The sequence below is a fragment of the Pedobacter sp. KBS0701 genome (assembly GCF_005938645.2).
Lineage (GTDB): Bacteria > Bacteroidota > Bacteroidia > Sphingobacteriales > Sphingobacteriaceae > Pedobacter.
The window spans coordinates 2768226-3690971 of sequence record NZ_CP042171.1 but is presented as its reverse complement, the minus strand read 5'-3'; the positions used below and the strand labels follow the sequence as shown (position 1 = coordinate 3690971).

Below are 922746 nucleotides of genomic sequence, written 5' to 3'. Positions count from 1 at the left end.
GATGATTTCTTTATCGAGGTTATCCAAAATCTGTTTGTTTAAGCCGTACATCATGGCATATTCCCTTAACGATGGGAAATATTTAATGTCTTGACGCTCCAGTTGTATACGCAGCATATTTGCTACATCACACCAGTTTAAAGCTTTAATTAAATTATGCTCAACCTTTACACCCAATTGATGGATGTGTTTGGGAATTAAGGTTGTAGGACCGCAAACCATTACTTCAGCACCTAAACGCTGCAGGCAAAGAATGTTTGAGATAGCTACACGAGAATGCAGGATGTCACCCACAATTACTACTTTTTTACCAGCTACATCGCCCAGTTTCTGGCGGATGGAAAAAGCATCAAGTAAGGCTTGTGTTGGGTGTTCATGTGCACCGTCGCCCGCATTTACAATCTGTGCTTTTACATGTTTACTTAAAAACTGACCTGCGCCGGCATAAGGATGACGCATTACCACCATATCAACTTTCATTGATAAGATGTTATTTACCGTATCGATGAGGGTTTCGCCTTTGCTCACCGACGATGACGAAGCGGCAAAATTAACCACATCAGCCGAAAGTCTCTTTTCTGCAAGTTCGAATGAAAGTTTGGTGCGGGTAGAGTTTTCGAAAAAGATATTGGCAATCGTAATGTCACGAAGTGAAGGAACCCTTTTTATCGGTCTGTTAATCACTTCCTTGAAATTATCTGCAGTTTCGAAAATCAATTCGATATCATTCCGGTTAATATCTTTAATGCCTAAAAGATGTCGGGTTGATAGTTTTTCTGCTGCCATTTTTATTTATTATTTTCGGATATTAAAATCACTTTATCTTCACTACCTTCGCTCGCCCAGGTTACTTTTACCTGTTGTGAGTTTAAGCTATCTACCTGATGTCCAATATAATCAGGTTCTATAGGTAAATGCCTGCTAAACCTGCGGTCTATTAAAACCAAAAGCTCCACTTTCTCTGGTCGGCCATAAGCGAGCAAGGCATCAAGCGCTGCCCTGATGGTTCTGCCGGTCCAAAGTACATCATCAATTAAGATTACTTTTTTGCCTTCGATAATAAAATCGATTGAGTTGCTACTCGCGGTAACCAATCCGTCTTTACGGCGGAAATCATCTCTAAAAAAAGTAATATCCAGGTTTCCTTTTAGAATTTTCTTGTTTTTAAGGATAAGCTGAAGATCCTGATGAATGCGATCTGCTAAAAAAATACCCCTCGGCTGGATGCCAATTAAAACAGTATTTGCGAAATCGTCGTGGTTTTCAATTAATTGATGGCAGAGCCTCTTAATTGTAATCTGAATTTTTTGTCCGTCAAGAAGTGTTTTCTTTTGCATTGAAGAAGGATTGGGCAAATATATAAAAATGTTTTAAGGTAAGAAAGTTGAAGATCGATTGTTTTAGCTTTTCATGGCTAAATTGTTCTCTATCAAAATATAAAAACGTAAAATTATTTTTTTATAGGGTTTGAAGACTAAAGTACAAATACAGAAGTAGAAGATTTCTATTAGGGATTATGTTTTTTAAGATAGGTATTTTTGCTCTGGATTAATATTTTGAGAAAGCAATGGCTGTTTTTGCTTTAAAAAGTTTATTTTTATATTCTATGATCCAGCAACCAATAATCTTCTTTGATGGCGTTTGTAACCTCTGTAATTCATCTGTGCAGTTTGTTATTGAACATGATAAAAAGGATCAATTCAAATTTACTGCTCTACAAGGTGATTACGCCAAAGAAATGCTGCCAAAATTTAATGCGGATCCAGAAAAATTAAATACCATCTTATTGCTGGAGGATGGAAAACTCTATACCAAATCTTCAGCGGCACTAAGGGTGGCCCGAAAACTCAATGGATCAATTCCGCTTCTTTATACATTTCTCATTATTCCCAAGTTTATACGTGACTGGGTTTACGATATAATTGCTAAAAACCGTTACAAATGGTGGGGAAAGCAGGAGAGTTGTTGGTTGCCGACACCCGAATTGAAAAGTAAGTTTATTGCTTAGTTTTGTTCACCATTTTTCTTTCTACCCGGCGACCAAAGCCAAAGAGTTAAAATAATTAAAGGTATTGTAATGCTTAAAGCAATTACAATCATGATGGCTTTTTGCTTAACCATGTCTGCTTCATTAGAAGTAAATACGTAGACCGTTTCTTTAATGGCAAATAAGGTGATGATGGTAGAAAGAACGGCAAATAGTTTACGCATGGTTTAATTTTTAATGCAAAGATTGCATAAATTTTTAAAATTACACATGCTTTTTATTAGCGTAGTCTCAAAGCCTTTTAAATAAAAAATATTAGAAATAAGGTGAAATGTAGATGATATATCACAGAGGTCGTCATTTATAGAATATATAAACAAAAAAAGCCAGCTGAATTTCTCCGAACTGGCTTCTGTTTAAACCAAATAAACAACAGTTACTCCGCCGTTTTAATTGGAGTTAAATCTTTTAATTCTTCTTCAGAGAATAGGCGGTAATGGATCTTAAAGGTTTTTTGAAGTGGGGTTTCTAACGAAAAACCACCTACACCAAATCCATCCAGCACATCCAAAGTAAAGTGTGAGAATTTCCAATACTCGAACAGGTCTCTGTCTACCCAAAACTCGCAAGCTTCTATTTCACCTAAACAAACATCGCGCATCCGCAGGTAGTAGCCTCCTTTTTCGAAGCATTGTGGCTGTGTACCTTCACAACATCCACCAGCCTGGTAAAACATCAGTTCTCCATGCTTTTCTTTGAGTATCGCAATCAGCTCTTTTGCTTTTTCTGTACTGTCTATTCGCTTGATCATGATCTTGTTTTTTAGGTTTGAATTAATCATTAGAAGGAAGCTATATTGTAGTATTAATTAGATTCGAATTGTCGCGTTAAGCTTGTCGAAACGCTTTGCCAATACTGATTTAACTCATTCCTTCGACAGGGCTCAGGATGACAATTCTATTTATGATTCAACCTTTTTTCAAGCTAACTAAAAGAAACCTAATTTATTTTTATCGTAAGAAATCAGCATATTTTTGGTCTGGCGATAATGGCCTAACATCATTTTGTGGTTTTCTCTGCCCACTCCCGATTGCTTGTAGCCACCAAAAGGAGCACCTGCAGGATAAGCGTGATATTGATTTACCCAAACACGACCTGCCTGAATGGCTCTCGGTACCTGATAAAGTTCATGCGCATCGCGCGTCCAAACACCGGCACCTAAACCATACAAAGTGTCGTTTGCAATTTCAATGGCTTCTTCTACTGTTTTAAAGGTAGTAACGGCCAATACCGGACCGAAAATTTCCTCCTGGAAAATCCTCATTTTGTTATGGCCCTTAAAGATGGTCGGTTTGATGTAATAACCGCCACCCAATTCGCCAGGGAGCTCGTTTACCTCTCCACCAGTTAATACTTCTGCACCTTCTTCTTTACCTAATTTAATGTATTGCGCAATTTTTTCGTATTGGATTTTCGAAGCTTGCGCACCCATCATTACCGTTTTATCCAAAGGACTACCGATTTTTATCGCTTCTGTTCTCTCGATTACTTTGGCAATAAATTTTTCGTAAATATCTTCCTGTATCAATAAACGCGATGGGCAGGTACAAATTTCGCCCTGGTTTAAAGCAAACATTACCGCACCTTCTACCGCTTTATCTAAAAAGGCATCATCTTCTGCCATTACCGAACTGAAGAAAATGTTAGGCGATTTTCCGCCTAGTTCCAGTGTAACCGGGATGATATTTTCAGTTGCATATTGCATGACCAATCTGCCCGTTGGGGTAGAGCCTGTAAATGCTGCTTTCGAAATTTTAGGATTAGTCACTAAGGCACGTCCAAGTTCAGCGCCAAAACCATTTACCACATTTATTACTCCCGGAGGCAATAAATCGCCGATTAATTCCATTAAAACCATAATGGAAACTGGTGTACTCTCTGCCGGTTTTAACACCACACAGTTTCCCGCTGCAAGGGCAGGGGCAAGTTTCCAGATGCCCATTAACAGTGGAAAATTCCAAGGAATAATTTGCGCCACCACACCAATCGGCTCATGTACGATTAATGAAACAGTATGTTGATCAAGTTCTGAAAGTGAACCTTCTTCGGCACGGATTACTCCTGCGAAATACCTGAAATGGTCTACGCCTAAGGGTAAATCGGCAGCTAAGGTTTCCCTAATTGCTTTTCCGTTATCTACAGTTTCAACAGTTGCCAGGTATTCGAGGTTATCTTCCATCCGCTGTGCAATCTTGTTCAAAATGATGCTTCTTTCGGTTGAAGAGGTTTTGCTCCAGGTTTTAAATGCCTCATGTGCGGCATCAACCGCTAATTCTAAATCTTCCTTTGTGGATTGTGCTGCTTTAGTAAAAACTTTACCATCTATCGGCGATATGTTATCGAAGTAAGCACCTTTTACAGGGGCTACAAATTTCCCCCCAATGTAATTATCGTAATGGCTTTTGAATGAGGGTTTTTCAATTAAATTTTCCATAATTATTATTGATTATTAAATTTTAAAAATCATTTTGAGCGGAGTTTTTTAAGATTTTTAATGGGATGGCTCATCATGATTTTTACGATTTTAAGATTTGGTTAATACAAACCTAATGGCAAAGCCTATGGAACAGATAGTACAATCGAATCAATTGATAGCATTATTATTTCAGGCTATGTAACCAAATTGAAACCATAATGATCTTTAGTAGTCAGCAAATGGAGATTAGGTCATGTCATACAAGTAACAGGCATTTATCCATTCGATATAACTAGCTGAAATCATTATATTTGAGTTTATTAAATAGGTCTGACCAAATCTTTTCGGTTTATGCAACATACATTAAATCAGGTAAATCTCAGTGCATCGGAAACCTTGCAAACTTTGGTAGAGAACAGAACCTCTTATACCTTAGAGCGTTGCGAATTGAATGTTTTCGAAACCTATACCGAATCGTATAAAGTTCCGCTTACTTTTAATGATTTTGTGATTACGAGCATGCTGAGGGGCAAAAAGGTAATGCATTTGTTTGATAAGAAAGGTTTTGATTATTTTCCTGGCCAAACCGTTATTGTTCCGCCCGCCGTTACCATGGAAATTGATTTTCCGGAAGCTTCGAATCTTAATCCCACCCAGTGTATCGCTCTGGCTATAGATCAGGAGCAGATCCAAAAAACAATTTCTTATTTGAACGAGTTTTTCCCGAAAGAAGGCAGCAATGAGAAATGGCTGCTAAACTACGATGAGTATCATTTTTATAACAATGAGGAGATTGCCTATCTTATCAATAAGGTAATCAGGATCTGCTCTGAACGGACAAAAGAAAAAGATGTATTGGCCGATTTGACTTTAAAAGAACTGCTGGTGCGCATTATGCAGACCCAAAATCTTAAAACGATTAGCGATGAAGGTTATAACCTCAATCAAAACCCATTGGCTTTTGTACTGAATTACATTAAATCTAACCTTAACGAGAAGATCAGTATTAACAGTTTGAGCGATAAGGCCTGTATGAGCAAGGCAACCTTTTATAGGTTGTTTAAGCGCGAACTGGGTATTAGTCCTAACGATTTTATCCTGGCAGAAAAAATTAACAAAGCCAAGACCTTACTTACCCAGCCTGGGGCAAAAGTGGCTTCGATAAGTTATGAACTTGGTTTTAACGATGCCAATTATTTTATCAGGGCATTTAAAAAGATTGTAGGCATTACACCGGGTACTTATCAGATGCAGGTGGCAAAACAGATTATCCACTAATTTTCTAAATATCTTTTCGAATAGGTAATTCCCATTAAATCATAACGTTTGAACTGTGTCTTCAAGCGCTTTTGAAAATCAGGGTAATTGCGTTTTTCTTTCGGACTCCATAAAATTTCGCTTAAGGCATCTAATCTTGGGAAAAGCTGATATTGTACTTTTGCCGGATTGGTAATGTATTCACTCCACAAACAAGCTTGTCCGCCCCAAATGTACTTTGCCTGTTCGGCAGAGAGTTCGGCTGGTATGGGTTCATAATTGTAAACATCAATCAGTGGCGAAAACTTATTCGCAGTTAAGCTGTCTTCTTTTACAAATTGGGCGTGGTTAAAATACATTTTAATTTCAGGCGTCATAATTACTTTATGGCGCTGTTTGGCGGCTTCAATACCACCTTTTTCGCCCTGCCAGCTCATTACCACCGCATTTGGTGCCAGACCTCCCTGTAAAATCTCGTTCCAGCCAATAATGGTTTTGCCTTTACTGTTTACAAATTTCTCCATCCTGCGGATAAAATAACTTTGTAGTTCACTTTCGTTCTTCAATCCATTGGCTTTCATAATCTGTTGTGAAACTGCGGATTGTTTCCACCATATTTTCGAAGCTTCATCACCACCAATATGGATGTATGGCGATGGAAATAGGTCCATTACTTCTGTTAAAACATTTTCTAAAAACTTAAATGTGGTATCAGAAGCCTGTAATACATTATTGTATTTGTTCATCATGCCCCAAGTCTGGGCAACTTCATATTTTTTATTGGGCTCGGTGCCTAATTCAGGGTAAGCAGCTAATAAGGCCATGCTGTGCGCAGGCATTTCAATTTCTGGAATAATGGTAATGTAACGTTTGGCGGCATAATCAACTACCTCTTTAATCTGTTCTTGTGTGTAAAAGCCGCCATGTTTAATGCCATCTGTTTGGAGTACAGCATCTTTTGGCGTAATCTTTACTTCTGTTGGCAATACCTGATATTTAATGTTTTCATTGCCTTTTCCCGGCCATAAACCAATAATACTTCCATTTCTCCAGGCACCGATTTCAGTCAGTTTTGGATATTTTTTAATCTCGATTCTCCAGCCATGATCATCGGTTAAATGCCAATGAAAATAATTCATTTTATGCAGCACTAAGTAGTCGATGTACTGTTTTACAAAGGCTACATCAAAAAAATGGCGGCTTACATCGAGGTGCATGCCTCGGTAATCGAAACGGGGATGATCTATAATTGAAACCGATTTTATACTTAACTTTTCTGCCTTTGAGGTAGGTAAAAGTTGTATTAATGATTGTATACCATAAAATACCCCGGGTTTTGAGGTGCCGATAATAGAAACTCCATCATCTAAAGTATTTAGAAAATAAGCATCATCAAATTCACTGACACGTGTATTTAAAATTAAGCTAATGAAATTTTTGGTGGGGGTAACGCTTGTTATGTTTAGCTTCAGATTATAATACTGTTGAACATAATTAATTAGAAAATTAGCTGAACTCAATAATGACGAATCAACTACAACAATTTGCGTTTTTGTATCTATTGTAAATGATTTTTTATTTTCTTCTATTTTAATATAAGCTGGCTGCGGAATAATATTAATTTCTTGTGCCGAAAGTTTAACGCAAAAACAAACCATTGCTATTAAAAAAATACTTCTCATTAGTTCTTATTTGCTGGTATTTAAAACTTCAATTGCTTTACTCATGTATAACTGATTTGTTTCTGCTTGTTTACCAGATGTTTCTATTTTAAAATCAGGACTAAGCCCTTCCCCAATTTTAGTATATTCTTTTTGGTTTCTATCTACTGTATTTCCGATGGTAAGTACTAAAAATGCACCATCGCTTAATTTATACTCCTGATTCCCTGAAGTTAATCCTTGAGTGTTTTCTCCAATGAATTTCACGTTTTTTTGTCCGGCAAATGAGATGGCCGCAAACTCGCCTGAACTTCCTGTTTTCTTGTTGATGAGGATCACCAGGGGTTTAGTTACTGTATTAACGCCTTTGTTTTTAAGGTTAAATTGATGAGCAAGGTTTTTCCCTTCGTAAAATTTGCCGTTTTTGTAAGAGAAATATGTAATTTCTCCTTTAGCATCTTTAGTTGCAATTACCTTTTGATCATTTAAAAGCGGGGAAATAGCGGCATACATGGGGTAAAACATTCCGCCAATATTATCCCTCAAATCTAGTATCCAGCCTTTAGGATTGTGTTTTTGAAGTTCGGTTAATCGCCTATAGAAGGTATCTACATATTCATTCCAGTCATCAAAATTATAACTTCCAATTTCTGGTAAAGTAACGTAAGCATATTTGTTTTCTAAAAAGTCACCCTTAATAACAGGAAATTCCTGTCCAGTTGCTCTGTAACCGAGCAAATATTCTTTTACAATTTCCGGAGCATAAAACCTTGAGTGCGCATCTTCTAGCCCTTTAAGGGCATCGGTAATAATAGGATACGTATCTCTTATGGTTTTGCAGGTAGCAGCCGATTTTATAGAGGAATTATATAGTGAATCCCAGTTGACTTTGCCCTTATTAACCGATTTTGCTTTCATCATATCCAGTGCAGATATTAAGTATTTTTTAACGCTATCCGCTTGACTATATGCCGTATTGGCAATGGAGACGAAACAAAAAATGATTATAATACTTATTTTATACATATTAAGAGGGATTTAATCAAAAGTAAGAAAAAAACGCACCCGATGAAAGTTGGTAATTTTACCAATGAGTACTTATATCTTCCGGAAATATTGCAAGTAGTTTTGTTTAAAAAGATGGAAGAAGTTATCAGCCAAGGTTTATTTGCTCGTTAAATAAACTCCAGCCTGCAGGCGATAGGATGAATACCGTTTTTCACGGCAGAAAGTATAGCGGGGCTACAGTTACGCGACGAACATTTGCTTTAGTTTCTTATTGTGATGGACCATATAAGACATTTAAGAAAAGATAAGCTCAGGTCTTGTTTTAACTGCATGAATGAGATTGCTTCATCGGCTGAAAAAAGCCTTCTCGCAATGCCGATTTGTGGTGGGATCCGTGCATTCCGTGTTTCCGTGGCAAAAAATGGCGCAAAAAAAATCCCGATAACTTTCGCTATCGGGATTAATATATTCAGTTAAAAAGAACTAGCCTTTTTTAGCTTTGCTTTCTTCGCCTTCTAATTGCGATTTCAATTGAGCCAATACGTCTAAGTCTCCTAAAGTAGATTTCTCTACAGAATCTTTAACTTTTTTAACCGCAGTTACAGCAGCTTTAGCTTCTTTTTTCTTAGCATTTCTTTCTTCTGCTACAGCTTCAGCTTTAACCTCTTCCCAGATACGGGCGTGAGATACTACGATACGTTTTGCTTCTTTGTTGAATTCAATGATTTTGAAGTCATTGGTTTCTTCAGCTTTAACTGAAGTACCATCTTCTTTAACCATGTGTTTAGTTGGTACGAAACCTTCTACACCATAAGGTAAAGCAATAACAGCACCTTTATCAGTTACTTTAACAACAGTACCCTGGTGAACCGAATCTAAAGTAAAGATCGTTTCGAAAGTATCCCAAGGGTTTTCTTCTAATTGTTTGTGACCTAAGCTTAATTTGCGGTTATCAACATCTAATTCTAAAACAACTACGTCTAATACGTCACCAACTTTAGTGAATTCGTTAGGGTGGTTTACTTTTTTAGACCAAGATAAGTCAGAGATGTGGATTAATCCATCAATACCTTCTTCGATTTCAACAAATACACCGAAGTTAGTCATGTTTTTAACTGTTGCCTGGTGCTTGCTTCCAACTGGGAATTTAGCAGCAACTTCTTGCCATGGATCGTTAGATAATTGTTTAATACCTAAGCTCATTTTGCGCTCGTCTCTGTCTAAAGTTAAAACTTCAGCTTCGATCTCATCACCAACTTTTAAGAACTCTTGTGGATTTCTTAAGTTTTGTGACCAGCTCATTTCAGAAACGTGGATTAAACCTTCAACACCTGGGATGATTTCTAAGAAAGCACCGTAATCTGCAACAGTTACGATTTTTCCTTTTACTTTAGAACCAACCTGGATGTCAGTACTTAAGTTTTCCCAAGGGTGTGGAGTTAATTGTTTTAAGCCTAAAGCGATACGTTTTTTCTCATCATCGAAATCTAAAACAACCACGTTGATTTTTTCATCTAATGACAATACTTCTTTTGGATGCTCTATGCGGCCCCAAGAAATATCAGTAATGTGAAGTAAACCATCAACACCACCTAAATCGATGAATACACCGAAATCAGTAATGTTTTTAACAGTACCTTCCAATACCTGACCTTTTTCTAATTTAGAAACGATCTCTACTTTTTGGCTTTCTAAATCGTCTTCAATTAACACTTTATGAGAAACTACTACGTTTTTAAACTCATGGTTAATTTTAACAACTTTGAATTCCATTGTTTTACCCACGTATACATCGTAATCGCGGATAGGTTTAATATCAATTTGAGATCCTGGTAAGAAAGCTTCAACGCCCATGATGTCAACAATTAAACCACCTTTAGTACGGCTCTTAACGAAACCGTTGATGATTCTATCATTTTCAAGAGCCTCGTTAATCGCTTCCCATGATCTTTGGGTTTTTGCTCTTTTGCGGGAAAGGATCAATTGACCGTTAGCATCTTCTGGTGCTTCAACGAAAACGTCAACTGAATCGCCGATTTTAAGATCCGGTGTATCACGGAATTCAGAAGTAGAAACTAAACCGTCTGATTTGAAACCTACGTTTAATACTACATCTTTGTTGTTGATTGAAACAACGATACCGCTGATGATTTCACCTTTAGTGATCTGATTGAATGTTCCGGCATACATATCTTCAAACTTTTTACGGTCTGCATCATTGTAATTACCGAAAACTTTTTCATCTGCATCCCAATCGAAATCCTCGGTTGGTGTAGCTAATGATGATTTGATCGATTCGATCGAAACTGAATCAGCTTCTGATTCAATAGTTTCTTTTTCAGTCAGGCGTCCGCCTTCTCCCTGAAGTTCAGCTGTTTTAGCTGCTAATTCTTTTTCTGCTACTTGTTTTTTAGCCATTAATTAATTATCTCCTTTTTTCCCTATTTAGGGACTGCAAAGGTAAAAATTTTTTAATTAATAGAAAAGATTTTTTTAATAAATGTTGCTGATTTTTAGTGTATTAAGAATTAGCTTGTGCGTCATGCTGAATTTATTTCAGCATCTATCAAGCTAAATTTAGGAATAGCGTAGGTTTTATTTGTTAATATTTGAAAATGAGCGTTCAGTAATGCTTCTGAAACAGCAGTCCTGCTATCGCTTATAGTCCTCGCTACGCTCCGGGCTAGTCCGCTCTATCAGGTTTAAAAATAAGGGGCTGTGCATAACTTCCCACCAAACACCAAACGTTCCTACAGAACGTTACGCAAATAACATTTTGTTATTTACTACCCATAAATCGTCCCCGATGGGACGAACCGTATTTAAAATTTGCCGCCTTGGTTTATGACTCGTCCCAGCAGGACGAATCATCGGTAGAAAAAAATGTGCATTTTTTTCGTTCCGTAGGAACGTTTGATGATCCCGGATTTATTTCTTTGTAAACGTCCCTCTTGTAAAACCCTCGCCAATTAACGTTTTATCATCTCTGATTAGTAGCATAATTGTATTTTGCTGATCGTAAAGTTTGATCATGTCACCTTCAATAACGTATTTCGAGGTAAAAATAGAATCAGTATAGGCATCGGCAACGGTTACGGAATCTTTCGATTTGAAATTGAAAGATTTGTACTGAATGTCTTCATTGCTTGCAAAGGTACCTGTTACTACTTTTGGCTGAATGAAAGTAATATAACAGAAATACCCGATTACCAGAATCACAATTGCCGAAAAACCGATCAAAAATTTGTTGCCACTGGCGTATTTAATAGAAAAGTATAGTATAGTGATGAGTATTAAGGCCACAACTACAAAAAAGATAATGTTGGTGTAATCTTTTTTTATTTGAGGTACTGATGCGGCTATGCTGGTTTTTTCTACTGTAGCTTTTACAGGAGAAACCCTGACCAAAAATTCTTTACTCACCCATCCTTCACCATTGGTAACTTTAATTTTATAGAAACTTGTATTAGATGAATCAATTACGGCCACATTTTCATTTTTAGGCAGATATCCTACAATTTTGCTTTTCGGATCAGCTTGTTGCCTAACCCTTAAGTCGTCGGCAGTTACGCGATACATGTCGGCGCTTGCTGACTTTTGAGGGGTGGCATCGGTTTGTGCAGTAGTTGCTTGAGGAGTAGTTGGTTTTGCCGCGGGTGCAATTTTTTCGACGAAATCCTTGCTTACCCAGCCCTCGCGGTTTTTAAACTTTACTTTGTAAAACTTCGCATTGTTGGCATCCAAAACCGTAATGCTTTCGTTTTGACCAATATTTCCAATCACCTTACTTTTCGGATCGCTGCTTTCCCTTACACGCAATTTGTCGGCCTTAACACGATACAATTCTTGTGCATTTAAACGGTTAGCAAAAATAGAAAGAGCGATGAGGAGGAAGAAAATTCTAGTCATAAGTATAAGATTCTGCGAACAGTTTTAATAGGTAATCGCAAACACGCTATAAGCAAACACCGTGCTAAGTGTTTCAAAATTAGAAAATACTTTTAATAGGAGGGGATAAGATTGAAAAAAGGAGCTTGTTCTTAAAAAAAAATGGTCTTTATGGAGGTTAATGTACTACCAGCTGCCTCCCGTACCGCCACCACTGCTGCTGCCACCACCCCAGCTGCTGCTGCTCGATGAAGAGGAAGAACTACTGCTTCCCGAAGACGAACCGGAAGAGGAGCTCGATTCAACCAACATGGCTAATGTAATCCATTTAATAAATTCTGTTTTTTTACAAAAACTACATTCGTTTATCAATTTTGCCTGGCCTTCATGGCTGTAGGTTGCCGCTCTTGTGGTTATGCGTTTATTTAGTTTATAAGTTCTAAAAGTACATTCAGGGCATTCGGTATAGCGATTGTATTTTTCTGCAGGCCATGCCTTAATGATATGTTCTTTATGGTCGGCACTTTCCCAAATATCGTAATCATAAGCTTTTACTATCTCTTCTTTGCGTTGGCCCCTTGTTAAAAAAGGTTCGCCTTCAATATTGATATCCCTATCCAAACGTACCATTTCCTGGCCCTTACTATCAAGTACTGCTTTAAAGCGGTTAATGTTTTTAACCCTTTTAAATAAATAGATGATCATGTTGATTAAAATAAGGGGAGAAAAAATGATCAGCCAAAAATTCTTTTTATGAAAACTACTTACCGAATTAAAAAAGTTTTTATCGTCATTGTGTATTTTCCGCAATGCTGAAATGTGGAAAAGGTACCTGCCGAAAAGTACAAGAGCCAAAATAGCATACAGAATAAACGGAACATCTTTTGATCTTATTTTTTCAACCAGATCCATTCCACCAAAAAAGAAGAATATAAAGCCGGTTACAAAAGTGATCATCATCGCCACCGCACAGCCTTTCCCAATCTTTTCATATTGGTCTCCACCTGACCTGGATTTATCTTTTGTAGCATTTTTAGCCTGCCGGTTCACAATTTTGAATGCACCCCAAAAAAGCAGGATGATTATCCCGGTAGGTAGTAAGAAATTTTCTAAATCATTATTGCTATCCTGCTGAGTGAACAATTGGTTGAGCTCCGATTTATGCTCAGGTTTTAAGATAATCTCGCCAATGGCATTAATGGTATTGGTAATTCCGGTGGCAAAATCATTTTCTCTAAAAGCCGGTATAAGCTGCTGTTCAGCAATATGTTTAAGCTTTACATCAGGTAAAACACCTTCGGCACCTGTACCTGTAATAAACCTGTATTTACGGCGCTCCTTCGAAATAAATAACAACAAACCATTGTTGCTGGTTTTTGAGCCTATTCCCCAGGTATTGAAGAGCTCATAAGCAAAGTCGAAATCCTCTTTATCATGATCGAAATCGTTAACCACCACCACTGCCACTTGCACATTGGTTTTACTCTCGAAATCGGCAATGGTACTATTGAGTTGCGAAACCGCATTGATACCCAAAATTTTATCAGGGTCACTTACATAACCACCGCCATTATTTTTAGGATCGGGGATGTCTTTTATCTGATAAGCTTTCTGCGCAATTGCAACATGGGTAACAAATAAAAAGAAAAGAAGGGTAAAGCGTTTAAACAGGCAGACGTGGAGCATCGTATAAATTTAGCTTTAAAGTTTACATCACTATTTAACAAATGATTTGGATTATGGTTTACTCTTTTAATATTTTAGCCAATACTTTATCCAGTTTTGCCTTATTTTTCATGTAGGCTTCTAAATCATAAAGTTTTACTGTTTTAAATTCTATTGGATGGCTTTCGCTTTGTAAGGATATATAACCTGATGTTAATGCTTTACCATCTGTTTTAACCTTTGGGTCGAAGTTAGAGACGTTGCCGCCACCAATTTGAGGTTTGGTGTATTCTAAAACCACTTCGCCTGCTATAATGTGTTTGATAACAGAATCACCTAAGACTAAAAATTCTGCGGTTACCCATTGGTCGCCTGCATAGGTTTTCGATTTAGAATCTAAACAGTGTGGTGTAAACAATTTACCGTTATAATTTATCAATGTTCCAGGTGTACACACATTGCTGGTATGGCGTTCGTGTTCTCCATCTCCACCTAAAATCTGTCCTTCGATAGAAATCGGAAAATCCTGGTTTTTTAACATCGTTGCCGGATCCTGGCAATGTAACATGGCACCACTGTTTCGGGTTGCCCAGCCTTCGCCACCTTTAGCCTGTTCGCCTATAAAACGATAGGTTACTTTTAAAAGATAGGCAGAAAAAGGTTTTTTATAGAAGATATGGCCATATTGCTGGTCAAATTCATTATATTCATCATAACTTACTTTCATTACACCATTTTCTACCCGAAATGTATTGGCATAATTTTCTTTATAGTCGTGTTTTGCAATTTTAATGTTCCAGTCTTTTAAATCTTTCCCATTAAAGAGGTTGATCCAGCCTTTTTGGGCATTTACATTTAAAATAAAGATGGATAGAAATAATACAGTAAGGTAAATTGATTTTAATTTCATAGCAACATTTGGGTTATGTGCTAAAAATATGAATTTTTTTCTGAAGTCAAAGGTCAATAGTCTGATGGTTGATAGTTTGATAGCCGATCAGTTTGGAGTTGAGCGTTTGGGGTTTGGAGTGAATAGAATATAGGGTCGATGATTAGATGGTTCATAGTCTGGTAGCTAATGGACTCAACTAGATTGAAAAAATCTATTCTCCCCTCGGAGTGTCACCCTGAGCGGAGTCGAAGGGCCAGTAGTTAGATATTTCACAGTTAATAGCTTGGTGACTCATAATTTGGGTGTCAGTTAACCGATTTAAATAATTAACCTTAGCGACACGTCCTTTCGACTGGTGGAGCACCGCGGAATGGAGAAATCTATTAGTCTAAAATCCCTTGGTCTTAAGAAGATTAACTAAACTATGCATTTGGGATGCAGCGATAGATATCAGTTAACCGATTTAAACAATTAACCAAACTTTTGTAATATTTTTCGTCGCTTCGTAGTAATCAATATGGCCATCAACTACTAAAAAATGGACTAATGAACTAATGACCAGTGAACAAATGAACTACTGACTAGTGAACCAAAAACGGATTAACTTTCTCCATCGCAAAATCCAATTGTTCTTCCTGTGTAAGATCGGTATTATCTAAAATAATGGCATCATCAGCCCTCACCAACGGACTTTCCTTACGGGTGGTATCCGCATAATCACGGTGGGCAAGATTTTCAAAAACTTCTTCTAACGTAGTTTTGTTATTGCCTTTGCTTTCCAGTTCTTTAAATCTGCGTTCAGCTCTGATTTTCGGATCGGCTGTCATAAAGAATTTTATAGGCGCATCAGGAAAAACGGTGGTACCGATATCACGGCCGTCCATTACAATATTTTTCGATTTGCCCATACGCTGCTGTTGTTTTACCATTTCATGGCGTACAATTTTATGTGCCGAAACCTCGCTTACATTTTCTGAAACGGGCATTAAACGGATCTCGTCAGAAACTTCTTCACCATTAAGGGTAATGTGCGATTCGTAATCGCGGGAGTGGAAATTCAGTTCAATGTGCTGTAAAGCATCAATAACTTTAGCATCATCAGCAATATCAACATTATTTCTTAAAAAATATAGGGTTACGGCACGATACATCGCCCCGCTATCTACATAAATGAAACCTAATTTTTTTGCCAGTGCTTTCGCTAATGTACTTTTTCCGCAAGATGAATAGCCATCTATTGCTATTACCAGGTTTTTCTTCATCGTAGCAAAGGTAAAAAATAGAAACAGAATGCTGAATTTTTTTAAGATAGATTATAAACAAGGTACAACTAAAACATTGATTCGCCGGATGTGTTTAATTTGAAAAATAAATAGAAAATTTATGTTACTATCAGAAAGAATGTTGGAGGCGCTGAATAACCAGGTTAAACTGGAAGCCGAATCATCACAAGTTTATCTGGGCATTGCCTCGTGGCTGGAAACACAGCCAGGTTTAGAAGGATATACCGAGTTTTTCTATCGCCAAAGTGATGAAGAGCGTCATCACATGCTTAAGTTAATCCATTATATTAATGATCGGGACGGGCATGCATTGATTACTGCCCTTGAAATGCCAAAAAATTCTTTCGGACAGGTTATAGAGGTATTTCAGGATTTCCTGGATAATGAGCTGTTGGTATCAAAAAGCATTAACGATCTGGTAGAACTTTCGTTGAACGAAAAAGATTACCTGACTTTTAAATTTTTGCAATGGTATTTAGATGAACAACTGGAAGAAGAAAAAATGGCAAAAACCATGTTAGAAAAACTTCAGTTAGTTGGAAGTGATAGAGGAGGAATTTACCAGCTGGATAAGGATATTGTAGGTTTACGTAGCAAGGTAAGCGAGACCAAAGAAGGCGAATAAGCTTTTATTATTTCTAAATTCTTACTTTTGCAGCATGTTGCCTACAAGAGAAGAAATTTTACGGTCTGTTACTTTCAAAACTTCCAGAAGTGGGGGTAAAGGAGGACAAAATGTAAATAAAGTTTCGAGTAAGGTAGAAATCATTTTTAATATCGATGCCTTTGAGCATTTCAACGACGAGGAAAAAATACTGTTAAAGGAAAAACTTCAAAACCGTTTAGATTCTGAAGGACTCTTGCATATTGTTTCGCAGGAAGATAGAAGCCAGCTTTTAAACAAAGAGAAAACCATTGCAAAACTGATCGATTTATTAAAGCGGTCACTAACCGTTCAGAAAAAAAGAAAGCCAACCAAAATTCCCAAAGGCGTTATCGAAAAGCGGCTAAAAAATAAAGCCTCAACAGCTGAAAAGAAGAAAAACAGAAAAGTGATTGATCTATAATGACTTATGGTTATACTGCTGCTGTCTTTTTAGTTGTTTTGATTTGCCTTTTGATAAACCACATTCAAATACCAGGATTTGTTGTGTAAGTGGCACCAAAATTGACATTGGTGAGCACACACAAATAATAACCAAATGAAAAGAACTATTTTAGCGCTGGCCTTTATGGCTACACTTGCTGCCTGCAAGAAAAATCCAGAAGAAATTCCAAATCCTGTTCCTGAAGAAAAATTATCCCCTGATATTGCCTATTCAGTTAAGGGAGCAACCCAGGATACTCAACCTTTATATCCACCATCTGCAACCTTCAATTTTTTAGGGTTCGGATACGATGTTACAGATAAGTTTAATGATCTGGCTTCTGTAAGAGGCAATGTAGTCGATATTTCTGCTTATGATGCCGACAGAACATATAACGTTGTTTTTATAAGAGGTACACAATCTTCGTGGAGGACTACTCAGGCTGAAAGTGCCGTTGATTTATCAACAAAATTCTCTAATTCATATAACGCAACTAAAGGCTTAAAACTCTTTGGAAATACCATTAATCAGGTATTTCCAGGAACGGATGTTACTAATAAAAAATATGTTTACGGGCACTATTCGTATTACATGATCTGGAAGGTATATAAGTTTTATTACGACCAGTCGGTAAATAAATTTTTAACAGCAGATTTTAAGAGAGATATTACTTTATTATCTGCTCAGGAACTTGTTAGTAAATATGGAACACATGTTTTAACAAACATAAAAATAGGTTCTAAATTTGACGTTGTTTACCAGGCAGAAGCACCTCAGAACGAGAGACGGGGCGCGATTATTATGGAAGGATTACGTTATACTTTAAAAAGGACATTTGGCTTGCCTACCGGCTACCTGGATGAGCCTATCCTACGCAATTTAAATGATAATACTTCTGCCCAGATCTATTATAGTTCAACAGGAGGTGATATTAGCAAATTAAAACCCGAAACCATAAATAACAGGGTTATTGTGAACCTTAACAATTGGGTTGCTTCTACTACAGAGGATAAAGCAACTTTTATAGGCGCTTCGGATGATGGTTTGGCCCCACTATATAACTTTATTGATGATGCAGCTAAAAAAGCTGAAGTAAAAGATTACCTCGATCAGTACTATGCCGCAAAGGTGGTTAAACTGACAAATTAAATAGATACAATAAAGGGCAATTTAATTGCCCTTTATTGTATAACCTATTCTCTCAAATCCAAAATAAATTTAAGGCCTGATTTCTATTTTAGTTCCAATATTTACAGCATAAAACAATTCGTCTACTTCGTTATCGGTTAGTGCCATACAGCCATCTGTCCAATCGCAAAATCGTTGAAACTTGCCAATAAAGCCTAATTTATTTCGAATTCCATGTATTTTAATATCGCCACCAGGTAATTTATTCAAGGCTTTAGCTCTGGCAATATCTTCTTTATTTGGATAAGATACTCCAAGGTTTTTATGGTAGCCGCTATTTGGGTTTTTCGCGTTGATGATATAAAACCCTTCTGGTGTTTTTTCGTCACCTTCAAATTCCTTATGGCCCACGGGATTATCACCTAAAGAAATTTTGTATGTTTTAATCAGCTTGTGCTTCGCGTAAGCCAATAGCTGCCGATCAGATTTTTTTACAATAATGTAATCAATTTCAGTATTTAGCGGGAGTTTTTGTTCGGGATATAAATTGTAAATAGCCGCACCGATTATGAAAAACGAAATGATAAAAAGGATTATTTTTTTCATATTCTTTTGTTATGTACAATAGAAATACAGATGCCTTATTTTAAGATTAATAGTGTCAGATAGAAATATCTGACACCACTTAAAATGAATATATAACAATAAAACAATATTAACAGTTACCTAACTTTTTCCAAATCTGTAGTATAAACTCAAACCACCATAATTCTGCGCCTTTGCCACACTTTTAACCTCTTTCGTTTTAAAAATCACATTAAAATCAGCTGTAAATCGCTTCGAACTATAATTCACACCAAACTGTTGTTCAAAAACGATTGGCTTTACACCAAATGTTACCGGACTATTGTTATTGAAAAGGCTTCCCTGTATGGTGGCATCATAGGCAACAAAGTTTAACTGCGGTTTAACGTAAAAGAAAAACTCTGAATTGTTCAGGCTTTTTGTTTTCGAATTTCCAATTACCGCATTATGGTAAGCACTATTGAACAATTGATTGATTTTACCTGCCCTAAATAAAACAGATGCGCCTAGTCCTGAAAAAGTGGTGCCCAAATTGGCATAACCCTGTGTACTGATATCCACAATTGGATCTTCAGGTCTAAAAAGTAGTTTACTATAGTTGGTGGCAAGGTTTACAGAAAGTTCATTCTTGATTTGGTAATCCCAGCCTGTAGGAGTATAAAAACCTACTGTTTTATGTAGAAAACCCTGTGCAGTTTGAGCGAGTGAGTTAGGGCCAACCGTTCCCAATTCTACGCTTGTTTTTAAAACACTTTCATTTTTGTAGAAAACCGAATAAGCGCCACCGGCATAAAGATAACCTGCAAAAGGCCTGTCCTGATCTTCTTTATCAGGTACCTGACCCCAATAGGGCGTATACATTTTTTGTCCGGCAGAAATTTCGTAGATTTTTTTCTCTATTTTATCTGACAGCTTTTCAGTATTAATGGCATGGCGGAAGTAGATAAATAACCCGTTGGTATAGTATCGGTCATTTAACGTAGCCAGATAAGCATCGTTTTCAGTTTTAAAACCGAATTCGTTTTTAAAGGATTGGGCGAAACTGGTTGAAACAACCGAACAAAAAACTATGGTGAATAAAAATGATCTCATAAAAAAGCCCAGGCAATTTACCTGGGCTATAAAAGTATTTATTGTAATTGGATTTTTGATCGTTAATCCAAAAGAATTAGCAATTAGTTTACAATCGGAGCAATTTTAACGCTCAGATCTATTGGTTTTTTTACCTTATTTTTAGTTAATGCCAGTTCAATTACTTCGCTCATTTCTGTTACATAGTGAAACGTTAAATCTTTAATGTAACTATCTTTAATCTCTAAAATATCTTTACGGTTGCTTTTGCAAAGGATAATTTCTTTAATGTTCGCCCTTTTTGCTGCAAGAATTTTTTCCTTAATTCCACCAACAGGAAGTACCTTTCCACGTAAAGTAATCTCACCAGTCATAGCTAAGTGTTGTTTTACCTTACGTTGTGTAAATGCCGAAGTTAAGGCAGTAAGCATGGTTACCCCAGCCGATGGTCCGTCTTTTGGTGTAGCACCTGCAGGCACGTGAACATGAACATCCCAATTGTCAAATAAAGTGTAGTCTATACCAAATTCAGCTGCATGGGCGCGTAGGTAAGCCAAAGCAATTACGGCAGATTCTTTCATTACATCGCCCAAGTTACCGGTTAAGGTCAATTTTCCTTTCCCAGGACTTAAGCTCGATTCGATAAATAGAATATCGCCTCCAACACTTGTCCAGGCTAAGCCAGTTACCACGCCTGCAACTTCATTGCCTTCATACAAATCTTTGTCATAAATCGGGGCACCTAAAATGCGCTCGACATCATCATTAGTTAAATTTGCCTCATAAGTTTCTTCCATGGCGATTTTTGTAGCTACACCACGTACTAACGAACCTATTTTTTTCTCTAAACCACGCACACCCGATTCTCTTGTATAGTCTTCGATTACTTTTTCAATCAGGGTAGGTTTAAGGGCAATATCTTTGGTCTGCAAACCATGATTTTCTTTCTGTTTTGGTAACAGGTATTTTTTTGCAATCTCTATTTTTTCTTCAATCGTATACCCGTTCACCTCAATAATCTCCATACGGTCTAACAAAGCAGGCTGTATCGTACTTAAAGAGTTTGCTGTGGCAATGAATAAGATGTTTGACAAATCGTAATCCACCTCTACATAATGGTCGTAAAATGCATTGTTTTGTTCAGGGTCTAAAACTTCAAGCAAAGCTGATGATGGATCACCACGGTGATCAGTACCTACTTTATCAATCTCATCCAAAACAAAAACAGGGTTATCTGCTCCGGCTTTTTTAATGGATGAAATAATACGGCCCGGCATGGCACCTATATAAGTTTTACGGTGCCCACGGATCTCTGCTTCATCGCGGATACCGCCTAAAGCCATACGTACATATTTACGGCCTAATGCTTTTGCAATCGATTTTCCTAACGATGTTTTACCAACTCCCGGAGGGCCAACCAAACATAAGATAGGTGCTTTCATATTGCGTTTTAGTTTTAGCACAGCAAGGTATTCGATAATACGCTGCTTTACTTTTTCTAAACCGAAGTGATCTTTATCTAAGATGCGCTGTGCTCTTTTTAGGTCGAAATTATCTTTTGTAAATTCGCTCCAGGGTAAATCCAATAGTAGTTCTAAGTAGTTTAACTGAACCGAATAATCAGGCGCAGCAGGATTCATTCTACCTAACTTATCTATTTCTTTATCAAAATGATCAGCAACAGCCTGCGTCCATTTTTTCTTTTTAGCCCTTTCCTGCAAAGCATCAAATTCTAAATCGGCAGAATTTCCGCCCAGTTCTTCCTGGATGGTTTTTAGCTGTTGATTTAAGAAATAATCGCGTTGCTGTTTATCTAAATCGGTACGCACTTTTGATTGGATCTGATTTCTCAGCTCCAGCATCTGCAATTCGACCATTAATAGTTCCATTACCTTTTGCGCCCTTTCCTGCAATTTATCCATTTCTAGGATTTTTTGCTTATCGGCCATTTCGGCATTCATATTTGATGAAATGAAATTGATCAAAAATGAATTGCTCTCAATGTTTTTTAGTGCAATACTGGCTTCGCTTGGAATATTTGGTGAAAGCTGGATAATCTGTGCAGACATCTCGCGTATAGAAGCGATTAATGTTTTAAACTCCTTATCCCCCTTATGCTTTTGTTCTTCGAATTTTTTAACAACGGCTTTAATATAAGGTTCATTCTGCACCTCTTCAATTAAACTGAAACGTTGTTTACCCTGAATAATTACAGTGGTATTCCCATCAGGCATCTGCAACAACTTAATAATATTGGCAACAGTACCAACCGTGTTAAGTTGCTCAAAAGTAGGATCTTCAATAGAAACGTCTTTTTGAGAAACAACACCAATAATCTTATTCCCTTTATAAGCTTCCTTAATTAGCTTAATCGATTTATCTCTTCCAACTGTAATAGGAATAACTACTCCTGGAAATAAAACTGTGTTTCGCAAAGGCAATATGGCCAACGTTTCGGGCGTTTCCTCATTGTTCATTTCCTCCTCGTCTTGTTGAGACATTAAAGGAAAAAACTCGGTATCTTCATTTATGATTGGCATTGCTGTATGGAAATCAAATATATCTTGTTTACTCATTATCACATTTTCTGCTAACGACAAACTGGCAGTTTAATCGTATTCACTTTGTTTAATTTTGGTATTGGCTTAATAAATTCAACTCTTGTGCCAAAGTGAAAATAATATTAATCTTATGTTAAAAAGGCAGAGAAATATAAATATTTTCGCCAATATCATATAAAGCATTTTTTAGCGTTTAAGCTAATGTTTAGGGCACCTGGTTTGAATGAAAGAAAATTAAAAACTTTTAAATTATCAGAATAGGATTATATTGCAAAAAATTTCTCCTATAAATTCGGTTAGGCGTTAGATTTGTTAACTTATTACTCATACATGAACTATTTTAAAAAGGCGATTTTAGGTTTAATTATTTTTACATCAACGAGTAGTTTCGCGCAGAGCAATTACGAAAGAAGCATGCAGGCTATGATGAAAGGTGATTATAAAACTGCAGCAATGCAATTGGAAAAAGCTGATACTAAAACTCCTGATAATGCAAACGTGCTCCAGATGCTCGGATATTCTTACTTCCAAAATCGCGAATACGAGAAGTGTATTGCCACTTACAGCCGGTTATTAACCATCAAACCTACAGAGGTTTCTGCTTATTATTATCGCGGTATCGCAAGGTTGAAAATAGCTAACGATCCTAAAGAATCGTTAAATACCATGCGCGAAAACTTTTATCTGGCATCTCTCAAAGATTTTACAAAAGCCATTGAAATTAATGGTGATGAAGACGCACAGATGTTTCAGAACCGGGGCCTGGCTTACAAAGATTATGCAATTTTCAGATCTTTTAAAGCAAAGAAAAAAGAAGAAAAAGCAGCTTGTGTAGCTTTATTCAATAACTCTATTGCTGATTTTCAGAAGGTATTAACCTTGCAGCCATTAAGAAAAGATATTATTGATTGGGTAACCTACGATAAAGCGCAGATTGCCAGCCTGAAATAAAATACATCCTTTTAAAAAAAATGGGACCTGAATATATTCGGGTCCCATTTTTTATTCAAGCTTTCCGATAACCGAATATCTTTTTTCATTAAGCAATCTTATTTTTTGATGCTTTTTAATAGCATATAAACTATCGGGATAATAAGTTAAAGTATCCTGAGATTGATATAAGATATTTTTATTATCGATAATGATCTCTATCTTAACTGCTTTCATACCTTTCCAGGTAATAGAAACCTTTTTAACAGGGATTTTTTTATTATCGGAAGTATAAATATCAACTCCATCTTGTTCTTTAGTTTTAAAACTACCTTTCCAGGAGGTTTTATTAATATCGGCATTAACAAAAATGGCAAGTTCTTTTGTCCAATCGGTAATTTTGGCTTTTTTATGTTCCGCTATAGCGTTTATACTTACCGTTTTATCTACATCGGGATTTAAACGCTGCAAGCGTGAAATTTCTTTTCCGAAATAACCCTTAACATCGAAATAACTTAAACTGGTATTTGCTTCGGCTTCTTTTCGCTGGTTGCATGAAAATAAAGCTAAAGCAAATACCGGGATAAAAAGTTTTTTAACCATTATACTAAAACATTTCCTGTCATTTCTGCCGGAATAGCTACGCCTAATATTTTTAAAATAGTAGGGGCAATGTCGCCTAATTTACCATCTGCAATAGTTTTATAGTCTTTATCAATTAGAATGCAAGGGACCAGGTTGGTTGTATGTGCAGTATTGGCAGATCCATCGCCATTTACCATAAATTCTGAGTTTCCATGATCGGCTAAAAGGATAAACGAATAACCATGCTCCAAACCTTTGTTTACCACGATTTCTGCACATTTATCTGCAGTTTCAACTGCTTTTATTACGGCCTCAAAAACACCTGTATGTCCAACCATGTCTGGATTGGCAAAGTTTAAACAAATAAAATCAGCCCATCCTGTTTCCATTTCTTTGGTAATGGCATCGGTAATTCCTGCGGCACTCATTTCAGGTTGAAGATCGTAAGTTGCTACTTTCGGTGAAGGAATTAAAATACGTTTCTCATTGGCAAATTCAGCCTCTCTTCCGCCAGAGAAGAAGAAGGTTACATGAGGATATTTTTCAGTTTCTGCAATACGGATCTGGTTTTTATTATTATTGGCCAATACTTCACCGATGGTCTGGGTTAAATCATCTTTCGTGAAAATTACATTTACCTTTTCAAAACTCTCATCGTAGGTAGTCATGGTCACATAATACAATGGTAGTTTATGCATTTGCTGCTCGGGGAAATCTTTCTGTGTTAATGCTGTTGTAATCTCACGCCCTCTGTCTGTACGGAAATTGAAACAGATGACCACATCATCGTTTTGAATCGTAGCAACTGGAGCACCATTATCCTGCGTTAATACGATTGGTTTTAAAAACTCATCAGTTACGCCATCGGCATACGATTTTTTAATTGCAGCCAAAGCATCCTGGGTTTTTTCGCCAATGCCATTTACCATTACATCATAAGCTTGTTTAACGCGCTCCCAACGGTTATCGCGGTCCATTGCATAATAACGGCCAACCATGGTTGCCAATTTAGCATTGGTGTTTTGGATGTGGTTTTCCAGGTCAGTAATAAAGCCCAGGCCAGAGTTTGGATCCGTATCACGGCCATCTAAAAAAGCATGAACAAAGGTGTTTGGTACATTTGCTTCATTTGCGGCATCGCACAAAGCTTTTAAATGTTCAATATGCGCATGTACACCACCGTTTGAAACCAGGCCGATGAAGTGAACTGCTTTATTATGCTGCTTTGCATAATCAAATGCACTTACCAAAACCGGGTTGTGGTGCAATTCTCTGTCGGTAATCGATTTATTGATTCTTCCAAGCTCCTGGTAAACTACTCTACCTGCGCCTAAGTTCATGTGTCCAACTTCTGAGTTTCCCATCTGTCCGGCTGGTAAGCCTACTGCTTCACCAGATGCTTCGAGCCTGGAATTTGGGTACTTCTGTAATAACGAATCGAAAAAAGGAGTGTTGGCAGCATAAGCAGCATCAGAATTATCTTGTTTTCCGTAGCCCCAACCATCTAGAATTATAAGCGCGAGTTTTTTATCGTTTACCATTTTTATTGTAAAATTTATTGATTAAAATCAAAACATTTTCATGTATAACATGTTTAGTGTTTTGTTTATATGGCAAATATAACTTTATTGGTGCTTATATAAATGAAGAAATCCTTTTTTTGATATGCTAATGGCATAATTTTAGCTATAGGGTTCTGTATAAAATACAGAAATGATCCGGAGCTTATTTTTACTCGTTATTAGTTTGTCATCATTATATTACCCTACAGCCATCCAGGCAGATATAATTGATGATTTATCCTCGTATTTTAAAGCTGGTAACTCAAAAGAAATTGCTAAAAATTTCGCCTCAACTATCGAACTTATCATTGTTGATGAGGAAGATGTATACTCAAAAGCACAGGGTGAACAGATTTTGAGAGATTTTTTTATTAAACACCCTCCGGTAAAAACAAGTATTTTTCATAAAATTAATACAAATCCAAATTATCGTTTTGGCGTAATTATTTTAAGCACTGCTAAAGAAACCTTCAGGATTTCTATTACCATGAAAAAATTCAATACCAACTTTTCGATTACTGAATTAAGGATAGAACCTGCCAAGGATTAATTGGCCAGTCAGTACTTACGAAGTTCTGACTCTGTTATGTCTCGCCAACTTTGTAAGTCGTGGAGGTTAGTGCCTCTGAAGTTAGCAAATCACTTTAACCTTTCAGGAAATTGCCTGCTAATAAATAATTCTTATTTTTGCGGCATAAAACCTATATTTTGGATACTCAACTTATACATCAATTCATAAAAAATGCCCTTACCGAAGATGTTGGTGATGGAGATCATACTTCACTTTCAACAATTCCGCCAGGAACACAGGGAAAAGCAAAACTGATTATCAAAGAAGATGGTATTTTAGCGGGAATTGAATTGGCAATCGAGATTTTTAAGGAAGTTGATGCTGGCTTGAAAGTTGAAGTATTATTGCAGGATGGTACAGCTGTAAAAGTAGGCGATATTGCTTTAACCGTTGCCGGAAGTACGCATTCTATTTTAATTGCAGAACGATTGGTTTTAAACTGCATGCAGCGTATGAGTGGCATTGCTACTAAAACCCATCGTATTGTTTCACTGTTAAAAACGACTAAAACCAGGATTTTAGATACCCGTAAAACTACTCCTGGCTTGCGTTATTTAGAAAAATGGGCAGTTAGGATTGGTGGAGGTGTAAATCACCGCATTGGTTTATATGATATGATCTTAATCAAGGATAATCATGTAGATTATGCCGGGGGGATTTCAAATGCCATTACTGCTGCGCAAAAATATCTTATCAGTCAGGATAAACCACTTCAGATCGAAATTGAGGTTAGGAACCTGGAGGAGTTATCGCAGGTTTTAGCTATTGGTGGTGTAGACCGTATTATGCTTGATAATTTTACTTTTGAAAACTTAAGGACTGCCGTTGCATTAATTAACGGGAAATTTATTACAGAGGCTTCCGGAGGAATTACCGAAGAGAACGTTACTGAATATGCAGCTTGTGGAGTAGATTTTATTTCGATGGGCGCGCTTACACATTCTGTGAGAAGCCTGGATATGAGTTTAAAAGCATACTAAAGTGATTTGCTATAAAATTAAAAGCTTATTTTTTGTATCATTGTAGGCTATGGTTACGGTTTATTCTCTCAGCGCTTTATTAATTGCTTACCTTTTCGGATCTATACCAACAGCTGTATGGCTTGGTCAGGCCTTTTATGGGGTTGATGTAAGAGAATACGGAAGTGGCAATGCTGGCGCAACCAATACCTTTAGGGTACTGGGCAAAAAAGCCGGAATTGCAGTAATGATCATCGATATTGCAAAAGGCTATACTGCAACCAATCTGGCCTATCTGATCGGCATGTCGGTAACCGGACCACAAAATTCAGTTGTTTTTGTTAATTACCAGCTCGCCTTGGGAGTAACCGCGGTAATGGGACATTTATTCCCTGTTTTTGCCGGTTTTAGAGGGGGTAAAGGTGTTGCTACACTTTTTGGAATGATTTTGGCAGTTAACTTCGAAGCATCTATGCTTTGCGTTCTGGTTTTTGTGGTGGTATTACTGTTAACTAAATATGTTTCATTAAGCTCCATTTGCGCGGGATTTACTTTTCCCCTAAGTGTGGTTTTCTTGTTTCAGGTATCTATCAAATCTGAAGTGCTTTATGGTATGGTCGTTTGTATTTTAATCTTAGTTACTCACCAAAAAAATCTCGAAAGATTGCTGAAGGGCAAGGAATCTAAGGTGTATTTGTTTAGGAAGAAAACTAATTAATTAACAAAACACATTTCTTTAAAACTTATTTATAGGCTTACTGTTTAATCATCGGCTTTGCCTATAACCTATAAGTATTACTAATCATTTAAAATCGCGTTTATGAAAAAGTTATTTTTAACAGCAAGTGTTGCTGGAATATTATTATTTAACTCATGTTCTACCGTCCCTTTAACAGGCCGTAGTCGATTTGATTTAGTTAGTAACGATCAGGTTTTGCCAATGGCATTCCAGGCCTATAGTACCTTTTTAACAGAAAATAAATCTACTGTTTTACCCGCTTCGAATGCCCAGGCCTTAAAAGTGAAAACGGTTGGAAGCAGGTTAATTACCGCTGTAAAATCGTATATGAACAGCAATAACTACGGTAATCTGATTGCTGATTATCAATGGGAAGTTAATGTGGTACAGAACAATGAAAAAAATGCCTGGTGTATGCCAGGAGGCAAGATTGTAGTTTATACGGGTATTTTGCCTGTTACTCAGGATGACGCTGGTTTAGCAACAGTAATGGGGCACGAGATTGCGCATGCCATTGCGGGTCACTCAGCTGAGCGTATGTCGCAGGAAATGGTTGCACAGGGTGTTGGCGCAGCAGCGGGAGTTGCTTTATCTAAAAACCCTAAAACGCAGTCTATTTTTAATACATTATATGGAGTTGGTACACCAGTTGCAATGTTAAAATTCAGCCGCAACCAGGAGTTGGAAGCCGATCGTCTGGGCCTGATTTTTATGGCCATGGCCGGATATAATCCACAAAATGCGACCAGTTTCTGGAACAGAATGTCAGCTGCATCTGCTGGCGCACAAAAACCAGCCGAATTTTTGAGTACTCACCCAAGTGATGCAACCCGTATTGCGCAGATCCAAAAATATTTACCTGAAGCGCAACAGTACTATAAGAAATAAGGTAGAAGGCTGAAGGTAATGAGGTGGAAGGTTTTGCATGATGCAGAATTTTCCACCTTTTTTGTTTAGTCCCACTTTAAAGTACCGTCCTTTAGATTTGTTTTGATATTTTATTTAAAGATACCAAGTACTTACTTTGCTTAAATTATAAATCAGATTACCTAAAACGGTAGCGGCACATTAAAATTCGTCAAGGTTTTTATGCCTATGAAATGATTCAATCCGTTACCGTTTTTTCCCTTAGTGACCAGATAACAATTAGGGTAATACCCATTATTAAGGACTAGGATCGATGGGGTAAAACTTAGGTAACCATTACAAACATAAAAAATAGCAGGATGATTGCCACTACAAAATTTTTTATCGGTATTGATATTTCCAAACCGCACTTCGATGTTGCATTAATGGCCGTTGTGAACCATGTAAAACAGGAAATAGCCACCGCACGGTTTGATAACACCGCTCCAGGTATAAAGCTATTTGAGAAGTGGTTGAAATCTCAGAAAACCACATTCAATGGGGACTCCCTGGTTGTCATGGAAAATACGGGGATCTATCATCGTTTAATATGGACTTTCTGCAGCAACAGAAATCTGCCCATCCATATTGGCAATGCCGCCCATATCAAATGGAGTTTTGGGATAGCAAGGGGCAAAAATGATAAAATAGACAGTATCCGTTTATGCAACTATGCCTTTAAGGAAGCGGATGACCTAAAGGCTACAGCTGCCCTGGATCCCGAACTGATGCTCCTGAAAGATCTGATATCAGCGAGGACAAAGCTGCTCAAACAAAGGTCCGGCATTAGCGTTTCGGTAAAAGAACTTGGCAATGTCAATGGTAAAGAACATCAGAAACTGATTGAAAAAGCACTTAAAAATGCAATTGAGGGTATCGCAAAGTCAATCAGGAACCTCGAAGATCAGATCAAAAAAATTATCACAGGAAACCAGGGTTTCAAGCAGAACTACAAACTATTGCTCAGTATCCCTGGGATAGGACATGTTACCGCAGTATACCTGATTGGCTGCACTGGAAATTTTGCAGGGCGCCCCAGCGGAAAAGAACTGGCCTGTTATGCAGGGGTTGTACCATTTGAACACAGCAGTGGTATAAGTATCAAAGGTAAAACAAGAGTACACCGGATGGCCAATAAAGAGCTTAAAAGATTGCTGCATATGTGTGCATTATCTTTGATTCAACATAATCAGGAATTCAAAACATATTACAATAGAAAAAAGGATGAAGGGAAGCACAGCATGAGCATAATTAATGCCGTTAGAAACAAGATAGCATTAAGAGTTGCTGCTGTTATAAAAAATCAAGCCAGCTATAAAAATAACTATAAAATAGCTGCTTAAAATTTGTTTTTATCATAACAATCATTTCGAGCGGGGTGCAATGCAGTCTAGAACCCGAAGGCTCAGCGAAGCTAAATCTGGATAGATAGATCTCTCCATTTCACTGCGTTTCAGTTTGAGATGATGGATTGCTGAGGACAAATGAACTAATGACCACTGAACCAATTAACTCCCCAATACCTTCAAAATCGCACTGGCTTTCAACAAACACTCCTCATATTCTGAAGCGGCATTACTTTGGTAGGTAATCGCTCCTCCAACCTGAAAAGACAAATATTTTGATTCCGCATTATACAGAATGCTGCGGATAACGACATTGAAATCGAAATCTCCATCAGGACTGATGCAGCCAAAAGAACCTGAATAAATACCCCTTTTGGTCACTTCGTATTCTTCAATCAACTTCATGGCTTTAACTTTTGGTGCACCTGTCATGGAGCCCATTGGAAACGCATTTTTAATGGCATCGATAAAATGAATCTCTGGATTGAATTCACAGCTAATGGTAGAAATCATCTGATGGACCTGTGGGAAGCTGTAGATACCGAATAATTCATCAACGGTAACAGAACCCTTAATGGCTGATTTAGTAAGGTCGTGGCGTACCAAATCAACTATCATTACATTTTCAGCCTGTTCTTTGATGTCGCTTCTAAGCTGCAGTTTTATGGCTTCATCTTCTTCCTGAACTGTACTTCTTTTAGCCGTGCCTTTAATGGGCTGTGAGGTAAGTTTTGAGCCACGTTTGCATAGGAATCTTTCTGGTGTGGCGGATAAAATATATTTACCGTGAACTTTAACATAACCTGCAAATGGGGTAGGAGAGATTTTATTTAGCAACTCGAAAGTTTGTACAGGTTCTATTTCTGCATTTTCTGAAAAAAACTCCTGGCAGAAATTGACTTCATAAATGTCTCCCCTCAGAATGTGACTTCTTAAAGCTTCAACTTTATGGATATATTGATCTTTCGATAATCTTTGTGAAATCTGTATAGTTCCCGATTCTTCTTTTTTTTGCAGTTGAAACAATTCAATTTCTTCTAAAACTGATTCCTTACCAAGCAGCACTTCAGCTTGTCCATCCTTAAAAGCAACCAGGTATTTTGGAACAAAAAAGTATAAATCCGGGAAGTTTAAACCGTCGGGATTATTAGATTGAAGATCTTCTATTTCGTTTTTTAAATCGTAGCTAAAATAGCCGAAAATCCATTGTTTGTGAAAAGCATAAAAGTTTTTTAGCTGATCGAAGGCATTACCTGCAGAACATATTAATTCTGCATGAATATCAGCAGCGATAATGAAATCGTAAGCAGAATAAGCATCTTTGTATTCATTTGAATCAAAGAAACAACATACCTCGAACTGATTGGCCCAGTGTAATACTTTTTGTTTAAATTCGGATATGTTTTGCGGGGTTTTCAAGCTGCCGCAAAGGTAAAAATAGAGATGGTAATTGTAAGAAATTAATTTTTATCTTTTAGAATTATGGTTAGTATCGTAAAATTAATGTTTTTTAGGATTCATTTTGGTATGCCTAACCCTTAATATTCTTATTATCTGATTTTCGTTTCGATAAGATATCCTAAAATGATGTTTTTCAAAAGCACGATATGTTCCGTCGTTATCTTTTTTATATTGATCAATTTTATGTTTTTCAGGATACTGAACTATATTTTCTACTGCTTGAATTAAATCATTTATAACCTTTATTGCATTTTGGACAGATTCTTGGCTAATGTAATTATAGATTTCTCTTAATTGGCTTTTGGCTTGCTTAGTCCAGACAATTTCAAGATGTTTGGTTACCAACTTTTAATCTCATTTAATAATTCATCATGAGAAATATAATTGCCGTTTTTAAACTCATGCTCTGCGGCTAAAAGCTCATTATTATAGGCTTCAATGGTAACGTTTGAATTTTCTTTTTTCCCTTTTATAAATGCTTTAAGCATTTTTACTACAGAAGTTTTTTCGGCATCGTCTAGCTGGGTAAAATAATTTAGCATTTCGCTTTCTAAGATAGTTGCCATTATAAGATATTTATACTCAAAAATAACTAAATTGATGAAGGAAAACAAACTGTCGAAATCAATTTACTATGTCAATTGGCAAAGAGTTGTCAATTTTCTTCTAGCTATTGCTATTAAAAGTTGACAACTCTTGAACGAAAAAAGCAATCCGCTATGGATTGCTTTCTTATATCGGCTGATCCGATAGCTATCGGATTTATTTTACAAGTTGAAATACTATTTTCAATTACCTTGTAGCTACTTCGTGGTCAGCATCTATATTGTGTTTGTGAAATTAACAGACCCTGAAATAAATGCAGGGTGACGACGCTGATTCTAACGTAAAGCTAAAGTTTGTGCTCTATCTGGTCCTACAGAAAGGAACTTAATTGGCACTTCCAGTTCTTTTTCCAAGAACGCAATGTAGTCAGTCAATTTAGCCGGGATTTCATCTACAGAAGTAATTTTAGTTACATCAGTAGCCCAACCATCAATTGCTTTCAATACTGGTTTAGGTTCAATAGAAATGATATCGTAAGGCATGTAATCGATCGTTTCTCCATTGTATTCGTAATGTGTACAGGCATAAATGGTATCGAAAGTATCTAAAACATCAGCTTTCATCATAATTAATTCGGTTACACCGTTTAACATGATCGCATATTTTAATGCAGGAAGATCGATCCAGCCACAACGACGGGCACGGCCTGTAGTTGCACCAAATTCGTGACCTAAAGCGCGTAAATTTTCGCCAACTTCATTATCTAATTCAGTAGGGAAAGGACCTCCACCAACACGTGTACAATAAGCTTTAAAAATACCATAAACAGCTCCAACTTTGTTTGGAGCAATACCTAAACCGGTACAGGCACCTGCTGTTGTGGTGTTACTAGAAGTTACAAAAGGGTATGAACCAAAATCTACATCCAATAAAGTTCCTTGCGCACCTTCAGCTAGAACCGCTTTTCCTTCTTTTAGGAAACCGTTAACATAATGTTCGCTATCTACATGAGGAATGGTTTTTAAGAATTCTATTGCCTCAAAGAATGATGCTTCTTTTTCAGCAAGTTCGTATTCAAAACCTTCGTAGTGAGAAAGGATCTCCGTATGTTTTTCTACCAGTTTTGCATAACGCTCTTTGAAATCGGGTAGGGTCGTGTCACCAACGCGTAAACCGTTACGGCCAGTTTTATCCATATAAGTTGGACCAATACCTTTTAAAGTTGATCCAATTTTGTTTTTACCCATGCGTGCTTCGTTAGCAGCATCCAATAATTGGTGGGTTGGTAAAATTAAATGTGCTTTACGGGCAATCACCAATTTGCCATCGGCAACAGGATCATGACCAGCTTTTTTTAAATTATCTAACTCTCTTTTTAGGATAATTGGATCGATTACTACGCCATTACCGATCAGGTTCATGGTTTTTTCGTTAAAAATTCCTGAAGGAATAGTATTTAAAACGAATTTTTTGCCATCGAACTCTAAAGTATGTCCGGCATTTGGGCCACCCTGGAAACGGGCAATAAGATCATATTTTGGACTTAGTACATCAACGATTTTTCCCTTTCCTTCATCGCCCCATTGCAGGCCGAGAAGTACATCTACTTGCGTCATTATTAATAAATTAAGCTGGTTTTATTTGAATTTTGATTTAATTTTGTTCATTTTTTGCAGCTGTAGCCGCATTTTCATTTACTTTTCTGGCCATACTGCAGTCAGAGCAGAAACCATAAAGATTCAACGAATGGTGTTTAACATCAAATTTTAATAGATCGCCAACCATGGTTTGGATCTGGTGGATACGTGGATCGCAGAACTCTACTACTTTACCGCATTCAATACAGATCACGTGATCATGCTGGCGGTAACCATAAGATTTTTCGAATTGTGCCATGTTTTTACCAAACTGGTGCTTGGTAACTAAATCGCATGAAACCAATAACTCCAACGTATTATAAACCGTAGCACGACTTACGCGGTACTTTTGGTTTTTCATGTGGATATAAAGGGTTTCTACATCAAAGTGGTCGTTTCTTGAATATATTTCTTCCAATATAGCGAAACGCTCTGGTGTTTTACGTAGATTTTTGTTTTCTAAATAAGCCTCAAAAATCTTGCGAACGAGCTCATTTGTTTTTTGTTCAGACATAGTTTTTAAACTCCACTCAAAGGTAGGTAAATAGTTTGATTGTTATAGTGTTTGATTGTTGAAATGTTGTCAAAGTCGGGAAGGCAGAGGTCCGAGGTCGGAAGTTTAAATCACAAATAGCTTGCGACTTAGATTTCGAAATTTTGACCTCGGACCTCTGACTTTCCAGCTTTCTGACTAACTAAGCATCAAATCTGGTTACTCCGGTAACTCCCCTAACTTTTAGTAAGTTTTTAATCAGGTTTTCGAGGTGTTCAGTATCATTTACAAAAATCATAATAGAACCATCAAAAATCCCCTCATTAGTATCAACAGTAATCGAACGCATATTTACTTTAAAGTCGGTAGAAATAACCCTGGTAATATTGTTAATCAAACCGACATCATCAATACCTACAATGCGTAAGCCGGTTAAGAAAGTTAATTCCTGCTGTTTGTTCCATTTAGCCTTTACCACACGATAACCATAATTGGCCATTAGCTGTGCTGCATTTGGGCAATTGGTGCGGTGAATCTTTATACCTTCACTCACGGTGATGAAACCAAAAACATCATCGCCAGGAATTGGGTTACAACAGGCTGCCAAGGTATAGTCAATGCGCTGCATATCTTCGCCAATCAGCAAAATATCAGATTCGCCACCTTTGATTTTACTTTTAATCCCATCAACCGAAAGATTTTCAGGGCGTTCCGGTCCACGGTTTTCGACTTCCTTTTCGCTTGACAGATATTCTTTAATATCTTTCAGCTCTATTTTCCCGAGGGCTACATTTACAAAAAGCTCTTGTGTAGAAGGCAGCTTAAAGAAATAACTTAGCTTTTGAATGTTATCGGTATTGTAAGTAATTTTTAATGACTTTAGCTTTCTTTCCAGGATTTCCTTGCCATTTTCGGCAATTTTTCGCTTTTCTTCTTTTAGCGATGACTTAATTTTAGATTTGGCTTTAGCAGTAACCACCACGTTTAACCAATCTTCTTTTGGGGTTTGCTTGCTTGAGGTAATAATCTCTACCTGATCGCCATTTTGCAGTTTATATGAAATCGGAACCAGCTTATGGTTAACTTTAGCACCGATACAGGTAGCGCCCACATCGGTATGGATTTCGAAAGCAAAATCCAATGCGGTAGCGCCCAAAGGCAATTGTATTAAAGCGCCTTTTGGCGTGAAAATAAAAATCTCATCCGAGAAAAGGTTCATTTTGAAATCGTCAAGGAAATCTAAAGCATTGGCTTCAGGATTGCTTAACATTTCGCGTACTTTCTGAATCCATTGATCCAGACCGTTATCGTTACTTGATTCTTTATATTTCCAGTGTGCAGCAAAACCTTTTTCTGCAATTTCATTCATGCGTTGTGTACGGATCTGTACTTCAACCCATTGTCCGCGTGGACCCATTACCGTTGTGTGTAAACTTTCGTAACCATTTCCTTTTGGTGAGGAAACCCAATCGCGTAACCGATCTGGATTTGGGCGGTATAAATCCGTTACAATAGAGTACGCTTTCCAGCAATCGGCCTTTTCATTTTCGGGTGCCGAATCCAAAATAATCCGGATGGCAAAAAGATCATACACTTCTTCAAAAGGGATATTTTTCTTTTTCATCTTGTTCCAGATGGAGTGGATTGATTTGGGCCTGCCGTAAACATCGGCTACTAAACCTTGCTCATGAACAATCTCATCAATCGGTTCAACGAATTTTTTGATGAAAAGTGCACGCTCTGCTTTTTTCTCGTTTAATTTTTTAGCGATGAATTTATAAGTATCAGGATCAAGATATTTCATTGAAAGATCTTCCAATTCTGATTTTATGGCATATAAACCTAATCTATGGGCTAGAGGAGCGTATAAATAAATGGTTTCTGAAGCGATTTTAAGCTGCTTGTGGCGGGGCATAAAATCCATTGTACGCATGTTGTGCAAACGATCGGCAAGTTTGATCAGGATTACCCGAACATCATCAGCCAAAGTGAGTAGCATTTTGCGGAAATTCTCAGCCTGTAAAGAGCTATTGGTATCGAAAACGCCAGATATTTTGGTCAAACCATCGATAATTTTAGCAGTTTTTTTACCAAACTCACGTTCAATGTCTTCTAAAGTGATGTCGGTATCTTCTACCACATCGTGTAGCAAGGCACATACTATAGAGGTTGTTCCTAATCCAATTTCTTCGGCAGCGATCTGAGCGACAGCGATAGGATGGTAGATGTAAGGTTCGCCAGATTTACGGCGCATATCTTTATGGCTTTCCAGTGCCATATCAAAAGCTTTTCTGATTTCTTTTTTATCGCCCTTTTGTAAAGTAGATTTGCTTGCCCGTAGTAATGCCCTATATCTTTTTAGAATCTCTTGCTTTTCCGCCTCTAAATCAATCACTAACTCTGTTTTCATTTGTATTTTTTGCGTAAAAATTTGCGTCTTATTTATGAATAAAACTTATATTAGTTTTGTGAAACAACTAATATATGAAATAACACCTAACTTTGTAAAAGTATAAATTTATGAAATTTAAAGGGCTCTTTTTTCTTTCTATTGTAATGATTTGCAGCATTTCGCTACGGGCCCAGGATCCTTCTGCACCTATATTTCCAAAAAAGGGTAAAAGTGATACGATTAGAGTAGCCTCAACAAATGATAATGGTGTCATGATTCCCTGGATGCAACTTAATGAGGTTAACATTTACGCAGCAAGAATCTGGAAATCGCCGGCAGAACAGGCTGCCTACAACCGTTTAAGGTATAACGTATTAAAAGTAATGCCTTATGCACTTTTTGCAAAACGGCGTTATGAGCAATTGGAGCAAGATTTGGCCAGAAGTCCTGAGAAAAAAGAACAAAAACAACTGGTTAAACAATGTGATAAAGAAATTAAAGACATGTTTAACCGCGAAATAAAGGAACTAACGATCACTCAGGGTCAGATTTTAACGAAACTGATCGACCGTGAAGTGGGCAGAACAACATACGATATTGTAAAGCAAACCAAAGGCGGTTTCGCTGCATTTTCTTATCAGATTGTTGCCCGAGTGGTAGGACATAATTTAAAAAGCACTTACGATCCGAATGAGGATAGGGATATAGAATCTATTATCCGTACCTCAGGATTTTATCAATAACATATAATGCAGGAACGCATTCCGAATATTTATTCATTTAAGGTTAAAAAAATTAATGGCGAAGAACAACCATTATCAGCCTACCGCAACAAAGTTGTTTTAATTGTAAATACTGCATCAGAATGTGGTTTTACGCCACAGTTGAAAGAATTACAGCAACTTAAAGACGAGATTAATAGCCCTGATTTTGAAATTCTGGGCTTTCCCACAAATGATTTTGGGAAGCAGGAACCTTTAAATGGATCCGATATCGCATCTTTTTGCGAGATCAACCATGGCGTAAAATTCCCTGTTTTTGAAAAAATTATGGTTCGTGGCGAACATGCTCATCCACTTTATCAGTTCCTGAGCGATAAAAAGCAAAACACCAAATTAAGTTCGAAACCCCGTTGGAACTTTCATAAATACCTCCTGAACAAAAATGGCGAACTGGAAGATTATTTCTTGCCCTTCACCAAGCCGTTGAGTTCGAAAATTAAAAAGAAAATTCAGCAACTGCTGAGCCAAAATACCCAATAATTTAAATCATGAAGTTAGATATTTTAGTTATAGCCGTGCATCCTGATGATGCTGAGCTTTGCTGTTCCGGTACTATTTTAAAACACATTGCCCTTGGTAAAAAAGTTGGAATTGTAGATTTAACCAGAGGCGAACTGGGTACACGCGGTACGGCAGAAACAAGAGATGAAGAGGCTGCAGACTCTGCTAAAATTTTAGGCTTACATGTCCGTGAAAATTTAAGATTGAGAGACGGATTTTTTCAGAACGATGAATTTCACCGTTTAGAAGTAATTAAAGTCATCAGAAAATATCAACCCGAAATTATTTTAAGCAATGCTTTGGAAGACCGGCACCCTGATCACGGAAGGGCAGGCGACCTGGTTTACGATTCGGTTTTTTTATCAGGTTTACCAAAAATCGAAACGTTGATAGATGGTGTTAAGCAAGAGGCCCACCGTCCGAGGTTGTTGTTGCAATATATCCAGGACAGATACTTGAAGCCTGATATTATTGTAGATATTTCTGATCAGATGGATAAGAAAATTGACTCGATTAAAGCTTTTAAAACACAGTTTTATAATCCTGATGTAGATGGATTGCAAACTTATATTTCATCACCTGAATTTTTCGAAAGTGTGATTGGCCGTTCAAGAGAATTTGGTAAAAGCATTGGCGCCACTTTTGGTGAAGGCTTTACTTCGCGGAAATTGTTGGGTGTTGATAATTTATTTGATTTAAGGTAGTTTTTTTACCGCAAAGAAAAGAAGTTTTACGCAAAGTGCGCAAAGCTGTGGAGATTTGTCTTACTAAGATTTCTCTTCCTTTTCCTTAGCGAAAAACTTAGCGGCCTTTGCGGTTACTTTGAATGTGCAACAAAACCGTCCTTCATTTGTTATTCTGAAAACGAATAATAATGGCGAATATATTCTCATCTCTCAAAAACGCTTACCATCTTTTTAAACATGTAGATTTCGATAAGTTAGAGGCTTTATCGAAAAAAGTCGATTTACCTAAAATGGTCGAAACCATATCAAGCCTGGATGATAAACAAATCCAGGGGATGATGAAAATGATGGGTGGATCGGGTAAAAAGAAAGAATTACCCCCCATTGAAGGTGATTTTTACCATTTGGGCGACGAAGCGCTCAAAGATGAGGATCGCGAACTCCAGTTAAAAGTACGTGCTTTTTTAGAAAAAGAAGTGAAACCCATTGTTAACCATTACTGGAACAAAGCTGAATTCCCATTCGAAATTATCCCAAAACTTGCCGAACTCAATATTTGTGGTTTAACCTATAAAGGTTATGGCTGTCCGGGGAAATCGAATTTAATGGAAGGTATTTTAGCAATGGAAATGGCTAGGATTGATACCTCAATTTCTACTTTTTTTGGTGTACAAAGCGGCCTGGCCATGGGATCGATCTATTTATGTGGATCGGAGGAACAGAAACAACAGTGGCTACCACTGATGCAGCAATTTAAAATTATCGGTGCATTTGGTTTAACGGAACCTGAAGTGGGGTCGGCTGCAGCCGGGGGACTAACCACAACCTGCAAAAAAATAAATGGCAAATGGGTATTAAATGGCCAGAAAAAATGGATAGGTAATGCCACCTTTGCCGATATCTTAATTATTTGGGCACGTGATGAGGAAAGTGGAGACGTAAAAGGCTTTATCGTGAAAAAAGATAATCCAGGTTTTGCTGTAGAGAAAATGCAGGATAAAATGGCTTTACGGATTGTGCAGAATGGCATTATTACTTTAACCAATTGCGAAGTTGAAGAAGCTGATCGCCTGCAAAATGCAAACTCTTTTAAAGATACAGCTAAGGTACTGCAAATGACAAGAGCGGGTGTGGCCTGGCAGGCGGTAGGCTGTGCTCGCGGAGCCTATGAAAATGCCTTGGAATATACCCAAACCAGAAAACAGTTTGGTAAACCTATAGCTTCTTTTCAATTGATTCAAAATCACCTGGTGGAGATGTTGTCGAATTTAACGGCCATGCAAACGCTGTGTTTTCGCTTGTCGCAATTACAGGATCAGGGTTTGTTGAAAGATGAGCATGCTTCTTTAGCCAAGGTATTCTGTTCATTAAGAACGCGTGATGTAGTAAGCAAAGCAAGGGAAGTGATGGGCGGAAACGGTATTTTACTCGAATATAATGTAGCGCGTTTCGTAGCAGATGCTGAGGCGATTTATTCGTATGAGGGTACAAAAGAAATTAATACACTAATTGTAGGTAGGGCCATTACTGGTTTTTCTGCTTTTGTTTAGGGGGCAGGAACTCACGAGGTTTGAAAGGGTAAGAGCAGGTTGGAAACTTCGTTAGTTTTGAGCTGAGACAATTAGTTGCTTATCAGCCTTAGTCGAAGACTGATTTAGTATAGTAAATGCCAGGATTTTAGGGTTTGAAAACGAAAGTCAATGTTTCATAGGTGCTGTAGCCCTGCCATTCGCTGCAATCTTTTTGCGGGTTTTGAAGTGATGAGGTGAGGAACCTCTGTGTTATAGCTTGCAGATGCTTCGTGCCTCAGCATGACAGTATATTAAGGTTTCTGCTGGCAAAAAGGATTTTCGCTGCTGTCAGGTTTATTGAACATCGGTTTTTTCAAAGCACAAAACATTGTTCATAAACCCGATTGGAACGGATGCCTCCCGATTTTACATCGGGATCAAATTGGCAGGAGGGAAAGCGGGACTGAAAATGCCAAATGCACAAAACCCTTCATTTCCAAATCATAAGGATTAACGCAGTTGGCAAACTACTCCTGGAATTTTACATATTAGAATGCTGAGTATTTCATTCTGTTTAATTAAATCGCTTTTAATACCCAGGTTTCCCGGATTCTCCCAACTCTATTCGCCTGCTCTTTCATTTTTTTTAATAACTCCATATCAATATATTTTAGTGAGGAAAGTTGATGCCAAACTGAAGTTGCTTTAGTTATCAATTTGAACCCTTGTTCGAGAAAAAAGTGTTCAGCCTGTTCAAAGCTGTCAAACTTATTATCTTCTACATGATGTGCTTCCAGAAACTGAGAAAAATGATCATTGGTTTCATTTTTAAGCGCTGGTCGTTTAACATATATGTCAGCAGTGATCCAATAACCACCTCTTTGTTTTAATGATTTATGGATGGTTTTACATAATGATACCTTTTCTTCAGTATTTAAATACATCAATAAACCTTCATTTATAATACTAATCGGGCCGAGAGGCATTTGATTTATAACATTTGAAAAAGCATCCCCATCCAAAACATTTAAAGCTTCGGTTTTGAGTTTGCCCTTTAGTTGTAATTTCTCATCAACAATCAGCCGGTCAACCAAATCTTTTTTGATATCGATTACCCCTTGTAAATCGGTATCCAAATAATAAATAGTTGGATGCCTTAAAACCAGATCCAAGCCCCTGAAAGAGTAACCAGAAGAAATTTCCAGAATATTTAAAGAACCTGATGCAAAAAGTAAGCTATCCAGAGATAAATATCTACTCTCAAAATGCACCAACCGTTTTAAAAATACCTCATCAAAATCTTTATGATTTAATTTTTCATGAGCTTCATTACCGTAAATTAACTTAACAGCATCAGCTACAAAGGGAATGTCCGTTAAGCTTTTGGCCAGCAATAACGATTTTGCTGATGAACTTATAGAACTGTAATCACGATTCATGTGTAATTATACCAAAATAAATTGCGTTTAAAACGGATACCTATTAAATGCGACCTGACTCATTGCGCTTTTTTCGAATAGCGCAATACAGGATTTATTAAATTGAGGATCGAAGTTTACTTCTCCTGGTTCTAATGTTTTCGGGATATTAGCGTTTTCCATAAAGAAGTAAACTTTTGTATTTCCATATTTGGTATGGGGCATTAAATTACCATAATCTTCCATTTCTTTCCATACTGAATCTTTAACCGTTACCACATAAATCCTTTGTACAGGACCAGTATTGTTGGCATTTCTATATTTTAGGATTTCCTTGAAGCCAGCTTTCATATCTTCAATTCCCGGTTGGTCAAAAACATCCCTGACCATGAAGAATATCAATATTAAAACGCCTATCGGGATGATATAAACCAATGATTTTCTGTTCATGCCTACAATAAAGGCAATATTTTTTCCATAACCGTCAATCCTTCGTCAATATGCTTTTGCTCAATACAAAGTGCCGGACGAAAACGTATGGTTTTCTCGCCACAACCCAGAAACATTACGTTATTTTCTAATCCTTTGCCAATAAACTTATTGCGCATTTCTTTTGTTGGGAAATCAAAAGAACATAACAAACCTCTTCCGCGCACATTGGTCATTTGATCAAACCTGTGAGACAGATTTTCGAGTTGATCTTTTAAATACAAACCTACTTTTGTAGCATTCTCACAAAGCTGATCTTCTTCTACAATTTGTAAAATCTGTGTAGCGCGCACCATGTCCACCAGATTACCTCCCCATGTTGAGTTAATACGGCTTGGTACTTTAAATACATTGGTTTCGATTTCGTCTACCTTGTTACCCACAAGAATACCGCAAACCTGCATTTTTTTACCAAAAGCAATAATATCTGGTCGGGCCTTTTCACTAAAGTGCTGGTGACACCAGAATTTACCGGTTAAACCTACGCCAGTTTGTACTTCATCATAAATTAAAAAAGCTTCATTTTCATCTGCCAGTGTTTTAAGTTGGATTAAAAACTCTTCCCGCAGGTGATTATCTCCACCTTCAGATTGGATTGGTTCTACAATTATCGCACAGATATCATCTTTATTATCTGTAAAGGCTTTTTTGATCTGTGCAAGCGAAGCTTCTTCAGTTTCAATGGCATGACTTAAATTATTTCCTGAAAGTGGAAATTTAACTTCCGGAACAGCTACCCTTGGCCAGTCGAATTTGGCAAACCATTTTGTTTTATCTGGCAGGGTATTGGTTAAGCTTAAAGTATAACCCGTTCTGCCATGAAAAGCCCTTTCGAAGTGTAAAACATTAAAGCCTTTTTCTTCAGCGTATCCTTTTGCAAAATTTTTCTGAACTTTCCAGTCCATCGCTACCTTAATTGCATTTTCTACTGCTAGGCCACCACCAGCAATAAAAAAAACATGTGGCAGGTAATCTGGAATACCAACTTTAGAAAATGTTTCAACAAACTGTGCATACTGCTGGGTGTAAACATCTGAGTTAGATGGATTGGCTAATGCAGCGAGGAGAAGATTCTTTTTAAACGCTTCATCATTAATCATTTTAGGGTGGTTATAACCTAAAGGAACAGAGGCAAAACAAGTGAAAAAATCGAGTAAAGTTCTATTGTATTTCGAATCGTAAATGTATGCGCCACGACTTTTTTCCATATCGTAGGTGAGGTCGAAACCATCGGCCAAAATGTGCTTACTTAACGATTCGTTAACGCGATCTGCAGGTACTGTTAATTGATACATAAACTTGGTTTTGGTATAATCCAAATTTAGTTAAATGTGCCTAAAATCAAAATTTAAGCACTTTTTGTGCCCGTAGGATAAAAAATAGGTTTAAACTGTTTAAAGTATGATTATAGACGAAATTGGGTTTTGGACTTCACAGGTGTGGAAAACTTTTTTGCTAAAAATGCTAATCTAAAGCTTTTAGCCCGCTCATTTTTATTGGTCTGTGCAGGCTCTGTGCCTTGTATGAAATCATAATGTGGGATTTAGACCGATGTTGTAAGATATTTCATCGGATGGTGACATCTCATTTATTTGAGTATCTTGATTTTTTAGTGCATTGGAGTTGCATTAAGATTCCGGTCTGGTGAAAATAACGCCTGTTTTTTAATGATTTGTCATCCTGAGGGATAATTTATTTATAAAAATCAATATAAATGACAGTAATTAATCTACATGTAAAAATTCTCTCGCTTTACCGTCATTTCGAGCGGAGTGCAGTCGAGAACCTGAAGGCTCTGCGAAGCAAAATCTGTTTTGATAGATCTCCTCCACTTCGCATTGCTTCGGTCGAGATGATGACCTTTTTTTGGTGTCTGTCATTGATAGCCTGTCGAAAGACCTATTTAAATACAATTGCAGGCATTTCGACAAGCTCAATTTGACAGAAGAATTAAAATACTTAACCTTTAATAAATGCCAAAATATCCTTATTAATCGTTTCTGCCTCTGTAGTTGGCATACCGTGAGGGAAACCCGGATAAGAAATTAATTTTCCGTTTTGCAAAAGTTTAGCTGCTCTTGGTGCCTGGTTAAAAGGAACAATCTGGTCATCTTCGCCATGTAATACCAATACGGGAATTTCTACGCTTTTTAAATCTTCAGTAAAGTCTGATTCCGAAAATGCTTTAATTCCATCATGATGCGCCAATACAGAACCCATCATACCCTGGCGCCACCAGTTATGTTTTATGCCTTCCTGAACGGTTTTCCCCTCGCGGTTCCAGCCATAAAATGCTACCGGAAAATCGTAAAAATATTGGGCTCTGTTAAAACCAGTACCCTGGCGTATTTCGTCAAAAACAGACAATGGCACACCTTCCGGATTGCTTTCGTTTTGGATCATGATTGGCGTAACTGCACTGATTAATACCGCTTTGGCAACCCTTTCTTTGCCATATTTAGCAACATAACGGATCGCTTCGCCACCACCTGTTGAATGGCCAATATGAATGGCATCTTTTAGATCAAGTGCTGCGGTTAGTTCCGCAATATCAGCTACGTACGTGTCCATATTATTACCGTTTGCGCTTTGGCCGGAGCGACCATGCCCGCGGCGGTCGTGTGCAATTACACGATATCCCTGTTTTAAAAAAAACATCATTTGGATATCCCAATCATCGCCAGATAATGGCCATCCATGATGAAAAACGATTGGCTGTCCTGTTCCCCAATCTTTGTAATAAATTTCAGTTCCGTCTTTTACTTTAATTGTACTCATAGCTTTTTTATTAGATTAATTTTAATTGTTTGCTGCAGTTTCCAGGAATCAGCCAAAACCAAAAAAGATGTTGATTGATCACTAAACCTGAATGTTATATCTCGTGCTTTCTGTATTACAATTTGTGATCCATTTCGTTAAGTTGTTGTTTTTTAGTTGTTTAGTGTTTGTGTTTTGATAATTTATTTGCGCTATTTCGTTAATTTACGTCGATGGTATGGTAGCGTCTGTTTTGGATTAACTATTTTAATTGAGGTTACATCATTAAGATAATGGTATTAAATTAAACACCAACTTCAGGTAGCGGTTTCAATAGCATTGAAATTTTATCAGCTTAATGATTAATTAGCCAATTGTGATGGTTTTTTAACGTAAAATCACGATATATCGTCAGTTTAATTCTTTGTTTTGTGGTTTTTTATTTGCAACAAGCTGGTTATTTGTTTATTATATTTATGGTTTGTTCTTTGTTTAGAAAAGCTATGCATTATACCCTTCTCCAGTTCCTGATTTTGCTTTTTGTTGCTTTCATGCTTATTATGCTGGCTCAAAAAGTTAAAATTTCATATCCTATATTTTTGGTTATTGCCGGTTTGGGCATTAGTTATATTCCTGGAATTCCTGCAATGTCTATCGATCCTGAGGTGATATTCCTTATTTTTCTTCCTCCTTTACTTTATGAGGCTGCCTGGTATACTTCCTGGAACGATTTCTGGCGTTGGCGCAGGCCCATCAGTTTACTGGCTTTTGGTCTGGTTATCATCACTTCTTTAGCCGTGGCTTTTTTAACTTCATCAATCATTCCGGGTTTTACGCTTGCTATGGGATTTTTATTAGGCGGAATCGTTTCACCACCAGATGCCATTGCGGCGACATCGGTACTCAAAAACATAAAAATTCCTAAACGGATAACCACTATTCTCGAGGGCGAAAGTTTGGTTAACGATGCTTCCAGTTTAATTGTACTTCGTTTTGCCCTGGCTGCGGTAATTACAGGACATTTTTCACTTTCAGAAGCCACCGGCGATTTCTTTCTAAGTACAGCAATGGGAATTGTAATTGGCCTGGCGGTGGCCCATTTACTTTATCTTATCCACCGTTTTTTGCCTACCACACCAAGTATAGATGCTGCATTAACGTTAATTTCACCGTATTTTATGTATCTGGCAGCAGAACAATTTCATTATTCGGGAGTAATGGCAGTAGTTAGCGGTGGTCTGTTTTTGTCGTACCGATCGCATGAAATTTTTGTTGATGGACAAAGTCGTTTACAGGCTGTAAATGTTTGGGCAACACTGGCTATTATACTAAATGCCTTTGTTTTTATTTTAATTGGCTTAGAACTGCCTGTAATTATAGCGGGTTTAGAAGGTTATTCGCTATGGGAGGCCATCAGTTACGGCTTAATAATTAGTGCCTTAATAATTGTGCTGCGCATTGCCTGGATTTATCCAGTTGCTTTTATTCCCCGCTGGTTATCTAAAAAAGTGAGAAATAGCGAGGCGCATCCGGGTTGGAAGGGGCCTTTAATTATAGGATGGGCAGGCATGAGGGGGGTAGTTTCGTTGGCAGCAGCACTTTCATTGCCTATTACTACGGCGGCACATGTAAATTTTCCACACAGAAACTTAATCATTTTTATCACCTTTGTGGTGATTTTGGTAACACTTGTATTTCAGGGGCTTACCCTGCCGTTTATGATCAAAATGGTTCATATTGAGGAGATTGATCCATCGGTTTCTGATGAACAACAGGAAGCTACCATTAAGCGCAGGCTTTTAAGGGTTGCACTCAACCGGTTGTCGGAAATATATCCTCAGGAGGTGGAGGGCATAGTTTTAGTGCGCGGATTAAAGGAAGAACTGGAAAATCGCTTAAACCATGCATCCAAAAGATTAGAATCGCTGGAATGCGAAGAAATTGAAAACGCCGAAATGGATATTTACAACCATATTTTAAAAGACATTTATCGCGTACAAAGGAAAGAGCTACACAAAATAAGAAGGGAAAAAGAGTTTAGCGATGAAGTGATCAGACAAGAGGAAATGCAGATTGATTTATCGGATACCAAAATTCCACATACCAAAAAGGCAATGAAAAGTACCGGTTAATTAGGTTGTGTATATGTAGAGTTAGACAGATTAGGCTTAAGTTGAGAGAGGTCTTCAGGATAGTTCAAAGATCTCTCCACTACGGTCGAGATGACGATACTTCATAGCTATTATTGCCACGCCAATGTTTTTCTGAAAAACTGATCGCTCAGGATGTTAATCAGGGAACTCAATCGACTATGGATTCGAGACTACCGACTTTGGACTAAAACCTCAACTAACTGCTTATTTAACAAATTCGAACTTTATCCCCAGTTTTTTAATTTTTGAATTTAAGGTTGTTGATGGAATATTCAGGATTTCAGCCGCCCCACCTGGTCCATATATCTTGCCTTTGCACATTTTCAAAATGCTCAGGATATGCTCCCTTTCCATTTCTTCCATGGTTTTAATCTTGAAATGGTCGCTTCCAGTATAATCTTTTGCAGTTAACGAGCCTGGAAGATCTACCTGTGTGATTGTTTCTCCCTCTGTTAATAACATCGTTCTTTCAATCAGGTGTTCCAATTCCCTGATATTTCCGGGCCAATCGTATTCCTGTAATTGATGAAGTGCTTCAGCTGAAATTCCGGTTGCACCAGAAGAATTTTTTTTGCCGAACTTATAAATGAAATAGTTTACCAAAGCAGGGATATCTTCCTTACGTTGCCTTAATGCAGGCAGTTCAATAGGGAAAACATTTAACCGATAATATAAATCCAGTCGGAACCGGCCCTCAGATACTTCTTTTTCCAGGTTTCGGTTGGTGGCCGTAATAATCCTGACATTTATCTTTTTGGTATAATTGCCACCCAAACGTTCAATTTCTTTTTCCTGCAGTACCCTTAATAGTTTAACTTGTGCCTCTAAAGTAAGTTCACTAATCTCATCTAAAAAGATCGAACCGCCATCCGCCTGTTCAAACTTGCCTATCCGTTTTTCATTTGCACCTGTGAACGAACCTTTTTCATGGCCAAAAAGCTCTGACTCGATTAAGGTTAAAGGTAAAGCAGCACAGTTTACCGTAACCAATGGTTTGTTTTTTCGCGGAGACAATTTATGGACGGTCTGAGCGATTTTTTCTTTACCGGTACCACTTTCGCCCAAAATAAGTACCGAAGTATCATCTGGTGCAACCAGTTCTAATTTTTTGAAAGCAGCATGCAGCAAGATACTATTGCCAATAATACCATTAAAATCTTTCGGAATTTCGGCATTTTCCCTTTTAACGATTGGCTTTTCAATGACAGATAAATTTTGGGGAGAAATTTCCATGGCAATGTCTTTCCCATATATCACCTGATCTAAAATCATTTCCAGGCTTTTCTTAAACTGATTAATAATTCCTGTATGAACTTTTGTGTATAAATCTGAAAGGTGGTTAAAGAAAACAAACTGGAATTGTTCGCCTGCTCTTTCAATTTCGGTAACCAAAACGGATTCTAATTGATAATGATCTGAAAGTGTTTGTACCCACGGATTTTCCATCCTCAGCTTCCTAAAATCATAGCCGTTAAATATCGATTTCCCGTTATGAATAAGCGCTGTGTTGTTCCATGCTTTAAAATCACGAATGGAAACATTTACTTCCTTCAGTAAAATTTCGTTATTGAGTGTGTTAAATTTTCCGTCAGAAGAACGGACAATATTAATGTCTTTGGTAGTTGTTCGTGGATTCGATTTGGTAATCCAAACGAAATCGAATGGGACAACAGGGTATAATATTGCACTTATTTGTTTCAGCCGTTCCGAAATGGAGGCTTGCTTTTCTACAATATGTTCAATCTGTTTGTGTAATGATGGCTCTGCATGCTGGTTGTACTTTAAATCCTGCTCATGTCTGTACCGGGCAATATCCAGCATCACCATGAGGTCTTTTTCACGAAAAGGCTTTACCAAAAAACCGTAGGGAAGGGTAGCTTTGGCAGCCTCCAAAATTCCCTGATTGGTATTTGCAGAAATGTAAATAAACGGAATCCCCATTTCGGTAAGTTGACCAGCCAAATCAATACCTGTTTTATCGCCCTGTAAAAAAATATCCAGCAGTATCCAATCGGGTTCTTTAGTCGCGATTAATTCAAGCGCTTTTACCACAGATGGCGCTATCCCACACACTTTGTAGCCAGCTTTTTCGAGCATGATTCTCAAATCGTTGGCTACAATAAATTCATCTTCTACAATTAAGATTTTCTGTTTCATTTTCTATTTCAGGCGAGCATAATGTAAAAACCAACATCAACAAAATATTTTGAACAGATTAATACAGTTACTTTAAGTCAAGAAAAATACCAATCCTTAAGCTTTTGTTTATCAGTGTTTTATTTTATTTATTGTTTTTTAAATTGATGATATATCGTTGATTTACTAAATATCACTACCGTCTGATATCCAGTTTTTTAATTTTAGAATTTAATGTTGTCGCCGGGATGCCCAAGAGTTCGGCTGCACCGCCAATGCCCGCGACCTTGCCTTTGCATAGCTCCAGAACCCTGATGATATGATCTCTTTCGTTGTCATTAATCGTTTTGATTCCATTTTGAGAAAGGGGTTCCTCGTTTTTGGCTCCAAGTTCGAGATGATCTGCATTAAGTTTCCCATTTGAAGACAGCAGTATACTTCTTAAAATTATATGCTCCAATTCCCTGATATTGCCCGGCCAGTCATACTGCATCAGCCGGTCCATAAAATCAGTGGGAATTTCCGGAATGTTTTTACCTACGGCCATTGCATGTTTCTGAACAAAATGTTTCGTTAATAATGGGATGTCCGTTTTTCGTCGGCAAAGCGGAGGGATGTGTATCGGAAAAACGTTAAGGCGGTAAAAGAGGTCGAGCCTGAATCTGCCCTTGGCGATCTCTTTTTCTAAATTGAGGTTAGTAGCGGCAATTATTCTCAAGTCAACAGAAATAGGTGCTTTGCCGCCGATCCGTTCAATTTCCTTTTCCTGTAATACCCTGAGGAGCTTTGCCTGAAGATCGAAAGGCATTTCGCCGATCTCGTCAAGAAAGATGGTACCGCCATTGGCCTCTTCAAATTTACCAATTCTGGTATTGATAGCGCCTGTAAATGAGCCTTTTTCGTGACCAAATAAAATGGATTCGATTAAATCTGCAGGTAATGCAGCACAGTTTACGGCTACAAGGGGTTTTGTATTTCGATGTGATAAGCGGTGCAGGCTTTTAGCAATTTCTTCTTTTCCTGTTCCGCTTTCTCCGGTAATTAAAACTGATGTATCCGTAGGCGCCACAATTTTGATCTTATCTAAAACAGATAATAGGGCGCTACTTTTGCCGATAACATTTTCAAAATCTTTTTTAGTTAAAAGATAGTGGTTGCTTTCTTTGTGTAAAATTGATTGTGTTTCCACTTTTTCAAGTTCTACAATATGGACCAGTTTTTTCTCCAGGGTGCCCGATAAAAAATTGAGCAGCTCTATATGGGCAGGTTGGTAAATATTTTCAGTTCTGCTGTAAAATGAAAAGCTAATTTGATCGCCATTTTCGAGGTAGAATGTTTTGACCAGATTGGAAGATAAATGATAGGTATTGGCCATTAAGTTTTTCATTGGCGCAGCCTTTTTAACCCCTTCAAAATCATCACCAATGTAAATGGCATCCGCAGTGGTTTCTGGTACCAATTGATTGATGGCATCGTATTCTGCCCTGCTTAAACCAGTATATTTCAAAAACTCATTGGCTGTAAATAAGTCGTACTGATCAAAGTTTTTTCTGGTAATCCCGATTTCACTGTATCGTTTTCCATCTTTTGCGATGCCCGAAAGTGCAATAAAATCAAAAGGGACATAAGGTTGAAAAGCACTAGCAATAGATAGAATTTTCTTTTGCCAGGTTAACGATTTCATGGAGATATCTACAATAAAATCCTGCATAAAGCGCTCGCTGCTCATTTTCATGTTATTGCTGTTTTCCTTGCGGTACCTGGCAATATCGATGCTCATCAAAACATCACGGTCGCGGTAAGGCTTAACAATAAACCCGTAAGGACAGGTAGACTTTGCAGCCTCCAAAACCTTTTCATTAGAATTTGCAGAGATATAAATAAAAGGAATTTCGCTTTTCATCAAATCATGCGCCAGATCAATTCCGGTTAGCCTGCCTTTAAGGTAAATATCCAGGAGAACCAGATCAACCTGGTGTTTTTCTAATAGGGCCTGCGCATTTTTTACCGAGTCGGCAATGCCAATAACCTGATAGCCGGCACGCTGCAAAATCATCTGCAGATCGTGGGCAACAATAAACTCATCTTCAACGATTAGGATTTTTTCAGTCATCACGCTCGTTTAATCATTTGGTAAAAATAAATCTTCATTAGAATTGGTAAAGATCAGGCTCACCGAAACACCGTTGTAACTTTCCATAATAAAAGTCCCGTCGATTTGTGCACTCAGCCCCTTCATCAAAATGATGCCCAATGTATTGCTTTGTTCGTAATCAAAATCAGGTGCTAACCCAATGCCGTTGTCTTTAATAAACAATTCGTAACGGTCCTCCTGCTGTTCTTTTAGCTTGATTACAATTTTTCCTCCAGGCATACCCTGGAAAGCATACTTGAAAATATTGGTAATTGCTTCGTTAATAATTAGACCGAGTGGAACAGCTTTCGAAATGTCCAGTTCGAGATTTAAAATATCCAGTTCAAAACTGATCTTTTTATCGTCGTTTATACTTTCCTTTAAATATTCAACCAACTCTACAATGTAAGGCTGAATATTTATGGTGGTAACATTTTCTGTTTGATAGAGCTTTTGATGGATCAATGCAATACTTTTTAGGCGGTGCTGACTTTCTTTTATGGCCTCAATTGCCGATAAATCTTCGAGGTAATAGCTTTGACTATTTAACAGGCTCATGGTAAGCTGCAGGTTATTCTTAACCCGATGGTGTACTTCCTTAATTAAGCTTTCTTTTTCTTCGATCAGTTTGTTTTTTTGCTGAACATTAACTTCCAGCTTAGCATAAGCGAGATCTATATCGGCCTTTTTCTTTACCAGTGTGTCATGAAGTTTCTTTTTCAACCGAAACCTGCCATAAATTAAAATGAGTACAATGGTTAAAAAGGCCAGACCAGTGAAGGTGGCATTTTTGATCCATTGGATGCGGTTGAGCTCCTGACTTTGCAATTGCGATTTCTTTCTGAGGATTTCATTATCATTTTCCTTTTGCGCAGCCTGGAATTCAATTTTCAATCGTTCAATAGTATTTAAATTCTCCTGGCTAAGCATAGAATCTCTAAGCTTATGAAAGGCTTGCAGGTGAATAATTGCCTCAGCCGGACGATCGGTAGATAAATCTATTTTGTAAAGGATCTCATTTAACCGGATCTGTCTTGGCAAGGTCATGCTGATCTGATTTTCTCTTGCCTTTTCTGCAAATTCTAATGCAAGCTGATATTTGTTCTGGGCAAAATAAAATTCGCTGGCTGAGAAGAAAACTGAAGTTTGGAAAGGGTTAGAATATGTTTTTAAGGTAGCATCTTCCAGCAGTTTATCAAAATACACTTTAGCCAGATCGTATTTTTTTAGCGCGGCGTAACACTCGCCAAATGCCAGAAATATAAAATATTGATGCCCACTTGATGGATTGCCAACTTCGCTCCATGTTTTTTGCAATATAGACAGTGCTTTTTTAGCTTCACCTAATTTGATCATTTGGCTGGTGATGGCATACGCTGTAATAAAGCGGAAAGGGTCTTTTTTATCGGGGCCGTTAAGCGTTTTGCTATACCATGAAATGCTTTCTTTAGCTTTACCCATAGCCTCGTAAGCAGAACCCACTCTGTTTAAATAAGTACCGAGCACTTCCTCGTGGCTGCTTTGAGCTGTTTTTACACTGAGCAATGCATAGTTCAGCGCTTTACTGAGTTCTCCTTTTCTTTCGTAGACTGCCGAAAGTAAATCGTAAGCCATTGGCAGATCGGGAAGTTTGAATTTCTTATCTAAAGCAATCACCTCAAAAAGCTCTTTTATCGATAAATCAAATTTTTCTTCCTCCAAATGGAAGTCGGCCATTGTTTTTAGGAGCGTTGCCTCTTTGTATTTTTCATCGAAAGATGTGCCTATTTCTTTATATAAGGCATGTGCATTGGCTGCCCGATTGTAAAATGTTTTGTTTTTATAATCAGAAACCGTATCAGGAACGTTGATATAATAAAAATACCAGGCGCTCGCTTCAAAATGCTTGTTACCAATTTTTTTTGCAATAGCAATTGCCTTTTCATAGGTGAGTGCCTGCTGCTCTCTTAAGCGCTGCTTATTCAAGAACAGGGCGTAAACCATCAGCGTATGGAATTCCCAGTTTGAAGATTTGAGTTGATTACTTAAAAAGTGCGCTTTTTGCAGATAAGGTAGTGCCTTTGCTAAATTTTCTCGTTTGTTTTCTTGTTGATTGATGAAATGATTTGCAATCTTAATCAGGTATTTTACCCGGTTTGTATCGGGGACGGATCCGGCAAGCAGTTTGTTCAGTTTTTGAAGTGAGTCTTTTTGATTTAAGTTGTTTTCCTGGATAATAGTTGAACTACTATGGCCTTTGAATATCACTAAACTGAAAATTCCGATCATAACCATGCAAATCACTAATTTATTGGTGTATTTGTGAAGTACAATGTTTCGAATCATTCTGTTTAATCTCATCCGTAATTATTTGTTAAGGATATGTTCCCGTTTAATTTTGAATTTTTTGATTTTAGAATTGAGGGTTGTGGCCGGAATGCTTAAGATTTCTGCAGCCCCGCCAATGCCGGATATTTTGCCATTGCAACGTTTTAGTATTGATAGAATGTGGTCGCGCTCGTTTTCGTGGATGCTTTTTATTTTTTCCTCATCTATATTGTTAATGGCCTCATTTCTATCTATTTTAGGTAGGTGGATCTCTTTTAGGATGTTGCCTGATGTTAACAGTAAGCTCCGCTCAATAAGGTGTTCCAGCTCCCTTACATTTCCTGGCCAGGGGTAAAGCATCAATTTATTCAATGCGCTTTTGGATATGGTGTTTACCTGCCGCCCGGTTTTCTTCGAAATGCGTTCTATGAAAAATGCTGCCAGGTGTGGGATGTCATCTAATCTATCCCTTAATGGTGGAATAGAGATTGGAAATACGTTCAACCTGTAATACAAGTCGCTTCTAAAATTCCCTTTTTCTACCTCTTTTAACAGATTCCTGTTGGTTGCGGCTATAATTCTGACATTTGTTTTAATTACACCTTTACCGCCAATGCGCTCAATTTCTTTTTCCTGTAGCGCTCTTAGTAATTTTACCTGAAGGTCGAGCGGGAGCTCGCCAATTTCATCCAAAAACAGCGTGCCATTATGGGCCAGTTCGAATTTTCCGATCCTTCGTTCTGTTGCGCCCGTAAAACTGCCTTTTTCATGGCCGAAAAGTTCACTTTCAGCCAAATTAGGAGGTATTGCTGCACAATTGATTTTAACCATCAATTCATTGTATCGAAGTGAAGAATTGTGTATCGCCCTTGCAATGAGTTCTTTTCCGGTTCCTGTTTCCCCAATAATCAGCACAGTACTGTCGGTGGCTGCCACAGCATCAATCAGTTGGAAAACACTTTTCAACGACTCGCTCTGTCCGATGATTTCTGTATGATTGTATTTATGCTGGATCTCTTCCTGCAGGTAACTTTTTTCTTCTTCTAATTTTTGTTTGTATTCATTAATTTCTATAAGCTGCTGTTCAATTTTTTCGTTTGCCAGGATGTTTGATATGGCTATCGAAATTTGCAGCGAAATGCCATGAAGCAGATCAAAATAAATATTCGATAACGAGTTTGCGTTTTTAGTGTAGAGGTAAAAGAAACCTATACAGCCTGATCGATCTACCATTTTGAGACCGATCATTTCTTTGATGCCTTTGTTATGCCAAAATCCCAGCCATGCCGGCGCATCAGCCCATGCTAAAACCTCTTCAACATTGAAAACGATTGGTTTTTCAGATGAAATCATCGCCCTGCACATGCCATCATCCAGCGTGTATTTTTCTGAAGCTTTAGGCGCTATGCCAGCTGTTTTAAGAAAATCTTCTTTCTGGTTGTAGATAAAAGCACTGTGCGTTTCCTCATCATCGTTGATCAAACAGATAACAAAATCATCAAAATCAAACAGTTTTTTTAGTTTTTGATCGATGACATCGAACAAATCAAGTTTGTTGCGTATAGAAGCGATTGAATTACTTAAAGATAACAGTGCCGCGGATTCTATTTCCTTTTGTTTAAGCTTTTTAAGCAGTAAAGTGTTCTCTTTTTCGAGAGCGGAGGCCTCGTTTGGGTCGAGGTGAGTATGCTTAATGTTGCGAAGTTCAGATAGATTACTCTTGCTTTCCATGAAGCTAAGGTAGGATTTATAAATTAAAAAATGATTTCAGATAGATTAAACGTGTAACGATATTTCGTTAGTATGCATTTTAATTGTTTGATTATTAAAATTTTATAATGTTTTGTTGTGTATACTTTTTTTATAATATTTCGTTATTGTATTCTAAATCATTTATCCCGCAGATTTAGGAGATTTCCGCAGAAGTTTCGTCATTGCTAGGAGGAACGACGAAGCAATCTTACTACTATAGAGGGGGCTACTAAATAGCGAAAGCATTAATTGCTTCCTGCCTCAGCAATGACGATTCGCCGATAGCAGTCATCTCCATTACAATGTTTAAGGGAATTAGGTAAACACTTAACTCTGTGTGCTTTGTGCCTTCCTTTGTGCCCTTTGTGGTTAAAAGATGGAAGGTGTAACATGGATAATGGAATAGTACACCCAACTCTGTGCACTTTGTGCCTTCCTTTGTGTTCTTTGTGGTTAAAAGAACATGCCTTTTTCTCAGCGTCCTTTGCGGTAAAAGAAATAATCTACAACTCTGTTTTTCTCCTTTTCTCTGTGGTTAAAAAACGCATAAACTAAATTGCGTGCTCTGCGCCTTCCCCTTATCGTTCTTTGCGGTAAAAGCAAAAGTAAAATTCGTAAATCAACGATATATGGTTAATCCTAAATAATGTATTTTTATGTAAGTTGTTGATATGTAGTGCTTTATTTGGTGGTATATTTCTTGGAACAATGAGGGAAACATAAAATATTTAATTATGAAACCATCACCAGACTTATTATCTCCTGAAAACCATGCATTAGTATTAATCGATTATGAAGGGCAAATGGCTTTTGCTACAAAAAGCATCTCCATTACCGAACTTCGTACCAATGTGGCTATTATTTGCGGCGCATCTAAAATCTTTAACGTTCCGACCATTGTAACCACAGTTGCTGAAGAATCGTTTTCTGGTCCTGTTTTTCCTGAAGTTGAAGAATTTTATCCTCAGGCTACTTCAAATTATATCGACAGAACTTCAATGAATACCTGGGAAGATGAACCCGCTTACAAAGCTATTACTGGAACAGGGAAAAAGAAAATTGTATTGGCTGGCCTTTGGACAGGCGTATGCATTGTTGGCCCGGCTTTATCAGCCTTATCAGAAGGTTTTGACGTTTTTGTGATCACCGATGCCTGTGGCGATGTAAGCAATGAAGCGCATGAGCGTGCCATTCAAAGAATGGTGCATGCAGGTGTAAAACCGGTAACTGCTGTACAATACATCCTTGAGCTACAAAGAGACTGGGCCAGAACCGAAACTTATGAGCCTGTAACCACCTTGATGAAAAAATATGGTGCAGGTTATGGTATTGGTATCCAGTACGCACACAAAATGATAAAACACTAATTGTCATTTAAGATAAAATGAACATTAATTATCCCCGTTGGGCGATTATAGCGGTAGTTTGTACTTGCTTTTCGATAGCAGGTGCATCCGGTCAAAGCATCAGGCTTATGCGCTACGATGAGGATTATAGCAATCTGAAAGATTCGGACAGGAATTTATACAATACCTTAAAATTCCTGCCGCTTTCAAAAAATAAAAAAGTATACCTCAGTTTTGGCGGCGAGATCAGGGAGGAATATGGAGGTAAAATTAATGAAGATTGGATCAAAGATCAAGGTTTCAATTATTCTTTTTTACAACGTTATTCGCTATATGCCGATTTAAATATTGGAGAAAGATTGCGGTTTTTTGCTCAGGTGAACAGTGCGCTCGAAAATGGGAGTAAGTACGGACCATCTCCGGTTGATGAAGATCAGCTTGCAGTGCAAAATCTTTTCGCAGAATACAGGATACTTAAAGACTCATCGAATAAATTGGCCATACGGGTGGGCAGACAGGAAATTAATTATGGTTCGGGCAGGTTGATTTCTGTGCGGGAGGGTACAACCGTTAGGCAGTATTTTACAGGCGCCAAACTGATGTATGCAACACCCCGGTTTTCGCTCGATGCATTTGTTTTAGAAGCCGATGAAGTTAATTTTGGGGTATTTGACAATCGTCCAAGCCATCAGGCTAATCTTTGGGGCGCTTATTCCAACCTCAATATCCAGAAAGGTGGAAACTTCGATTTCTACTATTTAGGCATTAGGCGTGACAATGCAGAATTTGAAGAAGGTATAGCGCAGGAAGTGCGGCATACTTTAGCTACCCGATATTGGAAAAGTGGCGGTGGTTTTATTTACAATATAGAAGCCGCCTATCAGTTCGGGAAATTTGGAAACGGCCATATCAATGCCTGGACAATGGCCTTTGAATTTGGTTATACTTTCGAAAAAACCAAATTTAAACCTTCTTTTAACTTGCGAAACGACTACATCTCAGGTGATCAAAAAGCAGGGGATGGGAAACTGCAAACCTTTAATCCTTTATATCCGAAAGGGGGCTATTTTGGTTTTAATCCACTCATTGGGCCATCAAATTTAATTGATTTACATCCCTATTTAACACTAAGCTTAACCGATAAATTAAGTGTCCAGGCTGATGTGGTTTTCAACTGGAGATATTCATTAAACGATGGGATTTATCGTCCGGGTGGAAATTTTAACACTGCAGGTTCCCTGTCCGGTCACCGGTTTATCGGTACAACCTATCTGCTCAGCGCGGATTATAAAATTAATAATAACCTTTCATTGAGTTGTGGGGGACAATATTTCAGGGTTGGTGATTTCATCAAAGATATCGTACCGCTCTGGGACAATTCAAAGTTTTTTAATGCTCAGGTATCATACAAATTTTAAACATAAGAAAATGAACTTCACTAAACAATCAAAATCTGCGCTACAAAACATCAGGGTAGCGGTAATTATATTTTCAGTATTTATTACAGGAACAGCATTTGCACAAACTACTACCGCACTGGGAACAGCCAAAGTTTGGGGTACGGTAGATGGAATCGCCATCGAAGGCGTAGTTCAGGGGCCATCGGCACAGGTTAGCGATTTGCAGATTGCCTGTGTTTTCGAACACACTGAAGGCGATATTTTTAATTCTCCACCAGCACTTCCGCCAGCTCTAAATGGTTTGGTACACCTGGATCAGGATCTGAAAGGTTTGATCACTGAAATCCGCAAAAGCGGCAAGTTTCTGGGGCATGCCAACGAAACCATTTTAATTTCTCCGCCAAAGGGAACCATAGGGGGTAAACGCCTGCTTTTAATCGGTCTTGGCGATCGGAATAAATTTACACCGGAACTGATGATCGGAGTTGGCAGTATCGCCATGCGGGAAGCACTTAAACTGGGTGTAAACAACTTTTCTTTTGCAAGCGATTTAAAAGATGCGGGGATCGACTCACCAACTGCATTGGTTGCCGGCAACGTGGTGAAAGGTATTTTCGAAGCCTACAGAACCCAAACCTGGTTAAAAGAAAAGAATATGGCAACCTTTAAACCGGTTGTTAAAGTGATTCTTTTAGCGGGACCGGCTTTTTTTACAACCGCTGGAGAAGGCATTCAGGAAGCAATTGCTGCCATTAAAAATTAAGATCTCAAACAGTTAATTCCTAAAAAGAAAATACCATGGATGCAGATATAATCTTATTCAATGGCAAGGTACATACCATTGCCAAACAAAAGGAAGAAATAACAGCGGTTGCCATTAAGGACGGGAAGTTTATCGCCATTGGTAATGATAGCGATATTATGAATTTTTCGGGTTCTGCAACAAGGCTGATCGACCTTAGCAAAAAACGGGTAGTTCCTGGCATTAACGATTCGCACATTCACTTAATCCGGGGTGGATTAAATTTCAATCTGGAACTGCGCTGGGATGGCGTTCCATCATTGGCCGATGCCTTGCGGATGCTCAAAGAACAAGTAGATATTACCCCGTCGCCACAATGGGTACGTGTAGTTGGAGGCTGGTCTGAATTTCAGTTTGCCGAGAGAAGAATGCCAACACTCGAAGAAATAAATGCCATTGCGCCCGAAACGCCAGTTTTTATTCTGCATTTATATGACCGTGCATTTATGAACCGTGCTGCGCTTAAAGCAGTTGGATATACAAAAGATACGCTATCTCCGCCGGGCGGAGAAATCCAGAGAGATGCAAAGGGAGAACCTACCGGATTGATCATCGCAAGCCCGAATGCCATGATTTTATATTCCACTTTAGCCAAAGGGCCAAAACTGTCTTACGAACATCAGGTAAATTCTACCCGTCATTTTATGACAGAATTAAACCGTTTTGGTATTACCAGTGTAATTGATGCAGGTGGAGGTTTTCAGAATTTTCCTGATGATTATAAAGTGGTAAACGAACTGAACGAGCAAAAGCAACTTACAGTTCGCATCGCCTACAATTTGTTCACACAGCGTCCAAAGCAGGAATTTGAAGATTTTGACAACTGGACCAACACTGTAAAACTTTATCAGGGCGATGATATGTACCGCCACAATGGCGCAGGTGAGATGCTGGTTTTCTCGGCAGCCGATTTCGAAGATTTTCTTCAGCCAAGGCCAGACCTGTCGGATAATATGGAACCCGAATTGGAGCGCGTCGTGCGTTTGCTGGTCGAAAAAAGATGGCCTTTCAGGCTTCATGCCACATACAATGAAAGCATTGGCCGCTTTTTAAATGTTTTTGAAAAGGTAAATAAAGACATTCCTTTTGCAGGTTTACCATGGATTTTTGATCATGCCGAAACCATCGACGAGCGAAATATCGAACGTGTAAAAGCATTGGGTGGTGGTATTGCCATTCAGAGCAGGATGGCTTATCAGGGCGAATATTTTACAGAACGTTATGGTGCAAAAGCTGCGCTACAAACACCACCGATAAAAAAGATGCTCGAAATGGAAGTTCCTGTGGGGGGCGGTTCTGATGCCACACGTGTAAGCAGTTACAATCCATGGGTTTCGATGTTTTGGTTAACGGCAGGTAAAACAGTTGGCGGTTTAAAGATTTATAATGAAGACACCGTATTAACCAGGGAAACCGCCTTAGAACTGTACACCAGGGGTAGCGCCTGGTTTTCGAACGAACAGCAAAAGAAAGGCGATATCGAAGTGGGTATGCTGGCCGATTTGGCCGTATTGAATCACGATTACTTCCAGGTGGCCGATGAGCAGATCAAAAGTATCGAATCTGATTTAACCATTGTTGATGGTAAGATTGTTTATGCCAAAGGCGATTTCTCTTCCTTTTCACCACCAAAAATCCCGATTCTACCAGACTGGTCGCCGACGAAAAGTTATAACGGATATTATTCTCCGGCCACTCATCAAAAAAATCAACAGGGAAAAACAAAAGGCGCTAGTGGTGCCGATTCTGTTTTAGCGATGGTGCATTCCTGCGTGGGCAGTTGTAATGTGCACAACCACAATCACGATGCGGCTAGAACCAGTAACCTGCCTGTAAACAATTACACTGCATTTTGGGGCGCATTGGGTTGTTCATGTTTTGCTTTTTAAAATATGGAAAATATCATTAAATACCTTTTATATTCTGATTTGGGATCAGACCTTAATAACTGGGCGGTACTTATTTTCAGGGTACTGCTCATGCTCGAGCTCTTCAGGGTTCATGGAATGAAAAAGTTCAGGGTTCAAAATGGAGAAAAGGAGCATGTACCCAATCCCCTGGGATTGCCCGATAAACTGAATGGTTTAGTAGCTACCTTTTCTGATACGCTTGTACCATTTCTCGTGGCCATAGGTTTAGGAACAAGGCTTTTCCTACTCCCGTCTATAGGCGTAACGGCAATTGGTTACTTTGTAGTGCATAGAAAAGATTCAATAGAAGTGCGCGATGTACCCTACATGTATACGCTGGCGATGCTTTTTTTATGGGTAATCGGACCTGGTACTATTTCAATAGATCATTATTTATTCAATACACTTTTTAATTAATATAAACATCAAAATCACAAAATCATGGAAGCTAAAATTGGAATCAGCGCAGAGAATCTTGCAGAGGTTGCACATTCATTAAGCAAAATTCTTGCGGATGAATACGTTTTATACACTAAAACACGCAAAGCACACTGGAACGTAGAAGGACCAGACTTTTACAACAAACACAAATTTTTCGAAGAACAATACACACAATTGGAAGATATTGTTGATGAAGTTGCAGAACGCATCCGCAAACTGGGTCACTATGCCCCCGCGTCACTTAAACAGTTTCTGGAATTAACACATTTGACTGAAGACGACCGTGGCAAAAACGATGCGCCAACTTTTATCAAAATGTTGCTTGCCGATCACGAAAGTATTTTAATTCATTTAAGAGAAAACATCAACAATTATGCGGGTGCATTGAAAGATGCCGGAACAAGTGATTACATCACAGGCTTGATGGAAACACATGAAACCATGGCCTGGATGTTAAGGGCTCATTTATCATAAATAAAAGACAGAATGGAAGAAAAACAGAATAATATCTGGTTTGTAACCCTCATCTTAACCATTATAGCTGGTTATTGTGATACAATTACCTTTGTAGCCGCCGACAAAATTTTCTCTGCACATGTTACCGGTAACTTTATTGTATTCGCTTATCAAATGATCAAAGGCTCTGATGGCGATGCATGGATCAAGCTGCTAACTTTCCCAATATTTATGCTCTCGGTTATGGCTGGTGGCTGGATATCGGCGAGATTTTCGAACAGGCATTTTCTGCTTTTATGCGAAGGGATTATTCTTTTGCTGGGGGGGACAATCGCCTATTCGCTCGGCTATATCGATAATGGAGAAATTACCTGGCCGATGTACCTGGTTACCATGATTGTTGTTTTTGCCATGGGTTTACAAAACGCCTTCGGGAAACTTTTTGCAAAAGAAACCTATGGGCCAACAACTATGATGACGGGGAATGTAACCCAGTTCGCACTTGATATCAGGTCTTTTTGCAATTCTGGTTTTAAAAATGCCGATTTCCTTTCGGGCGTAAAAAAAGGACTGATCACGCTCGGCGGTTTTTTAACCGGATGTCTGCTAGGGGCGTGGATCGGGCAGCTCTTTGGTCTGGTTGGTATTGTGTTACCCGGCGTTGCCATGGTTATTTGCTATTACAGTACAAAACCAGGTATAAACGATGTTAAACTTTAAAAAATGTGGACCAGAAATAGCGCAATCATTTTATTAAGCAAGAACATCAAATTTTTGTTGATCGCTTTTGTTCTGATAAACCCTGTCTTTGTAAAAGGGCAGGGCATCAGGACAAAAGCAGAGGTAGAAGTTGCTGAAATAAAACTGCGCAGGCTTGGACAAACTGAAAATAAGGTCGATTTGTTAGTGGATGCAGGGACATATTACCTCAATTTACCTGGCGAAGTAAAAGCAGATTTAGCTACTGCGATGAATCTCCAGGGGCAAGCTTTTGGCCTGGCTCAAAAAATCGAATATCCTAGAGGGATAGCAAGAAGTATAGTGCTCAAAGGCAATATTCTCCGCGAATCAGGAGATAAGGCTGGAAGTACTAAAACCTATAATCAGGCAATCGCTTATACGAGCAAATTCGACCTGAAAGATCAGTTGGCAGAAGCTTATGCGGCAATAGGGGCACTTTTTAGCAATGAAGGAACGGATCTTGAAAAAAAGATTGGCTACAATGAAAAATCGCTGGCTTTATACCGTCAGACTGGCAATAAGTTAGAAGAGGGTAACTCGCTTAAAAACCTGGGCGATTATTACAATATAAAAGGCCAACCGGCTTATGCCATTAAACTGATGGATTCATCACTCGCGGTTTACAGAGCCATTGGATTTAAGGAATTACAGGGTGTTTATAACAATATGTGTATCACCAATATTAGCCTTGGTAATTTTTCAAATGCACTCAAATACGGTTTGCTGGCTGAGAAAACGGCAGACCAACTGGCGGATACAAGTTTACAGCGAAGTTCGATAAACAACCATTTGGGGTTAACGTATTATTACCTGAGGAATGATCAGAAAGCCTTGGCTTACTGGTTGGAGGCCAAAAGAATTGCAGAACGGTATAAAGATGCCGGTTACATGCAAACCATTATGGCCAATGTGGCCACCATTTATGTTAGGATGAAAAAGTTTGAAGAGGGGATAGCGGCGCTGAAGGAACTGATTAAAAAATATCCGCCTACTGATACCCAAATGAAGCTGCGGATCCCATACATTTTGTTTAACACCTATTACGATATTGAGCAGTATGGCAAGGCCGAGCCCTATTTTAAGGAATTGCAAAAGTTTCACCACGATCTGCCTAAGGATGATCCGAATCAGATCTATTTATACCGCAGTATCATCCGGAAACTGATCCATGATAAACAGTTTGTAGCTGCAGATGGTTATTTAAAAGAACATGAAAAGCAAAGTTTACAGCAGAAAAACTTACTGGCGCTTTCGCAGTTGCACAGGCTTTGGTTTGATGTAGATTCGGCACTAAATAGGCCTTGGTCGGCAGTAGCACATTATAAAACCTATAAAAGATTAAACGATTCTATCTGGAATAACGATAAGAACAAGCAAATTTCGGGTTTAGAAATTGAATACCAAACCGAGAAAAAGGATAAAGACATCGCGTTGCTTAGCCAGAAAAACCAATTGCAGAAAGCTGCGATCGAAAATGAAGGCAGGCTGAGGTATATATTTATCGCCGGTCTTTTGATTGCCGCCATGTTTGTGGGATTGATTTATAACCGTTATCGGCTAAAAAGGCGCAGCAACCTCGTTTTAGAACAAAAGCAGGGCGAAATCAACGCGCAGAACGAACTGCTCAGGAAAATACTCAACGAGAAAGAATGGTTGCTGCGTGAAATCCATCACCGGGTTAAAAATAACCTGCAGATTGTCATTAGCCTACTCAATACCCAGTCGGCTTACCTGGATAATGAAGATGCCTTGGTGGCCATCAGAAATAGCCAGAACCGCATGCATGCCATGTCGCTCATCCACCAGAAGCTTTATCAATCTGATAACCTGGCTGAAATTGATATGAAGTGGTACATCAAAGAACTGGTCGATTATATGATCGAGTGTTTTGGTACTGATAATAAAATCCAGTTCACATTAGAAACAGAGGCCATTAAATTAGATGTTGCACAGGCCGTTCCGCTTGGCTTAATCCTGAATGAGGCCATTAGCAATGTGATTAAATATGCGTTCCCGGCTGATAAAAAAGGTAAAGTGCATATTTCTTTCCTGTTTATAGGCGAGGAGATCTGCGAACTGAAAATCGCGGATACCGGGATCGGTTTACCAGAAGGTTTCGATCCTGAAAATACCGAATCACTAGGGATGAGTTTAATGACCGGCCTTACCGAACAGCTTAACGGTGAGATTAAAATGTGGAATGATGATGGCCTCGTGCTTGATGTCATCTTTAAACGTCACAACGAATTAATTACAGAGACCTCAGCATTATTAATCAATAAAAATTAAACGATATGAATAACAATATTTTAGGCTTGCACCACATCACGGCGATTGCAGGCAATGCACAGCAAAACTTCGATTTTTACACCAAAATATTGGGTTTAAGATTGGTGAAAAAGACGGTAAACTTTGATGATCCGGGTACCTATCATCTTTATTATGGCGATGAAACCGGATCAGCAGGAACGATTCTTACTTTTTTTCCCTGGGATGGTATTGGCCAGGGGATCGAAGGAGTAGGTATGGCAACAGAAATTGGCTACTCGGTACCTGCAGATAGTCATGCATTCTGGTTAGAGCGATTTGGCACAGCTAACATTAAAACAAAAGAAATTACCGAACGTTTTGGAGAGCAGGTATTGGCTTTTAAAGATCCGGACGGCCTGTCGCTGAGTTTAATTGTGCCTAATATAGCAGATACAAGAACGCCATGGGAAACCGCTGATGTTAAAAAAGATGCAGCAACCAAAGGTTTTCATAGCACCACTTTAACCTTGCAAAGTATAGATGAAACAGCAAAAGTACTTACCGATCTGTTTGGTTACCGTTTATTGGCGCAGGAAGGAAACCGTTACCGTTTCATTACCGATACCGTAGAAAATGCAGCCATTGTCGATCTGCTGGAAGTTCCGGTTGGTCACAGGGGAAGAAATGCTGCAGGTACAAACCATCATGTTGCATTCCGTGTTAAAAATGAAGAGATTCAAATGGAATTAAGGGAACAGATTTTGAGTAAAAATTTACAGATCACCCCAAAAATTGACCGAGACTATTTTTATTCCTTATATTTCCGTGAACCAGGGGGCGTACTTTTCGAGATAGCAACCGAAAACCCGGGCTTTACCGTTGATGAGCCTTTAAATGAATTGGGTACTCATTTAATGTTGCCACACCAACACGAGCATTTACGTGGCGATTTAGAAAAATTACTACCAAAACTAACTTAGAAAATATGGCACAAGTAAAATTAAACATTCAGGAAGGCGAACCAAGTTCGTTCGATATTTATGATGAAGACGGAAAAGTCGGCGAAATGATTTTCGACATCAAGGATAAGGATTTAACCGTTTACCATACCGAAGTAGATCCTTCAAAAGAAGGAAAAGGTTATGCCAAAATGCTGCTTGATGCGATGGTGGCCTATGTCCGTGAAAACAAATTGATGGTCATCCCGATGTGTCCTTATGTGCACATCCAGTTCAGACGGCACGAAGATTTATACCAGGATATCTGGAACAAAGTAAAAGAAGAAGAATAGCGATGATAGAACTTATAAAAGCAGGAAAAAGCTTTGATCAGGCTGAAAAAGTGCTGATCATGATCCATGGTCGTGGCGGAACGGCACAGGATATTTTATCAATGGCAAGATATCTAAATGTTTCTGAGTTTGCATTGGTAGCGCCGCAAGTTGCAGGTAACACCTGGTATCCGCAATCATTTTTAGCGCCGCGGGAATATAACGAACCTTCCTTATCTAATGCTTTAAACACCATAAAAGAAACTGTGCTAGATCTGGAAAAAGAAGGTTTTTCAAAAGAACAGATCTACTTTCTGGGTTTTTCGCAGGGTGCCTGCTTAACGCTCGATTTCGTGGCCGCAAATGCGGCACGTTATGGTGGAGTGGTGGCTTTTACAGGTGGTCTTATCGGCGAAGAGCTAGATCACCGCAATTATCACGGCGATTTTGATGGAACACCAATCTTTATTGGAAGTAGCGATCCCGATATGCATGTACCTGTATCGAGAGTAAAAGAATCAACAGTTTTACTCGAAGAAATGGGGGCGCAGGTTACCGAAATTATTTACGAAAACATGGGACATACCATCAGTCAGGCAGAAATTGCACAGGTGAATAAGTTAATCTTTAAGGATTAATGCCGAAATGGAAAAAGAAACGGGTAGAATAGAGGCTTTTAGCGATGGCGTTTTTGCTATCGCTGTTACACTTCTCGTGCTCGAGCTCCATGTTCCTGAACTGAAGGATGGTGATACCCCGGTACATTTATTGGAAGCACTTAAAATACAATGGCCGGGTTATATTGCCTTTATCATTTCATTTTTCAGCATATTCATCATCTGGGTAAATCACCACAAAGTTTTTAAACAGATATACAGACGAAACACAGGACTGATGTTTGCCAACGGACTCATCCTCTTCCTGGTTTCGCTTGTTTCTTTTCCTAGTGCCTTATTGGCCAGGTTTTTTCTTTCGGATTCGAAACAGCTTTCCGTTACCATTTATACCGGATTGTTTGTTTTGATTAACCTGGCCTTTAACCTGTTGTGGCAACAAGCTACTTCGGATAAAAAATTATTGCGCCCCGGAATCAGTGATGCCGCCATCAGGCAACTCCGGAACAACTATCTGTATGGCTTTCCAACCTATTTAGCCGCTTTTGTTGTTTCATTTTTCTATCCGGATTTAGCCCTGAGCATTTGTGTTTTACTCTGGGTTTTCTGGGCAGCATCATCAAAGAAAATCAACTTTACCGAAACACCTACTTTGTAATTAAAAGGATTTGATTGATGAAAGATGTCAAAATTATAGCATTTGATCATGACTAATCTCTTCTACTATATTTCGTATCCGAAATCGCCTTTTAGCGAAATATCGTGAGCTATTTATTGGCTTGGTATTCGTCGTAGTACATTAACGCCATATTCCTGCATTTGGCATGTTCTTTGAATTCGCGGGTTTGAACAATAAGCAAAGACCAATCCCTTTCGAATCAACCCTCAATCGTTCAGTGATGATGAATAATCATCCGGATGTTGTTCGTTTTGGTAATTGCATTACAATTTATTCATTCACTTCCCGGATAAATATTCCGGGGAAGATCAATTATAAAAAATGAGAACGCAGGAATCAGATTTTAGCGCCCATACGAATGTTGATGGCAATGATGTTAAACCCAATTCTTATTTCGAAACACGGGCCAGAACAGTAGCGGAACAAGAAAAGAATTTTACGCTAAGAGAACTGTTTCGAGGTGTGTTTTCTAAATTACATCCTCTATTCTCGATTGATTGTGGTGCATTAATTCTTTATAACGATGAAACAGACCATATTACAAGAGCGTATCTCACAGAGGCCATTTCAGGAGAAATCTCCTGCACCGAAATCATTTCCGATCCGGTTAGCCTTTCGCTGATTACAAAAGAAATTTCAGGTTTTGATTTTCCTGTGCTCAAATCGCGGCAAGACTGGATAGCTGAATTTGGTGAGAACCATTGCTTAAACAATCATCCCAGCGAATATTATTTTCATTGTTATATACCTTTAGCGCATAACGGTCGCATATTGGGTACTTTTGAGCTTCACAATCATAACCGGGAATTAAGTGCAGAAGGATTGACTTTTTGCTGTAACATTGCTGATTTTATTGCCGGACTGCTAGCTGCAATCGGGGCAGGACCTGTAGCTGAGTCCAATATTAAATCGACGGTTAAGTCTGAATTGATAAACGAGCCCAAAATATTGACGTTTGCTGATGAGAGAATTAAGCAGCTAGAAAAAGAAATTGAAAAACTGCGTACGCAGCTTGCTGAATACCTCACTTTTAAGCCAGAAGAATCATTCGGAATTTTTACACACCCCAAAATTATTGGCAGTAGTCCGGAAATGCAGGAAGTTTACAGACTGCTCAACCGGATTTCCTCCACAGAAACTACGGTATTAATTTTAGGAGAAACAGGAACGGGGAAAGAATTAATTGCCAAAGCCATTCATGATGAATCTGTAAGAAGTCAGAAAACTATGATTAAGGTGAATTGTGCCGCCATTCCACCCAATTTAATCGAATCAGAACTTTTTGGCCACGAGAAGGGGAGCTTTACAGGTGCCACCGAAAGACGGATAGGCAAATTCGAACAGGCCCATAAAGGTACCATCTTCCTGGATGAAATAGGCGAGTTACCGCTCAATCTGCAAGTCAAATTACTGCGTGTTTTACAGGAAAAAGAAATAGAACGTGTGGGCGGCAAAACAACCATCGCAACTGATGTCCGCATTATCTCGGCCACAAACAGAAATCTTTTGACCGAAGTGGAGGCAGGACGGTTCAGAAGAGATTTATATTACAGGTTAAATGTTTTTCCGGTTTTATTACCACCGCTTCGAAACCGTAAATCAGATATTGCCAGCCTTGCCAATTTTTTCCTAGCGAAATTTGCCAAAAAGTCGAATAGAAATCTCGATGGATTTTCAAAAAAAGCAATTTCTACCATGATGGCTTACAGCTGGCCCGGGAATGTAAGAGAATTGGAGCACCTCATAGAAAGGCAGGTGGTGATGGCAGAGGGAAATGTAATTAAGGATATTGAAATTCCGGGCAATAATAAACAATCCTTATCTTCAGTCGCGCCCGTTAAAACCATATTTGAAAACGAACGTGATCATATTTTTGCTGTTTTAGAATTATGTAACGGGCGGATTTCCGGTCAGTATGGCGCGGCCAAGTTATTGGGTGTTCCCGCAACCACATTAAATTCGAAAATTAAAAAACTAGGCCTGGCCAAGAAGCACAGTTATTAATGCGCTTAAGGCCATACTTATGCTTAACCTTTTGAAGAGCTTATTGAAATGGCGATATCTTCTGAAATTTCAAAAAAAATATCGCCATTTTCATGGGGATAATGATTGGCCTAAATATCCAATTCGTAAGAAGACCGGGAGGCTTTATCTGCCTGGTCTAACAAATCGGCGTCGTGTTCTGCAGCGCTTTCATCACTGATGATTGTGCTTTGATTAAGTGCATCTTCTTCGCTGGTTAACGCATCTTCCTTATCATCAGAAAGTTCTTCTTTATCTGGGTCTGTAATCATGGCTTTTTTATTTAAAGATAACCATTTAAATGAATTTTAACCGCTCTTTTTTGCTTTTTAAATGCATTGAAAAATTCATTTCCTGCTCAGCTATTTTTACCAATAATTCTACTTGAATTTTGTCATAAATTCACTTTATATCGTCAGTTTTTTATTGTTTATTTCTTTTTAAGGTTTTGTTTTACAATGTTTTGCGAGTTGGTTTGTTTTTTGTTAAATTAACACATCTTCTTAAAAGATTAAAAGATTATGGATCACGAGAACTTAAAACACATTGGAGAAATGACTTCTCTTTCTGAAGTGATTAATGCGCTTACTCAGCAGGGTTATACTGTCGATTTTAATCTTAAAAGTAATCAGATTGATGGTGGAAAAAATCCGTTACAAGAATTTCCCGATCAGTTTTTAATTGATAAATATTATCGTTTTGAAGGCGAATCCGACCCTGATGATGAAGCCATCGTTTATGCCATATCATCTGTTGATGGCGAGATTAAAGGCTTACTGGTAAATGGTTACGGAACTTCTTCTGAAAATTGTGGGGATGAAATCATTAAAAAATTAAAAACCAGAGCCTACTAAGGAACTAACGATGAATAAGCTGAAACTATACGGTAAACCAGATTCGCCCGAGATTTACCCGATAAGGGATTTTTTGAAAAGAAGTGTTGTCGATTTTGATTGGTTTGATATTACGCATGATGATTTAGGCTGGGGCCAGGGCATTACCTCGTTCAATAATCCTGATAAACATCCGGTGATCGAGTTTCCCGATGGCAAAATAATTGTTAACCCCAGTTTAGAACAGATTGCCTGTAACCTGGGATGGATTACGCAGCCAAAATATAAAGAATACGATCTTTCTATTTATGGTGCTGGCCCTGCAGGTTTAAGTGCTGCCGTTTATGCCGCATCAGAGGGTTTAAAAACTATTTTAATTGAGCGTGAGGCAATAGGTGGTCAGGCAGGTACGAGTTCGCTGATTGAAAATTATCTTGGTTTTCCCGAGGGGATTTCGGGGGCAAGCCTTGCTGAAAGAGCAAGGCAACAGGCTTTAAAATTTGGTGTCGAAATCTTGCTTTTGAAAGAGGGAATTAAAGGCACATTTTATGACAATAAAATCCACGTTGACTTTGCCACTGGCGAAAAGTTAGTCGCTAAAACAAATATATGTGCAACCGGAGTGGAGTACGCAAGATTGGATCTTCCAGACGAAAGCCGGTTTTTTCATAAGGGTGTTTATTATGGGGCCGGCGCAAGCGAGGCATTTTTCTGTCAGGATAAAGACCTTTATATTGTTGGCGGAGGAAACTCAGCCGGCCAGGCCGCTACCTATTTTTCTGGCTTTGCCAAACGCGTTTTCATGGTGATCAGGAAGGGCAATCTTGCCGAAACCCTATCCGAATATTTGATTCAGAGAATAGCCAACATCAAGAATATTTTTGTGTTGTATCATTCGCAGGTAACAGCCCTTGAAGGTGATGATTACTTACAGCGGATCAAGATTGTAAATAGCGAGGAGGGAACAGCGCAATGGCACGATACTTCAAAATTATTTATCTGTATCGGCGGAAAGCCAAATACGGAATGGGCTGCCGAAACCGCCATCTGCAGAGACTCGAACGGCTACCTTTATACGGGCAATGATTTGCTTAGTCTTGATCAATATAAAATGTGCTGGACAGCAGACAGACCACCTTATCATTTAGAAACCAGTGTTCCAGGCTCATTTGCCGCCGGCGACGTGCGGTTCAATTCAGTAAAGAGAGTAGCCTCGGCTGTGGGCGAAGGAGCCATGGCCGTTACTCAGGTTCATCAATACTTATCAAAACTATAATTATGGACAGTAATCAAATTTGTAGTCATATCGGAGCCATAAAAGAACTAAAACTGGCAAAAGAAAGGGTATGCGAACTATGCATAAAACAAGGTACAGATTGGGTACATCTCCGTACCTGCCAAACCTGTGGAGTTACTTTGTGCTGTGATTCGTCGCCAATGCAACACATGTCGCACCACTGCCGGACAGAAAAACATCCGGTTGTCATTTCATCCGAACCAGGTGAGAGATGGATGTATTGTTTTGTTGATGATGAAATAGCGGAATATTAACGCATTTTGGTGGAGAGGCTTAAATCAGCTTGGGTTAAAGAAGTTTGGCCTTTGTATGCCCATAATTTATTATTATTGTACTCTTAATCTTTGGCAATAAGTATTTTATGAATGATTATGGCAGCAGTAGCGATGTTGATTTAGTAGAACTATTAAGATCAGGAGATAGGAATGCATTTGCCGAAATTTACAACCGCTACAAATTTATTCTCCATAACCATGCCTGGAACAAACTTCGAAGTAAAGAGGAGGCCCAGGATCTTATCCATGAGGTATTTTCGATGCTTTGGGATAAAAGAGAGCAACTGCCGGTAAATAGAAATCTTTCAGGTTATCTCTATAGCTGCGTGCACAATCAGTTCCTCAATATGGTTGTTCATAAAAAAGTAAAAGACAGGTATATATCCTCCATTGCTGAGTTTGCCACGAGTGGAACAGTACAAACGGATCATTTAGTCCGCGAACGGATGCTTAAAGACATCATCGACCGGGAGATTGATGAACTGCCTCCGAGGATGAAGGAGGTATTCTTGCTCAGTAGAAAACAGCACCTTAGCCATAAAGAAATAGCACAGCTAATGGGTACCAGCGAGCAGACGGTGAAAAAGCAAATGGTTTATGCCCTGAAAATCCTTAGAAAGAAATTGGGCCTGGTATTATATCTGGTGATGTATCTTTTTTATCCCAATCTATAAAAATATTTTTTTTATACCTCCTGCGTCAGGGTTTCTTGTCTTACTTACATCTCCGTACCCGGGGATATTTAAAAGACGAAAATCCCTTTCAATTGAAAAAAAGTATAGTTAGTATAGAAAATCTTTCTCATCGTTACAGTAAGGACTGGGCGATCAAAGACATCTGTTTTGAGATTCAGGAAGTTGGTGTTCTGGGGCTTTTAGGTTCCAACGGTGCAGGTAAATCAACCACTATGAATATTCTCTGTGGCGTGTTGAGTCAAACTGCCGGCAGCGTAATTATTGATGGCGCAGACTTACGCCTCGAACCGGAAAAGGCGAAAGCGAAATTAGGTTTTTTGCCACAAAATGCGCCTTTACATTTGGACCTTACCGTGGATGAATACTTGATTTATTGTGCTTATCTCAGGGATATTCCTAAAAAAAGTATAAAATATGCAGTAGATCAGGCAAAGGATAAATGTGGTATCAGCCATTTTGGAAAAAGACTGATCAACAATCTCTCCGGAGGCTATCGCCAGCGCGTAGGTATTGCCCAGGCCATTATCCACAACCCAAAACTTGTTGTTCTCGATGAGCCTACCAATGGGCTCGATCCCAATCAGATACTGGAGGTAAGGAAACTGATCAAAGAAATTGCGGTTGAAAGATCTGTTATCTTTTCTACGCACATGCTCTCCGAGGTTCAGGCAACCTGTAAGGATATAAAAATGATTGAAAACGGACGATTGGTCTTTGCCGATACCATGGATGCCTTCAACAATTATATTCTTCCCGATTCTGTGATATTAACAGTAAACAATCCCCCTGAACTGTTTTCATTTCTGGAGATTGAAGGTATTACCGATGCTCAGGAAATTAATGAAAACACTTTTAGGCTGCGCTTCAGTGCTTCCGGAACAATTTCGCAAAGGATCATTGAAATTAGTGTAGCCAAAGGCTGGCAGCTTCAGGAAATCATGCTCGAAAGAAGTTCTCTGGATGAAATCTTTGCTCAGCTTTCCAATAAATCAAAACCCCGATCTTAACATGACCAAAATATTTAAAATCTCAAAGCTCGAACTGAGCATACTTTTCTACTCGCCCGTGGCCTGGATAGCCATTGTTATATTCATGATCCAGAACGGAATCGGATTTTTTGGGCTATTGGGCAGCTACCAGGAAGCGATATCTATGGGTATAAATGTCGACAATCTCACCTTCTCATTATTTATAGATTTAAACGGTCTTTTTGATACGGTTCTACAAAACCTTTATTTATATATTCCCCTGATCACAATGGGGCTGATGAGCAGGGAGCTGCAGAGTGGATCGATTAAGCTCCTGTTGAGCGCTCCGGTAAAGATCCGTGAAATTATTCTCGGAAAATATCTCTCTATGGTTGGCTATGCTGTTATACTGGTACTGATATTGGTTATTTATGCTTCTGCAGGGGCGCTAATCATCAAAAATCCTGACATAAAATTAATTTTGTCCGGCCTTGTAGGGATATTTCTTTTAACCTGCACCTATTCTGCTATCGGATTATTTATGTCCAGCTTAACTGCTTATCAAGTAGTGGCAGCGATAAGTACATTGGCAGTTTTCGCTGCATTGAAGTTTATCGGCTCTGTTGGACAGGGAATTGACTTTGTTAGGGACCTGACCTATTTTTTATCTATTTCAGGCAGGGCTGATGATATGCTAAAGGGACTTATTACCACTAAAGATGTTTTATACTTCCTGATTATCATTGCCCTTTTTTTATCGCTGAGCATCATCAGGCTCAAAAACCAGCGCGAATCTTTATCCCCATTGATCAGCTATTCCAGATATGCAGGTATTTTTGCGCTGGCCCTTGTCCTTGGCTTCTTTAGCTCCAGGCCAGGACTGATCGGTTACCTGGATATGACCAGGGCGAAGAGCCGTACGCTTACCAAAAATAGTCAGGATATAGTAAAGCAAATTAAGGGGCCGCTGGAAATCACTACTTACGTAAACCTTTTAGATCAGAATGTCTATTTTGGTCTTCCCCAATCACGTAACACAGATCTGGCCCAATTCGAAAAATTTCAGCGCTTCCTGCCCGATCTGCAGATGAAATACGTTTACTATTACGATGCTGCGGATTTAAAGAACAATAACAATATGTCCTATCAGGGAGACATTACAGGATTATCGACCAGGCAACTTGCTGAAAAGGTTGCAGATAATATGGGACTTGATCTGGATATGTTTATGCCACCCGCAGAAATCAGAAAAATCATAAATCTAAAGCCGGAAAATAACAGTGTTGTGCGTGTGCTCAGGTATAAAGGACGTATGAGCTACCTCAGGTTCTATGATGGCGTAGACCAGTTTCCTTCCGAGGCTGAAATTTCAGCTGCAATTAAAAGGCTGATTGTGAGGGTGCCCAAAGTAGCATTCATCACCGGACATCATGAAAGAAGCATAGACCGGACCGGAGAGCGGAACTATCAGATGATGAGTACAATGAGGAGAAACCGAAAATCGCTGATCAATCAAGGATTTGATGTCATCCAGCTCGACCTCAAAAAGCAAAATATCCCTTCTGATCTATCCGTTTTGGTAATCGGCGATCCCTCCGTACCAATAGGAAGCGATGAAAAGGTGAAGATAGACCGTTATTTGGCCAGGGGTGGAAATATGCTGGTGAGTACAGAACCCGGGCGTCAGAATATAGTCAATCCCATACTCAAACCAATAGGTCTGTCGGTAATGGATGGGATGCTGGTCCATTCCAGCAAAAATGATTCGCCTGATCTGATCCTCTCCCAGATATGGAATGGAAAAGGCCGCCTTCCACTCTCAGGAGCATCGGCACTGCAGTACACGCCAACCTTGCCATTCCAGGCTGAAGCGCTGGCCATCAGTACAAAAAATGGATGGAACAGAACTTTTCCGGTTGACCTCAATGTGGGTGAAATTACCTTGGATCCATTGAAAAATGATGTAAGCGGGCCATTCCCTGTAATTATTTCGCTCAATAGACAAATAGGCAAAAGACAGCAGCATATTATCGTTTCCGGTGATGCCGACTTTTTGAGCAATGCTGAACTTTCACATCCTAAAGGAGATAATGAGCGTTTTATCAAGAATCTTTTTAACTATTTTTCTGATGGAAGTTTTCCTGTCGATATTTCAAGACCAAGGGCAATCGATGACAGTATTCTTCTGGGAAAGAAAGATATATCTGTGCTGAGGACAATCCTTCTGGGGGTAGTGCCAGCCCTGATCCTCATCGCCGGTTCCATAGTCCTGCTCAGAAGAAAAAGAAATTAAAATTTCATATACCTCCTATATAGCCCTTATCTTGTCTTACTAAAACAAGAACAGCAATGAACGAGAAAGAAATAGCAGAAATGCTTGAACGATATAAAAATGGCTTAGCAACAGCTCAGGAAGAAGCGCTGTTGCTAAGCTGGTCGTTATCCTATCGCGAAGGGGATAAAGAGGTTCTTACTATGCAGGAAAGATCAGATGCGGTAGATGATATCTGGGATAGTCTGGAAGAGAAAGTCTTGAAAACAAAAAAGATTAATATCTGGCCTAGAATCGCAGCTGCTGCGGTAATATTGATTACTTTATCCATCGGTTTTTATCTGTATAAGATGAACAGCGGTACCGATCTTCACCTTGCCGCTGCGGCTATAAAACCAGGGAAAAATTCGGCTACATTAACCTTATCCAATGGAAAAAAAATAATGCTGAGCGATGCCGTAAATGGCCAGCTGGTGAATGAGCCAGGCGTTTCGGTTAGCAAGACAGCAGATGGACAATTGATTTATAGCCTTAGCCAATCCGATGATGGAAATGCAACGAACCGGCAGAACAAGTTGGAAACTTTTAATGGGGAACAGTACCAGGTAATTCTGCCAGACGGGACCCATGTATGGCTGAATGCGGCATCCAGCCTGAAGTATCCTTTAAAGTTTTCAGCCAAGGACAGGCTTGTAGAGCTTTCGGGCGAAGCTTATTTTGAAGTTGCCCACAATGCGGTAAAGCCTTTTAGGGTATTAACCGCCAACCAGCAGGTAGAGGTTTTGGGCACACATTTCAATATTAATGCCTACCGTGACGAGCCAACAGCCAAAACCACGCTCCTGAGTGGCAAAGTTCGTGTGAGCACCCCTGCTTTAAGCAGGATAGATAAAGGGAATATTATACTCAGACCGGGAGAACAGACGGTTTTATTGGGCAATCAGATTTCTGTTGTCCAGGCCGATCTGGAAGCGACGGTGGCATGGAAAAACGGCTATTTTATGTTTAAGAGTGAAAATATTCAATCGGTTATGAAAAAGGTTTCCAGATGGTACAATGTAGAAATTGTATATGAAGGCGATCTGCCAGAGGATAAATTTGGCGGAGTAGTGAGCCGGTTTTCTAACGTAAGCCAGGTATTAAAGAAACTTGAGCTGACCGATAAGGTTCATTTTAAAATTGAGGGAAGGAGGATTATCGTAACACAATAACTACCTGAAAAAAAAATAGGCCAAAAAAGCCAGAAGTGCTTGCAACACAACTGGCCAATAACTGGTTCAAGAGACAAAACTTACGATTCTATCAACACCTAAACCAACCAAACAAATGTATAAAATTTATACTAAGGAAAATGCTATGCCCGGTGGGTATATCAGTAAACTTCTGCTCATTATGCGATTCACCACCGTTATCCTAATAGCAACCATCATGCAGGTAAGCGCTGCCAGCTATGCTCAGAGCGTAACTATCTCTGAAAGCAATGCAAGCCTGGTCAATGTACTTCAGCAATTGCGCAAGCAGGCAGGGTACAATTTTGTATATACCGATGGCCTTTTAAACTCAGCTAAACCCGTAAATATTAGGGTCAAGGGTGCTGAAATCAGAGAGGTGCTTGATCTGATTTTTAAAAACCAGCCTTTAAGCTACACGATCGATGAAAAAACGATAATCATAAAAAAACAGGAAAAGTCTTTGCTCAATAAGCTGGTCGATTATTTTAATCTGATTGATGTCAGGGGACAGGTACTTAACGAAAAGGGGCTGCCACTTTTGGGCGCCTATGTAAGGCTGGAAGGCACCGCAAAAAAGACACTTTCTGATATTGATGGGATGTTCATTTTTAAAGATGTGGGCGAAAAGGGCCGCCTGATCGTATCTTATGTAGGATATAAAACAGATACGGTAACCCTAAATGGTCAATCCAGCTATCTGATTAAGCTTGACCCACAGGCGCTTGCAATGGACGATGTTCAGATTGTTTCTACAGGTTATCAGCAGCTTCCCAGAGAACGTGCAACCGGGTCTTTCGAGGTGATCACGAAGGAACAGCTTCAGCACAGTACCGATCCTAACCTGATCAGAAGACTCGAAGGAATAACCACTTCGATAGATTTCCGAAATGACCTCAGACCAACGATATCCAGTAACATCAACGCACAACGGTCTCCTTTGGCCAACTTAACCATCAGGGGAAAAAATACGTTAAATGAATCCACCAATGCAGATGCCAATGGGAATTTCAGCGGACAGGTACTGGTGGTTATTGATGGGATTGCCAGCCCCTATTCTATCGATAAGGTCAATCCGAACGACGTAGAAAGCATTACTGTTTTAAAGGATGCTGCTTCAGCCTCTATCTGGGGTTCAAGGGCTGCCAATGGGGTTATTGTAGTTACTACAAAAAAAGGAGCATACAACAGACCTGCCAGGATTTCTTTCAACAGCAACCTGAATATCTCGGAAAAGGTGGATCTTTTCTATAATAAAACCATGAGTGTATCTGATCTGATCGATGCACAAAAACTACAGTTCATCACCAATAACCGCCCGTTGCCACCAGTTAGCATTACCAGCCTTTACGGTCAGGAACCCGTATCTCCGGTAGCTGAGATTATGGATGCCTACCTTAATCAGGGTACATTGACCAAGGCCGAGGCAGATGCCCAGATTGATGCACTGCGCGGAAACGATATCCGAAGGGATTACACCAAATACTTTTTAAGGAACAGCGTTACCCAGAGTTATTCACTTGCTGTGGATGGCGGCAGCGAAAAATTTAATTATAGATTATCCGGGGGCTACGATCGTTCCATCAACAATACCAAAAATTCTGGTCTGAACAGGATGGTGATTGGTTACAATGGATCATTCAGACCGATAAAAAACCTGGAGATACAGGGTAACATCAGTTATAATGTTCAACAAAATAATGAACAGGCACAGGAAAACAGGATAAGCGGTGTAACAGATGCAAGTTTTCAGCCTTATACCCGATTGGCTGATGATAACGGAACACCACTACAGGTCACAAAAACTTACCGCCCAGGTTTCGTGGACCTGTTCGAAAGCACCTATCCAACCCAGTTTTTATCTTACAGGTATTTTCCTTTGAATGACATTTCTGAAGGCTATAATGATACAAAATCGCAGAATCTTAATCTGAACTTTAACATTCGTTACACCATTTTTAAAGGATTATCTGCGCAATTAATATATAACTACAATTCTGGAAGAAACGAAGAAAATAGCCTCTACCGTGAAAATTCATTTTACATGCGGAATCTGCTGAATTACTTTACAACCTCTAATTCTTCAGTAAATCCGATGACAGGTGATCCGGTAACTCCCTTTGTAAATCAGCTGCCCCCTGGCGGACAATATACTACCGCACTGACCAAATCAAGCAATCAGACCATGCGCGGCCAGTTGAATTACGACAAAACCTTTGGTAGCAAGCACCAGATTGCAGCCATTGCAGGCATTGATGTTGCTCAGGTGTACAGCATTGTAAAAAATGATGGTTATTATGGCTACAATGAAAATACCCTTAGATCGGTAAACCAGCTGGATTATAAAACAATGATCCCGATTGCTTTTTCGGAAGATTTTAGTGGTTATAATGGAAATTATATCCGTAATCTTTCCACCGGATTTGTAGATAACAGAGTAAGGACTTTTAGCTATTATAGCAATGCAGCCTATACCTACAATGGTAGATATACGCTTTCAGGTAGTTTTAGGAAAGATATTTCCAGCGAATTTGGGCAGGGAACCAATCAGTCCGGTGCTCCATATTATTCTGTAGGGGGAGCCTGGAATATAAACAAGGAAGCTTTTTACCATTCCTCACTGTTTCCAACCCTTACGCTCAGGGCAACATTTGGATATAACGGAAACGTAAACCCATCGGTTCTGGCCAGGCCATTGATCACCTATTCTGATTTTAATGGGGATAATAATCTTCCCTACGCTTACACTGGCCTTTCTACCGGCATATCCAATAATCAGCTCAGACCAGAAAAAACCGGGATTTTTAATATCGGACTGGACTTCGTGCTAAGGGGAAACCGCCTGTCTGGAAGCATTCAGTATTACAACAAGAAAACAACCGATCTGCTTACCGATGGTCCGCTAGACCCGAGCACGGGATATACCCATATCATTTACAATACCGGAAATCTTCGCGGCCAGGGTTGGGACCTTACGCTAAATTCGATCAATGTTAGCTCGGATAAATTCAGATGGAACACCAATTTTCTTTTTAGCTACAATAAAGTAAAAGTAACTAAACTCTATGCCGGAGAGGCTGGCACGGCTGGTCAGGTGGTTTCCAATAGTTCGGGAACTTTTAATGAGGGGTACGATCTGTCACGTGTTTTTGGCTATGAATGGGCAGGGCTTGATCCAGCTACCGGAGATCCCAGAGGTTTTGTAAACGGACAGCCTGTCGCTATTTCCAACGCTACAGATGGTACTTTAAATTATAACGCGATCCAAAACCAGCCTATCGGGTCCCTTAAATATTTTGGTTCCGGCGTTCCGGTCTTTTTTGGCTCATTAAGAAATACATTCAGTTATGGAAGTTTTTCGCTTTCAGCAAATATTCTCTACAAACTTGGCTATTACTTTCGCAGGCCCAAAAACAATGTGGTTAATTATTCGGATCTTTTCAGTAGTACCTCAGTTATACAGGGTGTAGAATATGAAAACAGATGGCAAAAACCGGGTGATGAGCTCATCACCAATGTGCCTTCGGCTGTGATCAGCTCCACGAATCTGAACCGCGACAATTTTTACTATTACTCGAGCATCAACGTACTTAAGGGAGACCATATCCGCCTGCAGGAGATTAATTTATCTTATTCCTTCAAAGTAAAACCTAAAATGTTTATTAAAAATCCGAGGATTTATGCCAACGTCAGCAACCTTGGGGTAATCTGGCGCGCAAACGACCTGGGAATTGATCCCGATGTATTCGATTATCCAATCCCCAGGACTTACAGCCTTGGTTTCTCAGCTAACTTTTAATTTGGACGACCATGAAATTTATCAGGAATATACTACCTATACTTTTATTGAGCATGTTGAGCTTGTCATGTAAAAAGTTTATAGATATCAAAAAAAACAGCGATCAATCATTTTTAGAAACCGCAAAAGACTGCCAGCTACTGCTTGATAACTATGAGCTTTTCAATACCGGATATCCCATTGATGGAGAGATTTCGGCAGATGATTATTACCTCAAAGATTCCCGGTACAATTCAGACCCGGTTACCCTTGAGGACCGCGCTATTTACGCCTGGCAGCCTCAGGCCATCAGAAATTCGGCCGATCTTTGGAAAGGGCCATACAATAAGATCTACCATGCCAATCTGATTATGGAAACCCTCGACAAACTTGCTGGTCAGGAATCTGCTGCTGTGTTGTCAAATTTGCGAGGAAGCGCGCTTTTTTTCAGAGCCTACTCGTTATGGAACCTTGCACAGCTTTATGCTTCGCCATTTGGATCCCAAACAGGGCAGGACCAGGGACTGCCCATCAGGCTCATGTCAGATATCAATGATGTCCAGGCGAGGGCAACTGTAGGGGATACCTATGCCCGGATTGTTCAGGACCTCAAAGAGGCTGCAGCATTGCTGAACGTGACCTCAACTATTTCCTCCAGACCTAACAAGGCCGCCGCTTATGCTATGCTATCCCGTGTTTACCTCTCAATGGGCGATTACCCAAATGCATTGGCAAGCTCATCCTCTGCTCTGGCGCTAAAAAGCAATCTGATCGATTTTAATACGCTAAACCCGGCAAGCTTTGCCCCGTTTGTCCGGTTCAATACAGAGGTCATTTTTCACAGCACCATATTTAACCAGAATGCTGTGCTGGAGCCTGGTTATGGGGATGAAGACCTGGCGATAATAGACCCATCGGTAATAGCCTCCTTCGACAGCGATGATTTGAGAAAAACCATTCTTTTTAAGGAAAATACCGATGTGCCAGTGCCAAGCGGGACCTTTCGCTTTACCGGTAACCATGAGTCAGCGGTTGGGTCTTCAAAGCTCTTCAATGGTCTGGCTGTAGATGAACTTTATCTGATCAGGGCAGAATGTTATGCCAGGGCAGGGAATGCAACCAGTGCCATGGCCGATCTGAATGCTCTTTTGGTTTCCCGCTGGAGAACCGGAACCTATGTTAACAAAACTGCGGCAACCGCAACAGATGCACTGGCGATTGTCCTTACCGAAAGGCGCAAGGGAATGGTGATGAGGGGAACCAGATGGTCGGATCTGCGCAGGCTTAACCTGGATATCAGGTTTGCTAAAAACCTTTCCAGAACCATTAACGGTACGGTGTATACACTTCCTCCCAATGATCCGCGGTATACCATTCTCATTCCGCAAGAAGCAATCACCAATTCGAGCCTGCCACAGAACAGGCGATAAACATTTTTTTCCTAAACCCACAACAGCATTGCCAGATGGATAATCTGGCAATGCTTAAGCTATTGTTATGTCCAGAATTTCAGTAATCAACATCCCCAGACTGCTCTTGTTAATCCTCATATCTATCTTTTTGGGGCAATCGTTAAACGCCCGGCAAAAGGAAGAAGGCACGGAAAAGCCTTTACCGTTAGATCCAAATGTGCGTACAGGTAAACTGTCAAACGGGTTTACCTACTTCATCAGGCATAATGAAACGCCTAAAAACCGCGCGGTATTAAATCTGGTGGTGAAAGCTGGTTCTATACTTGAGGATGATGATCAAAGGGGACTTGCACACTTTATGGAGCACATGAGTTTTAACGGTACCAAAAACTTTCCTAAAAATCAGTTGGTAGATTATCTACAGAAAAATGGAGTACGGTTTGGTGCAGACATAAATGCATATACGGGGTTTGATGAGACAGTTTATCAACTGCCGATCCCTGCGGATAAGGAAATACTGAACAATGGAATAAGGATTCTGCGGGACTGGGCAAACGCTGCTACGCTGGACCCTGGTGCGATAGATAAAGAACGTGGTGTTATTCTAGAAGAAAAACGCCTCCAGGCTGGCGTAGAAAACAGAATGCAGGCCCATTATTCCCCGGTACTTTTTAACCATTCCCGATATGCAATACGTGAACCTATCGGAACGGATGAGATGCTAAAGTCATTCCCGAAGAGCGCCTTAGAGCGTTTTTATAAAGATTGGTATAGACCAAATTTACAGGCAGTTGTTATTGTTGGCGATATTGATGTGAACGAAGTGGAAAAACAGGTCCGAAAAAGCTTTTCTAAACTTAAAAACCCTTTAAATGAGAAAAAGCGGCCTGTTTATACGATCGATCTCACTGGCAAGAACCAGTTTTTGACTTTGAGCGATCCTGAAATGTCTTCTACTGTGGCGCAGATTATCATCAAACATAAGGCTGCGGCGCTGAGTACGGCCGCTGAGTTTAGAAAGGCAATTGTAACCAGACTTTTTAACGGGATATTGGCTAAACGCTTCCGCGCACTTTCCAGAAATGATAACCAGGATTTTCTCCAGGCAGATGCACGTATCGGAAAGCTACTGGCCAATGTGGATAATTTTAGTTTCCGTGTTGTGGTAAAACCCGGTCAACTTAAGCAGGGGGTGTCTGCCGCCTGGAGAGAAATTGCTTCATTAAAACAATCTGGCTTTATGCAAAGTGAGCTAGATATTGAGAAAAATAGCTATGCAAGCACTATGGAGAATGCCATAACAGAAAAAAACAACATCAGCTCAGATAGCTATGCTAAAGAATATATTGCCTATTTCTTAAGCCATGACCTGGCTCCGGGCATCGATATGGAATATGCGCTTGTAAAAAAGTTTTTATCGGAGATCAATCTTGAAGACCTGAACAGGCTAACTGCCGAATATATCAGGAAAGATAATACCGATATCATTATCCTTGCTCCCGATAATACGATAATTCCCAATGAAGTAACATTCAGGTCATGGATGGATCCAGGTACTCAAAAATCCTTTACATCCACCACTTCTGCTCTGTTAGCACCGAAAAGCCTCTTGCGCAAAGAGCCTGTTGCTGGTAGATCTGTTGCTACAACATTAGATCAGGCTAACGGAATAACAACAATGGTATTGAACAACGGAATCAAGGTTATTCTCAAGCCGACCGGCTTTAAAAAGGATGAGATTCTTTTTTCGGGTTTTGCACCGGGAGGAACATCCGTTTATGGACAAAAAGACTACCAGTCTGCAAAAAATGCTGCGGCCATTGTATCTTCATCAGGCGCTGGCAATTTTGGCCCGCGAGATATGGATGATTTTCTGGCCAATAAGCAGATGGGGATGCAACCCTTTATCAGCGAGCTGAGCCAGGGTATTTCCGGGGGTAGTACAAATAGTAATATCGGTGGGGCACTACAGCTGGCTTATGCCTATCTGATGGAACCGAGGATTGATAGCGCTGTATTCAAAAACCTGATTGATAAAAGTAGGTTAGCCCTATTGGGAAGGGATAAAAACCCTCAGGCAATTCTTCAGGATTCAATAAACGCAATATTTGGTGGATATAATTTTAGAAGGACTGCACCAAGTCTGGCCAAGCTTGATCAGATCAATATGGCACGTTGCCTTGAAATCTTCAGCGAAAGATTTTCTAACAATACAGATATGGTATTCACTTTCGTTGGAAGCTTTGAAATAGACAGTCTTAAACCTTTAATAGAAAAATACATTGGCTCATTACCTACAACTGGCAATAAAAATTACTTCATCGATAATGGGATTAAGTTGCCGGAAAAAGCAGTGCAGCTTTTAATTAAAAAAGGAATTGCGCAACGGGCCAGAGTTGAACTGGTATTTTCGGGGGATTTCCAATACAGTCCTGAGAACAGGATCAGAATGGATGCAATCAGGGAAATACTTCAGATCAGGATGATCGAAAGGCTTAGGGAAGAAGAGAGTGGGGTATATAGCCCTTCGGTATATTTGGGGCTTGATAAAAATCCCAGGTCTACCTTTAAACTATCCATTGTTTTTGATTGCGATCCAAAACAGTATGCAAAATTGATCACCTCAGCACTTGATGAGGTTAGAAAACTTAAAGATCTGGGGCCAGAGGAGGTAAATGTCCAAAAATATATTGCTGAAAGCATCCGGTCGCGTGAAACTTCTGTAAGCTCAAATCAGTGGTGGCTTGGTTACATTGCAGGGCAGCTGGAAGACGCTGAGTCTTTAAATCAGTACGCATCATATATGAATGATCTCAAAAAGCTGACGTTGAAGTCGATCCGGGAAACAGCAACGAAATATCTTGATGAAAAAAGGCTGATTGAGGCGGTTTTATTACCTGAAGAAAGAAATTAGCATACTTTTCGGCAGTGCTATTTTCGCATTAATTTGATCGTCTTTATTGCCGGTAAACTTTGGGTTGCCGGTGATAAATTACAGTTGCATATTATAGATATTGTAGAGTCTCCCAATCAAATTTGAAAAGAATTTTTTAAAACCAGATTAATTTACAAATACGAATAATTCTGGTCTCGCATTTGTGCAGGAATTACAATGTGGAATTAGATAACAGCACTTGTTTAAAAGATATTGCTGGTTACTTTACCTTTAAAATATAGCCTAAGCCATAAACATTTTCTATGCTTACCTGCTCAGAGAGTTTAAAAAGCCTGCGAAGCCTTGAAATAAAAACTTCAAGGCTTTTTCCGTTAAAATAATCGTCATTTCCCCATAAGGCTAAAAGAATATCTTTCTTTTTAACCACCCGATTAATATTGCCGGCCAAACGATCCAATACTTCCGATTCCCGTACGGTGAGGGAAATTTCTCTGCTATCAGGCATCCTCACAAATAATTGGTCTTTATGGTATCTGACATCGCCTATGGTAATAAATCCGGGATTTGGTACTGATTGTGCTTTAGCACTATTGGAAAACCTGTTAATGACATTTCCTATTCTCAGTACAAGTTCTTCAATTTCGAATGGCTTTGAGATATAATCTATCGCACCGATTTTGAGGCCGCGAAGCCGGTCTTGTTTTTCGTTATGTGCCGTAAGAAAGAAAAAAGGCTGATCGGGATTGATCTTTATCATTTCTGAAGCCAAATCAAAACCATTCATGTCAGGCAGCTGTACATCTACAATCACGAGTTTATTGTCAAGCTGGTTTTTACCATAATAATCCAATGCTTCGATAGCGGTTTTAAACCATAATACACTAAATCCCCTTAATTTCAGGTATTCTGAAATCACATTGCCCAGGTCTGTTTCATCTTCAATTATTACGATATCATAAAGCATAATTCTTTGGGATTAATGATTTACACTATTTGCTGTTTGCCCGGCAGGGATATGCACCAGAAATTCTGTTCCTTTATCCAACGCTGTTTTTACGCTGATTTGCCAGCCATGAATATCCAGACATTGTTTAACGTAATATAGTCCGAGGCCCAGACCCGAAACGGTATTCTCTTTGCCTGCACGGAAAAACTTATCGAATATTTTTTCCTTCATGGCATCTTCAATTCCCTTTCCGTTATCTTTAATATGGAGAATATAACCATCATTTTGAAAAGTGATAAAGATTACGGTCATTTTTACGTCGCTGTTGTTGTATTTAAAGGCATTATCCAGAATATTCTGAAGCATCGTGGTAAACACAAAAGGATCGATCATGATTAATATTTCCGAACCATGAGGATCGAAGGTAAGGCTATCGGGTGCCTGAAGTTTTATTTTATAATCGTTAACCAGGGTAAGCACTTCATAATTAAGATCCGTTTCCTCTAAATTGATGTTATTATTGATTTCGGAGATCTCCAGCATCTGGTTAATGTGGGAGTGAAGTCTTCTGGCCTGCCTTTCTACAATCTGCACCAGTGTTTTTACGCGCGTCCTGTCATTAAGTACTTCATCTTCATGGAGGCTTTTACTGGCCACCAATATGGTGGTAATCGGTGTGTTAAATTCGTGCTTTATGCTGTTCAGGAAATCGGATTTAACATCGGTTTCTTTTTTCTGCCGCATCCAGCTGATATAAGTATAATAATTAATGCCAACAATGATGACGATACACAAGGCTACCAGTGAAAACGTAGGTAACATCTGATACGCTACTTTTAAAATACGACCCGGAGGATCGACAAAAAGGTTAAAGGTAACCCTATAATCGTAAACCAGTTTACCACTAACAGAGAGGTTGGTTACCCTGTTCTGGGTGTTTGGATCAGTTAATGTACCATCAATGATAATGCCGAACCGTGTTTTTTGGTCAGCTTTAAAATCGGTATTGGTTTGGTTGTCGAATATGGTGATATTCCCGATTTTGTTATCGAAGTTAATCTCTATCGACTGGAATGTAAGCAGGTATTGCAAGTTGCTGTCTAAACCGTTCCTTTTTACAATCGACCGGAAAACACTGTCCATGGTGCTTTGCTTTTGCAGGTCTTTTAACAGGGTATTGCTAACGCTTTGCGACAATTTAACAAATTCTTTCCTGTTGTTTAAATAAGCTTGTTTGAGCTTAGGCATATTCCTGGAGAGAATCGAATCGATGATCTTTCCACCGCCTTTGTAAACTTTATCTTCAGCTATACTGCGTCCATATTCATCGTTAATCAGCGTTTTTTCCTTTAAACTGTAATCCCTGTCTCTCAGTACATAAGAATTATAGGTTAACCTGAGCTGTACCAGAAGCAAAATCAGAAAACTGGCCAGCACTACTGATTTATATATACGATCTTTCATTTTATCCCTTAAAAATAGGCGTATTATTTCATAAATGCCATAACGTTAAGCTTTTGTTAGGCTTCTGTTACGTTTTCGTTCGACAAATTCTTTCGATATCGGGTGTAGCTTTGGATAATAATTTAGATGCTGCCTGTAAATCAGATTTCTATTGACCGATTGAAATTGATACATAAAACAAGCCGGTCCCATCTTTCAATTAACTAACACAAATACGTAAACCAAAAAAAACAGAAATGACCTTTAAAAGGATTTTATCATTACTACTTATCGTTTCGGGAACGACATCTGTTTACCCGGCAATGGCCCAGCAAAAATCAACCAATAAACCCTTACCAGAGCTTCAGCAGGATTTTGTTGATCTGGGTCTGGGTATGTTTATCCATTACGGTATGCCTACTTTTATGGATCAGGACTGGTCTGATCCAGACGCCGATCTTTCTTTGTTTCAATCGCCAAAACTCGACGCTGATCAATGGGCAAAAGCCGCTAAATCTGCTAACATGACCTATGGCTGTCTGACCACCAAACACCATAGTGGGTTCCCGATCTGGGATACTAAAACGACAACATATAATGTAATGAATACGCCGCTAAAACGCGATGTGGTAAAAGAATATGCTGATGCTTTCCGTAAAAACGGATTAAAGGTAATGCTATATTATTCTATATTAGATACCCATCACGGCATCCGCCCGAACCAGATTACACCAGTGAATGTTAAAATGATCAAAGATCAGATTACCGAACTGCTTACGAATTATGGTGAGATTACCGCCCTTATTATTGATGGATGGGATGCGCCATGGTCGAGGATTTCTTATGACCAGGTACCTTTTGAGGATATTTATTACCTGATTAAATCATTACAGCCAAACTGCCTGGTAATGGATTTAAATGCCGCGAAATATCCTACTCAGGCATTATTTTATACCGATATCAAATCTTACGAACAAGGTGCCGGTCAGTTTATTTCTAAAGAAAATAACAAACTTCCGGCGCTTGCCTGTCTTCCGCTTCAGGCCAACTGGTTCTGGAAAACATCATTCCCTACTACTCCTGTAAAAAATGTACCAGAGCTTGTGAATAAATTTATTATTCCATACAACGCTGCATATTGCAATTTTATTCTCAATGTAGCGCCAGGTAAAAACGGTTTAATAGATGATAACGCCCTCGCTGCACTTAAAGAAATGGGCCAGATTTATAAAAAACCTGCAGATCTTCCACGTATTCCGCCCTACGCTGCACCGATCATTTCGAGTAACATTGCCAAGCATGTAAAAAGTAACAGCAGCTGGAGTGATGATATGAATATCATGGATTTTGCCAATGATGATGATTTTGGTTCAAGCTGGTCATCCAATCACACCGTAAAATCGCCATGGTATGAACTGAATTTCGAAAAGGCTGTTCCCTGTAATATGGTGGTGCTTACAGCGGGCAATAACAGAAAAGCGACCTACAGTCTACAGTATTATGCAAATGGTAAATGGAATGCTTTAGCTGCAAAAAATGAGGGAGAGAAAAAGGTAAATATTTTTAGGTTCGGGCGTATCTGGTGCGAAAAAATAAAGGTAACCATTACCGACTTCGAAAGCTCACCTGCTATTGCTGAACTGGGGGTGTTTAACGAAAGAAAATAAAATGTGTTAGCCGGATCATTTTTGGCTTGGCTAATTTATTAACTGCCCTTGTTTGACAGATACAGATGGAAATTGACTACTCCAGGTGATACCTGCAAACATTTTTTGAAATAATCTAAACATAAAAACCAACCAAACTTTATGAACCAAAATTTTACTGCTAAGGTAAGGCATCTGCCTTATTTGGGAAACCTCTGGGTACTGTTCGCAGTATTCGGTGCCTGTTTGTTGCTCCTGGGCTGCCCCACTTTTGCACAACAGGGTGCAACAATTAAAATTACCGGAACTGTTAAAGATTCGCTCGGACTGGGAATTCCGGGGGTAAGTCTTCAGGTTAAAGGCCAGAGTGTTATGGGAACCATTACCGATGGCGATGGTAAGTTTTCGCTGAATGTAACAGCTAAATCTATAGTGGTGGTATCATCTGTGGGATTTAAACAGGTTACGTTTATTGCCGATCCATTAAGGCTAAAGGTAGATCTGGTACTGCATTCGGATGACAACAATCTCACGGACGTAGTGGTTACTGCCTTTGGAAAAAAGGAACGGAGAGAAGCCATGGTGGGATCTGTTACCAGTATTACACCTTCCAGGCTAAAAATTCCATCCAGTAACCTGACCAATGCCATGGCAGGGCAGATTGCCGGCGTGGTGGCCTACCAGCGGAGCGGACAGCCAGGACTTGATAATTCTACATTTTTTATTCGTGGAGTAACCACATTCGGGTACAAACAAGACCCATTAATCCTGGTAGATAACGTAGAGCTCACGCCAACTGATCTGGCCAGGCTGCAGGTAGATGATATCGCCAGCTTCTCCATCTTAAAGGATGCCAGTGCAACGGCTTTGTACGGGGCCAGGGGAGCTAACGGGGTAATTTTAGTAACCACCAAAGAAGGTGTGGAAGGTAATGCGAAGGTAAACGTTCGTTTTGAAAATTCCATTTCTCAGGCCACGCAAAACCTTAAAATTGCCGATCCCATTACCTTTATGAAGATGTACAATGAGGCCCTGACCACAAGGAATCCTTTAGCAGTGCCCAGGTTTAGCCAGAACGATATTTATAACCGCGAGCAAACACTAAGCGGTGCTCCGGGAAGCAACAAATATGTGTATCCGGCGGTAAACTGGATTGATGAACTATTTAAAACCAGCACCAACAACCAACGCCTCAACGGAAGCGTGAGCGGAGGCGGGAAGATTGCACGGTACTACATCGGTACCTCTTATAACCGCGACAATGGGATACTGAAAGTAAGTCCGGTAAACAACTTTAACAATAACGTTAAACTCGAAAACTACCAGCTCCGTTCCAATGTCAACATTAATGTTACGCCTACCACAGAAGTGGTGCTTAGACTGTCGGGAACTTTTGATGAATACAACGGGCCGATTACCGATGACGGCTCTTTCTCTGCCGATTTGTATAAAAAGGCACTTCATACCAGCCCTGTACTATTTCCTGCATTTTACCCGTCCGATCCTTCACTAGGGATCGATACCCACATTCTATTTGGCAACAGTTCAACTGAAGGAACAGGAAATACAATTGGTTTTTCCAATCCTTATGCAGATATGATGAAGGGATATAAATCTTTCTCGAGATCAAGAATGTCGGCACAACTTGAGCTAAACCAGGACCTTAATTTCCTGACTAAGGGGCTGACTTTTAAAGGCATGTTTAATACCAACAGGTATTCCTATTTCGACCTCACCAGGCAATATTCTCCATTTTTTTACAATGTAGCGTCCTATGATAGGATCAGCAATCAATATACCCTCAACTGGATCAATAACCAGCCCGGACAGGCTTCAGAGTATCTGAGCTTCGAACCAGGGTTTAAAGACATTAATACATTCGTGTACATGCAGGCCGTTGTAGATTATTCTAGGCAGTTTGGCAGTAAACACAACATCAGCAGTACATTGATCGCCACAAGGCAACAGCGTTTATATGCCAATGCAATCGATCCAGCTACCGGACAGTCGAGTCTTCAGTATTCGCTTCCCTACCGGAATGTTGGCTTGTCGGGAAGGTTGGGTTATGGTTATGATAACCGTTATTTTGCTGAGTTTAACTTTGGTTATAACGGATCGGAGCGTTTTGCTGAAAAGAACAGGTTTGGTTTCTTTCCAACCATAGGTGGATCTTGGGTAATTTCCAATGAATCATTTTGGAACGGCAGCTTAAAAGGCGCTGTTAATAAGCTTAAACTGCGCGCAAGCTACGGCCTTGTTGGTAACGATGCCATTGGTGCGCAGCGTTTCTTCTATCTGTCGAACGTAAACCTGAATGGCGGTAACCCGGCCTATTTTGGGCAGGCCAACGGTGTTTCCAGGCCGGGGGTAAGCATTACCAATTATGCCAATGATGCCGTTACCTGGGAAACTTCCAGGCAAACCAATATTGGGCTCGAGATCAGTCTTTTTAAAAGCCTGAATATTATTGCCGAAGTATACAAACAGCACCGTTACAATATTTTGATGGAGCGTGCCTCTATCCCTTCCAGTATGGGGTTAGAATCGGGTGTGAGCGCAAACCTTGGAACTGCTGATTCGAGAGGGATAGATTTTTCTGCCGATTATAGTAAAACCTTCAGGGGCGGATTTTGGATGTCGGGAAGGATGAACTTTACCTTTTCGCAAAATAAATACGGACAATACGAACAGCCCGCCTATAAAGAACCATGGCGGATACTATCCGGACAGAAAATTGGTGTAAGATGGGGCTACATTGCCGAGCGTCTTTTTGTTGATGACCAGGAAGCAGCAGCTTCGCCAACACAACTTTTTGGCGCCGGAGCTTCTGCGCCTAAAGGCGGAGATATTAAATATGCCGATGTAAACAATGATGGAAAAATTACCGAAGCCGATCAGGTTTTTATCGGCTTGCCTTCCACGCCTGAAATTGTTTATGGTGCAGGTTTGTCAATGGGATTCAAAAAAATCGATCTTTCTCTTTTCTTTCAGGGGGTAGGCCGCACGAGTTTCTTTATCGATCCGTCGCAGGTTAGTCCGTTCCTATCCAACAGGCAAGTGCTTCAGCCTTTCGCCGATAGCCATTGGACAGAAGAAAATCAGGATTTATATGCCAAATATCCACGTTTGGGAACCACTTCTTCTGAGATCAGCAACAATCTCCAAACCAGTTCCTGGTGGATGCGGGATGGTGCTTTCATCAGGTTGAAGTCGATAGAAATCGGTTATACTTTTCCTGATAAGTTATCGAAAAAGGCATTTCTGTCTAACTGCAGGATCTATTTCAATGCTTTAAATCCGCTTACCTGGAGCAGGTTCAAGGACTGGGATCCGGAGTTGGCCTCAAATGGCTTCAGCTACCCGATCCAGAAAGTGTATAACATCGGAATAAACGTAAATCTATAAAGCAGCTAATAATGAAACCCAACTTTAAACTCCTCATACTTCTTGCGGTGATTTCGGGGATGACCCTTTCCTGCAAGAAATACCTGGATGTAACGCCAGACAATGTGGCCACAATCGATTATGCTTTCAGAAACAGAAACGAGGCCGAAAACTATCTTTTTACCTGTTATTCTACAATACAGAATATGGGGCCATCCAATAAAGATGGTGCTTTTACCACTTCAGGGGAAATTTATTTTCCCAATACTTTAACAGAAGCAACGCTTGGCAGCAGGGACGCTGAGCAGGGCTTCCATCTCATCAGGGGGGTACAGAGCACTGATAATCCCTCACTAAATTATTGGGATGGCGAACAGCTTGGTCAGCCTATTTTTAAGGCCATCAGAAGGTGTAATATTTTTCTCGAAAATATCGATCGGCCAAAAGATCTGGCTCAATTCGAACGCAACCGCTGGATTGCAGAGGTAAAGTTCCTTAAGGCTTATTACCATTTTTACCTGTTAAGAATGTACGGCCCAATTCCCCTGATTAAACAGAATCTGCCAATCGATGCCGGCACAGATGAGGTAAGGACAAAACGCGAACCTGTAGATGTTGCATTTGCCTATATTGTATCCTTATTGGATGAGGCTACCCCTGATCTTCCACTTACCATCCAGGATCCTGCACGTAGCCTGGGCCGAATTACGCAGAATATTGCCTTATCGGTTAAGGCAGAAGTGCTGACCACGCAGGCTAGTCCGTTTTTTAACGGAAATCCTGATTATACTGGTTTTAAGGATAAAGACGGTGTTAATCTGTTCCCCACCGCTTTTAGTGCAGAAAAATGGAACAAAGCAATGCTGGCTTGCCAGGCAGCTGTAAAATCTTGTGAAGAAAGCAACCTTTCGCTTTATCATTTTACTTCTCCTGGCAATCTTCCAACCATATCTGCGACTTTAAAAACCGTGATGGACATCAGACAGAGCATTACCGAGAACTGGGAAAAAAATCCTGAAGTGATCTGGGCACTCAACACCCAATTTGATTTCCAATCAATGGCTATGCCGAGGCTTACCAATGCCATGGTGCAGAATATGGATGGTGCAAGGGGCAACTTTGCCGTACCCATCGGAATGGCCGAGCTGTTTTATTCTAAAAATGGCGTTCCCATGGCTGAAGATGCAGGATACGATTATAGAGGACGTTATGCCGTTGCTGCGGCAGGAACCGACAGTAAATACTATTTAAAAAGTGGTTACCAGACCATAAAAATGCACATGGACCGGGAACCCCGCTTTTATGCTGATTTATCATTTGATGGAAGCTGCTTTTTTGGCAACGGCCAAACCGATCCTGAAAATATGTTATATGTGCAGGCCCGTGGCGCAAATTCAATTGCCGGTCCGAAAGATAATATCAGGGTTAACGTATCAGGCTATTGGCCAAGCAAACTGGTAAACTATCAATCGGTTTTTGGTACAGAGGTTGCCCAGGCAGGTTTCAGAATACCGCTGATCAGGCTGGCAGGACTTTATTTGCTTTATGCCGAAACACTTAATGAGGTAAACGGTCCTACGGCAGATGTTTATACTTATATCGATAAAGTACGCGCACGCGCCGGATTAAAAGGTGTTAAAGAATCCTGGGCGTCATATTCAACCAATCCTGGTAAAGCCACCAGTAAAGATGGCTTAAGAGCAATCATCCAGCAGGAACGCCGCATTGAACTTTGTTTCGAAGGAAGGATAGGATGGGATTTAAGGCGCTGGAAAGTAATGCAGGATGTGCTGAGCAAACCAATCCAGGGATGGAACATTCAGGATACTACACCCGAAGGTTATTACCGCCAGCGCAACCTGGTGATTCCGGTATTTGGTCTGAAAGATTATTTATGGCCGCTTAAATACAACGACCTGATCGTGAATCCAAACCTGGTTCAAAATCCTTATTGGTAAAATTAAATAGATGATGATGAAAATTAGATCAAAAATATATAACAGGTTCTGCAGTTTGCAGTTTCTTGCGCTGTTACTCCTGGCCTGCTCGTTTTATTCCTGTAAAGAAAGTGAAGGATTTAATGAGGTGGTATCTAAAGATATGACAAAACCCGGTGCACTTACCGGGGTAAAGGTAGAAAATACGGCCGGTGCCGCGGTAATTTCTTATGTGTTGCCCAATTCCGAAAACCTGCTCTATGTTCAGGCAGAATACCGGATCAATTCGCGCACAGTAAGGCAGAGTAAATCTTCTTATTATAGCGATACGATCAGGGTAGATGGCTTTGAAAAAAGTATGGATTACGATGTTACCCTGTATGCTGTTTCGCGTGCAAACGTCAAAAGTGATCCTGTACAGGTGCGTGTACACCCGGAAACGCCTTCTTACCTGGCCGTAAATACTACGGTTCAGATGCAGGCCGATTTTGGTGGAGTGAATGTAACAGCCAGCAATCCTTCTAAAAAACCGATCGGAGTAATTGTGATTTCGAATGATAAAACCACAGGGAAAATGCTGCCGGTTGAACAGTTTTATACCGAAGCCGAAAACATTAATTTCAGTGTACGGGGATTCGATACCTTAAAAAGAGATTTCGGGGTATATGTTACCGATAGGTGGGGGAATATATCCGACACCTTATATAAATCAATCAGTCCCATTTTTGAGATTATGGTGCCCAAAGCGCAGTTTAGTGAGTATAGGTTAGCTTCCGATTCTCCGCTCGGCGCAGTTTCGCTGGGATGGAACACCACAAGGCTTTGGGACAATAATACCTCAGATCCGGGATGGCATACGGAACCCGGTTATGGTAAGCCACTGCAGATCTGCACCTTCGATATGGGTGTGCTCACCAAGCTCAGCCGTTATAAGATCTGGGAAAGGGGAGAAGCCTATGGAAACGATTATTCTTATAACCACGGTAATCCTAAAGCCTGGACACTCTGGGGATCAGCCAAAACTGCACCGGCAGATGTCGAATTGCCTGTAACATCGGCAAAAGGTACCGTGGTTGGCGACTGGATTAACCTGGGCAATTTCATCTGTCCGCCACCGCCATCGGGCAATGCTCCGGGGCAGACTACTCCATTGGATCTCGCCGCGGTTAAAGCCGGATTTGAATTTAACATTGGCCTTGATATTCCGAAGGTGAGGTTTATCAGGCTGGCCGTAAGCGCTACCTGGGGAAATGGAGATTTTGCCCACGTGACGGAATTATCATTTTGGGGTAACACCAATTAAAATTTATACAGATGACAACTAAACATATCAATAGCATTTTAATGGTTTTTATGATCATTGCAGTGTTTTGTGGCTGTAGTAAGGATGCCCTTGATTACAGAAAATATCTCGATGGAAAAGAACGGATATATCCCGGCTTCCCGGGTAAGGTTGCGGCAGCACCAGGCAACTATAGGGTAAAACTGAACTGGAAGGCCAGTCCCGATCCGAGTGTAACCCGTTACAAGATATTCTGGAATAATTCAGCAGATTCACTGGAAATGGTGGCGCCCGACCGGGCCATTACTGATGTATCGGTAATCATTTCTAAACTTGTAGAGTATAATTATTCCTTTACTATTTATTCTTACGATAAGGCTGGAAATAAATCCGTCCCGGTTCAGATCAGCAACGTAAAGGTTTATGGTGATAGCTACAAATCGAGTCTCACCAACAGATTTCTGGTTTCTGCTGATCCTTATCAGCTGGACGACAGCGGCATCACGCTCAACTTTGAAAAACCTGATACCATTAACATTGCGACCGAAATACGCTATACTTATAAAGATGGTACCATTCATAAAAGCTCGCTAAGTCCTGATCAAAATTCGATCAGGCTTGCCGACTATAAAACCGGAACGAAGATTTATTTCAGGTCGGCATACGTGCCGGTAAAATCGGCGATTGATACCTTTTATACGGCAGATTACGACTCTTTGAGCAATATTATGGTGCCCGTTGATAAATCGTTATTCCGCCCACTTAAACTGGCCAATGATGTAGGTACTTATTCGGGTGAAACTTCTTTGTCTAAACTCTGGAATGGCAACAAGGCCCCAACCGGATATCCTGACATTTTCCATAGTGATGATAAGTCACCGCTTCCACATCACTTCACTTTTGATATGGGGAAAGCGATCGCAAACCTTGCTCAATTCGAAATCATCGGGCGCGACTGTTGTAATAACCCTACCAAATTTGAAATCTGGGGAATAGCCGACCTTACCGGTGCAGAAACACAGTCGCCAGGCAATTCGGCGGGGTGGACAGCAGAATCGAAAGGAAGAGGATGGACGCTGATTAAAACGGTGGAGCGTTCGGATGATGGATCGGCACCATTTAAAGTTACCCTACCCGATGGACTGCCAGCAATGCGGTATATCCGGATTCGGGTAATTGAAGTGGCCAGTGGCGATGCCTATTACAGCAATATTAGTGAAATATCCTTCTGGAATAAATAGGGATCTCTTCTGTATAACGGAGGATTAATACAATTATGAATAATACTAAAGCAATCATTTATTTACTAGTCCCAATTTTTTTATTGGGACTGGTTTTAAAATCCAAAGCCCAGGCTAAGGGTCAGTCTGATAAAACGATAATCACCCCTGATTCTATATGGAAAGAGCACTGGTTTGAACATCAGGAAGAACTGAAACTGATAGAAAGCAATTCAAACGTGGCTGTTTTTTATGATAAAAATATGTCGTCCAATATTAAATGGCCTATCGCCGTAATGGCAGATTGCTGGGCCTATGTTAAACGTAACTATGGCGATTTCGGACCGGATCCAAAACTGTATATCATCCTGCACCGCGCGATGGGTAAGGATTATGGAGGCGGGCATCCGTCACCTTTTTTTGATGCAAGCCATGATTACCGGAACGTTATCGATTGTGGTTTAGCGCAATGGGACAATCCTGTTGGAGAACAGATTGGCATGCCTGTACATGAGATGGGACATATCGTAACCAGTGCCAGTCATGGTACAAAAGGCTCGCCCTCTGATGTGCTTTGGGGCGACAGTAAGTTTATGGAGATTTTCAATTATGATGTACTCAAAAACATCGGAATGGCCGACGAAGCCCATAAGGTATTTACACAAATGCAGACCCAGTACGATGACTTTCCGAGACCGGGAACGCAGTGGTTCAAAAACTGGTTTTTCCCTATTTATAGTAAATATGGTGAAGGAAAGGTACTCAACAGATATTTTGAACTTCTCGCATTAAACTTTCCAAAAGACAAAAACGGACGCTTCAAAAGAGATCTGAATTTTGGAGAGTTTATTCATTTCTGGAGCGGCGCAACAGGGATAAATCTGGAAGATGTTGCACAAAAGGCTTTCGGCTGGCCAATTGAGTACGATCTTCAGTTTAAAAAAGCACAGAAAGATTTTCCAAAGCTGAACTATAAAACTGAAAGTAGCAGTAGATAATTGCGCGCTACCATTTAAAATATTCCATCAGATGGCTTTGTGAAGTCAGGGCTTTAAACAAGTGCGGGAAGGATAAAATATCCGGTGAGGACCGGTCATAATTCAGCCATAACAAGATTTGATTCTTTTTACACGCTGATTTTAGTTTGGTGAAACATAGGTTGTGGTGGATTCCCAACCTATGTTTATTTCTATATCTAATAGCCTTATTGACTGATATATCCGGATAGCTGTATGGGTAAAAGAGCTATACTTTACAACTAACACTAAATCAACGGAAAATTTAGAGATCTTATAAGAGGCTGTCTCATAATTGTAATTCAATCGAATTTGTCACGTTGAGCTCAGCCTGTACTGAGCTTGACGAAGTATCGAAACGCCTTGTAAGTCATTTAAAGCAGGTCCTTCGACAAGCTTCCGTTGACAGGATTTATTAGCACGGCGTCATTCCCGCGCAGGCGGGAATCTTAAAGCTCTTGCGTTACGATTCCCAATCGAGTTGGGAATGACGATCTCGCGCAGCCTACCATTTGCCAAAAAGATCTGTCATTCATATTGATTTTTATACAATAAATTATCCCTCAGGATGACAATTCTACATTTATGAGACAACCTCTTTATGTTTACAGATTAACATTTACTTGTTTAAAACTTATCCTTCATGCCAAAAAGGCCCATCAATCCCCCGGTATGGATGGCAAGGATTTTTTCATCCTTACCGATAATTCCTCGTTTCTGTAAATCGACGATGGCATAAAACATCTTTGCCGTGTAAACAGGATCTAAGAGTAGGCCGGTTTGGGCAGTAAAAGTTTTAATAAAATTGATCAATTCGGGGTTAGTTTTAGCATAGCCGCCAAAGTGATAATCCAGGTGGAGATTTAAATGATCAGAAAGAGGCGTATGTTGCACAATTTCATCCTCAATAAAACCGCCTTTTAGCACGGGGATAACGTGGAGTTTCATGTTTAATTGATGTTGCTGAATTCCTTTCAATAAACCTGCAGCTGTGGTTCCCGTTCCGGCAGCACAGAAAATATGATCGTAAGTTTCGGTTAACTCACCGATAATTTCTGCACAGCCTATGGTAGCTTCAGGCGAAGCACCACCTTCATCAATAAAATAGCTTTGTTCATCGTCAGCAAAATGCTGTTTAAACAATTTTTGTTTGTCGCGATAACTTTCGCGATCAACAAAAATGAGTTCCATGCCAAATAAACCGCACAATAATAACATCTCGTTTTTTACTTTTTCTCCACGTACAAAAGCGGTTGATTTAAGTGCCGAACGCGATGCAGCAGCGGCTGTAGCTACCAGGTGATTGGAATAAGCCCCTCCAAAGGTAACCAGATGTGTTTTTTTTTCCTCCTCAGCCTTCGCTAAAATGTATTTAAGTTTGCGCCATTTATTACCCGAAATATAGGGGTCAATCAGGTCATCACGCTTTACAAAAAGATGGTTAAAAGGCGCAAATGTTATTTTTTGTACCGGGCTATATATTTCTTCGAACACGCGTAAAAATAAAAAACACCTGAATATTTCAGGTGTTTTTAAACAAAATTATAGCTGATCGTTCATTATTTACCAATACCGAAACCAAAACCTGCATTAACCATGCTGTATTTCGCCTGTGTATACGAACCATAAAACTTAAAGAAACCAAATTTCAGCTGAAAGCCTAAACTTGCCCTCACACTATCAATATCGGTCTGTTTAACCGAAATTGGGTCAACATAAGTTGCTGAAGTAGTTGCACTGGTAGCAAAACGATAAGTGCCCAATGCTTTCAAATTAGTATTAGAAGTTTGGTAGCCTACACTGGCAAATGGAGTAAAAAACAATATTTTTTTAGAAACAATAGCATCAAAATTTACACCGTTAAATTTGGCGTCGATACGTTGATCTGAATTTCCAGTATTATCGATATCCAGATCTAGATTATATTTATATTGGGTAAAACCACCTGCTATCGCAATATCTACCGGAACCAGTTTCTCCGTTGTTGATCCCATAAACAAAGGTAAAAGTTCAACTTTTGCACCAAAACCGATCATTGATAAACTTCCTAAGTCGCTACCTAATTTTATTTTAGGCATGGCCCTTAAAGTAACATCGATATTTTTTGGCAAACCCAGCGTAGCCTGTATCTGTGCCGAAGGTACTATATGGAAACCCACGCCCTGTGGTAGGTTGAAAAATTTGCCTGTAGGGATACCGTTGCTGGTGTACACTTCCATTTTACCCCCTTCGCGATCATCTCCAAAAGCAGTAGGGCCTGTTGAGGAAGCACCAGGAGCAGGTTTAATATTGCTTAAACCCAATGTATTTACATCGTAACTTCTGGCCGATTGAGGAACAAAAGCCCCGGAGGCCGAAAGCCTCACATCGAATTTTAAAAAACCTTTTGATTGGGCAGTGTTCGACCATCCATCCGTTAAGCCCAGGCCTAAACCTTTGTATAAAGGATCGAAATAGGCATTAACCAATTTGGTTGCATCGGCCGGTCCGCCTACAAACAAGCCTCCAACATCTTGTTGAGCACTTGCTTTTTGAGCCATTCCCAATAAAAATATGGCACATAACATCTTTAAAGCGCAACATTTTTTCATATAAATGATTTAGGATGATTTAATTATATTAAAGATAAGATTGTTTTTCCTAAAACTACAATCATTAAAAAATTCTTGAAGTTAAAAGTTTATTTTTGCCCCATGGAAAATGTGGTCGAATTGCAGGAGTCAGAAGAGCAGGAATTATATGAACATTTAAAAATTATTGTCGATAAGGGGCAGTCTTTGCTACGTATCGATAAATTTTTGATGGTGCGCGTAGAAAATGCTTCCCGAAACCGTATTCAGAATGCAATTGATGCAGGCAACGTACTGGTTAACCAGAAACAGATAAAAGCGAGTTATAAGGTTAAACCTTATGATGAAATATCTATCGTTTTACCACACCCACCGCGCGATACCGAAGTTTATCCCGAAGATTTACCATTGGATATCATTTACGAGGATAGCGATCTTTTGGTTGTAAATAAAGCTGCCGGTATGGTTGTACACCCGGGTTTTAATAACTATACCGGAACTTTGGTTAATGCTTTGGCATTCCATTTTGAGCAACTGCCTCAACTGCCAGGCAATGATGGCCGTCCGGGCCTGGTACACCGGATTGATAAGGATACCTCGGGTTTATTGCTGATCAGTAAAAATGAAAAGTCGATTACACACCTTGCGCGTCAGTTTTTTGATCACAGTATTACCCGTAAATATATTGCATTGGTTTGGGGCGATATCGAAAACGATGGAACGGTAACCGGTTACATTGGCAGAAGTGTGAAAGATCGTCGGGTGATGGATATTTACGATGATGAAGAAAAAGGAAAATGGTCTGTAACGCATTATAAAGTGCTAAAGCGTTTAGGGTATGTTACTTTAATCAGTTGTGAGCTCGAAACCGGCCGCACACACCAGATCAGGGCACACATGCAGCACATTGGTCATCCGCTTTTTAACGATGCAATGTATGGTGGCGATAAGATTTTAAAAGGCACAACGTTTAATAAGTACAAACAGTTTGTGGATAACTGTTTCGAATTGTTGCCACGTCAGGCTTTACATGCGCAGAGTTTAGGTTTCATTCATCCCACCACAAAAGAATATATGTACTTCGAATCGCCATTGCCACCCGATTTTAAAGCTGGCTTAAACAAATGGGAAAATTATATTGCTACATCATAAAATATGCTTCAGGAGTACCTCTTATTTAATGATGAATTTCAGGCGGTAGATGACCCGATTTTAACAGCTTCGAACAGAAGTTTCAAATTTGGCGATGGACTGTTCGAAAGCATGCGAATGATTAATAATAAGCTGCAATTTGCCGATTTACATGCCGATAGATTAACAGCTGGCATGAAAGCGCTTAAAATTGATGGTCATGCTTTAATGGATGATTATTTTCTGCGTCAAAAAACCGCCGATCTGGCAAAACGCAACAAATGGAACGGTAACGTCCGTTTCCGCCTTTCTGTTTACAGAGGAGGAGCAGGAGTTTATACGCCCGAAATAAATAAAGCCGGTTATATTTTGGAGGGTATTCCTTTAAAAACATCTGCATATGAGTTAAACAGTAAAGGTTTGATCATAGATGTTTTTGATGAAATGACTAAACCAGTTAATAAACTCTCGAATTTTAAAACTGCCAATGCCCTGCTTTATGTTATGGCCGGACTTTTTAAAAGTCAAAACCGCCTGGATGAGGCCATGATCCTGAACCAATATGGCTTTCTTTGCGAAAGCATCAGTGCCAATGTTTTTGTCGTATACCGCAAACAGATTTATACGCCCTCACTTGCTGAAGGTTGCATAAGTGGTGTAATGCGTACAGCTATCATGCAGTTGTGCAAAATGAACGATATGCCTTTAATTGAGGCACAAATCAACCCCGAAATATTAAAAGAAGCCGAAGAAGTTTTTATCACTAATGCTACACAAGGCATACAATGGGTAATGGGCTATGGCAGGAAACGTTATTTTAATGAGGTATCGAAGTTTTTGATTGAGAAATTAAACGCTTTGTAATCACTATCCTCAATTTACTCAGGAGGCAAATTTCTTTTGCTTCGGCGATGTTACATTTTATTTCTATCGGTTTGTGTTCACCTGAACTGTATTTTTAGTATTATTGGTCACACACACAAATTTAACCGAAATGAAAAAATTACTCATTCTCGTAATGGCTTGCTATGGCCTGAACGCCCGTTCACAGCAGTTGAACGAATCCAGAAACTTTCTGTACTTCTATTCAGATTCTACAGTTTATGCACAAAAGATCAGGTTGCGACCCGATTTAACCGGCGGGTGGTCGCTTCGGGCCGATTCAAGGCGGATACCGGTGTCACAGATCAAATTTTTTAACAATCAGGATGGCTTCTTTGCCAACACCCGAAAACTCAGTCTTTTGGGAGAGGCCTCTTTTGCTGAACGGATTATTGAGGGTAAGCTCAATCTTTATCAGGAAGTGATTTACGATGACGTTCTTATGGAAGGTGATTACTATGGATTTAGAGATTACAGGCGGCAGGCAGTAAACAACCGGATGTTTATTAACAAGGGTTATTCCGATTTAAAAAGGGTAAATTATCGTAATTTAAACGAGGCCATGGCTGATAATCCGAAAAGTTTAGCGCTGCTAAGGCGATATAAGAATACTAAAATTACAGGCATTGCCATGTATGTGGCAGCAGGAGCTGCAATTATTGCCAGTGGGGTTACACTGATGTCAGAAGGTAAACAAGTAGGTACCACATTCGGTGGTATGCCAAAATACGCAGACCGTAGTTATACGGGCAGTTTTGTTTTGTTAGGTTTGGGTGCCGGCTTAAGTCTGGGAGGATTTCTGGTAGGCGAATCTGGTAAAAAGAATATAGAAAGGGCTATCGATAATTATAACCGGTAGTAAAAAATCGTCATCTCGACCGGAGCAGCGCGAAGTGGAGAAATCTATCAAAACAGATTTTGCTTCGCAGAGCCTTCGGGTTCCCGACTTCGTCGTACTCCGCTCGAAATGATGGCAAATCGAGGTGTTTTTAAGCAGATTAATTCATATTGTTTACGAAAAAATTATCCCTCAGGATGACTTCTATATTAATGATACAGCCTTGTTCAGTGATACTAATTTTCAATTAATCGAATTGTTATAGTTTTTTGCCTTGCAACTGATAGCTTGAACGATTATATCTGACCATTTATCATGGCGTATCCGTTATTGCTTTCTATTCAGTAACGCGTCATGCTGATCCGGTAGCTATCGGATTTAGTTCAGCATCCATGATGGTTTAAAAGCAGCCCAATTTTTTGGAAAGCAAAGCTTGTAGTGCTTCGGCTCCGCTAGTCCCGCCCTTTGCTTAATCCCGATAAAATTTACTTCACAAGAGAAACAATTCCTAATCGGGATAACGCTTTCGGTCGGGTTTATTTAACAAGGGATAGTTTTACTGTGCAATTTAAACCCAAATAATTGCACTTTTTGGCCACTTAAACCCGATCAAAGCGGGATGCCAATTTCCTTCAAATTGGCAGAAGCGGGAGCGGGGCTGTATTAACCTAAAAGCTTCTGTTACTGTTTTCCAAAAAAGAATAACTGTATTTCGGATCTATTGGCAATTCCAGTCGGTCTTCATCCCAATTTTAAGATCCGCCCATAATGATTTCATGCAATCGACCAGAAGAGTTGTCAACTTTCTTGCATAATGGCTATTAAAGTTGACAACTCAAATTTCAATTACAACCGCATTCCTCCTATTCCATGGTCTGTGGCGCACAGACCACCAAGAGCAATTACTATCAGAGTTGTCAACTCGGGAGTTTCGAGATCAAGCGTGATGAATTTATTTCAGCATCTACCAATATCCTTAATGAACTTTATAACCCTAAACAGGAGCAATTTTTGGCCACTTAAACCCGATCAAAGCGGGATGCCAATTTCCTTCAAATTGGCAGAAGCGGGAGCGGGACTGCATTAGCCTAAAAGCTTCTGCTACTGCTTTCCAAAAAAAGAATAACTGTATTTCGGATCTATTGGCAATTCCAGTCGGTCTTCATCCCAATTTTAAGATCTGCACGTAATGATTTCATGCAATCGACCAGAAGAGTTGTCAACTTTCTTGCATAATGGCTATTAAAGTTGACAACTCAAATTTCAATTACAACCGCATTCCCCTTAAGAAATCTTCGATCAGCATTCGTTTTTTGCCTTCGTACTGAATATCTAAAAGTTTGATAAAACCATCTTTAGCGGCAAATTTTAAATAGCTTTTGCCGTCCGTTAAAAAACCACCGGCAACTATACCCGGTTCTTTATCTTCTATTTCGGCCTTAAATACCTTCAGGGTTTTATCATTTAAAAAAGTAAAAGCAGTAGGATAAGGGCTCAGGCCGCGAATTAAATTATAAATCGTCTGTACTTGGTTATTCCAGTCGATTTTGCAATCGTCTTTGAAAATTTTAGGTGCATGCTTTAATTCACCGCTTTGTGGCTGCGGTTGTTCATTAACCTCGCCAGCCTCAATTGCTTTAAGCGTTTTTACCAGCAGGTTGGCACCAATGTACATCAGTTTATCGTGCAAATCGCCTGCGGTTTCATCATCTGCAATCGCTACACTATCGCTCATAATAATATCCCCGGTATCAATTTCCTCCTTCAGGAAAAAAGTTGTTACACCACTTTCTTTTTCTCCGTTGATGATGGCATGGTTGATGGGAGCTGCACCACGGTATTGTGGTAATAACGAGCCATGCAGGTTGATGGTTCCTTTGGCTGGCATGTTCCAAACTACCACCGGTAACATCCTGAATGCCACCACAACCTGCAGATCGGCCTGATATGATTTTAATTCCTCAATAAATTCGGGGTTTTTTAATTTTTCGGGCTGCAAAACAGGAATTCCTTTTTCTATAGCATATTTTTTTACCGCACTTTCGTTCAGCTTCTGGCCACGACCTGCCGGTTTATCAGGCGCAGTAACCACCGCAACCACATCGAAATTGGCTTGTACCAAGGCATCTAAAGAGGCTACGGCAAAATCAGGCGTACCCATAAAAACTATTTTCATAAAGAAAGTGTTGTGTTTCTAAAAAATAACGTGGATACCCACGCTAAAGTTTTGCAAAATAACTAAAAATAAACCCATACTTACAGGCAAAAATGGTACAAGGCAAAGATGTTGTTAAAGCAAGTGGATTGGTGTACGTAACCGACGGTATGCCTGGGATTTACCGAAAAGGCAAACCGGGTAAATTCCACTATGAAGATAAAGATGGACATAAAATAACCGAAGAAAAACACCTTGATAGGATAAAAGCGCTGGTGATTCCACCTGCATGGCAAAACGTATGGATTGCCAACAAACCCAACGCGTACCTGCAGGTAACCGGAATTGATGCTGCCGGCAGAAAACAATATAAATATCACAACAAATGGACCAGCCGCCGATCGGAAGATAAATATTTTCGTTTACTGGAATTTGGAAAAGCATTGCCAAATGCCAGGAAAAATCTCGAAAAAGACCTCCGGAGGAAAGAATTAGATGAACGGAAGGTATTAGCCATTTCCGTTGATGTGCTTCAAAAAACATTGATCCGTGTGGGTAACGAAAGTTATAAACAGCTCTATGGTTCTTTCGGCCTTACTACCCTGCGCGATAAACACGTTAAAATCAACGGTAGCAAAATTACGATGGATTTTATAGGTAAAAAGGGTGTTCAGCAGAAAGTGGAACTGAACGACAGATCCTTAGCCAGACTGGTCAAAAAATGCAGGGACATTCCCGGGCAGGAATTATTTCAGTTTTACACTAATGGCAAAGAACACAAAAGTATCGATTCGGGTAAAATAAATTCATATATTAGAGAAATTACAGGTGATGACTTTACTGCCAAAGATTTTAGAACCTGGGGCGGAACGTTAGAAGCATTGCGCCAGTTTTCGAAGTGCAGTGCCGACGAAAACTTTAACCTCAACTCTAAAAAGGCTATTGTTAGTGTGTTAGATTGCGTAGCGAAAAAGTTAGGCAATACGAGAGCCGTATGTAAAAGTTCTTATGTGTATCCGCTGTTGCTTACCGCTTATGAGAACGATGAACTGGGCAAATACATGAAAAAAATGAATAACAATAAAATAACCGGAAAACTGGGCCTGGCGCATGATGAGAAAGTATTATTATCATTTCTAAAAGCCAATAGTAAATAGAAAACCTATTATATTTGTCCTTTCATCCCAATATGCATATTAATCTTGACGATAACGCTGCCATTTTTTATACATTGATTGAAGAATCTCCAATGCCTATTGCATTGTACGTTGGAGAAAAAATGGTGATCAAAGTAGCCAATAAGGCAATACTTAAAGCTTGGGGTAGGGATAATCGTGTTATCGGGCAGGAACTTGCCATTGCACTGCCAGAATTAAAAGACCAACCTTTTTTAGGAATTCTGGAAGAGGTTCGCCAAACAGGTATTGCCTATGAAACCAAAGAAGACCGCGTATTGCTGATCAATAATGGTGTACTGCAGACCTTTTATTTTGATTTTATCTATAAACCTTTAAAAGATGATAACGGGCAGGTTTGGGGCATCGTTAATAATGCCACTAATGTTACCGAACTGGTAATTGCGCGATTAAAAATTAAAGCCAGTGAAGAACTTTTTCGGAAGATGATTCAGGATGCACCTGTGGCCATAGGTATTTTGAGGGGCGAGAATTTTATAATTGAACAGGCAAATGCAGATCTTTTAAAATTATGGGGTAAAACAGAAGAGGTAATTGGTCTTCGTTTAATTGATGGTTTGCCCGAACTAAAGGGACAGCCCTTTCCCGATTTGTTAACTCAGGTTTACCAGACAGGGGTGCCACATTATGGCTATGAAACCATGGCGAGGATAGAAAGAGATGGTATACTTCAGGATTATTATTTCAATTTTGTATATGACCCAATCCGCGATCAGCACAATGTGGTGACCGGGATCATGGTTGTGGCTAACGAAATCACCTCGTTGGTACATTCGCGGATGGAAATGGCTAAAAGCGAAGAACGTTTCAGAAATTTGTTATTGGATACTCCAATGGCCACGGGCTATTACGAAACGGAAGATATTATAATCTCTCTGGCTAACGATGAAATGCTGCGGTTCTGGGGTAAAGATAAAAGTGTAATCGGAAAGCCGATGGAAGAGGCTATACCTGAGCTTAAAGGACAACCTTTTATCAATATTTTAAAAGAGGTTTATCGTACAGGTATTCCTTACCACGCCGATCAACAAGAAGCCTTATTGCCTGTTAACGGTAAGTTGGAGAAAGTATGGTTTAATTTTACCTACAAACCTTTAAGAAATGCAGAGGGCGAGGTTTATGCTATTTTACATGCTGCAATGGATGTAACCAAGCAAGTACAGCTTCAGCAACAAAAAGACGAATTTTTGGGCATTGCGAGCCACGAACTTAAAACGCCGGTAACGAGTATAAAAGCTTATGCACAGGTATTGGAAAGGATGATCAGAAATGAGGGGGATGAGAAAAAGGCTGATATGGTACGCAAAATGGATTTACAATTGAACCGTTTAACCGGTTTAATTGGCGATTTGCTTGATGTAACCAAAATACAGTCAGGAAAAATGACTTTTAATCCGACAAAATTTGATTTTGATGAGGTCGTAAGAGAAATCGTAGACGAAATGCAGCATATAACCTCTAAACATTACATCAAAACCGATTTAAACAGCAATGCCATGGTTTATGTGGATCGGGAACGTATTGGCCAGGTGATCACTAATTTTTTATCAAACGCGATTAAATATTCTACTGATGCCAATCAGATTGATGTAAGTACTTATGTGTTAAATGCAGAAGTAATTTTGTGTGTACGGGATTATGGAATCGGGATCTCGAAAGAACTGCAACATCTGGTTTTCGATCAGTTTTATCGGGTGAGTGGAAGTTTGCAACATACCTATCCAGGTTTAGGTCTTGGGCTTTATATTTCAGCAGAAATTATAAAAAACGAAAGGGGCAGAATTTGGGTGGAAAGTGAAGAGGGACAGGGTGCCTCATTTTGCTTTGCCTTAAAAATTTAATTACACCAATTCATAATTAACTGGTGTAATTCTTTATCCTGCATTATTCTTTTGGTGCCTTTTTTATCGGATGAACAGGTTGTTCTTCGTTTTCTCGCTGTTTCGCCGGATTATTGGTTTTAGGCGCTTTATTCGGCGTACTGTCGTTTTCTTTTCTTACGGTTTTGTGGTCAACAGGCTCCCTGCCTTTTGGTACCTCTTCCTGGTAATTACTTCCTGGTTTATCACTTTTCACTTTTGGACCGCTCATAGCTATAATGATTGAATTTTGAATGATTGAATAGCACAACGCTTATCAATTACAAATAATAACAAACCTCTATCTGTTAAGTTTGAAAATAATTGCAAGAGTAATTCAATCATTCTCTCATTCAATAATTAATTATATAACAAATATTTCTTGCGCATGGTTTTATATGCACTTAGGCCGGGTTCCCAGCTTGCCCTGATTTCTGCTTCACTTTTTCCATCAATTACCTGTTGCCTGAAATCTGCCACACCAACTAATCTTTCGATAATCCCCATTTCTTTACTTAACCTGGTATTAAAAAAATCTTCTTTTCTTGGCGATGCCTGATATAGTTCGATTAACCAACTGATATTTACCTGTTTCGATTTTACCAGTTTTGAGGTATCGTAAGTTCTTAAATCTAAGCCATAACAAACCTGATCTTGAAACAATGGTGTTTCAGACATTCCTTTTATGCTTTTTGGGGTAAAACTGAAATCGAATTTACCTTTAAGGTATGGTGCTCCAACAACGGTAAAAGGAAACATTGTTCCGCGGCCATGATTTAAATAAGTGCCTTCAAATAAACAGGTAGACGGATAAAGTAAAATAGCTTGCTGCGTATTCAGGTTAGGAGAAGGTTTAACCGGTAAAGTATACTCCATATCATGATTATAATTGGCGTTTTTGATAATGCTTATTTTGCATTTCACCTTATTTTTCAGCCAGCCTTCGCCATTTAACATCTGTGCATATTCGCCAACTGTTAAGCCGTGCGCAATAGGAATAGGTTGCACGCCAATACCTGATTTAAATTTTGGATCTAAAATCGGCCCATCGATTAAATAGCCATTTGGATTTGGACGGTCTAAAATCAATAATGTTTTATTGTTTGTGGCACAGGCTTCCATAACATGCTGTAAGGTATTGATATAGGTGTAAAAACGAACCCCAACATCCTGGATATCGAATACCATAATGTCAATATCTGCTAAATCTTCAGCTGTAGGGGTGCTGTGTTTGCCATAAAGTGAGATGGCTTTTATGCCTGTTTTGGAATCAACATCATCGTTAACGGTAACGCCGGCACTTGCATTGCCCCTAAAACCATGTTCAGGCCCAAATATCTTCTGGATTTTAACACCTCTTTTCAGCAGGCTATCAACCGAAGTCTGCGTACCAATAATTGATGTAGGATTAACTACCATGCCAACACGCTTACCTTTTAACAGCGGGAGATATTTTTCGGTTTGCTCTGCACCCGTTTTAATTTCAGAAGGGAGCTTTACAGCCTTAATCATCAGTTTTCTGTTTTCAGGGCTCTTCTTCCCCAAAGCTTCCTGCTCAAGTGATTTGGGTTGCCCGCAGGCCGATAATGCAATTAAACTGGTTAAAGCAAAGCTGATGTAATTTTTCATTTTTTAATTATTCTAATCTTCCGGTATTATCACAAAACAATTTATAACATATTTTATTTATGCTATTGGTGTTTTATTCTTATAAGTTAATGACTGATGGTTAAAGTTGGTTATTTATTTCCAAAAATGCCATTTTTAAAAAGGAATTGAGCATTTTTGTTAACACAAATTGATTAAATTGAATTTCGAATATTTCATAGCAGGGCGGATAGCCGTTAAATCTGAGCGCACTTTTTCAAAGCTTATTGTTCGCATTGCCATAGCAGGCGTGATGTTGAGTTTAGCTGTTATGATTCTTTCTATAGCGATTATTAAAGGCTTTAAAACTGAAATCCAGGATAAAGTGAGGGGCTATTTAGGCGATGTACAAATTACCCGTTACGATCTGAACAATTCATTTGAGCATTCACCCTTCACACTTGATGGAGAAACGAAAAAGATGCTCAAAAATAATCCAGATGTTGAATATTATTATCCTTTTGCTACAAAACCGGGCATCCTTTCTGCCAATAATGAAATTGAAGGCATTAATTTTAAAGGGATAGACAAAAGCTATAATTGGGATTACATTAAACAGCATATTATCAGCGGAACCATCATCGATTTTTCTGACAGTACGGCTGCCATGCAAGAACTGCTTATTTCGAATTATACTGCCAATCGCTTAAAACTCAAAACAGGCGATGATTTTATCATGTACTTTGTTCAAAACCAGTTGCGGCCGCGTAAATTTAAAATTGTAGGCATTTATGATATCGGTGTAGAAGATATTGATAAGGGATTTGTACTGGGCAATCTGAATATTATTAAACGGCTGAATAACTGGAAAGCCAACGAAATTGGTGGCATAGAAATCAGGATTAAGGATTTTAACAGGCTTAAGCCCATTGCCAATAATATTTACGAGGGGCTTCCCCGCCATTTGCGCTCTTACTCTATTGAAGAAAATTTCCCTAATATTTTTACCTGGTTAGGCCTTCTTGATGTAAACACCAGAGTACTTTTAATCCTGATGCTCATCGTAGGCGTAATTAACATGGTTACTGCACTGTTGATTATGATTTTAGAGAAAACCAATATGATTGGGATGCTAAAATCTTTTGGAGCAAGCAACTGGAGCATTATGAAAATTTTCCTTTACAATGCGGCTTATTTAATTGGGATTGGCTTGTTACTTGGTAATATTCTGGGCTTAGGACTTGGTTTCTTACAGCAGTCCACTCACATTTTTAAACTGAATCAAGCGTCTTACTTTTTAGCTTATGCACCCATAGAATTCCATTTTATAGATGTGCTGCTGCTTAATGTTGTCACTGTAGCGGTGTGCTTAACAGTTTTGATTATTCCTTCACTATTGATTAGCAAGGTTTCTCCGCTTAAAGCAATCAGGTTTAAATAAGGAAAAAACTTGGGTCACCGGACAGATCATTTACCGATGCCCAAGCAAACCTAAACTTAAGCTCTTGTTAACTCAACTTTTACAGTTTTTGTAATATTTGTTTTCTGGAACTCAGGATAGGGTGTGATGTCGATTAATTTGAGTGAATAATTTATGCCGTTTATTTTGATGTTTGTTACACTTTCTAGGGGGCCACATTCTCCTCCTTTGCATAAAATAATTTCCTGATCAACATTATTTCCTGTTAATTTGAAATGTACTGTTGCACTTCCAGCACTAATACAATCAACATTTATTGGGCAGCGGCTATCGCTAATCGATTTTAATACTAATGTAGATGCACCAATTGATTTTGACGTATTGATTTCAAAATTGTAATTCGTTATTTTTGTTTCAGATTTCTTCTTACATCCAAAAACAAAAATAGACAGGGCGATAAATAAGAACATTAAATTTTTCATTTGTACGAGGATTAATTGCTTCTTTTTAAAATATATTCATAATCTATAGTAGCATAAGAGGTAGCCGGAGAAAGATCTGTTTTTGCATTGAATCTTTTTCGAAGGGTTAAATCCACACCACTGCTTCTAATATTGTATTCGCCGGTTAAAATCATATTCCAATCAAAATCTGCTGTCCAAACGCCCTCATCGGTAAAATATCCGATCCCATTTTTAAAAGTATAGGTTCCCTTGCCACCTGATGGTTTTAGGTTAGCATCAGCACCAGGTGTAATGTTGAATTTCCCATCCTTTAACGAGATTGAAATTGGGCGGGTTACCGGCACAGACTTAATACTATTCGTAATTACCAATACACCTGTATAGTTTCCATCCAGTAAAACATTTACGTTTGTAGATTTTTTACAGCCCAGAGATAAGATCAGGGCAAAAAGGAAAATGCAGATTTGGACTTTCATACCCCTTAAACGGAGTTTAAAATCAAAACGCTACACTTAAATTGAAATCCAGTCTATACCTTGTGTACTATGGATAAATTCAGTCCGTGGTTCGAGGTTTAAATAGGGGTAAGTGACTTTTGAAAGGTATAAGCCAGTAGGATGTGCAGGCAATGATAGTTTTGAGGCTTGAAGGGTAATCAGTTCGCTTTCAAATTCATCAAAGCTAAGTTCTCCTTTTCCAACCATTAATATTTTACCCATAATAATGCGGATCATTTTGCCTAAAAAACGGTTACTGGCAATGTGGAACCTCAACCTGTCGCCCTTTGGGTTTACAAATAAATCGGCTTCCATTACATTGCATAAGGTATGTTCGTATTTATCCGGATGCGTACAGAAAGCCCTGTAATTTTTGTATAGCGGTAGTAATTTTACCACAGCTTTCATTTTATCAAAATCTAGATTGTTTAATTGATAAAAGGAACTTTGGGTGCTTAAAAAAGGATCTTTATAAGTATGGATAAAATAATCATATTTCCGTTGTACAGCATCAAACCGGGCGTGGGGTTTACCTTCCATTTTAATAATGTCGAATACGGCGATATTATAGGGTAAAGCTTTATTCAAAATGTAAAGCAGATCGAAATCAATCTCTTTTTCAATATCGGCATGAAAAAAAAACTGACTCGCATGTACATGCGCATCGGTCCGCCCACAACCATTAATAGCAGTCGGTGATTTTAAAATCTTCGATAAGGTTTGTTCAATAACCTCCTGAACACTTTTAACCCCAGGTTGCTTTTGCCACCCACTAAAATACTGGCCTTGATATGCAATGTGAAAGAAATACCTCATTATTCTGCTGCAATTTTACGGAAATTTTAGCAGCAGGAATATTAAATCATACTTTTGCACTGAAAATTTTAATCATGGATATTATAAACTGTCCTTGCGGAAGTGGAACTGCCTTTAGCCATTGTTGCCAGCCTTATCATTTAAAAATGAAAACAGCGCCAACTGCAGGGGCCTTAATGCGTTCCAGATATTCTGCTTTTGTAGTAGCTGATGCGGATTATCTTTATGAAACTACGCATAGTAGTAAAAGAAATAACCATTCCAAAAGCGGTTATTTAAGCAGTGCGAAAAATACCAAATGGCTAAAGCTTGAGATTGTTTTTTCAGGTTTTGACGTTGTCGAGTTCAAGGCCTATTATCTGAATAAGAAATTTCAAACTGAAGTATTGCATGAAAAATCTAATTTCAGGTTAGAAGATGGGCAATGGTACTATGTGGACGGGGAATTTTATTTATAATAAAAATTCACTTACGTTTTCTGGTGTAATTACTTTGGTTTCTACATTTTCGTAAGCACCTAAAAATGATTTTGGGAATTTCACTTTGGATTTTGAATTCCATTTAAATTCGTAAGCATTCATTAATCCGTTTCTTTCTTCAATATAATCTATTTCCTGTTGTGCGTGGGTGCGCCAAAAGTATTGGTTGCAGTTGATCTGTTTGTAGGCAAGAAGTTTAACCCGCTCACTAATAACGAAATTTTCCCAAAGGGCACCAATATCCTGCCTTAATACTGCCGGACTAAATTGGTTAATTACAGCATTTCTGATCCCATTGTCGTAAAAGTAAATCTTCCTGCTTTTCTTTAGTTCATTTCTTAAGTTTCTGCTTAAAGAGCCTAATCTGAATACAATGAATGCCTTTTCAAGCAAATCGATGTATTTCTCTGTAGTTTGATTATCTAAACCCGATAATTGCCCCAGTTCGTTGTATGATACCTCATTGCCAACCTGAAAAGCCAAAGCCTGGATTAATTTCTCCATCTTATCTGGCTTTTGTATTTTTTCCCAGGTTAAGACATCTTTGTAAAGATAACTATCTGATAACTGCTTTAAGCGTATTTCTTCTCCGCCTGGATTGTTCACGATTTCTGGATAGTAGCCATAAACCAAGCGATGGTTCAATAATCTTTTCTCTGCAAGCAGACCGTTTTCCTCTACCATTTCTCCGAATGAAAAAGGAAACAGGTTATATTCCCATTTTCTACCGGTAAGTGGTTCATTAATATGATTGGCCAACTCAAAGGCTGAAGAACCAGTGGCAATTACTTTTACATCTTTAAGTTGATCAATGATTAATTTAATAGATAAACCAATATTATCAACTCTTTGTGCTTCATCAATTACCAACGTTTTGGCTTTTCCCAGAAGGGCACGTAAGGAGGTTGAAGTGGTATTGGAAAGTATTGTCCTAATGTCTGCGTCATCACCATTCCACCACATAACAGGTTTAGCAAATTTAGAAGAAAGCTGTTGCAAGAGCGTACTTTTTCCAACCTGCCGTGGACCTAAAAGAATAATTGCCTTTTCATCTTTCAGATGTTTTTCAATAGAATCTGATATTGCTCTTGAAATCATAATCGCAAAATTAATATAAATTTTGCGATTATAATCGCAAAATTTATATTAATTTTGCGATTTAACTCCTTTTAGCTATAATTTCTTTGCTTCATTCCAATATACATCCATTTCGGTAAGCGTCATATCGGCCAGGGCTTTTCCGTTTTCTTTTGCTTTGGTTTCGAGGTATTGAAAACGTTTGATAAATTTTTTATTGGTTTTTTCTAAGGCATTTTCTGGATTAATATTGATGAAACGGGCATAATTGATCAAAGAGAAAAGTACATCGCCAAATTCGGATTCAGCTTTTTCGATATCAATAGCCGTATTATCAGCAACATTAAATTCAGTTTTAAACTCCTGCATTTCTTCCTCTACTTTTTCCCAAACCTGGTTTTTATCTTCCCAATCAAAGCCTACGCCACGTGCTTTTTCCTGAATACGGGCAGCCTTAACCAACGCGGGTAGTGAAGATGGGACACCAGCCAACACCGATTTATTGCCTTCTTTCAGTTTAATCTGCTCCCAATTTCGTTTTACATCTTCTTCGTTCTGTACTTCAACATCGCCATAAATATGTGGGTGCCGGTTTATCAGTTTATCGCAAACTCCGTTTAAAACATCTGTAATGTTAAAATCATTGGTTTCGGAAGCGATTCTAGAATAGAAAACCAGGTGCATCATCACATCACCAAGTTCCTTTTTAATTTCGTCTAAATCGCCTTCTAAAATGGCGTCGCTCAATTCATAGGTTTCCTCTATAGTTAAATGGCGCAGTGTTTCCATGGTCTGTTTTTTATCCCAGGGGCATTGTGTACGCAATGTATCTAAAACGGTGAGTAAACGTGTAAAGGCATCAGCTGGATTATTGGCGCTTGCAGGAATTGGATTGTTAGGCATGTTTTATGGTTAAACTATATTTATCGAACGCTAAAGTACCAAACCCAGGCGATTAAGAAAAGCTGAAAAGGTATTCTGAACCATAAATATTTTGGCCCCGGACCTGGTTTATGCAGATCTTCGTAATTAATGCGGTGTTTGGCCGCGTAAATATTGGCTGGTAAAATGGCAATGTAAAAAATAATCAGGGCTATTCCGGTAAAATATCTGGTGCTTTCAATCGCCAGGCCAGTGGCAAATAAGATTTCCAGCACACCTGTTAAAATTACAATTTCTACTTTTTTAGGGATAAACAGGGGGACCATGGCAGCCATGCTCGTTTTAAATTTAAAATGCCCGATAGCGGTAAAAAGTAACATCACGCCCATGGCGATGTTGCCTGCAAAAATATTTCCTTTATCAAACGTGGTATGACCGCCAAAGGCTAATAAGCAAACATAAACAATGATCAGTACAAATAGGGGTTTCATTTAAAGGTATTAATCTATTTTATTAAATTAAAGGCAATTAAAATTGTAGCAACAAACAATACCAATAAACCAGATAAGAAGATGAGATCAGCAGCTTTTTCCAGTCGCTGACTTGCCGTTTGTTGTCTCCTCATCGAGATGAAAGATAAGATGCAGCTCGTCATAAAAAACATTACAGCAGCTACAGCAAATTCGTCAATTAAAGAGCCATCGGTAAGTGCGAGTTTTTTTAAAGAAGTAAGTACAATAAAGCAAATACCCAAAAGATTGGCAGAGGTGCTTAAAATATGAGGCGATCTGTTTTCGGCCATTTTAATCTTTTTCTTCTAATTTAATTTTTTTTGTGATCCGGTAAACACGCTTCTTTTTATCAGGCTTATGTTCTTCGCCCATTAAAATACCCCAGGGTTTTAAGTTATCTACTCTATCGAAGATTATTTTTAACATGGCCAGATAAGGAATACATAAAAACATGCCCGAGATGCCCCAAATCATCTCACCCACAACAATCCCAATAAAGGCAAATAACGCATTTATTTTTACTTTCGAGCCCACCACTAACGGCATCAGTATATTTCCATCTATAGCATGTACACCAACATAGGCTATTAAAACCAGAAGCACTTTACCTGCACCTGCAGTTGCAAAAGTAATCAGGCAGCTTATTAACAGGGCAAAGAATATTCCCAAATAAGGAACTACATTAAAAATACCTGCAACAAGACCCAAAAGAACGGCATATTTAACACCTAGTAAACTCAGAACGGTAATCATTAATACCGTAACAATAAGCATCTGCAAGAATAAACCTATGATATATTTTTTAATGATGTACTGAATCTGACTTACAATTTCTGAAACTTTTTCTTTGTGTTCTTCACTAAAAACCGAAGTTAAAAAAGTAAATAAAACCCTACGGTAGTTTAAAATAAAGAAAGTGAATAGTAATGTGAAACCTAAAAATAATAGGGTAGAAGATAGTGTAGATAAGGTAGTAGCTACAATTGCGGCACTAGTAGCCAAAGCTTTTTCTGTGCTGTCATTTAAATAATCCAGTTGTTTCTGAGAATTTATGCCGAAAGTGTGTGAAATCCATTTTTGAAGTTCGTGATAAGAAGCATTCGCTTTCTCCTTAAGTAAAGGCCAATCTGCCCATAAATCGCTTAATTGATTGCCGAAGAAATAAATAATGCCACCAATTACAGCAATCATCAGGATCACCGACACAAGGGTTGATAAACTTCTTTTAAATTTTAGCTTGTGTTCTAGAAAATTGCCAACAGGTAATAATAAGATCGCCATTAAAAAAGAGAAAAGCAGGGGAGCCAGCAAAGATTGACCTAAAATGGCGATGTATGTTAAACTGATTAAACAGAAAAGGACCAATGCCAGTTTGGGTAGAAAAGATAGTTTGTCTTTCATATATTTTAAAATCCTGTTTAATACAAAATGCCCGATTAATTGTTTTATTAATCGGGCATTTAAATATAAGAGATTATTTTTAATAGATACTCGCTTTATCTAAAAGAGAAATATCTTCTGGCAATAATTTTAAATTTGCGGCTTCAGTAAAAGATTTTAGTTGGCTTAAATCGGTAACACTGGCAATTGGCGCCGTAATTGATGGGCGATAAATTAACCAGGCCAGGGCTACCGAAGCTGGCTCAACATGGTGTTTTTTAGCAACCTCATCCAATGCCGCTAAAATTTTAAAGCCCCGTTCGTTAAGGAATTTTTTAATGCCTCCACCACGCTGGCTTTTATTCAGATCGTCTTCACTACGGTATTTCCCGGTTAAGAAACCACTGGCCAGCGAATAATAAGACACAACGCCCAAACCATAATCCAGACAGATTTTTTCGTGTTCCTGCTCAAAGTTTTCTCTATCATACAGGTTGTATCCTGGTTGGTAAACTTCGTAACGGGGTAAACTGTGTTCGGTTGAATAAAGTAATGACTCTTTTAAGCGATCGGCAGAAAAATTTGATGCCCCGATCCAGCGGACTTTGCCAGCTTTAATTAAAGTTTCGTAGGCACTTAATGTTTCTTCAACAGGCGTGCTTTCGTCATCAAAATGAGAGAAATAAAGATCGATATAATCGGTTTGCAGGCGCGATAAAGAATGTTCAACTTCATTGATGATGTAATCTTTTTTTAGCGATTTACCCTGCCCCATATCTGAGCCAACTTTTGTCGCAATAATTATATCGTGGCGTTTGTTTTGTTTTTTAAGCCAGTTACCAATAATCGTTTCCGATTCGCCACCATTATTTCCAGGTACCCAACGCGAGTACACATCGGCCGTATCTATAAAATTGAAACCACTTTCTATAAATTGGTCTAATATTTCAAACGACTTTTTTTCATCGATCGTCCAGCCAAAAACATTTCCTCCAAATACTATGGGCGAAATATTTAAATCGGTTTTTCCTAAGGTTCTTTTTTCCATGATACGAATGTTAATGTTATTTTAACAATTTTAGATTATACTGGTTTTAACAGGCGGTCTAAATTATGTCAAAATGATATCGTTGGTTAACCGCAAAGAGGAGGGGGCAGAGGGCATAAAGTTGGGGAACTATTCTTATGCAATGCAATCTTCGGACTTTCTGGCGTCAGACTTTCTCCATCATCCATCTTCCATCATCCATTTTCCATCCCTTTAATCGCCCTAAGCATTTCTCTTTTTCCGGGGGCGCCGGGTAATTTTTCGATGGTAAATCCGCAGGCTTTAATGGCCCTTTTTAGTTTCCCGGTAATGGCGTAGGTAACAAAAGTTCCGCCAGGTTTTAAGAAACTGCAGGCATGTGCAATAATTTCATCGCTCCACATTTCGGGCTGGTGCTGTACAGAAAATGCATCATAATAAATCAGGTCAAATTTTTGGTCACCGCTGTATTCGGCCAATGTAGTATGTGGAATTTCTAACGAGCAAAGCGAAGTTAATTTCTTGGGTGCTTTTAATGCTTCCGGGTAATTTAAAATAAAATCAGCCCATATTTTTTCAGGAACATACGCTGCATAACCAGTCTGCTCAATTATAGCTGTAGTAAGCGGAAAGGCTTCAATGCTGGTATAGTTAAGGTTAATGTTATTTTCCGCACAATATTCGAAACTTAAAATAAAGTTCAATCCGGTGCCGAAACCAACTTCCAAAATGGAAATTTCAGCTTGGTTAGTGGAAGCGAATTTCAAACCTGCATCAATAAACACGTGTTTGCTTTCTTGCAGAGCACCATGTTTACTATGGTAATGTTCGCCTATGGTTTCATTATAAAGTGTATTAGATCCATCGGCAGTAGGCATTATAATATTCATGAGCTAGGATTTTAAGGATTCTTGGATTTCAGGATTATGACGCAAATATAGAAGATATAGTACTAATATGATTTTTGGATTTGGGGATAAATTAGCGACAGATAGGGTAGGTAAGTTAATCAGCTTTAATCTTCGGACTTCGGACTCCCGACCTCTGAATTTTTCTCTTCCGGCTTTAATCTTTTGTTATTAGCTTTGGTCTTACCCTAAACCCTAAACCCTAAACCCTAAACCCTAAATATGGATATCGAATCGTTCAGAGAATATTGTTTGAGTTTACCCGGCACTACAGAAGGTATGAAATGGGAACATCTGTGTTTTATGATAGAAGAGAAAATCTATGTGATTATTGCTATTGATGAGGGTAATCGTTTTTCTATCAAATGCAATCCGGATGAATTTGAAGAACTCGCTGCCCGAGATGGTATTGCCCAGGCTTACCACATGGCCAAAAGACAATGGATCCAGATCGAAAACTTAGAGGTTTTAAATGATAAAGAGTTGAAAAGCAGGGTGGCCGATTCGAGGGCAATGGTTTTAGCTAAATTACCGAAGAAAACGCAGGCAAAGTATGCTTAAATTTTTCCAATTGAGAGGTGGATTATCTTCAATGCAACTTTCTATACCAATTTCTTCAAGGCCATAATATAGCCGATGTGCATCCCCTCATGGAAAGGGATAAAATTTATCGCATCTTCTATGGAGTTTAATTTCATTCCATAACGTTTGTTCCAGGGATCGAACTTTAGAAAAATCCCACTACTATAATCTGTCGCCAAACGGTCCATACTATTTAAAAGTACGTCGAAAATGGAGGCGATTTCTCCCTTTTCTATAAATTTAACTGGTTTTGTTCCACTTAAAAATGGAGTGAAATATTTTTCTTCAACGGTTACCGTTAATCCCGATCTAACATAACACAGGTTTTGCTGTGCAGCGGTTAAATGGGCAATATTCCAGATGATGTTATTGTTAAAACCTGCGGGGATTTTGTTTAACTGCTCTGTGGTTAAGTCTTTTACCAATTCCAGAATAAAAGCCCTGGTATTTTTGATCTGGATAATGGTTGCAGGTGTGTTAGTCATGTAATTATTTTATAGACAGCAACTTACTGCTCGTTTTTAGTTTCTTCCTTTTTGGTTTCGTCTTTTTTTATGCCTTTGTCTGCATTCAGTTCTTTCGACTTCATAATATTAAAACGGTACATTTCTTCAATCCCAACAAGTTTTCGTGTACATTTTTCAATATCAGTACCTTCCTCCCATAAATAAGGACGGAAACTATAGGTTTTGGTACCATCCAAATTGGCAATAAATTGATTCCAGCTGCTCCAGCGTAATCCTTTATAAAATTTAGAAAGATCACTGTCGAAACAAAAAACAAGGAATTCGCCATAACCAGCTCCAAGCGGTTGCCAGGTTAGACTGTTTGGTTCAAGGTAATATACATTTTTGATGTCTTTGCCCAGACCGCCGTAATTAATAGCAAAGAAACCACCTACCGCATCATCGGCAATTAAAAGGTAGGGAATGTTATCGCCATATTCTTTTAAGGTTTTTCCTTTGTTCCAATCAGCAACATTTCTGCTCAATCTTTCGCTGCCCGAACCTAAAATTCTAATCCAGCCGTTATCAACTATAATGCCGCCGGTATTGTAGATTACCGAACCAAGTGTGGCATAGGTCGTCATTTGCGAGTGATATAAAACCTCTTTTGCCTTAGCCGAATCTACAGGCAATACTTCGACCTTATTTTTAGCAGAATCGATCCATTTCTTTACCAATGGCCAGGCAGGATCTGTTTTATTGATTAATTTATCAATGCTGATCAATTTATTTTCCTGAGCAAAACCTGCTAAAGAAAATAAAGTTAAACCAAGGATTAAAAGGAAGTTAATTGGGCTTTTCATGGAAAGGATACTTATGTTTTTTCAAAGATAGAATGATAATTAGGAATTGCCGAAAGGAGTTACATTAATTTTGATTTGGAAGAAAATTGAGCTTAATTGTTGATTCGTGAAGATACGAACCAAGGCGGTGGGTAATCGTGCAGTCAGATGTTACCATTCCCTAGATTCGTTTAATAACTTAAAACTGATTAATGGTAGAATTGAATTGATAATTCTACAAGTGCCGGATGGTAACATCCAACACCACAGTTAATAAAAATTGATTAATAGTGGAGTTGAATTGATAATTTTGGCAGACGTCAAATGGTAACACCTTACACCACCCCCGAGACCCTACTTATAAAACAAAACGTCCCGAAAATGATCGGGACGTTCGTAATATAGGGATGATATAAATAATTAAATTTTAAAGTTGAGGGCAGAAAAACCTAAAGCCTTAAGCCTTCCATCTCAATTAAAACTATCGGGGTGGAAAAGCCTTACACCCTCAACCTTCCAGCCTTCAATCTCAAATCTACCACATTCTAATCCTGTCTTCTGGTTTTTTATATAGTTTATCGCCAGGTTTAACATCAAAAGCATTGTACCATGCATCCATATTTACAGGTGCACCAATGGTACGGTATGGGCCTGGAGAATGTGGATCTGTTTTAATGAGCTGAGCAGCACTTTCGGGTAAAATATTACCCCTCCATACTTGTGCCCAGGCCAGGAAGAAACGCTGATCTGGTGTAAAACCATCAATTTTCTCATTGCTTTGACCTTGTTTGGTCATTTTGAAAGCAGTATAAGCGGCGTTTAAACCTCCTAAATCGCCAATGTTTTCACCCATGGTTAATTTACCAATTACATGGACCGTATCTAATACGGTATAAGCATCAAATTGCTCGCCTAAAGCTTTTGTTTTAGCGTCAAATTTAGCTTTGTCTTCAGCTGTCCACCAGTTTTTTAAGTTGCCGGCCGCATCATATTGGCTTCCGCTGTCATCAAAACCATGGCTCATTTCGTGACCAATTACAGCGCCTATACCACCATAGTTAACAGCATCATCAGCATTAGGGTCGAAGAAAGGAAACTGTAAAATACCAGCAGGGAAAACAATTTCGTTTAGTGTAGGGCTATAGTAAGCATTAACCGTTGGAGGTGTCATACCAAAACGTTTGCGGTCAACAGGCTTACCTAACTGATCAATCATTTCATTATAGCCCCAAACACTTGCATTGCGTAAGTTTTGGAAATAAGTATCCTTATTAATCACTAAACCATCGTAGTTTTTCCATTTTTCCGGATAACCCACTTTTGGTGTAAATGCATGTAATTTAGCTAGTGCCTTTTGTTTGGTCTCAGGGCTCATCCATTCTAAACCATTAATTCTGATTTCGAATGCTTTACGCAAGTTCACAATCATCTGGTTCATACGTTCTTTAGCTTCAGGCTTAAAATATTTGGCCACGTAGAGCTGACCTAATAATTCGCCAATAGTACCATCTGTTAAAGATGACATGCGTTGCCAGCGTGGTGTTTGTACTTTCTGACCTGTTTGAGCCTGTGTAAAAGCGAAACTCGCCTTAACAAACGGAGAACTTAAACTAGAAGCCGAACCTTTTAAAATATTCCACTCCAGATAAGTTTGCCAATCGCTAACCGGAACTGATTTCAACATGCCATTCAGGCTTGCCATAAATTTAGGCGAAGAAACCAGAACAGTATCTTGATTTTTGATTTTGAACTTAGGCAAATAGGTTGTCCAGTTAATATCTGGTGTTTTCTGGTTCAGCTCGGCAACGGTAAGCTTGTTATAGGTTGCGTAAGGATCGCGCATTTCTAAACGGCTCATCTGCGCTTCAGCGAATTGCTTTTCAATTTTATAAACGGTTGCTGCTTTTTGTTTTGCTTCTTCCGGTGTACTTCCCGTTAAGGTAAATAAAGTAACCATATAGGTATTGTAAGCCTCGCGGATCTTAACACTGCGTGTATCATCTTTCAGGTAATAATCGCGATCGGGAAGTGTTGTGCCTCCCTGACTAATATTCACCATATATTTGTTTACATTCTTGCGGTCCTGGCCAACGCCCAGGCCAAACATTCCGCCACCCAAGCCATTGGTTCGCATGTAAGCCACCTGATCCAGCACACCTTGAATGTTTTTAATTTGCTTAATTTTTGTTAAATCGGCTTTTATTGGCGTATAACCAAATTTTTCAATGGTCGCACTATCCATAGCGGCCGTGTAAAAATCGCCAACCCTACGCTTAACCGAACCTGCAGGTGCAGATTTGTCAGCTGCTGCATCTTCTACTAAAGATTTAACAGCATTGATATTGAAATCGCGAAGTTCGTTAAATGAACCCCAGCGAGTTTCTTTAGCAGGAACAGGATTGTTTTTTATCCACGTGCCGCTTGCATAGGTGTAGAAATCGTCGCCTGGCTTAACGGAAAGATCCATGTTGGCAGGGTCGATAAATTTTTTAGTTTGTGCACTTGCAGAAAAGCCGGCAGCGACTATACCCAGCGCTGCAAAACATCTTTTCAAATTTTGGTATTTCATTCGCTTAATAAGTTAATAATGATGCGAAATTTATGAAATACTACTTAATACTGGTGTTATATATTAAGAATATTACTTGTTAAACCAGTAGTATATTTTTGCTAAACCAAGCCGCCTGATAAGTTCAGATGCTGAAAAAGAAATTTTAATAGATTTCATGATTTTAAATCTTTTATACCACTATTAACATTTTTTAACAAAATTTATTGTGCGCTTGTAAAAATTATTGCTATTAAGAATGATTCGGGATAAAACATTTTATTTTCCATAAATTTGAAAACGGTTATCTAACCTGCGAGGTTTTATCGTTAATAATAAAAATGATTTTTAGCATACTATAAATATAATGAGCCACTCACACGATAAAGAAGATAGCTGTTGCAGCAGTAAAGTACATTCCGAACCAAAACATAACCATGATCACGAACATGAAGAAGGTGACGAACATGACCACGACCATGGTGGAGATCCATCAGCTTTTAAAACGTATTTGCCAGCTATCGTAACATTGGTTATGTTGCTGATTGGAATTGCGTTTGATAACCTGTTTACGGTTCCTGTATTTCAGATCATTCGCCCTTATTGGTATATCGTGGCTTATTTACCTGTGGGCATCCCGGTTTTACGCGAAGTTTGGGAAACTTTTAAAGCCAAAGATTTCTTTACCGAGTTTTCTTTAATGTCTATTGCTACCATTGGTGCTTTTGCTATTGGTGAATATCCTGAAGGCGTAACGGTGATGCTTTTCTACACTATTGGCGAGTTGTTTCAAATGGCTGCGGTAAACCGTGCCAAAAGGAATATTAAAGCATTACTTGATGTTCGTGCAGATGTAGCGCATGTATTCCGTAATGGAAAATACGAAGATATTAATCCCGAAAAGGTAGAAATTGGCGAAACAATACAGGTAAAGGCTGGTGAGAAAATCCCCTTAGATGGAGAACTGATCAGCGATAAAAGCAGTTTTAACACTGCTGCTTTAACGGGCGAGAGCAAACCGCGTACAATTAATAAGGGCGAATCGATTTTGGCAGGAATGCTTAATCTGGATAAAGTAGTCGAAGTCAAAGTGACCAAAGCTTTTGCCGACAGTGCATTATCCCGCATTTTGGAAATGGTTCAAAATGCCACTACGCGCAAAGCCAAAACCGAACTTTTTATTCGCAAGTTTGCGAAAATATATACCCCAATTGTTTTCTTTTTAGCCCTCGCGCTGGTTACTATCCCAATTTTAGTTTTAGGAAACGAATATCATTTCCAAACCTGGTTGTATCGTTCGCTGGTTTTTCTGGTTATATCTTGTCCATGTGCACTGGTCATTTCTATTCCATTGGGTTATTTTGGCGGAATCGGTGCGGCATCGGCAAATGGCATTCTTTTTAAAGGCTCTAATTTCCTTGATTTAATTACCAAACTGAATGTTGTTGTAATGGACAAAACTGGAACCTTAACAAAAGGTGTTTTCAATGTTCAGAAAGTAGAAAGCAATATTGATGAAACAGATTTTTTAAACTTCTTAACGGCTGTAGAAGCCAAATCTACCCACCCAATTGCGAAGGCTATCGTAAAATATGGAGGTCAGAAAGAAATTCATCCTGCAGAAAACATCGAGGAAATTGCTGGAATGGGTTTAAAGGGCCAGGTTAATGGTAAAGAGGTTTTAGCAGGTAATGTTAAACTTTTGGAGAAATTTAATATTGATTTTGAGCCTGAGATTGCGACGATAGAAGAAAGTATCGTGGTTGTTGCTGTCGACCAGAAATATGTTGGTTATGTTCTGATTGCAGATGAAATAAAAGAAGATGCTGCCGAAGCTATCAAACAGCTTCACGAAAACGGAATAAAACAGGTTGTGATGTTAAGTGGTGATAAAATCTCAATTGTTAAAAATGTAGCCTCGGGTTTAGGAATTGATACTTATTTTGGGGATTTATTGCCTGAAGATAAAGTTGCCAGACTGGAAGCCATTAAAAGCGACAAAAGTAAGGTGGTGGCCTTTGTGGGAGATGGAATTAACGATACACCGGTATTAGCAATCAGCGATATTGGTATTGCCATGGGCGCAATGGGTAGCGATGCTGCGATCGAAACAGCAGACGTAGTGATTCAAACCGATCAACCTTCTAAAATTGCAACCGCGGTTAAAATAGGTAAGGCAACCAAAAATGTTGTGATCCAGAATATTGTATTGGCATTTGCTGTAAAAGCAATTGTCTTAATTTTAGGGGCAGGAGGTATAGCAACCATGTGGGAGGCGGTTTTTGCCGACGTTGGTGTGGCACTTCTGGCTATTTTAAATGCGGTGAGAATTCAGAAGATGAAGTTTTAGTACATTTATACTTTTACCATTAAAAAATTGAGATACTTGGGAAATGGCCTAAAACTTAATGTCCTTAATTTCTTGATGGTAAGTATGATATGTTGAAAAATTGAAAGGCGGATTACTATAAAAATTAGTATATTTGATTATGTCTGAACCTGTTCCATATCCTGTTTTAAGCGATGATGAGCCTGTCATGCAGTTCAATGAGCTTGATGCGTCTTTAACTTATAGTTATTCTAACTATTTAAACTGGCTTTTTCCTGAAAGAGTAGAACTGATTAAAGGTAAAATCTTTAAGATGATTCCTGCACCTTCAAGCGTTCATCAGGAAGTTATTGGAAACATATTTCTTAAGCTAGGAAATTTTCTAAAAAAGCAACCTTGTAAAGTTTACATATCTCCATTTGATGTTCGTTTTACAAAGGAAAGTCGCCATGATAAAGCTATTTTTACGGTTTTACAACCAGATATCTGTGTGATTTGCGATAGAAGCAAAATTGATGCCCGTGGTTGTATCGGTGCGCCCGATTTGGTTGTCGAGGTTTTGTCTCCGGGAAATACCCGAATGGAACTGCTTAATAAGTACCGTGTTTATGAAGAATTCGGCGTTAAAGAATATTGGGTGGTGAGCCAAAGTGATCAAAGCATTTTGATCTACACCTTAAATGAGATGGGTAAATTCCAACCCTCTAAAATATTTACCCTAAGCGAAAAAATTACGTCAACTGTATTACCGGGTTTTGAATTGGCCTTGGATGATGTTTTTGAGGATTTATAAATCCATAAATATGTTTTGATTACTAATTTTTAGAATATTCGTTTATGTCTGAACCTGTTCCATATCCTGTTTTAAACGATGATGAACCTGTAAGGCAGTTCAATGAACTTGATGCATCGTTAACTTATAGCTATTCTAACTATTTAAACTGGCTTTTCCCTGAAAGGGTAGAGCTGATTGAGGGTGAAATATTTAAAATGAGTCCTGCGCCATCAAGGGTGCACCAAGGTGTTTCTATTAACTTGTTAAATCCAATAATTAATTTTTTAAAAGGTAAACCCTGTAAGGTTTATGCAGCACCCTTTGATGTCCGTTTTCCAGAAGAAAGTAAAGCTGATAAAGATGTATTTACTGTTCTCCAACCAGATATCTGTGTGATTTGTGATAGAAGCAAACTCGATGCCCGTGGCTGTATCGGTGCGCCTGATCTGGTAGTTGAAATTTTATCGCCGGGCAATACCAAAATGGAATTGCTTCATAAATACCGTGTTTATGAAGAATTCGGCGTTAAAGAATATTGGGTGGTGAGCCAAAGTGATCAAAGCATTTTGATATATACCCTAAATGAGATGGGTAAATTCCAACCCTCTAAAATATTCACCTTAAGCGAAAAAATTACGTCAACCGTACTGCCAGGTTTTGAATTGGCATTAGATGATGTTTTTGATGACGTAGAGTAAGCGTTTTATGAAAATGCATTATTATTCTTGTTTTTGCACGAACCAATTTTTCTAAATCTGATTGACGTAGTAGCTCCCGACTCCACATCGGGACTACAAACAAAAAGCAGGGCCAAATCAAAATACGCACCTGCTTTCCAAAAACTAACACGCATATCTTTTACATACACTCATCTGAAGTTCACCTGCATTAGTCTTTCAGTTTTCCATTTGCCTGGGCTTTGGGCTTTCAGCTTAATTAGCTATTTTTGGGCTTTTATAACAATTTTTCATGAGCATTTCCACCAAGTACAATCCTGCAGAAACAGAAGATAAATGGTATAGCTATTGGCTATCTAAAAAGTTTTTCCACTCAGAACCTGATGAGCGCGAACCTTACACTATCGTCATTCCGCCTCCAAACGTCACAGGCGTACTGCACATGGGGCACATGCTCAACAATACCATTCAGGATGTATTGATCCGTAAAGCCCGTATGCAGGGTAAAAATGCTTGCTGGGTACCCGGAACTGATCATGCCTCTATTGCAACCGAAGCAAAGGTTGTGGCGATGTTAAAAGAACAGGGAATTGATAAAAAAGACCTTTCGCGTGAAGAGTTTCTGAAATATGCCTGGGAGTGGAAAGAAAAATACGGTGGTATTATTTTAGAACAGTTAAAGAAATTGGGCGCTAGCTGCGATTGGGACCGTACCCGCTTTACCATGGAAGAAGATCTTTCTGCAGCGGTGATCGATTCGTTTATCCACCTGTACAAAAAAGGATGGATTTACCGTGGTATCCGCATGGTTAACTGGGACCCGGCTGGTAAAACAGCTGTTTCTGATGAAGAAGTGATCCGTAAGGAAGTAAACCAGAAATTATATTACATTAAATACCTGATTTCGGGAACGGAAGACCAGTTTTTAACGATAGCTACAACGCGTCCGGAGACGATTATGGCCGATGCTGCCATCTGTATCAACCCGAACGACGAGCGTTTTGTACACTTAAAAGGCAAAAAAGTTTTTGTGCCTCTGGTTAATCACGAAATTCCGGTTATTGAAGATGAATATGTAGATATTGAATTTGGAACAGGCTGTTTAAAAGTTACACCAGCACACGATTTAAACGATTATGAACTGGGTGTTAAGCATAATTTACCGGTTACCGATATCTTAAACGACGATGGAACTTTAAACGAACTGGCCGTTATTTTGGTGGGTGAAGACAGATTTGTTGCCCGTAAGAAAATTGCCAAAATGCTGGAAGAAGCTGGCCATTTAGAGAAAGTTGAGGATTATAAATCGCAGGTTGGTTTCTCTGAACGTACCGATGCCGCTATCGAACCAAAACTTTCGATGCAATGGTTTGTAAAGATGAAAGAAATGGCGCAACCTGCTTTGGATGATGTTTTGAAAGGCGAAGTAAACCTGATCCCGAATAAATTTGAAAATACATACCGTCATTGGATGGAAAATGTGCGCGACTGGAACATTAGTCGCCAGTTATGGTGGGGACAAAGAATCCCGGCCTGGTACGACGATAAAGGAAACTGGGTAGTAGCCAAAACTAAAGATGAGGCCTTAGAAGAATTCTGGAAGAAAAAACATTTGGACGAAAGTTGTTCGGATGCTGAAAAAGCAGGGTTCAAACATCAGTTAGAGCCGTTTTTAAGACAGGATGATGATGTAATGGATACCTGGTTTTCATCATGGTTATGGCCAATTTCGGTTTTCGATGGCTTTAAAAACCCTGAAAATAAAGATATCAATTATTATTACCCAACCAATGATCTGGTTACCGCGCCGGAAATTTTATTCTTTTGGGTGGCACGTATGATTATGGCCGGACATGAGTTTATGGGCAAAAAACCATTTACCAATGTGTATTTAACGGGTATTGTGCGTGATAAATTAGGCCGTAAAATGTCTAAATCGCTGGGTAACTCGCCAGACCCGATTGGATTGATTGAAAAATACGGTGCAGATGCGGTACGTGTGGGAATGTTAATGTCGTCACCTGCTGGAAACGATTTAATGTTCGATGAAAGCTACTGCGAACAGGGACGTAATTTCGCCAGCAAAATCTGGAATGCTTTCCGTTTGGTAAAAGGATGGGAAGTTGATGAAAATCTAATTAACCCCAATACTCAGGCCATTTCCTGGTTCGAAAACCGCTTTAACGAAGCTTTGGTAGAAATTGAAGCTAACTTCAAACAATACCGCTTATCAGAAGCATTAATGATCACTTACAAACTGGTTTGGGATGATTTCTGTGCCTGGTATTTAGAAATGGTTAAACCTGCTTACCAACAGCCGATTGATGCCGAAAGTTATAAAGCTACAATTGCCTTTTTTGAAAATATCATCAAATTATTGCATCCTAATATGCCTTTTATCACTGAAGAGTTATGGCATGATGATTTGTTTGCCGAACGCGGAGAAATGGATTGCTGCATTGTGGCCGAATTTCCGAAAGGCGGAACTTTTGATGAGCAATTATTGAAAGATGCCGAGGTAATTAAGACTGTGGTAGCCGAAATTAGAAATGTAAGGAACCAGAAGCAGATTTCGCCTAAAGAAGCGTTGCCGTTAAGCATTAAGGTAAATTCTGATCTTGATTATGAAAAATGGTTAAACATGGTGTTCAAATTGGCCAATGTATCAGAAGCGGAGATTGTAAACGATAAAATTGTTGGTGCAACAGCTTTTATGGCAGGTAAAGATGAATTCTTTATTCCATTAATCGAAAACGTTGATGTAGAGGCTGAACGTGAGCGTTTAAATGCCGATTTAGTATATTTACAGGGCTTTTTAAAGTCGGTTGATGCTAAATTGGGTAACGAACGGTTTGTCCAGAATGCAAAACCCGAAATTATTGCCAATGAACGCAATAAAAAAGCCGACGCTGAAGCAAAAATCAAAATTATTGAAGAAAGTTTAGCGGTTTTAGGCTAATAATAATCTCACAGACCTATAAGGTTTTTAAAACCTTATAGGTCTTAAATAAGAGACTGTCTCATAAATTGTAATTCAATCGAATTTGTCACGTTGAGCCTGTCGAAACGCCTTTTAAGATACTTAAAAACCGACAAGTTATCATTGACATTATTTCACAATCTTCGAATCAGCATTTTAACCGATTTCGCATTTCCATCCAGCTAGGCCATAGCACAGTATCCCCGTTCTACTTAAATCCGGCCTAACAAATTTTTCGGGCTGCACTGTTCTGTCTGAACAACTGGCTTCAAAAGAAAACGGCGAAGCCCTCATGAATGCAGCTAAAAGTTATAAACAACAAATGAATAAATTTTCAGCCGGCATTTTATTAATGGTTGTCTATTGTTTTTATCTGTATTAATGAGCTCGGCAATGCCTCGGTTTTGTTTCTTTTTAATGCCAAAAAGAAAGAGCCCCTCGGCGGCGGCGAGCCGAGGCAAGACCGTGGTGTATGGCAAAAGAAATCAATTATACGTCTCTAATATTGATTTTTATTAAATAAATTATCCCTCAGGAGGACAATTCCATATTTATGATACAGATTCTTTTTCATCCATTCCCCTCTTAATTCTCACATTTTCCATCTTCATTCCATATCTTCTGTTTCCTTTCTAAATTGTTACCAAAGCTCACTTTTTTATTAAACTAAAAATCCTAATTTGGGTGCTGTTAAACGCCTTATAAATCGTTTAATTCATAAGCTTCTAACCTTATTTAAACCGTGTTATTCTATGGAAAATTCCAGAAGAAAATTTATTAAACAATCAGCAGTATTTGCTGCAGCAACCTATGTGGGTACCATGGGCATGAGCGCTAAAAGTTATGGCCGTATTATCGGCGCTAACGATAGGGTACGCGTGGGGGTTGTTGGATTTTCTGATCGCTTTAAAGACACCCTTTTGCCTTGCTTCCTGAATCACAACAAGGAGCTGAACTTCGATATTGTAGGCCTTTCTGATTTGTGGAACTACCGTAGAGATTTAGGAATTGCCCATTTAAAAGAAAAATTTGGTCATGATATTAAAGCCTGCCGTAACAACGATGAGCTTTATGCTACAAAAGATCTTGATGCCGTAATTATCAGTACCGCCGATTTTCAGCATGCACTTCATACCATCGAGGCTGTAAAGGCCAATTGCGATGCGTATGTAGAAAAGCCTTTTGCCGAAACCATGGACGATGCCAAAGCTGCATTTAAAGCCGTTAAGGCCAGCAAGCAGATTGTGCAAATTGGCTCGCAAAGAAGAAGTGGCGAAAATTATATCAATGCAGCAAAATTTATACAGGATGGAAAATTCGGGCCGATAACTGCTGTAGATTTAGTGTGGAATGTAAACCAGCCAGGCAGATGGCGCAGGCCAGATTTGGTGGCTAAATTGAAAGAAGAAGATATTGATTGGAAAAGGTTTTTGTTAAACCGTCCAAATGAAGCGTTTGATCCGAGAAAATATTTAGAATATAGATTATTCTGGCCCTATTCGTCAGGGATGCCCGGGCAATGGATGAGTCATCAGATTGATACCGTGCATTGGTTTACCAATTTAAAACATCCGCGAAGTGTAGTGGCAAATGGTGGTATTTACACCTGGAAAGATGGCCGTAGAAACTGGGATTCGATGGTTGCTGTATTCGATTATGGCCAGCCAGATACTACCGATGGTTTCCAGGTTACTTTTACTTCGAGGATGCAGAACAGTGTGGGCGATGTAGGCGAGGTTTATTACTCGAATGGTGGCGAGCTCAACCTGATTACCAATAAAGTTTCGCCAAAAGGAGGTTTAAGGGAAAAAGAAGCCGCAGCCATGGGATTGAAGGCTAATCTTTTGCCTGAATTTGATTTAAGTAAAACCGAAATTAAAGCCGCAACAGGTGCCAATATGGGCGGTGATGGATTAACCTCTGGCCACATGCGTAACTGGATGGAATGTGTGCGTAGCCGTAAAACACCAAACGCACCTGTGGAAGCGGGTTATTCGCATTCTATTGCCAATATCATGACCAATGCTGCGGTACGCACGGGTGCAAAAGCAGTTTTCGATGAAAGCAGACAAGAAGTAATCGCAAACGGAAAAGTATTTAAATATTAACCTATTCAAATTGTACAATACGCTTTATGCCCAGTAGAACACTTGCTTAAGATGTTCTCAAGTGGCTTAGGTGGTTAAAATAATAGAAAACCTATCATGTTAAATATCAAAAAATATAGTATTCTAGCCCTTTCCCTGATCAGCCTATCGGCCGCTGCCCAAAAAGCAAGACCATTGTTTGACGGTAAAACACTAACGGGTTGGAAAGCCGTTGCAGGTGCAGCACCTTATAAAGTTGAAGATGGGATGATTGTGGGGACCATGACCAAAGGCACACCAAATTCGTTCTTAATCACCGAAAAAGAATATGGCGATTTCATTTTAGAACTGGATGTGAAACTGGAAGGCGAAACCACCAATTCTGGCATCCAGACCCGTAGTCATATTAAACCAGAAGGAAATAATGGTAAAGGATTGGTTTTTGGCAGGCAGGTAGAACTAGACCCTACACCAAGAGCATGGACAGGTGGAATTTACGACGAAGCCAGAAGATTGTGGCTATATCCTCTGGAACTTAATCCAGCGGCAAAACCTTTGTACAAAAGGAATGCGTTTAACCATTACAAAATCGAATGTATTGGTAACGAAACCAAAACCTGGGTAAATGGAACGCCTGTGGCCTACGTGATCGATACCTTGGATAAATCTGGATTTATCGGTTTGCAGGTTCATGGCATTGGCAATAACCTCGATAATGATGGCAAGAAAGTGTATTTTAAAAACATTAACATTCAAACCGAAGGTTTAAAGGCTAAAGCTTTTCCTAAAGGAATTTATACGGTTAATTTAACCCCAAATACTTTATCTGCTTACGAAAAATCGGAAGGTTATAAACTATTATTCGATGGTAAAAGCAGTGCAGGTTGGGTTGGTGCTCATAAAACTGTTTTTCCTGCCAAAGGATGGAAAATTGCCGATGGCGTAATCAGTGTGGAACCTTCGGGTGGTGCAGAATCGACCAATGGCGGCGATATTGTGACCAGGGATGAATATGCTGCTTTTGACTTGTCGTTCGAGTTTAAATTGACACCGGGAGCAAATAGCGGGTTGAAATATTTTGTTACACTGAGCGAAAATAACAAAGGTTCGGCCATTGGCCTGGAATACCAGGTTTTAGATGATGAATTGCACCCTGACGCAAAATTGGGCAGAGATGGAAACCGCACTTTGGCATCTTTATACGATTTAATGACTGCTAAAAAAGAAGCCCGTTACCTGCGCCCAATCGGTAGCTGGAACAATGGACGTTTGGTGGTTTATCCAGATAACAAAGTAGAACATTATTTAAACGGGGTTAAAGTGTTAGAATATACGCGTGGATCAGAAGAGTTTAAAAAATTGGTTGCCATTAGTAAATATAAAGATTGGAAAAACTTTGGCGAAGCACCAAAAGGACATATCCTGCTGCAGGATCATGGCAATAAAGTAGATTTCAGGACCATTAAAATCAAGAATTTATAAGTTTTTGATTTGAAAATAAGTGTAAAATAGCCTTGACAGTTTAACCACTGATGTACACGGATTTTATCTGTGTGCATCCTTTTTATCTGTGGTTAATGTTTTACCTGTAAAGAATAAAATATTATAATACCATTATATCATGCATCGTCGATCTTTTGTTAAAACATCAGCCTTAATAGGTTCCGGTTTATTTTTGGGCAATCAGGGGTTTGCAAATTTAGTAGCTGACGAAATCATTAATGTGGCCATGATCGGTTGTGGTGACCGTGGCAAAGGCGTTTTGTCGGTAATTAAATCTATGCCTGCAAAATATAATATCAAAGCTTATTGCGACCTGCTCGGTTTTAGGCTTAAAGAGGCCGAAAAGTATGTTCCAGCCGATGCAAAGGCCATTAAAGATTACCACAAAGTTTTAGACGATAAAACAATCGACGCGGTTTTTATTGCTACACCTTTAAGCGAGCATTTCAAAATTGCCAAAGACGCGGTGCTGGCTGGCAAACATGTGTATGTAGAAAAAACCATGACATATAATATTGCCCAGGCGCTCGAACTTAAAAAACTGGTAAAACAATATCCCAATCATGTTTTTCAGGTGGGGTATCAATACCGTTATTCGCCCCTATATTTTAAGGTGAAAGACATGATCCAAAGTGGTTATTTAGGTAAGGTTAGCCAAATCGATTGTCGTTGGGACCGTAATGGAAATTGGCGCAGGGCTGTTCCTGATCCTGCTTTAGAGCGCAAAATTAACTGGCGGATGTACAAGGAATATTCTGGCGGATTAGCGGCCGAACTCCTGTCGCACCAGATTGATTTTATCAACTGGGCTTTCGAAACCCAACCTGATGAAATTATGGGCTCGGGAGGCATAGATGTTTTTAAAGATGGCCGCGAAACTTATGATAACATACAAGCCATTCTGCGGTATAATGAAAAAGGCATGATTGGCAACTTCGGGGCCACTTGTGGCAATGCGCACGATGGTTACCTGTTTAAAATAAAGGGTACCAAAGGTTCGGTTTCTTTGCTTACCAATACCGGTTTATTTTATCCTGAAGAAAGTACAAAAAAAGAGCTGGGTATCGTTGATGGGGTAACCGGGGCGACAAAAATCGTGGTGAATAAAGATGGCGGAATCCCGATTTTAGATAAAGCCACCATTGATGGTACAAATTATGCGCTCGATGAATTTTATAAATCGATAATCACCAGGAAAGAACCCGCATCAAATATCAATACTGGAACCCAGGCGGCTATATGCGTGGCCATGTGTAACGAGGCGATTTATAGTGGTAATAAACAGGTTTGGAAGTCGGAGTATAGTGTTTAGATCATATTCTCTTTTGTCATTCTGAACGAAGTGAAGAATCTTTTTCTATTGGTTGGTGCTCCAGTGAGAGAATTTTAATGCTCTTATTTTTTGGAAAGCAATTATTGTGGCTTGTTTTAAAGTAAGTCCTGCTTTTCATTACAAGTCTTCGCTACGCTGTGGGCTTTACATTTCAATCAGGTTTAAAATTGAAAGGCTTTTGCTGCTATTGAAGGTTGGATAGCATGATTCAGAAAGACACTATTCCTGCGTATTGCAACCCCTAATCGCCTTGCTGGCTGTGCCACCTAAACCCGATCAAAGCGGGATGCCAATTTTTTCAATTGGCAGAAGCGGGAGCGGGACTGAATAAACCTAAGTGTGGTGTTCCTGCTTTCCAAAAAAGAGCATTACAATACATTGATACTTTTTCATTCTATTGGTTGGTGTCCCACCGACCAAGACGGACTATTATTTTACTGTAACTAGGTGGGGGTGCCCAACAAGATTTACATCATATTACCTCGCGCTTTGGAGTAAGGGGTCAAGAAAGATCCTTCATCGCATTCAGGATGACAGAATAGAGTAAGTTCTTGTTGTTTCGCATCTCTTCGGCTATTCAATGCTAAAGCCCCCAATATTCTGGCATTTCTTCTACGAAATTAAAGCTGCCCTTTTCCGTATCCATCCTGGCATAAACGTGCTGCAAACCATTCGTTAGCACAATCCACCTGGCCTGATGTATCGAATTATACCGCGAGGCCTGATCAAAAACCGATTGTGTAATTTTTACCTTTGGTGCCTTACATTCAATCAACATCAGTTTTTCACCAGCGGTATTATAAACCAAAATATCGCTTCGTTTTTGTAATTGGTTTAACACCAAACCACCTTCAATCTGGATTAACGTACGTGGAAATTTCTTATCTAAAATCAGGTTTTGTATAAAATGCTGACGCACCCATTCTTCGGGGGTAAGCACCAGGTGTTTCTTCCTCAGTTCATCAAAAATAAATACCACGTCATCCTTTTGGGTAATTTTAAATGGGTATGGCGGAAGGTTAAGCGGGGTAGGAGTGAACATTTCAGTTGGCAGTTTTCAGTTAACAGTTATATGTCTTTTAACAATGCAACAATAAAACAATTTATCAATTATTGCAGCTTCAAAGTTAGTTAATTTTAGGCTATGCGATGAATTCTCCAGTCTAATGTCTCATATCTCACTTCTCAAATCTCACATCTATAAATTATAAACATTTACCCAAATCCTTAAACCTAAATTGTAATTTTACAGGCAATGACTGCTGCCGAAATTATTAAAGATATCAAAGCCCGAAAGTTCAAACCTGTGTATTTATTACATGGTGAAGAATCTTATTACATTGATCAGGTGACTGATTATATTGAAGATAAGCTGTTGAACGATGCCGAAAAAGGTTTCAATCAAACGGTTTTATACGGAAAAGATACCGATATGGCTACGGTTTTGGGTGCTGCAAAGCGTTACCCCATGATGTCTGATTATCAGGTAGTAATTGTTAAAGAAGCGCAGGATTTAAAGTGGGGCAAGGAAGACAGTTCAAAAGAAGGCGAATTCGTACTCAATTATTTCGAAAAACCGCTGCCAAGTACCATTTTGGTGCTGGCTTATAAATATGCCAATTTCGATAAACGAAAAAAAATCTATAAAGCCATCAATAAAAGCGGATTGATTTTTCAGTCAGATCCTGTACGCGATTATAAACTGGTGCCCTGGATCGAAGAATTTATCAAAGAAAAAGGTTACAAGATCGATCAGCAGGCATCGGCGCTAATGGCTGAGTATTTGGGGACCGATCTTTCTAAAATTGCCAATGAGATCGAAAAATTAATGCTGAATGTTTCGAAGGAAGTAACCATTAATACCGACCTGGTTCAGAGAAACATAGGCATTAGTAAAGAATATAACGTTTTCGAATTGCAGAAAGCAATGGCCATCCGCGATGTACTAAAATGTAATAAAATTATCAATTACTTTGCCAGCAACCCTAAGGCCAATCCAACCGTAATGGTTTTGGCCAATCTAGGTGGTTATTTTACCAAACTTCTTAAATACCATTATATCCCTAATAAGGCCGATGCCGCATCAGCTTTGGGGGTGCCTCCATTCTTTATTAAAGATTATGAGGTAGCGGCAAGAAATTACAACACGGGGAAAGTTTTCCAGGTGATCGGTTTACTCCGTGAATATGATTTGAAAAGCAAAGGATTAGATAGTACCGGCAATGTTGATGATGGCGAACTCTTAAAAGAACTGGTATTTAAGATTGTTCATTAAGCATCACGAACCAATTCTTTAATCATTATACAAGCATAGTGGAGAATCTATCTGCTAGATCTTGGTAATTGAACTTGCCTTTTCTGCTCACTGCGAAATGATGAGTTTGGCCTTAAAAGTAAAAACTAATGGATCATCAAGCTAGATTTATACGTTTTTAGTAAAAGGTTTTACTAGTTTACGGCCTGATTGTGCTATCGTTTGTCTTACTTAAAATTTAACTTTAATTAGTTGTAAATTAACTTGTTGTGTGGTTTTTGGGTGATTGTTTTTGTAAACTGATATGCTAATGATATATTTGTTATGCAACCGATTGTTTAGTTGCTTCTTAACCAGATGAAAATTATGATCTATAAACGAATGATGTGCTGCCTCGCACTTCTCACCTGCTGTGCAGCCTATTCTATGGCCCAAAATGTTAACCCCTATGTCATCAACGCAGCGAACAAACCCTATTTATTGCGAAGCTTCCTGATGTTCGAAGGAAAAAAACGTACCCATGTGATTTCTGTAGGTACACCCGAAAAGGTAAACTATGCTTATGATTTAAAACAGGGTGCCTTGCTGGAGGTATGGCGCGGAGATTTTATGGATGTGACCGAAATGTGGAAAGACAGGGGGGAACCTCAGCTCGCCAAACCTTTAGGTACGGTTTTACCACTTTCTGCAGCACCTGCCCTTGCAGCACTGGCTGATAAGGATGCTGTGTGGCCAGATTCTATCGCTTTTGACGACCTGCAAAATAAAGGTTATGTTTTAGACAAAAGCAAAATGCCTGCATTTTTATATACTGCTAACGGTAGCGATGTAAGCGATAAAATAGTCGTTTTAGATGGCGGTGCAGGACTCAGCCGTACCATTAGTATTAGCAACAGCAAGCAGCCACTTTATTGTCGTATTGCAGTAGGGACAAGCATTGAAGCACATAAAAATAATACCTACACTGTTGGCGATAAAGCATATACCCTAAAATTGGCTGATGGCACAAAAGCTTTTATCAGGAAAACCCAAAATGGCAAAGAGCTACTGGTATTGCTGGCCAATGCTACCGATTCGTTAACCTATTCACTAACCTGGTAATCAAGACATGAAAAAATCAACATACTTATTGTCTCTTTTGTTACTGGGCACTGGTCTGGTAACGGTAAAAGCACAAACACAAACAGAGAAGCAGATTTATCCCATCGTAACTGTTCCCATCCCAAAAGAAATAGCACTTGAAGTTGGTGGAATGACCTTTTTACCTAATGATGAGCTGGCTGTAGCTACCCGCAAAGGTGAAGTCTGGATTATTACCAACCCATACATGAAAAACGGGCAGCAACCCAAATACCGCTTGTTTGCACACGGCATGCACGAAGTATTAGGTTTAAATTATATCAAGGGAGATATTTACCTCACTCAGCGCGCTGAGATTACGCGCCTGCGCGATCTGGATGGCGATGGAGAAGCCGATGAATATAGCACCATGTATTCGTGGCCATTATCGGGCAATTACCATGAATATGCGTATGGCCCTATGCTGGATAAAGATGGCAACATGGTGGTTACACTTAACCTGGGCTGGATTGGTTATGGTGCCAGTTTATCTAAATGGCATGGCTGGATGCTCAAATTCACTCCTGATTTTAAGTTAAAGCCTTTTGCAACCGGTTTCCGCTCGCCTGCAGCAATGGCGCTAAATAGCGACGGTGAAATATTTTATGCCGAGAACCAGGGCGACTGGGTAGGTTCGGGCAGCATTATGCATGTAGAGGAAGGCGATTTTGTAGGCAATCCTGCTGGCCTGGCATGGGCAGGTGAACCTGGTTCACCAGTTAAGCTGCGCAAAAAAGATATTCCTGATACCGGCGAACCTGAATTCGAAGTTGCCAAAAGGGTGCGGGGACTAAAAACCCCTTCGGTATGGATTCCGCATTCGATTATGGGCAACTCCACATCCGGCATTCTGAATTATTCAGATAATGGTAATATGGGACCTTTTAAAGGACAACTTTTTGTAGGCGACCAATCGCAGAGTAATATCAATAGGGTATTTTTAGAAAAAGTTAAAGGTGTATACCAGGGTGTGGTATTTCCATTCCGCAGGGGATTTTCATCGGGAATACTCAGGATGAACTGGGGCTCGGATGGCAGTATGCTGGTGGGGATGACTTCAAGAGGATGGTCATCGACGGGTAAGGCCGAATACGGGCTGCAGCGTTTAACCTGGTCGGGTATTATGCCATTTGAGGTACAAACGGTAAAAGCGCAGCCCGATGGTTTCGAACTCGAGTTTACTATGCCGGTTGATGAAAAAACAGCCCGCGATGCCGGCGCCTATAAACTCTCCACTTTTACCTATAAATACCACCACATTTATGGTAGTCCGGTAATCAATCAATCGCCACGTAGCATTAAAGCCATTGTCGTTTCTCCTGATCATAAACGGGTGCGATTGGTGTTGGATAGCTTAAAAGAAGGCTACATTCACGAAATCAAAATGGAAGGATTACGCGCCGAAAATGGCAATATCCCATTGTTGCATGATTATGGATATTATACCATGAACAAGATTCCCGATGGAGAAAAAATAGCGCTAACTGCCGAAAATAAACCCACAGGCAACGCGCCGGTGGCACACCACATGGAGGGAATGGATCATCACCAAATGGGCAATATGCCAGCAGGTGGTGGCGTAGTTAAAGGTAATACTGATGTTGGGAAACATGTTACTGAACAACCAGAAACCTGGACTAAAGGACCTGATAAAACTATCGTATTGGGCACCAAGCCAGGTTTGAAATTCGACATCACCAATATTACCCTAAAAGCAGGTACCAAAGTAAAACTAACCTTTAAGAATGTGGATGATATGTTGCATAATTTTGTGCTTACCACACCTGGATCGGGCAATGCGGTAGGTGAAATGGCCTTGAAAATGGGCCTTGATGGCGAAAAGTACTATTTCGTTCCGGCAACACCTAAGGTGCTGGCTTATACGGTATTGCTACAGCCTGGAAAATCGGATACGATTTATTTTACAGTACCTAAAACACCTGGTACCTATCCTTTTATTTGTACCTATCCGGGTCATTATATGGTGATGAAAGGGCAGATGAAGGTGGTTAAATAACTAAGACTTATATGTTTATTTTTAGTTGTTTAGGCTTCCCTTTTTGTCATCCTGAACGCAGTGAAGGATCTTTTCTCGAGCAGATATATAAACGACTATTATAGCGCTATTTAACAGCATGACATAATGTTCAGATAGGTTGGTGAGCCACCAACCTTGAATTTGTAGAAACGGCTTACTCATTTCTTAGGTAAGCCGTTTTTCTTTTATTGTGAATTATTGTGACGAATGTTGTTCTAAATTTATCACAATAAGATCCTGAAACAAGTTCAGGAAGACGATTCTTCAAGTGAAATTGTCTTTTCGTATTCTAGCGCAAGTCTTAGCGAACATTGTCTTGAGCATTGGCCTGCGGTTCTGTCCGTAGTTTAAGCATAGCGTCTCTATGAATACAAGAATAAAATTAAGTTTATAAACTCAATAGAAACGAGTCACAGACTCTTTTCTATTATTAATCCGTAGAACCCTTCGGAACGCTACAGACAGAAACTAACAAATTGCATTTCTGCTGCCCATGCCAAAAATTACGAAGCTTTTTTTGCCCGCTTTCACCATAATTTTTTATATTAGGTTAATCAAAAGCGATGATAACCCAAATCAATCCGTCTGATTAAAGATCCCCCAAAAAAATATTCCAAGTCCACCTTTACGCCACATTTACCCCACGTTTTAGCCACCTTCCGGCCAGGCTTGCTTTACACCTGCTTGCACACTGCTTAACCCTTGCTTTGGTGGAGTGATGCCCCTGGTTGAGATCAGGTAGATTAAAGATTTGACTCGCTTTAGATTGGCAGGCTAACAATAGCTAAATAAAAGGTAAAGGGAAAGTTACCTTAAGGTATTGTTGGTGTATAACTGTGTCGGAGCAGCCTGGTTAAAGAAACCCGCTCTGTCCGTAGCGTTAAGCATAGCATCTCTATGGACAGACACGGGGGCGTCATTTCGACCGTAGTGGAGAAATCTTTTAACATAGTACAAAGATCTCTCCACTTCGCGTTGCTCCGGTCGAGATGACGACCATTGTATTGGAGCCTGTCAATGATAGCGTATTCCAAGACCTCTTGCAATGATAAATCACAAAAAGATGTCAGCCTGAGGGTTAATTAATTGTTTAAAATCAATATGAGTGACAGAATGGATAAAGAAGGGAATGGTCTCGAATATCTTCATTTCGACCGCAGTGGAGAAATCTTTTAACATAGCTCAAAGATTTCTCCATTTCGCTGCGCTTCAGTCGAAATGACGGCGAATTTTTCCTCAACTTAATGACATTGGATTCCACTAGTATGTGAATTTAACCAGATCAACTATTTTTTCTGACCTGATACCATAATAAACGGTTTGGTGACTTCCTTTCCGTTTTGATCGGTTACCGTCTCCGTTAACTTATTTACTTCAATATTTGCAAATCCCGATTGTTTGAAAAACGATTTTACTTCATCAATCTCATAAAATGTAAAATCCAATTGTGTCCAGGGCAGGTCGCCGCCAAAGTTTTTTTCAACAAAGGCAAGGTTCATTTTTCCCTCCGGTTTTAATACGCGGTAGCTCTCCGTTAAGTATTTTAGGGGATCAGGCCAGAAATAAATGGTATTCGCCGTAAAACAAAAATCGAAGGAATTATCCTCGAAATCGAGTTGATGATCCGTTTTTTTAATCAATTCTATGGCATTGCCATCAGCTTCATCAGTAGAAAAGGCCTCCTTTATAGCAGCTTCGTTAATGTAGGTGCCGGAGTAACTGATATTTTCTGCTTTTTGAAGCAGATAAGAAAGGTGTTCGGTACTAGAAAGTCCAATTTCCAATACTTTTGCCTCCTTTTTTAAGGGTAAATGTTGCAAAAGTTTAAAAATTAGACTGTTTTTAGGTGGGAGAGTGTTAATTTTTTTATCTAGCGTTAATGTATTTTGGTCTTCTTGCTCTTCCATGATAAAGTGATTAACATCTTGCGGTACATTTCGCAATTGGGGCAAAATTGAAAAATAGCTGCTGTACGCTTTTACATCAAAAGGATTTTCTTTTACATAAAATCGAATTGTGGATAACCCAATAGCGTTATTCCGGCTTTTTTTGTGATCATTGCCATTATGGGGATCAATGTTGGTAAGAATTACGGTGCCTGGAAAAAGGTAGGGGGCAGCTTTGATGATCTTCCCGTACGTGGGGGATTGGTTACAAAAAGAAAGGAGAAACACAGTTTTTCTTTTAGCGATGCGGAATTGGTACAGATCAATATTCCTGGTATTTATATCGTGTACGGCGACATCCTGTTTAAACAACACCAGATGTATTTCAGGCCTACTTATGATGTGCCGGATATGATTAAACTGCGTTTTACACTCTCTGGCAATGGGACCATCTTTAACAACGTAAATAAGCAACAGTACACCTTTAATGCTAACCAGCAAAATATTATTTACATGCCTGACCTTGATGGTACAGGCCAATATGATACCGGCCAGAGCTACCGCTTTTTTGAGGTACATTTTGCTAAAGAAAAGTTTTTGCAATTGGCAGAGCACTCCACCAAAGCATTACAGGTTTTGGCAGATGATGCTGATACCGGGCGTTATACACAACTTTCGGAGCACAACCTCCCTATTTCATGGGCCATGCAGCACTGCATCAGGGATATTCTCGATTGTGATTATCCGGAAGGCTTGAAGCGTATGTTTATCGAATCGAAATGTATTGAGCTGCTTGTGCTTCAAGCCGAAGCTTTTGAACGGGCCATTAGCCAAAAAGAACCTGCGGCTTTACATTCTGCTTACGATAGGGAATGCATTTATCATGCGAGGGATTACCTCATTGCCAATATCCACCAGCCACCATCGGTTGCTGAACTGGCTAAATTATGTGGCATTAACGAATTTAAGCTTAAACAGGGTTTTAAAGGACTATTTGATAACAGTATATTCGGTTACCTGAGCGATTACAGGCTGAACCATGCAAAAGAGCTACTGCTGGAAGGGATTTCCATAAAATCGGTGGCCTTTATGCTTGGTTATTCTTCTGTACAGCACTTTAGCAATGCCTTTAGAAAGAAATTTGCGGTGACGCCGGGTAAGTTGAACGGTTAAGACGGGAATTGGTTAATACGCTACAGTATGAATTCTTCTTCCGCTCTATGCCGCGGTGGCATGGTACTTTGGAGCGCCAAAGTACCCAAAGCGCTTCGTCAATCCAGCAATGAGCCTTTTGCACAATCCCATGCGCATCAAAAAAACAGCGGCACTTCGTTTAATCAGGTGTTGTATGTGTTTTCTTTTGGTCTGATTGAGCCCTGCGGGGTTTGTGTTCAATATTTTTTTAAAAATTTAAATCATCGTTATGAACACAAAACCACTGCGTTTCAGGTTTGTTAGTGCCAATTTACCTGAACTGCACCTGTTTTTTTGATTTCCCCGGCTCTTGGGATTGACGGGCGTGCTTCGGTAAGGGCTGTGTTATTTCAAAGCAAGCTAGCGTAATGCCTAAACTTTCCTTAAAAGAGGATTGTCCACAAGGTAGTATTAATATTGTTTCGGTAAGGGCTATGTTGTTTCAAAGCAAGCTGGCATAACGCCTAAATTTTTCTTAAAAGAGAATTGTCCATAAGCTAGGATTTAATATAAGGATTGGGATTGACGGGCGTGCTTCGGTAATGGCTGTGTTATTTCAAAGCAAGCTGGCATAACGTTCCAAACAATTTTTACGATATGTTTCCGAACAATAGATTAACTAACGCCCCAAAAAAATAATTATTAATTTTAGGTGATATCTGATCAAAAATCCCCACATACTATATAAAACATAGTAATCATGACAGCAACATCCATCAAAGAGAAGCCCAGCCAACGCGAAGCCCTTTTTATGAAACTCTACAAAGAAGCTTTTCCTTTGGTAGCAAGACATGTAAGCAAGATGGGCGGATCATTTGAGGAAGCGAAAGATATTTTTCAGGATGCGCTGGTGGTGTATTATGAGAAAGTGCAGGTTTCGGAACTGAAGCTGAAGTACCAGGAAAAAGCTTATTTATTTGGAATCGCGAAATATTTATGGATTAAACGTTATCAGGAAAACGACAAACATGTTACCCTTGATTCCCCTGGTTTTGTTTTTAATGAAGAGATGGATTTGGCAGATACCGGATATGAGGAAGTTTCTTCAGGGAAACTGATGCATTTACTGGAGCAGGCCGGGCAGAAATGTATGCAGTTGCTTAGTGCTTTTTATTATGAAAAACTCGATATGGATACACTGGCCGGGCGTTTTGGCTTTTCGGGTGCACGCTCTGCAACCGCCCAGAAATTTAAATGCCTCGAAAAAGTGAAAGAAACCGTTAAAGCAAAATCCTTAAAATATGAAGACATCGTTGAATGAGCTCCGTTTAATAGAGCATTATCTGCTGTCGGACGGTAAGGATGGAGAAAGTTTCCTGTTCGAAGCTAAAATGATCCTGCAGCCTGAACTAAAACAACAAGTTTACTGGCAGAACAAAACCTACCAGATGGTGCATGATTATGGCCGGAAGCAGCTGAAAAATGAAATCAATAACATACACGAAACGCTGTTTAATACCGCCGAGCATCAAACTTTCAGGCAAAAGGTAATGCGTTTGTTCCGCAAATAAACAATCAATTTAATTTATACATCATGCGCCATTATGGGGCAGGGCATCGCTATGCCTAAAATTTAAAATCAGTACGATGGATATTAACAAAGAATTCCGCCTTTATGCGGTAAAACACCAGGGCTTAAACAGCCTTTATGTAGATCAGTATATGGGCAGAACCGCTGCTTATACCCTGCCTGTTGCTATGACGCCCTACATTACGGAAGAACGCCAGCTGAATGTGGCACAAATGGATGTTTTCTCGCGGCTGATGATGGACAGGATTATTTTTTTAGGGGAAGCCGTTGATGAGCGGAATGCAAATGTAATACAGGCCCAATTGCTTTTTTTGCAATCAGTTGATACCAAAAGCGATATTCAATTGTATATCAACTCACCTGGTGGATCGGTTTATGCAGGTTTTGGCATTTATGATACCATGCAGTTTATCGCGCCTGATGTAGCCACTATATGTACGGGCATTGCACTTTCTATGGGTTCGGTATTGTTGTGTGCCGGTGCTGCCGGTAAACGCTCGGCTTTGCAGCACTCGAGGGTCATGATCCATCAAACCTCGGGCGGGGCAGAGGGAACCGCTATTGATATGGATATCAGGATCAGAGAAGTGTTAAAAGTACAATCAGATCTGTACCATATTTTGGCGAAACATAGTGGACAAAGGTATGAGCGGATCAATGAAATTGCCAGCCGCGATTATTGGATGAGCGCCATCGAAGCAAAGGAATTCGGAATGATAGATGAGGTATTGATGCGTGAGGGGTAAGGTTTGTTTAATTTAAATATTTCTGGCGCAAGTCCGGCTCAGCTAAAAGCAAGGGGCGGACTTGTGTTTTAAAATAAATGCGCTAAAGTACTAGTCATCCAGCCCAATGTTCTAAATACTAAAACTTGCGCAAGTATTGGGATTTGTATCATTCTAAATCCTCCAGTTTATAATCCATATCTAGCGCAAGTCTTAGCGCTTGGGCCAAAAGCGAAGGCCTGACTTGTGCTTAATAAAGATTTTTAGAACTAAAGTTTAATAGAGTTCCCAATATCGAACTTGCGTAAATATTTCATAGAAGCACTTCAAACGTCGTATTGCCAAACCGATGTTAGCGGCCCTTTATCTTAGAAATCCCATGTGGCGAAATAAATCATTCTGGTATGAGGTTGAAGTATCAAAAGTCTTCCATCATGAAATCTCAATCCTTTTTCGTCGGAACAACAATCTTCTACATAACTATAGTAGTTTGTAGTGTCATTAAGCAGTTTTATTAAATTCTCATCACCAAAATAGGTGGTTTTGCCATCATCATTAGTCGCTAAACCAACTCTTTCTGGAAAATTAAATTGAGTAGCAATTCCTATTCCAGGAGGAATTTGCCCTTTGTGCCATTTCAGGTTATTCCAAGGTGGACTACTATTCAGCCAGGAGTTAATTTGAGATTCAGTTGTTTTAAAGACAATGCTAAACTCTCCTTCCTGTAGTTCGTAATTGTCAGTAACCTTGATATTGCTAATAGAATCACTAATTGATAAACCAGTTCTTTCTTCAAAAACCGTTTTTGGCTCGCTTGATGAGCAGCTTGAAAGAAAAAAAAATAGGATATAGAGGTATTGTCGCATTATAATGGTTACTAATCGACTAGCGTAGAACTAAAACTTGTGCTGGTATTGGGATTTGTATCATTCTAAATCCTCCAGTTTATAATCGCATTCTGCTTGCATACCTAAATCATAAAGCCGCTTAAGTATTGCTTTGTCTTTACCGCCATATCTAATGCCTGAAATACACGAGACTTCCATTGCATTAATTGCGCGGTCTAATTCGTCAGCAGTAGTAGGTTGTTTCTTAAAATAGCAGTGTCCATATTCAATTTTAGAATGTTCCATTAAGTCGGGTGCTTCTGCCTCAGGTGCACCACAGGCAATACAAACCTGGTTCTCTACATAAAAATCTCCCATCGAATTTTCAGGATACCTTTCTGGTAGGGGTATATCATTATCTTTTGTCTTTATTGAAAAGATCTTTTTCAGGAATTCCATTTAATATTATGATTTTGTCACTTGATGTCTTGGTAAAATTACGGCCAATTCACAAATATGCGAAACTACGAATTGACAGCATCTTTAATTATCCTTACTGGCGTGTGCAATATATTGTTCCTTGCGTCTTTTTGTACAAGTATAAGCCTTATTATTTAAAATTCCAGTACCTATATTTAAGCATTTTAGCTTTTCATGAGGTCGGTGTTAACGAGGCTTCTTATCGTAAATCTTCAGGAAACAGGTGTAATAAGAACAAACCTTCCGCTGTGGAAAGGTAAGTGGTGGTGTAGCCTTGAATGATGTAAAATCGCTTTTAAGGGCAGTATAGGAATAATCAGTTAGAATGATCAAACACCGTTGAAAAACGATCAAATTGCTGGTTTAATTAAGAAAGGAGGTATCTTTATTTTAATTTAAGCTCAGAGGCGTTGGAAAATAGTTATGGCGAGTTTATAAGTATCAGAGTTCAGCTAATATTCGAATAAATAATTTCGACAGCACAGCGATATTGTTGTTACAAATGAAGGATATACAGCTTCAACAACTTCAGAAAACAAGAATATTGAAGAAGGTAAAAAAGAATTAAGAAACGTTATTCACAACTGATATGCCGATAAAGAAAGCACTAACCCTATTCCTTCTACTATCTCCAGTCTTGGTGCTAGGACAGTTGAGTAACCGCCAAATCAGGAATCTAACAGCATTTTCGAAAATCTATGGCTACGTCCAATATTTTCATCCTTCAGACGAAAACAAACTGGAAATATGGGAAGGGGTGGCGATAAACGGAAGTAAAGCTATGTTAAAGGTGAGTAATGATGATGAACTTATTGGTGAACTGAGAAAAATATTTCTTCCAATTGCTCCCACTATCAAAATTACCTTAACTGGTCAAAAAGAAAGTTTTGATATAGATAAACTGAAGCCGAATATCCCTGGTGGTTATAAAGAGATATCATGGCAGCACCTCGGATTTAATCTTTATAGCGGTATCTTAGAAAGGCCTTATAAGAGTATCAGATTAAATCGTACTCCGCTTGTAGGAAATGATCGCAATATACAATTGCCATTGACCGGCGCGTATGATGTATCAGGTTACCGGGGATTAAAGTATGATTTTAGCCTCACCACGCGTGTAAACAAAAAAGATGGTGAACCTGCTGAATTAAAAATAGTGAATGGAAAGGATTCAATAGAACTTAAAACCAACTTGCCTGAGATCCATCACTTCACGGGCACTATAAACAGTTCAGCTGAACTGATCGCATTTGAACTTGCAACAGACCCAAACATCCCAGTTTCGATTGATAAACCTGTTTTTAAGATTATTGATGGCGACAGATCATTTAGCCCTCATGAAATTTTAAATACAACCCAAAAAACAACTGCCAAACTAACAAAGATTACTTTCGAAATAATAGATCCAAACTATGCGCTTTATAGTCAAAAGCTTAAATTTGGCGAGTACCTCGATAAAGAAATTGTTAAGGGAATCAGTTTTGTAATGCCGCTTGTTTTATTAGGCAACAAATCTTCCACTTTCCCTATTGCAACAAATAAAGTAAACGATCATACCGACCTAAACTATAACAAGATTTCGGCATTTGAACATGAGGAATTAAGGATTGCAGATGTAATTATGCTCTGGAATATACTTAGACATTCCTTTCCATATATGGACGATGTAAAAATTGATCAGGAACGTCTTTTAGCTGAAATACTTCAGGAAGCCAGTTTAGCCAAAACCCACACCACCTACATCAAGGTGATTGAACGAATGTGTTCATTTTATAATGATGCACACATGTTTATTTCGATTATGGGAATGGAGCCTTACTACACGCTCCCAATTTCTCTTATTCGGGCAGATCATAAAATTGTAGTTAAGGAAGTTTCCGATAAACGACTCATGGATAGTATTTTTCCAGGTGACATTATTGTCAAGGTTAATGGAATTCCTGTTGGTAAGCGGGTTGATACATTAATTCAATATGCGTCGGGATCAAAGCAAAAAAAAGATCTGCTTGTACTTAACCGGCTGTTCAATGGGAAAAAAAATGAAAAAATAGAAGTTACCGTACTTCGACACGGAGATACCCGTAAGGTTGCAATTGAGCGAACAAAAGTATCAGAAGATTACACGCCGGGAAATGCAGGTTATTTACAAAAGGGAAATGGCTGGGTTGCACCGGATATCTATTATTTTGATCTCACGCGAAATTCTTTGACAGATCAGAATTTTAAACTTTTAAAGACTGCCAGGTCGATAGTGTTTGATCTTCGGGGATATGTTTTCGATCAGACAATCAGTACAGATCTGATTCCTGCTTTAACAAGGGACACCATCAGGACTGTACGCTTCTTTAACCCAAAAATTCTTTACCCTGATCTTGAGCATTTGAGTTTTCATCCGGGTCCCGAGATATATTTTCCTGATATTAAAAATAGATTAACACAGCAGGTAATATTTTTGACCAACGCATCTGCCATGAGTGCTTCAGAATCTTTATTGGGACTGATAAAAGACTTTAAACTGGGAATAATTGTAGGAGACGCGACTGCAGGTACCAATGGAGATGTAGATATAGCTTATCTCCCGGGTAATTTAATTGTGTACTTCTCCGGGATGTTGGTTAAAAATTCTGATGGGAGCAAGCATCACTTGAAAGGGGTTCTGCCGGATATTTATATTAGCCAATCCAGAAATTCAGTTGAAAAGCGAGAAGATTTAGTGTTGAAAAAGGCTCTTCAGGTGATTCGAAAAAGATGGAGTAGTCTGAAATGATCTTCTATAACAGGTGTCTTTTGATAGAATCACTCATCTTTTGATTAACCTACGGGGTAAATTGTCTTCTCAACTGGAGCACGTGCCTTTTTCAGGCAGCAGCGAAATGGAGAGATCTTTTAAATCAGGTTTTATTGATCAATCTAATTTAGAAGGTTAAAGATTCCTTTATTTTATCTATCGGTTGGTGTCTCACCTACCGAAATTAAGTGATATAACTGCGCTGTCCGTAGCGTTAAGCATAATATCTCTACGGATACAATAATAAAATTGAGTTTATAAACTCATCTAAAACGAGTCACAGACTCTTTTCGATTATTAATCCTTAGAACTCTACGGGCAGAAACGTAATGTTCTAGATGTAAGATTTATAAAATGCTCCTTAATTGATTTTAGTAATTTCACTTTTTAGTATCAGAGGGCTAAAATTTGATGTCGCTTTTATCTTATAAGTATTTCCACTGTAACTAATTATATTAACCGTGATTAGGGCGTTTTGAGGCGTATTAGGAAATTTTTTAAAGTTATTAGTTTCAGGCTTTAAGGTGTATGAGCAATTGCTAATCCATTTAATATCGTAGGAAGTCGGAACGGTTGCATTATCGTAATATTCATATTGATGGTTTGCGTCGCGTTTTATTATTAACAACTTCCCATTATATATCATTTTAAACTTTCCGTGTTTGAATTTTAGACAGTCAGAGGTTTGTCCTTTAACACTATTGAAAAAGAACAATACAGCTATTGTGATAATAAGGTATTTCAGCTTCAACATACTGATGATTTAGATGTAAGGCAAATATATAATATTATTAAATGTATACAATTTTCCCGCAGTATCCGTAGCGTTAAGCATAGCGTATCTATAGAATCCAACAATAAAATTGAGTTTATAACTCAATTAAAACGAGTAACAGACTCTTTTCTATTATTAATCCGTAGAGTTCAGGAAGGGCTCTACAGACAGATACGGCGTCATTTCGACCGTAGGGGAGAATCTTAGCATGGTTCAAAGATTTCTCCATTTCGCTGCGCTTCAGTCGAAAGGACGACTGCATTGATGGATTCTGTCAATGATAGCATAGTCGAATGGTATTTATTTCGATTTGTTTAGCTTAAGGGGCTTCTACTACGCTCAGACTGACAAACATCTTCGTTCTGGTGCGGGTCTTAGCGCCTATTGGCTTGAGGAGCTAGTAATGAAAATAATTTAGCCACAGATAAAAAGGATGCACACAGATATAAAAATCCGTGTTTATCTGTGCGCATCTGTGGTTAAAAATCTTAACCACCCCGCCCGTTGGGCACCCCTCCTAAATTAGGAGGGGAGTTTTCCCTCATAGCTGTACAAGGTAAATGGCCAATTAAAATTTGAACGGTTATGGTGTAGCTGCTAAGCTGATAGTTTCATTATATACATCACACTCAACAGCATTACACCAGGCATCGCAGTCTGACAGCCAATCATAAATCATTTTATAGGCAGCAGTAATTTCGACAGAAAATTTTAAGGTTGCGCCTTCAAAATCATCCTCCTGAAAGATGTAGGCATTTAATCCAACATATAATAGTTCAGAAAGATGCTCCACATCAAATTGGCCAACAGCTTGTAGGTTATCACCCAGGTTTATGGCATAACGCTGAAAGGTTTCTTCATTGGCCAAAGGTTTTGTTTTGGTAAGCAGGTTGATGATATTGTTTACATCATAAAGGGCGTTGGCAATAGTAATGGGTTTGTGTTTGCCAGAGCGCGGATCAGGCCCGATAGCTGCGCTAAGCATTTCAGTAAGGAATTGATTCACATCCGATAAACCAATCATATCGAAATAGGCTTCCATCAGTTTCCGGAACTCGGTTACAGCTGCTACCTCATTTGGGAGCTGTGTGTCTGGGTTTTTACAATTGTTGTTCTGCATAACATTTGATAAAAAAGTTCCTGAGTGCTGCAGAACAACAATTAACTCTTTTCAGAGATATTGAAAGATGCGGGTCTAAGCCGCTCACTCAGGAATATTGTGAAATTTTTAATTTATTTTATGTCTCTCCGATTAAGTTAAAAGATATTGTTAATTACTGTTCTGCACTACTAAGATAAGCACAATTAAATAATTCACGAAATCTTTTTGCTCAAATAAGGCATAAATAGGGGGGGGATACTTGCAGTCGTTAGTTCAGACGTTGCGGTCGACAGTTCAGACGTTGCGGTCGACAGTTCAGGCGTTGCGGTCGGTAGTTCAGACATTGCGGTCGACAGTTCAGAGGTTGCAGTCGATAGTTCAGACGTTGCGGTCGGTAGTTCAGGCGTTGCGGTCGATAGTTCAGACGTTGCAGTCGATAGTTCAGCCATTGCGGTCGATAGTTCAGACGTTGCGGTCGGTAGTTCAGACGCTGCGGTCGGTAGTTCAAACGTTGCGGTCGGTAGTTCATGCGTTGCGGTCGGTAGTTCAGACGTTGCAGTCGATAGTTCAGACTTTGCAGTTGATAGTTCAGAACTTGCAGTTCATAGTTCTGTACTTGCAGTCAACAGTTCAGACGTTGCAGTCGATAGTTCAGGCGTTGCGGTCGATAAGACGTTGCAGTAGGTTATTCAAACTTTTTATTAAGTAACCCCACTAAACTGATATTTGTTATTTCCGAACTTTGTAATTGTAGCTTAGCAAGCTCTACAAAGGCTTTAGAAGAAGGAATGCCTTTGAAATGCTTCTCAAAATACAATGAGTTTGTATTGGCCTACCCTACTTCGAGTATGAGACTGTCAAGATGAGTCTTCATTGATTGATCAATTTCAACTTTTTGAAACTCTCTTAACAAGAGTAGAGGTTGCAGACATTAAGCACCTATACCATAGTAGTTGTGGGAGTAATCTATATACTTGTGAACTGATTCCACAATAACATTCGAGACACACTGTTATTTTGTTGTAAAAGTTCATCGATTGGCTATTGATTGATTATTTCGTCTATTACTGAAGCTTTCCAAACAATGCCGAGCTGTGCTTGTAATTCATCGCTAGCCCCAATTCTACCTGAATATATGCCGACTAGTTTGGTGTAATTGTTGCTAACCTTGCCATCTTTATGGATGGAGACAGTTCTTCTTTCCTTTAAGATGACGGGAGAGCCGGACATCCCACTGCGAGAAGCAGTATCAACGAACATTTTTGGAACTCCACCGATATCAATGGCTGGTTCAGACGCTATAGAAGCCCTCTTCCAAATTGGGAAAAAACCTCCTCCAGTATTGTTAAATGGAAAACCTAAGACGTATATGTCTTGCCCAATATGAATTTCTGTATCTTCATTATGCGGTTCAATAAATTGGTCAATTGAAAATGCAACGAGATTATCAGGTACTATAATAGGTATAGCCACAACATCAATACCTTGTTTATAAAGCGGATGTTCAATCCATAATTTACTATCTTCATCATCCAATAATTTAATATTTAAAGTTGACCAGCTAATGGTTGTTTGCTCACCAACACTATACCTATTTTTATCAACTAAATAGACGTTAAGATTATTTGGAAAGCAAATAGTACCAGTTAAGAACTCCATTGTTTCTGGATTTTGTCCTGTCACATTATGCCAATTAGTAATTAGATAAGAATTTGCATCTCTAGTTATCATAAAGCTAGTTCCAAAAGCAAGGTGAGTATCATCAAACCTAAGATCAATTAGATACGATGTCCAAGAGAAATTGTCTGATTTTGCTTCTTTCATCGTTTTACTTTAGATTCTAAATATTCAACAGTTAGTTGGGTTTCTTCAAGAATTCTAGGGAATTGGTTTGGTACTTGTTTCCATTTCTCTAAAAGTCCTTTTAAAGTCCTAAGACTGTAAGGATAATATCTTTTGAAATGTCTAAGTTCAAATATTATGGCAGTTTGTCTATCTACGTACATTGTACCATTTTCATCTTCCGGCTGAACTAGTTCTTTTAACAGCTTATGAAATTGGTCAAATTCCTTTAGGTTTTGTTCTCTCCTTCTCGAATCAAGATATTGTATTACTGTCCAGCTAAATGAAGCAAAGCCTGCGATCACACTGAATAACACTGTAAAATTGATTTCTTTCATAGGTATTTATTTTTAGCTAATTAATTGTATTGTTTAACGTAAACTAAATTCAAATAAGTCCAAAGAAATTTATTCACTGCCTTACCAATTCTAGCGCGTTTCTTAGGGCTCATAGTCTTAAGCCTTGGTCGGACTGTGTTTAAAAATATTATTGATTAATTACTTCATCAAGCACAATTCATCCAGCCCGCTAGCCTAGAAACTAAGATTTGCGCTAGTAGGAGGTAATTGAATGACTCAAAGCTTGCTCAACTACTTGAGTTTTAATTAAAGCTTCTCCTAAAGAAGTATATAAGTAAATTTCCTGGTCGTTTGCCGGTATTTTTATGATATTTTCTTGCATACCATTTATGAGCTAGTGATGACTTCTAACTTTTAGAGTTATATTTTCCTAATTTCATGCATGATTTCAGGGATTTGACTGTACGTATCGACCCAAATTGTTTTAATTCCGAAAGATTTTAAATCATTCTCTTCAAAGGACTCAATAGTCTCAACAAGAGTGGTTGCAGTTTCTTCCAATTGAAGTGATGCATTGGACTTCTCGTTTAATAAGTCAACTTCATTATTTAAAAGTAGACTTAAGGCCTTTTTTACATCCTCTACTTTGTATTTAATTTTAAAAATAAAGTGTGAACCTTTTTTGGTTGTTCTTTGCTGATTTGCAATGTCAAGCAACCTCCTTGTGTTAGGGTCAGTAAGAGACGTTCCGATAAACAAACAATTGTTCTCTCGAAATTTGTTAATCTGCACTATATTATTCCAACTATATGTATCCGTATATTGCTTATGATAAACACTTTCACCAAATGTTATTTGGTTAGCATCTGACAATTTTCCTTTCTCGGGCAAATAGCCATGAACATGGTATATTGGGAGTTCTCCAGTATCAACATCCATACCATTACCATAAATTGATTTGTATGGTAAGTCTAAACTGCTTTTTTGTATGTTGTATTCTAAAATGTCATCAAAATTATAAGTAATGATACTATTTAAATTTGGACTTTTACCAGGAGCGATGCAGTACCTAATAATTTCATCCATCAACTTGGATTTTGTTCCTCTTTCAATTTCTTGATATAAAATATTTCGAACCTCTTCTTCAAATGAAGTTTTGTTACTCTCAAAATATTTTTGCAGATATCTTCCTGCTATGAGTGGACTAGGGTTGAATATTTTGGCAAACAATTTAGACAAAATGCTAGAGGCGTTTTTCTCCTTTTCTAGAGTTGTCATCATTAGTTTTTGTAATAAGATATCCCAAGAAGGTAATCCAAAAGACATTGAAACTCCTGCACCAAGAACCAAAACTAATTTCTCTTTCTTGTAATTCTGTTTTAATTCACGGATAATTTCTGTTCTATCAGTTTTACTGAAACTATGTACTAAATTATTTCTTAGTGTTTGAAGTATTTCAGAATAGTTCCCTTCCATTTTCTCACTAAAATATTTTTTAAAATATTCATTAGCTTTGGATGTAGTTTCATCAGAATAAACTGGAACTGATATTCTAGAATAAGATTCAATAAAGTCTTCTGCTGATTTCAAGTTTTCAGATACTTTGTTATCTGTAATTGTCTTTTTTGCCATTTAAAGGGAGTTATATTATTGCACAGAACTCTTAAACTACGTAATTAGTTCCCGCGAAATGTTCGATTACAATTTGTTTTAGAGTTTCTATCATAATTTGTAGCTGTATATTTAGAATAGTTATATCGGTTTTCAAATATCTATTAGCATTTAAACTAGAAAGATTTCAAAAGATTTTTGTGATCATTAATTTAGTTTTGGCAAGATATTGATTTTACTCGAAAATAGAATATCCAAAAAATCCCATTCTAGCGCAAGTCTTAGCGCACATTGCCTCAAGCCTTGGCTTGACTTATGTTCGGTTATTACTTCCAAAATTAATAATGAAATTACAAGTCATCCACGCCGCTGTCCAAAGCACTGAGACTTGCGCTAATAGTAATTATTAAGGTAAGCCACCGTGAGGGTATAGGATGGATTTAGGATGGGGTTAGTAAAATAAACTGTGTCAATTTCGGAACTAGGATAAGCGCGTGGAGTTGGAATACCTACCCCAAAGCCTCACTCATATTTAAACTCAAAAGGCTGGTGTAGCCGAAACCTTGCCGCTTCCCCATCTCTAGTGCCGAGCGTATTTTTTGGCAGGAGTTTAAGGATCCTGACGATTTCATTTTTCATGGCCTCGGTGCCTGTTCCTTTTACAGTGTATTTAGAAACACTGCCGTCTTTTTCCACTATTGTGGTTACCTCTAGTTTGGTGTAAAGTTTGTTTTTTTTAATCACATCCGAGGTTGCATACTGATTGTTCATGAACTGTGTATATTCCACCTGACTAAGGGGTGATAACGGGAACTTGTATAAGTGTCCTTCAGAAGACAATTTATCATCGTAGATGATGGTATCGACCGGGGCATTTACCTTCAGGCTATCCTGGGCTTTGGCTTTTTGGCTGATAATAATCAGGATTAAGAGTGAGAAGCTGAGTAAGATTTGTCTTTTCATATAGATCGCGTTTTGATCAAATATAAACATTCCGGTGGTAATTTAAAATGGCGATAAACTGCTTTTGAGGAAAAGCTTGGTTTAGGATGATATTATTCTTTATCTTAGATAAAAACTAATTAACACTCGTTATGAATTATATGTCGATCGCTGTTTTAACCATTCAAATTCTGGTAGTTGTAACGATCATTTATTTTATATTAAGCAGATTGGATAATATTGGTAAATCTAATTACCAACGAAATGAGATTTTGAAAGGCATTTATGATGAACTCAAGCGTCAGAATGAGAATAAACACTAAACTCATTCCTTTCTTTGCATAAGCCACTATTTGGAGAGCGGAATGGATTTAGAATTCTGTATATACTTCTTAATCCAAATGTTTAACTTTAAATATGAATGGATTAAAGATTAAACCGCAACAGCTCTGGGATTTATATAATCTTCCAGCGAATAAGGCACATGAACTTCTCATTGCGCTCGGGTTTAGTTTCAATCAAAGAGTGGAAAACTTAATTCTTTATCAGGCTCATGGAAAAGGTTTTATTTTAACTGAGGAAGGTGGTATCGTAACGAAAGTTCAATACAAAATGACAGATAGAACAATTTATTATGACTGTATTGAATATGCAAAGGAGACTTTAGCATTTGAAACCATCTTTGAAGAATTTGAGCCTTCAGCAGATGTTTTACGTCTTGATGATGCAAAATGTACGCTGATAGCAATGGCCATTCATACTAACGGTAATCATCCATCGTTTGGAATAAATCTGCTCGGTAAACTTCCACTTCCCACACCTGAAAATAGAGTTGAGGTAATTTTGATGCCACCACCATTATCTTAATAAAGCAGAAAAATTTAAAGCCTTTTCCATATTTATTGAGGTATTTCTTTTTGTTACCACCAAATTTTGGAATATACCTGCGAATTCTTTCAGATTTATTAGTTTTGATGATTAGATAAATAGAAATAAACTAAAAACAGAATGAATCATTGGTTAGTCAAGTCAGAGCCTTTTAAATACAGTTGGGAAAAATTTAATGAAGATGGTCGCACCTTTTGGGATGGTGTGCGTAATTATCAGGCGAGGAATAACCTGAAAGCCATGAAAGAAGGAGACTTGGTGCTTTTTTACCACAGTAATGAAGGTAAAAACGTGGTTGGTATTGCCAAAGTGGTGAAAGAGTTTTACCAGGACCCAACTACTGATGATGCCAACTGGGTAGTGGTTGATTTATCGCCTGTAGAAAGCCTGAAAAACCCGGTTTCGCTGGAGCAGATCAAAGCAGAACCAAGTTTGGTTGATATTTCTTTGGTTAGACAAGGACGTTTATCGGTAATGCCGCTTAAGGCTACTGAATTTGATAAGATTCTGGAAATGGGAAGTTGATTAGTTTGGAGTTGGGAGTTTTCCCGCTAAGCGCCTAATGCTACGCACTAAAGTTTGGAGTTGGGCGTTTGGAGTTGAGAGTGGATTGATCGATTTTAGTCCGAAGACTTGAGTCGGCAGTCTTTAGTCGATTTGAACAATTAACCGTTTAACGAATTATTACAGTTAACCAATTAACCAATTTATACAATTCACCAACTAAACCGCTCTCCAATGAAAATTTTCTTTGTATCGCTCTGTTTCTTTATAGGTAATCTGTTTTTTAGCGAAGCCAAAGCGCAGGAATTTATCAATTACCAGGTAAAAGTGGTTTCAGACTCTTTACCTGTTGTAAAAGGTACTTTAGAGAAAATTTCTCCTGAAGGTGTCGCTGTGAATGATGGTTATGGGAATTACATCATGCTTCGTGCAAAAAATATCATCAGCATCCGCTTAAAGAAAAAAGGCATCAATACAGGTAAAGGATTTCTGATCGGGACACTTGCTGGCGCGGCAATTGGTTCTTTGGCATTTACAGATAACAACAATGGATCTGGCAACGAACAACTTGCAGCCTTTTTAGCCGCTACAACTTTAGGGGCAGCAGTAGGCACAACTTATGGCCTTATAGCCGAACTTAAGGCTAAAAGAATGTTTTTGAAGATCAATAAAGATGAAAAATTGTTTGCCACTGAGTATAAAAAATTGGAAATTTACTCAAAAGCTTACTATATTGATAGACCTTAGGCGCTAAGCGTTTGGAGCAATGTCATTCAGCTAAGGTTTTTAACCACAGATGGACACAGATAAACACGGATTTTTATATCTGTGTCCATCCTTTTTATCTGTGGTTAAATTATTTTCACCTGTGCCAATGGCTTAACTCACAAGGCTATGAACCATAAAACAATGAACCAATAACATGATAAAGTCTATCTATTTCACCCTCATCTTTTTCTTTTGTCTAAGCTTCGCAATGGCTCAAAACGTAAAACCTTACATGGCCATTCTGAAAACCCAGAATGAAAAATACAAAGGGATTTTATATAAAGTTGATTCGGTAAATGTGATTCTGAATCATGATGGCGAATTTATTACCGTTCCTATCAATGAAATTGAAACCGCACAGATCCGTACGATTAAAAAAGGTTATAAAGGGATGAGTTTTATTAAAATCGGTGAAGATAGGGCAGAAGAGTATAAAATGAATGCAGCTGGTAAAATGGTTGATAAATGGGGCAAGGAAGAGCCGGGTTTGAGGGAAGACGCGGCAGCCACGGCATTTTCTGTTGTTTTTACTGCAATGGCAAATGCTGTTGCATTGCCCATCCATGCCATTAATCCGAATCTTGCACGCTTTAATTTTAATAAGCTAGATAAAAATAAGTTTAACGAAGTCAGTTATTATTCTATTTATTACCAGGCCAATCCAAATGTTTTGGCAGAATTGAAGCAGCTGAAAAGCATTTCAGTCTCATTTAAACCTTAGGTGTTTAGAGTAGGCTTGGGAGTAGATTAACCGATTTATAAAATCGTGCTGATTTTAAAGATTGCTTTTTCATAAAGTTCTATCATGTGGCTACAAATATTTTTTTCGCTCTCTGCCGCGGGGCATGGTAGTTTTTCGCTGGTAATGTTGTTTTTAGCTGTGCTCAAGAATGCTGCGCATTTTGGAGCGCCAAAGTACCCAAAGCGCTCTGTCAATCCAACAAGGTGGCTTCTCACTGGCCCACGCACATCAAAAAAACAGCGGCACTTTGTTTTGTGTTCAATTCATTTATAGCTTTGAATTATCTTCTATGAACACAAAACCACTGCGTTTCAGGTTTGGTGGTGCTATTTGTTCTGTATTGCACCTGTTTTTTTGATCCTTCTGCCACTTGGGATTGACGGCGTCCTTCGCGGAAGACCGTGTTTTATTAAAGTCAGTTAGCAAAATGCCTAAACTATTCTTAAAAAAGATTTGTCCACACAATAGATTCTAATCGGGTTGATGTACAAAGTTTTGTGCCTTGAAAACAAACCATTGTTCAATAAACCTGACAGTAGCGGGCATTCCGATTCTTCATCGGAATAAAGCGAATGGCAGGGCTACAGTACCTATGAAATACTGACATTCATTTCCAAAAAAAACCTTCTCAATTAACCGGTTAACCAGTTTATACAATTAACCAAATAAACTACTCAATCACACTATTTCTCTTGCTCAAGGTTATCCCCAGCGTCATTACAATACTCGAGCCCAATACTACCAGGAACAGGAACGGCGTACCCACTTCCTGTATTTTTAGTGAGGCGGGCAGGTTGAAATAAAGTAAAATACTGATCAGGCCGCGGGGGGCGATGTATAAAATCGGACCTAAAGTGTCCTTTTTAAATATTTTAAGGAAGAGCATCCTGATGAGGTATATCGTGATCAGAATGAAAAAGCCATTGGCGAGTACAACCTTATTGTTCAGTTCGCCGATGTTCATCGTAAAACCGAAAATAACGAAGAAAAAAGTCCGCAAAATAAAGGCACTTTCTGCCGATAACTGGTAAAGCTGCGATAAATCGGCCGTTAAATTCTTGTATAAAAAAATACTCCTGAACCAAACGTTCTGGATGGTATCGGCATTGTTCAGGAATAAACCTGTACTCAGGATCAGCACCAGCGAAGAGAGGTGGTGAGATTGACCAATGGCATAAACCAGGATAAGGATGGCGATAATCAGGAAAAATTTGATGTGGTGTACCAACCGGCCCATAATGTACAACAATACCACACAGGCAATGGCCGATAGCAAAAGGATGAGAAAGGTACTTAAGCCCAGGCCGATAAATGCGGAGGTAGTGACCGAATGGTTGGTAATGGTGAAATTAAAAATGATGATCCCCAGGATATCAGAGAAAGACGATTCGTAGATCACAAACTCTTTATCTTTATTGTTTAAAGCTGCGGCCGATGGAATGGCAATGGCCGAACTGATGACACTAAAAGGGATGGCATTGGCAATGCAGGTATATAAATCGTGGTGCGAAATCTGGTAAATGATGGTGGTAATTACGCTGGTGGTACCGAGTAAAATACTTAAGGCCGAAAAAAAAGCGCTTTTAATGATCTTGTTTTTATGCTGATCATATTTGAGTTCGAGTGAGCCCTCAAAAACAATCAAAATTAAACCCACCGTACCCAATGTGGGTAGGATAGAGAGGAAATTGAAGGTTTGTATCTTCAGGTTGTCGACCAGTAAACGTAAACCGATACCTAAAAGCAGGAGCAATAAAACCGATGGCACCTTGGTTTTACTCGCCACTAAATCAAACAGATAAGAGAATATTACTAATCCGCTTAAAATAATAAGAATGGTATAAGTTGTCATATTTTTCAGCGTAGGGTGAACCGCTAAAATAAAACAATCATGCTAAGCAGAAAGAAATTTAGTGTAAAAATTATGCTTTAAAGAAAAGTGCCTTCAGTTCGCTGGCGTCATCAGGATGCATTTTGCCACCCAAAACCAAACGTAACTGCCTGCGGCGCAGGGCGCCGTCAAACAAATCAATTTCTTCCTGCGTTTCCGGAATAAGTTCTGGTACAGGTATGGTGCGTGCACTCTGATCAAGCGCTACAAAGGTATAGTAAGCTTCGTTGCTTTTCTGCCTTGCACCACTTGGAATATTTTCTGCCCATACGTCTAAACGAACTTCTACCGAGGTATTAAAAGCACGGGTTACTTTGGCTTCGATGGTAATTACATCACCTAATTTAATGGGCTGTTTAAAAGAAACATTATCAACTGAAGCGGTCACCACGATACGATTACAGTGTTTTTGAGCCGAAATTGCCGCTGCAATATCCATCCAGTGAAGCAAACGCCCACCCATCAGGTTATTTAAGGTATTGGTATCGTTTGGTAATACCAATTCGTTCATAATGGTAAAACTTTCTCTGGCAAATTTCTTTTTTAAACTCATTTGAGGGCAAAAGTAAGTAAAATGTGGTTAAGATTGTATTGCAAATAGATTCTGGTGGATTTAGCAGATGTTTTTCGGAGGTGATCTGCGAAATCAGGGGGAAAAGCATGAGTGATATTGTTCCCGCAGATTTAGAGCCTGTTTAAATTTTTATAACAAATATAAATAGCCTTTTGCTGTCACCGTTAGGGATAATTTATTGTATAAAAATCAATATGAGTGACAGTAGAATTTAATGGAAATAAATCTCTCCGAGGGATCATCATTGCGAGAAGGCTTTTTCAGCCGACGAAGCAATCTTTATAGCAAGGATCATTAGCATGATAGATTGCTTCGTCGTTCCTCCTCGCAATGACGACCTTTTTTGGGAGTCTGTCAATGGTAGCGTAGTCGATTGCTTAATTAATGCTTTCAAATGGTCTTCGACTACGCTCAGACTGACATACGAAATAAATTTTATTTAATTTTAAACAGGCTCTTATTATTTTTTTTTCTGCGGGCATGAGCGAGATCAGCGGGAAAGAACTTGTGAAGATCTTCAATCCAAAAACAAATTCATCAGCTATCATGTTATCCCTTAAAAAAAATCGAATTAATGCAAAACCAGACCCTGATCCAATTTTTCCATTGGTATTATAACGAAGAACAAAATTTATGGACTAAAGTAGCTGCCGAAGCAAGTCATTTAAAAGAAATTGGGATAACCGCTTTATGGTTGCCACCAGCCTATAAATCAAACAATGCGACCTATGATGTTGGTTATGCAGTTTACGACCTTTTCGATTTGGGTGAGTTCGATCAGAAAGGGAGTGTGCACACCAAATACGGCTCTAAAGATGAGTATATCAAAGCTATTGAAGCATTGCACGAAAATGGAATTAGCGCCTTGGCCGATGCGGTTTTTAACCATAAAGCAGGTGGCGATGAACTTGAGAAAATAGCCGTTAGAACTGTAAATCCAGAAGATAGAAATGAATTTACCAGCGATGTTTTCGAAATCGAAGCCTGGACAAAGTTTACTTTCCCCGGACGAAAGGGTAAATATTCTGAATTTATATGGAATCATGAGTGTTTTAGTGGGGTAGACTGGGCAGAGGATATCAAAGAGACTGCTATTTATTCGATCCAAAACCATTTAGGTGAAGGTTTTGAAGAGGTTCCATCTACTGAATTTGGCAATTACGACTACCTGATGTACAATGATATCGATTACCGCAACAGGGCTGTAGTTGAAGAGTTAAAATACTGGGGCGAATGGGTAGTGGAAACCACTAAGGTAGACGGTTTCAGGTTAGATGCGGTTAAACACATTAATCCGGATTTTATTGTAGAGTGGATCGACCACCTCAACCAAAAATTTAACAGGGAGTTTTTTATTGTTGCCGAAGATTGGAACGTCGTGGATATAGCGGGGCAATTGAATTATATTGAAATTACCGGTGGCAGGACGCAAATATTCGATTCGCTCCTGCACCATAACTTTTTCCTGGCCAGTAAAGATGAAGCCTTTGATATGCGGACGATTTTTGATGGAACGCTGGTACAGGTAAAGCCTGATCTGGCGGTAACCTTTGTGGATAATCATGATTCGCAACCTTTACAGGCACTAGAATCTTATGTCGATTTTTGGTTCAGGCCTTTAGCGTATGCCATGATCCTTTTGCGCATGCAAGGCATTCCGTGTTTATTCTTTCCTGATTTGTATGGAGGAATTTATGATGATAAAGATAAAGAAGGTGATGAGGTACATGTTGAGTTAGTGGCTATCCCTGCGGTTGAAACGATGAGTAAAATCCGTACAGCATTAGCCTACGGTGAGCAACGTGATTATTTTGACCATGGTATTTGTGTAGGATGGACCCGTGCTGGTGATGAAGAACATGAAAACAGTGGTTTAGCCGTATTGTTGAGTACAGGAGAGGAAGGATTCAAAGAAATGGAAATAGGTAAACACTTTGCCGGAAAAACCTTTGTTGATGCCTTAGGCTATCGCCAGCAGGAAGTAGTTATTGATGAAAATGGCTGGGCAGAGTTTCATTGCAATGCCGGCAGTGTTTCGGTGTGGGTGTTGAAAGTGGGTTAGTCCTCAATAAATCGTCATTGCGAGGCACGAAGATAACCGAACGTAATGAGCTCATGAATGCCTTTAAAAACAACTGTACAAATGAATAATCTTAATGCACACGCTAGTAGCGATCGTTTTAAGATTGCTACGTCGGCTGAAAAAGCCTTCTCGCAATGACGAATTTTATTCCTTAACTATCTATAAAAAGTTATCCTCAGCCCTATAAGCCGAAATAACAGCCAGCTCACCCTCTTTTCCGCCTTTAGAATTGCCATGCTCCATACCCATAACGCCTTTGTAGCCTTTGGCATGCAGGTGTTTGAACAGGTTTTTATAATTAATTTCTCCGGTTGTCGGTTCTTTGCGGCCAGGATTATCGCCGATCTGGATGTAGGCAATTTCGTCCCAGCAACGATCGATGGTTTTAATTAAGTCGCCTTCTGTACGTTGCATGTGGTAAATGTCATAAAGAATTTTACATGAAGGACTTTTAACCGCTTTACAAACGGCGTAGGTTTCATTTGTTTTTTGCAGGAAAAGTTCCGGGGTATCGCTCAGGGTTTCCAAGACCATAATCAAACCGTGGGGTTCAAAGATTTCGGCCCCGGCACGCATGGCATCGATTACATTGGCAAACTGATTTCCATAAGGCAGGGTACGTTCGTAAAAACCTGGTACTACGGTAAGCCATTTGGCATTACAGCGTTTTGCAGCTTCTACCGATTTTTTGCAGGTTTCGACAAATTTATCCTTAAACTCCTTTCTACCGGTGGTTAAAGAGGTTTTCCAGTTATCGCCACCATCTACCACAAAAACGCCCATCCTCATGCCCAGTTTCGCCAGTAAATTGCCGATTTTCTCCTGTTCTTCAACAGAACGACCGAGATAACCGTTATCTTCGATGGAACGGAAACCTTTATCATACATAAACTGGATCTGATCTAAAAAACTCTTACCTGCATGGTTTTGGAACATGCCCTGGTGTGGTGCATAATCAAGGTTAAAAGTTTTATCGCTTAACATAGTATTTGTCTTTTCAGCAGCAAAAGTATTGGTCAATCCTGCTCCCGTTGTTATTGCACCAGCTGTAAGCAGGCTATTTCTTATAAACTCACTTCTTTTCATCGGTTTGGTTTTAACAGATATTAGTGTGTAATTAATTTTTTGAATCCTGTAGTTAACGTATCAGCGACTGTGCCATCTTTTTGATGGTACACAAAATAAGCCTCAAGGTTTTTTCTGCTTTCTACGAAAGCCATGGCATCTTTGAGATGCATGGCCATTAAGGCATTATCATATCCATCGGCTGTAATGGCATCTTTGGCGTATACCGTTACACTAATCATTTCATTATTTAAAGGATAGCCGGTTTTAGGATCGATCAGGTGAGAAATTTTTTTCTTGCCGCTCTGGTGGAATTTGCGGTAGTTGCCTGAAGTGGTAATTGCACCAGAATTTATCGCAGCGATATGCCTGATTACCGGCGTTCCATCCTTATCCGGGCCTTCAATGCCAATTTTCATGGTTTCGCCATTGGGTTTAGGTCCTGAAATCCGGATTTCGCCTCCTAATTCAGCTACATATTGTTTAATTCCTTTTTGTTCAAGATAAGCGGCAATTAAATCGACACTGTAACCTTGGGCAATTCCATTTAAATCGATTTGTATACAGGGCTTTAGTTTGCTTAATAAACCATTCTTTAACTTCAGGTTTCTCATGCCTACACAGGCCAATATCGATTTAATTACAGCAGGATCGGGTTCTTTTTTAGCCTCTTTTGGCCCAAAACCCCAGGCTTGTACCAATGGGGCAACCGTAATGTCAAAAATGCCCTTTGTATCCTGGTTGATCTCGAAACTCCTTTTCAGCACGTCGTTTATAAAACGATCGGTTTTAATTTCTTTTTGGGCAGCATTAAATTGATTTATCAATGATCCCTTTTTGTAAAGCGACATCGATAAATCAATTTCGTTCAATAAGCTATCTATGCCAGCTTTAGTGGCTAAACTATCAGTAGCATAGTACATTATTGCGTAATCGGTTCCTTGTGCATAACCATCAATTTTATACTGCTTCACTTCTTTTTTAAATGAAAAGGCAAAAATCAGTGGCAAAATGAAAAGCAAAAACCTGTAACGCATCAATTTAATTTTAGATCACCTTGGTTTGTCCGGGCATGGCAATAGGGTATAGTCCTTTTTCATCAGGCATTAACCTTGGGTTAGCATCCCATGCAAAACGCTCAGGCATTAAACTGATGTTCGAAGCTAAAGCCTCATCCCATTTAATGGTTTGACCAGAATAAGTTGCATAACGACCGATAATTGACGAGAATGTGCTTGTTGCAGCATAGTCTACATTACTGAATTTATATTCTCCCTTAGAAACTGCATCGAACAGTTCGTCGTGCTCGGTTTGGTACGGATTGGCGTTACCTTTGGTATTGTGATTATAGAGTTCTTTACCACTGTAATCTTTCATAATGGCCTGGTTGCTGCCTGAAAGGTAAATTTTGCCTTTGGTACCCTGAAAAGTTTCATCCACACGGTTGCTGATGCCTTCAAAATGCCTGCACTGGCTATGGATTACGGCACCATCGGCATAAGTTAATTCGATAGAGTGGTTATCATAAATTTCTCCATAGTCTTTCCCTGTTCTCCAGGCACGGCTACCTGTTCCCTGTACCGAAACCGGATGTCCGTTTTTTATCCAGTTGGCAATATCGATATTGTGTACATGTTGCTCCACAATATGATCGCCGCACAACCAGTTGAAATAATACCAGTTTCTCATTTGGTATTCCATTTCGGTTTGGTTTGCTGTGCGCGGACGTACCCAAACGCCACCGCTGTTCCAGTATACCTGGCCCGACATGATATCGCCAATGGCACCATCGTTAATACGTTTCATCGATTCGCGATAGTTGGTCTGGTAACGGCGCTGTAAACCTACTACAACGTTTAATTTTTTCTTTTTCGCTTCTTCGGCTGCGGCCAATACTTTTCTGATACCCGGCGCATCTACAGCAACAGGTTTTTCCATGAAAATTTGTTTATTCTGTTTAACTGCTTCTTCAAAATGGATCGGACGGAAGCCCGGAGGCGTGGTTAGCAACACTACGTCAGCTAATGGAATGGCTTTTAAATACGCATCAAAACCTACAAACTGGCGTTCTTTTGGAACATCCATTTTTGCTGCAAATTTAGAACTTAAAGATTGGTAACTGCTGTCTAACCGATCTTGAAAAGCATCGGCCATGGCAACCAGTTTTAGGTTAAATTTAGTGCTTAATGCCTGGAAAGCTGCTCCGGTACCACGATCGCCACAGCCTATTAAGGCAATTTTAATGGTATCGGATCCTGATGCATACGCGCCGGCCAGTGGAATGCTGCTTAACATGGCCCCGCCGGCCAGCATGGCTGTTGCTTTTAGAAAATCGCGACGATCTTGTTGGTTAACTGGTTTTTTCATGTGTTTAATTTTTATTTTGGTTAGGGATGTGTTTTTAAAAGTCTTTTATCGGTTGCTTATTGTAATACGCATCTATATCTGCTTTTGAAGGCGTTTTTACAGGGCGTACCAGGCGCATGCCTACAAAAGGAGCTTCAGGGAACCACCAATTACTTTTAGGAATCTGCGGATCTAATTGTTTCCATGATGGATCAGAAGCCAATCTGGTTGTTGAGGTTAAATTATCTGGTGTTTCATCATAAGAGCCGCCGCGAACTACATTTGGGTAGAGTTTTTCGGGTACTGCCACCGGGTTCTCTGCAGTTTTATCTTTGCTTTGACTATAAAAATCGGCAAGATATTGATCGTATGTCCATTCGCTAACGTTTCCATACATATCAAATAATCCCCATGGATTTGGTTTTTTTTGCCCTACCTGGTGTGTTTTGTTGTCGCTGTTATCTTTATACCAGGCATAATCGCCTAGTTTGGTAGCATCTTCACCAAAAGAATAATTGCTTTCGGTTCCGGCTTTACAGGCGTATTCCCATTCTGCCTCTGTTGGTAAACGATAAAAAATACCTGTACGCATATAAAGCCATTTACAAAACTGGATGGCATTATATTGGGTCATGGCTACCGCCGGCTGGTTCGCTTTACCCATACCAAAAGTCATATCAAGGTAGGGTTTTGTGGGCCTGGTAACGGCGTCTACTTCAGCCGGAATAGCGCTTGTACTGGCTTGTTTTTCGTAATCACGGTAAAGAAAAGGCTCAAAAATATCCCAGGTTACTTCATGTTTTCCAATCCAGAAAGCATCAAGTTTAACCTCATGAACAGGTTGCTCATCTGGTTTTCCTGTTTTGCTTCCCATTTTAAATTTGCCTGCCGGTATAGCCTGCATATCGAATTTTAATTTGGTTCCATTGATGGATTGCGTGTACGAATCACCCGGCGTTTGTGCCGAAATTTTTGCGCAGGGATAGAATATTAATGCTGCGGCAATTAACTTTTTAAACATAATTTTTGGTTAGATACACTTAATTCTCTAGGTGTTTATCTGGTTGCTTTCTGAAACACTAAAGTAAAAAACCACATTTAAAACAAAGAAAATTTATGTAACAATAAAGGTAAGTATTGGAATATTAAAAGTCAAGTTGACAATTAAAGCGATCGTCATCCTGAAGGGTATTTTATTGGATAAAAATCAATATAAATGACGTTTAAATTTCAGGAGGCATATAACTCCCCTATTTTAGAGGGGTGTCCGCAGGATGGGGTGTTTTATTAGTCCTAGCCGGACAGGCTTCTTTCTTTTTGATGTCAAAAAGAAACAAAAAACACCGGCTGAAAATTTTTCTTTCAAAGCTAGTGGGTTGGCTTGGGGAGTGCGACCCGAAAAATTTGTTAGGTCGGATTTATTAGAACGGGGGATACGGTGCTAAGGCCAAGTTGGGCGGAAATACAAATCGGCTAAACTTCTCAATATTACAAAATAACATCAATGGTAACTTGTTTCAGGATCTAATTGGCGAAAATTTTTTAAGTAGATCTTACTTATAATTATTTAACTAATAACCTGAGTTTGATTAATGTTTAAAAATTAATGTATTTTATTAAGACGAATTGGCTAGCCGTTTCGTCATGCTGAATTCATTTCAGCATCTTTCCTGTTAAACCGCCTTGCTATAAAGACCCTGAAACAAGTTCAGGGTGACGACCGTTCATGTAAGGCGCCAAATAACCTAAATTAAAGCACATTATCAATCGAAATCGGGTTTGATTGTATTATAGGTGAGAGGTCTTTTGCCGCCTAAGAAATATAAGGTCATTTAAACTTATGATGTCTATTTATGCAATTTGGCGCATCATTATTGTAAATCTGATTTGCAATGGTGCTGCTTACCTTCCGTCTGAAACTTTATTGCTTAAATTGGTAAAACCAACGAGCGTGTCCCAACGTGCGCCCGGCCGGCGGTAATAAACAAAAATCTGGTAACTGTTTTCGGTCTGGAAGAATGCACCCTCGAAAGGTTTGGTTTCCATTACTTTGGTCTCTTTATTATACCAGGCATACTCATAATCATAGAGACCTTGTTTAAGGATCACGTTACCGTAAAACTGTTTCCTGTTGGCATCGTAGAGTAGTTTATTTTCATTGCTCATGGTGTAATTGTTAAACCGGCCAACCACATAGGCGTCGCCATTCTGGCTGGGTGCAGGCGCATTTAACGTAAACAAAACACTCATGTACTCTGCTTCGGTTTTATCATCTCTTCCGTCGGTATTGCGGATAAAAAAGTTTCCGTTTTCATCGTACTGGTTGGCAAACGCACCGATCGTTCTGGCTGCATCCTGAAAAAGCATGACGTTTACGGATTGATTATCGCGATAAATATCCTTCACATTATCTGCCTTATAACGCAAACTTCTCGTATCAAATTTTCTAAATTCGTTGTCTCCCCAAAAATCATTCGTATTGAGGTCGTTATAAACCAATTGGTTTGGCCGTACAAAGGCTGGCTTGGTATTAACCTGAATGGTATTCGCATTAAAATTCTGCATCACCACAGCTTTTATATCCTGATAGGGGTTAGGGATAGGGAAAGTATGATTAATAGTAAAGTTGATTTTTTGTTTATAATTCCTGTCTTCTACCTGCATGGAATTGCTTACTTCTGCCGCTACAGCAACCTGATTATCGAGCATATAGAAGCGCTGCGAAATAACCGGCTTGTTTTTGTCGCCATCTAAATAGACTTTTAATACATAATTGCCGCCAATTTTAGGTTGGATTTGATTATTAGGTAAGCTGATCTCGTAGTGCGTATATTTTCTTGCCGTGTTGGATGAATAGCGGTAATTGATGATGCGGTCGTCGTTAAAACTGCCTAAGTAATCGATGCTCGAAATTTTTGAAGTCTCCCATTCTGCGGTGCAATGTTCAATGGTATACCAGTAATTTTGGGTGCCTGCAAGTAGATCATCGAAAGAAAAAGTGATCGTTTCTGATGAATTGAGCATAATAACAGGTAAACTTTGCTCTTTATTAGTGTTATAGCAAAGCACAGTTTTAATATTTGGAAGATAAATTTTATTCTCGTTGGTAAACTTTGTATCGTTTTGTGCAAAAGCAAAAGCAAAAGTAGAGATGAAAAATAAAACCGGGATTAATATTTTCTGCATGGTTAAAAGTAAAGTTTTATTGGGAAGGGACAAAATGGAGCTGCGGATGGTTGTCAGGGAAATAAGGATTAATACGGAAGTTTTTCGATATGCTATCATTTAATGAATAATTGATTTTTTAAAAAAAATCAATATGAGTAACTTAAATGATTCTTGTGCCATACGGCGCAGTCTTGCCTCGGCTCGCCGCCGCCGATTGGCTCCTTCTTTTTGGCGTCAAAAAGAACCAAAAAACGCCGGCTGAAAATTTTTCTTTCAAAGCCATTGGTAGGGCTGGGTTAGTGGATGCCGAAAAATTTGTTAGGCCGGATTTAAGTTGAACGGTGATGCTGTGCTAAGGCTTAGCTGGATGGAAATGCCATAGTTTCATAAGTCAGTCAATAAATAATTATAAAATAAAGTAATTGTAGGCACGAAGCATGTTTTTTATAGGCTGCAGATGCTTCGTGCCTCAGCATGACAGAAAAAACTCCCTCTGTGTTTCTGAGTTTCCGTAGCAAAAAAAGCCGTTTCAATTTTACATCGAAACGGCTATGTATTTGTTGTTTAAAACTAACCTTCCAGCTCCATAATTTCAGCAGCCAGTGTTTCCCATTTACTTTGGCTGTTGTCTAAATCTTGTTTGGCAGATAAATAACGTTTGTTGGCTTCTGCTAATTTATCGGCTTTAGCGTAAACATTCTCGTCTGCCAGTTCTGCTTCAATGTTTTTCACATTTTGTTCCAGCTCTGCGATCAGTTTTTCTGTTTTTTGCAGCTCGTCATTCAGTTTTTTCAACTGGTTGGTAGTATTGGCGGTAACCGGTTTTGGTTCTGCTTTTGGCTTCTCCGGCATCTTAACCGGAATAGGTTTAGCTGCAGGTATTACCCTTTTGCTATTCCATTCTTCATATTCGGCATAAGTACCAGGGTATTGTTTAATTTTTCCTCCTTCTATAAACCAGATTTTGTTGGCCACATTATCTAAGAAATACCTATCGTGAGATACGGCAATAAAAGTACCTTCAAATTGGTCCAGTGCCTGGATCAAAATGTTTACCGATTGGATATCCAGGTGGTTGGTAGGCTCATCCAGAATCAGGAAGTTAGAATCTGTTGTTAAAGATTTAGCAAGGGCCACACGCGATTTTTCTCCTCCGGAAAGCACTTTGATCTTTTTGAAAACATCATCACCGGTAAAAAGGAAACAACCTAAAATACTCCGTAATTCAGTATCGCTATGTTTTGGGGCAAATGCCTGTAATTCTTCTAAAATTGAATTTTCTAAATGCAGCGACTCTAACTGGTGCTGCGCAAAGAAAGTGGTGGTAACATTATGACCCGTTTCGCAGAAACCTTCAAATTTTTCAGTTCCGGCAATCATTCTCAATAAAGTAGATTTACCCTTACCGTTGGCACCGATCAAGGCAATTTTATCGCCTTTTTCGATCACACCCTCAGCATCATCTAAAATATGCACATTTGGATAACTCTTATTGGCATGTTCTATCCGTACCACGTGCCTGCCTGATGGTTTAGAAAATTTGAAAGCAAAATTTACGGTTGGGTTATCATCATCAACATCGTCAATACGCTCCATCTTGTCTAAAGCTTTCATCCGCGATTGGGCCATTTTAGCCTTGCTCGCCTTCGCTTTAAAACGCTCAATTAAGCGTTCTTCCTGTTTAATTTTGGCCTGTTGATTTTTAAATTCACCCTTTTGGATTTCTCCACGTAAGGCTTTTTCTTCCACATAGAAGCTATAGTTACCTGCATATACGGTTAACTTGCCCTTACGAGATTCGACCGTACGGTTTACAATTTTATCTAAGAAATACCTATCGTGAGATACAATTACAATGGCGCCTTCAAAACTCATTAAATAATTTTCTAACCACTTAATAGAAGGTAAATCCATGTGGTTGGTAGGCTCATCCAGTAATAAGATATCAGGAGTTTGTAATAATATTTTGGCCAGCATTACCCGCATTCGCCACCCTCCCGAGAAGGTATTTAACGGACGTAACTGATCTGCCGTGCTAAAACCCAGACCGGCCAGAATTTCGTTAGCTCTATATTCGATGTTATAGCCATCTAAAGCTTCAAACTCTTGCTGTTTATCGCTTAATTTAAATAAAACCTCTTCGCTATAATCCGTTTCGATTTTTTTAAGTAGCTCTTCAATTTCATCATGCAACTGATTTTGGCGCTCAAAAGCTTCCATGGCCACGTGCAAAATGCTATGGTGCGAATCATAAGAAAGTAGATCCTGGTTTAAGTAGCCAATTTTCAGGTCTTTCGACATGGAAACAGTACCCGAACTCGGAGCATATTCGCCTACAATTATTTTTAAAAGTGTTGATTTTCCTGTTCCATTGGCGCCAATTAAACCAGCTCTGTCGCCAGGTTTTATGTGCCAGTTCGCGTCATCGTACAAGGCTCTTGAGCCAATCAGGAAAGTTAAATTATTTATTGAAATCATTTCGGCTGCAAAAGTACGAAATTTAAAGGCTTTTTTCAGGTGGAAAGTCAAATAGGAAAAACTGCCTTCTTAACGCGGTGATGAATCGTTTATTAGAAATTGTAAAATAAATTTTGATTTTGATAAAACCTTCTTACTTTTGTACTGTAATAAAAATAATTACAGAATGAGCAATAGCCGGTTTCCAATCTCCCTTCACATCTTAACCTTATTAAATGAGGCGAAAGGTGCTGTTGTGAGTTCAGAGTACCTGGCCGGAAGTATCAATATCAATCCCGTTTTGGTACGCAAGGAAATTATGAATTTACGGAAACATGGTTTTGTTGAAAGTAAAGAAGGTAAAGGGGGAGGTTCGTTTCTGGCTAAAAGTGCCAAAGATATTAATCTGGGCGAAGTGTACCAATCGGTTAGAAGCAGCAATGTGTTGGGGCAACATAAAAATGAACCGAATCCTAAATGTCCGGTCGGTAGGCAGATCAACCAACATTTAGATTCCCTGTACAGCAATGCAGAGCATGCGCTGATCGCCAATTTATCAAAACAGACATTGGCAGATTTTGCCTCGGCGTTTGAATAATTTTTTTTGGATATAACTGTAATAAAAAACATTACAATTTTATAATAATAAGTTAATTAAAATTAAATAATATGAAAGTAGCATTAATTGGGGCCTCCGGATTTGTAGGCAAAGCCATCTTGAACGAATTAGTAAGTCGTGGAAATGAAGTGATTGCCATTGCACGCGATACCGACAAAATTGAAAGTACCGATGATCTTGTGACTAAAATCGCTGTAGATGTTTTAGAAACGGAAAAATTAGCAGCAGCTTTAAAAGGTGCTGATGCCGTAGTAAGTGCTTTTAATGCGGGGTGGACCAACCCAAATTTATATAACGATACAGTAGAGGGCGCGAATGCCATTGAGACTGCTGTAAAAGCATCGGGCGTTAAACGTTACATTTTTATCGGTGGAGCAGGTACCCTGCAGATTGATGGTCACCAAATTGTAGATGGGCCGAACTTCCCTGCCGAATACAAGCCAGGTGCAACAGCAGTAAGAGATTATTTTAATACGCTAAAACAAGAAAAGGAATTAGATTGGTTGTTTTTTAGTCCTGCAATTGAGATGCATCAAGGGATCACCACCGGCCGTACCGGAAAATACCGCTTGGGTAAAACTAGCCCGGTTTTTAATGAGGAAGGGCGTTCTATTTTATCGGTAGAAGATTTGGCGATTGTTATTGCTGATGAGCTGGAAAATAAAGCACATCACCAGGAGCAGTTTACTGCAGGATATTAGCATGATGGAAAGGAAAATGGATGAGGAGTTTAATTGTTCATTGGTTCATTAGTTCACTGGTAACTGAGAATTGATAACTGAAAATTGTCCCATTTTCCTTTTTCCCATTAAGTTCTTATCTTCGTGCCATGTATCGCCTTATTAAACCAATATTCTTCAAGTTTGACCCTGAAAATGTACATTATTTTGTAGTTAAGCGGTTAAAATGGTTTAATGATAAATTTCCATTGGGTAAAACCATTATCCGCAGCAGCTTTGATGTGCACATTAAAGGCTTAGAACGCGAGGTTTTTGGGATAAAATTCAGAAATCCTGTTGGCCTGGCTGCCGGATTTGATAAAAACGGTGAATATGTGGAGCCACTTAGTAATTTAGGATTCGGATTTATTGAAGTGGGTACGGTAACACCAATGCCTCAGCCTGGAAATGATAAACCCCGAATGTTCCGTTTACCTAATGATGAAGCTTTAATTAACCGGATGGGCTTTAACAATAAAGGAGTAGATGTAATGGCGGAACGTTTGCGTTTATTAAAAGATAAACATCCTGACATTGTGGTAGGTGGGAATATCGGTAAAAACAAGGCTACGCCAAATGAAGATGCAGTAAGCGACTATATTAAATGTTTCGACCGTCTTTTTGATGTAGTAGATTATTTTGTAGTGAATGTAAGTTCGCCAAATACACCAGGTTTACGCGAACTGCAGGAAAAAGAGCCGTTAAAAAAAATCCTCAATACCTTACAGCAGCGCAACCGTAAAAACGATATTTCTCGTCCGATTCTGTTAAAAATTGCGCCAGACTTAACTGATGCACAATTAGACGATATTATAGAGATTGTAGCAGAAACGAAGATTGCAGGCATTATTGCCACCAATACCACCATTAGCAGAGAAAATCTGGCTACGGAGAAAGATTTAACTGGCGAAACCGGCGGTTTGAGTGGTAAACCTGTTAAAGAACGTTCTACTGAGGTCATTCGTTATCTCTCAGAAAAATCAAACAAAGCTTTTCCGATTATTGGGGTAGGTGGAATACATTCAGCAAAGGATGCAAAAGAGAAACTGCATGCTGGTGCATCTTTAGTTCAATTGTATACTGGTTTTATATATGAGGGGCCAGGATTGATTAAAAGCATCTGTAAAGCGTTGGTTTAAGCGCGCCTTACAGTTTAATCTGGAGGTATATTTAATGTCTGAATGCTTCTTTTTTATTTTCGGGTAAAAAACCAATCTTACTATTCGTTTTCTTGACGTGACGATTTAGTTTATTTCATAAAACCATCTGCTTTCAGGTTTTGGAAATGAATGTCGGTATTCCATTGGGTTAGACAGTCCCGCTATTCGTTCCAGCCGATGAAGAATCGGCCTCCACTACTATCGGGTTTATCATGAAAGGCTTGTGCCGGTTATATTTCTCCTTAACTTAACAAATTACCTTGCGCTGCAAAACAACTACTTTTGGCGGCTTACCATTTCATTAATCCAGATTGGTGCAAAGGGAGAAGTACAGCCCTTAGAAACAGGGTAATTGCGGTAAATGCCATGTTTTTCGCCAATGGCTAAGGCTTTTTCTCTATAAATTGGGTGGTTAATGCCAATCTGGGCCAATGCAGTATTCATGGTCCATTGGATTTCGGGTGCTACTTTTGGCATTTCTTTTTCAATCCGATCAAGAATTGCTGGGATATCTATTCCTTCAGGTGCCCTGGTTATACGTCCGCTGGTTAAGCTCCAGCCTGCGCGGGCCAGCATAATATTTTCCGAATTCATCCACTTTTCCCTGAATTGTTCCTTATCGGGGTATTCTTTAACAATGTAATTGTAAAACCAATCAGCTGCCCAGGTAAAGTTTTCTGAAGAGACCATTTGCTCAATTTGTGCTGCCGATAGTGCTTTTGGTTTCAGGATTAAAATGGCCAGCAGCCGGGCATCGATATTTTCAGTTTCCCAGAGTTGAAGTGCAAGCTCGTGGTCTGTTTTGATCTTTTTGGCGATGGCTCTAATATCGCCCATTTTAACGCCGAAAATGTTTTCTCTGGCACCGTTTTTAATGTGCATGGCGCGGACTTTTTCTTCGCCGAGCGATTCTAGTTTTGAAAGAGTTTCTGTAAGATTCATGGTTTTACCTTTCGCTGTTTTCAAATTTAGGTATTTCCTCGATATTGAAGTAAAGAGCTTGGCTTTAATAACTTTTTTAAAGCACTGCTCGAGTCAATTTAGGCATTTCTGTTATTTGAGTATTACGAATTCATAAGGATGTTTTCTAGCATATTTCTCTAAAAACTTCATCGTGTTGTCGTGTATTTTATAATAAGCTTCGTCGTACTCATTAAATTTTTCAAGTTTAGAAAATATTAACTCTTGCTTGTTGTTTTTCTTTAACTCATTAAACGAGTCTTTGTTATTTAAATAATACTCATCTGCTTTTGAAATTAAATCAATCATTTCTTGGTCGCCAATTAATATTAGGCCTTTTTTAATTGCGGGAAGATATTCTCGATATTCATTTACGTAAAACTGAATGAAGCCTCCATTCGTTACTTCTTCATCGAGATACCAAAAAAAATAAAGGGCTTTTTGTCCTGAAGAGAATCTTTTAGAAAGTTCTTTATCATCTGCTCTACTCTTCGCAATATTTATAGGTTCTAATATTGCCCAGCCAAAATCCCAATTATGTAGTATGTCGAACTTTAATTTGCTAAATTCTGGCCTAAGTTGTTGTCCTTTATCAGAAGCTGTATACGGATCTTCTGATAAAGTGTAGCTTTTGTTTTTAATCTCTTTTGATTGATGACAGCATAGAAGTGTGATTGCAAAAAAGAACAGGAGCGCTGGTTTCATTTTAATTTTTATTTCTGATGCCAATGTAAAAATAATTGCATAAAAAAAGCATCCTTTGATCAGAAGGATGCTTTAAATCTTTAAGAAGAAATTTCTAAAAACTATTTAGCCAAAGTAGCTAAAACAGCATTGTTTTTAGCTAATTGATCGTTTTTAGGTTGTACAGAGCGGCTTCCTAACTCGATGTTAGTTGCTCTCTTTAAAAATGCTACCTCTTGGTGAGCTGTATTTTTATTTCTTCTGTCTTTTCTTTTTAATCTGGTAACTGCCATGGTAATAACCTTTTAATTATTTTATTTGTACAAATGGAGGTCGAGAGCGGATTCGAACCGCTGTAGAAGGTTTTGCAGACCTCTGCCTAGCCACTCGGCCACTCGACCCTTAAATTCAAGGCTGCAAAAATAGCAATTATTAGTTAGCCTGCAAATAATATCTCAATTTAATTTCGAACTCGCACTAACTCAGCGCAAAAGATTGCGGCACTTACGGCTACGTTTAGCGATTCTGCTTCCCCGATTTTCGGAATGGTGACCGGTGTATTTATTTTTTTGATCACTTCTGCCGATATTCCTTTTCCTTCATTACCTAAAATTACCAATCCTTCAGTTCCCCATTGCGTTTTGTAAATCGATTCACCATCTAACAATGCACCAAATACGGGGATGGTATTCCTCCCTAATAATGCTGGTAAGTCTGCTTCATAAATATTTACCCTTGCCAAAGAGCCCATGGTGGCCTGCACTGTTTTTGGATTAAATACTTCTACGCAATCTACAGAGCAGATCATGTTTTTAAAACCAAACCAATCTGCCGTACGGATAATGGTACCCATATTGCCCGGATCCTGAACACCATCTAAAATCAAAGTGAACTGATTTTTTAGCGCTTTTAAATTTAATTCTTTGTTTTTAGGGATGTAGACGAGTGCTAAAAAGCCTTGTGGTGTTTGCAGCGTACTAATCTTGTCTAATTCAGCGTTCTTTACTTCAAATAAGTTTATATTTGCGGGTAATTTGGGTAACAAATTGTATTGTTCGCTGTTGTAAAATATAGTGTGGATCTGGTAGCTTGATTGGAAAAATTCTTGTATGGATTTTATACCTTCAACAATAAATAAACCATGTTCTTTACGATATTTTTTTTGATGTAACGATTTTATAAAACTAATCTGTGATTTTGAAAGCATACCAAAACTCAATAAATATTAAACTGAAAAGCACTGCAATATTACTATTTATTATTGTTTTAATTCAGGCCTGCTCGTCAACTAAGTATATTGCCGACTATCAATCGATAGTGAAAAAGGTAACTATTGATAGCGTTGATGCTAAGTTTGAAGAACAGGCTTATAATTATGTTCAGAAAGATATCAGGCCAGCTTCTAAGCTGAGTATTCAGGTGCCGTTATATAACCTTTTTAATACAAAAGATGGTCGGTATAAAACCAGTGATATTAAGCCTTTTGGTACACCTCCAGCCATTTTAGATAGCACATTGGTCGAAATTTCGAGAACCCAGATACAGAAATTTTTAAAAAGTAAGGGTTACCGCCAGGCGGAAGTAACTTCTGCCATAAAGATTGCGGATAAAAAGGCCGAAATTGTATTCAGTGCAAAACCGGGACCTGCTTATTTTATCGAGAAACTTTCTGATTCGATACCAAATCGAAATATTAAAAACCTTTATGAATCAAATAAGGCTAAAATAACCCATTTACATAAGGGAATGCAGTACGATGAAGACTCTTTAACGTATGAAAGGGAACAGATTTACCGCATTATGAAAGAAAACGGATATTTTTATTTCTTAAGGCCTTATGTTAATTTCGACGTTTATGGTGCAGAGCCTACTTCTAAAACCAATAAAATTGATCTGAACCTGAATGTAGCCAACCCTAATGATGGCGAACATAAGCAGTTCAATATTGGATATACCCACATGATTATTGCACCTAACCCTGATGGTTTTCCTGATTCGGTGCGTTATAAGCTGAGTAAAGACACGGTTAACGGCATTATATTTACGGATTTTTCCAAACGTTACCGCAGAAACCCGATTGTGAGGTATGATTTTCTGAAGCAGGGAGAACTTTACGATATCCGGAATGAAAACCTCACTTACGATCGGTTATATGAGCTCAATATCTTCAAAAATGTAAAGATCGATTATTTCAGAAGAGACAGTACCTCAAATAAAGTAAATGCCGTAATCCAGCTTATTCCGCAAAAGGTGATGACTAACCGTGTGGAAGGTGAGGTGCCGTTTAATGGAGGTACAGTAGGGTTTACGATCGGAAATACCTATACCAATAACAATATCTTCAGAGGAGCAGAACGATTTGAACTTCAGGTAAAAGGTGGTTTACAATCAAGAATTGGCAACGGCGCTAAACCCTTTAGTGATATTTATCAGCGCGATTTTTCAATCAGTTCGAGTATTACGGTGCCCAGATTAATGATTCCTTTCTACAACCCGGTTTTGGGTGGTAATGGAATGCCACACACCACTTTTTCAAGCAGTTATATTTATGCTTTGCAGAAAGATGTATCAGTAAGAAGAATCTTTATCAATTCGATTACTTACGATTGGTTTGAAACCAAATCTAAGTTACACTCATTTACCCCATTGAATTTCGAATACCGTTTTGGCTATTTAGACCCTAACGTTGATGCCCAAACCGTATTGAACAACCTTTATTACTCCACCTTATTAGGTCGTAAGGATTTAACACTGGGGATGAAGTATACCTATACCTTGAATGCAAATAAGTTAAATGAATACCGGTCTTTTGTTTATTTAAGGGCTGGAATGGATATTGCGGGTAATATGTTGCAGGGCATATCTAGCTTAATCGGCAAAAAAGGTGATCCGGCAAACAATGATCCTGCAAGAATATTGGGCTTGCCATTTAACCAGTATATGCGCCCGGAGGTTGACCTGAGGTGGTACAAACACTTGGGTGGGGAGCGGCAGTTTGTTGCCCGTTTAAACGCAGGGGTAGCTTATGCCTACGGAAATTCGGTGTTAACAGGTATTCCGTTTGAAAAGCAGTTTTTTGCCGGTGGATCGAGCGGAATAAGGGCCTGGCAGGCGAGAACCATCGGGCCTGGCAACTACGATAGAGGCATTTTAAGGAGTGATACACTGAGAAAGGCATTTTTTGGGCTTGATCAGCTTGGAACCATGCGGATCGAGACCAATTTTGAATACCGTTTTACTGTGGCCAAAAAGTTTTTTGGTGCCACATTAAAAGGCGCAGCCTTTGTTGATATTGGTAACGTATGGAATCTACGTAAAGGAGAATCAATTCTCGTTGCAACTCCGGCACTTGATGAACAAACCGTATTTAAATTAAGTAAATTTGCGCAACAGCTGGCTGTTGGAACGGGTTTAGGACTTAGATACGATGTGCAATATTTTGTATTTAGGTTTGATGTGGGTTTAAAGCTTAAAGATCCCCAGTTCACAGGGTCGGATCAATGGGTTATTAGTAAGTTTTTATCCGGAGCGAGAGATTTTAAAGATAGTTATAATGCTACACATGGGCCTGATACCTATCGTTTTATACAATACAATTTTGGTATTGGCATGCCGTTTTAATTAACCAAAAAGGCTTAAAACTTTGGGTTTTGAATCGGGGTTTTTAAAAGAGAATTCTTTGAAGGGTTGCCATCTTTTATCCGTGTGTTTGTAAACAGAAAAGGATGAAACCTGAAACGCTCGCTTAAATTTTCGGTCTTTAAAATCAGCTATAATTTGTTTGAAAACGGGTTTTATATCCCTAAAAGCTAAAGTTAAATGTGGATTGAATTTTTCTTTTTTCCCGATCAATTTCAAAGGTTGCAGGGCTTTGGTTATCTGTTTTTCCAGCAGCATTAATCCTTCATTTTGTTCAACATCGAGATAAAAGGTATGTTCTGGAAATGAATTGAAATTTTGGAGCACCTGTGTAAAGGGTTGATTAAAGGAGGCATCTGTTAAAGCTTTGAAAAAACGCTCTTCTGCATCATATCCCGAAAGTTTTACCGGAGGGTATAAGGTGATGTGTGCCGGACGTTTTAATGATTCGTGCACGTTAAATTTATCTGAAATGTAGGTTCTGATCTCGTTGATGTCTTCCACAATAGCAATGGGAGGGACGATACATACTAAATAAAGATTTTCCATAAAACAAATTTACTAAGAATTTTAGTATAACTGAAAATGATTATACTGATTATTGCTGTCTGCCGAGCGCATGTTTTTTTGTAAAGCAATTTCAGAAGCTTTTAGCTTACAGCAGTCCGCTCCCGCTTCTGCCGATGAAAAATCGGCATCCCGCTTCGATCGGGTTTGGGGGTAAAATGTGCTACTATTGGGGTAAAATAAACCCGACCGACAGCGTTACCCCGATTTTAGTGCCATTTAAATTTTGCGAAAGTTTATCGGGGTTAAGCAAAGGGCGGGATTGGCGGAACCGAAAAACCATAGGCCTTGCTTTTCTAAAAAATAGAAATTGCATTACATCTTCTTTGATAAACAATGAAGTTAATCGTTAAAAACGATTTGTTATTTTCACACTCGTTAGAAACGAGCGTGAGCATGAATTCCAATCGAACCAGAAAGATCCTGAAATAAATTCAGGATGACGATCGTTTATGCAATTGTTCTCTCTTACTGCCGTGGTCTGTGTCCTCACAGATCACTTTAGCGGTCAGACGAGGTTCTTCAACCCATCAAAAATACTTTCGAAAAAGGTAGATAGGTTTAGTCCGTTACTGTGGTTAAAATATACAAATACCAGAAACACAATCACCACAAATATGATGAGTTTGCGGAAGGCGAAGGCAATGATAATGAGTACTATGGGAATGATAAACAGCCACAAACTATTGATGGCGTAAGGACTTAAATCGGTATCTTTTTTATACACATACACGAGTTTGCTGTGCGTACCGGTATCGTTCTGGTGTTTGATGTAAACGAATGTAGATTTATCGATTGGCAGTGGCAGCACGGCAATGCCATCATTAAATTTTAAAATCTGGGTGAAACCGCTTACGCTGAAGGTGTAAGTTCCGTTTATATTCTCGTTGGGGTTATTTAACGAATCGGCTGCAATAATGGCTAGTTTATTGTTTTTAAGCAGGTTTTCTTTTACCAGAAAATTGTTGATTGCTGCATTTTGTGCAAAGCCGCAAAAGCCGATTAAACACAGTGATAACAAGAATAAGATTCGTTTCATTCGATAGAACGTTTATTGTAAATTAAATAACCGATATGCAATAATACACCATTTCTTTTAATAGCATCATTATATAAATTATAACTTAGACTAACCGGACCTAAAGGCGAGTGATAAACTAAACCTGCAGTAGCCGCATAGCGTATTTTTGTAATCGCCTTTGCGTAATCTACATCCTGGAAACTGTTCAGCTCAAACTCTTTGTGAGGCAAAAATAAATAACCTTCCAATCTAAAGTCTAGATTTTTTTTAACATTATAAATATTTTTTATTCCGCCGGCTGCGTAGGTGGTTGCCCTAAACTTATCCAGAAATAGCGAGCGGCTATCTTGCAGGGGGTAGAAGGCCGGAGCGGTTAAAAGTGTTGCGTAGTAGTTGCTAAATAAGGGCTGGTTCGAAATAACGCCTTCAATAATATAACCCAAAGTATATTTTTTAAGGTGTAAAAAATAGTTTTCCTGGGTGAGTTTAATGCTGCCCCAATGGTGCAAACGGCTAAGCTCCGGGGTTTTGATAAAACCCGGGGTATTGCGGAAAATATTACCGGGATCATAATTTTCGCGACCAGTGGTATAATTAAAACTTAAAGAAAAACTCTGTCCGTTTGTGGCATATTGTTTTCTGTTAAGCGAATTTTTTTCGAGGTTTAACGAACCTCTAAATCCATTAAAAACGGTTTCATCCAACACATCTCCAACACCAAAGGTATTGTTGGGGCTGTAATGATCACTATTATTGATAAAGGTAGAGTGAAGGACAATTTTCGTATTGTAATTTAAAGGCATGCCCATCATCAGATCAATTTTCCGGTCGGATTGCTCGATGTAGATAGGGCGTGGATTTTCGATAAAAATCTGGCTGGTATTATAATAATTCCAGTGGTTATAGGTTAGTTCGGCAGCGAGAAATAAGGGCAGCTTAGTTGGATAATCTACACGTCCGTTTACCTGAACTGATTCGTAAAAACGGCCTGAATAAAAGCTGGTTCCAAAGGTGTACGATTTCCTGTTGAGGTAATTGTATTGTGCCCCGAGGAAAACATTGCTGATTGGCCTGGTGGAGATATTCCCGCCCAAATCGAGTTTAAAGCTTTTTTTGGGTTGTGCAACCACCTCAAAAGTATAACTGTCTGTAGCAGCCTGATAAGAAATTTTAGGATACACCGTTTCAAAAGTCTGGTCGGCAACCAGCTTATAGTACCCACGTTTAATATCTTGCAGGTTAAAAGTTACCTTATCACTCTTAAAAAGCCTTTCTACATATTTTTTCTGCTGGCTGTTTACACCTGTTACGATGATATTGCTGAACTTAAGATCTGGTTTTTTTGCATTAAATTTTTTCCTTCTTTGTGCCAGTTCTTCATCGCTTACTCTTTTGCTGATTAACGCTTTAATTCTTGGCATATCGGCCATGGTTGCATCATATCCTTTTTTAATCAGCTCTTCTACAGGGGCAAAATTGGTAACGCTATAAGTAGCTAAATCGGGTTGAATGTATACACCATTTTTACCGATCATGGTAGAGTCTGATTTGGATAGAAACATGTATACCAGAAAGCGGTTCATTAAACGATCGTCGATGTTTTTAGGGTATTCATTATAAGTTTTAGAAGAAACATTGGCACCAATTACATAATCGGGCTTAAAATCTCTTTCCATTACATCGGCAGGGAAATTATTATAGAGTCCACCGTCAAAAACATATTTTCCATCCAGTTTAATAGGCCGGTAGATAATAGGCACGGTCATGGTTGCCCTTACCGCTTCTGCTAAACTTCCTTTGCTTACTGTTATGCTTTTTTGCGAAAGCACATCGGCCACCATACAGCGATAGGGAACAAAAAGATTGTCGAAATTGTCTTTAGAAACGGCAGAAGCCTGCGAAAAAAGCTCAAGAAAAGCAAAATTTAATGGAATATCATTAATCAGGTTAGAGCGGAAACTAAAATGAAAACCGGTATCAATAGCCACTTTTGCAGTAAGCATGGAGGCGTTTGGCGCATTTTTTTGGAAATAATAGGTGTAATCGCTGGTGTATCGTCCATTTACCCAATTCTGGAAGTCGTTGCTTAATGCAATTTTTTCTATCTGTGCGGGGCTATAACCTGCGGCATACATGGCGCCGACAATACCGCCCATTGATGTGCCTGTAATGTAATCAATAGGGATGTGGTTTTCTTCTAAAGCTTTTAACGTGCCAATGTGCGACAATCCTTTTGCACCACCTCCGCTAAATACAAGACCTACCTTTTGCGCCTGCAATTGGTTACAGCACAGAACGAAGAGGATCAGCAAAAATCTTTTAAAAGTTACCACTTTCTAAAAATAGGGTTTTCTTTTAAAATTAGTTCAACATGAAAATATTGTACGTTAAAAATGATGCAAAAGTTACCCAAAAAATGTAGGGGACGAATATTACACCCGCCCATTTGTTTATTTCATAGAACATAGCTGCATTGATGATAATGATAATTAACAGTAAAATAATTTCAGCCAGGGCAAAACCGATCTCGTGCAGATAAAAGAAAATAAATGACCAGCCTAAATTTAAAATTAACTGGATAAGGTAAATGGCAACTGTTCTGGGGAAATGGACGATTTTATCACGCTTTATCCATACCAGGTAGGCTGCAATACCAATAAGTATATAAAGTGTTGTCCAAACAGGTGCAAAAAGCCAGTTTGGTGGATTAAAGGATGGTTTATTTAATGTCGGATACCAGGTTTTAACTGATTGAGCGGTAGCCCATCCTCCTAAAGCACCAACACCCAGTGTAATGGCTATATTAATAATAAAAGCTAGTGGTTTAAATTTCATTGCGCCAAATTTGAGGTTAAACAATGGTAAATCCCAAATGTTTTATTACCTGCCAATGCCCGGTACTACCGGCAGGCTTTCAGTGTCGTCATTTCCGATACTTTGAACTGCAAATAAGTAATTGTCTTTACTGTAAGGCAATCTTAATCCAGTAGCTGAAGTGAAAAATTTCTTTTCCCAAAGGGCACTACTGGTTTCGCGCATTAAAACATAATAACCCTTTACTGTGCCATTAAGGGGTGCTTTCCAGTATAAAAAAGTAGAGTTGCTCAGATTTTTAACATCAACCTTTACTTCAGTTGGGCTGGAAGGTGCTTTAGCCAGATTGGCCAAAACTGCAATATTTACGCCTGTATTTTTACGTAAATATTCGAAATCCATAAATTCCTGAAGGTCGCCATACCTAATGCCTTTCTCTGTTCTAAGGTCCTGGTGCTGATGATCGAAATTTTCGTTCATTTCGGTGATGCGTACCGCTGTAAATCCATTTTCTACAAACGGAGTATGATCTCCGCCGCGCAGAAACCTGTCATTTCTGTAAATTAATTTAACTTCCAACTGATCTACATAACGCTCGCCTGTTTCTTTAACATATCGTGCTAACTGACGGCTTTTACCATCGTTCTCTAAACCAAACTGGCGGATAGATTTTGCATTTTTATCCAGCTCGAAACCTGGTAAACCCTCGCTAAATACACGGAGCCTGGTATTGTCTATGATTTGTGTTTCGCTACTGTTGTTGCTGCCAATCATATCATTGTTTAACATGGCATCTACATTCCAGTTTTCTTTTTTTGCTTTTGCGGCCATAAACCCAGAACCCAGTAAAGATTGTTCTTCACCACTTACGGCTACAAAAATGATGGTTGCAGGAAATTTATATTGACTCATAATCCTTGCAGCCTCAATTACGCCTGCAATACCACTACCATCATCGTTGGCGCCAGGTGCATCACTGTTTCTGTTCATGACATCGGTAACACGGCTATCGAGGTGCCCGCTCACCACATACACACGTTTGTCGTTTGCATCAGTGCCTTTTAGTATGGCTACGGCATTGCCTAAAAGTGTAGGCTGGTCTACTCTTTTGCCGTCAGGTTTAAATGTAATGGTATCCAGATATGCGGTAAGCCTGCCATCACTTTGCTTTGCAAATTGATTAAACTTATTTACCACCCAATTTCTGGCGGCGGCAATTCCTTTTGTTTTGCTTTTAATATCGCTAAGCGTATTTCTGGTTCCGAAAGAGACCATTTTACTGATATATGATTTTAGCGAATCCTGGTTTACATTCCTAACCATTTTATCAATATCCTGATTTCGGTTAACTACAATCTGAGCCTGAATAGATAAACTTATGGTAAAAAAAAGTAGGAGTGGGTAGATTTTTTTCATCTGTCGGTTTTGCGAAAATGATGATTTTATTTAAACGAATATATTAATGATTATTGGAATACGCATAGACAAAACCCAATTGCATGTAACATTTTGGGCATAAAAAAGCCCTCTGAACAGATCAAAGGGCTTAGATTTAATTTTAATATTACCTTGCCACAGTTGGTGCATGTTCTTGTGTTCGGTTCCAGTTGCCAAAAGCTTTTTTTGCTGAAGCTTTGGCTGTATTTAATTCAACATCACCTGCAATGGTTAAAAACGTTTTTTCCGGAGAAATCTGGCTGTAAAAGTTTTTAACATCATCCAGGCTTAATGCATTAATCGAATTTTCATTCACCGTTTGGTCATAATCGTAATCCTGTAGTCTTATGCTGGCGATTAATTTAGCTTTTGCGGTATCAAAAATTTTTTGATCGATTGTGGCGTTCCGGATCAAAGAAGCCATTTCAGTTAAATCTTTTTCGAGATTGGTGCTGGCTGTAGCTAATTTACCACTGTTATCTTTAAAGCTGATGTTCGCGTTTTTGCTCACATTTTCATTTAATACAGCATTTAAAAGCTCAACTACACCATCTTTTTTAGTATTAAATGATTTAGCATCCAAGGTAAAGCTGGAATAAGCCTTCGGTGACCTGTCGTTTTCAGAAATGATAATGTTCATACCATTTTTAAGTTTGTAGCCAACCGGCTCCTTCAAGGTTTGTGCTTTAGCGGTGTAAACCAATAGGATGGCAATGGCTGATAATGCAATTGTTTTAAATTTGTTCATTTTATTTTTTATGGATAATAAGGATTAAATTCTATTGAATAATGTTGAATAAATATAAGTCTGAATTGTTTTTTGGCCTGATGCATAGGTGCTAAAGAACAGAAGATCAGATATGAACGGGCTTATATACGTGACGAAAACGGGATCGGATTTCGGCAAATATATATTTTATTCATTTTGTTCATTATTTGTCCAGCTTGGATATTCCTGATGGCTATGCAAAATTTTATTTGTGACGTTAATCTGATAATAAGAATGATTTAATCTTTGAAAAAGATATTGTCCGGCACATTTTTGTAGATTGATCCAGATTTAATGTTGATATTGGATTCCAGCGAAGGTTTAGGTGAAAAATGCCGCTACCATTTAATGATTGAATGACCAAATGTACGTCTGCAATCGATTGAGGATGATTGGCTGACCCCAGATCAATACCAGGTATCTGATAGAATTGATTGCGATGATCCTGCGAAAAGTTAGAAAAGAAGCACAGGCGTTTTTGATCAATAACCTGTATTTTTCTTTGTTACCATGTTTTAACTAATGATGGGTGAAATTTTCTGGCGCATACAGATGATCTGATGCTGATTTTGAACTCACGTCTTCTATAAAGTTTTTTATTTCCCTTATTGTTTCTTCTGGTTCGCTAATGTGCGGAAAGTGACCGGTGGCTTTCATCACAACCAGAAAATTGTCTGGCGTATTATCATGAATAAATTCTCCAACCGATAATGGAACCATGGCATCGTTAGTACATTGCAAGGTAAGACTTGGTACTTCGAGGTTTTTTAATTTGTCTCTGTAATCGGCTTTAAAGGTGGCCATTGCAAAGGCAAGGGCCACACTTGGCTCTGTCGCCTCAAAACATTCCTGTAAAAAATCAGACAGTTCGGGTTTAGAAGGGCTGTCCATTACCACTGGTGCCAATTGTTTGCTCCAGGCTACATAATCACTGGCGATATGTTCAAAAATGGTTTCAATATCTCCTGTATTAAATCCTCCGATATAGTGATGATCGTTTAAATACCTTGGCGAAGGACCAATAAAAACAAGTTTTTTAAATACTTCCGGCATCTGTAATGCGGCAATCATGCCAATCATACTGCTAACCGAGTGTCCAACAAATATAATGTTCTTCAGATCAAGTGCTTCTATAATTTCAATTACATCGCAGGCATATCCTTCAAGAGTGGCATATTTCCGTTGCTCGTATTGGCTTAGGTCTGAATCGCCCGATCCTACATAATCAAATAAGATTACTTTATAGTCTTTCAGAAAAGCATCTGTAATAAATTTCCAGGAACTTTGCGCACAGCCAAAGCCATGTGCAAATACAATAACCTGGCTACCTTCGCCAAGGATATTTACATTATTTCTGAGCAGTATAGGATGCAAAATGTTTGGTTTTAAAATTTATAATTAAGTTAAACAATGTAACGGTTTTTTTATAAAAAAATAAAAAATGAACAAAACGCACCACTGTAACCCGTGAACAGACATTCGACTTCCATTTTAATGTTCTTAATTTCTTAATGGTCAAATGTTTGTTGGATTTTTATTATTACGAAGTTTAGGGGGCTAAGGTTTTGGAAATGGAAAATTAAAATGTTTATGATAATGAAACTTCATTGTAAAATTATATACTTTACTCATAATCATTATCTTGCATGTTATCTGCTAACCGAAAAAGCCAATATCCCCGATGAAAAAGTCAGTTCCAGTTTTTTTTATTATCTGTGTGTTCTTTCTGAATGCATCTGCTCAGGTTAATTTAAAGGGTGTTAAACCTAATGGAGCAACTGTTTCCGCCAGGCAAAAGGAACTGGTTGTTAGCTGGCCTGTTGGCAATAGCGCCATTGGTAAAATGGTTCTTGATCTGGAAAATGGGAGACCACTGTTCAGCAGTTTGCAGATGGGTAAACCAGGCGACTTAAAAGAAGTAGCTGCTCATCTCGATCCTGCGTTTGTGTTGAGAATAGGTAAACGTACCTTAAGTCCAAACAGTGGAGGCTGGGATGTTTTTTTCGATCGTGTTCCAACCAGGCCATATACCACAAATGTAGTAAAGTTTGCTAAGGGAGCTACGAGTGTTTTTACAAAGGGTGCACAAACTGTAGTGCGAATAAATGGAGTGCAATGCGAAACATTTAGCGGCGCTTTGGAAATAACGTGCTATAATGGAAGCCCTTTGTTTAATGTAGCAGCTGTAGTATCTACTCCAAAAGATTCAACAGCTATTTTGTACGATGCTGGATTGATAAGCAAAAAAGAGACCTGGTCTAGTGTAGCCTGGTCTGATGTAAAGGGAAATCTTCAGCGGGAAAAGGCAGCTAAAGCAGATCCAGGTAAAAATTTGGAAGTAAAATACCGTACCGTTATCGGCGAAAGTAAAAGTGGAAGTTTGGCTGTTTTTCCTGCCCCACATCAATATTTTTATCCCCTGGATGAAGCTTTTAACCTTAAATTTACCTGGAAAGGGAGCAACTACCTAAATCTGATTCCCGATTTTGGTATTGGCATCCGTCAGGATCCTTTAGGAGATAAACGTTATGTACCATGGTTTAATGCACCTCCCAATACCCGGCAGCGCCTTAATTTTTTCTGTTTGTTAAGCACAGGGAAAGCACACGCAGCTTTGGCAGAAGTTAAAAAGTTTACGCATAATGATACTTATGTGCCCTTGGCGGGTTATAAAACAATGGCCAGCCATTTCCACAATGAGTTTATTTCTGATGTGGTGCTGAGCGGAAAAGCCATTCCTGAAAAACCGGAATTTGTTGACGTATTAAAAAAAGCAGGTTTAAATATTGTTAAGCTTGCTGAATTTCATGGGCTAGGACATCCAAAAGGACCAGATTCTGTTCGTTTAAAAGAATTAGATGCCTTGTTTAAACAAACCAAAAGGTTATCTGATCCTAATTTTTTACTGTTACCGGGAGAAGAAGCCAATAATTTTTATGGCGGGCATTGGCTGGCATTTTTTCCTAAACCAGTTTATTGGATGATGTCGAGAAAAAGCGATCTGCCTTTCGAAACCGACGATCCAAAATACGGGAAGGTTTATCGCGTTAACGACAAGGCTGAAATGTTAAAATTATTGGAAAAGGAGCAAGGCCTGGCGTGGACAGCCCATGCCCGAACAAAGGCCTCAACCGGTTATCCTGATAAATATAAAGAAGAAGACTTTTTTAAATCAGAGACTTTTATGGGGGCCGCCTGGAAAGCGATTCCCGGCGATCTTTCTTTGCCAACTTTAAGTAAAAGAGTATTGAACTTAATGGACGATATAGCCAATTGGGGGCTGAAAAAACATATCATTTCTGAGGCAGACATCTTTACCATAACTAGGCAAAATGAAATGTATGCACATTTAAACGTGAATTATTTACAGATGGATAAGTTACCAAACTATGCAGATGGCTGGAAGCCTGTTTTAGATGTAATCCGCGAAGGCAAATTTTTTGTTTCTACGGGAGAGGTATTGATTCCGAAATTTAACATTAATGGAAAAGGTGCAGGGGAAACACTAAAAATTGATAATAATGGTAAAGCAAAGATAAATATGCAACTCAACTGGACATTCCCCTTAAGTTTTGTTGAAATTGTATCGGGTGACGGGTCAAAGGTCTATCGTAACCGTATTAATTTAAACACTACCCAGGCTTTTGGGAAAAAAGATTACAGTTGGGCAACCAATTTAAAAGGCCGTAAGTGGGTAAGGGTAGAAGCCTGGGACATAGCAACAAATGGTGCTTTTACACAAATGGTTTGGTTGGAATAAAGTTTTTTAATGACCATAAATGGCATCCTTTACACGGAAAACTAATTGATCAAGCTTTTATAGTTAGCCACCAGATCAACCGATAGACTTGTTTTTTGACCTTAGCGAGAAGATATTTTTTAAATAAAGAGTACCCGGATTCTAAAATCATCTGTTCATTATCGTTTGAAATGGAAATTGTTTTTATATCTTCGTAAGATAATCGTCTTTACGACGTTTAATTAGCCAGATTTCAATTTTATGAGAAAACGGTGTGAATGTATAAAACCATTTTGCCAGATCTTGCAGCAAAACCAAACGATATGAGCATTCAAAAGTTTATTAAACCATTTATTTTCCTTGGTTTAATGGTCAATCTATCACAGGCGCAGGAAAAAAACAGTTACCAATTAGATTTCGGACCTGGAAAGGTTGTTAAAGGTTATACACAAGTTTTACCTAATGATGCTTACAGTAAAGAAAAAGGCTTTGGTTTTGATTTTGATTCGAAAGTTGAAGGTATAAATTATGACGGGAAGAATCTTTTAACTTCAGATTTGGTTAAGAGCAGTAAACCATTTTATTTTTCGGTTTCGGTGCCTGAAGGGAATTACAAAATCAAGGTGACACTTGGCGATCCGAAGGCGGAAATGTTAACTACGGTAAAAGCAGAATCGAGAAGGTTGATGCTCGAAAATGTAAAAACCACGGCAGGACAATCGCTAACCAAAACATTTATTGTAAATGTTAAAGATAGACATATTGCTGGAGAGCAAGCGGTTTCACTAAAACCACGCGAACTTACCAAGCTTGATTGGGATGATAAACTGACTTTAGAATTTGACCATCAAACCGCCTTACAGGCACTCGAAATTACGAGAGTTGAGGATCAGATTACGGTTTTCCTGGCAGGGAATTCAACAGTTGTGGACCAGGATGATGAACCTTGGGCATCGTGGGGGCAAATGATCCCGCGGTTTTTTAAACCAGGGGTTGCCATTGCCAATCATGCTGAATCGGGCTTAACATTAGGTTCGTTTTTGGGGAGCAAGCGTTTAGCGAAGATTTTAAGTATAATGAAACCTGGCGATTACCTTTTTATTGAATTTGGACATAATGATCAAAAAGATAAAGGACCAGGCGATGGTGCGTATCAATCGTATACTGAAAGATCAAAAACATTTATTTCGGAAGTAAAGAAAAAAGGTGGAATTCCGGTTGTGGTTACCTCAACGAGCAGAAGATCTTTTGGGGCAGCCGGAAAAATTGTAAATTCTCTTGGCGATTTTCCTGACGCAGCACGGAAGGTCGCTGGCGAAGAGAAAGTGGCTTTAATTGACCTGAATGCTATGACATCAACTTTGTTTAATGCATTAGGGGAAGGGCCCTCAAAAAAGGCGTTTGTCCATTATCCGGCCAACAGTTATCCTGACCAGGATAAAGCATTGGCTGATAACACGCATTTTAACCCTTATGGTGCTTATGAAATTGCACAGTGTATAATCTTGGGCATTAAAGAACAGCAATTGGGTATTGCTAAATATCTGGTAGATGATTTACCAAAATTCGATCCCACAAAACCAGACGATCCTGCAAACTGGCACTGGCCAGAGAGCCCTAAAAGTAGTGTAGTTAAGCCAGATGGAAATTAGAATAACATATTACCTATTACCTAAAAAGATGAAAAAAATAATAACTGCCGTTTTGATTACCGCCCTGTGCGGAACTGTTTTCGGGCAAACTGCATTACAGCCATTTAGTTTAGCAGAAGTCCGTTTGCTTGGGGGACCTTTTAAACAGGCCCAGGAAACCGATAAAAAATACATGCTATCGCTGGATCCAGACAGGCTTCTGGCGCCATATTTAAGGGAGGCAGGACTAAAACCCAAAGCAGCATCTTATGGTAACTGGGAAAACACCGGTTTAGACGGGCATATCGGCGGACATTATTTGTCGGCCCTGGCTTTAATGTATGCTTCCACCGGCGATGCCAAGGTGAAGGAGCGGATGGAATATATGATCGCCGAATTGGATAAATGTCAGCGCCAAAATGGAGATGGATACCTGGCAGGAATCCCAGGTGGCAAGGAAATCTGGAAAGAGATTAAAGCCGGAAACATTAAATCATCCAGTTTTTCGTTAAATGGAAAATGGGTACCGCTGTATAATATCCATAAAATTTATGCCGGGCTATACGATGCTTATGCAGTTGCGGGTAATGCGAAAGCAAAGCAGATGCTGATCAAACTGACTGATTGGTGTGTAGACATGGTCTCCAATTTATCCGATCAGCAAATACAGGAATTATTAAAAAGTGAACATGGCGGATTAAATGAAACTTTCGCTCATGTTTACGCGATAACTGGCAACCAGAAGTATCTTCAATTGGCCAAACGGTTTTCAGATCAATCCATCCTAAATCCACTATTAAAAAATACCGATGCCCTGAACGGTTTACATGCCAATACGCAGATTCCGAAAGTGATTGGTTTTGAGCAGATTGCTTTACTGGATAAAGATGCTGCCTGGGCAAATGCAGCTGCTTTTTTTTGGAAAACGGTAGTAGAACACAGAACCGTAGCCATCGGTGGAAATAGCGTAAGAGAACATTTTCATCCCGCCAATGACTTTTCTTCAATGACAGAATCGCGTGAAGGACCCGAAACCTGCAATTCTTACAACATGCTGAAGCTTACTAAACAGTTGTTTTTAGCCGCTCCTTCAAACACTTATCTTGATTACTACGAACGTACACTTTACAATCATATCCTTTCTTCGCAAAGGCCGGAAGGTGGTTTTGTATATTTTACTCCAATGCGGCCGGGGCATTACCGTACCTACTCTAATCCGCAGGAAAGTTTCTGGTGCTGTGTAGGTTCAGGATTGGAGAACCATGGCAAATATGGAGAACTGATTTATGCACACCATGCGAATGATATATATGTGAATCTTTTTATCCCTTCAACCTTAAATTGGAAAGAAAAAGGTATTCAACTTGTACAGCAAACACTTTTTCCAGATGCTGAGAACACGACAATTAAACTTCAGTTAAAAAACAAACAACGTTTTGCCTTACATTTCCGTCAGCCTGCCTGGGTAGAACATGAGAAAATGGCTGTGCTGGTAAACGGAAAAAAAGTAACTGTTAAAAGCGAAGCAAATGGTTATGCAAGTATCGATCGTATCTGGAGTACAGGCGACGTTGTTCGTATTGCTCTGCCAATGCATACCACTACGGAGTTTATGCCCGATGGTTCTGATTGGGTAGCCTTTCTCCGCGGACCGATTGTACTTGCTGCGGCAATGGATACTTTAAAACAGCCGAATTTAACCGCTGATGGCAGCAGGATGGGACACATTGCTTCTGGTGCCTTATTCCCGATCAGCGATGCACCATTGGTTACCGGACCTAAAAATACACTTGCCAATGAAATTACGTTGACCGATAAAAAGAGTTTAACTTTTAGTGCCAGAAATGCGATCTATCAACCCAGATATCAATCTTTAAAACTGGTTCCTTTTTACACCCTGGCCGAAAAACGGTATGTGGTTTATTTTCCTTACAGTAGCGCTGCGACATTGCCAGAACGTGCAAATGCGATTAAGTTGGCTGAAGAAGAAAAGATGAAGATTGAACATAAAACGGTTGATTTGATTAATACCGGAGAGCAGCAGCCAGAATCTGATCACAATTTTAAAGGTGAACAAACCGATAACGGAACCTACCAGGAAAGGCATTTTAGAAATGGGAAAGCATGGTTTAGTTATGTGCTTAAAAATAAAGACCTGTCCGCAAATAAGCTCAGTTTAACATATTTTGGGAAAGAAAAGAACAAAAGTTTTTCTATTCTGGTCAATGGTGTTACCATTGAAAATGTAAAGCTAGATGGTAGCAAGGGTGATGTTTTTTATACTCAGGAATATCAGATTCCAAAAGCGCTGTTAAAAGCAGATGTAGAAGTAAAATTTGTTGCCGATCAGGGATCAGCTATTGCCAATATATATGAGGTGAGGCTGGTTAGATAGAGGACTGATTTTCGTGATCTTATTCCTTGGTCTGTGTTCTCACAGACCACTAGCTTTACAAATCGATCGTCATCCTGAACTTGTTTCAGGATCCATGAGGAAAGTTTTGAAGTGGATATGTACAGACTATAAAGATGCTGACCTGCAGCGAAGCGGAAAGTTACGCAGTAAAATAAGGTCAGTATGACCTGTGATGGAGATTTATCTTAGTGGTCTGTGGGACACAGACCACGGGGATTTGGGGGATTAGAAAGTTTTATTCTTCTTTAGCATGTTTTATTGCTTTAATAGGATTTCCAATTCTTTTTTCTTAATTGTTAGTATGGTACCGTGTCTTAAGCCTTTTGGCAGGGAAATTTTATCGGAAACATCAGTCCAGTTTTTTAAATCTTCAGATTGAATTGCCCCATACTTATGATCACGGTACTTATCGAAATACACCATCCAGTTATTTCCAGTTTTTAAGGTTGTTGGTCCTTCAGCCCAATAGTTGCCGGTAATCGGGTTTCCAGCTTTGCTGTAAGGACCAATTAACTGATCGGCATAAGCCATTTTGATGTTCTTTTGAGCTGGCTGACGGGTCTCATCTTTTAAAAACATAATAAACTGTTTACCTTCTTTTACAATTGTGGCATCGATTACGTTAAACCCCGGATCGTAAAGCAATTTGGTTTCCGAATAAGTTTTAAAATCTTTTGTCGTAACGTAATAAATCCTGTGGTTGTAGCCACTTTCTTCAGTTGATGCCGTTTCATTAAACTTATCTTTAATGGTTGTGGCCCAATAAATCATATAGGTTTTGGTATGGCTATCGTAAGTGATTTCGGGAGCCCAGGTATTCCTGGCACCATCTTCTTTACTCATAACAGGTAAAAACTGTTGTTCGCTCCAGTTAATCAGATCTTTCGAGCTGGCATAACCAATGCCTTTATCTTTCCAGCTTACTGTCCAAACTATATGAAATATGCCATCCGCCCCGCGTATAATACAAGGATCTCTCATCAGTTTATCTTTGCTTACAGTAGGCGTAAGAAATGATTGATCATTCTTAAGTGCTGTCCATTTGTAAGCATCGTTACTATAAGCAAGATGCAAACCATCTTCGCCATTATCTTTAAAATAGGCAAAGAGATAAGGCCCTTTTGTAGATTGTGCTTCAGCATTAAGAAATACTGATAACAGCCATACAAAAAGGCATATTAATTTTTTCATGATTTTTAATATAAAGCTACATTGATTACAAATCTGCCAAAACCTTCCATATTAAAAACGGAAACATTCAGTTCTTATCAGGATTAGTAATTTGAAACTTTTTTGTCCTGATTAAATTATTTTAATTCCAGTACAACAACAGATTGAGCCGGTAATTCTACTTTTAATGAACTGCCTGATTTTTTTGCACCCGTAAATTTTGCATTGTGCACTTTGTTCAAATCGTTAAATGTATTTACATCAGTTAGTTTAGCTGAAGTTAAAATCTGTCCTGTAACTGTACTCCATTTCAAGCCATCTAAAACCGTACTCAGGGCAATTTTTTTGTTAGGATCTAAATTAACCAATGAAATATGGATGGCACCACTGGCATCCTGCGAAGCAGAAACGTTTAAGGCAGGGATTTTTTGATCACCTACAACATAATCAGGGCTGGTAAAGGCAATTGGTAAATACTTTGCATCCTGGTGCACTTTGTACAGATCAAAAACATGATAAGTAGGGGTAAGGATCATCTTGTCTTTTTCAGTCAGGATTAAAGCCTGCAGCACATTTACAGTTTGTGCCAGGTTGGCCATTTTAACCCGATCGGAGTGGTTATTGAAGATGTTTAAGGTCGTTCCTGCAATTAAAGCATCTCTTAAACTGTTCTGCTGATACAGGAAACCAGGGTTAGTTCCAGGCTCAACATCTGTCCAGATTCCCCATTCATCAACCACTAAAGCAACTTTCTTTTCAGGATCATATTTATCCATTATTGCGGAGTGTTTGCTTACCAGTTCTTCCATGTGTAAGCAGTTTTTCATGGTCGAAAAGTATTGTGCCTCATCAAATTTGGTGGCTGATCCTTTTTTCCCCCAGTTTCCTGTTGGGAGGGTGTAATAGTGTAAAGTTAATCCCCACATTTGGTCGCCAATATTTTTCATACAGGTTTCAGTCCAGTTGTAATCACCTGAATTAGCTCCACTGGCAATTCTTTTTAGCGGAGCACCAGGATAGTTGCGTGCATAAGTGGCATATCTGCGGTATAAATCAGAATAATAAGCTGGTGTCATGTTGCCACCACAACCCCAGCTTTCGTTACCTACACCCCAGAAAGAAACTTTCCATGGTTTTTCTCTTCCATTTTGGCTGCGGATGGCCGTCATCGGGCTTACGCCATCAAAATTCAGGTATTCTACCCATTTGGCCATTTCTTCAACAGTTCCGCTGCCTACATTTCCTGCAATGTAAGGTTCGCAATCGAGCATCTGGCAAAGATCCAGAAATTCGTGTGTACCAAAACTATTGTCTTCTGTTACGCCGCCCCAGTTGGTGTTAACCATTTTCGGACGTTGGTTTCTCGGTCCAATGCCATCTCTCCAATGGTATTCATCAGCAAAACAACCTCCCGGCCAACGCAGGTTCGGAACTTTTATCTTTTTTAATGCCTCAACAATATCTAATCTTATTCTACCTTTATTAGGGATAGTAGAATGTTCATCTACCCAAAAGCCATCATAAATACAGCGGCCCAAATGTTCCGAAAAATGACCGTAAATGTGCTTACTCACCACTTGATCGCCCGCAGGTTTGATGGTTAATTGGGTTTCATTTTGTGCATGCACTAAAATCGAACTGCAGAATAAAGCTGCAGATAAGAGAAGTTTTTTCATCATGATTTCGTTAAATCTATTGGTTAAATGGGATTTTGATCACGTTAAAAGAATAAGGTTTTAACGCGATGTTTAATTTTTTGCCTTTTAGGTTAATCGTGCTTTTTTTCGGGCTTACTGCTTCAGGATTTTCGAAAGAATTAACCTGAGTCAGGTTGCTGTTCGCTATCTCCTCATTAGTGGCCTTATTTTTTAATTTTATTTTTCCTTCAAGGTCAAAATCAATGTTCTGCGATTGACCGGAGTTGTTGGCGATTTTAATGATCAGTTCTTTTTTTGCCTGATCGGTTACCGCAGACGCGTAAAGTCCATCCTGACCGATAATGTTCTTCTCATCAAGTGTAATCGAAACTACATCCGTTCCCTTATTGGTAGAAAACTGTTTCTGTACATAATAATCAGGTGTTCCGTACGATTTCAGATTATCTACCCAGATCATATCGGGTGCCCATTGCCAGGCATCAATATTAGCGAAAAGCGGGGCATAAGAGGCCATTTGTACCACATCGGCATTACGCTCCAAACCTGTCATTAACGAAGCTGAAGCCAATGCACTTTGCCAGTTGTTGCGGTTACTTCCAACTATACTATTGTCTGCATGCACTGCATATTCGCCAACAAAAACCTTCGATCCGTTTCTTGGATAGTTATCGTAACGACCGGCATTTTTTAAAAACCAATCGGCAGAGCGGTAATAATGCTCATCAATAAAGTCAGCATTATTGCTTCTTAAAGCACTATTCAATAAGTTAAAGCGATCGCCTTCAGGATCGGTTCCTGAGCTATTAATGAGTTTAAAGTCAGGATATTTTGCCTTGATGGCTTTGGTGAAAATGGCTAACCTCTCCAGGTATTGTGGTCCCCAGTTTTCGTTGCCAACGCCCATCATTTTTAAATTGAAAGGTTTTGGATGACCAAGATCTGCCCTCATTTTTCCCCATTTGGTGGTTACATCACCATTGGCAAATTCAATCAGGTCTAGTGCATCCTGTACATAAGGATCAAGTTCGTCAAGTGAAGCTACTTCAGCAGAGTTGAACTGGCAGGCCATACCACAATTTAATATTGGCAAGGCATCTGAGCCTATATCTTCTGCCAGTTGGAAATATTCGAAGAAGCCTAAACCAAAACTCTGGTAATAGTCTGGTGCAGATCGGTTTGCAAATTCGGTGTTCCAACGGTTGATAATCAGTTGTCTGTTTTCAATCGGACCAATGGTTTTTTTCCATTGGTAACGGTTGGCCAGATCTGTGCCTTCTACAATACAGCCACCAGGGAAACGGATAAAGCCGGGCTTCATATCGGCCAATAACTGCACCATATCTGCCCTTAACCCTTGTGGACGGTTTTTCCAGGTATCGCCAGGAAAAAGGCTGATCATGTCCAGGTCGATGTTTCCATTTCCCTGAAACAGAATGGAGAATTTAGCTTTTGGATCGGTTTCAGTAGCGGTAAAACTTGCTGATTGTTTTTTCCAGTCGCTACCTGTTTGATCAGGTGTTAAACTTCCTTGTCCAATAATTTTATTGTTCGCATCTTTTAACAACAGCACGAGTTTAACTCCCGGAGTTGATTGACGGTACATCAATGAAAAATCGTATCGCAATCCTTTTTTTACACCAATACCTTTAAATCCCTCGTTTACGAGCTCAAAATCGTCGGTTTGTTTTTTCAGCTGTAAATATCTGGGATTTGCAGTGTTTACCTCTTTGCGGTTTACTACCAATATTTCGCCTTCTTGCTGTTTTTTCCGTTGGATCGTCCAGCCCATTAGCGGTTTTGCAAATTCGAAAGAGCGGTTTTTGATGAGTTCGGCATAAATACCGCCGTCGGCGCCAAAGTTAATATCCTCAAAAAAAACACCCCACATATTCGGTTGCACTTTGGCAATAGAACGGTCTGTTTTAACTTTGATCACTTTTGCAGTTTGTGCCTGCACTTCTGTAGTATAGCCAATTCCAATTGCATACGCTATGCATGCCGAAAACACACTTTTTACAGGGTAATTTAATTTCATACGGTTTAATATTTGGAAGATCCTAAAGGTAAAAGTAAAATATTTAAAATAATAAACGTTAACTAAACATTTATTTTTTTCTTTTTCAGCTATTTTGTTTTTAAATTCTACAATCTTTGCATTAGCGAAAATGAGATAAGCAAAGAAATATAAACGGAAAGTGTAAAAGGCTTCAGTAAAGTGAATTTTGCTTAATGTTTAAATTTTTTTTAGCAGAAATCTTTAAAATCTTTCTTATAGCTTATTATCATTTTCGAAAAGCAGGATACTACAGGATGCGTCTTAAAAATATACTTTTTACATTGGACATGAATCTTTAATAGCGGTTACCCGGCAGTTGTTAAATTTACTAGCCAAATCATGCATTGATGAGCCTTCGTTTCCTCGATATTCTGGTTTTGATTAAAGCCGATGGAATTACCGGTAAAGGAATGGCTGTATCGGCCAAAACAGCTTAAGTTCAATAAACCATGAATCGATTCCATTTTTTAATTAAGCTTCTACCCAAGCCATAATGATCAAAACCATTACAATTTCCTGCTTCATAATCAGCTTATGCTGCGCTACAGCACTTTTCGGCCAGCGCCAAATGGAAAAACTGGGCCGTGGTGTAATTGCAGTGCGGCAAAATAACGATTCTGTTTATATAAGTTGGCGGATGCTGGGTACTGATACCGGTGAAATTGCTTTTAATTTATACCGCAAATCCGGAAATAATGAAGCCATAAAACTCAATCACGATCCCATTACCAATAGCACTAATTTTGTTGATGCAGGAGTTAAATTCGATCTTCCGAACAGCTATTTTGTAAAACCGATTTTAAAAGGCACTGAATTAGAAGCCAGTAAACCTTTCAGGTTGCCAGCCAAACCACCTGTTCAGCAATATTTAACTATTCCTTTAAAAACACCGGCAGGTTACACGCCTAACGATGCTTCAGTAGGCGATTTAGATGGAGATGGTGAATATGAAATTGTATTGCATCAAACTGGCCGGAGCAGGGATAACGCATCAAACGGTATTACCGATCCGCCGATTTTTCAGGCTTATAAATTAGAAGGAACTTTTTTGTGGGAAATTAATTTAGGGAAAAACATCCGTGAAGGCGCCCATTATACTCAATTTATGGTCTACGATCTGGATGGCGATGGCATTGCCGAAATGGTATGTAAAACTGCTGACGGAACAATAGATGGCAAAGGAAAAGTAATTGGAGATGCGACTAAAGACTGGCGCAACGCGAACGGTAAAATATTGGATGGTCCTGAATTTTTAACTGTATTTAGCGGTAGAACAGGTGAGGCTTTGACTACTACCGATTATATTCCGGCCCGTGGCAGTATCGGTGCCTGGGGTGGCAGAGGTGGGAATGGAAAAAACGATAATACGGGTAATCGGGTAGATCGGTTTAATGCCTGCGTGGCCTATTTAGATGGCATGCATCCAAGTGTAGTGATGTGCAGAGGTTATTACGGCAGAACGGTTTTGGCAGCCTGGGACTGGCGCAATGGTAAACTAACTTCAAGATGGATATTTGATACTAAAGATACTAAAAATCCATTTTCAGGTCAAGGGAACCACAATCTTACGGTTGCAGATGTAGATGGCGATGGAAAGGATGAGATCATTTACGGTTCGATGTGTGTGGATGATAATGGAAAAGGATTATATACCACAGGATTGAGGCACGGTGACACCATTCATGTTTCAGATCTTGATCCGGAACACCCTGGTTTAGAAGTTTTTGGTGTCCATGAAATAGAAGAAGGTACAAAAGGGCCTGGTGTGGCCGTTTACGATGCGAAAACTGGCGAAATATTGTGGAAAGGATCACCCGATGAGGATGTAGGCCGGGGAGTGGCTGATAATATTGACAATAGCCGTTTCGGTGCACAGATGTGGTGGTCGGGATCGAATGGATTATATGATATAAAAGGCAATAGAATTGAGGATCAGCCAAGGTCAACTAATTTTCTGATTTATTGGGACGATGATTTATCGAGAGAACTTTTAGATGCAAACCACATTGATAAATACAATGGTGGCAGGCTTTTTACGGCTGATGGAGCTGTTGCTAACAACGGAACCAAATCTACACCAGCATTAAGCGCCGATATTTTTGGCGATTGGCGTGAAGAGTTGATCTTAAGATCTTATGACAACCAAAGTTTACGCATTTATACCACCACGATACCGACAGCACACCGCAATTATACTTTAATGCACGATCCGCAGTACCGTTTAAGTATAGCCTGGCAAAACGATGGCTACAACCAACCGCCACATACGGGTTTCTATTTCGGCTTCGGAATGAAGAAAGCACCAAAACCCAATATCACACTTGTAGAACCCCAAAAAATATTAATTATGTACCACAATAATCATAAATAAAAATGAAAAAATACAGCTTTATCCTGGCAGGAATGATCATCATTATTTGTTCTGCTGCCTTTATCGCTCAACATAAACCCGCCCTGCATACCATTGGTGATTCTACTGTTCGCAATTTGAACAAAGAAACCTGGGGCTGGGGAACGCCCATTGCTTCACTATTTGATACCACAAAAATTCATGTAGAAAATAACGCCATGGCCGGAAGGAGTACGCGAACTTTTTTATCGGAAGGCAGGTGGGATAAGGTTTTGGAAACATTAAAGCCAGGCGATTTTGTTACGATGCAGTTTGGACATAACGACGGAAGCGTACCTGATACTACAAAAGCCGGAAGAAGAGGTGTGCTAAGAGGAACCGGTGAAGAAACCAAAGTATTAACCTGGCCAGATGGAAAAGTAGAAACCGTGCATACCTATGGCTGGTATATCCGCAAATTTGTACGCGAAACCAAAGCAAAGGGTGCTACGCCTATTGTACTTTCCATGATCCCCAGAAATATTTTTAAAGATGGTAAAGTGGTTCGGGCCAATAACGATTTCGGAAAATGGACCGCTGATGTAGCCAAAGAAGAAAATGCCTGTTTTGTTGACCTGAATAAAATAACGGCCGATAAATATGATGCGCTCGGTCCTGATAAAGTAAAACTCTATTTCCCGGGCGATCATACCCACACCAATTTAGAAGGCGCAAAAATTAACGCGGCTTCTGTTGTAGAAGGAATCAGGGAATTAAAAGACTGTAATTTGAAAAACTATCTGCTTTAATAAGGGAGAAAGGCTAAAGCTGAAAGGCCAAAGGCAATGACCGAAAGATGCGTCATCTCGATCCGATAGCTATCGGATTTAGCATAGCGGAATGGAGAGATCTATCTAGATAGATTTAGCTTCGCTGAGCCTTCGGGTTCTCGACTTCGTTGCACTCCGCTCGAAATGACGATTCCAAAATAATCTGTTTAATCAAACCGCTAACGGTAAATTTAATAAACTAAGCATGAAACCAATAACAACATATTTAAGCATTGTTCTCATAGTAGCATTCATTATTTTTTCTTCCTGCATTATCTTAAAACAGCAGGCAAAGCCCACTTTATTCCTCATTGGCGATTCGACTGTTAAAAACGGGAAAGGAAAAGGCGACGGCACTTTATGGGGCTGGGGAAGTTTTATCGGAGATTTATTCAACAGTGAAAAAATCAATGTTGAAAACGATGCACTTGGCGGCACCAGCAGTCGTACTTTCCAAACCAATGGTTTGTGGGATGCTGTTTTGGCAAAAGTAAAAAAAGGCGATTTCGTGATGATGCAGTTCGGCCATAACGATAGCAGCCCATTAGATGATACTGCCCGCGCCCGTGGTACCATAAAAGGCATTGGAACGGAAAGTGAAGAAATTTATAACCCGATTAAGAAAAAGCAGGAAGTGGTTTATACTTATGGCTGGTACCTGCGCAAATTCATCGGCGATATTAAAGCTAAAGGCGCAACAGCGGTTGTATGTTCACCGATTCCACGCAATCCGGTTAAAGATGATGCCGTTGTTTTAGTCAACGATAGTTATGCCAGCTGGGCCGAAGAAGTGGCAAAAGCCGAAAAAGTCGATTTCATTCCATTGAACCAGATCATTAAAGATAAATATGCTGCTTTAAGCGCGACTGAAGTAAAGACATTTTTTACCGAGAAAGATCATACACACACCAACGAGGCAGGAGCGAAGTTAAATGCAGCTGCTGTTGTAAAAGGCCTAAAGAAATTAAAAAATAATAAACTGAACAGCTACCTGAAATAAGTCATAGGGCAGGATACTACAGGATGCTTTCCTGACAATATTGTCTTATTTTAACCGCCTAACCAAATACGAGCGGTGATAAACCGTCCAATTTTATGCAGAAACAGGTTAACCGAGTTTTCAAAGTGCTGATAGGCATTGCTTTTATATTTTTAAGCATCACGCAAACACATGCCCAAAGCATTTCACTTGCCGGCAAATGGCGTTTCAGAATTGATCCTAAAGATGAAGGCATAAAAGGAAAATGGTATTCAACCGTTCTTCCGGAATCCGTTAATTTGCCAGGCTCAATGGCCGAAAACTTAAAGGGCGATGATATTACCCTTAAAACAAAATGGACAGGAAGTATTTACGATAGCTCGTACTTTTTTCATCCCCGATTAGAAAAATATCGTCAACCCGGTAACCTGAAAATCCCTTTTTGGCTAACCCCTGCCAAACATTATACAGGTGCAGCATGGTACCAGAAAGATATCGAAATTCCTGCCAATTGGAAGAATAAAAGGCTGGTACTATCTTTAGAATATCCCCATTCAGAAACGAGGGTTTGGATAGATGATATCGAAACCGGAACACAGTATACCTTTGTGGTTGCGCAAAATTTCGAACTCCCCGCAAATTTAAAAGCGGGAAAACATACCATCACTTTATTAATCGATAACCGCATCAAAGCGATAAATGTGGGGCAGGATTCACATAGTTTAACCGACCATACCCAAGGAAACTGGAATGGCGTGGTAGGTAAAATGGAGCTGGTGGCCAGTTCGCCCGTGTATTTTGAAGATATCCAGGTTTACCCTGATTTGAAAAATAAGTCAGCCAGGGTTAAAATTCAGTTGAAAGCCAATACCAATCAATCTTCTGCAGGAAAAATTATACTTTCTGCAGGCAGTTTCAATACCAAAAATATCCTGCAGGTAAAACCTGTAACAGCCGCTTATCAGATCACAAATGGCGAAGGCAGCTTAGAAATCAATTTGCCAATGGGCGATAAAATCGCCACCTGGGATGAGTTCGATCCGGCATTGTACCGTTTAACAGCTACTTTACTATCGAAGGATGGCAAAAGAGACGAAAAAAAAGCGCAATTCGGCATGCGCGAGTTTAAAGCTGTAGGCAGAACTTTTGAAATTAACGGCCGTCCGGTTTTTTTACGTGGTACGGTCAACAATTGCGAATTTCCGTTAACAGGTTATCCATCAATGGATGTTGCGGCATGGGTACGCATTTTTAAAATTTCGAAGGCTCATGGGTTAAATCACATGCGTTTCCATTCGTTTTGTCCGCCTGAAGCTGCTTTTATCGCTGCAGATCAGGTCGGCTTTTACCTTCAACCTGAAGGACCAAGCTGGGCGAATCACGGCACTTCTATCGGAGATGGAAAACCAATTGACCAGTTTATTTATGATGAAACCAACCGCATGACTAAAAACTATGGCAATTATGCATCCTTTTGTATGATGGCCTATGGTAACGAACCGCGCGGCAGACAGGTTGAATACCTGACCAAGTTTAATAATTATTGGAAGGCAAAAGATTCGAGAAGATTATACACAGGCGCGTCAGTTGGTGGTAGCTGGCCGGTTATTCCAAACAACGAATATATGGTTCGGGCTGGTGCAAGAGGTTTAGACTGGGGCAGAAAGCCAGAAAGTATTTCAACCTATGCCAAACAGATCGAGCAGTTTACAGTGCCTTTTGTAGCACATGAAATGGGGCAATATTGTGCATTCCCTAATTTCGATGAAGTAAAAAAATACACAGGTGTTTATCGTGCAAAAAACTTCGAGATGTTTCAGGAAGATCTTAAAGACCATGATATGGCCGATCAGGGGCATGATTTTTTAATGGCTTCGGGTAAATTACAAGCACTTTGTTATAAAAACGAAATCGAAAAAGCATTACGCACACCAAATTACAATGGCTACCAGCTATTATCGCTAAATGATTATCCGGGACAGGGAACAGCACTTGTTGGTGTTCTGGATGCCTTCTGGGATGAGAAAGGTTATATTACCGCTAAAGAATTTAAGCGCTTTTCTAATAGCACGGTGCCTTTGTTAAAAGTTTCAAAGTTTGTATTTACCAATAACGAAACCTTAGAAGCTGCGGTAGAAGTGGCACATTTTGGAAAAGCACCAATTGAAAATGCAAAACTCTTGTGGACACTCAAGGATGAAAGTGGCACGAATGTAGCCAAAGGCAATTTCAGCCCTAAAACTCTCAATATTACCAATTGTATTGCGATCGGAGAAATTAAATTTCCATTAAGTGGTATTACAAAAGCAACAAAACTAAAACTGGAAGTTACCATCGATGGAACTGAATTCGCCAACGATTGGGATTTCTGGGTTTATCCTGCGAAGTTGCCACAAGTTAAAAGTAATGTGTATTACTGTACCAGTTTAGATGACAAAGCGAAGGCTGTTTTGACCGGGGGAGGCAATGTTTTCCTTAATGAAGCTGGCAAAGTGGTGAAAGGGAAAGAAGTGGTGCAAACTTTTTTACCTGTTTTTTGGAATACCTCGTGGTTTAAAATGCGTCCGCCACATACTTTGGGCATTTTATGCGATCCAAAACATGGAGCCTTTAACAACTTTCCTACCGATTATCACAGCGATATGCAGTGGTGGGAAATTGTAAACAAATCGCAGGTAATGAACCTCGAAGATTTTCCCTCTGGATTTAAGCCAATTATTCAACCGATAGATACCTGGTTTTTGAACCGCCGTTTGGCATTGATTTTCGAAGCAAAAGTAGGTAAGGGGAAATTAGTGGTTTCAAGTGCCAATCTATCACCTGATGTAAAAGATGCACCTGCTGCGCAACAACTTTATTTCAGCTTACAACAATATATGATGTCTGATCAGTTTAACCCAAAATATGAAGTGGCTTTTAATACCGTGAAAGATATCTTCGAAAGTCCGTCGAAAATTCAGTTCGATACCTTTACGAAAGATAGCCCTGACGAGTTAAAACCAAAACCTAAATCCAATTAATCAAGATAAGCGAAATACTACCATGAAGAAATTTATATTCAGCTCCGCTCTAATTCTCATCATATTTACACAGTTGCTTTTTGCACAAAAAATCCCCAATAAAAAGGAGGTTTTAAAAGTGTTAAAATTAACAAATGCTTATTTCATGAATAAGTGGCCAGATGCAGGGAAGTCGATCATGACCAACAGGGAGCGGCCAAGCAATATCTGGACGAGGGCTTTGTATTACGAAGGATTGATGAATCTTTATAAAATTAACCCTGAAAAAGCATATTACGATTATGCCGTTCAATGGGGCGAAAAACACAACTGGGGTTTAAGAAATGGTATTACTACAAAAAATGCTGATGACCAGGCCTGTGGACAAACTTATATCGATCTTTATCTGATTGATAAACGGCCCGAACGCATTAAAGATATTAAAGCTTCTATCGATCTGGTAATTAAATCGGGCAAGGTAAACGATTGGACCTGGATTGATGCGATCCAAATGGGGATGCCGGTTTTTGCTAAACTTGGTAAATTATACAACGATACCACCTACTACAATTACATGTACAAAATGTATGTGCATTCCAAAAATACTGGGGGTGGTGGTTTGTACAATGCTAAAGATGGTCTTTGGTGGCGCGATAAAGATTTTGTGCCTCCTTATAAAGAACCAAATGGCGAAGACTGTTACTGGGCCAGGGGAAATGGATGGGTTGTGGCTGCATTAGTGCGTGTTTTAGAAATTATCCCTGAAAATGAAACTCATCGCAACGAATATTTAAAAACCTATCACGAAATGATCAAAGCATTGGTTCCCATTCAGCGTGCCGATGGCTTCTGGAATGTAAGTTTACACGATGCGACGCATTTTGGTGGTAAGGAAACTTCAGGTACGGCATTGTTTGTATATGGTATGGCCTGGGGCGTAAATCAGGGTGTTTTAGATAAGGCTACATATCTGCCCATCATTACCAAAGCCTGGAACGCCATGACGAAAGATGCTGTTCAAAAAAATGGATTTATAGGCTATATGCAAGGAACTGGGAAAGAACCAAAAGACGGACAGCCTGTAAGTTATACCAGTGTACCTGATTTTGAAGATTATGGCCTGGGTTGTTTCTTATTGGCAGGAACCGAGGTTTACAAGGTTAAAAAGTAATTAAAATGAATTTCAGAAATTTATGGAAAACACCGGACAAGAATATAGGTGAAGGACTTAATTTAAATACTTATATATTCGGGATTCTTCACTGCGTTCAGAATGACAGGACTGGTTACTAAAACTCATTAAAAATAAAATTAAAAACATGAAAATTGCATTCAAAATGAAGCTTAAGCCCGGTTTTAAAGCAGAATATAAAAAGCGCCATGATGAGATCTGGCCAGAGTTATCTGCTTTATTAAAGGAAAATGGGATCAGCGATTATTCTATTTTTTTAGATGAAGAAACCAATATACTTTTTGCCGTGCAACAACAAAATGGCAGTTCCTCGCAGGATTTAGGCAGTACCCAGATTGTGCAGAAATGGTGGGCCTACATGGCGGATATTATGGAAACCAATGCTGATAATTCTCCAAAAACATTTCCTTTAGAAATGGTTTTCCATTTAGATTAAAAATATGCAATTATATAGATTCTTTTCTGTTCTGCTGCTCTTCACATTAACTTTTAGTTTGGCTAAATCACAAAAGCCTGTTAAAAACAAAAGCAGTTGGCCTGTTATCGAAAAGCAGATGAAGCCCTGGACCCGCTGGTGGTGGATGGGAAATGCTGTAGACGAAAAGAATTTAAACCTGGTTTTAAAGAAATACGCAGATGCTGGTCTCGGTGGAGTAGAAATTACACCAATTTATGGTGCTAAAGGTTTTGAAAAACAATACCTCCAGTTTTTATCGCCAAAGTGGATAGATATATTGCACTATACGGTAAATAAAGCCAATACTTTGGGTTTAGGAGTAGATATGAATACAGGTACAGGCTGGCCATTTGGCGGTCCGCAGATTAAGCCTGAAAATGCCGCCACCAAACTGATTACCCAGCAATATACACTCAAAGCGGGAGAGAAGTTAACTGAAACCATTAAGATTAAAGAAGCCAAACAGGATTTCGCACAGTTGCAGGCTTTAACCGCTTATGGGCCAAATGATGAGGTGCTCAATCTGCTTGCTAAAGTTCAGGCCGATGGATCTTTAAATTGGTCGCCAGTTAATGGAAGCTGGGATATTTATGCTGCATTTGCAGGTAAAACCAGGCAGATGGTTAAACGTGCTGCACCTGGAGGGGAAGGTTTTACTTTAGATCACCTTGATAAAAATGCAGTTGATGTTTACCTGAAAAGATTTTCGGATGCTTTTGGAGGCAAACCACAAGGTGTCCGGTCGTTTTTTAACGATAGCTATGAAGTTTATGGTGCAACATGGACGCCAACTTTCTTTCAGGAATTTAAGAAAAACAGGGGTTACGACCTTGCAGCTCATATTAAAGAACTAACTGGTAAAGATTCTACAAACGCAGATATTGCGCGTTTAAAATCTGATTACCGCGAAACCATGGATGAACTTTTACTCCATAATTTTACACAAAACTGGACCAATTGGGCTCATCAGCTTAAATCGGTTACGAAAAACCAGTCGCATGGTTCGCCAGGCAATCTGCTAGATCTTTATGGAGCGGTTGATATTCCAGAAACGGAAACCTTTGGTTCTAGTTACTTCCCGATCCCGGGGCTTAGGCGCGATGCCGGAGATATCCGCAATGTAGATCCTGATCCAATGATGTGTAAGTTCGCCTCTTCTGCGGCCCATACAGGCGGTAAAAAACTGGCCTCTTCTGAAACGTTTACCTGGTTGACAGAGCATTTTAAAACATCATTTTCGCAATGTAAACCAGAAGCTGAGCAATTGTTTTTGGCGGGTATAAACCATATCTTTTATCACGGAACCACCAATTCACCTACAAATGTATCGTGGCCGGGATGGCTGTTTTACGCTTCTGTAGAAATGAACCCGAACAACAGTTTATGGCCACATGTACAAGGATTGAATAATTATATAACCCGTTGTCAATCTATTCTTCAATCAGGAAAGCCAGATAACGAACTATTAATTTATTGGCCAATTTATGATGTTTGGAACAAGGCTAAAGGTTTGGATATGGCTTTAAAAGTACATGATGTTGACGAGTGGTTACATCCAACGGCATTTTATAAATTATCAAAAGATCTTTATAAATCGGGTTATTCTTTTGATTTTGCATCCGATCGGTTATTAAAGCAATCAACGGTTAACAAAGCATTGATCAGTACTAACGCTGCCACTGCGCCATACCAGGTGTTAATTGTTCCGCAATGCGAAATGATGAGCCCGGAAACGCTGGATCAGATGATAAAACTGGCCAGTAATGGTGCGAAAGTCATTTTTCAGGCATTACCTAAAGATATTCCGGGTTTAAATAATCTGGAAGCAAAACGCACACAGCTGAAGACCAGCCTGGCTAAATTGATTTTTACGGATGTCGCAGATGGTATTAAACAGGTTAAGGTTGGCGCTGGAATAATTTTATTGGCTAACGATGTGCAAAAAGCATTAAGTGCAATCGGGATTAACAGAGAAACTTTAACCGATTCAGGCCTTAAGTTTATCAGGAGAAAGACAACAAGTGGCAAATATTATTATCTGGTTAACCACACCGCTAAAGATATCGATACCGAACTTTCCTTAAATGAAGAAGGACAGGTTTTAATCATGGATCCGCAAAGCTCGAATGTGGGTTTGGCGGCAGTAAGAGATAAAAAGGTTCGTGTACAGCTTAAATCGGGAGAGAGTCTGTTTTTAAAGGTCGGTCAGAATGGAACAACCAAAATCCCCTGGGTTTATTTAAGCAAAGCTGCGTATTCGATCAATCTTAACCAACCATGGAATTTACATTTTACTGAAGGCGGACCTGAGCTTCCTGCAGATCAGCAGTTAGCCAAACTGGTAAGCTGGACTACTTTAAAAGATCCTAAATTACAGGCCTTTTCTGGTACGGGTGTTTATACCTCGAGTTTTAATTTGAGTTCGAAAACGGCTAAAGCGTATGTTTTAAACCTGAACCAGGTAGATGAGAGTGCGCGTGTATGGATCAATGGACAAGAAGTAGGCATTTTATGGAGCATTCCTTTTCAGGCACGTGTGGGTAAATATTTAAAAGCAGGACATAATACCATAAAAATTGAAGTGGTTAATTTGATGGCGAACCGGATCCATGATATGGATATTAAAAAAATCCAGTGGCGGAATTACCACGAAATCAATTTCGTAAATATTAACTATAAGGATTTTGATGCTTCGGGCTGGAATGTAATGCCCTCAGGATTAATAGGTCCGGTAAGCATTACAGCTTTTAATTAATCATATATCGTCATTCCGCGCAGGCGGGAATCTTAAAGCTTTGTACAAATCAATATTGTATCATGAAAAAACTCCTAATAATCGTTTTGTTTACAGCCATTGGTTTAAATGCCATGGCTCAAGATTATGTCATCACCAAGTTCGGCGTGGGTACCGATAGCACCGAACTGAATACCAAAGCCATTCAAAGTGTAATCGATAAGGCTTATCAAAAAGGAGGAGGAACGATTGTAATTCCTAAAGGTGTTTATCTTAGCGGAGCACTTTTTTTTAAGCCTAAAACGAAACTGTTGTTGCAAGAAGGTGCGGTACTAAAAGGATCTGATCAAATAAAAGATTACCCTTTTATCCCATCCCGTATGGAAGGGAGGAGCCTTAAATACTTTGCAGCATTAATTAATGCAACAAAAGTAGATGGTTTTAGTATTTCGGGTCCAGGTACGATTGATGGAAACGGACTCAAATTCTGGAAGACATTTTGGGCACATCGAGATTCGCTTAAGAAATTAGGAAGAGAATCTACAAACCTGGAGGTGAGCCGTCCGCGGTTACTTTTTATCTGGGGATGCAATAACGTGAATATTAAAGGGGTGAAATTGCGCAATGCTGGATTCTGGACCACTCATTTGTATCAATCCAATCATGTATTAATTGAGAATTGCGATATCCGCTCGCCGTTTCGGCCGATAAAAGCACCAAGCACTGATGGTATAGACATTGATTTTTGTAAAAAAGTAACCATCAGGAATTGTTATATCTCTGTTAATGATGATGCCATTTGCATTAAAGGTGGTAAAGGACCCGAGGCACAAAAACTGTCACAAAATGGTATTGTTGAAGATATTTTAATTGAAAACTGTACCATTGGCGAAGCGCATGCTACTTTAACCATGGGAAGCGAGTGTATTCATGCGCGTAATATTACCATGCGAAACTGTAAGGTAGAGAATAACTGCCCGATTTTAAAAATGAAAATGCGTGGAGATACATTTCAGCTCTATGAAAATATTACGGTAGAGAACATTACAGGAAAATGCGGCGCAATTATCGATCTAAATCCCTGGAAACAGTTTTTCGATTTGGCAGGCAGCACCGCAAAGCCATTTGGTACGATCAGGAACATTAAGATAGCCAACATTAAAGTTGAGGCAACAAAATTTGGCGAAATGGATGGGAATCCTGAAGATAAGGTATCTGGTTTTCTTTTTAAAGATCTGGAAGTAACAACAAAAACACCTTTTTTGAAAAACAGGTATCAGGATGTTAAAATGGAGAACGTAATGGTAAACGGAGCGCCATTGGTGGTTAAGCCTTAATCAAATAATTAATTGCATCATACTGAACTTTGTTTTACTCGCATAGCTCTCCGTTTCGCTATAGGTCAGTATCTATCATGATGTTAAGATCCTGAAATGAATTCAGGGTGACGACCGGAGAAGGAAATTTCACATTTATTGCGCGTACTCTTTTCAAAATGAGTGCGTAAAGAACATTATGATTAATCGTCATAAACGATTATTTATTTCCGTGCTTTCCGTGGCAAAAAAGCAAAAAGCTACCAATCCAACCTTAACAAAGCTACCCCTTGTCTGGCTAATTCCATTTCAAAAGCACCGGTTGTGGTATCAAATTTCCTGGGTTTGCCAATCATTTTAAGTTGCCCTGCTTTTTCTAATGTTGCAATCTGTTTTGTATCTGGATTTTGTGGCGAGCCCATTTTTTTCCATACAGTATAAGAATTGCTGTTTTCAGTATCAATACGATATGCTGTGATGGTTATCGTTTTTGCAGGCAGTTTATTTAACAAGATGGAAACAAGATCTTTCGAATCCGTTTTATCCTCATCGTGATAGTTCCACAGCATGACAGCAGCCGTTCTCTCTGCTTTAGTGGCCAAAACACCTAGATCAGTTTGCGGTTTTCTGATGCTCGAATCCAAAATAGCATTTAAATTGTACATGCGGTTGCTTGTGGCTTCAACACGGTTCCCTTTCATCTTGCCAAACATCCTGAATACATTTAAAACAGGTTTATCAACACCATTGGTTGCTAAATCGCGAAAACCTGCAAACCAAGGTTGGTTTTCAAATTCGAAGGACCAGGTAACAGCGCCTAACAGGTTGATTTTATATTGATCTGTAAGTTCGTAAAGCCGGGCAAAAGATGCTGCAGTATAACTCGAATACATGGTGCCGTTGCGATAAGCATTCTCGGGATTAGTACTCATACCGCAAGCAGCACAACCTTCGGGATCAGATTCGCCGATAATTACAGGGATATTTTTAAGTTGAGGGTATTTACTGATGATCTTATAATTGCCATCAATATTGCGGAGCTGAGTCCTTACATTCATTACTACAGTTCCGTTTGATACTTTTGGTGAGCCTTTAGCATGAAAAAGAACAGCATCTAAAGGTGAACCGATTTTGCCTGTTACATAATTGGTATCTGTTAAACAATGTTTAATAAAGGCATCTAAATACTTGGTCCCACCACCGGTTACATTCGCACCACCAATTTTAGCAGTTGGTAAGGCTCTTTTAAGTCCATCGGCAGCGTAATCGTAAAGTTTAAAGAATTCGGCCTGTGTACCTTTCCAATAAGCGCCATCCGGCTCATTCCATACTTCCCAGTACCAGCTTTCTACCTCAGCCTTGCCATACCGTGTTACACAATGTTTTACCCATTCGTAAACCAAATTCCCCCACTTTTTGTAATCTTTTGGCGGATAGGCCCAGCCGGTTAAAATTTCATCATATCGGGCGCCAGGTTTCCATTTGTGTTGATAGGGTTGAGGTTTGGTTGAAAGTGCCTCAGGCATAAAGCCTATTTGAGCCAGAGGTTTCATACCTCTTTTTACATAAGTATCAAAAATCTGATCAACAATTTTCCAGTTGTAAACCGGATTACCTTTGGCGTCTTCCGTGTAGGCATTCGTCGATCCCCATTTTAAAGCAGGCGTGCCATCTCCGGAGGTTAGCAAGTTATGCGCACGTACATATACGGGAACCGGACTCAATTTTGAAATTTCAGTCAGCAGTTTCTGGCCATCTTTCATATAGGTATAATTCGGTTCATCATAACCAAACCAAGCCCATATTGGTTTCATCGGTGCTATATTCTTATCGAAATTAACCTCAATGTTAGCTTTTGATTGAGCGTTTGATGTAAAGATGATAGTGGTTAAGCTAAATAACAGGAGGTAAGCTTTTTTTAGTGTTTTCATATAGTGTTTTTTATTTTGATCAAGACTTCGGAAGTCTGCTATAAGGCTGCTCATAAATTTCTGCTTCAATAATGCTTAAATTACCTTCTGATGTGGTTTAAGCCCGGTTAACACCATCGTCAGGTTTTTTACCATTTACCTCTAGGCCAATATATGAGTTTTATTTTCTTTTCCTGAGCGTACCAATGGGGTGGTAACTGGTTTTCCTTTTGGTACTTTGTAATTCGCTGTAAAATAACCTAAACCTGGTTAGAATTGCCTTCGAAAAAGAGTTGGTAACAAATGCAATAAAATTAATATTTATATGATGAAAATAAAGAACAGGGATTACATATTTGCTTTTATGTACATTATGATGTACATTTGATTGTACAAAATAAATAAAGTATGAAAGCAGTAACCATTTCTTCTCTCAGAACAAATATGAAAAACTATTTTGATGAGGTAAGTGCTACGGAGGATGTTTTGATTGTTCCAAGAAATAATAATGAAGATGATGCTATTGTGGTTATTTCTATTAAAGAATATAATGCGCTTACCGAAACTGCACATTTAATGTCGACAGAAGCAAATCGTAAAAGATTAGAGAAATCTATAGAAAGTTTAAAAAACGGCAGAATAAGGCAATTTTCTTTAGAAAATGAAAAGTCTGTTGAGCTTTAAGCAATGAATATATTATTTACTGAAGAAGCCTGGGAGGATTTTGAATATTGGATGGATAATGATGATGAGGTGGAAAGAAAAATAAGGGCACTCCTTAAAGATATAACAGGAACACCATTTCATGGTTTAGGAAAACCTGAAGCTTTAAAGCATAATTTAAAGGGCTTTTGGTCACGGCGGATTACTGGTGAGCATCGTCTGGTTTATCAGATATCAGGTATAAAAGGTAAAGATCAACAATGCGCCATTATTCAATGCCGGTTCCACTACAATAAATAGTAGATGTCCAAACAAAAAGAGCAATTAACCAATGGTAAATTGCTCTTTTTTTAAGGATCAATCTGATTACCAGCCTGGATTTTGCATGGCTTGTTTTTGCTCAGCAGTTAATGGTTCGCCACCAATTTTAAGTACATCCAGGAAACTTTGAGGAATAGGACGCAGATAATGTTTACTTGCAATCGGTTTAGCTTCGAGGTTAAATGCAGCGGTACGTGCTACTAATGTTTTGGTGCGGGCCAGGTCTTCCCATCTCATTAGTTCGCCCATTAATTCCCTGGAGCGTTCATCCAAAATAAAGGCAGTGAATTTATCTGCATTGGAACTTGCGCCAACTTTATCGTAAAAATCTTTGCCTGAGTTAAAAATATCGGCTTCACTATTTAAATGCATCGAAGATAATGTATTGGTTGTAGTTACCGGGATATTGTTCGATTCGAAATACGTGTTTTTGTCTGAATAGGAAACAATTGCTGAAGTTACTGCAGGATTGGTTTTATAAGAAATTCCGCCATCAACATAAGAAGAACGGTCTTCTCCATCTTTATAGGCTGCGCGATCGCGAACACTATTTAAATACGGGATAGCTTGTGCATATTGTCCCAATCGTCCGTAAGCTTCAGCGGCAATTAAATAGGTTTCGGCAAGGCGGGCCAGAATTCCATCACGCTGTCCGAACTGTGAGGCTACGAGATTTCTGGAACCATCCATAAATTTAGATAAAGCCACATATTGGTTTACACTGTAATTGCCGTGGGCATTTAAGTAGCTTTGGGGCTGACCAGCAAAGTACCTTACAAACATAGTTGGTTTGCGGCGGGCAAGATCTGTTGGTAAAGCCGGATCGGCATTGGGAACTATTGGGGTATATCGGGTATCGCCGGCATCGTTTACGATGTACAAAACAGCCTCTTCCCCAACGGTAAATTTTGGTTGTCCTTCTTGTGCTGGAGTAGGGGCGCTGCCTTTAACCCATTTAGGGATACTGGTTGCATTATTGGCTATATAACGCGTTTTGAAACTTTTCCAGAATCTTGAATCATTTACCCGGTCAAAAACATCTAAAGCATAATCTGTCGACCTCATCCGCTGAAATTCGCGTCCGCCTGCTATATCGCGTATCATTCCAGGAAGGGTTTGATAAACAGATGGATAATAAAGGTGTACCTGGTTACCATACCTTCCCTGGGTTGCAGTATTGTTCGAAAATTGGGCAGCCAGGATAATTTCCCGGTTGGTTTCGTTGGCGCCATCTACAGCTGTAAAGTTCCAAAGATCGCTGTAGTTGGTTGCTAAGCTATGCTGGCCGCTGCCAATTACTAAATCTGCATATTTAATAGCATTTTGCAGATCGGCTGTTTTGGTATCGCCATTCCATTCATTATTCATTTCGCTCGCACGGAACAGATAGGCTTTGGCCAGAAAGTGAGCTGCTGCCCATTTGGTAATTCTTCCTCTTTCTGCTGCTGCTGTTGGAAGCAGGTTATAGGCTTGCGTAAAATCCTGAATTACCTGTTCGTATACTTCTTTGGCTGAATTCCTTGTAAACTCATCTTTAATCGTTTCTAACGATTCAAGCTGCAAAGGTACTCCTCCATATTGTTTAACCAGTTTAAAATAATCAAAGGCACGCATAAAATAACCTTCTCCCAGGCGGGTATTTTTGTTGGCACCAGTATAATAAATCGGTACATTTTTAATCACAATATTGGCCGAATTAATATTGGTGTACATGTTATCAAAAACAGCTTGCACATCCGCATTTAACGAATTTAAGGTTCCATCATAGGAGTTCCACATTTGCTCGGTTCTATCACCACCTACAGTAAACTCATCTACCCCATAATTGGTGCTGGTGTAAGCCCAGGTGTAATTAAAATGGAATTTTAAACTTTGGTACATACCAATAACCAGGCCATCTAATCCTTCTGTTTTTTGAAAATCGGATGTATTGCGTGAGTTGATCACTTCCTCATCCAGGAAACTTTTTTTACAGGAAGTGGGAAGCACCATTAAGCTTCCTAACAAAGCCACTCCTGATATAATATTTACAATCTTTTTCATAATCAATATTTTTTCACTCTGTTAGAAACTTGCATTAATGCCAAATACAACACCTCTGTTAAAGGTGGATCCACCTAAATCCGGATCTATCCATTTTATCTTCGAATAGATTAAACCGGGATTGATTATCTGGGCATAAACCCTTAATCTGGATAGTGTTAGTTTTTTAGTCATGTTGTCAGCAAAATTGTAACCCAACGATATGTTTCTAACCTTAATAAAAGAACCATCCTGGTAGTTCATAGCACTTTTAAACTGATCGCCTGCTGCACTACCATAATTAGGTGCAGGATAATCGTTGGTAGGGTTAGTTGGCGTCCAGTAATCTAATACCCGTTGGGCAAAACGGCCTTGCAATGATTCGGCACCCGTTGCGATAAGGAAATTATACCTTGCAATAATAAAAACAGATAAATCGAAACCTTTGTAGTTAAAAGTATTTGTGATACCACCGCTCCAGCTTGGTGTATAGCGGCCCAGTATCTGACGGTCGCTATTGGCATCAATTTTATGGTCGCCATTTAAATCCCTGATCCTAATGCTTCCAGGTAAAAATGTTTGTCCGTTTGCCTTGAACTTATCCATTTCGATCTTATCTTCCGGTGTATCTTGCCAAATGCCATCTTTAACATAATCATAAGCTACACTGATCCCGTTTCCGATAAAGAAAAGATCAGCAACCATGTCGCCACCGTTCAGTTTCACAATCTCGTCTCTGCTGGTCGAAAAATTCAGGGTAGATTCCCAGCTAAAATCTTTTGTTCTTACATTAACCGTATTTAAAGTTAAATCGAGTCCTTTGTTTTTGGTCGAACCAATGTTATCATAAGAGGTGGGATAACCGTTGATGATATTGATTTTTTTAAGTAAGATCAGATCTGTTGTTTTAGACTTATAGAGATCTAGTGAACCGTTTATTCTTCCTTTTAGCAGGTCGAAATCGAGGCCTAAATTATACTGTTGGGTTTTTTCCCAGCTTAACAATTTGTTGGGAAATGAAATTGGGTTGGCCAGAGAAGCATCTGATGCTACATAACCTATCTGGGCAGCACTGCCAAAGGTATAGGTAAGTGGTTGCAAAAGGCCCAGTGTACTACCAATATCTACTGATGAATTACCGGTACTACCCACACCAAGCCTCAACTTCAATTGACTTACCCATTTGATGTTTTTCATGAAATTTTCCTGATCCATACGCCATGCCAGGGCTGCGGATGGGAAAAAATCCCACTTGTTGCCTTCGGCCAGCTGCGATGCTCCATCCGAACGTAACGATGCGGTTAACAGGTACTTACTGTCAAAACTGTAGTTTACCCTTGCCATGTACGATTCGAGTGTAGATTTTCTGAAATCGGTGTCAAATCCATCCAGAGCGGTAATGCTTCCTGCCCTTAATCCATACCAAAGCGGAGCAATTAAATTGATTTTACTACCCGTTAATGATGAAGACTCATCCTGAAACAGCGAAGAACTCTGCAATAAGGTTACGCCAAAACTGTGCTTGTTATTGGTTTTGTCGTAATACAACAAATGATCAAGGGTATAGGCAAACTTATTGCTTTGGTTTAACTGCGCATAATTGTTAACCGAACCCGGAATACCGGCATCGCGGTTTACCGATTTTGCATCCTGGTACTTTCCATTATAGAAATTAGAGAAATCAGGGCCGAAATTAATGCGGTATTTTAATCCTTTTAAAATATTAACTTCAGCAAAAGCCGAACCTAAGGCTCTTAGGGTTTTACGAAGATTGATGTTGTAATCGGCCTCGAGAATTGGATTCTGAATATTGATATCCCCACCAGGCAGGTTAATTCTATTGCCACTCGGATCATAAGGAATAGCCATAGGAAGCATGCCTCGCGCAGCAGCATAAATATTACCAGCGCCTGAAGCACTGGCCGCAACGAAACCATAGTTTTGCAGGCTATAGGTTGTTGTGATGTTAAGTCCCATTTTAAACCATTTAACGGGATTAATCTCTACACTTAATTTACCGCTGTATCTTTCAAAATCCTGCCCCAGCTGTGTACCGGTTTGATTCAGGTAGCCGAATGATCCATACGCCTTCATCTTTTCAGTACCACCACTCACACTTAACACATGATCCTGGGTAATTCCGGTTCTGGTAACTAAATCGCCCCAATCGGTAGTAGGAACCAGGCTGCCATCGTAAACACCATTTGCCCAGCCCTTTTCTATGTTTTCTAGCACATAAGGGTCTCCCGCAAAAATTTCTCTGTCCTTAGCCAGCGTAGCTACGGTTGGATATTTCCGGGTATCGGTTGCTGGCAATGCCCTAAACGCATCGCGGCGAAACTCGATATATTGTGCTGAATTCATCATTTCCATCCTGTCGTTTAGGGTTTCGATGGTTGCCGTACCTACATAATCCATGGTTAATCTTCCGGTTTTACCTTTTTTGGTCGTTACGAGTACCACTCCATTGGCACCTCTGGAGCCATAAATGGCTGTTGCAGAGGCATCCTTTAAAACATCGATATTTTCGATGTCGTTGGGATTAATGGCATCGATCCCGCCAGCTTGCAGTGGAATACCATCTACCACGAATAAGGGCGAGTTACTGGCTTTTAAAGATCTAAGACCACGGATTTTAATATCTCCAACCTGACCAGGACGCTCATTTGAGGTGATATCTACACCTGCCGCTTTGCCTTGCATGGCCTGTAAGGCATTGGTTACCGGTCTTGATCTGATTTCTTTAGCGCCAACACTTACAACTGCTCCTGTTAAATCACTCTTTTTAACAGTATTGTATCCCACTACTACAACTTCTTCCAGATCATTGGTCGAACTTTTTAATTGAATGCTGATTGTAGTTTTTCCATCAACAGGTACTTCCTGTGTGGTATAGCCAATGTACGAAACCACCAAAACCGGATTGCTCACCGTTGATGGAATAGTAATGGAAAAAGCACCTTTGGCATCGGTAGAGGCTATAACGGTACTACCCTTCAGTCTGATGCTCACACCAACCAAGGTTTCACCTTTTTCATCAACAATCTTGCCTTTCAAGGTAACGTCCCGTTTGCTCATCGGGGCGTTTTTCACTATAGTTGAAAGTGCTGTTTTTCGATAGCCGGTATCAGCATTTGCCTTGACTGCAGCACCTAAAAGGCATAGCACAGATATGCCTGTTACCAGGATTTTCTTGTGCGAAGAGCCTTTTCGTCGATTTAGGTTTTCTGGATAAAAATTAAGATCCATAGTTTTATTGGTTTTGTAAATATTTGGTTATTTGGCCAAATAGCATATTAGATGGAGTGTGCTATTTGTTTTAGGTGCATATAATTAAGCAATCAATCCATACTCATGGAAGAATTACCTATTGCATGATAAAAAATAAGTTAGTTTTAGTGTTTTGGCTACACCCGGCTGTTTCTTCTTATTTGCTTCAGGGTTTTAAAATGGTAATAATGGTATAACTAATTGCAAACGATTGCATGATGTTGGTGTAGTTTTTCTTGCTCATATAGGTATTGATTATACTTGGTTACACGAGATTAGAACTTTAATTCGGGTAATCCGTCCTGTTCCATCCTGTAAGCTATATGTATTTGCAAGAGATTAAAGCTGAGGGGTGTAAATGAGTCGATTTACCTTTTAAAAAAAAGGCAAAAAAAAGGACAGACCATCCGGTACTGTCCTTACATCATTAACTAAAATTAAAATCAACGCTTTTGAATCCTATCTCTTAGTGGAAAGCGTTTAAACCACTTGTTAAGAATTTTTTATAATTGGCTATTTCGTAATCGGCACCTTGTGGTGGTGCCAATAGTGCTTCTGTTTTTGGATCGAGCAGTACATAAAAAGGCTGCGAATTGGACTGGAATTTCCTTGCTTGCAGGTCGCTCCATTTTTTACCAATGGTGCTGAGTTTTTTTCCTTCAGGTGTAACCGTTACATCAGCCGGAGCAAGTGTTGTTTTATCATCCACATATAACTGGATCAATACATAATCATTACTGATCATTTTATATACGTCTTTATCCGGCCAAACATTGGCTTCCATTTTTCTGCAGTTTACGCAGGCATGGCCGGTAAAATCAATTAGTACTGGTTTATTCAGTTTCTTAGCTGCAGCTAAACCTTCATCATAATCGAAATAGGCATTGAGCTTTAACGGTGCATGAAATTTATCTGCGTATTTATGCGGACCATCATTTGTTGCGGTCTGTTTTCCTGCTAATAAATTGGCTGTATACAGATCGAAATCCTGTGTTTCCTGTGGTGGAAGAAACGCTGAAATGCTTCTTAATGGTGCTCCCCACATACCCGGGATCAGGTAAATAGTAAAGGCCAGTACAACAGTAGCTAAAAAAAGCCTGGGTACTGAGATAAATGCCAAAGGACTATCATGTGAAAACTTTAGTTTACCCAGAAGATAAATACCCATCATCCCGAAAATAACAATCCAAAGGCTTAAGAATATTTCGCGGTCAAACCATTCCCAATGGTAGGCCAGGTCTACATTACTTAGGAATTTTAGGGCAAAGGCAAGTTCAAGAAAACCAAGTACAACCTTAACACTGTTTAGCCAGCCACCAGATTTTGGTAGTTTGTTCATTGCAGACGGAAATAGCGCAAATAAGGCAAAAGGAATGGCCAGTGCCAAAGAAAAGCCAAACATGCCAATTGCAGGCCCTAACAAAGCGCCGGTTGTAGCTGCCTGTACCAATAAAGTACCTATAATGGGCCCGGTGCAGGAGAAGGATACTAAAGCCAGTGTTCCTGCCATGAAAAATAATCCTGCAATGCCGCCTTTGTCTGAATTGGCATCCATTTTATTTACCCATGAAGAGGGTAGGGTAATTTCAAAAGCGCCCAAAAACGATGCTGCAAAAACAACAAGTAATAAGAAGAAAAAGAAATTGAATATCCCGTTGGTTGATAGACTGTTTAAGGCATCGGCACCAAAAATTACGGTAACCAAAAGCCCAAGCACCACATAAATGAGGATAATGAAAAAACCATACAATGCTGCCCGCCGAAAGGCTTTCCCTTTTTCTGATCCTTTAGTGAAAAAACTTACTGTAAGGGGCAACATGGGAAAGATGCAGGGCATCAACAGGGCTGCTAAACCGCCAACAAAGCCAGCAATAAAAATCCCCCACAAAGTTTTGTGTTCTTCTTTTGATGGTGCAACAGTTTGCTTAACAGTGGCGGGTACTGCAGCTGCTATTTTGGCAACAGTATCAGTTGCTTTGATTGTACTATCAGGCGCTTCTGGCTTTATCTCTGTAAAAGTGAGGTCGTCGGTTCTGGAGCTATCCTGTGCATATCCATTTAAGGATATGGCACAAACGAACAGCAAACCGAGACATATTTTTTTTAAGGATATCATATTCTTGGTAACGCTATTATTTTACAGGAATACTAAATTCGACCTGCTCTGGCGGTAAACATTGTTTATCGTCGCATACCATAAACTCTACATTGCCTTTAACGGTTGCGGTTTTGCCTTTTAGCTTCACTTTTTGTTGAAAAACTACCGACTTTTCGAAGTAGCTTACATCCATTTTAAAAGTAGATTCGAATTTGGTTATCGCTTTTGGTTCTGTAGTTTTTCCAACCAGGGTGTAAGCGCCAGATGCAGGAAAAGTAAAGGTTGTTCTAACAGGACCTCCATCTTTAACAAATTGCGAATAGAGGTGCCAGCCCTGATCTACAGAAGCTTTGATGAAAACAGTAGCTGTATTTGGGCCGGTTTTTTTTGCGGCGTAACTCCAGGTTACGGGTTTTAAAATTTGGCTATATGCACTAAGGCTAATCAGGCATACAGTACAGAACAAAAAGGTGATTTTTTTCATGTTGTGGTTTATTGGTTATGTTGATTAATGTAATCTGCTAAAGGCCTGGTAGTCCAGAAAATCTACTTCAGGGGTAATGTATCCTGTTTTAACTGGTTCCAATTTCATGAGATCGGTACTTAAATATTTCTTGTTGCTATCAGAAAAGATGGTCACTACACAGCTGTCAATTCCCATTTTTTGCTGTTGTTTTATGGCACCTATCACATTGGCTCCTGATGATATGCCTACCGCTAAACCAAGTTTCTCAGCTAGTTTTTGTGCCATTAGTATGGCATCGCCATCATTTACCTGTATCACCTCATCCAGTTCGCTCAGTTTAACAATTTCTGGAATGAACTCATCAGAAATGCCCTGGATTCTGTGGCTGCCTACTTTATAACCCGTAGTTAAAGTAGGTGATTCTGCAGGTTCAAGTGGGTGTATTTTAATCTCAGCGTTTTGCTTTCTTAAAAAATTACCTACGCCCATGATGGTTCCTCCAGTGCCTACTCCGGCAACAAAAGCATCGGGCGATAGATTTTTCAATTGCAATTGCCCCCAGATTTCCTTACCTGTGGTATGTTCGTGTGCTTCTGGATTGGCAATATTTTCGAACTGTTTTGGTAAAAAGATATCCGGATTGTTTGCAGCCATCTCTTCTGCAAGTTTAATGCTACCGATAAATCCACCTTCTTCTTTGCTCACCAGAATAATTTCAGCACCTAAACTTTTAATAATATCCATGCGCTCTTTGCTCAACCAGTTGGGCATAATGATGGTTACCGGATGACCTAAGGCTTTGCCTATTGCTGCAAATGCAATGCCGGTGTTACCGCTGGTAGCCTCAACAATACGATCTCCGGCTTTGATTTTGCCTTCAGCATAAGCTTTTTTCAAGGTGTAAAGCGCCATCCTGTCCTTAATACTGCCTGTTAGGTTATAATGCTCACATTTAACATAAATTTTACCTGTACTTCCCTGGTAAGTATAAGTAAGCTCCAACATTGGTGTATTACCAACCAGAAGCGATAAATGTTCGAATTTCCCTTGTTTTGTAGAAATCATTTCATTTGCTGTTAAGGTATTCATGGCTATTTTTTAAATCAATCAGATAAAGCAACTTTGATTATTAAAATTTCGGTAAAACTCCGTATTATTCTTATTTGTGTCAATACAAGTTGTTTTTTACATAAATTTTCTGTTTTTTTGGTCTATTATTAGTTTTTATTTCAGTTTAAGCTGAATTTTTTAATGTCCATTATATTTTTTTTCATTCATCAGCGAACATGATACACGGAGATTTAGATCAGGTTGACATCGAAATATTAAAATTGCTGCAGCATGATGCCGCATTGACCCATAAAGAGATATCTTTAAAGCTGCACAAGTCTATAGCAACCATACACGAACGCATCAGGAGATTAAAAGAACAAGGTTATATCAAAAGAATTGTGGCGATTCTTGATCGGAAAAAAATAAATAGAAACCTGATTGCTTTTTCACATGTATTACTGAAAGAGCATACTGCTAAAACCCTGATCGAATTCGAAACCGAAGTTTCTAAATTCGGGGAAGTAATGGAATGCCTTCAAATGACCGGGGCTCATGATTTTATTCTCCGTATTGCAACTAAAGATATGGATGCCTATCATGAATTTTTACGGAATAAACTGGCTACACTCCCCAATATTACAACCGTTCAGAGCTACTTTGTACTTTCAGAGCCAAAAAGTGAAACCGCTTATCCGCTGTAGTGTTGGTTCATTAGTCATTAGTCATTAGTTCATTTGTTAGGGGTTAACAGGTTAATTGTTTAACTGGTTATTGGCAAGTGAAGTTGTTTGCTGCATAACTGATTAATGAGCTTTGCAGTGAGATAAGGCAGAATTAAATGAATCGGAGATGTTTTTAAAAAGAGGCCGTATCATCCATACGATGGTTACCTGTGGTTTCTGATGTTCCCATCTGACACGAAAACAGTTAATGGAGGGTAAAACTCTATAAAAAGGGATTTTCATGAATATAATTTCAATAATTCTATCTTTTAGAAAAGCAGTACCTGTAGTGCTTCGGTTACATCAGCCCCGCCCTTTGCTTAATCCCGATAAAAATACGCTCAAAATACAAATCATCCTAAAATCGGAATAACGCTGTCGGTCGGGTTTATTGAACACCGGTACTTTATTTCGCCGAATCCCTCCATGTTTTATTCTTATCCCTTAAGCGGATGAAGCTTTCTCAAAAATATAGAATTGTCATCCTGAGCTTGTCGAAGGACCTGTTTTAAATGTCTTACAAGGCATTTCTACAGGCTCAACGTGACAAATTGGATTGAATTACATTTATGATACAGCTTCTTGAGGAGATTCATTAACATTGATTTTTATTCTGAATTACAAAAATATCGCTTAAAATCCGATTTGAAATTGGATTTAACATTCATCACTTAATTCTTCAACTTAACCTTAAGTTAACATGGGTGCTCTTTCTTTGTCCGGAATTGTCTGATATAATTGATTTTAACATGACCAAACCCATTTGTGTTCTTATATTTTTTCTATTCTTCATTACGAATACTTACGCCCGGGGCGACAGATTCGAATCGATTATTACGCTAAATCAAAAAGATCCGACTGCAGCCCTGGCTCAATTAAAAAAAATATATGCTAAAGCCATCGACGATAACGATGAACTTTTAGAGGGCAAATGTTTGCAGCAGATGGGCAAGATTTGTTATACACAAGGCCATTTTAGTCAATCTTTAGAATTCTTCTTAAAAGCAGATAAAATATTCGGTAATGCCAGTCAATCGCTTTTATTGGCCGCTAATCTTAACGATGCCGGGGTGCTCTACTATTATATGAAGCAGAAAGACAAGGCCATGCATAGCTATAGTAATGCTCTTGGCATTTATAAAAAATCGAATAACTTAACCGGACAGGTAACCGTTCTGGGTAACATCGGGCAGTTGTACGAGAAAAGACAACTTTACGACAGTGCATTTTACTATCAAAAACTGGCCTTAAAAATTAGTGAAAAAGTTAACGATAAAAGTGAAGCTGCAAAAATACACGAAAACCTGGGCAGCATATATGAAGACCTGGAACATTACGATTCTGCTTATGTGCATTTTAAACAGTCGTTAAATCTCTATCAGGAAGATCATAATAATTTGGGAAGTATTGAGGTAATTAATAATCTAGGTGATATCCTGCGTAAAACCGGCCGGTATAAAGAAAGTATTGAGCAAACTGAAACTGCCTTGAAACTGGCCCAAAAGATGGGTAATATTTATCAGTTGAGTTCCTGCTGCAGAGATTTGGGCAAAGCTTATGAACTGTTAAACAATATGGACAGCGCCTACCACTATGTAAAACTTGGGTATAAGTACACTATTGATCTGTATTCGGAAGATGGGGCCCGGCAGGTGGCCTTTTTACAGGTGCTTTACGATATTAATAAAAAATCTGAGGAGATTAATAAACTGAAAAACGACCGGAAGATGAACAGGATTATTGCTTTTTCTGCCACCATTGTGGTGATATTATTGGTTGTTTTGGGTTTTGTTATTTTCAGCAGGCAACGTTTAAAATTAAGAGATCAACAGATGCTGGCGAGGCAGAAGGCCATAGAGCACGGCATGACCAGTCTCGAGCTCAAAAATCTTCAACTTGAAGAACAAAATCTGAAACAATTGCTGGAGGTTAAAAGCAGGGAGCTATCTACCCATACTTTAAATCTGATTAAGCATAACCAATTTTTAGAAAATCTAAGAAGTACCTTACAAGCGATGGTGAAAGAGGATAAACGGGATCAGAAAAAGCAGATGAACCAGATTCTGGCCGAGATTAATCAGAGTTTTAACCATGAACGCAACTGGAAGGAATTTACGCTGGCTTTCGAACAAGTTCACCATCAATTTCTCGAAAGCCTAAAAAAATATAGCCATGAGCTTACCTCGGCCGATATGCGCCTGATTGCATTATTGAAAATGAATCTCGATTCAGCTGATATTGCAACTTTACTCGGTATATCTACCGATAGCTTAAGGGTATCGAGATATAGGCTAAGGAAAAAGCTGAATCTGGCACAAGGCGATAACTTATCAGCATTTATCCAGGCATTATAACCGTTACATCTGCTGTAATCTACGGCCTGTTCTTAGCGATTTTTGCAGCTTAACAATTTGTTAATGTAACGGTAATACAAACATAACGGCGTATTGAGATGTGTTTAATTTGTTTATAATCAATATTTTGTGTTTTTATGTTGCCTTTTGATCTATGCATATTGTAACGCTGTTGCCTTTATGTAACCTCGATAATTTCTTTGTGTAATCCGGTGTATACACCTTTGTTTCGTCGATTATAAAAAAGACATGACCAAACACAATGAATAAATTATTACAAATTCTGTTTTTACTTCTTTTTTGTGCAGGCACTGCTCATGCCACAAAACTGAAAGGCCACGTTTACGATAAGCAAACTGGAGAAGCCATTGTAGGTGCAACAGTGGTTTTAGAAAACCCAAGGCGTGTAACGAATACCGGATTGGACGGTACCTTCGAATTTAAGGATGTAAAAGTGGGTGCTGCCAAAATTAGTGTAAGCTACATTACCTACAGAACCATCGAAAAAACTTTAGTGATATTGAAAGAAGATAACGATCACTTAAAGTTCTACATGGAGAGCGATTCGAAAAGCCTTGACGATATCACCATTAAGTCAAATGCCGTGAGTTCTACCGATCAGGGGGCCAGACGTTTAGAAAAAAATGCCCCGCAGTTAATGAATATCGTATCAGGGAAGGCCATTGAAATTTCACCAGATTTAACGGTGGCAAATGTGATGCAACGCATTTCGGGGGTATCTATAGAGCGCAATAGTAATGGGGATGGACAGTACGCCATATTAAGGGGAATGGATAAACGCTATAATTATACTTTGGTAAATGGCGTTAAAATCCCGAGTCCGGATAATAAATACCGTTATGTTCCGCTGGATCTTTTCCCTGCTGATTTACTCGATCGTTTAGAGGTGTACAAAACCCTTACGCCAAATTTAGAGGGTGATGCGATTGGCGGCGCGATTAATATGGTGATGAAAAATGCACCTGGTCAGTTACAGGTGAATGCCAACATTTCTACTGGTTACAGTCAGTTGTTTTTCGATCGTAAGTTTACCAGTTACAACGCTTCAGATATTAATTATAAATCACCGTATGAAGTAAACGGAAAAAATTACAATGCTACACAAAACGATTTTAGCAAGGGAACACTCGATTATAAATATAAAAATCCTGCACCTAATTTAATCGGAAGTTTATCTTTAAGTAAACGCTTTTTGGATAATAAACTCGGTGTAGTACTGGCAGGTAGTTATCAGAATACCTACCGCGGAAGCAATAGTACTTTCTACAATAATTCGGTTGTTGGTACAGATGCTTATGCTACAATTACCAGTAAAAGTTACCGTGAGTTTTCTGAACAACAGCAGCGTACCGGTTTGCACGGGAAAATTGATTATGTTTTTAACAAAGACCATCAGATCAGTTTTTATAATGTATACGTTAATTTGAAAAATCAACAGGTTAGAGATGCCGTAACCACAACTTATAACAAGGATTATGATCCTGTAGTAGGAAATGCACAGTTGGTTTTTGATACCCGTAGCCGTTTAACGAAGCAGCAGATTTACAATTCTACGCTGCATGGCGACCATAAATTTTTTGATGATAAATTTAAGGTGCAATGGTCGGCTGTTTATTCTTCGGCGAAAAACGATGTACCCGAAAATACCAGTATCAGTTTGAATGGGTTGGAGCAGAATTTTCAACGCAAACGTACCAATTTGGTCAATACCAATCCGGTTACGCGCAGATGGGAACGCAATACCGACGAAGACTTAGCTGGTTATCTTGATCTGACTTACCATGTTTTATTAGGAGACCATAAGCTGGATATTATGGCAGGAGGTTTATACCGCGATAAACAAAGAAGCAGCTTCTTTAATAATTACAATATGGCTCAGGGAGCAGATCATGCAAATGATATTTATGGTGTAAATTTCCAAAATTATACCGACCTGAATCTGGTAGTAAGCAATCCAACAGGTGCAGTAGCCAATTCCCTTACCTACGATGCAACTGAGCAAACCACTTCTGGTTATGGCATGTTTAAATATACTTCAGCTAAGTTAGAAGTCATTGGTGGTGCAAGAGTAGAACATACCAACCAGGGTTATAATCTTCTTTTTCCGGCAGGAGAATCTTTTCCAAAAGGAAACCAGATTTATACCGATGTATTACCGAGTTTAACTGCAAAATACTTTTTAACAGAAAAAGCGCAGTTACATGCTTCTTATTACAAAGCACTTAACCGTCCGGGTTTTTACGAAATTGTTCCCGGAAAAGTTGTAAATGAAGAATTCCAGGAACGTGGTAATCCTAATCTTCAACGTGCACTGGCTGATAATTTCGATTTAAGGTACGAGCTTTTTCCTGGCGCTTCCGAGCAACTATTGGTTGGTGCGTTCTACAAAAGGATAAAAAATCCAATTGAATATACCTTTCAGGCCGATGCCGTTCGCGGTCAGGATATTTATTATAGTCCGGGAAACTTTGGTACGGCCAATAACTATGGAGCAGAGGTAGATTACATCAAATATTTCAGTAAAATAGGTGTAAAGGCCAATTATACCTATACCCATTCTCGCATCAACACCACCAAAACCACCAGGGTTATTAATAGCGCTACCGGAGATACCGAGCCTGCCAATGTAAACCAGGAACGTCCGCTTTATGGTCAGTCTGCGCATATTGCTAACCTTTCCATATTGTTTAAAGACACCAAAAAAGGCTGGGATGCTCAGGTTGCCGGTGCCTATACGGGACCGCGCATCAATACCGTTTCACAATTCTTAAATAACGATTTGTGGCAGGAAGGATTTGTACAGGTGGATGCATCTGCAGAGAAGCGTTTTAAAGGTGGGATTAGTGTTTTTGTAAAAGCCAACAACATTTTAAATACACCAACAAAACTATTTATAAAAGGTACAAACCCGGCAAATAACGATATCAAAGAAGATTTGGTTAAAAATGGAAACACCTTGATCAGAAGCGATTATTATGGCCAGAATTATCTTATTGGCTTTAGGTATAAATTTAATTAATAGCATTTAAAGAAACAAAGACATGAAATCAAAACAGATTTTTAAATTATTAATCCTTGTTGTGCTGGCCTTGGCAGGATGTGAAAAAGCCAATATAGATGTTGATACCACTGCCGTTGATGGCTCGGCAATTGGTGAGGTTTTCGGGGTTTGGGCAAAAGGCAGTACGCAGGTAATCAAAGGCGATATTATAATCCCCGAAGGTAAAACGCTAACAATTGAAGAGGGGGTGACGGTGCTGATGGATACGGTTGCGAAACCAGAAATTGTTATAAAAGGCAATCTGTATGCACTTGGAACTGCAGAAAATCCGATTAAGTTTACGGTAAATGAATTTTATAAAACCTCATCAAAAAAATTCGGAAAGCTTTGGGGCGGTATTTTGGCTGGCCCAACATGCGAGGAACTGGTGCTTGATCATGTAATTCTTGAATATGCCGGATCAACTACTTCAGATGCTTCAACATCGGTTAAAATGGGACTTTATAAAGCAAAAGCCGGAGAAAACTTACCTGCACTCTGGTTTGCCAATGCTAATGGCAAATTAGTGGTTCAAAATAGTATATTCAGAAACCTCCAGGAAGATTGTACTTACATTGAAGGTGGAAAGATTATTTTTGCCAATAATGTGTTTTATACTACAGGCGTAACAGGAGGAGAAGCTATGAACTTTAAATCGGGCTGTTTGGCGGATATAGCCTATAATTTGGTTTATAGCACCAATACCAATGCCTTAAAATTATCTAACACCGGTGATAAAACACCACAAGCTTATATTATTGCCTATAACAATACCATGGTGAATACGGGCTGGAGAAGACCAACTGCAAAAGGCGGATCGATCTGGCTGGAGAGCACAGTGCGTGCCGATCTGTATAATAATCTTTTCGCCAATACCCGTTTTGGTGTGAAAAGAGATCCAAAAAAGCCTGAAGATAGCCGTTCTGCTTATAGCAATAACTGGTATTATGGCTTCGATCAGGCGACTGTAAATCAGTTTCAGCCAACCGGCGATATTGTGGGTGGTAAAAACGATCTGATCAGCAATGTTGCAGGGGCTAATGATCCTAAATTTGTGAACTATCCTCTAAACACAGCAGTTACCAATGCGGATTTCAATACGGCATGGGATTTTCACCTGCAAGGCAACTCACCGGCTTTGGGTAAAGGCATCACTAATTTTATCCGCCATCACCAGGCCGGAATTACAATGAAAAATGGTATCACCTATAGCTCACCTTCACCATCAACATTTGTTGGTGCATACGGAACTAAAATATAAAATGAAACATAATAGTATATTAAAATTTGCCGCTTTTGCGGTTTTAAGCCTGACCATTTCTTGTAATGGAGGCATACAAAACGGAAGTAGTGCAGTAATAAAACCCTTATACGTATCCGATCCTGTTGATTTTGATACCGACGATCCTGCGATCTGGGTAAACCAGAAAGATCCGGCACAGTCATTGGTAATCGGTACCGATAAAGATAGTAGTGGTGGCTTGTATGTTTTCGATCTGAAAGGTAAAATCATCAAATCAAAAACCATAAAAGGCTTAAAGCGACCAAATAACGTTGATATCGCCTATGGTTTACAGTTGGCTGGGAAAAAGACAGATATTGCGGTTACAACAGAACGTTACACGCATAAACTGCGGATATTTTCTCTTCCCGATATGAAAGCAATCGACAATGGCGGAATTCCGGTTTTTGTAGGTGAAACAGCGGCAGAGTACCGCGATTTGATGGGGATTTCGATGTATACCGACCCTGCTGGAAAAATTTATGCAATCGTTGGTCGTAAAACAGGGCCTAAAAACGGAGGTTATCTTTGGCAATATTTATTGGCTGATGATGGAAAAGGCAATATTAAAGCAGATTTAGTGCGGAAATTCGGCCTGTATAGTGGCAAAAAAGAAATCGAGGCCATTGCCGTTGATAACGAACTGGGTTTTGTTTATTATTGTGATGAGCAGGTAGGTGTGCGCAAGTATTATGCAGACCCCGCCAAAGGAAATAAAGAATTGGCACTATTCGGACAGGGTGATTTTGCTGTTGACAATGAAGGCATCGCTATTTATAAAACTTCAGGAAATAGAGGGTATATTCTGGTATCTGATCAGGGTGCCAGGCAGTTAAAAGTGTACGATAGGGTGGCTAAAGCCAATACTGCTCAGCCACACCCGCTGTTAACCACCATAAAGTATTCAGCTAATCAAACAGATGGCATCGATGTGGTTTCCGTCCCATTAAATAAAGATTTTAAACACGGTTTGCTCGTAGCGATGAGTGATGATAAAACCTTTCACTTTTATAGATGGGAGGATATAGCAGGTAAAAAAATGACTAGTATAAATCCTTAAGATTAAGAGACTATTTAAAAATTAAATAAAATTATTTCCTATGTCAGTCTGAGCGTAGTCGAAGACCATTTCAACGCATTAGTAAAAGCGATCCATTAAACTCAACTTGGCAGCAAAAGACTATGTAATATTTGTTGTAAAATTTAACAGGAGCTAACATTTATTTTCTGAAAAGCAATTGCAGGAGCATTTGGATGGGGTCAGTCCCGCTTCCGCTTCTGCCAATTTGAAGGAATTCGGCATCCCGCTTTGATCGGGTTTAAGGGGCATAAATAGTACTGCTATTATGGGTGAAATAAACCCGACCGGCAGCGTTATCCCCGATTCCTTCTATCGGGATAAAGCAAAGGGCGGGACCAGGGCAGCCGAAGCACCACTATCCCTGCTTTCCAAAAAAAGGAATAGATTAAGACTTCCGTCTTCCTGTCCAATTTCATTTAAGTCATCATCTCGACCGTAGTGGAGAATTCTTTTAATATAGCCAAAGATCTCTCCACTACGCGTTGCTCCGGTCGAGATGACGCCGATTTTTTAGAATAATGTCATTGATATTGGCGCCGAGGAGTATAGAAAGCTATATCGAAAGATTTCTCCATTTCGCTACCGATGAAACCTGTGAAACAAGCGGCAAACCATAAAGTAAATAAAAACAAATCCTTAAATAGGTTTGCTTCAATCGAAATGACGGTTCAACTAATCTATACCGCAATATTATTCGACATTTTATACTCAGAAGGGGTAACCCCTGTCTGTTTTTTAAAATATTTGCCGAAAAATGAAGAATTGCTAAAACACAATTCTATCGCAACTTCCGAGATATTCATTACGTGGCTGGTTAATAGTAATTTGGCTTCCCTGATTACCATTTCATCAATAATTTCTCCGGCCGTCCTGTCTGTAACTTGTTTCACCACCTGCGATAAATGCCTCGGCGTAATCCGCAGGCAGTTGGCATAATATATCACCCTTTTTTCCTTTTTAAAATTCTCTGACACCAATGCTAAAAACCGGTTGGTTAATTCCGTGCGGCTGTTATGTACAAAAGGTTTAGGATCTTTCTGTTTGTTTTTAAGGAGGAAAATATCGTAAAGAAGTTCCAAAAAGCTGTTGTGCACAATGTTTTTAATCTGTGGCGTATCTTTTGAAACATTAAGCTTCTTGTGGAGTGCCAGCATATCGTAATAGATAAACGTGTATTCCTCTTTTGATAATGAAAATTTATGTGATTGAACATCTTTCGACATCCGGTATGTTTCGCCGCTGTTAAAAAATATCCCCTTATTTTTAAGGTAGCTCTTATTAAAATGGATACTGATAAACGAAACGCTGCTGTTATCTGTAATTTCATAAACAGAATGTGGCAAAACCAGTAAAATATCCCTTTGGTTAAGTACGTAATCTTCAAAATTGATCTTGATATTGAGCTTGCCTTTAGTAATGAGTATGAGGGCATAACTCGAAACGCGGAAAGGTTCCGAACTGCAATAGTGAGGATCATTGCTATTGTGGATTTTCGCCATCAGGCCATCATTTAATGAAAGCGCTTCCTCGTGGTTTTTTTCTGAAAAAGTTTTATTGAGTAACGGTTGCTGCATAAAATCGTTCAGTATTTTTTAATAATTTCTTAACAGATACGATCATCTTTTACACACCAATTTCAGCCATCTTTTTTCGGATGGATTTCGCCCTTTATCTGCCGGATTTTGTACCCGCAAATGTAATGTTCAAGATCGTTTTTGCAAGTATAATTTTTTAAAATGACTAATTTCTGATTGATTTTTATGTTTTTGATTAATAAATTTTTTGTTTGTATTTTCCTAAAAAACAGCTATTTATGTGATTTATAGGGTGTTTTAGATGGTTTTTAACTTTTTTACTATTTTATAATAAAAGTCAGAATGTCAATTGGTCAATTCATCTGAATGTCACAATTTGCCGATCCAACTTTTTGACCAATATATCCCACATTTGAACCTTTTTTTGGCTTCATTTCCGCGTTAAAATTGTGTTATCAAATCGTTTGGTTAATGCGGCTTTAATCTATGGAGTCGATTCTGATTTCAATAGCAATATCGAAGCGCAGGCCAGACTTTCAGAACAGGGTTTTAAAAACTGAAGAACAATAGCGTTCAGTATGCGTAAAAAATTACAAGATAGAATTGCCTCTTTTAAGGATGCAGCTATGATAAAGGAAAAAGGATTGTATCCTTATTTCAGGTCGATAGAATCTGCCCAGGATACCGAGGTGGTGATCAATGGAAAAAAGGTATTGATGTTTGGTTCAAATTCCTATTTAGGCCTCACCAATCATCCCAAAATAAAAGAAGCCGCCAAAGCTGCCATCGAAAAATATGGTACAGGTTGTGCTGGTTCGCGGTTTTTAAATGGTTCGCTCGATATTCACCTGGAACTGGAAAACCGTTTAGCCGACTATGTTGGCAAGGAGGCTGCGGTGCTTTTTAGTACTGGTTTTCAGGTCAACTTAGGGGTAATATCTTGTTTACTAGATCGTAACGACTACCTTTTGCTTGATGAGTACGATCATGCTTCGATCATTGATGGTAGCCGTTTGGCTTTTGCCCGTACCATTAAATATGCGCATAATGATATGCAGGATCTTCGCCGCAAATTAAGCCGATTACCTGAAGATGCCGCTAAACTGATTGTTTCAGATGGTATTTTCAGCATGGAGGGCGATTTAGTTAATCTTCCTGAAATGGTAGAAATTGCCAATGAATTTGGTGCCAACATCATGATGGATGATGCACATAGCCTCGGGGTAATTGGCTTTAATGGCTCGGGCACGGCATCACATTTCAATCTTACGGAAGATGTAGACCTGATTATGGGCACTTTTAGCAAATCGCTTGCCTCTCTTGGTGGTTTTATTGCGGGCAGTACCGAGACTATCGAATATATCAAACACCGTGCACGCTCGTTGATGTTTAGTGCCAGTATGCCGCCATCAGCCGTGGCAAGTGTGATTTCTGCATTGGATATCATCGAATCGGAACCTGAACGGATTGATAAACTTTGGGCCAATACAGAATATGCGAAGAAACTTTTGCTCAATGCAGGTTTCGATATCGGGCACAGCAACAGTCCGATTATACCCATCTACATCCGCGATAATACCAAAACCTTTATGATCACTAATATCCTTCAGCAGAACGGGGTTTTCGTTAATCCGGTGGTTTCGCCAGCTGTGCCTTCCGATTCGTCTTTGATCAGGTTTTCTTTGATGGCCACACATAGTTTCGAACAGATTGAGTCGGCAATTGAGCAATTAAGTGCCGCTTTTAAGGCCGTTAACGTAGAACTAGTAGGAAGCCAATCATGAGAGAACTGGTAAAGGTTTCTGGTAAAAAAGCATTGGCGGCATTTGTAGATTTTCCGCACGAACTTTATGCAGGTGATGTAAACTACGTTCCTGAACTTTTTATTGCGCAGCGCGATCTGCTAACTCCAGGTAAACATCCTTTTTACGAACATTCTGAAATTCAGCTTTTTTTGCTATATGATGGAGCCAAGGTAATTGGACGGATTGCAGCAATCAACAATACCAACCACAATAAAGTCTACGAATCGAAAGACGGATTTTTTGGCTTTTTCGATTGTATCAATGATGTTTCGGCAGCTAAACAGCTTTTTGAAGCAGCGCAGGAATGGTTAAAAGAAAAGGGATTGACCAAAGTTTTAGGACCGGTTAATTTTTCTACTAACGAAGTATGTGGCTTGCTGATTGAGGGTTTTGACGGTCCGCCTGTAGCCATGATGCCATATAACGCCCAATATTACCTCCCGCTTTTGGAGCAAATGGGTTTTCAGAAAAATGTGGATTTAAGGGCTTACCGGTATATCGCTGGTACTTACAGCGACCGATCGGTAAAGCTGATGGATAGGATAGAGGACCGTTTGAAACGGAACGATATCATTCTTCGTAAAATTAACATGAAGAAATTCAAGGAAGAATGTAATGCGATAAGAGAGGTATACAACAAAGCATGGGACAAAAACCTGGGCTTTGTACCGATGACGGACAAAGAATTCGATTATACGGCAAAAGACCTAAAAATGATCCTCGATCCTGAATTTTGTATCCTGGCCGAACAACATGGTAAAATTGTGGGTTTTGCACTGGCCATTCCCGATATCAACCAGATTTTGATCAAAATTAAACGTGGTAGGTTATTTCCTACAGGTTTGATCAAGCTTTTAGCTAATAAAAAGAAGATTGATGGCATCCGTATTTTATTGCTTGGTGTGGTTGATGGTTACCGTAAAATGGGGATCGAAGCCTGTTTATATGGCCGGATCATCAAACATTTCGAAGCTAAAAAAATGAAATATGCGGAGGCGAGCTGGACTTTGGATCATAACGACCTGATCAATAAACCGATTGAAGACATTGGCGGAAAACTATACCGCAAATACAGGATTTTAGAGAAAGCGATATGAAAAAGCGGGTGTTGATTACCGGGGCGACAGGATTTGTAGGGTACCACCTGATTAAATCTGCTTTAGCCAATGGGCTGGAAGTATATGCCAATGTACGTCAAGCAACGAATGCAGATCACCTTAAAGATTTTGAGCTCAATTATGTGGATCTCGATTTCGAATCGATCTACTTACTAAAAGAAAATATCGAAGAGAAAAAATACGATTATATCGTGCATGCCGCTGCAGTAACCAAGGCTAAGAATTTAGGCGATTACAATAGGATCAACGCAACATATACCAGAAATTTAGCTGTAGCTGCTTCGAAATCAACACATGCGATAGAGAAATTTATATTTATCAGTAGTCTGGCGGCTTTGGGTCCTTTAAAGCAAAAAAACGATAAACTGACGGAAAAAAGTGCATCCAATCCGGTGACCCAGTATGGCATCAGCAAAGCATTAGCAGAAACTTATCTGGCGCAGGTTTCCAATCTGCCCCTGATCATATTCAGGCCCACTGCGGTTTATGGCCCACGGGAGAAAGACATTTTCATACTGATCAAAATCATTAAAGCCGGGCTGGAGCTTTACATCGGCAAGCAGGAACAGGAACTCAGTTTTGTATATGCTACCGATCTGGCCGATATCATTATTAAAGCGCTTGCTTCTGCTGTGGCGGGTAAAAGTTATAACATTTCTGATGGGGCAGTTTACAAGCGCTCATCACTTGCTCATTATGTAAGTAAGGCCTTAGGCAAAAAAACAATAAAGGTAAATGTACCTGTACCGTTGATTAAAGGTTTGGCCTGGTCGATGGAATATCTGTATGGCGTATTTAATAAAATACCCGCCTTAAATGTAGATAAGATAAAAGAGCTCACGGCCCTTAACTGGAACTGCGATATTAATAATATTCAGAAAGATTTTGGTTTTGTTCCCAGATTCGGACTGGAGCAGGGACTAAACGAAACCATCAACTGGTACCGTAAAAACAATTGGTTATAAGATTTTAAATAAAAAACAGAATGAAACAACAAGTAAAAGCAGCTGAAGGTAAGCTGGGAATATTAATGCCAGGACTTGGCGCTGTAGCTACAACCATGATCGCCGGAGTTGCTGCAATTAAAAAAGGCATCTCAAAACCGATCGGTTCGTTGACGCAGATGGGGACGATCCGTTTGGGTAAAAGAACAGAAAAAAAAGAGCCAAAAATTAAAGATTTTGTGCCTTTAGCCAATCTGGAAGATTTAGTTTTCGGTGGTTGGGATGTGTACGAAGATAATGTTTACGAAGCTGCGTTAAACGCCCGTGTACTGGATGCCAACCTTTTGCGCGATGTGCGTGAAGAGTTGCAGGCCATTAAACCAATGCGTGCTGCTTTCGACAGAAACTACGTAAAAAACCTGGATGGTAAATATGTAAAAGACATCGATAACCGTTACGAACTGGCTTTAGCCGTAATGGAAGATATTAAAAACTTCAAGGCCGCAAACAACTGCGACCGTATTGTATTGGTTTGGTGTGGTTCTACCGAAATTTATTTCGAACCATCAGAAGTGCACGAATCGCTTGCTGCATTTGAGCAAGGTTTAAGAGATAACGATTTGCGTATTGCGCCAAGTATGATTTACGCCTATGCTGCATTAAAATTGGGCATTCCATTCGCTAATGGTGCACCAAACTTAACGGTTGATATTCCTGCATTGATCGAACTGGCTAAAGAAACCGATACCCCAATTGCAGGTAAAGATTTCAAAACCGGTCAAACCTTAATGAAAACCATTTTGGCACCAGGTTTAGCTGCACGTTCATTAGGTGTAAATGGTTGGTTCTCAGATAATATTTTAGGCAACCGGGATGGTTTGGTGTTAGACGATCCGGATAACTTTAAAACCAAAGAAGTATCTAAACTGGGTGTACTGGAAGATATTTTCAAACCAGAAGTTAACCCGGATTTGTATGGCGATATGTACCACAAAATCAGGATCAACTATTATCCGCCTCACGGTGATAACAAAGAAAGCTGGGATAACATCGATATTTTCGGTTGGTTGGGTTACAAAATGCAGATCAAAATCAATTTCCTTTGCCGCGACTCAATTTTAGCTGCACCGATTGTATTGGATCTTGCTTTGTTTATCGATCTGGCTAAACGCTCAAATCTATCGGGTATCCAGGAGTGGTTATCATTCTACTTAAAATCGCCACAAACGATCCCAGGTGTACCTGCAGAAAACGACATTTTCAAACAGTTAATGAAACTTCAGAATACCTTACGTTACATCATGGGCGAAGAGTTGATTACCCATTTAGGTCAGGATTACGAAGAAGAACTGATAGAAACCGTATAGTGTTTATCCACAAATTTCTTTCAACGGCCCTGGGCATTGGCTTCATTGGCAAGGGTGCCGGTACTTATGCTGCTATAGCAACCTGTATCTGCTGGCACCTTTTCCAGAGCCCTTATACTAACCCATATTTATGGCCAATACTGTCTACCATGTTCATTGTGATGATCGGGATCATGAGTGCCGACCGGGTAGAAGAAATTTGGGGTAAAGACCATAACAGGGTAGTGATTGATGAAGTGGCGGGCATGTGCATTACCCTGTTATTTGTGCCTTTACAATGGCAGTATACCCTTATTGGGCTTGTTCTTTTTAGGTTCTTTGATATTCTGAAACCCTTTTATATCCGCAAACTGGAAGAACTGCCAGGCGGTTGGGGCGTAATGGCCGACGATATACTGGCAGGCATTTACGCAAATATGCTCCTCCAACTGGTAGTGGTTTTCGATTTTTTTTAAGACATGCTTACCTACCTAAAAGCACAGGCATCATCCTTAATGGCTTCTGCAACCGATTTTGGTATCACTATCGTTGCGGTAAATCTTTTTGGACTGTGGTACCTGGCAGCAAGCATCATCGGCACCATTTCGGGCGGTGTGGTTAATTTTTACGTTAACCGCAAATGGGTTTTTCAAAGCCGGTCCAAGGAGGTGAAGTGGCAGGCGTTCAGGTATATTTTGGTGTGGGCCGGCAATCTGGCCATCGTTACTGCCGGGGTATTTATTTTTACCCATTTTTTTAATCTCAATTACGTACTCGCTAAAGTGCTAAGCTCGGTTTTAACCGGCATCAGCTACAATTATATCATGCAAAGGCAGTTTATTTTTACAAGTTAAATGAAAGCGATTTATTCATTTTTTTTATTCCTGATCCCAGGTTTTATTTTGCAGGTAAATGTTTTTGCTCAAAGAACCGTGGTGTCTGGAACCGTGCGCGATGCCGTAACCAAAGAAACGCTGCCCAATGTTTCCGTTTTCTTTAAAGATACCCAAATTGGTACACAGACCGATGTAAATGGAAAATATACACTCTTTTCGCCTAACCCACAAGGTGAAATCAGTTTCAACTACGTAGGTTACCGAACCGTTTTCAAAAATATTGTGCCCTCTGCTACGCAGGAATTTGACGTAGCCTTAGTACCCGATGCAAGGGCTTTGGACGAAGTGGTTATTGTGGGCGGGAAAAAGGTGAGGTACCGCAACAAAGATAATCCGGCTGTAGAATTGATCCGCCAGGTAATTGCCCATAAAGAAGAAAACCGCATTAAGAGTTATAATACTGCTTCTTTCAGGGAGTATGAGAAGATGCTGTTTTCCTTAAGCAATGTTTCGGATAAGTTTAAGAGCAAAAGAATGTTCAGGAATTATCAGTTTCTGTTTCAGGAACAGGATTCTACCTTAATTGGCGGAAAAAACCTGTTACCGGTATATATTCAGGAAAAACTGGCCGATCATTACCTCAGTAAAGATCCTGAAAAGAATAAAACTATTGTTATTGCCGAAAAGCAGGTAAACTTCGATAGCAGGTACATCGATAATAAAGGAATGAAAACTTATTTCGACAGGATGTATCAGGATATCGATATCTATAAAAACAATATTTCGGTGATCAGTAACGAGTTTTTAAGCCCGATTGCAGATGGTGCACCTGCTTTTTATAAGTTTTTTATCACCGATACGTTAAAAAATCAAAAACCACAGGTTATTGAGCTGTCTTTTACCCCCCGCAATACAAATGATATGTTATTCCAGGGGAAAATTTATGTCACCAATGATAGTCATTATGCTGTTACCGGCGCTTCATTTGGCGTCAACAAAAACATTAACCTCAACTTTGTACGTGCACTCAAAGTCGATCTTGATTTTGAAGCCAACAATAAAGGCAAATACAGCTTAAGCAAAAGCAATCTATTGGCCGATTTCGGTATCGGCAAAACCAAAGGAATAGGCTTTACCGGCGAACGTACGGTTACTTTCAAAAATTACCAGTTCGATACCGTATTGCCTGATTCCGTTTTTCAAGGAAAAAGTACGGTTGTGCTGGCAGATGCAGGGAAAAAAGATGATAAGTTTTGGGAGAAAAACAGACTGGATACCATTTCAAAAAATCAGTTGAAGATTTATGGCAATATTGATACCCTGCAGAATCTGCCATCTTTTAAACGCACGATGAAAATCGTAACCCTTTTATTTGCAGGTTATCAGAATCTAGGTCCTTACGAAATTGGTCCGGTAAATACTTTTTACAGTTTTAACAATGTAGAGGGTTTAAGACTGCGGTTTGGAGGCCGAACAACACCTGAACTAAGTAAACGTTATTATTTCGAAAATTACTTAGCCTACGGCATTAAAGATGAGAAATGGAAGTTTTTTCTTTCCGGAACTTATTCACTGAATAATAAATCGATCTACGAGTTTCCTCAAAACTACATCAGGGCCAGTTTTCAGCGCGATACTAAAATCCCCGGACAAGAGCTTCAGTTTGTGCAGGAAGATAATTTTTTACTTTCCTTTAAAAGGGGGGTAAATGATATGTTGCTGTATAACGATTTTTACCGCCTGGATTATGTAAAAGAGTTCGAAAATCACTTTTCTTATAACCTGGGTTTTAAAAAATGGAGCCAGACACCAGCCGGCGGATTGAATTATTTAAATTCAAATAATCAGTTGATAAACAGGTTAACCACAAGCGAAGTCTCGCTACAGTTAAGATACGCCCCGAACGAGAAGTTTTACCAGGGAAAAATATACCGTGTACCCATTGCCGACCGCTACCCGGTATTTAATTTACGTTATACTGCTGGTTTAAAGGGTGTTTTGGGTGGCGAATACAATTATCATAACCTGTTGGGAAGCATTGATAAACGTTTTTATTTATCACAGCTGGGTTATAGTGATGTAACGGTAGAGGGCAGTTACATTGCCGGAAAAGTGCCTTTCCCTTTATTGGATATACATCGTGCCAACCAAACTTATGCCTATCAGCTCAACTCATACAACCTGATGAACTTTCTTGAGTTTGTGAGCGATCATTACGTAAGTATCAATATCGATCATAATTTTAACGGTTTCTTTTTTAATAAAGTGCCTTTGCTTAAACGCTTGAAATTAAGGGAGGTGGTATCGTTTAAGGCTTTATATGGCGGATTGAGGGACGAGAACAATCCAAATTTTCAATCTGGTTTATATCAACTTCCTGTTTACGAAAATGGTGCACAGCGGACTTATGCATTGGGTAATGATCCTTATATGGAAGGTAGTGTTGGGGTGGGCAATATCTTCAAGCTGTTAAGGGTCGATCTGGTAAAACGCTTCAATTACCTCAACCATCCGGAAGTTTCGGAATGGGGAATAAGGGCAAGGGTAAAATTTGATTTTTAATAAAAATGCAATGGAAAAGAAATTAAGGGACAGCCTTCAACAGGGCATTTATAAAGTGATCAATCCTTTTGTTAAAGGCTTGATTAAAATTGGCTTAACACCTAATGCCGTCACCACAATTGGTTTGATCCTGAATATCGGTGTGGCCGTCATTTTTGTACTTGGTGCCGAAAAATCAAACCGTGGCGAGATGTCGTACATTGGTTGGGGAGGTGCATTGGTACTTTTTGCAGGTTTATTCGATATGCTTGATGGGCAGGTGGCCCGTTTAGGGAACATGAGTTCCAAATTTGGCGCCTTGTACGATTCGGTACTCGACCGCTACAGTGAAATGATCATGTTTTTGGGTATCTGTTATTACCTGGTGGCGCATCATTATTTTTTAAGTTCGCTATTTGCTTTTATTGCGCTCATCGGTTCAATGATGGTGAGTTATACCCGTGCAAGGGCCGAGGGGTTAGGTGTGGAATGTAAAGGTGGTTTAATGCAGCGGCCAGAACGCGTGGTCACCATCGGTGTTTTTGCCATTGCCTGTGGTATTGCTGGTCACTTTATCGGTGGCGATTATAAAATTTATGTGCCGGGCATATCCTTCCATGTTTTTGAAACGATGTCGATTTTTACCATGCCAATTACCATAATGGCTTTATTGACCAATATCACCGCTGTTAAACGGTTGCAGGAAGCCAAAAAAGGCCTTGAGGCACAAGAATTTAATGAAAGAAAAGGAAATAAAAAGGCGGCATTAATTGCGGGACTGGTTTTGATGACGAGTTTAGGTGGTATGCTTTCTTTTAATGCAAATGCACAGGGAAGCGACCCTTCGCCGATTACTTTTCCAACGCCTAAAGACATCAGTAACCAACTTTTTTATCTACAGCGCGACCCGAATACCAATACCATTATTTGCCAGTTAAATGTAGACAAACATGGAGTAGTGAATAAAGATCAACCTGTAAACGTGTTTTGGATGCGTTACGGAGACAAAGGAGAGAAGAAGGAACTGAGTTATATCCAGCGGAAATTTGCCTATGGCATTATCAGCAAAAATCTGGGTAACGGACAGTTCGAACTGCGTTTTACCTCGCACAAAAAATTACCAATGTATCTGAATAAATCGGGTGCAGACAAAAAATACCATGTTTTTGCAACGATTAACAATAAAAAAATGCAGTTGGAGCGAATATTCCTTCGAATTGAGGGTGGTACATTTTGGTTTCCGAATGTAAAATATGTAGAGATAAAAGGTTTTGATGCTTCAGAGCCTTCAAAAGTATTAGTTGAAAGGATTAAGGTGTAGCGTTGGGCGTTTTTCTGGTAGCGTTGATTGTCATTCTGAGTGAAACGAAGAATCTTTAAGGATAAAGCATTGGATATAAAAGATTCTTCACTACGTTCAGAATGACAAGTGGTTTGACGAAAAGATCCTGAAACAAGTTCAGGATGACGATTACACATAAACTGAGTTGAAGACCAGTTTTAAAAAAAAATTACCAAATGAAAAAGAATTTTGTTTCAAATTCGAAATCATCCATCAGGATGTTTAAAAACGACTTTTTAGAAAGCCTCTCAAAAGTACAATTTTATGTGCCTTTGGTGGTATATGTACCCGTTATCGGTTTTCTTTTTTGGAAAGCATTGGCAGAAATACAGATGCCTGTTTTAAATTTTGCAGGCTGGTTTTTGTTGGGCTTAGCCATCTGGACCATCACTGAATACATTCTGCACCGCTATGTTTTTCATTTCGAACCAGATGTAGAATGGGGCAAGAAAATCCATTTTATTTTTCATGGAGTACACCACGATTACCCCAATGATGCCAAAAGATTGGTGATGCCACCTTCAGCCAGTATCCCGATGGCCTTAGGTTTTTACTTTCTCTTCGATTGGATATTACCCGCAACCACCGTTTATCCGTTTTTCTCAGGGTTTATGATCGGTTATCTCTTTTACGATATGGTGCATTACGCACTTCACCATGCCAATTTTAAAAGCGGCTTCTGGAAACAGCTAAAGCAACACCACATGCTTCACCATTATTCCGATTCGACAAAAGGTTATGGGGTAAGCTGGACTTTTTGGGACCATATTTTTAGGTCTAATTTTGATAAAAAATAATATGCAGCAAGAAATTTTGCTTAAAAACAGTTTTTATAATCTTCGGAATATTTATCTGACAGTTGCTGTATCTGTTGGATATCTATTGTTATCAGTATTACTGGTCGGCTTTAAAACCGATCAGCTGGTGCTGATTTTTATTTTTAACAGCCTGTTTTATATTTCTGCAGGGACAAGGCGTTTCATTCTCGGTTTTTCGATCTTCATTGTTTATTGGATCCTTTTTGATTACATGAAGGCCTTTCCGAATTACCTGTTCAATACCGTCCATATTAAAGATTTATACGATCTGGAGAAAAGTATTTTTGGTATTAACCATAGCGGTTTAAAACTTACACCAAACGAATATTGGAAACTGAACAGCACCTCGTTTTTAGATGTACTTACCGGGCTATTCTACCTCATGTGGGTACCGGTTCCACTGGCTTTTGCTACTTACCTGTTCTTTAAAAACAAAGAACAATTTGTTCGGTTCTCGCTCACCTTTGTTTGGGTAAACCTGTTGGGTTTTGTAGTTTATTACGCTTTTCCGGCTGCACCACCCTGGTATGTGCAGGAACATGGTTTTGACTTTATCGCCAAAACAGCTGGGAATACTGCGGGTTTAGCCCGGTTCGATCACTATTTTAATATTACACTCTTTAAGGGAATATACAGTAAAGGTTCTAACGTGTTTGCGGCCATGCCATCGTTGCACTCATCATATCCCGTTATTGTTGTTTATTATGGTTTAAAAAACCGTTTGGGGAAAATTAATATTTTCTTTTTTACAGTAATGCTTGGCATCTGGTTTTCGGCCGTTTATACCAGTCATCATTATACGCTTGATGTATTAGCAGGATTAAGCTGCGCATTTTTGGGTATTATTTCTTTCAATTATTTAATGCGTAAGACAGCTTTGAAGCGCTTTGAGAAAAACCTAACCAAGGCTATTAGTGATTAGACAAGCAGCATTGATCGGTTAAATAATACTTCAACGTATGATGTTATGCTGAAAGGTTAAATGTTGTTTGTCTGTTGCTCATTGTTAAAGCTAAGTAATTGCTTTTTGCTTTCGTAAGCAGGTAAAATTCCACAGTAGCGATAAGAATAAGTGTATAACCAAAAAGTTCAAGCGATTCTTCTGACACATTCTTCACATCACGGGTATATTGATTTTCCATAACGGCCATCCAAAACACTTTTCTACCATACAAACGCGCGAAAATATAAGTAGTTAAAATTCCTGATAGAAGTATCCCAAAGGAAAATTTATTTACGAAATCGTTTAGGTTAGCAAAAAAGAGTCTTTTATTTCTGTATACAATAATAGTTGCAAGAAGAAGCAGACCAAAAGCTCCGGTTTGCCACGCTCCATCATAAACATGCTCATCAAGAAAAGCGTCTTGCTCTCTGATAAGAGAAGCCATAGTGAAGCTAAATAACGCAAAAGCAAGTGGGAATGATGATTTATGTTTGAATGAAATATAAAGGTAAGTAAGGGCACTTAGCAGTAGTAGCAAGCTCTGCACATATTCTACGACTGATTCTTCATTGAATTTATTACTTCCTGCTTCGTGTTGCACATTCCACTTTAAAAATTCAGACAATAAAGCCATTATTGAACCATAAATAAGGAATCGGATAATAGCAGTTTTTAAACCGCTGGGGCTTGATGAGTTTGTGGGACTGACCATTTTTTATTGAATTTGGATTTGTCATCAGCTAGAAAAATCAATAAACGTGATTCTGCCGATAATTAGACTACAAATTTCGCTCAAGAACCATTATTAAAAAAGGTCTATAAGTCCTAAAAATTGGTTAAAACGTATGAATATTTCAAAATTTAAAAATATAGTTTTTTGCTTATGTTATTCAATTAAGATAAGTGCCATCAGTAATTAAAAAAGCCCAATATCCAATCCTAAATGATCAGCTATTGGGCTTAGACGTAAAAATTATAAGAATAAAGCTAATTATTTAACGCTTATCCATTTGTTGAGCATGTTATCTGGTGCTTCAATTAAGAGTTTATAGAAAGAGGATGGGTAGTTTTTAAGGTCTGCCAAATAATGTTGCTGATTAACATCAACCTCGCCCAATAAATGATAGTCATCTTTTCCTCCTGTTTTAAACGCGTTGGTGGTTGCCAGCCAAATTTTTACTTTCCCTTTCTTTTCCACTGCTTTCCAGCTAATGTCGAGGTGATTTTGTACATAATTTGCTTTTAATGCGGATATGGATATCGGGCCAATAAATGATGTGCCGTCAATTTCCTGTTCGACACTTTTTGGCAGTTTCACATTAAGGTAACGGGCAATGGAAGGCATAATATCTACTATACCAAGATCGAAATATTGCGCATAAGTATTCAGGTTTTTATAACTACTCACCATCCAGGTAGAACGTTGACGCTCAGATTGTCCGCCATGTCCACGGCCGGTTTTTTCATCACGTCCATGATCGGTTGTAATAACAATCAGCCAATCTTCTTTAAATTGCTGTTGACGATACGTAATGGCATCCCAGATCTGGCCCATTTGTTTATCCAGCATCTCAACAGCTTTGTAAAACTCCGGACTATCACCATAACGGTGGCTCATATCATCCGTATATTCCAGGTATACCCACGAAAGATCAGGCGCTTTGTCATGAATAGTGTTTGCAGCCTGTTTAACTACTTCCTCATCAATAAGATGCATATAGTCAGCCTTTTTATCATGTTTAAAGCGAACAGTATCTAACTCAAAACCATCTGCAACAAAATCGGGTTTAAAGTTTCCGGTTTCGGGAAGGCCATCGCCAAGTAGTTTGGTTCGGTTGTCGGTCCAGCTGGAGAAAATAGCTGTTTTTTTATCAGGATATTGGCTTTTAAAAAGCCTGAAAATGTGCTGGTAGTTATAATTCGGTGCCTTGATATCATTATCGGGTACGTTATGCTTGTTTACCCAGGTGCCGGTAAGCAGGCTATTGTAACCAACAGCAGATATAGTTGGTGTTTCATTGTAACTTGCTTTATCGCCACCTACATGCATCCGCGAATAGGATCCTGCTGAGATGATCTTTTTGAAATTAGGTAACGCCAAACGTTCTATTACATCGGCAGGAATGCCGTCGGCGATAACATAAACCACTTTTTTAGTTTTTATTTTCTGCGCCCAGCCATTTACTGAAACCAAAATCAGGAAGAGGAAAAGAATTTTTTTAATCATTTTATGTTTTGTAGAAATTAGGGATTGTGGTTAAATAAACAGCACCGACAAAATCGGCGGTGCTGTTATGGTCTGTTTTATGGTTTCAACAACCACATTACCCCATCAATGTTGTCGCCTTCAGGATACTGTCTTGCTATTGCCCCGGTAACATTCTGCTGATTTAATCGTAATTCAGATTCCGGATACATCCAACGTTTTGGAATGCGTTTGTTGTTTAACACCCCGGCCCCTGTAGTATCAAAAACCGGAAAACCAGTTCTTCTCTGCTCAAAAAATGGCTGCCAGCCGCTGTTCATGAAAGATGCGATGTATTTTTGGGTAATGATGTTCGCCAGAGGATTTGCATTAGCATTTAATTGGACAGTTGTCTGCGCCAGATAAGCATTGATAGTGGCCTCGTCGATAGTATAAAACTGCATAGATGCCCTGATGCCTTTTTGATAATACTCATTTGCGCTTCCGGAAATCCATCCTTTTACAACGCCTTCGGCAAGAATAAACTGTTGCTCAGCATAACCCAATGCTATACTTGCTTCATTTGCCGGGCTATTATAATAACGAGGATTAATTTTAGAAACTTCTCCCGCAAGCGTACGGGCCGTATTCTCATCTTTTGGTGCGCTACCATTTCCTCCGCCGTAAGCCTTAAAATCTGTTGCGGCAAGCGATGCGAATTTTGGTGCTTTATCGGCAAAGCGGAATAAACGGGAATCCTGAAGCGATTTTAGCAAATTGATAAAAGTTTCATCCATATAATATGCTGTCTGCATACTGTTACTATTGAAATATGGATAGCGGTTTCCCTGGAGATCATAAAATTTAAGCTGGGCATTGTCCGAGTTTCCAGTAAACAGTGGATAATCCGTTGGATTGTTTACAATTTCGGCAAAACGTTTCTTGATTTCAAATTTGGAGTCATTTTCCTTAACCGATAAACTGATTAATACCCTTAAGGAAAGTGAGTTGATTGCGCGTTTCCACTGTTGTATGTTTCCGCCGAAAACAATGTCACCCTGTAAACTTGCTGTATTTACGTCAATCATTCCGTTGGCAGATTTCAGCTCATTTAAAATGCTCAGGTAAATATCTTCCTGCTTGTCATATTTTGGTGCAACAATATCTCCCTCTGCTTTTAAAGCCTCACTGTAAGCAATATCGCCGAAGGTCTGGGTTAATTGTAAAAATTCCCAGACCTTAAAAAACTTCACAAGAGGCAAATACTGAGGTTTGTTCAGATTTATGGCAGCTTGTTCCATCTTAACTACCTGGCGCAGATTATTATAATTAGCATAGCTGCCCCGGCTCCAGCCATAGTACTGGTTTAAGGTAATTTCATCTGTATTTATCATTTGACGGGAAGCAAGTGCTACATCAAGATTGGTTGACTGGAAGGCACTTTGCTCAATGGCATTTAATAATAGATCGGGTGTTGCAGCAGTGGTTTTGTTTGGGTCTACCTGGAACTCGCTAAATTTTTTGCAGCCCATTTGTGCGATTGCGGCAAATAATACAATATATAATGTCTTTTTCATATAACTCAAGTTAAAATTTTAGGTTTACGTTAAAACCAAATGAACGGGCCGAAGGCGTTTGGAGATTATCCTTTGCGGGATCAGGATCTATATTTGGCATTTTTGAGAACAATAAAAGATTACGGCCAACTACTGAAACATCTAAACCTTTAACAAATGATTTGCCTAGCAGCTTGGCCGGCACCTGCCATCCTAATGTTACCTCTCTTAATTTCAGGAAGGTTTGCGAAAAATAGTTGTAGTTATTGTAGGCACCATTACTGGTCTCGATCATATAATCGATATAGTTTACCGCTTTGGCATTTGGGGCGAAAACACGGGTATCGCTTGTAATATTACCTTTGGCATCATAGGTAGCTGCTCCGCTGGTAACCACGACACCATCACCAACAAAAGTTGCTTTCCCTGCATTAGCATCAATGCGGTATTGGTTAACTGTACCCGGATGTGTACCACCCCACCACATTTTCTGGTTGGTTGTCGAGTACATCAATCCGCCAAGTCGCCCATCAACCAGAAACTTCAGTGTGAAGCTCTTATAATTAAAAGTATTTTCGATACCGTAAGTCCAGTCTGGAGCTTCATTTCCAATAAATCTTGAAAAATTATCATTTAATGGAAAACCATTGCTTCCGTAAATAATCTGCCCCTGGCTGTTGGTCTGATAAACCGAACCATAGATCCTGTCTGTCCTATCACCCACACGCAGATTGCCCAGGGTTTCAGCACCCCCATAAATTTCTTTTAAATACCTGCGGTACTTGCTCAGATTTACGGCCATATCCCATTGAAAATCGTTGCTTTTTAATAAGGTTCCATTAACCACAAACTCCATTCCCTTACGTTGATAAACGTTTCCGTTAACCAACTGGCTACCATAACCGCTTGTTATAGAAATATCCGGAGAAGCGATATTGTTAAAGTCGCTTGTCTGGTAATAAGTGGCTTCAACACTTAACCTGTTCTTAAAAAACTTAGTATCCAAACCTACCTCCCAACTGTCTGACGTTTGTGGGGTAAGGTTAGCCTGTTTAAGCAAGCTGCCAAAAGTAAGCGCGGGAGTACTGTTCCAGCTCGTTCCTTTATCAAATGCCGGAAGATAACCATACGTATAAGTATCATCACCAAGTGTACCGCTTGAAACTCTTGACCAGGAACCACGTGCTTTTAAATAGCTAAACCAGTCTGGCAATTTAGTTAACTGGGAAACAACGACAGATGAGCCTATTGAAGGGTAGAAAAAGCTGTTATTATTCGTTGGAAGTGTAGAAATGACATCGTTTCTGCCAGTAGCAGTTAAATAAATTGCATTTAAAAATTCCAGATCTAAAATCGCATAAACGCTGCTTGTTCTTCTTTCTTCAACAGCGTTACTGCCCTGAAGAGGATTTGCAGAATTACTAAGGTTATAAAAACCAGGAATGCTTAATCCATCAGTATTTGTAGAACCGTATTTGTTATTTCTATAATAATTAGAACCACCAACCTGCGCGTGTAACTTAAACTTATTGCTGAAAGTATGGTTGTAGTCTCCAATTAAATCAGTAACCAGGTCAATGTAGTTTTGGGTAGCAACGGTAAATTGCCCTCTGGATTTATTACCATAACCGATGTAACTCATTGGTTCTTTATAAGTCCGGTTTAGGCCATAAGCGTTTATTCCATTTCTAAACTGAACACTAAAAGCCGGACTGATTTTATAATTCAGGTTTAATGAACCATAGGTGTTGTCTTTATCATAACCGCGCAAATATTCATAAGCCTGGAAATATGGGTTATTATAGTAAGAAACATTATAATTGCGTTGTTGAATACCCTCTTTGCCCGGCACCCAATAGTCTTTTAAATCCTGCACACTTACATCGGCCCCTGTCCATAAAACTAAATTGTAAAGGTAGTTGGTTGGCCCGTATCCGGTTTCAGGAAAGTTTTTGGTAAACTGGCGGTTGTAGTTCAATCTTGCATCAATTGTAAATGCATCTGAAAGTTTATAATTGCCGGAAACGTTAAAGGAACTATTGTTTAAGTCGGTATTCGGCACAATTCCTTTTTGATAAATATGCGAAGCTGAAGCCCGGAAGGAACCTTTCTCCGAACTTTGGGTAATGCTAATGTTATTACTTGAAATTAGTCCGGTTTGAAAAAAGTCTTCTACATTGTTTTTTCCCCTCGAAAGGAATGGAAGCGGAACTAATTTTCCGGTAACCGGGTCTCTTGGGCTGTTAAACTGAGGCGTTTCAAAAAAACCACTGGGCGTAGTGGGATCGGGTTGATCGAGTTTTGGACCCCAAATCCATCCAGAACCTTCTTGTCCTCCTCCTGAACCATCAACATAAGTATATTTTCCCTTGTAACCTGCACCATACTCTGTTTGTACCTTCGGAATCCTGATAAAACTTGGCTGTATTTGCGTAGAACTATTTACATCAATACTAAGATCATTCCCTTTGCCACGTTTTGTGGTAATCATAATTGCACCATTTTGCCCGATAGAACCATATAATGCAGATGCATTGGCACCTTTTAATATGGTTACCGATTCGACATCATCTGCATTTACACGAAAAAGATCTGCAGATTGGTCTGGTATGCCATCGATAACAATAAGTGGCTTTCTGCCTCTTAATGAAATACCTGGTTCCTGGAACAAATCAGTAGAATTGGTGATATTAAGGCCGGCAACCCTTCCGGTAAGCGAACTGATAATGTTCGGCTCTCTTGCCTTCACTAAATTTTCGCCTTGCACCGTTTGCGCCACATAACCTAATTTTGACCGTTCTTTTTTAACACCTAAAGCGGTAACTACCACCTCAGATAATGCTTTTGCATCCTCAGTCATTACGATCTGGTAGGTATCGGAATGATCAACTTTGATTTCTTTGTTCACATATCCAATACTACTTAAAACAAGTACATCGCCATCGTCAGCCTTGATTGAAAAATCACCTTCCTGGTTAGTAACCGTACCAGTATTGGTTCCTTTTATTAATACTGATATTCCAGGGATACCAAGTTTCTTCTCATCAGTAACATGGCCTTTGATAACCCTGACGTTTTCTGCTGTTTTTTTCTGCGGGGAAGGCTTTAAAACAATCTTATCATTCGTTTTTGGAATGGAAAAGGCAGAATTGAAAATAACGATAAGTAAACAGGTTACCCATAAACTCTTCTTCAGGCAACACAAAGATGGGTAAGTAAATCTTTTTTTCATAAAAGCTAATTCGTTTGTTAAAATTTTAAATGTTTTTTTGGTGTTATTATCGGGAACTTTGTTCAGTTTGGTTTCCATTTGGCCTGTTCCTAACATAGCCCTTTGTTTACCGCTGGGAGTGTTTCTCCCGTCTTTGCATCAGAGACCCATTCCTTTAATGGCAATCCCTTGAGCAAATGTGCTAGCGGATAGAATCAGCAGGTTGAACATCCATAGAAGCTTTTTTTTTCATTTTACTTAATATTTAGTTGTTTGTTTTGGAATGACAGGTGCTTTTCAACGGTGCTAAATTGAACATATCATATTAAGGTTAAGTTAAGATTCAATTAATATATTAATTGAACGTTCATTCAATCTATTAAATGAAATAGATTTGCAGAATACAGCTACTTTTGAGTAGTTTGCTCAATTAAATTAACTGCATAATGGGACGCAAAAGCCTAAAAGAGACCAGACGACTGGAGATTATTAAAGTATTTTATCAGGTAGCCAAAAAAGAAGGTTATGAAAATACATCTATTGCCAAGATTGCCAAGGTGATGGATATTAACCCAAGCCTTATTATTCATTATTTTGAAACCAAGGAAGGACTCACTTACGAATTGATCGACCATATACTAGACCGGTATTTATTGATTTATACCATCAAACATAAAGGACAAGCAAGCCTGGATGACTTACAGAAAACTATAGAAATGTTGTTTTCTAAAAAATGGAACCTGCTTTTTGATGACGGTTTATTTTATACTTTTTATGCTTTGGCATTCAGGGAAAAAAAAATCAAGCTTAAATATAAGATGATTCTGGATTCGTTGCGCAATAGACTTGCCCTGTTGATCGAACAGTGCAATGCACAGTGCATTACAAATGTAGATAACCCACAGGTTGCTGCAGATTTTATTTTTGTAATGGTTGATGGGGCTTATTTTTATCTTTCGATGGAAAGTGATAAAAAAGCTTATTCGGAACGTTTAGCCTATTATAAGCAAAAAGCCTACGATACACTATGCATATCTCCAATTAAGGTTGTTTCTGCTCCCGTTTGCTAAACTGACGGCTTAAAGCGAATAAACCGATAGACATCCAGAGTACATTTGCTGCTGCATTGGGAATGTCCTGGGTATCAACGGCAGTAACTGCCAGGCATAATCCACCCATAATATTAAGTGCCTGGAAGGAGATGGAATCTGCGCGGATTAATTTCATACTTAATAAAAGGTATCCGAGGGTACAAAATACTACTCCTGACCACCCAATAATAGACATTGCTAATTTCATATTATTAACTCCAATTACCTTATAAAAATGCTGTTACTTCTTGTATTCTGAACACAAAATCCTATATTTAACTGAAACAAATGTACAATATGGATCCGAACATTGTTACCCTAAATCTTATCAATTATATCGGCGATTACGACTATTATGATTCACTTACAGACATCAACAGCGACAAACATCCAAAATCCTTTACTAAACTGAGCGAGATCAGGGAAAGGAATAAGCGCCACATCACCGAACTTTTTCCTAATGTGAAATTTCGGGATAATGAAAACCAGTTGCTTGCGGTTGGCCGATTTAAGGATGATGTTAAAGCCAAGGTAGAAACCTTATCTAAAAAGGAAATAGAAGATTATATTGAAACCTTTAAAAAGGATGCTAAAAAAATCGAGAGGCTTTATAAGAAGGTGAGGAAGTAGTTGGTTCATTTGCCATTGGTTTATTAGTACTGGCAATTGCCTATTTATTTCATTGTTAAATTATTTGATATGTTAAAGCGGCAGTTACCGTTCAGTCATTGTAATTTGATTATTGGTTCTTACTCGTTTTGACCATTAAGAAATTAAGGACATTAAGATTTTGCCGTTTATATTAATTAGAAAAATCGTCATTTCGACTGTAGCGCAGCGGAATGGAGAAATCTATTTAATCATTTTCATTATAAAGATCCTTCATTGCATTCAGGATGACAAATTGATCGATAGGGATACGCCGAGGAAAGGATAGTAATATTTTATCGGCGCTCGCTAACTGATCATTGAAAATTGATTTTTGGTCATTTACCCCTATTATTCGTGCAATACCAAAATAGCTTTCACCGTTTTGTTCATTACCTGATTAACCGTGCTGCTGGTAAATAAGCGGTAAATAATATTGTGATGGTGTTTAACCAGGCAAAGGATATCGGTATGGTTACTTTTGATGAAATCCATAATACCATTTGGGGCACTGCTGTCCATAATGTAGTTAAATTCGATCTCCGTATCTGGTAAAAGATCCCTGATCCGTTTTTCACCCGTCTGGATGTGTACTTCATCCGATTTTTCAGCCACATAAAGCACCTGCATTTTCCTCGTTCCGGAGGATTTTAACAGTTCGCTAAGGGCAGTAATGTCTTTTGGCGATAATACTGTTTCGTAATCAGTGGCCAGCGTAATAATGGGGAAGTTGGTAAAACTGCTCTCTAAAGGAACAATTAATGTTGGAATCCGCATTTTGGTAACGGCCATGCTGGCGTTGCTGCCTACAATTCCGCTTATTCCTGTGGCACCTGTTATGCCCATTACTAATAGCTCTACCGGATTGTTTTCGGTATGTTTGGTAATTACTGTTTTTAAAAAACCAACATCACATATTGTTCCGAGCTTTACATCTTTAAGGTTTTCCCTTTCGCGGATGTTTTCGGCCCATTCCTTTAAAGCAGCTCTTTTATTTCCGTAATAAGATTCGATAAAAATGGCATTGTAGGTACTGTTATTTATACCTTCGGTAGGATGGATGGCATGAATAGCCACAACTTCCATTTTCAGCGTTTTTGCCATGGCCAGTGCGTAGGAGAGGGCATTTCCGGCACTTCTTGAAAAATCCGTTGCTACAAGTATCTGTTTCATTTTTTGGAGAATAATATTTTAAAACTGTTAAATAAACAGGTGAAAAAGCATGAATAACAAAATAGCCAATACAATCGATACCGGCAAGGTAAGCACCCAGGCCAATCCAATGTTTTTAAGCGTATTACTGTTCAGGTTTTTTCGTCCGCCAGAAGCCACCATTGCACCGGCTATCCCACTCGATAACACGTGTGTAGTACTTACCGGCAAGCCAAAAGCGGTACTCAGGCCAATGGTAGAAGCCGCTACAATTTCTGAAGTAGCGCCCTGCGCATAATTTAAATGCTCGTTGCCGATTTTTTCGCCAATGGTAACCGCTATGCGTTTCCAACCGATCATGGTACCCAGTCCGAGTGAAATCGAAATTAAAAGAATTACCCAAAGTGGTGCAAATTCTACCAGTTTCGATAACTCAGAAGCATTATCATGAAGCAACTGATCGTCGGTTGCATTAATTACCAATGTTTTATCTTCCCTGACTGTTTTTACCGAAGCAATAACGTCTTCAATCTGCTTACGGAAAAGATAAGTGTTTTTCTTGTCGGTTTCATTTTTGAGAGAAAGGTGGAATTTTGCTTGATCTATTTTATTTACAAGAGCGGCAATATCGAGTATTTTACCCTGATTAAGTTTTGCTGTTTTTTGCAGCAGTTGTTCAGTTTGGTTAAGCTGGAATAATACTTTATCATTGGGGATATGGTGGTTGACGGCAAATTTTGCAGGGAGAAAAGCAATGAGGATCAGCATTAATAAGCCCACACCTTTCTGTCCATCGTTACTGCCGTGGAAAAAGCTCACCAAAGTACAGGTGGTAATCAGTAATCCCCTGATTAATAACGGGGGCCTGTCATTTTCGCCATGCGGGATATGGAAAAGGGCATGGTATTTAACTACATGTTTTAAAAAATACATCAGCAACATGGCCAAACCAAAGCCGATAATGGGTGATAAAATGAGCGATAAACCAATTTCTTCGGCCTTGCCCCAGTTTACGCCTGTGCCGCCATAGTACCAGGTAAAAGCTAAACCGGCACCGATCATGGCGCCAATCATAGTATGCGAACTTGAGCAGGGGATGCCCAGGTACCAGGTGCCGAGGTTCCAGGCGATAGAGGCCAGTAAAACTGCTAAAACCATTGCGGCGCCAACACCAATTGGGAGGTTCATCAAAGCATCTAATGGTACGAGTTTTAAAATACCCATCGCTACGGCTATCCCTCCGGTAAACACGCCCATGAAATTCCAAAATCCCGACCAGGGGATGGCGATAACAGGTTTTAATGCTTTGGTATAAATTACAGTCGCTACAGCATTGGCCGTATCATGGAAACCGTTTACAAACTCAAATCCGACTACGGCAAGCAGGCAAACGATAAATACGATGGCAAGAGGGATACTTAAATCGGTGTTTCCGATAAAGGGTAAGATGGTGCAGAACGACGGCATAAAATCAGTTTGGATATTCAAGGTGCAGATTAATATCTGCGATGTAAATAAATGAATAAGTAACTGATTTAAATCGTTTTGAATGTTAAATGATTGTTATCAATAAGTTAAAGTGGGTGGTTGTTTTTTTAACACAGTACTAGTAAAATAAAATAGGAGGCTGTGTAAAAAAAGATTTACGCTGGCTCACTAAGCAAATTATATTTTGATACGTCGTCATTCCCAATTTAATTGGTAATCCTAATACTGTTGCAGAGTGCTTTAAGATTAGCTTCGCTGAGCGCTTCCGTCGTTCCCGCCTGCGCGAGAATGACGCAGAACGAAATAAAATTCAGGCCTTTAACTGCTAGATTTTACTTTTGATGCAGCCTCATCTTTAAGCAAGAGAGAAAGTTAGTGAATAGTTTAGTCCAGCCTGTTGATCAGCCAGGGAAAGTAACTGTAGATAAGTGAAAATAACCCGGGTTATCAGTTTTTTGATAGCAGAAAGGCAGGAAATTCCTGCCTTTAGTTTTAGTTTGATATGATAAATGGTTTTAACACTTTTGATTTCTCTATTGAAAATATTGTGAAAGGTCTGTTAATCTGCCACCTGACACATAAATAGTTTTCGTAGCAGCTACCGATGTTCTGGCATCTGTAATTACAAACAATTTAGATTTTCCTGCCTGAAAATTGAACCCATCTGTGGCAAAAGCTGAGGTAACTCTACCTTCGTTAGGTTTAAGTGTATAACCATTAATAACCAAAGGGGTACCAGAGTTATAAGGATAGCTATTGGTACCTTTTTCAACAATATCGAAACTGTAAATATAATTCGCCCCAGGCAGTGCTGGTAGCTCAATTGAATTTAGAGAGCCATCTTTTGGTAAGGTAAACCTAATTTCGGGTATAACTTTTGTGCCAACTACTGTGTTTGCAGCAGATGAAGGTCTGGTATAAAATACGAGATCTACATCAACACCTTTAAATTGAATCGGAAATGTGGTTTCAAATTTGGCACTGATCATCATATTGGCCGGATTAGCAGGAGGATCGAGTTTTACATTATCAACTATCTTGTTTCCATCAAAAAAGAAACCGATGTTCTGCTGTGCATTTGTTGATTCGATTATTTTTTTAAGTAGAATGGCTGTTTCCCCCTTTTTGCGGATGGTAATTTCTCTTGTTGTGCCCTTATCAATCAGTATTGAGGATACTTTATTGATAGCGCCGGTTCCTGAAGTGAACAGATTTCCATCCAATAAAAATTCGAGCTCTCCGGATAGCGCATAACTTTTAATTGCCAATGAAATGGAATTGTTGTATACTTTAGTGCCATCGTAAAAAATACTGATACTTTGATCGAATGGTGTTGCAGTAATGTTTTTGGTCAGTAATATTTCTGCTGTACCTTTCTTTCTTACCTTTAGAGTAGCGTTCTGGTCTTTTACCGTAAGCAGGGTTTTAATATTGATACTATTTGTAGTACCAGTTTTGGTATCAGCTATTACACTATCTTTATACAGGTATTCTAGATCTACCTCTGTATTTCCGCTAATACTTAACTGGATAACTTTTGGTGGTTCTGGTTGGAGAAGTTCTGCTTTGCGACAGGATAAACCTAAGGCTATAATGGCCGAAAAAAGGAAAAGGGTAAAGATTTTTAGTTTCATAAAAAGGGTAATTATCATTTAAAACAGAACAATCCTGTTTTTATAATCAAGAGACCATACCCAAAGGGTACGGTCTCTTTTGATAAGAGAGAAAAAATTAAAATACAAGTTTTGACCATGTAGCTGCCCAGCTTGGTAAAGTAACTGTAGATGGAGAACCTGGAGTATTGTACCAAGGTTGGCTTACACCAAATGCACTTGCATTGCTACCGTTAACTACTAAAGTGTTACCACCACCGTCAACATAAGTACCAACTGCTGCTGTAACAGCGCTTGTAAAACCGTGAACAGATGTAGAATTAAGATCTGAAAGACTTGCATTGGCGTCAGCATCAAAAACGATACCTCTTGGATAACCAGAAACAATTACGTCGATCAAAGTAACTTCCGAACCTCTACGCTCGCGGATACCATTACGGTAACCTAAACCAGCAATACCAGCAGTATTTTCAGTTCCGAAAACACTTACGTTAGTTAAAGTTGGGTGAGTTTTAGGTAATAAGCTAAAAGTAGCATCTTCTCCAGGTGCATTGTTATCAGATTCGATACCGTTTGAATCGCTGGCGCCGCTGCTTGTACTGTGTGTAGAATTTTTATCGGCAATAGCGATACAATCGGTTAGGGCACCAGTGAAACCATTGTCGAAATCAAACTGATCATCATCAGAAGCTAATGCAATTAAATTGCTCGGACTAACTGTACCACCGAAGAACTCAAATCCATCATCAAGACCGTAAGAAACCTGTACGTGATCGATAGTAGTACCGCTACCTACACCACCTAAAGTTAAACCGTTAACCTCAACATTTGGAGCCAATTGGAAACCAGCGTACTCAATGCGTACGTATTGGAAAGTACCACGGTTATCCGCGTCGTTAGAACCTCCGTAGTGGAATTTACCTTCATCTGCTAAACCTTCAATTAATTTATCCGTAACGTTGATTTTTGCATTACCTAAAATAATTACACCACCAAAATCACCAGGTTTACCTGTTGTGCTGGCATTACCATCTAAAAGGTAACGGCTGGTAAATACTATTGGAGCATTAGCTGTACCAACAGCGTTGATGGTACCGTCTTTTGCGATAACCAATACACCGTTTTGTACACCGGTAGTATTAACTGATGCTTTGATGTAAGTACCTGGCTGGATGGTTAATGTAGCGCCACTTCTTACGGTTACTACGCCACTTAATTCGTAAACGTTTCCTGCTGTCCAGGTAACAGAGCTGGTAATGTCTCCGCTAACTGCCACAACTGGCAATGATGATTGTGAATAATCTGCTGCTGAAGTGCTGCGGTTGCCAAATGCAGATGAAGCACCTTCATTTTTCTTACAAGCTGTAAAAGACACAGCAACAATTGATAAAAGACCGATTAAGTTTTTGAAATTTTTCATTTTCGTTTTTTTGTTTTCATAGGATCTGATAGGTACGATCCATGTTTTTTAGGTTGATTTTTTTTGTTATTTAGAGGTAGGGACAGATAATTCCTTGTTTTTTATGGAAATAAAAGCCTGCATATCACTAAATAGGATGTTTTTTATATCTTAGTATTTCTTATCGATAACTAAGCAGATCTGTTGGCTGCCCTTGGCTTTTAACAGCAGGTTTTTATAAATATTTCAGGTTTATCCTGGATTGGCCGTTCCACTAGAAATGATCGGTTTAAAACGGAGGGTTCTGATACAACCTTTCGTTTTTTTTATGGCTATGCAGGAAACACTGTTCCTCCTTTCTGATTAAATGTTGTAAGCTTATTTAAATTGTTTTTCATGGTAGCTTTTAAAAATTATAGGTAATGGAAGTGCTGTAAGTGCGGCCAAATTTTTGCGAAAACATAATCTGGTCTCCATCATCTAAATTGTTTGTAAAACCGGGCTTCAGGCGGAATCTGGTACTGTAATCGGAAGTGCCGGCGATATGATCAGGGTTAGCTTCGTAGCTGGCTGTGTTTTTGAAAATAACAGATGCTTTATTGAGCAGGTTGCCTGCATTTACTTTAACTTCGAATTTGTTTTTGTAAAATTTATAACTCACCTGTGCATCAATCTGTGCACGTGGGTTTTCGTACTCGATATTGTTAAGCTCCGGACTAACAAGTGTTGTTTTACGCCCTGATTCATTGTAGGCAATGTTAAATCCAAAATGTTCGTCCAAATATTGCAAACCGGCATTAAGAAGATAGGGTGCTTGTCCGTACATGTTCCTTTTTGCTTTAGAGCTTACCATTATATCATTTCCATCTGGTCCTTTGGTTTTGTAGGTGCCCACAACATCTGCTGTTTGCAGGGTAAGGTTTCCGTAAAGGGTAAGGCGCGATAACAGGGCATAGCTGGAAATAAAGCCGAGATTTTTCCTCAGTTCGAATTCTAAGCCATAGACTTTGGCTTCATCAGAATTTTTGATATAATAAAAACCAATGCCGTTTGATAGGCTGTAAGTAATTTCAACGGGCTTATCGAATTTTTTATAGAATGCGCTTGCCGAAATAATTTCGCCAAGGCCCGGAAACCACTCTGCTTTAAAATCATAATTTTTAATTTGGGTACTGGCTAAACCTTCATTGCCAAACAATCCATCAAACATTGGGTCGTATCTAAAAAACTTACTGTTATCCATTAACTCTGGTCTGATTACTGCATTTGAAAATGCTGCCCTCAGGTTAATCTGTTTGGTAGGACTGTAGGTAAGATTGGCCGATGGCAACCATCGCCATTTATTTTCTGGAGGAAGCGAAAATAGGCTTGTTCCCTTAATATTAAGATCATTGCGTTGCTCGGTATATTTATAATATTCGGCCCTAACACCCCAAACTAACCGTAACTTTTCAGCAAGGCGGTTATCGAGCATCACATAAGCTGCATTGGTAATACTTTTTCCTTTATAGCCATTTAGATAATATGGGCTTATAAAGTAATTGTAGCCATTGTTGCCAATTTTTGCCGGATCAATCATCTGTCCAATTGGGATATGTCTTAAACTATCAGGAATTGTAGCGTTTTGAACCAGCGAAACGATTTCCCAGTTTAACGATCCTTGCTTCTGTATGCCAAAATAGCCGGTTTTTAAGGTGTTATTTAAAGGCCCTGTTTTAAAAGGCATGCTTGCATCTCCCCCCCATGAAAAATGGTGCTCATTGTTGCTGTAGTTATGGCGCGATGTGGGTTTGATATTTCCCTCCCTTTGCCCACTTGCCTGGTAAAAATACTCGTAATCGTTACCTACGTTTTGTAAGTTCTGTGTAGTAATACCCATATCCTTCTCTTTACGGTCTATTGATGTTCTGGATAGGTTCCATTCTAATTTAACCTTGCCAACCTGATGCTGCCCGTTGAGTTTATTTTGTAAAAGATCTGTATAGGTAGGGTCGTCGGTTTCGATGATGGCATTCGGTTTTAGTCCATTGGTATAAAAAGTAAAACCATCGTTTGCATCGTAGCCAACCGTTCTTAGCAGGTCGTTATTGTAAATATGTGTGTAGGTGTTGCGGAAACTAAACCTATTTTTGTCCAGTTGTAAGCCTACATTTAACATGGCTGCTAAAGTGGTGTTAAACATGTATTTGGCACCCGTATTTGGAGTGTTAGCATTCCATTCGCTTCTGGTTTGTTGTTCAACAATATTAATGTTCTGGTTGTTGCGGTAGTTTAAAGATGCTGTATAACCAAGTTTTTTGTTATTTGTGGTATCAATACCGATTAACCTGCCCATGGTAAACTGATAGTTTTGCGATGGTGCGGTTTTATATTTGTACATCGTAAAATTATCATTCGTAAACTTCTGGCTCTGGGCCATTAATTTTTGTGCATACTGTTCAGGTGTAAGGTTATTATTTGGCATCACAGTAGGTTCGGTATGCTGTAAATCGGTTGGAAATTTTCTTCTTCCATCATCAAAACCGAAATAATCATATTTGCCACGTTTGTGGCTTAAAAAATCCTTACCTGTACTTTGGTCGTTGTAAGCAGTACCTGCAGTAAAGCTCATAAAATTTTCATTGGGTATATCTTTAGTGTTAATCTGGATCAAACCACCTCCAAAACTGCTGATCATATCGGGGGTAACGGTTTTGCTTACCACTACATTATCAACAAGGCTCGAAGGAATCAGATCAAAAGAAAAATTGCGGGTTTGGGCTTCGGTGCTTGGCAAAGTAATACCATCTAACTGTGCGGTATTATAACGTTCGCCGATGCCACGTACCAATACCAGTTTATTGTCTATCGAGCTTACACCGCTTATACGTTTTAAACTTCGCCGATGTTTTTATCCGGTGTTCTCGAAATCTGTTCGGCACTAATCCCGTTACTGATTTCAGAGGCGTTTTTCTGACGGGACAACAAGCCATCAACTGATGCTTTTTTGTATGTCGCGGTCACTACAACATCCTTAAGCCCCTTTGCATCGGGTTTTAAAGAAATATCTAGTGGTGTGGCTTTGTCGGCCTTTACCATTACATCACTGATGCGTTGTGTTGCATAAGAAATATAACTGATTTCTACTGTGTAGTTGCCGGGTTCTACGTTGATGCTATAACTTCCGTCGCTGGCGGTTTGGGTGGCTTTGCCCGTTTCTATAATTTTGATGGATGCACCAGGTAGTGTTTCACCTTTTTCGTCGAATATTTTTCCCGATATCCGGCCCGGTTTCACCGGATCGGGTAATTTATAAAGCAATATCGTATTGGCGTCGGCAAACCTATACGTTACCCTGGTACCAGACAATATTTTTTTGAGGATAAGCTCAAGGGCCGTGTTTTTTACTTCAAGGCTTACTTTTCCATTTTGACTAAAAATCGATTTATTGTAATTAATTGAAAATCCTGCTTTTTCTTCAAGTAACGAAAGTGCATCTGGAATGCTCATTTCTGCTATTTTAATGCTCAAACTGCTTTCTTTTGGTGTTTGCGCAAAACTGCTTGCCATGCCCTGGTTAAATAAGAAGGTACACAGTACCATTAAAGCTACCATAGGGCGGTAATCCAAATTGATAAAATATTCTTTTATATAGTCGTAAAACCCTATTTTCATAGGTTCAAGATGTTTTTTAATTCTCACGGGTTAAAAACTTTTGTTTTAGGAGCTGGATTGTTCGAGCAATCCGGCTCCTTGTTCATGTTAAGAGGTTTAATTGTTTTTCGTAGGTATAAATCCGGTTTATTGCGCCTTTTGCAGCGCCATAGCATATCGCTAACTCATCATTGACAGCCCTCCCCCCATACGGTAATTGTTTTGTTCGCAGTATCTATTTTATATTTCATCTTTTTACCGCTCATCACGCGGATTTCTTCCATTATATTACCAATGCTTTTGTTTGTAAAAGTTGCATTAAACCTGCACTGGCTGAGTTTATTGGTCTTCAATTCAAAATGCACATTGTAATACCTTTCTAATGACTTAAACATACTGGGAAGGGCTACATCTTTAAAAGCAAAGCTGTTTTTAATCCATGCATTAACTTCGGTAATGCGCTCGTTACGGACAATGTAATCGTGTGCTTTTAAATGGTATAATAATTTCATTCCTGGGGTAAGCAGCGAAAGTTGTTTTAATTTTCCCTCACTGTTTTCCGAAACTTTTACTTTACCTGTACGCACTGCCACGCTGAAGGTTCCGTCTTTCGGATAAGCATATATGTTAAAGGAAGTACCCAAAACCCGGGTCTGCATTTGTCCGCTATGTACTATAAAAGGACTGCTGGTATCATGTTTTACTTCAAAAAAGGCTTCACCTTCCAGTTGGATATTTCTCAGTTTGCCTTTAGCAAAATGTGATGGCCAGGTAAGTTTACTGCCGGCGCCAAGATATACAACCGAACTATCAGGCAGTATTAACTTCACTTTTTCGCCTTTTTGAGTCGTTTTACTTAAAAAAGCAATAGGTACTTGTGTTTTTTTGTAGGCGTACCAACCAAATGCTGCAGAAATAACCACTAAAACTGCGGCAGCATATTTTAATAATGGATATAGCAGTTTGCTTTTTGGTTTCCGCTCTTCAATTTTGTTCCAGATCTGGTTAAGGCCTTGTCTGGCTTCAAAAGAGTAGTCGGCTTTACTGTTTTGCTTTTTCCATGCTTTTTCCATCACTGTATGAAATTCGCTGTCGCCATTCGCCGGATCGGCGAGGTAATCCAACAGAATTTTTTCCTCATCCTGATTGGTTTTGCCCTCCAGGTATTGTTCAAATAATATTTTAATGTAATCTTTTTTCACTTTTTATGCTTATTCTTTACGCTTTTATGCTGCGCGCTACTGTATATATGCACGAGAGTTGGCATACAGCTATAAGGGGAGAAGATTTTTTTAAAAAAAGATTTAATGGATAATTAATCACCAATAATCAATTTGTATTGACGAATTAGCGAGCGTGGCGCATCCCTATTAATCAACTTTTCCTCCTATTAATCTCTGCGTGGAAATTCCCTTCTAGTTTCCGTCATTTCGAGCGGAGTGTAACGAAGCCGAGAAATCTATTGAGATAGATCTCTCCATTTCGCTGCGCTACAGTCGAGATGACGACCATTCTATTGAATCCTTTAATTGAAAAAGAGTCGAAGGATCTTTTATAATAATGAAAATAATTAAATAGATCTCTCCATTTCGCTGCGCTACAGTCGAGATGACGACCATTCTATTGAATCCTTTAATTGAAAAAGAGTCGAAGGATCTTTTATAATAATGAAAATAATTAAATAGATCTCTCCATTTCGCTGCGCTACAGTCGAGATGACGACCATTCTATTGAATCCTTTAATTGAAAAAGAGTCGAAGGATCTTTTATAATAATGAAAATAATTAAATAGATCTCTCCATTTCGCTGCGGCTTCACTCGAGATGACGATTGCGGTAGCAAACGCCTTACGCTCAGCAGAACATCACTAATACCAATGATATTATCGTTTCCGGCGAATAAGTCTTAAAGTATTTACGCATAATGTTCAGCGATTTTTTCAGGTGGTTGTTCACCGTGTTTTTAGAAATCCCCATTAGCTGCGATATTTCTTCATGTGTGTGGTGGTCGTTACGGCTCATAAGGTATATCCGTTTTACCTGAGGAGAAAGGCTTTCGATCGCTTCCTGTGCCAATTGTTTCGATTCTTTCGCATCGAGTTCATCTTCAATGGTATTAAAAGCTTGTTCCCGTGCTAAACTTTCGCTGCTATAGGCTTTTTCCCTCGCTTTTTTACGGAGTGTACCTAAAAAATTATTGCGGATCAGGGTATAAAGAAAAGCATCGAAATTTTTTTCAGGGTCTACTTTTGCCCTGTTTTCCCAAAGTCTGACAAAGCTATCTTGTGTAAGTTCTTCGGCTTCTTCGCGGCAGCGGGTAAAATGGTAGGCATAACCAAATATCTTTTGGCAGTACTTGTGGTAAATTTCATTAAAAGCAGCAGAATCGCCAGCTTTCAATGCATTCAGGAGTTTTATATTTTTAAAATCTTCCAACTTTTCCATGAGTAGCGGTTAACGGATGCAAGTTAGGGCTTGTGTTTAAAGTTAATGTTAAGCTAATGAGAACCTTTTCTATCTCTGCTACCGGTGGGTGATAACCATGCCCTGTTGCGCAGATTGTGCCCTTGAATCCATTAAAATATTTCCGGGTTGGAAAGCCCCTGAAAGCATGGTGTTAAGACCAATACCTGTTTTGGCTACTTTACCACTTATCCTGCCCATTGCTGCTTTTACCAGCGGATCGGCCTGATCGCCAAATGGGAGCAGGGGTAAGGTATTGATTTCATTTACATTTACATCAGGCTGGATACCTGCACTGTAATTACCGGTTCCTTGTGCGTTAAATAGTTTGTACACAATCGGGTGCATTTCCCAGTTGATCTGTTTTGGACTCCGTGCATCAAATATCCTGAACGATGCTTCATCTTTCCCCCTGGTTTTTTCACCGATCTGTATGACCTGGATAAAGGGTTTTAAATTGTTGATCATCACTTCCGAAGCCGATGCCGTGGCGGCAGATGATAAAATATAAACCCTGCTTAAGCCCAGGTTTTGCTGAAGAAGAATATTGAAATTTACAGTTTTATCGAAAGTTGCTGCGGTACCGATGGATTCTGTTCTGGTTCCACCATTTTTATTGCCCTTGTACGTAATAAATGCTTTATCGAAAGTTACATTCTGTGCAATCATGGTACATATTGCTGCCGCTTCTGCTACCTGACCACCAGCGTTATAACGTAGATCAAGGATAAGGTCGGTAATGCCTTCCGCTTTGAAATTATTGAAAACCGGAAGTAATGAACTGGCCAACCCGCCATTAAAATCAAGAAAATTGAGGTAGCCGATTTTTTTTCCATCACTTTCTATCACTTTACTGATTTCTTTTTGATCGAGGATTACCCTTTTAGTCAGTTCTACGGTACGTGTCTCCGTCCATATACTGTTATTCTGTTCTGCCAGCGTTAACGAAAAGTGATTGCCGCTTAAAATTTCGTCCTGCAGGGCATGTGCATTGGCAGTTGTTAGTGCTTTTCCGTTTATCTGGCTGATATAATCTCCACGTTTTAAACCTGCCCGTGATGCAGGAGAATCTTTTAGAACCAGTTTAATAATTCCAATTACTTTTGTACTGTTCTGGTCGCTAACGGTTACATAATCAAAACCAAAGTTCCGGTTGTTCGGTGTAAAGGTTGTGGCATCGTTGGGGATATTGATATAGGAAAAGCGGTCAGAAGCATTGCGGACGGTATTAAAAAAATCTTTGGGTGATAAACCGATATTTGGATCGGAAGGTAATTGCTCATTCCAATAATAATAGCGTTTCAGGCTGTCGAGTATCCAGGTATTGATGTTTTCATTACTTCCGGCGGGATAATCGGGTCGTTTTTTGTCTTTTTTGCAGGAATGAAGGGAAATGATCAGAATAATAAGGTAAGGGCAGTAATAAACAATTCTTTTTAACTGAGTTGAGCGTTTTTTCATAACCTTTCTGGATTTTAAGAGCAAACTTAAAACTACTATTGTTAAGCGGGGATTAAGTTTTAAGCCAGGCTAATGAGCTTAAATGAAAAAATGTTTACTGTTAATTTGTGGTTAGCAGATGAATTAACGTTAACGTAACAATAATTAAAGGATCGCTTTTTATTGTGTTAACTTTGTGTGTGAATATCCCGCTCTACATCTATTACGAATTGCTGATCCGTTTATCTGAAATTGAATCCGAAATCGGTTATTATGTATCTTCAACCGCCAATGAAGAAGTTTGCATATTGCGTACTACAAATGGTACTTTAAAAGTTCCGGTTAACTTTTTAAAGCGACAGTTCGAAGATCCTAATCTGATCAATCAAGATGAATTAACTGTATTAAGTAAAGGTTTTAATCCTGGCTACCCATAATGTGGTAGGTGGGTCAATTAAATCATTTTTAAAAATAAACCCTGGATTCTTTTTTTGCTAAAATAGAATTATTCTTGCTATTCATTAATCTTAGTGGAGATTTTGCCTGGTAGTAGTTGCCATACCACCAGGCAAAATTTTTTATTTTATCGCTCCAAATGCTGCAAAATAAGAGTTTTTATGTAGTATCTCAGTAACGTTAAACCCAACTTTTTGCAGTAATGCCAGCTGATAGTTTAAAGAACGGGGGGTATCTTCATATTCAATATAGTCAAATACCTTCTGTTTATATGCTTCATCACCAAGTGTTTCAAGATAGGCTCCATATTGATCCTGAAAAAGATTATCGATCAATACAGAATCGTGGGCAATGAGGTCTGAAATCCAGATACTGCCGCCGGGTTTTAAGGCCTGGTAAACTTTAGTAAAAACAAGTTCCCAATCGGCATCAGTACGCAAATGATGAAATGTTGCTGCGGCCAGTACAATATCAAAATGGTTATCTGGTAAATTAAGGTTGCGCATATCGTCCTGTATAACGGTTACTACTCCGGTAGTTTGTGCCGATACCCTACCACTTGCGCGTTCCAGCATCGGTAAACTCAAGTCGTTAAGGGTACAGTTAAGGTTTGGGATTTTGCTGAGCATTTTTAATGTATAATTACCCGCACCACATCCAATATCCAACAGTTCTTTCGCGTTTGGATTAATATATTTGGCCGCTCCGGTGCAAAGCTCCATGGTAAGTGGCGCATCGATGGTGGTTTGCTGACCGCTTTCTAAGTTCGAGAAACGTTCTACATCATTGTCAAACCTTGTTTTGATTTCTTCATTTGTTGCTTTATGCGAATAATCTTTATTCATTGCTTTAATTTTTTTGTAAAGTTAGTGTTGTTAATCATATTTGTAAAATATCAATTTTAGCATATATCAATACCTTTTAAGTATTATAAATATGGAACTCAGACACCTGTTGTATTTTAAAACTGTTGCAGAAGAACTTCATTTTACCAAAGCAGCAACCAAACTTTTTATCTCGCAACCGCCTTTAAGCAGGCAGATTAAACAACTGGAAGAAGAGCTTGGTGTACAGCTGTTTGTTCGGAATAATAAGCGTGTTGCATTAACAAATGCCGGAAAGTATTTTAAGAGTGAGGTTGATGCCATGTTTGATAAGCTGGAAGAAAGTAAGGAAGTAGTTCGTAAAATTAATGGAGGGGTTAGCGGCGAATTAAAGATTGGTTATATCAGTTCGGTTTACCAATCACACCTTGCAGAAATTTTAAAATTAATGCATCAGGAATTTCCTTATCTGAAAACGAGTTTGTTCGAAGTACCTACACTCACCCAAATTAAAGCGCTGGAGCAGGGCAGCCTGGATGTGGGGATTTTAAGAGCCCCGGTTTTATCCGAAAAATTGAAAGTAGAATCTTTGTTTTTTGATCCCTTTGTGGTGGTTATTCCTTTAACAGACCAAAAAAATGATCGCCAGCAAAAACTTGCAGATTTTTTGAAAAAAAGTCCGTTTATATTCTTTAATAAAGATTTTGCACCCCAGTATAATCAGAAACTCATTGAGATTTGCCAACGAATGGGTTTTAGTCCAGACATTACCCACGAGGCTAACAATGTACACTCCATATTACAATTGGTAGAAGCGGGCCTGGGAGTATCTATTTTGCCATTATCGTTAAAAAAGCAATATGTACATTTGAAAGTATCCTTTGTAGAGTTTGATGCCATTCCTGTTCATACAGAGGTGGTATTGGCTTATAAAGAATCTAATAAAAGCCCTGCGTTAACCTGGTTTATTAAACACTATACCTAGTTAAAAATGAATTGACAAATTCACTCAAAAGGATATGCTATTGTAAAGCTTTTTTTCCTGATATCCCTGAGGCCGAAGTAACGCTATGCAGCCCGTTCATAAAAACTGTTCAGCATATTGCTAGATGTGGACCAGATGGAGTAAACTTTCCCAGATGAAATTATAAGCGCTACAAAAATAGTTTTGGTATGTGATAAATCGATTTATTAGGTTAAAAATGATATATTAGTGTTCCAGAACCATAGAACCTTAATCTTCCGGATAATATGAAAAAAACAGTTTTATCTATCCTATTCCTTTCAGTAATATTGCAGGCATATTGTGGAAATGTTTGCGCCCAGACTGCAAAGCTACCCACCAAATGGACTAAAGAGGCGATGGCGGCCCAAAATCCTTTTCCTGATTATCCGCGCCCCCAGATGGTACGTGGAGAATGGAAGTCATTAAACGGTAAATGGGATTATATCGGCGGAAAAGATAAGCTAAATGCATTCAACCCAAAAATGCCGATTACATTTGCCGGAAAATCTGAACAAATACTTGTTCCATATTGTCCCGAATCAGTGATCTCGGGCATTGAGCGCAAGCAGGAGGTTAACATGTGGTACCGCAGGCGTTTCGAAATACCCCAAAACTGGAAGGGAAAAAATATTTTAGTCAATTTTGAAGCCGTTGATCATGATGCGACCATTTTCGTTAACGGAAAAAAGGCCGGATTTCACTCGGGTGGCTATGATGCCTTTTCGCTGGATATTACCCCATTGCTAAAATCAGGAAGTAATGAATTGATTGTTGCCGCTTATGATTCCAATGACGGTAGAATGCCTTCGGGCAAGAACGGACCACGGGGAGATTATACCTTCAGCTCTGGCATCTGGCAGGGGGTATGGCTTGAACCGGTGAGCGCAGTTCATATTAGAAATATCAAGCTATTGCCCGATCTGGAAAACAGCAGACTAAAGGTAACGGTTGATGCAAGTTCCTCTGTCATATCTGCAGTGGTACTTGATGGCAATAAGATCGTCTCCGAGGCGCAGGGGACTAACGAAAAGGCTTTTTATCTGCCAATCGAAAATCCAAAGTTATGGTCGCCTGATGAGCCTTTTCTTTATGATCTCAAAATTACGGTTAAAGATCACAAGGGTGAAACAGTTGATGAAGTGAAGAGCTATTTCGGTATGCGGGATATTAGGCTGGGAAAGGTGTCAGGTGTTATGCGTCCTTTGCTGAACGGAAAGTTTATCATGCAGGTTGGTCTACTTGATCAGGGCTATTGGCCGGATGGAATTCTGACTGCTCCTACTGAACAGGCGCTGAAATCTGATATAGAATTTACAAAAAAGGCGGGCTTTAACCTCATCCGCAAACATATGAAAACCGAACCAAAGCGTTTTTACTATTGGGCAGATAAACTGGGCATTCTGCTTTGGCAGGACATGCCGGCAATCTGGTACCAGAATGAGGACACGGCAAAAGTACGCTCCGCTTTTCGCAAAGAACTTAAGGCGGTAATGGACGAACATTACAACTCGCCCTCGATTATTGCCTGGGTTCCCTTCAATGAGAATTGGGGTGCTTTCGATGTACCGGCAATAACCGATTGGGTAAAAAAATACGATTCCTCAAGGCTGGTAAATGGCAATTCGGGGTTTAACAACAATCCCAGCTACCAGAAGGCGGCTGGTGATCCGGGTAATGGAGACTTTGTAGATACGCACATCTATATTGGCCCCTATGATGCGTCTGTACCTGACGATAAAAGAGCCGCATCTTTGGGGGAGTTCGGTGGTGTGGGACTATTTGTAAGGGACCACATGTGGCCTGTAGAAAACAATGCTTATGCCTATGAACCTACAAGTGCTGCGTTGACGGATAGGTATGTACTGCTGATGAGCCAGGTTGAACAGCTGATGAAATACAAAGGTCTTAGTGTGGCAGTTTATACCCAGACAACCGATGTGGAGCATGAGGTTAACGGCTTGCTGACCTATGACCGTGCGGTTGAAAAAATGGATACAAAGAGGATAAATGAAATAAACAGGGCAGTGATCGCTGAGGGAAAAAAGTTAAATGAAAAGAGTGTAAAATAAACTGTATCTAAGGTTAGTAATGTTAACTTTTGACGGAGTTTATTTACACTCTTCTAAGAGAAAAGGTTGTTAAGTTATCAAAATACGCTTAATCTTTTTTGGCTGGCTGACCAATCATTTCTGTAAGTTTCTCTTCAAAATCTTTTATAATCAATGTTTTACTAATAATTTTGCCAACGTCAAGTGGCATTTAATGATCCTGTAAGTTGCATTGACGCGACAGAGTAGGAATCTACAACGCCAGGATGGCAAATAATTCTCAGACTTCCAAAGACCGCGCTTCAGGCCTATCCATGTGTTTTATGTTTTCGTCCCTAATACCTGGGACATTGGATCGGATCTATAAAAACTACAGTTAAATAAACGCACTGTTACGTTTCCAAAATTATAACTACCTTGTCTTTTTAAGTTAATGTATATTTGCCAGACGAATGATCAACGTTAATTACACCGATGAAAAGTCTTTACTACTTCAATTAAAAGATGGTGACGAGCGGGCATTTGAAATACTATACAATAACTATAAATTTCGGATCGCCGGAAATTTATTCAAGCTTCTCAAATCTGACGACCTGGTAAAAGAGGTGCTGCAAGAGCTTTTCTTTAAAATATGGGAGGTGCGTGCGCAGATTGATCCCGAAAAATCTTTTAAATCTTATCTCTTTCGTATAGCAGAGAACCTGGTGCACGATTATTTTCGGAAAGTAGCCAAAGACAAACGTTTATTGACTAAAATGGTTGCTTCAAGTTCAGAGCTGTATCTTCACGTTGAAGAAGATTTGCTGAGTAAAGAAGATGCTCAAAAATTACAACATGCCATAAACCTGATGCCTCCTCAACGTAAAATGGTATTTATACTTTGCAAATTAGAGGGTAAATCTTATAAAGAAGTAGAGCAGATTATGGGTATTAATGCCAAAACCATCAGTAGCCACATGCTGCAGGCAAATAGATTTCTTAAAACTTATTTTAGGGATTCTCCGGCACTTGCCATTTCGATAGTTTTGAGTGTTTTATTCAAAGGCTTTTGATCCTGATCGTTGTTTTTGGAAATTAATTGTTAATTTCTTGTTAACAGACTAAGGATATTTTTGAACAGCTCCGTATTAGCTGTAAAAATTAAACCTTGAAAACATCTGAACAACTCCGTATACTCTTCAAAAAACACCTGGATAATACCTGTAGTCCCGAAGAAACCCAGCGTCTGATGAATTATTTTCAACTTGATGAAGACCGGGAAATATTGAAAGAGCTCATCATCGGCGCATTAGAAACCCAGGATGAGTACTATGAAAATGATTTTGCCATTGCAAAGGTACTGGGAAAGGTTGACCAGGATTTGTTTGTTCAGATTAAGGAATCAGCACATGCCATACCTGAAGATAAAAATAAAGTACTTAAACTTTGGTTAAAAATCGCTGCCGTTGCTGCCGTTTTGGCCGTAGTATACATAGGTGTTTATTTCTTCAATAACCAACCAGAAAAGGTTGTCACTGTTCCCACAATTACTGTACATGATATAAAACCAGGGGGATATGGTGCGACACTTACCATGGCAAATGGCAGGAAAGTCAGTTTAGCAAATGTGGTTAGTGGTGAAATAGGAAGAGAATCCGGAATAGTCATTACTAAATCAGGCGACGGCAAACTGGTATACGAAGTTGATGAAAAAACTTCTGATCCAAATGCTTCCAATACCCTGTCTACCGCCCGTGGGGAAACCTATCAGGTACGGTTGCCTGACGGATCGCTTGTCTATTTAAATGCTGCATCTAGTCTCACATACGCCACCTCCCTCATTGAAAACGGAAAGCGCGTAGTTACGCTTAGTGGTGAAGGATATTTTGAAGTAGCCAAGGATAAGCAACATCCATTTGTTGTAAAGACAGATCGGCAGGAAGTAGAAGTATTAGGAACTCATTTTAACATCAGCAGCTATGCCGATGACGCAGTAGAAAAAACAACCTTGTTAGAGGGAAGCGTGAAGTTATCTGCATCGGGTAATTCTAAAGTACTAAAGCCTGGGCAACAAGCGAAGCTGATCGCTGGTAAAATACAGATTGGTGAAACGGATACCGATCTGGCTGTTGCCTGGAAAAATAACGAATTTGTGGTGGAAAGTGAGCACATTGAAAACATCATGAAGATGATTGAGCGCTGGTATAACGTTGAAGTGGTTTACATGGGTGAAAAAACCAATCAGCGCTTCAGTGGTAAAGTATCGAGGTTTGATAAATTGTCTAAAGTTCTCGAAATCGTCGAGTCTACCGGAGAAGCACATTTTAAAGTTAAGGGCAGAACCGTATATGTATCCAGATAATAAATAACGAATAATCAACTGAATTTTAACCTTTAAACAAACCACATGACAAAAAAAATACGATAAAGAAGATATCCAAAAAAACAGGCCCCGTTTAACTGCCGGGACCTGATCATAGTCTGGAATATTCGATTGAAAATCAATTTACAACCACAGTCTTGCTACGGACCAACGCATCAGAGACTGTTTAACCAAACCAACTACTAATGTATCAAAAATCAAGGAAATTTGGTATGCCTAATCGGCTGTACCTCAAATTATTGTTAACTATGCGCTTAACCATCGTGATCATAATAGCGTGCCTTATGCAGGTAAGTGCATCTAGCCTCGCTCAAAAAGTGACTTTAACCAAGTCAAATGCTTCACTTCGATCCGTTTTTAAGGAACTTAACCAACAGACAGGTTATAATTTTTTTTACGCGGACGACTTATTGGAAAATTCAATACCTGTAACCATCAATGTTAAAAATGCTGAATTGCCCGCTGTGCTTAAACAAATTTTTGCAGCGCAAAATCTGGATTTTACCATACGCAACCAGACGGTGGTGATTAAAGCAGGTGCAAAAGCTAGCCTGGAAGTCATTTCCGGTTTTGTTGGCGATGCCAAAGAACATAAGCCAATCCCAGGGGTTACGGTATCTATCAAGGGAACAAAATCTGCCGTCCAGACGGATAAAAATGGAAAATTTACCATCAGCATCCCGGCAGGTGCAGAATCTTTGGAGTTCAGGTTTGTAGGTTATAAGACCGTGGATGTACCTATCTCGCCCAATTCGAATTATACCATTTATATGGAGGAGGAGCAGTTGACACTAAATGAAACGGTAATCACTGGGATGGTCGACCGGAAGGTTAACACCTACACCGGAGCAGCCAAAACCATCACTGCAGCCGAGCTTAAGGCCGTGAGTCCCGTAAATGTATTTGCTGGCATTGCGGCCCTCGATCCTTCCTTCAGAATTATTCCCAATAATAAGATTGGGGGTAATATCAATGCGCTACCTGAAATTACCATGCGTGGGCAAACTTCTTACCCAACCCTGGGTTCAGAACTTGTTGGAAACCCCAATACACCATTATTTATTCTCGATGGATTCCAGGTTTCATTACAAGCAATCGTAGACCTCGACATGAATCAAATTGCATCAGTAACCTTGTTAAAAGATGCCTCTGCTACCGCAATGTATGGTTCTCGTGGGGGTAATGGTGTAATGGTTGTTACCACAATCTTGCCGCCGAGAGGAAAAGTGGAAGTTTCCATAACCAATAACTTAACATTAGCATCCCCTGATCTTTCTGTATACCACATGCTGAATTCAGAAGAAAAATTGGATTTTGAGCGTAGAGTAGGTTTTCTAAACAGTTATAGAGGACAAGCCATAAATGCAGAACGATATAAAGCAATGGTGAGCGGTGTGAATACGGATTGGAAATCTATTCCCGTTCAAACAGGGATAAACAACAGAACCAACCTTTCATTACGTGGGGGCGACCAGTCTTTGACTTTCAACCTTACTTTCAGCGGAAATCTGTTACAAGGCGTAATGAAAGGACAGGATAGAAAAAATTATTCGGGAAGTTTTACGCTAAGTTATAAAACCCATCAATTAACGTTCCAGAACAACACGATTGCAACACAGGTTATTTCTAATGACTCGCCCTATGGTGAATTTAGTCAGTACCTGAATTTGAATCCGTACTGGAAACCTTATGATGAAAATGGTAATGTAAACCAGTACCTGGAGAACATCAATTTGGGCTTCGGTGTAGCAGGTTCAGTTGTCTTAAACCCATTAATGGATATAAAGTACAATACTATCAACAACAGAAATAAAAACTTTAATTTAAGAAATAACACTACTGTACGTTACGACTTTAGTAAATCATTATGGTTCAATGGTGCATTGGGTATCACAAAATTGAACGGAACAATAGATAATTTCTATTCCGCTTTAGATAGCCGTTTCAATGGTATAGCAGATTTAAGTGCAAGAGGTTCCTATTCGAAAGACAACAGCGATGCCTTTACCATGGATGGAACCGGTTCTGTGAACTACAATAAGAATTTTGGAAAGCATGGCGTTACGGTATATGCAGGATTCAGGCTTGCCAGTACAAGCTTAAATTCATATAACGTATCAACACAGGGTTTCCCTTTTGATCGTCTGGACAATATCTTATTTGCAGCGCAATATTTAAACAGCAGGCCTACCGGGACGGAAAGCACAATTAACAATCTTTCCTATACCGGAAGTGCGAACTACTCTTATGATAACCGGTATTTTACCGATTTTACCTATACCAGAGACGGCTCTTCTGCTTATGGAGAGAATAATAAGTTTGGTAATTTCTGGTCTGCAGGTTTAGGATGGAACATCAATAATGAACAATTCCTTAAAGATAGCAAAACTATTAACCTGTTGAGGATTCGCGGTAGTTACGGTTCTACCGGTACATCTGTACAAGATCCTTACGCCGCACAATTCAGGTACAACCTGGGTACGTCTACTGGCTATTTTGGTGAAGTAGGTGCTTTTCCCGGTGCACTTGGAAACCCGAATTTAAGCTGGCAACAGGTATTGAAGTCTAACATTGGTATTGCTTCAGCATTTCTGGACAACCGTTTAACTTTTAATGCAGAATTTTATAACGAAGTAACGCAGAATGCGCTGACTACAGTTTCGCTGGCATCTAGTACAGGTTTCCCTTCGTACACTGAAAATTTAGGTAAAATTCAGAACAGGGGATTACAACTCGACATCGGTTATACCATCCTATCTGACCCTCGTAAAGGCTTAAAATGGAATGTTTCTGTCAATGCAGCCACTAATAAATCGGTGTTAAAAGAAGTTTCTGATAAACTCAAAGCCTTCAACGCTGCATTGAATGCGAATAATCCTAATCAAACAGCTGAAAATGCGCAGTTTATTGAAGGTCAATCGACAACGGCAATTTATGCGGTGAGGTCACTCGGCATTGATCCGGTTACCGGCCAGGAAGTTTACCTGAAAGCAGATGGTACGCCAACCTTTGTGTGGGATGTTAATGATAAAACCTATGTTGGCGATACACGCCCTAAATGGACAGGTGCCATTAATTCAAACTTCCTGTACGCAGGTTTTGCCTTAAATTTCAGTTTCAATTATAATTATGGTGCTGATCTGTATAACAGTACGTTATTAAACCGTGTGGAGGCCGTTGATGCGCGTAACAATGTAGACCGAAGAGCGTACGACCTGGGGTGGACTGGACCTGGAAGTTTGAGCCCATACCGTAGAATTACAACCTCTCCGACACCCACAAAGCTTACTTCACGTTTTGTTCAGCGCGATAATAACATTCAGCTCAGCTCAATTAATTTGAGTTATCAGTTCAAAACCGCATTTGTAAAAAAGTTAGGCTTGCAGAACCTAAGTGTTAGTGCCACAACGAACAACCTGGCTACCTTTAGCTCTATTGAAATAGAACGTGGTACAGATAATCCTTTTGCCAGAGAGTATACATTTGGTTTAAGTGCAAGATTTTAAATTCAAAAAACATATTCATATCCCAATGAAAAGAACAACATTAATTATAGGAATCCTGGCAATAGTTGCGATGTTTTCCGGTTGTAAGAAATTTTTGGATGTAACGCCCAAAACGAGTCTATCTGAAGAACAGCTGTTTACTTCAGAAGTTGGTTTTCAACAGGCTTTATCAGGCGTATATGGCCAGCTTGCCAGTAGCAAACTCTATGGGGATAACCTTTCCATGGGCTTCGCTTCCGCGCTTGCTCAAAATTATGCGACAATTGACCCTGCATCGTCAGTTCAGTTGCAACAGACACAACTCCTGAACTACGCTTCAACAGAAGTCTTAAGCTATACTGATTCCATCTGGTCTGCCAGTTATAGTGCAATTGCCGCAGCTAATAAAATAATTGCAAATACAGAAACAAACCGATCTGTGCTATCTAATAATTCGTACGCACTATTACGTGGTGAAGCTTTAGCCTTAAGGGCATTTTTGCATTTTGATTTATTACGGATGTTTGGGCCTGAATATACTGCGGGTGCCAATCTAAAAGCCATCCCATATAAAAAAGATGTCAACCAAAATGCAAATCCCCCAGCAACAACTGCAGAGGTGGTTAAATTTGCCCTGGCCGACCTGAAAGAAGCGGAAAGTCTACTGTTACCTGTTGATCCGATTGTGACCAGCGATTTACGGACCAGGCGGAATAAGCTTAATTATTATGGTGTAAAAGCGCTGGAAGCGAGAATTATGTTATATAGCGGCGATAATATCGGGGCGGCGGCGGCTGCAAATGTGGTAGTTAACTCTGCAAAATATACTTTTGTAACCCAGGCACAAGCTGGCGTTGTTTCACAGGGATTGACAGTACGTGACCGCTTGTATTTTAACGAGCAGGTATTTATGATCAGGGTTAGGGATATACTGCCCACTGTACAAAAATATTTTAGGTTTAGGGGGGCTGCAAGCCAAACGCTTACACGTAGCGCCGCTAATTTTAATACACTTTACGAAACCAGCAATGGCGGCGGTTCAGATTTCAGATTTGCGTTTCGCCTTGAGCAGGAGGGAGGAGTTCCGTTCCCATCTAAATTCTGGCAGGCATCCAGTTCTACCACCCCAATTACCGATAATTTACTTGACCAGTATGTACCAGGTATACGCCTTTCTGAAATGTATTATATCCTGGCTGAGACGGCATCAACGCCTGAGATTGGCGTTGGATATTTAAATATGGTGCGTCTGAACAGGGGAATTAAAGTTTTGCCGAATACGCTCACCGCAGTGACGCTTAAAGCGGAGATTACGAAAGAATATCAGAAGGAATTTTATGCAGAAGGACAATTGTTCTTTTACTATAAGCGCATTAAAACTTCTAGAATGCAATTTGGTCCTGCTATGGCACCTGCGCAGTACGTACTCCCAATTCCGCCTTCTGAACTTCAATTTAATCCGAATTATGCAAACTAATCAAACTCGTATTATGAAATACTTATCATATATCATGGTGGCGGCCTGTCTTTTTTCATGTAAGAAAGAAGCAGTCGAAACCTACCAGGGAAAGGATGGCGTTAGTTTCTTTGCCTATACCTACGAACAATTAAATACCACAGCCGTAAGAAGCTACTCTTTTGCCTTTCAAGCTACTCAAAAGCAAAGGGACACCCTGTTTATACCCATGCGCATCACCGGGAAGTTATCCGATAAACCGCGCACGGTGCTGCTGAAAACAGCCCAGGGAACTACCGCAACTGCAGGAGTAGATTTTGAGTTGAAAGAATTCACCGTTCCGGCAGGCGCATCGAAATTTAATTATCCCTTAATATTGCTCAATTCTGCCGGAATGGCCAAAAATGTGTATAGAATTGTGCTGGAACCTGCAGAAACCAAAGACTTTACTCTGGGTACTCTTGGCCAGACACCTGGTATTAACGAAGTTACGGAAGAAAACTTCAGATACCTGAAGGTTGATGTAACCGGCCAATACATTGAGCCTGGTTATTGGATCTACCTCCAGGGCGATTTCGGGGATTTCAGTGCCGTAAAATATAAGTTCATGGTGAAAACATTGGGGATAACCGATTTTGATTACAATAAGATTGGTTCTGATGGCTTACTGAACTTTCCGGTTACCCTAAGGAATGCGCTGGCCGCTTACGAGGCTGCAAATGGTCCATTGTTAGATGAGAACGGTCAAAGAATATCGTTCCCTTAATTTAAAATATTATGCATTTAAAATACTTTTTAAAGCTCAGCCCGATTTTTATTTTCATCATGCTGGCATTTTCTGCCTGTAAAAAAGACAATCAATCTTTTAAATATGATCAAATCAACGACATTAAGATTACAGATGCTATAACTACTTTTACAGTTCCACAACTGGATTCGTTGATTATCACACCAACATTGGCGCAAACAATGCCAGAAGGTGATTCATTTACTTATAGCTGGAAACTTAATACAGCAACAGATACAACAACAATTGCTAAAACAAAAAATCTACGCATCAAAGTAACACTAAGTCCAGGTACTTATCCGGTAATATACAAAGTAACGAGCAAGAGAAATGGCATTTATACAGTAAAGCAATATACCATCACAGTGAATGGTGTTTATCCTGATGGTTGGTATATAGTCAATAACAAAGATGGAAAAGGCAAAGTTTCTTTGATTCGGACAGACGATGTCATTTTTGACAATCCTATGGAAGTGGCAAACAATAAAACCTATCCAGGTAAAGCACTGGCCTTATATAATTTTGGGAAGGGTGGTTTCTTCTATTACTTCAGTGATCAAAATGTTTATCGTTTTAACATGAACGACTGGCTGGATCTTGGTGACAAAAGTTCGATTCTCCCGGGTTTGGCTACACCACTTCCGTTCAAAACTGCCCCAGTATTTATGATAAATAATTTGCAATTTGAACAGTATATAGTGGCAGACGGCAATTTATATGTTGGGCTTTCCGGTGCAAACTCAGACAATGTCAAACCCTTTACTCAGCGCATTCCTGGTAACTATAATTTATTCCCCGGCATATTCCCCGCCGATTATAGTATGACTTATTTCTATGATAACAACACAATGAGTTTTATGCAGATGCCCTATCTGTCGAGAATTCTGGATCGTGCACCTGCAACACCTTTAACAACAAACTCGTTTGATATGGCGAACGTAGGCAAAAAAATGATCGCTTATGATCGGGGCGTAACAACCTTATCACAAGAGGGAATTGAATGGTATTATATTATGGAAGGTAACGATGGACGCTACTTACTATCTTTAACAGGGGATGGAAATAGTACTCACCCTGGGGTTAATCAAAAAATGGATAGTAGTCCGGAAATTGGTAGCGCCACTAACTTTGCAACCTCTTCCATCTTAAAACAACTTTATTATACCGCCGGAAATAACGTGTATTTATACGACATGCTTGCTAAATCGGCAAGGCTCATCTACACTTTCCCGACTGGGTATGTAATTAAAGATATCGAAATGAAACGAAGTACCAGCAAACAACTGGTGATCGGTGTGAATAATGGTTCAGCGGGCGAAGTTTATTATTTCGACATCAATGCCCAGGGAGAATTTAACAACGGTACGTACACTAAGAAATTTACCGGCTTTGGGGAAATTATGCAAATTGCCGCTGCCAGACAAAATCTGTCGATGTAACTTATAAAAAGATTTATAATATCTAATCAAAATGAGAAAAATAATAGTATTTATTGCGCTTCTGTTTATAAGTTTATCGGGATATAGTCAGCAGGCAGAACCCGCTTATAAGGCTAGTCTTGATTCTTTGAAGCTCTTTATTGATCTCTCAGAAAAAGAAGCCATTCTTAACCGCCTGGTCAAAGCCCATCCGAATGAGAGTTTTGATCAATACAGAGCTATATTGGTAGATAATTTTGTAATAGCAAAAAACTCTGCGAAGGCTTTATATTATTTTAACCAGATTCAGGAAACCGCAAGAATCATGTACGTTGAAAACTTTGCGACGGGCTTAATAGGGTATGATTTGAAAGCTGCTGAAACATTGGTTGGGCAAGAATTGAATAACCCAAAAAATGCAAATGAAGAGCGGTTGTATTTGTTACAACTATATAGTCAGGTGGAGGATAAACTGGGGAACCATGAAAAAGCTTTCGCTGCTATTAAGGAAAGCTATGAGCAGGCTAACAAAAAAAGTGCAGGATTGACTGCACAGTATTATTATTTGATGAGCAAAACCGGCAGGTACCAGGAAGCGCTTCCTGAACTGGAGAAAGCAGTTTTATCAGGCCTGGCCAATGATGATTTGAAGAATGAACTGAAAAAGGCCTACATAAGTGTGCACCCTGGCAAAGATGCAAATGCTTACCTGGCTACGCTTACCAATCAGTTTGACAACAAATACAAAGCAGAAATAGCAGCCAAAATGATAGCGGAGCAGGCGCCTGAATTTAAAGTGAAAGATATAAACGGCAAGGAAGTCTCCTTGTCAGACTTTAAAGGAAAGACGATTGTTCTTGATTTTTGGGCAACCTGGTGCGGACCCTGTAAAAAGTCGCTTCCGGCGATGCAAATGATGGTTAACAAATATAAAAATGACCCGACGGTAAAGTTTTTGTTTATACATACCTGGGAAACGGTTCCAAACCCAAAACCTGATGCTGTAAACTATTTGTTAACCCATAACCTGGATTTGCCCTTGTATATGGATACTAAAGATCCCGTTACAAAAAAGAATCCTGCAGTAACCTCATTTGGTGTTTCCGGAATTCCTGCAAAGTTTATTATTGATGGCAATGGTAAAATACGCTTTAAAGAATTGGGATTGCTTTGGCCAAATGAGGTTGCCGTGAGGCAACTTTCAACCATGATAGAGATGTCCCGATAAAATGTAATTATCCAAAGATGGATGAACCAGTATGCAAGCAAACCCTTATATGCCGAATGTATGTGAGGGTTTGCTTTGAAAAGACACCAGCACGCCCATAGCATATTATATTAGCGACATAGAAATTCTGTGAATTGAAAGAATGGCAATTAATGGATTTTCGTCTGCTCGTGCTCAAACGCGGATACTTAAATTGCTTTTTAAACTCAAAAAGGGGATGCAGCACCATAAGCTACATCCCCTTTTTCTTAATCTTAAGGATTATTTACCTTTTTTCATTTTCTCAAGCGTAACCTGGTACTGTGTTTTATTTTCAGCTGTAACCAGGTCTACTGCTTTCTGCTGCATAGCGATCGCCTGGTCCTTCTTACCCAGCTTATACAGCAGATTGGCATAAGTGTCAAGGTAAGCTGGCTCTTTGCTTTGGGTCTCATCCACGCTGCGTTTACTCCAGCTCAATGCCTCAGTGATGCAGTTAGCATCTTTACAGTTTTCAAAAACAGTCCAGGCAAATGAATTCAGCATATCAGCACGTACTTCTGTACCGTATTTTTTCATATAGCTTAATACTGCGGGCTGAAATTTGTCCCATTTTTTTTCGCTCTGAAAAATCTGGATCTTGATCAGGTCTACAGGTTTGCTAATGTCTACCGTCGGGTATTTCGATTTTGCGGCTGCAACCAGTGAATCTATATTTGCGTTGGGTTTTCTAAGCCCGGGATAGATGCTTTCCTCCAGAACAACAGCGCTTAAAATTTCATTTGATTTTCCCTTTCCCAGAACGGCATCTATTTTTTCAGGATGATTTAGCATGAGCTCAAATCCCTTGCTTTTGCTGCTTTTAGTATATCTGCTGAGAAACTCCAGGTTCTCTTTCGTATAGAGGTCTTTTTGCGTAGCAATATAAGCGTTGGCAAACTTTGCGGAGTTTTCCTCATCATAGGCAGCCTCGGCACTAATGGCTAATTGTTTCAAGGTCTCAGGAGCCACATTTCCAGATTCGCTTTTTTTCATCAGCGTATAATATTGGGTTTCCGGGTTCAGCGCCATCTGCGCTCTGGCTATAAATTCATCTGCTTCACCGCCCCCCACAATACGGTGTACAAGCTTGCCCTGCGGAGAGAAGATCAGAAAGGTAGGATAGGCATTTATCCTGAACTCTTTGCTCATAGACTGGGCATCGGCATACCAGCTTTTCACTTCTTCGCTATCATTTTTGGTCTGGTCGAACTGTACCTTAACATTTACAAAGTTTTTGTTAAAGAATTCACCAACTTTCTCCTGCGGGAAAATGGTACTGGCCATATATTTGCAAGGACCACACCAGGTAGTAAAGCAGTCGACCAAAAGGTATTTGTTCTCTTTTTTGGCTTTCTCCTTCACCTGCTGCCAGGAAAGTCCGTGTTCAAAATGAGTGCCTTTAACCTGTGCGGTGCCAATAAAAGGCAGCAGCAGGAATATTAAAAATAATTTTTTCATATCTGTTTGTTTTATTTGAGTTAATAAAGATCGTGATTTTAACTAAAAATGATGTATCATCGCTTTAATTAATGCAATTCTGCTTCAATCCTTGATGTGTAATGCAATTTCACAGTTATTTATTATTTTCGTTATTTAAAGTTGCGCTTATAGTATAAAAGCGACGCCTCAGCTTATGATTAAGTATTTTACATTTAGTTTTTCGATTGCTTTTATTTCCTGGATAGTTGGCATGATCATAACTGCTATACTTTCAGGAACAAGTTTTTACAAGAATAGGTTGCCTTACCTAAATTTCATAAAAAATGAAAAGGTTAACGGATTAATTGGACTAACACCGTTCAAGTGGATTATCATGCATAGCTTCTTTAAATATTTCAATCCCAGGTTATCAGTCACTAAAAAAATCCTGGCAAATGAGCTGGGAGAATATAGATTAGAAATGACAAAGGCTGAACTAAACCATCTTTTTGCTTTTCTATTTATGATGATTTTCATCCTAATTAAATTATCCCAGGGCCTGTACTTATTTGCCACAGTGATGTTATTGGTTAATATTTTAATGAATCTATATCCAAGTTTGTTGCAGCAACAGAATAAGAGGCGAATTGACCGGTATCTCCATATACGAAACCAGCGATCACTTCAGAACCTTGTTGGTCAGGCCGGTTGAAAAAACAAATACCTTATTAAGCATAAGGAATTCTTCCTTTTTTGAGACCTTTATTTTTATTTGTCATAAGTGCTGCAGATATGCATGCTTAATTCTTTTTAGCATGATATAGAATTTCTATTTTTAAGTTTGCCTAAACTCACCCAGGTTATTTTAAAGATACCTGAGTAAGTTTTAAGTGGCAAAGAATTATTTTCTTCTAAATAGCCCAAAATTATACTTAAAGCCAATCAGGTAACCAGTATTATTATTTGCATTGGTTCCTTTTGCAAAAAACTCGATGTTATCACCTTTTGTAAGTGGCATTTGATAACCAATACCATAAGCTTGATAAAATCCGTTTGTCGCTGTGGTGCCATAATTGTAACTGGATCCTGTACCGATATACTGATGGTTTACTGTTGAGTAAGCGTCCTGGTAGCCAAAATCAGCCGACAAGTAAAACTTACCCATATAATATTTAGCACCAGCATAGAATGCATTTTGGAGGAGTTTAGAATTTTTCGCTTGTTTGCCACCATTATTACCATCATAAATAGCAGGATTGTTCTTTTGCGTGTAAGCAATATTTACACCGGCAGTAAATCCCCAATGTTTATTTAGCCGATATTCATATCCAACCTCTGCTCCATATACGGGGGCTTTAATTGTTGAGTTTAGACCGACAAATGGAGCGACGTAAACAGAATGTTTAAGTAATGAGTCTTGAGCCATTATTTTGCCCACACCTAGTGTGCCAAATAACATAAGTAAAAGAGTAATTTTAGTTTTCATACGCCGAAATTATTGACTTCTTTTTTGTCTGCGGAATCATTAACCCTTTTTAACTTCTTTGACAATATTTAACAATTTCGGATATCTGTGGTTGCAACTGTTTCAGGCTTTTACATTAATCATCCTTTAAAGAAAATATAGACTTGTAGGGGGCAGTCAACAGATTGGCTTTTGAATTGGTTTATTTTTCAGGAGATAATGTTATAACCGGATAACAACCATCCAATTTATATACATGGTATTTGTTTAAACGCACAGTGAGAGTATTAAGTCCTGATATATACTGGTTAAATAAATCCAGCATTCCCCACTTACCATTGTGATAGTGTTCATTATCAAGCAGGCCTGACCACCCGCTAATTTGTTCCCAGAAACATCTAAAGATATATTTTCGGCTGATTTTTTATACAAAAAACCTTGCCAGCCTGACTGGCAAGGTTTGAACGGTGCTCCCGACGAGATTCGAACTCATATCGATGGTACCGGAAACCATAATTCTATCCATTGAACTACGGGAGCAAGGCTGCAAATATAGAAAAATCAAATACATTTCACCGAAATATAAAAGCAAATTTTAACCAGTAATCCGATCTTAAATCTGCTTCCGCTTAACCTGATGTTTTTTATGTTAAAAAATGATTAAATCATTACCCAAACATTCCTTCATGTTGGCTTTATGCATCCATATTTTTAAATTCGGTTGTTTGGTTCACGGTTTTTAAATGCTTAGGTTGGCTTTTTAGGAAATAAAAATGCACCTTTGCGAACCGTTAATTGAGGTTTAAGGATGTAACAAATTAAATAGCTGTGTATGGAAGAAATGGTTGTGGAAGAAATTCAGGAACTACTTGAAAAAGAGAATGATAAAGCGTTAAAGCAATATCTGGATCAGCTGAATATTTCGGATGTTGAAGAACTGATAGATGAACTCCCACAATATGCAGCTAAATTTATTGAAACCATATCCCTTAACAGGGCAGTAAACGTATTCAGGATCCTGGATTTTCCTACGCAGGAACGTATCATAAAAAAACTTTCCGGCAATAAACTCAATCAGATCATCAAAGATCTGCCTCCTGATGATCGTACCGCACTATTTAGCGAATTAAAAGGTGATGTGGTTAAAAAAATGATCACCCTTTTACCGCCCGAAGAACGTAAAGAATCGCTCGCACTTTTAGGCTACAAAGAAGATAGTATCGGCCGTTTAATGACACCTGATTACATCGCTGTAAAACCCGAATGGTCTATTACCCATGTTTTAGCGCACATCAGGCGTTATGGTAAAAACTCCGAAACCATCGATGTAGTTTACGTCATTAATAAAGATGGGGTATTGCTGGATGATATCAGGATTCGTGAGGTTTTACTGGCCGATCCTGAAGCTATTATTGGTGAATTAACGGATAAACGCTTCATTGCCTTAAAGGCAAACGATCCGCAGGAAGATGCAATCAATATCTTCAGGATGAATAACCGTGTGGCTTTACCTGTAGTAGATGAGAATAACATTCTTTTAGGTATAGTTACGGTAGATGATATTTTGTGGATTGCGAATGAAGAATATACCGAAGATATGCACAAAATTGGGGGTACCGAAGCTTTGGATGAACCTTATCTCGATATCCCGATCCTAAAACTGGTTAAAAAACGTGCTGGTTGGTTAATTGTGCTATTTTTAGGCGAAATGTTAACCGCAACTGCCATGCAGCACTTCGAAATCGAACTCGAAAAGGCAGTGGTGTTATCCCTTTTTATTCCACTGATAATGAGCAGCGGTGGAAACAGTGGTTCTCAGGCTTCAACATTAATTATCCAGGCCATGGCTTTAGGCGAGGTAACCATTGCCGAGTGGTGGCGTGTAATGCGCCGCGAGCTCATTTCAGGATCTTTGCTGGGCATCATTTTAGGTAGCATTGGTTTTGTCCGAATTGTAACCTGGCAACAGTTACATCTCTATAATTATGGTCCACATTGGTTTTTAATAGCAGCTACCATCTTTTTTACCCTGGTTGGCATTGTGTTGTGGGGCAGTTTAATTGGTTCGATGATGCCAATTATTTTGAAAAAACTGAAACTCGATCCTGCAACTTCATCAGCACCATTTGTAGCTACAATGGTTGATGTGACCGGAATTGTAATCTATTTCAGTGTTGCCGTATTAATTTTAAAAGGCGTTTTACTTTAAACTTAAATCATGCAAAAGAAAATTACCACACTTTTTACCGATATCGGGGGCGTTTTATTAACCAATGGCTGGGATAGGCATGCAAGAGGAGAGGCTTCGGTACTTTTCAACCTCGACTCTGTTGATCTCGAAGAACGCCATCACCTTACTTTCGATACCTATGAAGTGGGTAAATTAACGCTTGATGAATATTTAGAACGTATTGTTTTCTTCGAAGAACGGAATTTTACCTACGACGATTTTAAGGAATTCATGTTCAAAAAATCGCTTCCTTATCCCGAAATGATTCAGTTGATTTGCGATTTAAAAAAGAAATATAACCTGAAGGTAGCTGTAATCAGCAACGAAGGAAGAGAGCTAAACCAATACCGCATTAATACCTTTAAACTGAATGAATTTGTAGATTTTTTTGTGTCTTCAAGTTTTGTGCATTTCCGTAAACCCGATGCCGATATTTTTAAAGTAGCCATTGATATTTCGCAAAGCGATGTAGAAACGAGTTTGTATATCGATGACCGTATGTTATTTGTACAGGTTGCTGAAGGTTTGGGTTTAAAAGGTATTCATCATACCGGTTACGAAGATACCAGGGCACAGTTAGCTGCTTACGGATTAGTGGTTTAGAAGAAAAATCGCCATCTCGACTGAAGAGCAGCGAAATGGAGAAATCTATCTTTTAGATTTTCCGACTACGTTGCACTCCGCTCGGAATGACGAGTTTGCGGCTTATCATCGTTGCAACAAAAATTCTTCTGTGTTTTCTGTATCAAAATATTTCCTTGTATTTGAAAAGCAAAGGCAGAAGCTCTTTTTAAAGTTTGTTCCCGCTTTCTGTTCAAGGCCTGATGAAGGATCAGGCGCTTTCACTGTCAATCGGGTTTAGATTGCAAAATGACTGCTACAAAGAAGAAAAAACAGCACTTCATTATCTGTGTTTATCCGTGCGCATCTGTAGTTAATTCCTGTAACGCAGCCAATCGCGACTAAAGCGTAATATCTTCCGCGTTTTCCGAGCTTCCGTGACAAAAATCACTTATAATATTGGAGGAGTTGACAACTTTCTGTGCAACTGTATTATTAAAGTTGTCAACTCTGGCTAAATAGATTTCGTGTCTCCGTGGCAAAAATTCTGCAATAAAAAAAACCACTCTTTCGAATGGCTCTACACTATCTATGCTTTAAAAAGTCCCCTTAGGGGATTTAGGGGCTTAAACATTAAACCTGAAGTGCATAATGTCGCCATCTTCCACTACATAGGTTTTTCCTTCAACACCCAATTTACCAGCATCTTTACACGCGTTTTCAGAACCTAGGGTTACGAAATCATTGTATTTGATCACCTCCGCACGGATAAATCCTTTTTCGAAATCAGTGTGGATTACACCTGCAGCTTGTGGAGCTGTAAAACCTTTCGTAATCGTCCAGGCTCTAACTTCTTGTACACCAGCGGTGAAATAGGTGTAAAGATTTAATAATTTATAAGCTGCGCGAATCAATTTATTTACACCCGATTCAGTTAAGCCTAAATCAGCTAAAAACTCCTGACGCTCTTCGTAGCTATCCAGTTCAGCAATTTCTGATTCAATTTTGGCAGAGATCACTAAAACTTCAGCATTTTCATCAGCAACGTTTGCTCTAACCAAATCAACATATTTATTGCCGTTAATTACCGATGCTTCATCAACATTACAAACATACATTACAGGTTTTTGCGTAAGTAGACCTAAATCTTCAATAAAATCGAAATCATCCTGAGCCAATGGTGCTGTACGGATTGATTTACCACTTTCTAAATGAGATTTAACTACCGTTAAAATTTCATAGGTACGTTTTGCATCCTTATCGCCACCTGTTTTAGCCATCTTTTCAACTTTTTGAATCCGTTTATCAACGGTATCCAGGTCTTTAAGCTGCAGTTCAGTATCAATAATTTCACGATCGCGGATCGGATCAACAGAACCATCCACATGAATCACATTTCCGTCATCAAAACAACGTAAAACATGGATAATAGCATTGGTAGCACGGATGTTTCCTAAAAACTGGTTTCCAAGACCTTCACCTTTCGATGCACCTTTTACCAATCCGGCAATATCAACAATCTCGATTGTGTTTGGTTGCACTTTGTTTGGTTTAACCAACTCGGCTAGTTTGGTTAATCTGTCATCAGGTACTGTAATTACGCCAACATTGGGCTCAATAGTACAAAAGGGAAAGTTTGCAGCCTGCGCTTTCGCATTTGATAAACAATTAAAAAGAGTCGATTTTCCCACATTTGGTAAACCAACTATACCACATTGTAATGCCATTATTTTTTAGTCTTTATATCTTTAGTTTTTGGCCATTGGTTCATAGTTTATGGTCAATAGCCTTGAGTTTCATTTTTAACGCTTAGTTATGCATTTTGGCATGATCTATCATACCATCAACCATTTTACCTTTTCCGCCTTCCGCCTTCCGCCTTCCGCCTTCCGCCTTCCGCCTTAAATTCCGCGCAAAGATAAGCTTTTAAAACCTTTATTTAAACCCTTACTATTGTATCAAATCTATATTTTATCTAAGTTTAGCCCAAAATAGATAGAGATAAATGGAAGATTTTGAAAATGAAGTACCTCAGGAAGTAAAATTGGTTGTTACCGAAGAAATGCGGAGCTATTTTTACGATATGAGTAAATGGGCAAGGTTTTTATCAGTTGTAGGTTTTGTTATCTCTGCATTTTTAACCTTAAGTTCATTTGGCATAGGAGCAGCAATAACGGCAAATCCAGCAATGCTAAATCAACTAGGACCATTGGCGGGTATCGGGGCCACGGGGATTACCATATTTTACCTGTTGCTAGCCTTACTCTTTTTTTACCCAAGTTTATTATTGTTACGTTTTTCAGCTAAGGGCAAACAAGGCGTGCTGTTTGGCGATCAGGAAAGTTTAAACGATGCCATTTCGAATGTAAAATCACTTTTTAAATTTTGGGGGATACTTACCATTGTATTACTAGTGAGTTATTTCCTGCTAATTCTTGCTGTAGCCGTAAGTAGTGTAGGTATAAAATAAACAATAAATTATACACAAAAAAAAGCCTCCTGATTTTAAAACCGGAGGCTTCCTATTGAAATTATAATTACTTAAAAAGTAAAATCGTCGCTTGCTTTAGTGCTATGTTCTCCATTTTCAGAGTATTCATAACGTTTTTCAACCACATCCTGGTGAGTTTTGATATAATCAACCGTTTCATTTAGTCCTTCTGCAAATTTTTCGAAATCTTCTTTGTATAAAAAGATTTTATGTTTTACAAACACACCGTCTTCTAATCTTTTCTTGCTCTCGGTAACTGTTAAATAATAATCACCCGATCTAGTAGCCTTCACGTCGAAGAAATAAGTTCTCTTACCTGCTCTTACTTTCTTTGAAAAAACTTCTTCTCTTTCCTTGTTGTCGAATTCTCCCATGGTTGGTATTGATGTTGGTTTTTGGTTTCGGTAAATATAAAGTAAATATTTAAAGTTCAAAATACAATTTTAATACAATTTAAATCGTACGCGTTTCCTCCTCCAAAAGTTGGTTATTATAAAGTTCCTTATAACTCCCATTTAGCTTAAGTAATTCATTGTGTGTGCCTTGTTCGATGATTTTTCCATCATCAAGTACTAAAATCTTATCTGCGTTTTTTATGGTTGAAATCCTGTGAGCAATTAAAATACTGGTTTTTCCGGCCATAATTTTACCAAGGTTTTGCAGTATTTCCTCCTCTGTTTTAGTATCAACTGCCGAAAGGCAATCGTCGAAGACTAAAATTTTAGGCGATTTAATCAATGCTCTTGCAATTGAAACACGTTGTTTTTGTCCTCCGGACAGGGTTATTCCCCGTTCACCAAGCATCGTTTCGAATTTTTCTTCGAAGTCGATAATATTGGTATAAACCGAGGCATTTTTTGCTGCTGTATGCACTTCTTCATCAGTAACAGTATCCAAACCAAAGGCTATATTGTTTTTTATGGTATCCGAAAAGAGGAAAACTTCTTGTGGTACAAAGCCAATCTGGTTACGGTAATCTTTAAGATTTAGTGCTTTAATATTCTTTCCATCGATGTCTATTATGCCATTTTCTACGTCATACATCCTCATAATCAGATTTGCCAATGTCGATTTTCCTGAACCTGTTTTGCCGATGATGGCTACAAATTCTCCGCTATTGATCTCAAAACTCACATCTTTCAAGGCCTCAATGCCCGTATCCGGATAAATAAAACTCACGTTATCGAATTTGATATTACCTTTTAGCTCAATTTCTGCAGTTTCTTTCGATTGAATGTCGGATGGAATATCTAAAAACTCATTTATCCTTTTTTGTGATGCAGCAGCCCGCTGGATTAAAGAAGTGACCCAGCCCAGCATAGTTACCGGAAAAGTTAACTGGTTAATATAAATGATAAATTCTGCAATATTCCCTGCAGTAATGCTGCCATTCATTACCTGGATACCACCTATATATATGGTTAAAATCGTACTCAGTCCAATTAATAAAAGCATGGTTGGATAAAACAAAGCCGATACTTTAACCAAACTCATTGAGTCTTTTTTATAATCATTGCTCTGTATTTCGAACATGTTTCGTGTATAATCTTCGCGAACATAAGATTTAATGATTCTGATCCCTGAAAAACGTTCCTGTACAAAGCTGGAAAGATCTGATAAACGCTCCTGTATTTTGCCGCTTTTTTTAAAAATTAGCGTATTCACATAATAGATAATCACCACCAGGAAAGGAAGGGGTAACAGGCAATAAATGGCCAGTTTCGAATTTACATCAAACATCGACCAGATAATGAGCACCGATAAAACGAAGGTATTAATGGTGTACATAATCGCCGGACCAACATACATTCTTACCCGATTAACATCTTCGGTAGCCCGGTTCATTAAATCGCCAGTATTATTTCTGCGGTAAAAACCCAGGCTCAACTTCTGATAATGTTGGTAGATATCGTTTTTCATATCAAACTCTATGTGCCGCGACATTAAAATAATGGTTTGGCGCATAAAAAACAGAAACAGCCCGCGTAATAAATAAAGTGCAATAACCAGCAACCCAAAAAATAAAAGGTTACTGCTAAATATGTCGTAAATTATGGCCTGCCTATCGAAACTATAAAATAGATTAAATATCTGAATGTTTTCATTAATCAAATCAACTGCATAGCCAATTACCTGTGCAGGCACTACACCAAAAATATTAGAAATCACCACGAAAATACTTCCGGGTATAATCCACCATTTATACTTAAGAAAGTATTTGTTTAATCGGCTTAAATGTTTCATTCCATACAAACTTAGCTAATTTTGTTATTTCATAACACATATTTATCTATTCGGGCCTAAGCTTTAAAAATTAATGACACTTTCAAATGTAAAAGGGAAGATGTAGGATGGAAGATGTAAGGTAATTAAGCTGTTCTCAGGTGGTCAATGATTATTTTGAAAAGCAAGGTTCGGTGCTTTTTGGCCATACCGGCCCTGCTATCGCTTCAAGTCCTCGCTACGCTGTGGGCTTTCCGCTATATCAGGTTTATTTAACATAAGCCTGTGATTCTTAAGATCAGATAGAGTATATTTTCTACAAAGAAGATTATATCAATTAATAAGGGCCCAAGACCTTGGTTATATCCAAAATAATAATTTTATCAAACTAATAACTTTGTTTATTTAATCCCGTCCGAATTAATTTTGTTATAGTTTCGTTAAATAGATGTAATAATGGTTTTTTATTTTAATTTTGCAGCAGGTTAGCCGAACGTTCAATATGCCAGCAAATTCTCCGTCAGATTCATCAATTTTAGATCAGTTAAGTGTCTATGGACACAAGAAATTGGTTTTTTGTAATGATCCAGATACAGGTTTAAAAGCAATTATTGCTATACACGATACCACATTGGGTCCTGCTTTAGGCGGGACGCGCATGTGGAGTTATAGCACCGAAGGCGAAGCATTAGAAGATGCGCTGCGATTATCGCGCGGAATGACTTACAAAGCAGCGATAACAGGATTAAATCTGGGCGGTGGAAAAGGCGTAATTATAGGCGATTCCAGAAAAGACAAAACAGAAACTTTAATGCGTAGCTATGGCAGGTTTATTAAAAATCTAAATGGCGAATTTATTACCGCAGAAGAAATGGGTACCAATACACGCGATATGGAATATATCCGTATGGAAACCAATTATGTTACCGGTGTTCCTGAATCAATAGGCGGTGCGGGTAATCCGGCTCCTTTTACTGCTCAAGGTGTTTATTTAGGCATTAAAGCCAGTGTTAAAGAGGTATTCGGTACAGATATGCTTGCAGGGAGAACCATTGTAGTACAAGGTATCGGAAATGTTGGTGAGCACCTGGTTGCCCTGTTAAGAAAAGAAAACGCCGAAGTTTTGATCAGCGATATTAATCAGGAACAATTAACTTATGTTGCCCGTAAATATAAAGCGAAACCGATCGAAGCCGATAAGATTTTTACAACTGATGCCGATGTTTATGCCCCGTGTGCAATGGGTGCTACAGTTAACAACAAAACCATCGAAAAAATGAAATTTGCAATTATTGCAGGGTCAGCAAACAACCAGTTAAAAGATGAGGTTTTAGATAGCGAATTGCTTTTGAAGAAAGGGATTTTATTCGCACCTGATTACCTGATTAATGCAGGCGGATTAATTTCCTGCTATTCGGAGTTAACTGGTTTTGGTAAAAAACGTACTGTACAGCTTACAGATAATATTTACGATGCTACACGCAGTGTAATTAAATTAAGTAAAACCGAAAATATATCAACAAATATTGCTGCCAATCGCATTGCCGAGAAACGTATTGCAGATATTAAAAAAATTAAATCGTCATATTAAATCATAATTATTAAAACAGGTTTTAAAAAACCACACTCGTTCTTACATTCATGTTAAACAGAAGGCACTTAAGAATCAAAGCTTTGCAAAATATTTTTGCATGGCACATGGCAGACAAAAAAGACATTAAAGGTGATTTAAAAACTTTAATGCAGAGCATCGATAGCGTGTACGAAATGTACATCTGGATGTTATCTTTAATGGTAGAAGTTACCGAATTTACTGCTAACGACGCCGCGGAGCGCGCAAATAAGTTTATTAAAACAGCAGAGGATATTAATCCTAACATGAAATTGCTAAACAATAAGTTTAGCGTTTTAATGCAGCAAAATCCAGAGTATGTTTCTGCAATTAAAAAATACAAGGTTGATTGGGGTTTCGACCCGGAAATCCGTAAAACCGTTTACAATTCTTTAAAAGCATCAAAAGAATATGCCGATTATCTTGCCGATCCGAACGAAAGTTTAGAGTCATCAAAAGATATCATAAAATACATTTTCCGTAAAATCATCTTAAAAAATCAGGCCATTATTCAGGTTTTCGAAGAGAAATTTATCAACTGGCAGGTAGATCACGAAGTGATGAAAGGTATGGTTGCCAAAACCTTGAAAAACTTTACATCCGAAGATCCTTTCAAAAATAAGTTGACCGAAATTAGTGCCGATTGGGTTGAAGACAGCAAATTTGTTCAGGATCTCTTTGTACATACTTTGCAGAACGATGCAAAATATCAGGAAATGATTGCCGATAGAACTAAAAACTGGGAATCAGAACGTATTGCATTAATGGATACAATTTTGATGAAAATGGCCATTTGCGAGCTCCTAAATTTCCCATCTATTCCGGTTAAAGTAACCATTAACGAATATTTAGAGTTATCAAAAGATTACAGTACACCGAAGAGTAATTCGTTTATTAACGGTATTTTAGACAAAATTTTAGGTGATCTTAAGAAAAATAATACCATTAAAAAGATTGGCCGCGGATTAATCGAAGATTAAAATGAAAAGAACATTTATTCTGGCTATTGCTGCACTTTCATTTGTAGCATGTCGTAATGCAAATAATCAAACAAGCGAAGCTTCTTCAGCTGTTTCAGTTGGCAACGATACGTCAAAAACGGCTAAAGTTGCTCCGGCAGATGCACCTGTTATCGTTTTCGAACGCGATATTTTCGATTTTGGTAAAATAACACAAGGTGAAAAAGTTAAGCACGATTTCAAATTTAAAAATACAGGTAAAAGTCCACTCATCGTTTCAAATGCAACGGCAACTTGTGGCTGTACTATTCCGCAGGTACCAGGCGAGCCTATTTTGCCAGGTAAAGAAGGTATAATTAGTGTAGTTTTCAATAGCGAAGGCAAAATGGGTATGCAAGATAAGGTAGTAACCGTAACATCAAATGCAAACCCAACGGTAATCACTGTTCATTTGATAGGAGAGGTACTTGCTAAAAAATAAATTGGTTCAATTGTTTATGGCATCATCCATAAGGATCAAAATTCATAAAAAACAAAAAAAATAAAAATGACATCAACAGTAATTTTACAGGCAGCAGGAGGATTTGATCCAAGACAATTAATCATGTTTGGAGCGATTGCACTGGTATTCTACTTTTTTATGATCCGTCCTCAGCTTAAAAAAGCTAAAGACCATAAAAAGTTAATCAGTGAACTAAAAAAAGGTGATAAAATTGTAACTACAGCAGGTATTCACGGCCGTATTGCCGACATGAATGAGACAACTTTTTTGATCGAGGTAGAAGGTGGTGTAAAAATCCGTTTCGATAAATCGGCAGTTTCTTTAGATGCAACAAAAGCAACAGTAACTCCTGCTGCATCTAAAGCTTAATTAAAAATAATTAAAATTTGAGCAGTCCCGAAAACTTTCGGGACTGTTTTTGTTTTACTACATTTGATTTAAATGCATTTTGAATAGTGTTTTTCCAGCTTACAGCTAATATGTAATTTATTATGCCCTTCATCAGGTTAACGAAGATTGAAAAAAGACGTGTATTTAGCTTATTGGCCTGCTTGTTGCTGGCCATAGCTGCATGGCTTTTTATGGCATTAAATAACAAGTATGTTTATGTAGCCAAAACCGTTTTGGTTTTTAAAAATGCACCTACTAAAAGGGCATTTTATCCCTTGCAATCAGATACGATAGATTTACAGGTAGAAGGAACAGGATGGCAGCTACTGTTCGCCCGTTTAAGGATCAGTCCGCCTTCAGTTTCTGTTAGTCTGAGTCAGCTGAATACCAAAGATTTTATCATTTTCTCCGATCAGCTTTTTAATATCAACAGGCAGTTAGAAAGTACACAAAAAGTAATTTCAGTTAAGCCTGATACCCTTTATTTCGATTTTACTAAACGTGTAGTGAAAAAAGTTCCGGTAAAACTGATTGATAAACTAAGTTTCGAAAAACAATATGGCATTTCTAGCGAAATTATTCTTAACCCAAAATATGTTAAGGTGGCTGGCCCGCTGGAAGAACTTTCAAAAATAAAATTTTGGCCAACCGATACGCTAAAGCAAGATAAAATACAGAGCAGCAGCACAACAAGGGTAGCTTTACAGCACAGTATTCACAAAAATGTTAGCATCTATCCATCCTCTGTAGAGGTAAAAGTTCCTGTAGACGAATTTACTGAAAAAACCATTGAGGTACCTTTAAAAATTATCAATAATCGAAGCTATAACAGCATTAAACTTTATCCTAAAAAAGTTAAAGTTACCTTTTTAGTAGCTTTGAGCAATTATGATCAGGTTGATGAAAGTTTTATAACCGCAACTATTGATGTTGATGAATGGCAAAATTTAGGACATCGCCGCTTTACGGTCAAGATAACCGAATTTCCGGATTATTGCAAACTGGTGAGCGTAAGCCCTTCCAAAATAGATTTTATTGTAGAAAAATAATGTATAAAGTAGGTATAACAGGTGGTATAGGCAGTGGTAAAACAACGGCTTGCAAGGTGTTTGAAGTATTGGGAATCCCTGTTTTTTATGCCGATACCGTGGCTAAAGAAATCATGACTCAGGATACTTTATTAATAGAAGGTGTTAAAGCTGCTTTTGGTAATGAAAGCTATTTTGAAGATGGAAAACTAAACAATAAACACATTGCAGGCATTGTATTTAATAATGAGCAGGCACTCGCACAATTGAATGCTTTGGTACATCCGGCCGTTTTCAGGGCTTTTGATGCCTGGGAATCAACAATTCCTTCAACAGTACCTTATACCCTAAAAGAAGCAGCAATACTGTTCGAAAGCGGTTCTTATAAACTTTGCAATACCACAATTTTGGTTACCGCCCCTTACGAAGTTAAATTAAAACGTTTAATACAGCGTGATGGGGTTAATGAAGAGCAAGTGAAGGCCCGCATGGATAAACAGCTTAGCGATGAAGAAAAGGCAAAAATGGCCGGTCATTTTATTGTTAACGATGAGCAACAGTCTATCATTGAGCAGGTTTTAGCTTTACACCAGGAATTTCTGAAGTCAGCCAAAGAATTTAAGAATACCAGGGCTTAATTAACTTAAATCATTCATCCTTAAATTCTATTCACCTTTATAAATGATTTTAGAAGACTTCATTGCCATTACGCCAACGGGTTTATACTGTGCTTACGGCGATTTTTACCTAGATCCACAACAACCGGTAAATGAAGCGGTGATTTCACATGCACATGGTGATCATGCCATTGGTGGAAGCCAGCATGTTTACTGTACGGCTGCTACTGCAACTTTTATGAAACACCGTTACCGCAAATTTGCCGCGGTTGATTTTTTTACCAAAAGTTATCATGAATCCTTCAAAATAAAAGAAGTTACCGTTACTTTTTATTCTGCCGGACATATTTTGGGTTCTGCACAGGTTTTAATGGAATATAAGGGGGTAAAGTATCTTTATACAGGTGATTATAAGATTGAACCGGACAATACCTGCGAGCCTTTTGAATTTGTAGAAGCAGACGTTTTAATTACAGAGAGTACATTTGCTAATCCGGAAACCAAACATCCTTCACCAGTAGATGAAATTAAAAAGCTAAATGAAACCAGTGCGAATATTATGCTTGGTTCTTATGCATTGGGCAAAAGCCAGCGGATAATACAATTGCTCAACGAGCATTGCCCCACGAAAAATGTTATGGTTCATCACAGTATTATGCCATTTGTTAAAATCTATGAAGACTATGGCATAAAAGTAGGGAATTACAAAATGTACGATAGAAAGGTGATGAAAAATAATCAGGAACATCAGGTTTATATTGTGCCGCCGATGGTTTTTCACAGTTACCATAAGGCAATTAATGTAGTACGTGCCTTTGCCTCCGGATGGAAAAACCTGCAGCAACAAAACGGGATTTCACTTTATATTTCTGATCATGCCGATTGGGATGCAATTTTAGAAACCATAGAAAAAGTTAAGCCCAAACAGGTATGGACGCTGCACGGAGATGGTAAACAGCTTAAAGATTATTTTAAAAATAAACTGGAAGTCAAAATACTCAATGGTTAAAAAATGATTGAATGATAGAGTTAGAGACTGATTGAATGAGGCAATAAAGAAAACTGTTAAAAACATTGCCTCATTTGATATTCAATCATTATAATACACTCATTCAAGATGCTGTCATTCAATAATTATGCTAAAAGAAGGCGAAGATTTTTACTTTAACGAAGATGGACTGATGGTCTTTACCGAAACCTACCATTTAAAACGTGGTAATTGCTGTAAAAATAAGTGTAAACACTGTCCTTGGGGTTATGGAAAGAAGAAAGCAAAGAAGTGATCCAGTAGCAATTAACAGTTCTCAATTTAGTGTTTGTAATCGCAATAGTGTTTAGCTTTGAACCAAAAGTCAGATTTGGATATTACTTTTTATTAAAGCGAACGTGATCATAAATATCGCTTAAAGCCACTTCAAAACCCATCGAAATTAAGGTTAGGGTATCAGAAATCTCCTTGTGCTCGTTAAGTTTCCAGTTATTTTCATCATCAATATAATAAGCCTCTACCCAAACCGATTCTGAATCGATCATGATGTATTCTTTTAACGAAGGAATATCTTTATAAAGTGTAAATTTTTTGCCCCTATCATAGTTTTTTGTCGAAGGCGAAAGGATCTCAATGATTACTGTTGGTAAAATTGAGGTGTCTTCATCAATATCAATATGTTTTATATCGTTACAGTAAATAGAGATATCCGGATAGGTGAATAAGCTATTCTCCGGAATGTTCATCCGCTTATCACTTCCAAAAATGTGACATGACTTTCCTTTTAACTGACCTCCAATTGCTAAAAAAACATTAGAAAAAAGCCAGTTATGATTATCTCCAGCCCCCGACATCGTAAAAATCTCACCTTGGTAATATTCATGTTTAACTGTCGCTTCTTTTTCCATCTCCAGGTATTCTTCAATGGTATAATGCCTTTTTTGATAGGCTACAACAGGTTCATTTACAATCTCATCCATATACGAATTTACAGATGTTTTTTTGAAAAGGTCAAATGTATAAACGATTAAACGTTTAAAACGGCTATCGGGTTAATTGCTTGAAAATGAAATGGTTAATCGGCAAGTTGCTTAGTTGGGAACTGTCAACTGAAAACTGGCAATTACCAACTGCCAAATGCCAACTGAACTAGTGTCCGGCAAAGAAACCAATCAATGCTACACTAATGCCCAATAAAACGGCAATCATTTTGCGGGTATTGATTTTATGATCGGCACTCGATTCGAATAAGATGGTGGTAGAAATGTGTAAGAAAATACCAATTACAATGCCCATAATTTTATTGAAATAGGCATCAAGGCCGCCAATGGTGCCGTTACTTAAACCAACGCTTACATAAAAACCAAGGGGTGCCATAATCGCAAAAACAATCAGGTAAAATACAATGCTACCTTTCTTATAATGGTTTTGCATTAATATACTCGCTAATGCAAACGCTGCAGGGATGTGGTGTAGCGAAATACCAAAAATCAATTCATTATGTTGCTCTTTGGCCAGGGGCATCCCTTCTAAAAAAGCATGCAAACACAAACTGATCATAATACCAAATGGGAAAACATGCCCATCATGATGTTTGTGGATATGCCCATGTTCTACACCTTCTGAAAACTGCTCTAAGAAAATCTGTAATAAGAAACCGATCAGGATAAAAATGCCTATCTGCAATTTGTCGGGCCCGCTATAGGCATCTGGAATTAAATGTAAAACCGTAATAGCAAATAAATAGGCTCCACTGAAAGATAAAATCAGTTTAAGTAATTTAGATTTATCACTTTTAACCAAAAAGATAGCCGTTCCGCCTAAAAAGGCACAGAAAAAGAGTACGCAGAGTTTCCAGATTTCCATAGGTTAAAAATCAGGTTGTAATTTTTTAAATATTCTCGAACAGATAATGCCTATTGTCATCCCTAACAAGGCGCCGGTTGTTACATCTACAGGGTAATGAACGCCAACATATACCTGTGCAAAACTGATAATAAACGCCCAAAAGAGGCCGATGGGTAAAATAGGTTTCCATCTGCTGTAAAAAATGCAGATTAAAAAAACAGCTATAGCAAAATGATTGGTAGCGTGCGCCGATGGAAAACTTAAACCACTTCCACAGGGTACACGATGGATAATATCGTTCGCCAAACTTAAATCATTGCAAGGCCTCACACGCGATACCCAGGGTTTTACAACCCTTGAGGCAATTAAATCGCCCATAGCAAAGGTGAACACTATCATACCAATGATATAATAACCTTGCTTTTTATATTGCCTGATGCAAAAAACAACAATAAAAAGGTAAAGTGGCGACCAAAAGAAGCGGTTTCGTATTAGCGGCATCAGCCAATCAAAAAAGCCGTTTGAAAGTCCGCGGTGGATTTTCAAAAACAATTCTATGTCAAATTGCTGAATGCTTTCTATCATGCTTTTTTACAGATTAAAATTAAGCGGTCAGAAGTAGATTGGTCAAAGCCATCTAAACTATAGTTTCCAAAGGTTTTTTCGATACGCATTCCTGCTTTGGTAAGCATACGTTCGAAATCTCCGAAACTAAACGCCTGCACCCGTTCTTCGAAATTATATACCTTATGTTGGTCTTCAAAATTTATCTTTTTGATAATTTTTCCATCAACAACATTTTTGGTGATGTTAAAGGTGATGCCATCGAGCGATTTTACTTCACACGAATTTAAGTTGCGTATAATTTTTTCGGTGTTAAAATAATCCAGCACCAAAATCCCATCGGCGGTTAAACACTTGCGAAAAGTTTTAAGCGCATTTACGTGGTCTTTTTCTGTATCAAAATAACCAAAACTGGTAAAAAGGTTTAAAGCCACATCAAAATAATTGATGTAAAAAAGCCTTCGCATATCGTGAACAAGGAAGTGTAATTTACCGTTTTCGAATTGTTTTGCGTACTTTATGCTTTGTTCTGATAAATCTATTCCAGTAACATCAAAACCTTTTTTGTTCAGGTAAATGGAGTGACGGCCTTTTCCGCAGGCAATATCAAGCATTTTCGCTTCGGCTTTTGGATGAAGGTAATCCGTGAGTTTATCAATGAAGAATTCGGCTTCAGCATCATTTCGTTGTTGGTAAAGAATATGATAATATGGCGAATTGAACCAATATTGAAACCACTTGCGCTGCATATAAAAGCCGTTTGTATCTTAAAAAGTTGCAAATATAAGGTTTTACAATCGCTAGTAAAGTTAGAATATACTTTTATGCAATAAAGTTGCATAAATATGAGGTGCTGATTATTTATTGAATGTAATCAACTTGTAATTCATGGCTATGGATTTGTCTGTAAACCTTATTTAAGACCCTGAGAATATTCGCCATAAAAATTCAATTGAACATTTAAATCAAACACACGTTTGTTTTCTTCGCCTGGCCCAGTTCTATAATATTGATCGTACATGTAGATATAAAAACAATGTAAATTAACTTTCACAGGTAGGTTTAAATAACGGCTGTCTTGTTTTTTTTGTTATTTTTGACCTCAAATAAATTATAAAAAGTGACTTTAATAAAATCAATTTCAGGAATACGCGGAACCATAGGCGGAAGGGCTGGCGACGGCTTAACCCCATTTGATATTGTGAAATTTACAGCTGCCTTTGGTAGCTGGGTGGTGCAAAAAACAGGCAGTAAAAGGATAGTTTTAGGTCGTGATGCGCGTATTTCGGGGGAGATGGTGAATAACCTGGTTATCGGAACGTTACAAGGCCTGGGTATTGAGGTAATCGATTTAGGCTTATCTACTACGCCAACGGTAGAAGTTGCGGTGCCTGATGAAAAAGCAGGAGGTGGAATTATTTTAACCGCAAGTCATAACCCAAAGCAGTGGAATGCCTTAAAATTATTAAACGCCAGTGGAGAATTTATTAGCGATGCAGATGGCAAGGAAGTTTTAGATTTAGCCGAAAGTGCTGATTTTGACTTCGCAGAGGTAGATAAACTAGGTAAAGTAATAAAAAACGATACTTATCTTCAAAAACACATCGATAAAGTTTTAGCCTTACCATTGGTTGATGTTGAGGCAATTAAAAAAGCTGATTTTAAAATAGTAATCGATTGTGTAAATTCAACCGGCGGTATTTTTATTCCTGCTTTATTAAAAGCTTTGGGAGTGAATAAGGTAGTAGAATTATATTGTACACCAGACGGATATTTTCCACACAATCCTGAACCACTTCCTGAAAACTTAACTGAAATATCGAAAGAAGTTCAGAAACAGAACGCAAATTTAGGTATTGTAGTAGACCCTGATGTTGACCGTTTATGTTTTGTAAACGAAGATGGCAGCATGTTTGGCGAAGAATATACCTTAGTTGCTGTTGCCGATTATGTATTGAAAAATACGCCTGGAAACACGGTTTCTAATCTGTCATCAACCCGTGCTTTACGCGATGTAACCGAAAAAGCAGGTGCTGAATACAATGCATCGGCAGTAGGTGAGGTAAACGTAGTTAACAAAATGAAAGAAACGAATGCCATAATCGGTGGTGAAGGTAATGGTGGAATCATTTATCCTGAATCGCATTATGGTAGAGATGCTTTGGTGGGTATTGCCTTATTTTTAACACATTTGGCTAAGTTTGGTAAATCTATTTCTCTACTTCGGGCCAGTTATCCTCAATACCACATCTCTAAAAATAAGATTACCCTTACGCCAGAAATGGATATCGATAATTTATTGAAACAGGTAGAAGAGAAATATAAAAATCAGCCCTACAGCACAATTGATGGTTTGAAGATAGAATTTGATAAAACCTGGGTACATTTGCGCCGCTCTAATACAGAACCGATCATCAGGATTTATAGTGAGGCAGAAAATGAAACCATTGCCGAGAATTTGGCTAACAAAATTATTTCTGACATTAAAGAAATATTACACCTTTAAGCTTTAAAGCATTTTAGGATTAAGCATACCTGTTCAGGGGTTTAATAAAACGATTAAACCTTGGGCATTTAAATCAGAGTTTGCCATTAACAAGGCATCTTTGCAACACATAACTTTTAAATATTCATAGAAATGAAAAGGGTCTATTTAGATAATGCGGCAACAACGCCTTTAGATGCAGCAGTAATCGCAGAAATGACAAACGTGATGGAAAATTACTTTGGTAACCCATCTGCCATTCATGCACTTGGCCGTGAGGTGAGAACACTCGTGGAGAAAGCCCGTAAAACCGTTTCAGGTCTGTTAAATGCATCTCCATCTGAGATATTTTTTACTTCCGGAGGTACAGAGGCCGATAATACAGCTATCCGTTGCGGAATTTCAGCTTTTGGCATTAAACATGCCATCACTTCAAAAATAGAGCACCATGCGGTTGAGCATACCTTAAATACGATGCTTAAAAATGGCGAGATCGATAAATTAAGTTTCGTTAATATTGATGAAAAAGGGAATATCGATTATAACCATTTAGAAGAACTGCTCCAGAATAACGAGCGTACTTTTGTTTCATTGATGCATGCCAATAATGAATTGGGTACACTAACCGATATGGTTAAAGTGGGCGATATCTGCGAGAAATACAATGCTATTTACCATGCCGATACCGTTCAGACTATGGGCCATTATCCACACAATGTACGCGAGCTTAAAGCACATTTTATTGTGTGTGCTGCACATAAACTTCACGGACCTAAAGGCGTTGGTTTTTTATACGTAAACAGCAATATTAAAATCCCACCAATGATTTACGGTGGTTCACAGGAACGCAACATGCGTGGCGGTACCGAAAATGTATATGGTATTGTAGGTTTAGCTAAAGCCTTAGAAATTGCTTATTCAGAAATGGATCAGCATCAATCATACATTCAGGGCTTAAAAGATTATTTGAAAGCACAGTTAATTGCCGAAATCCCAGGTATTGGCTTTAATGGCGAAACCGATGCCGATAAAAGTTTATATACGGTATTAAATGTTTCTTTCCCTGAAATGGACATGGCCGATATGTTATTGTTCAATTTGGATATCAATGGTATCTGCGCTTCAGGCGGTAGTGCCTGTTCTTCAGGTTCAAACATTGGCTCGCATGTGCTAAATGGTATCAATGCCGATCCAAACCGTCCTTCAGTGCGTTTTTCTTTTAGTAAATACACCACTAAAGAGGATTTGGATTACGTAATCGAAAAAGTTAAAATGGTAGTGAAGCAGAATGCTTTAGCTTAAAATATCATTAACCAAATAGGAGCGTCCCGGTGAAAATCGGGACTTTTTTTGTGGGCAAAAAAACAGCTGATTTTTTTGGAAAGCAAACGTGGCATTTCATTTTAATGTTCGTCCTGCTTTTCGCTCATACGCCTGCAGGCCTTAAGCACTTGGCCGGTATCCGCTTCAATCAGGTTTAGCTCCATTAAGCTGGTGCTGCTATTTAAGGCTGGATGATGCAAAGACGAATTCATTTTAAAAACAAATTCTCTACGCTCTGTAACCCCAGATAGTATTGCTGGCTGTGCCAATAAACCTGATCGGAACGAACATGGAGCGTAGCGGAGTAAAGTAAAGAGCAGGACCGTATCTTCCCAGGTACTACTGCAACTGATTTCCAAAAAATGCCCTTTAGATTTTAGCGCAATAACATTTAACTCCCAAAAAAATAATTTGCAAAAATCAAAAATTAAGCTTAAATTTAATTAAACATAAGGCAATCCACGCCATTTTAATGTAGTTCCAGAACGAAACCTTATCAAACACCCATGGTATAAGGTTAAGCAAATTTAAAAAAGCTTTTATTAAGTATTAAAATTGTTAACCCTGAAAGCCCCGATAGGTTTTCAATAATCTATATCTTCATGGAAACTAACCGCAACACTCAAAATCTGGAAAACGCAAAACAGGAAGAAAAATTAAACGAAGAAAGGAAACACATTTACAAATTTATTTTCAATCCGTTTTCTTTCGAATCTTCAAACCATTTTAATAAAATTCATAAAAGGAGGTTTCATTCTTTCGGATCTATCCATGAGTTGGGGAAATTGCCTGGGGCAATGTTGTAAAATCTTAACAGGAGACGTCGTAATTGGTAGCGAAGTTCCATCCGCATCGTCATTTTCGAGCGGACCCGATAGCTAGCTATCGGGTGCAACGTAGCCGAGAACCCGAAGGCTCTGCGAAGCAAAATCTGCTTGACAGATCTCTCAATTTCACAGTTTCAGTTGAGATGGCCATCGTTATTATTAGAATCTATGAAACTCAACTGTTTAATTGGTGGCTCACTAACCATAAGATTTTTCTTTTACTAAAACCCATTCCAAAAACAACTATTAAAAACAATCTTATTTTTAGGTTGTTCCTATAGTATATCAATTTACAATTACTATGGAAACGAATAAAGAAAAAGGTAAAGTTGTTGAGAACGATTTACTGGATAAAACCGCAGAAGATATTAAAGAAGATAGAACTTTAGATGAAAATAAATCATCGAAAGTAACAACCAATCTGTTTAACAAAGATAAAGACCGTAAGAATAATTCCTTTGGTCCTGGGCATGAGCCAGGTACTACACCGGGTTCGGGTATATAATTTGTTATTTCAGCATCTAAATTATTAAATTTAAGCCACAGCATTTGCTGTGGTTTTTTAGCTTAATCTCAAAATGGAAAGAAGAAATTTTATCAAAAATTCGGCATTGGCCATGGCCCTGCTTTCAATTTATAAAACGGATGTTTTTGCGCAGCAAGAGTTGTTGCGTGCTTATGATTTTAAACCGCTTCGTAATGATGTGGGTATATTTACCGAGCAGGGCGGAACCATTGGCTGGTTAAATTCGGGCAATGGTTTTGTGGTGGTAGATGCACAGTTCCCAACTACGGCACCACATGTAATCGATGAGTTGAGAAAACTGGGTGAAAAGCCTTTCAAATATTTGATCAACACGCATCACCATGGCGATCATACGGCCGGAAATGTTTCTTTTAAAGGATTGGCCGAAAAAGTGGTTGCACACCAAAATTCGCTGGTAAACCAGAAAAGAGGTGCTGAGAAAGCAAATAATTTAGATAAACAGCTTTTGCCTGATACCACTTTCGGTACAAAATGGAGTGCGAAAGTGGGCAATGAAAATATTAAAGCTTATTATTACGGTTCAGGGCATACCAATGGCGATGCCGTTTATCATTTCGAAAATGCCAATATTGTACATGTAGGCGATCTGGTTTTCAATCGAAAATTTCCATATATTGATAGAGAAAATGGTGCACATATTGGCAACTGGATTACTGCTTTAGATAAGATCCAGAACCAGTTTGATAACGATACCTTATTTATCTGGGGACATAGCCTTGATCCGGAAAAAGTAACCGGAAATAAAACCGACGTTAAAGCTTATCAAAATTACCTCCAAAGCCTCTTGACTTTTGTGGGCGGCGAAATTAAAGCAGGTAAAAGCAAAGAAGATATTTTAAAAACGACTACAATCCCAAATGCACCTGAATGGAAGGGAGAAGGTATTGAAAGAAGTCTAACCGCTGCTTATGATGAATTGAAGGGAGTTTAATCTCATATTCCATAAGAAAAGTCGTCATCTTGACTGAAGCGCAGCGGAATGGAGAGATCTGTCTTGACAGATTTTGCTTCGCAGAGCCTTCGGGTTCTCGACTGCGTTGCACTTCGCTTGAAACGACGATATCCTTCTGTGCTCATCTGTGGCTAAAAATTTATCGTTTTTTTAATACAGCCCTCCAAATCTATTTTCAATTTATAAACGTTCTATATTTAAAATAATCCTTTCAACGTCATTGAATTACCATAGGCTTTAATCATTAACAACTATATTTGTTACCATTCAAAATCTACAGCCCATGGATGATTTTATAGCAGCCCGTTCCCAAATGGCCTTATCATTAGGCTTTCACATTATTTTTTCCTGTATCGGCATGGTGATGCCTTTCTTTATGGCCGTTTCGCACTACAAATGGCTTAAAACAAACGACGAGGTATATAAAAACCTCACCAAAGCCTGGAGTAAAGGGGTAGCTATCTTTTTTGCCACAGGAGCCGTATCGGGTACTATGTTATCGTTCGAATTGGGTTTACTTTGGCCAAAATTTATGGATCATGCCGGACCCATCTTCGGAATGCCTTTTTCATTGGAAGGAACAGCTTTTTTTATTGAAGCTATTGCCCTTGGTTTTTTTCTTTACGGTTGGAATAAATTGAATAAGTGGTTCCACTGGTTTACAGGAATGGTAGTAGGGGTGAGCGGACTGGCCTCAGGGATATTGGTGGTTGCTGCCAATGCCTGGATGAACAGTCCGGCGGGTTTTGATTTTGTAAACGGAAAATACCTCAACATCGATCCTATACAGGCCATGTTTAATAAAGCTTGGTTTAGTCAGGCTTTACACATGTGTTTGGCTGCATTTACCGCTACAGGTTTTGCTGTGGCTGGTGTACATGCTTTAATGATCCTACGAAACAGAAATGCATATTTTCATTTAAAAGCCTTTAAAATAGCGGCTGTATTTGCCTGCATTGCTGCTTTGTTACAGCCATTAAGTGGCGATATCTCTGCAAAAGACGTAGCCAAACGTCAACCTGCAAAGCTAGCTGCTATGGAAGCATTGTATAAAACCGAGAAACCTGCTCCGCTTTTGATCGGTGGTATCGTAAACGAGAAAGATAAAACGGTAAAAGGTGCGATCAAAATTCCAGGCGCTTTAAGTTTTTTAGCACATGGCGATTTTAAAGCCGAAGTTAAGGGCCTGGATCAGATCCCGGAAAATGAACATCCACCAGTCGCTATAACCCATTACGCTTTCCAGATTATGGTAGGCATCGGTACCTTACTGCTTTTGGTAGCCTTAACCTATTTCGTTATCCTTTTTAAAAAGAAACCTTTAACCGAAAATCGTTGGCTACTAAAGCTGTTCGTCTTCGCCATTCCGCTTGGTTATCTCGCTTTAGAGGCGGGGTGGGTCGTTACAGAGGTTGGCAGGCAGCCATGGATTATTTATGGCCTTATGCGTACTAAGGATGCGGTTACGCCCATGCCAGGTATTGCTTACTCATTTTACATCTTTTCGGCAATCTATGTGTCGCTAAGCATTATCGTAACGTTTTTACTTTACCGACAGATTAAAATGGTACCTGTGCTCTATAATAAATCTGAAACGAATTAATTAACCACAGATAAAAAGGATGAACACGGATAAAAATTTTGATGTATGTTGCTTAACTTCTTTGAAATCTGTATTCATCTGTATAAATCTGTGGCAAAAAAATAAATTATGAAAGATGTGGTAATTACATTTTTATGCATGGCCATTCTGCTCTACTTTTTATTGGGTGGGGCCGATTTTGGGGCTGGGATTATCGAGTTGTTTACTTCAACAAAAAACAGAAGTAAAACCCGTAAGACCATGTACCAGGCCATTGGTCCGGTTTGGGAAGCCAACCACATGTGGCTGATTATTGCTATTGTGATCCTCTTTGTGGGTTTCCCACATATTTATACCACCATGTCGGTTTACCTGCATATCCCTTTGGCCATTATGCTCATCGGGATTATTGCCCGTGGTACTGCCTTTGTATTCCGCCATTATGATGCTGTAAAAGATGATATGCAGTGGCTGTACAACCGCATTTTCAGGTATTCGAGCTTTGTTACCGCTTTATTCTTAGGCATCATTGCCGGAAGCTTAATTTCTGGCCATATCGATACACAGGCGACTGATTTTTATACGGCCTATATATCGGGCTGGTTAAATTGGTTTTCAATCGCTGTAGGTTTCTTTACAGTGGCGCTTTGTGGTTTTCTGGCAGCGATCTATCTTATTGGTGAAACGGATGAATATCATGATAAACGCCGCTTTATTAAAAAAGCCGAATTTATGAATATCGCTGCGGTAGTTTTTGGTGCCATGGTATTTATTGCCGCACAACGCGATAAAATTCCATTGATCGATTGGGTTTTCAAGAGTAATGTGGGCTTATCGGCCATTGTTCTGGCGAGTTTATCGCTTATTTTATTATGGTACTTGTTGATTAAAGGCAAAACCAAGATTTTACGCGTTTTAGCAGGCTTCCAGGTAACGATGATCCTTCTGGCGATTAGTTATGCCCATTTCCCTAATTTTATCCGTTTAAAAAGCGGAGACGCAATCTCGCTATTGGAAACCGCTGGACCAGAAAAAACCATTTACAGTTTGGGTTTAGCCCTTTTACTAGGAAGTGTTCTGATATTACCTTTTCTAGGGTATTTGTTTTATAAGTTTCAGAAGAAAGAGGAGTAGGCATTGATGTCAATCAAAAACGTCGTCATTTCGACTGGAACGCAGTGGAATGGAGAAATCTATCTCGATAGATTTAGCTTCGCTGAGCACTCAGTGGTTCTAGACTGCGTTGTACTCCGCTTGAAATGACGATCCGAGGTGACAAAAAGAGGCTGTCTCAAAAATAAAAACAAGACAGCCTTCTCGGAATTTAATTTGGCAGAATACCAAAAATGGTCAGACTCGAATGTAAAAAGGGCAATTTTCAATTTAGAAAATTGCCCTTTTTCGTCTTATTAAAGATTTGAGACAAATTTTATTTTGCACAACTTTTGAAAAAGAGACTTTTGAGACAGCCTCTTTACAAATCAATTCAAAATTCTTACCTACAACCCACCTTTTCTGTTCGATTTAGTTTGTACTGGCCAGATTGCTGGTTTGCCGGTACGCTCGTTTACAGGTAGATCGGTTGCTTTTTCATTTGAAGTTTTTTCTGGATCTTCACAAGCCATATAAACCATGATGGCGGCCAGAAGCACATTGCTTCTGATCTCATCGAAAACCAATTTGTCGTAACTATCACGGTTGGTGTGCCATGTATATGTTCCATAATCCCAACTCGTAGAACTTAACGAATAACCCAATGCTCCGGCAGCTACAAATGACGCGAAATCTGACCCACCTGCACCCGGTGTTCCCGGGAAACTGGTTTTGATCTGGTTTTTAATCGTATCCGGTACTGCTGCCAGCCAACGGGTAATGTAATCCTTTGATTTAGCAAATCCTTGTCCGCCAATGTTAACCACACGACCTGTTCCGTTATCCTGGTTAAACAAAGCCTGAAGGTTATTCACAATCTCCGGATGATCTTCTACAAAAGCCCTTGAACCATTTAAACCCTGTTCTTCACTCCCCCAATGGCCAACCAAAATAGTGCGTTTTGGATTAGGATAAATTTTCTTTAGAATGCGCATGGCTTCCATCATCAAAATTGTTCCTGAGCCATTATCCGTAGCGCCGCTTGCGCCATCCCACGAATCGAAGTGTGCCGAAAGCATCACATATTCATTTGGCTTTTGTGTGCCTTTAATTTCAGCGATGGTATTAAAAGTAGGTACAGCGCCTAATTTCTTCGAATTTGCCTCGATTTTAAGCTTAGGCTTGTTGCCATTTAAGGCCAAACGGTAAACTAAACCGTAATCTTCAACTGATAAATCCAAAGTTGGTACTTTTGTGGTATTTGCACCAAAAATTTTATCTACACCAAAACCCTGCGACCAGTTATTGATTACCACAGCTACTGCACCTGCATTTTCTAAAGCTACGGGAAGTGTTTTAGTAGTTAGGCCTGTTTTAGTTAGACTTGCTGCCCATGCTTTGGTAGCATCAGCTTTTTCTTTTTTAAACTTTTCAAAAAGGTCTTTTGTGGCAAATTCTTCCCAGTTTTTTTCTGGTCGGCCAGAAAGTTGGTTCATGGAAATTAAAACAATTTTACCTTTTACATTGGGTAACCATTTCTGAAAAGATACCGAATCAGTAATTTCTGGAAGGATAATCGCTTCTGCATTAATGGCTTTACCATTGGTCGATGGGCTCCAGGCCAATTGTGTACCTTCTAAAGTGCGTACCCGTGGACTTACCAGATCGATATGGGTAATGCCTCTTTCCCAGCCTGCCCATTCGCCCCATTTTTCATTTTTGGCAGAGATGCCCCAATCACTGTATTTTTTAACTGCCCAATCATTGGCCTGTTTCATTTGTGGCGAACCAACCAAACGCGGACCAACAACATCAAGCAATTCGTGCGCGAGTTTCTCTAATTGAGAGTTTTCATTTACTTCTTTAACAATATTTTCGATTATTTTTTTGTCTTGTGCAAAAACACTCGCCGAAGCGCAAAGGAATAGTGCAGAAAATAGTAGTTTTTTATTCATAATTAGTTAGGGTTGATTATTTGATGCACTAATTTATGAAATGAGGAGTAGGATTGTGGTATGTTAATGGAAATGTTGCAGGAGTTGGTATCAGCAGCCCACTGTGGAGTCAGTTATTACCAACTGACAATAGCTGATCTTAATGGTTAACAAAGCCAAAAGGTCAGGTGGTAACATTTGACCTCACTATGTTAACTTCTCCGTGCCTTCAGTGATTCCGTGGCAAACAAACCTTAAAAAATACTCTTCTGGATCTTATCATGAAAAGGCAAATACTCAGCTAGTGCTGCAGAGCCATACCATTTGTATAATCTGATTCTAATAATTTGCTGATTTTTTAGTTTGGTTAAACGAAAACTAAGAAAAATTTGTGGCGTTTTTTATTCCCATCTATTGGAGGGGTGCCCGCAGGGCAGGGTGGTTTAACGCTTTGGGTGGGAGTACTCCTCAAAAGAACCACTGGCCCATGTAAACTAAACCTGATTGCCGCGGAAAAACCGGAGTGTAACGAGGACTTGAAGCAAAAAGCAGGACTGAATTAACCGAAGTTCTTCAAGCCCTGATTTTCTTATTATAGTTTATTTGTTTACTAGGCAACTTGTACTAATGAACAAATGACCAATGAACTATTGAACCAGACTAGTTATTCATCATTTTGATAAAAGCGCCCAATTTAGCTTTCATGGCTCTTCTATCTACAATAAAATCAAGGAAACCATGTTCCAGAACGAATTCTGAAGTTTGGAAACCTTTTGGTAAATCTTTTTTAATGGTTTCTTTAATTACCCTCGGACCGGCAAAACCGATCAAAGCGCCTGGTTCGGCAATGTTGATATCGCCGAGCATGGCATAAGAGGCCGTTACGCCGCCTGTAGTTGGATCGGTTAATAGAGAGATGTATGGAACTTTAGCCTGACCTAATAAAGCCAGTTTAGCTGAAGTTTTAGCCATTTGCATTAATGAGAATGCAGCTTCCATCATCCGTGCACCACCTGATTTAGAAATCATCAAAAATGGAACTTTATGTTTGATGCTATAATCGATTGAACGTGCAATTTTCTCACCCACAACCGAACCCATTGAGCCGCCGATGAAAGCGAAATCCATACAGGCAATAACAAGATCCTGACCTTCAATTTTACCAACACCTGCCCGGATAGCATCTTTTAAGCCGGTTTTAGCCTGACTTTCTTTAATTCTATCGGTATAAGGTTTGTTGTCGTTGAAGTTTAAAGGGTCGCCTGATGTTAAGTTAGGGAACAGCTCTTTAAATTCGTTATTATCAAATAAGACCTCAAAATATTCTTTTGAGCCTACTCTCAGGTGGTAATTACAGTAATGACAAACGTATTTGTTTTCCTGAAGTTCTGCCTGATGTAGCGGTTTCTTACAATTTGGACATTTATTCCACAAACCATCTGGTGCTTCTTTTTTCTCTTCTGTTGTGGTAATGATACCTTTATTCTCTCTTTTAAACCAAGCCATATAATTTTTTGAAGAATTGGATTGCAAAGAAACGAAAAATAAAATTAAGATAAAGAATTACCAATGATCAAATCACAATTATCAAACCTACTTGGCGTTTAGTAAGGTTTGATAATTGATCATTGTGATTTGATTATTTCTAGAAGTGTGTCTTTTTTACACTAAGGATAATGTGTTTTTTACACTAAATAGGCTTTATTTTGCTATTAGGCAAATAATTCTGTTGTTACAAAAGCTTGGAATGTTATTTTTTTTTATAACTTCGGACTTAATAAAATTAACAAGAAATGAGTTTAAAAGGCTACAAAGGCGTAATTTACGGAGATGCCGTTCAAGAATTGTTTGAGCAGGCTAAAAAACATCAGTTTGCTTTACCAGCAGTAAACGTAACCGGTACCAATACGGTTAATGCGGTATTGGAAACTGCTAAGGCAGTAAATTCGCCTGTTATGATTCAATTGTCTAACGGAGGTGCGCAGTTTTATGCTGGTAAATCATTAGATAATGAGAAATTGCAAGCATGTATTTTAGGCGCTGTATCGGCTGCTAAACATGTACATTTATTGGCAGAGCATTATGGTGTTGCCGTGGTTTTACATACCGACCACGCCGCTAAAAAATTATTGCCTTGGATTGATGGACTTTTAGACCACGGTGAAAAATTCTTTGCTGAGACCGGAAAACCTTTGTTTTCATCACACATGTTGGATTTATCGGAAGAATCGATCGAAGAAAACATGGAAATTTCTGCTAAATACTTAGCGCGCATGGCGAAAATGAACATGACCATCGAAATTGAGCTTGGTGTTACCGGCGGTGAAGAAGATGGTGTTGACAATAGTGATGTTGACAGTTCTAAATTATATACCCAGCCTAGCGAAGTGGCTTATGCTTATGAAGAATTGAGCAAAGTTTCTCCTCGTTTTACTGTTGCTGCTGCTTTTGGTAACGTACACGGTGTTTATAAACCAGGTAACGTAAAATTGCAACCGGTAATTTTGAAGAACTCTCAGGATTTCATCAAAGAAAAATTCAGTTTAACTGCAGAGAAACCGATCAATTTCGTATTTCACGGTGGTTCTGGTTCTACTCAGGAAGAAATCAGAGAGGCAATTTCTTATGGTGCAATTAAAATGAATATCGATACTGACATGCAATGGGCATTTTGGGAAGGTATTTTAGAATATTACAAAAAGAATGAAGCTTATCTTCAAGGCCAGATTGGTAACCCTGATGGCGATGATAAACCAAATAAAAAATATTACGACCCACGCGTTTGGTTACGTAAAGGTGAAGAAACTTTCGTAAAGCGTTTAACTGCCGCTTTCGAAGATCTGAACTGTATCAACGTTAACGATAAGTTGTAAGTTCGGTTGGTTTAGAAGATTGGATTTTCATTCAATCATTCAAAAATCAATCATTCAATAATTAAGCAAAAGCGCCATGGGTTTAAAAACTTATGGCGCTTTTGTTTGTTTTATGGTATATTTAATCAAACAAATTGTAATGGCAAAATCTAAAAACGATACCAAAAGAAATAATTTTTTCGAGAAATTTGCCAATGCGGCAACCAAGTTTACCGGTAGTTCTGTTGCATTTATTGCGGCAACCGCTATTGTAATTATTTGGGCAGTAACCGGCCCTCTGTTTAATTATTCTGAAACCTGGCAGTTGGTGATTAATACAGGCACAACAATTATTACGTTTTTAATGGTTTTCCTGATTCAGAAAGCGCAGAATAAAGATGGTAAGGCCATTCAGTTAAAACTGAATGAACTGATTGCAGCACAACAGGGGGCAAGTAACCGGATGGTAGATATTGAAGACCTGAGTGAAAAGGAACTGGATCAGTTACATAAATTTTACGTTACGATTGCTACACTTGCCAAAAAAGAGGCCGATATTCATTGCTCACATTCGATAGATGTAGCGAAAGAGCTAAATGAATTGAAATTAAAATCGAATAAACACTTTAAACACCACGATAATGAGTCTGCACGTTCAAAAAGTTAATCATCCAGAAGATTTAGATAAAGTATTTGCTATCCGTAAAATTGTATTTGTAGACGAACAGAATTGTCCGCCAGAGCTGGAGTGGGAGCATGAAGATGAATCAACACATTTTCTGGCTACCAGCAACGGACAACCTTGCGGTGCCTGCAGATGGCGTAAAACAGATGCTGGTTATAAGCTGGAACGTTTTGCGGTTTTAAAGGATTTTAGAGGACAAGGAGTTGGCCGGGCACTAATTGCTGAAGCTTTATCTGACCTGCCTGAAGATGCACACTATATATACTTAAACTCACAATTAGATGCCATGAGCTTGTATGCTAAATTTGGTTTTGTAGCTGAAGGTGAGCAATTTGAGGAAGCTGGCATACAGCATTTTAAAATGGTGAAGAAGGTCTGATCCAATTAGCACTGAGGCACGGCATAGAAATATCGTCATTTCGACTGAAGCGCAGCGAAATGGAGAAATCTTTTGATATAGATTTCTCGACTGCGTTTCACTCCGCTCGAAATGACGACCCCGGGAGTTAAAAGGAACCTACCCAAATATCTTCCCCGATAACATTATTGCCTTATTCCATTTATCCATATCCAGATTTAATTTTTCTCCTTTATTATGAAGAAAACTGATCACATCTTCCGTGGCAATGTTGCCTGTGAGATCATCAGCAGCCATTGGACAGCCTCCAAAACCTTTTAGTGCCGAATCTATACGTTTAACACCGGAACGATATGCAGCTTCTATCTTTTCAAACCGTTCAGCAGGAGTGGAGTGCAAATGAATCCCAATTTCTGTATGGTTAAACCTCGTGATCAGTTTAGGCAATATGCTTTCAATTTTTTCAGGTGTAGAAACACCAACGGTATCTGCTAAAGATAAAATTTGGACACCTTTGCTCACCAAAACATCTGCCCACTTTTCTACAATTTCATAATCCCATACATCGCCATAAGGGTTTCCAAAGCCCATAGACAAATAAACAACCGCTTTTTTGTTGTTTTTAGCACAAAGTGAAAGCATTTCTTCGACCGTATTTAGTGATTGTGAGATACTCGAATTGGTATTACGCTGCTGGAAGGTCTCAGAGATCGAAAAAGGAAAACCAAGGTAATTAACCGTTTTGTGTTTAACAGCGTCTTCTACACCCCTTAAATTGGCTACAATGGCCAAGAGTTGGGTTGCGGTGTTACTTAGATCAAGCTGTGCTAAAACTTCGGCGGTATCGGCCATTTGTGGAATGGCTTTAGGTGAAACAAAACTGCCAAAATCAAGGGTATCAAAACCCACCTGAAGCAAAAGATTTAAATATTCGGCTTTAAGCGCAGTAGGAACAAAATCGTGTAATCCCTGCATGGCATCGCGCGGGCATTCTACTAATTTGAATTTATTTTGGCTCATGGTTTTGGTTTAACCGCAAAATGCGCAAAGTTTTTCGCAAAGAAAAGAAGAAAAAGGAAACAATTTTTTATCGTCAAAGTTACCTTAAAGACTAAAGACTAAAGACTAAAGACTAAAGACTAAAGACTAAAGACTAAAGACTAAAGACTAAGACACCTTAACTTCTTCTTTTACGGCTGGTACCTCGTTTCTATAATCCACACTTCGATCTTTAGCAAAAGTTCTGATAATTAAGCGGGTTCCCCGATCGTAGCTGAAGTAACTCCAAACCCAGTTTACGAAAACAATTATTTTATTTCTGAAACCTACTAAGGTCATTAAGTGCACAAACATCCAGGTAAACCATGCAAAAACTCCCTGGAAACGGATTTTGCCAATATCTACAACGGCTTTGTTTCTACCTACTGTAGCCATTGAGCCCTTATCGAAATATTTAAATTTCTCTACAGGTTTATTTTCCTTGATATTGATCAGGTTTTTGGCCAGATGATGCCCCTGTTGGATGGCTGCTGGTGCTACTCCCGGGTGACCATTAGGTGTTTCTTCGTCAATAATAGCAGCTACATCGCCAATGGCATAAATATTCTGATAGCCTACTATTAAATTTTGGGTATCTGTTTTTAATCTGCCGCCTCTCACCACTTCAGCTTTATCTAAACCACTTAAAACCTCACCCTTAACACCAGCACTCCAGATTACGGTTGAACTTAAAATTGGTGCTTTGTCCTGCAATGTGAGGGTATGTCCGTCGTAACCTAGTACCCTGGTTTCATTCATAATCTGAACGCCCATATCGGTAAGGAAATCTTTAGCTTTTTTCTGTGCCTGTGGCGACATTACGCCCAATAATTCTGGTGAATTTTCGATTAGGTAGATGTTCACCCTACTCAAATCCATTTCCGGATAATCGTTAGGAATTACATGCCTTTTAAGCTCTGCAATGGCACCTGAGGTTTCAACGCCTGTCGGACCACCGCCAACTACAACAAAGTTTAATAAAGCACTTTTTTTATCTGCATCTTTTTCGATCAGCGATTTTTCGAAATTCTGTAAGATCAGACTTCTCAAATCCAGCGCCTCTGGGATGGATTTCATCGGCATCGAATTGGCTTCAATTTCTTTATTGCCAAAAAAATTACTGGTAGAACCTGTGGCGATAACCAGATAATCGTAATTGATTCTACCTATGTCAGTTTGTAAACAGTTTTCGGCAGCATTTACTTCCGTAACTTTGGTCACCCGGAAAATGAGGTTCTTTTGTCCTTTAAAAATCTTGCGTAGAGGAAAAGCGATAGAGTCTGCTTCAAGACCTCCTGTAGCTACCTGATAAAGTAAAGGTTGAAAAGTATGGTAGTTATGCTTATCGAGCATCACTACCTGAAAAGGCTTATTTTTTAAACGTTTAGCTAACTCTATCCCACCAAATCCGCCGCCAACAATCACTACCCTGGGGTATTCGCTTTTAGGAAGTTGTAAATCCATTCTGTATCGGTTTATCTATTGCTAATTTAACAAAAAGATAGCCAAAAGGTTTAAAAGATGAGGTTTTGACAGTTATTCTAGCTTAAAAAAGCAGATATAACGCTGGTATGACGAAGCGGGATTTTAATGGTTTCTTAGCACTGTTTTAAGTTAACTAAACCTGATGGTAGTGAACATCCCGATCCTTCATCGGGATAAAACGCACAGCAGGACTGTCGAAACCGAAGAACCACAGGATTTGCTTTTCAAAATAAATGAAAAACTTTATGTTTTTTGTCTTTTAAACCTCGCAGGTTTTTAAAACCTGCGAGGTTTGGCATAAAAAAAGCGCCCCGATAAAATCGAAGCGCTTATATATTTTAAGGTTTTTGGATCTTATTTTTTCTCGGCTGAACTACCCAAATCAATTACGATAGGAGTAGAAATACATAATGATGAGTATGTACCAATGATACGGCCAATCAGCAATGCGAAGATAAACCCGCGGATGCTATCGCCTCCGAAAATAAAGATTACCAATAACACGAAGAATACGGTTAATGAGGTTAAAATGGTACGACTTAATGTGCTGTTCAATGCGAAGTTAATTAAGTTGTTACGCGCTTCACCATGTAAATCTTCTTTACCTGATTCTTTTAATTTCTCACGGATACGGTCAAATACAACAACTGTCTCTGTCATGGTGTAACCCATTACCGTTAAAATTGCTGCGATAAAATCCTGACCAATTTCTAATGAGAATGGCATAATACCATCTAAAATAGTATAGAAAGATAATACCATTAAAACGTCGTGGAATAAGGCGATTACCGCACCTAAACCATACTGCCATTTTTTGAATCGTACAACGATGTAGATAAACATGAATAAACACGAGATCAATACTGCATAGAAAGCACCGTTTACGATATCGCTTGCAATAATCGGCGTTACCTTTTGTGAGCTTACGATTTCATATTTGGATCCAGCTAAACCTTTATTTAACGCATCTTCTACAACTTTATCGGTTTTAATGTCCTGATCTTCGATGTGGAAAGTAGTGGTAATTTTTACCTGACTATCTTCACCTGCAGTTTTAACCTCTGGCGTTTCGTTACCGAAAACCGGGTTTAACTTAGCTTTTAAATCTTCAGTGTTAACTGCTTTATCGAAGTGAACCAAATAAGTTCTACCCCCTTTAAAATCTACACCTAAGTTTAAACCGCCATTTTTGAAGTACATACCAATACCGGCAACAATAATGATGGTAGAGATAATGTAATAGATTTTACGACGGCCAACAAAGTTGAAGGCTAAGTTTTTAAATGCATTACGGGTTAAGCTATTATCGAAACTTACCTCGATTTTGCGGTTTAACAACGATTCGAAAACTACTCTCGAAATGGCTACAGCAGCAAATAATGATGAAAGGATACCGATACACAAGGTAGTGGCAAAACCTTGAACCGGTCCGCTACCGAAAACGTAAAGGATAGCTCCTAAAATGAATAAGGTTACGTTTGAGTCAATAATCGACGGCATTGCATGTTTAAAACCTTCTTTAATTGCAGTAGCCGTGTTTTTGCCATGCGCAAGCTCCTCACGTACACGCTCAAAGATAAGGATGTTTGCATCTACCGATAAACCAATGGTTAATACGATACCAGCAATACCAGGTAAGGTTAACACTGCGCCAAGTGATACCAGGATACCAATGATGAAGAATAAGTTGATTAACAATGCAAAGTTTGCAACCCAACCTGCACGGTGATAATACAGCGCCATGAAGATTAAGATTACGATAAAGGCAATTACGAATGAGATTAAACCATCGTGAATAGCTTGTGCACCTAAAGTTGGACCAACTACGTAGCTACCTGCTATACGCGCAGGAGCAGGCAATTTACCAGCTTTTAAGATGTTTGATAAATCTTTAGTATCTGCCTGGGTAAAGTTACCCGTGATTGAAGAAACACCACCAGCAATTTCATTCTGAACAGTAGGAGCAGAATAAACCTGGTTATCTAATACAATGGCAATAGATTTTTTGTTGTTTGGATCAGCAGCAGCTTCAGCAGTAATTTTTTTCCATTTCGCAGAACCTTCACTGGTCATGTACATGGTTACCTCTGGTTTACCTTTTTGGTCAAAATCTGCACGCGAATCGCTGATTGCCTCACCACCTAAATCTGGTTTACCATCGGCACTAACAACTTTGATTGCATATAATTCGAAAATTTTCGAACCTTCTCTAGGTTTAACACTCCACATAAATTTCATCGTAGATGGAATAGATGCAGCAACTTCAGGAAGTTTTAAATAAGCATTAACTTTTGCAGTATCTTTTTGTAACGACATACCAACAACTGCACCAGGCATTAATTGTTGTTGTCCGTTTTCGCCTTGATAAATCGGTAGGTTAAGAACAGCATACAATGGATTAGATTTAATCAGTTCGGCTTTAACTGCACTCGAATCTTTTTTACCTAAGCCAGCAAGTTTGCCACCTTTAGCTGTAGTGTCTTTAGCTGCAGCTTTTTCCAAACCAGCTAATTTACCACCAGCAGCCGGAGCAGCCGTTGTATCTTTAGCAGCTGGAGCATCAGCTTTTAATGTTGCCGCTAAAATTTTATTAATGTTTTCGAGTAGGGGTGCAACTTCTTGTACCTGGTATACCTGCCAGAACTGTAATTCGGCAGAACCCTGTAAAAGTTTAGCAATACGCTCTTTATCTTGTACGCCTGGCATTTCGATTAAGATACGGTTACTGCCTTCTTGTTTTTGCATGTTCGGACTAACTACTCCAAAACCATCAATACGAGAACGTAAAACTGTAAATGAACGATCGATAGCACTGGTTGCTTCTTTTTCTAAGAAAGATTCAACATCGCTATTACTTGCGCTAGGTTTTAACTGAGATGCATTATCCTGGTTAGAAAAATAATCTGCTAGTTTTACTCCAGGGCTTAATTTTTCGAATTCATCAACAAAAATTTTGATGTAATCTTTACCACCGGCATTTAATTGGATTTGTGCGTTTTGGATTGCTTTATTGAAGTTCGCATCAGTAGGGTTACCCGCTAATGATTTTACCAACTCCGCCAACGATATCTCCATCGTTACGTTCATTCCGCCTTTTAAGTCCAGACCCAAATTAATCTCTTTCGCTTTTACCTCTTGGTAAGTAAATCCAACTACTGGATAAACTTTTACGGTACTCATCGAATCTAAGTAAGCCTTTTCTTTGGCTAAATCACCCTTCGCAGCGTTTTTTGCGTCTTTTTCCACCTTGGATGCTACCAACGTAAAAGAAAGTGCATACGCACAAACGATAGCCAATACTATCGCTATAAACTTAATAAAACCTTTTCCTTGCATTGTTTGTTTAAAATAATTTGTCTTTCGCTGTTTTTTAACAAGTCGGCAAATCTAATTAAATTTTTAAATTATAGAACCCCTTAATTGATAATTTATTAACATTAATTTTTATGGGGCAATAATCATAGAAGAATCAATCCATTGATTCATTTCATACTCCTGAATTTAGGTTGACATTGATTGGAAAGCAATTATAGCAGCTTCTGGGCTTTGTCCATCCCACTAATGTTTTACTCTTTTTCTTCTATCATGCTAAGATACGAAGCATCTTTTCATACGTGGGTTCTTAGCGTAAAGATAAATGATAGATCTTTTATTGAAAAGCAATACCTGTGTTTCTTTGGTTCTGATAGTCCCGCTGTCCGTTTTATTTCGCTGCGCTCCATGTTCACTGCCATCGGGTTTAGCTGGCAGGGGTAGAGGTATCTATTCGCGTAGGATAACTTGTAAATAAGATGCTTTGCGTTCTTTGCGAAGTTCTCAGTGTTCTTTGCGGTTAAATTGAGTTAAATCCTTTCTAAAACCTCAAAAGTATAATCGTACTTGTTTTTTTCGTCTGCCCTGTGGGGTTCACTGCTAATCACTTTCCATTCTTTCCGGTCTATTTCCGGGAAAAAAGTATCTGCGTCAAAGTTATGATGAATGGTAGTTAAATAAAGCTTCTGTGTTTTAGGCAATGCCTGTCTGTAGATCTCCGCTCCGCCAACAACAAATACTGGTTTTTCTTCTGTTTTGGTGATTGCTAAAGCTTCATCTAAGCTATTTACCACTTCAACGCCTTCAATTTTTAGCGTGGTGTCTCTGGTAATTACAATGTTCCTGCGGTTCGGAAGTGGCCTGCCTACAGAATCGAACGTTTTGCGGCCCATTACAACTGTATGCCCCGAAGTAGTTTGTTTAAAAAACTTTAAATCGGCTGGCATGTGCCATAAAAGCTGGTTGTTTTTGCCTATTGCGAAGTTCTCGCCTACAGCTACAGCTATTGAAAGCGAAGGGCTTTCTGGTTCATTAGTCATTAGTTCATTTGTTTATTAGTGTCTGCAAAGTGCATTAGGCATAATTTCTAAGTATTATCCCAGCATGCGCTGACAAGTTAAGACTTGTTTAAATTTTCCCAATATATTTTATGTAAGCATTCAGCTTTAAATGGATGGTTTGCAATTCGGTATAAAGTTCTGAATAGGAATCTTCGGATATTAAATTTCTATTTTTTGATTTCCTAAGAAATGATTTTACTTCTGAAATTGAGCCTCGGCTATAATAGCAAAAAATTTTGTTTTCTTTGAAATGATACCTCCCATATCCTTCAGCAATATTTGCACTAATGGAATCTGCTGCTCTGCATAATTGCTTCCCAATAGTATCTTTAGCGAAATATTCCCATCCCATGACAATATTCCAGATTTTATCTGAAATTATCTCTGACAAATTATAGACTTCTAAATCCTCTAATTTATAATTCATTCTTTTTTAATTTAAGTGAATTTATATTTCGGGATGATTTAAAACCGGCCATTCAATTCTGCGTCCAAACAAATGAACTAATGGCTAATGACCAGTGAACAAATGTTACACCGCAACAATACCTTTAATATGCGGATGCGCTTCGTAGTTCTCCAATGTAAAATCCTCAAATTTAAAATCAAAAATGCTTTTTACCTCTGGATTGATTTTCATGGTTGGCAGCGGTTTTGGTTCACGACTTAATTGCAGGTTAGCCTGCTCGATATGGTTGTTGTATAAATGGGCATCGCCAAGGGTGTGGATGAAATCTCCGGCTTCAAGACCGCAAACCTGTGCCACCATTATAGTGAGTAATGCATAAGATGCAATATTAAAAGGTACTCCAAGGAAAATGTCGGCGCTTCGCTGATATAATTGGCAACTTAACTTCCCATCTGCCACGTAGAACTGAAAAAAAGCATGACAAGGAGGCAAGGCCATATTTTCTATTTCGGCAACATTCCATGCTGAAACAATGATTCTGCGCGAATCGGGATTATTTTTGATCGTGTTGATGATATTGGTGATTTGGTCAATGTGCTGCCCATCTGGTGTTGGCCAGCTTCTCCATTGCGAGCCATAAACCGGTCCGAGGTTACCGTTTTCATCAGCCCATTCGTCCCAGATGCGTACACCGTTATCTTTTAGGTATTTAATGTTGGTATCACCCGTTAAAAACCATATCAGTTCGTGAATAATAGATTTTAAATGCAGTTTCTTTGTGGTTACCATTGGAAAACCCTCTTGCAGGTTAAAACGCATCTGATAGCCAAAAACACTTATTGTTCCGGTGCCGGTACGGTCGTGCTTTTGAGCGCCATGATCAAGCACATGCTGCATTAAATCTAAATATTGTTTCATACACCCCAAACCCCTTAAGGGGCTTTTAAATTGTAAATAATTAATTAACTACAAATATCTAAAATTTATCAGGTGTTGTAAATCATTTTTATACACACTGGGTAATTGTTAACATTGGTTGCATTAATCCTTGTATGTAGTCCGGGCGTGAAGGCGGAACCTACGGGTATTCAAAATTCATGACTTGTTTGTATGTTTGCACCATGAATGTATTTGGCTTTGAGGGGAATCTCAAATCTCAAATCTCAAATCTCAAATCTGTATGCTATCTTTTCCCAACGCAAAAATAAACTTAGGCTTAAATATCACCGAAAAACGTGCTGATGGTTACCACAACCTTGAAACCGTTTTTTATCCGATCAATATTAAGGATGCGGTCGAAATTACTGACGCAGAGGCAACCTCTTGCAAAATTCACGGCATCGATATTCCCGGCGATGCAAACGATAACCTTTGTTTTAAAGCATATCAGTTAGTGAAAAAGGATTATGATATTCCCCCACAGCAGATCAATTTGCTGAAAAACATTCCGGTTGGTGCAGGCTTGGGTGGAGGATCAGCAGATTGTGCTTTTCTGATCAGACTGCTGAATGATAAATTCAGTTTGGAAATGTCTGTTGATAAAATGGAAGGTTATGCTCGTCAGTTAGGTGCCGACTGTGCTTTCTTTATCGAAAACAAACCTGTTTATGCATTTAATAAAGGTGATGAATTTGAAAAGTGCGAAGTAGATTTGTCAGCCTGGTTTAAAGTTTTGGTAAAACCGCCTGTACATGTAAGTACGGCCGATGCTTATGCACATGTAAAACCGCAAAAACCTTTGCAATCGTTAAAAGAAATTATACATTTGTGTCCAACAACATGGGAAAATAAGGTTATCAACGATTTCGAACTATCGGTCTTCGCAAAGTATCCCCAAATTCGTCAAATAAAAACCAGTTTATACGGTGCAGGCGCAACATTCGCTTTAATGAGTGGTAGCGGTTCGTCGGTTTTTGCAATTTTTACCCATCCGGTTAAATTGCCCGAACTGGAAGAAAACAACTTAGTATTTTATAACATTTAAATTAAGGTAGAGGGTTGGAAGGTAGAAGGCTTAAAGTCTTGATACCTGATACTCAATACTCGAACTATTAATATGAACATAAATCTAGTCCGCAAGAGCGGTAAATTTAATTTTGAAGCAGAAAATGAGAGCGGTTTTACTGTAGAGTTGGATGCAAAAGCTGCCATTGGTGGCGAGGGAAAAGGTTTCAGGCCGATGGAAATGCTTTTAATTGGTTTGGGAGGTTGCAGTGGTATAGATATGGTAAACGTACTTACTAAGCAAAAAGAACCATTAAACGACATTAAAATTGCCATCAACGCTACACGTAAGGAAGAAGAAATGCCGCCGATTTTTGATGTCATCGATATACATTTCGATTTATTCGGCGATTTAAGCATTCAAAAAGTTGAGCGTGCATTAGCCATGACTTTCGATAAATATTGCTCGGTATCTAATATTTTAGGCCGATCAGCAACGATTAATTTTACTTACAAAATAAACAATTAACAAGGTAGGGGGGATAAAGTAGAGAAGTATAAAGTAACAAGTAGCAAGTATCGAGAAGCAAATCTTAAAATTTATGATGACGACTTTATTCTCACACCACATCTTGATACTTGATACTCAATACTCCAATCTCAATCCCCCTGTCTTGATACTAAAATCTTGATACTAATAAAAAATGAAATCCGAAAATTTTGAAACTATAGCTATACGCACTCAAACCGAACGCAGTTTACACAAAGAGCATTCATCACCAATTTACCTTACTTCCAGTTATAAGTTTGAAGATGCGGAAGAAATGCGTGCTTTGTTTGCTAATGAAAAAGAGGGGAATGTATATAGTCGTTATTCAAATCCAAATACTTCAGAGTTCATCGAGAAAATGTGCCTCTTAGAAGGTGCTGAAGATGGTTTTGCCACTGCAACAGGAATGGCTGCGATTTTCACCACATTTGGTGCATTTTTGAAAAATGGCGATCACCTGGTTTCCAGTAGATCAGTTTTTGGTTCAACGCACCAATTGCTAACCAATGTTTTTTCTAACTGGGGTGTAACTTTCGATTATGCCGATTTAGATAAACCGCAGGATTGGGAGGCTTTGATTAAGCCAAACACCAAAATGATTTTTATTGAAACGCCATCAAATCCTGGTATTGATATTATCGATCTTGAATTTTTGGGCAATTTGGCTAAAAAACATAATATGTTGCTTGTTGTAGATAATTGCTTTGCTACGCCTTATCTGCAACAGCCGATTAAATACGGTGCGCACATTTCAATCCACTCAGCTACTAAGTACATTGATGGACAAGGGCGTGTTTTGGGCGGTGTAATTTTAGGGGCCAAAGATTTAATTGCAGATGTAATTGGTTTTGCCCGTCATAGTGGCCCGGCATTATCGCCTTTTAACGCATGGATTTTATCTAAGAGTTTGGAAACTTTAGCTATCCGTATGGACCGTCATTGCGAAAATGCTTTAAAAGTTGCTGAATACTTAGAAAAACACCCGAAAATTAAGCTGGTTAAATATCCGTTTTTGCCATCTCATCCTCAGTACGATATTGCCAAAAAGCAAATGAAACAGGGTGGTGGCATTGTAACCATCGTTGTTGAAGGTGGTATAGATGCTGCACGTAAATTTATGGACGGTTTGCAAATGTTTTCGATCTCGGCAAATCTGGCCGATACCCGTTCTATCGCTACACACCCGGCTACAAGTACACATAGCAAACTTACTGAAGAGCAACGTAACGAAGTAGGGATTGAACAAGGTTCCATTCGTTTATCAATCGGTTTAGAACATATCAACGATATTTTAGCTGATATTGAGCAGGCACTGGCTTAAAGTTTTTATAGCGGAGAAATTAGATAACATATAAAAATATTTGTTTATTGGATATTTTAATTTGAAATAACTTTATGAAAAGCTTTTTTTTAATACTATTAAGTGCGGTTTTGTTTTCTTGCAATCAAAATGATAAAAATACTTTAACTATTAATAAAAAAGCAGGGCTGGATTTGGAAAAAATTGATTTCAAAGAGAAACCACTTGAATTTTTAAAATCTAAAATAGACTCGAATGTAAATAATGATCCGGATTTCATGAAAAAAGGCTATTCAATGCCTTTTGACTATCCGGTTGGCTATAAGCTTGATGCCTGGAATGGCAAAGATTCCTTTTACGGTAAAGCGTATTACAGTAAGATAATTGATAGTATTGCATATTATCAGAACATATACTTCAATAGGATCGCTTTTTTAACTCACAATAATAAAACTGTAGCGATTTTAGCCGATGCAGAAATTAAATCTAATACTGTTTACAACGAGTTTGTTAAACAGTTAGAGAAGCAATTTGGCACGCCAACTTTCAGGCCACAAACTACTGAAGACGTTTTTTACGAGTGGTCTGCCAAAGATAGGCGTATACAAATTGATTATTCTAAAGGATTCTCAATGGAGGCAATGTCTGGCAAGAAAACGGATGTTAAGCAAACATTTAACATGCAAATGCTTATTTTTAATAGGGCCGAGGCGGCTAAAATTGATAGCATACAGCAGAAAAATTATGCTAAAACAAAGGAATATAAAGTGATGCAAGGCGATTTTACCTTGTACAAAAATAATCCTCAAAAGAATATCGTTTTAATGGATAGCATCCTTAATGAAAAATTTAAGTGAAAATTTTTTCCAACTTCATTGGTGCGCTACCGATGATCAGGGTTGGTGAATTGAAGATCAGGCATGAATGACATTTCTTTTATTCTTTCTGAATTAGAATCAACTAGTGAGCCTGAATATTTAAAAAAGATGGCTCATTTTGGAATCAATATTTCTAAGGCCTTTGGTATTCGAGTGCCCAATATCCGTAAGCTGGGCAAGCCAATCGGTAAAAATCAGGAGCTGTCTTTACACCTTTGGAAAACCGGATTTCACGAAGCCCGTCTTTTAGCCACATTCATCGGCGATTATAAACAAGTAACAGAATTGCAAATAAACGCCTGGGTGAAAGATTTCAGTTCATGGGATATCTGTGATCAGGCTTGTGGAAATCTTTTTGTTAAAACGCCTTATTTTAAGTCGAAGGTTTTTGAGTTTACACAGGCCGAAGCGGAATTTATGAAACGTGTCGGTTTTGTGTTGATGGCCGAGGCTGCCATTCATCTTAAAAAAGAACCGAATGAAACTTTTCTTGCTTTTCTTCCGGTTATAGAAAGAGAAGCTTATGATAACCGCAATTTTGTTAAAAAGGCAATCAACTGGGCGTTGAGGCAAATCGGCAAGCGTAATGCTTTCCTGCATGGGCATGCCATTCAAACTGCAAACAATATCCTGGCACAGAACAATAAAAAATCAAATTGGGTAGCTTTAGATGCACTGAGGGAATTAAACAGCGATGCAGTACTTACTAAAGTTAATCTCTGGTGATATCAAACGCTTGGCACTCTTCGCTCAACGCCCCTCACTTCTTACCCTACATCAATGCACAGCAAGCAGTACTGTATTAACTTTGTATCATAAATAAGAAAGGAAATTTATGTCACAGTTCATTTTGCACAAAGAAAACACCCGCGGTCATGCTAATCATGGCTGGTTAAATGCACACCACTCATTCAGTTTTGCAAACTACTACAATCCTGAAAGGATGCATTTCGGAGTTTTGAGGGTTTTAAATGATGACTTGATTGATGGTGGAATGGGCTTCGGCGCTCACCCGCACGATAATATGGAAATTATTACCATTCCATTGGCTGGTGCAATTGCACACAAAGATAGTATGGGTAATTCAGCCGTGATTAAAAATGGAGAAATCCAGGTGATGAGTGCCGGAACTGGTGTGAGCCATAGCGAGTTTAATGCTAATGCAAACGAGCAATTAAATTTATTGCAGATCTGGTTGTTCCCTAACAAGAAAAACGTTACACCACGTTACGATCAACAGACTTTGGATGTTGCTGCCCGTCACAACAACTTTCAGCAGATTTTATCGCCAAATTCGGATGATGCCGGTGTGTGGATCCACCAGGATGCCTGGTTTTCGTTAGGTAGTTTTGATGAAGGATTTGAAACTGAATACCAAATCAAAAAAGCTGGCAATGGTGTGTATATATTCGTAATCAATGGAGAAGTAACCATAGACGGACAGGTATTAAGCAAAAGAGATGGATTAGGAGTATGGGATACAGATAGTCTCAGTTTTAAAGCCAATACTGCAGATGCAAAGGTTTTATTGATGGATGTTCCGATGGAATTGAACTAAAATAATTTAACCAAACCTCGCAGGTTTTAAAAACCTGCGAGGTTTATTTATGTAAAGAACTATGCAAACTAACATACTTTATATCGGAAGGGATACTGAAATTACGACGGTAATGAACCGCCTGTTGAATGCCAGACCAGAGTGGAAAGGTATCTGTGTATGTACGGATGAGGAAGCTATCAAGATTTGCCAAACAAATAAAATAGATTTGGTACTCTTGGGAAACGGCATTGATGCAACATGCGAAAAAGCGTTGAGAGCAAAACTAACCGGACTTAAACCAGCATTAAAAATTATCCAGCACTATGGCGGGGGAAGTGGACTCCTTTATGGCGAAATAATGTCGGCACTAAATTAAGTAAAGAAATATTTTTTGCACTTTGCTATTACTCCCTCAAATAGCAGCAGTTGCCAATCCACCTAAACGGGATTGCAGCGATATCCTTTTAAAATTAGCACCTGCTTCCGTTTCACTGTGATGCTGAGGTACGAAGCATCTGCAAGCGATGAAACAGATGCTTCGTACCTCAGCATGACAATTGCATTTTAAAGATTTAGCGAAAAGCCCGACTGTCAATCAATAGCGCTACAGGACTTGCTTTTCAAAACACTTTAAGCTAATCTCATTAAAGCTAGTTGTACGCAGGGAAAATAAATCTTGATGGTCTGTGAGACACAGACCATGGAATTTTTGGGCTTTAGCTAATGTAATCTCTATCCTCGTCGCTTAAGGTATTTTTCTTTTCTATCGAAGGTTGATTTCTTTCAATCTCATCATCGTAACTGCTTACTGTTTTTCGTGGACGACCCACTACAAAGCCGATAATAAAACCAATGATAATGCAAACACCGATAACCAAAAGTTTAGATACCGGAACTGTGGTAACCAAAAAATTGAAATCTACAGGTTCGGTATTTACCATCAAAAATATGGTCAGCAATGCGGTTAAAATAATAATGGAGATTGTTTTTGCGCTCATGGTTTTAGAAGCTATAATTAAATGAAAACTCTAATATCGGATTTTGATTGTAAATCTGGTTAACAAAAACCAATCTCGCTCCTAAATCTACAACAGGTTGATAGCGTAAAATGTTTACGCTCGTGTTCAATTCTACCCCATAAGTTTTCGGATCATTAAAGGTTGTGCCCTGGCCAATGTTCTCATAGTGGCAAAATAAACCCGCCCTAAAATTTCTTACATAAGCCAGCGGACCCAACTCCCAATCAGGAAAGGCAAATGGAAAACGGTAGTTGAAAAGTAAGCTGTTCTGCAGTTTGCTTTTTGCTAAGATGTTGTTGTATCCATACACCGTTGCAATCTCTGTTGCATACTGATTTACACCACTCGCTTTTTGATAATTGAAGCTAGCCAGGAAGGAATGATTTTTTGCAAAACCTGGAAAGTAAAGGAAGCTTTCAAGCGCTAAAATTTCTCCCCCTAAATTTTTGTCGAAGGGTTGGTGATCATAAGTTAACCTGAACACCTGTGCCCATTTGGGTGCAATGTCTCTTTCGGTTGTACGCACACTATGGTTGAAAGTAAAATTATATTCCATCGGGAATTTAAGCTCACGGTTAAAATTGCTAGGCATGTTTTCGGACATATACCTTTGCGTAAAACTCGTTGCCGCATTTAGCGTAAAAGCATAGTTCTCATTGCGGGCATTGAACGATAAAGGAAGCGATGCATTAAGCTTAATATAGTTCTCCCGCCAGTCGCCTTGCTGTACCACATTTTTAGCCCTGTAGAAGGTTCTTTTCGGACGGTTGCGGTACAACACACTAAATACCGGATATAGCGCCTTATAGCTAATGTCTGCTGTGTATTCGAAACGTTTTAAATCGCGATGGTATTTTGCACCCGAATAAAAGTCCATAGTGTTAAGCAAGTTGTTCGATTGCAGTTCTAAACCAAAAACGTATTCGTTATCAATTACCGGAATAATGCTGTGGATGCTGAAAAGATTTAAAGCCTGATGGTAGCGTTTAGATTGGTAAGTGCTATCCGGTATGTTGTCGAAAACATTCCCAACATTTTCCTGCTTTTCTGCTGCGGCAGAAAAATCAACAAAGTTATTTTCGGCTACAGGCTTTTCTGTAATGTTGGTTTCGGCAATTTCATAACCGTTGATTTTGTAATCGTTAAAAATGATTTTTCCATCACTGCTTTCGGTAGGATTAAAGGCACCGTATTTAGATGCGCTGATCGCCGTAATTTTCTTTGAAGTAGGATCAATCGCGTAAATATTATCGATGCCATTGAAGTGCGCATTGAAAACAATTTTATCGTTAATAAAAACCGGGCGACTGAGCTGTTGTCTGCTGTTTAAAATCAATGCAGATTTTTTTTCTCCGTCAATCAACCATAAACTTTTTCCTTTTTCCGTTACGCCGATATAAGCAATCTTATTTCCGGTTTTATCGAAGGCTGGTGTTTGCAGGATTTCATTTTCCGGATTTAGATAGGTCTTTAAAATCTTCCCTGAAGCAGCATCGATCTCTATCAGGTTGAACTGGTTGTTGAGTTCAACTTTGGCTGCAATAATTTTTTTTCCATCCTCAGAAAGGCTAGGAGAAAAGAGCCTGCTTTTGATGCTCAGCTTATTGAATTTTTTTGTCTTTAAATTGTAAGAACAGATTACGCTGTAACTTCTTTGTTTGTACCTCGGATCGTAACGGATTTCATCCCAAACCAAGAGATCGTTTTTCAAACTGAACCAGGGCTGTTCCTGATAACCGATTCCGAATAATTTTTGCTCCGTTTTATCTTTGTTGATCAGGACAAAATAACGGGCATCCGTCTTACTTTCTTTGAGTGCTAAAATCTGGTCTTTATTGATCCTAACCGGTAAGAAATAATTCGTGGACAGCGATGTTTTTTTATTTAAACTTTCATAGTTTTCTGAAGCTGATTTTTCTTCCTGTATTTTCCATTTTTCGGCAAGCTTATTTTGGGTAGCCAGAAAATATTCTCGTGTATTTTTCCTGGTATATTTTTTTAGACTTTTTGAAAAGGGGTAAGGTCTCACTGGTCTTTTTCTAATATCGCCAAGTAAACTGTCGGAAATAAACTGACCGTATTTTTCCTTCATATTTGCGACCATCAGATATCCGGTTTGGTAGTAGCCTGGTGTTACGTCTTTGTTCGAACCAAAATAGGCTTTGCTGTAGCTGAATTTTTTGCCTTCCAAAATTGAAGCCCGGTAAGGCATGATCCAGTTTGGCTGTCGGCCCCTGCCCGAATAGGTCAGTGCAGTTTCGTTAACCACCGCATCACCTTCGAAAAACCAGGTAGGTATACCTGCACCAAAGTAGGCAAAGTAAACAAGCTCCGGAAAAGGATGAATCTGTGTTCCTGTCAATTTGTCAAACTGTGCGATGTGCCTGAGCTCATGTACGGCAAGGTTATTTAACCAATCCTGACTGTCGAAAAATTGAGGCGGTGTGGCATAAAATTCAGACTTCCGCGGGCCTAGCTGAACAAAGCCGTTTGCAACCGTTCCGCGGTTCTGTAATAGGAGTGGAATAGTAGTTTTTTGTTGCCTTAAACCCAAGCCAATCCTGGTGTAGATATAGGGTAGGGTATTGGCCATTCTTTGGGCTTCTTTCTCCAACTCTTCAGGATAGATGATTTTGAAGCCTCCTGAAGAAATGTAGTTCCATTTTACACTAAGTGGGTTTTGTGCAGTGCTGAAAATTTGCCCAAAAACCGATGGTGAAATAAAACTTAAAGTAATAACACTTAAATACTTGATAATTAGTTTTTTGTTTGATTTTTTTAAGTTCATCTAAAATCTTTGCTAAAATATTTAGTTTTTTGAATTTTAAAGGGATTCTATAAAGTGAATTTTTAATTTATATTTAATATGATAAAGTGCTGATTAATAAAATTTAATGTGATTTATGTGAATTCATTAAAAATTGATTTTATCGTGATTTTTAACCTGATTTTATTTCTGATTTAACCGCTTCATCACATTTTTTATCAATAGTAATTTATTGATTTAATTTACACTTATTAATCGATTTTCCTCAAAAATTTTTATGGCTTTTTAAATTTTAGTATGAATTTTAGAATGAGGTTTCTGTTCCGAAAATTGAGCCTAAGTCTTGTGAATTTTAGCATCCTTCATTGATGATTTATAAGAGTTAAGAATTGCCCGGTTTATTTGCTTAGGTGAAGAATAAGTCCCACAGTAAAATTGAATTCTTCTTAGTCTGAAATTAGATTTTCAGGGCCGTAGACTTTAAGAATTTATACTGTCTAATGTATGAATTGATGCCGACTTAAAATTCGGCTTTATGGGTATAATGATCTTTTTATGACAAAATGTCTTTAGTTTTTATCGCCGGATTCAGACTGATTTTTTCGTTATCAGGTCTGAATTTAACTCTCATAACTTGCGATTTCCAAATACAGGTGGCTCCGGATGTTGTAGTTTAGCATTTAAAAACTCAGTTTATCATGGCTTAAACCAGGGTTTTAATACTGAAATTCTTGTCTAAATTTTACTTTAGATATCCCGATTTGTATATTTTTTTAGTGTTTTTAGGCTTCAAATCTTCAATTTTTTACCTCGATAATGCGATTTCCTTGCGATATTCTCGGGTAAAGGGCTCTAAAATATCTTTTTTAGAAAAATTTATTTATAAGTCAAAAATAGCTTAAATCGTTGTTTGAAGGCACTTTTTAGTTGCCGTTGCTTGTTATTTTTTCAATTGGCAATTGGTCAAATTTTAACGCTTTTCTAAGGTATTTAGGCTAAATCTGAGTAAATAATCAGGTCTTTTTTACAAGATATTTTTTAATTATGATGTCTTTATAACCTAAATTTTTCAGCCGGAAACGGGCAGTTTTGTATGATGCAGATAAGCTGATTGAAGGTAATACATTCGCATATTTCAATTAATTGTTATGTATTTAGTTTGCAGGATTCTATGATGTTACTCCTTTTTTAAGAAATGTAACTGGATTTTAAACTTGTTTTTAGTCCGATTTTGTATGGGTGTATCTTAACGGTTTTTGAAGCTATTTTGTGAATCTTAAATCTTAATTAATCAGACTTTTTAATACTTTTTGTTTTATGTTTTTATCTATTTTTAGAAGGTATTTCTATGCTATTTTTTAGCTTTTTTTTGTGCGCTATTTTTAATCTTAAATTGGTGTTTTATTGATGTACTTTTTGTTAGAATTATTTGTTGTTTTTGCTAGTTTATTCTTGGATGGTATTGTTGAGATTTTACTCTGTTTATCTATTGATTTTGATATTGTTTTTTGCTTTTAAATTCTGCTGTATTTGAGGTGTTGTCAAGTAGTTTTATTTTGTATAAGTAAGATGTTATTCTATGGTTTAGATGTGGCTGCTTATTTAGCTTTACAAGCTGCTTTTTTTTTCTTAGCGGCCTCATTTTATTGACAGTAAATTTCGACCTGCATTGGTAAATTAGTGAAAAGATATTCAATTTATTTTGGCTTGTATTTCATGTTTTTGACTTCGCTCATGTGGTTGTGATGTGGATACTTGAATATATAGGAAATAGAGTAAAGTGGTATTAGGTACGACGTGGTATCGTCGTTTCGATCGAGGTATAATGAAGTTTGAAAAGCTATTAAAATGGATCTTTCTCCTGAAAATTTTGGACTGCAATTTGTCGCGATAACGGCTCGTTTTGATGGGAGCTGTAAGTGTTATTGGAGTACAGATTAGTTGTGTTTACGAATGCTTAATAAATCGAAATATGTCTAAATATAGATCTCTCCGTTTCGCTGCGCTACAGTCGATATGACGACGATTCTATTGGATTCTGTTAATAATAGTGGAGCACAGATTAGTTAAGCTTCCGAATGCTTAACGAAGCGAATTTTGGTCTAGATAGATCTCTCCACTTCGCGTTGCTTCAGTCGAGATGACGACGATTCTATTAATGGTAGTGGAGTACAGATTAGTTAAGCTTCCGAATGCTTAATGAAGTAAAATAGGCTGGATAGATCTCTCCACTTCGCGTTGCTTCGGTCGAGATGACGACCATTCTAGTCGGAGGATTTCTATTTCGCTACGTTTGATGCTATAGCGATTTGATCGATAAGACAGCTATTTCATAATGCGAAAATATTGCGGTGTATGGACTTGCTTTCTACAGCTTGTTCTTTCTCTTTTTGTAGATCGGATAGAGGAAAATGGAGGCCAGGATAATCGTTGCACCAATATAAAATCCACCTGTCATTTGCTCTTTGCTTTGAAAGAAAATGAAGGCTAATACTATGCCGTATACAGGCTCCAGATTAGTGATTAACGCTACTCTAAAAGCAGATAAAGTTCTCATTACTGCAACACCCGCTACGTACGCAACTGATGTACAAAGTGTACCCAGAAGTGCTAAATAGAACCAGTTTTTTGCACTTAGATTAAAGTGTGTGTGCAGCAAAGTTCCGTCATATAAGCGGTATATCGTGATCCAGAAAAGCGCACCAACCAGCTCATAAAAACCGATAATAGAAGGTTCACTTTTTTGTACCAATGTAGAATTTATGGTTGAAAAAAGACTCGATGCCACTGCTGCCAGCAATCCAAAAATGATCCCTAAAGTATATTGACCTTCAAATTTAAAGATCATGTATATGCCTAAAATTATTAATAAACCGATCAGGATATCGCCCATTTGTATAGGCTGTTTTTTAATCAACGGCTCTAGAATCGCGGTGAACAGAGTGAAAGAAGAAAGGCATACCAGCGTGACCGAAACGGTAGAAACTTTGATGGCATGAAAGAAAAAAATCCAGTGAATGGCAACGATCCCGCCGGTTAAAAAGAATTGCAAAAACTGTTTTTTCGTAATCCTGATATTCTTTTTTGTGATGAGGAACCAGGCGAAAAGAGTTGTTGATGCAATCAATACCCGGTACCAGACCATGGGTACGGCATCGATTGAAATTAATTTTCCAAGCACGCCTGTAAAGCCCCAGACAAATACAGTAAGATGAAGAATGAGCAGGTTTTTTTTGGTAGCTTCCATTGCTATTTTGGTGCTTTCCTTAATAGGTAAAAGCCTAGCAGCCCAAAGAAAAGCGTAGGCATAATAACTGCTGCAAAAGGAGGTAATCCACCTTTGGTAGAGAACATCTGTGTAAACTGATTAAATACAATATAAGCGAAGCTGATAAAGATTCCGATACCTAATGATACACCGACCCCTCCTCTCACTTTGCGCGATGATAGTGCCACACCAATGAGCGTTAATACGAAAGCGGAAAGCGGGTGTAAGTAACGTTTGTATTTTTCAAACTGAAGGTCGTTCATTACGCCTGTTCCGCGGATCTTTTCTTTCCTGATCTTATCTGAAAGTTCCTTTGTGGTTAAATTTTGCACCACATTATCATAAGCAGAAAAATCATCCGGACGCATATCCAGAATGGTATCTTTTAGTTTTCCATTGCCGTAAATCATGGTTTCTTTTAAGCCATCAATTTTACGGATGGAGTAATTAGTTAATTGCCATTTACGTTTAAGTGAATCCCATTTAATATTTTCAGCAACGATTTTTTTGGTTAAAATATCACCATTAAAATTGTCAAGAGAAAAGCGGTATCCTGAATTCGTTTTATTGTCGAAATTATCAATGTAGATATAAGTTTTGTCATCCAGTTTCATGTGGATGTTAGATTTCGTTGAAGGATCGTTACGCTTTACGTAGGTGTTTTCAAAACTATTTTTCAGGGTATTTGTATAGGGGAGGATGTATAGATTTGAAAGTAAGTTGGCGGAAAAAATAATCGTAGCTGATACCAGGTATGGAAATAAAAAGCGGTTAAAACTCACACCACCACTTAAAATTGGTACAATTTCTGTTTGATCGGCCATTTTAGCCGTAAAGAAAATTACCGCAATAAAATTGATCAGTGGTGAAAGCATATTCACATAAAAAGGAATGGAACCCGCGTAATATTTGGAGAGGATTCCCCAAAAACTCAAGCCACTTTTCATAAAATCATCCATCTTTTCAGACAGGTCGAACACCACAATAATGATCACAAAAATGGCCAGGGTATAAATAAATGTACCCAGGTATTTTCCGATAATGTATTGATCGATGATTTTTATTCTTCCTTTTAACAGACTCATTTTATAGCTTGTTGCCTAATACTTTAACCATTTTGTTTTTCCACTCGTAAAATTCACCAGCAATGATCTTTTCCCTGGCTTGTTTTACCAGCCAAAGATAGAAATGTAAGTTATGTAAAGTAGCAATTTGAGCGCCAAGCATCTCCTTGCTATGTACTAAATGTCTTAAATATGCTTTACTGGTTACTAAATCAGCATGCAGATCACTCTCTGCATCTAATGGAGAAAAATCATTCTCCCATTTCTTGTTCCTGATGTTGATGATTCCGTTTCTGGTAAAAAGCATGCCGTTTCTGGCATTTCTTGTAGGCATCACACAATCAAACATATCCACACCTAAGGCAATATTCTCTAAGATATTGATCGGTGTACCTACACCCATTAAATAACGCGGTTTTTCTACCGGTAATATATCGCATACCACTTCTGTCATCGCATACATCTCTTCTGCAGGCTCACCAACTGATAAACCACCAATGGCATTGCCCTCACGGTTCATGCTGGCAATAAATTCTGCAGATTTAATACGTAAATCTTTATACACCGAACCCTGTACAATAGGGAATAAAGTTTGGTCGAAACCATATTTAGGTTCTGTGGTATCAAAACGTTCGCAGCAGCGTTTTAACCAACGGTGTGTCATTTTTATTGATTGAGCAGCATAAGTATAGTCGCATGGGTAAGGCGTGCACTCATCAAAGGCCATAATGATATCTGCACCAATAGTGCGTTGAATATCCATTGCGTATTCGGGTGTAAAAAGATGTTTTGATCCATCAATATGAGAGTGGAAAGTAACACCTTCTTCTTTAATTTTACGAACTTTACTTAAAGAATATACCTGGTAGCCGCCACTATCGGTTAAAATTGGCCGGTCCCAACCAATAAATTTATGTAATCCACCAGCTTGTTCCAGGGTTTCTAAACCTGGTCTTAAATAAAGGTGGTAAGTATTACCCAGAATGATTTTTGCGTCGATATCATCTTTAAGTTCGCGCTGATGTACAGCTTTTACCGTCCCGGCAGTGCCCACAGGCATAAAAATAGGGGTTTGTATTTCGCCATGGGCTGTTGTTACCGTCCCGGCCCTGGCTTTTGATAGTGGATCGTTAGCCTGTAAACTAAATTTCATAATGTGTTTTTTCTCGTCAAAAATCTGCCAAAAATAGCAAAAATTGAGGGCATTATTTTGTTTAATTTTTTATCCACATAAAAGTGTTTTACAGATTAAAAATGAGAAATTTGCGCCTATTTATTTTACCATCGTGATATTAACCCCGCTTGAAATTATCCTGCTCTCGATATTGGCTTTTGGCCTTTTGGTTCAGCTCTATTATGTCCTTTTTGTTCATTTAAAACTGGCCAGGGTTGGGATTGAAGAGGTGCCGTTATCGGCGCGGAAACCGATAAGTGTTATTGTTTGTGCCCGTAATGAAATTGTAAATTTAGAGCAGTACCTTCCTTCTTTATTTGGTCAAAATTACCCTGAGTTTGAGGTAGTGGTGGTTAATGATCGCTCATGGGATGGTACAGAAGAGTTTTTAGAGCAACTGGAGAAGAAGTATTCCAACCTCAAAGTTGTGAAGATTTTAGATAACGATAAATTTATAGCAGGTAAGAAATTCGCAGTAACCATGGGTATAAAGGCCGCTAAATATGATTGGCTGGTCTTTACCGACGCCGATTGTACGCCTGCTTCTGAGCATTGGCTGATGGATATGCAGCAGCCAGCCGATGAAAATACCGAGATTGTATTGGGCTATTCTCCTTACATGAAAAAAAGAAGTCTTTTAAATGCACTAATCAGGTTTGAAACCTTTTTTACTGCAGTAAATTACCTGTCTTTCGCATTAAAAGGAATGCCATACATGGGTGTTGGACGTAATATGGCTTACAAAAAATCGCTTTTTTTTAAAAATAAAGGCTTTGCAGCGCACATGCATATCCCATCTGGTGACGACGATTTATTTGTAAATGCACACGCAACCAAATACAATACCGAAATCCGTTTACATCCTGACAGTCATGTTTGGAGTGAACCCAATAAAACCTGGAGGGGTTATCTGAGACAGAAAAAGCGCCATTTTGGGGCTGGTAAACTCTATAAATCGAAACATAAATTTATTTTGAGCCTCCAGATCGTGTTTCAGTTTTTGTTTTATGGTTTTTTTGCTGCGTGTATGTTTTTCAGTCGCGAGGCACAATATGTAGCCTTAGGGATCCTGGCACTAAGCATCATCATCAGGTGTTTTATCTATCCAAAATTGCTGAAACGATTAAACTATGGCGATTTGCGTTGGTGGTTCCCGATTTTAGATATACTTTTGTTTGTATTTTTAACGCTGAACGGATTTTTAGCCTTATTTGGTAAGAAAAAAGTAAACTGGAAATAAACAATAATCCTTTAGAAATTACAATATGCTTGATGTAAAGCCCGATATTATTTTAAAATATTTTCCTGATCTAAGCGAAAAACAGATTGCCCAGTTTTCGCAACTGTTCGAATTATATAGCTTTTGGAATGCACAGATCAATGTAATTTCGAGAAAGGATATTGAAGAACTATATGAACGCCATGTATTACACTCGTTAGGGATAGCTAAGGTTTGTACTTTTAAAGCTGGTGAATCAGTTCTAGATGTAGGTACAGGTGGTGGTTTTCCAGGTATTCCGTTGGCTATTTTATTTCCTGAAACACAATTCTATCTGGTAGATTCTATCGGAAAAAAAATCAAAGTGGTAAAAGAAGTGGCTTCGGCACTTGGACTGGATAATTTAAAAGCCGATCATTTAAGGGCAGAGCAGGTTAAAGAGAAATTTAACTTTGTAGTATCGAGAGCGGTTACGCGTTTGGGCGAATTTTATCCATGGATACAGGGTAAATTTAAAAAAGACTCCTTAAATGCCATTCCAAATGGGATTTTGTATCTAAAAGGTGGCGATTTAGCTGATGAGATTAAGGAATCAAAACTGAAAGCAGAATTATATCCGCTTTCAGCTTATTTTGAGGAAGATTTCTTTGAAACGAAATTCGTGGTTTACGTGCCGCAGTAGTTAATCGATATTTACGTAAAACCGATTTATTAAAGTGTTGATTTATAGTTATTTATTGTTTTATTTTGTCCTAATACGGAATTAAATTCCGGATTTGTCTATTTTATTTTTATATTTATCTATGATTCATAGAGTTGGTAAAAATAAATTAAAACAATTGGCCTCTAAGTTTAGAGTTGTTGCAGTTGTTGGTCCACGACAGAGTGGTAAAACAACGATCTGCAAGACAACTTTCCCCCGTAAGCCTTATGTATCACTTGAAAATCCCGATATAGCTGAATTTGCCACAGCTGATCCAAAGGGGTTTTTAAAGCAATTTAAAAATGGGGCCATTTTAGATGAAGTGCAAAAATTACCTCATTTGTTTTCTTATATCCAACAAATTGTAGATGAAAATAATAAAGCCGGTTTTTTTATCTTGAGTGGAAGCAATAACTTTTTAATGCAGGAAAGTATATCCCAGACTTTGGCTGGTAGAGTAGCTTATTTACATTTATTGCCATGCAGTTTAAAAGAATTAAAGACGGCGAAATTATTATCGGATTATCAAAGCCATATATTTTCTGGGGCATATCCAGAGCCTTTATATAAAAATATCGATACTGTAGATTGGTATCCCAACTATATCAATACTTATGTAGAAAGAGATGTTCGACAATTGAAAAATATCACAAATTTGGCATTGTTCATGAAATTTTTACGCTTATGTGCAGGTAGAACGGGACAAATTTTGAATATGCAGTCGCTTAGCAACGATTGTGGTATTGATGCCAAAACGGTGCAGGCATGGTTATATATTTTGCAATCAAGTTATATCATTTATTTGCTAAGACCATTTTATAATAACTACAATAAACGGATAATAAAAGCCCCAAAACTTTATTTTTACGATACAGGCGTTGCTTGTAGTTTGTTGGGACTTCAAAATGTAGAGCAACTTGCATTTCATCCCAGTACTGGTGCATTGTTCGAAAATATGATGATTATAGACCTGCTTAAACAACGTTTAAACAATGGTTTGCAGGATAATCTATATTACTGGCGTGATAAAACAGGAAATGAATTGGATGTACTACTTGACACCGCCACGACAGTTACGGCAATAGAAATTAAAGCTGGGGCAACAATGACTTCCGATTATCAAAAAGGCTTGTTATATTTTAAAAATCTGGCAGATGATAAGAAGAAATTAAAAACCATTATTTGTTATACAGGATCGATTATCCAAAACCGTAGTAATGGTATTGAAGTAAGGCCTTGGGAAAAAATGATGTAACATGAAAAAACTGAAAGCAGAATGATACCCGCTTTCAGCTTATTTTGAGGAAGATTTCTTTGAAACGAAATTCGTGGTTTACGTGCCGCAGTAGTTATCCTGTACTTAAAATATTACCTTTTACTATTTACCACCACTTTTTTTAGTTTTTGGTTCAACTAGCGGTGGCGGCGGTGGTACTGGCAAGTTCTTTTTATCTTTTTTTACAATAGGTGGAGCGAAACGAATCTGATCAACTTTTGGAGGGCTAGATTTTTTTGATTTTAAAGAGCCTGGTTCAACCGGCGGTGGCGGTGGTAATCTTCGTGCTTCTTTTTTATGATCTACAGTAATAGGAGCTTCATTAATCGTTATTTCTTTAACTTTTTTGGATTTTGATTGATTTGGTTCTTTAGGAGGCGGCGGTGGTAACCTCTTCTTGTCAGCTTTTTTCTTGGTCGTATCCTGAAAAACGATGGTTAAGCTTTCCTTTTTTTGTCCAAATTGAATGGTAGCATAATCTTTTGTAAATGCCATTGTAGATAGGCATAGCATAAATCCGGTTAACGGAAGGATAAATAACAATTTGAGCCTGGCCCATTTTGCAGATTTTTTTTGGTTTAACATACTTATTCTATTTTTTAGTAGTGAGGAGTTGAAAAATTGACTACTAAGCGTAACTTCCTGGTTTCCATACGAATTTTGGATCAGAAATAATGCGTATTCGTATTTCGCAATGTCTTTGCAGGTAGTTGCTTCGTCGGCTAAATATTCGTGGACGAGTTTGATGTCGTTTTTGATGAAATAAGTAACTGGATTAAACCAGCTTGAAATCTGTATCAGTTCAAAAAACAGGATATCAATGCTATGTTTTTGTTTAATGTGAACCATTTCATGCTTTAACACCGTATCTTTTTGGTTCATTTCAGGATCGATAAACAATAAATTAAAGAATGAAAATGCCATCTTCGAGTGGTTTATCTCAATTAGGGTAATACCGTTTTCCTTACGTCTTTTAGCATTACGCATTAATCTTTTGATATGCCGTAATCCCCAGAAAATCTTTAAACTTAAAACAAGACAGATGATGATGTAGACCGATAAACATACATTGGCTGCACTAAATAATGGCGGTGCATCTTGAATATGGGTAAGTCCGTTATAATTAGCGATTATATCTTTTTTTAAGAACCCCAGCTGAAAAAACGGGAGTGTAAAAGCAAGTATCGAACTGAAAATCAGGTAATACCTGTTTAATCCATAAAAGGTTTCCCTGTGGAGAAATAATCTATAAAATCCATAAAATAGGATAAGATATAGATTTGCTTCGAGTAAATAATATAACCAGCCCATCACTTGTCTTTTTTAAGTTTCTCTGCCAATTGAATAATTTCGTTGAGTTCTTCGGTACTCATACTTTTTTCTTTTACCAGAAAGGAAACCAGGCTTTCATAAGAGTTTTCGAAGTAATTGTTCATCACTTTATCTATTGCAAAACGTTTATAATCAGTTTCTTTAATAATAGGGAAGTAGATGTGTGTATTCCCGATGGCCTTATGATTAACAAAACCTTTTCCTTCCAAGACCCTGATTACTGTAGAGACCGTGTTATAAGCGGGCTTTGGTTCGTTCATTTTTTCAATAACATCTTTAACCAGGGCTTCGCCCATTTCCCAAAGAATAAGCATTACCTGTTCTTCTGCTTTTGTAAGTTCTTTTATCATAGCAACTATTTTTGTAGTTTGGTTGATTGAAATTACTACTATAAAAATAGTTTGCAAACTATTTTTATAGTTTTTTATTTAATTTGCTGATATTCAGGTTAATAATTTTATTTATAAAATGTAAAGGCATAAAAAAGCCTGCCGGATTGGGCAGGTTTAGATTGATATGATTTTTTTGTTAAAATCTTTTCGATTTTCCTGGATTGTCCATCATGATCATTTTATCCTTTAACAACTGTTGTAAGCCAGTTTGTGTGTCTATACTTTTTACCACATCCAGTACAGCGCTTGCAGCATTACTGAAAAATGGTTTGGTGATGGTAGAATATTCATCTGTAGCTTTATGGTAATCTTTGTGATCTTCCACACCGAAATATAAGAATGGAATATTTTTAGCATTAAATGCGCCCTGGTCGCTCTGGTTGGTCCAGTCATCGTGACCTTGTTTTGGATCGTCGTGGCCGAAAAGTAATTTGATATTGGTTTTAGTCGTATCTACATATTTCTTTAAATCAGGATATTTGAAAGTCCCACATACGTAGAGTTCACCTTTATCACTATGGCTGATCATATCCATGTTTAAATCAATAGCGATAGTATTAACAGGCACTGGTGGATTACCTACAAATGCCTTTGCACCTTGTAAACCCATTTCTTCCGCATCGAAAGAAGCGAAAATGATCGTGTTGTTCGGCTTGTTCTTAGCGAAATAGGCTGCAATTTTTAATAAGCCTGCAGTTCCTGATGCATTATCGTCGGCGCCATTAAAAACCTCATCCTTGATCACGCCTAAATGGTCGTAATGAGCTGATACCACGACGACATTGCTACTTTTACCTGGAATGTACCCAATAATGTTGGTTCCATTTACTTTTGCACCATTTCTACCATTGAAAGTGAATTCCTGTGCGTAGTTTACATGTTGTGGGTAGGATTTTAAACCCAGTTTCTGAAACCTTTCTATAATATATGCCCTGGCCATTTCGGCCCCTTTTGTTCCGGTTTTTCTACCTTGGTAAGCATCGGAAGATAATACTTCAACGTCTTTTAACAATTGAGTATCTAACTTACCTGAAGCAGTATTGTTTTGATTTTTTACTGATGAACAGCAACTTAGCATCATCGCTAAAGGAATGATATATAGGATTTTCATGATTATAATGAATTACTGCCAAAGCAATTTTAAAATATTTGGATAAAGCTTCAATTTTTCATCGGCGGATAATGAAGTAGCATCTTGTTGTATCGCTGAAGAAATTATTAACCGATCGAATGGATCTCTGTGCCCATTCAACAATGGGACTTTATTATAATTGAAAATTGAGGGATTTTCAATTGATAAAAAAGTAAAGCCATCTAAAAGTGCTTGATTATAAATGCCCTCAACAGTTACACTGAAATGGGGAAGTTTACCAAGAGATTGTTTTATTGAGATTTGGAATAAACTAATTTGACTAAAGTAAATGACATTTTCTATATTTTGAATAATATCCAATACTTTTTTGGGGATTTTTGGACTGTTTTCCTGAAACCAAAGTAAGCAATGTGTATCTAAAAGATAGTAATTAGATGCCATTACATGTACTCTTTTAAATCATCTAGAGGATCGTTAAAATTATCTGGGATTGATATTTTACCTTTTAGCGCACCCGGAATTCTTTTTAAGATAGCTGGTTGTTCATCTGTAAGAAAAGTAACAATAACCTCTGTTTTTGTTTGTACAGGTGCTTTTTCTTTCAACGTTATCTTTCCTTTTTCGTAATATCCTTTAACAGTAGCTAACATATCCTTAAGTTGTTATAACAAATATACATTTTTTCATTATGCTATTCAAACGCTGTTTGCTTTACTGTATTGCGTTTCTAAACCTGATGGGAACGGCAGCTCCCGACGTAAAGTCGGGACTATATAGTACAGCAGGACTGATGACTTCCAAAGGCTGTTGCTTTCATTTTCGAATTAGGAAAAATGTAAATAAAAGATTGCTTCTGCAAAATAAAAACAGGGCGGCTGTCGGCTGAAAAAGTCTTCTCGCGATGGCGGAAGCGGTAGGTTTTGCTTTGGTCTATCTAGCTTTTACCTTTAAGCTTTTACGCTGCTACTTCCCTCAAATCTACTGCTACTACTCTCGAAACACCCTGCTCTACCATGGTTACCCCATAAATGATATCGGTGCTGGCAATGGTGCGTTTGTTATGCGATACAATGATAAACTGCGATTGATCGGAGAATTTGCGGATAATATTGTTGAATTTATCGATGTTGGTATCATCCAATGGGGCATCAACCTCATCGAAAATACAGAAAGGCGCAGGTTTTAACAGATATAGTGAAAACAATAGGGCAGTAGCTGTTAACGTTTTTTCTCCACCAGATAGTTGGTTAATAGATAATGGTCTTTTCCCTTTCGGGCGGGCAATAATATCGATATCAGCTTCTAAAGGATTATTGATGTCTGATAAAATCAGGTCGCAGCTATCTTCTTCGTTAAATAAAGAGCGGAAAACCACAATAAAATGTTCACGGGCCTGAGTAAAAGCCTGCATAAATTTATCTTTAGCCGTATCATCAATTTCTTTTATGGTTTGTAAAAGATCGGCTTTGGCGGCGTTGAGGTCCTTTTTCTGGTTCTGGATAAAGGTATAACGTTCTTCCATTTCTTTAAAAGCCTCCATAGCCATGGAGTTGATGGCGCCAAATTCATCCAGCTGGCGTTTCATTTTTTCTACTTTCTGGCGCAGTTCGAACTCGCTTTCCAGTGCTTCAATTTCAGTCTCGGTTTCTAAAAGATCATTGATATCGATATTGAATTCGACAGCTAAACGTTCTTTTAGGGCATTTAAGTCGATTTTTAAAGCATTCTTTTTATCCTTAATCTCCGTTAACAGAAAATCGGTTTCTTCGCGGTTTTTGCGGATGTTCGTCAGGTCGTTTTCTACCTCGTTAATGCTCCCTTTACTTGAAAAATATGCCTGCTCGGCTTCCGCAAGCCCTTTTTCCATTTCTTCACGTTGCTGATACATTTCTAAAAGTGTATCATCATTCAGATCGGTATGTTGTAATGTTGCCGTAATTTGTATTAGTGTTTCCTGTAATTCTTTGTCATTTTGGGCAATGCGCTTATTTAAAGCTTCTTCCTGTACAAAACGGTAATCCAAATCTTTTTCTAAACCCGATAACTTATTTTGTTGTTGGTGGAAACGGATGTTATCCTGGTTGTATTTTCCCGCACTTTCATTTACCTGATCGGCAATTTCCTGATAATTAAGCTGTTGTTCTTGTAGATTGATATGTGCTTCTTGCTGATTTTTTTGCAGTTGAACCAGTGCAGGCAATTTCTCCGACAAGGCTTTTTCTATCGATACGATCTTTTGAGCGATATCCGTTTTGCGGTTTTCGCTGGTGGTGATAAACTCCTGATATTGATCTCGGCGGGTCTGCACAGAAATGTGTTCGTTGTTTAAACGGTTCATTTCCTGTTGTAAAGCGTTGATCTGATTAATTTTTGAAGCCTCTTTCAGGTTAAATATGTTGTCTGTTTCGGCTTTTATAGCTGCATTATGCTGATTGATCAGTGATTCTGAAGCTTTAATTTCTTTTGCCAGATTTTCCAAATTCTTAGCACGACCAATCCTTTTACCTTCAAATAGTCCCACAGAACCACCTGCCAAGGTAAATCTGGTTTGGGCATATTTCCCATTTTTGGCCAAAATAGTTAAACTATCTGTTGGTGTGGCTTTAAACAAATTTTCCTGCTCGGCTATTGCGATATATACATTTTGTAAAAGCAGGTTGCAGAGGTGCTGGTATTTTTTGTCGACTTCAATAACGGATAGAGCGGAAATGAGACCATCATGATCGCTAATGGCCGGGTTTTTATCGGGAACATTTTCTAAAATAAAGAAATTTGCCCTTCCGCGACTGGCATCAGTTAAGAGGTTGATGGCCTGAACGGCATCTGTATACTGATCAACAACATAATGATTCATTACCGGTTCAAGATAATTTTCTATTGCTATGCGGTAATCTTCATTACAGAATAAGACATCGGAAAGGAGCAGGGCACTTTTAGCAAAAGTATTGTTTTTCTTTAAAAAACGGATCGACTCAGGAAAACCTTCTAAACTGTCAACCAGCGATTTGGTCAGGTTATATTCATTCTGTTTGGCATCTTTTTTACGATTTTCGACCGTAAGTTTTTCCTTGTTCGAACTCAGGTTGATTTCGGAACTAGCCAGTTTTTCTTTTAAAAGTTCTTCGGCTTCCGTGAGGTTTTTTATATTGGCCTGCTTTTCCCTTACCTGGATATCAAGTTCGGCTAAAGCATGATCGAAAGCCTTTAACTCTAAGGTTTTGGTTTCGGTATCATCTACATTCCGGTTGGTTTCCTGTACCAGGGCATCTTTCTGGATGTTCAGGATATCAATTTCTTTTTGCGACTGGTATACTTGGTTTTGTAGGTCGTTAACAGATTTGATCAGGTTGTCAATCCTGTTTTTCTCGGTCTGTTGTTGCTCCCGTAAAGTATCAAGCGTAGATTTCAGTAGCTTTAAATCAGATTCCAGGCGGTTAAAAACCTCTGTTTCTGTTAAAACTTCTTCATTTAAACGTTTGATGTTGTATTTAATGTGGTTAACCTGGTTTTTATCTTTTTCGAGTTCGCCAGATAAGCGTGTTTCTTTTTCCTGTAAAAAACGCATCTGCTCATTCTTTACTTTTTTCTCACTTTCGTAAGCGCGGATTTTAGAAACAAACTCGTTTGTAGCCTTTTGTTGTACGGAAAGGTTCTTTTCCTGACTAATACTGCCTAGTTTAAGTTTTTGCAGTTCGGCTTCACCGGTGTCTATTTTGGTGCTAAGTTCTGCACGGTTCACCTGTTGACTTTGCTCCTGTGTTTCTAAAGCTTTTAAGTCGGTACGGAAGAAGGCTATGCGATGTGTAGCCAACTGAATGCTCAGTTCGCGGTATTGTTCTTTTAACTTATAATAACGTTCAGCTTTGCGTGCCTGGTTTTCTAAGGTTTTAAGGTTTTTTTCGATTTCGAAAAGTAAATCTTCAACCCGCTCTAAATCGGCTTCTGTGTCTTTTAATTTGTTGAAAGTCTGCTTTTTACGTAATTTGTACTTCGAGATCCCTGATGCTTCTTCAAATAGAGAACGACGGCTGTGTTCTTTATTGGTGATAATTTCATCCACCATTTTCAGCTCAATAATAGAATAACTATCAGAGCCGATTCCGGTGTCTAGAAAAAGGTCGGTAATGTCTTTTAACCTGCATTGAACATCGTTTAGGCGATATTCGCTGTCTCCATTTCTGTAGAGTTTACGGGTTACGGTAACCTGTGAATAAGCGGTAGGAAGGATATTTTTTGTATTATCAAAGCTTAATGAAACCTCTGCAAGCTGTGCCTGTTTACGGTTTTTTGTTCCGTTGAAAATGATGTTCTCCATCTTTTCTGATCGCAGGGCTTTAGTGCTTTGTTCGCCTAAAACCCAGCGCATAGCATCAATTACATTAGATTTTCCGCAACCATTCGGGCCAACGATAGCGGTAACACCCTCATTAAAGTTGATGGTCACTTTATCGCCAAAGCTCTTAAAACCTTTAATTTCTAACCTGGTAAGTTGCATGGTTTGTAGTCGGGAGAACCGACTTCAATAATAAGGATAATTTCGTGGTTTTTCAACTTTTTAACCATGGTGTTTTTAACCGCAAAGAGCGCAGAGAGAAAAGCGCAGAGAGCCCTGAGTTGGACATAATTTTCATTAGTACTCGTCATGCTGAACTTGATTCAGCATCTGTTATGTTAATCTATTAAAGATCCTGATCCCGATGTAAAATCGGGACAGGATGACGAATCCCCGTTAATTTACGTGGTTAAACGGAAATATGCGTTTACTTCACAATCATCAGTTTTGCAAATTTAAGCAGTAACTGTTTATTGCCTAAGCCCTGGAAAAAAACTGTTGCCTTAACATCAGGTAATGTACCCTCCAGGCTGATAATTTTTCCAAAACCAAATTTTTCGTGCTCCACTTCCATACCGCCCTGAAATTCATGTGGTTGTGATGGGGTAAAACCTGGTGTTGGTATGTGTGCCTTTGCGAGTAATGATGTTGTTTTCGGACGTACTGGTGGGGCAGAAGTAGTTGCGCCGGCCGCTGGTTTGGGTTTGCTGAAGAAATCACGTGGCTGCGAAGTCCATGTTTTCCGCTCATCGTCAAAACTACCTTCAAAACTGTTTGATTTGGCCGGTTTAACATCCAACTCTAAAAATTTCGGACTAATTTCATTAATAAAACGGCTAGGTTCGCAGTTGGTTAAAGTTCCCCAACGGTAACGCGAAGTGGCATAAGTAAGTGTCAGTTTTACTTCGGCACGGGTAATGGCCACGTAGAATAAACGGCGCTCCTCCTCTAAATCAGTACGGTTGGTTAACGACATTTGCGATGGAAACAGATTTTCTTCCAATCCAACAATAAATACGTTTTTAAACTCCAGACCCTTAGCCGAGTGGATCGTCATTAAAGAAACCGTATCCTTATTTTTATCACCATCTTTATCATCATTGGTTAAGAGGGCAACATCCTGCATAAAAATATCAAGGCCTTTTTCTTCAATATCTTCGCGCTCTGCAAACTCCTTAATACCATTTAATAATTCCTGAATATTTTCGTATCTCGCACGCCCTTCCACACTATCATCAGTATATAGCTCTTTTAAAATACCTGCATGCTGAGCAATAAACAAAGCTGTATCATAGGCATCCAGTTTTTTCGCCTCTGCCTGGAAGCTTTGCACCATCATGGAAAAATCGTTCAATTGATTGGCTAAACGTCCATCTACATATTCGTGTGCATTAGAAATTACATCCCACATGGTTTTTCCATGCTGATCTGCCGCAACAATAATTTTATCGATAGAAGTGTCGCCAATACCACGTTTAGGGTAATTGATTACGCGTTTTATCGCCTCTTCATCCTTCGGATTAAAAGTTAAACGGAAATAGGCAATTAAATCTTTAATCTCTTTGCGTTGGTAAAAAGATTGACCGCCGTAGATCCGGTAAGGAATATTCAGTTTACGTAAACCTTCCTCCATCGCCCTGCTTTGCGCATTGGTACGATACAAAATGGCAAAATCGTTGTGTTGATAACCTTTTGTACTGCGCTCCTGAATAATGGCTTCGGCAACTAATTTACCCTCTTCATTATCCGTAAAAGCCCGCGAAACTTTAATTCTTTCTCCCTCTGCATTTTCTGAGAAAACATTCTTTTCAAGCTGGTTTTTGTTGTTGGCAATAATACTGCTTGCAGCATCAACAATATTTTGGGTAGAACGGTAATTCTGTTCTAATTTATAAACCTTTAAATCAGGATAATCCCGTTCGAAATTTAAAATATTCTGGATGTTAGCGCCACGGAACGCATAAATACTCTGTGCGTCGTCACCCACTACACAAATGTTTTGATAGGCAGCAGCCAGTTTTTTCACAATGGTGTACTGCGAAAAGTTGGTATCCTGGTACTCATCCACCATCAAATACCTGAATTTTTGCTGGTACTTATTTAAAACATCGGGGTGTTCTTTCAATAAAATATTGGTTTTGAATAATAAATCGTCAAAATCCATTGCACCGGCCCTGAAACAGCGTTTAGCATAAGTCTCGTAAATCTGGCCAATTAATGGGCGCTTATTCTGGATATCTTCAGCCTGTATCTGGTCGTTAGCCTGATATTCGCCCCAGGAAATTAAATTATTTTTAGCTGATGAAATTCTATTGAAAACAAAGTTTGCTGCATATAATTTATCATCCAGCTGCATTTCTTTCAAAATTGCACGGATTACACTTTTACTGTCGTCGGTATCGTAAATGGTAAAGTTGCTCGGGTAACCGATTTTTTCAGCCTCCACACGTAAAATTTTCGCAAAAACAGAGTGAAATGTCCCCATCCAAATGTTTTTGGCTTCTGCACCAACAACTTTACTAATACGCTCGCGCATATCTTTACTCGCTTTGTTGGTAAAGGTTAAAACCAGAATATTAAACGGATCGGTACCGGTTTGAATAAGGTGGGCTACGCGAAAGGTAATTACCCTGGTTTTGCCCGAACCTGCACCTGCAACAATCATTACTGGTCCTTTTGTGTTCTCTACTGCTGCTCTTTGTTGTGGGTTTAATCCTGCTAAATAATCCAAATCGGCTCCTGTTTTTTTGAGGTTCAAAAATAACAATTCCTGTCGCTTTTTGCCAAAGTTGTTAGTAATTAGTTAAAAACCTAACCGGTTGCCCTAACCGTTCGTCATTCTGAACTTGTTTCAGAATCCCTCACGCCATTAAAATTGTTGAAAATCATGGCATAACATGGCAAAAGAACTTATTTTGATTGATTTTGAGGAAAGCTACATCAGTATTTCATGGCATTCTGCAGTCCTTTGCTTTGCTCATACGCCTGCAGGCCTTACGCACCAGGCCGATATCCGCTTCGCCAAGGTTTAGGTAAATTGAGTTTGTGCTGCTATTGAGGGTTTAAAACCAACACCTTTATTTTATCGCCCGTCATTCTGAACTTGTTTCAGAATCTATCCGGTATTGGCTTATATGGCCCTTATCTATCTTATAGGGTAAAATGCCCCTTATTTTTATTTGGGGCTAATATAGCTATGGTAAATCTGCACTTTTGGTTTTGAGAAAAGCAACAGCTGTATTTCATCGGCGTCGGTAGCCCTTTGCTTTGCTCATACGCCTGCAGGCCTTATGCACCAGGCCGGTATCCGCTTCGCCAAGGTTTATTTAAATTGAGTTTGTGCTGCTATTGAGGGTTTAAACCCCAAAGTCATATTTATTTCGATTAATAAAATGTATTATGCTGTCAGAATTGCACCCTGTTGATTTGGGTATAGAATTTGATATGCCTTCGTTATGGAAGAGAAAAAAATAAATAAGGATATTGAGTTTTCTGATATCCCAGATGGAACAAATACAGATATTTATGCCAACTTAAAAGAAAAACTGGAAACCGTTGAAAAGTTTCCGGGTGTTTACAATTTTAAATTTATTATCACTGGCGGACTAGATAAAATAGAAGACTTACGTGCCATTTTACCCAAGGATGAGTTTATTGAACAGGCATCAAAAACAGGTAAATATGTTTCGATTACGGTAAAAAAGACCATGCAGAATGCTGATGAGGTGATTGCTGTTTATAAGCAAGCCGCAAACATCAAGGGGATTATGATACTGTAGGCTATCCCGCACATTTAAAATGATTTTCTTTTGGTTTTTAGAAAAGCTAGATTCGTATTTCATTTTTGAGGTTGCATTGTGCACTTACGCTATTCGTAAACCTGATGGTAGCGGCAGCCCCGAAGCATGAGGGCTACAGCGAACAGCAGGACTGTAATATCCGATGAAAAACCATCCTTTCATTTCCAATCAATAAAAGATATTATCGCCTAATGACCAACTACGCATAAAGCCATAATGTTAAACTTGTTTCATGATCTACCCTGTATTGGCTTATATGTACCTGATGTGTCTTAAATGGTAAAATAGGCCAAAGTTTTACTCAAACCCTTATTTTGTCTATAATGAGGTTAAACAGAGCCATTTTTAACGGCCCAGTCTACCATCGAATCTAATACCTGAAACAGTTCCTGTCCCGATTTGGTGAGGCTATACGTAACTATGGGCGGAATAACGGCTTGCGCATCCCGATGAACAAGGTCATCATTTTGCAACTGCTTTAAGTGTTGTATCAGCATTTTCTCCGTTATCTGTGGTATAGCACGTTTTAACTCGCTGTAACGTTTTGGCCCACTCATTAAATGAAAAATAATGATAGGTTTCCAATAACCACCAATTTTTTCCATTACAAAAGTAACAGGGCAGCTGGTTAGCGCTACACCTTTATTAAAATTACGGGTCGAACTTTCTTTAATGGCTGTCATAGTTACATACTTTGGGGTAAGTACTTGTATAAAAGTAAGCACAAATATAGCTTTGTATTCAACATTTAAAAACAAAAAATCATGAAAATAACATTAACAGGATCAACAGGTAATATTACCAAGCCCCTAGCCGAAATATTGGTGGCTAAAGGCCATGAGGTGAAAGTGATTAGCAGTAATGCTGATAGAGCAGAGGAAATTAAATCGCTGGGCGCTATACCCTTAATTGGTAATGTAAGCGATACCGGATTTTTAACAGATGCATTCACCGGGGCTGACGCCATTTACACCATGGTTCCATCAGATTTTGCAGCACCAAAATTCAGGGAATATATAAAGGGTATAGGCGAAAATTATGCTGCTGCCATAAAAGAGTCGGGGGTTAAAAAAGTAGTGAATTTAAGTAGTGTAGGTGCAGATCTGCCGGATGGAACCGGCCCGATTGCCGGATTGCATGATGTAGAAAATATTTTTGAAACATTAGATGGGGTAGATGTAAAACATTTACGTGCCGGTTATTTCTATATCAACTTTTTAGCCAACATCGATATGGTTAAACATGCAAATATATTAGGATCTAATTTTGGTGCTGATGCCAAACTTGTTTTGGTGCATCCCCGTAACATTGCAGCGGTAGCTGCCGAAGTATTGGAAAGCAATTTTACAGGAAAAACCATACAATATGTTGCCAGTGATGATGAAAGTACTCCTGCTGATGTTGCAAAAGCACTGGGCACTGCCGTGGGTAAGCCAGAATTACCATGGATTGAATTTAGTAATGAAGATGCATTTAATGGAATGGTAGGCGCAGGTTTGCCTGAAGAAATTGCCAAAAACTATGTAGAAATGGGCGATGCGATTAGAAGCAAGAAACTTTTTGTAGATTACTATAAAAACAGACCTGTTTTAGGTAGCATTAAGCTTGAAGATTTTGCCAAAGATTTTGCTGCGGCATATCATAGCTAATTAAAGGATAACAGTTATTCGGTTTAGCGACCGGATAACTGTTTGGTTACATCCAATTTTCATTTTTATGCTCTACCTGATATAACCAATAATTTACGAGCTGCTTAATTTCGGTATAATTACCATATTTGAAGTGAATCTGACCTGCAGCGGTATGTAAAGTGAGGTGGCCAACATCCACTCCTTTGTGCCAGGGGTATTGAAAAGCAGTAATTGCCTGAATCTTATTTGGCACTACAATTTCATTCGAAATATCCCAAATTCCGCTGGTTTTGATGATGAAATCCTGACTTACAGAAATCCGGTGCCGGCGGTAGCTGATATAGATCATTAACATACCTACAACAAGGTATGCAATTGCGATACCAATAAAAGGTTTCACCTCGGGGATATTAAAAGCCAGGATCAAAAAGATTGAAACGGGTAAAATCAGTTTGAAGAAAATTGGCAGGTTTAAAAAACGCCAGTCTGGAACAAAGGTTTTTCTCTTGAATGGTGCCTTGCCCAATATCATTTTTAACAGTTCATCACGCTCAATAGGATTACAGCCTGGGATTTTCAAGGTGTTTCCCTGCATTTCATGGCCTTTTTTACTTTGACCAAAATGAGCCTGTCTTAAATTCATATTCAGCATATTCATCTTTTTCTGAAAGTAATTCTGACTGTATTTGGTAATTTGTACTTTATTTGGACTGATCAGCGTATTTTTTTTAGCAATTAATCCCGAAGATAGGAGTAAGACATCTTTATGCTGACTGATCTGGAGTTCGAAATATTTATAGAAGGTTCTAACCAGATTGATAATCAGCAATACAATTAAAAGGCATGCAATTAAAATGAAAACTGTAACAATGGTCAACATTCCTGTTACTGTGCTTTGAATTTCATCTTTGTTGATCTTAAAGGCATCTAGCAGTTGTCTGCCTTCATAAATAACCGTATAAAAAAAAGCGGCAAGCAAAGCTAAACTTTGTCCGTAATTAGAAGTTAAACCGACCTTAAATAAGGTAAAGCCACTGATTCTTAAAAATGGTGTTTCTTCAATCAAATCATTTCCATGTGCCGCTTCCGGTTGCACTCCATTCACAGCCTTTCTGTTCAGTAGATGTGCCTGAAGGTTGTAAGCAGCAGTTTCATCAATGGCTTTTATGCTTACTTCTTCTCCATGCGCACCCGCAGTATCGATTTTTAAACCATAAACTCCAATAATTTTCTGTAAAATATTCTGGTTAATGTTAACCTGCTGTATTTTATCGAGTTGAATAATAACCTGATCGCGATTGAAAATCCCCTTATTCACTACAAACTCCTGCTTTTCTTTGTCTAAAAAGAAGGTGAATTTTAAATACCATAAATAAGCGAATATAACGCTGAATACGATTATTGCAGAAATGCCTAATATCAGGTAGGTGAAAGAATTGCCCGACATCTTTACAAAAGCAATAATGAATAAGAAAAAACTCGCTTTGCCAATTTTTAGCATGGTATGAGCACCCATTATAATGATGCCAAAGGCCGATTCGCGTTGTGGTTTGCTAAAATCGTTGTCCATTATGCTTCTGTTTCATTTGTAGGGTTTTCGAGCAGGTCTATTTTTTTTAAAAGTAAGTCCCTGATGCTTTTTGCCTCTTCAATTGCAATACCCGAAATGTGGATATGTCCGCTTTGGCCTCCGGCTGTAAATAACTGCAGTGATCCTAATTTAAATATCCTCGAAAAAATACCTTCGTTTAATTCAATATGCTGAATCCTGTTTAAAGGAACAATTGTGGTAGACTCGGCAATAATTCCACTCTTATAAATTACATCATGCGTACGTATTGCGTAACCACGTTTTTTAAAACTTAAACGGAAAAGCAGAAAAAAAATAACGGCCAGCATGAAGTAAAGAGGGATAATCCAAACTGCATTTGGTCTTATTTCATTAACAAACAATAAAAGCGAGCCAGCACCAATTCCCAGTAGCACAAAAAAAATTACCAGGTTGATACAGATAATTTTCCAATAACTGGAATGAGGTTGTTTTAGTGAAATTTCTTCATACTTCGGAAGATAATCAAGATCAACTGTTTCGTTTGTGAAAGATGTATCAGAAGACATAATTAAAATGATAACACGTATTAATCAAATATCTGACTAATATTTAATGCTTTTGTTACCGCGCTACAATAAACTTTTTTGCAGCATTGTATTGACCGGAATCGGAAGAAATTTTGAAAAAATAAATGCCAGGAACGAAACCGGAGGTGTTTATTTCTAAAGTGTGTTTTCCTACGTTAAGGTATTCGTTTACTACTGTTTTAACCAACCGGCCCATTAAATCGTAAATCTGAACGTTAATCTTATCCGTTTCCGGCAAAACGATATCAATAAATGTTTGCATGGCGGCAGGGTTCGGATAATTCTGAGTAACAGTAAACTTCAGGAATTTATCAAAAATTGCTTTATTAATAGTGTCAAAAATAACATAGCTCACCAATCTGTAACCGCGTGCATTTGGATGAAATGGATCCTGATAGAGTGAAAAATCACGTCTCATTGCCGCATTTACATCAGCCAGGTATATCTTATATTCTGTTGCTAATTTTCGGTATGCTGCATTCAGGTTTCTGATGTTCGTATTTACAGCAACATAACTTTTAATGGTTCTATCATCAACAAACTGAAGCGTACACAAAATCGGGATTAATTTCTGTTTAAGACCCGCCGTAATTAAAACCCGCATATTGGCAACAGTTTCGGCTATACTTCCTTTGCCTGAAGCAATTGCAAGAGCATCATTAATCCCCATATCAATCACGATAAAACCTGTTCTATTGGCTATTGCGTTATCAATCCGGAGTAATCCCTGAAAAGTAGTCTGCCCCCCAATACCATGATTGGTAATATCTACCGTCTTATTCGTATAACAATTTGTAAAATTGTTTTGGAGAATGGTTTGAAAACCAAGGCCTTTTACCCCCTCTACTGTGCTCGCTCCAAAGGTTACAATATTTATGCTGTCTTTTGAATAATATTGGGCTGCTTCCGGGCAACTTACACGATTTGGGGGAGGTGTTCCTTGAGCGAAAGAAGAAATGCGGACAACGAAAAGCAGCAGCAGAGATAGAAATACTTTTGCGCTAAACTTCATTGTTAAAATTCTTTCGTACAGGATTTAAGGACATCTTTTAATGGCGCAATTTACAAAAAAGTAAACATAAAAAATACCACACTATTCTTTTTTACAAACATTAAACTATTTTTTGTAGCTGTTAAAAGACGGTTTTTATGTTTTAAGATAACACAAAGATTTTGAGCTTAAAATAATTAAACGCAGTAATCATCTGTAAGCAAAGTTTTATGCCTGGCATGGTGATAATTTAATCCTTTACTGTGCCTTTTATCTGGTAAAGCCTATATTTGTCCAAATTCATTTTGTTATGCAAGAGATTAAAAATTATGTAGAAACGCACAAACAACGTTTTTTAGATGAGTTGTTTGAGTTATTGCGTTTTCCATCGGTTAGTGCTGATCCGAAATACAAAGGCGATGTGTTAAAAACTGCCGATTATGTTGCGCAGAAATTAAAGGATGCAGGCGCAGATCAGGTTGAGATCTGTCCAACAGCTGGTTATCCGATTGTGTACGGCGAAAAAATTATAGATGCTTCTTTACCAACTGTTTTAATATATGGCCACTATGATGTTCAGCCTGCTGATCCCTTAGAACTTTGGCATACCCCACCTTTCGAGCCAACGGTGCGCGATGGCAAAATTTATGCCCGTGGCGCCTGCGATGATAAAGGCCAGTTTTACATGCATGTAAAAGCTTTCGAACTGATGATGCAAACCAATACTTTGGCTTGTAACGTTAAATTCATGATTGAAGGTGAAGAGGAAGTAGGGTCTGCTAATCTGGGTATTTTTGTAAATGAAAACAAAGATCGATTAAAAGCCGATGTAGTTTTAATTTCTGATACCTCGATGATCAGTATGGAACATCCATCAATCGAAACCGGCTTACGTGGTTTAGCTTATATGGAAGTTGAAGTAGTTGGTCCGAACCGCGATTTACACTCAGGTGTTTATGGTGGTGCAGTGGCCAATCCGGCAACTATTCTTTGTAAAATGATTGCTTCATTACACGATGAAAATAACCACATTACTATCCCTGCTTTTTATGATAAAGTACTAGAATTAACAGACGAGGAGAAAAAAGCCTTAAATTCTGCACCTTACGATGAAGCTGAATACAAAAAGGATTTAGATATCGAAGAAGTTTGGGGTGAGAAAGGTTATTCGACCCTGGAGCGTACAGGTACACGCCCAACTTTAGAAGTAAACGGAATTTGGAGCGGTTATATTGGCGAGGGTGCAAAAACCGTTTTACCTAGTAAAGCCAATGCAAAAATTTCTATGCGTTTGGTTCCGCATCAAAACTCGGAAGAAATTGCTGAGATTTTTACCAAACATTTTGAAAGCATTGCACCTAAAAATGTAAAGGTAAAAGTTACGCCTCACCATGGTGGCGAACCAGTGGTTACCCCAACTGATAGTATTGCATATCAGGCAGCCGAAAAAGCGATTGAAGATAGTTTTGGTAAAAAAGCTATTCCAACACGCGGTGGTGGCAGTATTCCTATTGTGGCCTTGTTTGAAGATGTACTGGGAATTAAATCGGTGCTTTTTGGCTTCGGTTTAGATAGCGATGCGCTGCACTCTCCAAATGAGAAATATGATATTTACAATTATTATAAAGGAATAGAAACTTTGCCACTGTTCCACAAATATTTTGCAGAGCTAAGCAAATAAAAAAATCCGTCATTTCGAGCAAAGCGCAGCGTAGTCGAGAAATCTATCTTTAGTAGAACACTCAACTTCGTTGCGTTTTTATTTGATCATGATCAGTTGGATATGAAGGTTTTTTATTGAAAACGAACGTTCCGTATTTCATAGCTGCTGTAGTTCCGCCATTCGCTCATAGTCCTCATTTAGTTGCACTTCATTCCGAGCTATTTAGCGCTGTCGGGTTTATTTAACTGCGGTTCGTTCTTCGAAGCAAAGCCTGTTCCTGCATCCGCTATAAACTTTAAATAGTATTACCAGCCCTGCCACCTAAACCTGACCGTAGTGAAAAACCCGCAGGCCGAAGCATGAGGCCGAGGATTTGGAACGAAGGGCAGGGCTGCTTTATCCTAAATATCACATGTTTTGCTTTCCAAAACAACTCAATAAATTTAATTTTTATGGTCAGTCTGAGCGGAGTCGAAGATCTGCCTAATTTATTAAGCAGTTTTTTTTGAAAACAAGCGTTCTGTTTTCATAGCTCCTGTAGTCCCGCCATTCGCTTATAGTCCTCATTTCGTTTCTCTCCATTCCGGGCTATTTAGCTTTGTCGGGTTTATTTAACATCGGTCTGTTCTTCTAACTAGAGCCTGTTCCTGCATCCGCTATAAACTTTAAATAGTATTACCAGCCCTGCCACCTAAACCTGACCGTAGTGAAAAACCCGCAGGCCGAAGCATGAGGCCGAGGATTTGGAACGAAGGGCAGGGCTGCTTTATCCTAAATACCACATGTTTTGCTTTCCAAAACAACTCAATAAATTTAATTTTTATGGTCAGTCTGAGCGGAGTCGGAGACCTACCTATTTTATAAGCAGGGATTTTTTTTGCCATTTTGAAAATGAACGGTCTGTTTTTCATAGGCGCTGTAGTCCCGCCATTCGCTTATAGTCCTCATTTCGCTGCGCTCCATTCCGGGCTATTTAGCTTTGTCAGGTTTATTTAACAGTGGCCTGTTTTACAGAGCAAAGCCTGTTCCTTGCATTCGCCATAAAACTTTAAATGGTACTACCAGTTTTGCCACTTAAACCCGATCTGAGTGAATGCTCCCGATTCTTCATCGGAGCAGAAACGGGAGCGGGGTTATCGGAACCGACAGGCACTGCCATTGCTTTCCGAAAATCAATCTGAAATTTGAAACTTAGTATTCTTTGCGCCTTTTTTCTTCAAATACTTTACGGTTAAAAAGAACCTCAAATTTTTAAACCACAGATTTTTTTCTAAATTGTACCCATGAAATATTTATTCTCATCTGTTTTACTTTTATCCGCGCTCACTTCTTTTGCGCAGGATACTAAAACGATTAAGCAATCTGGAAATCCAATATTTCCTGGATGGTATGCAGACCCTGAAGCTGCTGTTTTTAACAACAAATATTGGGTTTATCCAACCTACTCGGCCAAATATAAAGAACAGGTTTTTTTGGATGCTTTTTCTTCTGACGATTTGGTGAAATGGAAAAAACATCCTCATGTTTTAGATACCGCTGCGGTTAAGTGGGCCAACAAAGCCATCTGGGCACCGGCAATCGTGCAAAAAGACAAAAAATATTATCTGTTTTTCGGCGCTAACGATATCCAGAGCGATAATGAAGTCGGCGGAATTGGGGTAGCCGTTGCTGATAAACCAGAAGGCCCTTATAAAGACCATCTGGGCAAACCTTTAGTATATAAATTTCATAACGGCGCACAGCCTATTGATCAGTTTGTGTTTAAAGATAAAGACGGACAGTATTATTTAATTTATGGGGGATGGAAACACTGCAATATTGCAAAGCTGAATAAAGATTTTACCGGCTTTTTACCTTTTGAAGATGGAACTATCTTTAAAGAAATCACTCCCGATAATTATGTGGAAGGTCCTTATATGTTCATTAGAAATGGTAAATACTATTTCATGTGGAGCGAAGGTGGCTGGACCGGACCAGATTACTCTGTCGCTTACGCGGTAAGCGATTCGCCATTTGGTCCGTTTAAAAGAGTCGGTAAAATTTTACAGCAGGATGCGACCATTGCAAGAGGGGCAGGGCACCATTCTTTAATCATCAACGAGAAAAAAAATAAATATTATATTGTTTATCACCGCAGGCCATTAACCGAAACTGATGGAAACCATCGCGAAACCTGCATCGATGAAATGAAGTTTGATGCAAACGGTATGATTTTACCAGTAAAAATTACTAAAGAAGGCGTTAAGGCACAGAAATTTAAATAGTCTTAATTCTGTGGGCAGGTTTTAGTTTACAGTTAGCAGATCGTTAACTGCAAACTAACCTGTTTTTAATACCGCTTGTTGCTGGCGTTTATCCATTACGCTAAAACCGTAGGCACAAAGCAATAAAATGCAGGCCAATCCAAACCAGAGCCAGTTATAACCCAGGTGTTTGGCTATATAAAAACCCGCAAGCGGGCCTACCACCTGTGCACAAGACCAGCTTAACGTATAACCTGCTGCATATAAACCACGGTTGTGTTCGTTGCTTCTGCTAATCACAACGGTATTGATAAACGGGAGTACAAACATTTCGCCAACCGTGAAGGTTACAATGGTGAACACGGCCGATACCAGATGAAAAATAATCGGTGCGCTTAACAACAGGTAAGACACCGCAAAGAAAATGGAGCCAATAACAATGAAAAACATAGGCGATCTTTTCTTTTCAATCTTATTGATCATAATCATTTCGAACAGCGCGATGATGGCACCGTTTAAGCCAATAATAATCCCAATGGCAAACTCGTTAATATGCCATTCCTCTTTAAAAAATACCGGTACTACCCTGAACATTAAAAAGGCACAGGTAATAAAAAGGGTAGTTAAGAGAATAAATTTTACGTAAAAGACATCTTCCCAAGGTTTTAGAATCACCATGGTGCTGCGGGTTTCCTTCGCTTTTTTAATAAAATCCTTCACTTTAGGTAGTAAAAACAAAATCGAAAGTCCAACCAGTATACTTACCGATCCCTCCACAATAAACAAAAGTTTGTAATTAATGGAGGCTATGATCCCCGCCATACTAATCCCGGCCGACCAGCCAATATTAACCGCCAGCCGGTTTAATGAATAGGAGCGGGTAATCGTATTTTCTTTTGCATAGTGGGCCACAGCGGTGAAATTGGCCGGTCTGAAAGCTTCAGAAAAGAAACTGATGACTACTGCCAGCACACACAGGGTAGAAAAATGGCTGATGGTTGAGAATAAGATAAACAACAAGCCGCCAATAATGGAGGAGAGAATTTGTACCGGTCTGAAACCGATCATATCGGTTAGTTTCCCTCCGGTTGCAGAACCTAAAATAGAGCCTATGCCAAATAAGGTTATGATTAGGCCCGCATCCATTTCAGACCGGTGCAGGCTTTGGGTAACGTACAAACCCATAAACGGAACGGCCATGCTTCCACACCTGTTAAACATCATTACAATACTTAAAAGCCAGGTTTCTCTGCTTAATCCGCTGAATGATGTTTTATAAGTGTTGAAAATAAGTTTGAACATGGTGTATTTAGATGCCGTAAAAATACCAAAAGCCAGGTATTATTTAATCATCTTAATTTAATTCTTTCCCTTTAGACTTTTCATTATTTTCTGTCTTCCTGATCGTAGTCGAAGGATCTCCTTCCATCATATCCTAGGCCGGGTAGCGTGGTGCAGATCGCATGGAGTAGAATAGCGTGGAGCATATTGCAGGCTAAGGCGATCGCTATAATACGGTCGTCATTCCCGCGCAGGCGGGAATCTTAATGCGGTTGCTATTTTCTTGCCCTTTGCTCAGCCTTGCCTCGGTTAGCCACCGAAGGGCTTTTACCTTTTTCTTGATAAAAAGGTAACCAAAAATCAAGGCTTGCATCGTTTTTTATCTGATAATGTTGTTTTTATCGGTATAAAAGATTGCTACGCAATTCCTTGTAAAAAACTACGTAAATCTCATTTGCGGCAGCATCGAGGCTCTTACCCTTACTTATCCCACCGCTCCCGCTTTGATCCTGCCTTGGGTTGTGGCGTTATGAGGGAGACTGCAAAGATTTCCGTGCTTTTTCCGGCGGAAATCTGCCATGCCGGATAGCGAGGTGCAGATAGCATGGAGCATAGAAAGGCATCCGTAAATTTATTTCTCCGAAACTATGAGGGACACGCCGGGTCGTCATCTCGACCGTAGTGGAGAGATCTTTGTACTTTCTAATCCGATCGTCATTCTCGCGCAGGCGGGAATCTTAAAGCGGTCGCTATTTTTTGCAGCCTAATCTATCTTGTATTTTCCTTCGGTTTTTGTCATCCTGAGCGGAGTCGAAGGATTTTTCCATTATCTCGCAGGGCCAGATAGCAGGGTGTAGATAGCATATTGCATCGGAATTATCGCGTTATTTCAATCGCGATCAATTCATCCTCCTTGCATTTTCCTCTGGTTTTTTGTCATCCTGAGCGGAGTCGAAGGATCTTTCCATTATCTCCCAGGCCGCATAGCATGGAGCATATAGCAAGGTGCGTATTGCAGGATGCGATAATTTGTTTTTTAGTTCTTTCCCTTTCAGGGGAAAGGTGCCGATAGGCGGATAGGGGTTTAAGGCGCTCGCTATAATACGGTCGTCATTCTCGCGCATGCGGGAATCTTAATGCACTCACTATTCTTTGCCTCTCGCTCTGGCTTGTCTTATTGTTTTCTGTCATCCTGAGGTACGAAGGATCTTTGGATCTAAAGATTTGCTTCGCAGAGCCTACGGGCTCTTTACTGCGTTCAGAATGACAGTTAAAAAGATTTTTTCTCCTCAGCACAGTCTTGCTTCGGTTCTCCGTCACCTAAGGTCCCTTTCTTTTTGTAGAAATTCAGTCTAAACGTTTCATCAACATCATTAAGAATAAAAGCTAAAAACATTCAAGGCGGGGCAACTCGCCTTTTTTATTTCCATACATTTTCCTCAACTTAGCGGCATTAATAACCCATGCCTCCAGATAAAAGAACCCCAATAAATAAAAGTCCGGTTGCCAGGAAACCTGCCGCCATGAAGCCTGTAACCAGAAAATCCACAACAGGCAGAAAAAAGAAAGCTGGTATTTCGATTCAGCTTAAGTTGGTTATTGCTGGTTTACTATTGATTTTACTCTCTCCATTTTATTACGGCTATGTATTAAGAAGTTTTGTGGCTACCTGGCGTTGGGTTAAAGACTGGGGGCAAGACCCTAATTACAGAACCTACGAAAGTTTTAACATCAAAATCCCTAAAAAATATACGGTTCACGGAATTGATGTTTCCTACTATCAGGGTAAAATAAACTGGCAAAAAGTAAAGGAAATGAAGGAAGATGAGGTGAGTATCCGTTTTGCCTTTATCAAAGCCACAGAGGGATTAATGCTGGTTGATCCCTATTTTCAACGCAATTGGCGCGAAGCCCCAAAAGCAGGGATTATTTGCGGGGCCTATCACTTTTTCAGACCAAAAAAGGATGGTAAAACGCAGGCTAAATTTTTCTTACAAGTGGTAAATATTGAGAAAGGGGATTTACCACCAGTTGTGGATATTGAATCTTTAGATGGCGTTTCACCGTTAAAAATGAGGGCAGAACTTTCTGATTTTCTCAATTATGTAGAAATAAAAACCAAGGTAAGGCCGATTGTTTATACCGGGCTTAAATTTTACGAAGATTATTTAGCCGATCATTTTGATGATTATCCTTTGTGGATTGCCCATTATTATCAACCAAAGTTAAGGATGGACAAAAGCCGCTGGAAATTTTGGCAGCATTCTGATAAAGCTAAAATTAATGGTATTGGCCATGTGGTTGATTTTAATGCCTTTAATGGTGATAGTTTGGCGCTGGATCGAATGTTGGTTCATTAGTCATTGGTCATTAGTTCAATGGTCATTGGGCCATTATTTATTAATAACAAGCTTCTTGCCGCTCTATGCCGCGGGGGGCATACTACTTTGGAGCGCCAAAGTAGTCAAAGCGCTTCGTCATCCGATGGCTATCGGATCCAGCAATGAGCCTTTTGCGCGTAGCCTTAGCACATCGAAAAAACAGTGGCACTTTGTTTTCTGTCGGGTTGTGGTTGATGAACGGTTGTGGGGTCCTTCTGACAGAAAACTCACTCCGCTTCAGGTTTGTCAGTGCCAATTTACCTGAGCTGCAACTGTTTTTTCGATTTTCCTGGCTCTTGGTCCCGATTGCTATCGGGAGACAGGCGTACTTCGGTAAAACCTGCGTATTTTTAGAGCAAGCTAGCATAATGCCTAAAAACAAATGCCGGAGATAGGTACATACGCTGGGAGCTTTAGGATAAGCGATCTGTTTAAGAGGTTCAGTACGTCTTTAATAAATAATGAATAGATATTGATTTGGAGTTTAATTTTTTTAATCGGTTAATCGACTCCAAACGCCAAACGCCCAACTCCAAACTATTATGCTAAACCGTCCAGCTTTCACATTCCGCTAAGAAAAACTCATCTGCTTCAGCGCCGATTCCGATTTCTTCCGGAACATCAAGGAAATAACCGTTATAAGTTAAGCCACCAACAACCGGGTCAACCAGATGGCCCAATAGTGCTGTATCTAAATCAAAAAACTCCACATTAGGGCTGGCCAAGGCGAAATGTAAGTTGGCACTTAAAGCAATCCGGGTTTCGAGCATGCTGCCAATCATACATTTTACGCCATGTTTTAAGGCTTCTTCATGGATTTTTTGCGCTTCTAAAATTCCCCCGGATTTCGAAAATTTAATGTTTAAATAGGTTGTCGACTGGCTGTTGATCAGTTTTCGGGCATCGTGGTGGTTATAGCAGCTTTCATCGGCCATTAATTTAATTGGCGAATTTACATTTAGCTCGGGGAGTTGATCATCATACCAGGTGCGCATGGGTTGTTCGCAAAACTCAATATTGTATTTTTCCAGTTCGCCCAGTGCAAATAAGGCATCATCAAAACTCCAGCCCTGATTGGCATCCAGGCGTAAAGTTAAATCTTCACCTACGGCATCGCGGATGTGTTTTACCCTTTCGATATCATCATGCACTTTTTTACCCAGCTTAATTTTTAAGATCCGGCAACCCTGGCTTTTATATTTCAAAGCTGTAGTGGCCATTCCCTCGGGTGTATCAATGCCAATGGTCATATCGGTTTCAATGGTGCGTTTGGTTCCACCAAGAAATTTATAGAGGGGTAATTTGGCATTTTTGGCCGCAATATCAAATAATGCCATGTCAAAAGCACTTTTAATGGTATTGTTATGATCTGCATATCCCAATAAATCTTTCATGCGCTCCGGAATGTCTAAGGGATCTTTACCTTTTAAAATCGCAGCGAAGTCTTTAGCCATGGCAATACAGGTTTCCTGTGTTTCACCAACAATCATCGGGAAAGCAGAACATTCTCCAATGCCGTGGATACCTGTATCAGTATAAATCCTGATTAACACATTCTGTGCAAAATGCATGGTTCCTGTGGCAATCACAAAAGGTTCCATCGGGATGCTAAAGCGGTATATTTCGGTGTGGGTGATTTTCATTGTTTTAAGGTTGAAGGCTGAAGGTGTAAGGTTGAGGGTGAAAGGTTTAGGGTTGAGGGTGTAAGGTTGAAGGTATAGGGTATAAGGTTAGGGTTTACAAAACGGGATAAAAGCCGGTAACGAGTCCAACTTAATTCGGTACGCAATGCGTACCAAATTGGAAAGGCAAGGTAAAATTTCCTAATATTTGTAAGATTAGTATAATCAAGACCTTTCCCAAACGCTAATGTTAATTGGTTTGAAAGATTTTTTAATGTTGCCTTCCCATAATCTGCATGTAATTTTCCCTGCTGCTCATCCTCTACAATAAGTTTTCCAATTTGCCAATAAGATTCAAGTAATGCAGAATTTGCAGCACGAAATACTTTCAAACGGGATTGGCTAATAATCTCTTTTATGGTATTAAATAACTCATTTTTGCTCAATTCCATTCATCAGATAGATTTCCAACTAAAGTATAAAAACAAAAACTAAATCGAAACAGGTTTGTAGAATATTAATAGATTTACGCCTCGAAATTAAAATTCTATTTTCCTTTTTATATAACCCATCATGTCTGAAACCAATAACTTAATCCACGCTTCATCACCATATTTGCTACAGCATGCCCACAATCCTGTTAATTGGTATGAATGGGGGGCAGAAGCATTAGAAAAGGCCAAAGCAGAAAATAAGCTCATATTGGTGAGCATTGGTTATTCGGCCTGCCATTGGTGCCATGTAATGGAGCGCGAAAGTTTCGAAAACCATGAAGTAGCCGAAGTGATGAACCGGCATTTTGTATGCATTAAAGTGGATAGGGAAGAGCGTCCGGATATTGATCAGATTTACATGTATGCCATTCAACTCATGACAGGTAGTGGCGGCTGGCCTTTAAACTGTATCTGTTTGCCCGATCAGCGTCCGATTTATGGTGGCACTTATTTCCGTAAAAACGATTGGATCAATATTCTCGAAAATGTGGCTGCACTTTGGGCAAATGAACCCGATAAAGCTATTCAATATGCGGAGCGCCTAACTTCAGGCATTAAAGACAGTGAAAAAATAATCCCAGCGCTTGAAACAGAAGAATACACTAATGATCACCTGACCGAAATTATCGAACCTTGGAAACGCCATTTCGATATTGGTTACGGAGGTTATAACCGTGCACCGAAATTCCCTTTACCCAATAATTGGGTCTTTTTATTGCGTTATGGCTTTTTAAAAGATGATGAATCTGTTTTTACAGCTGTTTGCCATACGCTGGAAGAAATGAGCAGGGGAGGCATTTACGATCAGATTGGAGGTGGCTTTGCCCGTTATTCGGTTGATGATAAATGGCATGTACCGCATTTTGAGAAGATGCTTTACGATAATGCACAATTGATTAGTTTGTATGCAGAAGCTTACCAGTGTACCAGGTTCGATTCTTTTAAACAGACTGTGGTAGAAACGGTAAATTGGGTTTCTGATGAGATGACCTCAGCTGATGGATTGTTTTACTCAGCATTAGATGCGGATAGCGAAGGGGTAGAGGGCAAGTTTTATGTGTGGGATAAAGCAGAATTCGACCAGGTTTTGGGAGAAGATGCCCAATTGATCGGCGCTTATTATAACATTACCGAAGAAGGTAACTGGGAGGAAGAACAAACCAATATACTACGCAAAACCATCAGCGATGACGATCTACTTTTAAAATTTGATATTACGGCGGAGGAGCTTTACGATAAGGTAAACTCAGCTAAAGAAAAATTATTAGCAGTCCGTAGTAAAAGGATCAGGCCAGGTTTGGATGATAAATGTTTAACGGCCTGGAATGGAATGATGATTAAAGCGCTGGCTGATGCGGCTCAGGTTTTAAGTCACAATCAATATTATGAAAAGGCCTCTGCTGCGGCTAATTTCATCTTAACTCACCTTAAATCGGAAAATGGCGGCTTATACCGCAATTATAAAAACGGAAAGGCTTCTATTACTGGCTTTTTAGATGATTATGCCTTTTTTATTGAAGCACTGATTGCCCTTTATGAAGCGGATTTTGATGAGAAATGGCTGGAAGAGGCAAAGTCATTGACCGATTATGTGATTGCTAATTTTACGGATGCAGATTCGCCAATGTTTTTTTATACTTCTGCTGAAAGTGAAGATTTAATCGCCCGTAAACATGAGGTGATGGATAATGTAATTCCTGCTTCGAACTCTGCCATGGCGCAAAATTTAACGAAACTGGGGCTGCTTTTTGATGTAGCACAATATACTGAAAAAGCCTCAGAAATGCTTGCTGCGGTTCATCCGAAGATTAAAAGTTATGGCTCTGCCTACTCAAACTGGGCTATTCAATTGTTAAACGAAATTTATGGCATAAACGAAATTGCCATTACCGGTTTAGAAAGCGATGTGATAAAATTGGAATTAAGCGGGCATTATATTCCTAACAAAATTACATTGGGCGGAACAAAAAGTAACTTGCCGCTGTTAAAAGGTAAGCAAAGCAATGAAACAAAAGTTTATATTTGCCGAAATAAAGTATGCCAGTTGCCGGTTAACACTGTTGAGGACGCATTAGAGTATTTACAATAAATAAATTTAAATGAATATTTCACCAAACTCTGTAGTAGCGTTAACTTACGAATTGCATACTACTAACGAAGAAGGACAACAAGTTTTTGTAGAAAAAGCTGACGAACAAAATCCTTTAGTATTTTTATATGGCGTTGGCATGATGTTGCCTAAATTTGAAGAGCATTTAACTGGTTTAAAAACTGGTGATGAATATGGCTTCGAGCTATCTGCTGCAGATGGTTATGGTGATATTGATCCGGGAGCTTTTGCTGATCTGCCAAAAACGATGTTTACTGAAGCTGGCGGCGAACTGCCAAATGTTGGTGATGTGATTCCATTGCAAGATAACAATGGTAACCAGTTTAGAGCAGGTGTTACCGCTGTTCACGACGAAACCATTTCAGTAGATTTAAACCACCCAATGGCTGGTAAAAATTTAGTGTTTAGCGGTGTGATTTTAAATGTACGTGAAGCTACTCAGGATGAATTGGCGCATGGTCATGCTCACGGAGCTGATGGTCATTCAGGTCACTAATTAAAAAATATAAACGATTTTAAAGAAGTCAAGTTTTATATAGCCACTTTGCTATGTAAACTTGACTTCTTTCGTTGATATGTGGTACCTTAATCTTGAAAAACCTCTTCTAAAACAAGCTTAAAGCCTGGTATAACCGTTGTGGTTACCTCTTCGCCTTCGGTGAGCAGTTTGGTAGGCTGAAATTTTCCTTTATCATCAAGGATATACCTGAAAAACGTTTTGTGCGTAGGACTTACAATCCAATATTCTTTAACACCTGCTTCTTCGTAAACTTCATATTTATGGATCAGTTCTTTTTTATTGTTGCCCGGGGATAAAATTTCGACAACGATATCTGGTGCGCCAATGCAGCCACGCTGATCCAGTTTAGCCGGATCGCAAATTACTACAATATCGGGTTGTACTACGGTGAAAACTTCTCTGTCATCTACACTTTTCTTGGCTAAACGTACATCAAAAGGAGCAGAATAGACACGACATGGTTTTCCTTTAAGTATATTGTATATAAGAACAAAAATGTTGGCTGAAATTCCCTGGTGAATTCGAGAAGGAGCAGGACTCATTTTGAATAAGTGTCCTTTAATAATTTCTAAGCGTTCCTCAAATTCAAAGCGCATATAATCTGCATAACTGTATTCAGCAGAAAAATCGACCTCGTTAAGGGTTTTAACAGGGGGTAGTTTATCTTCTGCAGGATATGGCTTGATATTTTTCATACAAGGTATTTAACCAAATATACTAAATATCTTAGTTTTTTAAAAATCAATTTTTAACCGCAGTCCGCCATTAGTGAGGTTAAGGTTCTCTTTAGAGAAAGTTTTCATGGGTAACCTTAAAAAAGGCTCGATAGCAATGTTATTCTTTTTGGATATTTTTTGCTTGTAACCCAGAGAGAAATTGTAGAATCCGATATATTTATCAGGATCTATGCTCGCTTCGGGTTGCGGCTCTACCTTCTTTTCTTGTACAATCAAGGTCTTAGAATCTGCATAACCATTTACTGCCGGAGCAGAGAAACTTTGAACCTGATTAACGATATAGCTGTTCTGCTGCGAATTATTTAGAACAGCAAGTGCAGAAACCCCAATATTGGTATAAAGTTTATCACTGATATTGTATTTTAATTCTAAAGGAACATTAATTCCACGCACTTTAGCATCAACTGAAGCCAGATTTTTGCCTGATAAGGTTTGTGGTGCAGAAGCATTTAACGATTCTGTTGTGCTAATAGAGGCATACGAAACACCAGAACTTATTGATAATTTATTGGCGATGGCATACGACAAAGAAAATCCATAATTCATGGTTACCTTACTATCATTACCCATAGCAGGGGCAACATATACATCAGGTTGCCATTTAGAGTTCCCACTCGGTTTATCGGCAGGTTTCTGTTGGTTTGCATAGCTATCCTGAGCAAGCAACTTTTCGAAATTTGTTTGTGTACGGGGTTGAGGTTTTTTATTTTCTGTTAAAATTTCAAATTCTTTTGATTTTATATTTGAAAGATTTATCCCGGAAAGTTTATTATCCAATAAATTGTGGTTAACTGGATTTAATTCTGCTGATGTATTGAAAACTGCATCACCATGTTGTTGTTCCAATATAGGTTTTAAATTTTCTGTAGCTATAATTGATTGATTATCAGCTAAATTTTTTACTGTGGTGCTATGGTTGTTAATCTCATTATTTAAGGATGGCTTAATGTTTTTCGGCGAAATCAGGAGATCTGTATTTCCATGAGCAGGATTTTGGTGTGCCTTAGGTTTAGCGATGGCAAACTCGTTTTTCTGATCTGTATTGTTTTGCGCCAAAAATATACCTCCGAAGATAAAAATTAAGGCAGCAGCAACCCACAAAGGCCAGAAAGCGATGCCTCTTCTCTTATTTTTTTTCTCCGAAAAGCGCTCCCAGGCACCATTAGAATAAACTTCCTCATGGTTTTGGAGTTGCGCCGTAATATGCTCAATTAATTCCTTATCCATTTTTTTCGTATGAATTAACCATGGTATTTAGGTAAAGGGTACGTAACTTATTTTTAGATCGTGTGAGGTAAACACGACTGGAACTTTCGGGAATGTTTAACATCTTCGAAATTTCATCGTGGGCAAAGCCCTCAATTTCATATAAGTTAAATACCAGTCTCTGCGTATCTGGTAAGTGATTTAGTAAACTCAAAATATCATTAACGTGTAGTTCCGAAGCAACCGAAACCTGGGTAGCCGGATGTTCGCTTTCTGCTAAATCATCAACATAAAACTGAACCTTCGAACTCCTGATCTTGTCTATCGCTGTCCGCGAAGCAATCTGGGCAATCCAACCTTTAAACGATCTTTGTAATTCTTCCGGATTCTTTGGTGCTTTGAAGCCACCAACATGTTTGAAAATCTTGATAAAACTATCATTTACAAGCTCTTCACTATCCGAAGTATTCTTGGTATACCTTAAAATTATGCCCATTAAATAGCCGTAAAATGATTTATACATCATTTCTTTACAGCTATTGTCGTTTTTTACACAGCCTTTTAAAATTTCCTCAAAACTGAGTATTTTTTTTATCACCCTTGTAAAGGACTATTTATTAGCGGTTTATCATGATTAATTATTGCAAATTTAAGAAAAATAACACCACCCAATTTTTGGGCGGTGTCAATTTTCGTTTTCACAGGTAGAGTGAATATTTTATTTGTTTGTCATCACAGATAAGCCAAGGCCTGTACTATCGGTTTTGCTTGATAAGCCTTTAGCCCAGATGGTATAAATTTTGCCTTTTTCGATTTTAACGGCTGGCAAGCTAACTTTAACTGTTCCGCCTTGTTTTAATTCAAAAGTGTAGCTGTCATTTGGCGCAATATTGCTAAAAGTAGTGAACTCTTTAAATGCTTTTGCGGTAAATAGTGGTGCATCTGTACCTGCAATTCCCAAATCAAATGGCGAAGAACCCGGACTTAAGTTTACAAAACGAACTTTAGCCTTATCGGTTTCAGGTGCTTTTAAATCATCTTCTAGGATCAAAAGTTTTGTAGATTTTAAGGTATCTACTACGAAAACCGAATAAAATGATCCTGATTTTAAAGTCGCATTAGTGTAGGTTAAGTACTTTAAAGTATCTTTTTTTGCAACACCTACCACTCTGATACCCGGATAAGCTGCATAATAGCCAAGATCTTTAGTATAAGTAAAGCTGTTTATTTTTTGGTTATCCAATATAAAATCAAGCGCAGCCGTTCCTGGTGATGCATGAATAAAGCCAATGCCGGCAGCTTCTATCGGATCATTGTTAAAATCTTTTTTGCAGGCAGTTATGGTTAAAGTTATCGCAAGGAGAGAGAGTATAATTTTTGTCGTAGTGCTAAAATTTTTCAAATCCGTTTTCATTTTAATGTTTTAAATCAATCTTTAAACAAAATTGGTTAATGGCCATTAACGCTTTTTTCTTATAAAACGATTAACGGAATGAAAACGCTACACCTGTGCTGATTTTTTTTATAAAAGAAAAGCCGCATGGTGTTCATGCGGCTTTAAACAATGTTTTAAACGGTAAAATTAAGCGTACATTTCTTCTCTTAATTTGGCAACATCGCTGCTGTTGATGTATTCATCATAAGTCATCAATTTATCGATAGTACCTTTTGGTGTAATTTCGATAATGCGGTTGGCAACGGTTTCTGTTAACTGGTGATCTCGCGAGGTAAATAATATGGCACCCTTAAAATCTTTCATGCCGTTATTCAGTGCCTCGATAGATTCAAGGTCAAGGTGATTGGTTGGCTCATCAAACATTAACAAGTTAGCCTGTTGTAACATCATTCTGGAGAACATACAACGCATTTTCTCACCTCCTGAAAGCACTTTTACGTTTTTAAGTACTTCTTCGCCTGAGAATAACATCCGGCCTAAAAAGCTGCGTACAAATTGTTCATCAGCATCAGTACCAGAGTACTCACGCAACCAATCTACCAGGTTTTCATCTTTACCTGCAAAATACTCAGAATTATCATTCGGAATATCTGCAGTACTAATGGTAACTCCCCATTTAAATTCACCTCTATGGTCGGTATCTCTGCCCGTTAAAACATCATAAAATGCTGCGGTAGCTAAACTGTTCTGAGATAATACGGCAATTTTATCGCCCTTGTTAACCATAAAGGTAACTTTGTCGAACAACACACCATCATTTCCATTTTTACCCAGATTTTCGACCTGTAAAATCTGGTCGCCAGCCTCGCGACCGGTATTATTGAATATAATGGCTGGATATTTTCTGCTCGATGCTTTAATTTCGGTAATATCAATCTTATCTAAAGCTTTTTTACGGGAAGTGGCCTGCTTTGATTTAGATGCATTTGCACTAAACCTGCGGATAAACTCCTGTAACTCCTTCACCTTATCTTCCATTTTTTTGTTCTGGTCGCTACGTTGTTTTAAGGCCAGCTGACTGGATTCGTACCAAAAAGTATAGTTACCGGTGTAGATGCTCATTTTGGCAAAATCGATATCTACGATATGCGTACAAACGGCATCTAAAAAGTGCCTGTCGTGCGATACCACCAAAACAATGTTCTGATAATCGGCCAGGAAGTTTTCTAACCAGGCAATGGTTTCGATATCCAAATCGTTGGTAGGCTCATCCAGTAACAAAATATCCGGATTGCCAAACAGGGCCTGTGCCAGTAACACACGTACTTTTTGTGTGTTATCCAGTTCCTTTAACAATTTATAGTGATTATCTTCAGTTATGCCCAAATTGCTCAACATCGTTGCAGCGTTGCTCTCCATGTTCCAACCATCCATTTCTGCAAAAAGATTTTCAAGCTCTCCGGCACGTTCGCCATCCTTTTCAGAGAAATCTTCTTTCATATAAATGGCATCTTTCTCTTTCATGATGGCATAAAGTTCTTTATGGCCAATCATTACGGTTTCTAATACCGAAAACTCATCAAATTCGTAATGGTTTTGTTTTAAAACGGCCATTCTTTCACCTGGCGTAAAAGCCACACTGCCAGAGGTTTGATTCACTTCTCCTGATAAAATTTTAAGAAAAGTAGATTTACCTGCGCCATTAGCCCCAATTACACCATAGCAGTTGCCCTGGGTAAATTTTAGGTTAACATCTTCAAATAATGTGCGCTTGCCGTACCGTAAAGATAAATTAGAAACTGAAATCATGCTATAATTGAAATAAGCCGCAAAGATAGGGAAAAAGGTTGAGGGTAGGAAGGTGTTTAATTGTTTGATTGTTTTATTGTTGAAAGGTTTGGAGGTTGGAATGTTTAAAGTTGAAATGTGTTTGAATGTGAAAAGTTATAAAGTTTGAAGGATTGGGAAATGAAGGGCTAGGTACTTTGTGGCTCAGGTAGTCCCGTTATCCGCTTTACTGCGTTATACTCCGTGTTCGCTACTACCGGGTTTATTTTACAAAGGGGAGAAGCTTTTGGCTAATGGAAATAAATCTTTTATTACGGAACATTAGTATATTGATTTTAGTAAACTGTTTCAAAGTGGGGGTACGTCATTCTCGCGCATGCGGGAATCTTAATGCAAGCTTTAGATTATTCATAAGTATTCCCTTGTTTCAAAGGCATTCATGAGCACTCCGTGGTTCCCAATCAACCCGATAGCTATCGGGTTGGGAATGACGACCTATCTTAAGGTAATTTGCAGCAAAAAATAGAATTTCTGATAGGGATTTAATCTGTTTCTCTCAAGCAAAAAGCTTATTTTAGCCCTATGCAAAACGATCTCTTGCTCGAAACCATAAAAACCACACTTCAAAAAAGCAAAATAGAAAAATTAGCGGCCATCGCTTCAGAAGATACCTTTTCGGTAAAAGACCTGATCGATTCAAGTTTTTATCATGATGAGCAGATTGGGTTTCGGGCCGCATGGATTTTAGAAAATGTATTTGCTAACCATCAGCAAAGGTTTTTACCCTATGTAATTTATTTTTTGGAGAAATTTCCACAACAAAACAATTTATCGGCATTGAGGCATTATGTTAAAATCCTCGCCCTTATGACCAGGAAAAACGCTTCTATGGAAATCAGGAAAATCCTTGCTGATTATGAAACTGATTGTCTGGTAGAAGTTGTTTTTGCCTGGTTGATTGATGAGAAGATCCCTGTTGCTGTTAAATCACATTGTTTAAACATTTTGGCTAATCTAAATATCAAGCATAATTGGATTAAGGAAGAGTTGTTGCAAACCATGGATTTTTTGGCAGATAAAGAAAGTATTGGATTTTTTGCAAAGGTTAAACAGATCAGGAAACAATTATCAGTTCGCAGTTGACAGTTTTAAGTTGGCAGTTAACAGTTTTCAGTTAGCAATTTTCAGTTGATAGTTTCTTAGTACTCCATCTTTTCTTCAGTTAACGAAAAGTCAAATCTTCGGGTTTTAACCTTAAGCCCTCTACCTTCTGCCTTATACCTTACGTAATCTTTCAGCTTTTAACTATTTTTACAGCATGAGTACAACATACGATATCATCTCAAAAGTTATAAAAGAACGTCGCAGTATTTTCCCTGCAAGCTATATCAAAAAAGAAATTCCGGTTGAGGTAATCAACCAGATTTTAGAAACGGCCAATTATGCACCAACACATAAGTTAACCCAGCCCTGGCGTTTTGTAGTCATCAGAAAAGCTGGACTGGCTAAACTAGGTGAAGAACTTGGTAAACTATATAAAGAGTTGGTTTCCCCTCAACAATTTCTTCAGAAAAAGTACGATAGCTTTGCCGAAAAAACGAGTCAGGCTGATTGTATTATAGCTATCAATATGCAGGTGAGCGGTAAAATACCCGAGTGGGAAGAGTTGGCGGCGGTTTCCTGCGCGGTTCAAAATATGGCTTTAACTGCAAAAAGTTTGCAGGTTGGCGCATACTGGAGCTCTCCACCATTGATTGACAATTTAGGCCATTTCTTAAGTTTGGGTGAAAATGAAAAATGCATCGGCTTATTTTACATGGGCTATCATAATGAAAAACCCTGGACGCCAAACCGCACATCGATGGAAGAGAAGGTGAGGTGGATAGAGGGGTAGTTTTGAGTTGAGAGATAGGAGTTTAGAATCTTAAATCCATAGTCTAAAGTAAAGAGCCTTCATCATCTCCAGTTCGGTAGAAACGATCCATCTAAATTCTCATTATTTAATGTTATGCTAAATCCTCTTGATCATTATTTCGAACAAAAAGATGAACCTGTAAAAAGCTGCCTGCAATATTTAAGGTCACTTTTAATGGGGTATGACGATATTACTGAGCATTGGAAATACGGAATGCCTTTTTATTACCACAAACGAAAAATGTTCTGTTATCTTTGGATCCATAAAAAACTCCATCACCCTTACATTGGTTTGGTTGACGGACATAAAATTGAACACGAAGATCTGTTGCAGGAGAAAAGAGCCCGGATGAAAATTTTTTTGATCAATCATCTCGAAGATATTCCCAAAAAGAAAATCGAATGCATTTTAAACCTGGCTTTTGACCTTCGCAAATAGCTACATTATCCATCAACCACCTTCCATTATCATATATGTCTGCATTAAAATCTAAACTTTATCAGCTTTGCTTAACTTTTATTCAAAACAGGATCGAAAACATTGAATATTCGTTACAACAGGCCCGACAAGCTTCAAACGATGATACAAAAAGCAGCGCAGGTGATAAATATGAAACCACACGCGAAATGATGCAGCAGGAAATGGATCGCAATGGTAAATTGTTATACGAAGCTGGTCAGCAGAAAATTGCTTTACAGCAGATTGAAAATGTAGAATCAGATCGATTGGTTAAAAATGGGAGTTTGGTACTCACTACCGAAGGTAATTTTTACATCAGCATTAGTGCAGGCGAATTAAACACCGATGGACTAAAATTCTTTGCAGTATCGCAGGCTTCGCCAATCGGCAGGTTTTTGATCGGAAAAGTTATCAATGAAAGTTTTAAGTTTAATGGCAAAGATTATATTGTAAAAGAAATACTGTAAAGTTTTTAGTTAGCAATTTGTAGTAAACAGTTCAATACTGAAGTGACAGGCGATTCTATATTTATCGCTGGGGCTGAAAATCTGCGTTTAAATTTGTGTCATCTGCGGGAAACCTTTTTTCATATTTATTTCTGCTGATTTAAGGTGATTATCGCAGAAGCAGTTTTCGGGTTGTAGTTTACAGTTAACTGATCAACCATTATCTATATATCAACTGTAAACTGATCACGGCCAATTGGTAACTATTTAATTCCCATCCGTTGCGCAAAAGCCGGCACCAAATAAGTCTTTAAATCCGAATAAGGAATAAACACTACAATTTGCCCTTGAGCGTAACTTGCTACTTCGTATGGGTTATACATAAAAGCGATGCCGTTCGTATTGAAATAAAAGTTATTATTCGGCTTTATAAAATCATCAAAAAGTACGGTGCTTAAAGCATCATTAGCCTTAATGTTGTATTCTTTACGAAGATTACGTTCTAAAATGCCCTGTAAAGTATTCGAATCGATTTTAACAATGTCGCTCAACACCATTTGTGTTTTGTTTTTTACATCTAAACAAAACATCGTGCTGCTGTAATTGCCATGTGCGCCACCAGTATAAGCGTCAGCCAGGAAATCGATAACTACATAACCATTATCATTATAACTAACCGATTGCTGGCTATTGTTAGTGTAATTCATCCAGGCCTCAAAATCGTCGCCACGGCCATTTTTTGATTGTTCGGCAACCTGCAATTTATAATCTTTAAAATAGTCAGCAGCAATATTTTTAAAACCAGTTGAGCGTTCAACCTGCGATTTTATTCCTAATATCTTTTTAAGTTCGGTATTTAACCAATTGCCATATTCATCTGTATTTTTACTTTCGAGATATTCAAAGCTGATCTGTGCCGCGGGTGATTTGGCGCGATTGGCAAAAGCTTTAACTGAATCTTCGTAAATGCCTGCATTGAAGTGATAACTTCCATCTGCATATTTTTCTGTCAGGGCAATTGGGTATTTTTTGGTTTTATCACCACTTTCCCAAATGCCGTCAAAACCATTTCCATTCCATTTTAATTTTAAATGTGGCGATTTTGAATCCTGTGTAAAATATGATTCATAAAAACTATACTCAGCAAGTACAATGCTGTCTTTCCCGATTAACGTGTCGGTTGAGAGGTTAAGCCATGATCCATCGTAATAATAAGAACCGCTCACATCATCATCCACTCTTTGCAAATGCATGACAACCTTTTTGCCTGCTATGCTACCTTCTAAGCGTTTATAGAAATTTTCGGCCAGCCCGGCTTTTACATTAGCTGTACTATCTGTAGTATCAGCGTTGTTGGTTCCGTTTTTTGGACTGTTACAGGCTGATATTATGGCTAATCCAAAAAGGCAAATAAGAAAAGAATACTTCATAGGGCAGTAGATACAGGGGGTTATTGTTGAAAAGTTGTAATGTTGGAGTTAACTTTCTACCTGCATACATTTCAACTTTCAATTTTAAATAATTAACCCCTCTGCTAAGATTTTGTTTTATTAAAACTCTTATTGATGCTGTAATATAAGTTTTTTGCCGTATATCTTCCCGGATCAATTATTCTTCTGATGGTATAAAGCGGGTAGTTTTCATCTCTAGAAGTAGACAGGATAAATGCAGCCTTAAAGCCATGTTCTTTTAATTTATGTAATGTAGATGCCTTTGAAACGCCGTAAGGGAATGCGAAATATTCTACTTTCTTACCTGTTATTTCTTCCAGTTTTTTTGTCGGCTCGTCAATTTGAGTGGTCCAGTCGGCATCGGTAAACTGTGCAAAGTTTTTATGATCATAGGTATGGCTGGCGATGGTATTTCCTTCATCAGCTAATTGTTTAATCTGCGCTTTAGTCATGTAACCAATGCGCCCTTTTTTACCGATTGATACCGTCATGATAAAATAAACCCCTTTAAAACCGTACTTTTTCAATGTGGTGTTCCCAATGGTGAATTGGTCTTCATCCGTATCATCAAAAGTGATCATAATTGGTTTTTCGGGTAATTTAGCACCATAAACCAGGTAATTGTACAACTGATCGGGCAAAATAGAGTGGTAACCACTATCGGCCAGCATTTTTATATGCTGCTTAAATTTATCAGGAGCAATAATGTCATCATGTGCTCTTTTACTATCACCGGCAATATTGTTTCTAATTTGGTGGTAACACAGAACGGGTACTTCTCTGCGAGCCAGGATGGTTTTGTTATCGGCAGGTTTGGTATTTATAGAATCTGTTTTAACCGTTTCGGTAGTACTTGTAACCGGAGTTTTCTCTTTTTGTTTGTTGCCTGAGCAGGCCAACGAAAATAACCCCAAAAATAGAATTGATAAAAGGGGACAGGCAGCTGTTTTTAGATGTTTACTCAACGTTTTTTTAATTATTTGATCAAAGATACAGCGTTTTCAGAAAGGATAAAAAAAGAAAATCCCGACGCTTGCCGGGATTATTTTATTTAAAAGCTATTTTTTATGCTGTTGCTTAAAGTTTTAGGTGACCAGTACCCGCTGGCAATAATCCTACGGATGGTAAATAACGGATCTTTTTCATCACGCTTGGTCGAGAGTTGGTAAGCCATTCTAAAACCACGTTTTTTAAGCTCAGGGATGCCTTCTGCATTCCATAAACCGAATGGATAAGCAAATTCGGTCATTTTTTTGCCGGTAATTTCTTCCAGTTTTTTGGTTGGTTTGTCTAGTTGTTCTTCCCAATCCTTACCGGCATATTTTTTAAAGTTTTTATGGTCGTAAGTGTGGCTGCCGATCACATTTCCTTCGTCTGAAAGTTGTTTAATCTGTTCTTTTGTCATGTAATCCACAAACTTGCCTTTTCTACCTATCGAAACGGTCATGATAAAATAAACGGCTTTATAGCCCAGTTTTTCTAAAGTTGGGCGTACAATGGTAAACTGATCCATGTCAGTATCATCAAAAGTTAACATAATTGGTTTACTCGGTAGGGCAGCACCAGTATTTAAGTAAGCATAAAGCTGATCTGGTAAAATAGTATGATAACCGCTATCGGCCAGCATCTTCATCTGGTCTTTAAAGTTCTGGATTTCTACAATATAGTCTTTACCGACCTTACCGTCAGTTGGTTTCCAGTTTCTTACCTGGTGGTAACACAAAATTGGCACTTGTTTTCTGGCTAAAATGGTTTTAGCATCAGCAACTTTAATTTTCGAAACGTCAACCGGTGTTCCGGTACCTGCTGCAGTTTTGGTGCTTTGTGCAGCAGAATCTTTATTGGCAGAGTTTTCTGTCTGAGATTTAGATTGGCAGCTGGCAAATAAGATTACTCCGGCTGTTATTAAGGTTAAAAAGCTGTATTTCATTGTTAGTATATATAGCTACAAAACTATAAAATCCCTTAATTATTTATCCATCAAAATAAATTGTGTTAATAATTAATTTTAGTTGTGCGAAATTATACTAGCTATCGCATTTATTACATATCAAGCCTGCTTAATATCCTTTAATTAAATAATTTAGCAGCTCAAACAAATTTTGATGAATAAACTTTATAAACTCCTGCTGGGCGCGCAGTTTTTATCCTTAACTGTTGCTGCACAAAATAAAACATTTACCATCACCGAAAATATTCAGCCACGGCCTAAAGCAAACTATCAACTTGCATCGCGTTTTTCGCCAAATAAGTTGAAAAAAATGGTTTATTCTACTGCAGTAGACCCACACTGGCTAAAATTGAGCAACCGCTTCTGGTACACTTTCGAAAGTCCAAAAGGAAAATTTTGGTACCTTGTAGATCCTGCATCAAAAAGCAAAAAACTGATGTTTGATAATGCTAAACTGGCAGCAGATATCACCCTTATTGTTCGGGATCCATTTGATGCGGAACATTTACCTCTCGAAAACTTAAAATTTGCAGCCGACGAAAAAAGTATTTCTTTCGAAATCAAAAGCACTGTTGATGAGCTAAAAAAAGATAGGAAAGATAAAAAAGCAGCAGATTCTATGCAGAAGAAAATATTTTCTTTCAAATACGAACTGGCAAATGCAAAATTAACTGAAGTGCCTAATTTCAGTAAGCCAAAGCCTAAACCATCATGGGGATCTGTAGCACCAGATTCTTCAGCCATCATCTTCTCCCGTAATTACAATCTGTATTGGATGGATAAAGACAACTACAAAAAAGCAGTTAAGAATGAAGATGATAGTACTATTGTAGAGCATCAGCTCACTAAAGATGGGGTTAAATTCTATTCATACGGAAGTGATGGCGATGGAGAGAACAATGTGGAGAACGAAAAAAACAATAAAAAACGCCGGGGTGCTTATGTGCTCTGGTCGCCGAATTCGAAATATTTTGTGTTAGACAGAACCGATTCGCGCAAGGTTAAAGATCTTTGGGTAATTAATAGTGTTACACCGGGTCGTCCAACCTTAGAAACCTATAAATACCAAATGCCGGGAGAGGCCGAAGCCCCTCAGGATGAAATTTTGTTGTTCGATTTTCCTGCAAAATCTTCTAAAAAATTAAATGTTGCTGCATTTAAAGATCAAAGCGTTTCAGTATGGGGCAAACCCTCATTAAATAAAGACCGTGATAACGAATTCCGTCCATCTATTTGGTTGGGTAACGATAGCAGGTTCTATTTTTCGCGTACCAGTCGCGATTTAAAACGTATCGACATTGGTACTGTTGATATTGCTACAGGTAAGGTTACGCCTTTAATAGACGAACGCTTTAATACTTATGTTGAAGTTAACCGCCCGGGTTTGGTTAACGATGGTAAAGAGTTAATTCATTGGAGTGAGCGCGATGGCTGGGCACATTTTTATCTTTTTGACGAAAACGGGAAGCTGAAGAACCAGATTACCAAAGGCGCTTTCCACTGTGAGAGTATTGTAAATATTGATGAGAAAAAACGTATCCTTTATTTTACGGCAAATGGTAGGGAGGGCAAAGAAGATCCTTATTATTTACATCTGTACAGTATTAATTTCGATGGTTCGAACATGAAACTGTTAAATGCCGGCGATTTTGATCATCTGGCGAATATGAATGATAACAATACTTTTTTTGTTGATAATTATTCGAGAGTAAATACCGCACCAAAAGCTACACTTTATGATGGAACAGGCAAAAAAGTAATGGATCTGGAAACAACAGATCTTTCATTACTGATGGCAGCAGGTTACAAATTCCCGGAGCCTTTCAAAGTAAAAGCAGATGATGGAATAACTGATTTGTATGGCGTAATGTATAAACCTTTTGATTTCGATCCCAATAAAAAGTATCCGATTATTGAGTATGTTTACCCAGGGCCACAAACCGAGGCTGTAAACAAAGCTTTCAGCAAAAGCATGGATCGTACCGAACGTTTAGCCCAATTTGGTTACATCGTTATCACGGTAGGTAACAGAGGAGGAAATCCTTCACGTTCTAAATGGTACCATACTTATGGTTACGGCAATCTGCGCGACTATGGTTTAGCTGACAAAAAAACTGCTATTGAACAACTGGCCGCCAAATATTCGTACATAGACGAGTCTAAGGTGGGCATTACCGGTCACTCTGGTGGTGGTTTTATGTCTACAGCGGCCATGTTGGTTTACCCTGATTTCTTTAAAGCTGCAGTTTCAAATGCCGGAAACCATGATAATAGTATTTACAACCGCTGGTGGAGCGAAAAACATCATGGGGTAAAAGAAACAATCTCTTTAAAAGGCGATACTTCATTTAAATACAGTATCGATAAAAATCCTGATTTAGCAAAAAATCTGAAAGGCCATTTATTACTGATGCACGGTGATGTAGATAACAATGTGCATCCGGCAAATTCTATCCGTGTAGCCAATGCACTAATGAAAGCGGGTAAACGTTTCGATTTTTTGATTATTCCAGGTCAGCGCCATGGTTTTGGTGATATGACAGAGTATGCTTTCTGGAAACTGGCTGATCATTTTAACAAATATTTAATCGGCGATTTTTCTGAACCGGGCGATGTTGACCTGGTAGAAATGGACAGAGATATTGAGCAGAACGGAAAATAGTTTTTAATACAAGAGTTATTGCTATGGCCTGTGGAAACGCAGGCCATTTTTTATAACGATAAGTCGTCATTGCGAAGCTAATTTTTCACTAGCTGTGGCAATCTACGTAGTAAGTATTTGTTTTACTGTTAGATAGTTTTTTGGAAAGCAGGACCAGGTAGTTCTTCGGTTATTTCAGTCCTGCTATTGCCTATAGTCCCGATTTGAATTTTCTTAAATACAATATTGGTTTAAATCGGGAGCTATCTGGTGCTATCAGGTTTAGGCACGAAGTAGGTGCTCATGCAACCTCAAAAATGGAATGCTGCATTGGTCACCTAGCCCCGGTAGAAGTGTTAGCCTGCAGCAACGAGGCACGAGGCAGCGAAGCGTATAAGCGAAAAACGGGGTGAGGCCGGATGTTATGCACAGGTATTGCGCTCCGAAAAACTCGCTACTGCTGCATAAGCCTTCATCAGGTGTGGCAATCTATCTAATTAGTGTTACTGTTAGATGGCTTTTTGAGAAAGCAAGCTCCGGTAGTTCTTCGGTTATTTCAGTCCTGCTATTGCCTATAGTCCCGATTTGAATTTTCTTAAATACAATATTGGTTTAAATCGGGAGCTATTTGGCGCTAATCAGGTTTAGAAACAAAGTAGGTGCTCATGCAACCTCAAAAATGGAATGCTGCATTGGCCACCTAGCCCCGGTTGAAGTGTTACCCTGCAGCAACGAGGCACGAGGCAGCGAAGCGTATAAACGTAAAACGGGACAAGCGAAATGTTTTGCATAGGTATTGCGCTCCAAAAAAACACGGCACTGCTGAGACTAATACTAATAGCCATGGTAATCTCATGGTTGGTGCTGTTGTCGGTATAGATAGCTCTTGGAAGTATGCTTTACGCACTTCATACGAGCGAAACAATTAAAGGACATGACTGTTGTTTTATTATGAATTATAAAAGCACAATTTTGGCAGCATTTCTCTTAGTTGGAGGGATTGCCAGTAGCAGCGCTCAAGATATAGATCAAAAAGATGTTCCATCTGTTATTAAAGCGGCATTTAATAAAGCTTATCCGAAAGCAACGGATGTAGACTGGGAAAAGAAAGGCGAAAATTATGAGGTCGATTTTAATATAGGAAAAGTTGATCATAAAGCTACTTATGCGGCTTCGGGTAAAACACTTTCTTTCGAAAAAGATATTCCAAATGCCCAATTGCCAGCAGTAATTGCTAAAAATATTAAAGCAAAATACCCAAAGGGTAGGATCGATGATGTAGATTGGATTAATACTGCCGGAAAAATAACCTATAAAATCGATATCGAAGGTATACCGGATGTAAATGTTTGGTACGACGCAGTTGGAAAGTTTATCAAAGAGGTAGCAGATTAAATTTTTAAAAACATGATTGTTTATGATTTTTCTCCTCATAAACCATTTTGTTTTATTTAACCACAGATAAAAAGGATGAACACAGATTCAATCCGCGTTTATCTGTGTCCATCTGTGGACAATAAACAAAAAAGCCCCGAATTTTCGGGGCTTCTGATCTGTTAAGGTAATCCGTTAAGGGTTTTTATTTGTAAAGGTAATTTACAGCAATTACATCATTTGCATTGAAAGTGCGGTTGCCGCCGTTAGAACAGGCTAACATGAATGAAGCTGCATCAGGATTAGAAGGTGTTCCTAGTATTCTTACAGCGCCAACATTTGATGCGCCTTCATTGCCTGCACCACTTGCACCACAGCTAAAAGCGCGGTTCATATAATCTGTATGACGGAAACCAATGCAATGGCCAACTTCATGCTGAATTACTGAAGCCAGGTAGAGTAGATTAGGATTGGAACCATAGGCAGCTGAATTGGTGTTCATTCTGATCTGATTAAAAGGCTGACCTGACGAAGTAGGGAAACCAGCAGAGCCTAAAGTTATAAAACCGCCGCTCGGACCTTCGTTAAAACCTACCACATTAATGTTTCCGGTTGTTCCGGCACTAGCCCTTTGGAAAGTAATACGTAAGCCCAGGGAGTTGTATCTCGAAATCATGGTGTTTACCGCATCGCTATATACCTGAGGCAAATTGGTTACCGATACTGTAATTACCCGTGGTAACGATTTAACAATATTTGTGGTTCGGTATTGTTCAGTTTCGGCTATGTTTAAATTTGCACCAGTAGAAGGTTCAGCTAAATTGTCGTCAGTTAAAAGAATATCGCCTTCTACCAGATAACCTTCATCTGTCTTGCGGATATTATCGGTACTGAAGCCTAAGGATTTGATCTGTGATAACTTGTCTGCTGAGATTTCAGTCTTACTTTCTACTGCATTTTCTGTATTATTACTTTTACAAGAGTATAGGTTAGTGAGTAAAAGGCATGCTGCTGCAATCGATAAAAAATTAGTTGTTTTCATCTTAGTTAGAATTAAATTAGTTTAGGTTGAATAAGTTAGTTAATAATGTTTGTGGATTACCTTATAAATCCTAATTTAGGGAAGATAAACCATGTAAACAAAATTTTATAATAAAATAATTATTGAAAGTCACTACTGTATTTTTAGTTTTATATTTTTGTCTGTCTGTACTTAGTTTAAACGCACAGATACAACCTGGTGGAATAGATAAAAAAAATGAAAAATATATTTCAAGAACAGGTAACGCTTTAAAGTTAGGGAGCGATCAGTCTGTTTTGGTCAGGTTCAACCGTACCTTAACAGCGGCCGAAATTCAATTGTTGAAACCTCAAAAAAGTCTTTCAGGTGATTATTTTATTGTCGAAAAATCGAATATTGCTAACTTTTCAAACAATATAATTTACCAGGAACAAGCCAACAGACTTTGGAAGGTTAGTGATAGATTGATGAAAGTGCTGAGTAAAAGCAATAAAAGGAACGATTCTATCCTGGTCCGGCTAGCCGTCAAAAATATAAATGCGTTACCCAGGGTTATTGCAAGTTTAAAGATAAAATCAACTGATAATGTAAATCAAATTTGTACTGTTTACCTATCATCAAGCGATTTAATGCTGTTGTTGGAGCTTAATGATATCTTATACGCCGATATTTTGCCTGTCGCTAAAGAGGAGGTGGTTATAAATGGGCTCGACCTGGCTTTAAACCAAATTTCTAACGCCCGAAATCTTTTTCCCGGCATTGATGGTTCGGGTATAAATGTTTCTTTTAAAGAAGGAATGTATGATGCTGCCGATCTTGATTTATTAGGCAAAACGGTTACCGGAGCCACTATTGGCAAAATGCCAACCACTCATGCTACCGATATGGCAACTTTAGCTTTAGGAAATGGTAATTCCTTTATCCGCGGTTTAGGCGCGGCACCAAAGGCCAAACTTGCCTATTCTGATTTCACTAACCTGATGCCCGATCTGATTACTGATTTAAATAAACTTCAGGTTAGCGTTCAAAATCATTCTTATGGTACCGATATCGATAATGATTACGGAATAGAGGCTGCGGCATACGATAAACAGATCTTCGAAACCGATACTTTGATCCATATTTTTTCTGCTGGAAATAAAGGAACAACCACACCTTCAGTAGGATTTTATCAAGGTATTACTGCCCGTGCCAATTTAACAGGTAATTTTAAGCAGGCGAAAAATCTATTGGTGATAGGAGGGATCAACAGAGAAAATATTTCTGAAAATTTGAGCAGTAAAGGTCCTGCGTACGATGGGCGTGTAAAGCCAGAACTTGTTGCATTGGGCGAAGACGGAACATCAGGCGCTGCAGCGATTACTAGTGGATCGATTGCTTTGTTGGAACAATTTTATCGGCAGAAATATAAAAAAGGAGCATCCGCATCACTGGTCAGGGCAACAGTGATTAATTCTGCCGATGATTTAGGCACACCGCAGGTTGACTTTGTGTACGGTTATGGAAAACTGAATGTAGCCCAATCGTTAAAAACTTTAGATGAAAATAGGGTGTCATTATATGAAGTGGCCAAAAATCAGGACTTGCCTGTTTCTTTGGCTATTCCGGCTAATGTAGCTGAATTGAAACTGACTATTGCATGGAATGATCCTCCTGCTGTTGTAAATGCAGCACAAAGTTTAGTTAATGGATTAGATTTAAGTCTCGAAACTCCCACAGGGAGCCAAATCCTGCCTTGGGTATTAAGCAGTTTTCCTCATTTAGATTCCCTTTCAAAACCAGCAGTGCGTAAGGCAGACCTTATCAATAATGTTCAGCAGATTACCCTTGATAATCCACCTACAGGTGCTTATACTATTCATGTCAAAGGTAATAGGATTAAACAAGGTAATAACCAGCCTTTCGCACTGGCTTATCGTTACATATTCAAAAACACTTTTTCCTTTATCTGTCCCGGAAAAAACGAATACTTTTTTGCCAATGAAGATAACTATATCCGTTGGGAGAATACCTATACAAGCAAAACGGGAAACTTGCTGGTGAGTTATGATGGAGGTACTACATGGAAATCAATTGCTTCTGGCGTCGATTTAAGTAAAGGTTTTTACCATTGGAATCCACCAGATCTGTTTGTTAAAGCAATGGTAAAAATGGAAGTGGAAGGAAATGTGATATTGAGCCAGCCGTTTGTTATTTCCAGTCCCAGGATATTAAGCGTTGGCTATTTTTGTAAAGATGGAGTGGCGCTTAACTGGAACCCGCAACCGGGTGCAAAAGACTATACTTTGTACAATATTGTAGATAATATTCTTTCTCCCGTGTTAACCCTTGCTGATACCATAGTTAAGCTTGATACAAACAAGATTAATAGCAAATATTTTGCTGTGGCTGCAAACGGCATAGATTTTACGGGTTTAAAAAGTTATACGATCGATTATACACAGCAGGGAATTGCCTGTTATGTGAGAAATTTATTTGCATCAGTGACCGATGATCAGCGGATAAGAATTGACCTGAGTATAGGCAGTACTTTGGATTTAAAGAACATCATTTGGGAAAAACTGACAGGTCCAAATACTTTTAGTGTTTTACAGCAAACCAAACCCATTTCAAATCAGCTAAATTATACCAGTTTTGATGATAAGCCTAAAGCTGGAATCCAGTTTTATCGTGTTACTTTCGAAACGGCCAACGGTCAGATACAGAGCGATATGGTATCGGTGGTTTTCCTGAAGGAGAATGAATTTTCTTTTTTTCCTAACCCTGTAGCTGATTATTTAACCATTATTAGCGGATCATTTGAAGATTATAGCCTGTCTATTTTTAATATATTAGGACAGAAAGTTTTTGAAGAAAAAGCCACAAGTTCAAATAAATTTGCACTTAATGCTTTATCTACAGGGGTGTATGTAGGAGTAATTAATAAAAATGGGCAGCAGTTAAAGAAATTTAAGTTGATTAAGAAATAACGCTAACTATACATGTTTTGTGTAAATCTTTGTGGTTAGCGGGAGGCGTATGTTTGTTCCCGCAGATTTAAGATGATAAACGCTGAAATTTAGAATTAAGGATGCTTAAAGTTTAGTCTGCGTAAATCTGCTACATCAGCGGGAGATCCTCAAATTTTGGATTATAAGTACAGAAACTCCTAATTTCTTCGTATTTTTCAGCAAATGTGATTAATCATTTCAGAAAAAAATCCTTTAAAATGAGAAAATTCCTAATATTTTCTAGCTGTGCACTTCTCTTCCTTGGTTCCTGCAAACAAGGCGCAAAAAGCACTGATGTTAATGCTGATTCTTTAGCTATAAAAGCTATTAATGACTCGAGTTTAACCCGATATTTATCTGTTATTGCTGCTGATAGTTTGGAGGGAAGAAAACCCTTTACCAATGGTGAAACCAAAACCATTAGTTATCTAAAAGCTCAGTTCGAAAAACTAGGCCTGCAGCCAGGCAATGGAGATAGTTTCTTTCAGGAGGTACCGATGGTAGAAATTAAATCTGTGCCTGAAGATAAAATGTTATTGAAAGGAAAAACTGCTTCGCTAACATTAAGTTATTTAACCGATTTTGTAGCCGGTACCCGCCGTGTGCAAGATGAAGTGAGCATGAGTAACTCGCAACTTGTTTTTGCAGGCTATGGTATCGTAGCTCCGGAATTTGGCTGGAACGATTATGCGAACCTTGATGTAAAGGGAAAAACGGTAGTGGTGTTGATTAATGATCCTGGTTTTGCAGATTCTACTTTGTTTAAAGGTAAAAATATGACTTACTACGGCAGATGGACTTATAAATTTGAAGAGGCTGCCCGTCAGGGAGCCACAGGGATTATTATAGTTCATGATACCGAACCGGCAGCTTATCCGTGGACAGTAGTCCGAAGTGGTTGGTCGAAATCCAAACTTACCCTGCAAAGTGAAGATAATGGAATGAGCAGGGCTGTGGTAGAAGGCTGGATTACTTTAGATAAGGCAAAACAGCTATTTGCATTGGATGGTAAATCATTCGATCAATTGGCATTAAGTGCCAGGAAAAAAGGTTTTAAGGCTGTTGATTTAAATATTAGTACTTCACTAAAAGTTAAAAATACCATTAAGAAATCGGTTACTTATAATGTTCTGGCTAAAATACCAGGCGATAAACGTAAAGATGAAGCTATTATTTATTCTGCACACTGGGATCATCTTGGGGTAGGAGAGAAAGTACAAGGCGATTCTATTTATAACGGAGCGGTTGATAATGCAACAGGTGTAGCCGCTTTATTTGAAATTGCTTCGGCATTTAAAAAGTTACCTAAAGTACCTGGGCGTACCATTCTGTTTATTTCTTATACAGCTGAAGAGCAAGGTCTTTTAGGGTCTGAGTATTATGCCAAACATCCTGTTTTTCCATTGGATAAAACTGTTGCCAACATCAATATGGATATGATGGGAATAGCGGGTAAAACGAAAGATATTGTCGTGTACGGCTTTGGTCAGTCAGAACTGGAAGATTACGCTGCGGAAGCAGCTAAGAAGCAGGGGCGGGTAATTGTGCCAGATCCTGTTCCATCATCCGGATTGTACTACCGGTCCGATCATTTTAATCTGGCAAAGGTAGGTGTACCTTCATTATTTACCGGTTCGGGTGTAAATAACATCAAAAACGGCAGAACATGGGGATTAAAGCAGGTGGCCGATTTTACCAAATTCCGCTACCATTCGCCACAGGATAATTTCGATGCCAAAGCCTGGGATTTGTCAGGTATTATAGAAGATGTCCGGATGCTTTTTGATATGGGCTACTGCATCAGTAATGAAACTTCTTATCCGGAATGGAAGGACGGATCGGAATTTAAAATCATCAGAGAAAAGAAATAAACAAAGAGCGTCCCGGTGGTAAACCGGGACGCTCTTCGAAAAAAAGTCATTTTATTAAGTTTCCCCTAAGGGATAATTAATTAAAAGTAGAACTGTACACCTAATCTTGGTGAGAAAGTATCAGCGTTTAAGCCGAAAGTATTGGTTTTAACTTTAGCGCCAGTTCCTTCAGCTTTAACAGTATAATTGTCGTAGCTTAAACCTTTAACTGAAAGTTCGATACCGATTTTCTTAGTTGGGAAGAAAGCAAAACCTGGAGCAAGTTCTACGCCGATTTTAGTAGTAGTACCTAATTTAACTGCGTTGTCGCCATTAGCATCAGTTGCTTTTAATTCACCAAATGCCAATGGTACTGATAATTGTCCGAAGAATTTAAATTGATCAGATAAACCAACATAGTAACGGCCAAATGGAGCAACTTTAAAAGTCCCTTCTTGAGTTTTGTTGCTTACTTTTTTATCGTATTCATAACCAACACCCGTACCGATTGCAAAATTATTGCTGATAAAATAACCAACACTTGGTAATACACTAAAGTTAAAATCTGCTTTTGGAGCACCATCAACTTTCGTAGAATTAACACCTACATTACCACCCAACATAAAATTTCCTTTTTCAGTTTGTGCTTGTGCACCATAAACTAAACCTGCTACTGCTACTAAAGATAATAATAGTTTTTTCATCTTTTTTATTATTTATTTGTGATTAAAATATAGCCAATTTTACTTTTTTAATTTCTGACTATATTTGAATAAAAGTCAACACTTGTGCCAGAAAACTTCTTCAGCGTCATCAAAAAATCAGTTTTTGCTCAACTGCTTAATGCACAAACAGATGTAAATTTAATGTTAATTCAATATTATTTTCGTGTGACGAAAAATCAATCGATTGATTAATTTTTGAGGTATGACAAATTGACAATCTGACTTTTTTTGTAAAAATGTCAGATTTTAGGGTATTCAGAATGGCAGAATTTTAGAAGTGTGATCGTGGTTAGGGATTAAACCTTGCTTGCCGAAATGAGATTTTCTATTTTCTTTTGGATAATAGAGATTGTTTTTTCGTCATTTAAATTTCCATCCGCATCAAACTTATTTTGTGCTTGTGCAATCAGTACTTCCGGCTGTAAAACAGGATTCATATTTAAAAAGGTAAAAACAGGCGAAAATGCCATTTGCATTCTAACAGTTCCCCATAAGCCTTGAGTAGCACCCATCACGGCAACTGGTTTATGCATCAAAGGCGAATCTTTGCCGCGGCTTGCCCAGTCAATGGCATTTTTTAATCCACCAGGAATAGAATAGTTATATTCGGGCGAAGCGATAATAAAAGCATCTGCAGCAGCCAGAGACTCCCTGAATTTCGTTACGCTTGCAGGTCGTTCTTCGGTTTCTGGCAAATCATGGTCGGCATTATAAACGGGGATGTCATCATAGGCTACAATTTCAAATTCGAAACCTTCTGGGATCAATCCGCCTGCCACTTTAAGTAACATCGCATTATAAGATCCTTTTCTCAAACTTCCGCATAAACCAACAATTTTTCTGTTCTTTTCCATTGCTATTAAACCAGAACATTATCAAAATGTTTGGTTTTTGCAAGGACAATATGTGTAGTTTAAAAATTTATAATCACTATTTTTGGCCTGTAAGCTATTCGTTATGACTGAAAATACACCTACTACCTCCATTATTGAAAAAACTGTTTTTCCGATCCTTTTTGCTTTAAGTTTTTCGCATTTATTAAATGATACGATACAATCTTTAATTCCAGCTATTTACCCTGTCATCAAAACCAGTTATCATTTAAGTTTTTCGCAGATTGGTTTAATTACTTTAACTTTTCAATTGGCTGCATCGCTTTTACAACCATTTGTAGGTTTATATACGGATAAAAAGCCTCAACCTTATTCGCTTGCAACAGGGATGGGATTTACCCTCGTCGGTTTAGTTTCGCTTTCCCAATCAACTCATTTTTATACCATATTAATTTCAGTTTGTTTTATTGGGATAGGTTCTTCTATATTTCATCCGGAAGCCTCAAGGATGGCGCATGCCGCATCTGGAGGAAAGAGGGGATTAGCACAATCTGTTTTTCAGTTGGGAGGTAATGCAGGTAGTTCTTTAGGTCCACTATTGGCGGCCTGGATTATTGTACCATACGGGCAATTCAGCTTGATCTGGTTTTCGGTAATTGCACTTTTGGCTATTATTATTTTAACCTATGTTGGTAATTGGTACAAAGGATTTATGCTTTCGAGAAGTAAAAAGGTCAATATTCAAACTGTTGTTAATCAATTTTCGAGAGGAAAGGTGATCTTTTCGGTTTGCATTTTACTCTTGTTAATTTTCTCGAAATATTTCTATATGGCGAGTTTAACCAATTATTTTACCTTTTACCTCATCGATAAATTTCATGTCTCAGTACAAACTTCACAGATTTATTTATTTGTATTCTTATTCTCGGTAGCTGCCGGAACGTTGCTTGGCGGACCCATAGGCGATAAAATTGGGCGAAAATATGTGATATGGGCGTCGATATTGGGTACGGCACCTTTTGCATTGTTGCTGCCGCACGCCAGTCTGTTCTGGGTTGGTGTGCTCATTGTTCCCATCGGGATGATTTTAGCATCGGCATTTTCGGCCATTTTGGTTTATGCGCAAGAGCTCATCCCGGGCAAGGTAGGTTTAGTTGCCGGACTGTTTTTTGGCTTCGCCTTTGGTATGGGCGGCATCGGATCGGCCTTGTTGGGTAAATTAGCAGATTCTACCAGTATTGAATATGTATTTAATGTTTGTGCATTTCTGCCTTTGATTGGGTTGTTGACAGGGTTTTTGCCAAATATTGAGACGAAGAAGAAATAAAAAACCCATCCATTTTTAAGGGGATGGGCCAAAGCTTTACTAGTTGAAGAGGTTAAAATAGGATATAAATTTTAAATCCGAGGTTGTTGATAAATCCCTGACTACTTAAATTGAATGAAGTATATTCGCTTTTGGTAAAAGAGTTATTGGCGTTAACCTCATTTTGTTCTGTTTTGCTGTAGGCAATATCTGCCGATAACAAACTTGTTTCTAATGCAAATCTTTTAGAAACAAACCAGGTGATACCTCCATAAGCGCCTACAGCGTATTGGTTGGAAGTATAACTGGTTAATTGTGGGTAAGTGTTAGTAAATTCGCTGTTATTTTTACTGTGTGTATAGGAGGCTTTTCCACCTGCATACGCAAATAAGGTTTTTACAAGAGGGAAATAGTGCTGATAACTTAGGTTACCACCATAGCTTTTTTGCTCTTGGTTATTCATATTGTCGTTCCCATAAGTATTTTTATTTAGTCCATAAGTCAAATCCAACCCAATTTTATTGTTGTCTTTAAAAAAATAGCCATACCCTAATGTAAAAGAGTTATTTTTTGCTTTGTTTTCGTAGTTGTTTCCCGTGAGTTTGTTGGTAGTTGAATTAACACCAAAGCTTAAAGCGTTTGTTCCTTTTGTTTGCGCGAAACCGCATAGGGAGATACCCACGGCCATAGCCGTAACTAATAATTGTTTTTTCATTTTCATTTGTGTTTTTGTGTATCCAATGATAAAATAAAAAAATGAAATAAAACTATATGTTTAGTTGTTTTTGTTTTAATTGCTTGATTATCAGGATTAAAAAAATCAGGGCTAAATATTAACCTTGATTAAAACAATTAATGATATATAAATTATTGACAATTGAGTCTTTCAATAAAGTAATAGGTATCCAGTGCATCTTCCGATTCGCGGTCATCATTTTCATTAGTGATTGATTTTACTTTCCCATCACTTTTTTGAGAACCACTGTTATTGTACTCAAATCTGATATTGCCAACCGATTTAATTTTTCCATCTTCTGATTTAAAAACCGAATTGTAATATTCAATTCTAATATCACCAATGGCTTTGATTTTTCCATTCTCAGAAGGGAATACACTATTGTAATATTCTATTCTTGTATCGCCAATTAATTTTACTTTTCCGTCTTCAGATTTAAAAACCGAATTATAATATTCAATTTTGGTACCATCAATAGATTTGATTTTTCCATCCTCCGAAGGGAATACACTGCTGTAATATTCTATTTTACCACGAAAGCGTTGAGCATTTGCATGATTGGAAAAACTGAAAAGCAATAACAAGCTTATGCTTATCAGGCCTAAAATTTTGGTGAATATATTTTTCATTTAATTGATGTTAAAAGTGATAATTGATGGTAAGTGTTGGTGTGAAATTTTGCAGGGCGAGTTTCAGGTTATTGGTTTTGTTGTAATTGTAGAGCGATTCTTCCGCATAGTAATTTTGATGAAAGAAAGATACAACCGGTAATGAAAACTCCAATGCAGCATGTTTTGATATGAAATAACTAAAGCCAGGACTTATGCTTGCACCCCATCCCTTTATTTTAGCATCTGTTCGGATCAGGTAACCTTCATCATCAATGCGGTTAAAAGTATTTACCTGTAGGAGCAGATTGGCTTGCATGAAAAACTTAAAACGATCTTTAACGTCGATGTATTTGCGTACGAAAGGAGAAAAACCAAGGCTAAATTCCTTTACTCCACGCTGTTCTTCGTAATATCCGTATTCTTCATTCCATGCGATATAATTTTCACCCCTGAGTTTTGAAAGATTTAAAGGGATTTCCAAGCCTATGGCAAAATTATTGGATAAAAAATAGCCTCCCCTTGGCGTTAAGGTAAAAGTGTTTAAACTGGGCGATGAGCTGTTTTGTTTGGAAGTTCCAAAACTCAGGCTTCCTCCAACAAAGCCTCTTCCTTTTTCAGTTTGGGCATAGCTGCGCCAACTAACGGCGCATAGGAGTGCCATAATGATTAATTTAGGTTTCATTTTATTTGTGTTTTTGTGTGTAATCAATAATAATCATTATTGAAACAAAAAGCAAAAAAAGCAACTATCATGTTAGTTACTTTTTAAATGAAAAATCCCGCAGATTTAGCTACGGGATAATATGCGTTAATGTGGAAGGTAAGCAACAAGCTCGGTTGGGAGCCAGGTTTTATAGTTGCGTGTATTGCTTTTTGCTTTTTCACTCACCGGTATTTTCCAGACTTCGAAAAAGGAAGATAAATTGGCATTAGTCGTTTTACAGATCGTTGTATACCAGAGATCGATCCGTTGTTGGTTACTCAGCGGATGGTCGTAGTATTTGCTAGGATCCATTTCGCGGTATATTTTGTTGGCTTTGATGATAGAGTCCCAGCCAAAATTTTCAATGATCTGGATGTACATACTTAATGCTAGAAACGGATCTTTTCCCCATTTTTCAAAAGTAGGCTGATTTTGAAGGTAACTTTGAATTTTTTTCTCCACTTCCTCTTTATTTCGGATCGCATCATGGTTATAAAGTCCTTTTTTCAGCACTTTATCATACACGTAAATCGAGTAAAGATTGGTGGTTACTTCACTAACTTCGTCCATATCAAGGCCCCAAAATTGATGGCGATGCCCCAACTCATGAAAGTGCCCCCAGCTTCCTTTTGTGCCTACAATTTTTTCATCAAGCATCCAGGCGCAACTTTGATCATCGGGTGCCACAATTTTATCCCAGACGGTATACATATAACCGTAGGCAACCTGGTTATCAATAATGATCCTTTCTGGATGTGTTCTGTTCCTGTTAATGTTGGCCAGATCGGCATCAGCATCCATAACCTGATCCCAGAATTTCATTAACGATTCCGGATTTTTCAAGTTTTTGATCCGATAAGAGGGAACGGTAAGAATAATGTTATTGGTGGCAAGTTCAGCCCATGGTGCAGGGTTATTTTTAATCGTTTCCCATTCGGCAAGGGTATTCTTTTCTAACTTGTAATAAGGCGCCTTAACCACAGCACTTGCTGTAATAGTGATTGATTTTAGCGTACAACTATCCGAAATCTTGATGTATAACAGTCCGCCATAAGGTGAAAAAACGGTTGTCGTATCTTTATCCAGTTCGAATGATCTGGTTAAATCAAAACCGGCCCTTACCAGATTATCCATGTGTTTTAAATCATCGTTGTGGATACCGATCTGAGCTTTTAAATGTTGATTTTTGTATTTAGGATCGACCACAATGCTGACTTTCTCACCTGCTGGTACGTAAACACCGGTACTGTGCAGCCTATAATAATCCGGATAGGGGTCTGCTAATCCCTGCGATCCTACTTTTACATCTATATTGATCTGCTCAACAGTCCTTTTTGCGTTTTTAGGCACTTCGCCTGGAAATGATTTACTTTCCGGGTAAACAAAATCTGTCGCTTTATCTATATTATGGCTTTTGTCAAAAAGATATTTTGAAAATTGATAACCTGCTTTTTTCGCCGGCGTAGAAATATCAATTGGATTTTTGAGCGTTGGAACAGCTAATGTATCACTAATCGCTAAAATGGATTTTAACTTTTTGATGATTTGACTGGTATCAGCATTGTTTGAAAAGGTAAGTTCAAGATTTGGCTCCATTCCATAAGCATACTCAGTTGGATCAATGGCTTTAAAAGCAGGGTTTGCCAACTGTTTAAAGATAGCTTTCACACTAAGATAAAAAGGAACATCTTTTAAATTTAAGGTATCGTTAATGTGATTTGCCTGAATTAAACTATAGGCATTAAATATCCCTGCCTTGGCGAGCAAACTGTTTATTTTAACCAGGTCGTTGAGGTAGGACTTAGTTTGGTCGCGATGTTTAAAAATACCCGGATAGGGGGAACCGTATACCAAACTTCCACCATCAGATATGTATTTTTCAATGGCTTTAAGTTCCGTTGTATCTTTTACATCATTTGTTAAAAAGTAAATGTCGGTACCGGACTGTAATTTACTTCCATCTGCTATGTAAACTTTAACCTTGTTGGCTTTTAATGCATTGAGCAACGCCGCATCAGCTGTTTTGGTTACAGCTACTTTAAGTTTTTTAGGGGGAGTGCTTACATTTTCGAGTATGTTTTTTAATAGTTTTTGGACATTATGATCGCTCAATAATTTGCTTTCAAAATACTCGGATGAGCCTATAGCAAAAATCTGTCCTTTACCTAAGGCACTGCTCATGATCACTGTAGTTGAAACTTCTACCTGTGGGGCGAGCCTGTGTGTTGCTACGATATTAGGTGCTTCGTTAGTGGTATAAAACGCCGAAACAAATTTGCCTGTATCGGGCATAGGTAAGGACTTGACGTCTTTTAAAAGTGCTGATTTTTGAAATTTTTGCGAAAAAATTTGAGTCGAAAAGCACATCAAAATAAAGAGCAGATAGGTTTTTAGATTCATCTTTAAGAGGTTGTGGTTACAATTTTAAGCATCTAAAACTGCTGTCACAACAGGCTATTTGTTAAAAAAAGCTAAAATATGCCTGGTCTTTTCCCTAAGCTTTTAAAATTTATAACAAAAAAAATCCCGCCTCAATTTAATTGAGACGGGATTTGATTGGTATGTATTAATCAATGTTTTGGTTCAGGAACACAAACTTATGATCGAACATATCTAACTTAATTTTGCTGTCTTTATCTATCTTACCCGCCAATATCTCTTTAGAAAGCTCATTTAAGATTCTTTTTTGGATTACCCTTTTTAACGGTCTTGCACCAAACTGAGGATCGTAACCCAATTGTGCCAGCCAGTCTAAAGCTTCATCACTGGCATCCATCTCTATACCCATTTCTGCCAATGTTTGCTGTACTTGTTTAAACTGTAGGCTTACAATATTCCTGATTTCGCTACGGTTTAACGGGGTAAACATAATCAGCTCATCAATCCTGTTCAAAAACTCCGGACGAATGGTCTGTTTCAATACCTCAAACAATTCGTTTTTGGTTTTGGCAATTACCTCATCGCGGTTTTCGTCGCTTAAATCTTTAAAATTATCCTGAATTAAATGTGCGCCGATATTCGAGGTCATGATAATGATGGTATTTTTAAAATTAACCGTTCTACCTTTATTATCAGTTAAACGTCCGTCATCCAATACCTGTAACAGAATATTAAATACATCCGGATGTGCTTTTTCGATCTCATCAAGCAATACCACTGAGTAAGGTTTACGTCTAACGGCCTCGGTTAACTGCCCACCTTCATCATAACCAACATATCCCGGAGGCGCTCCAATTAACCGTGACACGGCATGGCGCTCCTGGTATTCACTCATATCAATACGGGTGAGTGCATTTTCATCGTTGAATAAAAATTCGGCAAGGGCTTTTGCAAGCTCCGTTTTACCCACACCGGTAGTACCTAAAAAGATGAAAGAGCCAATTGGTTTACGTTTATCCTGTAAGCCTGCACGCGAGCGGCGGATGGCATCAGAAATGGCTTCAATTGCTTCGTCCTGACCAGCCACGCGCTGATGTAACTCTTCTTCTAAGTGAAGCAATTTTTCGCGCTCACTGGCAATCAGTTTCGTAACCGGAATACCTGTCCAACGACCAACCACACCTGCAATATCATCAGCCGTAACTTCTTCTTTCAGCATTCGGCTATCAGTTTGCTGGCTTTCTAAATCGGCTTTAAGCTTTTCAACTTTATCCTGAGCCTCTTTAATTTTTCCATAACGGATTTCAGCCACTTTGCCATAATCTCCGGCACGTTCAGCTTGTTCGGCCTCTAATTTATAATGCTCAATCTGCTCTAATTCATTATTTACCGCGTCTACAAGGTCTTTTTCTCCTTGCCATTTCGCTTTAAATTCATCACGTTCTGCTGATAAATTGGCAATTTCTTCTGAAAGTTCCTGAACTTTTCTATCATCTTTTTCGCGTTTAATGGCTTCGCGTTCAATTTCTAAACGCATAATCTCACGGTCTAAAGCATCAACATGTTCTGGCACACTGTCCATTTCCATGCGCAGTTTAGATGCCGCCTCGTCCATTAAATCGATGGCCTTATCTGGTAAGAAACGGTCTGAAATATAGCGCTGACTCATTTCTACAGCCGCAATAATGGCCTCATCTTTAATCCTTACTTTATGGTGGGTTTCGTAACGTTCTTTTAAGCCACGAAGGATAGAAATGGCATCCTGGGTATCAGGTTCTTCAACCATTACTTTCTGGAAACGACGCTCCAATGCTTTATCTTTTTCTAAATATTTCTGGTACTCGTCCAAAGTAGTTGCACCAATGGCACGTAACTCTCCTCTGGCAAGGGCAGGTTTTAAAATATTCGCTGCATCCATCGCGCCTTCGCCACCGCCAGCACCTACCAAAGTGTGGATCTCGTCAATAAACAGAATAATATCACCATCGCTCTGTGTAACTTCTTTAACTACAGCTTTTAAGCGTTCTTCGAACTCGCCTTTGTATTTTGCACCGGCAATAAGCGAACCCATATCAAGAGAATAAACCACTTTGCTTTTCAGGTTTTCAGGCACATCACCTTTAATAATCCTGAAGGCAATTCCCTCTGCAATGGCTGTTTTACCCACACCAGGCTCACCAATTAAAATCGGGTTGTTTTTGGTTCTTCGTGATAAAATCTGGATCACGCGACGGATTTCTTCATCACGGCCAATTACCGGATCCAGTTTTCCGCTCTCGGCATATTCGTTTAAATTCCTGGCGTATTTACTTAAGGCCTGATAAGTAGCTTCAGCATTTTGATCGGTTACCCGGTTATCACCACGTAGTTCTGTAATGGCTTTTTTAAGGTCTTTCTCGTTAACGCCTTGTTCTTTTAATAATTTCGAGGTGCTATCATTAACGGCTAAGATGCCTAATAATAAATGCTCTACAGAGACAAATTCATCCTTAAACTCTTTTAAAAATGTTTGTGCTTTCTGTAAAACGCTATTGGCATTTGATGACAGATAGACATTACTTCCACTCACTTTCGGGAATTTGGCAATCTCTGCATCTAAGTTTTGATTTAGTGAATTAAGGTTAACGTTCAGTTTCTTTAAAACATAAGAAACCACGTTTTCATCAACAGTAAGCAGACCTTTAAGCAGGTGTGCCGTTTCAATAGCCTGTTGCTGATTGCCTTGGGCTATTTCAGAAGCCTGTTGAACTGCTTCCTGGGCTTTTATGGTAAAATTGTTGAAGTTCATAGCTCTTTTAAGTCAAAACAAATGCCATAACAATTTTGATTTTACAATCGGAAATTTTGTCGGTAAGTTTTTATATTACGTGACTAAATTACTGATTTTTAGTGCTTTATGCTGAAAATTTGTCGGCTTTTAGCTTGCTGTCATGTTGAGCGCAGTGAATAATCTTTAACAGATTGGTTTGTATTGATAATTGGTAACTGTTAACTGATTTGGGCGTTACCCAAGCTGCGCAAGGGGCGGGCTGCGCTTCGCTCCGGTACCGATGAAGGATCGGCACTGAACCCTTACAATCCCTAACGCGGTACCTATGGCGTTAGGCTACTTCATAAAAAAGTGTCGTCATCTCGACCGAAACGTAGTGGAGCGGAGAGATCTATCTCGATAGATTTCTTAAAGGCTGAAGTGGGATTTTAGCTAACGCTCGTTTCTAAAGAGCGTTGAATAATTTATCATGTCAAACGATAGAATCGTTTCCCTATTTATGCACTCGTTTGGAAACGAGCGCAAGCATTTTTCTATTTCAGACCTCGCAGGTTTCAAAAACCTGCGAGGTCTGAACATTAGCATCTTAATTATTTCCCTACTTTTTGCTCAATAACGTACTTACCAGCCGCTAAATCTATTTTGTTACTACCCGTAGTTTTACCATTAACAGAAATAGTTGCTCCGGAATTTATCGGTAAGTTTATGGTTGCTGTAGAGTTAGCCGGAATGATGATATCATATCTAATTCCATCATTTATTCTTTTCCATACACTGATAATCTTCCCATAAGGACCAATGTGGCTGGCTTCGAAAGAATTCAGGCCTTCCACCACATGAGGATTTAGTATTACATGTTTAAAGCCGGGCTGTTTTTCATCTGGTTTAATGCCTCCCGGTGATTTGTATAACCAGGCACCAATTTCTCCAAACATAATATGGTTCATTGAAATATCCGATTTGGCATCTATTGGCCAATTCTCGTATAAAGTGGTGGCTCCGTTTTCCATCCACCAGCCCCAGCTTGGGTAGGTTTTTTGAGCCGCAACTTTATAGGCAATATCGCTGTAACCATTTTCGCTTAGCGCATTTAAAATGGCTTTTGTGCCTAATAATCCAACATCCAAATGGAACCCATCAGCTTCCACACGTTTGGCCAAATTTTCAGCAACCAAAGCAACATATTCTTCGGGTACAATTTTCCAGTATAACGGAACACTCATTTCGGTTTGGATACCCGTATTATAAACGCCTTTTTGTTTATTCAGGTATTTGGCGTTAAAAGCATCTTTTATTTTTTTAGCTAGGGTCGTATATTTAAGGTAATCATCATTTTTACCTAAAATTTTAGCTGCTTTGGCTAAAATTACCACATCTGCATAATAATAACAGGTTGAAGTAAGTTCTACAGGAGATTTAGATTTTACCGGTATCCAATCGCCCAAACCCCAGGTGGTTAAACCCGTTGGGTAGGTTTCATCAATGTGGTTCACGTATTTTCTGATATTTTCGTAACAATCGGCAAGTAGTTTTTTGTCTCCATAAAACAGGTAAACATTCCATGGAATGATGGCGATAGTACTTGTCCAGTCTGGTCCGTTGCCCCATTCGTAGCCCCAGCCGTCAGTAGGAATAATGGAAGGTAACACGCCGTTTGGCTGTTGTTCATCACGGTGATCGGCCAGCCACTTTTCGTAAATGGTAATGCCATCAAACCCGTAAAGCCCTGTTTCTATCGCAATTTGCGCATCACCTGTCCAGCCGTTTTTCTCCCTTTGCGGACAATCGGTCGGGTAACCAAAAAGATTAGATAAGTAAGAATTATTGGTGGCATAGTAGATTTTATTAATGATCGGTTCTGAAGATTTAACATCACCAACCACTGGCACATCGCTATGCATAAAATAGCCTACCAGATCTTCTTTTTTCAACTGCACAGGAGCAGAGCTGGTTACCTCTATATATTGAAAACCTTTATAGTTAAAATGCGGCATAAAACTTTGTACACCTTTTCCATTTAGGATTAAAATATCGGTCTGAAATGGATCAGTATTATCTGTTGGACGGTAATGGGCATCGATGTTTGAAATATCTACATGGCCGTTAGGATATAAACGCTCGCCATGTTTTAGTTTAATAACAGTTCCCGCCGGACCGCTTAGCGTGATTTTACTTACACCAGAAATATTCCTGCCCAGATCGAACAGGTAGGTGGTATCATTAAATTTTCTTAAACTTTTGCTGGCTATTTCTTCAACATTGCGGATGGGGTGCATGGCCTGTGCAACAACGTTTTTAGATGGTGCTGAACGGTAAATCACATTTTTCCAATCTGTATCGTCGAAATTTGGCATGTTCCAGCCTGCTTTTTCCAGACGGGCATCGTAATGTTCGGCGGTATAAATACTATTAAAAATAATTGGACTTAAAGTTGTTTTCCATTCTTTACCCGATTTAATGGTTTCGGTTGTACCATCCTCGTAAGTGATGCGAACATCAAGACAAAAGGTAGGCCTGTTGCGCCAGGGGGCACGGTCGAAATCCCAGACTGCAGTTGATTGGTGATTGTACCATCCATTGCCTAACAATACACCAATAGCATTTTTGCCTTTTGTAATGGCATTAGTTACATCGTAAGTAACATATAAAGTACGCCTGTCAAAACGCGTATACATCGGGTCCATACGGTGGTTGCCAATTTTCTTCCCATTGATTGATAGTTCGTACAATCCGGCTGTAGCGATATAGGCTCTGGCTGACTTGATTTTTTTAATTGTGATAAAGGTATTCCGGAAATAGGGTGCAGGCTTAAGTTTTGTATTTTCGTTATCCGAAATCCATGCGCCACGCCAGTTTTCCATTTTCATCATGCCCGTTTCAAAGCTGGCAATGTAGGTTTTATCTGATTTGTTATTTTTCCTATCTGCAATATCAACCCGCCAGAAATATTTGGTAAAAGGTTTTAGTTGTTGCCCGGAATAAATAACCAGGTTATCATCTGATTTTACCCAGCCTGTGTTCCAAAGTTTTCCGCTAGCTTTAACAAGCATTGCTGAATCGGTATCAACCAGAATGCGGTAGGCTGTTTGTTTGGCTCCCTGGCTGGCATCGTTCATTTGCCAGGTAAAACGCGGATTTAGATTGTCTAAGCCAATCGGATTAACCAGGTATTCGGTTTTTAAAGCAGTTAGCGATTGAGCAAATATTTTGGAAATAGTGGCAAGGGGAAAAACTAAAGCAGTTACCAGGAGAAATCTGAGGTTCATAGTTTAAAGGTTATTCAGAATAACTAAGGTATTAAAATAATGCACTGATAAATGAACGCAATAGAATTTTTACGCATAAAAAAAGACGAAGGTTAATTCGTCTTATATATCTGTGTAATGGCTTACTATCCCAAGATTTCTTTCAGTTTTTCAGTCTGATGATCAGCAAGTTTTTGCAAAGGACCAGATGCTAACATCTTCATCATCATGTTTAAATCAGCTGAAATGATGTGTTTAGCAGTAGTTGTTCCATTTCCATTATCTGCAACTGTCCATTTTAATTCAACATCAAAAGGTGCTTTCTCACTCGGAATTGCAGTTATTTCTTCGTTTTCAACGCGGTTAGAAATCTTAATGGCCAATTTCGCCATATTCTGAATGGTAAATCGTGCATCATCTTCAGTAGATTCCCAGTTGTAAATGTTCTCTGGCATCAATTGCTGATGATTGTTCATATTGGATAGAAAAGTATAAACCTCAGCAACCGGTTTATTAACTTCTACTGTGCTTTCTATAACAGTCATTATATATTTGTCTAGATTTTGTTTTTTACTCCAAACTTAGGACTCTGAACTCAAAACTTGACCTTGTCCCCATTCTGAAGGATTTAAGCGCCATTTGCCTAATAATTCCATATCGCTTTTGGCAATAATACTGTGCTCGGCAGCATAATCGATTAAAGCAGCATAATTAGATAAAGTGAGGTAACGGCATTTTGCAGCGGCAAAGTTTTCGTCTGCTTTTTCGAAACCATAGGTAAAAATTGCAGCTAAACCTGCTACTGATAAACCTGCAGCCCTTAAAGCTTCAACAGCCTGTAAGCTGCTTTTTCCGGTCGAAATTAAATCTTCTATCACCACTACACGCTGGCCTTCTACTACTTCGCCTTCTATTAAACTTCCGGTACCGTGTTCTTTAGCTTTTGCCCTTACATAGATAAATGGTAAACCTAATTCCTGCGCTACTAAAACGCCCTGTGGGATACCAGCGGTTGCAACACCTGCAATAACATCTACAGAACCAAATTCTTCCTGTATGGCCTGTGCCAGTTTCTGACGGATGTAAGTTCTAACCTGAGGGTGGGAAAGGGTAATTCTATTGTCGCAATAAATTGGCGATTTCCAGCCCGATGCCCAAGTGAAGGGATTGTTTGGCTGTAATTTAATTGCTTTTATCTGTAATAAAAATTCCGCTACCTTTAATTCAATATCACTTTTATTATACATGGCTCAAAATTACAGATTTATTTGTGTTTGTCATAACGTTTATTAAGTCCCTTTGTTTTGCATCGGGCAAATAAAAATGTGGGAATCTGGATTTGATTTCGACATTTCAATACTTCAAATATCTGAAATTTTGATGGATGCTAAAAGCGATTTCTTGCCACTTCCTGTAAATCAGGGTGATAAAGAATAGTTGGGTTTACAATGGGCTTATAATTAACTTGGGGTTAGCTTTGTGTAACAATCATTAACCATCACCGTCTTAATCAAAACCTTAAAATTATGATCGTTTTAAAATCAGACTACTTCAGTTCGCATGAGCGCCTTACCCTTTTTATCAACTAAAACCACATTAAACGAGAAGATATTTTAGCAATTACGCAGGCTCCAGGTTTCTTTACCATCTTTTTTTATGCTGATGATGCTGTTGAAGAAATTACGCACGGAATGTTTTCCTGATAAAAATCCTAAACGGTTACCGAAAACACGGATATCCCTTTTGATCCAAATTTGGTTACCTCAGCCCCACTGTAGTTGGTAATTAAAATATTCACGAGCGATAAATCATTAAATTTTAAATAGGATGTTTTCCCTATTTTGCTGGCATCACAGAGCATATAAACGCAATCGCTTTGGGATGCCATAGCTAAAGTATTCGAAGCCTCATGCTCACTACCTGCATACAATCCTTCAGCAGTAATCCCATCTAAACCTAAAAATGCCTTCGAGGCATGGTATCTGGCAATATGTTCGTATGCCATAGTTCCATGAACGGCTTGTCTGGTTGCATCAACCTCTCCTCCAATAAGGTTAATGGTAATCGAGCTGCCCTGCAACTCATTTACTACAGGTAGTGAATTGGTAATTACTTTTATTTTTTTGTTTTTGATAAACTGGCATAACCTAAAGGCCGTGCTTCCGCAGTCTATAAATATAACATCACCATCAATAATATCTGCTGCAGCCCTTTTGCAGATCGCATCTTTCGCCTTTATATTAACTGCCGCTTTGTGGGCAAATGAAACGGGCCTGATCAGTTCACTTAGTTTCATTGCCCCGCCATGGGTTCGGTAGAGCAGCCCGTTAGCAGCCATAGTAGTCAGATCTCTTCTTACGGTAACTTCAGATACATCAATTTCAGCTGCTAATCGTCTGATGTCAACTTCGCCAAACGCTTCTAAAAGTTCGAGGATTTTATGTGCTCTGTTTTGAAATGTCATTTATAATGATTTAATTCGATCAAAAATAATCATAATCAATCAAAAATAATCATATATATGAAAAATATTAATATTCTGAGCACACAAATTCTATCCGATAATTGGTACACCCTCAAAAAACTAAGTTTTGAGATGACAGGGATTGATGGTGCCATATCAATTTTAGAGCGAGAAGCTTACGATAGGGGGAACGGAGCTACTATTTTATTGTATAACAGAGAACATAAAACAGTTGTACTTACCCGTCAGTTCAGGATGCCAACATTTATTAACGGAAATGGGACTGGTTACCTTATTGAGTGCTGCGCGGGATTGTTGGACCAGGATAATGCGGAAGATTGCATCAGAAGAGAAACTGAAGAAGAAACCGGATTTAGAATTAGTCAGGTAGAAAAAGTTTTCGAGGCTTATATGTCGCCAGGTTCGGTTACCGAACTATTATACTTTTTTGTTGCAGCATATTCAGATGATATGAAAATGCATGATGGAGGAGGACTGCAGGAAGAAAATGAAGATATAGAAGTTTTAGAATTACCCTTCGAAAAGGCATTGGAAATGATCATGTCGGGTGAGATAAAGGATGGAAAAACAATTATGCTGCTGCAGTATGCCCAGTTAAGAGGACTATTGTTATAGTTCATTGTTTGAATTTTGCAATGAATTATTTGAATTGCGTAATTGTTCGTAACAAAGCACCCTTTACCTTTGTTATGGTACTAATTAATTTTAAATTTTTATGATAGCAACAAAAGGATATGCGGCACAAAATGCCGAAACGGATCTTGCACCCTGGAATTTTGAGCGCCGGGAAGTAGGGCCTCACGATGTTCAGTTCGAAATACTTTTCTGCGGGGTTTGCCACTCAGATCTGCACCAGATTAAAAATGATTGGTTCCCGGGAATATTCCCAATGGTTCCTGGGCACGAAATTGTAGGCAGGGTGGTGAAGGTTGGAGATCACGTGAAGAAATTTAAGGTGGGCGACCTTGCCGGTACAGGTTGTATGGTAGATTCTTGCCAGGTTTGCGAAAACTGTAAGCAAGATTTAGAACAATATTGTTTAGAAGGAAATACCCAAACATACAATGGTTTAGAAAGAGATGGTAAAACACCAACTTATGGCGGGTATTCTGATACGATTGTAGTAAGAGAAGAATTTGTACTTCATGTATCAGACAAATTAAATCTTGCTGCTGTAGCACCACTTTTATGCGCAGGTATTACTACTTATTCGCCTTTAAGACACTGGAAAGTAGGGAAAGGTCATAAATTGGCCGTATTAGGTTTAGGTGGTTTGGGCCACATGGCGGTGAAATTTGGTGTAGCTTTTGGTGCTGAAGTAACAGTATTAAGTACTTCGCCTAAAAAAGAAGAAGATGCTAAAAAATTAGGTGCACATCATTTTGTGGTAACTACCGATCCTGAGCAGGTTAAAGCAGCTAAAGGTACCTTCGATTTTATTTTGGATACGGTATCTGCTGAACATGATTTTAACATGTATCTTTCTTTATTAAGGACAAATGGTACACATATCTGTGTGGGAGTTCCACCAAAACCGGCAGAAATTGCAGCTTTCAGTTTATTGGGCGGCCGAAAAAGTTTAGCGGGATCGGGTATTGGCGGTATTGCCGAAACTCAGGAAATGCTGGATTTCTGTGCAGAAAACAATATCGTTTCAGATATCGAAATGATTGATATGAAAGATATTCACACTGCTTACGATAGGATGCAAAAGGGCGATGTACGTTACAGGTTTGTGATTGATATGGCTACATTGTAGTTCATGCATAACCAATAAAATGATAGGGATTTGGAACAGAAGGTTTCTAAATCCCTTTTTTTTAGACGCTTTAATAACGACAAATTTGACCAGTCTTTGTTTGTATTGATAACTGATGATTAATATTCATTTTTTAGCGTGTAAGGTATTTTAGGACTTATAAACCAACTTATTTCTCATATCTCTTATATCGCTAAATACGATGTTAATAACTTAGATGTTCTCAGGTGCCTCAGGTGGTAGATTAAATTCGAGCATTTTTTATGACCATCTTAGGTCACCTTAGTTTTACTCAAAGCACTTCACTTCTTTTAATAAATTCGGCCAGTGGAATACGATGTTCTGCTTCAACTCTGGCAATCTGTTTTTCATTTTCGCTAAAAAGGTGATCCAGTGTACTCAACGAATCTTTAAGGTAAGATATGGATAACATCAGTGAAATTCTGTTCCTGATCTTATCGGCAAAGAATATTTCCATCAATATTAAACTGATCAGAAAAAGGTAATGGTTGAATATAATATTATTGGTACTCTTTGAGAAAGTAGGGAGACCTATCATACCAAAAAATAAATCTATAATTAAAGGAATACCGATAATCGCAAGAAGCGAAAATCCGCTAACTTTTAAAGTAATTCCTTTTTCAGCATGCTTGATCTGTTCGTTAAAGGCCGAAAACTTGCTTTTAAAAGGAGTTTCCCTATTGTTCTGTTGCTGTTCTAATTTTTGAAGCTCTTTACCATGCTCGATATCAATTTTCCGTACCTGTTCTACAATATGGGCTTCGGCATTGTTCAGCTTTTCCTGATCTTCTACTATAGATTCCTGTTCGGCAATAATTTTGTCCATTACCAGCAGGTCTTCCGGAATACCATGGCGAAGTTTTTGTTCTGCAGCTACAATGCGGTTATCCAATTGTTTAAACTGCCTTTTAAGCTCAATAATTTCTTTGTTAAAATACTCTTTTTTTGAGGCGTAGCTACTTTCGAGGCTGTTGAGTGCCGAAACGTATTCGAAATCAGCCAAAAGCTGTTCATTAATGGCAAAACGCTGATACAGCCCATTTAATTTGATGAATAGTTCGCCTGTTGATTTTTCCGGATTAGAAAGATCATTTCGATATGCTTCCAGATCTTTTTCTGATAATGAAGGTATGGGCATGGCAGATTAAAAGGTTAAAAATATGAAAAATATTTATCGTTACAGGAATTATAAGTGCTGTTTTCCCTTCAAATATTCCATTATGACTATTAAACCATTTTTTTTACAATCTAGTATATCAAGTTTTTGATGAAGGAAGATTTTTTGTGTGAATACAATCTTTTAGTATTCAGTTATTTAGAGTCAGTATTTTAATTTGGGTGAAATATTTTTTGATTTTTTTTATCAGTTTAATAAATTATTCTATATTTGTAGCAAGCAAGGGGTGAGAGCCTTGCATCAATCTTTGATTGAGAGCGTTAATTTAGATAAGGTTACAACATTAATTGTTGTAACCTTTTTTTATATCCTATAAATAACCCAACAATTTTTCTAAATTTAGAGCATTGCAAAATATATAGGTTTCACAGAAAGAAATCTTTAAATGTAAGTGGGAAAGAGCGGGTTGCTATAGAAAAGCAACATTCGCTATTTAAAGCGTGTTAAAAATATATGCCAAGAAATTATAGAATTTATATCAACGATAACACTTTGTTTATCTCAGACTTTTTGCCTGAGCAAAAAGAAAAAATTCAACAGTTAGAATTTCAGGATTTTAATCTGGAAACATTCTATAAAAAATTAAAAAATGGTTCCAGAAAGAGCTATATTTTCTTGACAAAAAATCCTCAGGAAACCTTTAAAAAGTTAAAGAAAGATTGTACCATTATAAAGGCCGCAGGTGGTTTGGTAGAGAGTGCAAACGGTAATTTTCTGTTTATTTTTAGAAATAAAAAATGGGATTTGCCTAAAGGAAAGCTTGAAGAAGGTGAAAAAATGAAGGAAGCAGCTGTTCGTGAGGTAGAAGAAGAGTGTGGAATCAGGGTTTTTAAACGTGAAGAAAAGCTTTGTAAAACCTATCATGTATATCCGATAGGAGCCAAAATGGTGATCAAGAAAACCAATTGGTACAAAATGAAGGTTAAAGGCGAACCTAAATTGGTCCCTCAAAAAGAAGAAGGCATTGATGAAGCGGTTTGGCTGGATAAAAACCACATTTCTCCAGTGGTTAAAAATACATTTCCATCAATTATGGATGTGTTAAAGGCCGGTGGGATTTTGTAGTGCGGATCAGAAATCTAATCGTGGTGTCAGATATTTCTATCTGACACGGTCGGAACAGGCTTTCCATAGTTGCAGTACAATTTCCTGAAACAGATCACGTTGTTCTTCGGCATCTTTCATATACATTTTGGAAATCCTATGTATAATGCCTTTATGCTGATTGATCAAGTTGAGAAATATGTTTTCTGCTTCTTTCATTGTATACCAATAGGTAACTGATTTTTAAAAACGTTACAGATTTATTGAAATAAATTGTGGTGTCAGATATTTCTATCTGACACAAATTAAAGCAAATTAGAAATCTGTAAGTAAATGTATCTATGAGTTAGGTGGTAACACCTGACTTTACATCTCTTACTGGTCTGAGCGAGATGCTAAGACTGTTCAAAAACGTTACTACAGGGTTACACAAATAAAACACGCTGTCCTAAAGACACGCTCTGAAAGAAGGGAATAATGTATCTAAGATAAACCTGGATTTAAATCTGGGTTTATCTGTGCGCATCTGTGATTAACAAAAACTATAAAAAACCAAGTGCCTCTTTGGGTACAAATGGGCTCACATCGCCGTGGTTTCTCAAAATATCGCGAACAATGGTTGAACTGATGGCTGAGTATTCTGGTTTGCTTAAAAGCAGGATGGTTTCTACTTCAGGCATCATGGTCTGATTGATCTGTGCAATGGCTCGTTCATATTCAAAATCAGCAGCTGAACGGATACCACGTACCATATAGGTGGCGTCAATTTTTCGGCAAAAATCGACTGTTAAACCTTCATAAGTTTGGATTTCGATGTTCTGATAGCCCTTAAAAACAGTCTGTAAAATCTGAAGACGCTGCTCTGCACTTAAGAAATTCTGTTTAGAACTGTTTAGTCCGATACCCACTACAATTTTATCGAAAAGTGGGGTAGCACGTTGTAGAATATTGACATGGGCGATGGTGATCGGATCAAATGAGCCTGGAAATAGTGCTATCTTCATGATTCAAATATAGATTTTTATAGCGAAAGGACGAAGTTGGATTCATCTCAAATTCAGTCGGTCGTCACCCTGAATTTAATTCAGGGTCTTTATACTAAAAGATGCTGAAATAAATTCAGCATGACAATTCAGGGGCTTCGGTATTTTTTGCCACGGAAACACAGATTGCACGGAATAGTCTTTGGTTAGGATTTGCCACCATTAAGAAATTTAGAACATTAAGGTGATCTATGGCACTATACTGGAACAGACCGTTCATTTTAAGCCTGATTGCAATGGAAAGCCCGGAACCCGATTCTTCATCGGGTGAGGACTTGCAATGAAAAGCAGGACTAAAGGCTGCCACAACGCGCTAAATGCTCACTTTTTAAAAATAAATTAACTATGCGCCATTAACTAATGGACTAATGACCAATGAACAATTGAACTACTATAACTCAAAAAAGCTGAACGATGAATTGCCGTATTTTCTAGTTTCGGTGTAGCCGGGCTGGCTGTTCAGTTTCATGTTACTTTGGTGTTCTACAATCAACAAGCCATCGGGTTTAAGCAATTGTTGCTCTTTTACCATCACCGGAATCTGTGGAATGTTAGGCATATTGTAGGGCGGATCGGCAAAGATCAGATCGTAAGCACCAGTCATTTGTTTTAATAACTTGAACACATCGCCTTTACGCACATCAACTTGATCAAACTGGTGTTGTTTTGCTGTGTTTTTAACCCAGTTTACGCAACCATAATCCATATCAACGGCTAAAATACTTTCTGCTCCACGTGAGGCAAATTCGAAGGTCAGGTTTCCGGTACCACAGAATAAATCGAGTACGGAACAGGCTTCGAAATCGTATTTATTGTTTAGGATGTTAAACAGCGCTTCTTTGGCCATATCCGTAGTAGGACGTACCGGTAAATTTGCAGGGGGCTGCAAACGGATACCCTTTAATTTGCCACCGATTATTCGCATAAATCTAAAGCAAGCAGGCCGCTGAAATAATGTTTAGGCATATCGGCCAATAACTCACTATTTTTTTGTTTTCCGGCCGGAAAGAAGAAATAAAGTTGATTGAAATATTTTAACAAACAATTGTAATGTTCGTCGTCTTCATTAATAATGCCCTGAATGTAAACAGGAATGGCATCATTTAAGCTTAATTGTTCAATCATTAACAACAGGAAATAATTAAACTCTTCGGCAGTTTCTGATTCGTAATGGTTCTGAAAAACAACCTTTTTGTCTTTGGTATACAGTACGTTGAATGATACTGCAGTAAAATCGATCAGTAAAGATTCATCGGCTAAATGGCTAAATAAAGCTACCAGCGGTTCTGATTGTGGAAATAAATCGGCTTCCTGTGGTAAATTTGCTTTTACTTCATCATTTAAACAAAAAACGGTGTTAAAACCAAGTTCTTTGTTGTGTTTGGAATAAACTTTTGCATCCGAACCGAGATATTGGGCATAAACAGCTAGATTCTCATCATCAAACCACTCATCAGGAATAAAAATGAAATTGGAAGTATGTATTGCTGCTTTAACCGCTCCATAATTTAAAGAAAGATAGGAATCTGTTTCAAAAGCCAATTTGAGGTCTTTCTCAACATTTTCACAGCCCTGTTTATCAAAAATGAGGTTAATCTCTTCTTTATCCTTATTAACCACCGCATAAGAAAAGCTGTCATTCGTTATTTTTAACAATAAATGGCAGTTTGCAGACGCAGCTGTGTTAAAGTTTGGGTCGACCAATAAGAGACTATTGTTACTCATTGAAACAAAAATAGAGTTTTTTAAGGATTAACGGTAAGATGAGGTTAAATTTTTGATTTTCCCCCTTATGTTTTAGTTTTTTGCCACGGAGTTCACGGAAACAATTCCCAGCCATTTTACTTTCTAATTGCCCAATGCACCTTTTTACCACCTGAGACACCTTAGTTCACTTAGTGAATTTATATTCGCCCAAAAATATACGATTAACTTTGTGTTCTTTGTGCCTTTGTGGTTCATCCCTTTCTCTGCGTGATTTGCAATTAAAAGTGTATTGAATTTTTACCACAGATAAAAATGATAAACACAGATCTCTTGTGTAAATTTTTAACTTAATAAGTGAACTGATATACATAGGCCACGGAAACACAGAAGACACGGAAACAATTCCTAGCCATTTTGCTTTCTAATTGCCCAATGAACCTTTTTACCACCTGAGACACCTTAGTTCAATTAGTAAACTTATGTTCGCCCAAAAATATATGATTAACTTTGTGCTCTTTGTGCCTTTGTAGTTCATCCCTTTCTCTGCGTGATTTGCAATTAAACGTGTATGGAATTTTTTTACTACATATAAAAAGAATAAACACAGATCTCTTGTGTAAATTTTTAACTTAAGTAAGTGAACTGATATACATTGGCCACGGAAACACAGAAGACACGGAAATAATTCCTAGCCATTTCGCTTTCTAATTGCCAAATGAACCTTTTTACCACCTGAGACACCTTAGTTCAATTAGTGAATTTATATTCGCCCAAAAATATACGATTAACTTTGTGTTCTTTGTGCCTTTGTGGTTCATCCCTTTCTCTGCGTGATTTGCAATTAAAAGTGTTTCTAAAATATCTGTGTCTGTGAAGATCTGTGGTAAAAATGTCTTTGTTTTTTTACCAAAATCAAACCTTTCGGCTATTCAAAAATCAAAATATTCGGCTTAAATTCGGAACATGAGTTATAAGCCTACCTATAAAGCGGCAAACACGATTGCAGCAACGATAGAACAACATTTTGTTAAACTGCATAAAAATGCAATTGAACAGGGTGAGATAGATTTGGCTACTCAACCTGATCAAAAAATAATTGAAGCGATAATTGATGTTGCTTTTTGGAGCAGCCTGCGAAAGGAGGAGGGGCATTCGCCGCGGATTTCTATTGCTTTTTTACCTCCGGAACAAACCTCAAAACCATTGCTTTTTGCCAAAAAGTTAGCGTTAAATGCGAATACCTTAACCAAAATAGCACCTGGGATTGAACGTTCTGGAATCCACCTGGGCGTTTGGGAAGAAGATGGAGAACTTTACATCTGGGGTACAACCCTTAATATTCCGAACTTTTGTTTTGTAGTGGATGTTTCTGAACCGGGATTAATCGTAATTAAACACCGGAGGATTTATGGCATTGGCAAGTTTACCAACGTTGCTGTGCTAAAAGGCGAGCAGATCCGCATTGTTGATGATAGGAGCTGTACCAATAAAGACTGTCCACCGATTTTGCAGGCGCTGTTGGATTTAACCGTTTTAGCGAGCTGGAACGATCCGATTAATATCCTGATCCAGTTTTCGGTTTCGATGCGTGCGCATGGCCGGGGTGGGGCATTGTTGATTGTACCTAAAGGAGATACGAAATGGGAGGAATCCATTATCCACCCGATACAATATTTGGTAGAACCTCCATTTTGTGGATTGTCAAACCTGGCGAAACAGAACGGAAATCAGAGTGAAATTTTCTCGCAGGGCGCTGTTCGCCGTGAGGTAGAGCATTTGGCTGGTTTAACTGCTGTTGATGGTGCAACAATCATCAACGAAGAATTTGATCTGATTGCATTTGGCGCGAAAATAGGCCGTGCTAAAGGTAAACCAACAGTAGAGCAGATTGCTTTTTCGGAGCCGATTGTTGGCGGAGAAGATAAAATCCTTTATCCCGGACAGCTTGGAGGGACGAGGCACTTTTCTGTGGCCCAGTTTGTTAACGATCAGCCCCAATCTATTGGTTTGGTAGCCTCTCAGGATGGCCATTTTACCATTTTCAGTTATAGCAAAAAACAAAATATGGTCATGGCACACCGCATAGAAACACTACTTCTGTAGTTTAAATTGCTTAATTTTTACATTGTTTTATTGTTGAGATAAGGAGCACTTAGAAAAGAGCATTACCTTTGCCACCTAAACCGTATTGCAGCGGCATCCCCCGATTTTTTCATCGGGGATATAGCGGAAAGACGGACTATCGTAACCGATTAGCATTGCAATTGCTTTTCAAAACAAAAAAAGATTGTTTTTTAGAACGGTAGCGGTAAACAGTTAACCCATTTTTCAGTTGAAAGTTTTCAGTTACCAAATAAACCAGTAATAGTTCAAAGTCAGTTAACCAATTAACCATTCAGAAATTAGCCTTAAATGATCCAGGATAAAAGCCAGCTTATTGCCTCAGCATACGAGCATACACCAACCAAAGAGCAGTTGCTTTTTTGCGAGCGGATGTCGGTGTTTTTGCAACAGGAGGATGAATACCGCTGTTTTGTATTAAAAGGTTATGCAGGTACGGGTAAAACTACTTCTGTAGCGGCCCTGGTTAAGGTGCTGGCTAAATTTAACCTGCGTAGCGAATTGCTTGCACAAACCGGAAGGGCGGCAAAGGTTATGAGCCAGTATTCGTACAGAAAAGCGTTAACCATACATAAACGGATTTACCGGAAACGTTCAGCAGCATCGCCCGAAATGCAGTTCCAGCTGGCCCCAAATCTCTCCGAGAATACGCTTTTTATCATTGATGAGGCTTCGATGATTGCTGATGAATTTAATGAAACAGGCTCTTCGATCTTAAGGGATCTGCTCGAATTTGTATACAATACTAAAAACTGTTTCCTGCTTTTTGTGGGCGATACCGCACAATTGCCTCCTGTGGGGAGTTTAGATAGTCCGGCATTGAACGAACAATATCTTAAAGATAAATTTGCCTTAACCGTTTCGTCGGTTGAACTCAAAGAAGTGGTTAGGCAGGGAAAAAAATCTGGAATTTTGGCTAATGCCACGATGCTGCGAAACCAGATTGCCAAAAATCCTGAAAATCCATTACCTAAATTCCTGACTAAAAACTACACTGATATTTATAACATGGCCGGTGCACGCCTGGTAGAAGGCCTGGAGTATGCTTACCGCAAATTCGGCATGGAAAATACCCTGGTGGTTTGCCGTTCCAATAAATCGGCCAATGTGTATAACCAGCAAATCAGGGCGAGATTGTTATACCGTGAAGAGGAGTTAACAGGGGGCGATCAGATTATGGTGGTGCGTAATAATTATTTCTGGCTGCCTGAGAACGAGGATACTGCTTTTATTGCCAATGGCGATATGGCGAAAGTGATCCGCGTAAGGGGAGAGGAAGAACGTTATGGCTTCCGCTTTGCCGATGCAACTTTAGAGTTTATGGATTTTCCGGCGGCAGGACAGATTAGCTGTAAAGTCATGCTGGATACGCTCAATTTAGAAAGTGCAAATCTGCCTTACGAACAAAATAAGAAGCTTTTTGACGGGCTTAATGAAGATTATGAGCATATTGCCAATAAACGGCAACGGATGTTGGCCATAAAAGCCGATCCTTTTTATAACGCCCTGCAAATTAAGTTTGCTTATGCGGTAACCTGTCATAAAGCACAGGGTGGACAGTGGGATGCTGTTTTTGCTGACCAGGGTTATCTTACAGAAGAAATGATTGATCTTGATTTTCTACGCTGGTTATATACTGCAGTAACCCGTGCGAAAAAAGAGTTATATTTAGTCAATTTTGCGCCACAGCTTTTTGCGAAGACGGCGCAGGAGGATTACTTTTAGATGAAAATAACCACGAAGACACTAAGGCACAATTTTTTGTTCTCGTGCTGTACAAGTTAAATAAGTTAGCCATAAAGTTATTTCTTTGTTTTTTCGTGCCTTTGTGGTGCATAATCAAAATGAGATAATCACTATGATCGAACATACTAACCGAATTATATGATGAAATTTGCCTTTAGTCTTAAAAATAAGTTAAAAATCGCTTTCCTGCTTTTCTGTATCATGTGCTGCACCTTATTAATTCGTTTTTTGGAAGATAAAAGTGTAGAAAAGATTAATGAATCTTTTATTTCAATGTACAATGACAGGCTTGTACCGGCAACAGACTTATATTTTATTGCCGAAAATCTGCATTATAAAAATGAGATCCTTCAAGAGATATTGTTGGGCAATGGTGCTGTTCATCCCTCAACTGGTATGATTAAAATGAATAAGCATAACCGTAAAATAGATTCGGTAATTAACAAATACGAACTTACTTTATTGGTAAAGCAGGAGAAAAGCTTTCTAAACGACCTTAAAAAGGCAATAACTGTTCAGCAAGGATTGGAGGCTAAAATTTTGAACATGGCTGGCACAGAGGGTAAGATAATTTATGAGTCAATGGGTAGGAATGCAGCAAAACAGACTTTAGCTAAACTTTCTGCGCTCATTAAAATACAATCTAAAGTTGGGAACGAGTTGATTAAAGGATCGGAAATTTTTGTTTCAGGAACCAAGGTTTACTCCACTTTACAGGTGATTTTGGCCATTGTGATCGGAATTATGATTGTGGCCATTGTTTCGGCTTCTAATGCAGTGAAAATTCAGAGTGAGAAGTTTAATTTGAATTAGATTTTACCAAAAAGGCATGAAGGCACAAAGCAACTCTTTTTATCTCAACTGTAGCGCGTAGGTCCTTCGACTCCGCTCAGGATGACAAAGCGAGTAAAGTAACTGATCAGAGATCTATCCAGTGTTAATCTGTGTTTTCCTGGCTAGTAACAAGTTTCGTCATCTCGACCGTAGAGGAGAGATCTATGAGCAGATTTCTTCATTCCGTTTCACTCCATCCTATGGCTATCGGATCGAAATGACGATTTTTATGTTATTTTATTACTATTCAGCGTCTTCATCTGTCAGCAATCTGATCGAATCATCAGAAAGTACGATTAAACGTTCTTTATACAATGATCCGATTGTTTTCTTAAAAGCACTTTTACTAATCTGGAAACGGTGATAAATATCTTCAGGAGAACTTTTATCGCCCAGTTTGATCACACCATCACTCTTTTTTAGCTCCCTTAAGACCATTTCTTTCGAATCGAGGATATGGCCGTAACCGCTTGGTTGTAAGGTTAAATCGATCTTGCCTTCCACGCGGATTTTCTTGATCCAGCCCTTGCGCATTTCGCCAGGTTGAACATTATCGAAAACCTCGTTATTGTAAAGCAAACCGATATAAGTATTGTTGATAATGGCATTATAACCAAGGTCTGTTTCTTCTGTGATTAGCAAGCTTACTTCATCACCTTCTTCAAAATCAAAGCCATCTTCTTCAACAAAATCATATAGTTTAGAAGAAGCCAACAGGCGATCATTACTTTCGTCTAAATACAGGTAAACCACATATTTATAGCCTTTTTGCATTGGCCTTTTTTGCTCACGATCTGGCACATATACATCTTTATCAATACCGAGGTCCATAAAAACGCCATCATCACCATCAGAAACCACTTTCAAAAAAGCAAAATCGCCCACTTCAGCATAAGCTTTCTGGGTGGTTCCGGTTAAGCGGCCATCTTTCTGTACAAACACAAATACATTAATGTTATCGCCAATTTCTACACCATTCGGAACGTATTGGTAAGGCAGAATGACCAGTTTATCGCCGTCAGTTAAGTTTAATCCAGCTTCTGTTTTGCTTAAAATTCTTAACTCGTTGTATTTTCCTATTTCAATCATTTTATTGGGGTTTAACCATTTTCTTCAATGGCTTTTATTGCAAAGGTAGCAATGTTTATTGGTTCATTGATCATTTGTTCATTGGTTTGGCATATTGCACAAATGCCTCCGTGTTAATCTGTGCATCCGTGGCCCGTTAAATAGGCTATCAATGACAGATTTAAAAAATCGCCGTCATTTCGATCCGATAGTTATCGGATGAAGCGCAGCGAAATGGAGAGATCTATCGAAACAGATTTAGCTTCACTGGGCACTACATGGTTCTTGACTGCGTTACCGATGTAAAATCGATACAGGTAGCACTCCGCTCGAAATGACAGCAACTAGAGAGGGATTTTTATGAATAGATTAATTTCTGTTAATCATATTGATTTTTATATAATAAATTATTCCTCAGGATGGCAACAAGCTGCAGAATGCAGCTACTTCAAATGGGAATGAAAAAAAATATATATTTTAGCCACTTATCTAACATTAAATCTACAATATGAACAAGCAGATTCCTCCATTTTTTTTAAGCGACGAATATTTTATTGATGAGAAAGTAAACTTTTTAAAGTTTGCGAACGAATACAAAGTTTACAACGATCAGGGCGTACAGATCGGGATTATTAAACAACGCATTTCTGGCTGGCACAAGGTTTTAACCTTATTAGTTGATAAGCGCATGATGCCTTTTAAATTAGAAATTACCGACACCAACGATCAGTTGCAGGCGACCATTACAAGAGGCTGGACATTTTGGATGTCGAAAATTATTGTTACCGATCCCCTTGGTGTTGAGGTGGGTATTATTAAACAAAAATTTAAACTCTTTAAACCAACTTTTACTATTTCCAGTCCAACTTCAGGAGAGGAGATTGCAAAAATATCAGGCGATTGGAAGGCCTGGAATTTTACTATCACCAATAATGCAGGTGCCGAAATGGGCAAAATAAGTAAAAAATGGGCTGGCGCTTTGAAAGAGGTTTTTACCACTGCAGATAAATACAATGTTTCTATTGATCCCAGTTATGCAGAAAGCAGTCAAAAAGTGGCAATTGTGGCGACTGCCATTACTATTGATATGGTTTTGAAGGAGAGCAAGTAGGATAATTATTGAATTAGAGAATGATTGAATTATCGACTGAGAATATCCCTCGAATAAATTACATTCTCTAATTCAATAATTTCAGTCATTTAATCATTTCTTTCGGCTAAATTTGGAACCTACAATTTAAGGTATCTTCTCATTGATATGGAAAAAACCAAAGAAGCCAAAAAGCCGAGTATTTTCAATTTACTTGGAAACTACAGGGGCTTAATTTTTATGCTGATTCTGTTTGCGTTGCTCAGTAACGGTATCAATTTACTCTTACCGAAGATTATTGCCAGTGGTATCGATTCTTACACCAACAAAACTTTTAATCTTCAATCCATACTGCTTCAGTTTTCGCTGGCCATTGTTCTGGTATTTATTTTTACTTATTTGCAGAGCATTGTGCAAACCTATGCTTCTGAACGTGTGGCAAGAGATTTAAGAACAAGGTTATCTGATCAGATTTCGAGACAAAACCATGCCTATGTTATTCAGGCTAACCCTTCAAAACTGCTAACTAACCTTACTGCAGATGCCGATTCGATTAAAATGTTTGTTTCGCAGGCTATTGTTTCTATCTGCTCGTCTATATTTTTAATTGTTGGGGCAAGCATCCTGCTACTAATGATTAACTGGAAACTGGCACTTTGTGTAATTGCGATTGTGCCCATTATTGGCGGCGCGTTCTTTTATGTGTTAAGTAAGGTAAAAGTGCTTTTCAAAAAAAGCAGGGAAGTGATCGATTGGTTAAACAAGGTAATCAGCGAAAGCATTTTAGGCTCGGCATTAATCCGGGTAATTCATTCGCAAGCTTTAGAATACCATAAATTTATAGATGCGAATGCCAAAGCGAGAGATTTAGGAATATCCATTCTGCGCATGTTTGCAGCCTTGATCCCGGTTATAGTTTTTACAGCCAATTTATCTGGTTTGTGCATTTTAGTGCTTGGTGGTCATTTTGTAATTACCAATTCGATGAGCCTGGGAGAGTTTACCGCTTTTAGCAGTTACCTTACACTCATTATATTTCCCATTTTGGTAATCGGTTTTATGAGCAATGTTATTGCACAGGCTACAGCTTCTTACCAAAGGATTGAAAGTGTGCTCAATGCGGCAGAGATCAATCATCCTGGTACATTAACTTCACAGTTAAAGGGCGATGTGGAAGTGAAAGATATAAATTTAAACTTTGGGCAAAAACCAGTTTTAAAATCCATTTCATTTTCTGCCAGGGCAGGTTCGAAAACAGCAATTATCGGTCCTACGGCTGCCGGTAAAACACAGTTGCTTTATATTTTAACAGGTTTGATCGAAGCCGATTCGGGAGCGGTATTGTTTGATGGTCAGGATATTAAGCAATATGACCAGGAGGATTTTCATAAACAGGTTGGTTTTGTGTTTCAGGATAGCATCATGTTTAACATGAGCATCAGGGAAAATATTGCCTTTAGCGATACCGTTACAGATGAATCTCTAGTGAAAGCCATTGCTACTGCCGAACTTAAGGATTTTGTAGATGCTTTGCCCGATCAATTAAATACGATTGTTTCGGAACGGGGGAATAGCCTTTCGGGAGGACAAAAACAGCGGATTATGTTAGCAAGAGCCCTAGCTGTAAATCCGAAGATTTTATTACTGGATGATTTTACCGCACGTGTGGACACCGATACGGAGAAGAGAATTTTGGAGAACATCCAGCAGAATTATCCGGGCTTAACTTTACTTTCTATTACCCAAAAAATAGCTTCTGTTGAACATTACGACAAAGTGATCTTGCTGATGCAGGGCGAAATCATTGCAGAAGGAACCCATCAGGAATTGCTGAAAAGCAGTCCTGAATATGTTCAGATTTACAATTCACAACAGAGCACCAGTAATTATGAACTACAATCTTAACCAGCTTAGTGGCAAGCAGGAAAAGCAATCGACTTATAAAGCGCTGAAAAGCCTGCTTAAACTCATTTCAGCTGAACGTAAAAACCTGTGGCTGGCGCTGATTGCCATTTTAGTAAATTCAGGTTTATTGCTTTTGGGACCATTATTGGTCGGCCATACGGTTGATACCTATATACGCACCAAACAATTTCATGGTGTGCTTATTTTTGGTGGCATCTTATTGGTGATGTACATGATGGCCATGGTTACCGGTTACATCCAAACCAGGTTAATGGGCGGAATAGGCCAGCGGATGTTATACACTTTACGCAATTCCATTTTTAATAAATTACAGGAATTACCCGTTTCGTTTTTTAACCAGAACAAAGCGGGTGATCTGATTTCGAGGGTAAACAACGATACAGATAAGCTGAACCAGTTTTTCTCGCAATCCCTAATGCAGTTTATCGGTAGTATTGTAACCATGATTGGTGCCGGTATTTTCCTGCTATCGATAAACCCAGAGCTTGGCGCGGCAACACTTTCGCCAGCCGTGTTGATCGTTCTTTTTACAGTGGCTTTATCACCCTGGGTAAAAGGAAAAAATGCTAAAAATTTAAAAAGTGTTGGCGGAATGAGCGCCGAAATACAGGAAAGCCTGAACAACTTTAAAGTAATTATCGCCTTTAACCGCAGGGATTATTTTAGGAAACGTTTTAATGAAGCCAATACCGAAAACTATAAAACAGCGATTGGTGCGGGTTTAGCCAACAATATTTTTGTCCCTGTTTACGGGCTATTATCGAGTATTGCGCAATTAATTACCTTACTATTTGGTATTTATTTAATTTCCACGGGCAATTTTACCCTGGGTTTATTGGTGAGTTATATTTCTTACACCACTAATTTTTATAATCCGCTGAGGCAGCTGGCGGCTCTTTGGACCAGTTTCCAGGTCGCTATGGCTGGTTGGGACAGGATATCGCAAATCCTGTCGTTAGAGAGCGACCTACAACAGGTTAAAGCCGACGAAAATGTTACTTCGGATGCTTTGCTTGAGTTTAAAAATGTTCATTTTTCTTATGACGATAGTAAAGAAATCCTGCATAACATCAATTTAAGGTTCGAAAAGGGTAAAACTTATGCTTTGATTGGACCAACCGGAGGTGGAAAAACCACAACGGCTTCATTAATTTCACGTTTATATGATGCTACAAAAGGCACAGTTTTGTTAAATGGAAAAGACATCCGTTCATTTTCCGCTGAAGAAAGGACACAAAAAATCGGTTTTATACTGCAAGAGCCATTTTTATTTACCGGAACCGTAAAAGAGAATATTTTATACGGCAATAGTCAATATAAAGACGTGAGTGATGAAAAGCTGGAAAAAATAATCGAAGAAGCCAACTTGAACGCCCTTTTGGCCATTTTTGATGAAGGGCTAAATACGCAGATTACTTCAGAATCAGACAGCATCAGTTTAGGCCAGAAACAGCTGATTGCTTTTATGCGTGCAGTGCTTAGAAATCCTGAATTATTGATTCTTGATGAAGCTACAGCAAATATCGATACCATAACCGAACAACTTTTGGGTAGTATTTTAAATAAACTGTCGAAAGAAACAACATTGGTAATTATAGCCCACCGTTTAAATACCATCGAAAACGCGGATGAAATTTATTTTGTAAATGAAGGCGAAGTGCAAAAAGCCGGAACGCTGAACGATGCGTTGAATATGTTACTTAAAGGGAAAAGGGTAAGTTAATATCTTTACCGGCATAGACCTCGCAGGTTTTTAAAACCTGCGAGGTCTGATCAAATAATTAATACAAATGAAAAAATACTTCTTCTCTCTGGCATTTTCGGCCTTAAGCTTAGCTTCTTTTGCGCAAAGTGCAGAACAAAACCTTTTTGTTCAGGATAGTTTAAAATTGATTTCTGCACAGTTTAAGTTTACCGAGGGTGCTTCGGTTGATAAACAAGGAAACGTTTTTTTTACTGATCAGCCCAATGATAAAATCTGGAAATACGGTGTTGATGGTAAATTGAGCTTGTATATGGATAAATCGGGAAGGGCAAATGGTACTTATTTTGATAAAAAAGGTAACCTGATTGTTTGTGCCGACGAAAATAACCAGATCTGGTCTATTGATAAAAACAAAAAGATAAAAGTGCTCTTCAGTGATTATGATGGAAAAAAGGTGAACGGACCAAACGACATCTGGATAGATAATAAAGGTGGTATCTACTTTACCGATCCATATTATCAACGCGATTACTGGTCCAGGAAATCGCCTGAAATTCAGGGACAAAAGGTATATTATCTTCCAAAAGGTAAAAAGGAAGCTGTTATAGTTGCTGATGACGTGGTTAAACCAAATGGTATTGTAGGTACGCCAGATGGGAAATTCCTGTATATTGCTGATATGGACGCCAACAAAACCTACCGTTATGCCATTGGCGCAGATGCTAAATTATTGGATAAACAGTTGATTCTTAACCAGCATTCTGATGGAATGACTTTAGATAGTAATGGAAATATTTATGTAACCGGAAAAGGGGTGAATATCTATAAACCGAACGGAGAAAAAATAGGCCATATAGATGTACCTGAAGAATGGTGTGGTAATATATGTTTCGGAGGAAAAGATAAAAATCTGCTTTTTATTACTGCCTCAAAATCATTGTATGTTATTCCAACTAATGCAAGGGGAGTGGAGTAGTATTTTGTTAAAGTCATTAATTCTATAAACCCAAATAAATTAAAGATGAATTAAGCTGAAAAAAAATCTGTTCAGTTTATTCAACCCCTAAAAATATAAATCGCATTAATTAGTTTTGAATTTCCTACTTATAGGGATAGACGACTATGAAAAAGCCCTCTCAGGATTGAGGGGCTTTTTTACTTTTTTCACAATCCATACAATTGTCATTCTGAACGTAGTGAAGAATCTTTATTACGCTTTACATATCCCTTATTAATTTAATTAACCCTTATGATAGAACCTTCAATTTTGTTACCATTGACAGGTTCCAATAGAGTGGTCGTCATCTCGACTGTAGCGCAGCTAAATGGAGAGATCTATCTAGACAGATTTCTTCGGTTTCCCGACTGCGTTACCGATGTAAAATCGGTACAGGTAGTACTCCGCTTATAGTGACGGTAACCCGGGGGACTTAATTGTAGGTTAATTGCTCATATATTGACTTTTATATAATAAATTAATTCTCAGGGCTACAAATGTATAATAACCTTTTTCAAGATTTTAAATTCTGCATGTAACCAGTTGGCGTTACCCCGAATTCTTTCTTAAAAGCTTTTGTAAAATAAGATTGTGTTTGAATACCAATGCGGTACATCACCTCTGTCATCAGCACATCTTCGGTTTTCATGATCTCGATTGCCTTTCTAAGCCTCGCAGAGCGCACAAATTCGCCAATAGATTGTCCTGTGATCGATTTTATTTTCTGGTAAAGCTTGGTTCTGCTCATGCCGATTTCTTTACATAAATAATCAATATCCATTTCAGGATTGATCATTTCGGCATCAATGATCAATAGCAATTTGGTTAAAAAGGCCTTGTCCCTTTCCGAGTGGGCGAGTGCTTTGGGTTCGGTATCTTTATTTTTTAGATAATGATCTTTCAATTTCTGCCTTTGCTCAAAAATATTTTTAATGGTGAGCTGCAGCAGATTAATGTTAATGGGTTTTGTAAAGTAAAGATCGGCGCCCGATTCAGCTCCTTCAATTTCTGCCTCAATACTATTTCTGGCTGTGAGCATTAAAAATGGAATATGGCTGGTTTCTATATTTTCTTTTATATGCTTACAGAATTCGGTTCCGTTCATGCCGGGCATCATCACATCACTAATGATGAGATCAGGTTGATCTTTTTGCGCCTGTTCAAGTCCTGAATCACCGTCCGAAGCTTCCGAAATGGTATAAAACGGACTTAAAGTATCCTTTAAAAATGCCCTCAGCTCATCATTATCATCTACAATAAGAATGCTGTTGGTGGCATTTGCTGGTATTTGTTCAGTAGCTGGTTGTGTTACTTCAGTTTCTGAGCGATAGCTGATGCTTTCTAAACGGGTGCCACCAGGCTCGCTGTTTTGACTTAACTGTTCATTTAAGGTATAATCTGTTTTGCTGCGTGGGATACCGATAATAATCTCCGTTCCTTCGTTTCGTTCGCTCGATACCTGGATTAAACCTTTATGCAGCAACGTTAAACTTTTTACAAAAGCCAAACCTACGCCAGATCCCAAATGCGTTTCGGTAATCCGGTAATAACGCTCAAATAAATGCTGGATAGAATCTTTCGAAATCCCTATACCACTATCAATTACGCGGAAATAGATATAGGAATTGGCTTCATAATCACTTTTAATCAGTAATTGATTTTCGAAAGCCGGTTTGCGATTGCGAAGATCAGTAAACACCTGCAGTTTAAGTGTTCCACCAGTTTTGGTATATTTGATGGAGTTGTTGATCAGGTTGAGGATGATTTTTTCAATCACCTGCCTGTCGAACCAGATATCGGCTGGAAGATTTTCTTTTTCTACCGTAAAAATGATCGACTTTTCGGCCGCCATTTCCGAAAACTCTTCGGCCACTTCATCAATAAAAAGGTTCAGGTTTCCGTTTACTACATTAAGTTTTAAAGCCCCTGATGCTGTTTTTCTAAAATCCATCAGTTCGTTAATGAGTCTTAGTAAGCGGTTGGCATTGCGGTGGATAGTATTGTAATAACTCTGGAAACTTTCCTGTGTATCTTCTTTCAGCAGGCGCTCAATCGGCCCTAAAATTAATGAAAGCGGTGTACGGAACTCATGCGAAATATTGGTAAAAAACTGAAGCTGTGTCTGGTGCATTTCTTCCCTTTTTTCTTCTTCAATTTTTCTGATCTCTAATCTGCGTTTAAAACTCAGCACTAAATAGGTTAAATACAGGGCTGTGGCCATAACCATTAACCTAAACCACCAGGTTGCCCAGAAAGGAGGAGAAATGATAATTTTTAGCGTTGTTCCGGTGGTATTCCAAACATTATCGTTGTTTGAGGCCCTAACCTTAAAAGTATAGGTTCCCGGATCTAAATTGGTGTAAGATGCCTGCTTCACGTGGCCTGCAAAAATCCAGTCTTTATCCTCACCCTCCAGTTTATAAGCATAATTGTTGTTTTCATTCGCAACATAGTTTAAACTGGCAAAGCGGAACGATATCGAAGCCTGATCGTAATCCAGCTTGATTTCTTTTGTAAAGCTGATATCTTTTTCTAAAACAGATCCTTCGGTGTTGGGAAGGATTTTCTGATTAAAAATCTGAAACTCCGTCAGGTAAACCGGGGGGATAAATTTGTTGGTCTGGATATCATCAGGAAAGAATGAATTGAAACCATTTACTCCACCAAAAAACATTTCACCATTGCGTGTTTTTAAATAAGCATTTGTTTCAAATTCAAGTCCCTGCAAACCATCTCCTGTATTGTATTTTTTAAAGTTTTGGTGCTGCGGATTAAATCTGGTCAGGCCATGGGCAGTAGAGATCCAAAAATTGCCTTTGTCATCCTCCGCAATTCCTTTTATAAACTCGGTTGATAAGCCTGCTTTGGTGGTGTAAAGCTCAAATGTGTTTTTCGCACGGTTAAAACGGTAAAGTCCGGCCTGTCCGACCCATAAATTGCCTTTGCTATCGATAAAAATTACCCTCAAATCGGGCCTTTTTCCATCGCCCATAAAATAATGGGTAAATACCTGCGTATTGAGATTATAACAGTTTAAACCACCATCATCTGTACCAATCCATAGGTTTTTGTATTGATCTTCATTAATGGCAACAATGTTGTTTCCACTTAATTTACTACTGTTTTTCCCTTCAGTAATGCGTTTAAACTGTTTAGTTTGCGCGTCAAAAAGATTTAATCCGCCGTAATAAGTGCCTATCCAGATGTTTCCGTTACTGTCTTCGAACGATTTTTGTACATAATCCGAAGATATGGAATTAGGGTTGGCGCTATGGTTGTAACGGGTAAAAGAACCATCATTGTTCATCTGGTTTAAGCCACCTGCCCAGGTACCAACTAATAAGAGGCCATTTTTGGTTTCGGTGATATCGAGAATGGCATCTGCACCAACGCTATTGGCGTTGAATGGATTATAACGGTGGTGGATAAAGGTTTTATTCGTTTTATTGTAAATATCGAGTCCGCCGCCATCGGTTCCGATATAGATATTGCCAGCTTTATCCTCATGAAAAGCCCTTACATCATTATAACTTAAACTGTTTTTGTTGGGCTCCTGGCGCACCAGTTTAAATTTTTCTGCCTGCGGACTATACAGATTTACCCCTCCACGGTGTGTCCCGATCCATAAATTTCCTTGCTGATCGACATAAAGTGCCGAAACGGTACGTTGCGATAAACTAAGGGTATTGCCTGGTTCGTTCTGGTAATGTGTAAATGTTTCGGTTTTGGAGTTGAAAAGGTTTAAACCTCCGTTAATGCCACCAGTCCATAGGTTTTTTTGTTTATCAAAAACAATAGCCCTCACCAGATTACTGCCGATACTATTATTATTTTTTTCCTGGTGCTGATAGGTTTTAATGGCGTTTTTGACAAGATCGTAATGGATTAAGCCGTTTTCTTCCGTTCCGAACCAAAAGGAGCCATCCGGATCTTTTTTAATGACCCTGAAAGATTCATTTTCCAATGTTTTAATGGTTCTCGCACTACCTGATTTAAGGTTTAAAACATGGATGCCCGCATCGGTTGCCATCCAGATGTTTCCATCAGCATCGCAATACAGATCATTGATGTAATTCTTACGATCGGTTTTTTTCTGATCCGAATGGTATTGAAACCGGCCGAAGGTATTCGATTTTTGATCCAGTAAGTTTAGTCCGCCACCATAAGTGCCAATCCAAATTCCCTTTGCGGTTTCTTTAACCGAGGTAATGATGTTATTGGTCTGGCTTTTTTTGTCTTTAGACCGATAAGTGGAAAAATTGTTTTTCCCGGCATTAAACCTGTTCAGCCCATCTGATGTACCGATCCAAAGGGTATGGTTTTTATCCTCAAAGATGCACCTGACGAAATTATCGCTGATACTGTTCGGGTTTTTGCTGTGTTTGAAAACGGTAATCTGATTGCCATCGTATTTGTTCAAACCATCGCGTGTGCCAAACCAGATAAAACCCCGGTGATCTTGAAAAATACATTCGATGGTACTGTTCGATAGTCCATCTTCTACACTGACGTGCTTAAACTTTAAATTTTGTGCGCTAACGTTTCCTATCGAAAAAATAAAGAGGAGCAGGAAAAAAGTTCTCGTTAACGTGTTCATTTGACGGTTTATGCAGACAATTCTGAGCCGATAAAGATAATTGATTTTTGCGAAGGATTAGTATGAGAAGTTAGAGGAGGAGCAAGAGATTTACCTGCGTATCGTCATTCCCAACTTGATTGGGAATCGTAATGCCTTGGCTAGGTTTGTCTAATTGCAGGTCGCATTAGGGTTCCCGCCTGCGTGGGAATGACGCAAGACGTTTAGAACAATCGCATTAAAAAAAATGCTTAATACGCCATCTAAACCAATAATATGTCGGTTAGCACAAAAGAAATGAACAATAGCACAAAGCGGATAATGCTATAAAGCCTTCATTTGTATCGTTAATTCTAACCATAATATTCTATGCACATTTTTACATTTTTCATCAGGAGTAACAAGCGGATGTTAATGCTTTTACTATTGATATTTACCCATGGATATCTTTTTGCACAGCAGACAACCATTACCGGAGTTGTTAAAACAGCGCCTGATAATTTAGGTATGCCAGGTGTAAGCGTTCGCTTAAAGGGAACCGCGATTGCCACCTCTACCGACGCTAATGGAAACTTTAGTATCAAAATACCTGCAAAGGCTGGTATCCTCGAATTCTCCTCGGTAGGTTATAAAGTAAAGGAAGTTCCGGTTACTCAAAGCACCACTCTAAACATCACTTTAATAGAAGATGCTTCTACCTTAAATGATGTAGTGGTGGTAGGTTATGGAACTACGCGAAAACAAGACCTTACCGGTTCGGTAGCGGTTGTAGGTGTTAAAGATTTCCAAAAGGGCAGTATCAGCACGCCGGAACAAATGTTATCGGGTAAGGTGTCGGGTGTTTCGATTACCTCAAACAGCGGTCAGCCGGGAAGCGGCAGCACCATCCGTATTCGTGGTGGTTCCTCATTAAATGCCAGTAACGATCCATTATTTGTGATCGACGGTGTACCCTTGGAAAGCGGGGGCGTTTCGGGTGCATCTAATCCATTGAGTTTTATTAACCCAAATGATATTGAAACTTTCACGGTGTTAAAAGATGCCTCGGCCGCGGCCATTTATGGTGCAAGGGCATCCAACGGGGTAATCATCATCACTACAAAGAAAGGTTTGGGCGATGCCTTAAAAGTAACTTTCAATTCAGTAAACTCGGTTTCTAAACTGACCAGACAACTTGATGTGTTAAGCGCTGATGAGATCCGCTCGATTGTAAATGCAAAAGGTACTTCGGCGCAAAAAGCACAATTGGGAACGTTTAATACCAATTGGCAGGATCTGATTTATCAGGATGGTTTTTCTACCGATAACAACATCAGCATTAGCGGAGGAGTAAAAAAACTGCCTTACCGTTTGTCCATCGGTTATCAAAACCAAACAGGTGTGTTAAGAACCGACCAATTGCAGAAAACTTCAGCTGCTCTCGTTTTCAATCCGAGGTTTTTTGATAATCATCTCAAACTGGATATCAACCTGAAAGGTAGCATGCAGAAAACGCGTTTCGCCAATACGGCTGCCATTGGTGGTGCGGTAAGTTTCGACCCAACTCAAGCTACTTATACCAATAGGTCAGACTATAATGGCTATTGGGAATGGTTAGATTCTACTACTCCAACAGGATTGGTGAATCTGGTTGGCCGTAATCCGGTGGGTTTACTGGAGCAAAGAGAAGACCGTGCTAAGCCTATGCGTAGTATCGGTAATGTTCAACTGGATTATAGTTTTCATTTTTTGCCAGAACTGCATGCTAATTTAAACGCGGCTTATGATGTAGCATCGGGTAAAGGTACTGTTTTCGTTGATCCAAATGCAGCAGAGGCATTTGTTGGTAACCTGAATGGTGTTGGTAATGGCGTAAATAACCAATACAAACAGAACAGGAGAAATACCGTGCTGGATTTTTACCTGAACTACATTAAAGAATTTAAATCGATTAAAAGTAGGGTAGATGCAACTGCAGGTTATTCTTATAATGATTATTTAACTACACAATATTATTATCCAAGTTTTGATGCCAATGGTAATAAGGTGGCTAATTCTGATCCGGCTTTTGCTTTTAACAAACCACAATACCGTTTGATCTCTTATTTCGGAAGATTGAATTATAATTACGACGAACGTTTTCTTCTAACGGCAACGGTACGCCGCGATGGTTCGTCACGTTTTGGGCCTGCCTATAAATATGGTGTATTCCCATCTTTGGCATTGGCCTGGACCGTTAAAAACGAAGCATTTTTGAAAGATAACAAAACCATATCTGCCTTAAAAGTAAGAGCAAGTTATGGTATTACAGGACAACAGGATGGGATTGGCAATTATGGATACATGTCTACCTATGGTTTAAGTGCTTTAAATGCATCTTACCAGTTCGGAAATACCTTTTACCAAATGTACCGTCCAAGCGCTTACATTGCCAACATTAAGTGGGAAGAAACAGCAACAACCAATATTGGTTTAGATTTTGGCTTATTTGATAACCGCGTTACAGGTAGCCTGGATTTTTACCAAAAGAAAACGAGCGATTTGTTAAACCTGATTCCACAACCTGCCGGAACAAACTTCGCGGCTACGGCCATTGTGAACGTAGGCGATATGGAAAACAAAGGTGTTGAGCTTACCCTGGGTTTTAATCCGGTAAAAGAAAAGGATTTCAACTGGGATTTCAGTTTCAACGCTACTTATAACAAAAATACCATTACCAATTTAACGGTGGTACCTAACGATCCGAATTATGCAGGTTTCCCAAGTGGAACCATTGCAGGTGGTGTTGGCGGACAAAATGCCTTTATCAACGCAGTTGGCGGGCCAAAAAATACTTTCAACCTGTTCGAGCAGACTTATGATCAGAACGGAAACCCGATTGAAGGCGTTTATGTAGATCAGAATGGCGATGGGGTAATTAACCAGAACGATTTCAAAAAAGGGAAACAGGCCGATCCTAAAGTATTTTTAGGTTTTAGCAATAACTTAAGCTACAAAAAATGGAACCTATCTTTCACTTTGAGGGCGAATTTAGGAAACTATGTTTACAACAATAACTATAGCCAGAGCGGTAATTTAAACCAGATTTTAGGCACGGCCATTATTTTAAATGCTTCACCAAATTACCTTACTACTAATTTTAAAACACAGCAGTTATTGAGCGATTATTACGTTCAAAATGCATCATTCCTGAGAATGGATAATGTTAATCTAGGCTATGCTTTTGGGCAGATTTTAAAAACCAAAGCAAACTTAGCTTTGACGGCCAGCGTGCAAAATGTGTTTGTAATTACTAAATATAAAGGTTTAGATCCAGAGGTAGCCTCTGGAGTAGATAACAACATCTATCCCCGTCCGCGCATTTTCTCTTTGGGCCTAAATGTTAATTTTTAAGATTATGAATTTTATTAACAAAAAATATATGAAACCACGTGTTTTACAACTATTTATGCTGGCTTGCACTGCGGTAATTTTCACCACATCATGCAACAAACTGGATTTGGTACCAACCAATGATCTTACTGCTGATAAAGTATATACTTCGGCCGCGGGTTACAAACAATCGTTGGCCAAGGTTTATGGCGCTTTTGCCCTTACCGGGAATGCTTCTGTTGGTCAGCCAGATATTCCGGTAGAGATTATTAAGGATGAAGGAAACTCTGATTTTCTTCGCTTATACTGGAATTTGCAGGAATTAACTACAGATGAAGCCGTTTGGTCGTGGCAAAACGATGCCGGAATCCAGGGGTTGCATGAAATGACATGGTCATCCATCAATTCCATTATCAATGGTTTATATTACCGTTCATTTTTTCAGATTACGCTTTGTAACGATTTCATCAATCAATCTTCGGATGATAATTTAAGCAAAAGAGGAATTGTTGGCGCTGACGCCGATCAGGTGCGCAGGTTCAGGGCAGAGGCCCGTTTTATCAGGGCTTATCAGTATGCCGTATTGATGGATATTTATGGAAATCCGCCATTGGTTACCGAAACTACCGAAATAGGCGGTAAGGATTTACCCAAACAGATTAGCCGTAAAGATTTATTCGCTTATGTAGAATCAGAACTTAAGGCCATCGAAAATGATTTAGCAGCACCTAAAGGAAATGAATATGGTCGTGCTGATAGGGCGGCATCCTGGGCGTTATTATCGAGGATATATTTAAATGCAGAAGTATATACCGGTACAGCCAGATATACTGAGGCCATCACCTATTGCAACAAAATTACCGCTGCGGGTTACACGCTTCATGGCAATTACCGCGAGTTAACCATTGCCGATAATCACTTAAATACGGATGAGAATATTTTTACCATTAATTATGATGGTACAAGCACCCAGAATTTTGGGGGTACTACTTACCTGATGCACGGACCTGCAGGCGTTCCTGCAGAGGTATCAGGATCAAATGGTAACTGGGGCGGATTAAGGATTACCCAACAATTTGTAAATCTTTTTGCTGATAAAACAGGTGCAACAGATACAAGGGCACAGTTTTATATGTCTGGGCAAAATATGGAGGTAAATGACCTGTACACTTCTACTGATGGCTACTCGAGCACCAAATACCGCAACAAAACCCGTTCTGGCGCCCCGGCTCCTCATCAGGATGTTGCCAAAGATTTTTCGGATATCGATTTCCCTCTTTTTCGTTTGGGCGAAATCTATTTAACCTATGCCGAAGCTGTTTTACGTGGCGGATCAGGTGGCAGTTTAACGCAGGCCTTAACTTACATTAACCAGTTACGTACCCGTGCCTATAATGGCAGTATAGCCGGAAATATCACATCGAGTGCTTTAACTACCGATTTTATTTTGGATGAACGTGGTCGTGAGCTTTGGTACGAGGCTACCCGCAGAACAGATTTGATTCGTTTTGGAAAGTTTACTACTGCAACCTATTTATGGGCATGGAAAGGCGGTGTTAAAGGTGGTACAGCTGTAAATAGCAAATACAATCTTTATCCATTACCACCAACAGATCTTTCGGCCAATCCAAATCTTCGTCAGAATACAGGTTATTAATCTAAATTATCATGAAAAAATCTATTTATATCCTATACACTTTGCTTTTAATCAGCCTGTTCTTCGGCTGCAAAAAAGAGGAAAGTACAAATGTAGTTACCCCACCCAGTGCAGGTAGTCTTGCTTTTAAAAGCTCTGCAGCTGCTGTGGTGTTAACTTCCGCAACTGACGCCACCAATGTGGTGACCTTCAGTTTTAAGGCGGCAAACTTTGGGGTGAGCGTTATCCCAACTTACTCTTTAGAGTTTGATGTGCCTGCAGATACCCTTGGAGCAAATGCATGGGCAAATGCAATAAGCGTTAAACTTGTAACAGGTACTTTAGAAAAAGCTTATCTGGGTGCCGATTTTAATTCGCTTTTGGCTAATCAATTGTTATTGCCAACAGGTGCGGTAAGTACCTTAGTTGTAAGGTTAAAAGCAGAAGTAACCCAAAATACAGGAACGGCTTCTACCATCAAACCAATTTACTCCAGCCTGACCATGACGGTTAACCCGTACAAAGCCACCATTGAATATCCGGCGTTGATGGTAAAAGGGGGCAATTCATGGAAAACACCAACCGCAAGGACGAATGGTTTAGTGTTAACCTCGGCTAAATTCAATTCGAAATATGAGGGATATTTAAATTTACCAAATGCCGATGGCTATGGTGGCGATGCTTTCCAACTGGTATCAACAAAAGATGCGAAAGTTTACGGTTGGGGAGGTACCTCAACAACCATGAGTTTAACCGGCGGTAATTTATACCTTACGCCAGCACCGGCTTATATGAAAGTAAATGCCGATGTAGATGCATTAACTATTACCTATACACCCGTAAAATTCTTTATCTCCGGTGATGACAATGCCTGGAGCACTTCATCAACGCCATTGATATATAATGAAACAACCGGTAAATGGGTGGCGGCAAATGTTGCCTTAACCGCAGGAAAAACTTTCGTATTTACCTGTAACGGCGGTTACGATATCAGTTATAAAGTAGATGCCAATGGAGCTTTGGTTTATGCAGGTGCGCCAACCTGGGGCGGAATTAATATTCCGGTGACCAAAACAGGTGTTTTCACGGTTACTTTAGATTTAAGTGCCGGTGACGGAAATTATACTTATTCGATTAAATAAAATTTCTCGTTTCGTCATTCCCAACTCGATTGGGAACCTTAAAGCGCTGGCAGGTATATGGAGTATTAGGATTCCCGCCTGCGCGGGAATGACGGACGATTTAGAATAAACTATAATACAAAGATTAAGTTCAAACTTGCTTAAGAATATAGAAATGTTTAAAAAAATAAAAACCATCAACTGGCTGGGCCTTATAATAATGCTCAGTTTGATTAATACAGGTTGTAAAAAAACAATAAAAGGAGAAACACAGATTTACCCTGCTCCCGATCCGGTAGGCACTTATGCCTTAGGAGCTGATGTAAGCTGGCTGACCGAAATGGAAGCTGCGGGCAAAAAGTTTTACAATGCTGCCGGTGAACAACAGGATTTGTTAAAGATTTTAAAAGATAAAGGCATCAATACCATTAGATTGAGGGTTTGGGTAAATCCGGCTGCTGGTTATTGCAATACGGCCGATGTTTTGGCAAAGGCAAAAAGGGCAAAAGCGATGAACATGCGTTTGCTGATCGATTTTCATTACAGCGATTCGTGGGCAGATCCAGCACAGCAAAACAAACCTGCCGCATGGGCTTCGCAAGATTTTGCTACTCTTAAAACGTCAGTTTATAATCATACTGTTGAGGTTTTAACGGTTTTAAAAAACAATAAAATTGTACCTGAATGGGTACAGGTAGGCAACGAAACCAATAACGGCATGTTATGGAACGATGGAAAAGCATCTGCAAGTATGAAAAACTTTGCAGATTTGATACTTTCGGGATATAATGGGGTAAAAGCGGTAAATCCGACCTCTAAAGTGGTAGTGCATATTTCCAATGGCTATGATAATAGCTTATTTAGGTGGATATTTGATGGCTTAAAGAACAATGGTGCCAAATGGGATATAATCGGCATGTCGATGTACCCTACTGCGGCAGATTGGTCGACAAAAAATACCCAGTGTCTGGCCAATATGACGGATATGGTTTCGCGCTACGGATCGGAAGTGATGATCTGTGAATTGGGAATGCCAGTTTCGGAAGCGGTAGCCTGCAAAGCGTTTATTAAAGCTTTAATTGGGAAGAATAAATCGTTGCCAAATAGCAAGGGGCTGGGGGTTTTCTATTGGGAACCGCAATCTTACAATAGCTGGAGCGGTTATAAATTGGGCGCTTTTGATGATTCGGGCAAACCAACGGTTGCAATGGATGCGTTTCTGCCTTAAAGCCCCGGCCGCTAAAGGGGAGTAAATTTGAAATAAATTAAAGCTTAAATCAATACACATTACCAACTTGTAATATGAAATTATACAAAAACGATAGAAAGTCAAAGCCCCCTCTAGGGGGTTGGGGGTTTATTGTTTTTATGCTATTTGCAACACTTACCCATGCACAAAATAAACAGGGTGTTTATGTAGATGCTTCGGGTGTAATTCGTTGGGAAAAAGATCATAAAGAAGCTGCTTTTTTTGGCACAAACTATACTGCGCCCTTTGCGTATGGCAATCGGGCCATTGTAAGGATGGGTGTAACCGCCGAACAAGCAATCAAAGACGATGTATATCATTTCTCGCGTTTGGGTTTGGATGCCTTCCGTGTACATGTTTGGGACCAGGAAATCTCAGATGCAGAAGGAAACCTGATTGATAATGAACATCTGCGCCTTTTCGATTTCCTGCTGGCAGAACTTAAGAAACGTAAAATCAAAACTTTGGTTACACCAATTGCTTTCTGGGGAAATGGGTACCCGGAAAAGGATGAAAAAACAGGAAGTTTTGCCAATAAATACGGTAAAGATAAATCGGTAGTAAGCGAAGAAGCTTTTAAAGCACAGGAAAATTACCTGAAACAGTTTTTTAAACACAAAAATCCTTACACGGGCTTAACCTATCAGCAGGATGCCGATATTTTGGCTGCAGAAATCAATAATGAACCCCATCATAGCGGGCCAAAAGAAAGAGCTACGGAATATGTAAACCGCATGACCGCCGCCATAAAAAATGCCGGCTGGACGAAACCTATTTTCTATAACATCAGCGAATCGCCATGGTATGCCGATGCCATTGTAAAGGCAAATGTTCAGGGGCATACCTTCCAGTGGTACCCAACAGGTTTGGTTGCCGGCCATACACTGCAAGGCAATTACCTGCCTAATGTAGCAAAGTACAAAATTTCTTTCGATACCATTCCGGCGTTTAAAAACCGCGCTAAAGCGGTGTACGAATTTGATGCGGGCGATGTAATGGCGCCGATCATGTATCCGGCAATGGCAAGAAGTTTCAGGGCGGCTGGTTTTCAATGGGCTACACAATTTGCCTACGATCCCATGGCAACCGCTTATGCCAATACCGAATATCAAACCCATTATTTAAGCCTTGCCTATACACCTTCAAAAGCAATCAGTATGTTAATTGCTTCAAAGGTTTTTCATCAAACAGCCCGTTTAGATACGTTGAACAATGGCAATACTTTTGGACCGTTCAAAATCGATTATAAAAGCTCACTGAGCGAAATGAACACTGCCGAAGAATTTTATTATACCAATTCTACCACATCGAAAATTGTGAATGCAAAAAGACTAAAACATATTGCAGGGGTAGGAAGCTCAAAAATTGTTCAGTATAATGGTAGGGGAGCTTACTTTATCGATCAGGTTGCTGCCGGAGTATGGCGTTTGGAAGTGATGCCTGACGCAGTTCAGATCAGGGATCCTTTTGAAAAAGCTTCGCCTGAAAAAGAAGTTACACGGATCATCTGGTCTACCTTGCCAATGGATATCGATTTGCCCGATTTAGGCTCTAATTTTACAGTTAAAGGTTTAAATCAAGATAATACTGTTAATTCGGTAGCTGTTAAAAATGGGTTTAATGTTTCTCCCGGCACTTATCTATTGGTTAAGAAAAACCTGAAAACCAAGCTAAATGGACAAAGCAGTTATCAGAATATTGCCTTAGGCGAATTTGTTGCCCCAAAAACTTCAAAAGTAGATGTATTTGTTAAACATGAGCCTTTAAGAACAATTTCAGAAGGTGTAGCCATTCAGCTCCATGCAGAAGTTACAGGCTTAACTGTAAAAGATTCTGCTTTTATTCAGTTGAATGGTGCAAACCGCAGGGAAAATATTCCCTTACAAAAAAAACGGGAATACGAATATGTCGCTATAATTCCTGCTGAACAGGTGAGAAATGGCTTATTGAGCTATCAGATCATAATCCATAAGGCTAATGGCGATTACGTTACTTTTCCAGCCAACACAAAGGGAAACCTAAATGGGTGGGATAATCTCGAAACTGAAAGCTACCAGACTTATGTTGCAGCTGAAAATGCAATCGCAGAGATCTTCAATGCCGCTTTAGATGGGAAAAATAGTAACATTTATAATCCCGATTGGACAAATGGTAAAGTAGAATATGTTTCAGATGAAAATCCATCTGTTTTAAGTATGAAGCTATCTATCAATATGCCTAAAAGTATCCAACTAATGGGTTTTCAAAGTTTTTTCGCTGATAAAATGACTGGAAGAGCTTCAGATCTGAATAATTTTAAAAAAATGGTCATCAAAATAAAGGCAAATACCGAAAATACTAAAGTTAAAGTGGGCTTAATTGATACCGATGCCCATTTCTTCTCCACTGAAATCCTTACGGGAAAAGATTTTCAACTGATCGAAATTCCATTAAATCAGCTTAAAAATGATGCACAGTTATTGTTGCCACGTCCTTATCCGGGCTTTTTGCCACTTTATTATCAATCAGCAAACAAAGCTGCATTCGACTTGAAAAATGCCGAAAAGCTCGAAGTTACTTTTGGTTATGGGGCCGGTACCAAACCGGTCAATATTACTATCGAATCTATTTATTTAAAATAACCGTCAATTACATGTTCCGATTGAAGAAAATACTTTTTACCATTTTTATGGTTAGCCTTGCTTATTTAAATGCCGATGCCCAAAGAACTGAGATCCTGTTAGATGAAGGCTGGAAATTCTCAAAGGGAAATTTCCCAAATGCTGCCGAGACTACTTTTAACGACACTCGCTGGGAAAGCGTAACTGTTCCGCATGATTGGGCCATTAGCGGGCCTTTTGATAAAGAAATAGATAAACAGGTAACCGCAATTACCCAAAATGGGGAAACCAAAGCCAGTGAAAAAACAGGTAGAACCGGAGCTTTACCTTATATTGGTGAGGGTTGGTACAGGAAAAAGCTCAGTCTTCCAGCGCTAAAACCAAACCAAAAAGTATTGTTACAAATTGATGGTGCCATGAGCGAGCCTCAAGTTTACCTTAATGGAAAGCTGGTTGGCGAGTGGAACTATGGTTACAATTATTTTTATATCGATATTACCAAGAACCTAAAAGCGAATGATAATTTATTGGCCGTTCACCTGAAGAATATGGCAAAATCGTCGCGCTGGTACCCGGGAGCGGGCTTGTACCGTAACGTACATTTAATCATTAAAGAAGAAAAAAGCATAGATCAATGGGGAATCACCATTACTACGCCAATTGTTAAAAAAGAATTTGCCAAAGTAAACATCAAAACCAAATTAACCGGTAAAGGTATTCGTTTGGTTACGCAGATTTTAGATAGTTTGGGTAAGCAGGTGGCTATTGATACTGCAAAGGGTATTTTTGGGAATGAGGCTGATCAGAATTTAGAAATCAATAAACCTGTTCTTTGGAGTCCGGAGCACCCGTATTTGTATACCGCAGTATCGAGTGTTTATGAAGGAAATATTTTGAAAGATGTCGTAAAAACAAGGTTAGGGATCAGAACAATCAATTTCAGCCCGGGCATCGGCTTTAGTTTGAACGGTAAAGTAAGAAAGTTTAAAGGCGTTTGCTTACACCACGATCTGGGGCCGCTTGGAACGGCCATCAATACAGCTGCTTTAAGAAGGCAACTCACCATTTTAAAAGAAATGGGATGCGATGCCATCCGGAGTTCGCACAATATGCCTTCGCCAGAGCAATTGGAATTATGTGATGAAATGGGTTTTATGTTTCTCGCCGAAAGTTTTGACGAATGGGCAAAAGCCAAAGTAGAAAATGGTTATCACCTATATTTTAATACCGATGCTGAAAAAGATATTGTAAACCTGGTACAGGCGAATAAAAACCACCCTTGTATCGTAATGTGGAGTTCGGGGAACGAAGTGCCGGATCAATTTGGTGCCGAAGGTGTAAAAAGGGCTAAATGGCTGCAGGAAATTTTCCACCGCGAAGATCCAACACGCCCGGTTACAGTAGGGATGGATCAGGTGAAAGCGACGATGCAATCAGGTTTTGGTGCTTTAATGGATATTCCAGGATTAAATTATAGGGTACACCTTTACGAAGAAGCCAATAAGGTTTTTCCACAAGGGTTTATTTTGGGATCAGAAACAGCATCAACGGTAAGTTCGAGAGGGATTTATAAATTTCCGGTTGTAAAAGGCTTTGATAAGCAATATCCCGATTTTCAGTCTTCTTCTTACGATTTGGAGTATTGTAGCTGGTCTAACGTACCTGACGATGATTTTGTAATGCAGGATGATAAACCATGGGTAATCGGGGAGTTTGTTTGGACAGGTTTTGATTACCTTGGCGAGCCTACACCTTATGATAACAGCTGGCCATCAAGAAGTTCTTATTTCGGGATTTCTGATCTTGCAGGTCTACCTAAAGACCGTTATTATTTGTATAGAAGCCGTTGGAATAAAACAGCACCAACGCTACATTTGCTTCCACATTGGAACTGGGAGGGAAGAGAAGGCCAAACCACGCCTGTTTTTGTATATACCAGTTACGATAGTGCCGAACTTTTCTTAAACGGTAAAAGTTTGGGCGTACGGAAAAAAGATAAATCAAGCCCGCAGAACCGCTACCGGTTGATGTGGATGGATGTTAAATACGAGCCAGGGACTTTAAAAGTAGTAGCCCTTGATGGAAACGGAAAACCTGTAGCAGAAGAAAAGATCACTACGGCGGGTAAACCTTATAAAATTGTGTTAACGCCAGATAAGAAACAAATTAGCGCTGATGGCAAAGATTTATCTTTCGTAACGGTATCAGTTGCTGATAAAAATGGAACACCTTGCCCAACGGCGACAAATGCCTTAAATTTTGAAGTTAAAGGTGCGGGTACATTCAAAGCGGTTTGTAATGGCGATGCCACTTCATTGGAATCTTTTGTAAAGCCAACCATGAAATTATTCAGCGGAAAGCTGGTTGTGGTGATACAATCTGGCAAAAAAGATGGTCCAATTCAACTTAGTGTCAAAGGAAAAGGCCTGGAAAACGGAAATGTAGAAATTGTTTCTGTGAAGTAATAGATTCGTCAAGTTTTGGTCTTAGCGTCTCGCTAAAGACCAGATAAAATTTCAAGATATGTTAGCCTCGCGCATGCGGGGATCTTAAAGCGTATTGCATTTAGAAATAGTGAAACATAAGGATCAATTCCATCATCCATCTTACATTTTCCATTAAACAATGTATAGGTCCTGTTACAATTAATCTATTTCGGAATAATTTTTTAAATTAGCATATATCAAAAAACCTGATAAGCTTATGGAAAATCTAAAAGAAGAAACCAAAATCAAAGCTTTCCTCACCAGGATAAAAACAGAGTGGCCAGGAGTGGTAGAACGCTTTGAGTTTAAAACAGGCAGCGTAATTTATGTTCATTTAAAGGAAGGTATATCCAGTATGGATTTTCTCGGTAAACTTTCCAGGCAGGTGGAACGTTTTGTAGATTTCAGCATGCCTATTATCTTGTATCACATTGAGAGCGATGGGATGAATTTAAGGTCGCACCCGATAAATTGGTACTCTTCCATTACGCAGGGAAAATCTTTTTAATGCACCCAACCATGTTTGGTTAATAGCTTAAAAGGTAAAATGGTAGCCATCATCTTTACCATTGTAAATCTTTTTGTACATAATTAGCAATTTTGTTTGCCAGTAATTTTGGTTTTTGGGTTTTAATCCTATTTTTGGTTTTTAATTTAAAAACATCCAGTATAATGAAAAACGGAACAGTAAAATTTTTTAACTCGGAAAAAGGCTTTGGCTTTATCAAAGAAGAAAGCGGATCTGAGATTTTTGTGCATGCATCAGGCCTGATTGATGAAATCAGAGAGAATGATACAGTTGAATACGAAGTTCAAGAAGGCAAAAAAGGCCTTAATGCAGTGAAAGTAAGAGTTGTTTAATTCTTCCCCAAAAGATTTTGAGCAGGATTTATTCCTGCTTTTTTTTTGCCCAAAATTTATTATTCTGTTATTAAACCAAATGATTTATGTATTGAACAAAATGGCTGAAAAAATTTCTTTCTCATTTATAGCCAATTATCTTTTTAAAGTATTTTAACCACATTTTACATACTTGTTTTGTGGATTGGATTTTTATTTTTGCTATTGTCGATCTACCCGACCCGAACCAAACAAATTATTTTTTTTTGCAACTCTCTATTTTTTCAATTCACGAACCTGTTACCAACAACAAGCCTCTTGACCGTGGTACTTTTATGGCTGCGGCACAGTTTGTAACGGCACTTAATTTTGCTGGCGAATTTGAACTTTTAAGTCTATCGGCCATGAATACACAAGCTGGTGCAGCTAGAAAAGGCGGACTGGTATTTGTGCGTAATGGGAAATTGAAAATGCATCCCGAAATCTACGATCATTTATCCCTGATATCGATATCTTCCATCTGTGCAGGAAGTGTTTACTTTCATGGCCGTGATAAAATTGCTGCAGAAATTGTAAATCTTCCTTATAGCGATGGTCTTTTAAACTTAGAAGGAGCTGAAGAGGATTATATGGCTTTTAAACGTCTGTGTAGTCCTGTTTCACGGTTCTTTTTACTACAAGCCAAAAAAGTACAATGGTCTGCAATCTTATGTACCTTTAGGTTTTTTATGATAGAAGGCATCTGGGATGTGATTAATTTTGTTGCCCTTGCACTGCATCAGGCTGATGCAGATGTGATTGCCTGTGCACAACTTTTAGAAAGTATGCAAACACAAGAATGGTATCCTGGTTTTTGTCAGTCGCTTCAGGATTTCCATGCCTCCCGTTATCCTTTAAGTAAAGTTGGTTTAGAATCAGAACTGCCAGAGATGGCCTAAATTATTTCAGGTAATTTTCTAATAAAACACTTATCTCCTCTCCAATAGCTCTATTCCCCATGTTATTGAGTTTTTGTTGCGACGAATTGTGCTTTTCGATATAGGTAGCCTCTGTTTTATTAAATTTAAGATAACCCTGTTCAAAATAACGTTCTTCAATTTCGGTAGAAGAATCCATCGATCTGAACCACAGTTTAATTAACGAACCTGTAATTTTATCAAAGTAAAGCCAGTGGTAAGTCGCCTCTGCATCTGCATTATCGGGCAGGCCAAGACGCTGAATTTCCAGGATAGTAGTATCAGAATTTTGGAAAAAGTATAAAATCTTGTATTTAGACGACATGCGGCAAAAATAGAACTTAATTTTTTATCACAAAAAAGATTTTGCTGTTTATATTTAATATTTGTTAGTTTAAACGAATTCGTCTTTCCCGAGCAGGCGTGAATCTTAATGCAAAATAAAGCTATTGCTGAGGCATTACGATTTCAAACAAGTTACTACTAATAGATTCTAAAAATCAGTCGTCATTTCGACCACAGTGGAGAAATCTTTAAAAATGTTTATGGAATAGGTAATTGATTTCTCTCCCGAAGGTTCGGGACTGCGCTTCAGTCGAAATGACGATTTATTCAATCTAATGTTTCTCCCCTTTAACCACCTTAAATAAATGTAAAACCTGTGGGAATAGGGCATCCATGCTTTCTTCTGCGCCACCCCTCGAGCCTGGGAAAGTAAGTACCAATGTATCGCCAATAAACCCTGCTACACCGCGCGAAAGCATGGCGTAAGGCATGCGCTCCTGGCCATAACGACGAGCTGTTTCCATGATCCCTTCGATATTCCTGTCGATTAAAGGCGCAATAGCCTCTGGAGTTACATCGCGTGGAGAAAGTCCGGTACCGCCGGTAAAAATGATCAGATGATAGCCATTTTTACTTAATTCACTGGCTTTATCGCGGATGATGTTGATTTCGTCGGGTACGATTTCATATTTCTCTGCATTGATTTCCAATTGTTCCAAACGTGAAATAATGGCTTTACCAGAGCTATCCTGAGCTTTATTTTCAAAAACAGAGTCTGAACAAACTACAACAGCAGCTTTAAGTTCAGGGAATCTGGCATTTTTAAGGTCAGATTTTCCTCCCGATTTTTTTAATAACCTGATGTTTTCTATTTCAACCCCTTTATCAATTGGTTTTAGCATATCGTACATGGTCAAAGCCGTAACAGAGGCACCATGCATGGCTTCAACCTCAACACCAGTTTTGTAAATGGTATGTACTTCAACCGTAATAATGATGGTTAAACCCACAATTTCGTAAGTAATCGCGGTATATTCAATAGGAAGGGGATGGCAATCGGGAATTACATCACTCGTTTTTTTTACACCGAATAAGCCGGCTGCACGGGCAAATTCAAATACATCTCCTTTGGGTATTTTGCGCTGTTCAACCGCATCAATGGTTTCTTGCTTCGATACCTTTACAGTCGCGGTTGCAATGGCAATCCTTAAGGTATTGGATTTTCTTGTGATGTTTACCATGTTAAATATTTTCTTTCCACTGATGGGTTTCGTCTTCGAATATTTCTTTTCCCCAGATCGGTAATTCTGCTTTTAACCGGTCTACAACCTCACTACAAGCTGCCATTGCCGGTTTACGGTGTGTCGACGAGGTAAAAACAAAAAGGCAGATTTCGCCTGTTTTAACTGTACCCAAACTGTGGTAAATGTGCATGCAGTTAAGCGGATATTTTTCGAAAATGGCTTCCCTGATCTGGTGCATTTTTTCGAGCGCAAGCTCTTCATAAGTGGTGTATTCGATCGCAGCAACAAATTTACCTTCAATTTCATCTTTGCGCACTTGCCCCATAAAAATGCTATGCCCGCCGATGGCCGTTTTGCTGTTATGCTTCGCAATGCTGTCTGCTATAAAAGAAGGTGCAATTGCTCCGGTTACGAATATATTTTTAATCTCCTTTCCGCTCATGTTACGATCTTAAAAAATGATCTCTCCATTTTACAATACCACCCTTTAAGCTATAAATCTTTTTTGCTGCGCCATATTTTTCCTGCAAGGCCTCAGCAGCAGCAACACTTCTAATCCCATGCTGGCAAATTAAAACCACATGTTTTTGGTAAAATTCCTTGCTTAAAAATGCACTAAATTCCGACATTGGTACCTGTGTGTAAATCTGCTTGTCTAACACAGGCACCTCGTGCCTTTCACGCACATCTATTAAAATGGTCGATTCAACCTGTTGCATCTTAGCCAGTTCGCTGGCATCAATTTCTATATATCCCTGTGGTCCTTCGCTGGTATCCTGATAATCCATATTTAAAAATTCATCAACCGTTTTGGGCAATGTATAACCGCTTCCATTACTGATGTTAATGGTATATTGTTCTTGTGTAAGTAAGTTGTAATTTAATATTTTATTGGAGAGCGATTGTCCGATTTTGGCAACCAGTTTAATAATTTCTGCCGCTGCCATGCTTCCTATTATCCCTGGTAATACGCCGATAACACCATTCTCGGCACAGTTAGGTACTTCTCCTTTATCGGGTGGAACCGGAAAAAGATCTCGGTAGTTGGTGCCAGGTGTGAGGTGATCGGGCACATTAAATATGGCCAACTGACCTTCAAAACCAGCAACCGCAGCAAAAATAAGCGGTTTATTGAGCAAGGCACTGGCATCGTTGATCAAATATCTGGATTCGAAATTATCGGTACCATCCAATATGTAATCGTATCTGGAAATGATATCGAGGATGTTGCTCTGCTGCAAACGGATAGGGTGACGGATAATCCCGATCTGAGTATTCATTTCCTGCAGGCGTTTTGCAGCAACCTCTACTTTCAGCTTTCCAATATCAGCAGTAGTAAAAAGAACCTGTCTATGTAAATTAGATAATGAAATGGTATCATCATCAACAATACCAATATGGCCAATGCCGGCAGCAGCCAGGTATTGCAGGGCAGGGCAGCCCAAGCCACCAGCGCCGATTACCAATACTTTTGCCCTTAAAAGCTGTTGTTGTGCTTCCTCCCCAAATCCTTTCAGGATGATCTGTCTGTTATATCGCTCTGCACTCATATTACTTAACCGCCAGAAAAAGGGGGCATAACGGCTATGGTAGCCGGGTTTTTAATCTCCGTATTCTCCTGGACAATATTTTTGTTCAGGGCAAGTTTGTATTTTATGCCTTTCAGGGCAGGAAACCGATCTTCGAGGTGTTGCTTAAAGGCATCGGTATCAGCAATACCATCAATTTCAATTTTTTGATGATTGATGAATTCGCTAATTTGTCCAAAACTGATGATTTCAATTTCCATGCTGCTAATTTACCTGTAAGATGCTGATTTTATTTAATCCTTTTACAAATCTTCTTCCCGTAGCAAAATCGCTGGGCGTAATAATGGCGATATTTCCCTTTTCAGCCTTTGTGGGATTGGTATCATAACCTGTTAAAACCAGCACTTGATTTCCCGTAGGCGAATTAAAAATTTCATTCCAAGAGTACACCACCTTATAATTATCGGTTGCGGTAAAAACCAGGTAATATTCACTTAATGTTTTTGGTGAGGCAGCATCTATTTCTACGTTGGCCAAAATATCTTTTAAAAGTACACCTTTAATATTTTTGATACTGCCTTTACGTTGCATCAAGTGGTTAAAAATTGTCATACTATCCAAATTAACGGATTTATAAGCACTTAAATTGTTTAAAGTGATTGTTAATGGCTTTTTAACCTTTCCTTCGATTGTAAATTGCCTGCTCTCTTGTGCACTTGCCGTAACACTTAAAAATAATAGGGCAATGATCAGGTATTTTATATTATGCATGCGTAAATAGTAATTTGTAAGCAGCTAGTGCCAGTACACAGGCCAGCACGTTTTTTAAAACAGTTTGCGGAAATTTTAAGGCGCCAAAGTAAGCACCGCAAATGCCACCAACAAAGGCTACCCCAACATAAGCGAGCATGTGGCTGTTAAATTCGAAACCTTTAATGAGTTGACCACCTAAGCCAGCAACCGAATTAACAAAGATGAATGCTGCACTGATTGCTGCAGTCTGTTTTTGATCCGTCCACTTTAATAGCAATAGGATAGGAGAAAGGATAATCCCACCCCCTATACCGATCATGCCTGAAAGTAAGCCAATAATACCGCCAATGGCGAGAGATAAGGGAATATTTGACGATTTGAAATCTTTTGGATCGGTATTTTTAAAGAAGAAAAAACGGATGACCGGAATGAGTAAAAGCAGACCCAGAATCTTTTTATAAATGGAACTTTCGATTACCATCATACCACCCACAAATGAGAGCGGAATAGAGGCAAGCGCAAAAGGCCAAAAGGTTTTCCATTTAAAATGGCCGCCACGGTAAAACTGAATAAAGGAAGTGGAAGAAACAAACAGATTTAATAATAATGCTGTTGGCTTCATAATGGCTGGCGAAATGGCAAAAATAGCCATGAGGGCAAGATAGCCGCTTGCTCCGCCATGGCCAACCGAAGCATATAAAAAAGCAACAATAAAAAGTAAGCAGTAAAATAGGATGAAGCTTTCTTGCATGGTTTAGCCAGGTAAAATTAATACGTTTAGGATGTCGCTTTTATTGAAGTATTCTTTTGTTTCATCGAGGCAGATCAGGCAATTAGCCTGTGCAAAAGAGCTTAACCGGTATGATTCTTGTGCGTGGAGTGGAGTAACCAGTCCATTTTCATATTTGCCTTTAAGGAAATGTGTTAACCCCGCAGGTTTTGAATAAGGATGTGTAAGCTCGGCCTGAACCTCAATTACACTATTACCTTTATGAGATAATGTTTTAACAGCTGGTAACACATAATTATAATAGCAACTGAGCACAGATGAAGGATTACCAGGAAGTCCGAATATTAGTTTTTGATCTTTTGTTCCAAAAAACAATGGTTTACCCGGTTTCTGTTTCACCTTATGAAAAATTTGTCTGATGCCACAATGTGAGGCCGCTTCAATTACGAAATCATAGTCGCCCACACTTACTCCTCCTGTCAGCAGGACAACATCGCTGCTTGCTATTGCAGTTCGTAGTACTTTTTTAAGGACCTCAAGATCATCATCGGCTTCGTAAACAACAATCTGTTCAATCCCTTCATGTTTTAAAGCCGCAGAAAGCGAATAGGAATTCGATTCGTAAACCTGTCCAAATCCGAGTGTTTTCCCCGGTTGTTGTAATTCTTTTCCCGTTACAATAACCGAAATCTTTGGAATGGGATAAACACTAACTTCGTTAACACCAATCCCTGCGAGAAAACCAATGGCAGCAGGACTAAGAAAATCTCCTTTTTCCATGGCCAATGCTCCGGCTTTAATCTCCGAACCTTTATCCCGTACATTTAAGCCAGGTTTTAAATTGGAGTCCTCTAAGGTGATTTTTCCATCTATCCTCGTAATTTTTTCCTGCATGACTACTGTATCGGCACCATTAGGTAGTGGAGCTCCTGTAAATATTCTACTGGTTTCTCCGTTTTGAATGCTGATTTTGGCTGCCGTTCCGGCAGCCATTTCGCCGACTATGCTGAGTATTTTTTCATGATCTACAAATTTTAACGCATATCCATCCATAGATGACTGACTAAAGGCAGGAATATCGTATTTCGCATAAACATCGGCTGCAAGAATGTGCCCTGATGCCTTTGCCAAATCAATTGAAATGGGATTGAGTGCTATGATGTGTTGAGAAATGAGGTGTTTTGCTTCTTTAACGCTAATCATGAAAATTTTATCCTCCAATGGTAATCATACTTCTGTTTTGAATGGTAGTCGCATCAATTTTTTCGAAATCGCTAACTAACTGTCCACCTAATGCTTTCTTTTTGCTCCAAATATTTGATTGAATTAGTGGAAGCACATCTTCATTGTTCCGCAATGCGCTAAGCAGATCGGTCTCGCTATCCGAAAACAGGCAGTTTTTGAGTTTTCCGTCCGCAGTCAGGCGCATGCGGTTACAAGTATCGCAAAAAGGATTGGTCATGGTGCTGATAATGGCAAACGAGCCTTCGTGACCAGGGATCATGAAACTTTTAGCAGTATCGTGTGGTTCTCCCTTAACAGGTAGTACTTTGAAATCTTTTTTGACCACTGATAGGATTTCATCTAAAGAAAACATCTTATTACTCGTCCATTTGTTACCACTAAAAGGCATGAATTCAATAAACCTGATCTGAATGGGATTGTGTTTGGTCCAGCTGATGAAATCGGCGATCTCATTGTCATTAAGGCCTTTCATCATTACCATATTTATTTTTACCTTGATTTTATGCTGCAAAAGCAGTTCAATATTGCTGCGTACCTGGTGAAAAACATCCCTTCGGGTAATCATGAAGAACTTCTCAGGTTGTAATGTATCCAGACTAATATTAATGGTTTTAATACTTGCTTCCTTTAATACTGGGAGCATTTCAGCAATGCGCGTTCCGTTTGTCGTAATAACGAGCTCGACCGGAAGTTTGCCCAGTGCCGCAATAATTAGGGCTGCATCTTTCCTCACCAATGGTTCACCGCCGGTAAGCCTGATTTTTTTTACGCCATTGGCCACAAAAACTTCTGCCAGCTTAATAATTTCGTCGGTTTGCATGAGCCGGGAGGCAGGAGTGAAGTCGTATTCTTCCTCTGGCATGCAATAAAAGCAGCGAAAATTGCAGTTATCGGTAAGCGATATCCGCAGGTAATCGTGTATTCTTCCAAAAGAATCTGCTATCATTGCTGGCTAATTAAATTGTTATAATCTGTTTCTGTATCAATATCAATTTCTCCATGTTCAAAAACAACTGTTTCTACATCCTGAGAATATTGTTTGAGTATCTTTTTTGCTCCTTCTTCTCCTGTGAGCGATAAAAGCGCTTCAAAGTAATCTTTTTTGAAGAGGACAGGGGTTCCTATCGTTTCAGCGTATGTACTGGCAATGATATTTTTACCTGTTTCTTTCTGCTTTTCGATTAAGTTATTAAAGTTATTCATTTTTATAAAAACCTGGTCGGCCACAGCAATAATGATACTTTCAATTTCACTATTATTTTTGACCATAGTTAAAAGTCCGGCTACAATACTTGATGCGATTCCATTTTCCCAACTTTCATTAATCACTAAATTAACCTGATCATTCTGATGCTTGCTGGCTATTTCTTCAGCGTTTGCACCTAAAACAACAATAACAGACTGGCAATTTTTTTCTAAAGCTTCATTTATTACATTTTGCAAGAGTGTTTTTCCTTTATAATCCAAAAGCTGTTTTGATCTTCCCAAACGTGAAGAACTACCTGCTGCCAATATGATGATGCCCGTTTTCAACGCTTAATTGTTTTTTAATTCGTAAACATGGATCGGCCTTTTTTTCTCTTTTAAAAACATGGCTGAAGCACCTGTAAAAACAGATTTAATCTCTGCAAGGATAGAAATCGCGATTTCTTCTGCAGTTTCTGCACCAATATCTAAACCGATAGGGCCATGCACTCGTGTTTCATTTGCCGGCGTTGCCAAATTCAGTTCATCTAACATCCTGAGCAGTTTTTTCTTTGGTCCTAGTGTACCGATATATGGAGCGTTTGTGTCCAATAGATATTTAAGTAGTTCGAGGTCGTAATTGTAATTATGGGTCATCAGAACAAAAGCCGTTTGCTCATCTATTTGAATTTGAGCTAATACATTTTCGGGTTTGCTCACCAAAACCTTGGTTGCGTTTGCAAAACGTTGAGGTGTAGCGTGCGTAGTTCTTCCATCTATCACCGTTACTTCCCAGCCCAAAAGGTAAGCCATTTCGGCCAGGGGTTGGGCATCATTTCCGGCGCCGGCAACGATTAACGAAATAGGAGGGTGGATAAGTTCCAGAAAAACACCTACCTCCTGATCGCCGCAAGGATAAACTTTAAATGTTGTTGTTTTATTGGTGAAAACTTCTCTGGCGTCATTTATGATGTCATCTTCAATTTCTTTTAATATTTTGGATAGAATCGCATCTTTTTTAAACAACATGCTGGTGCCTAATTGTTGCTTTCCGTCCAAGTTAAAAAGTGTTGCCAGCACGGCATCTTCCCTTTTAGCTTGTAATGTTGTTAAAATGGCAATGGGGTTTAATGGATCTTCTTCTATAATGGGTTCGAAAAGGATATGTATAACGCCGTTGCAGCCTAACTGAACACCAAATTTAGCATCATCTTCGTCGGTGGTATCGTAAGTAATCAGTTTGTTTTCTTGCTGTACAATGGCCGAAAGTGCTTTGCGCAATGCATCCCCCTCTAAACAACCACCACTGATTGCACCTGTTAACTGGCCATCTTCAGTTATCAGCATCCTGGCACCAGGCCTGCGGTAGGAAGAACCCTCTACCTTAACTACCGTTGCAAGGGCTGTTTTTTTCTTTTCCTTCGTTGCCTTTTGATATGCCTTTACGATATCGGTAATTTCTTTCATTAGGATTCATGCAATAGATCATGCAATTTAAGGATAATCTATTATAAAAAGGAAAGCAATGGCAGAAGGTAACTATAATCGATCGATGTAATTTTTAATCCGATCTAATAGTTCTTCGAAATCGGGTTGGCGATTGTAATATAATGACGCAGTGTTTTTGTAACGTTGGATAAAGCTTTTCCGGATTTTATCATTTTTAAGCAAAAATGCCTCATTTTCATAGATAGGAATGTCAAAATCTACGGATGGGAAACGGTTCTTTTTATGAGTATAATATTCATCTGTACCAATAAATTCCTGTACGCTATTATTATCCAAAAGTGAATATAAATCGTAATATTGTCGCATAAAGTTTACTCCTGTATCTCCAGTCTCCTTTTCTTTGCGGAATTTGGTAGCAATAGTTTGTAATTTCTCCACAAAAGTATAACCGGGATTGTAGCACGAAATATCCTTCGCACGGTTGTCTATAATCTCAATTTTATTTTCTATTGCTTTATCGTAGGCCCAAGAAGAAATGGTGATATTGGTATTGGGAGTAACGGTATCGAAGCCTGTTTCGAGTAGTATACCTTCCTTTATACCGGAAATTAATGGATTAAAACTTTTGTAATTTAATCTTATGCCCGCACTGTTATAAGTTGTCGCATTGTCGAATGCAGAGTCGCGTTCAACAGAAATAACGCCATTTATAGCTATTTCCTTTGCTAACCAATCATAAAAATTCTTTTTTGCCTCTGTGTTTTTCGGTTTGTTATTTTTCGGGTTTTCATTGATGTTAAATTTTGCAGGAGGTTTTATGTGGATATCGATATCTTCTGAAAAACGTTCGATGATTTTAAAACCTTTTGAAAGAGACGTGCCACCTTTAAGTTCAAATTGAAAATCTTGATTTTTCAAGCCGTAAAGTACATGCATAATCCAATAATCCTTCTCAATCAACCCCGCCTGAATACCCATTTCATCTTCAAGGATCCGCAATAAATCAGGGAAGTTTTTATGATTGTGCAGGAAGTTGGCCGCCATATCAGTTATCTGAATGTTGCAGTACAGGTTTGAAAAACTTCTTCGCCTTAATATTTCCGTATGAATTTACAGACCGCTTTAGTTTTACCTGATCCATATGTTGTACTTTGTTCAGTACATTATTTAAAATAGCTTGTTTATCTTCAGCTAATTTATCCAAATTGTTTACCAAATCGACCAATAAAAATTCCTGTGTAGCTTTAGCCGGAAAATGCGGTTTCATTTGAAAATCGAATTTTCGGTTACCCAACATAAATTCACCATGGCGTTTATGGTTGTAAACAGTGCGTTTATTATATAGTTGTGTTGTACCCACTCCTAAACTATTATACAAATTTGGTGAGGTTAATAAAAAACGATCGTCTTTTAAAAACTTGCGAACTAGCGTATCGTCTTCGGGCGGAGTTTTGCCAAATACAGTTTCTTTAGGGTAGTAATATACCCCTTGTGAAAGCTTTTGAAGTGTGCCATCATTAACAAGGATACTTAAATGGCGGTCGATAGCGCTAGACCATTGCGTAAGTTCATCCCTGCGGTAAACATGTCCACGTTTCAGGTTTTTCTTAAGTTCATCTAACTTTGCCATCGCTATATTATACAAGATTATAATAAAAGTTATTATAAATGTAGTAATTTTTATTTAAAATTCATGCAATATAATTTTTTTTAATTGTGTTATAATTTGATATACAGTTAGATATCATCATTTTTTTGTGATATTAAAAAGGATCCGAATGAAAAATCTCTAAATTAACACAGCGTAAACCAATGCTGTTAAAAAGCTCTGTAATTTCTTTGGTCCAATCTCTTGGCGAATCTACGCGGAGGATTTTATCGCTGTCCCACAGATCGATGTTCCATTTGATTTCTTTGAAGCGGCTGTTCAGCAAAGGGCTGATTTCATTTAACTCGCTATCTGAGGATACATTTGTTTTGAAAACGGCTATCATAAAGAAGATTTTTAGGTTTGTTATAGCTGTAGACGTATCACTTTCGATTTTACTTTAAATAAATCATGTTTTTTAAAATATTTTAAATCGGTTACGGAGAACCGAAGCGATGTTTTAAACGTAAGTGTAAAAGAATCACTTAAATTGAAAGCAAAATGTTAAATACAACCATCGCCGCTCTATTGGGAGGCCCCGAACTGATTATTCTTGGAGTTGCTGTTTTATTATTATTCGGCGGCAAAAAAATCCCCGAATTAATGAAAGGCCTTGGTAAAGGAATAAAAGAATTTAAAGCCGGGCAGGAAGAAGATAAACCCGAAGTTCCGAAACAGGCTTAATAATTCAGTTGCCCGATGGTTTGATCTGGAGGTTATTTATCTCCAGATCAGCTATAATCCCGAATAATAATCGTAACCCTGCTCGGCCCAGTAATCTTTTGGCCTGCTATCACTAAAAGACATCATTCCGATCCGTTTTAAGTTTTTGATGCCATATTTAACAGGTATAATTAACCTTAAAGGCGCGCCATGTTCGGTACTGATGGCTTTACCATTCATTTCATAAGCCAAAAGCGTTTGGGGATGGAGGATGCTTTCTCTTTCTAAACCCACATAATAGGCGCCATTTGGGGTTTCTAAGCCCATATATTGTTTTTCTGCTTCGTTTTCGAGTTGAAAGTGCGTTAAAAAATCGCTCAATTTTACGCCAGCCCAATGTTGGATCTCGTCCCAACCTTCCACACACTTAAAATCGTACACAATTTCTGTTTTGGGTAAGGCTTTTATCTCTTCTATGGTAATATATCTGTTTTTCTGATTGTTAAGTTTAACCTGAAGTTTCCATGCGGCAATATCGAAGTCTTCATCATCTTCGATACCGATCAAACTGTTTATTCTTGGGCTTTTAGCCGCCCGCTCTACCGGATAAGTTTTAACCAGGTGTTTGTTGCTGAAAAAATTGCGGAAAAAGAGTTCTGTTTTGTTTAAAGCCCTGCGTAAAGGGGCTCTTGCGACTGCTGTAATACCAGCTGTTTCTTCAGGAGCATTTAAAAGCCATTTCCAGCCTACAAACGCACCACTTCCGAGCGCTAAAAAAGTACCGAATGAAATAAAAGTACGCCTCTTGATTTTTTGATCAACGGTTAAAGGAATTTTAGCCGTTTTTTTATGATTTGTTTTCATCTTTATCTTCAGTTTCAATCGTTAATTCCTGAACTTTTGGCCGAGCTTGATCTTCCACCACTTCAAATCCGGCAATTACAGCCCTAAAATTATTCCAGCCGGCCAGCGCCACCTGAACAATGTGGATCAGAAAGAAAAATACATAGCCTATCGTTAATGCGAAATGAAGGATACGGGCAAAATGATACCCACCACATAACCAGCAGATCCAGTAAAATTGTACGGGTTTGTAAATGGCTAATCCTGTAATCACTGAGCCTAAGCCCATAAAAATAATGGCAGTATAGGCTATCCGCTGCGCGGCATTGTATTTCTTTTGCGGGGGAACCGTTTTACGGATATGAAGATCGTGTAGCAACACCAGCCAGGCTTCTTTAAACGAGTTTTTATTAAGCAAAAGTTCACGCCATGCGCCAGAGAAAACGGTATAAATTATATAGAGCAGTCCGTTGATGAAAAAGAACCACATGAACAGAAAATGAAAGGCCATTCCTTCGGCCAAACGCTGTGGAATATGGAAATAATCATAAAACCATTCGGGGAAAAATTTAATAAGCGTAAACCCGAAAATGGAAATGCCATAAGCATCGTTGGCCCAATAAATGAACAATCCGCTCCAGATCATAATGGCCAGTACAGGGAAATTTACCCAATGTGTCCACCGCATTAAAAACGAATGTTTTTCTTTGATTACTTTCATGATGGGGGCGGTTTACAACTGATAAACGCAAAAGCTTATCATTTGGATTTATTGCTTAATTGGCTATCTAACAATGTATTTAGTTTTGATGCTGCGGTAATTTTACCCGTTTTGGTGTTTTGTAAAAAAGCGATCAGTTCTGAGGAAATTTCTCCGTTTGATTGATCTACCTGCACATTTACCGATCCGTTGGTTTTTCCCTGCAGCTGAAAAGTGTCGAACTGCCGTACAATCTGAACATGGCTAAATGTTCTGCCTTTGTTTTCACCTTTTAAAACTTTATTGCTTGCTTTTTGCGTTACCAAAGCAACTGCAAGCACATAACCATTGGTTTGCTGATTGGTATTATAATTTAAAATAAGGTTGTGCTTGTCGGTTTTCCCTAATGAGATTTGTAAATGATCTGTTGATGGTTTTGCAAGCATTGTATTGATACTGTTCAGCAAAATTTTTTCATCCGAACCGATAAATTCCATACTTCCGTTTACCACTGCCTGAGGAGTATATACCGTTTTAAGGTTGAGCCAATTAGCGTATTGATTCTGTCGGGCAGAAAATTTTGCGCTGCTAAAGCTGTCTTTCCAACCCAGCCTGTCCCAATAATCAACATGGAAAGCAAGCAGATAAATAGGTTTTTTGGAGTTTTCCTTTTCAATCTCAGCCAGTAATGCATCGGCCGGTGGACAGCTTGAGCAGCCTTCAGAAGTAAAAAGCTCCACAACTGCAAAACCGGTATCAGTCGATTTTGGTGTAGTGCTAAGGTCTGCGGTAAAAGCAATGCTAATAACGCTTATTAACAACAGTGGCAACGCTATTTTTCTGATCATGGTCATCAATTTTAAGTTTAGTCGTTTCTGATTTACAATCCTTACAAAAAAATGAAATAATTGTAAGGATACAGTACCACATGCGACTAAACGATTAAGCATTATATTATATTTATACAAGATAATCCAAAAAGATGCAAAACGATACTGGCCAGGATATAAAGGCCGAAAAACTTCATTTAGATCCACTGAGCTGGGTTGAAAAATATGCTGATTACCTGTATGGGTTTGCCATGTCGAGGCTGCGGGATGAAGAAGTGGCTAAAGATCTGGTGCAAGATACTTTTTTGGCCGGTTTGAAACAAGCGGAGCGTTTTAAGGGAAATAGTAACGAGAAAACCTGGCTCACTGCCATTTTAAAAAATAAGATTGCTGATTTTTATCGAAAACGTTCTTCAGGTGGCCTGAAAGAGATAAAAGAAAAGGATGCTGTGCAGGAACAGCAGGATTTTTTTGATGCAGACACTGGCCATTGGAATGAAAAATACCGTCCGCAGGCATTTGGATTAGAGGTAGATAATCCCTTGCTGATGAAAGAACTGGGGGCAATACTGAATGAATGCTTAAGCAAGCTTCCTGGATTGTGGTTTTCGGTGTTTTCGATGAAACATCTGGACGATCTTGCCTCAGAACTGATCTGTGCCGAACTTAAACTTACGTCGGCTAATTTTTGGGTAATTATGCACCGTACGAAACTTAACCTGAGGGCCTGCCTTCAAAAAAACTGGAACTGATATGAAAAGCGCACTGAAAAACATCATTTATAATTGCAAGCAGGCTACTTTTCTGATCGAAAAAAAGCTTGCAGGAAAAATTACCGCTGCCGAAACCCTGCAATTGCATATCCATTTGGCCGGTTGCTCCGTTTGTAAAATCTATCAGCAACAAAGTATATTGATTAACCAGGTGTTTGTGGGGCTTAATAAGGAGGATTTTAAACTCGACGAAGCCTTTAAAAAAACACTGAAAGAAAATATTGAAAAAGAAATAAATAAAAATTGATTTTAATTGTAAGGTTTTCATTTTTGCTTCGACTAAAGGCTAAATAAAACACAAAACAGCATGAAAAATCAAATCTTAAAATCAGCAGGAAAATTGTTTATGGCTACTTTAGTTGTGGCTGGTCTTTCATTACCAACTTTTGCTTCAGTAAACAGTCCGCTTCAGGAAAAAATGTCTAAAATGAAACAAGAAAAAATGGAGAAAAAGAAGATGGATAAAATGGAAAAAAGTAAAATGGACAAAATGAAAACCGATTCGATGAAAAAAACCAAAATGGAGAAATCTAAGATGGCTAAAGATAAAATGTCGAAAAGTAAAATGTAAAAACAGCTTTAGGGAGGTTAAGGCCTCCCTAAATTTAATCACTTAACATGAAAAAAATTATACTATTTCTAAGCTTAATTGTTGCTTTTTCGTTACAGGTAAAAGCTCAAAAAGGATTAAAAGAAGGAGATAAGGCCCCAATATTTACCGCGATCGATCAAAATGGTAAAAGCGTAAGTTTGAAGGATGCACTTAAAAAGCACCGTTCTGTTGTACTGTTTTTTTACCGCGGGCAGTGGTGCCCGTATTGCAATAAACACATCAAAGAACTTCAGGATTCTTTAAACCTGCTGAGTGCCAAAGATGCTTATGTAATTGGTGTTACACCTGAAACCAAAGAAAACATTGATAAAACCATTAAAAAGACCAAAGCAGGCTTTTCGATTGTGCAGGATAAAGATGATGAGATTATGAAAGCTTACGGGGTAAATTTTATGATGGATGAAGCAACTTTTACCAAATACATGGGCTATGGGATAAATTTAGAGGATAATAACGGTAATACACGTCATACTTTACCCGTTCCTGCAACCTATATTATTGATCGTTCTGGTAAAATTAAATATGTTCATTTCGATCCCAATTACCAAAAAAGAGCCTCGGTAAAACTTTTACTTTCGAAACTTTAGGTAGCTGATAGTAATTTTATATAGCTATGAGGAAGCATTTTAAACAAAATTTAAATGATTAATGGGCTACATCCATTTTAGTCCGGAAATGAAAGGGTCGTAATTCGTGGTGGGCTGCAGCCCCAAAAATGAAATGCTGGTTTAGCCATTTAGCCCCGGGTGAAGTGTTACCCTGCAGGCTGAGGTACGAGGCCGAAGCGTAAAAGCGTAACGCGGGACACAAGTTGGTTTGATGCAGAGACCCTGCGCTCCAAAAAGAAAAGCTGTTTTATAAAGAAAATTAGCCGGATGAATAATAGGAATAATTTTTTTATTTATTTGGAAATGGAAGGGTAGTTATTCTTGGCGGACAGCAGCCCTGCTTTTGGTACAAGGCCCGATGAAGAATCGGGCGCTTTCCCCGTCAATCAGGTTTATGGTGAACGTTTGTACCTCGCAATCTCAAAACTTAAATGTTGTTTAGCCATTTTGACCCGGGTGAAGTGTTACCCCAATGTCATTAAGTTAAGTCCATACAGCACAAGCGAAAATAATTTAACCACAGATAGAAAGGATACACACAAATATGAAAATCCGTGTTTATCTGTGTGCATCTGTGGTTAAAAGCTCTTAACTTAATGACATTGAACGTTATCCTGCAGGCTGGAGCGTAAAAGGATAAAAGGGTAACATGGTAACCAATCTGCATAACTGTACAGATATTGTGCTCCAAAAAATGGCTATTGGTTTGTTTAATTAGTTGAATGACATTGTTTTAGCAAATGTATAATAATCTCATCAAGTTACCTCCGTTCGCCAATCTGCTGCCGCCACATAGAATAATAAAGTCCCTTCTTTTCGAGCAACTCGTTATGGCTGCCCGTTTCAGATACCTTTCCTTTTTCCAGCACATAGATTTTATCGGCATGCATAATGGTTGATAAACGGTGGGCAATCAGAATGGTCATCTGTTCCCTTCTGTCTGAAATCTCTCTTATCGTTGCAGAAATTTCTTCTTCAGTAAGCGAATCGAGCGCGGAAGTTGCTTCGTCAAAGATCAACAACCTTGGTTTTCTCAATAAGGCCCTGGCGATCGAAATCCGTTGTTTTTCGCCACCTGATAGTTTCATGCCATTTTCACCCAATACGGTGTCGATTCCCTGAGCTGCTTTGGCAACAAGTGCTGTAGCTGAGGCCTTTTGTAATGCTTCCACAATCTCTTCTTCACTGGCTGTAGGATTAACAAAACGCATGTTTTCCCTGATTGAACCTGCATAAAGCTGGGTATCCTGTGTAACGAAACCGATCTGTCTCCTTAATGGGTTGTAACGTATGCGTTTGGAACTGGTTTTGTTGAAGAGGATTTCACCATCAACTGGAAGATAAAGTCCCACTAACAATTTAACAAGGGTCGATTTGCCAGAACCCGAAGGACCTACAAATGCCACCGTCTCACCATTTTGGATTTCGAAGGAAATATCATCAATAGCATTGTAACCAGCAGTTTTATGTCTGAAAACTACATTTTTGAATTCGAGCCTGTTAAGTGCATTAAGCTCTACGGCATCCTCCGGACGGGTTTCTATCGGTTTTTGCATCAGGTTGTCGAATGTTTTAAGCGAGGCATCTGCTTCCCGGTACAGAATGATCATGTTGCCCAGGTCCTGAAGCGGCGTAAAGATCGCCGTGGAGATAAACTGCATTGCAATCAGTTCTCCTGTACTTAATATTTTTCTGAAAATCAGCCATAGCAGGATAAAAAGCACCGATTGCTTTAGCAAGTTGAGCAGATTGCCCTGTAAAAAAGAGAGTGTGCTCACTTTTCGGGCTTTTAGCATTTCGAGATCAAAAATTTTCAGGGTCTGTACATTCAATCTTCTGATCTCGGCAAAGGTTAAACCTAAACTTTTTACCAATTCGATGTTGCGCAGGCTCTCGGTAATTACGCCGGCCTGCCTATCAGCCTGTCGGTTAATAGACCGTTGGATAGCTTTTATTTTTTTAGATAGCAGGCCGGTTAGAGAGCCTAGTACCAATACTCCAATAAAAAATACAGGTACCAAAAGCCAGTTCTTGTTCAGGCTGTACCACAATAAAAATCCAATTCCCACAAGCGATGAAAAAAGGATATTGATAAACGCATTGATAAAACGTTCTGCATCCGTTTTTACTTTTTGAAGCACCGATAAGGTTGTTCCGCTGCGGCTTTCTTCAAATTCCTGAAACGAGAGGCGGAGCGTTTGTTTGAGGCCATCATTAAAAATATTCATGCCAAAACGAGCCACAGCCTTCCTGGTTGTAAATTCCTGTATGGAGCGGCAAAGCCTGGCCACCAGTGCAATGGCTAGCGCAATGAGCAGCCAGTAGAAAACTTCGCTAATAAGTTGGTGTTCGCTCAAGTGATGTTTGTTGGTAGAATAATCGTCTATAATCTTTCCAAAAATAATGGGATCGAGCAGGTTTAAAAGCTGTGCTGCAGCGGCCAGTAAAAGCGATAGTATAATGAGATTCCGGTGTGGCCTCAGGTATTTTAAAAGTATTTTCATCTTTAGCAGGAATACAGATAGGGTTGGGCAATTAATAAACGTTAATGGCTTACAATAGTTTCAGTAAGATCAGCTTTAGGATACTGTTTTCTCTCCGGAATAAATTAAATTTGTAAGAATACCCAACAGATGCTTTTCCATTTTAAAGATAAATTTCCTCAGTTAAATCCTTATTGGGATAAATATCTGGAATTTCAGGAGCGCATGGAGGTTCCGGCAAAAACCATTTTATTGGAAGAGGGTAAAATATCCCATCATTATTTTTATGTAGAAAAAGGTTGTGTGCGGGCCGCATTAAATAAACAGGGAGATGATAAAACTGTTCAGTTTTTCTTTGAAAAAGAAGGTTTAACTTCCTTGGAAAGTTTTCTGAAGAATACACCCAGCCTGTTCACCATCGAAACGATCGAGCCTTCGGTTATTTATTTGCTGCATAAAACAAAAGTCAAAGCTTTAATGACTGAGCTGCGTGAGGTGCCCGGATTTGCGGATGTTATCTTAAATATTCTGGCCGAGAGACAGATGCATTATATGAATGAATTTGTATCCTTCATCAGAGATACGCCCGAAGAACGTTATCAAAAGCTCTTACAGGAAAGGCCTCATATTGTACAGCGCGTTCCTCAACATTATATTGCCTCTTATCTGGGTGTAACCCGTGTACACTTAAGCCGTATAAAAAGCGCCCTGCTTAAAAAAGGCAATCGGTAACATATGTTATCGTTCGGCACTGCAGCAGAATCTAACTTTGTATCAACAAAATACAAAAAAGATGAAAGCAGCAGTAATGTATAAGAAAGGGGAATTACCCCAATATGTAGATTTTGAAGAACCAGTAGCCCAAAACGATCAGGAAATATTGGTGCGTGTAAAGGCCGTTGCCATTAAACATTTGGATAAAGGCAAAGCAGCAGGCACGCATTATTCAAGCGATGCACCAAAAGCAACAGGTCGTGTGATCGGTGGAGATGGCGTATGCCTGCTCGAAGATGGCACACGGGTTTATGGGATGGGCGTAAGTGGAATGCTGGCAGAAAAAGCAATTATAGAAAAGCGCAGGATGGTGAAATTACCTGAAGGTTTAAGTGATACTACGGCCGCCGCATTGGCCAATGCCGTTATTGGCTCGGCCATGGCCTTAAGGTTTAAGGCGGCTATCCAGCCTGGAGACGTGGTGTTAATTAATGGCGCAACTGGTTTTACTGGAATGGTAGCCGTGCAGATTGCGAAACATTATGGCGCAGCAAAAGTAATTGCAACAGGCAGGAATGTACAATTGCTTCAAAATTTATTAAAACTTGGTGCAGACGAAATCATCGGGATTACCACCGATAATTCAGCATTTTTATCGCAGGTGAAACAGCGCCATCAGGAAAAACCAATAGATGTAATTATTGATTACCTCTGGGGCTGTACCGCTGAACTGTTGTTATCCAGTTTAATGGGGCAGGGGGCATTTACCAATAAAGTGAGGTTTGTTTCTGTAGGTAGTATGGCCGGCGATCTGATCCAGCTGTCGGCTGCTAATTTAAGAAGCGTAGATCTGCAGCTCACAGGCTCTGGCCTGGGCAGTTGGAGCAAAGAACAGGTTGGACTGTTATTTACTGAAATATTGCCCCAAATGTTTCAGCTAGCAGCAGATGGTAAATTGAAGGTAGAAACTACAGAGGTTAAGCTAGCAGATATTTCCGGTCTTTGGAACCTTGAGGTTGCTGATGGTAAACGTTTAGTGGTAATGATATAGGAACAGAATAGTTATGAACGATCTTGGGTTTTTAAGATGATGATAAGCCTAGAAGGGTCGTCATTGCAATGACGACTTTTCTTTGGATCTCTCCATTTCACTGCGCTATAGGAAATGACAATACTTCCACTATAAGCTTTTCAGTTTACTTCCTCGTAAAATCATCCATTAACTTCATGGTAATCAAGGCATCTTCGCCGCTACATGGATTTTGCCCTTTGCCTAAAAAGTAATCGACTACTTTTTCGATCATAGGTTGTTGAACATGCTGTAAAGGCTCAAATACATATTCTTCAGTTGATTGATCGGTTGTAACGGTAATTTTATTGCCAAACATCGGGAAACTAATATAACCTTTTGAGCCATATATTACGCAACTATCAGCTTGATCCTGTTGCGCTACAGAAAAACACCAGGTACCGCTGAAAACAACGCCGTTTTCGAAAAGGATATTTCCCGCAACCAAATCATCAACCTCGGTATTTTCCTGTTGTCTGGTGGCAATACCCATGGCGTTTTTTACAGCGCCGAAATAATAAGTCATGAGATCTAATTGATGCGGAGCCAGGTCATGAAATAAACCACCACCGGAAATAACTGGATTGATCCGCCAATTATCTGCTGTTTTGGCAATTAGTACAGGGTTAGGCGATTGCAGCATTTTTAACCGGACTAAACGAACATCGCCAATGGTATGTGCAGCCAATAGTTCTTTAACTTTTAAAAACATGGGTTGGGCACGGCGATAATGGGCTACGCAGAGTTTAACCTTTAATTTGCTGGCTACAACAATCATGCGTTGAGCAGCCTCAGCATCTAAAGTCATGGGTTTTTCTACATATACCGGCTTGCCAGTTTTCAAAGCTTCAATGGTATAAGCTTCGTGTTGTAGGGGTGGCGTAGCAATGTAAATGGCATTAACCTCCGGATCGTTAATCAGTTGAGAAGCATTGTCATACCATTTAGGGACTTGATGACGTTTAGCATAATCAGCAGCCTTAGCACCGTCTCGGCGCATTACCGCAACAAGTTTGGAGTTGTTTACCTTATTAAAAGCTGGCCCGCTTTTTACTTCAGTCACATCCCCACAGCCAATAATGCTCCATCTGATTTCTTCCATTATATCCTTGATTTAAAAGTCTGAATTTAGAAATTATTGTCTGGAAACTATGCTCAATCGATAGAAAGCTTTGTAAAAAAGAAAAGGGATTCACTTTGGGAGTGATCCCTAATCAACTAACCAAACAAACTATTCCGGAAACCACGCCGGAATCATTTTATAAACGAAAGAATTGGGAGATTGTTTTAATAGATATAGCTATTTATTGTATTTTTTTTTAGAAAAGAAAATAAGACCATTTATCAGAAATTGGTCCCGCTTTTTTTAGCTTTGTATTATGCAAAATCTTTCCAAGAAGCTTCAGATTGATCTTATAGAACTTAAGGCAAAATATGCCTTTATTATGGATGAGCTTGAAGTAACATTTGAAAACGCTTACCTGTCTAAATTACAAGCTAAACAACGCCTGGCGGAGCAGATGATGATAGAAATGGAAAGGATACTGAGTGGCGAGTCTGGAGAACATGAAAACTAATCGGTTAAGATAAAGAGATAGTTTTTGATATTAACCTTAAGGTAAAGAAGCAATATATCATTAATCTGGAACGGTCATACATGCGTGCCCCAATTTCGATCGTAATTTTGTTCGAACTGAAAAAAATAATGGAAACCATACGATTTACGCTACCTCTTTTTTAAAGCAGGGGGTATGCTAAAGGTTGGTTTTTTGTCGGCATCTTTAAAGTCTACCTCCATAAAATAGCGCTTTTGTTTAATGATATAATTATCTATAAACCACAGGATATCAGGTAGGTTTTCAAGCATTGGTGATCCAGCTATTTCGTGCCCCATATCTTGCACGTACTGAAAGTAATAAGGATATCCGTTTTTTTTAAAAGTGCGGGCCAGATATTTGGAACCAAAAAATCCCCTGTTTAATAATCTCACTTTGTTATAGGGTACAAGTTTATCGGCTGTGCCATGAAAAAGCATAGTAGGTGCTGGTGGTATGGCATATTTTGGCGCACCATGATAACTTAATATTGCCCCGGCAAAAGAAATTACACCCTTGTATTGAAAATGGTGTGGTAATTTAGCCGATAATGCGGTGGCGTTCCGCTTGTTGTAGTCGGCATGTAGCGCGGTAATAGCACCTGCACTTGATCCTGACAGGATGATCATAGCCGTATCAATACCAAGTTCTTTTGCATTTTTGATCAGATAAGCTGTTGCGTCGAAAACATCGGTCGTAGCGGTATCAATAGCTGCTTTTAAATTTGAAGTATTAAACGGACCAGGAAACTTCTTTCCTTTAAGACCAAGTCGATAGTCAACTGAAACTACCTTATAGTTGTGTGCAATTAAAGTGTTAAAATATTGATCAAATAACTTGCTATCTCTGCGGCCCATTACAAAGCCGCCACCAAATATAAAAAGTACTGTTGGCTTAGTTTCTGTTATTTTACCAGTATAATAAATATCTAATTTTAGTTTACCTGAATCAGTTTGTGAGAATGTTTTAGTGTCTATATGAAATTTTTTATCCTGGAGGACAATCTGCCCTATTGAAGATAGAGAACTAAATAAAAGCGTTAGGAGCAGCAGGCTTAGCGGATATACTTTTTTATTGGGCATCATCTAATTTTTAAGGAAGGTTAGCTATCAGCAATTGAATCGGCTTTTTTAAGCTAATTTATTGCTTTTTTAGCTTAGGTGCAATTAAATACACAATATTCTACACCAGGGAATTAATCAGTTATAATTGTAATTGCACTATTCTTTATAGCCATTTAGCTTAAATAAAAGGATGTTTTTACAAATAACACCATTCCTAAAAATGGGTGCAATTATAGGTGGTGTACAATTTCTAAATTGGGATTTGATAAAGTTTATACTGCTTTCATCGTAAAGATTAGAAGGTACAATATAATATGCATTGTCGCCAGTAGTTAATTTCTGTTTGGTTTGATTCGACCAATAATACTGGTGAAGATCGAATATTTCTCCTATGCCGTAGGTATGCAAACCAGTTTTAACGCAAACATAAAAATCTAAATGAGCTGCCGGGAACCATTTTGTAATCACAATCGTATGGACTGTTTTATTCTTTATTGATGATTTATCTAAACGGTAAATAGAATCAATTATTCTACCTGTTTCTTTCCAGCCGTATAAATCTAAGGTGGGGTCGCCCGCACCCAAATTCATTGAGCTTTTTTGCGTCGAAAATGTGCCCTTGTAAAAGTTAATTGTGATGAGACCTGCACTTACCACGAACAAGAAAAACAGCATACTTGCACTAATAATGGCTTTTACTTTTGATAGGCGAATAGATTCCAGTTTCAATGCAGCAAGAAATATTAAACAGCTATACGCCGGGCCAGACCAATGCGGTAATGTATCTCTAAAAATTGAAAGAAAAATCAGTGTCACAATAAGAGGAAGCGCACAATATAATAATAGTTGTATTTCGCTTTTAAGAAGATGATGTTTGGTTTTAATGAAACTAAAAATAGCCATCCAGGCCAGAAAAAAAACAATTGGATTGTTGTAGAATATTTGTCCGCCGATTTCTCTGGAGAAGGCTAATGGATTTATGCCTGCGTGGAACAGGCTAACCCGATTACTGTGATAGGTGTAGGTAATGAAATGATGCTGTATATTCCAGATGATAAAAGGAGATACGATAATCAAACTAATTAACATAGAAACATACATACCCTTCTGCACCATTAATTTTCTACTGTTAAACAGAGCGAACATGATAACGCCCACCCATAAGTAGATGCCATGTATTTTACACATCATACAAAGCCCCGCAGCCACACCGAACCAGCACCAGAGATTTAACGTTGGTAAACCTTGGTGGATGGATTTGTTAATCTTCAACAACAAAAAGATGCTCCAAAGCCAGAAAACCATTTGAGGGCTATCTGGCAAAATAAATGTTCCGGCAATAATACTGCAATAAAAGGATGAAGAATAAAGTAAAACGGCAAACCAACCCATGCGGTCATTAAGGAGTAATTTACCTGTTTTATATACTATTACGGTACCTATTGTAGATGATATTATGGCGCCAAGACGAGCAGCCGATTCGTTGTGAATATATAAATTTGCTGTTGTAGCTCTGATCAACCATGCTACAAATGGGGGATGATCAAAATAATTCCATTGCAGATTTAAAGCGTATGTCCAGTAATATACCTCGTCGTTTCCGAGCGCTATTGTTGAGGCTATGACCAGTTTGATCACAGTCATCGCCATTATAAAAAGCCAAAGTTTAACCGGAATTTCTTTCACTTAAATGGGCTTAGCCTGATTGGAAATTTTAAGCTGTTTATATCTTCTGTTTAGCTTAGCTGATCTGAAAAGTTTAAGGTCATATACCTGATGATAGCTTAAAATTGCACAAATTATACCGGCTATAGCTCCAAAAATTACATCAATCAGAAAATGCTGAGCCAAGTATATGCGTGAATAGCCGATTAAAAAAGCAAAAAATAAACAGTAAAAGGAGATTTTATTTTTTTTGAAAACCAAAACCAATACTGTGGATAAGGCAAAAGCAGATGCGGTATGTCCTGAGGGAAAAGAATTATGATTATGCATGCTTATCCCTTCAACAAAGTGATTGTATTGAAATAAAGTTTGCTCAAAATAATATTTAGGCCGTGGCATGTGGAATATTCTTTTAGCGGTTTGAATAAGCAAACCCGAATAAATATAGGCAAGAGCCATGGTCATTGCTTTTTTCTTTTTTCTAATTGCAAGCAGGATGATTGCGGCCAGAATACTGATTAAACCATCTCCGAGATTAGTGATATACCTAAAAGAAATATCCAGCCACGCTGGATGAAACCGGTTAAAAATGAGGAATCCATCTGTTTTAGAAAAGCTAAAATTAAAAATGAGTGCCAGCAGCAGTATTGATATCGCAGTAAAGAAATAATAATGGAGCTTGGTCAGTCTTTTTATCGTACGCATATCAGTTCTTTCATGCAAAGCTATTAGCTGTATATCATCTGAAAGTTAAGCGAACGTCATGTTTATGTCATGCGAATTGGTTGAGAATTTGTTACATCATGATGTGGATGGAATTAAGATTGATTATACGCACATGGGAGTTAAGGACTTTTGAAGAACTTACTCAGTTAACATTTCTTAATAAGTTAATATGAAAGCACTGATAAGTTAAAGTACTTTGTGTTGCTTTGCGGCCATAGAACTAAAATTAATTATGCAAAACAATCAGGTAAAGGTAAGTCCAGATTTACAGCAGTTTATCGATAAGTTTGAGCCCAGCAAATTTAAACTAATGTCGGGTGGAATTGAAATCAGGGGAATAAACGATATACATAGAAATATTGCTCAAGCCAGAGAAATTATAGAAAAATTAAAACTTCGCTTAATAGTTTCGCATAATGCTGAGATGCTTAGTTATCGTGGTTTTGAAGTAAATAACCTTTAAGCCACAAAAAAGTGGAGCGTATTAAAGGAGAATTTCGGTTAATAAATGCTAATTCTTGTTTCATATACTTATTGTACCAAAAAGAAAAATTATGCAATCTTCTGTAATCTGATGCATTAAATATGAAATTGTTGCGTATCTGCCAGGTTGATTGTAATTAGTACCTGGAAATACTTTCCTTTCTGACCGGAAGAAATCTCTGCCTGGTCTGCATAAGTATGGAGCAGCCTTTGCCGGATGTTTTCAAGGCCCGTATGGAAACCTGTATCGTTGAGGCCTGTGTTAATCAGGTTACTTGTTTGAATACTAAACTTTCCTCCCTGCAACTTTACCATAATCTTTCCAGGATCTTCCGGTTGGCTGAGGTTTCCATGTTTAACCATATTTTCGGTTAGGCTAAGTAATAGTAATGGAATCACTTCAGTGGATTCACTTTTCTGATCATAATTAAAATCTATAAATAAGTCAGGCTGCTTTATTCTGCTAAGCAGAAGAAGGTTTTCGACTTGACGGATCTCTGCTTCCAGTGGCATAATTTCCGGGCCATGTTCGCATTCTAATGCATAACGCATCAGTTTTGAAAGGTACCGTACGGTTTCTGCAGCCCGGGGTTCACTCTTATGCGTACTGTTATATATATAGGTTAAGGTATTGAACAAAAAATGTGGATTAATTTGCGCTTTGAGGTAGGCATTTTTAGCATTAGCCAGTTCAAGCGTTGTTTGCTTTTGCTTCAACATTTCTTCAATTGCTTCTTTTTCCAGTTTAGTTGCCCGATGTTTCTGGTGGATATAACTTTTAATAAAATAGTAAGCTGTTGAGAATAACATGAAGTAGATTCCCCGCCATAGTGTTGAAGACATAAACTTCCAGTCTGTAACCGTGAGCTTATCAATAGGAACTATTGTTGCTTTTGAAAGGGAGCGATCAGTGAGGTACGCGATAATAGTATACAAACATACCTCAACTATTGTTAATATAATTATCCTTAAATAAATAGGTTTGTTTGATTTCAAACTTTTTCCTAATACCAATTCGGCATGGATATAGAAGAGTGTTATATTAATAATGTAGTGAATGCAATAGCTTAATAAAGTGGCATTTATTTTAAGGATTAACGAGATCAGTATATATTCATAAAGAATGAATATAGCCCATGCAATAATATGCCAGCGATAATTTTTTAGCCAGTTTTTCATTTTTTTAGGTTAAAATTGGGTTTCACAACAGTCAACAATTGCTTTGCGTAATGTGCTCTTTTATAGGTTTTTATGGGGCTAATTTTCGCTTATGAAAAGAATTACAGACTTAAAATCGACCCGGAAAACTGCGTTTGTTTTCCGTTCACAAAAAGCAGCTAATATGCGCTTTCAAAAGAGTGATCCAACTACCAGTACAATGACAGTGATCACAACACTTACAACTCATTCAGATTTGCAAATGTTAATCCCTTAAACGTTTTGAGACAAGGGTTTGGTTTTCAATATAGTCCATAAATGCCTCCTTGTATTGTGGAGTCATGAGTACTTCGTACTTTCCAAGGTCGATTTTGTGCCCGTTAATTTCCTTTACAAAGGTGGTGTTGATCATGTATGACTTGTGAACACGGTAGAAGTGCTCATTTTCCTGGAGCTTTTCCTCCATCTCCTTCATGGTCATATATACTGAATAATCATTTGTTGGCGTGTAAATATGTATATGGTTATTAGAACCCTGAAGGTAGATGATATCTTTTTTGAGTACTTTGGTAAGTTTGCCTCGTTCGCCATTTGTGCGTAAGAAAAATGCTTCTTCATTTTCTTGTACAAGGCGTTGTGTATCATAACATTCTGAAAGTACCTCATTAACTACTTCTGCAAAATCTCCCATGTTGAAAGGTTTTAACAGGTAATGTTTTGCCCTAACCTTAAAAGCATCCAGTGCAAATTCTGGATAGGATGTAGTAAAAATAATGTTGTGTGCTTTATGCTTGAGGTTATCAGCAAGTCGTAGGCCAGACATTGCTGGCATATCAATATCCAAAAAGATGAGCTGTTTATTGCTTTCTGTACTGATTTCGCTTAGGGCCTCTATCGGTTTAGTAAAGATCCGGTGGACTTTTAACCTTGGGATTTCCGCAATGTGGTCTTGCAAAATATTAATTGCGGTAGGATCATCATCAATAATGATGCAGGAGATAGAGTTTTTCATTAAAATAGATTTAAGTAGATAAATGCAATTTAATAAATTTATTCTTAAATGGAATAGCTGACGTATTAACGATGTGATCACTAACTAATTTTAAAGGTGAATTTTTAGCCAGTGAATATAATTAAAGCTGTTTATTGCGGTTTTTAGAACCAAGCCTTTTGGAAGTGTTTCGAAAAAAAAAACGTTTTTTTGAAAACATCAGAGTGGCGATGCTTGGATATGAGTATTATTCCAGGCTTGATTGCTACCTTGTAGACATATCTTTTTGGGGATAGTTTTCGGGGGATCAAGGCTTAATCTTTTTCCACTTGATCCCGAAGAACCAAAGAATTGAAAGGAGTAAATAAAAAAGTCCGGTCATTTTGACCGGACTTTTCGTTGTGTACTCGGGGCGGGAATCGAACCCGCACGCCTTTGAAAGCACAGGATTTTAAGTCCTGCGTGTCTACCAGTTCCACCACCCGAGCATTAGCCGCTACCGATCTCCATCGGCTTGGTTAACTTTAAAATAAATGCCTTCTGGTAGGAAGGCATTTTGGAGCGAAAGACGAGATTCGAACTCGCGACCCCGACCTTGGCAAGGTCGTGCTCTACCAACTGAGCTACTTTCGCATTTACAAAACTGATGTTGTTGTTTCGTTTTGGTGATGCAAATATAGGCAGATTTATATTTCTGTCAAGAGATTTCTTGTTAAAAATTTAATATTTAATTTAAATTGCTGGCTTTCAGTACCAGTAAAATTAAATCAGTTTCAAAACCTTTTGCCTGAAGGTAGCTCATCAGCTTATTTTTTCTTTTGAACGGATCATTTTCACCCAGACTTTCCGCTTTTTTAACCGCTAATTTTTCTATCGTCTGCAAATAATCATCGCCGTCTATACTGTAAATTGCTTTTTGTAAAATTTTATCAGGCACACCTTTCAATTTTAAACCCTGTTTAATTTTAACCCGGCCCCAATGTTTAATGTTGAATTTGCCCGACGCATAACTTTTGGCAAACCTTTCTTCATTCAAAAAATTGTTAATGATCAGGTCACTAATAATTTCTTCCAGTTCATCCCCGCGCATGCCCCATTCTACCAATTTGTACCGTACCTCTTTTTGCGAGCGTTCCTGGTAAGCGCAAAAATTTTCGGCTTTCGCCAAAGCTTGTTTTTTATCTAATAATACTGCCTCTTGTTTACCGCTTTTCATAATTAATTACTGAAATTCGTAAAAATAAAAGCGATTACCGTATTTTTCTGAATATAATAGCATGCAAAACCCAATATATACTGTTGCCAAAATAGCCGAAATTTTAAATGCTGATACCAAATTAGTTGATGGAGAGGTTGTTATTCAATACCTGGTAATTGATAGCCGTTCGGTTTTGGTGCCAGAAAATTCTATATTTTTTGCTTTGTCTTCGCACCGGGATGGACACGAATTTATAAAAGATGCTTACAGCAAGGACATCCGTAATTTCGTGATTACCGAAGCTAAATATGTTAATCAATACCCGGATTGTAATTTTTTACTGGTTGATGACGCTTTGACCGCCTTACAACAACTCACTATTTACCATAGAAACCAGTTTCAGTTTAAAACCATAGGTATTACAGGAAGTAATGGAAAAACCATTGTAAAAGAGTGGTTGTATCAGCTTTTGGCCGCCGATTTCAATATCGTTAAAAGTCCTAAAAGTTATAACTCGCAAATTGGCGTACCGCTTTCCGTTTGGCAGATTGAAGCCGATCATACCTTAGGGATTTTCGAAGCCGGGATTTCTGCAGTAAATGAAATGCAGCGCCTGGCGGAGATTATTCAGCCAAAAATTGGGATTTTAACCAATATTGGCGAAGCACATGCGGAAGGATTTAGCTCTAAAAAAGAAAAACTCACAGAGAAGCTGAAACTTTTTAAAGATTCAGATTTATTCATCTATGCTCCCGAATATGTAACTGAGGTAAGTCCAAAAGATTTACCCGGGAAGAAAAAGTTTAGCTGGAGCAGCAAGCAGGTTGCAGACTTGCAGATTACTACCGTTGAACCCATTGAAGGAAATTGTTATTTAAGAGCTATTTATCAGAATGCCGAAATAGAATGCATGTTGCCTTTTAAAGATAAAGCCTCGATAGAAAATGGCATGATCTGCTGGGCAACTTTACTGGCTTTAGGTTATACGCCAGAGCAGGCCGATCTGCGTTTGGAGAAACTGAGCCATGTAAGCATGCGCCTGGAACTGAAAAACGGCATCAATCAGTGCTCCATTATTGATGATTCGTACAGTGCTGATATTTCTTCCTTGGCTATAGCGCTGGATTTTTTAAATCAACAGAACCAACACCCGAAGAAAACCGTTATCCTTTCCGAATTATTCGAAACCGGGAGAGACGATCTTGATTTATATACCGAAATTGCTGAATTGCTTGCTCAAAAGAAAGTCAACAGGTTAATTGGTATTGGAACGCACATTTCGCGTTATGCCGATCTTTTTAAGTTCGAAACCCAGTTTTTTGAGAATACCAATGCTTTTGTAGAGGCCTTTCCAGGTTTACAATTTAGCCACGAAACTATATTGGTAAAAGGCGCCAGGCGCTTTGAATTTGGGCGCATCAGTAAATTGCTTACCCAAAAAATACACGATACGGTTTTGGAAATCGACCTGAATGCGATGGTTGGCAACCTGCAGTTTTACCGTTCTAAAATCAAGCCCGGTGTTAAAATTATGGCCATGGTTAAAGCCTTTTCGTATGGAAGCGGAAGTTTCGAAATCGCCAATTTATTGCAGTTCCATAAGGTAGATTATCTGGCGGTAGCTTATGCCGATGAAGGCATTGCTTTACGGAAAGCCGGAATTACGCTACCTATTATGGTGATGAGTCCCGAAGAATCTGCTTTCGAAGCCATCGTTAAACATAAACTCGAACCCGAAATTTATAGTATAGAAATCCTGAACAGCTTTTTAAACGCACTATCGGATTATGATTTCGATTACCCGATCCACATTAAAATAGACAGTGGCATGCACCGTTTAGGTTTCGATCAAGCTGAAATGGATGCCTTATCGGGTCTGTTAAAAGATTCGGCAAAGGTAAAAGTGCAGAGTATTTTTTCTCATTTAGTAGCTAGCGATGCTGCAGAGCATGATGGATTTACCCGGCAGCAGATCGATAAATTTAAAATTATTGCCAATCAGTTAGTTAACGCTTTAGGTTATAATCCATTATTGCATATTTCCAATACTTCTGGTATCTCACGTTGGCCAGATGCGCAAATGGATATGGTCCGTTTGGGCATAGGTTTGTATGGTTTTGATTCTGCTTTGGCCAATAACCGGGGTTTACAGACCGTAATGGTACTTAAAACTACGGTTACTCAAGTGAAGACATTAGCGCCAGGCGAAACTGTGGGGTACAGCAGAAAAGGAGTAATGCCAAATGGCGGAAAAATAGCAACAGTAAAAATTGGTTATGCAGATGGCTATACCAGGTATTTTGGCAACGGTGTAGGGAAAATGCTGGTTAATGGCCATTTAGTGCCGGTAATAGGCTCAATATGCATGGACATGACGATGTTGGATGTTACAAGTATCGACGTAAAACCTGGTGATGAAGCCATTGTTTTCAACAAAGAACACACCATTATGCAATTGGCAAAAGATATTAATACCATTCCGTATGAAATCCTAACCAACATCTCGCAGAGGGTTAAAAGGGTTTATTTCTACGAGTAAGAGCTATGCTAAATTGTTTAATTGATATATTGTTGGCTGTACAGCGTTAACAATTGAGCAATTAAACAATTCTAACCATATTTTTCCTAATTTTGCGCCATGAACAAAGTCGGGAAAGCCATTTTAAACTATTTGATTAAAGGTTTATTAATTGTTGTACCCATTGCCGTGAGTATTTTTATTGTGGTTTGGGCGGTTACAACAGTTGATAGCTGGTTAAATGTAAACAATATTTTAGGCGTAAATCCACGTACAGGCGAAAGTCGCAATATTCCCGGTTTAGGTTTGCTGACCGTTTTGACCATCATTTTACTTGCGGGTATTTTCGTAACCAATTTGGTAACTGAGCCCATGTACAATTGGTTCCAGCGGATGATGCAAAGGTTGCCCTTGCTTAATTTTATTTATTCATCTATAAAAGATTTAACTGAAGCTTTTGTAGGCGATGAGAAAAAATTTAATCACCCGGTACTGGTAGAAGTCGAGGGAGGTTTAAAAAAAATCGGATTTTTAACACAGAACGACCTGCATAAACTTGATCTGCCTGATGAAGTGGCCGTATATTTTCCACTTTCTTATTCTTTTGCGGGCCAGCTTTGTATTGTAAAAAGAGATAAGGTTGCCGATTTAAATATGACTGCCGCCGATGCCATGAAACTGGTCGTGAGTGGTGGTGTAAGCGGACTTTAAACTCTTTTTAAATGATTACGATTTACCATAATAACCGCTGTACCAAAAGCCGCTGTGATTTGGTAGAGCTCTAATCTAGTCGTAGCCTCTCGCTACGTGATGAAATAGTTCTTTAAAGGCGATATTAATATTTCTATTGCCCTAGTAAGATACTAAAACCAGATCGTTTCGTCGTTATATCTGATGACTGCCCGCGCACAATAGCCCTGATGGAAATGGAAATCCCTTTTGGGTACCGGTAATTGTTGGTATGGAATAATTCCCAAAAGGATTGGAATGTACAGCAGGACCGGAACCGCCCTATTGATTACGGGTATTAGCGCTTCAAAAAGAAACGACTTTAGTCTTAGTGTCTCGCTACGAGACTGAATAATTCTATAAAGTTGAGATTAATACTTTTTATTTTCTTAGCAAGACGCTAAGACTAGATTGGAGAGTGCTTTGGGACATAGATCTTTCCATTCCGCTTTGCTTCAGTCGAGATGACGGATCTTTTTATCGTTAAAAAATACTTTTAAAAGTGAGCATGCAGAATATAAAAATAATCAGACCGAAAATCAGTCTCGAATAGTATTCCCTTATAAAAAGACCACATAATACCAGTGTATCATCATCAACATTGGTATGGATCAATCCACTTCCTGCTGAAGCGTTAAAAAGGATTTGTTTATCTTTATGGTTGTTCAACGACCAGCGGCTTAACCAGCTGTTTTGATAACTCCAATCGAAAGTTTCGCCAGAGGCAAATACAATTTTTGCTTTAAAACCCAGCCAATCATAAGTAATTACGGCCAAAACCGTATTCTTGTTGTCAATAATTTTAGTTTCAGGTTTAGAAAACCCTTCACTTTTTAACAGGTAAATGCCTGCCTGGGTAGTGGCTATTGCCGTATTTTTCCACGAACCAAAATTGATGGAAAATTTTAGATAGCCATTGTTTATTACCTGATAATTACTATCAAATAAACCTTTTCTCCAACTCAGAACCTGTTCCATCTCACAAAAGGGTTTAAGTTATTTCTAATGACGATTAATTGATATCGTTATAATGGGCATAAGGCAAGCAATAAGTACAACAACACGTTTGTTGTAAATGTGTTTGATAAATAAGCCTGTAATAATCAATAATTCATTGTGTGTATCAGAAGATATCGTTCCCGTATTGCTATTTGAGCTGTACATAATATGGGCATCCTTATAATTACTTACCGTGAACTGCGATTTCCATACACCGGTTGATTTCCATTCGTACTGTTCGCCAGTGTTTAAACTAATCACAGCCTTAGATTTCCAGCTATCGTAATTGATGATTGCAACCACCTCATTCGTTTTTCTATCAATTACTTTGGTTCTCGATTGCCAAAAACCTTCATTAGCGAAGTGATAGTTTTTATCTTCAAACATGCTTTCTGCATCGCTTCTCCAGCTGCTAAAAGAAATCATACCTTTTTGAACACCATCTGCAAAAAGCTGGAAGTTTCCGTTAAGCCAATTACTTTTCCAATTGATAAATTTCGACATTTTAATTACGTTTTATTTTAGATGGCAGTTTTCTTCAGTTGTTACAATAAATGAAGACATAAAAAAAGTGCTTATTATTTGTAAGCACTTTTTCAGTTTCCAATTATCAGTTTGCAATTTTCAGTTAACCGCTTTAAAGAATTAACGAGTTAACCATACTAATGAACCAATGGCAAATGAACTATTGAACCATTTAGAAATTTGGTTTAAGTACATACTTATCGTAGAAACGGAAAATATGTTCTGCAGCTTCTTCTGCGGTATCTACCAACCTGAAAAGGTTTAAATCTTCTTCGTGGATATTGTGTTCCTTCTGCAACATGGTTCCTTTAATCCAGTCAATTAGTCCACCCCAATAATCAACGCCCACCAATACGATTGGAAAACGGGCGATTTTGCCCGTCTGAATTAAGGTTAAAGCTTCAAAAAGTTCATCCATAGTACCAAAACCACCTGGTAAAACCACAAAACCCTGACTATATTTCATGAACATCACTTTGCGCACAAAGAAATAATCAAATTCCAATAATTTATTATGATCAATGTATTTATTGTGGAACTGCTCAAAAGGTAATTCAATATTTAACCCAACAGATTTACCTCCGTTAGTATGGGCGCCTTTATTACCGGCTTCCATAATGCCCGGACCACCACCTGTAATTACACCGTAACCGCGATCAGTTAATAATTTGCCGCATTGCTCTGCCAGCTGGTAATATCTATGTGTTTGGGCCGTACGGGCAGATCCGTAAATGGTAACACACGGGCCAATTTTAGCCAGTTTTTCAAAGCCGTCTACAAATTCGGCCATGATTTTAAAAATTTGCCAGGAATCGGTTACTTTGATTTCCTGCCAGTCTTTGTTTTCGAAAGCACTTCTAATTTTTTCTTCACTCGTCATATACTGTTATTCTAATATTAAAATTTGGTTTGCGCATCAGTTTTTTTGCTGATGAACAACAAGCCTGTAAATGTGATTAAACCGTTAATTAAAATCAGTTCAACACTAAAAACGTAACCGCCCAATAAAGTGGTCGAATTCGTTGCAAGCAAGTAACATAAAAAAGGTGATAATAAGCAAACTATCGGCACTAATTTATCATGAAGTCCGCGTTTTTTTACAAATAATCCAAAACTATACAGCCCTAAAAGCGGTCCGTAAGTATAAGAGGCAATGGTGAAAATTAAACTCACTACAGATGAATTATTCAAGGCGTTAATTACGATAATCACCAGAAACATCAAAATAGAAAACGCAACATGTACGGTATGGCGTTTTTTAACCGCGTCTTTTGCATTTACATTTTCTGCTTTAGCCATACCTAAAAAATCGACGCAGAACGAGGTAGTTAAGGCTGTAAGTGCCGAGTCGGTGGTGGCAAAGGTTGCTGCAGTTAAACCCAGCATAAAGATAATGGCCGGTACAGCACCCAGGTTGTTTAACGCAATTTCCGGAAATAATAAATCTGTTCTCGGTTTTCCGGTAATGTGGTCCAAAGGAATATCGATGCCGTTTTTTGTAGCGAAAATGTATAACAATGCACCAACACTCAAAAAGAAAACATTCAGGATCACGAATACGCCCGTAAACGTGAACATATTTTTTTGTGCTTCCTTGATGGTGCCCATGCTCAGGTTTTTCTGCATTAAATCCTGGTCTAAGCCCGTCATGGCGATGGTTACAAAAATACCACCGATAAACTGTTTACTGAAATAGAATTTATTCGTCAGGAAATCATCTAAAAAGAATATTTTCGAATAACTACTGTTTTTTACGGTTTCAAATGCTTGTGGAATATTGAAATTTAAACTGTTGCAGATAAAATAAATGGTTAAGAAAACCGATAAAACGAGGAAAAAAGTTTGTAAAGTATCGGTAATAATGATGGTTTTTAATCCACCTTTAAAAGTGTACGACCATATTAATGCCAGTGAAATCAATACCGTTAACCAGAACGGAATTCCATAATTATCAAAGATAAAGCGCTGTAAAACAATGACTACCAGGTATAATCTTGTCGCTGAACCCAATGTACGGCTCAATAAAAAGATCGAGGCTGCGGTTTTATAACTATAATGGCCTAATCTCTTTTCGATATAGCTATAAATCGAAGTAAGGTTCATCCGATAGTAAAGCGGAAGTAAAACCGTAGCAATAATAATAAAGCCAACTGCATTGCCCAACACAAACTGGAAATACTGAAACTGGTTTCCGCCGGGTGCACCAACTTCACCAGGTACGGATATAAAGGTAACTCCCGAAAGTGCGGTTCCGATCATTCCAAAAGCAACCAGGTACCATTTAGAGTTCCGGTTGGCAACAAAGAAGGTCGAATTATCGGATGAGTTTTTTGAAGTTACAAAGGAAATAATGATCAGCAATAAAAAGTAACCGATCAGGAAACCCAATAGAATGGTTGGAGACATAGTTTCGTATTAAGCTGATAAATGTAAAGAAAACTATCAAATCAAGCAATATTCTTGTTAGGCTGAAGTCGGAAGTCCGGAGTCCGAAGTTAAAACGTCCAATAACCAATATGCAATTATCAGACACCTAAAATCAATAAATGTTGTTCAGTTTTCAATTGGCAATTTGCAGTTATCGTTGGCTATGAACTATTGACCATGAGCTAATGTCCAGTTTTCAGTTTGTAATTAGTAGTTACTATTGGCTATGAACCATCAACCATTAAACTATTGACCAATGAACCAGTTTGCAGTTACCATTAGCTTTGAACTATGACCGATGAACCAGTATCTAGTTTTCAGTTAGCAATGTGCAGTTGCCATTGGCCATGAACTATCTAACTATTGACCGATGAACCCGTTTTCAGTTTTCAATTTGCAGTTACCAATCGCTATGAACTAACAACCATTAAACTATTGACCAATGAACCAGTTGGCAATTTGCAGTTACCAATGAACCAATGACTAATGAACTATTGAACCAATGAACGATTTTACCTATTTTTGCACCATGAATTTTTCATCCAAACTGCTCGAAGATGCGGTAAACGAATTCTCGAAACTTCCTGGTGTAGGGCAAAAAACGGCTTTGCGGTTGGTTTTACATCTTTTAAATAAAGAACAGGAGGAGGTTAACCAGTTTGGCAATACATTTATCAAGTTAAAACAGCAGATTAAACATTGTACTACCTGTCATAATATTTCTGATTATACGGTGTGTGAAATCTGTACTTCGATAAAACGCGATAAGGAAACCATTTGTGTGGTAGAAGATACCCGTGATGTAATGGCGATTGAAAATACCGGGCAATACTTTGGGGTTTACCATGTTTTGGGTGGATTAATTTCCCCAATGGATGGCGTGGGACCTTCTGATCTGTTTATTGAAGGCTTGGTGACCAGAATGACTGTGGGTGGAATTAAGGAAGTGATTTTAGCTTTAAGTCCGAATATGGAAGGCGATACCACCTTGTTCTATCTCTATAAAAGGCTAAAAGAATTCAATGTTCCGGTAACTACCATTGCACGCGGAATTGCATTTGGAGGCGAACTGGAATACACCGATGAAATTACCTTGGGCAGATCGATCATTACCCGGGTGCCTTACGAAACCGCGATGATGAAATAGTCATAATATAACCTATAGCGGTATCAAGTCTTGATACTTGATACTTAATACTCGCTACTCAATACTAGAAACTCCCTACTTAATACCTGCAACTACAAATGAACCTAAAAAATAAAGTAATCATCATCACCGGGGCATCGAGCGGAATCGGAAAAGCCTGCGCCGAAGAATTTGCTAAACGTGGTGCCAATCTGGTTTTAGCTGCCCGCCAATATGTAACCCTTTGCGAAATTACTGCAGAACTGGAAAAAAAATATGGCATCAGGGCGGTGGCGGTTCAGGCTGATGTAAGTAAAGAGGCAGATTGCGAACTGATTATCAAACAGGCTTTAGTATCCTTTCAAAAGATTGACATTCTGGTAAACAATGCCGGTTTATCAATGCGTGCCCTGTTTAATGATCTGGATTTATCGGTGCTTAAAAACCTGATGGATGTAAACTTTTGGGGAACGGTATATTGTACCAAATATGCTTTGCCAGAGATTTTAAAAACAAAAGGAACAGTGGTTGGCGTTTCATCGATTGCCGGTTTCAGAGGTTTGCCAGGTAGAACAGGTTATTCGGCGTCTAAATTTGCAATGAACGGATTTATGGAATCCTTGCGTACCGAATTATTGAAGACAGGTGTAAACGTGCTTTTGGCCTGTCCTGGATTTACGGCTTCCAACATCCGCGTAACTGCTCTGTCAAAAGATGGTGCTGCTCATGGTGAAACCAGTATGGATGAAGGTAAAATGATGTCTTCAGAAGAAGTGGCCAGCATTATTGCTGATGGCATTGAACAACGCAAACGTACCCTCATCATGACCGGACAAGGAAAATTAGCCGTTTGGATGAACAAACTTTTCCCTGCATTTGTGGATAAAAAGGTATTTGATTTATTCGCGAAAGAAAAAAATCCGCTGATTAAGGCTTAAGGTAGAAGGTTTAAGGCGTAAGGTAAATAGAATAGCGTATTGCGCTTAGAGTTTGGTGTTTTGGTGGCACAGTTATGTTGGCGGTTTAGCTAGATTAATTGTCAGTCTGAGCAGAGTCGAAGACTCGGTACAATTATTTAGCGCCTAACCTTATATATTTTAGATAGGATAGAACCTGAAATAAGTCCGATAGCTATCGAATCAAGGTGACGAATCATGGGTAAAGGGTTGGCGGTTATAGATAAAGGGGTTAAACTGTAAGGCCAGTAGGTTAGCGGATGTGCTTGGCGCCTATAAATGTCTTGATACCTTTTACTTAATACTCGCTACTAACAAATCCACTCGCACAACAATTTCGTTTATTTAAGCTGAGATGATAAACCTTTTTTATGTACAAATCCCTTGTTTTATTGATGCTTTTGTTCCAAACGATACTTTCTACTGCGCAGGTTAAAAAAGTAAAAAATATAAATTATGCGGGCAATACCGACGAAGCCAATACGCTGAATATTTTTTATAAAAACGATAGTGTTAAAAATAAAGCTGTTCTAATATTTATTCACGGTGGCTCGTGGAGTAGTGGTAAAAAAGAAACTTATTGGTGGCTGGGTAGAAATTTCGCGCGGAAGGGTGTAGTTACCATTATCATCAATTACCGCTTAGCACCAAACGTTCAGTACGAAAAAATGGGAGATGATTGTGCTTTGGCCGTAAAGTGGGTACAAGAGCACATAACCGATTATACGGCGAGTCCGGAAAAGATTTTTGTAATGGGACACTCTGCCGGGGCACATCTGGGCGAACTGATTAACGCCGATCCTAAATATTTTAAAAAAGCAGGCATTAAAAATCCCATTAAAGGTATAATTCTCGATGATCCTTTTGGTTTGGACATGAAGGAATATTTAACCACAGCCGAAAAAGATCATTTTTATTTCGATTTCATCAGAACTTTTACCGATCAACCTGCGGTTTGGAAAGTGGCTTCGCCATTGGATTACGTCAACAACATCAAAAATCCACATCTGCTTTTTTATGGAAGTAAAACTTATGGCGCCATTAAATTGCAAACGCCGAGGTTATACGAAAAACTTAAAGCCAACAACGTTCCTGTAGAAATAAAGGAGATTAAAGGCAAAAGCCACGTACCGATGATCAGTCAGATGATTTTTGGCGGGAATCAATTGTATCAGGATATTCTGGATTTTATACAAAAAACATCTTCGTAAGCGTTGTCAACTTTCTTGCCTCTTTGCTATTAAAGTTGACAACGCTGAATCAGTTTTTAATTCCTCTCCTCTGGAGGGGTGCCTGTAAGGCGTGGTTGGTTTATTTATTACACTAAGCCAACCCATCTAAACCCGACAATAGCGAAAATCCTTTTTGTTTGTAGCAAACTCGAATACCCTGTCATCTGCAGCCTATGGAAAAGATTCTTCGTGCCTCAGGATGACGGCAACACAAAAAGATTGTAGCGGATGGCGGGACTATCGCAACCGATTAGCACCGAAACCTGCTTTCCAAAAAAAAAGAAAAAAGCCCTTTAAAACAAAAAAACCTTTACACCGTCCGCGTAATCTTATCCAGTTTACTATAATCCATCACCATTTTGCCCTCTTCGTTATGGTAATACATTTTCTCAAACCGGGCATCCATTTCTATTTCCTCATCCTGATAACTTGTTCTGGTATGGATCGTCTGCGAAAAGGTATCGTCAAAAGCTTTAAGAATTACAAAAACTTCTACTTCTGCCTGTTGCAATTCCGTTAGCGATTTTTCATAAAATGGGCTATCTTCTGTAATGGGGTGTACCAGCGTCCAGTTTAAAGAGAGGATGCCGATTTTATCGCGCTCCAAAGCCAAAGGGTAGAACTTTCTAACATGTTTGCCATCAACGGTTTCATTGTACGACATCACCATTTGCACTTCCACTTCGATAAGCTGATTGCGGCGTAAATTAACCAAACGGCACATCAAGCCATGACCTTTTTCGTAAGGTGCAATCACCATTTTTTTGCTAAAACTCACTTTAGAAGTAGGCCTGCTGAAACGGCCATACAATAAGCCGGTAGCCAATGCAAATGCCAGTAAACCCAGCATGCTCTCAAAAGCGGCAAGCACACTGGTAATAAAGCCCTGTGGTGAAATGTGGCCATAACCCACGGTAGAAATGGTTTGCGCAGAAAAGAAAAAGGCATCAAAAAACTGATCGCGCCGGGTTACACCCTTGGCCCCATCTAAATTTTCTATCCCAACAACGTTATATAAAACTGCAAAAATGGTATTTACCACGAGGTAGGCAAGAAGAATCACAAAGAAAAACCGTGTCCAGCTCATGGTTACCAAACGGGTATAGGTATCATCAAATTTGAACCAGGGCAGGCCGGTACGCTCGATATTTGCCGAACCATCAGGGTTAAGCATGCGCTGATTTTTGGTTACCGGATTGGATCCGAAACCGAAATCATCATTAAACTGTACTTTTCTTTTAAAGAAAGACATATATTTTTAGAAAGATTTTGGAATATTAAAAAACTATATCAATATTTGCTTTATACAAACATGATAATTAAAAACTTAAATAACAATTGGTGGTGGCATAACGAAATTCGTTAGGCAAATTCTATTGTTATATATTTTAAAATATTTTAAACACAACGAAGAGGATTGCCCAAAAAGCAATCCTTTTTTTATGCAATTTTTTGAAGGATCGTCATGTTGTCCCGATTAATCGGTATCAGCAGCTATAATATAAGATTTATAAAATATTAAGTGGTCTGTGGAGACACAGACCACGGAGATAGAATGACGATAAGAGTTATATAAGACATGAAAAAAATATTAAACCATTTATTCGAGAACAAGAGTTTTAGCAGGGAAGAAGCAAAGAACATTTTAATCTCCATTTCGGAAGGCGCATTTAATTCTTCGCAGATTGCCGCTTTTATTACCGCTTATGCCATGCGTAATATTACCGTGCAGGAGTTGCAGGGTTTTCGCGATGCAATGCTTGATATGTGCGTTAAAGTAAACTTATCGGGTTACGAACTGATTGATCTTTGCGGTACCGGGGGCGATGGTAAAGACACTTTTAATATCTCTACCTTATCCTCATTTGTAGTGGCAGGTGCCGGTCATCCGGTAGCTAAACATGGTAATTATGGCGTTTCATCGGGCTGCGGATCTTCTAACGTAATGGAACATTTAGGTTATACGTTCACCAATGATGAGGATACTTTAAAACGTAACCTGGATAAAGCTGGGATTTGTTTTTTACATGCCCCATTGTTTAATCCGGCAATGAAAATTGTTGCTCCGATCCGCAAGGAGCTAGGCGTGAAAACATTTTTCAATATGCTGGGCCCAATGGTTAACCCCGGGCAACCAAAATACCAGATGGTAGGCGTTTTTAGTTTAGAACTGGCCCGTTTATATGCTTATTTATACCAGGATACCGATAAAAGTTATACTATTGTGCATGCATTAGAGGGCTACGACGAGGTTTCGTTAACCTGTGATGTGAAAACCTTTTCGAATAAAGGTGAGCAGATTTTAACACTTAATGATATGGGGTTTGAAAAAGTGGATGTAAATGCGATTAAAGGTGGCGACACCGTAGAGTCATCAGCCAAAATATTTATGGATGTATTAAATGGTGAAGCCACTGATGTACAGAACAATGTGGTATTATGTAATTCGGCACTAGCGATTAAAACCATAAAACCTGAGCTGTCTTTTGCTGATTGTTTTTACGAGGCAGAAGAATCGCTAATGAGCAAAAAAGCACTTAACAGTTTCAAACAACTATTGGCATGTTAAAGTTAAAAGTTTGTGGCATGCGTTTGGCGGCAAATATTGCTGCGGTTGCGGAGCTGCAGCCAGATTACCTGGGTTTTATCTTTTATGAAAAATCGCCCAGACTGATCAGCGATGTCTCTGCCGAATTGATCAAATACATTCCCTCAGAAATTAAAACGGTCGGCGTTTTTGTAAATGAAGACTTAGAAAAAGTAAAGGATAAAGTAAACACATTGAAACTAAAAGCTGTTCAGTTACACGGCAGCGAATCGCCTGAATACTGTGCAGCACTAAAAACGGCCTTTGGCTCGTTAGAAGTGATCAAAGCTTTTGGAATAGATGAGGATTTCGATTTTTCAGGTCTCGAAGCTTATTTAAATGTGGTGAATTATTTCCTGTTCGATACGAAAACCAAAGCACATGGTGGATCGGGAAAAACATTCGATTGGTCTGTTTTAGACCGATATGCTTACACCAAACCTTACTTTTTGAGTGGTGGAATTGATCTGGAACACACCGAAGCGATAAAAAATATGCAAGATGAGCGTTTATACGCCCTGGATATCAATAGCCGGTTTGAAATGGAGCCGGGTTTAAAGGATGCGGAGAAGATTAAAGAATTTATTAAAGCAATGAATAGCTAGCGACAGATCGTCATTTCGAGCGCAGCCGAGAAATCTGCATTGTAAATATAGATCTCTCCATTCCGTTGCACTTCAGTCGAGATGACGACTTATCTTTAGCAAGCTACCAATGTGACAAACGATTTGATAAAAATATTATGAAATACAAAGTAAACGAAAAAGGATATTATGGAGATTTTGGAGGGGCATACATCCCCGAAATGCTTTATCCGAACGTAGAAGAATTGCGTCAAAACTATTTAAAAATTATTGATGATGCCGGTTTTCAAAAGGAATTTCATCAGTTATTAAAAGATTACGTTGGCCGTCCTTCACCTTTATATCTTGCAAAAAGATATTCGGAAAGATATGGTGCAAATATTTTCTTAAAAAGGGAAGATTTAAACCATACCGGTGCCCACAAGATCAACAATACCATCGGACAGATCTTACTGGCTGAAAAACTGGGTAAAAAAAGGATTATCGCTGAAACAGGTGCTGGTCAGCATGGTGTAGCTACGGCAACCGTATGTGCACTACGTAACCTGGAATGTGTCATCTACATGGGCGAGGTCGACATTGAGCGCCAGGCACCGAATGTAGCCCGAATGAAAATGCTGGGTGCAAAGGTTGTTCCGGCTAGTTCTGGAAGTAAAACTTTAAAAGATGCCACTAATGAGGCCATGCGCGACTGGATCAATAACCCGGTAGATACGCATTACATCATCGGTTCGGTAGTAGGGCCACACCCTTACCCTGATATGGTGGCGATTTTTCAATCCATTATTTCAGAAGAAACTAAAAAACAGCTCATAGAACAGACCGGTAACGACCAGCCTGATTATGTGTTGGCCTGCGTGGGTGGTGGAAGTAACGCCATGGGCATGTTCTACCATTTTATGGATGACGAAAATGTTAAACTCATTGCTGTTGAAGCAGCCGGAAAAGGCGTATCGAGCGGATTTTCGGCAGCCACCACTTATTTGGGAAAAGAAGGTGTGCTCCATGGCAGCAGAAGTATTTTGATGCAAACACCAGATGGGCAGGTTGTAGAACCACATTCGGTTTCTGCAGGATTAGATTATCCGGGTATTGGCCCACAACATGCGCATTTGTTTAAAACCGGTCGCGGGCAATATGTTTCCATTACCGATGAAGAAAGTTTAGATGCCGGTTTGCTTTGTACGCAACTGGAAGGGATTATTCCTGCGATCGAAAGTGCACACGCATTGGCTTATTTAGAGAAAATGGAATTTAAAGGTGGCGAAAACGTAGTGGTTTGCCTGTCAGGCCGTGGCGATAAGGATCTGGATACTTATATTAAATATTTTAACTTATAACCCCTAAATCCCCTGAAGGGGGACTTTTGAGGTAATTTTTCACACAATAATAACGCCCCTTTAGGGGTTTGGGGTATGAACCGAATTAAACAACTCTTCCAGGAGAAGAAAAACATATTATCAATTTATTATACCGCTGGTTATCCAAATACTGGCGATACCATTCAAATTGCCGAAGCACTGGAAAAATCAGGTGCTGACATGCTCGAAATCGGGTTTCCTTATTCCGATCCTGTTGCAGATGGCCCGGTAATCCAGGCGAGCAGCAAGCAATCATTAGATCAGGGCATGACGCTGAAACTGCTTTTCGAACAGTTGAAAGACTTGCGTAAGACCGTTACCATTCCTGTTTTGTTAATGGGTTATGTAAACCCTGTTTTGCAGTTTGGAGTAGAAAAATTCTGCGAAGCCTGCGCCGAAGTAGGAGTAGATGGCTGTATTGTTCCCGATTTGCCAATGGTAGAGTACGAAGAATTTTATAAAGATTGCTTCGAAAAACATAACCTGAGCAATGTGTTTTTAATTACGCCTCAAACGGCTGAAGAACGGATCCATAAAATTGATGGTTTAACCAATGGCTTTATCTATTTGTTATCGTCATCAGCTACTACGGGTAAAAACCTCGAAGTTGGCGATACCACCGAAGCCTATTTCGGCAGAATTAAAAACCTGAACCTGAAAAATCCAACGATGATCGGTTTCGGGATCAGTGATAAACAAACTTTCGATAAAGCCTGTTCGTATGCCAATGGTGCTATTATTGGTACTGCTTTCGTTAAAGCCATCACTGATGGAAATTTAGAAGAAAGTGTAAGTACTTTTATGAAGAAGTTTAAAGGATAGTATTTTAACCGCCAAGGCACGTTCAGTCGGTTCGTTATTTCGACCGTAATGGAGAATCTAACTAGATAGATCTCTCCATTTCGCTGCGCTTCAGTCGAGATGACGATCAATCTCTCAGGTCGTCATCCTAAACTTGTTTTACTGCGTAGCTTTCCGCTTCGCTCCAGGTTAGGGGCTTAGTGGTTAAATTTTACCATAGTTTCTTTTTACCATATAAGGAATGTAAGAACACATTAGGTAGCGCTTATATATAACTTATATGCCTTATATGGTTCAGTCTTTTGACGGCCATTATTACTAAGGCCGTCACCCTGAACTTGTTTCAGGGTCTTTCATGCTAAGATACATTTCTACACTTAGTCGAAATGGTATTTTTTTCCTAAATTAGCGCCATTAAAATCTCTTTATAAAATATAACTCAAACAGAATTCAATTCTGATATTCCCTTATCGTTCTGATCAAGGGATAAACTATTATTTTCTAAAATTTTATAAAGAACATCATGCAAGATTTAAAAATTGCTTTAATCGGTGCTACAGGTAAAGCTGGTATTTATATTTTAAAAGCACTATTGGCGCAAAACATCAGGGTGAAAGCTCTTATCAGAAATCCTGAAAAACTTCAGATTCATCATGCTTCGCTGGAAATCGTAATTGGCGATGTAAAAGATGCCGAAACAGTACACGCGCTTATCGAGGGATGCAATATCGTAATCAGTGCGTTGGGTATGGGACAACCCGCCAGTGAAAAAACAATTTTTACGCAATCAACAGTTAATATTCTAAAAGCAATGAAGGCTTTAGGTCTGAAACGTTATATCGTTATAACCGGTATTAATGTAGATAGTCCCGCTGATGAAAAGGATGCCAAAACCCAATTCGCGACCAAATGGATGTACGACAATTATCCGGTTTCTACTGCAGATAGACAAAAGGAATATGAATTTTTAACCGCAAGCAACCTCGATTGGACGCTAATCCGTTTACCCTTAATTATACAAACTGATGAGCTAACTCACATTAGTACCAGTCTGACCAATTGCGATGGCGACCAGATTAATGCTTCTAATTTGGCGAGGTTTATTATTGATCAGTTAGGGAAGGCAACATTTATAAATCAAGCCCCTTTTATTTGGAATAGTTAGGTTTTTTTGCCACTAAGACACTAAGAAATTTGCTTTTTGTTCTTTGTAACTTGGTGGTAAAAATTTTATAGTTTCTTTACCATATAAGAACATATAAGGCATTTCGCTTATATGTTCTTATATGCCTTATATGGTTCAGTCTTTTTACGACTATTGCTAAGGCACAATACTTTGCGTTCTTTGTAGCCTGGTAGTTAATCTTTTCTCCGCTGGCATCGTCATTCCCAACTTGATTGGGAATCCTAATGCCATGTTAGGGGTTTGTAGGTTTCATTAAGATTCACGCCCGCGAGGGAAAGACGATAGGTTATAGCGATAGTATTAAGATTGCTTCCCCGAAAAGTCGGGGCAGGCTGTCGGCTGAAAAAGCCTTCTTATAATGACGATTACTCTTGCAGCCCGTCACCTTGAACTTGTTTCAGGGGCTTGTGCTTAAAATTTTTACCAGCTTCTTTTTACCGTATAAGAAATATAAGAACATATTTGGTATTTAGCTTATATGTAACTTATATGCCTTATATGGTTCAGTCTTTTTACAACTATTACTAAGGCACAATACTTTGTGTTCTTTGTAGCCTGGTAGTTAATCTTTTCTCCGCTGCATCGTCATTCCCAACTTGATTGGGAATCCTAATGCCTTAGTATGGGTTTGTAGGTTGCATTAAGGTTCCCGCCTGCGCCTATCGTGTGGACACAATTGATTATAACATTCTTCTATCGCTCTATGCCGCGGGGCATGGTACTTTGGAGCGCCAAAGTACCCAAAGCGCTTTGTCATCCGATGGCTATCGGATCCAGCAATGGGCCTTTTTGCGCAAGTCCAAGCACATCAAAAAAACAGCGGCACTTTGTTTTGTGTCTGGAGGTGGTTAGCGAGTATTAGTGGGTCGCTCTAGACACAAAACTCACTGCGTTTCAGGTTTGGTAGTGCTAGTTGTACTGATTTGCAACTGTTTTTTTGATTTATCCGGCCCTTGGGATTGCCGGCGTCCTTTGGTAAGGTGGGTGGTTTTATTAAAGTAAGTTAGCAAAACGCCTGAAATCAATTTCTAATTGATGTGTCCTAATAATAACATGCCTTAAAATGACGATATTTTGAATAGATTTACCTATTCACCCAATCCTCATAACTCATCTCAAATTTCACTTCACCTTTGTTTACCATACCTACTTTTTTCCAGCATTGCCGGCTATAAAATTCTTCTGCACGGGTATTGGGCGATGTGCCCAGCCAAACCGGCTCTTGCGTTTGATCGAAATACCAATCCATCATTAACCGGTGCAGTTCTTTGCCAATGCCTTTGCCTTCAAATTCCGGCCGAAGGAATAAAGCCCAGATATTATGCTCCTTTAAATCTACAATGGAGAAACCCACTACTTCTCCATCTACTTCGCAAACCCATCCCTTACCACGTTGCGTAATAAATTCTTCGCAATCTTTGTCAGTAACCAAAGCAGGATCAGACAAAATGTTCTCTTTTACAGAATGCCTGACAATTTGTATCCCAGGGATGTCAGTCAGGTGTGCTTCACGGAATATCATGGTACTAAGATAATGATTGGTTGGCATTTATGATCATCCTGTGCTGGAAGGATCATTGCGGGTAATCATCAAGGCTTCTCCCTGAAATAGTTAAACATTTAAAATTAACTGGATTGATTCAATCGTTTTGGAGCGCAATCGGAGCACGCCAGGTAACTGGTTTATTTTATTTAATTGGTGCAATATTTTGGAGCGCAAATGCAGTGCTCATTGGTTACTATGTTCCCGCTTTCCTTTCTGCCCCAATGAAATATCGTGGGCATCCATTCAATCGGGGCTAGACACAAAGTTTTTCGCCAATAGGAGTAAGCTAAAGTTTAATAAACCTGACAGCAGCGGCAGCCCCGTCCCGATTTTACATCGGGATCATGAGGGCTACAGCGAATGGCGGGACTTTCGGATCCGATAAACACAGGAACCTGCTTTTCAAAAAATACTTCGTTTCTGTAACAGCCATAACAGAATATGTGGTGAACTGGAGAACTGCACTGCCAAAAAGGCGCTGCACTTGTTCTTTAAAATAAAAAATGTCAGTCGTGTCAGTTGGAAAAAATGTTGACATTATTTTTTTTCAAAATATCACCTTGAATAAAAAACCTGGTTTAAATACAAATGGAGCGTATTTTATTTTTGAAAAATTCTATATGACAAATGCATGATTGTCAATTCCCGAATTGGTTCTACATTTGCTTAACGGTGTTAGATTATTTACACCTAATATTCCAGTCATGGGAAGTAAAGAAAGAATTCTACGTTTAAAAGATGAAACCAGAACCAAAATTCTGGATGCTGCCTTGAACATTGTGCAAACAGAGGGATGGCAGGCATTGAGTATGCGTAAAATTGCCGACCAGATTGAATATACTGCACCAATTATTTACGAATATTTTTCTAACAAAGACGGCATCTTACTGGAACTCACCAGAAGGGGATACTTAATACTGGGGAAAGATATCCGCGAGGCCAGGGATCAGCACGAATCTCCGGAAGATAAAATGGAAGCCATGTGGATTGCCTACTGGAACTTCGCCTTTACCCACAAGGAATTTTATCAGTTGATGTATGGTGTGGATATGGTTTGTTGTACCGTTAAAAATTCATTGCCTGAAGCCGAAAGTGTAAGCAGTATGCTGGGCGATGTGATCGAATCCTTATTCGAAAAGAAACCGGTTTATGATGATGATATCTGTATGAAGTATTATACCTATTGGTCCATCATCCATGGTTTAATTTCCATTAACCTGGTTCGACCAAATGGAAGAACGACCGACGAGCTAAACCAACAGATTTTGAAAGACGCCATTAAAGGCATTACATTATCTATTAACAGTTAAAAATATTTTTTTTACACCGTAATTTAACACTGTTAAATTATTATACACTTTAATTCCAATTAAATTTAATCATATGAAATCTCTACACCGCTTGTATCCCTTACTTAACACCGTTAAATGGTTTAATAGTATTAAGTTATTGTTAACAATTTCTCTTCTATCTATAATTTTGGTGAGTTGTAAGTCATCTCCCGATCAGGCTGCAGCCGCACCGCCACCACCGGCCTTGCCTGTAAGCGCCATTAATGCGAGTACAGAAACCACGTATATCGAATACCCGGCCTCCATTCAGGGTGCTGTTGATATCGATGTCCGTCCGCAGGTTAGTGGTTATTTACAAAGCGTTTTGGTTAACGAAGGCGCTTATGTAACTGCCGGACAAACCCTGTTTAAAATCAATGAAAACCCTTACCGCGAGGCTTTAAACAATGCCAAAGCCAGTTTACATGCTGCAGAAGCGGCTATTTTAAACGCTCAATTGGAAGTTGATAAATTAACACCACTTGTTCAGAATAAGGTAGTTTCTGATTTTCAGTTAAAAACAGCCAAAACGGCTTATAAAATTGCGCAGGCCAATGCCGAACAAGCCAGAGCCAGTGTTGCTTCGGCACAGATTAACTTAGGTTATACCAATGTTAAGGCTACCGTAAGCGGTTACATTGGCCGTATCCCTAAAAAACAGGGAAGTTTGGTTTCTCCAACTGATCAAACTGCATTAACGCAATTATCAGATATCCACGAAGTACATGTTTATTTCTCCCTTGCTGAAAACGACTTCAACAACTTTAACGCCAACTACCCGGGTAAAACGCCTGCCGACAGGATTAAACATTTACCGGCAGTAGAACTTTTACTGGCTGATAATTCCGCTTACCCGATTAAAGGTAAGATCGATATGATCGATGGTCAGTTTGATAAAAACACAGGTGCCATTACTTTAAGGGCCAGTTTCCCTAACGCAAGTGGCATTCTTCGCTCGGGTAATACCGGTAAGATCCGTTTAGGTTTACAGCACGATAATGCCATTCTGGTACCGCAGTCGTCGACAGTAGAAATGCAGGATAAAGTATTTGTATTTACTGTAGGCGATAGCAGTAAAGTGAAAAAACAAGCCATTACCATTGTGGGTAAAGCCGGCGAAAATTACCTGGTTAAAGACGGGGTAAAAGTTGGCGACCAGATCGTGTTGAGCGGCGTTGATAAATTACAGGAAGGTATGGTGATCCAACCTCAAAAAGCAGCAGATAAAGTAGCCGTTGCAAAAACAAAAAAATAACAAACCATTAAAGTTTAAGCAATCATGTTTCAGAAATTTATAGACAGGCCTGTACTTTCAACTGTTATTTCCATCTTATTGGTAATAGTTGGTATACTGGGCTTAACAAAGTTGCCCTTAGAGCGCTTTCCAAATATCGCACCTCCGTCGGTATTGGTAACCGCAGTGTACCCAGGGGCCAATGCCGAAACGATTTTACGTTCGGTAACTCCATCATTGGAGGAAGCCATTAATGGTGTGGAGAACATGACCTACATGACCTCCAGCGCCAGTAACGACGGTACCTTAGCGATTACCGTTTACTTTCAACAGGGTACCAACCCCGACCAGGCAGCGGTTAACGTGCAAAACCGGGTTTCGCAGGCCACCAGCCAGTTACCTGCAGAGGTTGTACAATATGGTATCACCACAACCAAACAGCAAAACAGTTTTATCGGGGCCATCGGGGTGTACTCAGAAGATCCGAAAAAATACGATGCCGTTTTTGTAAACAACTATGCGCAGATCAATATCATCCCTGAACTTAAACGTATCCCGGGTGTAGGTTCGGCCAGCGTATTTGGTGGTATTAAAGATTATTCAATGCGGATTTGGCTAAACCCAAGTCAATTGGCCACTTACAAAATTACACCCAATGAAGTGATCACCGCCATTCAGGACAAAAACCTGGAAGCAGCACCTGGTCGCTTTGGTGAGAGAAGCAGCGAAGCTTTTGAATATATCATTAAATATAAAGGTAAGCTTACCAAACCAGAGGAGTATCAAAATATTGCGATCCGCTCTAATTCTGATGGTTCTATATTACGTTTAAAAGATGTGGCCCGTGTAGAATTGGGTGCATACAGTTATGGTAGTGTGAACCGTTTAAACGGACACGATGGAATTACCATTGGTGTAATCCAGTTATCGGGCTCTAATGCCAACGAAATCCAGATTGCCATTGATAAACTGTTGGCAAAACTATCGAAAGATTTCCCTGCAGGTATTAAATACAATCAGTTTTACCGTACCAAAACCGATCTTGATGAATCCATCAACCAGGTGGAGCACACTTTGATCGAAGCCTTTTTACTCGTATTTATCGTGGTGTTTATCTTCCTTCAGGATTTCAGGTCTACCTTAATTCCGGCTATTGCCGTTCCGGTGGCGATTATCGGTACGTTCTTTTTCATGCAGTTATTCGGCTTCTCGGTTAATCTGTTAACCCTGTTTGCACTGGTGCTGGCCATTGGTATCGTGGTAGATGATGCAATTGTGGTGGTAGAAGCGGTGCATGCCAAAATGGAAGAAAATCCTTCGCTTAGTCCGAAAGAAGCAACTACCCAGGCGATGAGCGAAATTACCGGGGCCATTATATCGATTACCCTGGTTATGGCAGCGGTATTTTTACCGGTTGGCTTTATGACCGGCTCAACAGGTATCTTCTACAAACAGTTCGCCTTAACCATGGCCATCGCCATTATCATTTCGGCTGTTAACGCTTTAACTTTAAGTCCTGCATTGGCGGCCTTATTTTTAAAGAACAAACATGCCGAAGGTGGTCATAACGCGCCTAAAAAAGGTTTTGTAGAAAAGTTTTATGCAGGTTTTAATGGCGGGTTCAATTATATGACCAACCGTTATGTTGGCGGCTTGAAAGTACTGATCCGTAACAAATGGATCAGTATGGGCGGACTGGCCTTAATTGTTTTGGTTACTATTTTTCTGGTAGGCAGAACAAAAACAGGCTTTATTCCTACAGAGGATCAGGGTTTCGTGGCGATCGCGGTTGCCAGTCCATCAGGAACATCATTAGCCAATACCAATAAAATATTAAAACAGGCCGAAGCAGAGTTGAGGGCGATGCCATCAGCAAGATTTGTGATGTCGCTGGCGGGTTATAACTTTTTAACGGCATCCAACAGCCCATCGGCTGGACAGATTTTCTTATTGTTAAAACCAAATGACGAAAGAGGGGCGGTAAAAAATATCGATGAAATCCAAAATATTGTAAGGGCTAAAATGGCCGCCATATCTGCCGGTACCTTCTTTGTATTTAGTTTCCCAACCGTTCCGGGCTTTAGTAATGTAGAGGCCATGAACGTGATGTTACAGGATAAAACGAATGGTAGGCTGGATAAATTTAGTGGTGTAGCTAATAACTTTATCGGCAAGTTAATGACAAAACCGGCTATTGCTTATGCTTTTACTTCTTATAAAGCAGATTATCCGCAGTTGCAACTGGATGTTAACGACGAAAAAGCCGATCAACTGGGCGTAAGCAAAAAAGATATCCTGCAAACCATGCAGACTTATTTTGGTACTGCACAGGCATCAGATTTTAACCGCTTTGGTAAATACTATCGTGTGGTTGTTCAGGCTGATGTGGCCGACAGAACCGATCCGGCAAGTATCGACCGTGTGTTTGTGAAAAACAAAAACGGAGAAAGTGTGCCCATCAGTACCCTGGTTAAATTAACCCGTGTATATGGTTCTGAAACGGCTTCGCGTTATAACCTGTTTAACTCTATCGAGGTAAATGCAATCCCTAAACCAGGCTTCAGTTCTGGTGATGCAATTAAAGCGATAGAAGAAACCGCCAGAGAACAATTGCCAACCGGTTATGCTTACGAATTCTCGGGACAAACACGTGAGGAGATTTCTTCAGGCGGACAGTCTACAGTGATATTCCTGCTTTGTTTGGTGTTTGTTTACTTCTTATTATCAGCACAGTACGAGAGTTATATCCTGCCATTGGCGGTAATCTTATCTATCCCTACCGGTGTATTCGGTGTGTTTGTGGTATTAGGCTTAACCGGTATCGAAAATAACATTTATGTGCAGGTAGCATTGATCATGCTTATCGGGTTGCTGGCTAAAAACGCCATCCTGATTGTGGAGTTTGCGGTGCAGCGACGAAAGGCAGGACTCAGTTTGGTTGATTCGGCTATAGAAGCAGCAAGATTAAGGATCAGACCGATCATTATGACCTCACTGGCCTTTGTGTTTGGTTTGTTCCCGATGAGTATTGCAACAGGTCCATCAGCACAGGGTAACCACTCCATCAGTATCGGTGCAGCAGGGGGTATGGTATCGGGCGTAATTTTAGGTTTGTTCATCATTCCGGTACTCTTTGTCATCTTCCAGGCTTTACAGGAAAAAATATCAAAAAAATCAAGAAATGAGGTTGTTCACCACCATGGAGAACCTGTAAATAATAATCATGTAGTTTATGAAACGGTTTAATATCATTACCATCCTGCTCCTTGCTTTAATCTGGAGCGGATGTTCGGTTTCGAAAGATACAGCCCTGCCCAATATTGCGCCAGGCTTATTCAGAAATTCATTGCCTAAAGATTCTTCGAGTGTTGGCAGTATGCCATTGAAGAGTTTTATCAACGACCTTACTGTTCAAAATTTAATTGATACAGCTTTGGTTAAAAATTACGATATGCAGATTGCATTGAAAAATATCGATGCTGCTGAAGTATTGTTTAAACAATCAAAACTGGGTTATTTACCTGAATTGAAATTACAGGTGTCGGCAAATTCGAGCCGCCCGAGTGATAACAGTTTAAATGGCTTAAGCCTGAACCAGTTTACAGGTTCCACACACATCGAAGATTATAATGCGAATCTGGGTTTGGTTTGGGAAGCCGATATCTGGGGTAAAATCCGCAATCAAAAAGCTGGCGCTTTAGCCAGTTTTTTGCAGACAGAAGAGGCACGTAAAGCCGTTCAAACCCGTTTAGTGGCCAATGTTGCACAAGGTTATTACAACCTGTTAATGCTCGATGCGCAATTGGAAATCGCGAAAAAGAACTTAAAACTGAACGACAGTACCTTAAGGATTATCAATTTACAGTTCGATGCTGGTCAGGTAACTTCGCTGGCGATACAGCAGGCGCAGGCACAGCAGTTAAATGCAGCACAGTTGATCCCACGTTTAGAGCAGAGTGTAACCTTACAGGAAAATGCTTTAAGTGTACTGATTGGTACTTTGCCTAAAGCCATTAAGCGCGAGAGCCGTTTGGATAATATGACTATCCCGCAAGACCTGAATGCAGGTTTCCCTTCATCGATGTTAAGCCGCAGGCCTGATATTAAAAGTGCAGAGCTGGCTTTAACCGTTGCCAATGCAAGGGTTGGGGTGGCTAAAGCCAGTTTATATCCTTCATTGGTGATTACCGCAAGCGGAGGCATCAACTCTTTTAAAGCCAGCAACTGGTTTAATGTACCGGCATCGTTGTTCGGTTTGGTTGGGGCAGGGATTACCCAGCCTATTTTTCAAAGAGGTCAGTTAAAAAGCAATTTAGAGCTGGCTAAAATCGACCGTGAGAAATCGGTGATCCAGTTCCGTCAGTCGGTATTAAATGCAGTTGGCGAAGTTTCTGATGAGTTAACGAAAGTAGAGAAGTTAAAAACGCAATATAGCATTGCGGAGAAAAGGGCACAAACTTTACAACAGGCATCAAGAAATGCAAGTTTGTTATTTAAAAGTGGTATGGCTAATTATTTAGAGGTGATTACCGCACAGGGCAATTTATTGCAGAGCGAACTGGAATTAACTACGATTAAAACAGAGCAGCTGAATGCTGTTGTTGGTTTGTATCGCTCGTTAGGCGGCGGCTGGAATTAATTTGTAAAATACTATAGCTAAGCCTATAACATCTTTAAGGTTTTATAGGCTTGTGTATAAATTTAGGCACTAAGGACGCGATGTTCTTGGTGCTTTTTTTGTGGTTAAAAAATGTTTCTATGACGCTCGCTATATAGTGCGGTCGTCATTCCCGCGCAGGCGGGAACCACGAAGTGCTCAGCGAAGCTAATCTTAATGCTTTCGCTCGGTCTTGCCGTATTGTTTTCTGTCATCCTGAGGTACGAAGGATCTTTTAATTGCCGTTATCGCGAACAATCCGTCATTTCGACCGTAGCGGAGAAATCTTTTAAGTTAGGTTAATAGGGTGCATTTTTTCCCTCAGCTCGGGCTTGCCTCGGTTCGCCGCCACCGAGGGGCTCTTACCTTTTTCTTGATAAAAAGGTAACCAAAAATCAAGGCTCGCATCCTTTCTTGTAAAAAGCGACGGAAATCTCAATTGCGGCAGCATCGAGGCTCTTACCCTTGCTTTTCCCCCCGCTCCCGCTTTGATCCTGCCTGGGGCTGTGGGGTTATGAGGGGGGGACTGCAAAGATTTCCGTGCTTTTTCCTGCGAAAATCTGCCATGCCGGATAGCAGGGAGCAGATAGCATGGGGCAGTGGATTTATCGCGTTCTTTCAATCGCGGTCAATTCATCATCGTTGTATTTTCCTCCCGTTTTTGTCATCCTGAGCGTAGTCGAAGGATATCCTTCCATCATATCCCAGGCCGGGTAGCAGGGAGCAGAGAATCATTCGCGTTATCTAAATCACGATGAATCCGTCATTGCGAGAAGGCTTTTTCAGCCGACGAAGCAATCTCATTAGTAATGTTTTTATCATTAAGTCATTCCGCCTCGATCAATTCGTCATCTCGACCGTAGCGGAGAGATCTTTTAAATTTGATTTCAATAACATGGTACAAAGATCTCTCCATTCCGTTGCACTCCAGTCGAGATGACGACCCTTTTATTAGAATCCTTTATCTCAACAGGTCGTCATCCGATAGCTATAGAATCCCGCGCAGGCGGGAGCCATGATTGCTCAGCGAGGCTAATCTTAATACGCTTTCTTTTCTTTGCCCTCAGCTCGGGCTTGCCTCGGTTCGCCGCCACCGAGGGGGCTCTTTCTTTTCTCTTGATAGAAAAGAAACAAACCTGAGCGCAGCGAAAGCATGCCTGCCGTTGAAAACAACAAACACAAAGGCATAACTGAAAGACTTGGATCTGATGTCGGATAAATTCGTCAAAGCTTTGAGGTCGCCGGCACAAGCCCTCCCGAAGAATGTTCGGGACAAGCTTATCAAGGATCGGGGAGGGCGTGCTGCCTCTGGGCAGTGGTAGGTCGAAAGGAGGTGCAAAAGCTTTAACGTCCTGAGCGTAGTCGAAGGATCTCCTTCCATCATTTCCTAGGCCGGATAGCATGGAGCAGATTGCATGGAGCAGTGGATTTATCGCGTTCTTTCAATCGCGATCAATTCATCCTCCTTGTATTTTCCTCCGGTTTTTTGTCATCCTGAGCGTAGTCGAAGGATCTCCTTCCATCATATCCCAGGCCGGGTAGCAGGGTGCAGATCGCATGGTGCCTGATAGTTGTTCAACCAATAAATCCTTCATTACCGCGCAGACGGGAATCTTAATGCGTAGCTCAGACTTTGCAGTCGTTAGTTCAGACGTTGCAGTCGACAGTTCAGACGTTGCGGTCGGTAGTTCAGAGGTTGCGGTCGACAGTTCAAACGTTGCAGTCGATAGTTCAGACGTTGCAGTCGGTAGTTCAAACGTTGCGGTCGTTAGTTCAGACGTTACAGTCGATAGTTCAGAGGTTGCAGTCGATAGTTCAGACTTTGCGGTCGATAGTTCAGACTTTGCGGTCGATAGTTCAGACTTTGCAGTCAGTAGTTCAGGCTTTGCAGTCGGTAGTTCAGAGTTTGCAGTCGGTAGTTCAGACTTTACGGTCGATAGTTCAGACTTTACGGTCGATAGTTCAGACTTTGCGGTCGACAGTTCAAACGTTGCGGTGGATAGTTCAGAGGTTGCGGTCGATAGTTCAGAGGTTGCGGTCGATAGTTCAGAGGTTGCAGTCGACAGTTCAGACGTTGCGGTCGATAGTTCAGACGTTGCAGCAGGTAGTTTAGCGGTTATAGGAGAGAGTTGAGGAGATGCAATGAGCCATTTTACCGCTAAGTATGGCCTTAAAGAGAAACAGCAACCCGTTTGGTGCCTGTTAAATGGAAATAGGGAAATAAATTAGGGATGATTTTTTTAGGGTATTATGAGTATTTTAAGTCAGGTTTCGGACCGGAATACCCGAAATTTGTTTGTATTGGGGGCTGGTTGAGCCAAAAACAGATCTCACATAGTTTTTCACATCCTGCGCCAGGGCCACTATACCCGTTTCTGCATCATAAAGCACATTGTTGCGGTTAATGCGCAGGTTGCTCAACTGCGAGGTGTTGGCTACCACATCGCGGTTTTTCTGCAATAAATCGTTATATAAAGTGGTGAGGCTGGCCAGCTGCAAATCTACCTCGTTAGGGGCGTACTGTGGTATGGTGGCTAAAAGTTTAATCTGCTTATCTAACGTATCGAGGAGGTTATCGTAACTCTGTTGCGAGGCCGAAACCTGGTTAACCACCGTACCGCTGGCGGCCAGGTTATTTTTTTCTTCGGCGGTGAGTTTGGCGCTTGCCCTTTGCCCCTGTATTTTGCGGTGGTGGCTTACGGCATTATCCAATACCTGTTGCGGTACACTGTTGGCCTTAACGGCACTCAGCACACGGGTACTCAACTTTTTTAAGGGGGCAAAAGCCAGATCGCGCAGGGCTATGGCGTTGCTGTTTTTAGCGGCAGCATCGTGCACCTGCTCGTTAATGGTTTTGGCTGCGGAGGCCTTTTCGGTTAAAGCACTCAACTGGATGTTGGCATTGCTGGGGTTGTACACCGCGCCATAACCGGTTACATAACTTAAAAGGGTTTCGAAGTTGGCTACGTTTTTGGCGTGGCCGGTTTCATTCGTTTTAGACATAATTTGTAGTTTTAAAAAGTAAATAAAATAGATTAATTGGCATTAAGTTAATATTATTTTATTTACAACTAAAAGGAGTGGAGAGATTTTTTTTTAAGGAATGGGGGAAACCGTAGGAAATGATGGATTGAATAGGGGAGGTTTGGTCTGTTAAATTTTTAAAACCAAATCTTATGGCTTATTACAGATTAAATCTTAACCGTCAATCTAATGGCGATCATGAGGTACACGAACAGGGATGTACCTATTATCCAACACAAAATTATGACAGCTTAGGCAGCCATGATTCTTGCAAGTCGGCAGTGAGTAAAGCAAAAAAGGAATATCCAGACAAACAAATTAATGGATGTTACTATTGTTCAAGGTCGTGCCATACAAGTTAGTTAGCTAAATTAAATTATTGACGGCCCCTTTGCAAAGAGGGGCTTTATTTATCTGTTTTTAGCCCAAATTCACCTTTTGCAGCAAGTAATTAATTTATTAACTTGCGGAAATCAAACCCTAATACTTTGAATGATTAACGAACTCAATCAAAACCCTGAACAACAAGCTCGTGATAAAATCGATGCCATGCTACAGGAAGTAGGTTGGCATGTGCAATCTAAAAATAACATTGATTTTAGTGTAGGTTTGGGCGTTGCTATTCGTGAATATCAGACCAGTGTAGGCCCAGCAGATTATGTGCTTTTTGTCAATCAAAAACCTTTGGGATTAATTGAAGCAAAAAAAGAAAATGAGGGCCATCGACTCACTGTTGTGGAAGAGCAATCGAAAGAATATGCAAGTGCCTCGCTTAAGTTTTTCAAGAATACAGAAGGATTAAAATACATCTACGAGAGTACAGGTGTTCTTACCCGTTTTACTGATTATACTGACCCGAAACCTCGTGGCAGAAATGTTTTCAGTTTCCATAAGCCAGAAACGTTGTTGGAATGGTCGAAAAGAGAAAAAAGTCTGCGGGGCAGATTTGCAGATTATCCTGTGTTGGATGAAACAAATTTGCGCCTGGCGCAGATTATTGCCATTAATAATTTGGAGAAATCTTTTAAAGGCAACCGTCCAAAAGCATTGATTCAAATGGCGACTGGCGCGGGTAAAACCTTTACTGCTGCTACTTTTATTTACCGTTTGTTGAAATTTGCAAAAGCTAAACGCATTCTGTTTTTAGTCGATACGAAAAACTTAGGCGAACAGGCCGAGCAGGAGTTCAGAGCGTACCAACCGCAGGATGATAACCGTAAGTTTACAGAGTTGTACAATGTGCAACGATTGACATCAAGCTATATTGCTGATGAAAGTCAGGTTTGTATTTCTACCATTCAGCGAATGTATTCTATTTTGCAGGGTGAGGAAATGGACGAGGATGAAGATGTAGTCAATCCCAATGAAAATTCTGGCTGGATAGAAAAACAGTTGGCAAAAAAAGAGGCCATTCCGGTTGCCTACAATCCAAAAGTTCCTATTGAGCAGTTTGATTTTATTATAATCGATGAATGCCACCGTTCTATTTACAACCTTTGGAAACAGGTTTTGGATTATTTTGATGCCTTCCTGGTGGGCTTAACCGCAACGCCCGATAAAAGAACTTTTGGTTTCTTTAATGAAAATGTAGTCAGTCAGTATACTTACGAAGAATCGGTGATTGATGGCGTGAACGTTCCTTACGACGTTTATTTAATCGAAACCGATATTTCCACCAAAGGCGCTTTGATTGAAAAAGGTTGGTTTGTAGATAGAAGAAATAAACTCTCAAGAGCTAAACGCTGGCAACAGGAAGATGAAGACACCGCTTATCTGCGCAATGATTTAGATAAAAAGGTAGTCAACATCAGCCAAATCAGAACGATTATTACGGCTTATAAAGATGCTTTGAGAAAAGATATTTTCCCGAATCGTTTTGATGAAAACGGCGAATATGAAGTGCCTAAAACTTTGATTTTTGCCAAAACCGATAGCCATGCCGATGACATCATCAACATCATCAGAGAGGTATTTGAAGAAGGCAATGACTTCTGTAAAAAGGTAACCTATAAAATAGAAGAAGACCCAAAATCGGTTTTGAACCGTTTTAGAAATCAGTATAATCCACGTATTGCTGTAACGGTAGATATGATTGCGACTGGAACCGATGTGAAACCTTTGGAGGTGTTGCTGTTTATGCGGGACGTGAGAAGCATCAATTATTTTGAACAAATGAAAGGGCGTGGTACCCGTACCATTTCTGCCGATAAGTTAAAACTGGTGACCAAAACTGCCGATGCTAAAACACACTTCGTGATTGTAGACGCAGTAGGTGCCACTAAATCTAAAAAGACTGACAGCCGTCCGCTAGAGCGACAGCCAACTATTCCGTTAAAAGATTTGTTGCAAGCCGTAACAATGGGCGTGCAGGAAGAAGATGTGTATCTTTCTTTGGCAAACCGACTCATCCGTTTGGAGAAACAACTTACTGAGGCCGAAAAAGAGAAAATACAGGAACTGGCAAAAGGCAAAAGCTTAAAGCAGATGACCCGTGAACTCATTGAGGCTTTTGATGCGGATGTAATTGCCGATAAAGCAAAAGCCATTATCGCACAAATTCCCATAGATGAACGTACGCCTGCAAAAGAAGAGCAGGCCAGAGCAGAAGCGCAGGAAGCTTTGCTGAGAACCGCATCACTCACCTTTAACGGCAAACTGAACGACCATATTGATAATGTACGCAAACAGCACGACCAGATTATTGACCATATTAATCTGGATGAAGTAACCAAAGCAGAATGGGATACCGAATCGGTGGACAAAGCCAAAGCATTGATTAACGATTTCAGCGAATACCTGAAAGCCAACAAAGACGAGATACAGGCGCTGAGTATTTTCTACGACCAGCCTTATAACCGCCGCAACATTACTTTTAAGATGATAAAAGAAGTAATGGATAAACTGAAACTGGAAAAACCCCTGTTGGCTCCGGCTCACGTTTGGAGTGCTTATGCGGGTATAGAAGAAGTAAAAAGCGATTGCCCGAAAGATGAACTGACGGCATTGGTTTCTTTGATTAGAAAAGTGTGTGGCATAGATGAAGAACTGAAACCTTTTGATAAAACCATTGACGAGAATTTTAAGCGTTGGATTTTTGCACAAAATGCCGGACAGCACAACCGCTTTAGTACCGAGCAGATGGAATGGCTGCGAATGATAAAAGACCACATTGTAAGTTCTTACCATATTGAGCTGGATGATTTGGATTATAATCCGTTTGACAGCAAAGGCGGAAGAGGAAAGATGTACCAATTGTTTGGTAACGAAATGAATAGTATTATTAATGAATTAAATGAAGCTTTGGCTGCATAATGAGAGAAGATTGGATAGAATGTGAAATTGGAGATGTTTTTGACGTAGTAACTGGAAATACTCCATCAAAAGCAAATCCATTACTATATGGCGGGAATATTCCCTTTATAAAACCACCAGAAATTAATAATAAAGAGGTAGAAGATGCATCAGAATTTTTAACAGAAGAGGGAGCTAAAGTTGCAAGAATTTTGCCTAAATATTCCGTATTAATTACCTGTATTGGCAACTTGGGTAGGGTCGCAATGAACTCGAAATTTGAAGTTGCATTTAATCAGCAAATAAATGCTTTAAAGCCTAATAAATTCGTCTATCCTAAATACATTTATTACAAGGCACAATCAAGTAACTTTAGAAATCAGTTAGAAGAATTAAGTACAGGGGTTACGGTTTCCCTTGTTAATAAAACAAACTTTTCTAAAGTTAGATTTCCTTTGCCACCTCTTCCCGAACAACGAGCCATTGTTAAAAAATTAGAAAGTTTATTTAGCAGTTTAGATGCCGGTGTTGCCGATTTAAAAAAAGCACAACAGCAATTAAAAATTTACAGGCAAGCGGTTTTGAAAAAGGCTTTTGATAGCGTTAACAATTTTAAAACCATCATTGAAATTGCTAGTGTGAATACTGGTTCAACGCCAAAAAGAGGAACAAATAAATATTGGGATGGAGGAACAATCCCTTGGGTAACGAGCGGTTCTTTAAATGAATTATTCGTAGATAAGGCAGACGAATATATAACTGAAGTTGCACTAAAAGAAACAAACTGTAAAGTAATTCCTATTGGTTCTCTTTTAATTGCAATGTATGGTGAAGGAAAAACTCGTGGAAAATGCTCTGAACTGAAAATTGGTGCTGCAACAAATCAAGCTATTGCTTGTGTGACAATTAAAGATGAGTTTCTATACTCGAAGAGTTTTGTAAAATGGTTTTTTATCAAAAATTATCAAGATATAAGACTATTGTCAAATGGAGGAGTGCAGCCAAATCTGAACTTAAGTATCATTAAAAACACTGTAATTCCGTTTCCTGGAAAAGAGGAACAAAAAGAAATCGTCAAACAAATCGAATCCCGCTTATCTGTTTGTGATTCCATAGAACAAAACATCAAAGAAAGTTTAGAAAAAGCAGAAGTCTTGCGCCAGAGCATTCTTAAAAAAGCATTTGAAGGTAATTTGTTAACCGCACAGGAATTGGCAGAATGTAAACTGGCTACGGATTATGAACCTGCGAGTGTGTTGTTGGAAAGGATAAAAGCGGAGCAGAACAAAGCAACGGCAAAGCCAGGTAAAAAGAAAGTCACTCAACCTTTAGTTGTGGCTAAAGTAGAAACTCCAGTTTTAAAAATATCAGCGGACATTCACGCAGGTTTAATAGCCAAAGTAATTAAAATTCACGAAGAAAATCCCGCATCAATTGATAACTTAAGTCACATCAAATGCGAGAAGATTGCGCATTTAGTTGAATACCATTTACAGATTCCATTGGGCAGACAGCCTGTAAAAGATGCAGCGGGTCCCGATGATTATCCGCACTTGAAGAAAATAGAACATCGTGCAAAAATGGCTAACTATTTTGCTATACAAAAGAAAGATATTGGCTATTCCTATTCTTCGGCAAAAAATTCAGATAAGGCTATTGAGAAATTTCAGTCTGCACTTTCAGATGAAGAGAATAAACAGTTAGATGGTTTAATTGCTTTATTTCTAAACTTCGATTTAGAAGTCTCAGAAATTATCGCCACCACTTATGCCGGATGGAACAATCTGATTCTTATTGGAAATGCAAATCCATCAGATGAGGAAATCGTTTATGAATCAAGAGAGAACTGGTCAGAACGAAAATTAAAGATTGCAAGAGAACGCTTTTTCAAGGCGATTGAATGGATGCGTAAAAATGAAATAGTCCCAACAGGTTATGGAGCGGTAGTTCCTTTTCCGAAAAAGAAAAAGTAAAAAATAAAAAAAACAATAACAATGGAACTAAAACCAATTAGTCATTTTTATAATAAGAGAATTTATATTGTTCCACCATATCAAAGAGGATACAGTTGGGAACAAAAACATATATATGATTTGTTGAATGATTTAAAACATGCTATAAAATTAGATGCAAATCATTATACTGGAACTATTACAATACATAAACAAGAGGAGACGGAGCGTATTGGTTTGTCGCAATATGAATTATTTCATATTGTAGATGGTCAACAGCGTTTTACGACAATTACTCTAATTCTTTCATATTTGATTAAAAAATTAAAAGATGTTAAAGAATTAAAGGAAGATGCAACAGAAAAGGAAGCAAACTATATCATTAATAAAGGCAGTTATTTGTTCAGGTATCAGATTGACAAAGTCAGCGAAATGTTCTTTAGGTCAATAATTCTCGAAAAAGAAGATTTATCCACTTTAGATGAAAATTTATATACAAGAAACTTAAGGAATGGAAAAAAGGCAATAAAGGATTATTTCAAAGAACCACAAAACGAAGGTAAAGAATTAGAATACTTGGTTGCAATTGAAGACAAGCTCAAATTTAATGAGTATATCGTAGATTCCACGTCAGATATCGGTGTTGTTTTTGAAACAATGAATAATAGGGGGGTTGGTCTTTCTGATTTAGAAATTGTAAAAAATCGATTGCTTTATCTTACATCAAAAATTAATATAAAGGATGAAGAACATATAAACATACAAACAATCAACAACATTAACACTAAATGGGCTCAAATATTACGAAATCTTACATTACCAACAAGAGTCCTAAATGAAAATACTTTTTTAAGTAATCATTGGACTATATACAATGGTTGGTCAAAAGACAATCAAACTAAAACAGAAATTCTAGATAAGGAATTTACTATTGAAAAGATGGTTGACAACCCATCTGAAATGATCACGAAGATTAATAATTATGTTAATTCGTTAGCTGTAACTTCCTTACATTGGCGATTTATCAATTTTCCAAGAGAGCAAAATTCATTTGTAGAAGTAGAAGATATAAATACTAGAAAAAAAATCCAACGAGTTTTTGATAAATTAAATAGGTTAAGCAATAGTACTGTTAGACCAGTGCTATTAAGTTTTTTTGGCTTAATGAAAACAAGACCTCAAGATTTATTGGAATTAGCTCAAATAGCTGAAATATTTTCATTTAGATTATTTTCAATGAACAAAAAACGTTCTGATACTGGAAAGAATGATTTATTTCGGAAATGTAACTTCTTCTACACGAAATACGATTTAGAAAATACAATTAAATTGGCAAAGTGGTATTTAGCATGGTACATTGACAACCATGGAGACACCGACCGATTTGATTTAGAAATTGAAGAGTTATTTACATCTTCAAAAAAAGAAGGTTATTATACGTGGTCTGGATTAGTATATTTTCTTTACGAATACGAGGAGAGTTTGAGAAATAACGAAGATGTAAAGGTGGATTATGAATTTGCAAGCAAAAAAAATAAAAGCATTGAACATATTCTTCCTCAAAATTATAAAGAACATTGGAAAGACGAGGTTAAGGGTTTAAAAAAAGATGAACTTAAAAGACACTTACATTCACTTGGTAATTTGGTCTTGATTTCTGCAGATAAAAATTCAAGTTTAAGAGATTCTGCTTATAATATTAAAAGTTCTAAATACGCAAACGGAACCTATTCAGAAATAGATATTACTGCTAATAATAAAACTTGGACTTGTGAAAAAATCAAAGAGAGAGAAACGGGATTATTGAAATTTTTAAATAACCGTTGGCAATTAGATACAGATTTTTGTAATAAATATCCACATCCAAACACCGTCGAAGGAGAGATAACAGATGAGTTGTCAGAAGATTTTATAGAAGAAGTAATTGAATTATAAAATGACAGAAGCAGCAATAGTATCAAAAATATGGAACCTGGCGAATGTAATGCGCCACGATGGAGTAGGATATGGAGATTATCTGGAACAGATTACTTATTTGCTTTTTCTTAAAATGGTGGATGAATTAAATAAGCCACCTTACAACAGAAACCTTAAACTACCAAGATTAAAAGATGTAGAAGGTAAAGAAGTTGAGGGAGCAGAAGTTTGCTCGTGGGAGAACTTAACTTCTAAAAATGGCTCGGAATTGGAATCTTTTTACATTCAGTCTTTGCGTTCTTTGGGAACAGAGAAAGGAATGTTGGGACAAATCTATGTGAAGAGTCAGAACAAAATACAAGACCCGTCTAATCTGCAACGTATCATCACGATGATTGGCAAAGAAGACTGGAGTATGATGGGCGCTGACGTAAAAGGAACCATTTACGAAGGTTTACTGGAAAAGAATGCAGAAGACACCAAATCTGGTGCTGGACAGTATTTTACGCCACGTGCCCTAATCAGAACAATGGTAGCTTGCGTACAGCCTAAGCCAATGAAAACGGTTATCGACCCGGCTTGTGGTTCGGGCGGTTTCTTTTTGGCAGCCTATGATTGGCTCACCGAAAACAATAAATTAGATAAAGATGAAAAGATGTTCTTAAAGAACAGCACTTTTCACGGCAACGAAATCGTGGCCAGCACCCGCAGAATGTGTCTGATGAACTTGTACCTGCACGGTATTGGTGAAATAGATGCAGAGCCCTTGGTAAAATCAAACGATGCACTGATAGCAGCCGAAAGCCAAACGTATGACTATGTATTGGCAAACCCTCCGTTTGGAAAGAAAAGCGGGATGACGGTGACCAATGAAGATGGCGATATTGAGAAAGAAGACATCAGCTACAATCGTCAGGATTTTTGGGAAACAACAAGTAACAAACAGTTGAACTTTTTGCAGCACATCAAATCTTTAATGAAGATTGATGGTGAAGCGGCAGTGGTATTACCTGACAATGTTCTGTTTGAAGGCGGAGCCGGAGAGGAAATCAGAAAACAACTTTTAAAAACAACTGAACTGCATACTATTTTACGTTTACCTACAGGTATTTTCTACGCCAATGGGGTTAAGGCAAATGTGTTGTTCTTCAATAACAAACCAGCCAACAAAGAAGCCTGGACAAAAGAAGTTTGGTTTTATGATTACAGAACCAACGTTCATCATACGCTAAAAAAGAAGCCATTGGCAGAATCTGATTTGTCAGATTTTGTAGCATGTTATAATGCTGCTAACATTAATAAGAGAAAAGAAACGTGGAGCCAAGAAAACCCCGAGGGTCGCTGGAGAAAATATAGCTATGATGAAATCATCGCGAGAGACAAAACGAGCTTGGATATTTTTTGGGTTAAGGATCAAAGCTTAACTGATTTAGATAATCTACCTGATCCCGATGTTTTGGCCTTAGAGATTATTGATAATATAGAAGCGGGCTTAGCGAGTTTTAGGGAGATTGTAAGTGAATTGGAAAAGAGTGAAGAAATTAAATAATGATAATTATGAAAGCATTTATATCATACAGTCACAAAGATGTTGACTATTTAGAGAAGCTAAAGGTTCATTTAGCACAGATAAAGAGAGAAGGTCTGATTACTGATTGGACTGATCAAGAGATCACCGCTGGAAGTCGGTTAGATGATAGTATTTCAGCTGCATTGTCTTCCTCTCAATTGTTCATTTCAATAGTAAGCCCTGACTATATCGCCTCACATTATTGTTTCGAAAGGGAATTTACAACAGCGCTTAAATTGCAAGAAGATGGTAAGATTACTGTGATACCCATTATTGTCGAACCATGTGATTGGAAATCGACACCAATGGCAACGATCAAAGCCCTACCTGACGACGGTAAGCCTGTTAGTGAGTGGACAAATCAAAATAATGCATTTGCAAAAATTGCTCAAGAAATTAGAAAGTTGCTTAGCATAGGGCAAGTTAGAGAGATTCTAATTAGCAACACACCTTCTCAGCCACAGGTTCAGAGCAGAAATTATAGAGCTGAAAGAATTTTTACAGAAGTTGATAAATTAGATTTTAAAGAAAAAAGTTTCGAGGTTATCAAAAACTATTTTAAATCGGCGATGGCTGAGTTTAATGGAATTGAGAACTTGCAAGCAAAGTTAATAGAGGAAGAGAAAAAGTCTTTTACTTGCCTGATATCTAACAAAGGGAATTTAAAGGATGCGTATCTTACCATTTCTGTTGCAAGTGGCGATGGGTTTCGACATAGTGATCTAAACTATAGTTTCACAAAAAGCCAGCATCAAAATACCATCAATTTAGACAATGTTTTTACTATCGAACATGATGCCTATGAGCTTTATTGGCAACGTAGTAATCTTATTCAATCGCGTAGTTCGGAGCGATTGACTGATAAGCAAATTGCGGAAAGAATTTGGAACGACTTTATCAATCAAGTTGGGGTTTCTTAGGAAATAGTTGGCCTAAAGACATCAAAGACCTAGAATACATTATGAGCTTGGTTAAACAAGCTGTAAATTAAATTTATCAATTAACGCCTCAAAATGAATAGATTAATTTTAGTTGGGAATGGTTTCGACCTGGCCCATGGTTTAAAAACCAGCTATAACAATTTTATTATCTGGTATTTAGCTGAATGCTTGAGTCAGGCTAGTTACCTTCCTAAAACCTATCATGATGAATTATTGGAAATTCAATTTGGTCACTATAACGATTTTATTAGGATTATAAACGCAAATAAGCCTGGTAATCTAAATATCAATGTTACTAAAGAAGATTTGACCAACTTTATTGTTTATTGTTTTGAAGAGCAAACAATAAAAGAAGTTATGAATATTAGAGAGGGCAATGTTTATGATTTTATCACTTCTAGGAGCTTTGATAGTTATGATTCAAATCATTATCAACCTGAGCCACTTAAGTTTCGAGTTTTATCTAATTTGCTGAGAAGCTTAATTATCAATTGTCAGGAATTTAACTGGGTTGATATCGAAAATGAGTATTTCGATCAACTGAAAGCCTGTAAAACAAAAGACGGAACATTCGATAAAAAAGAGGTTTGTAACCTAAATAGTGAGTTTACTTTTCTTAAGCAAAAATTAGAAGAGTATTTAGCATTACAGCAAACAGAAGCAGATATTAAAGTAATTCCAGAACTTTTAGATGCAATTAAGTCTGATTTTGATATCCGTGATTTTGATTCTTTCATGCCTTATGAAGATGCAACTAACAAACTAGGGTATGATAGGAGAATAAAACCTGAAATACAACATAATTTATATTTCTTAAATTTTAACTACACAAATACTTTGTTAAAGTATGAGGAGCAGTTAAAAAAGAGTAGGGGGAAGTTTAACAGGATCGAAATCAATCACATTCATGGTGAATTAAATGAATCAACTAATCCAATGATCTTTGGTTTTGGAGATGAGCATGATAAAACTTACTTAGAATTTGAAGAGGATCGCAACAACCAGCTTTTCGAGCATATCAAGTCTTATCAATACTTACTTACACCCAATTATCGTGATTTATTGAGGTTTTTGAACGAAGATGACTTTCAGGTCTTTGTAATGGGGCATTCTTGCGGTTTATCAGACCGTACCATGTTTAAAGAAATTTTCGAACATGAAAACTGCAAATCAGTTAGATTATTTCACTACAATGGTGATTTTCACGATAAAGCGATTAACGTGAGTAAACACTTTAGCAATAAAGGACATATGCGTAAGCTCATAGTAGATAATAAAGCTTCAGATGCTTTTCCGCAAGCTAATGTCAACTAATAAAGATCTGGTTTATCAATTCTAAATGATATGAAAGAGTATATCGGTGGTCATAAAAAGATCAACAAGGAACTTACAGAAGAAGAAGTTATCGATATTTTAATCAATAGTGACAAGAAACATTTTCCTTTAAAATGTTTTTCTAATGTACTATACGCTCCAATGCGTATTAACGATGATCTTATTGATTATAAAGGCTTTTATGTTGCTAAAATGGTTTTTCGTGAAGACTTGGGATTTAATGACAAAAAGAAACCTGGAGATTTTGATGTGATCATTATCCCTTTTTCTGAATCGAATATTTACTTCGATAGGACTGCTGCATCAGAGGTAAAGGTAGTTCGCCCTACGCGCAAAAAGCCTACAAAAAATGCCAACTCTTTAGGTGTGAACCAGCTTTTAGGTTTAATTGAAGATGGATTTCCTTTTGTTTCATTAATTCACATTACCATGCCCGAAGCACTTAAAGAACATGAAATGCAAACGCTTAAATTTGCCAATCGGGTGTTGGATATGGATAATCCTAAAAATAATATTGGGTTATTAGATGATACTAGAGACGTATTGTTTGATTGGCTAGGTATGTACTCTTCTGCAAAACAAATGCAACGGTTACTTAAATTTGATATTCCAAAATATGCAGGTTTATACTGTACCGAACTCAGTTTTTTCGACGATGGAAGCTATGTTTTGAGTGATATTTATGGGGAATATAATCACTTTAATCATGGCTATTTTAACCCCAAAGTTAAACCTGAAACTATTAATAATATAAAACAACACTTCAAAGAAAATCCATCTAGTTATCAAACATTATTGATTCCGCCGATTAACTATTGATTGGTAGAATTGAATTATCTAATTTATTTTTTGATAGCTCCCCTCTCTCTTTCGTTTGCTAATAATCTCTCATACAAGTCGACAATTTTTCTGTTGAATTATCGCTACTGTTAATCGCTTATTTACCCAAAGCCGGGATTGTTATTCTTTGGAAGAACTATTTTTTTTGTTTTCTACTTTTAGCTGCTAATGCTTCTTGCACTGCAATAGTGTTTAGCTTAACTTCTTTATAAATCGTCTTAGCCATATCGCCAGGCTCAACATCCAGTGCAAGCGCTATCAAGTATAGTTCTTCTCCAGAAAGCTTAGTACTCGCGTCATTGCTTAGTAGGCTTAAGCGAGACTCAGTAATACCCGTCTTCCTATAAATTTCTGCTTTGTTAGCAGATTTCAAAATTAAGTATTTTCCAAGTTCTGTAAGCTCCGACTTCTTTTTCACGCTGATCGTTTTTTGATAAACATACCATGTGAAAATTGTACTTAATAATTTTTGTATTTTTCATTTGATTATTTAAAGAATACTTTAGAATATCTAAACTTTTATTGTTATATTCGTATATAAATTAGGTGTTAATAAAGAGTCTCGGCTACCAAATTCTCACAGTAAACAGCCAACGAGACAATAGATTAATGCCTATGGTGATATTTTGCGTAATTTAGTGCGCACTATAGCATCATGGGCTCTATTGTAATTCCGTTGGCAAGGCCGTGAGAAGCCCGGTAGATGGTATTTAGAGCCCAGCTATAGTGTTTCTTTATACCACAAGACTCGTAAAATCATACGAGTATGAAAGCTAAATCCATTACCATTTCAGGGAAACCACTTTCGCAGTTTTACAAACTGCCTTTTGAAAAAGGGAGCAGGGTATTAAGGTTAGCGGTGCTGGAGGAGATCGCTAGCGCATTTAGTGTAGGTGAAAAGCCTGCGCCGCTGGTTATACAATCGCTTTCTTTTGATCAGGGTTTGTTAACCGTTCATGTTAAATTGGGAGGGGAAGAAGCAAGGGTTTATATCGTGGTAGAATACGATAACCTGTTGGTGAGCTGTAGTGTGGATACGGATGAAAGCTACCTTGGGCGTTATGCTTACCTTACTTTGCGCGCCATGATGCGGAGTGGTTACTGCGATTTTCAGGAATATTACTGGCCCGAATGTTTTGCTTTGGGCAACAGGCGGTCGGGATATGTAGATGTGGTGAAGAAACCGGGCGGTATTACCATTACCTTTAAGAAAAAGTTTAGCGGTTTGTTTAGGCCTGGCGATAATTTGCCTGATGTTACGGAACGCGCGGTAGTACCACGTGAAAGGTTAGTGGATAAACAGGCTATGGCAAGGTTGGCACCGGTTAGCATTGGCTATTGTTTCGCCAATACCGATCTGCAGAATTTCCACAGCAACCATTATCCTTTTTTAATTCCCTATGTTTTCGCGGCCACGGCCTACCTTAAAACGGTAAAATCTTTTAAGCGTTTCGTGTTTAATCCGCACGATGTGGATGGTATAAGCCTCTCGCCTCAACAGGAGGAACTGAACAGCATTTGCTTCGCCATGAAAGAGATTGCTGCCATACGCTTTAACGCAAACGCCCACCTGCCCGAAAAGGTAGCCGAAACCCATAAACTTAACGATGCTAACCAGCTGGCGCTTTTGAAGTTATGGAACAAGGCTTTGCCGCTATTGATGCAACAGCGTTTTACACATTACTTTTATACTTATGGCCTGCGCAATGTTACCGGCAAACCTGTAATGCGGGATATGAAGCTGGTTGAATTTTCGATGGAGGTACCTGTTTTGAGTTTCGTGTTAAGGGATGAGGGCGATTATTATGAACTGGAATTGAAGATTAGGGTGAAAGGGAAGCTATTAAAATTAAGTAGCGATAGCATTGCGCTGTTTTTGGTTTGCGATCGGGTTAAACCGTATTTATGGTATTTGCTTGAAGCGGAAATGGATTATAAACTGGTGTGGTTTTTTAGTAGGGTAAATTTTAAGGTGCAGGTGATTAAAGGGTATTATAAGGATTTTTTTGAGGGGTATGTTGAGGGGATTGAGAGGTGGTATGAGGTGAAGAGGGGGCTGTATCACTAACACGATCGTAATTATAAGGTACGAAGCAATCTTAATGCACTCGCTAGGAATTGTACGCCATTTTATTTTAGAATTTGTCATCCTGAGGTACGAAGGATCTTTTGATTGAAAGATTCTTCACTGCGTTCAGAATGACAATTAAAAAGATTTTTTCTCCTCAGCGCAGTCTTGCCTCGGCTCACCGCCGCCGAGGGGCTCTTACCTTTTTCTTGATAAAAAGGTAACCAAAAATCAAGGCTTGCATCCGTTTTTTATGTGGTCATATTGTTTTTTATAGGTATAAAAGATTGCTGCGCAATTCTTGTAAAAACCTACGGAAATCTTAATTGCGGCAGTATCGAGGCTCTTAGCCCTTGCTTTATTCCACCGCTCTCGCTTTGATCCTGCCTTGGGTTGTGGGGTTATGAGGGGGACTGCAAAGATTTCCGTGCTTTTTCCGGCGAAAATCTGCGAGGCCGGGTAGCATGGTACAGATAGCAGGATGCAGGTAGCAGGGAGCATATTGCAGGGTGCGATAATTTGTTTTTTGTCCTTTCCCTTTTAGGGGAAAGGTGCCGATAGGCGGATAGGGGTTTAAGGCGCTAATACGGTCGTCATTCTATTACAACAATAAATTCGTCATTGCGATGAGGCTTTTTCAGCCGATAGCCTGTCCCGAACTTTCGGGAAAGCAATCTTACTACTATGGGTTATCTGCGATTGATATGGCAGTGACTCCATCGTTTTTGCTTCTAACAATTTTCTGTTATCCTGAGGCACGAAGGATCTTTTACTGAGATTCTTCACTGCGTTCAGAATGACAATTGTAGGTTTTGCCCACCTGCTCAGTCTTGCCTCGGCTACCGATGAAAATCGATACAGGTATACCGCCGCCGACGGGCTCTTACCTTTTTTCAGTTTTTGTTTATGCTTTTATTGGCCTTCAAGCTTGCTTCGCAGGTTGGCTTGGCCCAAAAGTAACAAACCTGAGCGCAGCGAAAGCATGCCTGCCGTTGAAAACAACAAACACAAAGGCATAACTGAAAGGCTTGCATCCGTTTTTTATGTGGTCATATTGTTTTTTATAGGTATAAAAGATTGCTGCGCAATTCTTGTAAAAAGCTACGGAAATCTTATTTGCGGCAGGATCGAGGCTCTTAGCCCTTGCTTTATTCCACCGCTCTCGCTTTGATCCTGCCTTGGGTTGTGGGGTTATGAGGGGGACTGCAAAGATTTCCGTGCTTTTTCCGGCGAAAATCTGCGAGGCCGGATAGCAGGTTGCAGATCGCATGGTGCGGAAATAATATTCATGTATTGATTTTTTTGAAACTATGAGGGGGACGTTGGGTCGTCATCTCGACCGCAGTGGAGAGATCTTTTAACATCGTTCAAAGATTTTTCTCCCGAACGTTCGGGACTACGTTCCATTCCGCTGCGCTCCAGTCGAAAGGACGACTGATTTTACTTCGCGTGCTTTGCGACCTACTTTGTGCCCTCTGCGGTTAAGAAAAAACAAATAACATCTTTTTTACCACAAAGTTCGCAGAGAAAGGACGCTAAGTACACAGAGCTGAGTGCCTAAAAGTCTATACCACTCTCTGTGTCCCTCTGTGTGAAACTCAGTGCGCTCGGTGGTAAAAATTTAGTGCTCTTCGCGGTTAAATATTAGCTTAATCTTTACAACGAATCTAAAAAATCTAAATATAAAGGAACGCTTTCTTCTATCCATTTTTTCGACGTGTTATACTCCATTCCATAATAAGCAAATGGGGGTTGGTAATCGGCTTTTACATATTCAAAAGAAAGTTCGAACGGACGGGTTAATTCTGCTAATGTATACTTATACTTTTCTGATGGACGCAGTTCGTGTTCTTCAACGCCCAATGAAATGGCCAGGGCGATTTTTTTGCCAGCCAATTTATAACCGCTTTTGCTGCCATAGGCCCATCCATGGGTGAGTACTTCATCCATCCATTTTTTTAGAAGTGAAGGAGAATTGAACCAATAATAGGGAAACTGGAATACAATTTTATCATGCTGTTCAACCAGCTTTTGTTCTGCTGATACATCAATCTTTTCATCAGGATATGCCTCATACAGTTGATGGACCAGATATTTATCGGGGTATTTATCTAACTCTTCAATCCACCGTTTGTTGATTACAGAATTTTTAATATCGGGATGGGTGACTACGATTAATGTTTTCATTTTTTTACAAATTTTGATGATTATAATGACAAAAATAGATGCATAACCGCTTATTTTGTACATTAGCCACCAATTGTTAGGTACTATAAAAAATGTAAGTATGTCTAAGATCAAGGAAACCTCTACCAACTATGCTAACAAACAAGCTTTAGCTGATGAGTGTTTAGAAGTTTATACGGCCAACATCATCGGCGGACAATGGGCTTTGGTGATCTGTTCGTGGTTAATGAATGGTAAACTCAGATTTGGAGAGTTAAAAAAAAAATTGCCCAATATTACCGAACGAATGCTCACCTTACAGCTACGCAAATTAGAAGCAGATAAAATTGTTAAGCGAACCATCTACGCCGAAGTTCCGCCACGGGTGGAATATGAACTAACCGCCATTGGCCTGGAATTGAGACCGATTATTAATGAACTCGAAAGCTGGGGCGTAAAACATAAAAATTTGTTAGGGGAATTTTGACCTGGTTTATTAAAACTTCGTGAGTTTAAAGTCTGTTTAAATTTTTACAGCAAATGTTACCTGGCATTTAGCTTTCACGCTGAGCATAATGGATTGCTTTTATGAATGCTTTGAAATGAGGCTGTATCTATAAATTGTAATTCAATCGAATTGTTACGTCGAGCCTCCCAATGATCGGGACAGGTCGTCGAAACGCCTTGTAAGACATTTAAAACAGGCCCTTCGACAGGTTATCATAGACAGACTCCAATAAAATGGTCGTCATTGCGAGGCACGAAGTAATCTTAATGCACAAGCAGGTAGCGATCGTTGTAAGATTGCTTAGCCGTTCCTCCTCGCAATGACGATTCCTCGGGGAGATTTATTTCCATCAAATTATATTGTAACTCGTATTGATCTTTATAAAATAAATGATCCCTCAAGCTGACATACGAATTAATTTTATCTGATTTTAAACAGGCTCTTATCAAATAAATTTACATGAGCATTGATTGAATTATTGAATAGCAGGATTTGTATCAAAAAAAAGTCTTTTTAGAGCCAGCAGGTGCTCATTTTCGTATTTATCAATAATAATGTCTTTACCACTTGATAAGATGCTCCATCTCCGGTATCCTAATTTGGCTAAATAACAGGTAGCGATGTTGATTTTTGATGTTTTATAAGTTAATTTGCTAAAACTTTCCCTAAAGCCATGAGTAGCTATGAATCTTTTACGGATACCCAGCTAATTTCCCATTTACAAAGTGGTGATCAGGGTGCATTTACCGAGGTGTACCGCAGGTTTTGGGATAAAGTATTCTCTGTAGCGTATCATCGCCTCGCTAACCAGGCTGAAGCCGAAGAAGTGGTACAGGAAGTGTTTTTAAGTCTTTGGAAACGGCGTTCTAATCTGCAGATCAGGTATAGCCTTCACACCTACCTCAGTGCAGCAACAAAATATCAGGTGATTAACAAACAAAGCAGGGGATATTTTAATGCGGAGAAAAGAAATTCGCTGGAGGACATTCCGGAACAGGGGATCGATACTACGGAACTGTGGTTTTCTGAACGTGAACTGAGGCAGGAATTAGATAAACATATTAATGAACTTCCGGTTAAATGCCGCCTGATTTTCAAAATGAGCAGGGAAGGCTACAAATCAAATACAGCAATAGCCGAAGAATTGGATATCTCTGAAAAAACAGTTGAAGCGCACATTACCAGGGCGCTTAAAATTTTGAAGGATAAATTAGGCGCGGGATTGCCATTAATTTTGTATCTGCTGTCAAAATAAGAGCCTGTTTTAATGGTAGGCTGCGCGAGATCGTCATTCCCAACCCGGATTGGGAATCTTAATGCAAGCGCTTTAAGATTTCCGCCTGCGCGGAAATGACGATTGGAGTTGCAATTCTACGACCGTGCTAATGGATTCTGTTTATGGTAGCGTAGTCGATTGCTTTATTAATGCGTTTAAATGGTATTCGACTACGCTCAGACTGATATACAGAATAATGTTATTTAATTCTTAAACACACGCTAAAAATTTATTTTAAATTCAATGTAGGGTAAGGCTTTGTTGGTGTGACTATATGCTAAACCAGCCTACAAATTGAATCAACGCGACAAAACCGACCCGATACCAGAAATTGCCTACAAGTGGCAAAACGGAACCGTTACGAAAGAAGAAAAGGTCTTCTACGAGCAATGGTATTCTTCTTTTAATGATGAAGAGCTGGATCTTCGGGAAACGGATTATACCAGTTTTGATGAGCTGGAAAAAAGCCTTTATTCCAAAATAAGCGTTGGGCTTGAAGATGAAAAAATAAAACCTTCAACATCTAAACTTTTTCCCATTTGGTTTAAAAGTGCAGCAGCCATACTGGTTTTCGCTTTTGGATTTCTTGCTTACCAATCGGGTTGGTTTAGCTTGCTCAATGCGCCTGGAAAAACTAAAGCCGTGATTTTGCCGGGAACAAATATGGCCACTTTGAAACTCTCCAATGGTAAAATTTTGCAGTTAAGTAGCACTAAGCTCGGTTTAAAAATTGATTCTGATGATCTGGAATATATAGATGGAAGTAGCATCGTTTTAGACAAAACCAGTGTTGTAACGAAAGAAATGGAGATTAAAACACCAAATGGAGGTACTTACCAGGTAGAACTGCCAGATGGTACTAAGGTTTGGCTTAATGCATCAAGTAGTATTTTGCTTGCTGCAAACTTTTTATCAAACCCGGAGCGGCGTTTGAAACTACAGGGCGAGGCTTATTTCGAAGTAGCAAAAGTAAGTACGGCTGTTAATGGCATTACCAAAAGAAAGCCTTTTATCATTACCGTTAACGATAAATCTATCGAGGTACTGGGTACCCACTTTAATGTAAGGGCTTACAACAGTGAGCCATCACTTAAAACAACATTGCTTGAGGGCAGCGTAAGGGTTGTTGATGGTAATAACACCAGAAAGTTAGTTCCTGGCGAGCAGGCAACTGCCCTGAATGGCCTTATAAATGTGAATAAGGTTGACGTAGAAGAGGCTATTGCCTGGAAGAACGGAAATTTTCAGTTTACCAATGAGGGGATAGAACGGATTATGCAGGATATTGCCAGGTGGTATAATGTAGAAGTAGTTTACAGCGGACCGGTTACAAAAGAAAGCTTCGGTGGAGCCATCTCCCGAAATAAACCCTTACATGATGTACTTTCATCGCTTGAAGAAACCGGTGGAGTACATTTCAAAATTGAAGGAAGGAGGGTAATCGTGATGCCATAATTGTACACAAACACGTTCTGAAAAGAACCGGAGGTGGGACGAAGCACCCCCGGCAGTAAATTTGGAGCGGTATAAATGAAGAATGATATTCAACTAAACCAAACAACCAAACAAACCAGGATACCATTGCGCTCGCAATTGGTATTCAATTCAAATGTATGAAAAAATCCATTTCAATGGGCGATAAGCTACGTGCTTGTTGTTCCGGGCAAAATATGGGCTTTATAACGAAGGTAGTAGTGCTTTTGTTTGCCATTTTTGTCTTTCAGTCAGGTAAGAGCCAGGCGCAAACTGTTACTCTTTCAAAAAGTAATGCCAAAATTGTTGATGTATTTAAGGAAATCAGAAAACAAACAGGATACGATTTCGTATACACCTCCAGGCACATCAGCGAAGCAAAACCTGTAACCATCAATTTAAAAAATGCACCATTAGAAAATGCCCTGGCGGCTTGTTTTAAAGATCAGCCGTTGAGTTATTCTATTCAAAATAAAACCATTGTTGTGAAGCAGAAGGAAACTTTGGAAAATCTCCAGAGTTCATCAGTTTCAGTGTCGATGAAAACCCGTTCGATAGCTGGGCAGGTAACCAGCCCGGATGGTCGGCCGATGCCAGGCGTAACCGTATTATCTAAGGAAACAAATGTAAGGGCAGTAACTGACAAAGAGGGGCGTTACTGGATTGAAGTATTGGATGAAAAAGGAGCCACGCTGATTTTTTCTTATATCGGTATGCAGTCCAGACAGATCGCTGTAAACAACCTCCAGAATTTAAATGTAACCCTCACAGAAGCTGTGAAAGAAATGGAAGAAATGGTGGTGACAGGTTACCAGATACTGAAAAAATCGGATGTAGTAGGATCTACTGCTTCAGTAAATGCCAAAGATTTGTATTTAAACGGCGTAAATACTATTGAGCAGGCGCTACAAGGCAAAATTGCCGGTTTGGTAGTTACCAACACCAGTGGTCTTACCGGAACCAAGCAAACTGTACGGGTACGTGGAACTTCTACCTTATCGGGTTCGCAGGAGCCGATCTGGGTAGTTGATGGTGTGATTCAGGAAGAACCATTGCCATTTAAGGCACAAAGTCTTAATGCTAATGGCGAGATAAACGCTGATAATATAGATTTTATAAGAAATTTTGTAGGTAATTCGATCCGCTGGTTAAATCCAATGGATATTGAAGATGTTACAGTATTAAAAGATGCCTCTGCCACCGCAATATATGGTATCAGGGCCGGTAATGGTGTAATTGTGATCACGACTAAAAAAGGCCGGGTTGGTCCGCCTGTAATCAGCTATTCCACAAACTTCAGTACTACTGAAAAAGTGACTGCTGACAAATTGAATTTAATGAATTCTAAAGAACGGGTAGCGGTATCAAGAGAAATCTTTACCAATGGTTTAACCTCTACTTATGCAAATAGTACAGTAGGTTATGCAGGTGCTTTGAACGATTACTTATTTAAAAAAACAATATCTGCTGATGAGTTTAATGCGAGGGTGAAAGATATGGAGACAGTCAATACCGATTGGTTTGATTTACTTTATCGCGTACCATTTAGTAATGGACACAACTTAAGTATTTCTGGAGGCAGTCCTAATACACGCTATTATTCATCTTTTGGATATAACAATTCAGCCGGTACAGCCAGAGGAAATGACGCTACCAGTATAACAGGAAAAATTTCCGTTAATACCAAGCTTTCAGAAAAAATAACCATTGATGCCAGCCTTTCAGCATCAAAAAACCAGGTTAATTCTTTTTACCAGGTAGATCCGTACAACTATGCTAAAGGTACAAACCGGGCGATAAGAGCCGTTAATCCTGATGGTAGTCTGGTGTTTTATCCGAATGTTTCTGGTTATGCTTTTAATATCCTTAATGAAAGAGATCAGACCGGTAATAGCAATAAGGTATTAACTGTTAATACCTTTATTAATGCGAATTATAAAATTATTGAGGGTCTTAATTTCCAATCCTTATATAGTTACAGTTCAAGTTCTACTGTCGGCGAATCTTACGCAACAGAGCAAACGGAATATGTAGCCCGCCAATACAGATTTTATAATTATGGCGCTTTTAAACCGACAGATGCAGGTTATAAGCAGAGTAAATTGCCGGTAGGGGGCGAATATAATATAGATCAGGCAACCAGTACCGTATGGAATTGGAGAAATAGCTTATCATACAGTAAGGCATTCAACAAGAAACATGTAGTAAACTTTATGTTTGGCTATGAATTAAACAGTACAAAATATCTGGGCTACACCAATACCACTTTAGGATACCTGAGAGATCGAGGTAAATCATTCGCAACTTTACCAACAAGTACCACATTAGGTACTATTACGACGATTAGTGATTATCCAACCAAATTTTCTCCGAAAATAACAGACCGACTAGCGAATACAATGGGGCTTTATCTTACTTCTAGTTATACCTTTGATAGCCGTTATGTAGTAAATGCCAGTGTTAGGAATGACCGTTCAAACCGTTTCGGACAGTTTACCGGTGAAAAATTTAATCCGGTTTGGGCTGGAGGTTTGAAGTGGAATGTTGCGAATGAAAAATGGTTTAACAGATCATATTGGCTATCCGATCTGAGCATTAGCGGTACTTTTGGCTATCAGAGAAACATCGCTGCAAATGTAAGCCCCGATTTAATTATTAAAACACCTACAGGTGCAACCGCCAGTGCTACAGATACCTTTACAGGTGAAAGTTTACTTACCATTAGTTCTTTACCGTATGGAGATTTGAGATGGGAGCAAAATGCGAGCATGAATTTAGGGCTTAATTTCAGTTTATTCAGCAATAAGGTAACCGGATCATTTGAATATTACAATAAAAGAGGACGCGAACTGATTACCAGTCTGAGCGTACCTTTAGAATATGGAGTTGCCAGTACACTCGTTAATGGAGGAGCCATCAACAACAAAGGCTATGAAGTTGCGGCCAGCTTCGTTCCGGTACGTACTAAAAATTTCAGCTGGAACGTGACATTGAACACTTCAAAAAATATGAACAGTGTTGTAAAAGTAAGCCCTCAGCTGGTGAGCTGGAGAACAGCAGTTACCGGAACGCTAACTGCGCTCGACAGGCCGGTATCTGGATTTTATGCATTTAAATATACCGGTATAGATCCATCAAATGGCTATCCAACTTTCGACCTGTCTCTAAAACCAAATGCAGATCCTCAAGATCCAACTTCTTATATGGAGTATGTAGGTAAGCTGGATCCTGACTTTACATCTGGTTTGGGGATGAATTTTCGGTATAAAATGTTAACATTAAGTTCGAGCTTTTACCTGCAGGTTGGCGGTAAGAAGTTTCTGTCTCCATTGTATACACTCGTAAATAATCTTCCTACAGAATATCAGAACCTATCACGTCAGCTGTTAGATCGCTGGTCTACGTCTAATCCAAATGGTAGCGTACCACGGTTACCAGATAGTTCAGTTCCTACGGTGAGTTTGCCAGGAAGAACACCTAGTTCTGGAGGAACGGCTCCAACACCATTTGAAATGTACAATTATAGTACCGCTCGGGTAGTTAGTGCCACTGCATTACGTTGCAATAATATCAATTTAAGTTATACGCTTCCCGCTTCTGTAGTGCAACGGTTAAAAACCAAGAACATTAATGTTGGTGCGGGTATATCTAATGTTTTTGCCATTAATAGTAAAGATTTCAATGGGCTTGATGCAGAGGTAGCTACCGGACAGCAACCCAGAACCAGAACATTTACTTTTAATTTGAACTTAAGTTTATAACATGTATATGAAAAAGTTGATGATATATTTCCTGATATTGTTATGTGCAGTATTAGGTTCATGTAAAAAATTTCTAACAGAGTATAGTCAGGACGAGATGCGTCCGAGTACAACTAATGATCTTACTGCGCTAATGTATAGCGATGCTTACCCATACAGCACGAGATTTGATAATTTAGATCTGTTAACCGATGATGTGCAAAGTAACGGACTTGCGAATGCTAATGGTGCACCTGTTCCCAATTATGTAACACCATTTAACAATGGCCTTGCAATGTTCACCTTTAATCCGAACATGTTCGATGCTGGCAGTATTATACCGGCTGGAGCAAATTTGTATGAGAACTGTTATAGTAAAATTAAAGGATGTAATGTTGTACTCGATCAGTTAGCCAATGTTTCTGGTACGGAGCAAGCAAAGAATTTTATTAAGGGACAGTGTCTGTTTCTAAGATCATACTACCTTTTTAAATTGGTTACCACCTACAGTTTACCATATAGCGGTAATGGTGTTAATCCCGAAACTGCATTGGGTGTTCCATTGATCATAAGCAGTCAGATAAGGGATGGCGGACTTCCTCGGCCAACACTAAAACAAACCTATGACCAGATTGAAAAAGATTTGCTGGAAGCTGCTGATCTTTTGAAGAATAATGGTGTAGCCACAACTCCATATAGAATTACGGCGCCAGCGGCAAATGCATTTTTATCAAGATTCTATCTTTTAAAGGGCAGAAATGAAGATTTAGATCAAGTAATCCGTTATGCAGAGCTGGTTTTGGCAGAGCGGAGTACCCTCACACCGTTAACAACGTTTTTTACCGCAACCAACGCGATTTCAGGTACAGGTATTTTTGATCCGGGGAATGTGGAAGTTTTATGGGTACACGGTGGGAACTCCAGGTTGGATGTGACATATTTTGCAGCTTTAACTACAGGTTCTTTACCTCCATTTAGTGCATCGCAAGCTTTAGCATCACTTTACGAACAAGGACCAAATAGTTCAAACTATGGAGATTTACGCTATCAGATGTATTTTACAAAAAATGGTTCTACACCGTATGCATCGGCTAAATCTTCTGCAAATTCTGTGGGTGGAAGTACCGGATTCCGCGTGTCTGAAGTATACCTCAACCGGGCAGAAGCTTTAATCAGAAGGTTCATACTAACGGGGAATGATGCCGATCGGATTAAAGCGCTCACTGACCTTAATTACTTAAGAAGTAATCGCTATGATACCAGAAATACCGCATATATCCCGGTATCAATTACGGATGGACAGGCGCTTTTAAATTTTTATCAGCAAGAACGCAGAAGGGAGACGGCTTTGGAGAATAACTCCAGATGGCAGGATATCAGACGATGGGCCATTCCGGTGACGCATAATTTTACCGGCGCTGATGGCGTATCCACTGTTTATACGCTGCCTGCAAACAGTTCACTTTATGCCCTCCCGATTCCATTTAACGCCTTGAATAATAATCCTGATCTTTCTCAAAACCCGAAATAGCAATCATTTACCAAAATAAAAAAATGATGAAACAGAATTTTTTGATCTTATTTGCCCTAATGCTGGCAATTTCGATCGCCTCTTGTAAAAAAGAAGATGAGCAACTTATACCCTCTGGTATAGATGATACTTATAAAGTTCCTCAGGGAAATAATGCATTTGATCAGACAATAGTAAACTATTATAATGCTTACGGCACATATATGTTATACAAATTCTCTGAAAAGGATGTGTATTGGACGCCAACCGGCTGGAAAAAACCGGTGTCAACAAACGGGGCATGGTCTCCTGGTGCAGAAGTGGAACCATCCGACCCGGCATACGTGGCACCTCAGCTCGCGCTGATCAAAAGTAAATGGTTTGATTTTTACACAGATAAATTTCTCAAACAGTTTCTCCCGGTAAAGATCATGCTTTGTAAAAAGGTTGATTCTGTTTTTACCACTTATATTTTTACGCCAATAATTACTGCTTCGAAAGGAACGAAAAAAGTAGCTGCTTTTTACAATTACGATAACATTCAGGTGAATTATGGGGATGCAACTGTAAGCACCATGACTGCCGCTGAACAGCGCGCCTTTATTTATAAGGTGAATCTCATCTTCATGCAAAGCATTTTTGCCAGGGGATTATCTGCACCATCTTCAGACTTTGCCAGTAGTGCTGATTATATGAGCAATGTAAGTTCCCTCTCACAGGCATATAGCAGGGGGATAATCATGGGCACTTCAAACATTTCTGCCCAGCTGGATTGGAACGCCTATATCACTGCAATGGTTACTTATTCTACCCCGCAGTTAAACGCGTCTGTAGCAAATACAGACAGCACGCCAGCTGGAATGCTTAATGCTACAAAAGATACTGCAGGCCAGATAAAAAGGAGATATAACATTGTTAGAAACTATTTTATCAATGAATATGGTGTCGATCTTCAAGTGATCGGAAATGCAACCAGGGGCCTCTAGGCTAACCAACTCTATTATCAATTAAGCACTGTTTGTAAAAAAATAACAAGCAGTGCTTTTAACAAAAATGAATGAAACTATTAAAAAAGTTGTTGCTGCTGGGTAATCTTTGCCTAAGCACCAGTTTAATGGCGCAAAAGGAAGCGCAATCGCCACCGGCTATCAGCACATTTCTAAAACAGAATGCGATTTCGTATAAAGGTGTTTTCAATATTTATCAGCAGAATGATAAGTATTTCCTCGAACTGAAGGATTCGTTGTTAAACAGGGATATTCTGGCCATGATTGTCATCAATAGAGGTTCGGCACAGGTAGCCAGAGATTCGAGAAAGCGTTTTGGCTTTGCAGGAGACGTGGTGCACGAAGCCGTCTTTAAATTTAACAGGAATAAAAAAGGTGCAATCAATATGGAACAGTCACAGTTTTATAACGCACCTAGAACCAACAGCATTTTTTATAATACTATTACCTCCAGGCCAACGCCGATTATCATGTCTTTTGCACCGGTTGCTAAAGATGCAGATGCGGTGATGATTGATATTACGCCGGCTATTAATGCAGACATGCCCATCTTATCGTTAAGTGGTGCAAAAGAAGAATTAGGCCTGGGGCCTTACCAGGCGGGCTTATCAAAATTAACTGGCATCTCCGTTTATAAAAATAACCTGGTATTCCGTTCATTGCGTAATTATTTACCGGGGGCGCTAACCCAAAAGCCCAATTCGGGCGATGCACCGGTTGAACCTCAGCAACCACAGGAAAACCCGGGCGTTCCCCAAAACGGGCCAACGGCATGGGAAGTAGGTGCAAGCTGGTATCTGCTACCGGCCATACCTATGCGCCAGCGTTTTGCTGATAAAAGGGTAGGTTATTTTGCGCGTGGATTGAATGATTATTCGAGCAATCCGCTTAAACTGGAAGAGCGTGGCTTGGCAACCCGTTGGAAAATAGAGCCTAAACCACAGGATGTGGAAAAATACAAGCGTGGTGAGCTGGTTGAACCTGCAAAACCCATTGTTTTTTATGTAGACAGGAACACACCTGAATATTTACAGCCATATTTTATTGCCGGTGTAGATGCCTGGCAAAAGGTTTTTGAAAAAATAGGATTTAAAAATGCCATTGTGGCTAAAATGGCACCTACCACAGCAGAAGATCCTGATTTTTCGATGGATAACATTAATTATTCTGTAATTTCTTATAAACCCTCTACTACTGCAAATGCTTACGGACCGATGGTGATTGATCCGCGCTCTGGTCAAATTCTGAGTTCGCACGTGGCCGTTTTCCATAACATTACCGATTTAATGCAGCGCTGGTACTTTGTGATGTGTTCTGCAATCGATCAGAGAGGTCGTAAGCTTCCATTGGCAAAAGATATCATGGGGCGTATGTTACAAACCGTAATCACGCACGAAGTGGGCCATACCTTAGGCCTTCGCCATGATTTTGCAGGGAGCCATAGTTACAATGTAGACAGTGTGCGTAAACGCGATTATGTGGCCAAAAATGGTTTTGGAGCTTCCATTATGGATTACCTGAGATTTAACTATGTAGTACAGCCAGAAGATGGTTTTACCGCTGAAGAACTTCATCCTAAAATTGGTGTTTATGATGAATTTGCGATTGAATGGGGATACAAATATTTTCCTGAACCTAACAATGCTTATAAAGAAGGTGAATTTCTGAAAAACTGGGTGACAGAGAAACGTAAAGATGTACGTTTGTTTTATTTCCCCGAAGGAGATTTTTCCGATCCTCGCGTACAATCAGAAGATATGGGCAGTAATGCCATGCAAGCCGGTGCTTTAGGCATTAAAAATCTTAAATACATCATGAATAATATGGAAGATTGGCTGGAGAAGGATGATGACGAAAATTACAGCATGATGAGAAGGATGCACGCTTCTGTTGCAAGCCGTTACAATGAATACCTGTCACATGTAGTCAAAAATATTGGCGGTAGGTATGGCGATCAGGCGCTTAAGGTAGAAGATAAACCTAATTTCGTGCCGGTAGGCCGTGCCACGCAAAAAGAGGCTATGGCTTTTATCAATACATATTACTTTCAGGAACCTACCTGGTTGTTTCCCAAAAATATAACCGATAAAACAAGATTTGTATTTGATGGTGAAGTACAGGCTGATTATGAAGCCTTTTTAGGAAAAGTTTTTTACAAGTTTTCTGCCATCTCGAAGAACGAACGTATTACAGGACAAAACCCTTATACGCTTAACGAGTTTTTTGATGACTTATATCAGGGCATTTTTGGCGATGTGGGCTTGGCAGCACCTATTTCCGATTACCGTAGAATGTTGCAGCGGAATTACATTAACAAACTTTTAGGTTCGGTATATAACCCGGCAAGTTTTGGAAATAATGAAGCTATTTTGATGAAACTGCAACTGGATAAAATTAAAAAAGCCTGTGATGCCGCTCAACAGCTCAAAACCGATTACCTGTCAAAAGATCATTTGAGGGCCATTTCAGAATTGATAAAGCAATGGCAGGAGAGCAAACCTGCAAGTTAGTACAGTGCCAATATAAATAAACAGATGGAGCGTCAATGATTTAAAAAAAAATTGATCATGATGGTGGCTTCATCTTCATTAAAAAGCAGAATGATACGGATGAAAAAAATATTAACAATGGTATTGCTGGCTTTGGCCATTACTTTTACAGTGGTAGCCCAGCAACCAAAACAAAGTACTTCACTAGATTTCGAGAAATTTATCAAAGATAAAAAGCAGGTGGTAGCGGGTACATTTCCCGTTTACCAGGCGGATGAAAAATATTACCTGCAGATTGGGCCAAACCAATTGAATAAAGATATTCTGGTAGCCGGAGATATTCGTTTCGGTTCTTCCGCTGTCTCAAAATCATCAGGTATCCTCAGGTTTGTGAAAGGCCAGGGAGAAAACCTGTATGTAACCAGAAATAATTATAGCGAACAGGCTGTGAATAACGCACCCATGTCTAACCTGTTGAGTGGCTCAATCCTCGAACCCATTAGCTTTACATTTAAAATAGAAGCTCTAGGTAAAGATACCGGTAGTGTGATTATTGATATCACCAGACAACTGATTGAAGGAGGTGAACTTTTTTCTTTCAAAAACTACAATCTTATGGCCAATCCAGATCCGGGCAGATCGGGTGTTGAACAGGTTGAAGCGGTTAAAAACGGTGTTTTTTTTAATGTGCTCAGAACCCAGAACAATGCCGGACGTGATTATAATGGCAAAACCTTAGACCAGCCCAATACCATGCAATTTGGTCTGTTGCTACAGCAGCTTTCAGAAGCGCAGATGCCCATCAAACCAGCCGACAAACGTATCGGGTTTGATACCCGCCAGTTTACTGATTTTGGGTTAGCCGGTTATGCAGCAAAAAAAGTTACTATCATAAAAAAGTGGAACTTACTGGTAAAACCACAAGACGCTGCCCGTTATAAAGCGGGTAATCTGGTAGAGCCTCAGCAACCTATAATGGTTTATTTGCACTCATCAGTACCGCAGTTTTTTATCAATGCCGTTAAAGATGGGGTTTTGGCCTGGAATAAGTGTTTTGAAAGTGCCGGATTTAAAAACGCGATAAAGGTTATTTTACCTGAAAACGGTAAACCGGTGGCCATGGAAGAAGGTAGCGTATTAATAGCCTGGGCAGGGGTAACCCCAAAAGCAGTTGTAGATCTGGTAGAAGACCCACGCACAGCAGAAATAAAAACAGCTAAAGTAACACTTAGTGATTTAATGATTGATGATCTGCTTCAAAAGTATTTCGTTCAATGCGGGGCTTACGATCCACGTATCCAGAAGGATGCTTCTTCGCCAGCTGTACGTCAGGATATTCTGAAATTTAAAGTTAGCCAGGCCATGGCTGAAGTTTTAGGAATGCTTCCTAATTACGCTGCGAGTACTGCATATAATGTGCAGCAGGTAAGCGATCCAAAGTGGGTAGCGCAACATGGATTTACTTCCTCAATTACCGATAATTTAGAGTTTAACTATTTGATGACGCCTGTATCAAAAGCATTCAATAGCAAACTGTTTTTACCACAGCTAGGTGCTTATGATCATTTGGCGATCAACTGGGCTTATCGTCAGTTTCAGGATGGGATCAACGGAGCCACCTTTTTAAAGGATGGTAAGATAAATCCGGCACTTTACTACTCGGCAGAAGATAAAAACAACCCTTATGCACAGGCCAATGATTTATCATCGCAAAATATCGAAGCCGCGCAAATTGGCATTAACCGCCTGAAAGCTTTTTACCCGAAACTGGAAGGTATTGCGTCCAAAATGAATGATGATACCTGGGGGACTTATATGTTGCTTGCTGCCAATTTCATCATGTCCTATGATCAGTATGCCACCAGTGTTTTACCTAATATTGGGGGTAAACAACGTTTTGTGGTGATGAAGGGTTACAACAGTATACCAGCCGTTTATGTGCCAAAGGCAAGGCAATTGGCCACCTTCGAATTTTTATATCAAAATGTGTTAAAAGAAGTGCCGGCATGGACAAGAAACGACAGGGCACAATCCATGGATGGCTCCAATACCGAAACACTGGTTTCAAAAACTTCAAATAAAATTATCAATTACCTTACCACTGCCGATTTGCTTAGTAATCTTCTGGAAGCTGAAAATTCTGGAGAAAAAAATGTTTTTGGTACGAAAGACTTGTTTAGTCAGGTCGATCATTATATCTTTTTAGATTTTAACCCGAATACTGCATTAAGCACTTATCAGCGCAATATTCAATATAACTACCTCAAAAACCTGCTGACTTTAATTTCAAAAAACAAAATCGATGCTGGTTTAAGCGATATCGGTATTGTTTTAAATGCTTACCGTATTTCTTTAAGTAAACACATTAACCAGGTGGCCAATACCCATAATGATGCTTTAACAAAGGAGCATTTTCAATTAATGAAGATGTTAATGAATAACGAACCTAATGCCAGATAATATGAGAAGAATTAGTGTTGCAGTAACCATGCTTTTTTTAAGCCTGGCTGTAAGCGCCCAGAAAAAAGAAATCCATTTTGAAAAGCTAAACCTCAAAGAAGCTTTGGCGAAGGCCAAAAGTGAAAATAAATCGGTTTTTGTAGATTGTTTTACCACCTGGTGTATTCCATGCAAGCAAATGGAGGCCAATATATTTACCCAGGACAGTGTTGCCGATTTTTATAATGAAAACTTCATCAACATCAAAGTAGATATGGAAAAGGGAGAGGGCCCATCGGTTAAAAAAATGTATACCATTGAGGCTTATCCATCCTACCTCATTTTAGATACTGAAGGAAAAACAAAGAATAAATTTGTGGGCGGCATGTCTGCGAAAGATTTCATAGCCAATGCAAATAAAGGATTAACGGCCAACAATGACGAAGCTAATTTAAACGCCCGTTACGAAAGTGGAGAGCGCACACCAGAGCTGATGAGAGCATACATCAGGCATAAAATTAAGGTGATGGAAAAATCAAGAGCAAAAGAATTGAATGACGAGCTGATGGCCAGTTTAACACCCCAGCAAAAAGCCAGTCCCGAAAACTGGTTCCTGTTTGGTCAAAACCGCTACACCATGTACCTTTCTGATTTCTCAAGCCCTAACTTCGAATACCTGGCCACACATTGGAGAGATTTTGTTGGCAAAAACACCAAAGATACTGTTGATCAAAAGCTTTCTTCGGTATACAGACAAATTGCATCGTGGACTTTAAATGGTTTTTATGTTAAAGTAAAACCTTTCAATAAAAATGATTACGAACGCTATAAAGCGCAAATTCGCAATACCGAAATGCCCGATAAAAAACAATTGTTGGTGATGATGGATATTGCCATTGCCGCGGGAGAGAAAAACATTGATGAAGTTACCAATTTGTTTCTGAAAAATTTAGGTTCTTTCTCTGAAGACAACCGTCATATCTTATTTGACTATGTTACGTTTGCCAAAAGTACTAAAGGTTATACATTTCCAAAGATAGCCGAGCTTTCAGATGAAATCACCAGAACTTCAAGTAATCCTTATTTAGTAAGTTTATTTAAGTCCATGAAAGAGAGATATGCACAAAAAGCCAATTAGTTTAATTTTCTTATGGTTGGTTTGCAGTGCAGCGGCAGTTGCACAGCAGGCTAATTATAAAGCTGCGCAAAAATTTGATGCGCCCAATTTAAGTAAGCTGATTGGTACCACTAAGGTGATTCCATTCTTTCTTAAAAATGGCAGGTATTTTTGGTTTGTGGCCGATGAGCCTGCTTTAAATGGTAAACAACCGTATTTGTCTGGCGATTCTCTTGTCGCTCCCGGCAAAAAGAATACGCACTACATTGTAAATTTAGCTACAGGAAAAAAGCAGGCCTTGTTTGATAAACCTGAAATACGGAAGCAATTAAAAGCATTCACCGGGCAAATGGTGGAAGAAAAAGAAGTGATTTATTGGGCTAATTTTTCGGAAGATGAAAAAACGGTTCTCATAAAATATGGCACAAAAACTTATGACTATAACTACGAAACCAAAAAACTAACCTTACAGCTTAACAAAGCACCACTAAAAAAAATAGCCGGTTTTGGTGTTTCTGCAGATGGCAAATGGGCGCTTTACAGCAAAGCACATAATTTGTACCTCGCTGCAACCTCCGATAAGAAAAATGAACTTCAGTTGAGTTTTGATGCTGAACCTTATTTCTCATTTTGTGTAGATGAAAAGGGCACATACACTACAGATAAAAGTTATCCTTCTAATGCAAAATGGTTAGGTGCCAACTATTTTTATGCATTACGTGTAGATACCAGGAAAGTAGCTACCCTATCTGTAATCAGCTCGGCGATAACGCCAAGACCCCGGATATCTACCTATAAATATGAATTGCCGGGCGATAAGGATGTAGCACAGTATGAACTTTATATTGGCGATGCCGGAAACGGTTCTTTTAAAAAGGCAGACCTGAAACGCTGGCCGGATCAGCAGTTGGAAGTATGCGAAGCCCAGGGCAATACAAAGGAAGTTTTTGTGATCAGACGAAAGCGCAGCAGGGATGAAATGGAACTTTGTGCAGTAGACCTCGCTACCGGAAAAGTCCGCTCCATTATTCATGAAATCAGCAAGCCCTTTATTAACGAAGATTTTTTTAATGTTTCTATTATAAAAGGTGGAAAGGAAATTATCTGGTGGAGTGACCGAACGGGTTGGGGCCAATACTACCGTTACGACGGCGAGGGCCATTTGCTCAACCGCATTACCCAGGGCAATTTTACAGCCGGAAAAATCATGGCTATCGATACCGCCAAGGGCAATCTTTACCTCTACGGTTATGGCAAGCAGCGCAACATTAATCCCTATTATGCCCTATTGTACAAGGAGGCTTTAAACGGTAAAAACGAACAGTTGCTTACCCCTGAAAATGCGACCCACCAGGTTGCAGTTTCGCCGGATAGGAAGTATTTTGTAGATAACTATTCCCGTATCGATCTGGCGCCAGTAACCGTGCTGCGTAGAATTGACGGTAAAACCATTTCTGAAGTATTAAAGCCAAATGTAAGTAACCTCTATGGCTATGGCTGGAAAAATGCAGAATCTTTCACCGTAAAAGCTAAAGATGGCATAACCGATCTGTATGGATTAATCTGGAAGCCTTTCGATTTTGATCCGGCTAAAAAATATCCGGTCATCTCGCAGGTTTACCCGGGGCCGCAGATTGAAACCGTTTGGAACGATTTTACTGTGCTGGATAAATATAATAATGCTGCTTTGGCGCAGATGGGATTCATCGTGGTGGCCGTTGGGCATAGGGGAGGTTCGCCCATCCGCAATGCCGGCTATTATAAATATGGTTATGGTAATCTTCGCGATTACGCTATCGAGGATGATCAATATGCACTGGAGCAACTGGCCAAACAACATCCCTTTATGGATATGAACAAAGTCGGAATCTTCGGCCATTCGGGCGGAGGTATGATGACCGTTGCAGCCATGTGTAAATATCCTGATTTTTATAAAGTCGGGGTTGCCTCATCAGGTAATCACGACAATAGGATATATAGTCGCACCTGGGGCGAAACTTACCAAGGGCTGGAAAAGAAAATGCCTATCAATGAAGATCTGGCCAAAAATCTGAAAGGCCATTTAATGCTGGTAACCGGCGAAGTGGATGAAAATGTAAATCCGGCAAATACTTACCGGATGGTCGATGCGCTCATCAAGGCCGATAAAGATTTTGACCTCATGGTGCTGCCGGGGCAGGATCACCATTACGAGGGGCCTGCAAAACTGTATTTTGAAAAACGCATGCGGGCCTATTTTGCAAAATATTTTATCGAACAAGACAGTTCGAATAATAAAAAGTAAAAGGTAGCATTTGCTATTCGTTTTGGATGACGACAGACGGAGCTGGTTGGATGACCGCTCCGTTTTTAGTTTGGCTTGAAGTGCTAATTCTCTTTTTTACTAAATATAAACTGGCCGGGATCATAAACCGCCGGGATCCGGTGAAGATATACTGATTGTAGCTTAGGTATCCGATTAGCAGCAAAATCTTAAAAGCAGCAGGATAGCTTTCTTTTCAAATCATTATATTTAGAATCTGGTTAAATTTATAAAAAATATCAATGGCTTTTTGCGGTTACAAGATGGATAATTTATTGTATAAAAAGCAATATAAGTGAGAGAAGGTTCTATTGCTATGTTCCGGCGAGGAATCTTCATGCGATAGCTATTGGATGCGAGAAGGCTTTTGCAGCCGGCAGCCTGCCCCGATTTTCTGTGAAGCAATCTTACAACGATCGCTATCAGCGTGCGCTTTAAGATTGCTTCGTGCCTCGCAATGACCACCTTTCTTATAAGATCTGTCAATAGTAGAGGTTGGAGTTTTTCAAATACATAGGAGGGCTGATGACAGATATGCAAGGGGGGCGTTTCGACCGCAGTGGAGAACCCGAAGGCTCTGCGAAGCAAAATCTGTTCTTGATAGAGCTCTCCACTTCGAGTTGCTCCGGTTGAGATGACGACCATTCTATTGGAATCTATCATTGATAGCTTAGTTGATTGCTTTATTAATGCGTTGAAATGATCTTTGACTACACTCAGACTGACAAACGAAATAAATTTTATGTAATTTTAAACAGGCTGTTAATTTTTTTTCTGATTTACCAATATATTTATGAGAGATATCCCGTCGTTATCCATCAGGCAAATACCTGTGAGAAAAGTTTCAGGTGTTATTACCGCATCAGCGCTTGATGTACTTTCGGTTGAAGAACCCCTGGAAATCAGGCTGATATATGGTTCGGAAAATAACCGGGTGCAAAAAAACATCTCGGTAACCATGCGGACCCCTGGTCAGGATTTAGAGCTTGCACTTGGTTTTTTATTTACTGAGGGCATTATCTCCGGCAAGGATCAGGTGAAAAATATAAGCCATTTGGCCATGCCATGCGAACTTAATAAGGAAAATATTGTGGGTGTGGAATTAAACGAAGGTTTTATCCCTGATCTTTTACAAGCTGACCGTAACTTTTACACCACCTCGAGCTGCGGGGTTTGCGGCAAAGGCTCTATCGCAGCGATCAGAACCGTAAGCCCTTATTCGAATTACGCTGATCAGCAGGAAATGACTTTGTTGCCGGAGGTGTTGTATAAACTGCCCGACCAACTCAGGGCTGCCCAACAGAATTTTGCAGCAACCGGGGGCATTCATGCATCAGGCCTTTTTACGATGAAAGGCGAGTTGTTATTGCTCCGGGAGGATGTTGGCCGACATAATGCTTTAGATAAATTGATCGGTGCAGCACTGGCTAATGATCTGCTCCCTTTAAACCAACGTATATTACTTTTAAGCGGCAGGGCCAGTTTTGAGTTGATTCAAAAAGCGGCCATGGCAGGTATTTCCACTGTGGCCGCCATTGGTGCACCCTCCAGCCTTGCTGTAGAACTGGCTTCGGAATTTGGAATAACCCTTTTGGGCTTTCTTCGGGAAGACAGGTTCAATATTTATACCACAAATGCGCGCATATTAATCCCTATATCACATGAAAATTAGAATCAAAGGCAATTCAATCAGATACCGTTTAAGCAAATCAGACGTTACCACATTGGGTATGTTGGGGTTTCTTTCTGAGTTTACCCACTTTGCAAGCCATACGCTGGAATACGCTGTTAGAAGAACAAGCGAGGAAAAACTCACCGCTGATTTTGCTAATAATAAAATTGTGCTGAATATCCCTTTGGAAATGATAACTGAACTGGTAAATACCGAAAAAGTTGGGTTTAGTGACTCCTCAGGTACCGTTAGCTTACTTATAGAAAAAGACTTTGCCTGCCTGGATAACGTGACAGAAGACCAGAGCGACAATTTTCCGAACCCCAACCTCAATTGCTAAGCCATGGAAAATAATGAAAAAAAACCTTCAGCAGAAAACCCATACCAGCTGCTGGATCTTAAACTTAGCACGGTAGCACAATCGGCTGCAGGTATGCATGCGGTAATGGCCGCTATGGGAAATCTGATTGAAGAAAAAACATTTTTCAGGGGTAATCTGGCCCTGCTGAACATGAACCAGTTTAAAGGTTTCGATTGTCCGAGTTGCGCCTGGCCAGATCCTGATGATGAGCGGTCGCCGGTTGGCGAATATTGTGAAAATGGTGCCAAGGCCCTGGCGGAAGAAGCGACTACAAAAAGGGTTACCGCAGATTTTTTTAAACAACATTCGGTATATGAGCTGGCTAAACTGGATGATTACCAGATTGGGAAATTTGGCAGACTTACTGAGCCGATGTATATGCCAAAAGGCGGAACACATTACGAACCGATTAGCTGGGAGAATGCATTTAAGAAAATTGCTGCACACCTCAATGCGCTTCAATCTCCGCATGAGGCTGCCTTTTATACTTCGGGCAGAACAAGCAATGAAGCTTCTTTTGTTTATCAGCTTTTTGCCAAAGAATTTGGGACGAACAATATGCCTGATTGCTCCAATATGTGCCATGAAACTTCAGGTTCGGCACTTAGGCCTACTATTGGTATAGGGAAAGGAACAGTAACCCTTGAAGATTTTTATGAAACGGATCTGATTATTGATATTGGCCATAATCCCGGAACCAACGCCCCGAGGATGATGAGTGCACTGGCAAAAGCGAAGAAAAATGGGGCCAAAATTATTGCCATTAACCCGCTGCCTGAAGCTGGCCTGATGGGCTTTCAGGACCCTCAATCTATTAAAGGAACGATTGGAGGAGGAGTTAAGCTGGCTGATTTGTATCTTCCGGTAAAGATTAACGGCGACATGGCCTTATTAAAGGCACTGGAAATCCTTTTAATGGAGTTTGAAAAACAATACCCGGGGAAAGTTTTTGATCAGGCGTTTATAAAGGATAAGACTACCGGTTATGAAGCTTTTTTAGAACAATTTAAACAGGAAGATTACAACCTCGATTATTTAGCCCGTTTATCAGGCGTATCGAAGGAGGATTTATATACAGCCGCCGAAATGATTGCATTTAAAAACAGAATTATTTTCTGTTGGGGAATGGGTTTGACACAACAACCCAACGGCGTGGCCATGATTAGGGAAATTGTGAATATCCTGCTGCTTAAAGGTAGCATCGGGAAACCTGGCGCAGGTGTTTGCCCGGTGCGGGGGCACAGTAATGTACAGGGAAACCGGACGATGCTGATTGATGAGAAACCTACTGATGAGCAATTAGACCGTTTGGAAGGACTCTATGGATTTAAAATGCCGCGGGAGCATGGCTATGATGTGGTAAGCACAATAAAAGCAATGCAGGGCGGTAAGGTAAAATTTTTGTTCTGCATGGGTGGCAATTTTTTGTCTGCAACTCCTGATACCACATATACCGCCAATGCAGTAAGGAAACTTGATCTGCTGGTATGTGTTTCTACCAAGCTTAACCGCAGCCATTTAATTCATGGAAATGAAGCATTGATTTTGCCTACGTATGGCCGTAGTGACAAAGACATCGTGAATGGTGAAGTACAGATCATATCTACTGAAAATTCGATGGGTGTTGTACAGGCTTCTAAGGGAATGCTGGATGCCGTATCTAAAAACCTGATAAATGAAACACAGATTGTATGCCGGATGGCGATGGCCACACTGGGAGAAAAATCGGTTGTGAACTGGCCACTTTACCATGATAGTTACGATGCGGTTCGTGACGCGATAGCACAGTGCATACCCGGCTTTGAAAACTATAATTTTAAAGTAAGACGGAAAGGCGGCTTTTATTTGCCAAACGCTGCAAGGGAAGGAAAATTCTTGACCCAGAAATTTGGCAACAGGGCTCCCTTTACACTGACCGAAATTCCAGCCAATCATCTTGAGGAAGATGAGTTTATGATGGCGACCACCAGGACGCATGATCAGTTCAATACGACTATTTATGGGTTGGATGACCGCTACAGGGGAATCAAAAATGAGCGGCGGGTAATTTTTATGAATCAAAAAGACATCAAAAAACTCGGACTGAAAGCAGGGGATAAGGTTGATCTGTTTAATTATGATGATGGAATAACACGAATCGCACCATTGTTTGTAATTGTTGCCTACGAAATTCCGGAGAAGAATACCGTTACTTATTTCCCCGAAACCAATGTGTTGGTTTCAGTAAATAATGTGGTAGCGGAAAGTAATATGCCCGCATCCAAATATGTGAAAATTAAAATTAAAAAACACGAACCCACAATTTATGACCAGGTAAAAAAGGCAGAAGAAGATTACAGGCTGATGCAATAATTGCCCTCTGCTTTTTAATATGAATTACTACCTGATTTAAAGTCTGCCCGGCAGCGGGCGGGTATTAACGGGAGGATTATGGAAAACATCGAATCTATCTGTAACCACCTTAATGTCATTAATTTAATTTCGGTTGTTGTCAGTCTGAGCGTAGTCGAAGACTTCTTTAGATTGATAAAACGCAAATAAATACCCTAGATTACGATGCTATTGACAGATTTAAAAAATCGCCGTCATTTCGACTGAAGCGCAGCGAAATGGAGAAATCTTTGAACTATGTTAAAAGATTTCTCCACTGCGGTCGAAATGAGGCCCTTTGTATATCTGTCATCAACCTTCTGATGTATTTGAAAAAATCTAACTCTACCATTGACAGGATTTCAAAAGAAAGATCGTCATTGCGAGGAGGAACGACGAAGCAATCTATCATACTAGTGAGCCTTGCTATAAAGATTGCTTCGTTGGCTGAAAAAGCCTTCTCGCAATGACGATTCCACACGGTCTCAATGCACTAAATCCTCATGTCACTTATATTGATTTTATACAATAAATTACCCCTCCAGGGTGACATCTTTTTACGATTTATCTCTAATTTATATAGCCTGTATCTTTAAAACCACACTGGTTCTGTAAGCATTTGCTTCCGGATTAAAGCCTACTTTCATTAAAAAGTCGCCAGAGTAAACTTTAGTGCTGTCAATCGGCGATTTAACGCCAGGGTATAGATTAATTTCTTCTATTTTATACTTTTTTGTGGAATCTAATCCTTTTAATTTAACCGGTAATATCACACCGTTTGTAAACAGGGTGGCTACATAATAATTAAAAACAATGGCCTGATCTTTCGAATCATTAACATAAGCAATTGAAGCTATTTTATTTTCATAAGGATCCTGCAGCCGGTATTGCTGGCCATGCCAGATAATATCTTTAAAGCTATTATAGGTTTTAACGGCATCCTGGCTAAAAAGCAAATCATTTTTGCTTAAATCATTTACACGTACATCATAACCGAGTTTTCCCATCATAGCCACATCTGTTTTAAATTTAATAGGCTGTTTACCCATATCCGTAATGTGGTTATCTATTGCAATAGCAGGGAAATAATACGAATATTCCCACTGAATAAAAATCCGGTCGTATGGATTGGTATTATCACTAGGCCAAAATTCGGTGAAATATTGTAGTGCCGCATAATCAACTCTCGAACCGCCTCCGGCACAAAGCATCATCGGTGTTTTAGGGTATTTTTTTCTAATCCTATCCAGCACGCTGTTTAATCCCCTGATATATTCAAGATAAAAATGATCCTGGTTTTTTAAGGTAGGGGAGTTGGCATTGTATATCAGAGAATTACAATCCCATTTAATGAAGGCAACTTCCGGTACTTCCTTAAAAATATCATCAACTGTTTTGTAAATAAAATCCTGAACCCTGGGGTTGGTTAAATCCAGCACCAGCTGGTTGCGCATGTAATATTCTTTTCTTTCAGGCTGTCTGATTATCCAATCAGGATGGTTTTCATACAACTCACTTTTAGGGTTTACCATTTCAGGTTCTATCCAGATGCCAAATTTTACACCACTAGCGGTGGCCTCTTTACCCAAAGCACTGATCCCGTTCTTCAATTTTTGTCTGTTATATTGCCAGTCGCCCAAACCAGCAGTAGAGCCATTACGTGGATATTTATTACCAAACCAGCCATCATCCAATAAAAAAACATCAACACCTAATTTTTTGGTATCCTTTGTCAATTCATTTAGTTTTTCATCATTAAAATCGAAATAAGTGGTTTCCCAGTTGTTTAAGATGGTAGACCTTTCGCCTTTACCATCCAATAGCTGATAATTTCTGGCCCAATCGTGCAAATTCCTGCTGGCTAAACCCTTTCCTGCCGATGAGTAAGTATAAATAAAGCGGGGGGTAACGAAATTTTCGCCAGCCTTTAAAGTATAATTCGACGAAAAATTATTGATCCCTGCAGTTATCCGGAGGTAGTACTCGTCAAAAGTTTCAAAATCCAGTTTAAAGTTTCCGGTCCATGCCAGCGATCCGGCAATTACTTCCCCCATGTCTTCGGTTGCAGGCTGGTCTATCGAAACCATAAAGGAAGAAGAATGAAGCAGGTTGGTTCTGGTTCCCAGTTTCGAATCGATGGTTTTTATACCATGCAGTAATTGCTGCTCTTCCGATCGCATTTCGCGGGTAGCACCGCTATATTGGTTTTTAAGAAAGAATTTTTTTCCACTCAGGGTAAGGTTTGCCGAAGCATATTTGTTGAGTAATACAGTGCCTTTCTCCTGATGCCTGATTTCAGTCCACTGCTCCATTACGTTTTCATTAAAATAAGCCAGGTATTTTAAGGTCACCTGAAAATTGTATTTTAGATCTTTAAGGATAATGCTGGTCAATTTTCTGTTCTGATCCAGCTGTTCGGTTTTTACATCCGAAAATGTTAATACCGTTGATTTGTTTCCATCGCTATGGGTTACGGTTAATGCCGGCTCTAATAAATTAAGCGAGCCTGAGGCAATGTAAGCTTCACGTTTGTTTAAAAGATCATCAGAGCCGGGCTTATATTTATCTAATGCCTGTATGCCTGGGTATTCGCCCGCATTGTCTAGTTTTTTGCCAAGATAGGTTGATAATAAAGTGTTGTCACGATCTGTTTCTAAAATCAGTACATTGTTTTTTGTTGCAATTTCTATCGTTTTTTGTGCAAAGCCGTTCAGCGCTATTGCCATTGACAGTAAAAAAAAGCAGGTGTTTTTTCTTTTCATTATTTGTTCCGGAAAAAAGTTCAGGTCATATTTGCTACAGCTTAAATCAGGAATGCTGATTGTAAAATATGCCGCATATACACCTGTTTTATCATTCAATTCGGTGATATTGGCATTACATTAAAATTCTACTGATGATTGACCATAAAGTTAAATTGAAATTAATGCTTTCTAATGCCAATGAATTCGCTGTTTATATCAAATTGTAATCTTTTTTTAACAAGAATAAACCTGATTGCATGAAATTATTTTTTTTGAGTCAATCATTTCTAAATCTTATTGTAAAATAAACGGGGCATTATTATTGTTGAGCGGAGATCAGTGTTGTTTTTAAAAAAATAGCGTAATTTTATCACTATAAAAATAAACCGATTTTTCAGCTTTAAAGATTTTTAAGAAAATGCATTTCCTTCATCCTATCAAATTATCGCAACATCAATAAGCACATGAACTATAAACAATTGCAGGAAGATGTAGAAAAGCATGTTGGCGATTACTTCCATACCCATAGCGATCCACGCCTGGTTTATCATAACCTGGAGCATACGCAAGAAGTGGTAAATGCTGCGCAGCAAATTGCCAATCATTACCAGTTAAACGAACAGGATTTTTTTATTGTAACCGTTGCGGCCTGGTTTCACGATACAGGGTATTTTGAAGATGCATTAAACCACGAAGCAAAAGGAGCAGCGCTGGCTGATGATTTTTTAGCCGGGCATAAGGTGAATCAGGAAATCCGTGATCAGGTTAAAAGTGCCATATTAGCGACTAAAATTCCTCAGAAACCTAAAAGTGAAATTGATAAAATCCTTTGCGATGCAGATCTGTTCCATTTAGGGCTGGCCGATTTCCGTGCAAAGGGGAAATTAATGCATAAGGAAAATGAACTGATCTATAAAAAAGATATCAGTAAATCAGAATGGCGCAAAAAGGATATCCAGTTTATGGAGTCGCATGATTACCATACCGATTACGCCAATTTGCTGTTAAGCGATCAGAAACAAAAAAATATCGAAAAACTGAAAAGTAAACTCACTGCACAGGAAGTAATCAGTACCGAACTCGAAGAACCTAAAAACTTTGCACCGGTTATTGTTAAAGACAAAAAAAAGAAGGATAAAGACAGCAGGCCAGATAAAGGGATCGAAACCATGTTCAGGATTACCTCAGCCAATAACCAGCGGCTGAGTGATATGGCCGATAATAAGGCGCATATCCTCATCACCGTAAATTCGATTATGCTTTCCCTGATTGTGAGTTTATTGTTAAGGCGGCTGGAAGACCATGGCAACCTGATTATTCCCACATTTATTTTACTGTTGGTGAGTTTAACCTGCGTAGTTGTTTCTATTTTATCAACCCGGCCATCTATTCCGAAAGGAGAATTTACGCAGGAAGATATGGATAAGAAAAAGGTAAACCTGTTGTTTTTCGGTAACTTTTATAAAATGAGTTTGCCCAGTTATACCGATGGTATGATTAAGGTGATGAACGATAAGGACTTTTTATATGGTACATTAATTACCGATGTATACTCGCAGGGCGTAGTTTTGGGCAGAAAGTATAAACTGATCCGCCTGGCCTATAATATTTTTATGTTCGGGTTAATTGCAGCAGTATTGGCATTTGTAATTGCTTACGCAGCTTACGGTAAACTTTAATGGAACAGCTAGTAGAAAACTCTTTTTTTAACAGGGATTTAAGCTGGTTAAAGTTTAACGAACGTATTTTAATGGAGGCAGAGCGAAGTACCGTTCCGCTTTTAGAACGCATTAAATTTCTGTCGATATTTTCCTCTAACCTTGATGAGTTTTATCGGGTAAGGATGCCCGTGTTGCTCGCTTTAGAGAAACTGAGTAGTAAGGAAGATAATGATATCAGGATTGACGATAATTTATTGGATACAGCCAATCAGCTCATTTCCGGTCAGCAGGAACGATATGGCAAGGTACTTAAATCAGATCTGATCCCCTTGCTCAAAGAAAATAAGATAAACTTAATTTACGGAGAGCCATTCCCCGCAGAAATTGAAAAAAGCACAACCCGGTATTTTTTAAGCCAGGTAATGGCCTTTTTGCAGCCTGTTTACCTTCATGCAGATTCTGATTTTTTTCCTTCCAATAATGAACTGTATTTTCTGATTACACTAAAAAAGAAAGAGGGTGCAGAAGTGGTTATTTTAAATATCCCTTCCAACCAGTTACCCCGTTTTTATAAGATCGAATCAGGTGATGAAACTTTTGTGGTGTTTCTGGATGATATTGTGCGTTTTCATTTAGACCGTGTTTTTCCGCAAGGTGAGGTAACCGGTTGTTATAGTTTCAAAATCACGAGAGATGCTGAAATAGATCTCAAAGATGAATATTCAGGCAGTTTATCAGAACAGCTGGAAAAACAATTGTTGAAACGCGATTCGGGTTTAGCTACTCGTTTTCTCCACCAGCCTGGCATACCTGCCAATGTATTTGAACTGCTTAAAAAACTTTTCAATTTAAAAAAGGCCAACAGGATAGAAGGCGGGCAGTACCATAACCTGAAAGATTTTATGGCTTTTCCGGTAAATTCTGCAAAATTATCCAACCAAAACTGGCCAAAACTTTGTAATACCGATTTGATAGATGGATCGTTAACCGAGGCTATTTACAAAAACGATATTATTGTACATACACCTTACCAGAGTTACGATAGTGTGTTGCGCTTTTTTAATGAAGCCGCTATTGATGCCGAAGTCAGGGAGATTTACGTTACGCTATATCGCGTAGCAAGCGATTCGAAAATTGTAAATGCTTTAATCAGCGCGGCAAAAAACGGCAAAAAAGTTACCGTTTTAGTTGAGCTTAAAGCCCGTTTTGATGAGGCCAATAACATCAAGTGGGCAAAAAAAATGAAGGAAGTTGGCGTTGATATTATTTACAGTGTTACTGCTTTAAAAGTTCATGCCAAGGTAGCCTTAGTGAAACGCCAGGTTGGGAATAGAATGCGTTATTCTGGTTTGTTTGCTACCGGAAACTTTAATGAAAGCACAGCTGCTTTTTATACCGATCATATTTTAATGACGGCCAATAAAGAAATGCTGCGTGAGGTAGAATTACTATTTATTTTTCTGTCCAAAAGGGTTAAACCTACTTCCTCAGACCAGGTTAAGTTTAATCATTTGTTAGTGGCTCAGTTTAATTTACAGCAAGTTTTTCTCAACCTGATTGATAGGGAAATTGAACACGCCAAACAAGGTAAACCAGCAGGTATTACCATTAAAATGAACAACCTCGAAGAAAAGGTTTTGATCAATAAACTGTACGAGGCTTCACAGGCAGGGGTAAAGATTGAAATGATTGTGCGGAGCATTTGCCGCCTGATTCCAGGTGTAGCAGGGATGAGCGAAAACATTAAGGTTACCCGCATTGTAGATCGTTATTTAGAACACGGACGTGTTTTTATCTTTGATAACCTGGGCAAAAAAGATGTGTACCTCGGTTCTGCCGATTGGATGAACCGGAATATCTATCGAAGAATTGAAGTTTGCTTTCCGATTTATAATGAGCAGATAAAGCAGGAAATGATCGCTATTATCGAAATCCAAAAACAAGATAACGTGCAGGCGGTTTGTATAGATGAAAATATGAATAATATTCCGGTTAAAACTGGTGGGGTTCTTGTTTCCTCTCAGCATGATATTTATGAATTACTGAAAAAAGATTAAATACAGCTTAGTACGGTCGTCATTCCCAACCCGATAGCTATCGGGTTGATTGGGAATCTTAAACCTATTGCATTACGATTCCCGCCTGCGCGGGAATGACGGCCGATAAATAAAACAGTTATTAAAGATTAAATTTTACCCTTATGAAATACAATAAAACTTTTTTGGCTTCAGGTCTTCTAATCGCTTCCGCTTTTTTTAGCGTATCGTGCGTTAATGGCAACCGAGATGATAAAAAAAATGATTCAACCAGTACAACAGCTTCAACAAGTGAGACAGCAAAATCAGATTTTCCTTATGATCTGGCTAATCCGGTAAAATACAACATGCCACATAATCTTTTCGAAATTTCAGGCATTGTATTTCATAATGGCGATCCAAAAGAAGTATTTGCGATACAGGATGAAGATGGCGACCTCTTTTATTTAGGTTTGGGCGATAAAGAGTCAAAATTTACGAAATTTGGTGGCAAAGGCGATTATGAAGATGTAACCATCATCAAAAATTATTTCATTGTGTTAAAAAGTAATGGCGAATTGCATACGTTCCCAATTGCTGAAGTAGGTAAGCCAGAAGCCGCCAATGTAACCAAAACCAAAGATCTTGTACCCAAAGCCGAGTATGAAGGATTGGCGGCAGATGAAAAAAACAATATGATTTATGTGCTGACTAAAGATAGTAAACCTGATTCTAAGGCAAAGGCTTCCAGTATTTATGGCTTTAAAGTTGCTGATGATGCTTCGCTAACAGCAGCAGGAGAATTTAGCCTTTCGCATAAAGCGATTGAAAAAGCTTCCGGAAGCTCAAAATCAAGGTTCCGTCCATCTGCACTGGCTAAAAATCCAAAAACCAATGAGTGGTACATTCTTTCATCAGTAAATAAGCTGTTAGTGATTACTGATGCTGATTTTAGAGTTAAAACAACACAAGCATTAGATCCGAAGTTATTTAATCAACCGGAAGGCATTGCTTTCGACCGCGATAACAACCTTTACATTTCTAACGAAGGCGGAACCCTGGCCGCTGGTAATGTTTTACAGTTTAAATTGAAGAAGTAAATTTGGTAGTTGTATCAGGATCTATTAAGAGGCTGTCTCATTAATATAAATTGTCATCGTGATGGCTAATTTATTTTATAAAAATCAATATGAATGGACAAATGGATAAAGAAGGTGATTGGTCTCGAAAATATCGTCATTTCGACCGCAGTGGAGAAATCTTTTAAAATAGTTTAAGGATTTATCCACTCCGCTGTGCTCTATTCAAAATAACAACTTATTATAATAATAACTTAATGTCCTTAATTTCTTAATGGTTAGATTTCAACTTATATTTTTTCACCATTAAAGAGTTAAGATAAATTAAGGGTGTACTTTTAACCACGATAAAAGAGATTCTTAACATAAAAAATCTCAAAAAAATTAAAATAACTATCTTTATACAAATGTTGCTCTATGATTAAAAGATTTACCCTTTTTACCGTCTTATTTTTAATCAACTTCATTGCCTTTGCGCAGGATGATGTAAAATACCGTGTAATTCTTTTTGGAGACGCAGGCGAAATGAACCCTGCCCAAATGCAGGATTTAAAAAATGCTGCAAAGCAGATCCTTCCCAAAAAAACAACCGTTGTATATCTGGGCGATAATATTTATCCAACCGGAATGGGCCTGCCAGGCAGTGTAGAAGAGGATACAACCAAAAAGATTCTACGTTCGCAGTTCGAACCGATGCGAAAAATGGGGGCTGCGGTTTATTTTATCCCTGGCAACCACGATTGGGATAAATCCGGGCCTAAAGGACTGGCCAAAATAAAAGCCCAGGGCGATTACCTCAGGCAACAGAACGACCCTTTACTGAAACTGATTCCAGATAATGGTTGTCCTGATCCCATAGCGATTAAATTAACCGATAAACTCACCATTATTGCCTACGATAGTGAATGGTGGTTGTTCCCCTACAATAAATCTAATCCTGATGGCGATTGCGACTGCCGTACCAAAGATGAGGTGCTGGTAAAAATGGAGCAGTTATTGGAAGAAAATAAAGATAAAGTAATTCTTCTGGCATCGCACCATCCCTTCCAAAGTTACGGGCCACATGGTGGTTATTTTAACTTAAGAAATCATCTGTTTCCGTTAACATCTTTAAACAAAAATCTCTATATCCCTTTGCCTGGCTTAGGTTCTGTTTATCCTTTATTACGTTCTACCTTATTGAGTCCTGAAGATTTAAACCACCCGGCTTATAAGGATATGATTAAATCGGTAACCGGTGTATTTGGCGATTATCCAAATGTAACTTATGTGGCCGGGCATGAACATGGCCTACAGTTAATTAAGGGAAAACAATTGCAGATTATCAGTGGATCGGGTTCAAAAGTATCACCAAATAAAGAAGGTAAAACCTCATTGTTTCACGAAATGCAGCAGGGTTACGTAGTGGCCGATCAGTTGAAGAACAATGATATGCGTTATGAATATTATATCTATTCAGATACCAGCGTTAAAAAGGTTTACAGTTACCTGAAAAAGTTCGAAACCATTTCTCAAAAAGTAAGAAACAGAGATAAACCAATAACTGCCGATAGCATTTTTGTGCGCGTTAAGCCAGAATACGATAGTGTTGGCCGTTTTCACCGATATGTTTTCGGCGAAAATTACCGTAAAGAGTATGCCGAAAAAACAAAAGTTCCTGTGCTGCGTGTTTCGCAAATGATGGGTGGTTTAAAAGCAACCCAACGTGGTGGTGGTAACCAATCGCGATCATTGCGTTTAGAAGATAAAGACGGCAAAGAATATGTATTGCGAAGCGTAGAAAAATATCCGGAAGTACTTCTGCCTGCTGCCTTACGCGAAACTTTTGCGAAAGATATTATAAAGGATAACATGTCAGCACAGCATCCGTTTTCGGCACTCGTGGTTCCTGAACTTGCCAAAGCTGGTGGCATTGCACATAGCAACCCGATTATTGGCTGGGTTTCGCCTGATGATAATCTTGGAGAATTTGAATCAGCTTTTGCAAATACCCTGTGTTTATTCGAAGAGCGGGAACCCACCGGAGATTCAGACAACTCTCCAAAAATGGATAGAAAGCTTACTGATGATAATGATAATAAACTGGATGGACCATCATGGGTGAGAGCAAGGGCATTTGATGTATTATTGGGTGATTGGGACAGGCACGAAGATCAATGGCGCTGGAAAGCAACCAAAACCAAGGACGGTCAGATTTATACGCCAGTGCCTAGAGACCGTGATCAGGTATTTTTTAGATCAGATGGCTTTTTACAGCGTTATACACAATCTTCGTCATTATTACCAATGATGCAGGGTTACGAACGTGGCATACAGAATATCAATTGGTTTTTATGGGAAGGAAGGGAAATCAGCAGCCGCTGGACCGCTAATATCGATGAGGAGGAATTTGATAAAATTGTGAAAGATTTCTGCGCAAATTATAACGATGCAGTTTTCGAAAAAGCATTGAAAAAACTCCCTGAACCAAGTTATTCCCTTCATCATGATGCTTTTCTGGCGCAGATGCGTAACCGGATAGCCACTTTGCCAAAGCTGATGAACCAGTACTATCATTTTTTTAACCGCATTGTGGATATCGAAGTGACCAATAAGAATGAACGCATTCAGATTACCGATGCTGAAAACGATGGATTACGGGTGAAAATCAATAAAATTTCTAAAGAGGGTAATATTAAAGATGAGCTTTTTGACCGGAAATTTGACCCGAAAGTAACCAAAGAGATCAGGGTGTACATGCACAATGGTAACGATAGCCTGATCCTGAACAATAAAAACTCAAATATTAAACTACGGATTATTGGTGGAAAGGGTACTAAAGTTTACGATTTTGCAAACAGTAACGGATCTGTAAAATTATATGGCAGAACGGATAAGGCAACTTATAACGGAGAGGATGCCAATAAGATCAGAAAAATAATCTCTAATGATACTTCAAATTTTAGCTACATCCCGAAAGATATGTACCGCCGAAATTCTTGGTTATTAAATGCTGGTTATAATCAGGATGACGGGGTTTTATTGGGTTTGATTTATAAACAAACCAATCCAGGTTTCAGAAAGCAACCTTATGGCAATTCGCAAACCATTTCTTTTCTGCACTCTTTCTCTACAAAAGCCTTCAGGTTTAATTATAAAGGTGAGTGGTTAAAAGCTTTAGGAAAGGGCGATTTTGTATTAAAAGCCGATGCTTTCGCCCCAAATAACACACAGAATTTCTTTGGTTTAGGTAACGAAACACATTTTGATGAGCATGGCGATGATGATGATAATATCAGGTATTACCGTGCACGTTTCAATCTTTACCAGGTTGATGCCTCCATTAGGTGGCGCCGTCCTAAATCTACTTTTAGTGTTGGTCCGTCCTATCAATATTATAAATATAATCAGGAAGATAACGATGGCCGTTTTATCGAAAATACATCACAATTGCATTCTTCTGATTCGCTTACCGTTAGAAACGAAAAGATGTTTGCAGGTGCATTTGTGAATTTCACCAACAACACCCGCGATAATGATTTATTACCAACTTTAGGTAGTTATGTAGATTTTAAACTATTGGGCTACAAAGGCATTAACAAATATTCTAACTCTTATGGGCAGTTTACAGCGAGTATAGCATTATATAAAAACCTGGATGGCAGAAAAAACTTCATTTTGGCAGACCGTTTTGGTGGTGGGGTAACCATTGGTAAACCTGCATTTTACCAGGCCTTATTTCTAGGCGGACAAGGAAATCTTTTAGGCTATCGTCAGTTCAGGTTTGCGGGGGAACATACGTTTTACAATAATTTAGAGTTACGTGCTAAACTTGGCGATTTAGTAAGCTACGTTTTACCCGGACAAGTTGGCTTACTGGGTTTTTATGATGTAGGCAGGGTATGGAAAAGAAATGAAGCCTCTACATTGTGGCACCATGGTGTAGGAGGAGGGGTTTATTTTGCTCCCGCATCACTCACAGTTGTGCGATTTGTGATGGGACATTCTTCGGATGGCTGGTATCCTTATGTATCGCTTAATTTTAGGTACTAAATTTGTGTAACATATTAATAGATCTAATATCCAAGTATTACGTTCAGCAGACGAATATTGCTTTAAGGAGTATGTATCTTTGCAATGGATTAGTAATTAAATAGATAACTATAAATTTTACACTATAGCAAACTTATACAATGAATACCAATGTAATACAGATACATAAAAACGAATGTATACATTGCCAGGTAGAATCATCTCTGTCTTTTCGCCCCCTTGTGGAGTATTTAAAAGGCAGGTTGAAAACAGAAAAATCGGTAAAATCTGAATTTTACAGGTTTTTACTTCAAAAAATTGAAAAAGACGATGTGCTGCTTGGCAACATCAGTGCAGAAGAATTATCCAAATATAAAGATACTTTAGAATTAATTTTTACTATTCTAACCCCTTTAATGGATAACGAAGATGATTTGTTTTGGGCTTTAAGTACCCCGATCCCGGATCAGATTTTTTTTAGCACCAATGCATTTTATAAATTTTTTAAGGATCACGATCCTAAAAACAAGGTAACGAAAGATAATGAGCCGGTTGAGAAAAAACAGCTTAAGTTTATCTATAACGTAATTTTAGGCCGTTTTTATAATTTTACCCCGGTACTGAAAAACGAGATCATTTATGCGCACATTAATGAGGAAACGAAACTAACGCAGTATTATAATATCCAGACGGATACCAAGTTTGTAGACATTATGCATAAGGGCGATTTGCCTGAGCTGAATTTCGAAGAATTAGGTAAACATTTTCAGGAAGAAACGGAATTAGAATACCTGGTAGAAAATCTGTCTTTGAGTAATTTCCATTTTGAAGGCTTTAGCATCATTTCCATTACCGATGTTACTTTGCAACACTCTATTGAAGGTATTCGGGGTGCGTTGGCTGATCATAACTACCAGACCGAAGCTTATAGCCATGTAATACATGCGTTAAAAACTCTTAGTGGTAACAGTAAGCTGGAATTTGGCCTGATGCCTTTTTTAACGGTTAATAATAAGCTGGTATTTGATAACCAGGAGTTTTCGCAAAGTAAGCTCATTAATTCGGCAAAAGCTTCTAATTTAGAAGAAGAAGTTTTTTATTCGCTGGTTGATAAGTACAAGGAAAACCCAAGGGCTATTTTTGTGGGCGCCATTAACGAAGATCAGATAGAGAAAGATCCTTTTTTAAAGGTTTTAAAAGCTGCGGGTGTTAGTTCTTATTCAGTGCTGCCTATTTACTATAATAAAGAGCTGGCAGGCGTACTTGAGGTATATTCTAATGATGAAGTAGCTGTTGATGATAAATTGTTATCCAGGTTACGTCCGGCAATGCCGTTAATCGGTCAGCTTTTCCAATACAGCATTGAAGAGTTTAATGCCAAAATGGACGAAATTTTAATGGATAAATTTACGGCTCTGCAACCTTCCGTTCAGTGGAAATTTAACGAGGCCGTTTGGCATTTTCTTCAGCAGAATAATGGTTATCACAAGTTAAAAGAAATCGAGACGGTTACCTTTAAACATTTATACCCGCTGTTTGGTGCTATTGATATCCGCAACTCCACCATCGAGCGTAATAAAGCGCTTAAAGATGATATGGAAGTGCAGTTAAATACCTTAATTGATACTTTAAAACTCATCCGTAAGCATGTTTCTTTAGAGCTGATTGATAAGCTGGTTTTTAATTGTAAGGACTGGATTAAACGAATTGGCGATTTTGCTTCATCAAACGAAGAAAGTCAGCTGAACGAATTTTTGGAAGTTGAGGTTTATCCTTTCTTGTCTATCATTAAAGGAAATCATCCTCAAACAGCCGACGTGATTGATAAATATTTCGAAGTGGTGGTGCCAGAAACCGGAGCCGCATTCGAAAACCGCAGGCAGCTTGAAGTTTCCATGCAGCTGATCAATACCGAAGTAAGTCAGTACCTTGAAAAATCGCAATCAAAGCTGCAGGCTTCTTATCCTTGTTATTTCGCCAAATTTAGAACAGATGGGGTAGAATACGATATTTATATTGGCCAGGACATTGCGCCCGAAAAACCCTTTGATTTGCTTTACCTGAAAAATATCCGCTTGTGGCAGCTTACTTCCATGGTTGATATTGCCCGGTTATCAAATAGTTTAATTGCCGAAATGCCACGCGCACTCGAAACTACGCAATTGATTTTTATCCACTCAAATGCTATTGATATTAGTTTCAGGAACGATGAACGCCGTTTTGATGTGGAAGGAGCCTATAATATCCGTTACGAAGTTGTTAAAAAACGGATTGATAAAGTGCTGATAAAAGGAACTTCAGAACGTTTAACACAGCCTCATAAAATTTCTATGGTTTACTTTAATCCTGAAGAAGCCAAAGAATATGTAGAATATATCAAATACATGCAGGTTCAAGGTTATTTAAATGACGATTTAGAGCAATTGGAATTGGATGAACTTCAGGGTGTATCAGGCTTAAAAGCGTTAAGGGTAGGCGTAAAGTATCTGGAAAATAAAGTAACGACAAAGACAGATGCTGCTAAAAAGCTTAAACCTAAAGAAATCAAATCTATTGAGAAGGAGATCGCAAAGGTGTTGCAGCACTAATAATCGTAAGAAGTCGTCATTAATTTTGTGCATTCCATCGTCCTCTTAGATTTTCCCATATAACAAAAGGCTTTCTGATCCCGATCAGAAAGCCTTATTTCATTTGTGTGTTTTATAATTAGTTGATGGCAGCAATTTCTCTTTCAACAGCATCAGTTTCTATCGAACTGATATTGGTTTTTAAAGCAGCAAATTTATCGATGGTTAACTTTTGTGATTTACCCATTACCAAAGTATGGATATCAGTAGAGCCGCTTAATTTTAAATCTGCATAATCTGAAATCACAGTATATAAACCTTCTGAGCTGGTATTGATATCTGCATGAGCATTTCCTTTTAAAAAGATCTGAAGATATTTGGTGTTTAGTTTTCCTTCAGTTTTAACAATGGCATTTTCTGATGCTTCAATCCTGAAAAAATCATTTACATAAACGGTTAATTTTGCTTTTTCAGTACTGGTTGAAGTGATTTTTAAATTATCCCCCATTTGCATCACTTTTGCTGTTCCTATGTTATCATCACTATAAAAAATACCGGCATTACTTCTTTGGATAATGGTTACTTCTACATTTCCTGCCACTGAAATTCTTCTAAAGGCCGATATTTTTATAATGGCATCTGGTTCTTTTTCTATTGCAGAAACCCTTGTGGTAAATACAGCAGATGATAAAACAATTGCTGTTAATGAAGTTGCGATTAGCGTTTTGATAGCGGTTTTCATAATATTTTTATTTAATAATTAAATGTTAATTAATTGTTATTTAAATGTTTAAGTATTTTTGTTTTTGTTTTGATGATAAGACGCGGTGAAATGAAAAACGTTGCAGGCCATATTGCATTTTTATACAATCGATACGTAATACTCGACGAACAGGCATTAATCCAAGACGAAAACCTGAAACTTTACCAAGCATTTGTAAAATAATTTAAGATCCATTTTTGGATTGCTCTTTTTTTTTATCTTTAATGAGAATTTAGTCTGTTTATTTATGAAGAAAAAGGTTGTACTTGTTCAGGATAATAAAGATATCCTTGATATAATGGACCAGGTATTGGAAGAAGAGGGCTTTGATGTTACCGCATCTTTAACAACCGATCCTATAGATAAAATAGATGAAATTGAGCCCGATGTAGTGATTGTGGATGATCACATCAAAGGCAAAAAGAAAGGGTCGCAGGTGATTAAAGAACTTAAATCTGACCCTGAAACGCAAGACCTACCGGCCGTGCTCACCTCAACATCCAATAACTTACCGCAACAGGCAGAAGATTGCAAAGCCGATGATTATATTGAAAAACCATTTGATATCGATCACATGGTTGATGTGGTAAAGAAAAATACTTAGCGTTTATTTAATAGTATAATCGTCCTTTTCGATCCGATAGCTATCGGATGGAGTGCAATGGAAAGGAGAAATCTACAAAAGCATTTTACCGGATTTAATTTATTGATTTCCCGACTGCGCTCAAAATTACGGATCTAAATAAAAGTCTCCTGCAATTATTAATTATAAACATATTGCACCTTAGGTTATAAAAGTTACCACAACAATAAACCGAATGGCAGATGGATTGTTTAGTCCTCATGACGTGTTTACTTAAACAATAAATATACCTATGACCTTTTGCAAAACTGTCCTTCTATTTTCCCTGTCTTTTGGTTTAACAAATGCGGCGTTTGCCCAGGTAACGAAACCTGCGCCATTGCAACAAAATGTAACATCGAACAAACAAATGGTCGACCAGGCAATTTTAGCAATTCGACAGGATGTGCAGAAAATCAATTCAAAGCCGTTAAAAAAGGAACACTACACTTATGAATCTGCCGGTTGTACGGAGGACGGCGTAGTGAATTACTATTTTGACGGAAAAGCCATCGTTAAAATCGTAGAATCAGGTTCAATAGGTGATGGGAGCTGGGTAAATGAATACTATTACCGATCGGGTAAAGTTATTTTTTGTTTTGAGACCATTATTGGCGGACCTGCCATTGGCAAGGTTACCAAAACAGAATACCGGTTTTACGTTAAAGATGGCATTCCTTTAAAAACAATGGAAGGAGCGAAGACTGTAAAATCGGATTCAAAAGCCAGTGAGTCTATCGGAACTGCAGGCAGCATATTTGAAGCTTATACATCAAAAGATTTTGCCGGAGCATTATGTAATTAATCCATTCCAAATAGCTACCGGTTTAGTGCAACCATATTAATCTCCTTTTATCTTTCTAAAGTGGGTTTATAGGTATCCGTATGTACAGTAGCCTGTAACTCGTGCAAAATCTGGTATAACCCAAAATTAGTCCGGTTAACATAAATAAAATGTTTTACCCCACGGGCCTGTTTAAATTCTGGCATTTTAGAAATCTTTTCACCGTATGCGTACAGCTGCTCAAAAAAATCAGGCTTACTAAAATCAAAAGATTTACTGATATAAGGTTTGGCAAAGAGACTGATCATTTCCCTATATGATTTATAATAAAATTCAACCTGCTCAGCAGAATCGTCTGCGTGGATCATATCCAGTTTTTTAAAAGCATCGATCGTTTTATTTTTATCATTGATGACATCAGTAGAAATTAAGGAAAAAAAAGGGTAATAAAAGTCATCTGGCATTTCTTTAATACAGCCAAAATCAATTACGCCTAAATTTTCATCTGGAGTGATCATAAAATTCCCCGGATGTGGATCTGCATGTACAGCCCTCAGTTCGTGTTGCTGAAAGTTGTAGAAATCCCATAAAGCCTGACCGATTTTATTCCGAAGTTGCTGAGACGGATTGGTTTGCAAAAATTCCTTTAAGTGCTGCCCATCAATCCAATCCATCGTGATGATACGTTTACCAGATAGTTCGGGATAATATTTCGGGAAAACCACATGATCAAGGTTTTTACAGGCTTCAGAAAATTCCATAGAACGTTTAACTTCCAGTTCGTAATCCGTTTCTTCGAGCAAACGTTCTTCAACTTCTTTGATATAGATGTTCAATTCTCTTTCAGACATGCCCAGTAAACGGAATGCAAAAGGTTTTACCAGTTTTAAATCAGACGAAATACTATCGCCCACGCCTGGATATTGAATTTTGATGGCTAATTTTTTGCCATTAAGCATGGCCTGGTGTACTTGCCCGATAGAAGCTGCATTGCTGGAATTTAAGTTAAAACTATCGAAAATGTTTTCTGGTGTTTTACCGAAATTTTTGGTGAAAGTACGCACAATTAACGGACCTGAGAGGGGGGGAGCATTGTATTGCGACTGGCTAAATTTATCAACATACGATTTAGGCAGGATATTTTTATCCATGCTCAGCATTTGTGCAATTTTTAAGGCGCTGCCTTTTAGTTCGCTCAGTGATTTATAAATGTCGGTTGCATTATCCTCATTAAGCTGTTCCCGGTCCATTTCAGGATTAAACAGTTTTTTCGAATAATGTTTAATGTAATTACCTCCGATCTGAATACCTGTTTTAACAAATTTTGCCGAACGCTCTACCTTTGTAGTTGGAATACTTTTTTGTGTCTTCATCTGGTGTTTAAAACCTCATCTTTTCTGCAAATTTTCCATTCCTGGATAAAAACTTCCCGTATTCCAATAAATTATCAATTGGCGAATGCTGAAAGAGATCGAAAGTAACATTAATGCCTTTTTCTATGGCTTCATCGCTTTTTTCGAAAGCTTCACTATCATCGTTGATCCAGAAATTAAGAATAAAGGCAAACTGGATCCATAAGGCATCCTTATATCTTTTGCTTAAAAAGCGGCGCTCAGCAAGTTCTCCACTATCTAAACCCTCTTCAATAATTTCTTGTGCGAAGTTCTCGAAAACAGGCTTTACGCCAGCCAGTACATCAGGGGTAGAAAATTTACCCCGGTGATTTTTTAAACTATAAATCACAAAACTGCGTTCATTCTTCAGATTTTCAAGATAACTGTAAAAGAATGAAAGCATTTTTTCTCTGGCCGTATACTGGAGCCAAACTTCCTGCTCTTTGATTTTAGTAATGGTTTCGAAAGTGAGTTCAAACCAGATTGTTTTCTCAATGCTTTCGAAAGAAGAGAAAAACTGATAAAAATCGGCTTCGGTAATTTTAATTTTTTTTGCAAAAATGTAAACCGATTTAGGCTTTTCATTGTTCGTTAAAACATAATCTAAATACCCTTTTCTAATTTGTTCAGCAGTTGCCATATCGCTATTTTTTACAATTATAACGTTTAATTAATCGGGTTGTTTTTACTGCTGTTTTTTTGTTGATCACGAAATTGTAATAATAGCTTTCAAAATATTTGAAAGTTGGTTTTTAGACTAATAATTTTAGTTTTATAAAATTTTAATGTTGATAATTTTTTATGATAAAGCTAATATATTTAGTATTTTTGCTGCTGATTATTCCTTTTAATTAAAGCACAGTAATATGATCCAGGTAAACGATTTTTTATATGGCAAAATGGAACTGCCAATGGTATTTTCCGATCTGTTAAATACTGACGCTTTAAAAAGATTAGGTGGGGTTCACCAAAGCGGTGCTATATTTTTGGTCAATCCGGATATCTGCCATTCACGGCTGGAGCATGCTATCGGAGTGACCATGCTGATCAGGATGCTTGGTGGTTCGGAACTGGAGCAAATTGCTGGCTTGCTACACGATATTTCGCATACTGCCTTTTCTCATGTGGGTGATTATGTATTCGACAATTTGGACGAAGATTATCATGAAAAGATTTTTGCCGAGGTTTTATGTAAATCTGAAGTGCCTGATGTACTGTTGAAATATGGATATAATGTTAACCAGATTCTGTATGGCACCTTTGATATTTTAGAACAGCCCTTGCCAGCGCTCTGTGCCGATCGTTTGGATTATACTTTACGGGATGGAGTTCATGGTGGGGTAATTTCCCGCCAGCGTGCACGCGAATTTTTGACTTCAGTTGTTTTGAATGATGGGAAAATAGCGGTGAATGCACAAACTGAAGTAGCATGGATTAATGAAGCTTTTGAGAAGCTGAATAATGAGGTTTTTAAATTGCCCCTTCATTTATATGCTAATGGCAAAATGGCCGAACTGATCAAAAAATTTTTGAATAAAGGAATATTGGTTGAAAGTGATCTGTTTAAAACAGATACCATGCTGCTGAACAAAATCAGAACATCATATGAAGGTTATGAAGCCATCAAGTCGATCAAACAATTAAAAGGTTTAGCCGAATTTATGCGCCATGGAGCGGTACCAAATATTAAAAAAAGAACATTGAATGCTTTGTTGGTTTAGTTTTTAGGGGTTGGTGTTAAGCGTCGATTATTTTCTTCGTTTTCGTCATCCTGAACTTGTTTCAGGATCTTTCTTGTATAATTAATTTAATTTGGAGGCTATGCCAGGTACTATGGAAAACAAAGACCAATAAAGAAATCAAACAATCCGGTTCAAAATAAATCACGTATATTGGGGAAAATATAACGATATGTCTGCAATAGAAATTATTTTAATCGGCGTGGTTATCCTGCTTATTTTTGGTGGTAAGAAACTTCCCGAACTAATGAGGGGAATAGGGAAGAGTGTAAAAGAATTTAAGGATGCCAAAAATGAGCCGCCAGTTAAATAATTCTTATTAGTGAAACATTCTTTTACAGGCACTGTTTTAATTAAAATAAATACCAAATAATGGAAAATCAAAAACAAGACCTGGCCAAATCAAAATCAGATTTTACTGAAAAAAATGCTGAAAATCCTGATAAAGGACTCAATAACTGGAACGACCGTTTGGATGAGAATCTGGAGCCTGAAGCGCATAGTGATCATGAGGCAGATGAAAAGGCCAAAGATTTTTCAGAGAAATATGGTAGTGGCGATCAGTCCGACCAGGGAAATAACTGAATTTTTATTATATAGCCGCTTTTATAAGGTGGCTTTTTTAGTTATATCCATCTTTACCATTTCTATTTTTTCATAGCAATTGTGTTCATATGTGAAATTTTTTTACACTACTCTTAAGATTTATTACACGAAAGGTGATTTTTACCACTTAAAATTGTTAAAACTTTATAATTGTTTTTTCTTGTGATTTGATTAATGGTATATTGCATATCTATATCAAACAACATGTATAACGTTTTCAATTAGGCTGATAGGTAATGAAGAGGCATTGGTTATTGGTTTTTTTTGTGTCTTTGTTTTTTAACCAAACATTCGGGCAAAATATATCTAATGAAGGAACTGATTTTTGGACAGTTTTCCCTACCCATGTACCCTCAAGAGCAACTAATGGAGTAACCCCTTATGGCAATATTGCTGTTTTTGTAACATCAAAATCTACTTCTGAAGTTACTGTAACCTGTGGGAATGCAGTGCCTGTTACAAAGACTATTCCAGCCAATACAGCCGTGAGGTTTGATGTTCCAAGAGCCAATGCTTATATAGATGGAATATCGGAAGCCAATCGGGTTTTAACAAATAAAGGGATACATGTTAAGGTTACCGATGGTAAGCCAAAAGTTTCTGTTTATACCCATATTTATGGTGCGGCGAGATCTGCTGCTTCGTTAATTTTGCCATTTGAAACTTTAGGCCAGACCTATTACTCTATGAATTTTTCGCAGAGCACCGGGGGCAATAATTTTTTAACACTGGTAGCTGTAGAAGATAATACGGATATCATTTTGCATGAAAAAAATGGCAATAAAATTCCCATCACCTTAAACAAAGCTGGTGATGTTTATGAATACTTAGCGTATGGAACACAAGATCTTACCGGTACTTTTGTAGAAACAGATCCTGCAACATCTTCTTGTAAACGTTTTGCGGCATTTTCAGGTTCTTCAGTAATTGCAATTGTTTGTGGTTCCTCCCAGGATCCATTATTTCAGCAACTTTATCCCACAAACAGCTGGGGTAAAAATTATGGTGTCGTACCCTTTATCAATAGAAAATATATTTTACGGATTCTTGCACAAGAAGATAATACAAGGGTAACTTATAATGGGACTACATATATTGTTAATAAAGGTGAACCTATTGAAAGCGAACAATTAACCAGCTCCACTTTTATCACAGCTGATAAATTAATTAGTGTAGCTGAGTATTCCTTAACGCAAGATTGTTCCTCTGCTAATGGAATCCCTACTTCAGGTGATCCGGAAATGGTGATATTAAATCCGATTGAATTTAATATAAAAGGGGTGACTGTTTTTTCTTCTGATTTGCAGGATATTACAGAAAAGTATGTAAATGTTTTAATTAAGACAGCTAGCATCTCAGGATTTAGGTATAACGGCGTGGCGCCAAATACCGCTTGGACCATTTTAAATGGGAATTCTATTTACTCCTATACGCAGATTCCGGTTAACGATGAAAGCATAACATTAACTGCCGGTGATGGCTTTAACGCTGTGGCTTACGGTTTTGGTGATCATGAATCCTATGCTTATTCTGCCGGTACAAATCTGTCTTCCAACAACTATCTTACCGTATTTAACACCGCAAAAAACGAAGAAGGACAAAATGGATGCGTTGGAGAAAATTATAATATTAAGATTTCACTTCCTTACAAACCCGAATACATTAATTGGTCGCTGGATAATGAAGCTGTAATTCATCAGGAGCCAACGCATTTACTGGAAACGAAAACTTTACCAGATGGGACCAGTATATTTACTTACGAATCTCCATACAATAAAACTTTTGCAGAAAAGGGTAAGCATAGCTTAGAAATTGTAGCGCATGTTCCCAATACATCATCATGTGTATCTGGTGATTTAACCACAAATTATACTTTTAATATTTACGATCTGCCCACAGCAAAGTTTGATCCTGTAATTGGCTGTTCACGTATGGATACTAAATTTAATGATTTAAGCATTTCTAATGCTGAAGACTTTGCAGTAACGAAATGGCTGTGGGATTTTGGCGATGGAAGTACACCATCTACTGAACAGCATCCTGTGCATACTTACGCCAGACCTGATAAATATAATGTCAGATTAACGGTTACTACAGGTTCGAATTGTTCAAATACATCAGAACCAGTTGAAATTACGATAAATCCTACCCCGTTTGCAGATTTTGTTGCGACTGAATTCTGTACAAATAAACCAACTGTTTTTACTGATAAATCAAGGATAGAAGGTGCAGGCAAAATAGTGAAATGGACCTGGGATTTTGGCGATGGAAGTGCTCCTTCTAACGAACAGCATCCCACTCATCAATACAATACCGCAGGCCTTTACACTGTTACACTAACTACAGAAAGCGACAAAGGTTGTGTTAACTCATTACCAAAGCCTATAACGATTATCAATCCTCCCTCAGCCGGATTTGAGCTACCCGACTTCTGTGTTAACGATGGCATGGCTAAGTTTAAAAATACTTCCAAAAATGGAGATGGAAGTACAACAGGTTTAAGTGCTCATTGGACCTTTACTTTTGATAATAATATAGTAGGAACCTCAACTGATTTTGATGGTTCTTTTTCGCCTACTGTTACTGGTGATTATACCGTGGCTTTAATTGTTAAAAATGGAGGTGATTGTGAAATGTCAAAAACACTTACCTTCACCATTAACGGGGCGGTTAAAACTGCTGATTTTGATATCATAAAAGATAATGTTTGTGTGAGCGATAAGATTATCATAAAAAATACATCAACTACTTTTGCAGGCAGGATTACGAAAATTGAAATTTATAGGGATTATCCGAATGAAACCAGCATTTATAAAACCATTCCTTATCCTGATGATAGTAATATAGAGATCCAGTACAATACTTTTGGCGGTATCACTGATCGCAGTTTTAATATTAAGTTGGTGGCTTATTCAGGTGAAAGATGTTTAGAGAAAGTAGAGAAACCAGTTATCTTAAAACCGGTTCCGCAATTAGAGTTTGATGATATACCTGCCGTTTGCGAAGCCGATGGAACAGTGCTTATCACACAGGGAAAGCAAAAAGCTGGGGAAGAAGTGACCGGAGGTGCTGGTGAATATGCTGGAGATGGCGTAAAGGCCGACGGAACCTTTAATCCTAAAATTGCAGGAGTTGGATCACATACCATCACCTATACTTTTAAAGGCGATAACGATTGTTCTTCTTCAGTTAGTAAAACCATTGTAGTCTACAAATCGCCAGTGGCCAATGCAGGTTCATTGATTTATATTTTGGCTGGTGAACAGATCGAGATCCCTGCAACAGCTGAAGGTGCCAATTTAAAATATGAATGGTCTCCGTCGATTGGTTTGAACAAAACAGATGTATTGAATCCGATTGCCTCACCAGATCAGGACACAGAATATACACTCAGGGCTACAACACAGCCAGAGGGTTGTACAACAACCACAAAAGTATTCATTAAAGTTTTACAGGCTATTAATCCACCCAATAGCTTTACACCAAATGGTGACAACGTAAATGATACCTGGATTATCAAATATTTAGAATCATATCCAAATGCTACAGTTGAAGTTTTTAACCGAAATGGAAATAAAGTGTTTTTTAGCAATGGATATAAAATACCTTTTGATGGTAACTATCAGAATGAACCTCTTCCGGTCGGCGTTTATTACTATATCATTAGGCCGGGTAACGGAAGAAAAGCAATAACCGGACCGCTCACCATAATCAGATAAATTGAAAAAACTCATCATCATATTTGCACTTTTTGCAACATTTAACTTATTTGCACAGCAAAAGCCGCAGTATACGCAATACATTTTTAACCAATACCTGTTAAATCCTGCACTGTCCGGAATTGAAAATTACCTCGATTTTAAAGCCGGTTACCGTAAACAATGGTCGGGTATTACCGACGCACCTCAAACTTCATTTGTGTCGGCAAACTGGGCACTGGGCGATAATCAGCTATGGAGTAATGTACTAACCTCTTTTCCGGAGCAAACAGGGAATCCGATGGACCGGAATTACATGCAAAACTACATGTCGTCGCCATCTCACCATGGAATGGGGCTAACCGCTGTTTTGGATAAAACTGGTCCGATAAAAAGACTGGATGCCAATGTTACCTATGCTTATCATTTGCAGTTGAGTAATAATTTTAATTTATCGGCTGGGGTAGCTGCAGGTATTTCGAGTATCTCGTTAGATGTAAATGCACTTACCTTTGATACGCCAACGGATCCTGTAATGAACAGGGCGTTGATTAATCAGGTAAAGCCAGATTTGAGTATAGGTTTATGGTTGTATGGTGCCAGGATGTTCGCAGGTGTTTCGGTACAGCAAATTTTACCTCAGAAACTAAGTTTCACAGGCGATAATAACTATAATCTGGGTAAAGAAGTGCCGCATTATTTTGCTACTGCAGGATATAAGTTTTTTGTCGACGATGAAATAGCAGCCATCCCATCCATTATGGTGAAATATGTATCACCTGCACCTGTATCTGTTGATGTAAACCTGAAACTGGCTTTTAAAGATAAAATCTGGTTAGGTGGGAGCTATCGTAAAGACGATTCTTTTGCTGCAATGGCAGGTTTCAATATTGGGAAAATGGTTAACCTGACTTATTCTTACGATTTTACCACTTCGCAGTTAAACCAGGTAAGCAACGGCAGCCACGAAATTGTGTTGGGTTTATTACTGAATAACATCTACAAAGTGCCATCTTATATTAAAATGTGGTAATATATCGGTATTCAGATATATCTTATCGATTGGAGCGCAAAGCCTGAATAAAATAGGGAATGTCCTCCCGTCTTCCGTTTTTACGCTTCGCTTCCTCGTACCTCGTCCCTGCAGGGTAACACTCCAGCCGGGGCTAAATGGCCCGGGCAGTTTTCATTTTTCGGGGTTTGCAGGGTGCACAAACTTTGTGCTCAAACCCGATTGCAATGCAAAGCCCGTAATCGAGAAATCCCGATTCAAAGGGTCGGACCTGGAATTGAAAGTTGGGGCTTAAGCTGCCAGGCACACAGAACTGCTCATTTCCCAATCACAATAAATACACCATTTACATTTGGAGCGCAACACGGTTTGCTCGCAATAAATCCTATACTTTAAATAAATAACTGCCAACTGAAAACTGTTAACTGAAAACTGCCAACTGAACTAAAGTTCTTTCCTAAGCCTGGCTACCGGAATATTCATTTGTTCACGATATTTCGCAACCGTTCTTCTGGCAATGTTATAACCTCTTTCTTTTAAAATTTCGGTTAATTTTTCATCAGCCAAAGGTTTGCGTTTATCTTCGTTGCCAATACAGTCTTCTAATATTTTTTTAACCTCTTTATTCGAAACTTCTTCACCGTTTTCGGTCTGTATAGCTTCTGAGAAGAAAGATTTTAACAGGAACGTGCCAAATTCGGTTTGTACATATTTAGAGTTTGCGACCCTTGATACGGTTGAGATATCCATATCGATTTTATCTGCGATATCTTTTAAGATCATCGGGCGCATTTTACGCTCATCGGCCGTTAAAAAATATTCATATTGATAGTGCATAATGGCATTCATGGTTTTTAACAAAGTTTGTTGTCTTTGTTTAATCGCATCTATAAACCATCGGGCAGAATCTAATTTTTGTTTCACAAACTGAACAGCCTCTTTTAGCTTTTTATCTTTGGATGCAGCTTTGTCATAATGCTCAAACATTTCCTGGTAAGATCTGCTTACCTTTAATTCAGGAGCATTTTTCGAATTTAATGTTAAAATCAATACGCCGTCGTTATTGCTGATGTGGAAATCAGGAATAATCTGCATTTGTTTGGTTGTAACCTGATTGGCATCACCTGGTTTCGGATTTAAACGTAAAATTTCATTTACCACCTCTTTAAGCTCTTCGCTATCCAGGCCTAAACTTTTTTCTAATTTATCGTAGTGTTTACGTGTAAACTCATCCAGATAGTTTTCTACAACATTCATTGCTTTAACTATAATGGGATTGTTCGGGTCTTTTCTTTTTAACTGGATCAATAAACATTCTTTCAGATCTCTTGCGCCAATGCCCGGAGGATCGAAGCTTTGGATCAGTTTTAACATTTCCAATACATCCTCTTCCTCAACCATAACATTCTGGGAAAAAGCAAGATCATCGATCATGGAGCCCAGGGGACGGCGTAAATAACCATCATCATCTAAACTGCCGATAATCTGTTTGCCAATAATGAAATCCTGATCGGATAGGGGAATAAGGTCCAATTGCTCTTGTAAACTTTCAAAAAATGTACTTTCTATGGCAATTGGCGTTTCTTTTTTCTCTTCATCATCGTCGCCATTATTGTAGTTGGTGCTGTAATCGTTGGTCGAATCATCCTGTAAATAATCATCTACATTAAATTCATCCATGCTGGTATCTTCTGATGGTTGTTCGTAATCTTCAGGCCCATCATTTAAATCATCATATTCGCTCTTTGGCTCATCCTGAGTCATTAAGCTTGGATCTTCAAGCGCAGGGTTTTCTTCGAGTTCTTCTTTTACACGGGTATCTAAAGCAACGGTTGGTACCTGCAACAATTTAATAAACTGTATTTGTTGTGGTGATAACTTTTGTAATAATTTTTGTTGTAGGTGTTGTTTTAGCATAGTAAATAAAAAAGAATAGGGCAAAAATAAACAATAGATTTCAGATATTATGCTGATTTGATCTAAATGCTATCGATATGTTTGGTTTTAAAATTATTTGCTAAACATTTGCATTGAGTTTAATGTTTGCTATTTTAGTAAATAAATAGAACTACACAGACAGCGTATGGGATTTGTAAAAGAATTTAAAGAGTTTGCCATTAAGGGCAATGCTTTCGATTTAGCAGTTGGAGTTATTATTGGCGGAGCTTTCGGTAAGATTGTGACCAGTGTAATTGAAGACTTAATAATGCCTGTAGTTGCTGCTATGGCGGGTAAACCAGATTTCAGCAGCATTTACTTTGCAATGGGTAAAGGATCGGAACTTATCCCGGAGGGAGCATCGTTGGCAGATGCCAAAAAAGCTGCTCCGGATGCTGCTATATTTGCATATGGTAATTTTATTACGGTTGCGATAAACTTCTTACTGTTGGCATTAATTGTTTTTATTATGGTTAAGGCAATTAACAGAATGAAAAAGAAGGAAGAAGCCGTAGCAGTTGCTGCACCACCTGTGCCTACAAAAGAAGAAGTGCTTTTAACTGAAATCAGAGATTTACTAAAAGCAAAAGCATAAAACCAAAGCTCCGCAAACTGGTTCTGGCTACGGAGCTTTTTTGTTTTAATAGGTTCTTTTTCAGGCACTTTCGTTGTGCTTAATTTATTTTAAAAGTATAACTATTGTTTTCAATTGTCTTGTAGCTACTGCGTGGTCAGCATTTTTTATCTTCCTGCAAAACAGACCCTGAAATGAATCCGCTAGCTATGGATCAGGGTGACGAACCGAGTAATAAATATCTGCTGAACATCTTTTAACTGATTCAGATTAATAACTCCTTTTTACCTTTGGATCTGTAAGAATGATATAATCACCAAGATATTTAAATTTCTCCCAATCGGGCTTGATAAAGCTTTCATCAGAAAACGACGAAATATTTAGGATTTTTAATTTTGGATTTAATTGTTTGAGTTTTGCCAGCGTCCCCAGTTTTTCATCGCTATGAAAACGCCCGTTAAGTTGAAAAACCTTTATGCCCCTGTTTGCCTTAATAAACTTATTGATAGACCAGGCCATGGTCGCATCCCACAAATTTTGAGTCTGATAAATTTTCATCGGGCCCATAAGGTGTCCACCCAAAGTTTCCGTAAATTTTTCATAATATCTGCCCTGAGCCGTATCAATAGGCAAGGGAGGTAAAAAATTGAATGATGTTTTTGGGAAATTTTCTAAAACCTTAAGTCCGCCTAGTGTAACCGCATTACTGTAACGTGTTGCCGCATTTGAAGCAATAACTTTTAACCTGTTTTGTTTGGCATACTCGATTAAAGGTCTGTAATCTTTATAATTTCCCCAGGCCCTGCTTTCTTTGATAAAATTTTTTTCTGATATTAACCCTGCCAGGTATTCGTCTAATTCAGGTTGTACATCAGTATGGAACATTTCTAAAGATAGCGCCGTTTTTAATGGATATTTTGAATGGAGTTTTCTGAAGAGCGTTGCTTCGAGGTAGTGCCCTACAGAATCGTTATGGTCTTCGCCAAAAAATAAAACATCTGCCTGCTCCATATCAGCAACAATATCGTCTGTTGATATCGATTTTTGTTTTTTTACATCGTAGATCTTATAATGACTGCTTATTTCCTGAGCATATAAGCAGGTAGAAATAGCAAGACCGAACATTAGCAGGAGAAATTTCATGCCATCAAAATAACAAAATAATTTTCACCGATAAAATAAGGGCACTTACCGTCTTTTACAGAGTTCTTACATGTTGTATATACTATGATCTGATGTTTATCAATATTTTTGGATGATTAAATACGAGCACAAATGGAAAATATTAATAATAACGATAACAACCAGCTTAAAAACTCAGGAAGGGTTTGGAGCGGTTTCATCATAGTCATCATCGGATTTGCATTTCTATTGAACAATATGGGATTAGCGATTCCGGGGTGGATATTCAGCTGGTCTAATTTTTTAATTTTACTTGGTGTATTTATCGGCGTTCGTCGTAACTTTAAGGGAATAGCCTGGCTGATCTTGATTTTGATCGGCGCATACAATACCTTAATTCGCATACCCGGGCTGGATCTCGACCTGTCTAAATATGCATTAGGTATTGGTTTGGTGATAGTGGGTGGTTTTTTAATCTTCAGACCGAAAGATGCGTCGGTTTTTAAGAAAAAACCTAAAAATAAGCACAAGGCCGATTTTAATTTTGAAGCAGGAGGCGATAAAAACGCTGCAAATAATAACGATATTATTGATGTAATGGCTGTTTTTGGTGGTAGCCATCAAACTGTTTACACTAAAAACTTTCAGGGTGGCGATATTACGGCCGTTTTTGGCGGTGCCGATATTGTAATGACCCAGGCTGATTTTCCTGAAACAGTATCGCTTGATGTAACGGCAGTTTTTGGAGGAATTAAATTAATTGTACCACAAAACTGGGCAATAAAATCGAACGTAACGGCATTATTTGGTAGCGTTGAAGATAAAAGATCACATGTGATGCCGGTAGCAGAGCTGAAAAAAACATTGGTTTTAGATGGAACGGCTTTATTTGGCGGGATTGAAATTAAAAGTTTCTAAACATTTATTATAAACATTGCCTATGAAATGGTTTGCAGTAAATTGTATCTATCAGGTAATTTGTGGTGAAGGAAAGCATACACCCCAATTTAATGAACAAACGCGTTTAATCCAGGCAGAAGGTATAAGGCAGGCCTTAAGCAAAGCTAATTTGAATGCCGTACATTTTAATCCCTCTTTTAATAATTGCCAGGGAGATAAGGTAATATGGAAGTTTTTAGGTGTAGGTGGAATATCGGAAGTTGCAGAACTTACCGATGGTGTAGAAGTAAGTTCCAGGATTGTTGAGCCTAAATCAGTTACAAAATACCTGGAAAAGCTAGCGCACCGTAATCAATCATTAACTAATCAAAACGATTTTGACAACTAGACCTTTATCCGTTCCGCAAATACAGAAAATATCGTTAACCATTGCAATAATGTGGACTGTATTGTGTGGTGCCGGATTGCATTATGTAGTTAATTTTTCCTGGTGGATAGCGATAACCGATAGCTTAATCAATAACTTTTTGCTGGCATTGGCCTGTATAGGGCTAAGCAATATGCTTGGTTATTATCAGCCAAAAAATGAACGGATTCTCTATGTACTGATTATTACGCTGGCCCTCACATTTGTAATTGTTTATGCCGCTAAATATAGCATGCTTTATATTTTTGCCGATTATAAAGAATACAAAGATTTTTACAATTTCTCTTTTGCCTTTAGAGGCTTAATTTCTTTTATGTGTTTAGCCTGGTGTGCCTTAGCTAATATTTTATGGTACAGGTTAGAAGAACAATCAGAAACACATGAAAGACTATCGGCAGCTAAAAGTTTAGCCAAAGAGGCTGAGTTAAATAAGTTAAGACACCAATTACAGCCGCATTTTCTTTTCAATAGTTTAAATTCGGTATTTGCACTTACCATGGTTAACCCAAAAGAGGCGGGGGTAATGATTACAAAATTAGCTTCTTTTCTACGTGGTACCCTAAAACGCGATGATGAATTATGGGTTTCCGTAGAAGAAGAAATGGAGTACATTCAGCTGTATCTTGATATCGAAAAAGTAAGGTTTAGCCATAGGTTAAACATTGAAGTTAACGTTGCCGAAGATACCTTAAACCTTTGTCTGCCCGGTACATTATTGCAACCTATCGTAGAAAACGCCATTAAATTCGGACTGTATAACACATCTGCAGGCATTACAATCAAAATTGATGTTACTGTAGAGTACAATATTTTACAGTTGCGCGTACAAAATCCTTTCGATCCGGAGATGAAAGCTGCCGGAGGCACAGGATTTGGTTTAAGTGCCATTAAACGCAGGTTATATCTGTTATTTGCAAATACCCATTTATTACAAACCGATATTGAGGCAAATAATTTATATATTACCACCCTAAAAATTCCACAAAAAAATGATCAGAACAATACTAATTGATGATGAGCCTTTAGCGAGAGATATTATAAAATATTACCTTTCAGATCATGCAGAAATAGAGATTGTAGCAGAATGTGGTGATGGGTTTGAAGGTTTAAAAGCCATTACCCTTCATAAGCCTGATTTAATTTTTCTTGATATACAGATGCCTAAAATCAGTGGTTTCGAAATGCTCGAACTGGTGGAAGATAAACCTGCGGTAATTTTTACCACAGCATTTGATGAATATGCCATTAAAGCTTTTGAAGTTAATGCGGTAGATTATTTGCTTAAGCCGATTGATAAGTCGCGCTTCGATGCTGCTCTTAAAAAGTTACCGGGCAAATTAAATCAAACCGAAAATACAGAGGCTGTTTTGGATGCTGCAGCTTTAAGTCCGGCTCAAAACAATAGGGTAGTGGTTAAAAAAGACGGCGTAATTAAGATTATTCCTGTTGCCGATATCAACTACTTGGAGGCTGATGATGATTATGTGAAATTAAGTACCGTTGATGGCGCTTTCTACAAAAACAAAACCATGGCTTATTTCGAACAAACGCTTGATGTGAGCCAGTTTATTCGCATACACCGGTCTTACATCATTAACCTGGCTCAGGTAACTAAAATAGAACTAAAAGAGAAGGATAGTTATGTGGTTTTGCTAAAGTCTGATATCTGGTTGCCTGTAAGTAAAACAGGCTACGTGAAATTGAAGGCAGCCTTAGGTTTGTGAAAGATAACGCCCTTTGTTGCCGGCAGGCCTCAATTCGCTTAATCTAGGTTATTTATTGATACACCCTATTTTTCCTTTAGTTGTACTAATTCATGTTGGTATTTATTTGAAGTGGATAATAATAATGAACAGACAAAGCTCTGCTAAAATTTTCTGATCCGTCCATCTTTAGTAATAAGGCATAACGTTTCGGCGAGGAATCGTCTTATAAGAAGGCTTTTTCAGCCGACAGCCTGTTCCGACCTATAGCAAGGATTATTAGCATGATAGATTGATTAGTCGTTCCTCCTTTATAATGACGACCTTTTGAAGCGTATTCAAAGGGCATCTATTTGCGAATTATCAATCTCAGGAAAGTCTTCGACTACGCACAGACTAACGACCGCAGTGCTTAACTTGATGAGATTATCAGCCGATCACATTTCTAATGTCGGGTAGTTGCTTGAATAATTACACAGCCCATTTTTTCATTGCCAACAAGTTTGGGTTATGACCCATTTTTTCTGGTCTATTTTGCTTTTGGTTAACTTTTTCCCTGATTGTTTATTTTGCAGCCTCGCCTCAAATTTTAGACTGCCTCTTTTTGTTCCTACTTGCCAAACAAAATATTCCTTAATCCATATCTGCTAATCAGGACATCGGAAATGGATAATTAAAAGAGCTGTTAAATCCCGGTCCGGATAAAGCAGCTTATCTAAAAATTAGTCAATCGTTTGCGCTGATATTTATGTTGTAATGCTCATTTGCTTATTCTACTTTTAAAAAATACAAATCAATAAAACCAAAAAACAGCACAAATGCTTATCCGTTCGCTTCAAAAAATACTTGTATTAAGACTATTACCTGGCTTATGCCTAAATAGCCGGGGCCAAAAAGAAATAGATATCCAATCTTTTGAGCTTAGTGGCATGCCATATCTGATAGGGTGTAGAGAAATGCATATTGTCCTGATACGGAAAGCTGGAAGGAAACAACGTTTGCAAATGGCGAAAGACATGATTTAAATATCGTTTATGCTTACTTATTGTGGAATAGTAAAAAAAACAGCCAATCAGTTACCTGCGCGCGCAGGTCTTAATATAAAATGCTAAAGAATAGCTAGTAAAACGTTTGTTCAGTATTAACCAGATCAATTAAAAACTAAACAATAATATTAAAAAACACAAATGGAACGTAGAGAATTTATCAAAAATGGTGCACTTACGGCTGCGGGCTTAACCATCCTGCCAACCGGAAGTTTATTTGCATCATCAGACAATGGAAAAGTAAGATTAGGTTATATTGGGGTAGGTGCACGTGGTATGAGCCACATTTCTGAAGGTGCCTTAAGAGATGATGTAGAAATTGTGGCAATTTGCGATACCCAGGAAAGTTCTCTTAAAATATGTCGTAATTTTATAGCCAAAAAAGGCAGACCAGCTGCAACAGAATATACCGGAGGCTTAGATGCTTATAAAAAACTTTTAGACCGTGAAGATATTGATGCCGTAATTATAGCAACGCCATGGCAGTTTCACCGCGACCAGGCGGTTGATGCCATGAAAGCAGGTAAATATGTGGGTTGCGAAGTAATTGCTGGTTTAACAGTCCAGGATCACTGGGATATTGTAAACACTTCTGAAAAAACAGGCATGCCTTATATGACTTTAGAGAACGTTTGCTACCGTAGAGACGTAATGGCGGCCTTAAACATGGTTAGGCAAGGCCTTTTCGGGGAATTGGTGCATCTTGAAGGTGGCTACCAGCATAACTTAAGAAACGTACTGTTTAACAACGGTAAAGATTATTACGGCGGTGGGGTAGAGTACGGACCAAAAGCCTTAAGCGAGGCGCAATGGCGTACGCAGTTTAACATCGATCAGGACGGTGATTTATATCCAACGCACGGTGTTGGCCCATTAATGCAATATGCTAACATTAACAGGGGAAATAGTTTTACCAGCCTGGTATCGTTCAGCTCTAAAGCTAAAGGATTGGCAGCTTATGTAGAAGAAATGTCTCCCGGACATCCAAATGCCAAAATCAATTATAAAAACGGTGATGTAACGACCACCATGATTAACTGTGCAAACGGCGAAACCGTTTTGTTAAGTCACGATACACACTTGCCGCGTCCATATTCGATTGGTTTTAGGGTGCAGGGAACAAAAGGTCTTTGGATGGATGTAAATAAATCAGTATACATTGATCATAAATCAAAGAAAGATGATGTCTGGGATCCTGCTCAAGAGTGGTTTGCCAAATATGATCACCCACTTTGGAAAAAATATGAAGCAGAGGCTGTGGGAGCAGGTCATGGCGGTATGGACTGGTTTGTATTTAATGGATTTATCCAGGCAGTAAAACAGAAAAAACAAACGCCAATTGATGTATATGACTCGGTAACAATGAGTGTAATCACCCCACTATCGACAAAATCGTTGAAGAAAGGTAATATGCCCCAGAAATTCCCTGATTTTACCAGGGGAAAATGGAAGGATCGAAAAAATACTTTCGCTTTAGATGATAGTGGCTTTTAGTCTCGGTTGCGGGTATTGCTTATGGCTTGCCCGCATATTTTAATACGTAACTTTATTCAGGTTGATCAATTGGGTTGCCCGGAACAATTTTTATTCAAATATATATTACCATCTTATGTTTCAAGCAGTTTTAGGTGCTTATGGACTTAATGCAGAAAAATTTAAAATAGAACCTTTCGGCTCGGGTTTAATTAACCGTACCTGGAAAGTTTACAGTAAAGAATTAGCCTATATTTTGCAAGAGGTAAATACAGCGGTTTTTCGCGAGCCTCAAAATATTGCTCAAAATATTGAGACCATAAAAAAATATCTCGATCAAACAGCTCCTAAATATCTATTTGTGGCCCCAATTAAGACTTTAAATAGTTCTGATTTTGTAGTTATCGACGATCATTTTTACAGGATTTTTCCATTTGTGGAAAATTCTTGCTCGATTGATTTTGTACATCAGCCTGAGCAGGCTTACCATGCAGCCAGGCAGTTTGGTAAATTTACAAGGATGCTTTGTGCCTTTAACGTACAAAAGTTAAAGCCCACAATTGAAGATTTTCATAACCTGCCTTTACGTGTAGAACAGTTTAAAAAAGCATTAGCACAAGCTAGCGACGAAAGGATTAGTGAAGCAAAATCTGCTATTGAAGAAATTATCAGACATTATGATATAGAAGAGCAGTATGTAGATATGATAAATAGCGGTGCACTTAATTTACGTGTGGTACACCATGATACTAAAATTAGTAATGTATTGCTACAGGCCGAAACCGGAGTGGGTTTATGCGTAATTGATTTGGATACCGTAATGGCGGGATACTTTATTAGCGATGTCGGTGATATGATGCGTACCTATCTCTCTGAAGCCAATGAAGAAGAAAAAGATTTTAATAAAATAGCCATTAGAGAAGACGTTTTTGCCGCAATACATAAAGGTTATATGGAAGAAATGGATCAGGTTTTGGCCTTTACTGAAAAACAGTTCTTTATCTATTCGGGTAAATTTATGATTTACATGCAGGCGGTAAGGTTCATTACCGATTTCTTAAATGGCGATATCTATTATAAAACGAATTATCCTAAACACAACCTGGTGCGGGGCTTAAATCAGATCGATTTACTTAATAAGTACACGGCAAAACAATCGGAATTTGAAGAGATTATTAAGAAAATTAATGAAAATAGAGTGAACGAAGCTAAAACAATATTGAACTAAGATGATAAAGGCATGTGTTCAGTTTTTATACCCCATTATTTGAACTGGACATTCTTTTATCTTTATAATTTCGTCCTTTTGATCCAATAGCTATCGGATTTAACGCGATCACGGTGTTAAAGCCTATAGTGTACGCATTTTTGTCAGGATAATAAATTTGAAAGGAGATCTGTATGATTAGATTTAGCTTTGCTAAGCGATCGCGGTTTTCGACTACACGCTGTACCTCGCCTGAAACAATGACAATCAGAGACCATCCAGAATGTTCTGATTAACAAATAAAGCGCAAACGTTTGTTAATGTGTTTTGGTAGAAGAAATTATATTTCACCATACCGTAAGGGTAGAAGCAAGCCCTTAAACCCTTTGTTCTTCGCCAATTGTTTCAAAATAATCTTCTTCATCAGCTTCATCATTACGAAGACTATTAATTTTAAATACCCAATATTTCATTAGCGGATAATTAAAGCCGTAAGAAACGATACTATCAATTAAAAGTCTGCCGATTTTATAATCTACATTTAAGCTTTGATGAAATAAATAGGTGCCTGCTGATTTTAATGAAATACTGCCCAGAACTACCGTGAAAAAACGAATGAGTTGGCCGCTGGTAGAGCTGTGATACCCATCAATGCTTTTAAAAGCCCAAAAACGGTTAATACAAAAATTGACAATCCCACCCAGGGTTCCGGAAATTAAAATAGAAATGGTAAAGTGAATGTGAAACCACTCAGTTAGCAGTACCATTAGTCCATAATCGGTAACACCGCCAGAAAAAGCCGATACCTGAGCTTTCAGAAAAAGCTTAACAGATGCCCAATTGATCATTCTTTTTCCTCCCGGTCTTTAGCATCGCCTGCCTTTAAAAGTTTTAAAGTGTCTATGCTATTGATTATCAATAACAACAGGGTTGTGGCGATGGCAAAATAGGTGATGCTACCTGTAATGAACGTTTCAGTAATAAGAATAATTGAAATAATTACCCGTAACTCTGTTGGTCCTAAATGCCCTGAATCGATTTGATAAAAACCTGTTATTTTATAGCGGAGTTGACTAATAATCATGGACCAGCCATACAACACCACGAATAAAAATGCAAAAATCTGTGTTGTTCCGACAGCGTAAAAGTAATAGCCAAACCCGATGAGGATAATGCTGAGCCAATCCATCACAATATCCAATGCAAATCCATACCATTTTCGGGCTATTTTCCGGTAATAAGCCAATCTGCCGTCCAGCGAATCGCCAAGCCAGTTGATAATAAGACCTAAAATGCCTGCCAGTAAATAATTTCCCGAAACAAATCTGCCTAAAACAAAAGCTGAAAAAACGATTAATGATCCAAACATACCGATACCGGTCATGATATTTGGCGTAATCCAGCCTGGTACTTTTTTAAGCAGAAATAAGATCAGCCTTTGTTCTCCTTTACGTAGAATATTGGTTCGTTCCCGGTCTGAAAATACCGCTGTATTAACTTCTTTTTCTTTAATAATATCCTCCAATTTAATAACCTGCTAAAACAAAGCCAAACAACATAACCGTTTCTGGCCGATAAAATTTTAAACTGATTTTCTTCGGAAGGCTTTTTGAAAAGTCGCTTAACCGTTTTAGCTTCCCTGATCTGACCAGGTAACTGATTACTAGCACAAATAACATAAACTATTTAACGATGCCTGCGAAGCGCTGGTAGAATACGGTTGGACTATTTTCATTTTTTGGCGCATACTTACCCGCAATAATCGGAATATAGATAACACGTCTTCTGCTTTCCTCTCCGCGAACAGAAGACTCTGCAACCCTGTGCCAAAGCCTTCCGTCATGAATGGTTAAATCACCAGCTTCAGGCAAGATAGCTACTTCTTCCGCATCAGGTTTATTATCCAGGAAATATTTTTTGCGAAATAGCATTTGGTATATACTTTGTTTGTGCGTACCGGGGATAATTTTTAATCCGCCATTTTCAGGCTTTAAAGTACTCAGGTGGATCCCCACGTTCAACATCGGATTTAGTTTTGTTCCGTAAAAAATATCCCTCAAACCGTCAGTATGCCAGCCCATTTTGCTGAATTTACTTTCTGGTCCGTTTATATAGTGGTTAAACACCATACCATCTTTTTCTTCAGTACCTAAACGTGCGCCGTCGCCAGCCAATTGAAGCAAGGCGTTAAACCGTGGATCCATTAACAGGCCACTTAAAGTTTGGTGCTGTTGGTTTATAAAGGCAAAACGTTGTACAATTGCCGAGCCATCAAGATCTCTTCCGTATTTAATTGGTACACCATTTATTTTTTTGATATCTTCCTGTATCCATTTTTTTTCTACTTGTTTAGAAGCATCGATAATGGAAGAAACCGTTTCGGATTTGATAAAATTCTTGAAATGGATAAAGCCATGGGTGTTAAAAAAATCAAGCTGTTCCGGTGTTAATTGTTCAGATAAGATAAAGGTTGGATACGATGTGGCCATGTGTAAAAATTTAAAAGATTTAGGAAAAGGATAAATTGGAGATAGAGTTATGCGCAGCAACAGCACATTCGCATTGGCGAGTGGTTCGGTACTGGAGGAAAATAAAACGTGTTTGTTTTATTCGACATAGTCTATAGAATTAGTAGTATTTAATACAAACGTAACATATTTTTAATATTCCAAAGAATTTTATTTGAAATATTTTTTTGGAAGGAGCTGTGGTAGGGTAGAGATGTGCAAATAATGGCTACAGGAGCCATATTTATTGTAATTCTGCTAATCAGTCAGATGGAAACATCTGACTGCAATCTCGGGGGGCGGATGTTTCTATCCGGCATGCAGGTCCGTTACAGATTCATTTTTAATTAAATTGATCTTTTATTATTTGGAGCGCAATTGTAGTCGTAATAGGGTACTTTGTTCCCGTGTTTCGCTTCACGCTGCGCTTCGTCGTGCCTCCTTGCTGCAGGGTATCGCTGCACCCGGGGCTAAATGGCCTAAACAATATTTCATTTTTAGGGTTGCATGTGTACAAACCTTTGTTCCTAAACCCGAATGTAATGAAAAGCCCGTAAACGAGGAACGAGCGCGGACTTGCAATGGAATGCGGGACTAAAAATGCCAGGCACACAGAACTGTTCATTTCCAAATCAATTTTGATAGCATATCAGTGTTGTTGGATGTTCCCATCCGACATTCATACATCAAACAGGATAATTTAGGGAATGATGTATACGGTTAGTTAGGTGGAAGCATCTTGAACTAAGTCTTATAAATCCCTGCGGCCATTTTTTCGATAAATCCCTTTGGCAGGATTCTGTTGGCGTATACACTGATGATATTGGTAAAACCTGGAATAATTTCAGATTTCCCGGAGAACAATCCTTTTATGGCAATTTTGGCCACTTCATCGGGTTTCATATTAAATTTCTCTGCCATTTTGTTAAAAGCATCCAGTCCGGCGCGGTGTGCAAAACCTGTATCAACAGGACCAGGACTCAGGCAGCTTACTGAAACCGGACCATCTTTAAGTTCGAATCTTAATGCCCTGGTAAAAGATAAAATAAAGGCTTTAGTTGCCGAATAAATGGCTAAAGTTGGTACCGCCTGATAGGCTGCAGTGCTGCATACATTCAGAATATATGCTTTTTCTTGTGTTGACAGGATTGGAAGCAATAAATGGCACAATGCAGTTACTGTAGTCATATTTAATTGACACATTTCTAACTGGGCACTTAAGTCCAGTTCTGCAAATTTCCCCCACAATCCGTAGCCTGCGTTATTAATCAGGATATGGATGGCGTAATTTTTTTCGGTTATCCAGCTATATACAGCTTTAGGGGCTTGAGCCTGGCTAAGGTCAATTGCCAGGATATGCACTTCAACTCCATATTCGTTTTTAATGGCAGTTTGTAATATACCTAATTCATCAGCTGAGCGGGAAATAAGCAATAGATTGATTTTTCTCCTGGCCAGCGCAATGGCTATTGATCTGCCAATACCTTTGCTGGCTCCGGTGATCATTGCGTACGTAATCTTTGTTTCCAACATCTTTTTTACTCAATATGATTTAACGCAAATATCAAATAAATTAAACCTTTTGCCTTATTTTTTTTAAAATGATGCATGATTAAACACCGATCAGCGATGTTTTTCAAATTATTATTTTTAACGAGTCTAAATAATGTTAGCTTTGCCGAAATTTATAAATTGCATGAAACACCTATACCTGAAATTTTTAGCCACAGCACTTATTATGCTATCCACAATTACCCTTTTTGCACAAACAGGTAAAGGAACAATTAGTGGAAAAGTTGTAGATTCTTTAGGAAACGGAATACCCTTTGCCAATATACAGGTTAAAAAACAGAATATTAAGACCACTTCTAATAAAACAGGTGCATTTAAATTAAATACTGTTTCTATTGGAAACCATCAGATTAAGGTCTCTATTACAGGTTACGATACATTTGAGCAAGGTGTATCAGTTACTGCAAATGATACAACCTGGGTAACATTTGTTTTAAAAGAACAGACTGAAGGACTAAATGATATAATTGTTTCGGCAAGCAGAAGGCCAGAGTCATTATCACAAACACCATCATCAGTAACGGTGCTTACCGCTAAGGAATTAAATACACAATCAACCATTAGTCCAAATTTGGCCAACATACTTTCATATAGTGTACCGGGATTAGGTTTTTCTACCAATCAAACTGGTAACTCTGGTCAGACTTTGCGTGGTAGAAGTGTTTTGGTATTAATTGATGGTATTCCACAATCTACTCCGCTAAGAGCAGGAGGAAGAGATATCCGCAGTATAGATCCGTCAGTTATTGAGCGTGTTGAAGTGATTAAAGGCGCCACCGCTATTTATGGTAATGGTGCAGAAGGTGGTTTAATTAATTATATTACTAAAAAGGCGGATAACGGAAAATCATTCGGAGGCTATTCTCAAGCCGGAATTACAGGAAATTTGAAAGGCGACAGTACTATTGGCTACCGTTTTTCGCAACAGCTTTATGGTAAAACAGGTAAATTCGATTACCTGGTAAGCGGGATGTTCGAAAAAACTGGTGTTTTTCGCGATGCTGAAGGCCTGGTTATCTCTCCGGAATATGGTTTGGGCGAAACCAGATCTTACAACGGATTTGTAAAACTGGGGTATAACTTTACTCCAAAACAGCGTTTACAGGTAATGTACAATTATTTTAGTTCCAGGCAACATTCTAAATACCTGACCAAAGATGGCATTTACGGTCAATCGCCCGCTATAGGCATTTATGGCACAAGACAGGGGGAAGATGAGGGAACAAGATTTAACCATAATGCTAATTTACAATATACCAGTCAGCAGATTTTTGGTAAAACTGATTTAACGGCCAATGTATATTATCAGGACTTTTATACCATTTATTCTAATTCAGCATCATTTTTCGGAAGCGGTCAGTCGGCTATTACTTCTACCAAAAAAGGAGCAAGGGTTAACCTGAATACACCTTTTAATGTTACAGACCAGGTACCAATGCAATTGAACTATGGTTTGGATTTAATGAATGATAAAACTGCTCAAAGTTTAACTGATGGTCGTTTATGGGTGCCTAATATGAATATGGTGAACTTTGCACCCTACTTACAGGCTTCTGCAACTTTAATTAATGATTTAACCATAAAAGGAGGCCTGAGAGTCGAAAATATCAACATTGATGTAGATGATTTTAATACCCTGGCTACTGGTGCGAATGGTGCCGGAAGTATAGCTGTACAGGGCGGTAAATTAAACTACAACGCTTTGGTATTTAATGCCGGAGCACGTTACTCAAAATTCAAGTTTTTTAATCCTTTTATCAGTTATGCGCAGTCGTTCTCGGTATTTGAGTTAGGTAGGGTATTAAGGGCAGCAAAAAGTAATACTTTGTCTCAATTAGAAACTAAACCAATCATCGTAAACAATTATGAAGCGGGTTTTAGCAGCAGCTTTGGTAAACTGAATTTCAGTGCTGCTTACTACTACAGCACTTCTAAACTGGGCGCCAATCTTTTAGAGGTAAATGGTACCTATATTTCTCAACGTATTCCAGAGCGTGTATATGGATTTGAAATCCAAGCTGATTATCAATTACTACGTGAGCTGAGTATCGGTGGTAATTATGCACAAGTAGAAGGTAAAGGGGATGTAGATAATGACGGTAATTTTAACGGAGAGAAAGATGTATACTTAAACACAACGCGTATCCCACCTTCAAAAACTACAGTTTATCTTAAGTATTCAGGCATTAAAAACTTAAGTTTGGATGTAAACTGGATGCGTGTAGGAAATCGCGACCGTTTTAAAACCAATGCTGCTGGTAAATATTTAATCGGCGAAGGACCGGTGAAAGCCTTCAACTTATTTAACGTTGCAGCAGTATATCAGGTTACACAACCATTAAAACTATCGTTAGGAATAGAAAATTTATTGAATAAAGTTTATTACCCTGCTATTTCCCAGTTTTATGGCAGCAATGTAAATTATGTGAGAGGGAATGGATGCAGATTTAACCTCTCACTAGGCTATGCTTTTTAAGCGATGAAGAAAAGGGATTTTAAAAATACCATCAGGAATATTCATCTCTGGCTCGGCCTGGCAACTGGCCTGGTGGTATTTATTATTAGTATTACTGGTGCGCTGTATATCTTTGAAGAAGAAATCAGGGATTTTACACAAAAGGATTTCCGCTATGTGGGACTTCAGGAGAAGCCTTTTATAGGTTTAGATAAAGTTATTTCAGGATTCGAAAAACTTTCGCCGAAAGATGAATTAAGGCTGATCAGAATTGAAGATGCCTTGCCAAATGCAACGGTAGAACTTACCAGTAAAAAGGGTAAGGTTTACTATTTTAACCCCTATAATGCCTCTTTGGTTAAAAAAGGTGGCGAAGATTGGCTCCAGGTTGTAGAGCATCTCCATACCTCGTTATTGCTGGGTAAAACCGGGAAGTTTATCATAGAGTGGTCGGTGGTTATTTTTATACTGATGCTGATAACCGGACTGATACTCTGGTTTCCTGGCCAAATGCGCTTATTAAAACAATCGTTAACCATTAAACGAAAAGCATCATTTAAACGACTGAATTACGATTTGCATAATGTACTGGGTTTTTATGCGTCAGTTATATTATTAATTACCGCTTTGAGCGGTTTATACTTTGCATTTAAAGAGGTGAAAAATGCAGCCAGCTTTTTTACCGGGAGTAAATTAGGGCAAGGCAAAGCTATCGTTTCAGCGAATCCTACGCATATCGATTCGCTACCTGTACGTTACAATAAAATTTACACTGAGGCTAAAATTAAATATCCCGGTGCGATTTCCACTAGTTTTTCGCTGCGTGGTAAAGGCGAACTGCGGTTAAGAATGATTTATCCTTACCGTTGGGCGCGCAAACAAAATACCTTTTTTTATGAGGAAGCCACTGGTAGAATGATCAGGGCCAAACTGTATAAAGATTTTAACGGTGCCGATTTAATAGAAGCCACCAATTATGATCTGCACACGGGCAGGCTTTTGGGCCTTCCAAATAAAATTATTTCTCTTCTGGCAGCTTTGATAGCAGCAAGTTTACCTATTACAGGTTTTATCATCTGGTGGAAGAAAAGGAAAAAGCATAAAAAGAAATCATAAAATTTATAACATTGATTCCGCATACGTTTAAGCTGTTTCAGCCCAATTGGCAAAAATCCTGTTTCGTGGTCAAATCAAGGTTTACAACAGGTTCAAAAATTTAGGGAAGTGTTGTAGTAGGATTGGCCTTTAGAACTTGATCAGGCTTTCTCTGCCATCGTCTAATGTATCACCAACTCACTCGCATTACTATACGCCCAATTTTGTCTGTTATCATCTAATACCTCCATTTTCCATCACTCCAAATTTTTTGTACCCTTGTAAAAAAAAACTATGGAAAAACCGCTTGTTAATATCACGTATTGCCCTAAATGTGGCTGGATGTTACGTTCGGCTTACATGGCACAGGAAATTTTAACAACTTTTGTAGACGAGGTGAAGGGCGTAACTTTAATTCCGAGTGAAACATCTGGCGTTTTTACGGTTCATGTTGGCGGGAAACTAATTTTCGATAGAAAGCAGATACAAAGTTTTCCTGAAATTAAACAACTAAAACAGCTTATTCGTGATGAAGTCAGTCCTACAAAACATCTCGGACATTCTGATGTGAAGTGATTTTTTTAAACTGCTTCTCTTATAATAAGTTAATTTACTTCGTTAGTGTAGTAGAAATCTTGCGCTTTTAGCTATTTAATCCTAAACCATAGCAGCTAATGGAGTTTAAGAAAATATGTATATTCGTTCCATACCAAATAATACTTCAGTACTGTTTTCTCTATGTTTCTTATACAAAAAAAAACTGCCTGCTTCATGCTATTTTTATGGATGGGTGCTGGTATTGGTTTTGCCCAGTCTTCAACTATTCGCCTTAAATACCTGGAGGTAGAAAACGGTTTGTCTAATAATGTGGTAAATTCTTTGTATCTGGATCATTATGGCTTCATGTGGATGGGGACCTATGACGGACTAAACCGTTACGATGGCTATCATTTCAAGGTTTTCAGAAATGGGTGGGGAGACGAACATTCATTGGTAAATAATCATATTACCGTATTGAACGGAGATGAGAATAACAGGGTTTGGGTAGGTACACAAAAAGGAATTTCATATTATGATTATGCCGATTCCAAGTTTCATCAATTGATTTACCTTAATAAAGGCATAAAAACTGAAGTAAGTGATGCGATTAATTCAATTGCAATAAGTAAGTCTTCAGTGGTTTATGTGGCCACCGAAGAAAAGGGTCTTTTCATGCTCAAAAAGAATAGTGGCACAGCAGAACGGATCCCATTTGGTAAAAATTTCGATTTTACAGTAAAAGCTTTATATGTAGATGAAAATCAAACCCTCTGGCTTTTTATAAAAGATGTTGGGCTTTGTAGATATGATCATGATAAAAACATACTTCGTTTAGTAAATACTGCGGTGCGCTCGGTAACTTGCATGACCAAAGGTACTAACCAAATGCTTTGGGTTGGAACAGAACGCGGACTTTTTCAGCTTGATAAAACCAAAGGTAGCCTGACCAGGTTCAACCAGCATTTAAGTAATGAGAATATTATGAATTTGTTGTTTGATCGGAAACAAAAACTCTGGATTTCGACCGATGGGGGAGGAATTACCGTTTACGACACAAAAAATCAAAAGACGAATTACCTGCCTGCAGGAAAAGAAAAAGGCTTACTAAGCAGTAATTCTGTTGCACAGGTTTACGAAGACCGCGAATCCAGAAAGTGGATAGCTACCTTACGTGGAGGGGTTAATATCATTGATCCGGAAAATGAGCAGTTTACAACGATTAAACATGATCCATTAAACAGAAATTCCTTAATTAACAATTTTGTGCTCTCTTTTAGTGAAGATGAGAACAAAAACATTTGGATAGGAACTGATGGAGGTGGTTTAAGTGTTTGGAACCGAAAGCAAAATATATTTACTAATTATGCTAAAACCAGCGATCCAAACTCCTTAACGAGTAATTTTGTTACGAGTATTTTAAATGATGCAGATCACAATGTTTGGGTGGCCAGTTTTAGCGGAGGGATAGACCGTTTTAATAAAACAACCGGAAAATTTGTCCACTATAACTGTCATAATACTTTTAAAGGCATCGATGATATTAATATCTGGAAGCTTTATCAAGACAAAAAACAAAATATTTGGGTAGGCACAACAAAAGGTGGCGCATTATACCGTTACAATAAAAGTGCTGATAAATTTGAACTTTTCGATCATAAGTTAAAAGATATTCACAGCCTGCTCCAGGATTCGAAAGGCAGACTTTGGGCTGGGAACTATACGGAACTGATTGAAATAGATCCAATTAATAAAAGACATCATTATACAAAAATTAATTTTGCCATCAGGGCCATTCAGGAGGGTTTAAATCATCAAATATGGATCGGTACAGAAGGTGGAGGCTTATTGCTTTTTGATCCCGAAACCAAAAAAATAAGGCGATATATCCAGAGTGATGGATTGCCAGGTAATTCAGTACTCAATATCCTTCAGGATAAGCAAGGCAATTTATGGTGCAGTACCTATAACGGTCTCTCGAAATTTGATGTTACACACCATAACTTTAAAAACTATTATGCTACTGATGGTTTACAGAGCAATCAGTTTAATTATAATGCAGCATTAAAGCTTACTAATAGTGATTTTTTATTTGGTGGAATTGGCGGCTTCAATCTGTTTTCGCCCGATAGCATAAAGAAAAATAGAAGGATGCCTAAAATGGTGCTGACAGATTTCAGGATCAATAATATTCCACTGGACCAGGATTCAGGTTATAACGATATCTCTATTGTTAATTTAGCCCATATTGAAATTCCATATAGTGCTGCCGTAATTTCTATCGATTATGCAGCCATAGAATTCTCTTTTCAGGACCAGATTTCGTATGCTTATTACCTGGAAGGTTGGGACAGAAACTGGAATTATGTAAACAAATTGAGTACAGCTTATTATTCCAGATTAGACGAGGGCGAATATAAACTGCACATTAAAAGTACAGATACCGAAGGCGCCTGGAGCAACAACGAAAAGATCGTATTCATTCGGATTTTACCCCCTTGGTATCGTACCTGGTGGGCATATACCATTTACCTCATCATAGGGTCTTCCCTGTTTTATCTTTTTCAAACCTATCGTAACCGGCAAAGAAGATTAAAACACGAAGTGGAACTTACCAATTTTAAAATGGAGCGTGAAAAGGATCTGAATGAGAAAAAGTTAAATTTCTTTACCAATATTTCGCACGAGCTGAGAACACCGTTAACCCTGATCGTTAATCCGATAAAAGATATTATCCATAAAAAAGATCCGGGGCAGGAGAAGAACGATTTAAATGTAGTTTACCGAAATTCGAGGCGCTTGTTAAGCCTGGTAGATCAGTTATTACTATTTAGAAAAACGGAAAGTGAGAATGATACCTTGAAAATTGTAAGGATCAACCTATATAAATTTACAAATGAGATTTTCCTCTGCTTTAATTATTTGGCAAAGCAGAATCACATCGATTATATATTTGAGTGCGAAGAAGAGGACCTGGATATTTATGCAGATAAAGACAAACTCGAAATTGTTTTTTTTAACCTGCTCTCTAATGCACTTAAATTTACCCCAAAGCACGGTTTTGTAAAATTTAGTGTTAAAACCCTTGGCATGCGCGTGCATATTGAAGTGAGCGATAGTGGTCCGGGCATACCGGCGCATGTAGGTGAAAAGTTATTCGATAAATTTTATAAGGTCATGTCGAACGAATCGCTGAAAATGGGTTTCGGTATTGGTCTTTACCTGGCCAAAAACTTTGTAGAATTGCATCAGGGTAAAATTTCGTTTCGCTCCAATCAGGGAAAGGGTACGATATTTTTGATCGATATCCCGGTTGGAGAACCAGATTTGCAACACAGCGATGTCTTTCAAAACGAATTAACTTATGTAAATGAGCTTATTGCACAAGAAGAGGAAGCTGAAAATAATGACACGGAGAATGTAGGCAACCTCGAATTGCTCATCTCAGATTTACACTCGATTTTGGTTGTTGATGATAACCTCGAAATTATAGATTACATTAAGCAGATTTTTCAGGACAACTTCAAAATTTACAAGGCCGAAAACGGTACTGACGGGCTAAAACTTTGTAAAGAATATTTACCTGATATTGTGATATCTGATGTAAACATGGATGGCCTCAACGGTATCGAACTCTGTAAGGCGATTAAAGACGATTCTGCCCTAAGCCATATTCCTGTAATTCTGCTAACCGGCGACCCTAGTCCGGAAGTAAAACTTAAAGGAATTGAAGTTGGTGCCTACGATTTTATCGGTAAACCTTTCGATAAAGAGCTTTTTACAGCCAAGATTAATAGCATTATTAAAAACAGGACCAATCTTCAGTCTTATTTCTACAATGAAATAACCTTGAAGAGTGATGCCCATAAAGTCTCGCAAGAGGATAAGGGCTTTCTTCAAAAATGCATTATGATTATCGAAGAAAATTTGATGGAGGACAGCTTTAACGTAAAAACACTGGCATCTGATCTTGGAATGAGTCATTCTAATCTCTATAAAAGGATCAAGGCTACTTCGGGCCAGTCAATAAATGGTTTTATTCGTTTTATCAGGTTAAGAAAAGCTGCTGAATTATTAATCAATACTAATTTAAATATTAACGAAGCTGCCTTTAGAGTTGGCATAAATGATAGTAAATATTTTAGAGAGCAGTTTCAAAAGTTATTTAAGTTAACACCGTCAGAGTTTATAAAAAAACACAGGAAAAGTTTCCATAAATACTACAATGTTAATGCTACAACATAAAAGTTACGCTATTTTACGTTTTAAAAGGCATTTAGCTTAAAACACCCCCTGCAAAGTATGATTTAACCCCCTGTGTAAAGCTTAAAAATTTCGGTAATTCGGCTTTGCCAAATGTAACGCCGACCAGTGTAACCGTATAATGTATCAATACCTAAATAAAAGTATATTTCTAATCTGTGTGTTCATTGGCATCAGCCTGATGAGTGTTGCACAAGAAACAAAGCTGAGTACTATTGCCAGCAACGGCTGGGCAAACAATTCGGTAAATACTGTTATTTTTCGTAAAAATGCTTTAGTTAGCTTTAAAAATAGCCAGTATGCTGCTTATTATGATCACGAACAAAATGTGGTACTGGCTAAACGCAAAATCAATTCTTCCCGCTGGGTGTCAGTTATCACACCTTATAAAGGAGATGCTACCGATGCTCATAAATCAATCAGTATTATGGTTGATGGCGATGGTTTTCTGCATATTGCCTGGGGGCAGCATAACAATAATCTAAACTACGCCAAATCAGTTTCAGCAGGTTCGTTAACTTTAGGCAAAAAAGAAGTTATGCTTTCTGCAAAGGAAAATAATGTCAGTTATCCTGAGTTTTATAAGCTGGCTAATGGCGATCTTTTGTTTTTTTACCGTGATGGGGGCTCTGGAAACGGAAACCTCATGATTAATCTTTATGATTTAAAAACTAAAAAGTGGACACGTTTACAGGATGGGATGATTGATGGCGAAGGACAGCGTAATGCCTATTGGCAGGTTGCAGTAGATCAGGTTGGGACCATTCATTTATCGTGGGTTTGGCGCGAAAGCCCTGATGTAGCCAGTAACCATGATTTATGTTATGCAAAATCAACCGATGGAGGTATAAGCTGGTTAAAATCCACTGGTGAAAAATATCAGCTTCCCATAACCGCAACAAATGCAGAGTATACCGTAAAAATTCCACAGCAAAGTGAGTTGATTAACCAAACATCAATGTTTGCCGATGCAAAAGGTAATGTGTTTATTGCTGGTTATTGGCGCGGAGCGAATGAAACCGGGCCTCAGTATCACCTGGTTTTTAAAACGGATAGCAGCTGGAAAGTAAGTAACCTTAATTTTAGAAAAACAACTTTTAGTCTAAGTGGCACTGGTACCAAGCGGATTCCAATTTCGCGACCACAGATTATCGTTTGGCCAAATGGAAAATATTATGCTGCAGGTTTATTGTTTAGAGATGCCGAACGAGGAAACAAGGCATCTATTGCTTTAAACGATCATCTTGGATCAGAAAACTGGATAATTAAAGACCTTACCAAAACCAGCATGGGCGATTGGGAGCCCACTTATGATACTGAACTTTGGAAAACTAAGAGTATATTGAGCCTATTTTTACAAAATGTTACCCAAATAGATGGGGAAGGAAAAGCAGAGCAGACGCCAACACAGGTCCAGGTATTGGATTGGAAACCAAAAAAATAGAATAACTAACCGAGAAATGAAGTATTCATCAACAAAATATGGTATTATTTTATTACTGATATGTTTATCAGGGAAAATAATCGCACAACCTAAAAAAACTTCTGGTCAAAAAGCCGAATCAAGAGAAAATGTAGCTTACTTATTTACCTATTTTACCGGAAATTCGAAGGCAGAGGAAGCCATTCGTTTTGCAGTGAGTACCGATGGTTATCATTTCAGCGCATTAAATAACAATAACGCAATCATTTCTTCAGAAAAGATTAGTAGTACAGGCGGCGTTCGCGACCCACATATTTTGCGTGGCGAAGATGGCAAAACCTTTTATATGGTGGCTACGGATATGGTTTCGGCCAATGGTTGGAACTCGAACAGGGCAATGGTATTGTTGAAATCAAATGATCTGATTCATTGGACATCAGCAGTTGTTGATATTCAAAAACGTTTCCCGAATAACGAAAATCTGCTACGCGTTTGGGCACCGCAGACCATTTACGATAAAACTGCCAAAAAATATATGGTTTATTGGTCGATGAAGAATGGCGATGAGCCTGATAAAATTTATTACGCTTATGCCAACGCTGATTTTACCGACTTGGAAACCACTCCAAAACAGCTCTTTTTTAGTCCAGCCAATGGCTCTTGTATTGATGGAGATATTATTTACGATAAAGGAAAATACAATCTGTTTTTTAAAACGGAAGGTAATGGCAATGGCATTAAAAAGGCAGTTTCTAATAAACTAACAGAAGGTTATGTATTACAGGATAAATATCTGCAGCAAACTAAAGAGGCCGTAGAAGGAGCCGGTGTTTTTAAGCTGAACCATAGTGATGAGTATATCCTGATGTATGATGTATATATGAAAGGCCGTTACCAGTTTACCAGAAGTAAAGATTTAGCAAATTTTAGTGTAGTAGATCAGGATGTTACAATGGATTTTCATCCCAGGCACGGAACTATTTTACCGATTAATCAACAAGAGTTAAGTCGTTTGCTTAAACAGTGGTATACGGTCGAGTCTGTTCTACAGACCGCAAAAAATAAGGCAATCAACCAAAATAACATTGTTCTGGATAGTGTGAACCAGAAACTTTATTTACCTGTAAATTATGGCACAGATCTAAAGGCTTTTGATCCGCAGTTTAATACCTTTAACCAAATCAGCATGGTGCCAAAAGGAAAACTGGATTTTTCTAAAGGCCCTGTAAAAATTAAGGTGAGCATTCCTGATCGGCAAGCTAAAACGTACGTGGTAAGCGTTGCAGTAGCAAATAACCCTGTGCTAAAAGGCTATTATGCCGATCCTGAGATTTTATATTCCAATAAAACTGCTAAATATTATATCTATCCAACCAGTGATGGATTTAACAATTGGAGCGGTACTTATTTTAAAAGTTTTTCTTCAGCAGATCTGGTTAACTGGAAAGATGAAGGCAAAATATTAGACCTTGAAAAAGACGTTTCATGGGCAAAAAGGAATGCCTGGGCACCTACTATTATCGAAAAGAAAGTAAATGGAATCTATAAATATTTCTATTATTTCACAGCTGCACAGAAGATCGGTGTTGCTATTGCTGATGATCCGGCCGGACCATTTAAGGATAGTGGAAAGGCTTTAATCGCGGGCAAGCCAAAGGGGATCAAAGGCGGTCAGGAGATCGATCCGGACGTATTTAACGATCCTAAAACCAATAAAAGTTATTTGTATTGGGGAAATGGCTACATGGCCGTTGCACCATTAAATGATGATATGATTTCAATTGATACCAGTGCGATTAAAATTATTACCCCAAATCATGATTTCAGAGAAGGCACAGAAGTGTTTTATAGAAAAGGAAAATATTACTTCTTGTGGTCGGAAGATGATACCAGAAGCGAGAATTACAGGGTTAGATATGGTTTTTCTGATTCACCTACTGGAAAAATGACCATCCCGAAAAACAATCTTATTCTGGCAAAAGATGCAACTCAGGGTATCTACGGTACAGGGCACAACAGTGTGATCAAAGTGAATGGCAGAGACGAATGGTATATGGTTTACCACCGTTTTACCCGGCCAAAAGGAATTTCCATGGGAGACGCTGCGGGTTACAACCGCGAAGTTTGCATTGACAAGATGGAATTTAATACTGATGGAACCATTAAACCTGTAATACCAACAGTAAATGGCATTAAACCAATCCACTAATGAATTTAAAATTATATAAAGTGTTTTTCTTATTCTTTTTCTTAACCAGCGGAGCGGTAAATGCCCAGAGCCAGCTGTCAAAAGAAGAAGTGCTGGAAATGATTAACCGGGCAAATACTTATTGGCAAAGCAGTAATAAACCCGAAGTGCGTGCCTTTTGGGATCACGCAGCTTATCACACAGGCAACATGGAGGCCTACGAGGTTACCAAAAACGAAGCATATCGAAAATATTCAGAAGATTGGGCCGGATACAACAAATGGATGGGGGCAAAATCAACAGATAAATCCAATTGGAAATATAAGTATGGCGAAACAGATGAACATGTACTGTTTGGCGATTGGCAGATCTGCTTTCAAACCTATATCGATCTATACCACTTAAAACCAGAAGAATATAAAATTGCCAGAGCAAAAGAGGTAATGCAATACGAAATGAGTACACCCAATAACGATTATTGGTGGTGGGCCGATGGCTTGTACATGGTAATGCCAGTGATGACCAAACTTTATAAAGTAACCGGCGATCAAAAATACCTGGATAAACTCTACGAATATTTTATGTACGCCAACAGCATCATGTATGATAAAAAGGAAAAGCTTTATTACCGTGATGCCAAATATGTTTATCCAAAACATAAAAGTGCCAATGGCAAAAAAGATTTTTGGGCAAGGGGCGATGGCTGGGTGTTTGCAGGTTTGGCGAAAGTACTAAAAGATCTGCCCCTTACAGATCCACACCGGAACGAATACCTGGCTAAGTACCGTAGTATGGCCAAAGCAATTGTTAAAAGCCAGCAAGCAAAAGGCTATTGGACCAGAAGTATCCTCGATCCGCAACACGCGCCAGGACCTGAAACCAGTGGGACAGCTTTTTTTACTTATGGTTTGTTGTGGGGGATAAACAATGGTTATTTAAAAGAAAAAACCTATTGGCCGGCAGCACAAAAAGCATGGACATATTTAACTAAAACTGCATTACAACCTGATGGTAAATTGGGTTATGTACAGCCGATTGGAGAAAAAGCCATTGCAGGTCAGGTGGTTGATGTAAACGCTACTGCGAATTTTGGTGTAGGCGCATTTTTATTGGCAGGAAGCGAAATGTACCGCTATTTATCCAGCAAACACTAAATTTTATGGAGAAATGAGACTTAAAAATATTTTGATTACAGGTGGTTTATTGATCATCATGGCCGGTGGATCTGTTTTTGCACAAAAGAAAGCTAAAAATACCAAAGGTGTGGTGCTAACTGATAGGCAGTTTTGGTTACAGCAAATGGATAAGATGGTAAAACCTGTTTTATACAATCTGGCTAAAGACAGTTTAAGGATCGCGATGCCTAAGGTTACCTCTATCCATGTAGATAATAAAGAACACCGCATTAAAGTACAATATGTGGAGGTTTTAGGTAGGGTTTTAAGTGGTATTGCACCATGGTTACAGTTAGAGGGAGGTTCGGCAGAAGAGGTGGCTTTAAGGAAACAATACCGCGAGTGGGCTATTCAGGGGTTAAAAAATGCATTAGATTCTAATGCCAAAGATTTTATGAACTTCGATATCGGCGGACAACAACTGGTAGATGCTTCTTACGTAGCCCTTGCTTTAGTCCGTGCACCATGGCTATGGGAAAATCTGGATAAGAAAAACCAGGAATTAATGATGCAATCTATTTTAACAACCAGAAGATTTAAGCCTGTTTTTTCTAACTGGTTACTATTTTCAGCAATGAACGAGGCTTTTTTAGCCAGATTTGGTTATAGTTGGGACCCCATGCGTGTTGATTATGCCCTGCAACAAATGGAACAATGGTACACAGGTGACGGAATGTACACCGATGGAACATCATTCGCCTTTGATTATTACAATAGTTATGTAATCCATCCTTATCTGGCTACTTTGGCCAGTATCATTGGTACTAAAACGGGCAGTTATAAAGAAATGTTCGAGAAGATTAAAAAGCGTAATGAACGATATGCCATCATTCAGGAAAGATTAATCAACGCCGATGGCACCTATCCTGCAACTGGTCGTTCTATTATTTATCGTGGCGCTGCATTTCATCATTTGGCTGATATGGCCTGGAGGAAAGCATTACCTAAACAGTTAAGTCCGGCACAGGTACGGTGCGCTTTAACAGCCGTAATCAGAAAAACTCTGGAAAGCCCTTCAACCTATAAAAATGGATGGTTAACAATAGGTTTATATGGCGATCAGCCCAATTTAGGCGATTTCTATAACAACCAGGGCAGTCCATACATCGCTTCAAATATCTTCTTGCCTTTAGGCTTGCCAGCATCAGATCCTTTTTGGGCCAACCCGGCAGAAAAATGGAGTGCACAAAAAATCTGGAGCGGCGAGAATTTTGAGAATGACCATAGTGCCAGTTTAAAATAAATAACAGGTTGATATACAATTGAAAAAGATTTGGGTAATTACTTCTGTATAATATAAAAATTAGTTAATTAAAAATAATGAATAAGAGAATCAGTTTTGTTTTAGGATTTATCGCCTTTAGTTTGGGCTTAAGCAGTTTTGTTTCTGCACAGCAAACCTATACTTCTTTTACCCCAGGTAAAATTTGGAAAGATGATAAGGGCGTTCACATCAATGCACATGGTGGTGGTATTGTAGAGTACAAAGGCGTTTATTATTGGTTTGGAGAACATAAAATCGAAGGAGAAATAGGAAATACCGCACAGGTAGGTGTGCATTGCTATTCATCGAAAGATTTATACAATTGGAAAGATGAAGGCATTGCCTTGCCAGTTTCTAACGATTTGACCAGTGATATTGCCAAAGGCTGTATCCTCGAAAGACCTAAAGTGGTGTACAACAAGAAAACCAAAAAGTTTGTCATGTGGTTTCACTTAGAACTTTTGGGCAAAGGTTATGCAGCAGCCAGATCAGGTGTAGCTGTTGCCGATCGCCCTACCGGTCCATATACTTTTATCAAGAGTTATCGCCCAAATCCAGGTAAAATGCCTTTTTATGCATCAGGCACAGCAGAAAAAGATATGGTAAACTGCCAGCAACCGGCCAATCAAAGTGATGGCTTTTTCTGCAGGGATTTACCTGGTGGACAAATGGCAAGAGACATGACCGTTTTCGTAGACGATGATGGAAAAGCCTATCATGTATTTTCTTCTGAAGAGAATTTTACCTTGCATTTAGCTGAATTAACGCCAGATTATTTAGGGCATACCGGAAAATTTATCAGAATTTATGTAGGGCAGCAAACCGAAGCACCAGCTTTGTTTAAGAAAAATGGAACTTACTATATGGTTGGTTCAGGCTGTACAGGCTGGGCGCCAAATCCGGCAAGATGGTTCAAAGCAAGCAATATCTGGGGCCCCTGGACTTATATGGGAAACCCTTGCCAGGGCGAAGGTGCTAAATTAACCTATGGAGGACAAAGCACACATGTATTGCCAGCACCGGGCAAAAAGGGTGAATTTATTTTTATGGCAGATAAATGGGCACCTAAAAATGCAATCGATGGTCGTTATTTATGGTTGCCGATCAAATTTGATCAGGATAAAATTTCGATAAACTGGGCAGATGAATGGGATCTGAGCGTGTTTAAAAAATAGAGAAAAAACAAAATTTTATATAAACCTTGATGATTGGATTGCATAAAACCATGCAAAAGGGACCGTTTTGGCTAAAATTCAGATCATCTTAAAATAATTTTTAAAAAAAATGAAAGCAAAATTACTCTGGTTGGTGGCGATATGTTTCTCCTTATCGGCTTTTAGCCAGCAACCTAAACATTCATTTAAGCTGGGAGAAACAGACTTTTTATTAGATGGAAAACCTTTTCAGATTATCTCTGGTGAGTTGCACTATCCACGCGTACCAAAAGAGGCCTGGCGGGCCCGTATGAAAATGGCCAAAGCAATGGGCTTAAATACCATTGGCACTTACGTATTCTGGAATTTGCACGAACCACAAAAAGGAAAGTTTGATTTTTCAGGTAATAACAACATTGCCGAATTTGTAAAAATTGCCCAGCAAGAAGGCTTATGGGTTATTTTAAGACCGAGCCCCTACGTTTGTGCGGAGTGGGAGTTTGGTGGCTATCCTTATTGGCTGCAAACCGAAAAAGGTCTTGTGGTAAGAAGTACTGAACAGCAATATTTAGATGAGTATAAAAAGTATATTATTGAAGTTGGTAAACAGTTGGCACCATTGCAGATCAACCATGGTGGTAACATTATTATGGTACAGGTGGAGAACGAATATGGTTCTTATGCCGCCGATAAAAACTATTTAGATATCAACCGGAAAATGTTTATAGAAGCAGGTTTTGATGGATTGCTTTATACCTGCGATCCAGCAGCAGATGTAAAGGATGGACATTTAGATGGATTGCTACCAGCACTAAACGGGATTGATAATCCAGCCAAAATCAGGCAATTGGTAAATGAAAATCACGGCGGTAAAGGACCATATTTTATTGCAGAATGGTACCCTGCGTGGTTCGATTGGTGGGGAACCCCTCATCACACTGTTCCAGCGGCACAATACACCCAAAAGTTAGACTCTGTTTTATCGGCAGGTATTTCGATTAATATGTATATGTTCCATGGAGGGACCACCCGCGATTTTATGAATGGCGCCAACTACAAGGATACATCGCCTTACGAGCCACAAACCAGCAGCTATGATTATGATGCACCTTTAAACGAAGCAGGAAATGTGACTGAAAAATTCAGGGCATTTAGAAGTGTGATCGAAAAACACCTTCCGGCAGGACAAAGTTTGCCATCAATTCCAGCGGCAAAGCCAAGTATGGCCATTGCGCCTTTTAAATTGGGAACTAAAGTAGCTTTGTTTAATGCATTGCCTAAAGCGGTGAAAAATAGTACACCTTTAACTTTTGAGGATCTTAGTCAGGATTACGGTTACGTATTATACCGCACCACCATTCAGGGAGGGAAAAAGGGCGAACTGCAGCTTAAACAATTGCGAGATTATGCCCTTATTTTCATTAATCAAAAAAGAGCAGGCATTTTAGACCGCAGGTTAAACCAGAATACATTAGCATTAGATCTTCCGGCAGGAGAGGTACAGCTTGATATTTTTGTGGAGAATATGGGCCGGATAAATTTTGGAAAGTATTTACTGGAAAACAAAAAGGGAATTACTGAGCAGGTTACTTTTGATGGTGCCGAGATTAAAAACTGGTCGATGTATGGTTTTCCTCTTGGCAACGATCGCATTACCACAACTGGTTCATCAAAAGCAAATGGAAACGGACCAACATTGCAGAAAGGCTCTTTTCAGCTATCAACCGTTGCGGATACTTATTTAGACATGACCGATTGGGGAAAAGGAGTAGTATGGGTTAATGGGCATAACTTAGGAAAGTATTGGGCAATTGGTCCACAACAAACACTTTATATCCCCCAAGAATGGCTAAAAAAAGGCAAAAATGATATCTCCGTTTTAGAGCTGATCAAACCTGATCAGAATATTTTAAAGGCAATAGATCAACCGATCTTAAATGCAATAAAAAAAATAAATGTAGACTAAACGTCTGAAATTTTCCGAATAGGGGTTAAAAAGCTAAATTTTAACAAAAAGTAACGATTTAGCCCGTATTTATTACCGTATTACCCCTTACTCCATTGGGATTTTATGTTTACTTTGCTGAATCAATCATTCGTTATTCATGCGTAATTTATATATCTGGTCAAATTAAAAATTTAATAAAAATATTTTTGATTAGGCTACCCTTTTGAACTCTCCTTGAAGTTCAATTATTAACTAACCAAATAATCATAAAAAATGAAAAGAAAACTACTAGACACCTCTAAGTGTGCAGTAATGTTTTTGTTTGTTTTAATCCTATCCATAGGTAAATCAAACAATTCAATTGCACAAACAACCGCTCAAATCTCAATTTCTGGAAAAGTAAAAGATAATAAAGGTAATCCCATTCCAGGTGCATCAATTAGTGTTAAGGGAACTACTCAGGTGGTGGCCAGCGATGCCAATGGAAATTTCAAAATATCAGCTCAAAAAGGAGAAAGCTTAGTAATTAGTTTTGTAGGTTATGTAACCAATACTATATTGGTAGCTAATGAAACGCAAGTGAGCATCGTTCTTGCAGAGGATAAGGATAAAAACTTACAAGAGGTAATTGTGGTAGGTTACGGTACGCAAAAGCGTTCCGACGTTACCGGTTCGGTAGTTTCGGTCCCAAAAGCTCGGTTATCGCAATTACCGGTTACCAACGTTTTACAATCTATTGAAGGTGCAGTTGCAGGTGTTAATGTTACCACGACATCTTCAGTTCCAGGTAGCCAGCCAAATGCATTAATCAGAGGTCAGAATTCAATAAGTGCAGGTACCGGACCTTATGTTGTTGTGGATGGGGTACCTTTGACCAAAACCGGCGGTTCATTAAATGACATCAATCCAAATGATATCGCATCGGTTGAAATTTTGAAAGATGCGAGTGCAACTGCAATTTATGGTACAAATGGCTCAAACGGGGTTATTCTAATTACAACAAAAAGGGGGACCACAGGCAAACCAGTAATCCGCTACAGTGGGTATGCAGGTTTTGATAACATTGCTCATATTTTGGAGCCAAGGAGCGGTGCTGAGTATGCTCAGAAATACGCAGACTATCTTAAACAAACTGGCCAAGTACAACAAAGACCGGTTCCGAATATCGGAGAGCTACCTGCTTACAATGCTGGTACAACAACCGATTGGGTTAAAGAGGCAACACAACAAGGTGTAATTCAGGATCATAATGTTGGTATCTCTGGCGGATCAGAAGATGTTAAATATTTCATTTCAGGCGATTATCTTAATCAGAAAGGTGTAATTAAAGGTTATGATTTTAAACGTATAGGTTTGCGTTCTAACTTAGATGTTAATGTAACCAGTTTTTTAACTGTGGGTACATCATTATTCTTAACCAGTAATAACTTCGACGGTGGAAGGGCAAACCTATTGTTAGCAACAGCGATGAGCCCTTATGGTCAGGAATATAATACAAACGGATCGTATACAATTTACCCGATGAATCCGGAGCAGTTGTATACAAATCCATTGCTTGGTTTAACTACTACTCAAATCAGAAGAACAACCAACATTAATGGAAACGGTTATGCTGAAGTTAAGTTTCCTGGTGCTTTAACCGGTTTAAAATTTCGTTTAAATGCAGGTTACACTTACTTCCCTGAAAAAAATGGAAGCTATGTCGGCCGTTTAGCAAATGATTTAAACGGTACGGCAAGTAGTTTTAATGCATCTACAAATAGCTATACGATCGAAAATATCTTAACTTATTCTAAAGACATTAAAAAACATCATTTTGATTTTACTGCCTTGTATAGTGCTCAGGAGCGTAACTATAATTCTACCACAGCTGGTGCGATTGGCTTCATTAATGATGAATTGGGTTTAAATAATATTGGTGCAGGTGCTACGCAAACCAGTGGATCTTACCGTGATAGATATGGGTTGAACTCTCAAATGGGTCGTTTATTCTACTCATACGATAGCAAATACTTACTTACTTTGACTGCACGTAGAGATGGTTCTTCTGTTTTTGGTGCAAACACAACTAAATATGGGGTTTTCCCTTCAGCAGCAATTGGCTGGAACATCATTAACGAAGACTTCATGAAAAACGGTAAGGTTTTCAGCAATCTGAAGTTAAGAGTGTCTTATGGTAAAACAGGTAATGAGGCTGTTGGTGTTTACAATACCATTACAACCGAAGGATCCTCGCGTTCCCCTTTCAACGGCATAAGTACAATTGGTGTTATTCCAAATAACCTGGGAAATACATCATTGCAGTGGGAAACCACAAAAACTGCCAATATCGGATTGGATTTCGGAATTCTTAATAACAGGATTAATGGTAGTATTGAAGCTTACCAAAATAAAACAAGTGGTTTATTGCTTAGCCGAAGTTTGCCTATTATTACAGGATACTCAAAAGTTTCAGAAAATATAGGTAAGACAACAAATAAAGGCTTAGAGTTAACCTTAAATACGCAAAATATTGCTGGAAAAGATTTCCGTTGGGAAACCATGGTAGTTTTTGCAACCAACAAAAATAAAATTACCGATTTATATGGTGATGGAAAAGACGATTTAGGAAACAGATGGTTTATAGGTAAGCCAATTAGCGTTGTTTATGATTACCAAATGACAGGCGTTTGGCAAACGGGAGAGGATGTTTCTAAGCAAGACCCTACGGCTAAACCGGGAAGCTTAAAATTTGCTGATTTAAACGGCGATGGTAAAATTACCGGAGATGGGGATAGAATGATTTTAGGTCAAACAGCACCAAAATGGACTGGTGGTCTAACCAATACTTTTCATTACAAAAACATCAACCTGAGCATTTTCGTTCAAACGGCACAAGGGATGACGAGAAACAATACCGATTTGGGTTATGGTGATGAAACCGGAAGAAGAAATACACCTGCAGAAATTGGTTACTGGACGCCAGAAAATGCGAGCCAGACCAGACCAGCACTTTCTTACAACAACACTTTAGGTTATGGCTATGCCTCAGATGCCAGTTACACCAGAATTAAAGATGTGACATTAAGTTATGTTTTCGGACAGTCAGTCTTGGATAAACTTCACCTTGGTGGCTTAACTGTTTATGCGAGCGGTCGTAACCTGTATACTTTTACAAAATGGGTAGGTTGGGATCCTGAACAAACTACTTACGGTAGGGGATCAGGCAATAGTAGTGCAAATCAACAGGCGTTTGCAGCAGACTGGACAAATAATTATCCTATAACAAGAACTTTTGTATTGGGTTTAAATGTTTCATTACGTTAATTTATAATCATCATGAAAAAATATATAAGCATAATTGCATCATTATCAGTACTTTTTGTTGTGTTTTCGTCATGCAAAAAAGCATTTTTAGATGAGAAACCGTTTTCATCATATACACCATTAACGCTTACCGATTCACTTGGATTCGAAGCATCGTTAATTGGTTTGTATAACCATACCAGCACAATCTTTTCCTGGGCTGATCAGCAGGGCTGGCCAAGCGTTTGGCAGGTTGGAACTGATGTTGCAAATGCAACCAATAACCAGCAAGGTGTAGAAATTCCATACTATAATTATGCTACGCTAACCTCTACTGATGGTGGTGCAGCCCGCATGTGGAATAGAGACTACATCATGGTAAACTTAACTAACATTATTGTAGATGGAATTGAAAATCCAAGTGTAACTAGCTTAAGTGCAAAAGGTAAAAGCCTGGTAAGCGCCGAAGCTAAATTTTTCAGGGCTTATGCTTACAACAACTTAGCAACTTTGTTTGGTGGCGTGCCATTGATTACACATGCATTAGCAGGGCCTAAAACAGATTTTGTGAGAGCACCTATAGCTGATGTAAATAACCTGATTGTAGCAGATTTGCTTTTTGCTGCAGCAAATCTTCCTGATATTGAAGCGGTAAAAACCAATACCAAAGGCAAAATGTATGGCAGAGCAAATAAATTTATGGCGATGCAGCTTCTGGCTGAAGTTTATCTCCGAATCGGGAAACCAGATTTAGCTGAGCAACAGGCTCAGGCAATCATTAGCAGTGGCAAATTCAGTTTAATAAAAAATCGTTATGGCGTAAAAACTAGTCAGCCTGGAGATTATTATTCTGATATGTTCCAATATGGCAACCAAAGAAGATCGCAGGGGAATACAGAGGCTATCTGGGTGTTAGAGCAGGAAAATCCGACTAGCGTTGTTGGCGGTATAACTGACAATCCTCAGCAACGAAGAGTCTGGGGGGCGGCATATTACAATATAGCAGGTATGGCTCTTGCCGATTCATTGGGTGGCCGGTCCATTGCCAGGTTACGTTTGAGCAACTGGGTACTTTATGGTTTGTACAAAGGAAATGATATCCGTAATTCGCAATACAATATCCGCAGAAGATATTATTATAACGACCCAGATCCTAAATATGCAGCAAAATTTGGAAAACAAGTTCCTTTTACCGGTCCTGATACATTAATCAATATTTGTCCGAGTACAACGAAATGGGGCGCTTTTGATCCGAATGATACTTTTGGTTATGCCATGATCAAAGATTTCATTTTAATGCGGTTAGGCGAAACTTATTTGCTTCTCGCAGAAGCACAGGTTGCACAAGGTAAAACCGGAGATGCGGCAACAACAATAAATGTGTTAAGAACCAGAGCAAATGCGGCACAGGTTAGCGCTTCTGAAATGACAAAGGATTTTATTCTTGATGAAAGAGCCAGAGAATTAATTGGTGAGGAGAATAGAAGAATGACGTTAATGAGAACAGGAACTTTAGTAGAACGTGCGCTTCGTTTAAATTCGAATGACGCATCAAAACCGATTACAGGTTTAACGACAAAAAATTTGTTATTGCCAATTCCTTTAAATGAAATACAATTAAATAAAGATGCGGTATTGACTCAAAACCCGGGTTATTAATCCTTCACGTTAATTAATTCACTCTCCGAAACTTTCTGTAAAGAAAGCTTTGGAGAGTTTTTGTTTACAGCTGGTTTAAAGCAGGGCAATCTGGTTAACCTGTTAAATCAATATATTTAAGAATAAGTATTATCAAATCTTTCTTTTCTGAAATTAAGTTTCAATCAACTTCCGGTTGTTATCCTGAGGGATAATTTATTTTATAAAAATCAATATGAACGACAGAAGATGAATGCGCTAGAAGTATTCTCATTTTGACAACAGTGGAGAACCAAAATGCCTGCAAAGCAAAATCTGTTTTTGATAGATATCTCCACTTCGCGCTGCTCCGGTCGAGATGACGACCATTCTATGGGAATCCGTCCATTGATAGCAAAGTGGAAGGGTAGAAATAATTTCAGGAGGGCAATTATATGCAAAATAAAAAAGGGCTATGAAAATTAAATCATGGCCCTTTTTCTTGTATTTTATGAATTAATTCTGAACTTTTATTTCAGTTCTTCTGTTTAGTATTCTGCCTTCTTCGCTTTTATTGGTACTAACAGGCTCTTTCTCACCATGACCAACAACAGTAAAATTATTTCCGTTTAAACCGGCGTTTATAAAGTATGATTTTACGGCATTTGCACGATCTACAGAAAGTTGCATGTTATGCTCAGGCGTACCTTCTGCAGATGAATGGCCATTAAGAATAAATTTTGTATCTGGCGATTTTTTCATTTCTGCCACCGCTTTATCCAGAATTGAGAATGATGATGTTTTAAGTACAAATGAATTAAACTCAAATTGGATGTTATCTAAGTTAAAATTGGGTTTTTCAACAGGAGCAGGAGCATCTTCTTTCTCTGGTACTGGCGCTGGTTTTTTCTCTTCTACTGGTGGTGCGGGCTTTTCAACAGGTGCTGGAGCAGGTTTTGCAGCCAGTTTTTTTGTTTTACAAGAATACATGGTTAGCGTAAACAAAGCCAGGAGCGTAGTAAATAAAAGGTTTTTGGTAATGTTCATGTTTTAAGATTAATTTAAGTTTATTGTGTGTTTGTTGCCCAAAAATACTAATTATTGATTACAGCTATAACGATATTTTTTTTGAGAACTTACATTTAATGTATTAATCCTGTTAATAACTTCAATTTTACTCAAACATAATCACATCAATTTTCTTTTATGTATTATAACATTTTACTATGGACCGTTTTGAAAACAAAACCGCTTTAATTACCGGAAGCAGTCAGGGGATTGGCGCTGCATGTGCCTTAAGGTTGGCCAAAGATGGCTGTGATATTATCTTAAATGGTCATAAATTTGATGAACGGGGTGAAAAACTTATCACAGAAATACAGGACATGGGTAGAAAGGCAGCTTTTTTGGAGGCCGATTTAAGTAAAGCCAATGCAGCCATTAAATTGATAACCGATGCTGTGGCGGTATTTGGCCATTTAGATATTCTGGTAAACAATGCAGGCGTAGAAAAAAAAGCCAGCTTTTGGGAAGTTACGGAGGAAGATTACGACCTGATCATGAACACAAATTTAAAAGGTGTTTTTTTTGGGATTCAGTCATTTGTAAATTATTGTAGAAAAAGCAACGTGGCTGGAACTATAATCAACATGAGTTCTGTACATGAAGAAATCGCATTTCCAAATTTTGCTGCCTACTGTGCCAGTAAAGGAGGTTTAATGATGTTAACCAGAAATCTTGCTTCAGAATTAGCCCGGTTTAATATCAGAATTAATAACGTGGCTCCCGGAGCTGTTTCAACACCGATCAACCAGGATTTATTGAACAATAAAGAACAGCTGGAAAAAGTACTTCAAAATATCCCATTAAAAAGAATGGGTAAAGCAGAAGATGTGGCTGCAGTAGTGGCGTTCCTTGCTTCTGATGATGCCGCTTATGTTACCGGATCAACTTATTATGTAGATGGAGGATTAACCTATCATTATGAAGAACAATAGGCTAATCAATGTTATTTAAGCTCTTAAATTTGGCATTAGGTTTAAGAAAGCCTGCGAATTGGCATTGTATTTTTTCTTATCTAATTTAAAATAGAATGCACCTTTTTTAGAACCTGCCCTGTCTTTTTCGGCCAGTTTAATTAATAATCCTGTAGAGGTAATTTTGCGGCTAAAATTTCTGGTATCGATTTTAGTGTCGTTTACTTCCTCAAAAAGAATATGTAGCTGTGGAATAGTAAATTTTTTAGGCAGCATTTCGAATAATATTGGATGAAGTGCAGCTTTATACCTTAATTTTTTTCTGGCATCAGCAACCATTTGGTTATGATCAAAAATAAGTTTTGGCCGGTCGTTAATCAAAAACCATTCCGCCTCATAATCGTCGTTTAACTGTGCCTCATATTTGTGGATATCAATGAGGGCAAAATATCCAACAGAAAGCGTTCTTTCGATGGGATCACGACCCGGTTCTCCATAAATCTGCATCTGCTCCAGATAAACGCCTTCTAAACCTGTCATTTTTTTGAGTACCCTGTTCGCTGCATCGTCCGGACTTTCATCAGCGCCTACAAAACCGCCCATTAAACTCCATTTGTTTATTTCGGGTTCTAAGCCCCGCTTAACCAATAGAATTTTAAGGTGTTCACCGTCAAATCCAAACACAATGCAATCAACAGCAACAAGATAATGTGGCTGCCTGGAATATTCAATCATTTTTTATCAAGGTTTTAAAGGGCTTAATATGTTCAAATTTTCACGAAAATAAAAATTATTATTAATTGTCGTTTTGACAATTAATAATAATTTTATAATTTGACCGACTAGATAGGAGAGCCACTTGGCTTTCTTTTTTCTAACCAGTTGAAAAATATAAAATGAACCAAACATTCGAACTTGACAGTAATCCACATACCCGGCTTAACATATTAACCGGCGAGTGGGTGTTAGTATCACCACACCGTACCAAGAGACCATGGCAAGGTAAGGTTGAAGACATTACACCAGATAACCGCCCGGAATATGATCCAAAATGTTATTTATGCCCGGGAAACGGTAGGGCAGATGGCGACAGCAATCCACAATATACGGAGAGCTTTGTTTTTAATAATGATTTTGCTGCTTTGCTTGAAGACACGCCTGCCGGTGATATGAACGAAGATGATTTATTAGTAGCTAATAATCAGAGAGGTCTTTGCAGGGTGATCAGTTTTAGCCCGAAACATAATCTCACACTTCCTGAAATGAGTGTCGAAGCCATAACTGCCGTGGTAAATGTTTGGCAGAACGAATTTAACAGCCTGGCTGAAAACGATTGGATTAAATATATTCAGATTTTTGAAAATAAAGGTGAAATAATGGGCTGTAGCAACCCACACCCACATGGGCAGATCTGGTCGCAAGGCGACATTCCTTTAGAAATTGCCAAAGAAACTGAGCGTCAGAAAACTTACTATGCCATCCATAGAAGAAGTTTACTTGCCGATTATTTAAAGCTGGAGCAAAAGAAAAACGAACGCATTGTATTTGAAAATGATCATTTTGCAGTATTGGTGCCTTTTTGGGCTGTTTGGCCATACGAAACCATGATCATTAGCAAACGACATGTAAATAGCATCAAATTGTTTAGCGAAGCGGAAAAGAAATCATTGGCCGAAGCGATTAAAGTATTAACAACTAAATACGATAACCTGTTCGAAACATCTTTCCCTTACTCGGCAGGCATGCACCAGACTCCGGTAAACAATGGTTATTACCCGGAATGGCATTGGCATATGCATTTTTATCCACCATTGTTACGCTCGGCATCGGTTAAAAAGTTTATGGTAGGTTACGAGATGCTTGCCAACCCTCAGCGGGATATTACTCCTGAGTTTGCGGCAAATCGCCTGAAAGAAATGTCTGCTACACACTATAAAATCAGCAGGGCTGAAGACTAAAATTATTAACAATGAATGCACAACATTTAAAAAGTACGTTTAAAAGACTTTTCGATGCCGAACCCATTTTAGTGCGTTCGCCCGGAAGAATCAATATTATTGGCGAGCATACCGATTACAACGGCGGTTTTGTAATGCCTGCTGCTATAGATAAAGCCATTTATGTAGCTATATCAAAAAGAGAAGATGATGAAATACATTTATTCTCAGAAAGTTATCAGCAATTTGATATTTCATCAATTAAAAGCCTGAAAAAATCAGAGAATAGTTGGGCCAATTACATTTTGGGCGTTGCCGATCAGTTAAAAGAAAGAGGCTATGGGTTGGGTGGCTTTAATTTTTATATCGATGGTGATGTGCCTTTGGGTGCTGGTCTATCGTCATCTGCTGCTGTAGAATGTGCTACCGGTTTTGCGCTCGATCAGCTTTTTTCGCTTAACGTTCCCAAGATAGATATTGCTTTAATTGCTCAAAAGGCTGAACAGACATTTGCAGGTGTTAACTGCGGTATTATGGATCAGTTTGCCTCTGTATTTGGCAAAAAAGATCAGGCAATTATGCTTGATTGCCGATCGATGAAACATGTTTACATCCCGTTAAAGTTAGATGGTTATAAGCTTTTGCTTTTAAATACGAATGTAAAACATGCCCTTGCCGATTCGGCCTACAATAAAAGAAGAGCCCAATGCGAACAAGGTGTAGCCTGGGTAAAAGAGCATTACCCCAATGTAAATACATTACGTGATGTAGATCTTGGTATGTTAGAAGCGCATGTTAAGCCGAAAGATGAGGAAGTATTTGCGAAATGCAGTTTTGTAGTGAAAGAAATCGGACGTTTACTAACAGCGGCAGAACAACTTGAAAAAGGTAATCTGCAGGGTTTAGGAAACCTGATGTTCGAAACGCATGAAGGTTTAAGTAAAGATTATGAAGTAAGTTGCAAGGAATTGGATTTTTTAGTTGAAGCTGTTAAACCGCTAGACTACGTATTGGGTGCCAGGATGATGGGTGGTGGTTTTGGTGGTTGTACCATCAATATCGTTAAGGAAGAAAAAATTGAGGGTTTAATCGAAGCACTATCTTCAAAATATTTATTACAATTCGGGCTCAAGCTTGATTCCTATACCGTTCAAACAGAAAATGGAACCAGTTTATTTAATTAAAATTTAACAACCCAAGGTATACTAACCAAAATAAATCAATGAAAAACAACTTATTAGACACGAAGGATTACATTGTATTTGCAATTTACTTCGTTATTGTAGCCGCATACGGGCTCTACATTTACAACAAGAAAAAATCAGAATCTACGGGTTCTAAAGATTATTTTCTTGCAGAAGGTTCTTTAACCTGGTGGGCAATCGGCGCATCCTTAATTGCATCAAACATTTCTGCTGAGCAGTTTATCGGTATGAGTGGCTCAGGCTTTAAAATGGGATTGGCCATTGCAACATACGAATGGATGGGCGCACTTACATTGGTGGTGGTAGCTGTATTTTTCATCCCGGTTTATTTAAAGAACAAAATTGCTACCATGCCACAGTTTTTGCACCAGCGCTATAATGGTACAGTGGCTATGATTATGGCCGTTTTCTGGTTATTGCTGTATGTTGTGGTAAACTTAACTTCTATTCTTTATTTAGGTGCTTTAGCGGTAAGCAGTATTTCTGGTTTCGATCTAAGGTTCTGTATGTATGCCATTGCAATTTTTGCCATTCTCATCACCTTGGGTGGGATGAAAGTAATTGGGTATACCGATGTAATCCAGGTGTTTTTCTTGATTTTAGGTGGTCTTGCTACAACTTATCTGGCTTTAAACCTGGTTTCTACACATTATGGTACTAGCGGTATTTTTGAAGGTTATAGCTTAATGACTTCTAAAGCATCTGAGCATTTCCACATGATCCTAAAACCTGATAATGAAAATTATATCGACTTACCAGGTTTAAGCGTATTGATTGGTGGTATGTGGATCGTGAACCTAAACTATTGGGGCTGTAATCAGTACATTACACAACGTGCATTAGGAGCTAATCTGGAAACTGCTCGAGGAGGTATCCTTTTTGCTGCATTCCTGAAATTATTAATGCCAATTATTGTCGTGTTGCCTGGCATTGCCGCTTATGTGTTGTATAAAGATGGCGCTTTCCAGGCCGAAATGCTGCAGGATGGATCTGTAAATCCAGATCGTGCTTACCCGGTGTTGTTAAACTTGCTTCCTGCAGGATTAAAAGGACTTTCGTTTGCTGCATTAACCGCTGCGGTTGTAGCCTCCCTGGCAGGTAAAGCAAACAGTATTGCCACTATTTTTACTTTGGATATTTATAAAAAAGTACTAAGAACAGATGCTACAGAGAAAAATTTGGTAACAACTGGTAAGATTTCTATTGTTGTAGCAATGATTCTTGGTGTATTGATTGCTCCACATTTAGGAATCGATAAAAAAGGTGGTTTTCAATACATTCAAGAGTATACCGGTTTTGTCTCTCCAGGCATTTTTGCCATGTTTATTTTAGGTTTCTTCTGGAAAAGAACAACTTCTGGTGCAGCACTGTTTGCTACCATCGGTGGTTTCGGTTTGTCCATTTTACTTAAATTCTTACCTAAACTAACCGATCTTTCATGGTTATCAGGAATGGGTTTCTCTGTTAAAAATGCAGCTGGTGTTTACGAAATGCCATTTTTAGATCGGATGGGCTTTGTATTCATATTTTGCATTGCCGGCATGGTGATCATCAGTTTATTGAGCAACAAAGTTAAAGCAGAAGCTAAAGGATTGGCTATCGATGCAAAAATGTTTAAAACATCAACCAGCTTTGCGGTAGGTGCACTACTAATTATTGGGTTATTGGTTGCACTCTACAGCGTGTATTGGTAAACCATTTATATCAACGGTTATTTACTTTGACAATCTTTTAGACGCAATGCCTGGAAGATTGTCATTTTTTTAACTGCCTTAATTCCTTAATGGTAAATATAATAAGACCGGGAAGTCAAGAGTAAGTCACCCTGAGCGGAGTCGAAGGGACATTTAAGTTTATAGATCATATTTATAGTGCACTTTGACAATCTTTTAGACGCAATGCCTATAAAATTGTCAAAGTTTATCTAACATCAATGTTCTCTGTGATTTTATCTCTGTGCACTCTGTCGTAAAAAATAGAGTATTATTCGTCATCCTCTGTTGCTAATTTCTTTACCAACCATGGCAAAGTAAGCCCTTGCCCGATTAAGGTAAACAATACCACTACCACCGAAATAAATATAACGGCATTTCGCTGTGGAAACGCACTTCCATCCGATAAAGTAGCGGGTAGTCCAATTGCAATGGCCAGTGAAACAATACCTCTCATGCCCGACCAGCTGATAATTAAGCTGTTCTTAAAATCCAGTAATGCACCCTCTTTAATACGGTGTTTCCCTTTCTGAAAAGCTTTTTGAAGATTAAATTTTTGTAAGAAAACACGTGCCATTCGCAGTAACAAAGCTACAACGGTAATCACCAGCGAATAACCTATGTAAGGTAGAATATCAGCACTGCTAATATTTTTATATACATAAGGAAATTGTAAGCCGATTAATATAAAAATTAGTCCATTCAATAAAAAGATAATAATATCCCAGATGTTTTTCGATTGATTTTTAAGCTGTTCTGGAAATACCTTATGGCTAAACCTGGATATCCCCAATCCTAAAATAACAACTGCAATAACGCCCGAAACATGCACTTGTTCAGCAATTAAATAGGTAACAAAGGGCATTAACAACATAAAGCTAATGGTTGCCAGGCGATTGTTATGAATACGCTTCATAATAAACGCTAAAATTTTCGACATCACCATGCCAATTAAGAATCCACCAGCCATTAAAATGACAAATTCAAGTGATGCTTTCCAAAACACAAAGGCTGTTCCTGTTACTGCGGCTACTGCAAAACGATATGCTACCAGTGCAGAAGCATCGTTAACTAAACTCTCACCCTCCAGAATGGTATTGGTTTTATGAGATAAACCCAGTCCCTTGGTAATACTCATAGCAGCAACCGCATCAGTAGCTGAAAGAATTGCACCTAATACAAAAGACACCGGCCAACTCATCCCCGGAATCATATAGTGGGCAACTACAGCAATGCCGATTGCGGTGATAAAAACCAGCGTAATAGCAAGGGTAAATATGGTATTGATATTCGTTTTAAATTCTTTAAATGAGATGTTGAAGGCGGCATCATAAAGCAACGGCGGGAGAAATATCAAAAATATAATTTCTGGATTAATATCAATTGGTGGCAAGGAAGGCACAAAACCTACTGCAATTCCAGCAATAATCAGTAAAATAGGATAGGGAATTTTAATCCGGTCTGCGATAGCAGAAAGGCCAATCATTACAGCTAAAATAAATATTACAACGGCATAATTTTCCATATCTCTGAATGCGTTTTTTAATCAATGTGGAAACGTGTAATTCAAAATATACGTTTACCATCGGATTACGAAGTTTATGTTTAAATAATCTAGATGGTGGAGGTCTTTCGAACAACGAGTTGCTGTATCTTCATCCCGCGACTATAGGATGCGAAGCTGATCTTTCATTGGATGAATCAATCTTTATGGTAATATAGCTAACAAGGAAGATTGACCTTATTCCAGGGCCTTTCAGTAAAAGCGACTTTAATATACTACCGTTGTAACCTGGGTCTTTTACTTTTAAAAGTTGGGTTGGGTTTTGGCTTTACTGCTTTAGCGCCACCTTCCTCTTCAGATATTTTAACTGTAATTACATTGCCTTTAAACGTTTCGCCATTTAAGGTTGATACGATGTTTTTGGCATCGGGAAGACTATAAATTTCCAGAAAAGCATAGCCTTTACATTTACCAGTTGCCCTGTCGCGAACAATTTTAATTGTTTCTACCCTGCCATGAAGGCTAACCAATATTGCCAAATCCATCTCTTGGATATTGTCAGGAAGGCCGCCTATGAAAATCTTAACCATTAATTCTTTTATTTGAGAGAACATTTGGAGCTATAGATATTAAATCCAGCACCGTTCTTTAAGACCTGCAAAATAAGTAAAATGATGTTCTTACCCAAACTAATTTGTATGAATTTTATCTCATTAGCCATAAATTTTGTGTGCAGCAGGCTTATATATTGATGTTGATCGGTAGAAAACGTACATTCGCTTTCTAATCATCAAAAAATAGATTAAAATATGAGCGCCCAAAGGTTAAAATCCATACTTCTCATTGCATTATTACTTTGCATATCTGCTTTTGCACAAGCTAAAATCTTATTACCTTCAGTTTTTGGCAATAATATGGTTTTACAGCAGAAAACCAACGCTGCAATCTGGGGCAAAGCAAATGCAGGTAAGGCAGTTAAAGTAATGGTTTCCTGGAATAAAATTAATTATGGTGCTATTGCCGATGCCAATGGTAATTGGAAAATTAAAGTGGCAACCCCAGGTTATGGAGGGCCGTATACCATAACCATATCAGATGGAGAGTTGCTGGTGCTCAATAATGTATTGATTGGCGATGTATGGATCTGTTCCGGGCAGTCAAACATGGAAATGCCACTGGCAGGCTGGGGCAAAATCCTCAATAGCGAAAAAGAAATAGCTGGAGCTAAATATCCAAATATCCGTTTATTGCAGGCAGATCACATAACCAGCAATTTTCCTATAAACGATGCCAAAGTTGCAAATGGTGGATGGCAGGAATGTAGTCCAAAATATATTGCCGGGTTTTCTTCTACCGCATATTTCTTCGCCCGCGAAGTATATGAAAAAACTAAAATTCCTATCGGCCTGATCCATACTTCCTGGGGGGGAACGATCGCCGAAGCATGGACGAGCGCCGAATCGCTTAAAAAAATGTCCGATTTTTCTGCTGCAGTTGATAAAATCCAACAAGCAGGTATTAACCCTTCAACCGTTTCTTACAACGAAAAAGTAAGCAACTGGGTTAAGATGACCACTGAAAAGGATTCTGGTTATCAGGCTGGGCAGCTTAAATGGGTCACAGCAGAAACTACAGACTGGAAAAGCATGACTTTGCCAACTTTGTGGGAAGAAGCTGCACTTAAAAATTTCGATGGTATTGTATGGTTTAGCAGGAGAGTGACTATTCCGGAAAATTGGAAAACAAACGGCATAAAGCTTAATCTCGGAACCATAGATGATAATGATATCACTTATGTAAATGGTGTAAAAGTTGGCGAAACGGTTGGCTATAACGTAGGTAGAAGTTATGCCATACCTGCAGATTTACTCAAACCAGGCGAAAATATCATTACCGTTCGTGTTTTTGATAGCGGTGGCGGCGGTGGCATTTATGGAGAGGCGAAAGATTTAAATGTGACAAATAATGCGGGTGAAAAAATTTCGCTTGCGGGAGATTGGAAATATAAAATAGGTTTAGATTTTAAAAATATTGAGCCTAAGCCTTATGAAGAAAATGGCCCAAATCGCCCAACAGTTTTATATAATGCCATGATTCATCCTTATCTGCAATTCTCCATTAAAGGTGCTATTTGGTATCAGGGAGAAAGTAATGCTGATAGAGCTTACCAGTACCGCGAGTTATTTCCAACAATGATCAAAGATTGGCGTCAGAAATGGGCTCAGGGAGATTTTCCATTCTATTTTGTTCAGTTGGCTAATTTTATGCAGATCGATAATGAGCCATCACAATCTGCCTGGGCAGAACTTAGGGAGGCACAGCAAAAAACACTTGCTTTGCCAAATACAGGCATGGCCACAATTATTGATATCGGCGATGCAAAAGATATTCACCCTAAAAACAAACAAGAGGTAGGTAGAAGATTGGCGTTAATTGCCTTGGCTAAAACGTATGGCCAAAAAATAAATTATTCCGGCCCCGTTTACCAATCAAATAAAATTGAAGGAAAACAGATTATATTAACGTTTGGCAATAGCCAAAATGGTTTAAAAACGGCAGATGGTAAGGCGCTAAAAGGTTTTGCCATTGCCGGAGCAGATAAGAAATTTTATTGGGCCAAAGCAAGTATCAAGGGAAATCAGATTATTGTCAGTAGCGATCAGGTCGCAAATCCTGTTGCTGTTCGTTATGCATGGGGAAATAATCCTCTTTGTAACCTGGTTAGTAACGATGGCTTGCCAGCGTCACCATTCAGGACAGATACCTGGCAAGGCCTTACCTTTGCAAAGAAATAACAGAGGTAAAGCATTTGCGCTTAAAAAGGTTGAATTTTTTGTAAAGCAGGTTTAATGCTTTTCGGTCAGAGCAGTCTTTCTTTCCATTACTATCTTTTTATGAAGGTGAGTGCTCAATGTTATTAAGTTAAGGGATAAATCGCAAAATGATGTCACCTAGAGGGATAATTTATTGTATAAAATCAATATGAGTGACATCAATTAATCTAAGCGTAAAAATCTCCCAGAATTACCGTCATTTTAAGCGGAGTGCTACCTGTACCGAGTTTACATCGGTAACGCAGTCGAGAACCTGAAGGCTTTGTGAAGCAAAATCTGTTTTGATAGATCTCTCCACTTCGCGTTGCTTCGGTCGTGGTGACGACCTTTTTTTGGAGTCTGTAAATGGTAGCGTAGTCGAAGGGTATTTATTTGCGATTTATCTATCTCAAGAAATCTTGCTACGCTCAGACTAACGATCGCATTGCTGAACTTATATAATCGGGGTAAATACCTGGCCGTTGCCTGTGCTACAAACAGTATTGCCTGAAATAATTTTTAGTTAACAATGCTTTCACCCTTGAACCTCAAACAATTGCTTACTGAAGAATTTTACATCTGGTACTCCTATAGTTTCTGAATTTTTTAACCTGGAAAGCAGTGTCTCCAGATATTTCATGTTTTAAATATAAGCTTACTAAATCGTTTTAATATTCCATGTATATTTACTAGTTTTATAAAACATTATCTAACCAATATGTCTTTTATGAAAAGAATATTTACCCTAATTTATTTCCTGCTCGTTCTGTCTATTCATGCATTATATGCTCAAAGTTTAACAGAGTTTAATAAAGCTCCGTTAAAACAGCATGTTTATGTGCAATTACCAATAGGCAGTATTAAAGCCAGGGGATGGTTATTAAAGCAGCTGGAACAACAAAGAGATGGTGCAACCGGAATGGCCGAAGCGCTGTACCCTGAAAAAGATAATCTAGGCAAAAATTCTGATTGGCTGGGAGGTGATGGAAATGGATGGGAGCGTGTACCCTATTATGTTAAAGGTTTAGTCGCATTGGCTTATACTTTAGATGATCCTGTGCTAAAAGCGAAAGCACAAAAGTATATCGATTGGACTTTAAACAATCAACAAGCTAACGGATTATTTGGTCCAACGAAAATGAAAGACTGGTGGCCGCGTATGCCAATGATGTATGCTTTGCAAAGCTATTACGAAGCCACAAATGATAAAAGGGTTCTTCCATTTCTCTCCAGATATTTTAAATATGAACTCGATAATCTCGATGCTGATCCATTGAAAGAGTGGGCTAAGGCTAGAGCAGGCGATAACATGGAAATTGCCATTTGGCTTTACAATAAAACCGGTGATCAGGATTTACTAAAACTTGTAGAAAAGTTAAAACAACAGGCATACCCCTGGATTGATATTTATAGCAATAACGGATTTTACTTTTTCGGTGATGATTTTCAGCCAAAACACATGGTTAATGTGGCTCAGGCTTTAAAATTTCCTGTAGTTTATGCACAACTTCAAGATCTTCCATCTAATCTTGAAGCACTCTCTAAAGGTATCGCACATATTATGCGCGACCACGGTCAGCCAGAAGGTTTAGGTTCCGGAACTGAATTTTTGGCTGGTACAAGCAGTATAGAAGGGGTAGAAACCTGTACGGTAGTAGAATGGATGCAGAGTTTAGAGACTGCAGCAAAGGTTATTCACGATGCAAAAATTGGCGATCAGCTGGAGAAAGTGGCCTTTAATGCTTTGCCTGCTCAGTTTAGCCGGGATTTTAAAAATCACTCCTATTACACATTACCCAATCAGGTACAGAGTATTCATGGCGAGCATGGCTTTAATCAGGATTATGCTACAGGTATCGTTTCCAGCCCATATTCAGGCTATGGCTGCTGCCGCTATAATATGCACATGGGCTGGCCTTATTTTGTGAAAAGTAGTGTGGTAGCTACTCCAGAGAAGGGTTTGGCCGTAATTACCTATGGTCCTATGGAAATAGAAACTGTGGTAGCCGAAAACAAAAAAATAAAAATTACCGAAGAAACCAATTACCCTTTCGAAGAACAGATCAGGTTAAAAATAGAAGTTGCCGTTAGTACATCCTTTCCATTAATTTTAAGAATTCCAGCATGGAGTGTAAAACCAGGCATTAGGTTAAATGGAGCTACATTAAAAGGTGTAAAAGCTGGAGAAATGTTTGCCATAGCCCGTGAATGGAAAAATCACGATCAATTAGAACTGAATTTTCCAATGGAAATTACGACCAGTGCGCAGGTAAACAATTCTATAAGTATAGAACGTGGACCTGTTGTTTATGCCCTGGAAATTAAAGCGACAAATAAGGTAACCAAAACGCATCCTGTTGCTGGCTTTACAGATTACGAAATCCATCCCGAATCGGCGTGGAATTATGGCTTAATGATCGGTAAAAGTGGTTTAAGTAATGTTGCCGTGCTGAAATCGGAAATGCCATCGAATCCTTTTATTGCGGCAAGTACACCGGTTAAAATAAAGGTTCAGGCAAAAAAGATTCCATCATGGGGTTTAGGTTACAATAAAGTGTCTGCTTTTGATGTGCCCTTTAGTCCAGTTGCATCAGCTGAAAAACAGGAAGAAGTTATCCTGGTACCATACGGATCTGAAAATATCCGACTAAGCTGTTTCCCTGTAATCGGAGAGCCAAAAAAAGTAAATAAAACTTTGGTTGAAAACTTTGATCAGGGAATGGCCAGCAATTGGGTTTTTTATGGCGGTGGCTGGTTTTGGAAAGATGGGGAGATGAACGCTGCATCAAATGCAGGCTCTGGTGGTTATGGCATAAATGGGTCTAAATATTTGGCCAATGGAACAGACTTTAAAGATTTTACTTATCAGGCAGATGTAAAAATCAATACCGCAGGAGATGCTGGTTTAATTTTCAGGGTTTCTAACCCTGCAATTGGTCCTGATGCTTACCAGGGATATTATGTAGGCTTAGATCAACCCAACGGAAGCGTCATATTTGGAAAAGCTAATGGACAAAAATGGACGGTGATACGTTCTGGAAAATATCCTGTTAAAATGAACGAATTGTATACTTTAAAGATAGTGGCGAAGGGAGATAAATTTGATTTTTTTATAAACGGATCAGTTCAACCTGTGCTTTCGGCAACAGATAATCAATACCAATCGGGTAGTATAGGATTAAGAACATACAAGGCATTGGCAAGCTTCGATTCGGTAAAAATTAACACCTTTTAACATCAGCTGCGGGCGATGCAAAAACTTTACGGCAAGGAATTTGCTGATGCAGTATTAACAAATAAAGTAATATTATGAAATTATACAAATCAATTCCCATAATGCTCTTTACACTTGCACTTGCTGCAGGATGCGTAAGCAATAAGAAGTACGCTGAACTTCAGGATACGTATGCCAAGTTAAGAGATAGAAATCAGGAGCTTAGTAATAAATACCAGGATAGTCAGCGTGAGCTTAGCGGAAGCACCAGCAGGGTTAAAAGTTTAGAAGAGCAGATCGCATCAGAAAAGGCCAATGTAACGGCACTGCAAGATGCTTTGAACAAATGTTTAAATTCCAGTAGCCAGGGAAATGTTAACATTTCAAAACTGGTTGATGAGATTAACAGTTCAAATAAATATATCAAACAGTTAGTAAATGCCAAAAATAAAAGCGATTCACTTAATATGGTGTTAACTAATAACTTAACAAGATCGTTAAGCCGTGAAGAGTTGGGGGATGTTGATGTACAGGTACTTAAAGGTGTAGTATACATCTCTTTAGCTGATAACATGTTATATAAATCAGGTAGCTATGAAGTTTCTGATAAAGCTGGCGAAACTTTAAGCAAAATTGCCAAAATTATTAAAGATTACGATACTTATGATGTGTTGATAGAAGGTAATACTGATAATGTACCTATTGCTCAAACAAACATCCGTAACAACTGGGATTTAAGTGCCTTACGTGCTTCATCAGTAGTACAGGTATTGCAGACGAAGTATGCTGTTGACCCTAAGCGTTTAACTGCTGGTGGACGTGGAGAGTTTAATCCAATTGCCGATAACAATACACCAGGCGGAAAAGCCAAAAACAGACGTACACAGATTATCATTACACCTAAACTGGATCAGTTTATGGATCTGATTGGAAAAGCGCCTGAGCAATCTCAAAAATAAAAGTTTAAAATAATTTAAGCATATAAAGGGTTGGAATTAATTTTTCGACCCTTTTTTATTTGCAATACTTTTCTTTTGATTTTTAAATAAAAGATATTCTGATAACCAGACTTCTATGACTGTTTTAACCATTAATAAATGTATATTTGTTTATATCAGTAATACAATTACTTCTTTTCTCTCGCTGATGTACCACTATAGTATTTGCTAATCTTATCGGATGAGTATTTCTTATTCCAACCACCGAATTGTTTAAGCAATGATGATTGGTCTTAGCTAACAGTAAACATTTATTTTATGAGTAGAGACAAAAAGAAAGAAGCCAGTGTAAATAAAAAGGCACCTTCAGATTACCAATCGGGAAAAGGCAAAACGGCAAAAACAGAAATTGATCCTTTCGCCAAAAAAACCGGTAAAAATGGTAAATAACGATCAAAAAAATCAGGCCAAAGTTTTCTTGTACGAATTGAACAATACCAGGCACGAATATGGTTTTTCTGCAAATGAAGAGTGGACATTGGATTTAGCTACAGATAGTCAGCGAAAAGTTCTGGAGCATAAATATTACCCCATGTTATCCTTAACTGTAGCACCAGAAAACCTGATGAATATGCTTGATCTTTTGGAGGATAAACTTGGAAATGCAGTTGGACATATCAAAGCTAGCCTTAGCCATAAAAAGATTTCAAAAGAATCAACACACCTTTTGGCTTATTGCGCTGCGAGGTTAAAATATTAAAACTTGCTAATATAGAAGTTGCCTCACCGATTGCTACCTGGATGTTTGATTTATTTGAAAAATCATAAAAAATAGCCTTTTGTTGGGAATTCGAGCGATCGTCATTCCCAACCAGATATCTATCGGGTCCATTGGAGATCTTAAAGCTTATTTTATTAAGATTCCCGCCTGCGCCTATCGTGTGGACACAATTAATTATAACATTCTTCTATCGCTCTATGCCGCTGGGCATGGCATTTTGGAGCGCCAAAGTACCCAAAGCGCTTTGTCAATCCAGCAATGAGCCTTTTGCGCAATCTCACGCGCATCAAAAAAACAGCGGCACTTCGTTTTGTGTTCAATATTTTTTAAAATTAAATCATCGGTTATGAACACAAAACCACTGCGTTTCAGGTTTGTTAGTGTCATTTTTACTGTTGTGCACCTGTTTTTTTGATTTCCCCCGGCTCCTGGGATTGACAGCGTCCTTGGTTAAAATCCGTGCTTTATTAAAGTTGGCTGGCAAAACGCCTAAAAATACTTAAAAAAGATGTGTCCACACGATCGGCCTGCCCGGAAAGAAGACCTTCTATTAAAACTGTTGACAATTAATGTACAAAAATCAGGAAATACTAATCATTTTCTTTTGTTGATTCAAATAAGCGGTAATCTGGTTCAGTGTAATACACCTGGTGGCCCTAACAGCTGACTTTAACACTTCAGAACTTACTCCTAAGCGGTTTGCCCAATAATTTCGATCGGTTTCTTCAGATAATGCGACAATTTCTTCTTTAGTACTCGGGGTTGAGGTGAAATTTTTCATAGTGGAGATGATTAATTCAGTTAATAAAAAGCACAAATCGACTTGGTGTTATAAAAATAAAATTTTTTATTTATAATAACAAGTTGTAAAACAGTTGCTTGTGAAAATATTGTTTAATATTTTATTGACGCAGAATTGCCTGTTTGCTTGCATTAATTCGTTTTAGTAACTAAAACCGTATCAATCATCACTGAAGGTTGTACAAAAAAATTGATTTATGTATTTTTAATTATACGTAAATTGGTTATAATTGCCAATTATTTATAAAAAATAAATTCTGCAATGGGATTGAATAGGAAGGGAGACGTTATCCAGATTGACTTTGAAAATGGGCATGGAATCATTATTGACGAAAACGGTCAGGATATCCATTTTCAGTTAGATGATGTATCTGATCGGATTAATATAAACTCGAAAATAGTTTTTGAAATTGAATTACACGAGCGTGGCTTGGTGGCGGTTAACATTAAATTAGCTATGGAAGAGGTAAAAGTTTAATTCTACTCCTGCCGAAAGGATATTCAGGGTATTACTGGTCAGTTGGGATGGGCAAGCTGAAATAAAATGTAGAACCTTCTCCTAATTTACTTTCTGCCCAAATTTCTCCCTTGTGCCTTTTAATTATCTCGGCACAAATGTACAGGCCAACACCAAATCCTGCAATTGTTTTAGTATCTGAACTTTCAACGCGATAAAAACGGTCAAAAAGTCGGGGTATATCATCTTCTCTGATACCTATACCTTCGTCTTCTACACTTACAACTATATAACCTTTTTGTATTTCGCATTTTATTGCAATTAGAGATTCTTTTTTCGAGTATTTTGCTGCGTTGCCAATCAGGTTATTAATTACATTGCCAATTTTTTCCATATCAGCATGTAGAATCATTTCTTCCGGACCAACTACCTGGATAAAATGGCTGGGTAGAACCATTCTGTTTTCTTCAGCAATGGTTTTAATTAAATCAATAAGGTTAAAATTTGTTTTGTTTAATGAAATTTTACCAGATTCCAGTAAGGATACGTTTAAAAAGCCATCAATCATTAATGACATTCTTTTTAATTGAATATTTATCTTATCCAGTATCTGATTGGGAAAGTTGTTATCTGTTTCTTTAAACTTATATTGTAAAAGCTGTACGTAGGCACTTAAAGAGGTTAGAGGGGTTTTCAGCTCGTGACTTACCATCCCGATAAAATCATTTTTTCTAATTTCATCCTGCTTATGTTCTGTAATATCCAGAACAGCTCCGGCAATATAAACAGCTTTTCCCTCCTCATTATAATAGGCTTTTCCAGCAGTTCTTAACCATTTGTGCTTTTCACTGACGCCATTCAAATTGATCTGATATTCGATGTTAAAAGCGCTTCGATGGTGTAATGCATGTTTAATGCCACCAGTAAGATGCCTGATATCTTCAGGGCTGATTAACGATTTGGCTTCCTCAATGCCCAATCTGTTATTCTCCAGTTCATAAATATGCTGTGCCCTTTCTGATAGAAGAATTTGTTTATTTTCCAAGTCGATATTCCACGAGCCCATTTCTGATGCATCCATGGCTATTTTTAAAATATCTTTTGCCTTAAGCAGTTCTTTTTTAAAGTTTACCTGTTCTGTAATATCTTTAATAATCACTAAAATTCTCGTTACTTCGTTTTTATCATTTTTTAAAGGTTCATAAAAAGCGATGAAATAACCGTCCGAAACTGGTGTGGAGAGTTTTAATTCGTTGAGTGTTAATGGCTGTTCGTTTTTGAAGATATCTTTTACACGTTTAACAAGTGCCTCCTGTTTTTCAAATTCCGGTCGTGCCTCTTCCAAAGGTAATCCGATAACTTCTTTTCTGTATTTACCCCAAAGTTTTAATATATTATCGTTTGCATACTCCGTAATCAGTTCCGGACCTTTTAATACACACATGCCTAAAGGTGCCTGCTCAAAAAATCCCCTAAAACGTGCTTCACTTTCTGCAAGTTCAAATAAAATATGCTCAAGGTCATTTTCATCCATTGGAATTTCCCTTAACGAACAAACGAGGTATTCAACCGGGCGGTCATTTTGTAACACTGGCGAAAATTCCAATTCCCACTTCACGTTCGGTGAGTTGGAATAGATGGGATGAATAATCAGCGTACTTTTTTCCTTAAGTTCACAAACGTTCTGAACTGTTTTAATTAGAATGTTTTTTTCAGCATCAGATACGAGGTTTGGGATAATGTCTATATTATTTAATTTTGATTTTCCACCCACGCGCTCAATTAAAGCCTGGTAAGCATCGTTATGTGCTACAACCACCAATATCGGCTTTATTTTAAAAATGACTATAGGACTTATAGAATGTTTTAATAGTGCTTTTAAGAATGGAGAAGCTAAATCTATCATATATTTGAGTTGACAGTTCCCCAAATATAATCCTTAAACAGTTAATCGACAACCGTTATTTAAGGAACATATAATATTTATGATACAAGATAGTATAAGTTATAAGCGTAATGATTTTTGTTTTTAAATAGCTGAATTCCATTGGCTAATTTGGAATCCTTAACCTGTTACCAATAAAATATTTCCGATAACCGGGTATTTAAAATGGAAAGAAATATTTCGTTTCCCGGGTAAGACTGTAATACCCAGGGGGACCACTAAAATATATCGTCTCTTTTCTGTTTATGCGGTTAGAAACTTTAAGCCGGATAAGATCCAAATGAGCTTGGTGTGAGAAAAATCTTTAAAATATTTTCTTAAATCGTTTTAAATGATGTTAGACTAATATCAAAAAAATGTAAAGTTAAAGCTGTAAAATGAGGAGATAAGACTTAAAGTAAAACCTTAAAAGGTGAAATTGTATTATTTATTATACGATATTAAACGTTATTTTATTTAAAAATGAGTCTTTTTAAGCATTAAAAAAGTTTTTACCTATTTTTTTTAAAAAATATTAATCTGATAATCAGTATGTTGTGTTTAATTTTTGAGTTTAATATCTGATTTAAGCGATTTAATATTTCTCACTTACATTTTTTTAAAAATTTATATATATTTGTTCTTACCCTTTCGAGGGTATGTTTTTCATAGGTAGATGTAGGGTCAGAACAATGTTCTGGCCCTTTTTTGTTTTTAATAGATTTAGAAAAACTATTTTTGTGTTATGACGAAAAAGAAAGTGATTGTTGCAGTTACAGGTGCCAGTGGTTCAGTTTATGCAAAGGTTTTATTTGATCAGTTATTAAAATTAAAAGATCAGATTGAGGCCGTTGGCGTGGTAATGAGCGATAATGCCAAAGAGGTTTGGCAATTTGAACTCGGCAATCAAAACTATAACGACTTTAAAAACTTTACTTTTTACAATAAGAACGATTTTAATGCACCTTTTGCTTCAGGCTCGGCAAAATACGATACCATGATCATCGTTCCATGCTCAATGGGTACATTAGGGCGCATCGCACATGGGATATCAAACGATCTGATCTCAAGGGCTGCTGATGTGGTACTAAAAGAGCGGAGAAAACTGATTACTGTAATACGCGATACACCTTTTAGCTTAATCCACATCAACAATATGAAAACAGTTACCGAAGCCGGTGGGATTATTTGTCCGGCTAATCCATCTTTTTATAGTCTGCCCAAAAGTATAGAAGAAGTGGCCGGAACAGTAATTAGCAGGGTATTGGATTTGGCTGGTTTTGAGCAGGAAAGTTACCGCTGGCAGGAGGGATAAGTTTAGTTAGCAGTTTTCACCCGACCGTTTATAATTAGCTGAAAATTGAAAAACTACAAACAACATTGTTAATAAACTGTAATTTACCTTTAATCTATAATCTCATATCTCAATACTCAAATCTATTTTGTTATCTTTGCAGGCTCAATGAAAAAGGTCGCATTTTATACATTAGGTTGTAAACTTAATTTCTCTGAAACATCAACTATCGGTCGTTTATTTACCGATGCAGGTTATGCTGTGGTAGAATTTCAGGATCAGGCCGATGTTTATGTGATCAATACCTGCTCTGTTACCGATCACGCGGATAAAAAATGCCGTAAAGTTGTTAAAGAAGCTTTAAAGTATTCTCCAAATGCATTCGTAACCATTGTAGGGTGTTATGCACAGTTAAAACCACAGGAAATTGCCGAAATAGAAGGTGTTGATATGGTTTTGGGCGCTGCAGAAAAATTCAGGATAGTAGAATATATTACCGATTTAACCAAACAGCCTAAAGCTGTTGTTCATCAGCAGAATATTGAAAAAGTAAACCATAATTTTATTGCCTCTTATTCAATCGGTGATAGAACACGCACTTTCTTGAAAGTGCAGGATGGTTGCGATTATCCTTGTACTTACTGTACCATTCCTTTAGCGCGTGGTGCAAGCCGTAGTGATACCATTGAAAATGTGGTGAACCGTGCTAAAATGATTGCTGAAAGCGGTGTGAAAGAAATTGTGTTAACGGGTGTAAATCTCGGCGATTTCGGAATCAGAAATGGCCAGCGCGAAGATAAATTTTTTGACCTGGTTAAAGCTTTAGATGAGATAGAAGGAATTGAAAGAATCCGAATTTCATCTATTGAGCCTAACCTTTTGAGCAATGAGATCATCCAGTTTGTGTCCACTTCTAAAAGGTTTGTTCCGCATTTCCATATTCCTTTACAATCTGGTTCTGATAAAATTTTAGGCTTAATGCGCCGTCGTTACCGTAGCGATTTGTATGTAGAACGTGTTGCCAAAATTAAGGAGGTAATGCCGCACTGTTGTATTGGTGTGGATGTAATTGTTGGTTTTCCTGGCGAAACGAAAGAAGATTTCCTGGATACTTACCAGTTTTTAAATCAGCTTGATATCTCTTACCTCCATGTATTTACCTATTCGGAACGCGAATTAACTGCAGCAGCTGAAATGAAAGGTGTCGTAGCTGGCAGTGAACGTAATGAGCGCAGTAAAATGCTTCATATCTTATCTGATAAAAAACGGAGGGCTTTCTACGAATCTCAAATTGGTGCTGAAGCTGAGGTGCTTTTTGAAGCGGATCAAAAATCAGGTTATATGCACGGTTTTACCAAAAACTATGTAAAAGTACGTGCCAAGTACGATCCATTAATGGTTAACGAACTAAAAGCAGTTAAACTGATAGAAATTACTGCTGATGGAGAAGTAGAAGTAGCTGAACTGGAAACGGTTTACTCACATCATTAATTAGTCCTGAGTCAATATCTTTTGCTGTCATTCTGAACGTAGTGAAGAATCTTTTACTTATGAAATGCAGAAGCCCGAAAACACTTAGTCAAAAGCCACCATTAATACAAAAGAACCTTACCTTCTCAATATAGATTCTTCACTGCGTTCAGGATGACAAATAAGCGGAAAAAGACAACCGCTTTTAGAATCTGTTTTTTGCGCTTAATAATCCCCCAGAAACTACTACAATGCGATAATTAAACCTGATCGCAGCGAGCACGAATCCCGATTCTTTCAATCGGGTGAGTAAAGTGGAGAGCAGGACTGTATTAACCGATGAAACACAGAATCACTCTTTTCCAAAATAGAAAAATAGATTTTTACCTCTTTCTCCCAGCTTTAAACGCTAGTCTTTAGTCTTTCCGTTTTAGTCTTTGAGCTTTGGTCTTTAATCTTTCAGCTTTGGTCTTTCTTTACTATCTTCGCTTCAAATTATTTGTATGTTTCCTACCGTTTCACATTTTTTAGAATATCTTTTCGGCATTAATTTACCGCTTCCATTTAATACATTCGGTGTATTTGTAGCACTGGCATTTGTTGCTGGTTACTGGGCTTTTACCAAAGAACTTAAGCGTAAAGAAGCGCTGGGCATACTCCATCCAATAAAAAAAACAGTAGTAATCGGCAAGCCTGCTACTACATCAGAATTAATCATGAATGGCCTTTTTGGGTTTGTTATTGGTTATAAACTGGTTTTTGCATTATTAAACTATAGACTTTTTGTAAATGATGCACAGTCGATTTTAATGTCGACCAAAGGAAATATAATTGGTGGTTTATTTTTTGCTGGATTGTTTGCTTACTGGGATTATACCGAAAAAAATAAACATAAACTCGATAAACCAAAAGAAACACAGGTAACCATTCACCCTTACCAAATCATGAGTAATCTGATTGTTTGGGCAGCTATCTGGGGTTTTTTAGGAGCAAAGTTTTTCGATAACCTGGAGTATTGGGATGATTTTATTCAACATCCCATCGAGCGGTTATTGTCGTTTAGTGGGTTAACTTTTTACGGTGGTTTAATTTGCGGTGGTGCGGCGGTATTGATTATAGCAAAAAGAAACGGTATTAAACCCTTACACATGCTTGATGTAGGTGGACCAGGAATGATGCTGGCTTATGCAGTAGGCCGTATCGGTTGTCACTTAGCCGGCGACGGTGACTGGGGGATTGTAAATTCAAACCCTAAACCATTTTCCTGGCTTCCGGATTGGTTGTGGTCTTATAAATACCCAAACAACGTAGTGGGAGAAGGTATTCCAATTCCCGGTTGTACCGGAAAGTTTTGCAACGAATTGGCACAAGGGGTATACCCAACACCGATCTACGAAGTAATTATCTGTTTGATCCTTTTTGCTTTCTTGTGGAAAATCAGAGATAAAATAAAAGCACCTGGTTTAATGTTCGGTATCTATATGATCTTAAACGGTGTTGAGCGTTTCTGCATTGAATTAATCCGGGTAAATTCAAAATACCATGTTTTTGGTTTGTCTTTTACGCAGGCAGAAATGATTTCAACTTTTCTTGTAGTAGGTGGGATCGCGCTAAGTGCTTATGCTCTAAGGAACAAGAACCAACTGGCCCAATAAACAACCTTATAAATTCATTTAAAATCCAACAACAACTTTGTTTGGTTGTTAAATAGTTATGAATTACGAATTAATATGCAATAAAGTGATCTCGATTGTAAAGCTTACCGGAAACTTTATCCGTAAGGAAGCCATGCAGTTTGATGCACAAAAAATCGAATACAAAGGATTAAATGATATGGTTTCTTATGTTGATAAAACAGCAGAGCAGAAACTGGTTCAAAATCTTGAAAAATTAATTGCCGATGCCGGTTTTATAACCGAAGAGAAAACCATTAACCGGGTGGGCAAAACCTACACCTGGATCATCGATCCTTTGGATGGTACAACCAATTTTATCCATGGCATTCCGGCTTATGGCATTAGTGTTGCACTTTATGAAGATGGATTACCTGTTATTGGTGTGGTTTACGAATTAAACAGGGGAGAAATGTTTTATTCATATAAAGGCGGTTTGGCTTTTATGAATAAAAAAGCAATCAAAGTTTCTGTTAACCCTGATTTGAAATCGAGTTTATTGGCTACGGGATTTCCATACTATCAGTTTGATAAACAGCCTCAATATTTGAAATTGCTGGCCGAAATGATGCAAAAAAGCCATGGAGTACGCAGAATAGGTGCAGCAGCTGTAGATCTGGTTTATACCGCCTGCGGACGTTTTGATGCTTTTTTCGAATTTAATCTGCAGCAATGGGATTTTGCTGCAGGATGTTTTATCGTTCAGCAGGCAGGAGGAGAGGTGTATGATTTTGCCGGAGGTAATGATTACTTTGAGAAAAGGGAGATACTGGCTACCAATGGGAAACTTACCACTGAGATGTTAACTGCGATTAAGCAGTATTTTTAATAATCGTGATGTCATGTGCTGACCTGTAGCGCAGCGGAAAGCTACGCAGTAAACCGAGCTTTAAGCGAGCTCAAAGAAGGTAATTTATTTCAAGGGGCTAACCTAGCAGGAAAGATGCTGTAACAAGTTCAGCATGACGAGAAAGAAGAATGCATAAAAAAGGTCCCGATTCTTAGTATTGGGACCTTTTCACTATATATGTACTATGAAAAATGCATTTTAAAGCGCTTCAGAAACTACTTCTGTAACTTCAGGTACCATTCGCTGTAATAAGTTTTGGATCCCTGATTTAAGTGTAATGGTAGAAGACGGACAACCACTGCAAGAGCCACGTAGCTCTACAGTAACCACACCTTCATCAAAAGATTTGTAGGTAATCGCACCACCATCCTGTTCAACGGCCGGGCGTACATAATCGTGCAAAATCTGTTGAATTTTAATTTCAGTTTCCGTACCTTCAAAAGCAGGTGCTTCTTCGGCAGTCGCTTCTTTAATCTTTAATTCCGATTCTACAGCACCTTTAACAAATTCTTTTAGAATAGCTTCAATATCTGCCCATTCTGCATCATCTGTTTTGGTAATGGTAACAAAATTACTGGCGAAAAAAACACCAGAAACAAAGTTGAATTTAAATAACTCTTTAGCAAAAGGCGAATGTTCAGCACTCTCTTTAGTCGCAAAATCCTCACTGCCATTTATTAACAGTTTGTTTACCATGAATTTCATGGTAGCTGGATTTGGAGTTTGTTCTGTATATACGTTAATCGTCATGTCTTAATCAATTTGAATAAACAAAATTAACAATTACTCACTAATAAAACCTTTGCTGGCTGTCTGCTTAACGTCAATTTAATTTTACTAAAAAACGCCAGTGTAATTAAATGGAGTAATAGTTCTCAATTGCACTTTTATGGCTTCCGAAACTGCTAAGCCTTCAATAAACTCTGCAATACTAGCTGCATTAATTTTTGAATTGGTTCTGGTTAATTCTTTTAAGGCTTCGTAAGGGTTAGGGTAGTTCTCTCTCCTTAAAACTGTTTGAATGGCTTCGGCAACAACTGCCCAGTTTTCATCTAAATCTGCATGTAAAGCAGCTTCATTTAATAGAATCTTATTTAATCCACGTAAAGTAGAATTAATGGCAATTAAAGTATGCCCAAAAGGAACACCAACATTTCTTAATACTGTAGAGTCCGTTAAATCTCTCTGTAAACGCGAAATCGGCAATTTAGCAGCAAAGAACTCGAAAAGTGCATTTGCAATTCCAGCATTTCCTTCTGCGTTTTCGAAATCGATCGGGTTAACTTTATGTGGCATAGCTGATGAACCGATTTCTCCCGCTTTGATTTTCTGTTTGAAATAATTTTTCGAAATATAGGTCCAGATGTCTCTGTCTAAATCGATAATGATGTTATTGATGCGTTTTAAAGCATCGCACTGTGCGGCAAACTGATCGTAATGCTCAATCTGTGTAGTGTGTTGAGCTCGGGTTAAGCCTAATATTTCATTTACAAAATGATTCGAAAAATCAACCCAGTTTAATTGAGGATAAGCAATATGGTGTGCATTGAAGTTTCCGGTTGCACCACCAAATTTTGCGCTGTTCGGGATAGATTTTAAACTTTCCAGCTGAATGCTTAAACGTTCGGCGAAAACCAAAAATTCTTTTCCCAGTTTAGTAGGAGAGGCCGGCTGACCATGCGTATGTGCCAGCATCGGAATATCCTTCCATTCTGTTGCCAGTGCGTTTATTTTTTCGATTAAAGAATCAATCGCCGGGTAGTAACTTTCGTTCAGCGCCAGTTTGATAGAATAAGGGATGGCGGTATTGTTGATATCCTGAGAGGTTAAGCCAAAATGGATAAACTCTTTATAGTTTTGAAGGGATAAAGCATCAAATTTACTTTTGATAAAATATTCAACCGCTTTAACATCATGATTGGTTACTTTTTCAGTTTCTTTAATTTCCAGCGCATTAGCTTCTGAAAAATTTTCGTGTATTTTACGTAATTCTGCATAAAGATTTCTGTCAAAACTCTCCAAGCCAGGCAAGTTGATTTCGCAAAGTGCGATAAAATATTCGACTTCTACAAAAACACGGTATTTAATCAGTGCTTCTTCCGAAAAGTAAGCAGCTAAACTTTCGGTTGTTTTTCTGTAACGGCCATCAACAGGTGAAATAGCTTGTAGTGATGTTAAATTCATTATGCGGATTATATTTTTGCCGCAAATTTACGACAATTGATGGATTTTAAGGTCTAGATGCCTAAAAATAAAAAAAGCCTTAGGTGTACTAAGGCTTTTTCAAATGGTTTGATAAAACTATTTTTTAACTTTAGTAGTATCAGTTTTAACAATAGTGTCTTTAACGGTTGTGTCTTTTACAGTAGTATCTTTAACTGTAGTATCAACAACTGTAGAATCAACTTTGGATGAATCTGTTCCGCCATCTTTCTTCTCTGATTTACAAGCTACAACAGATAGAGATAAAGCTAGAGCTAAAAAGCCCATCTTGAATAAATTTTTCATTGTCTTTTTAATTTGTTTGGTTATTAAAATTAATTAATTACTAATTTATATAAAAAAGCTGGAAAAGTAACCCGGTTTTGTTAAATAAAAAAGGTCAATATGTAAAAAATATCGACCTTTTTATGTTATTTAGTTGAAATAACTAGTGTTTTACTTCAGTTTTTTCGGTTGTTGCTTTAACTGTAGTGTCTTTTACAGTAGAATCTTTAACTACTGTATCAACTTTAGTTGTATCAGTAACAATTGTAGAAGAATCGGTCACTGTTGTATCAGTGCCATCTGCTTTTTTAGATGAATCGCCACAAGCAGCGACAGTTAAAGATAAAGCAAGGGCTAAAAAGCCTAATTTGAATGCATTTTTCATCTTGATATATGTTTTAGGGTTTAATATATACTATTAATACTAAAAATTTGAAAAGGTAACCTCCTTGTTTTTTGCAAATAAAAAAAGCCTTTGAAAATGGATTCCAAAGGCTTTATTATAAGTAAGTTAAACTAGTGTTTAACTTCAGTTTTTTCTGTAGTAGTTTTTACACTAGTATCTTTTACTGTAGAATCTTTAACTACTGTATCTTTTTTAGTAGTGTCAGTAATTACAGTTGAAGAATCAGTAGCTGTAGTATCAGCACCTTCTGCTTTTTTCTCTGAGTTACAAGCAACAACTGATAAAGATAAAGCTAAAGCTAAGAAGCCTAATTTGAATGCATTTTTCATTTTGAATATTTTTTAAGTAATTAATTAATTTACTTGTTAATACACGTTATTGAAAAAGGTAACCCAAGAAAGTGAAAAAAAAATGAAAAAAAATGAAAAAGGCTTCTGATGTATAACCAGAAGCCTTTTTTATGGTAAAGTTAGACTAGTGTTTAACTTCAGTTGTAGTAGTAGTAGCTTTTACAGTTGTATCTTTTACGGTAGAATCTTTAACTGTAGTATCTTTTGCAGTAGTATCAGTAACGATAGTAGAAGAATCAGTTAAAGTAGTATCAGCACCTTCAGCTTTTTTTTCTGATTTACAAGCTACAACTGATAAAGATAAAGCTAAAGCTAAAAAGCCTAATTTGAATGCATTTTTCATTTTTGATTTTTTTAGTAATTAATTTCTTATTAATGCCGCAAAGGTAAAAAGGTAACCCGATAATTTTCAGAAAAGGTAAAATATTTTTTTCTGGCGATTTGGGTTACCGTTTGCTTTTAGTTTGTATTAAGTAATTATAGTAGCAATAAATATTTTTTTGTCTAATATTGGGTTACTATTTATAGAAAAATGTATTAACTAGTGAATAACAGTTTAAAGAGTTCAGTTCCAACAGATAGAGAGGTTATTTTAGGTATTCTAAATAACTCAGAAGATACACTTAACAAGTTATACAAAGCGTATTATGCGATGGTTTTGCAGTTTATCCTAAACAATAACGGTGATGAAGATGATGCAAAAGATGTTTATCAGGAAGGCATAATAATTTTATATAACAAAATTAAGGCTGGTAATTTTGAGCTCAGCAGCAAGCTGAAAACTTATATTTATTCGGTCTGCAGGCGTATATGGCTAAAAAAACTTAGTCTAAACAGTAAAAAAGCCGGTAATATTACCGATTATGAAGATGTATTTGCTGTTGAAGAAGATGTAGAAAACCATGAAGAGAAAGATGCCTCTTTTGCAAAAATGCAATCGGCACTTGATCACCTGGGTGAACCTTGTAAAACCATTATTCAGGATTTTTATATCCACAATTTATCCATGCAGGATATCTGCGAAAAGTTCGGTTATACCAATACCGATAATGCAAAAACGCAGAAATATAAATGCCTGCAGAGGTTAAAGAAAATATTTTTTCAACCATAATTTGAAATGAGAAACGATTTGGAGTTAGATGCAATTATTGAAGATTATCTTTTAGGTAAACTTAATGCACAGGAAATGCAAGCTTTTGAACAGTTACGTCTTAATGATGCCACTGTAGATCATAAGGTAGTTTCGCATAAGTTCTTTTTAGCATCTATGGATACATTTGCAGAACAGCTGCGCTTAAAAGAACAATTAAATCATATTCATTCAGAAATTGATGTTGAAGGTTTAGCTAATACACTAAGGCCACACCCTTCACGTATGGTGCAGTTATGGCGTAAACATAAATCGGCCATCGCAGTAGCAGCATCTTTTGTTGTACTTTCTTTGGTTTCTATCTACTCTATTCAGCATAGCACTCAACAGGCAGAGCGCTACAGACAATTAAGTAATCGGGTGAATAATGCCATTAAAACGCAAAATAGCTTAATCAGAAATATTAAGCATAATAATGCAACTTCTGATAAGCCAAATACTCAGAATAGCTTTGGTGGTACTGGTTTTGCTATCTCTACAAATGGTTACATATTAACTAACCTGCACATTATTAATGGCGCTGATTCTTTATATGTGCAAAACAGCAAAGGAGAATCATTTAAAGTAAAATCAATTTACACAGATCCTCAAAACGATATTGCAATTCTTAAAATAAACGATAAACACTTCAGTAACTTATCTTCCATTCCATATACCATTAAAAGAAATACCAGCAACATTGGCGAAATTGTGTACACTTTAGGTTATCCAAAAGACGATGCTGTGCTAGGAGAGGGATATGTAAGTTCTAAAAATGGTTTTATTGGAGATACCACTCAGTATCAGGTAGCCATTTCGGTTAATCCAGGTAATAGCGGCGGTCCGGTTTTAGACAATAACGGAAATTTGGTAGGTATTATTAGTGGTAAGCCAGATCAGACTGAAGGCGCAGCCTTTGCCATTAAATCAAAATATATTTTAGAGGCCATGAGGGCTATTCCCCAGGATTCATTAGGCGTAAATAAACTTTCTGCCAACAAAAAGAGCTTGCTGTCTGGTTTAAAACGTACCAAACAGATCGAAAAAATACAGGATTATGTATTTATGATCAAAGCTTACTAGATAATCCCCCAAACAAATTAATATGCTTAAACCCTGTAGATCAAAAATCTTCAGGGTTTTTTATTGCAATTGTAATTTGTAGGTCTTAAATTAATATTAAATCTATGTATTTAGTATGGTATTGTTTAAATTTGTTTTCAATCAACTTAAAAATTATCATATTATGAGCATAAGACTAGGCGATACCGCACCCAATTTCAAAGCCAACACATCTGTTGGAGAAATAGATTTTTACGATTATTTAGGCGACAGCTGGGGTGTATTATTTTCTCATCCTGCAGATTATACGCCTGTTTGTACAACAGAACTAGGTAGAACTGCAGCGCTAAAAGGAGAATTTGAAAAAAGAAACGTCAAAGTTCTGGCGCTAAGTGTTGATTCTGCCGAATCGCACAAAGGCTGGATCAACGATATCAATGAAACACAAAATACTTCAGTTGAATTTCCGATTATTGCCGATCCGGATAAAACAGTGGCCAACCTTTACGATATGATCCACCCGAATGCTTCAGAAACATTAACGGTTCGTTCATTGTTCGTGATCAGTCCTGATAAAAAGGTGAAATTGATTATTACATATCCAGCTTCAACAGGTAGAAACTTTAATGAGGTATTGCGTGTAATTGATTCCTTACAGCTTACCGCGAATTATAGCGTGGCTACACCAGCCGATTGGAAAGACGGTGAAGATGTGATTGTAGTTAACAGTATTAAAACTGAAGATATCCCTGCTAAATTTCCAAAAGGACATCAGGTAATTAAGCCATATTTACGTACTACGCCTCAACCAAATAAATAATTTGACAAACTGCTATTTGAAACGCAACATTCTTGTTGAACGGCCAAAAAAGGGTTGCGTTATAGGGGCAAATTATTATATTTGATAGTTTTGTTTCAATATTAACGCTCTAACTGATTGTTTGTTCCATTTTTAATAGTCAATTGGTTGAATGAAATGCTGATCAAAGCGTAAAAGGTTTATTTATTTTATACAATTTTTTATTTTTTTATGGCAACCGGAAAAGTTAAGTGGTTTAACACGCAAAAGGGCTTTGGATTTATTGTGCAAGAAGACAATAAAGATTTATTTGTACATTTTAAAGATGTTTTAGGTGGAATCGAAAGCTTGAAAGAAAACGACACAGTAGAATTTGAAGTAGCTGAAGGCAGAAAAGGTTTACAGGCAGTAAACGTTAAAAAAGTTTAAGCAATAATATAACGATTATTTCTTCATCCATATAAAAAGCCTTTCGAGAGAAGGGCTTTTTATATTTTGTAGCGCCTCGTTTGTCATTCTTAAAGTTTATCGTAGTACTGAAGAGAAGCGAAATGGAGAAATCTGCTCATTTAGATTCCTTGGCTCCGTTGCACTTTGCCCGAAATGACATATTTTTTTTGAAAAGCAGCAGTCGTGGTACTTCTGTTTCGATAGTCCCTCCATTTGCTTAATCCCGATTGAAATGGTCTATGATTAAAATATAATACTCCAATCGGGATAACGCTGTCTGTCGGGTTTATTTTACAAAGATAGCTGTACTATCAGCGCCAGCTAAACCCGATCTTAGTGAGATGCCGATATTTTCATCGGCAGAAGCGGGAGCTGGACTGTGAGATCCCAAAAGCTTCTGAACCTGCTTTCCCAAAAAAAGTGCCTGGCTAAAGATTCTTCACTACGTTCAGAATGACAGACTTCAATAGAGGGATCGTCATCTCGACCGGAGCAACGCGAAGTGGAGAGATCTATTTAAACAGATTTTGCTTCGCAGAGCCTTCGGATTTCTGCCCGTTACACTGATAGCTATCTGGTTCGCATATAATGACGATTGGGATATTATGTAATTGGCTCTGACATACTTTTTTTGAAAAGCAGCAGTTGTGGTACTTCTGTTTCGATAGTCCCTCCATTTGCTTAATCCCGATTGAAATGGTCTATGATTAAAATATAATACTCCAATTGGGATAACGCTGTCTGTCGGGTTTATTTTACAAAGATAGCTGTACTATCAGCGCCAGCTAAACCCGATCTTAGTGAGATGCCGATATTTTCATCGGCAGAAGCGGGAGCGGGACTGTGAGATCCCAAAAGCTTCTGAACCTGCTTTCCCAAAAAAAGTGGTTGGCTAAAGATTCTTCACTGCGTTTAGAATGACAGTGATTAATTTAGAATGACGATTAATAATATTGAATAATTGAAGCCTTCAAAATCACATTTTCTCCATTTGCAATCTTTGTAAAAATCAAAAACTGCTGCTGATCGGCTTTGATTTTATATTTCTTTACTAAATCTTCTGGCTTTGCAGGGTAATTGCGGACAATGACATTGCCTTTTAAATTTGTCTCCTTTTTCAGTTCTCCTGTGTTTAATATGGCTTCAATTTTGAATATACGACCAGGAAATGCTTTATTTGTCGAATCAGATGTAAATAATTGGGTTTGGGGATGCAGTTTTAAGAGATTGTAAGTTGATGCGATTAAGTTAAAAGCACCTGATTTTAATAAGGCAGCATCTGGCTCGTACAAATAATGATCAATGCTTAGGCTTTCGGCAAATTGTACAGCTCCGTTAGCTGCCGATCGGTAAAAGGAAAAGTCTTTTTCAACTTTATTATTGAGCGTTACTGCAATTATTTTAGTGTCTTTATCGAATCCCTTATCGATTACCCATAAGAGCTCTTTACATTCGTTTTTTACACTTACAATGTGTATTTCACTCACCTGGTTTAATTCGGCCAATCCAGCTGAAATATCAAGCAATGGGGCAGTTTTGATGATAATCCTTGACGATTTCTTTAGTAATGCATCTAAATGAGTCACTATGTCGGGTGTACAGTCTTTCAGCATAAAAACTTTGCCCTTTTCTGCTCTTCGGGCCGGATCTACATAAATGGTGTCAAATGTGGTATCAGTTTTTTGAATATACGCAATGCCATCTTCTGCCTTGAATTTGATATTTTTTGCGTTTAATGTAAGCGCGTTATGTTGTGCTATTGCCGATAATTCGGGATTGATTTCGCAGTGAATAACTTCTTTAACTTTTTTAGCAAAATAGTAAGTATCTACACCAAACCCTCCTGTTAGGTCGATTAAAGTATCTTCGTTGGCAAGCTTTGATTTATATTTTGCCGTGATCTCGGAAGAAGTTTGTTCGATGGATAAAACAGGCGGGTAATAAATATTTTCGGTATGGAACCAAGTTGGTAATTTCTTCTCCGATTTCTTTTTTGCCGTAATCTGTATCGCTAATTCTGCAGAAGTGATGCCTTCGAAAGGACTTTTAGCTAAAGCAATTTGATTTACATCAGCATTTAAGTTGGTATTGATGTAATCTTGTACGGCTTTGGCTAAAAGTTTGTTGTTCATTTTTGGAGTAGTATCAAGTATCAGGTAGGAAGTATCAAGTAGCGGGTATTAAGACGGACTCATATCTTCCCACCTCTGACCTCGGACTATTTATTTTTCATCACCATTTGGCAGGTATGGCGGCTCTTCACTTCGAGTAAAATATCCTTCTCAACTGTTACACGATCAATTGTTTGCTGGTTGTAATAACGGATGGTTACCAGTTCCAGACCCTTGTTGTATTTTACTGTAAACTCGGTTGACAGGTCTTTAATCAGTTTTTCAATCTGGACAGGATGATCATCAACACTCACCGAAAAGCTGATTGCAGAGTTAAGCATGGTATTGATTTTGATTTTATGCCTATGGAAAAGCTCAAAAATATTGCTCAGGTTTTCTTCAATAATAAAAGAATAATCTTTAGGGAAAATAGAAATCAATGCCTGGTTGACCTTGAAAATAAAAGAGGGGATAGGCAAAGGATTGTTTTCTTTCGTAATGGCTGTTCCTGAACCTTCTGGTTGTATAAATGATCTTACGAAAAGCGGAATGCCTTTGTTTTGAAGCGGTTTGATGGTTTTGGGATGGATTACCGTTGCACCGTAATATGTAAGTTCTATGGCATCATGATAAGAAAGCTGGGCAATTTTTTCTGTCTCATCAAACCATTTTGGATCTGCGTTTAATACACCCGGAACGTCCTTCCATATGGTTAAAGCTGCTGCATCCAGACAGAAAGCAAATATAGCTGCCGAATAATCAGAACCTTCGCGACCTAATGTTGTGGTATAATTTTCACTTGTTCCGCCAATAAAGCCTTGTGTTACAATGATATTATCGGTTAAAAGTGGTACTAAATCTTTCTGGATAACCTGGTTGGTTTTTGTCCAGTCTACTTTTCCTTCCTTGTACGTATTATCAGTCTGGATGTAGTTGCGTGCATCGACCCAAAGGGTTTTATTACCCATTTCGTTTAACCAGGCTGCTACAATTTTAGTAGAAACTACCTCACCGATGGATACAATCTGATCGTAAATATAATCCGGATTGTTATCAGGTTCATCCTCAATTAACCAATCGATTTCGACAAAGGTATTGGCTACGTCATCATAAACCGGATGGTGTTTTCCCTGAAAAAGTTCGTCTATAATGCTGAAATGGAAATGTTTAATTTCTTCAAAAATTTCATGTGCCTCATCATTTTGCGAGAGGAAAGCATGGGTTAGGTCTTCCAACCTGTTGGTAATTTTGCCCATGGCAGAAATTACGATCAGTAGGTTTCCTTTTTTATAATCGCGAACAATATTGGCCAGATTTTTTACACCTGCCGCATCTTTTACCGAGGCACCTCCAAACTTAAAAATATCCATATTAAAATGCCTTGATTTGTGCTGTAGACAGCGCTGCGTTTAACCAGCCGCTTTCTAAATGTGCTTTATATTTATTGTAAAAATTGATGGCCGGCTCGTTCCAGTCCAGTACTTGCCAAACCATACCGCTGTAATTGCCGTTTTTGGCTTCTTCTATTACCTTTTCGAATAATATTTTGCCCAAGCCTTTTCCCCTGAACTCTTCTGTTACAATAAAATCTTCGAGGTATAACCTGCAGCCTTTCCAGGTGGAGTAGCGGGTATAATATAGGGCAAACCCAACAATTTTATTGTCAACTTCAGCAACAAAAGCTTTCCAAACAGGGTTTTTACCAAAGCCGGCATCGATAAAATGGTCTAAGCTAACAGTTACTTCTTCAGGAGCGCGTTCATAAACGGCAAGTTCGTTAATCAACTCTAATATTCTTGGGCAATCTTCAGCGGTTGCAAACCTGATGTTAAAATCCATATTAGTTAGCAGAAATATCGTTTTTAAAATGTTTAATTACCCTTTTTCCAAAAATACTGCTGCCAATGCGTACCATTGTACTGCCTTCTTCGATCGCGATTTTATAATCGGCACTCATTCCGGTCGATATTTCTTTAAAAGAATCCTCTTTACGGAAGAAACTCACTTTTATGCCATCAAAAAATACTTTCAACTCGTGAAATTCGATCGTTATTTGCTTTTCGTTTTTGGTATTGGTGGCAATACCCATTAATCCGACAATACGGATATTTTTTAATTCAGCAAAGGCTTCTTCACGGAGAAGTTCAATCACTTCATCAAAGCCGAGTCCAAATTTAGTGTCTTCATCAGCAATGTAAACCTGTAGTAAACAATCGATTACGCGTTTGTTTTTTGCCGCTTGTTTGTCGATTTCCTGCAACAGTTTTAAACTGTCTACCCCATGTATTAATTTTACAAAAGGTGCAATGTATTTTACTTTATTTGTTTGTAGATGGCCGATGAGGTGCCATTCGATATCTTTTGGAAGTTGTGCTTCTTTTTCAACCATTTCCTGTACATGGTTTTCACCAAAAATGCGCTGTCCGGCGTTGTATGCTTCTAAAATTGATTCAATTGGCTGTGTTTTTGAAACTGCAATCAGTTTTACCCCATCTGATTCAACTTCGCTTTTATATTGTTTAAGATTATCAGCTATGCTCATTTATAACTATTTTTGGTAAAATTAATAACCTTGCCGCAATTTGGGCAAAAAATAATATTTAAATTAAGCATGAAGAGATTAATATGGGTTTTAATGACAGCTATATTATGGTTTGGATGTAAGCCTGGTATACCTGATGGCATTATTAAACCTGATAAAATGGAGAAGATTTTATACGACATGCACATTGTTGATGGGTACCTTTCCAGTATTTATATAGTAGATTCTGCAAAGAAGGTTGGTGCAGGTTATTATAAGGGGATTTATAAAAAATTCGGTACAGATTCTGCCCAATACAATAAAAGTTTACTCTGGTATAATACAAATCCTGTAGCGCTGGAAGCTATGTATAAAAACATTCAGAAAATGTTGGCTAAACAAAAAAAAGGAACAGAGTTAGCCGATTTAATAATTAGGAAAAAACAGTTTAAAGCTGATTCGTTGGTGATAGCAAAGAAATTTAAAGCCGATTCTCTTGCGATCAGAAAAAAAATGAAACCAGATTCTTTATCAAAGGTTAAAGCTGTGGCGGCAATTGCCAAAAAGAAAAAACAGGCCGATTCACTTATCAATATAAAAAAAGCTGGAGTAGTGAGTGCATTGCCCACACCAGCCGTAGTACAATAATATGTTATATCCCGAAAATTGTTTAGAACGTTTAGGTTTTGTGGAAATCAGGCAACTGATCAGCAAGCATTGTTTGAGCCCCATGGGGCAAACGATGGTGGAAAAGATGCAAGTGATGAACCGTTTTGATCAAATTGATAAATTTTTACGTCAAACAAACGAGTTCAAGAGCATCCTGCAGAATCAGGAACCCTTACAGATCAATACCTTTTTTGATATCAAATCGCTGGTTGAAAAAATCAGGGTAGAAGGAACTTATCTTTTAGAGGATGAGTGGTTCCAGGTATATACTTCCTTACAGACCGTTTTTTCGGTGCTTCGCTTTTTTGAAGAAAGGGCGGAGGTTTATCCAACGCTCGAAGCTTTATTTGAGCATTTACCAATCGAAAAAAACATTCTGCGTAAAATAGAAACGGTGATTGATGCCAAAGGAAAGATTAAACCCAATGCATCAAAAGAATTGCAGGAGATTACTTCGGCTATTTCTAAAGCGGAGCAAGATGTTCGAAAGCGTATGGATTCGATCTACAAACAGGCTATAGCCAATAATTGGGTTGCCGATGGTAGCTTAACTATTCGTGATGGCAGGATGTGTATCCCGGTATTGGCCGAGAATAAGCGCAAACTTAAAGGTTTTGTGCATGATGAATCAGCCACAGGGCAAACCGTTTATATTGAGCCAGAAGAGGTTTTTACCTTAAACAACAAACTGCGCGATTTAGAATTTGACAAACGTCGCGAAATCATCAAGATTTTAATTGCTTTAACAGACGATCTTCGTCCGTATTCGCCATTATTACTTTCTTACCATGGCTTCCTTACTAAATTGGATTTTGTGCGTGCAAAAGCATTGTTTGCTTTAGATATTGAAGCCGAAATGCCCGGTTTATTAAAGGAGCCGAAAACCAGGCTAATCAATGCCAGGCATCCCTTGTTATCCATCTCTTTCGCAGCTGAAAAGAAAAGCGTTACCCCATTAAATATCCATATCGATGCTGAAACGCGTGTGGTCCTGGTTTCAGGACCAAATGCAGGTGGTAAATCGGTTTGCATGAAAACGGTTGGTTTACTGCAGATTATGTTGCAAACAGGTTTGTTGATACCCGTTGATACAAACAGTGAAGTGGGTATTTTTGAGAATATTTTTGCCGATATCGGCGACGATCAATCGATAGAAAGTGATTTAAGTACTTACAGTGCACACCTGAAGAAGATGCGTTATTTTGTAGAGCATGCTTCGCCAAAAACAATGGTGCTGATTGATGAGTTTGGTACAGGTACCGATCCACAGTTTGGCGGACCAATGGCAGAGGCTGTTTTAGAGGTGTTGAACAATAAAAAAGTGAGAGGTGTAATTACCACCCACTATTCTAACTTAAAGTTGTTTGCAGGGAATACACCTGGTTTGGAAAATGCATCAATGCTTTTTGATAATGCAAAGATGAAACCGCTTTACATTTTAGAAATGGGCAAACCCGGAAGTTCTTATGCTTTCGAAATTGCACAGAATATTGGTTTGCCAAAAGAAGTGATCCAGTTGGCCAAAGAGAAAACAGGATCTAACCAGAACCGGGTAGATACAATGTTGGTTGATCTGGAACGTGAAAAGAAAAATGTTTATGATGCGAAAGTAAGTTTGGCCAATCAGCAGAATAAGGCCAAAAACCTGGTTGCCGAAAATGAAAAGTTAAAAACATTTTTAGAAGAGAATAAAAAAATCCTGATTAAAGAAGCGAAGCAAGAGGCGCAAAATATTATTAAAAATGCCAATAAACTGGTAGAAAATACCATTGCCGAGATTAAGGAAAAACAGGCCGATAAAGAAGTTACTAAAGGGCTCCGCCAGAATTTGCAGCGCGAACTCGCTAAAAATACTATACCAAAAGAGCGTCCTAAGCCGGCACCAGTAGTTGTAGGGGGTGAAATTGGAGTGGGCGATCTGGTTAAATTTACAGATAGCGAAACTATTGGTCAGGTTTTGGAAATTAACCGGAATGAACTGGTTTTAGCCATTGGCGATTTACGTTCGACAGTGAAGAAAAACCGTGTACAAAAGGTAAGTAACCGGGAAGCTAAAAAAGTGATTCAGAGCGGTGCACACTCGTTTGCCGGACGTATGAATGAAGCAGTATCGGACTTTAGGGCTGAATTGGACCTGCGCGGAAAACGCACGGAAGATGCCTTATTTGAAGTTGAAAAATACCTGGATAAAGCCATTATGCTTGGTTTTCCTTCTATTAAACTAATACATGGTAAAGGTGATGGGATTTTGAGGAAAATGATTAGGGAGTATTTACGGAAATATAGCCAGGTGAATAGAATGGAAGATGAGCATGCAGATAGAGGTGGAGATGGGATTACGTATGTATATTTGAATTGATGAGTTAGATTTGAGACAGGAGATGTGAGATGGGGCAGGCGTCATCTCGACTGAAGCGTAGCGGAATGGATAGAGTTGATGTAGTAGTATTGGATGTTACCATCCGGCACTGAGAAAAATCTTGTTGCTAATCTCTTTGTAGTGGTGTTGGATGTTACCATCCGACATTGAGAAAAATCCTGTTTGCTTACTCTTTTATCAATTTAGCCTGTCAGATGGAAACATCTGACTGCACACAAAACTTTATAGTCGTAACTGTGTTATTTTTAAAACGTTACGGTTATGAAAAAAATCTTACTCTGCCTTTTTGTGGTATTATTTATCACAACTTGCAAAAAGACTGACGATAGTAATGAAGATCCGGGTACCATGCCTGATGTAGAATTAAAAGCAAAAGTTGTTGTTTCAGGATTAACTTTGCCATGGGAAATGGTGTACGGACCTGATAATTTCATTTGGTTTACTGAGAAAGCAGGCAAAATCAGCCGTTTGAATCCTTCAACCGGTCAAATTACACCATTATTAACCATTTCAGAAGTACGTACCAATGGCGAAGGAGGTTTATTGGGCATGGTCTTACATCCTGATTTCACTGATAATCCTTATGTATATGTGATTTATGGATATGGAAACACTTACAAAGCGAAAGTGGTCCGTTATACTTATAGCGGAGGGAATTTAACCGGTCCATTGGTTTTACTCGATCAGATTCCTGCGGCTTCTATACATAATGGCTCACGCTTGTTGATCAGCGGTGGTAAATTGTTTATTAGTACCGGCGATGCATCCGATACGGCCAATCCTCAAAATATAAATTCATTGGCAGGCAAAATTTTAAGGATCAATTTAGATGGTTCTATTCCTGCAGATAATCCTTACCCAAATAATCTAGTTTGGAGCTTAGGACATCGCAATGCGCAGGGATTGGTTCAGGTAGGCAGCAAAATATTTTCTTCTGAACATGGACCGGATTCGGATGACGAAATCAATATTATTGAAAAAGGGCGAAATTATGGTTGGCCGAACATTAAAGGTTTTTGTAATGAAAGCGGTGAACAATCGTTCTGTAGTTTGAACAATGTGGCAGAGCCACTAATCAACTGGACACCTACCATTGCACCAAGTGGTTTGGCTTATTACAACAATGATTATATTCCTCAGTTTAAAAATTCGTTGTTGTTAGCGGTGTTGAAAGGAACTAAGCTGATGCAGTTAAAATTAGATGATACACAGACCAAAATTACAGCAACGAAAGATTTTTATGTGAATACTTATGGTAGGATCAGGACTGTTTGCCAATCGCCTGAAGGCAAAGTTTATATCTGTACCAGCAATGGAAGTGATGATAAGATTGTAGAAATAGCGAAATAGGCTTATTTCTTTTTATTACCCGGGCACTTTTTACAGCGTTTACCTTTTTTAAATTTTTCACAACATTTTTTGTGTTCAGCGGTACAGCTGAAAATAAAACCCATCCCTTTTTGAAATTCTGGATCAGTAGGTAATATGAACTGGCTTTCTTCTCTCTCGTAAATCATTGCTGTACAAAGGTAATGGTTATTTAGATTAATTCCAATTGATAAATATTCCTGAGAGATTTAAAATTATAATTGCTGCATTCTGAAGGCAATTTGTAATTTAGCGCACTAACCAAAAATTCATAAGATGATAAATAAAGTAGTATCTGGTGCCGAAGAGGCCATCAAAGATATATCAGATGGGGCAACCCTAATGCTTGGTGGTTTCGGGCTTTGTGGCATTCCAGAAAATTGTATCAATGCTTTGGTAAGCAAACAGGTTAAAAATTTAACCTGCATTTCCAATAATGCTGGTGTAGATGATTTTGGTATTGGTTTAATGCTAAAACAGCGTCAGGTAAAAAAAATGATTTCTTCTTACGTAGGTGAAAATGCCGAGTTTGAAAGGCAGTTGTTAAGTGGCGAACTGGATGTAGACCTTATTCCTCAGGGTACTTTGGCTACCCGTTGTCTTGCCGCCGGATATGGTATGCCCGCAATTTTTACCCCTGCTGGTGTAGGAACTGAAGTAGCAGAAGGTAAAGAAGTACGTAATTTTGATGGTAAGGATTATTTGATGGAATATGCATTTGATGCCGATTTTGCCATTGTTAAAGCCTGGAAAGGTGATACAGCAGGGAATTTAATCTTCAGGTCTACAAGTCGCAATTTTAATCCGGTAATGGCGATGGCAGGTAAAGTTACCATTGCTGAAGTGGAAGAACTGGTTGAGGCGGGTGAATTAGATCCTGATTATATCCATACCCCTGGTATTTATGTTCACCGGATTTTTCAGGGCAAAGAATATGAGAAAAGAATTGAGCAGCGAACGGTTAGAAAGTCTGAAGTCTGAAGTCGGCAGTCTGAAGTCGAATAGCAGATTAAAATATTCAACCATTCAATTATTCACTCACTCAATCAATTAAAATTTATGTTTTCAAAAGAAGAGATCGCACAGCGCATCGCTAAAGAAATAAAAGACGGATACTACGTTAACCTGGGTATCGGTATACCTACGCTGGTGGCCAACTATATCCCAAAAGGAATTAATGTGGTATTGCAATCAGAAAACGGCTTATTGGGCATGGGCCCATTTCCTTTTGAAGGAGAAGAAGATGCTGATTTAATAAACGCCGGAAAACAAACCATCACCACCTTACCTGGATCATCTATTTTCGATTCGGCCATGAGTTTCGGAATGATCCGTGCACAAAAAGTAGATTTAACTATTCTTGGTGCCATGGAAGTTTCGGAAAACGGAGACATTGCCAACTGGAAAATTCCGGGTAAAATGGTTAAAGGAATGGGAGGTGCAATGGATTTGGTGGCCTCGGCCAAAAATATCATTGTAGCCATGCAACATATCAACAAAGCCGGTGAAAGTAAATTATTGCCAAAATGTACCTTGCCCTTAACCGGTGTGAAATGCATCAAGAAAATTGTTACCGAACTTGCGGTTTTAGATGTTTTACCTGAAGGTGGTTTTAAACTTTTGGAACGTGCACCGGGGGTGAGTATCGAATTTATACAGAAATCTACAGCGGGGAGACTGGTTGTGGAGGGTGAAATTCCTGAAATGAGACTGGATTAATTGGTAGTTTGTGAGGACACAAACCGTGGCTTTATAAATCGCGGCGATTAGGGCTTCGACTCCGCTCAGCCTGACACTTTGTAATAAAAAAAGAAGTCAAGTTTTTTTTAAAACTTGACTTCTTTTTTATTGTATATCTACCAAAATACTATTCCTCAAATTATTCGAAATATCTTCTGTGATGGCGATTATTTCGTCGGGCTCATTGGTATTATTCATAACTACTTTATTGCATTGTTCGCGGTAGGGTAGCAGATATTCTTTATAGGCTGGTACTACATGGTTATGCCATTTGTACAATACGTCATCTTCCGGATAACCCCGTTCTAAGCCATCGCGTTTGATACGGCGGTCCAAAGCAACCTGTTCATCCGCATCAACGAAAATGGTATGATCCAGTAAAGCTGCGATTTCTTTAAAATGAAGGATAAAAAGCCCCTCTACAATAATAATAGGCGCCGATTTAATCTCCAGTATTTTAACTACAGCCAATGGGTTATTAAAGTTATATTCTTTTTTATAAACCACTTCACCGCTCATTAATTGCTTGATATCTCTCAAAAACTGTTCGCTATCAATGGTTGAAGGAAGATCAAAGTTGTATAACTTATTTTCTTCCTGTGTCATGTCACCGGCAGGGATGTAATAATCATCCTGTGATACCAGTGTTACTTCATCTTGTTTAAAATGATGGAGAAAGCAGTTTAGGAAAAATGTTTTGCCCGATCCGCTACCGCCGGCAATACCAATTATAAAAGGCTTTTTGTTTGAACTCATTGAGCACTATAGGTTAAATTGCAGAAAAAACGTTTGTCTAAAGCACCCAATGAATCGGCTACAGCTTTAGTCATTACAATGATAACATCTTTTGTAGATTCGTTCTCTGTAAATTTACCAACAACTTTAGCAAAGGTAGTGCGGTTGGTCATTGGATTGGTGATTTTGATTACCCTGCCAACAGGTGCTGTACGGTGTAAAACCAACATTTTTGTGCCATCCAGGTCCTGATCAGCAATCCAAACCGCGGTACCTTTTTCTTCGATCTGGCTTAAGCCATAAACACTTGGGTCGCGGCGCAGTTTAGGATCTTTAACCATGGTGCTGTCCGGTTCATTTTCCTGCTCCTCTTTTGAAATATCATTTACCGATTTTGGTTGTGGTGGTTTCGGGATAATCAGTTTTTGGTCTACCTTAATATTGTTATCATCCAGTTTATTTGCTGTTCTGATCTGAAAGGCTGTTAAATTGTATTTTTTAGCAATAGAGAAAATGTTTTCGCCAGTTGCTACAGTATGGATAAAACTTTCTTCTTTGTTTGCTACCGGTACTTCTTTTGTTTTGGTTTCAGCCTGCTTTTCTTTTGGTACCTGAACATCGGCAACAATGCCGCCCGGAACTTTTAAAACCTGTCCGATGGTAATGGCGTTATCAGGGAGATTGTTCATCGTTCTGATCTGATAAGCGGTAATGCCATATTGCTTGGCAATAGTGAATATGGTTTCGTTCCTTAAAACGGTATGCGTACCTGCTGTATCACTGGATTTATTCTCTTGTGCCGGCTTTTCTTCAACAGCAGCCGAAACTACTTTATTTTCGTCGATGTTTTTTGTTGCCGGGATTTTCAGTTTCTGACCAATACGGAGGTTATTGCCTGAAAGGTTATTCGCTTTTTTTACTTCTTCAACCGTAGTGCCGTATTTCTCGGCAATTTTTCCTAAAAACTCTTTAGGTGCAACGGTATGCTCGATCATGGTTTGATCTGAAGCCGGGCTATTGTTTACAGGTAATTCTGTATTGTTTTTTACTGGTGCTGTAACTGGCTCAGCTGCTGCAGTCTGTGTGCCGTTTTTCGCCGGAATTTTTAACACCTGTCCGATGCTTAAATTACTGCTCTTTAAATTATTTAAAGCCTTAATTTCATTTATTGTAGTACCATATTTTTCGGCCAGCATGTTCAAATTTTCTTTCGGCTTAATGGTGTGTTCTATCACACTGGCCGTTGAAGAAGTTGTTTCTGCATTTGGTGATCCACTAGCTGTAAAAGGAATATTTGTAGGGACTTTGATGATTACCCCGACCTGTAAGTATTTGTTCTCGTTAAAAGCCATGATATCCTTGGGTGATACATTGTATCTTCTTCCGATAGAATAATAAGTGTCTTTTGCTACGGTTTGGTGAACGATCAGTTTTTTGCCTTTGTTATTTTCTACACCGATAGAGTCTCTTGCTGTGTTGGCCCTGGCATTTGCAATATTCAGCGCAAATAACACTACAGCAGATAAATATATTTTATGCATTTATTTTTATCTAAATTTCTAAGTCAAAGGGAGCAATTATACGAATAATATTGTTAACCATCTCATGTTTTACCACTCGTTTTCAGGTAAAAACAAGATAAATCATACCTTATTATTTTGATATGCTGTTCATTAACAAATGTTTATAAAATTGTTGTTTATATGATAATGAATATTAAACGGTTTAATAAATAGCGTATTGTTCAAAAGACAAAATTGAGCAAAACTTTTCTAAATTTGAGTTGTTACGTTGACATTAAAATACATCATAAATTATAATAAAATGGACGCTAAAGAAATAAGCTTAAACGAAAAAGAAGTTAAACCAGTTGTTGATCTGTTAAATGATTATTTAGCTAATTACCACATTCATTATCAAAAATTAAGAGGTTGCCACTGGAACATTAAAGGACAGAATTTTTTTACGCTTCATGTTAAGTTCGAGGAATTATATACAAATGCTCAGCTAACTATTGATGAGATTGCAGAGCGTGTATTAACCTTAGGTAAAGCACCACATAGCCGTTTTGCTGATTATATTAAAGAATCTAAAATTAAAGAGATTGATACCATTGGTATGAAAGATCTTGATATGGTAGATGCCATTTTAGATGATATGGCTTCACTGATCGAATTGGAAAGGGGGCTTTTAGAAGCTACTGATGAGGCTGGCGACGATGGTTCTAACGATATGGTGAACCGTTTTATGCAGTTTAAAGAAAAAAATACCTGGATGTTACGTTCTTTTGCCGGAAAAAAATAACCAGGGATTGGTAGGTTAAAAGCCTTATATAAGTAGCTTAATTGTAAAATCTGCTTATATGGGGCTTTTTTGTTTCATTGGAAATCTAAATATTTATCTTTGGGAATGGCGTACAAAAGTTTAGCAGAATGTGTTTCCGATCTTGAAAAGCACGGTCATTTAATCAGAATCAAAGAAGAAGTAGATCCTTACTTAGAAATGGCCGCCATCCATTTAAGGGTTTACGAAAAGGAGGGACCGGCACTGTTATTCGAAAAAGTTAAGGGGAGCCCTTTTCCTGCGGTTTCTAATCTATTCGGAACTTTAGAAAGATCAAAATTCATTTTTAAGGATACCTTGCCAAAGGTGCAGCAATTGGTTTCTTTAAGAAACGATCCTATAAAAGCATTGAAAAATCCTTTTAAATATGCAGGTTCGGCAATGTCGGCTTTATCAGCTTTGCCGCTCAAAACACCTTCTGCAAAAAATAAATTTTTAAAAACAAGCATCAGTCAGTTGCCTCAGATTGTTAACTGGCCGATGGATGGTGGCCCATTTGTTACCATGCCACAGGTTTATACTGAAGATATAGATAAACCAGGTGTACTTAATGCTAATTTAGGGATGTACCGTATTCAGTTAGGAGGAAACGATTATATCCAGGATAAAGAAATTGGTTTGCACTATCAGATCCACAGGGGGATAGGCGTGCACCAATCGAAAGCGAATGCCCTTGGACAGCCTTTAAAAGTAAGTGTTTTTGTCGGAGGTCCACCTTCACATCCTTTGGCTGCCGTAATGCCATTGCCGGAAGGTTTGTCGGAAATGACTTTTGCCGGTGCCCTTGGCGACAGGCGCTTCCGTTATTTTTATGATGATGAAGGTTTTTGTATCTCTGCTGATGCCGATTTTATCATCACCGGCACCGTTTATCCAAATGAAAATAAACCTGAAGGACCATTTGGTGATCATTTGGGTTATTATAGCTTAACACACCCATTTCCTTTAATGAAAGTGCATAATGTGTACCATAAAAAAGATGCGATATGGTCGTTTACTGTGGTTGGCCGCCCACCGCAGGAAGATACCAGTTTTGGTGCATTGATTCATGAGATTACAGGTTCGGCCATTCCACAGGAAATACATGGTTTAAAAGAAGTTCATGCCGTAGATGCTGCTGGCGTGCACCCTTTACTTTTTGCCATCGGTAGCGAACGTTATACGCCATATTTAAAAGAAAGAAGACCACAAGAGATTTTGACCATTGCCAACCACATTCTGGGTAAAAATCAGTTGAGTTTGGCCAAATACCTTTTTATAGCGGCTAAAGAAGATGATCAGCAACTGAGTACACATCATATTGAAGATTTTATCAAACATATATTACAGCGGATTGATTTAACAAGAGATATCCATTTTTATACCAATACCACCATTGATACGCTGGATTACAGTGGCGACGGATTAAACAGTGGTTCGAAAGTGGTGATTGCTGCAGCAGGTAATCAAAAAAGAGAATTGTGGAGTCATGTTCCTGAGGGACTGAAATTGAGTGAGGCTTTTTATCAGCCCAAAATTGTCATGCCAGGCGTTTTGGTTTTAGCGGCTAATAAATACCTGAATCCAGAGAAAACAGCTGCAGAAATTGCGATGCTGAACATGGCCCTGATTGATCAGGATTTATCTGGTCTGCCTTTAATTATATTGGCCGATGATGCTGAGTTTACAGCTGCCAATATTGATAATCTGGTTTGGGTAGCTTTTACCAGGAGCAATCCGGCAGCAGATATATATGGTATCAACGATTTTACCATTAATAAACATTGGGGATGTAAAGGCTCGTTGATTATTGATGCAAGGAAAAAGCCCCACCACGCACCCGAATTGATTAAGGATGGAGTGGTAGAGGCTAAGATTGATGAAATGGGTAAAGAAGGTGGAGCGTTATTTGGGGTGGTTTAAATTTAAGTAGTATTATGGATTTTATATTTTCAAAAATGGTGATTTAACAAATTCATTGTCAAGCTTTCCTGCATCTGTATCCCAATTGGGTGTTTGCCAAGGAGGCATTTCTTGTTTTATATTCTCAAAAAATGATATGTAAGATCCATTGAAATTCCCGTCATTGTAAACTTTTCGTACAGCTAAAGTAAATCTTCCGTTTTTATCTGTAACTGCGCCATCGTCTGATAATTGGTTATCTTGACAAGCCCCTATGTGAATTATAGAACAGATTGCATGTATTGTAGAAGCAGCTCCAAGCTTTATGCTTTTGAAATATGTCAGATTATTTTCAAAATCAATTTCAGATTCGGTAGGATCAATGCCTCGTAAAACATGTTCTGGCCATAGTACTTCTGTTACTTTTTGATGAGTAGGGAAAAATTTTGATACTGTTCCATTATAGCAACTGTCATTAATGAAGAAAATTTTAACTCCTTCATTAAATCTGTTCCAACATACTTGAAATTCGTCATCAATAAAAAGCCTATCATATAGTACTAAAACCTCATCATACCCATCATTTTCATCATTGCTTAAATCTTTTACGCGAGTTCCATGTCCCGAATAAGAAATAAATAAGGTATCTCCCTTTATCATTCCATCTGCAAAGAACTTTAAGTTATCTAGAAGATTGCTACTAGTCGCATCTTTACCAATTAACTTTTTGCAATTAAAATTATTTTTTAATGCTATTTGATAATAATAATCCGCATCATTTTCAGCATTGCGTAATGGTTGATACGTGCCTTTATATTTAGTTGTGTCAATGCTATTTAGTCCGATATTTAATGAAAATCCATTTGCCATATTAATTACGTTCTTTTAATTACTTTTTTAGTGCATCAAGTACTTTTTGAGCCTCAAGTCGTTTTGTTTCGGCTTCCAATAAACTTTTTTGTAGCTCTAATTTTAGTTTTTGTAATTCTATTTGGTTAGATAATTCAGTTTTTTGAATATCCAATTTTACTTTTCCAATTTCTTGTTCTTTTGTAAGTGTAAATTTTTGACTCTCCTGAATAGACTTTTCATAATTGAGCTTTGCTTTCTCTAAATCGTCAAAGCGTTTTGTATTATCAAATTTAAATTGTACTAATTGACTGGGAATTGAAACAATTGCTTTTGCAATGTTTATTGGGATTGAAATAAATCCTTCTACAGATGACGGTTTTGTGATTTCGTTAGACAGAATTATGCCATCTTGAATTGCTATTTTGTTAACTCGTTTAACAAAAGCCGTTCGGTTTACTGGTATTATAATAAGTTTTGAATTATCAGCAATAGTAATATTTGTAGGTAAGGAGTTGTTGAAACCTGAAGAAGTGGACTCAAACTTTAGTTGTACATTTTTTACTGGACGAGTAAATATTCCTTCGATTTCATCAGTTGGACTTGCTGCAGCACCATTATTTACTAAGTTTGAAAGTGTTGAAGCATTTGGCATAATATCTTGAGAACTAATTTTGAAGTCACCTTGAATTGTGAGAAATTCGTCTTTTCCAAGTTCATTGATAAGGACTATTTGCCAGTTTATGGATAAAGGGGCATTAGAGATTGCTGATGCTTTGACAATAAAGTCTGCTGAAAATTCTTTGATTTTTACTATTGTATTAGGAGCTTTAGCAGCACCACTAGATGTTCCAAGAATTATTTGTGGTGCCTCAGCCAATTTAGCAATGATGTTAGAAGTCCTGTCTTCAGTAGTAATATTGACGGTTTCTAATAGCCCTTTTGTGTTTACGCCATATTTAATCTCATCTGACATAAGCGCGTTTGGCTTGTAGTTTAAAGAAAGTAAGTCTTTTGTATCAGCAATCATTTCTGCTGTTGTACCAAAACTTTGTTCTATTATTCTACTTGAACCGTTCAGCGTACTGTCATCTGAATTATATACAACAGCTACTTTTACAGCCGATTTGATTTTTAGAATGCTTTCTGGTAAATAATAATATACTGTCGCAGCTTTTTTTGAATTACTCGAATAATTTGTTTTTACAACAGTACAGCTTGAAAGAGTTCCTGTTAGTAGGACAACAATAAATAAACCTATAATAATATACCATTCCATTTTTTTGAATTTTGAGGCTTGAGAAAATAAAACTTTCATAGTCTTTAATATTTGTTAATTAAGAAATTTCTACTGCTAATTTTAATTAGGTGTTTTCACTATTTTTGAGAAAGAAAAACAGTCTCTTTTTGTGCTGTCTATCGAATTCCTGTTTCAGTGCAGGAGTCTGGTCAAGACCTTTAATAAAGTTTTCAACCTTGTTTAATGAGAGTTTTGTCATGGTTTTAGTTTTTTGGTTTTTGCCTAATTAATTTGCCGCTTTTAGGTAAGGCGGACTTTATAAAAAGATGATATTTTGTTCAGCGATCTTCTTACCCAAAAGTACCATTAGCAGTGTCCTCAAATCAAGCGTGAAAACATGCGAATTTATACGCGTGAAAACCGCAATGAGTTGCCGTGAAATCACGGTATTTTAAAATAAATGGAAGATGGAAAAAGAAAGTAAAAAGTAATTTTAAATGTATTATATCTTGGTTTTTAGGTGACTAAAATGCTGTTTACATAGCTGATGCATGGTTTTAGGATTTTCAATTTCAAATTCTGATCGTGTATATTTAGGTATAAGTTATTTTATAAACCTCAAACTAAATTAAAAGCTATGAAACCTTTACCGTGTACTTTTGTAACCAAACAAGAAAGCAATTATCGTGAACAATGGTTTAATTATTATAAGTATCCTATACTTAATACCATTACATCGTTGCAAGAAGGAATGCAAGAAAACAACAGACTGGATTTTGAGAATATCGTAAGTGCTATTGAGTTTTTTAAGCTTCTGAAAGAAAATCTTAAAGCTAAGGATGATGGTGTTAGGGTATATTTTGCCTCCCCATCTAGTGATGGAACTGTAACAAGAGGTAAATGTGGTCTACTAACACTCATTTTCGGAATAACTGAAGGTGTTGATAAAGTTGATAATAAAAATTACTTCGCTTATAATGGAAAAACTTTTGATAAAGTTCAAGAAGATCAGGCAAGAATCTGGGTTCATAATTATCAAAATGTAAAACGTGGTATGCTTTTCGAAACGCTATCGGAAAATGATAGATTAAATCATTGCCAGGAAACTAAGCATATATGGTTTAGCTTAATTCAGATAACGGAAACAATTGAAGAAATGGAAATCCAAAATGCAAAGCCTGGAAATATGGTAACTGGGTTTGGTATCCGTTTCGTATCTTATACCAATCTAGCTTATTCATTTCCAAAACCAGTACCAAATCAGGAAGAAAGAAAACAGCGATTAACTATTGCTTTTACCTTTATGAGTGGAAAAAAGGATATTGGGATAGAAGATATTGATAGCGATGAATTTAATGAAAGACTTGAGGTAACTATGAATGGATTTCGTGGAGATACTTTTGATACCGGAGATCCCACTCCACCGCCATCAACCGATAATATGGCAGCACTTGATGTCTCAGATAAATAGTAAATGCTTATTTTAGATACATATTTAAATTTATGTATCTTAAGTATTTATATCTCGTCTCTTTAGCAATCTCCTCATTAGTAGGTGTTTGCTTTCGATTAAAATTAACAAAGCAGCTAAAAACGGTTGCTTTGTTATCTGTTTATACTTTTTTGCTTGAGTTTAGTGTATTCTTATTTAAGCAAGAGTTTGGTTATGAGGGTAATACGCTACCCCAGTATAATTTTTTTATTTTGGTAGAATTTATGTTTTACGCCTATTTCTTTAAACAGATTATCAAAAATGTTTACTTACAAAAAGTAATAAAATTATTCTTAGTAATGTTCCCGGTTCTTTGGTACATATTTAGTTTTTACTGTTTTAATATACTACAGTGGAGTAGCTATGCTTTTGTGTTTGGTGGAACATTTATTATCTTTTTTGCACTTATTTATTGCTATGAAAAATTAACTTCCGAAGAAACTACATCACTTTTTAGTGAGGGTGAATTCTGGATTGCTATAGGTTTAATTGTTTATTACACCTGCGTTGTACCCTATATGGGGATGTTCCATTATTTGACAGAAAACTATGAACAACTTGCCGTTAAACTAAAGAAATTAAATTTAATAACCAATATTATTATGTATTGTTTATTTGCCTACGCCTTTATATGCACAACGATCAAGACAAAGAAGTCCTCTTTGTAATTATTCCCAGTATCATTATTTTTTTTGCACTTAGTAGTGCGATTGTTTTCTTTATGCTCTATTTTCAGAAAAAGAAATTCCAGTATGCAAAAGAAAAAGGAGAGCTGGAAAAACAATATGGTGAGCAATTGCTGCAATCGCGGCTCGAAATGCAGGAGCAGACTTTTGAAACAATAAGTGAAGAAATACATGATAACGTTGGGCAGTTACTAAGTTTGGCTAAACTGCAATTGAGCATTCTGGAGCAAAAAGAAATCAGCGATAAATCATTGATCACTGAAATTAAAGGAAATGTAGGCAATGCCCTTACCGATTTACGTGATATTGCGAAAAGTTTGAGTACAAGCCGTATCCAGGAATTAAGTTTGTTGCAGGCGGTAGAACAGGAACTACAGCGTATAGGCAGGGCAGGAGTTATTGTTTGCAAAGTTGAGGTAACCGGTAACGAACAGCAGATTGCAGAACAGAAGAAAATCATCATCTTCCGGATTGTACAGGAAAGTTTACAAAATATATTAAAACATGCCCAAGCCACCGCAATTGATGTTGGATTTGATTTTTCGGAACAGCTCAACATAACCATCAAAGATAATGGTGTCGGTTTTAGTGCAGGTGAAAAAGAGAAAATTGAGACTGGGTTGGGACTTCAGAATATTGTAAAACGCGCTACACTAATTATGGGAGAAGTTATAATCAACAGTGTGATTAATAATGGAACTAAAATTATCTTAACCATTCCTTATGTCTGACCAGATTAAAAATATAGCCTTAGTTGATGATCACGTTTTGTTTAGAAAAGGATTGGCCGCTTTGATCAGCTATTTTCCATCCTACAACATATTATTTGAAGCTGCTAACGGAAAAGATTTTATCGGGCAGTTAAAAATATATGATATACCTGATATTGTATTGTTGGATATCAACATGCCCGAGATGGATGGGTATAGTACGGCTTCGTGGCTGCGGACAAATCATCCGGAAGTAAACATACTTGCTCTAAGTACCATGGATGCAGAAACTGCCATTATTAAAATGATTACTAATGGTGCCAAAGGTTATGTACTAAAAGATGCCGAGCCTGAAGAGCTCAAGCGTGCTTTTGACGAGGTGATCAGTAAGGGGTATTTTTATAATGACCTGGTTACGAGGAAAGTTATGCAGTCATTAAGTTCGTTAGCTACAAATTCGAAAATATCAGAATTCGTAAAACTTACAGAAAGGGAAATGGACTTTCTGAAATATACCTGTACCGAAAAAACGTACAATGAAATTGCGGCTGAAATGTTTGTGAGTCCGCGTACAATTGATGGTTATAGAAATTCCTTATGCGAAAAATTACAGTTAAAAAGTCGCACAGGATTGGCTTTGTATGCGGTGAAGCATGGAATAGTTAAAATTTAGAGATCATTTTAAATGATATCATCCTATAAACTGTTCTGAGGGTTAAGTCACTAATTGGAGATAATTTTAGATTCTAGCTAAAAATTTCGATTTTTAGCCAGATCATCCAAATATGCTTTCAAAATTTCAAATCCTCTTTACCTGCATCATGCTTTTATTAGTAAAGGCAAAGGCGCAGGATGTAAAACTTGATAGTGTGGTGTTAAATATTAACCGCTATGGTTTAGAAACGGCTCAATCTAATCTGTTCGTTCATTTCGACAAAACTGTATACACCAATAATGATCAGGTTTGGTTTACCGGATATCTGCTTAAAACGATTACGAATTTAGATCAATACCACACCCTTTATTTATCATTGATCAACAACAATGATAGCAGTGTCATAATCCAGGATAAATTTTTGATTGAAAAAGGAGTTGCATGTGGTGCACTTACTTTGCCTGACTCACTTCCGGGTGGTTCCTATCGTTTTGTGGCGAATACCAATATTAAAAAGGATAATCAGGCAGATGGCGGATTTGTGCAACCCATTATCATTAAATCTACTACTGTAAATCCGTTAACAGCCAGTATTTCTCTTTTTAAAGCGTATGATGAGCAAAGCAAAAATGGGACAGCATTGTTAAAAGTTTTATCCAGCGATAACCGTTTTGTTGAAAATGCAGAAATAAAATATCAGATCGGTAAGGACAAACAAACATTGCTCACTGGTTCAGCTAAAAGCAGCATAATTGGTGAACTGATGATTAACTTTCCTGCGGATAAAATTACAGCGGATAATAATCAACTTAATGTTTCCATCAAAAAAGGTAAAGATATCAGGCACATCAAGTTTAATCTTCCGGTAAGGAACCGTTCAAATTATCAGATTCAGTTTTACCCTGAAGGAGGTTACCTGGTTGAGCGCTTAACCTCGAAGGTAGGTTTTGAAATTAAAAACCTGGAAGGCACTGCAATAAAAGCAGCGGGTGTCTTGTATGAAAATGATATGGTAATTGATACCCTCGAGAGCAATTCTACAGGGCTTGGTTCATTTTCAATCTGTCCACAGCCATCAAAAAAGTATTATGTTAAACTTTTTGGTAGTGAACAGGGAGGTATCAGTTATCATTTACCTGCAGCATTAAAACATGGAGCTGTTTTAAAAGCAGGCACGGCAATAGCCGAAAATGAATTCAGGCTACAGCTGGAGGCCAGTAGCAATCAAAAAGTTCATGTTCTGGTGCATAATTTCGCTGATGTTTTTTTGTATGACGATTTAATTTTGGCAGCTGGTAAAACCCAAAACATAAGATTTGAATTAGATTTTGTACCTATTGGACTAAATTCCGTAACTATTCTCGACAGTAACTACCGGCCGATGGCCGAAAGGATTTTCTTTGCACATTACGACATGCTTAATCAGACCGAATTATCGACAGATAAAAATGAATATGGCACAAGAGATCAGGTGAATTTAAAATTGAACGTAAGTGGTAAAAGTAAAGCCCCGCTTACAGCACTGGTTTCTGTTTCATGTACCCAGGCCAATAGGATTTCAGTTGGGAATAACCAGAATATTGTCGATTATTTTTATTTACAACAACATTTAAAACCTCTTCCTAACCGACCGATGGGTTTAAAGTATGTGGATCAGAATTATGTGAATGATGTACTTCTGATTAAAACCTGGAGCAGGTATAAGTGGCCTGAAGAAGAGGTAGTTGATAAAAAATCAGTACTTTCGAGCTTTGAATATCATGGTGAAATTACCAGAAGAAAAAAGTTACTGACCAGCCCCATAGGCTTAACAACAATAGCAGGTGAAAACCTTAATTTTCTGGATACAGACAGTGCAGGCAGATTTAATATTCCATTTAATCATCTCCTGATTAAAGAACCGAAAACCCAGGTTTGGCTGGGAATGGTTGCCGATAGATATGATCTTTACTCGCTTGAAATAAATAACCCGCAAGAAGAACTGACAAAACACATTTTAAAGCAAAATTTTGAGCTTCCCCATGTAAGAGCTGAAGTACTGAATAATGCTTATCAAAGCATCACTTCGGCTGCTGGTATCAAACTTAAAGAAGTGGTGATAACTAAGAATAATCAAAACACTGATTATGCCAAAAGAACTTATAATAAATGTGGTGATTATGTTTGCAGGTATAACATTCTAAACTGCCCTAATCATATTGCGGATGCTGGCAGTAGAAGTCCGGTAATTGGTAAAACTTATTCTGACGGGAAAGGTGGTGAAATCATTTACCCGGGATGTTTGGAGGCAGAGCGTAAGCCTAATATTACCATCCTCAAGGGAATCAATCTTGCCAAAGAGTTCTATGTGTCTGATATTAATAACAAAAACGAACCCATCAGTTTTTCAACGGTGTATTGGAACTATCAGGTAATGATTAAAGGTGAAACATCCATTAGTTTTAATACGGGCGATTTAACCGGACCATTTAAAATTATTGTACAAGGCGTAACGGATGGGGGAGTAGTTTATGGGGAGAAAGAAATTATGGTGAAGAATAAATAAAAACGGCCTCAGTGTTTAACTGAAGCCGTTTCTGTATGGTGTTTTCAAAATTTAAAATCTCACTCCAAAAGTTAAAAATACATTGTTCCTTTTGCTTTTCACATCAGCAACGGGCTCAGAATAATCATCCAATAAATAAGGGCTTGAACTGAAATTTGTTTTGTAGTTCTGGTATGCCACATCGAAATAGTAATTGTCAATGCGATAACCAAGTCCACCAGTATAGTATTGACCCTGATAAAATTTATTATCGCCACCTTTAACACCGTTTCCATTTACGCCGTAACCTGCACGTAAACTCAATTCGTTGGTTACTTTTACTTCAGCACCTACTCTATAGTTAACAGCTTCTTTATAAGATGCTTTAATAAATGCATTATTATCGTTAATTGTGGTACGGTCAGATCCATTAGAATCAGAAAAACGCATCGAAGAATAATCTACATAATCCACATCAGCTGATATTAATGCAGTACCTGCAATTACGTAACTGATACCTGCAGAAGCTTTTAAAGGTGTACGCAAATTATAAGTAAATGAATAATATTGAGTTGGGTTGTTCGAATTAGTTGGCCCGGTATTAGCATTTCCAGCAGTAGTAGCCTGTAAAGTCTCACTGGTATTGTCTTCAATATTCATCCAGGTTGGAGTCTGGAAGTTTAAACCGATCCTTAACTTGCTAACTGGTCTGAAAATAGCACCCAATTTTAAATTGAAGCCACCACCTTTAGTTTCCTGATTCCTATAGTGGGTAAGATTATAATTTTCATTTCCGTTGTAGGTAGGAACAGCGTCGCCATCATTGTAGGAGTTAACCACACCTGATTCTGTGAAGGTAGCATCGCTGGTGTATTTTACATTCACAAAACTGGCTGTTGCACCAATATATACCTTATTTCCAAAGTTTAACGCACCTGCAACATTAAATTCTGAAGTCGAACCTAGACGTGCCTCATCCCAGTTTTGCTTAAAATTCGTATTGTTATAAGGCTCTGCAGAATATTTGTTAGGAAAAGTGGGGGTGTTTTTATTGATAAGAAAACTGTTATAAGCATCACCCGCGATGCTGTTTGTTACCCCGAAATTATTGGCCTGATCTACGTAAGAATCCCTTATCGAGCTGTTTGTATTGGTTCCGTTGTAACTGATATTATTTAAAAAATCGTTATTTCGGGTATAACTTAAACCAAATACTGTACTCACTAAACCTTTATCTACATCAGATCCTTTCATTTTGGCAGCAGGGCTGTAGAATACTACGCCAATATTGTTCAGATTAATCTGGCTTTTATTAGCTTTTGTATTATTTCCTAAATATGCACTATTATTTGATACTGAATTAAATTCTGGAGTAATACTAAATTCTGATTTGGTAAATAAACCTAAACCCGCAGGGTTAGCATTAATTGAACCAATATCGCCACCAACACCAATTTGCGCGCCGCCCATTCCTTTAAACCGGGCAGAGGTACCATAATTGGTTTGAGAGAAACGGAACGCATCAGGCGCGTAACTTTGGGCGTATGTTGTTCCCATAGCAGCTACTGTAGCTACTAGAGAAGCCAGGATGATTTTTTTCATTTGTGTGTTTTGATTTTATAATTAACCTCTTCCAGCTCTTGATGGCCTTGAGCCACCGCCGCCTCCGCCGCCATTAGAACCACCGCCTCCTCCGCCATTTGATGGTGGAGGTGAATAAGTTGGTCTGCTCTCGGTTCTTGCAGGTGGATTATAGCTCTCGTTTCTGGTAGGTCTGCTGCTTTGTGTACCTTGAGGTGCATAACCATCATTCCTGGTCGGTCTGCCACTTTGATTGCCTTGGTTTTGGGTATACCCACCTTGGTTTCTTACAGGTCTGCCAGCATTGTTATTTGGTGAATAAGAAACACCGTTTGGATTACTTATGCCAGATCTACTTGGTCTGCCTGCATTTCCTGCAGTGTTTCCATATCTTGGCACGCCTCTGTCATTACTTCCAGGTCTTGGTCTGTAGCTACCGCTATTGGTATACACACCACCACCATAGTATCCACCGCCGATACCCCAGCCTCCGCCGTAATATCCGCCGCCCCAACCGTAACGGTCATAGTATGAATTAGGTCCCCATGAATTCCAACCATAAGGATTGTTCCATCCGTAACCATAGTTACCATAATAGAACGGGTTATTCCAGATACTTCCGTAGCCATAACCCATACCGAATCCGCCGCCCCAGCCACCTAAGCCATAACCGTTGCCCCAACCCAATCCAATCCCTAAATAATTGGATGGTCCGTAGCTGCTACCGTAATAATAGTTGTCGAAATATGGATCATAGTAGCCCTGAAAGCTGTAACCATTGTAAAAACGGTTGATCCTTGAAGAGTAATCCATATCATAATAAGGATTACTTGTGCCATAATATTCATCATATTCTTCCTGACCCTGGGCCTGATATTGCTGGCCTTGCCGGTTCTGAGGTTGAGGTGCCATTTCCACCTCCCTGGCTTTCGCTACAGAGTTATAAACATCATCAGCAGGCTTGGTTTGAGCCAATTTTGATGTAGAGCATGAAGCCACCAACCCAGCAGCAGCAATCATAACAATGGGTAAAAATTTAATTGGTTTCATTGTGTTTATATTAGTTGTGTGTGTTCACGAATATTGATAAACAGGTTTCAAAAGTAACTAATTCTTAACTATTTACTTAGTCTAAAAACGTTAAATTATAATTGATATCAATTCTTAATCGTTTGTAGGCATAAATTTATAAATTTGCTATCGAATTTTACACTTTTTAACGTACAAATTACGTTCCAAATACATAACATGAGCAAAGAAATTACAAGTAGAGAAGCCGATTATTCCCAGTGGTATAATGATATCGTGATTAAAGCAGACCTGGCAGAACATTCTGCAGTACGTGGTTGTATGGTTATCAAGCCGAATGGCTATGCTATTTGGGAAAAAATGCAGGCTGTTTTGGATAAAATGTTTAAGGATACAGGCCATCAAAATGCCTATTTCCCTTTATTCATCCCAAAGTCATTTTTCTCCAAGGAAGCTTCTCACGTTGAGGGCTTTGCGACAGAATGTGCCGTTGTAACACACTATCGTTTAAAAAATGATGGTAACGGGAATATTGTGGTTGATGAAACTGCTAAACTGGAAGAGGAATTGATTGTTCGTCCGACTTCAGAAACAATCATCTGGAATACCTACAAAGGATGGATTCAATCATACCGTGATCTTCCAATATTGATCAATCAATGGGCGAATGTAGTAAGATGGGAAATGCGTACCAGATTATTTCTACGTACTGCCGAATTTCTGTGGCAAGAGGGGCATACTGCACACGCAACCGCAGAAGAGGCAATTGAGGAAACAGAACGCATGTTACACATTTATGCCGATTTTGCCGAAAACTGGTTAGCCGTTCCGGTAATCAGAGGTCGTAAATCGCCAAATGAACGCTTTGCAGGGGCGCTAGATACTTATTGTATTGAGGCTTTGATGCAGGATGGTAAAGCTTTACAAGCAGGAACATCTCACTTTTTAGGCCAGAATTTTGCTAAAGCTTTTGATGTTAAGTTTACAGGTAAAGATGGAAAATTAGATCATGTTTGGGCTACATCATGGGGCGTTTCTACACGTTTAATGGGTGCATTAATTATGGCCCACAGTGATGATTCCGGATTGATTATTCCACCAAAACTGGCGCCAATTCAGGTGGTTATTGTTCCAATTTATAAAGGCGATGAGGACCTGTCTAAAATTTCGGCATACGTTAACGAGCTAATCATGCGTTTAAAAGGCATGGGGATCTCGGTAAAATATGACGACAGGGATACGCAGCGCCCGGGCTTTAAATTTGCTGATTACGAGTTAAAAGGTGTGCCAGTGCGTATTGCGATCGGCAGTCGTGATTTGGAGAATAAAACCGTAGAAATTGCCCGCAGAGATACCAAAGTAAAACAAACTGTACCGCAGGAAGGTCTGGATATATACATTGCCAAATTACTGGAAGATATTCAGCAAAGCATGTTCAACAAGGCATTAGCTTATCGGGATGAGCATATTACGGAAGCTAATAGTTACGAAGAGTTTCAGGAACTGTTAGATACAAAAGCTGGTTTTATTGCTGCACACTGGGACGGAACACCAGAAACGGAACAAAAAATTAAAGAGGAAACAAAAGCAACCATCCGTTGTATTCCTTTAGATAATAAACTGGAAGATGGTGTTTGTATTTATTCTGGCAAGCCATCTATTCAGAGAGTGTTGTTTGCAAGAGCTTATTAGGTAGATTTGAGATTTGAGATGAGATGTAATCTCACATCTCCTGTCTCAAATCCAGCTTCTCACATCTCAAATCTTAAAAAAAATGAAATTCGCAACTAAAGCCATACATGCAGGCCAGGAGCCTGATCCAACAACAGGTGCTGTAATGACACCAATATATCAAACCTCTACCTATTGGCAAAAATCTCCTGGAGATAACAAAGGGTACGAGTATTCGAGAGGTACCAATCCAACGCGTAAAGCTCTGGAAGATTGTTTAGCTGCTTTGGAAAATGCTAAATATGGTCTGGCATTTTCGAGTGGAATGGGCGCTACAGATGCCGTACTGAAATTATTACAGCCAGGCGATGAAGTAATTACCGGAAATGATCTTTATGGTGGTTCTTACCGCATTTTTACTAAAATCTATACCAAATACGGGATCAAATTTCATTTTCTGGATCTTTCTAAGCCAGAGAATATGCTGCCGTATATTAACGATAAGACGAAACTGGTATGGATAGAAACACCTACCAATCCAACGATGCAGATTATCGACATTGAAGGTGTAGCAAAAATCACCAAAGAGAAAAATTTAATATTGACAGTTGATAATACTTTTGCGTCGCCGTACCTGCAGAACCCTATCGATTTAGGCGCCGATATTGTAATGCACTCGGTAACCAAATATATTGGCGGTCACTCTGATGTGGTGATGGGCGCTTTGGTAACCAATGATGAACAATTGTATAAAGACCTTTGGTTTATTTACAATGCCTGTGGTGCAACGCCTGGTCCACAAGATGCTTTCCTGGTTTTGAGGGGAATTAAAACACTTCATTTAAGGATGAAAGCACATTGCGAAAATGGGGAACGTATTGCGCATTATTTAAAAACACATCCAAAAGTTGATAAAATCTATTGGCCGGGTTTTGAAGATCACCCTAATCATGACATTGCTAAAAAGCAGATGCGTGGTTTTGGAGGTATGATTTCGATTACCCTGAAAGGAGCTGATTTGGAAGAAACTTTCAAAATCTCCTCTAATTTTAAAGTATTTACGCTTGCTGAATCTTTAGGTGGGGTAGAGTCACTGATCAATCATCCGGCTACCATGACACATGGCTCTATTCCGAAAGAGGAGAGAGAAAAGGTTGGTGTTACCGATAACTTACTTCGTTTAAGTGTTGGGGTAGAGGATATCGATGATCTTTTAGAAGACCTGGAAAGGGCATTGGCATAAAATTTCAATCGGGCATTATGATCAGTATTTGCCCGGTTTTTAATTTTTTTGTAAAGCCAGTTCAGTTCTATAATTTAATATTTGTCCGGCTTTACACTAAATCTTTTTTGTTGAAGTACCTGCTTCATTAAAATCTGCAAAACAAAAAAGGATACCGTTTCAATCCGGTTTAGGTGGCCAACGTTGTGCTGCTATTTTCGTTTAAATAATTACTTATATGCAATTTCTGGAGCTGAAAAATTTTCTTGATAGCAAAGTTGAACAGTATAATCAGCCTGATTTTATAGCAAACGATCCGGTTTGTATTCCGCATCTTTTCGAGAAAAAGCAGGATATTGAAATTTCAGGTTTTTTTGCTGCGGTTTTGGCCTGGGGGCAACGGAAGACGATTATCAATAAATGTCGGGAGTTGCTTGAACGGATGGATAATGCACCCCACGATTTTGTGATTCACCACAGTGATGATGATTTAAGGCGTTTGCTAAATTTTAAACATCGCACCTTTAACGATACGGATCTACTCTATTTTATCTCGTTTTTTAAACAGCATTATCAAAATTTTGATAGCCTGGAGCAGGCCTTTATTCCTCAACAGGATATTTTTAGATCTGAATACCTGGAAATTTCTTCAACAAAGCGGAGTGTAGAAGTTTCTTCTATCGCTGATCTCCATTTTACGATTGAGCAGGCATTGAACCATTTCAGGTCCTATTTTTTCTCATTGGAAGATTTTCCGCACCGTACTAAGAAACACATTTCTTCACCGCAACAAAAATCGACGTGCAAGCGCTTGAACATGTTTTTAAGGTGGATGGTCAGGGCTGATGATAAAGGTGTTGATTTTGGGATCTGGAATACGTTAAAATCTAAAGATCTGATTTGCCCATGCGATGTGCATGTAGATAGGGTAGGGCGCTTGCTCGGTCTCATTAACCGGAAGCAAACAGATTGGTTAACAGCCGTAGAATTAACCACTCATTTAAAGGAATTTGATCCTTTAGATCCGGTTAAATATGACTTTGCTTTATTTGGTCTTGGCGTTGAAAAGGAGTTTTAGGGTGTTTTTAAATTTATAAATAAATAAAAACTTCTTTTTTAAAATCAATGTTCTTATTATTACGTAGTGATTCTCTTACTTAAAAGAGAAAATCGTCTATCCAAACGGTAATTTCTATGATCGCAGTTAACTTATCTGATGAGGAGAGGTGGAAGAAATATAATAATTTTTCGCCTTTAATTGATGTTTTTAAAAAGTTTCATCCACTAAATGATGAAATAGAAAGGCGCATTAACCAGCATACATTTCCGATTAGTTATAAAAAGAACAAATACCTGGTTTCTCCGGTTGACCGCAATAAATTTTTATTTTTGATTGTAAAAGGGGTGGTGAGGGGATTTATAAAAGATGGAAGTACCGAAATTACCACCTGGATTGCAAAAGAAAATGAAGTGGTGGGAACAATACGTAATTTATGGGTAGAAGGTGATTCGGAAGAGTATTTGCAGGCGTTGGAAGATGTGGATTTAATTGCCATTCCGCATGTATTGTCAGATTACCTGTTTGAAAACTTCGCTGAAGCCAACATTGTGGGCAGAAAAATGATGGAGTTATATTACCGTTCGGCAGAGGAGCGTGCCTATCTTTGTAGGATTTCTTCTGCAGAAAAAAGATATAAACGATTTCTGGTTTCTTTTCCTGACCTGATAAACCGAGTTTCCTTAAAACACATCGCATCCTTTCTGGCCATCAGGCTGGAAACACTCAGTCGTATCCGGGCTAAGATCTAATCATTTTTCAAATTTCCGGTAGTCACTATCATGTGCAAACGGAATCATCGTGTCTAAGAAAATACTACAGGTATTCGAGGGGTGCAAGAAAATCGATAGTACGCTGATACGTGCGGGCACTCATTAAAAATTGAGACAACCAACTTAGGGTCTCATAACTAAACTGACTTCCCTTGTTTTTGTTCATCTGGTTGCCAAAATTCGATTAATACCAACATTAAAACGATTAGTGTTGTGGGCACAGTCAGGCATTTGGGTATGACTTCAGGCCAAACATTGCCTGTTTAATTACCATAATATAGGCAGTATTGATTACAGGTCGAGGTGTTTTGAGGCTTACTAAATCTTTATTTGTACTATTGACTATTAACAAAAATATTTTCTGTTACCCTTGCTCAATTGGCGATTACAAAGGCTATAGCCGTGAAAAGCATGAGATTTCCTCATCATATTCTTGGGTTGAGTTGAACATTACATTGGTAACTCTTAATATTATTAAACAAAATTGTTGAAATGTGTATAATAATATTTACATATTTAAGCGAAAAATTAACTACAATTGCGTAAAAAAAATAACTTTTTACTAACTTGCAGAATATCCTTAATATAATGAAAACAAAAAATGCCGTAAGTACTTTCACTGTGCTCATCGCTGATGATCATGAAATCATCCGCCGTGGCTTAAAAGGTTTAATATCAGACTTTTGGCCTGGTGTTGAAATCATTCATGCATCCACGCTAGAGCAGGCGCTTGTGGAAGTAGAAAAATCACCAAGTTTAATCATCATTGATGTAAACTTGCCTGGAGGTAATAACCTTAAGGTAATCGATCAAATTAAGTTGGTACAGCCCAACGCTAAAATCCTGGTATTTTCGTCTCTAAATGAAAATATTTATGCTGTACCTTATTTAAAATCGGGTGCTTCTGGTTACCTGACCAAAAATGCTGAAGAATCGGAAATCGTGACTGCAATTACGACAATTTTAGCTGGCAGCCGCTATTCGAGCAGAAATGTTAAAGAGAATATGTTCAACAGCATATTGGGTAATGATGCCGATAATCCTTTCACTAAACTTTCAGGCAGAGAACTTGAAGTGGCAGAACTTTTAACAAAAGGTATTGGTGTATTGGAAATTTCTAATCAGTTAAAGCTTCAAATGGGTACAGTAAGTACGTATAAATTGAGACTTTTTCAAAAGCTGAAAATAAAAAGCATTATAGAGCTAGCTGAAAAGATGAGCATTTATGAAAGATAAAAGAGTATAATACTCTTTTATCTTTCTAAGCTTTTTTGCTTTTATCTACAGTACCAGGCCCACTCGCTCCTGATTCATTAGGTGTAGAGCCAGCCTGACCAAATTTATCTGAAGAACCCTTCCCATTTTGATCGAAGGAAGCCTTTTCTTTTGAGCTTCCTTCGCTTTTATGCTCTTTTTTATCTGTGTTTTTATTGTCTTTAGTTTTCATAGATTAAATATTTGTTACTAATTTAACATTCTAAAACAGACAAAGTTTTATTTAATTCGCTAAGCTAAAGCTATAGTTCTGACTAAAATAATTTCAGATTATTTAAAATGAACGGTTATATAAGTATTATACCTGATATTGCTTAGTATAAAAAATCAAGTTATCTGGTAACAAGTGTATTTATTTAGTTAATTGAGATTAAGATATCTGTGATTATAGATGAATACATTTTATCTTCTACTTAATGATCAGAAATGATGTAAAATGGATGATGGAATAGTTTACTCACTAAAATCGAATAAACTTACACGTTCTTAAATACCTTATATAGTTACTATCCTATTTCCTGGATTCGTGTGCGCACGCAACATCGCTTTGATTTCCCCATAAATATCAATCGTTTTTTAATCTGAACCTATTTTCCTAAGCATAACGCAAAGGGTAAAAAAACTAATATTGTTAGTATTTTGTTGAAAATTTATCTTTTCAGAATCTTTAATTAACTAAAAATATTAGTAATTTTGATTTTAATCATCCCCCTTATAATACTAGAATGGATAAAGAAAGGCAGATTATTCATATGGATCAGGATGCATTTTTTGTATCGGTAGAAATCAGAAAAAATCCCAAATTGCTGGGTAAACCCGTAATTATTGGGGGTGGTGGCGATAGGGGCGTGGTGGCCTCTTGCAGTTACGAAGCCCGTAAATATGGTATTCACTCCGCCATGCCGGGCCGTACCGCAAAATTGCTCTGCCCCCAGGCTATATTTTTAAAAGGTGATATGGAAGAATATTCCAGGGCATCGCACGAGATTACCGAAATCATCACCGATAAAGTTCCTCTTTTCGAGAAAGCGAGTATCGACGAACATTATATCGATATGACGGGCATGGACCGCTTTTTTGGTTGTATGAAATTCGCGTCAGAACTCCGGCAAACTATTATTAAAGAAATGAAATTGCCTATTTCCTTCGGCCTGTCGATCAATAAAACCGTAGCCAAAATAGCCACGAACGAATCTAAACCTGGTGGCGAACGGCAGGTTACTTTTCCTGAGTTGCGGCCCTTTCTCGATCCTTTGGCTATTCATAAAATTCCGGGTATTGGTCATGCTACTTATAAAAAACTAAGCGAAATGGGGGTTCGCGAAATCCTTACGCTTACGCAGATACCACAACAGCTCATGTTTAAAATTTTGGGACAGCATGGTTTAAGTTTATGGCAAAAAGCAAACGGGATCGACCTTTCGCCTGTGGTACCTTACCGCGAAAGAAAATCAATTGGTACACAGGCCACTTTCGAAAGTGATACCATGGATATGGCTAAATTAAAGGCTATTATAACCGGAATGGTTAGCGGACTAACCTTTCAGTTGCGTAATCAGAAAAAACTAACTGCCTGTATTACTGTAACCGTGCGTTACACCAATTTCGAAACCGTTACCCAGCAGGAGCGGATTCCTTATACCTCGCTCGATTCATTTCTGATTAGCAAAGCACATAGCCTGTTCGAAAAGGTATATTCAAAACGGATGCTGCTGCGCCTGGTGGGTGTAAAACTTTCGCACCTGGTGAGTGGTTACGAACAGATTGGTTTATATGATGTCGCCGAAGAAGAGTATAGTCTTTACCAGGCCATGGATAAGGTGCGTAACAGCTATGGTGCCGAAGCGGTAGTAAAAGCCTGTATTGTTACCCAACCACCACGCGATGAAAAAGGAAAAATAATTAAATACAATCCCCGTAAAAAGAAAATTTTAATCGAAAACCAAGCAGAAGAAGAGCCGGAAATAAAGAAACGTTCGAAAATCAGAAGTTTTATGAGTGAAAAAGGAATAACAGGTTCCAAATCTTACGAGTAGTTATGTTTTTGAACGTTCATTCTTCTTACAGCCTGAAATATGGTACGCAGAGCATAGATCAGCTGATTGCTGCTGCACGGCATTTAGGGATCCATCAAATGGTCCTTACCGATATTAACAACTCAACCGGCGCAGTAGAGTTTATTCGCGAGTGTTATAAGCAAGGCATTGCCAAAGAAGCCGACGAAATACACAGGGGCAATATTCCTTATCAGATTAAACCTGTGGCCGGAATCGAATTTAGAACCGATAACAAGTTGTTATACGTAGGCATTGCCAAAAACAGGGAAGGCATGCGTGAGCTGAATGAATTTTTAAGTCACCACAACATCTACAACCTTCCATTGCCAGAGGTTCCGCCCCAAATGGAAAATGTATACATTATTTATCCCTTTCATAAAGCTTTTAATCAAACGTTAAAAGCAAACGAATATATAGGTATCCGTGGAAAACAGCTGAATCTTTTATACAAACATCCGCTTTTGGCCAAAAAAGAAAAACTGCTGGTGTGGCATCCTGTTACGGTAGGAGACAAAATTACTTATCGGTTGCATGAATATTTAAGGGCTATAGAACTCAATACTCTTTTAAGTAAGGTAGTTGAGGAACAAAAATGCAATCCCGATGAATTTCTGATTCCTGAAGCTGAACTTACACAACAGTTTGAGCAATATCCTTTTATTGTTCAAAACACGCAAAAGCTGATCAATAGCTGCGATTTAAGTGTTTATTTCGAAGATACGGCTACACCTTCTTCAAAAAATAAATTTTTTTACACCGAAGAAGGTTTCGAGGGTGATAGAAAAATGCTACGTGAATTGGCCGAAGAAGGACTGAAGTATCGTTATGGAGAGAACAATACCATAGCCATCGAGCGTTTGGAAAAGGAACTGCGGATTATTGAGCTTAAAAATTTCTGTGCCTATTTCCTCATTACCTACGATATAGTACATTATGCAATGTATAAGCGGGGTTTTTATCACGTGGGCCGCGGTTCGGGTGCCAACAGCATTGTAGCCTATTGTTTGCGCATTACCGACGTAGATCCGATTGATCTCGATTTGTATTTCGAACGGTTTTTACATGAAAAACGGACAAGCCCACCAGATTTTGACATCGATTTTTCATGGGATGAAAGAGAAGTAATACAGCGTTATATTTTTGAACGCTATCCTAAATGGCATGTTGCTTTTTTGGGTACCATGAGCACTTTCAAAGACCGGGCAATTATCCGGGAGATTGGTAAGGTTTTAGGTTTACCCAAAGGCGAAATAGATAGTTTTACAGATCCCACCAAAGAGCGTGAAAATTTGCTTAATGCTACTTACCAGAAGCTTTTGGCTGTACACCGCTACATGAAAAGTATGCCTAATCAACGTTCTATCCATGCAGGAGGAATTTTGATTTCTGAAGAACCGATTACCTATTATACCGCATTGGATATGCCGCCAAAAGGTTTTCCAACAGTGCAATGGGATATGTACGAAGCCGAAGCCATTGGTTACGAAAAATTCGATATTTTAAGTCAGCGGGGTATTGGCCACATCCGTGAAGCCGTGCAATTGATCAAGAAGAATAAAGGCAGAGCTATTGATATCCATGATTTTCCAGCCTTTAAAAAAGATCAAAAACTGAACGATATCCTTAAAAAAGGGCAACCCATCGGGTGTTTTTACATCGAATCGCCAGCCATGCGGCAACTGCTTAAAAAGCTGAAATGCGATAACTACCTTACCCTGGTGGCAGCCAGTTCAATCATCCGTCCCGGGGTGGCCAGTTCTGGTATGATGAAATCGTATATTGAGCGTTACCATGCGCCCGATAAAGTGGTGTATCTCTGTGAGGTGATGAAAGAGCGGCTTAGCGAAACTTATGGCGTAATGGTTTATCAGGAAGATGTGATTAAAGTTTGCCATTATTTTGCGGGCTTAGATCTGGCAGATGCCGATATCCTCCGTAAAGCCATGAGCGGTAAATACCGCTCTAAGCTGGCTTTTGATGAACTGGTGAACAAATTTAAGGTTTCGGCCCGGCACCAGGGCCATTCAGAAGAATTGGTTAACGAAGTTTGGCGACAGATTTCTTCTTTTGCCGGTTACAGTTTTTCGAAAGCCCATTCAGCCTCTTTTGCGGTAGAAAGCTATCAGAGTTTGTATCTCAAAACCTATTACCCCATGGAATTTATGGTAGCGGTGCTGAATAACTATGGTGGTTTTTACAGTCGATGGGTTTACGTGCACGAACTGCAAAAAACAGGTGCCAGGGTGCATTTACCCTGTGTTAACCATAGCGATGAAGTAGTGAATATTAAAGGTGACGACGTTTATCTGGGCTTTATTGCTGTTCAGGGTTTAGAAGAAAAAATCATTAAAATTATTCCACAGGAACGTACTGCAAATGGTTTGTATATCGATCTCGAAGATTTTGTAAAGCGGACCTGTATTTCGTTAGAACAGGCCATTATTTTAATCCGGTTGGGTGCATTACGTTTTACCGGCAAAGACCGGAAAACCTTACTTTGGGACGTGCATAATTACCTTGGTTTTAAACAGAAAAAAGTGAACCATGCCGAACTTTTTAAGTTAAGTTATAAAACCTATCAGCTCCCCGCGTTGGCCGATTCGGAATTAGAAAACGCTTATACTGAATTGGAGTTGTTGGGATATCCACTCAATTATAAAATGTTCGATTTTCTGAAAACCCCTTACCGTGGCGATGCCATGGCAGCCGATATGCATAAATATTTGGGTAAAACGGTAAGAATGGTAGGCAATTATGTATGCGAAAAAACGGTACACACCATTAAAAATACAAAAATGTGGTTCGGAACTTTTTTAGATGCAAACGGCGATTTTTTTGATACTACCCATTTTCCTAATACCACACCCATGTATCCTTTTAAAGGAAAAGGCTGTTACCTCATTTTAGGTAAAGTAGTAGAAGATTTTGGCTTCCAAAGCATTGAGGTGTTAAAGTTTGCCAAGTTGGATATCCACATGAACCCGGTGGCAGTTTAAATCGTTTCATCGTCATTGGGAGTTGGCTTTTATGCCACCGAAGCAATCTTACGGTTGCTACAAGCATACGCTTTAAGGTTTGCTTCCCCGAAAAACAGGGGTTGTGCCACGCAATTACGCTCATCCAATTAAGGCCTGTCATTCTGAGTGTAGCAAAGAAACTTTCTTAATGAAATGAGCGTTCAAGTGGTCATCATTTCGAGCGTAACCGGGAAATCTGCTTCACCCCATTCTATTCGAGTCTGTCAATGGTGACAGACTCGAAGGATCTTTTCATAACAAAACTTATATGTTCCTTAAATGCCTTATATGGTCAAAACAATAAAAGTTCCAATCGTTATAACTTTTCAAAATGCATTCTTAACATCATGAGCCGATTAATCTTGCCAATCGGCTCATGATTTGGCTTTTTTTTGAGCCGACTATGAGTACGGCGATCGTCATTTCGAGCGCAGCCGAGAAATCTGTTTCACTGAATATAAGATAGAGATCTCTCCATTTCGCGGCGCTTCAGTCGAGATGACGAAATTTCTAAAGTTTACGCTTGTTTCTAACGAGCGCACAAAAAAGGCATAACCATTTAATGGTTTACTTGTTTAAACATAATTTTTATCTTTAAACCATGATCCACCTTAAAGCAGAAATAGAACGTTTCGAAACCATGGGCGAAAAAACCGGCTGGAGTTATGTGTTTATTCCGGCAGCTTTGGCTAATGAAATTAAGCCCGATTGTAAAAAGAGTTTCAGGGTAAAGGGAAAAATAGATGAGCTTGAAGTTTCTGGAATGGCAACCATCCCAATGGGAGAGGGCGATTTTATTATTGCCTTAAAAGGCGAAGTACGTAAAAAACTAAGAAAAGAAGCTGGGGCAAGTGTCGAACTTTATCTGGAAGAAGATAAAAATTTTAAAATCGAAATGCCTGAAGACCTGGAAATCTGCTTATCAGAAGAAGAACATTTAATCCGGAACTTTTTAAAACAATCTAAATCGCATCAAAACTATTATATTAACTGGATTAACCAGGCTAAGACCGAAACCACACGCACCAAAAGAATCGTAATGACGGTTAAAGCAATGGATAAGGGGCAGGATTTTGGAGCGATGATCAGGGAGAGTAAGTTGTGAGTTCGGAGTTTTTAGTTTGGAGTTTTACAAAGAGCACAAAGGTCTTGGGGAAATAAGTTAGTTTTTTGTTCTGCAAAAATAACAGGCTTACAATAGCCTCACCCCCCCAATTTCTAACTATATGCTTGAGCGATTAGAACAGCTATGCACTTAGCGCTCTCAACTCCAAGCTCCCCGCTCCAAACTTAAGATTCCCTTTTATAACTCCTAAACCAACTCCAAACTTTCATCTGGATTACTCCTAAAAAAGCTTCTCTGAAAATACGGGTGCTCATTTTTGATGTTCCTTCGGTACGATCGGTGAAGATGATGGGAACTTCGACTACTTTAAAGCCAAATTTAATGGCGGTGAATTTCATTTCGATCTGAAACGCATAACCGACAAACTTAATTTTATTTAATGGAATGGTTTCCAGTACAATTTTGCGGTAACATTTAAAGCCTGCTGTAGCATCCTGAATGTTGATTCCAGTAATCATACGCACGTACATTGAAGCAAAATATGACATTAAAACCCTGCCCATTGGCCAGTTTACTACATTTACCCCCTTAACATACCTGGATCCAATGGCTACATCTGCACCATTTACGCAGGCTTCACGTAAGCGCGCCAGATCATCCGGGTTGTGTGAAAAATCGGCATCCATTTCAAATATGTAGGCATAATCGTGTTGTAATGCCCAGTTAAAGCCATAAATATATGCTGTACCCAGGCCTTGTTTACCTGCACGCTCTTCAATAAATAAATGCCCTTCGTATTCTTTTTGCAGTGATTTTACAATTTCAGCAGTTCCATCAGGAGAACCATCATCAATAATTAAAACATGAAAAGGCTGTGTTAAAGAAAAGACCTTCCTAATGATTTTCTCGATGTTTTCCTTCTCGTTGTAGGTGGGAATGATGACTAAACTATCTGACACGTTTGTTGTGGTTTTTTAAATAATATAAGCCTTTGGCCTTTGTATTTGGCAATTGCTTTTAAATTGCGAAAGTAAATATTAAATATGAAACCGTTATGAATTTTCATGAATTCTACGTGATTTGTTCTCCGCGGCCGTCATCCTGAACTTGTTTCAGGATCTGTTTAATGCTGTTATTCCTCAATATATCTTAGACCTTATTGTTTCCCGGTGATTTCGCAGATCTACGCAGAATTAGATTTTAAGTCACTGAACCGTTGTTCCTAAACCCGACAGCAGCGGCAGCTCCCGATTGAAAAGAGGGACTATAGCGAATGGCGGGACAGCAGGCCTCCAAGAACGACTGTCCGCTCATTTTCATCTTAAAGTATATGCCCATTTCTTCTTAAAACACTTGTCGACAGTCTGAGTGTAACCGAAGACTCTTCCTTTTATACCTTTATAATAAAAAAGATTCTTCACTGCGTTCAGAATGACAAAGAACTATTACCTCACCTCCTGCATTAACTTTTTAACCAGCTGTGAAAAAATAATCAATGCCAAACCTGCAATTAAAGAATATAACGCCAATGCTTTGTAACCTTCGGTATAAGCCATTAATTTAGTTGGTAGTGAAGCATTATCTATACTCGACATTTCTGCACCCAGTTTTCCGGCAGCCAATTGCCCAAAAGCACTGGATAAAAACCAAAGCCCCATCATCATGCCGAACATTTTCTTTGGCGATAGTTTCGTAATAATCGACATACCTATCGGCCCCAGACAAAGTTCGCCTAACGTTAATAATAAATAGGCTAATGTAAATACATTTAACGAACTAATGCCCTGTGCATTGGCAAAGAACCTGGTGGCGTAAAATACATAAAAGCTTAAAGCCAGTAGAAGGAAACCAATTCCAAATTTTACCACGGTGTTGGGTTCAATTTTACGCTTGTAGAGGCCTAGCCATAAAATGCCTACAATCGGACTAAAAACAATAACAAAAAACGAGTTAACACTATTGTTCACCACATTGGGGTCAATATTAAAAAAGAGAATTTTATGATCGAGATTATCTTTCGCAAATAAAGATAGCGAACCGCCACTCTGCTCCGATATGGCCATAAAAATGAAGTAACAGAAGATAAAAACGAACGCTGCCAATAATTTATATTGTGTTTTTTTATCTTTTATTTTAAAGGTTTCGTATAGGAAATAAACCAGAGCAACAACACCTATGGTGTACATGAAATAATCAGTAAAGGCCGTGTTTTTTACCATGATATAAATCAATGGAATACAAAGTATCGAACCCGCATAAACGACTATTTCCCATAACTGCTGTTTTGATTTTTTAAGATGCAGCAACGGTGAGCTCCCGATCGGGCCTAAGTGTTTTTTGGTGAAAATAAATGTACCCAAACCAAACATCATTACCAGTGCGGCAGATAAAAAACACAAATGCCAGTTGTAATATTTACCCAGATAAATACACATGGCACCACCCAGTAAGCCACCTACATTAATACCGGCATAAAAAAGTCCGTATCCTGCATCTCTGCGGTTATCTTTCTCATGGTATAATTCGCCAACCATTGATGAAACATTGGGTTTAAAAAAACCGGTTCCGATAATAGATAGGGTAATACCGATATAAAATAAATCGTGTGGAGAGAAAGCCAGGATTAAGTTTCCGATGATCATTAGAGTTCCGCCCCAAAAAAGAGATTTTCTGAATCCTAAAATCTTATCGGCAAAAATACCACCTATAAAAGTGAAAGCATAAACAAAGGCTTGTATAGCGCCGTACTGCAGGTTCGATTTCTGGTCGCTTAAACCCAGTTGTTCTACCATAAAGAAAGCCAATACCCCGCGCATTCCGTAAAAGCAGAAACGCTCCCACATTTCTACCAACGATAAATGCCAGAGTTGTTTCGGGTATTTTCCTTCAAAATTCTGAATCTCTTCTATTGAAACTGTTTTTTCCATTAAATAGGTTTAAAAATTAAAAGCCCGATGGATATCGGGCTTTAGGGTAAAAGTATTTTTTTTATTAGTGAACACCATGCATCCATTTACGCAGAATAGGGCTTATGGCAAACATAATTAAACCTGCTACAATTGGTATTATGGTGAATATTAAGAAGAAAGTGGAAATTGAATAAGCGGCACTTATTTTGTCAATTAATGATCCTGTAGCTCCGGCCAGGTAGTTACCGATGGCAGTACAGGTAAAAAATACACCAAACATTAAACCCACAAGGTTTGAAGGTGCAAGCTTACTTACATAGGATAGTCCAACAGGAGAGATACATAACTCGCCAACAGTATGGAAGAAATAGGCAAAAATTAACCAGAATAAACTTACTTCTGCAGAAGTAGCACCTTGTGGAATAGACGAACCGCCATAAGCTAAACCTGCAAAACCAATACCTACAAAAATTAAACCGAAGCCAAATTTTACAGGCCCGCTTGGGTTAAATTTGGTTTCCCAAATTTTAGAAACAATAGGGGCCAGCGATACGATAAAGAATGAGTTTAATACACTAAACCAGGAAGCCGGAACTTCGGTACTTACCGAGCCCATTTCTCTGCTTACTTTCCAGATGGCTAATACCCAGATAATGGCAAAACTCAATAACGTAAATAAAATAGTTGCCGGATACTTTTTGAAAATTTTGCCTGCTAATGAAAACAGCACAAAAGTTACGGCTACCAATGGAAATATGGTTAGGATGGCATCGACCCATTTAAAGGTTGTAGCTGCTCCTCCTGTTAAGTTTCTTAAGGTATAATCTTTGGCAAAAATTGTCATCGATCCGCCTGCCTGTTCGAATACCATCCAGAAGAAAATGGTAAAAATAGACAAAATGGCGATTACCCATAAGCGTTGACTTCTAACTTTTTTAGGAATTTCTTCTACCGTTGGATCTGCCTTTTCTACGGCTTTAGTTTTATCAACTGCCGAACCGATTACACCAAATATTTTTTGCCCGAAATAAAACTGGAGCATTCCAAAAAGCATAAATACGCCAGCTAAGCCGAAACCATAATGCCAGCCTACTTTTTCGCCGATATAACCGCACATTAACATACCTATAAATGCACCGGAATTGATACCCATGTAAAATATGGCATAAGCACTATCTTTTTTATCGCTGATTGGAGGATAAAGTTTACCTACAATTGATGAGATGTTTGGTTTGAAAAATCCGTTACCAATAATAAGCAAGAGCAAGCCAGCATAGAAAAAGTTGTTGCTAAAGCCCTCTAAAGCCATAGCGGCATGACCAAGGGTCATAATAAAAGCACCGATGATAACCGCTTTTCTGTAACCGGTAAATCTATCGGCAATTAAACCACCAAGTATTGGTGTAAAATATACTAAACCGGTATAAATAGCATAAAGCTGTAAGGCTTCCGGCCGTGGCCAACCCCAACCGTTTTTGCTCAGATCGCTAATCAGGAACAAAACCAAAATGGCCCGCATTCCGTAATAACTAAATCTCTCCCACATTTCAGTAAAAAAGAGTACAAAAAGGCCAACCGGGTGGCTAAATAATTTTTCAGGAGAGACCCCTTGACTGGTTAAGTGGAGATCTAGTTCCTTATCATGGTCAATACTAATGGTTTCATTAGATGTTTGCATAAAACATTTGTTGGTTTTAGTTTATGAATTCAGAATTTGTGTGTTGTTTAAGCTAGTTAGCAGGGCGCAATATAGTGAGCGATTGCCAAACTCACAAATTTTTAAGTAAGGAGTAAGGTAAATGGTTTGTTAGGAATTAAAACTTTCTGATGGGTTTAACATTTTTCTTTGGGTCTGCATAAAACTCATCACTCGAATTTGGATCATTGTTAAGCGTAATATCTTCTTGCAATTTCAGCCTTCCACCGATAATTTTAAAACCATCAAAAGTGCCGTCTGATCCATAATATTCAAATTTTCCCTTTACTTCAGGATTAAAGGAAGCAAGATGGTCAAATACAATCATTCCTGCTTTCAGATCGGTTTTTAAAGTCATCGCATTTGATTTTGCATACTCAAATATGATCCTGTTTTTCCCTTTTAATTCTTTGCCGTCAAAAACAGGCGCACCAAAGGTGAGTTTATCTTTATCGAAAGAAAGGATATCGATTATCTTTTTAGTGGTTATTTGTGTATTACCTTTCCAGCCTAAAAGAACATAATAGGGCAATCGGTTTCCGCTATTAACCGGAATGACTTCGTAATACCTGGCGCCGAACCATTTCTGATTACTGGTAATGCCGTTGGCATCGCCAAGATTATCGGTTTGATCAATCAAGGGATAAAGTTTCAACGGGCCGCTTTTTGTGTTCATCTGCATGGCGCCATAATAGCGGTATGTACCGTTTTCGAGCAGTATGTACCAACTCAAAATCCTAAAAGCCTGATCTGGTGATTTAATTACAGATACATTTTTAAGCGAATCGAAAGGGTAGGAAAAAGAATTGGAGACTTTTAAAGCATCAACCAATGTTTTTACAAAATTGCCGTTTATTTCTAATTTTTGAGCATCACTTTGCGCAGCAACAACCCTTGCAGATATTTTAATCAGTGTATCCTGGAAAACATTTAAAGTATTTGGTGATTGCTGTGCTTTTAGATTAAAGCTTAGCGTTCCAATGATTAAAAGGATGTAAAATCGGATAACTTTCATACGATCAGATGCAAAAAACGCTGCAAAACCAAAGATTATAATTTCTCGATAACGAGGGCACTTGCGCCACCACCACCGTTACAGATTCCGGCTACACCGATTTTTCCGTCATTTTGTGCCAAAACCGAAAGTAAGGTAACTACAATCCGGGCACCTGATGCACCAAGTGGGTGACCTAAGGAAACGGCACCACCATTAACGTTAACCTGACTCTCGTTTAACTTTAAAAGTTGATTATTAGCGATAGAAACTACAGAAAATGCTTCGTTGATCTCAAAATAATCTACATCCTCTGCATTTACATTGGCTTTGTGTAAAGCTAATGGGATTGCTTTTGCTGGTGCAGTGGTAAACCATTCTGGTGCTTGTTGGGCATCAGCATAGCCCAAAATTTTAGCTAAAGGCGTTAAGCCTAATTCTTTTGCTTTATCAGCGCTCATTAAAACCAATGCCGCTGCACCATCATTTAAAGTTGATGCGTTTGCAGCTGTTACGGTTCCATCTTTTTTGAAAACAGGTTTTAATGAAGATATTTTATCAAATTTAACAGCTGTGGGCTCATCGTCGGTATCAACCAAAGTGATTTCTCCTTTACGGTCTTTAACCTCTATGGCTATAATTTCATTGGCAAATTTACCTGATGTTTGTGCGGCTTGCGCTCTTTTGTACGATTCGATAGCGAAATTATCCTGTTCCTCGCGACTGATGTGGCATTCGGTAGCGCAAAGTTCGGCTGCAGAACCCATGTGGTAATCGTTGTAAACATCCCAAAGGCCATCTTTTACTAAACCATCTGTAATTTGTCCGTGGCCCAGGCGATAACCGTTCCTTGCCTTATCAAGGTAATAGGGAACATTACTCATACTTTCCATGCCGCCGGCAACAATAATTTCATTATCGCCATTTGCAATACTTTGTGCGGCAAGCATGATTGCTTTTGTGCCCGAAGCACATACTTTATTTATGGTTGTAGCAGGCAAATCTGGTAATCCGGCAAATTTTGCAGCCTGTGTAGCAGGTGCTTGTCCGAGGTTAGCCGATAAAACATTGCCCATATATACTTCCTGGATCTGTTCTGGTTTTAGTCCGGCTTTTTCAATGGCTGCTTTAATGGCAAAACCACCGAGTTGAGTAGCAGAAAATTGAGCTAATGAGCCTCCAAAACTGCCAATAGGTGTTCTCACAGCTGATACAATTACAACTTCTTTCATGTAAACTAATTTTTATGAATTTTTGGTTAGGCCGCTAAGTTAGTCAAACCACGCAGGTTTCCAAAACCTATGAGGTTTAAAAATAACGTTTAAGGAATGATTTTAGCGCATTTGAAAATAATAAGTTTTTAGTAGGTTTTGGAAAGGTAATGCAGTGTTTCTTAGAGTTAGTTCGGTCCTGCTCTTTGCTATAGCCCTCATGTTTCGGGGCTGCCGCTGCCATCAGGTTTAGATTACCTGGGCCGGTGCTGCTTGGGCAGAAATAAAAACCTCGCAGGTTTCCAAAACCTGCGAGGTTTAAAAATACGTTATAGAGAATGATTTTAGCGCATTTGAAATAATAAGTTTTAATGGGTTTTGGAAAGGTGCTGTAGTGTTTCTTGGGGATTGGTTTAGTCCTGCTATTCGCTGTAGCCCTCATGCTTCGGGGCTGCCGCTGCCATCAGGTTTAGGTTGCTTGGGGCGGTGCTGCTTAGGGAGCAGTAGAAACCTATCAGGTTTTAAAAAACCTGATAGGTTTAATTTAAAACGGGGTGGTTAGCGTTAGGGATTGTAAGGGTTCAGTACCGATTAAGCATCTGTTTTTATTTAATTACGGTATGCTTGCTTGTTTCACAGGTCTTCATCGGTACCGGAGCGCAGCGCAGCCCTGAAAAAGCCCGACCCTTGCGTAGCTTGGGTAACGCCCAAATCAGTTTAGCAGTTAACAGTTAACAATTGGCATTTAACAATTTACAGTTATTCCTCTTTCGCCTTGCCTTTCTTTCTTGATTTTAATGCCTGCGTAAGTAGAAACTCAATCTGCCCGTTAGTACTTCTAAACTCATCGGCAGCCCAGGTTTCTACTTCTTTTAATAAAGCAGGACTAATTCTTAATACAAAAGCTTTTTTATCTTTCTCCGCCATTCTTATTGTATTGCTTGTATATTATATCTCGTTTTTAAATTAATCAAAAACATCTCCAGATCCTCTATCTTATTAGAACTGAACAAGAGCTTTTTGCCATTTTTAAATTCCAGTTGCAATCCCCTGTTTTTATCGTTTAATAAATAAGCCTTATCTTTAAATTTAAACCAGAGCCGGTTTTTTACGCCGTAGCCCCCGTATTCGGAAAATGCATCGTACTTTCTGATGTAAGCTTTTTCAATACGCTCCCAACGGAAATGACTTGATGTAAAGTGAAGGGGGGGATACCGGAAAGAAACCTCTTCAGCTGTTATCTTTAGGGTGAGCTTATGCTGTTGCACTAAAAAAATGATTAAAAACGGAGATACAAGCGCAAAAACCGGGGCGAAGTACATTTCTTTAAGTTCAGCTAAACTTAAGCCGTTATGCTGAAAAATAAGTAGGGCCGCTGTTGGAAATATAGTGGCTGCTGTAACCAGATAGAGCCACCAGATCTTCAATCCATGTTTTTCTTCAAATTCCATTAGCTTAATTATATAAGGTTCCGGTGTTTACTACAGGTTGTACATGGCGATCTCCGCATAAAACCACCAATAAATTGCTTACCATGGCTGCTTTACGCTCTTCATCCAGCTCAACAATGCCTTTTTGCGATAATTTCTCTAATGCCATTTCTACCATACCTACGGCGCCTTCAACAATTAATTTACGGGCTGCAATTACTGCTGTGGCCTGTTGGCGCTGTAACATGGCGCTGGCAATTTCTGGTGCATAAGCCAAATGCGAAATCCTGGCCTCTAAAACTTCAATGCCTGCGCGGGATAAACGTTCGTTCAGCTCGTTTTCTAAAAGTTCACTTACTTTTTCAGCTCCATCTTTTAAGGTAATACTGGTTTCTTCACCTTCAGCATGGTCATATGGGAAAATGTTGGCCAAATGCCTTACAGCAGCTTCACTCTGGATGTTTACATATTGCATGTAGTTTTCTACAGAGAAAACGGCTTTGGCAGTTTCGTTTACTTTCCAAACCACCACAGCGGCAATTTCGATGGGGTTGCCCAGTTTATCGTTAACCTTTAACTGCTGTCCGTTTAAATTGTTGGCTTTTAATGATAAGCGTCTTTTTGTGGTTAAGGGATTTACCCAGAAAAAACCGTCGGCCTTTACCGTACCGATATATTTTCCGAACAAGGTAAGTACCATCGATTGGTTGGGGTTAATGATTAAAAAGCCCGGAAATAGTAAAAATATATCTATGGCTAATAAAATTCCTCCCCAGAGAAAAATTTCTGAAACAAAACAGAAAATGGAAGCAGCAAGCAACAATATGCTTACTGCGAATGTTAAATAGCCAGATGGCGGATTGATAATTTTTTCTTGATACATAATTGATATTAATTTGATATCATAAAATAAAATATAAAATCTGGTAATTGCAAACAAAACCTGTAAAATGTATATTAGATAAAAATGCTATTTTTGACAGTACAATAATTAAATCGTTTTGGCTAAAATCAAGAGAAATTCACACAAGATTCTTTACCGGAAATATTCATCAAACCTAAAATATGTGATGATGATATTTACCGTTTTCATTATTACGTTATTCCTGCCCAAACAACCCCGGTTTAGATATGAGTTCGAAAAAAATGCAGTATGGAAAAACAAGGATCTGATTTCGCCTTTCAGTTTTGCTATTTTAAAAACCAACCCGCAGGTTAGTGCAGATAAAAAAAATGCCTTAAAAGATATTTTACCCGTTTACCAGTTGGATAATGGCATTACTGCAAATGCATTGGAAGAGTTTGCCAATGAATTTGATGTGAAATGGAAATCAAAACAACTTAACGAAAAAGATAAGGATGTATATAAAAGTGCTGCCTATAAATTGCTGCAGCGTATTTACCAGAGAGGAATTATCGGCTTAAATGTGAAACACCAGGCGGGGGGTAAAAACTACGACTTTTCTTTGCTTGAAAATAATGTGTCACAGGAGAAAAATACGCAGGATGTTTTTACTGCAGAATCTGCCCTGCTGTTTTTTAAAGATAATTTTAAGGCCCCTAATCAGGTAATGGGCGATTTGGTGGCAAACCTCGCCATTGATCATATCACTCCAAATATCGTATTTGATGAGCGGCTGACGCAAACTATACAAGATAATACAGTTAATAATATCTCCACTACAAAAGGGATGGTGCAAAAAGGGGAACTGATTGTAGCCAAGAATGATGTTATTGACGAAGAAATTTATCAGAAACTGGAATCCTACAAAGCTACTTACGATGCACAAACCAAAACTATTGGCAGCAGGGCATTGGTTTACCTGGGGCAGGTGATATTGGTTGGCTTTATAGTGGCTATTTTAATGTCATTCCTTTTTCTTTTCCGGAAGGATATTTTTGCGGATAACCGTCAGCTTTCGTTAATTCTCATTGTAACTACAGGAATGTTGCTTGCTTTAACCTGGGCTATTAAGATGGAGATCCCAAGTTTGTACTACATTCCGTTCTGCGTGGTGCCTATTATCATCAGGATACTGTTTGATACGCGTTTGGCACTTTACCTCCACATGCTGGTGATTTTAATTGCAGGTTTCTTTGTGGCCAATAGTTTCGAATTTGTATTTTATCAGGTTACTGCGGGTATGGTTGCCATATTTAGCATAAAAAACTTTGTTAAACGCGAAAGGTTCCTAGTTTCGGCCTTATTTATTCTGCTGGCTTATTTTGTTTCTTTTATAGGCATTGCCTTACTCCGCGAAGGGTCTTTCCGCGAAATAGAATGGTTGAATTTTATTCCTTTTGTTTTTAGTGTACTTTTATCGCTTTTGGCTTATCCGTTAATTTACCTGTTTGAACGTATTTTTGGTATCACTTCGGATGTGGCCTTAATTGAGTTGACCAATACCAATAATAAACTGTTAAGAGAGCTTGCCTTTAAAGCGCCTGGAACCTTTCAGCACTCTTTACAGGTGGCCAACCTTGCTGAAGCTGCGATATTTAAAATTGGTGGTAATTCTGTGCTGGTAAGGGCCGGAGCCTTATACCACGATATTGGTAAGGTAGACAATCCACAGTATTTTATTGAAAACCAAAATACGGCTGTGAGTCCACATGATAAATTACCTTATGAGCAAAGTGCGCAGATCATTATTCAGCATGTGCATAAAGGAATTGAAATTTTAAGAAAGAACCAGATTCCTGAAGCGATCATCGATTTTATCAGAACACATCATGGAAATACCCGGGTCGATTATTTTTATCAATCGTTTTTGAAAAATACACCCGAAAAATTTGTCGACGAAAACATATTTCGCTACCCCGGACCAATACCTTTTAGCAAAGAAACGGGTGTGTTAATGTTAGCCGATTCGGTTGAAGCTGCCTCAAGAAGTCTGAAAAATCCCGATGCACAAAACATAAATGACATCGTTGAACGTATAATTAACTACAAATTGGAGCAAAATCAGTTAGATGACTGCGATTTGACGTTAAAAGATATTGAGACTATCAAATTGATATTCAAGACGATGCTGATGAGCATCTATCATGTGCGTATAGATTATCAACAAATTTTGTAATTTTTTTTTGTTGGATAACTTGTTTTACTATATTTGCAGACCTCAAAACAACGCCGGTAGGGCAGAAAAGAGAGGTTTGAAGGAGAGGTGCCTGAGTGGCCGAAAGGAACAGTTTGCTAAACTGTCGTACTGGTAACGGTACCGCGGGTTCGAATCCCGCCCTCTCCGCAAAGAATAAAAATTTGCAAATAAAAATGGAATTGTCAATTTAAATCCGTTACTTTGCAATCCCTTCGAAAAAGGGAAATAAAAAAGAAGATACCAAGTTCGGGATGTAGCGTAGCCCGGTATCGCGCCTGCTTTGGGAGCAGGAGGTCGTAGGTTCGAATCCTGCCATCCCGACAAAAAGTTGATCCACTTTTAAAACAGGATTAAAAGATCGATACCAAGTTCGGGATGTAGCGTAGCCCGGTATCGCGCCTGCTTTGGGAGCAGGAGGTCGTAGGTTCGAATCCTGCCATCCCGACAAACACAGTACAAACTGTATCAATAACCCTCTAAATTGTTCATTTAGGGGGTTTCGTTTTTTTATTGGGTTTATAATGGGGTAATGAATATCAACCATTTTTAACCCAAATCTGCACCCAGATTTTCTTCTTAATATTGTCTTTCAACGAAAGATGAAATTTTATTGCAATTGTTTTTTATTGGACAAAAGAACCAAATCTTAACCGTTTTTACCGGTTTTTTGGGTGCAGATTTGGGTAAAAAAATAGGAGAAGGTTTTATGAAATCTAACCACAGTTTTAGCGTCAATTTCTTCATTAGAAGGGACAGGGAGGCCTTTGGGAAAGCCCCATTATCAGTTAGAATTACTGTCGATGGAAGGGCTGTTTTTTTGCTACAAAAAAGACCGTTGAAAATTGCTGATTCTATAGCATCAACACTTGTACGGTATGTTTTCCAGTTGGTATTTAAGCCGTTTGTATTAGGCATGTTTACCGAAATAACACGGGTAGATGAAGTAATCCGGTTTAAATAGTCATTACCGTTTGCCAATACCACAATTATTTTCCAGGTATTGGATGGAACATTAACTCGACCGTTATCAATGGTATAGGTAATCCCTCCATTACTACCCGTGCCGCCAGAACCATAAGAACCGCAGATGATGTAAACTTCATTTCCTGATGTAACCAGTAAACGGGCATAATTTTCAAGGTCAGCCCATGGCCCCTGGTTATTATTTGGTGCCTGTGGCATCATGTTGCTCATTAAAAAAGTAGAAGAGTTAGCGGCTACTGATGCTGTTCTATCAGCAGAAGGACAAGTGTGGCCACGATCGAAACCTAAATACAATACCCCCGAAAGAAGTTCGGTAATTGTATCCAGTATATTGTTATACATGCAGATGGAATAGGTATGTTTACTATTTACTGCTCCTAAATTATTAAATATGCATGCAAACTATGCTAATAACGGATTATCATAGTGTTAATTTTTATACCTATTTAACTAAAAATGAATCTATTTAACGTGAGTTCGTGATAAGGCTGATTAAGATCTGTAAAGTATGTAATTGTCTGAATATCAATAATTAATCGTAAAATTTGTATTTAAGTGTCTAATTTAAAGAACAACATTATATGCTTGCTCCTGATAAAATTATTGAAATTTTCGTTAAGGTGGATGACTACTGTAGAGAATAGGAGTCCAAATAAGTAAATACCAACTTGATGCAGGTAATTGCAAGATACGAAACAGAAAAGTGTCGCTTGCTGATAGTGAGATCATCACGATACTGATCGCCTTTCACAGCGGCCATTTTACTCTTTTATCTTGGTCATATCTGCGCCTATTACAAGGATTGCTTTCCTGGCCTGGTGTCTTATAATCGTTTTGTCGAGCTACAACAATGAATAGATGTGCCTATGATGCTGTTCCTTAAACGGGATTGCCTTGGGAGATCCCGGGGCATCAATTTTATAGATTCCATATATATAAAAGTGTGCCACAACTGGCGTATCCATAACCATAAGGAGGCTTTCTGCATGGTACGGGGATCCTGAGGGAATGGACTATAATGCCCTCGGGAAATCCACACCTTTGCCCTGGACAGCTGAACTTTTGAAACTGAAAGCTTCGGTAGAAGCAACAGCAGGGATCAGCTTTAATAGTGCTGCTAAATTATTACCGGGATGGACAGGATTCGATTGCCTGGCATAATGACAACGAAACGGTGATGGGTTCACACCCCGTTATCGCATCTGTGTCTTTTGGACAGGTAAGGGGCTTTGATATCCGGCGTAAAACTGATCACGCTGAAAAATATACCCTAAGGCTTGAACATGGTTCGCTGCTCCTGATGAAAGGAGACCTGCAGACCAAATGGGACCATAGGATTGCAAAATCAACAAGACCGATGGGGCCAAGGGTCAATCTGACATTTAGAAAAATCATTGGGACTTAAAATTCATATCTAATACCACTAGCCCATCTCTACCATAAATCAATTCATCCGAAAACGGATAAAACAGCAAAGGCACCGTCTGGGCGATGCCTTTACCATTATTCAGGTACTGATCTCTTAGTCCAGCAGTTCAATTAACGCCTTTGCCGTAGGTCCGGCCGATAGGGGGTTTTGCCCCGTCACCAACAGGCCGTCTACTTCCACATGGGAAAGAAAAGGCACCAGTGCCGTTTTCACCTCCGCGCCGAGCTTGCCCAGCGTCTCTTCGAGCAGATAAGGCACATTGCCCGCTCTGCCCACCAGCTTTTCTTCCATATCACTAAAGGCCGCAACACGTTTGCCCCTTAAAAATCCCGGCCGCTGACCTTCCGCGCTGAGCAGCGCCGCAGGTCCATGGCACACCAGTCCCACCGGTTTGCCCGCATCCAGAAAGTCCAGGATCAACAGGCCACTGTCATTATCCCTGGCCAGATCCCAGATCGGGCCATGGCCGCCCGGATAAAACAGTGCGTCATATTCCGATGCCGAAAGCTGGTTCAGTGGCACAGTATGGGAAAAAGCATGTTTGGCCACCTCGTCATCCAAAAAGCGGCGGTTGGATCCCGAAATATGTTCGGTCAGCTCGCTCATTGGATCTACCGGCGGCCTGCCTCCCTTAGGGCTGGTCAGGGAAACTGAATAGCCCGCATCAATAAATTCATAATAGGGGTCGGTAAACTCACCTAGCCATACGCCCGTCTTGCCGTCCGTATTTTCCATCTCACTGTGAGAGGAAAGCACCATCAATATCTTTTTCATTTCCTTTATTTAATATCGTCCGGACCGATTTCATTACCTTCCTCATCGATCTGCTGATGGGTATCCCAGTTGCTATCACTGGCTGAATTCTGAGTCTCAGCAGCACTGTTTTTATTTTCTTCCCGCTCCTGCAGGTCTTTCTCTTTTGGATCTGTCATAATCATATTTTTAACTTAACAACAATCCAGCGCCCGAATGGTTCAGCAAATTAATCCGGTATTGGCCCTCAGATCGCTATTTCCTTTTTTTAGCAGCTATATTGCCATTAATGTTCAGTATATGCCTCTTGTTGGTCAGTTACCAAAAAAAAACTGATCCAAAGTGCTAAACGCTTAACTTGCAGTTCATGTTGTTTACTTAAACAACAGCAAGCCATCAGCCCTCTTGGCATGTAAGTATGATGAAGAATCCACTATCAGCATGATCGCAGCAAACAAAAATGTTTGGCCGTTCGATAGATTGTGCTCATCTGTTTCTATGCGCAATGGGATAGCGGTTAGTCATCTGCATCTCCAATCTGTTCATTATAAAAATAAATTCTACAGGGATTGCCCAAATTCAAAACAAACGGCCCGTTCAGAAGGTATATGCACTACTAGATTTATAAAAAAATGGAAAATCATACGATGTTACAGTACTTTGAATGGTACTATCCCAACGATGGCAGCCTCTGGAAGAAGGTGCAGGAAGATGCTGCTAAATTAAAAAAAATGGGCATAGACTCCATTTGGCTGCCTCCGGCACATAAAGGTATGGAAGGAAAAGATTCAACTGGTTATGATTCTTACGATTTATATGATCTTGGCGAATTTGACCAAAAAGGAAGTATCGCTACAAAATACGGTACTAAAGAGGAATATCTTCAGGCAATCAAGTCTGCACAACAGGCCGGTATAAGTGTTTACGTAGATATTGTGTTGAACCATCTTGGTGGAGCAGATGAGCATGAGCCGGTTATGGTACGCAAGGTAAACACCGAAAATAGAAATGAATTTATTTCCGAAGCTTTTGAGATTGATGCTTATACCAAATTTACCTATCCTGGCCGGGGCGGAAAATATTCCGAATTTAAGTGGGATTTTCAATGCTTCACCGGTGTAGATTACGACGCACGTAACCAGGAATCAGCCGTGTATAGTATTCAGAACCAATATGGGGCAGGATGGGAGGATGTGCTTGATACCGAAAACGGGAATTATGATTACCTGATGCTTACCGATATCGATTTTCGGAATCCTGCGGTAAGAGAAGAACTTAAGCGATGGGGCATGTGGTTTTACCAGACCACGGGTTTTGATGGACTGCGTTTGGATGCCATCAAGCATATGCCTGCTGATTTTTACAATGAATGGCTAGACTATCTTCGTGCTGAAACGGGCAAAGAACTGTTTACGGTGGGAGAATATTGGTCGCCTAACGATCCGCAGGCCATGCTGGATTATATTGATGCTACCCAGGGCCGTATGTCGTTATTTGATGCCAGCCTTCAGGCTAACTTCTCTCGTGCCAGCAAAGAAGGTGAACAATACGACCTAAGCACAATATTAAACGGATCACTGGTCTCATCCAGACCAGCGTTAGCCGTAACCCTGATTGAAAACCATGATACCCAACCGCTCCAGTCGTTAGAACAGACGGTGGAGCCTTGGTTCCGCGCACATGCTTATGCGATTATTCTACTTCGTGAAGCCGGTTACCCTTGCGTTTTTTATGCTGATGTATACGGATCAGCTTACACCGATAAAGGAGACGATGGAAAAGACCATGAAGTAACCATGGCGGCACTCCCTCAGTTAGAGGCATTACTACAGTTGAGAAAAGCCTTTGCTCATGGACTTCAGCGGGATTATTTTGATCATCCAAGCTGCATTGGCTGGACACGTTCGGGAGATAAGGAACACCAAAATTCGGGCCTCGCAGTAATCTTATCAAACGGTGAGGCGGGAAGCAAGCGCATGGAAATAGGAACTGAATTTGCAGGTAAGATTTTCAGCGATTATCTGGGGCACGATAATAGCGAAATTATTATAGGACAGGACGGATGGGCGGAATTTTACTGCGGGGCAGGCTCTGTATCAGTTTTTACCATAAAATCGGAATCATAAATATTGAGCACTGTGTTTATCACTAAGATAGGGTGTCGGCGAAGTCTGGAAATGAAAATAATTTGAACAAAGGTAATTTTCTCCTGTTGCCTTAGTGAAACATTAAAATATCTTACTATGGAGAATGAACAAAATACAGCATTAAAGAATCCATTGGAACAATATCCAAAGCCACCCTTTCAGCGACAGCCCCAGCAGCCTCCCGGATTGGTAAGTAAAATGATACCTCAGCCCGATCATGGTGAGGAAAGTTACCGTGGCTCAAAAAGGTTAAAGGGTCGAAAAGCCCTGATTACCGGTGGGGATTCTGGTATTGGCAGGGCAGCAGCCATCGCCTACGCCCGTGAGGGTGCGGATGTAGCAATCAACTACCTGCCAGAAGAACAGACTGATGCAGATGAAGTTGTGAGGATCATCACCGAAGCCGGGCAAAAAGCGTATGCCATTCCGGGCGATATTACCAGTAGTGATTTTTGTAAGGAATTGGTTAATATCGCGGTAGAAAAACTGGGTGGGCTAGACATATTGGTCAATAATGCAGGCAGGCAACAGGCCGTCGACTCGCTTTCAGATTTGAGTGAAGAGAGTTTCGATGCTACGATTAAGACCAATATCTATGCACCATTCTGGATTACCAAGGCAGCGCTTCCATACTTAAAACCCGGATCGGTGATTATTGCCACCAGTTCGGTACAGGCGTATGATCCTTCAGAAAATCTTTTTGATTATGCACAGACCAAAGCAGCCAATGTAGCTTTTGTTAAATCATTATCAAAACAACTTGGACCTAAAGGTATCCGTGTAAATGGCGTAGCACCGGGACCCGTATGGACTCCGCTTCAAACCAGTGGTGGCCAACCCCAGGATGCCATTGAGCAGTTCGGCGAGAAAACACCTTTAGCCAGGCCGGGCCAGCCAGCTGAGTTGGCATCTATTTATGTACAACTGGCAGATGACAGCGCAAGTTACGCAACCGGACAGATTTACGGAGCAGCGGGTGGAAGTGGCCATCCTTAACAGATCATAAATTGTGTGATTCATAGAGATCCTTTCCATAATTTTATGTTGAAATGATGGAAAAACTGATGGTTTTACCACATTTCAACATAAATAACAACAATGAACAATGAAGTAAAAACGCCTTAAATGGGTTAAGCTTTATGAATCCATTGGCGTGTCAGGTGTTGCTTGTGTGCGTTGCGGTATCAGCCGTCCAACACTTCGAAAATGGATTAAAAGGTATAAGGAGTTTAGTATTGATGGCCTTCGTGAACACAGCAGAAGACCACATAAAATACATACTCAAATAACCTTAGAAGACGAGCGCCGAATTCTTGATTTAAGAGTTAATCGAAAGCTTGGTCACCGTAGTATTGCTAAAGAAATGAAGCGTTTATATGATCGCTTTTTCTCTACAGCCACCATTCATAAGATACTGATCAAGAATAACAAACAATACTTAAAATTAAGACGAAATTACCGTAAACGATTACATCGTTATAACAGGCCAATACCCGGGGACCGCATTCAAATGGATGTTTGCAATATAGCTGGCAAGCTTTATCAATATACTGCTATCGATGATTGCAGCCGCTTCAAGGTTGTTGAACTCTTCCCCAGGCGAACAGCAACCAATACTTTGAGATTCCTTGAAACAGTAATAGAACAGATGCCTTTTCCTATACAACGTATTCAAACGGACAGAGGAAATGAGTTTTTCGCCTATACTTTTCAAGAAAGGCTTATGGAGTATGGAATTAAGTTCCGGCCAATAAAGCCGCGCTCTCCACACCTCAATGGGAAAGTCGAAAGGACACAAAGAACTGACCTTGATGAGTTTTATTCCACCGTTGATATTAAAGATCCAAACTTGCCTAATCTGCTTTCACAATGGCAATTTCACTATAACTGGTTTAGGGCATACAGCTCTTTAAAAAGAAAGTCTCCCATACAAGTGGTTAATGACCTGGCCCATAAAACGCCAGTATGGGATGAAGTCAGTAGCATGTATGATCCTTGGAAAGAAAGAATTAAAGTGCAAAATTATTGGCTTAATTCTAAGCTATATAAGTGAAACGATTTCTGCAAATCTCACACTTTAACCGCTCTATCAGCAGTTTTTGATGCTGATGCTTTATCAGGAGTTTTTTGTGCTACTTTCTTCTTCTATGCTACTGTAGCAGTATTTCCTGTTGGTGCCTGTACTTCAACTTTTTCTGCTTGTTCGATGCCACTAATGTCGCTTCATCTATAACTATTTCTTTAGCAATTTTCTTAGCTAAACCTTTAGCATCTTTTTTGATCTCCTTGTCTATTTTCTTCGAACCAGGTACCAACTTATCTGCTACTGCTTTAAGTTCTGTAACTAAATTCGATGTAATATTCTTTTTGGCGGTGTTCCTGGTCTTCTTAACCAATGATTTTAGTTTCTGTTTTTTCATACCGAAGTCGTATGAATACAGATGTATGTTATGTAAAAGTTAATTTTATATTATTAATATGTTAAGTGTTTTATGTCCACTAATAGGAGTTACAATGTGTACAAGTCCGAAATTGTCAAGCCAATTGCTATAACTAGATAAAGCCGTTCGTAACTTGTGCATAAAGAGGGCTTAGAGAAGCTTTTTATTTTTAGCAAAATGCGAGCAAGTATGGTTAGGGCATAACGTAGAGAAGAATTATAGCGGGATTCAAAGCCAGGTAACATTGTATTCGAATGAATTAAATATTTAATAATCCTTCTTATTATTAACACAGGTTAATGCAAAAAGAAGTGAACAAGTTCAGTAGTAACTTACTTGTTCAGTGAGGTGTTCTCACTTGGATAATATCTGAATATTTCAATCGGTACTAAACGATTAAGTTACAAATAATAGTAATTACCATTTTATACTGGGCACCAGTTAGTTTATCATGATTTAACCAATGTTTTAAGAAAAATTTGTTATATAGAGAAATATAAGTTATTGATTTGATATTTAATAACTTATTTTTTTCCGATTCAGGTGAATCTAGGATGAGCGATGTAGCAAGGTAGGTTAAAATACGGTTGATATTGGGTAATATTAGACTATTTATTTTTCTGTCGTCCAATTAAATTTATTCAACTAAATTTCTCGCTATGAAAAAAGATCTCAATTCTCTCCGTCATTCTCAATTTAAAATCTTTTCTTTAGAAACTTCTAAGCATCGAATGTAAGTTTTTCTGCTTTTATATTTGAATGTATTAAACCCTTCCAAAGTGATAGTAGGTTGCTACTAAGTACATCCTTGTGCTAATTTAGCTTATAAAGTCCATCTGTGCTTACAAAAAGATTTATAATGAAATTTTATACAAACCTCACCCGTTCAAACGATACCATAACCGAATTGTGCCTTATGTTGTTAAAGGGGCATAATATCAATATTACCAAAACATCACTCCGAAAGGAGCTCGAAGGACATCCTGATTACCCTAGCATGCTATCTATGGGAGATACCCTTAAGAAATTCCATGTTCCTAATGTCGCTGCGAGGCTATCCCTTGAAAAGTTGAGGAATATGCCGAGTCCCTATCTGGTATCGGTAAAAACTGAAATTGAAGGAAAAACCTACTTTTCGATTGTAAGAGAAATGGACGTATCACAGGTGAAAATTACGGATATTAACGGGAAAGATAAAAAATTAAAATGGGAAGAATTTGAGGCGGTCTATGGGGGGAACCGCTTTTCTGATCGAAAAAATTGATAAATCGGAAGAAGAAAGCTATAAAACAAAAAAAACGCAGGAATATCTCAATACACTTTTGTTAGATGTCGGTTTATGGATTATACCTGTTTTGGTCATCCTTAACATCGGGGGATTCATCTATCAGCGAGGTATTTCGGGCTCTATACTGCCGGTTCTATACCAGCTGCTAAACTTAGCAGGATGGTGCGTCAGTGTTTTAATTATGTGGTACGAGATTGATCAGAACAATAAAGCGTTAAAAAAAGTGTGTGGTCTTGGCCAACAGACCAGTAGCTGCGGTGCTGTTTTTCAGTCCAAAGGAGGGAAAATATTTGGTTTTAGCTGGGGTAATGTTGGCTTTGGATACTTTTCTGCCTTACTTCTCATTCAGGGTGCTAGTCAGTTGAATCAGAGTTCGACAGGAGCATTTTTACCGCTTATATCTTCGATAGCATTTTTATATGTTCCATTTTCGATTTATTATCAAAAGTTTGTAGTCAGGCAGTGGTGCCCGCTCTGTTTAACCGTACAGGCAATACTTTTTTTACAATTTTTTCTAGTGCTTTTCGGAGGAACTTTAACAGAAATTGGTGCAATTGGGGAGGAGAAACTAAGTCTATTCTTTTTTTTGGTTTTGGGTGGAGTAATACCTTTTTTAGCTGCCAAACAAATCCTAGATCTTTTAAAAGAAAGAAAAAATTTGAGGCTGACAAATAGGGAGTTAAACAAGTCAAGATTTAATGCTTCTTTATTTATTTCTATGCTTAAAGTACAAAAACAATTTACAGTTGATCCCAATGGACTGGGAATCTTTCTGGGAAGTCCTGAGGCTAAATATAAAATCATTAAAGTCTGTAGCCCGTACTGTGGGCCTTGTGCAGCTGTCCATGATGTCGTTGATGATCTATTGGATGATGGAAATTTTTCTGTACAAGTAATTTTTGCAGCAAGTACCCGAGGCGATGATCCGACTGCAATGCCTGTAAGACATTTCTTAGCTGTAGCGCAACAGGGCGATGAAAAGACGACGCGCCAAATGTTGCATGACTGGTATAGCAGTCCAGTGAAGGATTATAATAAATTTTCAAATAGCTATCCTGTTGATAGTGATTTATCATACCAGAATGCGAAAGTTGAACAAATGTGGGATTGGTGCAATAAAACCCAAATAACCTTCACCCCAACGTTTTTTATTAATGGGTACCAGCTTCCGGAAATTTATACAATAAACGAAGCAGGGATACTTTTGGGGAATTAGTTTAAATGCAAATGTTCATATGCTGTTATCAGATAGGAGCATTCATAAAAAATAATTTTAACATTTAATTCAGGTAATTATGAAAAAACTAAAATTAGAATCTCTGGGAATCGAAAAGAAGGAAATCCTCAGTCGTGACGAATCGAGGAATGTTACCAGTTCCACAGGTAGCGGAACAGACACGGGTTGTTCACTTTTTTGCCAGTATTGTCCTGCTCCGAATCAGACCAAAGCTTATTATGTGTCAATTCAACACTGTTCCGGCGAGTGTTCTACCAATTCTGGAACCAAATCCGTTACCTGTAGCAATCCGCAGATCACAGTAACCTGCAGCCTCGGGGGGTTGATTAGCGAGTGCTTAGGGCTCGGTAGTGGTAGTGGCTCAGGAAGCGGAAGCGGTAGTGGTAGTCGAGGAAGCCGTGGAAGCGTCATCAGTGGTTAGTTATATAAATTTAAGTTCATTTAATAATTTTCAATATGGAAAATAGCAAATTAAACCTCGGAAAAACTGGTTTTGAAGAAATCCTCAGTCGCGACGAAATGAAAGAAATAATGCTCGGTTCAGGTTCAGGCTCGGGCTCTGGGTCAGGTCTAGGATCGGGATCTGGCTCTCCTCCTCAATCAGCCTGTACTGCTAGTTGTACTTGTCCTGACGGGACCACAACATTTGAGGTGAGGGTAATCTGTAAAAACGATTGCCGGGCTGTTAGTGAGCAAGGTGTGGAATGCGTTGAAAATGGTGTGTCCAAAGGCGCAGTTACCTGCCGTTCGGGATATGCTACACAATGCTATACCAGTGTGTGATTTTTGAAGATCAGCCATGATTGAGAGCATTTATAAAGTATGTGAGCGCCTTTTCAACAAGTTGGGTTTGCTTATCGGATTGTTGCTGTTACAGCTTAGCAATGCTTGTGTATCCCAGGAAATCAAGATCGTGCTAAAACCGATGGCTGATCGGAAATATATTTCCGTGATCATGCCTAAGCGTTCGGTAGATAATGTAAATGATTTCAAGGGGATCGATATTTCTGGCTATAAAATATGGGAGCTTTATCTTTCCTCATTTTCTGATAATCAGTCTGCATATGAATTGGTGGGTATGGAATACCTTAAAAAACTTGATCCTACTGTTGATACAACCCTCATCTATCGCGGCAAATTAGAGAAGAACGGTATTGCTTCCTTTGTCGGGCTAGATGCTGAAGGGAATTTTCACGCCGTAGTGGATGCAAACAATAACCGGGATTTCAGTGATGACCATTGGTATAGGTTTCTGCCCAATCCATCTAAGAAGGAGTTTATGATCAGTAAAGAAGAAGTCTTCTGTACGATAGGCTATTATGACAAAAAACAGCTGAGAGATACCAGCGTGAATATGGACGTGGAATTTTTGAGGTTTCCCGCTGGATATGATGGGGAGGATGAATACAACCAGAATGGAAGGCTAAAGAAACTGTTTGAGATCAGAATGCTAAAAAAGTCCTATAAAATGGGCACGGCAACTCTTGATGGACAGGAATATGCTTTTTTGGCAAGTGATCAATACTATAACCTGTATCCATCTGCTAAAGCATATTCTATGACGGTTAAGAAAATGCCGCTGGATAGTACGGAAAACCTCTACCAGTATTTTTCCTCCTCAAACGAACTGGTGCGTGTTGGAAACGGACTTTATCGAATACCTAAAACCATAAAAGACGAATTGACCCTGAGTTATGTAAAGGAAGCGGCATATGGTGATGGATCCGTAGGCAATGCAATGCCTCCCGGAACTGCCGAAAACCTGACATCCGGTAAAAAATATCTATTAGGAAAAAGGACGGGGAAATTTGCATTGATTGATTTTTGGGCAAGCTGGTGTGGGCCATGCATCGAAGCAATGCCAACCCTTAAGGCATTTCAGTTGAAGTACGCCGCAAAAGGAGTTCAGGTATTGAGTCTTGCCATAGATAAACCCACGAATAAGCCAAAGCTGAAGCACCTGATCTCGGAGCAACAAATGGATTGGCCCCAGCTATATATGGATGCCGGCAAAGAAGGCCAGGCTTATTTGAAGGAATGTCATATACAGTCCTTTCCCACTACCATACTGATAGATCCTGAAGGAAAAGTGCTCTACCGGGGAACATTTGAGACATCGATACACAAGGCGGATGAACTGCTAAGCCGCATCTTTTCAAAAAAGTAAATTTTATAAATATAATCAATACCCTCACCAATGAACAGCCAAATACCTAATTATCCTTTATTTTTAAAGTATCTGTTTGTTCCGGTTTTGATCCTGATTAACTCATGCCTTGCCCATGCCCAGGATATTAAAATTCCACTAATTCCTAAGGTTGGGGCCGAATCAGATCATGTCGTTATAACTAAGCAGTCTGTGGAAAATATTCAGGACTTTAAGGGAATAGATACCAGCAGGTTCAGGATCTGGCAGCTATACACACAGCCATTTTTTTATGAACAGGCAGCCTACGAAAGAGGTGGTATGGTTTTCGTAAAACAGATAAGCCCCGCAATCGACACCCTATTTATCTATAAGAATAAGATGAAGCGGAACAATATAGCCTCCTTTGTTGGTCTTGATGAAAAAGGCGTTTTTCATGTAGCTTTAGATGCTAACAACAATGCGGATTTCAGTGATGAACAATGGTACCAGTTTGATAAAAATACTTCAAGTGAGGATTATATCCGAACGGCAACGGATGTCATTTGCAAATTTGACTATTTTGATGGAAAAGCACTCAGGGACACCAGTCTGCGAATGGAGTTAAGCTTTACGAGGTTTCGTGCCGGTTTCTATACCGAAAAGGATTATAATAATGATGGTCGGTTAAAGGATAAATTCCAGCTTTTTCTGATCCGGTTATCCTATAAATCTAACACTTTGATCTATCAGGGCAAACGATACTTTTTTTCTGCGTCGGATGAATATTATAATCTCTATCGCTACCCAAGGGAATATTCGCTTAAGGTAAAAAAGCTACCAGTGGAAGCCAATGAAAACTACTACAAGTACTATCCCTCATCCGGTGAGTTGGTGCGGCTGAATAATAGTGTTTTTCGTATCCCGATGAAGGTTACCGACACCCTTACACTGAGTTATGTCGGTGAGGCAAAAAATGGGAATGCATCAATTGGCAAACCAGTGCCATCTGGTATAGCAATGAATCTATTGACTGGTAAAAAGTATTCATTAGGAGGCAAAACGGGAAAATACACACTCATTGATTTTTGGGCAAGTTGGTGCGGCCCCTGTATTAGGGCATTCCCAGCACTTAAATCCTTAAAGTCAAAGTATTCCCCAATGGGCATTCAGGTACTCAGCCTGGCGGTAGATGATGAAGGTAACAGGCAAAAGCTGATCAAGCTGATTGCAGAGCATGGCCTGGACTGGCCCCAATTGTATATGGATGCGCAGAAAGAGGGGAAAACATACCTAAATGCCAGCCGGACACAAGCATTTCCTACCACATTGCTTATCGATCCAAATGGGATCGTAATATATCGGGGGACTTCTGAGCAAGCCCTGCGCGAGGCAGATACAATATTGAGGAGTATTTTTTTTAAAAAGCAGTAATTATTCAGCATTTATGAAGAAAAAAATTTCAACCTTCGTAATAAACCTTGAAAAAAGACCGGACCGAAAGCGTCATATTTTGAACGAATTTTTGGACAAGCCCGAGTTTGATCTCAAAGTCGTCAATGCCATCGAGCATACCAACGGCAGTTATGGGCTGTGGATGACTATCTCTCATATCCTTTGCGAGCTGGTTGATCAGGAAGATGAATTCTTCTTAATTGTGGAAGATGATCATGTTTTTACCGAATATTATGACCGACAGTTTTTTCTTGATAGCCTAGCCTATGCTGGTTCACTTGATGCCGAAGTTCTGCTCGGTGGCGTTTCCTGGTTTAATTCAGCGGTACCGGCATCCAGAAATTTATTTTGGATAGACACTTTTAATGCTACCCAGTTCGTCATAGTTTACAAATCATTCTATAGTAAGTTTATAAAAAATCTAGAAACCTACTCGGATTCGGCAGACATTAATATCTCAAAGATAGCCGACAGGAAATTTGTACTGCACCCATTTATTTCAACACAAAAGGAATTCGGTTATTCCGATGCCACTGCGTTCAATGTGCAGGAAGGTTACGTAACACAGATTTTCACGCATTCTAAAAAGCGGTTGAAAAGCCTCAATAAAGTATTGGATTTTTACAGCGAGACTATCAAGCAGTCGTGATGATCGAATTTAAGTTACCAATGGCATTTACAAACACTGGAATATGAGATGAAGAAAAAAGAAAGAGAAATTTTACTGCCGGTCTATTTTATTTCCGATGTCCATTTAGCAGGTAAGGGTATTGAACATAGGATGATTAATGAGCAGTTTTCCTCAAAAAAAGAGTTTGAACTGAAGTTTTCCTATTTGAAACCTGTGAATAGCGATGGAGGTAATTATGATGAATGGGAACAGGTTATAGCGATCATAAAAGATGCACAGCTCGCTGGGGATCATGCCATAATCCTCGCCAGGAGTAGCCATGTGTTCTCTGCCAGCTATTCGTTTGAAAGACTATTGGAACAGATATTAAACGCAAACCGTCTGGGCGCGAAAATATTGTATGGAAATGCCAGTGCTTATCATGATGCCTTGTATTTGTCAAAAAATCTTTTTTGGGTTCACGATGTTGGCTCAACGTCATTTGTCGTATTGTATAGAAGTGTTTTTGAGAACATCTTGGCGCATAGCGCGTATGTATTTGGTCTTATTTCTTTCGAGGTGTTATTATCAGAGATGACCAGTAATAAACTGATAACCTGTCCATTTATAGGAGATCAGGACACAGAAGAAAAACAAGAGGCTTATGCCACTACTGAGACCGAGATAAAACGGATCAAATCCACAACATTAAAATACAAAAAAGACCATCCTTTTCTCGGAGAAAAGCATATAGACACACCAGCTACGAAGCTCGTTTTAAACGGTTCTATAAGGGCACCTTTCACATGGGATTCTGCCGAGCAGGTTTTTGTAAAAGGGCTGAGGGAGGAAAAGATCATTGTGCTCGTGCCATTCCATAATGCGGGTACCTACCTGAAGGAATGCTTTCAGTCCTTAAGTACTCAGCTTTATGCAAATTTTAATATCTTTTTTTTAGATGATTACTCTACAGACAAGGCATTAGATGAAGTGGTAACAATACCCGGGCAGGTGGAAAAAATCTATGGGGAGGCAAGGGCCTATGCTTTGAACAATATCTACAACTGTCTGAAAAACCTTGACTGCTCAGGTGAAGAAATCATACTCATTGTTGATGGAGACGATTATTTGTACCACAACCATGTCTTTAAAAACATTAATTACCTCTATCAGAGGCAAGGTTGTCTCTTGAGTTACGGACAATATTACTCTACAACAAATCATCTGGGACATTGTAAACCATATAGCAATGAGGAATTTGGAATACTAAGACAACTTGACTGGAGAGCTTCACACCTGAAAACCTTCAAGTTTAAGCTATTTAGAGAATACATCAGCCAGGACCCTGAAGCATCAGCCTTCAAAGACAATAAAGGTGATTTTTATGAAATGACGTATGATATGGCATTGATGACGCCCTTAATGGAGATTGCCGGCTTTCACAAATGTTATTTTAATGAAGATGTAAATTACATATACAGGATACATGAAAAAAATGATGCCGCCAGGAACAGGGCCCTGCAAATACAAATCGAGCAAGAAATCAGGTTAAAGCCCTGCTTTAAGCCTGTTTTTGAAGTGGAACAAAAAATGCTGACCAACTAAAATCCTTTATGTACTTATGATACTGCAAATACTAAAAGGAGGATTGGGAAACCAGATGTTTCAGTACGCATTCGGACGATATGTTTCGCACTTATTGCAAACGGATCTTTTTCTGGAAAGGGGGATACATTTGAACGGCAGTTCAAATCGCTTGTACGACCTGGACATCTTCAATATACAAAAAGATGTACATGTGGGGACTTTGGGAGATCTAAAAAAAACAGCGTATTCAGTATTTAAAATAATTTCTGAAAAGCAGTTTTCTTATGATGAGCAGATGATTTTGGAGCTGAAGTCACTAAAATCAGAACTTATGGACAACAACTTTCTATTAGTTTTTGATGGTTACTGGCAATCATATAAATATTTTTCCACGATTGCAGAGGTTATCAGGGAGAGTTTTTGTGTTGATCTGGACTTTAATGGAAATTTCCAAACCCTATTGTCTTTGATTCGGTCAACCAACTCCGTCATGATCAATGTTAGAAGAGGGGATTATCTTGATAAACTCGACTATCATGGTGTTGTCGATGAAAACTATCTGTATGAATCAATGGCATTGATAGAAAAAAGAATATGCGAGCCCCATTTTTTTGTTTTTTCTGACGATATATTCTGGTGCAGAATGAAGATAAAAGCTGATAAAAATGTGGTTTTCGTCGATGAATCCTACTATGATCATAAATTTCAGTCCTATTTCAAGTTGATGTCAAATTGCCGGCATTTTATTATTTCAAACAGTACCTTTTGCTGGTGGGCCGCATGGCTGGCTGATGCTCCCGAGAAAACAGTCATTGCACCTGAAAAATGGTTTGCCACCGATACGCTGAATGCAGAAGATCTGATCCCGAAAGAATGGATCTCTATTTAATTAACATACAAGAAGTGAATTAAATTCTATTGAAACGAATATGCCAATTGCCTATTTGATACTTGCCCATAAGAATCCGGAGCAGCTCCTAAGTCTGATCAGATCAATCTATAATAATGAAGACGTCTTTGTAATCCATCTTGATGTTAGATCTGATATGGCCGGTTTCCAGAACTTACTTGTCGGTTATGAGCATGTGGTTTTTCTTAATGAGCGCTGGGAAGCAAAGTGGGGTTCATATGGGCTAGTAGAGGCCGCTTTGAGCGGATTGCGATTTATCGACGGTATTCAGGGAGTAGAGCGGATAATGATGTTGAGCGGTCAGGATTATCCGATAAAAGGACCTAGTTACATTAAAAAGTATTTGTCAGAGCGCCCTTACGATATTTTTATAGAATGTTTCAGTATTCCCTGGTCATTGTGGGAAGATGGCGGCTTAGGTCGGTTTCCTGATTATATCAATGTCAAAGAAGTAATGGATCTTTATGCTGGATCACAGTGGGTTTCCTTCCCCCATAGTGTAATCCAGATTATATTTGATTTCCTAGACCTTAACCCTCTTTTTATAACTTATTTCAAGACTGTCTTTATTCCAGATGAATGTTTCTTCCAGACCCTGTTGATGAACTGTGGGATAGATGATATTGTTAAAAATATAGCAGGTATCAATCTCCATCTAATAAGTTGGGGCAGAGAACAGAACCATCCCAATGTCTTAAAAAACGAGGATCTGTTATTGATCATGCAGAATGAAAAATTGTTCGCCAGGAAATTTGAAATCGGCCCATCATCATCATTGCTCAACTATATTGATCAGAACATATTGGCAGAAAAGAAAGAGGTTGATTACAAAAAGCAGCCCGGACCGAGGCAAAAAGAAATACAGGCAATCTGTTTCCTTACCAATAAAGATGAGGAAAGTGTTTTACACCGGTATCATAAATTAAAGGCAGAAGTTGGCAGATTAGGTGATTCGAGGATTTTTTTTCATCAGGATTGCGTGTTGGGCATAACCCGTTCGCTTCAGGAATACGACCCTTTTGTTTTTACTTCCCAAATTCTCTCCGAAATGGGATATAAGCCCATTTTTAATGACGCCTTAACAGGTAGTAACCATTTTCCGCTGCTAAAATTTTATAGGGAGAACCCTGATTATGACTATTACTGGTATATTGAAGATGATGTGTACTGTACTGATGGCTGGGATAAATTCTTTGGTTTCTTTTTGCGGAATGCCATAAAAACTGATTTTGTTACTGCCCACATCCGTGGTCATGCCGATGAACCGGGTTGGTTTTGGTGGGATACACTTAAATTTAACTCAGCCCCGCAATCTGATGCTTTTAAAATCAGGTCATTCAATCCTTTATTTAGAATATCCAATGAGGCTTTAAGGTTTATTGATCAAAGCCTTTTACAAGGATGGGAAGGACATTACGAAGTCCTTTTGCCTACGCTACTTAAGACAGCTGGCTTTAGCATTGCTGAATTTGGAGGAAGTGGGCCATATGTCTTGCCGGGATGCGAGAATAAGTTTTATTTGGCATCCGAGAACGATGATTTAGGGAGATTGGCAACAGGAAGCATCCGCTATCGTCCGGTGATCGGCGAAGAAGAAATGGTACGTCCGTTGATTTATCATCCGGTAAAAATATTACTCACAAATAATTTTAGGGGCATAGGACAATGAATTACATCGAAAAAATCTGCTTAAACAATCTGATGGAAATACTTCCTTTAGGTTGCTCGGATTTAATCGGGGATTTCAGCATGACTCCCTTTGGCCTTTCATTCCTAAAAAACGAGATTATTCTTAAGCGTATCCTTATTGGTCACCATTCCGAAAAGTCTGATCGCAGGTACAGGGATAAAATATCGGGCGCGATGAGACGGTCGGTTGAGGCCGACAGTAAGGCTGCCTATTATGCGGATAAGGCAGAGAGCATCAAAAGTAATGATGCCATCTTTTCGGACGACCCCGAGGCACTGGTTAAACTGGAAGAGAAGCTTAACAGTTTAAAGGAGATGCAGGATTTTATGAAGGCGACCAATAAGTGTATCAGAAAGAATGATAAAGATGCTTTTTTAAAATTGAAGTTTGGGAATGACCGTATGTGGGAAGAGCTGATACAGCCTAAGTTTGGCGGGCAGGGCTTTGCCCATTTTACTTTAACAAACAATAGTGCCAATATCAGGCGCATTGAAAAACGGGTGGATGCGTTAAAGAACCAGGTGCAGACTGTGGCAGTTGATACGGTGATCAACGGGGTGCGTATTTTGGAGAACAGGGAGGCGAATCGCTTGCAGCTTTTTTTCGGTGGTAAGCCTGTGCAGGAGGTAATCACCCAGCTAAAACAGCACGGCTTCCGATAGTGCAGGTCTGAGGGCATGGCAACGGCATATTAGTAACAATGCGCTTTATTGGGGCAGGGTTATAGCTGGAACAGTGGAAGCTTAGGCCAGCTTTCAAGCAGTAGCTTTGCGCTGAAACCGTTTGTGGAGGGTTGGGGCGATGCTATATCAGTTAGGCCGTCATTGGCCTGGCTGATATAGGGCGTTTTGATGCCATCTCCTTGAGCTTAAAAAAACTGTGTAGAATTTGAATAGTATAATCAATGTTTTGAACTTTCCCGCACGGAGACAAAAAATGCAAATTATGTTAAAGGTTATAGATCTTGCAGGCAGGCCGATCAGGGTGAACAACTTGGAAGCAGCAATTAAACAAGCAGACCTTTATAGAAACCAGTATCATGAAGATCCAAGGTTCGCGGAGCTGGACAAAAGGCTACGTGGATATTGGGAGGATTTGTATCAGAAACTGGTTGCTTTAAGATAATAGGTGGAAATCGGGGGCGGCCGTCCATTGGACGGCCGGAAGCCTCGCGTCCTGCGGACACTCGGCTGGGATGATCTGTAAGCTTGGTAATAGAACAAGTTAACTTATTTGCACCAAACTTCATTTCTCCAAATGATAGGCTCCTGTGATCGGTACGGCTTTGATCAGACCTAGTGGGTTTCTCATAAGCGGGATAAGGACAGATTTTATTTTGTACTGGACTACTGGCATAATGGATAACGATACTGTCGTAGTCTTTATAGACCATATCTTTTAAAACCGCATTTCGCTTTTGCCGTATCTAGCTCAGCCTGAGAAATGGTTAATGAAAATCCATCGCTGAAAGTTAACTTCTGACCACCAACCGTATCCTGCATAATCTTGTAAACATTCCGGACTGAACCGAATTCGGCAATGGCAGCCTTGATGGTCGCTATTGTAACACAATTGTCCCAGTTACGATCTTTTAGGCATTCCGCTGTTTTTTGATCGAGCTCAACGCGATATTGGTAAAATGCTTCAATAAGGTTTGTTCTAGGTTGCTGAGCACATGTAAATGAAATGATCGTAAAGGAAAAGAGCGTGGAGAGGAGAAATACTTGCATGGTTTATCTGAGATTTTAAATGAATAGTCGGGCTGTTTTAGGCATAGTTATTTGCTTTTTTAATACGACTTAAATTTTACTTTTTTTGGCTTTGAGTATTTGCGTCTTTAGATTGTTTTATTTTTGCTACTCTTTCTTTGCCTTTTTTCGCAAAGAGCAACGGCATATCGATAAGAAGAGCAACGTATGATCTGATCGCATCCTTCTTGGCTTGTTGTCCAAAATCCCTTAGCTGCGGGTTCATCTGTGCCCCTATACTTAGCACAAGTGGAGTATTGCCGAGTCCGCTTCTTATAGCAAGTCCTGGCGAGAAAAGCTGTGACCAGCGTACCTCTTCCGGTAGCCCCTGGTTGTCATGGCTGATCCTGTAAGAAACAGCCGCACCGATGTCGAGCAGGATCATGCTTAAAGTCACATAGGATTTATTGTAAGATGCCCAACTATAATCAAGGCTTATCGGGGCTGAAAGTCCGATGACCATCGGCAGTTTATTTGCTTGCCCCTTCACGTATTCCAGTCCTGCATAAGGACCGAAATATGCACCAAGGGAAAAGGTCGAGGTATGCTGCTGCTTGATGCGGAATGACGCAGGTGGAAGTGCGTGGGCTGCAATTACCTCAGCCATTTCCCCTGAATTTTTTGATTGCAGGATATCTGAAATAAAAGCGATGATCCTGGAGGCAGATTTATAACCGTCCGTCTGTTCATTTAGATAGGGCTTAATAATCTCTAAAGTAGACATAGATGCTGCCGCATAATTTTTTTCCTGGATCAGCTGATAGGTCTCAATCAGCTTCCTTGTCTCTCCCATGCCGTCTGCAAAACTTGCAGACCCTTTAATTATCGACCCCTGGACCTGCTGTCCGAGGGTGGTACTGATGAGATCGGAAAACGCAATCCAATAATTGTTGAAACTGAAATCCTTTTTAACTCCAGGTACATCTCCCTGACTGTTCTGGAAGTGTTTTAGGGCAATAAGGGTTCCCGAGATCCAGGTTTTCATTCTGACAATGTCTATGGCGGAAATGCTGTCTGTTCTCAGGTTGGTGAAAAGGGAGAATTCCCGGTACTTGTTAGACAGGAGCTCGATAAGGATCTGTACCGATTCTGGCCGGTTGTTTACCGCGGCGTTAAAACCAGACTGGCTTATCCAGTAACCGTTGGGGTCTCTTAGGTCGTAAAATTCATTGTTTATAATCCTGATCATATTGGCAAATGTTTTTAGACCGGGGCTCTCCAGGGAATCTATCGTCGTAACAGATTCTATAATCTCAATAAAATTGTATTTTTTGATGATCAAAGTGGATATGCGCTGGGCATCCTTTAAATAAATTATATTTTGCCTTTGGGTCAGGGATCCTGATGTTGAATATTTTTCAGATAGAAACTTTATTCCGTTTGATGGGAGCATATTCAGGTCCTTGGAAAAGGAATATTTCCATGAACCGTCAAAACTTGGTGCTGAAAGTTCGTCGTAAGTGCGGAACTTGGCCTCGGTAGCAGGCAAAAGTTTTTTTAAAGTGGTGAGGTTCTCAAATTTATCCTTCCATTGTTTCATAAAGTACACTATTGCCTCCTGTTTAGCGCGTTTGGCTATATAGGTGGCTAAGGCATCTATCATTTCTGCTTGGGAGGGGATCTTTAGATTGGTAAGCCCAGAAGAGTTTATGGTTGATTCTTCTACCTTCATTTTTTCGGTGTTAATGTCCTCCGCAGTTTTGTAATCTTTTGCGGTGATTGCTATACCTGTTCCTTTCTTGATCTCCACCAGATTTCTGACAAACTTTAATTCTGTGAGCTGGCTTACGTTTGTTCTGGAGATTTCAAGTATCTTTTCTGTTATCTGTTTTCTCTGGACAAGGATAATTGTCTTAATCGCCTGGATAGCTGCTTTTGTTTCGGTTATTCTTTTATCTATTGCCTGACTATCCGATAAATTCAACGTGTCACTGATGTTGGGGATGAGCAGTTTAAGCAATTGCCTGTTCGTACTATCAAGGGGAGCCTGATATATCAAAAGATTTTTCTCCAGTTGGCCAAGTTTTGTTATATCCTCGTTCATTTTGCTTACCGATGCAGACAGGCTGACCAGTTCCCCCCCGTTAAAGGAGCCTCTTGCGGAAGAAAGTTCTGATATTATACCATCAACAAATGCCGTTCCCTCGACCGATTTCGTTGTATTTGTAATCAGTTGGGTAGCATAGAGTTTTTCCACTTGATCAAGCATCGGGCTCTTGTGCTTGATTGCCGATCCTGCCTTTACCAATGCAAGAAGCCTGCCGATGGAGTCAAGATGATCCTTGAATTTTGATGGTTGCTGTTTGAAGTCGTAAAGGGTCTGTGAGATCTGGAAGAGGTTCTGTGCTTTGAGTTCTGAGTTGAATACGGTCAACAACAGTGCTGCGAACAAAAGGGTCTTTTTCATTTTTTGAGCGTAAAATGTTTAAAAGAGGTTTCAGGGGAAAAATAGTTTCTGTTTGTCTGATCTTATTTGAGTATAAGTTAGGGTTTTATTTAGCCCAGGGCAATACCCAGTAATAGGTATTTCTTCAACAGACAGCAGATAGAGGTAAATGGAAATAACTTTCCAATCGAAACGGATAAAAAGGCTGTGAATTTCGGGCGTAAACCACAATAAATGGAAAAGAAATGTAATAACACCCTCATAAAATTTCTTCTTTAAAAAAAGGTAAACCATAATGAGAACATAGCTATTGAAAAAATCAATAACATAAGCTTTACTATCGTTTGTGTATAATTCATAATTATATATTTCGTTTGTTGGCAGGTCTTAGCTATATTGTTAACCTAAAAAAGGCAAAAGAGAAAAATGGCATATAACAATCAAGCCCAGAAAACGTATTTATAGGCTGCTGAATGGGTTGATGTGTCAGGATCTCGTCTATAATCTTCATACTCCCTTTCTCTTCTAGAATTCTCTTCATCTATTTGGTTTTTTCAGCATTATGTGCATTCCATCCCGCGCTACCAGTACTAAAGTCATTAGAACGACCAGATCTTGCGTTATTCTCTGCTTTCCATTGATTTAAATCATCATCATTATCATACATAATTTAATCGTTTTTTGAGACGAAATTTACGATATAGATTTTTTTGCCTATCACAATCCACCATTTAATGATAATATTATAACATCTGTCTGGAAAAACGAGTGTACTGTCAGGATGGCATCAACATTAAGAATTATAAAATACAGATTATAAGCTATTTATTTAAAGTGTTAACTATCCAATTTAAACAGTCAATAGGCTCAACTATTGACCATGAATGAGGGTGTCTGGTTCCATCTAGTCGATATCCTTTGCCAATAGCAGGTATAAATTCTGCTTCTTTATTTCCACTCATATTTAAAAAATTAATCATTGAAGATAGATTAGCAGCATTTATATCATAATAATCACGGTTTCTTTCCTTAAGTGCCCATAAGATGTCGGGATCACAATACACCCTAACAGGCAAGTTCTTTAAAAACTTTGCGTTACCGCCATCTTTCTCCGATCTGGAATACATCGAACATTGAATATACCTTTCAGGATGTTTGTCAGGTTCCCCACCATACATTTTATAATATTCTTCCATGATCATTTTTGCTTCCCTCAGCCCATTCATCTTACCTGGACTTAAGCCTACTTTATCACCATTCATCATAATATCCCGTTTCGAGGTGTTGTAAAGTCCTGCCAAATCTACGGGCGGATCAACACCAAAAACGGCCGCTGGAATTATAGATGTTTTGTTACTATTATCTTTTGCCATTTCTGTATATCTTAACGCAATCATCCCCCTCCCGAAAACCCACCGATAACGAATTTATTTTCCTGAACATTATATTTATTCATAACTTCTTTAAATGTAACATTAAGAAAATCGAGAGCTAATTGATCATCATCCAAGCCGCGGTCATTATTAATGGATAATACGACTGTTAAAATATTGTTTTCTGAAGCAGACTGTATTAATTTCTTATTGCAGCTAATTACACTTTCTGCATTTTCGCCAGAAGATGGGAGCAAAATCAGCGCGCCTTTTATATTATCTTTTGGTGCAATAGTATAGTAAAAAAGGGATTTAGAATTTCCATCGTTCACATAAATATCTGTACTATCTAAAAATGCAGTCGTATGCTTTTTAAGTTTTTTTAAAAGTACATCATCTATATTCAAAAACTCATCGTCAATATAATTTCCTTCCAGTTTAAGCCCCGTAGAGAAAGTCCGGGTTCCTTTACCTTGCAATACCCCGTTAATAAAATTTCCGGCCGTTTCTCCATTCCCTAAATAAGTATATTTACCAATACCATTTGGTCTGCCTTTCTGCATTACACCTATGTAACGTGCCGTTTCTTGACCATTTTGATGCCAAATTAAAGTTCCTGGCCCTTCTGCAAAATTATTTTTACAGGCTCCTTTCCATGTAACTCTGTCATGTGGTGAATAATCTTCATCCCAAACCTTACAGCCGGTTTTCGAATCTTTAATGTATGCGCCAGTTACTTGTTGTCCAAATGTAATCAGGGAATTTATGAACATTATTAATGTAAAAAGATATTTCATCAGAATTGAAAATGAATTTAAATATACTATTGGTGACTTGTAAAATAAATGAATATTAAGAAAGGACTAATATAAACTATTTAAAAGAAGCAAATACAGGACACAGAAGAAAGTTAAAATAGTTTCAATACTATGATTTTAGTCCGTTTTGGAATGAAAAATTCCAATACATATTTTTCATTATTCCTCAATATATGATATGTTTCAGAGATGTAGTAATGGAAAATATGAGAGTTTGCATATTTGTGTACTATTATTGTGATGAACTCTGCTTTTTTCTGTTTTTCATAAACTCATTCCGTTATTGAAACCAGATTTTTAGTTTTTGATGGTGAGTAAATGATAAAAGATATTGGTGCCTTAAGTATTCAATGTCTACGGAATGTTTTCTCTTTGAGGTAACTGGTCCATATAACTTATAACTAAGAGACAATATAAAGTAGAGGATGGTATCTTCGTTTTGTGAGGCGGTTTAACAGAGCTGTATCAGAAATTTAAAACTTATAATTGGATCAAAAATTTGATCTAAAGGTTTAAGGTAAACCGTAACAGTAGGTAACGAAGTAAATGTTTGAGGCCAGTAAATGTTGTAAAATACTTTGATAGATATGCATTTGTGAATATGAGAGTCCGGGAGACTAGAAGACTCATAATCTTTTGGTCCCTGGTTCGAGCCCAAGTGGCCCCACTTTTCTATCTCATCAGCCAAGGCTATTGCGCATCTCCAAATGTTAATGAAGTTTGGTTCTTCATTTTGTGTTATCTCTTGCTAGTCAGATTGATGACTCTGCTACAAGTCTGCCAGCAGCAGATTTGAAATCAAGAAAAAATTATCCCGTCCGGCAAAGAGACAACCGAGGTTTTTATTCCGGATAATCCGAAAATCAATCGGGATCCCTAACGTGATACCCCAAAAAAATTAGCGCATACAGGTATTTCAGTTCCATGGAGATTCCTGAACTGCCTGATACCGTACCTCGCCTGGTCAGGCGAATGACCATTACCGGGTTTCCTGCCGGAAGTACCTTGGAGAAAGAAGTAGCGAACATTGGGAGCCTTTTATTACCCGAATCTCAGGTCATTTAACCCGAAAAAATAACTGGTTTAAAGGTCAATGGCTAACATTAAAAAAAGCTTTAAATCTTCTAGTTTATTTTATTGGTTTACAAACCATTCTTTGAAGGCCCAATCCGCATTATAATTTAAAAGCCCAGATAACATTTTTATTTAAGATGAAGTACTGTGCGACCGCAATCGCCGATGAATGGGAGTATTTCATCCTGTGCCTTTCTATCGCGTTCGATGGACCTAAAGGAAATAGGAAACTTTAGAAAGATCAATTATCCCCTTATCAATGTGTCTAACTATTTGTATAAAAAGAAGCCTTTCAGCCCCAAAAAATAATGTTCTGTCACCAGCATTTTTAAAAGGAACAAAAAAGTTGGTTATTTCTTGAAAAAAATGAAAATGAATGCTAGTAAAATAGAGTTAGAGTTATATCCAGTGATAATCGTTAGGACACCAGCTTTAACCCTTGAAGAAAATCTTGAAAATGTAGGTGAGAAACTGAAAAGTTATATCAAAGATGCATCCCCCGACTTTTACCGGCTGATCAAAGATTTACCTGCAGCCGAATTAGAAAATCTGGAGTCAAAAATATCATTTTCCTATTACAAATATTTTAATAGGGCAAAGTATAGGCCAACACCTTTTGGTCCGTTCGCTGCTGTTACACTTGTTCCGGTGGTGGCGTCAGAAAAAAGGAATGAAGTTGAAATTGGTCAAGCAATGTACATCCATCGTTTCAGAGATTGGGATGATAAGGATAAATTTTTGGAAGAAAATAACTCTTTATCAAAAGTGAAGTCCTTTCATACTAATGTCACAGTTTATAAAGCAGGGGCATGCCTTCGCTACATTACAATTGTCAACGCTCATTTTCAGATTGAACAGGTGGATATTTTCCCTGAATTGTTGTTAATAATTGAGTGTTGCCGGGATAAATGTCAAAAATCAGTATTATATGATGAAATAGCTCTACGATTTGAATTGACCACAGGCAAAATTACCCAGCTATTAAAACGATTAATTTCTATACAACTCTTGTTTACCGATCTGGCGCCAAATATTACAGGAACCGACTATTTTTTTCGACGTGGCTTACCTGTGCATAAGGATTTGAAAACCACGTATGTAATTTCAGAACGAAAAACATTTTCAGGAAACTACAACGATCCGGCTATTGCTTTACTGCCTGAATTGATTAACCATCTGAATACTCATTTGCCTTATGCTCAGAACATACATATAGAACGGTTCAAAAAAGCATTTATTAATAAATTCGACAGGCAGAGTGTTCCGCTTGCTGTAGCCTTGGATCCTGAAATAGGTGTCGGTTATGCTAATCTTGCTGTAAATGCTCAAAACTCTGAATTTGATAAGGTATTTCGCATATCAAGAAAAGATCGACAAAAACAACAATTTAATAATCAATATCTGATCTATGCATTAAGTAAGTCGTCTGAAAAAGTTGTGCGAATGGAAGATTACTGCGGATCAGCCGAAACTAATGGGGCGCAGCTGCCGAACTCTTTTAGTATCCTTTACCATAAATACAAAGATAATGCCGTGATTGATCTGGCAGGCGGTGGTTCTGCAAATACCTTAATCGGCCGTTTTACAATGTGCGGTGAAGAATATTATAGACTGGGTAAGGAGATTGCAAAAATTGAACAGGATGCGAACCCTTTGGTTTATTTTTTTGATGTTGCTTACCAGGCTGAAAAGCATGTAGATAATATTAACAGAAGACGAAGACTTTACGCTTCTGAATTACCACTGTTGTCATGGTCGGAAGATACCCAGCCTTTGAATTTGGATGATCTGGAAATATCAGTGATTAATGACACTATTATACTATTCTCAAAGAAATTAAAAAAAAGACTGGTGCCCATAATCCCAACGGCATACAATTACTACCGTTCTGACCTCAGTATCTACCGTTTTCTTTCTGACCTTCAACATCAAAGTATTCGAACAGACTTTTCATTCCCACTTAAAACATGTTTTTCGGATTTAGACCATTATCCCAGGATATGTTACAAGAATTTCATCCTTAATCCAGAAACCTGGCTTATTCCTAAGGAGATCATGAACTACGCAAAAAAGACGAATATCTCTGCTTTTACTGAAAAGTTATCTCATTGGTTCCGTGATAAGGGAATTATTAAGCATTTTAAAACAGGTTCAGGTGACCAGACACTCACTTTTGATCCTAATGATAGGCAAGATGTAATGGCATTTTCCAGGTATTGTTGTCAACATCATGAAAACATGATTTATATAGCCGAGGCGCTGATAGATAAAAGGTCAGGAATAGTAACGGAAAAGGGAGAGGCATATGCAGGGCAAATGCTGCTAAGTATTTACCATCAAAATCAAGTTTATGAAGGGGTAGAACCGCCTTTAAAACCGAACGCAAAAACTAAGCGACGACTTCCTCCTATAAACGATTGGCTATATCTTGAGGTTTTTTGCCATGAATTGAGAAGCAACGAAATTTTGATAAAAAACCTTAAAGCGTTCTTTAAAGTTTGCAAAGCATATTTAAAAAGATGGTTTTTTATTCGTTATACTCAAGATGGTAATCTTCTCAGAATCAGGTTTCAATTAAAGGATCATAGACATAGCTTATTTGTGCTAACTGAATTTACAAAATGCCTGGAAGCGCAGTGGGATAGTGGCCTGGTCTCTGACTTACAGATTAAAACATATAATAGGGAACTCGAACGCTTTGGAGAGAGTATCGAAAATGTGGAAGATTTTTTTTATCAGGATAGCAAGTTCGCTCTAAATATTCTCCAGCTGAAAAGTAATTCTTATAGCATAAAATATTTTGCTATCAGGTCAATGACAACACTTATTAAAATTGCTTTCGCAAGTCAGGATGATCAGTTAGATTTTGTATCCGCCATGGCAACTGAATTTGCTAAAGAATTCAATTTTAAAAAAGCCGATTATAAGTTATTCAATAGTGAATATGAAACGCAAAAAACATACTTGATCCCAAAATCCACCGACTTTAACATGCCCGTAAAACAAATAAAATTGTTTTATCAAATTGTCCAGAATTACGCTGTTGGCAAGAGTAGGTATCTTATTGTTGCAGACTTAATACATCTTCACATCAATCGATTATTTGCGGAAAACCAACGCATGCACGAAGCTATTCTTTATCAGTTTCTTCAGAAAGAGATGAAAAGGTCCATGCATTTGTTAATAATGAAAGAGGCAGGTCGAGCCTGACATAAAAAAAATCATTCTCGTCTACCTGATGAGTGAGGATGACCTTTTCCCCGTAAGCATTATGCAATCGTTTTTGAATGTTTTTTAAACCAGTACCTGATCGGCCTGATGGTATCATCTTCTTAATAGCATTACGGGTTTCGATAATGAGGCTCGTGTTATCTGTGTAAATACTAATTTCAGCCTTTTGTTCTGCGTCATCTAAAATGCCATGCTTGAATAAATTCTCTGCAAGTGTGAGGAGTACCAGAGGAATTATGGAGATGTCTCTTACCTCATCGCTAACATTAAGATCAATAAATAGGGGTTTTCGTATCTGATGTAGATATAACAAGTTTTCCAGTTGTTCTATTTCATCATCTATTATTATATAATTGCCTGCCTGATTAGCATCTATAGCAAACCTCATCATTGATCCCAAAGCTGCAATCGCTTCTGCTAATTGCGGAGAGTTTTCAGATACATTATGATATAAATAGTCTAGCGTATTGAAAAAAAAGTGTGGATTTATCTGTGCCATTAAGAAGGCGTTTTGGGCTTGTGTTCGTTCTTCTTCTACTACACGCCGTATAAGTATTTCTTGAAAATTTTGTTTTTCAAGTTCTAATGACCGCTTCTTTTCTTGAATAAATGTCCTTAGGTAATAAAAGCCCGTGGAGAACCCTAAAAAATATAAACCCCTGTACAACGTCCGCATTGTATAGGGAACTGTTAAGGCAAGCGGACCATGATTTTTTAAGAAATCTAATTTTATTAAAAGTTTATCCAATAAGTATGATAAAATAATAAAAGTGCCAATTTCTAAAGCTGTTAATAATGGAGCTTTCCATACCGCATGTTTCGGCTTGGCTAATGCGATTGGCCAGGTAAATATTGAATGGGTATAAAACAGTAGGATGATTAATGTATAGTGTGTAATATAAGTTACCGGATGTCCAAAAATCCCGGAAGAAAGTCCGATTACTACACTTTCCCATATAATGAAGAGAGTCCATGATATTAAATGAACCTTATATCTGTTAAACCATTCATTAGCAGTCTTTATCCCCATTTTAATTGTCTTTGAGTACAATTTTGTCCTTTCTGTCATAAAATTTTACAAAAGTTCATATTAGATAACATCTTTAACCAAAAAAAACATGAAAAAAAAACACTTCAAAATTTCCAGAACCAAATTATTTGCATTTAGTAATGCAAACTCGGTTAGTCGTTCATCAAATGAGACTGATCCTACAACAACTATGATCACTTCCACGGTGACCGGGGTTTTATTTGTTAAAAAGTAAAAATTTATTGCAGGACATTTATTTATGTCCTGCATTTTAAAACTTTATCAGAAAGAAAGGCAGCAAAGTCTTTTTTGTAGTAGTCTCCAACTGTAATCTCCAGTTTTCCGCCTGTCATTTTTAACGTATTTCCATGTATAGATTCAATATAATATTTTGATATAATAAAACTACGTTGAAATTGTGCAAAACCTTCATAATTTTTCAATATACTCGACATTTGCGAAAGGGTTAAGTGTGTAAGCACCTGATTAAAGGTCGTATAAATCATCACATAATTTTGTTTGCTTTCTACAGCTATAATGTCCTTTATGAAAATTTTGACTTGTCTAAGTTCATCATTCTTGTTCTTCGCAAAAAAAAAATCGTCTCCTGGCGCTTTAGGTTGCTTTGCCAATTCTTTAGGAAAGAGGGCGCCAATGGTGCTGGCAAACTTTGAAAGACTATAAGGTTTCAATAAATAGCCGTCAGCTTGAACCTCGAACGCGTCATAGGCAAAATCTCTATGAGCCGTACTAAAAACAAGCTTCTTGGTTTTACATCTGATTTTTTGGGATAGATCGATACCCGATATCAAAGGCATTTTAATATCAAGAATTATCAAGTCTACGTATTCCTCGCCCGATAGAAAAGTTAGGGCTGTAACGGGATTCTGAAAGGAATGTATCAACCTAAGGTAAGGAAGTGATTTTACATATTCGCTAAGCCATTTGATAGCATATTCTTCGTCGTCAATAATAATGCAGTTATAGGTTTTCATATAAAAAGATTTTAACAATCTATTATCGATAACTAAAACTTTAACATTTTTTGCTATAATTTAATTAAATTACATATTGTATTGATTAAAATTAACTTGATTGCAAAAATGTTAAATTGCATAATAATAGATGATGAACAGTTTGCTGTTGATGCCCTGCTTAAATACATCAAACTTGTTCCAAGAATAAGTGTAATAGGGGTGTATCTAAAGCCTGAAGCAGCATTAGATAAAGTTGATAGCCATCAAAGTATTGATATCATATTTATGGACATCGATATGCCAAATATTTCGGGAATTGAGCTTGCCGGACTATTACGATCAAAAACAAAAAGACTTATTTTTACAACCTCGCATTCGCGATATGCATTTGACGCTTATGAAGTTGCAGGTGATTCATTTTTGCTAAAGCCTTATACTTTTGTCAAATTCGCAGCTACTATTGACAGATTATTTCCCATTATACCTGGTTCTAAAATAACGGAAAACCACTTTTTAGTAAAAAATAAGGATGAAAATTTAAGAATTGTTAAGGTTGCGTATGATGATGTCATTGCATTTGAAAGCATTCATAATTATGTTAAAATTCACATGATTGAAAATAGAATTTTAACAGTATACTTGACTTTAGCGGACATCAAAGAGCTAACTCAAAAGCGAAAAGAATTTAAACAATTTCACCGTGCATTCATCATTTCCACCGAGCATATTAACTATATAGAAGGCTCTTCAATCTATTTAAACAACAATCTTAAAATTAGTATCGGTGAGACCTATCGGGAGAATTTTTTAAATTATCTTTCTTTTCAACTGGTTAAAACGACCAGAAACAAGCATTAAAATATAATTCAGCCCAAAGATTAAAATTATGTTATTCACAGGAAGATTTAACCGGAAATAAAGAGGTTAAAACGGTTAAAGACAAAAGTCTTATCAATTTTACCGTAGCCATTAACGAAAAATGAAAGAACAAAGCGGGCGAAAAAAAGGGAAAAGCCATGTTCGTTAATTAAACCTATTGGCGCAATACCGACCTTGCCGAGTACCTCCGCAAAGGCGCAGTAGTAGAGATTTCCAGGTGGGTGGAAGCACAAGCCTACCAAAGCCAAACCAAAGGTTTGCAGTCAAGATTAATTTGCACCTGCGATACTATTAAACTGTTTTCAGTAACCGGCAAAAGCGAACAGGCAACAGAGGTAAAGCCTAAACAAGCGGTAACAGCGGGCGCAGGTAATCAATCCGAGGATGACGACCGCGGCGCTGTCCTTATTGGTTAACAGGTAATTGGCTTTGCTATTTATGATGTATTAGTCTATACGACGTTCCTTTATCGTGAAATAAATCAGACCGGGGCTGGTTATGTCCCAAGTTCAAGTTGGTTCTTTACAAGATTATAATAATCCTTTCGTGTTGAAACCAAATGCTTGTGGTTACCTTGTTCTGCTATCTGACCTTTCTTTATGACAATGATTTGATCTGCATTTTTAACTGTAGACAAACGATGTGCAATAATGATAACAGTTTTTCCCTCGAAAAATCTCTGTAGATTTTGATGAATCACCCGCTCGTTTTCGGCATCTAAAGCAGATGTAGCTTCGTCAAATAAAATGAAATATGGATTTTTATAAATAGCTCTTGCCATTAAAATGCGTTGCTTCTGCCCGCCGGAAATTCCGTTACCGGCGGCACCAATTTTAGTATTGAGCCCGAGGGGCAGTTCATCTATGAACGATTTTAAATTAGCGATTAAAATAGATTCGTTGAGCCATTCATAATTTATATCATCGTCTCCTGTAACGATATTTCGTTCAATCGTGTCTGAAAAAATAAATCCATCCTGCATTACAACGCCACAATTCTTTCTTAAACTTTCTGCAGAAATATCCTTAAGGTTTAAATGATTAAATATAATTTCACCACTTACAGGTTCATAAAACTTTAAAAGCAATTTCATCAGGGTAGTTTTTCCACTTCCGCTTGCCCCGACTATAGCTGTTACTTTTCCTTCGGGTATAAAAAGGTTAATATCTTTTAACACATAAGATGATTGCGGCCCTTCATACTGAAAGGAAACGTTGTTGAAATATATGCCCTTTTGTATGCCATTTTGATAAAGAAATTTTTCACTCATTAAAGGTGCCTGGCCGGCTTTTTCTTCTTCTGGATGTTCCTGCACTTCATTAAGCCTTAAAAGACTTAATTTTGCATCCTGTAAAGATTTAAGAAAAGTGATCACCTGACTTATAGGACCGCTCATTTGACCGATAATATAGGATATACTTAAAAGAGCGCCCAACGTCATCCGTCCCTGAATAACAAACGTTGCCGAAAGAAACGTTACAAGAATATTTTTGAACTGATTAATGAACTCAAAACCAAACATTTGAATTTGATCTAATTTCAAAATCCTGATGTTAATTTTAAAAAGTTTATCCTGTATTAACTCCCACTTATCTCTTTTATAGGCTTCGAACTGATTGAGTTTCATTTCAGAAACACCATTGATAATCTCATAGATCGATTCCTGGCTCTCGCTTTTTTGTTGAAAACGAAAATAATCCAACATCTTTCGATTTTTCATCCAGTATATCGACCAGAGAATAGAAGCAGCAGTTAAAATAAAATAAACTAACAGTATCCTATAATCGTAATACCACAATACACCAAAAAATACAGAAAAAGTTATCGTGGAAAAAAGTATAAGCAGGCTTTGAGAAGTCAAAAACTGCTCTATTCGCTCATGATCTTGAATGCGCTGATTGAAGTCGCCGGTTATTTTTGTTTCAAAAAAACCAATTGGCAACTTCAAAAGCTTTTTAAGGAAATTCGAAATAATTTGAATATTAATTCTTGTGCCAACGCCGAGAACAATCCAGTTCCGTAAAATGCCAAAGACAACATTTCCCAAAAAGCACGCCAATTGAGCAAGCAAAATATAACCAACAATATTTAAGTTTTTTTTATTTACGCCGTCGTCTATCAGTTTTTGAGTAAGAATTGGGAAAACCAATGTGGTTAAAGTGCCCAGCAGCAATAATAGAAACATCCAGAACACCTGTCGTTTGTGGGGTTCTAAATATTTAAACAAAAAGCCCGCCGACAATTTCTGCTCAGGAATATTTTCTTTTGTATAAAACCCGGTTCCGGGCGTAAGGAAAAGTACTATTCCCTTATCTCCCTTTGTGATCCACCCTTTTAAAAACTTCTCCTCTGTTAAAGTAATAAAGCCATAGGCCGGATCTGCAATTAAATATTTGTTTTTATGGGTGAATAAGTTCTTTGATATTTTGTATAAAACAACAAAATGATTTTGATTCCAATGAATTATGCAGGGCATTTTAACCTCGTTATTTTTTGCCCCCAAGGTGTTCAGCGTCAATTTTGCGGAAAAATGATCAAGCCCAATAAATTCACCCGCTTCACAAATTCCCTGAAGGCTAACACCTTTGCGGTTAAGAAAACTTTTGCTTCTTAAAAATCTCAAATCGTAATCCCTGCCATAAAAAGACGCTATCATGGAAAGACAGGCAGGACCGCAATCAAAACTATCATATTGCGCACAAAACTTTTTTTTCATAGCTAGTTTATCCTACAGCGTCAATTCCAATACATTTTTGGCGTATATCTTCAATATCTCCATATCAATAGTAGTTTCTCCCGAAATCAACAAGCCATTTTCCGGATAAATCATTCGTTGTAAAATCTGGAATTGTAGAAAAGATGGAACATCAGGAGAAAAAATTGTTTCTATCGGCACGACCGCAGTAAAGTCCTCCTGTTCATAATTACCATTTATAACGAACAATATCATTTGTTTAAGATTAGGGATAAGATCATTGTCCAGATCTGAGCACTGTAAGTCCAGTGCTAACTTTTCAAGCACCGCCACCTTTACTGAGGTAGATAACAACGTATCCTTCCTGGTTTTTAAAAGCAGAAATTTAAATATGCTGTTCACGTAAAAATGCAAAACATCTAATTGCTCGTTCCGGGAGTGTGTTCGGAGCGATGAGAAATTTATTGGCCCCGACGGATAACCAATTGTGTAAGAAAGTAAATTTAACACGATAGATACTGCCTGGTCAACTTTACCTACATTCATATAAACCTTAAACAGATTTAGATATTGTTCAAGGGATGCTATTTTACAATCTTCAATTCCGTGGTCAATTAATACTTGTAATAACTCTATACTTCTTGTTAAATGCAATTCAGCCAGGTCGAAATTTTCATTGACGTAATCAAGATACGCCAGCATAGGTAAGTGTATGGACTCCATACCAATTCCTGCAATTTGGTTAGTGTATGTCAGGTTGAGCTTTTCCAATCCCTTTAAAGCAAGGTTGGCTACATTCATTTGACTTCGCCTCGCCCGGCTTAGGATTTTTTTAATTTCCTCAAAATGAAATAATATGTTCATTCTTTCATCTGCAGAAACCTCACCCAAAAGTTTATTGTGGATAGAGTAAAAGACATGATTTTTGTCTAAATTGTGCTTTTGAATATAGTCTAGGCCAATAATTGATTGTAGATGATCTGATAACGAAGTATTCATGAGGTCAGTTTTTATGGGCTTCTAAATTAATTCAGTAATATTCTCGGTATTGTTTAGCAAATGCTGTAATATCAACCTGTCGCCACCGTTAAATTTGAATGATGGACATGCCGGTTTACTGTTATACCAATCCTTCGGACATCCTCCGCCACAAACAGGGAAGTACGTACAGTTTGGACACCAGGAAATATTGTTTTTTATGTCTTTGAACCAATTACGAGGGATAGCCTCCTTATTATCAGTTTCGGGAGGGAGCTTTAAATTGCCTATTTTAAATTCCGGGCTTTCGAATGCCGGGGTGATAGGTAATTCATAACAGGCAAATATGTTACCATACGCATCGAAGACCTCGGCGCTTTGATCAACTACCATACAAGGCGAAAACTGCCTTGACGGTACGATACCGTTTATCTTGAAACCTTTAGATGCTGCAAATAAATACCATTCAATTTCTTTTTCAGCAAAGAAATCATTTGAAAGACTGTCGTTTGAAGCACCATTTCCTCCCCAGTCAAGAATGGCGGCAAAAGTTAGCCCGACGTTCTTTTCATGAACTCGCTTTTCTGCCAGCAAATTAATTAAGTCAGGAATGCTCTGATAGTTTGTACTATCGATATTCATTCTTATCTCAACAAAACATCGATTAGTTTTAAACTCCTCCAGGTCTAATAAATCTAAGAGGTTAGTAAGAATGATATCAAAGGTTCCATTAGCGTCTACTTTAGTTACCCGTCTTTTATCATGGAACTCCTTCATTCCGTCGATGGTGATCTGAAAATAAGTTACCTTGCAGTCATTGATCAGTTCTAATGAAATATTTTTCTTTAAGCTTACAGCGTTAGTAACAATTTTACAGTTATAATACCATTTTTCTTCATTACATAAATCTATAAACCTTGAACTCAGCTTCTTGATCTGGCTGTATCCCATTAATGGCTCACCACCGAACCAGGTGATGTTGAGAGAATCAATTCTCTTTTTTGATGACATGTGTGAAATCCGATCCATTATTTTAGGGATCAAATCATCGTTCATGGTATGCTTGGCATGAGACTGCCCGCAATAATGACATCCCAGCTGACAATTTGCTGTTGGTTGAATTACAAAAGACAATGAATTGTTGTCCTTTTCTGCTTCTATATTTTGGTTTAAGATCGTTTCGAATTCGTTTTCTTCATCCGGAACTATAATTTCTGTTTTGAAGAGTGTTTGAAGAACAGGCGATTTCAGCTCTTTAAAATCATTTCCCTTTATTGAATTGTAAAGTGAATCCGATATCATCAAAGCCTCACCGGTACGTGTTGAATAAGCAATTCGTTTGGAATCTTCTTGTGTATCATCCAAGACATCACTGAAGATCAGATATTTTGATACTTTATACATCGTAATAAAATTTAGATGTTATGTGAAAGAAATTAATGGGCCGCAACACGCGGCCCATTATGTAGCTATGGATCAACCCCATGTTCCACATGAACCACCCCAGGTGGTGCAAGCCCCACCCCAGGTACCACAGTCTTTAACCACGCTTTCCTGAGTTCCGCCTACTATCCTGAAGGCTTCTTCGATAGTAATTGGCTCAAGGTCAGAACCTTGTGACGCATTCTCAACACTGTTGAATTTTTGTAGAGCGTCTTTCAGCATTTTGCTTTTCATTGTTTAAAAGATTTATGTTAAATAATTGGCTAAAGTTTTACATTGTTAAGCCTGCGTTGAATGTCTATCTTAATCATAAACTGTGCTTTACTAAACCATCAAAAGAACCCGAACTAATTCTATGTAGCCCTTTGATTTTCTTCAAAATTTCCTTTTTTTCGATTTTCTTTAATATTTCTGTTTCCAAAATTGTATGTCATGCCAATAACTACCTTTCGTGCATCGTAATAGTTATTAAAGCTTCTTATATAATTATCATTGTACATTTGGCCTCGGCTCAAATTTGTTCGCAGGATGTCGTAAACGCCAATATTGATCACCAGTGCCTTTTGCAATGTTGTATAGTTAAGCGCGGCACTTAGATTTGAAGCGCCTTTCCAATGGATATTAATATCATTTCTTGGCAGATTTTGCCAAAATCCGATGTTCATTTTGAAAGTTTTCTTTTGATTCAGGAAAACATTATTTTGGATATTGTAATAAAATGAGGTGCCACTTTGGCCTAAGTATTGTTGGATGAAACTGTGTGAATGCTGATACTCAAAATCACCGGTAGCCTGTACCTGCCACCATGGCGTTAACGATTTGTAATAAGTAATGTAAAGTCCTGCACTACTCTTGTTGAAGAAATTATCAATCGCGGTGTAATTGTCTCCTGCAGCATCTAAGCCGAAAATGCTTGAATATCCATTTTTTTCATATTGCCAAAATGCGTTAATCGAAAAATTGTCTTTAGAGTAAGAAAGCTCAAAATTATGATTGATCGACGGATTTAAAAGCGGATTGCCGACAGAATACACGTTTGAATTGGTGAACAATTTATATGGATTTAATGATTGAAAATCTGGCCGGTTAATTCGTTTGGTATAATTCAGGGAATAAACCCCATGCTCCTTTGTTGTATAGGTGATATAGAAAGAGGGAAAGAACGAACCTAAAGACTTTTTGATCTTTTCACCCAGCACTAAATCAACCTGGGAATTTTCGTACCTTAAACCGCTGCTAATTTCAAGTTGTTGGCTTACCTTCTTAGCCAAAGTTAGGTAAGCGCTGTAAATTTTCTCATCATAGGCAAAGTTATTTGATTGGGTCGCAGTGTTTAAGCTGGTACTTAAATCCTGATAAAGACTGTTTTCGATTTTAGTAAACTTTACGCCTGTTTCAACATTTACAACTCTATTCGGCAGGTTCAAATCTGATTGGCCAGACCATATTTGATATCTGACATCATTATCGGTTTTAGTAAAGTTAAATTGAGGGTTGTTTAAAATCTCAAAATAGTTCGGCTCCTTTTTGAAATTGTTAAGATAATTTGTGGATAAAGATAGTTTCCTTTCTGAACTGTCTTTACCAATTTTAACCTCATAATTGATATTGGCTATATGTGATTGGATTTTTCGTTCTCTTTGAACGTTTGTTAAGATCGATGAATCGTTTTTTACAGATGTTGCGGGATAATACGCGGAACTTGAAATTTCGATATCTGATTTTCGGGGCCGAAAATCATAAGAAACCCATAATTTGGATTTACTGCTAGCTGTATAGGTTGTGTTTAAGCTGATAACATAGTCATGCTTAATATCCGTTCGGTCATTTTTTTGCAGCAATAAGTATTCGTTATCAGCATTTTTGATATCAAAATTTTCGTAGGGAATTGCTTTATCATAATTGACACCCAGATTTCCTGTAATTCCCAATTTATTGGTTTGGTAGTTAAGTGTGGTATTTATATTGTCTGATCCATATTTACGTTGTGAATAAGTATTGCTAACTGTTCCGCTAAGACCCTTATTTTTATTTTTTTTTAAGATAATATTAATAATTCCCGAATTTCCTACCGCATCATATTTTGAGGGGGGAGCTGTAATAATTTCAATTTTCTCGATGTTGTCAGATCTTAGAGATTTTAAATAATTAACGATGTCTTCTCCCTGAAGCGGTAGCAACCGACCGTCAATCATCATCGCTACCTGGCTTTTGCCAACGATTTTTAGGCTATTTTCATCTCTTGTATCAATGAGCGGAGTCATGGCTAATGCCTCAAAACCACTAATGCCAGATGATGCCGGAGAATTAGAAAGGTTAAAAACCAGGCGGTCAACCTTTCGTTCAATAAGTATCTTCTGACCGGTGACGGTTATGGCATTAAGCTGGATAGGTGATTCAACATTAATTTGACCAAGATCAGTATTGTCGCTGAGCACCATTCTTTTTTTGAATATCTCCCGCCCTACCTGTTTCAATAATAATACATAATCTCCTCGTGGGATTGTTAAGGAAAAAAAGCCTTTCTCGTTACTAAATGTTTGTCTGAGTTGATGGAGGGAATCAATTTTTAAAACTGATACCGTAACAAAATCCAAAGGCTTTTGCCCCGATCCGACGACTGTTCCTGATAACTGTACGTCCTGAGCCATCGCTTTTCCGGAATTCACAAAAACAGTAAATAGGAGAAAAAGAAATACAGGACAGTGTTTGGTCATAGGATTAGAATTATGATACTCTAAAATATAAATATCATAAGGCTTTGAATCATTTTGAGCCTATTGTTCTAGCCCGAAAAAAAGCTTTTTCATCCCGAAAATTGAGGTTTTTAAAAAGATGGCTAATTACACTGGGCATTTTGGCAAAAATGGCAAGTCGTTCCGCATTTAAGCTGTCACCCCATTTCGCTTTAAAGTGACTACCTGTTCCAGGGCAAACTGGCTGGCCTAATCTTCTGATCAGCTTTTTCGCAACTCGTCTTCGATAACAATCTTTCGATTTCCGCATAAAATAAAGGCTCCTATACCTTCTAAGCATTTTTGTCATAATGAATGGCCAGATTTCCAGGTTTGGTCATTTGCTTCAGCTGTAGGTTATCATAATCATCTAGTGCAAAAGTAATTGATTTATAGTTATTTATTATCCCCTGAATCTCCTTGCTAACCAGTCGACCCATATCCTTTACCCAGTAAGATTGCTTTCGTTTATCGTCCACCAGTTCGCCATCAATGACATTCAGGTAATGATAAACTTGCTTATACCCCTCATTGATCGTAACCAGTAGTTGCTTTGAAGTATAAATCGTATCATAGGGCTCGTCACCTTTGAGATAAATTCGGAACGCCGAAGAAATATTAAGGTGGATCAATCCTAACACAAACGTATATTCCGCGAGTCTGCGTAGGTGATGCTGTTTATCGGATAATCATTTCCCATATTCTTCTGGCTATCGGGAAATATTAATGCTGCAGCATCAATCATTCTGATTGATGATTTTTTAGAGAAAAGAGTTCGCAAAGAAAATCAGCAATTTATAGTTGCTTCAAAAAGAACTAAATTCTGGAAATCATAGCAAGATAAAATGGAAAAATGGATTTGATTCATTTAAAATCCCAGTTAAACAGTCTGTGTTATATATTTTTATCTTTAAATAAAGCAGTGTTCTTATGATTCATCATAAGTTTTTTGTGGCTAAAACAGTTAGACTGTGATTTGCCTTTCAATTCCTGTATATTCGTTCATGCTTTTCCAATTTGGCCTGCGTAGTTCGCTTTTACTCATTTTTTTCACGCATCTAGTGGTTTATGCTTTTTTGTTTTGGAAACGCGGACACCAGCAGGAGCGTTTATCTGACAGGCTATTAGGTACATTTGTTTTTTTATCTGCGCTTTTTATATTTCCATGGATGTCTGGATTTGCGGGCTGGTATGATACGCAGCCTTATCGCGAAATCTTATTTTATACGCCATTCATCCATACACTATTTTTTGGTCCGCTGCTTTATCTTTATCTAAAAAGCCTGACCAATGTGCAATACCGTTTGCAAAAACGCGACTGGTTGCATTTTACACCCGGAATACTCTACATCATTTGGGCTTTAATTAAAGTGATTACGGATAAGTTGATTGTAGGACATTATTACCTGGAGAATGGGGAAACGGATCCGGATTTTGATAGCTGGTATAACTGGGGCTGGTCAGCCAGCTTAATAGTTTATTTAGTCCTATCCATACGCTATTATCGGCAGTATGTTGTTTTTTCATGGTACGAATTCTCTTTTGCCGATGCGGCAAGTTTTAAATGGTTGCGTAACTTCCTATATGCATTCGCCGTCCTGACCATTTTGCTCTTTTCGGAACATTTACTGGGTTTATTCATTAACCTGTTTTACATCAGGTCGTGGTATTATTTCTTTGCTTTCGCGATCATTACTTACTATATGGCAATCAGTGCCTATTCGGCCAAGCCGATCATTAAGCTGAATTTCGAGCCATCCTTGCTACTTACTTATCAACCTTTACTGATAGAAGAACCTATTCGCACAGTTGAAGACCAGAGCTGGATGCTGGGATGGATAGCCAGTATCGAAGTACTGATGGATGTCCAAAAGGTTTATCTGGAACCGGAATTAACCTTGACCGAACTTGCTAAAAAGGCAGGAACCAATGCTTCTGTATTGAGTAAGGTCATCAATAAAACCTATGGTCAAAATTTTAGTGATTATGTGAACCGTTATCTGGTCAAGGAAGTAATCCGTCTCTTGAAACAGCTGGAATATCAAAATTTCACCTTGCTGGCAGTGGCCTACGATGCGGGTTTCAATTCCAAATCTACCTTTAATCGTGCCTTTAAAAAGGAGACTGGTATGAGTCCAAAGGATTATCCAAAAGATTAGTAGTGCCAAATCATATTTTGAAGCGACCTGCCTTAATGAGCAAGTGACTTTTGGGATATGAAAACAATTCTACTCAATTTATTTCTTTTTTGCAGTCTGAATGCAATAGCCCAAATCACAGGTACTGTAAATGATGAGAAAAAACAACCGCTATCCGGCGCCGTTATCAGATTATACCAGGCTGTTAAAACAGTTAAAATTGCAGTGACCGATAATCAGGGACGTTTCACCTATAACGGAACTGCAGACTATATGATCATTACCTATACAGGATTTCTGACAGACACTTTAAAAAATTTAAGGTCAGATATGATGATCCAACTCAGTCCTGACACAAATACATTAAAAGAGATCATCGTAATATCTCGCCAGCCTATCATTCGCCAGGAAACCGATCGTACGGTGATCAGTGTCAATGAGAAGGTTAGGAAGTTGGCCGACAACGGACTGGATATTGTGAACCTGGCGCCGGGTATAACGGTAAGTGATAATGAAGATATAATCCAGATGAGCGGCAAGTCTGAAGTACAGGTGATGATCAATGATAAAGTGGTGAGGATGACTGCGCGCGATCTGGCCAAAATGTTGAAGGCTATGCCATCAAGCAGTATAAAACAGGTAGAATTCCTCAGTAATCCGCCTGCTAAATATGAAGTAAATGGCAATACCGGAATTATTAATATCAAAACCAATGGGGTTGCTAAGGGGGGTGGAGGCAATGTAGACTATAGCACTTCGCAAAGTAACCACAATTGGACAGACCTCTCCAGCTTATTAAATTATGATGCAGGGAAATTAGCAATCAGCGGTTATGGTGCCTGGCATACTGGGGGTTATCTGACTCAAAATACGAAAATCCGACAGCTATACCCGGATATGATCAATCAACAAACCAGCAGTCTGGATAAATGGAGCGACCCGGTTTTTCGTGTAACCGCCGATTATGTGGCCAACCGCAATAACACTTTTGGTGGCATCATTGAGCGGGAGTCCAGTACGAATACGGACAGCTATAATACTTATTCGCAACAAGGTGCTAACAACTATCAAACCACTAGCTGTAATCTTAGCGTGCGACACTGGAACACCTATAATCTGAACTATCAGTATAGCGATACGCTGGGTACCGAATTGACTGTTGACCTGGATCGAGCCGATTTTTACAAAGATGGCAGTATTGCATTAATGACCACTTTACAACCTCAGCTGAACTATCAAACGACTACTGGGATCAGGATCAGCACCATTAAAGCCGATTATACACATTCCTGGAAAAATACACTCAAGATCGAATCAGGTCTTAAGATTGCTGGTTTACAAACCAATAATACCCAGAACGAACACCTCTTTCATTACCATGAAAATATCATTGCAGTATATACCAGTTTAACACAATCTAAGAGAAATTGGGGCTGGCAATTGGGACTGCGGGCAGAACAAACAGAAGCCAAAGGAGAAACCAGTTCAATCACTAAGCCTGATACAAGTTACATTAACTTATTGCCTTCAGCGTATTTTACTTATTCACCAGGCTCCAAACATCATTTTCGCTTGTCGCTGAGCCGCCGGATCAAACGTCCGGATTACAGCGATCTGCAACCTTTTTCTTATGTGCTTGATCCACTCAACCAGCAAACGGGTAACCCTCAGCTACGCGTGCAGTGCAATGACCAGGCTGAGTTGACTTATACTTTAGATGACAGGATCTCCCTGATCAGTACTCTGAGCCGAGCGGCTGATTACTTTAATACTGTTTATCGCGAGTCAGGCAATATCCTTGTAGAAATGCCGGCTAATGCCGGTACAATGACTACATTGAATTTCGACCTGAACTTCCCGGTGAAAATCTCTAAGTGGTGGAATATGTTGAATAAGCTCAATGCCGGCAACGATCACTTTTCTGGAGAATTGTTCCAGGGTAAACTTGACCAAGGCAAATGGCGCTACCAATTCTCCAGCAGTCAGCGTATTAGCCTGTTCAGTAAATACCAGTTACAGTTGAGCTGTCGATACACTTCTGCTTCGCAAAACCTGATCTATCAGCAACAAAGCAGCGCCAATGCCAGTGCAAGTATCAGCCGTAAACTTTTCAATGATCAGGCTTCAGTGCGGATCGGTATCAGTGATATCTTTAAAACCCAGCGTCAATATACGAGCGTTAACTTCGGTAATTTACAGTATACTGATTTCGGTACTTTTGAGAGCCGCCGTGTTTCCCTGAGTTTCAATTGGCGATTTGGCAATACAAAAATCCGACAGACCGAAGAACGAAGCCGCGGTGACGCTGATGAAAAGAGAAGAAGCGGCAGTTAATTGATGGTTTACTGCTCCAGTAAAGTGTCACTTTTACAAACAGGGGTTGGCGCCTTAGTACGGATGTTATGGATTTAGAGAGATGCTTTAACGAAATATGTTATAAAAAATTGTCAATGTTTTCGAAAGTTTTCGAGTGCATCAATAATCTTCTTTTGGCTTTTAATGGTTTCCCCGTAAAGATCGAGCAATTTATTTTTTTCTTTGATTAAATTTTTGAGCTTATTTAACTCCTCATCACTTTGTACAAGGATATCGATTTCAAATTGAGCCAAATCTTCGTCTTTACGGTAGTAATCGAAGAAATTAATGCCAAGTGCAATGGAGATCCGTGTTAATAAACTGGTATCTATCGAAGTCGATTTTAATAAAGTATCTACCCGGTGTTTGCTAATGCTTATTTGGCCGGCAAGTTGTTCTCTACTCATCGATTTTGCCTTCATCTCTTTCCAGATCAACAACCCAATATTTATGCTCATGGTAAAATTTATCAGGGTTTCTTTTCAGACTCAAATCCGTACAAACCATTTTGATAAAGGTACGATGCCATTTGATAATTGGATATGGCTTCATTAATCAATTTCTGGTTTGCTGGTATGGCCAGGGCGTTTCCAGTGATGAAATCGGGCTTATATGTAGCTGCTTTTTTATTCGGGTCGAGAATAACCAGGGTATTGTTTTTAATGTAACCCAAACTCTGGTAAGTGCTTATAAAAGCTCTTTCATCACTGTCTTTCATTTTAAACACATCCTGACCAAAAAACTTACTGTTGTAACTGAAATTCAGGTAACCGAGAATAGTTGGGCCGATATCAATCTGTGCGGTAAGTTTCTCGAATTTGCCTGGTGTGATGTGTCCCGGGCTGTAAAAAATCATTGGAATATGATATTTATCTACTGGTAGCTGTACTTTACCAGCACTCGAAGCACAGTGATCGGCAACAATGATAAATAGTGTATTCGAAAACCAGGGTTTCTGTTTTGCTTCGCGAATAAACTTACCGATGGCGTAATCGGTATATTTAACTGCACCTTCTCTACCAGTGTGTGATGGAATATTAATCCTTCCTTCGGGGTAAGTATAGGGGCGGTGATTCGAAACCGTCATAATCTGTGCGAAAAAAGGTTTCTTGTTTTTATAATCTTTATCCAGTTCGCGTAACGAAAGCGTAAATAAATCTTCATCGGCTACACCCCATATATTAGAATAATGGATTTCTGAATCCTGAAGTGCACTTCTGTCTGTTACCTGGTAACCATTATTAGAAAAAAACTCATTCATATTATCGAAATATCCATAACCACCATAAATAAACCTGCTGTTGTAGCCTTTAGAACGAAATACACTACCCAGGGTAAACAGGTTTTTATTATCAGGACGTTTTACAATGGATTGGCCCGGTGTAGGTGGGATACAAAGCGATAGTGCCTCTAAACCACGTACTGTACGTGTTCCCGAAGCATACAAGTTACTGAAAAGCAGACCTTGTTTGGCGAGGGAATCGAGTTGGGGAGTAATATGCTGTGTATTACCAAATGTGCCCAAAAATTCAGCACTTAAACTCTCTACACTAATCAATACCACATTCATTTTGTTTTCAGTACCAGCGTTACTGATGGTTCTGGACGTATTTTTAAATACTCCTTTTGCAATAGTATCCTGTTGAAGCAAATTGCCCAAAATGGTTTCTGCATTTTTGATCGGAAGCGTTTTATAGAAAGTATTATAGTCCAGTTGATTATTCCAGAAAGCAAATCCGAAATCGTACATGCCATTGCCCGAAAGCTCATTTACATATTGATTTTTACTGTGGTATTTCCATCTATGGCTTACCCCAAAATAAGTAAGCACTGGCAGGCACAAAAGAATCAAAGCAATTTTGGTGCGTTTACCAAAACCAATTGTATTGGTGGTAGATATAGTGATGGCCTTTCTTAACAAATAAACAATTAACAAGGTTAATATAACCAGGCCTATCATAATACTGTTAATTGGGTACGATTGGCGGATATTTCCAATAACTTCTGTAGTGTACACCAGGTAATCGACCGCTATAAAGTTGTAACGGACCGAAAACTCTTCCCAGAAGAACCATTCTGAAATGGCATTGAAAATAAGGGTGAAAACAACAAAGAAAAAGTAGATGAACAACAGTATTCTGTTGAATTTGCTGGCGTACCACTTGGATGGAAGCACCCATAAGTAAATTACAATGGGAATTACCGCAAAAGATGCAGCAGCAAGGTCATAAAATAATCCAATGATTAAAATTTTAAGGAGATTCAAGATAGACCAATCAACAGCAGATGCACTATAAATTAACAGGGCCACTCTGGTAATCAACGAAATGCTACACAATAGTGCGATAACTAAAAAAACTGTTCCAAACCTGTGGCGTAGTAAACTATTTGTTTTTTCTTTAATGCTCATAATTAATGAAGGATCCAAAGCTTGAATTTTACCTGCTAGTTGTTAAGTGATTGGCGAAGGTAGTTTTCAATTCTGAAGAAATCCTGAAGGTTTGGTTAGGCTTAAAGATATTATTAAAGTATTATATTTAATGATTTATTAATGCTATGTTAATAAATGATGTAGGTTGCTGCTTAAAGATTAGCTTCTCCTATATTACATAATCAAATAAAAATTGATCAATAAAAGCCCAAAAACTGTATTTTATACTACAGTTTTCCTTCAGGATTAATTGGTAATATTGCCGTGTTTATTGGGAAATAGATACAATGATTTTACCTGGATCGTAATCGTATTTTTAATTTTCCGGTTTTAATGATTACTTTATGCGTAAAGAAATAATTAACCAATGAAAATTTTAGTCATTGAAGATGAACGGGCTTTATTAGAGAGTATTCTTGTCTATTTTACAGGAGAAGGTAACATTTGCGAGCATGCTTCAGATTTTGCTGCTGCCAATGAAAAAATATCACTTTACAATTACGATTGTATTCTTTTGGATTTAGGCTTGCCCGGCGGAGAAGGGCTGGAGCTCTTAACCAGGCTTAAACAACTAAAAAAAAGAGATGGGGTACTTATTATTTCTGCACGCCACTCTTTGGATGATAAACTGATGGGGCTTGATCTTGGTGCTGATGATTATTTGGTTAAGCCTTTTCATTTGTCAGAGCTTAAAGCCCGTGTAACTGCTATTATACGCAGAAAGAATTTTGACGGCGCCAACGTTATTATTTTCAACGAGATCACTGTAGATGTTTCAGCAATGAAAATTACCGTTAAAGGCAATCAGGTATTCCTCACCAAAAAAGAGTTCGACCTGTTGGTGTATTTTCTTTCTAACCGCAATAAAGTGGTTACTAAAAATGCAATGGCCGAGCATTTATGGGGCGATGAAATGGACCTCTCGGATGATTTCGATTTTATTTATACACACGTAAAAAATCTCCGCAAAAAACTGCTCGAGGCAGGAGCAGCTGATTATCTTCGTTCTGTTTATGGAATTGGCTATAAATTTGGCGATGTATGAAACTTTCTAACCATTACAATAAGGCAAATATTTTAACCTCTATTGTGGTGCTCATCATTACCGGGTTTGTCTACTATGTTGTAATCCATTTTATTTTAACCGAAAAATTAGATAGAGATTTAGCAGTAGAAGAAAATGAAATTAATCAATATATAAATACTTATCATAAACTCCCCTTACCTGCAAGCTATCTCGATCAACAGATTTCATATAAAATCCTAAACGGGACTAACTCTGAAAGAGAATTTCTGAATACGATTTATTTTAACCCGAAAGAACGTGAAAAAGAACCTGGACGAAGTCTCGTCACCGTTGTACATTTAAATGGTAAAACCATAGCGGTAACCATAACCAAATCGAGAGTAGAATCAGAAAACCTGATCAGGATCATTCTTTTAATAACACTTGGAATTACAGTTGTTTTACTTTTATCCTTATTGCTGATTAACCGATTTGTATTAAACAGACTTTGGCGGCCCTTTTATTCTATTTTAAATCGGATGAAAGCTTTCGAAGTAGCCCGAATGGATACGATCGAACAGGAACCAACCAGAATTGATGAGTTTAATGAGCTAAATAAATCTGTAAATGCCATGGCCGAAAGGGTAAGGCAAGATTACAAGGAACTTAAAAGTTTTACCGATAATGCCTCGCACGAAATGATGACGCCATTAGCTGTAATTAATTCTAAACTGGATTCTTTATTGCAAACAGAATCGTTTACCGAGCAGCAGGGTGCATTATTGGAAGATATTTATCATGCCACAGGGAAATTATCAAGATTACATCAATCGCTATTATTGTTGGCCAAAATTGAAAACAACCTGATTCCCGATTTCCAGGATATTGAACTCAAAGAAATGGCAGAGGCAAAAATCCGTCAGTTTCAGGAGTTACTGGAAAAAAGCAAACTGATCCTGACAGCAGATCTTGCCTCGGTTGAGGTTAAGATGAGCCGCTACCTGGCAGATATTCTATTGAACAATCTTTTTAGCAATGCAGTGCGGCACAATGTAACCAGCGGACACATTTTTCTTAAATTAACTCAACATAGTTTAATGATTTCTAATTCGGGTAAAGCCCGCCAGGTACAAACAAAAATTTTCGATCGCTTTTCTAAAGCCGTAGATTCTGATGGGATGGGGCTTGGTTTGGCCATAACCAAACAGATCTGTAATCTTTATGGCTTTCGCATTGATTATCAGGAAAAAAATGGAGAGCATACTTTTACAGTCTATTTTAATGTAGAATTGTCATCCTGAGGGGTGATTTATTGTATAAAAATCAATATTGATGTGGTGATAAGTGTTACCACCTGTCACTATCGAATTACTCATTACGAGTCTGATTTAGAAAATAGTTTCGTTTACCTATATCTTCAGAATTTCTCCATAATTCGATTATAGTTTTGATTAAAATTTAAACTATGAAAAGGTTTTTAGGAATGCTGTTGATTATGGTCATTTATATCAGTCAAACTTATGCTACTGCCATTATTCAGTCGATCCAAATTATTGATTCGGTTAAAAACGTTCCTGCAGATTCTTTAAGACGATGGTATGCCGGTAATCCGATCCCGAAAAAAAGATTTCAGGCAACAGCATTTATTGCACCTGTTTTACTTGCTGGCTACGGTTTTGCAGCTGTTTATGATCATGGTGCATTAAAACAACTGGATGTAAGTACCAGGGCAGAATTACAGGAAGATCATCCTTTATTTGCGGCCCATGTTGATGATTATCTTCAATTTGCACCTGCTGCTGCGGTGTACGCACTAAATTTATCAGGTATAAAAGGTAAACACAATTTGTTTGATGCTTCCATGTTATATGCTACATCAGCTGCAATTATGGGTGTTTCTACCCATTTTGTGAAACAGGGCGTTGGTAGAGAACGGCCTGATGGGTCGGGGACAAATTCTTTTCCTTCGGGGCATACGGCTTCTGCATTTATGGCTGCAGAATTTCTGCACCAGGAGTATAAAGATGTTAACCCGTGGATAGGTTATGCTGGTTATTTTGTTGCCACGGCCACCGGAACATTGCGGATGTATAATAACAAACACTGGTTCAGTGATGTTGTAGCGGGTGCCGGATTCGGGATTGCTTCTACAAAAATATCCTATCTGGTGTATCCATATATCAAAAGCCTTTTTACCACAAAAAAAGATGGAAATTTTACATTTATGCCCTTCCATCAACAAGGTAGCACGGGTTTAATGCTTTCGGGCAGATTTTAATATTGTTCAATATTTTTTGAATTGAAGTCATCCAGGAATGAATATGAAGGTTAGCTATTTGATTTTATGTTTAATTGCTTTTTGTGTAACGGGTGCTGCTGCGCAAACCACCTCAAAAAATCTGGAGTACTATCTAAAAGAAGCTGAATCCATTAGCCCTGTCCTTAAAGATTATCAGAACCTGCAACGTTCCGCGGGTATAGATAGCCTGATTGTCCGTGCTACCGGAGGACCACAGGTTACGGCCAGTTCTGCTGGCATGTATGCACCAGTTGTTCGTGGTTATGGTTATGATGAGGTGCTTACCAACGGACAGGCGCTAGAGGCATTACTTAATGTAAACTACGACCTGTTGAATAAGAAGCGAATTAATAATCAGCTCCAAAGTATTAAAATTCAAAGCGATTCCATAAAATACGCGGGTCAACTATCACTTTATGATTTGCAACGATCTGTTGTTGATCAATACATATCAGCGTATGCTAGTCAGGAACAGGTAGGTTTTAACCGCGACGTGGTTAGGCTGCTGGAAGAGGAGGAAGCACTGCTTAAAAAACTAACCCGAAACAATATTTATAAGCAATCAGAATATTTAACCTTTCTGGTTACCTTGCAACAACAGCAATTGGTGCTGCAACAAGCTGAATTGCAATTTAAAAATGATTTTGCCACTTTAAATTATTTAGCCGGGATTTCCGATACTACACCAGTTAAGTTAACCAATCCAAAATTACAGGCTGACTTTAATATAACTGCTCAAGGCTTTTTTAATAAACGTTTTGATATTGATAGTTTAAAAAACATCAATCAAAGAAACGCGGTTCAATTTAATTATAATCCTAAATTAGGTGTGTATGCAAATGGTGGATATAATTCTTCATTTGTTTTGCAGCCTTATAAAAACTTTGGCACCAGTATTGGTTTCACTTTCTCTGTACCCATTTACGATGGACACCAGAAAAAAAAGCAGTACCAAAAGCTCAGTTTAGCCGCTAAAACAACTTCAGGATACCGCGATTTTTTTACCCGGCAACAGCAGCAGCAATTACAGCTTATTCGACAGCAAATTAATCAGACTGATGCACTCTTTCCGAAAATTAACGAGCAGATCCGCTTAAGTAAAGACCTAATTGAGGTAGATAGCAAACTAATGCATACTGGTGATTTAAAAGTTGCTGATTTCGTAATTGCAATCAACAACTACATGGCAGCTCAAAACCTGTTGCGGCAAACGAACATTAACCGCTTAAAACTAATCAATCAATTGAATTACTGGAACCGATAACCATGAAAAGCTACGCAAAATTAAAGTCTGGTACTATCGCTTTACTGTTTATTTTTTCAGGATGCAACCGTTCGGCCCCGCCTGAAACTGTGGATGAGCCCTCGCCAATTACACCCGTTCAGGTGACTACCGTAGGCGACAGCGCTCTATCTGAATATGTTGAGCTTTCGGCAGTTTCTGCCTATCTGGAGAAAAGTTTCGTAAAGGCAAACATCAACGGATATGTAGAAAGTACCCATGCCGTATTAGGCAGGCAGGTAGGCAGCCGTCAACTGTTATTTAGTTTAATTACCAAAGAAGCCAAATCGATTGGTAATAGTGTAAATAAGCTAGATGCCGGGTTTAATTTTTCTGGTATTTCCAATATCAGAGCCGATCAGGCCGGAACAATTATCCAGGTAAACCATCAAAAAGGAGATTATGTGCAGGATGGAGAAGCTTTGGCCACCATTAGTAACCGCAATAGTTTGGTTTTTCTGCTTGATTTACCTTATGAATATCATCAGCTTATCAATCAGAATAAAAATATGGATATCCTTTTACCAGATGGGACCAAAATGAGCGGAACAGTTTCAGGCACGATGCCTGCTGTGGATTCATCGGCACAGACCCAACGTTATATTCTTAAAGTGGGTTCAGGTAAAGATATCCCAGAAGGTTTGATTGCGAAGGTAAGGTTAACGAAAGTAAGCCGTACACAGGCTCAGGTGTTGCCAAAATCCGCGGTATTGGCTAACGAAACCGAAGACGAGTTTTGGGTAATGAAACTCATTAATGATTCAACAGCCGTAAGAATAAACGTGAAAAAAGGCATTGAAAACCAGAATACCATTGAAGTACTCGATCCGAAATTTTCAAAAACAGACCGGATCATTACAACTGGAAATTACGGAATTGCTGATACGGCTAAAGTCAAAATCCAGAAATAGCCATGAATAAGTTTTTCATTTCCCATAAAAATCCTATCCTGGCCGTGTTGCTCATTATTATTGTGGGTGGGATTTATTCATTTAATCAGTTAAAAACGGGGCTTTTTCCTGAAATTACTTTTCCGAAGATCAAAATTATTGCAGAGGCAGAATTACAGCCGGTTGATAAGATGGTGGTTACCGTAACCCGGCCTTTAGAAAATGCGGTAAAACAAGTGCCTGATCTTCAATTGGTAAAGAGTACCACCAGCAGGGGCAGTTGCGAGCTTTCTGCATTTATGAATCCTGGTGCAGATATCGATCTGAGTCAGCAGCGGATAGAATCGCAGATTGCCAAAATTAGTGCTTCATTGCCGGCTGGGGTTAATATCTCGGTAGAAAAAATGAATCCTTCTATCCTTCCGGTAAGTGGATATAGCTTAGAAAGCCATAATTATTCGTCAGTTGAACTGAAAAAAATCGCCACCTATACCGTAAAACCTTTTCTTTCGCAGGTTGACGGTGTTTCCGAAATCCGCGTAATAGGTGGTAAGAGCAAGGAATACTGGCTGGAGCTTGATGTACAAAAAATGCAGACGCTGGCCATCACCCCGGATCAGATCAGCACTGCACTCAGCCAAACCAATTTTATTAAATCTAACGGCTACCTGGCCGATCATCATTACCTGTACCTGTCTGTAACCGATGCTACTGTAAAAAACAAAAGCGATCTGGAAAATCTGGTGTTGAGCAGGAAGGGCAACCGGATTATTAAGGTAATGGATGTTGCAAAGGTAAATATCCAGCAAAGCGTAGAATATACCCGCATCAATGCCAATGGGAAAGACGGAATCCTGATTGCGGTAATTAAACAGCCTAATGCTAATCTGGTCGATCTTTCTAACGAGATGTTCACCAAAGTAGAACAACTGAAACATATCCTGCCTGCAGACGTAAGTATAAAACCTTATTATATACAAGCCGATTTTGTAAACGAATCGGTGAAAAGTGTACGCGATAGTTTATTAATTGGTTTGGTATTGGCCATTTTGGTGGCCATTATTTTTTTAAGATCGTTTAAGGCAAGTTTCACCATTTTAATTACCATCCCGGTTACACTTTGTTTAACCATAGTTGTACTCTATTTTATCGGTTATTCGCTCAATATCATGACACTTGGTGCCATTGCCGCCGCCATCGGTTTAATTATTGATGATGCCATAGTGGTGGTAGAACAAATTCACCGTGCACACGAAGAGCATCCGGAGGAGCTTACTATGAGGTTGCTGAGCAAAGCCGTTGGCTATCTTTTTCCGGCTATGCTGGGTTCTTCCATTAGTACTATAGTTATTTTTATACCCTTCGTATTGATGACTGGCGTTGCAGGCGCTTATTTCCAGGTAATGACCAACACGATAATTATTACGCTGGTTTGTTCTTTCTTTGTTACCTGGATTGGCTTACCGGTAATTTACCTTTTGCTTACCCGTAAAGGGGGTAGTCATGCTGCTTCTGGTAAAAAGGTAGTCGTACACGAGGTTAAATCACAAAATTGGGTGCCTTATTTTATTCAACGACCTTATATCAGCATTGCATTTATACTGGTGCTTATCACATCAATTGTGCTCGTTTTTCCACGTTTAGAAACCGGGTTCCTCCCCGAAATGGACGAGGGGAGTATTGTATTGGATTATGCCTCGCCTCCAGGCACCTCGCTCGAGGAAACCGACAGAATGCTTAAAGAAGTAGAAAAGGAAATCGTTAAAATCCCCGAGGTTGAAGCTTATTCGCGAAGAACAGGAACACAGATGGGTTTTTTTATTACCGAACCCAATACCGGCGATTACCTGATCCAGCTGAAACATAACAGGACAAAAAGCACAGCTGAAGTGATCTCAGAGATACGTAAGCATATCGAAAATACGCAACCGGCATTAGTAATTGATTTTGGACAGGTAATTGGCGACATGTTAGGCGATTTAATGAGCACTACCAAACCCATTGAGGTAAAAATTTTCGGCAATGACCAGGAAAAACTGCAGGCTTTATCTAAAAAGGTAGCCGATCTGATTTCGCATGTAGGTGGTACAGCCGATGTGTTTGATGGCATTGTACACTCAGGGCCAACTGTAAATATTGAGCCTGATTTTACCATGCTGGCACTGTACGGTGTTAGTCCGGTATCTTTTCAATCGCAGCTCCAAACCGCTATGCAGGGAACTTTAATTGGCGATTTATACGATAAGAAACAGCTTTCGCCCATCCGCATGGTTTACCCCGGAAGCAGAAGTTTTAGCGTGGCCGATATCTACAAGCTTAAAATTTTCTTACCCAATGGAACGGCTATGCCTATACAACAGATGGCTAAGGTTGATCTCAAAGCAGGGAATGCCGAAGTAGAAAGAGAAAATTTGCAGACCATTGGCGTGGTTACGGCAAGGTTAGACAACCGTGATCTGGGCAGCGTAATGAAAGACCTGAAGAAAGCTGTAAATACCAACATAAGCCTGCCTTCAGGTTATCATATCGAATATGGTGGTGCATATAAAGAACAACAACAATCTTTCTCCGAGCTACTCACCATCCTTATCGCCTCAAGTTTATTGGTGTTTAGTGTCATCCTGTTTCTGTTCAAAGATTTTAAAATAGCCTTTCTCATTTTATTGATCTCTGTACTCGGCATTTCAGGAAGTTATTTAGCCTTGTTTTTAACAGATACACCACTCAATGTGGGCAGTTATACCGGGTTGATTATGATTGTAGGCATTATCGGCGAGAATGCCATATTTACTTTTCTACAGTTTAGAGAATCCCTTGCCGAACAAAGTGTTGATGATGCAATAACCTTTGCCATCTCTACCCGTTTACGACCGAAATTAATGACTGCACTTGGGGCAATTATTGCTTTAATGCCTTTGGCTTTGGGTATTGGGGCAGGTGCGCAATTGCACCAGCCATTGGCTATAGCTGTAATTGGGGGTTTTATGATAGCCCTGCCATTATTACTAATCGCCTTACCAAGTCTGATCAGGAAAATTTATATGTAGTGGTGTGAAATTTGGGCTATTGGGTTGTGCTTTGATAATTAATCTTTTGAAGAAATAGCTATTTATAAATGATCCAATAAGCCTGTTTTTAAAAAGATTTTCTACATTTGCATTTAAATAGAAAAAATAATAATTAATCACTCTTGCATTTGTAGAGAAATCGCTTTATATTTGCACCTCTTAATTTTACAATAGATAATATACAGTCATGAAAAGAACATACCAACCTTCGCAAAGAAAGAGAAGAAACAAACACGGCTTCCGCGAAAGAATGGCAACAGCTAACGGCAGACGAGTATTAGCATCACGTCGTGCTAAAGGAAGAAAAAGATTAACAGTTTCTGACGAACGCAAGCATAAAGCATAATTTTTGATTGCTTTTCCGTTAATTCGGAATCGGCAGATCAAAATCTGCAATTATCAATCAAAATATATGTACACATTCAGAAAAGAAGAACGGTTATGCAGCAGGAAACATTTAGACCTGTTGTTTAAAAACGGTTCTTCTTTTTTATTATATCCCTTTCGGATTTCTTATCTTTTTGTTGATGCACCTGCTAACGTACAAGCACAGGTAGTGATCAATGTTCCTAAAAAAAGATATAAACGGGCAGTAGACCGCAATCTGCTCAAGCGTCGCATACGCGAAGCTTATCGCCTAAACAAACAAGATAAATTATACATGCCATTACCTACGGATCGGGGATTACTTTTGTTTTCCATCCAGTTTGTAGGGAAGGATAAGTACGAATTTGCTTTTATCGAGAAAAAACTGATCGCTACCTTTAAGCGTTTCCAAAATTTAATCCAGCCCAATGAAATTCATCAATAAAATTTTTGGATGGTTTTTTTTAGGTTTGATCAAAATTTATCAATACGCCATTTCACCTATGCTTGGCGCAAACTGCCGCTTTACACCAACCTGCTCTCAATATGGGATAGAGGCCATTAAAAAGCATGGACCATTTAAAGGTGGCTGGCTGGCGCTGAAACGTATTGGCCGTTGTCATCCCTGGGGTAAACATGGGCATGATCCGGTTCCATAGGAGAGTTAACTGGTTCATTAGTCATTAGTTCATTTGTTACCACCGCTGACTGGTTATTAATTCATTAACCACTTGATTATTGGTTAAAGTGGCCGTCATTTTGAGTATAACACAGCGGAACGGAGAAATCTATTTCGTTTGGTTCAATTATCCTTCGACTCCGCTACTATAGACAGAATCATTACTGCGGCGTCATTCCCGCGTAGGCCTATCGTGTGGACACATCTTTTTTAAGTATTTTTAGGCTTTTTGCTAGCCAACTTTAATAAAGCACGGATTTTAACCAAGGACGCTGTCAATCCCAGGAGCCGGGGAAATCAAAAAAACAGTTGCACAACAGTAAAAATAATACTAACAAACCTGAAACGCAGTGGTTTTGTGTTCATAACCGATGATGATTTAATTTTAAAAAATATTGAACACAAAACGAAGTGCCGCTGTTTTTTTGATGCGCGTGAGATTGCGCAAAAGGCTCATTGCTGGATTCGATAGCCATCGGATGACAAAGCGCTTTGGGTACTTTGGCGCTCCAAAGTGCCATGCTCAGCGGCATAGAGCGATAGAAGAATGTTATAATTAATTGTGTCCACACGATAGGCGCAGGCGGGAACCACGCAGTGCTCAGCGAAGCTAATCTTAAAGCGCTTGCATTACGATTATTCATAAGTTTCCCTTGTTTCAAAGGCATTCATGAGCACTCAGTGGTTCCCAATCGAGTTGGGAATGACGATCTCTCGAAGCCTGTAATTAGTCAAAAAGTTCTGTTATTCATATTGAATTTTATAAAATAAATTATCCTTCAGGATGACATGGCACGAAGGGTATTTGACTTAGGACTAAAAACTTCGGACCAGCAGCGCCCATCTTCCAATATCCCTCTTACATCTTCCATTTTTACTTATCTTTGCTCCATGGCTAAAATACTTCAAATAGAAACTGCTACGGCAATCTGTTCTGTGGCATTATCTGTTAACGGCAAAACAATTTCATTTAAAGAAGAGCAAGGACACAACCTGCACGCAGCAAATTTAACCCTGTTTATTGATGAGGTAGTTAGAACTGCAGGGCTAAGCTATCAGGAACTCGATGCCATTGCCGTAAGTAAAGGCCCCGGATCTTATACCGGATTGAGAATTGGTGTTTCTACTGCTAAAGGACTTTGTTATGCTTTAGATAAACCGCTGATTGCAATTGAAACATTAGAAATGATGGCAGCCGGTTACTTAGCGGAGAACCCGCATTATTCTGGTTTAATTTGCCCGATGATCGATGCCCGTAGAATGGAAGTGTATACCTCAATTTTCGACTTGTCATTAAACATAATTACACCAACTGAAGCCAAAATTATTGATGAAACAAGTTTTACCGATTATCTCACACAGGAAACACTTACTTTTATTGGTGATGGCTCAGCCAAGTGTGCTGAAGTTTTAATACATCAAAATGCAAAATTCGATGAAGCCAACTTCAATTCTGCAACATACATGTCGCGTTTAGCTAACGAAGCTTTCGGCAGTAGTAATTTCGAAGACGTAGCTTATTTCGAACCTTTTTACCTGAAAGATTTTGTAGTTACCCAATCTAAAAAGCAACAAGCGCAAGGTTAAGCTTATTTTCTTTTAAAGATCGAAAACAGGTTTTTAAAGAAACTGTCACTATCACTTTTGTCATTAATGCCTGGTATCACATCGGCAAATTGAGGATGGTTAACCACGTTTCCAAATTTAATACCTACCCCCATGTAAAAAGAGGCACCATTAGGTCCGCTGCCTGTATAAGCATCTTTTTTAATTAGTCCATAAGCCTGGTAACCTGTAGCCACAAAATTATCAGTACCCATAAACACCTCAAAGTTAGGCGTCTGGTATTTTCCTTGCAGCCCAACCATAAAAACACCATTCAAATTATATAATGGGGTAATGCTTCCTGAAAGGTTGTTAACAATAAAAGTGTTTACAAAAGCGATATCCCCGCCTTTGTAGAACAGGTTTTTCGAAACGGCCACTGCGGGTTTATAAAAACCATAACGTTTAGATAGATAAACATCCAGTTTAGCATTGGTTGGGGCTAAAAACTCTTTGGGTTGCTCTGAAAGGAGAAAAATGTCTTTTATTTCCTGATTCGTGTTCGACTGGTTGTTTTCTATATTTTCTATAATTTTTGATTGATTTATCGAGGTACGTTGGGTATTGCTGCGCCACCAGATAAAGCCTAAATCTTTAACGTTTGCCATTAAAAACAGTCCCTTTTTCGTAGTGTAATTTGTTCCAAAACTTAATGATAAACCAGGGTTTTTAAAATTTGGGAAGAAATTTTTCTTATCTACCTCGTTAAAGTCAGAGAAGTTAGCTGAATAAGTTCCTTTCAAGCCAATTAACAGCGCATCTGATTCGGGAGCGATGTACAAATAAGAATCTGAAACATCTAATTTATTATAAAGTATTCCACTCAGTACACTTGCTTTCAGCCCAAATGCAAGCCTTTTATTCCAGTTTTCACGATAGGTAAAGCTAAACTGGTGATAGCTTTGTTGGTATCCTTTTGTATCGAATATGCCTGTATATTGCTTATCTGGTGTAAAACGTTCGAACGAATCAAAAATAGCCAGAGTTTCGTTGGTATAATCGATATGTGCATCAGACCTGATCTGCCACGAAAAGCCCATTTCTTTTTGATATTTATAAGATTTGAAAAGCCTGAAAGCTGCTACATAGATATTACTGTTTTCAAAAAAATGATTCACTTCTCCAGTGCCAATTGGTAAACTTCTTGTATCAAAAACACCTGCCTGCGTTAATTTTCTTATAGCCAGCCTGGAGCTTCCCATATTAACGGCATTCGTTCCAAAATAAGGTAAGAAGAAATTAGAAGAAAATCTTCGTGATGAATCCAAGGTGAAAGATTTCTGAGATGGGTTTTCGAATGCATCAAACATGGTTTTAGTGCCAAAAAGCGCATATTGTTGTGCATTTGCAACCCCAAAGCTGGTTATTGCCAGTAACGCAAGTAAAAGTTTCTTCATGTAAAATAGTTTCTTGGGATGGTTTCCTTATTAACGGTTACTTAGTGAATCTGGTATTTCTGGTTGTATATATTTGTTTAAAAGCAAGTTAGTGATAAACTTGTCTTTATCTGAACTCATTTGGTAGCAAAAGGTATCGAAACTTTTTAAGCCACTATCAGCCCGTAAATGTTTGTAGAAATTCAGTTGAATATTATGTCTGAAAATATCCGCAGAATTTTTGGTATTGATGTAATAACTCACATTCGATGTGGTAGAAATCTGGTTCACTGCATCTAAATATTGGGGCGTTTGTATTAAGAGTCTGTTGTTTTTATAATCATTTAAAAATGATTGTAATGTGCTCGCATTATTGGCTACTATTAAATTATTATCTACAATGGTATAATAAGGCCGCGTAAATTTTTTAAACGGCTCCCCAAAATAACTGTATAAGATATCAGCCGATTTAAACACTTTAATATCTTCGTTATAATCTGCACTTACATCAAGCAATAATTGTTTTGTTTTTTCTCCATTTGATAATGAAATTGCCCCTAGTTTTTCGGTGGTACTTAACTGAAAAAGAATAAACTGATTTTTCGTGTAAGTAGTAAATATCAAATTTAAATCTGTTCTGTAATCATCCTTTACTTTTTTTATTGCTGCACCGGTTTTTGAAAGTATTTTCGTCTGTTCCTGCCAGCTATTCAGTTTTTTGAGCCATTTGCCATAATCATCATAAGCATAAAGTGCATAATTTGCGGTATTATCAGGCAGGATATTTTGGATAGATGTATTTTGTACGGCAGTGTTTTCGAATAATTTAAGATAATTATGCTGATCTTTTAATTCGGTACTCCCGCTGAAAAGAATTTTCTCTTTACTGAAATTGTAATTGAGTACAGCGAAACTGTTCTGTTGGTTAAAAATTGAAATCTCGCCATTAATGTTGCCGGCAATAATATTTTTAAGCAATAAAGGGGCCTGGTTAAAATTGATATAAACCTGGGTGAGCACATTTTTAATTTGACGGTTATTCTCTTTAATGTATTCGGTAAAGGGATTCTCAGTTAAACGTACATTGGCATCATTGATCAGTTTGAGCGATGTTGATGCCGTTAATACCTGGTCATGAATGCCTAAATAAACCGATAAACTATCATTGAGCTTCAACTTGTACAGGTCTTTGGTATTTTTGCTGATCGCTTTTTTAAATTTTAACTGTTCGTAGAATTTTTTGATGTCATTTTCACCTTGTATCTGCACGGTAATTAAGAAGTTCAGCGTTTTATTTGATTCGGGCAGTACACTAATATAAACCTGCTGATCTTTCAGGTATCTGTTTAACAGATTATCGTCAATGATACTTGTTTTTAGCTGTTTTAACAGGTTCATTTTATCCTTCCCTAAAACCTGTTGGATAAGCTGTTGCCCTTCAATGATATCGTAAAAACCTTTATCGTTTTGAAAAGAAAATACCAGAGCAGCATTATTTGTTGCCGATTGCAGCGCCAGGTCTTTCGCATCATTATCAATTCCCAATTTCGAAAAATAGAGGTAGGCCATAAAGGTTACACCTAAAAATAATGCACTTGTTAGAATTATGATTTTTTTCATTTGCTGTGCAACAAATTTAATTTATTACATTGATTAGTGAGAAGTTCTTTGCCAATTTATTAATTTAGCGATTGCTACTAGCAAATAACTATGAATAAACGAATAATCCTTACCGCTTCTTTTTTTGGTGCTGTTGCTGTTTTACTGGGCGCATTTGGCGCTCATGGCCTAAAGGCGCTAATTGATGGACCATCATTAGAAATCTGGCAAAAAGGTGTTGATTATCAGTTCTATCATACATTTGCGCTATTGTACCTTTCAACCTTTGCCCGTTATCGGAACAAGCTCATTAATATCGCTTATTTCTGCTTCACATTTGGAATCATCCTTTTTTCAGGATCGTTATATTTATTGGCTACCCGAAGCATATCGCATTTAGGATTTACTGAATTTATTGGCCCAATTACACCGATTGGCGGGCTTTTATTTGTATTGGGATGGATAATGCTCTTTTTTGCGGCATTTAAAGATAAATAATGAATACTTTCGAAAACGATATTTTTTCAGAAAGAGAAACACTTTTTGTGGAAGTCATTTTGCCATTATCTTTGGCGAAAAACTATACTTACCGGGTACCTTTTGATTTAAACGACCAGATCGCTGTTGGAAAACGGGTGGTGGTGCAATTTGGAAAGCATAAAATTTACACCGCTTTAATTAGTGGAATCAGCACGGTACCACCGGTGGTTTATGAAGCGAAATATATTATCGATGTTGTAGATGCCGAGCCTGTAATTACACCCATGCAACTTAAATTCTGGACATGGATGACCAATTATTACATGTGCAATGAAGGTGATGTAATGGCGGCTGCATTGCCTGCAAGTTTAAAATTGGCCAGCGAAACCATATTGATTCTTCGTGAAGATTACAATGAAGACACTGCGCTTACCGATAAGGAAGAAATCATCATCAATGCACTAAAACAGCAACAGAAACTTACGGTTAATGATGTTTCTAAGCTACTGGGGCAGAAAACAGTGTATCCAATCATCAATCATTTGCTCGATAAAGAACTGGTGCTGGTAGCTGAAGAGGTGGTGCAGAAATATAAACCTTTGCTTAAATCGTTTATCATTTTAAATGACTTTTATAGTGATGAAGAAAATTTAAAACAGCTTTTTAATGTTTTAGATCGGGCACCTAAACAATTAGACGCTTTACTGGCTTACCTGAAATTACAAAAATCAAATCTTCCGATCGCTAAAGAACAGCTTTTGGAAGAAAGTAATTGTGGACCAGCGGCATTAAAGGCTTTAACCGACAAAGATATTTTTGTAGTAATGAAAAGGCCGGTTAGCCGTTTGGCTGTTCACGATGAAGAGTTTAGTGTTAATTTTGAACTGAACGAAGGTCAGCAGAAGGCATTGAGCCAGATTAACCAGCATTTTGATGAGAAAGAGGTGGTTTTGCTTCATGGTGTCACGGCGTCAGGAAAAACACAGGTTTATATTAAACTGATTGAAAAAATTATCCAGAATACAGATGGACAGGTATTGTTCCTGCTTCCCGAAATTGCCTTAACCACACAGATTGTAGAGCGGATCAAACGTTATTTTGGCAATTCAATCGGGGTATACCATTCTAAATTCAACAATAGCGAAAGGGTAGAAATCTGGAATAAGGTGAGAACAGGTGCGTATAAAGTAATCTTAGGCGCTCGTTCAGCCGTTTTTCTTCCATTTCAGCACTTAAAATTAATTGTGGTTGATGAAGAACATGAACCGTCATATAAACAATACGATCCGGCACCACGTTATCAGGCCAGGGACGCAGCCATTTATTTAGGATACCTGCATCAGGCAAAAGTGATTTTAGGTTCAGCTACGCCCTCCTTAGAGAGTTATCATAATGCTTTACAAGGTAAATACGGACTCGTGGAGATGAAAGAGCGTTTTGGCGGAGTTCAGCTTCCTAATCAGCAGGTGGTAAGTATTTCGGAAGAAACAAAGAAAAAAACGATGAGTTCGTATTTTTCGAGCGTGTTGATCAAAGATATCGATCTGGCACTTTCAAAAAAAGAGCAGATTGTATTGTTTCAGAACAGGAGGGGCTACGCTACCATTCTAATCTGTGCAACCTGTGGTTATACACCAAAATGCGTAAACTGCGATGTAAGTTTAACCTATCATAAAAGCAGTGGGAAATTACATTGTCACTATTGTGGCTATCAGCAAAGCAGTGTAAATATCTGTCCCGCCTGTGGTTCAGTACATGTGGAGCAAAAAGGTTTTGGTACAGAGCGTATTGAAGAAGAACTCAGGTTACTTTATCCTGAAGTGACTATTGCCCGGCTGGATATGGATAGTACGAGGACAAAAAATGGACTTCAGCAGATTTTAAATGACTTTCAGGAGAAGAAAACCGACATTTTAATTGGCACACAGATGGTGGCCAAAGGGCTTGATTTCGACAACCTGAACCTTATTGGGGTAATTAATGCCGATACACTTTTAGGTTATCCTGATTTCCGCGCTTACGAAAGGAGCTTCCAGCTGTTGGCACAGGTTGCGGGTAGGGCAGGTAGAAGAGCTGACCAGGGTAATGTTTGTATCCAGACTTACGATGCCGAAAATCGAATCATCAAGCAGGTGGTGAACAACGACTACGAGGGGATGTATAATGATGAAATTGTTGAACGCGAGAAATTTCTTTATCCGCCATTTTCGCGGATGATATTTTTGTACATCAAACATAAGGATTCGAATGTTTTAGATCATGCTGCATTTATATTGGCCAATATCCTGAAAGGAAAATTTGGTAAACGTGTTTTAGGTCCCGAACAACCGTTGGTAAGCCGTGTACGGAATCTCTATATCAAACAGATTATTATTAAAGCCGACAAGCATACGGCCATTCAGAAAGTTAAAGATGCATTAAGAGAAACCCTGACCGAATTTAATGCAACCAAAGAGTTTAAAGGCGTTTTTACACAAATAGACGTAGATCCGTATTAGAAAGGAGCGTGTATTGTCATGCTGAATTTAGTGGAGCATCTGCGAGAGATAAGTAACAAACTTTAATTAAGGACAGCGCAGTTTTTAGCTGATGCGTTTAGGCAAGGGATTCTTCACTGCGTTCAGAATGACAGATCAAATTAATTACTAATTTAAGTTTTGATTTAGTGTTACTTACGGTAATGTGGATTTTTTTATCTTGTATCACTGTTAAAAAAAGCTAATTTTGAAGCTCATGGCATATAAATTTGTTGATAATTACCGGGAACGAGGAGCGAGAAAAAAACTGGTTGAGTTGTTAAAATCTCGCGGAATTGAAGATGAAAATGTGTTAACAGCCATAGGTAAAGTTCCACGGCACTTCTTTTTTGACGAAACTTTTTGGAACCAATCTTACAAAGATATTGCTTTTCCGATAGGTGATGGGCAAACCATATCTCAACCTTACACGGTTGCTTACCAAAGTGAATTGCTGCACATTAAAAAAGGAGATAAGGTACTTGAGATCGGAACGGGCTCGGGCTACCAAACCTGTATATTAATGGAATTAGGGGCTACAGTTTTTACGATAGAAAGACAAGAGAATATTTATAACAGAACAATTCAGGTTTTACCTGGAATGGGTTATAGGCCTACTTTTTATTGTGGGGATGGCTCGAAAGGAATTGCTGCACACGCGCCATACGACAAAATAATTGTTACCGCTGGCGCTCCACTGGTTCCGGAGATCTTGTTAAAACAGTTAAAAATAGGTGGCATTTTGGTTATCCCGGTGGGAGATGAGAAAACCCAGAAAATGGTTACCGTTATCCGTGTAAGCGAAACAGACTACGAAAAAATTGTGTTGGATACCTTCAGGTTTGTGCCATTAGTTGGCGACCAGGCATGGTAAAACCAGCTGGGAGTTTGGAGATCGGAGTTTTGAGTCGTTTTTTCAACTTGAAGTTAAATATCTCTAAACCCCCAACTCCAAACTAAATTATCTCTTCATCGCTCTATCCAGCTCCCGCTTGGTATCTCTATCTTTAATGCTATCACGTTTGTCAAATTCTTTTTTACCTTGAGCCAGCGCAATCTCCATTTTAGCGAAACCTCTTTCGTTGATGAAAATACGTAAAGGAACGATGGTATAACCCTTTTCTTCGCCTTTAAGCTTTAATTTTCTGATTTCTTTTTTCTGCAAAAGTAGGGCACGGTCGCGTTTAATATCGTGGTGATAAAAAGAACTGTGGCTATATTCAGAAATATGAAGGTTGCGCACGAAAAGATTACCGCCAATAAACATGCAAAATGCATCCGTCATGTTGGCTTTACCTTGTCTGATCGCTTTTATTTCAGTCCCTAAAAGGGCAATACCGGCTACGTATTTATCCAAAAGATTGTAGTCGAAATAAGCCCTTTTATTCTTTATGTTGATGTCGTTTTTCAAAATTTTAATAAAGTATTTGTTATTGTAATGTTCAGCAATAGTATAAAATATACATGCCGGGTTGCAAATATCCTAAAAATTGATGTGATAATTTAGTTTTAATTTATTTCGATCTTAATGCGATCGTCATGCTGAATTTATTTCAGCATCTTTCACGTAAGAATGGACCCTGAAATAAATCAGGGTGACGAGTCCAGGCACGTATATTTAACTTGAATCTCTGATTTAGTGGATTTTATTTGGGAAATGTACGGACAGTTCCTTTGGCAGCCTCAGTCCCGCTTTTTGCTGCAACAAAAGCAGAAAAAGCTTTTGATTTCCGCGGCAATCGGGTTTATTTAACACAGGTTATTGCAAGAAAATCAGACCTTTAATCCGCCAATATGGCCTTGTTTTATGGGAGAAGTAGTAAGAGGTCGTCATTTCGAGCGAAGTGCTACCTGTACCGATTTTACATCGGTAACGCAGCCTAGAACCCGAAGGCTCTGCGAAGCAAAATCTGTCTCGATAGATCTCTCCATTTCGCTGCGCTTCATCTGATAGCCATCGGGATCGGGATGACGACAATTTTTAAAATAAAACCTCAGAGTAAGGAACCAACAAAAATGTTCATCAGTTTGTAAAAGCTAAGGATATATTATTATGTTCGTATTTATTCCATTAAGTTTGGTCATAAAATATCGAAAATGAAATTCAGAAACCTACTTTTAATCTTATTATTAGTCATCACTTTCCAGGTAAAAGCACAGCAGCCAACTTTGTTGCCACAATTTACTTTTTACCGCCTGGATGGAAAAGCTTTTTCTAATACCGATATTAAACAAGGCAAAAAGAACCTTTTTATATTATTCGATTGTACCTGCGAGCATTGCCAGCGTGAAAGCAAAATGTTGAATACCAATTATGCCAGGTTTAAGAATGTAAATATTTATATGATTACTATGGATGAAGCTTATATCATTCCACAGTTTTTTGATTCTTATGCCAAAGGTTTAAATACAAAACCTAATGTGCTGGTACTACAGGATAAAAAACGAATATTTATTCCAACATTTTTACCAAAAAAATACCCAGCAATGTACTTATATTCCCCTGCAGGTAAATTACTAATGTATCAGTCAGGCGATGGCGGCATCAAAAAAATGATGACGGTTTTGAATAAATAATCTTATTTTTTAGCTACAGATTTAAACAGATTTTTACATCTGTCTAAATCCTTTTTATCTGTGGGTTAATTATAATCTGGCGCTGAATAATCTTACCTGATAATCAATACAGGAATATTCACCTTGTGCCTCACCGAATCTACCGTAGTGCCGAAAATAAGGTCTTTTAAGCCTTTATGTCCGTGTGCACCCATTACCAAAAGCTCCATTTCGTTCCGGTTACTGATATCGGCTATGGCTTTGCCGGTGTTTCCAAAACCAATGAAGGGTGTAGAATCATATCCAAGGTCTTCGAGATTAGCTCTGTATCTCTCCAGATTAGCAGCATCGCTCTGTGTTTCATGGTCCATTACTTCCTTACCAAGGTAACGGGCAGCAGCAGTTTCTACAATATGGATCAGGTAATAGTGCGCATCTTTACCACCTTGAATTAAAGCATGCCTGATCGTGTTCCTGTCGTTTTTAGAGAAATCTACTGCAATACCAATTTTTGTATAAGTGATCTTTTCGATTTTCCCAATGTCCAAAGCATCTCCATGAGGCACAATTTGTTTGGATGCATTTTTTTTCTTTTCTAACAATGGATGGAAGAAAACATAGAGCAGGAGCAGTATGATAAAGATTAATGCTGGTATTACAATCGCATAAATCCACCAGTTATTGGCTTCTTTTGCCCAACCGCTTATTTCTTCGATCACCAGTTTTACATTGAGCGCAATAATGGCGATGGCGCTTGCCCATGCCAAAACCTTTACCCATAGTTTGATTGCGAAATCTTTCATCAGTTTTTTATCTGATGTAAAATGGATCAAAGGAATAATGGCGAAACCCAACTGTAAACTTAAAACCACCTGACTGAGCACCAATAAGCCACCAAGGGCATCGTCGCCGTAATGCAGGATGGTGAAAAATGCAGGGATAATTGCCAGAAGGCGCGTAATCAAGCGTCGTAACCAGGGTTGAATCCTTAAATTAATATGCCCTTCCATAATAATTTGTCCGGCTAAAGTTCCGGTAACCGTAGAACTTTGCCCGGCTGCAATTAGCGCGATAGCAAATAGGGTTGGGGCTACACTTCCAAAAATATTAGAAAGTAATTTATGTGCATCCTGAATTTCTGCCACTTCGTGTAAACCATTTTTGTAAAAAGCTGCAGCAGCAAGAATTAATATGGCGGCATTAACAAAAAAGGCCAGGTTTAATGCAACTGTGGTATCAATGAGGTTAAACTTTAAAGCTTCTTTAATCCCTTTATTGCTCCGTTCAATTTTTCTGGTCTGTACCAAAGAAGAATGCAGGTAAAGGTTATGTGGCATTACCGTTGCACCAATAATCCCGATGGCGATATAAAGCGCATCACCATTTAAGATAGAAGGCTCAAATCCCCTGGCTATTTCTTTAATGGATGGTTCTACAATAAACATTTCGACCAAAAAGGAAATCCCCACGATAAAAACCATCGATACGATAAAACCTTCCATGGCCCTCATGCCTTTGTTTAACAGGAATAACAGTAAAATGGTGTCAAAAATGGTAATGGAAATACCCCAGATTAACGGTAAACCAAATAACAGCTGTAAACCGATGGCCATTCCAATGATTTCTGCCAGATCGCAGGCAATAATAGCAGTTTGTGCCAATCCAAACAATGGAATATTTGCCCAGCGAGGGTAAGCCTGTTTTGAAGCCTGGGCCAAATCCAATCCCCTCACAATACCCAAACGGGCACTCAGCGATTGCAAAAGCAATGCAATGAGGTTTGACATGAGTAAAACCCAGATCAATTGGTACCCAAATTTACTACCACCAGCCAGATCGGTTGCCCAGTTACCTGGATCCATGTAGCCCACACTAATTAAATAGGCAGGACCAATAAAAGCTAAAATTCTTTTCCAGCCTTTTCTTTTATCTGTATTTACGCTTTGATGTACTTCACTTAGGGATTCAGTTTTTGCCATTACTGCTGATTAAAATATGTTTTGCAACTTCTCTACTAATATTAACTTGTTTATCGGATAACCGGATCTCAACTGAACCATCGAAATCGGTAACATCAGTAATCTGGATTTGTTTGCCCAGGGTAAGCCCTAATTTTTCTAAATGCTTTAAAAAAGCAGAACTGTGCTGACTCACGCCGGTTATGGTACCAGAATCTCCTACTTTTAATTCGATGAGTTTAATAAACTGGGTTTTGGCAAATCGTCCATTTTTATCCGGAATGGGGTCGCCATGAGGGTCTGCTTTCGGAAAACCTAGAAACTCATCTAGTCTTTCAATCAGCTCAACCGATTTAATATGTTCCAACTCTTCGGCAACATCATGTACCTCATCCCACTTGAAATTTAATTTGTCTACCAAAAAAACTTCCCATAATCTATGTTTACGTACAATATCTATCGCTGTATTTTTCCCTGTCTCGGTTAAGGTAACCCCCTGGTATTTAATATAATCAATCAGCCCCTTATCGGCTAATTTCTTGATCATATCGGTAACCGATGCGGGTTTGGTTTGCATTTGCTCCGCAATAGCATTGGTTTGAACATTTATTGTTTTCTCTGCCAGATGATAAATAGTCTTTAGATAGTTCTCTTCGGTATAACTTTGCATTTATGTTTATCTAATTTTATTTTTAGGTAAATCTAAAAATTTTTATTTAAAATATATATGATAAATTATGTTAAAATTTAGAATATAATTTGGTTATGTTTGTATTCTGAAATACCTTTAACACCGTATGGCATCTGAATTAGATAAAATTGACTTCAAAATTTTAAGAATTCTTCAAGAGAACGGAAGAATTACCAATTTACTTTTATCACAAGAAATTGGTTTATCACCTGCACCAACTTTAGAGCGTGTACGCAAGCTCGAAATGGCAGGATATATTAAAAGTTATCATGCCTTGGTGGATGAAGAAAAACTGGGTTTAGGTATAAAAACCTTTATCCAGATTCAACTCGATTTTCATAAAAATAATACTATCCAGATCTTTTTGGACGAAGTAAATCAAATCAAAGAAATTACCGAATGTCATCACGTTACCGGTCAGGCCGATTTTCTATTAAAGGTTTATGTGAAAGACATTAAAGCGTACGAACGTTTAATTATGGATAAAATCAGTAAGATTTCTGTAGTGAAAACATTCCAGACGATGATGATTATGTCGACTACAAAGAAAGAACCAATTGTGCCTTTAGAGTATTAATAGCAAACCCATTAAGGGGCTGTTATCTGTAATTATTATATTTCCATTATAATGTATTGGTGGGATGGAAATAATAGAAAGATCGTCATCTCGACTGTAGCGTAGCGGAATGGAGAGATCTATTATAGATTTCTCGACTGCGTTGCACTTCGCTCGAAATGACGATGAGTCTAGGGATGATGTATGGCTTAGAATTAGTCTATTCCTCTATTCAATACTATTTCATCAATAATTCCTGAAATTTCCGCTGCATTTTGATAAACCATGAAGTGGGTTCCATTTTCGATCACGAAATCAGGTTTTGCAGTTTTAGAATAGAGGATTTTATCCATCGTGCCATGGATGTGAAAAATCCTTTCTGGTTTAACCTTATTCTTCCAGTTTAATATGCTTCCAATGGCCCATTTCAAAAAATAAGGATCAGTATCCTTAATAATTTTGCTTAATAAGGTTTTTTCACTGCCAGATCGGGTACCGAAGTAATAATTCTGGGTGAGTTTGTTCGATGATTTTAAAAGCCTTGCAGGGATAATCTTTAGTAGGCCTAAACTCCCAGCGAAACGGTAAAGTGCGGGTAGATGAATGCTTAACATGGTACTAGAAATGATAACAGTAGTAATAGGCTTTAAAACCTTCGCTATTTCTACCGCGATCATCCCTCCAAAAGAAACGCCAACCAAAGCAAATGGCTGGGATTTGTCGATAACTTTGCTCAACCTTTCTGCATAAGTGGCCAATGATTCATTTTTAACCGGATTGATCCAATCTATATGAATGATATTGATTTTTTCATCGAGCTTAAGCTTAGAAAAAATCCTTTTATCGGCACCTAAACCGCTGATAAAATAAGTATTCATTAGGCTGGTAAGTTCCAGTCGATTGGTGTTAAATTATTCTGTACCAGAAGCTGATTTGCTTTTGAAAAATGTTTTGATCCAAAGAAGCCATTGTAGGCCGAAAATGGAGATGGGTGGGCAGCAGTAAGCATATAATGTTTCTTTTGATCTATTAAAGCTGCTTTTTGCTGTGCATATTTACCCCATAACAAGAAAACAATATGTTCGCGTTTTTGAGATAAAGCCTTTATAATTTCATCTGTAAAAATTTCCCATCCGCGGTTTTGGTGTGAACCAGCCTCCGAAGCACGGACTGTTAGTGTAGCATTGAGCAATAATACACCTTGTTCAGCCCAATGGGTTAAGTGGCCATGATTTGGTGTTTTAAAGCCCTCGATATCAGTTTCCAGCTCTTTGTAAATATTTTTTAATGAGGGCGGAACCGCTACACCGCGTTGTACCGAAAACGATAATCCATGTGCCTGGCCAACGCCATGATAAGGATCCTGACCTAAAATGACAACCTTTACCTGATCAAATGGCGTTGTATTTAATGCATTAAAAATATCAGCGCCTTTAGGATAAACCGTTGCACCTTTCTGTTTCTCCTCCTGTAAAAAGGCTTTAAGGCTTTTCATATAGTCTTTTTCAAACTCTTCTTCTAAAACGGCTAACCAACCGGGTTCTAATGCTGCTGACATAATAATTAATGTAAGATGTATAATGTAAAATGGATTTCGGGTAATGTCTTGTAAATAAATTTTTAGTTGATGGTTTGATCGTTCATGGTTTTATACATAATGGTCAATGGTCAGGGTGCTAAGTATAAGCCAATAGGTTATCGGCTATGAAAGACTTAGGTAATCAACCATGAACTATCAAAATATAGTCAAAAAAACCTCTCAAAAAGTTTAAGACTTCTTCTTATATATTCCTAACAAATCTCCCTCAAGGCTTGTTTTTGGACCTTCTGTAATCCTGCCCAGTTCTTTACCTTTTTTATCTAAAACAATAAATGTAGGTACCCTCGAAATGTCCAGGCCGTCTAAAATGCCATTTTCAGCTTTTTTGTTACCGTCAACAGCAATAACCTCTACGTTTTTCTCTTTAAAGTGTAAAGCATCTAAAATTTTAAAAAAGTTCGGAACATTTGCTTTGCTGTCGCCACACCAGGTACCTAGCACAATTTTGATTTTTTCATTTTTAACCAGTTTTTTCAATTCGATCATGGTTGCCGCATCTGGTATATAAGCCGCATAGAGTGGATCGTACATTTCTTTAAACTCAGGAAAAGTAGCAATACCTTCTCGCGTACAAGCATTAATTAATATATCTTTATTGTGGACTTGATCGTGGATTTTTTTATTAACTTCCTGAGCAGAAACGTTCATTGCAAGTACAATTAGGGTTATAGATAAAAGGATTTTCATATTGATGAGACGGTTTTTTTGATCTTTTAAATTTTTAATGAAATTATTGTTTTAAAATCTAATTTCTGCCATTTAAACACGATATTTGCAAAAAAAATAATTAGAATAAATTTATGCCAAATATTATCAGATTAATTGCGGGGTTTGCTTTACTGGGTGGCGCAGTAGCTTTATTTATTTTCGGTTTCTGGCCGTGGGGTATTGTTGCCATTTTATTGGGGATAATTGTACTTGTAACCTATTTCTTTAATGAGAACATGCTTTTAGCACAATGGTTCCTCAGAAAAGATAACATGCCCAAGGCAAAAATGTTTTTAGATCGCATTACCAATTATGAAACGCAGTTGATTAAAGTTCAACATGGTTATTATAATTTGTTGATCGGGTTAATTGAAAGCAGAACAGCGCCAATGAAATCAGAAAAATATTTCAAAACTGCTTTGAGCCTGGGTATGCAGATGGATCATAACGTTGCTTTAGCAAAATTAAGTTTAGCAGGCATTGCAATGGCTAAGCGTAACAAACGCGAAGCAACCATGTATCTTGCTGAAGCGAAAAAAGCAGATAAAAATAAATTATTGGCCGATCAGATCAAACAAATGAAAGATCAGATGGGCATGATGGACAAACAACAGCAAGTTCGTTACAGATAGTATCGATCACATCTTACATAGAGCCATTTCAAAATTGAGATGGCTTTTTTGTTTTCAGCTTAATTTTGTTTATTTAAAATTGCAGCATATAAATTACTATTTTTATGGATAACCTAACTTTTAAATATTCATGAAAAAAGTATATTATTTACCCATGCTGGCTTTTTTAACCATTCTAGGTGCCTGCAATAACAAAAAAAATGCTGAAGAAAGCAGTGAAGGCTTTTCATCGGCCAATCCTTTTTATAAAGCAAGCGCACTTGCTTTTCAGGCTCCAGCTTTCGACAAAATAAAAAACGGAGATTTTAAACCGGCATTAGAAGAAGGAATGAAGCAGCAAATGGATGAAATCCGGAAAATTGCTGATCAGACCGATGCGCCAGGCTTTGAAAATACCATCTTGGCCATCGAAAAAAGCGGACAACTGCTGAGCCGGACAAGCATGGTTTTCAACCTGCTTACAGGCGCCAATACCAATCCTGAATTGCAAAAGGTTAAAGAAGAGGAAGCTCCCAAACTTACTGCAAATACTGATGCCATTTACTTAAATACCAAACTTTTTAACCGGGTAGAAACCCTTTACAAAAAGAAAGATCAGCTGAAGTTAGATGCCGAATCGTTGCGCTTACTGGAGTATTATTACCAGAAATTTGAATTGGCTGGAGCAAAGCTATCTGACGCTGACAAAGACAAGCTTAAAGAGCTGAATAAAGAAGAAGCTACTTTAGGCGCAAAGTTTACCGCACAGTTACAGGCAGCGGGTAAAGGTTTAAAAAATACTACTCAACAGCCCGAATTGCAATCAATGACCGATCGTGCCAAGAGAGAGGAACTTTTTAAGAAATCATGGAACAGGGCCGAAAAAGGCGATGCAAACGATACCCGTAAAATAATTTCAAGAATTGCGCAGATCCGTTCTGCTCAGGCGGCACTACTTGGCTTTAAAAATTATGCAGCCTGGAAATTGCAAAATCAGATGGCTAAAACACCTGAAGCAGTAGAAGATTTTTTTAGCAAAGTTATTCCTGTTGCTACCGCGAAGGCAAAAAGTGAAGCGGCAGATATACAGGCTGTAATCGATCAGCAAAAAGGGGGCTTTAAACTAGAGCCCTGGGATTGGGACTTTTATGCCGAACAAGTTCGTAAAGCAAAATTTGATCTGGATGAAAACGAGGTTAAACCTTATTTCGAGTTAAATAAGGTCCTCATTAACGGTGTGTTTTATGCTGCAACACAACTTTACGGTATTACTTTTAAAGAACGTAAAGATTTACCTGTTTATCAGGAAGATGTTCTTGTTTTTGATGTAATGGACAAAGATGGAAAACAGTTAGGTTTGTTTTATTGTGATTACTATAAACGTGATAACAAAGATGGTGGTGCCTGGATGGATAACCTTGTTCCACAATCTAAACTATTCGGCACAATACCGGTAATTTATAATGTCTGCAATTTTGCAAAACCCGAAGCCGGAAAACCAGCATTAATTAGTTTTGACGATGTTACCACCATGTTTCATGAGTTTGGACACGGTTTGCATGGTCTGTTTGCTAACCAGCAATATCCCAGTCTTTCGGGTGCGAACGTAGCCCGTGATTATGTTGAATTTCCTTCCCAGTTTAATGAACATTGGGCTTCTGATCCAAAAATACTGAAGAACTACGCGCTTCACTATCAGACCGGAGCACAGATGCCGCAGGCTTTGCTGGATAAAATTAAAAAGGCGGGTTCCTTTAACCAGGGTTATATTTTTACTGAAGCTTTGGCAGCGGCCGATCTGGATATGCAGTGGCATACAATTTCTCCGGGTTCACCATTACAGGACGTTGATAAATTTGAAGCTGAGGCTTTAAAAAAAACCAATTTAAATTTATCGTATGTGCCGCCACGTTACCGCTCCAGCTATTTTTTGCATATCTGGAGTAATGGCTACGCCGCAGGTTATTACGCCTACAGCTGGACTTCTATGCTTGAAAATGATGCATTTTCATGGTTTCAGGAAAATGGAGGATTAACCAGAGCAAATGGTCAGCGTTTTAGGGATATGATTCTGTCCAAAGGAAATACGGAAGATCTTGGCAAAATGTTCTTTAATTTCAGGGGGCATAATCCTGATATTAAACCAATGCTTAAAAAGCGAGGATTGTTATAAGATAACACCATAGTACAAAGGACAGTTATTAATGTCCTTTGTACTATAATGCTTTAAATCCCATCTCTACCGATAAACCGTTCTTTACCCAAAAGAAATTGAATAGCTTTTTTGACATTGCGGTCAACCGACTCTTCCGTTTTAAGGTTGGCAATATAACGTATAATTTCCTTTTGTAAATGAGGAGCAAGGCCATCAAATATATCTTTGGCCTGTTTGTTTTTTGCTAAGGCATGTAATAATTTAGGATTGATACTAATTGTCCGTTCTTCAGTATCAAATTCAATTTCGAAAGTTGCGGTGTCGCCAATATCTTTTCCGGCTGCTTTTCGCATGGGCGTATTGAGGTACAAACGCCAATCTCCTGCATATTTAACCAGGGTTTGTTTAAATTCATGACCATCAATTTTCATTTTAACAGGAAGCTGTCCCTTATTTTTTCCAGATTGATGAAAAACATAATTTAATGCTTCCTCTGGTACAAACACAAAAGGATTGATGCCTATAATTTTAATCTCAGCCTTAAAAGCTTTCGGTTTTTTGATATCCATTAATTAAAGATATTGCCTTTGATTAAAACGCCATAATTTTTGCCAATAAATCTAATGCTATGCTCTCCGCTCGACGCTCTTGGCCTAGAGCTCCCCGCAAAAACTCAAAACCAAATCCCGATTTCTATTGTAGTTAATATAAAATCTTAATCCTATGGCAACATCACAAGAAGGAAGTACAAACAATACCCAGGAAGAAAATAACATTAAAGATCTGGGTGGCAAAGCAGCCATCGAAAAACTCAGGGAGTTGGCAGAAAAAGCTGAAAGTTGTTTTTTCTGTACCAATATTAAAACAGGAATACCTTTATCCGTAAGACCAATGGCTATTCAACAGGTGGATGATGAAGGGAATATCTGGTTTATGAGCATGAAAGACAGTCATAAAAACGACGAAATCTCTGCCGATCCATTTACACATTTACTATTTCAGGCAGGCGCCCATTCAGGTTTTGTAAACATTTATGGTATTTCTGAAATCAGCAGGGATCAGGACAAAATCGACGAACTTTGGAGTCCGTTTATTAAAACCTGGTTTCAGGGAGGGAAGGACGACCCTAATATTACACTGATTAAAGTTATCCCATCAGAAGGATATTATTGGGATACCAAACATGGCACAGCCGTTGCATTTTTGAAAATGGCTGCATCCGTAATTACAGGTAAAACAATGGATGATTCAGTAGAAGGAGCTTTAGAGGTTGATTAGTGAGCTTAACTGTTTGAATTTGGTTAACCGGTTAACTGTTCTTTAAAGCGGCTAACTGGTTAATTGTTAAATTAACTGCTAACTGGAAATAGTCAATTGAAAACTGACTATTTGTCTCCTAAATAATCGAATCCTTCAAATTCTTCTCTCTGGGCTCTTTTGCTTAAGATATCATCCTCTTCAGCTTGTACTCTTGAGAAGAATAAAGCTTCGGCCTGAATTCTTTTTATTAACTGACGTACCAGCGTTAAATCAAAAGCATCTTTGCTTAATTTAATGCAGTACTCTCTTTCGTTGATTTCTAAACTTGACGTATTCATATCGCAATGATTTTAATTATCGATTGCTGTAAATATAGAAAAGGCTTGCTAAACAATTGTTAGCAAGCCTTTTAAGTTTATGTTATGTTTATGTTAAAATCTGGTATGGTGTTTTACCGTTAGATTAACAAATTAACTATTTATGCGATAGAAATAGACCATCATCTGTTTTGGCGACTTTTAAAATGCCCTTACCAGTTAACGCTTTTAAAGTGGTATCCCACTTTTTATTGCTCCAATCGGCAAGTTTAGCTTTTATATCCGTTAACAGGTATTGTTCACCTTCAGAAACCAATGCAAATAATTCTGTTTCTTCTGGTGTCAATTCAATTTTCTTTTTCTCCGGACGCATCTGCGGGAAGAATAAAACTTCCTGTATGGTGCTCTGATTGGTCATTAACATTACGATACGATCGATGCCAAAACCTAAACCTGAAGTAGGAGGCATACCATATTCTAAGGCACGAACGAAATCATCATCCATCGCCATCGCTTCGGCATCACCACGATCAGCAAGTTTCAACTGATCTTCAAAACGTTCTTTCTGATCAATAGGATCGTTCAGCTCTGAATAAGCATTTCCGATTTCTTTACCGTTCACAAATATTTCGAAACGCTCCACCAATCCTTCTGCACTGCGGTGCTTTTTAGCTAATGGTGTCATCTCGATCGGGTAATCTGTAATGAATGTAGGCTGGATCAAATTGGCTTCTACCTTATCACTGAAAATTTCGTCCACCAATTTACCGCGGCCCATGGTAGAATCCGTTTCTATGCCTAATGATGCACAGGTTTGCAAAAGCTCCTCTTCAGTCATTTTCGAAACATCAATTCCGGTATATTTTTGGATTGATTCGTACATGGTTAGTTTTTCGTATGGACCTTCGAAATTGATTTCATTTTCACCAACTTTAACTACAGCCGAACCATTGGTTGCAATGGCTACTTTTTCCAAACATTCTTCAACCATAGCCATCATCCAGATATAATCTTTATAGGCTACATAAATTTCCATTGAGGTATACTCTGGATTATGCGTACGGTCCATTCCTTCATTACGGAACATTTTACCGAACTCGTAAACGCCATCAAAACCTGCAACGATTAACCTTTTTAAATAAAGCTCGTTCGCAATACGCAGGTAAAGCGGCATATCTAAAGTATTGTGGTGAGTAGCAAAAGGGCGCGCCGCTGCACCACCGTGTATAGGCTGTAGGATAGGAGTTTCTACTTCCATCCAACCTTGCTCATCAAAGTAGTTACGCATGCTGTTAATTACCTTGCTGCGTTTGATGAAAATCTGTTTGTAATCAGGGTTTACCGTTAAATCTACATAACGCATGCGGTAACGCAGTTCAGGATTGGTGAATCCATCGTAGACATTCCCTTCATCATCACGTTTTACAATCGGTAACGGACGTAAAGATTTAGCTAAAACAGTAAAACCGGTTACATGGATAGAGATTTCTCCTGTTTGTGTGGTAAAAACATAACCCGTGATCCCGATGAAATCACCAATGTCCAAAAGTTTCTTAAATACCGTGTTATATAAGGTTTTATCATCACCAGGACAAAGCTCGTCTCTCTTTAAATAAATCTGGATACGGCCTGTTGAATCTTGTAATTCAGCAAAAGATGCAGCACCCATAATATTACGGCCCATAATACGACCGGCTAAACTAACGGTCTTATAAGCAGTTTTATCTTTTTCGTAGTTTGCTAAAATATCGGCAGCCGTAACATTAATTTCATAAGCTTCTGCCGGATAGGGTTCAATGCCTAACTGGCGTAATTGCTTTAACGACTCACGTCGTAATACTTCTTGTTCTGATAATCCTATACTCATTTCGGGTATTTTTTGCAAATTAATGATTTGCAATGTGTTTATTAATTGTAACAGGTATCGTTTCAAACATCATTTTTGAAAAGACACCTTTTGGCAAAGATAAGAAAGCTATTGTAATTAATAAATGCTTTATTTGATATAAAACAGCATTTTAGAATGTTAAAGAAATTAGATGAAAAACGGATTATTAGAAACTTTATCTGCGGTAAATACTCTATATCAATTAAAGGATACCAGAATACCTTTTTAAGGTTTGAACTTTCAGATTTTTAATTTCAATGTATTATCTTTCAGGTAGTTGCTGCCTTTTAGTTGTAGATGATGGATCGCCACTAAGCAAGCCGTTGCTGCTGATTACGCAGTAATAAGGTGCAGGAAGTTGTGCTAGCCCGCAAGCACCAATGGCTTTTGCAATTGCGCCGTAAGACGTGACCCTGCTTTGGGTATTTCTGTGGTTAAATCCCAAACCTGCTCAAAAAATAAATCGCGTTTCATCGTTTTTGCAAATGATGGGTAAACTAATGAATAAATCTCTTCATAAATTTTAAATAGGATTTCATCGGGTAAATTTTTTCAGAGATATGAGTTTAGTGTTTTACAGATGTTATATTTGCTTGGATGTCCTAGCCATTTAAAAACTATGCCCGATATAAAACAAATACCACCTTCCAGTTTTGAATTTTTGAGGTTATTAAAAAATAACAACGAACGAGAGTGGTTTAATGATCATAAAACAGACTACCAGAAAGAACTAGCATACATAGAAGCTTTTGCACAGGATTTATTAGACCTTATGAATACCCACGATGTAATTGAAACACCATCGGGAAAGAAAAGTTTATACCGCATATATCGGGATACGCGTTTCTCAAATGATAAAACGCCTTATAAAACACATTGGAGTGGAAGTTTTAAACGGGCAGGCAAACAAAGAAGAGGTGGCTACTATTTTCATATCGAACCAGGTAATAGTTTTGTGGCAGGTGGCTTTTTCGGGCCTTCTCCTCAGGATTTGAAATTGATAAGGGAAAATATTGCTTTTGATGCCCAGCCCTTGAGAGCGATATTAAATGATAAAACTTTTATTGCTTCCTTCGGGACTTTGGGAGGTGAACAATTGAAAACAGCTCCAAAGGGTTTTGATGGAGATCACCAGGATATTGATCTGCTACGTTATAAACAATTTTTGTTAGTTCATCGATTTACCGATCAGGAAGTTTTAAGTAAAGAATACTTAGGTTATTGTAACCAGACATTTAAAAACATGCGGCCTTTCTTTGATTACATGAGCGAAATATTAACAACCGATGCAAATGGATTAGATCTTTAATTGATTTTTACGATTGCTGCAAAAAATTAAAGGGTCATCATACTAATTTTGTAATGATGACCCTTTTTAATTATGATTCCGCTTCTACACCTTCTTCGTACATTTCGTTAATCGCCTCTGCATATTTCTTTTCTACAATACGGCGTTTAACTTTCATGGTCGGGGTAATTTCACCTTCATCTATATTGAAAGGATTTCGCTTGATCTTGAAGTTTTTAATGCGTTCAAATTTAGCCAGTTCGCCAGAGATTTTTTTGATATCCTGCTCCATCCAGTCGATAATTTCCTGGTTGCGGATAAAAGGATCAGCTTCTTCAAAAAACGACGGCTGAAGTTTAAAGGTTTCTTCCAGCGTTTCCCTGTTCGGGATAATGATAGCCGTGATAAATTCGCGTTTATCGCCAATTAAAAACAACTGATCAATTTTTGGGCTCTTTAAATAAATATTTTCTACAGGAGTAGGGTATACGTTTTTGCCGTATGCATTTACGATCATGTTTTTTAAACGGTCGGTAATCTGCAGGTTACCTTTATAAAAACGACCAATGTCTCCGGTGTGGAACCACATGTCTTTATCAATTGCTTCAGCAGTTTCGGCAGGTTTGTTAAAATAACCTTTCATTACGCAGTGACCTCGTACAATTACTTCTCCTTCTGCACATTCAAAATCTTCCTCAAAAGTATGGTGTGTTTGGATGCTTAGTATTGCTTTGCTTTCTACATCTTGTATGCCCACCTCAATACCAGGAATCACTCGGCCAACAGTACCATAAACCTGTCTGTGATATTCAGTTACCGACATTACCGGTGAAGTTTCCGTTAAACCGAATCCTTCCAATATTTTAATGCCCAGATCGCCAAAAAACTCACCCACATTTTTAGGTAGTGCAGCTCCGCCTGAAATCATGAATTTTAATCTTCCACCTGTTTTTTCCTTGATTTTGCTGAAGACCAATTTCTCGGCGATTCCTTTTTTTGCCGATAGGATAAGGCCTGGATTTTTGCCAGCCTCTTTTGCTAAACGGTATTTATTGCCGGTTTCTAAGGCCCAGGTAAATATTTTTGCTTTTGTTCCTCCACCTGCGGTTCCTCCTTTTATCGCTTTATCATGAATGCGCTCCAGCAAACGTGGTACGCAACTCATTACGGTTGGACGCACTTCGCCCATGTTTTTAGCCAACAATTCTAAACTTTGTGCAAAGGCAATTTTACAACCCTGTGCACAGCAAACATGATACGTAGCTGTACGTTCGAATACGTGAGATAAAGGCAAGAAAGAAAGGAAAGTTTCCGTTTGATCGATCACCGGGATTTGCTGCAAACATACTTCCACATTTTTAACAAAATTATAGTGAGTAAGCATCACACCTTTTGGCGTTCCGGTAGTACCAGAGGTATAAATTAATGAAGAAACATCCTGAGGCAATACCAGGCTTCTGCATTGGTCAATTTCGGCCCTTTCGGCAGCCGTAACCTGATGCTTAAGCGCAAGAATATCTGAAAAAGCAATTACTTCTACATTAACATCTGCAGGGATAGTAACCTTTTCGAAATCTTTAAAAGCAGGAATAATATATTTTAATTCTTTACAATTAGCCGCAACTTTTAAAACCTTACGGTAAAGAAAATTATTCCCAACAAGAATAGCTTTTATGCCAGAGTCGTTAAGAATATAGGCTACTTCCTGCTCAGAAAGCGTAGGGTAAATAGATACGTTAATTACGCCAATTTGCTGGATGCCCTGATCATAATATACATATTCAGGAGAATTTTCTATCATTAAGCCTAAACGATCACCCTTTTTTATTCCTTTTCCTAAAAAGAATGCAGAAACAGCATCGGCTCTTTTTAAGGTGTCTTCATAAGAAATTTCAGCCCATTCTGCGCCTTGTTTATGGATTAAAAAGGTTTCCTGAGGTTTATGGATGTTTTTTACAACATTCCGTAACAAAGTAGGAACAGTTGAAAACTCGTTTATTAATGGCATGCTCGTAATCTGAATATTTGTTATTTTAACAATTATAATACTTTTAGCTCTAATAATGGCAACAGTATGATAAACGCTAAAATTAAATAAAAAAATATAAAATTTGAGCGACTACAAAAGACCGTAAGAAAGAGGACAGCAGTTTTGTTTAAAAATTAATGGAATACCTGGTTTTAGGTAGATCCATATAGTGGTTTACCGTTATTTTAATCTATTTGAGCCAAATTATTAGATATTGGCACTTCAGTTGCAATTGGGCGTTTTAAAACTTAGAATTAAAAATTGTATGATGAAGACAACAAAAACAAATTTAACTATGGTAGCCAAAGGATGTGCATTTGCTTTAATAGTAGGTGTAGTGCTACAATTTGCGGCTTGCTCTAAAAGCAAAGATATTAATCCGAACGATGAAGAAATCTTGAGTAAAAAAATAGAAGATATTATTCCTCAACAGTATGTGGATAGCTTAACCAAACTGGGTTTTACTATAAATAAGGGTACTACGCCACCAAATATCGATGGCTCTTACTTATTTAAGCCTTTCACCATAAAAAACAGTAATATACCCAACGACTCTTATACGCCTGGTTATGTACTTATGGATGGCGTAGTTAAATTTTATGAGCAAAGTACCAGCGATTTCAGTATTAAAATGTTGGGTAAAAACTTTATTGGTGCAGCAGATACAAGTGTCGTAACCGCCATAAGTGGGAGTGGAAATAAATTTACAGTTTACGGAAAGGTAAAAGCGTACAGAAATGGTGGTTATAATTTTTTCGCTTTTTTAATGACTGGGGAAAAAGAGGGGAATAATATTAAAAATGGAATTGCAGGAATCATAAACATCGACGACTCTCACAGCGGACCTAATACCATTAGAGAGGGGCAAGGCCGAGTTGCCTTTGATGGCGATTATACTTCTGAACCTACAGATTTTAATAGCAAAACCGCTGCGATTACTGAAAGAAATACCATGAGCAGTAAACCATCCCAACTCAAATAACAAAGAAAGCGGCTTGGGAAATCTCCCGAGCCGCTTTTTTATTGCTGTTAAATTTATACAGAAAAACTTTCGCCACAGCCACAGCTACGGCTTGCATTAGGGTTTATAAAGTTGAAGCCTTTTCCGTTTAAACCATCGGTAAAATCTAATTCAGTTCCAGCCAGGTAAAGGAAAGATTTCATATCCAAAGCAATCTTGATTCCTTTATCTTCAAAAAACTGATCGCCTTTTTGTTCCTCGTTATCAAAATCCAGATTGTATGATAATCCCGAACAGCCACCACCTTTTACCGAAACACGTAAAAAGTAATCAGAACCCATTTCCGAGTCCTGCATTAAGTGGTCTATTTTGTCTTTTGCTTTATCTGTTATTGTTATCATAGTATCGAGTATTTAGTATACAAGTATCAAGACTGTAATACTTCAATCTTGATACTTGATACTTGTTAATGGTGCGATTTTTCCAATACAATAGCTTCTAAGCCATTTTTAATGCGGTAATCGTTAATCGCTGATTTAATTGCATCTTCTGCCAATACTGAGCAGTGGATTTTTACCGGTGGTAAAGCTAATTCTTCAACAATATCCATGTTATCGATAGATAAAGCCTCGTCAATTGTTTTTCCTTTTAACCATTCTGTAGCTAAAGAAGAAGAAGCAATTGCCGAACCACAGCCAAACGTTTTAAATTTAGCATCAGTGATTACGTTGTCCTCTCCAACCTCAATTTGTAAACGCATTACGTCGCCGCACTCAGGTGCACCAACTAATCCTGTTCCTACAAATTTACTGTCTTTATTTAAAGTACCTACGTTACGTGGGTTATTGTAATGGTCAATTACTTTTTCTGAATATGCCATGTTTTCTATTTCTTAAGCCTCCTTTCGGAGATAATTTTATTTATTAATTATATCGCTTTAGCGTTTGGCGAATTGTGTAAGGCGTTGGCCAATGAACCTTCTGCCTTAAACCTTCCAGCCCTCTACCTTTTTCCTGGTTTTCAATTACCAGCTTGCTTACTCAAAACTGCAAACTGCCAACTCCAAACTGAACTAGTGTTCCGCCCACTCAATTTTACTCAAATCGATTCCTTCTTTAAACATTTCCCAAAGTGGAGAAAGTTCTCTTAAGTGGTTAACTGCTTTTTGAGTTACTTCAATGGCTTGATCAATTTCTTCTTCTGTAGTAAATCTTCCTAAACCATAACGGATGGAAGAGTGCGCTAAATCATCAGATAAACCTAAACTTTTCAATACATAAGAAGGCTCTAAAGATGCTGAAGTACAAGCCGATCCTGAAGATACCGCTAAATCACTCATCGCCATCATTAAACCTTCACCTTCAACATATTTGAAAGAAATATTAGCTACGTGTGGTAAACGGTGTTGTGTATTACCATTAACATAACTCTCTTCCATTTGGTTTAAAGTGCTTTCCAGCTTGTCGCGTAGCGCAGATAAACGGATTGATTCGCTTTCCATCTCTAAACGGCAAAGTTCGCAGGCTTTTCCTAAACCAACAATACCAGGAACGTTTAAAGTACCGGAACGCATGCCGCGCTCGTGGCCACCGCCGTCCATTTGTGCAGTTACTTTAACCCTTGGGTTTTTACGGCGAACGTAAAGTACACCAACACCTTTCGGACCGTACATTTTGTGCGCAGAGAAAGCCATTAAATCAATACCATCAGCATTTACATCAACAGGAATTTTACCAACTGCCTGCGTAGCATCAGTCATAAATAAAGCGCCGTGTTTGTGTGCAATTGCTGCAATTTCTTTTACCGGTTGTATTACGCCGATTTCGTTATTGCCATACATAATCGAAACTAAAATAGTTTCAGGAGTCATAGCAGCTTCCAATTCAGCTAAATCAATTAAACCGTCTTCTTTAACACCTAAATAAGTAACGCGTGCGCCATTTTTCTCTAAGTGTTTGCAGGTATCTAAAACTGCTTTATGTTCAGTAACCGCAGTAATAATGTGGTTACCTTTTTCTTTGTACATTTCAAATACACCTTTAATGGCCAGGTTATCGGCCTCAGTTGCACCTGAAGTAAAAATAATTTCTTTTTCAGTACAGCCGATCAATTTGGCTACCTGCTCACGGGCATAATCTACACCCTCTTCAGCCACCCAGCCAAAAGCGTGATTACGACTTGCGGCATTTCCAAATTTCTCAGTAAAGTAAGGTAGCATTGCTTCCAGCACACGTGGATCTAACGGTGTTGTCGCATTATTATCTAAATATATCGGCTGTTTCATCTCTATTCTGTTAATTATATCACAAAGATACGAAAAAACTTATTTAACAATTATAAATAATAGCTATGAGCTTATAGATAAAAGCCGCATTTTTACATTCACATAACCTTATAATCTATGAATAAGATAGAACACATCGGCATCGCGGTAAAAGACCTCAACAGTTCCATAGCGATTTATCAGAAACTGCTTAATACCGATTGTTATAAAACGGAGCAGGTTGTGTCCGAATCGGTGAATACTGCTTTTTTTAAAACCGGCGAAAACAAAGTAGAGCTGCTTCAGGCTACTGCTCCGGATAGTGCAATTGCTAAATTTATTGAGAAAAAAGGAGAGGGAATCCATCACATTGCTTTCCTGGTTGATGATATTCTGGCGGAAATGGAAAGGCTGCATAAAGAAGGTTTTGTACTGCTCAGCGATTCTCCAAAAAAAGGGGCAGATAATAAGATGGTATGTTTTGTGCATCCTCAAGACACCAATGGCGTGCTGATTGAAATTTGCCAGGAGATTAAATGGGTATAAAGGAAGATGGGAGAGGTAAAATGGGAAATGGGTGATTTTTGAGATCTGTCATCTTCTCGCATGCGGGGATCTTAAAGCAGTTGGCAAGCCTTTTTTTTGAAAACGAATGGTTGTGTATTCCAAAGCACCTGTAATCCTGCTAACCGCTGTAGTCCCGATGAAGAATCGGGAGCTGCCGCTTTTATCAGGTTTATTTAATGTTGGACTGTGGTTCTTCGGAAAATGCAAATTGCCTAAACCCAATATTAACAACTCCTATTCTAACACGCTTTAATCTTAAAATCCTGTAATCTTAAAAACCCTATTCTATGTCATTAATCACTATCATCAGCAAAGATTTTGATATACCGGATAACCTTTCCGAAAGCCAGTTGCGCGCTGCAATGGTTGATGCTTTTGCTTACCTCATTGATAACGATTTTCCGAAACTGATCCAGCTATTATATAAGGCAGATGTAGATCAGTATAAATTAAAAGAATTACTGGAAACGGTAGAAGGTTCCGGTTCGGCAGAAGTAATTGCCGATGCTTACATCGCCCGTCAGAAGGCTAAAATAGAAACCTGGAAAAAATATAGTCCGAAAAAGGATTAGGATGTTTCTTCTTGTGCCGGATTAAAGCGGTTATACATATCCATATCAAAAAAAGAAATGGAATTGATTTTATCGGCTTTCAGTACGAGATCTGTTTTCAGTTCATCGGTATTCGCTACTGAGCCGTCTTCAATATAACTGGCATAAACCGTTAAATACTGCGTAGTAAAAACCAGTTCTTTATCATCAGCCTTGCGGTAACCGCTAAAAGCTGGGGTAATGCGAATGTAACTTGTAGTAAAGGGTTTTGGCAATTCTTTAACCCAGCCAATGTAAAATTTGCCGCTATCCATAGTAAACTGTAAAAGGTGGGCGTCGAAAAAAGATGAACTTAATAACAGTTCAAATTCATTTCCAGAAGTAGCGATGGCTCTTTTAATGGCTTTAAGGCGGTTGATAAAAAGATTCGCGATTTCTGTGGCAGCTACAGCGACTAATAACGATAGACTGGTGGTCCCGAAATAAGGCGCGTGGATAGGGAGCAATTTGCTAAGCTGTTCGACCGTTTCAGGCCAGATGGCAATAAAAATTGCCCTTAATATAAAACATGCACCGAGTAATAAGATGCCAGCAAAAGCAGAGTTTAATAAGATACGCTGACTTTCAAGCCGGTATTGTACATACCGCAGGTACCTGAACCTGATTAATATATAATAGCCGCCTACAAGAGGAAATAAAAGTAGGTTAAAAGGCATCTATAAGACTATTTCTTGTTTTTATCCTTTTCTATCTTTTTAAAAATACTCGATTGCATTAATGCACCCACCATTTCGATAACCCTTGGCTGCGCAAAAAAATCAGGACTTTTAATGTAGAGCTTTCCGCTGCTATCGGCATGAATGATGCCATCTAATTCGCCATGTTTTCTCATATACCAAATTTACATATATTTTTTAAATATCTGAAAAACAATATTCAGGTAGAAAAAGTTTAGCTTTGCATCCATCTGTTTTTAAGTACTTTTGGCTAAACCGGAAGTAGAAAAGCCATATAAATTAAAATTCTTTAATTAGGCTTGTAAATCAAAAATAAAATTAAGATATTTGCATCCTCTAAAATAGAGGTAGAAAGACTAATAGGAAATGTCATAAGCGTTGTTGCCAGCAAATTGCAAGAATGTTCTTGATGCTTTCACACAAATAACTAAAAATAATATTCAAATGAAAAAAGATTTGCACCCAACAAGCTACAGACCAGTTGTTTTTAAAGATATGTCTAACGAATATGCTTTCTTAACAAAATCTTGTGTAGATACTAAAGAAACAATTAAATGGGAAGATGGTAACGAGTATCCTCTTTATAAATTAGAGATTTCTCATACTTCACACCCTTTTTATACTGGTAAAATGAAATTGGTTGATACAGCAGGACGTATCGATAAATTTAAAAACCGTTACGCTAAGAAATAATTTTAGCAACAAAAAGCATTTTTTGAAGTCCCTTTGCCAAAAGCATCGGGACTTTTTTTATTTTTGCTGCTTATGACAATCAATCTATTTGATGATGCTTCCTGGATGTCTCTACGTCCGCTTACGTTTACCAGGCCCGTGGCCGATTTACGCATTGGTATTTTAACTATTGCCGAAAAATGGGCCAAATATTTAAAGGCCGATTTTGGTTTTCAAACCCAGGATTACCTTTCCATAAAATTTGCACCAAAGCCTAATGCAGATTTATTCATAAACGGTTCTGTTTGTCCTGATGAAGCTTTGCTTAATGCTATTTCAGATCTTAAGGCAGGTGAAGCACTTTATAAAAGAGATGTTGTTGTAGCTTACATTTCGGATCAACACGGTTTTGAAGCCGTTAAGTCGCTAAAGCAGATTGAATACCAGGGAGATTTTATACGGATTGTTTACCCTGAACATGTTTTCGGGAATAATCCAGCGGAGATCAGAAAAGATTTTAAATTGTTAACCGAAGGACGCAGTTCCGCAAAACTAAGTGGTACCAATCAATTGATCGGCGATGATGTTTTTCTCGAAGAAGGTGCAAAAGCCGAATGCAGCGTGTTTAATAGTACTTATGGACCAATTTACATCGGTAAAAATGCCGAGGTTTGGGAGGGTTCTTTAATCAGGGGATCTTTTGCACTTTGCGATAATTCATCCATTAAAATGGGTGCGAAAATATATTCGGGCACTACAATTGGCCCAAATAGCCGTGCAGGAGGTGAAATTAACAATGCTGTAATCTGGGGTAATTCAGCGAAAGGCCATGAAGGATATCTGGGCAATTCGGTAATGGGGGAGTGGTGTAATATCGGTGCTGATACCAATAATTCGAATTTAAAAAATAACTACGCAGAAGTAAAACTTTACGATTACGAAAGCCGGAAAATGCGGAATACCAACCTACAGTTCTGTGGATTGATCATGGCCGACCATGCCAAATGCGGAATTAATACCATGTTTAATACCGGCAGTGTAGTGGGGGTTGGTACCAATGTTTTTGGTGCCGGTTTACCGCCAAACCATATTCCTGATTTTAGTTGGGGAGGTGCAAGTGGTTTTGAAACCTATAGACTGGATAAAATGTTCGGAACAACCGAAAAGGTATTTGCAAGAAAAGATATTGTTTTTGATGAAACAGAAAAGAACATTCTTGAGAAAGTATTTGAATTAACCGAATCGTATAGACGATTTTAATATAAACCTGATCTGAAAGATCAACCAACCATTAAATAATACAAAATGAGAAAAAAGATTGTTGCCGGTAACTGGAAAATGAATTTAGATTATAGCGAAGGTGTTTCGTTGTTCAGCGAAATTGTAAATATGGTTAAAGATGAGCGCAAAGGCGATCAGCTGGCTATTATTTGCTCCCCGTTTATTCATTTAAACAGCTTGGCAAAATTGGGTGGTAACGATGTTAAAATTGGCGCTCAAAACATTAGCGATAAGGAAAGTGGAGCATATACAGGCGAAACTTCGGCAAAAATGGTGAAATCTGTTGGTGCAGAATATGTAATTTTAGGTCACTCAGAACGCAGACAATATTTCGCTGAAAGCGATGCATTATTAGCTCAAAAAACTAAAGTTGCCCTGGCAAATGGTTTAACACCAATTTTCTGTATCGGCGAAACGCTGGACGAGCGTAATAACGGTAGCTACTACGAAGTATTGAAAAAACAATTGGTAGAAGGTATTTTTAGTTTAACCGAAGAAGATTTCAAAAAGATCGTGATTGCTTACGAGCCGGTTTGGGCAATTGGAACTGGTTTAACCGCTTCTCCAGAGCAGGCACAGGATATTCATGCTTTTATTCGTAGTGAAATTGAAGCAAACTATGGTTTCAATGTAGCTGATGATACAACCATTTTATATGGCGGTAGCTGTAACCCGGGTAATGCGGCAAGTTTATTCTCTCAAAAAGATATTGATGGTGGCCTGATTGGTGGTGCATCGTTAAAATCACGCGATTTTACAGATATTATTAAAGCATTAAACAGTTAAATGCAATACATTAAAGCAATATTTACATTCAAAGGTATCGAAGATTATCAACAGGATCTGCTCATCAGCGATCTTGCCGATTTAGGCTTCGATACTTTCGAAGATAATGAGGGTGGTTTTACAGCTTTCATAATTAAGGATAATTTTAGCGAGCAGGAACTAAAAGACCTGTTAGGTAATTACAGTGAAGAATTTGCAACAGATTATACTCTGGAAGATGTTGCTGATGAAAACTGGAATGCTGAATGGGAGAAAAACTTCAGTCCACTGATTATTGATGATGTATGTTATGTAAGGGCAACCTTTCACGAGCCACAGCCATCGTATCCTTACGAGATTGTAATTGATCCAAAAATGGCTTTCGGTACTGGTCACCACCAAACCACCACCATGGTGATGCAGTATATTTTAGCCGCCGACCTCAAGGACAAAAATATCCTCGATATGGGCTGTGGGACCGGAATCTTAGCTATTCTTGCAGCAAAACTGGGTGCTAAAAATTTAATGGCCATCGATTATGATGATATCTGTTATGAAAGTACGTTAGAAAATGCCGCACTTAACCATGTAGATAATTTAAAGGCACTTTGTGGAAGCAAGGAAGTCATTCCTGATGAGGAATATGATGTTATTTTTGCCAATATTAACCGGAATATCCTTTTAGATCAGATCCACCGTTACGCTGATGTTTTAAAACCAGAAGGCAAAATTTTCTTCAGTGGCTTTTATTTAGATCCTGATTTGGCAATTATTACCGCCGAATGTGCTAAATACGGCATTAAATACGTTGATCATAAACAGAATGGTGATTGGGTAGCGGCACAGTTTGAGAAAAAGGTAGAAGGGTAGAAGGTGGAAGGTTAAAAGGCAGAAGGCTTAAACGCCATACGCAAACCGCTAAACGCAATTAAAGATTTAGGGCGTAAAGTTTGTTGTTGTATCTCCAGTCTCAAATCTCATATCTAGCATCTCACATCTAAAACAAAAAAATATGCGCATACATTTTATAGCGATTGGTGGAAGTGCAATGCACAACCTGGCCATTGCCTTACATAAAAAAGGTTATCAGATTTCAGGTTCCGACGATGTAATTTTCGAGCCTGCAAAATCACGTTTGGATAAGTATGGTTTATTACCTGCTGAAATGGGCTGGGCTGAAGACCGTATATCCAAAGATTTAGATGCAGTAATTTTAGGTATGCATGCACGGATTGATAATCCTGAATTGTTGAAAGCGCAGGAATTAGGCGTTAAAATCTATTCTTATCCTGAATATATTTACGAACAAAGCAAAAATAAACTGCGTGTAGTAATTGGCGGCAGTCATGGTAAAACAACCATTACCAGTATGATTCTGCACGTGCTAAATTATTATAAACGTGATTTCGATTATCTTGTTGGAGCACAATTAGCGGGTTTCGAAACCATGGTAAAAGTGACGGAAGAAGCTCCCGTAATGATTATTGAAGGCGATGAGTATTTATCATCACCGATTGATAGAAGACCTAAATTTCACCTGTACAAAGCCAATGTTGCTGTAATCAGTGGTATAGCCTGGGATCATATCAATGTGTTTCCAACTTATGCCGATTATACCTTGCAGTTTGATAAGTTTATTGATACCATCGAAGCTAATGGGACTTTGATTTATTGTAAAGCAGATGCTGACCTGAATGAGATTGTATCCAATTCAAAAGCTAATGTAAACAAAATAGCTTATGCCATTCCCAAACATGAAATCAGGAACGGAATAACCTATCTGCTGCCGGAAGAAACGGCTTTAAAGATCTTTGGCGATCATAACCTGATGAACCTGAATGCTGCGAAACTGGTATGTAAAGAATTGGATATTAATGAAAATGAATTTGATACGGCCATTGCTTCATTCACTGGGGCTGCCAAGCGTTTAGAAGTGATTTCAGCAGATGAGTCGACCAATGTTTACAAAGATTTTGCGCATTCGCCTTCAAAATTAAAAGCAACTATTGATGCAGTTAAAGCGCAGTTTACCAGTAGGAAACTCGTAGCTTGCATCGAACTACATACCTTTAGCAGTTTGAATAAAGACTTTTTAAAAGAATATACCGGTGCAATGGACAAGGCTGATGAGGCAATCGTATTTATCGATATTAAATCTTTTGAGCAAAAACGCATGGAGCCTTTTTCTGAAGATGACGTGCAACAGGCTTTCGCGAATCCTAAACTGAAATTTTTTAACGATGCTGCGAAACTGAAAGGTTATCTGCTAAGCCTCAATTATAAAGATACTAACCTATTGATGATGAGCTCTGGCAATTATGCAGGTTTCGATCTGCCTGAACTGGCGGCCGCTTTAGATAAATAGATATGAGATGTTAGATTTGAGACTTGAGAGGGATTTGTCTCAAATCTAATATCTCACTTCTCAAATCTCATATCTAATTAAACTATGAAAAGCATCGGTGATCGTATTAAACAAAGTAGACTGGCTTTAGGGTTAAGTCAAGCTGATGCTGCTAAAAAATTAAATATCTCTACTCCGGCTTTCTGTAAAATAGAAACGGGACAGACTGATCTCAATATTTCCCGTTTACTCCAGATTTCTAAAACCTTTAAAGTTCCCGTTGTACAGTTGATTGATAGTCAATCAGGTGGAGACCCCTCTGCAGAATTGAGCGCACTTAAAAAAGAACTGATCGAAAAGGAAGAAGAAATTAATAAACTCCGTAAAAAGGTAATTGACCTTTATGATAAACTAGGAATATAAAATTCGGTATATTGCATATTGAACAGATTAATTATCATTATTAAGCTATTTAATAGAATAAAATTCATTTTTATTTAAATTGTTTTGAATTTTGTTCTAAATATTTATATTTTTATTGAATGGTAATTGAAAATAATTTTAGTCTGGATCATATCGATCTGGCTATACTCAGGCTCATGCAGGATAATGCCCGGATCTCGAACGTAGATTTAGCGAAGGCATTAGATCTTGTTCCATCAGCCGTGTTGGAACGCGTAAAAAAACTTGAGAAAAAGAATGTAATTACCGGTTACAATGCCAAAGTAAATCCTGTTGCGGTTGACTTAAAGTTGCTGGCTTTTATTTCCATGAAATCTTCGCAAAGTTTCAGCTGTAATGATACAGCGAGTGAATTGGCAAAAATCCCCGATGTACAGGAAGTACACGTAATAGCCGGTGATGATTGTTTCCTGGTGAAAGTGAGAACTACGGATTCGGCATCTTTGATGGCTTTATTACGTGATGAGTTTAGTAAAGTTCCCAATATTTTATCCGTGAAAACAACGATTGTGTTAGAAACGGTAAAAGAACAGCAACAATTAGTCATTCCCGAAAAATAAAACCATGACAAATTTAAATAAAACGGCATCTCCGGTAATGGTTTACCTGGCTTTTGCTATCGTATATATTGTTTGGGGGTCTACTTATTTTTTCATTCAAAAGGCCTTGGCCGGTTTTCCGCCGTTCATCCTGGGAACAGTTCGTTTTTCCATCGCGGGAGTTTTAATGTTAAGCTGGTGTAAAATAAAGGGAGAGGATATTTTTAATAAGAGAACCATCAAAATTGCTACAATAAGCGGCATTTTAATGCTTGGTTTAGGTAATGGAATCGTAATCTGGGTAGAACAATTTATACCAAGCGGTTTAGTGGCTATTATGGTAGCTTCGGCAGCAATATGGTTTGTGATTCTCGATAAATCACACTGGAAAGAAAATCTGAGCAATAAATATATCGTTTCAGGTTTAATTATCGGATTTTTAGGGGTTGTACTCTTGTTTGGAGATCAGATTAGGCTGGCGCTTGATAAACCTCAAAGTAACTTACAGATTATTGGCATGGTGCTGCTGGTTTTTGGACCAATAGCATGGGCAGGGGGATCGCTTTATTCTAAATATCATCCTACTACAGGTAGTTCGGTTTCTGTTAATACGGGGTGGCAGATGTTGATGGCCAGTTTGGCTTTTTTACCAGGAGCATTCGTGAAATCAGAATTTAAATTATTGGATTGGGGTAGTATATCACTGGATGCGTGGCTATCCATTATTTACCTGATCTTATTCGGTTCCATTGCAGCATTCAGTGCTTATGTGTGGTTGCTTAAAGTACGTCCGGCTACACAGGTGAGTACTTATGCTTATGTAAACCCAGTAGTTGCTGTATTGTTGAGTTTAACCTTTACTAATGAGGTAATTGGCCTTACGCAGGTGATCGGACTGGTAATAATTTTGGGAAGTGTACTGCTGATTAATCTTCCGAAGTATAAAAGTGTGTAGTTTATAACTTAAACGTCATTTCGACTGTAGTGCAACGGAATGGAGAAATCTGTAAAGTAAAAAATAAAGAAGCTTGAAGTTGAATTCTTCTGTGTTTTCAGTGAATCTGTGGCAAAATCTAAAAAAAGGTTCGTGGAGACACGAACCTTGGCTTATCAGTAGTTTAAAATACTTTACGCATCGTTAAGTGTTTTTTGCCAAAAGTTGCGCCGGTAGCTTTATGGATAGCGATCATTTGTTCATTAAAATCACCTACCCAGCTCAATTCGAGTTCTTTATATTGGTTTTTAGGCAACACATATTCACCTAAGCGGATAAAAAGTACCGATTCTAAACCGTGCTTTTGAAATTTAGGTTTAGTACCCATTACAATGGCCCGCATACGTGTAACGCCCACCCAGCGACGGTAAGCAAATTTTAATTTTTCAATTAAACCCAATTTACCATTAAAACCTTTAATCATCTGGTTGGCATCCGGAATCAATACCACAAAAGATGCTGGTTCGCCATTAAAGTATGCAAACTGGATCAAATGCTCATCCATAATCGGCTCCATACTTTTGAAACTTTCTTCCAGGGTTTCCTTTTTAATAGGAACAAAATTTTCAAAATCCTGCCAGCCGTCGTTATAAATTTCCATCAAATCGTTAATATATTTGCTGGAATTGGCCTTGCTGAAATACTCGAAAGTATAACCCGGTTTATTTCTTACCCAGTTGGCAATTTTGGTAAAACGTTCAGGGAAAGGAATGGTAAGATTGATGTGATTGGTTAACTGTTCGTATTCGGTAGCAAAACCATATTTTTCGAAAAACTTTTGATAATAGGGGAAATTATAGTTCATGCCGAATGATGGCGGAGTGAAGCCTTCAACCAGCAGGCCCCAGAAGCTATCATTTTCGCCAAAATTAATCGGACCGTCCATGGCTTTCATGCCATTTTCAGTTAACCAGTTTTTGGCTGTATCGAATAAAAGAAAGGCAGCTTTTTCATCATCAATGCATTCAAAGAAACCCATTCCGCCCGTTGGCTGGTCATAGTGGTATGCTTTTTTTTCATTGATAAAGGCTGCTACACGGCCAATCAGTTTTCCGTTATTGTCTTTTAAAACCCAACGTGTACATTTTCCATGCGCAAAAAAAGTGTTTTTTTCAGGATTAAAAACATTTTCAACTTCACTATCCAACGGACAGATCCAGTTTTTATCGTTTTTATATAGAATTTTGGGCGTATCTAGAAAGTCTTTTTTTAATGATAAATTGCTTACGGATATAACTTGCATGGGCAGATTTTAAAATTAAAAAGCATCCTACCAAGCGGGCGGATGCTTTTTCAAATATATATATATTAAATATTAATAATCGTCGTCGTCATCGTCGAAATTATCGAAATTATCAAGATCATCTAATGGCATATCAAAATCATCATCGTCATCATCTTGAGGCTTCTTTTTGGTTGTTTGAATATCGTCATCTTCAAGATCATCATCTTCATCTACCTGTTTCTTGGTAGTTGGCTTAGTTGGTAGTTTCTTTGGCGCTTTCATAACACAAAAATAAAAATTGCTTTTATAGTTTAAAAATACAAAAAAACTTTTTTTAATAACAACCTGTGAATAAATAAATTAATTTATTTATTCCACATTTTCTCCCACAGTATTTTCCTCTTTAACGATATCTTTTAACTGCGGAAGTTGGTTTAGGTTATTTAAACCAAAATAATCCATAAATAATGTACTGGTGCTGTAAAGGATGGGCCTGCCAGGAGTTTCTGCTTTTCCATCGATACTGATCAGCTCTTTTTCCAGCAGGCGTTGTACTGAATAATCCGAATTTACCCCTCTGATCTGTTCAATTTCAAGTTTCGTAATGGGTTGGCGATAAGCAATAATGGCCAGTGTTTCCATGGCAGCCTGACTAAGTTTTTTCTTCGAGCGATGTAACTGCAGTTGGTTAACGGTTTCGTGGTAATCTTTTTTGGTGAGAAACTGATAACCGTTGTTTAAAAATACCAGTTCGATGGCGAAATCATCGTGACTATATTTTCCCTCAATCTGTTCTATGCTTTCGAATACCTGTGCTTCGGTAAATTCTTCATTGAAAACTGCATTTAGGGCAAGTATAATTTCTTGTGTACCTATGCTTTGGCTGGAAGAAAATACAAGGGCTTCGATGTGCCTGGTGATGGTGTGGTTGGGCATATACAAAAATAGAATTTTTGGGCATAAAAAAAGCGGTCTCGCTTTTAAAAACAAGACCGCTTTCAACACACAAATGAAACCTGAATTAAGATATAGTTTTAGGTTAGGTTATTAAATATCTATATCAATTCTATAAGAACGTCTTTGATAAACACTATCGTTTATTTCTAAGACAAGTTTAAGGCTAAACAAGGTTCGATTCAGATTCTATTTAGTGAGTGGTATTAATAATTGAGTAAACGGTAAATTTTCTATTTTAGTGGTATAGAAATAGATACTATTGTACCATTTGTAGTATTTTGCTTCACATTTAAATGTATAGGTTTTGCTCCAATCTGACCTAAAAGGTGCAATCTTTCTTTGGTTAACTGCATACCTTTACTAATATGTGTTTCCTTTTTATCCCGTAAAGAGTTATCTATTCCAATCCCATCATCAATAATTTCAATATTTAGATAGAATTCATCCATCAGTTTAATATTGATCTGGATTTCGCCACCAGTTTCTTTTGGCATAATGCCATGCCATATCGCATTTTCTACATAAGGCTGTAACAGCATAGAGGGGATAAAGGTTTCTTCCCGGTCGATGTCTTCGTCGATATTAAAAATATATTCCAGTTTATCCCCAAAACGGTTTTTCTCCAGTTTGAGATAAAGATTTAAGTATTCTAGTTCTTCTTCTAACGAAATATAACTTTTTGTACAGATTTCGAGGTTTTTTCTGATCAAGCGGGCAAACCCCGTTAAAACTTTATTTGCAGAGGCTGTATTTTGCGTATTAATATAATGCTGGATGGAATTCATTACGTTAAATACGAAATGCGGATTCATCATGGCTTGTAAAGCCTGCTGCTCAAGCATTAATACTTTATTTTTGAGTAGTAATTGTTCCTGCTCTTTATCTTTTTGTTTACGGGTGATGTAAACGGCTACTTTATAAAAGATATATGCTACCAGCAATATTAAAATAGATAAAAACCATAAGCTTTGCCAGAAATGTTTTTTAATGGTGAAAGATATTTTTGCCGATTCGCCCCAGTTGCCATTCTGACTTTTGGCACTCACCTCAAAAACATAATCGCCGGATTGTAATGAAGAGAAATCCAGCCGTCTGGTCCTTGTTTCTATCCATGGCGAATTTTCATTTAAACGGTAACGGTAGGTAATATCGCTGGTGGTAAAATCAACTGCACTAAAAGTAAATAAAATGGTATTATTGCCGGTTTCGAAAGTGAAATTGCCCTGATCGACTGGTAAACGTTCGTTATCTTTAATGATAGAGGTAACATAAACTTTAGGTAGGTTTTTAATGATATTTTTGTTGTTGTATTTGAATAAAATCAAACCTTTGTTGGTGGCGAAATATGCTGTACTGTCGTCGATAAATAAACTGTTGATATCGTCGCTCAACAGGTCTTTGCCATAATCGAAATTTGCAACATTGGGCTGGTTAGGATAATCCGCTATTTTGTTGACGCCTTTATTTGTTAGCACCCATATTTCGTTGTTTTTTACAAATATTTTGGTGCATACATTATTAGTTAAACCATCTTTTTGTGTAATCTGTCTGGTAATCTGGTTGTTCTTATAAAAAATTAAACCATAACCATCAGTAGCCAAAATCAATGTGCCATCAGGGAGTTGCTGAATGTCGTTTATCCTTTTGGTAAGTAAGGGATGATTTTCGTAGTGTTTAATTAGTTTGCCTCTGGAAAATTGAGAAAGTCCATTAATATTCGAAAACCATAAACTGCCTTCGCGATCGTAAAAAACATGGTAAGATCTATCTTTAAAAAAATCTTCTTTTTCGCGGTATTTAGCCGCGTTAAATTCGAATTTATTTCTTCTGTCCGATAAGAAAACAACGCCTGATGATAGGGCCAGCGCAAGATGATTGTTGTTTTCCCCCACGCTAAAGTGTTTAATTACGAACATTGAGTTATTCGATTCCTTTAAATAGCTTACTTCATTACTGTTGTTGTAGATATTTTTGAAAACACCCATTCCATAATCGGATGCAAAATATATAGATTGGTCTTTTGGGTCGAAAGTAATCTGTTTAATCGTTTTGTATTTCTTAAAATCGTCTAACCCGATTTCATCAACCTGATAATTGTTGATGGTTAGTACGTCGATTACAGCATCATCGGTGCCCAGCCACAAGCGGTTTTTTCCATCTTTGGTAATGCTTTTGATTACATTACTGCTGAGACCAGATTCTGCATCAATAATCGATAACCGGTTATTCGCATTAGGAAGCATGTAAATTCCCTGATTGGTAGCAAACCATATATTTTGATTATTATCTTTAATCACCTGGTTTACGGCAATATCTTGAAGATATTGAACAGTTTTTCCGTTTTTATCAAGGGCAAAAGCACCGTTGGCATTTGATAGCCAAACCTCCTTATTGGCAACATCGTAATAGAAATAGCCCGACATGTTTTTGATCAGGTTCTGTGGAATGGGGATGAGATCGTTGATGCTTCCGTGCCTATATTGTTTTAATCCTCCATTATCTAAATAAAATAAAGATCTGTGACTGCTATTTGCAGCAGTCATGTAAGAAAGGGGCTGCACTTTTGACCTGATTATGGAAAAAGTTTTTCCATTAAATTCCTGTACACTTAAGTCGCTGTATGCTAGTATTTTACCTTGCTCATCCTCATGGATAAAGGCATTGATAAACTTATCATTTTGATTTGGAGAAATGTATTTTTTGATGTTTTTTCCATCCCAGCAAACAATCAGGTTGGCATTAGTCCCAAGCCAGATCCGCCCTGATTTATCTACTAAAAAGGAAACAATTACCGTATTAAAGTTTAGCTTTTTTAGCAATTCATCGTTATCCTGGTTGTAAAACTTTCCTTCTTTTAAATAGCTCAACTGGCCGTTCAATGCAAAAAACCATAGCCGTCCCTCTTTATCTTCTTTCATCTGAAGAATCTGCGTATCCGGAAGCCCATCTTCTATGGTGAAATTCTGAAAATTTGTTCCATCAAAACGGCTCAATCCATTATCTGTCGCAATCCAGATAAAACCCTTTTTATCCTGTAAAATGTAATAACAGTTATTGCTGGCTAAACCATTTTTGGAAGTATAATGTGGAAGATAGGTAGTTTGTGCAAGTAGTGTTGCCGGCGTGCTAAATAGAATGATCCCAAATAAAAAAGCAATAAAAGAGCAGCCAAAGTTTAACTTCAGTATTGCCTTTTCAAATAAAACTGTTTTTATGCGTGGTTTAATGATCACTGTTTGCTTTGGTAAATAATTTTATTTTTTCAAAAAAATCGCTTGCCCGTCTTCTCGAAATGTTGATACTTTCGCCGTTTTTAAGGAAAACCTGTAGTCCGTTTTTAGAATTATATTCCTTTAAGTGGTTAAGGTTAATGATGCTTGATTTGTGGATCCTGACAAACTGATCGGTTGGCAGTAGTTCTTCAAACTCCCTTAAAACTTTAGAAACGGTTATTTTTTCATGTTTGTTTAAGTGCACAATAGAATAATTACTATCTGCTTCAATGTAGATAATATCATCAATATCAATCATTTTAAAACCCTGACCATAAGGAAGGGTAAGTTTCTTGATTTCTGATCTCGAACTTAAACTGGAAGCCAGATTATTAATTCTTTCATCATTTTCATTCTGGCTTTTAAATAATTTGATGTGTTGGAAAACTTTGTCTACAGCTATTTTAAGCTCATCAATATCAATTGGCTTTAACAAGTAATCGAGCGCATTTGCCTTTATTGCTTTTAGCGCATATTGATCGTAGGCCGTGGTAAATATAACGGCAGCATTGTGTTTTTGTGCATCAGGAATCAATTCAAAGCCATTGCCTCCAGGCATAGCAATATCCAGAAAAATCAGATCAATGGGATGATGTGCTAAAATGTCTTTTGCCTCGGCAACAGATCTTGCAATGCCGGTAATTTCTACCTGGGGGCAGTTCTGTTGCAACAAAAAAAATAACGATGAGCGGGCAAACTCCTCATCGTCAACAATAATGGCTTTTAATGTAGTCATAGCTATAGGTTGGTGAATGTATTAAAATGGTCTTATAAAAAAAAATGCAAATCGAAAAAACCAGTGTACAAATTGTCACGTATGTATCATCAAACGTATTCAAAACCATTAAACATAGATGACTATGAAAAACAATGAACTAGAAACAAAAAATGAACTTCAGGAAAAAAGTTTGTTTGACAAAACTGTGGGCAGAAGATCTTTTCTTCAGTACGCAGGCGCAGGTGCAGCCGGTATTGCTTTAGTAGCTGCTGGTTGTAAAAAAGATCGCGGTTATGAAAATCCAACAATGAACGGAGGTGTTACATTGGATTTTAAAAATGATATAGGTGTATTGAATTATGCTTATGCCCTGGAGCAATTAGAAGCTGCATTTTATATTCAGGTGGCTAATAGTAACACCCAATTCACAGGGTCCAATGCTGCTGCAAAAAAAGCATATTTTCAGGATATTCAGTTTCACGAGATTGCACACAGAGAGTTTTTTAAAGCAGCCCTAACCACATCTGCAATCGGCAGTTTGCAGGTAGATTTCTCATCAATTGATTTTACCAGCGAAGCAAGCGTTCTAGGTGCCGCTATGGCTTTCGAAGATTTAGGTGTTGCTGCTTATAATGGTGCCGGACCAAGACTTAAAGATGGCAATTTTTTATTATTAGCAGGTAAAATTGTTTCAGTTGAGGCCCGTCATGCTGCTTATGTTAGAGATCTCATCTCAAACGGATCGTTTGCAGACCTTAATAGTCTTGCTTCATTGGGTGCCAATAATTCAGCGGGATTAGATGCAGCGCTTACCCCCGATAAAGTTTTGGCTGCTGCTCAGAAATACATCAAAACCAAAATTAGTGTAATCAATCTTTAAAACTTTAAATTAGAAATCATGAATATCGTAAATATATTAGAAGAAATTGAAAAAGTTGATGGTGAGGTTTATGAGCGTTTAAACCCAAGAAGGGCCGCGATGAAAAGCTTTTTCAACATTGGAAAGAAAATTTCATTAGCAGCAATGCCGCTGGCTTTAGGTTCAATGTTTCAGAAAGCGTACGGACAATCTACACTACCATCAGCGGTTGTTGATGTATTAAATTTTGCATTGTCATTAGAATATTTAGAATACCATTTTTATAATCACTGTATTGTAGGTAAAACTCCAGGATCATCGGTAACCGATGTTACTTTTAATTTTCCTAATGCAGCCAGCCAGGCAGCCATTACTACCATCCGTGATCATGAAAAAGCGCACGTTGATTTATTGATAGGAGCTTTGGGAAGTTCGGCTCGCGCGCCTATCGCTTATGCAGATACTGATTTTAGAGCAGGCGGAACATTTTCTACCGTATATTCTGATTATGGTACTTTTTTAGCTGTAGCACAAGGTTTTGAAGACACTGGAGTTAGGGCTTACAAAGGTCAGGCAGGAAATTTATTGGTTAGTCCAGGTATATTGCAAACCGCTTTACAGATCCATTCGGTTGAGGCACGCCATGCTTCACATATCCGTCAAATGCGCACAGCAGCTGGTACTGCAGTATATAAACCATGGGTTAGCCTTGGTGCTTCAGGGCAGGCAAATGATTCTGGAGTTCCACAGGTAGATGCTGTTTATGCTGGTGAAGATTTAACTGTACAAGCTGGTGCAAATATTGTAGGAATTGGAAGTAATGCAGGTATTACAAAAGCTATTGCAGTAGAAAGTTTTGATGAGCCTTTAGATAAAGCAAGTGTAGTTACCATTGCCAACTTATTCTTAAGGGACGGTAAAAAGTTATAGTTGATAAGCCAACATATTAACATTATTAAATAGGTAATGTTTAGTTTAAGGTAGGGAGGTAGAACTTGGTTTTACTTCCCTTTTTTGATCACGATTTATAGGATTGATGAGTAGAAAAATACATCTTCCCTCATCCATCCCACATCTTCCATTTTACATACCTTAATACGTAATCACCTGTTCTTCTAAATGCTCAGGTAGATCTCTATAGTTATATTTTTGTCCGCGTAACTGAGGTTCAAAACCTGCAGCTTTAATTGATTGCTGGATACCATTTGCTGTAAAACGGTGAGGTGCACCAGCGGCAGATACTACGTTTTCCTCAATCATGATCGATCCAAAATCGTTTGCACCTGCATGAAGGCAAAGTTGAGCAGTTGTTTTTCCAACGGTTAACCAGCTCGCCTGGATATTTTTGATATTTGGCAACATGATGCGGCTCAAGGCAATCATACGAATATATTCATCGGCAGTTACGGTGTTGCTGATGCCGCGGAGTCTTTTTAATAAAGTACCATCGTCCTGGAAAGGCCATGGAATAAAGGCCAAAAATCCATTAGCATTTGCTGGTTTCTCGCTTTGTACCTGACGGATCCATACGAGGTGTTCAAAACGTTCTTCTATGGTTTCTACATGGCCGAACATCATGGTTGCAGAGGTAGTGATATCTAATTGGTGACAGGCGCGCATCACATCAAGCCATTCTTGTCCGCCGCATTTACCTTTAGAGATTAAACGCCTTACACGGTCGTTTAAAATTTCGGCACCAGCACCGGGTAAAGAATCCATTCCAGCTTCTTTTAGTACTTTTAATACTTCAGTGTGCGTCATGCCTTCTAACTTGGCTACATGGGCAATTTCCGGCGGACCTAAAGCGTGAAGTTTTAGATCAGGATATAATTCCTTTAATTTTTTGAACAGATCGGCATAAAAGGCCAGACCCAAATCGGGGTGGTGGCCACCTTGCAATAACAATTGATCGCCTCCCAGACGGAAAGTTTCTTCAATCTTAACTTTGTAGGTCTCAATGTCGGTAATATAACTTTCATCATGACCGGGCCTGCGAAAGAAATTACAGAATTTACAATTTGCAATACAAACGTTGGTGGTGTTTACATTGCGGTCGATCTGCCAAGTTACTTTACCACTGGGTACTTGAATTTTTCTTAACTCATTGGCCACAAACATCAAAGATGCTGTATCGGCATGATGGTATAGATATACGCCTTCTTCTTGAGAGAGGAACTCGAAATTTAAGGCACGTTTTAATAATTCTGCAGTTTGCATATACAAATGTAAATAAAAGTGGGCTTTTGGATGTTGAAAGTTGTAACAAAACTTTAATTTAACAATCTGCCAACAATTGATTTGTATATAAGTTGGTACATTTTAATTATATTCGAAATAAGCATAACAATTATGAAACATTTAGATAGAATTACCCTAAACCCTGATCAAATGGGTGGCAAACCTTGCATCCGCGGATTAAGGGTAACAGTTGGTACCATTATAGGATTATATGCTTCAGGTTTATCAGCTGTAGAAATTATAAATCAATATCCTTATCTTGAAGAGGAAGATCTTCTTCAGGCGCTATCTTATGCTTCCTGGCGTTCAGAAGAAATCGAAGTTCCTGTTGCGGTTTGAAAATATTGATTGATATGAATCTGTCGCCGGAATGGGAACAGGTTTTTGATAAACATAACATACAAGCTATACATTGGACAAAAATTGGTGCTTTTAATGCGCCAGATATAATCTTAATGAATTGGGCCAGAGAAAATGGCTATATTGTTTTACACAAGATTTAGATTTTGGTACTGCACTGGCACTCTCTAAAGCCGAATCCCCAAGTGTAATTCAGGTTCGTACGCAGAATGTTACTGTTATACACCTTGAATCTTTAATTATTCCTATATTCAAAAAGTATAATGATGTTTTGAAAAAAGGTGCGCTAATTATTATTGATGAACAAAAAGAGCGTGTTCGGATCTTGCCGCTTTAAACATTGCAATCAGTAATATTATCTTCTGGTTTTTTCTATTTAGACTCTTTTTTATTATGTATTCTAATTTACATATCTGATTCTAACCTAAAACAATATCTTTACGGTTCTAAAATTAGATATGGTAGATTTTAATCGTTTTACACTGGCCAATGGGTTAAAGGTCCTAGTACATGAAGATGCTACAACCCCGATGGCAGTTTTAAATATTTTATATGATGTGGGTGCCCGCGATGAGGACCCGAACAAAACCGGTTTTGCACATTTATTTGAACATTTAATGTTCGGTGGGTCGGTTAATATTCCAAGTTACGATGAGCCTTTGCAAAGGGTAGGAGGTGAAAACAACGCGTTTACGAGTAATGATATTACCAATTATTACATTACCCTTCCGGCCGAGAACATCGAAACTGCATTTTGGCTGGAAAGCGACCGGATGTTAAGTTTAGCTTTTTCTGAAAAAAGTTTAGATACGCAAAGGAATGTAGTAAGCGAGGAATTTAAGCAACGGTACCTTAACCAACCTTATGGCGATGTATGGTTAAAATTGCGCCCCCTGGCCTATAAAAAGCATTCTTATCGCTGGGCAACGATCGGTAAAGAGCTTTCGCACATCGAAAATGCCACCATGGATGATGTAAAAGCATTTTTCAAAAAACATTATACGCCACAAAATGCAATTTTGGTTGTTGGCGGAAATGTGAAAACCGAAGATGTAAAAAAACTGGCCGAAAAATGGTTTGAGCCGATTCCTGCTGGTGAGAAATATGTACGCGATTTGGTTCAGGAAGAGCCACAGACTCAAGCCAGAGCAGAAACCGTGAAGGCAAATGTACCGCTTAACGCGATTTATATGGCTTTTAAAATGCCAGGACGTTTAAATCAGGACTATTACGCTTTTGATTTGCTATCTGATATTTTATCGCGTGGACAATCTTCTCGTTTATACAATAGTTTGTTAAAAGAACAACAGCTTTTTAGTGATATCAACGCTTATATTTCAAGTAGTTTAGATCCAGGTTTGTTTATTGTTGAAGGTAAACTGGTTGAAGGTGTTACAATTGAAACAGCCGAAAAGGCAATCTGGGTAGAACTGGATAAACTTAAGGCAGAACTTGTTTCGGATGCGGAATTAACCAAAGTAAAAAACAAGGTAGAATCGGTACTTGTTTTTTCGGAAATGAGCCTTTTGGATAAAGCAATGAACCTGGCCTATTATGAATTATTGGGCGATGCCGCTTTATTGAACCAGGAAACCGAAGCATTTTTAAAAGTTACAGCAAACGATATTCAACGTATTTCAAAGGAAACTTTTAGTCAAACTTCATGCTCAACTTTATACTATTTAACTGAAGAAAATGCTTAACAGACAACAGGCGCCTGATTTTAAGCAGGTATCAACTATAAATTTTATCCAGCCTGAAAAAAAAGCACTGGATAATGGAGTTCCCGTTTTTACTATTTATTCCGGAGAACAGGATTTAGTGCGCATCGAATTTATTTTCGAAAACGTAAACTGGAAACTTGAAAAACCATTACAGGCCATTGCAGTAAGTGCTTTGATCAACAATGGGACGAATAAATTAACTTCAAAGGAAATAGCGGAGCAGATTGATTTTTATGGGGCGTTTTTTCAAACGGAATACGTTCAGGACCAATCATCAGTTACACTTTATACATTAAATAAACATCTAAAGTCGGTTTTACCGATTGTAAAAGATGTTTTATCAGAAAGTCAGTTTCCACAGCAGGAACTTGATATTTACATCCAAAATCAGAAACAAAAACTACAGGTAAACCTCAAGAAAAACGATATACTGGCGAGAAAAGAGTTTGCACACGCTTTATTTGGTGATACCGCTTATGGTGTAAATATACAGGCTGAACATTATGATGCATTAAAACGTGAAGACCTGATCGAATATTTTAAAGCAGCTTATGCCCCAAACAATTGCACCATTATTGTTTCCGGAAAGTTTGATGAGGCAAGTTTTAATCTGCTTAACGATACCTTTGGCAAAGGTTGGGAAAAGAGTGATGCGGTAAAAAACAGTTTTGATTTTGCTGCAACTGCAAAACAGAATATTTACACCGAAAAACCAGAAGCTTTACAATCTGCTATCAGGATTGGTCAGCTGGCCATTAACCGTAAACATAAAGATTTTTCGGGACTACAGATTTTAAACACCGTTTTAGGCGGCTATTTTGGTTCGCGTTTGATGAACAATATCCGTGAGGATAAAGGTTATACTTATGGCATTGGCTCCGGCATTTCTTCATTGCAGCAAGCTGGTTATCTGTTTATTTCGACAGAAGTAGGTGCAGATGTTTGCGCTGCGGCTTTAACCGAAATTTACAAAGAAATAGAGCTTTTAAAAAATGAACTGATAGGGGAAGAGGAGTTGAGCCTGGTTCGTAATTATATGTTGGGTTCGATGTTGGGTAGTTTAGAAAATGTGTTTTCGCACGCCGATAAATTCAAGAATATTTATTTTTCGGGACTGGATTACGATTATTATACCAGGTACATCGAAAAAGTGAAGACCGTTAGCGCCGAAGAGTTGTTGGCTTTAGCTAATAAATACCTTAATACAGAGAACTTCACTGAAGTAGTGATTGGTAAGAAGTAAGTGTAAATTAAGTCTTTAGAGATCGTCATTTCGAGCGGAGTATAACGAAGTCGAGAAATCTATCTAAATAGATCTCTCCATTCCACTGCGTTCCAGTCGAGATGACGATTTTTTAAATTTACCTATATTGACATAAATATGCCGTTTGTACAGTCATTTTTACTTTGAAAGATGAATTTGCAGGAACTTCGAATTTACTTCCTGCTTTAAAACTTTGCCATTCTATTGCTTCAGGAAGTAAGGCTTCTAATTCGCCCTCCATAACATGCATAATTTCTTTTTGAGCAGTACCAAAGGTATATTCTCCCGGATTGATAATGCCAACGGTCGATTTTCCATCGGTGGTTTCATAACCCAAGGATTTTACATTGCCATCAAAATATTGGTTTTCGGTAATCATAATTTATAATTTGAGTTTTTGCTAAAATCATTTCTTGTATATTTTAGCAATGTGTTGTCTTTTTGATTTACTCAATAATAAAACATTTATTCTGATTATTGTTCGGTAAAAGTTATAACATTCCTTTAATAAGTTATCATAGTTTAATTAGAATAATTTTTTACCAATTGTCAGCCAAGCTCAATATTTAAGCATTTTTATTTTTACGCTTTTATTTTCATTCAATTTTCGTATCTTTGCCTGGCAAATAATAAATCCTAATTTATTTGCTATGCAACTCGATTCCACTAAATTTATTGCCACAGGTTTAACGTACGATGATGTACTATTAGTACCCGCATATTCCGAAATTCTGCCGCGTGAAGTAAATACATCAACATTTTTAACAAAAAAAATCAAACTTAATGTTCCATTGATTTCTGCCGCAATGGATACCGTAACAGAGGCTGAGCTTGCCATTGCAATTGCACAAAATGGTGGTATCGGGATGTTGCACAAAAACATGACTATAGACAGACAAGCTGCTGAGGTACGTAAAGTAAAACGCTCTGAAAGCGGTATGATCCAGGATCCGGTTACTTTATTGGAAACGGCTGTTGTTGCTGATGCTTTCAAAATTATGAAAGAGCACAGGATTGGTGGTATCCCGGTGGTAAGTAGCGACAATAAATTGGTTGGTATTATTACAAACAGGGATTTACGTTTTCAGAAAGACATGAAGCGGCCGATTTCTGAGGTGATGACAAAAGATAATTTAATTATTGCACCAGAGGGTACTACTTTAGTACAGGCTGAAGAGATTCTTCAGAACCACAAAATCGAGAAACTTCCGGTAGTAAGTAAAGACGGTTACCTAAGCGGTTTAATCACATTTAAAGATATTTCGAAAGTTAAAAATTATCCTGTTGCCTGTAAAGATGAGCGTGGCCGTTTACGTGTAGGTGCTGCTGTTGGCGTAACTGCCGATACCATTGAAAGGGTTGATGCCTTGGTTGCAGCCGGAGTTGATGTAATTACCATCGATACCGCTCACGGTCACTCGAAAGGAGTAGTTGATAAATTAAAAGAAGTAAAAGCTAAATATCCTGATTTACAGGTTATTGTTGGTAATATTGCTACTGGTGCCGCTGCTAAATTCCTGGCTGATGCTGGTGCTGATGCTGTTAAAGTGGGTATTGGTCCAGGTTCTATTTGTACCACCAGGATTATTGCCGGTGTTGGGGTTCCTCAATTATACGCTGTTTACGAATGTGCTAAAGCATTAAAAGGCACTGGTGTACCAGTTATTGCTGATGGTGGTATTAAACATACTGGTGATATTGCTAAGGCGATTGCATCTGGCGCAAGTACCGTAATGGCAGGTTCGTTATTTGCAGGAGTGGAAGAGTCACCAGGTGAAACCATTATCTACGAAGGACGTAAATTTAAATCTTACCGTGGTATGGGATCGATCGAAGCCATGGAGCAAGGTTCTAAAGACCGCTATTTCCAGGATGTTGAAGATGATATCAAAAAGCTGGTTCCTGAAGGTATTGTTGGTCGCGTGCCGTTTAAAGGTACCCTGGCAGAAGTAATGTACCAGTATATTGGTGGTTTACGTGCAAGTATGGGCTACTGTGGAGCAGCCAATATCGAAGCTCTACAAGAAGCACAGTTTGTACAGATTACTGCAGCAGGTATGCGCGAAAGTCATCCACACGATATTACGATTACCAAAGAAGCACCTAATTATACCAGATAGGGTTTAAGGCAGAAGGTAAGAGGGGAGAAGGTTGAAGGTATTTACCCAATCTTTCCAAATAAAAATAAAACGGGGCATCGGTTTACGATAGCCCCGTTTTTATTTGATTCAAACCTCGCAGGTTTTCGGTTATCGGACCTTATAGTTTTTTAAAATCTGCGAGGTCTAAGTCCAATATTATTAAAAATCACAAAATAAAATTTGGCAGTTAATATTTTTTAATATATTTGTCGACTAAATCTATAGGATTTATATAATAATTATGAAAACAATTCAAAAAACGCGCTCGTATTGTTGTTGTAGCCATTCTAAAACATTAATTGGATACTTTCCAACAGGTCATTAATCAACAGCATTTAAACAAACTATCAACATAATCATGAACAAAAGTTTACTTTTCCTCTTCTCATTTTTGCTTTTAGCAGGCATTGCTTTTGCCCAGAGTCCAATAACAGGTATAATAAAAAAGTCTAGTGGTGAGCCGGTACCACGCGCAACCATAAAAGTTAGGGGCACCAATATTACTGTGAGTGCTGATGATAATGGTGCTTTCAAAATTGATGCTAAACAAGAACCGCCATTTTACCTTCAGGTGAGTTCGGTAGGTTATAAACCACAGGATTTTCAGATCTTAAAATACCAGGATACACCAATCGAACTGGTTTTGGTAGAAAGTGCCCTTTTAGATGAAATCGTGGTAACTTCACGCAGACGTTCGGAGGTTTTGCAGGATGTGCCTATTCCAATTACCGTTATCGGTGGCCGTGCTGCAGAAAACGCTGGTGCATTTAATGTTAACCGTTTAAAAGAATTGGTTCCATCGGTACAGTTATATGCCTCCAATGCCAGAAATACAACACTTAACATCCGGGGCTTAGGCTCAACCTTTGGTTTAACCAACGATGGTATCGATCCGGGAGTGGGTTTTTACGTAGATGGCGTGTATCATGCCCGTCCGGCTGCAACCTCTACCGATTTTCTTGATATTGAGCAGATCGAAATCCTTCGCGGCCCACAAGGTACGTTATTTGGTAAAAACACAACTGCCGGTGCATTTAACATTACTACAAGCAAACCAACTTTAACGCCAAGTGCAAAAGTAGAATTGAGTGTGGGTAATTATAATTTTATCCAGGCCAAAACTTCAGTTTCTGGTGCTCTTGCAAAAGATCTTGCTGCAAAAATCTCTATTTCGGGTACGCAGCGTGATGGTACTATATGGAACACCAGGGAAGAGCGCAGATACAGCGGACAAAACAACCTTGGTTTTAAAAGTCAGTTGTATTACACGCCTTCCGATAAATTACAGGTATTGTTAAGTGGCGATGTGAGCATCCAGCATCCTGCAGGTTATCCATTGGTAATTGCAGGTGTAACTACAACTGAAAGAAGTGCTTACCGCCAGTATGCCAGAATTGTATCTGATTTAGGCTATCAACAACCAAAAATCGATCCTTTTTCAAGAGAAATCAATACCAATACCCCCTGGAGGCATAACCAATCGATCGGTGGTATCTCTTTGAACATAGATTATAAAATCGGTAACGGAACGCTTACTTCAACCACTGCCTGGAGATTCTGGAACTGGGATCCTACAAACGACAGGGATTTCTCTGAGCTAGCTGCATTAACTAAATCGCAGGGTACTTCACGTCACGATCAATACTCGCAGGAAATTAGGTATGCAGGAAATATTACCGATAAATTAAGTGGTGTAATTGGTGTGTATCTATTGGGTCAGAATTTAAAAGGACTGGCACAAACAGAAGAAGTGGGTAAAGATCAATGGAGATTTGTGCAAACCAGTAATACCGGTAGCCAGGCCTTATATTCAACCCCTGGCCTGTTAGATGGCTTCGGGATTAAAACAAACTCCACGATTAAATCGATAAGTGCTGCTGTTTTTGCACAGGTAGATTGGGAAGTTTTAAAGAACCTACACGTACTACCAGGATTAAGGTATACTTATGATAAAAAAGATGTTGATTATGATAGGGTAACTTATGGTGGTTTACAAACTACCGATGCTACATTATTGGCACTTAAAGCGGCAGTATATGCCAATCAGCAGTTTACAACCAAGGTAGATAACAACAATTTATCAGGTAACTTTACTGTATCGTACCGTCCAACACATAACTTAAATGTATATGGAACTTTCTCTACTGCTTACAAACCAGTTGGTGTTAACGTAGGAGGTTTGCCAACTACTTCAACAGGAACTGCTGATTTATCAGTAGCTGTGGTAAAACCAGAATATGTTCAGCATTACGAGCTAGGTGCTAAAACAAAACCTTTTAAAGGTGCAATTGTAAATCTTAGTTTATTTAATTCTGATATCAAAGATTACCAGACCAATGTTCAATCGCCACAATTAGGCGTAAATAGGGGCTATTTAGCAAATGCTGAAAAAGTAAGAGTAAAAGGACTGGAAATAGACGGAACTTATCAGTTGGAAAGGTTTTTAACCTTAAATGCTGCTTTGGCTTATCTGGATGGTAAATATGTGAAATTCACCAATGCACCTCTTCCATTAGAAGAAACAGGGCATACCGAACTGGTAAATGGGGTAGCTACCCAGGTTGCGTTTAAAGATGCATCAGGTGGTAGGTTGCCAGGTGTATCAAAATGGAATATTTCTGGTGGTACGGAACTGAGTACTGCAGGTAAGCTGTCTACCAGAGAAGGCAGGTATTTTATTGCCGGTGATGCCAGTTACCGTTCCGAATATTCTTCAAACCCTACACCATCAAGCGTTTTAAATGTTAAAGGTTATGCCTTATTTAATGCAAGGTTAGGTTTCAAATCGGATAAGTTCTCCTTATTTGTTTGGAGCAGAAACATTGCAAATAAAAACTATTACGAGCAGTTACAGGCTGCAGCAGGTAACTCAGGTTTATATGCAGGCGTACTTGGCGATCCAAGGACTTATGGCGCAACCATCCGTTATGCTTTCTAATATTTAAATTAATCTTTTCTCTCTTATATTTGGTTAGAAGGAGTGGTGTAATGCCGCTCCTTTTTTTATACTGGAAAAAAACTTAAATGTCCTCAGGTGGTTTATACTATTTTGAAAAGCAAAGACAGAATTTCATTTTAGCGTCAGTCCTGCTATCCCTCCAAGTCCTCGCTTCGCTCCGGGCTTTCCGTTCTATCAGGTTTATTTAACAAAGTCGGTGGTTCCTGGAAAGATAAATAATGCGATTAACCTCGCTGGTTTCATGAGTAATAAGTCCTGTAACAGCTTTGTGCAGAATTAAAATTTATAGAAAGCCGATAAAATCTTAACTTCGGTAAATTTTAGACTAAATGAATAAGCTTAATTCGGTTTGTGTGTATTGTGGCTCAAACTTTAACGGCGATGTACAATTGCGTCATGCAATAAAACAGTTGGCAGAAACTTTGGTGAAACAGCAGATTAAATTGGTTTACGGTGGTGGTAGTGTTGGTGTGATGGGTGTTTTGGCCAACGATGTACTGGAACTTGGGGGGTTGGTTACCGGTATCATTCCACAGTTTTTAATGGATAAAGAAGTTGGACATAAAGGGGTAACCGAAATGATCGTGACTGAAAATATGCACCAGAGAAAACAGAAAATGGCCGATTTAAGCGATGGATTTGTAATTTTACCCGGCGGTTTTGGAACACTCGAAGAATTTTTTGAAGTGCTTACCTGGTTACAGCTTGGCCTGCACAATAAGCCAATTGGTGTTTTAAACGTAAATGGTTTTTACGATCCGTTATTTGCACAGATGGAAATGATGGTGCAGAGTAAATTTTTGAAACCTGCCAACCGCGATCTTGTTTTTAACGAAGCCAATGCAGAAATTTTAATCAATAAGATGGACGATTTTTCTGCCGTTCCTGATGAAGTTTGGTTTAGGGAAAGGAATTTGAGTTAACTGCGGTATAGCCAGTTGCTCATGGCTGATAGTCAATAGTTCATTGCTGTTGGTCAATAGTTAATAGGCCAGTTGTGGACTATGAGCTATAAGACCATTAACCATCAACCCAAGGCTAAAACGAATACAATCTTAACATATCATCAATAACCCGCCATCCGCAAAACGCCTGGCGCATTAAAAAATATATTAAAAATGCAAATCATCACCTCCCACGCAGAATTTGAACAATACCTTGGCAAGGAATTAGGCGTTTCTTCATGGCACACCATTACACAAGAACAGATCAACAAATTTGCCGATGCTACATTAGACCATCAATGGATCCACGTTGATGAAGAACGGGCACAAAACGAAGGGCCGTTTAAAGCAACGATTGCACATGGTTATTTAACCTTATCTTTAATTCCTTATTTATGGAAAGAAATTGTTGATATCCAGAATCTGAAAATGGAGATCAATTATGGTATTGAAAGTTTAAGGTTTGCACAAGCGGTTACCGTAAATAGTAAAGTAAGGTTAAAAGCTAAATTGGCTTCAATTATTAACTTACGTGGCGTAACAAAGGTAAATATGGCTATCGAAATGGAAATTGAAGACCAGAAAAAACCTGCTTTTAACGGAGAAGTAGTTTTCTTGTACCACTTTATTAGTTAGTTATAATGCTGTAGCATGTAGCTGATTTTTAATGTTATTAATAAAAGTAATTATACTTATGAAAAAGATCAGCACATCGCTTAGTTTAATTTTAGTTAGTCTGTTTATCCTTTCCTGTCAGAAAAAGAAAGTAGAAAATGCAGCGGCCGATTCATTTTTACCCATGCAGATCGGCAATTTATGGTATATGAATGCTCAATCTTATACCGAGATTAAAGACACCGTAAGGATCAACAAAAAACTTTTTTACCAATTTTATTCCCTGGTTGGTGGCGATGCAAGCAGCACGGTTTATCTGCGGATCGATGAACGGAACAGATTAGTGGAAAGTTACCCCGATAGTCCGGCTAAAACCTATATCCGTGCCGATTTTAATGTCAAAATAGGAGAGAGATTCTTTACCACAGGTGAAAAGGATGAAAACGACAATGAAGTAACTGTGGTTCAAAAATCAGATCAGGAAATGACCTTTTCATTCGATCCTATTTATCATCCCAATTTAAAAGGGCATCCATCTGAAGTAAAATATATCAAAGGTAAAGGCTGGGCAGAAAAGTATCAAAAAATAAAGATTGACGGAGTTGTTTATCAAAACTAGCCAAGAGATAGGCGCCCGGCGTTATGCGATTGGCGTTTTTTTAACAACCTCTACATTTTCGCGGTTAAACAAACTCCTTATTAATTACGCTATACCCTCTGTGCCTTTTCTTTGATCTCTGTGGTTAAAATACTTATCGCGCTTTGCGGCTATCCTTCGCGTACTTTGCAGTTATGAAAGCCACGGATACCCTGATATTTCACCTAATCTCAACTCTATGTCCTCTGTTTTTTCTCTGCAAAATCTTTGTGGTAAAAACACTTAGCGCTCTTTGCGACTATCCTTTGCGTACTTTGCGGTTAAAAAAAGCTGCGGATGCCCTGAAAACATGGTGATTTTATTCAATCTCAATGCTATGTCCTCTGTGCCTTTTCTTTGATCTCTGTGGTTAAAATACTTAGCGCACTTTGCGGCTATCTTTTGTGTACTTTGCGGTTAAAATAACTCTTGGTATTAAAAAAACATTGCTATTTGCGGTTAAACCTTCCTGTAGACCAGAAACCGATTTGGTCAATGCTGTTTTTCTAAAATTAAATCTAAATTGCCTCCATGAATATCGAATTCAATAAAAACGAGGATGTCAATAAACAGTTGGTTTACGAACTGAAAACCAAACTCAAAAAGATCCATCTTGGTGGAGGCGAAAAGAATGCCGCTAAGCAAAAAGAAAAAGGTAAGCTGTTGGCCCGTGAAAGGATTGCTTATTTAATCGATAAAGATTCTGACTTTTTGGAGGTCGGTGCCTTTACTGCGGATGGCATGTATGCCGCACAGGGCGGATGTCCATCTGCAGGAGTAGTATGCGGCATAGGTTATGTTAGCGGAAGACAGTGTATGATTGTTGCAAACGATGCTACTGTGAAAGCTGGGGCATGGTTCCCGATGACTGCTAAAAAGAATCTCCGTGCGCAGGAAATCGCCATGGAAAACCGTTTGCCAGTAATTTATTTGGTAGATAGTGCCGGAGTATACCTGCCCATGCAGGATGAGATTTTCCCAGATAAAGAACACTTTGGAAGGATGTTTCGCAATAATGCCATCATGTCGTCTGAAGGAATTGTACAGATTTCGGCCATTATGGGGGCTTGCGTAGCGGGTGGTGCTTATTTGCCCATTATGAGTGATGAAGCTATGATTGTTGATAAAACCGGTTCTGTATTTTTAGCAGGCTCTTATCTTGTAAAATCAGCCATCGGCGAAGAAGTGGATAATGAAACATTGGGTGGGGCAACCACACATTGCGAAATATCAGGTGTTACCGATTATAAACACCCTAACGATCAGGCCTGTTTAGATAGCATTAAAAATATCATGAGCATGCTGGGCGCACCAGAAAATGCCGGTTTCGATCGCATTGCTGCTGTTAAACCGAAAGAAAAAGAAGAAGAACTATATGGCATTTTCCCTGAGAACAGGGATAAACCTTACGAAATGATGGACGTAATTAACCGTTTGGTTGATGGATCCGAATTTGAAGAATATAAAAAAGGTTATGGTCAGAGCATTATCTGCGGTCTGGGCCGTATCGATGGCTGGGCGGTAGGTATTGTGGTTAACCAGCGTAAAGTGGTAAAATCGAAAAAAGGGGAGATGCAGTTTGGTGGTGTAATTTATTCGGATAGTGCCGATAAAGCCTCGCGGTTTATCATGAACTGTAACCAGAAGAAAATTCCACTGGTATTTTTACAGGATGTTACTGGTTTTATGGTGGGTAGCAGATCAGAACATGGTGGCATTATAAAAGATGGTGCAAAAATGGTAAATGCCGTGGCTAATTCTGTTGTACCAAAGTTTACTATTGTTTTGGGCAACTCTTACGGTGCCGGTAATTATGCCATGTGTGGTAAAGCTTACGATCCACGTTTGATTTATGCCTGGCCAACAGCAAAAATTGCCGTAATGGGTGGCTCACAGGCCGCAAAAACATTATTGCAGATTCAACAAGCCTCTTTAAAAGCAAAAGGAGAGGTGATTACGCCTGAAAAAGAAGCTGAGTTATTAAAAGAAATTACCGATAAATACAATAGCCAAACCACGCCTTATTATGCGGCAGCCAGGCTTTGGGTAGATGGGATAATCGATCCTTTGGAAACCAGGAAGGTAATTTCGATGGGGATTGAGGCGGCCAATCAATCGCCGATTACGAAGAAGTTTAATGTAGGTATAATACAAACTTAGTGGCATAAGTGCTGTCAGATGGTAACATCTGACAGATTTATAAATGAGTGTCAGATAGAAATATCTGACACCACGAAGAGTTGTGTGTTTATTTTTTTACCACCTAAGCCACCCGAATACACATGAGCTTAACACCAAACGCAATCCGCTTTACTCAAACGCTTTACACCATGCTCCCTGCCCTTTGCTGTTAATAAGTAAACTATGTTGACAATGTAAACTTGTTAACAATTATTTAAAGCATTAAATTTGTGCTACGATTAATGAATTTCAAACATACTATATAATGTCACAAGAAAACGAGCACGTTCAGTGTTTAATTATAGGTTCTGGCCCTGCAGGTTATACTGCTGCAATTTATGCTGCCAGAGCTGATTTAAAACCAATAATGTATACCGGTATGCAAGCTGGCGGACAGCTTACGCAAACTACGGATGTAGAAAATTTCCCGGGTTACCCGCAAGGAATTATGGGACCAGAAATGATGGAAGATTTCCGCAAGCAGGCAGAGCGTTTTGGCACCGATATCCGTTTCGGTTATGTAAGTTCGGTAGACTTCTCTTCAACTCCTCATAAAGTAGTGGTTGACGAAATTAAAACCATTACAGCTGATACTGTAATTATTGCTACGGGTGCAACTGCCAAATGGTTGGGTTTACCAAGCGAGCAGCAATACAATGGTTTTGGTGTTTCGGCATGTGCAGTATGCGATGGTTTCTTTTTTAAAGGTCAGGATGTTGCCATTGTAGGTGCTGGGGATACTGCAGCTGAAGAAGCAACTTATTTAGCAAAACTTTGTAAAACTGTGCACTTATTGGTGCGTAGAGATGAGTTTAGAGCTTCTAAAGCAATGGTAAGCCGCGTATTGACAACACCAAATATTGTGGTTCATTACAATACTGAAACCCAAGAGATTCTAGGTAACGGCAAAAATGTAACTGCAGTTAAAGTTTTAAATAACAAAACAGGTGTCGAATCTGATATTGCCGTAGAAGGGTTCTTCGTGGCTATTGGTCATAAACCTAACACCGATATTTTTAAAGGCCAGTTAGATATGGATGAAACCGGTTATTTAACCACTAAACCAGGTTCTACCTTAACCAATATCGAAGGCGTTTTTGCCTGCGGCGATGTGCAGGATATGTATTACCGTCAGGCAGTAACTGCTGCGGGTTCTGGTTGTATGGCTGCTCTTGATGCCGAAAGGTATCTGGCCGCTAAAGAACATCCGGTAGAAGCTTAAGAATAATTTGAAAATATTTTGAAAGGGAGAAATCAGCAAAGGTTTCTCTTTTTTTTATATATGGCCATCATCTCGATCACGCCAATCGTCATCTCGAGCGAACCCGATAGCCATCGGGTGAAACGCAGTCGGGAGATCTGTTAAAGCAAATCTTATTTTATAAAACCTCCATTTTTTTAGAAAGCAAGTGCAGGAGTTCTTTTTATTGTTCGTCCTGCTTTTCATTACAAGTCCGCACTCGTACCTCGCTTGCGTGCTTTTCATTTCAATCAGGTTAAAATACACAGTTTCCTGCTGCTATTAGCGGTTTAATAGCATAGTGCCCATGGTTTCTTCTGCAACTGCAACCCCAAATAGTTTAACCTGCCTTGCCACCTAAACCCGATCTGAGCGAGATGCCAATTTCCTTCAAATTGGCAGAAGCGGGAGCGGGACTACCTGAACCAAAACGCTGCTGTACCCGATTTCCAAAAAAAAGACTAAGGCTTCCATTATCATAGCTTATCAGAAACATTGGAAAAACGTTTTAATAAATATTGTTTAGATTTATCTGCATTATGCGGTGCAGTCAAACGTTTGATTCCTATTGTAACAAGAATGTGGGATTTGTAATATCTCCATAATCTCTATCTTGGTTCAAATATTAGTTTAAGTCATAAAATCTACACAAAAAATGAACAAAGCATTATCGGTTTTTATTGGAGTATTAATCAGTACGGCTGCATTTGCGCAGGGTGATCCTAATCTGGGTATTATACCTGCACCGGTAGCCATTACCAGGGCCAACGGAAATTTCGTATTAGATAAAACCACAGTTTTAGTCAATCAAAGCATCGACGGCGCAAAGATGGCTGATTTATTAAACGCTTTTATCGTTACCAAGGCGGGTTTTGCCCTAAGAGAGACTAAAATAACCCAACCTAACCAAAGGGCTATCATTTTAACATCTGCTGGAGCAGATCAATTACCTGCCGAAGGTTATACCATTAAAGTTACACCAAAACAAGTTGTTTTAGCAGGAAAAGGTGCAGGCCTGTTTTATGCCGTCCAATCGGTTATGCAGATGATGCCGGATAAAATTGCCGATAAAATTACCATCCCTGCTGTTAATATCAACGATTATCCTCGTTTTGCCTACCGTGGAACGATGCTGGATGTAAGCCGTCATTTCTTCCCGATTTCTTTTATCAAAAAGTACATCGATCAGTTGGCTTATTATAAAATCAATACTTTTCACTGGCATTTAACTGATGATCAGGGCTGGAGACTGGAGATAAAAAAATATCCAAAACTAATTGAGATTGGTTCTTCCCGTAACGGTACCATAATCGGTAATTACCCGGGTAATGGCAATTACCTTACCCCGGTTAAAGGTTACTATACGCAGGAAGAAGCCAAAGATATTGTTAAATATGCCGCTGCTAAGTACATTACCGTAATACCCGAAATTGAATTGCCAGGACATGCATCGGCAGCAATTGCAGCTTATCCGGAATTAAGCTGTTTCCCTGGCCGCGATACTTTTATCAGCGATAAAACACCATGGGCCGGAAGCAGAAAAGGGAAACAGGTACAACAAACCTGGGGCGTTTTTGATGATATTTTTGTGCCCTCAGAAAATACTTTTACTTTCCTGAACAATATTCTGGATGAGGTAATTGCTATTTTCCCTTCAAAATACATCCATATTGGTGGTGATGAAGCGCCAAAAACCTATTGGAAAGAATCACCGTTTTGCCAGTCTTTAATGAAAGAGAAAGGTTTGAAGGATGAACACGAATTACAGAGTTATTTTATCCAGACAATTGAAAAACATGTAAATAGCAAAGGACGTTCGATTATTGGCTGGGACGAGATTTTAGAAGGTGGTTTAGCGCCAAATGCAACAGTAATGAGCTGGAGAGGTGAAGATGGTGGAATTGCAGCTGCACAACAAAAACACGACGTAATTATGACCCCGGGATCGATGGGTTTGTATATTGATCATAAACAATCTAATTCTCCTGATGAGCCGGTTACCATAGGTGGTTTTGCACCTTATCAAAAAATATATGCTTATGATCCGATTCCGAAGGTATTAACGGCCGACGAAAGGAAATACATTAAAGGTGTACAGGCAAATATGTGGACAGAGTATATTAAAACCCCTGAAAAAGCAGAAAATCATGCTTTCCCGAGGATATTGGCTTTATCAGAGATTGCCTGGTCACCGGTTGAACGTAAAGATTTGAAAAATTTTAGCGAAGTGCGTTTGCCAGCACATTTGGCCCGCTTAGATAAAATGAATGTTAACTACTGGGTACCTACACCGATAGGTCAAAGTGATAAAGCTTTAACCGGTGGCGATTTTACCATTGATTTAAAAGCACCAGTTGCAGGAGCTAAAATTTATTATTCGATTGATTTATCCCGCCCATCCGAAAATGCATTTTTATATACATCGCCAATTAAAATTAACATTCCGCAAGGTGAGAAGAGGGTATTAAAAACCATTGTAATTGCCCCAAGCGGTAGAAGAAGCGTAGTTACCGAAACGGTTTTAAACAACGGAGCACCCGAAGTTAAAGCGGAAGCGAAGAAATAAAATTTATTGCTTTGATAGGCTAAAATACTTAATTTGGGGGCAACCAAAATGAACCCAAATAGAATGAAACTACAAAAATACACATTGCAGCACCTTTTGTTAATGACAGGGGTGCTGTTTTGTTTTGCATGCACCGAAGAAAAACCTAAAGAAATTAAAACAGAAACGGTCAAAGTAGAAAAGAATCCCTTCCGCTTTTATAAAGATATAGAAGTAAAACCAGGGTTAAATTTCGAAATTGTAAGCTGGGGAAAAGGAGTAGACTCTATTGGTGGGTACCAGATCTTAATGTCTGATTCAATCCGTAATAATTACCGTTCAGCAGCTGTTGATCGTAAAGGCATTATTACCGATGCCTGGAACATGGATCTTGACAATGATGGAAATCCTGAGCTATATATCCAGTTGTTAAGCAAAAAGAATATTTTAGATTTAAATGTGTTCGAATATGCGGGTGGAGATTTCAATAAAATCAGTTTCCCATCTTTAAGCACAAACCAGAAAAAAGGTTATGCAGGCAACGATAAATTTTTCATCAAAAACGGTGATCTTTTCCGCTCTTTTCCTGTAAAAGATATAGCAGATAGCACTAAAACGATTAACAGAACACTGCAATATAAGTTAAGTGGCAATAGTTTTTCGGCAGGTGAGGTGAAGTAGAGTACAGAAGGTGGAAGGTTTTAAGGTAGAAGGTTTAAGACTAAAGACCAAAGCTGAAAGGCTTATGGCGCTAAGCGTAGAGCATATGGCGGAGTAACACTTCCATTTCAATAGTCCGTCATTTCGAGCGGAGTGCAACGCAGTCGAGAAATCTATCTAGGCAGATCTCTCCGTTCCGCTGCGCTTCAGTCGAGATGACGGCCATCTTTATTGCGATTAGTTTAAATTTAAAACAATGAACAACCAGAAATTTTCAATTATCGATCGCATAAAGAGCTTTAAATATGCATTTAATGGGTTAAAACTCTTTTTTATGACCGAACATAATGGTCGTGTTCATTTATTTGCCACAATAGTTGCCATTGCGTTGTCTTTTTATCTTAAAATTTCAGGTTTAGAATGGATTGCGATTTTATCGGTTATTTCTGCGGTTTTTGTGGCTGAGATCCTTAATTCAGCTATCGAAAAACTGGCGGATTTGGTTTCGCCTGATTATCATCCGAAAATTAAAATAGTAAAAGATTTGGCGGCTGCTGCAGTTTTGGTTTCTGCATTCCTGGCGATAGCTGTTGGTTTTATAGTTTTTGTTCCGAAACTATTTTTGTAGCTCAGCCATAGCAGTCCTAGACTCCTCAATCTTCTCTTGAATAATCTCATCCCACCGGGCCTGCATTTTATGGTTACTGCCGTGCTCAGTCTCTTCATCATAGTTACGTTGCATGGTATCGAAATAATTGCTGATCTGATTGGCAAGCTCAGATATTTGAGCTTTATAGTTGTTTACAGAATAGTTTCTGTTTTTCAATACCCTTTCGGCTTCTAAAAGTAAAATATATTGAATATCAGCATGTCCTTGCTCATGGTGTAAAAGACTGGCACTAATTTCAGGGTCTTTAATTTTATCCCATTTTACCCACGATCTGGTTTTATCAATACTGACATCGTTTTTAAGCTTAATTACTACTCTGTTACGGTAAACCGTGCTCTCATAGCTGTATTTCCAGGTCATGGCAGTTAAAGCAAAAAATGGCGAGCGCATATCTGCTTTTCCTTTGAAATGGGTTTCCCAATCCAGTTGTACCGGTTGATTAAGGTCTTGTTTAAAAGCAAAAGTGCAGGGTAAAACCAGCAAAAATAATAAGGGGATAATCAGTTTTTTCATGTGTTGATTTTTACAATGAAAAAACCGTGCCTAAATTATTCGTGGGTAGAAATCTGTCCGCTAATCCTTTCGAATTTCTCAATCAGCAGTGAAATTCGTTCTTTTTCGCGTTTAATTACAGCCTTTCGCAATATAGTTGAGCAAAATAGTATCCATGAAAAAGTTAATACAATTGCAGCTACTTTTTGAGCCATGCTCAAATAGGTTAAAATTTCAATGAAATAAAATATAATTCCCAATGATAATGCAATAGCGTAAAACCAATATAGCGAATTGTAAAGTTTATACCGGTTTAATTGATATGTTTTTAAATTATTCAGGTATTCGTGCGGATGAGCAGTAGCATCATTTTTAGCAATCAAACGGTGATCGCGATATAGAATGAGTGTATATACACCAATAACAACAATCGTAATACTGATACCTACATGGGTTGTCCACGATTCGAAGTGAAAAAATATCCATAATGCAGCAATGGCAATAAAGGATGCCAGCATGCCTAAAATGTTCAAAGCAGATTTTAGCTTTAGGCCATTTACTTCTTTCTTCGCTTGTTGTAACATTTCATCAGCAGAAACTTTAACTTCTACCTCGTGCTTTTGCCACAATTCCTGTATTTGATCAAACGCTTGCATACTGGTTATATAGTTCTGTTAATTTTTGTTTAATGCGGTGAATTTTTACCCTCAAATTGCCTTCGCTTATACCTGAGATATCGGCAATTTCATGATATGGTAACTCATCTAAAACCATGGTAATAATTAAACGGTCATTTTCTTCGAGTTTAGAAATGCAGGTATAAAGCAGGGCAACCTGTTCATTTTTCTCAGAAAATTCTTCAATTTTATTCTCAATTATATTATCTGTCAATTCATCTTTTGCCTGACGTTTTTCTGAGCGTAAATAAGTAAGACAGGTATTTACGGCAATTCTATAAATCCAGGTAGATATTAAAGATTTGTTTCTGAATTTATCCAGATTTTGCCAAACCTTCAAAAAAGTTTCCTGCAAAAGATCATTTGCGGCGTCAGTATCGCCGGTATAACCATAACATAAATGGAATATTTTTTTGGAATTCGAGTCGAAGATCTGCTTAAATAACTTGTCTTTTTGTTCCATTTAGAGGTTTATCGTTGCGTTTTAGATGTTGGTTCACTTTTTTTGTTACACGAGGAAGCGAAAATAATATATTTTTAATGCTCTGTATCAAAATTTGTTACAAGCGGTAAATATCGTAGTTTTACCGAATTAAGTTGCCACAAACTTTTTTATTCATGAAGAAAAACAAACTCACGCTTTTTATTTTTATAGCGCTGATTGCAGGGATTGCATTGGGGTATATTTTAAACGTAAATTCCATCAATGTTTATAATCAGAATATCCTGAATGCGGATGCAAAGGTTAAAAGTATAGAAGTAAACATTGCAAAATCGACCGATACGACAAGTGTTGCTTACACACAGCTAAAGGCTGAAAAAAAGGCCAATTCCAAAATTAAAAAAGAAAATGAAGACATTAGGGAGAAAAAGTTAGAATATTTTACGCTCTTGAGCGATATTTTTCTCCGTCTGATTAAAATGATTGTAGCCCCATTGGTATTCACCACGCTGGTTGTTGGCGTAGCTAAAGTTGGCGACATTAAAGCGGTCGGTCGTATTGGCGGTAAAACATTGGGCTGGTTTCTAGCCATGTCGTTAATGTCGCTGGTACTGGGGATGATTCTGGTGAACCTATTCGAGCCTGGAAGGCACATGAAATTATCATTACCCGATCATTTGGTGAATACAGGCATCCAGAAAGCCGCCATGAGCGTTAAAGATTTTATTGCCCATGTTTTCCCGAAAAGTATTGCCGAATCAATGGCGAATAATGAAATTTTACAGATTGTGGTATTTTCATTGTTTTTTGGTGTGGCAACGGCCGCAATTGGTGATTTAGGCCAGGTGGTAATTAAAACTTTTGATGCCATTGCACATGTGATCTTAAAAATGACCGGTTATGTGATGAATTTTGCACCATTGGCCGTTTTTGGTGCAATGACGGCAATCATAGCTAAGCAAGGACTTAATGTTTTGAATACTTATGCCATATTCATTGGCGAGTTTTACCTCGGATTGGGGATTTTATGGTGCGTGTTGATCTTTTTAGGCTTTTTGGTGCTGAAAAAACGCATCTTCCGCTTAGTAAACGATATGAAGGAACCAGCCATTCTGGCTTTCAGTACCGCAAGTAGCGAAGCCGCTTATCCAAAAACCATGATGCTTTTAGAGCGTTTTGGTTGTAAGGATAAAATTGTAAGTTTCGTTTTACCATTGGGTTATTCATTTAACCTGGATGGTTCAATGATGTATATGACTTTTGCTTCTCTGTTTATCGCGCAGGCCTATGGTATTCATTTAGGTTTTGAGCAGCAAATTTCGATGTTGTTAATCCTGATGTTAACCAGTAAAGGGATTGCTGGTGTACCAAGAGCATCGCTGGTAGTTATTGCCGGAACCATTGCCAGTTTCAATATTCCCGAAGCAGGTTTAGCCTTATTAATCGGTATCGATCCTTTATTGGATATGGGCCGTTCAGCAACCAATGTAGTGGGTAACAGTATTGCAACCGCTGTTGTAAGTAAGTGGGAAGGGGAACTTAAAGAGTCGGAAGTCTAGAGTCATCAGTTCTGAGTCTGTTTTTAATATTCAATTATTCACTCATTCAATAACGCTCTGATTCAATCATTCAAAATTCATTCATTCAATTAATAATACAAAAAGTGTCAAGCAGAGGAAAAAAAATATTTTTAGCCATTACCATCATCGTGCCGATGATCATTTATTGTTACATCTATTACAAACCAATCATTCAGAATGCCCCCTTTAGAAAAAACGATTTTGTCTCAATGGAATATAAATGGGGGATAAAAGATTCCTTAGAGAACCATTACAATTCTGCAACTGGCGATTACCAGTATGTTAATGGTGCCGATTCTGTAATTAAGAAGAAAATCTTTTTAAAGAATGACGATATTCTTTACATGCATGGCAAAGCCAATGAAATTGGACTTTGGAATTTTCCGGATACTATTGGTAAGAAAAGCGAAAAATCAAGCAAAGTACCACGCTACGATTTGCTGTTTAAATACAAAGAAAAAACAAAGCATGTAGTGATTTATGGCGATTTTGATGGCAATCCCAAATTATTAGATGCAGCAGTACAGATGCGCAAAGTTATTGATCAAACCTTACTGGAGGCCGAAAAAAGAAGCGGAAAATAAGTGCGTTTGGAGTTAAGAGTTTCGCGTTTGGAGTCAATCCAATCGATTCCCCTCGATTTGTCACCCTGAGCGGAGTCGAATGGTATTTAGTTTAGAGCTGGACGTTTGGCATCAGTTAACCGGTTTAACAATTAAACAGTTTGCTAATTTTTTATTTAGGATCTTTTCGTATATTTACGATATATTCGTAAGTATGGAAAAATTAACTTTGCAGGAAGAAGAAGCGATGCTGGCTGTTTGGCAGATTGGAAAAGGTTTTATCAAAGATTTTATGGACGTGCTGCCCGAGCCTAAGCCACCCTATACCACCCTGGCATCAACAGTTAAGAATCTGGAACGCAAGGGTTATCTGGTAAGCGAACGTTTTGCCAATGCCAATCGCTATAGTGCCAAGGTTAAAGAAACAGAGTATAAAAAACGCTTTATGAGCGGTTTCGTAAATAATTATTTTCAAAGTTCGTATAAGGAACTGGTTGCTTTTTTCGCAAAAGATAAAAAAATCAGTGCCGAAGAGCTTAAGGAGATTATAAATTTGATTGAAAACCCTGAAAAGTAAATGCCATGCCACATTTCTTTATCATTCTCTTAAAGATTAATCTGGTGCTGATTTTGTTTTCGGCCACCTACTACCTGGTGTTGCGGAGGTTAACTTTCTACTCCATCAACAGGATGTTTCTGCTGTTTGGGATTCTGTTTTCTTCAGCTTACCCATTTATTAACCTCACCGAATTTTTTGCTGACCGGAAAGCAGTTCCGGCCTTTGTACCCCGATTAAATCAACAGGTAAGTCAACTGGTGCAGCAAGATGCTGTTTCGGTATTCTGGCAGGTATTAACCTTGCTTTTTTATGTGGGCGTGCTAGTAATGGCCTTAAGGTTATTGATCCAGTTTATCTCGCTTTACAGGATGCATAAAAATTCTTCGCCCGATCGCCTGGCTGATTATAAGGTGAGGATATTGAATGATCAGGTGAGTCCCTTTAGTTTTTGGCAAACCATTTATATCAACCCCAGACTGCATAAAAGGCAGGATTTAAATAATATCCTCGAGCACGAAAAAGTGCATGTAGAAGAGTGGCATACGGTAGATATTATCCTGGCCGAAATTTGCGTGGTTTTTTATTGGTTTAATCCTGGTGTTTGGCTAATGAAAAAAGCTGTACGCGAAAACATCGAATTTATTACAGATGCTAAGATCTTAAAAAAAGGAATCGATAAAAAAGCCTACCAGTACAGTTTATTAGATGTGGGTACTTTACAGCCATCAGTAGCTATAGTTAATAATTTTAACCTGTCTGATCTTAAGAAACGGATTAAAATGATGAACGCCAAACGTTCATCGAAGGTGAATTTAACACGGTATTTATTTGTATTGCCGATATTGCTTTGCGTTACCCTGGCATTTACTATCGATAAAAAGGAGGTTAAAAAACATTTTGCACCTTTAAGTAAAATGGTGAATGAGGTTTTACCAGAAAAGGTACCCGAAATGCAGGAAAAAACCAAAGCGGTTTTAAAACCAAAAGCAAAAAAGAAAATATCGATCGGTACGCTGAAAGAACCGGACACGGTTAACAAAATGACTTTCATTATCAAAAGCATAACCAATGGAGTAGATTCTTCGAGAAGATCGGTTGAGGATATGTTAAAAGGCTTAGGTAAGAAAGTGAAGATCATGAGCTTTAAAACGGACGGTGATTTTAAAGGAAAAACTTTTGTGCAGCACTTTAACTTTACAGATACGGTAAAATCGGATCATAAAAATATCGAGATAAAAGTTTTAACTAAACATGGTGGAGACCTGCAAGAACTGCCGATGCCAGGAAAAAAGGGGGTAGGCTATATGTATACCATAAAATCAACCGCAACAATCTCTGATGCAAAAGATGGAAATCAGCCAGATGCCAATGGAATAATGATTGCAGAAAGTACATCGTATTTTCTGAATGGAAATAAGATTACAAAAGAAGAACTGGATAAACTGAACCTGAATAAAGTTTCTGATATGAAAATTGATAGAAATAATCAGACTATTCAGATTACAACAAAACCATAATTTCCCGCAGTTGCCGTCATTTCAAGCGGAGCAAAGCGTAGCCGGGAGCCGCAATTGATCACCGAAACTAAATCAACTATAGCTATCTCTCCTGAAGGTTTGGGACTGCGCTACAGGAGATGACTATTAGACGATTTGAATTTAGTAAAATCGTCATTTAGACGCAGTGGAGAAATCTTTAACCTTGGCTTAAAGCGTCTTTAAAAGATCTCTCCATTCTGCTGCGCTTCAGTCGAGATGCCGCCGCCGGTACTTAAAAACTAAAAGTCGCCTTCAACATCGCCACCCTACCCGGAATATAATATGTTCCCGTGGTAAGTGAATTTGCTGAAAGGTAAACCGCATTAAAGCTTTTGATATTAGCCAGGTTGGTAACGCCAAATTCAAAATCTGTTTTCATTTTCAGGTACTTGTATTTGATATTCGTATCCGCAAAAAGATATTTTAAATTGGGTTGTGTAGATTGATGTGTAAATAAATGTTCGGCCGATAGATTTATATATACATTTCTGAAAGTGGTAATGGCCAGGGTAGACTGCTGCCTGAGCTGCTGAAAATTTGTTTTGATGGCGTCGGCCACTTTAGCTTTATTATCGGTAACCGAAAAATTTGCCAGGTAAGACCAATTGATAAAGTTGGTGAGTTTTGCTTCTATTCCAAGTTTGTAAGAAATGGTTTGTGCATTAAATGCAAAAAGTTCGTTGTTTTGTAATTGATCATATTGGCTCTGTGAAAAACTAATACCTCCACTTACTGTGCTTTTCAGCACAAAAAGGTATTTGCTGGCATTTGCATTAAAAAATAGGGTGCGGATGTGGTTGCTCAATGGCAGTACCACCCTTTGCTGGATGTTATTACTTAAAATGTACGAAGAAATGGTGTTCAGTTGGGCATCACTGTAATTAGCAGTTAAATTTACAAATAACATCTGCATAGCTTTTCTGAAATTAAACCCTGCGCCAACGTTATGAGTTTTAGATTCCGAAATGGGGGCATTATTGGCAAGAAGAGACCGATAGTTTTTTAATACTGTGCCCCGGTAAACATCATCTATTCCTCCTAAATCGTTTCGGAAGCTATAATTTGCTGTCACATAATTTTCAACGCTGGTTTGATATTTGATATTCAGAGAAGGGTTTAGAAACAATTTATTCAGGCGCTTATCCAATTGATTGATGTCATCACTGTATTTAATCAGATTATAACTTAAAGGCAAGCTTAATCCAGCTTTTAATTTATCGTTGGTAAATTCGTAGGTGGCATCGGTATATATCTTGGTTTTTAGCCAATCTAGATCATTTACGGTATTGCCAGATACGAGTTCGGTTTGCTGGTTGTTCTGTGTGCGGTAAAGTTCCGAATTGAGCTTTTGCTGCTGCACATTAAAACCTGCCTTATACATTTGAACGAAATGTTTGTTTACAAAAGCAAAAGAAGCATAGTTATTGGTGTACCAGGTTGGTATTTTGATATACTGGCTTAAACCAAGATAACTGTTACCATTGTTTAAAATATCAGCATTAAGACCCGGTGTTATGTTTAAGTTTTCTGGCTGTGTAGTGCGGTTTAAATAGGAGTACAGGTTAATTATATCTTCTGACTTTAGCTTTTTACGGTAATTGAACTCGTTCGAAATATCTAGTGTTTCCTGCCGCAGTACCTGATTAGCCGCCACGTTATTGATTACAAAACCCGAAGAAGTTTTAAAAGGCGCATAATCGAGTACAAAATTATTGTTCAGGTAGTATTTTTCTGCATTTCCGTTCAGGTTAAATTGCGTCCTTAATTTTTGTGGATTAATAGCATTGTTCTGCGATTCTGAATAGCTGATGGTCTGGTCTGAAAGATAGGTCTGTGAAAATTTATTGTACTGCTGATTGCGCTGATCGTACAGGTACGAAAGGTTTGCCCTTAACTGCAGATCCTGGTTAAACTTGTATAGATTATTTAAGTTCAGTAATCCTGCCTTATTAAAAAGGTACCTGCTTTGTGGCAAGGAGGGCACTCCCGCGGCTCCGGTAGAAAGCAGGTCACCTGGTCTGTCATTATCCAGCTTTTTTAAGTAATCAGACAGGTTGTGCGAGGTAAGATCAATACCCGGGTCATTGCCAATGTTATTACCTTTTATGTTATTGATAAATTTGAGCTTTTTATTAAAAAGCATGGCCGTCAGGTTTTCATCAAAACGCGCTGGCATACCCGCGCCAACAGTGGCATCACCCATTACTTTAAGCTTGGCTTCGTCTTTAAGCACCAGATTAAGTGCTACATCATCGCTCATGTTGTTTTTACGCATCATTTTAATCGGCTGATCATTCTGGATCACCTGTACCTTATCTACCGCGTCCTGTGGAATACTTTTGGTGCCAATATTATACTTATCATCCAAAAGGTTATCACCGTCTACATAAAGGCTGGAAATGGATTTTCCGTTATAACTGATTTTTCCATCTTCGGCGACTTCTATCCCTGGCATTTTTTTTAGTACGTCACCAATGCTTCTGTCCTGTTTATCGGCGAAATCAGATGGCTTGTAATTTAAGGTATCACCTCTTGCCGTTAGAGACGGACGGTTTTTTACCGTTACAGTTTCTAAGGCTGTTTCGTTGTTCTGCAAAACGAGGTCGTAACTTTTGTTCATGTCTGTAATCACCGTACTCAGTTTTTTATACCCAATGCTCGAGGCCTCTATTTTATAGTTATTAATCTGATCGTTTTTTATTAAGATGCTAAATTCACCATTGCGATTAGTTCTTGTAAAATTGATTACATTTCCCTCAGGATCCTTTAAAATTACGTTAACAGATTCTATACCTTTTCCATCGGTATCTTTAACGGAACCTCTAATTGGCTTTTGGGCAAAAACTGAAAAAGTTGCCAGCAGAAGCCAGCAAGTTAAAACGAGCTTTCTCATTTTTTGTCTTCAATTTCAACCGGGTTATTAACTTCATCCTTAGCTACTGTTGTACTGGTCTGGCGTGGTGCCTGGTTGGTTTTGAACGAACCTTGCATACCACTTGCGGCCATTTGTGCCTGCATAAAACCTTGAGGGTCCTTATCCCGTGCAGCTTTAAGCTTATCCAGCTCCTTGCGGGTAGTTTTTATGGCATCAGTTGGTAGCTTAATTTCGGGTCCGAGGTAGCTTGTGCTCACATCTATGCCTACAATTTTTACCGCACCTATACCGCCGCTCGGTGCTGCTATTTTAACTTCGCCATCAGAGTTTGATGCAGCATCCGTATCTTTTACATATTCAAGTCCGGCAAATTCAAATTTTACGTCTTTTTTATCGTCGTAAGCTTCTATAATTAAACCAGGTAAGCCATTTAATTTCCACGGGCCACTTTGAAACGGAATTTCGGTCGCAAACCAGGCTGTCCAGTTGCGGCCTTTAAAATGCGCAGTTGCTTTTTGGCAGGCAACCCCAGAAAAGCTCATTGTATCTTTTAATATCTTCCAGTCAATTGCTGTAGCGGGTTCTTCAATCAGGTAATTATTAAACAGGCGCTCTTTAGTAATCATTTTATGCTCATTCGCAAAAAAGAAATAGTCTTCCTGGGTAAGGGGGACTTTCGTTTCGCTTTTAACTTCAATTTTTAAGTTGCCGTTACCCGCTTGGTTCTTAATCTGTTCCTGTATCTGCTTTTGCATGTTTAGTGTTTGGTTCAGCTTATCGTAACTGGTAAAAACCGAAGCATTTTTACCGGTAACCAATAACATGTTCTCCACTTTAGGTTTATCTCTTTCGGTGGTATCTCTCACATGGGTAAAAGTATAACGCACCCTGGCCAGTGCTTTATCTGGTTCCTGGGCTTTGGCTGAAAGTAAAATGGCCGTAGCCAAACAGGTAGTTAAAATTCGTTTCATAATATTGGATTTAGGTTTATTTAATTTTCGTAAATCTACGAAATATTCGTAATAAAAAATTGATTTAACATTTTTTAACGAAAAGGAGATGGAAGAGGTAGAATGGGATGATAGGTAATGGGAGGGTAACGTATTTTATTCGCGAAGATACATAGACACATAATTCTTTTCGATATGTCATCTGAGCGGAGTTGAAGGACCAATATGAAGCTTGAATAGTACAGGACAAATATTTTTACGGGTTGGAAATGAGCGGCTTGTGGTTTTTGGCTGTCTTCAGTCCTGCTTTACGCTTTACTCCGTTGCACTTCGTGTTCGCTCCAATCAGGTTTAGGTACAAGGGTTCCTGCAGACTGAAACCCCGGAAATGAAGTGCTGTTTTGGTCCAATAGCCCCGGTTGAAGTGTTACCCTGCAGCAACGAGGTACGAGGAAGCGAAGCGTATAAGCGTAAAACGGGAAGAAACTTAGTTGTTTTGCACTGGCTCTGCGCTCCAATATAAGTGCTCGCTGCAATAGGCAATAGGGTGGGCTTAGTCTGGGAATTATTGAACTATGATTTTCGAAAAGTGCAATTAATATAGTCATCAAATCGATCTTGAAATCCTTAAATCTTCCTAATCCTGATCCTGTATAATGTTAAAGAAAAATATTTTCGATATCTATTTGTGTGTTAATTGAATTTGTTCTATATTTGCACCTCGTTAAATAAAAATTAAAAAACTAATATTTAAACAATGTACGCAATAGTAAATATAGCAGGGCAGCAATTTAAAGTTGCTAAAGACCAGCACCTTTTTGTACACAGATTACAAGGAGATGAAGGCGCTAGTATTGAATTTGATAATGTATTGTTGGTTGACAACGGTGGTGCAATTACTGTAGGTGCTCCTGCAGTTAAAGGTGCTAAAGTTTCAGCTAAGATCGTATCTCATTTAAAAGGTGACAAAGTAATTATTTTCCACAAAAAACGTAGAAAAGGTTACAAAAAGAAAAATGGTCACCGTCAGTTTTTCACTAAGATTCAGATCTCTGATATCACTCTATAATTAATTGTTAACCCAATAATTCGCTTTTTAGCGAGTTACAAAATATAAAATCATGGCACACAAAAAAGGAGCCGGTAGTTCGAAAAACGGACGTGAATCGCATAGTAAGCGTTTAGGTATTAAAATTTTCGGTGGGCAATTAGCTATCGCTGGAAACATTTTAGTACGTCAACGTGGAACAAAACACCATCCTGATAAAGGTGTTGGTATTGGTAGAGACCACACTTTATTTGCTTTAGTTGATGGTACCGTAATTTTCAGAAAGAAACAAGATAACAAATCTTATGTTTCTATCCTTCCTATCACTGAAGCTGAAATCGAAGCAGCAGTAGCGAAAGCACCAGTTGCTAAAAAAGCGGTTGCAGAGAAAGAAGTTGTAGCTGAAGAAGTTGAAGCAGCTCCGGTTGCTAAAAAAGCAACTACTAAAAAAGCAGCTAAAAAAGACGAAACTACTGAAGAAGCTGCACCTGCAGAATAATTAGTATCAAAGTTATAAAGGAAAGTCCCGATGCAAATCGGGACTTTTTTTGTTTGTGTATGGTTTTACTGGTTCATTAGTCATTCGTTCATTTGTCAAATCGCTTAATTGGCGCTTAATTTAAGAGACTGTTTATACAGTTCGTTAAAAATTCTCCTGTTATTTATAATTATTTTTATAACGATAAATTAACCCTCGGGCTACACATTCAGGAATCGGTTAATAGATTTCGGACTCCAGACTGCCGACTCAGGACTAACATGTTAAACCCTGTTAAATAACAAAAATTAACATTTCCAACCACTAGATTTGGGTATTAATTTAAAAATTAGTCCAAATGAATCTGAAGAAAATATCCTTATTAATTTTATCGCTTATTTCCGGCCGGTTATTGTATGGGCAGGAGGTAGAAGAAAATATCCGCATGGTAAAGCCATTTAAGGCCGATGGTGTGGCAAACGAATGGAACGAGCCTCTTAACCAATACAACGATGCTACCAAACTAGCCTTTGCCTTGGCTAACGACGATAAAAATTTGTATATCATTATAGAATCATTAGATCCTCAGACTACTTTTAGTGTGTTAAGAGGTGGTATTACTTTAAATATTAATACAGCAGGAAAAAAGAAGGATGGGATGAAGTTAACTTTTCCGCTGATGGAAAGACCACCAATGCAGAAAGAAGGAGAAGAGCATCATGAGCATACTGCTTTACCTCCTGATAAAGAGATGCATGATCAGGTGATGATGAATAAAAGTATTAGGGTTGCAGGATTTAAAAATATTCCTGATGGTGAATTGCCAGCAATAAATCAAGATGGTATTGAAACGGGAATGAGCATTCATCCAAACAGAGATCTGATTTATGAACTGAGCATTCCATTGGCGCAACTACAGGTCGGTCTGGATCTTAAAAAACCACTTGTTTACAATATTAAAATAAATGAACCTGGTAAATCCGGTTTCAAAAGAGAAGGTACTCCTGAAGGAGGAAACAGAAGTGTGGGAAGATCTGGAGGTGGAGGTAGAGGAGGAATGGGAGGTGGTGGCATGGGCAGAAGTGGCCGTGGCGGTATGGGTGGCGGAGGAAAAATGGGTGGCGGCCAGAGACCAATGCAAGGTGGCGAATCAGCTGCTAAATCAGCTGATTTTTGGATTAAATATAAATTGGTGAAAGCTTAAGGAAATATAGGAAGTACGTCATCTTGACTGAAGCGCAGCGAAATGGAGAGATATTTAGATATAGATTTCTCGGCTTAGTTGCTCTTCGCTCGAAATGACGAATACCTTAATTAATGCTCTCTTGCCATTAACTGATCAGTAAGCGTTAAGAGATTTGATTTTCTTTCTTCACTCACACTAATCTGCGCAAATAAAGCCAAAGCTTTATCTCGGTAATGGTTCATGTGTTCTTTTGCAATATCCTGAATATCTAAAGTATCGTATACCTGACGAACGGTATCTACTTTTTCTTGTGCGTTAAATTCTTTATATGAGGTCCAGGTATCTAATGAAGCACGGGTTTCGCCTTCTGCCAATTCAAAAGCTTTTAACAATAAAAAGGTTTTCTTATTGGCAATAATATCACCACCAACCTGCTTACCAAATTTTTCCGGATCAGCATAAACATCTAAAATATCATCCTGTAACTGAAATGCAATTCCAATATTTTCACCAAACTGATAAATCAGGTCAGCATCTTTTTCTGAAGCGCCAGCAATAATAGCCCCCAATTTTAATGCACCCCCTAATAATACAGCCGTTTTTAGCCTGATCATGTTGATGTATTCGTCGATGCTTACGTCACCACGTCCTTCAAATTCCATATCTAGCTGCTGGCCCTCGCAAACACCCTGTGCAGTAGCATTAAAAGTGTCCAATGCATCTTTAAGGAAGATCGGATTTACTTTGGCCAGGTTTTTATTGGCTTCTACCATCATTACATCGCCACTTAAAATAGCCACGTTAGTGCTCCATTTTTCGTGTACGGTAGCCTGGCCTCTGCGCAATGGCGCATTATCCATAATATCATCATGCACCAAGGTAAAATTATGGAAAATCTCAATGGCCATGGCTGCATGAACTGATTGGTTTGCATCCCCGCCAAACAATTCGGTAGCCATAAGTACCAAAAGCGGTCTTACCCGTTTTCCACCCAGGTTAATAATATAAGTAATCGGATCGTAAAGCTGTTTAGGGTGATCCGGAAGTCTTAAATTTTGTATTGCAGTATATAAAATTTGCTGTAATTGTTCTGTAGTATGCATTGACTAATTTATTGTTGAGGCCTCCTCTAAAATTTTTATGGCCTCCTCTTCTTTTGCAGTTCTTTTAATAGTAGGATTCGATCTCCAAAAATCGGCATTATAAACCATATTTTGTGTCGTTTTTACATCATTGGTTTTATTTTGGATTTGTTTTAAATCTTTATTATAAGTATTGCTATAATCCATCACATATAAAGTACTATATAGTTCGAGGTTTTTTGTACCTAAGCCGAGTACCGCCATTCTACTTTTTAATGTCAGCACTGAAAAATCCAAAATGCTTTTATTCTCGCTGTTAAGGGAGTATTGTGAAATTAAATTTGCCTCTTTTAGTTTTGCCCCTAATACACCTTTACTGGTTAAACCGAAATTTTTTATGGTACCATCGATTTTTAAAACGTTATAGGTTTCAGTATTTAAATAATAATCCCCTTCAAAATATGCCTTTTCATATTTAACTTTTAATTTACAACTGATTATTGCAATTTCATCATCGCCAGATTTAAATGTGCTTTTAATTTTGAAAGTATATAGCGAATCTAACTTGGAGGATAATGGTTTCGCATAATAACTATTGGATAGATAACCAGATAGGGCAAATACCGAAAAACTCAAGTTTGAATAAGAAACATGGCTGTCATTTTTTAGATACCTGCTTTCGGTAGGTAACCACTTTATAAGTGAGTAGTTTTTCCAATCTGCATTAAAAAATATTTCGTTTAAATAGACTGGCCGGTCAGCTTCATAAGCAATCTGGCGAAAAAAAGCTTTGGCGTAGTAAGATTCATCAACAATTTTTATGGCTTTTGTATAAGCACTTTTCATTAACGAAAGTGCATGATTACCTACAACAACTTCTTCGAGGTTTTGTACAATAGCTTTTAATTTTAGATTTAAAATGATATCGTTTGCTTTAATTTTTATGGGTTGATAACTGATATGTGAAATCGTTAAATCACAAGGCAGCGAGCTTACGGCAAGTTCAAATTCCCCGTTTTCATTACTGATGGTTTTATGTTTTGCGTCGGCTTGAACGGTTACATAGGCTACTCCGTCGTTAGATAATTCATCAGTAATTTTTCCCTTTATCGTTTGAGCCAATAATAAATTGGGCAACAACCAAAAAAGTATAATGTTAAAACAAAACTTGATCTTCATTAAAATTTAGTCAGGAATCAGGGTGAAATCGATTTGACGTTTAGAGAGATCAACTTTTTTTACCCTGATCATCACTTCATCTCCAAGTTGGTATTTTTTCTTTTTGCGTTGGCCTACAATGCAGTAGTTTTTCTCATCAAGTACATAAAAATCATCTGATATATCCCTTAAACGAATCATACCTTCACATTTATTCTCTTCAATTTCTACATACATGCCCCATTCGGTAACGCCTGAAATAATCCCTTTGTACTCCGTACCGATATTGTTTTCTAAGTATTCGGCTTGTTTATATTTAATAGAGGCTCGTTCCGCATCGGCGGCTCTCTTCTCCATAGCCGAAGAATGTACGCAGGCTACTTCGTAAAACTCCATGTCGGCCGATTTTCCACCGTCTAAATAAGTTTGTAAAAGCCTATGTGCCATTACGTCCGGATAACGGCGGATAGGGGAAGTAAAGTGGGTGTAATATTCGAAAGCCAGGCCGTAATGACTGGTTTTTTTAGTTGAATAAATTGCTTTTGCCATTGACCTGATGGCGAGTGATGTGAGTATATTTTGTTCTTTTTTGCCCTCAACATCGGCCATTAAATTGTTTAATGATTTGGCAATTTCCTTATCCGATTTGGTGTTGATTTTATAACCGAAGCGCGAAGCAAATGTGGCGAAAGTATTCAAGGTTTCCATATTTGGCGAATCGTGCACTCGATAAACAAAGGTCAGTTTATCTTTTCCTTTAGTTTTCTTCGCGATAAATTCGGCAACTTTACGGTTGGCCAGAAGCATGTAATCTTCAATCAGTTTATGGGCATCTTTACGCTCTTTTACATAAACACCAATTGGTTTGCCCGAATCATCAAGCTTAAATTTAACTTCGGTGCTTTCAAAGCTAATGGCACCATTTTTAAATTTACGGTCGCGAAGGATATAGGCCAGCTCATTCAGTTTTTGTATTTCAGTTGCATAATCGCCGCTTTTACTTTCAATTACTTCCTGGGCTTCTTCATAACTGAATCTCCGATCCGAGTGGACTACTGTACGACCATACCATTCATTTTGGATATTGGCTTGCTCATCCAGTTCAAAAACAGCAGCAAAACACAACTTATCTTCATTTGGACGCAATGAACAAACGCCATTACTTAAACGTTCAGGCAACATCGGGATTACGCGATCGACCAGATAAACTGAAGTAGCACGACTGTAAGCTTCTTTGTCTAATTCTGTTCCCTGGATTACATAATGCGAAACATCGGCAATGTGTACACCGATTTCATAATTTCCATTGGGTAATTTCTGGTATGAAATGGCATCATCAAAATCTTTGGCATCTGCCGGATCGATGGTAAAAGTTAACACCTTTCTAAAATCTTTACGTTTGGCAATTTCGGCAGCCGAAATTTCTTCAGGGATCGCATTTGCTTCGCGTTCTACCTGAGGAGGAAACTCCAAAGGAAAGCCATATTGCGCTAAAATGGCATTCATTTCGGTATTGTTCTCGCCCTGGTTACCCAGGACATGCTTAACAATACCAATCGGATTTTTGGCACTTTCAGGCCAATCGGATAGGGTTACCAATACGCGCTGACCATTTTTGGCTTCGTGTGTATCGGCCAATGGCACAAAAATATCGTGCATCATTTTTTTATCGTCGGCAATTACGAATGCAAAGCGATCTGATATTTTGATTACTCCTGTGAAATCTGATTTTGCCCTCTTAATGATTTCGATAACTTCGCCATCGTTTTTACGACCGCTTTTCTTCGCGAAAACATAAGCCTTCACGGTATCGCCGTGTAAAGCATTTTTAAGTTTTCGGGGAGCTACAAAAATATCCTTCTCGAATTCATCTTCCGGAACGATGTATGCTGATCCATCGGCAGTCATATCAACCGTACCGATAATAAAGTTCTGCAGTTCTTTTAGTTTAAATTTACCTTTTTCTGGTTCTAAGAAAATTCCTGCACTTTTCCCTTCTTTTAAGATCTCAAGAATGGTTTCTCTTGATTCCTGATCGTTCAAATTTAATTTGGCCGAAACCTGCTTGTAATTAAGCAGCTGATTATTGTTTTTTTCAAAAACATCACTAACCAATTGATTCAGAACCAATTTTATATTTGCCGATTTTTTCTTTGCCATACGCTAAACTGAATTTACCGAAGATACAGAAAAGATGCTCAGGATGGAAAATGTAGGGAATAATATGTAAAATGGATGATGGTTTATCGTTCAATAGTTCATTTCCCATTGGTCCATTAGTAAAGCAAATTGCCAACCAGCTTACGGTTCATAGTAATGGTTAAGGGACTGGGTGGGTTAGGGTGAATAGCTATTTGACTATCGACTATGAGCCATGGACCAAATAAATAATATTTTGTAGGTTGAACCTTCTTTCAATCCACCTTTCCATTCTACGGACTACGGACTACGGACTACGGACTAGCCTGATCTCCGCATAAGTGATTTTCTTCCTTTCGGAGGTATAACTCAAATGGATGTTACCCGTTCTATCCTGAATAATAGCAGGGTAACTGTATTCACCTTTATCGTGGTTTTCTAAGGTATAGATGTCTTGCCAGTTTTTACCATCTGTGGAGATGGCCAATTTTAAGATAGAACGTCCTTCCCACCAGTTTTTGCCTGCTGTTAACGGATTGTAAATAAGTAATTGCCGGCCATCTTCTAGGGTTACGGCATCGCTACCCGAATTTGGATTAGGCAATTGAGTAGCGTTAAGTTTTGACCAGGTTTCTCCATTATCTTCTGACCAGCTTTCTACAATAACATTCTGCCTGCTTCTGCATAATAACTGTAACCTCCCGTTTGGATAAGTTAGAATAGAAGGTTGGATTACACCAAAAGTATCGCAGTTAATATTAATTTTTTTCCAGTTTTTACCATCAGCATTTGATTTTTCAATATGAATGGTCCATGTTTTTTCATCTAAACTTTCTGTACTTGAGGGATAAAGAATTGTTCCATTGGGTAATTGGATAGGTTTGTTTTTTATTGGCCCCAAAAAATCTTTAGGCAATTTCCGCGCTTTCGACCATGTTTTACCGTTGTTATCAGATGTTTTATATTCTGCCCACCACGTTCTGGGATTAGCACCGACCTTATAATGTAAAAATAAGGTGCCATTTTTTGTTTTAAAAAGAACAGGATTCCAGCAGGCAAATCGGGTGGTATCGTTTATTATCCCATTTGCGATTTCGATCGGGTGACTCCATTGTTTTCCGGTTTTTATTGACGACCAGATTGCAACGTCTTTACTTCCTTCGTGTTTACCGCCAAACCAGGCTGCCATTATTTTTCCTTTGTCCAAATCAACCAGGGTTGAGGCATGACAGGCCTCGAATGGAGCCTTTTCAAAAATAGTTGTCAACTGAATGATTTCTACCTTTTGCGCTGAAACGTTTAACGAAAGAAAAATAAGTGTAAAAACAATTGAAAGATTTTTAAGCATTTTCTGTTATTAGTGTCCTGGTATAGCCTCGATCAGTTTTTGGGTATAAGCTGCTTTTGGCGCATAAAATATCTGTTCTGGAAAACCTTCTTCTTCAATTTTTCCCTTGTTCATAACCAAAATACGGTCTGAAATGTGTTTTACTACAGCCAGGTCGTGTGAAATGAAAATATAGGTGAGTCCGAATTCGCCTTGAAGATCTTTGATCAGGTTTAAAACCTGTGCCTGCACCGAAACATCTAAAGCAGATACTGATTCATCGCAGATGATGAATTTAGGTTGCAGTGCCAAAGCCCTGGCAATTACCACCCGCTGCCGCTGACCACCGCTAAATTCGTGTGGATAACGGCTGTAATGCTCGGCTTTTAAGCCTACTTTATCAAGCAACTCTAGTACTTTTTGTTTGCGCTCTCCATCGTTACGGTATAATTTATGCACCTGTAAAGGCTCTAAAATCGATTGACCGATACTTAATTTTGGATTTAAAGAGGCATAAGGGTCTTGAAAAATGATCTGGATGTCTTTTCTTAACTTCCGTAAGGCTGTTTTGCCGATGTGGGTGATGTTTTCTCCATCGAAAATAATCTGACCAGAAGTGGGTTGGATTAATCTTAAAATGGTGCGCCCCAAGGTGGTTTTACCACAGCCCGATTCGCCAACCAGTCCAAGAGTTTCTCCTGGATAAACTTCAAAATTCAATTGATCAACGGCTTTAACATAATCGGTTGTTTTTCCAAATAGGCCATTATGGATCGGGTACCAGGTGCAGAGATCTTTAATTTGAAGTAAAGGCTTTTGGGCGTAAAGTTTCTCTCTGCGCGAGGTTATTTCGGCTGTTGTTAGCTGGTTTGAAGCCTGCAAATGTGCGGAGGCATCGTCAATTTTTCCGGTAAGGAAATCGGCCACCACAGGTAATTTCTTTAATTGTAGGTGAGGGGAAGGGCGACAGGCGAGCAAACCTTTGGTATATGGATGTTTCGGGTTTTCGAAAATAGATTTTGCCGGACCCTGCTCTACGATTTCGCCTTTGTACATCACAGCAACTTCATCGGCAATTTCGTTCACCACACCTAAATCGTGCGAAATGAAAATCATCGCCATATTTCGTTCCTGTTTGAGTTTTAACAGGAGCTGCAAAATTGTTTTCTGAACAGTTACATCTAGTGCCGTGGTAGGTTCATCGGCTATCAATAATTTCGGATCACAGCTTAAGGCCATGGCAATCATTACCCGCTGCTTTTGCCCACCGGAAATCTGATGCGGATAGCTATCGAATATTTTCTCTGGACGGGGGAGTTGTACCTCGTTGAACAGCGCAATGGTATGTTTTTTTGCTTCGGATTTATCCACTTTTCTGTGCAGCATAATGGCCTCTGCCACCTGATCACCACAAGTAAACACCGGATTGAGGGAAGTCATCGGTTCCTGAAAAATCATCGAGATCTGGTTTCCCCTGATCTGGCGGATTTCGTTCGAGCTGAGATTGAGCAGACTAATATTTTCAAAATCTATATCGCCGGTAATTTTTGTGGCACGTTCATCATGCAATCGCATAATAGAGAAAGAAGTAACTGATTTTCCGGAGCCAGATTCCCCCACAATACCTAAAACGGTTCCCTTTTTTACATTAAAACTGATCTGTTTTACAGCTTTAAACCAGGTTTTTTCTTCCTGGTTATAGAAATCGATATTTAGGTTTTCTACGTTTAGCATCAAATTTTTGATATAGTAAGCTCATTTGAACCTGTTTCCAAACTATCATAGTCATCTAAATGATAGTGACAACCAATTGGGGTTTCATCTTGTGCTAAGGAAAGAAGCTGTTTTGCAAGGGAAATGAGTCCTGCTTTATTCGCATGAATTTGGATTTGATTTTCAATAATATCTGTTTTAAGAATGAACCCATCTACCCAGCTAGATTGCAATCCTACCTTATCATTATATTTTGGGATTTCCAGTTTTACTTCGACCATCATTTAGGTTACAATGGTAATGTTTTCTGCCGGAATTATATCCATACCTTTAAATTTTAACAATACCTGGGCGGTAGTAATTACATCTTTCTGGCAATAGGTAACAATTCTATCGAGATTTTTTTCTTCATAATAAACCTGTCGCACTTGTGCACCATTAATATCATCTTTTGGTGTAGGGATATCTAATATAGCAGCCAATAGGTTTAAAGATGTGAAATGTTTGTAATCGCCGAATTTCCAGAGTTCCATCGTATCGATGTGGTTTATTTCCCATGGTTTTTTACCCGAAAGCTGCAATTGAACAGGGATTTCTATGCCATTAACCAGTAACCGTCGGCATAAATAAGGAAAATCGAATTCTTTTCCATTGTGTGCACAGAACATTAAGGTGGGCGTTTGTTTACTCAATAAGGCGGAAAACTGTAACAGCATTTCTTTTTCATCATGGCCAAAAATAGATTTGATGCGCAATGAGGCGGATTTACCCTGAATGCTGAAAATGCCCAGGCTGATGCAGATAATTTTACCGAATTCGGCCATGATGCCTGCCCTTTCATAAAATTCTTCAGCAGTCTGGTCTTGATTTCTTTGGTAATGTGTTTTTTGTTCCCAAAGTTCCTGGAAATGAGGAGGTACATCCTGAAAAGATGGAAATTGAGGCACAGTTTCAATATCGATAACCATTACCTGATTAAGATCTAAAGCCTTTAGCATACATAGATAGTTTTCAGTTAACAATTTACAATTTTCTGTTCATAATTATAGCCATGCTTATCGGTATTTTTAATCTTTACGTTGGATTATAGATCCACAGCTCATTCAGACAAGGCTGCAAATCTCGGCTAGTAGTATTTTAAACCTCGCAGGTTTTAAAAACCTGCGAGGTTTTGATTCGGCTAAAATAAAGAAGGTGAGGCCTGATTGGCCATTACCGGGATTTTTAAATCGGTTCCAACTGCTTTATTTAGTTTCTCTGTAAAATAAGCAGAAAATAAAGGTGATGATAGCTCTACATTCTGGTGTACAAAGAAATATAAGTTCTGTAAGCCTTGCGCTTTCCAGTCCACAATTCTTTCAATCCAGTCATCTAAACGTTTTTTATCGATTTCATCATCATTGGCGCCTACAAAACGTACAAAAGCAGTTGGCGTAGTTAAACGCATATGTAACATGTCTCTTCTGCCCGAAGTATCGACAATGATGTTCGTTATACCATTATTTTCGAAAAGTTTGGCAAATTCACTCGCAATAGCAGGGTTGGTAAACCATTCCGTATTCCTTACTTCAACACCCAATGGAATTACCTTTGGGAATTCGTTGATCACGATTTTTAACCTTTCAAAATCCTTAGGTTTAAAGTTATCATGTAATTGGAGAAAAGCCATTCCTAGTTTATCTTCGAAATTACTGATGGCATCACAATATTGCTCTACAGGTTCCTTAACATTGATTAACCTTTTAAAGTGACTGATGGTATTGGTTAGTTTCGGGAAAAATTTAAAATCTGCAGGTGTTTTTTGCGTCCACGTAATTACCTGCTCGCGGGTTGGCATGCCGTAAAAAGTGGCATTCAATTCGATCGAATTAAACTGGGTAGAATAATAGGTCAATTCATCCTTCGTCCCTTTTGGATAAAAACCTTTTAAATCGGCTTTATTCCATTTCGCACAGCCCACGTAAGCTTTGAAGGATTGTTTAGATTTATTTGCTGATAAAATTGAGGCTGTTTCAGGAGCATCAGCCGGAAGGGTATAATCTATAATCGAAGGGTCGTCTACTTTACCAAATTGCATTTTAAAAATATGTTATGTGATACTAATTATATTAACTTCCTCTTTTTTATTTAAAAGAACTTCTAATGCTGAGTTAATCTTTGGTTCCAATTTTTGCCAAAATAGTTTATTTGAACAATTCCCGAATTTAATAAGAATAAGTTTTGGAGGAGCACCAAACCAATCGATTAATTCTTTGAAATCTGAATCCTTAGAAACAATTATTACATTCTTTTTAATTTGAGCCATTCTGAAAATGGTCAAGTCATCTACTGAATGCAAATTTAGACTGAAAGAAGATTTTGTTTCAAAATTTGTGTATTCTGAAATCCATTTAGCAATTATAGGGGATATATTGGTGTCGGTCCAAATTTCCCAATTATTCATACATTAAGTCTTCATTTACTTTTTGTGCGCTATATAAGAGAACTGCCCTGATATCTTCCTTTTCGAGGATGGGATGTTCCTCCAGGATTTGTTCCTCACTCATGCCGCTTGCTAATAATTCTAGTACATCAGAAACCGGAAATCTTAACCCACGTATTGTAGGTATTCCTCCCATCAAACCATCTGTAGCAATGATCCGATCGAATAACTTAATTTGTTCATGTGCCATACTCAAATATAAAAAAAATACCTCAGTAAAAAAACTGAGGTATCTGTGTATTGTAATGAAATTTTGTTTTTGAACTCTCCAAATTGCCAACTGCAAACTGACCTAGTAACCCAGAATCTTCAATACCTGCTTGCTATTCTGTTCCTCTCCAAAGACCTCAAAATTGAAACTTTCATCACGGTTCCTGCGGATCAGTACATGTTTAGGACTTGGTAATAAGCAGTGATGAATACCGCCATAACCACTCAACACTTCCTGGTAAGCACCAGTGTGGAAGAAACCTAAGTATTGCACTTTACGTGTTTTAGGCATAAATACACTGTTCATGTGCGCTTCCTGGTTGTAATAATCCTGTCCGTCGCAGGTAATACCACCTAAGTTAACCCGTTCATATTCAGCGTCCCAGTTGTTAATTGGCAATAAAATGTATTTTTGATTTAATGCCCAAACATCAGGTAAATTGGTGATGAAAGAACCATCCAGCATCAACCAACGTTCACGGTCGTTCTGCTGTTTACGACCCAATACTTTATAAAGGATACCCGATGCTTCAGCAACCGTATATTTACCAAATTCAGTAATAATATCCGGTTCCATTACTTCGTGGATGGCGCATATCTCTTTAATCCTTTTCACAATTTCGTTTACCATGTATTCGTAATCAAAATCGAAAACCAATGAATCTTTAAATGGCATACCACCACCAATATCTAGGGTGTCTAAATCAGGATTGATTTTTTTGAACTTGCAATAGAGGGTTACATATTTCTCTAACTCGTTCCAGTAATATGGCGAATCAGTAATACCAGAGTTAATAAAGAAATGCAATAATTTAACCCTGAAATTGGGATTGTGCACAATTTTATTATTGTAAAAATCGATGATATCTTCCATACGTACACCCAAACGCGAAGTATAGAACTGCGAATCGGGTTGTTCTTCTGCAGCGATACGGATGCCTAAATTACATGGCGTATCAATATCCACCTCATCATCAAAAAGGTTAAATTCCTCTTTGTTGTCTAAAACCGGGATAATGTTAGTATAACCATCATGCAACATATCAATAATATACTGCTTATACTGATAGGTTTTAAAGCCGTTGCATATAATGGTGGTATCTTTCGTTAATACACCTTTTTTCTCCAAAGCATCAACCATTGGCATATCAAAAGCTGAAGAAGTTTCCAGGTGAATGTTGTTTTTTAAAGCTTCTTCTACAATATGCTTAAAATGCGAGCTTTTTGTACAGTAGCAATATTTATAATCGCCACGATAATTGTTCTTTAAAATAGCGGTTTGGAAAAGAATCTTCGCCTGCTGAATCTTCTTACTTACCATGGGTAAATACGTGAAACGTAAGGGGGTACCGTAAGTTTCGATCATTTCCATCAGGTTTAAATCCTGAAAATATAATTCATCATCTATAACATCAAAGCCTTCCTGTGGAAAGCCAACGCTTAGATCGAGAAATTCTGAGTAACTCTGCATTTACTTTTAAATAATTTTTGCAAAAATGTAATTTTAAATCGAGAATTAAACGGTATTGAAAATATTTTTACTGTAAGGAAACGCTTGGCCTAACTACAAAAAATGCTGGTAAATTGTTTTGAATAGAAACTGGACGTCTCTGCTTTGTTAATAGACTGAAAGACAAGGAGTAATCGTCTGGTTTAAATTTTAAGATTTGTAAAGCAGGTTCCTGTTTTTATAGGTTGGGGTTGGCCCTGCTTTCCACTTTACTCGTTGCACTCGTGTTTGTTCCGATCAGGTTTAATTAAATTAGGTTGGTGCAGCTATTTAAGATTTAATAGTGATGCATCTGTCAGATGGGTTTCCGTACGCTCCGAACTTCCGTGGCAAAAATACAGTGGTACGTAGAGACACGAACCACGGCGAGAGAAAACAAGGGGTAATCATCTGGTTTAAATTTTAAGATTTGGAAAGCAGGTTCCTGTTTTTACAGGTTGGGGTTGGCCCTGCTCTCCACTTTACTCGTTGCACTCGTGTTTGTTCCGATCAGGTTTAATAAATTAGGCTGGTACTGCTATTTAAGATTTAATAGCGATGCATCTGTCAGATGGATTTTCCGCTTGCTCCGAGCTTCCATGGCAAAATACAGTGGTACGTGAAGACACGACACGGTTAGGATAGATAACCCCATAGTTGGAGGCTTACCAAATAATAGTTTTATTAACCTTTTATAATTTCTTTGTTTTGCTCCATATCATTTTTAAACTTTTCTGTCCATTCTTTTAAGCTCAAGGCTTTTTCCTCTTTATCGTCATCATATACGATCCAGGCATCTGCATCTGTAGCAAGCTTAATTAATTTGGAGATATCAGCTTCGGTGATGTAAGATTGTCCATATTTTTCTTGGTCCATTTATTACCGCATGCCATAAAACATATTCTAAATTGTGCATCCAACCAGCAGAATAGCAGTTTTCTGAGATTTCACTGATGAATGCAGCCAAACGCAATTCTTTTTCGGTTAAATTCGATTCCATTTATAAATAAAATCATGATACTTCCGCGTTCTTCGGGTGTTTTAGTCTGAACTGCTTGACAGTCTCAGCAAAAATAAAAAAGGGTTTGGATGGAACACAGCTTAAGTACAGGTTCTGGAACCAATTAGAATCTTATCCTTTGCGAAGGTATTTCGTTAAAATTACAATAGTTTGTCCTTCGACTTTACCCTCAATTTGTTCAGTGTTATCGTGGACTAACCGGATATTTTTAACTACCGTACCCAATTTAGCGCTCAAAGTTGAGCCTTTAACGTCCAGCGTTTTAACCAAAACTACAGTATCGCCTTCAAATAAACGTGTGCCATTACTGTCCTGGTGGAATTCTACTGTTCCATCCAGCTCATGGTCACCTGTTTTTTTAGCCCATTCTAAAGTTTCATCCTCAAGGTATAAAATATCCAGGCTATCTGCAGCCCAGCCTTCGTTTCTTAATCTGCTCAACATTCTCCAGGCAACAACCTGTACCGGGGGAAATTCCGACCACATGGTTTCAGTTAATATTTTCCAATGGTTTGGGACAAGCTGTTCCGTTTTTTCAAGCTGATCTAAGCAGGTTTTACAAACTAAAATACTGTTATCGCTATTTGCATTGCTGGTTGGAGGGACTTCGTATACCGATAAATTGGTTTCGGCGGTGCATAATTCGCATTTATTGCCCGAACGGGTCTGTAATTCTTGTACTAAAGACATATTGATACTGAATTTTTGGCGAATGTAATAAAACTAATTGGAATGAAGCGGGTCGTCCTTGCCAATGCAGAGGAGAACCGGAAGGGCTGTGAAGCAAAATCTTTTAACAGGTTTGTTTAATAGAAAAGTTATGAATGTTAGCCGGTTATTTGGAAAGCAGGTTCCTGCTTTCATTGGTTTGGGTTAGTCCTGCTCTCCACTTTACTCGTTGCACTCGTGTTCGTTACGATCAGGTTTATGTATTTGGGCTTGTGCTGCTATTTAAGTTTGAATAGCGAATGTGCATTTGTCAGATGAGTTTTCCATGTCCTCTGTGTTTCCGTGGCAAAAATACAATGGTTCTTGGAGACACGAACCACAGCTAGGATGGATAACCCCATAGTTAGTGGCTTACCAAAAACTGTTTGTAGAGACGTTAGCCATGGCAAGTGCTTAAGATAAATCGTCATTTTTGATTGCATTAGAGAAATCTTTAAACTATCTAATAAATATAGTTCAAAGATTTCTACGTTTCGCTGCGCTTCAGTCGAAATGACAATTGATCCAAATACTACGCACTAAGCTCATCAAAATTGGTAGCGGTTGCCAGATATTTCCAATTGGCCATATCTCTTTGTACATCCGCAATTTTCGCATCCGCAACCTGATAAGCATCAGGCCCAAGGAATAAATGTAGCGGCGGATTTTCGCTTTTTGCGGCTTCAATAATTACCTCAACCGCCTTTGCCGGATCACCAGGTTGTTGGTTGTTGATGTCGTTCTGATGTGCAGCCTGCGATTCGCGTACCTCTTTGTAGGCATCGATTGGCGAACCTGGCACTGCTAATGATCCTTCTGTTAGAAACGCAGTTCTGAAATAACCTGGTTCAACAACTGTTGCTTTGATTCCCATTGATTTTACTTCTGCGGCTAACGATTCGGTAAAGCCAACTACTGCAAATTTTGTAGCACAATAGATTCCGAAGCCTGGGAAATCCCCTGAAAATCCACCTATTGATGAAATATTGAAAATATGCCCCGATTGTTGTTTTCTTAATTGAGGAAGCACTTTTCTGATCACATTTAAGGAACCGAAAACGTTTACATCGAAATTCTCACGCGATTCTTTGTCGCTTAATTCTTCCAATGCACCAACCATGCCATAACCAGCGTTATTCACTACTACATCAACCTGGCCAAATTTGCTAATGGTTTGGCTCACTGCAGTCTCTACACTTTCTTCACTGATTAAATCAACACTTAAAGGTAAAAAGTTTTCGTGTTCACCAACCGCTTTGATTAAATCGTTTAAATTTCTTGAAGTTGCGGCAACATTAATGCCGTTGTTTAATAATGTTTTTACTAGGGTTAGTCCCAGACCTTTGGAAGCGCCCGTTACAAACCAAACTTTTTGATTTTCCATGATATTGTTTTTTAGAATGAAATGAATTAATTAGGTAGTATCCTAAAACTAGTTTCGCTAAAACTTTGTCACGTTGAGCCTGTCGAAACACCTTAGACGGCTTTATTTCAGGTCCTTCGACAAACTCAATGATGACAAATTTATATTTATGATACAGCCTCTTTTTGAAATGCTAATTTGCCATTAGCTTATAATTTAATTGTCGAAATCTGTCGAAATCGTGATGGCTTTCCAGTCTTTAAACTCTTTTGTTAAAGCCTCAATCTTACTGTTTGCCCTTTGAAAAGCATCATTTCCCAATAGTAAATGTACCGGTGGATTAGGCATACTGGCCAGCGAAATCATGGCAGCAGCAGCTTTTTCCGGATCGCCAACCTGTTGGCCATCCATTTTTAAATACTTGCTGTGTACTGCCCGTACTTCTTCATATTCGGCAATTGGATTGGCGGCCAAAATCAAAGAATCGGTAGTTAAGAAACTTGTTCTGAAAGCTCCGGGCGCAACCACAGTCACTTTTACACCAAATTCTTTAAGGTCTTCGGCTGATACTTCCGATAATGCAATTACAGCTGATTTAGCTGCAGCATAAACTGCCCAGCCTGTTGCACCGGCAATGCCTGCAATTGATGCAATATTGATGATATGTCCTGAACGTTGTGCCCTTAAATAAGGTGAAGCTTTTCTGATTACATTTAATGTTCCGAAAACATTAACATCAAAACTATTGCGTGTTTCGGCATCAGTCAATTCTTCAATGCTGCCTCCAATGCCATAGCCAGCATTGTTGATCACTACATCAATCCTTTCAAATTTTGCAATGGTAGCTTTTATTGCATCCTCCACACTTTGTTCGTCGGCCAGGTTAACAGCCAGTGGAAGGAATTTTCCCGTATCTGTATTTACAGCTTTTTTAAGTTCATCAATATTTCTTGAAGTAGCCGCAACAGATTGGCCAGCTTTAAGCAATTGATTTACCAAACTTAATCCTAAGCCCTTTGAAGCTCCGGTAATAAACCAAACTTTTTTCATGCCCATAATTTTCTTCTTTTTCTTAACACAAAATTACAGTGCAAATGGCTTCAGTTTATTACGTCAATCAAACTTATGATTACAAAATTCAAACAATTCGATAAGAAGTAGGCGTATGGTTGGTCAGTTTTTTGAAAAAGTTGTTAAAATGTGTCGGTTCTTCAAAGCCCAGGCAATAACCTATTTCCGATATGTTCCAGTCCGTATGTTTTAATAATGCCTTTGCTTCACTTAATAAACGCTCTGTAATATAGTTTGTAGTGGTTTTACCGGTGGTTTCTTTAATGGCCCTGTTTAAATGGTTTACATGTACCGAAAGTTGCGCAGCATAATCTTTTGCCGAACGCATGGTAAGCCTTTGCGTAGTAGTTTCAATGGGGAACTGGCGTTCCAGTAACTCTGTAAACACAGATGTAATTCTGGTATTGGCATCGGTATGTTTGAATAAACTTTCTGATGGTTGTGTTTTTAAAGCAAAGTGAGTAATTTCGGTAATGTAATTCCGAAGGAGGTCATACTTATATATATAATCTGTATTTATTTCCTCAAACATCTTTCCAAAAATTGCCTCTATCTGCTTGTCCTGCTGTTCATTTAAAATATATGCAGGTTTTCCCCCAGGCGTAAACATGGGCAGATCGCCAATGTTTCCACGAATCTTTTCCTTAAAAAAAGCTTCTGTAAAAATACAGAAATAACCCGTTACTTCACTTTTATTGCCAGTGGCGAGTTCCCAGGTATAAGGCACCAACGGATTAAAAAAGATGAGTGCCGTGCCATTAATTTCGATACTCTTATCTGCGTAATGGTAAACGTTATGGCCGCGGGTGAGACAGATCTTATAATAATCCCTTCGGTTATAACTCATCGGTTTTGAGTCGTCCCTTAAACAATCTTCCAGTTTAAAAACGTTAAAGTGTCCTACGCCATTTTGTAAATTATCAGGCAGAAAACTAAATTTATTCTGATAAAAGTCTTCAATGCTTTCTGGTTTATTCATAAATCAAAGTTACAAAATTCAAACGTAAAACAAATAATGGACTTTTTATGTGGTGCATCATTAATTGATAATAGCTTCAGTGTTAAAAGGAGATTCTGATGATAAAACAATTTTGATTTAATATACCGATTGGTATATATTTGCATCGTCAATTCATAACAGCATGACCAAAGCAGAAAAAACGAGAAATTTCATTGTAGAGAAAACAGCGCCGATTTTTAATATGAAAGGTTATGCGGGAACTTCTTTAAATGATATTACAGCTGCTACAGGTTTGACCAAGGGTAGTATTTATGGCAACTTTGCCAATAAGGATGAAGTAGCGCTGGCAGCTTTTGATTACAACCTGAAAAATGTATCAGGCAGGATAGAGGCTGAAATGAATCGGCAGGCGAGTGTAAAAGATAAGCTTTTAGTATATATCAATATTTATCAAAAATTTATTGATGGCTCGGTGTCGGAGGGAGGCTGCCCGGTTTTAAATACCGCGATTGATGCTGATGACACCCACCCCGAATTACGGGCAAGAGTGTTAAAAGCTGTTTTAGATTGGAAAAATAAAATTGCCGAACTGGTTGAAGTCGGGATAGCCAGGAAAGAAATCGATGCAAATCATAATCCCGAACAGATTGCCTTAACCATTATTGCTTTGGTAGAAGGGGGGATCATGATTTCAAAACTAACTTCAAAAACAGAATATTGGAAGCTCATTATGGGTTCCTTAAAAAAATATGTAGATAGCCTCGACTAAAAATTTTTAACTAAAAATATACCGATTGGTATTTTTATAATGAAAAGAAGTAGAACAATTACCTGGGAAGACCCCATGAAAGGTGCAAAAGAAGCTATGCAATTGGATGGAATTGCTTATTTAATGGCCATGAGCGATCATAAATTTCCTTTGCCACCTCTTTTACATACATTAAACTTTAGCGTTAGCTTAATTGAAGCCGGAAACGTAGTTTTTGAATTTACACCTCAGGAATTTCATTACAATCCAATTGGTACCGTGCATGGTGGCGTAATTACAGCCATTTTAGATTCGGCAATGGGTTGTTCTGTACATTCTCTTTTACCTGCCGGAAAAGGTTATACCACTTTAGAATTGAAAGTAAATTTCCTGAAAGCCATCACCATTAAAACCGGAAAATTAAAAACCATTGCTAAAGTGATCAACCTGGGCGGCCGTACCGCTTTGGTAGAAGCACAATTGCTTGATGATAATGATACTATTTACGCTCACGCGGTGAGCACTTGTTTAATCTTAAAATTTTAAAAAAAATATAAAAATGAAAACTTCACAAAATACTGTTTTATTAATCGGCGGAACTGCCGGTATCGGTTTAGAAATCGCAAAACAATTAACTGCTTTAGATAACCATGTAATTATTACCGGCAGAAACCAGGAAAGACTGGACGCAGCTGCTACATCGTTACAAAATGTAACCACTATTCTTTCTGATGTAAGCAAAGCTGAAGATGTAGACCAATTGATAAGTCGGATCAAAGCCGAATTTCCTCAGTTAAATATCGTGATCAACAATGCAGGCAGGGCAATTCTTTACAATTTAGCCGATCCAAACCAGGACGCTTTTGCTCACGCAGAGGATGAAATGCTGACCAATTATTTATCTATCATCAGGATTAATCAAAAGTTATTACCTGTGTTAAAACAACAGGAAGCTTCAGCCATCGTAAACGTTTCATCTATCGTAGCGTATGTACCTGGAATTACTCTGCCAACTTATGCGGCCAGTAAAGCAGCATTGCATTCGTATAGTACTTCTTTGAGGTTAAGTTTGGAAGAAACATCTGTAAAGGTTTTTGAATTGATGCCTCCATTGGTGGATACTGAATTTTCGAAAGAAATTGGCGGGCATAATGGTATCAAGCCAACTGTAGTGGCCGAGGATTTATTGACTGCCCTGGCCAATGATGAATATGAGATCAGGGTGGGAGACACTGCAAAAATTTACGAACTGTTCAGGCAGTCGCCAGTGGATGCTTTAAATGTAATGAATGCAAATAGAAAAGCCTGGATCGATTCTGTTGAGCAATAAATGATATAGCAGGGAAGCAAAATAAATTGTTGTTTCCATTTAGATGACGGTTTTCAATATAGGAATTGTTACTTTCGCGCCATTAAGTGTAAATCCTGGGTTTACTCAACCTTAATGGAACGATAGGGACTTATAGCTATTCCTGCTATATTAAAATACCTTTCGGATAATTAACGGTTGATTTTTATCCAGGGGAGGTGACTAAAAAACAATAAAATGAAAAGAGTAGTAGTAACAGGTTTAGGTGCGATAACCCCTCTTGGCAATACTGTTGAGCAATTTTGGCAACAGATATTAGCTGGAAAAAGTGGCATTGGCCCAATTACAAAATTTGATTCGAGTAAATTTAAGACGCAATTTGCAGGTGAAGTAAAGGATTTTAATCCTGAAACATACCTGGAGAAAAAAGAGATTAAAAAATACGACCTTTTTACGCAATATGCCATTGGCTCGAGCGATCAGGCGATAAAAGATGCTGGTTTGGATTTTAGTGCCATGAATGATGGTCAATTGGCAGAAGTTGGTGTAATCTGGGCAACCGGAAACGGTGGTATCGGTACTTTTGAATCACAGTTGGAAGAGTTTCATTCCGGAGATGGAACACCTAGGTTTAATCCTTATTTTATCCCGAAAATGATCGTTGATATTGCTGCCGGAGCCATTTCTATCCGTCATAAATTACGTGGACCAAATTATTGCACAGTTTCGGCCTGTGCATCGTCTAACACCGCAATTATTAATGCTTTTGATACGATCCGCTTAGGTAAAGCGAATGTGATGATTGCAGGTGGTTCTGAAGCAGCCTTAACCAAATCATCAGTAGGCGGATTTAACGCTGCCCAGGCTTTATCTAAAAATAATGAAGACCCTCAGGGTGCGTCTAAACCTTTTGATAAGGATAGGGATGGTTTTGTGATGAGTGAGGGCGCAGGTGCTTTGGTTTTAGAAGAACTGGAACATGCTTTACAGCGTGGTGCACATATTTATGCTGAAATTGTTGGTGGTGGAATGGCTGCTGATGCGTATCACTTAACCGGAACACCTCCGGATGGGATTGGTGCAGCTTTGGGCATGACAAAAGCATTGAAAGACGCCGGAATTACTGCCGATAAAATGGATTATATTAATGCACACGCTACTTCAACCGGATTGGGCGATTTAAGTGAATTGCAGGGGATTAATACTGTTTTTAATGGTTTACCTGTGATTATTGGGGCTACTAAATCGATGACTGGCCATTTATTGGGGGCGGCTGGTGCTGTAGAGAGTTTGATCTGTATTTTGTCGATAAGGGATAATGTGATTCCTCCAACCATTAACACTAAAAACCTGGACGAAAACATTCCGAAAGGATTGAATATTGTATTGGGTGAGCCAATTAAAAAGGAAATCAATTATGTGTTAAACAATACTTTTGGTTTCGGTGGACATACGGCGAGTACGATTTTTAAAAAATACGAGGCTTAAATAGGTTTTATAGACCATATTAGATGGTGCCTGGTTAATCGCCAGGCACTTTTTTATAGCTGTAGTTTTAATCCTGCCATCATCTACACAAAGTTCACTTCTCTGTTATTCTGAACGCAGTGAAGAATCTTTTAGTGATAGAAGGTTTTCGGGCAGTGCTTTTCCGAAGTTGCTACAAGTAAGTGCAGAGATTCTTCGTTATACTCAGAATTTACAAAATCCTAAAAAGTGTCATCATCTGGACTGTAGCGCGCTGATTTTTTCATCGGCAGCGAAATGGAGAGATCTGCTTAGTAAAATATTCTACTTAGTTTTTTTGCCACGGATACACAGAAAACACGGAGAATTTTGGATATAGATTTCTCGGTTCCGTTGCACTCCGCTCGAAATGACGATTCTATCTTAATTACATAGATGGGTGGGAAACCAATAACTAATAAACCAATTAACCTACTTGTTCATCAATAAATTAACCAGTTCTTTCAGCTCTTCTACTTCCAGTTCCAGTTTTTCGATGCGGTTTTCCAATGCAGTAGTATCAGATTGAGGTTCTGCATGGGTTCCAGTTTCAGTTTCGGCAGTGGTTTCAGCTTGTTCCCCTAAAAGATGAATGAAGCGGGTTTCTTTCTGTCCTGGTTTTTTAGCCAATTGTTTTACAAAAGCAGGCTCGTCATCTGACAATTTTTGAAGTTGTTCTAAAACCTCTTCTATGCGCTCAAATTCATATAATCTACCTGAATTACTATTGATTTCGCCTGGTGTTAATGGACCACGTAAAAGTAAGAGACAAATAATAGTCAGCTCCGAGGGTAATAAAGGATAAACGATGGCTAAATTATGTTTGTATTTAGTTGCCCGACTAGATCCTCCTGTAGCTGTGGAAATTAGACCTTTTATTTTAAGTTGATTTAGCGTTAAAGTTATAGTTTCCTCATCGTAATTTACCACAGGATTTCTCGAACTTTTTTGGTTGCATGCAGCCGTTAAACTATTTAAAGTCATTGGGTAATAATCCGGTGTGGTGCGGCTTTTTTCTATTAACGAGCCTAAAACGCGTTGCTCTTCTGCTGATAAGTCTGGTAGTGGTTTTACATTGTCCATGTTATAAAAGTATAAATTGGCTGAGCATTTTGAAAATTATTTTGTTAATGACTTGTTTATAGGGAGTTACCCAAATTATTGCTTTATAGAAAAAATCTAATTGCAGCAATACTAAGCCAGAAATGACTTTTTAACCGGATACTGATCTGAAATTAAGGTAATTAAAAGGAAAAAAGTTTGAATTGCTTTAATAGATTTCGGCACCATGAATTTATTTCAGGCTTGTTATAACACGGAGGAGAATTTCTGAAACAAGCTCAAAATGATGATTATAGCAAGAAAAACTAAACCTTTGTAATCACAAACGACGTTCTGCGGTTATTTTTTCTCCCTATTTCAGTTTTATTATCCGACATCGGTTTACGAGATCCAAAACCCTTAAAAGTAAGCCTTTTTGCATCTATGCTGTTTTTAATCAGGTATTCGTAAACGGCATTTGCCCGATTAAAAGATAACTTTTCATTTAATTTATCATCACCCACATTATCGGTATGCCCCTGAATTTCAATCTGTACTTTTTCATTCTGATGCAAAAAATCAATAAGCAGATCCAATTCATGGATAGAGGCGGGTAAAAGATTAAACTTATTAGTATCGAAGAAAATGTTTCTCAAGGTTACATTTCCGCCTTGCTTTATTTTTTCAATATAAACTTCAATCTGATAAGGTTTATTAATATCCCCAGGCTTAAGCTCGAAGTTTTCAGAATAAAACATATAACCTTCGGCATTTACATTAAACAAATAATTACTTCCAACAGGCATTACAGCTAAAAATTGTCCGGTTTCTGGATCGGTATAATCATCAAAGACAGTTTTATTGGTTTTCAAATCTACTACTTGTACATTACTTTCTATTGTTTTTTTAGTATCCCGGTCTCTTACAATTCCTTTCACATAAGATACTTTTAGCGGTTTGGCTACCTCAGGGATGCCGAAACTGTAAATGTCCTGCAAGCCATAACCACCTTTTAAATTTGATGAAAACAATCCTGAATTGCCATCGGCACTTACCACTAAACCACTTTCATCTTCAAAAGAATTAATCGGATAACCTATATTGACGGGCTTGTGCCATTTGCCATCATTTTCCTGTCTGCTATAATAAATATCTTTGTTCCCGAAACCTGGCCAGCCATCTGAAGAAAAATACAAGGTTTTGCCGTCTACATGCAGAAAAGGTGTATTCTCATCAAAAGCAGTATTGATATCTGGTCCAAGATTAATGGCTGGTCCCCATTTGGCATCATCAGTAATGGTACTTTTCCATATATCGTAACCACCATACCCGCCAGGCCGGTTACTAATAAAATATAATGTCCGTCCGTCAGGACTAATAGCAGGCTGCGACTCCCAGAATTCAGAATTAACGGGCTGGCCAACATTATAAGGTTCGCCCCAATCTTTCCCTTCGCGGTGAGAAACATAAATATCACACCTGCCTAAACCATCTGGTCGGTTGCATCCTGTAAAAAAGAGGTATTTCCCATCAGGCGAAATGGTTTGTGCACCTTCATTGTATTTAGCCGTATTAATCTTACTTGACAAGGGAGTAGCAGTATTCCATGAATTATTTTTGAGTTGAGAAGTCCAGAAATCTTCATTTCCATTAACCTGGCGGGTAAAAACCAGGGTTTCACCATCGGCAGTTATTGCAGGAAAGTACTCTGCATCTGTTGTATTTACACCTTCACCTAAATTTGTTGGGCTATATTTTACGGGTTTCTTTATTGCAATGGTAGCAAAATCACAGTCTAAAAGGTATTTTTTTGCTCTTCTTACTCTATCAGATGAGGAATCTAGCATCAAAAATTCGTTAAAATGCTGTTTTGCTTTTAAATAATCCTGCGTAGCAAATTCTGTTTCTGCCAGGCCATAAATTACTTCCGGAGCTACTGCTTTATTAATTAATATTGCTTTTTCGTAAGCCGTTCTGGCATTCTGATACTTCTTTTGTGTTTTGTAAACACCTGCAAGCATTACATAGGCATTTTGAAATAAAGGATCGGCCTCAACAGCATTGTTTAAGGCCTGCTCCGCTGAGGCATAATCTTGCTTTTGAATGAATTGGTTTGCTTTTTCGAAAAAGCTTTGCGCTTTTTTATTGCCCGAAACCTGAGCAAACGCATTAAAACTGAATAGGCTCAAGAATAAGAATAGACAAAACCTCATACATTAACATTTGGTTATCAAAGCTAATGTAAACTAATTTAAGGAATATTTAAAAATTTGTGTGTTTGCAAAGAAATCTCCCATTTAGGATTAGCCATTACATACTCAATAATTAATGGAGTAATTTCTTTTGACTTAGACCATTCTGGCTGAAGATATAGTTTACAGGTAGGAGATACCATTGCGGCATATTCTTCGGCCCATTTAAAATCACTTTTATTAAAAACGATAACCTTTAATTCGTGCGCAAATGGTGTAATATCTGGCCTTGGAGCCTTAAATTTCTTTGGCGACAAACAGATCCAATCCCAATTTCCGGAAAGTGGATAGGCTCCGGAGGTTTCGATAAAGGTGAGGATGCCTCTTTCTTTTAATTTATTGGTTAAATAATCCAGATTATAAATTAAGGGCTCACCACCGGTAATTACAACAGCTTTCCCAGGAAATTTATCTGCATTTTCGACAATTACATCAGCTGGGGTAAGGGGATGCATTTCTGCGTCCCAGCTTTCCTTAACATCACACCAGTGACAACCTACATCGCAGCCTCCTAAACGGATGAAATAAGCTGCTTTACCGGTATTAAATCCTTCTCCCTGTATGGTATAAAATTCTTCCATTAAAGGAAGTAATGTGCCGTCTTCTGGTATTTCTTGTTTCATTTTTGAGGATGCAAATATCCTAAAAAAATATGGTGATGCTGTTCCTCTTTTGAAATTTAATAGAAAGATGAAACAAGAGTGATATTTTTTTGCAGTATTTTAGCAGAATGAAGTGGTTTAAGGCACTAAATAATAACCAAATTCCTCGACCTGATACAATTAAAACAATTGAGGTTGCAGGAAAACAGATTTGTCTGATCAATATTGATAATAAAATTATTGCAACCCAATCTCATTGTCCACATGCTGGCGGCCATTTTAGTGGTGGCTGGTGTAAAAACGGAAAACTGGTTTGCCCTATCCACAGATATGAGTATAGTTTAACCACAGGAAAGGGAGCGGAGGGACAAGGAGATTATATCAACATCTATCCAACCGAATTACACGAAGATGGATTATATATCGGTTTTGAAGAAAGCTGGTGGAGTAAGCTTTGGGGATGAAATATTCCCTTCATGCTGAATTTATTTCAGAGTGACGGGTCTGTTATAAAATCAATTTAACAAATGCCTCTTGAAAAACTCCTGACAGTTTAGAACTTCAATCTCAGAAAAATAAAAATCTTCAATATCTTCTGTGATAATACATTTACAATTAGCAGATTTGGCAGCGTAATATTCTAAACCATCTTCAAAATCGTGAATTGATTTGTTAGAAAGGGTATCCAAAACACTTTTTGATGAATTTCCTGCAATCTTAATATACTGGCAGAGCAAATCGATTTTCTGTTTGGCCAAATGTGATTTATGTTTTTTTTCTGCGAAATAAAATGCTATAGCTAAACAAAGGGGAGAAGTGTAAATTTCAAAATTTGGATGCGATGCTAAACTTAAAATTCTTGACGAATAGGTATAAAGAGGATATTCCTTATTCAATACGGAAACAAGGACATTCGCGTCTAAAAATATCTCCATCAGCTACTTTTTAGAAGAAAAGAATTCATTTTTTGAATTTTTACGGTTTGGCTTTGGCGTTTTTTTATATTCTACTTCTCCCTCAGCAACCATGCTCACCCAATCTGAAATTGGAAAGTCTTCTAAAGATTTGTACTCTTTAGCAGTTACCTGGGTTAAGAGGTGCTCTATTAATCGCGATAAGCTAATGTTGTTTTCAGCGGCATATTTTTTTGCCCTTGCTACAACATCTTGATTAAAACTTAAAGTTAACTTAGTATCCATCTAATTAAATTTTAACCAAATATAACAATTACACGTAAGGATTAAAAATATTACACGTAAAAAAAAACAGCTCAAATATTTGAGCCGTTTTTTAATATCTATGACTTAGGTTTTCGCTTTAGTCTTTAGCTTTTCACTACGAATAAATTTCTTTCCTAGCTGATGCCAATGTATTTTTTAATAAGCCAATAATCGTCATTAGACCAACACCCCCGGGAACAGGCGTGATGTAAGAAGCCTTAGGCGCCACGTTTTCGAAATCTACATCTCCAAATAACTTAAAGCCAGATTTGTTTTCTGTAGAAGTTTCTCTGTTAATACCTACGTCAATAATAATTGCGCCAGGTTTTACCATATCGGCAGTAACAAAATTCTTCTTACCAATTGCGGCAATCACAATATCTGCCTGGAGAACCTGTTCTTTTAGATCTTTAGTACGGGAATGTGTAAGGGTTACGGTACAGTTGCCTGGGTTTGCGTTACGGGCCATTAAAATACTCATTGGGCTACCCACAATATTACTGCGTCCCACAACAACACAATGCATTCCTGTGGTATCTATACCATACTCTTGTAGCATCAATAAAATACCATAAGGTGTTGCCGGAATAAAGCAAGGTAAATTACGCATCATCCTTCCTAAATTTACAGGGTGAAAACCATCAACATCTTTACGGTAATCGATTTTTTCGGTTACTTTTTCAGGATCTATATGTTTTGGAAGTGGTAGTTGAACAATTAATCCGTCTACATCATCATCCTGGTTAATTTCTTCGATTTTAGCCAGTAATTCTGCTTCAGTAACCGAATTATCATATCTGTGTAAAGATGATTTAAAACCAACTTTTTCACAATTTTTCATTTTGCTGGCCACATAGGTTTCGCTTCCACCATCATTGCCCACTAAAATGGCAACCAGGTGTGGCTTGCGGCCTGTTTTATTTAAAAATTCGGCAGCTTCTTCTGCAATTTGAACTTTAACTTTTTCTGATACGTATTTACCGTCTAATAATTTCATTTTAAAAGTATCGGGTAGTGAGTACCAAGTATCAAGACTAAATGGTCTACTTGATTGCTCTTTATGATTTTAACTATTATTTAAATTTGCGAGAATCTTGATACCTGGTACTTGTATCTTGATGCTATTTTAATCCAATTTCAAAACTGCCATAAATGCTGTCTGCGGAATTTCTACGTTACCCACCTGACGCATGCGTTTTTTACCTTTTTTCTGTTTTTCCAATAACTTACGTTTACGGGAAATATCACCACCATAACATTTAGCCGTTACATCTTTACGTAGGGCACTTAGTGTTTCGCGGGCAATAACTTTGGCACCGATTGATGCCTGTATTTTAATCTCGAACTGTTGACGAGGGATTAATTCTCTTAATTTCTCACAGATTTTCTTTCCGAAATCGTAAGCGTTGCTCCTATGGATTAATGAAGATAAAGCATCAACAGGCTCATCGTTTAACAACAAATCTAATCGCACTAAATCAGATTTACGGTAACCAATTTGGTGGTAATCAAACGAAGCGTATCCTTTAGAAAGTGTTTTTAACCTGTCATAGAAGTCGAATACGATTTCGGCCATTGGCATTTCGAAAACCAACTCAACCCTGTCTGATGTTAAATATGATTGATTAATAATTGCTCCTCGTTTTTGGATACAAAGCGACATTATCGGACCAACAAAATCAGACTTGGTAATAATATTTGCTTTGATATAAGGTTCTTCAACCGAATCCAATTTACTTGGATCTGGCAAATCAGATGGATTATTTACGATAAACTCATCACCTTTTGTAGTGTGTGCTATGTAAGATACGTTGGGAACCGTTGTGATTACGGTCATATCGAATTCGCGTTCTAAACGCTCCTGGATAATCTCCATGTGCAACATTCCTAAGAAACCGCAACGGAAACCAAAACCAAGAGCCGCAGAACTTTCTGGCTCGAAAACAATAGAAGCATCGTTCAGCTGCAACTTATGCATCGCCTCACGCAGTTCTTCAAACTCGTCAGTATCTACAGGGTAAATACCAGCAAAAACCATAGGTTTAACCTCTTCGAAACCTTGGATGGCATCTAACGATGGTCTGGCAACAGTTGTAATCGTATCACCAACTTTTACCTCTCTGGCTTCTTTAATACCAGAAATAATGTAACCCACATCGCCGGTTTTAACCACATTACGTGGCGACATATCCAACTTCAAAATACCAACCTCATCAGCGAGATATTCTTTGCCAGTATTAATAAATTTTACTTTATCACCCTTTTTAATTTCTCCGTTCACCACTTTATAATAGGCAATAATCCCTCTGAATGAGTTGAAAACGGAGTCAAAAATTAATGCTTGTAAAGGCGCTTCAGGGTCGCCAACCGGAGCTGGAACGCGGTCTACAATCGCCTGGATAATATCAGGAATTCCCATTCCGGTTTTACCCGATGCAGGAATAATATCTTCGCGTTTACAGCCAATTAAATCAATAATCTGGTCTTTAACTTCCTCAGGCATAGCCCCGGGTAAATCCATTTTATTTAAAATCGGGATAATTTCAAGATCGTGCTCTAAAGCTAAATATAAATTTGAAATGGTCTGGGCCTGAATCCCTTGCGAAGCATCTACAATCAATAATGCCCCTTCACAGGCTGCAATAGAACGAGAAACCTCGTAAGAGAAATCTACGTGTCCCGGTGTATCAATCAGGTTAAAATTATATTCAATATCCCCAACCTTATAGTTCATTTGTATGGCATGACTTTTAATCGTTATGCCTCTCTCACGCTCTAAATCCATGTTGTCGAGCAATTGCGCCTGCGCTTCACGCTGCGAAATCGTCGCTGTATATTCTAATAACCTATCAGCCAGGGTGCTCTTACCATGGTCAATATGTGCAATAATGCAAAAATTACGTATATGCTTCATCTTTGCGCAAAGATATGGTTTTTAAGGTAATTTTTAATCTAGAAAATATCCATCTCAAGCACTTTGATTTGAAAAGCAAATACAGTGGCTTTTCGGTTACAGTAGTCCTGCTTTCCACTTTACTCCATTGCATTGCGTGTTCGTTTCAATCAGGTTTATTAAACTTAAGCTAATGTTCCTTTTTACATTTTTCGGGCAAGATGCTTTAGTAAGTAACAAATTGAACATCATGAAATCTAAAATAGAACTAAAATCAAAACATTTTGCTCAGTTTAACCAATATCAATAAAAAATACGGTAGCCACGAAGTATTAAACTTTGGCGAATGGAAAATCGATAACGGAATTCATTGGTTAAAAGGAGGGAATGGCACTGGTAAATCAACCTTATTTCGGATTATTTCCGGACAAACACCTTTTAAAGGCGAAGTAGAGTTTAATGGAATCAATCTTAAAAAAGACCCTGTAAAATTCAAATCCATCATTAGTTTTGCCGAAGCTGAACCCCAATATCCTCTATTTATAACCGGGCAGGAGTTGATCGATTTTTATATTGAAACCCGGGGTGCTGAAAGAAAACAGGCAGAAGATCTTGCACTATATTTTGCAATGACGCTGTTTCTTGACAATAAAATAGGTAGTTATTCCAGTGGAATGTTAAAAAAACTTTCGCTGATCTGCGCATTTATGGGTAACTCCGATTTATACATTTTAGATGAACCATTAATTACTATTGATATAAACTCGGCTGATCAACTGTATCGGTTAATTACAGAAAAAGCGGCGCAGGGAAAGGGGGTTCTTTTATCATCACACCAGGAGGTAAATAACGATAAGCTTCAACTTAATACTGTACTTCAAATCGTTGATAAACAAATTATTCAACTCTAAATGCTGAAGTTATTGATTAAGACGCTGTCGAAAGAATTTTACCAGCAACATGCTGGCTTTTTTCTTGTAGGCATTTATATGTTATTTGGCATAGTAGAGCCCTCTCAATTACTCAGTTACCAAACAGCCTTATTATTAGCTGGTGTTTCTTCTCCAATCGGAATGGCAGTTGTATTTGTATCCTGGCTTTTATACGCTACAAAAGTTCATTTCTTTATCAAACAAAAATTAGCATCAGCCAGGTATAATTTTATTAAAGAATCAGCCGCTCTGGAAAAAAACTTACAGTTAAAATTATGGGTAAAGCTATATTTCACTATTCTTTTACCAATAATTATTTATGTTTTTCTACTCATTGCCTTAAGTATCTATCACCACTTTTTTATTAGTATCGCATTTATCTTAATTGTTTTTTCGCTTATAATTTTTGGTTTATCCTGGTTTACCTATCAATCCGTGGCATTGGGCTTTCTGAAAAAAGAGAGACAAATAATATCAGTAGGGCTGAAAGTAAAAAAAGCATTTATTAGCTGGCCGCTGTTTCATTTATTGAAAGAACAACCATTAATGTTGCTGATGTGCAAGGTCTTGTCATTAATTTTCTTTAAGGGAATGTTATGGATGTTTGCTGATGTGGGTAATGATATCCGTGTAATATTGGTTGCTTTATTGGCATCTGTTTTATGTCATGCAGTTTTAGTTTTTACCCTGCTAAAATTTGAAACCGAATTTTTAAATTTCAATAAAAGCCTGCAGATCTCTGTAATCAAAAGAATGTTAAACTGGTTATTGGTTTTTGCCATTATTTTAATTCCTGAATGGATATTTTTGATTATGGCTGCTCACCTTAACCTATGTGCTATAGCGAATGGGATTTTATTCGGCATTGCAGGATTATCTTTTCTTTTAACATTATTATATATAGTTAGGTTAAATATGGATAACTACCTGAAATGGCTGCTATTTTTCTTTTTTATTGCCATGTGGTCGATACTTGGGCATTATTATCTTTTTTTCAGTTTAGTGCTGTTAGGCAGTTGTATTTTATACTACTTCATTATGTTTAATAGAATCGATTTAAAAGGGATAGAAGAATAGCAATAAGAATTTTAACCACAGATGTTGATGAACAATACAGATAAATTCATCCGTAACCATCCATTTGATCTGTGGTTAAATCCTGTTAAACCATCGTTTTCTTCCACTTACCTTTTTTAAATAAGAAGTAAGCAGCTACAGCAATTCCAGCCTCTGCCGTTGGTATAGCAATAAAAACTCCCGTTGGGCCCATTTCTAAATATTTCGCCAGGAAATAAGCCAAAGGAATCTGGAACAGCCAAAATGCAAAAACATTAATTTTGGTAGGCGTCCAGGTATCGCCAGCACCATTAAATGCGCTGCTAAATACCATTGCCGCTCCATAAATCACAAAACCGAGACTCATAATTTTAAGGGCCTTACCCGCAATAGCAATCACCTTTTCATCTGAAGTGAAAAATGCAGCGAACAAATGCCCACAAGTGAGAAAGAGTACACTTACTACCGCCATAAAAATCAAAATGTATTTTAAGGTTTGGAAAACGGACTTTTCAGCACGATCTATGTGGCCTGCACCCAAATTCTGACCAACCAACGTAGCGGCTGCATTGCTTAAGCCCCAGGCTGGTAACATAAAAAACATCATCAGCCGTAGTGCAGTCTGGTAACCTGCCGATCCCGTATCACCACCAGTAGTGGCAACCAGTTCTGCTAAAAATACCCAGCTGCAGCTTGCAATTACAAACTGAAAGATAGCTGGAGCGGCAATTTTAACAATCGCTTTAATCTGCGTAAAATCTGGAATAAAATGACCGATGCGTATCTTAAGCGCGTTTTTACCGCTAAATAGATTATATACCTGATAGCAAACACCCAAACCACGACCAATTGTCGTTGCAATTGCAGCGCCTGTTAAACCAAATGAAGGTACTGGTCCAAAACCGTTAATAAAAACAGGGCAGAGAATGATGTTGGCAATATTGGCAATCCATAAACTCCGCATTGCGATTGCCGCGTTACCAGCACCTCTAAAAATCCCATTAATCAAGAATAGCAGTACAATAATGATACTTCCGCCCATCATAATGCGGACGAATGTGACACCTTGCTCAGCAGTTTCAGCTGAAGCGCCCATGAGCAATAGAATATCTCTGGCGTAAATCAACCCCAGGATACTGATTATTATGTTTACGAAAACAGCTATCACAATGGTCTGCATTCCGGCTTTTGATGCTGCTTCTGGATTTTTCTCGCCAATTCTGCGTGCAACCACTGCAGTTGCTGCCATACTCAAGCCAATGGCTAATGAATAAATTATGGTTAATACAGATTCCGTTAAACCAACGGTTTGTATGGCATGGCTGCTGTTTTCAAGGTGGCCAACAAAATATAAATCAACCAAAGCAAAAACCGACTCCATAGCCATTTCCAGCATCATAGGAATGGCCAATAAAATAATGGCGCGTTTTATACTAATGGAAGTGAGGTCAACTTCGTGACCTTTTAAAGACTGGATCAGAATATCGAAAAATGACGATAATTTGCCCTGTGCCTTTGTAGACTGTGACATATAATAAAAATAAATTGTGATGTATAAACAATGATATGCAGTTAAACGTACATATCTAAAATTGAAATGGAGGGAATCCTCAGTTACTTAAAACCTCAAACGGATTGCAGATACTATCATGGTTCTGGTCTTTTTGATGGTGCAAATATAAATAAAATTTTGAGCCGTCAAATTTTGATGACTGCTTTTAAGGGATTGATTTATTTTTTGTAATTTATTTTAGCCAAGGAGGCATGTACTTATAATTCTTTTTCCTGTATCAATCAATGGCTCTACTTTATGTTATAAATATTTTGCCACTAATCCATGGTCTTTGGCTCACAATCAACTAATTGAGTTTCATACCCTGAAACGCTAATTCCCCAATCTTTGTAGTCCCTAAATCGGAGTATCATGTTCTATATACTATAAGCCTTAATCATTTCTTCGTTAACTTTTGTTCCTCTACCAGTATTTAAATCAATCAGTACGTAATCAAAAATGCCATCTGAAGCCACTTTACCCGTTTTCTGATTAATAATTTCGAACTGAACGGAGCAGCCTTTATCATTCATATTCAGGATTCCGGTTCTGATCAGCATTAAGTCATTCATCAATAATGGGCGTTTAAAATTGATATCTACATGGCTCACTACCCAGCCTAAACCTTGTTTGGTAAAATGCTCCCATGGCATACCGTAGAATTTTTCCATTTGCTCGTAACGGGCTGCCAGTACATAATCTAAGTATTTGCTGTTATGTACATGATTAAACATATCTATATCATCCGGACGGACGCGTAATTCGCTTTCGAAAATGCTGTATTGATTCTTTTCCAAGGGTTGATGTTTTCAGCAAAAGTATAAATAAAGCTTGATTGTAAAGTATTGCTTGCTTTTTTGTATTTTTGATATGAAATGGGAAAACTCAAATTATATGATTTCAATATCCACGCGAAACAATTGTTGAGGAGCGTGATGCTATTATTTGAGTCGTACCCCCGGGCAGCGCTTTTTTGGCATTCTGCAACTTAATCAAATTTCGGTTACCATGAACGGCGGCAAGCCATTAAAATCTCCGCAAGGCAAGGGGCTTGTAATCTGTAAGCCAGCCATTTCATATCTTTTGATAAAGAAGTACAGTTTAATCTTTAATATCTGATAATTTAATTTTTAATCTTTCCTGATGCGATCATTATATAGTGAGATTAGTTTTTTAGTCAAAAGCATTAAAATATTAGCGATAATTAAGTCTCAAGTCGTTATTCGAGCGGAGTGCAATGTAGTTGAGAACAACGAAGCTAAATCTGTCAAGATAGATATCTCGATTTCGCTACGCTTCAGTCGAGATGACGACTTTTCTACGGACATCTGATTCATGTTAATAAAAAACACCTCTTGTTTTTAATCGAATATAACCTTATCTTTGCGCCACAATTAATTAATTTTTATTGCTTTAATATTATTCAAGAAATGTATTTAAGTCCAGAAAAGAAAGCCGAAATCTTTAAACAACACGGCGAAGTAGAAACCAACACAGGTTCTGCAGAAGGTCAGGTAGCGTTATTTACATACCGTATTGCGCACTTAACAGAACACTTAAAGAAAAATCGTAAAGATTTCTCTACTCAGTTGTCACTTCAAAAATTGGTAGGTAAACGCCGCGGTATTTTGGCTTACCTATACAAAAAAGATATTGAGCGCTATCGTGCTATCATTAAAGCTTTAGAGCTTCGTGATATCATCAAACAAAAATAAGCGAATTTTATCATTAAAAGCCATTCTTTAGGGAATGGCTTTTTAATTCCCTGTTAATTTTTTTTAACGGGTTTTATTATAGATAGGCATTTTTAATCCTATCTTCGTTTGCAAAAACAAAAACTATATAAACAACGGTGTGTAGAAAGAGGAAAACATACCATAATTCTAATTAAATGAATGTAATAAAAAAATCGTTCGATTTGGGCGATGGCAGAATTGTAGAAATTGAAACTGGTAAACTGGCTAAACAAGCTGATGGTTCGGTTGTGGTAAAAATGGGCGATACGATGTTGTTAGCAACTGTTGTATCTACTGTTGGTGCCAAACCAGGTACTGATTTTTTACCTTTATCGGTTGATTATCAGGAGAAATATGCGGCTACTGGCCGTATACCGGGAGGTTTTTTACGTCGTGAGGCAAGATTATCTGATTACGAAGTATTAATTTCACGTTTAGTAGACAGAGCTTTACGCCCAATGTTTCCAAGTGATTATCACTCTGATACACAGGTGATGATTTCTCTAATCTCTGCTGATAAAGATATTATGCCGGATTGTTTGGCAGGTCTGGCAGCATCTGCTGCATTGTCAGTTTCTGATATTCCTTTCAACGGTCCGATTTCTGAAGTACGTGTGGCTAAAATTGATGGTAAATTAATTATCAATCCGAAAGCCAGCGAATTAGAACGTGCAACTTTAGAGTTTATGGTTGCTGGTTCAGCTAACGATATCGGCATGGTGGAAGGTGAGTGTGATGAAATTCAGGAAGACGAAATGGTTGAGGCTTTAAAATTTGCACACGATGCAATTAAAGTTCAATGTGCTGTTCAGGTTGAATTAACAGAAGCTACAGGCAAAACGGTTAAACGTGAATATAATCACGAAGACCATGATGCTGATTTAAAAGCTAAAGTTTATGCTGATACCTACGATAAAGTTTACGCTGTAGCGAAAGCCGGTGGCAATAAAGATGTTCGCAAAGAAGGTTTCACTGCAATCATTAACGAGTTCTTCGAAGCAATGCCAGAAGATACTGCAGATTTAACCAAAGCAATGGCTAAACATTATTACCATGATGTTCAGTACGATGCCATTAGAAATTTATTGCTGGATGAAGGTATCCGTTTAGATGGTCGTAAGACTACAGAAATCCGTCCTATCTGGAGTGAAGTTGGTTATTTACCTGCTGCACACGGTTCGGCTGTATTTACACGTGGCGAAACCCAATCATTAACTTCGGTTACTTTAGGTAGCAAAGATGATGAGCAAATGATTGATGGTGCTTTCTTTAATGGTTATAACAAATTCTTATTGCACTATAATTTCCCTGGTTTCTCAACTGGTGAAGTTAGACCAAACAGAGGCGCAGGCCGTCGTGAAATTGGTCACGGTGCTTTAGCACAACGTTCATTGAAAAAAGTATTGCCTCAAGGTGAAGCAAATCCTTATACCATCCGTATCGTTTCTGATATTTTAGAATCTAACGGTTCTTCATCAATGGCAACTGTTTGTGCTGGTACATTAGCATTAATGGATGCTGGTATTAAAATCAAATCTCCGGTTTCTGGTATCGCTATGGGTTTAATTACCGATGAGAAAACTGGTAAATATGCAATCCTTTCTGATATTTTAGGTGATGAAGATCATTTAGGTGATATGGACTTTAAAGTAACCGGTACAGAACATGGTATCGTTGCTTGTCAGATGGACTTGAAAATCAATGGTTTATCTTACGAAGTTTTAACTAAAGCTTTGTTACAGGCTAAAGAAGGTCGTTTACACATCTTAAACGAGATGAAGAAAACCATCAGCTCACCTAACGAAGATTACAAGCCACACGCTCCACGTATCGTATCTTTAACTATCGATAAAGAATTTATCGGTGCAATTATCGGCCCTGGAGGTAAAATTATCCAGGAAATGCAACGCGAAACCGGCGCTTCAATCTCTATAGAAGAAGTTGATGGTAAAGGTATTGTAGAAGTATTTGCTGATAATAAAGCATCAATTGATGCAGCGGTTACCCGTATCCGTAACATCGTGGCTAAACCAGAAATTGGCGAAGTTTACCAGGGTAAAGTAAAATCAATTATGCCTTTCGGTGCATTTGTTGAAGTTATGCCAGGTAAAGATGGTTTATTACACATCTCTGAAATCTCATGGGAACGTTTAGAAACCATGGATGGTGTATTAAAAGAGGGTGATAAAATCGAGGTTAAATTGTTAGACATAGATAAACAAGGTAAAATGAAACTTTCTCGTAAAGTTTTGTTACCAAGACCTGAAAAACCGGCAGCACCACAAGCGTAATAATCGATACGTCATGCTGAACTTGATTCAGCATCTGCTTGATAGACTCTGAAATAAATTCAGAGTGACGCACAAATAATAAGGCCCTTTCAGTGCAAAAAACTGAAAGGGCTTTTTGTTGGGTAATGTATTTTTTAACAAGGAGTCGCTGCCCCCATAACAATTCCATTGATGACAAAATAAGAATTGCCTGTTGTAATATTTGTTATTATTCCATTAGGCCATGGAGTTGTTAAATGCGAATTCGTAAAAATTGGTGTACCAGTTATAATTTTATCCGTTGAATTAGCTACAAAAACAGCCACAACCTCTGCACAATGGTAATCACCATAATCACTCCCAGCCATTGCAGTGATAAGAATACCTGGTCCGGGCGGACGTACTGCTTTTTTAATAATACTAACTTTGAGAATTGTTTTAGGTTTATTCGTTGTAAAACCAAAAGCTACACTCATGATAAGAATTGCGAGACCAGCAAAAATTAATTGTTTTGTTTTCATAAGAATATTGTTTTTATTTATCCCTAAAATAACCATTTTTTTCAACGAAGCTATTCCTGGAAAGCAGAACTGATCGTATTATTCAGTCTGATTGAAATCGTTTTTGTTGCAACCTAATTTGTTTAAAATGATTTTGTAACTTGCATACTTAGTAAAAATCCAAAATATAAATCCTCGTTGCAAGGCAAGAAGCAATCTCTTTTGGCGTCGCAGTTATATCAGATTGCTTCTTGCCTTACAATGACGAAACATAATAAATATGAAATACATTATAGCCCCATCCATACTTTCTGCCGATTTTGGCAATTTACAGCGCGATATTGAAATGATTAACCAAAGTGAGGCCGATTGGTTCCATGTTGACGTGATGGATGGCGTTTTCGTTCCGAATATTTCTTTTGGTTTCCCGGTAATGGCTGCTGTTAAAAAACATGCAGTTAAACCGTTGGATGTACATCTAATGATTATTGAGCCAGATAAATATATCGAAGATTTTGCCAAAGCAGGAGCAGACCGAATCACAGTGCATTACGAAGCCTGTACACATTTACATAGAACTATTCAATTAATTAAAGCTTCTGGTTGCAAGGCAGGTGTAGCTTTAAATCCGCATACTCCGGTAAGCTTACTACAGGATGTGATTGAAGACCTTGATCTGGTATTGATTATGTCGGTTAACCCGGGCTTTGGCGGACAGGCTTTTATTCACAATACTTATAAAAAAATAAAGGATCTAAAAACTTTAATACAAGGTGTTAACGCAGATTTGGTTATCGAAGTAGATGGTGGTGTTGGTTTACAAAATATTGCTACATTAGTATCCGCAGGTGCCAATGCTTTCGTAGCCGGAAATGCAATTTTTGCAACAGATAATCCGACTGAAACCATTGCCAAAATGAAAAGCTTGACAACGAACGCAGTCAGCATTTAAGTTTTTAACCACAGATAAAAAGGATGGACACAGATCGGAAATGTTTCAGGATTCTACTGTTACCTGTTTTTTGAAAAATAATGACATCCATGTTTATCTGTGTGCATCTGTGGCTATTTTAACCAAATCTCTACGCGTAAAATGCTCAAATTTAGGCTCATCCTTTTCCTTTTAATAGCTGGTTGCAGTTTTGCTGTAGCTCAGCCATTAGTTAGGGTCTCGGGGATAGTTTATAACGATGAAAAATTACCATTATCCCAGGTTACTGTTATTGTTTTGGGACAGGCGCAATCAACCGTTACAGACGAATTTGGTGTTTATACCATTTATTCCAAGTCGAAAACATTTAGCATTAAATATTCTCTTTTAGGTTACCAACCCCAAACCATCAAATTTAATGAACGTTCGGGTGCGCGGATTGTTAAACAAGTGGACTTAATCGCTAATATTAATGAGTTAGAGCAGGTCAACATCACCAATAAACAGAATCAGTTAAGTAACACCACTACCATTAATATTACAGATGTATCCTCCATGCCATTGCTTTCGGGGAATTTCGAAACCATGTTAAAAACGTTGCCCGGTGTATCTACAAATAACGAATTAAGTGCCCAATATAGCGTTCGGGGAGGCAATTTTGATGAAAATCTGATTTACATAAACGATGTAGAAATTAACCGGCCAGTATTAATCCGTAACGGACAGCAGGAGGGGCTTAGCTTTATTAATTCAGATCTGGTCAGTAAAGCAAAGTTCTCCGCCGGTGGTTTTGAAGCGAAATATGGTGATAAACTTTCTTCTATTTTAGATATCAGATATGATAAGCCTGATAGCAACCAGACTACTTTTAGTACCAGTCTTTTAAATACCTCCTTAACTGCAAAAAAGGTTTTTAAAAATAGTTTTTTGTTGGCTGGTTTACGCTATAAAAATAATTCGAGCGTGCTTATTAAACAAGATGAGAAAGGTAGTTATAGTCCTAATTTTGCCGATGCCCAGCTGCTTTATCAATACGATTTTTCGCCGAAATTCAATATCAGTTATTTGGGAAGTTTTAACCTTGGGCAGTTTAAACTGGTACCCACAAACAGAGAAACACAGTTTGGTTCTTTAAGTACTACATTAAGGTTAAATGTAGATTACACGGGACAGGAGATTGACGATTACCAAACCTTAGGTAGCGCTGTTACCGCAACATACTCTCCAAAACCAAATTTGGTCATCAAGTTTGTCAATAGCTATTTTAACACCATAGAAAGGGAACGTTTTGATATCAACGGCAGCTATGTTTTTGACGAGGTAGACAATAGCTTTCCGGGAGAGAATTTTGGACCGGTAAGTAAAAACAAGGGTATTGGCAGCTACTATAATTACGGAAGAAATAGTTTAAATACCCAAATTTTTGCTTCAGAAATTAAGGTCGATCAGAATTTTGATAACCATGTTTTTTCCTGGGGTTTAAAATTTGATAAATCCTTATATAAGGATCAGTTAAATGAATATAATTATACCGATTCTGCTGGGTTTATCTTGCCAAATAACTCCAAAAATATTGTTTTGCAAAACGTAATCAATGTAAAAAACAATCTTGATATCAGCAATTATAGCGCTTACATCCAGGATAGTTATTCACTTTCCAGTTCGGCAGAATTACAGCTGGGAGTGAGGTCAACTTATAGCTCTTTAAGTAAACAGTTACTGATCAGCCCGAGGATATTGATAGCCTATAGGCCAAATTCGAACAATAAGATCCTGAGATTTTCTGTAGGGGTATATAAACAACCACCATCGTACCGTACCATACGCGATTTTTCCAGTGAATTGAATATCAAACAAAAAGCGCAAAGTTCTTATAATACCTCATTGGGTTACGAATATGCATTTGATGCTTTAGGAACGAGGCTGAAGTTTACTTCTGAAGCATACTTTAAATATTCGGACAGGTTAATTCCTTACAAAATTGATAACCTGAGAATTAAATACCTTGCAAATGAAGTATCGCGTGGTTACGCTTACGGTGCTGATTTCAGTATTGGTGGAGAGTTTGTTAAAGATCTTGTTTCTTATTTCAGAATGTCGGTAATGCATGCCAATGAAGATATTATTGGTGATAGCTATGTTCAAAGTGGAGCGACAATTTATCCCGGTTATTTAAAACGGCCAACAGATCAGCGCTTAAATTTTTCTATATTTTTTCAAGACAGGCTGTTGAATAGCCCCACGTATAAAGTTCACCTTAATGCACTTTACGGTTCGCGCTTGCCAATTGGTCCTTCGCTAACACCACGGTATTTAGATAAGTTTTTTATCCCGTCGTATAAACGTGTAGATATCGGTTTCTCAAAAGATTTCCTTGACGATGCAGCTTTGCACAAACCTAAATTTCTGGATAAAAATTTCAGTTCGGTTATTTTATTTTTTGAGGTTTTTAATATGCTGAATATCAATAATACCGTTTCTTACTTATGGCTAAAAGATGTGGATAATGTGCAATATGCCATTCCAAATTATTTAACCGGCAGGCAGTTTAATTTAAAGTTGATTGTGAAATTGAAAAACTAAGTCTTGTTAATTGTAAACTGAAAACTGCAGATTGAAAACTGAGAATCGCCAACTGCAAACTGATTTGGGCGTTACCCAATCCCGTGAAAAACGGGAAAGGGGGAGGGCTTTTCAGGGCTACGCTTTGCTCCGGTACCGATGAAGGATCGGCACTGAACCCTTACAATCCCTAACGCAAATCTATCGTTTCAAAAGAGTCTTCAAATTTTAAAAAGCTGGGGAGGTTATAAGTGCAAGTTTTCAGATCGTATTATCTTATTGAGTTGGTATTTTGAGATGATTTGCCGTATTTAACCCTATTAGGTTTATGTAACCTGATGGGTTTGTTTCGGCTAATTTCAATAAAACGATTTAATTATAAAAACTGCAATAAATCAATCGGTTTATGGCTTTTTTTTAACAAAATTTAATTTTTTAGGTAACGATTTTATGGGCATAACTGCTTTAAAAATTTTACATTTACGCCCATAAAACATTATATAATAAGATGAAGCATAATTTTGGCGCAGGCCCTTGTATTTTACCTCAAGAAGTGTTTAAACAAGCAGCTCAGGCTGTTTTAGATTTTAACGATGGATTATCAATTTTAGAAATTTCGCACAGAACAACCGAATTTGAGGCAGTTGTTGCTGAAGCTGATAAGTTGGTAAAAGAATTATTAAATGTGCCGTCGGGTTATTCCGTTTTATTTTTACAAGGTGGTGCAAGTTTACAGTTTGCAATGGTACCGATGAACTTATTGGGCGATGGACAAACTGCAAGCTATTTGGATTCAGGTGTTTGGGCAACCAAGGCATTAAAAGAAGCTAAATTGATCGGCAATGTAAACGTGGTGGCTTCTTCAAAAGATGCAAACTACACCTTCATTCCTAAGGATTTCGAAATCCCTGCCGATAGTGCTTATTTCCACTATACATCCAACAATACCATTTACGGTACTGAACTTTTCGAAGTACCTAAAACCGGTGTTCCTGTAGTTTGCGATATGTCGTCAGATATCATGAGCCGTGTAATCGATGTTTCTCAGTTCGATTTAATTTATGCAGGAGCGCAAAAAAATGTTGGTCCGGCAGGTTTAACCATTGCCATTGTTAAAGATGAAATTTTAGGTAAAATCGACCGTAAAATTCCATCGATGTTAAACTATCAATCGCATATCGACAACGGTTCAATGTATAACACACCTCCTGTTTTCTCCATTTATGTTGCATTATTAAACCTTCGATGGTTAAAATCAAAAGGCGGTGTTGCAGAAATTGAAAAAGAAAACAAACAAAAAGCTGAGGCACTTTACAGAGAGATCGATCGCAATCCCTTATTTAAAGGAACCTGCGCTGTTGAAGACCGTTCCAGAATGAATATATGTTTCGTAATGGAAAATACAGAATTGGAAAAACCATTTTTGAAATATGCGGAAGAACAGGGTATTGTAGGGATTAAAGGCCACAGAAGTGTAGGTGGTTTCCGCGCTTCGATGTACAATGCCTTGCCAATTACAAGTGTTCATGCATTGATAGATGCCATGCAATCCTTTGAAGAACAACAAGCAAAAGCAAATTAAAAATTAATTATAACCGCAGATGATTATACGATTATTTAATCGATTTAATCAAATCTGCGCAATCATAAATAACAATGATTAGGATATTAGCAAACGATGGGATTGATCCGATCGGAAAAGAATTATTAGAAAAAGCAGGTTTCCAGGTGGATACAGAAACCATTCCGCAAGATAAACTAGCTGAAGCTTTAAAAAATTATGATGCCATTACCGTTCGTAGCGCAACAAAAGTTAGAAAAGAATTAATTGATGCTGTTCCAAATATTAAATTAATTGGTAGAGGTGGAGTTGGTATGGATAATATTGATGTAGAATATGCTCGCAGTCAGGGTGTTGCAGTGGTAAATACACCAGCTGCATCTTCATTGTCGGTAGCTGAGTTGGTTTTTTCACATTTATTTACCGGTATCAGGTTCCTACAGGATGCTAATCGTAAAATGCCTGTTGAAGGTGCTACACAATTCAATAATCTTAAAAAAGCTTATGCTAAAGGAACCGAATTAAGTGGTAAAACCATCGGTATTATCGGTTTTGGCCGTATTGGTCGTGCAACTGCAAAAGTGGCATTAGGTTTAGGTATGAATGTTTTAGCTTACGATTTATATCCATCTGAATCTGAAATTACTTTAGAATTCCAGGGTGGTAAATCAGTCAATATTCCGATTAAAACGGTTTCCTTAGATGAAGTAATTACAGGAAGTGATTTCTTTAGTTTACATACTCCATTTGCCGATAAACCGATTTTGGGCGCAGAAGAATTTGCTAAAATGAAAAATGGTGTTGGTATTGTAAACTGTTCACGCGGTGGAACAATTGATGAGCCGGCTTTAATTGAAGCTTTAAACTCTGGTAAGGTTTCTTTTGCAGGTTTAGATGTTTTCGATAATGAACCTACACCATTGGCAGAAATTTTAACCCATCCTAAAATCTCTTTAACACCACACATCGGTGCATCAACAAACGAAGCACAAGAACGTATTGGTACCGAATTGGCAACGTTAATTATTGAGCATTTTAAGAAATAATAATATTTTAAACCTCGCAGGTTTTTAAACGGCGCAGCCCTCAATGGGACCGTTGAAACATAAATAACCCACCAATTAAACCTGCGAGGTTTTTCTAAACTAGTCCAAAGCATTTGTAGTTACCCAGTACCGGTAGCCTAATATCGCTTTCTGAAAAGTGGTCAGCTTGTTCGGATCCTTTTTATACAAACTTGGCAAAACTACTTTGTTTATCTTCGCCAGGATTTTAAACAGTCCTTTTTTCATAATTTGTTTATTGATTTAAAGGTCATAAAGCTGCTAAAATCTTATTGTAATTAAGGCTTGATTTTAGCGGTTTCGTAATTATGCAGTTTTTTATTGAAAAAATAAAACCCGCCAGCCATTATTAAAATCAAAAAGACAATAATATAGGTTGATAAACCTCCTTTATTTTTTTTCTCTAAATCTTCTTTAAGCTGTGCATTCTGATCCTGTAATTTTTTAATGGTACCCATATAAGCTTCAATCCGTTCCTGAGAATTATCTGCAACGGCCACCTTTTGTTGGTTTTGCAGGTCTTTATAATCCATTAAAATTTTCAGTTCCTTGAAAATATTATTATCGGTTAATACCACCTGACGGAGAATTTCATTTGAATTTTTGATGTCTTTTTTCGTTTGCCACCCAAAAATGCCTGAACGCTGCGTTAAGCTTTCATCATATTGGCCAAATTTAGTACTTCGCTCCTGAAGCAGAGAATTTACTTTAATCCTTTGTGCTGCATAAGCGGCAGTATCCTGTTGCGCAAAAGCTTGAAAACTAAATAAGATCAGTGAGAGCAGATAAAAATATTTCTTCATGTGGATATAAACGCGAAAAGGGTAGAAGTTGTTTTGTTGGTTCAGTCGTCATTAGTTCATTTGTAATGCAAAGTTCCCAAAATATTCGTCATCCCCCCTGAAGTACAAGGGAACGGAGAGATCTACCTGGAAATAAATTCGGCAATAGATTTCTCCATTTTGGTCGAAATGACTATAATTTCTATATGGATTTTTCCGCTTTAGTTTTTTAGCTTTGGTCTTTTCGCTTTTAAGAATGAAACTCAACCCTTACAATATCACCAAGGTGCAATCCTAACAATCCACTGGCTTTTCCTTTATTAATGGCAATTTCGAGGTGGTTACTGATGCCGAACAGACAAAGTTTTTCACCTTCCTGCACTTCGTTGTAATGCCAGCTTAATTGTGTAATGGTTTCACTTTTTCTAAAGTATAATGTAAAGTCTCTGTTTTTCTGAATTTTGGTAAAAAGATCCTTGGTAATATTGGTAATTACATTGCAAAAAGTATCAATGTACACCACACTCCCGCGAATCACATCCCGCTCAATTACAGGGTGCAAAAGCATCTTTTGTTCAATCTCTGCTACAGGTAAACCAATATCCTTCAGTTTGCCTCCTTTGGCCAGGTGCGTAGCCGCTTTAACAAAAATATCAACCAATGGGAAGTGCAGGTATTTCAAATCCTGCATAATGTTCAATTCTACCACGTCTTCCGGAACATCATCAAACAGAAGCGAGAAAATACCATTGTCTGCACCCACAAAATAATGATCACGGTGCTTTACCGCGATGTATTTGGTATTTTCGCTATATACAGAATCGATACCGATCAGGTGTACTGTATTCTTCGGAAAGTAAGGATAAGCGTTTTTTAAAACGAAAGCAGCGTACGAAATATTGAATGAAGGAACTTCATGGGTAATATCAACTAAATTAACATTAGGCATAAGACTCAACAGACTACCTTTAAGGGCGCTCTGGTAAAAATCTTTTGAACCTAAATCTGTTGTTAAAGTAATTATCCCCATTAAAAATTCATTATTATTGCTTATTCTTGTGTACAGGCCTAAGCGCCTGCAAATATTCAAATTTTAATTAATATACCCCGATAACTTTTTAAAATACTATAGTTTGAACGAATTAAAATTAACCCTGGATACCGTAAATCCTGCTCACTTTTGGGGGCCGAACAATGAGAATTACGAAATGATTAAAGGTGCTTTCGCAAAATTAAAACTGGTGGCGAGAGGGAGTGATGTTAAGGTTCTCGGTGATGAACAGGAACTTAAGGCTTTCGAAGAGAAGTTTAACCAGCTAATTGCGCATCTAGAAAAATATAGCTCACTAAGCAATAATGACGTAGAAACAATATTAGGTGCAAAGGCAGCGGGCGTTGCAAAAAAAGATGCAGAACAACCAACCGGAGGTGGCGGAGAAGTAATTGTTTTCGGTACTAATGGCTTATTGATAAAAGCAAGAACCGCAAATCAGCGCAAAATGGTAAGCAGTATTGCTAAAAATGACATTCTATTTGCCATTGGTCCTGCAGGAACAGGTAAAACCTATACAGCTGTAGCCCTGGCGGTAAGAGCATTGAAAAATAAAGAGATTAAAAGGATCATTTTAACGCGCCCGGCTGTTGAAGCTGGAGAGAACCTGGGTTTCTTACCAGGTGATTTAAAGGAAAAAATTGATCCATATTTACGTCCGCTTTATGATGCGCTGGATGATATGATCCCTGCCGAGAAATTGAAATTCTACATTGAAAACCGTACAATAGAAATTGCACCATTGGCATTTATGAGGGGCCGTACCTTAGATAATTGCTTTGTGATTTTAGATGAAGCCCAGAATGCCACCGATATGCAGTTAAAAATGTTTTTAACGCGTATGGGGCCGACTGCTAAATTTATTGTTACAGGTGATGTTACACAAGTAGATTTACCTAAAAAACAAATGTCGGGTTTATTTAATGGCTTGAGGATTTTAGAAGATATTAAAGGAATTGATATTATCTATTTAAGTGGAGAAGATGTGGTGAGGCATAAATTGGTAAAAGATATCCTGAAAGCTTACGGAGATATTCAATAGTTAAGTCCAAAATGGGGAGTCTGTAGTCTTAAGTCAAAATCGACTTAGGACTAAAGACTTCGGACTTTCGGACTTTTTCTCTATTTTTACGGCCTCATGAAAGCACTTAAAGAAACCCATTTCAATTTCCCTAATCAAAGTAATTTTTACAAAGGTAAAGTACGCGATGTATATACAATTGCCGATCAATCGATGGTAATGGTCGTATCCGACCGTATTTCTGCATTCGATGTAGTATTGCCTGAAGCGATTCCATTTAAAGGACAGGTATTAAACCAGATTGCGGCTAAATTTTTAGCAGCTACACAGGATATCGTTCCCAACTGGGTTTTGTCTGTTCCAGATCCAATGGTTACTATTGGCCGTATCTGCGAACCGTTTAAAGTAGAAATGGTGATCAGAGGTTATTTAGCCGGACATGCCTGGAGAGAATACAGCGCTGGTAAACGTTCTGTTTGTGGTGTTACTTTACCTGAAGGTTTAAAGGAAAACGATAAACTGCCTCAACCCATTATTACACCAACCACTAAAGCTTCGGTAGGTCATGATGAGGATATCTCAAAAGAAGATATTTTGGCAAAAGGTATTGTTTCGATAACCGATTATGAAAAATTAGAAGAATATACTTACGCACTGTACCAACGTGGAACTGAGATTGCGGCAAAAAGCGGCTTGATCCTGGTAGATACAAAATACGAATTTGGCGCAGCAGATGGTGTAATCTATTTAATCGATGAAATTCATACACCAGATTCTTCACGATATTTTTACGCTGAAGGTTATCAGGAGCGTCAGGATAACAATGAACCACAGAAGCAACTTTCAAAAGAGTTTGTTAGAAAATGGTTAATTGAAAATGGTTTTCAGGGAAAAGACGGACAGGTTGTGCCAGAAATGACTCCGGAAATCGTAAATTCAATTTCAGAACGTTACATTGAACTTTATGAAAAAATTGTAGGCGAGACTTTTATAAAAGCTGATGCTGATGCAATTTCCAGCCGCATTGAAACTAATGTTTTAAAGGCTTTGGGAACACTTTAAATTCGAAAGAAATTTATACATTAGTGCAATAAAGATTAGAGAGATGAAATTTTCAGTAGATAAACACGATAAATATGTAACCTTAAAGTTAGAAGAACATAAGTTTACAAACGACAATGCTCCCGGTTTAAAAGCAGAATTCTATTTGCTTAATGCCGAGGGATTTCAGAATATAATTGTTGATTTAAGTCATGTTACAGAGTGTAGTGATGCACAGGATTTAAGTTGCTTATTAGTTGGCGACAGGCTTTGCAAATCGGCAGGCGGATTATTTATTGTAACGGGAATTAACGACGAGCTTGCATCAATTATTGAATTATCAAACATATTTCAATCTGTAACGTTTGTTAATACATTAGACGAAGCAACGGATTTCATCTTTATGGATGAGTTGGAAAAAGAGTTTAGAGGCGCTAAATAACAAAATATTTAAATAACATTCTGGCCTCGTAGTTTCTAAAAATCTACGGGGCTTTTTATATCTGATCATGATGAAGTTTGAAGTTACCATTTTGGGAAGCAGTTCTGCAACACCTGTATACAACAGGAATCCATCGGCACAGCTTTTAAATTGTAACGAAAAATACTATTTGATCGACTGTGGTGAAGGCACCCAACAACAACTGGCCAAGTTTAACCTTAAGGCCGCCCGGATAGATTATATTTTTATCAGTCATTTACATGGCGACCATTATTTTGGGTTGATTGGATTATTATCAAGCTTGCATTTAAACGGCAGGATAAAGCCAATACAGATATTTGGTCCCAAGCCTTTACTTGAAATCTTAGAAATTCAGTTTAAATATTCTGATACCGTTTTAAGGTATCCTATTGAGTTTTTTCCAATTGAAGCCGATCAATCTACCCAGATTTTCGAAAACAGTGACCTGATCGTCAAAACCATTGTTTTAAATCACCGTATACCGACTACAGGTTTTATTTTTCAACAAAAGAAAAGGCAGCGCAAACTAATCAAAGATAAAGCAGACGAAGTGCCCATGGCTTATTATACAGCCTTAAAAAAAGGGATTGATGTAGAATTGCCCAATGGCGATATTTTGCGCAGTGAAGATTACACCATACCGGCAGATGCGCCACGGTGTTATGCCTATTGTTCTGATACTTTATTTGATGAAAGGTACTTTACTACGATAAAAGATTGCGATACCTTATACCACGAAGCTACCTTTATGCACGACCTACTGGACAGGGCTAAAGAAACACATCACACAACCGCTTTTCAGGCAGCAGAAGTAGCAAAAATTAGCGGAGCTAAAAAATTACTCATCGGCCATTTTTCTTCACGTTACAAAACCTTACAAATGCTTTTAGAAGAAGCACAGTCTGTTTTCGAAAATACTGAGCTAGCGGTTGAGGGTAGGACTTTTCAGCTGTAAACAGATTTCAAAAATCGCGCTTCATTTTCGATCAGATGGAGAGCAGTCCCGAACTTTTGGGAGAGAAATCTTTTTACATTGTTTAAAGATTTCTCCATTTTGTTGCATTTCAGTCGAAATAATGATACTAAAGTCTTAATTTAGCAAAGAAATCCCAAAATACTATCCCGGCAGAAATTACGATGTTAAAAGAATGTTTGGTCCCAAATTGCGGAATTTCGATGCACTCATCAATTTTAGCCATTACCTCATCGCTAACACCATCAACTTCATTCCCGAAAATAAGCGCATATTTTTTATTGGGATCCGGTGTGAAAGTATTTAGCATTGTGCTATTCTCTGCCTGTTCAATGGCAATAATTTCGTATCCTAAATCCCTTAGTGCATCAACAGCCTGTAAAGTGTCTGTATAATGAATCCAATCTACCGATTGCGTAGCACCCAGAGCCGTTTTTTCAATTTCGCGATGTGGTGGTTGTGCAGTTATGCCACAAAGAATCACCTTTTCTAAAGCAAAGCCATCAGCGGTACGGAATATTGAACCTACATTGTGCATGCTGCGTACATTATCCAAAACCACTACAACAGGTAACTTTTCCTGTGCCTTAAACGCCTCAATATCCGGACGATTTAACTCGTCTAACTTTAATTTTCTCATTATTTTTAAAAGGATTACACAGATTGATGAATTACACCGATTTTAACATATTTGGATCTGTGTTTACTTATTTGTCTCTGTTATTAAATGTGGGCCATTGCTAATTTCGCTAACGTAAATGGCAGCAGGGTAACCAATTTTAGCTACATAATAATCGGTTAAATGCCTGGCAAAATCTTCTTCGAAGCCTTTTTCCAATAAAGCGATGGCACAGCCGCCAAATCCAGCACCAGTCATTCGTGCACCTATTACATGTTGATAGCCGGTACAGAAATCTACAACTGTATCCAGCTCTTTTCCACTTACTTCGTATAAGCTTTTTAAAGATTGATGCGAAGCATACATTAACCGGCCAAATTCTTCGAGGTTACCGCTGTTTAAAGCCCTTGCAGCCTGATGAACACGGTCGTTTTCTTTCACTACATGTGTAGCGCGGTTTAATATGGTTTCGCTGGTAATTAAATGGCTGTGCAACGCAAATTTTTCTGCATTAAGCTCGCAAAGATAGTGTAGTGTAATTTCTTCGTTCAATAGCTTTAAGGCTGTTTGACATTCGGCCACACGTTCATTGTACTTAGAATCTGCCAGTTTGCGCGGCTTATTGGTATTGATGATGGCCAGCACATAATTGCCGAGATCAACATCAACCATTTTATATTTTAAAGTCTCGCAGTCTAAAACAATCGCTTTATTTTTTTCGCCAAAAGCAACCGCAAACTGATCCATTATGCCTGAGTTTAGGCCAATAAAATCATTCTCCACCCTTTTGGCAATCTTAACAAGCTCTAATCGGTCATACCCCAGGTTAAAATAATTGTTTAAGGCATACGCCGTAGCAATCTCAATTGATGCAGAAGAAGAAAGTCCCGATCCAATGGGGATATTCCCATAAAAAAGAAAATCCAATCCGGTAATCTCTTTTCCATCTTTGATCATTTCATTAATTACACCTACAGGATAATTGGCCCATTGGCTTCCGTCTTTTTCATTTAAAACATTGCTTTCAACAGTGGTTTCCATCTCGAAATTCAGACTCTTAAACCTGAATTTCTTATCATTATTAGGCGCAATTGCCAGCCACGTTCCGAGGGTAATGGCACATGGCATTACTAAACCGCCATTATAATCAATATGCTCGCCAATGAGGTTAACGCGACCGGGTGTAAAATATAGGGCAGCTGCTTTTTTATGATATTGCGCTGCAAATTTTTCCTCAAGGTTAATATTCATTTGGCTAAAATATATTTATTAAAAGCATTAATAATAGTATGTTTGTTTAGGAAACAAAAGCCCTAAGTTACAATTTATGAGCGTTCAGCAAATACCTACCGGAAAAATTATTGATGGCGAAGAAGTTATCGCAATCGAACTAATCAATAGTAAAGGCACTTATGTTAAAATATTCAATTATGGTGCGATCATTAACAAATTCATCGTTAAAAATGCCAAAGGCGAAATGCAGGATATTGTATTGGGCTTTGATACTTTCGAGGAATACCTTAATCCGGATTACCTAACTGAGTATCCATATCTGGGTGCTATTGTAGGACGTTATGCCAACCGCATCAAAAATGGCCGGTTCACCATTGATGGAGAGGACTACCAACTGGCACAAAATGCGGGTACCGATACGCTACACGGCGGTATAGAAGGTTTTGATAAAAAAGTTTGGGATATTGTTGAAGTGGGCGAAGGGTCACAATCGTCGGTTACCTTACAGTACGAAAGTGTGGATGGCGAAGAAAATTTCCCTGGCAACCTGATCATTGACCTTACTTTCGAACTTACCGAAAATGATGAATTGATTTTAAGTTATGAAGCTGAGACTGATCAGGCTACTGCAATCAATTTAACACACCATGGTTATTTTAATCTGGCTCCTGAAGGCGGAAATATTAAAAACCACAAACAGCAGATTTTTGCTTCAAATTACCTTGAGCAGGACAGTAATTATTCAGTAACAGGTAAACTGATTCCTGTGGAAGGTACGCACATGGATTTTATAAAATCTAAAGCGATTGGGCAGGATTGGGATGAGGAAGAAGGTTATGACCAAACTTACGTTCTGGATAAAATCTATGGCGATTTATCGCTGGCAACCAAAACAATTGAAGAAGAAAGTGGTTTAGTTTTAAGCGTATATACAACAGAACCAGTAGCACATCTTTATACCTCAAAATATTTGGATGTGAGAAATGGCAAAGGCGGAAGGGATTACGTCAGCTTCGGTGCTTTTTGTGTGGAAACACAGCATCACCCCAATGCAGTAAATATCCCTGAATTTCCAAGTACCATATTAAGACCAGAAGATTTGTACACGCAAACAACCATTTACAAAGTTTCATTAAATAAATAAATTATGTTCACTATTGAAAATATCCGGGCAGCAGAATCAAAAATTAAAACTGGTGCAGATTTTCCGCAGTTTATAAAAGAAATTAAGGAATTGGGTGTGAGGCGGAATGATGTTTATGTAAGCAATGGTTTATCGATTTATTTTGATGACGAAGATAATGCACAACAGGTGAGTCCTGACGAATATCCAACTTTGGTTATCAATGAAGAATCTTCTGCCGGAAAGTTGGAGCACGCTTTAAAAGTACATCAACAAGGTGAAACAGATTATATTACCTTTTGTAAACAAGCTGCAGATGCTGGCGTGGAGAAATGGGTAACTGATCTGGAAGAAATGACCTGTACGTATTTGGATACTGAGGGAAATGAACTGATAAAAGAGAAGATACGAACAGTATAAATATGGAGGCCCGAAATTTCGGGCCTTTTTATTCCTCTACCATCGTCATCTCGACCGAAGTGAACGTAGTGGAGAGATCTTTTAAGAAGATTTATTTAAGTGGAGTCAGATGTTACTATCTGACTTTTCGGTTTTTTGGACAAGTTGTTAATTTTAGTGCTTTATAGGTTATTAATGGTTTATTTTAACCACCTGAGACATCTTAGTGCACTTGAGGTTATATTGGTGACTGATCAGCCTTAATTAAATCCTTTCCAACACCGTTTTAATGGCCTTTTCTATAATTTTATCAGGCTCATTGCTGAATTCGAATTTTATACGACTGGCCAAAATAGCATTTACAGAAAGTGCTTTATGTCCCAAAACTTTTGCTAAAGCGTAAATCCCCGCAGTTTCCATTTCTAAATTGGTAATCCGGTATTGGTTGCTCCGAAAGCTGTTAATGAGTCCGATGAAATCGGGGACAGCATTTTTTGCCCTCACTATCCTCCCTTGAGGGGCATAAAAGCCCGGAGCAGTAATGGTGATTCCATGAACCATATCTTTGCCTATGGTATTTAAAAGACCTTCATCTGCAGCTGTTAAATAGGGGTTTATATTTTTTAAATGACCAAAATGTATCTTGATATCATCTGTTAAAAGTTGCTCATCGCCAGATAGTTGCTGTAGGTAATAATTCATTAAAGCATCCATGCCCAAACCATGAGAGGAAGCTAAAATGGTTCCCATGGGGATATCCGGCTGCACAGCTCCTGATGTGCCTACACGGATAATATTCAGTGAGGTTAATTCTTTTTTTACTTCGCGGGTTTCAAAATCGACGTTTACCAGTGCATCCAGCTCGTTAAAAACGATATCAATGTTATCTGTACCAATACCTGTTGAGAGTACAGTTACCCTTTTTTTTCCTATAAAACCAGTATGGGTAATAAATTCCCGCTTCCCTTTTTTAAATTCTATCTGGTCGAAATACTTGCTTACTTCGCCAACGCGGTCAGGATCGCCAACAGTAATTACGGTTTCGGCAATATCTCCGGGCAGAAGATTTAAATGGTATATACTGCAATCGGGATTGATAATTAAGTCGCTTTCGGATATTTTCATTATTTGGTTTGTTTTGCCTGCAGATCTCGCTCAGATCAACAGATTTATCTCTGTTGATCCTTTTTATCTGTGGTTACTAAATTACGTTCATGTCACTTTGTACATTTTTTTATTCTTGCAGATTTCGCTAATCAACGCAGAACTAATGTCTGTGGTTATTAAATGGTGTGTAGATATTTTAGTTTAACACCTTCCATTTTATCAAACCTACTCAAAACCTGATTGAGTTGTGCCTTTCTTACCTCAAATTTCAATATACAATTGGTATCAAACTGTTGTGATAAGACCTGTAAATTTTCCTCTTTGCTCAATTTCATTACATCATTCATTTGTAGGTATTCGAAATGAACTTCATACACATCATTAACCGTTTTCGAAATTATTCTTGAAGCTTTAATAGCTTCTATACTAGCGTTTTTGTATGCGTTAATTAAACCTGGAACACCCAATAAGGTGCCACCAAAATAACGTACAACTACAATTAATATATTGGTAATATCTTCCGATAATAAACAATTCAGGATTGGCCTTCCTGCAGTACCAGAAGGTTCGCCATCATCATTTACTCTAAAAACAGAGCGATTGGGTGTTAAACGGTATGCATAACAGAAATGATTGGCCTTTGCATTCGCGGCCCTCAGGTTCACAATAATTGGTTTTACTTCTTCTTCATTGCGGATTGGGTAGGCATAAGCAATAAATTTGCTGCCTTTATCACGAAATATGCCTTCCGAGGCACTTTCGATAGTTTTATAGGAATCATCGAACAGCATTTTGCGATAGGGTTATGAAGATAACAGCAGCGATAGCCAAAACTATCCCTACATAATTCAGTTTACTTAATTTTTCTTTAAAAGCAATTATGCCAATTAATGTTCCGACAATGATAACGCCTAAATTCATGGCAGCAAAAACTGTTGATGGATTTTCTGCCAGTGCTTTGTGTGCTTTCATATAAAAAAGAATGTTGCCAAAGTTAAAAAAGCCCAAAATCAGTCCACAAATAACATTAACCAATTGTAATTTTATCTTGCCAGAAATGACCATAGTAATCACAATGAGCAGCGATACGACGAATGATAGGCAGAAAACGGTGAAAAGCGAAGTTGTATAAGGTAGTTGTTTGTATAAGGCAATTTGTTTAAAAAGGACATCAATTACGCCAAAGCCCACAAAAACCATAATGGGATAGAGGAGGCTTTCCTTCCTGGCTACCTGATGATCAGATTTCCGAAGAAAGGTTAAGAAAATAGCTACAAGTCCTATCGCAAGGCCAATAATTTTTAAGTTGTTAAAATCCTCTTTAAAGATAAAATAAGCCGCCAGTATGGGAATAAATAGCGATAAGCGTTGGGCTATGTCGGTTTTAACGATCCCAAGGTTCTTGACTGATGCAGCAAGAAATAAAAATATCGACGGCAATAGAATAGCCAGCGCAATGTAAACAAGCCATGGTGCGGTAGATGTAACCAGTTTAACATCGGGCTTAAAAAAAACAAAACATAAACTTAGCGCAACCAGATAATTAATGGTAACAGCCTGAATAATACTGATCTGGTACCGCTTGGCCAACTTTAATAATATGGCAACCGTAACGCTACAACAAATGCTTAAAATAATATAGATCATTTATTTATGTCGTTTATGTAGATAGAGAGTTTATCGTTTCCAATCTGAATTTGTTCTTTCAGATTTCCGTTTATGGTAGGAGAAGGAACACCTTCCGTCCAGCTGTTTGATGAGGTGATGATACGCGCTTCATCCCAAAGGTTAGTGGATAAAAACTGATTTAGAATATTCGCACCACCCTCGATAATTACCGATTGTATGTCCATCAAATAAAGCTGAAACGCAATCTTTTGTGCCAGGTAAAAATGCATATCTTCCATTTGGATATAATGGATATTGTCGACTACATCAGTTTTAATTTCATTAAATATGATGGTTTTGGCTGCTGCATTGAAAATGTGATTGGATAACGGCACCTGAAGGTTTTTATCGATTATCAAACGAATGGGGTTTTTACCCGGCCATTCTCGTGAAGTTAACTGCGGATTGTCCATAATAGCGGTTTGTTTTCCGATCAAAATGGCATCTTCTTCAGTTCGCCACTGGTGTGCCAATCGTTTGGTTAAAGCTCCACTGATCCACTTTTGGTGACCATCTTTAGTTGCAAAATAACCATTTGCAGTTTCGGCCCATTTTAAAATGATGTAAGGCCTTTGCTGTTGTATTCTGGTGAAAAATCTTCTGTTAAGGTAACGGCATTCATCGTCTAAAACTCCACTTAGCACTTCAATTCCCGCATTTTTAAGCTTTTCGATGCCTTTGCCATCAACGCTTGAAAAAGGGTCTCTATTACCAATAACCACTTTTTTGATCTGGTGTTTCACAAACAGGTCGGCGCAGGGAGGGGTTTTGCCGAAATGTGCACAGGGCTCTAGACTCACATAAGCTGTTGCCTGTTTTAACATAGCCTCAGCCTCATCTCCATATTGATCAAATACAGCTTTAACCGCATTTGGTTCGGCATGTGCTTTTCCGTATTGCTGATGATAACCTTCGCCGATGATTTTATCGTTTAAAACAATAACACAGCCTACCATTGGGTTTGGACTTACGTTTCCAATACTTAAAATGGCTAACTCCAAACAGCGTTTAATATAGAATTCATCGCTCATTAGGGCAAAAGTAGTAAAAAAAGAGTCACGGGCTTATCAAAACAGATTTGTTATCATCTCAAATAAGTAATTTTGCTATTCATGAACATTGGAGCGCTCGAGGAGCATTATAAACTGGAACTTGCACCCTTATACGAAAGTGATGAGGCGAAAACATTATTTAGCCTGGCTGCTGAGCAGGTTTTAGCTTTGTCTCCCAGTAAGTTAATGATGCAGAAAGATGCAGCTGTCAGTTTTATCAACATGCAAAAACTATTTAGCATCCTTAACGACCTGCAGATCGGAAAACCAATTCAGCATATTTTAGAGGAAGCCCATTTTTATGGTTTAGTTTTTAAAGTAAACGAAAATGTACTGATACCTAGACCTGAAACAGAGGAATTGGTAGAATGGATCATTTCAGTTTGCAGAACACTATCCTCAGTTAACAGTTTTGAATCACCGAAAAAGCTAAGTATACTTGATATTGGAACTGGATCTGGTTGTATCCCGATTACGCTTAAAAAGCACTTACCAAACACCCAGGTAGCTACATTGGATGTATCTGCTGATGCTATAGCAGTTGCAAAACAGAATGCCCGGCAAATTGGTGTTGAGATCAATTTTATTACAGCGGATATTTTAACATTTCAATCTGAAGAAAAATTTGATATCATTGTAAGTAACCCGCCTTATATCAGGAATTTAGAAAAAAATGAGATGCATAATAATGTGCTTTTGCACGAGCCTCATTTAGCTTTATTTGTAAGCGACGAAAACCCATTGATTTTTTATAAAGCCATCGCTGATTTTGCAAAAACAAATTTAAAGCCTAATGGAAAACTTTTCTTTGAAATTAATGAATTTTTAGGTAAAGAAACAGTTGATATGCTGTCTAATAGAGAGTTTAATAACATTGAGTTAAAGAAGGATATGCAGGGAAAGGATAGAATGGTTAGGGCAGGGCTTTGATGGAAGAGGTGTAACGGAAAATGGATGATTGAGGGTAAATAATCAATGACCAATTTTCAATGATCAAACTAGCAGAGTTCAATGAAAGGGCGTCATCTCGACCGGGGACATTGCGGAGTGGAGAGATCTGCTTCGATAGATCTCTCGAATACGTTGCACTATGCTCGAGATAATGATAACTTATCCTCGTGTCTTAGTACCTTTGCAGTAAAAAATAATGCCACGAATGCACGGAAAACATGGAGATTTGAATGGTTATTAGCATGATCGATTATTAAAGACTAGATATTTACCGATACGTTAAGAGCACAACTGGTAATCGAGTGGTACAACTTTATTTCTGATTCTACTTATGGTTTCTACACGTACACCCAGGTAACTGGCCAGGTAACGCTGCGGTATCCTTTTGATATCCAACCCGCTTTCCTGTATTTTACGGTACCTGCCAATTGCTTTGGGTATTCGGGCAAGGATAGCTCTTTCTGATGCAGCATAATAATGAAGTGCAAATAGCTTTCTGCCAATTAGGTTAGCCTCCGGATATTTGGTATACATCAAATCGATTAAGGTATATGGAATGCAGATGAGTTTGCAATCTTCCAGGGCCTGAAGATATTCTATAGAAGGACTGGGGTGCTGATTGGGTTGGCGTATAGCGCCTATTAATTCATTCTCGAAGCTAAACCACGTACTGATATCTTGTTTACCATCGCGTATAAAACCACGTACCAGCCCATTGACCAAAAAATACAGAGAAGCATTACTATCTATTGGAGAGAGAATGTGTTTGTTTTTTTTTATACGGGTAAGTTTGCAAGACCTTTCAAACTCGGCTTTAATAGCATTAGATAAAGGATAGAATTGCTCAAGATAATCGAAAAGAGGGCGTAAAAATGATGTTTTATATGGCATAGTTAAAGGGGCTTGTCTGGTTTAAAAAAAGATTTTAGTGTACTTATTTTTGGAACGCAATATGCATATTGTGATCTGGAGCCAAAGGTATCTGGTATTTTACTGTGTACTTAAAAATATTACTGTTGTAACCTCTAACGATACGATCGTTAGACTAAAAAGGTGGCTTTTTACGGGTTAATAGCTTAGTTCCTGTGCAAAATAAGCAGTTGGCATTAAGCCTGTTTCTTTTTTAAATGCATTATAAAAAGTAGCTACGCTTTTAAAGCCAGCTTCAGAAGCAATAGCTTCGATGGTGATTTTATCTGATTTTAAGGGGTACTGTTTTAAGAAATGACCAACCCGGTAACTGTTAATCCAATCTCTGAAATTTTTTCCAATATGTTTGTTAATTACGAACGAGCAGTGGTGGATTGGAATGTTGAGTTTTGCTGCCAGATCAATAATCTGAAAATCGTGAAGCAGATAAAGTTGTTCCCGCTCCATCATTTCTGTCATGGCAAGGGCATAGTCAGACAGTTGTGCGTCCAAAAGATTATTTTTTTTGATGGGTACAACTGTAGGTTTTGCATCTTCTACAGGTAAAGAAACGAATATTGTATCATTTTCTGTTTTCAATACTGCAGGTTTTTTAGTCCAGTCTACCGCCACCAGCAGATAGCCATAAAAAATATAAGGCCTGTGGAGCGCGTATAATAAAATGAATAACAGGGCTAAACAATTGGCTACAACAAACGACGTGTTAACATACGGGATATGTAAGTTTCTTAAAACAATAGGTACCAGACCAAACAACTGGAAGAAGGTAGCAATCCGAAGAAAAAAGATGATCCATTTTCGGCCTTCACCTTCGATTACTTGCCGGGGGGTGTTTTTTAGACGGAGTACAGCAATCCAGGTAAGGCATAAATAACCCGATACCAGAATTGGCCTGAATAAATAGTGGAAATATGGAGGAAATAATCCAGTTTTTGCGCTGAGAGACAAGTAACCATTTTCAGCCAACTGCTTTCCGATCATATCCCAATCAAGTTTTATAGAGAGCGGCCAGGGAATAATGTGAATAATAGCAAGTAGAACAGGTAGAAAATGCAGCCATTCTATTTTTTGTAATTTTTTACGATCCTGAAGAAACCCTGTTATGTAGAGATAAAAGCAGGCCGGGGCAGCATAATAAAACGGCGTAAAAGTTTGATGAAAAAAGGCCAAGATATTGGGCTGGCCTGATTTAAAAAATAACGAAGTTAATACTTGCCCAAATCGGGCAAAAAATATAACGGAAAGGAAAATGTTTAACAGTTTATTCCCCTTTTTTGAAAAAAAAAGATGCATGGAGAATAAAAGCAAGAATAAACAACTGGTACTAATGAAGAGGTTTAAAGATTGCATATTTCCAGCCAAGATAAAACATAATTGCTAAATTAATTTTCCTAATCGTAAAATTTTTTATGATTAAATGTGCCATCTGCAAAATGCTAAAAATGAGGCAGATTTTGTTAAAAGCAGGGTGGCATAGATGCCTTTGCCCAAATATTTCACTGATATTTTATGCTGTTTGCAATAATGATTTGGCATAAACGTTTGTTTAATTTATAAAAAGCAATAGTTTTGCGGCCCGTTTATTGTTAGCGGAAAGGAATATTGTTTAATTAATGGATGTTTACCATCCCTATAAAAGAAAAATTATGGACAAATTTAAAAAAGTGCAAGATCTAATCTCTTCTGTAGAAGCAGACGTAACGAAATTTTATGATGGTGGTAATGCTGCAGCAGGTACACGTGTACGTAAAGCAATGCAAGACCTAAAAGTTTTAGCCCAAGAAATTAGAGCTGAAGTAACTGATAAAAAAAATAGCGCTAAATAATTTATTTTCGCTTAAAAAGAAAGCCCGTCTAAGTTAGATGGGCTTTCTTTTTAGCTGTTGCTTTTGGCTTTACACTTTGTGCCAATTATATGCTTATTTATTGCGTTTACTGGTAATAAGTTTGTCGGTGAAAAAGTCACGGAAATCATTGTAGTAAAGATCGCCCACTGTAAAGCTGGTATGATTAGAAAGCGTTATCCTCGTGCCTTCAACATGTAAAATATGATTGATGGAAATAATATAACCCCTATGTAGTTGAATAAAGCCTTTTTCTATATTCAGCTGTTCTTTAACATCCTTCAGACTTAAATACGCAATAATTACTTTCTCTTTTGTATGGATTTTGATGTAGTTATGGAAACTTTCAAAAGCTATTATATCTGCATATCGTACCAGAATAGCTTTGTGTTCTTCAGATTTATTTTTGACAAAAAAATAAGATTCATGCGCAATATCTTCTGTTTCATCTTCAAACATCCGGTTTACCGTTAAGGCAAATTTAGCATAACCATAAGGTTTAAGTAGATAAGCATCTGCTTCTGCCTCGAATGCTTCAAAAGCATATTCCTCATGGGAGGTAGTAAATATCAGTTTTCTGGTTTTAGAGCGGATTGCTTTAGAAAGTTCAATGCCCGAAATATGTGGCATTTGAATGTCCATAAATATTACATCTACCTGGTCAATCTTTTTCAGTTCATTCAGAGCTGCCATCGGATCGGTGTAACTAGCCAGGAGTTCCATATTCGGGGCATCCGCTATATATTTTTCAAGACCCGAAATTGAGTTTTGTTGGTCATCAATGGCTATACACTTAATCATTTGTCAATCTTCATTGTATATATAACGAAATTACACCTTTTTATAACGAAAATAGAACGTTTTATCCAGTTTCGCCTTAAAATTTCTTTGCAGTTGCTAATTTAAGGTAAAAAAAGGTTTTTATGATATATACAGGGGTAATTAAATGGTATAATCCGGTAAGAGGTTTCGGATTTATTGCGCTTGACGGTAGAAAAGAGATGATTTATGCAGATAATAATAAATTAGTTGGGATTTATCGTCCTGCTTTAGTAGTAGGAACTAAGGTTCGCTTCAATTTGGAACATGGACAGATAGGATGCCAGGCTACTAATATTATAGTGTTGGATATAAAATCTGACTAACGTTTGCACCTATCTGTAATGAAAACAGACCGATCTATGTAACCTGTATCATAAAAGTTAAATCAAATACGATCTTCGCTATCAATTAAAACCAAATTTCGTCCTTGTAGCATTTTTAGCTGAATTGCACATCAACTAATATTTACATCTACCTATCAAACATGTAATTTAACTCTCTTCCTATCTAATTAGACACGTTCTTTTAGATAGGATTTCTTTTTTTTTAGATTACGTTTTGCTTAAATTCTTTATTAACTGTATGCAATACAGAAATATTAAAGCACAATGCTTAGGTATTAAGAGCCTGTTTAAAATTAAATAAAATTTATTTCGTATGTCATTCTGAGGAATAATTTATTATATAAAAATCAATATGATTGACAGATAAAATTTAATTAGGTAATACCCCTCGAGAAATCTTCATTCCCAACTTGATTGGGAACCACGGAGTGCTCATGAATGCCTTTGAAACAGGGAATACTTATGAATAATCTTAAAACGCTTGTACTAAGATTCCCGCATGCGCGAGAATAACGCCCCGAACTAGTGGATTCTGTCAATGGTAGCGTAGTCGAAGACCATTTCAACACATTAACAAAGCCATCGACTACGCTCTTGTGACGGCAAAAGGCCATTTATATATTTGTTATAAAAATTTAAGCAGGCTCCGGGTTAGAATGATTTTTTTACAAAATAGTCAGCATTTTCTTTGATCGTATAAATGATATTGGCCAGGTATCAGTGCTACTGGCTGCGGCTATTACATAATATTCTTTCGCCTTATTCTGATTACCCTGAATAAGCTTAGCATAAGCACTCAACTCATAGATAAAATTCTTTAATTTGGTATCTATTCCTTTTTCAGCACCTAAATAATCGAATATTTCTGCAGCTGCATTTATACGTTCATCATTAAAATTTTCTATTTTAAAACCACCGGGCATTGCAAACCAATATTCCCATATCCCGCCATTAGCATGTTGGTTGTAACTATCCTTAATCAATTGAATGCCGACCTCCAGTAGTACACTATTGATGGTAGTGTCTCTTTTAACGGCACTTCTGCTTAAATCGAAGTAATGGTTAAGGGTGGGTTGTAACTCGTTTTTCTTAATTTCATCCAAAATCATTTCCTTACGGTACATGGCCCGATCACTAATCGAAAACTGTTCGTATGCAAAACTTGTAGGAAAATGATCGCTTATTTTTTCCAATCGGTAACCTTTTGCCAATTCTTTCTTTAAATCAATTACATAAGGATGTTCAAAATCGTGAAAGTGATATATCGCAATGATTCCGCGTTTAAGATCATAGATATTGCTATAAATGGTAGATAGTTTCCCTTCCTGGCGGGTACGGTTTAAAATATCCCGAAAAAAGGGAACGTTTATAGTTTTTGCCGCTTTTAGCATCTCTTCCGAAATATCATATCTCCGGCAAGAATAGGTTTTGATTTTTACCTTGCTGATATCAAAATTTGTATTGATCTGATAATACCCTGATTTGGGTAATTTAGTACCCGCATTAATGATGATTGAATTTCCAAGTGCATCTGCAATTAATACCTGCGAACTGATGGCGTAATCGTATTTTTCCAGATAAGCCAAAGCTTCTTTTACGGTTTTACATTTGCCGAGAATTTCAAAAAAAAGATCCCCTTTATATATGTTTTTAGGATGGTATTTTGCAGGATCGATATTTTGTGCAGTAAAATCGTAAAACAGGCCATATTCATTCATGGCCGCCTGTGCTTGCAGATCAGGAAGTCCAAAACAAACCGAACCATATCTTTCTGCAGTTTTAGGGTTAAACCACATCCTTGCAAAGCCCATGTAGTCATCTTCATTGGCTGCAGCGAATACTTCGCCTTTTAATGCACAGGAAATTACCGTACAGGCCTGGCTGGGTTTAAATAGTATGGAGATCGCGATAACCGCAAGCGTTATTATTTTCTTCATTTTTACATTTTCTTTAATGGTGCCAAGTTTGTGCCAATAAGGAAAATATTGCTCTAAACCCATCTCAGGCTCTTTTTTAGAAAATCTAAACAAAACATGTCCGTAATTGAACGGTTTTCGTTCGAAAACGAACAGTGCCAGACAATATCTTTCATTTTATATCTCCCAACATAGAGATGCAGATTAATTACTCTTATTTAGAATTGATATAAATAATATTGTATATTTGTTTATCCATGATTAGACATTAACCCAGACCGGAATGATTGTAAAGGCAAGAATAGAGCATCAGAAAGATTTTCTGTTCATGGAAGAAATTCCAGATAAATATGTTCCAGATCACCGATTATCCGAAAAATCACTAACCATTAAAGATGCTCCGGTAGGCATTAAAAATTATCAGCTCTCTACCAATGGTCTTTTTTTGGTGCATTCTGAAATGAAATTTGATGGACCTGCGAGGATCCTTACCGAGGTAGAAGGAGAGGCTATTACCTGTCAGTTTATTTTTAGCAGTAAAAATGGTTCGGGCGTTGCGGGTAAACAATCGGCTGAATACGGCCGGAGCAGACATAATATCCGCTATATTCCCTCAGCAAAGCAAGCTTACGATGTGAAGCCCGATGTAGAATTTGTATATTTTCTAATCGTACTCTCTAAAGATTACTATTTACGCTTAGTGGATTTGTACTCTCCATTGCATGAGCAATTTGTACAGGAGATGGAAAAAGGGGTATCGACCTCTTTTGCCGAACACGATCTTTTTATGACACCAGAAATGCGCAGGTCAATCGAAGCGATCATCACCTGCAGGCAGGATGGGGAATTGAAACGCCTGTTTACCGATGCCCGGATTACGGAACTGATTATGTACCAACTGGAACAATTTAGTCAGCATATACAAGGCGGTAGAGAGTCGCTACTTGATCGCGATATCCCAAAACTTGAAGAAGCCAGGGAGATTCTGGAACGCGATTATATCGATCCACCAACCCATAAACAGCTTTCTAAAATGATCTTGCTCAATGAATTTAAATTGAGAACAGGCTTTAAAAAATATTTTGGCAGTACTATATACGATTTTGTAACCCGTTTAAGAATGGAAGAGGCCAAAAGATTGATCTTAGAAGAAGGCAAAAATATGTACGAGGTAGGGATAAACGTTGGTTTTAAACATCAGTCCAGTTTCACCAACGCATTCAAAAAATACTACGGCATTTTGCCTAGTGATGTAAGACTCTGATCTTATACAGGATTAGTCTCGATCCTGCACTTTGCGCTTCGGCTATACCTGCTGCTTCCATTAGCTTTAGGTTGGTATATACACAACCGATGCTGATGGGTGTTTTATCTTCCTTAAGCATTAGCCAAAGCGATTCGGGATGAATAAAATCCCTTACCTCCATCAGTTTAAACGCAATCCATAATCTTTTTTCGGAAAAGGCCAGGCGTTTTAATCTACAGTAATCGTTTATCGTTTTTAAAAGTGTTTCTTTAAAAGCGTCGGTACAGGCCGAATTTGGTAACTGGCCAATAGTTTGTGCGCTGTTAAGTAGTTTTTGAATGTTTTCCATAGGTAGCGGAGATTAAATCTTTACAGATTGGAGGTTGATTAATTCATCAGTTTCGATAGTCTTTAACTTATATATGGGTTGTTGTGTCGTTTTCAGATTGGTGTTAAATTTTGCCGCATAAAGCTTAATTTCTTTGGGTACAATAATCGTTTTTAGGCTGCTTTGGTCTGTATAGGCCTGTGCATGGATGCCAAATGCCGTATATATATGCTGAGGGGTAAGTACCTGTACAGGTGTTCCATCCCACCATTTTCTACCGTCTTTTAAAATAATTATGCGACTGGCATATTGCGCTGCGAGATTAACTTCGTGCAATACCACTACAATCATATACCCCTTTTTTGCCATGGCAGCGGCTATAGCAAGAGTTTGGTGCTGAAACTGAAGATCCATATTGTTGGTCGGTTCGTCCAGGAGCAATACCGAGTCTTTATTGTCCCACAATTGGGCCAGTACCCGTGCCAGGTGTACACGTTGCTGTTCACCTCCCGAAAGACTTAACATCGATCGGTCTGCAAGATCAGTTAATCCGCAGATTTCCATCGTTTCGGTAAGGGCTAGCGGATCATTTTTGGCCGATGATAAACTTTTAAAACCATAACGGCCCATCATCACGATTTCTTTCACACTAAAGGCCATGGTAATGGGGTTGTGTTGTTGCAGATAAGCCCTTTTGGTGGCCAGTACTTTTCGGTTATAATGTTTAATATCTGCTCCGTATAACATAATCCGCCCGCTGTCGGGCTTTCGTTCACCAGAAAGCAGTCGCATTAAGGTAGATTTCCCGGCACCGTTCGACCCTAAAAGTGCAACCATTTCGCCTGGCCTGATACTGAATGAGATATCTTTTAAAAGTGGCCTGTTGTTTAATTTATAGCTGATGGATTCTACTCTGAGCATAAATCGATTATTTAATTAACTAATTTCTTTTTGTCTTTAATGAGGATATATAAAAATATGGGCGTACCCATTAAAGCAGTAACCGCACCAATCGGCAATTCGATTGGTTGCACAATCAATCTCGAAACCATATCAGCCAATGTAAGTACCAATGCACCCATTAATGCCGAAACAGGAAGTACAAAACGATGATCTACTCCGCCCAACAAACGAGTAAGATGGGGGATGAGCAGGCCAATAAAACCAATAATTCCCGAAACGGCAACAGAAGCACCAACAGCCATGGTAGCCAATACCACCACCAATATTTTAATGCGGTTGGGGTTTAAGCCTATCAATTCTACCTGATTTTCGCCAATGGCAAATAGATTTAAACCTTTGGCTAAAAATGGGAGCCCAATTACAGGGATAAGTACAAAAGGAAACAAGCAGCTTACATTTTGCCAGGTAGCCCCGCCCAGGCTGCCCATCATCCAGAAGGTAATGCTCCTGAGTTTCTGTTCATCGGCCAGATAAGTAACCAATCCGGTTAAAGCGCCAGCCATTGCATTGATGGCAATACCCGCGAGCAACATGGTCGAAACATTTGCCTGTCCATTGATTTTAGAAAGATTGTACACCAGCATGGCGGTAATGCCTGCACCGGCAAAAGCGCCAAAGGCCAAAAGGTAATAACCCAGCAGCTGACTCAAACTAGAAAATAACAGCGTTTCGAAAGCAATAATTAATACCGCCATTAACGATGCCCCAGCCGATATACCTACCAAACTGGGTTCGGCCAATGGATTCCTGAATATTCCTTGTATGGCTGCACCAGAAATGCCCAAAGCTGCACCAACCAGTACACCCATCAAGGTGCGGGGCAGTCTGATCATCATAATTACCCCTTCATTTATACCGTGACCGGCACTGCCAAAAACAGAAAACCCCATGGCATGGGTTAGGGTATTAATCACTTCTTTTATGGGAATGTGCATGGCACCTGAGGCTAAGGAAAAACAGATGGCAACCAATAAACTTACACTCAGGCAGGTATAAATAACGGTTCTTTTCATTACAAAATACGGTTATTTAGTGCTTTAATGGCTTCTGGCAGTCTATTGCTAAAGTTGATCAGAAGAGGTCCGTTCATTTCTATGATCTTTTTATTTTTTCCGGCATTGGTATAACTTACACCAGGAAGATCTAAAAAGGCTGCTCTTCCGCCTAAACTGCTTAATCCGAAATCGAACATTAAAATCACATCCGGATTGCTTTTAATCAATGCTTCAGTGGTATAAGGTTTAAACTCGCTAAACTCCTGAATGGCATTTTTGCCTCCTGCCAGTTTAATGATCTCATCTATGCTGCTGCCTTTGCCGGCGACATTCATGGTGCCAACGCCACGTGCATAAATAAATAAAACCTTCGGGCTTTTGCTGCTCTTTTTTAGCTGAGTTAAAGTGGTTTTGATGTTACTTTCTGTTTTTTGTGCCAGTTGTTCTCCGCGTGCCTTATCGCCAATGGCATTGGCAATTTGCCTGATAAATTTTGTTGCACCCTGAACAGAAAATTCCTGGCGGATGGTAACCACCCGGATACCCAATGATTTAAACTGGTAAAGGTTTTCTTTAGAAAAATCTCCTTCAGGTACCAAAATAAGATCTGGACGGTAAGCGGTAATACTTTCAACAGAAAAAGAGCGGTTTCTGCTCACTTTGGGCAATCTGTTAATCTCTTCCGGCGATACACTGGTTACATCAGTAGCCAGAATATTCTTACCGTAACCCAATGCATTTACGGTTTCACTAATGGCACTGCTTAAGGTAATGATACGCTTCACCTGTGCAGCAACATATTCCGTAGCACTAAAAAAAGAAACGATAATCAATACAATATAATACTTTTTAATCCTCATGTAGGCGATGGTTATATGGACAAAAAAAGTGTTTAATTAATCTAAATACAAGTAATTGATAAGGCAACATGGATTATCCTAAATACAATTTTTAAAACCTGTTCAGTTTACGTATCTATTTATCTGTCTGTTTTACAGTTATTTGTGATTTTTTAGTGGGTTTCGGTAAATAAAAATTAGTTAAATCTGATGATAAATAATACGCATTGAACAAAAGAAAATACGGATTGCACAAAAGAAAATACGGATTGCACAAACCATTTATGGCCCTTAATATGGATGTTTGCAGTGTTCTTATTTAGAATGATTAAAAATAACATCATAATGAAATATACAAAATCCAGTTGGCCAATAAAGAGAAAAACAGTTTTAGCTGTTGGTTTTTTGTTATTGGTTCTCTCACTTGGTTCGTGCAAAAAAGATGAACCCGATCCAAACGAAGTTTTACAGGATGGTAAGAGTATTGTGATAACCGATCTGGCTGGCGATACTCAGGCCGCCATGGGAAATGGAACGCCGGGCAAAGAAGTACGTGCATTTTATACTTTTCTTTTTCGTTTCAATGATCAGAAACAGATCTGGATCCGTAATGCAGCTGATTCGGCACAATGGCTAAAAACAAAAGACTGGGACCTCGCCTTTACCGGTCCCTACAATAGCGAGGTTTATGTAAATGATAAAGATTATCAATTTAACCCTGGTTATGGCGGAATGGCTAAAAGTGCGGTTATAATGCTTGAGCAAAGTTACGATACGCTTAATCAGGCGCCCTCTGATCAGGCCTTTGATGCGAGCAAAGTAACTAAAATTGGCTGGGCATCGTCGGCAACCTCAAACGGATGGTTTTTCTATAGCCTCAGTTCGCATATTATGCAGGCTATACCCAACCGCACCTACGCCATTAGGTTACCTGATGGTAAATACGCCAAACTACAATTGATTAATGCCTATAAAGGCAATCCGCCCAGTGTTACTGATTTAAACTGGCCTGCGCCTTACTATACTTTTAAATATTATGTACAACAGGATGGAAGCAAAAATTTACAGACCAAATAACTGAAAGATGAACAATATTACTATAATAAATAAAGTGCTGTTTAAATGGGTTTCAACCTTTTTGGTACTGGCGGTACTTTTTATAAGCTGCAAAAAAGACGAAGTGATTTCGCCGGAACCTGAAAAGGAAATACCGACCAAAACAGAAGGTGGCACACCATATTATAAATTACAGCGTATCGAAAACCTTGCTGTAGAAACAGATGATGCCAATCCAACCGTACCACCAACAGCTGTGCTGTTCAGCCTGGAAACAAAAGAAATAGTGCCCTTGCTATATGCCAAAACAAATCGTTGGGATGTTGGCTTTAACGGTCTTTACAATAGTTTTTTAAGTCCTAACAACGGTCAGTCATCAACAAGTTTAGGATCAGGAAGCACAGGTTCAGGCGCTATTGCCATTTTGGAAAAACCATTTGACCAGGTAGTTGATGTGCCTGCAGATGCTACATTAAGCATCAGCAAATTTATTGGAACCGACAATGAAGGCGATTTTGGAGAAGGTATTGGTTGGTACCTTTACGATTTTGGAGGCACCAAAAGGGGAGATGGTAGTTATGATAAACAGCATGTGGCCTATGCCATGCCCGAAAAACGCACCGTTATTGTCCGTACGGCCAAAGGCGATTATGCAAAGATTAAAATGATCAGCTGTTATAAAGATGCTTTTACTGCCGACAAATGGTTCAGAACCACCCCACACATGTATTTCACCTTTGAATTCGTCATTGTGCCAAAAGGAAGTACAAAATTCGAGATTAAATAAACCCACGCATAAATCAACATCCATATTAAAATGAAGAATAAATTAACGCAACTGCTTTGTATTATATTAACAGTTGCTACGCTTGCCGCTTGCAAGAAAACAATTAGTCTGGATCCACTTCCGGCAAATAAAATCACCGAGTTTAAGGTTGCTGTATCGGATGGAAACATTTTCGGTGCCATTGATGAGACTGATAAAACCATTACACTTTACTTACCTTATTATTATGAACTGGATGTAATCGAACCTGCAATCAAACTTTCGGCAGGAGCTAAACTGAGCGAAACGCTTGCACCGGTTGAGGTATTAAATAGCCAAAAGACTTATACTGTTGTAGGTGCTGATCAAAGCACTTCAACTTACAAACTGATTATCAAACTAAATCAGATCTCGCCTTTGGTATTAATCGAACTATCAACAGCCACTACAACATCTACAATGGCAGTTGGTACGTATGATGTGCGCGTTCAAGGTAATTTTAATGTTTCTGACCTTAAAAAGATCAAAGCATTTTTAGTTGATAAAAACGATAAGGAATATGAGTTAACACCCAGCCTTTCGCTTGGAACGCCAGGTATATCGGTAGCCATGATAGGTGGTGTTAAGACCTATACTTATGGTTACCTGCAGGTTTCACAAACTTTAGATACCGGAACCTACAAAGTAAGGGTAAAAGTACAGGCCTTAACTTCTGAAATGAAGTATCCGGTAAAGGTAGTTTATGGCAGGCCGGGCATAAACTATGGTCCGGTAACTGTTAAACAGGGTGAAACCTTCAAAATCAATTCTTCGCAAATTATATTCCACGATTTTAAGGAATTCTATATTACGGTAAACGGACAAAAAACACCCTTGCCTATTGTTTCCTATAATCGTACCGAGGCTGTAATCCGGGTGCCTGATACCGTTCCACCAGGGCTATATACACCAACAGCATCTTTTGGTACCTGGCCTTTATCAACCCTAAACTGGTCTGTTACCGTCACTGCAAAATAACAGCCTGTTTACCATTCAATCATGAAAAACGATTCGGGAGATTATTCCCATTTATATAGTAAAAATCATAAATCTAAAAAAAAATGAAAATGAAATTTTTAAAACTTACGTTCGCAATTGCAACTTTAGCCATATTAGGAACCGCTTGTAAAAAAGAAGCCGTTCAACCAGATAACAAACTTGCTTTACAAAATACAACTGCGTTAATTGCCGTTGGTGCTACGGAAGCGGGTGTAGTAACCAATTCATCAACTTCGCCTACTTCCTGGACTGCGGTTGGTTACGACTTATTAAATAATGTTGTTGCAAGCTCCGGAAACCAGGTTAATTTTGACAGTAACTTTAACGGAAACATTACCATCGCAGGAACAAATAGCCTTGGTTATTACGATTCTGCTTCAGTAACTAATGTTACTGGTATTACTTTAACCGATGTTTCTTCGGTTACATTGGGTGCAATTAGCACTTTGGGTAGCAATAGTGCAACTGTAGTTGGATGGTATAATTACGACCGCGTTAACCGTACCATTACTCCTGTGGCTCTAAGATATGCTGTTGTAGGTAACGGCTCAACAATTGCTGGTTCAACCAGACTTTATGTAGTTCAGCTTGATGGCGTAACTACATCTGGTACTTACAATACTACTGTAAACTTCCATATTAAGAGATTAAAATAAGGATTAATTCACCAGGGGATTTCCTGAATTGAAATTGATTTGAAAAAGGGGCGAAAACACGACTAGCCGCCCCTAAAAATCATAAATAAAACCCAAATAAGGGAATAATCCCGAATCGTTTTAAGAATATTAGCCTTGGGTAAAGACCATATTTGCGGGCTCTAAAAATGCAAATCTAACAATAATTGATTATGAATACAACATATAAACGCTTCTCTGCCAGTTCATACTGCCTTTTGCTTTTTTGCTTGTTAAGCCTGTTTAGTGCCTGCAAAAAAGAATATGAAGATTTTCCTTATGCGGACATTGTAAGTTTTACCGTAAAAGATGCCAATGGTGAACCAATAAAGGCTGTAATTGGTGAAAAGAACCTCACTATATATTGGCCATCAAATCAGGCAGTACCCGATAATATTGTGCCCACTATTGTCGTATCAGAACGGGCAAGTGTTAACCCATCATCTGGAGAAACAGTAGCTTTTAAAGAAACAACCAAGTTTGTGGTAACCGCGCAGAATGGTACGACTAAAGAATATGTAATTAAAAAGATTGTAAATCAGCCACTGCTTAAGGTTGATGTAACTGGTGGGATTTCAGTATACAATGCCAAAAATTTTGCAATAAAAGGTAGGAATATTATTATCAGCGGTGATAATGTTATTGCTGATAAAAATCAGACCAAAGTTTACCTGATCAATACAGCTAATAACAATGAAAAAGAGTTAACAATTGGAACACTGACTCCAATTGCTGTAAGTGTGATATTAGATACAACAACACCAGATGGTATTTATAAACTGAAGGTTGTTTCTGGGCAAAGAACTGTAGTTATAGAGCGGACCTTTGGCATAACTGCCGGCTCTCCTTTTATAAGTGCTCTTGAAATGACTGCCATAAAAACCACTTTAAAACCTGGAGAAGAATTTACACTAAATGGGGTAAACAGGATTGAATTGATCAATAAGTTTTCAATCCGAAATGTAGCAAACAAACAGTTTTATGATTTTACGGTCAAAGAAACTAAAACTGGTCAATTAACATTAAAGGTGCCTGAAGGCTTGCCTATTGGTCAATACGATCTGTTTATCTATAATTATCCTGCAGGAGAATATTATGCAGCGGGTACAGGATCAGATTATTTTGACGACATGATTACCATTACAAACTAATAAATAGTGCAACATTGTATTAAGCTATATATTACGCTCTTTACGCTGATTCTAATGGGAACCTATGCCTGTAAAAAGGCACAGCTTCCCGTTGATGATGCGGATGAAATTGTTTCACCAACCATGGGTACACGTAAACAGTTTACGCTCGATTCAATTTTTTTGTACGCCAAACAAGTATACCTATGGAACGATGTATTGCCAGGCTATGCAGAGTTTAACCCAAGACAAAAATATGCCGGGATGAATTCCGATATCACAGCATTTAAAAAAGAATTGTTTGATATTTCGCAGCTTAAAATAAATACAGCCACTAACAGCCCTTACGAATTGCCGGTTTATTTCGAGAATCCAAAATATTCGAACCTGCAGGTGGGTAGAAGTTTACCAGGTACAAGTGCTGGGGTCGTAAACCCAGGCACAGCTGTATTAGCGGGTAAGCTCATTTCAACTGGTAGTGAGCAGGTTGCATATATCGCTTTAGGTTCATTCCCTAAGTTAAGCACAACCAAAACAGCCCTAGATGAAGTATTTGCAGATCTGGCAAGTGCGAATCCAAAATCCATTGTAATCGATCTAAGAAGAAATGGAGGTGGTTATTTAGAAACTGCAGAATATATAGCCAATTTAATTGTTCCTGGTAGTTTGAACGGAAAGGTGATGTACAGTGAAGTATTTAATTCTGCCATGCAGAATGGTACTGTACCGATATTAAAACACCAGCCGTATTTAGATGCTAATGGGAAAACTACCATTTATAATGGCCGTAATGCGACCATGGCTGATGTAGATTATTCTGTTGCCGGCAATACCTATAAATTTAGTAAAAAGGGGAATTTGCAAAGTATCCAGTCGGTTTATGTAATTGTATCAGCACAAACAGCATCGGCCAGCGAAATGCTGATCAGTTGCCTGAAACCTTATTTTGATGTGAAACTGGTCGGAGAGAAAACCTATGGCAAACCAGTGGGTTTCTTCGGAATTAATATCGATCAGTACAGTATTTATCTGAGCAGTTTCCTTATTAAAAATGCCAATGGCTGGTCGGATTATTTTAGCGGCATGCAGCCGGATGTTGTTGTAAAAGGAGTAGATAATCCGCTTTTGGGCGATCCGGATGAACTGTGCTTAAATGCTGCGCTTTCGCTGGTTAACGGAACCAGAATACTAACTGCAAACAAGCTGGCCACAACAGGTAAAACTGCCAATAGTAAAGCTGACCTTTTACAGGTAAATAATGTAGAAAGTGTAATGCTCGAAAACAGGTTACGATTAAGAAAATAAACAGGAAGGAATAAAACCTGGTACTACAACAATAAAAATAAAACATGTTTAAACTATCCGCCATCATATTTTTCCTTGTGTTTTTTCATTTAACGGCTGCTGCACAAGATTATGGAAGTTTAAAAGGCAAGGTTACTGATGAGTTTGATAAACCTTTACGTGGTGCAACTGTGCGTTTGGAGCCCGACGGGCATAGCACCGAAACCGACGCCAAAGGAAATTTTAGCTTCAACAAGATATTTACTGGTAATTACAACATTACCGTAAGCATGGTCGGCAAAATCAATCATCAAGCCAATATTAAAATCGGTTCTGCGGCTACAAATAACCTAATAATTAAACTATCAGATGATGAACGAGAACTTAACGACATTGCCGTATCTGAAAACCGTGCTGCTCCGGATAACTTATTAAAATTAGAGCGCAGTGCCATGCCTGTTACCGTAATCAGTCGCTGCACCATCGAACTGATGGGAAGCAGGAGATTGGATGAGATATTAAAAGAACAAACCGGAATTGCTATTGTGAATAATATTGGCGGTGGTGCGCGATCTGTGGGTGTACAGATACAGGGTTTTAGCAGTGAATACATAATGATATTGATTGATGGACAGCCAATGGTTGGCCGCAACAGCGGAAATTTTGATTTATCCAGGATCAGTGTTTCCAATATCGAACGGATCGAAATTATTAAAGGTGCATCCTCTTGTCTCTTTGGAAGCGAAGCGCTAGGCGGGGCGATTAATATCGTAACCCGCTACGGCGCTTTACAGCCGCAGGCATCGGTTGCCGCAAATTATGGAAGCTTGAATATTGCCGATATAACCCTTGAAGGAGAAACGCCATTTGCCTCGCAAAGAGGATCGGCAAATATTTCTGCAAACTATTACCGCACTGATGGTTTTAATACCAATCCTAAATACATCCAACAAGGTACCACTGCACCACCTTACGATAATTATGCTTTACAGGGGAGACTGCGTTATCGCTTAACACCTAAAAGTACTGTTGGTTTTAGTGGCAGGTACGGACTACGGAAATCTTTTATGTCTAAAGATTTTGGTTTGGGTATTATTTCAGGCGATAGCCAGGACGAACAGGATTTAAACCTATCAGCTACTCTCGAACATAATTTCAGTTCGGGACTACGAAGCATGAGCCGTTATTACTATACCAATTTCCAGTCAGATCAAAGTGTAGACTGGCAACAGACCAATAGCTCCATTACAAAAGATATTTTCGCACAGAACTTACACCGTTTCGAACAGCAGTTTGCCTATGGTGTAAACGATGAACTTAAATTTACAGGCGGTTTGGGCGGTAGTATCGAAAGTATGAATGATGTTTCGCTAACCAATCCAGCTTCAGTAAGTTCAGGTTTTGCTTTTCTTCAGGGCGATTGGCAGCTCACTAAACAATTGGGTATTGTTGCAGGGCTACGTTACGATTTAACCAATACCTACGGGAGTAAACTTAACCCCAGCTTAGGTTTGCAGTATAAAATCATCCCAACTTTAACCTTTAAGGCCGGTGCTGGCACTGGATTTAAAGCACCTGACTTTAAATCGAGGTACCTTGTTTTTTATAATCCGGCAGCAAATTACCTGGTTATTGGAAATGAAGTGTTAAGTCAAACATTAAACCAGTTGCAGGCGCAGGGACAGATCAGCGAGATCAGGGCTTTTCTGTTAAACCAGCTCGATCAAAATTTACAGGCAGAAAGAAGTACTTCGTTAAATTTAAGTTTCGAGTGGAAACCCAAAGAAAACATGAAAGTTGAAGCCGGTGTTTTTCATCACAGTTTACGTAACCAGATCAATAGCATCCAGATAGCCACAGGCAGTGGGAACAGGAATATTTATACTTATCAGAACCTACCCGAAGCCGTAAATAAAGGGGGCGATATTTCTTTTGCCATTAGCCCGATCAAAAACTTAGAACTGAGCGCAGGTTATCAATACCTCATTGCGAAGGATTTAAGCGTAATTGATAGCATTAAAACCGGGCATTATCCTTATAACCAGAATATCCACGATGCTGCAACCGGAAACTCCTATGCGCCAAAACCTTCTGATTATTGGGGGATTGAAAACAGATCGCGTCACATGGCCAATTTTAAAGCTTTTTATAATTACCGCCCCTGGGATGCCAGCCTAAACATACGCATAAATTACAGGGGTAAATATCCCTTTGGCGACCGCAATGGAAACCAGTTTATCGATCGGTACGACACCTTTGTTGATGGCTTTTTTATGTTTAATGCCGCTTTTGAAAAGAAATTAATGAAACAGCATTTGAGTATCAGACTTACGGCAGATAATATTTTGAACTATACCGACCGTTTAATGCCCGGACAGCCAGGGCGCGTGCTGCTGGCTGGTTTAACCTACCGTTTATATAAAGATTAAATTTCAAACACTATAAATTACAAAACATGTTAAGTACAAATATTAAAGAGGCTACAAAAGCCGAACACCAGAATTTAGAGAAACAGGTTGTTTTAAAGCTAAAAGCAATCAGAAGCAATGAGGACTATGCAGATTTGTTGAAACATTTTTTTGCGTATTTCAGTCATATCGAAGAAATAATTAAACCTTTTATCACGGCATCGGTTCTACCGGATTATGCACAGCGTAGAAATTCGGGCTATATTAAAGCGGATATTTTAGAACTCGGTGCAGATATCACTGATCTTCCATTTACAACCGTACCAAAAATTGAAAATGTTGTACAGGCATTGGGTGCATTATATGTATTGGAAGGTTCTATTATGGGTGGAAGTATTATTGTTAAAATGCTTGAAAAAGGTGGGGTAAGCAAAGGTATTTCTTTCTTCTCGGGTTATGGAGAAGCCACAGGCATGATGTGGGGCAATTTTGTAGCTGTTTTAAATGCACAGGCAAAAACTGACCAAGAAGAACAAGAGGCTATTGTTGCAGCAAACGAAACCTTTAAACATTTTGCTTATGTTTTTGAAAAAGAAAATGTAGATACGGTTTAGCATAACTTGATCAGGTTAAGTCCCTTTAGGCACAAGCATAAATAATTTAACCACAGATCAAAAGGATACACACAGATATCTATCCGTGTTGATCTGGTGCATCTGTGGTTAAAAACTTTTAGTCCATAGATCTATATCCCACATACCTGGCCCCAACATTCACCCTATTGGTTTTTGAGTTGAAAAATAAGCCTGGATTCTACCTGCTATTTTTTACAGTGGGCATCAGTCTTATCTGTTTGATGACTGTTTTTGTTTACGAAACCTTTCAAATTGTTAAATTCCTTTTTTCGTAGTTAAAAACCACTATTTCCATGTAAAAAGTTACAACTTTCAAGACATAAGTAAGATATCCCCTGGTACAAGCCAATGAAACCGATTGTATTTGTATTATCTTTGTTTATCTCTATGCGTGTTTACGATTCATATTCTGATAGCGAATTGGCATACTTGTTAACTCAAGGTGATGAGATGGCCTTTACCGAAATTTACAACCGTTTTTATGGACTACTTTTCATCCATGCCAGCAAACGCTTAAATGATGATGAAGAAGCGAAAGACGTTTTACACCAGTTGTTTGAATCGCTTTGGGTTAAACGTTTACAGGTAGCACCTGATGGTAACTTATCAGCATATTTATATACTGCTGTACGTAATCGTGTGCTGGATGTATTTGCACATCAAAAAGTAGAAAGTAAATATGTCGATTCTTTACAGGATTATATAGATCAAGATCATGTGTTGACTGATTATATGGTGCGGGAAAAACAAATGGCGCAATTAATTGAACAAGAAATTGATGCTTTGCCAACTAAAATGCGTGAAATTTTTATTTTAAGTCGAAAAAAAAATAAATCCCACAAAGAAATTGCATTAGAATTAGGTCTTTCAGAGTTAACGGTCAAAACCCAGGTTAAAAAAGCGCTCCGAATTCTTAAATCAAGGTTGGGTATATTTATTTATGTTGCTTTCCTCTTCAGAACTTATCATTAAATTCCTTTTTGCGCATTTAAACTAAGCTTTTTCTCTTCGATTTAAAGTGTATTGAAAATATATTTTTAAAAAAAAATAATTTTCTGATACCCCCATGGCTATACCTTCGCCGTATATACATTAATCAACCCAAACAAACTTCTTTTTAATGGAGAAAAATGCAAAAAAGCTTTTAGATAAATACATTTCTGGTAATTGTACGCCCGAAGAGATGGCTATTGTTGAAGATTGGTACCTGCAATTACCTTTTGAAAAAGAAGCACCCCATCATTCAATTATAGCATCCAGTAAGCAAGAAGTTTGGAACCAATTAAGCCCTCGTGGTAAATCTTTAAAATTGATCACGGTTAAATGGCTTGCTGTTGCGGCAAGTATCGTTTTATGCCTTGGCGTTGGGCTTTATTTTATTGCCCAGCGTAATGCTGATCCGTTAACAGCTAAAACAGAGTTAAAAGATATTCTTCCAGGTGGAAATAAAGCGATGTTAACACTAGCAGATGGAACGGTGGTAAATCTGGATGATGCTAAAAACGGTCAGATTGCGAGCCAAAGCGGTATTATCATCCACAAGACTAAAAACGGTCAACTCGAATACATCATTAAAGAAATTCCTAATGCCCCGGTTACAGGCTCAAACACCATTAGCACGCCACGTGGCGGACAATACCAGGTAAGCCTGCCCGATGGAACGAAAGTTTGGCTTAATGCGGCCACAACCTTAAAGTACCCTTATGCCTTTGCAAAAAACGAAAGGGTAGTAGAACTTAATGGCGAAGCTTATTTTGAGGTTTCAAAAGACCATACCCGTCCTTTTAAGGTAAAAACAGATGCACAAAACATTGAAGTTTTAGGTACGCATTTCAATATTAACGCCTACAGAGATGAAGCTATTATTAAAACTACGCTTTTAGAAGGATCGGTAAAAGTGAGCAATGCCTCTCGTACTATAAACCTGCACCCGGGCGAACAATCGAAGCTAAATATAAACACAGCTAAATTAACGCTCAATCAGCAGGTTGATATTGACAAAGAAATGGCCTGGAAGAATAATATTTTCTCTTTTGATGATGATGATCTGCAAAGTATTATGCGACAGATTTCGCGTTGGTATGATGTAGATGTAGTTTATCAAGGCAAAATTACATCAGAAAAATACATAGGAGAGATACCAAGAAGCAGCAACCTGGCAGAGGTTTTTAAAATATTAGAACTTAACCACGTTCATATTGATGCTAAGGGCAGGGTATTAACCGTAACCGGAAATTAAACAAGAACGGCTTTTCTTTAAACAGCCAAAAAAATCAACCAACCAATTCACAAACTAACTAAACTTTATGATGAAAAAACTACCAGAAATTTAGCAAAGTACCTTTAAAAAAAACCGAAAGCGTGGCAACGCTTTCGGTAGAAATTTGGACAAGCAGCTTGCTTCGAAACCCAGCTGCTATTTTTTAACCTCATTCATTACAAAGGTATGAAATTAACTACCCTTTACAACCCCGTGTGCGACATGCGGAGGGTAAAGATTAAAATTTTATTGGTCATGAAATTGACTACAATTTTACTATTGGTCGGTGCCTTACATGTTTCGGCAGTCACCTTTTCCCAAACAGTAACGCTCTCTCGAAGAAAAACCTCGCTTAAACAAGTTTTTAAGGAGATAAAAAAGCAAACAGGCTATTTTTTCTTTTACAAAGGTCAATTGCTACAGGATAAACCAGATGTAATGGTCGAGTTCAATAATGTACCACTGGTAGATGCTTTGAATGCTTCTTTAAAAGATCAAAACCTGAGCTATAACATTGTTAACAAAACCATCGTGATCAGCCGTAAGGAAAATTTACCTGCTGTTGCTGCAAGCGTAGCGGTAAAAATTGAGGTTAAAGGTGTTGTTGCTGATAAAGCTACAGGTGAAACCCTTCCAGGAGTTAATGTTTCCATTAAAAACGGTGCCAGTGTAGGCATCACCAACGATAAAGGCGAATTCAAAGTCAATGTTGAAGAAGGAAGCATTTTGGTTTTTAGTTATGTGGGCTACGAGTTGTTTGAAACTAAGGTTACAGGTACTAAAACGTTAAACGTTAAGCTTACCTCTAAAATGACCCAAATGAACGATGTGGTGGTTACTGGTTATCAGACGATTAAAAAAGATAATTATACCGGTAACGCGGTTACAATATCCGGAGATCAGCTGAGGAGGGTAAATCCACAGAATTTACTGCAAAGTATAGGCACATTCGATCCTTCCTTTAAACTGATTGATAACAACCTTGCAGGTTCAAACCCAAACAGAATTCCTTCTATCAATGTTAGGGGAGCTTCTGCATTACCAAGCGGTGATGGGCAGGTGTTAAGAAGGGATGATATTCAAGGTAACGCGAACAGGCCTGTTTTTATGCTAGACGGGTATGAAGTGAGCGTGGAGAAAGTATTTGATTTGGATGTAAACAGAATTGCATCGGTTACCTCATTAAAAGATGCGGCTGCAACTGCAATCTACGGTTCGCGTGCTGCCAATGGTGTAATTGTGATTACTACTAAAACACCCTTAGAAGGGAAATTACGGGTAGAATACAATTACGAATTAAACTTCACCGCTGCAGATTTAAGTGATTACCAGGTTTTAGATGCTGCTGAAAAACTGGATTATGAAGTTTTGGCTGGGTTATATAGTTCTTCTAAACAGCAAGTTCCTCAAGATCAGCTTGATGAAATCTATTACCACAAAAAAGCTAATGTTGTTGGTGGTGTTAACAGTTATTGGTTGTCGCAACCGCTACGCAATACCATAGGCCATAAACATGCTATAAATCTTGATGGAGGATCGCAGGCATTCCGCTATAATGTAAACCTTCGGTACCAAACCAGGCCGGGAGCAATGAAAGGCTCTGAAAGAGATCAATATTCGGGTGGAATGAGTTTTCAGTATAATGTGAATAAACTTCAGTTCAGAAATGAATTGTCTATAACGCAGGTAGGTGCTACCGAATCTCCGTATGGCGATTTTTCCAGTTATGTAAGAATGAATCCTTATTATCCGTTGAAAGATGCCAATGGCATGGCGATGAGAATTTCGGATGTATATGAAAAACAAGACCGATCAAAAGAATATGTATTTAATCCATTATTTGACGCCAATTTAAGCAGCTTCAATAAATCTAAGTATACCGAAATTATCGATAACCTTTCTGCCGATTTAGAAGTAGCAAAAGACCTGAGGTTAAGGGCGCAGATGAGTGTAACTACACGATCAAATTCTGATGATATCTTCACCTCGCCACAGGCAAATAAATATTACCTGTATACCACAGATAAAATAGATGAGAAAGGGGAGTATACCAACAGGGAAATGAAAGAAACCTACTGGGATAGTAATATCAGGTTAACCTGGTTAAAGCAGATCGGTGGCAATTATTTTAACGCTCTGGTTGGTGTAAATGCCCGTACAGAGCTGCGCGACCAGAAAGAATTTACCGCTATTGGCTTTGCTAACGATCGTTTTACCAGCATAGGCTTTGCTAAAGGCTACGCCGAAGATGGAAAACCTCAAAGCAGACTCGAAAAGGCCCGTTTATTCGGTTCGTTTTTTTCGATGAACTACTCCTATAAAAATCGATATCTTATGGATGGAACCGTGCGTATTGATGGTTCTTCAAAATTCGGCGTAAACAATAAACTGGCTCCTTTTTGGTCGTTCGGATTAGGTTGGAATGTACACCAGGAAGAGTTTCTAAAAGGTAATCCTGTAATTAGCCAACTCAGGATAAAAGCCTCTACGGGTCTTACCGGTTCGGTAGAGTTCGATCCTTACTTATCAAAAACCATTTATAAGTACAATACAGGAAACTGGTATTCATCTGGTATTGGTGCCGGTGTAAACAGTTATGGAAATGAAAACCTTGGATGGCAAAAAACAAGGATGACGGATATTGGTATCGACATTGGACTTTTTAAAGATCGGGTAATGATTATGCCAAGGATATATAAGAAATTTACCAAAGATATTTTAGCCGATATCACTTTACCTCCTTCAACAGGCTTTTTATCTTATAAAGAAAACCTTGGCGACATGGAAAACAAAGGTGCGGAGTTGGGGATAACAGTAGATGCCTTAAGAAGCAAAGACTGGTCGGTAAATCTGAATGCGAATATGGTTACCAACAGAAATAAGGTGGTAAGGATCTCAAACGCTTTAAAGAAATACAATGACAGGGCAGACGAATTACAATCTTTAAAGCCTGGCGACGGTGGCTACAGGGGAATTCCTTTGCTTAGATTTAGCGAAGGGCAACCATTTAATGCCATTTATGGTGTGCGTTCGTTAGGTATAGATCCGGAAAACGGACGTGAATTATACCTGAAAAAAGATGGTACACTTACCTATGATTACGATAAGAGAGATTATGTTGTAATTGGCGATCCTAATCCTAAAGTGAGCGGCTACTTTGGTGGAACGGTTAACTACAAAAGGTTTAGCCTGTATGTGCAGTTTCAGACTTTTTTCGGTGGCGATAAATACAACCTTACCCTAGTAGAGCGTGTTGAAAATGCCGACCCAAGGTATAACGTTGATAAACGTGTATTTGAAGAAAAGTGGAAGCAACCAGGCGACCTGTCTTTTTATAAAAACATAGCAGATAATGGCGAAACTGATGTAAGCTCGCGATTTATCCAGCCTGATAATCTGATCAACCTTCAATCAGTCAACTTTTCTTATGATATGAATAAAAAAATCGCGTCAAAATTATCGATGTCGAGTCTCATGTTTCAGGTAACGGCAAATGACGTGGTGCGTTGGTCATCAGTAAAAGAAGAAAGGGGAATTAATTATCCATTTACCAGGAGTTTAACCTTTTCTGTCAGAGCAGCTTTCTAAGCTATATTATTTAACGAATTTAAAATATAAAAATATGAAGATTAGATTGTTAATCTGCCTCATCTTAATAACAGGATTATTTAGTTCCTGCAAGAAATGGCTGGAAGTTGAGCCGGAATCAGAAATAGCTGCTCCAATTTTATTCAGTACCGAAAGTGGTTTTATGGAAGCCATAAACGGTGTGTATAACCGCAGTACGGAATCGGATCTGTATGGTAAAGAGCTTACGTTTGGTACAACAGAGGTACTTGCCCAAAATTTTTCGATGCGTGAAGACGGACAGGATTACAGACAAACCTCATTGTATAATTACAAACATGGTGAGTTTATCAAACGCAAGGATAAAATATGGGCTGGTTTATACAATGCAATTGTTAACTGTAACCTGATCCTGGAAAATGTAGATGCAAAAAAGAACATTTTTAATGGCAACAATTATGCTATTGTTAAAGGAGAAGCGCTTGCCTTAAGAGCCTATTTGCATTTCGATCTGTTGCGTCTTTTTGCTCCTTCTTATCTGAGAAATCCTTCTGCAAAAGGAATTCCTTACGCTAACAAATACACAAAAGAGATTACGCCGGTTTCCAGTGTATCAGAAAGTATTAATCTGATCATCAAAGATTTGGAAGAATCGAAACAATTATTGGTTGCAGATCCGATTCGGAGTGCCGGTTATATTGTAAATTATCCTTTAGTTACTGATACGCTGAAAAATACAGAAGAGAAGAGCTCAAGTCTTTTCTTGCAAAACAGAAGGCACCGTTTAAATTATTATGCAGTATGTGGCACGCTTGCCCGGGTTTATCTGTATAAAAACGATAAAGTTAAAGCCTTACAAAATGCTAAAGAGGTAATCGACTCAAAAAAATTCCCATGGACATCAAAAAGTGATTTTGAGGCATTCGAAGATTCGAAGAAAGATCGTATTCTATACAAGGAACTCGTTTTTGGATGGTATATACCAGGTGCTGCAAAAGAGATAAAAGACAATTGGTTTCGAAGTGGTACCAGTGGATTTTATTTGATTGAGGATGCCGCAGATTATATCTATGAAAAGGCAACAGCGGGAGCAAGTGATTCCCGTTATAAATACTGGTTGTCTGCTACCTCCAGTCAATCATCAAGATCTTACGATATCGTTAAATACCGCAGAAATCCCTTAAGTACCGAGGCTGGTGCAAATTTACATTACCTCATGGCTCCTGCAATCAGGCTTAGTGAGATGTATTACATCGCTGCCGAGTGTTCCTATGCAAATAATCCCACGGCCGCAGTTAATTACCTAACACAGGTTCGTGAAGCGAGGCAAATAGGTGATCCTTTGACCATAAACAACGAAGAGGATTTATTAAAAGAACTGCTTAAAGATGCCCGTAAAGAATGGTTAGCAGAAGGCCAGCTTTTCTATATGTATAAAAGGCTCAATAGAGGGATTGTAGGACAAACAGGTGTAATTATTCCGGCTTCCGATAACATTTTCGTGCTTCCTCTTCCTAACGACGAGGTTGTTTATGGTGGCAGATAAAACAATTTGAAATTTATTAATAGCAAATTATGAAAATATACATATTAATATTCGCAATCATTTGCCTTGTTTCTTGCAAGAAAGCAGAAGAGATGCGTTTTGATCACAATGCTAATGTTTATTTCGACATTTATAATGGAGATAAAGACAGTATAGTAAAAACCTTTGCCTATAATCCTACACGTGCTCAGGATACCGTGTGGCTACCGGTACGTTTATCCGGAATCAGAACAGACGCAGAAAGGAAATTTAGTGCGCGGGTAGATACTGATTCCTCAACTGCCACTCCTGGTCTGCACTACGAAGCTTTGAAACCGCAATATTCCATTCTTCCAAATAGGGGAATAGGTTATATTCCTGTGGTGATTTATAACAAGGATAAGGAACTTGAAAACAGATCGGTTTCGATATTGATTAAATTAACGGGCACTTCAGATCTGGGCATCGAAAATCCTTACCTGATCAGGGCAAAAGTTGTATTCTCCTCCAAATTGGAAAAACCAGGTTGGTGGGATAGCTGGCCGCTTCCTCCTTATTCGAGAACCAAACACGAGTTATTTATTCTGGTAACCGGGCAAACCTCCCTGACTACCGACGGACTTGATGCACCGAAAAACCTGTATTATATAGGCTTATTAACCACGATGTTAAATAATCCATTTAATTGGGTAGCCAAAAATGCAGCAAAAGGTTATGTAATCGAAGAGGTAACTGCAAGCAATACCAATAGCTATTATTTCTATAACAAGAGTAACCCGTCCAAAAAAACGCTTTTGAGGAAAAACATGCAGAATGGTAAATATTATTTTATAGACGAAAATGGCAATGAGGTTATTTAAATATAGAAACATGAACATTAAAAAATTAATTTTATTAATAGCTGGTGTGGTTTCTTTAGCCGCATGTCATAAAGACTTAGGTAATTACGATATCGATATGCCTGTTGAGCCTAAACTGGCCAACCTGGATTCTGTTTACACTGCAAGTGTTGGGGATAGTTTGATCATCAAACCAAAAATAGAAGGTGTGGATGCTGCCAATGTAGAACTTCAATGGAAAATTAGTGTAATGGAAGGGAATGATGTTCTGTATACCGGACCAGCTCTGAGGATCATATTTGGTTTGCAGGCTAAAAGATATGCAGCCCGTCTTACTGTTTATAACAAAGCAAATGGGATGAAATATTTCCATAATTTTTACGTAGACGGTGGTACCGAATTTGCCAGCGGTACAACGGTATTGAGTGTTGAAAATGGGATCACACAGTTTTCATTTGTAAAGCCAGATGGTAGCGTGCAGGCACGTTTGTACAGGGCTATGCAGGGGAAAGATTTGCCTGTAAACCCCACAAATTTATTTCTGCTAAAAAATACATTTACAAATAACTTATTGGGATACTGGATCATTACAAAAAACGGTGGAATCAGGTTGGAGCCGAATACCATGCAGGAAGATCCGAAATATCCTAACACCCTTAAAGATAACTTTTTTACATCGCCAGATGATTTGGAGGTAGGTTCATTTATTTCGCATCCTCAAGGGGTAATGATGGGCGTTGTAAATGGCAAATTTTACGGTGGAACAACAAGCACATGGGACCAGGCAGCTACTTATGGAATGTTCGGCTTACCTGCTGATGGTGATTATGAGCTGGCTCCTTCTTTTGTGATGAGCTTTACGCAAACAGCTACTTATTTTATTGGATTCGACAAAAACAGAAAGCAATTTGTGCGGATCAATCTTTATGGAGCACCTGTTTATTTTGGTACCCAATACTCCGTTACCACAACAACTGCCTTCGATCCTTTAAATGTGGGGATGGATCTTATTCATTTGGAGCAACTTAATAACGCAGATTGTTTTGCATACTGTAAAGGAACCGATGGAAAGATTTATGAATTAAAGTTTAATGTTCAGTTTAACGGGCCGTTTACCTTTACGCCTCAACATAAACGTCTTTTTATACGTCAGGACTTAATTAACGAAAATACAAAATGGAGTGGTGCTAAAAATGGAGTAATTTATATTGCCAATGGCAGTAAAGTTTATCGGTATAATCCCGTAAATGAAGAGCTTAGGGAACTGGCCACCAGCTTTAGTGGAAAAACGATTTCTATGTTAAAACTTAGCGAAGACGAAGAAACCTTGATGGTAGGAACAGAAGAAACCGTTTCTTTTCTAAATATTGCTACAGGAATGAACGGTATATTCATCAACAAGATTGAAGGTATTCCAGGTGCTCCTGTAGATATCGCAATCAGAAAATAACCTTAGTCCATGCTTAGGCTTTTAAAAAGTTTAAGCATGGACATTATAACCATAAAAAAACATACAAATGAAAATCATAAAATTAGCCATTTTGGCTCTTTTATTCCCGGTTCTAACCTGGGCACAAGCACCAAATTTTAGTTTAACAGGTAAAATAGGTTCTTTGGGTGCACCAGCAATGGCTTATATCGATTACATGGATAACGGTGTAAGTCATGAAGATTCAGTAGCCCTGGTTAACGGAAATTTTAAATTTACAGGGCATATTTCTGGCAATGCCTATGCCCGTATGGCCCTCGATCATACTGGTGGTGGTAAAGGGAAGGCAGTTTACACAGGTGATGTAATTTACTTTTATTTCGGGAAAGAGCAAGTTACGATTAGCTCGAAAGATTCTTTAGAAAATGCTGTTTTTGCGGGCTCAAAGGTGTATCAGGAATATGATGCCTATAACAAAGCCATTGGGGGGACCATTATGGCGCTAACCAAAGCTGTAAATATCGATTTTAACAGGGGAACACCCGAACAGCAAAAAGATACTGCTTACATGAAAGCGGTAGATCTGCGCTTCAGAAGAAATATACAAAACAGAACAGATAAGCAGTTTCAATTTGCTAAAGAACATCCAAATTCTTACTTCGCCCTGGTGGCGCTCTCAGAAGCTGCAGGAAGTAAGGTGGATGTAGGCAAGGTTGAGCCTGTTTTCAATGCATTAAACAAAGCGTACCGCGAAACCGACATGGGCAAAGAACTGGCGCAGCGTATTGCTGCAAGCGATATTACCGCTGTTGGAAATGTAGCGCCGCTTTTTACCCAGAACAATGTGGTAGGCAAGCCAGTTTCATTAGCCAGTTTAAAAGGAAAAGTGGTGCTTGTTGAGTTTTGGGCAAGCTGGTGCAGCCCGTGTAGGGCAGAGAACCCTAACCTGGTAAAACAATATCAAACCTATAAAGATAAAGGCTTCGAAATTATCTCAGTTTCATTAGATAATGTAAAAGAACGTTGGTTAGAAGCAATAGAAAAAGACGGTTTAGATTGGATTCATGTATCTGACCTTAAAGGCTGGAACAACGAAGTAGGCCGTTTATATGGTGTGCGTGCTGTACCTGCCAGTTTTCTGGTAGATGCTCAGGGCAAAATTATCGGAAATGGTCTTCGTGGTGAACCATTAAACAAAAAACTCGCTGACATTTTCAATTAATTATTGGCTGAACTGATCTGGATGATGAAAAAGATTTTAACCGTATGCCTGATGTTGCTTTCACTGTTCTCATTTGGAACTGCGAAACATCAGGATAAAATTGCATTAAAGGTTTTGTATGTGGGTTATAATCCCGACAGGCCTATGCCAAAAAATGTAGTCTACTATTCTACAGCACCAAACATCCTTGAAAGAATATACAAAACCAGAATGGCAGATTTTAAAGCCTTTCTGGAACAGCGTTTTATCGGGGTTAGGGTAGTGGATGTAGCCGATTACAAGGTAGAAATGTCTGATGAGGTTGATGTAACTTTAATGGACGCCGGGCCAGTGGTACTGCCGCCAGATTTTAGCCGCCCCATGGTTTTACTGCATGCTATGGCGCCCAACGTAGGTTTGCCCTTAGGGTTAAAGTTCGATTGGTATTGCCAGTGTTTAGATGATGAAGCTTTAAATATGAAAACCGGGCATCCCATTTTTAACACACCCAATGCCGTAAAACTTAGCATGGTAAAAAAGCCAACTCCAAGTTCTTTTTTTAATGGCCATCAGGGTGCAGAAACACCAAAGCAAATGGATAGGTGGCGGGTGGTAAAACAGGGATTCTCTGCTAAAGAGCCTTATTTGATCGGTATGGTTTCGCACGGAGAAGGATTTAACGATTCGCCTGATGCGGAAACTATTTCAGGTGGTGTTTGCCTCAAAAATGCCGAAGCAGTAGCTTTAGGCCGTCAGGGGAATTACTTTATGTGGGGTTTTGCAGGATCGCCTGATTACATGACGGACGAAGCTAAGGATGTTTTTGTGAATACCATTTGTTACATCAAAAAATTCGATCATCTCCAGGCTATTGTTAAAAAAGTGCAGATCGAAACCCGTAGCGGTGTAGATGAACTAATTTATCGGTTGAACAAAGATCTTTATAACCAGGCTATTGTTTCAAGACGGGAAGGTAATCTACGGATGCTGAAAATGCAGCAGGAATTAAAAGACAAAAAGGCAAAAGGAGAAGATATTGGCCATGGTAACGAAATGTTTTTGAAAATGCCCGTTACAAATGATACCCAATCTTTTGAAGATTATGTAAAGGGTTATGCCGGCGATAGTTTGTTTGCCATTTATGGCACTAATATCAACTTATATCACAAATACTACCGTCAAAATTATGAATATTTCTATCCTTCAGGTGTATACACGCTTCAGCTGGATCGCGATGCGCAAAAACTTGGTATCTCTAACCGTAAAGTAGCCCTGTTAGATAAATGTGTGAGTTTATTGGAAGCAAACAAAGATGTAGCAATGGCGCAACGCTTATTGGAACGTTATACCACCGAAAAGTTTAATGCAGCTTCTGATTGGAGAAAATGGCTCAATCAAAACCGTAATAACCTGTTTTATACCGAATCAGGTGGTTTTAAATTCATGGTCAATACTTACGGGAAAAACATTCCTGTTGCCCGGCAACAAAGTTACCAATTGCCAAAAGCGATTATAAGTGATGAACCTACCACAGCCGATCCGGTTGCGATTTCAGCCAGGTTTATTCCGGGTAATGGAGATAAAAAAGACAGTTTACTTATCGAAGCCAAAATTTTAAAAGGCTGGCATATTTATGCTTATGTATCTAAAGATAATCCATTTGTGGTTACCGAAACCAGATTGGAACTTCCTGAAGGTGCAGTGGCCGATAAAGAATGGAAAACAACAGCAGCTATTCCTTATCCGGGCAATGAGGGCATGTTTATTTTTGAAGGAAAGGCAAACTTTAGGATAATGGTCGATTACAGCAAGGCAAAAGCTGGTACTAAAATTAAATGTGGCTTATACTATCAGGTGTGTGATGATAACAAATGTTACCCACCGAAAGAAAAAATATTGGAGATACTTATTTAAACTATCTATGCGCTCGGCATGGCCGGTAAAATGGCCTTGCCGTTTTTCTAACCTTTAACTTAAAATATGAAACCTTTTTTAGGGCTTTGCCTCCTGGCTTCTTTGTGTGTGCTTGCACGTATTTCTGTATCGGCACAAACCGCTGTGAACAAAGTTGATTCCTTGCACAATAGGCTTTTATCAGAAATGATTGCCGTGCCTGCTCCCAATTTTACCTTAAAAGACCTCGATGGAAATGTAGTATCGTTAAAAGACCTCAAAGGAAAGGTAATTGTGCTCGATTTCTGGTCGACATGGTGCGTGCCCTGTAAAAAATCTTTTCCGGCTATGCAACTGGCTGTTAATGCTTATAAAAATGATCCATCGGTAAAGTTCTTATTCATCCATACCTGGGAAACCAGTAAAACACCAATTGAAGATGTAAAAAAATACCTCGCACAATCAGGTTTTAATTTTCAGGTGCTGATGGATCTGAAAGATGGGGCAGGGCGTAACGCTGCGGTTGAAGATTATGGCGTAAGTGCCATCCCGGCAAAATTCGTTATCGATAAAGCAGGCAAAATTATATTTAAACTAACGGGTTTCAAGGGAACCGATGCCGCTGCACTCGAAGAAATTTCTGAGCGGATTACATTGGCAAAAAATCATAATTAATAATGAATAACTATAGCAGGGTATTAACAATAACCTTGGTGATGCTGTTTAACCTGAATGCTATCGCGCAGAAAAAGCAGGTTGCTAAATTTCAGTACACCATTGCCCAGGCAGTAAAAAAAGCATATTCCGCAAGTGTGCGGATGTGGGGTTTCGATGTACAGCAAAATCAAAGAACCAGCGGCCAGTTTAGTGGCGTGGTAGTAAGTGCCGATGGTTACATCTTAACAGCAGCACATACCATTTTGCCGGGTAAAAATTATAAGGTTTTTTTTCCTGACGGACGTGAATGTATTGCAATGGCTCTGGGGAAAATAGAGAACAAAGGAACCCCAGGTATTCCGGATGTAGGCATGATGAAAATTACAGATAAAGGTGCCTATCCATTTGCAGAGATGGGTTATTCATCAAGTTTGGTTAAAAATGAACCATGTATCAGTATTTCCTATCCCGAAAGTCTGAACCAAACCCTACCAACCCTAAGATTGGGCAGTATTGCAGAAGTGAAAAATGAATATGGTTTTATCCGCTCAACCTGCAAAATGGAACCGGGTGATTCTGGCGGGCCTTTATTTGACTATTATGGCCGTGTAATTGGGTTACACAGTGCCATTGATGTTTCGGAAGAAATGAATTTCGAAATTCCTGTTGACCTTTATCGTCGCTATTGGACGGCTTTAAACAGCGAAAGACTTTATACAGCTTTCCCGGAAAAGAAGGATAGTGTGAAAACAGATCCCTTATCTTTGCTATTACAGAAAGAAAGTAAGCAAAAGGCTTTACATCCGGATTTTGTTGTAACAGGGATTAAAAACAGTTGTTTTGCCATCAAAAGTGTAATAAAAGGACAAAACCAGAAGATTAATGCCTGTTTATTAAATATTAAAACACCAAGCGGCGCTCAAAAACAGTTTTTACTGAGCAAAAATACCATGGTTGGCGAAGAAGTGCAATGTGATATTAATGGAACAACAGTGCCGGTTAAGCTAATTGCAAAAGACGAGGAGAACGACCTGGTTTTATTTGCGCTTGAACGGCAAATAAACGGTGGGATTGATTTAAATATTGCTGATACCGATACCGTTAAAATAAATATGGGTAAACTTCTTTATAGCGTAGACCCAGCTGGCAAAGTGATACGCAGTGTGTTAGGCAGTACGCAATTTAATTTGCCGAAAATTAACAGCCAGCCTTATTTGGGTGCGATGGTGGTATACAATTCGAGTCCGGTTCTGTTCTCCTTAATTAAAGCGGACAGCCCGGCAGAAAAAGCAGGTATAAAAGTTGGCGATGAACTGATCAGCATTAACGGAAAACTCATCAAAAAGGCAAGTGAATTTGCACCCGAAATATTAAAATATTGGGCAGGAGATGAGGTCACTTTTGAATGGACAAATGCATCTGGTAAAATGAACAAAACTTTTAAGCTTGATGGAAGGGGGCAATCGGTATTCAATCACCCGGCAGAGAAATTTGAAGGCGGGAAATCAGAACGAAGAGATGGATTTAATGCTATTTTTACACACGATGCCGCCATTAAAGCAAATGCTTGCGGATCGCCTGTTTTTGATTGGGAAGGTAGTTTTTATGGGATTAACATCGCGAGGTTTAGCAGAACAACCACGATAGTGGTTCAAAAGAAAACGATCATAGAATTTGTTTTGAAGACTATTCAGTAGCTTAGTTGTCGCCACAGAAACACAGAAGTCACAGAGTTTATAGTGGTCGGTGTCTCATCGACCAATGCGTGAATTTATTGCCTAGAATATATTCCGGCCGATAAGAACTGACTAAACCTAAGCGCACTGCACCTGTTTTACAAAAGCGATACATTATGCATTATTATTTGGAGCGGCTTACCCGTGCAACTGTTAAAGTTTGTTCCCGTGCTTCGCTGTATCCCTCCGCTGCGCTTTAGGGATGCCGCTACGCCCGGGGCTAAACACGCTTTTTCTGCAAGGAACCTAATTACCTGCATTACTTTCGGTGAGTTCGCTTTAGGATCGGTCCGGTGTAGATTCCGTTCCACAATCCCTGGTTAAATAAACCTTATTGTAGCGGCTATCCTTTTTGTTACAAGACTAATTGTTTATTTAGTTCATTCACAAAAAGATAGAAGCGGAAAGAAGGACTGTCTGAACCGAAGAGCGCTACATCTGTTTTCCAAAAACGATACATAATCCATTTTTGGAGCGCATTGTCTGTGCAACTATTGAAGTTTTTTCCCGTGCTTCGCTGTATCCCTCCGCTGCGCTTCGGGGATGCCGCTACGCCCGGGGCTAAACACGCTTTTTCTGCAAGGAACCTGATGCATACGTAATTACCTGCATTACTTTCGGTGAATTCGCTTTAGGTTCGGCGTAGATTCCGTTCTACAATCCCTGGTTGAATAAACCTTATTGTATCGGCTATCCTTTTTGTTGTAAAAATAATTGTTTTATGTAGCTCATTCACAAAAAGATAGAAGCGGAAAGAAGGACTGCCTGAACCTAAGAGTGCTGTACCTGTTTTCCAAAAAAAATATATATTATGCATTATTGTTTGGAGCGGCTTGTCTGGACGACTGTTAAAGTTTTTCATCCTATTAGCCGGTGTCTCACCGGCCAACGCTTTATTTCTTTTTTTAAAACACCAACAGATAAGAAGATTCTTCACTGCGTTTAGAATGACAACTAAGGAATAAAACCATGATGCCTATTTCTTCAACAGCGTATCAATCTCTGTATTAAATTCTTTCAAAAATTCATCATAAAATTTACCGGTGGCCGGGCCATTAAAACCTGTATGAATTTGTGCTACATTACCTTGTTTATCAATAATTATCGTGGTTGGAAACGATAAAAATGAATCAAGCGCAGGCAATGATTCAGATACTACTTGTTTGTCCGCTGTACCTGCCAATACCTGGTCATATTCGATACCAAAACGGTCTCTGAAACGGGTCATTACTTTCTTTGCATATTCAGGCTCCGTTGAACGTTCATAATGTAAACCGATAATTTCTACACCGCGGTTTTTGTTCTTTTTGTACCATGGCGCCATAAAAGTAACTTCGTCAACACAATTAGGGCACCAGCTACCTGTGATGGTTAAAATCACAACCTTGTTTTTATATTTTTCATCCTTTAACGAAATCTTTTTGCCGTTTACATCAGGAAAGCTGAAATCAAGCGTTTTGTATCCTTTTTTCAGGTAGGTAAGTTTGTAAGGATCGGGCAGGGCAGCATCTTTGTTTTTGGTTCCGGTAAAAGCCTGACTTCCCCTTGCACCCAAAATTTCACCACTTAAAGTACCGTCTGGCTGAAAGGTGCCTTTATAGTAAGAAGGAGAGGAGCCGATGAAACTCGAAAGCTGGAATTCATTGCCTTCTACCACGCCTTCAAGATAACGAGAATCGCCGGTTACACGTAAAAATGTGCCGGTAAGTTTGTTTCCTGTTTGCTTAAATAAACCTACTGTTTTTTCTTCCTTACCATTTGTCGATGTAAAAACCACATCATAACTTCCAGAATAGTCTGCTGTGGCAGGTTTATCAGTTTTGAAACGATAATTTTTTCGCTCGGCAATAATTATCAAAGGTTTGCCAGTTTTATCCTGTTTTCTTAATGCGCCGGTTAGTTGATCACCAACTATAGCAAATGCAAGTTCGTTATCAAACTGATCCAGTTTGACAAAAAGTGAATCGGCAGTTTGTTTTACCCGACCACCTTCGAAACTTTCTTCGGCATTGCGGAAATATAATTTCTGTTGACCGCTTTTTTCGTTGATTTCGAAATTAAAAGGGATTTCTAATCCTTCCTTTACTTTCGCTATACCACGCCAATGGCCCAGCGCAACAAATGCTTTTGCTTTTTTTTCTTTGATTGTTGCTTGTTGGCGATTGGCCAATACAGCCTGTTGTTGCGCAAAGGTTAAAGAGGTTGATATGGCCAGTATGGCGGTAAATATGGATTTTAGGTTCATCGGGACGTGTGTTAATCGACTAAATTAGTCGACAAATATACGGGCGGAATAACCAAATAAAAAATATTTCATTAAAAATCTATAAAAACTATAGGATAAATGGAATTAATTATACCTTTGCCCCAGTTATTTTAAAATACTTATCAAGAAAGGCGGAGGGAATGGCCCTGTGAAGCCTTAGCAACCATCTAATTTATAGAAATGGTGCTAATTCCATCCTGGATGAATCTGGGGTAGTTAAGTCAGTTGTTTGCATTATCCTTATCAAAATATATGGAGCACTTCTGATTTAAGGGGTGCTATTTTTTTGCCCTGACGCTGCTTTTGATAAGTAAATATGTTTTATAGAAAATCATTGAAATGAAAAAAACAGACGAGTTAAAATCCATTGATGCAAACCCTAATGCATATTTCCGAATGCGCACGCCCTGTTAAAATTGCTCCGTTTTAACAGGCCCATTTGATCTAACCACTCCATTTTATTTTTAATAAAACACGTTTATTAACTGTTTAGGAGTCGTTTTGCCCAGATTTTTATCTTTTAACTAATTTTTAAACATACACATGATCAAACTTTTTAAATCAATACCACTCATCTTACTGCTCTTTATTACGCAGCAGGTATTTGCTCAAAATGTCACCATTACCGGAACGGTAAAATCGGCGGATGGCGAAACACTGCCAGGCGTTTCTATTCTTATCAAAGAAACCAAACAAACCACTATTTCTGATGGTAAGGGCGTTTTTTCTATCAGTGCGCCTGATCAAGCCATTTTAGTATTTTCATACATTGGCTTCAAAACTCAGGAAATACAAATCAACAAAAATGCTGGCCCAATTTCGGTCATTCTTCAACCCAGCGATAATGCGCTTGACGAAGTGGTAGTAACGGCTCTTGGTATTTCAAGGGAGAAAAAATCTTTGGGTTATGCCGTTCAGGAATTGAAAGGAGACCGTGTAGCCGAAGCTAAAGAATCTAACCTGGTAAATGCATTGGCTGGAAAAATAGCTGGGGTTAGGGTAACGAACAGTCAGGGGAGTATGGGATCATCTCGCGTAGTCATCAGAGGAGAAACATCTATAGCCGGAAATAACCAGCCTTTATTTGTGGTTGATGGAATTCCGGTAGATAACTCGCAGTTGAATTCGGCTGGGGCCAGGGATTACGCCAATACCATTTCAGATATCAATCCGGAGGACATCGAATCGATGAGCGTCCTAAAAGGACCAAATGCAGCTGCATTATATGGCTCGAGGGCTGCAGCAGGGGTGATCCTCATTAAAACCAAAACAGGTAAATCGAAAAAAGGATTGGGCATTGCCATTAATTCAAACGCGGTTCTAGAAACTTTGCTCACCCTGCCGGTTTATCAAAATGCTTTTGGTCAGGGATCAGAAGGTAAGTTCAGTTATGTGGATGGCGCTGGTAAAGGTATTAATGATGGGGTAGATGAGAGCTGGGGACCAAAACTGGATGGTAGGTTAATTCCGCAGTTTTATTCCAAAGGGGTGCCTGTTCCGTTTGTAGCCCATCCGGATAACGTACGCGATTTCTTTCAAACGGGATATTCCTTAAATAATGGGGTATCTGTTGCAGATGCTGGCGAAAAATACGACTTCCGATTATCGTACAATAACCTGAAACAAGTAGGTATAGTACCAAACTCCGGACAGGGCAAAAATTCGTTTGTATTGAATACCACAGTAAAAGTAACACCTAAATTAACTTTAACCGCAAACGCAAATTACAGCAAACTTAATTCTGATAATTTACCAGGAACGGGTGGATCAAGATCAACCAGTACCATGTTGCAGTTTACCTGGTTCGGCCGTCAGGTTGATATTAACCAGCTAAAAAACTATTTGGATGAAAATGGAAAAACGTTTAACTGGAATAATAGCTATTACAGCAATCCATATTGGGTAGCTTACGAAAATACAGTTTCGCAGAACCGCAGTCGGATTATAGGTAGTTTAGCCCTTAATTATAAAATTATTGATGGCCTTGATTTCAATTTCAGATCGGGTACGGATTATTACAACGATAGGCGTAAAGTTAGAATCGCTTATGGTACGAACGGAACACCTTTTGGATCTTACACCGAAAGTGCCTTTACGGTAAGCGAGAATAATACCGACGCAACCTTAAACTTTAACAAACAGTTAAACGATGATTTTAGCTTAGAATTATTGGGTGGCGGTAACATCCGCAGGCAATATATTGAGCAGAATGATCAAAGTGCACCTAAACTGGCCATCGCCGGACTTTATACCCTTAAAAACTCTCGTGATCCCTTGATTTCATCCAATAATTTATCGCGTTTAAAATCATATAGCGTTTATGCATCAGGTCAGATCGGTTTCAGAAATTACCTTTTCGCCAACATCACGGCACGTAACGATTGGTCGTCTACTTTGCCTGCGCAGAACAGGTCTTATTTTTACCCGTCATTTAACGGAAGCTTTGTAGCAACCGAAGCATTTGACATTAAAAGTGAAGCACTTAATTATTTGAAAATACGTGGGGGCTGGTCTAAAGTAGGTAAAGATGCAGATCCTTATCGTTTGATCAATACTTACGCATTTAGTGCGCCATTTAACGCAAACCCTCAACTTACCACAAGTAATATCGACCTTAATCCTAACCTCAAACCAGAAACTACCACTTCAACAGAACTGGGCGTTGAGGCGGTGTTCTTTAACAAAAGGTTACGTTTCGATTTAAGTGCATACAATACCAATAGTTACAATCAGATTTTGGCTGCCGATGTAAGTCAAAGTACCGGATTTAGCTCAAAACTGCTTAATGCCGGAAAAATAAATAACAAGGGTATAGAAGCACAATTGGGCATCACCCCAGTCAAAAAAACTTTTACATGGGATATTGATTTCAATTTCGCTGCAAACAGGAGTAGGGTAATTGAACTCGATGCGGAGAAATTATTAACGAATTACATTGTAGCAACCAATTCAGCGCAGGTAATTGCTACCGTCGGACAACCTTATGGATCACTTTTCGGAACAGCCTTTTTAAGAGATGGCAATGGAAATATTATTGTAAATGCCACTGGTGCACCAGCTACAAACCCAACCAAACAGGTATTGGGAAAATATACACCAGATTGGATTGGCGGTGTGTACAATACCTTTACGTATAAAGGTATAAGTTTAGGCGTATTGGTTGATGCGAGTATTGGTGGTTCTATTTATAACGGTACTTATGCAACAGGTACTTATACTGGTGTTTTGGCTTCTACGCTTCCGGGAAGAGCAGCAGAATATGGTGGTATTTCTTACTATTATCCAGATAATAAAAAGGAAAATGGCACCGTAAGAGTAAACGGAACCGCTCCGGCAGGTGTAACGGTTTATGATGACGGAATTGTTTTTGATGGCGTAACCGCAGATGGCAAACGCAATGAAAAAGTTTTACCTGCCCAACAATATTATAAATCGTTTAGGAATATTGATGAAGCAAATATATTCGATGCCTCTTACGTTAAGCTTCGTGAAGTTAAGCTTAGTTACAATTTGCCGGCCAAATGGATTCGTCCCCTAAGTTTGCAAGGCGTTTCTGTATCACTTGTTGGTCGTAACCTTTGGATTATTCACCGCAATACAGTAGATATTGATCCCGAAGTAGCCTTTAATACGGGCAACGGACAGGGGTTGGAAAGCCTTTCTAACCCAAGTACTCGCAGTTACGGTATTAACCTGAATGTTAAATTTTAAATCTTACCATCATGAAAAATAAAAACCTATATATACTGGCCATTCTGGCAATTGCATTTTCATCTTGTAATAAAGAGCTCGATGAGGTGAATATTAATCCGAATGCTCCAGAAATTCCACAACCTGATTATTTACTTACGGGCACCACTAAAACTACAGCTGATGCATATTGGGGGGTAACCAATAATATGAACTCAAGCCTGCTTTTTGCACAACATTGGGCTAAAGTTCAGTATACGGAAGAAGATCGGTTTATCTTTTCGAACAGTAGCTTTAGCTCTTTATGGTCTACCGGATACGCACAAAGTATTGCTGGCTTTAATAAAATTATCGAGTTGGGCGATGCTCAAGGTAATCCAAATTATAAAGGTGTAGCCCTGGTACTGAGATCGTGGGTATTTTTATTGCTTACCGACGCTTACGGGGATGTACCATATACGCAGGCCGGAAAAATTAAACAGTTTGTTACACCAGTTTACGACAAGCAAAAGGATGTTTATTACGGTATTCTTAACGATTTAAAAACTGCTCAGGCAGCTTTAGATCCAGCTTCAGGAAAAGTTGTAAGCGGTGATCTGATTTATAGTGGTAATATTGCTTTATGGAAAAAGTTTGCCAATTCTTTACGTCTTCGTATCGCTTTACGCATTGCGGATAAAGAGCCGGCTAAGTCTAAACAGGTAATTGATGAAATATTTGCAGAAGGTGGCGCTTATATTAATAGCAAATCAGAGAATGCGCAATTGTTCTACAGTGATTCGCCACAGCAAAATCCGGTAGCTGCCTCATTCGAAACCAGAAATGATTACCGGATCAGCAAAACAATCGTAGATAAACTTTTTGCGCTTAATGATCCAAGACTGCCAGTTTATGCAAGCAAAACTGATAATGTAACACCTCAAACGTATGTAGGTATTCCGAATGGCTCAACAAATTCAGAAGCCAGTGCAATCGGTTTGGCAAATTCTTCCAGACCAGGAACTTATTTTTTAGCACCAAAAGCACCTGCTGTAATTTTTAGCTATGCCGAACTGCTTTTTGATAGGGCTGAAGCCGCTGCTAGAGGCTTTACTACAGAAAATGCAGCTGATCTATACAAACAGGCCATCAGGGCATCATTTGATCAATACAGTATAGGTGGAAGTGCTGTTGATGATTATATCAATCAGGCTGCGGTACAATATGATGCTGGTAATTATAAAAAAACAATCGGTGAACAAAAATGGATTGCTTTGTTTGGTCAAGGATTAGAAGCCTGGGCCGAGCAAAGAAGATTAGATTATCCGCAATTAACAGCGTCTGTTAATACGGTGTTGAATGGCAAAATTCCGGTACGTTTTATTTATCCTGGTTCTGAACAATCGTTAAACGGACAGAATTATAAAAATGCGGTAAGCAGCCAAGGTGCAGATTTATTAACCACTAAGCTTTGGTTTGATACTTTTTAGTGCTAATTCGTAAAAAAAAAGAGGAAGTGTCTTTAAATGCGGCAGGCTTTAAGATTCCCGTTTGCGCGGGAAAGACGATCGCTCTGTAACAAAAAACGTCCCGGTTTTAAATCGGGACGTTTTTTTTGAGTCAGAGAAATAGATATTTAGCCTCTTCAGGCTCTTTATTTCTACAAGGTATTCATCTCGCTAAATCTTCAGCGGCGTTACTCACCCTTGATTTCAGGTCTTCTGTATAACCTTTTGCTTTATCGGCCCACTGCGGTGCACGATCAAATAATTCGTCAACGATCGATTGTCCGGTAATTGGATCTTTTTTCGTGATATATTTTACGCCTGCGTACACTGCAGTGCCAATAATTGCTGTTCTTAAAATTCCCATGTTCTTTTCTTTTTTAAATAAACATTTTGATACTGTTAAAAGTTTTAGACAATTCTAAATAACTGTTGTTACAAATGCGCTTAGTTGACTTTGCATTAAACGTTCAATTTACCACCACAAAAGGACGGAGACCACAGGTAAATTAGAGATCCTGCGGTTTAAAAAAGAAAAATGACACGATGCAAAAAAAAGCGGATGAACAGGTCGTAAGATGTTCATCCGCTTTCTCCTTATAAATTATTTATGCCTGCTTTTCATTCGCCTCATTTACACTGTGAGGCTTTCGCATTTATAAAAATTAGTTACTTATCTTTTTTATTGCCACCACCAAATACAGAAAAGTGTACATAACGCTTAGGATTAGCTTTCAAATCGATCATTAATTCATCGAGATTTTTTGAAGCATTATTTAAATTCTGGTACATTTTATCGTCGTTTAGTAATAGTCCTAAACTACCTTTTCCATCTTTAATTCCAGAAATTACGCTTTGTAAATCGGCAATAGCATTGTTTGCATTATCTAAAGTCTGTTTAAAATTAGCAGCAGCAAACTTATCAGTAACTGTATTAATATTAGTTAAAATATCACTGATTTTTTGGTTATTGTTATTTAAGTTAGCAGTAATGCCTTCAACATTTTTAAAGATGGCTTCGATACGGGCGCTTTCCGACCCTACTAAACCGTCAACTTTTTTCGATGTTGTTTCTAACGAAGCCAATGTACCCGCAATGCTATTAAAGCTTTTATCAACGTTTTTCTGAAAGTTAGGGTTCAGGATAGAATTAACACTACTTAAAATAGAGTCCATTTTACCGATGATTAATTCCGCTTTCTTTTGAACGGGCTGTACCTGCTCCATTAAACCTTTTTCTACATTAGCGTTTAAGGTAAAACCATCCTCTGCCATTTTTTTAGAGTTACCTAACGACATTACAATAGCCTTACTACCCAAAAGATCTGTACCTTCTAAGCGCGCAATACTGTTTTCGGGAATTTCGTACTTGCTGTTTACACTTAATGTAGCAATGATACTGCCATCTCCCTGTAGCTCCAATTTGGCCACGCGGCCAATTTGATAACCATTAATGAGGATAGGTTTTGATACAGTCAAACCGTCAACCCTGGTATATTTTGCATATAATGTAGTTTCACTTGAGAAAATTGAATTTCCTTTTAAAAAATTATATCCAATTATTAATAAAGCAATGGCAAATGCAGCTAAAATACCTACTTTGGTTTCGTTCTTAATCTTCATGAGTGTTTTATTTAATGGCTACAAGTGCTGAAGTATTTTTTCTTCACTTGTTAGAGCGTCATATTTTTTTATTGTGCTAAACCCTATAAATACATAAAGGAGGCACTATTTGTTTGGTATCCGATTTATATTTTTTTCAAAGTTAAAATAACTATCATTTATAATGCCACTTATTTAACTTCAATATTTTTTTTGTATGTTTTTATTGCTTCCAAAATAGAATTGGCGATCTCGTTCTGTCCATTCTGCGAATTAATATATTTTTCTTCTTCTGTATTTGAGATAAAACCTACTTCTGTTAAAACTGCAGGCATACCACAACGTTGCAATACCAAAACGCCCTGTTCTTTAACACCACGGCTAAAACGTTCATCCCGTTTGATATAACTGTTCTGTATTAGTTTGGCAAATCTAATACTTTTGTCTCGAAAGGTATTTTTTAAAAGCGATAAAAGAATAAAACTACTCGGGTTACCTGGATCGTAACCATCGTACTTACTTTTGTAGTTCTTTTCCAGTTTAATATCGGCATTCTCACGTATGGCCGCATCTTGTTCCTTTAACCGGTGCGATCCTGCAACCAATGTTTCTACTCCTTTGATATGTTTATTACCCGGAGGCATTGAATTACAATGTACAGATATAAAAAGATCTGCATTAGCTTCATTCGCTATTTCCGCCCGTTTATATAAATCAACATCTATATCTGTTTTACGCGTGAAAATTACTTTAATTTCAGGCATTTCATCATTTAATAATGCACCTAATTTCAATGCAACCTTTAACGAAATATCCTTTTCTTTCGAAAAACTACCTGAGGCTCCGGGTTTTCTGCCACCATGACCGGGATCAATAACAATTGTTCTGATTTTATAACCTTGAGCGGATACTTTTTCAGCAACCAGTAACGAAAATAAAAGTATTGTAATCAGAAGTTTAATCTTCATGCATGCGGGATCTTAAAATGATGTTTCGGCTATCCGTTTATAATTCTTAATCGCTTTAATAATGCCACTCACAATTTCGTTTTGTCCTTCAGCAGAGTTCATATAGTCTTCTTCTTCCGGATTACTCACAAAACCTATTTCTGTTAATACGGCAGGCATTGCTGCACGGGCCAGAACGGCAAGGCTTTTCTCCTGTACGCCCCGGTTGATACGGCCAGCATTAACATATTCTTGCTGAAGCATCGAAGCAAACTTTAAACTTCTATCTCTATTGGTTTGTTTCATTAAAGATAACATAATATCGCTTTCAGGGGTATTCGCAATAAAACCCTCATAGTTTTTCTGATAGTTCTCTTCCAGAAACATCGATGCATTTTCACGTTTGATCACTTCATCCTGCTCACCTAAACGTCTCGTACCAGATACAAAGGTTTCTGTTCCCCTTGTTGAAGTACTCTTAGAGGTAACGGTTCTGTAAACAGGTACTTTTCTGCCTCTTACTTTTTTATAATAGTCTACCACTCTCGATACCCTAACCGGCATATCATTCAAGTGAATGGATATAAATAAATCGGCCTTTGCATTATTTGCAATATTGATACGTTCATATAAAGGAATAAATACATCCGACTCACGGGTGTAAATCACTTTAATATCTTTCAAACTATCCTGAAGCGCGCGGCCAAGGTTTAATGCCGTTTTAAGTGCAACATCTTTTTCCTTCGAATACACACCGTGAGTTGCACCATCTTTACCACCGTGACCGGCATCGATCACAATTGTTTTAATTTTATATTCTTGTGCAAACGCCTGATTATCAAATGAATTTGATAACACTAAATAAATAATAATTGTTAAAATGGATTTAAGATACATCAATGGTATATTTTTCACTAATTTTGAACGTTTTTGATTAAACATCTGTGCAAAAATAACATTCAAACACGAATTTGAAACTCCTTAAGAGCTCTATTTTACTAATATCTGTCATTTTATTAACACTTGTTGTTGGTAAAGCTAACGCATTTTCTCATTTTTCATTGCAACAAATCATCCAGCAAGACACAACCAAAAAGGATACGACTAAAAAGACAGGTAAAAATAACAGTAGTATCGACCAGAAAGTAGAATACAAAGCAGAGGATTCGGTAAAAATGAGTGCCGATAAAAGTATTGTCTATTTATATGGAAACGCAAGGGTGGTATATGGTGATTTTGAGCTAGATGCGGGTTATATCAGGTATGATAAAAAGCAAAATTCTATTTTCGCCCGGGGTGTTAAAGATCCAAAAACTGGTAGATATACCGGTAAACCGATCTTTAAATCAGGTGCAGAAGGGACCGCCATAGCAGATTCTATTTTTTACAATTCAGAAACAACCCGGGCCAAAGTATATGGTGTTTTTTCTGAGCAGGAAGGAGGTTTCTTCTCTGGTGGACAAAGTAAAAAGCAAATAGACGATGAACTGCACATTAAAAATGTAATGTACAGTACCTGTAATCTTCCGCATCCGCATTTTGGATTAATGATTTCTAAAGGGGTGGTAACGGAGAAACAGATTATTACCGGGCCAGTCTACATGATTATTGAAGATATTCCTACTTTCCTGGGCCTACCATTTGCATTTTTTCCTAAACCAAATAAACGAACATCTGGTGTAATCCTTCCTACGCCAGGTGAAGATGCAACAAGGGGTTTTTTCTTGCAAAATGGTGGTTATTATCTCGGATTAAACGATTATTGGGATGCTAAACTTTTAGGTTCCATTTATACCAATGGTTCTTATGAAACAAGTGTATTGAGTAATTATACCAAAAGATATAAATACAATGGCAATATCAACTTAGCTTACTCCAGTTTTAAAGATGGTTTAGAAGGCACTGAGGCTTTTAAAAACCCCACCAAAAACTTTAGTATCAACTGGAGCCATAGCCAAAATGCCAATGCCAATCCCGGTACTACATTCAGCGCGAGTGTAAGATTGGTATCAACAGGAAGAAAGGGATACTATAAAAATACTGCAGCAGGTACAACTTACGATATTAACACCATTGCCACCAACTCAACAAGCAGTAGTATTAGTTATGCCAAGGCTTATTCGAACGGTATGAATTTCTCTTTGGCTGCATCAAGTGATCAGACTTTAAGTACAAGAGCAATATCGCTTAGGTTACCTGAAATGACATTCAACGTACCTACATTTAACCCATTTAGTCCCAAAAATGCTGTGGGAGAGCAAAAATGGTATCAAAAAATTACGGTAGGTTACAGCTTACAGGGAACAAACCGAATTGATACTTTTGATAGTTTGCTTTTTCAAAATGATGGTTTAAAACGTTTAAGGAGTGGATTTTCGCATAGTATTCCTATAAATATGTCGTTCACAGCGTTGAAATACCTTAACTTTAGCCTGGGTGGTACCTACAACGAAGTTTGGAATTTCCAGAATGTAAACAGAAGATATACCAGTTATGCCGATAACACTTACTCTTTTAGAGAAGATACCATCAGTGGCTTTAAGAGAGCAGGTAGTTATAGTTTGTCAACAAGTATCTCGACTAAAATTTACGGAAGAAGAGATTTTAATCCGGCTGGTAAAATACAGGCATTGAGGCATGTAATGACACCAAATGTATCTTTCTCTTATTCTCCTGATTTTACCAAAGCAGGAGCAGGGCCTTTTAGACCAGCAATAGATCAGAACGGGAATCAAATTTATGTCAGTGGGCAACCTTTAAAATATTCCATTTTTGATGGTATGGCACAGCCAGGATCTTTTGGCGGCCCCAATGCATCTATTGGTTTTGGCCTGGATAATACAGTCGAACTAAAGGTGAGGAATAAGAATGATACAACCGGAACGGGCTCAAAAAAGATTCCAATTATCCAGGGTTTGAGTTTTAGCGGTTCCTATAATTTCCTGGCGCCATCTTATAAATTATCCACCATTGGTTTTAGCGGCCGATCGCAGTTTACTGATAAATTAGGTATAAACTACAACGGAACATTAGATCCGTATGCTTTAAAAGATACAACAGTTAATGGTCAAACCCTTAAAATACGAGAAGACCGCTTATTTTTCCAAAGGAATCAATTCCTGCCTCGGTTAACCAGCTTTGGTTTCTCGTTTGATTACAGTTTAAATCCGGAAGCATTAAAACGGAAGAATGAGGCTAACGACAAATTAGGGGAAGCATCCAAGAAAAAAGGCCTGACTGATATACAGTCTGAACAACTGGCGGCCATAAGCCGGGATCCGAATGCATTTGTTGATTTTAACATTCCATGGAATTTCTCGTTCTCTTATAGTTTCCAGTATTCTAATGATGGAAATACCACTACAACTTCAAATACCTTAAACTTTAATGGTGATGTTAACTTAACCCCAAAATGGAAGGTTACGTTTAACTCCGGTTACGATTTTAAAAATAACGGTTTAACGCCGATGAACCTGGCCATATACCGCGATTTACATTGTTGGGATATGAGTGTAAACTGGGTTCCTTACGGGGCTTACAAAAGTTATTCGGTAACCATCAAAGTGAAGGCATCAATATTGCAGGATTTGAAATTGAGTAAAAGACAAGGGTTTTACAGCACATACCGATAAATTTATGCTAGCCGAAATTATTACCATTGGCGATGAGATTCTCATTGGCCAAATTGTGGATACCAATTCTGCCTGGATGGCCAAACAGTTAAACCTGATCGGTGTTTCCGTGAAGCAGATTACCTCAGTTTCTGATGATGAGCAACATATTTTAGAAGCACTCGAACTTGCTGAAAAACGCACAGATATTGTCTTAATTACAGGTGGCCTTGGTCCGACCAAAGATGATATTACCAAAAAAACTTTGGCAAAGTATTTTAATATGGGCTTCCGTAACGATGCAGCTGCATTGGAAATGGTTCGTCAGATATTTGAAAAATACAATCGCCCTTTATTGGATATCAATATTCAGCAAGCCGACGTTCCTGATGGTTGTGAAGTTATTGTAAACAAAAATGGTACAGCGCCCTGCATGTGGTTTGAACAAAACAATACCATTTTTGTATCAATGCCAGGTGTGCCTTACGAGATGATGTACCTGATGGATGACGAAATCCTACCCAGAATTACAAGCAGATTTAAGTTGCCGTTTATTGTTCACAAAACCATACTCACGGCAAACATAGGCGAATCATTTCTGGCCAAAGAGATTGAGGAAATAGAAGATAACTTACCGGCGCACATCAAATTGGCATATCTGCCAAAATTAGGGCAAGTACGTTTACGTTTGTCAGCCAAAGGCGATAACGAAGCAGAATTACATAAAGAGGTTGAGGTTTACGCCAGGCAGATTATTTCAAAAGTAAATAAGTTTGTGGTATCTGATGAAGATATTCCCCTGGAAAAAGCGATTCTGAACCTGATGAAAAGTAAAGGGCTTACTTTATCCACCGCAGAAAGTTGTACGGGTGGATACATTGCACATTTAATTACACAACATCCTGGTTCTTCTTCGGTTTATTGGGGTGGGGCGGTAGCATACGCTTACGAGCTTAAAGAATCTATTCTTGGTGTAGAAGAAAGTACTTTGAACACTTTCGGTGCAGTAAGTGAGCAAACTGTAACAGAAATGGCAGAAGGCGCCATTAAACATTTCAAAACAGATTATGCAATTGCGGTTAGTGGCATTGCAGGCCCGGGGGGTGGAACAGAAGATAAACCGGTTGGTACAGTATGGATTGCAATTTCTTCAAAACACAAAACTGTAGCTAAGCTGTTTAATTTCAGTAACAAACGGATTCAAAATATCGAGCGTTCTGCTGCATCAGCACTGACCATGTTATTAAATCTCCTTAAAGAAACAGTTTAGAAAGAATAAAAACTGTATTTTTGTAGCATTACCAATATAAAATACTGTAATTTAATATGGCTCAATACGAACTATTGTTACCGAAAATGGGTGAAAGTGTTGCGGAAGCAACGGTGATTAAATGGGTAAAACAACCAGGTGATTCTATTGATTTGGATGATACCATTCTGGAAATCGCTACTGATAAGGTAGATTCTGAAGTTCCGTCTCCGGTTGCCGGTAAATTGGTAAAACAGTTATTTGCTGCTGATGAAGTTGCTCAGGTGGGTGATGTAATTGCCATTATTGAAACAGCAGGAGGAGATAATCCCGCTATTGAAACACCTGTTGCTGAAACACCAAAAGTGGAACAAAAAGTAGAAACCATTCCTGGTATTGATCAGCTTCCATCTGAAAACAAAGCGGTAGCAACTGATTTCAGCGCTTCTGAACGTTTTTATTCTCCATTGGTGAAAAGTATTGCCGC

Annotated in this window: 757 protein-coding genes, 7 tRNA genes, 2 pseudogenes and 1 riboswitch (2 of these 767 running past the window's edge); of the genes and pseudogenes, 422 read left to right on the top strand and 344 right to left on the bottom strand. The window is 38.5% G+C overall.

What is annotated here, in order from left to right:
* On the bottom strand, window positions 1–786 hold the 5' portion of the coding sequence (locus tag FFJ24_RS14900; RefSeq protein ID WP_186828754.1) for an aspartate carbamoyltransferase catalytic subunit. 144 nt of this gene lie to the left of the window's left edge; 786 of the gene's 930 nt are visible here — the first part of the coding sequence; the start codon lies at window positions 784–786; its stop codon lies beyond the left edge, outside the window.
* 2 nt (window positions 787–788) lie between these two features.
* Window positions 789–1337 carry a bifunctional pyr operon transcriptional regulator/uracil phosphoribosyltransferase PyrR gene (gene pyrR, locus FFJ24_RS14895; protein ID WP_138817984.1) on the bottom strand — a complete coding sequence of 183 codons (549 nt, stop codon included), beginning with the start codon at window positions 1335–1337 and terminating at the stop codon, window positions 789–791.
* Between the two features lie 230 nt (window positions 1338–1567).
* Here pyrR and FFJ24_RS14890 point away from each other — a divergent pair, with 230 nt between their 5' ends.
* Window positions 1568–2008, top strand: coding sequence for a thiol-disulfide oxidoreductase DCC family protein (locus FFJ24_RS14890; RefSeq protein WP_246862622.1), 441 nt, complete (start codon window positions 1568–1570; stop codon window positions 2006–2008).
* Here the strand turns inward: FFJ24_RS14890 and FFJ24_RS14885 are convergent.
* The 3 genes from FFJ24_RS14885 to FFJ24_RS14875 all read right to left on the bottom strand — a co-directional run bounded on the left by FFJ24_RS14885 (window position 2005) and on the right by FFJ24_RS14875 (window position 4481).
* Window positions 2005–2211 (bottom strand): hypothetical protein, encoded by a 207-nt coding sequence (locus tag FFJ24_RS14885; RefSeq protein ID WP_138817983.1) that lies wholly within the window; start codon window positions 2209–2211, stop codon window positions 2005–2007. The two genes, FFJ24_RS14890 and FFJ24_RS14885, sit on opposite strands and share 4 nt — an antisense overlap.
* A 212-nt stretch (window positions 2212–2423) precedes the next feature.
* On the bottom strand, window positions 2424–2798 hold the full coding sequence (locus FFJ24_RS14880) for a DUF779 domain-containing protein (RefSeq protein WP_138817982.1): 375 nt from the start codon (window positions 2796–2798) through the stop codon (window positions 2424–2426).
* A 177-nt stretch (window positions 2799–2975) separates the two neighbouring features.
* A complete protein-coding gene (locus FFJ24_RS14875) occupies window positions 2976–4481 on the bottom strand; it encodes an aldehyde dehydrogenase family protein (protein ID WP_138817981.1) in 1506 nt (501 codons plus the stop codon).
* Between the two features lie 333 nt (window positions 4482–4814).
* Here FFJ24_RS14875 and FFJ24_RS14870 point away from each other — a divergent pair, with 333 nt between their 5' ends.
* A complete protein-coding gene (locus FFJ24_RS14870; RefSeq protein ID WP_138817980.1) occupies window positions 4815–5741 on the top strand; it encodes an AraC family transcriptional regulator in 927 nt (308 codons plus the stop codon).
* On the opposite strand, the gene FFJ24_RS14865 is transcribed toward FFJ24_RS14870, so the two are convergent.
* From FFJ24_RS14865 to cmk, 7 genes are all read right to left on the bottom strand, one after another.
* Window positions 5738–7402, bottom strand: a complete 1665-nt coding sequence (locus FFJ24_RS14865; protein WP_138817979.1) for a beta-N-acetylhexosaminidase — start codon at window positions 7400–7402, stop codon at window positions 5738–5740. The two genes, FFJ24_RS14870 and FFJ24_RS14865, sit on opposite strands and share 4 nt — an antisense overlap.
* 6 nt (window positions 7403–7408) lie before the next feature.
* Entirely contained in the window at window positions 7409–8302 is an 894-nt protein-coding gene (locus FFJ24_RS14860) for a S41 family peptidase (protein ID WP_168202483.1), read from the bottom strand.
* Between the two features lie 570 nt (window positions 8303–8872).
* Window positions 8873–10807 carry a 30S ribosomal protein S1 gene (gene rpsA / locus FFJ24_RS14855; RefSeq protein ID WP_121287220.1) on the bottom strand — a complete coding sequence of 645 codons (1935 nt, stop codon included), beginning with the start codon at window positions 10805–10807 and terminating at the stop codon, window positions 8873–8875.
* 510 nt (window positions 10808–11317) lie between these two features.
* Window positions 11318–12298, bottom strand: a complete 981-nt coding sequence (locus FFJ24_RS14850) for an SH3 domain-containing protein (RefSeq protein WP_138817977.1) — start codon at window positions 12296–12298, stop codon at window positions 11318–11320.
* Window positions 12299–12463: 165 nt separating this feature from the next.
* A complete protein-coding gene (locus tag FFJ24_RS14845; RefSeq protein WP_138817976.1) occupies window positions 12464–13963 on the bottom strand; it encodes a YgcG family protein in 1500 nt (499 codons plus the stop codon).
* Window positions 13964–14021: 58 nt separating this feature from the next.
* On the bottom strand, window positions 14022–14852 hold the full coding sequence (locus tag FFJ24_RS14840) for a DUF1080 domain-containing protein (RefSeq protein WP_138817975.1): 831 nt from the start codon (window positions 14850–14852) through the stop codon (window positions 14022–14024).
* A 563-nt stretch (window positions 14853–15415) separates the two neighbouring features.
* Window positions 15416–16096 carry a (d)CMP kinase gene (gene cmk / locus FFJ24_RS14835; RefSeq protein WP_138817974.1) on the bottom strand — a complete coding sequence of 227 codons (681 nt, stop codon included), beginning with the start codon at window positions 16094–16096 and terminating at the stop codon, window positions 15416–15418.
* Between the two features lie 121 nt (window positions 16097–16217).
* Between cmk and FFJ24_RS14830 the strand changes: the two genes are divergently transcribed.
* From FFJ24_RS14830 to FFJ24_RS14820, 3 genes are all read left to right on the top strand, one after another.
* Complete coding sequence (locus tag FFJ24_RS14830) at window positions 16218–16742, top strand: ferritin (protein WP_138817973.1); 525 nt, start codon at window positions 16218–16220, stop codon at window positions 16740–16742.
* A gap of 34 nt (window positions 16743–16776) precedes the next feature.
* Entirely contained in the window at window positions 16777–17184 is a 408-nt protein-coding gene (gene arfB / locus FFJ24_RS14825; RefSeq protein WP_138817972.1) for an alternative ribosome rescue aminoacyl-tRNA hydrolase ArfB, read from the top strand.
* A 135-nt stretch (window positions 17185–17319) separates the two neighbouring features.
* Window positions 17320–18354 carry an MAC/perforin domain-containing protein gene (locus FFJ24_RS14820; RefSeq protein WP_138817971.1) on the top strand — a complete coding sequence of 345 codons (1035 nt, stop codon included), beginning with the start codon at window positions 17320–17322 and terminating at the stop codon, window positions 18352–18354.
* 69 nt (window positions 18355–18423) lie between these two features.
* Here FFJ24_RS14820 and FFJ24_RS14815 read toward each other — a convergent pair whose 3' ends face one another.
* From FFJ24_RS14815 to lon, 3 genes are all read right to left on the bottom strand, one after another.
* On the bottom strand, window positions 18424–18939 hold the full coding sequence (locus tag FFJ24_RS14815; RefSeq protein ID WP_138817970.1) for a murein L,D-transpeptidase family protein: 516 nt from the start codon (window positions 18937–18939) through the stop codon (window positions 18424–18426).
* A gap of 120 nt (window positions 18940–19059) precedes the next feature.
* Window positions 19060–20010 (bottom strand): lipid A deacylase LpxR family protein, encoded by a 951-nt coding sequence (locus FFJ24_RS14810; RefSeq protein ID WP_138817969.1) that lies wholly within the window; start codon window positions 20008–20010, stop codon window positions 19060–19062.
* 83 nt (window positions 20011–20093) lie between these two features.
* Complete coding sequence (gene lon, locus FFJ24_RS14805) at window positions 20094–22565, bottom strand: endopeptidase La (protein WP_138817968.1); 2472 nt, start codon at window positions 22563–22565, stop codon at window positions 20094–20096.
* A 315-nt stretch (window positions 22566–22880) separates the two neighbouring features.
* Here lon and FFJ24_RS14800 point away from each other — a divergent pair, with 315 nt between their 5' ends.
* Window positions 22881–23501: a tetratricopeptide repeat protein gene (locus FFJ24_RS14800; RefSeq protein ID WP_138817967.1), complete on the top strand. Its 621-nt coding sequence runs from the start codon at window positions 22881–22883 to the stop codon at window positions 23499–23501.
* A gap of 51 nt (window positions 23502–23552) precedes the next feature.
* Here the strand turns inward: FFJ24_RS14800 and FFJ24_RS14795 are convergent, their stop codons facing one another.
* Both FFJ24_RS14795 and gpmI read right to left on the bottom strand, forming a co-directional pair.
* A complete protein-coding gene (locus tag FFJ24_RS14795) occupies window positions 23553–24083 on the bottom strand; it encodes a hypothetical protein (protein WP_138817966.1) in 531 nt (176 codons plus the stop codon).
* Entirely contained in the window at window positions 24083–25606 is a 1524-nt protein-coding gene (gpmI, locus tag FFJ24_RS14790) for a 2,3-bisphosphoglycerate-independent phosphoglycerate mutase (protein WP_138817965.1), read from the bottom strand. Before gpmI ends, FFJ24_RS14795 begins: the two co-directional genes overlap by 1 nt.
* Before the next feature lie 172 nt (window positions 25607–25778).
* On the opposite strand from gpmI, the gene FFJ24_RS14785 reads away from it, so the two are divergent.
* The 5 genes from FFJ24_RS14785 to FFJ24_RS14765 all read left to right on the top strand — a co-directional run bounded on the left by FFJ24_RS14785 (window position 25779) and on the right by FFJ24_RS14765 (window position 30145).
* The gene (locus FFJ24_RS14785) at window positions 25779–26177 is read left to right on the top strand and encodes a DUF4783 domain-containing protein (protein WP_138817964.1); all 399 of its coding nucleotides are present in this window, start codon (window positions 25779–25781) and stop codon (window positions 26175–26177) included.
* Window positions 26178–26335: 158 nt separating this feature from the next.
* Window positions 26336–27178 (top strand): carboxylating nicotinate-nucleotide diphosphorylase, encoded by an 843-nt coding sequence (nadC, locus tag FFJ24_RS14780; protein ID WP_138817963.1) that lies wholly within the window; start codon window positions 26336–26338, stop codon window positions 27176–27178.
* Between the two features lie 49 nt (window positions 27179–27227).
* Window positions 27228–27875, top strand: a complete 648-nt coding sequence (gene plsY / locus FFJ24_RS14775) for a glycerol-3-phosphate 1-O-acyltransferase PlsY (protein ID WP_029279402.1) — start codon at window positions 27228–27230, stop codon at window positions 27873–27875.
* Between the two features lie 102 nt (window positions 27876–27977).
* On the top strand, window positions 27978–28784 hold the full coding sequence (locus FFJ24_RS14770; RefSeq protein WP_132395303.1) for a M48 family metallopeptidase: 807 nt from the start codon (window positions 27978–27980) through the stop codon (window positions 28782–28784).
* Window positions 28785–29122: 338 nt separating this feature from the next.
* Complete coding sequence (locus tag FFJ24_RS14765) at window positions 29123–30145, top strand: IS110 family transposase (protein ID WP_138817962.1); 1023 nt, start codon at window positions 29123–29125, stop codon at window positions 30143–30145.
* Window positions 30146–30310: 165 nt separating this feature from the next.
* Here FFJ24_RS14765 and FFJ24_RS14760 read toward each other — a convergent pair whose 3' ends face one another.
* From FFJ24_RS14760 to FFJ24_RS14735, 6 genes are all read right to left on the bottom strand, one after another.
* Window positions 30311–31567: an anthranilate synthase component I family protein gene (locus tag FFJ24_RS14760; RefSeq protein WP_138817961.1), complete on the bottom strand. Its 1257-nt coding sequence runs from the start codon at window positions 31565–31567 to the stop codon at window positions 30311–30313.
* A gap of 81 nt (window positions 31568–31648) precedes the next feature.
* Window positions 31649–31954 (bottom strand): type II toxin-antitoxin system RelE/ParE family toxin, encoded by a 306-nt coding sequence (locus FFJ24_RS14755; RefSeq protein ID WP_138817960.1) that lies wholly within the window; start codon window positions 31952–31954, stop codon window positions 31649–31651.
* Entirely contained in the window at window positions 31948–32175 is a 228-nt protein-coding gene (locus tag FFJ24_RS14750) for a hypothetical protein (protein WP_138817959.1), read from the bottom strand. Before FFJ24_RS14750 ends, FFJ24_RS14755 begins: the two co-directional genes overlap by 7 nt.
* 315 nt (window positions 32176–32490) lie before the next feature.
* Window positions 32491–33771: an adenylosuccinate synthase gene (locus tag FFJ24_RS14745; RefSeq protein ID WP_138817958.1), complete on the bottom strand. Its 1281-nt coding sequence runs from the start codon at window positions 33769–33771 to the stop codon at window positions 32491–32493.
* A gap of 37 nt (window positions 33772–33808) precedes the next feature.
* Window positions 33809–34306, bottom strand: coding sequence for a Fur family transcriptional regulator (locus FFJ24_RS14740; RefSeq protein ID WP_138817957.1), 498 nt, complete (start codon window positions 34304–34306; stop codon window positions 33809–33811).
* A gap of 181 nt (window positions 34307–34487) precedes the next feature.
* Window positions 34488–36695 carry a bifunctional (p)ppGpp synthetase/guanosine-3',5'-bis(diphosphate) 3'-pyrophosphohydrolase gene (locus tag FFJ24_RS14735; RefSeq protein ID WP_138817956.1) on the bottom strand — a complete coding sequence of 736 codons (2208 nt, stop codon included), beginning with the start codon at window positions 36693–36695 and terminating at the stop codon, window positions 34488–34490.
* Window positions 36696–36805: 110 nt separating this feature from the next.
* Between FFJ24_RS14735 and FFJ24_RS14730 the strand changes: the two genes are divergently transcribed.
* The 4 genes from FFJ24_RS14730 to FFJ24_RS14715 all read left to right on the top strand — a co-directional run bounded on the left by FFJ24_RS14730 (window position 36806) and on the right by FFJ24_RS14715 (window position 40196).
* Complete coding sequence (locus tag FFJ24_RS14730) at window positions 36806–37420, top strand: DUF4294 domain-containing protein (protein WP_138817955.1); 615 nt, start codon at window positions 36806–36808, stop codon at window positions 37418–37420.
* 6 nt (window positions 37421–37426) lie between these two features.
* Window positions 37427–37939 (top strand): glutathione peroxidase, encoded by a 513-nt coding sequence (locus tag FFJ24_RS14725; protein WP_138817954.1) that lies wholly within the window; start codon window positions 37427–37429, stop codon window positions 37937–37939.
* Between the two features lie 8 nt (window positions 37940–37947).
* Window positions 37948–38664, top strand: coding sequence for a bacillithiol biosynthesis deacetylase BshB1 (gene bshB1, locus FFJ24_RS14720; protein ID WP_138817953.1), 717 nt, complete (start codon window positions 37948–37950; stop codon window positions 38662–38664).
* Window positions 38665–38834: 170 nt separating this feature from the next.
* Entirely contained in the window at window positions 38835–40196 is a 1362-nt protein-coding gene (locus FFJ24_RS14715) for an acyl-CoA dehydrogenase family protein (protein WP_138817952.1), read from the top strand.
* Between the two features lie 539 nt (window positions 40197–40735).
* Here FFJ24_RS14715 and FFJ24_RS14710 read toward each other — a convergent pair.
* The 4 genes from FFJ24_RS14710 to FFJ24_RS14695 all read right to left on the bottom strand — a co-directional run bounded on the left by FFJ24_RS14710 (window position 40736) and on the right by FFJ24_RS14695 (window position 44842).
* On the bottom strand, window positions 40736–41596 hold the full coding sequence (locus tag FFJ24_RS14710; RefSeq protein ID WP_138817951.1) for a hypothetical protein: 861 nt from the start codon (window positions 41594–41596) through the stop codon (window positions 40736–40738).
* Window positions 41597–41623: 27 nt separating this feature from the next.
* Complete coding sequence (locus tag FFJ24_RS14705) at window positions 41624–42025, bottom strand: hypothetical protein (protein ID WP_138817950.1); 402 nt, start codon at window positions 42023–42025, stop codon at window positions 41624–41626.
* Window positions 42026–42027: 2 nt separating this feature from the next.
* The gene (lat, locus tag FFJ24_RS14700; protein WP_138817949.1) at window positions 42028–43359 is read right to left on the bottom strand and encodes an L-lysine 6-transaminase; all 1332 of its coding nucleotides are present in this window, start codon (window positions 43357–43359) and stop codon (window positions 42028–42030) included.
* Between the two features lie 664 nt (window positions 43360–44023).
* On the bottom strand, window positions 44024–44842 hold the full coding sequence (locus FFJ24_RS14695) for an alpha/beta fold hydrolase (RefSeq protein WP_138817948.1): 819 nt from the start codon (window positions 44840–44842) through the stop codon (window positions 44024–44026).
* Window positions 44843–45324: 482 nt separating this feature from the next.
* Between FFJ24_RS14695 and FFJ24_RS14690 the strand changes: the two genes are divergently transcribed.
* Window positions 45325–46953 carry a Na+/H+ antiporter gene (locus tag FFJ24_RS14690; RefSeq protein WP_138817947.1) on the top strand — a complete coding sequence of 543 codons (1629 nt, stop codon included), beginning with the start codon at window positions 45325–45327 and terminating at the stop codon, window positions 46951–46953.
* A gap of 225 nt (window positions 46954–47178) precedes the next feature.
* Here the strand turns inward: FFJ24_RS14690 and FFJ24_RS14685 are convergent, their stop codons facing one another.
* The 4 genes from FFJ24_RS14685 to FFJ24_RS14670 form a co-directional block, all read right to left on the bottom strand.
* Complete coding sequence (locus FFJ24_RS14685) at window positions 47179–49131, bottom strand: sigma 54-interacting response regulator (RefSeq protein ID WP_138817946.1); 1953 nt, start codon at window positions 49129–49131, stop codon at window positions 47179–47181.
* Window positions 49132–49306: 175 nt separating this feature from the next.
* A complete protein-coding gene (locus tag FFJ24_RS26505) occupies window positions 49307–51223 on the bottom strand; it encodes a sigma 54-interacting transcriptional regulator (protein ID WP_138817945.1) in 1917 nt (638 codons plus the stop codon).
* A gap of 9 nt (window positions 51224–51232) precedes the next feature.
* Window positions 51233–53569: a sensor histidine kinase gene (locus tag FFJ24_RS14675; protein ID WP_168202482.1), complete on the bottom strand. Its 2337-nt coding sequence runs from the start codon at window positions 53567–53569 to the stop codon at window positions 51233–51235.
* Window positions 53570–53590: 21 nt separating this feature from the next.
* On the bottom strand, window positions 53591–55282 hold the full coding sequence (locus FFJ24_RS14670; RefSeq protein ID WP_138817943.1) for a sigma-54-dependent Fis family transcriptional regulator: 1692 nt from the start codon (window positions 55280–55282) through the stop codon (window positions 53591–53593).
* Window positions 55283–56037: 755 nt separating this feature from the next.
* Here FFJ24_RS14670 and FFJ24_RS14665 point away from each other — a divergent pair.
* The 13 genes from FFJ24_RS14665 (at window position 56038) to FFJ24_RS14605 (ending at window position 69216) form a co-directional block, all read left to right on the top strand.
* Window positions 56038–56670 (top strand): hydrolase, encoded by a 633-nt coding sequence (locus tag FFJ24_RS14665; protein ID WP_138817942.1) that lies wholly within the window; start codon window positions 56038–56040, stop codon window positions 56668–56670.
* Window positions 56671–56687: 17 nt separating this feature from the next.
* Window positions 56688–58067 (top strand): alginate export family protein, encoded by a 1380-nt coding sequence (locus FFJ24_RS14660; protein WP_138817941.1) that lies wholly within the window; start codon window positions 56688–56690, stop codon window positions 58065–58067.
* A 10-nt stretch (window positions 58068–58077) separates the two neighbouring features.
* Window positions 58078–58812: a M17 family peptidase N-terminal domain-containing protein gene (locus FFJ24_RS14655; protein ID WP_138817940.1), complete on the top strand. Its 735-nt coding sequence runs from the start codon at window positions 58078–58080 to the stop codon at window positions 58810–58812.
* Window positions 58813–58847: 35 nt separating this feature from the next.
* Window positions 58848–60740 (top strand): amidohydrolase, encoded by a 1893-nt coding sequence (locus FFJ24_RS14650; RefSeq protein WP_138817939.1) that lies wholly within the window; start codon window positions 58848–58850, stop codon window positions 60738–60740.
* A gap of 3 nt (window positions 60741–60743) precedes the next feature.
* Window positions 60744–61178, top strand: coding sequence for a DoxX family protein (locus tag FFJ24_RS14645; RefSeq protein WP_138817938.1), 435 nt, complete (start codon window positions 60744–60746; stop codon window positions 61176–61178).
* Between the two features lie 24 nt (window positions 61179–61202).
* Complete coding sequence (locus FFJ24_RS14640) at window positions 61203–61676, top strand: Dps family protein (protein WP_138817937.1); 474 nt, start codon at window positions 61203–61205, stop codon at window positions 61674–61676.
* 12 nt (window positions 61677–61688) lie between these two features.
* Window positions 61689–62378, top strand: coding sequence for a YoaK family protein (locus tag FFJ24_RS14635; protein ID WP_138817936.1), 690 nt, complete (start codon window positions 61689–61691; stop codon window positions 62376–62378).
* Between the two features lie 3 nt (window positions 62379–62381).
* Window positions 62382–64688: a histidine kinase dimerization/phosphoacceptor domain -containing protein gene (locus FFJ24_RS14630; RefSeq protein WP_138817935.1), complete on the top strand. Its 2307-nt coding sequence runs from the start codon at window positions 62382–62384 to the stop codon at window positions 64686–64688.
* 5 nt (window positions 64689–64693) lie between these two features.
* Window positions 64694–65629 (top strand): ring-cleaving dioxygenase, encoded by a 936-nt coding sequence (locus FFJ24_RS14625; RefSeq protein WP_138817934.1) that lies wholly within the window; start codon window positions 64694–64696, stop codon window positions 65627–65629.
* 5 nt (window positions 65630–65634) lie between these two features.
* Entirely contained in the window at window positions 65635–65940 is a 306-nt protein-coding gene (locus FFJ24_RS14620; RefSeq protein ID WP_138817933.1) for a GNAT family N-acetyltransferase, read from the top strand.
* 2 nt (window positions 65941–65942) lie between these two features.
* A complete protein-coding gene (locus FFJ24_RS14615; RefSeq protein ID WP_138817932.1) occupies window positions 65943–66557 on the top strand; it encodes an alpha/beta hydrolase in 615 nt (204 codons plus the stop codon).
* Window positions 66558–66564: 7 nt separating this feature from the next.
* Complete coding sequence (locus tag FFJ24_RS14610; protein WP_138817931.1) at window positions 66565–67191, top strand: TMEM175 family protein; 627 nt, start codon at window positions 66565–66567, stop codon at window positions 67189–67191.
* 342 nt (window positions 67192–67533) lie between these two features.
* Window positions 67534–69216 (top strand): sigma-54-dependent Fis family transcriptional regulator, encoded by a 1683-nt coding sequence (locus tag FFJ24_RS14605; protein ID WP_138817930.1) that lies wholly within the window; start codon window positions 67534–67536, stop codon window positions 69214–69216.
* Between the two features lie 110 nt (window positions 69217–69326).
* Here the strand turns inward: FFJ24_RS14605 and FFJ24_RS14600 are convergent, their stop codons facing one another.
* The gene (locus FFJ24_RS14600; RefSeq protein ID WP_138817929.1) at window positions 69327–69506 is read right to left on the bottom strand and encodes a hypothetical protein; all 180 of its coding nucleotides are present in this window, start codon (window positions 69504–69506) and stop codon (window positions 69327–69329) included.
* A gap of 249 nt (window positions 69507–69755) precedes the next feature.
* Between FFJ24_RS14600 and FFJ24_RS14595 the strand changes: the two genes are divergently transcribed.
* The 10 genes from FFJ24_RS14595 to FFJ24_RS14550 all read left to right on the top strand — a co-directional run bounded on the left by FFJ24_RS14595 (window position 69756) and on the right by FFJ24_RS14550 (window position 84907).
* A complete protein-coding gene (locus FFJ24_RS14595) occupies window positions 69756–70088 on the top strand; it encodes a phosphoribosylpyrophosphate synthetase (RefSeq protein WP_246862621.1) in 333 nt (110 codons plus the stop codon).
* A 10-nt stretch (window positions 70089–70098) separates the two neighbouring features.
* Window positions 70099–71343 carry an NAD(P)/FAD-dependent oxidoreductase gene (locus tag FFJ24_RS14590; RefSeq protein WP_138817928.1) on the top strand — a complete coding sequence of 415 codons (1245 nt, stop codon included), beginning with the start codon at window positions 70099–70101 and terminating at the stop codon, window positions 71341–71343.
* Window positions 71344–71345: 2 nt separating this feature from the next.
* A complete protein-coding gene (locus FFJ24_RS14585; RefSeq protein ID WP_138817927.1) occupies window positions 71346–71618 on the top strand; it encodes a UBP-type zinc finger domain-containing protein in 273 nt (90 codons plus the stop codon).
* A 107-nt stretch (window positions 71619–71725) separates the two neighbouring features.
* Window positions 71726–72313, top strand: coding sequence for an RNA polymerase sigma factor (locus FFJ24_RS14580; RefSeq protein WP_138817926.1), 588 nt, complete (start codon window positions 71726–71728; stop codon window positions 72311–72313).
* Window positions 72314–72405: 92 nt separating this feature from the next.
* Window positions 72406–73341: an ABC transporter ATP-binding protein gene (locus FFJ24_RS14575; RefSeq protein ID WP_138817925.1), complete on the top strand. Its 936-nt coding sequence runs from the start codon at window positions 72406–72408 to the stop codon at window positions 73339–73341.
* A gap of 1 nt (window position 73342) precedes the next feature.
* Complete coding sequence (locus FFJ24_RS14570) at window positions 73343–75595, top strand: Gldg family protein (protein ID WP_138817924.1); 2253 nt, start codon at window positions 73343–73345, stop codon at window positions 75593–75595.
* A gap of 56 nt (window positions 75596–75651) precedes the next feature.
* Window positions 75652–76785: a FecR family protein gene (locus FFJ24_RS14565; RefSeq protein WP_138817923.1), complete on the top strand. Its 1134-nt coding sequence runs from the start codon at window positions 75652–75654 to the stop codon at window positions 76783–76785.
* A gap of 115 nt (window positions 76786–76900) precedes the next feature.
* Window positions 76901–80602, top strand: coding sequence for a SusC/RagA family TonB-linked outer membrane protein (locus FFJ24_RS14560; RefSeq protein WP_138817922.1), 3702 nt, complete (start codon window positions 76901–76903; stop codon window positions 80600–80602).
* Between the two features lie 11 nt (window positions 80603–80613).
* Entirely contained in the window at window positions 80614–82011 is a 1398-nt protein-coding gene (locus FFJ24_RS14555) for a RagB/SusD family nutrient uptake outer membrane protein (RefSeq protein WP_138817921.1), read from the top strand.
* Between the two features lie 67 nt (window positions 82012–82078).
* Window positions 82079–84907, top strand: coding sequence for a pitrilysin family protein (locus FFJ24_RS14550; RefSeq protein ID WP_138817920.1), 2829 nt, complete (start codon window positions 82079–82081; stop codon window positions 84905–84907).
* Between the two features lie 241 nt (window positions 84908–85148).
* Here FFJ24_RS14550 and FFJ24_RS14545 read toward each other — a convergent pair whose 3' ends face one another.
* Both FFJ24_RS14545 and FFJ24_RS14540 read right to left on the bottom strand, forming a co-directional pair.
* A complete protein-coding gene (locus tag FFJ24_RS14545; RefSeq protein WP_138817919.1) occupies window positions 85149–85853 on the bottom strand; it encodes a response regulator transcription factor in 705 nt (234 codons plus the stop codon).
* Between the two features lie 12 nt (window positions 85854–85865).
* Window positions 85866–87299 carry a sensor histidine kinase KdpD gene (locus FFJ24_RS14540; RefSeq protein ID WP_138817918.1) on the bottom strand — a complete coding sequence of 478 codons (1434 nt, stop codon included), beginning with the start codon at window positions 87297–87299 and terminating at the stop codon, window positions 85866–85868.
* A gap of 236 nt (window positions 87300–87535) precedes the next feature.
* Between FFJ24_RS14540 and FFJ24_RS14535 the strand changes: the two genes are divergently transcribed.
* The 6 genes from FFJ24_RS14535 (at window position 87536) to FFJ24_RS14510 (ending at window position 97745) form a co-directional block, all read left to right on the top strand.
* Window positions 87536–88945 carry an alpha-L-fucosidase gene (locus FFJ24_RS14535; protein ID WP_138817917.1) on the top strand — a complete coding sequence of 470 codons (1410 nt, stop codon included), beginning with the start codon at window positions 87536–87538 and terminating at the stop codon, window positions 88943–88945.
* 141 nt (window positions 88946–89086) lie between these two features.
* Window positions 89087–92329 carry a TonB-dependent receptor gene (locus FFJ24_RS14530; RefSeq protein ID WP_138817916.1) on the top strand — a complete coding sequence of 1081 codons (3243 nt, stop codon included), beginning with the start codon at window positions 89087–89089 and terminating at the stop codon, window positions 92327–92329.
* 11 nt (window positions 92330–92340) lie between these two features.
* Window positions 92341–94266: a RagB/SusD family nutrient uptake outer membrane protein gene (locus FFJ24_RS14525; RefSeq protein WP_138817915.1), complete on the top strand. Its 1926-nt coding sequence runs from the start codon at window positions 92341–92343 to the stop codon at window positions 94264–94266.
* A gap of 10 nt (window positions 94267–94276) precedes the next feature.
* The gene (locus tag FFJ24_RS14520) at window positions 94277–95548 is read left to right on the top strand and encodes a DUF5000 domain-containing lipoprotein (RefSeq protein ID WP_138817914.1); all 1272 of its coding nucleotides are present in this window, start codon (window positions 94277–94279) and stop codon (window positions 95546–95548) included.
* Between the two features lie 11 nt (window positions 95549–95559).
* Window positions 95560–96768 (top strand): DUF4998 domain-containing protein, encoded by a 1209-nt coding sequence (locus tag FFJ24_RS14515; RefSeq protein ID WP_138817913.1) that lies wholly within the window; start codon window positions 95560–95562, stop codon window positions 96766–96768.
* A gap of 35 nt (window positions 96769–96803) precedes the next feature.
* Window positions 96804–97745: a hypothetical protein gene (locus tag FFJ24_RS14510; RefSeq protein ID WP_138817912.1), complete on the top strand. Its 942-nt coding sequence runs from the start codon at window positions 96804–96806 to the stop codon at window positions 97743–97745.
* A 645-nt stretch (window positions 97746–98390) separates the two neighbouring features.
* Here FFJ24_RS14510 and FFJ24_RS14505 read toward each other — a convergent pair.
* Together FFJ24_RS14505 and FFJ24_RS14500 are read right to left on the bottom strand one after the other, a co-directional pair.
* Window positions 98391–99257, bottom strand: coding sequence for a 1-aminocyclopropane-1-carboxylate deaminase/D-cysteine desulfhydrase (locus FFJ24_RS14505; protein WP_138817911.1), 867 nt, complete (start codon window positions 99255–99257; stop codon window positions 98391–98393).
* A gap of 65 nt (window positions 99258–99322) precedes the next feature.
* A complete protein-coding gene (locus FFJ24_RS14500) occupies window positions 99323–100354 on the bottom strand; it encodes a DUF6588 family protein (protein ID WP_138817910.1) in 1032 nt (343 codons plus the stop codon).
* 102 nt (window positions 100355–100456) lie between these two features.
* On the opposite strand from FFJ24_RS14500, the gene FFJ24_RS14495 reads away from it, so the two are divergent.
* From FFJ24_RS14495 to FFJ24_RS14485, 3 genes are all read left to right on the top strand, one after another.
* A complete protein-coding gene (locus tag FFJ24_RS14495) occupies window positions 100457–101485 on the top strand; it encodes an RluA family pseudouridine synthase (protein ID WP_138817909.1) in 1029 nt (342 codons plus the stop codon).
* A 3-nt stretch (window positions 101486–101488) separates the two neighbouring features.
* Window positions 101489–102328 carry an aminotransferase class IV gene (locus FFJ24_RS14490; protein ID WP_138817908.1) on the top strand — a complete coding sequence of 280 codons (840 nt, stop codon included), beginning with the start codon at window positions 101489–101491 and terminating at the stop codon, window positions 102326–102328.
* Window positions 102329–102458: 130 nt separating this feature from the next.
* Complete coding sequence (locus tag FFJ24_RS14485) at window positions 102459–103205, top strand: hypothetical protein (protein ID WP_138817907.1); 747 nt, start codon at window positions 102459–102461, stop codon at window positions 103203–103205.
* Between the two features lie 1246 nt (window positions 103206–104451).
* Here the strand turns inward: FFJ24_RS14485 and fmt are convergent.
* Entirely contained in the window at window positions 104452–105360 is a 909-nt protein-coding gene (gene fmt / locus FFJ24_RS14480; RefSeq protein ID WP_138817906.1) for a methionyl-tRNA formyltransferase, read from the bottom strand.
* Window positions 105361–105452: 92 nt separating this feature from the next.
* On the opposite strand from fmt, the gene FFJ24_RS14475 reads away from it, so the two are divergent.
* Entirely contained in the window at window positions 105453–106496 is a 1044-nt protein-coding gene (locus FFJ24_RS14475; RefSeq protein WP_138817905.1) for a DNA topoisomerase IB, read from the top strand.
* Between the two features lie 32 nt (window positions 106497–106528).
* A complete protein-coding gene (locus FFJ24_RS14470) occupies window positions 106529–108376 on the top strand; it encodes an ATP-binding protein (RefSeq protein ID WP_138817904.1) in 1848 nt (615 codons plus the stop codon).
* 43 nt (window positions 108377–108419) lie between these two features.
* Here the strand turns inward: FFJ24_RS14470 and FFJ24_RS14465 are convergent, their stop codons facing one another.
* Window positions 108420–108626: a hypothetical protein gene (locus tag FFJ24_RS14465; RefSeq protein ID WP_138817903.1), complete on the bottom strand. Its 207-nt coding sequence runs from the start codon at window positions 108624–108626 to the stop codon at window positions 108420–108422.
* Window positions 108627–108754: 128 nt separating this feature from the next.
* Window positions 108755–110023, bottom strand: a complete 1269-nt coding sequence (locus tag FFJ24_RS14460) for an exo-beta-N-acetylmuramidase NamZ domain-containing protein (protein WP_138817902.1) — start codon at window positions 110021–110023, stop codon at window positions 108755–108757.
* Between the two features lie 178 nt (window positions 110024–110201).
* Between FFJ24_RS14460 and FFJ24_RS14455 the strand changes: the two genes are divergently transcribed.
* Window positions 110202–111422 (top strand): FtsX-like permease family protein, encoded by a 1221-nt coding sequence (locus FFJ24_RS14455; protein ID WP_138817901.1) that lies wholly within the window; start codon window positions 110202–110204, stop codon window positions 111420–111422.
* Between the two features lie 56 nt (window positions 111423–111478).
* Here FFJ24_RS14455 and FFJ24_RS14450 read toward each other — a convergent pair whose 3' ends face one another.
* The 3 genes from FFJ24_RS14450 to FFJ24_RS14440 are packed head-to-tail and all read right to left on the bottom strand — an operon-like array spanning window position 111479 to window position 113178.
* Entirely contained in the window at window positions 111479–111883 is a 405-nt protein-coding gene (locus tag FFJ24_RS14450) for a hypothetical protein (RefSeq protein ID WP_138817900.1), read from the bottom strand.
* An 11-nt stretch (window positions 111884–111894) separates the two neighbouring features.
* Window positions 111895–112341 carry a hypothetical protein gene (locus FFJ24_RS14445; protein ID WP_138817899.1) on the bottom strand — a complete coding sequence of 149 codons (447 nt, stop codon included), beginning with the start codon at window positions 112339–112341 and terminating at the stop codon, window positions 111895–111897.
* A 36-nt stretch (window positions 112342–112377) separates the two neighbouring features.
* Window positions 112378–113178 carry a tRNA pseudouridine(38-40) synthase TruA gene (locus FFJ24_RS14440; RefSeq protein WP_138817898.1) on the bottom strand — a complete coding sequence of 267 codons (801 nt, stop codon included), beginning with the start codon at window positions 113176–113178 and terminating at the stop codon, window positions 112378–112380.
* Between the two features lie 74 nt (window positions 113179–113252).
* Between FFJ24_RS14440 and FFJ24_RS14435 the strand changes: the two genes are divergently transcribed.
* The gene (locus FFJ24_RS14435) at window positions 113253–113636 is read left to right on the top strand and encodes a YchJ family protein (protein WP_246862620.1); all 384 of its coding nucleotides are present in this window, start codon (window positions 113253–113255) and stop codon (window positions 113634–113636) included.
* Here the strand turns inward: FFJ24_RS14435 and FFJ24_RS14430 are convergent.
* The 7 genes from FFJ24_RS14430 to mnmD form a co-directional block, all read right to left on the bottom strand.
* The gene (locus tag FFJ24_RS14430; protein ID WP_138817897.1) at window positions 113631–114755 is read right to left on the bottom strand and encodes an ATP-binding protein; all 1125 of its coding nucleotides are present in this window, start codon (window positions 114753–114755) and stop codon (window positions 113631–113633) included. The two genes, FFJ24_RS14435 and FFJ24_RS14430, sit on opposite strands and share 6 nt — an antisense overlap.
* 75 nt (window positions 114756–114830) lie before the next feature.
* Window positions 114831–115637: a nucleoside triphosphate pyrophosphohydrolase gene (gene mazG / locus FFJ24_RS14425; RefSeq protein WP_138822252.1), complete on the bottom strand. Its 807-nt coding sequence runs from the start codon at window positions 115635–115637 to the stop codon at window positions 114831–114833.
* A 20-nt stretch (window positions 115638–115657) separates the two neighbouring features.
* A complete protein-coding gene (locus tag FFJ24_RS14420; protein ID WP_138822250.1) occupies window positions 115658–116107 on the bottom strand; it encodes a hypothetical protein in 450 nt (149 codons plus the stop codon).
* A 14-nt stretch (window positions 116108–116121) separates the two neighbouring features.
* Window positions 116122–116418, bottom strand: a complete 297-nt coding sequence (locus FFJ24_RS14415; protein WP_138822248.1) for a hypothetical protein — start codon at window positions 116416–116418, stop codon at window positions 116122–116124.
* Window position 116419: 1 nt separating this feature from the next.
* Complete coding sequence (locus FFJ24_RS14410) at window positions 116420–117529, bottom strand: AI-2E family transporter (RefSeq protein WP_138822247.1); 1110 nt, start codon at window positions 117527–117529, stop codon at window positions 116420–116422.
* 79 nt (window positions 117530–117608) lie between these two features.
* Window positions 117609–118556: an aldo/keto reductase gene (locus FFJ24_RS14405; RefSeq protein ID WP_138822245.1), complete on the bottom strand. Its 948-nt coding sequence runs from the start codon at window positions 118554–118556 to the stop codon at window positions 117609–117611.
* A gap of 194 nt (window positions 118557–118750) precedes the next feature.
* A complete protein-coding gene (gene mnmD, locus FFJ24_RS14400; RefSeq protein ID WP_138822243.1) occupies window positions 118751–119425 on the bottom strand; it encodes a tRNA (5-methylaminomethyl-2-thiouridine)(34)-methyltransferase MnmD in 675 nt (224 codons plus the stop codon).
* Window positions 119426–119665: 240 nt separating this feature from the next.
* Between mnmD and FFJ24_RS14395 the strand changes: the two genes are divergently transcribed.
* Window positions 119666–120004 carry an MmcQ/YjbR family DNA-binding protein gene (locus FFJ24_RS14395; protein ID WP_138822241.1) on the top strand — a complete coding sequence of 113 codons (339 nt, stop codon included), beginning with the start codon at window positions 119666–119668 and terminating at the stop codon, window positions 120002–120004.
* A 41-nt stretch (window positions 120005–120045) separates the two neighbouring features.
* Here the strand turns inward: FFJ24_RS14395 and FFJ24_RS14390 are convergent, their stop codons facing one another.
* The 3 genes from FFJ24_RS14390 to FFJ24_RS14380 all read right to left on the bottom strand — a co-directional run bounded on the left by FFJ24_RS14390 (window position 120046) and on the right by FFJ24_RS14380 (window position 123882).
* Window positions 120046–120510 (bottom strand): DinB family protein, encoded by a 465-nt coding sequence (locus tag FFJ24_RS14390; protein WP_138822239.1) that lies wholly within the window; start codon window positions 120508–120510, stop codon window positions 120046–120048.
* 23 nt (window positions 120511–120533) lie between these two features.
* Entirely contained in the window at window positions 120534–121334 is an 801-nt protein-coding gene (locus tag FFJ24_RS14385; RefSeq protein WP_210419374.1) for a DUF2625 domain-containing protein, read from the bottom strand.
* A gap of 514 nt (window positions 121335–121848) precedes the next feature.
* A complete protein-coding gene (locus tag FFJ24_RS14380; RefSeq protein WP_138822237.1) occupies window positions 121849–123882 on the bottom strand; it encodes a M13 family metallopeptidase in 2034 nt (677 codons plus the stop codon).
* Window positions 123883–124228: 346 nt separating this feature from the next.
* On the opposite strand from FFJ24_RS14380, the gene FFJ24_RS14375 reads away from it, so the two are divergent.
* The 7 genes from FFJ24_RS14375 (at window position 124229) to FFJ24_RS14345 (ending at window position 135524) form a co-directional block, all read left to right on the top strand.
* The gene (locus FFJ24_RS14375; protein ID WP_138822235.1) at window positions 124229–126211 is read left to right on the top strand and encodes a heavy metal translocating P-type ATPase; all 1983 of its coding nucleotides are present in this window, start codon (window positions 124229–124231) and stop codon (window positions 126209–126211) included.
* Between the two features lie 139 nt (window positions 126212–126350).
* Window positions 126351–126983 (top strand): Uma2 family endonuclease, encoded by a 633-nt coding sequence (locus FFJ24_RS14370; RefSeq protein WP_210419373.1) that lies wholly within the window; start codon window positions 126351–126353, stop codon window positions 126981–126983.
* A 44-nt stretch (window positions 126984–127027) separates the two neighbouring features.
* Complete coding sequence (locus FFJ24_RS14365; protein ID WP_138822233.1) at window positions 127028–127663, top strand: Uma2 family endonuclease; 636 nt, start codon at window positions 127028–127030, stop codon at window positions 127661–127663.
* 271 nt (window positions 127664–127934) lie between these two features.
* Window positions 127935–130601: a valine--tRNA ligase gene (locus tag FFJ24_RS14360; protein ID WP_138822231.1), complete on the top strand. Its 2667-nt coding sequence runs from the start codon at window positions 127935–127937 to the stop codon at window positions 130599–130601.
* A gap of 773 nt (window positions 130602–131374) precedes the next feature.
* A complete protein-coding gene (locus tag FFJ24_RS14355) occupies window positions 131375–132730 on the top strand; it encodes a Gfo/Idh/MocA family protein (protein WP_138822229.1) in 1356 nt (451 codons plus the stop codon).
* 96 nt (window positions 132731–132826) lie between these two features.
* The gene (locus FFJ24_RS14350) at window positions 132827–134191 is read left to right on the top strand and encodes a DUF1080 domain-containing protein (RefSeq protein ID WP_138822227.1); all 1365 of its coding nucleotides are present in this window, start codon (window positions 132827–132829) and stop codon (window positions 134189–134191) included.
* A 139-nt stretch (window positions 134192–134330) separates the two neighbouring features.
* A complete protein-coding gene (locus FFJ24_RS14345) occupies window positions 134331–135524 on the top strand; it encodes a Gfo/Idh/MocA family protein (RefSeq protein WP_138822225.1) in 1194 nt (397 codons plus the stop codon).
* A 604-nt stretch (window positions 135525–136128) separates the two neighbouring features.
* Here FFJ24_RS14345 and FFJ24_RS14340 read toward each other — a convergent pair.
* Window positions 136129–136587, bottom strand: a complete 459-nt coding sequence (locus FFJ24_RS14340; protein WP_138822223.1) for a type I restriction enzyme HsdR N-terminal domain-containing protein — start codon at window positions 136585–136587, stop codon at window positions 136129–136131.
* A 213-nt stretch (window positions 136588–136800) separates the two neighbouring features.
* Between FFJ24_RS14340 and holA the strand changes: the two genes are divergently transcribed.
* The 3 genes from holA to FFJ24_RS14325 all read left to right on the top strand — a co-directional run bounded on the left by holA (window position 136801) and on the right by FFJ24_RS14325 (window position 140935).
* Entirely contained in the window at window positions 136801–137820 is a 1020-nt protein-coding gene (holA, locus tag FFJ24_RS14335) for a DNA polymerase III subunit delta (RefSeq protein ID WP_138822221.1), read from the top strand.
* Window positions 137821–138156: 336 nt separating this feature from the next.
* Window positions 138157–138900, top strand: coding sequence for a hypothetical protein (locus FFJ24_RS14330; protein ID WP_138822219.1), 744 nt, complete (start codon window positions 138157–138159; stop codon window positions 138898–138900).
* A 7-nt stretch (window positions 138901–138907) separates the two neighbouring features.
* Window positions 138908–140935, top strand: a complete 2028-nt coding sequence (locus tag FFJ24_RS14325) for a plastocyanin/azurin family copper-binding protein (protein WP_138822217.1) — start codon at window positions 138908–138910, stop codon at window positions 140933–140935.
* A gap of 1307 nt (window positions 140936–142242) precedes the next feature.
* Here FFJ24_RS14325 and FFJ24_RS26135 read toward each other — a convergent pair.
* The gene (locus tag FFJ24_RS26135) at window positions 142243–142863 is read right to left on the bottom strand and encodes a class I SAM-dependent methyltransferase (RefSeq protein ID WP_168202481.1); all 621 of its coding nucleotides are present in this window, start codon (window positions 142861–142863) and stop codon (window positions 142243–142245) included.
* 144 nt (window positions 142864–143007) lie between these two features.
* On the opposite strand from FFJ24_RS26135, the gene FFJ24_RS14315 reads away from it, so the two are divergent.
* The 5 genes from FFJ24_RS14315 (at window position 143008) to FFJ24_RS14295 (ending at window position 146313) form a co-directional block, all read left to right on the top strand.
* Complete coding sequence (locus FFJ24_RS14315; protein WP_138822215.1) at window positions 143008–144015, top strand: AraC family transcriptional regulator; 1008 nt, start codon at window positions 143008–143010, stop codon at window positions 144013–144015.
* Window positions 144016–144042: 27 nt separating this feature from the next.
* Window positions 144043–144300: a hypothetical protein gene (locus FFJ24_RS14310; RefSeq protein WP_138822213.1), complete on the top strand. Its 258-nt coding sequence runs from the start codon at window positions 144043–144045 to the stop codon at window positions 144298–144300.
* Between the two features lie 436 nt (window positions 144301–144736).
* Window positions 144737–145297: an RNA polymerase sigma factor gene (locus FFJ24_RS14305; protein ID WP_138822211.1), complete on the top strand. Its 561-nt coding sequence runs from the start codon at window positions 144737–144739 to the stop codon at window positions 145295–145297.
* Window positions 145278–145547: a hypothetical protein gene (locus tag FFJ24_RS14300; RefSeq protein ID WP_138822209.1), complete on the top strand. Its 270-nt coding sequence runs from the start codon at window positions 145278–145280 to the stop codon at window positions 145545–145547. The genes FFJ24_RS14305 and FFJ24_RS14300 overlap by 20 nt, the downstream gene beginning before the upstream one ends.
* Before the next feature lie 76 nt (window positions 145548–145623).
* Window positions 145624–146313, top strand: coding sequence for an ATP-dependent Clp protease proteolytic subunit (locus FFJ24_RS14295; protein ID WP_138822207.1), 690 nt, complete (start codon window positions 145624–145626; stop codon window positions 146311–146313).
* Window positions 146314–146660: 347 nt separating this feature from the next.
* On the opposite strand, the gene FFJ24_RS14290 is transcribed toward FFJ24_RS14295, so the two are convergent.
* Together FFJ24_RS14290 and FFJ24_RS14285 are read right to left on the bottom strand one after the other, a co-directional pair.
* On the bottom strand, window positions 146661–147158 hold the full coding sequence (locus FFJ24_RS14290) for a hypothetical protein (RefSeq protein ID WP_138822205.1): 498 nt from the start codon (window positions 147156–147158) through the stop codon (window positions 146661–146663).
* Between the two features lie 60 nt (window positions 147159–147218).
* Entirely contained in the window at window positions 147219–147578 is a 360-nt protein-coding gene (locus tag FFJ24_RS14285; RefSeq protein ID WP_138822203.1) for a ferredoxin, read from the bottom strand.
* Window positions 147579–148188: 610 nt separating this feature from the next.
* Between FFJ24_RS14285 and FFJ24_RS14280 the strand changes: the two genes are divergently transcribed.
* A complete protein-coding gene (locus FFJ24_RS14280) occupies window positions 148189–150366 on the top strand; it encodes a S41 family peptidase (protein WP_138822201.1) in 2178 nt (725 codons plus the stop codon).
* 1379 nt (window positions 150367–151745) lie between these two features.
* Here FFJ24_RS14280 and FFJ24_RS14275 read toward each other — a convergent pair.
* The 5 genes from FFJ24_RS14275 to FFJ24_RS14255 all read right to left on the bottom strand — a co-directional run bounded on the left by FFJ24_RS14275 (window position 151746) and on the right by FFJ24_RS14255 (window position 156979).
* The gene (locus FFJ24_RS14275) at window positions 151746–152282 is read right to left on the bottom strand and encodes a hypothetical protein (RefSeq protein WP_138822199.1); all 537 of its coding nucleotides are present in this window, start codon (window positions 152280–152282) and stop codon (window positions 151746–151748) included.
* A 1023-nt stretch (window positions 152283–153305) separates the two neighbouring features.
* The gene (locus tag FFJ24_RS14270; RefSeq protein WP_138822197.1) at window positions 153306–154088 is read right to left on the bottom strand and encodes a trypsin-like peptidase domain-containing protein; all 783 of its coding nucleotides are present in this window, start codon (window positions 154086–154088) and stop codon (window positions 153306–153308) included.
* On the bottom strand, window positions 154085–154444 hold the full coding sequence (locus FFJ24_RS14265) for a hypothetical protein (RefSeq protein ID WP_138822195.1): 360 nt from the start codon (window positions 154442–154444) through the stop codon (window positions 154085–154087). The genes FFJ24_RS14270 and FFJ24_RS14265 overlap by 4 nt, the downstream gene beginning before the upstream one ends.
* A 381-nt stretch (window positions 154445–154825) precedes the next feature.
* Entirely contained in the window at window positions 154826–156037 is a 1212-nt protein-coding gene (locus tag FFJ24_RS14260) for an SIR2 family protein (protein WP_138822194.1), read from the bottom strand.
* A 501-nt stretch (window positions 156038–156538) separates the two neighbouring features.
* Window positions 156539–156979, bottom strand: coding sequence for a hypothetical protein (locus tag FFJ24_RS14255; protein WP_138822192.1), 441 nt, complete (start codon window positions 156977–156979; stop codon window positions 156539–156541).
* 396 nt (window positions 156980–157375) lie between these two features.
* Here FFJ24_RS14255 and FFJ24_RS14250 point away from each other — a divergent pair, with 396 nt between their 5' ends.
* The 4 genes from FFJ24_RS14250 to FFJ24_RS14235 all read left to right on the top strand — a co-directional run bounded on the left by FFJ24_RS14250 (window position 157376) and on the right by FFJ24_RS14235 (window position 159839).
* Entirely contained in the window at window positions 157376–157825 is a 450-nt protein-coding gene (locus FFJ24_RS14250; RefSeq protein WP_138822190.1) for a hypothetical protein, read from the top strand.
* Window positions 157826–157966: 141 nt separating this feature from the next.
* A complete protein-coding gene (locus FFJ24_RS14245; RefSeq protein WP_138822188.1) occupies window positions 157967–158371 on the top strand; it encodes an EVE domain-containing protein in 405 nt (134 codons plus the stop codon).
* 213 nt (window positions 158372–158584) lie between these two features.
* Window positions 158585–159097 (top strand): hypothetical protein, encoded by a 513-nt coding sequence (locus FFJ24_RS14240; RefSeq protein ID WP_138822186.1) that lies wholly within the window; start codon window positions 158585–158587, stop codon window positions 159095–159097.
* A gap of 175 nt (window positions 159098–159272) precedes the next feature.
* Entirely contained in the window at window positions 159273–159839 is a 567-nt protein-coding gene (locus FFJ24_RS14235; protein WP_138822184.1) for a hypothetical protein, read from the top strand.
* Window positions 159840–160530: 691 nt separating this feature from the next.
* Here the strand turns inward: FFJ24_RS14235 and FFJ24_RS14230 are convergent.
* Both FFJ24_RS14230 and FFJ24_RS14225 read right to left on the bottom strand, forming a co-directional pair.
* Window positions 160531–161712, bottom strand: a complete 1182-nt coding sequence (locus FFJ24_RS14230) for a cation:proton antiporter (RefSeq protein ID WP_138822182.1) — start codon at window positions 161710–161712, stop codon at window positions 160531–160533.
* Between the two features lie 70 nt (window positions 161713–161782).
* Window positions 161783–162304 carry an acyl-CoA thioesterase gene (locus tag FFJ24_RS14225; protein WP_121287055.1) on the bottom strand — a complete coding sequence of 174 codons (522 nt, stop codon included), beginning with the start codon at window positions 162302–162304 and terminating at the stop codon, window positions 161783–161785.
* 595 nt (window positions 162305–162899) lie between these two features.
* Between FFJ24_RS14225 and FFJ24_RS14220 the strand changes: the two genes are divergently transcribed.
* The gene (locus FFJ24_RS14220; RefSeq protein WP_138822180.1) at window positions 162900–164387 is read left to right on the top strand and encodes an alpha-amylase; all 1488 of its coding nucleotides are present in this window, start codon (window positions 162900–162902) and stop codon (window positions 164385–164387) included.
* A 180-nt stretch (window positions 164388–164567) separates the two neighbouring features.
* Here FFJ24_RS14220 and FFJ24_RS14215 read toward each other — a convergent pair whose 3' ends face one another.
* The 6 genes from FFJ24_RS14215 to FFJ24_RS14190 form a co-directional block, all read right to left on the bottom strand.
* Window positions 164568–165494, bottom strand: coding sequence for a hydroxypyruvate isomerase family protein (locus FFJ24_RS14215; protein WP_138822178.1), 927 nt, complete (start codon window positions 165492–165494; stop codon window positions 164568–164570).
* A gap of 20 nt (window positions 165495–165514) precedes the next feature.
* Window positions 165515–166510 carry an FAD:protein FMN transferase gene (locus FFJ24_RS14210; protein WP_138822176.1) on the bottom strand — a complete coding sequence of 332 codons (996 nt, stop codon included), beginning with the start codon at window positions 166508–166510 and terminating at the stop codon, window positions 165515–165517.
* A gap of 10 nt (window positions 166511–166520) precedes the next feature.
* Window positions 166521–167840, bottom strand: coding sequence for a Gfo/Idh/MocA family oxidoreductase (locus FFJ24_RS14205; protein WP_138822173.1), 1320 nt, complete (start codon window positions 167838–167840; stop codon window positions 166521–166523).
* A 34-nt stretch (window positions 167841–167874) separates the two neighbouring features.
* On the bottom strand, window positions 167875–168840 hold the full coding sequence (locus FFJ24_RS14200; RefSeq protein WP_138822171.1) for an SUMF1/EgtB/PvdO family nonheme iron enzyme: 966 nt from the start codon (window positions 168838–168840) through the stop codon (window positions 167875–167877).
* Window positions 168841–169721: 881 nt separating this feature from the next.
* Entirely contained in the window at window positions 169722–171005 is a 1284-nt protein-coding gene (locus FFJ24_RS14195; protein WP_138822169.1) for a DUF5103 domain-containing protein, read from the bottom strand.
* A gap of 552 nt (window positions 171006–171557) precedes the next feature.
* Window positions 171558–173465, bottom strand: a complete 1908-nt coding sequence (locus tag FFJ24_RS14190; RefSeq protein ID WP_138822167.1) for an ABC-F family ATP-binding cassette domain-containing protein — start codon at window positions 173463–173465, stop codon at window positions 171558–171560.
* Between the two features lie 166 nt (window positions 173466–173631).
* Between FFJ24_RS14190 and FFJ24_RS14185 the strand changes: the two genes are divergently transcribed.
* The 3 genes from FFJ24_RS14185 (at window position 173632) to FFJ24_RS14175 (ending at window position 175921) form a co-directional block, all read left to right on the top strand.
* The gene (locus FFJ24_RS14185; protein WP_138822165.1) at window positions 173632–174042 is read left to right on the top strand and encodes an Rrf2 family transcriptional regulator; all 411 of its coding nucleotides are present in this window, start codon (window positions 173632–173634) and stop codon (window positions 174040–174042) included.
* Window positions 174043–174113: 71 nt separating this feature from the next.
* The gene (locus FFJ24_RS14180) at window positions 174114–174764 is read left to right on the top strand and encodes an NAD(P)-dependent oxidoreductase (RefSeq protein WP_138822163.1); all 651 of its coding nucleotides are present in this window, start codon (window positions 174114–174116) and stop codon (window positions 174762–174764) included.
* A 128-nt stretch (window positions 174765–174892) separates the two neighbouring features.
* Window positions 174893–175921, top strand: a complete 1029-nt coding sequence (locus tag FFJ24_RS14175) for a quinone-dependent dihydroorotate dehydrogenase (protein WP_138822161.1) — start codon at window positions 174893–174895, stop codon at window positions 175919–175921.
* Between the two features lie 297 nt (window positions 175922–176218).
* Here FFJ24_RS14175 and FFJ24_RS14170 read toward each other — a convergent pair whose 3' ends face one another.
* The 5 genes from FFJ24_RS14170 to FFJ24_RS14150 form a co-directional block, all read right to left on the bottom strand.
* A complete protein-coding gene (locus tag FFJ24_RS14170; protein ID WP_138822159.1) occupies window positions 176219–176884 on the bottom strand; it encodes a DNA alkylation repair protein in 666 nt (221 codons plus the stop codon).
* A gap of 111 nt (window positions 176885–176995) precedes the next feature.
* A complete protein-coding gene (locus FFJ24_RS14165) occupies window positions 176996–177607 on the bottom strand; it encodes a DUF4375 domain-containing protein (RefSeq protein ID WP_138822157.1) in 612 nt (203 codons plus the stop codon).
* Between the two features lie 101 nt (window positions 177608–177708).
* A complete protein-coding gene (locus FFJ24_RS14160; protein ID WP_138822155.1) occupies window positions 177709–177879 on the bottom strand; it encodes a spore protein in 171 nt (56 codons plus the stop codon).
* A gap of 34 nt (window positions 177880–177913) precedes the next feature.
* A tRNA-Cys gene (locus FFJ24_RS14155) sits at window positions 177914–177987 on the bottom strand.
* A gap of 59 nt (window positions 177988–178046) precedes the next feature.
* Entirely contained in the window at window positions 178047–178793 is a 747-nt protein-coding gene (locus FFJ24_RS14150; protein WP_138822153.1) for an RNA methyltransferase, read from the bottom strand.
* Between FFJ24_RS14150 and FFJ24_RS14145 the strand changes: the two genes are divergently transcribed.
* Window positions 178784–181207 (top strand): BamA/TamA family outer membrane protein, encoded by a 2424-nt coding sequence (locus FFJ24_RS14145; protein WP_138822151.1) that lies wholly within the window; start codon window positions 178784–178786, stop codon window positions 181205–181207. The genes FFJ24_RS14150 and FFJ24_RS14145 overlap by 10 nt on opposite strands.
* Here FFJ24_RS14145 and FFJ24_RS14140 read toward each other — a convergent pair whose 3' ends face one another.
* The 7 genes from FFJ24_RS14140 to FFJ24_RS14110 all read right to left on the bottom strand — a co-directional run bounded on the left by FFJ24_RS14140 (window position 181208) and on the right by FFJ24_RS14110 (window position 189207).
* Window positions 181208–181774 carry a 2'-5' RNA ligase family protein gene (locus FFJ24_RS14140; RefSeq protein WP_138822149.1) on the bottom strand — a complete coding sequence of 189 codons (567 nt, stop codon included), beginning with the start codon at window positions 181772–181774 and terminating at the stop codon, window positions 181208–181210.
* Window positions 181775–182300: 526 nt separating this feature from the next.
* On the bottom strand, window positions 182301–182831 hold the full coding sequence (locus FFJ24_RS14135) for a hypothetical protein (protein WP_138822147.1): 531 nt from the start codon (window positions 182829–182831) through the stop codon (window positions 182301–182303).
* Complete coding sequence (locus FFJ24_RS14130) at window positions 182828–185125, bottom strand: patatin-like phospholipase family protein (RefSeq protein ID WP_246862619.1); 2298 nt, start codon at window positions 185123–185125, stop codon at window positions 182828–182830. The genes FFJ24_RS14135 and FFJ24_RS14130 overlap by 4 nt, the downstream gene beginning before the upstream one ends.
* Before the next feature lie 49 nt (window positions 185126–185174).
* Complete coding sequence (locus FFJ24_RS14125; RefSeq protein ID WP_168202480.1) at window positions 185175–185648, bottom strand: TspO/MBR family protein; 474 nt, start codon at window positions 185646–185648, stop codon at window positions 185175–185177.
* A 45-nt stretch (window positions 185649–185693) separates the two neighbouring features.
* Window positions 185694–187043: a M28 family metallopeptidase gene (locus FFJ24_RS14120; RefSeq protein ID WP_138822143.1), complete on the bottom strand. Its 1350-nt coding sequence runs from the start codon at window positions 187041–187043 to the stop codon at window positions 185694–185696.
* A gap of 148 nt (window positions 187044–187191) precedes the next feature.
* A complete protein-coding gene (locus tag FFJ24_RS14115; protein WP_138822141.1) occupies window positions 187192–187812 on the bottom strand; it encodes an insulinase family protein in 621 nt (206 codons plus the stop codon).
* Window positions 187813–188352: 540 nt separating this feature from the next.
* Window positions 188353–189207, bottom strand: a complete 855-nt coding sequence (locus tag FFJ24_RS14110; RefSeq protein WP_138822139.1) for an alpha/beta fold hydrolase — start codon at window positions 189205–189207, stop codon at window positions 188353–188355.
* 307 nt (window positions 189208–189514) lie between these two features.
* Here FFJ24_RS14110 and FFJ24_RS14105 point away from each other — a divergent pair, with 307 nt between their 5' ends.
* The 3 genes from FFJ24_RS14105 (at window position 189515) to FFJ24_RS14095 (ending at window position 195598) form a co-directional block, all read left to right on the top strand.
* Window positions 189515–191593, top strand: a complete 2079-nt coding sequence (locus FFJ24_RS14105; RefSeq protein ID WP_138822137.1) for a hypothetical protein — start codon at window positions 189515–189517, stop codon at window positions 191591–191593.
* Window positions 191594–191850: 257 nt separating this feature from the next.
* Window positions 191851–193224, top strand: a complete 1374-nt coding sequence (locus FFJ24_RS14100) for a rhamnogalacturonan acetylesterase (protein WP_246862618.1) — start codon at window positions 191851–191853, stop codon at window positions 193222–193224.
* 28 nt (window positions 193225–193252) lie between these two features.
* On the top strand, window positions 193253–195598 hold the full coding sequence (locus FFJ24_RS14095) for a glycoside hydrolase family 127 protein (protein ID WP_138822135.1): 2346 nt from the start codon (window positions 193253–193255) through the stop codon (window positions 195596–195598).
* A 276-nt stretch (window positions 195599–195874) separates the two neighbouring features.
* Here FFJ24_RS14095 and FFJ24_RS14090 read toward each other — a convergent pair whose 3' ends face one another.
* The 3 genes from FFJ24_RS14090 to FFJ24_RS14080 form a co-directional block, all read right to left on the bottom strand.
* Window positions 195875–196810: a glycoside hydrolase family 43 protein gene (locus tag FFJ24_RS14090; protein WP_138822133.1), complete on the bottom strand. Its 936-nt coding sequence runs from the start codon at window positions 196808–196810 to the stop codon at window positions 195875–195877.
* A gap of 116 nt (window positions 196811–196926) precedes the next feature.
* The gene (locus FFJ24_RS14085) at window positions 196927–198468 is read right to left on the bottom strand and encodes an alpha-N-arabinofuranosidase (protein ID WP_246862617.1); all 1542 of its coding nucleotides are present in this window, start codon (window positions 198466–198468) and stop codon (window positions 196927–196929) included.
* Between the two features lie 13 nt (window positions 198469–198481).
* Window positions 198482–200482, bottom strand: a complete 2001-nt coding sequence (locus tag FFJ24_RS14080) for an alpha-L-arabinofuranosidase C-terminal domain-containing protein (protein WP_138822131.1) — start codon at window positions 200480–200482, stop codon at window positions 198482–198484.
* A gap of 514 nt (window positions 200483–200996) precedes the next feature.
* Here FFJ24_RS14080 and FFJ24_RS14075 point away from each other — a divergent pair.
* The 8 genes from FFJ24_RS14075 to FFJ24_RS14040 all read left to right on the top strand — a co-directional run bounded on the left by FFJ24_RS14075 (window position 200997) and on the right by FFJ24_RS14040 (window position 213360).
* Window positions 200997–202874, top strand: coding sequence for a rhamnogalacturonan lyase (locus tag FFJ24_RS14075; protein ID WP_168202479.1), 1878 nt, complete (start codon window positions 200997–200999; stop codon window positions 202872–202874).
* Window positions 202875–202876: 2 nt separating this feature from the next.
* Window positions 202877–203641 (top strand): rhamnogalacturonan acetylesterase, encoded by a 765-nt coding sequence (locus FFJ24_RS14070; protein WP_138822129.1) that lies wholly within the window; start codon window positions 202877–202879, stop codon window positions 203639–203641.
* Between the two features lie 226 nt (window positions 203642–203867).
* Window positions 203868–204662, top strand: a complete 795-nt coding sequence (locus tag FFJ24_RS14065) for a rhamnogalacturonan acetylesterase (RefSeq protein ID WP_138822127.1) — start codon at window positions 203868–203870, stop codon at window positions 204660–204662.
* 95 nt (window positions 204663–204757) lie between these two features.
* On the top strand, window positions 204758–207661 hold the full coding sequence (locus tag FFJ24_RS14060; protein WP_138822125.1) for a sugar-binding domain-containing protein: 2904 nt from the start codon (window positions 204758–204760) through the stop codon (window positions 207659–207661).
* Window positions 207662–207683: 22 nt separating this feature from the next.
* Window positions 207684–208811 carry a glycoside hydrolase family 88 protein gene (locus FFJ24_RS14055; RefSeq protein ID WP_138822123.1) on the top strand — a complete coding sequence of 376 codons (1128 nt, stop codon included), beginning with the start codon at window positions 207684–207686 and terminating at the stop codon, window positions 208809–208811.
* Between the two features lie 148 nt (window positions 208812–208959).
* On the top strand, window positions 208960–209268 hold the full coding sequence (gene rhaM / locus FFJ24_RS14050) for an L-rhamnose mutarotase (protein ID WP_138822121.1): 309 nt from the start codon (window positions 208960–208962) through the stop codon (window positions 209266–209268).
* 4 nt (window positions 209269–209272) lie between these two features.
* A complete protein-coding gene (locus FFJ24_RS14045; protein WP_138822119.1) occupies window positions 209273–212044 on the top strand; it encodes a glycosyl hydrolase in 2772 nt (923 codons plus the stop codon).
* Window positions 212045–212106: 62 nt separating this feature from the next.
* Window positions 212107–213360, top strand: a complete 1254-nt coding sequence (locus FFJ24_RS14040; protein WP_138822117.1) for a glycoside hydrolase family 28 protein — start codon at window positions 212107–212109, stop codon at window positions 213358–213360.
* Window positions 213361–213599: 239 nt separating this feature from the next.
* Here FFJ24_RS14040 and FFJ24_RS14035 read toward each other — a convergent pair whose 3' ends face one another.
* The gene (locus FFJ24_RS14035; protein WP_138822115.1) at window positions 213600–215270 is read right to left on the bottom strand and encodes a beta-xylosidase; all 1671 of its coding nucleotides are present in this window, start codon (window positions 215268–215270) and stop codon (window positions 213600–213602) included.
* Window positions 215271–215657: 387 nt separating this feature from the next.
* Here FFJ24_RS14035 and FFJ24_RS14030 point away from each other — a divergent pair, with 387 nt between their 5' ends.
* A complete protein-coding gene (locus FFJ24_RS14030; protein ID WP_138822113.1) occupies window positions 215658–215933 on the top strand; it encodes a type II toxin-antitoxin system Phd/YefM family antitoxin in 276 nt (91 codons plus the stop codon).
* Window positions 215934–215936: 3 nt separating this feature from the next.
* Entirely contained in the window at window positions 215937–216212 is a 276-nt protein-coding gene (locus FFJ24_RS14025) for a Txe/YoeB family addiction module toxin (RefSeq protein ID WP_138822111.1), read from the top strand.
* Window positions 216213–216278: 66 nt separating this feature from the next.
* Here FFJ24_RS14025 and FFJ24_RS14020 read toward each other — a convergent pair whose 3' ends face one another.
* The 5 genes from FFJ24_RS14020 to FFJ24_RS14000 form a co-directional block, all read right to left on the bottom strand.
* Complete coding sequence (locus FFJ24_RS14020) at window positions 216279–218276, bottom strand: RagB/SusD family nutrient uptake outer membrane protein (protein ID WP_138822109.1); 1998 nt, start codon at window positions 218274–218276, stop codon at window positions 216279–216281.
* A 21-nt stretch (window positions 218277–218297) separates the two neighbouring features.
* Window positions 218298–221504: a TonB-dependent receptor gene (locus FFJ24_RS14015; protein WP_210419372.1), complete on the bottom strand. Its 3207-nt coding sequence runs from the start codon at window positions 221502–221504 to the stop codon at window positions 218298–218300.
* A 487-nt stretch (window positions 221505–221991) separates the two neighbouring features.
* The gene (locus tag FFJ24_RS14010; RefSeq protein WP_138822107.1) at window positions 221992–223641 is read right to left on the bottom strand and encodes a protein-disulfide reductase DsbD; all 1650 of its coding nucleotides are present in this window, start codon (window positions 223639–223641) and stop codon (window positions 221992–221994) included.
* A 16-nt stretch (window positions 223642–223657) separates the two neighbouring features.
* The gene (locus FFJ24_RS14005; protein ID WP_138822105.1) at window positions 223658–224107 is read right to left on the bottom strand and encodes a protein-disulfide reductase DsbD domain-containing protein; all 450 of its coding nucleotides are present in this window, start codon (window positions 224105–224107) and stop codon (window positions 223658–223660) included.
* 24 nt (window positions 224108–224131) lie between these two features.
* Window positions 224132–225178: a PLP-dependent cysteine synthase family protein gene (locus FFJ24_RS14000; protein WP_138822103.1), complete on the bottom strand. Its 1047-nt coding sequence runs from the start codon at window positions 225176–225178 to the stop codon at window positions 224132–224134.
* Between the two features lie 197 nt (window positions 225179–225375).
* Between FFJ24_RS14000 and FFJ24_RS13995 the strand changes: the two genes are divergently transcribed.
* The 5 genes from FFJ24_RS13995 to FFJ24_RS13975 all read left to right on the top strand — a co-directional run bounded on the left by FFJ24_RS13995 (window position 225376) and on the right by FFJ24_RS13975 (window position 233621).
* Window positions 225376–225843, top strand: coding sequence for an Lrp/AsnC family transcriptional regulator (locus tag FFJ24_RS13995; protein WP_121286955.1), 468 nt, complete (start codon window positions 225376–225378; stop codon window positions 225841–225843).
* A 770-nt stretch (window positions 225844–226613) separates the two neighbouring features.
* Window positions 226614–228218 (top strand): tetratricopeptide repeat protein, encoded by a 1605-nt coding sequence (locus FFJ24_RS13990; RefSeq protein ID WP_138822101.1) that lies wholly within the window; start codon window positions 226614–226616, stop codon window positions 228216–228218.
* A gap of 262 nt (window positions 228219–228480) precedes the next feature.
* Window positions 228481–231258: a TonB-dependent receptor gene (locus FFJ24_RS13985; protein WP_138822099.1), complete on the top strand. Its 2778-nt coding sequence runs from the start codon at window positions 228481–228483 to the stop codon at window positions 231256–231258.
* A 22-nt stretch (window positions 231259–231280) separates the two neighbouring features.
* The gene (locus FFJ24_RS13980; protein ID WP_138822097.1) at window positions 231281–232540 is read left to right on the top strand and encodes a right-handed parallel beta-helix repeat-containing protein; all 1260 of its coding nucleotides are present in this window, start codon (window positions 231281–231283) and stop codon (window positions 232538–232540) included.
* A 1-nt stretch (window position 232541) separates the two neighbouring features.
* A complete protein-coding gene (locus FFJ24_RS13975) occupies window positions 232542–233621 on the top strand; it encodes a phytase (RefSeq protein ID WP_138822095.1) in 1080 nt (359 codons plus the stop codon).
* A 698-nt stretch (window positions 233622–234319) separates the two neighbouring features.
* On the opposite strand, the gene FFJ24_RS13970 is transcribed toward FFJ24_RS13975, so the two are convergent.
* Window positions 234320–235216, bottom strand: coding sequence for a helix-turn-helix transcriptional regulator (locus tag FFJ24_RS13970; RefSeq protein ID WP_138822093.1), 897 nt, complete (start codon window positions 235214–235216; stop codon window positions 234320–234322).
* Between the two features lie 539 nt (window positions 235217–235755).
* Between FFJ24_RS13970 and FFJ24_RS13965 the strand changes: the two genes are divergently transcribed.
* The 10 genes from FFJ24_RS13965 to FFJ24_RS13920 all read left to right on the top strand — a co-directional run bounded on the left by FFJ24_RS13965 (window position 235756) and on the right by FFJ24_RS13920 (window position 246849).
* Window positions 235756–236961 (top strand): pyridoxal phosphate-dependent aminotransferase family protein, encoded by a 1206-nt coding sequence (locus FFJ24_RS13965; RefSeq protein WP_138822091.1) that lies wholly within the window; start codon window positions 235756–235758, stop codon window positions 236959–236961.
* On the top strand, window positions 236958–238079 hold the full coding sequence (locus FFJ24_RS13960) for a hypothetical protein (protein WP_138822089.1): 1122 nt from the start codon (window positions 236958–236960) through the stop codon (window positions 238077–238079). The genes FFJ24_RS13965 and FFJ24_RS13960 overlap by 4 nt, the downstream gene beginning before the upstream one ends.
* The gene (locus FFJ24_RS13955; protein ID WP_138822087.1) at window positions 238076–239065 is read left to right on the top strand and encodes an NAD(P)-dependent oxidoreductase; all 990 of its coding nucleotides are present in this window, start codon (window positions 238076–238078) and stop codon (window positions 239063–239065) included. The genes FFJ24_RS13960 and FFJ24_RS13955 overlap by 4 nt, the downstream gene beginning before the upstream one ends.
* Before the next feature lie 20 nt (window positions 239066–239085).
* Window positions 239086–240411: an inositol-3-phosphate synthase gene (locus tag FFJ24_RS13950; protein WP_138822085.1), complete on the top strand. Its 1326-nt coding sequence runs from the start codon at window positions 239086–239088 to the stop codon at window positions 240409–240411.
* Window positions 240411–240866 carry a phosphatidylglycerophosphatase A gene (locus FFJ24_RS13945; protein ID WP_246862616.1) on the top strand — a complete coding sequence of 152 codons (456 nt, stop codon included), beginning with the start codon at window positions 240411–240413 and terminating at the stop codon, window positions 240864–240866. Before FFJ24_RS13950 ends, FFJ24_RS13945 begins: the two co-directional genes overlap by 1 nt.
* Before the next feature lie 3 nt (window positions 240867–240869).
* Window positions 240870–241244, top strand: coding sequence for a GtrA family protein (locus FFJ24_RS13940; RefSeq protein WP_138822083.1), 375 nt, complete (start codon window positions 240870–240872; stop codon window positions 241242–241244).
* Window positions 241245–243788, top strand: coding sequence for a DUF5686 and carboxypeptidase-like regulatory domain-containing protein (locus FFJ24_RS13935; protein ID WP_138822081.1), 2544 nt, complete (start codon window positions 241245–241247; stop codon window positions 243786–243788).
* 10 nt (window positions 243789–243798) lie between these two features.
* The gene (locus tag FFJ24_RS13930) at window positions 243799–245088 is read left to right on the top strand and encodes a DUF4833 domain-containing protein (RefSeq protein WP_138822079.1); all 1290 of its coding nucleotides are present in this window, start codon (window positions 243799–243801) and stop codon (window positions 245086–245088) included.
* Window positions 245089–245285: 197 nt separating this feature from the next.
* Window positions 245286–245906 carry a sterol desaturase family protein gene (locus tag FFJ24_RS13925; protein ID WP_138822077.1) on the top strand — a complete coding sequence of 207 codons (621 nt, stop codon included), beginning with the start codon at window positions 245286–245288 and terminating at the stop codon, window positions 245904–245906.
* A gap of 1 nt (window position 245907) precedes the next feature.
* Window positions 245908–246849, top strand: coding sequence for a phosphatase PAP2 family protein (locus FFJ24_RS13920; RefSeq protein ID WP_138822075.1), 942 nt, complete (start codon window positions 245908–245910; stop codon window positions 246847–246849).
* A 43-nt stretch (window positions 246850–246892) separates the two neighbouring features.
* On the opposite strand, the gene FFJ24_RS13915 is transcribed toward FFJ24_RS13920, so the two are convergent.
* From FFJ24_RS13915 to FFJ24_RS13900, 4 genes are all read right to left on the bottom strand, one after another.
* Window positions 246893–247582: a hypothetical protein gene (locus FFJ24_RS13915; protein ID WP_138822073.1), complete on the bottom strand. Its 690-nt coding sequence runs from the start codon at window positions 247580–247582 to the stop codon at window positions 246893–246895.
* Window positions 247583–247861: 279 nt separating this feature from the next.
* Window positions 247862–249097, bottom strand: a complete 1236-nt coding sequence (locus FFJ24_RS13910) for an alkaline phosphatase family protein (RefSeq protein ID WP_138822071.1) — start codon at window positions 249095–249097, stop codon at window positions 247862–247864.
* Window positions 249098–249174: 77 nt separating this feature from the next.
* On the bottom strand, window positions 249175–250632 hold the full coding sequence (locus FFJ24_RS13905; RefSeq protein WP_138822069.1) for a SusD/RagB family nutrient-binding outer membrane lipoprotein: 1458 nt from the start codon (window positions 250630–250632) through the stop codon (window positions 249175–249177).
* Between the two features lie 10 nt (window positions 250633–250642).
* Window positions 250643–253939, bottom strand: a complete 3297-nt coding sequence (locus FFJ24_RS13900; RefSeq protein ID WP_138822067.1) for a SusC/RagA family TonB-linked outer membrane protein — start codon at window positions 253937–253939, stop codon at window positions 250643–250645.
* 329 nt (window positions 253940–254268) lie between these two features.
* Here FFJ24_RS13900 and FFJ24_RS13895 point away from each other — a divergent pair, with 329 nt between their 5' ends.
* On the top strand, window positions 254269–254892 hold the full coding sequence (locus tag FFJ24_RS13895) for a TetR family transcriptional regulator (RefSeq protein WP_138822065.1): 624 nt from the start codon (window positions 254269–254271) through the stop codon (window positions 254890–254892).
* On the opposite strand, the gene FFJ24_RS13890 is transcribed toward FFJ24_RS13895, so the two are convergent.
* Window positions 254864–255049, bottom strand: a complete 186-nt coding sequence (locus tag FFJ24_RS13890) for a hypothetical protein (RefSeq protein ID WP_138822062.1) — start codon at window positions 255047–255049, stop codon at window positions 254864–254866. The genes FFJ24_RS13895 and FFJ24_RS13890 overlap by 29 nt on opposite strands.
* 161 nt (window positions 255050–255210) lie before the next feature.
* On the opposite strand from FFJ24_RS13890, the gene FFJ24_RS13885 reads away from it, so the two are divergent.
* Window positions 255211–255543 carry a hypothetical protein gene (locus FFJ24_RS13885; protein ID WP_145315342.1) on the top strand — a complete coding sequence of 111 codons (333 nt, stop codon included), beginning with the start codon at window positions 255211–255213 and terminating at the stop codon, window positions 255541–255543.
* 369 nt (window positions 255544–255912) lie between these two features.
* Here FFJ24_RS13885 and FFJ24_RS13880 read toward each other — a convergent pair whose 3' ends face one another.
* The 9 genes from FFJ24_RS13880 to FFJ24_RS13840 form a co-directional block, all read right to left on the bottom strand.
* A complete protein-coding gene (locus FFJ24_RS13880) occupies window positions 255913–256734 on the bottom strand; it encodes a universal stress protein (RefSeq protein ID WP_138822058.1) in 822 nt (273 codons plus the stop codon).
* A gap of 27 nt (window positions 256735–256761) precedes the next feature.
* Window positions 256762–258180 carry an inorganic phosphate transporter gene (locus FFJ24_RS13875; protein ID WP_138822051.1) on the bottom strand — a complete coding sequence of 473 codons (1419 nt, stop codon included), beginning with the start codon at window positions 258178–258180 and terminating at the stop codon, window positions 256762–256764.
* 554 nt (window positions 258181–258734) lie between these two features.
* Entirely contained in the window at window positions 258735–259835 is a 1101-nt protein-coding gene (locus FFJ24_RS13870) for a hypothetical protein (protein WP_138822050.1), read from the bottom strand.
* Between the two features lie 97 nt (window positions 259836–259932).
* Window positions 259933–261234, bottom strand: a complete 1302-nt coding sequence (locus tag FFJ24_RS13865) for a hypothetical protein (RefSeq protein WP_138822049.1) — start codon at window positions 261232–261234, stop codon at window positions 259933–259935.
* A 385-nt stretch (window positions 261235–261619) separates the two neighbouring features.
* Window positions 261620–264043, bottom strand: coding sequence for a TonB-dependent receptor domain-containing protein (locus tag FFJ24_RS13860; RefSeq protein ID WP_138822048.1), 2424 nt, complete (start codon window positions 264041–264043; stop codon window positions 261620–261622).
* A 41-nt stretch (window positions 264044–264084) separates the two neighbouring features.
* Window positions 264085–264867 (bottom strand): carboxypeptidase-like regulatory domain-containing protein, encoded by a 783-nt coding sequence (locus tag FFJ24_RS13855; RefSeq protein ID WP_138822047.1) that lies wholly within the window; start codon window positions 264865–264867, stop codon window positions 264085–264087.
* Window positions 264868–265034: 167 nt separating this feature from the next.
* Window positions 265035–266048 (bottom strand): FecR family protein, encoded by a 1014-nt coding sequence (locus FFJ24_RS13850; RefSeq protein WP_138822046.1) that lies wholly within the window; start codon window positions 266046–266048, stop codon window positions 265035–265037.
* 651 nt (window positions 266049–266699) lie between these two features.
* Complete coding sequence (locus FFJ24_RS13845) at window positions 266700–267290, bottom strand: RNA polymerase sigma factor (RefSeq protein WP_138822045.1); 591 nt, start codon at window positions 267288–267290, stop codon at window positions 266700–266702.
* Window positions 267291–267368: 78 nt separating this feature from the next.
* Window positions 267369–268769 carry a S41 family peptidase gene (locus tag FFJ24_RS13840; protein ID WP_138822044.1) on the bottom strand — a complete coding sequence of 467 codons (1401 nt, stop codon included), beginning with the start codon at window positions 268767–268769 and terminating at the stop codon, window positions 267369–267371.
* 179 nt (window positions 268770–268948) lie between these two features.
* Here FFJ24_RS13840 and FFJ24_RS13835 point away from each other — a divergent pair, with 179 nt between their 5' ends.
* A complete protein-coding gene (locus FFJ24_RS13835) occupies window positions 268949–269185 on the top strand; it encodes a hypothetical protein (protein ID WP_138822043.1) in 237 nt (78 codons plus the stop codon).
* Window positions 269186–269326: 141 nt separating this feature from the next.
* Here the strand turns inward: FFJ24_RS13835 and FFJ24_RS13830 are convergent, their stop codons facing one another.
* Window positions 269327–270049 (bottom strand): class I SAM-dependent methyltransferase, encoded by a 723-nt coding sequence (locus tag FFJ24_RS13830; protein ID WP_138822042.1) that lies wholly within the window; start codon window positions 270047–270049, stop codon window positions 269327–269329.
* 91 nt (window positions 270050–270140) lie between these two features.
* Between FFJ24_RS13830 and FFJ24_RS13825 the strand changes: the two genes are divergently transcribed.
* From FFJ24_RS13825 to FFJ24_RS13785, 9 genes are all read left to right on the top strand, one after another.
* Entirely contained in the window at window positions 270141–271013 is an 873-nt protein-coding gene (locus FFJ24_RS13825; protein WP_138822041.1) for a LysR family transcriptional regulator, read from the top strand.
* Window positions 271014–271279: 266 nt separating this feature from the next.
* Window positions 271280–273103 carry a glycoside hydrolase family 2 protein gene (locus FFJ24_RS13820; protein ID WP_138822040.1) on the top strand — a complete coding sequence of 608 codons (1824 nt, stop codon included), beginning with the start codon at window positions 271280–271282 and terminating at the stop codon, window positions 273101–273103.
* 431 nt (window positions 273104–273534) lie between these two features.
* Window positions 273535–274134, top strand: a complete 600-nt coding sequence (locus FFJ24_RS13815) for an RNA polymerase sigma factor (RefSeq protein ID WP_138822039.1) — start codon at window positions 273535–273537, stop codon at window positions 274132–274134.
* A gap of 95 nt (window positions 274135–274229) precedes the next feature.
* Window positions 274230–275423 (top strand): FecR family protein, encoded by a 1194-nt coding sequence (locus FFJ24_RS13810; protein ID WP_138822038.1) that lies wholly within the window; start codon window positions 274230–274232, stop codon window positions 275421–275423.
* Between the two features lie 206 nt (window positions 275424–275629).
* Window positions 275630–278950 (top strand): SusC/RagA family TonB-linked outer membrane protein, encoded by a 3321-nt coding sequence (locus FFJ24_RS13805; protein ID WP_138822037.1) that lies wholly within the window; start codon window positions 275630–275632, stop codon window positions 278948–278950.
* Between the two features lie 25 nt (window positions 278951–278975).
* Window positions 278976–280406, top strand: a complete 1431-nt coding sequence (locus tag FFJ24_RS13800; protein ID WP_138822036.1) for a RagB/SusD family nutrient uptake outer membrane protein — start codon at window positions 278976–278978, stop codon at window positions 280404–280406.
* A 13-nt stretch (window positions 280407–280419) separates the two neighbouring features.
* A complete protein-coding gene (locus FFJ24_RS13795; protein WP_168202478.1) occupies window positions 280420–281151 on the top strand; it encodes a DUF4843 domain-containing protein in 732 nt (243 codons plus the stop codon).
* An 11-nt stretch (window positions 281152–281162) separates the two neighbouring features.
* A complete protein-coding gene (locus FFJ24_RS13790; RefSeq protein ID WP_138822034.1) occupies window positions 281163–282611 on the top strand; it encodes a PKD-like family lipoprotein in 1449 nt (482 codons plus the stop codon).
* Window positions 282612–282642: 31 nt separating this feature from the next.
* Window positions 282643–283818, top strand: coding sequence for a TlpA disulfide reductase family protein (locus FFJ24_RS13785; RefSeq protein WP_138822033.1), 1176 nt, complete (start codon window positions 282643–282645; stop codon window positions 283816–283818).
* Window positions 283819–284079: 261 nt separating this feature from the next.
* On the opposite strand, the gene FFJ24_RS13780 is transcribed toward FFJ24_RS13785, so the two are convergent.
* On the bottom strand, window positions 284080–285297 hold the full coding sequence (locus tag FFJ24_RS13780; RefSeq protein WP_138822032.1) for a thioredoxin family protein: 1218 nt from the start codon (window positions 285295–285297) through the stop codon (window positions 284080–284082).
* A gap of 175 nt (window positions 285298–285472) precedes the next feature.
* Here FFJ24_RS13780 and FFJ24_RS26790 point away from each other — a divergent pair, with 175 nt between their 5' ends.
* On the top strand, window positions 285473–285970 hold the full coding sequence (locus FFJ24_RS26790; RefSeq protein WP_138822031.1) for a hypothetical protein: 498 nt from the start codon (window positions 285473–285475) through the stop codon (window positions 285968–285970).
* Window positions 285971–286159: 189 nt separating this feature from the next.
* Here the strand turns inward: FFJ24_RS26790 and FFJ24_RS13770 are convergent, their stop codons facing one another.
* Together FFJ24_RS13770 and FFJ24_RS13765 are read right to left on the bottom strand one after the other, a co-directional pair.
* The gene (locus tag FFJ24_RS13770) at window positions 286160–286744 is read right to left on the bottom strand and encodes a hypothetical protein (RefSeq protein ID WP_138822030.1); all 585 of its coding nucleotides are present in this window, start codon (window positions 286742–286744) and stop codon (window positions 286160–286162) included.
* A 447-nt stretch (window positions 286745–287191) separates the two neighbouring features.
* A tRNA-Arg gene (locus FFJ24_RS13765) sits at window positions 287192–287263 on the bottom strand.
* Window positions 287264–287555: 292 nt separating this feature from the next.
* Between FFJ24_RS13765 and mgtE the strand changes: the two genes are divergently transcribed.
* Together mgtE and FFJ24_RS13755 are read left to right on the top strand one after the other, a co-directional pair.
* Entirely contained in the window at window positions 287556–288932 is a 1377-nt protein-coding gene (mgtE, locus tag FFJ24_RS13760) for a magnesium transporter (RefSeq protein ID WP_138822029.1), read from the top strand.
* A gap of 9 nt (window positions 288933–288941) precedes the next feature.
* On the top strand, window positions 288942–289556 hold the full coding sequence (locus FFJ24_RS13755; RefSeq protein WP_138822028.1) for an HAD hydrolase-like protein: 615 nt from the start codon (window positions 288942–288944) through the stop codon (window positions 289554–289556).
* A gap of 584 nt (window positions 289557–290140) precedes the next feature.
* Here the strand turns inward: FFJ24_RS13755 and ychF are convergent.
* Entirely contained in the window at window positions 290141–291241 is a 1101-nt protein-coding gene (gene ychF / locus FFJ24_RS13750) for a redox-regulated ATPase YchF (protein WP_090499941.1), read from the bottom strand.
* Window positions 291242–291519: 278 nt separating this feature from the next.
* On the opposite strand from ychF, the gene FFJ24_RS13745 reads away from it, so the two are divergent.
* Complete coding sequence (locus FFJ24_RS13745) at window positions 291520–291984, top strand: hypothetical protein (protein ID WP_138822027.1); 465 nt, start codon at window positions 291520–291522, stop codon at window positions 291982–291984.
* A gap of 71 nt (window positions 291985–292055) precedes the next feature.
* On the opposite strand, the gene FFJ24_RS13740 is transcribed toward FFJ24_RS13745, so the two are convergent.
* Entirely contained in the window at window positions 292056–292379 is a 324-nt protein-coding gene (locus FFJ24_RS13740) for a DUF3276 family protein (protein ID WP_029275977.1), read from the bottom strand.
* Window positions 292380–292458: 79 nt separating this feature from the next.
* On the bottom strand, window positions 292459–294249 hold the full coding sequence (locus tag FFJ24_RS13735) for an ABC transporter ATP-binding protein (protein ID WP_138822026.1): 1791 nt from the start codon (window positions 294247–294249) through the stop codon (window positions 292459–292461).
* A gap of 481 nt (window positions 294250–294730) precedes the next feature.
* Here FFJ24_RS13735 and FFJ24_RS13730 point away from each other — a divergent pair, with 481 nt between their 5' ends.
* The 8 genes from FFJ24_RS13730 (at window position 294731) to FFJ24_RS26130 (ending at window position 300619) form a co-directional block, all read left to right on the top strand.
* On the top strand, window positions 294731–295819 hold the full coding sequence (locus tag FFJ24_RS13730; protein WP_138822025.1) for a Glu/Leu/Phe/Val dehydrogenase: 1089 nt from the start codon (window positions 294731–294733) through the stop codon (window positions 295817–295819).
* Between the two features lie 50 nt (window positions 295820–295869).
* Window positions 295870–296820, top strand: a complete 951-nt coding sequence (gene nusB / locus FFJ24_RS13725) for a transcription antitermination factor NusB (protein WP_138822024.1) — start codon at window positions 295870–295872, stop codon at window positions 296818–296820.
* 1 nt (window position 296821) lies between these two features.
* Window positions 296822–297280: a DUF1573 domain-containing protein gene (locus tag FFJ24_RS13720; protein ID WP_138822023.1), complete on the top strand. Its 459-nt coding sequence runs from the start codon at window positions 296822–296824 to the stop codon at window positions 297278–297280.
* Between the two features lie 66 nt (window positions 297281–297346).
* The gene (gene yajC, locus FFJ24_RS13715) at window positions 297347–297670 is read left to right on the top strand and encodes a preprotein translocase subunit YajC (RefSeq protein ID WP_138822022.1); all 324 of its coding nucleotides are present in this window, start codon (window positions 297347–297349) and stop codon (window positions 297668–297670) included.
* Window positions 297671–297792: 122 nt separating this feature from the next.
* Entirely contained in the window at window positions 297793–298740 is a 948-nt protein-coding gene (locus FFJ24_RS13710; protein WP_246862615.1) for a YbbR-like domain-containing protein, read from the top strand.
* Window positions 298740–299357 carry a dephospho-CoA kinase gene (gene coaE, locus FFJ24_RS13705; protein WP_138822021.1) on the top strand — a complete coding sequence of 206 codons (618 nt, stop codon included), beginning with the start codon at window positions 298740–298742 and terminating at the stop codon, window positions 299355–299357. The genes FFJ24_RS13710 and coaE overlap by 1 nt, the downstream gene beginning before the upstream one ends.
* Before the next feature lie 43 nt (window positions 299358–299400).
* The gene (locus FFJ24_RS13700; protein WP_138822020.1) at window positions 299401–300345 is read left to right on the top strand and encodes an exonuclease; all 945 of its coding nucleotides are present in this window, start codon (window positions 299401–299403) and stop codon (window positions 300343–300345) included.
* A gap of 127 nt (window positions 300346–300472) precedes the next feature.
* A complete protein-coding gene (locus FFJ24_RS26130) occupies window positions 300473–300619 on the top strand; it encodes a DUF5522 domain-containing protein (RefSeq protein WP_168202477.1) in 147 nt (48 codons plus the stop codon).
* An 82-nt stretch (window positions 300620–300701) separates the two neighbouring features.
* On the opposite strand, the gene FFJ24_RS13695 is transcribed toward FFJ24_RS26130, so the two are convergent.
* The 4 genes from FFJ24_RS13695 to FFJ24_RS13680 form a co-directional block, all read right to left on the bottom strand.
* A complete protein-coding gene (locus FFJ24_RS13695) occupies window positions 300702–301304 on the bottom strand; it encodes a Uma2 family endonuclease (RefSeq protein ID WP_138822019.1) in 603 nt (200 codons plus the stop codon).
* A gap of 169 nt (window positions 301305–301473) precedes the next feature.
* The gene (locus FFJ24_RS13690) at window positions 301474–302190 is read right to left on the bottom strand and encodes a ZIP family metal transporter (RefSeq protein WP_138822018.1); all 717 of its coding nucleotides are present in this window, start codon (window positions 302188–302190) and stop codon (window positions 301474–301476) included.
* A gap of 3 nt (window positions 302191–302193) precedes the next feature.
* Window positions 302194–302757 (bottom strand): phosphatase PAP2 family protein, encoded by a 564-nt coding sequence (locus tag FFJ24_RS13685; protein WP_138822017.1) that lies wholly within the window; start codon window positions 302755–302757, stop codon window positions 302194–302196.
* A complete protein-coding gene (locus FFJ24_RS13680) occupies window positions 302754–303485 on the bottom strand; it encodes a bifunctional 2-polyprenyl-6-hydroxyphenol methylase/3-demethylubiquinol 3-O-methyltransferase UbiG (protein ID WP_138822016.1) in 732 nt (243 codons plus the stop codon). The genes FFJ24_RS13685 and FFJ24_RS13680 overlap by 4 nt, the downstream gene beginning before the upstream one ends.
* A 371-nt stretch (window positions 303486–303856) precedes the next feature.
* Here FFJ24_RS13680 and glmM point away from each other — a divergent pair, with 371 nt between their 5' ends.
* The 6 genes from glmM (at window position 303857) to FFJ24_RS13650 (ending at window position 311586) form a co-directional block, all read left to right on the top strand.
* Window positions 303857–305242, top strand: a complete 1386-nt coding sequence (glmM, locus tag FFJ24_RS13675; protein WP_138822015.1) for a phosphoglucosamine mutase — start codon at window positions 303857–303859, stop codon at window positions 305240–305242.
* Window positions 305243–305374: 132 nt separating this feature from the next.
* Entirely contained in the window at window positions 305375–306523 is a 1149-nt protein-coding gene (locus tag FFJ24_RS13670; RefSeq protein WP_138822014.1) for a cysteine desulfurase family protein, read from the top strand.
* A gap of 1149 nt (window positions 306524–307672) precedes the next feature.
* Entirely contained in the window at window positions 307673–307876 is a 204-nt protein-coding gene (locus tag FFJ24_RS13665) for a hypothetical protein (RefSeq protein ID WP_025143865.1), read from the top strand.
* Between the two features lie 73 nt (window positions 307877–307949).
* A complete protein-coding gene (locus tag FFJ24_RS13660; protein ID WP_138822013.1) occupies window positions 307950–308849 on the top strand; it encodes an MBL fold metallo-hydrolase in 900 nt (299 codons plus the stop codon).
* 304 nt (window positions 308850–309153) lie between these two features.
* Window positions 309154–310473 (top strand): cytochrome ubiquinol oxidase subunit I, encoded by a 1320-nt coding sequence (locus tag FFJ24_RS13655; RefSeq protein ID WP_138822012.1) that lies wholly within the window; start codon window positions 309154–309156, stop codon window positions 310471–310473.
* Window positions 310474–310581: 108 nt separating this feature from the next.
* Complete coding sequence (locus FFJ24_RS13650) at window positions 310582–311586, top strand: cytochrome d ubiquinol oxidase subunit II (protein WP_138822011.1); 1005 nt, start codon at window positions 310582–310584, stop codon at window positions 311584–311586.
* 365 nt (window positions 311587–311951) lie between these two features.
* Here the strand turns inward: FFJ24_RS13650 and FFJ24_RS13645 are convergent, their stop codons facing one another.
* Both FFJ24_RS13645 and accD read right to left on the bottom strand, forming a co-directional pair.
* Window positions 311952–313499, bottom strand: a complete 1548-nt coding sequence (locus FFJ24_RS13645) for a M20/M25/M40 family metallo-hydrolase (protein WP_138822010.1) — start codon at window positions 313497–313499, stop codon at window positions 311952–311954.
* A gap of 639 nt (window positions 313500–314138) precedes the next feature.
* Window positions 314139–314984: an acetyl-CoA carboxylase, carboxyltransferase subunit beta gene (gene accD, locus FFJ24_RS13640; RefSeq protein WP_121286775.1), complete on the bottom strand. Its 846-nt coding sequence runs from the start codon at window positions 314982–314984 to the stop codon at window positions 314139–314141.
* Between the two features lie 287 nt (window positions 314985–315271).
* Here accD and fbaA point away from each other — a divergent pair, with 287 nt between their 5' ends.
* The 3 genes from fbaA (at window position 315272) to FFJ24_RS13625 (ending at window position 317394) form a co-directional block, all read left to right on the top strand.
* Window positions 315272–316351, top strand: a complete 1080-nt coding sequence (gene fbaA, locus FFJ24_RS13635; RefSeq protein ID WP_057933454.1) for a class II fructose-bisphosphate aldolase — start codon at window positions 315272–315274, stop codon at window positions 316349–316351.
* Between the two features lie 139 nt (window positions 316352–316490).
* On the top strand, window positions 316491–316997 hold the full coding sequence (locus tag FFJ24_RS13630; RefSeq protein ID WP_138822009.1) for a low affinity iron permease family protein: 507 nt from the start codon (window positions 316491–316493) through the stop codon (window positions 316995–316997).
* A complete protein-coding gene (locus tag FFJ24_RS13625; protein ID WP_138822008.1) occupies window positions 316972–317394 on the top strand; it encodes a GNAT family N-acetyltransferase in 423 nt (140 codons plus the stop codon). The genes FFJ24_RS13630 and FFJ24_RS13625 overlap by 26 nt, the downstream gene beginning before the upstream one ends.
* A 138-nt stretch (window positions 317395–317532) precedes the next feature.
* Here FFJ24_RS13625 and FFJ24_RS13620 read toward each other — a convergent pair whose 3' ends face one another.
* From FFJ24_RS13620 to FFJ24_RS13595, 6 genes are all read right to left on the bottom strand, one after another.
* Window positions 317533–318393 carry a hydroxymethylglutaryl-CoA lyase gene (locus FFJ24_RS13620; protein ID WP_138822007.1) on the bottom strand — a complete coding sequence of 287 codons (861 nt, stop codon included), beginning with the start codon at window positions 318391–318393 and terminating at the stop codon, window positions 317533–317535.
* A gap of 147 nt (window positions 318394–318540) precedes the next feature.
* A complete protein-coding gene (locus tag FFJ24_RS13615; RefSeq protein WP_138822006.1) occupies window positions 318541–319875 on the bottom strand; it encodes an NAD(P)/FAD-dependent oxidoreductase in 1335 nt (444 codons plus the stop codon).
* Window positions 319876–320250: 375 nt separating this feature from the next.
* Entirely contained in the window at window positions 320251–323232 is a 2982-nt protein-coding gene (secDF, locus tag FFJ24_RS13610; RefSeq protein ID WP_138822005.1) for a protein translocase subunit SecDF, read from the bottom strand.
* Window positions 323233–323738: 506 nt separating this feature from the next.
* Window positions 323739–324248 carry a dihydrofolate reductase gene (locus FFJ24_RS13605; protein WP_138822004.1) on the bottom strand — a complete coding sequence of 170 codons (510 nt, stop codon included), beginning with the start codon at window positions 324246–324248 and terminating at the stop codon, window positions 323739–323741.
* 88 nt (window positions 324249–324336) lie between these two features.
* Window positions 324337–324696, bottom strand: coding sequence for a four helix bundle protein (locus FFJ24_RS13600; protein ID WP_138822003.1), 360 nt, complete (start codon window positions 324694–324696; stop codon window positions 324337–324339).
* Between the two features lie 105 nt (window positions 324697–324801).
* On the bottom strand, window positions 324802–325596 hold the full coding sequence (locus tag FFJ24_RS13595) for a thymidylate synthase (RefSeq protein ID WP_138822002.1): 795 nt from the start codon (window positions 325594–325596) through the stop codon (window positions 324802–324804).
* 262 nt (window positions 325597–325858) lie between these two features.
* Here FFJ24_RS13595 and ispE point away from each other — a divergent pair, with 262 nt between their 5' ends.
* The 7 genes from ispE to FFJ24_RS13560 all read left to right on the top strand — a co-directional run bounded on the left by ispE (window position 325859) and on the right by FFJ24_RS13560 (window position 331266).
* Window positions 325859–326662 (top strand): 4-(cytidine 5'-diphospho)-2-C-methyl-D-erythritol kinase, encoded by an 804-nt coding sequence (gene ispE, locus FFJ24_RS13590; protein WP_138822001.1) that lies wholly within the window; start codon window positions 325859–325861, stop codon window positions 326660–326662.
* A gap of 72 nt (window positions 326663–326734) precedes the next feature.
* Complete coding sequence (locus tag FFJ24_RS13585) at window positions 326735–327151, top strand: OsmC family protein (protein WP_138822000.1); 417 nt, start codon at window positions 326735–326737, stop codon at window positions 327149–327151.
* Window positions 327152–327326: 175 nt separating this feature from the next.
* Window positions 327327–328493: a PLP-dependent aspartate aminotransferase family protein gene (locus tag FFJ24_RS13580; RefSeq protein WP_138821999.1), complete on the top strand. Its 1167-nt coding sequence runs from the start codon at window positions 327327–327329 to the stop codon at window positions 328491–328493.
* Between the two features lie 74 nt (window positions 328494–328567).
* Complete coding sequence (locus FFJ24_RS13575) at window positions 328568–329329, top strand: hypothetical protein (RefSeq protein WP_138821998.1); 762 nt, start codon at window positions 328568–328570, stop codon at window positions 329327–329329.
* Between the two features lie 63 nt (window positions 329330–329392).
* A complete protein-coding gene (locus FFJ24_RS13570; protein WP_138821997.1) occupies window positions 329393–330076 on the top strand; it encodes a DNA alkylation repair protein in 684 nt (227 codons plus the stop codon).
* Between the two features lie 109 nt (window positions 330077–330185).
* Entirely contained in the window at window positions 330186–330908 is a 723-nt protein-coding gene (locus tag FFJ24_RS13565) for a pirin family protein (protein ID WP_138821996.1), read from the top strand.
* A 61-nt stretch (window positions 330909–330969) separates the two neighbouring features.
* The gene (locus FFJ24_RS13560; protein ID WP_138821995.1) at window positions 330970–331266 is read left to right on the top strand and encodes a hypothetical protein; all 297 of its coding nucleotides are present in this window, start codon (window positions 330970–330972) and stop codon (window positions 331264–331266) included.
* A gap of 340 nt (window positions 331267–331606) precedes the next feature.
* On the opposite strand, the gene FFJ24_RS13555 is transcribed toward FFJ24_RS13560, so the two are convergent.
* From FFJ24_RS13555 to tgt, 5 genes are all read right to left on the bottom strand, one after another.
* Window positions 331607–331888 carry a lipopolysaccharide assembly protein LapA domain-containing protein gene (locus tag FFJ24_RS13555; protein WP_121286739.1) on the bottom strand — a complete coding sequence of 94 codons (282 nt, stop codon included), beginning with the start codon at window positions 331886–331888 and terminating at the stop codon, window positions 331607–331609.
* Between the two features lie 4 nt (window positions 331889–331892).
* The gene (locus FFJ24_RS13550; protein WP_138821994.1) at window positions 331893–334697 is read right to left on the bottom strand and encodes a hypothetical protein; all 2805 of its coding nucleotides are present in this window, start codon (window positions 334695–334697) and stop codon (window positions 331893–331895) included.
* Between the two features lie 2347 nt (window positions 334698–337044).
* Window positions 337045–337923, bottom strand: coding sequence for a DMT family transporter (locus FFJ24_RS13545; RefSeq protein WP_138821993.1), 879 nt, complete (start codon window positions 337921–337923; stop codon window positions 337045–337047).
* A 2-nt stretch (window positions 337924–337925) separates the two neighbouring features.
* Window positions 337926–339029: an LptF/LptG family permease gene (locus tag FFJ24_RS13540; RefSeq protein ID WP_138821992.1), complete on the bottom strand. Its 1104-nt coding sequence runs from the start codon at window positions 339027–339029 to the stop codon at window positions 337926–337928.
* A gap of 1 nt (window position 339030) precedes the next feature.
* Window positions 339031–340161 (bottom strand): tRNA guanosine(34) transglycosylase Tgt, encoded by a 1131-nt coding sequence (gene tgt, locus FFJ24_RS13535; RefSeq protein ID WP_138821991.1) that lies wholly within the window; start codon window positions 340159–340161, stop codon window positions 339031–339033.
* Window positions 340162–340204: 43 nt separating this feature from the next.
* Here tgt and FFJ24_RS13530 point away from each other — a divergent pair, with 43 nt between their 5' ends.
* The 3 genes from FFJ24_RS13530 to FFJ24_RS13520 all read left to right on the top strand — a co-directional run bounded on the left by FFJ24_RS13530 (window position 340205) and on the right by FFJ24_RS13520 (window position 343359).
* Window positions 340205–341422: a glycosyltransferase gene (locus FFJ24_RS13530; protein WP_371716576.1), complete on the top strand. Its 1218-nt coding sequence runs from the start codon at window positions 340205–340207 to the stop codon at window positions 341420–341422.
* 25 nt (window positions 341423–341447) lie between these two features.
* The gene (gene rsmG, locus FFJ24_RS13525; RefSeq protein ID WP_138821990.1) at window positions 341448–342083 is read left to right on the top strand and encodes a 16S rRNA (guanine(527)-N(7))-methyltransferase RsmG; all 636 of its coding nucleotides are present in this window, start codon (window positions 341448–341450) and stop codon (window positions 342081–342083) included.
* A 94-nt stretch (window positions 342084–342177) separates the two neighbouring features.
* Complete coding sequence (locus FFJ24_RS13520; protein WP_210419371.1) at window positions 342178–343359, top strand: ATP-binding protein; 1182 nt, start codon at window positions 342178–342180, stop codon at window positions 343357–343359.
* A 123-nt stretch (window positions 343360–343482) separates the two neighbouring features.
* Here the strand turns inward: FFJ24_RS13520 and FFJ24_RS13510 are convergent, their stop codons facing one another.
* The 7 genes from FFJ24_RS13510 to FFJ24_RS13480 all read right to left on the bottom strand — a co-directional run bounded on the left by FFJ24_RS13510 (window position 343483) and on the right by FFJ24_RS13480 (window position 353261).
* Window positions 343483–344691 (bottom strand): M56 family metallopeptidase, encoded by a 1209-nt coding sequence (locus FFJ24_RS13510; RefSeq protein ID WP_138821989.1) that lies wholly within the window; start codon window positions 344689–344691, stop codon window positions 343483–343485.
* Complete coding sequence (locus FFJ24_RS13505) at window positions 344691–345062, bottom strand: BlaI/MecI/CopY family transcriptional regulator (protein ID WP_138821988.1); 372 nt, start codon at window positions 345060–345062, stop codon at window positions 344691–344693. The genes FFJ24_RS13510 and FFJ24_RS13505 overlap by 1 nt, the downstream gene beginning before the upstream one ends.
* 178 nt (window positions 345063–345240) lie before the next feature.
* The gene (locus FFJ24_RS13500) at window positions 345241–346215 is read right to left on the bottom strand and encodes a M28 family peptidase (RefSeq protein ID WP_138821987.1); all 975 of its coding nucleotides are present in this window, start codon (window positions 346213–346215) and stop codon (window positions 345241–345243) included.
* Between the two features lie 12 nt (window positions 346216–346227).
* Complete coding sequence (locus tag FFJ24_RS13495; RefSeq protein WP_138821986.1) at window positions 346228–346638, bottom strand: type II toxin-antitoxin system VapC family toxin; 411 nt, start codon at window positions 346636–346638, stop codon at window positions 346228–346230.
* Complete coding sequence (locus FFJ24_RS13490) at window positions 346638–346847, bottom strand: DUF2281 domain-containing protein (protein ID WP_116252798.1); 210 nt, start codon at window positions 346845–346847, stop codon at window positions 346638–346640. Before FFJ24_RS13490 ends, FFJ24_RS13495 begins: the two co-directional genes overlap by 1 nt.
* 305 nt (window positions 346848–347152) lie before the next feature.
* Complete coding sequence (smc, locus tag FFJ24_RS13485; protein WP_138821985.1) at window positions 347153–350692, bottom strand: chromosome segregation protein SMC; 3540 nt, start codon at window positions 350690–350692, stop codon at window positions 347153–347155.
* A 265-nt stretch (window positions 350693–350957) separates the two neighbouring features.
* Window positions 350958–353261, bottom strand: coding sequence for an ATP-dependent helicase (locus tag FFJ24_RS13480; RefSeq protein ID WP_138821984.1), 2304 nt, complete (start codon window positions 353259–353261; stop codon window positions 350958–350960).
* A 166-nt stretch (window positions 353262–353427) separates the two neighbouring features.
* Here FFJ24_RS13480 and FFJ24_RS26670 point away from each other — a divergent pair, with 166 nt between their 5' ends.
* A complete protein-coding gene (locus FFJ24_RS26670) occupies window positions 353428–353562 on the top strand; it encodes a hypothetical protein (protein ID WP_256377586.1) in 135 nt (44 codons plus the stop codon).
* Window positions 353563–353985: 423 nt separating this feature from the next.
* Window positions 353986–354309, top strand: coding sequence for a DUF493 family protein (locus FFJ24_RS13475; RefSeq protein WP_138821983.1), 324 nt, complete (start codon window positions 353986–353988; stop codon window positions 354307–354309).
* Window positions 354310–354659: 350 nt separating this feature from the next.
* Here the strand turns inward: FFJ24_RS13475 and FFJ24_RS13470 are convergent, their stop codons facing one another.
* Complete coding sequence (locus tag FFJ24_RS13470; protein ID WP_138821982.1) at window positions 354660–355013, bottom strand: helix-turn-helix domain-containing protein; 354 nt, start codon at window positions 355011–355013, stop codon at window positions 354660–354662.
* An 81-nt stretch (window positions 355014–355094) separates the two neighbouring features.
* Here FFJ24_RS13470 and FFJ24_RS13465 point away from each other — a divergent pair, with 81 nt between their 5' ends.
* The gene (locus tag FFJ24_RS13465) at window positions 355095–355979 is read left to right on the top strand and encodes an NmrA family NAD(P)-binding protein (protein ID WP_138821981.1); all 885 of its coding nucleotides are present in this window, start codon (window positions 355095–355097) and stop codon (window positions 355977–355979) included.
* Between the two features lie 46 nt (window positions 355980–356025).
* On the opposite strand, the gene FFJ24_RS13460 is transcribed toward FFJ24_RS13465, so the two are convergent.
* From FFJ24_RS13460 to FFJ24_RS13450, 3 genes are read right to left on the bottom strand one after another with little or no spacing between them, the layout of a single operon-like run.
* Window positions 356026–357531, bottom strand: a complete 1506-nt coding sequence (locus FFJ24_RS13460) for a PH domain-containing protein (protein ID WP_138821980.1) — start codon at window positions 357529–357531, stop codon at window positions 356026–356028.
* Window positions 357531–358079 (bottom strand): PH domain-containing protein, encoded by a 549-nt coding sequence (locus tag FFJ24_RS13455; RefSeq protein ID WP_138821979.1) that lies wholly within the window; start codon window positions 358077–358079, stop codon window positions 357531–357533. Before FFJ24_RS13455 ends, FFJ24_RS13460 begins: the two co-directional genes overlap by 1 nt.
* Window positions 358080–358134: 55 nt before the next feature.
* Window positions 358135–359112 (bottom strand): SGNH/GDSL hydrolase family protein, encoded by a 978-nt coding sequence (locus FFJ24_RS13450; protein ID WP_138821978.1) that lies wholly within the window; start codon window positions 359110–359112, stop codon window positions 358135–358137.
* Window positions 359113–359401: 289 nt separating this feature from the next.
* On the opposite strand from FFJ24_RS13450, the gene FFJ24_RS13445 reads away from it, so the two are divergent.
* Entirely contained in the window at window positions 359402–360772 is a 1371-nt protein-coding gene (locus FFJ24_RS13445; RefSeq protein WP_138821977.1) for a dipeptidase, read from the top strand.
* Between the two features lie 1265 nt (window positions 360773–362037).
* Window positions 362038–363018 carry a glycoside hydrolase family 43 protein gene (locus FFJ24_RS13440; RefSeq protein ID WP_138821976.1) on the top strand — a complete coding sequence of 327 codons (981 nt, stop codon included), beginning with the start codon at window positions 362038–362040 and terminating at the stop codon, window positions 363016–363018.
* A 54-nt stretch (window positions 363019–363072) separates the two neighbouring features.
* Here the strand turns inward: FFJ24_RS13440 and FFJ24_RS13435 are convergent, their stop codons facing one another.
* Entirely contained in the window at window positions 363073–364299 is a 1227-nt protein-coding gene (locus FFJ24_RS13435) for an MFS transporter (protein WP_138821975.1), read from the bottom strand.
* A gap of 1442 nt (window positions 364300–365741) precedes the next feature.
* Here FFJ24_RS13435 and FFJ24_RS13430 point away from each other — a divergent pair.
* On the top strand, window positions 365742–366638 hold the full coding sequence (locus FFJ24_RS13430) for a glycoside hydrolase family 25 protein (protein WP_138821974.1): 897 nt from the start codon (window positions 365742–365744) through the stop codon (window positions 366636–366638).
* A gap of 566 nt (window positions 366639–367204) precedes the next feature.
* Here the strand turns inward: FFJ24_RS13430 and FFJ24_RS13425 are convergent.
* Both FFJ24_RS13425 and FFJ24_RS13420 read right to left on the bottom strand, forming a co-directional pair.
* Window positions 367205–368302 (bottom strand): mandelate racemase/muconate lactonizing enzyme family protein, encoded by a 1098-nt coding sequence (locus FFJ24_RS13425; RefSeq protein WP_138821973.1) that lies wholly within the window; start codon window positions 368300–368302, stop codon window positions 367205–367207.
* The gene (locus tag FFJ24_RS13420) at window positions 368299–368733 is read right to left on the bottom strand and encodes a DUF1016 N-terminal domain-containing protein (RefSeq protein ID WP_138821972.1); all 435 of its coding nucleotides are present in this window, start codon (window positions 368731–368733) and stop codon (window positions 368299–368301) included. The genes FFJ24_RS13425 and FFJ24_RS13420 overlap by 4 nt, the downstream gene beginning before the upstream one ends.
* A gap of 121 nt (window positions 368734–368854) precedes the next feature.
* Here FFJ24_RS13420 and FFJ24_RS13415 point away from each other — a divergent pair, with 121 nt between their 5' ends.
* Window positions 368855–370864: a thioredoxin domain-containing protein gene (locus tag FFJ24_RS13415; RefSeq protein WP_138821971.1), complete on the top strand. Its 2010-nt coding sequence runs from the start codon at window positions 368855–368857 to the stop codon at window positions 370862–370864.
* 10 nt (window positions 370865–370874) lie between these two features.
* A complete protein-coding gene (locus FFJ24_RS13410) occupies window positions 370875–371381 on the top strand; it encodes a peptidylprolyl isomerase (protein WP_057933416.1) in 507 nt (168 codons plus the stop codon).
* Between the two features lie 89 nt (window positions 371382–371470).
* Here FFJ24_RS13410 and FFJ24_RS13405 read toward each other — a convergent pair whose 3' ends face one another.
* The 5 genes from FFJ24_RS13405 to FFJ24_RS13385 all read right to left on the bottom strand — a co-directional run bounded on the left by FFJ24_RS13405 (window position 371471) and on the right by FFJ24_RS13385 (window position 376553).
* On the bottom strand, window positions 371471–372100 hold the full coding sequence (locus tag FFJ24_RS13405; RefSeq protein ID WP_138821970.1) for a Uma2 family endonuclease: 630 nt from the start codon (window positions 372098–372100) through the stop codon (window positions 371471–371473).
* Window positions 372101–372139: 39 nt separating this feature from the next.
* Complete coding sequence (locus FFJ24_RS13400) at window positions 372140–373369, bottom strand: outer membrane beta-barrel protein (protein ID WP_138821969.1); 1230 nt, start codon at window positions 373367–373369, stop codon at window positions 372140–372142.
* A complete protein-coding gene (locus FFJ24_RS13395) occupies window positions 373362–373946 on the bottom strand; it encodes an RNA polymerase sigma factor (protein ID WP_138821968.1) in 585 nt (194 codons plus the stop codon). The genes FFJ24_RS13400 and FFJ24_RS13395 overlap by 8 nt, the downstream gene beginning before the upstream one ends.
* 120 nt (window positions 373947–374066) lie before the next feature.
* Window positions 374067–374762: a DUF4397 domain-containing protein gene (locus FFJ24_RS13390; protein ID WP_138821967.1), complete on the bottom strand. Its 696-nt coding sequence runs from the start codon at window positions 374760–374762 to the stop codon at window positions 374067–374069.
* Between the two features lie 168 nt (window positions 374763–374930).
* Window positions 374931–376553 (bottom strand): ABC-F family ATP-binding cassette domain-containing protein, encoded by a 1623-nt coding sequence (locus tag FFJ24_RS13385; protein WP_138821966.1) that lies wholly within the window; start codon window positions 376551–376553, stop codon window positions 374931–374933.
* A gap of 561 nt (window positions 376554–377114) precedes the next feature.
* Here FFJ24_RS13385 and FFJ24_RS13380 point away from each other — a divergent pair.
* The 4 genes from FFJ24_RS13380 (at window position 377115) to FFJ24_RS13365 (ending at window position 379373) form a co-directional block, all read left to right on the top strand.
* Window positions 377115–377675 (top strand): hypothetical protein, encoded by a 561-nt coding sequence (locus FFJ24_RS13380; RefSeq protein ID WP_138821965.1) that lies wholly within the window; start codon window positions 377115–377117, stop codon window positions 377673–377675.
* A gap of 175 nt (window positions 377676–377850) precedes the next feature.
* On the top strand, window positions 377851–378426 hold the full coding sequence (locus tag FFJ24_RS13375; protein WP_138821964.1) for a nitroreductase: 576 nt from the start codon (window positions 377851–377853) through the stop codon (window positions 378424–378426).
* 114 nt (window positions 378427–378540) lie between these two features.
* On the top strand, window positions 378541–378885 hold the full coding sequence (locus tag FFJ24_RS13370) for a DUF1801 domain-containing protein (protein WP_138821963.1): 345 nt from the start codon (window positions 378541–378543) through the stop codon (window positions 378883–378885).
* 35 nt (window positions 378886–378920) lie between these two features.
* On the top strand, window positions 378921–379373 hold the full coding sequence (locus FFJ24_RS13365) for a 3-oxoacyl-ACP synthase (RefSeq protein ID WP_138821962.1): 453 nt from the start codon (window positions 378921–378923) through the stop codon (window positions 379371–379373).
* A gap of 242 nt (window positions 379374–379615) precedes the next feature.
* Here the strand turns inward: FFJ24_RS13365 and FFJ24_RS13360 are convergent, their stop codons facing one another.
* From FFJ24_RS13360 to FFJ24_RS13350, 3 genes are all read right to left on the bottom strand, one after another.
* The gene (locus FFJ24_RS13360) at window positions 379616–380782 is read right to left on the bottom strand and encodes a DUF3298 and DUF4163 domain-containing protein (RefSeq protein WP_138821961.1); all 1167 of its coding nucleotides are present in this window, start codon (window positions 380780–380782) and stop codon (window positions 379616–379618) included.
* 104 nt (window positions 380783–380886) lie between these two features.
* Window positions 380887–381768: a polysaccharide deacetylase family protein gene (locus FFJ24_RS13355; RefSeq protein ID WP_138821960.1), complete on the bottom strand. Its 882-nt coding sequence runs from the start codon at window positions 381766–381768 to the stop codon at window positions 380887–380889.
* Window positions 381769–381854: 86 nt separating this feature from the next.
* A complete protein-coding gene (locus FFJ24_RS13350) occupies window positions 381855–382733 on the bottom strand; it encodes a polysaccharide deacetylase family protein (protein ID WP_138821959.1) in 879 nt (292 codons plus the stop codon).
* Between the two features lie 175 nt (window positions 382734–382908).
* Between FFJ24_RS13350 and FFJ24_RS13345 the strand changes: the two genes are divergently transcribed.
* Both FFJ24_RS13345 and FFJ24_RS13340 read left to right on the top strand, forming a co-directional pair.
* Complete coding sequence (locus FFJ24_RS13345; RefSeq protein ID WP_138821958.1) at window positions 382909–385416, top strand: DPP IV N-terminal domain-containing protein; 2508 nt, start codon at window positions 382909–382911, stop codon at window positions 385414–385416.
* A gap of 951 nt (window positions 385417–386367) precedes the next feature.
* Window positions 386368–386790 (top strand): PepSY-like domain-containing protein, encoded by a 423-nt coding sequence (locus tag FFJ24_RS13340; RefSeq protein WP_168202476.1) that lies wholly within the window; start codon window positions 386368–386370, stop codon window positions 386788–386790.
* A gap of 184 nt (window positions 386791–386974) precedes the next feature.
* On the opposite strand, the gene FFJ24_RS13335 is transcribed toward FFJ24_RS13340, so the two are convergent.
* Window positions 386975–387811 (bottom strand): M57 family metalloprotease, encoded by an 837-nt coding sequence (locus tag FFJ24_RS13335; RefSeq protein WP_138821956.1) that lies wholly within the window; start codon window positions 387809–387811, stop codon window positions 386975–386977.
* A gap of 122 nt (window positions 387812–387933) precedes the next feature.
* Between FFJ24_RS13335 and FFJ24_RS13330 the strand changes: the two genes are divergently transcribed.
* Both FFJ24_RS13330 and FFJ24_RS13325 read left to right on the top strand, forming a co-directional pair.
* On the top strand, window positions 387934–390759 hold the full coding sequence (locus FFJ24_RS13330; RefSeq protein ID WP_138821955.1) for a S8 family peptidase: 2826 nt from the start codon (window positions 387934–387936) through the stop codon (window positions 390757–390759).
* Window positions 390760–390998: 239 nt separating this feature from the next.
* The gene (locus FFJ24_RS13325; RefSeq protein ID WP_138821954.1) at window positions 390999–392651 is read left to right on the top strand and encodes a M28 family metallopeptidase; all 1653 of its coding nucleotides are present in this window, start codon (window positions 390999–391001) and stop codon (window positions 392649–392651) included.
* Window positions 392652–392731: 80 nt separating this feature from the next.
* Here FFJ24_RS13325 and FFJ24_RS13320 read toward each other — a convergent pair whose 3' ends face one another.
* Window positions 392732–393334, bottom strand: coding sequence for an outer membrane beta-barrel protein (locus FFJ24_RS13320; protein WP_138821953.1), 603 nt, complete (start codon window positions 393332–393334; stop codon window positions 392732–392734).
* Window positions 393335–393651: 317 nt separating this feature from the next.
* Window positions 393652–394209: an NADPH-dependent FMN reductase gene (locus FFJ24_RS13315; protein WP_138821952.1), complete on the bottom strand. Its 558-nt coding sequence runs from the start codon at window positions 394207–394209 to the stop codon at window positions 393652–393654.
* A 103-nt stretch (window positions 394210–394312) separates the two neighbouring features.
* Here FFJ24_RS13315 and FFJ24_RS13310 point away from each other — a divergent pair, with 103 nt between their 5' ends.
* A complete protein-coding gene (locus tag FFJ24_RS13310) occupies window positions 394313–395515 on the top strand; it encodes an MFS transporter (RefSeq protein WP_138821951.1) in 1203 nt (400 codons plus the stop codon).
* A gap of 52 nt (window positions 395516–395567) precedes the next feature.
* On the opposite strand, the gene FFJ24_RS13305 is transcribed toward FFJ24_RS13310, so the two are convergent.
* From FFJ24_RS13305 to FFJ24_RS13265, 9 genes are all read right to left on the bottom strand, one after another.
* Window positions 395568–396209, bottom strand: coding sequence for an outer membrane beta-barrel protein (locus FFJ24_RS13305; protein ID WP_168202475.1), 642 nt, complete (start codon window positions 396207–396209; stop codon window positions 395568–395570).
* Between the two features lie 152 nt (window positions 396210–396361).
* The gene (locus tag FFJ24_RS13300) at window positions 396362–396859 is read right to left on the bottom strand and encodes a hypothetical protein (RefSeq protein ID WP_138821949.1); all 498 of its coding nucleotides are present in this window, start codon (window positions 396857–396859) and stop codon (window positions 396362–396364) included.
* A 10-nt stretch (window positions 396860–396869) separates the two neighbouring features.
* The gene (locus tag FFJ24_RS13295; RefSeq protein WP_138821948.1) at window positions 396870–397523 is read right to left on the bottom strand and encodes an outer membrane beta-barrel protein; all 654 of its coding nucleotides are present in this window, start codon (window positions 397521–397523) and stop codon (window positions 396870–396872) included.
* Window positions 397524–397649: 126 nt separating this feature from the next.
* Complete coding sequence (locus FFJ24_RS13290) at window positions 397650–399836, bottom strand: M60 family metallopeptidase (RefSeq protein WP_168202474.1); 2187 nt, start codon at window positions 399834–399836, stop codon at window positions 397650–397652.
* Window positions 399837–400110: 274 nt separating this feature from the next.
* Window positions 400111–402711, bottom strand: a complete 2601-nt coding sequence (gene clpB / locus FFJ24_RS13285; protein ID WP_138821946.1) for an ATP-dependent chaperone ClpB — start codon at window positions 402709–402711, stop codon at window positions 400111–400113.
* Window positions 402712–403283: 572 nt separating this feature from the next.
* A complete protein-coding gene (locus FFJ24_RS13280) occupies window positions 403284–405959 on the bottom strand; it encodes an alpha-L-rhamnosidase (RefSeq protein ID WP_138821945.1) in 2676 nt (891 codons plus the stop codon).
* Between the two features lie 125 nt (window positions 405960–406084).
* On the bottom strand, window positions 406085–406483 hold the full coding sequence (locus tag FFJ24_RS13275; RefSeq protein WP_138821944.1) for an SRPBCC family protein: 399 nt from the start codon (window positions 406481–406483) through the stop codon (window positions 406085–406087).
* A gap of 36 nt (window positions 406484–406519) precedes the next feature.
* Window positions 406520–407185: an orotate phosphoribosyltransferase gene (gene pyrE, locus FFJ24_RS13270; protein WP_138821943.1), complete on the bottom strand. Its 666-nt coding sequence runs from the start codon at window positions 407183–407185 to the stop codon at window positions 406520–406522.
* 464 nt (window positions 407186–407649) lie between these two features.
* The gene (locus FFJ24_RS13265; protein ID WP_138821942.1) at window positions 407650–408402 is read right to left on the bottom strand and encodes a DeoR/GlpR family DNA-binding transcription regulator; all 753 of its coding nucleotides are present in this window, start codon (window positions 408400–408402) and stop codon (window positions 407650–407652) included.
* Window positions 408403–408459: 57 nt separating this feature from the next.
* Between FFJ24_RS13265 and nudK the strand changes: the two genes are divergently transcribed.
* Together nudK and FFJ24_RS13255 are read left to right on the top strand one after the other, a co-directional pair.
* The gene (nudK, locus tag FFJ24_RS13260; protein ID WP_138821941.1) at window positions 408460–409038 is read left to right on the top strand and encodes a GDP-mannose pyrophosphatase NudK; all 579 of its coding nucleotides are present in this window, start codon (window positions 408460–408462) and stop codon (window positions 409036–409038) included.
* A 100-nt stretch (window positions 409039–409138) separates the two neighbouring features.
* Window positions 409139–410182 carry an NAD(P)-dependent alcohol dehydrogenase gene (locus FFJ24_RS13255; RefSeq protein ID WP_138821940.1) on the top strand — a complete coding sequence of 348 codons (1044 nt, stop codon included), beginning with the start codon at window positions 409139–409141 and terminating at the stop codon, window positions 410180–410182.
* A gap of 292 nt (window positions 410183–410474) precedes the next feature.
* Here the strand turns inward: FFJ24_RS13255 and FFJ24_RS13250 are convergent, their stop codons facing one another.
* Window positions 410475–411341 (bottom strand): hypothetical protein, encoded by an 867-nt coding sequence (locus FFJ24_RS13250; protein ID WP_138821939.1) that lies wholly within the window; start codon window positions 411339–411341, stop codon window positions 410475–410477.
* Between the two features lie 492 nt (window positions 411342–411833).
* On the opposite strand from FFJ24_RS13250, the gene FFJ24_RS13245 reads away from it, so the two are divergent.
* Complete coding sequence (locus tag FFJ24_RS13245) at window positions 411834–412445, top strand: NUDIX domain-containing protein (protein WP_138821938.1); 612 nt, start codon at window positions 411834–411836, stop codon at window positions 412443–412445.
* 36 nt (window positions 412446–412481) lie between these two features.
* On the opposite strand, the gene FFJ24_RS13240 is transcribed toward FFJ24_RS13245, so the two are convergent.
* The 4 genes from FFJ24_RS13240 to FFJ24_RS13225 all read right to left on the bottom strand — a co-directional run bounded on the left by FFJ24_RS13240 (window position 412482) and on the right by FFJ24_RS13225 (window position 415192).
* Window positions 412482–412643: a sigma factor gene (locus FFJ24_RS13240; protein WP_138821937.1), complete on the bottom strand. Its 162-nt coding sequence runs from the start codon at window positions 412641–412643 to the stop codon at window positions 412482–412484.
* 323 nt (window positions 412644–412966) lie between these two features.
* Window positions 412967–413428, bottom strand: coding sequence for a pantetheine-phosphate adenylyltransferase (gene coaD, locus FFJ24_RS13235; RefSeq protein ID WP_138821936.1), 462 nt, complete (start codon window positions 413426–413428; stop codon window positions 412967–412969).
* A 430-nt stretch (window positions 413429–413858) separates the two neighbouring features.
* On the bottom strand, window positions 413859–414392 hold the full coding sequence (rsmD, locus tag FFJ24_RS13230) for a 16S rRNA (guanine(966)-N(2))-methyltransferase RsmD (protein ID WP_138821935.1): 534 nt from the start codon (window positions 414390–414392) through the stop codon (window positions 413859–413861).
* Complete coding sequence (locus FFJ24_RS13225; protein ID WP_138821934.1) at window positions 414383–415192, bottom strand: DUF3822 family protein; 810 nt, start codon at window positions 415190–415192, stop codon at window positions 414383–414385. Before FFJ24_RS13225 ends, rsmD begins: the two co-directional genes overlap by 10 nt.
* A gap of 945 nt (window positions 415193–416137) precedes the next feature.
* On the opposite strand from FFJ24_RS13225, the gene FFJ24_RS13220 reads away from it, so the two are divergent.
* From FFJ24_RS13220 to FFJ24_RS13210, 3 genes are all read left to right on the top strand, one after another.
* Window positions 416138–417277: a putative sensor domain DACNV-containing protein gene (locus FFJ24_RS13220; RefSeq protein WP_138821933.1), complete on the top strand. Its 1140-nt coding sequence runs from the start codon at window positions 416138–416140 to the stop codon at window positions 417275–417277.
* 309 nt (window positions 417278–417586) lie between these two features.
* Complete coding sequence (locus tag FFJ24_RS13215) at window positions 417587–419020, top strand: ATP-dependent RecD-like DNA helicase (protein WP_138821932.1); 1434 nt, start codon at window positions 417587–417589, stop codon at window positions 419018–419020.
* Window positions 419021–419179: 159 nt separating this feature from the next.
* Complete coding sequence (locus FFJ24_RS13210; protein ID WP_246862614.1) at window positions 419180–419854, top strand: MCP four helix bundle domain-containing protein; 675 nt, start codon at window positions 419180–419182, stop codon at window positions 419852–419854.
* 264 nt (window positions 419855–420118) lie between these two features.
* On the opposite strand, the gene FFJ24_RS13205 is transcribed toward FFJ24_RS13210, so the two are convergent.
* Window positions 420119–420964, bottom strand: coding sequence for a S1 RNA-binding domain-containing protein (locus FFJ24_RS13205; protein ID WP_138821931.1), 846 nt, complete (start codon window positions 420962–420964; stop codon window positions 420119–420121).
* Between the two features lie 487 nt (window positions 420965–421451).
* On the opposite strand from FFJ24_RS13205, the gene FFJ24_RS13200 reads away from it, so the two are divergent.
* The 4 genes from FFJ24_RS13200 to FFJ24_RS13185 all read left to right on the top strand — a co-directional run bounded on the left by FFJ24_RS13200 (window position 421452) and on the right by FFJ24_RS13185 (window position 426640).
* Window positions 421452–422054, top strand: coding sequence for an LURP-one-related/scramblase family protein (locus FFJ24_RS13200; protein WP_138821930.1), 603 nt, complete (start codon window positions 421452–421454; stop codon window positions 422052–422054).
* 147 nt (window positions 422055–422201) lie between these two features.
* Window positions 422202–423938 (top strand): ABC transporter ATP-binding protein, encoded by a 1737-nt coding sequence (locus FFJ24_RS13195; RefSeq protein ID WP_138821929.1) that lies wholly within the window; start codon window positions 422202–422204, stop codon window positions 423936–423938.
* Window positions 423922–425682, top strand: coding sequence for an ABC transporter ATP-binding protein (locus tag FFJ24_RS13190; protein ID WP_138821928.1), 1761 nt, complete (start codon window positions 423922–423924; stop codon window positions 425680–425682). The genes FFJ24_RS13195 and FFJ24_RS13190 overlap by 17 nt, the downstream gene beginning before the upstream one ends.
* A gap of 67 nt (window positions 425683–425749) precedes the next feature.
* The gene (locus tag FFJ24_RS13185) at window positions 425750–426640 is read left to right on the top strand and encodes an SMP-30/gluconolactonase/LRE family protein (protein ID WP_138821927.1); all 891 of its coding nucleotides are present in this window, start codon (window positions 425750–425752) and stop codon (window positions 426638–426640) included.
* A 535-nt stretch (window positions 426641–427175) separates the two neighbouring features.
* Here FFJ24_RS13185 and FFJ24_RS13180 read toward each other — a convergent pair.
* Window positions 427176–431258, bottom strand: a complete 4083-nt coding sequence (locus FFJ24_RS13180) for a hybrid sensor histidine kinase/response regulator transcription factor (RefSeq protein WP_138821926.1) — start codon at window positions 431256–431258, stop codon at window positions 427176–427178.
* 348 nt (window positions 431259–431606) lie between these two features.
* Here FFJ24_RS13180 and FFJ24_RS13175 point away from each other — a divergent pair, with 348 nt between their 5' ends.
* The 9 genes from FFJ24_RS13175 (at window position 431607) to FFJ24_RS13135 (ending at window position 445458) form a co-directional block, all read left to right on the top strand.
* Complete coding sequence (locus FFJ24_RS13175) at window positions 431607–434609, top strand: TonB-dependent receptor (protein WP_138821925.1); 3003 nt, start codon at window positions 431607–431609, stop codon at window positions 434607–434609.
* 4 nt (window positions 434610–434613) lie between these two features.
* On the top strand, window positions 434614–436245 hold the full coding sequence (locus FFJ24_RS13170) for a RagB/SusD family nutrient uptake outer membrane protein (RefSeq protein WP_371716563.1): 1632 nt from the start codon (window positions 434614–434616) through the stop codon (window positions 436243–436245).
* Window positions 436246–436256: 11 nt separating this feature from the next.
* On the top strand, window positions 436257–437366 hold the full coding sequence (locus FFJ24_RS13165; RefSeq protein WP_138821924.1) for a SusE domain-containing protein: 1110 nt from the start codon (window positions 436257–436259) through the stop codon (window positions 437364–437366).
* Between the two features lie 154 nt (window positions 437367–437520).
* Window positions 437521–438573, top strand: coding sequence for a glycosyl hydrolase 53 family protein (locus FFJ24_RS13160; RefSeq protein ID WP_138821923.1), 1053 nt, complete (start codon window positions 437521–437523; stop codon window positions 438571–438573).
* Window positions 438574–438647: 74 nt separating this feature from the next.
* Window positions 438648–441215, top strand: coding sequence for a membrane or secreted protein (locus tag FFJ24_RS13155; RefSeq protein ID WP_138821922.1), 2568 nt, complete (start codon window positions 438648–438650; stop codon window positions 441213–441215).
* A gap of 11 nt (window positions 441216–441226) precedes the next feature.
* Window positions 441227–443659, top strand: coding sequence for a DUF4982 domain-containing protein (locus FFJ24_RS13150; RefSeq protein ID WP_138821921.1), 2433 nt, complete (start codon window positions 441227–441229; stop codon window positions 443657–443659).
* Between the two features lie 238 nt (window positions 443660–443897).
* Complete coding sequence (locus FFJ24_RS13145; protein ID WP_029277549.1) at window positions 443898–444188, top strand: hypothetical protein; 291 nt, start codon at window positions 443898–443900, stop codon at window positions 444186–444188.
* 164 nt (window positions 444189–444352) lie between these two features.
* Complete coding sequence (locus tag FFJ24_RS13140) at window positions 444353–444541, top strand: cold-shock protein (protein WP_025142821.1); 189 nt, start codon at window positions 444353–444355, stop codon at window positions 444539–444541.
* 245 nt (window positions 444542–444786) lie between these two features.
* On the top strand, window positions 444787–445458 hold the full coding sequence (locus FFJ24_RS13135; protein ID WP_138821920.1) for a hypothetical protein: 672 nt from the start codon (window positions 444787–444789) through the stop codon (window positions 445456–445458).
* A 1-nt stretch (window position 445459) separates the two neighbouring features.
* Here the strand turns inward: FFJ24_RS13135 and FFJ24_RS13130 are convergent, their stop codons facing one another.
* The 14 genes from FFJ24_RS13130 to FFJ24_RS13065 form a co-directional block, all read right to left on the bottom strand.
* Window positions 445460–445801 carry a hypothetical protein gene (locus FFJ24_RS13130; RefSeq protein ID WP_138821919.1) on the bottom strand — a complete coding sequence of 114 codons (342 nt, stop codon included), beginning with the start codon at window positions 445799–445801 and terminating at the stop codon, window positions 445460–445462.
* A gap of 292 nt (window positions 445802–446093) precedes the next feature.
* Window positions 446094–447002 carry a bifunctional molybdenum cofactor biosynthesis protein MoaC/MoaB gene (moaCB, locus tag FFJ24_RS13125; protein WP_138821918.1) on the bottom strand — a complete coding sequence of 303 codons (909 nt, stop codon included), beginning with the start codon at window positions 447000–447002 and terminating at the stop codon, window positions 446094–446096.
* A 1-nt stretch (window position 447003) separates the two neighbouring features.
* On the bottom strand, window positions 447004–447447 hold the full coding sequence (locus tag FFJ24_RS13120; protein ID WP_138821917.1) for a molybdenum cofactor biosynthesis protein MoaE: 444 nt from the start codon (window positions 447445–447447) through the stop codon (window positions 447004–447006).
* Between the two features lies 1 nt (window position 447448).
* Window positions 447449–448555 (bottom strand): HesA/MoeB/ThiF family protein, encoded by a 1107-nt coding sequence (locus tag FFJ24_RS13115; protein WP_138821916.1) that lies wholly within the window; start codon window positions 448553–448555, stop codon window positions 447449–447451.
* A gap of 5 nt (window positions 448556–448560) precedes the next feature.
* Entirely contained in the window at window positions 448561–448794 is a 234-nt protein-coding gene (locus tag FFJ24_RS13110; RefSeq protein WP_138821915.1) for a MoaD/ThiS family protein, read from the bottom strand.
* Between the two features lie 4 nt (window positions 448795–448798).
* Entirely contained in the window at window positions 448799–449305 is a 507-nt protein-coding gene (locus FFJ24_RS13105; RefSeq protein ID WP_246862613.1) for a molybdopterin-binding protein, read from the bottom strand.
* Window positions 449298–450038 (bottom strand): sulfite exporter TauE/SafE family protein, encoded by a 741-nt coding sequence (locus tag FFJ24_RS13100; RefSeq protein ID WP_138821914.1) that lies wholly within the window; start codon window positions 450036–450038, stop codon window positions 449298–449300. The genes FFJ24_RS13105 and FFJ24_RS13100 overlap by 8 nt, the downstream gene beginning before the upstream one ends.
* A gap of 3 nt (window positions 450039–450041) precedes the next feature.
* Window positions 450042–451220, bottom strand: a complete 1179-nt coding sequence (gene glp / locus FFJ24_RS13095; RefSeq protein WP_138821913.1) for a gephyrin-like molybdotransferase Glp — start codon at window positions 451218–451220, stop codon at window positions 450042–450044.
* A 7-nt stretch (window positions 451221–451227) separates the two neighbouring features.
* Window positions 451228–452208, bottom strand: coding sequence for a GTP 3',8-cyclase MoaA (gene moaA / locus FFJ24_RS13090; RefSeq protein WP_138821912.1), 981 nt, complete (start codon window positions 452206–452208; stop codon window positions 451228–451230).
* Window positions 452205–452774 carry an NTP transferase domain-containing protein gene (locus FFJ24_RS13085; protein WP_256377632.1) on the bottom strand — a complete coding sequence of 190 codons (570 nt, stop codon included), beginning with the start codon at window positions 452772–452774 and terminating at the stop codon, window positions 452205–452207. The genes moaA and FFJ24_RS13085 overlap by 4 nt, the downstream gene beginning before the upstream one ends.
* 24 nt (window positions 452775–452798) lie before the next feature.
* Complete coding sequence (locus FFJ24_RS13080; RefSeq protein WP_138821910.1) at window positions 452799–453914, bottom strand: XdhC family protein; 1116 nt, start codon at window positions 453912–453914, stop codon at window positions 452799–452801.
* Window positions 453915–453986: 72 nt separating this feature from the next.
* Entirely contained in the window at window positions 453987–454940 is a 954-nt protein-coding gene (locus FFJ24_RS13075; protein WP_138821909.1) for a nucleotidyl transferase AbiEii/AbiGii toxin family protein, read from the bottom strand.
* Window position 454941: 1 nt separating this feature from the next.
* Window positions 454942–455526, bottom strand: coding sequence for a hypothetical protein (locus FFJ24_RS13070; protein WP_138821908.1), 585 nt, complete (start codon window positions 455524–455526; stop codon window positions 454942–454944).
* Between the two features lie 133 nt (window positions 455527–455659).
* Window positions 455660–455890: a hypothetical protein gene (locus FFJ24_RS13065; protein WP_138821907.1), complete on the bottom strand. Its 231-nt coding sequence runs from the start codon at window positions 455888–455890 to the stop codon at window positions 455660–455662.
* 155 nt (window positions 455891–456045) lie between these two features.
* Here FFJ24_RS13065 and FFJ24_RS13060 point away from each other — a divergent pair, with 155 nt between their 5' ends.
* Window positions 456046–456228 (top strand): twin-arginine translocase TatA/TatE family subunit, encoded by a 183-nt coding sequence (locus FFJ24_RS13060; protein ID WP_138821906.1) that lies wholly within the window; start codon window positions 456046–456048, stop codon window positions 456226–456228.
* Window positions 456229–456279: 51 nt separating this feature from the next.
* Here the strand turns inward: FFJ24_RS13060 and FFJ24_RS13055 are convergent, their stop codons facing one another.
* From FFJ24_RS13055 to FFJ24_RS13045, 3 genes are read right to left on the bottom strand one after another with little or no spacing between them, the layout of a single operon-like run.
* A complete protein-coding gene (locus FFJ24_RS13055; RefSeq protein WP_138821905.1) occupies window positions 456280–457071 on the bottom strand; it encodes a molybdopterin-dependent oxidoreductase in 792 nt (263 codons plus the stop codon).
* Window positions 457055–457771 carry a cytochrome b/b6 domain-containing protein gene (locus tag FFJ24_RS13050; protein WP_138821904.1) on the bottom strand — a complete coding sequence of 239 codons (717 nt, stop codon included), beginning with the start codon at window positions 457769–457771 and terminating at the stop codon, window positions 457055–457057. The genes FFJ24_RS13055 and FFJ24_RS13050 overlap by 17 nt, the downstream gene beginning before the upstream one ends.
* A gap of 38 nt (window positions 457772–457809) precedes the next feature.
* Window positions 457810–458598: a thioredoxin family protein gene (locus FFJ24_RS13045; protein WP_210419370.1), complete on the bottom strand. Its 789-nt coding sequence runs from the start codon at window positions 458596–458598 to the stop codon at window positions 457810–457812.
* A 134-nt stretch (window positions 458599–458732) separates the two neighbouring features.
* Here FFJ24_RS13045 and FFJ24_RS13040 point away from each other — a divergent pair, with 134 nt between their 5' ends.
* Genes FFJ24_RS13040 through FFJ24_RS13025 form a run of 4 tightly spaced genes read left to right on the top strand, consistent with a single transcriptional unit; the run spans window position 458733 to window position 460553 of the window.
* Window positions 458733–459332 (top strand): sigma-70 family RNA polymerase sigma factor, encoded by a 600-nt coding sequence (locus tag FFJ24_RS13040; protein ID WP_138821902.1) that lies wholly within the window; start codon window positions 458733–458735, stop codon window positions 459330–459332.
* Window position 459333: 1 nt separating this feature from the next.
* Window positions 459334–459600, top strand: a complete 267-nt coding sequence (locus FFJ24_RS13035; RefSeq protein ID WP_138821901.1) for a zf-HC2 domain-containing protein — start codon at window positions 459334–459336, stop codon at window positions 459598–459600.
* A 60-nt stretch (window positions 459601–459660) separates the two neighbouring features.
* A complete protein-coding gene (locus FFJ24_RS13030; RefSeq protein ID WP_138821900.1) occupies window positions 459661–459924 on the top strand; it encodes a hypothetical protein in 264 nt (87 codons plus the stop codon).
* A gap of 47 nt (window positions 459925–459971) precedes the next feature.
* Window positions 459972–460553 (top strand): peroxiredoxin family protein, encoded by a 582-nt coding sequence (locus FFJ24_RS13025; protein WP_138821899.1) that lies wholly within the window; start codon window positions 459972–459974, stop codon window positions 460551–460553.
* 782 nt (window positions 460554–461335) lie between these two features.
* On the opposite strand, the gene FFJ24_RS13020 is transcribed toward FFJ24_RS13025, so the two are convergent.
* Complete coding sequence (locus FFJ24_RS13020) at window positions 461336–463078, bottom strand: ABC transporter ATP-binding protein (protein ID WP_138821898.1); 1743 nt, start codon at window positions 463076–463078, stop codon at window positions 461336–461338.
* Between the two features lie 129 nt (window positions 463079–463207).
* Between FFJ24_RS13020 and FFJ24_RS13015 the strand changes: the two genes are divergently transcribed.
* Window positions 463208–463789 (top strand): Crp/Fnr family transcriptional regulator, encoded by a 582-nt coding sequence (locus FFJ24_RS13015; RefSeq protein ID WP_138821897.1) that lies wholly within the window; start codon window positions 463208–463210, stop codon window positions 463787–463789.
* 61 nt (window positions 463790–463850) lie between these two features.
* Window positions 463851–464822: a zinc-binding alcohol dehydrogenase family protein gene (locus tag FFJ24_RS13010; protein WP_138821896.1), complete on the top strand. Its 972-nt coding sequence runs from the start codon at window positions 463851–463853 to the stop codon at window positions 464820–464822.
* Between the two features lie 145 nt (window positions 464823–464967).
* Here the strand turns inward: FFJ24_RS13010 and FFJ24_RS13005 are convergent, their stop codons facing one another.
* Window positions 464968–465942, bottom strand: a complete 975-nt coding sequence (locus FFJ24_RS13005) for a Gfo/Idh/MocA family protein (protein ID WP_138821895.1) — start codon at window positions 465940–465942, stop codon at window positions 464968–464970.
* Window positions 465943–466219: 277 nt separating this feature from the next.
* On the opposite strand from FFJ24_RS13005, the gene FFJ24_RS13000 reads away from it, so the two are divergent.
* The gene (locus FFJ24_RS13000; RefSeq protein ID WP_138821894.1) at window positions 466220–466417 is read left to right on the top strand and encodes a hypothetical protein; all 198 of its coding nucleotides are present in this window, start codon (window positions 466220–466222) and stop codon (window positions 466415–466417) included.
* Window positions 466418–466566: 149 nt separating this feature from the next.
* Here the strand turns inward: FFJ24_RS13000 and FFJ24_RS12995 are convergent, their stop codons facing one another.
* The 3 genes from FFJ24_RS12995 to FFJ24_RS12985 all read right to left on the bottom strand — a co-directional run bounded on the left by FFJ24_RS12995 (window position 466567) and on the right by FFJ24_RS12985 (window position 469869).
* The gene (locus FFJ24_RS12995) at window positions 466567–467520 is read right to left on the bottom strand and encodes an alpha/beta hydrolase (protein WP_138821893.1); all 954 of its coding nucleotides are present in this window, start codon (window positions 467518–467520) and stop codon (window positions 466567–466569) included.
* Between the two features lie 135 nt (window positions 467521–467655).
* On the bottom strand, window positions 467656–469149 hold the full coding sequence (locus tag FFJ24_RS12990; RefSeq protein ID WP_138821892.1) for a glycosyltransferase family 39 protein: 1494 nt from the start codon (window positions 469147–469149) through the stop codon (window positions 467656–467658).
* Between the two features lie 36 nt (window positions 469150–469185).
* Window positions 469186–469869 (bottom strand): phosphatase PAP2 family protein, encoded by a 684-nt coding sequence (locus tag FFJ24_RS12985; RefSeq protein ID WP_138821891.1) that lies wholly within the window; start codon window positions 469867–469869, stop codon window positions 469186–469188.
* A 253-nt stretch (window positions 469870–470122) separates the two neighbouring features.
* Between FFJ24_RS12985 and FFJ24_RS12980 the strand changes: the two genes are divergently transcribed.
* The gene (locus tag FFJ24_RS12980) at window positions 470123–470353 is read left to right on the top strand and encodes a hypothetical protein (RefSeq protein WP_138821890.1); all 231 of its coding nucleotides are present in this window, start codon (window positions 470123–470125) and stop codon (window positions 470351–470353) included.
* Between the two features lie 116 nt (window positions 470354–470469).
* Here FFJ24_RS12980 and FFJ24_RS12975 read toward each other — a convergent pair whose 3' ends face one another.
* From FFJ24_RS12975 to FFJ24_RS12955, 5 genes are all read right to left on the bottom strand, one after another.
* Window positions 470470–471552 carry a sensor histidine kinase gene (locus FFJ24_RS12975; protein WP_138821889.1) on the bottom strand — a complete coding sequence of 361 codons (1083 nt, stop codon included), beginning with the start codon at window positions 471550–471552 and terminating at the stop codon, window positions 470470–470472.
* Between the two features lie 244 nt (window positions 471553–471796).
* Complete coding sequence (locus tag FFJ24_RS12970; RefSeq protein ID WP_138821888.1) at window positions 471797–472543, bottom strand: LytTR family DNA-binding domain-containing protein; 747 nt, start codon at window positions 472541–472543, stop codon at window positions 471797–471799.
* Window positions 472544–472926: 383 nt separating this feature from the next.
* A tRNA-Leu gene (locus FFJ24_RS12965) sits at window positions 472927–473010 on the bottom strand.
* Between the two features lie 69 nt (window positions 473011–473079).
* A tRNA-Gly gene (locus FFJ24_RS12960) sits at window positions 473080–473155 on the bottom strand.
* Between the two features lie 94 nt (window positions 473156–473249).
* The gene (locus FFJ24_RS12955) at window positions 473250–473738 is read right to left on the bottom strand and encodes a regulatory protein RecX (RefSeq protein ID WP_138821887.1); all 489 of its coding nucleotides are present in this window, start codon (window positions 473736–473738) and stop codon (window positions 473250–473252) included.
* Window positions 473739–473799: 61 nt separating this feature from the next.
* Between FFJ24_RS12955 and FFJ24_RS12950 the strand changes: the two genes are divergently transcribed.
* Together FFJ24_RS12950 and FFJ24_RS12945 are read left to right on the top strand one after the other, a co-directional pair.
* Window positions 473800–476259, top strand: coding sequence for a bifunctional UDP-N-acetylmuramoyl-tripeptide:D-alanyl-D-alanine ligase/alanine racemase (locus FFJ24_RS12950; protein ID WP_138821886.1), 2460 nt, complete (start codon window positions 473800–473802; stop codon window positions 476257–476259).
* 99 nt (window positions 476260–476358) lie between these two features.
* On the top strand, window positions 476359–476949 hold the full coding sequence (locus FFJ24_RS12945) for a DUF502 domain-containing protein (RefSeq protein ID WP_025145323.1): 591 nt from the start codon (window positions 476359–476361) through the stop codon (window positions 476947–476949).
* A 501-nt stretch (window positions 476950–477450) separates the two neighbouring features.
* Here FFJ24_RS12945 and FFJ24_RS12940 read toward each other — a convergent pair.
* The 4 genes from FFJ24_RS12940 to FFJ24_RS12925 all read right to left on the bottom strand — a co-directional run bounded on the left by FFJ24_RS12940 (window position 477451) and on the right by FFJ24_RS12925 (window position 480897).
* Window positions 477451–477945, bottom strand: a complete 495-nt coding sequence (locus FFJ24_RS12940; RefSeq protein WP_138821885.1) for a hypothetical protein — start codon at window positions 477943–477945, stop codon at window positions 477451–477453.
* A gap of 24 nt (window positions 477946–477969) precedes the next feature.
* A complete protein-coding gene (locus FFJ24_RS12935) occupies window positions 477970–478470 on the bottom strand; it encodes a hypothetical protein (protein WP_138821884.1) in 501 nt (166 codons plus the stop codon).
* 193 nt (window positions 478471–478663) lie between these two features.
* Window positions 478664–479371 (bottom strand): TIGR00730 family Rossman fold protein, encoded by a 708-nt coding sequence (locus FFJ24_RS12930; protein ID WP_029278019.1) that lies wholly within the window; start codon window positions 479369–479371, stop codon window positions 478664–478666.
* A gap of 17 nt (window positions 479372–479388) precedes the next feature.
* On the bottom strand, window positions 479389–480897 hold the full coding sequence (locus tag FFJ24_RS12925; protein ID WP_138821883.1) for a sodium:solute symporter: 1509 nt from the start codon (window positions 480895–480897) through the stop codon (window positions 479389–479391).
* A 550-nt stretch (window positions 480898–481447) separates the two neighbouring features.
* Between FFJ24_RS12925 and recR the strand changes: the two genes are divergently transcribed.
* The 3 genes from recR to FFJ24_RS12910 all read left to right on the top strand — a co-directional run bounded on the left by recR (window position 481448) and on the right by FFJ24_RS12910 (window position 484211).
* Window positions 481448–482065 carry a recombination mediator RecR gene (gene recR / locus FFJ24_RS12920; protein ID WP_138822362.1) on the top strand — a complete coding sequence of 206 codons (618 nt, stop codon included), beginning with the start codon at window positions 481448–481450 and terminating at the stop codon, window positions 482063–482065.
* A 98-nt stretch (window positions 482066–482163) separates the two neighbouring features.
* Window positions 482164–482982 (top strand): SDR family oxidoreductase, encoded by an 819-nt coding sequence (locus tag FFJ24_RS12915; RefSeq protein ID WP_138821882.1) that lies wholly within the window; start codon window positions 482164–482166, stop codon window positions 482980–482982.
* 389 nt (window positions 482983–483371) lie between these two features.
* Window positions 483372–484211: an alpha/beta hydrolase gene (locus tag FFJ24_RS12910; protein ID WP_138821881.1), complete on the top strand. Its 840-nt coding sequence runs from the start codon at window positions 483372–483374 to the stop codon at window positions 484209–484211.
* A gap of 331 nt (window positions 484212–484542) precedes the next feature.
* On the opposite strand, the gene FFJ24_RS12905 is transcribed toward FFJ24_RS12910, so the two are convergent.
* Window positions 484543–485484, bottom strand: a complete 942-nt coding sequence (locus FFJ24_RS12905) for an ion channel (RefSeq protein ID WP_138821880.1) — start codon at window positions 485482–485484, stop codon at window positions 484543–484545.
* A gap of 327 nt (window positions 485485–485811) precedes the next feature.
* Here FFJ24_RS12905 and trpD point away from each other — a divergent pair, with 327 nt between their 5' ends.
* The 5 genes from trpD (at window position 485812) to FFJ24_RS12880 (ending at window position 490730) form a co-directional block, all read left to right on the top strand.
* On the top strand, window positions 485812–486801 hold the full coding sequence (trpD, locus tag FFJ24_RS12900; RefSeq protein ID WP_138821879.1) for an anthranilate phosphoribosyltransferase: 990 nt from the start codon (window positions 485812–485814) through the stop codon (window positions 486799–486801).
* The gene (locus FFJ24_RS12895) at window positions 486795–487424 is read left to right on the top strand and encodes a phosphoribosylanthranilate isomerase (RefSeq protein ID WP_246862611.1); all 630 of its coding nucleotides are present in this window, start codon (window positions 486795–486797) and stop codon (window positions 487422–487424) included. Before trpD ends, FFJ24_RS12895 begins: the two co-directional genes overlap by 7 nt.
* 137 nt (window positions 487425–487561) lie before the next feature.
* Window positions 487562–488743 (top strand): tryptophan synthase subunit beta, encoded by a 1182-nt coding sequence (trpB, locus tag FFJ24_RS12890; RefSeq protein WP_210419369.1) that lies wholly within the window; start codon window positions 487562–487564, stop codon window positions 488741–488743.
* A 75-nt stretch (window positions 488744–488818) separates the two neighbouring features.
* Window positions 488819–489586 carry a tryptophan synthase subunit alpha gene (gene trpA, locus FFJ24_RS12885; protein ID WP_138821877.1) on the top strand — a complete coding sequence of 256 codons (768 nt, stop codon included), beginning with the start codon at window positions 488819–488821 and terminating at the stop codon, window positions 489584–489586.
* Between the two features lie 502 nt (window positions 489587–490088).
* Window positions 490089–490730: an NAD(P)-dependent oxidoreductase gene (locus tag FFJ24_RS12880; RefSeq protein ID WP_138821876.1), complete on the top strand. Its 642-nt coding sequence runs from the start codon at window positions 490089–490091 to the stop codon at window positions 490728–490730.
* Between the two features lie 1105 nt (window positions 490731–491835).
* Here FFJ24_RS12880 and FFJ24_RS12875 read toward each other — a convergent pair.
* Window positions 491836–492273 carry a GNAT family N-acetyltransferase gene (locus FFJ24_RS12875; protein ID WP_138821875.1) on the bottom strand — a complete coding sequence of 146 codons (438 nt, stop codon included), beginning with the start codon at window positions 492271–492273 and terminating at the stop codon, window positions 491836–491838.
* 728 nt (window positions 492274–493001) lie between these two features.
* Here FFJ24_RS12875 and FFJ24_RS12870 point away from each other — a divergent pair.
* From FFJ24_RS12870 to FFJ24_RS12850, 5 genes are all read left to right on the top strand, one after another.
* On the top strand, window positions 493002–493607 hold the full coding sequence (locus FFJ24_RS12870; protein WP_138821874.1) for a TetR/AcrR family transcriptional regulator: 606 nt from the start codon (window positions 493002–493004) through the stop codon (window positions 493605–493607).
* A 73-nt stretch (window positions 493608–493680) separates the two neighbouring features.
* Window positions 493681–494883, top strand: coding sequence for an efflux RND transporter periplasmic adaptor subunit (locus FFJ24_RS12865; RefSeq protein ID WP_138821873.1), 1203 nt, complete (start codon window positions 493681–493683; stop codon window positions 494881–494883).
* 24 nt (window positions 494884–494907) lie between these two features.
* Window positions 494908–498108, top strand: coding sequence for an efflux RND transporter permease subunit (locus FFJ24_RS12860; protein ID WP_138821872.1), 3201 nt, complete (start codon window positions 494908–494910; stop codon window positions 498106–498108).
* Window positions 498095–499501 carry a TolC family protein gene (locus tag FFJ24_RS12855; protein ID WP_138821871.1) on the top strand — a complete coding sequence of 469 codons (1407 nt, stop codon included), beginning with the start codon at window positions 498095–498097 and terminating at the stop codon, window positions 499499–499501. The genes FFJ24_RS12860 and FFJ24_RS12855 overlap by 14 nt, the downstream gene beginning before the upstream one ends.
* A gap of 1575 nt (window positions 499502–501076) precedes the next feature.
* On the top strand, window positions 501077–501652 hold the full coding sequence (locus FFJ24_RS12850) for a hypothetical protein (protein ID WP_168202473.1): 576 nt from the start codon (window positions 501077–501079) through the stop codon (window positions 501650–501652).
* A gap of 126 nt (window positions 501653–501778) precedes the next feature.
* Here the strand turns inward: FFJ24_RS12850 and FFJ24_RS12845 are convergent, their stop codons facing one another.
* Window positions 501779–502522, bottom strand: a complete 744-nt coding sequence (locus FFJ24_RS12845; protein WP_138821869.1) for a hypothetical protein — start codon at window positions 502520–502522, stop codon at window positions 501779–501781.
* A gap of 513 nt (window positions 502523–503035) precedes the next feature.
* Between FFJ24_RS12845 and FFJ24_RS12835 the strand changes: the two genes are divergently transcribed.
* The 7 genes from FFJ24_RS12835 (at window position 503036) to FFJ24_RS12805 (ending at window position 514368) form a co-directional block, all read left to right on the top strand.
* Window positions 503036–505855, top strand: coding sequence for a type I restriction-modification enzyme R subunit C-terminal domain-containing protein (locus FFJ24_RS12835; protein WP_138821867.1), 2820 nt, complete (start codon window positions 503036–503038; stop codon window positions 505853–505855).
* The gene (locus FFJ24_RS12830) at window positions 505855–507807 is read left to right on the top strand and encodes a restriction endonuclease subunit S (protein ID WP_138821866.1); all 1953 of its coding nucleotides are present in this window, start codon (window positions 505855–505857) and stop codon (window positions 507805–507807) included. The genes FFJ24_RS12835 and FFJ24_RS12830 overlap by 1 nt, the downstream gene beginning before the upstream one ends.
* A gap of 21 nt (window positions 507808–507828) precedes the next feature.
* Window positions 507829–509721 carry a DUF262 domain-containing protein gene (locus tag FFJ24_RS12825; protein ID WP_138821865.1) on the top strand — a complete coding sequence of 631 codons (1893 nt, stop codon included), beginning with the start codon at window positions 507829–507831 and terminating at the stop codon, window positions 509719–509721.
* A 1-nt stretch (window position 509722) separates the two neighbouring features.
* Window positions 509723–511252, top strand: a complete 1530-nt coding sequence (locus tag FFJ24_RS12820; protein WP_138821864.1) for a class I SAM-dependent DNA methyltransferase — start codon at window positions 509723–509725, stop codon at window positions 511250–511252.
* A gap of 8 nt (window positions 511253–511260) precedes the next feature.
* On the top strand, window positions 511261–512193 hold the full coding sequence (locus tag FFJ24_RS12815) for a toll/interleukin-1 receptor domain-containing protein (protein WP_168202472.1): 933 nt from the start codon (window positions 511261–511263) through the stop codon (window positions 512191–512193).
* Window positions 512194–512286: 93 nt separating this feature from the next.
* The gene (locus tag FFJ24_RS12810) at window positions 512287–513528 is read left to right on the top strand and encodes an AbiH family protein (protein WP_138821862.1); all 1242 of its coding nucleotides are present in this window, start codon (window positions 512287–512289) and stop codon (window positions 513526–513528) included.
* A gap of 30 nt (window positions 513529–513558) precedes the next feature.
* Complete coding sequence (locus FFJ24_RS12805) at window positions 513559–514368, top strand: hypothetical protein (RefSeq protein WP_138821861.1); 810 nt, start codon at window positions 513559–513561, stop codon at window positions 514366–514368.
* 157 nt (window positions 514369–514525) lie between these two features.
* Here the strand turns inward: FFJ24_RS12805 and FFJ24_RS12800 are convergent, their stop codons facing one another.
* Entirely contained in the window at window positions 514526–514807 is a 282-nt protein-coding gene (locus FFJ24_RS12800; protein WP_138821860.1) for a helix-turn-helix transcriptional regulator, read from the bottom strand.
* Between the two features lie 348 nt (window positions 514808–515155).
* Here FFJ24_RS12800 and FFJ24_RS12795 point away from each other — a divergent pair, with 348 nt between their 5' ends.
* Window positions 515156–516457, top strand: coding sequence for a hypothetical protein (locus tag FFJ24_RS12795; RefSeq protein ID WP_138821859.1), 1302 nt, complete (start codon window positions 515156–515158; stop codon window positions 516455–516457).
* A 1656-nt stretch (window positions 516458–518113) separates the two neighbouring features.
* Here the strand turns inward: FFJ24_RS12795 and FFJ24_RS12790 are convergent.
* Complete coding sequence (locus FFJ24_RS12790; protein ID WP_138821858.1) at window positions 518114–518644, bottom strand: NAD(P)H-dependent oxidoreductase; 531 nt, start codon at window positions 518642–518644, stop codon at window positions 518114–518116.
* A gap of 100 nt (window positions 518645–518744) precedes the next feature.
* Here FFJ24_RS12790 and FFJ24_RS12785 point away from each other — a divergent pair, with 100 nt between their 5' ends.
* The 13 genes from FFJ24_RS12785 to FFJ24_RS12725 all read left to right on the top strand — a co-directional run bounded on the left by FFJ24_RS12785 (window position 518745) and on the right by FFJ24_RS12725 (window position 540869).
* The gene (locus FFJ24_RS12785) at window positions 518745–519110 is read left to right on the top strand and encodes a helix-turn-helix domain-containing protein (protein WP_138821857.1); all 366 of its coding nucleotides are present in this window, start codon (window positions 518745–518747) and stop codon (window positions 519108–519110) included.
* A gap of 694 nt (window positions 519111–519804) precedes the next feature.
* Window positions 519805–520386 (top strand): RNA polymerase sigma factor, encoded by a 582-nt coding sequence (locus FFJ24_RS12780; protein WP_138821856.1) that lies wholly within the window; start codon window positions 519805–519807, stop codon window positions 520384–520386.
* A 315-nt stretch (window positions 520387–520701) separates the two neighbouring features.
* Entirely contained in the window at window positions 520702–521862 is a 1161-nt protein-coding gene (locus FFJ24_RS12775; RefSeq protein ID WP_138821855.1) for a FecR family protein, read from the top strand.
* Window positions 521863–522020: 158 nt separating this feature from the next.
* Window positions 522021–525641 (top strand): SusC/RagA family TonB-linked outer membrane protein, encoded by a 3621-nt coding sequence (locus tag FFJ24_RS12770; protein WP_138821854.1) that lies wholly within the window; start codon window positions 522021–522023, stop codon window positions 525639–525641.
* 7 nt (window positions 525642–525648) lie between these two features.
* Window positions 525649–527151, top strand: a complete 1503-nt coding sequence (locus tag FFJ24_RS12765) for a RagB/SusD family nutrient uptake outer membrane protein (RefSeq protein ID WP_138821853.1) — start codon at window positions 525649–525651, stop codon at window positions 527149–527151.
* A gap of 23 nt (window positions 527152–527174) precedes the next feature.
* Complete coding sequence (locus tag FFJ24_RS12760; RefSeq protein ID WP_138821852.1) at window positions 527175–528116, top strand: putative zinc-binding metallopeptidase; 942 nt, start codon at window positions 527175–527177, stop codon at window positions 528114–528116.
* Window positions 528117–528187: 71 nt separating this feature from the next.
* Window positions 528188–530647: a zinc-dependent metalloprotease gene (locus FFJ24_RS12755; protein ID WP_138821851.1), complete on the top strand. Its 2460-nt coding sequence runs from the start codon at window positions 528188–528190 to the stop codon at window positions 530645–530647.
* Between the two features lie 99 nt (window positions 530648–530746).
* Window positions 530747–533086: a zinc-dependent metalloprotease gene (locus FFJ24_RS12750; RefSeq protein WP_168202471.1), complete on the top strand. Its 2340-nt coding sequence runs from the start codon at window positions 530747–530749 to the stop codon at window positions 533084–533086.
* A gap of 1 nt (window position 533087) precedes the next feature.
* Complete coding sequence (locus tag FFJ24_RS12745) at window positions 533088–534203, top strand: DUF255 domain-containing protein (RefSeq protein ID WP_168202470.1); 1116 nt, start codon at window positions 533088–533090, stop codon at window positions 534201–534203.
* Window positions 534184–536466: a prolyl oligopeptidase family serine peptidase gene (locus FFJ24_RS12740; protein WP_138821848.1), complete on the top strand. Its 2283-nt coding sequence runs from the start codon at window positions 534184–534186 to the stop codon at window positions 536464–536466. Before FFJ24_RS12745 ends, FFJ24_RS12740 begins: the two co-directional genes overlap by 20 nt.
* Window positions 536467–537277: 811 nt before the next feature.
* Complete coding sequence (gene fdhD, locus FFJ24_RS12735) at window positions 537278–538156, top strand: formate dehydrogenase accessory sulfurtransferase FdhD (protein WP_138821847.1); 879 nt, start codon at window positions 537278–537280, stop codon at window positions 538154–538156.
* Window positions 538146–538496 carry a hypothetical protein gene (locus FFJ24_RS12730; protein WP_138821846.1) on the top strand — a complete coding sequence of 117 codons (351 nt, stop codon included), beginning with the start codon at window positions 538146–538148 and terminating at the stop codon, window positions 538494–538496. The genes fdhD and FFJ24_RS12730 overlap by 11 nt, the downstream gene beginning before the upstream one ends.
* Window positions 538497–538499: 3 nt before the next feature.
* Window positions 538500–540869, top strand: coding sequence for an FdhF/YdeP family oxidoreductase (locus FFJ24_RS12725; RefSeq protein ID WP_138821845.1), 2370 nt, complete (start codon window positions 538500–538502; stop codon window positions 540867–540869).
* A 593-nt stretch (window positions 540870–541462) separates the two neighbouring features.
* On the opposite strand, the gene FFJ24_RS12720 is transcribed toward FFJ24_RS12725, so the two are convergent.
* Window positions 541463–543649, bottom strand: a complete 2187-nt coding sequence (locus FFJ24_RS12720) for an alpha-galactosidase (protein WP_138821844.1) — start codon at window positions 543647–543649, stop codon at window positions 541463–541465.
* Between the two features lie 446 nt (window positions 543650–544095).
* On the opposite strand from FFJ24_RS12720, the gene FFJ24_RS12715 reads away from it, so the two are divergent.
* The 5 genes from FFJ24_RS12715 (at window position 544096) to FFJ24_RS12695 (ending at window position 554985) form a co-directional block, all read left to right on the top strand.
* Window positions 544096–545310 carry a Pycsar system effector family protein gene (locus FFJ24_RS12715; RefSeq protein ID WP_138821843.1) on the top strand — a complete coding sequence of 405 codons (1215 nt, stop codon included), beginning with the start codon at window positions 544096–544098 and terminating at the stop codon, window positions 545308–545310.
* A complete protein-coding gene (gene ppk1 / locus FFJ24_RS12710; protein WP_138821842.1) occupies window positions 545310–547349 on the top strand; it encodes a polyphosphate kinase 1 in 2040 nt (679 codons plus the stop codon). Before FFJ24_RS12715 ends, ppk1 begins: the two co-directional genes overlap by 1 nt.
* Before the next feature lie 143 nt (window positions 547350–547492).
* Complete coding sequence (locus FFJ24_RS12705; RefSeq protein ID WP_138821841.1) at window positions 547493–548407, top strand: SdiA-regulated domain-containing protein; 915 nt, start codon at window positions 547493–547495, stop codon at window positions 548405–548407.
* A gap of 396 nt (window positions 548408–548803) precedes the next feature.
* Window positions 548804–552418 (top strand): BamA/TamA family outer membrane protein, encoded by a 3615-nt coding sequence (locus FFJ24_RS12700; protein ID WP_138821840.1) that lies wholly within the window; start codon window positions 548804–548806, stop codon window positions 552416–552418.
* 242 nt (window positions 552419–552660) lie between these two features.
* Window positions 552661–554985, top strand: coding sequence for a GAF domain-containing protein (locus FFJ24_RS12695; protein ID WP_138821839.1), 2325 nt, complete (start codon window positions 552661–552663; stop codon window positions 554983–554985).
* Between the two features lie 118 nt (window positions 554986–555103).
* Here the strand turns inward: FFJ24_RS12695 and FFJ24_RS12690 are convergent, their stop codons facing one another.
* Entirely contained in the window at window positions 555104–555706 is a 603-nt protein-coding gene (locus FFJ24_RS12690; RefSeq protein WP_138821838.1) for a GIN domain-containing protein, read from the bottom strand.
* A 268-nt stretch (window positions 555707–555974) separates the two neighbouring features.
* On the opposite strand from FFJ24_RS12690, the gene FFJ24_RS12685 reads away from it, so the two are divergent.
* Both FFJ24_RS12685 and FFJ24_RS12680 read left to right on the top strand, forming a co-directional pair.
* A complete protein-coding gene (locus FFJ24_RS12685) occupies window positions 555975–556331 on the top strand; it encodes a two-component system response regulator (RefSeq protein ID WP_138821837.1) in 357 nt (118 codons plus the stop codon).
* A 271-nt stretch (window positions 556332–556602) separates the two neighbouring features.
* Window positions 556603–557154, top strand: coding sequence for a hypothetical protein (locus tag FFJ24_RS12680; protein ID WP_138821836.1), 552 nt, complete (start codon window positions 556603–556605; stop codon window positions 557152–557154).
* Window positions 557155–557201: 47 nt separating this feature from the next.
* Here the strand turns inward: FFJ24_RS12680 and FFJ24_RS12675 are convergent, their stop codons facing one another.
* Both FFJ24_RS12675 and FFJ24_RS12670 read right to left on the bottom strand, forming a co-directional pair.
* Complete coding sequence (locus FFJ24_RS12675) at window positions 557202–558506, bottom strand: AarF/ABC1/UbiB kinase family protein (RefSeq protein WP_138821835.1); 1305 nt, start codon at window positions 558504–558506, stop codon at window positions 557202–557204.
* A 7-nt stretch (window positions 558507–558513) separates the two neighbouring features.
* A complete protein-coding gene (locus tag FFJ24_RS12670) occupies window positions 558514–559167 on the bottom strand; it encodes a TetR family transcriptional regulator C-terminal domain-containing protein (RefSeq protein WP_138821834.1) in 654 nt (217 codons plus the stop codon).
* A 226-nt stretch (window positions 559168–559393) separates the two neighbouring features.
* Here FFJ24_RS12670 and FFJ24_RS12665 point away from each other — a divergent pair, with 226 nt between their 5' ends.
* The 5 genes from FFJ24_RS12665 (at window position 559394) to FFJ24_RS12645 (ending at window position 565603) form a co-directional block, all read left to right on the top strand.
* Complete coding sequence (locus tag FFJ24_RS12665; RefSeq protein ID WP_138821833.1) at window positions 559394–560248, top strand: HD domain-containing protein; 855 nt, start codon at window positions 559394–559396, stop codon at window positions 560246–560248.
* A 190-nt stretch (window positions 560249–560438) separates the two neighbouring features.
* Entirely contained in the window at window positions 560439–560579 is a 141-nt protein-coding gene (locus FFJ24_RS12660) for a twin-arginine translocase TatA/TatE family subunit (RefSeq protein ID WP_084153034.1), read from the top strand.
* Between the two features lie 59 nt (window positions 560580–560638).
* On the top strand, window positions 560639–560851 hold the full coding sequence (locus FFJ24_RS12655; RefSeq protein ID WP_138821832.1) for a hypothetical protein: 213 nt from the start codon (window positions 560639–560641) through the stop codon (window positions 560849–560851).
* Between the two features lie 257 nt (window positions 560852–561108).
* Complete coding sequence (locus tag FFJ24_RS12650; protein ID WP_138821831.1) at window positions 561109–564591, top strand: PKD domain-containing protein; 3483 nt, start codon at window positions 561109–561111, stop codon at window positions 564589–564591.
* 1 nt (window position 564592) lies between these two features.
* Window positions 564593–565603, top strand: a complete 1011-nt coding sequence (locus FFJ24_RS12645) for a type IX secretion system membrane protein PorP/SprF (RefSeq protein ID WP_138821830.1) — start codon at window positions 564593–564595, stop codon at window positions 565601–565603.
* A gap of 423 nt (window positions 565604–566026) precedes the next feature.
* On the opposite strand, the gene rpoN is transcribed toward FFJ24_RS12645, so the two are convergent.
* The gene (rpoN, locus tag FFJ24_RS12640; protein ID WP_138821829.1) at window positions 566027–567499 is read right to left on the bottom strand and encodes an RNA polymerase factor sigma-54; all 1473 of its coding nucleotides are present in this window, start codon (window positions 567497–567499) and stop codon (window positions 566027–566029) included.
* A gap of 166 nt (window positions 567500–567665) precedes the next feature.
* Here rpoN and mscL point away from each other — a divergent pair, with 166 nt between their 5' ends.
* Window positions 567666–568115: a large conductance mechanosensitive channel protein MscL gene (gene mscL, locus FFJ24_RS12635; RefSeq protein ID WP_138821828.1), complete on the top strand. Its 450-nt coding sequence runs from the start codon at window positions 567666–567668 to the stop codon at window positions 568113–568115.
* Between the two features lie 249 nt (window positions 568116–568364).
* Here mscL and FFJ24_RS12630 read toward each other — a convergent pair whose 3' ends face one another.
* A complete protein-coding gene (locus FFJ24_RS12630) occupies window positions 568365–569237 on the bottom strand; it encodes a ChaN family lipoprotein (protein ID WP_138821827.1) in 873 nt (290 codons plus the stop codon).
* 132 nt (window positions 569238–569369) lie between these two features.
* Between FFJ24_RS12630 and FFJ24_RS12625 the strand changes: the two genes are divergently transcribed.
* The 6 genes from FFJ24_RS12625 (at window position 569370) to FFJ24_RS12600 (ending at window position 575993) form a co-directional block, all read left to right on the top strand.
* Window positions 569370–570134, top strand: coding sequence for a LiaF domain-containing protein (locus FFJ24_RS12625; RefSeq protein ID WP_138821826.1), 765 nt, complete (start codon window positions 569370–569372; stop codon window positions 570132–570134).
* A gap of 22 nt (window positions 570135–570156) precedes the next feature.
* Window positions 570157–570504, top strand: coding sequence for a DUF4288 domain-containing protein (locus FFJ24_RS12620; RefSeq protein WP_138821825.1), 348 nt, complete (start codon window positions 570157–570159; stop codon window positions 570502–570504).
* Window positions 570505–570553: 49 nt separating this feature from the next.
* On the top strand, window positions 570554–571555 hold the full coding sequence (locus FFJ24_RS12615; RefSeq protein ID WP_138821824.1) for a sensor histidine kinase: 1002 nt from the start codon (window positions 570554–570556) through the stop codon (window positions 571553–571555).
* The gene (locus tag FFJ24_RS12610) at window positions 571533–572267 is read left to right on the top strand and encodes a LytTR family DNA-binding domain-containing protein (protein ID WP_138821823.1); all 735 of its coding nucleotides are present in this window, start codon (window positions 571533–571535) and stop codon (window positions 572265–572267) included. The genes FFJ24_RS12615 and FFJ24_RS12610 overlap by 23 nt, the downstream gene beginning before the upstream one ends.
* Before the next feature lie 1166 nt (window positions 572268–573433).
* The gene (locus tag FFJ24_RS12605) at window positions 573434–574786 is read left to right on the top strand and encodes a Gfo/Idh/MocA family protein (protein WP_138821822.1); all 1353 of its coding nucleotides are present in this window, start codon (window positions 573434–573436) and stop codon (window positions 574784–574786) included.
* A 115-nt stretch (window positions 574787–574901) separates the two neighbouring features.
* Window positions 574902–575993: a phosphotransferase enzyme family protein gene (locus FFJ24_RS12600; RefSeq protein WP_138821821.1), complete on the top strand. Its 1092-nt coding sequence runs from the start codon at window positions 574902–574904 to the stop codon at window positions 575991–575993.
* Window positions 575994–576349: 356 nt separating this feature from the next.
* Here the strand turns inward: FFJ24_RS12600 and FFJ24_RS12595 are convergent, their stop codons facing one another.
* From FFJ24_RS12595 to FFJ24_RS12580, 4 genes are all read right to left on the bottom strand, one after another.
* Window positions 576350–576820: a GtrA family protein gene (locus tag FFJ24_RS12595; protein ID WP_138821820.1), complete on the bottom strand. Its 471-nt coding sequence runs from the start codon at window positions 576818–576820 to the stop codon at window positions 576350–576352.
* The gene (locus FFJ24_RS12590) at window positions 576817–577497 is read right to left on the bottom strand and encodes a CDP-alcohol phosphatidyltransferase family protein (protein ID WP_246862800.1); all 681 of its coding nucleotides are present in this window, start codon (window positions 577495–577497) and stop codon (window positions 576817–576819) included. The genes FFJ24_RS12595 and FFJ24_RS12590 overlap by 4 nt, the downstream gene beginning before the upstream one ends.
* A gap of 157 nt (window positions 577498–577654) precedes the next feature.
* Window positions 577655–578461 carry a phytanoyl-CoA dioxygenase family protein gene (locus FFJ24_RS12585; RefSeq protein WP_138821819.1) on the bottom strand — a complete coding sequence of 269 codons (807 nt, stop codon included), beginning with the start codon at window positions 578459–578461 and terminating at the stop codon, window positions 577655–577657.
* Between the two features lie 762 nt (window positions 578462–579223).
* Window positions 579224–580012: an SDR family oxidoreductase gene (locus FFJ24_RS12580; protein WP_138821818.1), complete on the bottom strand. Its 789-nt coding sequence runs from the start codon at window positions 580010–580012 to the stop codon at window positions 579224–579226.
* A gap of 163 nt (window positions 580013–580175) precedes the next feature.
* On the opposite strand from FFJ24_RS12580, the gene FFJ24_RS12575 reads away from it, so the two are divergent.
* From FFJ24_RS12575 to FFJ24_RS12520, 12 genes are all read left to right on the top strand, one after another.
* Entirely contained in the window at window positions 580176–582527 is a 2352-nt protein-coding gene (locus FFJ24_RS12575) for a TonB-dependent receptor (protein WP_138821817.1), read from the top strand.
* A 3-nt stretch (window positions 582528–582530) separates the two neighbouring features.
* Window positions 582531–583622 carry a PepSY domain-containing protein gene (locus FFJ24_RS12570; protein WP_138821816.1) on the top strand — a complete coding sequence of 364 codons (1092 nt, stop codon included), beginning with the start codon at window positions 582531–582533 and terminating at the stop codon, window positions 583620–583622.
* A 273-nt stretch (window positions 583623–583895) separates the two neighbouring features.
* Window positions 583896–584177 carry a SelT/SelW/SelH family protein gene (locus FFJ24_RS12565; protein ID WP_138821815.1) on the top strand — a complete coding sequence of 94 codons (282 nt, stop codon included), beginning with the start codon at window positions 583896–583898 and terminating at the stop codon, window positions 584175–584177.
* 195 nt (window positions 584178–584372) lie between these two features.
* A complete protein-coding gene (locus FFJ24_RS12560; protein ID WP_168202469.1) occupies window positions 584373–588383 on the top strand; it encodes a hybrid sensor histidine kinase/response regulator transcription factor in 4011 nt (1336 codons plus the stop codon).
* 139 nt (window positions 588384–588522) lie between these two features.
* Window positions 588523–589845: a BNR repeat-containing protein gene (locus FFJ24_RS12555; RefSeq protein ID WP_138821813.1), complete on the top strand. Its 1323-nt coding sequence runs from the start codon at window positions 588523–588525 to the stop codon at window positions 589843–589845.
* 16 nt (window positions 589846–589861) lie between these two features.
* A complete protein-coding gene (locus FFJ24_RS12550; protein WP_138821812.1) occupies window positions 589862–592033 on the top strand; it encodes a family 43 glycosylhydrolase in 2172 nt (723 codons plus the stop codon).
* On the top strand, window positions 592033–593166 hold the full coding sequence (locus FFJ24_RS12545) for a glycoside hydrolase family 88 protein (protein WP_138821811.1): 1134 nt from the start codon (window positions 592033–592035) through the stop codon (window positions 593164–593166). Before FFJ24_RS12550 ends, FFJ24_RS12545 begins: the two co-directional genes overlap by 1 nt.
* Window positions 593167–593179: 13 nt before the next feature.
* Window positions 593180–594430, top strand: a complete 1251-nt coding sequence (locus FFJ24_RS12540; RefSeq protein WP_210419511.1) for a DUF2264 domain-containing protein — start codon at window positions 593180–593182, stop codon at window positions 594428–594430.
* 77 nt (window positions 594431–594507) lie between these two features.
* A complete protein-coding gene (locus tag FFJ24_RS12535; protein ID WP_138821810.1) occupies window positions 594508–595626 on the top strand; it encodes a glycoside hydrolase family 43 protein in 1119 nt (372 codons plus the stop codon).
* A gap of 109 nt (window positions 595627–595735) precedes the next feature.
* Entirely contained in the window at window positions 595736–597571 is a 1836-nt protein-coding gene (locus FFJ24_RS12530) for a beta-galactosidase family protein (protein WP_138821809.1), read from the top strand.
* Window positions 597572–597826: 255 nt separating this feature from the next.
* On the top strand, window positions 597827–600859 hold the full coding sequence (locus FFJ24_RS12525) for a TonB-dependent receptor (protein WP_138821808.1): 3033 nt from the start codon (window positions 597827–597829) through the stop codon (window positions 600857–600859).
* A 12-nt stretch (window positions 600860–600871) separates the two neighbouring features.
* Window positions 600872–602497, top strand: coding sequence for a RagB/SusD family nutrient uptake outer membrane protein (locus FFJ24_RS12520; RefSeq protein WP_138821807.1), 1626 nt, complete (start codon window positions 600872–600874; stop codon window positions 602495–602497).
* 474 nt (window positions 602498–602971) lie between these two features.
* Here FFJ24_RS12520 and FFJ24_RS12515 read toward each other — a convergent pair whose 3' ends face one another.
* Window positions 602972–603502, bottom strand: coding sequence for an OmpA family protein (locus FFJ24_RS12515; protein ID WP_138821806.1), 531 nt, complete (start codon window positions 603500–603502; stop codon window positions 602972–602974).
* Between the two features lie 179 nt (window positions 603503–603681).
* On the opposite strand from FFJ24_RS12515, the gene FFJ24_RS12510 reads away from it, so the two are divergent.
* Window positions 603682–604452, top strand: a complete 771-nt coding sequence (locus FFJ24_RS12510; RefSeq protein WP_138821805.1) for an SDR family NAD(P)-dependent oxidoreductase — start codon at window positions 603682–603684, stop codon at window positions 604450–604452.
* A gap of 15 nt (window positions 604453–604467) precedes the next feature.
* Here FFJ24_RS12510 and FFJ24_RS12505 read toward each other — a convergent pair whose 3' ends face one another.
* A complete protein-coding gene (locus FFJ24_RS12505) occupies window positions 604468–605166 on the bottom strand; it encodes an NUDIX domain-containing protein (protein WP_138821804.1) in 699 nt (232 codons plus the stop codon).
* Window positions 605167–605327: 161 nt separating this feature from the next.
* Between FFJ24_RS12505 and FFJ24_RS12500 the strand changes: the two genes are divergently transcribed.
* The 3 genes from FFJ24_RS12500 to FFJ24_RS12490 are packed head-to-tail and all read left to right on the top strand — an operon-like array spanning window position 605328 to window position 609267.
* Window positions 605328–606389 (top strand): UDP-glucose--hexose-1-phosphate uridylyltransferase, encoded by a 1062-nt coding sequence (locus tag FFJ24_RS12500; protein WP_138821803.1) that lies wholly within the window; start codon window positions 605328–605330, stop codon window positions 606387–606389.
* 11 nt (window positions 606390–606400) lie between these two features.
* Window positions 606401–607552 carry a galactokinase gene (locus tag FFJ24_RS12495; RefSeq protein WP_138821802.1) on the top strand — a complete coding sequence of 384 codons (1152 nt, stop codon included), beginning with the start codon at window positions 606401–606403 and terminating at the stop codon, window positions 607550–607552.
* A 38-nt stretch (window positions 607553–607590) separates the two neighbouring features.
* Entirely contained in the window at window positions 607591–609267 is a 1677-nt protein-coding gene (locus FFJ24_RS12490; RefSeq protein WP_138821801.1) for a sodium/sugar symporter, read from the top strand.
* A gap of 289 nt (window positions 609268–609556) precedes the next feature.
* Here FFJ24_RS12490 and FFJ24_RS12485 read toward each other — a convergent pair whose 3' ends face one another.
* Both FFJ24_RS12485 and FFJ24_RS12480 read right to left on the bottom strand, forming a co-directional pair.
* A complete protein-coding gene (locus FFJ24_RS12485) occupies window positions 609557–610810 on the bottom strand; it encodes a Na+/H+ antiporter (RefSeq protein WP_138821800.1) in 1254 nt (417 codons plus the stop codon).
* A gap of 254 nt (window positions 610811–611064) precedes the next feature.
* The gene (locus FFJ24_RS12480) at window positions 611065–611379 is read right to left on the bottom strand and encodes an RNA-binding protein (protein ID WP_138821799.1); all 315 of its coding nucleotides are present in this window, start codon (window positions 611377–611379) and stop codon (window positions 611065–611067) included.
* A 219-nt stretch (window positions 611380–611598) separates the two neighbouring features.
* Here FFJ24_RS12480 and FFJ24_RS12475 point away from each other — a divergent pair, with 219 nt between their 5' ends.
* The 5 genes from FFJ24_RS12475 (at window position 611599) to FFJ24_RS12460 (ending at window position 618514) form a co-directional block, all read left to right on the top strand.
* Window positions 611599–613584: a sialate O-acetylesterase gene (locus tag FFJ24_RS12475; RefSeq protein WP_138821798.1), complete on the top strand. Its 1986-nt coding sequence runs from the start codon at window positions 611599–611601 to the stop codon at window positions 613582–613584.
* A 745-nt stretch (window positions 613585–614329) separates the two neighbouring features.
* Complete coding sequence (locus FFJ24_RS12470; RefSeq protein ID WP_168202468.1) at window positions 614330–616837, top strand: beta-L-arabinofuranosidase domain-containing protein; 2508 nt, start codon at window positions 614330–614332, stop codon at window positions 616835–616837.
* A 74-nt stretch (window positions 616838–616911) separates the two neighbouring features.
* Complete coding sequence (locus FFJ24_RS12465) at window positions 616912–617775, top strand: OmpA family protein (RefSeq protein WP_138821796.1); 864 nt, start codon at window positions 616912–616914, stop codon at window positions 617773–617775.
* A 297-nt stretch (window positions 617776–618072) separates the two neighbouring features.
* Window positions 618073–618204 carry a hypothetical protein gene (locus FFJ24_RS26665; RefSeq protein WP_256377621.1) on the top strand — a complete coding sequence of 44 codons (132 nt, stop codon included), beginning with the start codon at window positions 618073–618075 and terminating at the stop codon, window positions 618202–618204.
* Complete coding sequence (locus FFJ24_RS12460) at window positions 618194–618514, top strand: hypothetical protein (protein ID WP_138821795.1); 321 nt, start codon at window positions 618194–618196, stop codon at window positions 618512–618514. The genes FFJ24_RS26665 and FFJ24_RS12460 overlap by 11 nt, the downstream gene beginning before the upstream one ends.
* Window positions 618515–619115: 601 nt before the next feature.
* Here the strand turns inward: FFJ24_RS12460 and FFJ24_RS12455 are convergent.
* Window positions 619116–619316 carry a DUF3606 domain-containing protein gene (locus tag FFJ24_RS12455; protein ID WP_138821794.1) on the bottom strand — a complete coding sequence of 67 codons (201 nt, stop codon included), beginning with the start codon at window positions 619314–619316 and terminating at the stop codon, window positions 619116–619118.
* 282 nt (window positions 619317–619598) lie between these two features.
* Between FFJ24_RS12455 and FFJ24_RS12450 the strand changes: the two genes are divergently transcribed.
* Entirely contained in the window at window positions 619599–619814 is a 216-nt protein-coding gene (locus FFJ24_RS12450) for a hypothetical protein (protein ID WP_138821793.1), read from the top strand.
* 31 nt (window positions 619815–619845) lie between these two features.
* Here FFJ24_RS12450 and FFJ24_RS12445 read toward each other — a convergent pair whose 3' ends face one another.
* Window positions 619846–621699 carry an ATP-binding protein gene (locus tag FFJ24_RS12445; protein WP_138821792.1) on the bottom strand — a complete coding sequence of 618 codons (1854 nt, stop codon included), beginning with the start codon at window positions 621697–621699 and terminating at the stop codon, window positions 619846–619848.
* A gap of 763 nt (window positions 621700–622462) precedes the next feature.
* Here FFJ24_RS12445 and FFJ24_RS12440 point away from each other — a divergent pair.
* The 4 genes from FFJ24_RS12440 to FFJ24_RS12425 all read left to right on the top strand — a co-directional run bounded on the left by FFJ24_RS12440 (window position 622463) and on the right by FFJ24_RS12425 (window position 626983).
* Window positions 622463–623032 (top strand): UbiX family flavin prenyltransferase, encoded by a 570-nt coding sequence (locus FFJ24_RS12440; RefSeq protein WP_138821791.1) that lies wholly within the window; start codon window positions 622463–622465, stop codon window positions 623030–623032.
* 147 nt (window positions 623033–623179) lie between these two features.
* Window positions 623180–624502: a tRNA (N(6)-L-threonylcarbamoyladenosine(37)-C(2))-methylthiotransferase MtaB gene (mtaB, locus tag FFJ24_RS12435; protein WP_138821790.1), complete on the top strand. Its 1323-nt coding sequence runs from the start codon at window positions 623180–623182 to the stop codon at window positions 624500–624502.
* Between the two features lie 482 nt (window positions 624503–624984).
* Window positions 624985–626136 carry a prolipoprotein diacylglyceryl transferase gene (locus FFJ24_RS12430; RefSeq protein ID WP_138821789.1) on the top strand — a complete coding sequence of 384 codons (1152 nt, stop codon included), beginning with the start codon at window positions 624985–624987 and terminating at the stop codon, window positions 626134–626136.
* A 58-nt stretch (window positions 626137–626194) separates the two neighbouring features.
* Window positions 626195–626983 (top strand): inositol monophosphatase family protein, encoded by a 789-nt coding sequence (locus tag FFJ24_RS12425; RefSeq protein WP_138821788.1) that lies wholly within the window; start codon window positions 626195–626197, stop codon window positions 626981–626983.
* Between the two features lie 219 nt (window positions 626984–627202).
* Here FFJ24_RS12425 and FFJ24_RS12420 read toward each other — a convergent pair whose 3' ends face one another.
* The 6 genes from FFJ24_RS12420 to FFJ24_RS12395 all read right to left on the bottom strand — a co-directional run bounded on the left by FFJ24_RS12420 (window position 627203) and on the right by FFJ24_RS12395 (window position 630590).
* Window positions 627203–627754, bottom strand: a complete 552-nt coding sequence (locus FFJ24_RS12420; RefSeq protein WP_121283148.1) for a NifU family protein — start codon at window positions 627752–627754, stop codon at window positions 627203–627205.
* An 87-nt stretch (window positions 627755–627841) separates the two neighbouring features.
* On the bottom strand, window positions 627842–629188 hold the full coding sequence (gene purB, locus FFJ24_RS12415; protein ID WP_138821787.1) for an adenylosuccinate lyase: 1347 nt from the start codon (window positions 629186–629188) through the stop codon (window positions 627842–627844).
* 117 nt (window positions 629189–629305) lie between these two features.
* Window positions 629306–629512, bottom strand: a complete 207-nt coding sequence (locus tag FFJ24_RS12410; protein WP_138821786.1) for a hypothetical protein — start codon at window positions 629510–629512, stop codon at window positions 629306–629308.
* A 142-nt stretch (window positions 629513–629654) separates the two neighbouring features.
* Complete coding sequence (locus FFJ24_RS12405; protein ID WP_138821785.1) at window positions 629655–629876, bottom strand: hypothetical protein; 222 nt, start codon at window positions 629874–629876, stop codon at window positions 629655–629657.
* A 131-nt stretch (window positions 629877–630007) separates the two neighbouring features.
* Entirely contained in the window at window positions 630008–630226 is a 219-nt protein-coding gene (locus FFJ24_RS12400) for a hypothetical protein (protein WP_025142864.1), read from the bottom strand.
* Between the two features lie 145 nt (window positions 630227–630371).
* The gene (locus FFJ24_RS12395) at window positions 630372–630590 is read right to left on the bottom strand and encodes a hypothetical protein (RefSeq protein WP_116251788.1); all 219 of its coding nucleotides are present in this window, start codon (window positions 630588–630590) and stop codon (window positions 630372–630374) included.
* Between the two features lie 201 nt (window positions 630591–630791).
* Here FFJ24_RS12395 and FFJ24_RS12390 point away from each other — a divergent pair, with 201 nt between their 5' ends.
* From FFJ24_RS12390 to FFJ24_RS12375, 4 genes are all read left to right on the top strand, one after another.
* Window positions 630792–631358 carry an RNA polymerase sigma factor gene (locus FFJ24_RS12390; protein ID WP_121283153.1) on the top strand — a complete coding sequence of 189 codons (567 nt, stop codon included), beginning with the start codon at window positions 630792–630794 and terminating at the stop codon, window positions 631356–631358.
* A 6-nt stretch (window positions 631359–631364) separates the two neighbouring features.
* Complete coding sequence (locus tag FFJ24_RS12385) at window positions 631365–632459, top strand: S1C family serine protease (protein WP_138821784.1); 1095 nt, start codon at window positions 631365–631367, stop codon at window positions 632457–632459.
* Window positions 632460–632622: 163 nt separating this feature from the next.
* Window positions 632623–633258: a peroxiredoxin gene (locus tag FFJ24_RS12380; protein ID WP_138821783.1), complete on the top strand. Its 636-nt coding sequence runs from the start codon at window positions 632623–632625 to the stop codon at window positions 633256–633258.
* 210 nt (window positions 633259–633468) lie between these two features.
* On the top strand, window positions 633469–633666 hold the full coding sequence (locus FFJ24_RS12375) for a cold-shock protein (protein WP_029276380.1): 198 nt from the start codon (window positions 633469–633471) through the stop codon (window positions 633664–633666).
* Window positions 633667–634631: 965 nt separating this feature from the next.
* On the opposite strand, the gene FFJ24_RS12370 is transcribed toward FFJ24_RS12375, so the two are convergent.
* From FFJ24_RS12370 to FFJ24_RS12355, 4 genes are all read right to left on the bottom strand, one after another.
* The gene (locus FFJ24_RS12370) at window positions 634632–635819 is read right to left on the bottom strand and encodes a class I SAM-dependent methyltransferase (RefSeq protein ID WP_138821782.1); all 1188 of its coding nucleotides are present in this window, start codon (window positions 635817–635819) and stop codon (window positions 634632–634634) included.
* 86 nt (window positions 635820–635905) lie between these two features.
* The gene (locus tag FFJ24_RS12365; protein ID WP_138821781.1) at window positions 635906–637168 is read right to left on the bottom strand and encodes an aspartate kinase; all 1263 of its coding nucleotides are present in this window, start codon (window positions 637166–637168) and stop codon (window positions 635906–635908) included.
* Window position 637169: 1 nt separating this feature from the next.
* Complete coding sequence (locus tag FFJ24_RS12360; protein WP_138821780.1) at window positions 637170–637637, bottom strand: GNAT family N-acetyltransferase; 468 nt, start codon at window positions 637635–637637, stop codon at window positions 637170–637172.
* A gap of 1 nt (window position 637638) precedes the next feature.
* Window positions 637639–638340: a YggS family pyridoxal phosphate-dependent enzyme gene (locus FFJ24_RS12355; protein WP_138821779.1), complete on the bottom strand. Its 702-nt coding sequence runs from the start codon at window positions 638338–638340 to the stop codon at window positions 637639–637641.
* A gap of 93 nt (window positions 638341–638433) precedes the next feature.
* Between FFJ24_RS12355 and FFJ24_RS12350 the strand changes: the two genes are divergently transcribed.
* From FFJ24_RS12350 to FFJ24_RS12330, 5 genes are all read left to right on the top strand, one after another.
* The gene (locus FFJ24_RS12350; protein WP_168202467.1) at window positions 638434–638967 is read left to right on the top strand and encodes a DUF4296 domain-containing protein; all 534 of its coding nucleotides are present in this window, start codon (window positions 638434–638436) and stop codon (window positions 638965–638967) included.
* Window position 638968: 1 nt separating this feature from the next.
* Window positions 638969–641347 carry an endonuclease MutS2 gene (locus FFJ24_RS12345; protein WP_138821777.1) on the top strand — a complete coding sequence of 793 codons (2379 nt, stop codon included), beginning with the start codon at window positions 638969–638971 and terminating at the stop codon, window positions 641345–641347.
* Between the two features lie 282 nt (window positions 641348–641629).
* Window positions 641630–642718: a sorbosone dehydrogenase family protein gene (locus FFJ24_RS12340; protein ID WP_138821776.1), complete on the top strand. Its 1089-nt coding sequence runs from the start codon at window positions 641630–641632 to the stop codon at window positions 642716–642718.
* Between the two features lie 294 nt (window positions 642719–643012).
* A complete protein-coding gene (locus tag FFJ24_RS12335; RefSeq protein WP_138821775.1) occupies window positions 643013–643717 on the top strand; it encodes a CoA transferase subunit A in 705 nt (234 codons plus the stop codon).
* A gap of 78 nt (window positions 643718–643795) precedes the next feature.
* Entirely contained in the window at window positions 643796–644455 is a 660-nt protein-coding gene (locus tag FFJ24_RS12330) for a CoA transferase subunit B (protein WP_138821774.1), read from the top strand.
* A gap of 126 nt (window positions 644456–644581) precedes the next feature.
* Here FFJ24_RS12330 and FFJ24_RS12325 read toward each other — a convergent pair whose 3' ends face one another.
* Window positions 644582–645232 (bottom strand): uridine kinase, encoded by a 651-nt coding sequence (locus FFJ24_RS12325; protein WP_138821773.1) that lies wholly within the window; start codon window positions 645230–645232, stop codon window positions 644582–644584.
* Window positions 645229–646752 (bottom strand): LysM peptidoglycan-binding domain-containing protein, encoded by a 1524-nt coding sequence (locus FFJ24_RS12320; protein WP_138821772.1) that lies wholly within the window; start codon window positions 646750–646752, stop codon window positions 645229–645231. The genes FFJ24_RS12325 and FFJ24_RS12320 overlap by 4 nt, the downstream gene beginning before the upstream one ends.
* 283 nt (window positions 646753–647035) lie before the next feature.
* Between FFJ24_RS12320 and FFJ24_RS12315 the strand changes: the two genes are divergently transcribed.
* Together FFJ24_RS12315 and FFJ24_RS12310 are read left to right on the top strand one after the other, a co-directional pair.
* A complete protein-coding gene (locus tag FFJ24_RS12315) occupies window positions 647036–647515 on the top strand; it encodes a Dps family protein (RefSeq protein ID WP_138821771.1) in 480 nt (159 codons plus the stop codon).
* Between the two features lie 105 nt (window positions 647516–647620).
* Entirely contained in the window at window positions 647621–649456 is a 1836-nt protein-coding gene (locus tag FFJ24_RS12310) for a UbiD family decarboxylase (protein ID WP_138821770.1), read from the top strand.
* A gap of 21 nt (window positions 649457–649477) precedes the next feature.
* On the opposite strand, the gene FFJ24_RS12305 is transcribed toward FFJ24_RS12310, so the two are convergent.
* Together FFJ24_RS12305 and FFJ24_RS12300 are read right to left on the bottom strand one after the other, a co-directional pair.
* Window positions 649478–650305 carry a caspase family protein gene (locus FFJ24_RS12305; protein WP_138821769.1) on the bottom strand — a complete coding sequence of 276 codons (828 nt, stop codon included), beginning with the start codon at window positions 650303–650305 and terminating at the stop codon, window positions 649478–649480.
* A gap of 19 nt (window positions 650306–650324) precedes the next feature.
* Window positions 650325–651602, bottom strand: coding sequence for a hypothetical protein (locus tag FFJ24_RS12300; protein WP_138821768.1), 1278 nt, complete (start codon window positions 651600–651602; stop codon window positions 650325–650327).
* 559 nt (window positions 651603–652161) lie between these two features.
* On the opposite strand from FFJ24_RS12300, the gene FFJ24_RS12295 reads away from it, so the two are divergent.
* The 4 genes from FFJ24_RS12295 (at window position 652162) to FFJ24_RS12280 (ending at window position 657612) form a co-directional block, all read left to right on the top strand.
* Window positions 652162–652995, top strand: coding sequence for a hypothetical protein (locus tag FFJ24_RS12295; protein WP_138821767.1), 834 nt, complete (start codon window positions 652162–652164; stop codon window positions 652993–652995).
* 652 nt (window positions 652996–653647) lie between these two features.
* The gene (locus FFJ24_RS12290; RefSeq protein WP_138821766.1) at window positions 653648–654433 is read left to right on the top strand and encodes a sensor histidine kinase; all 786 of its coding nucleotides are present in this window, start codon (window positions 653648–653650) and stop codon (window positions 654431–654433) included.
* On the top strand, window positions 654426–655085 hold the full coding sequence (locus FFJ24_RS12285) for a response regulator transcription factor (RefSeq protein WP_138821765.1): 660 nt from the start codon (window positions 654426–654428) through the stop codon (window positions 655083–655085). The genes FFJ24_RS12290 and FFJ24_RS12285 overlap by 8 nt, the downstream gene beginning before the upstream one ends.
* A gap of 148 nt (window positions 655086–655233) precedes the next feature.
* Window positions 655234–657612, top strand: a complete 2379-nt coding sequence (locus tag FFJ24_RS12280) for a hypothetical protein (protein WP_138821764.1) — start codon at window positions 655234–655236, stop codon at window positions 657610–657612.
* 51 nt (window positions 657613–657663) lie between these two features.
* Here FFJ24_RS12280 and FFJ24_RS12275 read toward each other — a convergent pair whose 3' ends face one another.
* Both FFJ24_RS12275 and FFJ24_RS12270 read right to left on the bottom strand, forming a co-directional pair.
* The gene (locus tag FFJ24_RS12275) at window positions 657664–659193 is read right to left on the bottom strand and encodes an OmpP1/FadL family transporter (protein WP_138821763.1); all 1530 of its coding nucleotides are present in this window, start codon (window positions 659191–659193) and stop codon (window positions 657664–657666) included.
* Window positions 659194–659214: 21 nt separating this feature from the next.
* Complete coding sequence (locus tag FFJ24_RS12270; protein WP_138821762.1) at window positions 659215–660222, bottom strand: hypothetical protein; 1008 nt, start codon at window positions 660220–660222, stop codon at window positions 659215–659217.
* Between the two features lie 198 nt (window positions 660223–660420).
* Between FFJ24_RS12270 and proS the strand changes: the two genes are divergently transcribed.
* From proS to FFJ24_RS12245, 5 genes are all read left to right on the top strand, one after another.
* Window positions 660421–661893, top strand: a complete 1473-nt coding sequence (gene proS / locus FFJ24_RS12265; protein WP_138821761.1) for a proline--tRNA ligase — start codon at window positions 660421–660423, stop codon at window positions 661891–661893.
* 82 nt (window positions 661894–661975) lie between these two features.
* A complete protein-coding gene (locus FFJ24_RS12260) occupies window positions 661976–663115 on the top strand; it encodes a cystathionine gamma-synthase (RefSeq protein ID WP_138821760.1) in 1140 nt (379 codons plus the stop codon).
* A gap of 217 nt (window positions 663116–663332) precedes the next feature.
* Entirely contained in the window at window positions 663333–664172 is an 840-nt protein-coding gene (locus FFJ24_RS12255; RefSeq protein ID WP_138821759.1) for a TIGR02757 family protein, read from the top strand.
* Window positions 664173–664288: 116 nt separating this feature from the next.
* The gene (locus tag FFJ24_RS12250) at window positions 664289–664903 is read left to right on the top strand and encodes a Crp/Fnr family transcriptional regulator (RefSeq protein WP_138821758.1); all 615 of its coding nucleotides are present in this window, start codon (window positions 664289–664291) and stop codon (window positions 664901–664903) included.
* A 609-nt stretch (window positions 664904–665512) separates the two neighbouring features.
* Window positions 665513–666160: a response regulator transcription factor gene (locus FFJ24_RS12245; RefSeq protein ID WP_132396194.1), complete on the top strand. Its 648-nt coding sequence runs from the start codon at window positions 665513–665515 to the stop codon at window positions 666158–666160.
* A 25-nt stretch (window positions 666161–666185) separates the two neighbouring features.
* On the opposite strand, the gene FFJ24_RS12240 is transcribed toward FFJ24_RS12245, so the two are convergent.
* A complete protein-coding gene (locus tag FFJ24_RS12240; RefSeq protein WP_138821757.1) occupies window positions 666186–666371 on the bottom strand; it encodes a hypothetical protein in 186 nt (61 codons plus the stop codon).
* 553 nt (window positions 666372–666924) lie between these two features.
* Here FFJ24_RS12240 and dinB point away from each other — a divergent pair.
* The 3 genes from dinB to FFJ24_RS12225 all read left to right on the top strand — a co-directional run bounded on the left by dinB (window position 666925) and on the right by FFJ24_RS12225 (window position 672378).
* The gene (gene dinB, locus FFJ24_RS12235; RefSeq protein WP_138821756.1) at window positions 666925–668235 is read left to right on the top strand and encodes a DNA polymerase IV; all 1311 of its coding nucleotides are present in this window, start codon (window positions 666925–666927) and stop codon (window positions 668233–668235) included.
* Window positions 668236–668237: 2 nt separating this feature from the next.
* Window positions 668238–671252 (top strand): DNA polymerase III subunit alpha, encoded by a 3015-nt coding sequence (locus FFJ24_RS12230; RefSeq protein WP_138821755.1) that lies wholly within the window; start codon window positions 668238–668240, stop codon window positions 671250–671252.
* 622 nt (window positions 671253–671874) lie between these two features.
* Window positions 671875–672378, top strand: coding sequence for a YdeI/OmpD-associated family protein (locus FFJ24_RS12225; protein WP_138821754.1), 504 nt, complete (start codon window positions 671875–671877; stop codon window positions 672376–672378).
* A gap of 185 nt (window positions 672379–672563) precedes the next feature.
* On the opposite strand, the gene FFJ24_RS12220 is transcribed toward FFJ24_RS12225, so the two are convergent.
* From FFJ24_RS12220 to FFJ24_RS12185, 8 genes are all read right to left on the bottom strand, one after another.
* Window positions 672564–673298, bottom strand: coding sequence for a polyprenol monophosphomannose synthase (locus FFJ24_RS12220; protein ID WP_138821753.1), 735 nt, complete (start codon window positions 673296–673298; stop codon window positions 672564–672566).
* Window positions 673299–673784: 486 nt separating this feature from the next.
* A complete protein-coding gene (locus FFJ24_RS12215) occupies window positions 673785–675266 on the bottom strand; it encodes a peptide MFS transporter (protein ID WP_138821752.1) in 1482 nt (493 codons plus the stop codon).
* Window positions 675267–675330: 64 nt separating this feature from the next.
* Window positions 675331–676926 (bottom strand): peptide MFS transporter, encoded by a 1596-nt coding sequence (locus FFJ24_RS12210; protein ID WP_138821751.1) that lies wholly within the window; start codon window positions 676924–676926, stop codon window positions 675331–675333.
* Between the two features lie 136 nt (window positions 676927–677062).
* Window positions 677063–677959: a hypothetical protein gene (locus tag FFJ24_RS12205; RefSeq protein ID WP_138821750.1), complete on the bottom strand. Its 897-nt coding sequence runs from the start codon at window positions 677957–677959 to the stop codon at window positions 677063–677065.
* A gap of 35 nt (window positions 677960–677994) precedes the next feature.
* On the bottom strand, window positions 677995–679170 hold the full coding sequence (locus tag FFJ24_RS12200; protein ID WP_138821749.1) for an acetyl-CoA C-acyltransferase: 1176 nt from the start codon (window positions 679168–679170) through the stop codon (window positions 677995–677997).
* Window positions 679171–679908: 738 nt separating this feature from the next.
* Window positions 679909–680076: an Arc family DNA binding domain-containing protein gene (locus FFJ24_RS12195; protein ID WP_083488688.1), complete on the bottom strand. Its 168-nt coding sequence runs from the start codon at window positions 680074–680076 to the stop codon at window positions 679909–679911.
* A gap of 2 nt (window positions 680077–680078) precedes the next feature.
* Window positions 680079–680600 (bottom strand): hypothetical protein, encoded by a 522-nt coding sequence (locus FFJ24_RS12190; protein ID WP_138821748.1) that lies wholly within the window; start codon window positions 680598–680600, stop codon window positions 680079–680081.
* Between the two features lie 4 nt (window positions 680601–680604).
* Complete coding sequence (locus tag FFJ24_RS12185; protein ID WP_138821747.1) at window positions 680605–681462, bottom strand: SPFH domain-containing protein; 858 nt, start codon at window positions 681460–681462, stop codon at window positions 680605–680607.
* A gap of 190 nt (window positions 681463–681652) precedes the next feature.
* Here FFJ24_RS12185 and FFJ24_RS12180 point away from each other — a divergent pair, with 190 nt between their 5' ends.
* From FFJ24_RS12180 to FFJ24_RS12165, 4 genes are all read left to right on the top strand, one after another.
* Window positions 681653–683659, top strand: a complete 2007-nt coding sequence (locus tag FFJ24_RS12180; RefSeq protein ID WP_138822354.1) for an HD family phosphohydrolase — start codon at window positions 681653–681655, stop codon at window positions 683657–683659.
* An 81-nt stretch (window positions 683660–683740) separates the two neighbouring features.
* Window positions 683741–683827, top strand: a tRNA-Ser gene (locus FFJ24_RS12175).
* 100 nt (window positions 683828–683927) lie between these two features.
* A tRNA-Pro gene (locus FFJ24_RS12170) sits at window positions 683928–684001 on the top strand.
* A 50-nt stretch (window positions 684002–684051) separates the two neighbouring features.
* Window positions 684052–684125 (top strand) — tRNA-Pro (locus FFJ24_RS12165).
* 131 nt (window positions 684126–684256) lie between these two features.
* Here the strand turns inward: FFJ24_RS12165 and FFJ24_RS12160 are convergent.
* Window positions 684257–685006: a DNA/RNA non-specific endonuclease gene (locus FFJ24_RS12160; RefSeq protein ID WP_138821746.1), complete on the bottom strand. Its 750-nt coding sequence runs from the start codon at window positions 685004–685006 to the stop codon at window positions 684257–684259.
* Window positions 685007–685775: 769 nt separating this feature from the next.
* Here FFJ24_RS12160 and FFJ24_RS12150 point away from each other — a divergent pair.
* Entirely contained in the window at window positions 685776–686069 is a 294-nt protein-coding gene (locus FFJ24_RS12150) for an alpha-ketoglutarate-dependent dioxygenase AlkB (RefSeq protein WP_246862799.1), read from the top strand.
* A 117-nt stretch (window positions 686070–686186) separates the two neighbouring features.
* Here the strand turns inward: FFJ24_RS12150 and FFJ24_RS12145 are convergent, their stop codons facing one another.
* Window positions 686187–686867: a type 1 glutamine amidotransferase domain-containing protein gene (locus FFJ24_RS12145; RefSeq protein ID WP_210419510.1), complete on the bottom strand. Its 681-nt coding sequence runs from the start codon at window positions 686865–686867 to the stop codon at window positions 686187–686189.
* 5 nt (window positions 686868–686872) lie between these two features.
* The gene (locus tag FFJ24_RS26125; protein WP_168202466.1) at window positions 686873–687025 is read right to left on the bottom strand and encodes a hypothetical protein; all 153 of its coding nucleotides are present in this window, start codon (window positions 687023–687025) and stop codon (window positions 686873–686875) included.
* 453 nt (window positions 687026–687478) lie between these two features.
* Here FFJ24_RS26125 and FFJ24_RS12140 point away from each other — a divergent pair, with 453 nt between their 5' ends.
* The 3 genes and pseudogenes from FFJ24_RS12140 to FFJ24_RS12130 all read left to right on the top strand — a co-directional run bounded on the left by FFJ24_RS12140 (window position 687479) and on the right by FFJ24_RS12130 (window position 691046).
* Window positions 687479–688972: an alpha-amylase gene (locus tag FFJ24_RS12140; protein WP_138821745.1), complete on the top strand. Its 1494-nt coding sequence runs from the start codon at window positions 687479–687481 to the stop codon at window positions 688970–688972.
* A gap of 117 nt (window positions 688973–689089) precedes the next feature.
* Window positions 689090–689989: an SDR family oxidoreductase gene (locus FFJ24_RS12135; RefSeq protein ID WP_138821744.1), complete on the top strand. Its 900-nt coding sequence runs from the start codon at window positions 689090–689092 to the stop codon at window positions 689987–689989.
* A gap of 102 nt (window positions 689990–690091) precedes the next feature.
* Window positions 690092–691046 (top strand): annotated as a pseudogene (locus FFJ24_RS12130) (IS481 family transposase).
* Window positions 691047–691143: 97 nt separating this feature from the next.
* Here the strand turns inward: FFJ24_RS12130 and FFJ24_RS12125 are convergent.
* Window positions 691144–691413, bottom strand: coding sequence for a hypothetical protein (locus FFJ24_RS12125; protein ID WP_138821742.1), 270 nt, complete (start codon window positions 691411–691413; stop codon window positions 691144–691146).
* An 880-nt stretch (window positions 691414–692293) separates the two neighbouring features.
* On the opposite strand from FFJ24_RS12125, the gene FFJ24_RS12120 reads away from it, so the two are divergent.
* The 11 genes from FFJ24_RS12120 to FFJ24_RS12065 all read left to right on the top strand — a co-directional run bounded on the left by FFJ24_RS12120 (window position 692294) and on the right by FFJ24_RS12065 (window position 703461).
* Window positions 692294–692698 carry a cysteine peptidase family C39 domain-containing protein gene (locus tag FFJ24_RS12120; protein WP_138821741.1) on the top strand — a complete coding sequence of 135 codons (405 nt, stop codon included), beginning with the start codon at window positions 692294–692296 and terminating at the stop codon, window positions 692696–692698.
* The gene (locus FFJ24_RS12115; RefSeq protein ID WP_138821740.1) at window positions 692664–693938 is read left to right on the top strand and encodes a vitamin K epoxide reductase family protein; all 1275 of its coding nucleotides are present in this window, start codon (window positions 692664–692666) and stop codon (window positions 693936–693938) included. The genes FFJ24_RS12120 and FFJ24_RS12115 overlap by 35 nt, the downstream gene beginning before the upstream one ends.
* A 477-nt stretch (window positions 693939–694415) precedes the next feature.
* Window positions 694416–694742 (top strand): hypothetical protein, encoded by a 327-nt coding sequence (locus FFJ24_RS12105; protein WP_138821739.1) that lies wholly within the window; start codon window positions 694416–694418, stop codon window positions 694740–694742.
* A gap of 142 nt (window positions 694743–694884) precedes the next feature.
* Window positions 694885–696126, top strand: a complete 1242-nt coding sequence (locus tag FFJ24_RS12100; RefSeq protein WP_210419509.1) for a redoxin family protein — start codon at window positions 694885–694887, stop codon at window positions 696124–696126.
* A gap of 30 nt (window positions 696127–696156) precedes the next feature.
* Complete coding sequence (locus FFJ24_RS12095) at window positions 696157–697518, top strand: TlpA disulfide reductase family protein (RefSeq protein ID WP_138821737.1); 1362 nt, start codon at window positions 696157–696159, stop codon at window positions 697516–697518.
* A gap of 13 nt (window positions 697519–697531) precedes the next feature.
* The gene (locus FFJ24_RS12090; protein ID WP_138821736.1) at window positions 697532–698188 is read left to right on the top strand and encodes a glycosyl transferase; all 657 of its coding nucleotides are present in this window, start codon (window positions 697532–697534) and stop codon (window positions 698186–698188) included.
* A 48-nt stretch (window positions 698189–698236) separates the two neighbouring features.
* The gene (locus FFJ24_RS12085; RefSeq protein ID WP_138821735.1) at window positions 698237–699754 is read left to right on the top strand and encodes a glycosyltransferase family A protein; all 1518 of its coding nucleotides are present in this window, start codon (window positions 698237–698239) and stop codon (window positions 699752–699754) included.
* 16 nt (window positions 699755–699770) lie between these two features.
* On the top strand, window positions 699771–700625 hold the full coding sequence (locus FFJ24_RS12080) for an alpha-1,2-fucosyltransferase (protein WP_138821734.1): 855 nt from the start codon (window positions 699771–699773) through the stop codon (window positions 700623–700625).
* Window positions 700626–700665: 40 nt separating this feature from the next.
* Window positions 700666–702315: a beta-1,6-N-acetylglucosaminyltransferase gene (locus FFJ24_RS12075; RefSeq protein ID WP_138821733.1), complete on the top strand. Its 1650-nt coding sequence runs from the start codon at window positions 700666–700668 to the stop codon at window positions 702313–702315.
* Window positions 702312–702998 (top strand): DUF3560 domain-containing protein, encoded by a 687-nt coding sequence (locus tag FFJ24_RS12070; RefSeq protein ID WP_138821732.1) that lies wholly within the window; start codon window positions 702312–702314, stop codon window positions 702996–702998. Before FFJ24_RS12075 ends, FFJ24_RS12070 begins: the two co-directional genes overlap by 4 nt.
* Before the next feature lie 283 nt (window positions 702999–703281).
* The gene (locus FFJ24_RS12065) at window positions 703282–703461 is read left to right on the top strand and encodes a hypothetical protein (RefSeq protein ID WP_138821731.1); all 180 of its coding nucleotides are present in this window, start codon (window positions 703282–703284) and stop codon (window positions 703459–703461) included.
* Between the two features lie 257 nt (window positions 703462–703718).
* On the opposite strand, the gene FFJ24_RS12060 is transcribed toward FFJ24_RS12065, so the two are convergent.
* The 5 genes from FFJ24_RS12060 to FFJ24_RS12045 form a co-directional block, all read right to left on the bottom strand.
* Window positions 703719–704066, bottom strand: a complete 348-nt coding sequence (locus FFJ24_RS12060; RefSeq protein ID WP_138821730.1) for a hypothetical protein — start codon at window positions 704064–704066, stop codon at window positions 703719–703721.
* A 76-nt stretch (window positions 704067–704142) separates the two neighbouring features.
* Window positions 704143–706491 carry a hypothetical protein gene (locus FFJ24_RS12055; protein ID WP_138821729.1) on the bottom strand — a complete coding sequence of 783 codons (2349 nt, stop codon included), beginning with the start codon at window positions 706489–706491 and terminating at the stop codon, window positions 704143–704145.
* Window positions 706492–707011: 520 nt separating this feature from the next.
* On the bottom strand, window positions 707012–707137 hold the full coding sequence (locus FFJ24_RS26660; RefSeq protein ID WP_256377619.1) for a hypothetical protein: 126 nt from the start codon (window positions 707135–707137) through the stop codon (window positions 707012–707014).
* Between the two features lie 154 nt (window positions 707138–707291).
* Window positions 707292–707843, bottom strand: a complete 552-nt coding sequence (locus tag FFJ24_RS12050; protein ID WP_138821728.1) for a hypothetical protein — start codon at window positions 707841–707843, stop codon at window positions 707292–707294.
* 20 nt (window positions 707844–707863) lie between these two features.
* Window positions 707864–708616 (bottom strand): hypothetical protein, encoded by a 753-nt coding sequence (locus tag FFJ24_RS12045; RefSeq protein WP_168202465.1) that lies wholly within the window; start codon window positions 708614–708616, stop codon window positions 707864–707866.
* Between the two features lie 969 nt (window positions 708617–709585).
* On the opposite strand from FFJ24_RS12045, the gene FFJ24_RS26120 reads away from it, so the two are divergent.
* A complete protein-coding gene (locus FFJ24_RS26120) occupies window positions 709586–709726 on the top strand; it encodes a hypothetical protein (RefSeq protein ID WP_168202464.1) in 141 nt (46 codons plus the stop codon).
* Between the two features lie 375 nt (window positions 709727–710101).
* Window positions 710102–712945, top strand: coding sequence for a lantibiotic dehydratase (locus FFJ24_RS12040; RefSeq protein WP_145315339.1), 2844 nt, complete (start codon window positions 710102–710104; stop codon window positions 712943–712945).
* Here FFJ24_RS12040 and FFJ24_RS12035 read toward each other — a convergent pair.
* Together FFJ24_RS12035 and FFJ24_RS12030 are read right to left on the bottom strand one after the other, a co-directional pair.
* Window positions 712866–714035 carry a sensor histidine kinase gene (locus FFJ24_RS12035; protein WP_138821725.1) on the bottom strand — a complete coding sequence of 390 codons (1170 nt, stop codon included), beginning with the start codon at window positions 714033–714035 and terminating at the stop codon, window positions 712866–712868. The genes FFJ24_RS12040 and FFJ24_RS12035 overlap by 80 nt on opposite strands.
* Window positions 714036–714253: 218 nt before the next feature.
* Window positions 714254–714991 (bottom strand): LytTR family DNA-binding domain-containing protein, encoded by a 738-nt coding sequence (locus FFJ24_RS12030; protein WP_138821724.1) that lies wholly within the window; start codon window positions 714989–714991, stop codon window positions 714254–714256.
* Window positions 714992–715072: 81 nt separating this feature from the next.
* Here FFJ24_RS12030 and FFJ24_RS12025 point away from each other — a divergent pair, with 81 nt between their 5' ends.
* A complete protein-coding gene (locus tag FFJ24_RS12025; RefSeq protein ID WP_246862798.1) occupies window positions 715073–715831 on the top strand; it encodes a LytTR family DNA-binding domain-containing protein in 759 nt (252 codons plus the stop codon).
* 278 nt (window positions 715832–716109) lie between these two features.
* Window positions 716110–716268, top strand: coding sequence for a hypothetical protein (locus FFJ24_RS26115; protein ID WP_168202463.1), 159 nt, complete (start codon window positions 716110–716112; stop codon window positions 716266–716268).
* A gap of 80 nt (window positions 716269–716348) precedes the next feature.
* On the opposite strand, the gene FFJ24_RS12020 is transcribed toward FFJ24_RS26115, so the two are convergent.
* From FFJ24_RS12020 to FFJ24_RS11995, 6 genes are all read right to left on the bottom strand, one after another.
* Window positions 716349–718568 (bottom strand): peptidase domain-containing ABC transporter, encoded by a 2220-nt coding sequence (locus FFJ24_RS12020; RefSeq protein ID WP_138821723.1) that lies wholly within the window; start codon window positions 718566–718568, stop codon window positions 716349–716351.
* Between the two features lie 12 nt (window positions 718569–718580).
* Window positions 718581–719546: a hypothetical protein gene (locus FFJ24_RS12015; RefSeq protein WP_138821722.1), complete on the bottom strand. Its 966-nt coding sequence runs from the start codon at window positions 719544–719546 to the stop codon at window positions 718581–718583.
* A gap of 21 nt (window positions 719547–719567) precedes the next feature.
* Window positions 719568–720929 (bottom strand): radical SAM/SPASM domain-containing protein, encoded by a 1362-nt coding sequence (locus tag FFJ24_RS12010; protein WP_138821721.1) that lies wholly within the window; start codon window positions 720927–720929, stop codon window positions 719568–719570.
* 72 nt (window positions 720930–721001) lie between these two features.
* Entirely contained in the window at window positions 721002–721202 is a 201-nt protein-coding gene (locus FFJ24_RS12005; RefSeq protein WP_138821720.1) for a hypothetical protein, read from the bottom strand.
* 119 nt (window positions 721203–721321) lie between these two features.
* On the bottom strand, window positions 721322–723685 hold the full coding sequence (locus FFJ24_RS12000) for an outer membrane beta-barrel family protein (protein WP_138821719.1): 2364 nt from the start codon (window positions 723683–723685) through the stop codon (window positions 721322–721324).
* A gap of 311 nt (window positions 723686–723996) precedes the next feature.
* Window positions 723997–724335, bottom strand: coding sequence for a hypothetical protein (locus FFJ24_RS11995; protein ID WP_145315337.1), 339 nt, complete (start codon window positions 724333–724335; stop codon window positions 723997–723999).
* A 537-nt stretch (window positions 724336–724872) separates the two neighbouring features.
* On the opposite strand from FFJ24_RS11995, the gene FFJ24_RS11990 reads away from it, so the two are divergent.
* Entirely contained in the window at window positions 724873–725862 is a 990-nt protein-coding gene (locus FFJ24_RS11990; protein ID WP_168202462.1) for an AraC family transcriptional regulator, read from the top strand.
* A 57-nt stretch (window positions 725863–725919) separates the two neighbouring features.
* A complete protein-coding gene (locus tag FFJ24_RS11985) occupies window positions 725920–728175 on the top strand; it encodes an outer membrane beta-barrel family protein (RefSeq protein ID WP_138821716.1) in 2256 nt (751 codons plus the stop codon).
* A 113-nt stretch (window positions 728176–728288) separates the two neighbouring features.
* Here FFJ24_RS11985 and FFJ24_RS11980 read toward each other — a convergent pair whose 3' ends face one another.
* The gene (locus FFJ24_RS11980) at window positions 728289–728654 is read right to left on the bottom strand and encodes a helix-turn-helix domain-containing protein (protein WP_138821715.1); all 366 of its coding nucleotides are present in this window, start codon (window positions 728652–728654) and stop codon (window positions 728289–728291) included.
* An 11-nt stretch (window positions 728655–728665) separates the two neighbouring features.
* Window positions 728666–730606 (bottom strand): LTA synthase family protein, encoded by a 1941-nt coding sequence (locus FFJ24_RS11975; protein WP_138821714.1) that lies wholly within the window; start codon window positions 730604–730606, stop codon window positions 728666–728668.
* 388 nt (window positions 730607–730994) lie between these two features.
* On the opposite strand from FFJ24_RS11975, the gene FFJ24_RS11970 reads away from it, so the two are divergent.
* The 10 genes from FFJ24_RS11970 (at window position 730995) to tsaB (ending at window position 741804) form a co-directional block, all read left to right on the top strand.
* A complete protein-coding gene (locus tag FFJ24_RS11970) occupies window positions 730995–731672 on the top strand; it encodes a response regulator transcription factor (protein WP_138821713.1) in 678 nt (225 codons plus the stop codon).
* On the top strand, window positions 731669–732934 hold the full coding sequence (locus tag FFJ24_RS11965; protein ID WP_138821712.1) for a HAMP domain-containing sensor histidine kinase: 1266 nt from the start codon (window positions 731669–731671) through the stop codon (window positions 732932–732934). The genes FFJ24_RS11970 and FFJ24_RS11965 overlap by 4 nt, the downstream gene beginning before the upstream one ends.
* A 164-nt stretch (window positions 732935–733098) precedes the next feature.
* Complete coding sequence (locus FFJ24_RS11960) at window positions 733099–733911, top strand: phosphatase PAP2 family protein (protein ID WP_246862797.1); 813 nt, start codon at window positions 733099–733101, stop codon at window positions 733909–733911.
* A 43-nt stretch (window positions 733912–733954) separates the two neighbouring features.
* Complete coding sequence (locus FFJ24_RS11955; protein ID WP_168202461.1) at window positions 733955–735196, top strand: TolC family protein; 1242 nt, start codon at window positions 733955–733957, stop codon at window positions 735194–735196.
* Window positions 735197–735198: 2 nt separating this feature from the next.
* Entirely contained in the window at window positions 735199–736125 is a 927-nt protein-coding gene (locus FFJ24_RS11950; RefSeq protein WP_138821710.1) for an efflux RND transporter periplasmic adaptor subunit, read from the top strand.
* A gap of 2 nt (window positions 736126–736127) precedes the next feature.
* Window positions 736128–739151, top strand: a complete 3024-nt coding sequence (locus tag FFJ24_RS11945; RefSeq protein ID WP_138821709.1) for an efflux RND transporter permease subunit — start codon at window positions 736128–736130, stop codon at window positions 739149–739151.
* Between the two features lie 208 nt (window positions 739152–739359).
* Window positions 739360–739518 carry a 50S ribosomal protein L34 gene (gene rpmH, locus FFJ24_RS11940; protein ID WP_010601723.1) on the top strand — a complete coding sequence of 53 codons (159 nt, stop codon included), beginning with the start codon at window positions 739360–739362 and terminating at the stop codon, window positions 739516–739518.
* A gap of 66 nt (window positions 739519–739584) precedes the next feature.
* Complete coding sequence (locus FFJ24_RS11935; RefSeq protein ID WP_138821708.1) at window positions 739585–739983, top strand: ribonuclease P protein component; 399 nt, start codon at window positions 739585–739587, stop codon at window positions 739981–739983.
* Window positions 739967–740197, top strand: a complete 231-nt coding sequence (gene yidD / locus FFJ24_RS11930) for a membrane protein insertion efficiency factor YidD (protein WP_025142648.1) — start codon at window positions 739967–739969, stop codon at window positions 740195–740197. Before FFJ24_RS11935 ends, yidD begins: the two co-directional genes overlap by 17 nt.
* Window positions 740198–741108: 911 nt before the next feature.
* Window positions 741109–741804: a tRNA (adenosine(37)-N6)-threonylcarbamoyltransferase complex dimerization subunit type 1 TsaB gene (tsaB, locus tag FFJ24_RS11925; protein WP_138821707.1), complete on the top strand. Its 696-nt coding sequence runs from the start codon at window positions 741109–741111 to the stop codon at window positions 741802–741804.
* A 2-nt stretch (window positions 741805–741806) separates the two neighbouring features.
* Here tsaB and FFJ24_RS11920 read toward each other — a convergent pair whose 3' ends face one another.
* Together FFJ24_RS11920 and FFJ24_RS11915 are read right to left on the bottom strand one after the other, a co-directional pair.
* Window positions 741807–743219 carry a DUF5723 family protein gene (locus tag FFJ24_RS11920; RefSeq protein ID WP_138821706.1) on the bottom strand — a complete coding sequence of 471 codons (1413 nt, stop codon included), beginning with the start codon at window positions 743217–743219 and terminating at the stop codon, window positions 741807–741809.
* A gap of 30 nt (window positions 743220–743249) precedes the next feature.
* Complete coding sequence (locus tag FFJ24_RS11915; RefSeq protein WP_138821705.1) at window positions 743250–744818, bottom strand: hypothetical protein; 1569 nt, start codon at window positions 744816–744818, stop codon at window positions 743250–743252.
* 90 nt (window positions 744819–744908) lie between these two features.
* Between FFJ24_RS11915 and FFJ24_RS11910 the strand changes: the two genes are divergently transcribed.
* From FFJ24_RS11910 to FFJ24_RS11900, 3 genes are all read left to right on the top strand, one after another.
* On the top strand, window positions 744909–745295 hold the full coding sequence (locus FFJ24_RS11910) for a DUF423 domain-containing protein (RefSeq protein ID WP_029279875.1): 387 nt from the start codon (window positions 744909–744911) through the stop codon (window positions 745293–745295).
* The gene (gene priA, locus FFJ24_RS11905; protein WP_138821704.1) at window positions 745295–747775 is read left to right on the top strand and encodes a primosomal protein N'; all 2481 of its coding nucleotides are present in this window, start codon (window positions 745295–745297) and stop codon (window positions 747773–747775) included. The genes FFJ24_RS11910 and priA overlap by 1 nt, the downstream gene beginning before the upstream one ends.
* 235 nt (window positions 747776–748010) lie before the next feature.
* The gene (locus tag FFJ24_RS11900; RefSeq protein ID WP_108201101.1) at window positions 748011–748667 is read left to right on the top strand and encodes a protein-L-isoaspartate(D-aspartate) O-methyltransferase; all 657 of its coding nucleotides are present in this window, start codon (window positions 748011–748013) and stop codon (window positions 748665–748667) included.
* Between the two features lie 87 nt (window positions 748668–748754).
* On the opposite strand, the gene smpB is transcribed toward FFJ24_RS11900, so the two are convergent.
* The gene (gene smpB / locus FFJ24_RS11895; protein WP_090496795.1) at window positions 748755–749204 is read right to left on the bottom strand and encodes an SsrA-binding protein; all 450 of its coding nucleotides are present in this window, start codon (window positions 749202–749204) and stop codon (window positions 748755–748757) included.
* Between the two features lie 686 nt (window positions 749205–749890).
* Between smpB and FFJ24_RS11890 the strand changes: the two genes are divergently transcribed.
* A complete protein-coding gene (locus tag FFJ24_RS11890; RefSeq protein ID WP_138821703.1) occupies window positions 749891–750370 on the top strand; it encodes a redoxin domain-containing protein in 480 nt (159 codons plus the stop codon).
* A 92-nt stretch (window positions 750371–750462) separates the two neighbouring features.
* Here FFJ24_RS11890 and FFJ24_RS11885 read toward each other — a convergent pair whose 3' ends face one another.
* Both FFJ24_RS11885 and FFJ24_RS11880 read right to left on the bottom strand, forming a co-directional pair.
* Complete coding sequence (locus FFJ24_RS11885) at window positions 750463–752328, bottom strand: Nramp family divalent metal transporter (protein ID WP_138821702.1); 1866 nt, start codon at window positions 752326–752328, stop codon at window positions 750463–750465.
* Window positions 752315–752977: a metal-dependent transcriptional regulator gene (locus FFJ24_RS11880; protein ID WP_138821701.1), complete on the bottom strand. Its 663-nt coding sequence runs from the start codon at window positions 752975–752977 to the stop codon at window positions 752315–752317. The genes FFJ24_RS11885 and FFJ24_RS11880 overlap by 14 nt, the downstream gene beginning before the upstream one ends.
* A 127-nt stretch (window positions 752978–753104) precedes the next feature.
* On the opposite strand from FFJ24_RS11880, the gene FFJ24_RS11875 reads away from it, so the two are divergent.
* Window positions 753105–753575, top strand: coding sequence for an Lrp/AsnC family transcriptional regulator (locus FFJ24_RS11875; protein WP_025142637.1), 471 nt, complete (start codon window positions 753105–753107; stop codon window positions 753573–753575).
* 194 nt (window positions 753576–753769) lie between these two features.
* Here the strand turns inward: FFJ24_RS11875 and FFJ24_RS11870 are convergent, their stop codons facing one another.
* The 3 genes from FFJ24_RS11870 to FFJ24_RS11860 all read right to left on the bottom strand — a co-directional run bounded on the left by FFJ24_RS11870 (window position 753770) and on the right by FFJ24_RS11860 (window position 755841).
* Window positions 753770–754432, bottom strand: a complete 663-nt coding sequence (locus tag FFJ24_RS11870; RefSeq protein ID WP_138821700.1) for an alpha/beta hydrolase — start codon at window positions 754430–754432, stop codon at window positions 753770–753772.
* Complete coding sequence (gene ung / locus FFJ24_RS11865) at window positions 754432–755112, bottom strand: uracil-DNA glycosylase (RefSeq protein WP_138821699.1); 681 nt, start codon at window positions 755110–755112, stop codon at window positions 754432–754434. Before ung ends, FFJ24_RS11870 begins: the two co-directional genes overlap by 1 nt.
* Before the next feature lie 210 nt (window positions 755113–755322).
* A complete protein-coding gene (locus tag FFJ24_RS11860) occupies window positions 755323–755841 on the bottom strand; it encodes a thioredoxin family protein (protein WP_138821698.1) in 519 nt (172 codons plus the stop codon).
* Window positions 755842–755954: 113 nt separating this feature from the next.
* Here FFJ24_RS11860 and FFJ24_RS11855 point away from each other — a divergent pair, with 113 nt between their 5' ends.
* Together FFJ24_RS11855 and FFJ24_RS11850 are read left to right on the top strand one after the other, a co-directional pair.
* A complete protein-coding gene (locus tag FFJ24_RS11855; protein ID WP_138821697.1) occupies window positions 755955–756494 on the top strand; it encodes a DUF2892 domain-containing protein in 540 nt (179 codons plus the stop codon).
* Between the two features lie 130 nt (window positions 756495–756624).
* Complete coding sequence (locus FFJ24_RS11850; protein ID WP_138821696.1) at window positions 756625–758646, top strand: M3 family metallopeptidase; 2022 nt, start codon at window positions 756625–756627, stop codon at window positions 758644–758646.
* Between the two features lie 53 nt (window positions 758647–758699).
* Here the strand turns inward: FFJ24_RS11850 and FFJ24_RS11845 are convergent, their stop codons facing one another.
* The gene (locus FFJ24_RS11845; RefSeq protein WP_138821695.1) at window positions 758700–759197 is read right to left on the bottom strand and encodes a YdeI/OmpD-associated family protein; all 498 of its coding nucleotides are present in this window, start codon (window positions 759195–759197) and stop codon (window positions 758700–758702) included.
* A 154-nt stretch (window positions 759198–759351) separates the two neighbouring features.
* Between FFJ24_RS11845 and FFJ24_RS11840 the strand changes: the two genes are divergently transcribed.
* Window positions 759352–759906 carry a pyridoxamine 5'-phosphate oxidase family protein gene (locus FFJ24_RS11840; RefSeq protein ID WP_138821694.1) on the top strand — a complete coding sequence of 185 codons (555 nt, stop codon included), beginning with the start codon at window positions 759352–759354 and terminating at the stop codon, window positions 759904–759906.
* 107 nt (window positions 759907–760013) lie between these two features.
* Here FFJ24_RS11840 and FFJ24_RS11835 read toward each other — a convergent pair whose 3' ends face one another.
* Window positions 760014–760226, bottom strand: coding sequence for a hypothetical protein (locus FFJ24_RS11835; protein WP_138821693.1), 213 nt, complete (start codon window positions 760224–760226; stop codon window positions 760014–760016).
* A gap of 136 nt (window positions 760227–760362) precedes the next feature.
* Entirely contained in the window at window positions 760363–762072 is a 1710-nt protein-coding gene (gene lysS / locus FFJ24_RS11830) for a lysine--tRNA ligase (RefSeq protein ID WP_138821692.1), read from the bottom strand.
* Window positions 762073–762712: 640 nt separating this feature from the next.
* Here lysS and FFJ24_RS11825 point away from each other — a divergent pair.
* Window positions 762713–763402, top strand: a complete 690-nt coding sequence (locus tag FFJ24_RS11825; protein ID WP_138821691.1) for a DUF2461 domain-containing protein — start codon at window positions 762713–762715, stop codon at window positions 763400–763402.
* A gap of 70 nt (window positions 763403–763472) precedes the next feature.
* Here the strand turns inward: FFJ24_RS11825 and FFJ24_RS11820 are convergent, their stop codons facing one another.
* The gene (locus tag FFJ24_RS11820; protein ID WP_138821690.1) at window positions 763473–765389 is read right to left on the bottom strand and encodes a long-chain fatty acid--CoA ligase; all 1917 of its coding nucleotides are present in this window, start codon (window positions 765387–765389) and stop codon (window positions 763473–763475) included.
* A gap of 286 nt (window positions 765390–765675) precedes the next feature.
* On the opposite strand from FFJ24_RS11820, the gene FFJ24_RS11815 reads away from it, so the two are divergent.
* The gene (locus FFJ24_RS11815) at window positions 765676–766392 is read left to right on the top strand and encodes a hypothetical protein (RefSeq protein WP_138821689.1); all 717 of its coding nucleotides are present in this window, start codon (window positions 765676–765678) and stop codon (window positions 766390–766392) included.
* Between the two features lie 53 nt (window positions 766393–766445).
* Here FFJ24_RS11815 and FFJ24_RS11810 read toward each other — a convergent pair whose 3' ends face one another.
* The 3 genes from FFJ24_RS11810 to FFJ24_RS11800 form a co-directional block, all read right to left on the bottom strand.
* Window positions 766446–766772, bottom strand: coding sequence for an iron-sulfur cluster assembly accessory protein (locus FFJ24_RS11810; RefSeq protein WP_121284726.1), 327 nt, complete (start codon window positions 766770–766772; stop codon window positions 766446–766448).
* A 65-nt stretch (window positions 766773–766837) separates the two neighbouring features.
* The gene (gene iscU, locus FFJ24_RS11805) at window positions 766838–767251 is read right to left on the bottom strand and encodes a Fe-S cluster assembly scaffold IscU (RefSeq protein WP_138821688.1); all 414 of its coding nucleotides are present in this window, start codon (window positions 767249–767251) and stop codon (window positions 766838–766840) included.
* A 192-nt stretch (window positions 767252–767443) separates the two neighbouring features.
* The gene (locus FFJ24_RS11800; RefSeq protein WP_138821687.1) at window positions 767444–768655 is read right to left on the bottom strand and encodes an IscS subfamily cysteine desulfurase; all 1212 of its coding nucleotides are present in this window, start codon (window positions 768653–768655) and stop codon (window positions 767444–767446) included.
* Between the two features lie 117 nt (window positions 768656–768772).
* Between FFJ24_RS11800 and mce the strand changes: the two genes are divergently transcribed.
* On the top strand, window positions 768773–769180 hold the full coding sequence (gene mce, locus FFJ24_RS11795; protein WP_138821686.1) for a methylmalonyl-CoA epimerase: 408 nt from the start codon (window positions 768773–768775) through the stop codon (window positions 769178–769180).
* A gap of 308 nt (window positions 769181–769488) precedes the next feature.
* Entirely contained in the window at window positions 769489–769773 is a 285-nt protein-coding gene (locus tag FFJ24_RS11790; protein ID WP_138821685.1) for a hypothetical protein, read from the top strand.
* On the opposite strand, the gene FFJ24_RS11785 is transcribed toward FFJ24_RS11790, so the two are convergent.
* Window positions 769770–770468: a hypothetical protein gene (locus FFJ24_RS11785; RefSeq protein WP_138821684.1), complete on the bottom strand. Its 699-nt coding sequence runs from the start codon at window positions 770466–770468 to the stop codon at window positions 769770–769772. The two genes, FFJ24_RS11790 and FFJ24_RS11785, sit on opposite strands and share 4 nt — an antisense overlap.
* Window positions 770469–770476: 8 nt before the next feature.
* Window positions 770477–770644 carry a hypothetical protein gene (locus FFJ24_RS26110; protein ID WP_165902591.1) on the bottom strand — a complete coding sequence of 56 codons (168 nt, stop codon included), beginning with the start codon at window positions 770642–770644 and terminating at the stop codon, window positions 770477–770479.
* 289 nt (window positions 770645–770933) lie between these two features.
* Here FFJ24_RS26110 and FFJ24_RS11780 point away from each other — a divergent pair, with 289 nt between their 5' ends.
* The 8 genes from FFJ24_RS11780 to FFJ24_RS11745 all read left to right on the top strand — a co-directional run bounded on the left by FFJ24_RS11780 (window position 770934) and on the right by FFJ24_RS11745 (window position 777507).
* Window positions 770934–771182: a type B 50S ribosomal protein L31 gene (locus FFJ24_RS11780; RefSeq protein ID WP_025142617.1), complete on the top strand. Its 249-nt coding sequence runs from the start codon at window positions 770934–770936 to the stop codon at window positions 771180–771182.
* Window positions 771183–771254: 72 nt separating this feature from the next.
* Window positions 771255–772421, top strand: coding sequence for a putative sugar nucleotidyl transferase (locus tag FFJ24_RS11775; protein ID WP_138821683.1), 1167 nt, complete (start codon window positions 771255–771257; stop codon window positions 772419–772421).
* A 45-nt stretch (window positions 772422–772466) separates the two neighbouring features.
* On the top strand, window positions 772467–773228 hold the full coding sequence (gene tpiA, locus FFJ24_RS11770; RefSeq protein WP_138821682.1) for a triose-phosphate isomerase: 762 nt from the start codon (window positions 772467–772469) through the stop codon (window positions 773226–773228).
* A complete protein-coding gene (gene prmA / locus FFJ24_RS11765; RefSeq protein WP_138821681.1) occupies window positions 773229–774077 on the top strand; it encodes a 50S ribosomal protein L11 methyltransferase in 849 nt (282 codons plus the stop codon).
* Between the two features lie 142 nt (window positions 774078–774219).
* Window positions 774220–775572: a UDP-N-acetylmuramate--L-alanine ligase gene (gene murC / locus FFJ24_RS11760; protein ID WP_138821680.1), complete on the top strand. Its 1353-nt coding sequence runs from the start codon at window positions 774220–774222 to the stop codon at window positions 775570–775572.
* 84 nt (window positions 775573–775656) lie between these two features.
* Complete coding sequence (locus tag FFJ24_RS11755; protein ID WP_138821679.1) at window positions 775657–775974, top strand: helix-turn-helix domain-containing protein; 318 nt, start codon at window positions 775657–775659, stop codon at window positions 775972–775974.
* A 119-nt stretch (window positions 775975–776093) separates the two neighbouring features.
* A complete protein-coding gene (locus FFJ24_RS11750; RefSeq protein WP_138821678.1) occupies window positions 776094–776573 on the top strand; it encodes an Lrp/AsnC family transcriptional regulator in 480 nt (159 codons plus the stop codon).
* 4 nt (window positions 776574–776577) lie between these two features.
* Window positions 776578–777507, top strand: a complete 930-nt coding sequence (locus FFJ24_RS11745; protein ID WP_210419508.1) for an EamA family transporter — start codon at window positions 776578–776580, stop codon at window positions 777505–777507.
* A 163-nt stretch (window positions 777508–777670) separates the two neighbouring features.
* Here FFJ24_RS11745 and FFJ24_RS11740 read toward each other — a convergent pair whose 3' ends face one another.
* From FFJ24_RS11740 to FFJ24_RS11720, 5 genes are all read right to left on the bottom strand, one after another.
* Window positions 777671–778789 (bottom strand): GNAT family N-acetyltransferase, encoded by a 1119-nt coding sequence (locus FFJ24_RS11740; protein ID WP_138821677.1) that lies wholly within the window; start codon window positions 778787–778789, stop codon window positions 777671–777673.
* Window positions 778790–778861: 72 nt separating this feature from the next.
* Complete coding sequence (locus FFJ24_RS11735; RefSeq protein WP_057935224.1) at window positions 778862–779053, bottom strand: hypothetical protein; 192 nt, start codon at window positions 779051–779053, stop codon at window positions 778862–778864.
* Window positions 779054–779140: 87 nt separating this feature from the next.
* Window positions 779141–779707: an SMC-Scp complex subunit ScpB gene (gene scpB / locus FFJ24_RS11730; protein ID WP_138821676.1), complete on the bottom strand. Its 567-nt coding sequence runs from the start codon at window positions 779705–779707 to the stop codon at window positions 779141–779143.
* 251 nt (window positions 779708–779958) lie between these two features.
* Window positions 779959–782961 (bottom strand): two-component regulator propeller domain-containing protein, encoded by a 3003-nt coding sequence (locus tag FFJ24_RS11725; protein ID WP_138821675.1) that lies wholly within the window; start codon window positions 782959–782961, stop codon window positions 779959–779961.
* Window positions 782951–783736 carry a LytTR family DNA-binding domain-containing protein gene (locus tag FFJ24_RS11720; RefSeq protein ID WP_138821674.1) on the bottom strand — a complete coding sequence of 262 codons (786 nt, stop codon included), beginning with the start codon at window positions 783734–783736 and terminating at the stop codon, window positions 782951–782953. The genes FFJ24_RS11725 and FFJ24_RS11720 overlap by 11 nt, the downstream gene beginning before the upstream one ends.
* Window positions 783737–783860: 124 nt before the next feature.
* Here FFJ24_RS11720 and FFJ24_RS11715 point away from each other — a divergent pair, with 124 nt between their 5' ends.
* Entirely contained in the window at window positions 783861–784598 is a 738-nt protein-coding gene (locus FFJ24_RS11715; protein WP_138821673.1) for a ferritin-like domain-containing protein, read from the top strand.
* An 18-nt stretch (window positions 784599–784616) separates the two neighbouring features.
* The gene (locus FFJ24_RS11710) at window positions 784617–785507 is read left to right on the top strand and encodes a ferritin-like domain-containing protein (RefSeq protein WP_138821672.1); all 891 of its coding nucleotides are present in this window, start codon (window positions 784617–784619) and stop codon (window positions 785505–785507) included.
* A gap of 162 nt (window positions 785508–785669) precedes the next feature.
* Here the strand turns inward: FFJ24_RS11710 and FFJ24_RS11705 are convergent, their stop codons facing one another.
* Window positions 785670–786794 (bottom strand): CofH family radical SAM protein, encoded by a 1125-nt coding sequence (locus FFJ24_RS11705; RefSeq protein ID WP_138821671.1) that lies wholly within the window; start codon window positions 786792–786794, stop codon window positions 785670–785672.
* Window positions 786795–786926: 132 nt separating this feature from the next.
* Here FFJ24_RS11705 and FFJ24_RS11700 point away from each other — a divergent pair, with 132 nt between their 5' ends.
* The 4 genes and pseudogenes from FFJ24_RS11700 (at window position 786927) to FFJ24_RS11685 (ending at window position 790142) form a co-directional block, all read left to right on the top strand.
* Window positions 786927–787154, top strand: coding sequence for a DUF433 domain-containing protein (locus FFJ24_RS11700; protein ID WP_138821670.1), 228 nt, complete (start codon window positions 786927–786929; stop codon window positions 787152–787154).
* 14 nt (window positions 787155–787168) lie between these two features.
* Window positions 787169–787512 (top strand): annotated as a pseudogene (locus FFJ24_RS11695) (DUF5615 family PIN-like protein).
* A 121-nt stretch (window positions 787513–787633) separates the two neighbouring features.
* Window positions 787634–788878 (top strand): pitrilysin family protein, encoded by a 1245-nt coding sequence (locus tag FFJ24_RS11690; RefSeq protein ID WP_138821669.1) that lies wholly within the window; start codon window positions 787634–787636, stop codon window positions 788876–788878.
* Window positions 788871–790142 carry a pitrilysin family protein gene (locus FFJ24_RS11685; RefSeq protein WP_138821668.1) on the top strand — a complete coding sequence of 424 codons (1272 nt, stop codon included), beginning with the start codon at window positions 788871–788873 and terminating at the stop codon, window positions 790140–790142. The genes FFJ24_RS11690 and FFJ24_RS11685 overlap by 8 nt, the downstream gene beginning before the upstream one ends.
* A gap of 118 nt (window positions 790143–790260) precedes the next feature.
* Here the strand turns inward: FFJ24_RS11685 and FFJ24_RS11680 are convergent, their stop codons facing one another.
* The gene (locus FFJ24_RS11680; RefSeq protein WP_138821667.1) at window positions 790261–790542 is read right to left on the bottom strand and encodes a pyrimidine/purine nucleoside phosphorylase; all 282 of its coding nucleotides are present in this window, start codon (window positions 790540–790542) and stop codon (window positions 790261–790263) included.
* 271 nt (window positions 790543–790813) lie between these two features.
* On the opposite strand from FFJ24_RS11680, the gene guaB reads away from it, so the two are divergent.
* The 7 genes from guaB to trxB all read left to right on the top strand — a co-directional run bounded on the left by guaB (window position 790814) and on the right by trxB (window position 800862).
* Window positions 790814–792283 (top strand): IMP dehydrogenase, encoded by a 1470-nt coding sequence (gene guaB, locus FFJ24_RS11675; RefSeq protein ID WP_138821666.1) that lies wholly within the window; start codon window positions 790814–790816, stop codon window positions 792281–792283.
* Between the two features lie 379 nt (window positions 792284–792662).
* Window positions 792663–795242, top strand: a complete 2580-nt coding sequence (locus FFJ24_RS11670) for a TonB-dependent receptor (RefSeq protein ID WP_138821665.1) — start codon at window positions 792663–792665, stop codon at window positions 795240–795242.
* A 350-nt stretch (window positions 795243–795592) separates the two neighbouring features.
* Complete coding sequence (locus FFJ24_RS11665) at window positions 795593–796186, top strand: TIGR00730 family Rossman fold protein (protein ID WP_138821664.1); 594 nt, start codon at window positions 795593–795595, stop codon at window positions 796184–796186.
* Between the two features lie 195 nt (window positions 796187–796381).
* Window positions 796382–796843, top strand: a complete 462-nt coding sequence (locus FFJ24_RS11660) for a MaoC family dehydratase (RefSeq protein WP_138821663.1) — start codon at window positions 796382–796384, stop codon at window positions 796841–796843.
* Between the two features lie 58 nt (window positions 796844–796901).
* On the top strand, window positions 796902–797441 hold the full coding sequence (locus FFJ24_RS11655; RefSeq protein WP_138821662.1) for a hypothetical protein: 540 nt from the start codon (window positions 796902–796904) through the stop codon (window positions 797439–797441).
* A 549-nt stretch (window positions 797442–797990) separates the two neighbouring features.
* Entirely contained in the window at window positions 797991–799619 is a 1629-nt protein-coding gene (locus tag FFJ24_RS11650) for an acyl-CoA carboxylase subunit beta (RefSeq protein WP_138821661.1), read from the top strand.
* Window positions 799620–799905: 286 nt separating this feature from the next.
* On the top strand, window positions 799906–800862 hold the full coding sequence (trxB, locus tag FFJ24_RS11645; protein ID WP_138821660.1) for a thioredoxin-disulfide reductase: 957 nt from the start codon (window positions 799906–799908) through the stop codon (window positions 800860–800862).
* A 358-nt stretch (window positions 800863–801220) separates the two neighbouring features.
* Here trxB and FFJ24_RS26105 read toward each other — a convergent pair whose 3' ends face one another.
* Window positions 801221–801376 (bottom strand): hypothetical protein, encoded by a 156-nt coding sequence (locus tag FFJ24_RS26105; RefSeq protein ID WP_168202460.1) that lies wholly within the window; start codon window positions 801374–801376, stop codon window positions 801221–801223.
* Between the two features lie 159 nt (window positions 801377–801535).
* Between FFJ24_RS26105 and FFJ24_RS11640 the strand changes: the two genes are divergently transcribed.
* From FFJ24_RS11640 to FFJ24_RS11630, 3 genes are all read left to right on the top strand, one after another.
* Entirely contained in the window at window positions 801536–803446 is a 1911-nt protein-coding gene (locus tag FFJ24_RS11640) for a beta-N-acetylhexosaminidase (RefSeq protein ID WP_138821659.1), read from the top strand.
* A 63-nt stretch (window positions 803447–803509) separates the two neighbouring features.
* Window positions 803510–804106: a hypothetical protein gene (locus FFJ24_RS11635; RefSeq protein ID WP_138821658.1), complete on the top strand. Its 597-nt coding sequence runs from the start codon at window positions 803510–803512 to the stop codon at window positions 804104–804106.
* A 235-nt stretch (window positions 804107–804341) separates the two neighbouring features.
* Complete coding sequence (locus FFJ24_RS11630; RefSeq protein ID WP_138821657.1) at window positions 804342–804713, top strand: diacylglycerol kinase family protein; 372 nt, start codon at window positions 804342–804344, stop codon at window positions 804711–804713.
* Here FFJ24_RS11630 and FFJ24_RS11625 read toward each other — a convergent pair.
* The 3 genes from FFJ24_RS11625 to FFJ24_RS11615 are packed head-to-tail and all read right to left on the bottom strand — an operon-like array spanning window position 804702 to window position 806387.
* Window positions 804702–805268, bottom strand: coding sequence for a DUF922 domain-containing protein (locus FFJ24_RS11625; RefSeq protein WP_138821656.1), 567 nt, complete (start codon window positions 805266–805268; stop codon window positions 804702–804704). The two genes, FFJ24_RS11630 and FFJ24_RS11625, sit on opposite strands and share 12 nt — an antisense overlap.
* A gap of 35 nt (window positions 805269–805303) precedes the next feature.
* Complete coding sequence (locus FFJ24_RS11620) at window positions 805304–805903, bottom strand: hypothetical protein (protein ID WP_138821655.1); 600 nt, start codon at window positions 805901–805903, stop codon at window positions 805304–805306.
* Window positions 805890–806387: an RNA polymerase sigma factor gene (locus tag FFJ24_RS11615; RefSeq protein ID WP_138821654.1), complete on the bottom strand. Its 498-nt coding sequence runs from the start codon at window positions 806385–806387 to the stop codon at window positions 805890–805892. The genes FFJ24_RS11620 and FFJ24_RS11615 overlap by 14 nt, the downstream gene beginning before the upstream one ends.
* 155 nt (window positions 806388–806542) lie before the next feature.
* On the opposite strand from FFJ24_RS11615, the gene FFJ24_RS11610 reads away from it, so the two are divergent.
* From FFJ24_RS11610 to FFJ24_RS11595, 4 genes are all read left to right on the top strand, one after another.
* Window positions 806543–807925 carry a dicarboxylate/amino acid:cation symporter gene (locus FFJ24_RS11610; RefSeq protein WP_138821653.1) on the top strand — a complete coding sequence of 461 codons (1383 nt, stop codon included), beginning with the start codon at window positions 806543–806545 and terminating at the stop codon, window positions 807923–807925.
* Between the two features lie 104 nt (window positions 807926–808029).
* Window positions 808030–808530 carry a hypothetical protein gene (locus tag FFJ24_RS11605; RefSeq protein ID WP_138821652.1) on the top strand — a complete coding sequence of 167 codons (501 nt, stop codon included), beginning with the start codon at window positions 808030–808032 and terminating at the stop codon, window positions 808528–808530.
* A 193-nt stretch (window positions 808531–808723) separates the two neighbouring features.
* The gene (locus FFJ24_RS11600) at window positions 808724–809086 is read left to right on the top strand and encodes a BlaI/MecI/CopY family transcriptional regulator (protein ID WP_025146770.1); all 363 of its coding nucleotides are present in this window, start codon (window positions 808724–808726) and stop codon (window positions 809084–809086) included.
* Between the two features lie 5 nt (window positions 809087–809091).
* Entirely contained in the window at window positions 809092–810585 is a 1494-nt protein-coding gene (locus FFJ24_RS11595) for a M56 family metallopeptidase (protein WP_138821651.1), read from the top strand.
* 253 nt (window positions 810586–810838) lie between these two features.
* Here the strand turns inward: FFJ24_RS11595 and FFJ24_RS11590 are convergent, their stop codons facing one another.
* The gene (locus FFJ24_RS11590) at window positions 810839–813499 is read right to left on the bottom strand and encodes a TonB-dependent receptor (RefSeq protein WP_138821650.1); all 2661 of its coding nucleotides are present in this window, start codon (window positions 813497–813499) and stop codon (window positions 810839–810841) included.
* The gene (locus FFJ24_RS11585) at window positions 813496–814452 is read right to left on the bottom strand and encodes a GLPGLI family protein (protein WP_138821649.1); all 957 of its coding nucleotides are present in this window, start codon (window positions 814450–814452) and stop codon (window positions 813496–813498) included. Before FFJ24_RS11585 ends, FFJ24_RS11590 begins: the two co-directional genes overlap by 4 nt.
* Window positions 814453–815188: 736 nt before the next feature.
* Between FFJ24_RS11585 and rplU the strand changes: the two genes are divergently transcribed.
* From rplU to FFJ24_RS11570, 3 genes are all read left to right on the top strand, one after another.
* Window positions 815189–815500, top strand: coding sequence for a 50S ribosomal protein L21 (gene rplU / locus FFJ24_RS11580; RefSeq protein ID WP_025146774.1), 312 nt, complete (start codon window positions 815189–815191; stop codon window positions 815498–815500).
* 52 nt (window positions 815501–815552) lie between these two features.
* Window positions 815553–815978 carry a 50S ribosomal protein L27 gene (rpmA, locus tag FFJ24_RS11575; protein WP_138821648.1) on the top strand — a complete coding sequence of 142 codons (426 nt, stop codon included), beginning with the start codon at window positions 815553–815555 and terminating at the stop codon, window positions 815976–815978.
* A gap of 337 nt (window positions 815979–816315) precedes the next feature.
* Complete coding sequence (locus FFJ24_RS11570) at window positions 816316–817161, top strand: hypothetical protein (RefSeq protein WP_138821647.1); 846 nt, start codon at window positions 816316–816318, stop codon at window positions 817159–817161.
* Between the two features lie 110 nt (window positions 817162–817271).
* On the opposite strand, the gene FFJ24_RS11565 is transcribed toward FFJ24_RS11570, so the two are convergent.
* The 16 genes from FFJ24_RS11565 to FFJ24_RS11490 all read right to left on the bottom strand — a co-directional run bounded on the left by FFJ24_RS11565 (window position 817272) and on the right by FFJ24_RS11490 (window position 833885).
* The gene (locus FFJ24_RS11565; RefSeq protein ID WP_138821646.1) at window positions 817272–818246 is read right to left on the bottom strand and encodes a polyprenyl synthetase family protein; all 975 of its coding nucleotides are present in this window, start codon (window positions 818244–818246) and stop codon (window positions 817272–817274) included.
* A 3-nt stretch (window positions 818247–818249) separates the two neighbouring features.
* Window positions 818250–819404, bottom strand: a complete 1155-nt coding sequence (locus FFJ24_RS11560; RefSeq protein WP_138821645.1) for a carboxypeptidase-like regulatory domain-containing protein — start codon at window positions 819402–819404, stop codon at window positions 818250–818252.
* 6 nt (window positions 819405–819410) lie between these two features.
* On the bottom strand, window positions 819411–821543 hold the full coding sequence (gene rnr, locus FFJ24_RS11555) for a ribonuclease R (protein WP_138821644.1): 2133 nt from the start codon (window positions 821541–821543) through the stop codon (window positions 819411–819413).
* A 286-nt stretch (window positions 821544–821829) separates the two neighbouring features.
* Complete coding sequence (locus tag FFJ24_RS11550) at window positions 821830–822870, bottom strand: exo-alpha-sialidase (protein ID WP_138821643.1); 1041 nt, start codon at window positions 822868–822870, stop codon at window positions 821830–821832.
* A gap of 9 nt (window positions 822871–822879) precedes the next feature.
* The gene (locus FFJ24_RS11545) at window positions 822880–824583 is read right to left on the bottom strand and encodes an ABC transporter ATP-binding protein (protein WP_138821642.1); all 1704 of its coding nucleotides are present in this window, start codon (window positions 824581–824583) and stop codon (window positions 822880–822882) included.
* Window positions 824583–824846, bottom strand: a complete 264-nt coding sequence (locus tag FFJ24_RS11540; protein ID WP_210419506.1) for a hypothetical protein — start codon at window positions 824844–824846, stop codon at window positions 824583–824585. Before FFJ24_RS11540 ends, FFJ24_RS11545 begins: the two co-directional genes overlap by 1 nt.
* A complete protein-coding gene (locus FFJ24_RS11535; protein ID WP_138821641.1) occupies window positions 824847–825560 on the bottom strand; it encodes a 3'-5' exonuclease in 714 nt (237 codons plus the stop codon).
* A 182-nt stretch (window positions 825561–825742) separates the two neighbouring features.
* Window positions 825743–826639, bottom strand: coding sequence for a DUF72 domain-containing protein (locus FFJ24_RS11530; RefSeq protein ID WP_138821640.1), 897 nt, complete (start codon window positions 826637–826639; stop codon window positions 825743–825745).
* Between the two features lie 12 nt (window positions 826640–826651).
* Window positions 826652–827005: a DUF5615 family PIN-like protein gene (locus tag FFJ24_RS11525; protein ID WP_138821639.1), complete on the bottom strand. Its 354-nt coding sequence runs from the start codon at window positions 827003–827005 to the stop codon at window positions 826652–826654.
* Window positions 826998–827234 (bottom strand): DUF433 domain-containing protein, encoded by a 237-nt coding sequence (locus tag FFJ24_RS11520; protein WP_138821638.1) that lies wholly within the window; start codon window positions 827232–827234, stop codon window positions 826998–827000. The genes FFJ24_RS11525 and FFJ24_RS11520 overlap by 8 nt, the downstream gene beginning before the upstream one ends.
* A gap of 102 nt (window positions 827235–827336) precedes the next feature.
* Window positions 827337–828725, bottom strand: a complete 1389-nt coding sequence (locus FFJ24_RS11515; protein ID WP_025146786.1) for an arginine decarboxylase — start codon at window positions 828723–828725, stop codon at window positions 827337–827339.
* A gap of 702 nt (window positions 828726–829427) precedes the next feature.
* Window positions 829428–829619, bottom strand: a complete 192-nt coding sequence (locus tag FFJ24_RS11510) for a hypothetical protein (RefSeq protein WP_138821637.1) — start codon at window positions 829617–829619, stop codon at window positions 829428–829430.
* A 256-nt stretch (window positions 829620–829875) separates the two neighbouring features.
* Window positions 829876–830454, bottom strand: a complete 579-nt coding sequence (locus tag FFJ24_RS11505; protein ID WP_138821636.1) for an alkylphosphonate utilization protein — start codon at window positions 830452–830454, stop codon at window positions 829876–829878.
* Window positions 830455–831004: 550 nt separating this feature from the next.
* Window positions 831005–831856 (bottom strand): SDR family oxidoreductase, encoded by an 852-nt coding sequence (locus FFJ24_RS11500; protein ID WP_138821635.1) that lies wholly within the window; start codon window positions 831854–831856, stop codon window positions 831005–831007.
* A gap of 195 nt (window positions 831857–832051) precedes the next feature.
* Window positions 832052–832885: an SDR family NAD(P)-dependent oxidoreductase gene (locus tag FFJ24_RS11495; protein WP_371717054.1), complete on the bottom strand. Its 834-nt coding sequence runs from the start codon at window positions 832883–832885 to the stop codon at window positions 832052–832054.
* A gap of 88 nt (window positions 832886–832973) precedes the next feature.
* Entirely contained in the window at window positions 832974–833885 is a 912-nt protein-coding gene (locus tag FFJ24_RS11490; RefSeq protein WP_138821633.1) for an AraC family transcriptional regulator, read from the bottom strand.
* Between the two features lie 163 nt (window positions 833886–834048).
* Between FFJ24_RS11490 and FFJ24_RS11485 the strand changes: the two genes are divergently transcribed.
* The 4 genes from FFJ24_RS11485 to fabF all read left to right on the top strand — a co-directional run bounded on the left by FFJ24_RS11485 (window position 834049) and on the right by fabF (window position 837412).
* Complete coding sequence (locus FFJ24_RS11485; RefSeq protein ID WP_138821632.1) at window positions 834049–834636, top strand: TetR/AcrR family transcriptional regulator; 588 nt, start codon at window positions 834049–834051, stop codon at window positions 834634–834636.
* A 39-nt stretch (window positions 834637–834675) separates the two neighbouring features.
* Window positions 834676–835161, top strand: a complete 486-nt coding sequence (locus tag FFJ24_RS11480; RefSeq protein WP_138821631.1) for a PaaI family thioesterase — start codon at window positions 834676–834678, stop codon at window positions 835159–835161.
* A gap of 13 nt (window positions 835162–835174) precedes the next feature.
* Window positions 835175–835945, top strand: a complete 771-nt coding sequence (locus tag FFJ24_RS11475; RefSeq protein WP_138821630.1) for an SDR family oxidoreductase — start codon at window positions 835175–835177, stop codon at window positions 835943–835945.
* A gap of 216 nt (window positions 835946–836161) precedes the next feature.
* Window positions 836162–837412: a beta-ketoacyl-ACP synthase II gene (fabF, locus tag FFJ24_RS11470; RefSeq protein WP_138821629.1), complete on the top strand. Its 1251-nt coding sequence runs from the start codon at window positions 836162–836164 to the stop codon at window positions 837410–837412.
* 450 nt (window positions 837413–837862) lie between these two features.
* Here the strand turns inward: fabF and FFJ24_RS11465 are convergent, their stop codons facing one another.
* From FFJ24_RS11465 to FFJ24_RS11455, 3 genes are all read right to left on the bottom strand, one after another.
* Window positions 837863–838513 (bottom strand): YceH family protein, encoded by a 651-nt coding sequence (locus FFJ24_RS11465; RefSeq protein WP_138821628.1) that lies wholly within the window; start codon window positions 838511–838513, stop codon window positions 837863–837865.
* A 284-nt stretch (window positions 838514–838797) separates the two neighbouring features.
* Window positions 838798–840684 (bottom strand): OmpA family protein, encoded by a 1887-nt coding sequence (locus FFJ24_RS11460; protein ID WP_138821627.1) that lies wholly within the window; start codon window positions 840682–840684, stop codon window positions 838798–838800.
* Window positions 840685–840722: 38 nt separating this feature from the next.
* Window positions 840723–841346: a 7-carboxy-7-deazaguanine synthase QueE gene (locus tag FFJ24_RS11455; protein ID WP_138821626.1), complete on the bottom strand. Its 624-nt coding sequence runs from the start codon at window positions 841344–841346 to the stop codon at window positions 840723–840725.
* Window positions 841347–841453: 107 nt separating this feature from the next.
* Between FFJ24_RS11455 and FFJ24_RS11450 the strand changes: the two genes are divergently transcribed.
* On the top strand, window positions 841454–841789 hold the full coding sequence (locus FFJ24_RS11450; RefSeq protein WP_138821625.1) for a Rieske 2Fe-2S domain-containing protein: 336 nt from the start codon (window positions 841454–841456) through the stop codon (window positions 841787–841789).
* Between the two features lie 51 nt (window positions 841790–841840).
* On the opposite strand, the gene FFJ24_RS11445 is transcribed toward FFJ24_RS11450, so the two are convergent.
* The 4 genes from FFJ24_RS11445 to lepA all read right to left on the bottom strand — a co-directional run bounded on the left by FFJ24_RS11445 (window position 841841) and on the right by lepA (window position 845459).
* The gene (locus tag FFJ24_RS11445) at window positions 841841–842260 is read right to left on the bottom strand and encodes a PIN domain-containing protein (protein ID WP_138821624.1); all 420 of its coding nucleotides are present in this window, start codon (window positions 842258–842260) and stop codon (window positions 841841–841843) included.
* A 3-nt stretch (window positions 842261–842263) separates the two neighbouring features.
* On the bottom strand, window positions 842264–842524 hold the full coding sequence (locus tag FFJ24_RS11440; RefSeq protein ID WP_138821623.1) for a DUF6364 family protein: 261 nt from the start codon (window positions 842522–842524) through the stop codon (window positions 842264–842266).
* Between the two features lie 136 nt (window positions 842525–842660).
* The gene (locus FFJ24_RS11435; RefSeq protein WP_138821622.1) at window positions 842661–843542 is read right to left on the bottom strand and encodes a bifunctional 5,10-methylenetetrahydrofolate dehydrogenase/5,10-methenyltetrahydrofolate cyclohydrolase; all 882 of its coding nucleotides are present in this window, start codon (window positions 843540–843542) and stop codon (window positions 842661–842663) included.
* A 129-nt stretch (window positions 843543–843671) separates the two neighbouring features.
* On the bottom strand, window positions 843672–845459 hold the full coding sequence (lepA, locus tag FFJ24_RS11430) for a translation elongation factor 4 (protein ID WP_138821621.1): 1788 nt from the start codon (window positions 845457–845459) through the stop codon (window positions 843672–843674).
* 263 nt (window positions 845460–845722) lie between these two features.
* On the opposite strand from lepA, the gene FFJ24_RS11425 reads away from it, so the two are divergent.
* Together FFJ24_RS11425 and FFJ24_RS11420 are read left to right on the top strand one after the other, a co-directional pair.
* The gene (locus FFJ24_RS11425) at window positions 845723–846349 is read left to right on the top strand and encodes an ABC transporter ATP-binding protein (RefSeq protein ID WP_168202459.1); all 627 of its coding nucleotides are present in this window, start codon (window positions 845723–845725) and stop codon (window positions 846347–846349) included.
* A 12-nt stretch (window positions 846350–846361) separates the two neighbouring features.
* On the top strand, window positions 846362–847447 hold the full coding sequence (locus tag FFJ24_RS11420) for a hypothetical protein (protein ID WP_210419505.1): 1086 nt from the start codon (window positions 846362–846364) through the stop codon (window positions 847445–847447).
* A gap of 85 nt (window positions 847448–847532) precedes the next feature.
* Here FFJ24_RS11420 and FFJ24_RS11415 read toward each other — a convergent pair whose 3' ends face one another.
* Window positions 847533–848957 carry an MATE family efflux transporter gene (locus tag FFJ24_RS11415; RefSeq protein WP_138821618.1) on the bottom strand — a complete coding sequence of 475 codons (1425 nt, stop codon included), beginning with the start codon at window positions 848955–848957 and terminating at the stop codon, window positions 847533–847535.
* Between the two features lie 398 nt (window positions 848958–849355).
* Window positions 849356–849775: a thioesterase family protein gene (locus FFJ24_RS11410; RefSeq protein WP_138821617.1), complete on the bottom strand. Its 420-nt coding sequence runs from the start codon at window positions 849773–849775 to the stop codon at window positions 849356–849358.
* Between the two features lie 633 nt (window positions 849776–850408).
* Here FFJ24_RS11410 and rpsO point away from each other — a divergent pair.
* Window positions 850409–850693, top strand: coding sequence for a 30S ribosomal protein S15 (gene rpsO, locus FFJ24_RS11405; protein WP_056096414.1), 285 nt, complete (start codon window positions 850409–850411; stop codon window positions 850691–850693).
* 176 nt (window positions 850694–850869) lie between these two features.
* The gene (gene pnp, locus FFJ24_RS11400; protein ID WP_138821616.1) at window positions 850870–853005 is read left to right on the top strand and encodes a polyribonucleotide nucleotidyltransferase; all 2136 of its coding nucleotides are present in this window, start codon (window positions 850870–850872) and stop codon (window positions 853003–853005) included.
* 134 nt (window positions 853006–853139) lie between these two features.
* On the opposite strand, the gene FFJ24_RS11395 is transcribed toward pnp, so the two are convergent.
* Window positions 853140–853505: a hypothetical protein gene (locus FFJ24_RS11395; protein ID WP_138821615.1), complete on the bottom strand. Its 366-nt coding sequence runs from the start codon at window positions 853503–853505 to the stop codon at window positions 853140–853142.
* A 259-nt stretch (window positions 853506–853764) separates the two neighbouring features.
* Between FFJ24_RS11395 and rpe the strand changes: the two genes are divergently transcribed.
* From rpe to FFJ24_RS11375, 4 genes are all read left to right on the top strand, one after another.
* Window positions 853765–854436: a ribulose-phosphate 3-epimerase gene (rpe, locus tag FFJ24_RS11390; RefSeq protein WP_138821614.1), complete on the top strand. Its 672-nt coding sequence runs from the start codon at window positions 853765–853767 to the stop codon at window positions 854434–854436.
* Between the two features lie 141 nt (window positions 854437–854577).
* Complete coding sequence (locus tag FFJ24_RS11385; protein WP_138821613.1) at window positions 854578–856998, top strand: TonB-dependent receptor; 2421 nt, start codon at window positions 854578–854580, stop codon at window positions 856996–856998.
* A gap of 487 nt (window positions 856999–857485) precedes the next feature.
* The gene (gene serC, locus FFJ24_RS11380) at window positions 857486–858559 is read left to right on the top strand and encodes a 3-phosphoserine/phosphohydroxythreonine transaminase (protein ID WP_138821612.1); all 1074 of its coding nucleotides are present in this window, start codon (window positions 857486–857488) and stop codon (window positions 858557–858559) included.
* Between the two features lie 74 nt (window positions 858560–858633).
* The gene (locus tag FFJ24_RS11375) at window positions 858634–859584 is read left to right on the top strand and encodes a D-2-hydroxyacid dehydrogenase (protein ID WP_210419504.1); all 951 of its coding nucleotides are present in this window, start codon (window positions 858634–858636) and stop codon (window positions 859582–859584) included.
* A gap of 99 nt (window positions 859585–859683) precedes the next feature.
* Here FFJ24_RS11375 and FFJ24_RS26100 read toward each other — a convergent pair whose 3' ends face one another.
* From FFJ24_RS26100 to FFJ24_RS11365, 3 genes are all read right to left on the bottom strand, one after another.
* Complete coding sequence (locus tag FFJ24_RS26100; protein WP_168202458.1) at window positions 859684–859830, bottom strand: hypothetical protein; 147 nt, start codon at window positions 859828–859830, stop codon at window positions 859684–859686.
* A gap of 50 nt (window positions 859831–859880) precedes the next feature.
* On the bottom strand, window positions 859881–860405 hold the full coding sequence (locus FFJ24_RS11370) for a hypothetical protein (RefSeq protein WP_138821611.1): 525 nt from the start codon (window positions 860403–860405) through the stop codon (window positions 859881–859883).
* 229 nt (window positions 860406–860634) lie between these two features.
* Window positions 860635–861414 carry an S-adenosyl-l-methionine hydroxide adenosyltransferase family protein gene (locus FFJ24_RS11365; protein ID WP_138821610.1) on the bottom strand — a complete coding sequence of 260 codons (780 nt, stop codon included), beginning with the start codon at window positions 861412–861414 and terminating at the stop codon, window positions 860635–860637.
* A 103-nt stretch (window positions 861415–861517) separates the two neighbouring features.
* Here FFJ24_RS11365 and FFJ24_RS11360 point away from each other — a divergent pair, with 103 nt between their 5' ends.
* The 4 genes from FFJ24_RS11360 to FFJ24_RS11345 all read left to right on the top strand — a co-directional run bounded on the left by FFJ24_RS11360 (window position 861518) and on the right by FFJ24_RS11345 (window position 864915).
* Window positions 861518–862477, top strand: coding sequence for a PhoH family protein (locus tag FFJ24_RS11360; protein ID WP_138821609.1), 960 nt, complete (start codon window positions 861518–861520; stop codon window positions 862475–862477).
* 96 nt (window positions 862478–862573) lie between these two features.
* Window positions 862574–863518: a phosphoribosylaminoimidazolesuccinocarboxamide synthase gene (locus FFJ24_RS11355; RefSeq protein ID WP_138821608.1), complete on the top strand. Its 945-nt coding sequence runs from the start codon at window positions 862574–862576 to the stop codon at window positions 863516–863518.
* Between the two features lie 43 nt (window positions 863519–863561).
* A complete protein-coding gene (locus FFJ24_RS11350) occupies window positions 863562–863939 on the top strand; it encodes an STAS domain-containing protein (protein WP_138821607.1) in 378 nt (125 codons plus the stop codon).
* Between the two features lie 70 nt (window positions 863940–864009).
* Complete coding sequence (locus tag FFJ24_RS11345; protein WP_138822341.1) at window positions 864010–864915, top strand: ribonuclease Z; 906 nt, start codon at window positions 864010–864012, stop codon at window positions 864913–864915.
* A gap of 127 nt (window positions 864916–865042) precedes the next feature.
* Here the strand turns inward: FFJ24_RS11345 and FFJ24_RS11340 are convergent, their stop codons facing one another.
* Window positions 865043–865573 (bottom strand): RNA methyltransferase, encoded by a 531-nt coding sequence (locus FFJ24_RS11340; protein ID WP_121284861.1) that lies wholly within the window; start codon window positions 865571–865573, stop codon window positions 865043–865045.
* A 63-nt stretch (window positions 865574–865636) separates the two neighbouring features.
* Complete coding sequence (locus FFJ24_RS11335) at window positions 865637–866803, bottom strand: galactokinase (RefSeq protein WP_138821606.1); 1167 nt, start codon at window positions 866801–866803, stop codon at window positions 865637–865639.
* A gap of 76 nt (window positions 866804–866879) precedes the next feature.
* On the opposite strand from FFJ24_RS11335, the gene FFJ24_RS11330 reads away from it, so the two are divergent.
* Entirely contained in the window at window positions 866880–867929 is a 1050-nt protein-coding gene (locus FFJ24_RS11330; RefSeq protein WP_138821605.1) for an aldose epimerase family protein, read from the top strand.
* A gap of 3 nt (window positions 867930–867932) precedes the next feature.
* Window positions 867933–868328 carry a DUF1398 domain-containing protein gene (locus tag FFJ24_RS11325; protein WP_138821604.1) on the top strand — a complete coding sequence of 132 codons (396 nt, stop codon included), beginning with the start codon at window positions 867933–867935 and terminating at the stop codon, window positions 868326–868328.
* 243 nt (window positions 868329–868571) lie between these two features.
* Here FFJ24_RS11325 and FFJ24_RS11320 read toward each other — a convergent pair whose 3' ends face one another.
* From FFJ24_RS11320 to ribD, 4 genes are all read right to left on the bottom strand, one after another.
* Entirely contained in the window at window positions 868572–869432 is an 861-nt protein-coding gene (locus FFJ24_RS11320) for a nucleoside phosphorylase (RefSeq protein ID WP_138821603.1), read from the bottom strand.
* A 158-nt stretch (window positions 869433–869590) separates the two neighbouring features.
* Window positions 869591–870205, bottom strand: coding sequence for a YigZ family protein (locus FFJ24_RS11315; RefSeq protein ID WP_138821602.1), 615 nt, complete (start codon window positions 870203–870205; stop codon window positions 869591–869593).
* Complete coding sequence (locus tag FFJ24_RS11310) at window positions 870192–871061, bottom strand: DMT family transporter (protein WP_138821601.1); 870 nt, start codon at window positions 871059–871061, stop codon at window positions 870192–870194. Before FFJ24_RS11310 ends, FFJ24_RS11315 begins: the two co-directional genes overlap by 14 nt.
* Window positions 871058–872113 (bottom strand): bifunctional diaminohydroxyphosphoribosylaminopyrimidine deaminase/5-amino-6-(5-phosphoribosylamino)uracil reductase RibD, encoded by a 1056-nt coding sequence (gene ribD, locus FFJ24_RS11305; RefSeq protein WP_138821600.1) that lies wholly within the window; start codon window positions 872111–872113, stop codon window positions 871058–871060. Before ribD ends, FFJ24_RS11310 begins: the two co-directional genes overlap by 4 nt.
* 81 nt (window positions 872114–872194) lie before the next feature.
* On the opposite strand from ribD, the gene prmC reads away from it, so the two are divergent.
* Window positions 872195–873064, top strand: a complete 870-nt coding sequence (gene prmC, locus FFJ24_RS11300) for a peptide chain release factor N(5)-glutamine methyltransferase (RefSeq protein ID WP_138821599.1) — start codon at window positions 872195–872197, stop codon at window positions 873062–873064.
* A 300-nt stretch (window positions 873065–873364) separates the two neighbouring features.
* Here prmC and FFJ24_RS11295 read toward each other — a convergent pair whose 3' ends face one another.
* Entirely contained in the window at window positions 873365–873976 is a 612-nt protein-coding gene (locus FFJ24_RS11295; RefSeq protein ID WP_138821598.1) for a Crp/Fnr family transcriptional regulator, read from the bottom strand.
* Between the two features lie 177 nt (window positions 873977–874153).
* Window positions 874154–874996: an AraC family transcriptional regulator gene (locus FFJ24_RS11290; RefSeq protein WP_168202457.1), complete on the bottom strand. Its 843-nt coding sequence runs from the start codon at window positions 874994–874996 to the stop codon at window positions 874154–874156.
* Between the two features lie 665 nt (window positions 874997–875661).
* Between FFJ24_RS11290 and FFJ24_RS11285 the strand changes: the two genes are divergently transcribed.
* On the top strand, window positions 875662–875841 hold the full coding sequence (locus tag FFJ24_RS11285; protein ID WP_057933955.1) for a histone H1: 180 nt from the start codon (window positions 875662–875664) through the stop codon (window positions 875839–875841).
* 93 nt (window positions 875842–875934) lie between these two features.
* Here the strand turns inward: FFJ24_RS11285 and FFJ24_RS11280 are convergent, their stop codons facing one another.
* On the bottom strand, window positions 875935–876660 hold the full coding sequence (locus tag FFJ24_RS11280) for a LytTR family DNA-binding domain-containing protein (protein WP_138821596.1): 726 nt from the start codon (window positions 876658–876660) through the stop codon (window positions 875935–875937).
* Between the two features lie 122 nt (window positions 876661–876782).
* On the opposite strand from FFJ24_RS11280, the gene FFJ24_RS11275 reads away from it, so the two are divergent.
* Window positions 876783–877004 carry a cold-shock protein gene (locus FFJ24_RS11275; RefSeq protein ID WP_138821595.1) on the top strand — a complete coding sequence of 74 codons (222 nt, stop codon included), beginning with the start codon at window positions 876783–876785 and terminating at the stop codon, window positions 877002–877004.
* Window positions 877005–877690: 686 nt separating this feature from the next.
* Here FFJ24_RS11275 and FFJ24_RS11270 read toward each other — a convergent pair.
* Window positions 877691–878962, bottom strand: coding sequence for a hypothetical protein (locus FFJ24_RS11270; protein ID WP_138821594.1), 1272 nt, complete (start codon window positions 878960–878962; stop codon window positions 877691–877693).
* A gap of 262 nt (window positions 878963–879224) precedes the next feature.
* Between FFJ24_RS11270 and FFJ24_RS11265 the strand changes: the two genes are divergently transcribed.
* Window positions 879225–880205 carry an AraC family transcriptional regulator gene (locus tag FFJ24_RS11265; RefSeq protein WP_138821593.1) on the top strand — a complete coding sequence of 327 codons (981 nt, stop codon included), beginning with the start codon at window positions 879225–879227 and terminating at the stop codon, window positions 880203–880205.
* On the opposite strand, the gene FFJ24_RS11260 is transcribed toward FFJ24_RS11265, so the two are convergent.
* From FFJ24_RS11260 to FFJ24_RS11245, 4 genes are read right to left on the bottom strand one after another with little or no spacing between them, the layout of a single operon-like run.
* The gene (locus FFJ24_RS11260; protein WP_138821592.1) at window positions 880186–880536 is read right to left on the bottom strand and encodes a transcriptional repressor; all 351 of its coding nucleotides are present in this window, start codon (window positions 880534–880536) and stop codon (window positions 880186–880188) included. The two genes, FFJ24_RS11265 and FFJ24_RS11260, sit on opposite strands and share 20 nt — an antisense overlap.
* Window positions 880537–880548: 12 nt before the next feature.
* A complete protein-coding gene (locus FFJ24_RS11255; RefSeq protein WP_138821591.1) occupies window positions 880549–881436 on the bottom strand; it encodes a heme ABC transporter ATP-binding protein in 888 nt (295 codons plus the stop codon).
* 11 nt (window positions 881437–881447) lie between these two features.
* Window positions 881448–882491: an iron ABC transporter permease gene (locus FFJ24_RS11250; RefSeq protein WP_138821590.1), complete on the bottom strand. Its 1044-nt coding sequence runs from the start codon at window positions 882489–882491 to the stop codon at window positions 881448–881450.
* Window positions 882491–883333, bottom strand: a complete 843-nt coding sequence (locus FFJ24_RS11245; protein WP_138821589.1) for a hemin ABC transporter substrate-binding protein — start codon at window positions 883331–883333, stop codon at window positions 882491–882493. Before FFJ24_RS11245 ends, FFJ24_RS11250 begins: the two co-directional genes overlap by 1 nt.
* Window positions 883334–883657: 324 nt before the next feature.
* Between FFJ24_RS11245 and FFJ24_RS11240 the strand changes: the two genes are divergently transcribed.
* The 18 genes from FFJ24_RS11240 (at window position 883658) to FFJ24_RS11155 (ending at window position 907371) form a co-directional block, all read left to right on the top strand.
* Window positions 883658–884389, top strand: coding sequence for an HmuY family protein (locus FFJ24_RS11240; RefSeq protein WP_210419503.1), 732 nt, complete (start codon window positions 883658–883660; stop codon window positions 884387–884389).
* Between the two features lie 7 nt (window positions 884390–884396).
* Window positions 884397–885155 (top strand): HmuY family protein, encoded by a 759-nt coding sequence (locus tag FFJ24_RS11235; protein WP_138821588.1) that lies wholly within the window; start codon window positions 884397–884399, stop codon window positions 885153–885155.
* Window positions 885156–885185: 30 nt separating this feature from the next.
* Window positions 885186–886151 carry a hypothetical protein gene (locus FFJ24_RS11230; protein WP_138821587.1) on the top strand — a complete coding sequence of 322 codons (966 nt, stop codon included), beginning with the start codon at window positions 885186–885188 and terminating at the stop codon, window positions 886149–886151.
* A gap of 89 nt (window positions 886152–886240) precedes the next feature.
* Window positions 886241–886828 carry a hypothetical protein gene (locus FFJ24_RS11225; RefSeq protein WP_138821586.1) on the top strand — a complete coding sequence of 196 codons (588 nt, stop codon included), beginning with the start codon at window positions 886241–886243 and terminating at the stop codon, window positions 886826–886828.
* A gap of 191 nt (window positions 886829–887019) precedes the next feature.
* A complete protein-coding gene (locus FFJ24_RS11220; protein ID WP_138821585.1) occupies window positions 887020–887997 on the top strand; it encodes a hypothetical protein in 978 nt (325 codons plus the stop codon).
* Window positions 887998–888003: 6 nt separating this feature from the next.
* Window positions 888004–889281 carry a S41 family peptidase gene (locus tag FFJ24_RS11215; protein WP_138821584.1) on the top strand — a complete coding sequence of 426 codons (1278 nt, stop codon included), beginning with the start codon at window positions 888004–888006 and terminating at the stop codon, window positions 889279–889281.
* 44 nt (window positions 889282–889325) lie between these two features.
* Entirely contained in the window at window positions 889326–891689 is a 2364-nt protein-coding gene (locus FFJ24_RS11210) for a TonB-dependent receptor (protein ID WP_138821583.1), read from the top strand.
* Window positions 891690–891715: 26 nt separating this feature from the next.
* Window positions 891716–892282 carry a biliverdin-producing heme oxygenase gene (locus tag FFJ24_RS11205; RefSeq protein WP_138821582.1) on the top strand — a complete coding sequence of 189 codons (567 nt, stop codon included), beginning with the start codon at window positions 891716–891718 and terminating at the stop codon, window positions 892280–892282.
* A gap of 369 nt (window positions 892283–892651) precedes the next feature.
* Entirely contained in the window at window positions 892652–893275 is a 624-nt protein-coding gene (locus FFJ24_RS11200; RefSeq protein WP_246862796.1) for an RNA polymerase sigma factor, read from the top strand.
* Between the two features lie 148 nt (window positions 893276–893423).
* Window positions 893424–894542, top strand: coding sequence for a FecR family protein (locus FFJ24_RS11195; RefSeq protein ID WP_138821581.1), 1119 nt, complete (start codon window positions 893424–893426; stop codon window positions 894540–894542).
* A gap of 276 nt (window positions 894543–894818) precedes the next feature.
* On the top strand, window positions 894819–898151 hold the full coding sequence (locus FFJ24_RS11190; protein ID WP_138821580.1) for a SusC/RagA family TonB-linked outer membrane protein: 3333 nt from the start codon (window positions 894819–894821) through the stop codon (window positions 898149–898151).
* Window positions 898152–898185: 34 nt separating this feature from the next.
* The gene (locus tag FFJ24_RS11185; RefSeq protein ID WP_138821579.1) at window positions 898186–899676 is read left to right on the top strand and encodes a RagB/SusD family nutrient uptake outer membrane protein; all 1491 of its coding nucleotides are present in this window, start codon (window positions 898186–898188) and stop codon (window positions 899674–899676) included.
* A gap of 29 nt (window positions 899677–899705) precedes the next feature.
* Entirely contained in the window at window positions 899706–900515 is an 810-nt protein-coding gene (locus tag FFJ24_RS11180; RefSeq protein WP_138821578.1) for a DUF4843 domain-containing protein, read from the top strand.
* 10 nt (window positions 900516–900525) lie between these two features.
* Window positions 900526–901944 carry a PKD-like family lipoprotein gene (locus FFJ24_RS11175; protein WP_168202456.1) on the top strand — a complete coding sequence of 473 codons (1419 nt, stop codon included), beginning with the start codon at window positions 900526–900528 and terminating at the stop codon, window positions 901942–901944.
* A gap of 67 nt (window positions 901945–902011) precedes the next feature.
* Window positions 902012–903145: a TlpA disulfide reductase family protein gene (locus FFJ24_RS11170; protein ID WP_138821576.1), complete on the top strand. Its 1134-nt coding sequence runs from the start codon at window positions 902012–902014 to the stop codon at window positions 903143–903145.
* Window positions 903146–903166: 21 nt separating this feature from the next.
* Entirely contained in the window at window positions 903167–905038 is a 1872-nt protein-coding gene (locus FFJ24_RS11165; protein WP_138821575.1) for a protein-disulfide reductase DsbD domain-containing protein, read from the top strand.
* A gap of 66 nt (window positions 905039–905104) precedes the next feature.
* Window positions 905105–905692: a TlpA family protein disulfide reductase gene (locus tag FFJ24_RS11160; RefSeq protein ID WP_138821574.1), complete on the top strand. Its 588-nt coding sequence runs from the start codon at window positions 905105–905107 to the stop codon at window positions 905690–905692.
* Between the two features lie 2 nt (window positions 905693–905694).
* The gene (locus FFJ24_RS11155) at window positions 905695–907371 is read left to right on the top strand and encodes a S1C family serine protease (RefSeq protein WP_138821573.1); all 1677 of its coding nucleotides are present in this window, start codon (window positions 905695–905697) and stop codon (window positions 907369–907371) included.
* 1015 nt (window positions 907372–908386) lie between these two features.
* Here the strand turns inward: FFJ24_RS11155 and FFJ24_RS11150 are convergent.
* The gene (locus tag FFJ24_RS11150) at window positions 908387–909655 is read right to left on the bottom strand and encodes a peroxiredoxin (RefSeq protein WP_138821572.1); all 1269 of its coding nucleotides are present in this window, start codon (window positions 909653–909655) and stop codon (window positions 908387–908389) included.
* 137 nt (window positions 909656–909792) lie between these two features.
* Window positions 909793–909899, top strand: a riboswitch (SAM riboswitch).
* A 320-nt stretch (window positions 909900–910219) separates the two neighbouring features.
* On the opposite strand from FFJ24_RS11150, the gene FFJ24_RS11145 reads away from it, so the two are divergent.
* On the top strand, window positions 910220–913387 hold the full coding sequence (locus FFJ24_RS11145) for a SusC/RagA family TonB-linked outer membrane protein (protein ID WP_138821571.1): 3168 nt from the start codon (window positions 910220–910222) through the stop codon (window positions 913385–913387).
* A gap of 11 nt (window positions 913388–913398) precedes the next feature.
* The gene (locus FFJ24_RS11140; protein WP_138821570.1) at window positions 913399–914835 is read left to right on the top strand and encodes a SusD/RagB family nutrient-binding outer membrane lipoprotein; all 1437 of its coding nucleotides are present in this window, start codon (window positions 913399–913401) and stop codon (window positions 914833–914835) included.
* A gap of 181 nt (window positions 914836–915016) precedes the next feature.
* Here FFJ24_RS11140 and FFJ24_RS11135 read toward each other — a convergent pair whose 3' ends face one another.
* The 4 genes from FFJ24_RS11135 to FFJ24_RS11120 all read right to left on the bottom strand — a co-directional run bounded on the left by FFJ24_RS11135 (window position 915017) and on the right by FFJ24_RS11120 (window position 918296).
* A complete protein-coding gene (locus FFJ24_RS11135) occupies window positions 915017–915217 on the bottom strand; it encodes a YtxH domain-containing protein (RefSeq protein WP_138821569.1) in 201 nt (66 codons plus the stop codon).
* A gap of 302 nt (window positions 915218–915519) precedes the next feature.
* Window positions 915520–916473: an MlaD family protein gene (locus tag FFJ24_RS11130; protein WP_138821568.1), complete on the bottom strand. Its 954-nt coding sequence runs from the start codon at window positions 916471–916473 to the stop codon at window positions 915520–915522.
* Between the two features lie 170 nt (window positions 916474–916643).
* Window positions 916644–917420, bottom strand: coding sequence for an N-acetylmuramoyl-L-alanine amidase (locus tag FFJ24_RS11125; RefSeq protein ID WP_138821567.1), 777 nt, complete (start codon window positions 917418–917420; stop codon window positions 916644–916646).
* A 12-nt stretch (window positions 917421–917432) separates the two neighbouring features.
* Window positions 917433–918296 carry an N-acetylmuramoyl-L-alanine amidase gene (locus FFJ24_RS11120; protein ID WP_138822336.1) on the bottom strand — a complete coding sequence of 288 codons (864 nt, stop codon included), beginning with the start codon at window positions 918294–918296 and terminating at the stop codon, window positions 917433–917435.
* Window positions 918297–918460: 164 nt separating this feature from the next.
* Between FFJ24_RS11120 and FFJ24_RS11115 the strand changes: the two genes are divergently transcribed.
* The 3 genes in view from FFJ24_RS11115 to FFJ24_RS11105 are tightly spaced (at most 56 nt apart) and all read left to right on the top strand, a layout consistent with a single transcriptional unit that may run on beyond the window.
* Window positions 918461–921031 carry a putative LPS assembly protein LptD gene (locus FFJ24_RS11115; protein ID WP_246862795.1) on the top strand — a complete coding sequence of 857 codons (2571 nt, stop codon included), beginning with the start codon at window positions 918461–918463 and terminating at the stop codon, window positions 921029–921031.
* A 4-nt stretch (window positions 921032–921035) separates the two neighbouring features.
* Window positions 921036–922280, top strand: coding sequence for a competence/damage-inducible protein A (locus FFJ24_RS11110; RefSeq protein WP_138821565.1), 1245 nt, complete (start codon window positions 921036–921038; stop codon window positions 922278–922280).
* 56 nt (window positions 922281–922336) lie between these two features.
* On the top strand, window positions 922337–922746 hold the 5' end (the start) of the coding sequence (locus FFJ24_RS11105) for a dihydrolipoamide acetyltransferase family protein (RefSeq protein ID WP_138821564.1). The gene runs 952 nt beyond the window's last position; the window shows 410 of its 1362 coding nt (coding positions 1–410); it begins with the start codon at window positions 922337–922339; its stop codon lies beyond the right edge, outside the window.

Bases quoted from the DNA above. Each gene is read 5' to 3' on its own strand.
- FFJ24_RS13695 (WP_138822019.1), bottom strand. From the start codon at position 301,304: ATGGATGAGATTGTAAATGAACCTGTTGTAGCCTATCAAAAAAGGCAT.
- FFJ24_RS14135 (WP_138822147.1), bottom strand. From the start codon at position 182,831: ATGAAACGAATCTTATTCTTGTTATCACTGTGTTTAATCGGCTTTTGC.
- FFJ24_RS13995 (WP_121286955.1), top strand. From the start codon at position 225,376: ATGATACACGGAGATTTAGATCAGGTTGACATCGAAATATTAAAATTG.
- pyrR (WP_138817984.1), bottom strand. From the start codon at position 1,337: ATGCAAAAGAAAACACTTCTTGACGGACAAAAAATTCAGATTACAATT.
- FFJ24_RS13670 (WP_138822014.1), top strand. From the start codon at position 305,375: ATGAAAAGGGTCTATTTAGATAATGCGGCAACAACGCCTTTAGATGCA.
- rhaM (WP_138822121.1), top strand. From the start codon at position 208,960: ATGAAAATTGCATTCAAAATGAAGCTTAAGCCCGGTTTTAAAGCAGAA.
- FFJ24_RS11680 (WP_138821667.1), bottom strand. From the start codon at position 790,542: ATGATTACCGAAAACCAATATTTTGATGGCAATGTAAAATCCTTGGGT.
- FFJ24_RS11350 (WP_138821607.1), top strand. From the start codon at position 863,562: ATGAAATTTTCAGTAGATAAACACGATAAATATGTAACCTTAAAGTTA.
- FFJ24_RS11110 (WP_138821565.1), top strand. From the start codon at position 921,036: ATGCTAGCCGAAATTATTACCATTGGCGATGAGATTCTCATTGGCCAA.
- FFJ24_RS13205 (WP_138821931.1), bottom strand. From the start codon at position 420,964: ATGATTGAAATAGGAAAATACAACGAGTTAAGAATTTTAAGCAAAACA.
- FFJ24_RS13785 (WP_138822033.1), top strand. From the start codon at position 282,643: ATGAGAAAAATAATAGTATTTATTGCGCTTCTGTTTATAAGTTTATCG.
- FFJ24_RS12670 (WP_138821834.1), bottom strand. From the start codon at position 559,167: ATGGCAACTGCTGAACAAATTAGAAAAGGGTATTTAGATTATGTTTTA.
- FFJ24_RS14345 (WP_138822225.1), top strand. From the start codon at position 134,331: ATGCATCGTCGATCTTTTGTTAAAACATCAGCCTTAATAGGTTCCGGT.
- FFJ24_RS12980 (WP_138821890.1), top strand. From the start codon at position 470,123: ATGCAAAACAATCAGGTAAAGGTAAGTCCAGATTTACAGCAGTTTATC.
- FFJ24_RS14560 (WP_138817922.1), top strand. From the start codon at position 76,901: ATGTATAAAATTTATACTAAGGAAAATGCTATGCCCGGTGGGTATATC.
- accD (WP_121286775.1), bottom strand. From the start codon at position 314,984: ATGGCTTGGTTTAAAAGAGAGAATAAAGGTATCATTACCACAACAGAA.
- FFJ24_RS14470 (WP_138817904.1), top strand. From the start codon at position 106,529: ATGCATATTAATCTTGACGATAACGCTGCCATTTTTTATACATTGATT.
- FFJ24_RS13080 (WP_138821910.1), bottom strand. From the start codon at position 453,914: ATGAAAGAAATTACCGATATCGTAAAGGCATATCAAAAGGCAACGAAG.
- FFJ24_RS13905 (WP_138822069.1), bottom strand. From the start codon at position 250,632: ATGAAAAAGACATTATATATTGTATTATTTGCCGCAATCGCACAAATG.
- FFJ24_RS11735 (WP_057935224.1), bottom strand. From the start codon at position 779,053: ATGAAAGCGCCAAAGAAACTACCAACTAAGCCAACTACCAAGAAACAG.
- FFJ24_RS14640 (WP_138817937.1), top strand. From the start codon at position 61,203: ATGGAAGCTAAAATTGGAATCAGCGCAGAGAATCTTGCAGAGGTTGCA.
- FFJ24_RS12835 (WP_138821867.1), top strand. From the start codon at position 503,036: ATGATTAACGAACTCAATCAAAACCCTGAACAACAAGCTCGTGATAAA.
- FFJ24_RS14165 (WP_138822157.1), bottom strand. From the start codon at position 177,607: ATGAAACCAGCGCTCCTGTTCTTTTTTGCAATCACACTTCTATGCTGT.
- FFJ24_RS14545 (WP_138817919.1), bottom strand. From the start codon at position 85,853: ATGCTTTATGATATCGTAATAATTGAAGATGAAACAGACCTGGGCAAT.
- FFJ24_RS12810 (WP_138821862.1), top strand. From the start codon at position 512,287: ATGAATAGATTAATTTTAGTTGGGAATGGTTTCGACCTGGCCCATGGT.
- FFJ24_RS11395 (WP_138821615.1), bottom strand. From the start codon at position 853,505: ATGAAAACAAAACAATTAATTTTTGCTGGTCTCGCAATTCTTATCATG.
- FFJ24_RS13385 (WP_138821966.1), bottom strand. From the start codon at position 376,553: ATGATTTCAGTTTCTAATTTATCTTTACGGTACGGCAAGCGCACATTA.
- FFJ24_RS12820 (WP_138821864.1), top strand. From the start codon at position 509,723: ATGACAGAAGCAGCAATAGTATCAAAAATATGGAACCTGGCGAATGTA.
- FFJ24_RS11530 (WP_138821640.1), bottom strand. From the start codon at position 826,639: ATGCAATTTGGTAAAGTAGACGACCCTTCGATTATAGATTATACCCTT.
- FFJ24_RS12510 (WP_138821805.1), top strand. From the start codon at position 603,682: ATGGACCGTTTTGAAAACAAAACCGCTTTAATTACCGGAAGCAGTCAG.
- pyrE (WP_138821943.1), bottom strand. From the start codon at position 407,185: ATGTATAATAAAAGTGATATTGAATTAAAGGTAGCGGAATTTTTATTA.
- FFJ24_RS14105 (WP_138822137.1), top strand. From the start codon at position 189,515: ATGAAAAAGTCAGTTCCAGTTTTTTTTATTATCTGTGTGTTCTTTCTG.
- FFJ24_RS12440 (WP_138821791.1), top strand. From the start codon at position 622,463: ATGACGAAAAAGAAAGTGATTGTTGCAGTTACAGGTGCCAGTGGTTCA.
- moaCB (WP_138821918.1), bottom strand. From the start codon at position 447,002: ATGGTAAACATCACAAGAAAATCCAATACCTTAAGGATTGCCATTGCA.
- mnmD (WP_138822243.1), bottom strand. From the start codon at position 119,425: ATGAATATTATAATGCCTACTGCCGATGGATCTAATACACTTTATAAT.
- FFJ24_RS12945 (WP_025145323.1), top strand. From the start codon at position 476,359: ATGAACAAAGTCGGGAAAGCCATTTTAAACTATTTGATTAAAGGTTTA.
- FFJ24_RS14190 (WP_138822167.1), bottom strand. From the start codon at position 173,465: ATGATTTCAATAAATAATTTAACTTTCCTGATTGGCTCAAGAGCCTTG.
- FFJ24_RS14090 (WP_138822133.1), bottom strand. From the start codon at position 196,810: ATGAAAAAATTAATATGCCTTTTTGTATGGCTGTTATCAGTATTTCTT.
- FFJ24_RS11620 (WP_138821655.1), bottom strand. From the start codon at position 805,903: ATGCAAGCGTTTGATCAAATACAGGAATTGTGGCAAAAGCACGAGGTA.
- FFJ24_RS13215 (WP_138821932.1), top strand. From the start codon at position 417,587: ATGATCCAGGATAAAAGCCAGCTTATTGCCTCAGCATACGAGCATACA.
- FFJ24_RS11330 (WP_138821605.1), top strand. From the start codon at position 866,880: ATGAGCGTTCAGCAAATACCTACCGGAAAAATTATTGATGGCGAAGAA.
- FFJ24_RS13415 (WP_138821971.1), top strand. From the start codon at position 368,855: ATGTCTGAAACCAATAACTTAATCCACGCTTCATCACCATATTTGCTA.
- FFJ24_RS12385 (WP_138821784.1), top strand. From the start codon at position 631,365: ATGAGAAACGATTTGGAGTTAGATGCAATTATTGAAGATTATCTTTTA.
- FFJ24_RS12115 (WP_138821740.1), top strand. From the start codon at position 692,664: ATGGGGGGAACCGCTTTTCTGATCGAAAAAATTGATAAATCGGAAGAA.
- FFJ24_RS12135 (WP_138821744.1), top strand. From the start codon at position 689,090: ATGGAGAATGAACAAAATACAGCATTAAAGAATCCATTGGAACAATAT.
- FFJ24_RS13805 (WP_138822037.1), top strand. From the start codon at position 275,630: ATGTATCAAAAATCAAGGAAATTTGGTATGCCTAATCGGCTGTACCTC.
- FFJ24_RS14230 (WP_138822182.1), bottom strand. From the start codon at position 161,712: ATGACAACTTATACCATTCTTATTATTTTAAGCGGATTAGTAATATTC.
- FFJ24_RS11345 (WP_138822341.1), top strand. From the start codon at position 864,010: ATGAAGTTTGAAGTTACCATTTTGGGAAGCAGTTCTGCAACACCTGTA.
- plsY (WP_029279402.1), top strand. From the start codon at position 27,228: ATGGTTACGGTTTATTCTCTCAGCGCTTTATTAATTGCTTACCTTTTC.
- FFJ24_RS13100 (WP_138821914.1), bottom strand. From the start codon at position 450,038: ATGCAAGAAAGCTTCATCCTATTTTACTGCTTACTTTTTATTGTTGCT.
- FFJ24_RS14005 (WP_138822105.1), bottom strand. From the start codon at position 224,107: ATGAAAAAAATCACCTTTTTGTTCTGTACTGTATGCCTGATTAGCCTT.
- FFJ24_RS12085 (WP_138821735.1), top strand. From the start codon at position 698,237: ATGAAGAAAAAAGAAAGAGAAATTTTACTGCCGGTCTATTTTATTTCC.
- FFJ24_RS13605 (WP_138822004.1), bottom strand. From the start codon at position 324,248: ATGACTAATGAACCAGAAAGCCCTTCGCTTTCAATAGCTGTAGCTGTA.
- FFJ24_RS12940 (WP_138821885.1), bottom strand. From the start codon at position 477,945: ATGGAACAGGTTCTGAGTTGGAGAAAAGGTTTATTTGATAGTAATTAT.
- FFJ24_RS12190 (WP_138821748.1), bottom strand. From the start codon at position 680,600: ATGGAATTTGAAGAAAAACATGGATTGAAGATCTGGTGGCTCTATCTG.
- FFJ24_RS12905 (WP_138821880.1), bottom strand. From the start codon at position 485,484: ATGTCTTTCTTTAAAAGAAAAGTACAGTTTAATGATGATTTCGGTTTC.
- FFJ24_RS13885 (WP_145315342.1), top strand. From the start codon at position 255,211: ATGGATCCGAACATTGTTACCCTAAATCTTATCAATTATATCGGCGAT.
- FFJ24_RS11585 (WP_138821649.1), bottom strand. From the start codon at position 814,452: ATGAAACGAATTTTAACTACCTGTTTGGCTACGGCCATTTTACTTTCA.
- ribD (WP_138821600.1), bottom strand. From the start codon at position 872,113: ATGAGCGATGAATTCTATATTAAACGCTGTTTGGAGTTAGCCATTTTA.
- FFJ24_RS11820 (WP_138821690.1), bottom strand. From the start codon at position 765,389: ATGCCATTAATAAACGAGTTTTCAACTGTTCCTACTTTGTTACGGAAT.
- FFJ24_RS11615 (WP_138821654.1), bottom strand. From the start codon at position 806,387: ATGGAACAAAAAGACAAGTTATTTAAGCAGATCTTCGACTCGAATTCC.
- FFJ24_RS12240 (WP_138821757.1), bottom strand. From the start codon at position 666,371: ATGAAAACTAAAGACAATAAAAACACAGATAAAAAAGAGCATAAAAGC.
- glp (WP_138821913.1), bottom strand. From the start codon at position 451,220: ATGATTAGCGTTAAAGAAGCAAAACACCTCATTTCTCAACACATCATA.
- yidD (WP_025142648.1), top strand. From the start codon at position 739,967: ATGAAATTCATCAATAAAATTTTTGGATGGTTTTTTTTAGGTTTGATC.
- FFJ24_RS11960 (WP_246862797.1), top strand. From the start codon at position 733,099: ATGAAAAGGTTTTTAGGAATGCTGTTGATTATGGTCATTTATATCAGT.
- FFJ24_RS13410 (WP_057933416.1), top strand. From the start codon at position 370,875: ATGAATATTTCACCAAACTCTGTAGTAGCGTTAACTTACGAATTGCAT.
- FFJ24_RS11145 (WP_138821571.1), top strand. From the start codon at position 910,220: ATGATCAAACTTTTTAAATCAATACCACTCATCTTACTGCTCTTTATT.
- FFJ24_RS12850 (WP_168202473.1), top strand. From the start codon at position 501,077: ATGGTGCCTGATAGTTGTTCAACCAATAAATCCTTCATTACCGCGCAG.
- FFJ24_RS11955 (WP_168202461.1), top strand. From the start codon at position 733,955: ATGAAGGTTAGCTATTTGATTTTATGTTTAATTGCTTTTTGTGTAACG.
- FFJ24_RS11285 (WP_057933955.1), top strand. From the start codon at position 875,662: ATGGACAAATTTAAAAAAGTGCAAGATCTAATCTCTTCTGTAGAAGCA.
- FFJ24_RS12195 (WP_083488688.1), bottom strand. From the start codon at position 680,076: ATGGCGGAGAAAGATAAAAAAGCTTTTGTATTAAGAATTAGTCCTGCT.
- secDF (WP_138822005.1), bottom strand. From the start codon at position 323,232: ATGCAAGGAAAAGGTTTTATTAAGTTTATAGCGATAGTATTGGCTATC.
- FFJ24_RS11665 (WP_138821664.1), top strand. From the start codon at position 795,593: ATGAATAAGCTTAATTCGGTTTGTGTGTATTGTGGCTCAAACTTTAAC.
- FFJ24_RS12090 (WP_138821736.1), top strand. From the start codon at position 697,532: ATGAAGAAAAAAATTTCAACCTTCGTAATAAACCTTGAAAAAAGACCG.
- FFJ24_RS13250 (WP_138821939.1), bottom strand. From the start codon at position 411,341: ATGCCCATACCTTCATTATCAGAAAAAGATCTGGAAGCATATCGAAAT.
- FFJ24_RS11205 (WP_138821582.1), top strand. From the start codon at position 891,716: ATGTTAAGTACAAATATTAAAGAGGCTACAAAAGCCGAACACCAGAAT.
- FFJ24_RS13720 (WP_138822023.1), top strand. From the start codon at position 296,822: ATGAAAAGAACATTTATTCTGGCTATTGCTGCACTTTCATTTGTAGCA.
- FFJ24_RS12795 (WP_138821859.1), top strand. From the start codon at position 515,156: ATGAAAGCTAAATCCATTACCATTTCAGGGAAACCACTTTCGCAGTTT.
- FFJ24_RS11970 (WP_138821713.1), top strand. From the start codon at position 730,995: ATGAAAATTTTAGTCATTGAAGATGAACGGGCTTTATTAGAGAGTATT.
- FFJ24_RS11990 (WP_168202462.1), top strand. From the start codon at position 724,873: ATGTCTGGATTTGCGGGCTGGTATGATACGCAGCCTTATCGCGAAATC.
- mscL (WP_138821828.1), top strand. From the start codon at position 567,666: ATGGGATTTGTAAAAGAATTTAAAGAGTTTGCCATTAAGGGCAATGCT.
- FFJ24_RS13390 (WP_138821967.1), bottom strand. From the start codon at position 374,762: ATGAAAACGGATTTGAAAAATTTTAGCACTACGACAAAAATTATACTC.
- FFJ24_RS14715 (WP_138817952.1), top strand. From the start codon at position 38,835: ATGGCGAATATATTCTCATCTCTCAAAAACGCTTACCATCTTTTTAAA.
- FFJ24_RS11500 (WP_138821635.1), bottom strand. From the start codon at position 831,856: ATGGAAAATCAAAAAGTTTGGTTTGTAACGGGCGCTTCCAAAGGTCTG.
- mazG (WP_138822252.1), bottom strand. From the start codon at position 115,637: ATGCCTAACAATCCAATTCCTGCAAGCGCCAATAATCCAGCTGATGCC.
- fabF (WP_138821629.1), top strand. From the start codon at position 836,162: ATGAAAAGAGTAGTAGTAACAGGTTTAGGTGCGATAACCCCTCTTGGC.
- FFJ24_RS26790 (WP_138822031.1), top strand. From the start codon at position 285,473: ATGATTAAGTATTTTACATTTAGTTTTTCGATTGCTTTTATTTCCTGG.
- FFJ24_RS13490 (WP_116252798.1), bottom strand. From the start codon at position 346,847: ATGTTAGCTACTGTTAAAGGATATTACGAAAAAGGAAAGATAACGTTG.
- ispE (WP_138822001.1), top strand. From the start codon at position 325,859: ATGCTATCTTTTCCCAACGCAAAAATAAACTTAGGCTTAAATATCACC.
- FFJ24_RS12765 (WP_138821853.1), top strand. From the start codon at position 525,649: ATGAAAAAGTTGATGATATATTTCCTGATATTGTTATGTGCAGTATTA.
- FFJ24_RS13035 (WP_138821901.1), top strand. From the start codon at position 459,334: ATGAAAAGCGCACTGAAAAACATCATTTATAATTGCAAGCAGGCTACT.
- FFJ24_RS11510 (WP_138821637.1), bottom strand. From the start codon at position 829,619: ATGGACCAAGAAAAATATGGACAATCTTACATCACCGAAGCTGATATC.
- FFJ24_RS13975 (WP_138822095.1), top strand. From the start codon at position 232,542: ATGAAACATAATAGTATATTAAAATTTGCCGCTTTTGCGGTTTTAAGC.
- FFJ24_RS11785 (WP_138821684.1), bottom strand. From the start codon at position 770,468: ATGCCTTTTAACCTACTTTTATTTCCTCTTGTAGGCGGCTATTATATA.
- FFJ24_RS13300 (WP_138821949.1), bottom strand. From the start codon at position 396,859: ATGAAAAATATATTCACCAAAATTTTAGGCCTGATAAGCATAAGCTTG.
- FFJ24_RS13770 (WP_138822030.1), bottom strand. From the start codon at position 286,744: ATGAAAACTAAAATTACTCTTTTACTTATGTTATTTGGCACACTAGGT.
- FFJ24_RS13455 (WP_138821979.1), bottom strand. From the start codon at position 358,079: ATGTCTTCTGATACATCTTTCACAAACGAAACAGTTGATCTTGATTAT.
- FFJ24_RS13920 (WP_138822075.1), top strand. From the start codon at position 245,908: ATGCAGCAAGAAATTTTGCTTAAAAACAGTTTTTATAATCTTCGGAAT.
- FFJ24_RS13180 (WP_138821926.1), bottom strand. From the start codon at position 431,258: ATGAACACGTTAACGAGAACTTTTTTCCTGCTCCTCTTTATTTTTTCG.
- FFJ24_RS11915 (WP_138821705.1), bottom strand. From the start codon at position 744,818: ATGAAAAAAATCATAATTCTAACAAGTGCATTATTTTTAGGTGTAACC.
- FFJ24_RS14405 (WP_138822245.1), bottom strand. From the start codon at position 118,556: ATGGAAAAAAGAACCTTAGGAAAAACCGATTTAAATATTTCGCCCATA.
- FFJ24_RS13320 (WP_138821953.1), bottom strand. From the start codon at position 393,334: ATGAAAAAACTATTATTATCTTTAGTAGCAGTAGCAGGTTTAGTTTAT.
- FFJ24_RS11740 (WP_138821677.1), bottom strand. From the start codon at position 778,789: ATGCAAGTTATATCCGTAAGCAATTTATCATTAAAAAAAGACTTTCTA.
- coaE (WP_138822021.1), top strand. From the start codon at position 298,740: ATGTATAAAGTAGGTATAACAGGTGGTATAGGCAGTGGTAAAACAACG.
- FFJ24_RS13570 (WP_138821997.1), top strand. From the start codon at position 329,393: ATGAATGACATTTCTTTTATTCTTTCTGAATTAGAATCAACTAGTGAG.
- FFJ24_RS12730 (WP_138821846.1), top strand. From the start codon at position 538,146: ATGAAAATTAGAATCAAAGGCAATTCAATCAGATACCGTTTAAGCAAA.
- FFJ24_RS12260 (WP_138821760.1), top strand. From the start codon at position 661,976: ATGAAATTCGCAACTAAAGCCATACATGCAGGCCAGGAGCCTGATCCA.
- FFJ24_RS14250 (WP_138822190.1), top strand. From the start codon at position 157,376: ATGAATGGATTAAAGATTAAACCGCAACAGCTCTGGGATTTATATAAT.
- FFJ24_RS14710 (WP_138817951.1), bottom strand. From the start codon at position 41,596: ATGAATCGTGATTACAGTTCTATAAGTTCATCAGCAAAATCGTTATTG.
- FFJ24_RS11630 (WP_138821657.1), top strand. From the start codon at position 804,342: ATGAACAACCAGAAATTTTCAATTATCGATCGCATAAAGAGCTTTAAA.
- serC (WP_138821612.1), top strand. From the start codon at position 857,486: ATGAAGCATAATTTTGGCGCAGGCCCTTGTATTTTACCTCAAGAAGTG.
- FFJ24_RS14380 (WP_138822237.1), bottom strand. From the start codon at position 123,882: ATGAAATACCAAAATTTGAAAAGATGTTTTGCAGCGCTGGGTATAGTC.
- FFJ24_RS14485 (WP_138817907.1), top strand. From the start codon at position 102,459: ATGAAAAAATTACTCATTCTCGTAATGGCTTGCTATGGCCTGAACGCC.
- FFJ24_RS12830 (WP_138821866.1), top strand. From the start codon at position 505,855: ATGAGAGAAGATTGGATAGAATGTGAAATTGGAGATGTTTTTGACGTA.
- FFJ24_RS11910 (WP_029279875.1), top strand. From the start codon at position 744,909: ATGAATAAACGAATAATCCTTACCGCTTCTTTTTTTGGTGCTGTTGCT.
- FFJ24_RS11655 (WP_138821662.1), top strand. From the start codon at position 796,902: ATGAAAAAGATCAGCACATCGCTTAGTTTAATTTTAGTTAGTCTGTTT.
- FFJ24_RS12480 (WP_138821799.1), bottom strand. From the start codon at position 611,379: ATGGTTAAGATTTTCATAGGCGGCCTTCCTGACAATATCCAAGAGATG.
- FFJ24_RS13500 (WP_138821987.1), bottom strand. From the start codon at position 346,215: ATGAAAATCCTATATATCATTCCTTTAGCGATGATGCTAAGTTGCTGT.
- FFJ24_RS12865 (WP_138821873.1), top strand. From the start codon at position 493,681: ATGAAATCTCTACACCGCTTGTATCCCTTACTTAACACCGTTAAATGG.
- FFJ24_RS13895 (WP_138822065.1), top strand. From the start codon at position 254,269: ATGGGACGCAAAAGCCTAAAAGAGACCAGACGACTGGAGATTATTAAA.
- FFJ24_RS14495 (WP_138817909.1), top strand. From the start codon at position 100,457: ATGGAAAATGTGGTCGAATTGCAGGAGTCAGAAGAGCAGGAATTATAT.
- FFJ24_RS11705 (WP_138821671.1), bottom strand. From the start codon at position 786,794: ATGCAAACTGCAGAATTATTAAAACGTGCCTTAAATTTCGAGTTCCTC.
- FFJ24_RS12690 (WP_138821838.1), bottom strand. From the start codon at position 555,706: ATGAAAACCGCTATCAAAACGCTAATCGCAACTTCATTAACAGCAATT.
- FFJ24_RS14115 (WP_138822141.1), bottom strand. From the start codon at position 187,812: ATGAACAAATTTAAAACAATTGCATTATCAGCCATTGCCATCCTATTG.
- FFJ24_RS13030 (WP_138821900.1), top strand. From the start codon at position 459,661: ATGAAAAATCAAATCTTAAAATCAGCAGGAAAATTGTTTATGGCTACT.
- FFJ24_RS11295 (WP_138821598.1), bottom strand. From the start codon at position 873,976: ATGCCATATAAAACATCATTTTTACGCCCTCTTTTCGATTATCTTGAG.
- FFJ24_RS14370 (WP_210419373.1), top strand. From the start codon at position 126,351: ATGTCTGAACCTGTTCCATATCCTGTTTTAAGCGATGATGAGCCTGTC.
- FFJ24_RS11180 (WP_138821578.1), top strand. From the start codon at position 899,706: ATGAAAATATACATATTAATATTCGCAATCATTTGCCTTGTTTCTTGC.
- FFJ24_RS13650 (WP_138822011.1), top strand. From the start codon at position 310,582: ATGAAAGATGTGGTAATTACATTTTTATGCATGGCCATTCTGCTCTAC.
- FFJ24_RS14415 (WP_138822248.1), bottom strand. From the start codon at position 116,418: ATGGCCGAAAACAGATCGCCTCATATTTTAAGCACCTCTGCCAATCTT.
- FFJ24_RS13145 (WP_029277549.1), top strand. From the start codon at position 443,898: ATGGAAAATCTAAAAGAAGAAACCAAAATCAAAGCTTTCCTCACCAGG.
- FFJ24_RS13360 (WP_138821961.1), bottom strand. From the start codon at position 380,782: ATGAAGTATTCTTTTCTTATTTGCCTTTTTGGATTAGCCATAATATCA.
- FFJ24_RS12030 (WP_138821724.1), bottom strand. From the start codon at position 714,991: ATGAAAACCTATAACTGCATTATTATTGACGACGAAGAATATGCTATC.
- FFJ24_RS12555 (WP_138821813.1), top strand. From the start codon at position 588,523: ATGTATCAATACCTAAATAAAAGTATATTTCTAATCTGTGTGTTCATT.
- FFJ24_RS13880 (WP_138822058.1), bottom strand. From the start codon at position 256,734: ATGAAACAGATACTTGTAGCAACGGATTTTTCAAGAAGTGCCGGAAAT.
- FFJ24_RS11815 (WP_138821689.1), top strand. From the start codon at position 765,676: ATGATGAAGACAACAAAAACAAATTTAACTATGGTAGCCAAAGGATGT.
- FFJ24_RS14750 (WP_138817959.1), bottom strand. From the start codon at position 32,175: ATGGCAACTATCTTAGAAAGCGAAATGCTAAATTATTTTACCCAGCTA.
- FFJ24_RS14540 (WP_138817918.1), bottom strand. From the start codon at position 87,299: ATGAAAGATCGTATATATAAATCAGTAGTGCTGGCCAGTTTTCTGATT.
- FFJ24_RS11745 (WP_210419508.1), top strand. From the start codon at position 776,578: ATGACAAATTTAAATAAAACGGCATCTCCGGTAATGGTTTACCTGGCT.
- FFJ24_RS12915 (WP_138821882.1), top strand. From the start codon at position 482,164: ATGAACCTAAAAAATAAAGTAATCATCATCACCGGGGCATCGAGCGGA.
- FFJ24_RS13430 (WP_138821974.1), top strand. From the start codon at position 365,742: ATGCCTCCAGATAAAAGAACCCCAATAAATAAAAGTCCGGTTGCCAGG.
- FFJ24_RS14305 (WP_138822211.1), top strand. From the start codon at position 144,737: ATGACAGCAACATCCATCAAAGAGAAGCCCAGCCAACGCGAAGCCCTT.
- FFJ24_RS14830 (WP_138817973.1), top strand. From the start codon at position 16,218: ATGTTACTATCAGAAAGAATGTTGGAGGCGCTGAATAACCAGGTTAAA.
- FFJ24_RS14055 (WP_138822123.1), top strand. From the start codon at position 207,684: ATGAAGAAATTTATATTCAGCTCCGCTCTAATTCTCATCATATTTACA.
- FFJ24_RS12010 (WP_138821721.1), bottom strand. From the start codon at position 720,929: ATGTATAAAGTATCAAAATATCTGATCTTCAGTGATGTCTTGGATGAT.
- FFJ24_RS13985 (WP_138822099.1), top strand. From the start codon at position 228,481: ATGAATAAATTATTACAAATTCTGTTTTTACTTCTTTTTTGTGCAGGC.
- FFJ24_RS13005 (WP_138821895.1), bottom strand. From the start codon at position 465,942: ATGGAAGAAATCAGATGGAGCATTATTGGCTGTGGGGATGTGACTGAA.
- FFJ24_RS11800 (WP_138821687.1), bottom strand. From the start codon at position 768,655: ATGAAACAGCCGATATATTTAGATAATAATGCGACAACACCGTTAGAT.
- FFJ24_RS12665 (WP_138821833.1), top strand. From the start codon at position 559,394: ATGATCCAGGTAAACGATTTTTTATATGGCAAAATGGAACTGCCAATG.
- FFJ24_RS13185 (WP_138821927.1), top strand. From the start codon at position 425,750: ATGAAAAAATACTTCTTCTCTCTGGCATTTTCGGCCTTAAGCTTAGCT.
- FFJ24_RS11540 (WP_210419506.1), bottom strand. From the start codon at position 824,846: ATGATGGTCGAAGTAAAACTGGAAATCCCAAAATATAATGATAAGGTA.
- FFJ24_RS13105 (WP_246862613.1), bottom strand. From the start codon at position 449,305: ATGCATAATATAAAATACCTGATCATTGCCCTATTATTTTTAAGTGTT.
- trpA (WP_138821877.1), top strand. From the start codon at position 488,819: ATGAACCGAATTAAACAACTCTTCCAGGAGAAGAAAAACATATTATCA.
- FFJ24_RS14275 (WP_138822199.1), bottom strand. From the start codon at position 152,282: ATGCAGAACAACAATTGTAAAAACCCAGACACACAGCTCCCAAATGAG.
- FFJ24_RS12060 (WP_138821730.1), bottom strand. From the start codon at position 704,066: ATGCAAGTATTTCTCCTCTCCACGCTCTTTTCCTTTACGATCATTTCA.
- FFJ24_RS11275 (WP_138821595.1), top strand. From the start codon at position 876,783: ATGATATATACAGGGGTAATTAAATGGTATAATCCGGTAAGAGGTTTC.
- FFJ24_RS12270 (WP_138821762.1), bottom strand. From the start codon at position 660,222: ATGAAACCAATTAAATTTTTACCCATTGTTATGATTGCTGCTGCTGGG.
- FFJ24_RS11545 (WP_138821642.1), bottom strand. From the start codon at position 824,583: ATGCTAAACGTAGAAAACCTAAATATCGATTTCTATAACCAGGAAGAA.
- FFJ24_RS12005 (WP_138821720.1), bottom strand. From the start codon at position 721,202: ATGAAAAGCAAAATGCTGAAAGACGCTCTACAAAAATTCAACAGTGTT.
- FFJ24_RS14555 (WP_138817921.1), top strand. From the start codon at position 80,614: ATGAAATTTATCAGGAATATACTACCTATACTTTTATTGAGCATGTTG.
- FFJ24_RS12245 (WP_132396194.1), top strand. From the start codon at position 665,513: ATGAAAACAAAAAATGCCGTAAGTACTTTCACTGTGCTCATCGCTGAT.
- FFJ24_RS12215 (WP_138821752.1), bottom strand. From the start codon at position 675,266: ATGGAAAAAACAGTTTCAATAGAAGAGATTCAGAATTTTGAAGGAAAA.
- FFJ24_RS14410 (WP_138822247.1), bottom strand. From the start codon at position 117,529: ATGAAAGACAAACTATCTTTTCTACCCAAACTGGCATTGGTCCTTTTC.
- FFJ24_RS14225 (WP_121287055.1), bottom strand. From the start codon at position 162,304: ATGAGTTTAAAAAAGAAATTTGCCAGAGAAAGTTTTACCATTATGAAC.
- FFJ24_RS11625 (WP_138821656.1), bottom strand. From the start codon at position 805,268: ATGAAAAAACTGATTATCCCCTTATTATTTTTGCTGGTTTTACCCTGC.
- FFJ24_RS11195 (WP_138821581.1), top strand. From the start codon at position 893,424: ATGGAGAAAAATGCAAAAAAGCTTTTAGATAAATACATTTCTGGTAAT.
- FFJ24_RS11525 (WP_138821639.1), bottom strand. From the start codon at position 827,005: ATGAATAATTGGGAAATTTGGACCGACACCAATATATCCCCTATAATT.
- FFJ24_RS26125 (WP_168202466.1), bottom strand. From the start codon at position 687,025: ATGACAGATCCAAAAGAGAAAGACCTGCAGGAGCGGGAAGAAAATAAA.
- FFJ24_RS14395 (WP_138822241.1), top strand. From the start codon at position 119,666: ATGGATATCGAATCGTTCAGAGAATATTGTTTGAGTTTACCCGGCACT.
- FFJ24_RS13405 (WP_138821970.1), bottom strand. From the start codon at position 372,100: ATGAAAAATATCAAGCCATATCCTGCAGAAGATAAACTACCCCCTGTT.
- FFJ24_RS13540 (WP_138821992.1), bottom strand. From the start codon at position 339,029: ATGAGTCTGTTAAAAGGAAGAATAAAAATCATCGATCAATACATTATC.
- FFJ24_RS13585 (WP_138822000.1), top strand. From the start codon at position 326,735: ATGAACATAAATCTAGTCCGCAAGAGCGGTAAATTTAATTTTGAAGCA.
- FFJ24_RS13130 (WP_138821919.1), bottom strand. From the start codon at position 445,801: ATGTCGTCTAAATACAAGATTTTATACTTTTTCCAAAATTCTGATACT.
- FFJ24_RS13505 (WP_138821988.1), bottom strand. From the start codon at position 345,062: ATGATAAAAGAACTTACAAAAGCAGAAGAACAGGTAATGCTTATTCTT.
- FFJ24_RS12815 (WP_168202472.1), top strand. From the start codon at position 511,261: ATGAAAGCATTTATATCATACAGTCACAAAGATGTTGACTATTTAGAG.
- FFJ24_RS12430 (WP_138821789.1), top strand. From the start codon at position 624,985: ATGTTTCCTACCGTTTCACATTTTTTAGAATATCTTTTCGGCATTAAT.
- FFJ24_RS13290 (WP_168202474.1), bottom strand. From the start codon at position 399,836: ATGCCCGATACAGGCAAATTTGTTTCGGCGTTTTATACCACTAACGAA.
- FFJ24_RS12080 (WP_138821734.1), top strand. From the start codon at position 699,771: ATGATACTGCAAATACTAAAAGGAGGATTGGGAAACCAGATGTTTCAG.
- FFJ24_RS14060 (WP_138822125.1), top strand. From the start codon at position 204,758: ATGCAGAAACAGGTTAACCGAGTTTTCAAAGTGCTGATAGGCATTGCT.
- FFJ24_RS14015 (WP_210419372.1), bottom strand. From the start codon at position 221,504: ATGGATCTTAATTTTTATCCAGAAAACCTAAATCGACGAAAAGGCTCT.
- FFJ24_RS12560 (WP_168202469.1), top strand. From the start codon at position 584,373: ATGCTATTTTTATGGATGGGTGCTGGTATTGGTTTTGCCCAGTCTTCA.
- FFJ24_RS11250 (WP_138821590.1), bottom strand. From the start codon at position 882,491: ATGAAAAGAACCGTTATTTATACCTGCCTGAGTGTAAGTTTATTGGTT.
- FFJ24_RS14860 (WP_168202483.1), bottom strand. From the start codon at position 8,302: ATGATGAAAGCAAAATCGGTTAATAAGGGCAAAGTCAACTGGGATTCA.
- FFJ24_RS11825 (WP_138821691.1), top strand. From the start codon at position 762,713: ATGCCCGATATAAAACAAATACCACCTTCCAGTTTTGAATTTTTGAGG.
- FFJ24_RS12760 (WP_138821852.1), top strand. From the start codon at position 527,175: ATGATGAAACAGAATTTTTTGATCTTATTTGCCCTAATGCTGGCAATT.
- FFJ24_RS13310 (WP_138821951.1), top strand. From the start codon at position 394,313: ATGACTGAAAATACACCTACTACCTCCATTATTGAAAAAACTGTTTTT.
- FFJ24_RS12230 (WP_138821755.1), top strand. From the start codon at position 668,238: ATGTTTTTGAACGTTCATTCTTCTTACAGCCTGAAATATGGTACGCAG.
- FFJ24_RS12120 (WP_138821741.1), top strand. From the start codon at position 692,294: ATGAAATTTTATACAAACCTCACCCGTTCAAACGATACCATAACCGAA.
- FFJ24_RS11845 (WP_138821695.1), bottom strand. From the start codon at position 759,197: ATGGATATCAAAAAACCGAAAGCTTTTAAGGCTGAGATTAAAATTATA.
- FFJ24_RS13020 (WP_138821898.1), bottom strand. From the start codon at position 463,078: ATGAAAATACTTTTAAAATACCTGAGGCCACACCGGAATCTCATTATA.
- FFJ24_RS12490 (WP_138821801.1), top strand. From the start codon at position 607,591: ATGAAAAACAACTTATTAGACACGAAGGATTACATTGTATTTGCAATT.
- cmk (WP_138817974.1), bottom strand. From the start codon at position 16,096: ATGAAGAAAAACCTGGTAATAGCAATAGATGGCTATTCATCTTGCGGA.
- FFJ24_RS13955 (WP_138822087.1), top strand. From the start codon at position 238,076: ATGAAAAAGCGGGTGTTGATTACCGGGGCGACAGGATTTGTAGGGTAC.
- FFJ24_RS14510 (WP_138817912.1), top strand. From the start codon at position 96,804: ATGAATAATACTAAAGCAATCATTTATTTACTAGTCCCAATTTTTTTA.
- FFJ24_RS13830 (WP_138822042.1), bottom strand. From the start codon at position 270,049: ATGAATAAAGATTATTCGCATAAAGCAACAAATGAAGAAATCAAAACA.
- FFJ24_RS11490 (WP_138821633.1), bottom strand. From the start codon at position 833,885: ATGAATAAACCAGAAAGCATTGAAGACTTTTATCAGAATAAATTTAGT.
- FFJ24_RS26110 (WP_165902591.1), bottom strand. From the start codon at position 770,644: ATGAGAAAACATGGCGAATTAGATGGCATCATTCATGCCGATAGCAGC.
- FFJ24_RS13070 (WP_138821908.1), bottom strand. From the start codon at position 455,526: ATGGCAAAGTTAGATGAACTTAAGAAAAACCTGAAACGTGGACATGTT.
- FFJ24_RS12140 (WP_138821745.1), top strand. From the start codon at position 687,479: ATGGAAAATCATACGATGTTACAGTACTTTGAATGGTACTATCCCAAC.
- FFJ24_RS13045 (WP_210419370.1), bottom strand. From the start codon at position 458,598: ATGATCAGAAAAATAGCGTTGCCACTGTTGTTAATAAGCGTTATTAGC.
- FFJ24_RS13315 (WP_138821952.1), bottom strand. From the start codon at position 394,209: ATGGAAAAGAACAGAAAAATTGTTGGTTTATGCGGAAGTTTGAGAAAA.
- FFJ24_RS13780 (WP_138822032.1), bottom strand. From the start codon at position 285,297: ATGAAAAAATTATTTTTAATATTCCTGCTGCTGCCTTTTATTGGCACC.
- FFJ24_RS26670 (WP_256377586.1), top strand. From the start codon at position 353,428: ATGGCAAAAGAACTTATTTTGATTGATTTTGAGGAAAGCTACATCAGT.
- FFJ24_RS13745 (WP_138822027.1), top strand. From the start codon at position 291,520: ATGGAAGATTTTGAAAATGAAGTACCTCAGGAAGTAAAATTGGTTGTT.
- FFJ24_RS14330 (WP_138822219.1), top strand. From the start codon at position 138,157: ATGAAAATTATGATCTATAAACGAATGATGTGCTGCCTCGCACTTCTC.
- FFJ24_RS13470 (WP_138821982.1), bottom strand. From the start codon at position 355,013: ATGACAGCCATTAAAGAAAGTTCGACCCGTAATTTTAATAAAGGTGTA.
- FFJ24_RS11445 (WP_138821624.1), bottom strand. From the start codon at position 842,260: ATGGAGATATTTTTAGACGCGAATGTCCTTGTTTCCGTATTGAATAAG.
- FFJ24_RS14580 (WP_138817926.1), top strand. From the start codon at position 71,726: ATGAATGATTATGGCAGCAGTAGCGATGTTGATTTAGTAGAACTATTA.
- FFJ24_RS13420 (WP_138821972.1), bottom strand. From the start codon at position 368,733: ATGGAATTGAGCAAAAATGAGTTATTTAATACCATAAAAGAGATTATT.
- FFJ24_RS12420 (WP_121283148.1), bottom strand. From the start codon at position 627,754: ATGACGATTAACGTATATACAGAACAAACTCCAAATCCAGCTACCATG.
- FFJ24_RS11165 (WP_138821575.1), top strand. From the start codon at position 903,167: ATGATGAAAAAGATTTTAACCGTATGCCTGATGTTGCTTTCACTGTTC.
- FFJ24_RS12360 (WP_138821780.1), bottom strand. From the start codon at position 637,637: ATGGATTTTAACATCAGGTTTGCAACCGCTGAAGATTGCCCAAGAATA.
- FFJ24_RS12410 (WP_138821786.1), bottom strand. From the start codon at position 629,512: ATGAAAAATTTATTCAAGATGGGCTTTTTAGCTCTAGCTTTATCTCTA.
- FFJ24_RS14635 (WP_138817936.1), top strand. From the start codon at position 61,689: ATGGAAGAAAAACAGAATAATATCTGGTTTGTAACCCTCATCTTAACC.
- FFJ24_RS12350 (WP_168202467.1), top strand. From the start codon at position 638,434: ATGACAGCTATATTATGGTTTGGATGTAAGCCTGGTATACCTGATGGC.
- FFJ24_RS12305 (WP_138821769.1), bottom strand. From the start codon at position 650,305: ATGGCAAATGGATTTTCATTAAATATCGGACTAAATAGCATTGACACA.
- FFJ24_RS11870 (WP_138821700.1), bottom strand. From the start codon at position 754,432: ATGAATACTTATTTTATCAGCGGTTTAGGTGCCGATAAAAGGATTTTT.
- FFJ24_RS11780 (WP_025142617.1), top strand. From the start codon at position 770,934: ATGAAAAAAGATTTGCACCCAACAAGCTACAGACCAGTTGTTTTTAAA.
- trpD (WP_138821879.1), top strand. From the start codon at position 485,812: ATGAAAAAAATATTAAACCATTTATTCGAGAACAAGAGTTTTAGCAGG.
- FFJ24_RS14045 (WP_138822119.1), top strand. From the start codon at position 209,273: ATGCAATTATATAGATTCTTTTCTGTTCTGCTGCTCTTCACATTAACT.
- FFJ24_RS13655 (WP_138822012.1), top strand. From the start codon at position 309,154: ATGGATGATTTTATAGCAGCCCGTTCCCAAATGGCCTTATCATTAGGC.
- FFJ24_RS13930 (WP_138822079.1), top strand. From the start codon at position 243,799: ATGGAAAAGAAATTAAGGGACAGCCTTCAACAGGGCATTTATAAAGTG.
- FFJ24_RS14450 (WP_138817900.1), bottom strand. From the start codon at position 111,883: ATGAAAAATTTAATGTTCTTATTTATCGCCCTGTCTATTTTTGTTTTT.
- trxB (WP_138821660.1), top strand. From the start codon at position 799,906: ATGTCACAAGAAAACGAGCACGTTCAGTGTTTAATTATAGGTTCTGGC.
- FFJ24_RS11840 (WP_138821694.1), top strand. From the start codon at position 759,352: ATGGCAACATCACAAGAAGGAAGTACAAACAATACCCAGGAAGAAAAT.
- FFJ24_RS11255 (WP_138821591.1), bottom strand. From the start codon at position 881,436: ATGCTCAGAGTAGAATCCATCAGCTATAAATTAAACAACAGGCCACTT.
- FFJ24_RS13730 (WP_138822025.1), top strand. From the start codon at position 294,731: ATGCCAGCAAATTCTCCGTCAGATTCATCAATTTTAGATCAGTTAAGT.
- FFJ24_RS11700 (WP_138821670.1), top strand. From the start codon at position 786,927: ATGAAACATTTAGATAGAATTACCCTAAACCCTGATCAAATGGGTGGC.
- FFJ24_RS14600 (WP_138817929.1), bottom strand. From the start codon at position 69,506: ATGATTACAGACCCAGATAAAGAAGAACTTTCTGATGATAAGGAAGAT.
- FFJ24_RS11980 (WP_138821715.1), bottom strand. From the start codon at position 728,654: ATGAGCATAAATATTGGGTTGTTGATCTGGAAAGAGATGAAGGCAAAA.
- FFJ24_RS13740 (WP_029275977.1), bottom strand. From the start codon at position 292,379: ATGGGAGAATTCGACAACAAGGAAAGAGAAGAAGTTTTTTCAAAGAAA.
- FFJ24_RS14340 (WP_138822223.1), bottom strand. From the start codon at position 136,587: ATGTTCACTCCTACCCCGCTTAACCTTCCGCCATACCCATTTAAAATT.
- FFJ24_RS14365 (WP_138822233.1), top strand. From the start codon at position 127,028: ATGTCTGAACCTGTTCCATATCCTGTTTTAAACGATGATGAACCTGTA.
- FFJ24_RS12500 (WP_138821803.1), top strand. From the start codon at position 605,328: ATGAACCAAACATTCGAACTTGACAGTAATCCACATACCCGGCTTAAC.
- FFJ24_RS13890 (WP_138822062.1), bottom strand. From the start codon at position 255,049: ATGAAATTAATCCGCGCAGATTCCATCTCCTTCCAGGCACTTAATATT.
- FFJ24_RS11320 (WP_138821603.1), bottom strand. From the start codon at position 869,432: ATGAAAATATCCGAAAGCGACTTAATTATCAATCCCGATTGCAGTATA.
- FFJ24_RS13965 (WP_138822091.1), top strand. From the start codon at position 235,756: ATGCGTAAAAAATTACAAGATAGAATTGCCTCTTTTAAGGATGCAGCT.
- FFJ24_RS12715 (WP_138821843.1), top strand. From the start codon at position 544,096: ATGAACTATAAACAATTGCAGGAAGATGTAGAAAAGCATGTTGGCGAT.
- FFJ24_RS13055 (WP_138821905.1), bottom strand. From the start codon at position 457,071: ATGAAAACAAATCATAAAAAAACGGCTAAAATTCCTTTAACCGTTGAT.
- FFJ24_RS14650 (WP_138817939.1), top strand. From the start codon at position 58,848: ATGGATGCAGATATAATCTTATTCAATGGCAAGGTACATACCATTGCC.
- FFJ24_RS11210 (WP_138821583.1), top strand. From the start codon at position 889,326: ATGTTTAAACTATCCGCCATCATATTTTTCCTTGTGTTTTTTCATTTA.
- FFJ24_RS11375 (WP_210419504.1), top strand. From the start codon at position 858,634: ATGATTAGGATATTAGCAAACGATGGGATTGATCCGATCGGAAAAGAA.
- FFJ24_RS14070 (WP_138822129.1), top strand. From the start codon at position 202,877: ATGAAAAAATACAGCTTTATCCTGGCAGGAATGATCATCATTATTTGT.
- arfB (WP_138817972.1), top strand. From the start codon at position 16,777: ATGTTGCCTACAAGAGAAGAAATTTTACGGTCTGTTACTTTCAAAACT.
- FFJ24_RS14355 (WP_138822229.1), top strand. From the start codon at position 131,375: ATGGAAAATTCCAGAAGAAAATTTATTAAACAATCAGCAGTATTTGCT.
- mce (WP_138821686.1), top strand. From the start codon at position 768,773: ATGAATAAGATAGAACACATCGGCATCGCGGTAAAAGACCTCAACAGT.
- moaA (WP_138821912.1), bottom strand. From the start codon at position 452,208: ATGATAGCAGATTCTTTTGGAAGAATACACGATTACCTGCGGATATCG.
- FFJ24_RS12375 (WP_029276380.1), top strand. From the start codon at position 633,469: ATGGCAACCGGAAAAGTTAAGTGGTTTAACACGCAAAAGGGCTTTGGA.
- FFJ24_RS11600 (WP_025146770.1), top strand. From the start codon at position 808,724: ATGGAAAAATTAACTTTGCAGGAAGAAGAAGCGATGCTGGCTGTTTGG.
- FFJ24_RS11480 (WP_138821631.1), top strand. From the start codon at position 834,676: ATGAAAAGAAGTAGAACAATTACCTGGGAAGACCCCATGAAAGGTGCA.
- FFJ24_RS14100 (WP_246862618.1), top strand. From the start codon at position 191,851: ATGTATAAAACCATTTTGCCAGATCTTGCAGCAAAACCAAACGATATG.
- priA (WP_138821704.1), top strand. From the start codon at position 745,295: ATGAATACTTTCGAAAACGATATTTTTTCAGAAAGAGAAACACTTTTT.
- FFJ24_RS11610 (WP_138821653.1), top strand. From the start codon at position 806,543: ATGAAGAAAAACAAACTCACGCTTTTTATTTTTATAGCGCTGATTGCA.
- FFJ24_RS14010 (WP_138822107.1), bottom strand. From the start codon at position 223,641: ATGATATCCTTAAAAAAAATATGTCTCGGTTTGCTGTTCGTTTGTGCC.
- FFJ24_RS11560 (WP_138821645.1), bottom strand. From the start codon at position 819,404: ATGAAGATCAAGTTTTGTTTTAACATTATACTTTTTTGGTTGTTGCCC.
- FFJ24_RS12790 (WP_138821858.1), bottom strand. From the start codon at position 518,644: ATGAAAACATTAATCGTAGTCACCCATCCCGATATTAAAAATTCTGTA.
- FFJ24_RS14660 (WP_138817941.1), top strand. From the start codon at position 56,688: ATGAACATTAATTATCCCCGTTGGGCGATTATAGCGGTAGTTTGTACT.
- FFJ24_RS12675 (WP_138821835.1), bottom strand. From the start codon at position 558,506: ATGAAGACACAAAAAAGTATTCCAACTACAAAGGTAGAGCGTTCGGCA.
- guaB (WP_138821666.1), top strand. From the start codon at position 790,814: ATGCAACTCGATTCCACTAAATTTATTGCCACAGGTTTAACGTACGAT.
- FFJ24_RS14215 (WP_138822178.1), bottom strand. From the start codon at position 165,494: ATGAAAAGAAGTGAGTTTATAAGAAATAGCCTGCTTACAGCTGGTGCA.
- FFJ24_RS14000 (WP_138822103.1), bottom strand. From the start codon at position 225,178: ATGAATACCTTAACAGCAAATGAAATGATTTCTACAAAACAAGGGAAA.
- FFJ24_RS11385 (WP_138821613.1), top strand. From the start codon at position 854,578: ATGCTCAAATTTAGGCTCATCCTTTTCCTTTTAATAGCTGGTTGCAGT.
- FFJ24_RS11465 (WP_138821628.1), bottom strand. From the start codon at position 838,513: ATGGACAATGTAAAACCACTACCAGACTTATCAGCAGAAGAGCAACGC.
- FFJ24_RS11135 (WP_138821569.1), bottom strand. From the start codon at position 915,217: ATGGGAATTTTAAGAACAGCAATTATTGGCACTGCAGTGTACGCAGGC.
- holA (WP_138822221.1), top strand. From the start codon at position 136,801: ATGACTGCTGCCGAAATTATTAAAGATATCAAAGCCCGAAAGTTCAAA.
- rsmD (WP_138821935.1), bottom strand. From the start codon at position 414,392: ATGCGAATAATCGGTGGCAAATTAAAGGGTATCCGTTTGCAGCCCCCT.
- FFJ24_RS12540 (WP_210419511.1), top strand. From the start codon at position 593,180: ATGAGACTTAAAAATATTTTGATTACAGGTGGTTTATTGATCATCATG.
- FFJ24_RS13425 (WP_138821973.1), bottom strand. From the start codon at position 368,302: ATGAAAATCACCCACACCGAAATATACCGCTTTAGCATCCCGATGGAA.
- FFJ24_RS12650 (WP_138821831.1), top strand. From the start codon at position 561,109: ATGAAGAGGCATTGGTTATTGGTTTTTTTTGTGTCTTTGTTTTTTAAC.
- FFJ24_RS11965 (WP_138821712.1), top strand. From the start codon at position 731,669: ATGAAACTTTCTAACCATTACAATAAGGCAAATATTTTAACCTCTATT.
- FFJ24_RS13450 (WP_138821978.1), bottom strand. From the start codon at position 359,112: ATGAAGTTTAGCGCAAAAGTATTTCTATCTCTGCTGCTGCTTTTCGTT.
- FFJ24_RS14195 (WP_138822169.1), bottom strand. From the start codon at position 171,005: ATGCAGAAAATATTAATCCCGGTTTTATTTTTCATCTCTACTTTTGCT.
- lon (WP_138817968.1), bottom strand. From the start codon at position 22,565: ATGAGTAAACAAGATATATTTGATTTCCATACAGCAATGCCAATCATA.
- FFJ24_RS12520 (WP_138821807.1), top strand. From the start codon at position 600,872: ATGAAAAAATATATAAGCATAATTGCATCATTATCAGTACTTTTTGTT.
- FFJ24_RS12725 (WP_138821845.1), top strand. From the start codon at position 538,500: ATGGAAAATAATGAAAAAAAACCTTCAGCAGAAAACCCATACCAGCTG.
- FFJ24_RS12275 (WP_138821763.1), bottom strand. From the start codon at position 659,193: ATGAAAAAAATCATCCTGGCTTCTCTAGTAGCTACAGTAGCTGCTATG.
- FFJ24_RS14870 (WP_138817980.1), top strand. From the start codon at position 4,815: ATGCAACATACATTAAATCAGGTAAATCTCAGTGCATCGGAAACCTTG.
- mtaB (WP_138821790.1), top strand. From the start codon at position 623,180: ATGAAAAAGGTCGCATTTTATACATTAGGTTGTAAACTTAATTTCTCT.
- tsaB (WP_138821707.1), top strand. From the start codon at position 741,109: ATGGCTAAAATACTTCAAATAGAAACTGCTACGGCAATCTGTTCTGTG.
- FFJ24_RS11365 (WP_138821610.1), bottom strand. From the start codon at position 861,414: ATGGGGATAATTACTTTAACAACAGATTTAGGTTCAAAAGATTTTTAC.
- FFJ24_RS14280 (WP_138822201.1), top strand. From the start codon at position 148,189: ATGCCGATAAAGAAAGCACTAACCCTATTCCTTCTACTATCTCCAGTC.
- FFJ24_RS12660 (WP_084153034.1), top strand. From the start codon at position 560,439: ATGTCTGCAATAGAAATTATTTTAATCGGCGTGGTTATCCTGCTTATT.
- fbaA (WP_057933454.1), top strand. From the start codon at position 315,272: ATGAGTTTAAAAGGCTACAAAGGCGTAATTTACGGAGATGCCGTTCAA.
- FFJ24_RS12600 (WP_138821821.1), top strand. From the start codon at position 574,902: ATGTTTCAAGCAGTTTTAGGTGCTTATGGACTTAATGCAGAAAAATTT.
- FFJ24_RS13700 (WP_138822020.1), top strand. From the start codon at position 299,401: ATGATTTTAGAAGACTTCATTGCCATTACGCCAACGGGTTTATACTGT.
- FFJ24_RS13645 (WP_138822010.1), bottom strand. From the start codon at position 313,499: ATGAATAAAAAACTACTATTTTCTGCACTATTCCTTTGCGCTTCGGCG.
- FFJ24_RS12425 (WP_138821788.1), top strand. From the start codon at position 626,195: ATGAATTACGAATTAATATGCAATAAAGTGATCTCGATTGTAAAGCTT.
- FFJ24_RS12685 (WP_138821837.1), top strand. From the start codon at position 555,975: ATGAAGAAAAAGGTTGTACTTGTTCAGGATAATAAAGATATCCTTGAT.
- gpmI (WP_138817965.1), bottom strand. From the start codon at position 25,606: ATGGTAAACGATAAAAAACTCGCGCTTATAATTCTAGATGGTTGGGGC.
- FFJ24_RS12100 (WP_210419509.1), top strand. From the start codon at position 694,885: ATGGCTGATCGGAAATATATTTCCGTGATCATGCCTAAGCGTTCGGTA.
- FFJ24_RS11225 (WP_138821586.1), top strand. From the start codon at position 886,241: ATGAAATTTTTAAAACTTACGTTCGCAATTGCAACTTTAGCCATATTA.
- FFJ24_RS12495 (WP_138821802.1), top strand. From the start codon at position 606,401: ATGAATGCACAACATTTAAAAAGTACGTTTAAAAGACTTTTCGATGCC.
- FFJ24_RS12445 (WP_138821792.1), bottom strand. From the start codon at position 621,699: ATGATAGATTTAGCTTCTCCATTCTTAAAAGCACTATTAAAACATTCT.
- FFJ24_RS14845 (WP_138817976.1), bottom strand. From the start codon at position 13,963: ATGCTCCACGTCTGCCTGTTTAAACGCTTTACCCTTCTTTTCTTTTTA.
- FFJ24_RS14420 (WP_138822250.1), bottom strand. From the start codon at position 116,107: ATGAAACCCCTATTTGTACTGATCATTGTTTATGTTTGCTTATTAGCC.
- FFJ24_RS12525 (WP_138821808.1), top strand. From the start codon at position 597,827: ATGAAAAGAAAACTACTAGACACCTCTAAGTGTGCAGTAATGTTTTTG.
- FFJ24_RS12070 (WP_138821732.1), top strand. From the start codon at position 702,312: ATGAATTACATCGAAAAAATCTGCTTAAACAATCTGATGGAAATACTT.
- rpe (WP_138821614.1), top strand. From the start codon at position 853,765: ATGAAATACATTATAGCCCCATCCATACTTTCTGCCGATTTTGGCAAT.
- FFJ24_RS13335 (WP_138821956.1), bottom strand. From the start codon at position 387,811: ATGAAAACAACTAATTTTTTATCGATTGCAGCAGCATGCCTTTTACTC.
- FFJ24_RS13375 (WP_138821964.1), top strand. From the start codon at position 377,851: ATGAGTACAACATACGATATCATCTCAAAAGTTATAAAAGAACGTCGC.
- FFJ24_RS14500 (WP_138817910.1), bottom strand. From the start codon at position 100,354: ATGAAAAAATGTTGCGCTTTAAAGATGTTATGTGCCATATTTTTATTG.
- FFJ24_RS12680 (WP_138821836.1), top strand. From the start codon at position 556,603: ATGACCTTTTGCAAAACTGTCCTTCTATTTTCCCTGTCTTTTGGTTTA.
- FFJ24_RS13120 (WP_138821917.1), bottom strand. From the start codon at position 447,447: ATGAGCGGAAAGGAGATTAAAAATATATTCGTAACCGGAGCAATTGCA.
- FFJ24_RS14705 (WP_138817950.1), bottom strand. From the start codon at position 42,025: ATGAACAGAAAATCATTGGTTTATATCATCCCGATAGGCGTTTTAATA.
- FFJ24_RS14615 (WP_138817932.1), top strand. From the start codon at position 65,943: ATGATAGAACTTATAAAAGCAGGAAAAAGCTTTGATCAGGCTGAAAAA.
- FFJ24_RS11260 (WP_138821592.1), bottom strand. From the start codon at position 880,536: ATGGAAAACATTCAAAAACTACTTAACAGCGCACAAACTATTGGCCAG.
- rpsA (WP_121287220.1), bottom strand. From the start codon at position 10,807: ATGGCTAAAAAACAAGTAGCAGAAAAAGAATTAGCAGCTAAAACAGCT.
- FFJ24_RS13575 (WP_138821998.1), top strand. From the start codon at position 328,568: ATGAAAAGCTTTTTTTTAATACTATTAAGTGCGGTTTTGTTTTCTTGC.
- FFJ24_RS14690 (WP_138817947.1), top strand. From the start codon at position 45,325: ATGCATTATACCCTTCTCCAGTTCCTGATTTTGCTTTTTGTTGCTTTC.
- FFJ24_RS13600 (WP_138822003.1), bottom strand. From the start codon at position 324,696: ATGAATTATAAATTAGAGGATTTAGAAGTCTATAATTTGTCAGAGATA.
- FFJ24_RS13240 (WP_138821937.1), bottom strand. From the start codon at position 412,643: ATGAAAGAAGCAGAAAACATATTTCTCAACTTGATCAATCAGCATAAA.
- FFJ24_RS13195 (WP_138821929.1), top strand. From the start codon at position 422,202: ATGGAAAAAACCAAAGAAGCCAAAAAGCCGAGTATTTTCAATTTACTT.
- FFJ24_RS12340 (WP_138821776.1), top strand. From the start codon at position 641,630: ATGAAAAAAATCTTACTCTGCCTTTTTGTGGTATTATTTATCACAACT.
- FFJ24_RS12310 (WP_138821770.1), top strand. From the start codon at position 647,621: ATGGCGTACAAAAGTTTAGCAGAATGTGTTTCCGATCTTGAAAAGCAC.
- FFJ24_RS13000 (WP_138821894.1), top strand. From the start codon at position 466,220: ATGCAAAATCTTTCCAAGAAGCTTCAGATTGATCTTATAGAACTTAAG.
- FFJ24_RS12505 (WP_138821804.1), bottom strand. From the start codon at position 605,166: ATGATTGAATATTCCAGGCAGCCACATTATCTTGTTGCTGTTGATTGC.
- recR (WP_138822362.1), top strand. From the start codon at position 481,448: ATGAATTTTTCATCCAAACTGCTCGAAGATGCGGTAAACGAATTCTCG.
- FFJ24_RS12020 (WP_138821723.1), bottom strand. From the start codon at position 718,568: ATGAAAAAAAAGTTTTGTGCGCAATATGATAGTTTTGATTGCGGTCCT.
- proS (WP_138821761.1), top strand. From the start codon at position 660,421: ATGAGCAAAGAAATTACAAGTAGAGAAGCCGATTATTCCCAGTGGTAT.
- FFJ24_RS12845 (WP_138821869.1), bottom strand. From the start codon at position 502,522: ATGTCTAAAACGAATGAAACCGGCCACGCCAAAAACGTAGCCAACTTC.
- prmA (WP_138821681.1), top strand. From the start codon at position 773,229: ATGCAATACATTAAAGCAATATTTACATTCAAAGGTATCGAAGATTAT.
- FFJ24_RS14255 (WP_138822192.1), bottom strand. From the start codon at position 156,979: ATGAAAAGACAAATCTTACTCAGCTTCTCACTCTTAATCCTGATTATT.
- FFJ24_RS11670 (WP_138821665.1), top strand. From the start codon at position 792,663: ATGAACAAAAGTTTACTTTTCCTCTTCTCATTTTTGCTTTTAGCAGGC.
- FFJ24_RS12595 (WP_138821820.1), bottom strand. From the start codon at position 576,820: ATGATCAATTGGGCATCTGTTAAGCTTTTTCTGAAAGCTCAGGTATCG.
- FFJ24_RS11235 (WP_138821588.1), top strand. From the start codon at position 884,397: ATGAACAATATTACTATAATAAATAAAGTGCTGTTTAAATGGGTTTCA.
- FFJ24_RS13630 (WP_138822009.1), top strand. From the start codon at position 316,491: ATGGCAAAATCTAAAAACGATACCAAAAGAAATAATTTTTTCGAGAAA.
- FFJ24_RS11520 (WP_138821638.1), bottom strand. From the start codon at position 827,234: ATGGCACATGAACAAATTAAGTTATTCGATCGGATCATTGCTACAGAT.
- FFJ24_RS13255 (WP_138821940.1), top strand. From the start codon at position 409,139: ATGATAGCAACAAAAGGATATGCGGCACAAAATGCCGAAACGGATCTT.
- FFJ24_RS14525 (WP_138817915.1), top strand. From the start codon at position 92,341: ATGAAACCCAACTTTAAACTCCTCATACTTCTTGCGGTGATTTCGGGG.
- FFJ24_RS13545 (WP_138821993.1), bottom strand. From the start codon at position 337,923: ATGGAAGCTACCAAAAAAAACCTGCTCATTCTTCATCTTACTGTATTT.
- FFJ24_RS11775 (WP_138821683.1), top strand. From the start codon at position 771,255: ATGACAATCAATCTATTTGATGATGCTTCCTGGATGTCTCTACGTCCG.
- FFJ24_RS14085 (WP_246862617.1), bottom strand. From the start codon at position 198,468: ATGATGAAAAAACTTCTCTTATCTGCAGCTTTATTCTGCAGTTCGATT.
- FFJ24_RS12740 (WP_138821848.1), top strand. From the start codon at position 534,184: ATGCACAAAAAGCCAATTAGTTTAATTTTCTTATGGTTGGTTTGCAGT.
- lat (WP_138817949.1), bottom strand. From the start codon at position 43,359: ATGTATCAATTAACAGTACCTGCAGATCGCGTTAACGAATCGTTAAGT.
- FFJ24_RS13210 (WP_246862614.1), top strand. From the start codon at position 419,180: ATGATGAAATTTGCCTTTAGTCTTAAAAATAAGTTAAAAATCGCTTTC.
- FFJ24_RS11160 (WP_138821574.1), top strand. From the start codon at position 905,105: ATGAAACCTTTTTTAGGGCTTTGCCTCCTGGCTTCTTTGTGTGTGCTT.
- FFJ24_RS12785 (WP_138821857.1), top strand. From the start codon at position 518,745: ATGTCTAAGATCAAGGAAACCTCTACCAACTATGCTAACAAACAAGCT.
- dinB (WP_138821756.1), top strand. From the start codon at position 666,925: ATGGATAAAGAAAGGCAGATTATTCATATGGATCAGGATGCATTTTTT.
- FFJ24_RS14730 (WP_138817955.1), top strand. From the start codon at position 36,806: ATGAAATTTAAAGGGCTCTTTTTTCTTTCTATTGTAATGATTTGCAGC.
- FFJ24_RS12995 (WP_138821893.1), bottom strand. From the start codon at position 467,520: ATGATGCCCAATAAAAAAGTATATCCGCTAAGCCTGCTGCTCCTAACG.
- FFJ24_RS12605 (WP_138821822.1), top strand. From the start codon at position 573,434: ATGGAACGTAGAGAATTTATCAAAAATGGTGCACTTACGGCTGCGGGC.
- FFJ24_RS26120 (WP_168202464.1), top strand. From the start codon at position 709,586: ATGGAGATTCCTGAACTGCCTGATACCGTACCTCGCCTGGTCAGGCGA.
- FFJ24_RS14605 (WP_138817930.1), top strand. From the start codon at position 67,534: ATGAGAACGCAGGAATCAGATTTTAGCGCCCATACGAATGTTGATGGC.
- FFJ24_RS11185 (WP_138821579.1), top strand. From the start codon at position 898,186: ATGAAGATTAGATTGTTAATCTGCCTCATCTTAATAACAGGATTATTT.
- FFJ24_RS14625 (WP_138817934.1), top strand. From the start codon at position 64,694: ATGAATAACAATATTTTAGGCTTGCACCACATCACGGCGATTGCAGGC.
- FFJ24_RS12750 (WP_168202471.1), top strand. From the start codon at position 530,747: ATGAAAAAAATATTAACAATGGTATTGCTGGCTTTGGCCATTACTTTT.
- scpB (WP_138821676.1), bottom strand. From the start codon at position 779,707: ATGCCCAACCACACCATCACCAGGCACATCGAAGCCCTTGTATTTTCT.
- FFJ24_RS26135 (WP_168202481.1), bottom strand. From the start codon at position 142,863: ATGGAAGAGCAAGAAGACCAAAATACATTAACGCTAGATAAAAAAATT.
- FFJ24_RS13950 (WP_138822085.1), top strand. From the start codon at position 239,086: ATGAAACAACAAGTAAAAGCAGCTGAAGGTAAGCTGGGAATATTAATG.
- FFJ24_RS12345 (WP_138821777.1), top strand. From the start codon at position 638,969: ATGTTATATCCCGAAAATTGTTTAGAACGTTTAGGTTTTGTGGAAATC.
- FFJ24_RS13940 (WP_138822083.1), top strand. From the start codon at position 240,870: ATGCTTACCTACCTAAAAGCACAGGCATCATCCTTAATGGCTTCTGCA.
- FFJ24_RS12930 (WP_029278019.1), bottom strand. From the start codon at position 479,371: ATGACGAGTGAAGAAAAAATTAGAAGTGCTTTCGAAAACAAAGACTGG.
- FFJ24_RS26130 (WP_168202477.1), top strand. From the start codon at position 300,473: ATGCTAAAAGAAGGCGAAGATTTTTACTTTAACGAAGATGGACTGATG.
- FFJ24_RS13665 (WP_025143865.1), top strand. From the start codon at position 307,673: ATGGAAACGAATAAAGAAAAAGGTAAAGTTGTTGAGAACGATTTACTG.
- FFJ24_RS14200 (WP_138822171.1), bottom strand. From the start codon at position 168,840: ATGTTTAAAAAGTTAATTGCCGCAGCATTAATATTCTATCCCTGCGCA.
- FFJ24_RS14675 (WP_168202482.1), bottom strand. From the start codon at position 53,569: ATGATTCGAAACATTGTACTTCACAAATACACCAATAAATTAGTGATT.
- bshB1 (WP_138817953.1), top strand. From the start codon at position 37,948: ATGAAGTTAGATATTTTAGTTATAGCCGTGCATCCTGATGATGCTGAG.
- FFJ24_RS14375 (WP_138822235.1), top strand. From the start codon at position 124,229: ATGAGCCACTCACACGATAAAGAAGATAGCTGTTGCAGCAGTAAAGTA.
- FFJ24_RS13015 (WP_138821897.1), top strand. From the start codon at position 463,208: ATGCTTTTCCATTTTAAAGATAAATTTCCTCAGTTAAATCCTTATTGG.
- FFJ24_RS12860 (WP_138821872.1), top strand. From the start codon at position 494,908: ATGTTTCAGAAATTTATAGACAGGCCTGTACTTTCAACTGTTATTTCC.
- nusB (WP_138822024.1), top strand. From the start codon at position 295,870: ATGTTAAACAGAAGGCACTTAAGAATCAAAGCTTTGCAAAATATTTTT.
- FFJ24_RS12290 (WP_138821766.1), top strand. From the start codon at position 653,648: ATGCACAACGATCAAGACAAAGAAGTCCTCTTTGTAATTATTCCCAGT.
- FFJ24_RS13115 (WP_138821916.1), bottom strand. From the start codon at position 448,555: ATGAGTGCAGAGCGATATAACAGACAGATCATCCTGAAAGGATTTGGG.
- FFJ24_RS14095 (WP_138822135.1), top strand. From the start codon at position 193,253: ATGAAAAAAATAATAACTGCCGTTTTGATTACCGCCCTGTGCGGAACT.
- FFJ24_RS14865 (WP_138817979.1), bottom strand. From the start codon at position 7,402: ATGAGAAGTATTTTTTTAATAGCAATGGTTTGTTTTTGCGTTAAACTT.
- FFJ24_RS14530 (WP_138817916.1), top strand. From the start codon at position 89,087: ATGAACCAAAATTTTACTGCTAAGGTAAGGCATCTGCCTTATTTGGGA.
- FFJ24_RS13550 (WP_138821994.1), bottom strand. From the start codon at position 334,697: ATGAACTTAAAAAAATCAAACAAAAAACTAATTATCAAGTATTTAAGT.
- ppk1 (WP_138821842.1), top strand. From the start codon at position 545,310: ATGGAACAGCTAGTAGAAAACTCTTTTTTTAACAGGGATTTAAGCTGG.
- FFJ24_RS13190 (WP_138821928.1), top strand. From the start codon at position 423,922: ATGAACTACAATCTTAACCAGCTTAGTGGCAAGCAGGAAAAGCAATCG.
- FFJ24_RS13510 (WP_138821989.1), bottom strand. From the start codon at position 344,691: ATGGGCTGGTTATATTATTTACTCGAAGCAAATCTATATCTTATCCTA.
- FFJ24_RS14435 (WP_246862620.1), top strand. From the start codon at position 113,253: ATGGATATTATAAACTGTCCTTGCGGAAGTGGAACTGCCTTTAGCCAT.
- mgtE (WP_138822029.1), top strand. From the start codon at position 287,556: ATGGAAGAAATGGTTGTGGAAGAAATTCAGGAACTACTTGAAAAAGAG.
- FFJ24_RS13855 (WP_138822047.1), bottom strand. From the start codon at position 264,867: ATGAAAATAGGGTTTTACGACTATATAAAAGAATATTTTATCAATTTG.
- FFJ24_RS11170 (WP_138821576.1), top strand. From the start codon at position 902,012: ATGAAAATCATAAAATTAGCCATTTTGGCTCTTTTATTCCCGGTTCTA.
- FFJ24_RS14150 (WP_138822153.1), bottom strand. From the start codon at position 178,793: ATGCTTTCAAAATCACAGATTAGTTTTATAAAATCGTTACATCAAAAA.
- FFJ24_RS12455 (WP_138821794.1), bottom strand. From the start codon at position 619,316: ATGAAAAATTTCACCTCAACCCCGAGTACTAAAGAAGAAATTGTCGCA.
- FFJ24_RS12055 (WP_138821729.1), bottom strand. From the start codon at position 706,491: ATGAAAAAGACCCTTTTGTTCGCAGCACTGTTGTTGACCGTATTCAAC.
- FFJ24_RS12205 (WP_138821750.1), bottom strand. From the start codon at position 677,959: ATGAAAGTTATCCGATTTTACATCCTTTTAATCATTGGAACGCTAAGC.
- FFJ24_RS11125 (WP_138821567.1), bottom strand. From the start codon at position 917,420: ATGAAGATTAAACTTCTGATTACAATACTTTTATTTTCGTTACTGGTT.
- FFJ24_RS11875 (WP_025142637.1), top strand. From the start codon at position 753,105: ATGGCATCTGAATTAGATAAAATTGACTTCAAAATTTTAAGAATTCTT.
- FFJ24_RS14880 (WP_138817982.1), bottom strand. From the start codon at position 2,798: ATGATCAAGCGAATAGACAGTACAGAAAAAGCAAAAGAGCTGATTGCG.
- FFJ24_RS14080 (WP_138822131.1), bottom strand. From the start codon at position 200,482: ATGAAATTAAATTACCCTGTAAAAAGTGTGTTTTCGGCATGCATAGCG.
- FFJ24_RS12545 (WP_138821811.1), top strand. From the start codon at position 592,033: ATGAATTTAAAATTATATAAAGTGTTTTTCTTATTCTTTTTCTTAACC.
- FFJ24_RS14170 (WP_138822159.1), bottom strand. From the start codon at position 176,884: ATGAATCTTACAGAAACTCTTTCAAAACTAGAATCGCTCGGCGAAGAA.
- FFJ24_RS13845 (WP_138822045.1), bottom strand. From the start codon at position 267,290: ATGGAAAAGTTGGAAGATTTTAAAAATATAAAACTCCTGAATGCATTG.
- FFJ24_RS12955 (WP_138821887.1), bottom strand. From the start codon at position 473,738: ATGAAAAGCGGTAAACAAGAGGCAGTATTATTAGATAAAAAACAAGCT.
- ung (WP_138821699.1), bottom strand. From the start codon at position 755,112: ATGTCAGCAGCATTAGAACCCGGTTGGTTAGCCGTTTTAGAAGAAGAG.
- FFJ24_RS14735 (WP_138817956.1), bottom strand. From the start codon at position 36,695: ATGAAAACAGAGTTAGTGATTGATTTAGAGGCGGAAAAGCAAGAGATT.
- FFJ24_RS14475 (WP_138817905.1), top strand. From the start codon at position 105,453: ATGGTACAAGGCAAAGATGTTGTTAAAGCAAGTGGATTGGTGTACGTA.
- FFJ24_RS14445 (WP_138817899.1), bottom strand. From the start codon at position 112,341: ATGAAAGTCCAAATCTGCATTTTCCTTTTTGCCCTGATCTTATCTCTG.
- FFJ24_RS11370 (WP_138821611.1), bottom strand. From the start codon at position 860,405: ATGAAGAAATATTTTTATCTGCTCTCACTGATCTTATTTAGTTTTCAA.
- FFJ24_RS12700 (WP_138821840.1), top strand. From the start codon at position 548,804: ATGATTAAAAGATTTACCCTTTTTACCGTCTTATTTTTAATCAACTTC.
- FFJ24_RS13910 (WP_138822071.1), bottom strand. From the start codon at position 249,097: ATGATTAAAAAAATTCTTTTCCTCTTCCTGATTTTGGTTTCAGTAAAT.
- FFJ24_RS13735 (WP_138822026.1), bottom strand. From the start codon at position 294,249: ATGAAACATTTAAGCCGATTAAACAAATACTTTCTTAAGTATAAATGG.
- fmt (WP_138817906.1), bottom strand. From the start codon at position 105,360: ATGAAAATAGTTTTTATGGGTACGCCTGATTTTGCCGTAGCCTCTTTA.
- FFJ24_RS13690 (WP_138822018.1), bottom strand. From the start codon at position 302,190: ATGGAAATCTGGAAACTCTGCGTACTCTTTTTCTGTGCCTTTTTAGGC.
- FFJ24_RS14240 (WP_138822186.1), top strand. From the start codon at position 158,585: ATGAAAATTTTCTTTGTATCGCTCTGTTTCTTTATAGGTAATCTGTTT.
- FFJ24_RS13350 (WP_138821959.1), bottom strand. From the start codon at position 382,733: ATGAAATACAGCTTTTTAACCTTAATAACAGCCGGAGTAATCTTATTT.
- FFJ24_RS13495 (WP_138821986.1), bottom strand. From the start codon at position 346,638: ATGGCATCTAATTACTATCTTTTAGATACACATTGCTTACTTTGGTTT.
- FFJ24_RS11450 (WP_138821625.1), top strand. From the start codon at position 841,454: ATGAAGTGGTTTAAGGCACTAAATAATAACCAAATTCCTCGACCTGAT.
- FFJ24_RS12475 (WP_138821798.1), top strand. From the start codon at position 611,599: ATGAGCGCCCAAAGGTTAAAATCCATACTTCTCATTGCATTATTACTT.
- FFJ24_RS13150 (WP_138821921.1), top strand. From the start codon at position 441,227: ATGTTCCGATTGAAGAAAATACTTTTTACCATTTTTATGGTTAGCCTT.
- FFJ24_RS12050 (WP_138821728.1), bottom strand. From the start codon at position 707,843: ATGGCAAAAGATAATAGTAACAAAACATCTATAATTCCAGCGGCCGTT.
- FFJ24_RS13580 (WP_138821999.1), top strand. From the start codon at position 327,327: ATGAAATCCGAAAATTTTGAAACTATAGCTATACGCACTCAAACCGAA.
- FFJ24_RS12225 (WP_138821754.1), top strand. From the start codon at position 671,875: ATGATCCACCTTAAAGCAGAAATAGAACGTTTCGAAACCATGGGCGAA.
- FFJ24_RS12570 (WP_138821816.1), top strand. From the start codon at position 582,531: ATGAAGAAAAGGGATTTTAAAAATACCATCAGGAATATTCATCTCTGG.
- FFJ24_RS12535 (WP_138821810.1), top strand. From the start codon at position 594,508: ATGAATAAGAGAATCAGTTTTGTTTTAGGATTTATCGCCTTTAGTTTG.
- FFJ24_RS14795 (WP_138817966.1), bottom strand. From the start codon at position 24,083: ATGGTTAAAAAACTTTTTATCCCGGTATTTGCTTTAGCTTTATTTTCA.
- yajC (WP_138822022.1), top strand. From the start codon at position 297,347: ATGACATCAACAGTAATTTTACAGGCAGCAGGAGGATTTGATCCAAGA.
- iscU (WP_138821688.1), bottom strand. From the start codon at position 767,251: ATGGCATATTCAGAAAAAGTAATTGACCATTACAATAACCCACGTAAC.
- FFJ24_RS11810 (WP_121284726.1), bottom strand. From the start codon at position 766,772: ATGATAACAATAACAGATAAAGCAAAAGACAAAATAGACCACTTAATG.
- FFJ24_RS13795 (WP_168202478.1), top strand. From the start codon at position 280,420: ATGAAATACTTATCATATATCATGGTGGCGGCCTGTCTTTTTTCATGT.
- FFJ24_RS13435 (WP_138821975.1), bottom strand. From the start codon at position 364,299: ATGTTCAAACTTATTTTCAACACTTATAAAACATCATTCAGCGGATTA.
- FFJ24_RS14065 (WP_138822127.1), top strand. From the start codon at position 203,868: ATGAAACCAATAACAACATATTTAAGCATTGTTCTCATAGTAGCATTC.
- FFJ24_RS13225 (WP_138821934.1), bottom strand. From the start codon at position 415,192: ATGAGTAACAATAGTCTCTTATTGGTCGACCCAAACTTTAACACAGCT.
- FFJ24_RS14460 (WP_138817902.1), bottom strand. From the start codon at position 110,023: ATGAAAAATTACATCAGCTTTGCTTTAACCAGTTTAATTGCATTATCG.
- FFJ24_RS14770 (WP_132395303.1), top strand. From the start codon at position 27,978: ATGAAAAAGTTATTTTTAACAGCAAGTGTTGCTGGAATATTATTATTT.
- FFJ24_RS13445 (WP_138821977.1), top strand. From the start codon at position 359,402: ATGCAAGAGATTAAAAATTATGTAGAAACGCACAAACAACGTTTTTTA.
- FFJ24_RS11945 (WP_138821709.1), top strand. From the start codon at position 736,128: ATGAATAAGTTTTTCATTTCCCATAAAAATCCTATCCTGGCCGTGTTG.
- rpmA (WP_138821648.1), top strand. From the start codon at position 815,553: ATGGCACACAAAAAAGGAGCCGGTAGTTCGAAAAACGGACGTGAATCG.
- FFJ24_RS14610 (WP_138817931.1), top strand. From the start codon at position 66,565: ATGGAAAAAGAAACGGGTAGAATAGAGGCTTTTAGCGATGGCGTTTTT.
- FFJ24_RS11855 (WP_138821697.1), top strand. From the start codon at position 755,955: ATGCCAAATATTATCAGATTAATTGCGGGGTTTGCTTTACTGGGTGGC.
- FFJ24_RS11685 (WP_138821668.1), top strand. From the start codon at position 788,871: ATGCTTAACAGACAACAGGCGCCTGATTTTAAGCAGGTATCAACTATA.
- FFJ24_RS14565 (WP_138817923.1), top strand. From the start codon at position 75,652: ATGAACGAGAAAGAAATAGCAGAAATGCTTGAACGATATAAAAATGGC.
- FFJ24_RS14270 (WP_138822197.1), bottom strand. From the start codon at position 154,088: ATGAAAGAAGCAAAATCAGACAATTTCTCTTGGACATCGTATCTAATT.
- FFJ24_RS12250 (WP_138821758.1), top strand. From the start codon at position 664,289: ATGATCGCAGTTAACTTATCTGATGAGGAGAGGTGGAAGAAATATAAT.
- FFJ24_RS12335 (WP_138821775.1), top strand. From the start codon at position 643,013: ATGATAAATAAAGTAGTATCTGGTGCCGAAGAGGCCATCAAAGATATA.
- FFJ24_RS14585 (WP_138817927.1), top strand. From the start codon at position 71,346: ATGGACAGTAATCAAATTTGTAGTCATATCGGAGCCATAAAAGAACTA.
- FFJ24_RS12470 (WP_168202468.1), top strand. From the start codon at position 614,330: ATGAAAAGAATATTTACCCTAATTTATTTCCTGCTCGTTCTGTCTATT.
- FFJ24_RS11690 (WP_138821669.1), top strand. From the start codon at position 787,634: ATGGTAGATTTTAATCGTTTTACACTGGCCAATGGGTTAAAGGTCCTA.
- FFJ24_RS12145 (WP_210419510.1), bottom strand. From the start codon at position 686,867: ATGAAAAAGATATTGATGGTGCTTTCCTCTCACAGTGAGATGGAAAAT.
- FFJ24_RS12015 (WP_138821722.1), bottom strand. From the start codon at position 719,546: ATGAATACTTCGTTATCAGATCATCTACAATCAATTATTGGCCTAGAC.
- FFJ24_RS11200 (WP_246862796.1), top strand. From the start codon at position 892,652: ATGAAACCGATTGTATTTGTATTATCTTTGTTTATCTCTATGCGTGTT.
- FFJ24_RS12620 (WP_138821825.1), top strand. From the start codon at position 570,157: ATGAAATGGTTTGCAGTAAATTGTATCTATCAGGTAATTTGTGGTGAA.
- FFJ24_RS14295 (WP_138822207.1), top strand. From the start codon at position 145,624: ATGGATATTAACAAAGAATTCCGCCTTTATGCGGTAAAACACCAGGGC.
- FFJ24_RS14745 (WP_138817958.1), bottom strand. From the start codon at position 33,771: ATGACGCAAGTAGATGTACTTCTCGGCCTGCAATGGGGCGATGAAGGA.
- FFJ24_RS12320 (WP_138821772.1), bottom strand. From the start codon at position 646,752: ATGCATAAAATATATTTATCTGCTGTAGTGTTATTTGCGCTGAATATT.
- FFJ24_RS13050 (WP_138821904.1), bottom strand. From the start codon at position 457,771: ATGAAAGTAATCAAAGAAAAACATTCGTTTTTAATGCGGTGGACACAT.
- FFJ24_RS14260 (WP_138822194.1), bottom strand. From the start codon at position 156,037: ATGGCAAAAAAGACAATTACAGATAACAAAGTATCTGAAAACTTGAAA.
- FFJ24_RS12825 (WP_138821865.1), top strand. From the start codon at position 507,829: ATGGAACTAAAACCAATTAGTCATTTTTATAATAAGAGAATTTATATT.
- FFJ24_RS12405 (WP_138821785.1), bottom strand. From the start codon at position 629,876: ATGAAAAATGCATTCAAATTAGGCTTTTTAGCCCTTGCTTTATCTTTA.
- FFJ24_RS13305 (WP_168202475.1), bottom strand. From the start codon at position 396,209: ATGAAAAAACAATTATTAGTTACGGCTATGGCCGTGGGTATCTCCCTA.
- FFJ24_RS14245 (WP_138822188.1), top strand. From the start codon at position 157,967: ATGAATCATTGGTTAGTCAAGTCAGAGCCTTTTAAATACAGTTGGGAA.
- FFJ24_RS14125 (WP_168202480.1), bottom strand. From the start codon at position 185,648: ATGAAATTTAAACCACTAGCTTTTATTATTAATATAGCCATTACACTG.
- FFJ24_RS14030 (WP_138822113.1), top strand. From the start codon at position 215,658: ATGAAAGCAGTAACCATTTCTTCTCTCAGAACAAATATGAAAAACTAT.
- FFJ24_RS13870 (WP_138822050.1), bottom strand. From the start codon at position 259,835: ATGAAACTAAAAATCTTTACCCTTTTCCTTTTTTCGGCCATTATAGCC.
- FFJ24_RS13325 (WP_138821954.1), top strand. From the start codon at position 390,999: ATGAGAAAATTCCTAATATTTTCTAGCTGTGCACTTCTCTTCCTTGGT.
- FFJ24_RS12035 (WP_138821725.1), bottom strand. From the start codon at position 714,035: ATGACAGAAAGGACAAAATTGTACTCAAAGACAATTAAAATGGGGATA.
- FFJ24_RS14785 (WP_138817964.1), top strand. From the start codon at position 25,779: ATGATCCGGAGCTTATTTTTACTCGTTATTAGTTTGTCATCATTATAT.
- FFJ24_RS12460 (WP_138821795.1), top strand. From the start codon at position 618,194: ATGGTAAATAACGATCAAAAAAATCAGGCCAAAGTTTTCTTGTACGAA.
- FFJ24_RS12065 (WP_138821731.1), top strand. From the start codon at position 703,282: ATGTTAAAGGTTATAGATCTTGCAGGCAGGCCGATCAGGGTGAACAAC.
- FFJ24_RS11355 (WP_138821608.1), top strand. From the start codon at position 862,574: ATGAAAGCACTTAAAGAAACCCATTTCAATTTCCCTAATCAAAGTAAT.
- FFJ24_RS26665 (WP_256377621.1), top strand. From the start codon at position 618,073: ATGAGTAGAGACAAAAAGAAAGAAGCCAGTGTAAATAAAAAGGCACCT.
- FFJ24_RS13010 (WP_138821896.1), top strand. From the start codon at position 463,851: ATGAAAGCAGCAGTAATGTATAAGAAAGGGGAATTACCCCAATATGTA.
- FFJ24_RS12625 (WP_138821826.1), top strand. From the start codon at position 569,370: ATGGAAAATATTAATAATAACGATAACAACCAGCTTAAAAACTCAGGA.
- FFJ24_RS13875 (WP_138822051.1), bottom strand. From the start codon at position 258,180: ATGCCGTCGTTCTGCACCATCTTACCCTTTATCGGAAACACCGATTTA.
- FFJ24_RS12950 (WP_138821886.1), top strand. From the start codon at position 473,800: ATGCAAAACCCAATATATACTGTTGCCAAAATAGCCGAAATTTTAAAT.
- FFJ24_RS11415 (WP_138821618.1), bottom strand. From the start codon at position 848,957: ATGTCACAGTCTACAAAGGCACAGGGCAAATTATCGTCATTTTTCGAT.
- FFJ24_RS11150 (WP_138821572.1), bottom strand. From the start codon at position 909,655: ATGAACCTAAAATCCATATTTACCGCCATACTGGCCATATCAACCTCT.
- FFJ24_RS12615 (WP_138821824.1), top strand. From the start codon at position 570,554: ATGTGGACTGTATTGTGTGGTGCCGGATTGCATTATGTAGTTAATTTT.
- FFJ24_RS12160 (WP_138821746.1), bottom strand. From the start codon at position 685,006: ATGTATAACAATATACTGGATACAATTACCGAACTTCTTTCGGGGGTA.
- FFJ24_RS12745 (WP_168202470.1), top strand. From the start codon at position 533,088: ATGAGAAGAATTAGTGTTGCAGTAACCATGCTTTTTTTAAGCCTGGCT.
- FFJ24_RS12045 (WP_168202465.1), bottom strand. From the start codon at position 708,616: ATGTTCATAAATTCCCTGATTACATTTGGACAACAAGTAACTGGCGCA.
- FFJ24_RS11635 (WP_138821658.1), top strand. From the start codon at position 803,510: ATGAAACTACAAAAATACACATTGCAGCACCTTTTGTTAATGACAGGG.
- FFJ24_RS12185 (WP_138821747.1), bottom strand. From the start codon at position 681,462: ATGTATCAAGAAAAAATTATCAATCCGCCATCTGGCTATTTAACATTC.
- FFJ24_RS11650 (WP_138821661.1), top strand. From the start codon at position 797,991: ATGAATATCGAATTCAATAAAAACGAGGATGTCAATAAACAGTTGGTT.
- FFJ24_RS14630 (WP_138817935.1), top strand. From the start codon at position 62,382: ATGTGGACCAGAAATAGCGCAATCATTTTATTAAGCAAGAACATCAAA.
- FFJ24_RS14490 (WP_138817908.1), top strand. From the start codon at position 101,489: ATGCTTCAGGAGTACCTCTTATTTAATGATGAATTTCAGGCGGTAGAT.
- FFJ24_RS13110 (WP_138821915.1), bottom strand. From the start codon at position 448,794: ATGGAAATTGAAATCATCAGTTTTGGACAAATTAGCGAATTCATCAAT.
- FFJ24_RS12125 (WP_138821742.1), bottom strand. From the start codon at position 691,413: ATGAAAAAACAGAAACTAAAATCATTGGTTAAGAAGACCAGGAACACC.
- FFJ24_RS13175 (WP_138821925.1), top strand. From the start codon at position 431,607: ATGCACATTTTTACATTTTTCATCAGGAGTAACAAGCGGATGTTAATG.
- FFJ24_RS11660 (WP_138821663.1), top strand. From the start codon at position 796,382: ATGCAAATCATCACCTCCCACGCAGAATTTGAACAATACCTTGGCAAG.
- FFJ24_RS13800 (WP_138822036.1), top strand. From the start codon at position 278,976: ATGAAAAGAACAACATTAATTATAGGAATCCTGGCAATAGTTGCGATG.
- FFJ24_RS12370 (WP_138821782.1), bottom strand. From the start codon at position 635,819: ATGAACAACAAACTTTTAGCCAAAGCCGTACAAGATTACATCAATACC.
- FFJ24_RS14515 (WP_138817913.1), top strand. From the start codon at position 95,560: ATGACAACTAAACATATCAATAGCATTTTAATGGTTTTTATGATCATT.
- FFJ24_RS13595 (WP_138822002.1), bottom strand. From the start codon at position 325,596: ATGAAACAATATTTAGATTTAATGCAGCATGTGCTTGATCATGGCGCT.
- FFJ24_RS11835 (WP_138821693.1), bottom strand. From the start codon at position 760,226: ATGAATACGTCAAGTTTAGAAATCAACGAAAGAGAGTACTGCATTAAA.
- FFJ24_RS13825 (WP_138822041.1), top strand. From the start codon at position 270,141: ATGGAACTCAGACACCTGTTGTATTTTAAAACTGTTGCAGAAGAACTT.
- FFJ24_RS14725 (WP_138817954.1), top strand. From the start codon at position 37,427: ATGCAGGAACGCATTCCGAATATTTATTCATTTAAGGTTAAAAAAATT.
- ychF (WP_090499941.1), bottom strand. From the start codon at position 291,241: ATGGCATTACAATGTGGTATAGTTGGTTTACCAAATGTGGGAAAATCG.
- FFJ24_RS11570 (WP_138821647.1), top strand. From the start codon at position 816,316: ATGAATCTGAAGAAAATATCCTTATTAATTTTATCGCTTATTTCCGGC.
- FFJ24_RS12380 (WP_138821783.1), top strand. From the start codon at position 632,623: ATGAGCATAAGACTAGGCGATACCGCACCCAATTTCAAAGCCAACACA.
- FFJ24_RS11495 (WP_371717054.1), bottom strand. From the start codon at position 832,885: ATGAAAAAAGTTTGGTTTATTACCGGAGCTTCAAAGGGCTTAGGATTA.
- FFJ24_RS11880 (WP_138821701.1), bottom strand. From the start codon at position 752,977: ATGCAAAGTTATACCGAAGAGAACTATCTAAAGACTATTTATCATCTG.
- FFJ24_RS12770 (WP_138821854.1), top strand. From the start codon at position 522,021: ATGAAAAAATCCATTTCAATGGGCGATAAGCTACGTGCTTGTTGTTCC.
- FFJ24_RS13280 (WP_138821945.1), bottom strand. From the start codon at position 405,959: ATGAACCTCAGATTTCTCCTGGTAACTGCTTTAGTTTTTCCCCTTGCC.
- FFJ24_RS14175 (WP_138822161.1), top strand. From the start codon at position 174,893: ATGTATCGCCTTATTAAACCAATATTCTTCAAGTTTGACCCTGAAAAT.
- FFJ24_RS13685 (WP_138822017.1), bottom strand. From the start codon at position 302,757: ATGATAGAAAGCATTCAGCAATTTGACATAGAATTGTTTTTGAAAATC.
- FFJ24_RS13275 (WP_138821944.1), bottom strand. From the start codon at position 406,483: ATGACTGTTATAGAAAGCACAGTAGAAGTTAATAAACCGGTTGCTGAG.
- FFJ24_RS14300 (WP_138822209.1), top strand. From the start codon at position 145,278: ATGAAGACATCGTTGAATGAGCTCCGTTTAATAGAGCATTATCTGCTG.
- FFJ24_RS12515 (WP_138821806.1), bottom strand. From the start codon at position 603,502: ATGAACATTACCAAAAACCTTTTATTTACTACGCTCCTGGCTTTGTTT.
- FFJ24_RS11230 (WP_138821587.1), top strand. From the start codon at position 885,186: ATGAAGAATAAATTAACGCAACTGCTTTGTATTATATTAACAGTTGCT.
- FFJ24_RS12365 (WP_138821781.1), bottom strand. From the start codon at position 637,168: ATGGATATTTTTAAGTTTGGAGGTGCCTCGGTAAAAGATGCGGCAGGT.
- FFJ24_RS13160 (WP_138821923.1), top strand. From the start codon at position 437,521: ATGTTTAAAAAAATAAAAACCATCAACTGGCTGGGCCTTATAATAATG.
- FFJ24_RS13365 (WP_138821962.1), top strand. From the start codon at position 378,921: ATGTCTGCATTAAAATCTAAACTTTATCAGCTTTGCTTAACTTTTATT.
- FFJ24_RS11720 (WP_138821674.1), bottom strand. From the start codon at position 783,736: ATGACTACATTAAAAGCCATTATTGTTGACGATGAGGAGTTTGCCCGC.
- FFJ24_RS14685 (WP_138817946.1), bottom strand. From the start codon at position 49,131: ATGAAACAGAAAATCTTAATTGTAGAAGATGAATTTATTGTAGCCAAC.
- FFJ24_RS11985 (WP_138821716.1), top strand. From the start codon at position 725,920: ATGAAAACAATTCTACTCAATTTATTTCTTTTTTGCAGTCTGAATGCA.
- FFJ24_RS13460 (WP_138821980.1), bottom strand. From the start codon at position 357,531: ATGGACAACGATTTTAGCAAACCACAACGCGAATCGGCCTTTGGCATC.
- rnr (WP_138821644.1), bottom strand. From the start codon at position 821,543: ATGGCAAAGAAAAAATCGGCAAATATAAAATTGGTTCTGAATCAATTG.
- FFJ24_RS14025 (WP_138822111.1), top strand. From the start codon at position 215,937: ATGAATATATTATTTACTGAAGAAGCCTGGGAGGATTTTGAATATTGG.
- FFJ24_RS13935 (WP_138822081.1), top strand. From the start codon at position 241,245: ATGAAAGCGATTTATTCATTTTTTTTATTCCTGATCCCAGGTTTTATT.
- FFJ24_RS12970 (WP_138821888.1), bottom strand. From the start codon at position 472,543: ATGAAAAACTCTATCTCCTGCATCATTATTGATGATGATCCTACCGCA.
- FFJ24_RS12450 (WP_138821793.1), top strand. From the start codon at position 619,599: ATGGGATTGAATAGGAAGGGAGACGTTATCCAGATTGACTTTGAAAAT.
- FFJ24_RS14040 (WP_138822117.1), top strand. From the start codon at position 212,107: ATGAAAAAACTCCTAATAATCGTTTTGTTTACAGCCATTGGTTTAAAT.
- clpB (WP_138821946.1), bottom strand. From the start codon at position 402,711: ATGAACTTCAACAATTTTACCATAAAAGCCCAGGAAGCAGTTCAACAG.
- FFJ24_RS14160 (WP_138822155.1), bottom strand. From the start codon at position 177,879: ATGGCAGTTACCAGATTAAAAAGAAAAGACAGAAGAAATAAAAATACA.
- FFJ24_RS14350 (WP_138822227.1), top strand. From the start codon at position 132,827: ATGTTAAATATCAAAAAATATAGTATTCTAGCCCTTTCCCTGATCAGC.
- murC (WP_138821680.1), top strand. From the start codon at position 774,220: ATGCGCATACATTTTATAGCGATTGGTGGAAGTGCAATGCACAACCTG.
- FFJ24_RS12210 (WP_138821751.1), bottom strand. From the start codon at position 676,926: ATGCAAACATCTAATGAAACCATTAGTATTGACCATGATAAGGAACTA.
- FFJ24_RS12180 (WP_138822354.1), top strand. From the start codon at position 681,653: ATGATATTTACCGTTTTCATTATTACGTTATTCCTGCCCAAACAACCC.
- FFJ24_RS13915 (WP_138822073.1), bottom strand. From the start codon at position 247,582: ATGGTCAGTCCCACAAACTCATCAAGCCCCAGCGGTTTAAAAACTGCT.
- FFJ24_RS12550 (WP_138821812.1), top strand. From the start codon at position 589,862: ATGAAGTATTCATCAACAAAATATGGTATTATTTTATTACTGATATGT.
- FFJ24_RS11460 (WP_138821627.1), bottom strand. From the start codon at position 840,684: ATGAGGTTTTGTCTATTCTTATTCTTGAGCCTATTCAGTTTTAATGCG.
- rpmH (WP_010601723.1), top strand. From the start codon at position 739,360: ATGAAAAGAACATACCAACCTTCGCAAAGAAAGAGAAGAAACAAACAC.
- FFJ24_RS11220 (WP_138821585.1), top strand. From the start codon at position 887,020: ATGAATACAACATATAAACGCTTCTCTGCCAGTTCATACTGCCTTTTG.
- FFJ24_RS11640 (WP_138821659.1), top strand. From the start codon at position 801,536: ATGAACAAAGCATTATCGGTTTTTATTGGAGTATTAATCAGTACGGCT.
- FFJ24_RS11335 (WP_138821606.1), bottom strand. From the start codon at position 866,803: ATGAATATTAACCTTGAGGAAAAATTTGCAGCGCAATATCATAAAAAA.
- FFJ24_RS11750 (WP_138821678.1), top strand. From the start codon at position 776,094: ATGGTAATTGAAAATAATTTTAGTCTGGATCATATCGATCTGGCTATA.
- FFJ24_RS11505 (WP_138821636.1), bottom strand. From the start codon at position 830,454: ATGTCTTTAGTACAAGAATTACAGACCCGTTCGGGCAATAAATGCGAA.
- FFJ24_RS14655 (WP_138817940.1), top strand. From the start codon at position 58,078: ATGAACTTCACTAAACAATCAAAATCTGCGCTACAAAACATCAGGGTA.
- FFJ24_RS11755 (WP_138821679.1), top strand. From the start codon at position 775,657: ATGAAAAGCATCGGTGATCGTATTAAACAAAGTAGACTGGCTTTAGGG.
- trpB (WP_210419369.1), top strand. From the start codon at position 487,562: ATGAAATACAAAGTAAACGAAAAAGGATATTATGGAGATTTTGGAGGG.
- FFJ24_RS13555 (WP_121286739.1), bottom strand. From the start codon at position 331,888: ATGAGCGCAAAAACAATCTCCATTATTATTTTAACCGCATTGCTGACC.
- FFJ24_RS13170 (WP_371716563.1), top strand. From the start codon at position 434,614: ATGAATTTTATTAACAAAAAATATATGAAACCACGTGTTTTACAACTA.
- FFJ24_RS11340 (WP_121284861.1), bottom strand. From the start codon at position 865,573: ATGAGAAAATTAAAGTTAGACGAGTTAAATCGTCCGGATATTGAGGCG.
- FFJ24_RS12325 (WP_138821773.1), bottom strand. From the start codon at position 645,232: ATGAGTTCAAACAAAAAGCCTTTTATAATTGGTATTGCCGGCGGTAGC.
- FFJ24_RS26660 (WP_256377619.1), bottom strand. From the start codon at position 707,137: ATGTATGATAATGATGATGATTTAAATCAATGGAAAGCAGAGAATAAC.
- FFJ24_RS14890 (WP_246862622.1), top strand. From the start codon at position 1,568: ATGGCTGTTTTTGCTTTAAAAAGTTTATTTTTATATTCTATGATCCAG.
- FFJ24_RS14180 (WP_138822163.1), top strand. From the start codon at position 174,114: ATGAAAGTAGCATTAATTGGGGCCTCCGGATTTGTAGGCAAAGCCATC.
- FFJ24_RS13140 (WP_025142821.1), top strand. From the start codon at position 444,353: ATGAAAAACGGAACAGTAAAATTTTTTAACTCGGAAAAAGGCTTTGGC.
- FFJ24_RS12575 (WP_138821817.1), top strand. From the start codon at position 580,176: ATGAAACACCTATACCTGAAATTTTTAGCCACAGCACTTATTATGCTA.
- FFJ24_RS13400 (WP_138821969.1), bottom strand. From the start codon at position 373,369: ATGGATAAGGAATTAATTGAGCATATTACGGCGCAACTCCAAAACCAT.
- FFJ24_RS13960 (WP_138822089.1), top strand. From the start codon at position 236,958: ATGAGAGAACTGGTAAAGGTTTCTGGTAAAAAAGCATTGGCGGCATTT.
- FFJ24_RS13380 (WP_138821965.1), top strand. From the start codon at position 377,115: ATGCAAAACGATCTCTTGCTCGAAACCATAAAAACCACACTTCAAAAA.
- tgt (WP_138821991.1), bottom strand. From the start codon at position 340,161: ATGAAATTTAGTTTACAGGCTAACGATCCACTATCAAAAGCCAGGGCC.
- FFJ24_RS13345 (WP_138821958.1), top strand. From the start codon at position 382,909: ATGAATAAACTTTATAAACTCCTGCTGGGCGCGCAGTTTTTATCCTTA.
- FFJ24_RS11515 (WP_025146786.1), bottom strand. From the start codon at position 828,725: ATGCAGAGTTACTCAGAATTTCTCGATCTAAGCGTTGGCTTTCCACAG.
- FFJ24_RS14590 (WP_138817928.1), top strand. From the start codon at position 70,099: ATGAATAAGCTGAAACTATACGGTAAACCAGATTCGCCCGAGATTTAC.
- FFJ24_RS11140 (WP_138821570.1), top strand. From the start codon at position 913,399: ATGAAAAATAAAAACCTATATATACTGGCCATTCTGGCAATTGCATTT.
- FFJ24_RS14595 (WP_246862621.1), top strand. From the start codon at position 69,756: ATGGATCACGAGAACTTAAAACACATTGGAGAAATGACTTCTCTTTCT.
- FFJ24_RS12300 (WP_138821768.1), bottom strand. From the start codon at position 651,602: ATGAAAGTTTTATTTTCTCAAGCCTCAAAATTCAAAAAAATGGAATGG.
- FFJ24_RS11900 (WP_108201101.1), top strand. From the start codon at position 748,011: ATGGCATATAAATTTGTTGATAATTACCGGGAACGAGGAGCGAGAAAA.
- FFJ24_RS12040 (WP_145315339.1), top strand. From the start codon at position 710,102: ATGAAAATGAATGCTAGTAAAATAGAGTTAGAGTTATATCCAGTGATA.
- FFJ24_RS11710 (WP_138821672.1), top strand. From the start codon at position 784,617: ATGAATATCGTAAATATATTAGAAGAAATTGAAAAAGTTGATGGTGAG.
- FFJ24_RS14665 (WP_138817942.1), top strand. From the start codon at position 56,038: ATGAAACCATCACCAGACTTATTATCTCCTGAAAACCATGCATTAGTA.
- FFJ24_RS13820 (WP_138822040.1), top strand. From the start codon at position 271,280: ATGAAAAAAACAGTTTTATCTATCCTATTCCTTTCAGTAATATTGCAG.
- FFJ24_RS13075 (WP_138821909.1), bottom strand. From the start codon at position 454,940: ATGGCGGCCAACTTCCTGCACAATCATAAAAACTTCCCTGATTTATTG.
- FFJ24_RS12925 (WP_138821883.1), bottom strand. From the start codon at position 480,897: ATGTCTCCAACCATTCTATTGGGTTTCCTGATCGGTTACTTTTTATTG.
- FFJ24_RS14360 (WP_138822231.1), top strand. From the start codon at position 127,935: ATGAGCATTTCCACCAAGTACAATCCTGCAGAAACAGAAGATAAATGG.
- FFJ24_RS14670 (WP_138817943.1), bottom strand. From the start codon at position 55,282: ATGGAAAGCAAGAGTAATCTATCTGAACTTCGCAACATTAAGCATACT.
- FFJ24_RS14810 (WP_138817969.1), bottom strand. From the start codon at position 20,010: ATGAGATCATTTTTATTCACCATAGTTTTTTGTTCGGTTGTTTCAACC.
- FFJ24_RS14820 (WP_138817971.1), top strand. From the start codon at position 17,320: ATGAAAAGAACTATTTTAGCGCTGGCCTTTATGGCTACACTTGCTGCC.
- FFJ24_RS14325 (WP_138822217.1), top strand. From the start codon at position 138,908: ATGAAAAAATCAACATACTTATTGTCTCTTTTGTTACTGGGCACTGGT.
- FFJ24_RS14840 (WP_138817975.1), bottom strand. From the start codon at position 14,852: ATGAAATTAAAATCAATTTACCTTACTGTATTATTTCTATCCATCTTT.
- FFJ24_RS12395 (WP_116251788.1), bottom strand. From the start codon at position 630,590: ATGAAAAATGCATTCAAATTAGGCTTTTTAGCTTTAGCTTTATCTTTA.
- FFJ24_RS11935 (WP_138821708.1), top strand. From the start codon at position 739,585: ATGTACACATTCAGAAAAGAAGAACGGTTATGCAGCAGGAAACATTTA.
- FFJ24_RS11245 (WP_138821589.1), bottom strand. From the start codon at position 883,333: ATGAGGATTAAAAAGTATTATATTGTATTGATTATCGTTTCTTTTTTT.
- FFJ24_RS14850 (WP_138817977.1), bottom strand. From the start codon at position 12,298: ATGACTAGAATTTTCTTCCTCCTCATCGCTCTTTCTATTTTTGCTAAC.
- FFJ24_RS14465 (WP_138817903.1), bottom strand. From the start codon at position 108,626: ATGAGCGGTCCAAAAGTGAAAAGTGATAAACCAGGAAGTAATTACCAG.
- FFJ24_RS13990 (WP_138822101.1), top strand. From the start codon at position 226,614: ATGACCAAACCCATTTGTGTTCTTATATTTTTTCTATTCTTCATTACG.
- FFJ24_RS11950 (WP_138821710.1), top strand. From the start codon at position 735,199: ATGAAAAGCTACGCAAAATTAAAGTCTGGTACTATCGCTTTACTGTTT.
- rsmG (WP_138821990.1), top strand. From the start codon at position 341,448: ATGCTTGATGTAAAGCCCGATATTATTTTAAAATATTTTCCTGATCTA.
- FFJ24_RS11455 (WP_138821626.1), bottom strand. From the start codon at position 841,346: ATGAAACAAGAAATACCAGAAGACGGCACATTACTTCCTTTAATGGAA.
- lepA (WP_138821621.1), bottom strand. From the start codon at position 845,459: ATGAAGCATATACGTAATTTTTGCATTATTGCACATATTGACCATGGT.
- FFJ24_RS11190 (WP_138821580.1), top strand. From the start codon at position 894,819: ATGAAATTGACTACAATTTTACTATTGGTCGGTGCCTTACATGTTTCG.
- FFJ24_RS13790 (WP_138822034.1), top strand. From the start codon at position 281,163: ATGCATTTAAAATACTTTTTAAAGCTCAGCCCGATTTTTATTTTCATC.
- FFJ24_RS13165 (WP_138821924.1), top strand. From the start codon at position 436,257: ATGAAAAAATCTATTTATATCCTATACACTTTGCTTTTAATCAGCCTG.
- FFJ24_RS13565 (WP_138821996.1), top strand. From the start codon at position 330,186: ATGTCACAGTTCATTTTGCACAAAGAAAACACCCGCGGTCATGCTAAT.
- FFJ24_RS11550 (WP_138821643.1), bottom strand. From the start codon at position 822,870: ATGCTTAAAAATCTTTCAATTGTTTTTACACTTATTTTTCTTTCGTTA.
- FFJ24_RS12295 (WP_138821767.1), top strand. From the start codon at position 652,162: ATGAAACCTTTACCGTGTACTTTTGTAACCAAACAAGAAAGCAATTAT.
- FFJ24_RS14310 (WP_138822213.1), top strand. From the start codon at position 144,043: ATGAATTCTTCTTCCGCTCTATGCCGCGGTGGCATGGTACTTTGGAGC.
- FFJ24_RS12875 (WP_138821875.1), bottom strand. From the start codon at position 492,273: ATGATATTCCGTGAAGCACACCTGACTGACATCCCTGGGATACAAATT.
- FFJ24_RS12895 (WP_246862611.1), top strand. From the start codon at position 486,795: ATGTTAAAGTTAAAAGTTTGTGGCATGCGTTTGGCGGCAAATATTGCT.
- FFJ24_RS11485 (WP_138821632.1), top strand. From the start codon at position 834,049: ATGACCAAAGCAGAAAAAACGAGAAATTTCATTGTAGAGAAAACAGCG.
- FFJ24_RS14205 (WP_138822173.1), bottom strand. From the start codon at position 167,840: ATGAAAAAACCAGTTAACCAACAAGATCGTCGCGATTTTCTAAAAGCA.
- coaD (WP_138821936.1), bottom strand. From the start codon at position 413,428: ATGAAGATAGCACTATTTCCAGGCTCATTTGATCCGATCACCATCGCC.
- FFJ24_RS26505 (WP_138817945.1), bottom strand. From the start codon at position 51,223: ATGACTGAAAAAATCCTAATCGTTGAAGATGAGTTTATTGTTGCCCAC.
- FFJ24_RS11850 (WP_138821696.1), top strand. From the start codon at position 756,625: ATGAAAAAAGTATATTATTTACCCATGCTGGCTTTTTTAACCATTCTA.
- FFJ24_RS14695 (WP_138817948.1), bottom strand. From the start codon at position 44,842: ATGAGTACAATTAAAGTAAAAGACGGAACTGAAATTTATTACAAAGAT.
- FFJ24_RS12610 (WP_138821823.1), top strand. From the start codon at position 571,533: ATGATCAGAACAATACTAATTGATGATGAGCCTTTAGCGAGAGATATT.
- FFJ24_RS13840 (WP_138822044.1), bottom strand. From the start codon at position 268,769: ATGAAAAAACGCTCAACTCAGTTAAAAAGAATTGTTTATTACTGCCCT.
- FFJ24_RS11475 (WP_138821630.1), top strand. From the start codon at position 835,175: ATGAAAACTTCACAAAATACTGTTTTATTAATCGGCGGAACTGCCGGT.
- FFJ24_RS12580 (WP_138821818.1), bottom strand. From the start codon at position 580,012: ATGTTGGAAACAAAGATTACGTACGCAATGATCACCGGAGCCAGCAAA.
- FFJ24_RS13475 (WP_138821983.1), top strand. From the start codon at position 353,986: ATGGAAGAGAAAAAAATAAATAAGGATATTGAGTTTTCTGATATCCCA.
- FFJ24_RS13465 (WP_138821981.1), top strand. From the start codon at position 355,095: ATGAAAATAACATTAACAGGATCAACAGGTAATATTACCAAGCCCCTA.
- FFJ24_RS11975 (WP_138821714.1), bottom strand. From the start codon at position 730,606: ATGAGCATTAAAGAAAAAACAAATAGTTTACTACGCCACAGGTTTGGA.
- FFJ24_RS12000 (WP_138821719.1), bottom strand. From the start codon at position 723,685: ATGACCAAACACTGTCCTGTATTTCTTTTTCTCCTATTTACTGTTTTT.
- FFJ24_RS11290 (WP_168202457.1), bottom strand. From the start codon at position 874,996: ATGATCGGAAAGCAGTTGGCTGAAAATGGTTACTTGTCTCTCAGCGCA.
- prmC (WP_138821599.1), top strand. From the start codon at position 872,195: ATGAACATTGGAGCGCTCGAGGAGCATTATAAACTGGAACTTGCACCC.
- FFJ24_RS14285 (WP_138822203.1), bottom strand. From the start codon at position 147,578: ATGGAATTCCTGAAAAAGATCTTTTCAATAAAGACAAAAGATAATGAT.
- FFJ24_RS12200 (WP_138821749.1), bottom strand. From the start codon at position 679,170: ATGAAAGAAGTTGTAATTGTATCAGCTGTGAGAACACCTATTGGCAGT.
- FFJ24_RS12565 (WP_138821815.1), top strand. From the start codon at position 583,896: ATGGAAAAACCGCTTGTTAATATCACGTATTGCCCTAAATGTGGCTGG.
- FFJ24_RS13625 (WP_138822008.1), top strand. From the start codon at position 316,972: ATGAGTCTGCACGTTCAAAAAGTTAATCATCCAGAAGATTTAGATAAA.
- FFJ24_RS13660 (WP_138822013.1), top strand. From the start codon at position 307,950: ATGGAAAGAAGAAATTTTATCAAAAATTCGGCATTGGCCATGGCCCTG.
- FFJ24_RS13245 (WP_138821938.1), top strand. From the start codon at position 411,834: ATGCCAAGAAATTATAGAATTTATATCAACGATAACACTTTGTTTATC.
- FFJ24_RS14570 (WP_138817924.1), top strand. From the start codon at position 73,343: ATGACCAAAATATTTAAAATCTCAAAGCTCGAACTGAGCATACTTTTC.
- FFJ24_RS13065 (WP_138821907.1), bottom strand. From the start codon at position 455,890: ATGATAGCCGTTTTCAAAACAAATGTATCCTCAGATAGCGAGTTAAAT.
- FFJ24_RS13200 (WP_138821930.1), top strand. From the start codon at position 421,452: ATGAACAAGCAGATTCCTCCATTTTTTTTAAGCGACGAATATTTTATT.
- FFJ24_RS12485 (WP_138821800.1), bottom strand. From the start codon at position 610,810: ATGGAAAATTATGCCGTTGTAATATTTATTTTAGCTGTAATGATTGGC.
- FFJ24_RS12975 (WP_138821889.1), bottom strand. From the start codon at position 471,552: ATGAAAAACTGGCTAAAAAATTATCGCTGGCATATTATTGCATGGGCT.
- FFJ24_RS13370 (WP_138821963.1), top strand. From the start codon at position 378,541: ATGCTAAATCCTCTTGATCATTATTTCGAACAAAAAGATGAACCTGTA.
- FFJ24_RS12585 (WP_138821819.1), bottom strand. From the start codon at position 578,461: ATGGCCACATCGTATCCAACCTTTATCTTATCTGAACAATTAACACCG.
- FFJ24_RS14885 (WP_138817983.1), bottom strand. From the start codon at position 2,211: ATGCGTAAACTATTTGCCGTTCTTTCTACCATCATCACCTTATTTGCC.
- FFJ24_RS13040 (WP_138821902.1), top strand. From the start codon at position 458,733: ATGCAAAACGATACTGGCCAGGATATAAAGGCCGAAAAACTTCATTTA.
- lysS (WP_138821692.1), bottom strand. From the start codon at position 762,072: ATGAGTATAGGATTATCAGAACAAGAAGTATTACGACGTGAGTCGTTA.
- FFJ24_RS12400 (WP_025142864.1), bottom strand. From the start codon at position 630,226: ATGAAAAATGCATTCAAATTAGGCTTCTTAGCTTTAGCTTTATCTTTA.
- purB (WP_138821787.1), bottom strand. From the start codon at position 629,188: ATGAATTTAACATCACTACAAGCTATTTCACCTGTTGATGGCCGTTAC.
- FFJ24_RS14140 (WP_138822149.1), bottom strand. From the start codon at position 181,774: ATGGAAAATCTTTATTTAGTATGTATCGTCCCTCCCATTGCTATTGTG.
- FFJ24_RS11155 (WP_138821573.1), top strand. From the start codon at position 905,695: ATGAATAACTATAGCAGGGTATTAACAATAACCTTGGTGATGCTGTTT.
- FFJ24_RS12990 (WP_138821892.1), bottom strand. From the start codon at position 469,149: ATGGCGATGACTGTGATCAAACTGGTCATAGCCTCAACAATAGCGCTC.
- FFJ24_RS12255 (WP_138821759.1), top strand. From the start codon at position 663,333: ATGCAATTTCTGGAGCTGAAAAATTTTCTTGATAGCAAAGTTGAACAG.
- FFJ24_RS12870 (WP_138821874.1), top strand. From the start codon at position 493,002: ATGGGAAGTAAAGAAAGAATTCTACGTTTAAAAGATGAAACCAGAACC.
- FFJ24_RS11440 (WP_138821623.1), bottom strand. From the start codon at position 842,524: ATGGATACTAAGTTAACTTTAAGTTTTAATCAAGATGTTGTAGCAAGG.
- FFJ24_RS13980 (WP_138822097.1), top strand. From the start codon at position 231,281: ATGAAATCAAAACAGATTTTTAAATTATTAATCCTTGTTGTGCTGGCC.
- FFJ24_RS12780 (WP_138821856.1), top strand. From the start codon at position 519,805: ATGAGTAGCTATGAATCTTTTACGGATACCCAGCTAATTTCCCATTTA.
- FFJ24_RS14020 (WP_138822109.1), bottom strand. From the start codon at position 218,276: ATGAAAAAGATTGTAAATATTATATCAGGAGTGGCTTTGTTAGGAAGC.
- FFJ24_RS11280 (WP_138821596.1), bottom strand. From the start codon at position 876,660: ATGATTAAGTGTATAGCCATTGATGACCAACAAAACTCAATTTCGGGT.
- FFJ24_RS14815 (WP_138817970.1), bottom strand. From the start codon at position 18,939: ATGAAAAAAATAATCCTTTTTATCATTTCGTTTTTCATAATCGGTGCG.
- FFJ24_RS14800 (WP_138817967.1), top strand. From the start codon at position 22,881: ATGAACTATTTTAAAAAGGCGATTTTAGGTTTAATTATTTTTACATCA.
- FFJ24_RS14235 (WP_138822184.1), top strand. From the start codon at position 159,273: ATGATAAAGTCTATCTATTTCACCCTCATCTTTTTCTTTTGTCTAAGC.
- FFJ24_RS12755 (WP_138821851.1), top strand. From the start codon at position 528,188: ATGAAACTATTAAAAAAGTTGTTGCTGCTGGGTAATCTTTGCCTAAGC.
- FFJ24_RS12095 (WP_138821737.1), top strand. From the start codon at position 696,157: ATGAACAGCCAAATACCTAATTATCCTTTATTTTTAAAGTATCTGTTT.
- FFJ24_RS12705 (WP_138821841.1), top strand. From the start codon at position 547,493: ATGAAATACAATAAAACTTTTTTGGCTTCAGGTCTTCTAATCGCTTCC.
- FFJ24_RS14265 (WP_138822195.1), bottom strand. From the start codon at position 154,444: ATGAAAGAAATCAATTTTACAGTGTTATTCAGTGTGATCGCAGGCTTT.
- FFJ24_RS12630 (WP_138821827.1), bottom strand. From the start codon at position 569,237: ATGAAATTTCTCCTGCTAATGTTCGGTCTTGCTATTTCTACCTGCTTA.
- FFJ24_RS13295 (WP_138821948.1), bottom strand. From the start codon at position 397,523: ATGAAACCTAAATTAATCATTATGGCACTCCTATGCGCCGTTAGTTGG.
- FFJ24_RS11435 (WP_138821622.1), bottom strand. From the start codon at position 843,542: ATGAAATTATTAGACGGTAAATACGTATCAGAAAAAGTTAAAGTTCAA.
- FFJ24_RS26105 (WP_168202460.1), bottom strand. From the start codon at position 801,376: ATGTTTCTGATAAGCTATGATAATGGAAGCCTTAGTCTTTTTTTTGGA.
- FFJ24_RS11595 (WP_138821651.1), top strand. From the start codon at position 809,092: ATGCCACATTTCTTTATCATTCTCTTAAAGATTAATCTGGTGCTGATT.
- FFJ24_RS13865 (WP_138822049.1), bottom strand. From the start codon at position 261,234: ATGAAAAATTTCAAAAACTTAATCGGTCTTTTATCAATTGTTGCTGTG.
- FFJ24_RS13560 (WP_138821995.1), top strand. From the start codon at position 330,970: ATGCAAACTAACATACTTTATATCGGAAGGGATACTGAAATTACGACG.
- FFJ24_RS12355 (WP_138821779.1), bottom strand. From the start codon at position 638,340: ATGAGCATAGCTGATAATCTTAAACAATATAAAAGCGAAGTTGAATCA.
- FFJ24_RS11890 (WP_138821703.1), top strand. From the start codon at position 749,891: ATGAAATTCAGAAACCTACTTTTAATCTTATTATTAGTCATCACTTTC.
- FFJ24_RS14385 (WP_210419374.1), bottom strand. From the start codon at position 121,334: ATGAAAAGCCCAATTAACTTCCTTTTAATCCTTGGTTTAACTTTATTT.
- FFJ24_RS12105 (WP_138821739.1), top strand. From the start codon at position 694,416: ATGGAAAATAGCAAATTAAACCTCGGAAAAACTGGTTTTGAAGAAATC.
- FFJ24_RS11130 (WP_138821568.1), bottom strand. From the start codon at position 916,473: ATGAAGATTAAGAACGAAACCAAAGTAGGTATTTTAGCTGCATTTGCC.
- FFJ24_RS12805 (WP_138821861.1), top strand. From the start codon at position 513,559: ATGAAAGAGTATATCGGTGGTCATAAAAAGATCAACAAGGAACTTACA.
- FFJ24_RS12530 (WP_138821809.1), top strand. From the start codon at position 595,736: ATGAAAGCAAAATTACTCTGGTTGGTGGCGATATGTTTCTCCTTATCG.
- FFJ24_RS26100 (WP_168202458.1), bottom strand. From the start codon at position 859,830: ATGAAAAAAGGACTGTTTAAAATCCTGGCGAAGATAAACAAAGTAGTT.
- FFJ24_RS13755 (WP_138822028.1), top strand. From the start codon at position 288,942: ATGCAAAAGAAAATTACCACACTTTTTACCGATATCGGGGGCGTTTTA.
- FFJ24_RS13220 (WP_138821933.1), top strand. From the start codon at position 416,138: ATGAGTTATAAGCCTACCTATAAAGCGGCAAACACGATTGCAGCAACG.
- FFJ24_RS12315 (WP_138821771.1), top strand. From the start codon at position 647,036: ATGGACGCTAAAGAAATAAGCTTAAACGAAAAAGAAGTTAAACCAGTT.
- FFJ24_RS11790 (WP_138821685.1), top strand. From the start codon at position 769,489: ATGTCATTAATCACTATCATCAGCAAAGATTTTGATATACCGGATAAC.
- FFJ24_RS14520 (WP_138817914.1), top strand. From the start codon at position 94,277: ATGATGATGAAAATTAGATCAAAAATATATAACAGGTTCTGCAGTTTG.
- FFJ24_RS13155 (WP_138821922.1), top strand. From the start codon at position 438,648: ATGAAATTATACAAAAACGATAGAAAGTCAAAGCCCCCTCTAGGGGGT.
- FFJ24_RS12720 (WP_138821844.1), bottom strand. From the start codon at position 543,649: ATGAAAAGAAAAAACACCTGCTTTTTTTTACTGTCAATGGCAATAGCG.
- FFJ24_RS13265 (WP_138821942.1), bottom strand. From the start codon at position 408,402: ATGACATTTCAAAACAGAGCACATAAAATCCTCGAACTTTTAGAAGCG.
- FFJ24_RS13025 (WP_138821899.1), top strand. From the start codon at position 459,972: ATGAAAAAAATTATACTATTTCTAAGCTTAATTGTTGCTTTTTCGTTA.
- FFJ24_RS14430 (WP_138817897.1), bottom strand. From the start codon at position 114,755: ATGATTTCAAGAGCAATATCAGATTCTATTGAAAAACATCTGAAAGAT.
- rpoN (WP_138821829.1), bottom strand. From the start codon at position 567,499: ATGCTAAAACAACACCTACAACAAAAATTATTACAAAAGTTATCACCA.
- FFJ24_RS12075 (WP_138821733.1), top strand. From the start codon at position 700,666: ATGCCAATTGCCTATTTGATACTTGCCCATAAGAATCCGGAGCAGCTC.
- FFJ24_RS13710 (WP_246862615.1), top strand. From the start codon at position 297,793: ATGCCCTTCATCAGGTTAACGAAGATTGAAAAAAGACGTGTATTTAGC.
- FFJ24_RS11270 (WP_138821594.1), bottom strand. From the start codon at position 878,962: ATGAAGAAAATAATAACGCTTGCGGTTATCGCGATCTCCATACTATTT.
- FFJ24_RS14440 (WP_138817898.1), bottom strand. From the start codon at position 113,178: ATGAGGTATTTCTTTCACATTGCATATCAAGGCCAGTATTTTAGTGGG.
- FFJ24_RS11325 (WP_138821604.1), top strand. From the start codon at position 867,933: ATGTTCACTATTGAAAATATCCGGGCAGCAGAATCAAAAATTAAAACT.
- rpsO (WP_056096414.1), top strand. From the start codon at position 850,409: ATGTATTTAAGTCCAGAAAAGAAAGCCGAAATCTTTAAACAACACGGC.
- FFJ24_RS11715 (WP_138821673.1), top strand. From the start codon at position 783,861: ATGAAAAACAATGAACTAGAAACAAAAAATGAACTTCAGGAAAAAAGT.
- fdhD (WP_138821847.1), top strand. From the start codon at position 537,278: ATGAGAGATATCCCGTCGTTATCCATCAGGCAAATACCTGTGAGAAAA.
- FFJ24_RS13970 (WP_138822093.1), bottom strand. From the start codon at position 235,216: ATGCAGCAACCGTTACTCAATAAAACTTTTTCAGAAAAAAACCACGAG.
- FFJ24_RS12880 (WP_138821876.1), top strand. From the start codon at position 490,089: ATGCAAGATTTAAAAATTGCTTTAATCGGTGCTACAGGTAAAGCTGGT.
- FFJ24_RS14290 (WP_138822205.1), bottom strand. From the start codon at position 147,158: ATGCGACAATACCTCTATATCCTATTTTTTTTTCTTTCAAGCTGCTCA.
- FFJ24_RS14645 (WP_138817938.1), top strand. From the start codon at position 60,744: ATGGAAAATATCATTAAATACCTTTTATATTCTGATTTGGGATCAGAC.
- FFJ24_RS14390 (WP_138822239.1), bottom strand. From the start codon at position 120,510: ATGACTAACACACCTGCAACCATTATCCAGATCAAAAATACCAGGGCT.
- FFJ24_RS11175 (WP_168202456.1), top strand. From the start codon at position 900,526: ATGAACATTAAAAAATTAATTTTATTAATAGCTGGTGTGGTTTCTTTA.
- FFJ24_RS14075 (WP_168202479.1), top strand. From the start codon at position 200,997: ATGATCAAAACCATTACAATTTCCTGCTTCATAATCAGCTTATGCTGC.
- FFJ24_RS12985 (WP_138821891.1), bottom strand. From the start codon at position 469,869: ATGCGTACGATAAAAAGACTGACCAAGCTCCATTATTATTTCTTTACT.
- pnp (WP_138821616.1), top strand. From the start codon at position 850,870: ATGAATGTAATAAAAAAATCGTTCGATTTGGGCGATGGCAGAATTGTA.
- smc (WP_138821985.1), bottom strand. From the start codon at position 350,692: ATGCAACTTACCAGGTTAGAAATTAAAGGTTTTAAGAGCTTTGGCGAT.
- FFJ24_RS13900 (WP_138822067.1), bottom strand. From the start codon at position 253,939: ATGTTAGGAACAGGCCAAATGGAAACCAAACTGAACAAAGTTCCCGAT.
- FFJ24_RS12280 (WP_138821764.1), top strand. From the start codon at position 655,234: ATGCTTTTATTAGTAAAGGCAAAGGCGCAGGATGTAAAACTTGATAGT.
- FFJ24_RS12330 (WP_138821774.1), top strand. From the start codon at position 643,796: ATGTTTTCAAAAGAAGAGATCGCACAGCGCATCGCTAAAGAAATAAAA.
- FFJ24_RS11120 (WP_138822336.1), bottom strand. From the start codon at position 918,296: ATGTATCTTAAATCCATTTTAACAATTATTATTTATTTAGTGTTATCA.
- FFJ24_RS13615 (WP_138822006.1), bottom strand. From the start codon at position 319,875: ATGGATTTACAACTTCCTAAAAGCGAATACCCCAGGGTAGTGATTGTT.
- FFJ24_RS11860 (WP_138821698.1), bottom strand. From the start codon at position 755,841: ATGAAAATCCTTTTATCTATAACCCTAATTGTACTTGCAATGAACGTT.
- nudK (WP_138821941.1), top strand. From the start codon at position 408,460: ATGAAAAATATTAATATTCTGAGCACACAAATTCTATCCGATAATTGG.
- FFJ24_RS14220 (WP_138822180.1), top strand. From the start codon at position 162,900: ATGCAAAACCAGACCCTGATCCAATTTTTCCATTGGTATTATAACGAA.
- FFJ24_RS11535 (WP_138821641.1), bottom strand. From the start codon at position 825,560: ATGCTAAAGGCTTTAGATCTTAATCAGGTAATGGTTATCGATATTGAA.
- FFJ24_RS13440 (WP_138821976.1), top strand. From the start codon at position 362,038: ATGAAATATTTATTCTCATCTGTTTTACTTTTATCCGCGCTCACTTCT.
- FFJ24_RS11565 (WP_138821646.1), bottom strand. From the start codon at position 818,246: ATGCATACTACAGAACAATTACAGCAAATTTTATATACTGCAATACAA.
- FFJ24_RS13680 (WP_138822016.1), bottom strand. From the start codon at position 303,485: ATGCAGCGCAAGTGGTTTCAATATTGGTTCAATTCGCCATATTATCAT.
- FFJ24_RS13815 (WP_138822039.1), top strand. From the start codon at position 273,535: ATGATCAACGTTAATTACACCGATGAAAAGTCTTTACTACTTCAATTA.
- FFJ24_RS12465 (WP_138821796.1), top strand. From the start codon at position 616,912: ATGAAATTATACAAATCAATTCCCATAATGCTCTTTACACTTGCACTT.
- FFJ24_RS14765 (WP_138817962.1), top strand. From the start codon at position 29,123: ATGATTGCCACTACAAAATTTTTTATCGGTATTGATATTTCCAAACCG.
- FFJ24_RS14620 (WP_138817933.1), top strand. From the start codon at position 65,635: ATGGCACAAGTAAAATTAAACATTCAGGAAGGCGAACCAAGTTCGTTC.
- FFJ24_RS12935 (WP_138821884.1), bottom strand. From the start codon at position 478,470: ATGTCGAAATTTATCAATTGGAAAAGTAATTGGCTTAACGGAAACTTC.
- FFJ24_RS14210 (WP_138822176.1), bottom strand. From the start codon at position 166,510: ATGCGTTACAGGTTTTTGCTTTTCATTTTGCCACTGATTTTTGCCTTT.
- FFJ24_RS11920 (WP_138821706.1), bottom strand. From the start codon at position 743,219: ATGAAGAAACTTTTACTTGCGTTACTGGCAATAACCAGCTTTGGGGTT.
- FFJ24_RS12855 (WP_138821871.1), top strand. From the start codon at position 498,095: ATGAAACGGTTTAATATCATTACCATCCTGCTCCTTGCTTTAATCTGG.
- FFJ24_RS14550 (WP_138817920.1), top strand. From the start codon at position 82,079: ATGTCCAGAATTTCAGTAATCAACATCCCCAGACTGCTCTTGTTAATC.
- FFJ24_RS11310 (WP_138821601.1), bottom strand. From the start codon at position 871,061: ATGATCTATATTATTTTAAGCATTTGTTGTAGCGTTACGGTTGCCATA.
- FFJ24_RS11265 (WP_138821593.1), top strand. From the start codon at position 879,225: ATGATTGTAAAGGCAAGAATAGAGCATCAGAAAGATTTTCTGTTCATG.
- FFJ24_RS13620 (WP_138822007.1), bottom strand. From the start codon at position 318,393: ATGAGCCAAAATAAATTCAAATTAGTAGAATGCCCGCGCGATGCCATG.
- FFJ24_RS14035 (WP_138822115.1), bottom strand. From the start codon at position 215,270: ATGAAAACACTAAAAAAAGCTTACCTCCTGTTATTTAGCTTAACCACT.
- FFJ24_RS12910 (WP_138821881.1), top strand. From the start codon at position 483,372: ATGTACAAATCCCTTGTTTTATTGATGCTTTTGTTCCAAACGATACTT.
- FFJ24_RS11885 (WP_138821702.1), bottom strand. From the start codon at position 752,328: ATGGCAAAAACTGAATCCCTAAGTGAAGTACATCAAAGCGTAAATACA.
- FFJ24_RS13925 (WP_138822077.1), top strand. From the start codon at position 245,286: ATGAAAAAGAATTTTGTTTCAAATTCGAAATCATCCATCAGGATGTTT.
- FFJ24_RS11240 (WP_210419503.1), top strand. From the start codon at position 883,658: ATGAAATATACAAAATCCAGTTGGCCAATAAAGAGAAAAACAGTTTTA.
- FFJ24_RS14120 (WP_138822143.1), bottom strand. From the start codon at position 187,043: ATGAAAAAAATCTACCCACTCCTACTTTTTTTTACCATAAGTTTATCT.
- tpiA (WP_138821682.1), top strand. From the start codon at position 772,467: ATGAGAAAAAAGATTGTTGCCGGTAACTGGAAAATGAATTTAGATTAT.
- FFJ24_RS14740 (WP_138817957.1), bottom strand. From the start codon at position 34,306: ATGTCTGAACAAAAAACAAATGAGCTCGTTCGCAAGATTTTTGAGGCT.
- FFJ24_RS14535 (WP_138817917.1), top strand. From the start codon at position 87,536: ATGACCTTTAAAAGGATTTTATCATTACTACTTATCGTTTCGGGAACG.
- FFJ24_RS12285 (WP_138821765.1), top strand. From the start codon at position 654,426: ATGTCTGACCAGATTAAAAATATAGCCTTAGTTGATGATCACGTTTTG.
- FFJ24_RS11590 (WP_138821650.1), bottom strand. From the start codon at position 813,499: ATGAGAAAGCTCGTTTTAACTTGCTGGCTTCTGCTGGCAACTTTTTCA.
- FFJ24_RS14875 (WP_138817981.1), bottom strand. From the start codon at position 4,481: ATGGAAAATTTAATTGAAAAACCCTCATTCAAAAGCCATTACGATAAT.
- FFJ24_RS14185 (WP_138822165.1), top strand. From the start codon at position 173,632: ATGAGCAATAGCCGGTTTCCAATCTCCCTTCACATCTTAACCTTATTA.
- FFJ24_RS12655 (WP_138821832.1), top strand. From the start codon at position 560,639: ATGGAAAATCAAAAACAAGACCTGGCCAAATCAAAATCAGATTTTACT.
- FFJ24_RS13060 (WP_138821906.1), top strand. From the start codon at position 456,046: ATGTTAAATACAACCATCGCCGCTCTATTGGGAGGCCCCGAACTGATT.
- FFJ24_RS11315 (WP_138821602.1), bottom strand. From the start codon at position 870,205: ATGCTGTTCGATGATTCCTATAAAACTATCGAAAGTGCCTCGGAAGGC.
- rplU (WP_025146774.1), top strand. From the start codon at position 815,189: ATGTACGCAATAGTAAATATAGCAGGGCAGCAATTTAAAGTTGCTAAA.